Source organism: Paenibacillus sp. FSL K6-2441 (genome assembly GCF_037964765.1).
Lineage (GTDB): Bacteria > Bacillota > Bacilli > Paenibacillales > Paenibacillaceae > Fontibacillus > Fontibacillus phoenicis.
This window is the reverse complement of record NZ_CP150174.1, coordinates 2,176,490-3,099,235: the sequence shown is the minus strand read 5'-3', so window position 1 is coordinate 3,099,235 and position 922,746 is coordinate 2,176,490. Positions and strand designations below refer to the sequence as shown.

Annotated in this window: 865 protein-coding genes, 5 tRNA genes, 1 other RNA gene, 16 pseudogenes, 5 riboswitches and 4 other annotated features (2 of these 896 only partly in view); of the genes and pseudogenes, 645 read left to right on the top strand and 242 right to left on the bottom strand. The window is 52.2% G+C overall.

Translation table 11 applies throughout. The annotated features are described in order from the left end of the window. The 24 genes from NSQ80_RS14275 to rnpB form a co-directional block, all read left to right on the top strand. A protein-coding gene (locus NSQ80_RS14275; protein WP_009224100.1) for an ABC transporter ATP-binding protein crosses the window boundary here: on the top strand, positions 1 to 693 show its 3' portion. 243 nt of this gene lie to the left of the window's left edge; the window shows 693 of its 936 coding nt (coding positions 244-936); the start codon falls outside the window, past its left edge; it ends in the stop codon at positions 691 to 693. Between the two features lie 43 nt (positions 694 to 736). Next, the gene (locus tag NSQ80_RS14270) at positions 737 to 1,861 is read left to right on the top strand and encodes an ABC transporter permease (protein WP_339299543.1); all 1,125 of its coding nucleotides are present in this window, start codon (positions 737 to 739) and stop codon (positions 1,859 to 1,861) included. A gap of 1 nt (position 1,862) precedes the next feature. Beyond that, complete coding sequence (locus NSQ80_RS14265) at positions 1,863 to 3,017, top strand: ABC transporter permease (RefSeq protein WP_009224098.1); 1,155 nt, start codon at positions 1,863 to 1,865, stop codon at positions 3,015 to 3,017. A 247-nt stretch (positions 3,018 to 3,264) separates the two neighbouring features. Beyond that, the gene (locus NSQ80_RS14260) at positions 3,265 to 3,630 is read left to right on the top strand and encodes a histidine triad nucleotide-binding protein (RefSeq protein WP_009225544.1); all 366 of its coding nucleotides are present in this window, start codon (positions 3,265 to 3,267) and stop codon (positions 3,628 to 3,630) included. Between the two features lie 131 nt (positions 3,631 to 3,761). Next, positions 3,762 to 3,935, top strand: a complete 174-nt coding sequence (gene rpsU, locus NSQ80_RS14255; protein WP_005547957.1) for a 30S ribosomal protein S21 — start codon at positions 3,762 to 3,764, stop codon at positions 3,933 to 3,935. A gap of 16 nt (positions 3,936 to 3,951) precedes the next feature. Next, a complete protein-coding gene (locus tag NSQ80_RS14250) occupies positions 3,952 to 4,395 on the top strand; it encodes a GatB/YqeY domain-containing protein (RefSeq protein ID WP_009225545.1) in 444 nt (147 codons plus the stop codon). Between the two features lie 309 nt (positions 4,396 to 4,704). Beyond that, positions 4,705 to 4,992 carry a sporulation protein YqfC gene (gene yqfC / locus NSQ80_RS14245; RefSeq protein WP_009225546.1) on the top strand — a complete coding sequence of 96 codons (288 nt, stop codon included), beginning with the start codon at positions 4,705 to 4,707 and terminating at the stop codon, positions 4,990 to 4,992. A gap of 3 nt (positions 4,993 to 4,995) precedes the next feature. After that, positions 4,996 to 6,177 (top strand): sporulation protein YqfD, encoded by a 1,182-nt coding sequence (gene yqfD / locus NSQ80_RS14240; RefSeq protein WP_009225547.1) that lies wholly within the window; start codon positions 4,996 to 4,998, stop codon positions 6,175 to 6,177. A 6-nt stretch (positions 6,178 to 6,183) separates the two neighbouring features. Next, positions 6,184 to 7,155, top strand: a complete 972-nt coding sequence (locus NSQ80_RS14235; RefSeq protein ID WP_009225548.1) for a PhoH family protein — start codon at positions 6,184 to 6,186, stop codon at positions 7,153 to 7,155. A 49-nt stretch (positions 7,156 to 7,204) separates the two neighbouring features. Then, complete coding sequence (locus NSQ80_RS14230) at positions 7,205 to 9,496, top strand: HDIG domain-containing metalloprotein (RefSeq protein ID WP_009225549.1); 2,292 nt, start codon at positions 7,205 to 7,207, stop codon at positions 9,494 to 9,496. Further along, positions 9,468 to 9,965 (top strand): rRNA maturation RNase YbeY, encoded by a 498-nt coding sequence (gene ybeY / locus NSQ80_RS14225; RefSeq protein WP_339299533.1) that lies wholly within the window; start codon positions 9,468 to 9,470, stop codon positions 9,963 to 9,965. Before NSQ80_RS14230 ends, ybeY begins: the two co-directional genes overlap by 29 nt. Then, positions 9,965 to 10,339: a diacylglycerol kinase gene (locus NSQ80_RS14220; protein WP_323077007.1), complete on the top strand. Its 375-nt coding sequence runs from the start codon at positions 9,965 to 9,967 to the stop codon at positions 10,337 to 10,339. Before ybeY ends, NSQ80_RS14220 begins: the two co-directional genes overlap by 1 nt. Positions 10,340 to 10,390: 51 nt before the next feature. After that, complete coding sequence (gene cdd, locus NSQ80_RS14215) at positions 10,391 to 10,801, top strand: cytidine deaminase (RefSeq protein ID WP_323077005.1); 411 nt, start codon at positions 10,391 to 10,393, stop codon at positions 10,799 to 10,801. Positions 10,802 to 11,302: 501 nt separating this feature from the next. Further along, complete coding sequence (era, locus tag NSQ80_RS14210) at positions 11,303 to 12,205, top strand: GTPase Era (RefSeq protein ID WP_009225553.1); 903 nt, start codon at positions 11,303 to 11,305, stop codon at positions 12,203 to 12,205. 119 nt (positions 12,206 to 12,324) lie between these two features. Further along, complete coding sequence (locus tag NSQ80_RS14205; RefSeq protein ID WP_009225554.1) at positions 12,325 to 12,462, top strand: YqzL family protein; 138 nt, start codon at positions 12,325 to 12,327, stop codon at positions 12,460 to 12,462. 39 nt (positions 12,463 to 12,501) lie between these two features. After that, on the top strand, positions 12,502 to 13,251 hold the full coding sequence (gene recO, locus NSQ80_RS14200; RefSeq protein WP_260070462.1) for a DNA repair protein RecO: 750 nt from the start codon (positions 12,502 to 12,504) through the stop codon (positions 13,249 to 13,251). 441 nt (positions 13,252 to 13,692) lie between these two features. Further along, the gene (glyQ, locus tag NSQ80_RS14195; RefSeq protein ID WP_036645656.1) at positions 13,693 to 14,580 is read left to right on the top strand and encodes a glycine--tRNA ligase subunit alpha; all 888 of its coding nucleotides are present in this window, start codon (positions 13,693 to 13,695) and stop codon (positions 14,578 to 14,580) included. Then, a complete protein-coding gene (glyS, locus tag NSQ80_RS14190) occupies positions 14,573 to 16,654 on the top strand; it encodes a glycine--tRNA ligase subunit beta (RefSeq protein ID WP_339299527.1) in 2,082 nt (693 codons plus the stop codon). Before glyQ ends, glyS begins: the two co-directional genes overlap by 8 nt. A gap of 154 nt (positions 16,655 to 16,808) precedes the next feature. Then, positions 16,809 to 17,258 (top strand): YaiI/YqxD family protein, encoded by a 450-nt coding sequence (locus NSQ80_RS14185; RefSeq protein ID WP_036645591.1) that lies wholly within the window; start codon positions 16,809 to 16,811, stop codon positions 17,256 to 17,258. A gap of 101 nt (positions 17,259 to 17,359) precedes the next feature. After that, entirely contained in the window at positions 17,360 to 19,183 is a 1,824-nt protein-coding gene (gene dnaG / locus NSQ80_RS14180) for a DNA primase (protein WP_260070460.1), read from the top strand. A gap of 46 nt (positions 19,184 to 19,229) precedes the next feature. Next, positions 19,230 to 20,354, top strand: coding sequence for an RNA polymerase sigma factor RpoD (gene rpoD / locus NSQ80_RS14175; RefSeq protein ID WP_009225560.1), 1,125 nt, complete (start codon positions 19,230 to 19,232; stop codon positions 20,352 to 20,354). Between the two features lie 317 nt (positions 20,355 to 20,671). Then, positions 20,672 to 21,433 carry a class I SAM-dependent methyltransferase gene (locus NSQ80_RS14170; RefSeq protein ID WP_036645658.1) on the top strand — a complete coding sequence of 254 codons (762 nt, stop codon included), beginning with the start codon at positions 20,672 to 20,674 and terminating at the stop codon, positions 21,431 to 21,433. Next, positions 21,409 to 22,524, top strand: a complete 1,116-nt coding sequence (locus tag NSQ80_RS14165; RefSeq protein WP_009225562.1) for a Nif3-like dinuclear metal center hexameric protein — start codon at positions 21,409 to 21,411, stop codon at positions 22,522 to 22,524. Before NSQ80_RS14170 ends, NSQ80_RS14165 begins: the two co-directional genes overlap by 25 nt. Before the next feature lie 120 nt (positions 22,525 to 22,644). Continuing rightward, an RNA gene (gene rnpB / locus NSQ80_RS14160) (RNase P RNA component class A) lies at positions 22,645 to 23,057 on the top strand. Positions 23,058 to 23,146: 89 nt separating this feature from the next. Here the strand turns inward: rnpB and NSQ80_RS14155 are convergent. Then, positions 23,147 to 25,087, bottom strand: coding sequence for a S8 family peptidase (locus NSQ80_RS14155; RefSeq protein WP_260070459.1), 1,941 nt, complete (start codon positions 25,085 to 25,087; stop codon positions 23,147 to 23,149). 405 nt (positions 25,088 to 25,492) lie between these two features. Between NSQ80_RS14155 and NSQ80_RS14150 the strand changes: the two genes are divergently transcribed. From NSQ80_RS14150 to thiI, 7 genes are all read left to right on the top strand, one after another. Further along, the gene (locus tag NSQ80_RS14150; RefSeq protein ID WP_016312179.1) at positions 25,493 to 26,737 is read left to right on the top strand and encodes an IS110 family transposase; all 1,245 of its coding nucleotides are present in this window, start codon (positions 25,493 to 25,495) and stop codon (positions 26,735 to 26,737) included. A gap of 314 nt (positions 26,738 to 27,051) precedes the next feature. Further along, on the top strand, positions 27,052 to 27,555 hold the full coding sequence (locus NSQ80_RS14145; protein ID WP_009225564.1) for a YpuI family protein: 504 nt from the start codon (positions 27,052 to 27,054) through the stop codon (positions 27,553 to 27,555). Positions 27,556 to 27,752: 197 nt separating this feature from the next. Continuing rightward, positions 27,753 to 27,917 (top strand): DUF1540 domain-containing protein, encoded by a 165-nt coding sequence (locus NSQ80_RS14140; protein ID WP_009225565.1) that lies wholly within the window; start codon positions 27,753 to 27,755, stop codon positions 27,915 to 27,917. A 29-nt stretch (positions 27,918 to 27,946) separates the two neighbouring features. Continuing rightward, positions 27,947 to 28,357, top strand: a complete 411-nt coding sequence (locus NSQ80_RS14135) for a hypothetical protein (RefSeq protein ID WP_009225566.1) — start codon at positions 27,947 to 27,949, stop codon at positions 28,355 to 28,357. A gap of 187 nt (positions 28,358 to 28,544) precedes the next feature. Next, complete coding sequence (locus tag NSQ80_RS14130) at positions 28,545 to 29,312, top strand: lytic transglycosylase domain-containing protein (RefSeq protein WP_009225567.1); 768 nt, start codon at positions 28,545 to 28,547, stop codon at positions 29,310 to 29,312. Between the two features lie 119 nt (positions 29,313 to 29,431). Beyond that, positions 29,432 to 30,571: a cysteine desulfurase family protein gene (locus NSQ80_RS14125; RefSeq protein WP_036645596.1), complete on the top strand. Its 1,140-nt coding sequence runs from the start codon at positions 29,432 to 29,434 to the stop codon at positions 30,569 to 30,571. Positions 30,572 to 30,586: 15 nt separating this feature from the next. Further along, positions 30,587 to 31,822 (top strand): tRNA uracil 4-sulfurtransferase ThiI, encoded by a 1,236-nt coding sequence (gene thiI, locus NSQ80_RS14120; protein ID WP_260070456.1) that lies wholly within the window; start codon positions 30,587 to 30,589, stop codon positions 31,820 to 31,822. Positions 31,823 to 31,883: 61 nt separating this feature from the next. Here the strand turns inward: thiI and NSQ80_RS14115 are convergent, their stop codons facing one another. Beyond that, a complete protein-coding gene (locus tag NSQ80_RS14115; RefSeq protein ID WP_009225570.1) occupies positions 31,884 to 32,588 on the bottom strand; it encodes a TerC family protein in 705 nt (234 codons plus the stop codon). Between the two features lie 131 nt (positions 32,589 to 32,719). On the opposite strand from NSQ80_RS14115, the gene NSQ80_RS14110 reads away from it, so the two are divergent. The 6 genes from NSQ80_RS14110 to NSQ80_RS14085 all read left to right on the top strand — a co-directional run bounded on the left by NSQ80_RS14110 (position 32,720) and on the right by NSQ80_RS14085 (position 38,176). Beyond that, positions 32,720 to 33,379 (top strand): TerC family protein, encoded by a 660-nt coding sequence (locus NSQ80_RS14110; protein ID WP_009225571.1) that lies wholly within the window; start codon positions 32,720 to 32,722, stop codon positions 33,377 to 33,379. 156 nt (positions 33,380 to 33,535) lie between these two features. Continuing rightward, complete coding sequence (locus NSQ80_RS14105; RefSeq protein ID WP_009225572.1) at positions 33,536 to 34,036, top strand: hypothetical protein; 501 nt, start codon at positions 33,536 to 33,538, stop codon at positions 34,034 to 34,036. A 205-nt stretch (positions 34,037 to 34,241) separates the two neighbouring features. Continuing rightward, positions 34,242 to 36,083 carry a translational GTPase TypA gene (gene typA, locus NSQ80_RS14100; RefSeq protein WP_009225573.1) on the top strand — a complete coding sequence of 614 codons (1,842 nt, stop codon included), beginning with the start codon at positions 34,242 to 34,244 and terminating at the stop codon, positions 36,081 to 36,083. A gap of 37 nt (positions 36,084 to 36,120) precedes the next feature. Continuing rightward, the gene (locus tag NSQ80_RS14095) at positions 36,121 to 36,429 is read left to right on the top strand and encodes a YlaH-like family protein (protein WP_009225574.1); all 309 of its coding nucleotides are present in this window, start codon (positions 36,121 to 36,123) and stop codon (positions 36,427 to 36,429) included. 93 nt (positions 36,430 to 36,522) lie between these two features. Further along, complete coding sequence (locus NSQ80_RS14090; RefSeq protein ID WP_036645599.1) at positions 36,523 to 37,617, top strand: LCP family protein; 1,095 nt, start codon at positions 36,523 to 36,525, stop codon at positions 37,615 to 37,617. A gap of 106 nt (positions 37,618 to 37,723) precedes the next feature. Next, positions 37,724 to 38,176 (top strand): pyridoxamine 5'-phosphate oxidase family protein, encoded by a 453-nt coding sequence (locus NSQ80_RS14085; RefSeq protein ID WP_009225576.1) that lies wholly within the window; start codon positions 37,724 to 37,726, stop codon positions 38,174 to 38,176. A 40-nt stretch (positions 38,177 to 38,216) separates the two neighbouring features. Here the strand turns inward: NSQ80_RS14085 and NSQ80_RS14080 are convergent, their stop codons facing one another. After that, positions 38,217 to 38,792: a YhcN/YlaJ family sporulation lipoprotein gene (locus tag NSQ80_RS14080; protein WP_036645601.1), complete on the bottom strand. Its 576-nt coding sequence runs from the start codon at positions 38,790 to 38,792 to the stop codon at positions 38,217 to 38,219. Positions 38,793 to 38,916: 124 nt separating this feature from the next. On the opposite strand from NSQ80_RS14080, the gene NSQ80_RS14075 reads away from it, so the two are divergent. Together NSQ80_RS14075 and NSQ80_RS14070 are read left to right on the top strand one after the other, a co-directional pair. After that, positions 38,917 to 40,248, top strand: a complete 1,332-nt coding sequence (locus NSQ80_RS14075; RefSeq protein ID WP_036645603.1) for a PhoH family protein — start codon at positions 38,917 to 38,919, stop codon at positions 40,246 to 40,248. A 661-nt stretch (positions 40,249 to 40,909) separates the two neighbouring features. Further along, complete coding sequence (locus NSQ80_RS14070; RefSeq protein ID WP_009225579.1) at positions 40,910 to 42,172, top strand: extracellular solute-binding protein; 1,263 nt, start codon at positions 40,910 to 40,912, stop codon at positions 42,170 to 42,172. A gap of 14 nt (positions 42,173 to 42,186) precedes the next feature. Here the strand turns inward: NSQ80_RS14070 and NSQ80_RS14065 are convergent, their stop codons facing one another. Next, on the bottom strand, positions 42,187 to 43,263 hold the full coding sequence (locus NSQ80_RS14065; RefSeq protein WP_260070453.1) for a hypothetical protein: 1,077 nt from the start codon (positions 43,261 to 43,263) through the stop codon (positions 42,187 to 42,189). Positions 43,264 to 43,392: 129 nt separating this feature from the next. Beyond that, entirely contained in the window at positions 43,393 to 43,629 is a 237-nt protein-coding gene (locus NSQ80_RS14060) for a DUF2626 domain-containing protein (protein ID WP_009225581.1), read from the bottom strand. 345 nt (positions 43,630 to 43,974) lie between these two features. On the opposite strand from NSQ80_RS14060, the gene NSQ80_RS14055 reads away from it, so the two are divergent. The 36 genes from NSQ80_RS14055 (at position 43,975) to NSQ80_RS13880 (ending at position 82,916) form a co-directional block, all read left to right on the top strand. Then, positions 43,975 to 44,628 carry an RsfA family transcriptional regulator gene (locus NSQ80_RS14055; RefSeq protein ID WP_260070452.1) on the top strand — a complete coding sequence of 218 codons (654 nt, stop codon included), beginning with the start codon at positions 43,975 to 43,977 and terminating at the stop codon, positions 44,626 to 44,628. A gap of 103 nt (positions 44,629 to 44,731) precedes the next feature. Next, positions 44,732 to 45,667 (top strand): 2-dehydropantoate 2-reductase, encoded by a 936-nt coding sequence (locus tag NSQ80_RS14050; protein WP_339299513.1) that lies wholly within the window; start codon positions 44,732 to 44,734, stop codon positions 45,665 to 45,667. An 82-nt stretch (positions 45,668 to 45,749) separates the two neighbouring features. Beyond that, on the top strand, positions 45,750 to 46,133 hold the full coding sequence (locus tag NSQ80_RS14045) for a DUF3397 domain-containing protein (RefSeq protein ID WP_260070710.1): 384 nt from the start codon (positions 45,750 to 45,752) through the stop codon (positions 46,131 to 46,133). A gap of 225 nt (positions 46,134 to 46,358) precedes the next feature. Next, complete coding sequence (locus tag NSQ80_RS14040; RefSeq protein WP_323076989.1) at positions 46,359 to 48,074, top strand: peptide ABC transporter substrate-binding protein; 1,716 nt, start codon at positions 46,359 to 46,361, stop codon at positions 48,072 to 48,074. A gap of 186 nt (positions 48,075 to 48,260) precedes the next feature. Next, positions 48,261 to 49,193 (top strand): ABC transporter permease, encoded by a 933-nt coding sequence (locus tag NSQ80_RS14035; protein ID WP_339299512.1) that lies wholly within the window; start codon positions 48,261 to 48,263, stop codon positions 49,191 to 49,193. A 5-nt stretch (positions 49,194 to 49,198) separates the two neighbouring features. Beyond that, positions 49,199 to 50,161, top strand: coding sequence for an ABC transporter permease (locus NSQ80_RS14030; protein WP_009225587.1), 963 nt, complete (start codon positions 49,199 to 49,201; stop codon positions 50,159 to 50,161). An 11-nt stretch (positions 50,162 to 50,172) separates the two neighbouring features. Further along, a complete protein-coding gene (locus NSQ80_RS14025) occupies positions 50,173 to 51,168 on the top strand; it encodes an ABC transporter ATP-binding protein (RefSeq protein WP_036645609.1) in 996 nt (331 codons plus the stop codon). Beyond that, complete coding sequence (locus NSQ80_RS14020; protein WP_036645611.1) at positions 51,165 to 52,106, top strand: ATP-binding cassette domain-containing protein; 942 nt, start codon at positions 51,165 to 51,167, stop codon at positions 52,104 to 52,106. Before NSQ80_RS14025 ends, NSQ80_RS14020 begins: the two co-directional genes overlap by 4 nt. A gap of 171 nt (positions 52,107 to 52,277) precedes the next feature. Next, positions 52,278 to 53,915: a bacillithiol biosynthesis cysteine-adding enzyme BshC gene (bshC, locus tag NSQ80_RS14015; RefSeq protein ID WP_339299509.1), complete on the top strand. Its 1,638-nt coding sequence runs from the start codon at positions 52,278 to 52,280 to the stop codon at positions 53,913 to 53,915. Positions 53,916 to 53,927: 12 nt separating this feature from the next. Further along, the gene (locus NSQ80_RS14010; protein WP_323076984.1) at positions 53,928 to 55,196 is read left to right on the top strand and encodes an adenosylhomocysteinase; all 1,269 of its coding nucleotides are present in this window, start codon (positions 53,928 to 53,930) and stop codon (positions 55,194 to 55,196) included. A gap of 534 nt (positions 55,197 to 55,730) precedes the next feature. Continuing rightward, positions 55,731 to 56,168: a division/cell wall cluster transcriptional repressor MraZ gene (gene mraZ / locus NSQ80_RS14005; RefSeq protein ID WP_009225592.1), complete on the top strand. Its 438-nt coding sequence runs from the start codon at positions 55,731 to 55,733 to the stop codon at positions 56,166 to 56,168. A gap of 53 nt (positions 56,169 to 56,221) precedes the next feature. Beyond that, entirely contained in the window at positions 56,222 to 57,196 is a 975-nt protein-coding gene (gene rsmH, locus NSQ80_RS14000) for a 16S rRNA (cytosine(1402)-N(4))-methyltransferase RsmH (protein WP_260070711.1), read from the top strand. Next, positions 57,197 to 57,595 (top strand): hypothetical protein, encoded by a 399-nt coding sequence (locus tag NSQ80_RS13995; RefSeq protein WP_009225594.1) that lies wholly within the window; start codon positions 57,197 to 57,199, stop codon positions 57,593 to 57,595. It abuts the gene before it with no gap. 19 nt (positions 57,596 to 57,614) lie between these two features. Beyond that, positions 57,615 to 59,861, top strand: a complete 2,247-nt coding sequence (locus NSQ80_RS13990; protein WP_009225595.1) for a penicillin-binding transpeptidase domain-containing protein — start codon at positions 57,615 to 57,617, stop codon at positions 59,859 to 59,861. Positions 59,862 to 59,944: 83 nt separating this feature from the next. Next, positions 59,945 to 61,909, top strand: a complete 1,965-nt coding sequence (locus tag NSQ80_RS13985) for a stage V sporulation protein D (RefSeq protein ID WP_009225596.1) — start codon at positions 59,945 to 59,947, stop codon at positions 61,907 to 61,909. An 86-nt stretch (positions 61,910 to 61,995) separates the two neighbouring features. Further along, a complete protein-coding gene (locus NSQ80_RS13980; RefSeq protein ID WP_009225597.1) occupies positions 61,996 to 63,486 on the top strand; it encodes a UDP-N-acetylmuramoyl-L-alanyl-D-glutamate--2,6-diaminopimelate ligase in 1,491 nt (496 codons plus the stop codon). Beyond that, entirely contained in the window at positions 63,486 to 64,883 is a 1,398-nt protein-coding gene (gene murF / locus NSQ80_RS13975; protein ID WP_311202267.1) for a UDP-N-acetylmuramoyl-tripeptide--D-alanyl-D-alanine ligase, read from the top strand. The genes NSQ80_RS13980 and murF overlap by 1 nt, the downstream gene beginning before the upstream one ends. Positions 64,884 to 64,906: 23 nt before the next feature. After that, positions 64,907 to 65,872: a phospho-N-acetylmuramoyl-pentapeptide-transferase gene (gene mraY / locus NSQ80_RS13970; RefSeq protein WP_323076978.1), complete on the top strand. Its 966-nt coding sequence runs from the start codon at positions 64,907 to 64,909 to the stop codon at positions 65,870 to 65,872. Between the two features lie 5 nt (positions 65,873 to 65,877). After that, positions 65,878 to 67,302, top strand: a complete 1,425-nt coding sequence (murD, locus tag NSQ80_RS13965) for a UDP-N-acetylmuramoyl-L-alanine--D-glutamate ligase (RefSeq protein WP_036645666.1) — start codon at positions 65,878 to 65,880, stop codon at positions 67,300 to 67,302. 49 nt (positions 67,303 to 67,351) lie between these two features. Continuing rightward, a complete protein-coding gene (gene spoVE, locus NSQ80_RS13960; RefSeq protein WP_009225601.1) occupies positions 67,352 to 68,449 on the top strand; it encodes a stage V sporulation protein E in 1,098 nt (365 codons plus the stop codon). A 4-nt stretch (positions 68,450 to 68,453) separates the two neighbouring features. Then, positions 68,454 to 69,563, top strand: coding sequence for an undecaprenyldiphospho-muramoylpentapeptide beta-N-acetylglucosaminyltransferase (murG, locus tag NSQ80_RS13955; protein ID WP_339299502.1), 1,110 nt, complete (start codon positions 68,454 to 68,456; stop codon positions 69,561 to 69,563). Positions 69,564 to 69,790: 227 nt separating this feature from the next. Further along, the gene (murB, locus tag NSQ80_RS13950) at positions 69,791 to 70,696 is read left to right on the top strand and encodes a UDP-N-acetylmuramate dehydrogenase (RefSeq protein WP_009225603.1); all 906 of its coding nucleotides are present in this window, start codon (positions 69,791 to 69,793) and stop codon (positions 70,694 to 70,696) included. A gap of 16 nt (positions 70,697 to 70,712) precedes the next feature. Beyond that, the gene (murA, locus tag NSQ80_RS13945; RefSeq protein ID WP_009225604.1) at positions 70,713 to 71,993 is read left to right on the top strand and encodes a UDP-N-acetylglucosamine 1-carboxyvinyltransferase; all 1,281 of its coding nucleotides are present in this window, start codon (positions 70,713 to 70,715) and stop codon (positions 71,991 to 71,993) included. Between the two features lie 116 nt (positions 71,994 to 72,109). Continuing rightward, on the top strand, positions 72,110 to 72,877 hold the full coding sequence (locus NSQ80_RS13940) for an FtsQ-type POTRA domain-containing protein (RefSeq protein ID WP_009225605.1): 768 nt from the start codon (positions 72,110 to 72,112) through the stop codon (positions 72,875 to 72,877). Positions 72,878 to 73,132: 255 nt separating this feature from the next. Then, the gene (gene ftsA / locus NSQ80_RS13935) at positions 73,133 to 74,383 is read left to right on the top strand and encodes a cell division protein FtsA (protein ID WP_009225606.1); all 1,251 of its coding nucleotides are present in this window, start codon (positions 73,133 to 73,135) and stop codon (positions 74,381 to 74,383) included. Positions 74,384 to 74,439: 56 nt separating this feature from the next. Beyond that, complete coding sequence (ftsZ, locus tag NSQ80_RS13930) at positions 74,440 to 75,555, top strand: cell division protein FtsZ (protein ID WP_036645617.1); 1,116 nt, start codon at positions 74,440 to 74,442, stop codon at positions 75,553 to 75,555. Positions 75,556 to 75,749: 194 nt separating this feature from the next. Next, entirely contained in the window at positions 75,750 to 76,715 is a 966-nt protein-coding gene (spoIIGA, locus tag NSQ80_RS13925; RefSeq protein ID WP_339302173.1) for a sigma-E processing peptidase SpoIIGA, read from the top strand. Between the two features lie 19 nt (positions 76,716 to 76,734). Then, entirely contained in the window at positions 76,735 to 77,457 is a 723-nt protein-coding gene (gene sigE, locus NSQ80_RS13920; protein ID WP_009225609.1) for an RNA polymerase sporulation sigma factor SigE, read from the top strand. 152 nt (positions 77,458 to 77,609) lie between these two features. After that, positions 77,610 to 78,392 (top strand): RNA polymerase sporulation sigma factor SigG, encoded by a 783-nt coding sequence (sigG, locus tag NSQ80_RS13915; RefSeq protein ID WP_009225610.1) that lies wholly within the window; start codon positions 77,610 to 77,612, stop codon positions 78,390 to 78,392. A gap of 171 nt (positions 78,393 to 78,563) precedes the next feature. After that, positions 78,564 to 78,899 (top strand): YlmC/YmxH family sporulation protein, encoded by a 336-nt coding sequence (locus NSQ80_RS13910; protein ID WP_009225611.1) that lies wholly within the window; start codon positions 78,564 to 78,566, stop codon positions 78,897 to 78,899. 274 nt (positions 78,900 to 79,173) lie between these two features. Then, positions 79,174 to 80,010, top strand: a complete 837-nt coding sequence (gene pgeF, locus NSQ80_RS13905; RefSeq protein WP_036645622.1) for a peptidoglycan editing factor PgeF — start codon at positions 79,174 to 79,176, stop codon at positions 80,008 to 80,010. Positions 80,011 to 80,018: 8 nt separating this feature from the next. Further along, positions 80,019 to 80,711 carry a YggS family pyridoxal phosphate-dependent enzyme gene (locus tag NSQ80_RS13900; protein ID WP_036645624.1) on the top strand — a complete coding sequence of 231 codons (693 nt, stop codon included), beginning with the start codon at positions 80,019 to 80,021 and terminating at the stop codon, positions 80,709 to 80,711. Next, positions 80,711 to 81,160 (top strand): cell division protein SepF, encoded by a 450-nt coding sequence (locus NSQ80_RS13895; protein ID WP_009225614.1) that lies wholly within the window; start codon positions 80,711 to 80,713, stop codon positions 81,158 to 81,160. The genes NSQ80_RS13900 and NSQ80_RS13895 overlap by 1 nt, the downstream gene beginning before the upstream one ends. A gap of 35 nt (positions 81,161 to 81,195) precedes the next feature. Continuing rightward, entirely contained in the window at positions 81,196 to 81,444 is a 249-nt protein-coding gene (locus NSQ80_RS13890; RefSeq protein WP_232282316.1) for a YggT family protein, read from the top strand. A 2-nt stretch (positions 81,445 to 81,446) separates the two neighbouring features. Next, on the top strand, positions 81,447 to 82,229 hold the full coding sequence (locus NSQ80_RS13885; RefSeq protein ID WP_339299497.1) for a YlmH/Sll1252 family protein: 783 nt from the start codon (positions 81,447 to 81,449) through the stop codon (positions 82,227 to 82,229). A 180-nt stretch (positions 82,230 to 82,409) separates the two neighbouring features. Then, entirely contained in the window at positions 82,410 to 82,916 is a 507-nt protein-coding gene (locus NSQ80_RS13880; protein ID WP_036645630.1) for a DivIVA domain-containing protein, read from the top strand. 162 nt (positions 82,917 to 83,078) lie between these two features. On the opposite strand, the gene NSQ80_RS13875 is transcribed toward NSQ80_RS13880, so the two are convergent. Both NSQ80_RS13875 and NSQ80_RS13870 read right to left on the bottom strand, forming a co-directional pair. Then, positions 83,079 to 83,993, bottom strand: a complete 915-nt coding sequence (locus NSQ80_RS13875; protein ID WP_339299495.1) for an AraC family transcriptional regulator — start codon at positions 83,991 to 83,993, stop codon at positions 83,079 to 83,081. A 111-nt stretch (positions 83,994 to 84,104) separates the two neighbouring features. Further along, positions 84,105 to 87,215: a family 78 glycoside hydrolase catalytic domain gene (locus NSQ80_RS13870; protein ID WP_339299493.1), complete on the bottom strand. Its 3,111-nt coding sequence runs from the start codon at positions 87,213 to 87,215 to the stop codon at positions 84,105 to 84,107. A 704-nt stretch (positions 87,216 to 87,919) separates the two neighbouring features. Between NSQ80_RS13870 and ileS the strand changes: the two genes are divergently transcribed. Continuing rightward, on the top strand, positions 87,920 to 91,015 hold the full coding sequence (gene ileS, locus NSQ80_RS13865) for an isoleucine--tRNA ligase (RefSeq protein ID WP_260070720.1): 3,096 nt from the start codon (positions 87,920 to 87,922) through the stop codon (positions 91,013 to 91,015). A 154-nt stretch (positions 91,016 to 91,169) separates the two neighbouring features. Further along, complete coding sequence (locus NSQ80_RS13860) at positions 91,170 to 91,541, top strand: DUF5665 domain-containing protein (RefSeq protein ID WP_127575417.1); 372 nt, start codon at positions 91,170 to 91,172, stop codon at positions 91,539 to 91,541. Here the strand turns inward: NSQ80_RS13860 and NSQ80_RS13855 are convergent. Beyond that, positions 91,528 to 92,265 carry a TraR/DksA C4-type zinc finger protein gene (locus NSQ80_RS13855; protein ID WP_028537953.1) on the bottom strand — a complete coding sequence of 246 codons (738 nt, stop codon included), beginning with the start codon at positions 92,263 to 92,265 and terminating at the stop codon, positions 91,528 to 91,530. The genes NSQ80_RS13860 and NSQ80_RS13855 overlap by 14 nt on opposite strands. Positions 92,266 to 92,475: 210 nt before the next feature. On the opposite strand from NSQ80_RS13855, the gene lspA reads away from it, so the two are divergent. The 10 genes from lspA (at position 92,476) to pyrE (ending at position 105,470) form a co-directional block, all read left to right on the top strand. Further along, positions 92,476 to 92,970 (top strand): signal peptidase II, encoded by a 495-nt coding sequence (gene lspA, locus NSQ80_RS13850; RefSeq protein ID WP_036624676.1) that lies wholly within the window; start codon positions 92,476 to 92,478, stop codon positions 92,968 to 92,970. Further along, on the top strand, positions 92,967 to 93,914 hold the full coding sequence (locus tag NSQ80_RS13845; RefSeq protein WP_339299487.1) for an RluA family pseudouridine synthase: 948 nt from the start codon (positions 92,967 to 92,969) through the stop codon (positions 93,912 to 93,914). The genes lspA and NSQ80_RS13845 overlap by 4 nt, the downstream gene beginning before the upstream one ends. A 190-nt stretch (positions 93,915 to 94,104) precedes the next feature. Next, positions 94,105 to 95,358 (top strand): LL-diaminopimelate aminotransferase, encoded by a 1,254-nt coding sequence (locus NSQ80_RS13840; protein WP_316009218.1) that lies wholly within the window; start codon positions 94,105 to 94,107, stop codon positions 95,356 to 95,358. A gap of 1,208 nt (positions 95,359 to 96,566) precedes the next feature. Continuing rightward, a complete protein-coding gene (gene pyrR, locus NSQ80_RS13835) occupies positions 96,567 to 97,112 on the top strand; it encodes a bifunctional pyr operon transcriptional regulator/uracil phosphoribosyltransferase PyrR (protein WP_009225628.1) in 546 nt (181 codons plus the stop codon). Position 97,113: 1 nt separating this feature from the next. Continuing rightward, a complete protein-coding gene (locus NSQ80_RS13830) occupies positions 97,114 to 98,025 on the top strand; it encodes an aspartate carbamoyltransferase catalytic subunit (RefSeq protein ID WP_036645636.1) in 912 nt (303 codons plus the stop codon). 91 nt (positions 98,026 to 98,116) lie between these two features. Then, positions 98,117 to 99,424, top strand: a complete 1,308-nt coding sequence (locus tag NSQ80_RS13825) for a dihydroorotase (RefSeq protein WP_260070727.1) — start codon at positions 98,117 to 98,119, stop codon at positions 99,422 to 99,424. Positions 99,425 to 99,476: 52 nt separating this feature from the next. Then, a complete protein-coding gene (gene carA / locus NSQ80_RS13820; protein ID WP_009225631.1) occupies positions 99,477 to 100,613 on the top strand; it encodes a glutamine-hydrolyzing carbamoyl-phosphate synthase small subunit in 1,137 nt (378 codons plus the stop codon). A gap of 4 nt (positions 100,614 to 100,617) precedes the next feature. Then, positions 100,618 to 103,830 (top strand): carbamoyl-phosphate synthase large subunit, encoded by a 3,213-nt coding sequence (gene carB, locus NSQ80_RS13815; RefSeq protein ID WP_009225632.1) that lies wholly within the window; start codon positions 100,618 to 100,620, stop codon positions 103,828 to 103,830. 226 nt (positions 103,831 to 104,056) lie between these two features. Next, the gene (gene pyrF, locus NSQ80_RS13810) at positions 104,057 to 104,824 is read left to right on the top strand and encodes an orotidine-5'-phosphate decarboxylase (protein ID WP_050769776.1); all 768 of its coding nucleotides are present in this window, start codon (positions 104,057 to 104,059) and stop codon (positions 104,822 to 104,824) included. 1 nt (position 104,825) lies between these two features. Further along, positions 104,826 to 105,470 carry an orotate phosphoribosyltransferase gene (pyrE, locus tag NSQ80_RS13805; protein WP_009225634.1) on the top strand — a complete coding sequence of 215 codons (645 nt, stop codon included), beginning with the start codon at positions 104,826 to 104,828 and terminating at the stop codon, positions 105,468 to 105,470. 124 nt (positions 105,471 to 105,594) lie between these two features. Here the strand turns inward: pyrE and NSQ80_RS13800 are convergent. Both NSQ80_RS13800 and NSQ80_RS13795 read right to left on the bottom strand, forming a co-directional pair. Beyond that, positions 105,595 to 106,295, bottom strand: a pseudogene (locus tag NSQ80_RS13800) (transposase). 304 nt (positions 106,296 to 106,599) lie between these two features. Continuing rightward, positions 106,600 to 108,195, bottom strand: a complete 1,596-nt coding sequence (locus NSQ80_RS13795) for an S-layer homology domain-containing protein (protein ID WP_323076959.1) — start codon at positions 108,193 to 108,195, stop codon at positions 106,600 to 106,602. A 249-nt stretch (positions 108,196 to 108,444) separates the two neighbouring features. Here NSQ80_RS13795 and NSQ80_RS13790 point away from each other — a divergent pair, with 249 nt between their 5' ends. The 9 genes and pseudogenes from NSQ80_RS13790 to NSQ80_RS13750 all read left to right on the top strand — a co-directional run. After that, entirely contained in the window at positions 108,445 to 109,296 is an 852-nt protein-coding gene (locus NSQ80_RS13790) for an ABC transporter ATP-binding protein (protein WP_009225638.1), read from the top strand. Next, positions 109,259 to 110,359, top strand: a complete 1,101-nt coding sequence (locus tag NSQ80_RS13785) for an efflux RND transporter periplasmic adaptor subunit (protein ID WP_339299475.1) — start codon at positions 109,259 to 109,261, stop codon at positions 110,357 to 110,359. The genes NSQ80_RS13790 and NSQ80_RS13785 overlap by 38 nt, the downstream gene beginning before the upstream one ends. Further along, on the top strand, positions 110,359 to 113,259 hold the full coding sequence (locus NSQ80_RS13780) for an FtsX-like permease family protein (RefSeq protein ID WP_009225640.1): 2,901 nt from the start codon (positions 110,359 to 110,361) through the stop codon (positions 113,257 to 113,259). The genes NSQ80_RS13785 and NSQ80_RS13780 overlap by 1 nt, the downstream gene beginning before the upstream one ends. Positions 113,260 to 113,262: 3 nt before the next feature. After that, positions 113,263 to 114,147 (top strand): ABC transporter ATP-binding protein, encoded by an 885-nt coding sequence (locus NSQ80_RS13775; RefSeq protein ID WP_260070732.1) that lies wholly within the window; start codon positions 113,263 to 113,265, stop codon positions 114,145 to 114,147. Next, the gene (locus NSQ80_RS13770) at positions 114,144 to 115,640 is read left to right on the top strand and encodes an extracellular solute-binding protein (protein ID WP_009225642.1); all 1,497 of its coding nucleotides are present in this window, start codon (positions 114,144 to 114,146) and stop codon (positions 115,638 to 115,640) included. The genes NSQ80_RS13775 and NSQ80_RS13770 overlap by 4 nt, the downstream gene beginning before the upstream one ends. A 143-nt stretch (positions 115,641 to 115,783) precedes the next feature. Further along, positions 115,784 to 115,948 carry a hypothetical protein gene (locus NSQ80_RS13765; protein WP_009225643.1) on the top strand — a complete coding sequence of 55 codons (165 nt, stop codon included), beginning with the start codon at positions 115,784 to 115,786 and terminating at the stop codon, positions 115,946 to 115,948. A gap of 61 nt (positions 115,949 to 116,009) precedes the next feature. Beyond that, positions 116,010 to 116,083, top strand: a tRNA-Met gene (locus NSQ80_RS13760). Between the two features lie 14 nt (positions 116,084 to 116,097). Further along, positions 116,098 to 116,171: transfer RNA gene (locus NSQ80_RS13755), tRNA-Ile, on the top strand. Positions 116,172 to 116,945: 774 nt separating this feature from the next. After that, positions 116,946 to 117,059, top strand: a pseudogene (locus NSQ80_RS13750) (transposase); the annotation flags it as partial. Between the two features lie 341 nt (positions 117,060 to 117,400). On the opposite strand, the gene NSQ80_RS13745 reads toward NSQ80_RS13750, so the two are convergent. The 3 genes from NSQ80_RS13745 to NSQ80_RS13735 all read right to left on the bottom strand — a co-directional run bounded on the left by NSQ80_RS13745 (position 117,401) and on the right by NSQ80_RS13735 (position 118,621). Beyond that, positions 117,401 to 117,643, bottom strand: coding sequence for an aspartyl-phosphate phosphatase Spo0E family protein (locus NSQ80_RS13745; RefSeq protein WP_260070735.1), 243 nt, complete (start codon positions 117,641 to 117,643; stop codon positions 117,401 to 117,403). Between the two features lie 184 nt (positions 117,644 to 117,827). Continuing rightward, the gene (locus NSQ80_RS13740; protein WP_339299470.1) at positions 117,828 to 118,274 is read right to left on the bottom strand and encodes an S-layer homology domain-containing protein; all 447 of its coding nucleotides are present in this window, start codon (positions 118,272 to 118,274) and stop codon (positions 117,828 to 117,830) included. 146 nt (positions 118,275 to 118,420) lie between these two features. Next, the gene (locus NSQ80_RS13735; RefSeq protein ID WP_036645641.1) at positions 118,421 to 118,621 is read right to left on the bottom strand and encodes a hypothetical protein; all 201 of its coding nucleotides are present in this window, start codon (positions 118,619 to 118,621) and stop codon (positions 118,421 to 118,423) included. 167 nt (positions 118,622 to 118,788) lie between these two features. On the opposite strand from NSQ80_RS13735, the gene NSQ80_RS13730 reads away from it, so the two are divergent. The 5 genes from NSQ80_RS13730 to NSQ80_RS13710 all read left to right on the top strand — a co-directional run bounded on the left by NSQ80_RS13730 (position 118,789) and on the right by NSQ80_RS13710 (position 123,174). After that, positions 118,789 to 118,874, top strand: a tRNA-Leu gene (locus tag NSQ80_RS13730). 172 nt (positions 118,875 to 119,046) lie between these two features. Further along, positions 119,047 to 121,329, top strand: coding sequence for an Ig-like domain-containing protein (locus NSQ80_RS13725; protein ID WP_339299468.1), 2,283 nt, complete (start codon positions 119,047 to 119,049; stop codon positions 121,327 to 121,329). 157 nt (positions 121,330 to 121,486) lie between these two features. Further along, positions 121,487 to 122,392, top strand: a complete 906-nt coding sequence (locus tag NSQ80_RS13720) for a ComEC/Rec2 family competence protein (protein WP_339299466.1) — start codon at positions 121,487 to 121,489, stop codon at positions 122,390 to 122,392. A 7-nt stretch (positions 122,393 to 122,399) separates the two neighbouring features. After that, positions 122,400 to 122,618: a DUF3006 domain-containing protein gene (locus NSQ80_RS13715; RefSeq protein WP_339299464.1), complete on the top strand. Its 219-nt coding sequence runs from the start codon at positions 122,400 to 122,402 to the stop codon at positions 122,616 to 122,618. A 34-nt stretch (positions 122,619 to 122,652) separates the two neighbouring features. Further along, on the top strand, positions 122,653 to 123,174 hold the full coding sequence (locus NSQ80_RS13710) for a DinB family protein (protein ID WP_339299462.1): 522 nt from the start codon (positions 122,653 to 122,655) through the stop codon (positions 123,172 to 123,174). Positions 123,175 to 123,261: 87 nt separating this feature from the next. On the opposite strand, the pseudogene NSQ80_RS13705 reads toward NSQ80_RS13710, so the two are convergent. Beyond that, positions 123,262 to 123,399 (bottom strand): annotated as a pseudogene (locus NSQ80_RS13705) (IS3 family transposase); the annotation flags it as partial. A 190-nt stretch (positions 123,400 to 123,589) separates the two neighbouring features. Between NSQ80_RS13705 and NSQ80_RS13700 the strand changes: the two are divergent. The 6 genes from NSQ80_RS13700 to NSQ80_RS13675 all read left to right on the top strand — a co-directional run bounded on the left by NSQ80_RS13700 (position 123,590) and on the right by NSQ80_RS13675 (position 130,904). Further along, entirely contained in the window at positions 123,590 to 125,227 is a 1,638-nt protein-coding gene (locus NSQ80_RS13700; RefSeq protein WP_339299460.1) for a glycosyl hydrolase 53 family protein, read from the top strand. A 184-nt stretch (positions 125,228 to 125,411) separates the two neighbouring features. Next, the gene (locus tag NSQ80_RS13695) at positions 125,412 to 126,704 is read left to right on the top strand and encodes an extracellular solute-binding protein (RefSeq protein WP_339299458.1); all 1,293 of its coding nucleotides are present in this window, start codon (positions 125,412 to 125,414) and stop codon (positions 126,702 to 126,704) included. Between the two features lie 27 nt (positions 126,705 to 126,731). Further along, positions 126,732 to 128,054 (top strand): ABC transporter permease subunit, encoded by a 1,323-nt coding sequence (locus NSQ80_RS13690; protein ID WP_339299456.1) that lies wholly within the window; start codon positions 126,732 to 126,734, stop codon positions 128,052 to 128,054. Further along, on the top strand, positions 128,051 to 128,893 hold the full coding sequence (locus NSQ80_RS13685) for a sugar ABC transporter permease (protein WP_085279819.1): 843 nt from the start codon (positions 128,051 to 128,053) through the stop codon (positions 128,891 to 128,893). The genes NSQ80_RS13690 and NSQ80_RS13685 overlap by 4 nt, the downstream gene beginning before the upstream one ends. A gap of 27 nt (positions 128,894 to 128,920) precedes the next feature. Then, a complete protein-coding gene (locus tag NSQ80_RS13680; protein WP_307719283.1) occupies positions 128,921 to 129,970 on the top strand; it encodes an arabinogalactan endo-1,4-beta-galactosidase in 1,050 nt (349 codons plus the stop codon). 7 nt (positions 129,971 to 129,977) lie between these two features. Next, complete coding sequence (locus NSQ80_RS13675) at positions 129,978 to 130,904, top strand: AraC family transcriptional regulator (protein ID WP_255315409.1); 927 nt, start codon at positions 129,978 to 129,980, stop codon at positions 130,902 to 130,904. Between the two features lie 149 nt (positions 130,905 to 131,053). Here NSQ80_RS13675 and NSQ80_RS13670 read toward each other — a convergent pair. The 3 genes and pseudogenes from NSQ80_RS13670 to NSQ80_RS13660 all read right to left on the bottom strand — a co-directional run. Then, positions 131,054 to 131,149, bottom strand: a pseudogene (locus NSQ80_RS13670) (IS3 family transposase); the annotation flags it as partial. A 190-nt stretch (positions 131,150 to 131,339) separates the two neighbouring features. Next, entirely contained in the window at positions 131,340 to 132,284 is a 945-nt protein-coding gene (gene manA, locus NSQ80_RS13665; protein WP_339299447.1) for a mannose-6-phosphate isomerase, class I, read from the bottom strand. 29 nt (positions 132,285 to 132,313) lie between these two features. Beyond that, positions 132,314 to 133,228: an ROK family protein gene (locus tag NSQ80_RS13660; protein WP_009225659.1), complete on the bottom strand. Its 915-nt coding sequence runs from the start codon at positions 133,226 to 133,228 to the stop codon at positions 132,314 to 132,316. 113 nt (positions 133,229 to 133,341) lie between these two features. On the opposite strand from NSQ80_RS13660, the gene NSQ80_RS13655 reads away from it, so the two are divergent. Further along, positions 133,342 to 134,367: a LacI family DNA-binding transcriptional regulator gene (locus tag NSQ80_RS13655; RefSeq protein ID WP_339299445.1), complete on the top strand. Its 1,026-nt coding sequence runs from the start codon at positions 133,342 to 133,344 to the stop codon at positions 134,365 to 134,367. Positions 134,368 to 134,468: 101 nt separating this feature from the next. Here the strand turns inward: NSQ80_RS13655 and NSQ80_RS13650 are convergent, their stop codons facing one another. Next, positions 134,469 to 135,086, bottom strand: a complete 618-nt coding sequence (locus NSQ80_RS13650) for a superoxide dismutase (RefSeq protein WP_036645681.1) — start codon at positions 135,084 to 135,086, stop codon at positions 134,469 to 134,471. A 197-nt stretch (positions 135,087 to 135,283) separates the two neighbouring features. On the opposite strand from NSQ80_RS13650, the gene NSQ80_RS13645 reads away from it, so the two are divergent. Further along, on the top strand, positions 135,284 to 135,535 hold the full coding sequence (locus NSQ80_RS13645) for a DUF1450 domain-containing protein (RefSeq protein ID WP_009225662.1): 252 nt from the start codon (positions 135,284 to 135,286) through the stop codon (positions 135,533 to 135,535). A 47-nt stretch (positions 135,536 to 135,582) separates the two neighbouring features. Here NSQ80_RS13645 and NSQ80_RS13640 read toward each other — a convergent pair whose 3' ends face one another. Both NSQ80_RS13640 and NSQ80_RS13635 read right to left on the bottom strand, forming a co-directional pair. Continuing rightward, positions 135,583 to 136,218: a metalloregulator ArsR/SmtB family transcription factor gene (locus tag NSQ80_RS13640; RefSeq protein ID WP_323076933.1), complete on the bottom strand. Its 636-nt coding sequence runs from the start codon at positions 136,216 to 136,218 to the stop codon at positions 135,583 to 135,585. Positions 136,219 to 136,307: 89 nt separating this feature from the next. Next, a pseudogene (locus NSQ80_RS13635) lies at positions 136,308 to 136,454 on the bottom strand (hypothetical protein); the annotation flags it as partial. Between the two features lie 226 nt (positions 136,455 to 136,680). On the opposite strand from NSQ80_RS13635, the gene NSQ80_RS13630 reads away from it, so the two are divergent. Together NSQ80_RS13630 and ltrA (NSQ80_RS13625) are read left to right on the top strand one after the other, a co-directional pair. Then, positions 136,681 to 137,289 (top strand): phosphatase PAP2 family protein, encoded by a 609-nt coding sequence (locus NSQ80_RS13630; RefSeq protein ID WP_339299440.1) that lies wholly within the window; start codon positions 136,681 to 136,683, stop codon positions 137,287 to 137,289. Between the two features lie 449 nt (positions 137,290 to 137,738). Continuing rightward, the gene (ltrA, locus tag NSQ80_RS13625) at positions 137,739 to 139,157 is read left to right on the top strand and encodes a group II intron reverse transcriptase/maturase (protein WP_036646752.1); all 1,419 of its coding nucleotides are present in this window, start codon (positions 137,739 to 137,741) and stop codon (positions 139,155 to 139,157) included. 90 nt (positions 139,158 to 139,247) lie between these two features. Here ltrA (NSQ80_RS13625) and NSQ80_RS13620 read toward each other — a convergent pair whose 3' ends face one another. From NSQ80_RS13620 to NSQ80_RS13610, 3 genes are all read right to left on the bottom strand, one after another. After that, positions 139,248 to 139,787: a DoxX family protein gene (locus tag NSQ80_RS13620; protein ID WP_339299436.1), complete on the bottom strand. Its 540-nt coding sequence runs from the start codon at positions 139,785 to 139,787 to the stop codon at positions 139,248 to 139,250. Positions 139,788 to 139,981: 194 nt separating this feature from the next. Then, positions 139,982 to 140,170, bottom strand: coding sequence for a hypothetical protein (locus NSQ80_RS13615; RefSeq protein ID WP_323076930.1), 189 nt, complete (start codon positions 140,168 to 140,170; stop codon positions 139,982 to 139,984). Between the two features lie 25 nt (positions 140,171 to 140,195). Beyond that, complete coding sequence (locus tag NSQ80_RS13610; protein ID WP_323076929.1) at positions 140,196 to 140,960, bottom strand: polysaccharide deacetylase family protein; 765 nt, start codon at positions 140,958 to 140,960, stop codon at positions 140,196 to 140,198. 444 nt (positions 140,961 to 141,404) lie between these two features. On the opposite strand from NSQ80_RS13610, the gene NSQ80_RS13605 reads away from it, so the two are divergent. Beyond that, a complete protein-coding gene (locus tag NSQ80_RS13605) occupies positions 141,405 to 142,097 on the top strand; it encodes a metallophosphoesterase (protein WP_323079104.1) in 693 nt (230 codons plus the stop codon). Further along, positions 142,094 to 142,273, top strand: coding sequence for a hypothetical protein (locus tag NSQ80_RS13600; RefSeq protein ID WP_311202309.1), 180 nt, complete (start codon positions 142,094 to 142,096; stop codon positions 142,271 to 142,273). The genes NSQ80_RS13605 and NSQ80_RS13600 overlap by 4 nt, the downstream gene beginning before the upstream one ends. Positions 142,274 to 142,705: 432 nt before the next feature. On the opposite strand, the gene NSQ80_RS13595 is transcribed toward NSQ80_RS13600, so the two are convergent. Then, entirely contained in the window at positions 142,706 to 143,290 is a 585-nt protein-coding gene (locus NSQ80_RS13595) for a hypothetical protein (protein WP_009227128.1), read from the bottom strand. Positions 143,291 to 143,433: 143 nt separating this feature from the next. After that, positions 143,434 to 143,506 (bottom strand) — tRNA-Val (locus NSQ80_RS13590). A gap of 242 nt (positions 143,507 to 143,748) precedes the next feature. On the opposite strand from NSQ80_RS13590, the gene NSQ80_RS13585 reads away from it, so the two are divergent. The 3 genes from NSQ80_RS13585 (at position 143,749) to NSQ80_RS13575 (ending at position 145,031) form a co-directional block, all read left to right on the top strand. Beyond that, the gene (locus tag NSQ80_RS13585; protein WP_323076928.1) at positions 143,749 to 144,030 is read left to right on the top strand and encodes a hypothetical protein; all 282 of its coding nucleotides are present in this window, start codon (positions 143,749 to 143,751) and stop codon (positions 144,028 to 144,030) included. A 240-nt stretch (positions 144,031 to 144,270) separates the two neighbouring features. After that, a complete protein-coding gene (locus NSQ80_RS13580; protein ID WP_009227125.1) occupies positions 144,271 to 144,723 on the top strand; it encodes a GNAT family N-acetyltransferase in 453 nt (150 codons plus the stop codon). Positions 144,724 to 144,791: 68 nt separating this feature from the next. After that, positions 144,792 to 145,031 carry a DUF3892 domain-containing protein gene (locus NSQ80_RS13575; RefSeq protein WP_323076926.1) on the top strand — a complete coding sequence of 80 codons (240 nt, stop codon included), beginning with the start codon at positions 144,792 to 144,794 and terminating at the stop codon, positions 145,029 to 145,031. 66 nt (positions 145,032 to 145,097) lie between these two features. Here NSQ80_RS13575 and NSQ80_RS13570 read toward each other — a convergent pair whose 3' ends face one another. Next, positions 145,098 to 145,835: an MBL fold metallo-hydrolase gene (locus NSQ80_RS13570; protein ID WP_323076924.1), complete on the bottom strand. Its 738-nt coding sequence runs from the start codon at positions 145,833 to 145,835 to the stop codon at positions 145,098 to 145,100. 182 nt (positions 145,836 to 146,017) lie between these two features. Between NSQ80_RS13570 and NSQ80_RS13565 the strand changes: the two genes are divergently transcribed. From NSQ80_RS13565 to NSQ80_RS13550, 4 genes are all read left to right on the top strand, one after another. Beyond that, positions 146,018 to 146,572: a copper amine oxidase gene (locus tag NSQ80_RS13565; protein WP_009227122.1), complete on the top strand. Its 555-nt coding sequence runs from the start codon at positions 146,018 to 146,020 to the stop codon at positions 146,570 to 146,572. A 136-nt stretch (positions 146,573 to 146,708) separates the two neighbouring features. Further along, positions 146,709 to 147,032, top strand: a complete 324-nt coding sequence (locus NSQ80_RS13560) for a DUF1292 domain-containing protein (protein WP_009227121.1) — start codon at positions 146,709 to 146,711, stop codon at positions 147,030 to 147,032. Between the two features lie 849 nt (positions 147,033 to 147,881). Continuing rightward, complete coding sequence (locus tag NSQ80_RS13555; protein WP_323076922.1) at positions 147,882 to 148,583, top strand: hypothetical protein; 702 nt, start codon at positions 147,882 to 147,884, stop codon at positions 148,581 to 148,583. A gap of 4 nt (positions 148,584 to 148,587) precedes the next feature. Next, positions 148,588 to 148,878 carry a hypothetical protein gene (locus NSQ80_RS13550; RefSeq protein WP_036645237.1) on the top strand — a complete coding sequence of 97 codons (291 nt, stop codon included), beginning with the start codon at positions 148,588 to 148,590 and terminating at the stop codon, positions 148,876 to 148,878. Positions 148,879 to 149,125: 247 nt separating this feature from the next. Here NSQ80_RS13550 and NSQ80_RS13545 read toward each other — a convergent pair whose 3' ends face one another. Continuing rightward, positions 149,126 to 150,490: an ISNCY family transposase gene (locus tag NSQ80_RS13545; RefSeq protein WP_019007868.1), complete on the bottom strand. Its 1,365-nt coding sequence runs from the start codon at positions 150,488 to 150,490 to the stop codon at positions 149,126 to 149,128. A gap of 656 nt (positions 150,491 to 151,146) precedes the next feature. Next, positions 151,147 to 152,622 carry an aminotransferase class I/II-fold pyridoxal phosphate-dependent enzyme gene (locus NSQ80_RS13540; RefSeq protein ID WP_323076921.1) on the bottom strand — a complete coding sequence of 492 codons (1,476 nt, stop codon included), beginning with the start codon at positions 152,620 to 152,622 and terminating at the stop codon, positions 151,147 to 151,149. A gap of 187 nt (positions 152,623 to 152,809) precedes the next feature. On the opposite strand from NSQ80_RS13540, the gene NSQ80_RS13535 reads away from it, so the two are divergent. Beyond that, positions 152,810 to 154,075, top strand: a complete 1,266-nt coding sequence (locus NSQ80_RS13535; protein ID WP_009225193.1) for an MFS transporter — start codon at positions 152,810 to 152,812, stop codon at positions 154,073 to 154,075. Between the two features lie 251 nt (positions 154,076 to 154,326). Here the strand turns inward: NSQ80_RS13535 and NSQ80_RS13530 are convergent, their stop codons facing one another. Continuing rightward, the gene (locus NSQ80_RS13530) at positions 154,327 to 154,950 is read right to left on the bottom strand and encodes a DUF1054 domain-containing protein (protein ID WP_260071629.1); all 624 of its coding nucleotides are present in this window, start codon (positions 154,948 to 154,950) and stop codon (positions 154,327 to 154,329) included. 175 nt (positions 154,951 to 155,125) lie between these two features. Between NSQ80_RS13530 and NSQ80_RS13525 the strand changes: the two genes are divergently transcribed. The 6 genes from NSQ80_RS13525 to ptsP all read left to right on the top strand — a co-directional run bounded on the left by NSQ80_RS13525 (position 155,126) and on the right by ptsP (position 161,712). Further along, the gene (locus NSQ80_RS13525) at positions 155,126 to 155,722 is read left to right on the top strand and encodes a hypothetical protein (protein WP_339299427.1); all 597 of its coding nucleotides are present in this window, start codon (positions 155,126 to 155,128) and stop codon (positions 155,720 to 155,722) included. A 173-nt stretch (positions 155,723 to 155,895) separates the two neighbouring features. Further along, entirely contained in the window at positions 155,896 to 157,305 is a 1,410-nt protein-coding gene (gene gndA, locus NSQ80_RS13520; protein ID WP_028539940.1) for an NADP-dependent phosphogluconate dehydrogenase, read from the top strand. Between the two features lie 155 nt (positions 157,306 to 157,460). Then, on the top strand, positions 157,461 to 157,970 hold the full coding sequence (locus NSQ80_RS13515; RefSeq protein WP_009225197.1) for a shikimate kinase: 510 nt from the start codon (positions 157,461 to 157,463) through the stop codon (positions 157,968 to 157,970). 30 nt (positions 157,971 to 158,000) lie between these two features. Beyond that, positions 158,001 to 159,293 carry a 3-phosphoshikimate 1-carboxyvinyltransferase gene (gene aroA, locus NSQ80_RS13510; protein ID WP_009225198.1) on the top strand — a complete coding sequence of 431 codons (1,293 nt, stop codon included), beginning with the start codon at positions 158,001 to 158,003 and terminating at the stop codon, positions 159,291 to 159,293. Between the two features lie 59 nt (positions 159,294 to 159,352). Continuing rightward, positions 159,353 to 159,781, top strand: coding sequence for a CoA-binding protein (locus tag NSQ80_RS13505; RefSeq protein WP_009225199.1), 429 nt, complete (start codon positions 159,353 to 159,355; stop codon positions 159,779 to 159,781). Between the two features lie 188 nt (positions 159,782 to 159,969). Beyond that, entirely contained in the window at positions 159,970 to 161,712 is a 1,743-nt protein-coding gene (gene ptsP / locus NSQ80_RS13500; protein WP_009225200.1) for a phosphoenolpyruvate--protein phosphotransferase, read from the top strand. A 56-nt stretch (positions 161,713 to 161,768) separates the two neighbouring features. Here ptsP and NSQ80_RS13495 read toward each other — a convergent pair whose 3' ends face one another. Together NSQ80_RS13495 and NSQ80_RS13490 are read right to left on the bottom strand one after the other, a co-directional pair. Further along, a complete protein-coding gene (locus tag NSQ80_RS13495) occupies positions 161,769 to 161,909 on the bottom strand; it encodes a hypothetical protein (RefSeq protein WP_157273436.1) in 141 nt (46 codons plus the stop codon). 519 nt (positions 161,910 to 162,428) lie between these two features. Then, complete coding sequence (locus NSQ80_RS13490; protein ID WP_036645242.1) at positions 162,429 to 162,956, bottom strand: type 1 glutamine amidotransferase domain-containing protein; 528 nt, start codon at positions 162,954 to 162,956, stop codon at positions 162,429 to 162,431. Between the two features lie 347 nt (positions 162,957 to 163,303). Between NSQ80_RS13490 and NSQ80_RS13485 the strand changes: the two genes are divergently transcribed. The 4 genes from NSQ80_RS13485 (at position 163,304) to NSQ80_RS13470 (ending at position 166,232) form a co-directional block, all read left to right on the top strand. Next, complete coding sequence (locus NSQ80_RS13485; protein WP_009225202.1) at positions 163,304 to 163,747, top strand: hypothetical protein; 444 nt, start codon at positions 163,304 to 163,306, stop codon at positions 163,745 to 163,747. Positions 163,748 to 163,869: 122 nt separating this feature from the next. Then, complete coding sequence (gene ytxJ, locus NSQ80_RS13480; protein WP_009225203.1) at positions 163,870 to 164,211, top strand: bacillithiol system redox-active protein YtxJ; 342 nt, start codon at positions 163,870 to 163,872, stop codon at positions 164,209 to 164,211. A 113-nt stretch (positions 164,212 to 164,324) separates the two neighbouring features. Then, entirely contained in the window at positions 164,325 to 165,329 is a 1,005-nt protein-coding gene (gene ccpA / locus NSQ80_RS13475) for a catabolite control protein A (protein ID WP_009225204.1), read from the top strand. 183 nt (positions 165,330 to 165,512) lie between these two features. After that, positions 165,513 to 166,232, top strand: coding sequence for a 5'-methylthioadenosine/adenosylhomocysteine nucleosidase (locus tag NSQ80_RS13470; protein WP_009225205.1), 720 nt, complete (start codon positions 165,513 to 165,515; stop codon positions 166,230 to 166,232). A 36-nt stretch (positions 166,233 to 166,268) separates the two neighbouring features. Here NSQ80_RS13470 and NSQ80_RS13465 read toward each other — a convergent pair whose 3' ends face one another. Together NSQ80_RS13465 and NSQ80_RS13460 are read right to left on the bottom strand one after the other, a co-directional pair. Beyond that, entirely contained in the window at positions 166,269 to 167,447 is a 1,179-nt protein-coding gene (locus NSQ80_RS13465) for an acetoin utilization protein AcuC (protein ID WP_311202297.1), read from the bottom strand. Between the two features lie 28 nt (positions 167,448 to 167,475). Continuing rightward, positions 167,476 to 168,108 carry a GNAT family N-acetyltransferase gene (locus NSQ80_RS13460; RefSeq protein WP_009225207.1) on the bottom strand — a complete coding sequence of 211 codons (633 nt, stop codon included), beginning with the start codon at positions 168,106 to 168,108 and terminating at the stop codon, positions 167,476 to 167,478. Positions 168,109 to 168,420: 312 nt separating this feature from the next. On the opposite strand from NSQ80_RS13460, the gene acsA reads away from it, so the two are divergent. Beyond that, complete coding sequence (acsA, locus tag NSQ80_RS13455) at positions 168,421 to 170,145, top strand: acetate--CoA ligase (protein ID WP_036645245.1); 1,725 nt, start codon at positions 168,421 to 168,423, stop codon at positions 170,143 to 170,145. A 752-nt stretch (positions 170,146 to 170,897) separates the two neighbouring features. Then, a pseudogene (locus NSQ80_RS13450) lies at positions 170,898 to 171,014 on the top strand (IS630 family transposase); the annotation flags it as partial. 110 nt (positions 171,015 to 171,124) lie between these two features. Here NSQ80_RS13450 and NSQ80_RS13445 read toward each other — a convergent pair. After that, on the bottom strand, positions 171,125 to 171,268 hold the full coding sequence (locus tag NSQ80_RS13445) for a DUF423 domain-containing protein (RefSeq protein WP_232282289.1): 144 nt from the start codon (positions 171,266 to 171,268) through the stop codon (positions 171,125 to 171,127). Positions 171,269 to 171,422: 154 nt separating this feature from the next. Between NSQ80_RS13445 and NSQ80_RS13440 the strand changes: the two genes are divergently transcribed. The 7 genes from NSQ80_RS13440 to NSQ80_RS13410 all read left to right on the top strand — a co-directional run bounded on the left by NSQ80_RS13440 (position 171,423) and on the right by NSQ80_RS13410 (position 178,155). Next, the gene (locus tag NSQ80_RS13440) at positions 171,423 to 172,550 is read left to right on the top strand and encodes an ABC transporter substrate-binding protein (protein WP_009225210.1); all 1,128 of its coding nucleotides are present in this window, start codon (positions 171,423 to 171,425) and stop codon (positions 172,548 to 172,550) included. 69 nt (positions 172,551 to 172,619) lie between these two features. Next, entirely contained in the window at positions 172,620 to 173,492 is an 873-nt protein-coding gene (locus NSQ80_RS13435) for a branched-chain amino acid ABC transporter permease (RefSeq protein ID WP_036645247.1), read from the top strand. Positions 173,493 to 173,501: 9 nt separating this feature from the next. Then, a complete protein-coding gene (locus tag NSQ80_RS13430; protein ID WP_036645249.1) occupies positions 173,502 to 174,461 on the top strand; it encodes a branched-chain amino acid ABC transporter permease in 960 nt (319 codons plus the stop codon). Next, positions 174,458 to 175,240, top strand: coding sequence for an ABC transporter ATP-binding protein (locus tag NSQ80_RS13425; RefSeq protein WP_009225213.1), 783 nt, complete (start codon positions 174,458 to 174,460; stop codon positions 175,238 to 175,240). Before NSQ80_RS13430 ends, NSQ80_RS13425 begins: the two co-directional genes overlap by 4 nt. A 35-nt stretch (positions 175,241 to 175,275) precedes the next feature. Next, on the top strand, positions 175,276 to 175,989 hold the full coding sequence (locus NSQ80_RS13420) for an ABC transporter ATP-binding protein (protein WP_036645286.1): 714 nt from the start codon (positions 175,276 to 175,278) through the stop codon (positions 175,987 to 175,989). A gap of 368 nt (positions 175,990 to 176,357) precedes the next feature. Then, complete coding sequence (locus NSQ80_RS13415; protein ID WP_009225215.1) at positions 176,358 to 176,933, top strand: L-2-amino-thiazoline-4-carboxylic acid hydrolase; 576 nt, start codon at positions 176,358 to 176,360, stop codon at positions 176,931 to 176,933. Continuing rightward, positions 176,926 to 178,155: a Zn-dependent hydrolase gene (locus NSQ80_RS13410; protein WP_036645292.1), complete on the top strand. Its 1,230-nt coding sequence runs from the start codon at positions 176,926 to 176,928 to the stop codon at positions 178,153 to 178,155. Before NSQ80_RS13415 ends, NSQ80_RS13410 begins: the two co-directional genes overlap by 8 nt. 74 nt (positions 178,156 to 178,229) lie before the next feature. Here NSQ80_RS13410 and NSQ80_RS13405 read toward each other — a convergent pair whose 3' ends face one another. Together NSQ80_RS13405 and NSQ80_RS13400 are read right to left on the bottom strand one after the other, a co-directional pair. Further along, the gene (locus NSQ80_RS13405; RefSeq protein ID WP_009225217.1) at positions 178,230 to 178,424 is read right to left on the bottom strand and encodes a hypothetical protein; all 195 of its coding nucleotides are present in this window, start codon (positions 178,422 to 178,424) and stop codon (positions 178,230 to 178,232) included. A 352-nt stretch (positions 178,425 to 178,776) separates the two neighbouring features. Then, on the bottom strand, positions 178,777 to 179,565 hold the full coding sequence (locus tag NSQ80_RS13400) for an IclR family transcriptional regulator (protein WP_009225218.1): 789 nt from the start codon (positions 179,563 to 179,565) through the stop codon (positions 178,777 to 178,779). An 802-nt stretch (positions 179,566 to 180,367) separates the two neighbouring features. Between NSQ80_RS13400 and NSQ80_RS13395 the strand changes: the two genes are divergently transcribed. The 6 genes from NSQ80_RS13395 to NSQ80_RS13370 all read left to right on the top strand — a co-directional run bounded on the left by NSQ80_RS13395 (position 180,368) and on the right by NSQ80_RS13370 (position 190,532). Continuing rightward, complete coding sequence (locus NSQ80_RS13395; RefSeq protein WP_339299416.1) at positions 180,368 to 182,137, top strand: fibronectin type III domain-containing protein; 1,770 nt, start codon at positions 180,368 to 180,370, stop codon at positions 182,135 to 182,137. A gap of 15 nt (positions 182,138 to 182,152) precedes the next feature. Then, positions 182,153 to 183,034 carry a hypothetical protein gene (locus NSQ80_RS13390; RefSeq protein WP_339299415.1) on the top strand — a complete coding sequence of 294 codons (882 nt, stop codon included), beginning with the start codon at positions 182,153 to 182,155 and terminating at the stop codon, positions 183,032 to 183,034. Positions 183,035 to 183,044: 10 nt separating this feature from the next. Then, positions 183,045 to 187,616, top strand: a complete 4,572-nt coding sequence (locus NSQ80_RS13385; protein WP_339299413.1) for an RHS repeat-associated core domain-containing protein — start codon at positions 183,045 to 183,047, stop codon at positions 187,614 to 187,616. A 221-nt stretch (positions 187,617 to 187,837) separates the two neighbouring features. Then, positions 187,838 to 188,191: a BlaI/MecI/CopY family transcriptional regulator gene (locus NSQ80_RS13380; RefSeq protein WP_339299411.1), complete on the top strand. Its 354-nt coding sequence runs from the start codon at positions 187,838 to 187,840 to the stop codon at positions 188,189 to 188,191. A 9-nt stretch (positions 188,192 to 188,200) separates the two neighbouring features. After that, positions 188,201 to 189,865 (top strand): M56 family metallopeptidase, encoded by a 1,665-nt coding sequence (locus tag NSQ80_RS13375; RefSeq protein WP_339299409.1) that lies wholly within the window; start codon positions 188,201 to 188,203, stop codon positions 189,863 to 189,865. Between the two features lie 220 nt (positions 189,866 to 190,085). After that, complete coding sequence (locus tag NSQ80_RS13370; RefSeq protein WP_339299407.1) at positions 190,086 to 190,532, top strand: hypothetical protein; 447 nt, start codon at positions 190,086 to 190,088, stop codon at positions 190,530 to 190,532. Positions 190,533 to 191,331: 799 nt separating this feature from the next. Here NSQ80_RS13370 and NSQ80_RS13365 read toward each other — a convergent pair. Further along, positions 191,332 to 191,544 carry a helix-turn-helix transcriptional regulator gene (locus tag NSQ80_RS13365; protein WP_339299405.1) on the bottom strand — a complete coding sequence of 71 codons (213 nt, stop codon included), beginning with the start codon at positions 191,542 to 191,544 and terminating at the stop codon, positions 191,332 to 191,334. A gap of 164 nt (positions 191,545 to 191,708) precedes the next feature. Between NSQ80_RS13365 and NSQ80_RS13360 the strand changes: the two genes are divergently transcribed. From NSQ80_RS13360 to NSQ80_RS13325, 8 genes are all read left to right on the top strand, one after another. After that, entirely contained in the window at positions 191,709 to 191,840 is a 132-nt protein-coding gene (locus NSQ80_RS13360; protein ID WP_339299403.1) for a hypothetical protein, read from the top strand. Between the two features lie 179 nt (positions 191,841 to 192,019). After that, positions 192,020 to 192,427 (top strand): DUF6075 family protein, encoded by a 408-nt coding sequence (locus NSQ80_RS13355; RefSeq protein ID WP_339299401.1) that lies wholly within the window; start codon positions 192,020 to 192,022, stop codon positions 192,425 to 192,427. Positions 192,428 to 192,464: 37 nt separating this feature from the next. Beyond that, positions 192,465 to 192,653, top strand: coding sequence for a hypothetical protein (locus NSQ80_RS13350; RefSeq protein WP_131017587.1), 189 nt, complete (start codon positions 192,465 to 192,467; stop codon positions 192,651 to 192,653). A 116-nt stretch (positions 192,654 to 192,769) separates the two neighbouring features. Continuing rightward, positions 192,770 to 194,389 (top strand): recombinase family protein, encoded by a 1,620-nt coding sequence (locus NSQ80_RS13345; protein WP_339299395.1) that lies wholly within the window; start codon positions 192,770 to 192,772, stop codon positions 194,387 to 194,389. Between the two features lie 40 nt (positions 194,390 to 194,429). Next, positions 194,430 to 195,128, top strand: coding sequence for a hypothetical protein (locus NSQ80_RS13340; RefSeq protein WP_339299393.1), 699 nt, complete (start codon positions 194,430 to 194,432; stop codon positions 195,126 to 195,128). Between the two features lie 41 nt (positions 195,129 to 195,169). Continuing rightward, positions 195,170 to 195,559 carry a DUF5071 domain-containing protein gene (locus NSQ80_RS13335; protein ID WP_028539437.1) on the top strand — a complete coding sequence of 130 codons (390 nt, stop codon included), beginning with the start codon at positions 195,170 to 195,172 and terminating at the stop codon, positions 195,557 to 195,559. 1,056 nt (positions 195,560 to 196,615) lie between these two features. After that, positions 196,616 to 197,332 carry a hypothetical protein gene (locus NSQ80_RS13330; RefSeq protein WP_127576415.1) on the top strand — a complete coding sequence of 239 codons (717 nt, stop codon included), beginning with the start codon at positions 196,616 to 196,618 and terminating at the stop codon, positions 197,330 to 197,332. Positions 197,333 to 197,921: 589 nt separating this feature from the next. Beyond that, entirely contained in the window at positions 197,922 to 198,479 is a 558-nt protein-coding gene (locus NSQ80_RS13325) for an NADAR family protein (RefSeq protein WP_339299387.1), read from the top strand. Between the two features lie 412 nt (positions 198,480 to 198,891). On the opposite strand, the gene NSQ80_RS13320 is transcribed toward NSQ80_RS13325, so the two are convergent. Then, positions 198,892 to 202,011: a transglycosylase domain-containing protein gene (locus NSQ80_RS13320; protein WP_339299385.1), complete on the bottom strand. Its 3,120-nt coding sequence runs from the start codon at positions 202,009 to 202,011 to the stop codon at positions 198,892 to 198,894. A 171-nt stretch (positions 202,012 to 202,182) separates the two neighbouring features. Beyond that, positions 202,183 to 202,451 (top strand) — a binding site (T-box leader). A 69-nt stretch (positions 202,452 to 202,520) separates the two neighbouring features. Here NSQ80_RS13320 and tyrS point away from each other — a divergent pair. After that, a complete protein-coding gene (tyrS, locus tag NSQ80_RS13315) occupies positions 202,521 to 203,774 on the top strand; it encodes a tyrosine--tRNA ligase (RefSeq protein ID WP_009225220.1) in 1,254 nt (417 codons plus the stop codon). Positions 203,775 to 204,214: 440 nt separating this feature from the next. On the opposite strand, the gene rpsD is transcribed toward tyrS, so the two are convergent. Continuing rightward, positions 204,215 to 204,814: a 30S ribosomal protein S4 gene (gene rpsD, locus NSQ80_RS13310; protein ID WP_009225221.1), complete on the bottom strand. Its 600-nt coding sequence runs from the start codon at positions 204,812 to 204,814 to the stop codon at positions 204,215 to 204,217. 468 nt (positions 204,815 to 205,282) lie between these two features. Between rpsD and NSQ80_RS13305 the strand changes: the two genes are divergently transcribed. From NSQ80_RS13305 to NSQ80_RS13285, 5 genes are all read left to right on the top strand, one after another. Then, positions 205,283 to 207,277 (top strand): diguanylate cyclase, encoded by a 1,995-nt coding sequence (locus NSQ80_RS13305; protein WP_260071658.1) that lies wholly within the window; start codon positions 205,283 to 205,285, stop codon positions 207,275 to 207,277. A 184-nt stretch (positions 207,278 to 207,461) separates the two neighbouring features. After that, positions 207,462 to 208,334 carry a hypothetical protein gene (locus NSQ80_RS13300; protein WP_260071659.1) on the top strand — a complete coding sequence of 291 codons (873 nt, stop codon included), beginning with the start codon at positions 207,462 to 207,464 and terminating at the stop codon, positions 208,332 to 208,334. Positions 208,335 to 208,491: 157 nt separating this feature from the next. Next, positions 208,492 to 209,607, top strand: coding sequence for an aminopeptidase (locus tag NSQ80_RS13295; protein ID WP_009225224.1), 1,116 nt, complete (start codon positions 208,492 to 208,494; stop codon positions 209,605 to 209,607). Positions 209,608 to 209,689: 82 nt separating this feature from the next. Continuing rightward, entirely contained in the window at positions 209,690 to 209,935 is a 246-nt protein-coding gene (locus NSQ80_RS13290; RefSeq protein ID WP_009225225.1) for an HPr family phosphocarrier protein, read from the top strand. A gap of 182 nt (positions 209,936 to 210,117) precedes the next feature. Then, positions 210,118 to 210,408 carry a YlaN family protein gene (locus NSQ80_RS13285; protein WP_009225226.1) on the top strand — a complete coding sequence of 97 codons (291 nt, stop codon included), beginning with the start codon at positions 210,118 to 210,120 and terminating at the stop codon, positions 210,406 to 210,408. Positions 210,409 to 210,489: 81 nt separating this feature from the next. Here NSQ80_RS13285 and cax read toward each other — a convergent pair whose 3' ends face one another. Next, the gene (cax, locus tag NSQ80_RS13280; protein ID WP_009225227.1) at positions 210,490 to 211,560 is read right to left on the bottom strand and encodes a calcium/proton exchanger; all 1,071 of its coding nucleotides are present in this window, start codon (positions 211,558 to 211,560) and stop codon (positions 210,490 to 210,492) included. Between the two features lie 138 nt (positions 211,561 to 211,698). On the opposite strand from cax, the gene NSQ80_RS13275 reads away from it, so the two are divergent. After that, a complete protein-coding gene (locus NSQ80_RS13275) occupies positions 211,699 to 212,061 on the top strand; it encodes an Asp23/Gls24 family envelope stress response protein (protein WP_036645252.1) in 363 nt (120 codons plus the stop codon). A gap of 137 nt (positions 212,062 to 212,198) precedes the next feature. Here the strand turns inward: NSQ80_RS13275 and ftsW are convergent, their stop codons facing one another. Both ftsW and NSQ80_RS13265 read right to left on the bottom strand, forming a co-directional pair. Then, the gene (ftsW, locus tag NSQ80_RS13270) at positions 212,199 to 213,452 is read right to left on the bottom strand and encodes a putative lipid II flippase FtsW (RefSeq protein ID WP_323076897.1); all 1,254 of its coding nucleotides are present in this window, start codon (positions 213,450 to 213,452) and stop codon (positions 212,199 to 212,201) included. An 11-nt stretch (positions 213,453 to 213,463) separates the two neighbouring features. Next, complete coding sequence (locus NSQ80_RS13265; RefSeq protein ID WP_009225230.1) at positions 213,464 to 213,805, bottom strand: YugN family protein; 342 nt, start codon at positions 213,803 to 213,805, stop codon at positions 213,464 to 213,466. Between the two features lie 230 nt (positions 213,806 to 214,035). On the opposite strand from NSQ80_RS13265, the gene NSQ80_RS13260 reads away from it, so the two are divergent. The 7 genes from NSQ80_RS13260 to NSQ80_RS13230 all read left to right on the top strand — a co-directional run bounded on the left by NSQ80_RS13260 (position 214,036) and on the right by NSQ80_RS13230 (position 220,954). Next, complete coding sequence (locus NSQ80_RS13260) at positions 214,036 to 215,205, top strand: M20 family metallopeptidase (RefSeq protein ID WP_009225231.1); 1,170 nt, start codon at positions 214,036 to 214,038, stop codon at positions 215,203 to 215,205. 45 nt (positions 215,206 to 215,250) lie between these two features. Then, complete coding sequence (locus NSQ80_RS13255) at positions 215,251 to 215,673, top strand: CBS domain-containing protein (RefSeq protein ID WP_036645298.1); 423 nt, start codon at positions 215,251 to 215,253, stop codon at positions 215,671 to 215,673. A 97-nt stretch (positions 215,674 to 215,770) separates the two neighbouring features. Next, positions 215,771 to 217,465 carry a DNA repair helicase XPB gene (locus tag NSQ80_RS13250; protein WP_339299376.1) on the top strand — a complete coding sequence of 565 codons (1,695 nt, stop codon included), beginning with the start codon at positions 215,771 to 215,773 and terminating at the stop codon, positions 217,463 to 217,465. Next, on the top strand, positions 217,462 to 219,378 hold the full coding sequence (locus NSQ80_RS13245; RefSeq protein WP_339299374.1) for a helicase-associated domain-containing protein: 1,917 nt from the start codon (positions 217,462 to 217,464) through the stop codon (positions 219,376 to 219,378). The genes NSQ80_RS13250 and NSQ80_RS13245 overlap by 4 nt, the downstream gene beginning before the upstream one ends. A gap of 104 nt (positions 219,379 to 219,482) precedes the next feature. Continuing rightward, a complete protein-coding gene (locus tag NSQ80_RS13240) occupies positions 219,483 to 219,920 on the top strand; it encodes a YlbF family regulator (protein ID WP_036645300.1) in 438 nt (145 codons plus the stop codon). A 76-nt stretch (positions 219,921 to 219,996) separates the two neighbouring features. Continuing rightward, positions 219,997 to 220,260 carry a YlbG family protein gene (locus NSQ80_RS13235; RefSeq protein WP_009225236.1) on the top strand — a complete coding sequence of 88 codons (264 nt, stop codon included), beginning with the start codon at positions 219,997 to 219,999 and terminating at the stop codon, positions 220,258 to 220,260. Positions 220,261 to 220,516: 256 nt separating this feature from the next. Further along, positions 220,517 to 220,954: a hypothetical protein gene (locus NSQ80_RS13230; protein ID WP_009225237.1), complete on the top strand. Its 438-nt coding sequence runs from the start codon at positions 220,517 to 220,519 to the stop codon at positions 220,952 to 220,954. 435 nt (positions 220,955 to 221,389) lie between these two features. On the opposite strand, the gene NSQ80_RS13225 is transcribed toward NSQ80_RS13230, so the two are convergent. Further along, the gene (locus NSQ80_RS13225; RefSeq protein ID WP_339299371.1) at positions 221,390 to 222,298 is read right to left on the bottom strand and encodes an IS1595 family transposase; all 909 of its coding nucleotides are present in this window, start codon (positions 222,296 to 222,298) and stop codon (positions 221,390 to 221,392) included. 411 nt (positions 222,299 to 222,709) lie between these two features. Between NSQ80_RS13225 and NSQ80_RS13220 the strand changes: the two genes are divergently transcribed. Continuing rightward, positions 222,710 to 223,615, top strand: coding sequence for a selenium metabolism-associated LysR family transcriptional regulator (locus NSQ80_RS13220; RefSeq protein WP_009225239.1), 906 nt, complete (start codon positions 222,710 to 222,712; stop codon positions 223,613 to 223,615). Positions 223,616 to 223,646: 31 nt separating this feature from the next. Further along, on the top strand, positions 223,647 to 224,531 hold the full coding sequence (locus tag NSQ80_RS13215; RefSeq protein WP_339299369.1) for a PHP domain-containing protein: 885 nt from the start codon (positions 223,647 to 223,649) through the stop codon (positions 224,529 to 224,531). 217 nt (positions 224,532 to 224,748) lie between these two features. On the opposite strand, the gene NSQ80_RS13210 is transcribed toward NSQ80_RS13215, so the two are convergent. Continuing rightward, positions 224,749 to 226,518 carry an NFACT family protein gene (locus NSQ80_RS13210; protein WP_260071665.1) on the bottom strand — a complete coding sequence of 590 codons (1,770 nt, stop codon included), beginning with the start codon at positions 226,516 to 226,518 and terminating at the stop codon, positions 224,749 to 224,751. A gap of 199 nt (positions 226,519 to 226,717) precedes the next feature. Here NSQ80_RS13210 and NSQ80_RS13205 point away from each other — a divergent pair, with 199 nt between their 5' ends. The 18 genes from NSQ80_RS13205 to spoVM all read left to right on the top strand — a co-directional run bounded on the left by NSQ80_RS13205 (position 226,718) and on the right by spoVM (position 247,612). Next, positions 226,718 to 229,522: a calcium-translocating P-type ATPase, SERCA-type gene (locus NSQ80_RS13205; protein ID WP_260071666.1), complete on the top strand. Its 2,805-nt coding sequence runs from the start codon at positions 226,718 to 226,720 to the stop codon at positions 229,520 to 229,522. Positions 229,523 to 229,593: 71 nt separating this feature from the next. After that, entirely contained in the window at positions 229,594 to 230,430 is an 837-nt protein-coding gene (dapF, locus tag NSQ80_RS13200; protein ID WP_009225243.1) for a diaminopimelate epimerase, read from the top strand. 198 nt (positions 230,431 to 230,628) lie between these two features. Next, a complete protein-coding gene (locus tag NSQ80_RS13195) occupies positions 230,629 to 232,554 on the top strand; it encodes a bifunctional homocysteine S-methyltransferase/methylenetetrahydrofolate reductase (RefSeq protein WP_009225244.1) in 1,926 nt (641 codons plus the stop codon). A 32-nt stretch (positions 232,555 to 232,586) separates the two neighbouring features. Then, a complete protein-coding gene (locus NSQ80_RS13190; protein WP_009225245.1) occupies positions 232,587 to 233,474 on the top strand; it encodes a YicC/YloC family endoribonuclease in 888 nt (295 codons plus the stop codon). A 53-nt stretch (positions 233,475 to 233,527) separates the two neighbouring features. Continuing rightward, entirely contained in the window at positions 233,528 to 233,788 is a 261-nt protein-coding gene (locus NSQ80_RS13185) for a DUF370 domain-containing protein (RefSeq protein ID WP_009225246.1), read from the top strand. A 13-nt stretch (positions 233,789 to 233,801) separates the two neighbouring features. Then, positions 233,802 to 234,380, top strand: a complete 579-nt coding sequence (gmk, locus tag NSQ80_RS13180) for a guanylate kinase (protein ID WP_016311614.1) — start codon at positions 233,802 to 233,804, stop codon at positions 234,378 to 234,380. A 50-nt stretch (positions 234,381 to 234,430) separates the two neighbouring features. Continuing rightward, positions 234,431 to 234,655, top strand: coding sequence for a DNA-directed RNA polymerase subunit omega (gene rpoZ, locus NSQ80_RS13175; RefSeq protein ID WP_036645258.1), 225 nt, complete (start codon positions 234,431 to 234,433; stop codon positions 234,653 to 234,655). Between the two features lie 108 nt (positions 234,656 to 234,763). Beyond that, on the top strand, positions 234,764 to 235,984 hold the full coding sequence (coaBC, locus tag NSQ80_RS13170; RefSeq protein WP_260070893.1) for a bifunctional phosphopantothenoylcysteine decarboxylase/phosphopantothenate--cysteine ligase CoaBC: 1,221 nt from the start codon (positions 234,764 to 234,766) through the stop codon (positions 235,982 to 235,984). Continuing rightward, the gene (priA, locus tag NSQ80_RS13165) at positions 235,981 to 238,545 is read left to right on the top strand and encodes a primosomal protein N' (protein ID WP_339299363.1); all 2,565 of its coding nucleotides are present in this window, start codon (positions 235,981 to 235,983) and stop codon (positions 238,543 to 238,545) included. Before coaBC ends, priA begins: the two co-directional genes overlap by 4 nt. Before the next feature lie 106 nt (positions 238,546 to 238,651). Then, positions 238,652 to 239,134 carry a peptide deformylase gene (def, locus tag NSQ80_RS13160; protein WP_009225251.1) on the top strand — a complete coding sequence of 161 codons (483 nt, stop codon included), beginning with the start codon at positions 238,652 to 238,654 and terminating at the stop codon, positions 239,132 to 239,134. A gap of 10 nt (positions 239,135 to 239,144) precedes the next feature. Next, positions 239,145 to 240,104, top strand: a complete 960-nt coding sequence (gene fmt, locus NSQ80_RS13155) for a methionyl-tRNA formyltransferase (protein WP_036645260.1) — start codon at positions 239,145 to 239,147, stop codon at positions 240,102 to 240,104. Continuing rightward, positions 240,101 to 241,621 (top strand): 16S rRNA (cytosine(967)-C(5))-methyltransferase RsmB, encoded by a 1,521-nt coding sequence (gene rsmB / locus NSQ80_RS13150; protein WP_323076880.1) that lies wholly within the window; start codon positions 240,101 to 240,103, stop codon positions 241,619 to 241,621. Before fmt ends, rsmB begins: the two co-directional genes overlap by 4 nt. A gap of 153 nt (positions 241,622 to 241,774) precedes the next feature. After that, positions 241,775 to 242,821, top strand: coding sequence for a 23S rRNA (adenine(2503)-C(2))-methyltransferase RlmN (gene rlmN / locus NSQ80_RS13145; protein WP_009225254.1), 1,047 nt, complete (start codon positions 241,775 to 241,777; stop codon positions 242,819 to 242,821). Between the two features lie 6 nt (positions 242,822 to 242,827). Continuing rightward, positions 242,828 to 243,601 carry a Stp1/IreP family PP2C-type Ser/Thr phosphatase gene (locus NSQ80_RS13140; RefSeq protein WP_009225255.1) on the top strand — a complete coding sequence of 258 codons (774 nt, stop codon included), beginning with the start codon at positions 242,828 to 242,830 and terminating at the stop codon, positions 243,599 to 243,601. Beyond that, a complete protein-coding gene (gene pknB, locus NSQ80_RS13135) occupies positions 243,598 to 245,766 on the top strand; it encodes a Stk1 family PASTA domain-containing Ser/Thr kinase (protein ID WP_260070896.1) in 2,169 nt (722 codons plus the stop codon). The genes NSQ80_RS13140 and pknB overlap by 4 nt, the downstream gene beginning before the upstream one ends. A 32-nt stretch (positions 245,767 to 245,798) precedes the next feature. Then, on the top strand, positions 245,799 to 246,713 hold the full coding sequence (gene rsgA, locus NSQ80_RS13130; RefSeq protein ID WP_009225257.1) for a ribosome small subunit-dependent GTPase A: 915 nt from the start codon (positions 245,799 to 245,801) through the stop codon (positions 246,711 to 246,713). A 4-nt stretch (positions 246,714 to 246,717) separates the two neighbouring features. Next, positions 246,718 to 247,392 (top strand): ribulose-phosphate 3-epimerase, encoded by a 675-nt coding sequence (gene rpe / locus NSQ80_RS13125; RefSeq protein WP_009225258.1) that lies wholly within the window; start codon positions 246,718 to 246,720, stop codon positions 247,390 to 247,392. A 139-nt stretch (positions 247,393 to 247,531) separates the two neighbouring features. Beyond that, a complete protein-coding gene (gene spoVM, locus NSQ80_RS13120) occupies positions 247,532 to 247,612 on the top strand; it encodes a stage V sporulation protein SpoVM (protein WP_036621610.1) in 81 nt (26 codons plus the stop codon). 158 nt (positions 247,613 to 247,770) lie between these two features. Here the strand turns inward: spoVM and rpmB are convergent, their stop codons facing one another. Further along, positions 247,771 to 247,959 (bottom strand): 50S ribosomal protein L28, encoded by a 189-nt coding sequence (rpmB, locus tag NSQ80_RS13115; protein ID WP_009225259.1) that lies wholly within the window; start codon positions 247,957 to 247,959, stop codon positions 247,771 to 247,773. Between the two features lie 211 nt (positions 247,960 to 248,170). Between rpmB and NSQ80_RS13110 the strand changes: the two genes are divergently transcribed. From NSQ80_RS13110 to NSQ80_RS13045, 14 genes are all read left to right on the top strand, one after another. Then, a complete protein-coding gene (locus tag NSQ80_RS13110) occupies positions 248,171 to 248,530 on the top strand; it encodes an Asp23/Gls24 family envelope stress response protein (protein WP_009225260.1) in 360 nt (119 codons plus the stop codon). Positions 248,531 to 248,545: 15 nt separating this feature from the next. Continuing rightward, entirely contained in the window at positions 248,546 to 250,321 is a 1,776-nt protein-coding gene (locus tag NSQ80_RS13105; protein ID WP_339299353.1) for a DAK2 domain-containing protein, read from the top strand. 25 nt (positions 250,322 to 250,346) lie between these two features. Further along, on the top strand, positions 250,347 to 251,219 hold the full coding sequence (locus NSQ80_RS13100) for a DegV family protein (RefSeq protein ID WP_339299351.1): 873 nt from the start codon (positions 250,347 to 250,349) through the stop codon (positions 251,217 to 251,219). Between the two features lie 334 nt (positions 251,220 to 251,553). Beyond that, positions 251,554 to 253,605 carry an ATP-dependent DNA helicase RecG gene (gene recG, locus NSQ80_RS13095; RefSeq protein ID WP_260070899.1) on the top strand — a complete coding sequence of 684 codons (2,052 nt, stop codon included), beginning with the start codon at positions 251,554 to 251,556 and terminating at the stop codon, positions 253,603 to 253,605. Between the two features lie 324 nt (positions 253,606 to 253,929). Next, on the top strand, positions 253,930 to 254,835 hold the full coding sequence (gene murQ, locus NSQ80_RS13090; protein WP_260070900.1) for an N-acetylmuramic acid 6-phosphate etherase: 906 nt from the start codon (positions 253,930 to 253,932) through the stop codon (positions 254,833 to 254,835). A 43-nt stretch (positions 254,836 to 254,878) separates the two neighbouring features. Next, complete coding sequence (locus NSQ80_RS13085; RefSeq protein ID WP_260070901.1) at positions 254,879 to 256,330, top strand: PTS transporter subunit EIIC; 1,452 nt, start codon at positions 254,879 to 254,881, stop codon at positions 256,328 to 256,330. A gap of 113 nt (positions 256,331 to 256,443) precedes the next feature. Beyond that, positions 256,444 to 257,298 (top strand): MurR/RpiR family transcriptional regulator, encoded by an 855-nt coding sequence (locus tag NSQ80_RS13080; protein WP_009225266.1) that lies wholly within the window; start codon positions 256,444 to 256,446, stop codon positions 257,296 to 257,298. Between the two features lie 104 nt (positions 257,299 to 257,402). Beyond that, positions 257,403 to 257,693, top strand: a complete 291-nt coding sequence (locus NSQ80_RS13075) for a stage VI sporulation protein F (protein ID WP_009225267.1) — start codon at positions 257,403 to 257,405, stop codon at positions 257,691 to 257,693. A gap of 226 nt (positions 257,694 to 257,919) precedes the next feature. Continuing rightward, on the top strand, positions 257,920 to 258,600 hold the full coding sequence (locus NSQ80_RS13070) for a TetR/AcrR family transcriptional regulator (protein ID WP_009225268.1): 681 nt from the start codon (positions 257,920 to 257,922) through the stop codon (positions 258,598 to 258,600). Continuing rightward, positions 258,597 to 259,343 carry a type I methionyl aminopeptidase gene (gene map, locus NSQ80_RS13065; RefSeq protein WP_085170456.1) on the top strand — a complete coding sequence of 249 codons (747 nt, stop codon included), beginning with the start codon at positions 258,597 to 258,599 and terminating at the stop codon, positions 259,341 to 259,343. The genes NSQ80_RS13070 and map overlap by 4 nt, the downstream gene beginning before the upstream one ends. 201 nt (positions 259,344 to 259,544) lie before the next feature. Further along, a complete protein-coding gene (locus tag NSQ80_RS13060; RefSeq protein ID WP_260070904.1) occupies positions 259,545 to 259,931 on the top strand; it encodes a hypothetical protein in 387 nt (128 codons plus the stop codon). Beyond that, positions 259,928 to 260,314, top strand: coding sequence for a hypothetical protein (locus NSQ80_RS13055; protein ID WP_339299344.1), 387 nt, complete (start codon positions 259,928 to 259,930; stop codon positions 260,312 to 260,314). Before NSQ80_RS13060 ends, NSQ80_RS13055 begins: the two co-directional genes overlap by 4 nt. Further along, positions 260,311 to 261,555 carry a DNA polymerase IV gene (locus NSQ80_RS13050; protein WP_339299342.1) on the top strand — a complete coding sequence of 415 codons (1,245 nt, stop codon included), beginning with the start codon at positions 260,311 to 260,313 and terminating at the stop codon, positions 261,553 to 261,555. Before NSQ80_RS13055 ends, NSQ80_RS13050 begins: the two co-directional genes overlap by 4 nt. Beyond that, the gene (locus NSQ80_RS13045; RefSeq protein WP_323076858.1) at positions 261,552 to 261,887 is read left to right on the top strand and encodes a YolD-like family protein; all 336 of its coding nucleotides are present in this window, start codon (positions 261,552 to 261,554) and stop codon (positions 261,885 to 261,887) included. The genes NSQ80_RS13050 and NSQ80_RS13045 overlap by 4 nt, the downstream gene beginning before the upstream one ends. A gap of 106 nt (positions 261,888 to 261,993) precedes the next feature. On the opposite strand, the gene arsC is transcribed toward NSQ80_RS13045, so the two are convergent. From arsC to NSQ80_RS13030, 3 genes are read right to left on the bottom strand one after another with little or no spacing between them, the layout of a single operon-like run. Then, positions 261,994 to 262,422, bottom strand: a complete 429-nt coding sequence (arsC, locus tag NSQ80_RS13040) for an arsenate reductase (thioredoxin) (protein WP_016311639.1) — start codon at positions 262,420 to 262,422, stop codon at positions 261,994 to 261,996. A gap of 20 nt (positions 262,423 to 262,442) precedes the next feature. Next, positions 262,443 to 263,498, bottom strand: coding sequence for an ACR3 family arsenite efflux transporter (arsB, locus tag NSQ80_RS13035; RefSeq protein WP_016311640.1), 1,056 nt, complete (start codon positions 263,496 to 263,498; stop codon positions 262,443 to 262,445). 16 nt (positions 263,499 to 263,514) lie between these two features. After that, the gene (locus tag NSQ80_RS13030) at positions 263,515 to 263,838 is read right to left on the bottom strand and encodes a metalloregulator ArsR/SmtB family transcription factor (protein ID WP_016311641.1); all 324 of its coding nucleotides are present in this window, start codon (positions 263,836 to 263,838) and stop codon (positions 263,515 to 263,517) included. 185 nt (positions 263,839 to 264,023) lie between these two features. Here NSQ80_RS13030 and NSQ80_RS13025 point away from each other — a divergent pair, with 185 nt between their 5' ends. The 10 genes from NSQ80_RS13025 (at position 264,024) to NSQ80_RS12980 (ending at position 274,540) form a co-directional block, all read left to right on the top strand. Beyond that, entirely contained in the window at positions 264,024 to 264,470 is a 447-nt protein-coding gene (locus NSQ80_RS13025) for a MarR family winged helix-turn-helix transcriptional regulator (RefSeq protein WP_009225281.1), read from the top strand. A 62-nt stretch (positions 264,471 to 264,532) separates the two neighbouring features. Beyond that, on the top strand, positions 264,533 to 265,327 hold the full coding sequence (locus NSQ80_RS13020; protein WP_339299339.1) for an arsenite methyltransferase: 795 nt from the start codon (positions 264,533 to 264,535) through the stop codon (positions 265,325 to 265,327). A gap of 164 nt (positions 265,328 to 265,491) precedes the next feature. Beyond that, positions 265,492 to 265,659 (top strand): hypothetical protein, encoded by a 168-nt coding sequence (locus NSQ80_RS13015; protein WP_157273437.1) that lies wholly within the window; start codon positions 265,492 to 265,494, stop codon positions 265,657 to 265,659. A gap of 513 nt (positions 265,660 to 266,172) precedes the next feature. Beyond that, positions 266,173 to 268,404: a hypothetical protein gene (locus tag NSQ80_RS13010; protein WP_339299336.1), complete on the top strand. Its 2,232-nt coding sequence runs from the start codon at positions 266,173 to 266,175 to the stop codon at positions 268,402 to 268,404. Positions 268,405 to 268,430: 26 nt separating this feature from the next. Continuing rightward, positions 268,431 to 269,186 (top strand): hypothetical protein, encoded by a 756-nt coding sequence (locus NSQ80_RS13005; protein WP_339299334.1) that lies wholly within the window; start codon positions 268,431 to 268,433, stop codon positions 269,184 to 269,186. 43 nt (positions 269,187 to 269,229) lie between these two features. After that, on the top strand, positions 269,230 to 270,627 hold the full coding sequence (locus NSQ80_RS13000) for a glycosyltransferase (RefSeq protein WP_339302171.1): 1,398 nt from the start codon (positions 269,230 to 269,232) through the stop codon (positions 270,625 to 270,627). A 130-nt stretch (positions 270,628 to 270,757) separates the two neighbouring features. Then, positions 270,758 to 271,570: a response regulator transcription factor gene (locus tag NSQ80_RS12995; protein ID WP_323076853.1), complete on the top strand. Its 813-nt coding sequence runs from the start codon at positions 270,758 to 270,760 to the stop codon at positions 271,568 to 271,570. Between the two features lie 42 nt (positions 271,571 to 271,612). After that, entirely contained in the window at positions 271,613 to 272,977 is a 1,365-nt protein-coding gene (locus NSQ80_RS12990) for a nucleotide sugar dehydrogenase (RefSeq protein WP_339299332.1), read from the top strand. Positions 272,978 to 272,991: 14 nt separating this feature from the next. Then, positions 272,992 to 273,918: a hypothetical protein gene (locus tag NSQ80_RS12985; protein ID WP_323076851.1), complete on the top strand. Its 927-nt coding sequence runs from the start codon at positions 272,992 to 272,994 to the stop codon at positions 273,916 to 273,918. 109 nt (positions 273,919 to 274,027) lie between these two features. After that, on the top strand, positions 274,028 to 274,540 hold the full coding sequence (locus NSQ80_RS12980; RefSeq protein WP_009225289.1) for a Crp/Fnr family transcriptional regulator: 513 nt from the start codon (positions 274,028 to 274,030) through the stop codon (positions 274,538 to 274,540). A 70-nt stretch (positions 274,541 to 274,610) separates the two neighbouring features. On the opposite strand, the gene hmpA is transcribed toward NSQ80_RS12980, so the two are convergent. After that, positions 274,611 to 275,816: an NO-inducible flavohemoprotein gene (gene hmpA, locus NSQ80_RS12975; RefSeq protein WP_323076850.1), complete on the bottom strand. Its 1,206-nt coding sequence runs from the start codon at positions 275,814 to 275,816 to the stop codon at positions 274,611 to 274,613. Positions 275,817 to 276,260: 444 nt separating this feature from the next. On the opposite strand from hmpA, the gene NSQ80_RS12970 reads away from it, so the two are divergent. Then, the gene (locus NSQ80_RS12970) at positions 276,261 to 276,926 is read left to right on the top strand and encodes a YitT family protein (protein WP_323076849.1); all 666 of its coding nucleotides are present in this window, start codon (positions 276,261 to 276,263) and stop codon (positions 276,924 to 276,926) included. Between the two features lie 29 nt (positions 276,927 to 276,955). On the opposite strand, the gene NSQ80_RS12965 is transcribed toward NSQ80_RS12970, so the two are convergent. Continuing rightward, entirely contained in the window at positions 276,956 to 277,444 is a 489-nt protein-coding gene (locus tag NSQ80_RS12965; protein ID WP_260070913.1) for a DinB family protein, read from the bottom strand. Positions 277,445 to 277,574: 130 nt separating this feature from the next. Here NSQ80_RS12965 and NSQ80_RS12960 point away from each other — a divergent pair, with 130 nt between their 5' ends. Then, on the top strand, positions 277,575 to 278,141 hold the full coding sequence (locus tag NSQ80_RS12960) for a CGNR zinc finger domain-containing protein (RefSeq protein ID WP_339299325.1): 567 nt from the start codon (positions 277,575 to 277,577) through the stop codon (positions 278,139 to 278,141). 65 nt (positions 278,142 to 278,206) lie between these two features. Here NSQ80_RS12960 and msrB read toward each other — a convergent pair whose 3' ends face one another. Next, positions 278,207 to 279,196, bottom strand: a complete 990-nt coding sequence (gene msrB, locus NSQ80_RS12955; RefSeq protein WP_260070915.1) for a peptide-methionine (R)-S-oxide reductase MsrB — start codon at positions 279,194 to 279,196, stop codon at positions 278,207 to 278,209. A gap of 454 nt (positions 279,197 to 279,650) precedes the next feature. On the opposite strand from msrB, the gene NSQ80_RS12950 reads away from it, so the two are divergent. After that, positions 279,651 to 280,352 carry a TerC family protein gene (locus tag NSQ80_RS12950; protein WP_028538289.1) on the top strand — a complete coding sequence of 234 codons (702 nt, stop codon included), beginning with the start codon at positions 279,651 to 279,653 and terminating at the stop codon, positions 280,350 to 280,352. An 87-nt stretch (positions 280,353 to 280,439) separates the two neighbouring features. On the opposite strand, the gene NSQ80_RS12945 is transcribed toward NSQ80_RS12950, so the two are convergent. After that, the gene (locus NSQ80_RS12945) at positions 280,440 to 281,261 is read right to left on the bottom strand and encodes an AraC family transcriptional regulator (protein WP_009225296.1); all 822 of its coding nucleotides are present in this window, start codon (positions 281,259 to 281,261) and stop codon (positions 280,440 to 280,442) included. Between the two features lie 149 nt (positions 281,262 to 281,410). Here NSQ80_RS12945 and NSQ80_RS12940 point away from each other — a divergent pair, with 149 nt between their 5' ends. The 8 genes and pseudogenes from NSQ80_RS12940 to NSQ80_RS12905 all read left to right on the top strand — a co-directional run. Then, a complete protein-coding gene (locus NSQ80_RS12940) occupies positions 281,411 to 282,469 on the top strand; it encodes a Gfo/Idh/MocA family oxidoreductase (protein ID WP_260070917.1) in 1,059 nt (352 codons plus the stop codon). A gap of 34 nt (positions 282,470 to 282,503) precedes the next feature. Beyond that, positions 282,504 to 283,274: a sugar phosphate isomerase/epimerase gene (locus tag NSQ80_RS12935; protein ID WP_009225298.1), complete on the top strand. Its 771-nt coding sequence runs from the start codon at positions 282,504 to 282,506 to the stop codon at positions 283,272 to 283,274. Then, a complete protein-coding gene (locus tag NSQ80_RS12930; RefSeq protein ID WP_009225299.1) occupies positions 283,267 to 284,349 on the top strand; it encodes a Gfo/Idh/MocA family oxidoreductase in 1,083 nt (360 codons plus the stop codon). Before NSQ80_RS12935 ends, NSQ80_RS12930 begins: the two co-directional genes overlap by 8 nt. Positions 284,350 to 284,368: 19 nt before the next feature. Further along, positions 284,369 to 285,337, top strand: a complete 969-nt coding sequence (locus NSQ80_RS12925) for a sugar phosphate isomerase/epimerase (RefSeq protein ID WP_339299322.1) — start codon at positions 284,369 to 284,371, stop codon at positions 285,335 to 285,337. Between the two features lie 169 nt (positions 285,338 to 285,506). Beyond that, positions 285,507 to 285,824: a helix-turn-helix domain-containing protein gene (locus NSQ80_RS12920; RefSeq protein WP_323076842.1), complete on the top strand. Its 318-nt coding sequence runs from the start codon at positions 285,507 to 285,509 to the stop codon at positions 285,822 to 285,824. A gap of 63 nt (positions 285,825 to 285,887) precedes the next feature. Beyond that, positions 285,888 to 286,454 (top strand): FAD-dependent oxidoreductase, encoded by a 567-nt coding sequence (locus NSQ80_RS12915; RefSeq protein ID WP_339299319.1) that lies wholly within the window; start codon positions 285,888 to 285,890, stop codon positions 286,452 to 286,454. A 173-nt stretch (positions 286,455 to 286,627) separates the two neighbouring features. Further along, the gene (locus NSQ80_RS12910) at positions 286,628 to 287,341 is read left to right on the top strand and encodes a hypothetical protein (RefSeq protein ID WP_339299317.1); all 714 of its coding nucleotides are present in this window, start codon (positions 286,628 to 286,630) and stop codon (positions 287,339 to 287,341) included. Positions 287,342 to 287,607: 266 nt separating this feature from the next. Continuing rightward, a pseudogene (locus NSQ80_RS12905) lies at positions 287,608 to 287,780 on the top strand (nitrite transporter NirC); the annotation flags it as partial. Between the two features lie 149 nt (positions 287,781 to 287,929). Here the strand turns inward: NSQ80_RS12905 and NSQ80_RS12900 are convergent. Next, the gene (locus NSQ80_RS12900; protein ID WP_036645269.1) at positions 287,930 to 288,646 is read right to left on the bottom strand and encodes a Crp/Fnr family transcriptional regulator; all 717 of its coding nucleotides are present in this window, start codon (positions 288,644 to 288,646) and stop codon (positions 287,930 to 287,932) included. 436 nt (positions 288,647 to 289,082) lie between these two features. Here NSQ80_RS12900 and adhE point away from each other — a divergent pair, with 436 nt between their 5' ends. From adhE to NSQ80_RS12770, 26 genes are all read left to right on the top strand, one after another. Further along, a complete protein-coding gene (gene adhE / locus NSQ80_RS12895; protein WP_260070919.1) occupies positions 289,083 to 291,698 on the top strand; it encodes a bifunctional acetaldehyde-CoA/alcohol dehydrogenase in 2,616 nt (871 codons plus the stop codon). Between the two features lie 249 nt (positions 291,699 to 291,947). Next, positions 291,948 to 294,215 carry a formate C-acetyltransferase gene (pflB, locus tag NSQ80_RS12890; protein WP_260070920.1) on the top strand — a complete coding sequence of 756 codons (2,268 nt, stop codon included), beginning with the start codon at positions 291,948 to 291,950 and terminating at the stop codon, positions 294,213 to 294,215. Between the two features lie 115 nt (positions 294,216 to 294,330). Continuing rightward, positions 294,331 to 295,071 (top strand): pyruvate formate-lyase-activating protein, encoded by a 741-nt coding sequence (gene pflA, locus NSQ80_RS12885; protein WP_260070921.1) that lies wholly within the window; start codon positions 294,331 to 294,333, stop codon positions 295,069 to 295,071. Between the two features lie 209 nt (positions 295,072 to 295,280). Beyond that, entirely contained in the window at positions 295,281 to 296,666 is a 1,386-nt protein-coding gene (locus NSQ80_RS12880; protein ID WP_260070922.1) for an extracellular solute-binding protein, read from the top strand. Positions 296,667 to 296,759: 93 nt separating this feature from the next. Next, positions 296,760 to 297,644, top strand: coding sequence for a sugar ABC transporter permease (locus NSQ80_RS12875; RefSeq protein ID WP_260070923.1), 885 nt, complete (start codon positions 296,760 to 296,762; stop codon positions 297,642 to 297,644). Continuing rightward, complete coding sequence (locus NSQ80_RS12870) at positions 297,644 to 298,471, top strand: carbohydrate ABC transporter permease (protein ID WP_260070924.1); 828 nt, start codon at positions 297,644 to 297,646, stop codon at positions 298,469 to 298,471. The genes NSQ80_RS12875 and NSQ80_RS12870 overlap by 1 nt, the downstream gene beginning before the upstream one ends. A gap of 51 nt (positions 298,472 to 298,522) precedes the next feature. Then, positions 298,523 to 300,373, top strand: coding sequence for a sensor histidine kinase (locus tag NSQ80_RS12865; protein ID WP_260070925.1), 1,851 nt, complete (start codon positions 298,523 to 298,525; stop codon positions 300,371 to 300,373). Next, positions 300,348 to 301,955, top strand: a complete 1,608-nt coding sequence (locus tag NSQ80_RS12860; protein ID WP_339299312.1) for a response regulator — start codon at positions 300,348 to 300,350, stop codon at positions 301,953 to 301,955. The genes NSQ80_RS12865 and NSQ80_RS12860 overlap by 26 nt, the downstream gene beginning before the upstream one ends. A gap of 5 nt (positions 301,956 to 301,960) precedes the next feature. Then, complete coding sequence (gene nagZ / locus NSQ80_RS12855; RefSeq protein WP_260070926.1) at positions 301,961 to 303,595, top strand: beta-N-acetylhexosaminidase; 1,635 nt, start codon at positions 301,961 to 301,963, stop codon at positions 303,593 to 303,595. Between the two features lie 314 nt (positions 303,596 to 303,909). Beyond that, positions 303,910 to 306,102: a stalk domain-containing protein gene (locus NSQ80_RS12850; RefSeq protein WP_260070606.1), complete on the top strand. Its 2,193-nt coding sequence runs from the start codon at positions 303,910 to 303,912 to the stop codon at positions 306,100 to 306,102. 153 nt (positions 306,103 to 306,255) lie between these two features. Beyond that, complete coding sequence (locus tag NSQ80_RS12845; protein WP_323076833.1) at positions 306,256 to 307,848, top strand: helix-turn-helix domain-containing protein; 1,593 nt, start codon at positions 306,256 to 306,258, stop codon at positions 307,846 to 307,848. Beyond that, the gene (locus tag NSQ80_RS12840) at positions 307,841 to 309,604 is read left to right on the top strand and encodes a sensor histidine kinase (RefSeq protein ID WP_339299308.1); all 1,764 of its coding nucleotides are present in this window, start codon (positions 307,841 to 307,843) and stop codon (positions 309,602 to 309,604) included. Before NSQ80_RS12845 ends, NSQ80_RS12840 begins: the two co-directional genes overlap by 8 nt. Positions 309,605 to 309,679: 75 nt before the next feature. Beyond that, the gene (locus NSQ80_RS12835) at positions 309,680 to 311,074 is read left to right on the top strand and encodes an extracellular solute-binding protein (RefSeq protein WP_339299306.1); all 1,395 of its coding nucleotides are present in this window, start codon (positions 309,680 to 309,682) and stop codon (positions 311,072 to 311,074) included. Between the two features lie 69 nt (positions 311,075 to 311,143). Then, complete coding sequence (locus tag NSQ80_RS12830) at positions 311,144 to 312,082, top strand: sugar ABC transporter permease (RefSeq protein WP_260070609.1); 939 nt, start codon at positions 311,144 to 311,146, stop codon at positions 312,080 to 312,082. Further along, positions 312,079 to 312,882 carry a carbohydrate ABC transporter permease gene (locus NSQ80_RS12825; RefSeq protein WP_009225322.1) on the top strand — a complete coding sequence of 268 codons (804 nt, stop codon included), beginning with the start codon at positions 312,079 to 312,081 and terminating at the stop codon, positions 312,880 to 312,882. Before NSQ80_RS12830 ends, NSQ80_RS12825 begins: the two co-directional genes overlap by 4 nt. Positions 312,883 to 312,934: 52 nt before the next feature. Then, positions 312,935 to 314,218, top strand: a complete 1,284-nt coding sequence (locus tag NSQ80_RS12820; RefSeq protein ID WP_036645275.1) for a cellulase-like family protein — start codon at positions 312,935 to 312,937, stop codon at positions 314,216 to 314,218. A gap of 151 nt (positions 314,219 to 314,369) precedes the next feature. Further along, positions 314,370 to 314,831 carry a Fur family transcriptional regulator gene (locus tag NSQ80_RS12815; protein WP_016311681.1) on the top strand — a complete coding sequence of 154 codons (462 nt, stop codon included), beginning with the start codon at positions 314,370 to 314,372 and terminating at the stop codon, positions 314,829 to 314,831. Between the two features lies 1 nt (position 314,832). Further along, positions 314,833 to 315,114, top strand: coding sequence for a membrane protein insertion efficiency factor YidD (yidD, locus tag NSQ80_RS12810; RefSeq protein ID WP_028538267.1), 282 nt, complete (start codon positions 314,833 to 314,835; stop codon positions 315,112 to 315,114). A gap of 414 nt (positions 315,115 to 315,528) precedes the next feature. Next, positions 315,529 to 317,550, top strand: coding sequence for a methionine--tRNA ligase (gene metG / locus NSQ80_RS12805; protein WP_339299299.1), 2,022 nt, complete (start codon positions 315,529 to 315,531; stop codon positions 317,548 to 317,550). 183 nt (positions 317,551 to 317,733) lie between these two features. Next, positions 317,734 to 318,732, top strand: coding sequence for a metal ABC transporter substrate-binding protein (locus tag NSQ80_RS12800; RefSeq protein ID WP_323076814.1), 999 nt, complete (start codon positions 317,734 to 317,736; stop codon positions 318,730 to 318,732). Between the two features lie 35 nt (positions 318,733 to 318,767). Then, positions 318,768 to 319,529 (top strand): ABC transporter ATP-binding protein, encoded by a 762-nt coding sequence (locus NSQ80_RS12795; RefSeq protein ID WP_009225758.1) that lies wholly within the window; start codon positions 318,768 to 318,770, stop codon positions 319,527 to 319,529. Between the two features lie 12 nt (positions 319,530 to 319,541). Next, positions 319,542 to 320,345 (top strand): metal ABC transporter permease, encoded by an 804-nt coding sequence (locus tag NSQ80_RS12790; protein WP_009225759.1) that lies wholly within the window; start codon positions 319,542 to 319,544, stop codon positions 320,343 to 320,345. 26 nt (positions 320,346 to 320,371) lie between these two features. Beyond that, positions 320,372 to 321,085: a cytochrome c biogenesis protein CcdA gene (locus NSQ80_RS12785; protein ID WP_009225760.1), complete on the top strand. Its 714-nt coding sequence runs from the start codon at positions 320,372 to 320,374 to the stop codon at positions 321,083 to 321,085. A 131-nt stretch (positions 321,086 to 321,216) separates the two neighbouring features. After that, entirely contained in the window at positions 321,217 to 321,642 is a 426-nt protein-coding gene (gene mntR / locus NSQ80_RS12780) for a transcriptional regulator MntR (protein WP_009225761.1), read from the top strand. Positions 321,643 to 321,775: 133 nt separating this feature from the next. After that, complete coding sequence (locus tag NSQ80_RS12775) at positions 321,776 to 323,413, top strand: family 10 glycosylhydrolase (protein ID WP_339299295.1); 1,638 nt, start codon at positions 321,776 to 321,778, stop codon at positions 323,411 to 323,413. A gap of 123 nt (positions 323,414 to 323,536) precedes the next feature. Then, on the top strand, positions 323,537 to 324,511 hold the full coding sequence (locus NSQ80_RS12770) for a patatin-like phospholipase family protein (RefSeq protein WP_339299293.1): 975 nt from the start codon (positions 323,537 to 323,539) through the stop codon (positions 324,509 to 324,511). Positions 324,512 to 324,552: 41 nt separating this feature from the next. Here NSQ80_RS12770 and NSQ80_RS12765 read toward each other — a convergent pair whose 3' ends face one another. Both NSQ80_RS12765 and NSQ80_RS12760 read right to left on the bottom strand, forming a co-directional pair. Continuing rightward, complete coding sequence (locus NSQ80_RS12765; RefSeq protein ID WP_339299291.1) at positions 324,553 to 324,879, bottom strand: hypothetical protein; 327 nt, start codon at positions 324,877 to 324,879, stop codon at positions 324,553 to 324,555. 5 nt (positions 324,880 to 324,884) lie between these two features. Beyond that, complete coding sequence (locus tag NSQ80_RS12760; RefSeq protein WP_009225766.1) at positions 324,885 to 325,883, bottom strand: DUF1385 domain-containing protein; 999 nt, start codon at positions 325,881 to 325,883, stop codon at positions 324,885 to 324,887. Between the two features lie 184 nt (positions 325,884 to 326,067). Here NSQ80_RS12760 and NSQ80_RS12755 point away from each other — a divergent pair, with 184 nt between their 5' ends. The 30 genes from NSQ80_RS12755 to spoIVB all read left to right on the top strand — a co-directional run bounded on the left by NSQ80_RS12755 (position 326,068) and on the right by spoIVB (position 352,050). Continuing rightward, complete coding sequence (locus tag NSQ80_RS12755; protein WP_009225767.1) at positions 326,068 to 326,628, top strand: YqhR family membrane protein; 561 nt, start codon at positions 326,068 to 326,070, stop codon at positions 326,626 to 326,628. 68 nt (positions 326,629 to 326,696) lie between these two features. Continuing rightward, the gene (gene aroQ / locus NSQ80_RS12750; RefSeq protein ID WP_036645771.1) at positions 326,697 to 327,140 is read left to right on the top strand and encodes a type II 3-dehydroquinate dehydratase; all 444 of its coding nucleotides are present in this window, start codon (positions 326,697 to 326,699) and stop codon (positions 327,138 to 327,140) included. A gap of 52 nt (positions 327,141 to 327,192) precedes the next feature. Continuing rightward, entirely contained in the window at positions 327,193 to 328,266 is a 1,074-nt protein-coding gene (locus NSQ80_RS12745) for a Xaa-Pro peptidase family protein (RefSeq protein WP_036645773.1), read from the top strand. 164 nt (positions 328,267 to 328,430) lie between these two features. Next, positions 328,431 to 328,988 (top strand): elongation factor P, encoded by a 558-nt coding sequence (gene efp, locus NSQ80_RS12740; RefSeq protein ID WP_260070616.1) that lies wholly within the window; start codon positions 328,431 to 328,433, stop codon positions 328,986 to 328,988. Between the two features lie 200 nt (positions 328,989 to 329,188). Further along, positions 329,189 to 330,442, top strand: coding sequence for an aspartate kinase (locus NSQ80_RS12735; RefSeq protein WP_260070617.1), 1,254 nt, complete (start codon positions 329,189 to 329,191; stop codon positions 330,440 to 330,442). Between the two features lie 134 nt (positions 330,443 to 330,576). Continuing rightward, positions 330,577 to 330,843: a YqhV family protein gene (locus NSQ80_RS12730; RefSeq protein WP_260070618.1), complete on the top strand. Its 267-nt coding sequence runs from the start codon at positions 330,577 to 330,579 to the stop codon at positions 330,841 to 330,843. Between the two features lie 128 nt (positions 330,844 to 330,971). Beyond that, on the top strand, positions 330,972 to 331,970 hold the full coding sequence (gene spoIIIAA, locus NSQ80_RS12725) for a stage III sporulation protein AA (RefSeq protein ID WP_036645775.1): 999 nt from the start codon (positions 330,972 to 330,974) through the stop codon (positions 331,968 to 331,970). Continuing rightward, the gene (gene spoIIIAB / locus NSQ80_RS12720) at positions 331,963 to 332,481 is read left to right on the top strand and encodes a stage III sporulation protein SpoIIIAB (protein ID WP_009225774.1); all 519 of its coding nucleotides are present in this window, start codon (positions 331,963 to 331,965) and stop codon (positions 332,479 to 332,481) included. The genes spoIIIAA and spoIIIAB overlap by 8 nt, the downstream gene beginning before the upstream one ends. Positions 332,482 to 332,541: 60 nt before the next feature. Beyond that, positions 332,542 to 332,745, top strand: coding sequence for a stage III sporulation protein AC (spoIIIAC, locus tag NSQ80_RS12715; RefSeq protein WP_009225775.1), 204 nt, complete (start codon positions 332,542 to 332,544; stop codon positions 332,743 to 332,745). An 11-nt stretch (positions 332,746 to 332,756) separates the two neighbouring features. Continuing rightward, positions 332,757 to 333,146 (top strand): stage III sporulation protein AD, encoded by a 390-nt coding sequence (gene spoIIIAD, locus NSQ80_RS12710; protein WP_009225776.1) that lies wholly within the window; start codon positions 332,757 to 332,759, stop codon positions 333,144 to 333,146. 34 nt (positions 333,147 to 333,180) lie between these two features. Further along, positions 333,181 to 334,377 (top strand): stage III sporulation protein AE, encoded by a 1,197-nt coding sequence (gene spoIIIAE, locus NSQ80_RS12705; protein ID WP_009225777.1) that lies wholly within the window; start codon positions 333,181 to 333,183, stop codon positions 334,375 to 334,377. A gap of 47 nt (positions 334,378 to 334,424) precedes the next feature. Next, on the top strand, positions 334,425 to 335,264 hold the full coding sequence (gene spoIIIAF / locus NSQ80_RS12700; protein WP_339299285.1) for a stage III sporulation protein AF: 840 nt from the start codon (positions 334,425 to 334,427) through the stop codon (positions 335,262 to 335,264). 20 nt (positions 335,265 to 335,284) lie between these two features. Then, positions 335,285 to 335,932 (top strand): stage III sporulation protein AG, encoded by a 648-nt coding sequence (spoIIIAG, locus tag NSQ80_RS12695; RefSeq protein WP_009225779.1) that lies wholly within the window; start codon positions 335,285 to 335,287, stop codon positions 335,930 to 335,932. A 64-nt stretch (positions 335,933 to 335,996) separates the two neighbouring features. Beyond that, positions 335,997 to 336,788 carry a SpoIIIAH-like family protein gene (locus NSQ80_RS12690; protein WP_009225780.1) on the top strand — a complete coding sequence of 264 codons (792 nt, stop codon included), beginning with the start codon at positions 335,997 to 335,999 and terminating at the stop codon, positions 336,786 to 336,788. A gap of 164 nt (positions 336,789 to 336,952) precedes the next feature. After that, positions 336,953 to 337,450, top strand: a complete 498-nt coding sequence (gene accB, locus NSQ80_RS12685) for an acetyl-CoA carboxylase biotin carboxyl carrier protein (protein WP_016311706.1) — start codon at positions 336,953 to 336,955, stop codon at positions 337,448 to 337,450. 87 nt (positions 337,451 to 337,537) lie between these two features. Next, positions 337,538 to 338,881: an acetyl-CoA carboxylase biotin carboxylase subunit gene (gene accC / locus NSQ80_RS12680; protein WP_009225782.1), complete on the top strand. Its 1,344-nt coding sequence runs from the start codon at positions 337,538 to 337,540 to the stop codon at positions 338,879 to 338,881. A 112-nt stretch (positions 338,882 to 338,993) separates the two neighbouring features. After that, positions 338,994 to 339,401 (top strand): Asp23/Gls24 family envelope stress response protein, encoded by a 408-nt coding sequence (locus NSQ80_RS12675; RefSeq protein WP_009225783.1) that lies wholly within the window; start codon positions 338,994 to 338,996, stop codon positions 339,399 to 339,401. Positions 339,402 to 339,506: 105 nt separating this feature from the next. Beyond that, the gene (gene amaP / locus NSQ80_RS12670; RefSeq protein WP_009225784.1) at positions 339,507 to 340,046 is read left to right on the top strand and encodes an alkaline shock response membrane anchor protein AmaP; all 540 of its coding nucleotides are present in this window, start codon (positions 339,507 to 339,509) and stop codon (positions 340,044 to 340,046) included. Positions 340,047 to 340,060: 14 nt separating this feature from the next. Beyond that, positions 340,061 to 340,294 carry a DUF2273 domain-containing protein gene (locus NSQ80_RS12665; RefSeq protein WP_009225785.1) on the top strand — a complete coding sequence of 78 codons (234 nt, stop codon included), beginning with the start codon at positions 340,061 to 340,063 and terminating at the stop codon, positions 340,292 to 340,294. Positions 340,295 to 340,582: 288 nt separating this feature from the next. Next, a complete protein-coding gene (gene nusB / locus NSQ80_RS12660) occupies positions 340,583 to 341,032 on the top strand; it encodes a transcription antitermination factor NusB (protein WP_009225786.1) in 450 nt (149 codons plus the stop codon). A 42-nt stretch (positions 341,033 to 341,074) separates the two neighbouring features. Further along, a complete protein-coding gene (gene folD, locus NSQ80_RS12655; protein WP_339299281.1) occupies positions 341,075 to 341,932 on the top strand; it encodes a bifunctional methylenetetrahydrofolate dehydrogenase/methenyltetrahydrofolate cyclohydrolase FolD in 858 nt (285 codons plus the stop codon). 247 nt (positions 341,933 to 342,179) lie between these two features. Continuing rightward, positions 342,180 to 343,562, top strand: coding sequence for an exodeoxyribonuclease VII large subunit (xseA, locus tag NSQ80_RS12650; RefSeq protein ID WP_028538375.1), 1,383 nt, complete (start codon positions 342,180 to 342,182; stop codon positions 343,560 to 343,562). Next, positions 343,537 to 343,818 (top strand): exodeoxyribonuclease VII small subunit, encoded by a 282-nt coding sequence (gene xseB / locus NSQ80_RS12645; RefSeq protein ID WP_339299279.1) that lies wholly within the window; start codon positions 343,537 to 343,539, stop codon positions 343,816 to 343,818. The genes xseA and xseB overlap by 26 nt, the downstream gene beginning before the upstream one ends. Before the next feature lie 47 nt (positions 343,819 to 343,865). Beyond that, positions 343,866 to 344,741 carry a polyprenyl synthetase family protein gene (locus tag NSQ80_RS12640; RefSeq protein WP_036645822.1) on the top strand — a complete coding sequence of 292 codons (876 nt, stop codon included), beginning with the start codon at positions 343,866 to 343,868 and terminating at the stop codon, positions 344,739 to 344,741. Positions 344,742 to 344,923: 182 nt separating this feature from the next. Further along, on the top strand, positions 344,924 to 346,828 hold the full coding sequence (dxs, locus tag NSQ80_RS12635; protein ID WP_028538374.1) for a 1-deoxy-D-xylulose-5-phosphate synthase: 1,905 nt from the start codon (positions 344,924 to 344,926) through the stop codon (positions 346,826 to 346,828). 12 nt (positions 346,829 to 346,840) lie between these two features. Then, a complete protein-coding gene (locus NSQ80_RS12630; protein ID WP_028538373.1) occupies positions 346,841 to 347,704 on the top strand; it encodes a TlyA family RNA methyltransferase in 864 nt (287 codons plus the stop codon). A 156-nt stretch (positions 347,705 to 347,860) separates the two neighbouring features. Then, a complete protein-coding gene (locus NSQ80_RS12625) occupies positions 347,861 to 348,340 on the top strand; it encodes a hypothetical protein (RefSeq protein ID WP_028538372.1) in 480 nt (159 codons plus the stop codon). 59 nt (positions 348,341 to 348,399) lie between these two features. Next, the gene (argR, locus tag NSQ80_RS12620) at positions 348,400 to 348,849 is read left to right on the top strand and encodes a transcriptional regulator ArgR (protein ID WP_009225795.1); all 450 of its coding nucleotides are present in this window, start codon (positions 348,400 to 348,402) and stop codon (positions 348,847 to 348,849) included. A gap of 30 nt (positions 348,850 to 348,879) precedes the next feature. Next, entirely contained in the window at positions 348,880 to 350,619 is a 1,740-nt protein-coding gene (gene recN / locus NSQ80_RS12615; RefSeq protein ID WP_009225796.1) for a DNA repair protein RecN, read from the top strand. Between the two features lie 99 nt (positions 350,620 to 350,718). After that, positions 350,719 to 352,050 carry a SpoIVB peptidase gene (spoIVB, locus tag NSQ80_RS12610; RefSeq protein ID WP_009225797.1) on the top strand — a complete coding sequence of 444 codons (1,332 nt, stop codon included), beginning with the start codon at positions 350,719 to 350,721 and terminating at the stop codon, positions 352,048 to 352,050. Positions 352,051 to 352,389: 339 nt separating this feature from the next. Here the strand turns inward: spoIVB and NSQ80_RS12605 are convergent, their stop codons facing one another. Next, positions 352,390 to 353,766, bottom strand: coding sequence for an IS110 family transposase (locus tag NSQ80_RS12605; protein ID WP_260072012.1), 1,377 nt, complete (start codon positions 353,764 to 353,766; stop codon positions 352,390 to 352,392). 465 nt (positions 353,767 to 354,231) lie between these two features. Between NSQ80_RS12605 and spo0A the strand changes: the two genes are divergently transcribed. The 5 genes from spo0A (at position 354,232) to NSQ80_RS12580 (ending at position 356,782) form a co-directional block, all read left to right on the top strand. Then, positions 354,232 to 355,035 (top strand): sporulation transcription factor Spo0A, encoded by an 804-nt coding sequence (spo0A, locus tag NSQ80_RS12600; RefSeq protein WP_009225798.1) that lies wholly within the window; start codon positions 354,232 to 354,234, stop codon positions 355,033 to 355,035. Positions 355,036 to 355,051: 16 nt separating this feature from the next. Further along, complete coding sequence (locus NSQ80_RS12595) at positions 355,052 to 355,201, top strand: hypothetical protein (protein WP_157273473.1); 150 nt, start codon at positions 355,052 to 355,054, stop codon at positions 355,199 to 355,201. 75 nt (positions 355,202 to 355,276) lie between these two features. Beyond that, the gene (locus tag NSQ80_RS12590) at positions 355,277 to 355,585 is read left to right on the top strand and encodes a metalloregulator ArsR/SmtB family transcription factor (protein ID WP_009225799.1); all 309 of its coding nucleotides are present in this window, start codon (positions 355,277 to 355,279) and stop codon (positions 355,583 to 355,585) included. A gap of 11 nt (positions 355,586 to 355,596) precedes the next feature. Further along, positions 355,597 to 356,544 carry a cation diffusion facilitator family transporter gene (locus tag NSQ80_RS12585; RefSeq protein ID WP_260070646.1) on the top strand — a complete coding sequence of 316 codons (948 nt, stop codon included), beginning with the start codon at positions 355,597 to 355,599 and terminating at the stop codon, positions 356,542 to 356,544. 28 nt (positions 356,545 to 356,572) lie between these two features. Beyond that, positions 356,573 to 356,782, top strand: coding sequence for a hypothetical protein (locus NSQ80_RS12580; protein WP_009225801.1), 210 nt, complete (start codon positions 356,573 to 356,575; stop codon positions 356,780 to 356,782). A gap of 61 nt (positions 356,783 to 356,843) precedes the next feature. On the opposite strand, the gene NSQ80_RS12575 is transcribed toward NSQ80_RS12580, so the two are convergent. Continuing rightward, positions 356,844 to 357,170 carry a DUF2627 domain-containing protein gene (locus NSQ80_RS12575; protein ID WP_009225802.1) on the bottom strand — a complete coding sequence of 109 codons (327 nt, stop codon included), beginning with the start codon at positions 357,168 to 357,170 and terminating at the stop codon, positions 356,844 to 356,846. A 162-nt stretch (positions 357,171 to 357,332) separates the two neighbouring features. Here NSQ80_RS12575 and lpdA (NSQ80_RS12570) point away from each other — a divergent pair, with 162 nt between their 5' ends. The 5 genes from lpdA (NSQ80_RS12570) (at position 357,333) to lipB (ending at position 363,029) form a co-directional block, all read left to right on the top strand. Then, on the top strand, positions 357,333 to 358,754 hold the full coding sequence (lpdA, locus tag NSQ80_RS12570; RefSeq protein WP_260070647.1) for a dihydrolipoyl dehydrogenase: 1,422 nt from the start codon (positions 357,333 to 357,335) through the stop codon (positions 358,752 to 358,754). A 127-nt stretch (positions 358,755 to 358,881) separates the two neighbouring features. Next, the gene (locus tag NSQ80_RS12565; RefSeq protein ID WP_036645781.1) at positions 358,882 to 359,907 is read left to right on the top strand and encodes a thiamine pyrophosphate-dependent dehydrogenase E1 component subunit alpha; all 1,026 of its coding nucleotides are present in this window, start codon (positions 358,882 to 358,884) and stop codon (positions 359,905 to 359,907) included. A gap of 2 nt (positions 359,908 to 359,909) precedes the next feature. Beyond that, a complete protein-coding gene (locus NSQ80_RS12560; RefSeq protein WP_260070648.1) occupies positions 359,910 to 360,896 on the top strand; it encodes an alpha-ketoacid dehydrogenase subunit beta in 987 nt (328 codons plus the stop codon). 18 nt (positions 360,897 to 360,914) lie between these two features. After that, complete coding sequence (locus NSQ80_RS12555) at positions 360,915 to 362,312, top strand: dihydrolipoamide acetyltransferase family protein (RefSeq protein ID WP_009225806.1); 1,398 nt, start codon at positions 360,915 to 360,917, stop codon at positions 362,310 to 362,312. Between the two features lie 30 nt (positions 362,313 to 362,342). Further along, positions 362,343 to 363,029 carry a lipoyl(octanoyl) transferase LipB gene (lipB, locus tag NSQ80_RS12550; protein ID WP_339299264.1) on the top strand — a complete coding sequence of 229 codons (687 nt, stop codon included), beginning with the start codon at positions 362,343 to 362,345 and terminating at the stop codon, positions 363,027 to 363,029. Positions 363,030 to 363,050: 21 nt separating this feature from the next. Here the strand turns inward: lipB and prli42 are convergent, their stop codons facing one another. Further along, positions 363,051 to 363,149 carry a stressosome-associated protein Prli42 gene (prli42, locus tag NSQ80_RS12545; RefSeq protein WP_085982549.1) on the bottom strand — a complete coding sequence of 33 codons (99 nt, stop codon included), beginning with the start codon at positions 363,147 to 363,149 and terminating at the stop codon, positions 363,051 to 363,053. Positions 363,150 to 363,224: 75 nt separating this feature from the next. Between prli42 and NSQ80_RS12540 the strand changes: the two genes are divergently transcribed. Further along, positions 363,225 to 364,355 carry a M20/M25/M40 family metallo-hydrolase gene (locus NSQ80_RS12540; protein ID WP_260070650.1) on the top strand — a complete coding sequence of 377 codons (1,131 nt, stop codon included), beginning with the start codon at positions 363,225 to 363,227 and terminating at the stop codon, positions 364,353 to 364,355. Positions 364,356 to 364,442: 87 nt separating this feature from the next. Here the strand turns inward: NSQ80_RS12540 and NSQ80_RS12535 are convergent, their stop codons facing one another. Further along, complete coding sequence (locus NSQ80_RS12535) at positions 364,443 to 365,006, bottom strand: tetratricopeptide repeat protein (protein WP_260070652.1); 564 nt, start codon at positions 365,004 to 365,006, stop codon at positions 364,443 to 364,445. Between the two features lie 3 nt (positions 365,007 to 365,009). After that, on the bottom strand, positions 365,010 to 365,189 hold the full coding sequence (gene mciZ / locus NSQ80_RS12530) for a Z-ring formation inhibitor MciZ (protein ID WP_009225810.1): 180 nt from the start codon (positions 365,187 to 365,189) through the stop codon (positions 365,010 to 365,012). 108 nt (positions 365,190 to 365,297) lie between these two features. Here mciZ and NSQ80_RS12525 point away from each other — a divergent pair, with 108 nt between their 5' ends. The 13 genes from NSQ80_RS12525 (at position 365,298) to sigF (ending at position 376,711) form a co-directional block, all read left to right on the top strand. Next, positions 365,298 to 365,864, top strand: coding sequence for an NUDIX hydrolase (locus NSQ80_RS12525; protein WP_260070653.1), 567 nt, complete (start codon positions 365,298 to 365,300; stop codon positions 365,862 to 365,864). After that, the gene (locus tag NSQ80_RS12520) at positions 365,861 to 367,069 is read left to right on the top strand and encodes an endonuclease Q family protein (protein ID WP_339299259.1); all 1,209 of its coding nucleotides are present in this window, start codon (positions 365,861 to 365,863) and stop codon (positions 367,067 to 367,069) included. Before NSQ80_RS12525 ends, NSQ80_RS12520 begins: the two co-directional genes overlap by 4 nt. 99 nt (positions 367,070 to 367,168) lie before the next feature. Further along, the gene (spoIIM, locus tag NSQ80_RS12515) at positions 367,169 to 367,795 is read left to right on the top strand and encodes a stage II sporulation protein M (protein WP_009225813.1); all 627 of its coding nucleotides are present in this window, start codon (positions 367,169 to 367,171) and stop codon (positions 367,793 to 367,795) included. A 227-nt stretch (positions 367,796 to 368,022) separates the two neighbouring features. After that, positions 368,023 to 368,496 (top strand): Fur family transcriptional regulator, encoded by a 474-nt coding sequence (locus NSQ80_RS12510; RefSeq protein WP_009225814.1) that lies wholly within the window; start codon positions 368,023 to 368,025, stop codon positions 368,494 to 368,496. A 198-nt stretch (positions 368,497 to 368,694) separates the two neighbouring features. Continuing rightward, the gene (locus NSQ80_RS12505; RefSeq protein WP_036645787.1) at positions 368,695 to 368,931 is read left to right on the top strand and encodes a DUF4227 family protein; all 237 of its coding nucleotides are present in this window, start codon (positions 368,695 to 368,697) and stop codon (positions 368,929 to 368,931) included. 106 nt (positions 368,932 to 369,037) lie between these two features. After that, on the top strand, positions 369,038 to 370,009 hold the full coding sequence (gene xerD, locus NSQ80_RS12500) for a site-specific tyrosine recombinase XerD (protein ID WP_339299256.1): 972 nt from the start codon (positions 369,038 to 369,040) through the stop codon (positions 370,007 to 370,009). Positions 370,010 to 370,042: 33 nt separating this feature from the next. After that, positions 370,043 to 371,230, top strand: a complete 1,188-nt coding sequence (deoB, locus tag NSQ80_RS12495) for a phosphopentomutase (protein WP_260070656.1) — start codon at positions 370,043 to 370,045, stop codon at positions 371,228 to 371,230. A 51-nt stretch (positions 371,231 to 371,281) separates the two neighbouring features. Further along, positions 371,282 to 372,118: a purine-nucleoside phosphorylase gene (locus NSQ80_RS12490; protein ID WP_339299251.1), complete on the top strand. Its 837-nt coding sequence runs from the start codon at positions 371,282 to 371,284 to the stop codon at positions 372,116 to 372,118. Between the two features lie 21 nt (positions 372,119 to 372,139). Then, positions 372,140 to 373,471, top strand: coding sequence for a pyrimidine-nucleoside phosphorylase (locus NSQ80_RS12485; protein WP_009225819.1), 1,332 nt, complete (start codon positions 372,140 to 372,142; stop codon positions 373,469 to 373,471). 380 nt (positions 373,472 to 373,851) lie between these two features. After that, the gene (locus NSQ80_RS12480; protein WP_260071272.1) at positions 373,852 to 375,042 is read left to right on the top strand and encodes a D-alanyl-D-alanine carboxypeptidase family protein; all 1,191 of its coding nucleotides are present in this window, start codon (positions 373,852 to 373,854) and stop codon (positions 375,040 to 375,042) included. Between the two features lie 90 nt (positions 375,043 to 375,132). Next, positions 375,133 to 375,486: an anti-sigma F factor antagonist gene (gene spoIIAA, locus NSQ80_RS12475; RefSeq protein ID WP_260071271.1), complete on the top strand. Its 354-nt coding sequence runs from the start codon at positions 375,133 to 375,135 to the stop codon at positions 375,484 to 375,486. Between the two features lie 29 nt (positions 375,487 to 375,515). Continuing rightward, on the top strand, positions 375,516 to 375,944 hold the full coding sequence (gene spoIIAB, locus NSQ80_RS12470; protein WP_260071275.1) for an anti-sigma F factor: 429 nt from the start codon (positions 375,516 to 375,518) through the stop codon (positions 375,942 to 375,944). An 11-nt stretch (positions 375,945 to 375,955) separates the two neighbouring features. Continuing rightward, entirely contained in the window at positions 375,956 to 376,711 is a 756-nt protein-coding gene (gene sigF / locus NSQ80_RS12465; protein WP_339299249.1) for an RNA polymerase sporulation sigma factor SigF, read from the top strand. A gap of 78 nt (positions 376,712 to 376,789) precedes the next feature. On the opposite strand, the gene NSQ80_RS12460 is transcribed toward sigF, so the two are convergent. Both NSQ80_RS12460 and NSQ80_RS12455 read right to left on the bottom strand, forming a co-directional pair. Then, positions 376,790 to 377,332: a chromate transporter gene (locus NSQ80_RS12460; RefSeq protein ID WP_323076772.1), complete on the bottom strand. Its 543-nt coding sequence runs from the start codon at positions 377,330 to 377,332 to the stop codon at positions 376,790 to 376,792. Continuing rightward, positions 377,329 to 377,931 (bottom strand): chromate transporter, encoded by a 603-nt coding sequence (locus tag NSQ80_RS12455; RefSeq protein WP_009225825.1) that lies wholly within the window; start codon positions 377,929 to 377,931, stop codon positions 377,329 to 377,331. Before NSQ80_RS12455 ends, NSQ80_RS12460 begins: the two co-directional genes overlap by 4 nt. Before the next feature lie 239 nt (positions 377,932 to 378,170). Between NSQ80_RS12455 and deoD the strand changes: the two genes are divergently transcribed. The 6 genes from deoD to NSQ80_RS12425 all read left to right on the top strand — a co-directional run bounded on the left by deoD (position 378,171) and on the right by NSQ80_RS12425 (position 383,777). Beyond that, a complete protein-coding gene (deoD, locus tag NSQ80_RS12450) occupies positions 378,171 to 378,878 on the top strand; it encodes a purine-nucleoside phosphorylase (RefSeq protein ID WP_260071269.1) in 708 nt (235 codons plus the stop codon). Positions 378,879 to 379,020: 142 nt separating this feature from the next. Next, positions 379,021 to 379,662, top strand: coding sequence for a stage V sporulation protein AA (locus NSQ80_RS12445; RefSeq protein WP_339299246.1), 642 nt, complete (start codon positions 379,021 to 379,023; stop codon positions 379,660 to 379,662). Then, complete coding sequence (locus tag NSQ80_RS12440) at positions 379,662 to 380,084, top strand: stage V sporulation protein AB (protein ID WP_260071267.1); 423 nt, start codon at positions 379,662 to 379,664, stop codon at positions 380,082 to 380,084. Before NSQ80_RS12445 ends, NSQ80_RS12440 begins: the two co-directional genes overlap by 1 nt. Before the next feature lie 25 nt (positions 380,085 to 380,109). Further along, positions 380,110 to 381,756 carry a spore germination protein gene (locus tag NSQ80_RS12435; RefSeq protein ID WP_339299244.1) on the top strand — a complete coding sequence of 549 codons (1,647 nt, stop codon included), beginning with the start codon at positions 380,110 to 380,112 and terminating at the stop codon, positions 381,754 to 381,756. 112 nt (positions 381,757 to 381,868) lie between these two features. After that, positions 381,869 to 383,197: a diaminopimelate decarboxylase gene (lysA, locus tag NSQ80_RS12430; protein WP_260071265.1), complete on the top strand. Its 1,329-nt coding sequence runs from the start codon at positions 381,869 to 381,871 to the stop codon at positions 383,195 to 383,197. Between the two features lie 142 nt (positions 383,198 to 383,339). Next, positions 383,340 to 383,777, top strand: coding sequence for a peptidylprolyl isomerase (locus NSQ80_RS12425; protein WP_009225831.1), 438 nt, complete (start codon positions 383,340 to 383,342; stop codon positions 383,775 to 383,777). A gap of 67 nt (positions 383,778 to 383,844) precedes the next feature. On the opposite strand, the gene tlp is transcribed toward NSQ80_RS12425, so the two are convergent. Then, positions 383,845 to 384,072 carry a small acid-soluble spore protein Tlp gene (gene tlp / locus NSQ80_RS12420; protein ID WP_009225832.1) on the bottom strand — a complete coding sequence of 76 codons (228 nt, stop codon included), beginning with the start codon at positions 384,070 to 384,072 and terminating at the stop codon, positions 383,845 to 383,847. Positions 384,073 to 384,260: 188 nt separating this feature from the next. Then, positions 384,261 to 384,423: riboswitch (FMN riboswitch) on the top strand. A 291-nt stretch (positions 384,424 to 384,714) separates the two neighbouring features. Between tlp and ribD the strand changes: the two genes are divergently transcribed. The 17 genes from ribD to NSQ80_RS12335 all read left to right on the top strand — a co-directional run bounded on the left by ribD (position 384,715) and on the right by NSQ80_RS12335 (position 400,942). Then, positions 384,715 to 385,836, top strand: a complete 1,122-nt coding sequence (gene ribD / locus NSQ80_RS12415) for a bifunctional diaminohydroxyphosphoribosylaminopyrimidine deaminase/5-amino-6-(5-phosphoribosylamino)uracil reductase RibD (RefSeq protein ID WP_009225833.1) — start codon at positions 384,715 to 384,717, stop codon at positions 385,834 to 385,836. Continuing rightward, positions 385,836 to 386,510 (top strand): riboflavin synthase, encoded by a 675-nt coding sequence (gene ribE / locus NSQ80_RS12410; RefSeq protein ID WP_260071264.1) that lies wholly within the window; start codon positions 385,836 to 385,838, stop codon positions 386,508 to 386,510. Before ribD ends, ribE (NSQ80_RS12410) begins: the two co-directional genes overlap by 1 nt. Before the next feature lie 147 nt (positions 386,511 to 386,657). Then, positions 386,658 to 387,899, top strand: coding sequence for a bifunctional 3,4-dihydroxy-2-butanone-4-phosphate synthase/GTP cyclohydrolase II (locus NSQ80_RS12405; protein WP_323076764.1), 1,242 nt, complete (start codon positions 386,658 to 386,660; stop codon positions 387,897 to 387,899). A 66-nt stretch (positions 387,900 to 387,965) separates the two neighbouring features. Further along, positions 387,966 to 388,433, top strand: coding sequence for a 6,7-dimethyl-8-ribityllumazine synthase (gene ribE, locus NSQ80_RS12400; RefSeq protein WP_339299239.1), 468 nt, complete (start codon positions 387,966 to 387,968; stop codon positions 388,431 to 388,433). A gap of 118 nt (positions 388,434 to 388,551) precedes the next feature. Then, complete coding sequence (locus NSQ80_RS12395; protein ID WP_339299237.1) at positions 388,552 to 389,349, top strand: segregation/condensation protein A; 798 nt, start codon at positions 388,552 to 388,554, stop codon at positions 389,347 to 389,349. Continuing rightward, the gene (gene scpB, locus NSQ80_RS12390) at positions 389,318 to 389,983 is read left to right on the top strand and encodes an SMC-Scp complex subunit ScpB (RefSeq protein ID WP_323076758.1); all 666 of its coding nucleotides are present in this window, start codon (positions 389,318 to 389,320) and stop codon (positions 389,981 to 389,983) included. Before NSQ80_RS12395 ends, scpB begins: the two co-directional genes overlap by 32 nt. Positions 389,984 to 390,186: 203 nt before the next feature. Continuing rightward, the gene (locus NSQ80_RS12385) at positions 390,187 to 390,870 is read left to right on the top strand and encodes a DUF2953 domain-containing protein (RefSeq protein WP_339299234.1); all 684 of its coding nucleotides are present in this window, start codon (positions 390,187 to 390,189) and stop codon (positions 390,868 to 390,870) included. Next, positions 390,843 to 391,334: a GerW family sporulation protein gene (gene ytfJ / locus NSQ80_RS12380; protein ID WP_339299232.1), complete on the top strand. Its 492-nt coding sequence runs from the start codon at positions 390,843 to 390,845 to the stop codon at positions 391,332 to 391,334. Before NSQ80_RS12385 ends, ytfJ begins: the two co-directional genes overlap by 28 nt. Before the next feature lie 139 nt (positions 391,335 to 391,473). Next, entirely contained in the window at positions 391,474 to 392,673 is a 1,200-nt protein-coding gene (locus NSQ80_RS12375; protein ID WP_323076753.1) for a D-alanyl-D-alanine carboxypeptidase family protein, read from the top strand. Between the two features lie 49 nt (positions 392,674 to 392,722). Then, entirely contained in the window at positions 392,723 to 393,352 is a 630-nt protein-coding gene (locus tag NSQ80_RS12370) for a nucleoside recognition domain-containing protein (RefSeq protein WP_260071260.1), read from the top strand. A gap of 6 nt (positions 393,353 to 393,358) precedes the next feature. Beyond that, on the top strand, positions 393,359 to 393,892 hold the full coding sequence (locus NSQ80_RS12365; protein WP_009225843.1) for a spore maturation protein: 534 nt from the start codon (positions 393,359 to 393,361) through the stop codon (positions 393,890 to 393,892). A 134-nt stretch (positions 393,893 to 394,026) separates the two neighbouring features. Further along, positions 394,027 to 394,773, top strand: coding sequence for a pseudouridine synthase (locus tag NSQ80_RS12360; protein ID WP_260071259.1), 747 nt, complete (start codon positions 394,027 to 394,029; stop codon positions 394,771 to 394,773). Positions 394,774 to 395,236: 463 nt separating this feature from the next. Beyond that, positions 395,237 to 395,764 carry a redoxin domain-containing protein gene (locus NSQ80_RS12355; RefSeq protein WP_260071258.1) on the top strand — a complete coding sequence of 176 codons (528 nt, stop codon included), beginning with the start codon at positions 395,237 to 395,239 and terminating at the stop codon, positions 395,762 to 395,764. 22 nt (positions 395,765 to 395,786) lie between these two features. Further along, positions 395,787 to 397,457: a cytochrome c biogenesis protein ResB gene (locus tag NSQ80_RS12350; protein WP_009225846.1), complete on the top strand. Its 1,671-nt coding sequence runs from the start codon at positions 395,787 to 395,789 to the stop codon at positions 397,455 to 397,457. Beyond that, positions 397,454 to 398,719: a cytochrome c biogenesis protein CcsA gene (gene ccsA / locus NSQ80_RS12345; protein WP_009225847.1), complete on the top strand. Its 1,266-nt coding sequence runs from the start codon at positions 397,454 to 397,456 to the stop codon at positions 398,717 to 398,719. Before NSQ80_RS12350 ends, ccsA begins: the two co-directional genes overlap by 4 nt. A 66-nt stretch (positions 398,720 to 398,785) precedes the next feature. Continuing rightward, entirely contained in the window at positions 398,786 to 399,502 is a 717-nt protein-coding gene (locus NSQ80_RS12340) for a response regulator transcription factor (protein ID WP_323076748.1), read from the top strand. Next, complete coding sequence (locus NSQ80_RS12335; protein ID WP_323076747.1) at positions 399,503 to 400,942, top strand: ATP-binding protein; 1,440 nt, start codon at positions 399,503 to 399,505, stop codon at positions 400,940 to 400,942. It begins immediately after the preceding gene. A gap of 126 nt (positions 400,943 to 401,068) precedes the next feature. On the opposite strand, the gene serA is transcribed toward NSQ80_RS12335, so the two are convergent. After that, positions 401,069 to 402,658, bottom strand: coding sequence for a phosphoglycerate dehydrogenase (serA, locus tag NSQ80_RS12330; RefSeq protein ID WP_009225850.1), 1,590 nt, complete (start codon positions 402,656 to 402,658; stop codon positions 401,069 to 401,071). Between the two features lie 227 nt (positions 402,659 to 402,885). Beyond that, positions 402,886 to 403,113, bottom strand: a binding site (T-box leader). Between the two features lie 181 nt (positions 403,114 to 403,294). Further along, a complete protein-coding gene (locus NSQ80_RS12325) occupies positions 403,295 to 404,212 on the bottom strand; it encodes a hypothetical protein (RefSeq protein WP_009225851.1) in 918 nt (305 codons plus the stop codon). Between the two features lie 69 nt (positions 404,213 to 404,281). On the opposite strand from NSQ80_RS12325, the gene NSQ80_RS12320 reads away from it, so the two are divergent. Both NSQ80_RS12320 and NSQ80_RS12315 read left to right on the top strand, forming a co-directional pair. Continuing rightward, positions 404,282 to 404,875: a type II CAAX endopeptidase family protein gene (locus NSQ80_RS12320; protein ID WP_036645804.1), complete on the top strand. Its 594-nt coding sequence runs from the start codon at positions 404,282 to 404,284 to the stop codon at positions 404,873 to 404,875. Then, on the top strand, positions 404,872 to 405,564 hold the full coding sequence (locus NSQ80_RS12315) for a hypothetical protein (RefSeq protein WP_339299223.1): 693 nt from the start codon (positions 404,872 to 404,874) through the stop codon (positions 405,562 to 405,564). Before NSQ80_RS12320 ends, NSQ80_RS12315 begins: the two co-directional genes overlap by 4 nt. Positions 405,565 to 405,619: 55 nt before the next feature. Here NSQ80_RS12315 and NSQ80_RS12310 read toward each other — a convergent pair whose 3' ends face one another. After that, the gene (locus tag NSQ80_RS12310) at positions 405,620 to 406,519 is read right to left on the bottom strand and encodes a polysaccharide deacetylase family protein (RefSeq protein WP_323079091.1); all 900 of its coding nucleotides are present in this window, start codon (positions 406,517 to 406,519) and stop codon (positions 405,620 to 405,622) included. A 96-nt stretch (positions 406,520 to 406,615) separates the two neighbouring features. Between NSQ80_RS12310 and NSQ80_RS12305 the strand changes: the two genes are divergently transcribed. From NSQ80_RS12305 to NSQ80_RS12095, 43 genes are all read left to right on the top strand, one after another. Next, positions 406,616 to 407,011, top strand: a complete 396-nt coding sequence (locus NSQ80_RS12305) for a hypothetical protein (protein WP_036645806.1) — start codon at positions 406,616 to 406,618, stop codon at positions 407,009 to 407,011. Between the two features lie 201 nt (positions 407,012 to 407,212). After that, positions 407,213 to 407,833 carry a genetic competence negative regulator gene (locus NSQ80_RS12300; protein ID WP_009225856.1) on the top strand — a complete coding sequence of 207 codons (621 nt, stop codon included), beginning with the start codon at positions 407,213 to 407,215 and terminating at the stop codon, positions 407,831 to 407,833. Between the two features lie 85 nt (positions 407,834 to 407,918). After that, positions 407,919 to 408,611 (top strand): glutamic-type intramembrane protease PrsW, encoded by a 693-nt coding sequence (gene prsW / locus NSQ80_RS12295; RefSeq protein ID WP_260071252.1) that lies wholly within the window; start codon positions 407,919 to 407,921, stop codon positions 408,609 to 408,611. Positions 408,612 to 408,702: 91 nt separating this feature from the next. Next, positions 408,703 to 408,855: a hypothetical protein gene (locus NSQ80_RS12290; protein ID WP_260071251.1), complete on the top strand. Its 153-nt coding sequence runs from the start codon at positions 408,703 to 408,705 to the stop codon at positions 408,853 to 408,855. 80 nt (positions 408,856 to 408,935) lie between these two features. Further along, on the top strand, positions 408,936 to 410,303 hold the full coding sequence (gene ypeB / locus NSQ80_RS12285; protein WP_323076743.1) for a germination protein YpeB: 1,368 nt from the start codon (positions 408,936 to 408,938) through the stop codon (positions 410,301 to 410,303). A gap of 147 nt (positions 410,304 to 410,450) precedes the next feature. After that, on the top strand, positions 410,451 to 411,104 hold the full coding sequence (locus NSQ80_RS12280; protein WP_323076741.1) for a flagellar brake domain-containing protein: 654 nt from the start codon (positions 410,451 to 410,453) through the stop codon (positions 411,102 to 411,104). A gap of 108 nt (positions 411,105 to 411,212) precedes the next feature. Continuing rightward, on the top strand, positions 411,213 to 411,422 hold the full coding sequence (locus NSQ80_RS12275) for a hypothetical protein (RefSeq protein ID WP_323076740.1): 210 nt from the start codon (positions 411,213 to 411,215) through the stop codon (positions 411,420 to 411,422). 115 nt (positions 411,423 to 411,537) lie between these two features. Beyond that, on the top strand, positions 411,538 to 412,236 hold the full coding sequence (cmk, locus tag NSQ80_RS12270; protein WP_009225862.1) for a (d)CMP kinase: 699 nt from the start codon (positions 411,538 to 411,540) through the stop codon (positions 412,234 to 412,236). Positions 412,237 to 412,242: 6 nt separating this feature from the next. Further along, complete coding sequence (locus NSQ80_RS12265) at positions 412,243 to 412,824, top strand: lysophospholipid acyltransferase family protein (protein ID WP_339299217.1); 582 nt, start codon at positions 412,243 to 412,245, stop codon at positions 412,822 to 412,824. 200 nt (positions 412,825 to 413,024) lie between these two features. Next, complete coding sequence (gene rpsA / locus NSQ80_RS12260) at positions 413,025 to 414,260, top strand: 30S ribosomal protein S1 (protein ID WP_016311778.1); 1,236 nt, start codon at positions 413,025 to 413,027, stop codon at positions 414,258 to 414,260. 191 nt (positions 414,261 to 414,451) lie between these two features. Then, on the top strand, positions 414,452 to 415,774 hold the full coding sequence (der, locus tag NSQ80_RS12255; RefSeq protein WP_036645810.1) for a ribosome biogenesis GTPase Der: 1,323 nt from the start codon (positions 414,452 to 414,454) through the stop codon (positions 415,772 to 415,774). 11 nt (positions 415,775 to 415,785) lie between these two features. Continuing rightward, positions 415,786 to 416,397: a glycerol-3-phosphate 1-O-acyltransferase PlsY gene (gene plsY, locus NSQ80_RS12250; RefSeq protein ID WP_009225866.1), complete on the top strand. Its 612-nt coding sequence runs from the start codon at positions 415,786 to 415,788 to the stop codon at positions 416,395 to 416,397. After that, positions 416,390 to 417,430 (top strand): NAD(P)H-dependent glycerol-3-phosphate dehydrogenase, encoded by a 1,041-nt coding sequence (locus tag NSQ80_RS12245; RefSeq protein WP_339299212.1) that lies wholly within the window; start codon positions 416,390 to 416,392, stop codon positions 417,428 to 417,430. Before plsY ends, NSQ80_RS12245 begins: the two co-directional genes overlap by 8 nt. Before the next feature lie 304 nt (positions 417,431 to 417,734). Then, positions 417,735 to 418,007, top strand: coding sequence for a stage VI sporulation protein F (locus NSQ80_RS12240; protein ID WP_009225868.1), 273 nt, complete (start codon positions 417,735 to 417,737; stop codon positions 418,005 to 418,007). Positions 418,008 to 418,152: 145 nt separating this feature from the next. After that, complete coding sequence (locus NSQ80_RS12235; protein WP_009225869.1) at positions 418,153 to 418,332, top strand: DUF2768 family protein; 180 nt, start codon at positions 418,153 to 418,155, stop codon at positions 418,330 to 418,332. Between the two features lie 42 nt (positions 418,333 to 418,374). Next, a complete protein-coding gene (locus NSQ80_RS12230; RefSeq protein WP_009225870.1) occupies positions 418,375 to 419,010 on the top strand; it encodes a hypothetical protein in 636 nt (211 codons plus the stop codon). A gap of 10 nt (positions 419,011 to 419,020) precedes the next feature. Then, positions 419,021 to 419,371 carry a 2Fe-2S iron-sulfur cluster-binding protein gene (locus NSQ80_RS12225; protein WP_009225871.1) on the top strand — a complete coding sequence of 117 codons (351 nt, stop codon included), beginning with the start codon at positions 419,021 to 419,023 and terminating at the stop codon, positions 419,369 to 419,371. A 37-nt stretch (positions 419,372 to 419,408) separates the two neighbouring features. Beyond that, entirely contained in the window at positions 419,409 to 420,164 is a 756-nt protein-coding gene (locus tag NSQ80_RS12220) for a DUF3939 domain-containing protein (protein WP_009225872.1), read from the top strand. A gap of 401 nt (positions 420,165 to 420,565) precedes the next feature. Beyond that, positions 420,566 to 422,044, top strand: a complete 1,479-nt coding sequence (spoIVA, locus tag NSQ80_RS12215; protein WP_260071273.1) for a stage IV sporulation protein A — start codon at positions 420,566 to 420,568, stop codon at positions 422,042 to 422,044. Positions 422,045 to 422,533: 489 nt separating this feature from the next. Next, positions 422,534 to 422,806, top strand: a complete 273-nt coding sequence (locus NSQ80_RS12210) for an HU family DNA-binding protein (RefSeq protein ID WP_009225874.1) — start codon at positions 422,534 to 422,536, stop codon at positions 422,804 to 422,806. Between the two features lie 119 nt (positions 422,807 to 422,925). Continuing rightward, the gene (gene mtrB, locus NSQ80_RS12205) at positions 422,926 to 423,174 is read left to right on the top strand and encodes a trp RNA-binding attenuation protein MtrB (protein ID WP_009225875.1); all 249 of its coding nucleotides are present in this window, start codon (positions 422,926 to 422,928) and stop codon (positions 423,172 to 423,174) included. Positions 423,175 to 423,287: 113 nt separating this feature from the next. Next, the gene (locus tag NSQ80_RS12200) at positions 423,288 to 423,827 is read left to right on the top strand and encodes a hypothetical protein (RefSeq protein WP_339299206.1); all 540 of its coding nucleotides are present in this window, start codon (positions 423,288 to 423,290) and stop codon (positions 423,825 to 423,827) included. Between the two features lie 124 nt (positions 423,828 to 423,951). After that, positions 423,952 to 424,824 carry a heptaprenyl diphosphate synthase component 1 gene (locus NSQ80_RS12195; RefSeq protein ID WP_009225877.1) on the top strand — a complete coding sequence of 291 codons (873 nt, stop codon included), beginning with the start codon at positions 423,952 to 423,954 and terminating at the stop codon, positions 424,822 to 424,824. Positions 424,825 to 424,836: 12 nt separating this feature from the next. Then, positions 424,837 to 425,565: a demethylmenaquinone methyltransferase gene (locus NSQ80_RS12190; protein ID WP_009225878.1), complete on the top strand. Its 729-nt coding sequence runs from the start codon at positions 424,837 to 424,839 to the stop codon at positions 425,563 to 425,565. Then, positions 425,558 to 426,430, top strand: a complete 873-nt coding sequence (locus NSQ80_RS12185; RefSeq protein ID WP_009225879.1) for a UbiA-like polyprenyltransferase — start codon at positions 425,558 to 425,560, stop codon at positions 426,428 to 426,430. Before NSQ80_RS12190 ends, NSQ80_RS12185 begins: the two co-directional genes overlap by 8 nt. Beyond that, positions 426,430 to 427,047: a flavin prenyltransferase UbiX gene (locus NSQ80_RS12180; protein WP_009225880.1), complete on the top strand. Its 618-nt coding sequence runs from the start codon at positions 426,430 to 426,432 to the stop codon at positions 427,045 to 427,047. The genes NSQ80_RS12185 and NSQ80_RS12180 overlap by 1 nt, the downstream gene beginning before the upstream one ends. Next, entirely contained in the window at positions 427,028 to 427,897 is an 870-nt protein-coding gene (locus tag NSQ80_RS12175) for a menaquinone biosynthesis protein (RefSeq protein ID WP_009225881.1), read from the top strand. Before NSQ80_RS12180 ends, NSQ80_RS12175 begins: the two co-directional genes overlap by 20 nt. Continuing rightward, the gene (locus NSQ80_RS12170) at positions 427,894 to 428,868 is read left to right on the top strand and encodes a polyprenyl synthetase family protein (protein WP_009225882.1); all 975 of its coding nucleotides are present in this window, start codon (positions 427,894 to 427,896) and stop codon (positions 428,866 to 428,868) included. Before NSQ80_RS12175 ends, NSQ80_RS12170 begins: the two co-directional genes overlap by 4 nt. Positions 428,869 to 428,988: 120 nt before the next feature. Next, positions 428,989 to 429,432: a nucleoside-diphosphate kinase gene (gene ndk / locus NSQ80_RS12165; RefSeq protein ID WP_009225883.1), complete on the top strand. Its 444-nt coding sequence runs from the start codon at positions 428,989 to 428,991 to the stop codon at positions 429,430 to 429,432. Next, positions 429,423 to 430,280 carry a protein-glutamate O-methyltransferase CheR gene (locus tag NSQ80_RS12160; RefSeq protein ID WP_323076727.1) on the top strand — a complete coding sequence of 286 codons (858 nt, stop codon included), beginning with the start codon at positions 429,423 to 429,425 and terminating at the stop codon, positions 430,278 to 430,280. Before ndk ends, NSQ80_RS12160 begins: the two co-directional genes overlap by 10 nt. A gap of 268 nt (positions 430,281 to 430,548) precedes the next feature. Next, a complete protein-coding gene (locus NSQ80_RS12155; RefSeq protein WP_260071693.1) occupies positions 430,549 to 430,722 on the top strand; it encodes a hypothetical protein in 174 nt (57 codons plus the stop codon). Positions 430,723 to 431,060: 338 nt separating this feature from the next. Next, entirely contained in the window at positions 431,061 to 432,401 is a 1,341-nt protein-coding gene (locus tag NSQ80_RS12150) for a hemolysin family protein (RefSeq protein ID WP_323076725.1), read from the top strand. Between the two features lie 226 nt (positions 432,402 to 432,627). Next, the gene (aroC, locus tag NSQ80_RS12145) at positions 432,628 to 433,797 is read left to right on the top strand and encodes a chorismate synthase (RefSeq protein ID WP_009225887.1); all 1,170 of its coding nucleotides are present in this window, start codon (positions 432,628 to 432,630) and stop codon (positions 433,795 to 433,797) included. Continuing rightward, entirely contained in the window at positions 433,797 to 434,900 is a 1,104-nt protein-coding gene (gene aroB, locus NSQ80_RS12140) for a 3-dehydroquinate synthase (protein WP_009225888.1), read from the top strand. The genes aroC and aroB overlap by 1 nt, the downstream gene beginning before the upstream one ends. Next, positions 434,893 to 435,267 carry a chorismate mutase gene (gene aroH / locus NSQ80_RS12135; protein ID WP_009225889.1) on the top strand — a complete coding sequence of 125 codons (375 nt, stop codon included), beginning with the start codon at positions 434,893 to 434,895 and terminating at the stop codon, positions 435,265 to 435,267. The genes aroB and aroH overlap by 8 nt, the downstream gene beginning before the upstream one ends. Positions 435,268 to 435,662: 395 nt before the next feature. Next, on the top strand, positions 435,663 to 437,225 hold the full coding sequence (gene trpE, locus NSQ80_RS12130) for an anthranilate synthase component I (protein WP_009225890.1): 1,563 nt from the start codon (positions 435,663 to 435,665) through the stop codon (positions 437,223 to 437,225). Between the two features lie 18 nt (positions 437,226 to 437,243). Beyond that, positions 437,244 to 438,284, top strand: a complete 1,041-nt coding sequence (gene trpD / locus NSQ80_RS12125; protein ID WP_260071688.1) for an anthranilate phosphoribosyltransferase — start codon at positions 437,244 to 437,246, stop codon at positions 438,282 to 438,284. Further along, entirely contained in the window at positions 438,274 to 439,113 is an 840-nt protein-coding gene (trpC, locus tag NSQ80_RS12120; protein ID WP_009225892.1) for an indole-3-glycerol phosphate synthase TrpC, read from the top strand. The genes trpD and trpC overlap by 11 nt, the downstream gene beginning before the upstream one ends. After that, entirely contained in the window at positions 439,106 to 439,771 is a 666-nt protein-coding gene (locus NSQ80_RS12115; protein ID WP_036645815.1) for a phosphoribosylanthranilate isomerase, read from the top strand. The genes trpC and NSQ80_RS12115 overlap by 8 nt, the downstream gene beginning before the upstream one ends. Continuing rightward, complete coding sequence (gene trpB, locus NSQ80_RS12110) at positions 439,771 to 440,970, top strand: tryptophan synthase subunit beta (RefSeq protein ID WP_036645846.1); 1,200 nt, start codon at positions 439,771 to 439,773, stop codon at positions 440,968 to 440,970. The genes NSQ80_RS12115 and trpB overlap by 1 nt, the downstream gene beginning before the upstream one ends. Continuing rightward, positions 440,967 to 441,788: a tryptophan synthase subunit alpha gene (trpA, locus tag NSQ80_RS12105; RefSeq protein ID WP_009225895.1), complete on the top strand. Its 822-nt coding sequence runs from the start codon at positions 440,967 to 440,969 to the stop codon at positions 441,786 to 441,788. Before trpB ends, trpA begins: the two co-directional genes overlap by 4 nt. 47 nt (positions 441,789 to 441,835) lie before the next feature. After that, on the top strand, positions 441,836 to 442,933 hold the full coding sequence (gene hisC, locus NSQ80_RS12100) for a histidinol-phosphate transaminase (RefSeq protein WP_009225896.1): 1,098 nt from the start codon (positions 441,836 to 441,838) through the stop codon (positions 442,931 to 442,933). 35 nt (positions 442,934 to 442,968) lie between these two features. Beyond that, entirely contained in the window at positions 442,969 to 444,063 is a 1,095-nt protein-coding gene (locus NSQ80_RS12095) for a prephenate dehydrogenase (RefSeq protein WP_339299197.1), read from the top strand. 917 nt (positions 444,064 to 444,980) lie between these two features. On the opposite strand, the gene NSQ80_RS12090 is transcribed toward NSQ80_RS12095, so the two are convergent. After that, complete coding sequence (locus tag NSQ80_RS12090; protein WP_009227006.1) at positions 444,981 to 445,940, bottom strand: AraC family transcriptional regulator; 960 nt, start codon at positions 445,938 to 445,940, stop codon at positions 444,981 to 444,983. A 143-nt stretch (positions 445,941 to 446,083) separates the two neighbouring features. On the opposite strand from NSQ80_RS12090, the gene NSQ80_RS12085 reads away from it, so the two are divergent. Continuing rightward, positions 446,084 to 449,218 (top strand): alpha-mannosidase, encoded by a 3,135-nt coding sequence (locus NSQ80_RS12085; protein ID WP_339299195.1) that lies wholly within the window; start codon positions 446,084 to 446,086, stop codon positions 449,216 to 449,218. A gap of 23 nt (positions 449,219 to 449,241) precedes the next feature. Here NSQ80_RS12085 and NSQ80_RS12080 read toward each other — a convergent pair whose 3' ends face one another. Both NSQ80_RS12080 and NSQ80_RS12075 read right to left on the bottom strand, forming a co-directional pair. Then, positions 449,242 to 449,364, bottom strand: coding sequence for a hypothetical protein (locus NSQ80_RS12080; protein WP_339299193.1), 123 nt, complete (start codon positions 449,362 to 449,364; stop codon positions 449,242 to 449,244). Between the two features lie 113 nt (positions 449,365 to 449,477). Next, positions 449,478 to 449,780 (bottom strand): hypothetical protein, encoded by a 303-nt coding sequence (locus tag NSQ80_RS12075; RefSeq protein WP_260071695.1) that lies wholly within the window; start codon positions 449,778 to 449,780, stop codon positions 449,478 to 449,480. Positions 449,781 to 450,010: 230 nt separating this feature from the next. Beyond that, positions 450,011 to 450,114: riboswitch (TPP riboswitch) on the top strand. A 155-nt stretch (positions 450,115 to 450,269) separates the two neighbouring features. On the opposite strand from NSQ80_RS12075, the gene tenA reads away from it, so the two are divergent. The 15 genes from tenA to NSQ80_RS12000 all read left to right on the top strand — a co-directional run bounded on the left by tenA (position 450,270) and on the right by NSQ80_RS12000 (position 461,759). Next, a complete protein-coding gene (gene tenA / locus NSQ80_RS12070) occupies positions 450,270 to 450,956 on the top strand; it encodes a thiaminase II (RefSeq protein WP_323079088.1) in 687 nt (228 codons plus the stop codon). Positions 450,957 to 451,021: 65 nt separating this feature from the next. Next, positions 451,022 to 451,870 (top strand): hydroxyethylthiazole kinase, encoded by an 849-nt coding sequence (gene thiM / locus NSQ80_RS12065; protein WP_260071996.1) that lies wholly within the window; start codon positions 451,022 to 451,024, stop codon positions 451,868 to 451,870. Continuing rightward, complete coding sequence (gene thiD, locus NSQ80_RS12060) at positions 451,867 to 452,685, top strand: bifunctional hydroxymethylpyrimidine kinase/phosphomethylpyrimidine kinase (protein ID WP_009227000.1); 819 nt, start codon at positions 451,867 to 451,869, stop codon at positions 452,683 to 452,685. The genes thiM and thiD overlap by 4 nt, the downstream gene beginning before the upstream one ends. Further along, the gene (gene thiE, locus NSQ80_RS12055) at positions 452,682 to 453,368 is read left to right on the top strand and encodes a thiamine phosphate synthase (protein ID WP_339299188.1); all 687 of its coding nucleotides are present in this window, start codon (positions 452,682 to 452,684) and stop codon (positions 453,366 to 453,368) included. The genes thiD and thiE overlap by 4 nt, the downstream gene beginning before the upstream one ends. A gap of 326 nt (positions 453,369 to 453,694) precedes the next feature. Continuing rightward, a complete protein-coding gene (locus tag NSQ80_RS12050; RefSeq protein WP_009226998.1) occupies positions 453,695 to 454,288 on the top strand; it encodes a sigma-70 family RNA polymerase sigma factor in 594 nt (197 codons plus the stop codon). Further along, positions 454,285 to 454,887, top strand: a complete 603-nt coding sequence (locus NSQ80_RS12045) for a zf-HC2 domain-containing protein (protein WP_009226997.1) — start codon at positions 454,285 to 454,287, stop codon at positions 454,885 to 454,887. The genes NSQ80_RS12050 and NSQ80_RS12045 overlap by 4 nt, the downstream gene beginning before the upstream one ends. 69 nt (positions 454,888 to 454,956) lie before the next feature. Further along, positions 454,957 to 455,556 (top strand): histidine phosphatase family protein, encoded by a 600-nt coding sequence (locus NSQ80_RS12040; protein ID WP_009226996.1) that lies wholly within the window; start codon positions 454,957 to 454,959, stop codon positions 455,554 to 455,556. Positions 455,557 to 455,671: 115 nt separating this feature from the next. Further along, on the top strand, positions 455,672 to 456,760 hold the full coding sequence (locus NSQ80_RS12035) for a hypothetical protein (RefSeq protein WP_339299185.1): 1,089 nt from the start codon (positions 455,672 to 455,674) through the stop codon (positions 456,758 to 456,760). A 186-nt stretch (positions 456,761 to 456,946) separates the two neighbouring features. After that, positions 456,947 to 457,132, top strand: coding sequence for an IDEAL domain-containing protein (locus NSQ80_RS12030; RefSeq protein WP_009226994.1), 186 nt, complete (start codon positions 456,947 to 456,949; stop codon positions 457,130 to 457,132). 131 nt (positions 457,133 to 457,263) lie between these two features. Beyond that, entirely contained in the window at positions 457,264 to 457,686 is a 423-nt protein-coding gene (locus tag NSQ80_RS12025) for a YpiF family protein (protein WP_260070797.1), read from the top strand. Between the two features lie 186 nt (positions 457,687 to 457,872). After that, positions 457,873 to 458,415, top strand: coding sequence for a ubiquinol-cytochrome c reductase iron-sulfur subunit (locus NSQ80_RS12020; protein WP_009226992.1), 543 nt, complete (start codon positions 457,873 to 457,875; stop codon positions 458,413 to 458,415). 16 nt (positions 458,416 to 458,431) lie between these two features. Continuing rightward, the gene (locus NSQ80_RS12015) at positions 458,432 to 459,103 is read left to right on the top strand and encodes a cytochrome b6 (RefSeq protein ID WP_009226991.1); all 672 of its coding nucleotides are present in this window, start codon (positions 458,432 to 458,434) and stop codon (positions 459,101 to 459,103) included. 81 nt (positions 459,104 to 459,184) lie between these two features. Further along, positions 459,185 to 460,060 carry a menaquinol-cytochrome c reductase cytochrome b/c subunit gene (locus tag NSQ80_RS12010; RefSeq protein ID WP_009226990.1) on the top strand — a complete coding sequence of 292 codons (876 nt, stop codon included), beginning with the start codon at positions 459,185 to 459,187 and terminating at the stop codon, positions 460,058 to 460,060. A 90-nt stretch (positions 460,061 to 460,150) separates the two neighbouring features. Next, positions 460,151 to 460,777 (top strand): DUF1405 domain-containing protein, encoded by a 627-nt coding sequence (locus NSQ80_RS12005; RefSeq protein WP_260070798.1) that lies wholly within the window; start codon positions 460,151 to 460,153, stop codon positions 460,775 to 460,777. 58 nt (positions 460,778 to 460,835) lie between these two features. Beyond that, on the top strand, positions 460,836 to 461,759 hold the full coding sequence (locus NSQ80_RS12000; protein WP_260070799.1) for a sporulation protein YpjB: 924 nt from the start codon (positions 460,836 to 460,838) through the stop codon (positions 461,757 to 461,759). 73 nt (positions 461,760 to 461,832) lie between these two features. Here the strand turns inward: NSQ80_RS12000 and NSQ80_RS11995 are convergent, their stop codons facing one another. Continuing rightward, positions 461,833 to 462,702, bottom strand: a complete 870-nt coding sequence (locus NSQ80_RS11995; RefSeq protein WP_009226987.1) for a YitT family protein — start codon at positions 462,700 to 462,702, stop codon at positions 461,833 to 461,835. A 209-nt stretch (positions 462,703 to 462,911) separates the two neighbouring features. Between NSQ80_RS11995 and NSQ80_RS11990 the strand changes: the two genes are divergently transcribed. The 22 genes from NSQ80_RS11990 (at position 462,912) to NSQ80_RS11885 (ending at position 485,161) form a co-directional block, all read left to right on the top strand. Continuing rightward, the gene (locus tag NSQ80_RS11990) at positions 462,912 to 463,220 is read left to right on the top strand and encodes a nucleotide pyrophosphohydrolase (protein ID WP_036646645.1); all 309 of its coding nucleotides are present in this window, start codon (positions 462,912 to 462,914) and stop codon (positions 463,218 to 463,220) included. Between the two features lie 56 nt (positions 463,221 to 463,276). Beyond that, positions 463,277 to 463,807, top strand: a complete 531-nt coding sequence (locus NSQ80_RS11985; RefSeq protein ID WP_009226985.1) for a tetratricopeptide repeat protein — start codon at positions 463,277 to 463,279, stop codon at positions 463,805 to 463,807. Between the two features lie 22 nt (positions 463,808 to 463,829). Then, entirely contained in the window at positions 463,830 to 464,636 is an 807-nt protein-coding gene (gene dapB / locus NSQ80_RS11980; protein ID WP_009226984.1) for a 4-hydroxy-tetrahydrodipicolinate reductase, read from the top strand. Positions 464,637 to 464,650: 14 nt separating this feature from the next. Further along, on the top strand, positions 464,651 to 465,073 hold the full coding sequence (gene mgsA, locus NSQ80_RS11975; protein ID WP_009226983.1) for a methylglyoxal synthase: 423 nt from the start codon (positions 464,651 to 464,653) through the stop codon (positions 465,071 to 465,073). After that, entirely contained in the window at positions 465,070 to 465,783 is a 714-nt protein-coding gene (bshB1, locus tag NSQ80_RS11970; RefSeq protein WP_009226982.1) for a bacillithiol biosynthesis deacetylase BshB1, read from the top strand. Before mgsA ends, bshB1 begins: the two co-directional genes overlap by 4 nt. Before the next feature lie 40 nt (positions 465,784 to 465,823). Continuing rightward, positions 465,824 to 466,984 carry an N-acetyl-alpha-D-glucosaminyl L-malate synthase BshA gene (bshA, locus tag NSQ80_RS11965; RefSeq protein ID WP_009226981.1) on the top strand — a complete coding sequence of 387 codons (1,161 nt, stop codon included), beginning with the start codon at positions 465,824 to 465,826 and terminating at the stop codon, positions 466,982 to 466,984. A gap of 157 nt (positions 466,985 to 467,141) precedes the next feature. Then, positions 467,142 to 468,533, top strand: coding sequence for a CCA tRNA nucleotidyltransferase (locus tag NSQ80_RS11960; RefSeq protein WP_260070800.1), 1,392 nt, complete (start codon positions 467,142 to 467,144; stop codon positions 468,531 to 468,533). After that, positions 468,508 to 469,491 carry a biotin--[acetyl-CoA-carboxylase] ligase gene (locus NSQ80_RS11955; RefSeq protein WP_339299178.1) on the top strand — a complete coding sequence of 328 codons (984 nt, stop codon included), beginning with the start codon at positions 468,508 to 468,510 and terminating at the stop codon, positions 469,489 to 469,491. The genes NSQ80_RS11960 and NSQ80_RS11955 overlap by 26 nt, the downstream gene beginning before the upstream one ends. 308 nt (positions 469,492 to 469,799) lie before the next feature. Continuing rightward, entirely contained in the window at positions 469,800 to 470,678 is an 879-nt protein-coding gene (gene panB, locus NSQ80_RS11950; protein WP_339299176.1) for a 3-methyl-2-oxobutanoate hydroxymethyltransferase, read from the top strand. After that, positions 470,675 to 471,577 carry a pantoate--beta-alanine ligase gene (panC, locus tag NSQ80_RS11945; protein WP_009226976.1) on the top strand — a complete coding sequence of 301 codons (903 nt, stop codon included), beginning with the start codon at positions 470,675 to 470,677 and terminating at the stop codon, positions 471,575 to 471,577. Before panB ends, panC begins: the two co-directional genes overlap by 4 nt. After that, entirely contained in the window at positions 471,577 to 471,960 is a 384-nt protein-coding gene (panD, locus tag NSQ80_RS11940; protein ID WP_009226975.1) for an aspartate 1-decarboxylase, read from the top strand. Before panC ends, panD begins: the two co-directional genes overlap by 1 nt. Positions 471,961 to 472,380: 420 nt before the next feature. Beyond that, on the top strand, positions 472,381 to 473,010 hold the full coding sequence (locus NSQ80_RS11935; RefSeq protein WP_260070836.1) for a hypothetical protein: 630 nt from the start codon (positions 472,381 to 472,383) through the stop codon (positions 473,008 to 473,010). 196 nt (positions 473,011 to 473,206) lie between these two features. Continuing rightward, positions 473,207 to 476,062 (top strand): ATP-dependent DNA helicase DinG, encoded by a 2,856-nt coding sequence (gene dinG, locus NSQ80_RS11930; protein ID WP_009226973.1) that lies wholly within the window; start codon positions 473,207 to 473,209, stop codon positions 476,060 to 476,062. Positions 476,063 to 476,102: 40 nt separating this feature from the next. Continuing rightward, complete coding sequence (locus NSQ80_RS11925) at positions 476,103 to 476,747, top strand: redox-sensing transcriptional repressor Rex (protein ID WP_009226972.1); 645 nt, start codon at positions 476,103 to 476,105, stop codon at positions 476,745 to 476,747. Further along, positions 476,744 to 478,042, top strand: a complete 1,299-nt coding sequence (locus tag NSQ80_RS11920; RefSeq protein ID WP_009226971.1) for an amidohydrolase — start codon at positions 476,744 to 476,746, stop codon at positions 478,040 to 478,042. Before NSQ80_RS11925 ends, NSQ80_RS11920 begins: the two co-directional genes overlap by 4 nt. Positions 478,043 to 478,102: 60 nt before the next feature. Further along, entirely contained in the window at positions 478,103 to 478,588 is a 486-nt protein-coding gene (locus NSQ80_RS11915; RefSeq protein WP_009226970.1) for a DUF5590 domain-containing protein, read from the top strand. Between the two features lie 255 nt (positions 478,589 to 478,843). Beyond that, the gene (locus tag NSQ80_RS11910) at positions 478,844 to 479,377 is read left to right on the top strand and encodes a hypothetical protein (protein WP_009226969.1); all 534 of its coding nucleotides are present in this window, start codon (positions 478,844 to 478,846) and stop codon (positions 479,375 to 479,377) included. Beyond that, positions 479,370 to 480,872 carry an AAA family ATPase gene (locus NSQ80_RS11905; RefSeq protein WP_339299172.1) on the top strand — a complete coding sequence of 501 codons (1,503 nt, stop codon included), beginning with the start codon at positions 479,370 to 479,372 and terminating at the stop codon, positions 480,870 to 480,872. The genes NSQ80_RS11910 and NSQ80_RS11905 overlap by 8 nt, the downstream gene beginning before the upstream one ends. 137 nt (positions 480,873 to 481,009) lie before the next feature. Continuing rightward, the gene (locus tag NSQ80_RS11900) at positions 481,010 to 481,882 is read left to right on the top strand and encodes a 3-hydroxyacyl-CoA dehydrogenase NAD-binding domain-containing protein (RefSeq protein WP_260070805.1); all 873 of its coding nucleotides are present in this window, start codon (positions 481,010 to 481,012) and stop codon (positions 481,880 to 481,882) included. Next, positions 481,879 to 483,084 (top strand): acetate kinase, encoded by a 1,206-nt coding sequence (locus tag NSQ80_RS11895; protein ID WP_009226966.1) that lies wholly within the window; start codon positions 481,879 to 481,881, stop codon positions 483,082 to 483,084. Before NSQ80_RS11900 ends, NSQ80_RS11895 begins: the two co-directional genes overlap by 4 nt. 62 nt (positions 483,085 to 483,146) lie before the next feature. Beyond that, the gene (gene asnS / locus NSQ80_RS11890; RefSeq protein WP_009226965.1) at positions 483,147 to 484,442 is read left to right on the top strand and encodes an asparagine--tRNA ligase; all 1,296 of its coding nucleotides are present in this window, start codon (positions 483,147 to 483,149) and stop codon (positions 484,440 to 484,442) included. Positions 484,443 to 484,468: 26 nt separating this feature from the next. Next, on the top strand, positions 484,469 to 485,161 hold the full coding sequence (locus NSQ80_RS11885; RefSeq protein WP_339299170.1) for a DnaD domain-containing protein: 693 nt from the start codon (positions 484,469 to 484,471) through the stop codon (positions 485,159 to 485,161). A 59-nt stretch (positions 485,162 to 485,220) separates the two neighbouring features. On the opposite strand, the gene NSQ80_RS11880 is transcribed toward NSQ80_RS11885, so the two are convergent. Next, positions 485,221 to 485,589 (bottom strand): DUF423 domain-containing protein, encoded by a 369-nt coding sequence (locus tag NSQ80_RS11880; RefSeq protein WP_009226963.1) that lies wholly within the window; start codon positions 485,587 to 485,589, stop codon positions 485,221 to 485,223. A 118-nt stretch (positions 485,590 to 485,707) separates the two neighbouring features. Then, entirely contained in the window at positions 485,708 to 486,868 is a 1,161-nt protein-coding gene (locus NSQ80_RS11875; protein ID WP_009225898.1) for an asparaginase, read from the bottom strand. Between the two features lie 430 nt (positions 486,869 to 487,298). Here NSQ80_RS11875 and NSQ80_RS11870 point away from each other — a divergent pair, with 430 nt between their 5' ends. From NSQ80_RS11870 to NSQ80_RS11840, 7 genes and pseudogenes are all read left to right on the top strand, one after another. After that, positions 487,299 to 487,763, top strand: coding sequence for an RNA polymerase sigma factor (locus tag NSQ80_RS11870; RefSeq protein ID WP_036645861.1), 465 nt, complete (start codon positions 487,299 to 487,301; stop codon positions 487,761 to 487,763). Next, complete coding sequence (locus tag NSQ80_RS11865; protein ID WP_009225900.1) at positions 487,760 to 488,200, top strand: hypothetical protein; 441 nt, start codon at positions 487,760 to 487,762, stop codon at positions 488,198 to 488,200. The genes NSQ80_RS11870 and NSQ80_RS11865 overlap by 4 nt, the downstream gene beginning before the upstream one ends. Before the next feature lie 45 nt (positions 488,201 to 488,245). Further along, a complete protein-coding gene (locus NSQ80_RS11860) occupies positions 488,246 to 489,337 on the top strand; it encodes a hypothetical protein (RefSeq protein ID WP_339299163.1) in 1,092 nt (363 codons plus the stop codon). A gap of 117 nt (positions 489,338 to 489,454) precedes the next feature. After that, positions 489,455 to 489,628, top strand: a pseudogene (locus tag NSQ80_RS11855) (DNA-binding response regulator); the annotation flags it as partial. 258 nt (positions 489,629 to 489,886) lie between these two features. After that, a complete protein-coding gene (locus tag NSQ80_RS11850) occupies positions 489,887 to 490,069 on the top strand; it encodes an ABC transporter permease (protein ID WP_339302170.1) in 183 nt (60 codons plus the stop codon). Positions 490,070 to 490,086: 17 nt separating this feature from the next. Further along, positions 490,087 to 490,722, top strand: a complete 636-nt coding sequence (locus tag NSQ80_RS11845; RefSeq protein ID WP_009225904.1) for a DedA family protein — start codon at positions 490,087 to 490,089, stop codon at positions 490,720 to 490,722. A 15-nt stretch (positions 490,723 to 490,737) separates the two neighbouring features. Continuing rightward, positions 490,738 to 491,592 carry an undecaprenyl-diphosphate phosphatase gene (locus NSQ80_RS11840; RefSeq protein WP_009225905.1) on the top strand — a complete coding sequence of 285 codons (855 nt, stop codon included), beginning with the start codon at positions 490,738 to 490,740 and terminating at the stop codon, positions 491,590 to 491,592. Positions 491,593 to 491,654: 62 nt separating this feature from the next. On the opposite strand, the gene gcvPB is transcribed toward NSQ80_RS11840, so the two are convergent. Genes gcvPB through gcvT form a run of 3 tightly spaced genes read right to left on the bottom strand, consistent with a single transcriptional unit; the run spans position 491,655 to position 495,674 of the window. Beyond that, positions 491,655 to 493,172, bottom strand: coding sequence for an aminomethyl-transferring glycine dehydrogenase subunit GcvPB (gene gcvPB / locus NSQ80_RS11835; RefSeq protein ID WP_339299160.1), 1,518 nt, complete (start codon positions 493,170 to 493,172; stop codon positions 491,655 to 491,657). Then, positions 493,160 to 494,524: an aminomethyl-transferring glycine dehydrogenase subunit GcvPA gene (gene gcvPA / locus NSQ80_RS11830; RefSeq protein ID WP_260070810.1), complete on the bottom strand. Its 1,365-nt coding sequence runs from the start codon at positions 494,522 to 494,524 to the stop codon at positions 493,160 to 493,162. Before gcvPA ends, gcvPB begins: the two co-directional genes overlap by 13 nt. 19 nt (positions 494,525 to 494,543) lie before the next feature. Beyond that, positions 494,544 to 495,674: a glycine cleavage system aminomethyltransferase GcvT gene (gene gcvT / locus NSQ80_RS11825; protein WP_260070811.1), complete on the bottom strand. Its 1,131-nt coding sequence runs from the start codon at positions 495,672 to 495,674 to the stop codon at positions 494,544 to 494,546. Between the two features lie 210 nt (positions 495,675 to 495,884). After that, a riboswitch (glycine riboswitch) is annotated at positions 495,885 to 495,983 on the bottom strand. Positions 495,984 to 496,228: 245 nt separating this feature from the next. Between gcvT and gcvH the strand changes: the two genes are divergently transcribed. Beyond that, positions 496,229 to 496,624: a glycine cleavage system protein GcvH gene (gene gcvH, locus NSQ80_RS11820; protein WP_009225909.1), complete on the top strand. Its 396-nt coding sequence runs from the start codon at positions 496,229 to 496,231 to the stop codon at positions 496,622 to 496,624. 104 nt (positions 496,625 to 496,728) lie between these two features. Here gcvH and mtnB read toward each other — a convergent pair whose 3' ends face one another. From mtnB to proB, 4 genes are all read right to left on the bottom strand, one after another. Next, the gene (gene mtnB, locus NSQ80_RS11815) at positions 496,729 to 497,403 is read right to left on the bottom strand and encodes a methylthioribulose 1-phosphate dehydratase (RefSeq protein WP_323076691.1); all 675 of its coding nucleotides are present in this window, start codon (positions 497,401 to 497,403) and stop codon (positions 496,729 to 496,731) included. 69 nt (positions 497,404 to 497,472) lie between these two features. Beyond that, complete coding sequence (gene proC, locus NSQ80_RS11810) at positions 497,473 to 498,333, bottom strand: pyrroline-5-carboxylate reductase (protein WP_260070813.1); 861 nt, start codon at positions 498,331 to 498,333, stop codon at positions 497,473 to 497,475. Between the two features lie 48 nt (positions 498,334 to 498,381). Further along, positions 498,382 to 499,629, bottom strand: coding sequence for a glutamate-5-semialdehyde dehydrogenase (locus tag NSQ80_RS11805; RefSeq protein ID WP_339299157.1), 1,248 nt, complete (start codon positions 499,627 to 499,629; stop codon positions 498,382 to 498,384). 43 nt (positions 499,630 to 499,672) lie between these two features. Next, positions 499,673 to 500,779, bottom strand: a complete 1,107-nt coding sequence (gene proB / locus NSQ80_RS11800; protein ID WP_036645869.1) for a glutamate 5-kinase — start codon at positions 500,777 to 500,779, stop codon at positions 499,673 to 499,675. 460 nt (positions 500,780 to 501,239) lie between these two features. On the opposite strand from proB, the gene NSQ80_RS11795 reads away from it, so the two are divergent. After that, on the top strand, positions 501,240 to 502,097 hold the full coding sequence (locus NSQ80_RS11795; RefSeq protein ID WP_009225914.1) for a carbon-nitrogen family hydrolase: 858 nt from the start codon (positions 501,240 to 501,242) through the stop codon (positions 502,095 to 502,097). On the opposite strand, the gene NSQ80_RS11790 is transcribed toward NSQ80_RS11795, so the two are convergent. Next, positions 502,088 to 503,011 (bottom strand): LysR family transcriptional regulator, encoded by a 924-nt coding sequence (locus NSQ80_RS11790; protein ID WP_339299153.1) that lies wholly within the window; start codon positions 503,009 to 503,011, stop codon positions 502,088 to 502,090. The two genes, NSQ80_RS11795 and NSQ80_RS11790, sit on opposite strands and share 10 nt — an antisense overlap. Positions 503,012 to 503,161: 150 nt before the next feature. Between NSQ80_RS11790 and lepB the strand changes: the two genes are divergently transcribed. The 14 genes and pseudogenes from lepB (at position 503,162) to NSQ80_RS11720 (ending at position 517,431) form a co-directional block, all read left to right on the top strand. Continuing rightward, positions 503,162 to 503,722 carry a signal peptidase I gene (gene lepB / locus NSQ80_RS11785; RefSeq protein ID WP_260070815.1) on the top strand — a complete coding sequence of 187 codons (561 nt, stop codon included), beginning with the start codon at positions 503,162 to 503,164 and terminating at the stop codon, positions 503,720 to 503,722. A gap of 172 nt (positions 503,723 to 503,894) precedes the next feature. Further along, entirely contained in the window at positions 503,895 to 504,818 is a 924-nt protein-coding gene (locus NSQ80_RS11780) for an AEC family transporter (protein WP_009225917.1), read from the top strand. A gap of 45 nt (positions 504,819 to 504,863) precedes the next feature. Continuing rightward, positions 504,864 to 505,151, top strand: coding sequence for a hypothetical protein (locus NSQ80_RS11775; RefSeq protein WP_323076686.1), 288 nt, complete (start codon positions 504,864 to 504,866; stop codon positions 505,149 to 505,151). A gap of 87 nt (positions 505,152 to 505,238) precedes the next feature. Next, complete coding sequence (locus NSQ80_RS11770; RefSeq protein ID WP_323079086.1) at positions 505,239 to 505,520, top strand: histidine kinase; 282 nt, start codon at positions 505,239 to 505,241, stop codon at positions 505,518 to 505,520. Positions 505,521 to 505,563: 43 nt separating this feature from the next. Continuing rightward, a pseudogene (locus NSQ80_RS11765) lies at positions 505,564 to 506,183 on the top strand (response regulator transcription factor). Positions 506,184 to 506,361: 178 nt separating this feature from the next. Further along, positions 506,362 to 507,786: a 3-isopropylmalate dehydratase large subunit gene (gene leuC, locus NSQ80_RS11760; protein WP_036645872.1), complete on the top strand. Its 1,425-nt coding sequence runs from the start codon at positions 506,362 to 506,364 to the stop codon at positions 507,784 to 507,786. A 25-nt stretch (positions 507,787 to 507,811) separates the two neighbouring features. Then, entirely contained in the window at positions 507,812 to 508,411 is a 600-nt protein-coding gene (gene leuD / locus NSQ80_RS11755; RefSeq protein WP_009225922.1) for a 3-isopropylmalate dehydratase small subunit, read from the top strand. Between the two features lie 233 nt (positions 508,412 to 508,644). Continuing rightward, the gene (locus NSQ80_RS11750; RefSeq protein WP_339299149.1) at positions 508,645 to 510,159 is read left to right on the top strand and encodes an N-acetylmuramoyl-L-alanine amidase family protein; all 1,515 of its coding nucleotides are present in this window, start codon (positions 508,645 to 508,647) and stop codon (positions 510,157 to 510,159) included. A gap of 38 nt (positions 510,160 to 510,197) precedes the next feature. Continuing rightward, positions 510,198 to 510,815: a GerMN domain-containing protein gene (locus NSQ80_RS11745; protein WP_323076683.1), complete on the top strand. Its 618-nt coding sequence runs from the start codon at positions 510,198 to 510,200 to the stop codon at positions 510,813 to 510,815. Positions 510,816 to 511,440: 625 nt separating this feature from the next. Beyond that, positions 511,441 to 512,913 (top strand): N-acetylmuramoyl-L-alanine amidase family protein, encoded by a 1,473-nt coding sequence (locus NSQ80_RS11740; RefSeq protein ID WP_339299147.1) that lies wholly within the window; start codon positions 511,441 to 511,443, stop codon positions 512,911 to 512,913. Positions 512,914 to 512,938: 25 nt separating this feature from the next. After that, on the top strand, positions 512,939 to 513,535 hold the full coding sequence (locus NSQ80_RS11735) for a GerMN domain-containing protein (RefSeq protein ID WP_009225926.1): 597 nt from the start codon (positions 512,939 to 512,941) through the stop codon (positions 513,533 to 513,535). Between the two features lie 74 nt (positions 513,536 to 513,609). Continuing rightward, complete coding sequence (locus NSQ80_RS11730) at positions 513,610 to 516,333, top strand: S-layer homology domain-containing protein (protein WP_339299144.1); 2,724 nt, start codon at positions 513,610 to 513,612, stop codon at positions 516,331 to 516,333. A 111-nt stretch (positions 516,334 to 516,444) separates the two neighbouring features. Then, the gene (nth, locus tag NSQ80_RS11725) at positions 516,445 to 517,122 is read left to right on the top strand and encodes an endonuclease III (RefSeq protein ID WP_009225928.1); all 678 of its coding nucleotides are present in this window, start codon (positions 516,445 to 516,447) and stop codon (positions 517,120 to 517,122) included. Positions 517,123 to 517,152: 30 nt separating this feature from the next. Then, positions 517,153 to 517,431, top strand: coding sequence for a hypothetical protein (locus NSQ80_RS11720; protein WP_009225929.1), 279 nt, complete (start codon positions 517,153 to 517,155; stop codon positions 517,429 to 517,431). Between the two features lie 101 nt (positions 517,432 to 517,532). On the opposite strand, the gene modB is transcribed toward NSQ80_RS11720, so the two are convergent. After that, entirely contained in the window at positions 517,533 to 518,207 is a 675-nt protein-coding gene (modB, locus tag NSQ80_RS11715) for a molybdate ABC transporter permease subunit (protein ID WP_009225930.1), read from the bottom strand. A 6-nt stretch (positions 518,208 to 518,213) separates the two neighbouring features. Further along, complete coding sequence (gene modA, locus NSQ80_RS11710) at positions 518,214 to 519,083, bottom strand: molybdate ABC transporter substrate-binding protein (RefSeq protein ID WP_085169184.1); 870 nt, start codon at positions 519,081 to 519,083, stop codon at positions 518,214 to 518,216. A gap of 149 nt (positions 519,084 to 519,232) precedes the next feature. Between modA and NSQ80_RS11705 the strand changes: the two genes are divergently transcribed. From NSQ80_RS11705 to NSQ80_RS11660, 10 genes are all read left to right on the top strand, one after another. Then, complete coding sequence (locus NSQ80_RS11705; RefSeq protein WP_323076674.1) at positions 519,233 to 520,219, top strand: helix-turn-helix transcriptional regulator; 987 nt, start codon at positions 519,233 to 519,235, stop codon at positions 520,217 to 520,219. 158 nt (positions 520,220 to 520,377) lie between these two features. After that, positions 520,378 to 524,088: a dynamin family protein gene (locus tag NSQ80_RS11700; protein ID WP_339299140.1), complete on the top strand. Its 3,711-nt coding sequence runs from the start codon at positions 520,378 to 520,380 to the stop codon at positions 524,086 to 524,088. 253 nt (positions 524,089 to 524,341) lie between these two features. After that, a complete protein-coding gene (locus NSQ80_RS11695) occupies positions 524,342 to 526,111 on the top strand; it encodes an ABC transporter ATP-binding protein (protein ID WP_036645878.1) in 1,770 nt (589 codons plus the stop codon). A 59-nt stretch (positions 526,112 to 526,170) separates the two neighbouring features. Continuing rightward, positions 526,171 to 527,964 (top strand): ABC transporter ATP-binding protein, encoded by a 1,794-nt coding sequence (locus tag NSQ80_RS11690; RefSeq protein WP_260070794.1) that lies wholly within the window; start codon positions 526,171 to 526,173, stop codon positions 527,962 to 527,964. Between the two features lie 116 nt (positions 527,965 to 528,080). Beyond that, the gene (locus tag NSQ80_RS11685; protein WP_036645881.1) at positions 528,081 to 528,536 is read left to right on the top strand and encodes a GNAT family N-acetyltransferase; all 456 of its coding nucleotides are present in this window, start codon (positions 528,081 to 528,083) and stop codon (positions 528,534 to 528,536) included. A gap of 300 nt (positions 528,537 to 528,836) precedes the next feature. After that, complete coding sequence (locus NSQ80_RS11680; RefSeq protein ID WP_339299138.1) at positions 528,837 to 530,051, top strand: branched-chain amino acid ABC transporter substrate-binding protein; 1,215 nt, start codon at positions 528,837 to 528,839, stop codon at positions 530,049 to 530,051. 37 nt (positions 530,052 to 530,088) lie between these two features. Further along, the gene (locus NSQ80_RS11675) at positions 530,089 to 531,072 is read left to right on the top strand and encodes a branched-chain amino acid ABC transporter permease (protein WP_339299136.1); all 984 of its coding nucleotides are present in this window, start codon (positions 530,089 to 530,091) and stop codon (positions 531,070 to 531,072) included. A gap of 10 nt (positions 531,073 to 531,082) precedes the next feature. Beyond that, on the top strand, positions 531,083 to 532,378 hold the full coding sequence (locus tag NSQ80_RS11670; protein ID WP_339299134.1) for a branched-chain amino acid ABC transporter permease: 1,296 nt from the start codon (positions 531,083 to 531,085) through the stop codon (positions 532,376 to 532,378). Then, positions 532,375 to 533,184: an ABC transporter ATP-binding protein gene (locus NSQ80_RS11665; RefSeq protein WP_009225939.1), complete on the top strand. Its 810-nt coding sequence runs from the start codon at positions 532,375 to 532,377 to the stop codon at positions 533,182 to 533,184. Before NSQ80_RS11670 ends, NSQ80_RS11665 begins: the two co-directional genes overlap by 4 nt. Continuing rightward, positions 533,181 to 533,885 carry an ABC transporter ATP-binding protein gene (locus NSQ80_RS11660; RefSeq protein ID WP_260070749.1) on the top strand — a complete coding sequence of 235 codons (705 nt, stop codon included), beginning with the start codon at positions 533,181 to 533,183 and terminating at the stop codon, positions 533,883 to 533,885. The genes NSQ80_RS11665 and NSQ80_RS11660 overlap by 4 nt, the downstream gene beginning before the upstream one ends. Positions 533,886 to 534,136: 251 nt before the next feature. Here NSQ80_RS11660 and NSQ80_RS11655 read toward each other — a convergent pair whose 3' ends face one another. After that, the gene (locus NSQ80_RS11655; RefSeq protein ID WP_339299132.1) at positions 534,137 to 534,730 is read right to left on the bottom strand and encodes a hypothetical protein; all 594 of its coding nucleotides are present in this window, start codon (positions 534,728 to 534,730) and stop codon (positions 534,137 to 534,139) included. Between the two features lie 210 nt (positions 534,731 to 534,940). Here NSQ80_RS11655 and NSQ80_RS11650 point away from each other — a divergent pair, with 210 nt between their 5' ends. From NSQ80_RS11650 to NSQ80_RS11610, 9 genes are all read left to right on the top strand, one after another. Then, complete coding sequence (locus NSQ80_RS11650; protein WP_339299130.1) at positions 534,941 to 536,602, top strand: response regulator; 1,662 nt, start codon at positions 534,941 to 534,943, stop codon at positions 536,600 to 536,602. Continuing rightward, the gene (locus tag NSQ80_RS11645; RefSeq protein ID WP_339299128.1) at positions 536,599 to 538,389 is read left to right on the top strand and encodes a sensor histidine kinase; all 1,791 of its coding nucleotides are present in this window, start codon (positions 536,599 to 536,601) and stop codon (positions 538,387 to 538,389) included. The genes NSQ80_RS11650 and NSQ80_RS11645 overlap by 4 nt, the downstream gene beginning before the upstream one ends. Beyond that, a complete protein-coding gene (locus tag NSQ80_RS11640) occupies positions 538,386 to 539,375 on the top strand; it encodes a substrate-binding domain-containing protein (RefSeq protein WP_009225944.1) in 990 nt (329 codons plus the stop codon). The genes NSQ80_RS11645 and NSQ80_RS11640 overlap by 4 nt, the downstream gene beginning before the upstream one ends. Positions 539,376 to 539,645: 270 nt before the next feature. Beyond that, complete coding sequence (locus NSQ80_RS11635; protein WP_009225945.1) at positions 539,646 to 540,683, top strand: galactose ABC transporter substrate-binding protein; 1,038 nt, start codon at positions 539,646 to 539,648, stop codon at positions 540,681 to 540,683. A gap of 168 nt (positions 540,684 to 540,851) precedes the next feature. Next, positions 540,852 to 542,357: a sugar ABC transporter ATP-binding protein gene (locus NSQ80_RS11630; RefSeq protein WP_009225946.1), complete on the top strand. Its 1,506-nt coding sequence runs from the start codon at positions 540,852 to 540,854 to the stop codon at positions 542,355 to 542,357. Positions 542,358 to 542,379: 22 nt separating this feature from the next. Beyond that, positions 542,380 to 543,390, top strand: a complete 1,011-nt coding sequence (gene mglC, locus NSQ80_RS11625; RefSeq protein WP_036645890.1) for a galactose/methyl galactoside ABC transporter permease MglC — start codon at positions 542,380 to 542,382, stop codon at positions 543,388 to 543,390. Positions 543,391 to 543,540: 150 nt separating this feature from the next. Continuing rightward, positions 543,541 to 544,077 carry a CAP domain-containing protein gene (locus tag NSQ80_RS11620; RefSeq protein ID WP_009225948.1) on the top strand — a complete coding sequence of 179 codons (537 nt, stop codon included), beginning with the start codon at positions 543,541 to 543,543 and terminating at the stop codon, positions 544,075 to 544,077. A 740-nt stretch (positions 544,078 to 544,817) separates the two neighbouring features. After that, positions 544,818 to 545,489, top strand: coding sequence for a PspA/IM30 family protein (locus NSQ80_RS11615; protein ID WP_260070754.1), 672 nt, complete (start codon positions 544,818 to 544,820; stop codon positions 545,487 to 545,489). A 33-nt stretch (positions 545,490 to 545,522) separates the two neighbouring features. Continuing rightward, positions 545,523 to 546,029, top strand: a complete 507-nt coding sequence (locus tag NSQ80_RS11610; RefSeq protein ID WP_009225950.1) for a DUF4178 domain-containing protein — start codon at positions 545,523 to 545,525, stop codon at positions 546,027 to 546,029. Between the two features lie 157 nt (positions 546,030 to 546,186). On the opposite strand, the gene NSQ80_RS11605 is transcribed toward NSQ80_RS11610, so the two are convergent. Continuing rightward, positions 546,187 to 546,259: transfer RNA gene (locus NSQ80_RS11605), tRNA-Lys, on the bottom strand. A 193-nt stretch (positions 546,260 to 546,452) separates the two neighbouring features. Here NSQ80_RS11605 and NSQ80_RS11600 point away from each other — a divergent pair. From NSQ80_RS11600 to NSQ80_RS11575, 6 genes are all read left to right on the top strand, one after another. Further along, positions 546,453 to 547,256 (top strand): GDSL-type esterase/lipase family protein, encoded by an 804-nt coding sequence (locus tag NSQ80_RS11600; RefSeq protein WP_260070755.1) that lies wholly within the window; start codon positions 546,453 to 546,455, stop codon positions 547,254 to 547,256. 41 nt (positions 547,257 to 547,297) lie between these two features. Beyond that, positions 547,298 to 548,284, top strand: coding sequence for an ABC transporter ATP-binding protein (locus tag NSQ80_RS11595; RefSeq protein WP_009225952.1), 987 nt, complete (start codon positions 547,298 to 547,300; stop codon positions 548,282 to 548,284). Beyond that, a complete protein-coding gene (locus NSQ80_RS11590) occupies positions 548,277 to 549,266 on the top strand; it encodes an ABC transporter permease (RefSeq protein ID WP_036645926.1) in 990 nt (329 codons plus the stop codon). The genes NSQ80_RS11595 and NSQ80_RS11590 overlap by 8 nt, the downstream gene beginning before the upstream one ends. A 75-nt stretch (positions 549,267 to 549,341) precedes the next feature. Further along, a complete protein-coding gene (parE, locus tag NSQ80_RS11585) occupies positions 549,342 to 551,327 on the top strand; it encodes a DNA topoisomerase IV subunit B (RefSeq protein ID WP_009225954.1) in 1,986 nt (661 codons plus the stop codon). A 13-nt stretch (positions 551,328 to 551,340) separates the two neighbouring features. After that, on the top strand, positions 551,341 to 553,779 hold the full coding sequence (gene parC / locus NSQ80_RS11580) for a DNA topoisomerase IV subunit A (protein ID WP_036645893.1): 2,439 nt from the start codon (positions 551,341 to 551,343) through the stop codon (positions 553,777 to 553,779). Positions 553,780 to 553,865: 86 nt separating this feature from the next. Continuing rightward, positions 553,866 to 554,159 (top strand): RNA polymerase alpha subunit C-terminal domain-containing protein, encoded by a 294-nt coding sequence (locus tag NSQ80_RS11575; RefSeq protein WP_260070757.1) that lies wholly within the window; start codon positions 553,866 to 553,868, stop codon positions 554,157 to 554,159. On the opposite strand, the gene NSQ80_RS11570 is transcribed toward NSQ80_RS11575, so the two are convergent. After that, positions 554,142 to 555,062: a LysR substrate-binding domain-containing protein gene (locus NSQ80_RS11570; protein WP_339299119.1), complete on the bottom strand. Its 921-nt coding sequence runs from the start codon at positions 555,060 to 555,062 to the stop codon at positions 554,142 to 554,144. The two genes, NSQ80_RS11575 and NSQ80_RS11570, sit on opposite strands and share 18 nt — an antisense overlap. A 153-nt stretch (positions 555,063 to 555,215) precedes the next feature. Between NSQ80_RS11570 and NSQ80_RS11565 the strand changes: the two genes are divergently transcribed. Both NSQ80_RS11565 and NSQ80_RS11560 read left to right on the top strand, forming a co-directional pair. Next, positions 555,216 to 556,283: a branched-chain amino acid aminotransferase gene (locus tag NSQ80_RS11565; RefSeq protein WP_036645895.1), complete on the top strand. Its 1,068-nt coding sequence runs from the start codon at positions 555,216 to 555,218 to the stop codon at positions 556,281 to 556,283. A gap of 120 nt (positions 556,284 to 556,403) precedes the next feature. Then, the gene (locus tag NSQ80_RS11560; protein ID WP_260070759.1) at positions 556,404 to 556,814 is read left to right on the top strand and encodes a MarR family transcriptional regulator; all 411 of its coding nucleotides are present in this window, start codon (positions 556,404 to 556,406) and stop codon (positions 556,812 to 556,814) included. A gap of 79 nt (positions 556,815 to 556,893) precedes the next feature. On the opposite strand, the gene NSQ80_RS11555 is transcribed toward NSQ80_RS11560, so the two are convergent. Together NSQ80_RS11555 and NSQ80_RS11550 are read right to left on the bottom strand one after the other, a co-directional pair. Beyond that, on the bottom strand, positions 556,894 to 557,664 hold the full coding sequence (locus tag NSQ80_RS11555; protein WP_339299117.1) for an RluA family pseudouridine synthase: 771 nt from the start codon (positions 557,662 to 557,664) through the stop codon (positions 556,894 to 556,896). 3 nt (positions 557,665 to 557,667) lie between these two features. Continuing rightward, complete coding sequence (locus NSQ80_RS11550; RefSeq protein WP_339299115.1) at positions 557,668 to 558,531, bottom strand: class I SAM-dependent methyltransferase; 864 nt, start codon at positions 558,529 to 558,531, stop codon at positions 557,668 to 557,670. A 274-nt stretch (positions 558,532 to 558,805) separates the two neighbouring features. Between NSQ80_RS11550 and NSQ80_RS11545 the strand changes: the two genes are divergently transcribed. After that, entirely contained in the window at positions 558,806 to 559,057 is a 252-nt protein-coding gene (locus tag NSQ80_RS11545; RefSeq protein WP_339299113.1) for an ABC transporter transmembrane domain-containing protein, read from the top strand. Between the two features lie 66 nt (positions 559,058 to 559,123). On the opposite strand, the gene NSQ80_RS11540 is transcribed toward NSQ80_RS11545, so the two are convergent. Further along, positions 559,124 to 559,963 (bottom strand): GNAT family N-acetyltransferase, encoded by an 840-nt coding sequence (locus NSQ80_RS11540; protein ID WP_339299111.1) that lies wholly within the window; start codon positions 559,961 to 559,963, stop codon positions 559,124 to 559,126. 147 nt (positions 559,964 to 560,110) lie between these two features. Here NSQ80_RS11540 and NSQ80_RS11535 point away from each other — a divergent pair, with 147 nt between their 5' ends. Next, positions 560,111 to 560,887, top strand: a complete 777-nt coding sequence (locus NSQ80_RS11535) for an ABC transporter ATP-binding protein (RefSeq protein ID WP_260070762.1) — start codon at positions 560,111 to 560,113, stop codon at positions 560,885 to 560,887. 3 nt (positions 560,888 to 560,890) lie between these two features. Here the strand turns inward: NSQ80_RS11535 and NSQ80_RS11530 are convergent, their stop codons facing one another. The 4 genes from NSQ80_RS11530 to NSQ80_RS11515 are packed head-to-tail and all read right to left on the bottom strand — an operon-like array spanning position 560,891 to position 565,057. Continuing rightward, the gene (locus NSQ80_RS11530) at positions 560,891 to 562,018 is read right to left on the bottom strand and encodes a spore germination protein (RefSeq protein ID WP_260070763.1); all 1,128 of its coding nucleotides are present in this window, start codon (positions 562,016 to 562,018) and stop codon (positions 560,891 to 560,893) included. A gap of 25 nt (positions 562,019 to 562,043) precedes the next feature. Then, entirely contained in the window at positions 562,044 to 562,259 is a 216-nt protein-coding gene (locus tag NSQ80_RS11525; protein ID WP_260070764.1) for a hypothetical protein, read from the bottom strand. 12 nt (positions 562,260 to 562,271) lie between these two features. Beyond that, a complete protein-coding gene (locus NSQ80_RS11520) occupies positions 562,272 to 563,465 on the bottom strand; it encodes a Ger(x)C family spore germination protein (protein ID WP_339299106.1) in 1,194 nt (397 codons plus the stop codon). Beyond that, positions 563,462 to 565,057 carry a spore germination protein gene (locus NSQ80_RS11515; protein WP_339299104.1) on the bottom strand — a complete coding sequence of 532 codons (1,596 nt, stop codon included), beginning with the start codon at positions 565,055 to 565,057 and terminating at the stop codon, positions 563,462 to 563,464. Before NSQ80_RS11515 ends, NSQ80_RS11520 begins: the two co-directional genes overlap by 4 nt. A gap of 186 nt (positions 565,058 to 565,243) precedes the next feature. Here NSQ80_RS11515 and NSQ80_RS11510 point away from each other — a divergent pair, with 186 nt between their 5' ends. Next, on the top strand, positions 565,244 to 565,561 hold the full coding sequence (locus NSQ80_RS11510) for a spore germination protein (protein WP_260070767.1): 318 nt from the start codon (positions 565,244 to 565,246) through the stop codon (positions 565,559 to 565,561). A gap of 220 nt (positions 565,562 to 565,781) precedes the next feature. Continuing rightward, positions 565,782 to 566,828, top strand: a complete 1,047-nt coding sequence (locus tag NSQ80_RS11505) for an HD domain-containing phosphohydrolase (protein WP_260070768.1) — start codon at positions 565,782 to 565,784, stop codon at positions 566,826 to 566,828. Positions 566,829 to 566,921: 93 nt separating this feature from the next. Here the strand turns inward: NSQ80_RS11505 and NSQ80_RS11500 are convergent, their stop codons facing one another. Continuing rightward, positions 566,922 to 567,353, bottom strand: coding sequence for a VOC family protein (locus NSQ80_RS11500; RefSeq protein WP_009225973.1), 432 nt, complete (start codon positions 567,351 to 567,353; stop codon positions 566,922 to 566,924). Positions 567,354 to 567,731: 378 nt separating this feature from the next. On the opposite strand from NSQ80_RS11500, the gene NSQ80_RS11495 reads away from it, so the two are divergent. The 8 genes from NSQ80_RS11495 to NSQ80_RS11460 all read left to right on the top strand — a co-directional run bounded on the left by NSQ80_RS11495 (position 567,732) and on the right by NSQ80_RS11460 (position 576,448). After that, a complete protein-coding gene (locus tag NSQ80_RS11495) occupies positions 567,732 to 568,595 on the top strand; it encodes a MurR/RpiR family transcriptional regulator (RefSeq protein WP_339299102.1) in 864 nt (287 codons plus the stop codon). 201 nt (positions 568,596 to 568,796) lie between these two features. After that, positions 568,797 to 569,711 carry an N-acetylmuramic acid 6-phosphate etherase gene (gene murQ / locus NSQ80_RS11490; protein WP_323076647.1) on the top strand — a complete coding sequence of 305 codons (915 nt, stop codon included), beginning with the start codon at positions 568,797 to 568,799 and terminating at the stop codon, positions 569,709 to 569,711. 30 nt (positions 569,712 to 569,741) lie between these two features. Beyond that, positions 569,742 to 571,196, top strand: a complete 1,455-nt coding sequence (locus NSQ80_RS11485) for an extracellular solute-binding protein (protein WP_339299099.1) — start codon at positions 569,742 to 569,744, stop codon at positions 571,194 to 571,196. An 85-nt stretch (positions 571,197 to 571,281) separates the two neighbouring features. Next, positions 571,282 to 572,205, top strand: coding sequence for a sugar ABC transporter permease (locus NSQ80_RS11480; protein WP_339299097.1), 924 nt, complete (start codon positions 571,282 to 571,284; stop codon positions 572,203 to 572,205). Between the two features lie 20 nt (positions 572,206 to 572,225). Beyond that, on the top strand, positions 572,226 to 573,086 hold the full coding sequence (locus NSQ80_RS11475) for a carbohydrate ABC transporter permease (RefSeq protein WP_339299095.1): 861 nt from the start codon (positions 572,226 to 572,228) through the stop codon (positions 573,084 to 573,086). Between the two features lie 16 nt (positions 573,087 to 573,102). After that, positions 573,103 to 574,323 (top strand): anhydro-N-acetylmuramic acid kinase, encoded by a 1,221-nt coding sequence (locus tag NSQ80_RS11470; RefSeq protein WP_339299093.1) that lies wholly within the window; start codon positions 573,103 to 573,105, stop codon positions 574,321 to 574,323. 41 nt (positions 574,324 to 574,364) lie between these two features. Then, positions 574,365 to 575,507 carry a DUF1343 domain-containing protein gene (locus tag NSQ80_RS11465; RefSeq protein ID WP_339299091.1) on the top strand — a complete coding sequence of 381 codons (1,143 nt, stop codon included), beginning with the start codon at positions 574,365 to 574,367 and terminating at the stop codon, positions 575,505 to 575,507. A gap of 17 nt (positions 575,508 to 575,524) precedes the next feature. Continuing rightward, the gene (locus NSQ80_RS11460) at positions 575,525 to 576,448 is read left to right on the top strand and encodes a BadF/BadG/BcrA/BcrD ATPase family protein (RefSeq protein ID WP_339299089.1); all 924 of its coding nucleotides are present in this window, start codon (positions 575,525 to 575,527) and stop codon (positions 576,446 to 576,448) included. An 80-nt stretch (positions 576,449 to 576,528) separates the two neighbouring features. Here the strand turns inward: NSQ80_RS11460 and NSQ80_RS11455 are convergent, their stop codons facing one another. Together NSQ80_RS11455 and NSQ80_RS11450 are read right to left on the bottom strand one after the other, a co-directional pair. Further along, the gene (locus tag NSQ80_RS11455) at positions 576,529 to 577,893 is read right to left on the bottom strand and encodes a (Fe-S)-binding protein (protein WP_339299087.1); all 1,365 of its coding nucleotides are present in this window, start codon (positions 577,891 to 577,893) and stop codon (positions 576,529 to 576,531) included. Beyond that, a complete protein-coding gene (locus NSQ80_RS11450) occupies positions 577,890 to 579,302 on the bottom strand; it encodes an FAD-linked oxidase C-terminal domain-containing protein (RefSeq protein WP_009225984.1) in 1,413 nt (470 codons plus the stop codon). The genes NSQ80_RS11455 and NSQ80_RS11450 overlap by 4 nt, the downstream gene beginning before the upstream one ends. 163 nt (positions 579,303 to 579,465) lie before the next feature. Between NSQ80_RS11450 and NSQ80_RS11445 the strand changes: the two genes are divergently transcribed. Then, positions 579,466 to 580,179, top strand: a complete 714-nt coding sequence (locus tag NSQ80_RS11445) for a FadR/GntR family transcriptional regulator (protein ID WP_339299085.1) — start codon at positions 579,466 to 579,468, stop codon at positions 580,177 to 580,179. A 92-nt stretch (positions 580,180 to 580,271) separates the two neighbouring features. Here the strand turns inward: NSQ80_RS11445 and NSQ80_RS11440 are convergent, their stop codons facing one another. Further along, entirely contained in the window at positions 580,272 to 581,387 is a 1,116-nt protein-coding gene (locus tag NSQ80_RS11440) for a DNA alkylation repair protein (RefSeq protein WP_260070778.1), read from the bottom strand. A 152-nt stretch (positions 581,388 to 581,539) separates the two neighbouring features. Here NSQ80_RS11440 and NSQ80_RS11435 point away from each other — a divergent pair, with 152 nt between their 5' ends. From NSQ80_RS11435 to NSQ80_RS11425, 3 genes are all read left to right on the top strand, one after another. Next, entirely contained in the window at positions 581,540 to 582,850 is a 1,311-nt protein-coding gene (locus NSQ80_RS11435) for an MFS transporter (protein ID WP_009225987.1), read from the top strand. Between the two features lie 112 nt (positions 582,851 to 582,962). Then, positions 582,963 to 583,448: a Cys-tRNA(Pro) deacylase gene (ybaK, locus tag NSQ80_RS11430; RefSeq protein WP_339299082.1), complete on the top strand. Its 486-nt coding sequence runs from the start codon at positions 582,963 to 582,965 to the stop codon at positions 583,446 to 583,448. Between the two features lie 113 nt (positions 583,449 to 583,561). Beyond that, a complete protein-coding gene (locus NSQ80_RS11425) occupies positions 583,562 to 584,215 on the top strand; it encodes a YfbR-like 5'-deoxynucleotidase (protein WP_009225989.1) in 654 nt (217 codons plus the stop codon). Positions 584,216 to 584,292: 77 nt separating this feature from the next. Here NSQ80_RS11425 and NSQ80_RS11420 read toward each other — a convergent pair whose 3' ends face one another. Both NSQ80_RS11420 and NSQ80_RS11415 read right to left on the bottom strand, forming a co-directional pair. Next, on the bottom strand, positions 584,293 to 585,216 hold the full coding sequence (locus NSQ80_RS11420; RefSeq protein ID WP_339299078.1) for a serine hydrolase: 924 nt from the start codon (positions 585,214 to 585,216) through the stop codon (positions 584,293 to 584,295). A 16-nt stretch (positions 585,217 to 585,232) separates the two neighbouring features. Beyond that, complete coding sequence (locus NSQ80_RS11415; RefSeq protein ID WP_036645906.1) at positions 585,233 to 585,559, bottom strand: YnfA family protein; 327 nt, start codon at positions 585,557 to 585,559, stop codon at positions 585,233 to 585,235. Between the two features lie 169 nt (positions 585,560 to 585,728). Between NSQ80_RS11415 and NSQ80_RS11410 the strand changes: the two genes are divergently transcribed. Further along, entirely contained in the window at positions 585,729 to 586,046 is a 318-nt protein-coding gene (locus NSQ80_RS11410) for a thioredoxin family protein (protein ID WP_036645941.1), read from the top strand. Positions 586,047 to 586,514: 468 nt separating this feature from the next. Then, on the top strand, positions 586,515 to 587,057 hold the full coding sequence (locus NSQ80_RS11405) for a polymer-forming cytoskeletal protein (RefSeq protein WP_009225993.1): 543 nt from the start codon (positions 586,515 to 586,517) through the stop codon (positions 587,055 to 587,057). A 42-nt stretch (positions 587,058 to 587,099) separates the two neighbouring features. Here NSQ80_RS11405 and NSQ80_RS11400 read toward each other — a convergent pair whose 3' ends face one another. Next, complete coding sequence (locus NSQ80_RS11400; protein WP_339299074.1) at positions 587,100 to 587,825, bottom strand: hypothetical protein; 726 nt, start codon at positions 587,823 to 587,825, stop codon at positions 587,100 to 587,102. A gap of 133 nt (positions 587,826 to 587,958) precedes the next feature. On the opposite strand from NSQ80_RS11400, the gene NSQ80_RS11395 reads away from it, so the two are divergent. From NSQ80_RS11395 to NSQ80_RS11385, 3 genes are all read left to right on the top strand, one after another. Further along, a complete protein-coding gene (locus NSQ80_RS11395; RefSeq protein ID WP_260070781.1) occupies positions 587,959 to 588,789 on the top strand; it encodes an AraC family transcriptional regulator in 831 nt (276 codons plus the stop codon). A gap of 117 nt (positions 588,790 to 588,906) precedes the next feature. After that, the gene (locus tag NSQ80_RS11390; protein WP_260070783.1) at positions 588,907 to 590,115 is read left to right on the top strand and encodes a multidrug efflux MFS transporter; all 1,209 of its coding nucleotides are present in this window, start codon (positions 588,907 to 588,909) and stop codon (positions 590,113 to 590,115) included. 33 nt (positions 590,116 to 590,148) lie between these two features. Continuing rightward, on the top strand, positions 590,149 to 590,745 hold the full coding sequence (locus tag NSQ80_RS11385; protein WP_260070795.1) for a hydrolase: 597 nt from the start codon (positions 590,149 to 590,151) through the stop codon (positions 590,743 to 590,745). Between the two features lie 68 nt (positions 590,746 to 590,813). Here NSQ80_RS11385 and NSQ80_RS11380 read toward each other — a convergent pair whose 3' ends face one another. Continuing rightward, positions 590,814 to 591,026 (bottom strand): hypothetical protein, encoded by a 213-nt coding sequence (locus tag NSQ80_RS11380; RefSeq protein WP_260070784.1) that lies wholly within the window; start codon positions 591,024 to 591,026, stop codon positions 590,814 to 590,816. Positions 591,027 to 591,097: 71 nt separating this feature from the next. Next, positions 591,098 to 591,362: a binding site (T-box leader), on the top strand. Positions 591,363 to 591,441: 79 nt separating this feature from the next. On the opposite strand from NSQ80_RS11380, the gene asd reads away from it, so the two are divergent. Together asd and NSQ80_RS11370 are read left to right on the top strand one after the other, a co-directional pair. Next, complete coding sequence (gene asd, locus NSQ80_RS11375) at positions 591,442 to 592,527, top strand: aspartate-semialdehyde dehydrogenase (protein WP_009225998.1); 1,086 nt, start codon at positions 591,442 to 591,444, stop codon at positions 592,525 to 592,527. A gap of 31 nt (positions 592,528 to 592,558) precedes the next feature. Next, positions 592,559 to 593,017 (top strand): GNAT family N-acetyltransferase, encoded by a 459-nt coding sequence (locus NSQ80_RS11370; protein ID WP_260070785.1) that lies wholly within the window; start codon positions 592,559 to 592,561, stop codon positions 593,015 to 593,017. A gap of 85 nt (positions 593,018 to 593,102) precedes the next feature. On the opposite strand, the gene NSQ80_RS11365 is transcribed toward NSQ80_RS11370, so the two are convergent. Beyond that, positions 593,103 to 593,414 carry a YbjQ family protein gene (locus tag NSQ80_RS11365; protein ID WP_323076624.1) on the bottom strand — a complete coding sequence of 104 codons (312 nt, stop codon included), beginning with the start codon at positions 593,412 to 593,414 and terminating at the stop codon, positions 593,103 to 593,105. 99 nt (positions 593,415 to 593,513) lie between these two features. On the opposite strand from NSQ80_RS11365, the gene NSQ80_RS11360 reads away from it, so the two are divergent. Further along, positions 593,514 to 594,653 (top strand): FAD-binding oxidoreductase, encoded by a 1,140-nt coding sequence (locus NSQ80_RS11360; protein ID WP_009226001.1) that lies wholly within the window; start codon positions 593,514 to 593,516, stop codon positions 594,651 to 594,653. Positions 594,654 to 594,756: 103 nt separating this feature from the next. After that, on the top strand, positions 594,757 to 595,998 hold the full coding sequence (sstT, locus tag NSQ80_RS11355; RefSeq protein WP_009226002.1) for a serine/threonine transporter SstT: 1,242 nt from the start codon (positions 594,757 to 594,759) through the stop codon (positions 595,996 to 595,998). A gap of 52 nt (positions 595,999 to 596,050) precedes the next feature. Here sstT and NSQ80_RS11350 read toward each other — a convergent pair whose 3' ends face one another. From NSQ80_RS11350 to NSQ80_RS11340, 3 genes are all read right to left on the bottom strand, one after another. Continuing rightward, positions 596,051 to 596,776, bottom strand: coding sequence for a type II toxin-antitoxin system prevent-host-death family antitoxin (locus NSQ80_RS11350; protein WP_339299069.1), 726 nt, complete (start codon positions 596,774 to 596,776; stop codon positions 596,051 to 596,053). A gap of 79 nt (positions 596,777 to 596,855) precedes the next feature. Continuing rightward, on the bottom strand, positions 596,856 to 597,413 hold the full coding sequence (locus tag NSQ80_RS11345) for an NADPH-dependent FMN reductase (protein ID WP_009226004.1): 558 nt from the start codon (positions 597,411 to 597,413) through the stop codon (positions 596,856 to 596,858). 1 nt (position 597,414) lies between these two features. Beyond that, positions 597,415 to 598,485 (bottom strand): LLM class flavin-dependent oxidoreductase, encoded by a 1,071-nt coding sequence (locus NSQ80_RS11340; protein WP_260070788.1) that lies wholly within the window; start codon positions 598,483 to 598,485, stop codon positions 597,415 to 597,417. Between the two features lie 131 nt (positions 598,486 to 598,616). Between NSQ80_RS11340 and NSQ80_RS11335 the strand changes: the two genes are divergently transcribed. Next, positions 598,617 to 598,970 (top strand): helix-turn-helix domain-containing protein, encoded by a 354-nt coding sequence (locus tag NSQ80_RS11335; protein ID WP_009226006.1) that lies wholly within the window; start codon positions 598,617 to 598,619, stop codon positions 598,968 to 598,970. Positions 598,971 to 599,031: 61 nt separating this feature from the next. On the opposite strand, the gene NSQ80_RS11330 is transcribed toward NSQ80_RS11335, so the two are convergent. Then, the gene (locus NSQ80_RS11330) at positions 599,032 to 601,191 is read right to left on the bottom strand and encodes an alpha-amylase family glycosyl hydrolase (RefSeq protein WP_260070789.1); all 2,160 of its coding nucleotides are present in this window, start codon (positions 601,189 to 601,191) and stop codon (positions 599,032 to 599,034) included. Between the two features lie 473 nt (positions 601,192 to 601,664). Between NSQ80_RS11330 and NSQ80_RS11325 the strand changes: the two genes are divergently transcribed. Continuing rightward, on the top strand, positions 601,665 to 603,236 hold the full coding sequence (locus NSQ80_RS11325) for a glycosyl hydrolase family 18 protein (RefSeq protein WP_339299064.1): 1,572 nt from the start codon (positions 601,665 to 601,667) through the stop codon (positions 603,234 to 603,236). A gap of 27 nt (positions 603,237 to 603,263) precedes the next feature. Here the strand turns inward: NSQ80_RS11325 and NSQ80_RS11320 are convergent, their stop codons facing one another. Next, entirely contained in the window at positions 603,264 to 603,767 is a 504-nt protein-coding gene (locus NSQ80_RS11320) for a GNAT family N-acetyltransferase (RefSeq protein ID WP_339299063.1), read from the bottom strand. Positions 603,768 to 603,865: 98 nt separating this feature from the next. Further along, positions 603,866 to 604,084 carry a helix-turn-helix transcriptional regulator gene (locus NSQ80_RS11315; protein ID WP_009226010.1) on the bottom strand — a complete coding sequence of 73 codons (219 nt, stop codon included), beginning with the start codon at positions 604,082 to 604,084 and terminating at the stop codon, positions 603,866 to 603,868. A 142-nt stretch (positions 604,085 to 604,226) separates the two neighbouring features. Between NSQ80_RS11315 and NSQ80_RS11310 the strand changes: the two genes are divergently transcribed. Beyond that, positions 604,227 to 604,508, top strand: coding sequence for a DUF6809 family protein (locus NSQ80_RS11310; protein ID WP_339299059.1), 282 nt, complete (start codon positions 604,227 to 604,229; stop codon positions 604,506 to 604,508). A 241-nt stretch (positions 604,509 to 604,749) separates the two neighbouring features. Next, entirely contained in the window at positions 604,750 to 605,592 is an 843-nt protein-coding gene (locus tag NSQ80_RS11305; RefSeq protein ID WP_339299057.1) for a hypothetical protein, read from the top strand. Positions 605,593 to 605,883: 291 nt separating this feature from the next. On the opposite strand, the gene NSQ80_RS11300 is transcribed toward NSQ80_RS11305, so the two are convergent. Continuing rightward, positions 605,884 to 606,117 (bottom strand): hypothetical protein, encoded by a 234-nt coding sequence (locus NSQ80_RS11300; protein ID WP_339299055.1) that lies wholly within the window; start codon positions 606,115 to 606,117, stop codon positions 605,884 to 605,886. A gap of 464 nt (positions 606,118 to 606,581) precedes the next feature. Here NSQ80_RS11300 and NSQ80_RS11295 point away from each other — a divergent pair, with 464 nt between their 5' ends. The 21 genes and pseudogenes from NSQ80_RS11295 to NSQ80_RS11195 all read left to right on the top strand — a co-directional run bounded on the left by NSQ80_RS11295 (position 606,582) and on the right by NSQ80_RS11195 (position 629,344). Further along, the gene (locus tag NSQ80_RS11295; RefSeq protein WP_339299053.1) at positions 606,582 to 606,827 is read left to right on the top strand and encodes a hypothetical protein; all 246 of its coding nucleotides are present in this window, start codon (positions 606,582 to 606,584) and stop codon (positions 606,825 to 606,827) included. Beyond that, complete coding sequence (locus NSQ80_RS11290) at positions 606,824 to 607,201, top strand: retropepsin-like aspartic protease (protein ID WP_127576059.1); 378 nt, start codon at positions 606,824 to 606,826, stop codon at positions 607,199 to 607,201. The genes NSQ80_RS11295 and NSQ80_RS11290 overlap by 4 nt, the downstream gene beginning before the upstream one ends. A 114-nt stretch (positions 607,202 to 607,315) precedes the next feature. Continuing rightward, positions 607,316 to 607,414: pseudogene (locus tag NSQ80_RS11285) on the top strand (TetR/AcrR family transcriptional regulator); the annotation flags it as partial. Positions 607,415 to 607,758: 344 nt separating this feature from the next. Then, positions 607,759 to 608,511: a sugar phosphate isomerase/epimerase gene (locus NSQ80_RS11280; protein WP_009226547.1), complete on the top strand. Its 753-nt coding sequence runs from the start codon at positions 607,759 to 607,761 to the stop codon at positions 608,509 to 608,511. Between the two features lie 181 nt (positions 608,512 to 608,692). Beyond that, a complete protein-coding gene (locus tag NSQ80_RS11275; RefSeq protein WP_009226548.1) occupies positions 608,693 to 609,559 on the top strand; it encodes an AraC family transcriptional regulator in 867 nt (288 codons plus the stop codon). Positions 609,560 to 609,721: 162 nt separating this feature from the next. Next, entirely contained in the window at positions 609,722 to 610,795 is a 1,074-nt protein-coding gene (locus tag NSQ80_RS11270; RefSeq protein ID WP_009226549.1) for a Gfo/Idh/MocA family oxidoreductase, read from the top strand. Between the two features lie 18 nt (positions 610,796 to 610,813). After that, the gene (locus NSQ80_RS11265) at positions 610,814 to 611,524 is read left to right on the top strand and encodes a trehalose utilization protein ThuA (protein ID WP_009226550.1); all 711 of its coding nucleotides are present in this window, start codon (positions 610,814 to 610,816) and stop codon (positions 611,522 to 611,524) included. A gap of 25 nt (positions 611,525 to 611,549) precedes the next feature. Further along, positions 611,550 to 612,518, top strand: a complete 969-nt coding sequence (locus tag NSQ80_RS11260; protein WP_085170310.1) for a sugar phosphate isomerase/epimerase — start codon at positions 611,550 to 611,552, stop codon at positions 612,516 to 612,518. Positions 612,519 to 612,531: 13 nt separating this feature from the next. After that, positions 612,532 to 613,569: a Gfo/Idh/MocA family oxidoreductase gene (locus NSQ80_RS11255; protein WP_009226552.1), complete on the top strand. Its 1,038-nt coding sequence runs from the start codon at positions 612,532 to 612,534 to the stop codon at positions 613,567 to 613,569. A gap of 115 nt (positions 613,570 to 613,684) precedes the next feature. Further along, entirely contained in the window at positions 613,685 to 614,101 is a 417-nt protein-coding gene (locus NSQ80_RS11250; RefSeq protein ID WP_339299042.1) for a hypothetical protein, read from the top strand. Positions 614,102 to 614,349: 248 nt separating this feature from the next. After that, positions 614,350 to 616,005 carry an extracellular solute-binding protein gene (locus tag NSQ80_RS11245; protein ID WP_260071572.1) on the top strand — a complete coding sequence of 552 codons (1,656 nt, stop codon included), beginning with the start codon at positions 614,350 to 614,352 and terminating at the stop codon, positions 616,003 to 616,005. Positions 616,006 to 616,066: 61 nt separating this feature from the next. Then, positions 616,067 to 616,990, top strand: a complete 924-nt coding sequence (locus NSQ80_RS11240) for an ABC transporter permease subunit (protein ID WP_009226554.1) — start codon at positions 616,067 to 616,069, stop codon at positions 616,988 to 616,990. A 10-nt stretch (positions 616,991 to 617,000) separates the two neighbouring features. Continuing rightward, entirely contained in the window at positions 617,001 to 617,882 is an 882-nt protein-coding gene (locus NSQ80_RS11235; RefSeq protein WP_036646363.1) for a carbohydrate ABC transporter permease, read from the top strand. A 45-nt stretch (positions 617,883 to 617,927) separates the two neighbouring features. Further along, positions 617,928 to 619,058, top strand: a complete 1,131-nt coding sequence (locus NSQ80_RS11230; protein WP_009226556.1) for a glycoside hydrolase family 88 protein — start codon at positions 617,928 to 617,930, stop codon at positions 619,056 to 619,058. Positions 619,059 to 619,310: 252 nt separating this feature from the next. Further along, the gene (locus tag NSQ80_RS11225; RefSeq protein ID WP_339299039.1) at positions 619,311 to 621,683 is read left to right on the top strand and encodes a helix-turn-helix domain-containing protein; all 2,373 of its coding nucleotides are present in this window, start codon (positions 619,311 to 619,313) and stop codon (positions 621,681 to 621,683) included. Then, positions 621,680 to 623,350 (top strand): extracellular solute-binding protein, encoded by a 1,671-nt coding sequence (locus NSQ80_RS11220; protein ID WP_339299037.1) that lies wholly within the window; start codon positions 621,680 to 621,682, stop codon positions 623,348 to 623,350. Before NSQ80_RS11225 ends, NSQ80_RS11220 begins: the two co-directional genes overlap by 4 nt. Before the next feature lie 115 nt (positions 623,351 to 623,465). Beyond that, on the top strand, positions 623,466 to 626,123 hold the full coding sequence (locus NSQ80_RS11215; protein WP_339299035.1) for a glycosyl hydrolase family 28-related protein: 2,658 nt from the start codon (positions 623,466 to 623,468) through the stop codon (positions 626,121 to 626,123). 168 nt (positions 626,124 to 626,291) lie between these two features. Beyond that, a complete protein-coding gene (locus NSQ80_RS11210) occupies positions 626,292 to 627,212 on the top strand; it encodes a hypothetical protein (protein ID WP_260071576.1) in 921 nt (306 codons plus the stop codon). Positions 627,213 to 627,282: 70 nt separating this feature from the next. After that, complete coding sequence (locus NSQ80_RS11205) at positions 627,283 to 627,609, top strand: substrate-binding domain-containing protein (RefSeq protein WP_339299033.1); 327 nt, start codon at positions 627,283 to 627,285, stop codon at positions 627,607 to 627,609. A gap of 50 nt (positions 627,610 to 627,659) precedes the next feature. Further along, positions 627,660 to 627,962, top strand: a pseudogene (locus NSQ80_RS11200) (carbohydrate ABC transporter permease); the annotation flags it as partial. Between the two features lie 119 nt (positions 627,963 to 628,081). Next, positions 628,082 to 629,344, top strand: coding sequence for an MFS transporter (locus tag NSQ80_RS11195; protein ID WP_339299031.1), 1,263 nt, complete (start codon positions 628,082 to 628,084; stop codon positions 629,342 to 629,344). A 126-nt stretch (positions 629,345 to 629,470) separates the two neighbouring features. Here NSQ80_RS11195 and NSQ80_RS11190 read toward each other — a convergent pair whose 3' ends face one another. Then, positions 629,471 to 630,181 carry a GT-D fold domain-containing glycosyltransferase gene (locus NSQ80_RS11190; protein WP_260071580.1) on the bottom strand — a complete coding sequence of 237 codons (711 nt, stop codon included), beginning with the start codon at positions 630,179 to 630,181 and terminating at the stop codon, positions 629,471 to 629,473. A 235-nt stretch (positions 630,182 to 630,416) separates the two neighbouring features. On the opposite strand from NSQ80_RS11190, the gene NSQ80_RS11185 reads away from it, so the two are divergent. From NSQ80_RS11185 to NSQ80_RS11170, 4 genes are all read left to right on the top strand, one after another. Continuing rightward, positions 630,417 to 631,106 carry a putative rhamnosyl transferase gene (locus NSQ80_RS11185; RefSeq protein ID WP_260071581.1) on the top strand — a complete coding sequence of 230 codons (690 nt, stop codon included), beginning with the start codon at positions 630,417 to 630,419 and terminating at the stop codon, positions 631,104 to 631,106. 36 nt (positions 631,107 to 631,142) lie between these two features. Continuing rightward, positions 631,143 to 631,883 carry a methyltransferase domain-containing protein gene (locus NSQ80_RS11180; RefSeq protein ID WP_009226573.1) on the top strand — a complete coding sequence of 247 codons (741 nt, stop codon included), beginning with the start codon at positions 631,143 to 631,145 and terminating at the stop codon, positions 631,881 to 631,883. Positions 631,884 to 632,007: 124 nt separating this feature from the next. Next, positions 632,008 to 633,036: an ATP-binding cassette domain-containing protein gene (locus NSQ80_RS11175; protein ID WP_339299027.1), complete on the top strand. Its 1,029-nt coding sequence runs from the start codon at positions 632,008 to 632,010 to the stop codon at positions 633,034 to 633,036. Next, a complete protein-coding gene (locus tag NSQ80_RS11170) occupies positions 633,033 to 633,848 on the top strand; it encodes an ABC transporter permease (RefSeq protein WP_009226575.1) in 816 nt (271 codons plus the stop codon). The genes NSQ80_RS11175 and NSQ80_RS11170 overlap by 4 nt, the downstream gene beginning before the upstream one ends. A 68-nt stretch (positions 633,849 to 633,916) precedes the next feature. On the opposite strand, the gene NSQ80_RS11165 is transcribed toward NSQ80_RS11170, so the two are convergent. The 3 genes from NSQ80_RS11165 to NSQ80_RS11155 are packed head-to-tail and all read right to left on the bottom strand — an operon-like array spanning position 633,917 to position 636,087. Then, entirely contained in the window at positions 633,917 to 635,095 is a 1,179-nt protein-coding gene (locus NSQ80_RS11165) for a MalY/PatB family protein (RefSeq protein ID WP_036646379.1), read from the bottom strand. Positions 635,096 to 635,149: 54 nt separating this feature from the next. Continuing rightward, complete coding sequence (locus tag NSQ80_RS11160) at positions 635,150 to 635,722, bottom strand: carbonic anhydrase (protein ID WP_009226577.1); 573 nt, start codon at positions 635,720 to 635,722, stop codon at positions 635,150 to 635,152. A gap of 41 nt (positions 635,723 to 635,763) precedes the next feature. After that, complete coding sequence (locus tag NSQ80_RS11155; RefSeq protein WP_009226578.1) at positions 635,764 to 636,087, bottom strand: iron-sulfur cluster biosynthesis family protein; 324 nt, start codon at positions 636,085 to 636,087, stop codon at positions 635,764 to 635,766. A gap of 142 nt (positions 636,088 to 636,229) precedes the next feature. Here NSQ80_RS11155 and NSQ80_RS11150 point away from each other — a divergent pair, with 142 nt between their 5' ends. From NSQ80_RS11150 to NSQ80_RS11035, 24 genes and pseudogenes are all read left to right on the top strand, one after another. Further along, on the top strand, positions 636,230 to 637,747 hold the full coding sequence (locus tag NSQ80_RS11150) for a carboxypeptidase M32 (protein ID WP_339299025.1): 1,518 nt from the start codon (positions 636,230 to 636,232) through the stop codon (positions 637,745 to 637,747). 196 nt (positions 637,748 to 637,943) lie between these two features. After that, positions 637,944 to 638,945 carry an ABC transporter substrate-binding protein gene (locus tag NSQ80_RS11145; protein WP_339299023.1) on the top strand — a complete coding sequence of 334 codons (1,002 nt, stop codon included), beginning with the start codon at positions 637,944 to 637,946 and terminating at the stop codon, positions 638,943 to 638,945. 34 nt (positions 638,946 to 638,979) lie between these two features. Continuing rightward, the gene (locus NSQ80_RS11140) at positions 638,980 to 639,759 is read left to right on the top strand and encodes an ABC transporter ATP-binding protein (protein ID WP_009226581.1); all 780 of its coding nucleotides are present in this window, start codon (positions 638,980 to 638,982) and stop codon (positions 639,757 to 639,759) included. Positions 639,760 to 639,849: 90 nt separating this feature from the next. After that, a complete protein-coding gene (locus tag NSQ80_RS11135) occupies positions 639,850 to 640,596 on the top strand; it encodes an ABC transporter permease (protein ID WP_085982556.1) in 747 nt (248 codons plus the stop codon). A gap of 273 nt (positions 640,597 to 640,869) precedes the next feature. After that, the gene (locus NSQ80_RS11130) at positions 640,870 to 641,361 is read left to right on the top strand and encodes a hypothetical protein (RefSeq protein ID WP_339299020.1); all 492 of its coding nucleotides are present in this window, start codon (positions 640,870 to 640,872) and stop codon (positions 641,359 to 641,361) included. A 179-nt stretch (positions 641,362 to 641,540) separates the two neighbouring features. Next, the gene (locus tag NSQ80_RS11125; RefSeq protein ID WP_019007868.1) at positions 641,541 to 642,905 is read left to right on the top strand and encodes an ISNCY family transposase; all 1,365 of its coding nucleotides are present in this window, start codon (positions 641,541 to 641,543) and stop codon (positions 642,903 to 642,905) included. A gap of 547 nt (positions 642,906 to 643,452) precedes the next feature. Then, the gene (locus tag NSQ80_RS11120) at positions 643,453 to 644,448 is read left to right on the top strand and encodes an aromatic acid exporter family protein (protein ID WP_028540110.1); all 996 of its coding nucleotides are present in this window, start codon (positions 643,453 to 643,455) and stop codon (positions 644,446 to 644,448) included. Between the two features lie 64 nt (positions 644,449 to 644,512). Beyond that, positions 644,513 to 645,058 (top strand): outer spore coat protein CotE, encoded by a 546-nt coding sequence (gene cotE / locus NSQ80_RS11115; RefSeq protein ID WP_016312022.1) that lies wholly within the window; start codon positions 644,513 to 644,515, stop codon positions 645,056 to 645,058. Positions 645,059 to 645,203: 145 nt separating this feature from the next. Beyond that, a complete protein-coding gene (locus NSQ80_RS11110; RefSeq protein WP_339299010.1) occupies positions 645,204 to 646,724 on the top strand; it encodes a hypothetical protein in 1,521 nt (506 codons plus the stop codon). A gap of 74 nt (positions 646,725 to 646,798) precedes the next feature. Next, entirely contained in the window at positions 646,799 to 649,654 is a 2,856-nt protein-coding gene (gene mutS, locus NSQ80_RS11105; RefSeq protein ID WP_339299008.1) for a DNA mismatch repair protein MutS, read from the top strand. Positions 649,655 to 650,096: 442 nt separating this feature from the next. Further along, positions 650,097 to 651,296 (top strand): IS4 family transposase, encoded by a 1,200-nt coding sequence (locus NSQ80_RS11100; protein WP_339299006.1) that lies wholly within the window; start codon positions 650,097 to 650,099, stop codon positions 651,294 to 651,296. 268 nt (positions 651,297 to 651,564) lie between these two features. Further along, positions 651,565 to 653,658, top strand: a pseudogene (mutL, locus tag NSQ80_RS11095) (DNA mismatch repair endonuclease MutL). 24 nt (positions 653,659 to 653,682) lie between these two features. Continuing rightward, positions 653,683 to 654,468: a class I SAM-dependent methyltransferase gene (locus NSQ80_RS11090; RefSeq protein WP_009226590.1), complete on the top strand. Its 786-nt coding sequence runs from the start codon at positions 653,683 to 653,685 to the stop codon at positions 654,466 to 654,468. After that, positions 654,452 to 655,426, top strand: coding sequence for a tRNA (adenosine(37)-N6)-dimethylallyltransferase MiaA (gene miaA, locus NSQ80_RS11085; protein ID WP_009226591.1), 975 nt, complete (start codon positions 654,452 to 654,454; stop codon positions 655,424 to 655,426). The genes NSQ80_RS11090 and miaA overlap by 17 nt, the downstream gene beginning before the upstream one ends. A 24-nt stretch (positions 655,427 to 655,450) precedes the next feature. After that, entirely contained in the window at positions 655,451 to 655,690 is a 240-nt protein-coding gene (gene hfq, locus NSQ80_RS11080) for an RNA chaperone Hfq (RefSeq protein WP_260071896.1), read from the top strand. Between the two features lie 359 nt (positions 655,691 to 656,049). Next, positions 656,050 to 658,665 (top strand): PBP1A family penicillin-binding protein, encoded by a 2,616-nt coding sequence (locus NSQ80_RS11075; protein WP_339299000.1) that lies wholly within the window; start codon positions 656,050 to 656,052, stop codon positions 658,663 to 658,665. 226 nt (positions 658,666 to 658,891) lie between these two features. Next, a complete protein-coding gene (locus tag NSQ80_RS11070; RefSeq protein WP_036646385.1) occupies positions 658,892 to 659,452 on the top strand; it encodes a DUF402 domain-containing protein in 561 nt (186 codons plus the stop codon). Between the two features lie 3 nt (positions 659,453 to 659,455). Then, positions 659,456 to 660,142 (top strand): YdcF family protein, encoded by a 687-nt coding sequence (locus tag NSQ80_RS11065; RefSeq protein WP_009226595.1) that lies wholly within the window; start codon positions 659,456 to 659,458, stop codon positions 660,140 to 660,142. Between the two features lie 108 nt (positions 660,143 to 660,250). Next, positions 660,251 to 661,234 (top strand): AAA family ATPase, encoded by a 984-nt coding sequence (locus NSQ80_RS11060; RefSeq protein WP_009226596.1) that lies wholly within the window; start codon positions 660,251 to 660,253, stop codon positions 661,232 to 661,234. A 40-nt stretch (positions 661,235 to 661,274) separates the two neighbouring features. Next, positions 661,275 to 661,668, top strand: a pseudogene (locus NSQ80_RS11055) (GTPase HflX); the annotation flags it as partial. Positions 661,669 to 661,732: 64 nt separating this feature from the next. Further along, positions 661,733 to 662,986 (top strand): methionine gamma-lyase family protein, encoded by a 1,254-nt coding sequence (locus NSQ80_RS11050; RefSeq protein ID WP_009226598.1) that lies wholly within the window; start codon positions 661,733 to 661,735, stop codon positions 662,984 to 662,986. Positions 662,987 to 663,068: 82 nt separating this feature from the next. Continuing rightward, positions 663,069 to 663,479 carry a MerR family transcriptional regulator gene (locus tag NSQ80_RS11045; RefSeq protein ID WP_009226599.1) on the top strand — a complete coding sequence of 137 codons (411 nt, stop codon included), beginning with the start codon at positions 663,069 to 663,071 and terminating at the stop codon, positions 663,477 to 663,479. A gap of 23 nt (positions 663,480 to 663,502) precedes the next feature. After that, on the top strand, positions 663,503 to 664,840 hold the full coding sequence (gene glnA / locus NSQ80_RS11040) for a type I glutamate--ammonia ligase (RefSeq protein ID WP_009226600.1): 1,338 nt from the start codon (positions 663,503 to 663,505) through the stop codon (positions 664,838 to 664,840). A 165-nt stretch (positions 664,841 to 665,005) separates the two neighbouring features. Next, positions 665,006 to 665,161, top strand: coding sequence for a hypothetical protein (locus NSQ80_RS11035; protein WP_009226601.1), 156 nt, complete (start codon positions 665,006 to 665,008; stop codon positions 665,159 to 665,161). A gap of 119 nt (positions 665,162 to 665,280) precedes the next feature. Here the strand turns inward: NSQ80_RS11035 and lexA are convergent, their stop codons facing one another. Further along, a complete protein-coding gene (lexA, locus tag NSQ80_RS11030; protein WP_009226602.1) occupies positions 665,281 to 665,907 on the bottom strand; it encodes a transcriptional repressor LexA in 627 nt (208 codons plus the stop codon). 316 nt (positions 665,908 to 666,223) lie between these two features. Here lexA and NSQ80_RS11025 point away from each other — a divergent pair, with 316 nt between their 5' ends. From NSQ80_RS11025 to NSQ80_RS10915, 23 genes are all read left to right on the top strand, one after another. Continuing rightward, on the top strand, positions 666,224 to 666,484 hold the full coding sequence (locus NSQ80_RS11025; protein ID WP_232282361.1) for a LysM peptidoglycan-binding domain-containing protein: 261 nt from the start codon (positions 666,224 to 666,226) through the stop codon (positions 666,482 to 666,484). Between the two features lie 178 nt (positions 666,485 to 666,662). Further along, the gene (locus tag NSQ80_RS11020) at positions 666,663 to 666,836 is read left to right on the top strand and encodes a DUF896 domain-containing protein (protein WP_083791524.1); all 174 of its coding nucleotides are present in this window, start codon (positions 666,663 to 666,665) and stop codon (positions 666,834 to 666,836) included. Between the two features lie 12 nt (positions 666,837 to 666,848). Beyond that, the gene (locus NSQ80_RS11015) at positions 666,849 to 667,379 is read left to right on the top strand and encodes a hypothetical protein (RefSeq protein WP_009226211.1); all 531 of its coding nucleotides are present in this window, start codon (positions 666,849 to 666,851) and stop codon (positions 667,377 to 667,379) included. Between the two features lie 46 nt (positions 667,380 to 667,425). Beyond that, on the top strand, positions 667,426 to 668,223 hold the full coding sequence (locus NSQ80_RS11010; protein ID WP_339298987.1) for an HAD family hydrolase: 798 nt from the start codon (positions 667,426 to 667,428) through the stop codon (positions 668,221 to 668,223). 65 nt (positions 668,224 to 668,288) lie between these two features. Further along, the gene (locus NSQ80_RS11005) at positions 668,289 to 668,705 is read left to right on the top strand and encodes a FixH family protein (protein WP_009226209.1); all 417 of its coding nucleotides are present in this window, start codon (positions 668,289 to 668,291) and stop codon (positions 668,703 to 668,705) included. Between the two features lie 275 nt (positions 668,706 to 668,980). Then, positions 668,981 to 672,424, top strand: coding sequence for a methionine synthase (metH, locus tag NSQ80_RS11000; RefSeq protein ID WP_036646043.1), 3,444 nt, complete (start codon positions 668,981 to 668,983; stop codon positions 672,422 to 672,424). Between the two features lie 99 nt (positions 672,425 to 672,523). Next, positions 672,524 to 673,462 carry a ribonuclease Z gene (rnz, locus tag NSQ80_RS10995; protein ID WP_339298985.1) on the top strand — a complete coding sequence of 313 codons (939 nt, stop codon included), beginning with the start codon at positions 672,524 to 672,526 and terminating at the stop codon, positions 673,460 to 673,462. A 218-nt stretch (positions 673,463 to 673,680) separates the two neighbouring features. Beyond that, positions 673,681 to 674,481: a TIGR01457 family HAD-type hydrolase gene (locus NSQ80_RS10990; protein WP_339298983.1), complete on the top strand. Its 801-nt coding sequence runs from the start codon at positions 673,681 to 673,683 to the stop codon at positions 674,479 to 674,481. Positions 674,482 to 674,545: 64 nt separating this feature from the next. Beyond that, entirely contained in the window at positions 674,546 to 675,364 is an 819-nt protein-coding gene (locus NSQ80_RS10985) for a DNA-formamidopyrimidine glycosylase family protein (RefSeq protein WP_260070322.1), read from the top strand. Then, on the top strand, positions 675,354 to 676,208 hold the full coding sequence (locus tag NSQ80_RS10980) for a deoxyribonuclease IV (protein ID WP_339298982.1): 855 nt from the start codon (positions 675,354 to 675,356) through the stop codon (positions 676,206 to 676,208). Before NSQ80_RS10985 ends, NSQ80_RS10980 begins: the two co-directional genes overlap by 11 nt. Before the next feature lie 52 nt (positions 676,209 to 676,260). After that, positions 676,261 to 677,640, top strand: coding sequence for a cyclic-phosphate processing receiver domain-containing protein (locus NSQ80_RS10975; RefSeq protein ID WP_323076592.1), 1,380 nt, complete (start codon positions 676,261 to 676,263; stop codon positions 677,638 to 677,640). A gap of 182 nt (positions 677,641 to 677,822) precedes the next feature. Next, positions 677,823 to 679,346 carry a protein kinase gene (locus NSQ80_RS10970; RefSeq protein WP_339298979.1) on the top strand — a complete coding sequence of 508 codons (1,524 nt, stop codon included), beginning with the start codon at positions 677,823 to 677,825 and terminating at the stop codon, positions 679,344 to 679,346. Positions 679,347 to 679,366: 20 nt separating this feature from the next. After that, entirely contained in the window at positions 679,367 to 680,323 is a 957-nt protein-coding gene (locus NSQ80_RS10965; protein WP_339298977.1) for an SAF domain-containing protein, read from the top strand. Between the two features lie 19 nt (positions 680,324 to 680,342). Further along, on the top strand, positions 680,343 to 681,056 hold the full coding sequence (locus NSQ80_RS10960) for a hypothetical protein (protein ID WP_339298975.1): 714 nt from the start codon (positions 680,343 to 680,345) through the stop codon (positions 681,054 to 681,056). Beyond that, on the top strand, positions 681,053 to 681,898 hold the full coding sequence (locus tag NSQ80_RS10955) for a hypothetical protein (RefSeq protein WP_009226199.1): 846 nt from the start codon (positions 681,053 to 681,055) through the stop codon (positions 681,896 to 681,898). The genes NSQ80_RS10960 and NSQ80_RS10955 overlap by 4 nt, the downstream gene beginning before the upstream one ends. A gap of 13 nt (positions 681,899 to 681,911) precedes the next feature. Further along, entirely contained in the window at positions 681,912 to 683,789 is a 1,878-nt protein-coding gene (locus NSQ80_RS10950) for an ATPase, T2SS/T4P/T4SS family (protein WP_339302169.1), read from the top strand. Continuing rightward, positions 683,779 to 685,869 carry a hypothetical protein gene (locus tag NSQ80_RS10945; RefSeq protein WP_339298973.1) on the top strand — a complete coding sequence of 697 codons (2,091 nt, stop codon included), beginning with the start codon at positions 683,779 to 683,781 and terminating at the stop codon, positions 685,867 to 685,869. Before NSQ80_RS10950 ends, NSQ80_RS10945 begins: the two co-directional genes overlap by 11 nt. Positions 685,870 to 685,893: 24 nt before the next feature. Beyond that, positions 685,894 to 686,385, top strand: a complete 492-nt coding sequence (locus NSQ80_RS10940) for a hypothetical protein (RefSeq protein ID WP_009226196.1) — start codon at positions 685,894 to 685,896, stop codon at positions 686,383 to 686,385. Between the two features lie 27 nt (positions 686,386 to 686,412). Beyond that, positions 686,413 to 686,877 carry a hypothetical protein gene (locus tag NSQ80_RS10935; RefSeq protein WP_260070319.1) on the top strand — a complete coding sequence of 155 codons (465 nt, stop codon included), beginning with the start codon at positions 686,413 to 686,415 and terminating at the stop codon, positions 686,875 to 686,877. 10 nt (positions 686,878 to 686,887) lie between these two features. Continuing rightward, positions 686,888 to 687,430, top strand: coding sequence for a hypothetical protein (locus NSQ80_RS10930; protein ID WP_009226194.1), 543 nt, complete (start codon positions 686,888 to 686,890; stop codon positions 687,428 to 687,430). Further along, positions 687,417 to 688,415 (top strand): hypothetical protein, encoded by a 999-nt coding sequence (locus NSQ80_RS10925; RefSeq protein WP_339298970.1) that lies wholly within the window; start codon positions 687,417 to 687,419, stop codon positions 688,413 to 688,415. Before NSQ80_RS10930 ends, NSQ80_RS10925 begins: the two co-directional genes overlap by 14 nt. A gap of 114 nt (positions 688,416 to 688,529) precedes the next feature. Further along, positions 688,530 to 689,597 carry a thiazole biosynthesis adenylyltransferase ThiF gene (locus tag NSQ80_RS10920; RefSeq protein ID WP_009226192.1) on the top strand — a complete coding sequence of 356 codons (1,068 nt, stop codon included), beginning with the start codon at positions 688,530 to 688,532 and terminating at the stop codon, positions 689,595 to 689,597. Between the two features lie 95 nt (positions 689,598 to 689,692). After that, positions 689,693 to 690,370: a response regulator transcription factor gene (locus NSQ80_RS10915; protein WP_339298968.1), complete on the top strand. Its 678-nt coding sequence runs from the start codon at positions 689,693 to 689,695 to the stop codon at positions 690,368 to 690,370. A gap of 97 nt (positions 690,371 to 690,467) precedes the next feature. Here NSQ80_RS10915 and NSQ80_RS10910 read toward each other — a convergent pair whose 3' ends face one another. Together NSQ80_RS10910 and NSQ80_RS10905 are read right to left on the bottom strand one after the other, a co-directional pair. Continuing rightward, a complete protein-coding gene (locus NSQ80_RS10910; protein WP_260070315.1) occupies positions 690,468 to 690,977 on the bottom strand; it encodes a C40 family peptidase in 510 nt (169 codons plus the stop codon). A 302-nt stretch (positions 690,978 to 691,279) separates the two neighbouring features. Next, a complete protein-coding gene (locus tag NSQ80_RS10905; protein ID WP_260070314.1) occupies positions 691,280 to 691,921 on the bottom strand; it encodes a thiamine diphosphokinase in 642 nt (213 codons plus the stop codon). A gap of 146 nt (positions 691,922 to 692,067) precedes the next feature. On the opposite strand from NSQ80_RS10905, the gene NSQ80_RS10900 reads away from it, so the two are divergent. After that, entirely contained in the window at positions 692,068 to 692,760 is a 693-nt protein-coding gene (locus NSQ80_RS10900; protein ID WP_260070313.1) for a trimeric intracellular cation channel family protein, read from the top strand. Between the two features lie 100 nt (positions 692,761 to 692,860). Here the strand turns inward: NSQ80_RS10900 and NSQ80_RS10895 are convergent, their stop codons facing one another. Then, complete coding sequence (locus tag NSQ80_RS10895; protein ID WP_260070312.1) at positions 692,861 to 693,589, bottom strand: alpha/beta hydrolase-fold protein; 729 nt, start codon at positions 693,587 to 693,589, stop codon at positions 692,861 to 692,863. A 253-nt stretch (positions 693,590 to 693,842) separates the two neighbouring features. Between NSQ80_RS10895 and pdhA the strand changes: the two genes are divergently transcribed. Genes pdhA through lpdA (NSQ80_RS10875) form a run of 4 tightly spaced genes read left to right on the top strand, consistent with a single transcriptional unit; the run spans position 693,843 to position 699,009 of the window. Continuing rightward, positions 693,843 to 694,910, top strand: a complete 1,068-nt coding sequence (gene pdhA, locus NSQ80_RS10890) for a pyruvate dehydrogenase (acetyl-transferring) E1 component subunit alpha (protein ID WP_260070311.1) — start codon at positions 693,843 to 693,845, stop codon at positions 694,908 to 694,910. Between the two features lie 48 nt (positions 694,911 to 694,958). Continuing rightward, positions 694,959 to 695,939 carry an alpha-ketoacid dehydrogenase subunit beta gene (locus NSQ80_RS10885; protein WP_009226185.1) on the top strand — a complete coding sequence of 327 codons (981 nt, stop codon included), beginning with the start codon at positions 694,959 to 694,961 and terminating at the stop codon, positions 695,937 to 695,939. Positions 695,940 to 695,967: 28 nt separating this feature from the next. Further along, positions 695,968 to 697,587 carry a 2-oxo acid dehydrogenase subunit E2 gene (locus NSQ80_RS10880; protein WP_009226184.1) on the top strand — a complete coding sequence of 540 codons (1,620 nt, stop codon included), beginning with the start codon at positions 695,968 to 695,970 and terminating at the stop codon, positions 697,585 to 697,587. Between the two features lie 6 nt (positions 697,588 to 697,593). Next, positions 697,594 to 699,009 carry a dihydrolipoyl dehydrogenase gene (lpdA, locus tag NSQ80_RS10875; RefSeq protein ID WP_009226183.1) on the top strand — a complete coding sequence of 472 codons (1,416 nt, stop codon included), beginning with the start codon at positions 697,594 to 697,596 and terminating at the stop codon, positions 699,007 to 699,009. A gap of 106 nt (positions 699,010 to 699,115) precedes the next feature. Here lpdA (NSQ80_RS10875) and NSQ80_RS10870 read toward each other — a convergent pair whose 3' ends face one another. From NSQ80_RS10870 to NSQ80_RS10860, 3 genes are all read right to left on the bottom strand, one after another. Continuing rightward, the gene (locus tag NSQ80_RS10870) at positions 699,116 to 699,934 is read right to left on the bottom strand and encodes a class I SAM-dependent methyltransferase (RefSeq protein ID WP_260070307.1); all 819 of its coding nucleotides are present in this window, start codon (positions 699,932 to 699,934) and stop codon (positions 699,116 to 699,118) included. 110 nt (positions 699,935 to 700,044) lie between these two features. Beyond that, positions 700,045 to 702,564: an FAD-dependent oxidoreductase gene (locus NSQ80_RS10865; protein ID WP_339298962.1), complete on the bottom strand. Its 2,520-nt coding sequence runs from the start codon at positions 702,562 to 702,564 to the stop codon at positions 700,045 to 700,047. A 4-nt stretch (positions 702,565 to 702,568) separates the two neighbouring features. Next, positions 702,569 to 702,856, bottom strand: a complete 288-nt coding sequence (locus NSQ80_RS10860) for a metalloregulator ArsR/SmtB family transcription factor (protein ID WP_009226180.1) — start codon at positions 702,854 to 702,856, stop codon at positions 702,569 to 702,571. Between the two features lie 252 nt (positions 702,857 to 703,108). Between NSQ80_RS10860 and NSQ80_RS10855 the strand changes: the two genes are divergently transcribed. Continuing rightward, positions 703,109 to 703,924 carry a hypothetical protein gene (locus NSQ80_RS10855; RefSeq protein WP_232282342.1) on the top strand — a complete coding sequence of 272 codons (816 nt, stop codon included), beginning with the start codon at positions 703,109 to 703,111 and terminating at the stop codon, positions 703,922 to 703,924. 120 nt (positions 703,925 to 704,044) lie between these two features. Further along, positions 704,045 to 704,509, top strand: a complete 465-nt coding sequence (locus NSQ80_RS10850; RefSeq protein ID WP_036646035.1) for a hypothetical protein — start codon at positions 704,045 to 704,047, stop codon at positions 704,507 to 704,509. Between the two features lie 7 nt (positions 704,510 to 704,516). Here the strand turns inward: NSQ80_RS10850 and NSQ80_RS10845 are convergent, their stop codons facing one another. Continuing rightward, positions 704,517 to 705,290 (bottom strand): hypothetical protein, encoded by a 774-nt coding sequence (locus NSQ80_RS10845; RefSeq protein WP_260070304.1) that lies wholly within the window; start codon positions 705,288 to 705,290, stop codon positions 704,517 to 704,519. 445 nt (positions 705,291 to 705,735) lie between these two features. Here NSQ80_RS10845 and NSQ80_RS10840 point away from each other — a divergent pair, with 445 nt between their 5' ends. From NSQ80_RS10840 to NSQ80_RS10820, 5 genes are all read left to right on the top strand, one after another. Continuing rightward, a complete protein-coding gene (locus NSQ80_RS10840; protein WP_339298958.1) occupies positions 705,736 to 707,190 on the top strand; it encodes an alkaline phosphatase family protein in 1,455 nt (484 codons plus the stop codon). A 103-nt stretch (positions 707,191 to 707,293) separates the two neighbouring features. Beyond that, entirely contained in the window at positions 707,294 to 708,088 is a 795-nt protein-coding gene (gene thyA, locus NSQ80_RS10835; protein WP_009226175.1) for a thymidylate synthase, read from the top strand. Positions 708,089 to 708,118: 30 nt separating this feature from the next. Then, positions 708,119 to 708,604, top strand: a complete 486-nt coding sequence (locus NSQ80_RS10830; RefSeq protein WP_009226174.1) for a dihydrofolate reductase — start codon at positions 708,119 to 708,121, stop codon at positions 708,602 to 708,604. Positions 708,605 to 708,775: 171 nt separating this feature from the next. Further along, positions 708,776 to 710,263, top strand: a complete 1,488-nt coding sequence (locus NSQ80_RS10825) for a glutamate synthase subunit beta (protein ID WP_260070302.1) — start codon at positions 708,776 to 708,778, stop codon at positions 710,261 to 710,263. Positions 710,264 to 710,398: 135 nt separating this feature from the next. Beyond that, positions 710,399 to 712,675, top strand: a complete 2,277-nt coding sequence (locus tag NSQ80_RS10820) for a DNA topoisomerase 3 (protein WP_323076575.1) — start codon at positions 710,399 to 710,401, stop codon at positions 712,673 to 712,675. Between the two features lie 22 nt (positions 712,676 to 712,697). Here NSQ80_RS10820 and NSQ80_RS10815 read toward each other — a convergent pair whose 3' ends face one another. Next, positions 712,698 to 713,465 carry an HAD family hydrolase gene (locus NSQ80_RS10815; protein WP_009226171.1) on the bottom strand — a complete coding sequence of 256 codons (768 nt, stop codon included), beginning with the start codon at positions 713,463 to 713,465 and terminating at the stop codon, positions 712,698 to 712,700. Positions 713,466 to 713,574: 109 nt separating this feature from the next. Next, positions 713,575 to 714,492 carry a helix-turn-helix domain-containing protein gene (locus NSQ80_RS10810; RefSeq protein WP_009226170.1) on the bottom strand — a complete coding sequence of 306 codons (918 nt, stop codon included), beginning with the start codon at positions 714,490 to 714,492 and terminating at the stop codon, positions 713,575 to 713,577. 164 nt (positions 714,493 to 714,656) lie between these two features. On the opposite strand from NSQ80_RS10810, the gene NSQ80_RS10805 reads away from it, so the two are divergent. From NSQ80_RS10805 to NSQ80_RS10780, 6 genes are all read left to right on the top strand, one after another. Beyond that, positions 714,657 to 715,856: an MFS transporter gene (locus NSQ80_RS10805; protein ID WP_232282340.1), complete on the top strand. Its 1,200-nt coding sequence runs from the start codon at positions 714,657 to 714,659 to the stop codon at positions 715,854 to 715,856. A gap of 124 nt (positions 715,857 to 715,980) precedes the next feature. Beyond that, entirely contained in the window at positions 715,981 to 716,715 is a 735-nt protein-coding gene (locus NSQ80_RS10800) for an ATP-binding cassette domain-containing protein (protein WP_009226168.1), read from the top strand. Between the two features lie 14 nt (positions 716,716 to 716,729). Next, positions 716,730 to 717,986, top strand: a complete 1,257-nt coding sequence (locus NSQ80_RS10795) for a hypothetical protein (protein WP_260070299.1) — start codon at positions 716,730 to 716,732, stop codon at positions 717,984 to 717,986. A 29-nt stretch (positions 717,987 to 718,015) separates the two neighbouring features. Beyond that, positions 718,016 to 718,714, top strand: a complete 699-nt coding sequence (locus tag NSQ80_RS10790; RefSeq protein ID WP_009226166.1) for a response regulator transcription factor — start codon at positions 718,016 to 718,018, stop codon at positions 718,712 to 718,714. Further along, positions 718,711 to 720,159 (top strand): HAMP domain-containing sensor histidine kinase, encoded by a 1,449-nt coding sequence (locus tag NSQ80_RS10785; protein ID WP_323076574.1) that lies wholly within the window; start codon positions 718,711 to 718,713, stop codon positions 720,157 to 720,159. Before NSQ80_RS10790 ends, NSQ80_RS10785 begins: the two co-directional genes overlap by 4 nt. 28 nt (positions 720,160 to 720,187) lie before the next feature. Beyond that, the gene (locus tag NSQ80_RS10780; RefSeq protein ID WP_339298953.1) at positions 720,188 to 720,751 is read left to right on the top strand and encodes a GNAT family N-acetyltransferase; all 564 of its coding nucleotides are present in this window, start codon (positions 720,188 to 720,190) and stop codon (positions 720,749 to 720,751) included. Positions 720,752 to 720,834: 83 nt separating this feature from the next. On the opposite strand, the gene NSQ80_RS10775 is transcribed toward NSQ80_RS10780, so the two are convergent. Further along, entirely contained in the window at positions 720,835 to 722,055 is a 1,221-nt protein-coding gene (locus NSQ80_RS10775) for a glucose-1-phosphate adenylyltransferase (RefSeq protein WP_339298951.1), read from the bottom strand. A gap of 179 nt (positions 722,056 to 722,234) precedes the next feature. On the opposite strand from NSQ80_RS10775, the gene glgB reads away from it, so the two are divergent. Together glgB and glgA are read left to right on the top strand one after the other, a co-directional pair. After that, positions 722,235 to 724,166, top strand: a complete 1,932-nt coding sequence (gene glgB, locus NSQ80_RS10770; protein ID WP_323076572.1) for a 1,4-alpha-glucan branching protein GlgB — start codon at positions 722,235 to 722,237, stop codon at positions 724,164 to 724,166. Then, positions 724,163 to 725,593 (top strand): glycogen synthase GlgA, encoded by a 1,431-nt coding sequence (gene glgA, locus NSQ80_RS10765; RefSeq protein ID WP_339298949.1) that lies wholly within the window; start codon positions 724,163 to 724,165, stop codon positions 725,591 to 725,593. Before glgB ends, glgA begins: the two co-directional genes overlap by 4 nt. Positions 725,594 to 725,623: 30 nt before the next feature. Here glgA and NSQ80_RS10760 read toward each other — a convergent pair whose 3' ends face one another. Then, positions 725,624 to 727,372 carry an alpha-glycosidase gene (locus tag NSQ80_RS10760; protein WP_260070292.1) on the bottom strand — a complete coding sequence of 583 codons (1,749 nt, stop codon included), beginning with the start codon at positions 727,370 to 727,372 and terminating at the stop codon, positions 725,624 to 725,626. A gap of 273 nt (positions 727,373 to 727,645) precedes the next feature. Between NSQ80_RS10760 and NSQ80_RS10755 the strand changes: the two genes are divergently transcribed. From NSQ80_RS10755 to NSQ80_RS10740, 4 genes are all read left to right on the top strand, one after another. Next, a complete protein-coding gene (locus NSQ80_RS10755; RefSeq protein WP_009226159.1) occupies positions 727,646 to 728,497 on the top strand; it encodes a transporter substrate-binding domain-containing protein in 852 nt (283 codons plus the stop codon). Between the two features lie 94 nt (positions 728,498 to 728,591). Further along, positions 728,592 to 729,254 (top strand): amino acid ABC transporter permease, encoded by a 663-nt coding sequence (locus NSQ80_RS10750; protein WP_009226158.1) that lies wholly within the window; start codon positions 728,592 to 728,594, stop codon positions 729,252 to 729,254. Beyond that, positions 729,241 to 729,963 carry an amino acid ABC transporter ATP-binding protein gene (locus NSQ80_RS10745; protein WP_009226157.1) on the top strand — a complete coding sequence of 241 codons (723 nt, stop codon included), beginning with the start codon at positions 729,241 to 729,243 and terminating at the stop codon, positions 729,961 to 729,963. The genes NSQ80_RS10750 and NSQ80_RS10745 overlap by 14 nt, the downstream gene beginning before the upstream one ends. 174 nt (positions 729,964 to 730,137) lie before the next feature. Beyond that, a riboswitch (cyclic di-AMP (ydaO/yuaA leader) is annotated at positions 730,138 to 730,306 on the top strand. 74 nt (positions 730,307 to 730,380) lie between these two features. Next, positions 730,381 to 731,007, top strand: a complete 627-nt coding sequence (locus tag NSQ80_RS10740; RefSeq protein ID WP_157273495.1) for a 3D domain-containing protein — start codon at positions 730,381 to 730,383, stop codon at positions 731,005 to 731,007. Between the two features lie 93 nt (positions 731,008 to 731,100). On the opposite strand, the gene NSQ80_RS10735 is transcribed toward NSQ80_RS10740, so the two are convergent. Continuing rightward, complete coding sequence (locus NSQ80_RS10735; protein ID WP_232282338.1) at positions 731,101 to 731,934, bottom strand: polysaccharide deacetylase family protein; 834 nt, start codon at positions 731,932 to 731,934, stop codon at positions 731,101 to 731,103. Between the two features lie 188 nt (positions 731,935 to 732,122). Between NSQ80_RS10735 and NSQ80_RS10730 the strand changes: the two genes are divergently transcribed. Genes NSQ80_RS10730 through mobB form a run of 5 tightly spaced genes read left to right on the top strand, consistent with a single transcriptional unit; the run spans position 732,123 to position 735,922 of the window. Beyond that, a complete protein-coding gene (locus NSQ80_RS10730) occupies positions 732,123 to 732,818 on the top strand; it encodes a dihydroorotate dehydrogenase electron transfer subunit (protein WP_260070291.1) in 696 nt (231 codons plus the stop codon). Next, the gene (locus tag NSQ80_RS10725) at positions 732,815 to 733,747 is read left to right on the top strand and encodes a dihydroorotate dehydrogenase (RefSeq protein ID WP_009226153.1); all 933 of its coding nucleotides are present in this window, start codon (positions 732,815 to 732,817) and stop codon (positions 733,745 to 733,747) included. The genes NSQ80_RS10730 and NSQ80_RS10725 overlap by 4 nt, the downstream gene beginning before the upstream one ends. Positions 733,748 to 733,784: 37 nt before the next feature. Continuing rightward, positions 733,785 to 734,129, top strand: a complete 345-nt coding sequence (locus NSQ80_RS10720; protein WP_009226152.1) for a hypothetical protein — start codon at positions 733,785 to 733,787, stop codon at positions 734,127 to 734,129. Beyond that, a complete protein-coding gene (gene glp, locus NSQ80_RS10715; RefSeq protein ID WP_260070290.1) occupies positions 734,126 to 735,394 on the top strand; it encodes a gephyrin-like molybdotransferase Glp in 1,269 nt (422 codons plus the stop codon). Before NSQ80_RS10720 ends, glp begins: the two co-directional genes overlap by 4 nt. Before the next feature lie 39 nt (positions 735,395 to 735,433). Further along, on the top strand, positions 735,434 to 735,922 hold the full coding sequence (mobB, locus tag NSQ80_RS10710) for a molybdopterin-guanine dinucleotide biosynthesis protein B (RefSeq protein ID WP_260070289.1): 489 nt from the start codon (positions 735,434 to 735,436) through the stop codon (positions 735,920 to 735,922). 61 nt (positions 735,923 to 735,983) lie between these two features. Here mobB and xerS (NSQ80_RS10705) read toward each other — a convergent pair whose 3' ends face one another. The 3 genes from xerS (NSQ80_RS10705) to NSQ80_RS10695 all read right to left on the bottom strand — a co-directional run bounded on the left by xerS (NSQ80_RS10705) (position 735,984) and on the right by NSQ80_RS10695 (position 738,054). Then, positions 735,984 to 737,066 carry a tyrosine recombinase XerS gene (gene xerS, locus NSQ80_RS10705; RefSeq protein ID WP_009226149.1) on the bottom strand — a complete coding sequence of 361 codons (1,083 nt, stop codon included), beginning with the start codon at positions 737,064 to 737,066 and terminating at the stop codon, positions 735,984 to 735,986. A gap of 23 nt (positions 737,067 to 737,089) precedes the next feature. Then, positions 737,090 to 737,758, bottom strand: coding sequence for a spermine/spermidine synthase (locus NSQ80_RS10700; protein ID WP_036646029.1), 669 nt, complete (start codon positions 737,756 to 737,758; stop codon positions 737,090 to 737,092). 86 nt (positions 737,759 to 737,844) lie between these two features. Next, a complete protein-coding gene (locus tag NSQ80_RS10695; RefSeq protein WP_009226147.1) occupies positions 737,845 to 738,054 on the bottom strand; it encodes a hypothetical protein in 210 nt (69 codons plus the stop codon). A 153-nt stretch (positions 738,055 to 738,207) separates the two neighbouring features. Between NSQ80_RS10695 and NSQ80_RS10690 the strand changes: the two genes are divergently transcribed. Beyond that, positions 738,208 to 738,663, top strand: a complete 456-nt coding sequence (locus NSQ80_RS10690; RefSeq protein ID WP_009226146.1) for a CBS domain-containing protein — start codon at positions 738,208 to 738,210, stop codon at positions 738,661 to 738,663. A gap of 279 nt (positions 738,664 to 738,942) precedes the next feature. Here NSQ80_RS10690 and NSQ80_RS10685 read toward each other — a convergent pair whose 3' ends face one another. Next, a complete protein-coding gene (locus NSQ80_RS10685) occupies positions 738,943 to 739,869 on the bottom strand; it encodes an L-lactate dehydrogenase (RefSeq protein ID WP_260070287.1) in 927 nt (308 codons plus the stop codon). Positions 739,870 to 740,299: 430 nt separating this feature from the next. Between NSQ80_RS10685 and NSQ80_RS10680 the strand changes: the two genes are divergently transcribed. The 4 genes from NSQ80_RS10680 (at position 740,300) to NSQ80_RS10665 (ending at position 743,753) form a co-directional block, all read left to right on the top strand. Continuing rightward, a complete protein-coding gene (locus NSQ80_RS10680) occupies positions 740,300 to 741,385 on the top strand; it encodes a polysaccharide deacetylase family protein (protein WP_339302168.1) in 1,086 nt (361 codons plus the stop codon). Positions 741,386 to 741,449: 64 nt separating this feature from the next. Further along, a complete protein-coding gene (locus NSQ80_RS10675) occupies positions 741,450 to 742,736 on the top strand; it encodes a hypothetical protein (RefSeq protein WP_232282337.1) in 1,287 nt (428 codons plus the stop codon). Between the two features lie 199 nt (positions 742,737 to 742,935). Further along, positions 742,936 to 743,130: a hypothetical protein gene (locus NSQ80_RS10670; RefSeq protein WP_009226142.1), complete on the top strand. Its 195-nt coding sequence runs from the start codon at positions 742,936 to 742,938 to the stop codon at positions 743,128 to 743,130. Positions 743,131 to 743,333: 203 nt separating this feature from the next. Beyond that, complete coding sequence (locus tag NSQ80_RS10665) at positions 743,334 to 743,753, top strand: DUF2500 domain-containing protein (protein WP_009226141.1); 420 nt, start codon at positions 743,334 to 743,336, stop codon at positions 743,751 to 743,753. 142 nt (positions 743,754 to 743,895) lie between these two features. On the opposite strand, the gene NSQ80_RS10660 is transcribed toward NSQ80_RS10665, so the two are convergent. Further along, positions 743,896 to 745,218, bottom strand: a complete 1,323-nt coding sequence (locus NSQ80_RS10660; RefSeq protein ID WP_009226140.1) for an FAD-dependent oxidoreductase — start codon at positions 745,216 to 745,218, stop codon at positions 743,896 to 743,898. A 266-nt stretch (positions 745,219 to 745,484) separates the two neighbouring features. Here NSQ80_RS10660 and NSQ80_RS10655 point away from each other — a divergent pair, with 266 nt between their 5' ends. The 3 genes from NSQ80_RS10655 (at position 745,485) to NSQ80_RS10645 (ending at position 747,997) form a co-directional block, all read left to right on the top strand. Further along, entirely contained in the window at positions 745,485 to 745,907 is a 423-nt protein-coding gene (locus NSQ80_RS10655) for a cell wall hydrolase (RefSeq protein ID WP_009226139.1), read from the top strand. Positions 745,908 to 745,949: 42 nt separating this feature from the next. Then, the gene (gerQ, locus tag NSQ80_RS10650) at positions 745,950 to 746,393 is read left to right on the top strand and encodes a spore coat protein GerQ (RefSeq protein ID WP_009226138.1); all 444 of its coding nucleotides are present in this window, start codon (positions 745,950 to 745,952) and stop codon (positions 746,391 to 746,393) included. A gap of 323 nt (positions 746,394 to 746,716) precedes the next feature. Then, positions 746,717 to 747,997, top strand: coding sequence for a hemolysin family protein (locus NSQ80_RS10645; protein WP_260070286.1), 1,281 nt, complete (start codon positions 746,717 to 746,719; stop codon positions 747,995 to 747,997). 56 nt (positions 747,998 to 748,053) lie between these two features. Here the strand turns inward: NSQ80_RS10645 and NSQ80_RS10640 are convergent, their stop codons facing one another. Further along, positions 748,054 to 749,286 (bottom strand): aminopeptidase, encoded by a 1,233-nt coding sequence (locus NSQ80_RS10640; protein ID WP_009226136.1) that lies wholly within the window; start codon positions 749,284 to 749,286, stop codon positions 748,054 to 748,056. Positions 749,287 to 749,458: 172 nt separating this feature from the next. Here NSQ80_RS10640 and NSQ80_RS10635 point away from each other — a divergent pair, with 172 nt between their 5' ends. From NSQ80_RS10635 to NSQ80_RS10600, 8 genes and pseudogenes are all read left to right on the top strand, one after another. After that, positions 749,459 to 749,731 (top strand): hypothetical protein, encoded by a 273-nt coding sequence (locus tag NSQ80_RS10635; protein ID WP_036646049.1) that lies wholly within the window; start codon positions 749,459 to 749,461, stop codon positions 749,729 to 749,731. A gap of 49 nt (positions 749,732 to 749,780) precedes the next feature. After that, the gene (locus NSQ80_RS10630) at positions 749,781 to 750,875 is read left to right on the top strand and encodes an AI-2E family transporter (protein ID WP_009226134.1); all 1,095 of its coding nucleotides are present in this window, start codon (positions 749,781 to 749,783) and stop codon (positions 750,873 to 750,875) included. Between the two features lie 95 nt (positions 750,876 to 750,970). Further along, on the top strand, positions 750,971 to 751,438 hold the full coding sequence (locus NSQ80_RS10625) for a hypothetical protein (protein WP_036646024.1): 468 nt from the start codon (positions 750,971 to 750,973) through the stop codon (positions 751,436 to 751,438). 177 nt (positions 751,439 to 751,615) lie between these two features. Further along, entirely contained in the window at positions 751,616 to 752,104 is a 489-nt protein-coding gene (locus tag NSQ80_RS10620) for an isochorismatase family protein (RefSeq protein WP_260070283.1), read from the top strand. Positions 752,105 to 752,130: 26 nt separating this feature from the next. Then, a pseudogene (locus tag NSQ80_RS10615) lies at positions 752,131 to 752,435 on the top strand (AIM24 family protein); the annotation flags it as partial. A 135-nt stretch (positions 752,436 to 752,570) separates the two neighbouring features. Beyond that, positions 752,571 to 753,005, top strand: coding sequence for an Rrf2 family transcriptional regulator (locus tag NSQ80_RS10610; RefSeq protein WP_323076570.1), 435 nt, complete (start codon positions 752,571 to 752,573; stop codon positions 753,003 to 753,005). A gap of 187 nt (positions 753,006 to 753,192) precedes the next feature. Then, positions 753,193 to 754,059 (top strand): VOC family protein, encoded by an 867-nt coding sequence (locus tag NSQ80_RS10605; RefSeq protein WP_260070281.1) that lies wholly within the window; start codon positions 753,193 to 753,195, stop codon positions 754,057 to 754,059. Positions 754,060 to 754,164: 105 nt separating this feature from the next. Continuing rightward, positions 754,165 to 754,734 (top strand): GNAT family protein, encoded by a 570-nt coding sequence (locus NSQ80_RS10600; RefSeq protein ID WP_016312123.1) that lies wholly within the window; start codon positions 754,165 to 754,167, stop codon positions 754,732 to 754,734. 130 nt (positions 754,735 to 754,864) lie between these two features. On the opposite strand, the gene NSQ80_RS10595 is transcribed toward NSQ80_RS10600, so the two are convergent. Next, complete coding sequence (locus NSQ80_RS10595; protein ID WP_323076568.1) at positions 754,865 to 755,062, bottom strand: hypothetical protein; 198 nt, start codon at positions 755,060 to 755,062, stop codon at positions 754,865 to 754,867. Between the two features lie 366 nt (positions 755,063 to 755,428). On the opposite strand from NSQ80_RS10595, the gene NSQ80_RS10590 reads away from it, so the two are divergent. The 5 genes from NSQ80_RS10590 (at position 755,429) to NSQ80_RS10570 (ending at position 761,584) form a co-directional block, all read left to right on the top strand. Further along, positions 755,429 to 755,698, top strand: coding sequence for an ACT domain-containing protein (locus NSQ80_RS10590; RefSeq protein WP_260070279.1), 270 nt, complete (start codon positions 755,429 to 755,431; stop codon positions 755,696 to 755,698). A gap of 20 nt (positions 755,699 to 755,718) precedes the next feature. Then, complete coding sequence (locus tag NSQ80_RS10585) at positions 755,719 to 757,074, top strand: PFL family protein (RefSeq protein ID WP_260070326.1); 1,356 nt, start codon at positions 755,719 to 755,721, stop codon at positions 757,072 to 757,074. A gap of 18 nt (positions 757,075 to 757,092) precedes the next feature. Further along, the gene (locus NSQ80_RS10580; protein ID WP_323076566.1) at positions 757,093 to 759,051 is read left to right on the top strand and encodes a translation factor GTPase family protein; all 1,959 of its coding nucleotides are present in this window, start codon (positions 757,093 to 757,095) and stop codon (positions 759,049 to 759,051) included. A 108-nt stretch (positions 759,052 to 759,159) separates the two neighbouring features. Beyond that, a complete protein-coding gene (locus NSQ80_RS10575) occupies positions 759,160 to 759,627 on the top strand; it encodes a hypothetical protein (protein ID WP_260070277.1) in 468 nt (155 codons plus the stop codon). 67 nt (positions 759,628 to 759,694) lie between these two features. Then, positions 759,695 to 759,926: a binding site (T-box leader), on the top strand. A 98-nt stretch (positions 759,927 to 760,024) separates the two neighbouring features. Next, positions 760,025 to 761,584, top strand: coding sequence for a 2-isopropylmalate synthase (locus NSQ80_RS10570; protein WP_339298934.1), 1,560 nt, complete (start codon positions 760,025 to 760,027; stop codon positions 761,582 to 761,584). A 67-nt stretch (positions 761,585 to 761,651) separates the two neighbouring features. On the opposite strand, the gene NSQ80_RS10565 is transcribed toward NSQ80_RS10570, so the two are convergent. After that, positions 761,652 to 761,831 (bottom strand): small acid-soluble spore protein H, encoded by a 180-nt coding sequence (locus NSQ80_RS10565; RefSeq protein ID WP_036646017.1) that lies wholly within the window; start codon positions 761,829 to 761,831, stop codon positions 761,652 to 761,654. 208 nt (positions 761,832 to 762,039) lie between these two features. Between NSQ80_RS10565 and NSQ80_RS10560 the strand changes: the two genes are divergently transcribed. After that, positions 762,040 to 764,202, top strand: a complete 2,163-nt coding sequence (locus NSQ80_RS10560) for a 5'-nucleotidase C-terminal domain-containing protein (protein ID WP_339298929.1) — start codon at positions 762,040 to 762,042, stop codon at positions 764,200 to 764,202. A gap of 74 nt (positions 764,203 to 764,276) precedes the next feature. Here the strand turns inward: NSQ80_RS10560 and NSQ80_RS10555 are convergent, their stop codons facing one another. Further along, positions 764,277 to 764,408, bottom strand: coding sequence for a DUF6254 family protein (locus NSQ80_RS10555; protein WP_232282204.1), 132 nt, complete (start codon positions 764,406 to 764,408; stop codon positions 764,277 to 764,279). Positions 764,409 to 764,592: 184 nt separating this feature from the next. Between NSQ80_RS10555 and NSQ80_RS10550 the strand changes: the two genes are divergently transcribed. From NSQ80_RS10550 to xerS (NSQ80_RS10535), 4 genes are all read left to right on the top strand, one after another. Beyond that, on the top strand, positions 764,593 to 765,048 hold the full coding sequence (locus tag NSQ80_RS10550; protein ID WP_050769667.1) for a class I SAM-dependent methyltransferase: 456 nt from the start codon (positions 764,593 to 764,595) through the stop codon (positions 765,046 to 765,048). 110 nt (positions 765,049 to 765,158) lie between these two features. Continuing rightward, entirely contained in the window at positions 765,159 to 765,677 is a 519-nt protein-coding gene (locus NSQ80_RS10545; protein WP_323076562.1) for a hypothetical protein, read from the top strand. A gap of 15 nt (positions 765,678 to 765,692) precedes the next feature. Then, positions 765,693 to 766,301 carry a hypothetical protein gene (locus NSQ80_RS10540; RefSeq protein WP_036643841.1) on the top strand — a complete coding sequence of 203 codons (609 nt, stop codon included), beginning with the start codon at positions 765,693 to 765,695 and terminating at the stop codon, positions 766,299 to 766,301. Between the two features lie 262 nt (positions 766,302 to 766,563). Then, on the top strand, positions 766,564 to 767,634 hold the full coding sequence (gene xerS, locus NSQ80_RS10535) for a tyrosine recombinase XerS (protein WP_009223324.1): 1,071 nt from the start codon (positions 766,564 to 766,566) through the stop codon (positions 767,632 to 767,634). 210 nt (positions 767,635 to 767,844) lie between these two features. On the opposite strand, the gene NSQ80_RS10530 is transcribed toward xerS (NSQ80_RS10535), so the two are convergent. The 5 genes from NSQ80_RS10530 to NSQ80_RS10510 form a co-directional block, all read right to left on the bottom strand. Further along, the gene (locus NSQ80_RS10530) at positions 767,845 to 768,372 is read right to left on the bottom strand and encodes a GrpB family protein (RefSeq protein ID WP_260070271.1); all 528 of its coding nucleotides are present in this window, start codon (positions 768,370 to 768,372) and stop codon (positions 767,845 to 767,847) included. A 74-nt stretch (positions 768,373 to 768,446) separates the two neighbouring features. After that, positions 768,447 to 768,911, bottom strand: a complete 465-nt coding sequence (locus NSQ80_RS10525; protein WP_009223322.1) for an NUDIX domain-containing protein — start codon at positions 768,909 to 768,911, stop codon at positions 768,447 to 768,449. A gap of 310 nt (positions 768,912 to 769,221) precedes the next feature. Next, a complete protein-coding gene (locus NSQ80_RS10520; RefSeq protein WP_260070325.1) occupies positions 769,222 to 769,416 on the bottom strand; it encodes an NAD(P)-binding domain-containing protein in 195 nt (64 codons plus the stop codon). Positions 769,417 to 769,478: 62 nt separating this feature from the next. Continuing rightward, positions 769,479 to 772,478, bottom strand: a complete 3,000-nt coding sequence (locus tag NSQ80_RS10515; RefSeq protein ID WP_260070270.1) for a histidine kinase — start codon at positions 772,476 to 772,478, stop codon at positions 769,479 to 769,481. 162 nt (positions 772,479 to 772,640) lie between these two features. Continuing rightward, a complete protein-coding gene (locus NSQ80_RS10510) occupies positions 772,641 to 772,952 on the bottom strand; it encodes a hypothetical protein (protein WP_009223317.1) in 312 nt (103 codons plus the stop codon). Positions 772,953 to 773,156: 204 nt separating this feature from the next. On the opposite strand from NSQ80_RS10510, the pseudogene NSQ80_RS10505 reads away from it, so the two are divergent. Next, a pseudogene (locus NSQ80_RS10505) lies at positions 773,157 to 773,342 on the top strand (EcsC family protein); the annotation flags it as partial. 37 nt (positions 773,343 to 773,379) lie between these two features. Here the strand turns inward: NSQ80_RS10505 and NSQ80_RS10500 are convergent. The 8 genes from NSQ80_RS10500 to NSQ80_RS10465 all read right to left on the bottom strand — a co-directional run bounded on the left by NSQ80_RS10500 (position 773,380) and on the right by NSQ80_RS10465 (position 784,532). Further along, complete coding sequence (locus NSQ80_RS10500) at positions 773,380 to 774,360, bottom strand: aldo/keto reductase (RefSeq protein ID WP_009223316.1); 981 nt, start codon at positions 774,358 to 774,360, stop codon at positions 773,380 to 773,382. Positions 774,361 to 774,463: 103 nt separating this feature from the next. After that, complete coding sequence (locus NSQ80_RS10495; RefSeq protein WP_339302143.1) at positions 774,464 to 776,158, bottom strand: M3 family oligoendopeptidase; 1,695 nt, start codon at positions 776,156 to 776,158, stop codon at positions 774,464 to 774,466. Between the two features lie 126 nt (positions 776,159 to 776,284). Continuing rightward, complete coding sequence (locus NSQ80_RS10490; protein ID WP_339302142.1) at positions 776,285 to 776,785, bottom strand: hypothetical protein; 501 nt, start codon at positions 776,783 to 776,785, stop codon at positions 776,285 to 776,287. A gap of 467 nt (positions 776,786 to 777,252) precedes the next feature. Then, entirely contained in the window at positions 777,253 to 778,338 is a 1,086-nt protein-coding gene (locus tag NSQ80_RS10485; protein ID WP_339302141.1) for an ABC transporter substrate-binding protein, read from the bottom strand. Positions 778,339 to 778,354: 16 nt separating this feature from the next. Then, positions 778,355 to 779,116, bottom strand: a complete 762-nt coding sequence (locus NSQ80_RS10480; protein WP_339302140.1) for an ABC transporter ATP-binding protein — start codon at positions 779,114 to 779,116, stop codon at positions 778,355 to 778,357. Positions 779,117 to 779,119: 3 nt separating this feature from the next. Next, positions 779,120 to 780,211 (bottom strand): iron ABC transporter permease, encoded by a 1,092-nt coding sequence (locus NSQ80_RS10475; protein WP_339302139.1) that lies wholly within the window; start codon positions 780,209 to 780,211, stop codon positions 779,120 to 779,122. A 129-nt stretch (positions 780,212 to 780,340) separates the two neighbouring features. Continuing rightward, positions 780,341 to 781,819 (bottom strand): Lsa family ABC-F type ribosomal protection protein, encoded by a 1,479-nt coding sequence (locus NSQ80_RS10470; protein ID WP_339302138.1) that lies wholly within the window; start codon positions 781,817 to 781,819, stop codon positions 780,341 to 780,343. Positions 781,820 to 782,132: 313 nt separating this feature from the next. Then, positions 782,133 to 784,532, bottom strand: a complete 2,400-nt coding sequence (locus NSQ80_RS10465) for a polyprenyl synthetase family protein (protein ID WP_009223309.1) — start codon at positions 784,530 to 784,532, stop codon at positions 782,133 to 782,135. Positions 784,533 to 784,681: 149 nt separating this feature from the next. Between NSQ80_RS10465 and NSQ80_RS10460 the strand changes: the two genes are divergently transcribed. The 5 genes from NSQ80_RS10460 to NSQ80_RS10440 all read left to right on the top strand — a co-directional run bounded on the left by NSQ80_RS10460 (position 784,682) and on the right by NSQ80_RS10440 (position 788,687). Next, positions 784,682 to 785,575: a protein kinase gene (locus NSQ80_RS10460; RefSeq protein WP_260070261.1), complete on the top strand. Its 894-nt coding sequence runs from the start codon at positions 784,682 to 784,684 to the stop codon at positions 785,573 to 785,575. Positions 785,576 to 785,606: 31 nt separating this feature from the next. Then, the gene (locus tag NSQ80_RS10455) at positions 785,607 to 785,819 is read left to right on the top strand and encodes a hypothetical protein (RefSeq protein WP_260070260.1); all 213 of its coding nucleotides are present in this window, start codon (positions 785,607 to 785,609) and stop codon (positions 785,817 to 785,819) included. Positions 785,820 to 785,961: 142 nt separating this feature from the next. After that, on the top strand, positions 785,962 to 786,612 hold the full coding sequence (sleB, locus tag NSQ80_RS10450; protein WP_036643830.1) for a spore cortex-lytic enzyme: 651 nt from the start codon (positions 785,962 to 785,964) through the stop codon (positions 786,610 to 786,612). Between the two features lie 130 nt (positions 786,613 to 786,742). Continuing rightward, positions 786,743 to 788,209 carry a 4-hydroxyphenylacetate 3-hydroxylase N-terminal domain-containing protein gene (locus NSQ80_RS10445; protein WP_323076549.1) on the top strand — a complete coding sequence of 489 codons (1,467 nt, stop codon included), beginning with the start codon at positions 786,743 to 786,745 and terminating at the stop codon, positions 788,207 to 788,209. Between the two features lie 85 nt (positions 788,210 to 788,294). Continuing rightward, the gene (locus NSQ80_RS10440; protein ID WP_036643827.1) at positions 788,295 to 788,687 is read left to right on the top strand and encodes a hypothetical protein; all 393 of its coding nucleotides are present in this window, start codon (positions 788,295 to 788,297) and stop codon (positions 788,685 to 788,687) included. A gap of 129 nt (positions 788,688 to 788,816) precedes the next feature. On the opposite strand, the gene NSQ80_RS10435 is transcribed toward NSQ80_RS10440, so the two are convergent. The 6 genes from NSQ80_RS10435 to NSQ80_RS10410 all read right to left on the bottom strand — a co-directional run bounded on the left by NSQ80_RS10435 (position 788,817) and on the right by NSQ80_RS10410 (position 798,565). Continuing rightward, positions 788,817 to 790,118 carry an Nramp family divalent metal transporter gene (locus NSQ80_RS10435; RefSeq protein ID WP_339302137.1) on the bottom strand — a complete coding sequence of 434 codons (1,302 nt, stop codon included), beginning with the start codon at positions 790,116 to 790,118 and terminating at the stop codon, positions 788,817 to 788,819. A 218-nt stretch (positions 790,119 to 790,336) separates the two neighbouring features. Continuing rightward, positions 790,337 to 791,755, bottom strand: a complete 1,419-nt coding sequence (gene ltrA, locus NSQ80_RS10430) for a group II intron reverse transcriptase/maturase (RefSeq protein WP_339301504.1) — start codon at positions 791,753 to 791,755, stop codon at positions 790,337 to 790,339. Between the two features lie 455 nt (positions 791,756 to 792,210). Then, complete coding sequence (locus tag NSQ80_RS10425) at positions 792,211 to 793,815, bottom strand: DUF3502 domain-containing protein (RefSeq protein WP_009223303.1); 1,605 nt, start codon at positions 793,813 to 793,815, stop codon at positions 792,211 to 792,213. Positions 793,816 to 793,854: 39 nt separating this feature from the next. Next, positions 793,855 to 794,766: a carbohydrate ABC transporter permease gene (locus tag NSQ80_RS10420; RefSeq protein ID WP_009223302.1), complete on the bottom strand. Its 912-nt coding sequence runs from the start codon at positions 794,764 to 794,766 to the stop codon at positions 793,855 to 793,857. 12 nt (positions 794,767 to 794,778) lie between these two features. Further along, positions 794,779 to 795,702, bottom strand: a complete 924-nt coding sequence (locus NSQ80_RS10415) for an ABC transporter permease subunit (RefSeq protein WP_036644015.1) — start codon at positions 795,700 to 795,702, stop codon at positions 794,779 to 794,781. A 64-nt stretch (positions 795,703 to 795,766) separates the two neighbouring features. Further along, on the bottom strand, positions 795,767 to 798,565 hold the full coding sequence (locus NSQ80_RS10410; RefSeq protein ID WP_009223300.1) for a beta-galactosidase: 2,799 nt from the start codon (positions 798,563 to 798,565) through the stop codon (positions 795,767 to 795,769). A gap of 503 nt (positions 798,566 to 799,068) precedes the next feature. Here NSQ80_RS10410 and NSQ80_RS10405 point away from each other — a divergent pair. Next, positions 799,069 to 800,433, top strand: a complete 1,365-nt coding sequence (locus NSQ80_RS10405) for an ISNCY family transposase (RefSeq protein WP_019007868.1) — start codon at positions 799,069 to 799,071, stop codon at positions 800,431 to 800,433. 89 nt (positions 800,434 to 800,522) lie between these two features. On the opposite strand, the gene NSQ80_RS10400 is transcribed toward NSQ80_RS10405, so the two are convergent. Both NSQ80_RS10400 and NSQ80_RS10395 read right to left on the bottom strand, forming a co-directional pair. Continuing rightward, the gene (locus tag NSQ80_RS10400; RefSeq protein WP_339302136.1) at positions 800,523 to 801,569 is read right to left on the bottom strand and encodes a LacI family DNA-binding transcriptional regulator; all 1,047 of its coding nucleotides are present in this window, start codon (positions 801,567 to 801,569) and stop codon (positions 800,523 to 800,525) included. Positions 801,570 to 801,726: 157 nt separating this feature from the next. Beyond that, positions 801,727 to 801,891, bottom strand: a complete 165-nt coding sequence (locus NSQ80_RS10395) for a hypothetical protein (RefSeq protein ID WP_198136140.1) — start codon at positions 801,889 to 801,891, stop codon at positions 801,727 to 801,729. A 381-nt stretch (positions 801,892 to 802,272) separates the two neighbouring features. Between NSQ80_RS10395 and NSQ80_RS10390 the strand changes: the two genes are divergently transcribed. Next, entirely contained in the window at positions 802,273 to 804,327 is a 2,055-nt protein-coding gene (locus tag NSQ80_RS10390) for a GxGYxYP domain-containing protein (protein ID WP_339302135.1), read from the top strand. A 70-nt stretch (positions 804,328 to 804,397) separates the two neighbouring features. On the opposite strand, the gene NSQ80_RS10385 is transcribed toward NSQ80_RS10390, so the two are convergent. From NSQ80_RS10385 to bioB, 5 genes are all read right to left on the bottom strand, one after another. Further along, positions 804,398 to 806,335, bottom strand: a complete 1,938-nt coding sequence (locus NSQ80_RS10385; RefSeq protein WP_260071761.1) for an ABC transporter permease — start codon at positions 806,333 to 806,335, stop codon at positions 804,398 to 804,400. Further along, on the bottom strand, positions 806,332 to 807,087 hold the full coding sequence (locus tag NSQ80_RS10380) for an ABC transporter ATP-binding protein (RefSeq protein WP_028537661.1): 756 nt from the start codon (positions 807,085 to 807,087) through the stop codon (positions 806,332 to 806,334). Before NSQ80_RS10380 ends, NSQ80_RS10385 begins: the two co-directional genes overlap by 4 nt. Positions 807,088 to 807,185: 98 nt before the next feature. Continuing rightward, positions 807,186 to 808,193 (bottom strand): sensor histidine kinase, encoded by a 1,008-nt coding sequence (locus NSQ80_RS10375; RefSeq protein WP_009223294.1) that lies wholly within the window; start codon positions 808,191 to 808,193, stop codon positions 807,186 to 807,188. Continuing rightward, positions 808,190 to 808,882 (bottom strand): response regulator transcription factor, encoded by a 693-nt coding sequence (locus NSQ80_RS10370; RefSeq protein WP_036644006.1) that lies wholly within the window; start codon positions 808,880 to 808,882, stop codon positions 808,190 to 808,192. The genes NSQ80_RS10375 and NSQ80_RS10370 overlap by 4 nt, the downstream gene beginning before the upstream one ends. Before the next feature lie 73 nt (positions 808,883 to 808,955). Then, a complete protein-coding gene (gene bioB, locus NSQ80_RS10365; protein WP_339302134.1) occupies positions 808,956 to 809,957 on the bottom strand; it encodes a biotin synthase BioB in 1,002 nt (333 codons plus the stop codon). A gap of 196 nt (positions 809,958 to 810,153) precedes the next feature. On the opposite strand from bioB, the gene NSQ80_RS10360 reads away from it, so the two are divergent. Continuing rightward, positions 810,154 to 811,344 (top strand): M14 family metallopeptidase, encoded by a 1,191-nt coding sequence (locus tag NSQ80_RS10360; RefSeq protein WP_028537665.1) that lies wholly within the window; start codon positions 810,154 to 810,156, stop codon positions 811,342 to 811,344. A gap of 129 nt (positions 811,345 to 811,473) precedes the next feature. After that, a complete protein-coding gene (locus NSQ80_RS10355; RefSeq protein ID WP_009223290.1) occupies positions 811,474 to 812,649 on the top strand; it encodes a hypothetical protein in 1,176 nt (391 codons plus the stop codon). A 231-nt stretch (positions 812,650 to 812,880) separates the two neighbouring features. Here NSQ80_RS10355 and NSQ80_RS10350 read toward each other — a convergent pair whose 3' ends face one another. Further along, the gene (locus NSQ80_RS10350; RefSeq protein ID WP_016310842.1) at positions 812,881 to 814,125 is read right to left on the bottom strand and encodes an IS110 family transposase; all 1,245 of its coding nucleotides are present in this window, start codon (positions 814,123 to 814,125) and stop codon (positions 812,881 to 812,883) included. Positions 814,126 to 814,530: 405 nt separating this feature from the next. Between NSQ80_RS10350 and NSQ80_RS10345 the strand changes: the two genes are divergently transcribed. Then, the gene (locus tag NSQ80_RS10345; RefSeq protein WP_009223289.1) at positions 814,531 to 815,433 is read left to right on the top strand and encodes an aldo/keto reductase; all 903 of its coding nucleotides are present in this window, start codon (positions 814,531 to 814,533) and stop codon (positions 815,431 to 815,433) included. A 215-nt stretch (positions 815,434 to 815,648) separates the two neighbouring features. After that, positions 815,649 to 816,155, top strand: a complete 507-nt coding sequence (locus tag NSQ80_RS10340; protein WP_009223288.1) for a DUF3231 family protein — start codon at positions 815,649 to 815,651, stop codon at positions 816,153 to 816,155. A gap of 68 nt (positions 816,156 to 816,223) precedes the next feature. On the opposite strand, the gene NSQ80_RS10335 is transcribed toward NSQ80_RS10340, so the two are convergent. The 15 genes from NSQ80_RS10335 to NSQ80_RS10265 form a co-directional block, all read right to left on the bottom strand. Then, a complete protein-coding gene (locus NSQ80_RS10335) occupies positions 816,224 to 816,637 on the bottom strand; it encodes a hemerythrin domain-containing protein (protein WP_028539483.1) in 414 nt (137 codons plus the stop codon). Between the two features lie 38 nt (positions 816,638 to 816,675). Next, positions 816,676 to 818,178 carry an MFS transporter gene (locus NSQ80_RS10330; protein ID WP_036700671.1) on the bottom strand — a complete coding sequence of 501 codons (1,503 nt, stop codon included), beginning with the start codon at positions 818,176 to 818,178 and terminating at the stop codon, positions 816,676 to 816,678. Between the two features lie 193 nt (positions 818,179 to 818,371). After that, complete coding sequence (locus tag NSQ80_RS10325) at positions 818,372 to 818,890, bottom strand: hemerythrin domain-containing protein (RefSeq protein ID WP_028539481.1); 519 nt, start codon at positions 818,888 to 818,890, stop codon at positions 818,372 to 818,374. A gap of 14 nt (positions 818,891 to 818,904) precedes the next feature. Continuing rightward, entirely contained in the window at positions 818,905 to 819,552 is a 648-nt protein-coding gene (locus NSQ80_RS10320) for a response regulator transcription factor (RefSeq protein ID WP_036700661.1), read from the bottom strand. Between the two features lie 47 nt (positions 819,553 to 819,599). Then, entirely contained in the window at positions 819,600 to 820,661 is a 1,062-nt protein-coding gene (locus tag NSQ80_RS10315) for an ATP-binding protein (protein ID WP_009223283.1), read from the bottom strand. After that, a complete protein-coding gene (locus NSQ80_RS10310) occupies positions 820,658 to 821,116 on the bottom strand; it encodes a GAF domain-containing protein (RefSeq protein WP_009223282.1) in 459 nt (152 codons plus the stop codon). The genes NSQ80_RS10315 and NSQ80_RS10310 overlap by 4 nt, the downstream gene beginning before the upstream one ends. A gap of 26 nt (positions 821,117 to 821,142) precedes the next feature. After that, a complete protein-coding gene (narI, locus tag NSQ80_RS10305; protein ID WP_009223281.1) occupies positions 821,143 to 821,841 on the bottom strand; it encodes a respiratory nitrate reductase subunit gamma in 699 nt (232 codons plus the stop codon). Beyond that, positions 821,828 to 822,403 carry a nitrate reductase molybdenum cofactor assembly chaperone gene (gene narJ / locus NSQ80_RS10300; protein ID WP_009223280.1) on the bottom strand — a complete coding sequence of 192 codons (576 nt, stop codon included), beginning with the start codon at positions 822,401 to 822,403 and terminating at the stop codon, positions 821,828 to 821,830. The genes narI and narJ overlap by 14 nt, the downstream gene beginning before the upstream one ends. Next, positions 822,396 to 823,943: a nitrate reductase subunit beta gene (gene narH / locus NSQ80_RS10295; RefSeq protein ID WP_085170708.1), complete on the bottom strand. Its 1,548-nt coding sequence runs from the start codon at positions 823,941 to 823,943 to the stop codon at positions 822,396 to 822,398. The genes narJ and narH overlap by 8 nt, the downstream gene beginning before the upstream one ends. Then, positions 823,933 to 827,610: a nitrate reductase subunit alpha gene (locus NSQ80_RS10290; RefSeq protein ID WP_260069988.1), complete on the bottom strand. Its 3,678-nt coding sequence runs from the start codon at positions 827,608 to 827,610 to the stop codon at positions 823,933 to 823,935. The genes narH and NSQ80_RS10290 overlap by 11 nt, the downstream gene beginning before the upstream one ends. 195 nt (positions 827,611 to 827,805) lie before the next feature. After that, positions 827,806 to 828,282 (bottom strand): GNAT family N-acetyltransferase, encoded by a 477-nt coding sequence (locus NSQ80_RS10285; RefSeq protein ID WP_260069987.1) that lies wholly within the window; start codon positions 828,280 to 828,282, stop codon positions 827,806 to 827,808. Between the two features lie 18 nt (positions 828,283 to 828,300). After that, a complete protein-coding gene (locus NSQ80_RS10280; protein WP_260069986.1) occupies positions 828,301 to 828,699 on the bottom strand; it encodes an NUDIX domain-containing protein in 399 nt (132 codons plus the stop codon). Positions 828,700 to 828,724: 25 nt separating this feature from the next. Further along, positions 828,725 to 829,213, bottom strand: coding sequence for a DMT family transporter (locus NSQ80_RS10275; protein WP_085278990.1), 489 nt, complete (start codon positions 829,211 to 829,213; stop codon positions 828,725 to 828,727). Between the two features lie 14 nt (positions 829,214 to 829,227). Beyond that, the gene (locus tag NSQ80_RS10270; RefSeq protein WP_260069985.1) at positions 829,228 to 829,926 is read right to left on the bottom strand and encodes a cyclic nucleotide-binding domain-containing protein; all 699 of its coding nucleotides are present in this window, start codon (positions 829,924 to 829,926) and stop codon (positions 829,228 to 829,230) included. Between the two features lie 41 nt (positions 829,927 to 829,967). Beyond that, complete coding sequence (locus NSQ80_RS10265) at positions 829,968 to 830,393, bottom strand: DMT family transporter (RefSeq protein WP_260069984.1); 426 nt, start codon at positions 830,391 to 830,393, stop codon at positions 829,968 to 829,970. Positions 830,394 to 830,543: 150 nt separating this feature from the next. Here NSQ80_RS10265 and NSQ80_RS10260 point away from each other — a divergent pair, with 150 nt between their 5' ends. Further along, positions 830,544 to 831,104 (top strand): GNAT family N-acetyltransferase, encoded by a 561-nt coding sequence (locus NSQ80_RS10260; RefSeq protein ID WP_260069983.1) that lies wholly within the window; start codon positions 830,544 to 830,546, stop codon positions 831,102 to 831,104. A 239-nt stretch (positions 831,105 to 831,343) separates the two neighbouring features. Here the strand turns inward: NSQ80_RS10260 and NSQ80_RS10255 are convergent, their stop codons facing one another. After that, on the bottom strand, positions 831,344 to 831,781 hold the full coding sequence (locus tag NSQ80_RS10255) for a MarR family winged helix-turn-helix transcriptional regulator (RefSeq protein ID WP_260069982.1): 438 nt from the start codon (positions 831,779 to 831,781) through the stop codon (positions 831,344 to 831,346). Between the two features lie 148 nt (positions 831,782 to 831,929). Here NSQ80_RS10255 and NSQ80_RS10250 point away from each other — a divergent pair, with 148 nt between their 5' ends. Beyond that, a complete protein-coding gene (locus NSQ80_RS10250; RefSeq protein ID WP_009223270.1) occupies positions 831,930 to 833,420 on the top strand; it encodes an MFS transporter in 1,491 nt (496 codons plus the stop codon). A 542-nt stretch (positions 833,421 to 833,962) separates the two neighbouring features. Here NSQ80_RS10250 and NSQ80_RS10245 read toward each other — a convergent pair. The 18 genes from NSQ80_RS10245 to pxpB form a co-directional block, all read right to left on the bottom strand. Then, on the bottom strand, positions 833,963 to 834,211 hold the full coding sequence (locus NSQ80_RS10245; protein WP_036643821.1) for a hypothetical protein: 249 nt from the start codon (positions 834,209 to 834,211) through the stop codon (positions 833,963 to 833,965). Between the two features lie 14 nt (positions 834,212 to 834,225). Next, complete coding sequence (locus NSQ80_RS10240) at positions 834,226 to 834,699, bottom strand: hypothetical protein (protein ID WP_009223269.1); 474 nt, start codon at positions 834,697 to 834,699, stop codon at positions 834,226 to 834,228. 1,117 nt (positions 834,700 to 835,816) lie between these two features. Beyond that, the gene (locus tag NSQ80_RS10235; protein ID WP_260069981.1) at positions 835,817 to 836,107 is read right to left on the bottom strand and encodes a hypothetical protein; all 291 of its coding nucleotides are present in this window, start codon (positions 836,105 to 836,107) and stop codon (positions 835,817 to 835,819) included. Positions 836,108 to 836,167: 60 nt separating this feature from the next. Next, entirely contained in the window at positions 836,168 to 836,794 is a 627-nt protein-coding gene (locus NSQ80_RS10230; RefSeq protein WP_260069980.1) for a nucleotidyltransferase family protein, read from the bottom strand. Next, positions 836,787 to 837,950, bottom strand: a complete 1,164-nt coding sequence (locus NSQ80_RS10225; RefSeq protein WP_260069979.1) for an XdhC family protein — start codon at positions 837,948 to 837,950, stop codon at positions 836,787 to 836,789. Before NSQ80_RS10225 ends, NSQ80_RS10230 begins: the two co-directional genes overlap by 8 nt. Positions 837,951 to 838,021: 71 nt before the next feature. Next, positions 838,022 to 840,337 carry a xanthine dehydrogenase family protein molybdopterin-binding subunit gene (locus NSQ80_RS10220; protein ID WP_339302133.1) on the bottom strand — a complete coding sequence of 772 codons (2,316 nt, stop codon included), beginning with the start codon at positions 840,335 to 840,337 and terminating at the stop codon, positions 838,022 to 838,024. After that, complete coding sequence (locus NSQ80_RS10215; RefSeq protein WP_009223263.1) at positions 840,334 to 840,831, bottom strand: (2Fe-2S)-binding protein; 498 nt, start codon at positions 840,829 to 840,831, stop codon at positions 840,334 to 840,336. Before NSQ80_RS10215 ends, NSQ80_RS10220 begins: the two co-directional genes overlap by 4 nt. Before the next feature lie 30 nt (positions 840,832 to 840,861). Then, positions 840,862 to 841,821: a 4,5-dihydroxyphthalate decarboxylase gene (locus tag NSQ80_RS10210; protein WP_009223262.1), complete on the bottom strand. Its 960-nt coding sequence runs from the start codon at positions 841,819 to 841,821 to the stop codon at positions 840,862 to 840,864. Between the two features lie 21 nt (positions 841,822 to 841,842). After that, a complete protein-coding gene (locus NSQ80_RS10205) occupies positions 841,843 to 842,691 on the bottom strand; it encodes an FAD binding domain-containing protein (RefSeq protein ID WP_009223261.1) in 849 nt (282 codons plus the stop codon). Between the two features lie 34 nt (positions 842,692 to 842,725). After that, complete coding sequence (locus NSQ80_RS10200; RefSeq protein ID WP_036643815.1) at positions 842,726 to 843,037, bottom strand: 2Fe-2S iron-sulfur cluster-binding protein; 312 nt, start codon at positions 843,035 to 843,037, stop codon at positions 842,726 to 842,728. 63 nt (positions 843,038 to 843,100) lie between these two features. Then, positions 843,101 to 844,801 carry an FAD-binding protein gene (locus NSQ80_RS10195; protein WP_009223259.1) on the bottom strand — a complete coding sequence of 567 codons (1,701 nt, stop codon included), beginning with the start codon at positions 844,799 to 844,801 and terminating at the stop codon, positions 843,101 to 843,103. A gap of 23 nt (positions 844,802 to 844,824) precedes the next feature. Next, positions 844,825 to 845,607, bottom strand: a complete 783-nt coding sequence (locus tag NSQ80_RS10190) for a 5-oxoprolinase subunit PxpA (RefSeq protein ID WP_260069977.1) — start codon at positions 845,605 to 845,607, stop codon at positions 844,825 to 844,827. A 131-nt stretch (positions 845,608 to 845,738) separates the two neighbouring features. Then, positions 845,739 to 847,166, bottom strand: coding sequence for a UbiD family decarboxylase (locus NSQ80_RS10185; protein WP_009223257.1), 1,428 nt, complete (start codon positions 847,164 to 847,166; stop codon positions 845,739 to 845,741). Between the two features lie 98 nt (positions 847,167 to 847,264). Then, positions 847,265 to 848,305, bottom strand: coding sequence for an ABC transporter substrate-binding protein (locus NSQ80_RS10180; RefSeq protein WP_009223256.1), 1,041 nt, complete (start codon positions 848,303 to 848,305; stop codon positions 847,265 to 847,267). A 91-nt stretch (positions 848,306 to 848,396) separates the two neighbouring features. Further along, positions 848,397 to 849,203: an ABC transporter permease gene (locus tag NSQ80_RS10175; protein ID WP_157273279.1), complete on the bottom strand. Its 807-nt coding sequence runs from the start codon at positions 849,201 to 849,203 to the stop codon at positions 848,397 to 848,399. Positions 849,204 to 849,222: 19 nt separating this feature from the next. Then, positions 849,223 to 850,002, bottom strand: coding sequence for an ABC transporter ATP-binding protein (locus NSQ80_RS10170; protein ID WP_009223254.1), 780 nt, complete (start codon positions 850,000 to 850,002; stop codon positions 849,223 to 849,225). 66 nt (positions 850,003 to 850,068) lie between these two features. Beyond that, a complete protein-coding gene (locus NSQ80_RS10165) occupies positions 850,069 to 851,088 on the bottom strand; it encodes a biotin-dependent carboxyltransferase family protein (RefSeq protein ID WP_260069976.1) in 1,020 nt (339 codons plus the stop codon). Beyond that, positions 851,085 to 851,840 (bottom strand): 5-oxoprolinase subunit PxpB, encoded by a 756-nt coding sequence (pxpB, locus tag NSQ80_RS10160; protein WP_157273297.1) that lies wholly within the window; start codon positions 851,838 to 851,840, stop codon positions 851,085 to 851,087. The genes NSQ80_RS10165 and pxpB overlap by 4 nt, the downstream gene beginning before the upstream one ends. 313 nt (positions 851,841 to 852,153) lie before the next feature. Here pxpB and NSQ80_RS10155 point away from each other — a divergent pair, with 313 nt between their 5' ends. After that, positions 852,154 to 852,945, top strand: coding sequence for an IclR family transcriptional regulator (locus NSQ80_RS10155; protein ID WP_260069975.1), 792 nt, complete (start codon positions 852,154 to 852,156; stop codon positions 852,943 to 852,945). A 67-nt stretch (positions 852,946 to 853,012) separates the two neighbouring features. On the opposite strand, the gene NSQ80_RS10150 is transcribed toward NSQ80_RS10155, so the two are convergent. The 8 genes from NSQ80_RS10150 to NSQ80_RS10115 all read right to left on the bottom strand — a co-directional run bounded on the left by NSQ80_RS10150 (position 853,013) and on the right by NSQ80_RS10115 (position 861,569). Beyond that, positions 853,013 to 854,065 carry an FAD-binding protein gene (locus tag NSQ80_RS10150; RefSeq protein ID WP_009223250.1) on the bottom strand — a complete coding sequence of 351 codons (1,053 nt, stop codon included), beginning with the start codon at positions 854,063 to 854,065 and terminating at the stop codon, positions 853,013 to 853,015. Positions 854,066 to 854,227: 162 nt separating this feature from the next. Next, positions 854,228 to 854,950: a YebC/PmpR family DNA-binding transcriptional regulator gene (locus NSQ80_RS10145; RefSeq protein WP_009223249.1), complete on the bottom strand. Its 723-nt coding sequence runs from the start codon at positions 854,948 to 854,950 to the stop codon at positions 854,228 to 854,230. 153 nt (positions 854,951 to 855,103) lie between these two features. After that, positions 855,104 to 855,520, bottom strand: coding sequence for a VOC family protein (locus NSQ80_RS10140; protein ID WP_260069974.1), 417 nt, complete (start codon positions 855,518 to 855,520; stop codon positions 855,104 to 855,106). Between the two features lie 71 nt (positions 855,521 to 855,591). Then, entirely contained in the window at positions 855,592 to 857,148 is a 1,557-nt protein-coding gene (locus NSQ80_RS10135; protein WP_009223247.1) for an ABC-F family ATP-binding cassette domain-containing protein, read from the bottom strand. 174 nt (positions 857,149 to 857,322) lie between these two features. After that, positions 857,323 to 858,312 (bottom strand): L-glyceraldehyde 3-phosphate reductase, encoded by a 990-nt coding sequence (mgrA, locus tag NSQ80_RS10130; RefSeq protein ID WP_260069973.1) that lies wholly within the window; start codon positions 858,310 to 858,312, stop codon positions 857,323 to 857,325. Between the two features lie 81 nt (positions 858,313 to 858,393). Next, positions 858,394 to 859,248 (bottom strand): AraC family transcriptional regulator, encoded by an 855-nt coding sequence (locus tag NSQ80_RS10125; RefSeq protein ID WP_323076525.1) that lies wholly within the window; start codon positions 859,246 to 859,248, stop codon positions 858,394 to 858,396. Positions 859,249 to 859,594: 346 nt separating this feature from the next. Further along, positions 859,595 to 861,040, bottom strand: coding sequence for a transposase (locus NSQ80_RS10120; protein WP_339302132.1), 1,446 nt, complete (start codon positions 861,038 to 861,040; stop codon positions 859,595 to 859,597). A gap of 259 nt (positions 861,041 to 861,299) precedes the next feature. Then, on the bottom strand, positions 861,300 to 861,569 hold the full coding sequence (locus tag NSQ80_RS10115; RefSeq protein WP_260069971.1) for a hypothetical protein: 270 nt from the start codon (positions 861,567 to 861,569) through the stop codon (positions 861,300 to 861,302). 188 nt (positions 861,570 to 861,757) lie between these two features. Here NSQ80_RS10115 and NSQ80_RS10110 point away from each other — a divergent pair, with 188 nt between their 5' ends. Then, positions 861,758 to 862,987, top strand: coding sequence for an aminopeptidase (locus NSQ80_RS10110; protein WP_339302131.1), 1,230 nt, complete (start codon positions 861,758 to 861,760; stop codon positions 862,985 to 862,987). A 119-nt stretch (positions 862,988 to 863,106) separates the two neighbouring features. Here the strand turns inward: NSQ80_RS10110 and NSQ80_RS10105 are convergent, their stop codons facing one another. From NSQ80_RS10105 to NSQ80_RS10050, 12 genes are all read right to left on the bottom strand, one after another. After that, a complete protein-coding gene (locus tag NSQ80_RS10105; protein ID WP_009223242.1) occupies positions 863,107 to 863,871 on the bottom strand; it encodes a MerR family transcriptional regulator in 765 nt (254 codons plus the stop codon). A gap of 73 nt (positions 863,872 to 863,944) precedes the next feature. Continuing rightward, complete coding sequence (locus NSQ80_RS10100) at positions 863,945 to 865,018, bottom strand: Gfo/Idh/MocA family oxidoreductase (RefSeq protein ID WP_323076522.1); 1,074 nt, start codon at positions 865,016 to 865,018, stop codon at positions 863,945 to 863,947. A 29-nt stretch (positions 865,019 to 865,047) separates the two neighbouring features. After that, positions 865,048 to 866,151, bottom strand: coding sequence for a Gfo/Idh/MocA family oxidoreductase (locus NSQ80_RS10095; RefSeq protein ID WP_323076521.1), 1,104 nt, complete (start codon positions 866,149 to 866,151; stop codon positions 865,048 to 865,050). A 21-nt stretch (positions 866,152 to 866,172) separates the two neighbouring features. Continuing rightward, positions 866,173 to 867,792: a response regulator transcription factor gene (locus NSQ80_RS10090; protein WP_323076520.1), complete on the bottom strand. Its 1,620-nt coding sequence runs from the start codon at positions 867,790 to 867,792 to the stop codon at positions 866,173 to 866,175. Positions 867,793 to 867,847: 55 nt separating this feature from the next. Next, positions 867,848 to 869,650, bottom strand: a complete 1,803-nt coding sequence (locus tag NSQ80_RS10085; protein ID WP_036643810.1) for a sensor histidine kinase — start codon at positions 869,648 to 869,650, stop codon at positions 867,848 to 867,850. 96 nt (positions 869,651 to 869,746) lie between these two features. After that, positions 869,747 to 870,589 carry a carbohydrate ABC transporter permease gene (locus NSQ80_RS10080; protein WP_009223237.1) on the bottom strand — a complete coding sequence of 281 codons (843 nt, stop codon included), beginning with the start codon at positions 870,587 to 870,589 and terminating at the stop codon, positions 869,747 to 869,749. Continuing rightward, positions 870,586 to 871,548 carry a sugar ABC transporter permease gene (locus tag NSQ80_RS10075; RefSeq protein ID WP_009223236.1) on the bottom strand — a complete coding sequence of 321 codons (963 nt, stop codon included), beginning with the start codon at positions 871,546 to 871,548 and terminating at the stop codon, positions 870,586 to 870,588. Before NSQ80_RS10075 ends, NSQ80_RS10080 begins: the two co-directional genes overlap by 4 nt. 113 nt (positions 871,549 to 871,661) lie before the next feature. Further along, the gene (locus NSQ80_RS10070) at positions 871,662 to 873,737 is read right to left on the bottom strand and encodes an alpha-glucuronidase family glycosyl hydrolase (protein ID WP_339302130.1); all 2,076 of its coding nucleotides are present in this window, start codon (positions 873,735 to 873,737) and stop codon (positions 871,662 to 871,664) included. Positions 873,738 to 873,751: 14 nt separating this feature from the next. Further along, complete coding sequence (locus tag NSQ80_RS10065; protein ID WP_339302129.1) at positions 873,752 to 874,528, bottom strand: Nif3-like dinuclear metal center hexameric protein; 777 nt, start codon at positions 874,526 to 874,528, stop codon at positions 873,752 to 873,754. A gap of 75 nt (positions 874,529 to 874,603) precedes the next feature. Beyond that, positions 874,604 to 875,920, bottom strand: coding sequence for an extracellular solute-binding protein (locus NSQ80_RS10060; protein WP_260069965.1), 1,317 nt, complete (start codon positions 875,918 to 875,920; stop codon positions 874,604 to 874,606). A 144-nt stretch (positions 875,921 to 876,064) separates the two neighbouring features. Beyond that, positions 876,065 to 877,006 carry a glutaminase A gene (gene glsA / locus NSQ80_RS10055; protein WP_009223232.1) on the bottom strand — a complete coding sequence of 314 codons (942 nt, stop codon included), beginning with the start codon at positions 877,004 to 877,006 and terminating at the stop codon, positions 876,065 to 876,067. A 36-nt stretch (positions 877,007 to 877,042) separates the two neighbouring features. Next, positions 877,043 to 877,333 (bottom strand): alpha/beta-type small acid-soluble spore protein, encoded by a 291-nt coding sequence (locus NSQ80_RS10050; protein WP_009223231.1) that lies wholly within the window; start codon positions 877,331 to 877,333, stop codon positions 877,043 to 877,045. A gap of 146 nt (positions 877,334 to 877,479) precedes the next feature. Here NSQ80_RS10050 and NSQ80_RS10045 point away from each other — a divergent pair, with 146 nt between their 5' ends. Further along, positions 877,480 to 878,352 carry a YitT family protein gene (locus NSQ80_RS10045; protein ID WP_009223230.1) on the top strand — a complete coding sequence of 291 codons (873 nt, stop codon included), beginning with the start codon at positions 877,480 to 877,482 and terminating at the stop codon, positions 878,350 to 878,352. Between the two features lie 3 nt (positions 878,353 to 878,355). On the opposite strand, the gene NSQ80_RS10040 is transcribed toward NSQ80_RS10045, so the two are convergent. Beyond that, entirely contained in the window at positions 878,356 to 879,402 is a 1,047-nt protein-coding gene (locus tag NSQ80_RS10040) for an iron-siderophore ABC transporter substrate-binding protein (RefSeq protein ID WP_260069964.1), read from the bottom strand. Positions 879,403 to 879,600: 198 nt separating this feature from the next. Here NSQ80_RS10040 and NSQ80_RS10035 point away from each other — a divergent pair, with 198 nt between their 5' ends. Next, positions 879,601 to 880,581, top strand: coding sequence for an iron ABC transporter permease (locus tag NSQ80_RS10035; protein ID WP_009223228.1), 981 nt, complete (start codon positions 879,601 to 879,603; stop codon positions 880,579 to 880,581). Continuing rightward, entirely contained in the window at positions 880,581 to 881,630 is a 1,050-nt protein-coding gene (locus NSQ80_RS10030; protein WP_323076518.1) for an iron ABC transporter permease, read from the top strand. The genes NSQ80_RS10035 and NSQ80_RS10030 overlap by 1 nt, the downstream gene beginning before the upstream one ends. A 402-nt stretch (positions 881,631 to 882,032) precedes the next feature. Here the strand turns inward: NSQ80_RS10030 and NSQ80_RS10025 are convergent, their stop codons facing one another. The 10 genes from NSQ80_RS10025 to NSQ80_RS09980 all read right to left on the bottom strand — a co-directional run bounded on the left by NSQ80_RS10025 (position 882,033) and on the right by NSQ80_RS09980 (position 892,549). Next, entirely contained in the window at positions 882,033 to 882,818 is a 786-nt protein-coding gene (locus NSQ80_RS10025; RefSeq protein WP_339302128.1) for an ABC-2 family transporter protein, read from the bottom strand. Between the two features lie 7 nt (positions 882,819 to 882,825). Next, on the bottom strand, positions 882,826 to 883,629 hold the full coding sequence (locus NSQ80_RS10020) for an ABC-2 family transporter protein (protein WP_323076517.1): 804 nt from the start codon (positions 883,627 to 883,629) through the stop codon (positions 882,826 to 882,828). After that, positions 883,622 to 884,680, bottom strand: coding sequence for an ABC transporter ATP-binding protein (locus NSQ80_RS10015; RefSeq protein ID WP_260069961.1), 1,059 nt, complete (start codon positions 884,678 to 884,680; stop codon positions 883,622 to 883,624). Before NSQ80_RS10015 ends, NSQ80_RS10020 begins: the two co-directional genes overlap by 8 nt. Before the next feature lie 447 nt (positions 884,681 to 885,127). Further along, on the bottom strand, positions 885,128 to 885,949 hold the full coding sequence (locus NSQ80_RS10010; RefSeq protein WP_323076516.1) for an alpha/beta hydrolase-fold protein: 822 nt from the start codon (positions 885,947 to 885,949) through the stop codon (positions 885,128 to 885,130). A 19-nt stretch (positions 885,950 to 885,968) separates the two neighbouring features. Then, complete coding sequence (locus tag NSQ80_RS10005) at positions 885,969 to 887,003, bottom strand: iron ABC transporter permease (RefSeq protein ID WP_009223222.1); 1,035 nt, start codon at positions 887,001 to 887,003, stop codon at positions 885,969 to 885,971. Further along, the gene (locus NSQ80_RS10000) at positions 886,996 to 887,949 is read right to left on the bottom strand and encodes an iron ABC transporter permease (protein ID WP_232282201.1); all 954 of its coding nucleotides are present in this window, start codon (positions 887,947 to 887,949) and stop codon (positions 886,996 to 886,998) included. Before NSQ80_RS10000 ends, NSQ80_RS10005 begins: the two co-directional genes overlap by 8 nt. Positions 887,950 to 888,006: 57 nt before the next feature. Continuing rightward, complete coding sequence (locus tag NSQ80_RS09995) at positions 888,007 to 889,029, bottom strand: ABC transporter substrate-binding protein (RefSeq protein WP_339302127.1); 1,023 nt, start codon at positions 889,027 to 889,029, stop codon at positions 888,007 to 888,009. Positions 889,030 to 889,136: 107 nt separating this feature from the next. Next, positions 889,137 to 890,780, bottom strand: coding sequence for a helix-turn-helix domain-containing protein (locus NSQ80_RS09990; RefSeq protein ID WP_009223219.1), 1,644 nt, complete (start codon positions 890,778 to 890,780; stop codon positions 889,137 to 889,139). Between the two features lie 54 nt (positions 890,781 to 890,834). Continuing rightward, entirely contained in the window at positions 890,835 to 891,830 is a 996-nt protein-coding gene (locus NSQ80_RS09985) for a glycerophosphodiester phosphodiesterase family protein (RefSeq protein WP_009223218.1), read from the bottom strand. A gap of 32 nt (positions 891,831 to 891,862) precedes the next feature. After that, positions 891,863 to 892,549 carry an FHA domain-containing protein gene (locus tag NSQ80_RS09980; RefSeq protein WP_009223217.1) on the bottom strand — a complete coding sequence of 229 codons (687 nt, stop codon included), beginning with the start codon at positions 892,547 to 892,549 and terminating at the stop codon, positions 891,863 to 891,865. A gap of 201 nt (positions 892,550 to 892,750) precedes the next feature. On the opposite strand from NSQ80_RS09980, the gene NSQ80_RS09975 reads away from it, so the two are divergent. Then, the gene (locus NSQ80_RS09975) at positions 892,751 to 896,086 is read left to right on the top strand and encodes a DEAD/DEAH box helicase (protein WP_260069955.1); all 3,336 of its coding nucleotides are present in this window, start codon (positions 892,751 to 892,753) and stop codon (positions 896,084 to 896,086) included. A 65-nt stretch (positions 896,087 to 896,151) separates the two neighbouring features. Here the strand turns inward: NSQ80_RS09975 and NSQ80_RS09970 are convergent, their stop codons facing one another. Further along, positions 896,152 to 896,511 (bottom strand): discoidin domain-containing protein, encoded by a 360-nt coding sequence (locus tag NSQ80_RS09970; protein ID WP_260069993.1) that lies wholly within the window; start codon positions 896,509 to 896,511, stop codon positions 896,152 to 896,154. Positions 896,512 to 896,574: 63 nt separating this feature from the next. After that, positions 896,575 to 897,822 (bottom strand): annotated as a pseudogene (locus NSQ80_RS09965) (glycosyl hydrolase family 8); the annotation flags it as partial. A 214-nt stretch (positions 897,823 to 898,036) separates the two neighbouring features. Here NSQ80_RS09965 and NSQ80_RS09960 point away from each other — a divergent pair. Next, positions 898,037 to 898,213 (top strand): hypothetical protein, encoded by a 177-nt coding sequence (locus tag NSQ80_RS09960; protein ID WP_260069954.1) that lies wholly within the window; start codon positions 898,037 to 898,039, stop codon positions 898,211 to 898,213. A 152-nt stretch (positions 898,214 to 898,365) separates the two neighbouring features. After that, positions 898,366 to 899,223, top strand: coding sequence for an SDR family oxidoreductase (locus NSQ80_RS09955; protein ID WP_009223213.1), 858 nt, complete (start codon positions 898,366 to 898,368; stop codon positions 899,221 to 899,223). A gap of 8 nt (positions 899,224 to 899,231) precedes the next feature. On the opposite strand, the gene NSQ80_RS09950 is transcribed toward NSQ80_RS09955, so the two are convergent. Together NSQ80_RS09950 and NSQ80_RS09945 are read right to left on the bottom strand one after the other, a co-directional pair. After that, positions 899,232 to 900,506, bottom strand: a complete 1,275-nt coding sequence (locus NSQ80_RS09950) for an MFS transporter (RefSeq protein ID WP_009223212.1) — start codon at positions 900,504 to 900,506, stop codon at positions 899,232 to 899,234. A 15-nt stretch (positions 900,507 to 900,521) separates the two neighbouring features. Next, on the bottom strand, positions 900,522 to 900,983 hold the full coding sequence (locus NSQ80_RS09945; protein WP_009223211.1) for a MarR family transcriptional regulator: 462 nt from the start codon (positions 900,981 to 900,983) through the stop codon (positions 900,522 to 900,524). Positions 900,984 to 901,147: 164 nt separating this feature from the next. Between NSQ80_RS09945 and NSQ80_RS09940 the strand changes: the two genes are divergently transcribed. After that, positions 901,148 to 901,924: a YheC/YheD family protein gene (locus NSQ80_RS09940; protein ID WP_260069953.1), complete on the top strand. Its 777-nt coding sequence runs from the start codon at positions 901,148 to 901,150 to the stop codon at positions 901,922 to 901,924. 65 nt (positions 901,925 to 901,989) lie between these two features. Here NSQ80_RS09940 and NSQ80_RS09935 read toward each other — a convergent pair whose 3' ends face one another. The 7 genes from NSQ80_RS09935 to NSQ80_RS09905 all read right to left on the bottom strand — a co-directional run bounded on the left by NSQ80_RS09935 (position 901,990) and on the right by NSQ80_RS09905 (position 912,983). Beyond that, positions 901,990 to 903,066, bottom strand: a complete 1,077-nt coding sequence (locus NSQ80_RS09935) for a glycosyltransferase family 4 protein (RefSeq protein ID WP_339302126.1) — start codon at positions 903,064 to 903,066, stop codon at positions 901,990 to 901,992. A gap of 82 nt (positions 903,067 to 903,148) precedes the next feature. Next, entirely contained in the window at positions 903,149 to 903,565 is a 417-nt protein-coding gene (locus tag NSQ80_RS09930; RefSeq protein WP_050769664.1) for a PaaI family thioesterase, read from the bottom strand. A gap of 69 nt (positions 903,566 to 903,634) precedes the next feature. Further along, positions 903,635 to 905,329 (bottom strand): long-chain fatty acid--CoA ligase, encoded by a 1,695-nt coding sequence (locus NSQ80_RS09925; protein WP_009223207.1) that lies wholly within the window; start codon positions 905,327 to 905,329, stop codon positions 903,635 to 903,637. Positions 905,330 to 905,355: 26 nt separating this feature from the next. Continuing rightward, entirely contained in the window at positions 905,356 to 907,140 is a 1,785-nt protein-coding gene (locus tag NSQ80_RS09920) for an acyl-CoA dehydrogenase family protein (protein WP_260069951.1), read from the bottom strand. A 27-nt stretch (positions 907,141 to 907,167) separates the two neighbouring features. Beyond that, on the bottom strand, positions 907,168 to 908,349 hold the full coding sequence (locus NSQ80_RS09915) for an acetyl-CoA C-acyltransferase (RefSeq protein ID WP_009223205.1): 1,182 nt from the start codon (positions 908,347 to 908,349) through the stop codon (positions 907,168 to 907,170). Positions 908,350 to 908,371: 22 nt separating this feature from the next. After that, the gene (locus tag NSQ80_RS09910; protein ID WP_339302125.1) at positions 908,372 to 910,768 is read right to left on the bottom strand and encodes a 3-hydroxyacyl-CoA dehydrogenase/enoyl-CoA hydratase family protein; all 2,397 of its coding nucleotides are present in this window, start codon (positions 910,766 to 910,768) and stop codon (positions 908,372 to 908,374) included. A 28-nt stretch (positions 910,769 to 910,796) separates the two neighbouring features. Then, complete coding sequence (locus NSQ80_RS09905; protein WP_339302124.1) at positions 910,797 to 912,983, bottom strand: (Fe-S)-binding protein; 2,187 nt, start codon at positions 912,981 to 912,983, stop codon at positions 910,797 to 910,799. A gap of 362 nt (positions 912,984 to 913,345) precedes the next feature. Between NSQ80_RS09905 and NSQ80_RS09900 the strand changes: the two genes are divergently transcribed. The 3 genes from NSQ80_RS09900 to NSQ80_RS09890 all read left to right on the top strand — a co-directional run bounded on the left by NSQ80_RS09900 (position 913,346) and on the right by NSQ80_RS09890 (position 915,977). Further along, on the top strand, positions 913,346 to 913,930 hold the full coding sequence (locus tag NSQ80_RS09900; protein WP_260069948.1) for a TetR/AcrR family transcriptional regulator: 585 nt from the start codon (positions 913,346 to 913,348) through the stop codon (positions 913,928 to 913,930). Positions 913,931 to 914,197: 267 nt separating this feature from the next. Continuing rightward, the gene (locus NSQ80_RS09895) at positions 914,198 to 914,965 is read left to right on the top strand and encodes an electron transfer flavoprotein subunit beta/FixA family protein (RefSeq protein ID WP_339302123.1); all 768 of its coding nucleotides are present in this window, start codon (positions 914,198 to 914,200) and stop codon (positions 914,963 to 914,965) included. A 19-nt stretch (positions 914,966 to 914,984) separates the two neighbouring features. After that, on the top strand, positions 914,985 to 915,977 hold the full coding sequence (locus tag NSQ80_RS09890; protein ID WP_339302122.1) for an electron transfer flavoprotein subunit alpha/FixB family protein: 993 nt from the start codon (positions 914,985 to 914,987) through the stop codon (positions 915,975 to 915,977). A gap of 52 nt (positions 915,978 to 916,029) precedes the next feature. Here the strand turns inward: NSQ80_RS09890 and NSQ80_RS09885 are convergent, their stop codons facing one another. Continuing rightward, on the bottom strand, positions 916,030 to 916,212 hold the full coding sequence (locus NSQ80_RS09885) for a hypothetical protein (protein ID WP_009223199.1): 183 nt from the start codon (positions 916,210 to 916,212) through the stop codon (positions 916,030 to 916,032). Positions 916,213 to 916,366: 154 nt separating this feature from the next. Here NSQ80_RS09885 and NSQ80_RS09880 point away from each other — a divergent pair, with 154 nt between their 5' ends. Beyond that, positions 916,367 to 918,169 carry an ABC transporter substrate-binding protein gene (locus tag NSQ80_RS09880; protein ID WP_339302121.1) on the top strand — a complete coding sequence of 601 codons (1,803 nt, stop codon included), beginning with the start codon at positions 916,367 to 916,369 and terminating at the stop codon, positions 918,167 to 918,169. A 46-nt stretch (positions 918,170 to 918,215) separates the two neighbouring features. Here the strand turns inward: NSQ80_RS09880 and NSQ80_RS09875 are convergent, their stop codons facing one another. Genes NSQ80_RS09875 through NSQ80_RS09865 form a run of 3 tightly spaced genes read right to left on the bottom strand, consistent with a single transcriptional unit; the run spans position 918,216 to position 919,238 of the window. Further along, positions 918,216 to 918,539, bottom strand: a complete 324-nt coding sequence (locus NSQ80_RS09875; protein WP_323079064.1) for a nitroreductase family protein — start codon at positions 918,537 to 918,539, stop codon at positions 918,216 to 918,218. Positions 918,540 to 918,575: 36 nt separating this feature from the next. Continuing rightward, positions 918,576 to 918,893: a multidrug efflux SMR transporter gene (locus NSQ80_RS09870; protein WP_009223196.1), complete on the bottom strand. Its 318-nt coding sequence runs from the start codon at positions 918,891 to 918,893 to the stop codon at positions 918,576 to 918,578. Between the two features lie 3 nt (positions 918,894 to 918,896). Further along, positions 918,897 to 919,238: a multidrug efflux SMR transporter gene (locus tag NSQ80_RS09865; protein WP_009223195.1), complete on the bottom strand. Its 342-nt coding sequence runs from the start codon at positions 919,236 to 919,238 to the stop codon at positions 918,897 to 918,899. Positions 919,239 to 919,296: 58 nt separating this feature from the next. After that, positions 919,297 to 919,406: riboswitch (guanidine-I (ykkC/yxkD leader) on the bottom strand. 180 nt (positions 919,407 to 919,586) lie between these two features. Here NSQ80_RS09865 and namA point away from each other — a divergent pair. The 3 genes from namA to NSQ80_RS09850 all read left to right on the top strand — a co-directional run bounded on the left by namA (position 919,587) and on the right by NSQ80_RS09850 (position 922,277). Then, a complete protein-coding gene (namA, locus tag NSQ80_RS09860; protein ID WP_009223194.1) occupies positions 919,587 to 920,597 on the top strand; it encodes an NADPH dehydrogenase NamA in 1,011 nt (336 codons plus the stop codon). 166 nt (positions 920,598 to 920,763) lie between these two features. Beyond that, positions 920,764 to 921,444 carry a futalosine hydrolase gene (locus NSQ80_RS09855; protein WP_339302120.1) on the top strand — a complete coding sequence of 227 codons (681 nt, stop codon included), beginning with the start codon at positions 920,764 to 920,766 and terminating at the stop codon, positions 921,442 to 921,444. Further along, entirely contained in the window at positions 921,441 to 922,277 is an 837-nt protein-coding gene (locus NSQ80_RS09850; protein WP_009223192.1) for a 1,4-dihydroxy-6-naphthoate synthase, read from the top strand. The genes NSQ80_RS09855 and NSQ80_RS09850 overlap by 4 nt, the downstream gene beginning before the upstream one ends. Before the next feature lie 72 nt (positions 922,278 to 922,349). Here NSQ80_RS09850 and NSQ80_RS09845 read toward each other — a convergent pair whose 3' ends face one another. Next, positions 922,350 to 922,746, bottom strand: the 3' end of a protein-coding gene (locus tag NSQ80_RS09845; RefSeq protein WP_009223191.1) for a radical SAM/SPASM domain-containing protein. It continues 488 nt past the right edge of the window; the window shows 397 of its 885 coding nt (coding positions 489-885); its start codon lies off the right edge, out of view — the gene reads right to left on this strand; it ends in the stop codon at positions 922,350 to 922,352.

The following is a 922,746-nucleotide window of genomic DNA, read 5'->3' as shown; positions in this document are numbered from 1 at the left end:
CCGCAGGATTTGGCGATTTACCAGGATATGACCGCTTATGAAAACGTGAAGTTTTTCGCCGGATTGTACGGCTTGCGGGGAGCAGAACTGAAGGAGCGGGTTGAGGAAGCGCTTCATTTTGTTGGGTTGGAGGATAAGGCGAAGAGCTTTCCGAAGAACTTCTCCGGCGGGATGAAGCGGCGGCTGAATATCGCTTGCGCCATTGCCCATCGGCCGAAGCTGATCATCATGGACGAACCTACGGTTGGCATTGATCCGCAGTCGCGCAACTACATTCTCACCTCCGTCCGGAAGCTGAACGAAATGGGCTGCACGATCATTTATACCAGCCATTACATGGAGGAAGTTGAAGAAATCTGCTCCCGGATCGCCATTATCGATCATGGCAAAATTATCGCGGACGGTACCAAAGAGCAGCTGATCGCCACGATCACCGATGTGAAGGAAGTGCGCATTGAACTGAAACAGGATGGCGAAGCGTTCCTGGGGCTGATCCGGCGGTTGCCCGGGGTAAGGACAGTAACGGCACAGGAATCCGAAATTCGTATTCATAGCGACTTGTCGGTGGATAACCTTAGCGGCATCCTGAAGCAGTTAATCGACGGCGGGGCTGTCATTCGTTCCGTTGAGGAGCAGGAGCCAAATCTGGAAACGGTGTTCTTGACGCTGACCGGACGCAACTTGCGGGACTAGAGCAGCGGTCGCAAACCGATCGCTTTGGGAGGAGATCTGAGGAATGAATACATTATCGATTGCACTTAAGGAGCTTAAGCAGGAGGCGCGCAACCGTTGGACGCTGGTGTTTATGCTCGCTTTTCCGATTGTGCTGATGTTAATTCTGGGTACAGCCCTGTCGAACGCTTTTGACAGCACCGCCCAGGTAGGGGATATTCGCGTGTTGGTGAAGGATAACGGTGACAATCCGGCTTTAACACAAGCCTTCAAGGCTTTTGCCCAAGAAACGGCCGGTATGGGACTAACGTTCGAGACGCTGGCTCCGGGGGCAGATGCCCGGAAAGAGGTCGAAGCCGACCATTACGATGAGTACGTAGAACTGAGCGGCCAAGGCGTGTTGCTCTACTTAAGCGGTCGGGATGCCATTCAGGGCAATGTCGTGCAAGGGATGCTGACGGCCTTTGCCCAGCAATATAACGCGATAATGGCTATTGAGAAGAACGCTCCTGGCCAATCGGAAGGAGCGATGGCGGCGGGAGCGGTGAATAACCAGGATTACATCAAAGAAACCTCGATTGCAGCCGACCGTCAGCCCGGATCGCTTGATTATTACGCGCTGGCGATGACCACCATGATCGCTTTGTGGGGCTCGCTGTCCGCCAGCCGGCTGATCACCGGGGAGATTCGGCAGGGGACCAGCATCCGGCTTGCGGCGTCTCCGATTGCCAAAGGCGAGATTTTTGCCGGCAAGGTACTCGGCAACGTGGTCATTAACCTGCTGTGCGTGATCCTCCTGATTCTCTTTAGTAAATATGTCTTTAAGGCTTATTGGGGAGAGCATCCGGGTGCGGTGCTGGCCGTGTTAGGCTCGGAAGTGATCATGGCCGTCAGTCTGGGGCTCGCAGTAAGCTATGTGCTGAAAGAGGCGGCAACGCAAGGAGTGATCTTGATTTTTACTCAAGTCGCAGCGTTCTTAGGCGGAGCGTACTTTCCTATGGGAGAACTCGGCCCGATGGGGGCGGCTGCCAAATTGTCACCGGTTCGATGGGCGAACGTAGCGATTACGCAAATCATTTATAACAATCAAGTTTCGGCGATGTGGCCGGTTGTAGCTCTAAATTTAAGTTTAGGCGTCGTTCTGTTGGCAGCGGCAGCCTGGATGATGCGGCGCAAGGAGGGGCTGTAACATGCTCAAGGACATTTGGTGGTTGACTTCCCAAACTTTGCGGAAGACGTTTCGTAAACGCAGTAATCTCATTCTATATGTAGCCCTGCCGCTGGCTGGAGTCTTATTATCGCTCATGATTTATGGCAACAGCGAAAGTGCCGGACTGCGGGTCGGCGTTGTGAATCATGACGGGAATGAACCGATCGCGGTGGATACGATCCGGTTTCTGGAAGGGCTGGATCAGATTCAGTTGACGGAAGTAACGGAGCAAGGGCTTCGCGAACAACTGGCAGCCGGGAAGCTGGACAGCGGTCTGGTGCTGGGGGCCGGCTATTCGCAAAGCATCCTTGCCGGGGAGCCCGACCATATCGGAATTCAATCGGTCAAAGGCGCTCAGGTCACCGCCTACATGAAAGCGATGCTCTACAATTACACCGGTAATCTGGCTGCCCTTACCCGGGTTGCTCAGGGAGACGAAGCGAAGTTTGCCAAGCTTTACGAAGATTATCAGCACTCCGGGATTACGTTCACCGTCCAGTCGGCTGACAGCTCTGTAGAGCAAAAGCATGCGATGACGTATCAAACGATTGGCTTCCTGGTTATGCTGATGATGATGTCAGCCGTGAATTTGTCGGAGTTGATTCTGAAAAGCCGGGAGGACCGCACCTTCTTCCGTGTGATTTCCTCTCCGATCAACGCCAAGCATTTTGTGATTTCTAACTTGATCGTCAATTTCGTGGTGATGGCGGTACAGATTGTGGTCACCCTGTTTTTCCTGGAGGTCGTGTTCCACATCGATACTGGGATTCCGTTTGGGCGGATGGCGCTGCTTCTGATGCTGTTTGCGCTCGTATCGATCGGCCTGTCGCTCGTGATCGTCGTGTTCTCTAAGAACAGCGGCATCTCCAGCGCTCTGCAAAATATTATCGTGACGCCGTCCTGCTTGCTCGCGGGCTGCTTCTTCCCAAGCGAGATCATGCCGGAAGCGGTGCGGCGGATCTCCGAGTTCATGCCGCAGCACTGGGTGTTGCAGTCGATTGAAACGCTGCAGCAAGGCGTAGGCTTTGCTCAGATCTGGTTTAACCTGTCTGTACTTGCCGCGTTTGCCCTGGTTTTCTTCCTGCTGGCAGCCTATAAGATCGCACGGAACAACGATACGCGTAATTTCATTTAAAATATTCATTCGCCGGTGATGTACATCACAGTAACAGTATCAACCTGCTGTTATACTACAGTTAGCCGACATCCTATTTGCAAGCACCCCGCCGGACGTATTGGTGACAGAAAGAGTCGTTGCTTTTTCCGTCCAATACGTCCGTGCGTAAAGCCAACTCATTCTGTGAGGCGGCAGGGTGCTTCTTTTTTTTGCCTATTTTCGGTAAAATGAAACCTATCACAGAATCTGTTTAGGAGGCTTTCCGATGGACAACTGTTTGTTTTGTAAAATCGTCGAGGGGACGATCCCGTCGAACAAGGTGTATGAGGATGATCGCGTTCTTGTTTTCCACGATATTCAACCCGCTGCACCGGTACATGTGCTGATCATTCCTAAGAAGCATATCGCTTCCATGAATGACGTGGCTCCCGAAGATTTTGCTCTGATCGGCGAGATGCACCGTGTTGCGCAAGAAACCGCGAAGAAGCTAGGCGTTGCAGAGAGCGGGTACCGGCTGATCAACAACTGCGGACCCGACAGCGGACAAGCGGTCGCGCATCTGCATTACCATCTGATTGGAGGCGCCAAGCTGGGCGCGTTGGTGCAATCCTCTAGCTCTCACGCGCTCTAAAACTCCTTTTAGAATTTGGAAGAGAAAAAAGCCGGTGCTCAGGTTGACACCCTATTTCTCTTTCCCCTATAATGAAGTTTGATGAACCGTGTTATGCTCTTGGACGGTCTGGTCGGAGGGAGGGAAAACTGGTGTCTGAAACTAAAGTTCGCAAAAACGAGACAATTGATGCTGCACTTCGTCGCTTTAAACGTTCCATCGCGAAAGATGGAGTATTGGCTGAGGTGAAGAAACGTAAGCATTATGAAAAGCCAAGCGTAAAGCGCAAGAAAAAGTCCGAGGCTGCTCGTAAGAGAAAGTTTTAGGAGGATTTAATCAGCGATGAATCTTAGCGAGCGATTGAACGAAGATATGAAGCAAGCGATGAAGAGTCAAGACAAGTTCAAGCTCTCCACCATTCGAATGGTTCGTGCTACGATCAAGAATCTTGAGATAGATTTGAAAAGAACTTTGAACGATAATGAAGTGCTTGATATCCTAAGTCGTGAAATCAAACAGCGCAAAGATGCCCTCCAAGAATTTGAGAAAGCGGGTCGTGACGATCTTGCCGAGCAAGTGAAAGCGGAAGCGGAGATCCTTGCTGAGTACCTTCCCGAACAGCTAAGCGAAGAAGAAATTAAAGTCATTGTACAGCAGACCATCCAGGAAACCGGTGCTTCTTCGAAAGCCGATCTCGGGAAAGTGATGAGTGCACTGATGCCCAAGGTAAAAGGCCGGGCAGACGGTAAGCTCGTAAACCAGACGGTTCAACAGCTTTTGCCATAACTTCGAGAGACAAACACCTTTTACGATGTATTCGTAGAAGGTGTTTTTTCATGTGCGCCCGGCATGGGCGATAAGCAAACCCAGGACAAACGTGTCAAGCGGTTGAACCGCCGTATGCCGAACGGTACGTACGGTGTGGAAGGTCGGCTACTCAATTCATGGGTAGCCTCCTATCCGATTATATATCCCCCCCATGAAAGCCAAGGTTGCCGGCCTAAGCAACCTTGGCTTTTACTTCTCCTTTTCCATTCTCATAAATCCAAGCAGGGCCGCATAATTTGTACAGTAGGGGAAGGAGGATTGTCTCATATGAGCCGGTTTGTCCGCAAAATTCGCAAATGGACGGTCGATGCGCTCGACCTGCCCAGTGACCTTGTATTCGATTTGCCGAGGCTCACCTTAATTGGAGGTCAGCAGCTGTATATAGAAAATCATCGGGGCGTGGTCCACTTCTCTCCCGAAGCGCTGCATTTGGCGCTGAGTGAAGGAACGCTGGAAGTCGAGGGAAGCGGCTTGGTTATTAAAGCCATCATGCCCGAAGAAGTGGTCGTGGAAGGGCGGATCTTCGGCATTAAATATCGTGGAACGGGGGAATGAAGCGTGAAATCACCGGCCTTAAACCAGCTGAGAGGCATCGTTACCATCACGGTCCGCGGAGGATCGATCGAACAGCTTGTGAATGAGATATCTCACCAGGGCATCGACATTTGGGATGTCCAACCCTTGCCCGGAGGGCAAATGAACATGAAGATCGCGCTGCCCGACTTCTTTCGGCTGCGGCCGCTCTTGAAACGGACAGGCTGCCGAATGTCGGTTCAGGGACGCTCCGGGCTCCCGTTTGTGTTAGGCCGCGTATGGAAGAGGAAGGGGTTTATCGCCGGATTCGCTTTATTTGTTGCGGCGATTTTTTGCTTATCTTCGCTGGTCTGGGATGTCGAGGTAGTAGGGAACAAGGAGATTGCCTCCCAAGATATTCTTCAAGCGGCTAGACAAGAGGGCATTTATCCGTTTCAATGGATTTTTCGTTTGCCTGAGCAGGACAAGCTGTCTGCCGAACTCACCCGCAAGCTGCCGGGCACGTCCTGGGTTGGGGTTACCCGTACGGGGACAAAAATCACGATCCAAGTGGTGGAGGCGACCAAACCAAAGGACCAGAAACTGGTCAGCCCAAGCCATTTGATCAGCAAGCATGACGCGGTGATCACACATATTTATGTGGAAAAAGGTCAGCCGGAGGTCAGGAAAAACGATCGGGTGAAGAAAGGACAAGTGCTGGTGTCGGGATTCCAAGGCGGCAAGCTGGTCGTGCCCGTGGCGAAGATCCGTGGTATTGTCTGGCACGAGTATAACATCCAGGTACCGCTGGTATATAAGCAGAAGGTTTACACGGGAGAGCGCAAGCAACGGGGGTATTTATATTTTGGCAATACTGCGATTCAGTTAACCGGTTATGGCAAAGTGACTTATGCACAATCAGAGACGATGACCGATCAGGATCCGTTGACATGGCGCGGTTGGAAGCTCCCGATTGGCTGGATGACCGAGAAGGTGATGGAAACGACGGAGCTTGAACTGAAACGGACGGAGGAACAAGCAAAACAGGAGGGAATTGAGCGAGCGAAGCGCGATATTCTGGCGAAATACGGCACGGATAGCGTCATTCTGGATCAAAAAATTTTGCATGAGAAGGCGGACAATGGTAAAGTTTATATAAAAGTGCATTTCGAAGTAGAACAGAACATTTCGGAAGAAGTGCCGATAGTACAAGATCAAGGAGAATGAGGCTATTTGTCGGAACAACTGGTGAACATCAAATTACCGCTTCACAGTGCGGCTGAAGGACTCTCTTTGTTTGGCCCTCAGGATTCGTTCCTGAAATTAATTGAACAGCATTTACCAGCAAGCATTGTTTTGCGAGAATCGGAAATTACCATCCGCGGGGAACAACGTGAGGCGGAGAAGGTAGAGCAGTTGTTTGAAGTTTTGCTAGAACTGATTCGGAACGGATATATCTTGACCGAACGGGACGTGTTATATGCCGTCGATTTGGCTAAGGATTTCCGCGCGGATCAGCTGCTTGATTTATATAAAGGTGAAATTGCCATTACTTATCGCGGCAAGCCGATTCGGGTGAAGACGATCGGGCAGAAGCACTACGTTACGACGATTAAGAAACGGGACGTCGTCTTTGGCGTCGGCCCTGCCGGGACAGGCAAAACGTATTTGGCCGTTGTCCTCGCGATTAGCGCGCTCAAGGAAGGCTCGGTCAAACGGATTATTTTGACTCGTCCGGCGGTCGAAGCAGGGGAAAGCCTGGGATTCTTGCCTGGGGATCTCCAGGAGAAGGTGGATCCTTATCTGCGTCCCCTGTATGATGCATTGTACGATGTTATGGGACCGGAGCAGACCGCTAAGGCGCTGGAGCGCGGGTTAATCGAGATCGCGCCGCTTGCCTATATGCGGGGCCGGACGCTGGATGATTCCTTTATTATTTTGGACGAAGCCCAAAATACGACGCCGGAGCAAATGAAGATGTTCCTGACTCGGCTAGGCTTTGGTTCTAAAATGGTAATTACCGGGGACGTGACGCAAATCGACCTTCCCAAAGGGAAGAAATCCGGTTTGGTCGAAGCGAAGGCGATTTTGAGCGGAATCGAAGAGATCGGATTCGTCCAATTTGCCGAGTCCGACGTCGTTCGTCATTCGCTGGTCCAGAAGATTATTATGGCGTACGACCGCGCTGCCGAAAACCAAGGGTAAGCTTCCCAGACGTTGTTAGGGTTTACCATGTTCAGGAGGGCTGTCTAATATGACAAATGACGATCAGCAAAAGAAAAGCGCGTTACAATTCAGATTTGCAGGATGGAAGCATAGCACCAGCGTGCGTTATGTTCTGTTCGCGCTGCTTGTCGTTATGTTCTACGTCAGCTTGGCGCCCAAATTGTTGCCCGAAACGTATGACATTGCGGTAGGTTTGCCGAGCGAGAAGGAAATCTTGGCGCCGATGGACATTCCCGATACCAAGGCGACGCTGAAAGCGCAGGAGGAGGCTGCCGAGAAGGTGGGACAGGTCTACACTATCCTGCCGCTCCGCAACGAAACATTAGTCGCGCAAATGCTTGACCGGATCTTCCGCTTGAACCAGGACGACCAGGTTTCGGAAGAAGATAAGATTAAGATCTATCGCGAGGAGCTGCCGCAGCGCGTTAAGGATTATGTGCAGAACTTCATCATGAACAATCGGAATTCCAGCGTTTATTCGGCGACCTTGTTTGAGGAAGTGACCCAGCGCATTGATGAACAGCAATATCACATTTCGGAAGAGACGTTTATCAAGATCCCTCGCTTAACGGCAGAGGATATCAACGCGATGAAGCCGGTTGCTGCGGATATTGTGGCCCGGCTGACGGCGGATCCGATCGTTGAAGCGCAAACCGCACGGGCAAAAGTCGCGGAAATGGTCAGCACAAGCTCGCTAAGCAAAAGGACTGCACGCGAGGTTGTGCAGGAGCTTGCCCGTCTGTCCATCACCGCTAATAAGTTTTATGATGAAGAAGCAACGAAGGCGGCGAAGGTGGAAGCGCGCGAGAATACGCCTACGGTATATATTAAGCAAGGGGATGTGCTCGTCCATAAGGGCGAAAGAATTACCCAGGAAATGTACACCCTGCTGGAGAAGAACGGCCTTCTCAAGGATGAGGTCGATTATTCACCGCAACTGGGGCTCGTTTTGCTGTCTTTGCTGATGGCGACCGGGCTGATTATGTTTATTCGTCAATCGGAAGGCGCCAGCCGGTTCAAATACAACAACGCGCAGTTCGTTATGCTGCTGCTAATTATTTTTATCACGATTGCTTCGATGCATGTCATCAACATTCTGCAGAGTGAACAGCAGGCTTTTATCGGGTATTTAGCCCCGATTGCCACCGGTGCGATGCTGATTACGCTGTTACTGGATTTGCCGCTCGCTTATCTCTGCTCCTTTTTGTTTAGCGTTCTGGCTAGCATCATTTTAAATCAGCGGCAAAGCGAAATGTTTGATTTTCAGTTTGGGTTCTTCGCTTTGGTGACTTCGTTTGCTGCGATTTTCGCGATTCACCGGGCCAGCCAGCGCTCTACACTGCTCAAGGCGGGGATTATGATCTGCTTGTTTGGCGCGCTGTCGATCTTTGCCCTGCAGCTGATTGATAATCAGGACTGGACGCAAACCAGCACGTTATATGCGCTTGGATTTTCCGTTGCTGGGGGATTGTTGACAACGATTTTGGTCATCGGCTTGATGCCGTTCTTCGAGGTCACCTTCGGCATCCTCTCGGCGCTTAAGCTGGTGGAGCTGTCGAACCCCAACCACCCGCTGCTGCGCAAGCTGTTGACGGAAACGCCGGGGACTTACCATCACAGTGTAATGGTGGGCAATCTGTCGGAGGCGGCAGCCGAAGCGATTGGTGCCAACGGACTGCTGTGCCGCGTCGGTTCGTATTATCACGATATCGGGAAGACGAAGCGGCCGAGCTATTTTATCGAAAATCAGAACAACATGGAAAATCCACACGACTTTATCGATCCGAAGTTAAGCAAATCGATTATTATCGCCCATGCCCGGGATGGGGTGGAGATGCAAAAGGAATATAAGCTGCCGAAGCCGATCCGGGATATTGCCGAGCAGCATCATGGAACGACGTTTTTGCATTATTTCTACCACAAGGCGCTGCGATTGGCGGAGGAACAAGGCGTTGAACCGGATTTCACGGAGGATGATTTCCGCTATCCGGGGCCTAAGGCTCAATCGAAGGAGGCCGCTGTGGTCGGGATTGCCGACAGTGTTGAGGCGGCCGTACGCTCCCTGCGCAAACCAACGGTGGAGCAGGTTGAGTCCATGATCGAGAAAATTATTAAGAGCCGCTTGGATGATCACCAGTTTAACGAATGTGATCTGACGATGCGGGAGCTCGATATCATCGCCCAAACGCTGAAGGAAACGGTAATGGGCATCTTCCATTCGCGGATTGAATATCCGGAGGAAGTCAAGAAGAGTAAAGAGAACGAGGAGAAGGACAGGGGGCAAAACGTAAATGGGCCTACAGCTGGCTTGGAGCAATGAGCAGGATAAAATGGAGATCAGTCAGGAGCTGATCGATCTCTTGGAGCGGGTGCTGCAGATCGCTGGACAAGCGGAAGGTATCACGGAAGGCGAAGTGGCGCTCACGTTCGTGGACGATGAGGCGATCCACGAATTAAACCGCGATTATCGCGGCATCGACCGGCCGACCGATGTGTTGTCGTTTGCGATGAACGAATCGCTGGAGGAAGAGCCGGAAATCGTCTATGAGCTGGAAGAAGACGAAGAGCTGGACGATATGACCGAAATGCTTGGAGATATCATCATCTCCGTGGAACGGGCCAAAGCGCAAAGTGAGGAGTACGGTCATTCGCTGGAGCGGGAAATCGGATTTCTGTTTGTGCACGGGTTCCTGCACCTGCTAGGTTACGATCATCAAGACGCGGTTAGCGAAGCGGAAATGATGGGCAAACAAGAAGCGGCGCTCGCCGAGGTGGGGCTTGTTCGCTAATGAAGCCGTCGCGCCGCTGGAGTTCATCTTTTCGATACGCGTTGGAGGGAATCGCTACTTCGCTAAGGACTCAGCGTCATGTGCGGTTCCATTGCGTCGCGGCGGTCATTGTGATTGCCGCGGCGATTGCGTTATCCCTTCCCGCGAGAGACGTGGCCTTATTGCTGCTCGTCATCGCCTTGGTTATTTCTCTTGAGCTCGTGAATACGGCGATTGAAGCCGTTGTAGATCTCGCAGCCCCTGAGTGGCATCGTCTTGGCAAGATCGCCAAGGATGCTGCAGCCGGGGCTGTACTGGTCGCTGCGGTTTTTGCCTTAGTGATCGGGATATTGATTTTTTACGAGCCATTGATGCGTTGTCTGGGGCTGCTGTAAGATTGGAGCCCGTAACTTATTTTTGCTTTGGTTGAAGGAGATGATATGGTTATGGATTACGGTCAATTGATGAAAGAAGCGATCGAAGCCCGCAAAGCGGCTTATATTCCGTATTCGGGATTCGGCGTTGGGGCAGCTCTGCTCGATAGCAAAGGACAGGTTCACCACGGTTGCAATGTCGAGAATGCGGCTTACTCCCCTGGGAACTGCGCGGAGCGTACCGCGATGTTTCGGGCGATTGCCGATGGGCATCGACCCGGGACGTTCCAAGCTATCGCCGTGGTTGCCGACACAGAGGAACCGGTTGCGCCTTGCGGGGTCTGCCGCCAGGTGCTGCTGGAACTGTGCGGGCCGGACATGCCTGTCATCCTGGGCAATCTGAAGGGCGACATCCGTCAGACGACGGTACGGGAGTTGCTCCCCTACGCCTTCGGCCCCTCCCATCTGGAGGAGCAGAAGTAGTTCAAAAAGGCGGCTTCGGATCACGAAGCGGCGCGCTGATGCGGATTCGACGTCGAATCTTGGATTCAGCTGGGCTTTCCGATCCTGACGTTACTCCAACCGCGATCGAACGCTCCTTGCAGTATCTCTAATGGAACTGAGAGACGTTATTTTGCTGTATAGAGGCGATTTGGAATTCTAACGGAACCAGGAGACGTTATTTCGGACTTTTCACGGAAAATGGACGTCGTGAGTGCCGATAAGGGCTCTGAGTTCCGTTAAAGCGGGAAATCGCCGGGAAATGGGCAAATAAGGTCATTACGTTCCGTTACGAACGGTTGGAGACACGGACCGGGAACGCGGACCAAACGGTCGATGAACCGAACCAAACGCTAGGGGACACAGCACACCGCGAAACCAAAGCGAACCACCACAGATTCTCACACAACACGAACTCACAGAACCAACACAGACCGATCCCGTCAGAAAAACGGATCAGGTCACACGAAAGGAACTCAATATATGGCAAAAGCAAAATTCAAATCCGGTTTTGTGGCGATTGTGGGACGCCCAAACGTGGGTAAATCCACGCTGATGAACCATATCATCGGGCAAAAGATCGCCATTATGTCCGATAAACCGCAAACGACGCGGAATAAAATCCACGGCGTCTATACCTCGGAAGAGATGCAGATCGTATTTCTGGATACGCCGGGGATTCATAAACGCCAATCCAAGCTTGGCGACTATATGAATACGACGGCGCTCAACACGCTTGGCGAAGTCGAGGCCGTGTTGTTCCTCGTTGATGCCGCGGAAGGATTGGGCGGCGGCGACCGCTTTATCATCGAACGGCTAAAGGATGTACGGACGCCGGTCATTCTGGTGCTGAACAAAATCGACCGCGTTGAGCCGGAGCAGCTGCTGCCGTTGATTGAAGAGTACAGCAAGCTTTATCCATTCAGCGAAATCGTGCCGATTTCCGCAATGCTGGGGAACAACGTAAACCGGCTGCTGGAGCAGATCGGCAAATACCTGCCGGAAGGACCGCAGTATTATCCGGAGGATCAGGTCACGGACCATCCGGAGCAATTTGTCTGCGCCGAGCTGATCCGTGAGAAAATCTTGCATCTCACCCGCGAGGAAGTGCCGCACTCGATCGCTGTCACGATTGAAGATATGCGCGTGCAGGAGAACGGCGTGGTGTACATTTCCGCGGTCATTTTCGTCGAGCGTGATTCCCAGAAGGGGATCATTATCGGCAAGCAGGGGGCGCTGCTGAAGGAAGTAGGTAAGCTGGCCCGGCAAGATATCGAGAACCTGCTTGGATCGAAGATCTTTCTTGAGTTATGGGTGAAGGTGAAGAAAGACTGGCGTAACCAAGAACGGATCTTGAAGGACCTCGGGTTCCATAAGGACGCTTAAGGCGTAACGTTTAGTTCTAGCTTTATACTGGGAGTTATTGCAACGCATAGATCCCGTTCATGCGCACATCCTATTCTTTGTAGATGCAGGCGTCATTTCCGAAGAAAGGGTGAATACGAATGCGAGATTTTTCGTGGAAGTATTTTGCGATGACTGGAGATGTCGATGCTTACTTGCTTTATAAAGAAGCCAGCAGCGCGTATGAGGAGGAGGCTGCGGCTGCCGAAGAGCTGATTCTAGAGGCAGAAGCCGAGTAGTACGGATCTGGCGGGAGAGGCGAGTTTGGGGGAAACGAAATGCTCTACAGGGTGGAAGGAATCGTCATCCGCAGCATGGATTATGGGGAAGGCAATAAAATTATTACATTATGTACCGAAACGAGCGGCAAAATCGGGGTACTGGTGCGCGGCGCCAAGAAGGTGAAGAGCCGCCACGGGGCCCTGACTCAGCCTTTTACACATGGAGAATATGTGTTCTTCCGCCAAAACGGCGGTTTGGGCACCTTAAACCAGGGTGAGATGATTGAGTCTCACTTTTCTTTGCGTGAGGACCTATTTCTCGCGGCTTACGCTTCGTATGCCTGCGAGCTGTTGGACAAGACGCTGCAGGATGAAGAGGTGGGCAGCTTCTGGTTCACTCAACTGAAAGCTTGCCTGGATGGTTTATCGTCGGGCAAGGACCCGCAGATCGTCACCCACCTGTTCGAAATGAAAATCTTGCAGGCTGCAGGCTACGGTCCTTCGTTTGAAAGCTGCGTTTCCTGCGGGCGAGTTGACGATTCACCGTATGTCAGCCCGCGGCTAGGCGGGAGGCTCTGCCGATCCTGCCGTCACCAAGATCCGGCCGCGATGCAGGTCACACCGGGAGTGCTTAAATTGCTCATGTTATTTGAAAAAATGGACCTGCGCCGGCTCGGAAACGTAGAGGTCAAGGACGAGACGAAACGGGAGCTAAAGACCGTGATGCGCGCCTTCATGGATATGCAGCTTGGGATGAAGCTGAAATCACGCCATTTTCTCGATCAACTGGACAAGTATGAAATTTGACGAACGCGATAAAATTAGTTAATATATAAAAGAATTTCTCCCTCGAAGTGTCATTTTCAAGAGGGAGACTTGTGCGTTGAACGGGAAGAGTAACAAGAAGAAGTCTATGAACTCCTTTTTCTGAGTCGATGTTGGTGGATCAGGAGAGGAACAAGCGACCGGGGAGGGTGGGAGCCCGGATAGACGGTCTTGTGAAGCGGCAGCCCGGGAGCACAAACCGATCGTGAAAAGCGGATTTGCCGGCAATGGTCACCGATAGGAGGCCGCGGCAAATCAAGTAGGGTGGAACCGCGGGAACTTATAAGTATGAGGAAATGGCCTCTTACAGCTCTCGTCCCTACGTCTGACAGCAGGCGTAGAGGCGGGGGCTTTTTATTTCTCCCTTCTAGCCCATGCTTGCTGAACAAACCTGAAGGTTAGGAGATGAGGTTCGCCATGAGTATCAACTTTCAACAAATGATTTTGACGCTGCAGCAGTTCTGGGCAGAACAGAATTGCATCGTCGTGCAGCCGTATGACGTGGAAAAAGGGGCCGGTACGCTGAACCCGATGACTTTCCTGCGTTCGATTGGCCCTGAGCCGTGGAATGTGGCTTACGTGGAGCCTTCCCGGCGTCCAGCGGACGGGCGTTACGGGGAGAACCCGAACCGGCTGTACCAGCACCATCAGTTCCAGGTGATCATGAAGCCATCGCCGGATAATATCCAGGAGATTTACTTGGAAAGTTTGAAACGGCTGGGCATCAATCCGCTGGAGCATGACATCCGGTTTGTCGAAGACAACTGGGAGCATCCGGGCTTGGGCGCATGGGGCCTCGGCTGGGAAGTTTGGCTAGACGGCATGGAAGTCACGCAGTTTACTTACTTCCAGCAAGTCGGCGGGATCGAAACGAATCCGGTAGCCGTAGAAATCACTTATGGGATGGAGCGTCTGGCCTCCTACATTCAAGACAAGGAGAACGTGTTTGAGCTCGAATGGGTGGATGGCACGACTTACGGTGATGTTTTCCATCAGGCCGAATATGAGCATTCCAAATACACGTTTGAAATCTCTGACGTGAAAATGCTGTTTACGCTGTTTAATATGTACGAGCAAGAAGCTAACAAAGCGATGGAGCAGCATTTGGTGTACCCGGCTTACGATTATGTGTTGAAATGCTCGCATACGTTTAACCTGCTGGATGCCCGCGGCGCGATCAGCGTCACCGAACGGACAGGGTATATTACGCGGGTGCGGAATTTGGCCCGTCAGGTTGCCGCAACTTACTTGGAGGAACGCGAGAAGCTTGGATTCCCGATGCTTCAGAAAGGGGGTGCTGCACGTGGCTAAGGACCTGCTGTTTGAAATTGGACTTGAAGAAATGCCGGCCCGGTTTATCCGCGCTGCGATGGAGCAATTAAAGGAGCGGACGGTGAAATGGCTGGAGGAATCGGTCATACAGCACGGAGCAGTCGAAGCTTATGCGACCCCTCGCCGATTGGCCGTTCTCGTCAAAGACGTGGCAGAGAAGCAAGAGGACGTGCATGAGGAGGTTAAAGGGCCTTCGCGTAAAATCGCCCTGGATGAAAACGGACAGTGGAGTAAAGCGGCGCTTGGCTTTGCCCGCAGCCAGGGTGCCAGCCCGGAACAGTTTACGTTCCGTGAGGTTGGCGGCACGGAGTATGTTTATGTCAGCAAAAGCCGGATGGGCGTAGAGACGTCCAGTCTTCTTGCCGAGGGATTGCTGGGCATTTTGCAGGCGATGAATTTTCCGAAGAACATGCGTTGGGGGAATTACGACTTTAAGTTCGTTCGCCCGATTCGCTGGCTGGTTGCGTTGTTCGGCAAAGACGTTATCGAGCTGGAAATCGCCGGGGTGAAGTCCGGCAATGTTACGCGGGGACACCGGTTCCTTGGAACGGAAACGGTGATCGAAGAGCCTGCAGCCTATGTGGAAACGCTGCGCAGCCAGCACGTGATCGCGGACGTCAATGAACGTCAAGCCTTGATTCAGAACCAAATCGAAGCCTTGGCCAAAGAAAAAGGCTGGCATATCGCCGTGAAGGAAGATTTGCTGGAGGAAGTATTGTTCTTGGTCGAGACGCCAACGGTGCTGTATGGTACGTTTGAGGAGTCGTTCCTGAACATTCCGCAGGAAGTGCTTATTACCTCGATGCGTGAGCATCAGCGCTACTTCCCGGTGCTGAATGCGCAAGGCAACCTGCTTCCTTACTTCGTCACAGTGCGTAACGGGAACAACACGTCGCTGGACGTGATTGCCCGCGGTAACGAGAAGGTGCTTCGTGCCCGCTTGTCCGACGCGAAATTTTTCTATGAGGAAGACCAGAAGCTGGCGATCAAGGACGCGTTGTCTAAACTGGAGAGCATCGTGTTCCATGAGGAGCTTGGCACGATCGGGGACAAAGTGCGCCGCATCCGTCGCAATACGGAGAAGCTGTCGGCGATGCTGAGGACGGATACCGGAACGGCCGAAGCTGCTGCGCGTACGGCTGAAATTTGTAAGTTTGACCTGGTTACCCAGATGGTTTACGAGTTCCCTGAATTGCAAGGGGTTATGGGTGAAGATTATGCCCGTAAAGCCGGCGAACCGGAAGTGGTGGCGAAAGGGATCTTTGAGCATTACCAGCCGCGATTTGCCGATGATGCCGTACCCGCTTCGACCGTTGGCTCGATCGTCAGCATCGCTGACAAAATCGACACGATTGTTGGATGCTTCTCGATTGGGATCATTCCAACCGGCTCTCAGGATCCGTACGGGCTGCGCCGTCAGGCTGCCGGCATCGTGCAGATCATTGTGGAGCATAAGCTGTCTGTTTCGCTCACTGACATTTTCAAGCTGGCGCTGGAAACGCATCAGCAATTCCGCGGGCTGAAACGCAGCGAAGATGAAATCATGAAGGATCTGATGGATTTCTTTGGCTTGCGTGTCAGAAAGACGCTTTCGGACGAAAACCTACGCTACGACGTCGTGGATGCCGTTCTGTCGGCAGGTTATGATGATGTCGTCTCCACGGTAGCTCGCGGCAAGGCGTTAATGGAAGCGGTGGATACGAAGGAAGAGTTCAAAGCAACTGTTGAATCGTTTGGACGGGTCAGCAACCTGGCGGCCAAAGCCACCGGAGAGAAGGTTCGCTCCGATCTGCTAAGCGAACCGGCGGAGCAAGCGCTGTATGAGGCATGGCGTTCGATCTCGGATAAATACCGGGAAACGCTGGCTTCCCGCGACGCGTTTGGTGCGCTGGAGCTGATCGGCGGGTTAAAAGATGCGATTACGGTTTTCTTTGATGCCGTCATGGTTATGGCCGAGGACGATGCGATCCGGACGAACCGGTTGGCATTGCTGGCGGCTATTGATGAAGATCTCAAAGCCTTTGCCGATTTCGGCAAACTGGTTTGGGCATAATAGAAGGCAATGAAGCAAAAGTGTGGCTGACGGCAAGCGAAGGGCTTGCCGTCAGCCATCCATCGCTATTCGGCACATATCGATGAGTTTCGGCACGGTCTTGTTTAGATTCAGGCATTTCGAGGTTATATTGTAATACATGGAGGCGTGGTGGATGCGGATCGTCGTCGATGGGGATTCCTGTCCGGTCAAGGCTGAAATTGTCGAAACGGCCGGCAGATTTGGTGTACCTGTGATCATGGTGGCCTCATATGATCATGTTCTGCAGCCGGAGCCGGGAGTGACGGTTGTCCAGGTTGATCGCAGCGGACAAAGCGCGGATATGTATATCGCCGCTCATGTAGAGAAGGGCGATATCGTTGTGACCCAGGACTACGGGCTGGCGGCATTGATCATTGCGAGAGATTGTCACGGGATATCTCCACGCGGCGATATCTACCATCCGGGAAATATCGACTATTTGCTCGAACGCCGTCATCACCATGCGAAAGCAAGGCGGGCAGGGCACCGCGCCAAGGGCCCCAAGCCTTTTACCATCGAGGACCGTGAGCGGTTTACGGACGCTTTGTCAAAACTTTTGATTCGTTTGCAGGAGAATGTATAGTTTTAGCGAATTACTATTTACGTGTCACCCGAGAGCAGCAAAATGTCGGTGCTTTTGACATTTTGAGCGATACTCACGCGTGAAAGATGAAGGTGATTTGGATGAGTACCGGGCGTGGCATTCCGGAGGAAGTCATCGAGGCGGTTCTGCGTCAGCACGATATCGTCGATACGGTCAGCAAGCACGTTCATCTAACGAAGCAGGGGAAGTATTTGAAGGGGTTATGCCCGTTCCATTCGGAGAAGACCCCGTCGTTTACAGTCACACCCGAACGCCAAATTTTCCATTGCTATGGTTGCGGCAAAGGCGGAAATGCCATCAAATTCAGGATGGAAATCGAAGGATTAACCTTTCCCGAAGCTGTCAGAATCATGGCGGACGAGGCGCATATCCCTTACGAGGATAAGGGCAGAGGTTACGCCGATACCCCGCGTAACCGGGAGTTGGAAGAGCTGCTGCAGGCCCATGAGTGGTCCTCCAAGCTTTATCATTATTTGCTCAAGAACACCGAATACGGAAAGCCGGCGATGGAATATTTGAAATCCCGCGGCTTTACCGACAAGGCCATCGATACGTTCCAGATTGGTTACGCACCCGCCAGATGGGATACGCTCGTCCAGTTTTTGGACAAGAGATCATTTAATCTGGAAACGATGGAGAAGGGTGGATTGCTGTCATCGAAGCAGGACGGTTCCGGTTACGTGGATCGCTTCCGCGACCGGGTCATCTTCCCATTGCACAACCGAAACGGCAAAGTGATTGCGTTTGCGGGCAGAGTGCTCGGCGACGGGCAACCGAAATACTTAAATTCGCCGGAAAGTAAGCTGTTTACGAAGAGCCGTGTTCTTTACAATTTGCATCAAGCCAAGAACGAGATCCGCAAGACGGGCCAAATCGTCCTGTTTGAGGGTTACGGCGATGTCATCAGCGCATGGGAAGCCGGAGTTCACAACGGTGTCGCCACCATGGGGACCGCTTTGACGGAACACCATGCGGCGATCATGCGGAGCCTTGCCGATGAGGTATTGGTCTGCTATGACGGAGACTCCGCCGGTCAGGCTGCAGCCTTAAAGAGCATCCCGATCCTCGAAGGCGCAGGATTCTCCCAGGTAAAAATCGCAATGCTCAGCGAAGGGCTGGACCCTGATGAATTTATCCAAAAGTACGGAGCCGAACGGTTCCGCCATCAAGTTTTGGATGGTGCGGTATCTTCCGTTAAATTTAGGCTTATATATCTGAGAAAAAACCATATACTGCTAGAAGAAGACGGAAAGATCGCTTATATCAAAGAGGCGATGCCGATTATTGCGGCGCTCTCCTCCCCAAGCGAACGCGAAATTTATTTGAAGGAGCTCTCCGCCGAATTGCAGGTGTCCTTCGACAGCTTGAAGCAAGAGTGTAACGAGCTGAGAACGGCTATGCAAAAAAAGGCAAATGCCGGGGATAATAAGCCCGAAAGGTGGAATAATGGTAGGCATAAAAAAGGGCAGGCATCCATGCCGACGTTGCTGCCCGCTTTTCATGTGGCGGAACGGAGACTGCTTTCATTCATGCTGCAGGACGAAGAGGTGTCCCGCTATGTAGGCGAACGCCTTGGGACGAACTTTAACATCGAAGATCATGTGGCGATTGCCGCTTATCTATACGCCTATTACGCGCAAGGGAAACCCCCGGATGCCAGCCGTTTCATTTCCTCACTTCAAGATGAGCGGCTAGAGCAGACGGTCATCTCGATCGCGATGATGGATACACCGGCCGAATGGACAACACAGGAGCTGGACGATTGTATCCGTGAAATTCAGAAGGTGCCGCTGCTGGAGCAGATCAAACGTAAGAAAGAGGAAATGGTTTCGGCCGAACGGGCCGGTGACTATTTGCGTGCGGCGCAAATTGCAAGTGAGATTATTGCCCTAGAGAGACAGTAAGACGAACGGACTTTCGATGATGTTTCTAGGGAGGAGGGAGCCAGAAATGACGAATGAACAACATACTGAACTAGAAACGGAACTCACCTTGGATCAGGTAAGGGATCAATTGATCGAACAAGGGAAGAAAAGATCATCCTTAACTTATAAAGAAATTATGGAGAAGCTTTCGCCATTCGATCAGGATCCCGAGCAAATGGACGAGTTTTTTGAACAATTGGCCGATCTCGGCATCGACATTACCGGTGACGGCGACGATGATCATCGGAGCCGCGGCGATGGAGACGACTCGCATGACGATGATTTTAATTATGACGACGACCTCTCGCTTCCTCCGGGAATCAAGATTAACGATCCAGTTCGGATGTATCTGAAGGAAATCGGACGTGTACCGCTGCTGTCGGCGGACGACGAAATGGAGCTGGCCAAACGGATCGAAAACGGGGACGAAGAGGCAAAGCGGCGCTTGGCTGAAGCCAACCTGCGGTTGGTTGTCAGCATCGCCAAACGTTATGTTGGTCGCGGCATGCTGTTCTTGGACTTGATCCAAGAAGGAAATATGGGCTTGATTAAAGCCGTGGAGAAATTCGACCACAAGAAAGGCTTCAAATTCAGTACCTATGCCACCTGGTGGATCCGTCAGGCCATTACCCGTGCGATTGCCGACCAGGCCCGAACGATTCGGATTCCGGTTCATATGGTCGAAACGATCAACAAGCTGATTCGGGTATCCCGGCAGCTGCTGCAAGAGCTGGGACGCGAACCTGCTCCGGAAGAAATCGCTGCGGAGATGGATCTTAGCGTGGAGAAGGTCCGGGAGATCATGAAGATCGCCCAAGAGCCGGTTTCGCTGGAAACGCCGATCGGGGAAGAGGACGACTCCCATCTTGGCGACTTTATCGAAGACCAGGAAGCCTTGGCGCCAGCCGACGCAGCGGCTTACGAGCTGCTGAAAGAACAGCTGGAGGATGTACTGGACACGCTCACTGAACGCGAAGAGAACGTGCTCCGTTTACGGTTTGGACTGGACGACGGACGTACAAGAACCCTTGAGGAAGTGGGGAAAGTCTTCGGCGTAACGCGGGAGCGTATCCGGCAAATCGAAGCGAAAGCGCTCCGTAAGCTGCGCCATCCTAGCCGCAGCAAGCGGTTGAAGGACTTCCTCGAATAGGCGTCATCGCCTGCAATCTTGACCTTCTGCAGCCAAGCAGCAAGGTCATTTTTGTTACAGCGGCGCTTTATGGACGTAGACCCGGAAGCAGGTCGATAACGGCTCTGATGTCCGTTAAGCGTCGTCCCTTTCTTTTGGAATAATTTCCTTCTTTTTCTTTATTGTTTTTTATTTTACCGTTTTTCCCTGGGCATTGCAAATCGCTGTGGAGCTGCTTTCCGCGGTATGTGATGCCCTGGCACTTTATTATCGATCGCTATGTGGCATATCTGCTATTGTTGTGAATTAAGGAAAAAATGGGTGGTGTGGATAACGACATGAAATTGTCAGCTAGATTGCAGCTTATTGCCGACTGGCTTCCGGCCGGATGCCGGTTTGCCGATATCGGTTCAGACCACGCGCTGCTGCCCGTGGCTGCCGTGCGCAGCGGACAAGCGGTCTTCGCCGTCGCCGGCGAAGTGAACGACGGCCCGCTGGAAGCGGCACGCCGTCAGGTGGCTGAAGCCGGGGAGACGGCGCGGATCTCTGTCCGCAAAGGGGACGGACTCGCCGTGATTGCACCCGGCGAAGTTGACGTGATCACCATCGCCGGGATGGGCGGGGCGCTGATCTCCTCCATTCTCGATGCCGGCCAAGCGAAGCTGGCCGGTGTCAAGCGGCTCGTGCTGCAGCCGAACGTTGGCGGAGAATTTGTCCGCCGCTGGTTGCTCGAGCACGATTGGTATTTGGCCGAAGAGGCGATCTTGGAGGAGGACGGCAAAATTTACGAAGTGCTGATGGCCGAAGCCCAGCCGGATGCCGAGGTCCGGAACGCTGAGCTGTACCGTGAACGCCAGCTGGCGGGAGGCCGGGTCAGCTTGACTCGCGAGCTCCTGCTCATGATGGGGCCTCGATTAACCGCGGCCCCCAATGAAGTCTTTTTCAGGAAATGGGAATCAGAGCTTCGTAAGCTGGAGGGGATCCGCCGGTCGGTGGCTTCCTCAACGCTGGAGGCATCCCGTCAGAAGGAAGCGGAGCTTACCCGGTTATCGGAGCAGTTAAAGGAGGTGCTGGCATGTTTGCCAAAGGACAAACAGTAGTGCAATACATGGAGCAGTTGGCTCCTAAGCATGTGGCGATGGAGGGGGACAAAATTGGCCTCCAACTAGGCAGCCTGCAGAAGGAAATTCGGGGCGTGCTCGTAGCATTGGACGTGAATGAGGAGGTTGTAGACGAGGCAATTGCCTTAGAGGCGGATCTGATTGTCGCCCATCATGCCATCATTTATCGTCCGCTGGCTCATTTGCAGAGCGACACGCCGATGGGCAAGGTGTACGAGAAGCTGATCAAAAACGATATCGCGGTATATATCGCGCATACGAACCTCGACGTCACGGACGGCGGGATGAACGACTGGATGGCGGAAGCACTGGGCATCGAAAGCGCCGGTTCGCTTGAAGATGTGCATACGGACAACCTGTATAAACTGGTCGTATTTGTGCCCAAGGATCACCACGAGCCGGTGCTTCAGGCGATGTTGAACGCAGGGGCAGGCCACATCGGTAACTACAGCCACTGCAGCTTCAACCTCGAAGGCTTCGGCACGTTTAAGCCGGGAGAAGGGACCGCCCCGTATATCGGCAGCCAAGGCAAGCTGGAGCGGGTCGAGGAGGTACGCATCGAAACCGTTGTGCCGCAGAGCCTGCGCAACAAGGTCATTCAAGCGATGCTGAAGCAGCATCCGTATGAAGAGGTAGCCTATGATCTGTATCCTATGGATTTGAAGGGGCGCACTTTTGGACTTGGACGGGTTGGGAAGCTAACGGAGCCTGTTACGCTCCGGGACTTCGTGCAGCGCGTCAAAGAGCGACTGGACGTGCCGATGGTTCGAGTTGTCGGGGATTTGGACCGGCCGATTCGCAAAGCTGCAGTCTTGGGCGGTTCAGGCGGACGGTATTGGAAAAATGCCCAATTCCGCGGGGCGGACGTGCTCGTCACCGGGGACGTAGATTACCATACCGCACAGGATGCCTGGATGGCTGGGGTTGCGATCGTCGACCCGGGGCATAATGCGGAGAAGATCATGAAGCCTCGCGTTGCTGCTTGGCTGACTGAAAAATTAAGCGAAGACAAATATGCAACCCGGGTACATGCTTCCCAGGTCAACACCGAGCCGTTTCGATTTATGTAAAATGGCGTCTGGGACCTACGAATATCCGTCTCCAAAGCTGGCAGGAAACGTCAGCCTTACCGGAAAAGCGCTCTTGTCAGCGGACGGCAATGTCTGTATACTAACTAGTGTTGCCTTACGAAAGTTTGACAGACAATCGCCGGCGGCTGCAAAGCCGCGGGAGGAAAGTCCGGGCTCCACAGGGCAGGGTGCTGGATAACGTCCAGTCAGCGCGAGCTGAAGGATAGTGCCACAGAAATGGACCGCCGATGGACTTCTCCACTTCGTGGAGGGGTCACAGGCAAGGATGGAACCGAGGTGTAAGAGACCCCGAGGAACGCTGGCGACTTCGTTCCTGGTAAACCCCACCTGGAGCAAGACCTAATGGGACGCAGCTTCTTTGTGAAGCGGCCTTTGCCCGAGGCGCGTCCGGGTTGGTTGCTGGAGCCGCTCAGTAATGTGCGGCCTAGATAGATGATTGTCACTCAAGGCGGGAGGGTGGTTCCCGTTATACCGCAACGAGTACAGAACCCGGCTTATGGCAAACTTTCATCACTAAAGGGAACATGACTTATATCAATGTCAAAGCCTCCGCATCGCTTGGATGAACTTCCAGCGATGCGGAGGCTTTTGGTTTAGGAAGTTATTTGACGCGATCCACCGCACGCTCCATTTTACGTTGGACTGACTGCGGCCAGAACTGCAGCGGAGCTGCACTGCCACCAGCAGCCTGCAACGCGGCATAGACGTCGATCTGCCCGTACCCGTAATATTTGTCCCGACCTTTTTCACCAAGATCGATGACGTTCTTCCGGATAATGTCCATGACCTCGGTGTTCTTCAGGTCTGGATTCACCGATCGGATCAGAGCAGCGAGAGCTGCGACGTGCGGGCTCGCCATCGATGTCCCGGATAACGCGGCATACTGATTATCCGGATAGGTGCTGGCGATGCTTTCACCTGGGGCCATCACGTCGATGTAATCGCCGTAATTGGAGAAGGAAGCTTTCTGCATGTTATAGTCGGTTGCCGACACGGACAACACTTCAGGATAAGCGGCAGGGTACCCTGGACGTTCGGTATTATCGTTCCCTGTAGCCGCAATCAGCACCACATCCCGCTCATATGCGTACTTGATCGCTTCATGCAAAAACTGGGCATCGGCGTAGTTGCCAAGGCTCATATTAATCACTTTAGCGCCGTGGTCCGTCGCCCAAATGATGCCCTGGGCCACCGAATACGTTGTGCCTGAACCGGATTTGTCTAGCGCCTTCACCGGCAATATTTTGCCGCCCCACATCATGCCGGCGATCCCTTCGCCATTGTTCACATTGGCGGAAATGATGCCCGCCACATGCGTGCCATGCCCAACATCATCGGTAGGCTCCTTGTCCGGTTCGATCACGTTGTAGCCCTTCAGCAATCGGCCCTGCAGATCAGGGTGCGTCAGATCCACGCCGGTATCCACGACCCCTACGATCACGTCGTTGCTGCCCTTCGACAATTTCCAGCCGCGGTTCGTCTCGATAATCGGCAGATTCCATTGGTATTCGGAGAACAGCAAATCGTTTGGAATCTCGGGATTATCTTCGGTGCCAGCTACCTTATCGTCTTTGTAATAGTAGCTCTCCGGATCGTCCCAAATGCTGTCGCCGTTTTCATTGGTCAGATAGAGATAATGCGGCTCGATATACTTTGGCTGCCATTTATTTTGAAAATATTGCTTCAGCTGATTCATGCTCATCGTGTCCGAACGGAAGATGTAGGTGCTGTTCAGCTTCCGCGGCGGTTTGCCGGAGATGTCGGCCAAAATCTGCTTTATTTGCTCGTCTGTTGGCTTGCTGTGGAACATTACAACGATTTCGTTCTCGTAGTAATGGCTTGCTTTTTCGTTGTCATGCCCCGTCTTCACCGTAATGTCTTTCAGCGTGTCCGCATGCACCGATTCTACCTTGAATTTGCCTTCCTTCGGATAAGGAATCAAACGCAGGTTTTTATGCTGGTGATCCTGCACCCGCCCTAAGATTCCGATATCCATTACTGCGATAATCCCTTGCTTTTTGCCCTTCACCGGCTCTGCAGCAATGAAATATTTCGGCTGCTTCTCTGGGAAGGAAGGCGATTCATAACTGCTTGATTTGCTTAACGCTTTTTTCGCGTAACCCAAATAGGTGTTGAGCTGCTTACTTACAGCCGGATCCGGTTTAAAATCCTCCCGCCGAAACTGCCGGGTTTGCCCTTTTGTGGCATCGTACCAGAGGATCGCCTGAAAATGCTTATGATCCTTCTGCAATTTCTGCGCGGCATCTTGCAGCTTGTCACCTATGCTGCCGGGAGAGCTTGCCGCAAGCGAACGAAGATGCCCCCGAGCGTCCATCCGAGATAACCGTTCGGTTGCGGTCATATCCCGTTTCAGCATGCTTTGCTTTAATTTCTGCTCCTCCGCCGGCTTTGGCACGGTTAGCTGAGTTACGGATTTCCGTGGAGTTGTCTTGTCATTGTCCGCGGATGGGAGAAGAAGCGAAACCGCAGCTACCGCCGCAGCACCCGTTAACCCCAAAGCGGTCCATCTGCGCCAGTTCATCAGTTAACCTCCTCGTATAGTATCTTTAAAAAGCTCTTTTAGGTTCATTTCCATCCCCCCGGGGGATGGAAAACAGCCTCCAAATTTCCAGCTTGTTCTTTGAAAATTCCATCAGGGACTGGACTTTCCGGTATGCCTCTGGACAATGGAACGTAGGGTCCATTCGGGGAAATCCTTCTGCCTCCAGTAGCATCGTCTACTCCTTAAGTCTGTTTCTCCGGTACGCGTCTGAGCTTCTTACCCGCTGGCTGTTCCCTTCGGCATCCCATGCCCGGTTTTAGCAGATCCGGGGCAGCTCATGGCCCGAAGTGTGTCCTCATACGCGAGGGTGATAGATCTGCGCGTGCGCCGGAGGCATCCCGGAGCGTCCATTCCCTGAATCCCTAGCGAAAGGAGGAATTTCACTTGAAGCTTTTTGTCGGTATTGACGTGAGCTCGCAAGAGCTCGAAGCGTGTTTCATGAACGCTGACGGTGACAAGCTTGAGACACTCACCGTCAAAAACAATTTGAATGGCGCCTCGCACTTGCGTGACCAAATCGTCGCTGCAGCGAACAAGTTGGCCGTCACCGAGATTCACATCGGCTTGGAAGCCACTTCCGTCTACAGCTGGCACCCTGCCATGTACCTGCATCAGGATCCAGCGCTTCGAGAGCGCAAGGCCAAGGTGTTCACCTTGAACCCCAAGCTCATCAGCAAGTTCAGAGAAGCCTATGCGGATATGGACAAGACCGACCGGCTCGACGCCTGGGTCATTGCGGATCGCCTGCGCTTCGGCCGCCTGACGACCACCATCGTCATGCAGGAGCAGTATGTCGCCCTTCAACGCCTCACGCGCATGCGTTTCCACTTGGTCCATAACTTGGCTCGCGAGAAGCAGTACTTCTTGCAGAACCTGTTCTACAAGTGCAATGCGTTTACAACCGAGGTCGACAGCTCCGTGTTTGGCCATGCGCTCATGGAGATGCTCTCCGAGAAGTTCAGCCTCGATGACATCGCCGAGATGGACGTGGCCGATCTGGCCGACTATCTGCGGGACAAGGGACGCAATCGTTTCCCCGATCCCGAGCGGGTCGCCCGCTGCATTCAGCAAGCTGCCCGCGCCTCCTATCGGCTGTCCAAGGTCGTGGAGGATTCGATTGACCTGGTGCTCGGCACCTCCATCGAATCCATCCGCAGCATCCAGAAGCAGCTCAAGGATCTCGACAAAGCGATCGAGCGGGTCCTCGACGGCATTCAAGGCGCTCAGTGCTTGCTGTCAGTGCCCGGCATCGGCAAAGTCTATGCAGCCGGTCTGCTCGGCGAACTCGGCGATATTGAACGGTTCAAGGATCAAGCCGCCGTCGCCAAGTACGCGGGTCTGACGTGGCGCAGGCACCAGTCCGGCGTCTTCGAGGCGGAGGACACCGCCCGCATCAAATCCGGCAACCGATTCCTGCGCTACTACCTCGTTGAAGCTGCCAACTCGGTTAGGATGCGCGATGAAGAATTCGGTGAATATTACCGGAAGAAGTATCACGAAGTGCCCAAGAATCAACACAAACGCGCCCTCGTCTTAACGGCAAGAAAACTCGTGCGTCTGGTCGATGTGCTGCTACGCAGCGGCCAACTCTACACGCCTCGAAGGAAGGTGAATAGCGCCAAGGATTAACGCCTCCTTTGCCTTAGTCCTTCACGAATTCCCAGTAAAAATCTGGTATCTGACATGGTTTTTGGCTGGGTTTGGTTTGATGCGCCCTTTTTTCGTGACTCCGCGCTCAACAGGCACGGGAAATTTCCAATTCGATTAAATCAACAGCTTGACATCATACCGCTGGACTTTAACATGTGTCCAATGTCCATAGCCATAGCGTGAGGTGATGTCTCTGATTTTATTCTTGAGGGATACCGTATTCTGTAAAATTGTGTTACGATAATTTCGATAATGACTATACCGATCATTACAGGTGAAGGAGAATTGTTCGCATGCCACAAGCCAATAACATCAGGCAGCTGTGTGAAACCACTCGAGAGAAATTAAAACAAGCGGTGGAGAAGCTTGAAACGTTCTTGAACCAACATTCTCTGCCGCAGCTTATGGAAGGCCAAGACGAAGACAGAGTATTGTTTTACCAAGGATTTTTGTCAGATCTGCGTCACCTGCTTGTGTTCAGTGAGGTTTGCTACGAGAAGCTGGGCGTTGCCCTCCGTCGCGGAACCTTTGACGACGAAGCTGCTGAGAAAGTGCTATACCATGTGTACCATGACTGCGTTAATAACTTCTTCTATCCTAAAAATGAAAGCTATTCCGAAGATGGCAGATACGCTTATACCGGGCAGGATGCCATTCGATTCCGTAAGAAGCCGGTTCGCGCGGCGCGCGACATCGTGCTGGATATCACGGGGATTTTTGAGGAATTGCGGGACGATCTAAATTATTATGAAAGCGATTATTTAACCCAATTACGATTAAACCGTTCCGCCAAATAAATGATGGATGAAATGAAACGACAAGATGCCGCGATCACGGCATCTTTTTATTTTTGGGAACGATTTGCTAATTGTGCGGCGCATAAGGGAATCAGGCCGGGGAGAAAATGATACGCGAGGTGATCAATATGCCAAATGGGGAAAAACCCATAGTTAAATGTAGCGTATCCAACTGCACCTATTGGGGAGAGAAAAACGTGTGCAATGCCGACGTCATTATGATCGATGTCGATCAGCATGCGAAGAGCCGTTATTCGGCAGAGTTCGCTGGCGAAACGTTTGATACGGAACACCGAGATACCGCTTCATCGTCCGCTTCCACTTGCTGCCATACGTTTAAACCTAAGTCCAAATCGTCGTAAGGAAAACACATTTCAAGGAGGTGCTTCAGATGACGGATACCAAAGCAGACAAACCCCACAAAAAATCGGCCGAAAAGAGCCGCACCGACTATCCGCGTAAAGTAAATCGTGAGCACCGTGAGGAGTATGCGGCCGAGGTCACGCCGGCCGGGACGTTCAGCGGTAACGTGGTCCGCAGTGAAAGATCCGAAGAACCTCACGATGCCTCCCGGAACGAACTTGCGGATAACGCCAATACGGCGGGACGTACCGTAGGTTACGTCGGCGTTGGTTTAGGGATCGCCTCGTTGTTCTTATGGTCGATTATTCTAGGTCCGCTGGCTGCGGTTATGGGCTTCTATGCCTACAGCCAAGGCAACAAAACATCCGGAGCTTGGGCGATCGGCCTAGGGCTCGTATCCACGTTAAGCTACTTTGTACTGATGCCGTTTACCCGCTAACAGTCGTCCGATGGGGCTGCTGGTGGCGATGGAATCATGACCGTCATATCAATCGGCTAACGTCATCTTTAGGGCGTTGGCCTTTTCTTTTCTGCAGCTTTTATCGAAAAAGGGTGGTATGAGTCGCGGATTGCGTGTAAAATATAGGCATTGAACTAGTTATTCCTCGATAAGGAGCTTATAACGCATGCAAATCGATCCGCGAACGGTGGAACAGCTGATTCAGCTTCAGTCTTTAAACCCATTAAACTTGCAACAATCGTCATCTGAGCGGGTAACCGGTGATACGGACGGCTCGTTGTTTGATATATTGCTTCAGGAGTTGATGTTGGCGGAACAGGGCGAGAAATCGTCACCTGAGACCGAATCCAATGCCGATACTCAATCTTTGTTAGCGTCGCTTCAAGGGTATCTGTATTCTGCTGGTATTGACTCTGGGGAATCGTTGGACGGAGTCTTCGCAGAGATGCTTCCCAATTACTTGACGGCCGCTGCGGCAGAGACGGTAGGGGATGTCCCGGGGCAGGAGTCGGAGGGTATAGCCGATTTGCAGTCTTTGATTGCCCAGGCTAGTGCGCGATATGGAGTGCCGGAAAGCCTGATCAAAGCGGTGATTGCCACGGAGTCGTCCTTTAATCCGCAGGCGGTATCGTCCGCCGGTGCCAAAGGTCTGATGCAGTTGATGGACGCTACGGCGAAAGGGCTGGGGGTCAGCGATCCGTTTGATCCGGCGCAGAATATCGACGGAGGCACCAAATATTTGTCTTATCAAATCCACCGTTACGGCGGGGATATCAAAACGGCTCTTGCGGCCTACAATGCCGGACCGGGCAGACTGCAGCGGCTGGGAATCAGCAACGATGAGCAACTGATGGAGAAGTTCCATTTGCTGCCGCAGGAGACGCAGGGCTATATTGCCAAGATTATGCGAGCGCAAGCGAAATACGAGGCTTAATTGGTTATAAAAATTGAGTAGTACATGATTCGAAAGATCAAAGGGAAAACGCTCCGATCGCGGTGATTTCGGGTATACGCGTTTTTCATTTGATCTTTTTTGAGATGAAGGTGAAAATAATGATCTATTTCGACCATGCGGCGACGACCCCGCCCTACGAGGACGTCACCAAGACTGTTGCAGAAGTTATGGCACGGCACTATGGGAACCCGTCTTCGTTACACCGGCTGGGCGAAGAGAGTGCGAAGCTGCTGGACAAAGCGAGAGAGGTAAGCGCCGCTGCTCTGGGAGTTCAGTCGCGGGAAATCGTGTTTACCGGCGGGGCGACAGAAAGCAACAATATGGCCATTAAAGGGGTCGCCCTTCAGTTTACTGAGCGGGGCAAGCATTTGATCACGACGGCAACGGAGCATCCCTCCGTGTTCGAGAGTGTCAAGCAGTTGGCCACTTGGGGCTGGGAGACGACCATTCTTCCGGTTGACGAGGATGGAGGCGTGACTGTCGAACAGGTGCGGGAAGCGTTGCGTCCAGACACCGTACTGGTGTCGGTCATGCATGTCAACAATGAAACCGGGACCGTACAGCCGGTGGGGGAAATCGGCCGGATGCTTAAAGCGGTTGCGCCTCGGGTGCTGTTCCATGTGGACGGCGTTCAGGGCTTTGGAAAGCTGCCCTTGTCCTTGGCTGACAGCGGAATTGATTTATACAGCCTGTCTGCGCACAAACTAAGAGGACCCAAAGGAGTTGGTCTGCTGTACGTCCGTGAGGGGCTCCGGCTTGCGCCGCTGCTGGCAGGCGGCGGACAGGAGGGGGGCTACCGTTCAGGTACGGAGAACATCCCTTATATCGTGGCTTTCGCCAAGGCGTTGCGTCTGGCGAAGGAAGGCCGCGAGACTCGGGCAGCCAAGCTGTATGGCTTACGTGAGCGTCTAATGCATGGGCTTGCAGAGCTGCCAGAGCTGACGATCAATTCCCCGGCGCAAGGAGCGCCGCACATCGTGCATTTTTCTTATCCGGGGATGAAAGCCGAAGCGTTGCTGCACATGCTGGAGGAAGAAGGATTTTTCGTATCCACCCGCTCGGCTTGTTCTTCCAAGCGAAGTGAACCGAGCCGCATCCTGCTGGCCATGGGCAAATCCAAGGAAGTGGCCTCGTCCGGCATTCGGATCAGTCTGGGCGAAGAACATGAAGAACGAGACATTGACGCCCTGCTCGCCGCGTTAAAGCAATGTGTTAAGCGGCTGCAGGTTTTACGATAGGAGAGAAATGTTAAAATGGAATATGATATGTTGCTGCTCCGTTTTGGAGAAATTACCCTCAAGGGGCGAAACCGCTCGCGCTTCGAGAAAGTGATCCACAACCATGTCAAAGCGCTGATGCATGACTTCCCCCGGGCGGAAGTCATCAAAGAATACGGAAGAATCTTTATTGCCATAAACGGAGAGCCGCTTGAACCGATGATCGCGGCGCTGAAGAACGTGTTTGGCGTCACTTCGATGTCTCCCATCAAGGTTGTACCGTCCCGTCTGGAGGATATCCTTCAGACCGCGGTCGATTTCATTAAGGAGCTGGGGCCAGCCCCGGGAACGAAGTTTAAAGTTACCGCCCGCCGGATATGGAAGCCGTTCCCCCACTCGTCGCAGGAAATGAACAAGCTGGTCAGCAACCCGATCCTGAACGCCTGCCCCGAGCTTCGGGTGGATGTCCATCATCCTGAACTGGAGCTGCGCGTAGAGATTCGGGAGCAGGGCACGTATCTGTTCTGCGAAGTGATACCGGGAGCGGGAGGGTTCCCGCTCGGTTCAAACGGCAAAGCCATGCTGCTGTTGTCCGGAGGGATCGACAGCCCTGTTGCCGGTTGGTCGGCGCTGCGACGCGGATTGGAAATCGAATGCGTTCATTTCCACAGCTATCCATTTACCAGTAAAAAAGCGGAGCAAAAGGTCATTGATTTAGCCAACGTGTTAGCTCAATATTCCGGCTTCATCAAGCTGCACCTTGTGCCGTTTACCGAAATTCAAACCAAGCTGGCACAGACTGGTCAGGATAACTTGATCATCACGATGATGCGAAGAGCGATGCTGCGCATTGCCACGAAGCTGGCGGAACGGAATGGCGCCTTGGCTCTAGTCACCGGAGACAGCTTGGGCCAGGTAGCCAGCCAAACGTTGTCCAGCATGAATGCGATCGGACGCGTAACCAATCTCCCGATCCTGCGGCCTTTGGTGATGACCGACAAGGTGGATATCATTGCGATGGCGCAGCAGATTGGCACGTACGACTTGTCGATTTTGCCTTATGAAGATTGTTGCACGTTATTTGTTCCGAAATCTCCAGCAACCAACCCGAATCTGAGGGTCCTGGAGAACGTTGAGCGTTCGTTGGAGAATTTGGATGAGATGATTGACAAAGCCGTAGAGGATACGGAAACGATCTTTATCCGCCCCGGGCGCAGCATCAAGCGACGGGATAACGCGGAGGACAACGTCGTTCAGGAAAGTTGGTTCTAACCCTAAAGAGAAAACCCGCCCGGGCCAAATTCAAATGGCCGCATGCGGGTTTTGCTTTTTTCTACCGGGTTGCCGGATGGGTCTGAGCTCCTTCGGTTTCTTTGCGCTGCTGGCGCTTCTTCATGTAACCCGCCAACAGCACGCCGGCGATCACAATGGCGATCAGCAGATAACGAAGAGACGGGTTCTCCTCGAAGAAATGCGCGAAATGGCGTTCCTCCGTAATCATATTGGCGGCTGTGTAGGCAAGTACTGCAGCGCCAAGATATGCGATCCAAGGGAACTTGTCCAACAGTTTAATAAACAAGGTACTACCCCAAACAACGATCGGGACGCTGATCAGCAGGCCGATCACCACCAGCACCATGTGCTGCTTGGACGCCCCCGCTACGGCGATGACATTGTCGAGTCCCATGGCGGCGTCGGCAATGATAATCGTACGGATCGCCGGCCATAGCTTATCCTTCGCTTCGATGTTGTCATGGCCGCCTTCATCCGCCAGCACCTTGTAGGCGATAAAGACCAGCATCAATCCGCCTACCGCCAGCAGCCAGGGGATTTGCAACAGCCATACGACGATCAGCGTTGCGGCGATCCTTAGTACCACGGCACCGATGGTACCGTATAAAATGGCTTTCTTCTGGACCGAGTGGGGCAGTTTTCTTGCCGCCATCCCGATGACGATTGCATTATCACCCGCCAAAATGAGATCGATAAAAATGATATTGATCAGGGCGAGAAAAAAAGCAGCGCTAAATAAGTCCACGTTATGTCACTTCCTCTATAGACGTATATACGTATTAAATCTCTAAAAGGATTCATTTGTCCAGAGTTGTTTTTTAAAGTGGCATAGCTTGGCTACATCCCTCATACAAGTTGTAGGGGGGAGGGATAAGCTTGGAACATTTGCTGCTGTTATCGGAAATATTAATCATCAATCTCGTACTCAGCGGCGATAACGCCGTTGTTATAGCTATGGCGAGCAAGAATTTGCCGCTTAAACAACGTAAGCGGGCGGTATGGTGGGGAGCGCTGGGAGCCGTACTGCTGCGCTGCGTCTTGACCTGGGTAGCCGTGTTACTGTTGAAAATCCCGTTTATTCATGCGGCAGGCGGCGTACTGCTGGCTGCTATTGCCGTAAAGCTGCTGCTGCCGCAGGAGGAACACTCCCGCGTGGCGGGCGCAAGCTCATTGTGGAAGGCGGTGCAGACGATTCTTGCCGCCGATTTTATTATGAGCTTGGATAATGTACTGGCGATCGCCGCGCTGGCAGAGGGCGATGTGTCGATTCTTGTGATCGGGATCGCCATCAGCATTCCGATCGTGGTCTGGGGCAGCAACCTGATCGCCGATTGGCTGCAGCGTCTGCCGCTCCTCGTTTATGCCGGTGCAGGCATCCTCGGATACACTGCCGGAGAAATGCTGCTGCAGGATCCGCAGCTTGGACCGGCGCTTGCGGCGGCCGCTCCCGCATTGGCACGAGTCGTACCGGCGGGAACCGCCGCGGTCGTTATTATGTTCGGCTGGCTGCGAAAATGTAACGCCGGGCGCGGTTAACCGCACTCAGCAGTTCCATCCACACCATCCGAAAAAAACATCAGGCCCCCGCCTTAGGCCGAGTGGTTTTTTGGGCAGAATTCATATAAACTGGAAGTGAAGGGGATGTCGTAATTTGCAACGTCTTGTCCCTCATTGTCTTCTGGAAGGTGTGTGATGGATATGTCCGACAACAACAAACTCATGACAGGCGTCTTGATCCTCGCTGCCGGAGTGATTATCCTGCTCGGTAAATTAGGGTTTTTCAGCTTTCTTGGAAGAGCGCTTTGGCCGCTGCTGCTGCTGATCCCTGGGATCTTGCTTCACGTATGGCATTTCTGGCGGAAAGGCCCTGCGGAACTGCTGCTTCCCGGAGCCATTCTGGTCGTATACAGCCTCGTATTTTTTACCGGGGTCATCGGCGGATGGCAAACATTGAAATACACCTGGCCGATCTTCTTCCTAGGCGTTGCCGTCGGTTTGTTTGAATATGGTTATTTCGCGCCTCAGCGCCAGAACGGAATATTCATCGCCGCCATGATATTGGGAGCGATATCACTCCTCTTGCTTGGCTGGACGTTGTTTGCTTCGACGATCGTTTATTTCTTAGCTATTGTTCTGATCGTTGCCGGGATTTGGTTGATCGCTGGCCGGGGCAACCGCCGGAGATCTTGGTGAGTCACAGGGATAGTTCTTGAAAATTTCAAGATTTCACGTATAATATAAGGGATATGTCAAGCGTCGGCATTTAAGTCGACGCTTTGTTTTGTGGTGGATGAGGCTGCACTTGGTCTTGTAAACTAATTCCTGTTCGAAGTGCAAATTGTATTTTATAAAACCATCTCAATAATCTATAGAGACGAAAGGATCTGGAGACAAACCTATGCATGATAGAAAACAAATTCGCAATATTGCGATTATTGCCCACGTTGACCACGGGAAAACGACGCTCGTCGACAAGCTGCTGCAGCAATCCGGGATTTTCCGGGAGAACGAAGCGGTGCAAGAGCGGGCCATGGACTCCAACGATTTGGAGCGGGAACGCGGGATTACCATTTTGGCGAAAAATACTGCCATTACGTACAAGGACTATTTGATTAATATCGTAGATACTCCGGGACACGCCGACTTCGGCGGGGAAGTGGAACGGATTATGAAAATGGTCGACGGCGTGCTGCTCGTAGTTGATGCTTACGAAGGTTGCATGCCGCAGACGAAATTCGTGCTTCGTAAAGCGCTGGAGCATCACCTGACGCCAATCGTCGTGGTGAACAAAATCGACCGCCCGGCTGCACGTCCGGCCGAAGTGATCGATGAGGTGCTGGATCTGTTTATCGAGTTGGAAGCCAGTGAGGATCAGCTGGACTTCCCGGTCGTTTACGCCTCCGCGTTAAACGGTACATCCAGCTTGGATCCAGAGAAGCAGGATGACAATATGCTGGCGCTTTACGAAACGATCATCGACCATATTCCGGCGCCTACGGAGAACGTTGACGAGCCGCTGCAATTCCTCGTGACGTTGATGGACTATAACGAATACTTGGGCCGGATCGCCATCGGCCGTGTGAACCGCGGCGTGATTCGCCAAGGTCAATCTGTGGCGGTGATGACGCGCGACGGCGGCAAGAAGACCGCTCGTATCGAGAAGCTGTTTGGCTTCCAGGGCCTGCGCCGCGTGGAAATCGAAGAAGCCGGAGCCGGGGACATCGTCGCTGTTGCCGGGATCAAGGACATCAATATCGGGGAAACGATCGCCGATCCAAATCACCCGGAAGCCTTGCCGGTCTTGAAGATCGATGAACCAACGCTGCAAATGACGTTCCTCGTTAATAACAGCCCGTTTGCAGGACGCGAAGGCAAATGGGTGACTTCCCGTAAACTGCGCGAGCGCCTGTTTAAAGAGCTGGAAACTGACGTTTCCTTGCGCGTGGATGAGACGGACAGCCCGGACGCATTTATCGTATCTGGCCGTGGTGAGCTTCACCTGGGCATTCTGATCGAGAACATGCGCCGTGAAGGGTACGAGCTGCAGGTATCTAAGCCTGAGGTCATCGTACGGGAAATCGACGGCGTGAAAATGGAACCGATCGAACGCCTGCTGATCGACGTGCCGGAAGAAAGCATGGGCGCAGTCATGGAAAGCTTGGGTTCCCGCAAAGCGGAAATGGTGAATATGGTTAACAACGGTAACGGCCAGGTTCGCTTGGAGTTCTTGATTCCAGCCCGCGGCCTGATCGGGTATCGGACGCATTTCCTTACGTTGACTCGCGGTTACGGCGTTATGAATCACGCGTTCGACAGCTATGGTCCATTCGTTGGCGGACAGGTTGGCGGACGTCATGAAGGCGTGCTTGTTTCCAGTGAAAACGGCGTTTCCACCCTCTACGGGATCTTGTCCATTGAGGATCGCGGGATTCTGTTCGTGGAACCGGGAACGGAAGTTTATGAAGGCATGATCGTCGGGGAGCATACCCGCGATAACGATATTGTGGTGAATATTTGTAAGGAAAAACAACTGACAAACGTGCGCTCCGCCACGAAGGACGAAACGGTGAAGATGAAGACGCCGCGGCTCTTCTCGTTGGAACAAGCGCTGGAATATTTGAATGACGACGAATATTGTGAAATTACGCCAAAATCGGTTCGCCTGCGTAAGAAGATTTTGAACAAGAGCGAACGGGAACGGGCAGAAAAACATCGCAAAATGGCGGAAGCCAACCTATAATTAGGAATAAGGTTGCCATTTGAAGGAGGGGTTCGTTATGCAGGCTTGGTTTGCCAGCCATCCGATCATTTCCTACGTGCTGATCTTCGTGCTGATCATTTATGTTTACAATAAAGTGTTCCGTGCACAGCAGAAGCTGCCGCTGTTTAAAGAGATTATTCTGTACCTCCTTATGGCGCTGGGCTCCTTCCTGCTGCTCATCTTCCAAATTGACAAGCTGCCGATCATTCAATGTTTGCTGGTGGCTGTCGTTTTGATGCTGATGGTGCGGATTCGTTATTTTGTCGAGGGTCGACGGAACAAGGAGAACAAGACGGGTTCGCCGTCAAGCGATAAATCGGCATAATTTGCCTCCGCTTTCTAACCGGTAACTTTTCCGAAGCTCGGTACGTCTTAATGAATGCGACAACATTTTTACAGAAATAAGGTGTTTAAGTTCATGAGTTCTAACCGCAGCGGCTTACCTCCACGGGGGCAAAGCCAAAGAGGATCGACAAAAGGTGCAAAAGCGGGCTCCACTCGAAAAAGAAAATCCGGCGGCCTGAAACGGTTCTTCAAAACCGTCCTGACGCTCCTCATCCTCGGGGTAATCGGGGTTGGCCTTTATGCAGGGTATTTATTCTATACCGCGGATCAGGTGATCGATGCAACGGGGACTCCAGACAAAGTAGCACCTGAGAAATCCGCCAAGGTGAAGCCGATTACGATGCTGTTGCTTGGGACGGATTACCGTCCGCAGACCGGCACCCATCTGAGTGACGTGATGATGGTCATCGCGATGAATCCCGATACCAAATCGGCAACGGTCGTCTCTCTTCCGCGCGATACCAAGCTGGAATTGGACGGATATAAGACGAACAAGCTCAACGCGTACTATCCGAACTTCCTGGCGGCTGAGAAGAAAACAGGGATTCCCGCCACACAGGAAATGAAAACGATGATGGGCAAGTTTTTTGGTATCAATATCGATTATGTGACGGTGCTGAATTTCCAAGGGTTCCGCGATGTGGTGGATGCGCTGGGCGGCGTTGACGTCAATGTGGATGCCGACATGTGTTACCGCGATACGGCGGACGGTACGAACATCAACCTGAAGAAAGGCGAGCAGCACCTGAACGGGGAAGATGCGTTAGGCTACGTGCGCTACCGCAAATCGAACTGCAAGCCGCAGACGAAGGGTTCGGATGATTTCGACCGTAACCGCCGGCAGAATGAAGTGCTGCACGCCCTGATCGACCAAGCGAAGTCGCTGAACGGTGTCATGGGGGCCGGCAAAGTGATCGAATCCGTCGGAAAGAATATGGAGACCGACCTGGAATCGCAGCAAATGAAAAATATCATTCAAGCGTATTGGAACATTTCTAAGGAGAATGTGGCATTCGTGCCAGTGACCGGGGATTGGAAGAGCCCGTACGTCTACTTGCACCAGGATGAACTGGAAGCGGCCAAGCAGGCGCTGAAGGATCAGCTCGCCGGGAAGGCAAGTTCCGCGCAGGCAAATAGCGGGGAGACGGACGACGGACAGGTGAACTGACGATTGAATGCAAGTTTTGCCGCATGCTATAATACAATTGACTTAAGGATAGCTGAAGCGTATTGAGCAGAAATCCGATGTAACACTGTACAGGAGGGCTGGTCTAATGTCCGAAGTCGTAACTCAATTATCTGATTCACTTTATTCCCTTCTCCAGTCCGAAACGTATGTACTGTTGAACACGGTGGATCAGGAATCCGGCGGCCCTACGTCCAGCGCCATTTCTTGGGTGTATGCCGTGGATCCTTCGAAGCTGCGGCTGGCGCTGGATCATCGCTCCAGACTGGTCGGCAATTTGAAGGCCAATCCGCGGGCGACGGTCACAGTGTTTGGCCAGGATACGATTTACGCCATCAATGGCCGAGCTACCGTTGTACAGGATCCATTGGACGGGGTGCCGTTTAATATGTGCTGCTTCGACATCGAGATCGATGCGGTGCGAAACGCGCTGTTTTATGGCGCGCAGCTGGTGTCACCGCCGGAATATGCCAAAGTTTATGACCAGCGTGCTGCGGACATGCTGGATCGTCAAGTGTTTGAAGCCATGAAGAAAGCCTAGCGAGTTGATCGCTAGGCTTTTTTCCCTTCTTGGGACAAACTTAACGCAGATTTTGCCGCGTTGCTCCGCCGTCAGGGGCGATTTGCATTTGCTTCGGATTGCCTTCCGGCGGCCGGGTATCGTTCGGAATCTGAGGGACGATCCGTCCGATAATGTCAGCCAGCTCGGTGGCGAAGCCGGAAACCGGCCGACCTTCGCGGATTTTCTTGCCGATCTCGGCAAGTCGTTGATTTAAGTCGATATCCGCGGTGACGATGGCGCCGGCTCCGTGCGGATCTTTTCGAAGCGCTTCAGCTACCGTATATTTAATGCTCCCTACCCTTGCACGTTCGAGGCGGCTATCCACATCGATACCAACGATGGCGGTTTTGCCCATAATGACACAATGCGCGCCTTTCACGCCAGGGACTTTTTTCACCAGTTCTTCCAAATAAACTTGTCTGTCACGGTCTGACATGACCTCTTTGTCGTTGGCGTTGGTGGCATAAGGATTCACGCTTTGTGCCTGGGGCGCATTCCCTGTTTGATGATTTGGAGAGGGTGATGCCTTTTCAGAACGAGTTCCGCAACTTGTAAGCAGGGTAGCCGTCAGTAACAAACACAGCCATAATCGCATGTTCAATCCGTCCTTTCGGAATTGATCTCTCGATACCGGTTCTAATATCGGTTATAGAGTTCCCGGGACGCCAAAAAATATGTATGCTCATAAGGCTGCAATGACCGCGGTGGAGGGGATAATGATGAAGAAGATCTTTGTATTGGATACGAATGTATTATTGCATGATCCGGGTGCCGTATTTGCCTTTGACGAACATGATGTGGTCATTCCGGCTGTCGTGCTGGAGGAAATCGACAGCAAAAAGCGCAATGCCGACGAGATCGGCCGGAATGCGCGGGGCGTCTCTCGCTTGCTGGATGGCTTGCGGTCAACGGGCCATTTGCATGATGGCGTACCGCTGGAGGGCGGCGGGCGAATTAAGGTCGAGTTAAATCACCGCAGCTTCGTCAAGGTTCAGGAAAAGTTCGGGGAAGTCACCAACGACAACCGGATTCTCGCGGTAGCCCTGAACTATCACCTGGAGCAGGCGGAGATGGAAACGCCGCGGCCGGTCATTCTGGTCAGCAAGGATGTGCTGGTCCGAATCAAAGCCGACGTTCTGGGACTCCATGCCGAAGATTATTTGTCGGACCGGACCGTAGGCCCCAGCGACCTATACGGAGGTTATTCAACCATCAAGGTTCATCCGTCGGTGATTGATGAATTTTATACGTATCGCTTTTTGCCAATTAAACCGCTTGGGGCTAATTATTCCCTTTACCCGCATGAGTTTGTGATATTAAAAGATGAGATGGGGACTGGCAAATCCGCTTTGCTGAAAGTGAACGAAGATGCCACCCGCTTGGAGCCGCTGTATCTTAGTAATGAGCCGGTCTGGGGGATTAGCGCTCGAAACGCCCAGCAGCGCATGGCATTGGAGCTCTTGCTTAACGATGATATTCCGCTCGTTACGATCACCGGTAAAGCCGGCACCGGTAAGACGTTGCTTGCGTTAGCCGCCGGTCTGCTGAAGGTCGAGGATGAGCACAAATACAAAAAGCTGCTGATTGCCCGGCCCGTTGTCCCGATGGGGAAGGATATCGGATACCTGCCCGGGGAAAAAGAAGAAAAGCTGCGGCCTTGGATGCAGCCGATCTATGATAACCTGGAGTACCTGTTTGATACGAAGAAATCCGGCGACATCGAGAAAATCTTGATGGGGCTTGGCAGCATTCAGGTGGAGGCCCTTACGTACATTCGCGGCCGCTCGATCCCCGGGCAGTTCATCATCGTGGACGAGGCGCAAAACCTGTCGCGCCATGAGGTGAAGACGATCGTGTCGCGCGTCGGGGAAGGCAGCAAGATCGTGCTGGTTGGCGATCCGGAGCAGATCGACCATCCGTATCTGGACGCTTCCAGCAACGGATTAACCATTTTGGTCGAACGCTTCCGCGACCAGGGCATCAGCGGGCATATCACCCTGGAGAAGGGCGAACGCTCCAAGCTGGCTCAGCTGGCGGCGGATTTGTTGTAGAAGGGCGAGCTCAGACTGGACTTGGCCTTGGCCAACTGTGGCGGATACAGTGATAGCCAGGTCAACGGAAGCAAGTAACGCCCTCGGCCCGCTCTTGTCCGCCGGTTGTCCCTGATGAGGTAGAAGGAGGAGAACCGGCTCCCAAATGCGGACGTAAACTTCCTCAGGCTCGTTACTTGCCTTCCTGGAACAGGAAGTTGCTGACCGAGAGCATACCGCTCGTCCGTCGCGAGGAAAATAATAGTAAAAGCCCGGCGAATCGGTTTATCTTAATTCGCCGGGCTTTTTTGCTCGTTTGCACGCTTTTGCTCGAAGGGGGGAAACCTGCAAAAGTGCAGTTTTTTTCGGCTAAATCCCGATTTCTCGGCCAAAGCCTGCAAAAGTACAGTTATTTTTCACGATTTCGGACAAATGGGGCAATTCGGCGCAAAAAGCCTGCACTTTTGCAGGCATTTTGCACAAAGCGGCGATTTCACCTCAAAAAACTGCATTTTTGCAGGAATCGCATACATTACAGGAGAGTTAAAGTCCAAGCACCCCACCGCCATACACATATACATTTTTTTACGGGACAATTCATCCGGCGATTTGCTACAATACGGAGTATCAGAAGGTTATTGACGTGACGTGCGCTCCTAAATTGTGGAGAGGAAGGACAGGCGTGAAGCGAAAAAATCATTGGGTGCTTTTTGCAATCCTCCTGCTCGCTTTAATTAATCTGTCGCCTAGCGAAGAAATGACGCTAGTTCGCCAAGAAGACGGCGGGGAGGCTCAGCCGGTTACGCCGCCTGAAGCGCAAACCAAGGAGGAGACCGGCCACATTCAGGTGGCCGTGCAGATGAATGAGACTGACTTCCGTCGCCTGGAGGAGATGAACCGGCAGTTTACGGTGAGCCATCCGGTGGAGGTTGATTTGGTGAATGTGCCGTTAGAGGAGAGTTATGCTGCGTACCAGCGCCAGCTGATGAAGCTCGGGGAATCGCCGGACGTCCTGCTCTTGGACAATGTCTGGATTCGCCGTTTTGCAGCGGACGGTTATCTGCTGCCCACGGAGGGCTATTTCTCTGGTTCCTTGTCAGGCGAAGTGTTAAGCGCTTCCTTAATTCCAAACGAGTGGAACGGTTACGTCTGGGGAGTTCCGCTGGATGTGGATCCCTATGTGCTGGTTTATCATGAGGACAAACTGAAGCAGCTTGGACTGGAACGCCCGCCGGCTACAGCGGACGATTGGAACGTCTTAGTCTCCACCTTCAAAAAACAACATTCCCAGCCCTACCTGTTAGGATTGGATTACCGTGATCCCTATGCGGCAGCGACTTTGCTGTGGCAAGTCGGCGGAGGCTGGAAGCCGGCCGGTTCCGGGCAATTCTATACAGTGGAGGGCAATATGACGTACGCCCTGCAACAGCTGGAATCGCTGCGCCCCGCGCTCTTGGATTCGGGCTTGGCCCGATCGGATTCGTGGAGCAAGCTGAGTGACGGCGAACTGGCGATGATGATCACCACGGCGACGGAAGCCGAGAAGCATCGTCATCCCCGCTCGAAAATCTGGATGCCGGAGTTCCAGCCGAATCTAGCGTCAACCTGGATCCTAGGCCGAAGTTATGCCGTTTCTTCGCAAACGGATCATCCCGATGCGGCCGGATTGTGGATTTCAGAAATGACCTCCCTTTATAATCAAGCGCGTTGGTATGAAACAACCGGGCATCTTCCTGTTCTCAAAACCGTTTATTACGAAGCCGCCCGAAATCAGCTCCCCACTTGGATCCCCGCCACGCTGGCTGCCGGATCCGGAATTGTGCTGCCGGCGAGTCCGTCGCTGCCGGAACAGCTCGAGCGCTTCGCGCCGCTCACCTCCGATTATTTAAGCGGAGCGATCACGGGCAAGCAATATCGCGGACGGTTGGCTGAGCTTAGTCGGTAAAGCATCACCAGCGCTTACAACGCCAACTTCAATTTCACCGTTAACGTCCCCTCGGAGATCACCGCCTCAGTGGCTTCCACGAAGGGGACAATTTTTTTCGGATAAAAGCCAAGGTCGAAATCCCGCTCCAGCTCGGCCCGCGTCGTATCCGGGAGGGCCAACCCATTAAACAGCAGGCGGTCCACATGGAAAACAATCGCGTTCTCCGGCTCCTGCTCCACCGTATAATGACCCTCGACTTCGAGCTCCAGGCCTTCCCGGCTGCCGCGCGCGATGATCTTGTCCGTTTTGAATTGAAAGCTCATATCCTTGAGCAACTCGCTCTTGCCATAGAGGAACGCATTCAGATCATCCTCGTGGATTTCCAAACGGTATCCCCCTTTTTCAGCGATCAAACTGCTCTCGTTCTGCTTCAAAAAGTCGGAGAATTGCGACATGGCGGAGCTGAGTGCCTGAAAATATCTGCGGAGCTCATACAGCCCAACGCTCTCCCAATAGGCGGTCAACTCTTGAATTAACGCCTTGAGCTTCTCGGGATCGGCACTGAGGCCAAGGGATTCGTCGACGCTTTGCCGAAGCGCGGCAACCCGGGTGCGCTGGAGCTGCAGCTCCTCTTTCATGCGGTCGAGTTCGGTGGACGTGGCTTCCAGCTTCTGCTTGGTCTTCGTCAGTTCAGCATATTCCGACTTGTATTGGTTTAATATGGTACGATCCCGATCCATAATGAGTTGATAATAATCCAATACGGTAAAAAAATCTTTGAGGCTGTTCACGCTTAGCAATGCGTACAGCAGATTTTCCCGTTCCCCCATATAATACGCGCGTAGTCTTAAGCCAGCTTGTTCGCGGCTGATACGGATTTGTTCGTTTTTTTCGGTTAATTGCTCTTGCAGCTCGCGAAGGTCCATTTCCGTCTCTTGCTGGCGGGATTCGATCCGCTCGATTTCCCGGTCGATTTCCTGAATGGACAAGCTTTGTTCCAGGATCTGTTGTTCTTCGGCAGTCAGCGGAGCAGCGGCGGCCGACAAACGGGCAAACTGAAGAGCCGCCAGCAACAGCAATAGACAGAGCGATATGATGCGTATCTTCAACAACGATCCTCTCCCATCTGTAGTTGTCCTATATATATGATAACAGGCCCGGAAATAGCAGAACTCACGAAAAAAGGCGTTCCAGCACATAGCCGAAACGCCTTTTTGGAACATTTATGAGATTCGGGATTAGAGGGGTAAACCCATTTTGAAGACCGTCCAGTAGCTGAAACCGGTAAATGCGACGATCATATATCCCCAGAACAGCAGGATATAGGTTCTCTCGGTAAGCTTCAGATAGCCGAAAAGGACGAAAAAGGCGGTTTGCAAGAAGAACAGCAAAGCCATTTCCGTCAGATCGCCCGCAAAGGCCATAAGCCCAATAGCCAATGTGAAGAAGCCAAGGACGCGGAACATGCGTGCCACGAGGTAATCCCCCTTTCTTATGTATCAACGAGCTTCCATTCCTTTCCCCATTATACCCGTTAGGCTGAAAAGTGTAAACGAAAAGTCATGATTTAGCCAAATTACGCAGGTGTTGTTGTGACAAACCTAACAGTAGTGTTGGCGGCGCCTGCTCTTGTTATTCATTTCGTGAAACGTCATGTATGGAGGAGCTGGATTTTGGAAATACATTTTAGTATCAAATAGATTCTATGAACTCTATGAGAGGCATAGAAATGGAGTAAGAAGCATTTTACCCTTACGCCTGCCGGAGACCGCCGGTTGGATGACGGTTAGATTAGGATGTCGTTAGGAGGTTTTTATAGCATGACAGCTGTGAGACAAGATGCATGGAGCCCAGAAGATGATTTGATTCTGGCCGAGGTTACCCTTCGGCATATACGGGAGGGCAGCACCCAATTAAACGCTTTCGAAGAGGTCGGAGAACGGATAGGCAGAACGGCGGCGGCCTGCGGTTTCCGATGGAACAGCTGCGTTCGCAAGAAGTACGAAGCGGCCATCAGCATCGCGAAAGCACAAAGACAGAAGCGTAATTATATGAAAAAGCAAAACTCGCTAACGGCCGGTTCCGGCATGGCCTCGCTTACTTCCGTCGATGTGGACGACAACGGTTATCGCGGAGATGGGGTGTCGGAGGAGACGATTTCCATCGATGCGGTGATCCGCTTTTTGCGCGGGTGGAAAAACACGATTCAGGAAACCAATCGTCAAATGAAAGCGTTGGAGAAGGAGCTTAGAGAGAAAGAAGAGGAGATTGCTAAGCTTCGCGAGGAAAACGAGAAGTTGTCGGCACAGGTCAATGAGGTACAGACCGATTACCGGGTCGTGAACGACGATTATAAGGCGTTGATTCAGATCATGGACCGGGCTAGACGGTTAGCTTTTTTAAACGAAGAAGACGAGGAAAACAAATCCAGATTCAAGATGGACGCGAACGGAAATTTAGAACGGATCGAATAACTGAAACCTATCGCAAAATCTCGCCAAAATGGCGGGATTTTTGTGTTGTTAGGGGGGAGTTTGGTATAAAGGGATTAGAAGAAAGGAAAGGTCGTGAAGCTTCATGAAGGTTGACATCATCGGCGCCGGTGCATTGGGGCTGTTGTTTGGCGGTAAGCTGGCGGCGTCCGGCGTGCCGGTGCGTTTTTGGACAAGAACCCCTGAGCAGGCCGCAAAGCTAAAGAAAGAAGGGATTCGGCTTGCCGAAGCCGACGGGACCGCAACCGTTGTGGATGGCCAGCGGCTCGAAGCTTATCCCGTGGGAGAAGGCAGTAGGGACAGAGCGAGCGATACGGCCGAATGGCTGTTGTTAACCACGAAACAACGCCATATCGATGCTAATCTGCTGACTTTTCTCAGTCGAATTGTGGGTCCGAAGACGAAGGTCGTATGCTTTCAAAATGGCATAGGGCACCTAGAGCTGATCGGCAATGCGCTGCCAGGGGTTCCGCTTTATGCGGCAATTACGACGGAAGGCGCAAAACGGCTGAACGAATCCAGCGTGAACCGTGCAGGTCAGGGGATAACGCAAATTGGCGCGAACGGCGGTATGGCCGATCTGGAGTCTCCAGCAGAAAGTTTCGTGAAAATGCTGGAGAAGGCAGGATTTACAGCCCTTTTGTCGAAAGACATCGGGAGAGAAATCTACAGGAAGCTGCTAATCAATGCGGCGATCAACCCCTTAACGGCTTTGTGGCGGCTGAATAACGGCCAACTGCTGGAGAACGACGAACGAATTCGCCTGCTCCGGCAACTTTGCGATGAAGGATTACGCGTTTATGAGGCTTACGGAATCCCTTACGATGCCGACATGTTTGATCAAATCGCTGCGGTTTGCCGGTCGACCTCAACGAATATCTCTTCCATGCTAAAGGACGTGCAGCAGGGCATGCCAACGGAGATTGATCATATTAATGGGAAATTGGTCGAGATGGCGCGCAGCAAAGGAATCGCGGTTCCCGGACACGAGATGGTTTGGCGATTGGTCCGAGCATTATAATCTGACATGGATATAAAAATATAGTTACTTACTTTTATGAATTGATTTTTTCTGTAACCAAAATTGATGCGGAGGTGAGGCTTTGGAAGCGTTGGTCTCTTCCTTGATCGTGTTGGCTATGATACCGGTCATTCCATTTGGGCTCGTTTATTTCATTCATTATTATGTCAAGCGGGATAAGAAAAGAGCGCTGAAGCTGGCCATGGACGTAACGACGCTGTTTCTGATCTTGTCGGTCTCTGCGTTGTTTAATAATGTGTTCCATTCGACCTTTGGCTTCTATCTGATCGTATTAATTCTATTGGTTGTTAGCGGATTGATTGGCGGGGCGCAGACTCGCCTGAAGGGAAGGGTCGACGCCCGCAAGCTGCTGCGTGTGGTGTGGCGTTTGGCGTTTGCGGCAACCGGATTAGCATACGTTTTATTGTTTTTAATCAGCTTTATTACATATATCACCGCCGCTTAGGTCAAACTAGGGTTGCCTTCCCAATACCGAATAAAGGGATGACATTCTTGGTTAATTGTTAAGAAAATCAAATGTCAATATTGTATATTGGACTATTTTGTTAAAGTCTAGCGCGAATTTTAGCAATTAACGCGAAAAATCTTGAATTTTATGTTGGATTTTTTTGACCGCTGGTTGTATAATCTAAAAACATATACCAAACCATTTTAAGGGGGATATTGCTAGATGAAGAAGAGTAAGAGTCTTTTGCTTCTTCTGACGCTCGTTCTTGCAGTCGGCACATTGCTAGCCGCATGCGGTTCGAACAACGGAAACAATGGCGCTGCTAATAATGGCGCAGCGAATGGAGGCAATACAGCTTCCGACAGTGGCAACAGCGGCGGAGAGAAGTTGGCCGCAGATCAAACGCTGAGAATTAACCTGAGCGCCGAGCCACCAACTTTCGACCCGGCTCAAGCTCAAGACAGCCAAGCTAACACCGTTCTGAAGTTGATGTACGAAGGTCTTACACGCCAGGACGAATCTGGTCAAGTTATCCCCGCTGCAGCTGAAAGCTGGGACATCGACGGGACGAAATATACGTTCCACCTGCGTAAAGACGCTAAATGGAGCAATGGCGACCCTGTTACGGCGAACGATTTCGTATTCGCTTGGGAACGTGTCCTGAGCCCGAACACAGATCCGGCTGCACCTTATGCTTATCAATTGTACTACCTGAAAAATGCTCAAGAATATAACGAAGGAACCATCACGGATTTCAGCCAAGTCGGCGTAAAAGCAGTTGACGACTATACGCTGGAAGTGGAACTGGTTGCTCCAACTCCTTACTTCCTTGGTCTGACTTCCTTCTATACGTTCTATCCGGTTCACCAATCCGTTAAGGATGATCCGAAATGGGCGGTTGACCAAAGCAAAATGATCGTTAACGGCGCGTTCACGCTGACCAACTGGGTGAAAGGCCAATCGATCGAAGTAACGAAGAACGAAAACTATTGGGATAAAGCTAACATCAAGCTGAACAAAATCACCATGTCTCTGGTTAACAGCGGCGCAACTGAGTTGGCTTCTTACCAAAACAACGAATTGGATCGCGCAGGTGCGCCTAACGGCGAAATCCCAACCGACCAAATTCCGATCCTGAAAGATCAATTGAAAGACGAATTGGAGATCAAAGGGATTGCAAGTACGTACTACTATGAATTTAACGTAACGGCTAAACCGTTTGATAACGTGAATATCCGCAAAGCGTTTGCGATGGCTATCGATCGTCAAGCGATCGTTGACAACGTAACGCTGGGTGGTCAAGTTCCGGCATTCGGCTTCGTACCTCCGGGTATCAAAGGTCTGAATGACGAATATCGTAATGAACACAAAGACGACTACTTCACAGAAAACGTGGAAGAAGCGAAGAAGCTTCTGGAACAAGGTATGAAAGAAGAAGGCTATACGAAATTGCCTGAGATCACATTGACTTACAACTCCAGTGAAGGGCACAAGAAAATCGCTTTGGCAGTTGCGGATATGTGGAAGAAAAACCTGGGCGTTGACGTGAAAACGGAAAACCAAGAATGGGCCGTATTCATCGAAAACCGTCAAAACCTGAACTACCAAGTAGCTCGTGCTGGTTGGAGTGCAGACTACAACGATCCGATGACATTCATGGATATGTGGGTAACAGGTGGCGGTAACAACGACACCGGCTTCTCGAACGAAGAATACGACAAGCTGATCAAAGAAGCGAAAAATAGCGAAGATATGGCACTTCGTGACGCGAACTTCGCAAAAGCCGAAGAAATCCTGATCAAGGACAACCAAGTCTTGATGCCGATCTACTACTACACGAACGTTTCGGCTACGAAACCGTGGTTGAAAGGTGTAGTTCTCGACTACAGCGGTGCGATCGATTACAGCCGCGCTTATATTACGGATGATCGTAAATAAGTCATTGTTAATCGCATAGAAATCTCGGGATATATATGTGGGTATTCCATATATATCCCGTTTTTTTTGTGTGCCCTCTTCTTCCAAGCATTGCGTCCTTATACAAATATATGGAATAGACAAAGTGTTTCTTTTCACCTAAAATCGATATGTGTCGAAATTTAAAAGAAGGAGGTGTGAACGGGCATGGTGCGCTATATTGCCAGTAAGTTTTTTTACATGTTAATTTCGCTGTTTATTTTGATCTCAGCTACCTTTTTCCTGATGCAGGCGATTCCGGGGAATCCGCTTACTTCCGAGAAACAGGTGCCTCCGGCAATTAAGGAGCGTCTTATAGAACAGTTAGGACTCGATAAGCCCGTTTACCAGCAATATCTGAAATATTTGGGTGAAATTGCTCAGGGCGATTTGGGAATTTCCATGAAGCAGATCAACCAGGATGTATCTCACATCATTAGTCAAACGTTTTCGGCGTCTTTGAAGCTGGGGATTGTTGCGATTATCGTCGCGTTAGTCCTTGGGGTACTGCTTGGTATGTTGGCAGCGCTGTATCATCGCAAATTGATCGACAATGTGGCGATGGTGTTAGCGGTGCTGGGCATCGCGGTACCTAGCTTCGTCGTGGCTTCTTTGCTGCAGTACGTATTTGCTTCGAAGCTGCACTGGCTGCCGACGATGGGCTTTAAAGGTCCGATGTATTATGTGTTGCCGGTAGCGGCCCTCACGGCGCAGCCGATCGCGTTTATCGCCCGTTTGACCCGTTCAAGCATGCTGGAAGTATTGCATGCAGATTACATCAAAACGGCTAAGGCGAAAGGCCTGGGCTGGATGGCAATTCTGTTCCGTCACGTGATCCGTAACGGGATTATGCCGGTAATCACCTATATGGGACCGATGACGGCAAACATCGTAACCGGTTCTGTGGTTATCGAGCAGCTCTTCGGGATTGGCGGTATCGGAAAACAGTTCGTGCAAGCGATCAGCGTCCGCGATTATCCGCTGATTATGGGGATTACGATTTTTTACGGCGTATTGCTGATGTTGGCCCGGTTTATCACGGACATCCTCTACGTGCTAGTGGATCCGAGAATTAAGCTTTCGAAAGGGAAGGAGGGATAATGCGCATGGATACGAATCCAATCAAAGTGATGCCGACTCCGGTCGACCTGACGGCGGACGATTTCCGCAAAATCGGCGCGGACGAGAAAGAAGCCGAAGTCATTCAACGCGAAAGTATCTCAGCTTGGCGAGATGCATGGCAAAGATTGCGCAGCAATAAGCTGGCGATGACGGCTTTGATCTTCTTGGCGCTGGTAACGTTGGCTGCGATTATCGCTCCGGTTATCGTCGGTAAAATCTACGGCTACAACTATTATTCAAACGACCTTTTAAATACGAACAAAGCGCCATCGGCCACGCACTGGTTTGGTACGGACGACCTTGGCCGCGATATGTTTATCCGAACTTGGATGGGGGCGCGCATTTCCCTGATCGTTGGTCTGGCGGCAGCGTGTATCGACCTTTTGATTGGCGTCATTTACGGCGGAATCATGGGTTACTTTGGCGGCCGCGTCGATGAAATTATGAGTAAGTTTTCAGAGATTTTGTACTCCATCCCTTATCTGCTCGTTACGATTCTGTTGCTGGTCGTGATGGAGCCGAGCTTGGGAACGATTATCCTTGCTTTAACAATTACCGGCTGGATTAACATGTCGTGGATTGTCCGCGGTGAAATTATGCAGTTGAAGAACCGCGAATACGTGTTGGCTTCCCGTTCGATGGGCGCAGGCCACGGACGCTTGTTGTTCCGCCACCTGTTGCCAAATGCGGTTGGACCTATCATCGTTACGGTGACATTGTCTGTACCTAACGCGATTTTCGCCGAAGCGTTCCTTAGCTTCCTTGGCTTGGGCGTTCAAGCTCCGGTTGCTTCGCTCGGTTCGATGATCAATGATGCCTTGACCGGCTGGTTGTATTACCCGTGGCGGATGCTGTTCCCAGCCATTTTGATCAGTATCATCATGCTGGCGTTTAATATTTTTGGTGACGGTCTTCGCGATGCGCTTGACCCTAAACTGAAGAAGTAGGAGGTGGAATGATGGAGCCGATTTTACAAGTTAAAGATTTGCATGTTTCCTTCCAAGTCAAAGGTGGAGAAGTGAAGGCCGTCCGCGGCATGAACTTTGAAGTGGGGAAAGGTGAAACGGTTGCGATCGTCGGCGAATCCGGCAGCGGCAAGAGCGTCACGGCCCAAACGATTATGCGCCTGATTCCGTCTCCTCCTTCCATCATTAAGCAAGGTGAAATTATTTTCCAAGGGCAAGACCTTTTGAAGAAAAGCGACAAGCAAATGGAATCGATCCGCGGGAAAGATATTGGCATGATATTTCAGGACCCGATGACCTCCTTGAATCCTACGATCAAAGTAGGCCGACAAATCACTGAAGTATTAATCAAACATCAGAAAATGTCAGCGGGCGAAGCGAAGAAACAGGCTATCGAGATGCTTAAGCTTGTAGGCATCAAAAATGCAGAAGCCCGCTTTAACCAATATCCACACGAATTCTCCGGGGGGATGCGGCAACGCGCCATGATCGCCATCGCACTTGCCTGCCGGCCTGCGCTGTTGATCGCTGACGAACCAACAACGGCGCTCGACGTGACGATTCAGGCTCAAATCATGGACGTCATGAAAGAGATGCAATCCCGGCTGGGCACCTCCATCATTTTGATCACCCATGACCTTGGCGTCGTAGCCGGCATGTGTGATCGCGTCATCGTCATGTATGCCGGTGAAGTGGTGGAGACCGGAACGAAGTGGGAGATCTTCAAAAACCCGCAGCATCCATACACCAAAGGTTTGCTGCGTTCGATGCCGCGTTTGGATCAGAAGAAGGGCGAACCGCTGATTCCGATTATCGGTACACCGCCGGATTTGATCAAGCCGCCGATTGGTTGCCCATTCGCCGCTCGTTGCGACCAAGCGATGAAGATTTGCGAACGCATCGACCCAGGCGCGACTGTATTTAGCGAAACGCATACAGCCCGCTGCTGGGATCTTCATCCGATGGCCAAGGAGGTACAGTCGTCATGAGCAAAGGCAAAACTCTAATTGAAGTTGAAGGCTTGAAAAAATACTTTAACGTTGGCGGCGGTAACGTACTGAAGGCGGTCAACGACATCAGCTTCTCGATTGCCGAAGGCGAAACGCTTGGCCTCGTTGGCGAATCGGGCTGCGGTAAATCGACCGCGGGCCGTACGATTCTTCGTTTGTACGAGCCGACGGCTGGCAGCGTTCGCTTCAACGGCGTGGACATCAGCAAATTGCCGCCGAAGAAAATGAAAGCGATGCGCCGCGACATGCAGATGATCTTCCAGGATCCGTATGCATCGCTGAATCCGCGGTTTACCGTTACGGATATCATCGGGGAAGCGCTGGATATTCACGGTTTGGCCGGATCTAAAGCAGAACGCAAGAAACGGGTTGAAGAATTGCTGGATATGGTTGGTTTGAACCCGGACCATGCAACCCGTTATCCGCACGAATTCTCCGGCGGTCAGCGCCAACGGATCGGGATTGCCCGTGCGCTGGCGGTGAATCCGAAGTTCATCATCTGTGACGAACCGATTTCGGCGCTGGACGTATCCATTCAGGCACAGGTTGTCAACCTGCTTGAGGATCTTCAGGACCGTCTCGGATTAACGTATCTGTTTATCGCGCACGACTTGTCCATGGTGAAGCATATCAGTGACCGTGTGGCCGTGATGTATCTGGGCCGGATCGTGGAGCTGGCAGACAGCGAAGAGTTGTATGCCAACCCGATGCACCCTTATACAAAAACGCTCCTGTCCGCGATTCCGATCCCGGATCCGGAAATTGAAGCTAACAAGAAACGGATTGTTCTGGAGGATACCACCAGCGGTCCAATCGGCAAAGAAGGGGTTGCCAGCGGAGGTTTGTACGACTTGGAGAACTCCGAGCTGGTTGAAGTGTCTAAAGGACATTTCGTCTCCATGCCGAAAAAAGGTTGATCGATTCTGCGAACTCCCGCAGCCGTTCATGACGGTTGCGGGAGTTTTTTTTTGCGCCTGATCATTACGGAAAGTTAGAGGTTTAGCAAAAGTAAGGATTTCTTTGACGGAGCGGTAGGACATCCGTTACAATCAAGGAAGGTTTTGATGCAGACAGGAGGACGCAAACTGATGAATGTCGTTCAAGAGCAACTTTCATTTGTGGGGCCGCTGGCTGAAGTATACGTCAATCAGTTTGCTACGGTTCAGCAATTGTATGAGAGCGACCCGGCGGAGGCCAACAGCTGGGCTGAACGAGTCGCATGGCTTGATCAATCAGAGCATACGCGCATAAGTCGGAAGGCAGTCGCTGCCCGACTTCGTGAATATAACAGACAATATAACCCGTCCCCGGCCGTTGAACAGGCGATCGATCAACTCGAGCAGCCGGGGACGGCGGTGATTGTCGGCGGGCAGCAAAGCGGGTTATTCACCGGGCCGCTGCTCGTGATCTATAAAGCCGTGACCATCCTCAAAGCGGCGAAGGCCGCTTCGGCCCGGTTAAATCGTCCGGTGGTGCCGGTGTTCTGGATTGCCGGCGAGGATCACGACTGGGATGAGGTCAATCACACCTATGTGTTGGCGCCGGATTTACAGGTGCGTCGGATTCGCATGCACCGCGGCAGCATGGACCGGCTGCCGGTCAGCTTCACGAAGGTGACGTCCGAGGCGTGGGACAAGGCCATTTCAGAGCTGGAGCAGCTGTTGCCCGACAGCGAGCATAAGGCGGCGCTCCTGGACTTGGCACGAAGCTCGTCAGCGGATGCGGATAACTTGACGGCCGCTTTTGCCAAGCTGATGGGAGCTTTGTTTGGAAAATACGGACTGGTGCTGCTGGACTCGTCAGATCCTGAGTTGCGCCGGCTGGAAGTACCGGTGTTTGAGCAAATGATTCGCCACAATGATGAGCTGGAATCGGCTTACCACGAAACGGTACGGGATTTGGCGGGCTTGGGATTTGAACCTTCGGCTGAAGTGGCCGAAAATGGAGCGAATTTGTTCTATATTAATGAACATGAACGGCTGCTGTTGTTTAAACAGGAAGGGCGCTTCGAAGACCGCAAGGGCAAAGTCTCCTTTACGGCTGACGAGCTGCTCGCCGAGCTGCGGGAGCATCCGGAGCGGTTCAGCAATAATGTGTTAACTCGCCCCTTGATGCAGGACAGTTTGCTTCCCGTCCTTGGCTCGGTTCTCGGCCCCGGCGAAATTGCTTACTGGGGGCTGACGCGCAAGGCGTTTCATAAGCTTGGGCTGAAAATGCCACTGCTGCTGGCACGGGAAGCTTTTACGGTGGTAGATCGAACCGTGCAAAAGTATATGCAGAAATATCAGCTCAGCTGGGATGATGTGAAGGATGCCGAAGGCTTCCGCCGCAGACGTGAAGCTTGGCTTGCGGCGCAGGAGCGGATGCCGGTCGACAAGCGGTTTGATGAGGTCATCGCTGCGTTTGGAGAGCTATACAATCCGCTCATTGAGGAGCTGGCAGGAGTTCAAAGCGATTTGTCCAGACTCGGGGCGGTGAACCGAGACAAGATCATCGGCCAAATCGAGTATTTGCGCGGCAAGGCGAAGGATGCGTTGGAGAAAATTCATGAGACCGGCTTACGCCATTTCGACCGGATTCAACTCTCGCTATTCCCTCTAAGCAAGCCGCAGGAGAGAGTTTACAATCTCTTTGATGCATTAAATCGATATGGGACGGATTGGATCGAAGGCCTGATGAATATCCCTTATGAGTTAACTGGCAAACATCGAATCATCTATTTATAGGAGGAGACATTTATGAGTTCGTTAGCGATTCAGAACAGCATCATTACCGACTTGAAGCTTGCGCCGGAGGGGCATTTGAAGATCGATTGGGTGGAAGCCCACATGCCGGTGCTGAACCGGATTCGGAAGCAATTTGAGGCGGAGCAGCCTTTTAAAGGACTGAAAGTGACCATCTCGCTTCATTTGGAAGCCAAAACGGCCTACTTGGCTAAAGTTATCCAAGCCGGTGGGGCGGAAGTGACGATTACCGGCAGCAATCCGCTGTCGACGCAGGACGATGTTTGTGCTGCACTCGTTGAAGATGGCATCACCGTTTATGCCAAATATAATCCTGAACCGGAAGAATATAAGGCGTTGTTAATTAAAGCGCTGGAGACGAAGCCGGATCTTATCATCGACGATGGCGGTGATTTGGTTACGATCTTGCACTCGGAACGTCAGGATTTGCTGGAGAATGTGCGGGGCGGCGCTGAAGAGACGACCACCGGGATTTTGCGCCTGAAAGCGATGGACAAGGAAGGCCAGCTGAAATTCCCAATGGTTGCAGTAAATGATGCTTATTGCAAATACTTGTTCGACAACCGCTACGGCACCGGCCAATCGGTGTGGGACGGAATTAACCGGACGACGAATCTGGTCGTTGCTGGGAAAACCGTCGTGGTTGTCGGCTACGGCTGGTGCGGCAAAGGCGTGGCGATGCGGGCCAAAGGCCTTGGCGCTAACGTCGTTGTTACCGAAGTTGACGCGATCAAAGCGGTGGAAGCCGTGATGGACGGCTTCCAAGTGATGCCGATGCTGGAAGCGGCGAAGATCGGCGATTTCTTCGTCACTGTGACCGGCAACCGCGACGTGATTCGCGGCGAGCATTATGATGTGATGAAGGACGGCGCGATTCTGTCCAATGCCGGCCACTTCGACGTGGAAGTCAACAAGCCTGAGCTTGCGGAGCGTTCGGTTTCGGTTCGCACCGTGCGCAAGAACATTGAGGAATATCAGTTGAAGGACGGACGCAAAATGTACCTGCTCGCCGAAGGCCGTCTGGTGAACTTGGCCGCCGGCGACGGACATCCGGCCGAAATTATGGACATGACGTTTGCGCTGCAGGCGTTGTCCTTGAAATACGTGAATGACCGTTATAAGGAAATCGGGAAAACGGTTGTTAACGTCCCTTATGAGCTGGACGAGCAAGTGGCCCGCTTCAAACTGGAAAGCCTCGGCGTGAACATCGATACGCTGTCCGCTGAGCAACGCGCTTACCTGGATAGCTGGCAGGAGCATTAATTCGTCGCAGCGGTGATTACAGCTCGATCGCCGGTGGACAGGCGTTACGGTGAAACGCTACGCCGCTGTAAATTGATGCGTGTTCGCCGGGAGACGATAATTAACGGTAAATCGTACCGCTAATTGTTACTTATCCGCCGCTAGACGATGATTAACGGTAAATCCTACCGCTAATTTTGCCGGATTGGGCGAAGTCGGGTGATTTCACCGAAAATAACGGTACAAAATCCTGTTAATTCGCTGAAACTGCGGATTGTTCAATAAAATAAAGGTACTTTTTACTGTTAACACACCAATAAAGGACTATCTGAGGCAGATCAAATCTGCCGGGATAGTCCTTTTTGCTGCTTATTTAGCGCCGAACGAAGCGTCAACCGCGGTTGCAGCCCTAAAGTAATACCTCCTTCCCACCAACCGCCTGTCAAAAAAATTTTGAACCAGAGAAGGATTTTCTCGTTCAGTGTGGAATAGTTACATATCACAGTGGTGTAAAGTGGTGCAAAGTGGGGGAAAGAGGTAAGGAGTGAGTCACCAATGTTTATGGGGGAGTTCCAACATAGCATTGACGATAAAGGCCGGATTATTATTCCGGCTAAGTTTCGTGAACTCCTCGGCAGCTCTTTCGTGGTTACCCGCGGCTTGGACCAGTGTCTTTTCGTTTATCCGATGCAGGAATGGGAAGTGCTGGAACAGAAGCTGAAGGCTTTGCCACTGATGAAATCCGACGCCCGTGCGTTTACCCGCTTCTTTTTCTCGGGTGCAACCGAATGTGAATGGGATAAACAGGGAAGGGTAAACTTGCCAAGTAATTTACGGCAGTATGCCAAGCTGGAGAAGGATTGCGTTGTTTTAGGCGTGTCGAATCGCGTGGAAATTTGGAGCAAAGACACGTGGGAGCAATACTTCCAGCAGTCGGAAGATACGTTTAACGAAATTGCTGAGAAGCTGGTGGATTTCAACTTCGATCTTTAGAAGGAGTTATTCTTTAAGCTAGTCAAATGAATTCAGGTTTGGGGGCGTAAGTCTTGTTTCATCACATCACGGTACTCAAAGAAGAAGCGACAGAAGGGCTGCGCATCAAGCCGGACGGCATTTATGTGGATTGTACGCTGGGAGGCGGCGGCCACAGCTCCGTCATCTTATCCAAGCTAGGTCCAGGGGGAAGGCTGATCGCTTTCGACCAGGACGACTGGGCGCTGGACAATGCCAAGGAGCGGCTCGCAGCCTATGCGGACAAGTTAACTTTGGTAAAAAGCAATTTCCGCTACATCGAGCAAAAACTGCGGGAGATCGAAGGGGTGCCGCAGCTAAACGGGGTTCCCCAGGTGGACGGCGTATTGTTCGACCTCGGTGTTTCCTCCCCTCAGTTTGACGAAGGGGAGCGGGGGTTTAGCTATAACGCGGACGCGCCGCTCGATATGCGGATGGATCAATCGGCCGCATTGACGGCTCGGGAGATCGTAAATACGTGGCCGGAACGCGAAATTGCTCGTATTTTGTTCCAATACGGCGAGGAGAAATTTTCCAGGCGGATCGCCAAGGTCATTGCAGACCGGCGAGCACAGGAGCCGATCGAAACGACGGGGCAGCTCGTCGAGCTGATCAAGGAGGGCATCCCGGCGGCTGCAAGGCGTACGGGGGGCCACCCAGCCAAGCGCAGCTTTCAGGCATTGCGCATCGCGGTTAACGATGAGCTGGGCGCATTCGAAGAAGGGCTGCATGCGGCCATCCGTTGTTTGGCGCCGGAAGGACGGGTTTCGGTCATCACCTTCCACTCGTTGGAGGACCGAATCTGTAAGCAAATCTTTGCCAGCTATGTGGAGAAATGTACTTGCCCGCCCGATTTTCCGATGTGCGTGTGCGGCGGCAAAGGATCACTTAAATTAATCAACCGGAAACCAATCGTTCCGTCGGAGCAGGAGTTGGCTGACAATCCGAGGGCCCGTTCCGCGAAATTACGCGTGGCGGAGAAATTGCAAACCGGTGTGGAGGTATCGTAAATGGCATATACGCGTGGGAATCTGGCAGTCAAGGAGAAGCAAGCGGAACGCAGCTATCAACCGCAGCGTTATCGGGAAACAACGAAGGTGGTGACCCGCCGTTCGCCGTTGCCGGTTCGTGAGAAGTTGCTGTATATGATGACGGTTATTTTTTGCGTAGCCGTGATGGGCGGGTTGTTATGGCAAAATGTGTCACTTTACAACATTAAGCGCCAAATGTTTAATTTGAATACGGACATTCAAGCGATCAACGCGGAAGTGAAGGAACTAAGCATTCAAAAGGAAAAGCTGGAGGAGCAAATTCCGGAGAAGGCGAAGGAGCTCGGTTATGTTCAGCCGGAGGTAGAAGGCTTTCATGTGAATGTACCGGCAGATGGCGTTGAAACGGCCAAGAAATAATGTCTAAAGAGGTTTTGCCATGATCAAGCGAATAAAGCTTCGAACACTGCTGATAGGGGGATGTATTACCCTCTTTTTTGCTGTATTGATCGGTAGAGCGTTTTGGCTGCAGGTCGTGCAAGCGGACTTTTGGCAGGCGCATGCGGAGGAGCTGTGGTCAACCAAAAAGTTGCTGCCCGCAACGAGAGGAACGATCACGGATCGGAATGGCGATGTCCTGGCGGTGGATGCTCCGGCTTACACGGTGGCCGTCAATCCCGAACTGATTAACAAGTACGGCCTTCAGGACGAGGTAGTTGAAGGGCTTGGCAAGGTCCTCGGTAAAGATGAAAGTGAACTCCGGAAAATCGTCAGTGCCAAAAAAGAGTCCGGCGAGTACTATACGCAACGCGAGGTTCGGAACGAGGGCTGGAAGATTGATCAAGACCTGAAGAATCAGGTGCAGGCATTGATCGACGAGCTGAAGGAAAAGCATAGCAAACTGCAGGACGTCGGCATTTACTTGATCAAGGATCAGAAGCGGTATTATCCGAATCAAAGCTTGGCTTCCCACGTCTTGGGATACATCGACCGCGAAGGCAAAGCCGTATCCGGTATTGAAGCCTACTTCGATGAGCAGCTCAAGGGCGTTGACGGTTCGCTCGAGTACAAGCGGGACGGCCGGGGAATTGAGATTCCGAAAGCCAGCGAAATTTATAACCCGCCGAAGAACGGAGACAACCTGAAGCTGACGATTGACTACACGATCCAGTACTACATCGAGCAGGCGATGAAGGAAGCGTACGATCAGCTGCAGCCGATCAGTATGACGGTGATTGCGGCCGATCCGAAGACGATGGAAATCCTTGGCATGGCGAATATGCCGACCTATAACCCCAATGAATATTGGGCGGATGTCGATCAGAAAAATTTCTATAACCACGCGATCAAATCCGTTTACGAGCCAGGTTCCACATTTAAAATCGTGACCTTGGCCGGGGCGGTACAGGAAGGCTTATTTAATCCAAATGCTACATACAAATCCGGCAGCATCCGGGTGCCGGGGCAAACGATTCACGACTTGAAGCGTTCCGGCTGGGGCGAGATCACGTATCTGGAAGGCGTGAAACGCTCCAGTAACGTCGCTTTCGTCAAGCTGGGTTACGAGATGCTGGGTCCGGAACGTCTGAAGACGTACGTCGATCAATTCGGATTCGGGAAAAAAACGGGCATCGAGCTGCCGGGGGAATCCAAAGGGATCGTGGATCCGGTGCAGCAGGCTGACTTTGCGGCGATGTCATACGGCCACGGGAAGCTGCTTGTGACGCCGTTGCAGCAAATTGTGGCGGTATCGGCCATCGCGAATGGCGGCAAGCTGATGGAGCCGCATATCGTCAAGTCCATCACCGATCCGCAAACCGGGGAGACGGTGGAAACCAAACCTAAAGTGCTTCAGCAGGTGATCTCTCCCGACAAAGCGAAAGAAGTTGGAACTTATTTGGAGCAGGTGGTCTCGGACCAAAAGATCGGGACGGGACGTCACGCCTACATCGAAGGGTATCGGGTTGCCGGTAAGACGGGGACTGCAGTAAAGGTAGTTAACGGCCAATATGATTACACGAAACAGGTCGTTTCATTTATCGGCTATGCGCCGGTGGATGATCCGAAGATCGCGGTTATCGTCTTGATCGACGAACCCAAGGACTCGGAACTGGGCGGGGGGGCCGCCGCCGCTCCGGTGTTTAAGCAGATCGTAAATCAAACGCTGCAGTATATGGGAGTTCCGAAAAAAATCGAAGGCAGCGCGTCCGGTAACTCCTCGAAGACAGCGGCTTCGGGACCAAAAGTTCCGGATGTCGGCGGGTTGCCAGTTCAACAAGCCAAGGACAAACTGTCGGCAAGTCGCATTTCCTATGCAACATATGGGAAAGGGGATACGATTATCTCCCAATTCCCGAAGGCGGGAACGACGCTCAAATCCGGGCAATTCGTTTACTTGCTTACGGAGAAGGGATCGGACATCAATGTGCCAAACCTGCAAGGCGAATCGCTGCGCGATGCCTTGGAGTTACTATCGGTCCTTCAAATCCCGGTTACGGCGAATGGGGAAGGCTACGTCGTCTCACAGGAGGTTGTCAACGAGAACGGCGGCAGACGTGTAATCCTTACCCTGGAACCGCCGGATAAGGAGGAAACTTCGTCCAACGATGAGCAGGTGGAGGATGCCTCAACCAGCGGCGATCAAGGGAACGATGCCGGAGAGAAGGAGACCTCGGACTCGCCATAGCTTGTTCTAACCCCTGGTTGTCCTGAATAGTCATGTGATGAGTGCAATCATGATGATGTCAGGATGGGTAAGGGGGGCGACCTGTGAAAGTATCCAGATTTACTGTACGACGAAGATTATTCTGGCTGTTAATGGTGTTGTGTTTGCTGTTTGCGGCGCTGGCCGTGCGTCTTGCCTACGTTCAAATCGGGAAAGGCGCTGAATTGTCCGCCAAAGCGGAGGATTCCTGGCGCCGGAACATCCCGTATTCGGCGAAGCGCGGCGAAATCAGCGACCGCAACGGCACGGTGCTTGCTTATAATATTACGACGCCAACGGTGATGGCCATTCCGGTGCAGATCAAAAATCCGGAGCAGACGGCCAAGAGCCTGGCGCCGCTGCTTGGGATGACCGAGGAATCGGTACTGAAGACGATCACCAAGAGACAATCCATAGTCAGGCTGCAACCCGGCGGACGCAAAATTACGATGGAAAAAGCGCAGCAAATTCGTGATTTGGCTCTTCCGGGTATTGTTGTTGCCGAAGACAATAAGCGCTACTACCCCTTCGGGGGATTGGCAGCACATATCCTGGGCTTCACCGGCGGCTACAACCAAGGCCTTACCGGCGTGGAAAGCAAATACGACAACCTGCTCAGCGGCATGAACGGAAGCGTGTCTTATTTGTCCGATGCCGGCGGGCGCTTGATGCCAGGTTCGTCGGAGAAATACGTGGAGCCGAAGGACGGCCTGAATCTGACGCTGACGATCGATAAGACGATCCAGAGCATCATCGAGCGGGAGTTGGATCAGGCGATGGACCGGCTGCAGGCTGATTCAGCGCTGACAATTGCGATGAACCCGAAGACGGGAGAAATCCTTGGCATGGCTGCCCGGCCGGGGTATGAGCCGGAAGCCTACCAAGAATATGATGCAGAAGTGTATAACCGGAATTTACCAATCTGGATGACGTACGAACCAGGTTCCACCTTCAAAATCATTACATTGGCTGCGGCATTGGAAGAGAAAAAGGTGGATTTGCTGAATGAGCGTTTTTTTGATCCGGGTTACGTCAAGGTGGGCGGGGCAACCCTGCGCTGCTGGAAGAAAGGCGGCCACGGCAGCCAAACGTTCCTTCAGGTCGTAGAAAACTCCTGCAACCCCGGGTTTGTCGCCTTAGGTCAACGGCTGGGGAAAGAAACGCTGTTCCAATACATCAAAAATTTCGGCTTCGGCAGCAAAACCGGCATCGACCTGAACGGGGAAGAGAACGGGATTCTGTTTAAGCTCTCGCAAGTAGGGCCGGTGGAACTGGCGACGACCTCGTTTGGTCAAGGCGTTTCGGTGACTCCGATCCAGCAGATTACGGCGGTATCCGCGGCGATCAACGGCGGCAAGCTGTATAAACCTTATGTAGCCAAAGCGTGGACGAATCCGGAGACGGGCGAGGTGGTTTCGGAGAACAAGCCGCAGCTGGTGCGGCAGGTCATTTCGGAAGAGACCTCCAAGCAGATCCGCATGGCGCTGGAAAGCGTCGTCGCTAACGGAACCGGCGGGAACGCGTTTATCGACGGGTATCGGGTTGGCGGCAAAACCGGGACAGCGCAAAAGGTTGTGAACGGGCGTTACTCGCAAAATGAACATATCGTTTCGTTTATCGGCTTCGCTCCGGCAGACGACCCGCAAATCGTCGTATACACGGCGGTGGATAACCCGCAAGGCATTCAATTCGGCGGCGTGGTGGCCGCTCCGATCGTACGCAACATCATGGAGGATGCACTGGAATATATGAAGGTTCCGCCTCGCGAGCAGCAGGTCAACAAGAAGTATAAATACGGAGAGACGCCAATCGTAACGGTACCTGATCTGATCGGCCACACGACCCAGGAAATCTACGAGGATTTGAACATGAACTTCAACCTGGCGAGATCCGGCACCGGCAATGTGGTGATCAACCAAGCTCCGAAAGCGGGGGCCCGGGTAGAGAAAGGATCGACGATCCGCATCTACATGGGGACAGAAGCGGAGGCAGAGCAACAGCATGATCATAACTCGATCACAAGTGAATAATAATCCTGAACTTAGTTAAATTTGGTGATAATATAGTATGAGTGTGTAGCGGTACAACACGCAGTTGAAAGACGGAGGGGTAACCTATGCTGCTTAAGAAACTAGCAACGTATTTTATGACATCGCAGATACGAGGGGATGGGGAAACGTCCTGTACGGGGATTGCGATCGATTCGCGCAAGGTACAGCCGGGGGATCTATTTATTTGCCTTCCCGGCCATACGGTGGATGGTCACGATTATGCCCGGCAGGCGGAAGAACAAGGTGCCGCGGCACTTGTAGTAGAACGGTGGCTGGACGATGTTGCCTTGCCGCAGCTTAAAGTCAAGGACAGCCGGCAGGCGATGGCTGTGCTCGGAGGCGTATTCTTCGGCGCGCCAAGCTCGCGGCTGAAAGTCATCGGCGTGACCGGCACGAACGGCAAGACGACCACCACTTATCTGATCGAGCGGATTTTGCAAGATCAAGGCAGGGAAACGGGATTGATCGGCACGATCCAACGCCGGTTCGCCGGGCAGACGTATCCGATGTCCGGGACAACGCCGGAGTCGCTGGAGCTGCAGCAATATTTGCATGACATGGCTGAAGGCGGCGGTGAGTATTGTGTAATGGAAGTGTCCTCTCATGCGCTGGCGCAAGGGCGCGTGAAAGGAACCCGCTTCCGGACGGCCGTTTTTACGAACTTGACCCAGGATCATCTGGATTATCATAAGACAATGGACGAATACCGCTGGGCCAAAGGATTGTTTTTCTCCCGACTGGGCAATACGTATGCGGAAAATCCAGAGGAGCGCAGCTATGCCGTGCTGAATGTTGACGACCCGGCGAGCGCTTATTTTGCCAAGCAGACGGCGGCTGAGGTGATTACGTATGGCGTGGAGCAAGATGCCGACGTTAGAGCCTCAAACATCTCGATTACCGCACGGGGGACGTCCTTCCACGTGGATACGTTCCGCGGGAGCGCAGATATCTCCTTGCGGATGGTAGGGAAGTTTAATGTGTACAACGCGCTGGCAGCCATCTCGGCGACGCTCTTGGAAGGCATACCGCTAGAGCAGATCAAGGCCAGCCTGGAATCGGTGAAAGGCGTTGAGGGCCGGGTGGAAGCGGTGGATGAAGGTCAGGATTTCGCCGTGATTGTGGATTACGCCCATACCCCGGACGGATTGGAGAATGTGCTGCGGACGGTGAATGAATTCGCGAAAGGCCGAGTGATTTGCGTCTTCGGCTGCGGCGGGGATCGGGACCGGAAGAAACGTCCGATTATGGGCCAAATCGCCGCGAAGTATGCAGATTACGTACTGGTGACCTCTGATAATCCTCGCACGGAAGACCCGCAAGCCATCTTACGGGACATCGAACAGGGACTCGTTGAGGACGGCGTGGATCAGGCGCGTTATGAGCTGATCGTCGACCGCCGCGAGGCCATCGGGAAGGCTATTGAAATGGCAAGCCGTGAGGATGTAGTATTGATTGCGGGGAAAGGCCATGAGACCTATCAATTGATAGGCTCCAAGGTGCTCGATTTTGACGATCGAATCGTTGCAAAAGAAGCGATAAGGGGTTTGGCAAAGTGATCAAAAGAAACTTAGCGGAAATTGCCGCGATGTGCGGCGGACAGATTCGGGAAGCGGGCGATGCCGGCATCGTGGTGCAAGGCGTTGTGACGGACTCCCGGCAAATAACGAAAGGCTGCCTGTTTGTGCCGCTGGCGGGAGAACGGTTCGACGGCCATGATTTCGCCTCGGACTGCCTGCAGGCGGGAGCAGGCGCTTGCCTGTGGGCACTCTCGAAGGGAACGCCGCCAGGCCCGGCCGTACTCGTGGACGATACGCTAATTGCGCTGCAGGCGCTGGCCAAATCATACTTGACCGAAACCGGAGCTAAAGTCGTCGGGATCACCGGAAGCAACGGGAAAACGACGACCAAAGACTTGGTTTACGCTCTTTTGTCTACGACTTATAAAGTGCATAAAACCAAAGGGAATTTCAACAACCATATCGGCCTTCCGTTAACGATCTTGGCCATGCCGGAAGATACGGAAATCGCCGTACTGGAGATGGGGATGAGCGGCCGTGGGGAAATCGAACTGCTTTCGAAGATCGGTGAACCGGAAACGGCGGTTGTCACCAACATTGGCGAATCCCACTTGCTGCAGCTGGGTTCGCGGGAAGAGATCGCAAGAGCCAAGCTGGAAATTCTAGCGGGCATGAAGCCGGGAGGACTGTTCATCTACAATGGGGACGAACCTCTCATCCCTAAAGTGTTGGCCGAGCCGTCTACGGTGAAGCCGGAAGGACTGCAAACGGCAACGTTTGGGCTGCGTCCGGAGAATGACCAGTATCCCACGGGGATCCTGTTTACGGACCATCAAACGTTGTTTACGCCGCATGGCAGTGAAGGCGATCCGCTGGAACTGCCGCTTCTCGGCGAGCATAACGTATCCAATGCGCTTGCGGCGATCACGGTTGCCCGTCATTACGGGGTGGGCGAAGCAGCGATCCGCGAGGGCTTCAGCAAAGTGGAGCTGACCGGAATGCGGATTGAGGTTATTACCGGACGGAGCGGCATTACGATCCTGAACGACGCGTACAACGCCAGCCCCACTTCGATGAAAGCGGCCCTTGGCGTTTTGGAGCATATGAAAGGGTATCGGAAGAAAATCGCCGTGCTCGGCGATATGCTGGAGCTGGGCGATTCCGAGGCAGATTACCATCGCGAAATCGGGGAGATGTTGACACCAGGTACGGTGGATCAGCTGTTCACCTGCGGTCCGCTTTCCCGCCACATCGCCGAAGGGGCGAAGAAACAGTTGGACCCGAATTTCATTCATGCATATACTGATAAGTCTGAACTGATCCGCAAGCTGGTTTCGTTGCTGCATCCGCAGGACGTCGTCTTGGTTAAGGCTTCCCGAGGCATGAAACTCGAAGAAGTCGTCGAAGCGATCAAAACTAGCGAGCTGACACACTAATACCGGCGAAAGGGGGGGATCCCATGGATTTTGGACTTATCTTGCTAACGATCGGCGTATCTTTTATTCTGGAGGTCATCTCGGCTCCGCTGATCATTCCGCTGCTGAGAAGACTCAAATTCGGCCAGCAAATCCGCGGCGAAGGGCCGCAAAGCCATTTGAAAAAGGCGGGAACGCCAACGATGGGCGGCATCATTATCCTATTGGCGTTTACGTTAGCTTTCTTGAAATTTTCCGTTGTGAATACCGACTTCTACGTGCTTCTGGTCGCCACGCTTGGCTTTGGACTGGTCGGATTTCTCGACGACTATATCAAAATTGTATTTAATCGGTCTTTGGGTCTCACACCCAGACAGAAATTGATTGGACAGCTGCTGTTCGCCGGAATCATGTGTGCCTTGCTCATCTCGGAGGGCCATAGCACAGCGATCGTTATCCCGGGGACGGACATTGCGTTTGACTGGGGCCCGTGGTTCTATTATCCGTTTATCGTCATTATGATGATGGCGGTGACCAACGCCGTGAATTTTACCGATGGCGTGGACGGCTTGCTGTCTGGCGTCAGCGCGATTGCACTGGGGGCGTTTGCGGTGATCGCCATGCAGGTGACTTCGCTTCCTGCCGCGGTTTGTGCGGCAGCCATGATCGGTGCCGTGCTGGGCTTTCTGGTATTTAACGCTCATCCGGCCAAGGTGTTCATGGGCGATACCGGTTCGCTGGGCATCGGCGGGGCGATTGGAGCGATTGCGATCGTCACCAAAACCGAGCTGTTGTTCCTGGTCATCGGCGGAATTTTCGTCATCGAAATGTTGTCCGTCGTCATCCAGGTCATTTCGTTTAAGACACGCGGCAAACGGGTATTTAAAATGAGCCCGATTCACCATCATTTCGAGTTGTCCGGATGGTCGGAATGGCGCGTTGACGTCACCTTCTGGGCGGTTGGACTGGTGCTGGCGGTCATAGGACTTTACTTGAACAAGGGGTTGTAATGAAGATGAATCATCCAGAAGAATACCGGGGACGTCAGGTTGTCGTTCTCGGTTTGGCGAGAAGCGGCGTTCAGGTCGCCAAAACCCTGCATCATTATGGCGCCGTCATCACGGTCAACGATAAAAAAGAACGAGAACAGTGTCCCGAAGCATCCGAATTGGAGGCTTTGGGAATTTCTGTTGTATGCGGAGGTCACCCGGACGATCTCATTCATGAGGGCGTTTCGCTGGTCGTTAAAAACCCCGGAATCCCGTATACCGCGCCTCCCGTGGCCAGGGCGATTGAGCTTGGCATCGAGGTTGTGACGGAGGTGGAGGTCGCTTATTTGATCAGCCCGGCTCCCATTCTCGGGATCACCGGATCCAACGGTAAAACGACCACGACAACGTGGATCGGCAACATGCTGGAGGCTGCCGGCATGAGACCGATTGTCGCTGGCAATATCGGCATCCCGCTGTGCGAGGCCGCTGAGGAGGCGGATGAAGGCAATTGGCTGGTCGCCGAGCTCAGCAGCTTTCAGCTGAAGGGGACCCGGGCGTTCCGCCCGGAGGTAGCCTGCTTGCTGAACGTGGCGGAGACGCACCTGGATTATCATGGGACAATGGATGATTACATCTCGTCGAAAGCCAAGCTGTTTGCGAATCAACGGGAAACGGACCGCGCCGTCCTCAATTGGGACGACCCCGTGTGCCGGGAGCTTGTGCCTTACATAAAAGCGAAGCTGATCCCTTTCTCCATGACCGAGGAGTTGCAGTCGGAGGGTGTTTACGTCGAGCCGGCATACATTCCGGACGTTGAAGACGGGCTGGCCCGCCGCATCATGTATCGGGGGGCTGATGGCGAGGTGCGTGTCATCATCGACATTGCCGACATCGCCTTGCCGGGCCGCTTTAACATCGAGAACGCGCTGGCGGCGGTTGCGGCGGCGATTGCGGCGGGTGCCGCACCAGAAGCGCTTGCGGAGCCACTGCGAACGTTCCACGGTGTGGAGCATCGTTTGGAGTATGTGGACGAGAAGCAAGGCGTCGTTTACTATAACAACTCCAAAGCGACCAATTCCAAAGCGACGGTCATGGCCCTCGGCGCGCTGCAGGCACCCATCGTGCTGATCGCCGGCGGTTTGGACCGCGGCTCGGATTATATGGAGCTGCTGCCGGTTTTCAAAGAGAAGGTGAAAGCCGTTGTGGCGATGGGGCAAACGAAAGAAAAAATTGCTAGAGTCGCTGAGCTGGCGGGTCTATCGCACATCGTGCTGGTCGATACTGTGGACAGCGCCGCAGATACGCTGCGTGCTGCGCTGAAGGAGGCTGCAAGCCTGGCGGAGCCGGGAGATATCGTTCTGCTCTCGCCAGCCTGTGCCAGCTGGGATATGTTCCCTTCCTATGAGGAGCGTGGACGCATTTTTAAAGAGGCGGTGCATACCCTTTAAGTAGGGGGGTGGAAAAGCCCCTACTTTCGGTTAAGAGGTGGCATCCACGATGGGCAAGAGCCGTACGGCGCCGGATTTTTGGCTGGCGGCCAGCATTCTCGGATTGCTGGCGATCGGAATCGTAATGGTATACAGCGCGGGTTCCGTACTCGCTTTCCATGATTACGGCGATTCTTTCTATTTCGTCAAGAGGCAGCTGCTCTTTGCTGTACTTGGGTTAATCGCGATGTTCCTGATGATGAATGTAGATTACCGTCTGCTGCGGAAATACGCCAAAATCGGGCTGGTTCTATGCTTCATCCTGCTCGTGATCGTGCTGATTCCCGGTATCGGGGTCGTGCGCGGCGGGGCGCGCAGCTGGCTGGGCATCAGCTCGTTTGGGATTCAACCCTCCGAGTTTATGAAGCTTGGCATGATCTTGTTTCTATCCTATTGGCTGAGTAAGGAAGATTACAAGATCACGAATTTTACGAAAGGCCTGCTGCCGCCGCTTGGGATTATCGGACTTGCCTTCGGCTTAATCATGCTTCAGCCCGATTTGGGGACGGGGACGGTCATGCTGGGCGCTTCCCTGTTGATCGTGTTTACCGCAGGTGCACGCATTCGGCATTTAGCCGGCCTGGCGGCCGTGGGAGCGCTGGGCTTCGTCGGCTTGATCCTGGCAGCGCCTTACCGGCTGAAGCGGATCACCGCCTTCCTTGATCCCTGGTCGGACCCGCTGGGCGCAGGATATCAGATCATCCAGTCGCTGTATGCGATTGGACCCGGCGGATTGGCGGGCTTGGGACTGGGGATGAGCCGGCAAAAATACAGCTACGTGCCGGAGCCGCAAACCGACTTTATCTTCTCGATCCTAGCAGAGGAATTAGGTTTTATCGGCGGACTTTTGGTTCTGTTATTGTTTTTAATTTTAGTATGGCGCGGTATGCGCGTTGCCATGACCATCGACGATCTGTTTGGCAGCTTGCTTGCCGTTGGGATCGTTGGCATGGTTGGCGTGCAGGTCGTGATCAACATCGGCGTTGTCATCGGCCTGATGCCGGTCACCGGCATTACGCTGCCGCTGATCAGTTACGGAGGATCTTCGCTGACGCTGATGCTGACCGCGCTGGGCATTCTACTGAATTTATCCCGTTATGCGAGGTGAGAATATGCGCGTCGTACTAAGCGGCGGCGGAACCGGGGGGCATATTTACCCGGCTCTGGCCGTCGCCAGCCAATGCGCCAAGGAATTTCCCGGCTCCGAATTTCTGTACATTGGAGGCAAGCGCGGGCTTGAAAGCTCGATTGTTCCGCAGCAAGGAATTCCGTTTGAAGCGATTGAGATTACCGGCTTCCGTCGGAAGCTGTCATTCGATAATGTGAAAACGGTCATGCGTTTTCTCAAGGGAGTGCAAACTTCCAAGAAACTGTTAAAACAATTTAAGCCCGATGTCGTCATCGGAACCGGCGGATATGTCTGCGGTCCGGTGGTGTACGCTGCGGCCAAGCTGGGCATTCCCAGCATCATTCATGAACAGAACGCCATTCCGGGCTTAACGAACCGCTTCCTGAGCAAATACGCATCGACGGTTGCCGTCAGCTTCGAGGGATCGGAAAAGGCGTTCCCCGCAGCTCGAAACGTCATTTACACGGGAAATCCGCGGGCGACAACCGTATTTGCAGCCGATAAACAAAAGGGCTTTGAATCCCTTGGTTTGCCGCCTAGCAGCTCGGTTGTCCTTGTGGTCGGCGGCAGTCAGGGAGCTCGAGCCATCAATCAAGCGATGGTTGAAATGGCTCCGCTGCTTAAACAGTCCGAACACTTAAAATTTGTGTACGTCACCGGAGACCGCTATTATGCCTCGACGGTGGAGGCGATTTCGGCGAAATTGGGCGAGTTGCCCGCCAATCTGCAGGTGCTTCCTTATGTGCATAACATGCCGGAGGTTCTGGCCTGCACCTCGCTGATCGTGAACCGTGCTGGGGCTTCTTTTTTGGCGGAAATTACGGCGCTGGGGATCCCCGCGATTCTGATTCCATCCCCTAACGTGACGAACAATCATCAAGAGAAAAATGCCCGCGCGCTGGAGAGCGCCGGTGCCGCCGAAGTGATTTTGGAGTCGGAGCTGACGGGACGCAGCCTGTATGCGTCCATCGAGCGCGTGATGAGCGATTTGCGTCGGCACAGCGCGATGTCGACCGCTTCCCGTGCCTTGGGCAAACCGGATTCCGCTCATCTTATCGTGGAAGAGATGCGGAGGCTCGTCAAACACCAATAAGGCGCTGTTCATGGGCGGCGTAAGGCCTTGTGCCGAGGGCTGGGCGATTGTCACACTCTCCGTGAGGGAGGCATAAGATACTCTATAAATCGTGACAACCAAGCGGGGCAAGATGATCACCCTGCAGGACCCGGGCTCCGGCAGTCATCGGCTGCCGATATGGAACAGTGGCACCCGGCGAAATACCGCCGAAGGTATCCGCCATTCAAGTCAAGGAGGGTTATACGATGCAGCAGTGGATATCACAATTGACCAGGCTGGAGGCCTTGGAGGTGTTGCCGAATGAGCCAATGTCGAAGTACACGACTTGGAAAATCGGCGGTCCGGCGGATGCGATGGCCGTTCCACAAACGACCCGGCAGCTTGCGGAGCTGATGCGCTTGCTCCACGCAGAAGGAATCCCGTGGATGATGATCGGAAAAGGCTCCAATCTGCTGGTTTCCGACAAAGGCATCCGAGGCTGCGTCATCCGGCTGGGTGGTGAGTTCGAGCAGATTGTTTTCGACGGTACGGAAGTCAGCGCCGGAGGAGGCGCATCCACCGTCCGGCTCAGCATCATGGCGGGCAAAGAGGGGTTAACCGGGCTGGAATTCGCCGGGGGGATCCCGGGTACGGTCGGCGGCGCCGTCTACATGAATGCCGGTGCCCACGGGTCCGATGTGTCACGTATATTTAAATCCGCTGACATTGTTCTGGAGACGGGTGAATTGGTCACATACACAGCGGAGGATATGAAGTTTGCCTACCGGCATTCCGTCCTGCATGAACAGCGAGGGATCGTGGCTCAGGCACGTTTTTCGCTTGCCGCGGGTGACCGGCTGGAGGTCGCGGCGGCCATGGCGGCGTACAAGGACCGCCGCCGTAAAACGCAGCCGCTCTCGCAGCCTTGTGCAGGCAGCGTATTTCGCAATCCGCCCGGCGATCATGCCGCCAGGTTGATCGAAGCGGCGGGTCTCAAAGGGATGAAGGTCGGCGGGGCTGAAGTGTCCACGCTGCATGCCAATTTCATCGTCAATACCGGGCAAGCGACAGCAGAGGACGTTCTTGCGCTCATGGAGCAAGTCAAGGCAGCCGTCCAAGATCAATTTGGGGTGGCGCTGGTGCCGGAGGTCTTCTTCGTGGGTGAACGGTAAACTCGGAGGTGATACATTGGACAAATTGGTGATCGAAGGCGGGAAACCCCTATCAGGAACCATTCGTATCCATGGAGCGAAAAATGCCGCACTGCCGATTCTGGCCGCATCGCTGCTGGCGGAAGGTAAGGTGCAACTTCGAAATGTCCCCCGCCTGCTCGATATTGATGTCATGTTAGGCATTCTCGGTCGACTGGGCTGTAAAGCCGTCCATTTGGGAGATACGGTGACTGTCGATACCTCGGGAGCAGATTCCAGCCATGTTCCTGAGGATTTGATGAAACAGATGCGCTCCTCCATCTTTTTGATGGGGCCGCTGCTTGCCCGGTTTGGGGAAGTATGCATCTATCAGCCGGGAGGCTGTGCGATCGGGGAACGGAAAATCGATCTGCACTTGAAGGGACTTGAAGCTTTAGGAGCGAAGATTGAAGAGCACGATCAGCAAATATGGTGCAGAGCCAGCAAGCTGGTTGGTACCGACATCCATCTGGATTTCCCCAGCGTGGGTGCAACGGAGAACATCATGATGGCGGCAGCGTTGGCTGAAGGCACAACCATGATTACGAACGCAGCACGGGAGCCGGAGATTCAGGATTTGCAAAACTTCTTGAATGCCATGGGCGCCAGCATCATCGGCGCTGGTACCGACACGATTACGATCAGAGGAGTGAAACGCCTCTTCCCTTGCGATTACGAGATTATCCCGGACCGTATCGTTGCGGGTACTGCTTTAATTGCCGTTGCCGCCACCCGCGGCAGCGTAACGCTAACCCACAGCAACCCTTCGCATCTGGTTTCGCTGCTGCACGTGCTCAAGCGGGCCGGTGTTCAAATCGGAGTGAGCGATGATATAATAACGTTGAGCAGTGCAGGCCGTCCGAAAGCGGTGGAACGGATTGTGACCTCACCTTATCCTTCGTTTCCTACCGATTTGCAGTCCCAAGTGATGGTACTGTTATCCTTGGCGGACGGAATGAGCGTGATGAAAGAAACCGTGTTCGAAGGCCGGTTCAAGCATGTGGGCGAGCTGGTTCGCATGGGAGCCGACATTACGGTGGACCTGAATTCCGCGTTTATTCGCGGGGTGCCCCGGCTTTACGGCGCGACCGTGGAAGCAACCGACCTGCGTGCAGGGGCGGCGCTGGTGATCGCCGGCTTGGCGGCCCAGGGTCAAACCGTGGTGGAGCAGGTTCATCATATCGACCGTGGTTATGATCGGATCGAAACGATGTTCCAACGGCTTGGAGGCTCGGTACGCCGTGAATCTCCAGCCTTGCGTCAGCTGGATCTGGCCTAGGTCAATGTGATGCTGATTCGCGAAACCTTCGTAGTATAGCCCTAAACTTTTGTCCCCTCCCCTGGAGGGGATAATAAGCTTTGTAATACTTATTCAGAAAGTTGCGGAGAAATGACATGCCAAAAGCGAATGTACCCGTTCTAAAAGAACCTGCGCCCAAGAAGAAAAGCGGACGAAAAATCAAAACCATACTTATCTTGCTGTTCCTCGCGTTATTATGCGTTCTATTTTTCCGTTCAACTCTGAGCAAAATTTCTGTCATTACGTTTGAAGGCAATACGTATACGACGGAGATGGAGCTGTTGGGCGCCACAGGGCTTCAGGTGGGTTCGCCGTTTTTTGCGGTCAGTGCCGATCATATCGCCCGCAAGCTGGAAGAGATTCCTTCGGTGAAGCAAGCTGAGGTAGACAAAACGTTTCCCGGCAGCGTAACGATCCATATCGAGGAATATCCGATTGCAGCGTATGTGCTGTCAGAGGACGGGAAGCTGCGAGGCTTGCTCGCCAACGGAACGCGCATCGACCTGAAGGACGGGGCGATGCCGGTGGACAAGCCGATATTAACCGGTTGGAAGGACGATGACGAGGGCTTGGTCAAACTTTGCCAAACGCTGTCGCAAATTCCGGACGAGCTGACCGCAGACATTTCGGAGATCGTACCTTCACCAACGTTGTCTTATCCGGACCGAATTAAGCTGTATACCCGGTCCAAATTCGAAATCATTTCAGCCACTTCCCTCCTAGCCAAAAAGGCGGAATACATGAACGAAATTCTGCAAACACAGGATCCTGGAAAGCTGACGATGCTGGACGCGGATTCTTATGTTCCTTACTCCACGACGGAGGACGGAGACGATGGACAAAATGATACTACTCATGATTGAAAAACAATGATAAAATACATTTTATGGGCTAGTTGGCGTTCTCCCTCTTTTTTCTTCTAATTTTTCAGATAGGGGCAGGGTCTCTGCCACAGTCAGGTTACTTCCTGTCTATGAGATGTAAAAAGTTGGAAGCCAAAAAATTTGTAGAAAAAAGAGGGAAAGGTTAAGTGGCGTTGAATTAGTAGATAGTGCATCTAACACGGCAAGTATATTTTGCAAGTATATTTTGATGGGGAAATAGGAGGTGCCAGGGGCTTGAGCAACAATGACATCATTGTTAGTTTGGACATCGGTACATCCAAAGTTCGTGCTATTATTGGGGAAATTAATAATGGAACCTTTAATATTATTGGGGTTGGATCTGCCGACTCGGAAGGAATTCGAAAAGGCGCGATTGTAGATATTGACCAAACGGTGCAATCGATCCGCAGCGCTGTGGATCATGCAGAACGGATGGTAGATATTCAAATATCTGAAGTGTATGTCGGCATTTCGGGAAATCACATCGGACTCCAAACGAGCCACGGGGTTGTAGCCGTACAAAATGAAGACCGGGAAATCGGTGAAGAAGACATCGAGCGGGTCCTGAAGGCGGCCGAGGTGATCGCCCTGCCGCCGGAACGAGAAATTATCGATGTGGTGGCCAAGCAATATATCGTGGACGGACTGGAAGGGATTTCGGACCCGCGCGGGATGATTGGCGTTCGGCTGGAAGTGGAAGCGACGATCGTCACCGGCTCCAAGACGGCGATTCACAATCTGCTTCGCTGTGTGGAGAAGGCCGGCCTTAAGGTTCGGGATCTGATATTGCTGTCGCTTGCTGCCGGTCAATTGGCGTTGTCTAAAGACGAAAAAACGATGGGATCCGTCCTGGTAGACATCGGTGCGGGTTCCACGACGATCGCTGTATTTGAAAGCGGCACGATCGTTGCGACATCCACGCTTCCGATTGGGGGAGAATTTATAACGAACGACATTGCCTACGGTCTTCGGACGTTAACGGATCATGCGGAGAAGGCGAAGTTGAAATACGGCTGCGCTTCAATCGAGGACGCGGCGTCGGATGTAACCTTTAAGGTGACACGGATCGGAAGCAATGTGGACAAGGAGTTTACGCAGGAGGATTTAGCCGCGATTGCGGAGCCGCGCGTACAGGAGATTTTTCAGTTGATCCGCCAGGAAGTCAAGCGTCTTGGCTACAGCGAGCAGCCGGGGGGATATATCCTGATCGGCGGTACGGTGTCCATGCCGGGATTGCTCAAGATTGCCCAGCAGGAGCTGGAAGCTTCGGTTCGAATTGCTGTGCCTGATTTCATCGGCGTTCGTGATCCTTCTTACACCGGCGGGGTGGGAATTCTGCATAAGGTGGTCAGAAACATGCGGATCCGCAGCGCTTCCAGCCCGAAGAAGAACGCGAACCGGAGCAAGGCTCCGGCACCGCAGGAAACCGTTCGGAAGAGCGGATTGATGGAACGACTCAAGAACTTGTTTAGCGAATTTATATAGTGGTTCAGGAATGATGCATGGGCGATCCATGCATATTGAGGGGGAGATGGAAGAGTATGTTGGAATTTGATTTCGAAATGGAGAGCTTGGCACAAATCAAGGTGATCGGGGTTGGCGGCGGCGGAAGCAACGCGGTTAACCGAATGATCGAGAACGGCGTGCAGGGCGTGGAATTTATTACGGTCAACACGGACGCTCAAGCGCTGCATTTGGCCAAGTCCGAACATAAATTGCAAATCGGGGACAAGCTGACCCGCGGTCTCGGCGCCGGAGCCAATCCGGAGGTGGGTAAGAAAGCGGCAGAGGAATCCCGCGATTTGATTGCCAATACGTTGAAAGGCGCCGACATGGTGTTTGTTACTGCCGGTATGGGCGGCGGTACGGGAACTGGTGCAGCGCCGGTTATCGCCGAGATCGCCAGAGAATGCGGCGCGTTGACGGTTGGCGTCGTGACCCGTCCGTTTACGTTTGAAGGCCGCAAGCGCTCCACGCAAGCGGAGATGGGCATTGAAGCATTGAAGGAAAAGGTAGACACGCTGATCGTCATTCCGAACGATCGCTTGCTTGAGATTGTGGATAAGAAGACGCCGATGCTGGAAGCGTTCCGCGAAGCGGACAACGTCCTGCGTCAAGCCGTGCAAGGCATTTCTGACTTGATTGCCGTGCCGGGTCTGATCAACCTCGACTTTGCCGACGTGAAGACGATCATGACTGAGCGCGGATCCGCTCTGATGGGTATTGGTCTTGCAACCGGTGAGAACCGTGCTGCCGAAGCTGCACGCAAAGCAATCATGAGTCCGCTCTTGGAGACTTCAATCGAAGGGGCACGCGGCGTCATTATGAACATTACCGGCGGGGCCAACCTGTCGTTGTATGAAGTTAATGAAGCAGCAGAGATCGTGATTGCCGCTTCTGACCCAGAAGTGAACATGATTTTCGGTGCAATCATCGATGAGAATATGAAAGAAGAGATCAAAGTTACCGTGATCGCCACGGGGTTCGAGAACAAGCCGATGCCTAGCCGCAAGCCGGCAGTGTCTGCCCCTGGTGCTCCGGAGCCGCAGGAAACCCGATCGACCTCCACGCTGAGACCGTTCGGCAACCAGCCTAGCGGCGACCAACTGGATATTCCGACGTTTCTTCGTAACCGTTCGCGGAACAACAACGAATAGGTTAGGAGCTATTAAACGTCTTCCCCGAGACCTTGACCCGAGTATGGGCCAAGGTCTTTTTTTCTCTCCTCCAGTCCTGCGAATCTCTTCAGCGATGTCGACAAAAATAGTGGCATTCTACTTTCAATTTTAGACAGACTTTATCGCTCGTTCTCTTTATACTGATAACCATCTACCCAGGCAGGTGAATGCCGTTGGTTGTCTATATCGATCTCATATTTTTGATGAACCTATTGATCGATGCAAGCTTGCTCCTGGTCACGGCTTGGATGCGGAAGCAAAAAGTCGTTCTCTGGCGGCTGGCCTTGTCGGCGGTGGTTGGGGCGATGTACGTCGTCATGATGTTTTTGCCGGAGCTCTCATTTCTGTACACGTTTCTGGTGAAATTTCTATTCTCTGTCGTGATGCTGTGGGTTGCGTTCGGATTTGGAAGTTTACAAAACTACTTACGGAATATGGGAGCTTTTTATATCGTCAATTTTGCAGCGGCCGGCGGGATTCTAGGTGTACATTATTTGCTGCAAGACTCCGGAGAAATCTGGAGCGGGATATGGTATTCGGCTTCCGGCGGGCTTTCGTTTTCCTTGAAAATCGGAGCGTTGTTTATTCTGGTATGCTTCTTTGCCGTCTTGTATTGGTTTAAGCGGGTGATCGATGCACGTCAGCGTCAGGAGCGGATTCGCTCGTTCTTGGCCGAGTTGGAGGTGCGTGTTGGCGATACGGTGATTACGTGCACGGGGTTGATCGATACGGGCAACCAGTTATCCGATCCCCTGAGCCGGCTGCCGGTGACGGTGATGGAAGCTGCGCTTTGGGAGCGGGTTCTCCCCCCGTCGTATCGGGGAAAGCTGGCTGACGAGCGTGCGGACAACCTCATCTTGGAGCTGACGGAAGCGGGGGATTTTCCATGGCCGGAGCGGCTGCGTTTGGTTCCGTATCGCGGGATCAACAAAGGAACCCAGTTCATGCTGGCGCTGAAGCCTGACGAGGTAACGGTCCGTCTGGAAGGCCAGGAACACCGGACGTCCCGGGTGCTGATCGGCTTGGATGGAGGGCGGTTATCGACGGAAGGCACTTACCAAGCGATTATTCATCCCGCACTGGTAGAGACAGCAGAGGCGAATGAAAGCATGGACACCATCAGTAAAACGGGAACGTAACTTAGGAGGATACAAAGCGATGCATGTAAAGTGGAAAATGATGCTGCAGCTGCAGTATTACCGGCTGCTGTTTCTTTTTGGATTAAAGAGTGAAGAAATCTATTATATCGGCGGCAGCGAAGCGCTCCCTCCGCCATTAACGCGCGAAGAGGAGGAATACTTGCTGCAGCGGCTGCCCAGCGGCGACTCCGCCATCCGGGCGATGCTGATCGAGCGCAACCTGAGGCTGGTCGTATATATCGCTAGAAAGTTCGAGAACACGGGAATTAATATCGAGGATCTGGTGTCCATCGGCGCGATTGGCTTGATTAAAGCGGTCAACACGTTTGACCCGGAGAAAAAGATCAAGCTGGCGACCTACGCATCCCGTTGTATTGAAAACGAAATTCTGATGTACCTGCGTCGGAACAGCAAAATCCGCACCGAGGTCAGCTTTGATGAGCCGCTGAACATCGATTGGGACGGCAACGAGCTGCTTCTCTCCGACGTGCTCGGCACGGAGAACGATACAATCTATCGTAACATCGAGGAGCAGGTCGACCGCAAGCTGCTGCACAAAGCGCTGGATAAATTAACCGAGCGCGAACGGATGATTATGGAGCTTCGGTTCGGGCTCGTTGACGGCGATGAGAAGACACAGAAGGATGTAGCTGACCTGCTGGGGATTTCGCAATCGTACATCTCGCGTCTGGAGAAACGGATCATTAAACGGCTGCGCAAGGAATTTAACAAGATGGTGTAATGGCCTGATGGAAGCGCAATTTTCCCAATTTCCAATTATTTCGACAGAAGTCGACTTAAGTGTTTTCGCTTCGACCTGGAAGATGACGGCGGAATAAAAATGCAGTCCCGGGAGATACTGTTCATTAGTTTCTCCTTGGGAGGTAAGACACGATGACCCGAAACAAAGTCGAAATTTGCGGTGTCGATACCGCAAAATTGCCCGTTCTAACCAATGCGGAAATGCGTGAATTGTTCCACTCGTTGCAGCAGGACCACGTAAGATCAGCCAGAGAAAAGTTAGTAAATGGCAATCTGAGACTCGTGCTGAGCGTCATCCAGCGGTTCAACAATCGGGGGGAGTATGTGGACGACCTATTCCAGGTTGGCTGCATCGGACTCATGAAAGCCATCGATAATTTCGATTTATCGCAGAACGTCAAATTCTCCACTTACGCTGTGCCGATGATCATTGGGGAAATTCGGCGTTACCTGCGGGACAACAACCCGATCCGCGTCTCCCGAAGCTTGCGAGATATCGCCTACAAGGCGCTTCAAATGCGGGACAACCTGACCAATCAGAACTCCCGTGAACCTACGATTTTTGAAATCTCTGAGGCTTTGGGCTTACCGAAGGAGGACGTCGTCTTTGCCCTCGACGCCATCCAGGACCCGGTTTCCTTGTTCGAGCCGATCTACCATGACGGCGGGGATCCCATCTACGTGATGGACCAAATCAGCGATGACAAGAACAAGGACGTATCCTGGATCGAGGAAATCGCCTTACGCGAAGCGATGCAGCGGTTGGGCAACCGTGAGAAGATGATCTTGTCCATGCGTTTCTTTGAAGGCAAAACGCAAATGGAGGTCGCCGATGAGATCGGGATCTCCCAAGCCCAAGTGTCCAGGCTCGAGAAATCCGCTATTTTACAAATGCAGAAGCATGTGAAGTCGTAAATCCGGTCCCTGCGGGGACCTTTTTTATTTGGGCTCCTGCCGATTTCGCTACGGAGTTTTTTTGTGTGTTGTTTGGACGTCTCTTTTCCTGTGGCCAAGGCGCATGCTCCGAATCCCGCGCTCATATAGTAAAGGGACGGAGTAATTAGACGGGACGGGGGCGGTAGAACCATGGACAATGTGGTAAGGGCGAGTATGAAAATATCCGATTTTCAGACGAAGGACGTCATCAACGTCGTGGACGGGAAACGGCTCGGGCATATCAGCGACCTGGAACTGGACTTGAGGCAGGGGGTTATTGAGGCGATTGTTGTGCCTGTCGGGGCTAAATTTATGGGGTTGTTTGGCGGAGGGAGCGATCTGATCATCCCATGGAAAAATATCGTGAAAATCGGATCTGATGTCGTGTTAGTTAAAATGGAGGAACTCCGAGAACCAAGAACACAGACGACCTACGATACGACGGTGTATATCGACCGAGACGGACGGGCGGAACGGCGGAGCTAGAATCCACAAGCGGTGTAGTGCCGATTTGTGGTAGACTTGAAGGAAATACAGTGTCTTGAATTATAACGGACCTCAGAGACGTTATTCTGGCGATTTCTGCCGGAAACAAAATGTAGCGGACCCTAAAGACCTTATTCGGCTGAACTGGGCATGATTTCCTGCGATTTCAAGCTAATAACGACTCTCCGGTCCGTTACAAAAAAATTAGGCGGCTTTTTTGATAAATAAGGTCGTTTAGGTCCGTTAAATTTTAATTCCTATAAGGAGATGGATGATGGAACCGTTTGTAAGGAATGCTAAAGACCAACAACCGGAACGGCTCGAGCTGGCTCCGTGGGCGAATATTTTTCCGGGAATCAGCGCCGGATTTACCGGACGGTCAGGCGGAGTCAGCGAACCGCCGTATGATGCCTTAAATTTGGCTCTCCACGTTGGCGATGATCCTCAGCACGTGCTTGAGAACCGGCGCCGGTTAGCTGAAGCGTTGGGGTTTGCCCCTGAGGCATGGACCTGCGGGGAGCAGGTTCACGCCAACGCCGTCGCCGTGGTTCGTGCCGAAGATCGCGGCAAAGGATACCTGGACCGCAGCAGCGCTTTCCAGGAAACGGACGGGCTGGTGACGAACGTGCCGGGCGTGCTGCTCACCTCGTTTTATGCCGATTGTGTTCCCCTTTATTTCGCTGATCCCGTGAGAGGCGTCGTTGGCTTGGCCCACGCCGGCTGGAAAGGCACCGTCCGTCTGATCGCTGCGGAAATGATCCAAACGATGGAGCGCGAGTTCGGCAGCCAGCGCAGCGAGATCCGGGCGGCGATTGGCCCCAGCATTGGGGAATGCTGCTATGAGGTGGACGAAGTGGTGATGGAGAAGGTTCGTGAGGCCCTACCAGGCGAGGAGCAGCATTATGCTTCCGCATCTCCCCGTGCAGGAAAAACAATGCTGAACTTGAAAGAAATGAATCGAATCATTATGATTAAAGCAGGAATATTGCCGACTCATATCGAATGTACAACGTGGTGTACAAGCTGTCATCCGGAGTATTTTTACTCTTACCGGGCGCAAAATGGCGTTACAGGGAGAATGGCAAGCTGGATTGGCATAAAAGAGAGGTGATCCTTCCCGTGTCGCTGAAGGAACGGATACAGCACGTGGAAGAGCAGATTAAGGCAGCCTGCGAGCGAAGCGGCAGGAAGCGCGAGGAGGTCCATGTCGTCGCCGTAACCAAATATGTATCGGTTGAAGCTACGCGCGAAGTGCTGGAGGCAGGAATCGTGCATATCGGCGAGAATCGCCCGCAAATCGCCGTTCCGAAATGGGAAGCGCTCGGAGGGCAAGGGACCTGGCATTTTATCGGCCACCTGCAGAGCAATAAGGTCAAGGACGTCATTGGAAGATTTCAATATATTCATTCGTTGGACCGGCTGTCGCTGGCCCGTGAATTGGAGAAACGAGCCTCTGCGATGGGAACGAGCGTTACCGCATTTTTGCAGGTGAACGTCTCCGGCGAGGCGTCCAAGCAAGGGATTGCACCCGAGGCCGCTGCTGATTTTTTGAAGGAAATCGCTGATTTGAAGCATGTCCGCGTGGTGGGTCTCATGACCATGGCTCCCATCGAGGAGGATGCAGAGCGGACAAGACCAGTCTTCCGCAAGCTGCGCGAGCTGCGTGATCAACTGAACGCTCAATCGGTGACGGCGGAGCCGTTGACGGAATTGTCGATGGGCATGTCGGGAGATTTTGAAGTGGCGATTGAGGAAGGGGCGACATGGGTTCGCCTCGGAACGCTGTTAGTGGGGAAAGGGGAATTGTCGTAATGGGAGTAATGAACCGGTTCATGAACTTTCTGGGCTTGCAGGAAGAAGAAGAGATTGTGGAGCGCGAACGGTTTTCTGGTCAAGAAGACACGGAAATTGAAACCCCAAGCTTTGAATCCCGTAAAAATCAGAGAGGAAGCAACGTGGTCAGCATTCACTCCCAGAAGAATGTCAAGGTGATCCTCTATGAACCTCGCTCCTATGAAGAAGCGCAGGAAATCGCAGACCATCTTCGTTCCCATCGATCGGTCGTCATCAATTTGCAGCGGGTTCGCAATGATCAAGCTATGCGCATTATCGATTTCTTAAGCGGAACGATTTATGCGCTTAGCGGAAGCATATCCAAAATTGGATCGAATATTTTTCTCTGCACGCCGGATACCGTCGAGATTCAGGGATCCATTACAGAGATTTTAACGGAGGATTCCGATTATAACAGAATGAGGTGATGACAGCTTTGGCAGGCTATATTGATTCCATCGTGATGTTGCTATACAACATTTATTTTTATATGATCCTGGTTTACATTTTGATGTCATGGGTGCCTAACGCCCGCGATAGCTTTATCGGCGAGCTGCTCGGCAAGCTGGTTGAACCTTATTTGGCTCCTTTCCGGCGGTTTATTCCACCGATCATGGGGATGATCGACATCTCCCCGATTATTGCCTTGTTTGTCCTCCGATTGGCTTTCTTCGGATTAAGTAGTGTTCTCCACTATATCTTTGGGTACTAATGATGAAAGCCGATATTTATGAGCATTTTAAACCGGAGGAACGGCCGTTTGTCGACCGAGCCTGGGAATGGGTCGTGAATGCCGGGGATTATCATGAGGTCAAGCTCAGCGACTTCTTGGATCCGCGGCAGTGTTATATTCTGGAGACCCTGGCGAATCGTCATCCAGACACGCAAATTCGGCTGGACGGCGGTTATGAAGGCGCGGAACGGCGGCGGGCATTAATTGCTCCGGATTACTGGGATCTAGGCCAAGAGCCGATGGGACTGAAAGTGCTCGATATCACCTCAGGAGACCAGAAATTTCTCACCCTGCAGCATGGCGATTATTTAGGGGCGATTTTGGGATTAGGACTCAAACGCGATAAAATCGGCGACATCCATGTTCGCGAGGACGGATGTCACGTCATCGTTGCGGAAGAGATTGCGCCGTTTCTGCAAATGAACCTCCATCAAGTGCATCGCGTCAACGTCATGACCGATGTGCTGAACCTCAGCGAACTGCGGACGATGGAGAAAGAGCTGGAACCGATGGAGCTAACGGTGGCTTCATTGCGGCTGGATGGGATCGCCAGCGATGTATTTCGCTTAAGCCGCAACAAAGTGCTGCTTCCGATCAAAGCCGGCCGCTGCCGAGTGAACTGGAGAACGGAGGAGGACCCCTCCACACCGTTGAAGGTTGGCGATGTCGTCGCACTGCAGGGCTTCGGGCGGTTTAAGGTGCTGGAAGCAGGCGGTCTGACCAAGAAAGGCAGACATCGTGTCAAAATCGGTAAATTTGTATAAGGCGTTTTGCAGGAGATGGTGGATTCTTGTCGAATATGATAGTTCGAACTGGTTCTTGAATGTATCTCGTGATTGAATTGGACACGTCTTCCCGCTGAGGTGCGAGTTCAACAACGGGACCATTACCTGATGGAACTATCGCTTCACGGGGAGTTTCGAAATTTCTAGGAGGTGAGGATCATGCCATTAACGCCGCTGGATATACATAACAAAGAGTTTTCCAGACGTTTGCGCGGTTATGACGAAGATGAAGTTAACGAGTTTCTCGACCAAGTCATTAAAGACTATGAGATCGTGATCCGGGAGAACAAGGAGCTTCATAACCAACTGTTGACTTTGCAAGAGAAATTGGATCATTTCGCGAATATCGAGGAAACTCTTAGCAAGACCATTATCGTTGCACAGGAAGCGGCCGATGAAGTGAAGAACAACGCGAAGAAGGAAGCCCAGTTGATCGTGAAGGAAGCGGAGAAGAATGCCGACCGGATCGTCAACGAATCGCTGGCCAAATCGCGCAAAATCGCGATGGAAGTGGAAGAGCTCAAGAAGCAGGCTTCCATTTACCGCGCTCGTTTCCGTACGCTGGTGGAAGCCCAGTTGGATTTGCTTAGCAGCGAAACCTGGGATACGCTGGAGAGCCGCGAACGTGTCCCTGAGAAAGGTCAAGAAGTACAGGAATTGTACTAATCACAACAAACGCCATTTGGCTTCCATGAGGGAGCGCCAAATGGCGTTTTTTTAAGATATCAGAAAGTATAAACTTCGGGGCATTGGCATCCTGATATCGCAAGAAAAACTTCCGCTAAACGCGGTCTGTCTACTTTGAATGTACGTCGATAGGCGTTTTTCTTATTTGCCTTCAAGAGGATGATTCAGGCTGGCTTGCCGTCGGTATTCGGTGGGTGAGACGCCGGTCGATTGCTTAAAGAGGGACAGAAAATGCTTCTTATCTGCGTAACCCACACTCCTCATAATCTCCATCACAGGGAGCCGGGTGGAGGCCAGCAGCTCGCGGCTTCTCTCCATTCTTTTGTTCCGGACATAATCGTGAAAGGTACAACCGGCGTATTGCCGGAACAATCGATGAAAATGGCGTTCGCTGAGATGGGTTGCTGCAGCAAAACTCCGGGCAGACAATCGTGAAGCGTAGTCCGTATCGATCCGGCGCAGGACTTCCTCCATCATCCGATTTTCCGGTTCCGCGGCAGAGCTGGACCCAAGGCGCTCCAGATGACGTTCCAGCATGACGGCCAGCTCGATAAACCGGCCGTACAGTTGAAGGAGATAGCCCGGCTTTCGTTCTGTAAACTCACGGTAGGCGCCCCGAAACCAGATATTCCACGGACTTCCTCCATCTCTCAAGTGCAGCCATCCCGGAGAGGGGGGCGCAGCTCCCTCGAACAAATACGGCCTGGAGCGGATTAACTCGTGAAAGCCGGGCAGGTGTTCCAGGCAAGATAGCAGCTTGCCCGGCTCATATAAGCAGTTGTATACGATCAGCGGACGGCGAGATCCCGCATGTCCGGGGCGAAACACATGCCTCGTTCCGGCGGGGAGCAGAAACACATCGTTTTTGGTGACGCGCACAACGTCCTCATCGATAAAATGAAACCCTTCTCCTTCATCCACAAGCACAATCTCCACGAAACGATGGCTATGCATCTGCAGATCAAATGTTTCCTCGACCCGGTTAAAGTAAAAAGGTAAGGAATCCGTAAAAAATTCAGCCCCATCCAGTACCTTCTCCCCTCGGTATAAAGACAACCGTGATCCCTCCTTCGCTGCAGTTGCCCCTATTATAGGGTCAGCCTCGGCAAGGGTCAATTTCGAATGCGCTAAGCCGGGGAAGAGGCAAGATGCAAGATACTACGTTGCCTATACTGAAGGACTGGAACCGGAAGCCACACGAATATGCTCAATCACGACTTCAACCTCGCTTGGGGATTGAACCTCGATATCGATGTCCTCTGGGGAAACGATCCGCAAATGCATCCGGGGCAGGCCGGGTTGCGCTTGACCTTCCTCCGCTGCAACGGCTGCCGGGGATTCCAGACGCCAGGAGACATCGATTCTGCCGCTACCCGGAACGGGAACGGTGCCGCGCGCCCAGGTCAATCCGCCGCAAGGCTGTGGTGCCACGAGCACCCGGCTCCACCCGGGCTCCAGGCTGCGTACGCCGAGGACGTAAGCGCCTAGGAAATAAGCGGGACCTGCAGACCAGGCATGGCAATGACTCCGGGTCAGAAGGTCGGCTTTTGCTCGGTTTTCCGTGAAGTTTGGATACATCTCCCAGCAGGTTGTTGCTCCCCAATCGATCATTTGCCCATAACCGCCACGCATATCCTCGAGCATCACATCCCATTTGCCAAGCTTAGCGAGTGCCTCGTAATAGAAGAAGGACATAAACGGGCTGCCGATTTGCACGAAGGAGCTGGGCGGATGCAGAATATGTCTTTCAACGGAAGCAAGCCGGCGCTCCGCGAGCGATGCTTCAACTGTATGAGCGGCTGCAGAGTTGGAGCCTTGGTCTTCTTTTAACGGAACGCTCTCGTCCTTAGCCTGTTCAGGAATGCCGCACAGCAGGGCCACGACTTGCGTTTGAATGCTGAAGATGTCAGAGCGCCGCCCGTCCGTATGGATGCAATCGAGATAAGCTTGATGTTCTTCCGACCATAAATGCTTGTTGATGGTGGCCGCCAAGCGGTTCGCCTGATCCGTATAGAACACTTTGGCTTCGTCATTGCCCAGGGCCGAGGCCAAAGCGGCGGTGGACATCAGCGCTTTCACTAGGAACATGTTCTGGTGCGAAACGATGCCGTCGTTCGGCTGGTCCAGCGGAGCCCAATCGAGCAGGTTCCAGCTGCGGATCCATAGCAATCCCCGCTCATCCAGCCGCTCTAAATAATGCTTGAGGGTGTATTCGATGTGGGGGAAAATATCCGCAGCAAAGGATTTGTCCCCATTATAGCGATACAGTTCCAAGCAGGCGATAATCCAGAAGAACGTCCAGTTCGGGATGACGCTGTTCCATCCGCTGGGAACCTGGTCGGCGTAAAACGGAGTCTGAAACTTGGAGCCGGGAACCAACCGAAGACAACGTTCGACGATCCGGTCTGCCCCAAATAAATAATAGTTGATCAGCGCTTCATTCCGGGCATCACCAACCCAGAAGGTCTGCTCGTACATCGGACAATCAACGAAGGTATCCTCCATGCACAGCCGGGTCGTATGTTGACTGATTTGCCAAATGTCATTTAGGCGTGGATCCGATGACTGGAACTGCCCGATCTCGGCAATCGGATAATTGCTTTGCAGCATTCGAATGTACCGGAGGCGCACAGGAACCGCTGCGTTTCGTACGGTAACCTGACAGTAACGCAGACCTCGTCGCACCGGAGACGTATACCGATGTCGTCCCCCGGCACAGATGTAACGAAGCGTATGGTCCAATCCATAGGTATCCTGGCGTCGACCTTCATGCATAAACTCGAATCCGTAAAAATCGAGGATCGCTCCCTCCGGTGCTTCGACTTCGAACTCTAAATAACCCGACAGCTCTTTGCCAAAGTCGATCACGAATTCGGTATCCGCGTCGGGATACCAGGGGACCTCTGCCAGCTCGAGGCTAGGAATCACCGCTTGTTGCAGCGTATTTGGAATGGACAGGGGAGCTTCATGCCTTTTCCACACGGAGAGGATAAAGACATCCTCCTCGCTGACCAGCGCTTTGGGCACAGGACGGAGCCAATTCGCAAACGGCACAAGACCTGCTGCATCAGCAATCCCTCGGGCCCGCAAATAATCGGGATGCGCTTGATTCATCGGAGGACTCGGTTTATGGTCGTAACGGATTCCGCCGTCGAAGGGGCCGAGGGTTACAAATGCGGACGAATCGCCTTCTTGAGCGTTTGGGTTTGCCTGAATGAACGAGAGAGGCGATAAGAACTCCAGCGGCACCTCCGCATCCACCGCAAAATGATGCCCGCCTCCGTGCGTCCCTCCGCTGACATCGATCAGCAAAAAATGCTCTCCCGGCTCAAGCTCAAGGCGGAGGAAGCGTTCGGGGGCTTCACCCGTCAGTGACTTCTCATCGTACCAAACCCCGTCCAGGCTGCAGCCCCGAAAAGTCCCGCCAACATCGATGAGCCCCAGCGTAACCGTGCATTTCTGATGACAGCGAACAACGGTAGCGAGGAATCCAAGGAATTCGGCCGGGTTCGCCGTATCGGTGCTCTCTTGAAAAAATTGATTGCGCAGGTCGATGGCCGCCGTATATTGAACGGGCTTAACCTTGCTCAGGCGTTCAATGCGCCGGGGATATACGGGTTCCTCCGTCAAATAAGGAATGTCCCTCGGCACCGGCATTCCCCAAGGCTCGCAGCCCGCCGGACCGATCACCGTGGCCGGTTGCCACTCGGGACCGGGCTGGTAATCCGGTTGGATCCAGTTGTCGTCCCACAGCCGGGCGTCGATTTTCTCGGCAAAAGCATGCTGACAGGACATTCGCGGGGAACGCCGGCCATGGCCTGAATGGACAGCGGTTAACCACGTATCGTCTGTTGCTGCTAGGATTTGCGGCCTAGAGGAGTTAGCGGCTGGAGTGGGTATGTCTGTTAATTGGGCTGGAGAGCTGTCACCAAGCTCCAACTGGGCCAGCAATCCGCCGCGTCCCCGTAAATAATAGAAGTTGCTGATCCCAAAATGCATCACCATGATGGCGATGACGTTCGTTTGTCCCGGTCTCAGCAAATGGCCGATGTCGTATTCGTCATAAGCCAGCCGAAACGGCCAGGAGCGCGGAGGGCCTTGCCCAATCCGCTGCCCGTTTACGTACAGTACGTATCTGGAGTCCGCCGTAAGTTTGATCGCGGCTCGCCCGCTATGGGCTGCAGTCCACGCAAATGTTTTGCGGAAACAACGCCACTCGTTGCGCGGGCTGGATTCACCGGAATGCCAGATCCATTTTCCTTGCCAGAGGGTCTCCATCGGTATGCTCGCTCCTTCTCACATGAATTGTAATCCCTTTCATTATAAAAGAGGCATCGAAGGAACAGAGGAGGGGGAAAATGTACAATGGAGGGGGAGAACGGACATTTCCAGGGCAATCATGACTTGTCTTCAGGGCGGAAACCCAGGTTGAGGGCAGGATGTTGACATGAGGAAGGCAAATACGATATAACTATTTACATATTGTACTTGCATAACGAATCATTCGATGATGGGACCAGTACGCCGTGATGTTTGTTCCCCAGAGAGTTGGCATCCTGCTGAAAGCCAACGTTCAATGCACGGACGGAAGATCCTCCCGGAGAAGCAAGGCTGAACTCTTCTAAATCGGATTTTCAGCACCGAGAAGGTTGGATGAAGCTAGAGGCTGAGTAGCGGAGCGTAGGAAGACCTACGTGAGCAACGGAAGACTCGGCTGAATTCAAGATTCGATGTCGAATTAGCTACTTGATCTGCTTCGTGATCAAAATCCGATGTAGTAAGCTTTGCCGGCTGTCGGCCGTTATACCGACCCCATATGAAGCGTATGGGATCAAGGTGTCATGCCTATTTGTGGTCTCGTCCTTACGGGCGGCTGCGAGCCAAGCGCATGAAACAAGGGTGGTAACGCGAGCTAATGCCTCGTCCCTTCTAGGGACGGGGCTTTGTTATTTTTCAGGCTGATTAAAGAAAGGAAGAGAAACATGAAGAAGGTTGACGTCAAAGAAAATGCGCGGGCGCGCGACCTGCGGATTCTGGACAAATGGAGCCGAGAAAATACGTTTAAAAAGAGTATCGAAAATCGGGCGGGCCGGCCGAACTACGTCTTTTTTGAAGGACCGCCTACGGCTAACGGATTGCCGCATATCGGGCACGTGCTGGGCCGCGTTATCAAGGACTTCATTGGCCGCTATCAAACGATGAAAGGCTATCGCGTAGTCCGCAAAGCGGGCTGGGATACGCACGGATTGCCGGTAGAGCTGGGCGTGGAGAAGGAGCTTGGCATCTCCGGCAAGCAGGAAATCGAGAAATACGGCATTGAGGAATTCGTGAAAAAATGTAAAGACAGCGTGTTTGGCTACGAAAAGCAATGGCGCGAATTTACCGAAGCGATTGCGTACTGGGTGGATCTCGACGATCCGTACATCACCCTGAATAACAGCTACATCGAAAGCGTGTGGAACATCCTGGCAACGATCCACGACAAAGGCTTGCTGTACCGCGGTCATCGCGTCAGCCCGTATTGCCCTTGCTGCCAAACATCGCTCAGCTCCCACGAAGTGGCGCAAGGATATGAGGACGTGAAGGATCTCAGCGCCACAGCGAAATTTAAGCTGAACGACACCGGCGAATATGTGCTGGCATGGACGACCACGCCTTGGACGCTGCCGTCCCACGTGGCATTGGCTGTGAATCCGGACATGGAATACGCTAGAGTGCAGCAGGAAGACGGCGTATATATCGTTGCGAAGAACCTCGTTGAAAAAGTCATGAAAGGCGATTACACGGTATTGTCGACGCATAAAGGTTCGGAATTCGTAGGCAAAACCTATACGCCGCCGTTCACCTATATCAAGGCGGAGAACATCAACGTGATCGTTGGCGCTTCGTTTGTTACCGATGCCAGCGGTACAGGGATCGTTCACATGGCACCGGCTCACGGGGAAGACGACTATCGTACTTGCCGCGAGAACGGCATCACCTTCGTCAGCGTCGTGAACGGCCAAGGTCGTTATACGGATGTGGTGACTGATTTTGCCGGCCGCTTCGTCAAGGACTGCGACCTCGACATCGTGAAGATGCTGTCCGAGCAAGGAACGCTGTACAGCAAAGAGAAATACGAGCACAGCTATCCGTTCTGCTGGCGTTGTAAATCGCCGCTGCTCTACTATGCGATGGAGAGCTGGTTTATCGAAACAACGGCAGTGAAGGATCAGCTGATCGCCAACAACAATTCTGTGGATTGGTATCCAGGGCATGTCCGTGAAGGCCGCTTCGGGAAGTTCCTCGAAGAGCTGGTCGACTGGAACATCAGCCGGAACCGCTATTGGGGTACTCCGCTGAACGTATGGGTTTGTCCGGATTGCGGCGGGCAGTTCGCACCGCACAGCATCGCCGAGCTGCGTGAGCATGCAGTAGGCCATGTCAGTGAGGATCTGGAGCTGCATAAGCCATATGTCGACGAAGTGAAGGTGCATTGCCCGCATTGCGAAGGCGGCGTGATGGAACGGACGAGCGAAGTCATCGACGTTTGGTTCGACAGCGGTTCGATGCCGTTTGCCCAGCATCATTATCCGTTTGAGAACCAAGAGACGTTCGCGGAGCAATTCCCGGCGGACATGATCTGCGAAGGGATCGACCAAACGCGCGGCTGGTTCTACAGCTTGCTGGCCGTGTCTACCTTGTTCACCGGCAAAGCGCCGTACAAAGCCGTCATCGCCACCGGCCACGTGCTGGACGAAAACGGGCAGAAGATGTCCAAATCCAAAGGCAATGTCATCGATCCTTGGGAAATCATCAACGAGTTTGGCACGGACGCATTCCGTTGGGCACTCTTGTCCGACAGTGCGCCTTGGAACAGCAAACGGTTCTCCAAAGGCATCGTAGCTGAAGCCAAATCCAAAGTCGTGGATACGCTGGTGAACACCCATGCGTTCCTGACGCTCTACGCCGGCATCGACGGCTACAAACCGGAGGAGCACGCTTACCGTCCTTCCGAGAATAAGCTGGACCGCTGGATTCTGTCCCGTCTGAACAGCTTGATTCAGGTGGTAGACAAAGGCCTGGCGGTTAACGACTTCGTGAACTCCTCGCAAGCGATCGAAGGGTTTATCGATGAGCTCAGTAACTGGTATATCCGCCGCTCCCGCGACCGGTTCTGGGGCAGCGGCCTGAACGAAGACAAATTGTCCGCTTACCAAACGCTGACTCACGTGTTGCTCACGATCTCCAAGGTGATCGCTCCGTTTGCGCCGTTGATCGCCGAGGATATTTTCACCAACCTGGGCGGCGGGGAAAGCGTCCACCTGGCCGATTATCCGCAAGCGGATGAATCGCTGATCGATCTGGCGCTGGAACAAGACATGGAGAGCGCACGGCAAATCGTTGAGCTGGCCCGCAACGTCCGCAACGAGAGCGGCATCAAAACGCGTCAGCCGTTGTCCAGCCTGATCGTCTCCATGGACCGGGAGTTTGCGGTGAGTGAATACGAAGACATCATCAAGGAAGAGATCAACGTCAAAGCGATCGAGATCGAAACGAGCGACAGCGGGTTCGTTGATTTCACGCTGAAGATGAACCTGAAGGTGGCCGGCAAGAAATACGGCAAAAACATCGGCTTCCTGCAAGGCTACCTGAAGAATCTCGCACCGGAGCAAACCCGCGCCATCGTGGAGCAAGGTCAATTTACCGTGACCTCGCCGGAAGGCGAAGAGCTGACGGTTACTGCGGACGAATTGCTCGTTGAGAAACAAGCAAAGCCGGGCTACGCTTCCGCTTCCGGTTACGGCATAACCGTTGCGCTTAACACGGACATCACGCCGGAGCTGGAACAAGAAGGCTGGGTGCGTGAAGTCGTCCGCGCGGTGCAGGATACCCGTAAGAAGCTCGATCTGCCGATCGAGAAACGGGTACACCTCACCTTGGATGTTGACGATGAATTAAAAGCGGCCATCACCGCGTTTGAACATGTGCTGCGTGAGAACGTCTTGATCACGGACGTCGCCTTCGGCAAGCCGCAAGGCCCGGCAGAAACGGTGGATCTCGGCAGTAAAACGATCGCCATTTCGATTGATGCTTAACCGTTAAGGGGAAATGGCAGATTCGCCTGAATGGAGCTTTTCCAGGAAGGTCATAATATTAGTAATTGAAGCAAACGAGCCTGCGCTCTCCCGAATAGGGGGACGGGCTCGTTTGTGTTTTGGGATACACTGGGGAGCAAAGGATGGGTTGTTCATGATTCGTCGAAAACCGAGGCCTGAACCAGAGACACCTGCGGCACCTGAGGCTGCAGAACCTTTGCCGAATACGCCGGAGGAGCAGATGAACGCCGTATACCGTCTGACCTTGAAGTGGACCCGGCAGTTAGAGAAATCGCGGATCACCGAGTACATCCAACTGCTGAACCGCCCGTGGCGCATGGTTTGGCTAAGCCTGTTGTCCGGAATTGCCCGCGGGGTGGGAATCGCGATTGGGTTTACTTTTTTTGCGGCAACGATCATCTACGTCCTGCAGCTCTTGGGGGCACTGAACTTACCGATCATCGGCGATTATATCGCGGACATCGTGCGGATTGTGCAAAGACAGATGGAGCTTAATACGTATTAGGTCCGGTTCCGAGCGAATCCTCGCTGTCCAAATGCTCCGTGGCACTCATATGTTTCCGGTAAACGCCGTTGCGGTAAAAGCAAACATTCTTGCCATAGATATCTGTGGCAACAAAGGATTCGTAAGGCTCCACAAATCCATCGAGCTCATCGGAGGCTTCGATTTCCATATCGTTATAATCATCGATTTCCCGATCCTCGGCCATCGCCGGTGAATTCGAGGTTCCATAGCTCTCAACGATTTGCCAAGCATCCTCCCCGTCAAAGCCATTCTGATCCTCGCGTTCATCCAAGCTCGTGCGGCCAAACGGCGGAGATAAGAAGATTTCCTCGATCGGCCGTTTGGCGGATACGAACGATTGCGGACTGTGATCTTTACAATACGCTGTTTCCGGGATGGCGCGGAGCCGTTCGTAGCTGATCGGCTTGCCGCACGTTGCGCAGTAGCCGTAGCTGCCATCCTCGATTCGTTCAAGTGCATCCTCAACCCGGGCCAGATGCATTTCATGATGCTCGGTCAGGGCCAAATCTTTGCCCCGTTCGAAGACTTCGGATCCGAGGTCTCCGGGGTGATTATCGATCTGGCTCAGCTCATTGGTATTATCGCGCATCGATTCATTCATTCCATAATGATCATTGTCCGATAATTGCTCGGTTAAAGCAGACTTGGTTTCCTGCAGTTTCGCGGTAAGCTCCGCGAGCTGGGCTTTCGTTAAATGCGGCATGTGGTTGCTCCTTCCTTCCTGCATCTAGAGCGGTGATTTGTAACGTCTCTCCTAGCGGTATTTTGTGCAGAACCATGACGAAATACCTAAGGAAAATCCTTTCGCGCATGGACGGGCCATTTCCGGCTGTGCTACAATATACAAGGCTTAGAAGAGGAATATCCTGCCGCTTGTTGCGAGCGGGAAATGAAAAACGAGGTGACGGACCGCGTGGTATACTTTTTGATTGCATTAATCGTTTTTCTGGTGGATCAAGGCACGAAATATTGGATTGCAACCGGAATGACGATCGGGGAACAAATCCCGGTGATCGGCAACTTTTTCTTGATTACCTCCCATCGGAACCGCGGCGCGGCGTTTGGCATTTTGCAGGATCAACGCTGGTTTTTTATTGTGGTGACTACGGTTGTGGTGCTTGGGATCATCTGGTATTTGCTTAAAATAAAAAATCAACCCAACAAAATGCTGCCGGTAGCGTTGTCTCTGGTACTTGGCGGAGCCATCGGCAATTTTCTCGATCGTGCCGTCAGTGGGGAAGTCGTTGATTTTCTGATGTTTAATTTCGGTTCGTACACGTTCCCGATTTTTAACGTTGCGGATTCTTGCATCGTTATTGGCGTGGCACTGATCATTTTGGATTCGCTGCTGGAGCTTCGCCGGGAGAAGCAAGCCGCAACACCACAGGAGCATGAGGAAAACGTATGAGTTTGGATCAAACGCTAGAGGATTTTGAAGAAGAGAAGCTTGAGTGGGTGGCCGGACCGGCTGACGCGAAAGAGCGAATCGATAAATTTGCAAAAACGCAGCTGGGCGAAGAGTTCTCTCGCAGCCAGATTCAGCTGTGGATTGAAGCGGGGAACTTGGTTGTAAATGGGGCGTCGGTGAAAGCCAATTACAAGCTGGCCGAAGGCGACCGCATCGTACTGGTGATTCCGGAGGCAGAGCCTACGGAAATTGTACCGGAAGACATACCGCTGGATATTTATTATGAAGACAGCGATGTGATCGTCGTTAACAAGCCGCGCGGCATGGTCGTGCACCCGGCACCGGGACATACTTCCGGCACGCTGGTGAACGCCTTGATGTTTTACTGCAAGGATCTGTCGGGAATCAATGGCGAGCTTCGGCCTGGGATCGTGCATCGGATCGATAAGGACACCTCAGGCCTCATTATGGCAGCGAAGAATGATAAAGCACACGCCTCGCTGGCCGCTCAACTGAAGGCGCATACGGTGACGCGGAAATATTATGCTTTGGTTCACGGCAACGTTAGCCATGACCAAGGCACAGTAGATGCGCCGATTGGCCGCGATCCCCATGATCGCAAGATGTATACAGTAATTGAACGGAACAGCAAGCATGCGGTTACGCATTTTCATGTGGTGGAGCGATTTGGTGATTATACGCTGCTTGAGCTCAAGCTGGAAACGGGACGTACGCATCAAATCCGTGTGCATATGAAGTTTATCGGCCATCCGTTGGTGGGAGATCCGCTGTATGGACGCAGTAAAGGGATCAAAATGGATGGACAAGCGCTGCACGCTGCTGTGCTCGGTTTTGAGCATCCGGAAGATGGGCGGTATTTGGAATTTAGTGCACCGATTCCGGCGGATATGGAAGATGTGCTGCAATCGCTGAGAAATCGCTAAGCCATTGCTTAGATTTGGTGATTTAACCTATAGAATGTTCACCTCCAGGAGACAGCTTGATCAAAAAGTACAAACGATCAGGTGATTAATCCATTCTCTAAATGGGCCGAATTCCTGCATATTTAAAGTGCGAGTTCGAATCATTTGAGGATGGATTTTTTTATGAATACGAAGGAGATGGACGTTTACGATGAGTACGCTGAATGGACAGGAAACTTATATTCAACAACAATTTGCAGAGCGCATTGGCGGGGCGAACTACGGCAAAGATACCGCTATTTATAAATTCGAGAAAATCAAACGGGCGAAAGCGGCAGCGAAGAAGGATTTTCCCGATGTTGAACTGATCGACATGGGCGTCGGCGAACCTGATGATATGGCGGATGCCGGCATTGTGGCCAAACTGGCGGAGGAAGCGGCAAAACGCGAGAACCGCGGGTACGCCGACAACGGCATCGCCGAGTTCAAGGAAGCGGCGGCGAAGTATCTTCATGATGTTTTTGGCGTTGAAGATATCGATCCGGTTACGGAAGTAGTGCACTCGATCGGCTCCAAGCCAGCGATCGCTATGCTCCCTTCTTGCTTCATCAATCCTGGAGATATCACGATTATGACCGTGCCGGGCTACCCGATTATCGGGACCCATACGAAGTATTTGGGCGGCGAGGTGTATACCGTGCCGTTGACGGAGGAGAATGATTTCCTGCCGGATTTGGACGCGATTCCAGAAGAGGTCGCACGTAAGGCCAAGCTGATGTACTTGAACTACCCGAACAACCCGACGGGCGCGAGCGCGACGAAGGAGTTTTTTGCCAAAGTCGTGGACTGGGCGAAGAAATATCATGTCGTGATCGTACACGATGCACCGTATGCTGCATTGACGTATGACGGTTTGAAGCCGCTGAGCTTCTTGTCGGTACCGGGAGCAAAGGACGTAGGGGTCGAGTTGCACTCCTTGTCCAAGTCGTACAACATGACCGGATGGAGAATTGGGTTTGTTGCTGGCAACCCGCTGATCATTAAAGCGTTCAGCGACGTGAAGGACAACAACGATTCTGGCCAATTTATCGCCATTCAGAAGGCGGCCGCTTACGGGCTGGCTCATCCAGAAATCACGGAGCGCATCGCCGAGAAATATTCGCGCCGCCACGAGCTGCTGGTGAATGCTCTGAATGACTTGGGCTTTAAGGCGAAGAAGCCGAAGGGTTCGTTCTTCCTCTATGTTGAAGCGCCGAAGGGCGTGGAAGGCGGACCAACGTTTGAAACGGCGGAAGACTTCTCACAGTTCTTGATCCGCGAGAAGCTGATTTCGACGGTGCCGTGGGACGATGCCGGCCATTACGTGCGCTTCTCCGTGACGTTTATCGCCGACGGGGAAGAAGAAGAACGCCGCGTCATTTCTGAAATCAAACGTCGCCTTGGCGATTTGAAGTTTATTTTCTAAGAAGAATTAATTGACATTGACCATCACGACTTTTTTGATGCCTCTTGGGTTGATCCCAAGGGGCGTTTTTTGATTATGCAACGGTTGCTGCCATGCAGCTACCGATGTGCCATTTGTGCTCTAACGCTTGTCAGAATGAAGGGGCAGATTCCACTTGTGCTCTAACGCTTGCTAGAGTGCTTATTTGTGCGAAAAGCGCAAAGTTTTACTTTTAACGCTTACCAGCAGCCTTATTGAGGCAAAAACAGCCTCTTTTACGATGAAATATCGCAAATAAGCTCTCCTGTAAGCGTTACGCCGCAGAATGCCCGAATTTTTCCCCAAATAGCGCTTCTGGTAAGCGTTACAGCATATTTCTCTGAACAAACTGTGCCTGAGCTGGTGCTGACGATGGGTTTGGGTGCCTTGCTACAAGAGATGCTGCAGATACTGGCTATTACCAATCGATTACATACTGGTAAGGGTGTAGGTTCGGAGTCCGCTTTTATTCTAACGCCTGCCAGAATGCTTATTTCGGAGAAAAGTGCCAAATTTTCATTTTAACGCTTACCAGCAGTCTTATTTAGGCTAAACCCACCTCATTTGTACTCAAAAATCGTAAATAAGCTCTCTCCTAAGCGTTACGTTTCCATGGGGCCCCTTTTTCGCCAAATAGCGCTTCTGATCAGCGTTACACAGCAAGTACCATGCACTATTAGTGATCTTGCTGCCCACCATTCCCCAAACATCCCGGTTAAATATTCAACATGTTAGGAAATTTATGCAGGGATCTGGCGGGGAGAGCACACGGGTTAAACGGCTTCAGATCAAGGATAAGCCGGGAAAACTAACTGTTGAATAAATATTACATTGAATGTATAATTATTAACAACCGCATCACAGCAGGCTTCACACGGGGGAAGAATCAACCTCAGTATCGGGAGGTTACAAACTAGGCAGGGTGTCTTGACAGGCTATTTTCATTCTGTCATAATTCATGTAAACCATAAGCACCTTTAATTCAGTCCCGTGAGGCTGGCAAGGTAACGTGAGTGGGGAAATGGGCGAACTGCGCTTATTTAAGTCGGTTCTCTATACCCAAATCCTACATGATAGTCATAGGTTAACTATGGCTGAAGACTCCTTGCCTGGATATCGGGCAAGGAGTTTTTTTATGCGCCTATCACGGACCGATGCAAGGTGACCCTATCCCTAAGGAGGTCGCAGCTGTGAGCAACGAAAGTCATATCATTATGGACGAAACCGCGATTCGGAGGGCACTGACAAGAATTGCACATGAAATATTGGAACGTAACAAAGGCATCGAGGGTTGTGTATTGGCCGGCATCAAAACAAGAGGGGTCTACCTCGCGAAACGGCTGGCTGAACGCTTGGAGAGCATCGAAGGAACCGCCATTCCATGGGGCGAGCTTGACGTAACGAACTATCGCGACGACAAAGTGGATGCTGCCCAAGGGGCTGCCAAGGCCACGTTCCCGGTATCGATTCAAGGCAAGAAAGTGATCCTGTTCGACGATGTCCTCTACACGGGACGGACGATTCGGGCTGCCATGGACGCGATCATGGATTGCGGCCGTCCGGAGTCGATCCAGTTGGCGGTGCTCGCCGACCGGGGACACCGGGAGTTGCCGATCCGGGCTGATTACGTTGGCAAGAACGTTCCAACCTCGCGATCGGAAGAAATCGAAGTGCTCTTGACCGAGCATGACGGCACCGATCTGGTTCGCATCCTGCATGCACGGGAGGGGAACTAAGATGGCGCTGACCGCAACCGCACTGAAAGAACGCAGCCTCCTCGGGCTGAAGGATTTAAGCACAGCGGAAATTTCCTCGATTCTCGACCGGGCCGCCTATTGGGATGCCAAGGAAGAGAAGATGATTCCGGTGCTGAAGGAGCACTTTGTTGCGAATATGTTTTTCGAAAACAGTACGCGCACCCGCTTCTCGTTTGAGATGGCAGAGAAACGGCTGGGTGCCCAGGTGCTGAACTTCGCGGCAGCCGCCTCCAGCGTAGAGAAAGGCGAGTCGATTTACGACACGGTTCGCACGTTGGAATCGATGGGGATTGACGCCGGGGTGATCCGGTTGAAGCCGATCGGTGTGCTGGAGGAGTTGGCGAAGCGGGTATCGGTACCGCTGGTGAATGCCGGAGACGGCAACAATGAGCATCCGACGCAAGCGCTGCTGGATCTATATACGATGAGGCAGCACTTCGGGGAACTCGGCGGGCTGAAGGTATCGATCATCGGGGATATCAAGCATAGCCGGGTTGCACGTTCGAATCTGTGGGCGCTGCAAAAATTCGGCGCCGAAGTGAAGCTGTGCGCGCCGGACAATATGCAAGCACCGGAGCTCAGCGCGTATGCGCCTTACGTTCCGATGGACGAAGCGCTTTGCGCCGATGTGGTGATGATGCTGCGAGTGCAGCTGGAACGCCATGTTGGCGGGCTGATTAAGTCGGCCGAAGAATATCGACTGCATTACGGCTTGACGGAGGAGCGGGCCGCGAGCCTTGCGCCGCACGCGCTGATCATGCACCCGGCACCAGTGAACCGGGGCGTTGAGATCGACGATGCGGTGGTGGAGCACCCGCAATCCCGCATCTTCAAGCAGATGCAAAACGGGGTTCCAATCCGCATGGCGGTTCTGGAACGCGCTTTGCTGTAGCAAATAGGTAGAGTGCCTGGAAGCTTAGGCGACGGGCGATGGACGTTATTTTTCGGATCGTACTTCAAAATCAGCGGGGGGAGAAAACAGAATGCGGCTTGTCGTAATGAATGCCAAGATCTTAAACGAACAAGGAGAACAAGAATTCGCTCAAATCGTCATCGAAAACGGAGTGATCTCGAACATCGAGAAAACCGGACCCATTGAGCAGCCGGTCGCCGAGGAAGGGACGCAGGTGATCGATGCAGGAGGCAGACTGGTCACTCCGGGATTTATCGATATGCACGTCCATTTGCGGGAACCGGGGTATGAACATAAAGAAACGATCGAAAGCGGTTCGCGTTCGGCAGCGAAAGGGGGATTCACCACCATCGCTTGCATGCCGAACACTCGGCCGGTGACCGACAATCCGGACACAGTCCGCTATGTGAAGCAGAAGGCTGAGGAAGCCGGGCTGGTGAACGTGCTGCCTTATGCGGCGATCACCAAAAGCGAGCTGGGCCGCGAGCTGACGGACTTTGCCGCTTTGAAAGAGGCCGGTGCTATCGGCTTCACCGATGACGGCGTGGGCGTGCAAAGCGCGCAAATGATGAAGGATGCGATGCGGCAGGCCGCTGCGCTTGGGATGCCGGTGATTGCCCACTGCGAAGACAATTCACTGGTGGAAGGTGCGCCGGTGGCTGAAGGGGAATTCGCCCGCAAGCACGGACTGAAAGGGATCCCGAACGAATCGGAGGCGATTCATGTCGGGCGGGATATTTTGCTGGCGGAAGCGACCGGGGTTCACTACCATGTGTGCCACGTCAGCACGGAGCAGTCGATTCGGCTGATTCGTCAGGCGAAGCAGCTTGGCATCAACGTCACCGCGGAGGTGTGTCCGCACCATCTGGTTTTGTCGGAGGAGGATATCCCCGGATTGGATGCCAACTGGAAAATGAACCCGCCGCTGCGTTCCCGCCGAGATGTGGAAGCCTGCATCGCCGCGCTGGAGGACGGCACGATCGACATCATCGTAACGGACCATGCTCCGCACAGCGAAGAGGAAAAAGCGAAAGGCATGCAGCTGGCACCGTTTGGCATCGTTGGTTTTGAGACGGCCTTCCCGCTGCTGTATACGAAGTTTGTGGCAACTGGCCGCTGGAGTCTGGAGATGCTGGTGCAGCGGATGACTGCGGATCCGGCGCGGGTGTTTGGCCTGGAAGCCGGACGTTTGGTTCCAGGAGCTCCAGCGGATCTGACGATCGTTGATCTGGAGGCGGAACGGACGGTTGATCCTGAGGACTTCGCCTCAAAGGGACGCAACACCCCGTTTGCCGGTTGGAAGCTGAAGGGCTGGCCGGTCGCAACGATCGTCCGAGGAAGACTGGTATGGAACGATGAACGAGAACTGACCCGTTAACGGGCGGATAAGAAAATAGTAGTTAAGCTTATGGATAAAGGAGTGCTTCAGGATGCAGGCAAGACTATTGTTGGAGGACGGCACGTTGTTTACCGGAACCTCATTCGGAGCGGAAGGAGACAAAACCGGCGAGGTCGTTTTTAATACGGGAATTACGGGGTACCAAGAGGTGCTGTCGGATCCTTCCTATTGCGGACAAATCGTTACGATGACGTATCCGCTGATCGGGAACTACGGCATTTCGCGCGATGACTTTGAATCGATTACGCCGTCGATCCACGGCTTTGTCGTTCGCCGCTATGAACCGACCCCAAGCAACTGGCGGGCACAGTACAATTTGGGTGACCTGCTGAAGGAATACGGAATTCCCGGCATTGCCGACATCGATACGCGCATGCTGACGCGACTTATCCGCCATCAGGGGACGATGAGAGGGATTTTGACGACCTCAAATAAATCGGTGGAGGAATTAAAAGAAATGATGCTGGCGACCAGCATCGCCGAGCTGCGCAATCAAGTGGCGCAAACCTCGACGAAGCACGTGTACAGCAGTCCCGGCTCGAAGGAACGCATCGTGCTGGTCGACTTCGGCGCGAAAAGCGGCATTCTGCGCGAGCTGAACAAACGCGACTGCGACGTGGTGATCGTCCCGCATGATACGACCGCGGATGAAATCCGCCGCCTGCATCCAGACGGGATCCAGCTGTCGAACGGACCGGGGGACCCGAAAGACGTGCCGCATGCGGTGAAGATGATTTCCGAGCTGCTTGGCGAATACCCGATCTTCGGCATTTGCCTGGGTCACCAGCTGTTTGCCCTCGCCTGCGGCGCCGATACGGAAAAGCTGAAATTTGGCCATCGCGGCGGGAACCACCCGGTGAAAGAGCTGGCCACCGGCCGCTGCTACATCACGTCGCAAAACCATGGATACACCGTCAACGAAGCGTCCATCGCGGGGACGGAGCTGGAAGTGACGCATATCAACAACAATGACAAAACCATCGAAGGCTTGAAGCATAAGAAATACCCGGCCTTCTCTGTGCAATACCACCCAGAGGCGGCACCGGGACCGTACGATAACAGCTACCTGTTCGACCGATTCATCGAGATGATCCGCGAGCACAAGCGGCAAAATCCGCAAAAGCCTCGCCAAGCCGAACTGATGGCCGCTGCGAAAGGAGAACTGTAAATCAATGCCGATCAACAAAGACCTTAAGAAAATTCTCGTCATCGGTTCCGGACCGATCGTTATCGGTCAGGCGGCTGAGTTCGATTACGCCGGAACGCAAGCTTGCCAAGCGCTGAAGGAAGAGGGCGTCGAGGTGGTGCTGATCAACAGCAACCCGGCGACGATCATGACCGACACCAACATGGCCGACAAGGTTTATATTGAACCGATCACGCTGGAATTCGTCACCCAAATCATTCGCCAGGAGCGGCCGGACGGCTTGCTGCCCACGCTCGGCGGGCAAACCGGTCTGAACATGGCGGTGGAGCTGGCCCGCGCAGGCGTGCTGGAGCGCGAGAATGTGAAGCTCCTTGGCACACAGCTGACCTCGATTGAGAAAGCGGAAGACCGCGACCTGTTCCGCGAGCTGATGCGCGAGCTGGAGCAGCCGGTGCCGGAAAGCGCGATCATCACCTCGGTGGAAGAAGCGCTGGAATTCGCAAACGAAATTGGCTATCCGGTAATCGTTCGTCCGGCGTATACGCTGGGCGGTACCGGCGGCGGGATCTGCGCTACGGAAGAGGAGCTGCGCGAGACGGTAGCGTCGGGGATTCGTTACAGCCCGATCGGCCAATGCTTGATCGAGAAATCGATCGCCGGCATGAAGGAAATCGAATACGAAGTGATGCGCGATGCGAACGACAACTGTATCGTTGTCTGCAACATGGAGAACTTCGACCCGGTGGGCGTACATACCGGGGACAGTATCGTCGTTGCGCCAAGCCAAACGCTGTCTGACCGCGAGTATCAAATGCTCCGTTCGGCTTCGCTGAAGATTATCCGCGCGCTGAACATCGAAGGCGGCTGTAACGTGCAGTTCGCACTGGATCCGCAAAGCTTCCAATACTACGTCATCGAAGTAAATCCGCGGGTCAGCCGTTCGTCGGCGCTCGCGTCTAAAGCGACGGGTTATCCGATCGCGAAAATGGCAGCCAAAATCGCGCTGGGCTACACGCTGGACGAAATCATCAACCCGGTTACGGGGCAGACATACGCCTGCTTCGAGCCGACGCTGGACTACATCGTCAGCAAAATCCCGCGCTGGCCGTTTGATAAATTCGTTCACGCCAACCGCAAGCTGGGCACGCAGATGAAAGCGACCGGCGAAGTCATGGCGATTGGCCGGACCTTCGAAGAGTCGATTCATAAAGCGGTCCGTTCGCTTGAGATCGGCACGCATCGCCTCTATCTGAAAGGCGTGGAGAAGATCGACGATGAAACGCTGAGAAATCGCTTGATCAAAGCGGACGACGAGCGACTGTTCCTGATTGCCGAAGCGTTCCGCCGCGGCTACAAGCTGCAGCTCATTCATGATCTGACCGGAATCGACTGGTGGTTCCTTGATAAAATCGAGCGTTTGGTGGAATTCGAGAAACGGATTGCGGGAGAAGAGTTCTTTTCCTATGAAACGCTGTATGAAGCGAAGCGCTTAGGGTTTACTGACCGGGCGATTGCCGAACTGCGTGCCGCCGGACAGCCGACAGGCACGCACCTGACGGAGGCTGAAGTGAGGAGCTTCCGCAAGGAGCATGGACTGAAGCCGGTTTACAAAATGGTAGATACGTGCGCGGCTGAATTTGAAGCCTCTACGCCTTACTACTACTCGACCTATGAAACGGAGAACGAAGTCGTTCAAACGGACAAAGAGAAGATCGTGGTGCTTGGCTCCGGACCGATTCGTATCGGGCAAGGCATCGAGTTTGACTACTCGACGGTACACGCGGTTTGGGCGATTCAAAAAGCCGGCTACGAAGCGGTAATCATCAACAACAACCCGGAGACGGTATCCACGGACTTTAACACGTCGGATCGCCTCTACTTTGAACCGCTGTTCTTCGAGGATGTCATGAACGTCATCGAAGAGGAGAAGCCGGTGGGCGTTATCGTTCAGTTCGGCGGCCAAACGGCGATCAACTTGGCGGCGCCGCTGCAAGCGGCAGGCGTTCGCATCCTCGGAACCTCGCTGGAAAGCATCGACGAAGCGGAGGATCGCAAGAAGTTCGAAGCGCTCCTGTCGAAGCTAGGCATCGCTCAGCCGAAGGGCAGCACGGTAACCTCTGTAGAAGAAGCGGTTGGAACCGCTCAAGCGCTCGGTTATCCGGTACTGGTTAGACCTTCGTATGTACTGGGCGGCCGGGCGATGGAAATCGTCTACTCCGACCAGGAATTGCTGCGCTACATGGAAGAAGCGGTGAACATCAATCCGCAGCATCCGGTCCTGATCGACCGCTATATGCTAGGTAAAGAGGTAGAGGTCGACGCTATCAGCGATGGGGAGACGGTGCTGATCCCGGGGATCATGGAGCATATCGAACGTGCCGGGGTTCACTCCGGGGACTCGATTGCCGTGTATCCACCGCAGCATCTGTCGGCAGAGCTGAAGGAGAAGATCGTTGAGATCACGGTCAAAATCGCCCGCGAGCTGAAGACGGTGGGTCTGGTGAACATCCAGTTCGTGATCTACAACAACGAAGTGTTTGTCATCGAGGTGAACCCGCGCTCTTCGCGTACGGTACCGTTCCTGAGCAAAGTGACAAACATTCCAATGGCAAACGTGGCAACTCAATGTATTCTCGGTACGAAGCTAAGCGACTTGGGCTACTCCAATGGCCTGTGGCCGGAAAGCCATCAGGTTGCGGTGAAGGTGCCGGTATTCTCCTTCGCGAAGCTGCGCCGCGTTGAGCCGACGCTGGGGCCGGAAATGAAATCGACCGGCGAGGTCATGGGCCGCGATCCGCAATACGCCAAGGCGCTGTATAAAGGCTTGATCGGCGCGGGAATGAAGATTCCTTCGACCGGGGCGATTATCGCTACGGTAGCCGACAAGGATAAGCAAGAAGCGGTTGAGCTGTTGCGCGGCTTCTACCGCCTGGGGTACAAGATCATTGCTACCGACGGTACAGCTTCTGCGCTGATCGAGGCGGGGATTCATGTGACGACGGTTTACAAGCTGTCCGAAGGGGTGCCGAACATCCTCGATCTGATCCGGAACGGAGAAGCTCACTTCGTAATCAACACCTTGACGAAGGGCAAAGAGCCGGAGCGCGATGGCTTCCGGATTCGCCGGGAAGCGGTGGAGAACGGCGTTGTCTGCATGACCTCGCTGGATACGGTTCGGGCGCTGCTGGAGATGTTGGAGACGATCAACTTCTCTTCCCAAGCGATGCCCGCGCTTTAATCGCAGGCGCTAACGGACACCAGAGGTGTTATTGACCTGATTTTAAGCGTATGGTGATTTCTAACGGACCGAGGAGACCTTATTTCGCTTAAATCGCAGCTGAGTGGCTCCATGAGGGCTGAATAAAGTCCATGGAGTCCGTTACAGCGGGAAATAGCCGGGAAATGGATAAATAAGGTCTCTCAGGTCTGTTAGAGGACAAAGAAAAAGGCGGCTCGGAAGCAGGATGCTTCGGAGCCGCAAGCATGAATGGAGGAGAGCGGATTTGCGTTCGTTTGAAGAAGCGGCCGGGAAGCTGATCGTGGGCCTCGATGTCCCTGATGCGGAGCAGGCGCGGAAGCTGCTGAAGGAGCTGGAAGGCATCCCTTGCTTCATGAAGGTGGGGCTGCAGCTATTCTACGCGGCGGGTCCGGAGCTGATCCGGGAATTAAAGCAGCGGGGATACTCCGTTTTTCTCGATGTTAAAATGCATGATATTCCCAACACCGTAAGAGGTGGTGCCAACAGCGTCACCAAGCTCGGCGTAGATCTGTTTAACGTGCATGCTGCCGGAGGGCTCGATATGATGAAGGCGGCGAAAGAAGGAGCGTTGGCGGCGTTGGAAGCCGACCCGTCGCTGGCGATGCCGAAGATCATCGCGGTTACGCAGCTGACGAGCACCAGCAAGCAAGTGATGAATGAGCAGATCGGCATCCCGGGCGAAGTCGAAGCCTCTGTCGTGCATTACGCGGACCTGGCCCGTTCAGCCGGTTTGGACGGTGTGGTCGCCTCCCCGCTGGAGGTTACAGCAATTAAGGAGAAGTGCGGACAAGCCTTCCTGACGGTGACACCGGGGATTCGTCCGGCGAACAGCCCCAAAGGCGATCAAACGCGCACGTTAACCCCTGGCGAAGCGATGGCGCAAGGCACGGACTATATCGTCGTTGCCCGCCCGATCATCGCCGCCCCCAACCCGCGTGAAGCCGCGGAGACGATCATTAAGGAGATGATGTAGCATGACAAATACCCCATCCGTCGAAGCGCAAATTGCCAGCAGCCTGCTGGAGATCGGAGCCGTTGCGCTTCGTCCGCATCAGCCGTTTACTTGGACCTCCGGGATCAAATCGCCAATTTATTGCGACAACCGTCTCACGATGTCCTATCCTCATATCCGCGATCTGATCGCTGAATCGTTTGCCGCGCTGATCCGTAAAGACTATCCGGAGGCCGAGGTGATCGCTGGAACGGCTACGGCCGGCATTCCGCATGCCGCGTTTACGGCGCAGAAGCTGGGGCTGCCGATGGCCTATATTCGCGATAAGGCGAAAGGACATGGCAAGGAGAATCAAATCGAAGGCCTGATTAAGCCAGGGCAGAAGGTCGTCGTCATCGAGGATTTGATCTCTACCGGCGGCAGCTCGATCAAAGCGGCGCAGGCGGTGCGTGATGCGGGTGCAGAACCGTTGGCCGTGCTGGCGATCTTCAGCTATCAGCTCGACAAAGCGGTGCAGGCGTTTGCTGAAGCCGACATCCCGCTGCAAACCTTATCCAACTATACGGCATTGATGGATGTGGCCGTACAGCGCGGGGATATTCAGCCGGAAGACCTGGAGCTATTAAAGTCCTGGCGGCAAGACCCGGCTTCCTTCGGAAATGCATAGTGTATGTTAGCAACCTCCAGCAGAAGAGCCCTGCAAAACACCCTCATTTTGGGTTGAGGGCATAAGACGCTGGGGCTTCCGACTAAGATGTGGCATAAAACAAATAAATGCAGTCCGTTCTCCCTTAAGAGGCGGGCTGCATTTGTTCTTTCAGCTTTACCATTCGCTTCACGTTTACCACGAAAGCGGTAAGTACGGCTTGTATTCGCATGCGAAATAGACCACGGTATTTGACCTTGGTCATCCCATGAAATCTTTTCAGTTCGGCATTCTTATGTTCAATGATCGGTCGGCGGCGAATGCGTTCTTTAAACGTATCACTGTTCTCAAATTCGATTTGTTCCTTGAAGTGCTCTGCCACCATCCGAATGGAATAGGTCTTGCTTTTCGCTCCCGGTTTCAAGCAACCTTCTCTAAGCGGGCAAGTCTTGCACCTCTCCGTATCGAAGTAAAAGACAAGTGAACGGCTTTCGCCACTTTTCTTGCTTCCTTGTACAGCTTTACGAATACTGTGCTCACCTGCCGGGCAAATCACGAAATCCGCATCCTCCTGATCTTTCTTCAGCTCCGGTAGCCGCGGGAGTTTCTTTTCGAGCTTCGGATGCTTTTTGACTACGACACGGAATAGGCGTTTTGCCGCATAAGCAAGGTTTACCTGCGCTTCTTGGATCATCCGTTCGTCGGACAGATTGTAAGAACCTGCAAAAACAGCAAACGAAACAGGAGCTCTGGCTCGTTAGCCGGTCTCCCATAATATTCAGAGTAAGAAGAACGAACTAGTTCATGAATGAAAGAGAAGTCGATGACTTCATGAATTTTACGCAATTGATGGTCTTCGGGAATGAGTTTGTATAGTTCGGCATGGAAAGATGCCGTCATTTGTTTGGCAGACTGTAGCAATGGTCCCATCTCTCTCGGTTTCTTTTTATTATATAACAAATCCAGTACCTACGTGGCACGGGGTTTGTTTTTTTACAGATTTTAGGTTGACTTTTGCAGGGCTCTCCAGCAGGGGCTGTTTTTTTGTCTAAACAATAGCCCTTCACCAAAAGACCACCCAAGAGAAGCAGCATCGCTCTGTCTCAAAGGTGGTCATTTCTTTAACGTATGATTTACATATGATTGCTTGTTACTTAAACGAATATCCTGCGTATTTCTCCGCGTTTTTCAGACTCGTCCAGATGTCCGGCGATTCGCCGCCGATGTGCCAGTAAGCATAACCGGCCACTCCCAACTTCGCGCCTAACCTCAGCTTCTCCGAAAGGGAACGGGCATCCTCCAGCCAAATTTTGTGGATCGTGCCGTTCTTGCGATACTCCATGGTGTACTGGCCCAACGTGTCGTTCCATTTCGGCTTCAGGCCGTATTGGTTGATCCGGTTATTTTGATCCGCGAGGGTGATGTCCTCGGAAGACAACGTAGCTCCAGTGCTGCTTAGGCTCCAATCCCGCGTATACAGCGGCATCCCCATAATGAGTTGGTCGGAGGGGATTTGGGCGAGCAGCTTTTGAAGGTGGTTCTCCACCCAGCCAAGCGATGCGATGGAACCGGCGGCAGATCCGCCCCAGTGCTCGTCGTAGGCCATAATCACAAGGTAATCGGCGCTCTTCGCCAGTTCCGTGTAATTGTAAGCGTCCGACCAGTCGGTGTCGAGATCCGGCGGTAAATCTACGGACAAGACGGCAGAGACGGAATGAAGCTCCTGTGCCAGTTTGGCGATAAAGGCCGTATACAAGCTTCGATCGGAAGCTGCGACATTTTCGAAATCGACGTTGATGCCATGCAGCCCGTATTTTTGAACGTAGGACTTCAAGGTTTGGATCGCTTCGGAAGAAAGCGAGCTGGAAGCCAGAAGCTTATGTGTCGTTTCCTGATCAAATCGGTTTCCGACCATGGCCCAAACCTGTTTGCCGTTATTTTTTGCCCAGGTTACGAGGGACGGGACGCTGGAGTCGGATAATTTGCCGGTACTTTCGAGAAAAAACCACCGAGGAACCAGCACATTCACGTTCGATTTCAGCACCGCTTTCTTGTAGGCCTCGGTCGATTGACCGAATTGCCAACCAAGCTTGATTGCCTCGTTCGCGTTAGCCGCGAGCGCATCGGTCCATCGGGTGTCCTGCAGCAGGCGATCCAGGATAACGGCGGTCTCCTGTCGGGTAATCGGCTGTGTTGGATGAAATAATCCGTCGCTGCCCTGCATCAAACCAAGCTCGGTAATCGAGCTGACCGAAGGCTTGGCCCAAGTCGCGATCATCGCTTCATCCTTGTAACCGGAGGACGAATTCCCGGCAGCGTTTTGTTTTAATGCGCGGACGATCCATGAAGCGGCTTCCTGCCGGGTTAACGGCTGGTTTGGCTTAAAGATCCCGTCTCCCAAGCCGTTGGTAAGCCCAAGCTCCGTGGCTGCTTGGATCGTGCCGTAGTACCAGGCGCTTCTTGGTACATCGCGATAGGCGGGAACAGCGGATTTGGCCGCTTCCACCTTAAAGATTCGCGTCAACGTGGTCATAAACTCGGCCCGGGTGATGGAGCGGGTTGGAGAAAATTCTGAACCTGAGGTTCCTTTCATCACATTGTTCGCGTTTAAGCGGAGGATTGCGTCTTTCGCATAGCTGTTTGAAATATCGTTAAAGGGGAGATCGGCAGCGGCCGGCTCTTGCCGAAGAACGGCATTGGTGAATAAGAGCGTTACCGCGAGCAGGATGGGAATCTTTTTTTTCATGAAGTAGTTCTCCTTGCCGAAATTAGTAGAAATCTCCTTAATTCTAACAGAATTGTAACCATTCATCAGTGCGAAAAATATGGTAAAAATTTAACGATTTCGTTAATGACCTTGTAACTTTTTGCCATCCTAATTCGTTTATAATGCAAGACGTGAATGTATTGCTAGACAAGGCCAACTAGACCAAGAAATCCAAGAAAAGGAAGAAGAGGAGAAGCACAAATTAGGGAAATGGGAGACCGATACACAATGATGCGATGGCTTCGCAAAAAAGAAAAAGTCGAAGTTCAGCCCGGAGCTGATTCTCCGGTACCGGAAAGTGCGGAGGGGGAGACCGCCGCTGCCGTGGAGAAGACGGCCTTAGCAGAAGCAGATGCCGAGGTTATTGCAGCCCAAGATGTGCACGAGGAGGAGGCAGAGAGGGAGACCGGACCGATTCTGTCGGTCAAAGACGTTCACCGATCATTCCCGGTGGGCGGAGGAGAAATCCAGGTATTGAAGGGAATTGACATGGAAGTGCTTTCAGGCCAGCTGGTGATGCTCAAAGGCCGCTCCGGCTCGGGCAAAACGACGTTGCTCAACATGCTTGGCGGATTGGATCAGCCGACTTCCGGTGAAATCTGGTTCCGCGGCCAGCCGCTTCATGAGCTGAACGACGATAAGCGTACATTGCTGCGCCGGAATCAGATCGGCTTTATTTTCCAAGCCTATGCTTTGCTTCCGCTGCTGTCTGCCTGGGAGAATGTCGAACTGTCGCTGCGTATGGCAGGAGTTCCGCCTCAGGAATGGAAGCCGCGCGTTAAGCATTGCCTGGAGCTCGTCGGGCTCGGGAAACGGATGTTTCACCGCCCGTTCGAATTATCCGGGGGCGAACAGCAGCGGGTGGCCATCGCCAAAGCGATCGCCCATCGCCCAAAGCTGTTGTTGGCGGATGAACCAACGGCCAACCTCGATTCGCAAATGGGAGCACAAGTCATGGCAGTATTCAAGAACATCATACAGACCGAACGCGTGACGATCTGTATGACCACTCACGATCCTACAATCCTGGAGGTAGCGGACCATGTTTACGAAATGGTGGATGGCAGATTTATCGAATAAAAAAGGGGGGATGAGGCTGGTTCGAACGCTTGGGGTATTCGCCCTGTCCCTGACGTTAATTGCGTCCACAGGCTGCGCCTTGCTGCCGGACGAAGAGGCGGAGGAGGACCTGCCGGTGATCACGCCGCCGACAATCTCGAAGAAGCCGGAGTACGAGGTGCGCACGGAGACGATCGAGCTTAGCGTCAGCGCGGTCGGGAAGATCATGAGCCAGCGCGAGGAGCCGTTATTTTTCACAGAGGATAATCTTCACGTGAAGGAAGTGCTGGTAAAGGCGGGCGACAAAGTCAAGAAAGGCGATGCCCTCATTCAGCTGGATGTCGAAGATTTGCAGAAGGAATTGCGGAAGAAGAAGCTGGAGTTCCGCAAGCAGGAAATCTCCATGAAGGAGCTGCTGCGCACGAAGGACGAGAAGGACCCGATCGAATTTGAGGAGGCCGCCATCGTCTTTGAGGAACAGCGCCAAGAGCTGGAGGATTTGGAGAAAACGATCGCCGACGGCACACTCCGTGCGCCGTTCTCCGGATCGATCATTTCCGTCTCCGCCCAGAAAGGCGCCGCTATCAAAGCATATGATACGGTAGCCGTGCTGTCCGACACGTCCTCGTTGGTAGTGGCAGCTCAGTTTGCCAAGGAGGATTTAGCGAAGATTGCCGTTGGCATGAAAGCCAAGGTTGATATTAATGCGATGGGTGTGTTCGACGGTAAAGTGAAGGTGATGCCGGTGGATACCGGATCGTCCGACAACGATAACGGCGGCGGAAGCGGCACCCCTCCAGAGAGAGATACGATCGATAAGTACCTGATCGTGGAACTGGACAAATGGCCGGAGGGGCTTGAACGTGGACGGCCGCTTAGCGTGTCCATTGTAACGGAACGCAAGGAACACGCAGTGTTAATTCCGATTTCCGCCCTGCGGACGATCGGCTCGCGTACTTACGTCCAGGTTGTAGAGGAAGACGGTTCGAAACGTGAAGCCGATGTTGAGGTAGGTTTGCAAACCTCGACCGACGTGGAAATTGTTAAAGGACTCACGCCGGGGCAGAAAGTAGTGGGTCGTTAATGGGACTTCCTTTATTACGCTTGTTGTTCCGCAAAATGTGGAACACGAAATGGCTGACGTTAAGTACACTCTTGGGCCTCATCGTCGCTGTCTCGTTTACGGTCAGCATTCCGATGTATTCCGACGGTTCGCTGAAGCGGGTCGTTGCGACCACCCTGAAAGCGGAGAGCGAAGGGCTGCCCGCAGGTTCGTTGATCATGAGCTACCAGGCGCCGGGCGGTACCAAGACGGATTTGGGTGCACTATCCGCCGTCAATCAATACATTGTCGACGAGGTGCCGGAGCAAATCGGCTTCCCGTTTGACGCTTACGTGAACACCAGATCCATCCGCAGTACGGAGGTGTTTCCGGAGGATCCAACCAAGGTTGACGCGAGCCGTACGCGGACGATGTCCATCGTGTCCATGAGCGGTTTACAGGATCATGTGACAATATCCGGCGGCCGGTTGTTTTCGGATCAGGGGGATGGCGATACGCTTGAGGCTCTGATGCTGGAGGAAGCGATGTACCGTCAGGATCTGCACGTTGGCGATGTGATGGAGTATCCGGTGTACAGCGGCGTGGATGTGACGCTTAAGGTGAAGATTGTTGGCACCTTCCAGCCGGAGAATGAGAATGATCCGTATTGGTACCAAGGCTTTGAAGGGATGATGAACAGTTTCTACATCTCGGATCAAGCCTTTAATGAAGGACTGCTGAATCGATTGTCGATTCCGCTGCATAGCTCCAGCTGGTATTACGCTTTTGATCTTGGTGAGATCAAGACGAGTCAGCTGTCACCGCTGTCGGATACGCTGGAGCGGCTGAACGTGGAGTTATACCAGAAGCTGAAAGATACGAAGGTGGATGTCTCCTTCGGCAGTCTGCTGAACGACTTCCGCAAGCAGAGCCTGCAAATGCAGACGCTGCTGTTTACCCTGGCGGCACCGATGATTGCCATGGTGTTCTATTTCATCGTGATGAACGCTCGTCAGGCGCTCGACAAGCAGCAAAGTGACATCGCTGTTCTGCGCAGCCGCGGTGCTTCTACGAAGCAGATTATTTTCATCTATTTATTTGAGAGCCTGATCCTTGGTGTGGTTGCACTGATTGCAGGCCCTTTGCTCGGCTGGTTTATGTCAAAGAGCATCGGCTCGGCGGACGGCTTCCTGACGTTCGTGAACCGCAAGTCCATTCCGGTAGGATTTAATGCCGACGCCTTGGTGTTGGGGGCGGTGGCGGTTGTGATCGCGATCTTGTCGACGCTGCTGCCGGCGATTTCCTTCGCCCGTTCCTCGATTGTCAAGGCGAAGCAGAAGCAAGCGCGCTCCGATCGGGCGCCCTTTTGGCAACGCTGGTTTATCGATATCGTCTTGATGGTGATTTCGGGTTATGGGTACTACCTGTTTAATGAGCGGCAGATGCTGACGTTCCAGACGGGGATGACGACGGATGAGCTGCAGGTTCAACCGTTCCTCTTCTTCGTACCGGCGCTGGCGATTTTCTCCATCGGACTGTTTTTCCTGCGGGTGTTCCCGTGGTTATTGAAGCTGATCGGCTGGATCGGCAAAAAGTGGTTGCCGGTTCCTTACTATTTAAGTTTGACGCAACTGTCCAGGTCGTCTTCTTCCTATTATCCGCTGATGATTCTGCTCGTTCTGACGCTGGGGCTTGGTGTATATAACGCTTCAGCTGCTCGGACGATCGATCTGAATTCGACGGAGCGGACGCTCTATAAATATGGAGCGGATGTGATTATGCGAACAGTATGGGAAGGCACGCCGGAAATCACCCGTCCTTCACAAGGAGGCTCCGGCCAAGGTCAAGGCGGCGGCTCGGGAGCTCCGGGCGGCGGCGGGAACCCGGGTGGAGTACCTGGCGGCGGTCCGGGCGGCGGCGGGCAAAATCCACCCCCGTCCAAACTGATCTATTCCGAGCCCCCGTTTGAGATCTTTCGGAGGCTGGATGGCGTCGAGCATGCGGCACGTGTGCTCCAAACGAAGGGGAACATCATCATCTCCGGCCGTTCGGCAGGCCAAGGGAATGTAATGGGGATCGACAATGTCGATTTCGCCAAAGTGGCCTGGTTCCGGAACGACCTGTTCCCCACGCATCCCTACAATTATTTGAACTTTCTCGGGATGAACGAAAGTGCAGCTTTAGTCCCGTCGAACTTGGCGGAGAAATACAAGCTGAAGCCGGGAGACGTGTTCACGGTCGCCTTGGGTGAGCAAGCGGTGGAATTTGCCGTATACGGGATTATCCCGTATTGGCCAAGTCAATATCCGGATCAAACGCCGTTTATCATTGCGAATTTGGACTATATCTACGATCAAGTTCCGCTTATTCCTTATGAAGTCTGGCTGAAGATGAAGCCGGGGGCCAAAGTCGCCCCGCTGATTCCGAAGCTGGCGGAGGAAGGAATTGAGCTTTATTCGGTTGATGATGTCCGCAGTGAATTGGCGGCCCAAAGCAAGCACCCAACCCGGGGAGGCGTATTTGGAATCTTAAGCCTCGGCTTCCTCGTCTCGGTTATCGTTTCGTTGATCGGATACGTGTTGTACTGGTTTTTCAACTTATCGGGCCGGGTCGTCCAGTTCGGGATCTTGCGGGCGATGGGCTTATCCCGCAAGCAGCTGACGTTTATGCTGCTGGCCGAACAGATCTTGACAGCAGGCTTATCCATCGTGCTCGGGATCGTGATCGGGAAGATTGCCGGCAAGCTATACTTGCCGTTCCTGCAAACTGCGGATAATGTCACAACGCAAGTTCCGCCGTTCCGAATCGTATTCGATAACCAAGACACGCTTCAGCTTTATGTCGTTGTGTTCGTGATGCTCCTGATGGGAGCCGGCCTGCTACTCTGGCAAATCCGGCGCCTGCGCGTGCATCAGGCGGTAAAAATGGGAGAGGAGCGCTAAGAGATGATTCATTGCGAAGGACTCGTCAAGATTTTCAAATCCGAAGATATCGAAGTTGTGGCGCTCCAAGGCTTAAACTTAACCGTTGAACAAGGCGAGATGATGGCGATCATCGGCAACAGCGGCAGCGGCAAATCAACGCTGCTGAATATTCTGGGCGGGCTGGATCGCCCGTCAGCTGGTCAGGTTACCGTTGGGGGCTGGGATCTGCTGAAGATCCGCGATGACCAACTGGTGGAATATAAACGCAACACCGTTGGCTTTGTTTGGCAGAACAACGCCCGCAACCTGCTGCCCTATTTAACCGCGCTGGAGAACGTGGAGATGCCGATGCTGCTCACTGGTAAGCTGGACCGGGCTTATGCAAAAGAGCTGCTGGAGCGGGTTGGCTTAAAGGATCGGATGCATAACAAGCTGCATCAACTCTCCGGCGGGGAGCAGCAGCGGGTTGCGATCGCAATCTCTTTGTCAAATCGCCCGAAGCTCCTGCTGGCTGACGAACCAACGGGGTCGGTAGACACGGCCACCTCTGATCAGATCATGCAGATCTTTCGGCAAGTGAACCGGGAACTCGGCATCACGGTCGTGATCGTCACGCACGATTTGAACCTGGCCGGGAAGGTGGACCGCGTGGTCGCCATCCGCGACGGCTTAACGAGCACCGAATTCCTGAAGCGTAATCCGAATCTGGATTTGGCGGCAGCAGAGCTAGGCGGGGGATTGCAGGAGGTTCACGAAGCCTTTGTTGTGGTTGACCGCGTCGGACGCTTACAGGTTCCGAAGGAATATCTGGAATCCGTCGGGATCAACGGACGGGCGAGCATGGAGTTTGACGGAGAGAAAATCATTATTACAGCACCTAAATCATTGGAGGGGGATCCATCATGAGGTTCAAGAAATTATTGTCCGTATCGCTGGCTGCCACGCTGGCGCTTGGCCTGTTGGCTGGCTGTAACGGCAGCAAAGCGGCAGACCCTGAGCAGGAGAAAGTGCTGCGCATCGGCGTGCTTTACGGGGGATATGACGATTCTTATTTCCGCCAGCAGTATACCGATGTGTATGAGTTCACGCACAATGTTCGCATCGAGGTTGTACCGGCCATCGACCAAAGTCAATACCGTTACCAGGACTACTCACAGCCATATGTTCAGCCGGACTACCTGGAAAGCATGAAGAAAATTATGACCGGCAGCAATCCGGTGGATGTCGTGGTAACCGATACTTCCGTATTGAATCAGCTGATCAAGGAAAATATGGTCAAACAACTTGATCCGATGATTCAGGAGGATAAGTTCGATACGTCAGACTTCGTACCGGCAGTCATTGACGGGATCAAGGATCTTGGAGAAGGCAGCCTGTACGCGTTAACGCCTTCGTTCTCCTCCTCCGCCTTGTTCTATAACAAGAAGCTCTTTACGGATGCTGGGGTAGAACCGCCTACCGATAATATGACCTGGGACGATATCTTCAATTTGGCTCGCCGTGTGGCGAAAGGGGAAGGGAAAGACCGGGTTTACGGTTTCGCGTTTAGCCGGTACCTCGGAAGCGATCCGTTCTGGGATATGCAGAGCAACTATGTCAACTCGCTGCAGCTCAAAACCTTTGATGATAAAGCGGAAACGATGACGGTCAATACCCCGCAATGGACGAAGGTATGGGAAACCATCAGCAAGCTGGCGAAGGATAAAATCATTCCGGACAGTAACAGCGGGATGATGGACGGCGAGTGGAACCCTGTAACCAGCGACCTGTTCCTCTCCGGTAAAGTAGCTATGGCGATCGGTGAGAACTACTATGTAAATGAAATTACGGACGCCAACAACAACGCTTCGAAAATTAAAAACTTTACCCCTGTAGATTGGGACGTCGTAACCGTTCCGGTCCATCCTGAAAAGCCGGGTGTCGGGGGAAGTATTTGGTTGAGCAATACGTTTGCGATCAACAGTGCCGCTCCAAATGCCGAAACCGCTTGGGACTTCATTAAATTCATTAACGGTGAGGATTGGGCAAAACTGAAATCCCGGAGCAACTCCTATGAAATGCTGGCCCGCAAATCGTACATCCAACCGAAAATGGGCTTGGACTACAATATTCAAGCGTTCTATTTGCTGAAGCCGACGCCGCCAACGGATCCGAAGCAAGATAAGCTGATGAGCGAAAAACCAGGGCTTTACAGCGTGACCGACAGCGGACGTAAGTTCTTCCAAGAGGTACTGGAGAACAAGAAAACGCCGGCGGAAGCGCTCAAGGAATGGGAAGAGAAGGGCAACAAGATGCTGCAGGAGATTAAAAACAATCCAAAAACCCAATTCCAGGAGGATGGTACGCCATTTGTTCCTGAGGAAGGGGCTGCAGCAGGAGGAGCCGTATATAAAGGATAAATCGCGGTTTGCATTGAGCACAAAAAATTACCAAATATATATAAGCCCGCCGGACGAAATCCGGCGGCTTTTTTTGTTAAGGTTGGGCATTCTATAGACATGAACAATTTGCTCTAATTTACGAAAGGATGGACGAAACAGTCATGCGTTGGGTATACTTCAATAAATTGTATCGAACGAAATTCCAAGCGGGATGTCTCGCCCGACGGTTGGAGCAAGACGGTTGGATTTACGGTTTTGATGATATGCGGCAAATCGAAATTTTCCGCTCGCGCAAAGGCAAATATGGCGTGCGATTTATTCCATAATCTTAGGCTTGACGTGCCCTGCGAGAATCGTGTATATTATTGATTGTCGCCAATTTATTGACGCGGGGTGGAGCAGCCCGGTAGCTCGTCGGGCTCATAACCCGAAGGCCGCAGGTTCAAATCCTGCCCCCGCAATCCCAAGTTCTCCCGGGCCCTTAGCTCAGTTGGTTAGAGCGGTCGGCTCATAACCGATTGGTCACAGGTTCGAGTCCTGTAGGGCCCATAAGTGCGAAACCCCTTGCCGCGCAAGGGGTTTTTGCTTTGTTTGGTATTGATAGAGTTGTCCGATAATCGATCTGTTGATTTGGGGGTTAGTCGGCCTCGATCATGTAATTTGAAAAGTGGTGGGAGCGAATACTTAGAGAAATGAATCTTGATGATTTTAAATTCCTGTATTCCATTTTTGACAATAATCAAAGTAATTTTTCGGTGATGGCTAAAGAAGCCTTGGATGCTCGTAGAATTGAGTTAGAAGGACGGTGAAACGAAATGTTAAAAAGCACTTGTGCTGCTCCATTTTCGTATCACATGTAATTGAGGTATATGATACGATATGTTAAGATAAAAATAGAAATAGGAGCCGGTGCCAGCCGACTCCCTGTACAACACTTGGGTGGGAAACCTCCAGAACAAGCTGAAAATAACCCGTTCCCTCGGCGCTAACCTGGGCGGGTTATTTTCGTTTATTCAGATAGGTGAGTAGTGCGAGAAGAAACATCCCGAGCATAATCACTTCTGATAACGAAAAATTCATTGGCATCACCTCCGATCCGGAGGCGATACTTCCCACCCAAGTTCAGTTGTACAAGCCATATTATACCATGAGTCTGCGAACCCCGCAGGCTCTTTTATTACGGCTTTAGCCAGTTGAGTACGCGAAGCGTGCGAAACAAAAAACCACCCGCTATGCGGGTGGAGGGAACGAAGGTTTGACCAACAAGACCATTCCCAAAAAATTGAGATGTTCAGGCTCAATTCAAGAAAGGAATGGTCTTAGATGGCAAACAAGAGCTATAGTTTAGCTCACACGAAGTGGATGTGCAAATACCATATCGTGTTCACCCCGAAGTATAGACGGAAAGAGATCTATAATCAAGTGAGGAAAGACTTGATCGAAATATAGCAAACCACCCGTCCAACGGGTGGTTATGATTCAATTAAAATCAAGGTTTCGAAGATTCCTATTGAGCGTTTTATAGTAGGCAATTTTTTTTGCGAATAAACGAGACTTTTCCAAGGGTAATAAGATTCAAGCCTCTCCAAATCATGAGGTGAAAAAAAGCTTGCCCAAGCTCTTTGCCGTCATGGACAATCTTTGGTCGCTGAATGATAGAACTTCCTCCTCCTGTGCGCGAACATTATTATTTATTATAGTAGAAAATACGAGTGATCTTTATCGAAAGTTCCAGTTTCTGGGCAGAAGAAAGGAGCCGTTGCCACGGCCCCCTCAGATCATTTGACTTGCTTCTGGATCATCAATCGATGGTACTCATTCAGCAATTTGTCTAGTTGCTGACTGACCATGATCATTTCTCGATCGGCAAGACGTTTACTTCGGGCGAGATGGTTTAATTCCATCCGGAGCTCTTCAATTTTGAGGATGAGTTCCATGTCGAACAACTCCCAGGTCGAGGTATCGATGCCATCCGTCCGCTTTCGACTGGTGACCGTCCAACATCTTCCGTGTACTGCCACTGTTCTGCACCAAATTAAAGCGGTAACTATATTTTCTATGTCCGTTTTTGTAAATCCTCCCTAAATTCTGAAATAAATTGCAAAAATCTGTCGATTCAGTGAATTTTATTAAAATTTTAAGTTTTGGTGGAGGATCAAAAAGGACCGCGCATGGCGGCCCTTCTAGGTTTCATCGCAAAGGAGATTATTTGCTGTCCGGTGTCGGAGCAGGGTGAGCGACTAAGTACTCCACCGCATTATAGGTCAAGAGCGCCGCTTCCGCGCGGGTAATCAAATCTCCCGGATGGAATTGATTACTCTCATCCAGCGTGGCGATCCCGAGCACGAGCGCAAGTTGAACCGTACCTTGATAAGAAACGGTGAGCTGGTCTCCGTCAATATTGATCATCGGCAAATCGCCATGTTTCTCCATCGCCAAAATCAGCTGATGGGTAAACTCCTCGCGCGTTATAGGCTTGTCCGGATTCACGTTGGCGTCAAGATCAAACCCGTTATTTTGAGCAATCGAGAACGCAGGGGCATACCAGGCATCATTCTTGACATGAACAAAATAATCGCTCGCGTTCACAGGAGCTTCGGACTTTAACCCCAGCAGGTTGACGATCAGCTGAACGCCTTGGCTAGTGGTCAATTGGTCGTCCGGCAGGAAGCTGTCTTTGGTTTGCAGGACAGAAATGCTGTCTTTGGCGACAAAATGATTTACATCTTTAAAGGACCCTGCGGCAGCAAAGCTTTCTCCGGCCTAGACAAGGGTTTTGGAAAAGGTTGCAGATTTAATTAAAAAGATTTTCCAAATGGAATAATTCGCGTCACGTGTTGGATTTCGTCGAGCTTCACCCAGACGGCCCCTTCTGTTGTGCGCAGATGTACTTTGTCGGGCGCTGAACCCCACTTCGGCAGTCCGGTCATCATTTGTCCGTCATGCAGTTGGATGACCACTTGATGGCCCAGCGTAACCGCCATCTTCAATTCGTGCATGAATGCTAACCTCACCTTTCCTGAAATTCGAGCCGATCTTCCGCACTACTAACCTTAACTTACCATATTTCCTAACTGAATAGTTTATCGGATAAAGGCGGCTTGAATTTTGGGTTGATATTGATTGAAATTCTGTATATAATCATAAATACGGAATTTTTGAACAAGCCGGGGTGGCGGAATTGGCAGACGCACAGGACTTAAAATCCTGCGGTAGGTGACTACCGTACCGGTTCGAGCCCGGTCCTCGGCATCTAATTAAGATAGAGCGCATTCGATTGACGAATGCGCTCTATTTTTTATAGGACAAATGGATTATTTTGACGAAAAACGTTACGAAATATCTACTAAATGTCGATATAAAATGGGAGAGGACTGGAAAAAGGTTCCGGTACATTAGCAATGAGAATAAAGGAGAGGAATCAATGATTGCTAACAGGAAGATGACGTATTGGATGCTCGTCTTGACGCTCCTCCTTTCGGTGCTTGCTCCAACGGGCGCATTTGCAGCAACCGGGGACATCAAGGAGATTAATATTGATGGAGCAGGTACGACCGTTGAACTCGGCGTTGGTAAAACCAAGCAGCTTAAAGTAACTGCTGGCTTGGAAGGAGGCGGCACCAAGGATGTGACCTCTACCGTAACTTGGACGTCCGGAGATGATACCGTAGCCAAGGTTAGTGCCGGCGGTTTAGTCACTGCGCTGAAGAGCGGTACTGCGATCATCACGGCGGAATATAAAAACCCAACTACCGAAGTCGGGTCGGTTTCGTCCATTACGATTAAAGTTACAGACACCTACACCGCATTAACATTGGACTACAAATTAGACGGAAAATATAGTCTGGACACTCCTGAATCCGATCTGACTGTTACCGCCAAGGCGAAGGTGGACAACGAGTCCATTGAACCTAAGGATGTCACGGAAGAGGCGGATTGGACTTCCTCCAATGCGAGTGTACTGACCATTGAGAAGGGGAAAATTACGTTAACCGGTACAGGGGAAGCGACGATTACGGCTAAATATGCCGGCCTGACGGCTTCTTTCAAAGCGAAGGTGACGTCGCCGTACTCCGGCTTGAAATTATACAAGACGGTTGGAACGACCGACACGGAGATTAAGGAAAAAGAAGACCTTGAGCTGATCATGGCCGATAAGGAAGTGGAGCTTAAGGTTAAAACGGTGCTGAAGAGCAACCCGGATACGACAAACGACGTTACGGATAAAGCCGCCTGGACCTCTTCGGATACCAGCGTAGCCACGGTGGAAGACGGAACAGTTAAGATCGTATCGACGGGGAAAGCGACGATTACGGCAACCTATTACGGCGAGCAAGCCAAAGTCGACATTTATGTACGAGCTCCGTATGAAGCGATCCTGCTGACGCCGTCCGGCGATCAGACGATGTTTATCGGGGAAACGCTGGCGGTGGAGGCCGGGGTGAGAGTGAAAGCGAACGAAACTCAAGACGTCAGCAATAATGCGGAATGGACTTCTTCCAATAAATTAGTTGCTACTGTAAGTGACACCGGTGTTGTTACGGCCAAAGCGGCGGGATCAACTACGATTAAAGCCAGCTATCAAGGCGTGAGCAAGAGCTTCAAAGTCACGGTACTTCCTACGGTGACCGAGCTCAAAGTCGAGAAAGAGCAACTGGATGTCTATGTAGGAGGCTCGGCGAGCTTGCCGAAGGTGACCGGTGCGAAGCTGGACGGAGAATCCATCGATCTCAGCGATGCCATCACTTGGACTTCGAGCCAAGAGGATATCGCTGTAGTAGAGGATGGAAAGATCGTAACGAAGGATCTGGATGACTCGGTAGTTTCTGCTGAAGTTACGTTGACCGGGAAACTCACGGAAGCCGGAACAGGACTGACTCCGAACGCGGACTTCCCAATTCGCGGAACCGAAGTGAAGGTTAAAGTTAATGTAAAGGAAAAGGTTCTGACTCTGCTTGCCACGCAAACTTCAATGGACCTCGTCATCGGCGAGGAAAACGCGCTGCCGGAAATCACGGTGGTCTATGAGAACGGCGTGGAGCAAACGAACCCGGCCGGCGTGGAATGGACCGTTACCGGCTCCAATGCAGTGCTGAAGTCGACAGCGGATGGGAAGAAGCTGAAAGGTCTCAGCAAAGGCTCGGCCACGCTGAAAGGAACTTTCGAGAATAAGACCATCAATGTATCGGTCTCCATTGAACCGAAAATCACCAAGATTGTTGTAGAGCCGCAAACGATCGATCTTAACATCAAGAAATCGAAATCGATCAAGGTGACGGGGTATTATGCAGACGGCAAGAAAGTCACCCTGTCCTCCAAAATGGGCTGGGTCTCCTCCGATGTGAACGTCGCTACGGTGTCGTCCTCTTCGGTGAAGGCTGTCGCTGAGGGGACCGCGACGATCACTGGTTCTTACCAAGGCAATGTCGTTACCGTGAAAGTGAACGTGGTTCCGAAGCTGGTGAAGCTGGAGGTTAGCGAGAAGAAGCTGCAGCTGGCTCCTGGTGCGGCCAAAACCCTCGTTCTTACGGCAACCTACGATAACGGCAAAGTCGCCACGGTAACGGGCAGCGCGAAATGGACCACCTCCAAGGCGAACGTTGCTAAAGTGTCGGCTGGTCAGATTCAGGCGATCGCCAAGGGCTCCGCTTCCATCAAAGCCGAGTATGGCGGCAAGAAGGTATCTATCAGCGTTTCGGTGAAATAAGATAGAACATGATTGACTAGAGTCTGCCTTTGAGAAGGCAGGCTCCTTTTTTATAGGTGAGCTAATTTTTATTTGCACAATTTACTTAATTTTGATTGATTTTAGGCTGGATCATCCTCTATAATTAGAACAAATGTTCTGGGAAGGATTAACATCAATGATTAGGCAGAAGACATGTTGGGCAGTTGTTGGCGTATTTTTGGTGTGGTTAAGCATACTTCTTACAGGCTGCAGCCCGGCGAACTGGGAAGAAGTCGCGGGAAGACTGGCGGAGAACACCTCCGTTGCCCCCGCAGTGGAAGGGGAGGGGCAGCTTCGCGTGATTTTTCTGGATGTGGGGCAAGGCGCGTCGCAGCTGTTGATCAGCCCCTCCGGGCATACGATGCTGATCGATGCGGGGAACAATGACCAGGAGCAGGCGATGCTGGACTACTTGCGGTCTTATGGCGTGACCCGCTTGGATGTCGTGATTGGAACGCATCCGGATGCCGATCATATCGGCGGGTTGGACCGGGTGATCGATCGTTTGGACATTGGCGAGATCTATATGCCGAGGATCCAGTCCAATACGAAGACGTATGAGTCTTTGCTGAACTCAATTCGAAGCAAAGGGCTGAAGGTGAAGACCGCCAAAGCAGGACTGGAGCTGTACTGGGACGAGCAGGTGAAGGTGAGCATGATCGCCCCGGTGACCGTTACCGACGACAATAACAACATGAGCGCCGTTGTGAAGGTGACTTACGGCCGCACTTCCTTTCTATTAACCGGAGATGCTGAATCCGAAAGTGAACGGGAGATGCTGGAATCCGGCGTGAATCTGCGCGCTGACGTTCTGCTGGTTGGGCATCATGGCTCGAAATCGTCAACGACGGCCAAGTTTCTGAACGCAGTGAAGCCGAAATACGCGGTGATTCAGGTGGGAGAGAATTCTTACGGGCATCCGACGAAGACGATTCTGGATCGACTGTCCAAGCAGCAGGCAGAAGTCTATCGCAACGATCTTCAAGGTACGGTGGAGTTCGCCAGCGACGGTGAGGGCTACCGGATCACGACGGAAAGGTAGGATGGAGATGAGCCACATCGTGGAAGGCTTTGAAGGCGATTTATGCATTTTGGAATCAGACGGCAAGCTCCGCAATGTGCCGCGTTCCCAGGTGGATCCCAAGGTCAAAGCAGGAGATGTCGTGGAATGGAACGGCACGATATGGGTTCCCAACCTGCGGGAAACGGAAGAGCGAAGCCGGCATATTCGCGCATTGATGGATGAAGTATGGGAAGATGAGGAGTAGGGTTGATTATGAACATTAAGGAGGAATGTTGAAGATGCTGATTCGTCCGCAGACAGGAGAATACGCACCGCATTTTGAACCTTACATTCAGATGGCACCTGAGGGGGAGTTGGTTGCTTTTCTTGAGGAGCAGCCGAAGCGGCTGAGAGAGAAGTGGGCTGGTATTAGCGAAGAGCAAGCGAATTACCGATATGCCGAAGGGAAATGGAGCGTCAAAGAAGTGATCGGCCATATCGCGGATACGGAACGGGTGATGCAATACCGTTTGCTGCGGATTGCCCGCGGCGATACGACGCCGCTTCCAGGCTTCGACGAGGAATTGTTCGCCCGTCATGCCGGGTTTGACCGTCAGTCGATGGAGGAGATCGTAAAGGGCTTCGAGATCGTACGGGAATCCACGTTGGCGCTGGTTCGTCAGCTGGATGACGAAGCATGGGCCCGCATGGGGAACGTAGCTGACTTTCCAGCCTCTGCCCGTGCCTTCGCCTATATCATCGCCGGGCATGCGGAGCATCATGTTCGGATTTTAAGCGAGCGGTATGCAGCACAAGTTTAAACCGCATCGCCGCAAACATAAAAGGACAGAGATGCCATTTTATGAGAATGAACTGGCCCCTTTGTCAAGGACACTTTGAAAAAAGAGTCAAGCTGCAGACAGAAGATGATTCCTGTATTGGGCAGGGGTCATCTTTTTTCGTTCCCATTGATATCTGTAAATGTTGTAGTAATGGATGTAACGATTAATTTCAATTGATAGTTCTTCTAGAGTTAAGCAATTGCGACTAATGCATGATTACTACGGTGCGTTATCCCAACAGTTCCCTCGTCTAGGTGTCTTTTTACATATAAAGTATCATTTTAAAGTGAACATTTTTATATAGCTGTGAAAGTTTTATTATATATAAGCCGATATGTAAGCGCTTTATAATTTAGATATAGAAATTATTATATAAAAAGGAGTTGCAAGGTAAATGAGGGCGTGGTTGAAGATTATCGCTTTGGCTTCTGTATTTGTGCTGATTGTGCCTGCAATTATTCCGGCACCGAAGGCGAAAGCTTCAAGCAGTTTTATTATGGGCGGGGATGTATCCATGCTCCATGAGGTGGAGCAACGGGGTGGAAAGTTCTACGATAATGGGGTAGAGAAGGATGCATTGGAGATTTTGAGCGATCATGGGATGAATGCAGTCCGATTGCGTCTCTGGGTTGATCCTTACGATAGTGATGGCAATCCGTACGGCGGCGGAACAAATGATCTGGCGACGACGATATCGCTTGCTCAGCGAGCTAAGGCTCTGGGTATGGATGTCTTGCTCAATTTCCATTTAAGCGATTTCTGGGCCGATCCGGGAAAGCAAAATAAACCGAAAGCGTGGCAAAATTTAACCTACAGCCAATTGCTCACGGCTGTCTACGATTATACCAACAGCGTCATCACGCAGATGAAAGCTGCGGACGCGCTGCCGGATATGGTGCAGGTCGGTAATGAAGCCAGCAGCGGTATTCTGTGGGATGACGGTAAAGTCGGTGGGGGGATCGATGATTTTACCCAACTTGGCGAATTGTTAACCTCGGCCATTAATGGGATTCATGCGGCTCTGGCAGCGGGCGAGGATATCGAGATCGTACTGCATCTGGACCATGGAGGCGACAACAACTTGTATACCTGGTGGTTTGATAAAATCGAAGAGCAAAATGTCGATTACGACATTATCGGTTTAACCTATTATCCGTTCTGGCATGGAACGATGGGGGAACTGGCTTACAATTTGAATGCCATTAGCAACCGCTACAATAAGGATGTGATGATCGTCGAAACGGCGTATGGATTTACGTTGGATGATGGCGATGGTCTGGGCAACTCTTTTTATACGACAGAAGAAGAAGTTGGCGGCTATCCGGCATCGGTTGCGGGCCAGACGGCATATTTGCGGGATCTGAAAGAAATTGTACAAGACGTGCCGAACAATCATGGCCGCGGTATTTTCTGGTGGGAGCCGACATGGTTGCCGGTAGAAGGGGCTCATTGGGGAAGTGAGGCAGGCAAGCTGTACAATAATGATACCGGGTTATTGTCCAATCCGTGGGACAACCAGACGTTGTTCGATTTTTCCGGCAATCTGTTATCAACGGTTTCTGTATTTACTGAAAGCACCCCGGTGAACCTTGTATCCAACCCGAGTTTTGAAGCGGATGGCTGGACAACGACGCCAACAGCTTGGAACCGCTGGGCGGCCAATACCGCATCATATCAAGCCATCAAGGTCGAGAACAATGGCGTTACCGGTAGCTACAAACTTACGCACTGGCTCGACACCGCGTATGAAGCGTCCACCTATCAGAATATCACTGGATTGTCCAACGGCACCTATACTTTGTCAGCCTGGGTGCTTAACAGCGGAGGGCAAGATACGGTTCAGCTGTATGCCAAGAACTATGGCGGATCAGAGCGTAATGTGGATCTTCCCGTGAGTCCGGAAAAATGGGTAAAGGTGAAAATCGAGAATATTCAAGTCACTAATGGCCGAATTGAAATCGGCGTCTATTCTAAGGCCAACGCGAACAACTGGATGAATCTTGACCACGTCAAGCTGTATAAAACGAACTGACGCCAGCGGTTCGAAGCAGCCTCAGCGAGCCTTTGTCTTGCTGGATCTGCTTTTTTTTTGCTATGGAGAGGGAGAATTTTTATACGGGTAGCAAAGATTTATTATATATAAACCAATCTGAAAGCGTTTTATATTTAAATTGATGGTTGATTCGTTAGCAGGTGAAGAGAAGGGGGAAATGAACATGAGAATGAGAAAAACAATGGTATTCTCGTTAATTTGTATGATCATGCTGGCGTTTTCGGCTTGTGCACCCGACAGGACGGGGCAGCTAAACGGCAATGAGGACAATAACGGAGGGGGCAATGGAGGGATTGCCGTACAAGAGCAGGGAAGCGGGGAGGACGAAAAACCGGATAAATTGATCATATGGTCGAATGACGATGCCAAGCATGTGACAGCGGTGGAGCAGCTTGCAGGCGAGTTTACGGCGAAGACGGGACTTCCGGTGGAAGTCGTGCCTGTCAGCGGCTCCGAGCAGGTGCAAAAGCTGGCCTTGGCCGCTCCTGCGGGGAATGGACCTGACCTGTTCTATCAGCCGCAGGATCGTTTAGGTGATATTGTCGTGCAAGGTTTGGCTGATCCAGTGGAGCTTTCGGAACAGGAGCGTGCGCAGTACAGCGAGGCGGCCCTGAATGCGGTACAGTACGAGGGACAAATCTATGGCCTCCCGATCTCGATTGAAACCTATGCGGTGTACTACAATAAGGCGCTGATCGATCAGGTGCCAGCTGCCCTGGAGGATGTTGCCGAGCTATCCGCTGCGTTGACAGATCCCACCAAGGATCAGTATTCGTTTCTGATGGTACCGGATTTTTATTACGTGATTCCGTTTATTACGAATTATGGCGGATATATTTTTGGCGAGAAGGATGGCAAGTATGATCCGGCTGATCTTGGTTTGAACAATGAAGGCTCGGTACAGGGCATGACCGCCTTTGCCGACTTTATCAAGCGCACGGGTATTCCGGTAACGATGACCAGTGATGTGATGGATACGCTGTTTCTGGAGGGTAAGGCCGGTATGGTTATCAACGGGTTATGGGCAATGAAGACCTACTCCGATAAGCTGGGAGATCAGCTCGGGACAGCATCCATTCCGACAGTGAACGGAAAGTCTGCGCCTTCCTTCGTTGGGGTGAAGTCTTGGTTTATTTCCGCCTATTCCGAGCATCCGTCCTGGGCGAAGCAGCTTGCGCTTTTCCTGACCAATTCGGACAGTTCGGAAGTGTATTACGAGAACACGGGGGAAATACCGGCCCGGCCAGATGCACAACAAAATATTGGCGATCCGTTGTATAGCGGATTCGTGCAGCAGATTGAAAGCGGGATAGCGATGCCGAACATTCCGGAGATGAGTGCTGTCTGGAACATGGACAGTGCCGTTGATTTTATCGTGCAAGGGGAGGATCCGCCGTCTGTATTAGATGAAGTTACAGAGCAGATCGCGGCCCAAATCAAGGCGACGGGTCAGTGACGATATCGTACTTTGGAGGAATCATCCATGAGAGAGCAAAATGCTGTACCATTAGGGCATCCAACACCAGGGATACATCAGAAGCACCGGCCCTGGCTGGCGATGGTGTTGTCCATTCTGTTTGCTGGCCTGGGGCAGCTGTACAATCGCAGCTATATCAAAGGAATTATACTTATCCTGATTGAACTCGCATTTATTATTACCTTCTCTGATTTTATTGGATTGGGTCTCTGGGGGATCGTCACGTTGGGGACGATCCCGAAGGTGGACCATTCGATCTTTCTGCTGGTGTATGGACTGCTGTCGCTCCTCATGCTCGGGATTGCTGCGGTAATTTATGTTCTTAACGTCAGGGACGCCAAAAGGCAGGCAGAGCAAATCGCCAGAGGCTGGCAGCGCCCGAAGCAGCGTGAAACGATAAAGCAAGCGTACATGAACAGCATTCCTTATATTTTGTCCGTACCCGGATTTATTCTATTAATTTTTGTCGTTGTTTTTCCGCTGTTGTTTGCAATTTCGCTGGCGTTCACCAACTATGATCTGTACCATTCTCCGCCGCGAAATTTGGTCGATTGGGTAGGGTTTGACAATTTTATCAACCTCGTAACGGTGCCGATATGGAACCAGTCATTTCTTAAGGTGCTGTCCTGGACATTGGTCTGGACGATTGTTTCAACAACGCTGCAGATTGGCCTGGGATTATTTTTGGCGGTGCTGGTAAACGACAAGCGCATTCGCTTCAAGCGTTTGATCCGCACGATTCTCATTTTGCCGTGGGCCATTCCCAACTTTGTGACGATCATGATTTTTTCCGCGTTGTTTAACGATCAATTCGGTGCGATCAATCGTACGATCCTAGCCCGGTTCAATATCGCTCCAGTCCCGTGGCTGACCGATCCGTTGTTTACGAAGATTGCCCTGATCAGTATTCAGGTGTGGCTAGGTTTTCCGTTTTTGTTTGCGTTATTTACGGGTGTGCTGCAGAGCATCTCCCATGATACCTACGAGGCTGCCGATGTGGACGGCGGTACGCGCTGGCAGAAATTCCGTTATATTACCTTGCCGCATGTGCTGTTTGCCACAACACCATTATTAATCATTCAGTACACGTCCAACTTTAACAATTTCAATATCATTTATTTGTTTAATGGCGGGGGACCTGCGGTTCGCGGGCAGACGGCCGGCGGTACGGATATCTTGATTTCCTGGGTGTATAAGCTCACTTTTACGACGAACAACTACAACATGGCGGCAGCCATCTCCCTGATTATCGGGATAATTGTGATCGCCTTCGCTTTCTTCCAATTCAGAAGAACCAAGTCGTTTAAAGAGGAGCGTGATCATTCATGAGCAGGCGCATGAAATCCCGGTTGGAAGTAACAGCGATCTATCTGGTCATCGGGTTGATGACGATCGTGATCTGCTATCCGCTTGCGTGGGCCATCGGCCTGTCCTTTAACGCCGGCACCAGCTTGTATTCGTCTAGCATTATCCCCAAGGAGCCGACGCTGGAGCATTACCGCTGGTTGTTCACCAGCCCGGAGAGCAATTATCTCATCTGGTACAAAAATACACTCTATGTTTCAACAATTAGCAGCCTATTGTCCATCCTGTTTACATCAATGACAGCGTATGCCTTGTCGAGATTTGAGTTTGTCGGCAGAAAAAGCGGCATGTACGTGTTCCTGCTGCTGCAGATGTTTCCGGTTATGATGGCGATGGTTGCGCTCTATATCTTTTTAAATTTGATCGGGTTGTTAGACACCTTGATTGGGCTGATTATGATCTATGTTGGCGGTCAGATTCCTTTTAATGCGTGGTTGGTGAAGGGATATTTAGACACGATTTCTCGGGAGTTGGACGATGCGGCGAAGATCGACGGGGCTGGGCCGATCCGTGTGTTCATCAAGATTTTGCTGCCCTTAATTACACCGATTTTAGCGATTGTGGCGTTGACTAACTTTATGCTGCCGATTTTCGATTTTATTTTGCCATCGATCATTCTGCATGATAAGAGCAAATATACGTTGGCGGTCGGCTTGTACCATTTTGTCACCGAAAAATACTCTAGTAATTTCACGGTCTTTACAGCTGGAGCGATATTAATCGCCGTTCCGATTGCCGGGATTTACTTGTTTTTGCAAAAGTATTTTATATCAGGACTCGCTGCCGGCGGTACCAAAGGTTAACGGCAAAGAGATAAGGAGTGGATGAAAATGAGCATAGAATTTATTAAAGGTGCGGACATTTCTTTTGTCGATGAAATTGAAAGTGAGGGCGGCGCGTTTTATGAACATGGCCGAAAGCGCGATGTGTTGGATATTTTAAAGGACAGCGGAGTGAACTCCGCCCGCTTGCGCCTGTGGAACAATCCGGAGTTCGATTACTGCAATCCGCGAAAAACGATCAAGATGGCGAAGCGAATCAAGGAGAAAGGGCTGCATTTTTTGCTGGACTTCCATTATTCCGATTATTGGGCAGATCCCTCCAAGCAACATATGCCGAAGTCTTGGGTCGGCTTGAGCTTTCCGGAGCTTGTAAAGCAGGTGGAGGAGTTTACGGCTTCCTTCTTAAAAGAGTTAGAGGCTGAAGGGGCATTGCCGGATATGGTGCAGGTGGGAAATGAAATTACCAACGGCATGATCTGGGATGAGGGGCGCGTCGATGGCGAGTACAATACGCCGCAGCAATGGGAGAAGCTGGCCGCGCTGATCGCTGCTGGTGTTCGCGGCGTGCGGGCTGTTCCCAAGGAGGGGCAGCCGATTCCTGTTATGATCCATATCGACCGCGGCGGCGATAATGCGGGCAGCCGTTTCTTTTTTGACAAGCTAGCGGAGTTCAACACGGATTATGATATTATCGGTCTCTCTTATTATTCATGGTGGCATGGCACTCTGGAGGAATTCACGGACAATCTGTATGATTTGGCTGGGCGTTACCGGAAGCCGATTGTCGTGGTAGAAGTGGCTTATCCATGGACGATGATGTCGCCGGACGAGCAGCCGCTGATCTTTAATAAGGAAGAATGGGTGTATCCCGGTTTTCCGCCGACGGTAGAAGGGCAAAAAAAGTGGCTGGAGGAATTGATCCGACGCATTAAACAGGTGCCTGATGGGCTTGGTTTGGGGCTTTATTATTGGGAACCTTGCTGGATTCCGTCCAAGCCAACCTGGTCAGTCGGGCATGAAAACAACTGGTCCAATTTGACGCTGTTTGACTATAGCGGCAACAAGCTGAATTCTCTAGATGCATTTTTGGAAGAATGACCCGAAAATGATGTTGAAAGGAAAGCAAGCCATCCTACATAATAAAGGTAACAATGCAGGGGTGGTGAAGCTTTTGGACTGGGGAGATGAGAACATTCGCTATGTGTTTTCGTCGATCGAGCGTTCGCTTCCTTTATTTTTGGAGTCGATCGGTTATAGCGCATGGGAGCGTGTTTTTCAACGCCCTGAAGGTTATCCTTATTATCACTGGCTTCACACATTGGAGGGCGAGGGTCGCTTTGAATTGCTCGGTGAGGCGGTTTCGCTCACCAAAGGAAAGGGTGTATTATTGAAACCGTTTACCCCGCATAGCTATTATCCGGTGTCGGATCGTTGGTCGACCATCTATATTACATTTGGCGGAGCGTCCGCGGCGTCGATTATGGAGTCCTTGAACATGAATGCCTCGACCTTCTACGAGGAGGGGGAGGAGCAGTCCTTTGGCGCGTTGTTCAACGACTTGTTCCGGCGTATCGATCAGGCGGAATCCCATAGCGAGATTGAGGTATCTACAGATCTTTATTATTTCTTGATGCAGTTGCGCGAATTCGGTATGCTGAATAACCGCCCGTCGTTGTCACAATACTACAACAAGCTGCAACCCATCGTCCATTGGATGGAACAGCATTTAGCTGATAACATCGGCTTGCAGGAGATTGCAGAACATGCCCATATTGGCATGAACGCGCTGCATGAACTGTTTCAGCAGGCTTTTGATATGAGCCCCTACTCATATCTTATTCAGTTGCGTCTGCGTGAAGCGAAGAAGATCATGCTGCAGCATCCTAATCGTGCCCTTCGCGAGGTGGCCGAGCAAACGGGCTTTAATGATGTCAGCCACTTCGTGGCAACCTTCCGTAAGAAGGAAGGGATCACACCGGGAAAATACCGCGAGTTACATCTGAATGCAGATTGGGCTAGCACAGGAGAGTAGGTTGGAAGCCTGTTTTCCTTAAAATTTTGAACAGTATGGGCAGTGAAGATATTAGCAGTAAGGATAGTGAAGTATACGGAACGAGATTATAATTTAAATATAAAGATGCATAGAGTATCGAGCATTTTTAGATCAAGATGATTACTGTATTACACAGGGGTCATCTTTTTTCGTTCCCATTGATATCTATAAATGTTGTAGTAATGGATGTAACGGTTAATTTTAATTGACAGTACTTCTAGAGATAAGCAAATTGCTCAATTGTATCCGTGGCTAAATCTAATGTTCTTTTTCCGATTCGGTGAAAAGTTTTTTAATCATGATGTCCTCCGTCCTGGATGTTAGTACAAGTATAAATCCCCACAGCCTAAACCCCTTTTTTCAAAGTGTCTAGTCTATGGGGACCAGTTTAGATGGCATCTCGGTCCTTTTTAATTACTCATGGGACATGATGAATTCCAGTTCACCGCTGAAACGGTAAGGTCCGAAATTTGCTGGCAGGATGAAATGGTCGCCTTTCACCAAATCGTAGCGGTGTTCACCAGCTGTCAGCGTTCCACTGCCAGCGAGTACACTAAAGATCGTATATTTCTCGTTTGGCGCAACCTCAGCATTGCCAGATACGTTCCATTTTTCCACCGTAAAGAAGGAGTTGGAGACGAATGAGGTGATTGCCAGACCGTCTTTTTGTTTAGTTTCATAGGTTACCGGTACATACGCTTGCGGAACGGTGGTAACGTCAATCGCTTTCTCCAGATGCAGCTCACGGGTGTTACCGTCTTTGTCGCGGCGATCATAGTCGTATACCCGGTAGGTGGTATCCGAGCTCTGTTGCGTTTCGAGCACGACGATCCCTTTACCCAGCGCGTGCAGCGTTCCGCTTGGAACATAGAAGAAGTCACCCGGTTTAACCGGCACTTTCGTCAGGAAGCGATCCCACTCGCCGTTTTCGATCATCGAGACGAGCTCTTCTTTTGTTTTGGCTTCATGTCCGTAAATGATTACAGCACCGGGTTCGGCATCTACGATGTACCAGCATTCGGTTTTGCCCAGCTCCCCGTTCTCGTGTTTGCCGGCGTACTCGTCATCTGGATGGACCTGTACCGACAGGTCGTCGGAGGCGTCGAGAATTTTCGTCAGCAGCGGGAACACCTTGGACGAGGAACGGAACAGCTCCGGATGGGAGGTCCACAATTCCCCCAGCTTCATGCCTTGGTACGGTCCGTTCTTCACTACGCTCTGTCCGTTCGGGTGAGCGGATACGGCCCAGCATTCGCCGGTATGGTCATTCGGGATGTCATAGCCAAACAAATCTCTTAGCTTGGTGCCGCCCCAAATGCGTTCTTGGAAAATCGGCTGCAAAAAAATCGGTTCATTCATCGTTATCGGACTCCTTTTGTCTCTATAGATCAGTATGGAATATGGATTAAGGCAGCGGCGCCGATCAAGCCGGCGTCCTGATGAAGCGCGGCGGGAACGATAGGGGTTTGCCGTCCCGAAGGGTTCAGCGCATACTTGGACACGTAGTCGCGCACCGCGTTAAACAACGGATCGCCAACCTGGGAGACGCCGCCACCGATGACCAGCTTCTCCGGATCAAACGTATTAATTAAGGTGACACAGCCAACGCCGATATTTTCGAAGACTTTGGCTACAAGCTCCTGAATCACAGGTTGCCCAGCCGCCGCCAAATCAAAAGCTTCTTTAGAAGAAACCTCACGGCCAAGCAGCTCAGAGGCTTGTCTTGCGACCGCGGTGCCGGAGGCGACAAATTCCCAGCAGCCCTTCTGCCCGCACACGCAGGTACCAACGGATGGATCCACGACGATATGGCCGACATCGCCGGCATTCCCGCTTGCTCCAGTGATGAGCTTGCCGTGGGAGTAGATCCCGGCGCCGATGCCCGTGCTGATCGTGATGAATACGAAGTGCTCGGCATCCTTGGCAGCGCCAAGCCATTTTTCCGCAAGGGCCGCAGCGGTAGCGTCGTTCTCCAGCCGAATCGGCAGACTGAAGTAGCGCTTCAGTGAGTCGACGATCGGGAAGTTCCACCAGCCCCGCAAATTCGGCGGTTCGGCGATTTTCCCTTCCTTCGTGTTTAATGGGCCGGGAGCTCCAACGCCGATGCCTAAAAGCTCGGACTCTGCGATGCCTTGGGCGGTGAGGATATCTTGGATTGCAGCGGCCATCCGGTCGACCATCACCTCTGGCCCCACCGTCTGATCGGTTGGCAGCGATACCTTCGTCCGCACTTCACCGTCCGTGCCAATCAACCCGATGGCCGTCTTCGTGCCCCCGATGTCGATACCAATTGCATAACTCAAAGTTCATTCCTCCTGTGGAACTGAAGATTCACAACTTGACAAACTTGACAAAATAAATATTTGTAAAGTACCATGTAGGTTAAGTGTAGCACGATTCGAAAGGAATGAAAAGAATGGGCCGTAAAAAGAAAGTCTCGATGCAGGATATCGCTGACCGTCTGCAAATTTCTAAAAATGCGGTGTCATTGGCGCTAATGAACAAAAAGGGCGTCAGCGAGGAGATGCGCCGCCGCGTGCAGGAAACCGCGCGTGAGCTGGGGTACGGACCTTACGCGCACCAAGAGAGCGGACAAGCGAATATTTTGGTGCTCGTTCCTGAACGGATCATGAGCTATCAGGATAATGATCATTTTCAGTTTTTTCACGATATGATTTGGGGATTGGAACGAAGCGCGCGCAAAAAAGGACTCAACGCTGTCATCACCCCGCTTGATCGGGAGATGGAAGCCGCGCGTTTGCTGCCGGGACCGTTCACCGTTATTCCGTACCGGGGAGTGATTCTGTTTGGGATTGTGGACCGGGCGTATGCGAAGCGCATTTGGGAGCTGGACACGCCGCTGGTGCTGATGGATTCCTACTACCACGATCTGCCTTGTCCGGCCGTCACCTCGGACAATCAGGAGGGGGCCTATACAGCGGTCTCACACTTAATTGAAGCCGGCCACCGGGACATCGGGTTTATCGGGCCGACGAACCTGTCGACCAGTCATGAGGAGCGCTGGTTTGGGTTTGAGAAAGCGATGAAGGAGCAGGGGTTGATCATTCGGGAGGCGGCCTGCTTGACGACGTCCAAGGGCTATGATTACACCGCGGCAGAAATCGCGAATTTTCTGGATGGGTTAGGGGAGTGGCCGACGGCGTTTTTTTGCGGGAATGATCGTATTGCTTATTTGCTGGCCGGTCTCTTGAAGACGCGAAACAAGCGATTGCCGGAGGATGTCTCCATCGCCGGATTTGACGATTTGCCCTATGTCAACAGCGAGGGTTTAAATGTGACGACGATGCGGGTGGAGAAGGAGCGCATGTGTGATGCCGCAATTAGCTTGCTCCTGTCAGACCTTGGGCGTTCCCGCGAGAAGATTCACTGGCAAATCCCGCCCACGTTGGTTGTCCGGGAGTCTGTTGCTCGGAGAGGATAGGGGCCTAGGCTAGATGAAAAAAAAGGGTGTCCACAGAGCCGGTTCACCGGTCCAGTGGACACCCTTTCGCGTTCGTGCAGGCGTTACGCCAACACGCTGACTTATTTGTTCAGTGCTGCTTCGTAACGTTTCTCAACTGCAGGCCAGTTGATGACGTTAAAGAAAGCGGCGATGTAGTCAGGACGTTTGTTTTGATATTTCAGGTAGTAAGCATGCTCCCATACGTCCAGGCCAAGGATTGGCGTTTTGCCTTCCATCAGCGGGGAGTCTTGGTTCGGCAAGCTGTAAACGGACAATTTGCCGTTAGCATCTACAGCCAGGAACGCCCAACCGCTGCCGAAGCGAGTGGTAGCTGCTTTCGTGAATTCTTCTTTGAATTTGTCAAAGCCGCCCAGCTCGTTGTTGATCGCTTCAGCCAGCTTGCCGGAAGGTTGGCCGCCGCCGTTCGGGCCGATCGTTTCCCAGAACAGGGAGTGGTTCGCATGGCCGCCGCCGTTGTTGCGAACAGCAGTGCGGATGCTTTCAGGAACGCTGTCCAGATCGCTGATCAATTCTTCAACGGATTTGGATTGCAATTCTGGAGCGGATTCCAGAGCTGCGTTCAGGTTCGTTACATACGTATTATGGTGACGATCATGGTGAATCATCATCGTTGTTTCATCGATATGAGGTTCAAGCGCGTTGTTCGGGTAAGGCAATGCAGGTAATTGATGTGCCATTTCTAAATCCATCCTTTCTTCTCCAATATGTAGTAGTAATTCCGACAAAACTAATTATAAATCCGCACTCCGACTTAGTCAACATAGATGTATATTAAGTATGTTAAATCGTTCGCAGCCATTGACAAATCAGTTCGTGAATTTCATAATGAGGGTTCAAGCATCATTAGCCTACAAGTTTGGGGTGAAAAGACGTCATGGGGTTGGGCATCGTTATCGTTGAGGTGTGCGACAGCAACCTGATGAGCGCGCTTGAGCTGGAGAAGCTGGAAGAAGAATACCCCGAAATTGCCGTGATGCGGCAGGACTGTCTTAGTTTATGCGGGTTATGTAAGCTTAGACCGTATGCACTGGTGAACGGCAAACGCGTCTCCGCCAAGACGACGGAGGAGTGTATCCAGCTCGTGAAGCAAGCCATTGAGGACGAGTTAGCCGTCTATGATATATAACCAAAAAAAGCAGCCATGAGGCTGCTTTTTTCTATAGGCGGATCTCCTCAGCGTTCGCGCTGGCGGATCACATACACACATTTTCTCCCTTGTTGGGCCAAGCATTCCGTGCGTTCGACATCGGCATCCAGCAGCGACTCAAACAATTTCAGCTCGCAGTCGCAGGCATGATTGTAGCGGTTCGCGATTTGCGAGATCGGGCAGTTATGCTCCATCAGGACATACTCGCCGTGATCGGTTTCTTGAAGCTCGGTCATATATCCATTGTCGTTTTGAATCTCCGAGAGCGTGCGTACTTTTTCAGTCAGCGATTTCCCTTGCATCTCGGACATATATTTACGGCTCAGCTTCTCCTTACGGCGATCGAACAGGCGGTCTACCATGTCTTCGCCGCTCTCCTCAGCCAGTTCGTCCAGCAGATCCAGCGTAAGCGAATGATATCTCTTGGGAAAAAGCCCCTCAGCCAGCTCGGTTAACCCATACACAGCAGTGGGCCGTCCTGCCGTCTGCCGAATCATTTTCGATTCGATCAGCCCGTCGCGTTCCATCGTGCCGAGATGGCGGCGCACCGCCATTTCCGTGATCTGCAGTTCTGTCGTAAGCTCTTTGGCACTCAGAGGTCCGGCGGTTTTCATTAAATGAAGAATCCGCTCGCGGGTGGAAAGGTCTCTTTTGGCATTCATGCGTGACACTCCCTCTCGGGTGATAAGTTCCGGCGGTCTTAGCTTTGCGGGACGACGAGAGCGGCTTCCCGGCACGCCTCCGAACAGAAGCCGTGATGTTCTTCGGCGGCGATCAGGATGCGTCCCTTGATCCCCAGCTCTTTGCAGTATTGCAGATGCTCGGCAGTGAAGGCGGCAGGATCCTCGATCCGGACAAATTTATAAAATAATAATACGCGATAAGCGTATTGTTCCATTATTTGAATCACCTATCTATTCTATGATGAATTCTACTGCATTGTAGTCCAAGGCTCTCGACTTAGTCAATATATAAGTATAGTAAGTATATTAATGCGGGTCTAGCGGATATTCTTTCCTTGCGAAGCCGTGGAAGCATGAAATTGGAAATAAGGGTTGCCGGGACCTCCGGTTCCCAGTACAATGATCTGGTTCAGGTGAATGCAGGTGAGAGGGGAACTTTTGATGAAAAAATGGCTTTTGCCAGTCCTGCTTGCTGCCTTGTTTGTGGTGCTGGGCGGGCTGCTACATACGGAGGGATTACGTTCGATTGACCGCAGTATCGGGGACTTTTTCTATGGGCTGCGCAATGACAGCATCACTCCGGCGGTCAAAGCGATCTCCGAGTTGGGAACAACCACCGGTTTTGTTGTGGTGCTGGGGATTGCCCTCATTTGGACATTGCTGGTTCTGCGGAACGGACGTTATGCCTTTTGGCTGACGATCAGCCTGGCAGGCGGGTGGCTGCTGAACAAAGTGTTGAAAGCTCTATACACCCGGGAACGACCTGACATGTGGGACAGCCTCGTTGTACCGGACGGGTACAGCTTTCCCAGCGGAAATGCGATGATCTCCGCCGCTTTCTTCGGGGTGATCGCGTTGCTGCTGCTTCGTTCCGGTAGGGTGGGGAATCGCATTTGGGCGGTGGTGGTGCTGCTGATCATTTTGCTGATTGGGGTCAGCCGCTTGTACTTGGGCGTGCATTATGCCAGTGACATTGTAGGCGGCTTTCTCGCGGGTGCGGTGATCGCCGAGCTGTGTGCTTGGGGGGCCGTGGGCCGAAACAGAATATAATGAATAGAGAAGAAAGCCCGCCGGATGGCGGGCTTTCTTCTTTATAGTGTGCCACGCATGGCGATTAACTAGGTGGTGAAAGTCCACTGTGGGGGTTTGTAGTTACCAACCACTAGCCAAGAGCAAGGGTGTCCACCGCGAGGTGGAATCCAAAGGAAGCTGGAGGCAAACTTCCGGCCCAAGGAACACGAACATCATCAGGCATAGGATACGGGATGAGTCTGCTAAACAAGACGAAGTCCAATTAACTACACGGACGTACCAATGTAAATGATGTGGGTATATGGAAGGAAAGTGAATCGTCTTACCGTGGGAGGTCTCATGGACGTGAGGAGATGCACTTCGAATCACGGTTGAAACAAGATTTATCATGAGAAGTCAGCAGACGCCATAGTACTGCGAACAGTCGACGGTTCGAGGGAAGGGCTGAACCTTAGGAGGTGAAGTCAATGAAAGTTACCGAAACAGGAGCCAAGGGCAGCCAACTTCCAACGGAAGACTCTCTGCAAAAGAATAGTGCGGAACACGAAGGATATGCGGGAGTGCACAGTCCTGCGAGGATAACCGAAACCGACGACACCAACGCAACCGAGTCGAAGGACCGGTTGCTTGAGAAAATCGTTAGCAGGGACAACTTGAACGAAGCATTCAAGAGAGTCAAAGCGAACAAGGGATCGCACGGAATCGACGGGATGGGAGTAGATGAACTTCTACAATATCTCAGAGACAATGGCGAGACCATCAAGCAACTGATCTTGGGCGGCAAGTACCGCCCGAATCCCGTTCGAAGGGTAGAGATTCCCAAAGAGAACGGAAAGAAGAGAAACCTTGGCATTCCAACAGTGGTTGACCGAGTCATCCAGCAGGCAATCGCCCAAGTGCTTACGCCAATTTATGAGAGGCAGTTTTCAGACAACAGCTACGGATTCCGACCCAAACGGAGCGCACACCACGCGATGAAACGAAGCCAACAATACGTGCAAGAGGGATATCGTTACGTGGTGGATATGGACTTGGAGAAATACTTTGACACCGTCAACCAAAGCAAGCTCATCGAAGTGCTTTCAAGAACGATCAAAGACGGACGAGTGATCTCGCTCATCCATAAGTATCTCCGGGCGGGAGTCGTCGTGAAGCATAAGTTTGAGGACACGGAAATCGGCGTACCGCAGGGAGGGAACCTAAGTCCGATTCTCAGCAATATCATGCTGAATGAATTGGACAAGGAACTGGAAGCAAGAGGACATCGATTCGTGCGATACGCAGACGATATGCTCATATTCTGCCGGAGCAGGAGGAGTGCGGAGCGTACCCTGACGAAAATTCTCCCTTACATCGAGAAGAAGTTGTTTCTCAAGGTAAACCGGGAGAAAACGATCGTGGACGATGCGACAAAAGTTAAATTTCTTGGCTTCTCATTCTACCAGAGCAAAGGGGAAACGCGGGTCAGAATCCATCCCAAATCCGTATCCAAGATGAAAGCTAAAGTGAAAGAGCTAACGTCGAGAAGCAACGGAATGGGCAACACCGACCGGGCGCTGAAGCTTAGGCGTTACATCATGGGATGGGTAAATTATTTCAAGCTTGCTGACATGAAACAACTACTCCAAACCACTGATAAATGGATGAGAAGGCGTATCCGAATGGTCTTCTGGAAGCAATGGAAACGAGTGAGGACGAAACTCGAAAGGCTTATATCGCTCGGAATTCATGAACAGAAGGCGTGGGAATACGCAAACACAAGAAAGGGCTATTGGAGAATCTCCAATAGCCCAATCCTCTCGAAGTCCCTCGGTAACAATAGGCTGAAGAACCTCGGATTCCTTTTCTTTTCTGATTATTATCGACAAGTTACTGCGCATTCCTAATGGAACCGCCGTATACCGAACGGTACGTACGGTGGTGTGGGAGGTCGGCTGCCCAATTAATGGGTAGCCTCCTACCCGATTGTGCGGCGCTTACGCCGTGTGTTTAATGTTCAGCGGTTGCTTAGGCGTCGGGGCTTGCGTTCCGGCATCGCCTTTTTTGTGGAACAACTTGCGGAGGTAAGGCATCACGTAGTAGTCGAGGCCGATTTTACCAGCGTTAGCTGCAGCGACGAGAATCAGTACTTCAAGGATCAACATTTGCGCGTTGGTGCTTACCGTACCCGAGAAGAGGAACGCGGCGTTCATCACGAAGCCCATCAGTGCAGCGAAGGTGGTGAAGGTACCGAGGATCAGCCCCAGGCCAACCAGGAATTCACCGTAAGGCACCAGGAAGTTAAAGAGTCCGACATTCGGCAAGGCAAAGTGTTCCAGGAAGGCTGCCCACCAGCCTTGTACGGCCGGATGGTCGCCAGTGCTGTTCGCGATCGCTCCGGTCAGGAAGCCTGCGGCATCGAAGCCTCCGGTGATTTTATGATAGCCGGCTTCGATCCATTGGTAGCCCAGGTAGACGCGGATAACGGTCAGGAGCCACATCGCCACTTTGTTTGTTCTCAGGAAATTGTTAAACATAAGAACCACTCCTTTTATTTATCGTTGGTTTTTTGTTTTTCGGATGATCATCTTTGATGTCTTTATTATATGTGATTTATTTCACTATATATGTGATTTAAATCACAAATATCAAAAATTGAGAAAATAAATTTTAATATAAAACAGCAAGGCGGGCTGAAGCCCCGTCTTGCTGCATGTTTGGTGGATTTCACTTATTTGGCTTGATCCTTGCTCTGATTCTTTTCTTCCGCCTCACCCGTAAAGGTTTCCGTCCATTCCTCCATCATCTCGCCAACCAAATCTTCGAGCTTCTCGGTGGCCGAGGTAGGGTGTTTCGGAACGGGAATCGGATCCACGCCGGAGCCTTCCCCAGAAGGCAGGGTATTCTGCTCCTTATCCATCTGTGTTGCTCCTTTCCAATGAAGTCTAGTGGTCAACCTTAATATGATGATCCGGCGTAACTTTATGCGTCAGCAGTTCGGATACGGTAACGAAGCGATAACCCCGGCTTTGCAGTTCCGGCAAAATGACCTTTAACGCTTCGATCGTCTGCGTGCTGTTATACACGTAATCATGCATCAGGATAATATCACCGTTGCGGGCGTTGTCCAGCACCTTGCGCACGATTCTGCGTACGCCGGGTGACGTCCAGTCCTTCGTATCCTGATGCCAGGACCAGAGGATCATCTGCAGGTTGTTATGTTTGGTTAGCTCGACAATGGCATCATTATAATATCCGCCCGGGGGGCGGAAGAGGACCGGTTTACGTCCGGTGGTCTCGAATACGGCTTCCTGGGTCATGGCCATTTCTTCCTTCAAGGCCGGTAGCGCCAGCCGATGAAAGGAAGGATGGTGATAGGAATGGTTGCCGATTTCATGGCCCGCGGCTTGTTCCATTTTGACGATTTCGGGGAATCGATTCACCCGGTCGCCCACAACAAAGAAGGTCGCCTTCGCATGATACTTCTCTAGAAGCTCGAGAATTTTCGGAGTTTGCTGCTCATCCGGTCCGTCATCAAAGGTTAAGGCGATGTATTTTTCTTGCGTCGGCACTTCCCACACAATGTCCCCGCGTTCCTCATAATAGCTTCTTTGCTTGCCATGAACCGGGGAGGATGCCTCTGTTGCAGGGGCGAGCAGCGCAGCGGCAAGGGCGATGGTGAGCGCTGCTCCCAGTTTGATTTTGACCATCGGTTCTACGTGCCTCCATCAACTATACTTGAGCGCTTGTCCGTCCGGGGAAACTCGCAGCTTCCTGTCGGCGCTGTCCGTTTAGTTTGGCTGGTTGGCGGTGCTTTTATCCATGGAAGGGTGAACCTTGAGCTTGTGCAAATCCTCCAGGCACCGTTTGCGTTCCTCTTCGGGAGTTTCCAGCTCGTTTCGAACGCACGGCATAGCTCATGTTGCTTTTGCTCTTACGGCCGATCCTCGAAAACAGGATGTCGTAGTATATTAAGGTAAGTACCGTTTATGCGGTATGGTTAGGGGTGGACATCGTGCTGATTTCTTTGGCGGGAGTCATCCTGTCCCAGAGAAATTGTCGCTATCTTCGATCCTGTGGATTGGCGTGATTGTCCTCGGTGTTGTCGGATTGAATATGAGTGGTAAGGGAGGCTAAGGGAATGGTTGATCGCAATGAGCAGCAGGCAGGGGAAGGACGGCGGGACGAGGAGCTTTTGCTTTCGTTTCAGGGTTATTACCGACACGCATGTTCGAGCAGATGAGCAGCATACGCATAACGTCAACTTGGAGCGGGCGCTGCAAGATATCGCGGCAAATGGCACGGGAAGCGTTGGCATCATGCATGCGGGAGACGTGACGGATCACGGATTTCCGGATGAATACGAAGCGTGGAACCGAAATTGGCATCGGTTTGGCGGAGCAGTGCCTCCGCTATATGTGACGATGGGCAACCATGATGTCGCATTGGAGAACTGGGAGGCGCGTTTGGGACAATTTTTGCGCGGTACCGGGGCGGAGGGCATTTATCATGATCATTGGATTGATGGGTATCATTTTATTTTTCTTGGAACGGAAGAAGGGCTGGAGTTGTTTAGCTCGTTGTCGGAGAAGCAGCTGGCTTGGCTCGATGACAAGTTAGGGGAAAACGCTGCGGCAGACCGCCCGGTTTTCGTCTTCCTGCATCAGCCGCTGCTTAACACGGTCGCCGGCTCCTACGAAGCGCAGCGCTGGTACGGCGTTGTGCAGGATGCGGATCTCCGTGCCGTGCTGGCCCGTCACCCGCAGGCGATTCTCTTTACGGGGCATACCCATTGGGAGTTGGATGCCTCTCACACTTCTTATGGTGTGGAGGGCGAGGGCCGGTGATGTTCAATGCCGCTTCGGTCGCCGACCTGTGGACCGACGAAGACGAACACAAGGACGGCAGCCAAGGCTTCTACGTCGAAGTTTATCGCGACCATGTCCTCGTACGCGGTCGGGACTTTACCCGCGGCGAATGGATGGAGTCCGCACAGTTTCGGGTGGAGTATCCGCGGGGGTAGCAGGTGATTGGAAATCGGGTGGACGTATGGTGAACAGTAACATACTTTAACGAGAACGCGCACCTTTAGGGGCGGGTGTTTTTTGTGCGGTGCTATGGCGCGACGGAACAAAGGCAAGAAGCAAGAGGCCGTTTGCTGCTTGCGGATATTTGATAGCTGGTAGATGCTAGCTGTTTGATGTTGGCTGGTAGATGGTAGAAGGTAGCGTGTTTGCGGTTTGCTGATAGCTGCTAGCTGGCATCTCGGCTGCGCTAACGGACACCAGAGCCGTTATTTGGGTTCGGACGCAAGCCTACCCGTTTTAACGGACCTCAGAGACCTTATTCGGGTCTGTTGCGTTGAATCGATGAGTATTTTTGCCCAATAAGGTCACTTGAGTCCGTTAGCTCGGGAAATCTCCGGGAAATGAACAAATAAGGTCGGTACGGTCCGTTAGAGGTGGGGAGGTTGGACAATAGAGTTAGCAATCTGAACGAGTTCAGAAATACTGTACAAAGGAACAAAGTTACCATCTTCCACCTTGTTCGATCCTAAGGCATAGGTTAATCCTTGCTTTCTCCAATAGAGCCCGCTTAAGCTTGGTGTGCTTTGGATCCAGGTTTGTGTGCCATCACTTAATTTTGGCCCCTTTTTACCATCCGGTTTGGACTTTACCTGCGAATTTGAAACAGCCAGTATCAGTTGCTCTCCTCGCTCTTCATTAGCAAAGGTCAATTGGATCAAGTCAAAGTTAGCTGGGACGATATCGGCAGACTGATGGGTAATCGGAAAAGGAACTTTTGGAATAGAAACCTCAAATGGCACTTCATTCAAGGTATCTTCAAAAGATTTGCAACACTCTGAGCCTGGGTCCCATACGGCTACACCATCTCTTATGGATAAGCCTGGCGAAGTCCCGGGAGTTTGCTCGACATCCTCAGCAATGGGTGAGATATCATTGTTCTTTGCCCCAGTTCCGCAACCGCCAGCTAGCATCAGAAGAACAACGATCAAACAAACGTACATGATTTTTTTCAAAAGGACCACCCCTTTGGCTATTCCCTATTATACAGTAAATACCAGTTATATACTATATTATCTTCGAATCGGAGGCCATCTTAATCTGACAAAAGAGAAAATAAAAAATCCCTTAAAGCTTATGCTTTAAGGGATTTTCTCTATGATCTGCAGTGGGCTCGAACCACTGACCCCCACCCTGTCAAGATGGTGCTCTCCCAGCTGAGCTAGCAGATCAAACTTATAGTGAAGACAAAAATTATCTTATCAGGCGGTGGGGTTCTTGTCAACACTTTCCTAGAGTATAAGGTGTCTGTCCTCTGTCAACAATGGTGGAGGAATGCGTGTCCGAGTGGTAAGGCGCATGACGTCACGACGCTGCATTTCATTCAAGACGCGCATACAGTCAGCACTGCATACATCCATGACACGCATATATCAGACAGACAGGCACCACGTAACGAAAGGAAGAAGTGAACATGCGTTGGAACCACCATCACCGCCATATTGGCCTTAACCATCATAACAACAGCAATGATCAAATCTCGTCGCCGAAGAGCGAGACGAAACGGCCGCGGTCCCTTTGGGTTGCCGTCGCGGGGGCCGTCTTGCTGCTGGCCCTGACCAGCGCCTGCCGCATGGCGCCAAACGCGGAGACCCTAAGCCGGCAGGCCGGCGCATTCCCTTGGCCGTTTGGGCCATCCGTGTCGGACGGCGTGTATTCGCCTACGATTGTAGAGGATGTGTATTCCACGGAATAAATGCTTTAGTCTTCCTCGTCCCATTTGCGGGAGTAGCCTTTCTTCGTCGTGTAAAACATGGAGGCAATCAGCAAAACCGCGATGACGACCGCAGCGGCGATTGTTACGCCCATGACCATACCCCTAAGCCAGCTCCTTTCCATCGATGTCCATGAGACAACTATACATGAAAATGATTTTTTTGTATAATGATGCAGTTTAGATGATCCAACAGACAAGCAATGGTGGGAGGGGAACGAAGTGTCGGCTGCAACAATCATTCATGTCGATCATGAGGAGCAATTACAGAAATGCCTGGACATCCGCAAAGAGGTGTTCGTCGAGGAACAGAAGGTCCCCGTTGAATTGGAAATTGATGAGTATGACCAGATTGGCCCGGATGTACATCATGTGCTGATCGAATTGGAAGGGGACTATGTTGCGACAGGCAGATTGATTTACTATAAAGACAATGCCGCCAAAATGCAGCGGATCGCCGTACGTGAGCCGTACCGCTCGAAAGGCGTAGGCAAAATCCTGCTGCTCGCCTTAGAGGAGCTGGCACGGGAGCTCGGTCTCACGAAGTCGGTGCTGGATGCTCAATGCCATGCCGAAGGGTTCTATGCTAAACTCGGCTATGAGACAATCTCGACTGAACCGTTTGATGACGCCGGTATTCCGCACGTCCGGATGGTCAAGTCGTTAAAATCGTAAAGGTCATAGGTTTGGAGGTTTTGGGGCAAGCTAGATCTAATCTTAATGAAGAGGAGATGAGCTAGCCGATGGCCCTGAATACCAGAGAAACGTTTATTGCCGTGCGGAAGAACGGTGACGGGAATTTGGTCGCGTTCAAGACGTCCAGCGGCCGCGTGCTGGATTACCAGCAAGCCCTGCAGGAAGTGAAGGCAGGTGCGATCGCCGGCGTCAATGTGTTTAAGGGACGGGACGGAGAGATGTATATCCGCGGCGATGCTGATGGAGATCCGTCCAACAACTTGGATAACTTGCCTAGCTTCGAATAACGTTGATCCATATCCTATATTTAGAAAAAGAACCCTGCAGGTAAGCATACCCGCAGGGTTGTTTTGTTACAGCGTATAGACTTCGTGCTGACGCAGAAAGTCCATGTTCCCCGTAGCGCCTCGGAAGGATTCCATATCATCGCTATAATGCATCAGCAGGATTTGGCTTTGGATCTCGGTTGGCAGGGACAATAACTCCTGCAGCGTCGTATGAACTTCACCTTTCCCGGTAAGTTGGACCTCGTGAAAAATTCGGCGGCACCCCCGCTCACGAACAAGCCTCATTAAGAGCTCCGGCTCGAACGTCATATCCGCACTGTAAAAAATCTCCTCATTGATATAAAGCGAATAGCTGGGTTTACCCGGGATATGCGGCGTTCGGATGAGCTCCACTTTTAACTCAGGGGCAAGCTGTGCAGGCTCGCTTTCCTTTAATAGACGCACGTCAAACACGTCGTTTAGCGAGTGGATTACACCGTCTTGGCTTAACCCGCCTTTCAGCGTATTTTCCCATAGCGGCTCCACCAAATTTTCAGCAATATACAGGATGGGTTTCCGTCCAGAACCAAATTTCCGGCGAAAAGCCAGCTCTTCCAAGCCTCCAACATGATCGCCATGGATATGGGTAATCAGCACGGCATCGATCTCCTCCACCGACTTGCCGATCGTGTGCAGCGCCAGGGGGGCGGTGATTCCGCAATCGATGAGCAGGGTGAAGTCACCGGCATAGAGGAGCGCGTTGTTATTAAAATATTTTTTGGCAAACGCTCCGCCCGTCCCCAGCATTTGTAGTCGTAAAGCCATCAGGCATTCCCCCTTAGGTCAAGTATGGATCACCTCTTTAACTGTACACAATTTCCAGCCGAAACAAAAGGTTAGGCTCGCTCTATAAAAAAATGCCGTCATTTCCCATCAACACCGCAACTTGACCGGAACCAGCGAGTATAACTATACATCAACAGGAATCAAATGGAGGGTCAACATTCATGAAATGGAGAAGAGTTGCATTACTGGTGGTGGCATTCTCTCTTATGGGAGGTTCCCTGCTCTTTGCCGACGCCGCGAGCACCAAGGTGAAGCTGATGCTGAACGGCCGCGAGCTGGAAGACGGCGGATATATTATAGACGGCAAAACCTATGTACCCGTACGCAATCTCGAAGGTTTAGTTGAATTTAATGACAGCACCAAAACGGTGAATTATTATAAACCCAATGTCCATATGTTTCTATTCGCGGATGACAATGTGTTTGGCGATGTGAAGAAGACGGGGAAGCTGAAGTTTAACGTTTTCTCTCAAATTGATAATTTACGCACGAACATCTCGGCAGTGCGGGTGTCCATCACGGCCCCGGACGGGACGTCCAAGGAGATCCAGACGGATGAAATCAAAGAGCAGCGCGATAACTTCTGGTTCCGGACCAAGGACTACACGTATGATTTCAAGACATCGGGCCGCTACATCGTAGGGTTCTACATGAAACCGTCTAACGGATCAGATTTCGTGCTCGTTGCGGAGAAAAGCATTAACGTTCTGAAATAACCGCACAACCGAGCACAACACGGGCATCCGCTCACGAAAATTGACCTGTCCCCACCAAAAGTGTTACGATACGGGAGGAACGAAGCGGGAGACCCTTCTTCAGTCCATTAAAACATACTTAAAGTGAGGTAATTTCATGAGCGACCACAATCACGAACACGGCGAAGCATGCGGCTGCGGCCACGATCATGACCATGATCATGAGCATGAAGAGTTTGTGTTGACGCTGACCGACGAAGAAGGGAACGACGTAGAGATGGTTCTTGTCGAGACGTTCGACGTTGGCGAGAAAGTGTACGCATTGCTGCTCGAGCGCAACAATCCGGAAGCGGACGGCATCATTCTCCGCATGGAAGAAGAGAACGAAGAAATGGTGCTTTACAATATCGAAGACGAACAGGAATGGAAACAGGTAGAAGAAGCTTACAACGAGCTTGTCGCCCAAATGGATGAAGCCTAATTTGCGGCGGATCACCTGGTATAGAAGCTAAGAGCTCCCCGGAAGCGGGGGGCTTTTTGTATAGTTCTAGGTTGATGAGTTTTTACGACACCTTTGAAGCAAAAAACTACCCACTTATGCGGGAGAGAGATCTGGGGATTGTGAAAAACAAGATCATTGAGATGTTCGGGCTGCGTTCAAAACCCGAAGTATAGACGAAAAGAGATCATGATCAAGTGAAGGGAGACGATCGAAATTTTGAAGGGGTTATGAAAATCAAAGGAGTGGAGATTATATAGAGTCACTTGATGCAAGGGTAGAGTTTAGATGCAGTTTGGTAACAGAAGGTTTTACCCCAAGAGCACATACCACTTTGATCAAAAAAGAACAAAAAATTAAAATAATTATTCCAATATTTCCAAATTTAAGGTATAGTAAAATTACCATATATTAGGTCATCCCATTATATATGGATATAAATTAGGGAGGTATTATTATGAGGAAAAGTAGGCACGTTATTATCCCGCTTGTATTTGTTCTTTTTTCGTTTCTTCATTTTCCGGCGTTCATGCCGAATCAACAGAAGAGAAGAAACACATTACTACTGAAGCATTTGTTATTGATACCTACTCAGAGGATCCAAATGAATTTCATATTTATGAAAAGACTGGATATAAGAGGGTCGAATCCATAACAGAAATAACGAATTCAGTAAATTTTATTAGTACAAAAATTTCAGCGGTTGAAGATTATTATGATGTAAATGATAACTACCAATATAGTTTAATATTAAAACAAGAATTTTCTAATGACTATCGGACAGGGCTTGCAGAACAGAAGACAGGAGAACTGAGATTTAACAAAAATGAATTGACAACTATTTCAGTAAATCGAACTAGGGATAAATCACAGAACGGCCCCATTGAAATTAACTCAACTGAAGCTCTAGCAATAGAAAAGAATATTGAAGAAAAAAGTAAATTGTTAGTAGATGTGAAATATGAGCAAGTTCAGGGTTTTACAAGGCAACAATTTTTAGATTTGAAAATGAAAATTGATAAGTTAAAAAATGAAATGAAGATTCAAGCATTAGACAGAGCAGGCGCATATGACAATTACTACAACTACGAGTTCACTAATGGTAATTTTGTAGCACAAGCTTTGTCTGCACAAAGTCAAAAGTACATTAAATATGTAGGTACGACTATAGGAGATAGCAAAAACGCCTCTGCTTTCAATACTTTTCGATCATACATTGATGATTACGAAACAAATGTAGTTGATTATATGGAATCAAATACTTTTTATGAGGTATTAGGCTGGGCCTCGGCATTATCCTCTTTCGTGTTGCTAGTAGTTGGTTGGGGAACAGGTCCGGCAGGGTGGATTACAATCGTCCTCAATTATGGTGGAGCATTATCTCTATTTGCAGGGTTAACTTCAACAGCATATGGTACTTATTCGAGATTACAGTATAGCAAAAATGCAGCAACCAGTTTAGAAAATGCTCGCAATCAAATGTACTATAACAATTGGGGAAATATCAGTATGTCAGTTGTTAATGGAGTTTAATTTTATGCAGCGACTTCTATTTTGCTTATTGGCATTTCCGATTTTACTTGCAGGTTGTTCAAATACCATCACACTAGAAACAGCTAATGATATAGCCCTCAATGAATTTCAAGAGAAATATACTGTTTTAGAAACAGAATATTTTGTAGAAACAAATGAAGTTTATACTGTTACTGAGGAAGGTAAACATATACGATGCTACAAAGTAATCTTTTTTGATCAAGCATCTGTGCCGATAGCTACTTTTTTAATATCAAAAAAGGACGGTAAAATAGTTAAACAATATAGTAGATAGTAAAAAATAATTTATTGAGAATGAGCGCTTTGTATGCTCTCTTAGGCCAGCCAGGAATCTGAAGTGCTCCCTGTCAAGTAGACAGACTAAAAAACAAAATCATCAGTATTCAATATCCCCTCGGTTATCAAGACTGAGGGGATTATTTTCTTAGTTAGTTGCTCCTGAAAAAGTCGATTTTCAAAAATAGTTTCGGGTTGCTGGCTGGGTTGTGAGGGGGAACTTTCCCTAATGATCGGTTTCCATGTTAGTTTTGGAGCATTTTTGCCGCTCTTTGCAGGTTGTGGGTCAGAATCCCGAAGCCGACCCAGCATTTTGAGCCGACAAAGCCCCGATACCTGCTGCGGTTCAAACCGTACTTCCGCTTGAGAAGACTAATCTTCGCTTCTCCAGCTGCACGGTAACGCTGCAAGTCTTTGAACCATAATTCGTTTTCGTACTCGGATCGGGCAATGCCTTTTTTGCCCTTTCGCGGCAAGCTAGCTCGCTTCACACCAAGTTCGGTAATGGCCGTTTCGTTCTTCTTGCTTGAGAAACCGCGGTCGGTCGCTACAGCTTGCGGCGCTTTGCCGAATTGCTTGATATGCGCCTGTACAGCGGGAACGAGCAGTTCATCATCCGAGGGGTTCCCCTCGTAGACAGCGTAGCCGGTCACAAAGCCGCTTTCCGTCTCGTCGATTCGCACCTTGTAGCCGAACTCAGTTCCTTTGGCCAGCTTACCTTTCTTAATCGGTCTTGCTTCCGGGTCAAAGAAACTGACGATCCGATCTGCGATGATTCGATTGCCGGAAACGACCTGTTTGGCTTGTTCCAACAACTTGCCGGTTAGCGTGACCGCCTCGGTCAGTTTGGTTTTACTTTGTCGAAGAGCAGCTTTGCCCTTGTCTTGCAGTTTCTCGATAACGGCTTGCGCCTTGTTCACAACGTTCTCGGCTACTTCGATTACGCTCCCAGTGATCCGGTCAACTTCTTCCCAAGATTCACGGGTGCGGCGACGTAGAACTTTCGCGATGGACAGAATCTTTTCCTTGATTTCTGCCGTACGATCTTCAAAGCCTTGAACAGTGTGGGAGGCGACTTTCCGGATTTTCTGAATCGTTCGAGTGATGACTTTTACGCCATCTTGCAACAGCGTAGCGTCTGTCGGGTGATGGATGTCGGATTCCACAACCGTCGTATCCGTGCGCAATTTGCGGGTTTTCAGAACGGCTTTTTCCTCACACTGCTTTACGAGTGCGGCATTGATGTCTTCGACGATCTTGTCGCCGTAGCGTTTGCGGGCATAGATGAGCGTAGACGGGTCGGGCATCGGTTCGTCGATGGCAAACCGGCAGAACATTCGCCATGTGATGCTGTCACCGACTTCCTTCACGAGTGACTCGTAGCCCAAATTGTATTTATGCTTCAGGACCATAAGACGGATGTACTTTTCAATTGCAAGCGTAGGACGGCCGCTTTTCTTGCCTTTCGGGTGCAACTCAGTAAACGGTTGAAGAAAACGGTCGTCGTCCAGTAATTGATCTATGATTGCAAGCTCGACCGGCAACTTTCTAACAGATTCCGGGAGAATGGCATCCCAGATGGTCAATTGCTCGTCTCGAAGTTTCAACATTTTCTTCACCTCTTGGAAGGATTCCCGAGGGCTTCTGTTGAACTCCTATAGCAAAGGAATTCTTCCCTCGGGGTGTGGAACTTTGTTATCTCGTCAATAACAATTTCCATTTTGAGGTGCTGAATTCCTTTTAATTATGCTCAAAACACCCTGACTTTTTCAGGGGAAACTAGTTAAGCTGCTCGTCGATATTCGTTAGGGGATAAGCCGTATAGTCGTTCGGTGCATCGAAAATTATTGTAATAATGGATATAAGTTCTTACACTACGAAGGAGACTGTTATACGTATCGTACTTTTCCAGATAAAAGCTTTCTGCTTTAAAAGTACCCCAGAATCGTTCAATGGGTTGGTTGTCCAAACATCGACTTACACGGGACATACTTGTTGTAAACTTGTATCTCTTTTGAAGTTGTTTGTATTCCAGCGAAGTATATTGAAAGCCGCGATCACTGTGCAAGAGCGGCATAGCATTCGGGTTTCTTTTAAAAGCTTTCTTTACCGTATTCATAACAAGCTTATTGTTATTGGAATGGCTGAGCACCCATGAAACAACAGAGTTGTCATATCCGTCAACAATGGCACTCAAATAGGCCTTGCGGCCATTTCCGTACATTGGGTAAGGATGGGGATAGTCCCCATCCTACTCGATTTTGGACTAAAAAATCGGATCCGCTTCAACAATCACCTTAACCTTGTCGATATACCGATCCTCCGGCCCTTTCACCGGCAAGCCGACCTCGACATGATCGAGGATGTAGTCGATGTTGTCCTGGGAAATGACCTCACCCGGAAGCAAAATCGGAATCCCCGGCGGGTACACATAAATAAATTCGGCAATGATCCGGCCAGCCGATTCCTTAAACGGAATGACCTCGGTATCCGCATAGAACGCATCCCGCGGGATCAACGACAAATGCGGGATTTCCGGGACCTTGACGATCAGCTCATTTGCGTTATTTTCCTTATAATAGGTTTTAGACAGCTCCCGCAGCGCGGTCAGCAAAATATCGGCCGTCTCCTGTGTATCCCCTGGGGTAATCAGGCACAGGATGTTGTACATGTCGCTAAGCTCCACTTCGATGTTGTAGTGCTTGCGCAGCCAGTTTTCCGTCTCATAGCCGGTAATCCCCAAGTGGCGAACGTGGATCGTCAGTTTGGTCGGATCATGATCATAAGTTGCTTCTCCGCCTAAAATCTCCCGCCCGAAGCAGTACAAGCCTTCGATTTGGTTAATTTCCGACCGGACATATTCGGCCAGCTCCATCGCCCGTTCAGCCATTTCCCGTCCGTGCAGCGCCAAATTGCGGCGCGCTGTATCCAGGGAAGCCAACAGCAGATAGGAAGTGGACGTCGTTGTCAACATACTGATGATCGTTTGCACGCGCTGCGGATTCACGTACCCGTTCTTCGTGTTCAGGTTCAGAATCGAGCTTTGCGTCATCGAGCCGCCCAGCTTGTGTACGCTGGTCGCTGCCATATCGGCGCCCGCTTGCATTGCGGACATCGGCAGCTTCTCATGGAAATGAATATGCACCCCATGCGCTTCATCCACCAGCACCGGTACATGGAAGCTATGGGCTAAATCGACGATTTCCTTCAGGTTGGCGCAAACGCCAAAATACGTCGGGTTGATTACCACCACCGCCTTGGCGTCGGGATGACGCTGCAGCGCGCGGCGGACCGAGGACGTTGTGATCCCGTGGTCGATGCCCAAATTCGGGTCTTGCGCCGGCGAGACAAACACCGGCTTCGCTCCGGCGAAGATAATGGCCGACATCACGGATTTATGGATATTTCTCGGGACGATAATTTTATCTCCCGGAGAGCAAACAGATAGAATCATGGTCATGATGGCTCCGCTGGTCCCTTGTACCGAGAAGAAGGTGTAGTCCGCGCCAAAGGCGTCGGCGGCCAGCTTCTGCGCCTCTTGAATGACGCCTGTTGGCTGGTGCAAGTCATCTAGCGGGGCGATGTTGATCAAGTCGATAGACAAGGCGTTATCGCCGATGAACTCTCGGAATTCTTTATCGGTGCCGAGCCCTTTCTTGTGCCCAGGAATGTGAAACTGAACGGGATTGCCGGCCGCGTGCTTTTTGAGAGCAGTGAAGAGCGGCGTGCTTTGATGATCCATACGGGCCATCCCTGCCTTTCATCTACATAATTTTCAAACAAGCTTGAGTATAGCAAAATGCGTCTGGAATGCAAGCAAAACCCGCTGGTTTTTACGCAATATTGACGGAACATGGGTTAATTTGCCGACAAAAAAGGACAAAATGTAAGAGAACCGGTGATCGGAAACCAGGAGAGGGGGCTTTTTCGTGGAACTGACGAGCGGCATCGCAAGGAAAAAACTGCTGAATCCCACGTTCGCCAGCCTGTGGCTTATCATGTTTTTGGTGGAGTTCGTCAAGGGGGCGCTCATCGTATCCATCCTGCCGGTCTATATGGGGGATGTGCTGAAGCTAAGCGCGTTTGCGATCGGGTTGTCTTTTTCGATGCAGTATATCGGGGATAATCTGTTTCGCAGCCCGGCAGGCTGGCTGATCGAACGGATCGGCTTTCGCCGGACGATGAGCTTGGGTTTGTTCATCACCCTAGGCGCTGTAGCGATGATCGCGTTCCTTCCCTCCATGGGGTTTCTCGTGCTTGGCTGCGCGCTCCTCGGCATCGGGACTGCGCCGCTCTGGCCCTGCGTCTTGATGGGCATCACTGCGGTCACGGAGGAGAATAACAACTTCGCGACGGCGATGGGCGTCATCCAAATTTCCAGCCTTGGTGGAACCGGGTTGGGGCCTGTTCTGATCAACTTTTTCTTAAATGATTCGTATCAGCCGATCTTTTGGTTCCTGCTCGGATGCCTGGCGCTGGTCTTGCTGGTGTCGTTGATGTTGCCGGGAAAATCGGGCGGCTCCACCGCCGCGGGCACGGCCAAAGCTGCCGTCCCCGGCCATTCCCCCTCCGCCAAGATCGGAGGGATGTGGCGTCAACTGCGTGCTTCGATTCACCATATCCGCACGCATTTACACGTCAGTCCGCTGTTATACCCGGCGCTGTTCCTGCAATCATTCGCCGTCGGTCTGCTGACGCCGGTCATCACGCTGTACGTCCGGACGGAGCTGGGCTTGTCGCCGGAGACGTTCAGCGCCATGCTGGTCATCGGCGGCGGGATTACCGTCCTGGGGTTGATCCCCGTGGGCAAGCTGGTCGACAAGATGGGGACGCGTTGGTTTCTGCATATCGGCTTCGCCCTGGCGGCGCTCTCGATCGGCCTGTTTGCGATGACGCGGGAGGTCGCCCTGGTCTGGTCGTTCGTGATCCTAATTGGATGCAGCTATGCGTTAATCCTCCCGACATGGAATACGATGATCGCGCAAATGATCCCAAGCGGGGAAAAAGGGACGATCTGGGGCCTGTTTCTGACGATCCAGGGCTCCGGCATGGTTGTCGGGCCGATCATCTCCGGTAAAATGTGGGACCTGCTTGGCCCGGCCGCACCGTTCCTAGCCAGCGCGGTCACGATGGCGCTGCTCTTCTTCCTGCACCTCGGCCTCGTCCGCACGCAAAAAGCCTCCCCCAACCCATAAGGTCAGGGAGGCTTGAAGTGCAAGCCAGAAGGCAGGCCATCCATGTGTGTAACGGACCGTAGTGACCTTATTGGCCGATTTCCCGGTCATTTCCCGCTGTAACGGACACCAGAGGCCTTATCCAGGGACATGGGCAGCCGGATTGCTGCTTATTCCTTGAATAAGGCCTCCTCAGTCCGTTAGCCAACGGGAAGTCGCTTAGGACAGTCATTAGCGTCTCTGGTGTCCGTTAGGTTACTTCTGCTCCAAGCTCAAAACGCGCCTTTATACAAAGGCAACAGCGTTTGGAACGTCTCTTCAACCGTGCGGATCAGCTTGGTTCCGTCGGATACGATCGGGTCGTTCCGCTCCAGCCGCAATCCGCACAGGGCTTCGGACTTCTTGATCGTCTTCAGCTTCTCGGCCCAGGCCTTCAGCTGCTTGGTATCCGCTTCCCGGTGCGGTGTGCCGTCCGGGCTCATATGATCCAGGGACCAGTAGAACCCGTCCGGGATCGTCTTCTTAATTTGCGCCGCATGCTTGTCCAAATAATTGGCAAACACGGCCTTATTGGGACTCTCATAAATGACGGCGAAAATGATAAACAGGTGCGTGGAGAACATCCCGACCTGAAAATGCGGCAACGCTTTATACCCGCGCTTGCTGGCCGCCCAGGCGACCCACGTGTCATTCGGCGGGTTCACCGTCCGGCGGGCATGCTTGGCCACATGCGGGAACATCTCTTCTCCGCATAAAGCGGACAGGTAGGGGGCCATCTCCGCACCCAGCGTCTCCAATTTAGGTCTAATGTGACTAATAATCGCTTCCATTCGGGACTCCAGACCCGGGACGGTAAGGGCGTCGAAATCTTGTGTCGTAAATCCTTCAAAGGCCATCGTGCAGTACCTCCAACTTTCGGCATGGATCTGATTAGGTTCGATGTGCAACGGTACTAGTATATCATATTTTCCGCGGCAACTCCGGCCTGAACGAGGCAAAAATAATCAATAAACCAAGTTCCATTACATAAGATGAAGTATAAGATATGGTAAACCGTTAGGAGGGAGTGCCGTGAACAAAAGTTACGAAGTGGAATACTGCAACCTGGAACTCCGATTCGACCGCCGGCACATACAACAATTGATCCGCGACTTGATCCAAGACGGGTATTCTTTATATTGGAGCGAAAACGAATCGCTCTTCATCATCTCCGTTCGCACCGGACGCAAGCTGACCAAGCTGCGGTTTCAGCGTCTCGCCAAAGGATACAAGCTGGTAGGCGATTATGTCATCCGGGATGTCAAGCTGGCGGAATGGCTGGAGAAGCTGATCGGCGACCTGCGCGGTCATGCGGTGGTCAAACGGATTAAGGATCGTCAGATCTTAGTCGAGAACATTTTATTTGGAGAAGTGATTCGTCTGGTGGAAATCTCGGGGATGGAGCATCGGGTTATTTTTCAAAAAGGGCCCATCGTCGACATGGCGCAAATGGCTGAAGTGTTCGCATCCGAAGCGGCAGAGGAACGGCTGGCACAGCTGCAGAAGGAGCTGGACGCCGAGCTGGAGCGGTTGTTCGAGGCCATCCAACAGGGGGACACCGAAGCCTCGGACGCCTGCAAAGAGCGGCTGCGCAAGCTGAGAATGGAACTAATGCAGCTTGAATGGTAATGATGGAAACGGCTCATCCTAAAGGAGTACCCACAACCTAAAATCGAATGGCAAGCCCTTGGCTCCCACGGCGTTGGGGGTTGTTTTTTGGGCTAACGGCCAGGGTTCACTTCTGTACACAAAAGAGTTAAAATGATAATATTGAAAAAAATAGTGTGCAAAGGATGGAGACCATGTCAAAACAACAAATCGGCGTCATCGGCTTGGCCGTCATGGGCAAGAACTTGGCCCTGAATATTGAAAGCCGGGGCTTTACTGTGTCCGTATATAACCGTTCCCCTGAGAAGACACATGACCTGCTTAACAACGAGGGCAAGGGGAAAAACCTCGTCGGCACGTTTTCCGTTGAAGAGTTCGTGAACTCGTTGGAATCGCCGCGTAAAATTTTAATTATGGTACAAGCTGGTCCGGCGACCGATGCTACGATTGAACAGCTGCTGCCTTACCTGGATCAAGGCGACATCATCATCGACGGGGGCAATGCGCACTTCCCAGATACGCAACGCCGCAGCAAAGAGCTGGAAGCCAAAGGATTCCGCTTCATCGGCACCGGGGTATCCGGCGGTGAAGAAGGCGCTTTGAAAGGGCCTGCGATCATGCCGGGTGGACAAGAATCCGCTTATAAGCTGGTTGAACCGATTTTGACGGCGATTTCCGCAAAAGTAAACGGCGATCCTTGCTGTACATATATTGGTCCGGACGGAGCCGGCCATTACGTAAAAATGGTGCATAACGGCATTGAATACGGCGATATGCAGCTGATCTGCGAAGCTTATCATCTGTTGAAAGACGTGCTGGGCGTGGATGCCAAGGAACTGCACGAAATTTTCAGCGAATGGAACAAAGGCGAGCTGGACAGCTATCTGATCGAAATTACCGCCGACATCTTCTCTCAATACGATGAAGAAACCGGCAAACCGATGGTCGACGTGATTCTGGATGCTGCCGGTCAAAAAGGTACTGGAAAATGGACAAGCCAAAGCGCCCTCGACCTTGGCGTACCGCTCTCGATGATCACCGAATCGGTATTCTCCCGTTTCCTCTCGGCGATGAAAGAAGAGCGCGTAGCCGCCAGCAAAATCCTGAGCGGACCAGCGAAACCGGCGTTCAGCGGCGACAAGAAGGAATTTATCGAGAACGTGCGCAAAGCGCTGTTCGCTTCGAAGATCGTTTCGTATGCCCAAGGGTTTGCGCAAATGCGCGCCGCTTCCGAAGAATACGGCTGGGATTTGAAATATGGCAACATCGCAATGATCTTCCGCGGCGGCTGCATCATTCGCTCCCAGTTCCTGCATAACATCAAGGAAGCGTATGACCGTGACCCGGCGCTGAAGAACCTGCTGCTCGACCCTTACTTCAAAAATATCGTGGAAAGCTATCAGGACGCATGGCGCAACGTGGTTTCCACCGCCGTGGCGTACGGAATTCCGGTTCCTGGCTTTGCCAGCGCGCTGTCCTACTATGACAGCTACCGTACGGAACGCCTGCCGGCGAACCTGCTGCAAGCGCAACGCGATTACTTCGGCGCGCACACGTTCAAACGCGTGGACAAGGAAGGCGTCTTCCACCATCAATGGTTCTAAACTACAGGTTAGGTTCAACCCGAGGCCGGAGGGACGAAAGCGTTCCTTCCGGCTTCTTTTTTCATGGTGAAAATAGGACAGCCTGTGTTATGATATGAAAAAGTTTACTCTGAGCGAGTGCCTTGAGGATCTATGCAGAGCAAGCAGGTGATAAAATGTTGCATCATAACATCGTGCTCATCGGCATGATGGGAACGGGGAAGACAACCGTCGGCTCCCTGCTGGCCGCCGAAACCGGCTTAAAGCTCGTTGATCTCGATCAGCGGATTGCCATGGAGGCCGGGCGGTCGATTCCGGATATTTTTGCGGCCGAAGGAGAAGCTTATTTCCGTGATCTTGAGACCGCGGCGCTGCGGAGAACGCTGCAGGAGCAAGGGATTGTGCTGGCCACCGGCGGCGGTGCGGTACTGCGCGAGGAGAATCGCCTGGCGATGCGGGACGGCGGTCTGGTGGTGGCGCTTCAAGCGACGGCCGACGAGATTCTCGTGCGGGTCGGGGAGGATCCGGGCCGGCCACTCTTGGCCGGAGGCGCGAAGGAGCGGATCACCGCGCTGCTGGAGGAACGGAAGGATGCTTATGCTTTTGCCCATCTGACCGTAGACACTTCGGGGAAAAGCGCGGAGCAAGTGGCGGCTGAAATTTTAACGCATTACCGCGGTTCTTGATTAATCACAACAAAGGGGAATGTGAACACTATGGACGTTATCGTTAGGCCTACGCCGGAGTTAAAGGGCGAAATCGGAGCATTATCCTCCAAAAACTATACAACCCGTTACCTGCTGGTTGCGGCTTTGGCGGAAGGGACAAGCACGGTTTATTACCCGGCGCACAGCGAGGACAGCGACGCCATGCGACGCTGCATCGCCGATTTGGGCGCGGTGCTGGAAGAGGACGAGGAGAAGATCGTCATCACCGGCTTTGGACGGCGGCCGAAGGACGTCAAGGAGCTGAACGTTGGGAATGCCGGGGCGGTACTCCGTTTCCTGATGGCAATCGCGTCGCTCTGCCCGGAGGTGACGTTCGTGAACACGTATCCGGATTCGCTGGGCAAACGGCCGCATGATGACCTGATCGACGCCTTGGGGCAGCTTGGAGTGGAAGTTAGCCATAACGAAGGGAAATTGCCGATTACCATTCGCGGCGGCGCGCCGAAGGGAGGGAAGATCCGCGTATCCGGATCGGTCAGCTCGCAGTACCTGAGCGCTTTGCTGTTCCTGACGCCGCTGCTTGATGAAGACAGCGAAATCGAGGTGCTCAACGATCTGAAATCGAAGGTCGTTGTAGGGCAAACGCTGGAAGTGCTGGAGCAAGCCGGGATCGTGATCCATGCCAGCGACGATTATATGCATTTCCGCGTGCCAGGACGGCAAAGCTATCAGGCGAAGACGTATACCGTGCAGGGCGACTATCCCGGCTCGGCGGCGATTTTGGCTGCGGCAGCCGTGACGAAGTCGGACGTGAAGGTTCACCGGCTGGCGGAGCACAGCAAGCAGGGCGAGCGTGCCGTGGTGGACGTGCTGCAGATGATGGACGTGCCGCTGACGCATCAGGACGGTACGGTGCACGTTCAAGGGAATGGCCGTCTGCGGCCGGTGGAATTTGACGGCGACGCGGCAACCGACGCTGTGCTGGCGATGGTAGCGGCTGCGGTGTTCGCCGATGGGACGTCCCGTTTCTATAACGTGGAAAATTTACGCTACAAGGAATGCGACCGGATCACCGACTTTTTGACCGAGTTGAAAAAAGCCGGCGCGAACGTCGAAGAACGCCAGTCGGAAATTATCGTACACGGGCGTCCGTCAGGCCTCGAAGGCGGCGTGACAATCAATGCGCATTATGACCATCGCGTCATTATGGCGTTGACCGTCGTAGGCCTTCGCTGCCGGGAGCCGCTGGTGATTAAGGATGCGCATCATGTGGCGAAATCGTATCCGCAATTTTTTGATCACATCACTTCGCTTGGTGCATCTATCGAACGGGTAGAATAAACTTGAACTAAGAGGCAAGGCGCTGGCTGGGCCGGCGCCGACAAAGGAGGATGGCCAAAATGGCATTTGCGAATCCAAGCCGTGAGGAAATCAAGGAGATTCTGTTAAACGCCGGTAACATTGCCGTCGTGGGTCTGTCAGACAAACCTGACCGGACTTCGTATATGGTTGCTCAAGCATTACAGCAGAATGGTTACCGCATTATCCCGGTGAATCCGATGGTCAGCGGTGAAATTCTGGGGGAGAAGGTATACCCGAGCTTGTCGGATATCCCGGAGCCGGTTGATATTGTCAACGTATTCCGCCGCAGTGAGCAGACGCCGCCGGTCGCGGAGGAAGCAGTGAAGATCGGGGCCCGCGTACTTTGGCTGCAGCTGGGGATCTTCAGCGAAGAAGCTTATGAGATCGCCTCGAAAGGCGGACTGACCGTCATTATGGACCGCTGCATCAAGGTCGAAGATAGCATTCTGATCGGAAAACGCAGTTAAGCTAAGCCTATCCAAGAGGACCCGTCCGAGTTCGGAGGGCCCTTTTTGGGCTGCGCGTTTTTTCTTTGACAAATTTAAGGGGCTAGGATTACCATAATGAAATAGATAGAGGGCATCCTATAGAGAAAGTTCAAGAATGAACAGTGCCTTGGGTTAGGAACTTACAAGCAGGACTAGGGGGTCACTACATGATACAGGGGATCGGAGCAGCAGGGGGAGTCGCCATCGGCAAAGCTTTTGTGCTGCCCGCCTGGGAATGGGACGTACCGGATCGCCGAATGGAGAAGGTGGATCTCGCCAAGGAATTCGAGCGGTTGTACGAAGGTATTCGCACGTCCAAAACCGAAATCGAAGTGATGAAGAACGAGATTAAGGAGACGGTGGGTGCGGAGGAATCCGGTATCTTTGATGCCCATCTGGCGATCCTGGAGGATCCCGTATTTATGAGCGAGATCCAGGGGATTATCGAACGCCAATACAAGGCGGCGGAGGTCGCCGTCAAGGAAGCGATCGATCATTTTGTCACGATGTTTGACCTGCTGGATGACGAATATATGAAAGAACGGGCGCTCGACATCAAGGATGTCGGCAATCGCCTGCTGAAGCATCTGCTGGGGACGCCGGACATCACCTTGCCGGCGGATACGCAGCCGTATATTTTGGTGGCGAAGGAGCTTTCCCCCTCCCAATTGGTCCATTTGAACCCGGACAACGTCTTGGGTATGGTCACGATGGCCGGCGGGAAAACGTCGCACTCGGCGATCATGGCGCGGGCCCTTGGCATTCCGCTTGTGTCGGGGCTGGAGAACAAGCTGACCGAGCCGTTACAAACGGGCGATCTGCTGGTGATCGACGGCGACGAAGGATGCGTATATCTGAATCCAGAGCCGGAGATCATCGCCCGGTATACGGAGCTGGCGGAGAAGCAGCGCCGCCGCAAAGAACAGCTGCAGCTGCTGGCTGCAGTGGAAGCGGTGACCAAGGACGGCGTACGCATGCGGCTCGCCGGCAATATCAGCTCCGTGAAGGACTTGGAGCTGGCTTTAAAGCACGGCGCGGAAGGCGTTGGCTTGTTCCGCACGGAATTTTTATATATGGACCGGTCCACTTTCCCTGGGGAAGATGAGCAATTTGAAGTGTACCGGCAGGTCGCGGAGAAGGCAGGTCCGCATCCGGTCGTCATCCGGACGCTCGACATCGGCGGCGACAAGCAGCTGGAATATTTCGAGCTGCAGGAAGAGGAGAACCCGGTGCTGGGTTATCGCGGAATCCGCATCAGTTTGGATAGCCGCGAGCTGTTTCAAACTCAACTTGCCGCTATTTTGCGCGCCAGCGCTTACGGCAAAATGAAAATCCTGTATCCGATGATCTCCTCGCTGGAGGAAATCCGCAAGGCGAATGCGATCCTGGAGGAAGCCAAGCAGGATTTAACCCGGCGAGGAATCGCTTACGACCCCGATATTCAGGTCGGCATTATGATTGAAATTCCGGCCGCGGCGGCGATTGCCGATCTGCTGGCCCAAGAGGTGGACTTCTTCAGTATCGGCACCAACGATCTGGTACAGTACGTGCTCGCCGTTGACCGGATGAACGAGCAGATCGCCCACATGTATCATCCGTTCCATCCGGCCGTCTTGCGACTGCTGCGTCAAACGGTACAAGCGGCCAAGGATGCCGGGATCACCGTGAGCGTCTGCGGCGAAATGGCCGGGGACGAGAAAGCGGTGCCGTTATGGTTGTACCTTGGCGTCACCGATCTAAGCATGTCGCCGCAGGCGCTGCTGCGGGTGAAGCACCGCATCTTGAACTCCGATTCGCGGGAGAGCAAAGAAGTGGGCGCAGCCTGCTACCGCTTACCGACCAGCGATCAGGTCGAAGCCGAGCTGGTCCGCTACGCGCACGAGCTGGAGCAAGAGCGTTTGGGCAAATAAACAATACAGGCCGTCCCTTCGGGTCAGGATCGACACCAGGGACGGCCTTGTTTTGTTTATGCTGCGCCTTGGCGTGCGGTTGCGCTGCAATGCTTCGCGCTCGCTTCGGCGATGGCTTCGCTCGCTTTGCGCTGGCTCTGCTCGCATCGTGCTCGTTTCGCGCTCGATTCGCTTGTTTGCACTAGCTTCGCACTCACTCCGCACTAACTTCCCTCGCTGAGATGTAAAAGTGCAGGCGGTTTTTGTCGAACATGCCCCGAACGGCTAGTTGAAATGCAAAAGTGCAGTAGATATTGAGGAAATCGGGCCTAATATGAGCTTTTAAGCCGATCTGAACTGCACTTTTGCATTTGAATCTCGAAATTCGGGAAGTTCGAAGGGATTAGACTGCACTTTTACACTTGGCGGAAGCAGGCGAAGGTTAGTTGCAGGCGAAGGTTAGTTGCAGTATCCTTCCGCCACTAGCTGCTGCTCCGTGCTTGGTGCCACAGCTCCCAACTGCTTAACCATAGTAGGGTGCCGGCGGGGAGCGGCACATCACTGCCGCACGCCACTACCGCTCACCGCACCGCACGCCGTTCCACACACGGCATCTACACGCCACTTCGGCGCACCGTTAGCGCACGTGGCTCCCGTACGCCGTCACCGCACACCGCACCGCACCACACGCTTCTACCTCACACCGCACCCGCTCACTCACTGCCTCACACACACCGTTACCGCTGCCTCACCACCGCATCCACGAACGCTTTGCCGTAAGCCGGCAAGTCCGGCGGGCGGCGCGCTGAGATGATGTGTCCGTCCACGACGACGGGCTCGTCGACCCAAATCGCGCCAGCGTTTCGCATATCGTCGCGGATGCCTGGCGTGGACGTTACGGTCACGCCTTTCAAGATCCCGGCGGAGATGAGCACCCAGCCGGCGTGGCAGATTTGCCCGATCGGCTTCTTCGCTTGGTGCAGCTCGCGGACGAGCTGGAGCACCTTGTCGTAGCGGCGAAGCTTGTCCGGCGCCCAGCCGCCGGGGACAAGAATCCCGTCATATGCGCTGGCATCGATTTCCTCGAAGGCAAATTCCGCTTCGGCGGGGACGCCATATTTGCCGATGTATTTTTTGCCTTTCACCGGGCCGGCCAAATGCACCTCCGCTCCCTCTTCGCGAACGCGGTAAATAGGGTACCATAGCTCCAAATCCTCGAACTCTTCATCTACTAAGGCAACGATCTTTTTGCCAATTAATCTCAAATCCAACTCCTCCTGTCTTTTATGGTACTTGACGAAAATTCGATTCAATATTTTAATTGTATCAAAAATGATGACTATTCCTATGCCCGGCGGCTTCTGAAAGCCTTCCAAATATGGCAATTTAAAGTACTTTTTGCTAACAGAAGGAGATTCTCGCAGACGGGTCGAATAAGAACCATATCCTATCAAAAACGTCTATCGGTGCACGTCAAAAGTCACGAGCTGCAAAGAGCGGTGTGGAATATTCTAGCAATCTAAGGCAGCGGAGGCTCCGATACGAAGGGCTTACTTATATCTAACAAAATCATCGGAACTAAAAATGCAGAGGACTAAGATGAGGTGGTACTGTGCGTAAGCACTGTCAGTGCGGGAAAATGATGAACCTGGGCTTCAGGCTGGTCATTTTTGAAGGAATCTATGAAATCGAGCGCGTTCCAATTTACGAGTGTGAAGACTGCGACTTCTACGAGGTGCTTCCCGAGGTGAAGTCGAATTTGACGGACCTGCTGACCGAGCTCAAGAAGGAGCCGCCGAGCGGCCGCATTTATTTTACCGAGCGGAACGAGCTGGCTGACTTGATCTTCAGCATCTATCGTCAGTGGGACGGGACGGATAACGAATCCTTTGAAGGTCTGCTGGAGCAGCAATGCGAAGAACGAATCAACATGCTGCTGGATCTGTACGGCGGAGCCAAGAACCTGGGCGATCTGGACTGGATGAACGAAATCTCCAAACGTCTATCCCAATTGTCTAAATATGTCAAGAATCGACAACTTTCCAAGGCTAATTGACGATTTTACTCGATTTTTGCAAATCATTTTGTAAATAAAAGTTGTATTTTCATTTCTCTTTTTGTTAAGATATCAACAGAACATCTGGAGATTCTTATTCGAACAAAAAGGGATGAGTTGTCATGTCCAAATGGATGAGAATACAATCGATCCAGGAGCTGAACGATGCTTTGGAACGCTCCTCAAACCAGCCGTTGTTGCTATTCAAGCACAGTACCCGCTGCCCGATCAGTGCCGGGGCGCATAAGGAAGCGGAGGCTTATTTAAACGGGACTCCGCGCGAAGACGTTACATACGGGCTGATTTACGTCATCGAGAACCGAGACGTATCTAACGAGGCAGCCGAGCGGCTTGGCGTCAAGCATGAATCCCCACAAGCGATCCTGATTAAAGATGGACAAGCCGTTTGGCACACGTCCCATTCCAAGATCACGAAGTCGGCGTTGGAAGAGATTTTGCGCTGAGTGAAGCGTTATCATTGCATTAAGTAGTATTTTGTCGTATCATAAATTTAATTGAAGCTCTGGATCTTTACCGGATGAATGAGTGAAAATCTATTGGCAATGGAGAGAAGAATGTGACGGTTACCATTTATGATGTGGCACGTGAAGCAGGCGTCTCGATGGCCACGGTTTCCCGGGTTGTCAATAACAATCCGAATGTGAAACCGCAGACCCGGAAAAAGGTTTACGAAGCGATAGAACGGTTAGGCTACCGGCCCAATGCCGTAGCCAGGGGGCTTGCCAGCAAGAAGACCACCACTGTAGGCGTGGTTATCCCCGATATTTCGAATTCGATTTTTGCAGAAATCGCTCGGGGCATCGAAGATATTGCGAACATGTATCACTATAACATTATTTTGTGTAATGCCGACAAACGGAAAGAGAAGGAGATTCGCGTCATCAACACCTTGCTCGAGAAGCAAGTGGACGGGCTCCTGTTCATGGGCGGAACCGTAACGGAGGAGCATATTCAAGCGTTCCAGACGTCTGCGGTACCCATTGTGCTGTGCGCAACGAGTGACGAGAACGGCCAATATCCATCCGTGGATATTGATCATGAAGCCGCAGCGTTTGACGCAGTTAGCACGCTGATCCGCCATGGGCACCGCGAAATCGCGATGATTAGCGGAACGTTGCAGGATCCGGCGAACGGCTATGCCAGATTCCAGGGGTACAAGCGTGCGTTGGAAACAGCGGGCATTCGGTACCAAGAGGATCTGGTGCGGATCGGCAACTATCGTTATGAATCCGGCGTGGAAGCGATGAAGTATTTCCTGGGGCTGAAGAAACGGCCGACAGCGATCTTCGCCGCAACGGATGAAATGGCGATTGGCGCCATCCACAGCATTCAGGACGAAGGCTTGAAGGTGCCGGATGATTTCTCGATCATCAGCGTGGATAACATCCGTATGGCTTCGATGGTGCGTCCTCAGCTGACGACGGTCGCTCAGCCGATGTACGACCTTGGTGCGGTAGCGATGCGTTTACTGACGAAGCTGATGAAGAAGGAAACGGTTGAGAACCCTCGGGTGATTTTGCCGCACGAGACGATCTTACGCTTGTCTGTTAGCCACCTGTAAGGCTTCGGTTGCTATAGGTGTTTCGGCTTAGAGAGATATGTAACACATAGATATATATGAAAAAGGTTAACAACGGACAAAAAGCTCCTTGCATAAGGAGCTTTTTTGAGCATTTTGAGGAAATACAGGGCGATACAACTTGTCCGCACGGATGAACGGGAGTATCGGAGGGAGTAATGAACCATGTACAATACGATTGGCCTGATGGGGGCCATGGATGAAGAAATTGCGTTGCTGCTCGAAAAGGTGGAGCACCAGGAGGCGGTTGACGCGGCTGGGGCACGTTTCGTCAAGGGCGTACTCCATGGGCAGGACGTGGTGGTGTGTAAATCCGGCGTCGGCAAAGTGAATGCCGCAGCCACAACGCAAGTCCTGATCGACCGTTTTGGAGCGGATACGATCTGGTTTACCGGGGTGGCTGGAGCAGTGCATCCCGAGCTGAACGTAGGTGACATCGTCATCTCTTCAACTTGCCAGCAGCACGATATGGACGTGCGGCCGCTGGGCTTTGCGCGCGGCATTACGCCGTACCAGGACGTCTCCGACTTTCCGGCTGACCCCGGGCTCATCCGCTTGGCAGATCAGGCCTGCGCCCGACAGTGCACGGACCATCAATATCGGGTCGGACGGGTGCTGTCCGGCGACCAGTTTATCGCGGATCCGGAATTTGTTAGCTCGGTTCTATACGGGGAGCTGGACGGCGCTTGCGTCGAAATGGAAGGGGCGGCGCTCGCCCAGGTATGCCAACGGAACGGGGTGCCGTTTATTGTACTCCGCTCCATTTCGGACAAGGCGGACGGCTCTGCGGATGTGAATTTTGCTGAGTTTACCGCGCTGGCGGCCCAGCGTTCGTTTGCTATTCTCAATGACATGGTCCAGCATGTGGGTGAGCTGAAAAAATAAAAACTCAGGCGGGGTTCAGCCAGCCCCACCTGAGTATTAGGGATAATCCTGTAAAGCGACCGCGAGACTCTCGCGGTTTTTTGCTGTAATTTCCGCCCGGCGGGGGATGCCCTCCCAATGGGACAGGTCGTCAAGCCAAGCGGCAGGAAGCTGGAACGGGGTCTGCGGCTGCCAGCGGTCGATCCAGGCTTGCGGCAGCGGAAGCAGCGGGTTGCGGCGCAGGGAAGCGATCAACGGATGATCGCTCATCTCCAGCCACAGCAAGCTCCACGCCCGCGGGACGACCCGCCATAAATCATAACCGCCGCCGCCCATCGCAACCCAGCGTCCCTCGCAATACGTATGGGCCAGCTCGTGCAGGATCGCCGGCATATCGCGGTAGATCGCCATGCTACAGTGCATATGCGACAGCGGGTCCAGCGCGTGGGCGTCGCAGCCGTGCAGGCTGACGATCACATCCGGCCGGAAATGCGCGGCTAATCGCCGGATCGACTCCTCGAAGCATTCCATCCAGGAGGCATCTTCCGTATAAGGCTGGAGCGGCAGATTCATGCAGGCGCCATAGCCTTGATGCTCGCCGCGCTCCGGCAGGAAGCCGGTGCCTGGGAATAAATATTTTCCCGTCTCATGGATGGAATAAGTGCAAACATCGGGGTCTGAATAGAAGCTCCACTGCACCCCGTCTCCGTGGTGGACGTCCGTATCGACGTACAGGACGCGTGCGCCGTACTTGCGGCGGGCATAGTCAATAGCCACTGCAGCATCGTTGTAGACGCAGAAGCCGGCGGCTTTAGCCGACAGGGCGTGATGCAGGCCGCCGCCGAGGTGCAGGGCGTGGGTTGTGGAGCCGGAGAGCACGGTCTCTACGGCTGTAATCGTTCCTCCGACGACCCAGGTTGCCGCTTCATGCATGCCGGGAAAATACGGCGTATCCTCGTCCAACAGCCCGAACTGCTCGCCGCGCGTGATCCAGTCCGCCTCAGGATTCGGGCGGCTCAGCTGCTTAACCGCTTCAACGTACGCCGGCTGATGGATCCATAGCAATTCCTCGTCGGTTGCCGGGCGCGACAGGTGCATTTGCTGCGGCGTTAGCGCGCCCAGCTCCTGCAGCAAGTCCATCGTCAATTCCAGCCGGATCGGATGGAACGGATGGCCGTCGTGAAACCGGTAGTTCATCGCCTGTTCATGGTGGACAAATAAAGCGCTTCCAGGCATGGATTCATCACGCCTTCCTTTTTAACTGTCAGTACATGAAACGCTGCTGAAAACGAATCCGGTCAAACTGCTCCTCGGAGGACAAAGGAACCTCCTTACCGATCCGCACCATCAGGCAGTTAGCCGGATGGGAGCAAATTTCCGGGTCGTCGGTAGCATACCAGACCATGTCGACCGTCTTCATCAGCCGTTCCATCATGCTGCGGTATTCCCATACGGATAGCCCGCTGTTTTTCAAATCCCAATGCCAATAATATTCGGTCGTAAAGACGATGTATTTCTCCATCTGTTCGTCTTCAAATGCCGTGCGGATCATTTTCGATCCGATTCCGAGCGACCGATAGTCGTCGGCCACTTCGATGGCTCCCAGCTCGATCAGGTCGGGCATATTGCCCTGGGACCACCTCTCCATCTCGTCGGGATAGTGAAAGGTGACGTATCCTACAATGGTCGAATCCTCCCGGGCCAGGATGATACGTCCCTCTGGAAGTCCGGCAATTTCCACCAGCGCGGCATGTTGATCTGCAGGCTTGCGGAATGCGTCCAGATCGGGATGCATTTTTAAGGTTTGGAGATGGGAAGGGGATACGGGTCCTTCCACAACAATCTCACGTTGCTGATGGGGCAGGGTGTGGCGGATATACGTTTTTTTATGTTCCATGGAACCGCCTCCTTTGCTCGTTCCCCTCACTTATAACAGAAAAAAGAAAAAATGAAAAGTGTAGCCTGTGCGCGAAAACGTGTGCTATAATGTTCTCCGACATAAAATTTTCACATTTTCAGTCCGCTGATGTGATCGTTGTCCTCGAAAACCACCTCAATCGTTTAAGTTCTGTCGTTGCTTTTTCGATCAAAACGGATGCCCTCACCCATGACGCTGAACAAAGCTTTCAACTTACGTTGCTATGTATCCGTTTTCATAAACTTTGATCTATTGCTTGGAGATTTCCAAAGATTAAGGGAGGATGAAACGATGAGTCAACTGCAAGGGGAAGTCATTTCATCGGGCGTTCCGTCGTCCAATATGGGCAACTACGAAGAGGCGTATAAGAACTTTAAGTGGGAGGATGTCGAGAAGAAGTTCTCCTGGTACGTCACTGGCAAAGTCAACATGGCTTACGAGGCGATCGACCGCCATGTCGATGCGGGCAAGGGCTCGCGCGTAGCGCTGTTGTTCAGCGATCCGACACGCGAGGAGTCGTATACGTACGAGGACATGCAGGGGCTGACGAACCGATTTGCTAACGTGCTGCGCAAATACGGAATCACGAAGGGGGATCGGGTCTTCGTCTTTATGCCGCGGACGCCGGAGCTCTATGTGAGTGTATTGGGCACGCTTAAAGTTGGTGCGGTTGTTGGTCCGTTGTTTGAGGCGTTTATGGAAACGGCGGTCAAGGATCGCTTGGAGGACAGCGGCGCGGTTGTGCTCGTCACGACGTCGGCGTTGCTGCCGCGGGTGAAGCGTGAAGAGCTGCCGACGCTGCGGACGATCATCGTTGTAGGCGACGATGTGAAGGCTGGGGACGGTATTGTAGATTATAAGGCGGAGATGGAAGCCGCATCCCCTGAGGCTGAAATCGAGTGGGTGAACCGCGAAGATGGCTTAATTTTGCATTATACGTCGGGTTCAACCGGCAAACCTAAAGGCGTTTACCATGTGCATAACGCAATGATTCAGCATTATCATACCGGCAATGTCGTGTTGGACCTGAAAGAAGACGACATTTACTGGTGTACGGCGGACCCTGGATGGGTAACCGGCACATCTTACGGTATTTTTGCCCCGTGGCTGCATGGGGTGACCAACGTCGTGCGCGGCGGTCGCTTCAGCCCGGCGGATTGGTACGAAACGATTCAGAAGTACAAAGTCACCGTTTGGTACAGCGCGCCTACTGCGTTCCGGATGCTGATGGGTGCAGGACAGGATATCATTAAGCAATATGATCTGTCGTCGCTGCGTCACGTATTGTCGGTCGGTGAGCCGTTAAATCCAGAAGTTGTTCGCTGGGGGATGAAGGTGTACAACCGGCGCATCCACGACACCTGGTGGATGACGGAAACGGGCGGCCAGCTCATCTGCAACTATCCGTCGATGCCAATCAAACCGGGGTCTATGGGCAGACCGGTGCCGGGCATTCAGGCGGCGATTATCGACGATAATGGGAAGGAGTTGCCGCCGTATCGGATGGGGAACCTGGCGATTCGCACCCCATGGCCGTCGGTGATGCGGCTCATCTGGAACAACGCGCCGAAGTATGAGGAGTATTTCCGCATCCCGGGCTGGTATATTTCCGGCGATACGGCCTACATGGACGAGGACGGGTACTTCTGGTTCCAGGGCCGGATCGACGACGTGATCAACTCCTCCGGCGAACGGATTGGTCCGTTTGAGGTCGAGAGCAAGCTCGTTGAGCACCCAGCTGTAGCGGAAGCAGGGGTTATCGGCAAGCCGGATCCGGTGCGCGGAGAGATCATCAAGGCGTTTATCTCGCTGCGCGAGGGCTTCACACCGTCCGAGGAACTGAAGGCGGAAATCGTCAAATTCGTCAAGGAAGGGCTGTCCGCCCACGCCGCTCCGCGCGAAATCGAATTCAAAGACAAACTGCCCAAGACCCGCTCCGGCAAGATCATGCGCCGCGTGCTCAAAGCCTGGGAGCTCAACCTCCCAGCCGGCGATTTGTCGACGATTGAGGATTAAGGATAGAAATAGAAAGTCCCTTCAAGCTGAGGCTTGAGGGGACTTTTGTGTTTGAGAAGGAGAGGGGATTCGCTCTTGGGTTGGGTTCGGTTGGGGGCGCGACCTCTCTCGACGAAACAGAAATATATATGAAAAATCGAATATATTCGCTCAAATATGGCTGATTTGGCCCAATCTATATGAAATTTCATATAGAATCGCCCTCTTGAAGCCCAAAACTTGAGATTTTATATGAAAAATCGAATATATTTCCGCCAATCGAGTGGTTTGCAGTGAATTATGTTCGAAAAATCATATATATTTTGACGAGTTTTGTTTCCTACAAATGCTGGTGTTTAATAATTGAATTGCAAAATATTTATTCAATAGTAAATTTCTCCTACATAGATTCATTTGGATGGCAGATCATCTCAACCCCCGAAACGATTAAATTCTACGAGATTTATTGCAACGACCAGTTGGTCGGGATCGTTTCCGGTGACCAAAGCAAATTTACGGCAACGGGGTTGGCACCGGCAACTACATACGCATTTATGATCAGGGCGCAGGGGCAGGACAATTCCTTTTCAGATTATAGCGAGGCCTTATCATCTTCATCACTTCAGCAAGCAGTTACACCACTGACTCCACCCACTCAGCTTAGATCAGAAGTCCAATCGGATACGACGATCAATTGAAATTTGGTTATATCTATTCGCTTCGTGGTGTCTCGAAAATGATGCATCGTCAAGAGCTGAGCTATACGAAATCGACATACACCTTTACTCAACCTTGTTGAAGGTCTATGAAAATGGCTGAAATCCGATGTGATTAACAATGTGTTCTACCATACCGTTGCCGGGATCCGAAGTAATGTTCAGCAGTTTATGGACGAAATCATGTCCCTGGAATGCCTGTATGACCACCAGCAGCCAACCCGTGAGAAAGCAGAGGCCGCCAAGCGGCGTAATGGCCCCCAGTTTCCGGATGCCGGTCAAGCTTATGAATACAAGCTCCCAGAGAAGAGCACGATTCCTGCGAACAGAAGCCAACCGGCTGTTACGATCAGCGAAGCATTGTCGAGCTGGCTGGAAAGAAGGCTGAGCAGCAGCAGCCCGAGACTACAATCATCCAGATCATTCAATATGGCACTAAGGGCATTTGCAGCCCGCTGTATTATTTGACATTATCGAAACTTATATGACTATACAAAAATTTGTGTTGCAATTTCAAAACGATTCATTATAATAAAGCCATACTTAACTCATAGGATTAATTCATCTTTAAGGGGGATTACAATGAAACGATTTTTATCCGCACTTGCGATCACCGGCTTGGCAGCAGGGCTGCTGAGCGGATGTGGAGCAAGCGACGATTCCCAAGCTAACAGGGATACGATCCGGATCGGTCTAGCAGCACCGATCTCAGGCACGCAGGCCCAATATGGAACAGCATTCAAGAACGGCGCCGAGCTGGCAGCTGCACAGATCAATGAGGCTGGCGGCATTGACGGCAAGCAAGTCGAAATTGTGGTTCAGGATGACAAGGGAGATTCGAACGAAGCGGTGAACGTCGCCAATAAATTTGTAACCGACAAGAGCATTCTGGGCGTGGTCGGCCATTTCAACAGCTCGGCGACGCTGGCAACAGCTCCGGTATACAACAAGAATAAAATCGTTCAAGTATCGCCATCTTCCAGCGCGCCGGCTGTGACGAATGCCGGGGAATACACCTTCCGCGTCATTACGACCGATGCATTCCAGGCTGATTACCTGGCCGGCTGGTCGAAGGAACTGGGCTACAGCAAGGTAGCTCTCATCTACGAGCAATCCGACTTCGGACTCGGGCTGCTGGACGTTTACCAGCAATCCGCGCCAGAGAACGGCGTTGAGGTTGTAGCTGCCGAAGCTTACAATCCGGGCGACAAGGATTTCAGCACCGTCCTGACCAAGATCCGGGAGAAGCAGCCGGACGCGATCTTTATCGGCGGCTTCTATAATGAAGCGGCGCTGATCGCCCAGCAGGCACAGAAGCTGAACCTGAACGCTGATTTCATCGGCGTCGACAGCTTGTATTCCGAAGCGCTGCTAGATCTGGGCAAGGAATCGGTGGAGGGCTTCAAGCTGATCGGATTCTTCTATCCGGGCGGCGACAATGCTGAAGCGACCCGCTTTGACGAGGAATACCAGGCCAAGTACAACAGCAAGCCGGATACGTATGCTGCATACTCGTACGTAGCAACCTCGGTCATTATCAAGGCGATTCAGGAACAGGGCACCGATCGCGAAGCGATCAAGTCTTATCTGGAAACACTGAAAGATTACAGCAGCGCTACAGGCGTTATCAGTTTTGATGAGAACGGTGATGTGATTACAGAGCCATCCCGTCTGACGATTCAGGACGGCAAATTTGAACTTTATAAATAATAGTCATTACGTGAACCTGGAACAGGAAAGCTCGTTTTCCTGTTCCTCGGCTTTGAAGGGGTGTTACGCATGTTCCTCCAGCAATTGACCAATGGGCTGACCATCGGCGTCATCTATGCCTTGATCGCTCTCGGATATACGATGGTGTACGGCATACTGAAAATTGTTAACTTTGCGCATGGCGACATCTTTATGATCGGCAGTTTTCTGGGCCTCTTTTTTATGCAGGAATTCCAGCTTCCTTTATATCTCGCATTTTTGCTATCCGCTGCCGTTACGGCGGGGATTGGCATGCTTATCGAGCGGCTCGCCTATCGGCCGCTGCGTCTGGCGGACCGGATCGTGCCGCTGATCAGTGCTCTTGGCGTGTCCACGCTCCTGGTCAGCCTGGCGCAGAAATTGTGGGGGACGGAAATGCATCCTTTCCCGACCACTTTTGGTAGCCAGACTTACACGTTCGGGAGCATCACATTTTCTGAAATTCAAATCTTGATATTGCTGCTCTCCTTCTTGCTGATGCTGGGTCTGCAGCTGTTCGTAACCCGGACGAAAACAGGGACCGCGATGCGGGCGACCTCGATGAGCCTGACCAACGCCGCGCTCATGGGCATCAACACGAACCGGATGATCAGCCTTGCCTTTGCCATCGGCTCCTCGCTGGCAGCGTGTGCCGGCATTATGGTCGGCATTTATTACAATGCGGTCTATCCGACGATGGGATATATGGCGGGGATTAACGCATTTACGGCGGCGGTGCTCGGCGGGATCGGGAACATCCCGGGCGCGATGCTGGGCGGCGTGCTGCTTGGTCTCGTCGAAACGCTCGGCGGCGCTTATATTTCGACCCAATACAAGAGCGTTATCTCATTTTCAATTTTGATCATTGTACTGCTGATCAGACCTTCGGGCATCCTTGGCAGCAAAGAGATCAACAAGGTATAGGTGATAGGTATGAACAAGAAAGCGGCCATGGCCGCCGCGGCTGTGCTGGCCATTGTCCTTCCGATTGTGCTTCAGCTGGTCAATGATTATTTGCTGCATGTTGTCATTATGATCGGTATTTTTTCCATGCTGTCCTTGAGCCTTAACGTCATTATCGGGTATGCGGGGCAGTTTGCGCTTGGGCATGCGGCCTTCTACGGGATCGGCGCGTATGCCGCTGCGCTGCTGATGCTGCATTTCCATCTGTCCTTCTGGATCGCGCTTCCCGCCTCGGCTGCCATTGCCGGGCTGTTCGGCTTCTTGCTTGGCAGTCCTGTCATCCGGCTGCGGGGGGACTATTTAGGGATCGTGACCCTCGGCTTCGGAGAAATTGTCCGGCTTATTTTTGTCGGCTGGGTCGATCTGACCCGTGGCCCGATGGGCCTGCCGGGCATTCCGGCGCCTTCGCTCTTCGGCTTTGTGTTCAGGGACAAGCTGGAGTTTTACTACTTGATTCTGCTGCTGGTGCTGATCACTTATGTTGTCATCCATAGACTGGTGCATTCGGGCGTCGGCCTCAGCCTGCTGACGGTACGCGAAGATGAAACGCTGGCTCAATCGGTCGGCATCCGTCCGAATTATTACAAGCTGATGGCCTTTACCGTCGGGGGATTTTTCGCCGGTGCCGCCGGTGCATTTTGGGCGACCTATATTTCGTATGTCAGTCCAGATGCATTCCGGTATTTGGATTCTGTGAATATCCTTGCGATGGTCATATTAGGGGGAGCTGCAAGTCTGCCGGGCTCTGTGCTTGGTGCGGTCATTCTGGTGGCGGCACCCGAAATCTTGAGATATGTGAGCGATTATCGAATGATTCTGCTTGGCCTGGCCATCGTGCTAATGATGATATTCAAGCCTTCGGGATTCTGGGGCGAGCAATACCGGAAACGTAACTTTTACGGAAACGTGAAGAAGGTTGGGAACAAATGATGGAGAAGGTACTCGAACTGAACAACGTGTCGGTGAATTTCGGAGGCCTGACGGCTTTGAGCGACATTAACCTGGAGGTACGCCGCGGCGAGATTTTATCGATTATCGGCCCGAACGGGGCGGGAAAAACGACCCTGTTCAATCTGCTTACGGGCATCTATCGCCCGACCTCCGGCACGATTCGCTACAAGGATACCGTCATTAACAAGCTCAAGCCTTACCGCAGAGTAGAGCTTGGCCTAGCGAGAACTTTTCAGAATACGAGACTCATTAAGAACATGACCGTGCTGGAGAATGTGCTGGTCGCCCATGCCGAGTGCAATAAAGAGGGGATGTTCTCGGCCATTTTCAAATCCCAGGCGTCGCTCCAGCGCAGGCGTGCGGCAATCGTGCAGGACTGTGTGGAGAAGCTGGGCATGGTTGGCCTGGAGCACAAGCTGGATGTACTGGCAGGCGGTCTGCCGTACGGCGAGCAGCGTCTGCTTGAAATCGCCCGCGCGCTCGCGACTGGCTGCGAGGTGCTGTTGCTGGATGAGCCGGCGGCCGGAATGAACGCTGTCGAGAAGACCGAGCTGATTCAGAAAATCAAGCGGCTGTCCAGCCAGTACAGCATCGAGATTATACTGATTGAGCATGACATGGGCCTGGTGATGGACATTTCCGACCGCATCGTTGTTCTGAACTATGGGGTGAAGATTGCGGAGGGCAATCCGGCGCAGATTCAGAACGACCCGAATGTCATCGAAGCATATCTGGGCGGGGAGGTCGAGGAGGCGTGACGAAGAGTCTACAGGCAGGCCAGGAGGGTCCCAAGCTGCTGGAAATCCAGGGGCTGACGGTGAATTATGGCGTTATACAGGCGGTGAAGGGGCTCAATCTGGATATGTACAGCGGGGAAATTGTAGCGCTGATCGGAACGAACGGTTCCGGCAAAACAACGACGCTGCGCAGCATTTCCGGCCTGATCAAAAGCGCGGAGGGAAGCATCCGGTTTGAAGACCGGGATATCACCAAGCTGGAGCCCCACCGCATTGTGGAGCTGGGCATTTCCCAGGTTCCCGAGGGACGCGGCGTTTTTCCTGATCTGACCGTGCTGGAGAATTTGCGGCTTGGCGCTTATGTTCGTCGTGACAAGGCCGAGATTGCCGCCGATATTCATAAAATGTACGGGCTGTTTCCGCGGCTGGAGGAACGGCAGAAGCAGCTGGCCGGGACGATGAGCGGCGGCGAGCAGCAGATGCTAGCCATTGCCCGCGCATTGATGGCCAGACCGAAGCTGCTGCTGCTGGATGAGCCGTCCATGGGGCTGGCTCCGCTGGTCGTGAAGGAGATTTTTGCCGCCATCCGGCAAATTAACGAAGAGGGCGTGTCCATCCTGCTGGTCGAGCAGAATGCCCGCATGGCGCTGGCAACGGCTCATCGGGGGTACGTGATGGAAACGGGGCGTATCGTCGTGCACGGCGCCGCCGAGAACTTGAGAGACAACGATGTTGTCAAATCCGTGTACTTGGGGTCGACGAAGCATTAAGCTTGCAACTATATAACTTAACTTTTATCAGCACCTAAGTCAGCTTGAGCCTTTGTAGGACATAAATAATCGCTATTGCTGTATGCTTTGCACAATATCCCGTTTGATCAGGCAACAAGGAGACCGACAAACTCGGAAGAAGGACATTTCTTTGCATATGGAAGCAGCTCTCCAAGATGCGAGATCAATGGCGCGCCGGGAATGAGACACGAGAATCAAAGATGAGACACGAGTATCAAAGACAGGGGCGCCAGGAGAAGTGAAAAGACAGAGCTTGGCCTGCAACCTGATCATAAGGGATAATGGTGCTAAGGCTAAGGTAGAAGGTAGAGACACCGACACACTTTTGAACCTGGGAGGTATTCATAATGGGACAACAATCGACAGACAAGCAATCCAATACGACAATTGATCATGATGAAAGTCTGGAGCCGGTAGATCCGTATACTATTATGGCGAAACTGTTTGCTCATCTCTCGAAGGCGGTTGTTGACCGCTTCGGCGAAGAGGGCAAAGACGCCATTCGCGAAGGGGTTCGCACATTCGGTGAGGAGCGGGGCAGAGATATCGCCCGGCGTGCGGCTGCGGCCGGACAGCCTAATGACATTCACAGCTACCTGCCGAATTACGATATGGGACGCAGCGACCTGTTTGAATATGTGACGGAGTACCATCCCCTAGAGATCGAGCAGAACTTTACCCGCTGCGCGTTTGGCGACCAGTGGAAGAAGGACGGCATGGAGGAGTACGGCATTCTGTACTGCCAAATGATCGATCCGGCCATTGCGAGAGGATATAATCCGAATTTTGAAGTGGAGCATGATAAATATTTGCTCAAGGACGGGCACTGCCATTTCCGATTTAAAATGAATGAAGCAGACAACGAGAACAATACAGACGCCGATAAGAAGGAAAAGGCCGGAGGCGAGGGCGATGATCATTAATGCCGGACGCCTGTGGAAGCGGCTGATGGAGCTTGGCGAGATCGGCGCGCAGGAGAGCGGGGGAGTCACCCGCTTTTCGTTTACCGCCGAGGAGCGTGCGGCCAAGGAACAGGTTGCACGCTATATGAAGGAAGCGGGCCTTGCCGTGCGCGAGGATGCGGCAGGCAATCTGATCGGACGGCGGGAAGGAAGCGACCCGGCAGCGCCTGTTGTGCTGACAGGATCACATATCGATACGGTGCCGTCCGGGGGCAAGTTTGACGGTCCTTTGGGCGTGCTGGCCGCCATAGAGGCGCTTCAGACGATGCAGGAGCAGGGCATCGCTACCGCACATCCGATTGAGGTGATCGCCTTCACCGATGAGGAAGGCTCCCGATTCGGGTTCGGCATGATCGGCAGCCGCGCTGTCGCCGGCACCCTGCGTCCCGAAAATTTGAGACATGCGGATGCGGACGGCATTACGATTGCCGAGGCGATGAGGTCGGCCGGCCTGGCGCCTGAGCGGGTGCAAGAGGCGGCTAGAGAGCCGGATCAGGTCAAGGCATACGTCGAGCTTCATATTGAACAGGGGGTCGTGCTGGAGAGTATCGGTCAGCCTGTCGGCCTCGTAACCGGAATTGCCGGACCGTTGTGGCAGCAGTTCACGATCAAAGGCCAGGCCGGTCACGCGGGCGCGAGGCCGATGAACCTGCGCAGAGATCCGCTGCAGTCGGCAACAGAGCTCATGAGCTACATCTATACAGAGACCCGGAAATTTCCGAATGCCGTGGCCACGATTGGCAAAATTCAGACCCTGCCCGGAGGCGTCAATGTTATACCGGGGCAAGTACAGTTCTCGCTGGATTTGCGGGACGTGGAAGAGGCCGAGCGGGATATGCTGGAAGGCCGCATCCGGGATTACGCGGGCGAAGTGTGCCGAAAGCATGGCACGGAGCTCACCCTTGAGTTGCTGCAAAGAGTCGCGCCGGCTCCGAGCTCTCCGGAGGTAAAGGAAGCGATCGCTGCTGCCGGGAAGCTTGCCGGGCTGCCGGACCCTCTGCCGGAGCTGGTCAGCGGCGCCGGCCATGACGGGATGCAGTTTAGCGGCCTATGGCCGCTTGGGATGATCTTTGTGCGTTCCCGGAATGGAATCAGTCATCATCCGCAGGAGTGGAGCTCCAAGGAGGATTGCGGGCTGGGAGCCGAGGTGCTGTATCATGCTTTGCTGCTTCTCGCGAAGTAGATTCTCTATTCTGCCGTACCATCAAGACCTTTTGACCAGTCTGGCCGGAAGGTCTTTTTCAATGTTAACCGCCTTTAGCCGGCCGCAAACTCATGTACCGTCAGCAGCGAGGTGAGATCGTTGATCGGTGCGGTGATATGTTTGTTCTTGGATAATACAATCTGTGAATAAAATGGCTGCAGCTCTCCCCGAGCAACGGAGAAGCTGGATAGTGCATGCTGAATAAGCTGATCCTTGACGGCGATTTTAGGAATCAGCGCAATGCCCATGCCATAGATGACGCACTGCTTGCGCGACTGAAAGAACGAAGTTCGAGGTAATCGAGGGATCCAGCCCGCTGATTGCCAAGTATGAAGCGCTCCTGGAGCAGAACGGGATCAGCTTCGCCGGAATTGAATGTATTACCGACGCGGTAGGCAAAACCGATAACGTATGACATAAACACAAACACCAATTATAATCCGGACGCCGAGTCTCTGGCTGATGTATCCGGAATGCGAGAAATCGCAAGGGTATTGGTGGAATATCTTGAGAGGATTAGCAGAGAGCCGACAGGCGTATGAAGCGGCCGCCACCGATTCTGATCGGCGCACCGTGGCTGCTTCTGCGCGTGTATGCTATTTATTCTGTAAAAGAATGAACACGGTACCCGAATTGGCCGGAGATCGCAGCTGCGGCTTCTAGCAGGTCGGCTCGAATCTCGCTCTCCTGCCCCTTGATTCGTGTGATCGAGCCCACTACACTGATCGTGCCGACGATGCGGTGTGAGGCATCCCGGATCGGAGCGGCGATACTGTAAGCGCCTGTTTCAATCTCTTCATTCTCAATTCCGAAGCCTTGCTCCCGAATTTGTTGCAGGTTGCTGAGGAGCTTTTTTTTGTCCGTAATGGTATGGTCGGTGAGCGCTGTCAGTTTGTTATTGCTCAGGAAATTTTGAAGTTCAGCCTCGGACATGTAGGCCAGGAACACTTTCCCTGAGGCAGAAGCATGGAGGGGCAGCTTATGGCCGGCTCTGGAACTGATGATGAAGTAATTGTTGGGCGATTCGACTTTATCCACGCAAAAAATCTGCTCATGCTGGTATATATATAAATGAGAGGTTTCGTGATATTTTTTTGTCAGGTCGGTTAAATAAGGATGTCCAATCTCCTTCAAATCCAGACTCTGTGATACCAGATTCGCCTTGAGCAAAAACTCCAGCCCCAGTCTGTATTTGCCATTGTCCGGATTTTTATCGATATATGAGTATGCGATTAACGTATTAATCAGGCCGTGTACCGTGCTGATGTTCAGATTCAGCTTCTGACTGATCTCCGTTAGCGACAGTTGGACGTGCAGGGAATCAAAGCAGTTGATGATATCCAGGGCGCGCTGGACGGATTGAATCATTCGAGGATTTTTTTGGCTCACAATAGGTGCCTCCTGTAAAAACAATAAATGGCTACAATACTATATTTCATTTATATTATGATCATGTCAATAGGACTTTGTTAATGTTGAATCGTTAAGCGGGATCAGTCAGATCCTGCTGACGCCAAGCGTATGGAGACATCGTTTTCGCGGTGCAATGACTTGGTTCAACCTGAGCCTAGAAGGCTTGCGCTTCACCAAATTCGTCGATGCGGATCGATTTGAATGTGGACTTAGTGGCCTATGAAATGAAATAGGACGTCGAAGAGCGCAGGAATACAAAAAAGAGCAGGCTAGCGCCGCCTTTAGGCGCAGTTTGGCAACAAGGGGTTATACCCCAAGAGCAAATTACCCGTTGGACGGGTGGTTATGATTTGAGGAGAGGGGTATACGCCTTTGGGTTGGGCTGGGCTGGGGGCGCGGCTCTGCCGCCGAAACGGAATTATATATGAAAAATCGAATATATTCGCTCAAATATGGCGGATTTGGCCCATTCTATATGAAATTTCATATATAATTGCTCCCTTGCAGCCCGAACTTTGAGATTTTATGTGAAAAATCGAATATATTTCCGCCAAATGGGTAGTTTGCAGCGAATTATGTTCGAAAAATCATATATATTTTGACGAGTTTTGTTTCCTACAAATGCAAATATTTTAACAATTGAAATACAAAATATTTATTAAATAGTGAAATTATCCCAAATTATTTAATATACACTATAACCCAATGGAAGAATAGTATTCTAAATAAAATATAATATGATATTATAGGAAATATATTACAGAAAGGGTGATGTTATTTGTCAGTATTTGCTAGGAGAATAGCTGTTGTTTTAGTTTTCGTTCTATTGACGCTATCGTCCACCAGCGTATTTGCGGACAAGTCAAAAGTACGACAAATTACTACTATAGCAGCAAAAAGCCAGAAAGCAATTTCAGTGAAAGAGACGGGTACGCAGGAGCTGCCATTAGGTGAGGAGCGACTCGAATCCAATCCTCAGACCGAAAACGCGCCCGAGTTTCCTCAACAAAACCCGACTCAAAACCCTCAAGAAGCACAACCAGACATAAATCCACAAGATCCGCTCCCAGAAACTACAACAATCCCAACACCTACCCTACTTCACGCACGAACGATTTCGGATACAGAGATTCATTTGGAATGGCAGATCGTCTCAATCTCCGAAACAATTAAACTCTATGAGATTTTTTGTAACGACCAGTTAGTAGGGACAGCTACCGGTGATCAATACAACTTTACAGTCACCGGGTTGGCTCCAGCAACAACTTACATCTTTAAGATTAGGGCGCAGGGGCAGGACAATTCCTTATCAGATTATAGCGAGGCCTTATCAGCTTCAACCCTTCAGCCTGTAGCTATACCACTAAGTCCACCCACTCAGCTTAGATCAGATGTCCAATCGGATACAACGATCAATTTGTCTTGGAAAGTTTCGACAGATGTGCCTACCACCACAAGTGTAACCTATGAAATTTACATGAATGACGTATTAGCTGCTTCTGTTCCTGGAAACGAGACTTTTTATACCTTGACTAGGTTAACACCTGGTACTAGCTATTCGCTCAAAATGAGGACGGTTGCTGAGGACTCAGCTGTATCTGATTTTAGTGAAAGTATCATTGTAAGCACACTCTCAGGAAAAGTGGTGTACGAATTTGAAAATATGCCAGCTGTAACCAATACTGGCGAAGCCCTAAATTTGTTGGAAAACAGCCAATTTAGTGCGGGTTTGCTTGCTAACTATCCTGCCGATCAATTAGGTGACTTTGTGGAGTTTCCATTCACTGCAACACAAGGAATTTACGATCTAGAGCTAAGAATGGAGAAGTCTTCGGAAGGTGGAATCATCAAGATCCTGATTGATGGCGAGCCTGTAACGCAGACTTTGGATTTATATGAAATTGAGGAACGTACGGATTCGGTAGTAACTTTACCGATCAGATTAGATGATAAAGCGGAACATACGATACGTTTTGAAGTGACAGATAAAAATGCAAATAGTGCTGGTTATTCTTTGGGTCTTGACGCGATGTACCTTTCTGTATCGGCACTTGATACCTATGAACCAAACGATGCACCGGAAACAGCAACCGTCATGAATGTTTCCCAGCTCTATGAATCGTATATCTCAAGCTCTACTGATCGAGATTTTTATAAATTATCGGTTGGACAAAGCAATACTTATTTCTTGACATTGTTAGCGCCTAACGGAACTAAGTACAGACTGGACCTGTTCGATGCAAATTTGCAACCACTAGCCGTTAAGCAGATTGTTAATGGCCAAGACACCGATCTTTCGGTTTATTTGGTTCAGAATTCTGTGATATATCTCAAGGTTTCAGTGGCGGATGGAATGCCGATTAGCTCTGACCCTTACCGATTGCGTTGGAGTATTTCCCCCCTTAAACAATACACCTATGACGATGCGAACCGGCTAGTCCGGACGGAATATGAGCAAGGGCTCTATCGCTATCAAACTCAATATGATTACGACCGAAACGGGAATTTGCTCAAACGTACGACGGTAAAAACGCAGTTAAATCCATAAAGGGGTGAAAGAAGGATGAAGATGAACAAAGCAAATCGTAAATGGCTAGCACTGCCGCTTTGCGCGGGGTTAATGGCCTCCTTAATTGGCCCGGGAACGATCGGCTTTGCCGAGGAGGTCGTAGAACAATGGAATCAAGCTCTTCACGGGGGACCGTCTACTGAACACATCGTTCAGGTACCGAATCAAGAACCGTCAATCACAGTGGAGCTTAATAACGATCTATCCCCATTTGAGAATTTCCAAAGTGAAGAACAAGTTGTGTATGAAAGTGTGGAAATTCAGCCCAAGGTTAACCCAAGTATAACGAAGTCGTTGGCGGTGGATGTTGATGCCAAAGATCTTTATCAAGTAACTCAAGATCAGATGGAACAACTCCTTTCGGAGGGATACGCAATTGAAGATTTGTATCGATTAGATGAGTTAGCGAATAAGCAGCTCATAGATCCGATGGCACTGGCGAAACGCAAAGCAGACAGCGGACTAGATTGGGATGAGTTAGAGGTGATTTTGGTACAGGAGATGGAGCAGAAGCAACTTAACGAGTTAGCAAAAGCTCATCCTCAACCGTATGCGCAATTCAAAAAGGAAAAATTAAAAGATAAGGATATCCTGAATTTGCTCATTGCATACGACACCGGAAAAGGAACAGTGGCTGAGTTGCTTGGTGCCTACAAAACCGGAGGGGAAAAAGCTGTCGCCAGTTATCAATCGAAATCGGAAAAACAACTGATGCAAACCAATAATGCTAAGACAATAACATCTTCTGTAGATACGGATACCCTTGAGCGAATTCGTTCATTATCCAAGGAAACAGGCATTTCTGAAACGGAGCTTCTCCGTCAGTTACAAGCTGCGAAAGAGGCTAGTAAACAAGCTTTGGCAGGGAAGGAGTAGGGGTATTTTGATGAGACAAGCCATATCATGCTTCAAGAATATTGTAGTGGCTATTTTGATTTTTATTATTGGCTCGCAAGCAAGTGCCCCCAGCGTTCATGCCCAAATCGATAATAAGCAACTGGAAAAGGTGCTTAACGGGCTTGTAACCCCAAAACTAGTCAATGAATCGAATAAACCAAATCTAGCTGACCGCAGCGGCGTCAGCGAAACCATTGATCCAGCGACTGGAACTCTTACGCTCTCTGAGATTGACTTAACTCTTCCTGGGAAGGATGGCCTGGATTTAACTTTGGGACGATTGTACAACTCCAGTCAGGCCGAAGTGGGTACAAAGCGAGTAACCGTTACTTCCGGTTCGTCCCAAACCGTCGGTTCCGGAGCAGGTTATTATGTAACGCTGCTCTATTGGGATATCGCGACAAATAAATACGCAACGTATTTTCCGGGTTATTATGCCGATCAAACCTCAGCGTATAACGTTGCAGATCATTATTTGAAAAATCAACCGGACAGCGGTAGAAGATACATTGACTATAACATCGAGTATAAAACGGTTCAGTATGTGCAGAACTCGTATACGACCACAACGAAAATTTATCCTGATGAAAACTCCTATAGCCGACAACGTTACGACTTAGGCGGAGGTTGGTCGATGGCATTCCCTTCTTTGCAAATCGAGGGGTCATATATTCATTACCATGATGGTACTGGTGCAGCCTATGTTGTGAAGTTTGACGCCAGTAATAAAGGCAAACTGGAGGACTACGGTCGTACTGATGTTGAGCTTTTAAGAGACTCAACTTATACGAACGGTCAAATGACTTCAACTTATGTGCTTGTGGATCAGAACAAAAAGAAAACCTACTTTGGCTCTGATGGAAGACTATTAGGAATTAAGGATCGTTTTGGAAACGAGATTAAATTCACACATGTCAATCGCTTGATGAACGGAAAAAATTACCCAGTAATATCGAAAATCGTGGATTCGATTGGACGCAATATTGATTTTGCTTATCAGAGTAACTTGAGTGATCCTAATTTCGACAAGCAGAATATGACCGAGAACATCACGATAACCGTTAGCCATCCCTCCACGACGGAGAAGAAAACAATCACTTATGCCAAGAAGAGGGAAGAAGTCAGCATTTTTGAAAACGGGACATTGATAGGTAAACGTTATGAACCTTACTTGTATCGAGTTACGGACTTAAATGGTTATAACACTTACTACAACTACTATTTGGCTTCTGAAAAATTCAGTGCGATAAGTAAATCATTAGGCGGTTCAGAGGCGGGGACTGCAGTTTATTTGCTGCAGTATGCGATGTACCCTCATTCTACATCCTTCTATGAATATCAGGTTATTACCCGGAACTGGGGTGGGGAAGGGGCATATCAAGCATTTCAAGTTACATCTAGATTTGATGGCTTGAACCGTTATAACTATGATGACCCAAGTAAAGGGATCTATGCTCAAGGGTTGTATAATAAATTGGATTACACGTATTTCGGTGATGTCACCGGTTACCCAACTTATAAAGTCGAAGAGGTTATCCCGGAGAGCTATCGTTTCGGTTCAGAGTCGTTGAATCAGGATGGCTTGAAAATTAGAACTACGTTTAACGGGAAGAAGCAGCTCTTGATGACCGAGCATACAGCATCAAACGGAGAGAAAATCACCGAAACTGTTCAATCCTATGATACAGCATTCAAGTATAAGCCAACGAAAGTTGAAACAAAAACAACCAGTGGAACCCGGGAGAACAAGCTGTACCAAACCTATAAATATTATAGTTGGGGCGACCTACAGAGCGAAACGCGTCCGTTAACGGCGACTCAGCTTAATGATGCTGCAATGGTCACACAACACACGACGACCTATGAGTATGATGCCAATTTCAAACTACCAACCAAGATCCAATACTATAAAGATGCCGGTACGGTATTAACCGAACTTTATACGTATGATGCTCAGGGCCGCCTAAAAACGGAGCAAAATGCAAATGGCGAAGTCACAACCTATAATTTCACGCAGGCTGCTGACGGTAGAACCTTGGAAACTTTAATCCCATTGGAAAATGGTAAAACAGCAAGAACTGTCGCTTATTACAGTCAGAGCGGTTCATATCAATTATTTCCGACTTCAATAAAATCCTATTATACCAATGATTCTGGGCAAATTACCGAAACAGCAGTTCAACGAACATATAACGTTTTACTTGGACTCATGACTTCAGAAACAAACGCAGATAACAAAACGACGCAATATCAATATGATGTGTATGGGCGTTTGACCAAAACGATTTATCCGGTGAATAACAATCAAAACGGTGAGCGTTATCAGATTGAAGACGTCATCGAATACCATGATCAAACTGTAGATAACAGCCCGGAATATTTTGACGATGAAAATAAATACCTGATCACGACTCGGATCGATTCTTATACGAGGTCGACACGCTTAAATGATAACGCGGTTAATTATGAAAACATTAAACACGAATTTTACGATGGGTTCGGAAATGCCGTATTAATCGGTCAACTTGACAACTATACGATGCGCGAGTTAGTTCTGGCCCAATACCACTATGATATTATGGCCCGGCCAGAATACGTGATCGACACCGTCGGCAATGTATCGACGGCAGACTATGATCCATGGGGACGTGCCTTTGAAGCGATTGACCCGTTCGGTAACTTGTATCGAAGCGATTACGACCTGATTGACCGGAAAACGACGTCCTATTTGGTTGCTGCCAGCGATCTCGCTGCCTTCCGCAGTAACCCTCAGGATACTTTGAAGCGGAATGTACTTGAGTCTTACACCGACCAATGGGGGCGTGAGATAACATTAAAGGCATTTCCTAACTGGCCAAATCGTACGACAAGCGTAGTCCAAGAGGATTTAGCTTATGATCACTTGGGCAATGTAACGACGTATACAGATCCGAATCGCAATACGACCCGTTATCAATATGACAAGCTTAGCCGGTTGACTGCGGTGCAAGATGCATTAAATCAAACCACCAGCTATGCATACAACAAACTGGGGCAATTGCAATCAACCACACAGACCGACGGCACGAGAAATTGGACAACGACCAAAGCTTATGACGAGACGGGATTCCTGAAAACGAGTACTGATCCGGCTGCCAATCAGGATGCCTTTTCCCGTAATAAACTGGGGCAGATTACGCTCCGCAAGGACGCGAACAACAACTTGATCAACTATCTTTATGACGATATCGGCCGAAACATTGCGAAAGTCGCGGGTTCGACCACACTCAAGAATATATATCAATTTACGCTGTTTGGACCTTCACGGCAGGAAGAACAACGCAGCGGATCGAATTTCATGACCATATACAACAGTTACAACTTCTATGGTTCTCAGACCTACAAAGCCAACGTGTATGACGGTGTGGTTACCATCGTTCGCCACGAATACGACGATGCGAATCGTCTAAAAAACGTCGCTGACGCGTTTGATTACTTTACGCATTACAGCTACGATAAGACCAGGATCAATCGTGTTCAAACTAACGGTTCTTATCAAGTCACAGCCGCGGAAAATGCCAATGCGCAGTATACCTATGAACCGGACGGTAAACTGAAGCGAGTCACTTATCCTAGACTCTCGGATGGTAGCTATTTAATCACTGATTACACCTATGATGGAATTGGTAGACTGCTCAAAGTAACGAACAAAAAAGGCGCCACTTTGTTGTCTGAATTCCAGTATGCTTACGATGCAAATGGAAATATCATATCTGTGACGGATTCGACCGGGACAACCACTTACCAGTACGACAAGTTGGATCGGTTAACCCAAGTCAAACGCCCGTCTGGCCAAATGATCGTATATGCGTACGATGCACGCGGAAACCGCAAAACCTTGCAAGGTGACAGTCTTATTGAAGACACTAATGAGCAGACCTACACCTTTAATGTCTGGGATCAGCTGAAAAGTGTAACCAAAGAAAATGTTACAACCGAATTTGAGTATGAGATGCAAGGGCTTCGGTTATCTAAGACCACGACGTCAAGAGAACCTGCAGATGCTTCTGGTCAAACTCCTCCACCTGTGACAGAAAAAGTTCGGTATGCTTACAATAACAGTGGTAAGGTGATAACAGAAGCAAATGGTAACAATCAGGCTTTGGCGAACTATGTTTGGGGTCCGGACCGTCTGTTGGCCAAACGAGATGCTGTAACAAACAAAAAGTATTATTATGTTTACAACGGCCACGGTGACGTGGTGCAAATCGTTGACGAAGCAGGCAACACGGTTAACAGTTACCAATATGATGAGTGGGGAAATATCCTCCATCAGGAAGAACAAATCCAGAACGCCTTCAAGTACGCTGGAGAAATGCAGGATGAGGAAACTGGACTGTACTACCTGCGGGCAAGGTACTATGACCCTGCGACAGGACGGTTTATAAGTAAGGATACGTATGAAGGCAGCGTAACAAATCCGCTGAGCTTGAATTTGTATACGTATGTTGAGAATAAACCGGTATTCTGTTTTTTACGAGGTGAACTTAAAAACATGGGAATTAGCAATAAATCGGCTTGAAAAGCCACCTTCAAATTCTGAAGGTGGCTTTTCTCAAACAGGTGTCTTTTTCGTTTGAACAATAAAATTCAAAAGCAATCAAGAGGGGCTACATGGAGAAGAAAGCATTGATGGAAGAAAATTGTAAAACTATATCGACAAACTGATTCTATTGCAGTAGAATTTAGATATGGAATTCTACAGCAGTAGAATAAATATAAACGGGGTGTTTTCAGTTGGTTATGAAACTATTCGATAGCGAGCTTAATATTATGGAAATCTTGTGGAAAGAAGGCGATACCCCCGCAAAGAGAATTGCTGAAATTGCAAAAGAAAAAGTAGGTTGGAGTAAAACAACAACGTATACCATCATCAAGAGATGCCTTGACAAAGGGGCGATCGAGCGGCATGAGCCTAATTTCGTTTGCCATGCGGTTGTTACACGAGAGCAGGCGCAAGAACACGAAACAACGGAACTGATAAATAAAATGTACGATGGCGCCCCCGACAGACTGATTGCTTCATTGTTGGGACAGAAACGGCTGTCGACAGAAGAAATCAACCGTTTGAAACGTCTTATTGATAGCATGGAATGAGGTGAGGGAATGTCGTTACTTCAAATAAGTATCTCGGCTTCCGTCTTTATCCTTGCAGTTATTTTCTTGCGTTTTTTGCTTATTCACAAGCTGCCCAAAATGACCTTTATGATTCTTTGGGGGGTGGCATCAGTTCAATTGCTTGTACCTGTTTCAGTTCAATCGCAATTTAGTATTTTTACGGCAGTGGAACATGTGAGCGGAATGTTTACATCGCCCAAATTAATTACCACGCCAGAAAGTTCAACATTTAATAATGGAACTACGGTAATCATGCCGCCAATTACAGAGTCTCTGACCGCGTCGATTATGCCATTGAAGACGGCTTCACAAATGTCGCCTTTGGTATGGATGTGGTTAGTTGGGTTTACGTTATGTGCTTTATTCTTTATCATTCCGCATTTAAGGTATCGCAAAATCTACAAAATGGCTGTACCTATTAGAAACGATTTTATAAGAAAATGGCAGCATTCAAATTTGTTATGGCGAGATGTTCAAATCAGGCAACTAGATCATATTTCAACTCCGCTAACATACGGTATTTTTCGGCCGGTTGTACTCTTGCCGAAAAATTTAGATTATGACGATGAGAAACAACTTGCGCTTATCCTGACCCACGAATTTACGCACATCAAGCGATTCGACACACTAAAAAAATGGATTCTTGCCACTAGCGTATGTGTCCATTGGTTCAACCCTTTGGTATGGGCCATGTATGTACTTGCCAACCGCGATATCGAGCTGTTCTGTGATGAAACAGTCATAAGAAAATTGGGAGAAATCACGAAATCTACTTATGCTAGAGCACTTGTACGTTTGGAAGAAAAGAAAATCGGTTTGTCGCTGATGATTAGCAGCTTTTCCAAAAACTCAACTGAAGAAAGGATAATATCGATCATGAAAACTAAAAAAATCACGATCACCACGATGCTGCTCGCTTTTGGACTTGCAGCAGGTATCGTTATCATCTTTGCGACTTCAGCATCGGACAAAACGGAAGCTGCTACGGGGGGCGACAATCCTGCAGCCGAAGCAGTACCTGCATTATCACAAGGTGCCATCACTACCGAAATAGTGCCGGCATTATCTCAAAATGCCACCACTACAAATTTGATGCCGCACGACTTAACGTTTAATAAAAAGCATGATGTACCGAAGCTGATAGACAACCTGATGGCTTCAGAGTATCGCGCAGTTTACATGGACAACGAAATATATGTACGGGTTAAGATGGATAACACAATACAGATAAGCAGAGATAAAGGCGAGGTTTGGGATAAATACGATACAGAAGAAGTCGATGCAAAAGAATTTGCAAAATGGCTGCTGATAAACGATCCGATTCCGGGCTATTCAATGGAAGAAGTTCAGATTCGCTTGGCAAACGGGGCAGAAGTAAAACATTTGGTGTATGAAGATGTGAAGGAGATGTATTTCATAATTGACAGGAACGGGGTACAGATTGAACTTGTGCAGCCTGAAAAAGTATCTTCTGTTCTGATTGATGGTCAAAGAATGATGATTACTTCTGCTATATCGGCCCAAATGCTGAAATCATTTTATGACTTGTTAGTGTCGAACAAGATACTTTCGAAAACTCATGCGGAACAAGATTATTCGGAAAGAATGAAGTATCTTGAAAAAAATCTACCAAACTTTATCGTGGCGAAATAAGGATGAGTACCATCTTATATGAACACCAATCTATGCTAAATTTTCCTGGGTGTAAGGATTGTTTTTTTTGCTTCCAAACTTTACTATGGCTAGGCCGATGTAAACAGTTTTTAGTCCATGCATTATCCAAATATTTACTTGGAGTGCGTATGGTATAGTAATCATACTCCATATATAACTTTAAAAGGTTTATATGGTAATAAATTAAAAAATGGAGGAAATGAAAAGCTTCAGAAAGAGTTTTTTGATTCTTGCCGTAGTAGTTGCACTAATGTCGTTGTCGTCCGTTTCAGTTTTTGCTGATTCTCCACCGCCATCTGCAACTGTCGTTGACGAATCTCTTCCTGAAATCATACCATTTACCGACTTCTTAGCTTTAGATAATGCTAATCTCAATAATGGTGGAAATTCTTGGTCTCAGGCATCTGGATACGACTACGCTAGAGTGTATATTTCCAATTCTCAATCTCAAACGCTAAATGTTTATTTATCATACGATGACTCTGGTACGAAACATAATATCTATACTGGAACAGTTAGTGGAAGTAGTTCTTTGACTATTAATGTTACTCATGCAAGTGGACATGTTTTTTATGTGGATTATAATACTGCCGATGGTACAGTCAGTGGGAAAATTAGCGTGCGGGTATCTGACGTACCTCTTTAATGCAATTTCGGGTTTTCATAAACCAACTCACCTACTTTTATGTATATAAAGATTTTGAAGTTCCTATTCTCACGTGAATACGGATACCGCAAAGACGCTTTCATCCCCACGTTTATAGTGGTCTTGAAAGCGTCTCTGTGCGTACTTGGGGACTGACTCACTCGATAATCTTCGTTTCGGCTGGTCCCTTCGCGATGCTACTAAAGAACTTACAGTTTTTGGTGTGGTAGGCGAAAAAATGCGACACTTAATCCGGATCTACCGGGAAGAGTCGCATTTTTCTTAGGATTTTGCTACTGTGTACATTGGCCAGGTTCAATATTCGGTTTCTAGTGTTATTTTCTGCGCCTTTCATTGAGGGAAGCGTAAAAAGCAGAGGAAGCTTTCAGGTCAACCAGTCGCAATGACGGATGACAATCGAAAGAATCGTCGCTTGACGCTTCCCTCATTCTTTTTCCCGGCAGGTGCCCGGATGGCAATTTCGGACGCTGTCCGAAATTGTAGCAAGCACTGAATTTGGCTGGCCGCCAAATTCACTTGTTAGGGGCCAAGCCCCTAATACCCCTCTCGCTAGCCGCGACTCATCGCTCCATTCATTCATTGCTGTTTGACTCCGTTCAAAACTATCCAATACGTTAAGATTCGATAGTGAGGATCGTCGCCCATCGCTGGGGGCTTGGGGGCGCAGCCCTCAACAAGCGAATTTGGGAGACCAAATTCAGTGCTTGCTGCAACTTAGGACGCTGTCCTAAGTTGCCATAGGAATACACGCCGGGAACAATAGGAAGGGCTGCCGGAGTCAAGAGCGTTTCTTCGCACGGGGCGGGTAAGGCGTTTTTTGATCGGTGCGGCCAAGCAAATAATCGACACTGGTTTGATGGAAGTCGGCTAATGCGATTAAGAGCGCTGTCGGAATATCGAGCTTTCCCCGTTCGTAATCGCTGTACGTCCGCTGTTTGCAATTCAGATGCGCGCATAGCTGATCCTGTGATAAATCCTTATCTTCACGCATGTTTCGTATTCGTTCATAGATCACAAGCACTCACCTCAGGATGAGTATAGTTCAGTGGATAATCCGCTATTTACTTTCAGTGTGCTATACACTAGAATTTTCTATACACGCCTTTACTCATGCCGGGGTGAGCCAGAACGATGTGGTCGGCGAAGGGGGACATCATGGTGAAAGGAGTCGAAGAACTTCTGGCGCGTATCGAAAGCGTTCGCCGGGAATTGAATGAGCAAGCCGTGCATGACAGTCTTCCAAGCCCGACGATGCTTGAAAAATCCAGGGAACTAATCGTCTGTTGAATGTGTATCAAGCCGTCAAAACGGGAGCTCGGCTCACGCAAGGCTGAGATCTCTGCTTTTTTTAAGGTAATCGGCACAGAGGTGTCCGATTTAGGCGCGAAAATGAAACGGTTAGTAGAGGGCTTTGTTTGAGGAAGCCCTCCGACTAACCGTTTTATTTTGGAGAGGAGAGCGAGAACATGAAGTCTCCCGTCTTTCGTGACGACCGGCATGAAGCTTTTTACTACCGGATGTTAGCCGAACGTCGTTGTACCGACAGCTACCATCGCGCTTTGTTTTACACGCTGGGACTGTCGAAGGACACCCGCGCCCATATTCAGGAATTGTTCGACTTTTCCGATGGCGGCATCAAACCGGAAGGCCTGTCTGCTTCCTGGCAAACCGGAGGTTCTCTCCGTATCTGTCGTTTGGCGTTCAATCTTTGGAACGGCTGGAGCCAAGCGGGCGAGGAACGATATTCAACTCCGTATGAGCTGTTTGATTGCGAAGCTGCTCCCTACTTTTTTGAAGCGATACGGCTGCGTTATCCGGAATATGCTCACCAACTGACACCCGCCATCAAGCCTCACATTGAACGCACGAGGTGAGCTGTGTTTGGGGGATTTACGGAAGGGAGAGATGCGGATGAACGAAGAGAAGCTTCCTTTGCCATCGGCTCAGGCAGACCGCGACCGCGATCCGATACACGAGATGCAGTTGGGGAAAAGCTTGTATATCGTGCAATGTCACTTTATCGGCAATGAAACGCTCGGTGATAAAATTGAACGGCTTGTTTTGCGAACGTGGGAGGAAGAAGCGTTCAGAAGCCGATGAATCCGGAAGGGAATCCTCGCGATTCCCTTTTCTCATAGACGCGGGACACCCTACCTCAACCTTCCAAAATCCGGTATACTGAAATCAGCCGATTTGTTGCTGGGAAAGGACGGAGAATGAAGAAACAACAGCAAACCCGAACCGCGATTTACTGCCGTTTGAGCCGGGACGATGAACAGAGTGGCGAAAGCATGAGCATTGAAAATCAACGAATTTTGCTCCGGCGTTACGCGAAGGAGCAAGGCTTTGAAGTAGTTGAGGTGTACACGGACGATGGCTGGAGCGGCACCAATTTTGATCGCCCCGACTTCCAGCGAATGAAGCGGGATATTGAAAACGGCGGCATTGATATTGTGCTGGTGAAGGATTTGAGCCGTTTGGGCCGCAACCAGATAGAAACGAGCTTGTGCATTCAGGTGTTTTTCCCGGAGCATCAGGTACGCTTTATTGCCGTCAGCGAGAACATTGACACCGCCAAGGGCGAAGACGATTTCATGGAGCTGCGGAATCTGTTCAATGAATGGTTCGTCCGCGACACAAGCCGGAAGGTCAAGAGCGGCTATCGCCAGCGGGCTTTAAACGGCGATTACACAGGAGCCTTTGCCCCCTACGGCTACCGCAAGGACGAGCAGAACAAGCATAAGCTGATTCCCGACGAACATACAGCCGCGATTGTGCAACGCATTTTCCGATTGGCGGTGGAAGGTCACAGTCCCTTTAAAATCGGCAGACTGCTGCGGGCAGATCGTGTTCTCACTCCTCGCGCCTATTTGGCGGAGCAGCATCAACGTTATCTGAAGGTCGCCAATACACAGCATCCGTATGATTGGGGCGCTACGACCGTCAAGGCTATTCTCCAGAACAAGGCGCATCTGGGGCATATGGTGAGCCATAAGGCAACCAAGCCCTCCTTCAAGAAAAAGCGAGTGGTCGCCGTACCCGAGGAGGAATGGATTGAGGTTCGGAATACGCATGAACCACTGATTGACGAGGAAACCTTTGCATTAGCACAAAAGGTCATTCGGGTGAGGAAGCGTCCGACTAAAGAGGGCGAGCATCAAATCTTCGCGGGCTTGCTTAAATGCTCGACCTGCGGCCAAGGCTTGTCCTTTGCTCGCGGCGGCAGCAGCAAAACCAGCGGCGGTAAGGGTGGACGTGGCAGCTTCGCCTGTAATCAGTCGCGGACGCGCGGCAAAGCGTATTGCAGCTTCCATTACATCAGCTATGTGGACATCTACGAGATTATATTGGCCGACATCCAGCGACATGCGCAGACCGCCAAAGAGAAGGAAAGAGCCTTTGCGGAGAAGCTTGCCGCGGTGAGCCAAAACCAGCAAAAAAAGCAATGGCGAGCCGCCATGAAGGAGCGCGTCAGGCTGAACAGCCGGGAAAGCGAGCTGCAAACGATTCAGCGAAAGCTGTATGAGGATAATGCTTTAGGAAAAATCACGGACGAGCAGTATGTGGAGTTGTCGCGAGATTTTACAGCAGAGCAAGTTCAATTGAAGGAGCGGCTCAAGCTGCTGGATGATCAGCTTAACCAGGCAGAGAGCAAGCAGGAAAATACGACTCGATTTTTGGAACTGGTACGAGAGTACACGGATATGAAGGAATTAACGAAACCGATTTTAAATGCACTGATTGACAAGGTTGTTGTGTATGATGCCGAGAAGATAAACGGCAAGCGTGTTCAGCGCATTGATATTTACTACCGATTCGTCGGTCTAATTTCGTAAACAACTGAGGTTATTACCTCGTTAAAAATAGATTACTCCGTTGAATAATATTGATCCAACCGGCTATTGGTGTGAATCAGTAGTGAATGGAAAAACATATTCGCATGCAGGGCAATGTAGTAATCCAGCAAATAATAACAAATACGTACCGGATTCATTATATTATGCAAATAAAGGAAAGTCGTATTCGGAAATTATTAATATCTATAACAATCAAAAGCAGGCTGCAGTTAACTATGCTAACTCGATTTCTAAAGAAACCAATAATTTTATTACCATAATTAAAAATGAAGTCGCATTGCCGATAAGCGGTAATACATCATCTTTACTAAGTAAGGTTATCCAAGCAGCAGGATTAGCGACTATATTAGGGTTGGAAGCCACCTCTTCTTCTACTAAAACTAATAATGATAAACATTCTCTAATTTTTAGGAGTGGAAATGGCGGTGATGTAAACTTGACACCAAGGCCAGTAATAGATGCAAACGGGCTATCTTATTTTAAACAAGCAAGTAAAGATTGGAAAAGTTTCACTGTTACTTCTATAGAGTTGGTTAAAAAGACAGGAGTATTTACTGTAAAGAGTGATCCCAAAAACCCTAATCATATACTGATTCTTGCTAAAGATCCAATTGAACATCAAATTTGGATGTCTTCAAGAGACGCAGTAAAAAACAATGGTAGTGAACCCTACTACTTAACTAAAATACTACAGAGCATTTCAGTAAGATTAAAGTAGTGAAAAAAACAATATTTATAAGAAAGAGGATGTACTAATAAATGGATGTTGCAAATTATTTACCTAAAGACAAAAGTGATTACGATTCGATTAAATTACTAAAAACTTTATCTAAGGCTGAACTAAAGTTGATTTTACCGGAAATATTAGAATGGACTAAGGATATAAACTGGCCTGTAGCCCCCTTAATTATTGATGAATTGTTAATTCCACTAGGCCAAGACTTAATTCCATCATTAAAAGACATATTAGAATCTAATGATTACGACTGGATACAAAATATTTTGTGGCACTTAATTAGGAAACTTGACACCGGGATTATCTCTAGTTTAAAAGAGGAACTTTACAGGCTCGCTCAACTAAAAAATAAAGATCTCATTGAATACGACATACCCGAAATTGCCAAGGAATTACTCGCACAATCAAAATGACCACAGTTGGCCTTAACAATCCAGAATTGGCTGATGAGAACTTAATCCGTTGGATCTGTGGTAACAAATGAAACGGAACGTGATCACAATGATTGAACCAAACGATTGGCGCTTAAGAAACCAAACAAAGTACTTATTGGGTAAGAAGATGTTATTTCAAAATTACCTTTTTATGAATCAATCATGGGATCATAACCATTGTGAGTTCTGTTGGAAAAATTCCCCGAGGAATGTGATAGAGGTTACGCAACGGAAGACAAATACTATTGGGTTTGTCCAAGCTGCTTCGAAGATTTTAAAGATATGTTCAATTGGAAAGTTAAATCAGAATAGGGGCACGACAACGGACAACCATCGATATTCTCAAAGCACCCTGGGAAAGAGCAGCAGGGACATAACCTGCTGCTCTTGTACTAATTACCTACTGTAGCTGTCATCACGCACTTCCTAAGTACTTTGCTAATCAGAGTGATGAGGTAAAGACATGGACGACATCCAAAGAATTGCACAGGAAATGTTAAAAAAGGCGGAGTCCATCCGAAATGAGTTGTTGATTTAATCCGATATTGGATCAAAGAAATCAGGTATATCTGTATACTGAAGTCAAGAAAAGAAAGCCAGAATCGTACATCTGGTGTTTGGATCAACACGGACAGCCTTTATGGAAACATCGTTTTCGTGGTGTAATGACTTGGTTCAACCTAAGCCTATAAGGCTTGCTATTAACTAAATTTGTTGATGCGGATCGATATGATGTGGACTTAGTGGCTTATGAAATGCTCAGGATCACACAAAAAAGTAGCGGGAGTACACCTGCTGCTTTTTCATTACTTACTAACTTCATGGCGCCAACATCGCGAACTTATCCAGTACGATGACGATATGACAGTTATACAAGAGGTGATGAAGTAAACATGGAAGAAGTATACTATTGTCCGTAATTAGACAAAAGAGAAGAAACAGACCAGTGTTATGCAAAGTGTATTCATTTTTCTTTTCATAAATAATATCATCTACAAAATGCAAGTGTATCAATTCCAAGGGGGAAGTCATAATTTGAGTCAAAGTGTGAAAGGAAGCTGTAATTCCATTCATAGTGAAGAAGTGTGTTCCAAAATCACTCCGCTATTTTTGTTAAGACAAGAAGCTATGGTGCATTATTTAACGGAAGAACCTATCTTTATGTACTGTAAAGAGAATGAATTATCTGAAGAGAAAACCTTGGAACAGGTGTTAAGATGCAGAGTATGGACCGCAGACAGTATCATTTCATGGTCGTTTTTTTCCGAATACCGTAACTTTCTTGATGAGAGCGGGAAGGAGTCACCTCTTGTTATTAGAAAGGTGTATTGGAATAAAAATCAGGAATATTATTTAAACCTTCCTCCAAATGTGAGAGCAGATCTGATGACGAAATGGCCCGATGCCTTAATACAAAATGTATATGTGTACGCCGAGGATGCACTAGAGCTTATTAGAATGCTCATGAAATTGGATAGCATAATTCTAAAACTAAAAGTTCCAGGTGGAAGAGGAACGGAAGTTGTGTCGACTAAGCTTGAGACAGAAGTAAGACGTTTGTTTGATTGGGGCTTGTATCACCTTAGTTGGAATGAAACCCGTATCAATCCAAGTGTGGAGGGCTATTTTGAGGAATTATTCCGTTATGTTGAAGGCTTTATATCCCGTTATCAAAAGAGCATTCATACCATTAATCTGGATTATACGATTCCGCCGAAAATTTTTAAGAGCATAGTAGAGGGTAATCATTAAAGATTTCATAAAATAGCTAAGACACTTTTTCATGGTAAGCCTTGATACGGAGAATTATCCAAAGTGGGTGATGCAAATATTCACCTATACATGAGGAAAGTGATGATCATAGTGAGCCATCAGAACGATTGGCGCTTAAGAAACCAAGCAAAGTACTTATTGGGTAAGAAGATGGTATTTCAAAATTACCTACTTATGAATCAATCATGGGATCATGACCATTGTGAGTTTTGTTGGAAAAAATTCCCTGAGGAATGTGATAAAGGTTACGCAACGGAAGACAAATACTATTGGGTTTGTCCAAGCTGCTTCGAAGATTTTAAAGATATGTTCAATTGGAAAATTGAATCAGAATAGGGGCACGAAGGCTGACAACCATCGATATTCACCCCAGTACATTCTTTGCCGGAGAGATGAGGTGAAGACAGGGATGACATCCAAAGGATTGCACAGGAAATGTTAAAAAAGGCGGAGTCCATCCGAAATGAGTTGTTGAAAGTCCGTGCGGATCAGAAAGTGATCCGATTTTACGAAACAAATCGTCCCTATGGACAATTTACCAACTTTGCTCTTTATCCAATTGAGATAAATGATAAGGTCTGGCCAACGTCGGAGCATTATTTTTCAGGCACAGAAGTTTGCGGGGAGTGAACATGAGGAAGCGATTAGACAAGCGGAAACCCCTTTTCAAGCTGCACAGATGGGGAGAGATCGATCCCGGCCGCTTCTAAGTGATTGGGAGCAAGTGAAGTTGGAAATCATGCGACAAGCAGTGGAGGCGAAATTCCAACAGCATCCTGAACTGAGGGGATTGCTAGTATCTACGGGAGATTGCTTGCTAATTGAACATACGAGGAATGACCGCTTTTGGGGTGACAACGGCGATGAGTCTGGGGCAAATTGGCTCGGCAAAAACCTGATGGAAACTCGCGAAAAATTATCCGGCTCAGAAGAAGCATTGTTTATATTACCTCCTTGGGTGGCTTTTCCGGAAGAGGATCCAACCAGCTTATTTTGGCGAATGGGGAAGGGGGAAAGTTATCTGGATGAGTACTGGCAGTGGAAGGAGAAGTTAACGGACTTGGCGAAAGAGCAGTACGATGCTTACTTTATTCCTCCATTAGGTTGGGAAGAGCGAGAAGTCTAGGAGGTGTTCCCTTGTTTCCCACAAATAATAAAGGATTGTTATTATCCCAATTTGTCGTGTGGAATGGGGGTGTGAGTATTTCGCCGAAACGGAATTATATATGAAAAATCGAATATATTCGCTCAAATATGGCGGATTTGGCCCATTCTATATGAAATTTCATATATAATCGCTCCCTTGAAGCCCGAACTTTGAGATTTTATGTGAAAAATCGAATATATTTCCGCCAAATGGGTAGTTTGCAGCGAATTATGTTCGAAAAATCATATATATTTATACGGACAGCCTTAAGGAAACATCGTTTCACGGTTCGATGAAATAGGAGCACCCACGAGCACAAGATCACACAAGAAAGAGCAGAATAAAAAAGCAGCACCAAAAAAGCAGCAGGCCCACACCTGCTGCTTTTGCATTACTTACTATACTGCACCGGCGCCGACGGCGGGGATTCGCCCAGCACGTTGACGGCGGTGACCTGGATCCAGACGGAGCTGGAGTCGGTCTTGAACGAGAAGTGCGGGTCCGAGGTGGAAGCGACCTTCGTGTAGGTGCCGCCTTGGGCATCGGACACGTAGACGTTGTAGCTCGTCACCAGGTCGAGAGCACCGTTCGCGTCCCAGCTCACCGTGAATCCGCGGTCGTCCTTCTTCACGCTCACGTTAGCTGGTGATGCAGGAAGCGGACCGTTGTTGCCATTGTCGCCGATGATGCCGCCGTCGTTACCGCCCGGCGTCTCGTTTTGCGTATCCGGCGTCGAGCCGCCGCCCGGGAATACGCCGCCGCCAAAGACGTTGACGATCGCACTTGGCGCCGATTCCTTGCCGGCCACGTCAACGGCCGTGACGTAGTACGCGGTGGTGAAGCCAACGGATCGATCGTCTGTAATGACCGCCGGATCTCCAACCAGCGCTGCTTTCCCGGTATACTGGAACGTCACGCCGTCGTCTGCACGGTACAACCGGTAGCCGACCACGTCTTTTTCCGTATTTTCGCTAAACGTAATCGTAGCTGCTCCGCTGCCTGCAGACAAGGCGACATTCGCCGGAGGCGCAGGCGCCTGACCGTCATCGACGCGAGGATCTGGTTTGTAAGGCGCATCTTCCCCGGCATCCTTCGGCAGATAGAAGCTCAGCGGTTTGTGGCTGCCGGACATTCCGGCGAACGCCTGCTCCAGCTGTTCCTTGAGCACTTCGATCGGCGTTTCGCGCTTCACCACAACCTTCTCACGCAGCATATCCGAAGGCGTCGTTTCGAGCGGCACGTAGTTGATGCCTTCGTACGTCACGTACTTAGCTCGAATCAGCACGTCGTCCGGTTCGGTTGGTACGTATTTAGCATTAAAAATATCCGTAACCAGCTTCCCGGCCTGTTGTGTTAACTGCGTTGGCAACTTCCCGCTATAGCCGGATACTGTTTTCGTTACGATACCGTCCGGTTTCGTGAACGCTTTGGCCGCAAACAATTCCGGTCTGCTCTCGGTGACTTCGTTCATAACGAGCGCCCAAATTTTGCGCGCCCGGGATTTACCGGCTTCCGACAACGTGTTCACCGGTTCGCGATACCCGATCCATACTCCCAGTGTGACGTCCGGCGAGTAACCCATAAACCAGACGTCGGCGTAGTTTTGCGTTGTTCCGGTCTTGCCGACAACCGGGATTTTGCCATATTTCTTGAAGTCGCTTTTGATCGATTTACCGGTGCCGTCCGTAATGACGGTGCGAAGCATATCGGTCATCAGGTAAGCCGTTTGCTCGGAGAAGACCCGCTGCGGCTTAACCTCATGCTTGTAGACGATGTTACCTTTCGCATCGGTAATCTTCTCGATCATATAAGCGTCGGTAAACTGCCCTCCGTTAGCGATGGCACTGTACGCATTGGTCAGTTCTTCAACGGTGACACCGTATTTCAAGCCGCCAAGCACGCCGGTTTGCGCGTTGTAGTCTTCATCTTCCAACGTAGTGATGCCCAGCTTCTTGGTAAAGTCCCAAGCTTTGTCGATGCCAACGATATTGTTAAACACCTTAAGCGCGGGGATATTCCGCGACTCATTCAAAGCTGTCCGCGCGGTCACAAGCCCTTTATAGCCGCCGCTGGAGTTTACAGGAATGTGGAAGCCTTTTTGGTAGTCCTTCAAAATAATCGGCGAATCATCAATGATCGAGGCAGGCTGAACTAACCCGGCTTCGAGGGCCGGCAAATAAGCGGCGATAGGCTTCATCGTAGAACCCGGCTGCCGTTTCATTTGCGTCGCATAGTTCATTTGCTCCGTGTAGAAGTCGCGCCCTTCGATCATGCCGAGGATCGCGCCGGTCTTGTTGTCGATCATCATCGAGGCGACCTGCTCCAGGCCCTTCTTCTCACTGTACGGAGAGAAATTGTCCGCGTTCTCCGATACCTTGTGCATGGCGTTGTAGACCTTCTTGTCGATGGTCGTGTACACCCGGTATCCCCCGGTCAGCAGCTCCTGCCGAGCTTCCTCGAGGATGGCCGAGTTGGCGGCAACCTCCTCTTTGGTCATCTCCGGATTGTTGAGCATCGCAAGGACGATCGCGCCTTGCCGTTCCGTCTCCAGCATCAGATACGGGTAGGTGTCATAAGCCTTCTTCGTTGGCTTGGCCAGCGATCCTTTAATATCGAAAGCCATCGCTTCTTCATATTGCGCTTGCGTAATTTTGTTCTCCTCAAGCATGCGCTGCAGCACCAGCTGCTGGCGTTTGACCGCCCGCCCGAATGCCTCCTCGTTAAATTCCCCTTTCCCGTTAAAAGCGGAATAGGTGGAGGGAAGCTGAGGCAGACCAGCCAAATAGGCCGCTTGCGCGATATTCAAATCCGACAGATTGCTGACGTTAAAGAGACCTTTGGCTGCGGCTTTGATGCCGTAAACCTGGTACCCATTCGAACCGTTGCCGAAGGGAACCTTATTCAAATAAGCCGTAATGATTTCTTCCTTGGATAAAAAACGCTCCAGCCGAAGTGCCAGCAGCATTTCCTTAACCTTCCGGTCTTCGGTCTTATCCAGGTTCAGGAACACGCGTCGCGCCAGCTGCTGGGTCAGCGTACTGCCGCCGGTCTGCACGTCCTCTTTAAGCACCCGCTGCTTAACCGCTCGCAACGTCCCTTTAAAGTCGATCCCGATGTGTTCCTCAAAGTGGTTGTCTTCGATGGCGATCACAGCATCGAGCACGATTTGCGGGATTTCCTTATAGGTGACAGGACGGCGATCCTCTTCCGAGCGAAGCTGGCCAATCGGCTGGCCGTCACGGAAATAGGCGAAACCTGTCATTTCATTATGATTGATTTTTGCTTGAATGTCGGCACGCGACCGTACCGGATCGTCCTTAACGATGGAGGATACGTATCCGAATACGGCTCCACCGGCAAACAGAACGCCGGCAAATCCAAACAGAACGAGCCAACCCACAATCGCCCAGGCTAATCTGCCTTTTTTGCGCTTCCGGGCGGGTTTTGAGTTTTTTTCGCTCCGGTTATTGCGCCGCAGCTTGCCGGAGTTCTTGTCGTTCTCATGATCCATGCATGATCCTCCTTTATAAACAGCAACATTATAGCATAAAAAAGGGGATTTGGATGTTTTTTCAGCGTATTTTGGCGTGTGATGGAGCCTAGTTCCTGCTCATGACCTAGCTTTCGTAGATTTGACTTTGGGAATGCATCTGTGTTATATAATATTTTAAATTGCAAATCGTCAAAGGCTTAGAAAGACTCAGTAGAAGGCGGAATCCCGTCGCTCAGAGAATCGGTGGTTGCTGCGAACCGAATGGGCGGATCCCTTTTGAATTACCGTCTGGAGCCGTCCGGGGGAACGCGCGTAGAATGCGCCAGTAGTCCGGTACCGGGAAATCCCGTTATGTGAATGAAGTGAAAACCGTCATCGGTTCGTCTGGCAATCCGCCGCAGGATCCGCAAACGGTTTTAATTAGGGTGGTAACGCGAGTGCTCCTTCTCGTCCCTTGGGATGAGAAGGAGCTTTTTTGCGTTCCGTTTTCTAAGCAGGACTAACGAATATGGAGGGAAAGAAGAGCAATGAAATGGGAAGAATTAAGCGCGGCCCAGCAAGCCGAGGTGGAACGCCAACTTCAGGTGATTTCCCGCGGTGTTGTGGAGATCGTGCCGGAGGATGAGCTGAAGCAAAAAGTGATCCAGTCGGTTGTGACCGGCAAGCCGCTGAAAGTTAAACTGGGGCTGGACCCTTCCGCGCCGGACATTCATATCGGCCATACGGTGGTTATGCAGAAGCTGCGGCAGTTTCAGGAGCTCGGCCATCAGGTGCAGCTGATCATCGGCGACTTTACGGGGCGGATCGGCGATCCGACCGGCAAATCGGAAACCCGCAAACAATTAACCGAAGAAGACGTACAACGGAATGCGGAAACGTACCGCCAGCAAATCTTTAAAATTCTGGACCCGGAAAAAACGCAAGTTAACTTTAACTCGGAATGGCTGGCACCGATGACGTTTGCCGACGTCGTGAAGCTGTCCGCGAAGGTGACCGTGGCACGTATGCTGGAACGCGACGATTTTACGAAGAGGTATACAAGCGGTCAGCCGATTAGCATCCACGAGTTTTTCTACCCGCTGATGCAAGGCATGGATTCGGTGGCGCTGGAAAGCGATATCGAGCTGGGGGGAACGGACCAGAAGTTTAACTTGCTCATGGGCCGGACCTTGCAGAAAGAATATGGCAAAGACACGCAAGTCGCGATCATGACCCCAATCATCGAAGGCTTGGACGGCGTGCAGAAGATGAGTAAAAGCCTTGGCAACTACATCGGCATCGATGAAGCGCCAAACGAAATCTACGGTAAAGCGATGTCTGTGCCGGACGAGCTGATGACGAAGTATTTTGAGCTGGTGACTGACCTGTCCCTCGAAGAATTGGCTGAACTCACCGAAGGCCTCAAATCGGGAGCCGTGCATCCGCGCGACGCCAAGATGAAACTGGCCCATACGCTCGTCCGGATGTACCATGGTCAAGAAGCTGCCGATGCAGCGCAGGAGCATTTCGTAACGGTGTTCCAGCAACGTGCGCTGCCGGAGGATATCGAGGAGAAAGAAATTCCTGCCGCTGAGCTGGACAATGGGAAAATCCGTCTGATCAAGTTGCTGACGTTGCTAGGGTTCGCCGCATCAAATGGGGAGGCAAGACGCAGCATCCAGCAGGGTGCGGTTAAGCTGAACGAAGAGAAGATCAGCGACCCGAATGCGGAAGTAGAGCTGGCGGGCGGAGAGATCATCCAGGTCGGTAAACGCAAATTTGCCAAGTTGTCGGTAAAATAAGAGGAATGGACTATATAAAGATCCCTCGCCAATTTTTGCATATAATCATGCATAATCAGCTAAAAGAGGAACAGAACTTACTGTTCCTCTTTTAGTCAGAGAAAGGGTCTAATGATGGTTGATTGTATACTTTGCAATGTATTAGAAACCCGAGAAGCTGTGGTTCTACACGAGTCAATACATGTTCTGTGTATTTTCGATCTATATCCGGCTACCAAGGGGCATTTATTGATTTTTCCGAAGCAGCATATTGAACGCTTGCACCTGATCGAAGATGATCGCTTACAAAATGAGCTGTTCCAAACGTTAGTGACCGTATGTAAGTGACTGGTGGAAAGTCAATTGTGTACGGATTACAGCATTATGACCAAATAGCCAAAGGTAGGCACAAAAAAACCGACCCAAGTTGAGAACAACTTGGGTCGGTTTGCTTCCGAATCTTAACGGTTGTAGAACTCGACGATTTGCTTCTCGTCGATGTCTTGCGACAGCTCGGAACGTTCTGGCAAACGGATGTATTTGCCTTCCAGAGTCGTGTCGTTGAATTCCAGGTAAGCCGGAACATGCGTACGGTTCTCCAGAGCTTCCTTCACGGAAGAGAGACCACGGCTTCTTTCACGAAGGCCGATTACGTCGCCAACGTTTACGCGGTAAGAAGCGATGTCTACTTTCTTGCCGTTAACCGTTACGTGACCGTGGGATACGAGCTGACGTGCACCAGCACGGGAGTTCGCGAAGCCCAGACGGTAAACAAGGTTGTCCAAACGGCTTTCAAGCAAGATCATAAACGTTTCGCCCGCGATACCAGGCATGTGCTGCGCTTTCTCGAACAGGGTGCGGAATTGCTTCTCACCCAAACCGTACATGTGGCGCAGTTTTTGTTTCTCGAGCAATTGTGCTCCGTAGTTACTTACTTTTCTGCGTTGGTTAGGACCGTGTTGCCCCGGAGGGAACGGACGTTTCAAATCTTTGCCAGTGCCGCTCAAGGAAATGCCAAGACGGCGGCTGAGTTTAAATTTAGGACCTGTGTAACGTGCCATTGTATAGGTAGACTCCTTTGTTAGTTAAATTTCGTCTAGGGTTCTACTTGCGCGGGTTTTGTTTGGTTGAGCGAAGGATAGATAATGATACGCTCCCTGACAGGAAAGTTCAGCCGCTGTCCCGTCAGCAACAAAAACCGAGAGGGTGCTCGCATGCGTTACGCCCTAAGTAAGACTCTATCCAGTCTTCATCAACAATATATATTATATGAATTGAGGTTATAAAGTCAATAAGTGATTTTGTAGAGATGGGTGGATTTTTGTCGATAGGGCTTTAGTCCCAAAAAAATACCTTAAACCTTAGGATTTATAATGCAAAACCCTAAGGAAGATAGTAAAATAGAGATATCAGACAAGATCGGATATGGCGGAGATGGACAAGCTTGAACTTCAGGACAAGAGCTTGTCCGTTTAATATTTATCGCAGAAGGGTTACAATTCCAACGCAGCATATAAAGGAGCTTTTTTATGGCCGATCAATCCTTGGGTCAGCCGATGCTGAACCTGAATAACGCTTCCGGCCTGCCGCGGCTTGATGATGTCAACGATTATACCGATTGGCTGCGGCAGCTAGATATTAACGCCCACGATTTTCCCTACATCGATTCCATATTACAACAGGGATTTGCGGAATGGCGCAAACAGATCAGCGATATGCCGGAACTCGGCGAGGCTGATTTCTTCCTTGCCGGCAGCCGCGGCGAGAAGCTGCTTGCCGATTCGTTGAACCCGCGGCAACCGCTGGAACGTTCCTGGCCTAGCGGAATGGAAGAGGTCATCAAGCAGAGCTTGTATGAGCGCAAAGCCATCGCAGCCCAGAAGGCCGACGGAGTTTATGCGGCTGTACCGGTGTATACACGCATTCATGGCGAGTTGTTTGCGGTGTTTGGCTGTCTCATGCGTGAGAGCTGCACTTCAGAGGCGATCTTGTTAGCCAAGATGGCGGCCCGGCTGTTTCAAACCTGTTTTTATCGTTGCTTTGAGGGAATGTTCATTACGGATTTGGTCCGCATCCAGCAGCAAGCCAAGCGGGAGGAGCAGCGCCGCTCTAAGCTTTTTCAAATGGTGCAGAAGCTTCATGATAAGATCGACGTGGATTCGGTCCTGACCGAGGTGTTCGAGCGGGTGTCCGGCATGTATCCGAATGCCCGTCTGGAGTTGCTTATGTCTCAGGATCATGTAAGTCTCGATCCGCGGGTTAAATCGTTTCAATTGCTTGGACAAGGCGATGAGCTGCTCGTGAGGGCTTTCATGGAGGGCAGAATGCAGGTCAGGGAAACCGTGGATCCGAAGGGAGAAGGCGAAAGAAATTTGGAAATCGCCGTACCTCTCAGTGGCAAACAAGGGGTGTACGGGGTTTTCCACTTGCGCATCCAGCGTGAGGAGATCGATGATGTGGATTTGCAGCTGATCGGCATGCTGGCCGATACGGCCGGCACGGCATTTGAGAACGCGAAGCTGTATGAACAATCGAATTTGCTGATCAACGAGCTGAGGCTGATCAATGAATTAACGAAACGGCTGAATCAAAGTCTGCGGCTCAAGGAAGTTTTCCAATTTGCAACCGAAGAGTTGCTATCGATTTTTCAGGCGGAGTATTGCTGTATTTCCCAATTAAACAAAGAGACAGAAACGTTCGAGATTGTGTCCAGCAATGTTCCGGGGCTGTCGAAGGAGCATTTTCCGAAAAACTATGGATTCAGCGGGCTGGTATATTCCACGCAGGAGCCGATCATTCTGTCGGACTTTCAAGCCTATGGGAAGGTATCCTCGAGATTTATGGAGGAGACGAACTCCCGCTCGCTGATCACCGCACCTTTGTTCGTCCGGGGAGAAGTGAACGGGGTAATCATGCTGGCGCACCGCAAGACCCGCTTTTTTTCTTATGATAATTACAAGCTGCTTCAGGTCTTATCCTCACACATCGGTCTTGCAATCGCCAACGCGTCGCTGCATGCGGAGGTACGCCGGATGGCCAATCGCGATATGCTGACTGGACTTTACGCCCGCCATTACGTCGATGATGCGATCCAGGAATTCCAGAAGAAAGACACGAACGGTTCCTTAATCATCGTGGATATTGATCAGTTTAAGCAAGTCAACGACACGTACGGGCACCAAACCGGGGATAAAATCCTGAAGCAGGTGTGCGCAATCGTCAAGAGCTCAATCCGCAAGACAGATATCGCCGCCCGCTGGGGAGGCGAAGAACTGGCGGTGTACCTGCCCGGTGCAAGCGCTGAGAACAGCTACCAAATCGCAGAAACGATTCGGCTGCGCGTCGCGATGGATACCGATCCGCCGGTGACCGTCTCATGCGGTATTGCTGAGTGGGTAAAGGGCGATGAGAAGCTTAGCGTGGAGTCGCTTTTCTATGAGGCGGATATGGCGCTGTATAAAGCCAAGAACAACGGGCGGAACCAGACGCAAGTCGGATCCAGAGAGGACGCCCCCTCCTCGTAAATGGTTGCTTTATTGGTATAGAACGCTCTCGACCGGACATATGGACGGCGGGAGCGTTCTTTTTTGGGTTGCCGGTCGAACCTGCGAATAGAGTGACCGTCCCTGTGGCAGGATACTGCTAGAACTAGCAAAAGGAATGATCCGGTGGGGAACCGGGTTTATTTTTTCAGGCGGGGGCTTGCATATGAAGGGGATATCACGGAGAAGGCCAACGTATAAATATCGGTTAGGGAAGATCATCTATGGCCTGCTAGTCACGCTAATCTTGGCGTCGTGCGGGATCAACGAAGCGAGGACGCCGGAGCAGTGGTTTGACTTCACCTGGTCCGGGCTGGCGGGATGTGACGCGTTAACCTTTCGCGGCTTAGCCGCCTTGCAGCGCGGAAACGGGCAAGGGCTGGAAGAGAGTTTCAGTTATACGGGACGTCTTCAAGAGCATAGGGAATTAAGTATCCGAGGCGAGCCGATGGGTCAGCGGGCGGGATACCCTGCAGGCCATCTGCAAACGGCGGGATTAGCAGAGCCGAATGGCTGGGAAGCAAAGCTCCGGTTAGAGCACGGGAACTGGCTGGTGCAATCCGATGACCACAATGCGCTGCTGCAAGGGGTGGTCCGTCTGAACCCGCTGGAACAACTAGAGGAGATTCGAATGGCCGCTAAGAAAACGATCACTTCCGAGAGCGGTGCTGCACGGGGGACGAAGGTGCTTCGGATCGAGATGGATCCAGCCGAAGCTACCATGCGGTTAAAGGATCGCTTGCTGTCGGAAATGGAGCTCACGCGTGAGGCCGGGCTGGCGCAATTAGAACAGGTGCCGGCTTCACAGAAGGAGCAGCTGCGAAACGAGTTGTCGCAGATCTGGACGACGGGCAGCAAGCAGTTAGCGGTCATGCTGAAGCAAATGAAAGCGACCGTCGTCTACCATTTGACGATTGACCGCAAATCGGGATTACCTTCCAGGCTGACCTCGGAGACGACGTTGAATTATTTGTCACCCAAAGGCGTGCCGCAGCGGGAGGTGCTGCGAACCGATAACCGGTTTGAGGGTTATCAGTAGGCGTGAGTGACATCCTAGGTTAGGCTGACTTTCCGACCCTATCGTGCTACAATAGCAGAAGAATTAACCAATGGTTAAACCAATGGGGTGTTTGGACGGCCGGCACGGGTTGTAATACCAAATCCCACAACGAATATTGAGGAGAGTGTGAAGCCAGATGCGAGATCCTAGAATTCAGAAGCTGGCGGAAAACCTGGTTGGTTATTCCGTAAATGTACAACCGGGAGAGAACGTCCTGGTCGAAATGATTGGCGATGAACGTGATTTGCTGAAAGCGGTCGTGGAAGAGGTTGGGAAGAAGGGCGGGAACGCCTTCGTTGAGATTACTGACCGGGCTGTACAACGTGCGCAATTGAAATACGCCACGGAAGACGGCATCAAAACCTGGGCGGAATACGATTTAAAACGGATGCAAATGATGGACTGTTACATCGGCATTCGTGCGGGTTCTAACGTCAACGATCTGTCCGACGTACCCGAAGATAAGATGAAACTGTACAATTCGCTTTATTCCCACCCTGTACATAGCGAACAACGGGTGAAACGTACGAAATGGGTGGTGCTCCGTTATCCGAACGCCAGCATGGCCCAATTGGCCAATACGAGCACGGAAGCGTTCGAGGATTTCTATTTTGACGTATGTAACCTGGATTATGCCAAAATGGATCGGGCGCAAGATGCCTTGGCCGATCTGATGAACAGAACGGACAAAGTCCGGATTGTTGCTCCGGGCACCGACCTGACCTTCTCGATTAAAGACATTCCGGCGGTCAAGTGCTCCGGTCAAAGGAATATCCCGGATGGTGAAGTCTATACGGCTCCGGTCCGCGATTCCGTAAACGGCACGATCAGCTACAATACGGCTACGCTGTACAACGGAGTTACGTTCGAGAATATCAAATTCCGCTTCGAGAACGGTAAGATCGTTGAAGCTACGAGCAACGACACGAAACGGATGAACGAAATCCTGGATTCGGACGAAGGGGCTAGATATATCGGGGAGTTTGCGATCGGATTCAACCCGTATATTTTGCATCCGATGAAGGACATCTTGTTCGACGAGAAAATTGCGGGCAGCCTTCACTTTACCCCAGGTCAAGCTTATGAGGAAGCCGATAACGGCAACCGTTCCTCGATTCACTGGGATCTTGTGCTGATCCAGCGTCCGGATTACGGCGGCGGAGAAATTTATTTTGACGATGTACTGATCCGTAAGGATGGCATTTTTGTGCTGCCTGAGCTTGAGGGATTGAACCCGGAAAACCTGAAGTAATCAGAAATCCTCCTTGCTAGGAAAGCGGATTCAATGTATGATTGAAGTATGTTATTTCCAATGTTAAAGACGGAGGGATCCTATGGCCACGAACAATGAAGCGGTAGTCGAAATTGCCCAAACAGCAGGCAAGTTCACTTCTTCCATTGTGCTTCAAGCGGACAATAAGTACATCGATGTAAAAAGTATCCTCGGCCTCTTCACCACGCTCGTAAATACGAAGAGCTATGAGCTTCACGTTCACGGACCGGATGCGGAAGAAGCGAAGAAAGCCGTAACCGAAGTGTTTGCGAAACACGGGTTGGACGTCAAAGTTGTTGCCGATTAATGTCAATGAGAAACACTCCCGACTTAGGTCGGGGGTGTTTTTTAATGCCTGCGAACAGCGGTACTCAGCGGTTTTTCATAGATAGGTTAATTTAAGCAGGTTCTTGTATTGGCTTTCGATTTCGTCTAATATTAAGATTAGAGATGAATGGTAGGCGATTTTGGACATAGGGGGGAAGAAGCATGACTTCATCTGAGTTGCAGGAGCAACTAAACCTGAAGGCACTTAATCTTCTGAAAGAAGATGCAGATAAAATTGAGAAGCTGATCGAAGTACAGATGGAGAACTTGGCCACACGTTATTGCCCTCTCTATGAGGAAGTGCTGGATACCCAGATGTATGGATTCTCCAGACAAGTAGATTACGCAATTCGCGTCGGACTTATTCAAGAAACGGTAGGTAAACAAATCCTCAGCAGATTGGAACGTAATTTGGCCTCGCTGTATGAAGCCATGAACAATAGACAACAGTAAGGCATTTGCTGTTGCTGCTAAATAATACAAGCGTATGCTTCGGAAGTTGCCGAAGACATACGCTTGTTTTGTTGTTGAGGGTTATACGAGATAAAACGAAACGCCGAGAATCATATAGACCGCCAGCAGCAGTACCCCTTCAAACCAGTTGGTTTGGCCGTCCTGCGTGATGGATTTGGCGATAAATACCGAGACGCCAATCGCGGCCAACTCGATGACGGTAAATACGATATCCATCGGCTTGCCAAACAGATGGCTGACGAAGATGAGCACAGGAGCCACGAACAAAGCGATCTGCAAGCTAGAGCCGACGGCGATTTCTACGGCTGCCCCGATTTTGTTCTTCATCGCCAGCATGATGGCAGCGCTGTGTTCGGCGGCATTACCAACGATCGCAACGACAAAGGCACCGACGAACAACTCGCTCAGACCGAAATCGGCGGTCAGCGTGTCAAGCGTATGTACCAACCATTCGCTGACGAACGCAACCATAACGGTAGCGATCACCAGATATAAAATCGACTTCCCCTTGGACCAGGCCGGGGCATGTTCATGCGGAAGCTCTTCCGCGTCCTTCTCGCTAATATCTGCCAGATGGTTCTTGTGCGTGATCATGGAGAAGATCAGCCAGAGGATATAGGCGACAATCAGAACGCCGGCAACAACCAAACTGAGCGCGAAACGATCGTCCTCGTGCAGCACGTGGGTTTGCAGGAAGATCGCCGGGACGAACAATGCGATGATCGCTACGATCATCAGCGAGCCGTTCATGCCGGCTAACGTGACGTTATATTTTTGCACCTTGTGCTTTAAGCCTCCCGCAAACAAGCTGAGCCCCAGCACGAGCAGCAGGTTGCCGATGATGGACCCGGTAATGCTGGCCTTCACCATGTCGAACAGCCCTTCGCGGACCAGCATGATGGCGATAATCAATTCGGCCGCATTACCGAAGGTGGCATTTAGGAAGCCGCCCAGGCGTTGACCCGCGTAATGCGCCACGCTCTCCGTTGCCCGGCCGAGAAAGCCCGCGACAAGAATGACGGCGATCGCGGAGATGACAAATTCTAACGTTGCTGACCAGTGCGCGTAATGCCCCATGGCGCTAAGTGCAAAGAAAATCAGCAACAATGCGGGTGAAATAAACTTTTTCATGGAACACCTCGAGTTAGTCATTTTTTGGCAATAAACTGAATGTAACAATTTTACTCAAAATTAATCGAAAGGTCTACATTTGCTTTAATGCGACTTCCGATTTACAATGAAATTAATGAGGTTGAAGGAGGAATGACCATGACCGAACAACTGCAGTTGGATAGCGGGCAAATTCGGATTTCAGACGATGTTGTCGCCAAAATCGCCGGAATGGCTGCTCTAGAGACACCGGGGATTGCCGCGATGTCCGGGGGGCTTTCCGAAGGTTGGGCTAAACGGTTAAGCGGCAAAAATGTGCAAAAGGGCGTCACGGTCGAAGTTGGTCAATTGGAGGCGGCAATCGACCTGCGAATTATCGTGTTATATGAGACGCCGATCCACGAAGTTTGCCGGATGCTTCAGCAAAATGTTCGAGAAGCGGTAGAGAGCATGACGGGACTTAAAATTGTAGAAGTGAACGTGAAAGTCGAGGGCGTGGCGTTTAAGGACGATGAAATCTGATCGCCCCTTCCTTGACCTTCTGCAGCATACCTGAGTTTCGCTTTCGGCCTCGAATGACCGGATTGCTGGCATATGCAGTAAGCATAAAGAAGACTACGGAGATCATCACTCCGTAGTCTTCTTTTGTTAGCTTCAAATTATAAACCGCGCCGGGCTTCTCTGCGCAGTTCGAACGGCGTTGGTTCGCGGATGATCACCGATTTGGTGCGTTCCTGCTTCAATGGCGGAGATGATTCGCGCGAAATGCTAAGCACAATGCCCATCGAGACCATCATAACGAGCAGCGAAGAGCCGCCGTAGCTAATGAAGGGCAAGGTGACGCCGGTCACCGGAATCGTGTTGGTGACGCCGCCGATGTTAACGAACGCCTGGATAGCGATCAAGCCCATAATCCCAACCCCAACTAACGTGCCAAACGTGCTTTGGCAGCGCAGCGACACGAGCAGCCCGCGCCAAATGAAATAAATATAAAACAGCAGGAAGATCAACGTACCGATAAACCCGAATTCTTCGCCGATGACGGAGAAAATAAAATCGTTATACGCATTCGGCAAATAATGCAGCTTCTGAATGCCTTGTCCGAATCCAGTACCGGTTAGTCCGCCATGGCCAATCGCGGTGAGCGATTGAATCAGGTTGTAGCCGGTTCCTTGCGTATCATGCCATGGGTCGAGGAAGGCTTCGATCCGGCCCATCCGATAATCGCTGCTCGCAGCGACGGTGGGATCGGGCGGATTGATCTTGTCCCACAACGCTTCGACGCCTAGCACGATGCTGGCACCTAATATGAGCAACCCAATGGAACCGAGAATGTGCTTCAAATTCGCGCCGCCGGCGAAAATAATCAGCCCGGCGGTAGCCACAAGAATCAGACAAGAGCCAAGGTCAGGCTGGAGCATGATCAAGCCGGCGACAAAACCAACGATGACCATGACCGGGATATACCCGGTTCTTAGATCCCGGAACCGCTCGCCTTTCTTGGAGATGAGGGCCGACAGGTACAAGATCGTCGTGATTTTAGCAAGCTCCGTCGGTTGAATCCCGAGCGTACCAATCGTGAACCAGCTGGTCGCGCCATTGATGCGTCCGCCGATAAATGGTACAAGCAGCAGCATAATGATGGCCAGGATGAACACAGGGATAAACAGCTTCTTATATTTCTCGTAAGGGATATTCATCGTCACGAACATGCCGACTAACCCGATTAAGGCGAATATAATCTGCCGTTTCGTAAAATACATCGGGTCATAACCAAATTTGGCATCAACCAGCGTGATGCTGGAGCTGGAGCTGAACACCATAACGATTCCGAAACCGGCCATCAGCAAGGTTAAGATGAGCAACTGAAAATCGGGGGCTCCGCGTCTTGGTTTCTCTGTGCCTTCTTTCATCGCGTTACCGATTAGGCCTCAAGAAGTTCCTTTAATTCCGTCAACTTATGATTGGCGGTCTTCATGACCATCGCAGGAATCTCCGATTCATACTCCAAGCCGTGCGGAAAAGTGGCCCGCCCCATATAGACCGCTTCGATTGCCAGTACCGTGTCTGGACGTTCCAGTTTGCCTTCTACCACCCGTGTATTGATGCGGAGGTAATAGTCGCTGTTATTATATTCAATTTTATAATCGTATGTAGCGCGGTAATATTCCCATTGCCAACGGATGAAGCCTACCTTCTCCGCAGCTTCGTCTAAGTAAGCCAAATCGCTTTGCAGTCCGTCCAATCCGGTATTTTCTACGATCATTGTAAAGAGTGCCCCCTTCAAAATATTGGTCCAAAGTTCACGGATCGATTCAAATGTGAACTTTTTTCATCAAAGTTATCACACTTATCCCCATGATATTATGTTTCCATCGGTTGTGCAAGCATGGGAAAACCTCGCAAATCGGCGGCTTTCCTTAAGGTAAATCTGAACGAGTCACCCGTTTTCTGCTACAATAAGCTAAACGAGATCGTGGAAAGAGGAGTGGGACGATGGAGGAGAAGCTGTTAAGCGATTTGTTTCCATCCATGGTGGAGCGGCGGCGTCATTTTCACCGCTATCCGGAGCTTTCCTTCATGGAAAAGGAGACTTCAACGCTGGTCGCCGATAAGTTGCGGGAGCTGGGGATCGAAACGACAACTAATGTCGGCGGGTTTGGCCTTGTAGCCCGCATCCGGGGAGAGCTTCCCGGCAAAACGGTGGCGCTTCGGGCTGATATGGACGCGTTGCCAATCCAGGACGAAAAAACGTGCGAGTACGCCTCTCAGCACCCCGGCGTGATGCACGCCTGCGGTCACGACGGCCACACGGCAACGCTGCTGGCACTGGCGGAGTACTACAGCCGCACCAAAGCGAAGCTTCGCGGGGAGATCCGTCTGATCTTCCAGCCGGCGGAAGAGGTTTGCCCGGGAGGGGCGAAATCGATGATCGAGGAAGGTGCGCTGGACGGCGTGGACGTTATTTACGGAGTGCACCTGTGGACGCCGATTCCGGTCGGCACGGTGGCGAGCGCACCGGGACCGTTGATGGCTTCGACCGACGAGTTCTTCATCGATGTGCAGGGACGCGGGGGGCATGGTGGCATGCCGCATAAAACGGTGGACAGCGTGGTGGCCGCTTCGGCGCTTGTGCTGCAGCTGCAAAGCGTGGTGAGCCGCTCGGTGGATCCGCTGGACCCGGCCGTTGTGACGATCGGCTCGATCCAGGGCGGCACGGCGCAGAACATCATCGCCGACCGCTGCAGATTGTCCGGCACGGTCCGCTGCTTCCGCGAGGAGACGCGGGAGCTCATCCGCGAGCGGATTCATGTGTTGGCCCAAAGCACGGCGGAAGCATACGGTGCGAAGGCGCAAATCAACTATATGATGGGCTACCCGAGCTTGGTGAACGATGAAGGTGAATACCATCGTTTTACGAAGGTGGCTCCGGGGGTGTTCGGACTGCGGGCCGAGCTGTCGCCGAAGATCATGCCGGCGGAGGATTTTGCCTACTATTTGCAATGGGTTCCGGGCTGTTTCATGTTTGTTGGCGCGGGAAATCCCGGCAAGGGCGCAATGTATCCGCACCATCATCCCAAATTCGATATCGACGAAGACGCCATGCTGCATGCGGCGGGGCTGCTGGCGGCGATGGCGGAATCCTATCAGGACGAACACGCATAATCGGATTCCTACTTTGGCACGCTATGTTCAAAGGAGGGATTTATGTTGAGAAAAGTTAGCGAGATTATGACCCAAAACGTCGTTACTGTGACGCCGCAGGATAATGTTTACGAAGTAGCGGTTAAAATGAAAGAACACGACACGGGTTTCATTCCGGTAGTTGAAGGCGGAGATAAGCTGATTGGCGTCATCACAGACCGGGATTTGGTGATCCGCGGTATCGCCGAGAAGCGTCCCGGCTCGACGGCAGTCTCCGAAGTGATGACCAAAGGGATCAAAACCGCTTCCCGCGACATGTCGGTGGACGAGGCCGCAGAACTGATGGCCGAGCAGCAAATCCGCCGGCTCCCGGTATGCGAAGGGGATCGCTTGATCGGGATCGTATCGCTTGGCGATTTGGCGGTACGTAATATTTTTGCCGACAATGCCGGGGAGGCTCTGTCCGAAATCTCGGAGCAGGTACATTAATGACGAAGAGAAAGTAAGCGGGAGAGGTTCGCAGCCTTGGCGGCGGACTTCTCTTTTTGCTGGTTGCAAGAGGCTGATCTAAAGGAGGGCATAACCGATGATAGAAACGGGAGCATGTATCGTTCAGCGAGATTTAACGGTGCTGCTGGAGAAGGAGCATCCCGGCTTCGAAACGGCGCGGGAACAGTTGTCCCATTATGCCGAGTTGGTGAAGAGCCCGGCTTATTATCATACATATCGAATTACTCCGCTCACATTATGGCATGCCGCTTCCTGCGGGATCGATGCGGATCGAGTGCTGGAAGAACTTCAGTCTATGGCCCGATATGGACTGCCGAGCGGCGCGGCTGAAGACATCCGCAACTGGATGGGAAGGTTCGGGCAGCTGAAGCTGCGTCCGGTTCCAGGTGAATCGGACCGATTGGAACTGGAGTACGTTGGAACCGAAGAAGAGGGTTTTCTGGAGCAGTTATCCCGACAACTGGATTTACCGGCGGGGACTTGGAGCCTGGTGGACAAGCGCCATCTCCATCTGCCGGCCGCATGGCGCGGCAGCTTAAAACGAGAACTTGCCCGGCTGGGTTATCCTGTCCTGGACGAAGCAGGCTACCACCAAGGCCGCAACCTGAAGTTTGCTCTCCGGGAGGAACTGGAAGGAGGAAGGCCGTTTCGGCTCAGACCGTACCAACAGGAAGCGGTCGCTGCATTTGCCGGCATGGCTGGTGAAGGCGGAAGCGGTGTTGTCGTACTTCCCTGCGGAGCGGGAAAGACCGTAGTTGGACTGGCCGCCATGGAACGGTTCCAGTGCGAGACGCTGATTTTAACCTCCAATGTGACTTCGGTACGTCAATGGATTTCCGAAATGATTTCGAAAACGACTTTGCCGCCGGAAGCGGTTGGAGAATATTCAGGAGAGAAAAAACAAGTCAAACCGGTGACGGTTTCGACCTATCAAATATTGACCCATCGAGCCCGCAAAGAGGAGGGCTTCAAGCATATGTCCCTGTTCCAAGAACGGGATTGGGGATTAATCATTTACGATGAAGTTCATCTTCTTCCGGCGCCGATTTTCCGGGCAACCGCCGATATTCAGGCGACCCGTCGGCTTGGGCTGACCGCCACCCTGATTCGCGAGGACGGTTGCGAGCGGGACGTCTTCTCCTTGATCGGACCCAAACGGTATGATGTCCCATGGAGAACGCTTGAAGAGAGCGGTTTTATCGCGCAGGTTGATTGCCAGGAGATCCGGGTGGCGATGCCCGAGCCACAACAGAATCAATACGCCCGGGCGGAAGGGCGGGAGAAGTTTCGAATCGCCGCGGAGAACCCGTATAAGAACGAGATCGTACGGCGATTGCTGGACCGGCATCGGGACCGTCAGGTACTGATTATCGGGCAATATTTGGATCAGCTGCAAGGCATCGCCGCGGAACTCCACGTTCCGCTCATTACCGGGAGTACGCCGCAGGCGGAACGGAGCAGATTGTTTCAGGCGTTCCGCGAAGGGGAAATTCCGGTTCTGGCCGTGTCCAAAGTAGCCAATTTTGCGGTAGATTTGCCGGATGCGTCGGTGGCGATTCAAATCTCCGGCAGCTTTGGTTCGCGTCAAGAGGAGGCGCAGCGTCTCGGACGGATTCTGCGGCCGAAGCGAGACGGCGGCAGGGCTTATTTTTATACCCTCGTGTCGGAGAACACCCGCGAACAGGAATTTGCCCTCCGGCGGCAATTGTTTTTGCTGGAGCAGGGTTATGAGTATGCCGTGCGGCGCGAGCAGGAGGGGATCGAAGCATGAGCAGGCGGTCGGAAATGCCAGCTTACGAAGATTCTTTGATAGATGGGCCAGTTAGGGAGCCATTAAACGAAGCGGAGATGGAGGCGCTCCGGCTCCTGTTTCGGCGTTATGCAGGACAGCCGTTTCGGCTGGAACAAGCTAACGCCGCCGCGGCTGGCAGCTTGAGCGGAGCCGACATTCGCGCTGCATTGCCGGTGCTCCTGCGCTCTGGAGAAATCGCTGCGGTACGCAAGGCTTGGGGAGAGAAGCTGTTTTACATCCCGCTAGACCGCCAGCTAGAGATGTGGAAGATATGGGGGTACGCGGAGCTGCGGGAGCAGAACCCGGTGCGCGTGGAACTTGAACGGGAGGCCAAACCTGGATTGGCGTTGGATTTGTTCCGCGCTTTGACCTGGATTGCCGGCAATGGACTGCGGATGACGGCGAAAGGGACGATTCACCAGAAGGAACACAGCAAGTTGGAAGACCGAATTGCGCTGAAAGCGGAAGACATCGCAGGTCTGCAGCTCAACTATCCGCATCCGGACGTATATTCTCCCGCACTTGCGGTTGTGATGGATCTGCTGCTGGCGCTAGGGCTGATCGCCAAGGAGAGGGCGGTTTGGCGGGCGGATGTCCCGGGAATGGCGGCATGGTTGTCCTTGGATGTGCCGGCGATGAACTTCGTTCTAATGCGCGAGCTGCAGCGCTATGTTCCGGCTGACGTTGGACTGCAGCATGTCGCCTTGCGACTAACGGCACCGGATTTAAAACCCGGCGCGTGGTATTCGGTGGAGGAACTGCTGGGTTCGCTCCAAGACCAGGGGCTGCTGGGGGGGGAGAGCGGCGATCTGTCACCGGAGCGCGCCGCTTGGATCGAAGGATGGCTTGAAGCTTTGTGCGGCTGTGGCTGGATGGAGCTTGGCCGCCATCCGGAGGATGGCCGGATGTTCCGTTGGCTGATTGAACGGGACGCTTCTTCGCCGACGGCTTCCCCATCGGCGAAAGGGAAGCTGATCGTGCAGCCTGATTTCGAGCTGCTGGTTCCGCCAGACGTACCGTTTACGGTCCGGTTTGAGCTGGAGGCTTGCGCTGAACTGGCCTCGTCAGGCGTAATGAGCGTCTACCGTTTGACGCGTGCGGGCCTGGAGCAGGCATGCAAGTTGGGTCGTACGCCGCAGGAGATCCTGCAGCTGCTGGAGGAGCATTCTGCCGGTGTACCAGCGTCTGTTCGCGACGGCTTGCTCCAATGGGGGCGGGAAATCGGCCGTACCACGCTCACCGAAGTGAAGCTGCTCAGCTGTGCGGATACGGAAGCCGCGGATCGCATTGCAGATTTGCCATCGCTGGCCGGCAAGCTGGAGCGGATTGGTCCGCTTCATTTTCTCGTAACGACGGACAGCGAGGCGGAAGTGATCAAGATTCTAGAAAGTGAGCGATTGGCTCCGGTTCACCGGGGCACTCCAGCCCCCAATGAACCGATTCTTCCGAAGCTTACGGAAATGGAAATCACCTGGTCAAATGATGAGGGGCCGAGCGGGCAGAAGGGCCAAGGCTGGATTTATAAAGGAGCGGATCTGCACTTTTATGAGCCGGAAACCCGTCCGCCAGAAGTAGACGAGCTGTTCCCGGGTTTGTCGGAGATCCCTGTCATGTGGTGGAAGGAATTGCGGCGTTATCACGCCTCGACCGCCCGTGAACTGATCGAACGGGCTTTGGCCTGGTCTGCCAAGCTGATGCTGCAGATCGGAGGAGAGAGCGTTGTTTGCGTGCCGCTGGCAGTCGTGGAAAGTGAAACGGATTGGCAAGTCAGAGTGCGTAAGCTACCCTCATCTGAGGCACAGGGAAAAGAGACTCCAGGAGAGGAAGTGCTGCTGTCACCCCGAGATTGGCAGGCGATCCGCCTAATTCTCCCAACAGGCTTACGCAAATGAGAGCTTAGGAAGGATGAACCTCTTCTGCTCGCTAAAGGATTGTGGTATGATAGTGACGTCTACCTGTTGGGTGGAACAATAACCACAAAAGCGAGATGAAATTCATGAGCGTAATCGCGAAGAATACGGTCGACATGGCCGAAGTGCTGATCAACGCCTATGAATTGGGCGATATGATAAATCAATCCGCCGCCGTTTCCGAATATTTGTATTGGAAAAAGCGCGTGGAAGAAGATAGTGAGATTCAGGCATGGGTCAAGAAGCTGGAAGCTCAGAAGGAACTGTTCCGGGAAACCGAGCGCTTTGGACATTTCCATCCGAATTATCACGAGGCCAAGGATAAAGTGGCCGAGGTGGAGCGGGAATTAGAGCGCTTCGAGGCGGTTCGGAAGTTTAAAGCCGCTGAGAACGAACTCGACGATATCCTCCACCAGATGTCGGAAATGATCGCTTATGCCGTTTCCGATACGATCAAGGTGCCAAGCAATGATCCGAATCCGAAAGGCGGATGCGGCGCCGGTGGAAGTTGCAGCTGCGGCTAAGAGCATAAGCAGCCGATCATTCCGGAAGATTGGTTTCCGGAAGTTCCAGGTAGTTAAGCCACGGGAGGGGAAAGTCATGTTTCCGGAGCGTACAGGATATATCATATGGGTAAGCGACTTGAAAGCGGCAAGGAACTTAGAAAAATACGGAAGCGTGCATTATCTATCCCGCCGCATGCATTATGTGGTTATGTATGTGAATGCCGATCGGGCGGAAGAGACGATGCGGAATATCCGTAAGTTATCCTATGTTCGCAAAATTGAGCGGTCTTACCGTGGGGAAATTAAAACCGAATACAGTAAGGACGTCCCGGACAAAACCCGCTTCTACGGACTCTAACCGAAGGTTAGACCAAGCGATTCGAATGCCAAAGCCGCGCAGCGAGCTACTCGTTGCGCGGCTTTTTTGTGTTTATACTGTCTCCTATGGATTTATAGTTCTAGAGACCTTATTTTTGACAAAAAACACTTGAATCTTGTAGAAAATTAGGGAATGATGTAATATAATAGGTAAAAGAGCTTAGTTAAAAAGACCTAATTATTGGCAAATCACTTACTTATCTATTTACAAAGACCTATACAATGAGAGGTGCGGCATGAGAGACAAGGCAACGGAACGCTGGAGAACCTATGAATCCTTCTATATTCAACTAGGGGACAAGAGAGTTGCCGATATCGTAGTAACGAACCATGCCAAGCTCCGATACCAGGACAGAATTGATCGGGATAATGTCGGGGTTGAACAGATTGCCGGATGGGCTTGGGAATGTTTAAAGCAGGGACGCATAACGCCATATTATCGCAAGGAAGAGGACGTCTATTTAATTGATGACGATCTCGTGATGGTGGCTGAATTTGCGGAAATTCCCGGAGAGTTCGACCTTGCCGGACGCCCGATGCACCGCATGATCATCGTTACCTTTCTTGGACGGATGTCGGAAACCATTGAATTGCGCGATTTGAAATCTTATTATTCCTGGCTTCGCCATTCCCGGCGAATGACGCTGATGAAGAACAGCCGCAAGCACCGCTAGGAGCTGCGGGAGTAGGCCAAGACAGAAACTAGGCCGAAGCCGAAGATGAGAAAGAAGACGTAGAACGATTTGGAAAGAAGCATGCCGTTAACCGGTCTGCTTCTTTTGACATTTTAGCCTGTTGTGTCAAATACGATTTCACCGATTTTTCTGCAACTCAAATACACCGCTCCTCCGTTCCTCGCATCCTTCCCGTCTCCTGCACCCCTGGCGTCCCTCATGGCCCTCACGTCCTTCCCAGTGCGGGGGTGGCAGTGGCAGGATAACGTAGTTTCTCCGCCCCTTTTTAACGATTATCCCGTTGCGTCAGGTCATGGAGGAAGAGAAACTGGGAACAGGAAATGCTCTGAAGTTGATAAAGTTAAAAATACGTTGCAAAAAAGCGGATCGGGTGGTTTATTGCGAAAAATATAGATATGTTGATAAGCATCTCGATTAAGCCGCATCTGCAATGGTTGAGATCCGGCGGATTACGATTAGCTGGCGGTACGAGATTGCTGGAATGGACAGGCACATCTGCAGCATGTTCTGGCGCATTTCTTCCTCGGAAAAGGACATGCGCAGGTAACGGCGTACGGTGTACTCATTCAAATACGCCTGCAAATGTGTTATTCCCAAGGCGACATACGTGCGTCTGATAGAGTCCCGTGCTTCTCTCACGACTTTCCGTAAGGGCAGATACATCCGATAAACGAAAGGGAACCACCGCTTGGTTGAGGTATGGACGTCTACATGCTTGTTGATGAACGTAGCGAGATCGTGCCGGGTAGCCCATTGCTCGCCTCCTCTTTTATGCGGTATCAGTTGAATCTTCACACGCTCGGGCTCACCAGACTCCGTGACCGTGCAGCCGGCGACGACTGCGGTGGCATAAGGTTGAGAAGCTGGATGAAAGCGGTTGGGATCCGTCCCATACTGATCGCGGTTCACCTTCACCTCTCCAGAGAGCAGCTCCCGGGCATCACATTCACCGAGGGTATGGCGGATTTTGTGCAGCATGAGCCACGCGGTCTTGTAGGTAACTTGGATCACCTGACTCAACCGCAGCGCTGAGATACCGTCGGGAAGCAGGAACAGCTCCATAGCTTGAAACCATTTCACCAAAGGCAGATGGGTTCTTTCAAAAATCGTACCCACCAAAGGCGAGGCTTGATAGCTGCATCTTCTGCACTCAAACAAAGGAAGTCGTCGGGAGGACAGACGGGTGCATTTGGTATAAGCGCAGCGCGGGCAGACGAAGCCGTCTGGCCACTTCATAGCGATGATCGCCTCGATACAGTCGGCCTCACTTTGAAAACGGCTGCTGATAGGTTGAAGCAGCTCTTTATTCATACCTAACTCCATGTCGGATCCCTCCAATGTGAATCTTCCCAACTCCAAAATTACGAACTAATGTTCTCTTTTTAAATTATACCAAACATATGTTCTGTACACAAGAAAAAACTCCCAAAAAATCAACTTACTCAATTGACCCCAATTAATCCTGAAGGGTCAGCTTTCTGGGACTGTCTCATTTAGAAAACCTCCTTCCACAATTCCTAATTTCTGAGCGAAAGGGATAATGGTGCAAAAGAGGCGCGAACAAGACCATATGCGGGCACATAAAGGGCACAGAAGTGATAAGAGCCATCGGATGTAGGGCAGGCGTTTTTTGATAGGGCAACAATTCATGGGACTAGCACTTTATGTAGTTGGCCCGGGCATGCTATTGTTAATGGAGAGCTTTGCAATGGAAAGAAAGGGGAGTGCCGGACGATGGCGTTAAACTATCACCAGCTTCATATTTTCTATACGGTGGCGCAGCGTGGCAGCTTCTCGGCTGCAGCCCAGGCACTGCACATGACTCAGCCTGCGGTTACGATGCAAATCCAATCGCTGGAAGATTACTTCGGCACGAAGCTACTGATCCGTTCTACGAAAAAGATCGAATTAACGGAAGCCGGCCAAACTTTGCTGCCGTTTGCTCGCCAGAGCGTGGAGTTAATTCGTGAAACAGAGCAGGCCATGTCGCGGCATACATCGATGCTGGAGGGGCGGCTGCAGCTCGGCTCCAGCTTGACGATCGGGGAATACGTCCTCCCTCGGCTCCTTGGGCCGTTTGGACAGCGATACCCTCATATCTCAATCGTGATGAAGGTGATCAACACGACGCAAATCATCGAGGAGATCCTGAATCACCAGCTGAGTTTCGGGTTAGTTGAAGCGCCGGTTCAACATCCGGACTTGGTATCCGAGCCTGTCATGGAGGATGAGCTCAAGCTAATTGTTCCCGCAGGCCACCCGTTGTCGGGGAGAAGGTCTGTAACGGTGGAGGAAGCGATTCATTACCCTTTTGTACTGCGGGAAAAAGGCTCTGGCACTCGTCAGGTGATGGAGGATGAACTGCGGAGATGCGGTGTTGACATCAATCAAATTCGTACTGTTATGGAACTCGGCAGCACGGGGGCGGTAAAATCGGCGGTCGAGGCCGGGATTGGCATCACGATTATTTCACCTTCTTCCGTTAAGCATGAGCAGGCGCTGGGACTGCTGGAGGTGCTGGATATTGAAGGGTTGTCTTTTAAACGGATGTTTTATTCGATCCACTTGAAATCGACGCTGTTGCCGGTCACAGCGGTGACGTTTTTGACTTTCCTGCGGGAATATCCGCAAACTACGTAAAAGACATTGCGAAAATGAAGGATGGGATAACATGGAACCACATATGGCAAACGAACGTTACGACCTTCATTCACATACCCAAGCTTCGGACGGGATGAATAAGCCGGCGGAAAACGTAAGGCTGGCCAAGGAGAAAGGGCTGACGGGCTTGGCCATCACAGATCACGATACCGTTGCCGGGATTGAGGAGGCTTTGCTGGCCGGGAAGGAGCTTGGCGTGGACGTTGTCCCCGGCATCGAAATCAGCACCCGCGCCGGGGGCAAAGACATCCATGTGTTGGGGTACTTCCTGAATTTCGAGGATGAACACCTTCTGGAGCGCTTGGCCCGGCTTCGGTCGGTTCGGGAGGAGCGAAATACCCTAATTATCGCGAAGCTGCAGCAATTAGGCCTTGAGATTACGATGGAGGAAGTGAAGGCTGGGGTGGCCCGGCCGCTGCGTCCGGGTGAAAGCTTGGGCCGGCCTCATATCGCCGATGTTCTCGTCCGCAAGGGGTACGTGTCGGATATGCGCGTGGCCTTTGATCGGTATTTGTCCGAAGGCAAACCAGGATATGCTTCTCTGCCGCGTATATCGCCGGAGGAGGCGATCACGTGGATTCATGAGGGAGGCGGCGCGGCGGTGTTAGCGCATCCGGGCTTGTACGGGGACGACGAGCTGGTGCGGTCGATCCTGGAGCGTGGGAAGCCGGACGGGATAGAAGTGTACCACTCTGACCACGGGGCGGAGGAGGAGATCCGTTATGCCGCCATGGCCGAGCAGTACGGGCTTATCGTGACCGGGGGATCCGATTATCACGGCGTGCGGCAGGGTGTTGTTTTTCACGGTGATTTGGGTGGACGCACGGCACCGCCGGGTACGGTGGAACGGTTGAAACAGGCGGCGGAGGCGGCCAGACGGGCTGAGAAAAACTGAAAAAACGGTGGTCCAAAGGGTCAATGAATCTATGATCCCTTTTGGAGCACCGTTTTTTATTGGGCAAATGTAAAAGTGCAGTCCGTTAGGCGTGAATCCGTGCAAATCCCCAGGTGAAGCTGAGAATCTACTGTACTTTTGCATCTGATTGATTCAATTCGGCGGTTTTGGATGGGGTTCAACTGCACTTTTACATTTGAGACTTTGCCAACAATCATCAGCCGTTCTTCACTGTGTTCGGCAACGATTTAATGAGCTGCTCATCTGGCGTGACGTACAACGTCCGCTGGTGATCGTAAATGACGAAGCCAGGCTTGGCGCCGTTTGGTTTGCGGACGTAGCGGATGAGGGTGCAGTCCACCGGGACGCTGCTTGATTGCTTCGCCTGGCTGAAATAGGCGGCAAGCTGCGCAGCTTCGTTTAACGTCGCATCGCCATATGAGTCGCTTCGGATTAGCACGTGTGAGCCCGGGATATCTTTCGTATGGAGCCAGGTATCGTTGGGTTTGCCGAGCCGGTTGGTGACGTATTCGTTTTGCAGATTGTTTTTGCCCACGTAAATTTCGATGCCCTCCGACGAAGTATAGACGTGCAACGTCGGACGGTCGTTCTTTTTCTTCTTCTTGCCCCGTTTGGCCCGGTCCCGCAAATATCCCTGCTGGGTCAACTCCTCGCGGATCTCGTCGATATCGCTTAACGTCGCATCGTTCAACTGCTGCAGCAAGCCATCGAGGTAAGCAATTTCCTCTTTAGCCAGCTTCATCTGTTCCTCGATGACGGCGAGGCTGTTTTTGAATTTGTTGTACTTCTTAAAGTACCGCTGGGCGTTCTCCGAAGGGGTCAGCAGCGGATCCAGCGGGATGGTCTCCATTCCCTGCGCTTCATCGTAGTAGTTGACCAACTCAACGCTGGTGTCGCCTTTGCGGATCGTATGCAGCGAAGGCAGCAGCAGCTCGCCCCAGATGCGGTAACGTTCGGCATCTTCGGCTTCGCTCAGATCTTTCTTCAGGTTAGTTAGCTTCTTTATGTTCTTGTTCCGCTCGTTTTGCAGGAAGCGCAGCAGGTCGTTCGTTTTCTGCTTGACCGTATCCCGCAGCGCTTTATCCCCGTAATAGTCCTCCATGCATTCGCTGATCGAAGGATAGGTTCGAATCTCCCCGTGGGCGCTTGTGAGCCGAATGGCGGAGAAGATGCTTTTCCCTTTGGCGTTTTCGCCGGTCATGGGGGCATACTTCTGGCTGCGAACCTCCTCCATCAATCCGTCAAAAGCTAACCATAACCGCTCCGCTTCCTCCGGATTCAGCCCGATCTCCGCTGCAACGCCGCTGACCCCGGTGCGGGCATAGATTTCGCCGGCGATCAGCGGGCTCAGCCCGGCGAAGGCATCGACCAGCCAGCCGCTGCCGGTGCCTTTGCCTTCGGCTGTTGCCGCTTGCCAGGCGGCCATAAAAGCCGCACGATCCGCTTCGAGCGGATGAAGCTTGTGCTGCTCCGGCGGCGCTGTATAGGCGAAGCCGGGCATGACGATCCGATAGCCGGAAATGGCCGGCGTCACGTGATGAATTCCGTCCAACTGGGTACCGGTGGCCGGGTCCACCAGGATGATGTTGCTGTGCCGTCCCATCAATTCGATGATGATCCGCTTGATAGACAAATCGCCGAGCTCATCGCGCGTGCGGACGTCGATATGGATGATCCGCTCCATGCTGACCTGCGTCACCGCTTCGATAGTCCCACCCTCGCAGTGCTTGCGCAGCAGCATGCAGAACATCGGCGCCTCCAGCGGATTCGGAAACGAGGCTTCCGTAAAATGAACCCGCGGGTACGTCGGATTCGCCGACAGTAGGAGCCGCTTATTGCCGGCCTGCGTGCGCAGGTGAAAGACGAGGTCGCTTTCCGCGGGCTGATGTATTTTATTGATGCGACCGCCGATGCAGGTTTGCAATTCGTGTACGATCGCTCGGGTTACGATGCCGTCGAGTGCCATTTTATGATAATCTCCTGTTCTGAAACTTTTGTATGAAAGCGGCGGCTTCACGAGAAAGCCCTCCTCTATGATGCCATACTTCGGGCAAAAACTTAAGGGCTCCCCTGTGATAATTTGGGACTGGCTAGAATACATTTACCCTAGGTGGAAAAGCCTTCACGCCGATACTGCATAATAAACGGAAGGGGAATTAAGGAGGATGGAACAAAAAAACTGGCACCAGTGGAGCAGTGATGCGCTTCTGCAACACTTCGGCGTCACGCGTGAACAGGGCCTGACCGATGAAGAAGCGCAGAAGAGACGCGAGGAATTTGGCTGGAACGAACTGCAGGAAGGAGAGCGCATCTCCCCGATTCTGCTGTTCCTGAACCAGTTCAAGGATTTTATGATGCTGGTGCTGATGGGTGCCACGCTGATTTCCGGTTTTCTCGGCGAGTATCTGGATGCCGTCACAATCATCGCCATCATCATTCTGAACGGGGTGCTTGGATTCATCCAAGAATTCCGTGCGGAGCGTTCCCTGCGGGCATTAAAAGAGCTGTCCGCGCCCCATGCCAATGTGCTGCGCCAAGGCGTCGTCAAGAACATTCCAGCCAGAGAGCTTGTTCCAGGGGATATCGTCCTGCTGGAAAGCGGGGACCGGATTCCAGCTGACATCCGGTGGTTATCTACGAACAGCCTGGACGTGGAAGAATCCGCTTTGACCGGCGAATCGCATCCGGTGGGCAAACATGCGGGGGTGCTGAGTGAAAGTGACGTTCCGCTGGGAGACCAGAAGAACATCGGCTTCATGGGCACGATGATCACCCGCGGTACGGGCCGGGGGATCGTGATCCGCACGGGCATGGACACCGAGATGGGGAAAATCGCCGATTTGATTCAAAATACCGAGGTCCAGGAAACCCCGCTGCAACGGCGTCTGGAGCAGCTCGGCAAAATTTTGATTTATATGGCGCTTGGCTTGACCGTCGTTGTGGTGCTCCTGGGGATTCTGCAAGGGCAGCCGGCCGCCAGCATGTTCTTTGCCGGAGTGAGTCTTGCCGTTGCTGCTATACCGGAAGGTCTGCCGGCCATCGTGACGATTGCGTTGGCGCTGGGTGTGCAGCGCATGATCAAACGCAAAGCAATCGTTCGCAAGCTACCGTCGGTGGAGACGCTGGGCTGCGCTACGGTCATCTGTTCGGACAAGACCGGTACGCTAACCCAAAACAAAATGACCGTAACCCGGTTGTGGCTGGAAGGCAGATCGCTGGAAGTGACGGGCGAAGGCTACGAGCCGGTTGGCAATATTCTGGACCAAGGCGTGCCCGTCGATTTGCGCAATGACCAAAGCTTGCGCCGGATGCTGCAGATCAGCGCGTTGTGCAGCAATGCGGTCATCTATGACGACGATCCGGAGAAGCGCGGCCGCCGCAAGACGAAGGAGGACGCCGCTGCAGGCGGATCGGTCTGGAAGCTGAAGGGCGATCCAACCGAGGGGGCGCTGGTGACGCTGGCGTCCAAAATGGGCATGACGCCGGCAGCCTTAAGCGGAACGTATGTCCGCGATCTGGAGTTTCCTTTTGATTCCAAGCGGAAGCGGATGTCCGTCATCGTCTCCCATCAAGGCGGCAAAATGGCGCTCGTCAAAGGAGCACCGGATATGCTGCTCGAGCGCTGCTCCTATATCCTGTGGGATGGCAAAGTGGTGCCTTTCACGGGCACATTCCGGCAGAAAGTGCAAGCGGCCAACGAACAAATGGCCCGCAGTGCACTCCGCGTGCTTGGGTTGGCCTACCGCGACTTGAAGCCAACCGAAGGGGCGGAGCATGAAGATCAAGTGGAATCGCAGCTGATCTTCGTGGGTCTGACCGGTATGATCGACCCGCCGCGCCGCGAAGCGCGGGACGCGATTACCGTCTGCCGCCGCGCAGGCATCAAAACGGTGATGATCACCGGCGACCATGGGCTGACCGCCGAAGCGATCGCTGCCGATCTGGGGATTTTGCCGCGGGGCGGTACCTCGATGTCGGGCCAGCAGCTGGAGGCGCTGAGCGATGAGGAGCTGGAGAAGCAGGTAGACAACATCTACGTCTATTCCCGGGTGTCGCCGGAGCATAAGCTGCGGATCGTGAAGGCACTGCAGCGGAACGGGCATGTGGTGGCGATGACCGGCGATGGGGTAAACGACGCGCCGGCGATCAAAGCCGCTGATATCGGCATCGCCATGGGCATGACGGGCACGGACGTCTCCAAAGAAGCGTCCTCGCTGATCCTCAACGACGATAACTTTACGTCAATCGTTGCCGCAATCGAGGAAGGACGCAGCATTTACGAGAACATCCGTAAATTCATCCGTTATTTGCTGGCCTCCAATGTCGGCGAAATCCTGACGATGTTCTTCGCCATGCTGGCGGGCTTGCCGCTGCCGCTGCTGCCGATCCAAATTTTGTGGGTCAACCTGGTGACCGATGGTTTGCCGGCGATGGCACTGGGCGTCGATCAACCGGAAAAAGACTTGATGGAGCACAAGCCGCGCGGCGCAAACGAAAACATTTTTGCCCGCCGGTTAGGTTGGAAAATCATCAGCCGCGGAGTGCTGATCGGCGTATGCACGCTGGGCGCGTTTTGGTTGACGCTGCGCTATGCGCCATCGGATCCGGCCCAACTGGTCAAAGCGCAATCGGTCGCCTTTGCCACCCTGGTCATGGCGCAGCTGATCCATGTGTTCGATTGCCGCAGCTCGCGGTCGATTTTTCACCGTAATATTTTGCAAAATAAATATCTGGTTGCCGCTGTCCTGTCGTCGATTGTGTTGCTGCTTGGCGTAATGTACATTGAACCGCTGCAGCCGATCTTCAAAACGGTACCGCTTGGCACGCGGGAGTGGGCGATCACCCTGGTGGCCGCTGGCATTCCGACCTTCCTGATGGGCGCGGGCAGCGTCTGGTCAGGCAATCGGAAACGGCGCAGCAGCGGGCCGCGTCCCTTTGTCACCGCGAAAAGTACAAATATTCGTGCATAAAATCAATAGCTTTTGAACCTGGCAAAAGCTAGACTAACCCTATCATCCAACGATGCAGGAGTGGGGTTAGCATGGAATTTACAAAAATGCATGGACTAGGTAACGACTTTCTCGTATTTTATGGTGAACAACAGCTGCCGGATAACGTATCTGAACTGGCGATTCGGTGGTGTGACCGATATTTTGGCGTCGGCGGAGACGGATTGGTGTTTATTCTCCCGTCGGACAAAGCGGATTTCAAAATGCGGATCATTAATTCAGACGGCACGGAAGCTGAACAATGCGGCAACGCGATTCGCTGCGTAGCCAAATACGTCTACGACAACCGTCTGGTGGATAAAGACAGCGTAACGATTGAAACGTTGGGAGCAGGCGTTCAGCAAGTGACCTTGCAGGTCGAGGACGGTGTGGTCAAAACGGTGCGGGTCGACATGGGCGAACCGATCCTGGACGGCCTGACGATCCCAACGACGCTGAATCAGAATCCGGTGGTGAGCCAGCCGATTGAGACGAACGGCCAGGAATTTAAGTTTACGGCCGTCTCTATGGGCAATCCGCATTGCGTCATCTATGTGGATGATGCGCCGAATTTCGATGTGACGACATGGGGACCAAAGCTGGAGGTACATCCGTACTTCCCGCGCAAGATCAACGTAGAGTTCGCCACCGTGACGAACCGCCAGCGGGTGGAGATGCGCGTATGGGAACGCGGGGCGGGCCCAACGCTGGCTTGCGGTACTGGTGCTTGCGCCACACTGGTATCCTCCGTACTGAACGGATTGACGGATCGTGCCGCCTGGATTGGACTCAAGGGCGGAGACCTGTTTATCGAATGGGATGAACGCGACAATCATGTATACATGACGGGGCCGGCCGAAGCGGTGTACAAAGGCAGCGTCGAAATATAAGAGGTTCATTAAATTAGGATGGAACGATTGCCGGGATCCCTGATCGGGGACCCGGCTTTTTTTACGATAACTGCCAGCGATATTCGGGAACGATACCTTATCAATCGGAGCGATTTATGATAAATTAATATGATAATAGTTTGCGCCGGGATTGATTCATACAGCGATATAACATCACGGCAGTCAGGGGGCAGAAGCATGAAACCGGATTTGCGTACGACTTTGGAGCGCGAAATTATCGTCGGCGACGGGGCCATGGGGACGTATTTGTACCAGTTGGGTTTTCCGGTCGGCATTTCTTATGAAGAATTTAATTTGCTGCGCCCCGACGTGATCGGCGACATCCATCGCCGTTATCTCGATGCCGGGGCACGGCTGCTGGAAACCAATACGTTTTCGGCGAATTACTATAAATTGTCCAAATTCGGACTGGAGGCCAAGGTGGAGGACATCAACCGGGCTGCGGTACGGATCGCCAAGCAAGCGGCGGGCGAACGTGCGTATGTCGCGGGAGCGGTTGGTTCCATCCGCGGCGGCAAGCGGGCGAACGTCACCGTCCAAGAGCTCGGGAAATACTTCGAGCAGCAAATTGCTGCCTTGCTGAGCGAAGGGGTGGATGCGCTGCTGTTCGAGACGTTTTACGACCTTGGGGAAATGCGGATCGCTTTGGGACAAGCCCGCAAGCTGACGGATGTTCCGGTCATTTGCCAGTTCGCCGTCGATCAAATCGGACGCACGCTGGACGGATTTACGATTCCGCAGGCGTTTGGAGCGCTGGTTGAAGAAGGGGCAGACGTGGTTGGCTTCAACTGCCATTCCGGTCCAAAAGGAATCATGGGTGTCATGGACGACGTGGAGGGGCCGCTCAACGTGCCGATGTCCGTTTTCCCAAATGCAGGTTTGGCGGACTATATCGATGGAGAATATGTATATGGAGCGACTCCCGATTATTTTGGGGAGTGCGCCCGTGCTTTTGCCGATTTGGGGGCGAGATTGATCGGAGGCTGCTGCGGTACGACGCCGGAGCATATCGCCGCCATGGCGAAGGCCTTGGAAGGGTATGCCGCTCAGCCGCTGGCGAAGGAACGGAAGCTGCCTGAACCGCATCTATCCGCTAGCGTATCGCTCAACGAGCAGCCGAATGCGGTGCCTGCGGGCTCCAGCGAAACGGGTGCTGTTTCCGGCGGCGGGGAGAATCGCAAGCTTCCGAGCTTGACCGAGCTCGTGAAAGAGCGGCATACCGTCATCGTTGAGCTGGACCCGCCACGCGACCTGGATATCGGGAAATTCATGGAGGGCGCAGCCGCTTTGAAAGAGGCGGGCATCGATGCGCTCACGCTGGCAGATAACTCGCTGGCCGTAACGCGGATGAGCAACATGGCGCTTGGACATCTCGTCCAATCTCAGCTCGGCTTGAGACCGCTGGTGCATATCGCCTGCCGGGACCGCAATCTCATCGGCACACAATCGCATATGATGGGCTTCGATGCGCTGGGCATCGACCACGTGCTCGCTGTGACGGGCGACCCTGCCCGCTTTGGCGATCTGCCGGGAGCGAGTTCTGTGTACGACTTGACGTCGTTTGAGATCATTCGCATGATCAAGCAGCTGAACGAAGGGATTTCTTTTTCCGGGAAGCCTTTGAAGCAAAAAGCCAAATTCGTCGTAGGCGCTGCGTTTAATCCGAATGTGAAGCATTTGCACAAAGCGGTGGAGCGATTGGAGAAGAAGATCGCTTCCGGCGCCGATTACATCATGACCCAGCCAGTATACGATCCGGAGCTGATCGTGGCGATCAAGCAGGCGACGGCGCATTTGGACGTGCCGATCTTCATCGGCATTATGCCGCTGGCCAGCGGCAAAAACGCCGAATATTTGCATAATGAGGTGCCCGGAATCCAGCTGTCGGATGAAGTCCGCAAGCGGATGGAAGGACTGCAAGGCGAAGAGGGGCGGGCGATGGGCGTCGAGATCGCCAAAGAGCTGCTCGACACGGCGATGGAGCATTTTAACGGAATTTATCTCATGACGCCGTTTATGTTCTATGAAATGAATGTCGCTTTAACGAATTATATTCGCGAGAAGTCCAAACGGGACTCGGCCCACTTGTCTCGGTTGTCATAATCAATTACAATAGGGTAACGGATGTGATGCCTATGTCGCACAGTATGACTGGGTACGGTGGGGCCGTCAGATCGTATGGCGGTTACGTCGTCCAATTTGAAATCAAGTCCGTCAACCATCGGTATGCTGAGGTTGTTCTGCGGATGCCGCGGGAATGGACGTGCTACGAAGACGGACTAAGGCGCCTGGTTCAGCGCCATATCAAACGGGGACGCATTGATGTATACATCAGTAAAGAACGCGATGAATCCGGCACCCTTCCTTACGTATTAAACCGTCCGGTCGTCGAAGCGTACCTAAAGGCAGCGGGTGAGCTCGCCAAGCACTATGGTGTCGACGCGAAGCTAAGCGCCAGAGATTTGCTATCCCTGCCGGATGCCTTGACGACGCCCGAGGAAGCAGCCCCGGCCGGCAGTGCTGATCCCGGATGGGAACAGGTGCTGACCGAAGGCTTGGAGGAAGCGCTGATTGGGCTTTTAGGTATGCGGGAACGGGAAGGGAAGCATTTGGCCGCCGATTTGGGTGAGCGACTGCAGCGGCTGGAAGCGATCCACGGCGAAATGGTTCGGTTGGCTCCGGAAGTCGTGAAAGAGTACCGGAGCCGTCTGAAAAATCGGCTAGCCGAACTGTTGGAGGGGAACTACGACGAGCAGCGATTTGCGATGGAAGTGGCCGTGTTTGCAGACCGGTCTAACATCGATGAGGAGCTGATTCGGCTGAAGAGCCACTTCGAACAGTGCCGCAGTCTGCTTCAAGCTTATGAACCGGTAGGGCGCAAGCTGGATTTTCTCATACAGGAAATGAACCGGGAAACCAATACGATTGGATCTAAAGCCAATCATTTGGCTCTAGTCAACCTGGTTGTCGAGTTGAAGGCCGAGTTAGAGAAGATCCGCGAGCAGGCGGCGAATCTCGAGTAAGCCATCTACCCGGCGCCGGGTGAGTCAAGCAAATTAGGGGGAACTACCTGAATATGGCAATTAAACTTATTAACATCGGCTTCGGTAATATCGTATCGGCCAACCGGATCATATCGATCGTCAGCCCCGAGTCTGCGCCGATCAAGCGGATCATTCAGGAGGCGAGAGATCGCCACATGCTGATCGATGCTACATACGGGCGGCGTACGCGCGCGGTGATCATCACGGACAGCGATCATGTGATATTATCGGCGGTACAGCCAGAGACCGTCGCTCATCGTTTGTCCACCAAGGAAGAAGACAACGACGAATAAAATGGAGAGAGCTATGTCTAAAGGGTTACTTATCGTATTATCCGGACCGTCTGGCGTTGGCAAAGGAACAGTATGCACTGAGCTGCGCAAGCGGATGCCGGAGCTGGTTTATTCCGTCTCGGCCACCACACGGCAACCCCGGGCGGGGGAAGAGAACGGCGTCAATTATTTTTTCAAAACCCGTGAGCAATTCCAGGAAATGATCGAGAACGATCAGCTTCTGGAGTATGCGGAGTACGTAGGCAATTTTTACGGGACTCCCCGCGATTTCGTGGAGGAGACGCTGGCTGGCGGGAAAGATATCATTTTGGAAATCGAAGTTCAGGGGGCGCTCAAGGTTAAGGAGAAATTCCCTGAGGGCGTGTTCGTGTTCCTGCTTCCCCCGTCGCTTGATGAGCTGAAAGGCCGGATTCAAGGTCGGGGAACGGAGAACCAGGCGACGATCGATCACCGCATGAGCGTGGCGGCCCATGAGATCGGACTGATGGAGAATTATGATTACGCCGTCGTCAATGACGAGATCGATTTAGCTTGCCAGAGAATACAATCCATTATCATCGCTGAGCATTGCAGAATCCGAAAGTCGTGCTAGCTAACGCTTCATATGGCGATGAGTCCAAATAAGAAGAGGTGTTTTTGAACATGCTGTATCCATCGATTGACAAGATGCTTGGAAAAGTCGGCAGCAAATACTCTTTGGTTGTTGCGGCTTCCCGGCGCGCGAGACAGCTGCGCGAAGGCGAGAAGAGCGAACTGAAGCAACCGAAGTCGCACAAGCCAGTGGGCATTGCCCTCGAAGAGATCTACGGGGACTACATTAAGCTGAAACAAGATGACGTAGTGTCGGAAGAGATCAACAAAGACTAATTCCAGACTAACTCAGAGAACAAAGCATATACGAAAGGCCTCCGGGCTTCTTTTTACGACAACCGCGAGGTTGTTATTTTTTTCGTTTGGGGAAAGCGAGGGGTAGCGATGTTAACCGGCAAGAAGGTTTTATTAGGCGTGACCGGCGGCATTGCCGCGTTTAAAGCGGCATCCTTGTGCAGCAAGCTGGTGAAGGAAGGCGCGGAGGTCCGCGTCATTATGACCCAATCTGCAACCAAATTTATCACAGAGCTGACGATGCAGGCGTTATCGAAAAATTTCGTATACACCGATACCTTTGACGAAAAACACGCCGAATCCATCGCACATATTAATTTAGCGGATTGGGCTGATCTGGTGCTGGTCGCTCCGGCCACCGCAAACATCATCGGCAAAATGGCGGCGGGGATCGCAGATGAGATGCTCTCGACGACGCTGCTGGCGACCCAGGCGCCGATTATGCTGGCACCGGCGATGAATGTGCACATGTACGAGCACCCGGCGGTTGTCCGCAATATGGCGGAGCTGACGGCGCGCGGCGTCATGATGATCGAGCCCGGCGAAGGCCTCCTGGCGTGCGGATATGTCGGGAAAGGACGGATGGAGGAGCCGGAGACGATCGTCCGGGTGGTGAAGGATTATTTTGCACGGGAAGCTCGCATCGCGCAGAAGCCTTTGGCCGGCAAAAAAGTCGTCGTCACCGCGGGAGGGACCGTGGAACGAATTGACCCGGTTCGCTATATCACCAACGATTCCTCGGGAAAAATGGGCTTCGCCATCGCCAAAGCGGCGCAGCGCCTTGGTGCCGAGGTCGTGCTGATCGCTGGGCATACGCAGGTGGAGCCTCCGGTCGGCATTCCGGTTACCCGCGTACAGTCGGCTCAAGACATGTTTGAGGCGGTGCAGGCGGCATGGGCGAATACCGACATCCTCGTTAAGGCCGCCGCCGTAGCGGATTACCGGCCAAAGGAAGCGGCCGTACAGAAGATCAAAAAAACCGGGGATTCGCTTGTGCTGGAGCTCGTAAAAAACATCGATATCCTGGAGACCCTAGGCAAGCAAAAAACAACGCAGTTCCTGATCGGCTTTGCCGCCGAAACGGAAAATGTGGAGCAGCACGCCATGGATAAGCTGAAGCGCAAAAACTGCGATCTTCTGGTTGCTAACGATGTGACCGTGCAGGGAGCGGGATTTGGTTCCGAAACCAACATCGTGAACATCTACGACGCATCCGGCTTAGTTCGATCTGTGCCGCAGATGACCAAGGATGAGGTGGCGTTGCAGATTATGGAGCTGGCTGCCGAACGGTTGGCGGGAAATGACCGATGACCTACCGTATGGCCAAAGTGATTGTTGATGTGCCGAGCCGGGAAACCGACCGGCCTTTTGACTATTTAATCCCTGAATCGATGGCCGGCTGGATCGAGGTGGGCAGCCGGGTAGGTGTTCCGTTCGGGCGCCGTACGGTTCAGGGCTTTGTCGTGTCCTTACATGAGCAGCCGGAGATGGACCCGGCGCGGATGAAGCCGATTCAGGAATTGCTTGACATGATGCCGCCGCTGCCGCCGGACCTGGTGGAATTGGCGGAGTGGATGAGCCGCAAATATGCCTGCAGTCTGATTGCAGCGCTGCAAGCGATGATTCCAGCGGCACTGAAGGGCAAGGCCGAGCGGTATATTCGTGTGGCGGATGACGCAGCTGAAGAAGGGGCATTGACCGGGGCGGATGGACGGGCAGAAGGCGAAAACCATGCCTTTACGTTCCCACATTTGCTCACGCCTAAGGAAGAGGAAATTTTACGTTTCGTCCGGGCCTCCGATACCGTCACGATGAATCAGCTTGGGACCAAATATCCGGAGGCTGCTGGCCTCATCAAAGATATGCTGGCCCGGGGCGTGCTGACGGAAAGCCAGGCGATCAAGGACAAGGTGCGCAAGAAGACGGTCAAAACCGTTGCTGCCGCTGTCAGCGGTCAGGCGGCGCAGGGGGCGCTCGCGTCGTTTGGCCCGCAGGCGCGCCGGCAAAAGGAAGTGCTGCAATACTTGCTGGAGGTTGGGTTGCCGCAGTCGCTTCAAGATGTCCTGTCGACGCTGCAGGTGACCGCCGGTACCGTGAAGAAGCTGGCGGAGAAGGGCTTTGCCGTCATCGAGGATGTCGAGGTGTTCCGCGATCCATACCAAGGCCGGCGCTTCCAACGCAGCGAGCCGCTGCCGCGCACGCCGGAGCAGGAGCTGGTGTACCGCCGTCTCGCGGAAACGCTGGACGCCCAGCGGCATGAAGTGTTCTTGCTGCACGGCGTGACGGGCAGCGGCAAAACCGAGGTGTACTTGCAGACGATCGAACGCTGCATCGCTTCGGGTCGTCAGGCGATCGTGCTCGTGCCGGAAATTTCGCTGACCCCGCAAATGGTTGAACGGTTTAAGGGGCGCTTTGGCGCGAAGGTGGCGGTACTGCACAGCCGCCTGTCCACCGGCGAACGGTACGACGAATGGCGCAAAATCCGCGAAGGCCGCGTGGAAGTGGCGATTGGCGCGCGCTCGGCCATCTTCGCCCCGTTCAGCCGGCTTGGTCTGATTGTGATGGACGAAGAGCATGAAACCTCCTACAAGCAGGAGGAAACGCCAAAATACCATGCCCGCGATGTGGCGGTGAGACGGGCCCGCCAGCATGGGGCCGCCGTGATTCTAGGTTCGGCCACGCCGTCGCTGGAAAGCTACCACGCGGCGCGTTCCGGAGGCGGCGAGTTCGGGGAGTTTGCCCCGATCCTGCTGGAGATGAAGCAGCGTCCGGCTGGCAGCCGGCTGCCCGGCGTTCAGATCGTCGATATGCGCGAGGAGCTGAAGGAAGGCAACCGCTCGATGTTCAGCCGCGCGCTGCATCAAGGCATTGCCGCCCGCCTGGAGCGCGGCGAGCAAACCGTGTTGTTGCTGAACCGGCGTGGGTATTCGACGTTTGTGATGTGCCGGACCTGCGGATATGTGGCGAGTTGTCCGAATTGCGACATCTCGTTGACCTATCATCAGAAGTCAAACAACCTGCGTTGTCATTATTGCGGTTATGCGGAAGCCGCACCGTCTGTTTGCCCGGAATGCGGCAGCGAGCATATCCGTTATTTCGGTACTGGAACCCAGCGGGTGGAAGGGGAGCTGGCCAAGCTGTTTCCTGGCATCCGCGTTATTCGCATGGACGTTGACACGACTAGCGAAAAAGGCGCCCATGAGAAGCTGTTGCAGGCGTTCCGCGAGAAAAAAGGCGATGTACTGCTAGGCACGCAGATGGTAGCAAAGGGGCTGGATTTTCCTGACGTGACGCTGGTTGGCGTAATCGCGGCGGATACGGCGCTGAATTTCCCGGATTTCCGTTCGGCGGAGAAAACGTTCCAGCTGCTCACGCAGGTTGCCGGCCGCGCAGGGCGGCACCAGCTGCCCGGAGAGGTATTTATCCAGTCTTACATGCCGGAGCATTATTCGATCGTACACGCCAGCGGCCACGATTATTTATCGTTTGTCCGCGAGGAGCTGAAGACGCGTAAGACGATGCATTATCCGCCGTACAGCCGGCTGATCCTGGTTACGCTGTCGCATGAGAAGCTGCCGCTGCTGCTGCGGATGGCTGAGAATTTTGCCGGCGACCTGCGGGCGAAAGCCCAGCGCCAGGGATGGTTCGGCAGCCTGGACCGGTTCGTGCCGGCGGCGCTGGACATTCTTGGCCCGGTAGCTTCGCCGATCCCGCGTATCAAGAACCGCTATCGGATCCAGTGCATGGTGAAATACCGCGGCGACCTTGATGCGGTGAGCCTGGTCCAGGAGACAGCAGCGGCGACGCTGGACCAATGGCGCGATGCATTGCTTCAGATCAGTATCGATGTCGATCCGCAAATGCTGATGTAAGCACGGAAGAAATGATCCATTTTTCATCCGCTAGCATATATTTGGGATAAAATAGGGAAAGAGCAAAAGAAACTATGAAAGTGAAGACGGGAAAGGGAGTGCCATCATGGCGATTCGGATTATTGTTAAGGAACCGGATGAAGTGCTACATCAGGTAGCTAAAGAAGTGAAGAAGATTACGCCTAATATTCAAAAACTGTTGACGGATATGGCGGATACGATGTACGACGCGGAGGGCGTAGGTCTGGCTGCACCGCAAATCGGCATCCTCAAGCGGGTGATCGTGGTTGATGTCGGCGATGAGCACGGGCTGATTGAGCTGATCAATCCCGAGATCGTGTCCAAGGAAGGCGAGCAATTCGGACCGGAAGGCTGCCTCAGCATTCCGGGGTATCGCGGAGATGTTCGCCGTGCCATGACCGTCACCGTCAAAGGGCTGGACCGCAATGGCAACGAAGTGACTTATACGGGCTCCGAGCTGCTGGCGCGCGCGTTCCAGCATGAAATCGACCATCTGAACGGCGTATTGTATACGGACATTGCGGAAAGAGTGTACGAGATTACCCCTGAGGGTGAAGAGAAGGAGTGAACAGCGCCCGATGAATATCGTATTTATGGGGACGCCAGCGTTTGCGGTGCCTTCGCTGGAAGGACTGCTGCGCGAAGGGTACAACGTCGTAGGCGTGGTCACGCAGCCGGATCGGCCGCAGGGGCGCAAAAAAGTGCTGACGCCAACGCCGGTCAAGGAAGCCGCTTTGCGTCATGGGCTTCCCGTGCTGCAGCCGGCGCGGATGCGTGCGCCGGAGGCGGTGGCCGAGGTCGCCGCTTTGCAGCCCGATTTGATCGTCACTGCGGCGTACGGGCAAATTCTGCCGAAGGGCGTGCTGGACCTGCCGAAGTACGGCTGCCTGAACGTGCACGGCTCGCTGCTGCCGAAATACCGCGGCGGGGCACCGATCCAACGGGCGATTATGGGCGGCGAGAAAGAAACGGGCATCACCTTGATGTACATGGCCGAGGGGCTTGACACCGGCGATATGATCGCCAAGACGGTGGTGCCGATCGACGATGAGGATACGTCGGGGACGTTGTTCGAGAAGCTGAGCGAAGCCGGGGCGCGGCTGCTGCTGGAGCAGCTTCCGCTGATCCTTGAGGGTAAGGCGGAGCGGATTCCGCAGAACGATGCGGAAGCGACTTATGCACCAAATCTGACACGGGAGGATGAGCGCATCGATTGGAGCGCGACCTCGCGGCAAATTTATGATCGCGTGCGGGGGCTGGTGCCTTTTGCCGGCGGGTTTACGACTTGGAACGGTGAGGTATTTAAGGTTTGGGCGGTGGCCAAGCCTGCGGAGGCAGGAACTTCTGCGGGCGGGGCCGCGTCGACGTCTGAACCAGCGCCGGGGACGGTGCTTGAGCTTTCGTCACAGGGCATCAAAGTGAAAACCGGGGACGGCGCGGTATGGCTGACTCGGGTTCAGCCCGCAGGCAAGAAGGCGATGGAGGCCAGCGATTTCATTCGCGGCGGCGTGATGCAAGTCGGGACGGTCTTGTCATGAGCGGCGCAGGAAAGCGGCCGGGTTTAGGCTCGGGCGGAGGCAAGGGACCTGGAACCGGTGCGAAAGCAGCTGGACAAGCCAGCCGCGGCCAGGGTTCGGTTCAGCCGTCTGGCACGCCTTCATCCTGCGGGCGGGGCCGAAATCAGGCGGCTGCGTCGGCCCGCAGCGTAGCGCTGCAGGTGCTGACCGCCGTTGAGCAGGAGGGCGCCTACAGCAATCTGCTGCTCAACGGGGCGCTGCAAAGGTCCGGATTAACCGGACCGGATGCAGGTCTTGCAACCGAGCTGGTCTACGGCACCATTCAGCGGCTTAACACGATCGATTATTTTCTCGAGCAGTTTGTGACGAAGGGGCTGGCGAAATTAGCGCCTTGGGTGCGAAATCTGCTCCGGCTCAGCTTCTATCAGCTGCAATATCTGGACCGGATCCCTCCGCATGCGGCCGTGAACGAAGCGGTGAACCTGGCGAAACGCAAGGGACATCAGGGGATTTCCGGCATGGTGAACGGTGTGCTTCGCAACGTGCTGCGCCGCAAAGAGGAGCTGCGTTTGCCGGAGGGGCTGGACCCTGTGCAGCGCATCGCCCTGGAGCATTCCCATCCGGAATGGATGGTCGCGCTCTGGATCCAGCAATACGGCGAATCTGCCGCAGAAGCGATTTGCCGTGCCAACAATGAGCCGCCTTCGGTCAGCGTTCGGGTTAATCGCACGAAAGCGAGCCGGGACGAGGTGCTGCGCCTCATGGAAGAGCAAGGGCTGCGAGCCTCGGCCTCGCCGATCTCGCCGGACGGCATTGTGGTCCACAGCGGCGGCAATATGGCGCTGACCTCCTGGTACCGGGAAGGCTTGATTTCCGTACAGGACGAAAGCTCTATGCTCGTTGCCGAAGCGTTGGATCCGCAGCCGGGGATGAATGTACTGGACTGCTGCGCTGCGCCCGGCGGCAAGACATGCCATATCGCTGAGATCATGGAGGGCCGCGGCCGGGTGCTGGCGAACGACATCCATCCGCACAAGGCGAAGCTGATCGAGGACCATGCCAAGCGGCTAGGGCTGGACAACGTGGATACGTTATCGGGCGACGCCCTGCAACTCGCGGAGCGGCTGAAGGCAGCTTCCTTCGACCGGATTTTGCTGGACGTTCCTTGTTCCGGACTTGGCGTGATCCGCCGCAAGCCGGATTTGAAGTGGGCGAAGAAGCCGGAGGACGTGACGGAGATCGCCGGCGTCCAGCGGACTTTGCTCGACTCGGTGAGCGGGCTGCTGAAGCCGGGCGGCTTGCTCGTCTACAGCACTTGCACGATTGAACCGCGCGAAAATGCCGAGATGGTCGCCTCCTTCCTGAGCCGCCATCCGGAATTCGAGCTGGCGGATGAGCCGATCAGCTGGAAGGAGCGCGGTGCTTTGGCAGCTGCCGCTGGGCGGGTCGAGGCTGGGCTGCAGATTTTGCCTCAGGACGCCCATTCGGACGGATTTTATATTGCTCGACTCCGTAGGAAGTTGATAGAGAAGGATTGACATGACAAGGTCAAGCAGCCGCTCGAAACGGCGGGCTTGGCCTTTTTGCGCCGCTGCGGCGGGAAGGTCGACTTTAGTCGGAAGTCAATTTATGATAAAATGGGAAGAATGAGTGGGCAACTTTTCAAAATAGATATGGACAGGTGTGTGAAAATGAAACCTTTTATATATGATTATACGTTGGAAGAATTACAGGAATGGGCCGTATCGCAGGGAGAACCTGCGTTTCGCGGCGGACAGATCTTCGATTGGCTGTACGTGAAACGCGTCAGCTCCTTCGATGAGATGACCAACCTGTCCAAGGCGCTTCGGCAGAAGCTGGCTGACGAATTTGCGTTCGTTACGCTGCAGGAGATTACGAAGCTGGAATCCAAGGACGGAACGGTGAAGTTCCTGTTCGGGCTGCATGATGATCATGCTATTGAAACGGTCATTATGAAGCATAACTACGGCAACAGCATCTGCGTGACCACCCAGGTCGGCTGCAAGGTCGGCTGTACGTTTTGTGCCTCGACATTAGGGGGGCTGAAGCGGAATCTGACGCCGGGAGAAATCGTCGCCCAGGTCGTGCAGGCGCAAAAGATTCTGGACGCCAAAGGCGAACGCGTCAGCAGCATCGTGATCATGGGGACCGGCGAGCCATTTGAAAACTATGATGCCACGATGAAATTTTTACGGATTATGATCCATGAAAAGGGCTTGAACATCGGACAACGGCATATTACTGTATCAACGAGCGGGATTGTCCCGAACATTTACCGGTTTGCGGACGAGAACACGCAAATTAACTTGGCGATCTCGATCCATGCGCCAAATGATGCGCTCCGCTCGAAGTTGATGCCGGTCAACCGGCGCTTTCCGTTTGACGACGTGATGGAGGCGCTCCGCTACTACATCGCCAAAACCGGCCGCCGCATTACGTTCGAGTACGCGCTGATCGGCGGGGTGAATGACCAGCCGGAGCATGCGGAGGAACTGGCCGACGTGATCAAGGATATGCTTTGCCACGTCAATTTGATTCCGGTCAACTATGTGCCGGAGCGCAAATACGTGAGAACGTCGCGTAACGATATTTTTAAGTTTCAGCGCATACTGGCGGATAAAGGCATCAATGTGACGATCCGCCGGGAGCAAGGCCATGATATTGCCGCTGCCTGCGGACAACTGCGGGCGAAGCACATGGAGTCTGGTGCGAGGTGAGCGAATATGATGAATTGTGTTTTTGTAAGTGATGTGGGACGAGTCCGTTCCGTCAATGAGGACTGCACATGGGTGGACCAGCTGGAATCGGGATACACGCTGGCGATTGTCGCGGACGGAATGGGCGGCCATCAGGCTGGAGACATTGCCAGCCGCATGGCGGTTGAGACCATTACCGAGGATTTGGGGGCGCTGCCGACAGGATTGTCGGTGGAGGCTTGCGGGGAAGAATTGAAGAAGGCGATTCTTCACGCCAACGAAGCCGTATTCCGCAAAGCGTCAGAGCATGTGGAATACCATAGTATGGGCACCACGGTTGTCGCTGGGATCTTTGCAGGCCGCGACGGCGTAATCGCTCATATCGGCGACAGCCGGGCCTACCATTTCCGGCAGGGCCAGCTCATCCAATTGACGGATGACCACTCGCTGGTCAACGAGCTGCTCAAGAACAATCAGATCAGCGCTGAGGAGGCAACGGTGCATCCGCATCGGAATGTCGTGACCCGCGCGCTGGGAACCGATGAGCAAGTCGAGGTCGACATGAACCGGGTATCGCTGGAGCCGGGGGATATTTTGCTGCTCTGCAGCGACGGGCTCAGCAACTACGTGACACCGGAACAAATGGCTCTGACGCTTGGCTCAGAAGATCTTGGGTTACAGGGCCGGGCCGACCGATTGCTCCAGCTGGCGCTAAGCGCAGGAGGCGACGATAACATTAGCGTTGCCCTGCTGGAACAACATGAGGATGCCGGGTCGGGCAAAAAGGAGTGGAATTCATGATCGGACACGAATTGGGCGGTCGTTATCAAATTATCGAGAGGATCGGCGGAGGGGGCATGGCGCTTGTCTACAAAGCGCAGGACCTGCTGCTGAACCGCTACGTGGCCATCAAAGTGCTGCGTCAACAATTTGTGAACGACGAGGAATTTATCCGGCGTTTCCGCCGGGAGGCGCAGTCTGCTGCATCCTTGTCGCACCCGAATATCGTCAGCGTGTATGACGTTGGACAAGATGATGAGATCCATTACATCGTGATGGAATACGTTGAAGGGCAGAATCTCAACGAAATTATTAAGGAGCGGGCCCCGCTGCAGGTTGAAGAAGCCGTTCGCATTGCGTCGCAAATCGCCGATGCGCTGGACCACGCCCATCATAACCAAATTATTCACCGGGATATCAAACCTCATAACATATTGATTGGACGAAACGGACGCGTCAAAGTGACCGATTTCGGGATTGCCCGTGCCGTCACGTCGGCGACCATTACGCAAACCGGCTCAGTGGTGGGCTCGGTGCATTATTTCTCGCCGGAGCATGCGAAAGGCGTAGCCACTGGGGAGAAATCCGACCTGTACTCGCTGGGGATCGTGTTGTACCAGATGCTGACCGGTCGGTTGCCGTTCCTTGGTGAAAGCCCAATCAGCGTAGCATTAAAGCATTTGCAGGAGCAATTCGATGAGCCGCGTATGGTGAATCCGATGATTCCGCAAAGTGTGGAGAACATCATCTTGAAATCGATGCGGAAAAATCCGAACGAACGCTACCAGTCTGCCAAAGAGATGCTGCGCGACCTGGAAACCTGCTTGTTGCCGGAACGAAGAATGGAATCGAAATTGGCCTTTATAGATGATCATGACGAAGACAGCACGCGAATCATTCCGGCGATCCGTCCGCAGCATCAACCTCAAGGTGTGGCGGCAGGGCCGTCCAAACTGTCCCGCGACAGCGGAGCGGCGATGGTGGAGGAACGGGAGAGCGCTCCTAAGAAAAAGGCTTGGAGCAAGCCGGCGCTTTGGGTCAGCCTGACGCTGGTCGTCCTGCTTGCCTTGGCCGGCGTTGCCTGGTACGTGACGAAATTGGTGACCGTCCCAGAAGTCGCGGTGCCAAACGTGCTTAATCTGCACGAGGAACAGGCGATTCAGACCCTGACCGATAAAGGGATTGCCGTTGGGGAGATCACCCGGGAATACAAAGAAGGCGTGGACGAGGGGATCGTCTATGAGCAGAGCAAGCCGGAGGGGACGATGGTCAAGGAAGGCTCAGTCATCGACTTGAAGGTGAGCACGGAGAAGCCGCTGGCAAAAATGCCGGCATTAACGGGAAACTATGATGATGCGCTGCAGCAGCTGAAAGAGCTTGGCGTAGACGAGGCCCGCGTGCGGAAAGTGGAGGAAAACAACAGCGAGATTGAGCCAGGCATGATCATCAGCCAATCGCCGGAAGCCGGAGAGGAATTTGATCCCGAGACGGATACGATCGTGCTGAAGGTCAGCAAGGGACCGTCTGAGGTGAAAATGCCGGACCTCGTGAACAAGACGCAAGCGGAAGCGGAAAAATTGATCCGAGACGCAGGGCTGGTGCTGGCTGAAGACGGAATCAAAGAGGAATCGAGCTTTGAGGTCGAGGCGGGCAGAGTAACGAAACAGTGGCCTTATGCCCCGGACGACCTGGTGGTGCCAGGCTCGAAAGTGACGTTGTTTATCAGCACCGGTTATCCGCAGGAAGCGATCAACTATACGTTCCAAGTACCGGCTGCACCTGCACAGGAAGGCCAAATCAGCAAATATACGATCGTGTATGGGGATGCTCGTGGAGAAGGGCGCGAATGGGGCACGCAAAAGGTAGGCAAACCGCAATACCTGTCGGTTGACCTGGTTCTGGCGCCGAACAAGAACGGTTACGTGACAGTAACGCGCGACGGCGTCTTGCTGGATACTTACCCGATCTCGTACATCGATGCGAAGCAAGGAACTGTACCTGTGCCGCAATTCCCGGATCAAGGCGGTACGGAAGATGAGGACACAATGGACATGAACTCGGGTGATAATCCACCCGATACCGGCATGATCTTATCCGGTAAGCTGGCTTCGCTCCAGAATGAGCAAGGCGCAGCCCAAGGTAAAGGAAAGGCGGGTAAACGAAACAAACATGGCAATGGCAATTAAGTCAGACCGATATGAAAGCGAGGCCGGCGGATATGCCTGAAGGCTTGATTGTGAAGGCATTAAGCGGATATTACTACGTGAAGCCGGCGACGGCACAGGACGGGGCAGCGGATGCTTATATCCAGTGCCGCGGACGAGGGATTTTTAAGAAGAAAGGCATTACTCCCTTGGTAGGCGACAGGGTGGTCTATTCCCCCACCGAAAACGGGGAAGGCACCGTGGACGAAATCCTGCCAAGGGAAACCGAGCTGATCCGTCCGCCGATCGCCAACGCCAAGCTGGCGGTGCTGCTGTTCTCCCTGCGGGAGCCGGATCTCAATTTGCAGCTGCTGGACAAGTTTCTGGTGCATATCGAGCACGCTGGTCTGCAAGCATTGATCTGCCTCACCAAGGAGGATTTGCTGGAGGAGGACGGGGCGGAAGAAACTCCCGAAATCATTCGCCAGGTCAAAGCAATGTATGAATCAATCGGCTATGAGGTCATTGTCACCAGCTCCGTGACCGGGATGGGAACCGAGGAGGTAAAATCCCGTTTGGCTGGGGAGATCAGCGTCTTCTCGGGGCAGTCGGGGGTCGGAAAATCCTCGTTGCTTAACGCGATGCTCGGGTTATCGCTGGAGACAAGTGAAATCAGCCTCAAGCTGGGCCGGGGACGTCATACGACGCGGCATGTCGAGCTGATTGAGCTGGAGAACGGCGGTTACGTGGCTGACACCCCGGGCTTTAGCCAGCTGGATTTTCTCGAGTTAGGGATCGAGGAGTTATCCAGCTGCTTCCGGGAATTTGCCGATTACGCGGAGGGCTGTAAATTCCGCGGCTGCAGCCATTTGCATGAGCCGGGCTGCAAGGTCAGAGAGGCTGCGGACAATGGAGAAATCGCCGCCAGCCGTTATGAGCATTATGTACAGTTCTATGAAGAGATGAAGGACAAGAAGCGGAGGTATTGACGTCATGAGCAACAACATCTATATCGCGCCGTCGATTTTGTCGGCGAATTTCGCCAAGCTGGGCGAGGAGGTCGCTGACGTAGAGCGGGGAGGCGCTGACTGGCTGCATGTGGACGTGATGGACGGCCATTTCGTCCCGAACCTGACGTTTGGTCCGCTGGTGCTGCAAGCGATTGCTCCGCAGACCAAGCTGCCGCTGGACGTCCATCTGATGATCGAGAAGCCCGAGGAATATATCCCGGCCTTTGCCAAAGCGGGCGCGCATCTTATCACCGTACATGCGGAAGCTTGCGTGCATCTGCACCGGGTGCTGCACCTGATTAAGGAGCAAGGGGTTAAGGCGGGCGTGGCGATTAATCCAGCCACACCGGCTTCGGCCGTTCGCGAGGTGCTGGAGGACGTCGATCTCGTACTTGTGATGACGGTAAATCCCGGCTTTGGCGGACAGGCGTTTATTCCGGGAACGCTGCGCAAAATTCGGCAGCTGAAGGCCTGGAAGGATGAGCTGGGCTTAAACGATTTGCGGATTGAAGTGGACGGCGGGATCGCCGCTGCGACGGCGCCGCTGGTTGTAGAAGCGGGAGCGGATGTGCTGGTTGCCGGCAATGCGGTGTTTGGCCAAGCTGACCGGCGTGCTGCGATGGCAGAAATCCGCGAGAGCCTGGCCGGATTGGCATAGGCGCTTCAAGATGCGCATACATTGGTTACATGAGCGAAGGTTCTCATGTAGCCTTTTTTTTTGTGGCGGGAATACACGAGTAAATGACATCAAACATAGAATATGGGTGAAGGCATGAGCACGATGGGGAGGGTGAACGATGAAATTTTACACATTCAAGCTGCCTAAGTTTTTGGGAGGATTCGTTAAGGCGGTACTGAACACGTTTCACAAGAACTAGCGGGCGGGGCCTGAGAACCCGCCCCAAGCAGCGGAAGAGCGCGCCTGGCGGTTCCCGCCATCAAGGATTGCTTGGGCCGCTGACTTCAAGGGAAAAAGCGCAGTAAAAAAGCACCTCCATAGGAAAAGGTGCTTTTTGTCTATAATTCGTCCCGTCTGTTACACGCGGGTCACTTTACCGGATTTCAAAGCCCGAGTGCTAACGTATACGCGTTTCGGTTTGCCGTCTACCAAGATCCGGACCTTCTGCACGTTTACGCCCCAAGAGCGCCGATTGCGATTGTTTGCGTGAGATACATGGTTACCGCTGCCTGGCTTCTTGCCAGTCACATAACATTTGCGAGCCATTCATTACACCTCCTGTTCCAGATACACCTGTCTTGAAAATAACACTAACAATACAATATCACGGTTATTGACAATACTTAAATATTATATCACAGTAAAAAAAGCTCCGTCAACAGCTATTGACGTTCGACTCTTTTATTTATTTCTCTCTGGTCTTATAGTACAATATAGTTTAGTCCATAATAATTTCTATGGAAGGAGTGAGATAGGCGTGGCTGTAAATCTTACGACCAAATATGGACGAATCGATATTTCGGAGGAAGCCATTAAGGTGATCGCCGGATCGGCCGCCATGGAGTGTTATGGACTGGTTGGAATGGCAAGCCGAAAGCAGTTGAAGGACGGCATTGCCGAATTGCTGGGGCGCGAGAATTTGGCCCGGGGTGTGGAAGTGAACCTGGATAATCATCGATTAGCTATTTATCTTTATATTATAGTCAGTTATGGCACGAAAATTTCCGAGGTCGCACACAACATACAGCTCAAAGTGAAATACGTACTAAGTGAAATCGTTGGACTCGAAGTGGATCAGGTGAATATCGTAGTCCAAGGTGTACGCGTATCAAGCTAGGAAGGGGAATTTTCATTGAGTAAGCGTTCTTTAACTGGAACAGATTTCACCGCTATGGTATTGGCAGGCGCAAAGCGGCTGACAGAGCATGCTGAGCACGTCAATTCCCTGAACGTATTCCCGGTACCCGATGGGGACACCGGAACGAATATGAATTTGACGATGACCGCCGGCGTAACGGAATTGAAAGATCACGGAACCGGAGGTTTGGGCAGCAGAGCAGCCACTTTATCCAAGGGCCTGTTGATGGGCGCGCGCGGGAATTCCGGCGTGATTTTGTCCCAACTGTTCCGTGGCTTTAGCCGTTCTGCTGCATCATTGGAAGAGATGAATGCAGCCCAATTTGCCGCTGCGCTGCAAAGCGGGGTAGATACCGCTTATAAAGCGGTCGTCAAACCGGTGGAGGGCACGATTCTGACGGTAGCCAAGGAAGCAGCTAAGCATGCCGTCTATTATTCGCGCAGAACAACGGATATCACGGAATTGATGAGCGAGGTGCTGGCCAAAGCGAAGGAAGCGCTCGCGAATACGCCGGAGCTGTTGCCGGTATTGAAACAGGTTGGCGTCGTGGATTCGGGCGGTCAAGGACTTGTTTATATTTATGAAGGATTTTTACAATGGCTGCAAGGCGGCGCCAGCAGTGAAGCCGCTGCGACATTGGGACAAGCCCCCGCACCAGTTGCCAAACCAGAGCAGCGTGCTCAAACGGCCGTACCGGTGCATGCTCCAGCTTCGGCACAGGCCAAGCTCGAAACAGAGGATATCGAATACCTCTATGACATGGAATTTTTCATTAATCGAAAAATCGGTGAAATCAAGGATGCTGTTTTTGACGAGGATCAGTTCCGGAAAGCGCTTTCGGTCAATGGGGATTCGATTATCGTGATCGCTGACGACGAGATTATCAAAGTCCATGTCCATTCGAAAACGCCGGGCGACGTGCTGAATCTGGCGCTGCGTTACGGTGAAATTACACAAATTCATATCTTGAACATGCGTGAGCAGCACCGGGATCTGTTGATTGCAGGGATGGATGCCGCGCCGCCGATGCCGGAGCTGTTCGCCGAAATTCCGGCAGAACCGGCCCAACCGGTGGATCCGGCAGGGATTCCTGCGGATGAGCTGGCGCCTTATGGCTTTATCGCCGTTGCTTCCGGTCAGGGAATTTCGGAAATTTTCAAGAGCTTAGGTGTGGATGTCGTCCTGTCCGGCGGGCAGACGATGAACCCAAGCACTGAAGATTTCGTGAAGGCGATCCAATCGATTTCGGCTCAGCACGTGTTTGTCCTGCCGAATAACTCGAATATTATTCTGGCTGCGCAGCAGGCACGTGATTTGCTTGAAGGGGAGCGCAGCGTGACGGTTATCCCAAGCAAAAGCATTCCTCAGGGGATTGCCGCAGCGTTTGCTTTCCAAGAAGAAGAAAGCGTGGAAGCCAACGCGGATAATATGCAGAACGCGGTGCAACACGTGAAGACGGGCCAAGTGACGTATGCGGTCCGCGACACGATGTTTGATGATTTGGAGATTACGGCAGGTCATTATATCGGTATTGCAGATTCTAAAATCGTGGCCACCGAAGAGGGCTTGCTGGAAACGAGTCAGGGCTTATTAGCCAAGATGCTCACTGGCGGCGATGAAATCGTGACGGTGCTGGCCGGTGAAGAAGCTGACGAAGAGATGACGAATGCGCTGGTGGCCTGGATTCATGAGGAGTATCCCGACGTCGAGGTAGAGGTCCATAACGGCGGGCAACCGATTTATTATTATCTGTTTTCGGTAGAATCCTAATCCCCATGAGAGGATGAAGATGCTTATGAATCAGGCTATCATTATTGCCGACAGTACGGCGGATATCCCGCAGGCGACCGTTTCGGAATACGGCATTCATATCGTACCGATGCGGCTGGCCTTCGGGGACCAATCTTATCTCGAAGGCATCGACATCACCGCGGAAGAGTTCTACGATAAATTGAGCAAATCGAAGGAACTGCCTACCACTTCGCAGACCTCGCCGTCTCAGTATGTGGAGGTTTACCGCAACTTGCTTGCTGCCTATCCCGGATCACCGATCATTTCGATCCATATCTCCTCCGGGATGAGCGGAACTTATCAATCCGCAGTGCTGGCGAAGGAGATGCTGGAAGAAGAGCTGGGGCATCCGGTCGATGTCACGGTCATTGACTCGCTGTGTGCGACGTACGGTTTTGGCCTTCAGGTTGTGCATGCCGCGCGGATGGCGAAGCAAGGGGCTTCGGTCGAGGAAATTCGAGCTGAGGTTGAGCGGCTCGGGAAGGCGCGTCGGTTATATTTTCTCGTCGATACGCTGGAATACTTGCAAAAAGGCGGACGGATCGGTAAAGCCGCAGCCATTCTGGGCAACCTGCTGAACATTAAGCCGATCTTGTCGGTGGACCAGGAGGGCGTGATTTACGCTGTCGATAAAGTCCGAGGCCGCAAGAAGGCTATGGCCCGCGTCATCGAGTTGTTTGTGAATGATTTTGCCGGGGTGAAGGACATTAACGTGGCCGTTTGCGATTGCGTGAATCCGGAAGGCTCCGAGGAGATCCTGGCTCTGCTGCGGCAGCACTTTACGCTGCATGAGGTTGTCCGCAACAGCATCGGTGCCGTGGTTGGCACGCACGTAGGTCCGGGGACCGTGGCGACGTTTATTTGGCCGGCGAAGTGATGTTTGGAAGTTGCGGTGTGGGTGCGGCTGTGGCTGTGGTTGTGGCTGTGGTCCGTGGCCGTGGCTCTGGACGATTTTAACGGAACTGAGGGCCCTTATTTGACCATTTCCCGGCGATTTCCCGGTGTAACGGAACTCAGAGACCTTATTTGGCTCGAAAGGCTGATCATAAGCTGCTAAAGCTCCAAATAAGGTCTTTCCGTTCCGTTAGCCACAGTAATCGCTGCAAAAAGGATAAATAACGTCTCTCAGTTCCGTTAGGCTGCTGTCCGGGTTGCGTCTGAACTACGTGATCCGAAGATGCGTTTTTGAACTACCTCTATAAAGTGAGGGGATGAAGTTGGATTTACATCACATCCCCGTAAAGCAAGTCAGCGGCGTGAGCGCTCTTAAACAAGAAGAGCTTCACGCCTTTGGCATCTTTACGGTGAATGATTTGATTGAATATTATCCGTTCCGGTACGAGGATTACCGGCTGCGCTCCTTGACGGAAGTGAAGGATGGGGATAAGGTGACGGTGCAGGCCCAAATCATGGGTCTTCCGGTACTGCAACGGTACGGGCGGAAATCCCGCCTGACCTGCAAAATGATCGCCGATGACTGGATGTTTACGGCGACATGGTTCAACCGTCATTTCCTCAAGGATCAGCTGACGACGGGACGGGAGATTATCCTGACCGGCAAATGGGACATGCGCCGCAGTCAGCTGACGGTGTCGGAGTCGGAGTTCCCCGACCGCGGGACGCTCCGCAGCGGCAGTTTGCAGCCGGTCTATTCCGTAGGCGGCAAAATTACGCAGCAATGGATGCGTAAGACGATTGGACAAGCGTTGCAGCAATACGGGGAGATGATCCCGGAGATCCTGCCGCCCGAACTGCTTCGCAAATATGGGCTGATGCCCCGCAAGACGGCGATTTTGCGGCTGCACCAGCCGCAGGACAGCGAGGAGGGACAGCAGGCGCGGCGCCGCATGGTGTACGAGGAGCTGTTCTTGTTCCAACTCAAGCTGCAGGCGTATCGAGCGATGAACCACGAGCGGATGGACGGGGTAGCGCATGTGGTTGATAACGCCACGATTCGGGAATTTGTGCGTAGCCTGCCGTTTGAGCTGACCGATGCCCAGAAGAAGGTGGAGCTGGAAATTCTAAAGGATATGCGCTCACCCTATTGCATGAACCGGCTGCTGCAAGGCGACGTCGGTTCCGGCAAGACGGTAATCGCCGCCATCGCCTTGTACGCGGCGGTGAAGTCCGGGCACCAGGGCGCCTTTATGGTGCCGACGGAAATTTTGGCCGAGCAGCATATGCGCTCACTGTCCCGGCTGTTTGAGCCGTTTGGCATCACGGTCGGTCTGTTGACCGGCAGTGTGACGGGGCGCAAACGCAAGGATTTGCTTGGCTCGCTGCAAATGGGGCTCACCGACATCGTGGTTGGTACGCATGCGTTGATCCAGGAGGACGTGTTTTTTCGGTCGCTGAGCCTGGTGATTACCGATGAGCAGCACCGGTTTGGCGTGAATCAGCGCAGCATTTTGCGGCGCAAAGGCTTTAACCCGGATGTGCTGACGATGACGGCGACGCCGATTCCGCGCACGCTGGCGATTACCGCCTTTGGCGATATGGACGTATCCACCTTGTCGGAGCGTCCGAAGGGGCGCAAGCCGATCACGACCTATTGGGTGAAGCACAGCATGATGGACCGCGTGCTTGGCTTTATTGAGCGGGAGGTGTCGCAAGGCCGGCAAGCCTACGTCATCTGCCCGCTGATCGAGGAGTCGGACAAGCTGGACGTGCAGAACGCGATCGACTTGTACGTGTCGATGCAGCAGGCGTTCCCGAACATGAAGGTCGGGCTGCTGCACGGGCGGATGACGGCGGCGGAGAAGGACGAAGTGATGCGCGCGTTCTACGAGAACGAGGTGCAGCTGCTCGTCTCGACGACCGTCGTTGAGGTCGGCGTCGACGTGCCCAACGCCACGCTGATGATCGTAATGGACGCCGACCGGTTCGGCTTGTCCCAGCTCCACCAGCTGCGCGGGCGTGTAGGCCGGGGGGAGCACGCGTCGTATTGCGTGCTCATCGCCGATCCGAAGTCGGAGGTAGGTCAGGAGCGGATGAAGGTCATGACCGATACGGACGACGGCTTCGAGGTGGCCCGGCGGGACCTGGAGCTTAGGGGTCCCGGGGATTTCTTCGGCACGAAGCAAAGCGGCGTGCCGGATTTTCGCGTCGCGGACATGGTCAGCGACTACGCGGTGCTGGAGGCGGCGCGGGACGATGCCGCCCGGCTGGTTGCGGGCGAAGCGTTCTGGACTTCGCCCGAGTACGGACCGCTGCGGGAATATCTGCGGCGGGAGCAGGTTTTTCAAGGTGAGCTGATCGATTAAATTGATACGGCAAGCAAGCATCAAACCGTTCGCGGGATCCGCGGACGGTTATTTTTTTGCACAAAATACATCATAAGAAAAACGTCTATCGATGTACATTCAAAGTTGACAGACCGCGTTTAAGCGGAAGTTTTTCTTGCGATATCAGGATGCCAATGCCCCGAAGTTTATACTTTCTGATAACTTAAAAAAACAGGAAGTAACACGATTTGATATTTTATTTCAATAAAAAAGTAATATATTGAAATAAAATATCAAATAGATTATAATCATGTCGAAAGCACTTACAACTAGGATTGACGCAAACAAAGGAGTGTATCTTATATGCTGGAAAATCTGACAACCGAGGCGAGAAACGAGCGAACGATGCGCTTGGATGAAATGGAAGTGACCGAGCTGCTTACGGTGATGAACGAAGAGGACGCGAAAGTAGCCGGAGCGGTTAAAAAGGAAATTCCCAAAATCGCCCAGGCCGTGACTGCCATTACGGAGTCGCTCAAAAAAGGGGGCCGGCTGATTTATATGGGGGCTGGCACAAGCGGACGGATCGGTTTGCTGGATGCGGTGGAGTGTCCGCCGACATTTGGTACTTCCCCGGACCAGGTGGTTGGGCTGATCGCAGGCGGCAGCAACGCTTTTATCAAGGCCGTTGAGGGAGCGGAGGATCGGGCCGAGCTCGGTCGGACGGATCTGCAAAACCTCGGGCTTACCGCCAAGGATGCGGTCGTCGGAATCGCCGCGAGCGGTCGTACGCCTTATGTCATCGGCGGATTGGAATACGCCAAGCAAGTTGGTGCAAAGACGATTAGTATCAGCTGCAACAAGAATGCGGTGATCAGCACCATTTCTGACATCGCGATTGAGATCGAGAACGGTCCCGAGGTGCTGACTGGGTCGACGCGGCTTAAAGCGGGAACCTCGCAAAAGCTGGTCTGCAATATGCTGTCTACCGCGTCGATGATCGGCTTAGGTAAGGTTTACGGCAATTTGATGGTTGATGTTCAGCCCACCAATGAGAAGCTGGCCGATCGGGCGAAGCGGATTGTGATGGAGGCAACTGGCTGCGATGCATCAACCGCTGAGAACACCTTGCGCCTTGCCGAAGGGAAAGCGAAACCAGCGATCCTGATGATTTTGACAGGATGTTCGTATGAGGTAGCCTTGGAGAAATTGGAGGAGAACCAAGGGTTTATCGGTAAGGCTGCGAAGTCTGCGTCTGCAATACGTTGAAGAAACAAGTAAGACCATCCTATAGAGAGCAGGAGGCTTCCCAATGAGCAAATATGAAACTATGGCGAAACGGATCTTGGAATCCATCGGCGGTTCTGACAATGTGGAGCAATTTACGAACTGCATGACCCGGTTGCGGGTGTCGGTCCGGGACCGTAGCCAAATTGACGAAATCGGGCTCAAACAGATCGAGGGCGTACTTGGTGCGGTTGATGATGAGACGTATCAAGTAATCCTCGGACCGGGTGTTGTGAATAGTGTGGCGGAAGAATTTGGCAAACTTCTGAAAGAAGAGGGGCATGGCGGCCAAGGAGCAGCAGCTGGCGGCCAAACGGCGACGCTCCGCGAGGGCTCGGAGATCAAGGCAGAGCTCAAAAAGAAGAACAACACGCCTTTCAAAAATTTCTTGCGAAAAATCGGCAACATCTTTATTCCACTGATTCCCGCGTTGGTAGGGGCCGGGATTATCAACGGTATCGCCGGCTTGATCAATAACCTGATTACTTCCGGCAACGGGGCGGACTGGCTGCTTACGCTCCAACCGATTATTAGTGTCATTGGCTCGGCCTTCTTCGGGTATTTGACGATCTTTGCCGGGGGGAATGCCGCGAAAGAGTTCGGGGGAACGCCCGCGCTTGGCGGTGCCGTGGCCGCGATCATCGTTGCACCGGCGGTGGCGAATATCTCTTATACCTATCCCCTGTTTGGTGAAATTAAGCTGAATGCGGGGCAGGGCGGAATCATCGGGGCGATTTTGGCCGCAGGGCTGATCTCTGTGTTGGAAAAATGGATTCGTAAACGGATGCCGGCAGCGATTGATATCATCGTAACTCCTACCATTGCGCTGTTGCTTGCAGGCTTGGTTACCGTGTTCTTCCTGATGCCGGTCAGCGGTATTATCTCTCAAGGCATCGGACAGGTAACAACTTGGCTGTTGGCCCATGGCGGACCGCTGTCCGGCTTCGTTCTCGCTGCGCTGTTCCTGCCGCTGGTCATGTTCGGCTTGCACCAGGCGCTCATTCCGATTCATGCCGAATTGATTTCGCAGGTCGGATACACGGCGTTGCTGCCGATCCTGGCCATGGCGGGGGCGGGGCAAGTCGGCTCGGCGATCGCCATTTATATCAAGCTGAAGCATAACGCGAGAATGCGCAACATGATCAAAGGGGCGTTGCCCGTCGGATTTCTTGGCATCGGCGAACCGCTCATTTACGGGGTCAGCTTGCCTCTGGGCCGGCCGTTTGTAACCGCTTGTCTTGGCGGTGGGTTTGGCGGGGCTGTGCTTGGTTTGTTCGCGATGACGGGGAACTTCATCGGCTCGGTGGCGATTGGACCTTCCGGCCTCGTCCTGATCCCGCTGATTCAAGGCCCAATGGGAATCGGCATGACGATTCTCGGTTACTTGGCCGGGTTGATCGTCTCCTATGTCGCCGGATTCTTGCTCACGTATTTCTTTGGTTTTACAAAGCAGATGCTTATAGAGCATAATAGATAATACAAGCCAGCAGAGAAACGTTTGGCTGCCTTTAACCAGGCCGCCGCGTTTCTTTTGCGTTTTATGGGAATGGAAATAGCATCAGACGGATTGGGAATACGGAGGGGATGACCGTGACGACGGGAAGCGTACTTACGCAAATGGAGGCCATGCTGGAACAACTGCCTGAATCGGAAAGAAAGGCGGCCCAATATATTTTGACGGCTTCGGCGGAAGTCTCCGGCTTAAGTATCCATGCGGTCGCCGATAAAGCGGGGACCAGTGCGGCGGCGATTACCCGGCTATGCCGTTCGCTGGGGCTGAGCGGATTTCCTGATTTGAAAATGCGTTTGTCGGTCGATAATGCCAAACCGCAAAGACCAGGCTATTATGACATCGAACGCGGGGAGACGATTCAAAACGTCATTCAAAAGACGGTCTCCAACAGTCTCCAAGCCATTCAAGATATGATGCTTCACCTGCAGCCCGAACTGATCGAGCAGGTGGTGGACAGCTTCCGAGAGGCTTCCGTCATCCATATGTACGGGGTAGGCGCTTCGGCGATCGTCGCAGCGGATGCCGCACAAAAGTGGCTGCGCCTGGGGAAGCAAGCGTTCGCTCTGCAGGACGAGCATCTAATTGCGGCCGCGCTGGCCAGCGCTCCGCCGGGGGCCTTGTTTATGGGCATCTCTTACAGCGGGAACACCAAGGAAGTGCTGCAATTGTTCCGGGTTGCCCAAAAGTACGGCGTGCGCACCATCGGCTTGTCCCGTTTCGGCAATCATAAAGTAGCCGAGCTGGCCGATTTGATGCTGTACACGCCGCAGGCGCCGGAAGCGACCCTGCGTAGCGGGGCGTCCAGCTCGCGGTTGGCACAATTGGTCATGATCGATATTTTGTTCTTCGCGTACGCCTCGACGCAATACGAAGAGACGATCCTCAGGTTGAGTCAAACCCATGAGGCAACGGCGTTCCTCAAACAGAACTAGCGGCTTTCCCGCGTGCTTTTGGATTTTCAGGCACTATGGACAGCCTTACCGTCATATATTAGGGTTGAAGTCCGGAAATGACGGGACAGGAGGTGCTAGTCACGATGCCCAGCTATTATCAGTATGGAATCAGTCCGCAGCTGGTCGAACGGGTGAAGTTGAAAATGAAAAATCCGGCGATCAAAGAGCGGATGAAACAGGTCGTCGACGGCCTCACCCGCGCGGATTTGCAGGATCGCGTTAAGGTGCGCAGGCTCGTTAGAACGGCCGCTTCTGTGCTTGGCGAAAGATTGAGCGGCGTTCAGGAAGAGCAAATCGTCCAATTCGTCATCGATCAGCGAATCGACCCGCGGAATACGCTTCACTTGCTGCGCTTATGGGGAATGTTCCGCTAGAGCAAGCGCGCAGAGATGCGGCGGGACGGGTGATAAGGCCCTGGGGACCGGTACCCCGGCGGCCTTTTGCTATTTTCTCGGAGGGATGATCCGGGGCCAGGCGAGATAAGCTAAACGATACATGAGCGGGGCACAAAGCGCCGGGAGTCATTTCTGCTTGCCAATCTCCATGTTTTGTTTTATATTGACATGAGAGTAGGTCAAAAATAAAAGGAGGTTGTGGCGGATGACCCCGCGTACGAAGGAACAAAATGAAGAGATCAGGCTGCGCCGGCTTGCTCAAATTCGTGTCGCGGCCGCCGATGTGTTTCTTGAGAAAGGCCTGACGTTAGAGATTCGGGACGTGGCGACCAAGGCCGGGCTTGGTTACGGCACGGTCTACCACTATTACAGTAATAAAGGGGATCTGCTGCATGACGTGCTGTGGACGGCGATGGACCGGGCCGGGGAATGGATCGACCTGAGGACGGAGGAGCAGGAAGCGGCCGCCGATTCCCTTGTTGCGGCAGGTACCCGGCTGCTGAAGCTGTGGGCCAAGGATCACGGCGTTTATCTGTTGTATAAGCTGGCGGCGGATGGCTTCCAGCTGCTGCCGGAAGCCCGGGCACTGCCGCTTGCGGAGACGTTCCGCCGCGAGGTGTTGCTGCCGTTCGCCGCGGTGCTGGAGCGCGGTTTGCCGCCGGGTTCCGGAGAGACCGCTGCGACTGCGAGCTTAGCGGCGGGACAAGGCGCTGGGGGAGAGGGCGTCCGTCAGGCGGAATTGTTGCTGGCTGCGCTGGCCGGCTGCGCCGGCTCTCCGCTGCGCCAAGGCACGCTGGACCACGAAGCGGCAGACATTGCGCGTCTGCTATTGTATCGGCTGTCGGAGCGAACCCGATGGACCCTCGAAGGAGTGAGAGCTGAATGATTATATTGAAATCGCCGCGGGAAATTGAAGAGATGAAACGGGCGAATCAGATTGTTGCGGATTGTCACCGGGAGGTCGCCAAAATGATTCAACCCGGGGTCACGACAAAGGAAATTAATGATTTTGTAGTCCGGCATATTACGAAGCTGGGCGGCAAGCAGTTTACGAAAGGGTACAACGGGTTCCCGGCCGAAACCTGCGCATCGGTGAACGATGTGGTGGCCCACGGGTTCCCTTCGGACCGGCCGCTGCAGAACGGCGATCTGCTCAAGCTGGACATCGTTGCGGAGGCGGACGGCTGGTTTGGCGATTCGTGCTGGTGTTATGCGGTAGGTCAGGTGAGTCCTGAGGCGGAAAAGCTGATGCGGGTGACGAAGGAATGTCTGGAGCTGGGGATCGCCCAAGCGATTCCAGGCAACCGGCTGGGCGATGTGACTTCGGCGATCCAGAAGCATGCGGAGGCGAACGGTTATTCCGTCGTACGCGATCTGCTCGGTCACGGGATCGGACGCAGCCTGCATGAGGAGCCCAACTACGAGCATGTCGGCGTAGCGGGTAAGGGCATTCGGCTCAAGGAAGGCATGGTGTTTACGATCGAGCCGATGATCAATGAAGGCACTTTCCGCATCGTGATCGACGATGACGGCTGGACGGCGCGTACAGCGGACGGCAAATTGTCGGCCCAATTCGAGCATACGATCGCGCTGACGGCGGACGGGCCGCTGATTTTAACAGCTCAATAAGCAGCCAACAGGAAAGGAAGGCGGATTCCCAAAGTCCGAAGGGACAAGGGATCCGCCTTTTTTGCATGCTTTCGCTCTGCCGAATTATCCAACATAAACCTGTTGCGAAAGGGAATGTTTGTTCGTATTATGAATATAATAGGAACAAACGTTCTGATTAGAGGGTGAGCATATGACAGACAGCATGAAGAAGGGAGCCGCATGAGCCCTATTCCTTGGCAAACGCAGGAGGAGGCGGAGATGATCAAGCAATACGTGCTGCTTCCTCTGCTGCTTGATGTACTGGAACGAGACCAGCGCGCGCTGGCATCCGCTTCGTTGAAGCTGCCGCAGGTATATAAGGGGCTGATCCGCTTGCTGCAGAACGCTGCGGTCGCCGACCTGGCCCGGGTGCGCCAAGGCATGCGTGAGCATGGACTGAAGGTGTTCGAAGAGCGGCGGACGAAGCTTGGGATTGAAGCCCGCTATTTATGCCGGGGGTATACGTACGAGTTCTCCATGCTGTGGGGATTGGTCAAGGCGGAACTGATCCGCCGGCTTTGCGCCTATCTGGGGATCGATGTGAGGAAAGAGGGGATGTTCTCATGAAAGGTATGCCCCCAGCGCCCTTGGAGACAGAAGAAGATCTCCAGTTGGTCAAAGAATACATTTTACTCCCTGTTCTTTTGAATGTGTTGGAAAGGGACATGAAAGCATTGGGGACAGTAAAGCTAAAGATGGACGTTGTATACGTAAGAGCTTTACGAACTGCCCAAGATTTGATCACTGCAGACTTGACGTTGCTTCGGAAAAAAATGCGCGACAGAGGAATAAAAGTGTTCGAGCAACAACGTACTGAATTGGGCATTGAAGCCCGTTATTTGTGCAGGGGCTATCAACATAGGTTCTCCGTGCTTTGGAGCTTGGTGAAAGCGGAGCTAAATAAATATTTGAGTAAGTATCTGAACGTCGACTTAAGGAGCGGCCTATGAAAAGCGATAACAAAAGCCGAGTCGTAATGCTGGCAGATTGTCAATCCTTTTACGCAAGTGTTGAGAAAGCGGCCCACCCCGAGTATGAAGACAAACCTGTTGTGGTTGCAGGAGACCCCGCCCGTCGCTCCGGGATCATTCTCGCCGCGTGTCCCCTTGCCAAGCAGCATGGGATTACTACAGCAGAAAGGCTGGGAGAGGCACTTGCAAAATGCCCGGATCTCGTGGTCATTCGTCCCCGTATGGAGGAATACATCAGGGTATCCTTGCAAATTACAGAAATTTATCAATCCTACACGGACTTGGTAGAGCCGTACAGCATAGATGAACAGTATTTGGATGTCACGGGAAGCTTACAGCTTTTTGGCGGTCCTGATGAGATTGCGAGGAGCATTCAGGATAAAGTCATGAAGGAGACGGGCGTTCGTGTACGCATTGGAATTAGTGAAAATAAGGTGCTCTCCAAAATGGCCTGCGATAATTTCGCCAAACGTAATGCTTCGGGGATTTTTCACTTGCCTGTGAAAGATCTGCAAGAAGTGCTTTGGCCGTTGCCGATTCATCAGATGTTTATGGTGGGCTCCCGGATGCGCCGGCATTTAATGAAAATGGGGATATATACCATTGGCCAGCTGGCCCAGACTCCCCTGACCAAATTAAGAGCCAAATGGGGAGTGAACGGGGAAGTTCTGTGGCTCATTGCCAACGGCAAGGATCATTCCCCGGTAACGCCAAGTACACACGATTTGCAAAAAGCCATCGGCCATCAAATGACCCTTCCCTACGATTATTGGGAGTTTGACGATATCATGGTTCCCCTATTAGAGCTCTCAGAGTTAGTATGTCAACGAGCTCGAATGAAAGGCTATATGGGCTGGGTGGTTTCGGTAGGGTGTCAAGGAGCGGATTTTGATCACCCTTCCGGCTTCTACAGACAAATGAAATTACCCGACCCGACGAACCTCACGGATGAGGTGTTCCATGCAGCGAAAAAACTATTTAAACGACATTGGGACGGTTTACCCATTCGAAAAATTGGGGTCACTTTAAGTCAGTTGGTAAGCGACCAGGAATATCAGCTTACTTTATTCAGTAACCGCGAAGTAAAGTTAGCGTTGGAAAGAACCACGGACCGAATTAAAGAGAAATACGGAAGCACCGCGATTATGAGGGCCTCTTCTTTAAAAGCGTCGGGCCAAGCGCGGGATCGTGCGCAAAAAATTGGAGGACATTATAAATGAGCAAAAAATTGAAAGGAAACGGCTTGTTCGAATCGTCCAGAATGATGCTCCCAGAGCACAAGGAGGCTTATCTCATGCACCAGCAGAATTTGCGAAAGAATACACGGCCGCAATTAGATGATCAAGAGATGGAACGGATCTCCATGCTCATTGCTGAATCCATGCAGCTCAGGAAAGAGATCACTTTAGTATTATTTGGCGAATTGAATCGAGCGGAAATAACCGGAGTCGTGACGAAGATCGATCTGCAACAAAAAAACATCAGAATCACTGATGGAAATGATTTTCGTTGGATCAAGCTATCGGACATTATTGATGGTATGTGGAAATGATATGAAATAAAGAATGCCTGAAGAGCTATCCTTAAAAGTCGTCGTAGACGGCTTCCGGGATAGCTCTTTTTATTGAAATATGCAAAGTTAGGATAATGTTGACAGATTAGCAGTCTTCAGCAAGAAACTTTTCGACACGCGACTTAATCGCGTCCCGAACTGCTCGAAATTGGCTTATGATTTCTTCCTCGGTGCCGGTTGCCTTGGCTGGATCATCGAAGCCCCAATGCCACTTCACGACGTTTTTATTCGAAATCACCGGACAATGTTCGTCTGCATGGCCGCATAACGTAATCACATAGTCAGCCCGATTCAAAATCTCCGGATCGATAACATCCGATGTATGACCGCTAATATCGACGCCAGCTTCCTTCATCACCTGGACGGCACGAGGATTCAGCCCATGTGCCTCCAACCCGGCGCTTTTTACTTCGTACCGATCATTACCGAGCGCCTTCAACCAACCATCCGCCATTTGGCTGCGGCAAGAGTTTCCTGTGCAAAGAAAATAAACGAGTTTTTTGTTATCTGACATGATGATACCTCCTGTTTATGTTAAGCAGCTTCCTTTGAAAAGTACTTTCGCTGAAATCGGAGCGCGACGTTGACCAACGCAATCATCACAGGGACTTCTACAAGAGGTCCGATCACGGCCGCAAATGCAGCGCCGGAATGAATTCCAAAGACCCCAACGGCAACAGCGATTGCCAACTCAAAATTATTTCCCGAGGCGGTAAATGCCAGTGTAGAAGTCACTGGATAGTCAGCTCCGGCTTTTTTGCCCATGAAGAACGAAATCAGGAACATAACGACAAAATAAATTAATAGCGGAATCGCGATCCTCACGACATCCGAAGGCAATTGGATGATCATCTCGCCTTTCAGTGAGAACATGACGATAATCGTAAACAGCAATGCGATAAGTGTGATGGGACTGATTTTTGGAATAAAGACCGTTTCGTACCAGGATCGCCCTTTTGCTTTTACAAGCGAATAGCGAGTAATCATTCCGGCTACAAACGGTATCCCTAAATAAATAAACACGCTCTTGGCGACTTCGACCATCGTAATATCAACAACGACGCCCTCCAACCCGAACCATCCCGGCAAAATCGTAACAAAGATATAGGTGTAGACGGAGTAAAACAAAACTTGAAAGATCGAGTTGAAAGCAACGAGTCCCGCCGCGTACTCGGCATCCCCTCTGCACAAATCATTCCAGACGATAACCATTGCAATACAGCGGGCTAAACCGATCATGATCAGGCCGACCATATATTCTGGATAACCTTGGAGAAAAATTATAGCCAAGAAAAACATTAAGATCGGGCCGATAAGCCAATTTTGAATCAATGAAATGGATAACACTTTGCCATTTCGAAAGACACGGCCGATTTCTTCGTATCGTACTTTCGCCAGCGGCGGATACATCATTAAAATAAGGCCAAGTGCAATCGGTATCGACGTGGTTCCAACTTGAAATTCATTCAAACCGGCGACAAAGTTAGGAAATACGTAACCCAAGCCAATTCCTATCGCCATCGCAATAAAAATCCATAACGTCAAATAGCGATCCAGAAATGAGAGTCGCTTTTTCTTTTGTTTACTCAATTACTGTACACTCCCTTTACTCGCATGTAACTGTCATTCCTCGTTGCTCCAATTTCCGCAGCTCCTCGGACAGATCAGGCAAATGGGACAGAGCATAACCAATTTCCTCTAACCGCTTCTCGTTGATCGAATAGAACACCCATTGCCCCTTTCGCGTTTCGCGGACCAATTCAGCCGTTTTTAGACGGCTTACATGTTTAGAAATGGCTGGCTGGGAAATGTTAAAGATGGGAACCAGTTCACACACGCAGCAATCGCGAATACGGAGCAAAGAGAGGATTTTCAACCTTGTCGGATCGGCTAGAGCTTTCAGAATATCCGCTATCTTTTCAAATTCCATTGTCATGATTATCACCCCATATTAAAACCATATAACCATATTGTTATTTGTATTAAAAAAAGTCAATACCGAAATTTACGCCCTCCTCATAACCCATTTCCTGAGATAAAGGTAAAGTTAATACTTGCAAATTGCAAATAAATGCGGTATAACTGTTTCATGAGAGGTGAGGCACCGTGGAAAATGTGGAAAATGTACGTGAATTATTTCAAATCATGACTCGTCGCTTTGGCTTTCTGAATAAAAACTGCTGTTCTGCCGGCGGCTGTGACATCTCCGTCATTCAAAGCCATATCCTTTACGAAATTGATCGTCAGCATAAGCCTTCTATTCAGCAAGTAGCAGAGACATTAGGGACAGATATCACGACATTTAGCAGACAGGTCCAATCGTTAATCAAGATGAATTTAGTCAAGAAAACGCCCGATCCAAACGACCGGAGGGTGCATCTTCTTTCCTTAACGACGGAAGGCAAATATGTTGCGGGGGCGATTGACCGGCAAATGAATGACTATTTCAACGAAATCTTTTCACACATGAACGATTTTGAAAAAGATACGGTCATACGCTCGATCAAACTATTAAACGAAGCGATGGCGAAATCCAGCCAATGCTGTTCAGCCCCTTTTTGAGGGTGTCTTTTTTCTATAATACTTGCAATTTGCAAATATTTAAAATGAAGGAGAGAGGATTCATGAATCAATTAAAGAATGATCAAATTCGCCAAAATGTACGCAGCCGGTATAAGGAAATCGCCTTGCAAGAAGTGGAGTCGGGCTCGTGCTGTTCACCAGCTTCAAGCTGCTGCGGATCGGCTAATGGCGTATCTTCGCAGCTGGGCTATTCTACTGAAGAATTAACGGCGGTTCCGGCCGGCGCGAACCTTGGCTTAGGTTGCGGCAATCCGCAAGCCATCGCGGAGCTGAAACCGGGAGAAGTCGTATTGGATCTTGGCAGCGGCGGCGGTTTCGATTGTTTTCTGGCGTCTCGACAGGTTGGGGACACCGGCTATGTGATCGGGGTCGATATGACGCCGGAAATGGTGAGTCGCGCTCGCAGCAACGCCGTCAAAGGAGGATTCACGAACACGGATTTTCGGCTAGGGGAGATCGAGCATTTACCGGTCCCGGATCAAACGGTGGATGTGATCATTTCCAACTGCGTCATCAATCTTTCGCCGGATAAACAGCAAGTCTTTGACGAAGCATTCCGTGTCCTGCGATCCGGCGGGCGTCTGGCCATTTCCGATGTTGTCACAACGGCAGAGCTTCCGGCGGAAATCAAAAACGACCTGGATGTTTTATATTCAGGGTGCATATCCGGAGCTTCGTCGGTTGACGAACTAAAAACGATGCTTGCACAAAGTGGATTTAAGGGTATCGCAGTCGAGCCAAAAGAGGAATCCCGGACGTTTATTAAAGATTGGGTTCCTGGGTCGAAGGTAGAAGACTATATCGTCTCGGCAGTCATTAAAGCTGTCAAACCATAAGATTCATAGGGAATGGCAAGGGCGAGAGGTCCTAGGAACCGTGACGCGAGTCAATCCCGGCGCACGGCGGGCGCGCCTTCAGACCGAGTCCGGACCGGAATGGATCGCGTTCGCGGGCATGATGGGGCCGCGGCCGATTCGCCGGATTAACGGCGGGTAAATTTGTGCAAAACCAAGGTAAAACCAAAGAAGCTGCTGATCTGCCGCTGGCAGGTCGGGAGCTTTTTTTGTTAACGCCAGGTGAAATCAATTTGCTTGCTTCTGAAATGGAAGTGGGCGGGAAAACGTCATTTTTTAGGAAAGAAGTCGCCGACCAAGGCAGGATGGCATGACGTAAAAGCGTCACCCGGGATGCTGGAAAAACGCTAGTCCCAAGCTGGGACCTGGGAAGCTTTTTTTGCGATGGGCTGTAACGGAAGCAAATCGCGAAAAACCGCAGAATGACGCGATTTTCGGACAAGACTTTGGTATCAATTTTGTAACCATTATGGAAAAGGGTGTAAAAATTGAGCGAAACCTAGATGAATTTTGCACGTCTATTATCACGAAATGACCCAACCGGGCAAGTATGCCGAAAATCCGTATCCCCCCGGAAAACAGACCCAACTGTAAAACACTCCCATCAGCCTAGTTACACGACAGGTCCGCTTGGTTCATGATTAAAAGTGATTTTGAGAAGCGGAGGTGCGAATCGGCCATACTGGATCATCACCTGCATAGCTGCATAGAAAGCGGCAGTACGTAAGATCGCTGCCTCATAGGAGAGGCCGGGCACGGCAGGGGCTTCGATCTTTTCGGAACTTGCACGAGAAGAAGAACAGCGAGGTGAACTAAGGGTAAATCCGATGACGACATTAGCGAAAAAACGATTAGCGATCGGGCTCGTTCTGGCAGGCCTCTTGATCGCAGGCTGCGTGGTGCTGGTCGTATTAAACTGGCCGCCGCCCCATTACAGCTATGCGGCAGAGGACGGAACCGAGCTGAAGTTCCGCACCGAAGGCGACAAATTTCTAGCCTATGACGGCGAGAGCCGCTGGGAGGAAATGTTCGTCAAAGGCGTCAACCTGGGGGCGACGGTACCGGGACATTTTCCTGGGGAATTTCCGATCACGGAAGACGACTACTTGCGCTGGTTCCAACAAATTGACGATATGGGCGCAAACGTCATTCGCATTTATACGGTGCACAACCCGGTGTTCTACAAGGCGCTAGTCAAATACAACCGGGACAAAGGGAAGGATCCCCTTTATTTCATTCAAGGGATCTGGTCGCCGGAAGAGCAGCTCATCGAGCAGCAGGACGCTTATATTCCGGGGATCAAGGAAGCCTTTCATCGGGAGATCGAAAAAGCGGTCAAAGCCGTATACGGTGATTTGAAGGCGCCCAAGCAACCGGGAACGTCGGGCGGCAAATATACTGCCAATGCCGGTCCTTATTTGATGGCCTGGCATATCGGCACCGAATGGGACCCGGAAATGGTGGACAATACGAACCGCAAGCACGCTGATATTACGCCGTATCAAGGGCAGTATTTTGCGGCGACCGAGGAGGCCACACCGTTTGAGAGCTGGCTCGCGGAACTGGTGGACGACACGGCCCGGAAGGAGCGAACTTACGGGTGGGAGCATCCGATCACGTTTACGAATTGGGTGACCACGGACGTGCTGGAGCATCCTGGCGAACCGCTGTTCGAGGAGGATCTGGTCAGCGTGGATGCAACCCATATTCAGCCGGTGAAATGGGAAGCGGGATATTTCGCTGCCTATCATGCGTATCCGTATTATCCCGACTTTTTCCATCTGGATAAGACGCTCGAGACGATTCCGGACGGGAATGGGGATTTCAACACCTATAAAGCTTACTTACAGGAGCTCAAAGCTTACTATAAGGACATCCCGGTAATGATTACCGAATATGGCGTCCCGTCTTCGCTGGGCGTTTCCCACCTCGGCCGAGGGGGGCGGAACCAGGGGGGCCACAACGAACAAGAGCAAGGCGAAATCAACGTCTCCCTGACGAAGGATATTTACGATACCGGGTATGCCGGCGCGATCTTGTTCATGTGGCAGGACGAATGGTTTAAGAAGACGTGGAATACGATGCGCTTTGAGATCCCAGAGGATCGGCGCGCCTTTTGGCTGAATGTGCTCACCAACGAAAAACAATTTGGCCTGTTGGCCATGGGCCCCGGGAAAGAAGACGACCTCATCATCGATGGCAAGCTGGACAATTGGGACGCGCTGCCGGAGGGAGAGGTCCAAGCCTGGGATCAACCAGCGGCTGGAATCGACCGGCTGCAGGTAACGCACGATGAAGCTTACGTTTATGTCGGGCTGCGGCTCAGCGAGCCGTTCGCCCCTGCTAAGCGGTTGATCCGGCTGGGTGCGAATACGCAACCTGGCGGCAACCAGCCGGTGTCGGAGATGCCGGGGCTGCGGTTAAACGATGGCCTCGAGGCGATCGTAAATATCGGGAGCGATGAGGAGACCGAAGTGCGGGTGGCGCCAAGCTACGATTTCCACCGCCGGCTTTATGGGCGGTACGGGTATTGGATGCTGGACGATCCCACCGAGGAACAAACCGTGCAGTTTCAACCCTGGAAGCTGGCGGTCAGCTTGACCATGACGCCTCCTGATACCCGATCGGCCCATCCGTTTCAGGACATGACCGTCGGTCAGCTGATTCGCGGCACAACCGACCCGGGGAGCGGTGATTTCAACTCACTTGCTTCTTGGCAGTACAGCGGCAATGAGGTAGAACTGCGCATCCCTTGGATGCTGCTGGGCTTCGCGGATCCCAGCTCGCGACAAGTCATCGACTACCGGCCTTTGAAGGAGGACCGCGCTTTCTCGACGACCGAGACGGACGGCATCACCTTCGTGCCTTGGATCGGGGAGCGGAGTGAATCGGGGACGGATAGCGGTGACAGTGGGGAGAATGTCTCTTTGGACACGTTCCCGAAATATGTATGGCAGCCATGGGAAACCGTGCAGTACACCGAGCGGCTCAAGTCTGGTTATTACGCCCTGCAGGCGTTCTACCGCAGCTTGCCAGACCGCCGGACCACGGGAGAATAACCAGGTGCCGAGAGGAGGAAATGAAGATGGCGGGTCAGCATCTTGGCCTGGCAATTGCCTTTATTTATGTATGCCTGGGGCTGATCGGCATAGGCATACTGCTCTTGTTTTACTTGAAGATCCGGCATTTGCGCATTCAGCGCAAAACGAAGGAATACTTGCAGAAGCATCAGGACTATTTCCTGTTCCTTCAGGCTCATTTGGGCGATGCCGAGGAGCTTCCGCTGCCGCCGGGCAAGCTGACTGAGCTGGAACGACGGGTGATCCAACAGCGGGTAACCGAATGGATCGAACAATTTAAGGGCGATCTGCAGCAGAAGCTGATCGCATTATGTTACAACGCCGGCTTTGTCCAGCAGGACCTGAAGCTGCTCGACAGCTTGTTTTACGGTCGGCGTATTGCCGCCGCCTACCGGCTTGGCGGGATGCGGGCGGCAGAGGCGGTGCCGCGGCTGCTGGAGATGCTGAAGCATCAGAAATACAGCCCGCTGAGCATCGTGATCGCCCGCTCGATTGCCAAGAGCGCGGAGTATGAGCAGCAGCTCAGAGACATGCTGATCTATCTGATGCGCCACGGCAAGCCGATTCACCACCTCGCCGCTGATATTCTGATGGAAACGCGGCTTGACACCAGCCGGCTTCTGCTTCAGTTGATGAAGGAGGATAACCCGGATCTGGTGAAGGTGGCGATGGCTGCGATGCGTGGACAAGAAATGCCGGGGCAAGTCCCGGCGCTGGGGCGTTATGCGTTTGCGCTTGAGAGGAGGGAGACCACTGCTTAGAGATATTTTGCTGATTTATGGTCTGTTTGCGACGTATTACGTCATGTCGGTTAACTTGATTTATTTTTCGATTATGACGTTCTCGTTCCGCCAAATTCTGACGATCTTCCGCCGGGCGGCCTATTCGAAATACAACACGCTGTCCGGCTCCGAGCTGGTACCGCCGGTCTCGCTGCTGGTGCCAGCCTTTAACGAGGAGCTCACGGTCATCGAGAATGTGCAATGCCTGCTGACCCTCAATTATCCGACCTATGAGGTCATCGTCATTAACGACGGGTCGAAGGATAACACGCTGGGCGTGCTGCGGGAAGAATTTGAGCTGATGCCGCTCCCGAATCCAGACGTTCGTCACACGATCGACTGCCAACCGATTACGGCGGTGTACCACAATCCGAAGTACCCGCATCTGTACGTCATCGACAAACCGAACGGCGGTAAAGCCGATTCGCTGAATGCCGGCATCAACCTGGCGCATTATCCGCTCATTTCTTCGATTGATGCCGACTCGTTGCTGGAGAAGGACGCGTTGATCCGGATGGCCCGGATGTATATGGAAAATCCGGAGGAAACGGTGGCCATCGGCGGCGACGTGCGGATTGCCAACGGCTGCGTGATTGAGAACGGGGCAGTGAAAGAGGTTTCGCTGCCTCGCAAAATCTGGCCGATGTTCCAGGCCACGGAATACTTGAAGGCGTTCCTCGGCGGCCGGATCGGCTGGAGCTCCATCAATGGGCTGATCATCGTCTCGGGAGCGTTTGGCCTGTTCCGCAAGGATTACGTTATTGCCGTCGGCGGTTATCGCGGCGGGTATCCCGGCGAGGATATGAACATCATCATCAAGCTTCATCGCTACATGCTGGAGAACAAGCTGAAGTACCGCATCGCGTTCTGTCCGGAGGCGGTGTGCTGGACGCAGGCGCCGGACACGTACCGGATTCTGTCGAACCAGCGCAAGCGTTGGGGCCGCGGGAACCTGAAGAACATGATCGAGAACTACGACATGGCCTTTAATCCGAGATACAAGGTGATGGGGCTTCTGACGATGCCGTACAACATTATTTTTGAAGCGCTGAACCCTTATTTTAAAATCACGGGGCTGCTCGCCCTGATTGGGTACACGCTGATGGACATGACGCACTGGCGGATTCTTGCGATCTTCTGGCTGATCAACTTCCTCAGCGGTTACGTGCTCAGTATCGGGGCGCTCTTACTGGAGGAACTGGCGTTCAAACGATTCGACAAGCTGTCGGATTTGTGCAAGCTGTTGTTGTTCTCGGCGCTAAAGTTTTTCGGTTACGCGCAGCTCGGGGGATTGTGGCGCATCCAGGGACATATCCAGTTTATGCGCAATAACAACTCCTGGGGGACGATGACCCGTCAAAGCTGGCAGGACAAGGGAGATTCGGCTGCCAAAGCGGCCAAGCCGGCCAAGTCAGCCTAGTGATCAGGGAGCTCCCCTCCCCCGCTTTGCGGCGGTTGCCGGAAAGGAGATGATAGGGCAAAGGAAGGCTTGGATCCAAGAAGTAACCAAACTTAAGGATAAACTTACGGAAGAAGAAAGGCGGGAATGAATGATGTCAAACCTGACAGCACTGCATAACCAAACGGAACAATCCGGCTTATACGCCGGCATGGGGCAACGCGTGAGGGAAACAGCCAGCGAGGTGAACGGGGTGTTATTCATTTATTCCGCAGGCGGCCCCTTTTACGTGGCATCCCAGGTGCGGGGAATTTTGGAGTCTGAACCTGGACTTCAGTTTGATGTATGGAGCGGGGATGAGCCAGGAAGCGTGGCGGTGCTGCTGCCAGGCCTGACGCTGGATGCCGTTCACTATCAAGGCTTGCGCCTGAAGCAGCAGCTGCAGGAGCGCATTGCCGACTATCGTCCGCGGATGGCGCTGGCCAGCTTCACTTCGCGGGCAGCGATTACCCCGCAGGTGCTGAGTCAAATCGAGGAAAAAGCCAAGCAGAACTACTCCGATGATATTTATATTTTTACCAAGGCCGATATGCTGCTCGTCAAAAGCCGAATTCTCATCGTCGAAGGAGATCCGGCGGTACGCGAATTCCTTCAAATCCGGCTGAATATGCAGGGCTATGAAACGATGACAGCCGATAACGGCTTAACCGCCCTGGACTTGATCGCCGATTGGAAACCGGATCTGGTGCTGACGGAGCTGAATCTGTACGGTATCGATGGACTGCCGTATATCCATCAAATTCAGAAAGTCGGCAACGAGCAAATGCCTAAAATCGTTGTGCTTACGGAGCAGCGGGTCGAGAAAACGATCAGCTTATGCTTCCAAAACGGGGTAGACGATTATATCACCAAGCCGTTCTCCCCGGTTGAACTCGACGCGCGAATTCGCCGTTGCATCCAATAATATCTGATTCCAATACAGAGAACATAATGGAGGTAGAAACCTGTGAACAATCATTACCAGAAGCTGATGAATGCGATTGAATCGAAGACCGCCGTACTGGGCGTAGTGGGTTTAGGTTATGTCGGCTTGCCGCTGGCAGTGGAAATGGTGAAGCAAGGATTCCGAGTGGTGGGCATCGATCTGGATACATCAAAAATCGAGAAAATCCACCGCGGAGAATCGTATATTCACGATATCCCGTCCGAAACGCTGGCCGAAGTGATGGCTACAGGGCGATTCCAGGCAACCACGGATTACGCGGTACTGTCCGAAATTAACGCGGTCAGCATCTGCGTGCCGACGCCGCTGAGCGAAAATCAGGATCCCGATACCTCCTATATCGTCACCGTGGTGGATCAGTTGAAGCGGTATATGAAAAAAGGCATGCTGATTACGCTGGAAAGCACAACTTATCCGGGGACGACGGAAGAGCTGATTCAGCGCGAGCTGGAGAAGCTGGACTATACGGTTGGCGAGGACTTCTTCCTCTGCTTCTCGCCGGAGCGGGTCGATCCGTCCAATCCGAAATTTAATACCTACAACACGCCGAAAGTCATCGGAGGAACCACCAAGGCTTGCTTGGATTTGGGGACGGCACTGTATTCCCAATATGTCCAAACGGTTGTTCCTGTGTCCTCGCCTAAAGTGGCGGAAATGTCCAAGCTGCTGGAGAACACGTTCCGCAGCGTGAATATCGCTTTTGTGAATGAAATGGCCATGATGTGCGATCGCATGGGCATCGACATTTGGGAAGTCATCGACGCGGCGAAGACCAAGCCGTTCGGCTTTATGCCGTTCTATCCGGGACCAGGCATCGGCGGCCACTGCATCCCGCTGGATCCGATGTACCTGAGCTGGAAAGCGAAGGGCTTCCGGTTCTACAGCCAATTCATCGAGCTGGCGCAGTCGACCAACGACAACATGCCTTATTATGTCGTGAATAAAACGTCCAAAATCATGAACGAATACGCCAAATCGATTAAGAAATCCCGCATCTTGATCCTTGGCATGGCGTACAAGCCCGATATCGCCGACCTGCGCGAATCGCCGGGATTGTCCGTGTACGAGCTGTTTAAGGACAGCGGCGCCAAGGTGGACTATTACGACCCGTATGCGACAAGCTTCCGTGAAAAATCCGGCGGCGTGGTGCACAGCGTCGAATACGATCTCGATAAATTCAAAGCCTACGACTGCATCGTCTTGGTGACGAATCACAGCAACTTCGATTATGAAGGAATCGCTCACCTCGGCGTGCCGATCGTGGATACGCGCAATGCGTTCCGCGATTATCCGCTGCCGCATGTGTATAAGATCGGCCACTCCGTTGCGCATATCAAGGAAGAGTCCCCAGCGCTGATCGTAGGTTAAGGATACGAGGATTGATGCTCAAAAAACCGATCTTCGTCCGCCTTCGGGCGTTGTCGGGAAGCAAGCGGCCGGCCCTGCTTGCGCTTGGCGGGATGCTGTTGATGGCTTTGCTTATGTTATTGGCCTTTATCCGGCCATCGGGTTCACATGCGAAGGCGACCTGGATTTGGGAGACGAAGGTTATCGAACAGCAACCGGGTGAGCTGCTGAACTTTGTCCGCGGGCAGGGTGTGGACACGATCTTCTTGCAAATTGGCAGCGGGGTGGAGCAGGACAGTTACCGCAGCTTCATCCGTGCTGCCGCCCAAGCAGGCATCCAGGTGCATGCCTTAAGCGGTCATCCGGAGTGGGCGCTGCGGGAGCACCGGGATGAAGCCGAGGCGTTTCTGAAATGGGTGATCGACTTCAACCGGGAAGGGAAGCCGGAGGAGCGGTTTGCCGGCGTCCAACTGGACGTTGAGCCCTACCTGCTGGACCGATGGCAGAAGGATCAAGAAGCCGTGGTAGAGCAGTGGATGGAGGGCGTCCGCGTCTGGACCGAAGAGGCGAGATATAACGATCTTGCGATCGGTGCGGCCGTTCCGTTCTGGCTGGATCGGATCGACCACCCGAGCGGGGCCTTGCAGCTGCCGCTGGGCGATTGGATGGTAGATCAGTTCGATTATTTGGCAATTATGGCCTACCGGGATGCCGCAGGTCGCATCTATGAAATCTCGCAGCGTACGCTGAATGAAGCGGATCGGCAAAAGAAACGGGTCTGGGTGGGCGTCGAGCTGGGCGAGAGCCGGGAAGGGCCCGGCGTTTCCTTCCATGATCAGCCGCTTGCTTCGCTAGACCGGGAGATGAAAAGGTTGGAGGAGCTGGGAAAAAGGCACGGCTCGTTTGCCGGGATTGCCGTTCACAGCTACGAGGCTTGGCATCGTAAACTCCGCGGGCCGTAATACGGAAGATATAGACGGGGCAGCCTTTGTTTTGATCTTGGTTAGGACAGTCTTCTCTGTTTTTGCTATAATAAAGTTAATTGGCAGTTGTGGAAATGGAGAGATTGGCATGATCCTGCATAAAGGCGAAATCTTGTTCCGTCAAGGGGACGATGGTTCTTTTCTATACCATATTAAGAGCGGGCTGTTTAAGGTAACGCGTCTGCACCCGAACGGGAACATGGTTTTGTTTAATATTTTGTACCCGGGGGAAACGGTACCGCATCATTCCTTGATTACCCCGAAAGAGGTGCACGGGACGGCGATCGCTCTCATGCGCAGCGAGGTTGAAGCGATCCCTGCGCAGGTATGGTATCGCGAGCTTCAGGAGGATCCGAAGAAGCCGCTGGAGGTCGCGCAGCTGCTGCAGGAGAAGGTTCGGTTCATGCAGGAGAGGCTTGACCATTTGACGATTGGGACGCCGGCCGAACGGCTGGAGCTGCTGACGAAATGGCTGGGACAGCATGCTCATGGCGTACCTTTGACCGATTATTTGACTCAAGAAGAGATCGGACAGCTGATCGGCGTACGGCGAGAGACGGTGAACCGGTTGCTGCGCAGCCATGGTCACGAACGGTCATAAGAAACGGCTTTACGAACAAAAGCGCGGATAACCGGGATTGCTCCGGTTATCCGCGCTTTTGGTAAGCCGCTTATTCGTCCAGGGTGCCAGCCGGTCCAAAAAATTCAAAGTGAATCCGCTCTTCCGGCACGCCCCATTCCTTCAAGGCGCGGCGAACCGCCTTCATGAAGGGAACCGGGCCGCAGAAGTAAAAGTCGCTGTCAGCTGTCGTAATCGTCTTCAGCCAAGGCAGATCGATATAGCCGGTTTTGTCGCAGCCTTCGCCGGCTTCTGACGTTTCATATACGGTGTAGGCACGCAGATTGTCGTTGATCCGTGCGAGCTCGGCAATATGCTCCTTCATCGCATGGTGCTTCGCGTTGCGAGCGGCGTGGACATAGACGATATCGCGTTTGTTTTCGCCTTGCAGCGCTGCTTCCAACATGCTGACCATCGGCGTAAGACCAACGCCGCCGCTGAGCAACACGAGCGGCAGGTTCGACGATGGATTCAATGTGAAATCGCCGGCCGGCGCGCTAAGTTCGAGCACATCGCCTTCTTCGATCTGGGTATGCAGATAGGTCGAGACAATGCCCGCTGGGCGGTCCTCCGCAGCATCTTCCCGCTTCACTGAAATCCGATAATACGGCTTGCCCGGTGCCGTGGACAGGCTGTAATGGCGCAGATGGGTAAACTCCTGGCCTTCCGGTTTTACACGGACGGTAATGTATTGCCCCGGCTCATAGGCGGCAATCGCTTGGCCGTCCTCCGGCTTCAGATAAAAGGAGGTGATCACGTCGCTCTCCTTAATCTTCCGGTCAACGATGAAGCGGCGGAATCCGCGCCAACCGCCTTCTTTCTGCTCGACTTCGCGGTACATCTCCGCTTCTACGCTGATAAATACGTCCGCAATGACGCCATACGCCTTGGCCCAAGCATCGAGGATTTCTTCGGTGGCGGCGTCACCCAGCACCGTCTTGATGGCGGCGAGCAGGTTCTCGCCGACAATCGGGTATTGATCCGGCTGGATTCCTAGCGCGCGGTGCTTCTGGGCAATGCCGCGAACGACAGGAAGAATCTCTTCCAGGCGGTCGATGTGCGCCGCGGCGGCATACACCGCATTGGCCAGCGCGGTAGGCTGTTTGCCTTGACGTTGGTTGGCATGGTTAAACACGTTCAGCAGCTCGGGATGATTTTTGAACATGGTCTGATAGAAGGTTTTCGTAATCGTTTGTCCATGAACTTCGAGAACCGGCACAGTGGATTTAATGACTTCGATCGTTTTTGAATCAAGCATCGGTGAACCCTCTTTCCTTGATTTTTCGTTCCACCTCAGTATAGGAAGCCTTGAATCGTAAAAAGGTGACTTTCGTCACATCGAAAATTGCCAAAGTGTGAACTGCTACTAAAATGCAATGACATCTATCACATTGTTCGCAGAAAATAAAATAGCTTGTCGTCTGTCCCGTGGAGTCATGATTCGTTTTGTGATATAATATGAATAGAAGAAATTCTAACAGAAAGGATCAGGATACCATGTGTCCCCGAAGGACGAAATCCCAAAGGACGATTTGGAAACGTTGTGATCTCTCTTATACTTAGCTCCTTTCGTAGCTAGTCGGTATTTCGGCGACAAACCTACGAAAGAAGCGTGAAATCATGCGAAGGATGAACTCCTCATGGACTCACTCCGTAGGGTGTTGCCGGATGGTCAACCAAACTACGATAAGAGGGATTCCAAATGAGGACAAAAGCAAGATGGCAAACGTACGGTACTCGGTTATTAATGATGTTAGCAGGGTCTAGTTTATTGGCGTTTACGTATTACCACATCAATTTTCAGAACGGACTGTCGGAAGGCGGATTTGTTGGCCTGGCGTTGCTTGGCAAATACTTGTTTAACCTGCCTCCGGCCTTAACCATGATCGCACTCGATTTGCCGATCGTGGTGCTTGCTTGGTGGCTGAAGGGCCATCGGTTCGTGATGAATACGGTGGTGGCATCACTGACGTTTTCGCTGGTTTATGAGCTGTGCGAGCAATTCTCGCCGCTGACGATGAACCTGCACGGCAATCTGCCGTTGGCCGCATTATTGTCGGGTCTTCTCACCGGTTTCGGGGCGGGACTTGTACTGCGGGCCGGCGGAGCGAGCGGCGGGGACGATATCTTGTCCATGCTGCTAAGCCAGTGGTCCGGCATTAAGATCGGTACGATGTTTATTATCATGGATGCGGTCGTGCTGACGGTCTCATTGTTATATTTACCATTCAAAGAAACGATGTTTACCATATTGGCAGTGCTGATCGCCGGCAAAGTGATCACCTGGACCGTCCATTACGGTCAGGGACAACTGTCGCCGATGCGGCTGCCTTACCACCCAATCAAAGAGAAAACGGCTCGAGCTTAAGGCTCGGGCCGTTTTTTTTTCAAGATTTATTAGGATCTCCAGGATCCCTGCTGCCGGCGGATCAGCACGATTTGTCCGGCGTGGTAGGCATCATGCAGCAACCAGCGGGAGAGCTCGCGTCCGAACGATTCGCCCGTATTGGCGTATGGTGCCCCTAGGGCTTCATCGGTTAAAGAAGCGATCGCCTCGCGCAATTCCTGTTGGATTCGTTTCGTTTCGGCCAGAACGTCGGCCCATGCCGCTTCATCCGAGGTCCCGCCGGTTCCGGCGAAGGTGTCTTCGTTTTTTTCTAAGGCCGGGCCCGGATTGATTCCTCTTAAGCGGCTGAGGATCCGCCCGTTATAATAATTGATGTGATTGACGGTTTGCCAGATCGTATTTCCGCCTCCCGGAGGAGCCCAAGCAGCTTGCTCGGCGGTCAATCCCTCCAATGCTGTCGACAACGGCACGATCCATTCCTCGACATCCCAAGTATTGTCCTTTTGCACAACGAGTAAATCGACGGGGGTAATGCTCATTCCATTTCCTCCTTATCATTGTAACTGGCTAATTACGATTTCAAGGGTTACAATGATATTGTAGCAGAAGAAATGAGAAATGTAACCATTTATTTATTGATTAGGTCGTTACGGATTTGGGGGCTTCGAAGTGGAAACATTATGGAGTGATTTTTTGAACAGCGAGTGGCATGACTGGCGGGGAAGCGGACGCAGCGAAGATCGGCTGGAGAAGCTGAACTGGCAGCAGTGGTTCCTTAATCAATGGCAATTGACTGCTCCTGTGCCGATGCCGGCGGAAGAGGTCTTGGCCATGCGTCATTTTCGGGAACGCCTGCATGCCTTAACGGTCAAACTGGCGGGAGGCGGTAAGATGGAGGAGGCGGATTGGCAGGTGCTCAATAAACATTTGGCGCAGGATCTGGTTACCCGCAGGTTGTCCGGAGAACCGGGAGACATCCGGCTGCAATATGTTCCAGTGACGGAGGACTGGCGCCATGTGCGGGCAGAGATTGCCGCCAGCTTCGGTGAAACGCTGCTTAACGGGGAAACGTCAAGGATTCGCATGTGCGATAACCCCGATTGCCGCTGGTTTTTTTACGATGACACGCGCAACCGGACGAAGAAATACTGCGAAGACAAGACGTGCGGCAACCTGATGAAGGTACGGCGGTTTCGCGCCCGGAAGAAGACTGGAATCGATCAAAGCGAGCAATAGCGATTCTTCTATAAATAACAAGAAACAGGCGGCCGAGAGGGGCTGCCTGTTTCTTGTTGGGGTATTTACTTTTGCGATTTTGGCGCGTCTTCAAACAGATACAGATATTCGCCGTACCCTTCCTTCTCCAGATCGGCCTTCGGCACGAAGCGGAGCGCTGCGGAATTGATGCAATAGCGGAGTCCCGTTGGTTCTGGGCCGTCCTCGAAGACGTGGCCCAGATGGGAATCACCCAGCCGGCTGCGCACTTCAGTGCGAATCATAAAATGGCTGGTATCGGTTCTCTCCTTGATGTGGTAGCTCCGGATCGGGCGGGTAAAGCTCGGCCAACCGCAGCCGGCATCGTATTTGTCACGGGAGCTGAACAACGGCTCGCCGGAAACGACATCGACGTAAATGCCTTCTTCCTCATGGTCCCAATACTCTCCGGTAAAAGGACGCTCGGTCGCATTATTTTGCGTGACCTCATATTGGATCGGCGTCAGCTTGCGCTTCAGCTCTTCCCGATCGGCAGGGCCGGACCAGTGGCGCTCCAGGAAATCCTCGCGGCCGGAGCCTTTGCGATACAGCCGGTAGTGTCCCGGATTCTTCTTATGGTATTGCTGATGATACTCCTCGGCAGGATAGAATGGGGCTGCCGGCAGAATCGGGGTGACAATCGGTTTATCGAAGCGGCCGCTTTGCGCAAGCTCTTGCTTGGAAGCTTCCGCTTCCAGACGCTGCTGCTCATCATGATAAAATATCGCGGTCCGGTACGAATCGCCGCGGTCATGGAATTGGCCGCCTTCGTCCGTTGGATCAATTTGCTGCCAATACAACTCCAGCAGCTTGCGGTAAGGAAAGATGTCCGGGTCGTACGTAATTTGCACGGCTTCGTAATGCCCGGTATTCCCGGCGCAAACCTCCTCGTATGTAGGGTTCACCGTATGACCGCCGGTATATCCAGAAATAATGCCGTGAACGCCGGGCAGTTCCTCGAATGGTGATACCATGCACCAGAAGCAGCCTCCGGCAAACGTGGCTAATTTGAGATTGGAATTTGATGATGGACTCATTTGGGATCCCTCCATTTCATCACTATTATAACTTGTTTTGGCACAAAGCCAAAATGATAGCATAAAAGGCTGGTTCTCTCGTAAAGTGCGTGCTATAATATAACTCAATAAAACATGCATGGTTCCCAAAGGGGAGTAGCTGTTACAATAAAGTCGTCATTACGGGAGTTATACATACCCCGGCTTTATTGGCAACGAAGAGTTGTTAGCGAGACCTTTGCCCGTAGCGAGTATTGGGTAAAGGTCTTTTTTGATGCGTAAATGCGTCGTGCCCAATACGGACACGGCGTATTTTTTTGGAACGGTGGGATCTTCCCGTAGTCCCAGCCATATCGAACGTCCGATTGTACCGTCTCGCAGCCTTTGCAGGCCAGCGGCAATTGACGTGAATGGCGAGGCCGTTATCCAGAAAAAATAGATCCGTTGCATGGAACATTTAGAAAGGGGAGAGAACATGGACTTACTGTCACCGGAATTTTGGATGGCCTTATTATCCATCGTCCTGATCGACCTCGTCTTAGCCGGGGATAACGCGATCGTCATTGGGCTTGCCGCCCGCAATGTGCCGCAACAGGATCAGAAGAAAGTTATCGTATGGGGGACCCTGGGGGCGATTCTGATCCGGGTGATCATGACACTGCTCGTCGTGCAGCTGCTCAACATCCCGGGTTTACGACTTGCCGGGGGGCTTGCATTAGTCTGGATTGCTTATAAACTGCTGATTGAGGAGAAAAGTCATGAGATCAAGGCCGGAAACCAGATGTGGGCGGCCATCCGCACGATCATCATCGCCGATGCCATGATGGGCCTCGACAACGTGCTTGCGGTAGCTGGCGCGGCGCACGGGGACACCATGCTGGTCATTATCGGTCTGGCCGTATCCGTACCGATTATGGTTTGGGGCAGCACGATGATTTTGAAGCTGACTGAACGCTTTCCGATCGTCATTACGATTGGGGCAGCCGTGCTGGCTTGGACAGCATCCAAGATGATCGTCGAAGAACCGCTGATTCATGACTGGTTCGCCAGCCCTTGGATTAAATACGGCTTCGAGCTGCTCATCATCGCCGCTGTCGTGCTGCTGGGCAAATTCATGAAGAAGCGCAAAGCGCGGCTTCACCAAGCGAAAGCGATGCCGCAGACAAACGGAAGTTAAAGGAAAAACGCATGCAAACAACGCCGCAGGTGGCTGATCATTTGGCCCGTCGCGGCGTTGTTTTTTTGCGATTTTTTGGCTCCGGAGTTAAGTGTTGTTCTCCCGGGCAGATAAACGAAACTGCTTAGGCGACATGCCAAACCGCTTGCGGAACACTTTATGAAAGTAGTTGTAGCTGGGGAAACCGGAGCTTTCCGCAACGTGCTCCAGCGACAGAGGGCTGAAAATAATCCGCTCGCGCGCCATGTTCAGCCGCACCTCCAGCGTGTATTGAATCATGCTGGTGCCAAAGGCCTGCTTGAACAGATGCACCGCCCGCGACACGCTGATGCCGACGTGGGCTGCAGCGTCCTCCAGCTTAAATGGGGAGGAGGCGTTTTCTTCGATATAATTTTTCAGACGGTGGGCAAGATAGGTAGGATAGGTGGGCTGCGGCTGCTCGAGCAAATTCCGTTCGATCTCCAGGCACAGAATCTTCAAGTAGTACTCGGAGATTTCCGGCATCGGGTTGGAGATGCGGCGCTGCTCCAGCATAATCTGCCGGAAGGCCCCAACCATCCCTTCGGACAGGGGAACCTTCAAGCGGTGCGGAAGCGGCCGGCGGTTCCACCAGGACTCGATCCATTCCCCGGACAAAAAAATATGGTAATCTCCGCTGGAAACCACCGGTTCGCCTGTTCCGTTCGTTTCGGCTTCGATTTTCAGCTCGTAAGGGTCCCCGGGGGCAAACAGCAGCAAATCCCCAGGCTCAAGCAACTCCAGCCGCCCGTTTAACCGCGTACGGCATTTGCCTAACGTCTGCAGGCGGATCAGATAATTTTCGTGCCCGTTCGGCTGGGTCGTGTGGAACGGCTTGCGGTGCAACGAATAGCCGGCATGTAAAATTTGCAGGTTTACCTCTTTGTTCATCGGTGTCCTCCACAGGGTTCTCGAAAAAAATGACCAGATTGTTCATGTTTCAATCATATTATTCATTTTACATTGGAGCAATTTGAAATACCATGGTACATGGGTAGCGCATCAAATTGACAAACATCTGCTTGGCAGGAGTGACCAAAATGACAGACATCCAGATTGGCATTATCGGCTGCGGCAACATCAGTCCGGCTTACCTCCGTCATTTGGCGAAGAGCGACAGGCTGAAGGTTGTGGCGCTGGCCGACCAGTTTCCGGAGAAGGCGCGCGAGCGGGCCGAGGAATTCGGAATTGAAAACGTATTCACAGTTGAAGAAATGTTGCGGCATCCTAAGATCGACCTGATTCTGAATCTCACGGTGCCTTCGTCCCATGCGGCGATTAACATTGCGGCTCTGGAGCACGGCAAGCATGTCTACGTGGAGAAGCCGCTGGCCATCCACTTGGAGGATGCCAGTCGAATGCTGGAGCTGGCCGCTGCACGCCATCTTCGCGTCGGCTGTGCCCCCGATACCTTCCTTGGCGCCGGACTGGAAACGGCCCGCAAGGCGATTCAAGACGGGCTGATCGGCCGTCCGGTGGCAGCCAGCGCGTTTATGGTAAGCGGCGGGCCGGAGAGCTGGCATCCGAATCCGGAGTTCTTCTATGCAGAAGGCGGCGGGCCGATGTTCGACATGGGGCCGTACTATCTGACGGCGCTGGTCCAATTACTTGGACCGATTCGCCGGATCAGCGGTTCGGCGGGAAGCCAGATTCCGGAGCGGACGATCGGGTCCGGTCCCAAAGCGGGCACCCCGATTCCCGTTCATACGCCAACCCATTACAGCGCAACGCTGGATTTTGTGGGAGGGGCGATCGGTACGCTGGTGACCAGCTTTGACGTGCGGGGCGGCAGCATGCTGCCGCGGATTGAGATTTACGGCACCGAAGGTACGCTGGAAGTCCCTGATCCGAACTGGTTTACCGGTGAGGTGAAGCTGCGTCGGGCCGGGGAAGAGACTTGGGAGACGCTGCCGCCGGTGTTTGCCAGCGGAGATAACGAGCGGGGACGCGGTATTGAGGAAATGGTGCAAGCGATACAGGAAGGCCGGGAGCATCGAGCCAGCGGCAAACTGGCTTATCATGTCCTGGAGGCGATGCATGCGGTTGCCCGGTCCTCGAAGGAAGGTCGGCATATCCTGTTGAGCCCTGTAGAGCTCTAATCGGACTTACTATGATGAAGAGGAGAATGAAATCATGACGAAGCTTGGTTTGCAGTTGTATACGGTAAGAGATCATTTGGAACGGGATTTTGAAGGAACTTTGCGCAAAGTGGCAGAGCTTGGCTATCAAGGGGTCGAGTTTGCCGGATTTTACGGGCGCACGGCAGAGCAAGTACAGGAGATTTTGCGGGAGACGGGATTAACGGCGATTGGTGCGCATACCCCATATACCCGGTTGAAGGAAGCGATCGACGAGGAATTGGCGTTTAATAAAGCGATTGGCAGCCGCTATATCATCGTTCCTTATTTGGCAGAGGAAGACCGCAACCGTTGGTCGGAAATCATCGAAGATTTGAAAAAATTCGGTGAAAAGTGCAAAGAGGAAGATTTGGTGCTTTGCTATCATAATCATGATTTTGAGCTGACGTTACAGCACGACGGCAAGCCGGTGCTTGACGCCATCTACGAGCAAGTGCCTGAACACCTGTTGCAGGTTGAGCTTGATTCCTGCTGGGTCGCCTTTGCTGGAGCGAATCCGCTGGATTATATCGCTACATATACGGGGCGGCTTCCGCTGGTGCACTGGAAGGACGTGGTCAAGAAGGCGGACGGTTCGCCGGATACGGTTGAGCTTGGCCGCGGGGAGATTGCCATCACGGAAATCGGCGATGCTGCGATTGCTGCGGGGGTGGAATGGTTAATCGTCGAGCAGGATCATTGCGCCGGAGATTCGCTCACGAGCATTCAGACAAGCATGGAATGGGTACGTGACTATGCGCAAAAAGGAGGTAAACTTCATGTCTAAAACGTTGAAAGTAGCCATTATCGGCTGCGGCGGGATTGCGAATGGAAAACATTTGCCAAGCCTGGCCCAGCAGCCTGAGGTGGAGATGGTCGCATTTTGCGATATTATCGAGGAGCGCGCAGCCAAAGCCGCAGCGCAATACGGCGGGGAGAACGCCAAGGTGTATACCGATTATCGCCAGCTGTTAGAGGAAAGCGATGCTGAAGTTGTGCATGTGTGCACGCCAAACGATTCCCACGCCGAAATTACGATTGATTCGTTGGAATCCGGTCGCCATGTCATGTGTGAGAAGCCGATGGCTAAGACGGCAGAGCAGGCTCGTCAAATGCTGGATGCAGCGAAGCGTACGGGCAAGAAGCTGACAATCGCCTACCAAAACCGGTTCCGCAGCGACAGCTTGTATTTGAAGGAGATTTGCGAAAAAGGTGAGCTCGGCGACATTTATCTTGGCAAGGCGCTGGCGCTTCGTCGCCGGGCAGTGCCGACATGGGGCGTCTTCCTCGACGAGGAGAAGCAAGGCGGCGGTCCGTTGATCGATATCGGGACCCATGCCCTAGACCTGACCTTGTGGCTGATGAACAACTACGAGCCGAAGAGCGTCACCGGTTCCGTCTTCCATAAACTCGGCAGCCGCGAGAATGCAGCAAATGCGTTTGGGCCTTGGAATCCGGAGGAATTTAAAGTGGAGGACTCTGCATTTGGCTTCATTACGATGAAGAACGGCGCGACGATCATTCTTGAATCGAGCTGGGCGCTGAACATCGTGGATATCGGCGAAGCGAAGACGCTGCTGTGCGGGACGGAAGGCGGCGCGGACATGACCAACGGCCTGCGCATCAACGGCGAGAAAATGAGTCGCCTGTATGAAACGAAGATTGATTTGGGTTCGGGCGGCGTTGCCTTCTTTGAGGGCAAACAGGAAACCGAGGCAACGCGTGAAGCAAGAGCTTGGGTGCAGGCGATTCTCGAGGATAAGGAACCGCTGGTGAAGCCGGAGCAAGCGCTGGTCGTCACGGAAATTTTGGAAGCGATTTACGAGTCGGCGAGAACAGGTAAGACCGTTTATTTTGATTAATCACGGGAGGGGACCGGGAATGAAATTAGGCGTATTTCTCGTATTGTTCGGAGGGCTCCCGTTGGAGCAGGCGTTGGATAAGGCAGCCGCCCAGGGGTTAAAAGCCGTAGAGATCGGGACTGGCGGTTATCCTGGCAACGCGCATTGTAATCCCGATGTACTGCTGGAGAATAAACAAGCGCGGGAGGAGTTCAAGCGGGCGGTGGAATCGCGCGGATTAACGATCAGTGCGCTGAGCTGCCACGGAAATCCTCTGCATCCGCAAAAGGCGGTGGCGCAAGAGTTCCATGACGCCTTCGTCAAGACCGTCCAATTGGCTGAACTGCTGGAGGTGCCGGTTGTTAATACGTTTTCCGGCTGTCCCGGTGATCATGAGGATGCGAGATACCCGAATTGGCCGGTCGCACCGTGGCCGAACGATTACCAGGAAATCCTCGATTGGCAGTGGAACAATAAGGTGATTCCGTACTGGTCGGAAATGGGCCGTTATGCCGCAGAGCATCATGTGAAAATCGGTTTGGAGCTGCACGGCGGTTTCTCCGTGCATACGCCGGCCACGCTGCTTCGCCTGCGCGAAGCGGCCGGGGAAGCTATCGGCGCCAATTTGGACCCGAGCCATATGTGGTGGCAGGGGATTGATCCGGTGCAGGCGATTTCGATCCTTGGCCGGGCTGGTGCGATTCACCATTTCCACGCCAAGGACACGACGATTGATCCGGTGAACGTGAACCGTTACGGACTTACGGATATGCAGCCTTATACCATGATGCAGGACCGGGCTTGGCAGTTCCGTACGGTTGGTTATGGCCATGATTTGAAAACCTGGGCGGACATCATCAGCGCCCTTCGCTTGTACGGCTACGACTATGTCGTCAGCATCGAGCATGAAGACGGCCTGATGTCGATCGACGAAGGGTTTACGAAGGCGGTACGCAACCTTCAGCAGGTGCTGGTGGAGGATTCTGCCGCCGAAATGTGGTGGGTATAAGTTACAACCAACGTAATATACTATATTAGCGGCCGCCGCCTGGGCGGTCGTTTTTTTAAATGATCGGTCATCCCCCTTACTTTCCTTCGATAAATATGCTATTATGATATATACTAACAAATTGTAAGCTTTCAGCCTTTAGGTCGGCGATGATAACGAGGTGAATTTTATGGATGAGCATTCCCAGGCGATGTGTCCGCGGTTTGAATCGGCATTTTCGTTTTTAGGCAAACGTTGGAACGGTCTGATCATCAAAACGCTGATGAGCGGTCCCAAGCGATTTAAGGATATTTCCAATCAGATTCCTTCCATGAGCGATAAAATGTTATCCGAGCGGATGAAGGATCTGGAATGTGAAGGAATCCTGGTTCGCCATGTCTATCCCGAGACGCCGGTTCGGATTGAATATGAATTAACGGAGAAAGGCCGGGCGCTTCGTCCCGTTATGGAACAAGTGCAGTCCTGGGCGGAAGAGTGGATTAAGTAAACAACAAACATGCCGTTACCGGCGAGCGGGCGGCATGGAATATAATAGAAAGTAGGTGTACGTGTGGCTGATGTAATTGTTATTGGAGCAGGACCTGCAGGAGCCAGTGCAGCACTTTTCTTGGCGAAGGCCGGTAAAGAAACGCTCGTTCTGGACAGCAACACCAGCATGACCAAGCGGGCATGGATCGAGAATCATTACGGTGCGAAGGACATTTCCGGACCCGATTTGCTGAAGATCGGCCGGGAGCAAGCGGAGAAATTCGGCGCGAAGTTCATTGAAGAGAAAGTAACTGACATCGATACGAACGGTGGTTCAACGGTTACGGTGAAGACCGAATCCGGCCGCAGTTATGAAGCGTCTCATATCATATTGGCCACCGGCGCGTTAACCGACCTTGCAAGCGCTATCGGCTTGGAGTTGAAGGAAGGCCGCGAACCTCGAATTAAGACGGTGATTGCTACGGATGGCCAAGGCCGTACGAGCATTCCGCGCGTATGGGCAGCGGGAACAGTTACCGGGGTAAGCGTGCATACGATCATTACCGCCGGCGACGGCGCGAAGGTAGCGATTGAGCTGATCAGCGAAATGAACGGCGAACGCTACGTTGATCACGACGTACTTAAGTAAGACATCTGAACATACGACAGGCCTCCTATTTACGGGAGGTCTTTTATTTTTGCAAAATCAGGGGATGCCCGAAATTTGAGAACCTGCGCCTTGTCCGGTATGCTTAGGATGAAGGAATAGGATCATGCCGAAGTTGGGACAATGATGTGGAGAAAGGCAGGGCGGCTATGTACATGAGATGGCGATGGTTCGTTGGATGTATGGCAGGACTGGCTATAATCATAATCGCGTCGGCGTGCGCCCGCGGCCAAATTACCGAACAACCGGCACCGGTGGAAACACAGGAAACCGAAGTAGAACATCCCCACGACATTACATTAACGATCGACGGAGGCACCTTTATCCCTGATGTGACGCGCAACCTGCATTTTGATTATATCGACGGGCTAACGGTACGTCATGCCTTGGCGAGCAGCGGGATCGTCAAATTTACAGAGGATCGGTCGGCCATTCAATCGGTTGGGGAAGTGTCGCTGGATTCGGCATTGGAATGGGGAACCCGGCTGAATGATAAGGAACTCGCCCCTACGAACTGGGATCAGGAGCTGCAAATGGGCGACAAGCTGTTGGTATACGTCAAGACGGTGGACAGCTATGAAGCGATCCCTCCGCTGGCGTCTTTGCTGTTGATTATCGACGGGGGCAGCCAGAAGCAATATTTTGTTCATAAATACAGCGATAATACCACCGTTCGAGACCTCTTGAAGCGCAGCGGAATGGTTCAGTTTAACCCCAACCATAAATCGATCATCTCCGTCGGCGGCTATACGTCCCAGCAGGACGAGCAGTGGGTCCTGAAGGTGAATGGGAAGAAGCTGCTGGATAATGGGCTGGACATGAAATTAAAGCCGCAGGACTACGTGGAGATTACCTTGATGACGCGTTAGAAGTACGATTAGCTTAGGGAATCCGCAATTCTGGTGATGATCCGGGAGAGCGGATTTTTTTTCAATAGAAAATTGAAAAAAGTTATGACAGAAGTATGTTAAAATTTTTAATGTGAATGTAATCACAAAGTCCTCGGTTGCCGAAACGGTCTGCGTGTCCCGTACGATAAAGTGCTGATTGCTACCGGCTCCAACTCGCTGATCTTGCCGATTTGGCGGCGGCCAAATCGCCGTATCAGACTATGCTGATGGGGATGTCCTTCGGACTCGCCCTGACGCTGCTCAGCTTGTCGTTGCTGCTGCCAAAACATCCGGATACGGTGACGTTCGCCGGCTGGCTGCACAACATGGTGCCGGTCACGCTGGGCAATATGGTGGGCGGCGCGGTTTTCGTCGGCATGGCTTTTGGTTCATTTCGCCCGTGCGCAAGAAAGTATAGATGCAAATTATCCCCCAACCTCAATGGGTAGCGAAGAGGATTGGGGGATTTTTTTTTCACGTTAATAGAAAGCAAAAAAACCGCCCTGCACTCAAGGGACGGTTCAAATCGCTAGAACTAACGCCGAATATGGGGGGAGTACTAGGCGGTTAAATGCGGCAGATTTCGTTCGGGCACAGCTCGCAGTGGCAAATATCTTGCAGCATGACCAGATCTTTGATCACGATCATCCCGTTCTCATAGTCCAGCGCATCCTTCTTGCGCAGGTCGCTCAGCATCCGGTTGACGCTTTCGCGCGTTGCCCCGATCATGTTGGACAAGTCAGTATGGGTGATCTTCTTATTGATCAGAATGGCGTCTCCGTGCGGCTCACCGTACGTATTGCTCAAGCGAATCAAGGTCGAGCACAAAGCGCCCGGTTTGCCGTACATCATCAGATCGCGGAATTTGGTTTGCGTCAAACGGTGATGGATGCCCATCCATTTCATGAAATCGATGGCGAAATCGCAATGCTGACAGATCATGATTTCCAGGTCCTTCTGCTCGATAATGCCGATTTCACAGTCTTCGATGACTTCGGCGGTAAAGCTATGCTTCGAGCTGAAGAACGGATCGGCTTGCCCAACCATATCGCCGACACCATACATGTAGAGGATCAATTCTTTGCCCTCATCCGTCGATTTCGTCAACTTCACACGGCCGCGCTTGATGTAGAACAGTTTATCGGAATAGTCACCTTCCCAGAACAAATGTGTCCCCTCGGGATAAGATTTGTCTTTCATCGTAACGAGAAGGCGATTGAAGTTTTGCTCTGAAAAACAGCTCGTATTGCCGCGGGGCAGGGTGGCATTCACAATTTCACTCATCATCGATTTCCCCTTTGTGCTCCAAATTTTTCTGAAAATTTTAAATTAATTATAACCCGTTTTTTTTAGTTTTTGGGGGCTGTAAAGCCCGAAAAAGTGAACATTGTGAGAAATTTCACTATGTCGAACAGTACGTTCTCACTAAAAACGGTGCAAAATAATAAACTGGCGATCGGTAAGTATTTAAAGGTGATACTATGTACACAATGTAAAGTATATATGAAAAACTTATCGTGACAAGTGAAAACTTTCAACTTTTTTAAAGTATGTGAAAAATTTCACTATACAAAATCAAAAGCCTGTGCTATGATCAAGACATAAAGAGAAGCGCACAAGCTTCATAAGGATTCGCTTGCAAGTGAATTTTTTCACAAATAAGATTTAGGACCACCATCTGCAAGCAATCCCTAAATCAAAATTTAGGAGGATGAGAGAGATGGCTGTTAAAAACGAAGTAGCTGCTAAAGCTCAGCCAACCGCGCAAGAGTATATTCAAACGTTGATCGACAAAGCCAAGAAAGCTTCCGAAGCATTCATGAGCATGGATCAGGAGCAGATCGATAAGATCGTGCAAGCGATGGCTTTGGCTGGGCTCGACAAGCATATGCATCTGGCGAAAATGGCGATCGAGGAAACGGGACGCGGCGTATACGAAGATAAAATCATCAAGAACATGTTTGCAACCGAGTATATCTGGAACAGCATTAAGTACCAAAAAACAGTAGGCGTCATCGAAGACAATCCTTACGAGAGCTTCCAAAAAATCGCCGAGCCGGTTGGGATCATCATGGGGATTACCCCGGTCACGAACCCAACGTCGACCACCATCTTTAAATCTCTGATCGCCATCAAAACTCGCAACCCGATCATCTTCGGCTTCCATCCATCCGCGCAAGCCTGCAGCACGGAAGCCGCTAAAATATTGCTTGAAGCCGCTGTTAAACACGGGGCACCTGCGGACTGTATCCAATGGATCGAAAATCCATCCATGGACCGCACGAACGCGCTGATGAATCACCCGGATGTCGCTTGCATTCTGGCTACCGGCGGTTCCGCGATGGTTAAAGCAGCTTATAGCTGCGGTAAGCCGGCCCTCGGCGTAGGCCCTGGTAACGTTCCTTGCTTCATTGAGAAGAGCGCCGATCTGGATCAAGCGGTCAACGACCTGATCCTGTCCAAAACGTTTGACAACGGTATGATTTGCGCATCCGAACAAGCGGTGATTATCGAAGAACCGATCTTCGACCAAGTGAAGAAGAAAATGATCGCCAACGGCTGCTATTTTGTAAATAAAGAAGAAGCTGCCAAGCTGACCGCAGGAGCCATCAACGCGGAGAAATGTGCGGTGAACCCTGCGATCGTTGGTCAATCGGCCGTAAAAATCGCGGAAATGTGCGGCATCGACGTCCCGGCCGGAACGAAAATTCTCGTTGCCGAGATCGAAGGCGTTGGTCCGAAATTCCCATTGTCCGCAGAGAAGTTGAGTCCTGTACTTGCTTGCTACAAAGTGAAGAATGCAGAGGAAGGCATTAAACGTGCGCTGGAAGTTGTGCAATTCGGCGGCATGGGTCACTCCTCGGTAATCCACTCGAACAATGAGGAAGTGATTCAACAATTCTCCGATCGGATGCCAACTTGCCGGATCCTGGTGAACCAACCTTCTTCGCAAGGCGGTATCGGCGACATCTACAACACAAACCTGCCGTCGCTGACGCTGGGCTGCGGATCGTACGGACGCAACTCGACTTCGTCGAACGTCACGGCCGTGAATCTGATCAACGTGAAAAGGGTGAATCATCGTACCGTGAACATGCAATGGTTTAAAGTGCCTAGCAAAATTTACTTCGAGAAAAACTCGACGCAATACTTGGCGAAGATGCCGGACATCTCCCGCGTCATGATCGTTACTGACCCGATGATGGTGAAGCTCGGCTACGTGGAAAGAGTCGAACATTTCCTGCGTCAACGCCAAACGCCGGTAGCCATCGAAGTGTTCTCGGACGTTGAACCGGATCCATCGACCACGACCGTACAACGCGGTACTGAGCTGATGGCGAAGTTCCAACCGGACTGCATTATCGCCCTGGGCGGCGGTTCGCCGATGGACGCGGCGAAAGGCATGTGGCTGTTCTATGAATATCCGGATACCGACTTCCACAATCTGAAGCAAAAATTCATGGATATCCGCAAACGGATCTACAAATATCCGCGTCTTGGCCAAAAAGCGAAATTCGTGGCCATTCCAACGACATCGGGTACCGGTTCCGAAGTTACCTCGTTCTCGGTTATTACCGATAAAATCAACGGCAACACGAAATACCCGTTGGCGGATTACGAGCTGACGCCGGACGTTGCGATCATTGACCCTGAGTTCGTCTACAGCTTGCCGAAAGTGGCTGTTGCAGATACCGGTATGGACGTACTGACGCATGCGATCGAAGCTTACGTCTCGGTCATGGCTAACGACTACACGGACGGTCTGGCGATCAAAGCGATCCAGCTGGTATTCCAATACCTGGAGAAATCGGCGCTGACCGGCGACAAGCTGGCCCGCGAGAAAATGCACAATGCTTCGACGCTCGCAGGGATGGCGTTCGCCAACGCATTCCTTGGCATCAACCACAGCTTGGCGCATAAATGGGGCGGTCAATACGGTACGGCCCATGGACGTACCAATGCGATTCTGATGCCGCACGTCATCCGCTACAATGCGAAGAAACCAACGAAATTCGCGGCATGGCCGAAATACAGAAACTTCGTTGCCGATGAACGTTATGCGGAAATCGCCCGCATTCTGGGTCTGCCGGCTCGCACGACGGAAGAAGGCGTGAAGAGCTTGATCAAAGCGGTGCGCGATCTGAACAAGAAGCTGGGCATTCCGGAATCGTTCCAAGCGCTTGGCTTCGATGCGAAGGATTTCGAATCGCGCGTCGATTACCTGGCGGACCGTGCCTTCGAAGACCAATGTACGACTGCGAATCCGAAGCTGCCGCTGGTCAGCGAGCTGGCTGAGATTTATCGCGACGCCTTCTATGGAAGATTTGAAGAATAAGTGAACAGGCGTGTAAAAATGGTGACAAATATCACTTATTGTGATATTTGTCACAATCTTTTTGGATAGGAAGAGCTATGATTACAATATAAATGATCCCTCAGAAGTTTGTTAACGGAGTGGAACCCGGTCCTTCGGGGCCGGGCACCATAATTGTCTAAGTTGTGAAAAGTATCACAAATTTTAGGGATCATGAGGCGCGGGATAGACCTTCAACCGCGACCACATATAAAAATGGAGGGAATCAAGATGTCGGTGATCGAAAGAGAAGTAACAGAAACCAAGGCGCAAAACGCATGGAGAGGCTTCAAACCTGGGAAATGGATGAAGGAAGTGGATACGCGCGATTTTATCCAATCAAACGTGAATCCTTATGAAGGTAATGAGTCCTTCTTGAAAGGCGCTTCGGCGAACACGAAAGCGTTGTGGGATATCGTATCGCAGCTGTCCGTGAAAGAACGGGAAGCCGGCGGGGTCCTGGATGTAGACGTGAACACGCCATCCACGATCACTTCCCATGCTCCTGGATATTTGGATAAAGAGAAGGAACAAATCGTAGGCGTTCAGGGCTCAGCCCCTTTCCAACGCACGATCCATCCATTCGGCGGGATCAACATGGTCATCAATGCGTGCAAAGCTTATGGCTTTGATCTGCCAGCTGAGATCGTAAATCTGTTTACAACGATTCGCAAAACCCATAACCAAGGGGTATTTGATGCTTATACATCGGAAATGAGAGCCGCCCGTAAGGCTGGGATCATCACAGGTCTTCCTGACGCATACGGCCGCGGTCGGATCATCGGGGACTACCGCCGCGTTGCCCTGTACGGCGTAGACTTCTTGATCAAGCAAAAACAACAAGAATTGAAATCTCTTGAAGTAGATGTCATCGATGAAGATGTGATCCGGCTTCGGGAAGAAATTTCTGAACAAATTCGCGCTTTAGGCGAATTGAAACAGCTCGGCGAAATGTACGGATTCGACATTTCCAGACCGGCGAACAATGCGAAGGAAGCTTTCCAATGGTTGTACTTCGGTTATCTGGCAGCGGTCAAAGAACAAGACGGTGCGGCAATGTCCCTCGGACGCGTATCTTCGTTCCTCGATATTTACATCGAACGCGATCTGGCCGAAGGAACATTAACCGAAGAAGCAGCTCAAGAATTGGTTGACCATTTCGTCATGAAGCTGCGGATCGTGAAATTCCTGAGAACGCCAGAGTACAACGAACTGTTCAGCGGCGACCCAACTTGGGTAACGGAATCGATCGGCGGGATGTCCGTAAACGGCAAGACGCTCGTAACCAAGAACAGCTTCCGCTTCCTGCATACGCTGTACAACCTGGGGCCGGCTCCAGAACCAAACCTGACCGTGCTCTGGTCGGAGCAACTGCCTGACGCCTTCAAGAAATACTGCGCGAAGGTATCGATCGAGACGAGCTCGATTCAATATGAAAACGACGATCTGATGCGTCCGATTTACGGTGACGATTACGGTATCGCATGCTGCGTCTCCGCGATGAGAATCGGGAAACAAATGCAGTTCTTCGGCGCTCGCGCAAACTTGGCGAAAGCTCTGCTGTATGCGATCAACGGCGGTAAGGATGAAAAATCCGGCGTCCAAGTTGGTCCGGAATATCCGGCCATCACTTCGGAATACCTCGACTATGACGAAGTGAAGAAACGCTTTATCCCGATGATGGAATGGCTGGCTAAGCTGTACGTGAACACCTTGAACGTGATCCACTACATGCACGATAAATACTGCTACGAACGGATCGAGATGGCGCTGCACGACCGCGACATTCTCCGCACGATGGCTTGCGGTATCGCCGGCTTGTCCGTAGCGGCTGACTCGCTCAGTGCGATCAAATATGCCAAAGTGAAACCGATCCGCAACGAAAACGGCATTGCCGTAGACTTCGAAATCGAAGGCGAGTTCCCTTGCTACGGGAACAACGACGACCGCGTTGACCAAATTGCGGTAGAGCTGGTTGAAACGTTTATGGGCATGATCCGCAAGCATAAAACGTACCGCAACTCGCTGCCAACCCAATCGGTATTGACAATTACGTCGAACGTTGTATATGGTAAGAAAACAGGCAGCACGCCGGACGGACGTAAAGCCGGCGAACCGTTCGCACCAGGGGCGAACCCGATGCACGGCCGCGACAAGAAAGGGGCGTTAGCTTCCCTGAGCTCGGTAGCGAAGCTGCCATATGAGCACAGCTTGGACGGCATCTCGAATACGTTCTCGATCGTGCCGAAGGCCTTGGGTAAAGACACGGAAACCCGGAAATCGAACCTCGTATCGATGATGGACGGGTACTTCGGCAGCAAAGCGCATCACTTGAACGTAAACGTCTTTGACCGCGAACAACTGCTGGACGCAATGGAACATCCGGAAAACTATCCGCAATTAACAATCCGTGTATCGGGTTATGCGGTGAACTTCATCAAGTTGACCCGTGAACAACAACTAGATGTCATCAACCGGACCTTCCACGGCAAAATGTAATAACCTGCTGACGGGCAGCAACAATTGAAGCTGAACGATAAAATGGGGAGTTGGGCTTGGATCGCCTTTCTCCTCATTCCTTTATCGGAGGCGAATTAGGGAAAGGGTGACGAAGATGCTTAAAGGTCGCATACATTCGTTAGAAACGTTCGGAACCGTAGATGGACCGGGGATTCGTTTCGTCCTCTTTATGCAAGGCTGCTTGCTGCAGTGCCAATATTGCCATAACCCGGACACCTGGAGCTTGACGGAAGGCAAGGAGATGACCGTCGAGGAAGTTCTGGCCGAGATCGAGCCGTATTTGAACTATTACCGTACATCGGGCGGCGGACTGACGGTATCCGGCGGCGAAGCGACGCTGCAGGCGCCGTTTGTCACGGAATTGTTCCGGGAAGTGAAGAAACGCTGGAACCTTCATACGACGCTGGATACGAACGGCTATAATGAAGGGGATAAAATTCGCGATCTGCTGGATGTAACGGATCTGGTCCTGCTGGATCTGAAGCATATCGACAACGAGAAGCATATCAAGCTGACGGGCAAACCCAACGATCGAATGTTGAAGATGGCCCGCTGGCTGTCGGATCATGATCGGAAAATGTGGATTCGTCACGTGTATGTGCCCGGCATCCACGACGATGAGCAGGATTTACTGGAGCTTGGGAGATTTATCGGCAGCCTGAAGGGCGTGGAGAAATTCGAAATTCTTCCTTACCACCAAATGGGCGTGTACAAATGGCAGGAGCTCGGTTGGGCTTATCCGCTGGAAGGCGTACCTTCGCCAACGGATGAAGAGATCGAACGAGCTTATCGGTTGATTCGTGAAGGCGAGCAGCAAGTACCAGCCAAACCGTGAAATCTATGTCATATATTCTCACGCTAAAATCCAATATCTCAATTCCAAACGGTTAAACCTCTCGATATACGTTAGGTTTAACCGTTTTCATTTTGGTTTTTAGAGGATATTATCCCCTTAATAGAAAAATGTCCTCCTTATCAAAGGTGGTGACGCTTTCTATAATGAGGGTGTATCACATAAACGAGTTTGAGGAGGGTCTATCTAACATGAGGAAGAGTTTGGTGCTGCTGCTGTCTCTTGTGTTTGTTGCATCCGCGCTGCTCGCCGGCTGCGGCAAATCCGGCAACAACGGAAACAATGCTGCCCCGTCGAATGAAAGTCAGGGCACGTCAAATGCGGGGACCGAAACGGAAACGAACAACGATCCGTTTGAAATCACGATCCGCCACACCCAGGTTGGGGAATCCAAGAAGTTCCGCCTGGCGATGCTGGAGGACGTCGTCAAGAAGACGGAAGCTGCTGTACCGGGCTTAACCATCAAGCTGGATGCGGTGGACTCCGAAGTGAACCGCAAAGAGAAGCTGCGGGGCGAAATGGCCGCGGGCAAACCGCCGGAAATCTTCGACGTATTTGGCAGTCCGGATGCCCAGCTATATGCCAAGGAAGGCCTGATGCTGGATTTGACACCGATCATCGAAGAATTGGGCATTAAAGATAAATTTACGACACTGGATCCGTTTACCCTTGACGGCAAAGTATACGGCTTGCCAATCGGGGGTTCCATCGAAGGGTATTTCTATAATAAAGAGTACTTTGAATCCAAAGGGCTGAGTGTGCCGAAGACGCTTGGGGAGCTGGAGCAAATCGCTGAGAAAATCAAGGCGGACGGCAAAATCCCGTTTGCTCAGTCCTCCAAGGATGCTTGGATTCCGCTGATGACGACCAATAACCTGTGGTCCTATTTTGCCGGTCCGGAGATCACTTACGGCTTCAAGACAGGCGCAACGAAATGGACGGACGAGAATATGGTTAAGGCGATTGCCAAACATCAGGAATGGGTTCAAAAAGGTTACTTTAAGAAAGGCGAACTGGGCTTTGAATACGCGGATATGAGAAACCAGGTTATTACGGGCGAGGCTATCATGATGATGGACGGCTCCTGGGCGAACTCCGTCTTCCGCGATCCGGCTCAAGCCGGCGATATGGTGGGTAAAATCGGCTTCTTCAATATGCCGCCGTTGAATGAAGGGGATCCGGTCGTCGTCATGCAGGATGCCAACAACGGTTACGGCTTCTCCAGTGCGGTGGCGGAGGATCCGCGGAAGCTGGCGGCCGTTAAGGAGTTCATTAAGAACATGTGGACGGAAGAAATGCAGCTGCGCGGCTTGAAAGAAGACGGCGTACTTCCGGCCATGAAGATGGATTTGGAGCAAATGAAGACGGCGTCCGACGACCCGCTGATGCAGGATATTTTTAGAGCGGTAAGTGAAATCGGCACTTCCTTCCCGGCGTTTGACGCGCTCGTGCAAGCGGAAGTGAATACGGCGCTGAGCATGGGCATTCAACAAATCATCGGCGGCGAAATCGAGCCGGCGAAGATGCTGGAAAATGTGCAGGCAGCGCAAGATGCAGCCAATGCCGCAGCGGAATAATCGTTAATTCTTAAGACTGATCATCGAACAAGGGCGTCACCCGCCGGCAGCGGTTCTGGGGACGCCCTTGCTTCCAACTACGGAGGTATAGGCATGAATAAAGCGCTCAGAAGTCCTCTGATTTACAGCTTATTTGTTCTCCCGGCATTGATCTTGTTTCTTGCCTTTTTCATCTATCCAATCTTTACCGCCATCAACAACAGCTTTACCAGCTGGAACGGTATTTCCAAGCATATGACCTATATCGGTTTGGATAATTACGAGATGGCGTTTAAGGATCAAGCGTTCTGGAAATCGGTGCGGAACAATGTATATTTCATTCTGTTCTCCTGTCTGATCCAAGTTCCGCTGATCGTTTTTTTCTCCCTCTTAATCGCAAACGTCAAGAAGCTCAAGGGACTGTATAAGACCGCGGTCTTTATGCCGTCGATCATGTCCACTGCCGTGATCGGTATTTTGTGGGGGTTCATTTATAACCCGGATTTCGGGTTGATGAACCAAGTGCTTGGGATCTTTGGCATTCCCCCGGTGTACTGGCTGTCCGACAAAAATTGGGCGATGCTCTCCATCCTGATTACGAATGCTTGGCAGTGGACGGGGTTCTACATCGTAATGGTCCTGGCGGCGATCCTGGCGATCCCGCGCGAGTTGGACGAAGCGGCGGCGATTGATGGAGCGGGCGGCATCCAACGGGCGATCCGAATCACCATTCCGCTGATCATGCCGATCATTAGCGTCGTCGTGATGCTGTCGGTGGCTGGCGCCATGAAAGCGGCCGATATTGTGCTGGTCATGACCAAGGGCGGGCCGGCCGGCTCGACGGACGTCATGGCGACGTACATGATCCGTTACGCGATCACCAGCTTCCGCCACGGGTTTGGCAACGCCATCGCCGTACTGATCTTTGCCTTTACGATCATTATTACCGCCTTGTACCAAATTCTTGTCGTTCGACGCACAGAAAGGATTGAATACTGATGAGAGTGCTGAAAAAGACGATCCCGCATCTGTTCCTGATGGCGTATCTACTCATCATTTTGTATCCGTTTCTGTTCGTGTTGTTCTCTTCGGTCAAAACCGATAACCAAGCGATCGCCTCCAATCCGTTTGGGTTGCCGTCGTCGATTATTTTTGACAATTACATGAATGCTTGGGTGAACGCCAAGATCAGCACGTTTTTTTTCAATAGCTTATATATCGGTGTATTATCGGCGTGCTTGTCGATCCTGTTTGCTGCGATGCTGGCCTTTGCCGTAACGCGCATGCGGTACAATCGGATCAGCGCGGTCGTGTTCCAGCTGATCCTGCTGGGGATGCTGATCCCCAACAACTCGTTGCTGCTGCCGATCTACGGCATGATGCGCAACCTGAACGTGCTCGACACGCATATGGCGTTGATTTTGCCTTATGTGGCGAACGCGATTCCGTTTTCGGTCATCATTCTGGCGGCGTTTATGCGCTCGATCCCTGGTGAAATTGAAGAAGCAGCTGTCATGGACGGTTTAGGCTCAGCGGGGATGTTCTTTCGCGTGATGCTGCCCCTGACAGTACCGGCGATCGTGACGGTGTTTATCATCAATTTCCTCGGCAACTGGAACGAGTTTTTGCTGGCGAACTATTTTCTATCCAAAGAAGAACTTCGTACGCTCCCGGTCGGGATGGTTGGATTCCGCGATGCGTACAACACCAACTACGCGCAGATGTCAGCTGGCATCGTGTTCAGCGTGCTGCCGGTCATGATCATCTATGCGGTGCTTCAGGAAAAAATAATTGAAGGCGTTACGGCCGGCAGCGTTAAGGGTTAGATCGTGGCGTGTTAGAATAGGGATAGTCTTACCAATTGGGAGCTGCCGCCGATGAATTTGCGCATTAAGCTGTTTACCGCCTTTTTGGGTTTAGTCATCATTCCATTGTTTGTGTTAGGCATTATCACGTTTTGGATTACGTTTAACTCGATTGAGAAGAAATACAGCCAGCAGGCGGAATATTCACTGAAGGCGATCAGCTACAGCATTAAGAACGTCTTTCAGGAGATGAATAACGTCACGGATAATGGCATCTCCAAAGGGGTGTTTCAGGCCGCTTTATCAGCCAAGGACCCGGATACCCAGGATTTGACGGCCACGACCCAACTGGAGCTGAACGCCAATCAGCGAAATTTCCGTTCCCTGCTGTATAGCCATCCGGCCATTGACTACGCGTTTTTGTACAACATCCATGGGGGCCGGCAATCCAATGTCATCGCGATATTTAATAAGGAAAATTTCGAGACGCTGCCCTACGAAAAATTTAAGGAGCATCCTTTATATAACGAAGTGATGGCCCTTAACGGCCAACCGAAATGGATCGCTCCCCACGAATATCCGGAATTAACCGGATCGGACAACGTGTTTACGCAAATCCGCCTGATTAAGGAGCTTAGCAATCTGGAGCGGGTTGGCGTGCTGGTGGTGCAGATCAAGAACTGGGAGTTCGAGAAGATTTTTCAGAACCTGAAGCTGGGCAGTCAGATGCGCGATACCCGGTTTATGCTGGTGAATGACAAAGGCCTGATTCTATACGATTATCAATTGGAGTTGGATGGACAGCAAATCGAAGCGTACCTGCCAAAAAAATTGAAATGGGAGAGCGGCGAGGGGTATCGGAGCTTTAAAGGTAAATTTAACAACCAAGAGAGCGTTATCTCCATTTATAAATTGCAGGATTATCCGTGGAGTCTAGTTTCGGTTACTTCCTGGAGCTATTTGTCGCAGGAGGTGACGACCTTTGCCAAATGGTTTGTTGCCATTATTTGTGTGTGCGTGCTGACGGCGATGTTATTTAACTTGATCTTTATGAACCGGATCACAGGAACGATTGGTGTGATTGTCAGGTTCATGCGCAAGGTGGAAAGCGGTGACCTGAAAGCTCGGGTAGATGAGAAAGGCGACGATGAGCTGCTTCTGCTGCAGAAGGGCTTCAATAACCAGATGGATAAAATCAATGAGCTGTTTGAGCAAGTGAAACGGGAGCAACGGCTGAAGGCCAACGCCGAGCTGCGCGTCCTGCAGGCTCAGATTAAGCCGCATTTCCTGTTTAATACGTTGGAATCGATTAACGTGCTTGCCGTCCAAAACGAAGGGCGTAAGGTCAGCGAAATGGTGCTGCGGCTGGCGAATATTTTGCGGATCAGTATTCAAGACAAGGAAGAGATCAAGCTGAGCCTCGAAATCGAGCATATGCGCAGCTATTTGGAAATTCAGAAGTTCCGTTTCGAGGAGTTGTTTGAGTATTCGATTGATATTCCGGACGAAATGATGAACTGTCTGCTGTTGAAATTAACGCTGCAGCCGCTCGTGGAGAACAGCATTCAGCACGGGTTTGAGGGCATCGATTATAAAGGCAGGATCACGGTCACGGGGAGAATGGAGCAAGACCGCATTCTGCTAAGGGTTGAAGATAACGGAATTGGGATGACCAATGAGCAGCTGGCGAAGATCCAATACGCGGATTTGGACGATCCGGCGTATCGTTCCATGGCGCCATATCCGAATCATGAACGCCGGGGCTTGGGGCTTCGCAGCGTGTCGGATCGGCTAAGATTTCAGTATGGCAGCAGATACGGATTGTTTATTTGCTCGCAGCCCGGGTACGGGACGACGATTCAATGTGTGATACCAAGATATGAGGCGGGGGATCACGATGAAATTAAAAGCGTTGCTGGTTGACGACGAAATTCATATACTCACGAACTTGTCGAAGGTTTTGCCTTGGGAGGAAATGGGGTTTGAAGTTGTTTTGTTGGCCAAGAACGGTAAGGAAGCGTTAGAGATGGCTTCGCAGCATCGTCCCGACTTGATCTTAAGCGATATCCGCATGCCGGTGATGGACGGCATTCAACTGCTGCAGGAGCTCCGGGAGCGGGAGATTCCTTGCGAAATTTTGCTGTTGACCGGGTATCAGGAATTTGAGTATGCTCGAACTGCAATACGTTACGGCGTGAAGGATTATATTTGCAAGCCGATCAATTATTTTGAGCTGGAGGAGACGGTTCGGGGGATCGCCAAACAGATTCGCGAGAAGCGCAAAAACCTGAACAAGGAGCAGCGGATGAACCAGGTGGTTGATCTGGCCAATGAAAACTTCCTATTACATTCATTGCTCGGACAGGAGACAGATGCGGAAGGGCTGTTGTGGGACGACGAGGACGCCGGTGAAGCGAAGCGGCGTTACGCCATGCTGCTCTTGGATCTGGAAGGTTATTCGCACCGATCCATCGCCTGGACGCTCCATGAACGAAAAGCGTGGAATCTGCACATCAAGCATGCGCTGAAGGATGTATTTGGCGAAGTTTTGCCAAGCTTAACTGTGCTGCAGATCCGGGAGGGGGAATGGTGCCTCGTGTTCCCGTCCCCTTCAGCGGATCGGACGGTTGACGAGGAGACGCTGATGCCGGGCTTTGAGCGGATCCGACAGCTCATCCGCAGCAAGGAGGAACTTCCCGTTCGGATGTGCATGGCGGCAGGGCTACATGGTTTGCAGGAATTATCGCTTGTGTACCATCGCTTGCAGCATCGGTTGATTCTGGGAGCAGCGCAGGAAGGGTTCGTGAAGGCTGACGCGCTGCCAACAGACGATTTCGCCCCGGATAAGGACGCGGTGGAAGTGCAATGGGGCTGGATCGAGCAGCTTGGAACCGGATTGCGCAACGGGAGCACCGAGGTCTTGGATCGCATCGCCGGGGAATTGAAATCGTACATCGGCGGTCTGGATGAACGGCAGGCGTGTGCGGCGGAGAAGCTGATGCATTATTTGCTCATCCATTTGCTGCGCGAGATGCGCGAGCTGCACATGCTCCCAAGGGAGCAGGAAGAAGGGCTATGGAAGCGGCTGCGGGAGCCGATGAGCTTGAAAGAGCTGCTGTCGATCATCGTTTCGCTCATCGAGCATGCGCGCAGCTCCCTGTCCGCGAAGAAATCTACGGAGCTGCTAATGATGTCCGCGCAAAATTATATTCAGAACCATCTCGGCCGCGACTTTGGGATCGAGGACATCGCCGACTATCTCGGCATTAGCAGCAGTTATTTCTGCTTACTCTTTAAGAACCATTTTGGCGAAACGTTTGTAGAGTATTTGACCAAACAGCGAATGGAAATGGCGAAATGCCTGCTGCGTACCAGTGAGCGTTCGATCGCACAAATCGGCAGTTCAATCGGCTATCAGGAACGGCGATATTTCACGAAGGTCTTTCAGAAGTATACCGGCATGACGCCGTCGGATTACCGGCAGAAGGAATCAAACGTATCTTAAAACTAATGGATAAGCGGCAAGGAGGACGGCTCGTGGATTTATCAGCATGGACGTTGGAGGAGAAGATCGGACAGTTATTTATTTGTGGGTTCCATAGCTTGGTGCCGGACGAACAGATTCGGACGCTGGTGCAGCAGTATCATGTGGGGGGTGTAGTTTATTTCCGCCGGAATATCGCTTCGGTGGAGCAGCTTGCCGAGCTGTCACGAAGCTTGCAAGGCTTGCCGCGCAGCAAACCGGAGCTTCCGTTGTTTATCTCGATTGATCAGGAAGGCGGGATGGTAGCCCGGCTGGATCATGAAGGGATGAGCCGGATTCCCGGCAATATGGCGCTGGGGGCGGCCAATGATCCGGCGTTGACGGAGGAAGTGGCGCGACTGGCGGCCAAGGAGATGCTGCAGCTGGGCATCAACTTTAACTTTGCGCCGTGCGTCGACGTCAACAACAATCCGGCCAATCCCGTGATTGGCGTCCGCTCGTTTGGGGAGCAGCCGGACCGGGTGGCCGTGCATGGAGCCGCGGCGGTTCGCGGATATCAGGCCGAAGACGTGATCGCGACGGTGAAGCATTTCCCCGGCCACGGGGATACGGCCGTGGATTCCCACCGCGGCTTAGCCAGTGTCCCGCACGGGAAGGAGCGGCTGCACCAGGTCGAGCTGGTCCCGTTCCGGGAGGCGATTGCGGCGGGCGTTGATGCAATTATGACGGCGCATGTGATCTTTCCGGCGTTTGAGCCGGAGGGGACGCCGGCAACGTTGTCGCACCGGGTGCTGACCGGCCTGCTGCGGGAAGAGCTGGGCTTCGGCGGGCTGATCGTCACCGATTGCCTGGAGATGCAGGCGATCGCGGGGCATTATGGCATCGCCGAAGGGGCGGTCCAGGCGATCGAAGCCGGCGCAGACCTCGTGCTCGTGAGCCATACGCTGGCCGACCAGCGTGCGGCGATCGAGCGGGTAGCCGAAGCGGTGCGGAGCGGCCGGATCAGCGAGGCGCGTATTGACCGCTCGCTCGAGCGCATCTTGGCGCTCAAGGCGAAGCGGATCGGCAGTGCGGCGCAGGCGGTAGCCGCCGCGACCGCGACGGCAGCGCCGCTGACGCCGGAGGCGGAGAGCGCCGCGCTGCTGCGCCATGCGGCAGAGCGCAGCGTGACGCTCGTGAAGGGAGCGGGCCGCTTGCCGCTGCAGAGCGATCAGCCGGTGCTGGTCGTCTGGCCGGAGCTGCGGCACCGCACTGAGGTCGATGAGCCGGCGGTGCATCAATATACGCTGGCGGATGCGCTGCGGCCGCTTCATGGCCAGGTCGTCATGACGGTGATTGGAACGCAGCCCAGCGACGAAGAGATTGCTGCGGTACTGGAACAAAGTCAAGAGGTCAGCCAAATCGTTGTGGCGACCTACACAGCAGAGGGGGGGATCCCTGAAGGTCAGCAGAAGCTCGTCCAGCGCCTCCAGCAGCTGTCGGGCAAACGTCTGATCGTCGTATCTACGCGGAATCCTTACGACTTCAACGCGTTTCCTGAGATCGAGACCTATCTCTGCTTATATGAAAATCGTCCGTTTTCGTTGGATGTCGCGGCCAAGGTTCTGGTCGGTGAGCTGCAGCCGCAGGGAGTATTGCCCGTCAGCTTAAACCAGGATTAATCCAAATTTCATAGGAGCGCCCGGGAGTGATTTCCGGGCGTTTTTTAAGATATCAGAAAGTATAAACTTCGGGGCATTGGCATCCTGATATCGCAATAAAAACTTCCGCTAAACGCGGTCTGTCTACTTTGAATGTACGTCGACAGACGTTTTTCTTACGGAGATTTGTCAAAAAATAATAAAATCGGGCAACGAACGACGGAGTTTGCTAATATATTGTTTTGATTTGTCAGCAACTTTTCTTTTATCCATGCGTTTAATACAGTGTGAGTTAAAGGGAGTAACACAAAATGGGAGAGTAAGGGAGTTAAGGCATGAAATTTAAGAGATTGTTGATCACCACGATGTTGGTCGCATCGCAAGTGGCTATGGTGCTTCCAGCCAGCGCGGAGGAAATCGGGCAAGGAAACGGTCTGGAACCACAGACCGGAACACAACAGTTAGAAGTGAACGGGACAACAACCGATGTGGTGCAGCCTGGCGATCTGCCTGCAGATCAAGGAACAAACGATGGAACGACAGGAGAGACGGTTCCAGAAGAGGGTCAGGAAGGGACGGAAACCGGAGATGAAACGGTACCGCCAACAAGTCCGGTGACGACGCCTGCAGACCCAAGCATGCAGAGCCAAAGCAACTCCGGCCAACTGATTCTGATGGTGAACAGCAAGAAGATGTATCAGAACGGGAAGGAATACCTTGCCGGTTATCCGATGGAAGTGAAAGACGGCGTATCTTACATATCTATCCGGGCCATTGTGGAGCGTGCAGGATTCCAGCTGTCTTTTGACAATACAACGAAAGAAACGATCATTAAACGAGGCAACGACGAGCTGCGGTTTAAGCTGAATACGACTTATTATAAGGTTAACGGTGTGACGCAGACGATGCGGGGGAAATCCTATTCTGCGCAAAACAACTTCATGGTGCCGTTAACGGCGATCACGAAGGCGTTAAACATCTCGTATTCCTATGATGCGGTTGGCAAACGGGTGATCGTGAATTTGAACACGCTGCCGGTCGCTTCGTTTAGCATCGGCAACAAAGAAGTCATCGCCGGGGAAACACAGGTTCAATATATCACCAATGCGACTTCGCCAATCGGGCTACCGATCGTGAACGAGGAATGGATTGGACGCCAGGATGTCTTCATGACGCCGGGGGATTACACCGTAACTTACCGGGTGCAGGATTCCAGCGGCCAGTGGAGTAATCCGTTTACGCTGACGATTCATGTAGACAAGCCGCATACACCGCCGGTAGCGAATTTTACGACAGACAAAGACACCTACAAAATGGGTGAATTGATCACGTATACCGACCTCAGTACGGATGAAGTGGGCATCACCGAGCGCATTTGGGAAAATAAAGAGATGGCGTTCTTCACCCCGGGCCAGATGACGATCCGCCTGAAGGTTGTCAATAAATTTGGCTTGTACTCGACCGTGGAGAAGACGATTACGATTACGAACGAGACGCTCTACACGCGGGACGAATTTAATAAGCTGTTTATTCCGGTCGGGGAAGAATATACGTTTGACGGGACCCAGGTGCCAAGCTGGGAGCGAATCCGATACGCCTTCACTTCCGATGCGGTCACGTTGATCCGCAGCAACAGCCCGGAAACGGTGTATTCCAAAGGGATTCTGTATAAGGAATCGGCGATTGGGAATACGCGCTTCATGATCCACCACGCCAATTCGACCGGGAAACCGGTGAAAATGTACGTCATCGCCACGAACAACAATAGCGAAACGACGCGTTTGACTCAAAGCAACCTTGGATTTGGCGGTCCAAGCAGTTATGCAACAGCTGCGGGGAAGGCTTCGGTCATGCGCTATTACGAATCAATGCAAACCGGCAGCAAATATAAGGATACTTGGTTTGCTCCTGGAGAAAGCAAGATTATCCTGAATGAGCTGAGCGCTACGGCGATGAAGCAAGGGGATGTCATCTCCCTGTTTGCGGATTTGTATAGCGATCATACCTTAAATTATACCGTCATGATGGTTGATCAGGATCAAGATCCATTTAAGACGTTGCCTTATCTCAGTGTCTTAAAGCCTGATATCCATAACCGCGGCACTTATATGGAAGCCACTCGCAATATTGAAGTGACCGAGCTGATCGGCAATACGCCGTCCCGGTTGCTCATCGGCGACAACTCCAGCGATCCATTCCTGATCGGATACGATGGTCCAACCGGAGAGTATCGCATGAATGCCGGAAACTTCGGCGTTCTCTACAAGGTGAAGCTGTATCGGGTTGCGCCTAACACGCTGATCACGTTTAACCCGCGCGGCGGCCATTATATGGGCGGAATTATGGTCAACGGAAATATTGTCAGCTTACCATCCTCCGGCTCACTTAGTGCGCCTAACGAGAATGCGGTATTGTTCCGCACCGGTGAGCGCGAGCAAACTGTAGATCTGGTCTTCACGGCAGCTCCGGGCAGCAACTTGTCCGTCAACCTGCTGTTCCAGCAATTGCCGGAGAAGAAGAGCGAATAAACAGAAATGTACTTTAAAGCACGGCGCGAGAGCGCCGTGCTTTTTTTGCGTCCAAAATCAGTAGATCCTCCATCAAGTTGCGCATGAAATCAATTGTGCGAATTCGCTTTCTCCTGTAAGTTGAAAGAAAGCAAGGAAAAGGAGGGGGTAATTATGAACCACCTGAAGGTGATGATTGTCGACGATGAGATTTTGGCCATCGAGCACTTGAAGCGTTTGGTCCATTGGGAAGGCCTAGGGTTTACCGTAGCCGGAGAAACCGTTCATCCGCGGAAAGGGTTGGAATTGGCGGCCAAGCTGAAACCGGATCTGATTTTTGTGGATATTCGGATGCCTGGCATGGATGGCTTGATCCTGAGCGAGAGGCTGGCGGAAGCCGGGAGTCAAGCCAAGATCGTGATTCTTACCTCCTATAAGGAATTCGAATACGTAAAACAGTCACTGCGGATTGGCGTACATGATTACTGGGTCAAGCACGAATTAACGCCGGAGACCTTAACGCTGGAACTGGAGAAGCTCCGGGATACCATCGATAAGGATAAGGCAATCCAAAGAAAAATGAGCAAGACATTGCTTGAGCAGGCGAAGGCAGGAAAAGAACTTTCAAACGAAGAATTGAAAGCGCTTGCTAACTATATGGCCTCGTTTGGATCCCAGTATGTGTACATCGCTTTAGAGTTCGATACCCCTTATCCGGCAGTGGGTCGACCTATGGTCACACGAGATACGGGGATTCAGATGCCATGGGGGGTCGAGGACGGAACGAAATATCGTTGGATTGAGACGTTTACCATTGCGGCGGAGGGAACCCGGATCGGCGTTTTGCTTGGATTTGACGGCATGGTCAGCCGAAGGCAGCTGCATGAGGAACTTTTTCAGTGGAGCGCGCATTTGAAACAAGCGTATTCCGAGCATGTTTCTTCTATAGGGGGAACGGTATCCGTCGCGTGCTCGTCCGTGTTTCAGGAGGCAACGGGGCTGTTCGCTGCCGCGGCGTGGGCGGATAGAGCGCTGGATCTGCGTATTTTTACTGGGATGGACAGCGTGCTGATGTATTCCGAAGAAAAGGAAGGCACCATCTCAGCAGCGGATAGCCAAGAGACAGATTGGGAAGCGTGGATCCACCGACTACGTCATTATACGGAGGAGCATCGCCTTGCCGAAGTCGAAGAGGAGATCGACGCCATGTTTACCCTCGTCAAGAAAATGGCCCGACTTGAGGAATTGCGGATGCTCTGTAATGAATTGTCCAAGGAGCTGGATCGGCTTCGCATGAGCAAGGGAAGGTCTGCTTTTCGCGATGAACCGTACAGGGAGATTGAGGGTTCTGATGATTGGACTTCGGTGTCCGGCATTGCGCGTTGGTTTAAAAACCAGTTCCGAGCCGCGATGGAGGACGAGCACAGGGACGTCTATTCAGCGAAGGTCAGGAAAGCGATCCAATACATTAACCGGCATTATGCCAAAGATTTAAGCACCGAAAAAATTGCCGCGCATCTCGCAATCAGCGGCGATCATTTGCGGCATTGCTTCAAAAACGAAACCGGCCGTACGATCCTGGACTATTTAACGGAGGTTCGCATGGAGAAAGCCAAGCGTTACTTGGCGACAGGGCAATACAAGTTGTATGAGGTGGCGGAAAAAGTGGGTTACCGCAATAGCCATTATTTCAGTAAAGTGTTTCAACGTGTGACCGGACAGCATCCTCTGGAGTATTCGGAAAGGAAGCAATATCACGATGAGTAACTTATCCGGATTTAAAATGCGTGCTCGGATCCGCACCAAAATTATTGCCGTATGCGCTCTGATCCTATCCTCGTCACTATTGGCCAGCAGTTGGGTCACTTATTCGTATGTCAAGGATATCATGCGGGAACAAGCCGTCCGAGACAATACGACGAAACTGGAACAGACATCTTCTTTCATCAATCGTATGCAGGAGCAATTACGTGAAACCGCGGAATATATCATCAGCGATTCCGAGGTGAATGCGTTGATGGTCAAAGATCCAAACGATACGTACGAGCAGAGCTACTTCAAGAAAAATAAGGTTAGAGAGAAGCTGAAGCTGTTTCCCGTCATGAACTCTAGCTTGTTAAACGTGATGATTATCCGGCCGGACGGCGAGGTGTTTTCCAATTACCAAGGGTATGACAGCTACTACAAAGACTATCTGAATCAGGCTTGGTTTGCCGATTACCGGATGGGACGCAGCGAATCGCGTTTTTCGGATCCGCATGATTTTATTTTTCTCAACCGTCGGCAACAGGTGATCAGTTATGTCGTAAATTACAGGAACTTTAAGGACGATGGCGACGAGCGGTATTACCTCGTGCTGGATTTCAATCAAAAAGATCTGGCGAGCTTATTTGAACAGAGCAATAAGGATTTCGAACGTCTGCTTCTACTAAATCAGGACGGCGTTCCATTGTTCGACAGCAACCCCGGAGAGACTCGTTGGACCGATACCGATTCGGAAGGGGGAAAATATATCGAAATTGTTGATGATTCCGTGGAGGAGGACTGGAGACAAGTTGCGGTGATCTCCAAATCACGCTTGTACGAGCGGGTTAACAAGCTGTTGCTCTTTTACACGCTGATTGTGGCCGTAAGCCTCATCGTGGTGATGATGATCCTGCTTCCTCTGCTCGTGCAACTGACCCGGCCGATCTCGAAGCTGGTCCGAGCGATGAAACGAGTGTCCGCAGGCGATTTGAATATCGAATTGCAGATCCGAAGCGGAGACGAAATGGAGCTGCTGGGGCTTGGATTTAACCGGATGATGAAGGATTTGAAATCGCTGATCGAATCGCTCGTGCAAGAACAGAAGGAAAAACGCAACATGCAGATCCAGCTCTTGTTGTCGCAGATGAACCCTCATTTTATTTATAACACGTTAAATACCGTAATTTATTTAGCACATGCAGGGCGGACGAAGGAGGTGGCCGACATGACCGCCTCGTTGATCCATCTCTTGCAAAACACGATCAAAATCGGCGATGATGCCTGGTTTACGACCCTGGAGGATGAAATAGAACTGGTGAATAAATACGCTGCCATCCAGGACTGCCGTTATCCCGGACGTTTTCGAATCGAATGGGACATTCAGGAGGAGCTTTTGCCCTGCATAGTCCTAAGGATGATGCTGCAGCCGCTTATTGAAAACGCGCTTTATCATGGGATATTCCCCTCCGAACGGCAAGGTTGGATTGGGATCTCTGCACGGAGATCGGATCGGTTTATCGAGGTGTCCGTCCGCGACAACGGCATCGGTATCAGCACATCCCAAACGGTACCGCCAATCCAGAATGCCTCCACGGGAATCGGACTTACAAATATTCGCGAACGCCTGAATTTTCACTATGGTGCGCAGGCAGGCCTCGAGATCAAGAGCTCTCCGGGCGAAGGAACGGAAGTAAGGATTCGCCTCCCTTTCACCATCGAGGACGGGGACTCCACCGCGGAAGACAGCCGATTTATGCGTAAAATAACCGGGTTGTGAGATTTTAACCCCATCGCTAGCGATGATAAGATCACGGTGTAAGCGGATACAAACAGACTGTGGGAGGGGTTAAATATGAAGAACAAGCGTCTGAAAAAGAGTTGGGTGACGCTCTTGGTGTTGGCGATGATGATCGCGGCGGTATTGGCTGGTTGCGCGAAGAATGATTCTGCCGCCAATCGGAACACAAGTGAGCCACCGTCGAATTCGGGTGGGACTTCGTCCAACGCCGAAGGGGAAGCTCCTTCACTCGGCGGGATTCCCACAAACATTGAAGGAGAAATCGTCGTATGGGATTGGGATGAAGCCTTCCTGACCACGATGGTGCCGGAATTCAACAAAGTCTTCCCGAATATCAAAGTGAAATACACCGTCGTCAACAATAACGATTATATGCAAAAGCTGCAAAGCGGGATTGCATCCGGCTCTGAGGTGCCTGATGTCATATTGGGCGAAATGAACTTCCGCGGGCAGTTGTTTGATCTCGATGTGCTCGACAATCTGGAGCAAGCTCCTTATCACTTCTCCAAGGACCAGCTGCTGGATTATTTGCCGCCGCTTCTCTCGAACACCAAAGGCGAGCTGGTTGGTGTCGATCAATCGATTACACCGGCTGGACTCGGGTACCGGCGAGACCTGGCCAAGGAATATCTGGGCACGGACGATCCAAGCGAATTGTCCAAGCTGTTGCCGGATTGGAATGCCTTCATCCAAAAAGGGATCGAAGTCAAACAAAAAAGCGGCGGTGCGGTTACGATGATCGCCAGTTTCGACGACGCCTACCGCGTGTTGAAAGGGCAAACCGAACAGCCATACATTAATGGATCCACGATTGAGCTGACGGAGCGAATGAAGGCGCCGTTCGAGAAGCTGTTCGCCATGCGGGACGCCGGGATTCTTGGCAAATATGAGGGGTATACCCCGGGATGGAACGCGTCGTTTGCGAAAGGCGATAATATTTTCTACCCGATGGCGCCGTGGAGTCCCAAATGGAATGTGCAGGCAAATGATCCGGACGGCATCGGGCGCTGGGGCTTGATGGCCGCGCCTGAAGGCGGCTTCACGTACGGAGGAACCTCTGTCAGCGTCTATAAGAACAGCAAGAACAAGGAAGCGGCCTGGGCTTACATTTACTTCTGTTATTTGTCCACCGAAGGGATGGAAACGAACTACAAGAAGCTGGGGAATATGCCGGGGATCAAAAGCTTCTTCGAAGAGCATCGCGATTGGCTTGAGGCAGGAACCGAGCTGGATCAGTTCTTTAATCAAAACCTGAGCTTGACGTTCTACGACGACATCGTGCCAGAAGTGACGGGATCGACCCAAACGAAATACGATTCGATTGTGCAGACGGCGTTTAATTCGCTATTCCCGCTGTGGATGAAGGATACGAGCATCGGTGTGGACGGCGCTCTGGAGCAATTCAAGGAAGCTGTCAAAAATCAGGCCCCTGAGGCAACGATTAACTAATCGGGAGGATTGCCGGGGTGAGAGCGTCTCGTTTCTCACCCCAACTGATTCCTGAAAGGGGGACCAACCATGATGAATGCCCAAACGGTCGTCAACAGCAAGCCGAGGAAGCGGCTTGGACTTCGGCTGTGGCCATACTTGTTTTCGCTTCCGTTCGTGCTTCTGTATTTGGCGTTTCAGTTTTATCCGGTCGTATATTCGTTTTTCCTCAGTTTTCACGAGTGGAACGGTGTCAGCGAGAAACGGTTTGTCGGATTCAGCAATTATGTGACGCTGTTTACAAAAGATCCGTTGTTTTACAAATCGATTTACAACACGGTCGTCATCATGCTGATGTCGTTACCGGCCCTGATCTTATCCGGCATGCTTCTGGCTTATCTCATTTTTAACATGGTCAACGGGCGTATGTTTTTTCAAACGGCGAATTTTCTGCCTTATATTACTACGCCTGTCGCCATAGGCTTCATTTTCTCCTTTATGTTTGACTGGCAGACAGGGATCATCAACGCCTTATTCGTAAAGATGGGCTTGCTTAAGGACGGGATCTACTGGTTACAGGACCCCTGGCTGTCCCGGATCATCATCGCAATTATGATCGTGTGGCGGAATTTGGGCTACTTTATCGCAATCTATTTAGCGGGGATGACGGCCATTTCCCAAGATGTCTACGAGGCAGCGAAGGTGGATGGAGCAACAGCGCTTCATACCTTCACCCGCATCACGCTGCCGCTGCTTAGAAATATCTCCGTGTTCCTCATTGTTACTTCAATCATCGGAAGCCTGCAGTTGTTTGACGAGCCGAAGCTGTTGTACGGCGGCTGGACGGCTAGCCAGGTTGGCGGACCGGACAATGCGGCGCTGACGATCATCTGGAAGTTCGTCAACGATTCGTTTATGAATGTTCGTTTTGGGTATGGTGCGACGATCGCTTATGCCTTGTTCATGCTGATCGTTGTTTTCTCAATCGCCAGCTATAAGCTCTCCATGGGGAAGGGGGATCAGGAATGAAGATCGTAAAATGGGCGTTTCTCAGCCTAGTTACCCTCGCTTCGCTGTTCCCTTTTTATGTGATGTTGATGATGTCGACGTATTATTCTGAAGACATTTTCAAAGGCCTGCCGTTGATTCCTTCCGATTATTTGCTGGAAAACTTGAAAACCGTGTTTAAGACCAACTTCGTACAGGTTTACTTGAACAGTATGATCGTTTCGGTATCCGCAGTTTTTATCGGCGTTTTCACCGCTACGATGATCGGTTATGCGGTAGCTAAATACCAATTTAAGCTGAGGAGCTTTCTTCGCTATTTCATTATCATTACGATGATGGTCCCCAGCCAGGTTGGCTTGATTGGCTACGTCATCGAGATGAGAACGCTGGGGTTCGGCAATACGCTTCTCTCCGTCATTCTGGTTTGGAGCGCGTGGTCGTTTGGCGCTTTTTTCATGGTGCAGTTTATCAAGGACACGGTGCCAAATGAAGTCATCGAATGCGCGAGGATCGACGGGGCATCGGAGCCGCGAATCTTCTTTAACATCGTTATCCCGTTAATTAAGCCGGGGCTGGCCACGTTGGCGACGCTGGTGTTTCTCTGGTCATGGAACAACTACTTGCTGCCGTTAGTTACGATCAATAACAGCGATAACTATACGATCCCGCTGTTTGTTTCAACGCTGGGGTTTGTCCACCGGACCGATTATGGTGCCCGAATGGCGGCGCTGGGGTTGTCGACACTGCCTGTTCTGATCATCTTCCTGTTTGGCAGCCGCTCATTCATTAAAGGGATTACCTCAGGGGCCGTGAAGGGATAAGGGGCAAAGCGGAACCGTCGGAATCAAGCTTCTAATCTAAGAGGTGAATCGAATGTACAAGATCAGCACGCATCTTCCCCGCAAACTGACCATAACGATGTGGGATTTCTCCTGGTATACGATGACGATGCCGGGTGAGCCGTTTCACGATTTGGAGCAATGCTTCAAGGAGGCGGTGGAAAGGGGCTACAATACGATTCGCATCTGCGCGATGCCCTGCCTGTTGTTTAAGGCGGACGGCCCGCGCCATGGGCGATTGGCCTTCTCCAATCTTGGCTCAGTGGGAGTCAGGACACGCTGGTATAATTGCAAGGGTGGTGCGGAAATCGATGGTCACCAGCATTTATTAAATCTGTTCACGCTGGCAAAGCAATATGACATGTTCATCATCCTATCTTCTTGGGAGTATCAACAGAGCCCAAGCTTCCTGAAAACTCCGGAGCTATTCGAAGCGCTGCAGGCGATTCCGCCGCAGGAACGATTTATGGCTTTGGCCTTGTCGATGGATCAGTTGATCCGCTTCGTCAAAGCGGCTGGGCTTGGGGACCGCATCGCTTACGTGGAATTGCATAATGAGATCGAGTTTGGGCGGTTGAGTCAGATGGCGTTGGAGGCGGGTATCCCGTCCCGGCAGCTTGGCAAGCTGATCCGGTATACGAAGTCTTATGTGGAGGAGGCGCTTGCCTATTTACAAGAGCAGCATGCCGATCTTCGGATCACCGGCTGCTACACGCTGAACGAACCCTATTCCAAAGACAGTGTGCCGGGTAACGAGGAGGTCGCCCATTTTCATATGTATATTAACGGCGTATTGCAGCAGTTGATGGAGGAGACAGGGATCCGTAATCCGAATATTAAATTTCCTAATGCTTTGGTACGATCTCTACTAAGAGATGATGCTCCGCCGTTTGAGGACTACCGGCTGCCCGTCGGCGAGGAATGGCGAATGCATGAAAATCCGGTCGGACTAAAGCTGATGTACGTCCATGACTGGTGCGACCCGGTGAAATGGGATTTATACTTGTATGAGCATTACGGCGCACATAAGCAGGCGATGCTGCAGAAGGTGGACGAACGGTTTCAGGAAACCGCGGATTGGGCAGAGAAGCACGACATTCCGGTTGTTATAGGCGAAGGATATGTCGGCTATACGCCGCTGTTCGCCCAATTTGAGGAAGGTCCGATCGGCAAAGCTATTGCGGAATACGCCATACGAAAAGGGATGGAGCACGGCTTTTGGGGCATGGTGCTCTGCTCCAATTGCGCTCCTCATCATCCCTTTTGGTCCGACGTCGCTTGGCAGCAGAAGTGGAACCGGTTTATTTTGAACAGTTGAGATAGATGCTAACGCTCTTTTGCCTTCTTTAAGGCAAAGGGGCTTTTTTACGTTTCGCGGAGTTGGATCCCGTCGAATTGACGCTGCTGTGAATTTGGGGCATTATTAGAAGAGACGCATGGAACGAAGGTGCAGACGGGAGGAATGTCACATGCTGTCGACCGAGGAGATTATAAAAGTGATGTCCAGCCGGGGACTGCGGATTACCGACCAACGCAAAAGCTTGGCCAAACTGTTCGCTGAGCGGGACGGGTATTTGACCCCTAAGGACGTCTATGAATATATGGGTAAGGAATACAGCGGCCTTAGCTTTGATACCGTGTACCGGAACCTCCGGGTGATGGAGGAGCTGGGGGTGTTGGAGCAGGTCGTATTTGAGGACGGTTTGAAGTTCCGAGCCAGCTGCAGCAGTGAAGGGCATCATCACCATCATATGATCTGCTTGCAATGTGAGAAGACGTATCCGATTCATTTCTGCCCGATGCCGCTGACCGATGCGCCGGAGCAGTTCCAGGTTGTGAAGCATAAGTTTGAGGTATTTGGGTATTGCAAAAATTGCCGGCCGGACGGCAAGCCGCAGGATGCCGCGCCGGAGCAACACGAGGTGCACTGAGATGGGGCTCGTCCGCAAAACGTTTCAGGCGCCGATCCACGTGTACCGCAAGTTTATTTCGCCGCTCAAGCCGCCAACCTGCAGGTTTTATCCGACCTGCTCGGCATATGCTTTGGAGGCGATTGAGGTCCATGGCCCGCTGAAAGGGTCTTGGCTGGCGGCCAAACGGATCGTGAAATGCCAGCCGTTTCATCCGGGCGGTTATGATCCGGTTCCCCCTAAGGTAGAGAAGAAGCGCGGGGGAGAGCAAGGCACGCCTCCGCTGAGCGGCGGACAAGCCTAATCGCATTTGTGCGAGACCAACTCCAGCGCGGCTTGACACGGTTTGGAAATTTTTTTAATATAAAGTTTGAAATGAACAACCTCAACCTCAATACTTTCCAGTGAACGGATGAGTACAAGGATTGGATCCAGCCACAGAGAGCCGGGGGAGCTGCAAACCGGTCTGGAGCGTCTTTGGAATATGGTCCGGGAGGAACCGTCTTTGAGCCGAGCAGCGTGCGCTTTATGCGCAGCGCTTCGGTAAGGAGATGGCGTAGAGTCTGGCGTTAACGGACGGTCGAATTTCGACCAACGGAGCCCGCAGCCTGTGAAGGAGCGGGGAAATTGGGTGGTAACGCGTGAGAACTCTCCCGCCCCATATGGGGCGGGAGTTTTTTTGTTGTATTTGTCATGAAATAAAAGGAGATGAATCGCGATGTCCAACAAACCAACATTTTACATTACGTCGCCGATCTATTATCCAAGCGATAAGCTGCATATCGGCCATGCCTATACGACGGTGGCGGGGGATGCCATGGCGCGGTACAAGCGGCTGCGCGGCTTTGATGTCCGCTATTTGACGGGGACGGATGAGCACGGACAGAAGATCGAGCAGAAAGCGAAGGAAAAAGGCCAAACCCCGCAGCAGTTCGTAGACGGGATCGTGGCGGGGATCAAGCAGCTGTGGGAGAAGCTGGACATTTCCTACGATGACTTTATCCGCACAACGGAGCCGCGGCATAAGCAGGTCGTGGAGGCGATTTTTGACCGTTTGCTGAAGCAAGGGGATATTTACAAAGGGGAATATGAAGGCTGGTACAGCATTCCTGACGAGACGTATTATACGGAATCGCAGCTGGTGGATGTCATCCGCAATGAAAAAGGCGAAGTGATCGGCGGGAAAAGCCCGGAGAGCGGCCATGCGGTAGAGCTGGTGAAGGAAGAGTGTTATTTCTTCCGGATGAGCAAGTATGTGGATCGTTTGCTGAAGTTCTATGAGGAAAACCCGGACTTCATTCAGCCGGAGTCCCGCAAGAATGAGATGATCAACAACTTCATCAAGCCGGGGCTGGAGGATTTGGCCGTCTCGCGCACAACGTTCGACTGGGGCGTGAAGGTCAAAGGCGATCCGAAGCATGTCGTGTACGTGTGGATCGATGCGTTGTCCAACTACATCACGGCCCTTGGTTACGGCACGGACAATCAAGAGCTGTTTGAGCGGTATTGGCCGGCAGACGTTCATCTCGTGGGGAAAGAAATCGTGCGCTTCCATACGATTTACTGGCCGATTATGCTGATGGCGCTGGGGCTGCCGCTGCCGAAGAAGGTGTTTGGCCATGGCTGGCTCTTGATGAAGGGCGGGAAAATGTCCAAATCCAAGGGCAACGTCGTGGATCCAAACGTGCTGATCGACCGTTACGGGCTTGATGCTACCCGGTATTATTTGCTGCGTGAGGTGCCGTTCGGTTCGGACGGTTCGTTTACGCCGGAAAGCTTCGTACAGCGGGTGAACTCCGATCTAGCCAACGACCTTGGCAACCTGCTGAACCGTACGGTGGCGATGATGGAGAAATATTTTGGCGGCGAGGTGCCGGTTTATGAGCCAAACGCCACGGCGTTTGATGCGGAGCTGGAGCAAGCGGCGCTGGATACGGTCCGCAAGGTAGAGGAGGTTATGGAGAACATGGGGTTCTCCGTGGCGCTCACCCATATTGGGGCGTTTATCAGCCGAACGAACAAATACATCGATGAGACGCAGCCGTGGGTGCTGGCCAAAGATGAAGCGAAGAAAGGCGAGCTCGCTTCGGTCATGGCGCATCTGGCCGAGTCGCTGCGCATCGCCTCGATCCTGTTGCAGCCGTTCCTGACACAGGCGCCGGCGAAGATCTGGGCGCAGCTCGGCATCGCTCCCGGGGAGCTGACGACCTGGGAGAGCGCCAAGACGTTTGGCCTGATCCCGGCCGGAACGAAGCTCGTCAAAGGCGAGCCGATCTTCCCGCGGCTCGACGCAGAGCAGGAAATCGAGTTTATTTCGAACTCGATGACCGGGGGTACGCCGGCGGCTGAGGCTGCCGCCCCGGCTGCCGCTTCGGCGTCGACGCCGGCACCGGCAGTGGAGAAGCCGGAGCCGAAGGACGAAATCGGCATCGACGATTTCGCCAAGGTAGAGCTGCGGGTCGCGCAGGTGCTCGCCTGCGAGCCGGTGCCGAAGGCCGACAAGCTGCTGAAGCTGCAGCTGGATCTAGGCTATGAGCAGCGCCAGGTCGTGTCGGGCATCGCCAAGTTCTACAAGCCGGAGGAGCTGGTTGGACGCAAAGTGATTTGCGTGACGAACCTGAAGCCGGTGAAGCTGCGCGGCGAGCTGTCGCAAGGCATGATCCTCGCCGCTTCGCAAGGCGATCAGCTGACGCTGGCGACGGTGCCGGATACGATGCCAAATGGCGCCATCGTGAAATAAGCAAAACGGATAAGCATGAATTGTGCAGCACGCGCAATCGATCTAGGCCGCCAGAGGAACCTTCCTCTGGCGGTTTTGTTTGTTGTGCACGACTTCAAGGAAGAATAATAGAGGTTGACATTCCAAGAGGAGGGTCCTATAATCCTTGTTGGTAATCATTACGATTAAGAGAGGGAGTTATTGATGTTTATACATAGATTTAAGCGAGGGTTCGTCTTAGCAGCCGCGGGGCTTACGTTACTGTTCGTTCTAGCAGGCTGCGGGAAGAACGCAAGCAGCGGAACGATCGTAGAAGGCAAAGTGAACGTGATCACCAGCTTTTATCCGATCTATGAATTTGCCAAGACGATTGGCGGCGAAGAAGCGAACGTCATCAATTTGCTGCCGACCGGCGTTGAGCCGCATGATTGGACACCGCGCAGCCAGGATATTTTAAATGCGTCCAAAGCTCAGCTGTTTTTGTATAACGGCGCTGGGCTGGAGGGATGGGTTCCGAACTTTCTGAAGGGCCTAGGTGCAGATGCCAAAGTCAAAACCGTGGAAGTCAGCCAAGGGATCGATTTGATCGAAGCGGAAGGCGATGACGGTCACGGGCATGGCGAAGAAGCCGGGCATGAAGCGGAAACAGACTTGGACCATGAGGAGGAAACGGCGGCCCATCAAGTGGACCCGCACACCTGGGTTAGCCCGAAATCCGCGATCATCATGGCGGAGAATATCAAGAACAGCTATATCGAGGTAGATCCGGAGCACAGGGAGGCTTATGAAGCCCGGTATCAGGAACTGCTGGGTCAACTGCAGGCATTGGATGCCAAGTTCACCGAGCAATTATCCTCGCTGCCTAAGAAGGAAATTGTGGTTTCCCACCAAGCATTTGGCTACTTGTGCCGGGATTACGGACTAACCCAACATGCGATTATGGGGCTGTCACCGGAGGCTGAGCCGCGGGCTCAGGACTTGGTGGCATTGTCGAAGCTGGTGAAGGAGAAGGGCATTCGTTATGTATTTTTCGAAGAGCTCGTTTCGGATAAACTAGCCAAGACGCTGGCTTCCGAAGCTGGTGTGGATACGCTGGTGCTCAATCCCGTGGAAGGACTGACGAAAGCCCAAGCCCAAGCTGGCGATAATTACTTTACGTTGATGGAGAAAAATTTGCAAAATCTGATCCAAGCTCTACAATAAGAAGAAACTATATGTACCGGAAGGACGCTAAGTAAATGAAATCCGACGCAACTACGGCACAGGATGCCGTTTGTCATGACAGTGTAATCGAGCTTGACCACGTTTCCTTCGCGTATCAGGAACAACAAGTGATCTCCGACTTCAGCTTTGTCGTCCGCGAGCGGGATTTTGTAGGCGTGATCGGTTCCAATGGCGCGGGGAAAACCACGCTGCTGCGGATGATGGTCGGTCTGCTGCAGCCAACCGAAGGGGAAATTCGCTTGTTCGGCGAGCCGATCCGGCGCTTCCGCGATTGGGAGCGGATCGGCTACGTGCCGCAGAAGAACGCCTTTAATCCCCTGTTTCCGGCGACGGTCCGCGAAGTGGTGTTGTCCGGCCTATACAATAACAAGAAGCTGTTCCGCCGGATCGGCCGTGAGGAACAGCGCAAGTGTGATGATGCGCTGGAAGTGATGCGGATCGGTGATATCCAGCATAAGCGCATCGGCCAGCTTTCCGGCGGCCAACAGCAGCGGGTATTTTTGGCGCGGGCGCTCGTGAACAAACCCGATTTGCTCGTTTTGGACGAACCCACCGTCGGCATTGATGCTCAGACGCAAGCCGATTTTTTTGAATTGATTTTTCATATGCACGCCCATCATCACATGACGTTTCTGATGGTCTCCCATGATATCGGCATGATCGAAGGGAAGCTGGGCCAGGAACCCCGCAAGCAGTGTGGGGCGATCAAATTTTACGTGCGCCACTCGCACGAGCAGGACTGCGCGATCCCGGATCTGCAGCATTCGTTGGTTTAGGAGTTGTTTATTTTGGAGATATTATCCGCTGATTTTTTTCAAAGAGCGCTGGCTGGCGGCCTGTTGATCGGATTGACCGCACCCTTGATCGGGATCTTTCTGGTGCTGCGTCGTCTCTCGATGATCGGTGATACGCTGGCCCATGTTACTATCGCCGGGGTGGCTTTAGGTTTCTTGCTTGGGGTCTATCCCGTTGGGGTTGGCCTCGCTTTTGCCGTCGTCGCCTCGTTTGCCATCGAGAAGCTGCGTAAAGCGTATCGAGGTTACGCCGAGCTGTCGATTGCCATTATCATGTCCGGGGGCGTTGCGCTGGCCTCCCTGTTCTTTACGCTGGGGATGGGTTACAATACGGATGTGGTCAGCTATCTGTTTGGCAGCATTTATACGCTGGATACAACAGATTTATATGTAGCTTTTGGCGTCACCCTGGTGGTGGTGATCGTTGTCGTTGCCTTCTTCAAGGAATTTTTCCTGCTAACCTTTGAGGAAGATGCCGCTTCGGTAAGCGGGATTCCGGTGAAGCTGCTGAACCTGCTGCTGACGGTTATGACGGCATTGGTGATCAGCACCGCCATCAAAATCGTTGGCGCCTTGCTCGTTTCGGCGTTGCTGACGATTCCTGCTGCCTGTAGCCTGCTCATCGCCCGAAGCTTTAAAATGTCCGTGGTATTCTCCGTGATCATTGCGGAAATCGCGGTCATAGCCGGATTGATTGTGGCGGGTGTCTGGAATTTGGCTCCGGGCGCGACGATTGTGCTGCTTCTGATCTGCATGCTGATACTTACTTTGCTGGGCAAACGGGGATTCTCTGCCTAGCCCGCAAGGGTACATAGGGGGTACTTATGGCTGACATCCATCTCGGGATTGCCTTCGGCGCGGGGGTCGCTTCCTTTATTTCGCCTTGCTGCCTGCCTTTATATCCGTCTTACCTGTCATATATTACCGGGATGTCCGTGCAGCAATTAAAGACGGAGCAAAGCAAACGGGACGTTCGCTTCCGGACGATGACGCATACGCTGGCGTTTATCCTCGGCTTCTCCGTTGTGTTCTATACGCTGGGTTTCGGCGCCGGTCTGTTTGGTGAATTTTTTAATCAATATCGCGGATTGATCCGGCAATTATCCGCCATTTTGATCATTTGTATGGGTTTGTTTCTCATGGGGATCTTCCAGCCGCAGTTTCTGCTAAAGGAACGGAAAATGAATTTGAAATTCAAGCCGGCCGGATACATCGGTTCGTTTATTTTTGGCATTGGCTTCTCCGCGGGCTGGTCGCCTTGCGTTGGCCCGATTCTGGCGGCGATTATCGCATTAGCCGTAACGGAGCCGGGAACCTGGATTGGACTGATCACCGCCTATACGCTTGGGTTTGCCTTGCCTTTTTTTGTCCTGGCTTTCTTTATCGGATCGACAAAATGGATTCTCCGCTATTCCGCCATCATGATGAAAATCGGCGGCGCGCTGATGCTGCTGATGGGCGTGCTGCTGTTTACGAACCGTATGGCCCAAATCACGATTTGGCTGCAGCAAATTACGCCTGAATGGTTGAAGTTCTAGGGGGAGACGAAGGAAAGTGTGCCGATGTGCACTTGCCAACGGACAATCAGAACATGTATCATTAACAGAGTAATGTTTAACATGCGTACAGGTTTGTCCGCGTCAACTCATGGAAAAGAGGGAATCGATAGATGCCAACGCCCAGTATGGAAGATTATTTGGAGCGTATTTACAAACTGATCGACGAGAAAGGATACGCACGCGTGTCCGATATCGCGGAAGGTTTGGAGGTTCATCCTTCCTCCGTTACGAAAATGATTCAGAAATTGGACAAGGATGAATACTTGATCTACGAGAAATATCGGGGCCTTGTTTTGACCAATAAAGGAAAAAAAATCGGCAAACGGCTCGTAGACCGGCATCAGTTGCTGGAGGAGTTTCTTGGGATGATCGGCGTCGATCACGAGAATATCTATAAAGACGTCGAAGGAATTGAACATCATTTGAGCTGGGATTCCATCACGCGAATTGCGACGCTTGTGGAATATTTCAAACGGGACAGCAACCGGATACGCGACTTGGAAAAGGTCCATCAGGAACTGATCAACGAATCGTAGAAGAAGCATCTGTCTTTCGGTGAAGGCAGATGCTTCTTCTTTTTGTCCTGAAGAGCGCAACTCTTGACCTCCGCGTGACGTTTAAGAAAGTAGCACGGTTCGTCCGTACATAACGATGATGTGGAGGATACTGATGAAATTTCGCAAATGGTTTATTCCTATTCTAGTGTTGCTCTTCCTATGGCCTTATACCGGGAATACGCCGGTGGCCGCAGCCGCAACCGATATTCGGATTATTTTCGACGGTGAGGTGTTGTCCACCGATGCTTCGCCGTACATTAAGCCCGGGGCGAATGTCACCATGGTCCCGCTTCGGGCCATCAGCGAGAACCTGGGAGCCCGGGTAGCCTGGTCCCAAGCCGATAAAACCGCAACGATTCAAAAAGATGGCAGTACCATCTTTCTGACGTTAGGTTCTTCTGCAGTTCAAGTCGGCGGAAGTACGATCAACCTGGAAGCTTCCGTGGAAATTAACTCCGGCCGGACGATGGTGCCGCTGCGCTTTGTCAGCGAGCAACTTGGTATTGCCGTCAATTGGAACGGGCAGACCCGTACGATCACCCTGTTGAGTGGCTCCGGAGCAACTCAGCCGGAACCAGGCGTAGGTGGGGAGGACCCGCAAAGCGATGTGCCTCAGCCGCCGGCAGTTGATACGTCGAACGGGCTGCGCGGTGTTTGGGTATCCACGGTTTCTAATCTCGACTGGCCGAGCAAGAGCTCGTACGGCAAGGTAGAGGCCCAGAAAGCCGAATACGTACAGCTGCTGGACGAAGTGCAGGCGATGGGAATGAACGCAGTGTTCGTTCAGGTGCGCCCGTCAGCGGACGCGATTTATCCGTCGTCCTTGGTGCCGTGGTCCTCTTATTTGACGGGAACCGCCGGCAAGGATCCGGGATACGACCCGCTGCAGTTCCTGATCGAAGAGACGCACCGCCGCGGCATGGAATTCCACGCCTGGTTTAATCCGTTCCGCGCCAGCACAGGCAGCGATGCGAGCAAGCTTCCGGCCAATCATGTCGCAAACCAACATCCGGAATGGATCGTGAAGTTCGACGGCAAGCTGTATATTAATCCGGGGATTCCGGAAGCGCGCGATCACGTCATCAGTGCGATTATGGAAGTCGTGAACGGGTACGATATTGACGGAGTTCATTTGGACGATTATTTCTATCCGACCGGAGAAACGACTTCAAAGAAATTCGCGGATGACGCTACGTTTAAGTCTTATAACTCCAAGAAGATTGCAACGAAAGGCGACTGGCGCCGGGATAATATCAATCAGTTCGTGCAAAAATTAGGCCAACGGATTGAAGCGTCTAAGCCTTATGTTTCTTTTGGCATCAGCCCGTATGGAGTTTGGCGGAACAAGTCAAACGATTTGACCGGCTCCGATACGAAAGCTAGTGTTACGGCGTACGATAGCACTTATGCCGACGTTCGGACGTGGATTAAGAACGAGTGGATTAATTACGTCGCTCCACAACTGTATTGGAGCATGACGCGCAAGGAAGTCCGTTATGACCTGCTGGCCGACTGGTGGGCCCAAGAGGTAAGAGGGACTAACGTGAAGCTGTACATCGGCCATGCGCCGTATAAGCTAGGGACGCCGGAGATCGGCTGGTCCAGCGCACAGGAAATCATCAATCAGCTCGAATACAACCGTCAGATTCCCGAGATCAGCGGCAGCATCTTCTTTAGCGCCAAGGACCTGCGCAAGAACCCGCTGGGACTGATCCCGCTGCTGCAGTCTTATTATGGAGTGCAGCCTTGACAGGATTAGGTGTACACGACACATTCGTCTCTTGACGGATGTGTCTTTTTGTTTAGTCATACGTACACCTCTCCCAACATACATAAGCAGTAAACTGAATGTGGGTTGGGAGGAGGGCGCCGGATGCTGATTAACGGAGTGTTTGAGGGCGGCGGAGTCAAAGGGATATCGTTGGCTGGTGCGGTCCGGGCAGCCGAAAAGCATGGAGCGCAGTTTCATCGAGTGGCCGGAACCTCATCAGGTTCAATTGTCGCTTCAATGATTGCTGCAGGCTATACCGCAGACGAAATGAAAGAACTGATTATGACGACGTCCTTCACCAAATTTCTGAAGAGAGCGCCCCTTTTTAATTTGGCATTAATTGGCCCCGCTCTTCGGGTTTTGCTGAAAAAAGGCTTGTATGCCGGGGAAGCGTTGGAGGAGTGGATCCGCCAACTTTTACTGGTGAAGGGCATTCGGACGTTTGGCGATTTGGAGCGGGGGAAGCTGACGATCATCGCCTCGGATATCACCAGCGGGAAAATCATGATACTGCCGGACGATTTAGAGAAGATTGGCATCGACCCAACGACGTTTGAGGTTGCCCGAGCGGTTCGTATGAGCTGCAGCATTCCGTATTTCTTTGATCCGGTGTTGCTGCGATTGCCGCCGAAGCTGGCCAGAGGGAAGCCGTTCACCGAGCAATTTCTGCATATTGTGGATGGCGGATTGCTCAGTAATTTTCCGCTATGGTTATTTGATCAGGAAGAACCGCGGCAAGGCGGGCGTCTTATTCCGACGGTCGGCTTTCAAATGGTCGGCAAAAATACGAATAAACCGCATCGAATCACCGGCCCCTTTACGATGCTGCAGGCGATCGTGGAGACGATGTTGTCGGCCCATGATGAGCGGTACATTGAGCAATCCAACCGCTATCGTACCGTGAAAATTCCGACGCTAGGCATCGGCACTACGCAATTTGATATTAGCGAGGAGGAAAGCCAGCTGTTGTTCGAATCCGGGTTTCTGGCGGGGGACCGGTTTTTCGCCAACTGGAGCCTGCAGCTATATGAAGAACAGTTTAAGAAGTACCAACAAGCAAATAGCACGTTCAAATAAAAGGAAAGGACGGAACCCCAGCGGTTCCGTCCTTTTGCATTTTAATGATATTTCGGCAAATCGTCGTCGTTTTTGCCTTTGTTGCCTTCGATGACTTGAAACGGATAAGTCTTGCGCTTCTCCGTCCGGGGATTCTTCCGTTCCGCAGCCACTTTGGCCATCGTACGCGCGGAAGGCTTGATTTTGGGCTGCTGTGCCTTCCGGTATTTCCGCGGCGGGTATTTATAAAGCAGGAAGACGATGCCAAAGACAGCCACCGGAACAATGATACTGCTCCACTCGATTTGATGTCTGATAAACAAACCATCAATAATGTAGAACGCGACTAGAAGGACGATGATCCAAAACATGATGCCTTGTTTTCTCATGTTACTCATCCTTTCAAGGGATCCAAAGATGTGCCCACCGGCGTCTCAATAACGCCGACCTGTTCCAATTGTGCATCCAGCTCGCGCATGCGGTTAAAGGAAGCGATCGATACTTCGACCATATCGTCGGTCGGTTCCTTTGTTGTCAACAACTGCAGCCAAAGCCCCGGATATCCAAGGAACCGCAGCACCGGAATGTCGCGAACCGCGTTAGTGAACCGCAGCATTTCGAAGGAAAGTCCGATCACAAGCGGGAGCAACAGGATCCGGATGTAGATCCGTTCCCAAACCGTGTCCCAACTGAATATCGGCAGGGAATAAATGATAACGCCAACGATCACCGTTAAGATGATAAAGCTGCTGCCGCACCGGTAATGCAGGCGAGAGTATTTTTGCACATTGGCCGGGGTTAATTCTTCTCCCGCTTCATACGCGGAGATCACTTTATGTTCCGCTCCGTGGTATTGGAACAACCGTTTGATGACAGGGGTCTGGGACATGAGCCACAGATACCCGAGCAGCAGAACGATCTTAATGACACCTTCAATAAGCGAGTGCAGCGTCTGGCTGGCAAAAGCGTGCTGGAACAAGTACTGCTCCAAGAGCGCAGGCACCAATGTAAAAATGAGCTTTCCTACGATAAAGGACAAAATCCCCACGACTGCAACCCCAAGCAGCATGGTGAGAGAAAAGCCGGATTCTTCTTTTTCCTTCTGTTTGGCGCGTTCTTCGGGGTCCATCTCGTCATCGGCCATCGCCTCTGCCGAGTAGTTCAGGTGTTTGGAGCCTTTGGCGCTTGCGTCAACGATGCTGACGATGCCGCGGATCAGCGGGATTTTGCGCAGCTTCTTGACCCATTCCTTATCTTCCTTGGGGACTTCCAAGAAGCTGATTTCCCCGTTTTTTCGGCGTACGGCGGTGACATTGACATATTTCCCGCCAAACATAACGCCTTCTATAACGGCTTGGCCGCCGTAAATCGTCGGTGTTGATTGTTCAGGCAAAACTTTCACCTTCCTAATATATATAAGTTTGGTTTGGCATTAGCGGCAAGACATCAAGATTTGTAATGATTCCATTGTAACGGACTTTGCGGGCAAATTCTAGTTGGATTAGTCGTTTTGGAAATGTGCATACTAATCTTCAAAAAAACGCATGAAAATATTCCTTTGGAAAGGAAGGATGCGAATGAAAGCGGACAAGGAGAAGATGCAAAGCCGGGTTCAACCGTGGCGTCAGCAACGCCGGGAACGCACCAACATCTGGCTGTACTCGCTGGAGATCGGTTTGTTTGCCGGATTAATTTGGGGCGGCGTGAAGGGGGTATTCTTTTATATGAGCTTTACCTCGGTGCTGCCCGGCTATCTGCTGGAGCCGTTCTTCAAAAACTCGTTCTTGCATAGTCAGGCCGGGTATTACTTGGGCTGGCTGTCGTTTATCGGATTATCCATTCTGGCGACGCTGATTTATGTGCTGGCGTTCCGCAAGCTAAAGGGGCCAAGTCCGGGGATTTTATACGGCATCGTATGGTGGGGCATTTTATTTGGGGTGCTGGGTCCGTTGCTCGACCTGATTCCCCCGCTGCGCGAATTGTCGCGGACGACGATCATTAGCGAGTTTTGTTTGTATTTGCTGTGGGGACTGTTCATCGGTTATACCACGGCCGAGGAATACACGGACGAGCGCGCACGTGAACCCCAAAAAGCCCGCGAGCAGGCACTTTCTATGGAGGGCGGATCAAAAAGTTAAAGCTTCTCAAGCGACTCCTTCCTATGTTAAAATTGTTTTTGGTTATTTTTCGGAAAGGGGGAGCCGCCATGTACCGCATCTTGGTGATGAACGGACCGAATTTAAACATGCTTGGCGTGCGCGAGCCCGGCGTCTATGGTTCCGAGAAACTGGTTGATATCGAAGACAATCTGAAGGAACTGGCTGCGCCAAACGGGCTGGAGTTATCCTTCTTTCAGTCCAACCACGAGGGCGAGCTGATCGACCGGATTCATGCCGCCTACGGAAATACGGATGGAATTCTGTTGAATCCAGGTGCACTCACGCATTATAGTTATGCGCTTCGGGATGCCTTGACTTCTGTGAATATCCCCGTGATTGAAGTCCATTTGTCCAATATCCACGCCCGTGAGGCGTTCCGACACCATTCGGTCATCGCGCCGATCGCTGTCGGTCAAATCTCTGGATTCGGATCCTACGGATATGAAATGGGACTACTGGCCTTAAAACGCCACTTGGAGCGGGCAAAATAAACGGAGAGATCATAAAGAAGGTTACTACCTCTATAATAAGGGAGAGTTGGTTATGGCGAGTACACGTGTAGCCCGGCTCCGCGAGGCGATGACATCGCAGCAAATCGAAGCCGTACTCATCACCGGAGAAGTGAACCGCTGCTATTTGACGGGATTTACGGGAAGTTCCGGCTATGTCCTGATTACCCATCAGAAGGCCTGGTTGCTCACAGACTTCCGCTATTTAACCCAAGCTGCGGAACAGGCGCCCGGGTTCGAAATTGTGGATCACGGGGCTTCGGTTACCGGAACCATTCAAAGCTTGCTAAAGCAAGAGGGTATTGAACGGCTTGGTTTTGAAGAAGATCAGTTGGTGTATGCCACCTACCGGACGTATGAAAGCGAGCTGAAGCCGGTGAAGCTGGTTCCGCTCAGCGGGTTGGTCGAAGAACTGCGGATCTTCAAGGATGCCGAAGAATTGGCTATCCTGAAGGAAGCGGCTGAGTTGGCGGACCGGACCTTCTTGCATATGCTCGACGTTCTGAAGCCGGGAATGAGTGAGTGGGATGCCGCTCTGGAACTGGAAACGTTCATGAAGAAGAACGGCGCCACCGGTCCTTCGTTTGATACGATTATGGCTTCGGGAGAACGCTCCGCATTACCGCACGGGAGAGCCAGCGAACGCATTATGCAGGCGAACGAACTGGTCACGATGGATTTCGGCGCTTTGTATAAGGGGTATTGCTCTGATATTACGCGGACGGTAGCCTTGGGAACGCCAAGCGCCAAGCTGCGTGAAATTTACGATATCGTCCTGGAAGCCCAGCTGCATACGCTGGAATTCCTTCGTCCAGGGATGACCGGACGGGAAGCTGATGCTTTGGCGCGCGACGTGATTACCCGTTACGGCTACGGCGAACAGTTCGGACACAGCACCGGACACGGCCTCGGAATGGAAGTGCATGAGGCACCGCGCGTCTCCAAAGCGAGCGACACGGTGCTAAAACCGGGGATGGTCGTTACCGTTGAACCGGGGATCTATTTGCCGGGAATCGGCGGCGTCCGCATCGAGGACGATGTCGTCATCACGGAAACCGGAATCCGCCGGTTGACGGAATCGACGAAGGATTTTATTTCTCTAGGCTAAAATAGGGTTGCCGCCGGTCTTTCAGAAAGGCCGGATGCCCGGCTGTAGTAAGTGGTTTCGCAAGGACTCCAATCGTGGGGGAACAGCAGCTTACGTGAACAGCTTGAATTTTGGGTATTTTTCAATTTTAATATAGGTGTTAACCCACTTGAGGAGGTACTTTTGTGATTTCAGTAAACGATTTTAAAACAGGCTTGACCGTCGAGGTGGACGGCGACATTTATACGGTGCTGGAGTTCCAACACGTAAAACCGGGTAAAGGCGCAGCGTTCGTCCGCTCCAAGCTGAAAAATCTGCGGAACGGCAACATTGTAGAGAAAACGTTCCGTGCCGGCGAAACGATCAGCCGGGCTATGATTGAAAACCGCGACGTGTCATATCTGTATGCCAGCGGCCAAGAGCATACGTTCATGGATAATGAAACCTACGATCAATTTACGTTGACGTCGGATCAACTGAAATGGGAACTGAATTTCCTGAAAGAAAATATGAACGTAAAAATCGTCAGCTACCAAGGCGAAATTATCGGGATCAACCTGCCGAACAGCGTCGAGCTGAAGGTAATTGAAACGGAACCCGGAATCAAAGGGAACACGGCTACCGGCGCAACCAAAAACGCCAAGGTCGAAACCGGCTTGAACGTTCAAGTACCGCTCTTCATTAATGAAGGCGACGTACTCTTGATCGATACACGCGATGGTAAATATATTTCGCGGGCTTAATCTCTCAGTAGTCAAGGCTCCGCTCCAGGCGGAGTCTTGTACCAACGGGCATCCTCCACCTTCCTGGGTGGAGGAATTTTTGTTAATATCGGCAAAACCATTGACGAACTTCGGGTCTTTCGTATTATACTGGTTTAAAGCGTTACTGGATTCAATGGGCTGAATGCTCCGATTTGGAGCACCATTAGGGAGGGTCTGACTTGGCTTTATACGTGATGAAATTTGGAGGCAGTTCCGTAGGCGATACGGAGCGCATACAACGCGTCGCCCGGCGTGTTGTGAACAAACAGCAGGAAGGGCATCAGGTGATGGTGGTCGTCTCCGCGATGGGCGATACGACGGACGATTTGATCGATCAGGCGAAGCTGATCAATCCAGACCCACCTTTGCGGGAAATGGATATGCTGATGACGACCGGCGAGCAAATCTCGATCGCGTTGATGGCGATGGCTATCGATGCGCTGGGCGCCAAGGCCGTTTCTTATACCGGTTGGCAAGCGGGCTTCCGCACGGAGGCGGAGCATGGCAAAGCACGCATTACCGATATTAAGCCGGAGCGGGTGCTCAAGTCGTTGGAAGAGGGATATATCGTTATCGTTGCCGGCTTCCAGGGCTTGACTGAGGACGGGGAGATTACGACGTTCGGGCGCGGCGGTTCGGATACGACGGCCGTTGCCTTGGCTGCGGCGACAAAGGCGGATTATTGCGAGATTTATACCGATGTGGACGGCGTGTATTCTACCGACCCGCGGATCGTAAAGAATGCCCGCAAGCTGAACGAAATCTCATACGACGAGATGCTTGAGCTCGCGAACTTAGGCGCGGCGGTCCTGCATCCCCGTGCGGTGGAATATGCGAAGCACAATAATGTACGGCTCGTCGTCCGCTCCAGCTTTAACAATCATGAAGGTACGGTCGTGAAGGAGGAAGTCAATATGGAACAAGGTGTGGTAGTCAGCGGGATCGCGTATGATAAGAACGTGGCCCGAATCAGCATATTGGGCGTATCGCACGTGCCCGGCGTACTGGCGAAGGTGTTTGGCTCTCTGGCTGAGGCCAAGATCGACGTGGACATCATCGTCCAAAGCGGCGTAACGGATGGTAAAGCGGATTTCTCCTTTACAGTAGCTCTGTCCGATTGCGACAAGGCGGTAAAGGTGTTGGAAGGGATCCGTAACGAGCTGCCTTACGAGAAGGTCACCTCTCAGGAAGGGCTTGTGAAGGTTTCGATCGTAGGCGCAGGGATGGTCAGCCATCCGGGCGTTGCGGCACAAATGTTTGAAGTGATCTCCAAGCAAGGCGTCAATATCGAGATGGTCAGCACCTCCGAAATTAAGGTGTCCTGCGTGATTGAAGGAAGCAAGCTGAACGATGTCGTGAAGGCCTTGCATACGGCATATGGTCTGGATGCGGAGACCACCGCATTTGTTGGCGGTCCGCAGGAGCGGCGTTAATCCGCATAACAAGCAACTTAAGAACGGGAAAAAAGGAATCCCTCGAAGCGAATCGCTTCGGGGGATTTTTTTTAATAAATAGAGATTTTCAGGCATATCGTTAAGAGAACAGATGGGACAAGAAGGAGGTATATATGCTTGATAAATTCGTGACAAGCATGGCGGCCTTGCGAATTTTTTCGGGTACGATCGAAATTCTAGCAGCGCTGCTTATGCTGAAGCTGGGCAGGGTAGATAAGGCGCTGGCCGTAAATTCGGCGCTGGCGTTCGTCGGCCCGACCATTCTGCTTGTCACCACGTCCATTGGACTTGTCGGGATGGCCGACAAATTGTCGTGGGGAAAGATGGCATGGATCGGGTGCGGGGTGACTTGTCTCTTAATCGGCATTTTGAAGAAATGATAGAGTTCCCTAGCATATTGATCAAGTACAAGCATACACATGTGATATAGCAAAAAACAATCCAAATAAGAGAAAGCAAACCAGGCGGTATGGACATGCATGAAAGTAAGAGTTTTGGGGGTAAGCCTATGAACCCGAGTTGGTTGACCGTATTTCCCGACAATCTCCGGGACTTGCTGCTGAAGCTTCCGCCTTCTATCTTTCCGGCTTTGGAAGAAATCCGCATACGCGAGGAACGACCGCTGGAGATTAATACGGGTGGCCGCTACTATTTTCTAACGCCGGACGGGGAGATGACGCGGAATCCGGACGCCGCTTACAAACCGGGCAAGCAGGACGGCAAACGGCTGCTTGACCTGATCACCAATCATTCGCTGTATACGATGGAGGAAGAGCTCCGCAAAGGGTTTATCACGATCGCCGGCGGCCATCGTATCGGACTAGCCGGGAGAACCTTGCTCAGCGGAGGAAGGGTGGAGCACTTGCGGGACATCAGCGGGTTTAACGTGCGGATTGCCCGAGAAATTAGAGGCATTGCCGATCCGATCCTGCCGAGGCTACTCGATTTCAGGCACAAAACGGTGTATCACACCTTAATCCTGTCTCCTCCCCAGCAAGGAAAAACGACGCTGATTCGCGATTTAGCGCGCCAGATTAGCAGCGGAACCTGGGGACATCCCGAGGCCTCCTGGCCGGGGCTAAAGGTTGCGGTCATCGACGAGCGCTCCGAAATCGCCGGCAGCAAGCGGGGAGTGCCCGGCTTTGACATGGGTCCGCGAACCGATGTGATGGACGGCTGCCCGAAGGCAGAAGGAATCATGATGATGATTCGCTCCATGTCGCCAGATGTCATCATCGTCGATGAAATCGGTCGACCGGAGGATGCCGAGGCTTTGGCTGAAGCGCTGCACGCCGGCGTCCGCGTCATCGCCACGGCGCATGGTTCAAGCGTGGACGATTTGGCTGCGCGCCCGGCATTGTCCCGGCTGGCGGAAAGCTCCTTCTTCCAAATGTATGCGGTGATCGCGCGGACGGATAAGGGACTTGCCTTTAAGCTGTGGGACGGCAAACGCCGCGGCATCCCGGCGGCCGCCCCCGGATGGAGAGGCAGGGAAGAGCATGCTTAAGATGTTTGGAGCTGCACTCGTCCTGCTGACTGCCACCATGGCAGGCTGGCTGCAAGCCAGGCAATTCGCGGCACGGCCAAGCCAAATCCGGAGGCTGATCCTCGCATTAAAGCGGCTCGAGACGGAGATCATGTACGGCTTTACACCGCTTCCGGACGCCCTCCGAAGAATCGGCGAGCAAAGCGGCGAGCCGATCCGAGCGATCTTCGTTCGTGCGGCGGACCATATGAGTTCCGCTCACCCGCTAACCGCCCAGGAGAGTCTGGAACAAGCCGTAACGAAGCTGTGGAGCTATACCGCGATGAAGGCGCCCGAGCAAGAGGTCATAAGGCAGCTTAGCTTAACGCTCGGGACAAGCGACCGGAAGGATCAACTCGGTCATATCGCCACAGCCGTACGGCAGCTGGAGAGCGAGGAATCCGCAGCACGGGAAGAACAGGCCCGCTATGAGAAAATGTATCGAAGCTTGGGGCTTTTGTGCGGAGCGTTCATCGTCATTTTGTTCTACTGAATACCATTTCCCTCCACGGCTGATTGACGCCTGTGAAATCGTTAGTGAGGTGCCAAATCAATGAACATAGAAGTGAACGCCATCTTTCAGATTGCAGGCATCGGTATCATCATTGCCATGATCCATACGGTATTGAAGCAGATGGGCAAAGAGGACATGGCGCATTGGGTGACGCTGATCGGGTTTGTGGTCGTCCTGTTCATGGTCATCCGGTTGCTTGACAGTCTGTTTCAGGAAATCAAATCAATCTTTTTATTCCAGTAGGTGAGCGCTCCGTGGAAATTATCCAAGTTGTAGGGCTCGGGCTCATCGCAACCGTGCTGGTTCTGGTCGTCAAGGAACAAAAGCCGATGTTCGCTTTCCTGATTGCCGCAAGCACGGGCGTTCTGATCTTCCTGTACCTGATCGGAAAAATCGGCGGGATCATCGAGGTGCTGGAGGATCTGGCCAACAAGTCCGGCGTCCAGATGATCTATCTGAAGACGATCCTGAAAATTATCGGGATCGCCTACATCGCCGAGTTTGGAGCACAGATCGTCCGGGATGCCGGTCAGGAGAGCATCGCCAGCAAAATCGAAATGGCGGGCAAAGTGCTCATCATGGTGCTTGCCATTCCGATTATCAGCATTATTATCGAAACGGTCATCAAGCTGCTGCCGGCTTAGCAGGCGCATTGCATCAGATTGGGGAGAAAGACTTATGCCAGCAACGATTGAACGATGGCGCGCTTCTACGCTGCTCTTGATCGTCTTAGGGGTCTTGCTGTTTGGGTACATGCCCGTCATCGCCTCCGCCGAAGGGGAAGGGGACAACTGGATCCAACGCCAAGCCAAGGAGCTTCCCACCGATCAGGTCGAAACGTATTGGCAGCAGCTGATGAAGGAGTACGGCGGGTTTTTCCCGGATCAGAAGCTTCCTTCCTTTATGGATATGCTTCTGCAGCAGGACCAGAGCTTTAGTCTGAAGGCGGGGCTAAGCGGCCTGATGCGATATATGTGGCACGAGGTGCTGTATAACGGACACATCTTAGTGACCATCGTGCTGCTCTCCATATTCAGTATGATTCTGGAAACCTTGCAGACCGCATTCGAGCGCAAGCAGGTCAGTAAAGTTGCCTACTCCATCTGCTATATGGTGATTTTGGTGCTTGCAATCAACAGCTTTCATGTGGCGATCACCTATGCGACGAATGCGATTAGCGGAATGATCGACTTTATGATGGCGATGGTGCCGCTGCTGTTCACGCTGCTGGCTTCCTTAGGCAATGCGGTAACGGTAACGGTGACCCACCCTTTGGTTGTATTTATGGTCCATGCGGTGGGGACGGCGGTGCATACGGTCATATTCCCGCTATTGTTCTTCTCGGCGGTGCTGCACATCGTTAGCTCGTTGTCCGACAAGTATAAGCTCACCCAGCTGGCCAATTTACTGCGTACCGTGAGCATGGCTTTGCTTGGGATCCTGCTCACCGTCTTTCTCGGCGTCATCTCGGTCAAAGGGATCGCCGGATCCGTGGCGGACGGGGTCACCCTGCGAGCGGCCAAATATCTGACCGGTAACTTCGTCCCGGTTGTCGGCAAAGTGTTCGCCGATGCAACGGACACGGTCATCTCCGCTTCCCTGCTCGTCAAGAATTCGATCGGTCTGGTCGGGGTGATCATTCTGCTGTTTCTGTGCGCCTTTCCGGCGATCAAGATCATTACGCTGGCACTAATCTTCAACTTGGCTGCGGCGGTGATGCAGCCGCTTGGCGATTCGCCGGTCATCGCATGCCTGGAGACGATCGGCAAGAGCATGTTGTATGTCTTCGCAGCGCTGGCCGCGGTGGGCATGATGTTCTTCCTGGCGATAACGATCATGCTGACCGCCGGGAACATCACCGTGATGATGAGGTGAGACGTCCTAAAGGGGCCCAAACGAATTACAAGGGGTGGTGATCATGCGTGGACTGGCTGGCGGAGTGGCTGAGAGAAATCATCTTCATCGTGTTAATCGCCGTGTTTATGGATTTGCTGCTGCCCAACCGCGCGATGGAGCGTTACGTCAGATTCGTGGTCAGCCTGCTGATCCTGCTAACGTTGATATCCCCAGTCATGCGTTTCTTCTCAGCCGATGCCAAAGACCAGCTGGAGGCAGCATTCTCGACGAGCTGGGACGGACTAGAGAGTCATTCCCAGGTTCAAAGCACGGAAGCGATCCTACAGCAGGGCGAGAAGCTGAGGGAAAAGCAGGAGTCCGAAGCGTTGGCCTGGGCAGGCGAGGAGGCGGCAAGGCAAATGAAGCAACAAATCGAGCGCTCGACAGGACGGCAAGTTGAACGGGTAACCGTCAAGCTGAAAACCAAACCCGCGGAAAAATCCGAAGCCGGCGGAATCCGTCCGCTGGCCGCAGAGCCGGTTATTTCCTCGGTAGAGGTCGTCATGGCGCAGGTGAAGTCGGAAGAGCAAACAGCAAAAGCCGATGCAGCCGGAAGAGGGCCGGAGGTATCGATCGCACCGGTAGAAAAAATAAAAATCAGCGTAAACACAAGCAATTCCGGCAAGACCGGGGACGCTGAGGAGGAATCCGAAGCGCAGAGCCAAGCGGCGATGGCCAGTTCCCCTGAAGAGTCGTTGGACGGGAACCCTTCAGGGGAAGATGGCAAAATCGGCGGCACGTCCGCAGGCGATGCCGAGCCGGCGGCAGACCGGCTGGTCTCGCAAATCGAAGAGCTGCTCCAGGAGAACTGGGGCGTTGATCGAGAGGCAATCACGGTCCTTAGGGCCGAGCATCTAAATGATTAACACGCCGGGAGGTGAAGAAAGTGCCGGGATGGCTGAAGAAACTGGAGCAATGGCTAGGCAAGGGTACGGATGGCAAAAAAACCGCAAGTACGTTTCGTTGGCTGTTGATCCTCGGGTTGGTTGGGATCGCCATCATGTTGTTTAACTCCTTCGTTAACGTGAAGCAGCTGGATAACAACGGCGAAGGGAGCCGCGAACCGCCGATGATGCAGGACCTTTCCGGATCAACCGGATCTGCGGGCGTCACGGGCGACGATGAATTCAGCAGCATCGAAACGGCGCTCGAAGGCAAAACCAAGGAGATTTTGGAGAAAATCGTGGGCGTCGGTGCGGTGGATGTGCTGGTCACCATTGATTCGACCGAGGAAATCGTGGTCCAACGAAACATCAAAGATTCGCAGGAGCTAACGGAAGAAAGCGATGCGGGTGGGGGAAAACGCCATATCACCCAATATACCCGTGACGGACAGATCGTCACCTACGAGGCTTCCGGCAGCGAGCAGCCGATCGTCACCAAGAAGATCAAGCCTAAGGTTCGTGGCGTGCTGGTCGTCGCCCGGGGAGCTGAGAACAAAACGGTGAAAAGCTTGATCGTCGATGCGGTTGAGAAGGGCTTAAACGTACCGGCTTACCGGATCTCCGTCGTCCCGCGCAAGCAATCTCAATAAGGAAGCAATCAAAATTTAAGGAAACGTTTCGTTCGAATACATTTTTTTGAGGAGGAAATCCAATATGAAATCCAAAAGACAAACGATTTGGCTGGTTTCCATGCTGAGCTTGATGGTGATTTTATCCGCTTACTACTTATTTACGGAAGAAGGACCGCAACCTGCGACAACCGCTGACGGACAACAGGTGACTGCGACAAATAACGGCATGAATGGAAGCACAGACGGCGATGATGTCATCCTTTCGGAAGTGACAACGGACGGCAGTGAAAACAGCAGCACAATCACGGACGATACAGCGATTGACGATCAAACCGAGCAATCCGCCGAAGAGGGCAAGAGCGAAAATACGGATGTGGCCAAAGACGGCGATACCGCAACCTCCACGGATACGCAAACGGCCGATGCTGGCAAGGCGTCGGAAGATACCGCAGCTGCGGACAACGGCCAGAAGGAAGCCACAACGGATGAAGATGTGCTGAGTCAGCTGGAAGCTCAAGGCGTCTCTTCTTCGGACACGCTGAACGCTTACCAATTCGCTCGTGCACAGGATAACGTGAAGAAGCAAGAAGAGCTGATGAAAACGATCAACGAAAACGAATCCCTTGAAGAAGCTGCAATGGCTCAACAAGAATTAAGCGCTTTGGAAGAGAAAGAAGCGAAAATCTATGACATCGAAGAAAGATTGAAACAGCAATATGCCAATGCCGTCGTACAAGAAGCGGACGACAAATATAAAGTCGTGGTGATCAGCGAGAAGATGGAAGCGAAAGAAGCCGTCAGCATCATGGACCTCGTGATCAAGGAACTGGGCGTATCCCAGGATAAAGTCAGCGTGCAATACGTAAAACAATAAGGTTATAGCACAGTCGAATAGCAACCGAGGAGGGAAGGGTCCGAGGCAACTTGGACTCTTTCCATTTTGATCGATTATGATATAATACATAAAGTTATGAGCCGAGAAGGCTTATGGTTGAAGGCCAAGGCTTTTCCTACAAAGCTGAAGGAGAGAGTGAAGATATGTTTAAGCTGAGTGAAATTAAAGAATTGATCGAGCTGCTGGACCAAACGTCCGTGCATGAACTAGAAATCGAAAATGAAGGCGCTCGCTTGTCCATTCGCAAGAACGGCGCGAGTGAAGTTGTTCACGTGCAGCCGCAGGTTGTTGCCGCTGTACCGCAAAATGTCCAAGCTGCCGCATCGGCTCCGGCTCCGCAAGAAACGGTATCGGCTCCTCAAGCGACAGACTCGGCCCCATCGGCTGCACCTGCTGCGAACTTACATACCATTGTTTCGCCGATGGTCGGGACGTTTTATCGTGCCTCGTCGCCGGAAGCTCAGCCTTACGTAAATATCGGCGACAAAGTCGGCGAGAAGACGACGGTCTGCATCATTGAAGCGATGAAGCTGATGAACGAACTGGAGGCGGAAGTGAAAGGCGAAATCATCGACATCCTGGTGGAGAACGGGCAGATGGTCGAATACGGTCAGCCTCTCTTTTTGGTGAAGCCGGAGTAAACCAAGGAATACGCCCTTAACGCATCATGCATGTTGCAGCTTCAAGGGCCGTTACCCTAGCTTTCCAAAGGAGGATACGAGTATCTCATGAAATTTCATAAAATATTGATTGCTAACCGCGGCGAGATTGCTGTGCGGATCATTCGTGCTTGCCGTGAACTCGGGATTTCTACCGTAGCGGTCTATTCCGAAGCGGACAAGGATTCGCTGCACGTCCGTTTGGCCGACGAAGCTTATTGCATCGGACCTACGCCGTCCAAGGACAGCTATTTGAATCTGACCAATTTGATGAGTGTAGCGACGTTGACGGAGTGCGACGCGATTCATCCAGGGTATGGGTTCCTGGCCGAAAATGCCGACTTCGCGGAAATCTGCGGCTCCTGCAATATTACGTTTATCGGCCCTTCCCCGGAAGCGATTACCCGCATGGGGGACAAGGCGATGGCGAAGCAAACGATGAAAGAGGCCAACGTGCCCGTCATTCCGGGCTCGGACGGATTGATTGAGGACCTCGAAGAAGCCGTGATGGTTGCTCGGGACATCGGTTATCCGGTCATCATCAAAGCGACCGCCGGCGGCGGAGGCAAAGGGATTCGGATTGCCGAGGACGAGGAATCGCTGATTAAGCAAATTACAACGGCGCAGCAAGAAGCGCAAAAAGCGTTTGGGAACGCCGGTGTCTATCTCGAAAAATACTTGACCGGCATGAAGCATGTGGAGATCCAAATCATCGCCGACAAACACGGTAACGCTGTATACTTGGGTGAACGCGATTGCTCAGTTCAGCGCCGTCGGCAGAAGCTGCTCGAGGAAGCGCCATGCCCGGTGCTCTCGCCAGAGAAGCGGCAAGAGATGGGAGAAGCGGCGGTTCGGGCCGCGCTGGCGGTGAACTACTCCGGTGCGGGAACGCTGGAGTTCCTACTGGGTCCGGACGGACAGTTTTATTTCATGGAAATGAACACGCGGATTCAGGTTGAGCATCCGGTTACCGAGATGGTTACCGGCGTTGATTTGATTCAAGAGATGATCTCTGTGGCCGAAGGTAATCCGCTATCCTTCACCCAAGAGGACATTAAGCTGAACGGTTGGTCGATCGAATGCCGGATTAATGCGGAGGATCCTACCCGCAACTTTATGCCGTCTCCGGGGAAAATCGGTTTCTATCTGCCTCCGGGCGGACCGGGTGTTCGCGTCGACAGCGGAGCTTATCCAGGGTACATGATCTCGCCCCATTACGATTCGATGATCGCGAAACTGATCGTTTGGGGACCGACACGGGAGGAAGCGATCGCGAAGATGAAACGGGCATTGTCCGAATTCGTCATCGAAGGAATTCATACCACGATTCCTTTCCATCAGAAGCTGCTGGAGCATCCGACCTTTATTAAAGGTGACTTTGATATCAAATTTTTGGAAGAAAACGAGATATAGAAAGCCGCCTCGCGTTTGTCATAATGAACCCAAAATGATATAGTATGTATAATAAGTGCGCGGTATCTATCGTTAGAGCAGCGTCATACTTATTGAGAGGTGGATGAATAGAATGAGCACATTGCCAACGGAATTCGAACGTACGGATATTGGTGAAATTCAAATTGCCCCCGAAGTCATCGAAGTGATTGCTGGACTGGCTACCGTCGAGGTGAAGGGGGTTGCCGGAATGAGCGGTGGATTTGCCGGCGGGATCGCCGAACTATTGGGAAGAAAGAACCTTTCCAAGGGTGTGAAGGTGGAAGTCGGTCAACGTGAAGCTGCGGTGGACGTATCCGTTATCGTCGAATACGGCAACCGTCTCCCGGAAGTCGCCTCGGAAATCCAGCGTAATGTGAAACGCTCCATCGAAAACATGACGGGACTGAATGTCGTTGAAGTGAACGTACATATTCACGACGTCATTTTCAAAGCAGCCGAACGTGTGGAAGAAGTGGAAGCGACCCATCGCGTGAAATAACGATTTGTCATGAACCCCTTGACCGCTTCCTTGGTCAGGGGTTTACTGTAATTTTCAGCTGGGACAAGCTGAAGCAACCCTCTTATTAAGGAGGCAATACCTGTCGTGGCCAAAATTTTAGATCGAATTTTGATGTTTATTTACAGCTTAAGCATTGCCATCCTATCCGTATTCGTTATTCTCGTGCTCACGGACGCCGTTCCTCTGGAATTGAAGGTCCTGGAGCAGCAACCGATCTATATCGGCACTTGGGTAGCGGCAATCCTGCTGCTCTTGATCAGCATTCGTGTGTTTTACATATCCGTCAGCAGAGACCGCAGCTCGGCGACCTCGATTGACCAACGCAATGAATACGGCGATATCCAGATCTCGGTGGACACCATCGAGAACTTGGCTTACAAAGCCGCTTCCCGCGTGCGTGGCATCAAGGAAGTGAAGACGCGGATTCGGATTACGGAATCCGGACTTGAAATCGTTGTGCGTGCGCTTGTGGACGGGGAGACGTCGATCCCTGCGTTGACGGAAGAAGTTCAGAAACAAGTCCATGACCGCGTCGAGGAAATTACCGGGATTCCTGTTTCCTACGTATCGGTGTACATTGCCAATCTGGTCCATTCCCCGGTTCTCAAAGGCCGGGTTGAATAGGGGTGAGCAGCGGGGTGTTCTGGAAACAATTGTGGGAGAGTCACAAAGGACGCCTGCTCGGGATAGCGGCGGCCGTGTTTTTATGCCCGATCTATCTGTTTTTCGGATTCTGGAATATGTTGTTCTGCGCCTTGCTGCTATTTATCGGGTATACGATTGGTAAGCAGAAGGACTTGGAGGGAGGCCCGCTCTTACCTTGGGGCACGATTTGGGAATGGCTGTCCACGCGTTGGCGTCCCTTTAAATGAGATTTTAATTGGGATTTTGAATTTTGAATTCCTCATTACCGCTTCCTGTGATATGCTTACTCCGGAAAAGAGCTAGGAACGTGTTCTTGCCCCTTTTGTGGAGTAAGCCTATTACGGGTCTTTTTTTGTGTTAAAGAGAGTCGTGAATTGTTAAATGTCCGGTGATGTTTGAGCCGGTTTTGGTCTATGCTTAGGGGTAAGAACTGAAAGATAGGATTTGAAGCATAGCAACTTAAAGGTAAGCCATGATGGAAGAGTAAAGCGTAGAAATTGGTTAGGAGGAAGCAGATGAAACGGCGTTTGGCGAGAGAGATTGCGGTGCAGAGCATGTACCAGATGGAAATGAACGAGGTGGACGCGAACGAAGCGGTAACGATGCTGCTGACGGAAGCGATGGAAGAGAACGAAGGTGAGGTCGAGCTGTCGGATGTAGATGCGACACGGGCTTTCGCGCTGGAGCTGGTCAACGGCACCTGGAGCCGGAAGGATGCGATCGATAGCTTGCTGGAGGATTATTTGAAGGGATGGCAAATCAGCCGCTTGTCCAAGGTGGACCGGCAGGTGTTGCGTCTGGCAACTTATGAAATGATCTTCCGCGATGACGTGCCGGGGAAAGTCGCTGTAAATGAAGCGATCGAGCTGGCCAAGCATTTTGGATCCCCGGAATCCGGCAAATTCGTCAACGGCGTACTTGGGAAGATGATTCAAGACATCGATCAATTGAAGAACAAACGATAATTCCATTTTCAATTTTAATTTAAGGAAGAGGAGCGGACGAGCATGACAGCACCAATCATTAACGGTAAACAAATTTCGGAGGATATCCGCAAGGATTTGCGCGCAGAGGTAGAACAGCTGGCGAAGCAAGGCTTTACGCCGGGACTGGCGGTCGTGCTCGTCGGGGAAGATCCGGCTTCGCAGGTATATGTGCGGAACAAGGAGAAAGCCTGCCATGAGCTGGGCTACTATTCGGAGGTTCATCACCTCCCGGCGGAAACGCCGCAAGAGGACCTGCTCGCTTTGGTGGACAAGCTGAACCATCAGGCGAATATCCATGGGATTCTGGTGCAACTGCCGTTGCCCAAGCATATTGATGAGAAAGCGGTCATCGATGCCATTTCGCCGGAGAAAGACGTTGACGGATTCCATCCGATGAATGTCGGGAATCTGATGATCGGCGACGACAGCTTGCTGCCGTGTACGCCGGCGGGGGTGATTGAACTCATCAAACGCACAGGCGTGGAGATCGCCGGGAAGCATGCGGTTGTCATTGGCCGCAGCAACATCGTCGGCAAGCCGGTTTCCTTGCTCCTGCAACGGGAGAACGCCACAGTAACGATGTGTCATTCGCGTACGGCGAACATGAAAGAGTTGACTCGCCTCGCGGATATTCTTGTGGTTGCAATCGGGCGCGCGAACTTTGTGGATGCTTCTTACGTGAAGCCAGGCGCCGTGGTCATTGATGTCGGGATGAACCGACTGGTAAACGGCAAGCTGGCCGGGGACGTGGATTTTGAGAGCGTTAAAGAGATTTCCGGACCGATCACACCCGTACCTGGCGGCGTTGGCCCGATGACGATTACGATGCTGATGCAAAATACGCTGATTGCAGCCAAACGCCTGCAAGGGCTGGCTTAAGCTAAAGTTGTCGAATAACTGGGTTCAAATAAGGGAACAAAACGTTCTTATTTCGCTCTGATGATGGCATTTTGGGAAAATAGAGGACTTTTTTGGCCTTATTGCTGGGCGATAGGTGGAAAACCCCGCATATAGGGGCAACAGCGATAAAATAACGGAAAAAAGTTCCCTTATCTTCATCAGCAGCGACAACGAGAAGCAAATAAGGGTATACATTGCCCTTATTCTCGGAAAGGAGGCGGCACCTTTGGATCAGCAACGGATTTTGACGGTCAAGGAATTAAACCGCTACATCCGGATGAAGCTGGAATCGGATCAGGTGCTCACCGACGTCTGGATTCGCGGTGAAATTTCCAATTTCACGCATCATTCCAGCGGGCATATGTATTTCACGCTGAAGGATGCGGACAGCCGGATCAAAAGCATTATGTTCGCATCGTATAACCAGCGGCTGCCGTTCCGACCTAAAGAAGGCACGCGCGTGATTGCACGCGGTAATGTTTCCGTCTACGAGCGGGATGGCCAGTATCAATTCTACGTGACGCATATGCAGCCGGACGGCGTAGGCAGCCTGTATCTGGCCTTTGAGCAGCTGAAGCAGAAGCTCGAAGCGGAGGGCTTGTTCGCGCCGGGACGCAAACGGCCGTTGCCGCGGTTCCCGAAGACGATCGGCGTGGTGACCTCGCCAACCGGAGCGGCGGTCCGCGACATCTTAACGACGCTGGGGCGGCGTTATCCGCAGGCAGCAGTGATCCTGTACCCCGTGCTTGTCCAGGGCAAGGGGGCAGCGCCGTCGATCGTGAAAGCGATCCGAACGCTGAACGCGATGGGCGAGGCCGACGTGCTCATCGTCGGCCGCGGCGGCGGCTCGCTCGAGGAGCTGTGGGCGTTCAACGAGGAGCAGGTCGCGCGGGCGATCTATGAATCGGCGATTCCCGTCATCTCGGCCGTGGGCCATGAGACGGACTTCACTATCGCCGATTTCGTCGCCGACCTGCGAGCTGCCACGCCCACAGCGGCCGCCGAGCTGGCCGTGCCGCACACGGCCGAGCTGCGCGCGCTCTTGCGCCAGCGAGAACAGGTGCTGCAGCAGAGCTTGCAGCACCGCCTGCAGCAGGCGCGCGAACGGCTGCGCCGGCTGCAACGCTCGCCGGCGCTGACGCAGCCGCGGCGCAGCCTGCTCCAGCACGCGGAGCGGCTGGACCGGCTGTCCTCGCGGCTGACGGGCCACATGCAGACGCGCCTGCAATTGGCCGGCGCGGCGCAAGACCGCCTGCACCAGCGTCTGCTGCGCTTCCATCCACGGGATGCGCTGCAGTTCGCGGGACGCCGGCGGCGGGAGGCGGATCGCCTGCTGCGGCAAGCGATGCAGGGCATCCTGCGGGAGAAGTCCAGCCAGCTGGCCTCGGGCATTCGCCATCTGGATGCGCTAAGCCCGCTTAAAGTCATGGCGCGGGGCTATAGCCTCGTCTACGATGAACGAGGAGAACGGATCATCAAGTCGTTATCGGACGTCGAACTGGGCGACCGGATAACGGTGAAGGTGACGGACGGAGAACTAGATTGTCAAGTTTGGGGCATGAGGCCGGAAGGAGCGGGGGAAGATGAAGGAACAGGAAACCAAGCTTAATGCCGAGGCGCAGCATGCGGAACTAAATTTCGAAGATGCGATGAACCAGCTGGAGGACATCGTGTCTCAGCTGGAACGCGGAGACGTGCCGTTGGAGAAAGCGATTGATCTGTTTCAGCAGGGCATGCGGCTCTCGCAAATCTGCGGTCAAAAGCTGGCACAGGTGGAACGTAAGATCGAAATGATTGTTGAAGAAGACGGGGCGGTAGAGAAGCAGCCGTTTCAGCCGCCGTTAAGCGATAGTTTGGACTTCTGAGGAGAGCGGTGATCTTGTTGCAGCAGCAATTATCGATAGAGGCATACATGAAGGAGATTGCTGAAGCCGTGTCCACACGCTTGTCCTCCAGCCTTCCGGCGGCATGGCAGGTGCCGGAAACGCTAAGCCGGGCGATGGATTATTCGCTGATGGCGGGTGGGAAACGGCTTCGGCCGCTGCTCGTCGTGGCTGCGGCGGAGGCGCTCGGCGGCAGCCGGGATGCGGCAATGCCCGTCGCCTGCGCCGTGGAAATGGTACATACGTACTCGCTGATCCATGACGATCTCCCGGCCTTGGACAACGATGACTTCCGTCGCGGGAAACCAACGAATCATAAAGTGTTTGGAGAAGCGATGGCCATCTTGGCCGGGGATGGGCTGTTGACGCATGCTTTTTACAGCGTGGTTCAAGCGAGCCGCAAGCAAGGGGTGCCGGCCGAGGCTTCTTTAGCGATCGTGGAGGAATTGTCGCGGTTTGCCGGGCCGGGCGGCATGGTGGGCGGCCAGGTGGCCGACATGCAAGGCGAGCAGGGAGTGACCGATCTCGACCAGCTGCGCTACATTCATGAGCACAAAACCGGAGATCTGATCGTATTTTCGGTCAGAGCGGGCGGACATATCGCTTCGGGAAATGCAGAGCAGCTTGAGGCTTTGGAGCGGTACGGACGGGCGCTGGGGCATGCGTTTCAAATTCAGGACGACATCCTGGATCTGATCGGGGATGAAAGCAAGCTCGGCAAAAAAACGCAAAGCGATGTCATCCAACAGAAGGTGACTTATCCTTACTTTATCGGCATCGAGGCTTCCCGGGCGGAAGTCGAACGGCTGACGAGTGAGGCGAAGCAGGCGTTACAAAACGGAGCGATTCCGAACCCGCAGCGGCTGCTGGAAATTGCCGATCTGCTGCTTCGCCGCGATCACTAGTCACTTTCCCATCGAAGGCGTTGGTCGAAATCAGGGAAAAATGACTTACCTATCCGCCGCAAGTGATTTCGACATCATGATGACATATGGTATAATGAAGGCTATTATCAACATGTGCAAGAAAAGGCCGGACTTAGATGCCGGCTTTTTGAACCATACATTTAGGAAAGCGGGGAATGGCTGTGCTGCTTTCGCAAATACATGAGCCTGCCGATCTGAAAAACTTGTCCCTGGAGCAATTGACGCCGCTCGCTGAGGAAATCCGCCAGTTCTTGATCGAGAAGCTGTCGGTTACCGGCGGGCATTTGGCTTCGAATTTGGGCGTGGTGGAATTGACGATCGCCCTGCACTATTGCTACAACAGTCCGCAGGATAAACTCATCTTTGACGTAGGACACCAAGCCTATGTACATAAAATACTAACCGGGCGGAAGGACCAGTTCGACACGCTTCGTAAACATCATGGATTATGCGGGTTCGTCAAGCGGAGCGAGAGCGTGCATGACGTGTGGGAAGCAGGGCACAGCAGCACCTCCCTCTCAGCGGCTATGGGGATGGCGCTGGCCCGGGATATGAAGGGCGAATCGAACCGCGTGATTGCGATCATCGGGGACGGTGCGTTAACCGGCGGGATGGCGTTTGAAGCGCTGAACCATATCGGCCATGAGAAGAAAGATTTGATGGTGGTCTTGAACGACAATGAGATGTCGATCGCGCCAAATGTCGGAGCTTTGCATAACTACTTGACCAAAATCCGCTCAGACCGCAATTACCTGCGGGCCAAAGACGAAGTGGAGCAGCTGCTGAAGAAAATCCCGGCCATTGGCGGCAAAGTCGCCAAAACCGTGGAGCGGGTGAAGGACAGCCTGAAGTATTTGATGGTATCCGGCGTCTTATTTGAAGAGCTCGGATTCAAATACCTGGGACCGGTTGACGGCCATGACTTGCCGGGCCTTATCGATGCCTTCAAGCAGGCCAATAACGTCAGCGGACCAGTTTTGGTGCACGTTCTGACCACCAAGGGCAAAGGCTATACCCCGGCTGAACAGGATTCGCATAAATGGCATGGCATCACGCCGTACAAAATCGAATCCGGCCAAGTGCTGAAGGCTGTTGGGAATCCGATGTACACGGAGGTGTTCGGACAGACCTTGATCGAGCTGGCCGAACAGGACGAACGGATTGTGGCGGTGACTCCGGCGATGCCGGGCGGTTCCGGATTGGTGAAATTCGGCGAACGTTTTCCTGGACGCATGATTGACGTCGGTATCGCCGAGCAGCATGCCGCGACGATGTGCGCCGCCATGGCGATGGAAGGCTTGAAGCCGGTCTATGCGGTGTATTCCACGTTCATGCAGCGGGCTTACGACCAGATCGTGCATGATATTTGCCGCCAGAACGCCAACGTGATGTTCGCTATCGACCGGGCTGGATTCGTAGGAGCGGACGGGGAGACCCACCAAGGGGTTTACGATATCGCTTTTATGCGTCATATTCCAAATATCGTATTAATGATGCCGAAGGATGAAAATGAATTGCGCCACATGATGAAGACGGCGCTGGAATATAACGACGGGCCGATTGCTTACCGCTATCCGCGGATCAACGTACCGGGGGTTCCGCTGGACAAAGAGCTGGTGCCCATTCCGATCGGAACGTGGGAGCTGCTGCGGGAAGGCGACAACCTGACGATCGTTGCGGTTGGCCCGATGGTGCAGGTTGCCGAAGAAGCGGCGGAAAGGCTGAAGCGGGAAGGCGTGTCCGCTGCGGTGGTGAACGCCAGATTCTTAAAACCGCTGGACGGAGAGATGCTGGTTCAACTCGCGCAAAGCAGCGGGACCATGATCGTGCTGGAGGAAGCTTCGCAGGCGGGAAGCTTGGGTAGTGCGATCTTGGAGTTCTATGCAGAGCAAGGAATCACGGGTCTGGACATCCGATTGATGGGCGTGCCCGACCGGTTTATCGAGCACGGCAGCATCAAGGAGCAATTGGAAGAAGTCGGCTTGACCGCCGAGAACGTCGTTCGTGAGGTACACAAACTACGGAGCGAACCACATTTAACGCTAGGCAAGAAAGTAAATTATTGACGGGAGATTGGCATGTCGGTTTCCAAGGAACGCGTAGACGTCCTGCTCGTCGAGCAGGGGTATTTTGACAGCAGAGAAAAGGCGAAAGCCGCGATCATGGCCGGACTGGTGTTTGGCGGACAGGAACGGATCGAGAAGGCGGGGACGAAGATTCCCCGGGATACCGTGTTGTCGGTCAAGGGAGCGATCCATCCTTATGTCAGCCGGGGCGGACTTAAGCTGGAAAAAGCGATCAAGCAGTTTAACCTGGATCTGACCGGTCGTACGATGCTAGATATCGGATCTTCGACCGGCGGATTTACGGATTGCGCCTTACAGCATGGTGCTGAGTATGTATACGCGATTGACGTCGGATACAATCAGCTGGATTGGTCGCTACGCAACGATCCGCGGGTGAACGTCAAGGAACGCACCAACTTCCGTTATATGACGCCGCAGGATTTGGACGGTCCTCCGCCGGATTTTGCCAGTATCGACGTTTCCTTCATTTCGCTAAAAATCATTTTGCCGCCGCTTCTTGCGTTGTTGAAACGGCCGGCGGACATCGCTGCGCTCATTAAGCCGCAGTTTGAGGCTGGTCGTGAAAAGGTTGGTAAATCGGGGGTCGTCCGCGATCCCAAAGTACACCAGGAAGTGTTGGAGACCGTGCTGAGCTTTGCGGTGGAGCAAGGCTATGAGGTGGCCGGGTTGACCTTCTCTCCGATTACCGGCGGGGAAGGGAACATCGAATTTTTAGCTCATCTCAGATTGGAAGAAGAAGCTGCGGCTGGTACGGCAGAGGAGCAGGATGTGGATCAGCTTACACGGATCCGCGAGCTGGCGGCCAGCGTCGTTCATGAAGCATCAAACACCTTTACAGGAGGCCCATCCAAGTGATGGGTCTTTTTTCATTGCAGCATCTTGCAAATCGAACGCTTGTTCCCTATAATGGAATCAAAACCTTGATGTTGTCCTCATTCCCTTCTAAATTTTGTGCTTCTCTAGACAGGAGCTAATCGCGGAAGCGTCGAAATAAGGGATGAGGTGATATCGGTGGGAGCTTATTCGGACGGTCTTCTGATGGTAGTGATCGCGGGAATCGGCGTGTATTTGCTATACCGCGGTTTTCGTTCCTGGGTCCGCAAGCCGTTTTCTTTACGATCCGGCATCGGATTTGAGATGAATGAGGAGATTATAGAGCACCCTGCGGTGGACATGCTGGAAGAAGCAGGGTACGAAGTCGTCAGCGATAAACTGAAAGTTCCGCTCACCTTCCGTGTGGACGGAGAACTTCTGCACAGCCGTCTCTTTATTGACTATATTGCAGTCAAGAATGGGGAATTCTATCTTGTTAGAACTGCGCGGGAACGCCGCCCGGTGGAATGGACGGGTAGCGGTTTGCGCCGGGACCTGTTGCCGTTCCTGCTGTTATATCCGGAATGCGCTGGCGTGTTATACGTAGATCCGGAGCAAGGGGAACTGAAGGTCATATCCCTAACGACGGACGATAATGAAGAAGATGAATCCGCCTAAACCGATAAATACTGATAAATACGACTAAATACGACCATACAAGGCTAATGGAGGGCAGAATGAAGGGGCATAGACATATCAAGATAAGGGAAATCATTTCGGCCAGGGAAATCGAAACCCAGGATGAGCTGGTAGAAGCATTACGCGAGGCGGGGTATCAAGTCACTCAAGCGACGGTCTCCCGCGACATTAAGGAATTAATGCTGATTAAGGTGCCTACGGACGACGGCAGGTACAAGTACTCCATGCCGACGGCTCAGCGTTATAATCCGGTGCAGAAGCTGCAACGGGCGCTGGTCGACAGTTTCGTGCATATCGACTATACCGGCAATTTGGTTGTCATGAAGTGTCTTCCGGGGACCGCGAATTCGGTAGCCGTGCTGCTGGACAATATGGAATGGCCGGATCTGCTTGGCACAATTTGCGGTGACGACACGATCTTACTGATTTGCCGCAACGAGGACTATAGCCGGTATCTGATTGATCAGATCATGGGATACATATCTTAATTGAGTTGGGAGTAGGGGAGGATTGCCCGGATGTTGGTTCATTTATCCATTCGTAATCTGGCAGTGGTTGAAGCGGTCGATGTATCGTTTGGTTCCGGCTTTCATGTCCTGACAGGGGAGACCGGGGCGGGCAAATCAATCATCATTGATGCCCTGAGCTTGATTGCCGGCGGCAGGGGGTCAGCCGATTTAATCCGTTATGGTTGTGATAAAGCCGAGATGGAGGCTTCCTTCGATCTGCCAGCAGGACATCCGGTTTGGACAACCCTGGAAGGATTCGGCATCGCGGGAGATCCCGGAGAGCTTCTGATTATTCGCCGGGAAATCAGTGTCCAAGGCAAGAGCTCAGCCCGCATTAACGGACAGCTCGTGAATTTATCCATGCTGCGTGAGGTTGGGGAGAAGCTGATTAACCTGCATGGCCAACATGAGCACCAAACCCTGCTTCGACCGGAACGCCATTTAGAGTTGCTGGACGCCTACGGGGCAGAGGCGGTTGATCCGGTGAAGGCGGCTTACCAAGCGACCTACGCCGAATTCGTACGGATCGACAAGGAATATCACGAGCTGCGCAATACAAGCCAACAGGCGCTGCAAATGCTTGATTTATACCGTTTTCAGCTGAGTGAAATTTCTGCAGCCGAGTTAAAACCGGGTGAAGATGAATTACTCGCGGAGGAAAAGGTCAAGCTATCCCATAGCGAGAAAATGATGGAGTCCATTTCGAAAGCCTATGATTTGCTGTATGGCCCTCAGGGACTGGATGCGATTGCGAAGGCTGTCTCGAAGCTAAGTGAAGTATCCGCATATGACAGCAAAGGAATATCTCCGCTCCTGGAGCAGCTTCAATCCGCTTATTATCAACTGGAGGATGCGTCCTTTAGCCTGCGGAACTATCGCGAACGGATCGAGTTTAATCCTGAACGGCTGGAAGAAGTCGAGGAACGCCTGGACCTGATCTCGACGCTCCGCCGTAAATACGGTGATGACATTCAAGGGATCCTTGCGTATTATGAGAAGATTCGCCAGGAAGTGGATGCCTTGGAGAATAAGGATGAACGCCTGGAGCAGCTGCAGGTGCAACGGGAGAAATTAACCGAGCGGCTGATGAAGCAGGCTTTTGAGTTAAGTGCTGTACGGCAGCAGAAGGCTGTTGAGCTCGCCGCTCAGATCGAGACGGAGCTAAAGGACCTGCAAATGGGTCGAACCTCCCTCGAAGTCAAGTTAAGCCTCATAGAGGATGCCAACGGATTGGAATGGGAAGGAAAGAAGATCCGTCCCGGCAAACACGGTATCGACAATGCTGAATTCCTCATTTCGCCAAATCCCGGAGAACCGCTCCGACCGCTTAGCAAGATCGCATCCGGCGGTGAGCTGTCCCGCATGATGCTGGCACTAAAGAGCATATTTGCCCGGCATGAACAGGTTCCTGTACTGATTTTCGACGAAGTTGATACTGGCGTCAGCGGACGAGCGGCTCAGTCGATTGCCGATAAGTTGTCGCGATTGTCTGCGATGTGCCAAGTCTTCGCCATCACTCATCTGCCGCAAGTGGCTTGCATGGCGGATCGGCAGTACCTCATCGAGAAAGTCGTTGAAGACGGCCGCACCATGACACGCGTTGCTTCCTTAGATGAAGCGGGACGGGTAAATGAACTGGCCCGCATGCTCGGCGGGGTAGAAATCACGGAAAAGACCCAGCATCATGCCCAAGAAATGCTGAAGCTGGCGCAGGCACAAAAGGATGTTTTACTAAGTCTGGCACAATGATTGACAGTAATAAAACACCTGACCCGGGGTATCTTATAGGTACGCAATTGGCGACCACCGTTTCGTCAAGCGAAAGAAGCTAAGGGAGCGTGACAGCCATTGAACCCGAACCTCAGGAATCGAATGCTCGGTCTTTTTCTTGCCTTCTTCTTTTGTTTTCTCGGCACGTCTGCCGCTGAAGGGCGGCTTCCCGTACTGCCGGACGAGTTACGCCTGTTTCAGGGTCAGGGAACACAAATTTCATTTGCTTTGCCCGTACAGGCTGAAGTCAGTGTGGATCGGCCTGATGTAGTGATGGTCAACGGGCAGGCGAACCCATCCATGAAAGTATCATTAGGACATCCGCTCAAGCTTTCGTCGCTTCGGAGTGGAGAAGCCAACCTCCGCATGAAATTATTCGGTCAAATTCCTCTAAAGACCGTCAAGGTCAATGTCATTCCGGACCTTAAAGTGATTCCCGGCGGACAAACCATCGGTGTCAAGGTGAAATCCGCCGGGATCTTAGTGGTCGGGCATCATCAAGTTGTAACAGATACCAGCAAAGTTTCACCCGGCGAAGCGGCCGGAATTCAAGCCGGTGATTTGATCACCCACATTAACGGAATGAAGCTCCACGATGTCCGCGAAGTAGCGGAAATTGCCGCCGAAGCGGGCAAACATCAACGGCCCCTTAAGATCACCTATATGCGGAACGATAGGGAACTCACAACGTCCTTAAAGCCGGCATATGATCAGCAGGATCGGGCTTGGAGACTCGGTTTGTATATCCGTGATTCTGCTGCAGGGGTAGGGACCTTGACGTTTTATGCCCCGGATCACGGCGTTTATGGAGCCCTCGGCCACATCATTACCGATATGAATACCCAAACGCCGATCGTCGTCGGCAGCGGGCAAATCCTGCAATCCAGCGTCACATCCATCTCCAAGAGCGAGAGCGGTGAACCCGGGGAGAAGCGTGCTCACTTTCTAAAAGAAGGGAAAACCCTAGGCAATATCGAACGCAATACGAATTTTGGGATCTTCGGGAAGATGTCGCAAAACCCGGAGCATAGCCTCTATGAGAAACCGATTCCCGTCGCTTTTGCAGAAGAAGTGAAGGAAGGACCAGCAGAAATTCTGACCGTTGTCGAAGGTCAACGCATAGAGCGGTTTAAAGTCGAGATCGTCCATGTTTCCAAGCAGAGTGTACCGGAAACCAAAGGATTAGTTATCCGCATTACCGACCCGCGTCTCGTGGAGAAGACCGGCGGCATCGTTCAAGGCATGAGCGGTAGTCCGATTCTTCAGAACGGCAAGCTCATCGGCGCTGTGACTCATGTATTCGTCAACGACCCGAAATCAGGATATGGTTGCTTTATCGAATGGATGCTGCAGGATGCCGGTATTTTACAAAGCCCGAAAGACACGATGCAAAATCTTAAGGCGAGCTAAACGCTGCCTTAAGATTTTTTTAGATATCAGCGTACTATGTCAAGTAGAATTTTTAGGTTTCTGGGTAACCCAAACACACCTAACCACCCAGATTTTCAAAAAAGTTAGCAACTGACAGAGAAGCGATGCTTGAAACCGGCCTTTCTCGGACTTGAAAGGAAATAGCCTCGTTTTTTCAATCCTGCGATGCAATCTGGCTGAGTGCAGAGTATACGCTAACGTACAATTCGCATTCACAGGGCGAGGTGGATAAAGCTGACATACGAGATCCAAGGTCTCCAAGAAAGTGATCCGATCTTCCCTCAGTCCCAGAAAGACCGGTTCCAAGATCTTGCTTAGTTAGGCCACCGCTAGTGTCGGCATAACGCAATTGAAGTTCAACTTCTTATTGACCTCATCAAGGATGTGATAATCAGAGCACTGCGATTGAAACGGTAAACGGTCTCGCAGCATGGCGAAAGCGACTTTGAGCATCTTATTACCCATTGCAACAAAGATGGCTCGTTCATGTTTTCCTTTTTCCTTCAGACGATCATAGAAAGGCTTAAGGTCCTTATTATGCATGCAGAGACTCTTACCTGCTAGATATACCGCATAACGAAGGTGATCGTTTCCCTGTTTGGAAATCTTGCGGTAGGAGCCTTTGCCGCCACCTGTTTGCTTAACAATGGGGTTTGTGCCAGCTTTCTTAATTAACTGGTTTGCGTTCGAGTACTGAGATACATCGCCGATTTCAGCATAAAGCTCAGCCGCGGTAGTCACTCCTAAGCCCGGGACGGTAAGAAGCAGTCGTCCGTCTGTCTGAAGGAGAAGGTTCTCGATCTCTTGTTCCAAAACATTAATTTTGGCATCAAATGTTCGTAAGTCACGTAGCTTCATTTTCAGTAACATAAGCTCAGGCCGAAGTTCCTGTAAGTTTCTCGATAACGCTTGTTCAGCGACGTGCAAGAGCTTCTGGATGGTGGTGTTTCGCAATTTGAGATTATGCTGAATCGAGAGCTTCCGTAGCCCGGTCTCCCCTAGTTTCAGGACAGCAGCGGGGTGTGGATAATGCTCCATGAAGAAGAGCGAGGCTTTCCCCCAGAAGTCACTGAATACTTTGATTTTTCGAGCTCTACCGGCTGAATAATCTGCATATCCTTGGTACTCGCGCCAGATGAGGTCCATAAGTGCTCGAATCTCTGTACGCAAGGAAGCACGCTTCCGTGTCTCAGAGCGCCGTGCTCGAGTCAAGACATGGAGCTGACGCTGCACGCCATTCAAAAGCTGGTTTTCAGTGGCTTTGTTGCTTTTGATGGCATGGGCGATGGCCACAAGATCAAGATCATCTGTTTTGCACCAATTCAGTGCGCCGGCGCGTTCCTCGAAGGTGGTATACGGATTCAAGATCTGAACGTGGTACCCTCGTTTCGCCATCTCGCGGACGATGTCTTCATAGTAATGGCCTGTTGCCTCAATACCCAGGAACAAGCGAACAGCCTCTGTGGCTGTAACCGCTTGATTAATCTTCTTGCAAAGCAGCTCCATACCAGAATTATTCGCTGAGAAAAAGAAGGGTTTTTCAATGATGTCGCCGAAATAATTGCATATTAAGGCTTTTTGGTGGAGCTTGGCCGCATCGATTGCAACGATGAGGACTTGCTCCAGGTTAACGCCCCTTAGCTGTTGACTGAACTTAGTTCCCTTACGGCCTTGAATGTGCGAGGATTTCCCCATGCGACTTTAACCTCCTGTGGTTGGTAGGTAAGATTGAAGCTTCCCTGTCAGGTGCTTCTTTCTTCGATAGTCGCTGGGGATTTCCTCTTTATATTTTGATTATATTACACGCCAGAAAGTATAAACTACGGGGATTGGCATCCTGATATCGCAAGAAAAACTTCGGCTAAACGCGGTCTGTCTACATTGAATGTACGTCGATTGACGTTTTTCTTATCTTGAGGAAGTGAAACTCCTCAAGCAAAGGTCGACAAACCCGGCTTGGAATCTGTATGCATTTGTCGAATGAATCCGAACGAGATCGTTTTATGTAAATAAATAATTTATTATATATCAATCATGCAAAAAAATAAATAAAAATAATTTTCGACAGAAGGAATTTACTTTTGCATGTCGAATCCTTATTCTGGTAAGAAGAGAAGCAATGAATAAACCTATCCAATTACCTGAAGGAGGAAGTAGGCAGTGCAGAAAATCGAAGTGTTGTTGGCAGATGATAATCGTGAATTTACGAATTTGCTCGCGGAATACATTTCGGAGCAAGACGATATGGTCGTCTCAGGAATCGCCTATAACGGGGAAGAAGTACTGGAGATGATTGATCAAGCAGCAAGAGTTCCCGATGTGTTGATCCTGGACATTATTATGCCCCATCTGGACGGACTCGGTGTGCTTGAGCGCATTCGCGACCTCAACCTAACCCCTCAGCCTAAAATCATCATGCTGACCGCCTTTGGTCAAGAGAACATCACGCAGCGTGCCGTTCAGCTTGGAGCTTCTTACTACATCTTGAAACCCTTTGACATGGAAGTGTTGGCGAACCGCATCCGTCAGCTCGTGGGTGTCCAAACCTTAAGCAACAGTGCACCTTCTACTTCGTTTGCCAAATCGAATGTGGTGCCTCTGGGCAAAGGGAAGAACCTCGATGCGAACATCACATCGATCATACATGAAATCGGAGTTCCGGCGCATATTAAAGGATATCAATATCTGCGCGAAGCGATCACGATGGTGTACAACAACATCGAAATCTTAGGCGCCATTACGAAAACACTGTATCCGGCGATCGCGGAGAAATTCAAAACGACGCCATCCCGCGTAGAGCGTGCGATTCGTCATGCGATTGAAGTCGCTTGGACCCGAGGCAACATCGATTCCATCAGCCATCTTTTTGGTTATACGATCAATATCTCCAAATCCAAACCGACCAATAGTGAGTTCATCGCAATGGTAGCGGATAAACTGCGGATCGAGCATAAGGTGTCTTGAAAGTCTGAGGACACGAATGGTGATAACGACGGGAGAAATTAAGCCGTTGGTCGTTCACTTATGCAGTGATCCAGAAGGGTTAAATGAAGGGCGGTCCCTCTCGGTGTATGCCGGGATGCGGCCGTTTTTTATTTTGCCTGAGATGGTATCCGCACTTGCCGATTGACAATAAAGTCCCTTTAGGATTATCCTGTATATGAGCATATGTTCATATACTGTTATTCGAGAGGGGAACGACCAGGTGGAAAAAAAGTTACACATCGATCTGAGCCCGGATACACTGGAAAAGGTTTCTACGATATTTAAAGCATTGTCCGATCCGACCCGAATCAAACTTCTTCATTTGCTGTCGGAAGAAGAATGTTCCGTGACGCATATGTCGGAAGTGTTGAATTTATCGCAGTCGGCGGTTTCCCACCAACTGAGTCTGCTGCGAAATTTGCGGCTGGTGAAGTTCCGTCGGGAGGCCAATACGGTGTACTACAGCTGTGACGACGAGCATGTGATTTCGCTCTTGAAACAGGCGATTCAACACGCTTGTTGCGAATAGGAGGGAGATCCATGGGACATCATCACGCTCACCATCACCACGATCATGACCATAGCCATGCCGGCCATTTCCACGATCATCATGCGGCACGTTCGGGGAATAAGAAGGGGCTGTGGATCGCTCTACTCATTACGGCTTCGATCGCCGTTCTTGAATTTTGCGGCGGTTTGATTACAGACAGCCTCGCTTTATTGTCCGATTCCGGTCATATGCTAAGTGACGCCAGCTCGCTGCTGCTCAGCCTGATTGCCTTTTGGTTTGCCGCTCGCCCCGCCTCAAAGCGGAATACGTACGGGTACCACCGTATGGAGATCCTGGCCGCGTTGCTCAATGGGGCAGCCTTGTTCGTGATCGCCGGGTTTATCTTTTGGGAAGCCTACGGGCGTTTGCTTGATCCGCCGACCGTGTCCAGTAATACGATGATCGTGATTGCGGTGATCGGTTTGTTTGCGAATTTAGCAAGCGCGGCGGTATTGCTGAAGAAAGGCGACGTCACAGGCAACTTAAACCTGAAAAGCGCCTACCTGCATGTGCTTGGAGACGCTTTGGGGTCGATTGGCGCTATTTTCGCGGGGATATTGATGTCGTTGTTTGGTTGGTATATTTTCGACCCGATCATCAGTGTTCTCGTCGCTCTGTTGATCCTGCGCGGAGCCTGGGGCGTCATCACCCAATCGGTGCACATTTTGATGGAGGGCTCGCCGGCGTCGATCGATCAAAGTCAGGTGAAGCAGTGTCTCGAAGGGATTTCGGGGGTTGTTGAAGTCCATGATTTGCATATTTGGACCATTACTTCGGGGATGGATGCGTTAAGCTGTCATTTGACGATTGAGGATGGCAGCCAGAGCCAAATCGTGTTGCAGGAAGCGATTACCGCTTTGGAGAAGACGTTCCACATCGGCCACACCACCATTCAGGTGGAAACCTCGCACATCCGGCACCGGGAGCTTATGGTATAATTCCATCAGAAGAAAGGATGAGCGTCATATGACTAACGATCTTGAGCCGGCGGCTTACCGGGAATTGCTGGAGGGCACGGATTTGGAAGAAGATAAACGGCAGGCCCTTCTGGAGCTAATTCAACGTTATGAACAACTTCGTGCAGAAAACGTCAGATTACGCAAGGCATTGCTTCGCGCGAATTCCCAGCAAAGCTCGCGGATGTCGACCAAACTGAAGGAAGCGTTATACGAATAAGCTAAAAAACCTCTTTACGCCGAGACAAGGCAAAAGAGGTTTTTTCATAAGAACCTTGAGGTTAGTCATGCTGTACCACGGCGGGTTCTGGTTCTTTAACGGCGGCTTTGGCGGCATCGTCCTTTTTGCGAAATCTTGGCCCTACGTAATTCCGCTTGCGGTCCCGGAAGAAGATCCACCCGCCCAAAAATCCGGCGCCGGCTGCAAACAAAACAACGCCTAGCCCGAAGTTTAACCAATCAAACGTGACGCGAGTTAACGAATCGTCGCCGTGTGCTGACATATAATCAAATAAGGTGTCTTTGATCTTTATAAATCCGATCATCGCTGCAATGCCGGGGATCACCAGCAAAATAATCGCGATAAACCGGGACAGCTTGAGCTTCATGAGCTAGATCTTCCTTTCCCTCTCGAAATGGCTATGTATTGTTAAAAATATCATACCTTTTTCCTGAGGGGATGTCTATTTACGGCTTTGATTTGTAATAACGGAAAAACAAGGTAAAATAGGGGAAAGTGACTGAATTGATAGAATGGGTGGAGATCGATTATGGCAATTACTTGTGATGTAGCAGTGTTGGGCGGAGGGACTGGCGGATATATCGCAGCCATTCGCGCCGCGCAACTGGGGAAAGACGTTGTAATTATTGAGCGGGACAAGTTGGGAGGGACCTGTCTGCATCGAGGTTGTATCCCAAGCAAAGCGCTGCTGCGCAGTGCGGAGCTCTACGCGCAAATGAAGGATAGCGCAAGCTACGGCATCGAGACTAACGGCGTGACGCTGGTATTCCCGAAAGTGCAGGAAAGAAAGCAAAGCATCGTGGATCAACTGCATAAAGGGGTCCTATATTTGATGCGTAAACATAAAATCCGTGTCATCCAAGGGAATGGGCGGGTGATTGGGCCGTCGATTTTCTCTCCAAAAAGCGGAGCTGTTGCGGTGGAACTTCCGGATGGTGAAATGGAGACGGTCGTGCCAACCAACTTGATCATCGCCACAGGATCTCGACCACGGATGCTGCCGGGGCTTGAGCCGGACGGGAATTATATTCTTAGCAGCGATGAAGCGCTGCAGCTATCCGAGCTTCCCGGCTCGATGCTGATTGTGGGAGGCGGCGTCATCGGGGTTGAATGGGCGTCGCTACTAAACGATTTTGGCGTGCAGGTGACCGTGGTGGAAGCAGCGGATCAGCTGCTGCCGGCGGAAGACGAGGACGTTGCCCGCGAATTGCAGAAACAGCTGCAACGCCGCGGCATTCAAGTGATCACAGGGGTTTCGGTCGATCCCGGTTCCTTAGAAATCGGCAATAACCGGGTACAAATATCTGCGAAGCGAGGGGACGAATCGATCCGCCTCGAAGCAGACAAGCTGCTGGTATCGATCGGACGCCAGGCCAACGTGGAGAATATAGGACTCGAAAATACCGACATCGGGTTAGAACGCGGCTTCATTCGGGTAAATGAATTTATGCAAACCACGGAACCGCATATTTACGCCATTGGCGACTGCATCGGCGGTCTTCAACTGGCGCATGCTGCCAGCCATGAGGGGTTAACTGCCGTCCATCATTTAGCCGGGGAGGCTTCGCACGGTTATCAAGAAAGCCATATTCCGCGCTGTGTGTACACCCGCCCCGAGGTTGCTTCGGTTGGAATCACCGCCAAAGAAGCGAAGGCCAAAGGGCTGGAGGTTAAAATCGGCAAGGTTCCGTTCTCGGCGATCGGGAAGGCGCTGGTGCATGGCGAAACCGAAGGATTTGTGAAGATGGTGGCCGATGCCCGCACCAATGATATTCTCGGCATGCAGATGATCGGGCCGCATGTGACGGAGCTGATCAGCCAAGCGGCACTGGCCCAGGTGCTGGATGCGACGCCTTGGGAAGTTGGACAAGTGACCTTCGCTCATCCGACGCTGGCGGAAATTATCGGGGAAGCGGCACTGGCCGTGGACGGGAACTCCTTAAACGCTTGAGGCAACGGGCGAAAAGATGAATGTTTTCTTTTTCACTGTAAAACGATTATAATAAACTTATTCCAAGTCTTAGTACCTGGTGTTAATATTAAGCTATGTAATGCCCCAATCAAAGGAGGTAACTCCCATGAATGCCAAAAGTGTAGTTCAAACCGAGCCAAAACATAAGCAACTCGGACTAACGGATGCAGAAGTCATTGAGATGTACAGATATATGGTGACCGCACGCAAATTCGACGAGCGCAACCTGTTGCTGCAGCGGGCCGGGAAAATCAATTTCCACGTTTCTGGGATCGGTCAGGAGACCACGCAGGTTGCTGCGGCCTTTGCGCTGGATCGCGAGCGCGACTATTTCCTGCCTTACTACCGGGACTACGGCTTTGTGCTGGCCGTTGGCATGTCGCTGACAGAATTGATGCTTTCGACATTTGCCAAAGCGGGTGACCCGAACAGCGGCGGCCGTCAGATGCCGGGACATTTCGGCAGCAAACGGCTGCGTATCGTGACCGGTTCCAGTCCGGTAACCACTCAAGTTCCCCATGCCGTCGGCGTCGCCTTGGCGGCGAAAATGCAAAAGAAGGACATCGTTTCTTACGTCACGTTTGGCGAAGGCTCCAGCAATCAGGGCGATTTTCACGAAGGTTTAAACTTTGCTGGGGTTCAGAAGCTGCCGGTTATCTTCCTGTGCGAAAATAACCAATATGCCATTTCCGTACCGGTGAAGAAGCAGTTAGGCGGCCGCGTGGTGGATCGGGCTCAAGGCTATGGATTCCCGGGGGTTCGCGTAGATGGCAACGATGCGCTGGAGGTATACCGAGTTGTGAAGGAAGCGCGGGAACGCGCAGTTCGCGGCGAAGGGCCAACGCTGATCGAAGCGATGATGTACCGCCTGTCTCCGCACTCGACGTCGGACAATGATCTGGCGTACCGGACGAAGGAAGAAGTGGAAGAGAATTGGAAAAAAGACGGTATCCCCAAAATGAAGTCGTACCTGATCGAAACCGGCATATGGAGCGAGGAGCAGGACGAAGCGCTGTTGCGGGATATCCAACAACAGCTGAAGGAAGCGGTGGAAGCGGCTGACAACGCGCCGTTCCCGCGGCCGGAAGACACGCTGCTGCATGTATATGCCAGCGAAGGGGAGGAGCAATAATCATGCCGGTGATGGAGTATATCGACGCGATTCGTCTGGCCATGAAGGAAGAAATGGAGCGGGACGAAAGCGTGTTTGTTCTGGGGGAAGACGTCGGCGTCAAGGGCGGCGTGTTCACGACAACGAAAGGGCTGCAGGAGCAGTTCGGTGAAATGCGCGTCATCGATACGCCGCTTGCGGAATCGGCGATCGCCGGCGTTGCGATTGGCGCAGCTATGTACGGGATGAAGCCGATCGCAGAAATGCAGTATTCGGACTTTATGCTGCCTGCAACGAACCAGATTATCAACGAAGCGGCGAAAATCCGCTATCGTTCCAACAACGACTGGAACTGCCCGGTTGTAGTCCGCGCTCCAATCGGCGGCGGGATCTTTGGGGGACTTTACCATTCCCAATGTCCGGAATCGATATTCTTTGGAACACCGGGGCTGAAGATCGTTGCGCCTTATTCGGCTTATGACGCCAAGGGCTTGTTGAAAGCAGCGATTCGCGACCCTGATCCGGTGTTGTTCTTTGAGAACAAGAAATGCTACAAGCTGATCAAGGAAGACGTGCCGGAGGACGATTATATCGTCCCTATCGGCAAAGCGAAGGTGCTGCGGGAAGGCGATGACATTACGATCATCGGTTACAGCTTGCCGCTGCATTTTGCCATGCAGGCTGCGGAAGAGCTGGCGGCAGAGAAAGGGATCAGCTCCCACATTCTTGATTTGCGCACGCTGCAGCCTCTGGACCGCGAAGCCATTATTGAAGCGGCCCGCAAGACGGGCAAGGTTCTGATTATCCATGAGGATAATAAAACCGGCGGTATTGGTGCAGAAGTTTCTGCTATTATTTCTGAAGAGTGCCTGTTCGAGTTGGATGCTCCTATTGCAAGACTGTGCGGACCGGACGTTCCGGCGATGCCGATTAGCCCTCCGATGGAGAAGTTCTTTATGCTTAGCAAAGATAAAGTCAAAGAAGCGATGCTTCAATTGGCGCTTTATTGATTGGGAGTGAGGATACTAATGTCATCCAATAAAACATTGATAGACGTGCAATTACCCCAGCTCGCCGAATCGCTCGTCTCGGCTACGATCGGGAAATGGCTGAAGAAGCCGGGGGATCCAGTCGAGCAATACGAGCCGATTCTTGAGGTCATTACGGACAAAGTAAATGCGGAAATCCCTTCGACGGTCGAAGGTGTGATGGGCGAGCTGCTGGCGGAGGAAGGGCAAGAGGTTCAGGTTGGCGCGGTGATCTGCCGGATCGAGACGGCGAATGCGACTGATACGCCAGCAGGCGACCCAGCGGTAAACGAAGCTGCCCGTCCGGCTGCCGGTGCGGCAAGCGCGGGGGAACAGTCCGATCACTCGCAGCGCCACCGGTATTCGCCGGCCGTGCAGACGCTGGCCGCTCAACACGGAATTGATCTACGGCAAATTACGGGTACAGGGCTTGGCGGACGGATTACGCGGAAGGATGTGCTGGCTTACATCGAGCAAGGCGGTCGCGGGGGTGTTGCCACACCCGCAGCACCGGCAACGACGCCAGCAGCAGCACCGTCCGTGCCATCGCAGACAGCGCAAGCAGCGCCTTCGGCTGCGCCGGCGCCGCAACGCGTCATCCCGGCCGTAATCAACGATGCTCCGGGACCGGTACGCCATTCCGGCTTGCACTTGACGGAGAACCCGCCGATCCCAACCATCGAAGTGGAAGGGGGCGACCGTTCCGAGTATTTTATCGACGTAACCCCGATCCGCAACACGATCGCAACCCGGATGCGCCAAAGCGTATCGGAAATTCCGCATGGCTGGATGATGATCGAGGTCGACGTGACCAACCTGGTGCAGCTGCGCAACAAGATCAAGCAGGAATTTATGCAGAAGGAAGGCGTCAACCTGACCTACCTGGCTTTCCTGCTGAAGGCGGTTGTGGGAGCGATCAAGGATTATCCGATCATGAACTCGGTGTGGGCGGTGGACAAGATCATCGTCAAACGCGATATCAACATCTCCTTGGCGGTTGGAACCGAGGATTCGGTGCTGACGCCGGTCATCAAGAAGGCCGATCAGAAAAATATCGCCGGCCTGGCGCGGGAAATCGAGGAGCTGGCAACGAAGGTCCGCTCCGGCAAGCTGAAGCTGGATGATATGCAGGGCGGGACGTTTACGGTGAATAATACCGGTTCCTTTGGTTCGATTTTGACGCAGCCGATTATCAATTATCCGCAAGCCGCGATCCTGACGTTTGAATCGATCGTGAAGCGGCCGGTTGTGATCAACGATATGATCGCCGTCCGTTCGATGGCCAATCTCTGCTTGTCCTTGGACCACCGGATTTTGGACGGAGTGATTTGCGGCCGCTTTATGCAGCGGGTGAAGGAAAATATGGAAAGCTACAATTTGGACACGCAGGTGTATTGAACGTAACGAGAGAATCGAGGCGACAATGCGATGAACGAAGGCTTGACAGTACGCTATTATCCGATGATGGAATATGGGGAAGCCTGGGATTTGCAGAAACGGCTCATTAAAGAGATGGATGCGCAGCAGCAGGGAGAACACCTGCTGCTGTTGCAGCATCCGCCGACCTATACGATTGGCTCCCAGAACCATCCTGAGCATTTGCTTCTTAGCCTTGAGCAGCTGCAGGAGCGGGGCATTGCCGTGTTTGAAATCGATCGCGGGGGAGATATTACATATCATGGCCCCGGGCAGCTTGTTGGCTATCCGCTGCTTCGGTTAGAGGCCGGGCGTGGGCTGGATTTGCATGGTTACCTGCGCCAGCTGGAGCAGGTGATCATCGATTATTTGGCGGAGTTTGGCATCGAAGGCTCACGTAAACCGGAGTACACCGGGGTGTGGGTTGGCGACGTGAAAATTTGCGCGATTGGCGTAAAGTTCAACAAATGCAGGCATCATCGAGGTTTTATTACCAGTCACGGGTTTGCTTTTAATGTGAAGTCCGGCATTCAAGAGGAAGGCTTTCGCGGAATCATTCCTTGCGGGATTCAAGAATACGGGGTGACCTCGTTGGAAGACGTGACCGGCCGCTCATTTACGGTTGAGCAAGTCGCGAAGGAGATCGTACCGAAGTTTAACGCGGTATTTGGGCGTTTGGGGGCTTGGGTCGAGGCCTAATCCGCCCCCAAAGCGGGCTGATTATCGAATGAAGAAGGGCTCAAGGAAAGCGATCAGCGTTGAAGCCAGCATGGCAAACAACATCAAATATACGACGAATCTCATCCGATTTTTACGCATAGTGGTAACTCCTTTGACTTAAACGTATATTATTCTCACTCTTATTATCGTATCGAAGAAAGCGGGGAAAGTCCAATGATTAACGAGGAACGCCTCATCGGACAATTTCTGGAGCTGGTGCAGATTGACAGCGAAACGAAGCATGAGCGCCAAATTGCCGATGTGTTAAAACGGAAATTCAGCGAATTGGGACTGGACGTTGTGGAGGACGGTTCGCAGGCAGTGACGGGACATGGCGCCGGGAACCTGATCGCCACGTTAAAAGCCAGTGAAGGCGTGTTCGCTGAACCCTTCCTGTTCACCTGCCACATGGATACCGTCACCCCAGGCAAGGGGATTAAACCGGTTGTTGGGGAGGACGGATGGATTCGCAGCGACGGCACGACGATCCTCGGAGCGGACGACAAAGCGGGTGTGGCGGTGCTGCTGGAGCTGATTCAAGTCCTGCAGGAGAAGCAAATTCCGCACGGTCAAATCCAGTTTGTCATCTCGGCTGGCGAGGAATCGAGCCTGCGCGGAGCGCGGGCGCTGGAGGCGCAGTATGTCGATTCGAAGTTCGGGTTCGCGATTGACACCGGCGGTGAAGTGGGCACGATTTGTGTTGGCGCACCCACGCAGGCACGGGTTGAAATCGAGATCTACGGCAAAGCGGCCCATGCCGGGGTCAATCCGGAAGACGGCATCAGTGCCATTCAGGTAGCCGGCAAGGCGCTGGCTCGTATGAAGCTCGGGCGTATTGACTCGGAGACAACCGCCAACATCGGCAAGTTTGAAGGTGGCGGCGCGACGAACATCGTTCCGGATCACGTCATTTTATATGGCGAAGCGCGTAGCATGTCCCAAGAGAAGGTCGATAAGCAGCTGCAGGACATGAAAGAAGCGGTGGAATCCGCATGCCGCGACTTTGGAGCCAAGGGGGAATTCCGCAGTGAGGTGCTGTACCGAGCGTTCCGGATCCCGGAGGAGGCTCCCGTTCTGCGGATCGCTAAGCAAGCGGCGGCTGCGCTCGGACTTGCGGGAACGACGTTTACGACGGGCGGCGGCAGCGACGCGAACATCTTTAACAGCCTGGGGATTCCAACGGTGAATCTGGCGATCGGCTATGAGGACATCCATACAACCAATGAAAGAATCAAGAAGGACGATCTCGTCAAAACTGCGCAGTTTGCGCTGGAGATCGTTCGTCAATCGGTATCCTCTTCTTGATCCCTTAAGGATGTCAGAATGCCCGGTGCGCTATTTCGCACCGGGCTTTTTTTGCAGGATGACGGCTGTTCCCCGGATTGGTTCGCATTAATGCAGTCGAGTAGACGGTTTGGCCGGGAAGTGACGAACCTGCGCAGGACTCCACTCGGTATGCCAGCCTGTAGCTTGAATTAAGTTCAGAGCTTGGTGGAAGTCGTCTAAATATTTGCAAATTTTCTCCTGCTCCGATTTAGGCGGGTGATACAGTTGGATTCGTCGCTCCAGATTGGCGATCGCCTGCTGCAAGTAACAGGAGGCTGCGCCGAAACGAGCCGCTGCGAAATCGGGATTCCGCTCGGCAAGCGCTTCAAAGATGGGAGCGGCTTCTTCGTATTGTCTCTCATCGTAGCAAATTTCCGCCCAAATCAGGCTTAGCTCCAAAAAGGGGGGAGTGGGCTCGCGAAGCAACCGAGGTTCGATCTGCAGTAGCCGTTCTTTGGCTAGTGCGACATAACCTTCTTTATATAAAGATTGGATCAGCTCGCTAAGCAAATAATTGTCCATCTGCCCCGCCAGCTGTTCAGCAACGTCAATCTGACCTGTGGATACGGCGTTCTGGATCATTTCTACGAGTTTTCCCATATTTTTAGGCTGTCCGGTAGGACTGCGCATAATTCACCCCCTCCTTTTATTAACCGGATTTCCCTTAATTGAATAACTATTTTGATAGGAATGAATCAAATCGGTGATTTTTACGTCACGTCCTGATTCTTTTTTCCATTGGGACAGCAGAAGGCGAATCTGCCAAGCTTTGCCCTGAGCGCGTACACGGTCTTCCGTGAAATAGCTTTTCATAAGGGGGCTCCTTTCCGAACGGTTTGGTATAATAACACCATATGTCCGGTGCGGACAAGTTATGTATGGTTGGAACGGTTGATGACTCGATTAAGGGAGGAAAAAGAAATGGCAGCCAACGATAAATTAAAGGAAACCACGGTTTCGACAGAGCCGGTCTTTCAGGGGAGAGTGATCTCCCTGCAAATTGATACCGTCAAGCTGCCGGACGGAACGACGGCAACCCGTGAAATTGTGAAGCATCCGGGTGCGGTCGCCGTGCTGGCGGTGCATGAGGGACGATTGCTGCTGGTGGACCAATATCGCCAGGCGATGGGCCGGTGTGAATTGGAGATTCCTGCGGGCAAATTGGAACCAGGGGAAGATCCTGCGGAAGCGGCGGTCCGTGAGCTGCAGGAGGAGACCGGGTATCGCTGCGATAAATTGACGCATTTGCACTCATTCTATACTTCGCCGGGGTTCGCAGATGAGATTATCCATCTCTATTTGGCCGAGCAGTTGAGTCCAGGAGAAATGTCGCCGGATGTTGACGAATTCCTTGAGGTTCAGGAAGTGACGCTGGAGGAGGCACTTGGCCTGATTGCGGAAGGGCGGATTGCGGATGCCAAAACGATTATGGCGGTGTATATTTGGCAGCTTAAGGATGCTCGCGCACAGGCAGAGGCAAGACCATGAGTTCGAGCTCCACAACAACCTCGGCCGCGCTTACGACCGTTTTCGCCGATTTGCATATTCACATCGGACGAACCGGGCGGGGGGAGCCGGTGAAGATTAGCGGCAGCCGTGATCTGACCTTCGCTGGAATCGCCAGGGAGGCTTCGCAACGCAAGGGCATCGGGCTTGTTGGCATCATTGACTGTCATGCCCCCGGGGTACAGGAGGATATCGACCGGTGCCTGGAGCAGGGGGAGATGCAGGAACTGAAGGATGGCGGCATCACCTATCAGGGGACGACGATTTTGCTGGGCTGCGAGCTGGAAATCCGTGAACCGGGGATGGGGCCGGCGCATTTGCTTGCTTTTTTCCCGCACCTGGAGACGATTCGTGGCTTTACGGATTGGCTGAAGCCAAGGATGAAGAATGTTGGGCTAAGCTCGCAGCGCGTGTACGCTCCGGCGATCACGCTGCAGGAGGAAGTGTATGCCCGCGGTGGTATGATCATTCCCGCCCATATTTTCACGCCTCATCGCAGCATTTACGGAAGCTGTGCCCCCCGGATGTCGGATGTGTTGGATCTTTCTCTAATTAGCGCGGTGGAGCTGGGGCTCAGCGCCGATACGGAGATGGCTGGATTGATCAGCGAGCTCGATCCTTTTCCGATCTTAACCAATTCCGACGCTCACTCGCTGGGCAAAATCGGGCGGGAATACAATGAGCTGCGGCTGAAGGAAGCGAGCTATCTTGAATTCGCTAAGGCGCTGCGGCGCGAGGAGGGGCGCCTAGTGGCCGGGAATTACGGGCTGAACCCCCGCCTTGGCAAATACCACCGGACCTTCTGCAGCAACTGCAACTATATCATCGATGAGGCAGAAGCCAACGTGGAGCGATGTCCTTATTGCGGCAGCCCGAAGCTGGTGCGGGGTGTGCTTGACCGCATCCGCTCAATCGCAGATCGATCTGAGCCCAGCGTACCGCTTCATCGTCCGCCGTATCATTACCAGGTTCCCCTGGAGTTTATCCCCGGCCTTGGGCCGGCGAAATTAGAGCTGCTGCTGGAGCGGTTCGGCACGGAGATGAACATCCTGCATCATGTGCCGGAGGCGGAGCTGGCTGAAGCGGTGGGAGCGGAACTGGCCCAACTTATTGGCATGGCCCGCAGCGGTAGGCTCGAACTTAGCGCCGGAGGCGGCGGAATCTATGGCAAAGTGAAAAAGTCTTAATCTGCAGGTGGTGGTCCGGCAAGCGGCAGGCATAAGCGAGCAGGCTTGTTCATAGGGATAGGATAAGACCCTATAGAACAAGCTAGGAGGCAAAATTCGATGCTGCACCCCATTCGTCATACACTCAAAGACCAAACGCCGCTATATGTTTTTGTTTCCGTGCTGTTTTTAATGGGCGTCGTATTCGGCGCGCTGATGGTCAACGCATTAACGTTGGAACAACAACAGGATATCTCCCGGTATTTGGGTGATTTCTTTCTATCGATCAATGAAGGCGGGTTCGAGTTTCAGCCGATGATGTTCTGGCAAGTCGCTGCCTTGCATTTAAAATGGCTTGGCTTGATCTGGCTATTGGGATTATCCGTGATCGGACTCCCAGGGATCTTAATTCTCGATTTTCTAAAAGGAGTATTGATCGGCTTTACAGTTGGCTATCTGGTTGGCCAATATACCTGGAAGGGGCTGCTATTCGCCCTCGTGTCCGTAGCGCCGCACAATCTGATCGTGATTCCGGCCCTGCTGATCGCCAGCGTCGCAGCGGTGAGCTTCTCGCTCAACATCATTCGCTCGCGTGTGTTAATGAGCCGTCCCGGCCAAGCCACCCGGCCTTTCCTGTCGTATACAGGGCTGACGCTGGCCATGGCTGCGGTGCTACTCGCCATCTCTTCCTTCGAAACGTGGGTGACTCCGGTGATGATGAGCTGGGTTACGCCATTGATTGCGTGAATTCATGCTTGTGTAGGAAAATAAATCCCCCGCACCTGGCTGCTGGCCTGGACGGGGGATATTCGTTTTTCCTAGCACGTTCTACTAAATTGTGACATCCTGGTGATGTGCCATCCTCAAGATTTTGCAATCTACCAAAATGTTTGACTTTGTTGAATATCTCCCCCTATAATGAAAGAAGTGGTCATGAACTTATTGGATGTGCGGCAAGGCTGGGGAGGGATAACATGGAAGCAAAGATCGAAAAAATCAAACAGCAGTTACAATCCCACGGTTACAAATTGACGCCCCAGCGGGAAGCCACGGTACGCGTTTTGCTCGAAAATGAAGACGATCATCTTAGTGCGGAAGATGTTTTCATGCTCGTCAAAGACAAGGCGCCGGAGATCGGCCTGGCCACGGTCTATCGAACATTGGAATTGCTCAGCGAGCTTCACGTTGTGGAGAAGATCAACTTCGGCGACGGTGTAGCCCGGTACGACTTGCGTACCGATACGACCAAACATCATCACCACCATTTGATCTGTGTTCAGTGTGGGGCAATGGATGAAATCCGCGAGGATTGGCTTGGACCGCTCGAGGAACGCTTGGAGAAGGAATTCAATTTTACGGTGCTGGATCACCGGTTGGATTTTCAAGGCATTTGTTACCGATGCAAGGACAAGAACAACGATTCGCCTGGAACAGACAATAAGAAATAACTTCGTTAAGCCGAGCTCTTTACGGCCCTGCCGTAGGGAGCTTTTTACGTTGCCTCGCACGAGGGGAAACGCGGCATAAGCCGCATAACCGATGAAGTCATTTCCGCATACTCCCTAGTCTCTCTCTATATACTTAATACATAGGGCGTCCTAGCAGATAATCGGGCGCCTCCACAAATGATAGAGAGGGTGGGGCTCATGGTCATCTCGCTTCGAAAATGGCTCAGAACAGGGAAATATTTGATCCTGTTTGTCGCACTTGCGTATACTTTTTATAAGGCGCTAGGACTGCTGGACGATTACCTATTTCGTGAGGACAAGTACCGCGTTCCCGAAGGCTCTGCGGTGAAAGTATTTTATGAAGGCGTACCCGGAAATAACATGATGGAGACCATGACGGAGAGGCTGAAATTATTTTTCTGGTATGGAGAGTAGTTCATTGTCAGGGGGAGCAGGGAAATTTCGCAGGGATGTGGAAATAGTAATCAAGGCGGATGGCTGAAGATATTGCATTTGATAACCAAGAAAGGAGGCGCAGCGCATGGAACGGGATGCGGCCTCTTTTATTTCGTTTTTGGCCGGGCAACGGGGATTAAGTGAAGCAACGCGGGAGTCCTATGCGCGGGATCTCAAGCAGTACATAAGCTATTTGCAATCGAAGCAGATCAGCGATTATCGCCAAGTGACCCGTGCGGGCATCTTGCTCTATTTCGCTTACTTGAAAGATCTCGGCAAGGCGCCGGCAACGATTCAACGCGTGTCTGTCACCCTTCGCGCTTTCTTTCGGTATTTACTGCAGGAACGGCGGATTGAGCAGGATCCCTTCATCATGCTGGAAATGCCCAAAGTCGAAAAAAAACCGCCGCAAACCCTCACCGTGGAGGAAACTGAACGGCTGCTGGAAGCCCCAAAGCCCGACACGCCGTTAGGCTTAAGGGACAAGGCCATGCTTGAGCTGCTCTATGCAACCGGCATCCGCGTATCCGAGCTGATCTCGCTGAACAAGGACGACGTGAACCTGGAGCTTCATTTTCTCCGCTGCACCGGGGAGCGGGGGAAGGAACGCATTCTTCCGTTTGGAGGAGTCACGGCGGAATGGCTTGATTTGTATTTAAGGGAAGGACGCAGCCATTTGATTCTGGATGAGAGGGAGAACCCGGCTCTTTTCCCGAACCGTCGGGGCGGGCGGATTAGCCGCCAAGGCTTCTGGAAGCTGATGAAGAAGTATGGCCAGGAAGCAGGGATTACGTCCGATATTACGCCGCATACGCTGCGCCATTCCTTCGCCGTTCATCTGCTGGAGCGGGGGGCGGACGTGAGATCGGTACAGGAGCTGCTGGGGCATTCTGATGCTTCCACGATTCAAATGTATGTAAGCCGTTCAAGGTCCAATCTGAAGACGGTCTACGACGCTTTTCATCCGCGGGCGATGCGGGAGTCTATGGCGCCGGAAGCCGCACAAGAAGGGGACCCGAAGGATCGTCAGAATGGTTTTCCTTCTGAGAAGGGATAACTATAGCTGCATAGATTAAAGGAGTGATAGAAGATGGAAAATGGAAATCGTTTTAGAAAAATGACCGTCATCGTCCTCGACAGCGTGGGGATCGGCGAACTGCCAGACGCCAAAAAATTCGGTGACGAAGGTGCGCATACGCTGGGGCATATTTTGCAAACCGTACCGGGTACTAAGCTGCCTAACCTGCAAAAATTAGGACTGGGGAATATCGCGGAGCTGCCGAATCTGGATCCAGTGGACGAGCCGTTGGCTTACTTCGGTAAAATGGCTGAGATCTCTGCGGGCAAGGATACGATGACCGGCCACTGGGAGCTGATGGGTCTGAAGATCGAGACTCCGTTCCAAACATATCCCAATGGCTTCCCGCGTGATTTGATCGCTCGCTTCGAGCAGGAAACGGGGCGTAAAATCATCGGCAACAAGCCGGCTTCCGGTACGGAAATTTTGGTGGAGCTCGGGGAAGAGCATATGAAAACCGGAAGCTGGATCGTGTACACCTCGGCGGACAGCGTATTTCAAATTGCGGCCCATGAAGAGATTATCCCGCTGCCGGAGCTGTACCGGGCTTGCGAAATCGCTCGTCGGCTGACGCTTGAGCCGGAGCATTCCGTTGGGCGCGTAATCGCCCGTCCGTTTATCGGTCAACCGGGCAACTTCCAGCGCACGCCAAACCGCCACGATTATGCGGTAAAACCGCCGGAACCAACAGTACTAAACGCGTTGAAAAATGCCGGCAAGGAAGTGGTAGCCATCGGGAAGATTGGCGATATTTTCTCCGGGGAAGGGATTACCGCTTCGTATCCAACGAAGAGCAACCAGCATGGGATCGAAGAAACGCTGCAGCGGATCGGCCAGGATTTCACCGGCATGCTGTTCACGAACCTGGTGGATTTCGACTCCTTGTACGGCCATCGTCGCGACCCGCAGGGCTACGCCCGTGCGTTGGAGGAGTTTGATGCGGCGGTACCGGATTTGTTGAAAAATGTGGGTGAGAACGACTTGCTGATCATTACTGCCGACCACGGCAACGATCCGATTCATGCCGGAACGGACCATACCCGCGAATACGTGCCGTTGCTTGTTTACGGGCCAAGCCTGAAAAAGCCGGGCAGCCTGGGCATCCGGGCAACGTATGCCGATTTGGCCGCGACGATCGCCGACAATTTCGGGGTGCATGCAACCGAGCACGGAAAGAGCTTCTTACACGAACTCGTTTAAGAGTAGAAGTTCAACTGTCATCTATAGCTTGTGAACCAGGAGGATTTTGATATGACGACGACATTAAACATTGGCATGATCCGGGAGGCAGCGGATTATATCCGTTCCCGGTCGACGCTTACGCCAAAGGTAGGATTAATTCTGGGCTCTGGATTGGGCGTATTGGCTGATCATATTGAGGAGCCGGTCAGCATCAGCTACCGCGATATCCCGTTCTTTCCGCAGTCGACGGTAGAAGGCCACGCGGGTGAACTGTTGATCGGGACGGTGCAAGGCACGCCGGTCGTGCTGATGAAAGGCCGCTTCCACATGTACGAAGGATACGGGCCGGAAATGACTGCTTTCCCGGTACGGGTCATGAAGGAGCTGGGTGTTACAACGCTGCTGGTCACGAACGCGGCTGGTGGGGTGAACACGTCCTATGAGCCAGGGGATCTCATGCTGATCTCCGACCATCTGAATCTCACAGGCCGTAATCCGTTGGTAGGTCCAAACGACGAGGAGCTGGGACCGCGCTTCCCGGACATGTCCCAAGCGTACAGCCGCCGTCTGCGTGAGATCGTACGGAAGGTCGCTGCAAACAAAGGAGTGCCTCTGCAAGAGGGCGTCTATGCCGGCTTGCTGGGCCCAACCTATGAGACGCCTGCGGAAATCCGCATGCTGCGGACGCTTGGTGCTGACGCGGTAGGGATGTCCACCGTTTCGGAAACGATCGTCGCCCGCCATGCCGGCATCGAGGTGCTGGGGATTTCCTGCATCAGCAATATGGCGGCAGGTATTTTGGACCAGCCGTTGTCCCACCAGGAGGTTATGGAGACGACCGAGCGCGTGCGCGAGAAGTTTCTAAGCCTTGTATTGTCCATTATCCCGGAAATTGGCGAAGCTTAAGAAGAACGGAGGCAGGGAGCGATGAGAGCGGTAGATCTGATCCGTAAAAAAAGGGACGGCCAGGAGCTGACGAGCGAGGAAATTGGCTTTTTGGTCAAAGGGTACAGCGAGGGGCAGATCCCCGACTACCAAATGTCCGCATGGGCGATGGCCGTTTATTATCAAGGGATGAGCGCCCGGGAGACGGCCGACCTGACGATGGCGATGGCCGGTTCCGGGGATACGATTGACCTCGGCTCCATCCGTGGCATTAAGGTCGACAAGCATTCGACTGGCGGGGTTGGCGATAAAACAACCGTCGTATTGGGCCCGCTCGTGGCGGCTGCCGGCGTGCCGGTCGCGAAGATGTCCGGCCGGGGGCTGGGGCATACCGGCGGGACGATCGACAAGCTGGAAGCGATCTCGGGATTCTCTGTAGAGCTTACGAAGGAGCAATTTTTCCGCCAGGTGAACGAAATTGGCCTCGCGGTCGTCGGCCAAAGCGGCAATATGACACCAGCTGACAAGAAGCTGTATGCGCTGCGGGATGTCACCGCGACGGTGGATTCCATCCCGCTGATCGCCAGCAGCGTCATGAGCAAGAAGATCGCCGCCGGCGCAGATGCCATTGTGCTGGACGTCAAGACCGGCAGCGGCGCGTTCATGAAGACGCTGGAGGACTCGATCCGTCTGGCCAAGGCCATGGTTGATATCGGCACGCAGGTTGGCCGCCGCACGGTTGCCGTGATCAGCGACATGGACCAACCGCTCGGTCACGCGATCGGCAATGCGCTGGAGATCAAGGAAGCCGTCGCAACGCTGCGGGGGGAAGGCCCGGCCGATCTCGAGGAGGTCTGCCTGATCCTGGCGTCGCACATGCTGATTCTCGGCGGCAAGGCGTCGAGCGAGGAAGAGGCTAAAGCCATGCTGGTCGAACAGATCAACAGCGGGCAAGCGCTGGAGAAGCTGAAGCAAATGGTTGCGGCGCAAGGCGGAAACACGGAGCAGATCGACCATCCAGAGCTGCTGCCGGAAGCGGAGCTGAAGGTGGACGTGAAGGCGACCGCGGGCGGATTTGTTGAATCGATTCAGGCTGAGGAGATCGGCCTCGCCGCCATGATGCTTGGGGCGGGCCGGGAAACGAAGGAATCCGTCATCGACTTGGCTGCCGGCGTAGAGCTGCGCAAGAAAATCGGCGATCCGGTTGAGGCGGGCGAAACGCTGGCGGTGCTGCATCTGAACCGCAGCCATGAAGCAGGCCTCGCGGAGGCGGAGCGGCGCATTCTAAACGCTTACGGCATTTCCAGCACGAAGGTGCCGCGCCGGCCGCTGGTTTTTGCGCTGGTGACGCCGGACGGGATCAAGCGGTTCTGAGCGGTTCGGAATTTGCACCGGACAGCCGAAAGTTGCATGACGAAATAGCGGTATAAAATGGCCTTATTTTCGCTGAACGAAGGATTTATGGAGAAATAGAGGAATGGAATGGCCTTATTTTGGGCTGCAGACGATCAAACGGGGATATTTCCGCTTCCATCCGAAGAATAAGGGTAAAAAGTTCCTCTATTTGCGAATCAACGCCTCATATCAACAAAATAAGGCCTAAAACTTCCCTTATTCAAAGGGTTGTGGCATGTAACGCCAAGAAATCAAACGCCGAAAGGCGTTTTTTCTTTTGGTGCCAGGAATATTATTCCTCTTTCATGCCGATACTAGGTTAGCAGAATCCAGACTTATGTCTTAAAGGAGGATAAACCTTGAAAAGACGGATGTTGACCTGGTTTGCCGCGTTCGTATTGGCCGTATCGGTGTGGCCGACCACCACCAGCGCAGAACATGGCGGACCGCACGTCGGGGATGATGAAATCGCATTGGCGGAAAATGCGCTGTCCGCCGTCTTGATCGATGCCGATACCGGCACGGTGATTTACGAGAAGAAGAGTCATGAGAAACTGCCTCCCGCCAGCATTACCAAGATTATGACGATGCTGCTGACGATGGAGGCGATCGATAACGGTACACTGAAGCTGACCGATAAGGTGACTGCCAGCGAATATGCGGCATCTATGGGCGGCTCGCAGATCTTCCTGGAGCCGGGAGAAACGATGACCGTGGCTGAGCTGCTGAAGGGCGTGGCCATGGCGTCCGGGAACGATGCGTCCGTGGCGCTTGCCGAGAAAATCGCCGGCTCGGAAAAAGCGTTCGTCAAAATGATGAACGAACGGGCGCAGCAGCTCGGGTTAAAAGATACGCATTTTGCGAACTGTAACGGCTTGCCGGTGGCGGACCATTATAGCTCTGCTTACGATATCGCCATCATGAGCCGAGAGCTGCTGAAGCATGAGGAGATTACGAAGTATACCGGCGCGTACCAGGATTATTTGCGCCAAGGAACAGAGAAGCCGTTCTGGCTCGTGAACACGAACAAACTCGTGCGCTTCTACAGCGGGGCAGACGGCCTGAAGACCGGGTATACCTCGGAAGCGAAGTTCTGCCTTGCCGCTACCGCGAAACGTGACGGGCTGCGCTTAATCGCCGTAGTGCTTGGCGAGCCGAATACAAAAACGCGGAACAGCGAAGTCTCGGCGATGTTCGATTACGCCTTCTCGCAATACGCGCTGCTGCCGATTTATCAAGCGGGGGAAACGATCGGCAAAGTGAAGGTGCAGAAGGGGATGAGCGCTCAGCTGGAGCTGACCGCCGCCAAACCGCTGAACGTGTTGGTCAAAAAAGGCGTGAAGCAAGACAGTATCACACAAAAGCTGATCGCACCGGAAAAGCTTGCGGCACCTATTAAAGCCGGCCAAACGATCGGCAAGCTGGTCGTCTACCAGGATGGCCGCACGTTAACTGAGTTCGAGCTGACCGCCCCTGCGGACATTGATAAAGCGGGCTGGTGGACGTTGTTCAAGCGAACCGCCGCACACTTGTTTTTTGTAGATTCATAGGGCTTTTCTTCTAGTTTTGTCAGGCGGCAGGAATCCGGCCTGAGGTCGTAGAATTGTTGTGTTCATGTCTAGGGAGGAGAGTGAACAGGCGTGAATTTGCATGTGGAAATGGTAAGACACCGCGAGACATTAATTGTACGCTTGAGCGGGGAATTGGATCATCATACGGCGGACAACGTCCGCATGCGGATGGATGAAGAAATTGCCCGCGGAAACTGCCGCAATCTGGTGTTAAGCCTCAAAGAGCTGCAGTTTATGGATAGCTCCGGCATCGGCGTCATCCTCGGAAGATATAAGCTGATCAAGCAAAAGGGCGGGAAGATGGTCGTGTGCGACGTCAACCCGCCGGTATATCGACTGCTGGAAATGTCGGGATTGTTTAAGATTATGTCCATCTTCGAAAACGAGGATATGGCGCTGACGGAACTGGAGGTGGCCCTGTGAATACCAACGCGAATCAAGCCGGGAATTTCATGAAACTTCAGTTTGCCGCGAAGTCCGAAAACGAATCGTTTGCCCGGGTGACCGTCGCCGCCTTCGTATCCCAGCTGGATCCCACGATGGATGAGATCACCGACTTGAAGACGGTGGTTTCGGAAGCGGTCACCAACGCCATCATCCACGGATATGACGGGAACCCGGAAGGGATCGTCACCATTTCCGCCTCTATTGAGGGCGATACGGTGACTTTGATTATCGAGGATCAAGGCCGCGGTATCGAGGATGTGGAATTGGCGAAGCAGCCGCTTTATACGTCGAAGCCGGAACTGGAGCGCTCGGGGATGGGCTTTACGATCATGGAAAATTTCATGGATGAATTCGATGTGACCAGCGAGATTGGCGGGGGCACGCGCATTCGGATGAAGAAGAGGATTGTATCCAAGAAAGCTTTATACAATTAGGGGTTGGAGCTATGGATGCCGAAGTGAAGCAAATCTCGAGAGAGTTTTTGGACGACACGGAAGTGAAACGGTTGATCGCCCTGAGTCAATCCGGGGACAACGCTGCCAGAGACCGGCTGGTGAACTGCAACATTCGACTTGTCTGGTCCGTCGTGCAGCGGTTTATGAATCGGGGATACGAACCCGAGGATTTGTTTCAAATCGGCTGTATCGGCCTGCTGAAGTCGGTGGACAAGTTTGATCTCAGCTATGATGTGAAGTTTTCTACGTATGCGGTGCCGATGATCATCGGGGAAATTCAGCGTTTCCTGCGCGATGACGGGACGCTGAAGGTCAGCCGTTCGTTGAAGGAGATGGCGAACAAGGTTCGCAAGAAGAGGGATGAACTGTCCAAGCTGCTAGGCCGGCTTCCAACCGTGAAGGAAGTTGCCGATGAGCTGGGAGTTACTCCCGAGGATGTCGTGTTTGCCCAGGAGGCGAACAAACCGCCGGCATCCATTCACGAAACCGTATTTGAAAATGACGGCGATCCGATTACGCTGATGGATCAAATCGCTGATGAGACCCAGGAGCGCTGGTTTGATAAGCTGGCGCTGCATGAAGCGATCGACGGCTTAACCGACCGGGAGCGTCTAATCGTGTACCTAAGGTACTATCGCGACCAGACCCAATCGGAGGTGGCGACCCGGCTTGGGATATCCCAGGTTCAGGTGTCCAGGCTCGAGAAAAAAATATTGCAGAGCATTCGCGACCAGATCGCGCAATGAATTGGCAAGCCCTTCGGGCAGCATTTGCCTTAAACGGCACGCTGAACCGAGGGGCTTTTGCATTTATGCAGGTCGCGCTTACACGTAATGCTGGAGCACCAATCCGCCATAAATGAACGCGGCCACGATGACAAGAGCAGGATGAATTTTGCGGCGCTCCATCGCCCAGAACGCGATAGCAGCGATCGCCAGCGTCTGCCAGATGCCGATATCGTCTAAGGGCTCTTTGGCCATCCGCCAGGTAAGGGTGACCATCATGATGGCGATCACCGGCTGCACCAGCAAGGTCATCCCTTTGACGACGCTAGACTGGCGGTATTTGGCAAGCAGGCGGAGCAGCAGGATAAGGCCGGCCGCCGAGGGCAGCACGGTGCCCAGCAGCGCAAGTCCAAGGCCGATCCAACCGCCGACCTCAAAGCCTACGTAGGCGGCGATTTTGGTGGCGATGGGGCCTGGTAAGGCGTTGCCGAGGGCAAGCATATTGGAAAATTCCGCATCCGACAGCCAATGATAGTGGGGCACGATCTCCTGGTACATTAACGGAATGGAGGAGGGGCCTCCGCCATAGCCCAGCAAATTGGCGATCAGGAAGCCAAGCAGCAAGTTCAGCCAATCGATCATGGGCCATCTCCTTCCCCGTCCGGTCGCTTACGCTTGCTGCGGAAGCGCGCCATCGCTCGGTAATGTACGGCACCGTAGCCAAGGAACAACACAATCACGAGCGCTGGATGAACTTGCAAGACCACCAGCAGCAATAGGGCCAGGAGCATGAACAGGATACCGGAGATGACGCCGAGCCCTTTGATTCCTTTTTTCGCAAATTCATAAGCCATGACTCCGAGCATAACGGCGATCACAGGCGAGACAGCCGCGATCATCCCTTTCACGACGCGAGACCCAGCTAGAAGATTCACAGCTGAGAGCAGCAGGAGCATCGCCAGGACACTGGGGAAGATGTGCATGATCACAGCATAGAACGCTCCCAGAACCCCTCTACGCTTATAGCCCAGGTAGGCGGCCATCTTCGTTGCGATGGGGCCGGGCAAGGCGTTGGCGATGGCGAGAATTTCGCCAAACTCTTCATCGCCAAGCCACTGATAACGCTTGACGGCATCGTGCCGGATCAAGGGGATGACGGAAGGTCCGCCACCGTAACCTAACACGCCGGTTCTAACCATGGATACGCCCAGGTCCAAATAATCTTTAAGATGAGGTTTCAAGCGGTTCCCTCCTTTGTTCTTAAGTTACCCGACTTCGCCCAATCCTAGAATAACCAGTCAACCCTATTATAGGGGGAAGGAGAGGGAAGCGGCGAAAAAATGTGCATCGTGAGGCAGGTGCATCAATGCATCAATACGGTTCTGCGGTGATTGCATCCATGTACGATGGTTGTCGCATCCTATATAATAAAGAGCGTTGATATCAATACCAAAATTGGAAGCAAGGGAGATACCAGAACATGAGTGTACATATCGCAGCGAAACCGGGAGAAATTGCCGAAACGATCCTGCTGCCTGGAGATCCGCTCCGGGCTAAATTTATCGCCGAGACGTATTTGAGCGACGTCATCTGTTATAACGAAGTGCGCGGCATGCTTGGCTTTACCGGAACGTATCAAGGGAAACGGATTTCGGTACAGGGTACCGGTATGGGCATCCCGTCGATTTCGATCTATGTGAATGAGCTGTTGAAGGAGTACGGTGTCCAAAATCTGATCCGTGTGGGGACTTGCGGCGGCATGCAGCCGCATGTGCACGTACGAGACGTTATTTTGGCTCAAGCTTCCTGTACCGATTCCAGCATGAACCGCCATGTCTTCAGCGGGTACGATTTTGCGCCGATCGCTAACTTTGAGTTGCTGAAGGCGGCTTATGAGCGCGGCGTGGAAAAAGGGCTGAAGCTGCATGTCGGCAACATTTTCAGCTCGGACATGTTCTATCGCGACGATACGAGTGTGACCCAGCTGCTGATGAAATACGGCGTGCTGGGAGTCGAAATGGAAACCACCGCCCTCTATACCCTGGCCGCCAAATACGGCGTGAAGGCGTTGACGATTCTGACCGTCAGCGACCATCTGCTGACTGGCGAGGAGACGTCGGCGGAGGAACGGCAAACGACGTTTAAGCAAATGATGGAAGTGGCTCTGGATACGGCAGCATCGCTGTAATCCCAGAAGAGCTCAATCGAATCAAGCATGGGAGCGGATGCGTAAGCATCGTCCCATGCTTTTTTTTGCGTGCAAGAGTAAGAGTAAAGCCCCCCCTCGCTTGGCATACTATGGGCAATACGCTAGTGGAAGGGTGGTCAGCATGGAGAATGAGTCCGCGTCCATCGTCTATTTGCGTCTGCGCAAGCAGGTCGGACTTCCCGCCGGGGTGCCGATCCGGCTGCGGGACGTAGCCCGTATGCTGGCAGAGCCGGAGCTGGAGGGCAAGCTGCTGGAGCTGGAGTTGGTCCGGCCGGAGCAACGTGACGGGAATCTGATCGTGATTGATACGCTGCAGGTCATTTCCGCGATCCAAGCGAGGTTTCCCGGGCTGCGGATTGAGCTGCTTGGCGAGCCCCATGTACTCGTGGAAATGATCAGAGCCGAGAAGAAGCCGTCTCTGCTGCTGTTTGCCTTAGTATGGCTGTTGCTCTTCTTTGGAGCGGCCTTGACCATCATGAACTTTCACGCCGACGTCAGCATGCCCGAGGTTCAGGTCCGGATCGTGGAGATGATCACGGGGGAGAAGGACGAGCATCCTTATCTATTTCAAGGGGCCTATTCCGTAGGTATCGGTTTTGGGATGATCGTATTCTTTAATCATTTGTTTAAGAAAAAATGGAACGAGGAACCCACCCCGCTCGAAGTTGAAATGTTCCTCTACCAGGAGAACCTGAACCAATACGTCGTTGCTGAAGAGTACAAAAAAATGCACCGCGCCGATTCAGCGGCGAAGCGAAGCTGATGTCACCTGTTGCTGCGGGGTTGGCGATCTTCCTTGGCCTGGCCGGCGGCATTGCTATTGGCGGAGGCGTGATCGCCTTATTTATCGTGCTCGACATGATTCCGCGCCTGGCCCAGGTGACAAATTCCTACGATAAGGTGCATTGGTATGAAGGGGCGATGATCGCCGGAGCGGTGATTGGCACGGTAGCGGACTTCTGGAACTGGAAGGTGGCCGGGCCATGGCTGATTACCGGCATCGTCGGTTTGTTTAACGGCGTATTCGTGGGGATGCTGGCGGCGGCTTTGACCGAGGTGCTGAACGTACTTCCCATATTAGCCAAGAGGCTGCATATGCAGCGATATCTGTTTGGCTTCTTGCTCGCGATGGTGTTTGGCAAAATGGCGGGCTCCCTGTTTGAGTGGTTTATTTACAGACCGTGATTTGAAGAAACGGAGGTAGATGTGGATGGAGCAGGATACGCAGGAAACGATGCAGGGCGGAATGGATCAGCCGCAGGCGATCCCGGACTTCGTGCCTGAGGAAGAAGAAAATTTTCTGCAGGAGAATTATCCGGAAGAGGAAGCGATCAGACGGAAACGCGAAGCGGAGCGGTCCGATAACGTTGAGGAGTCGGTCATCTATTGGCAGCAAAGCGATGCGATCAGCCGCAGTCTGACGACAACGAAACATACGCTGAAGGAAGTCATCGGAGCGGGAGAGAGCTTTGACGTTGTGTTCCGCGACATGACCTTCGGCGGCAAACGCACCTGCCTGCTCTTCATCAATGGGTTTGCGAGAACCGACGTCATGCAGGAGATCATTAAACGGCTGACGTATTTGACGCCGGAAAATTTAACGACCGGAGCGCTTCGATCCTTCTTCGAGCTCTATATTCCTCATATTCAGGTGGAAAAAACGGAGAAGCTGAGCGACGCCATCAATAAAACGTTAACCGGCATGAGCACGCTGTTTATCGAAGGCGAGCAAACCGCGCTGATCATGGATACCCGGTTGTACCCGACGCGCAGCCCAGAGGAACCTTCGCTCGAGCGCGTCGTCCGCGGTTCGCGGGACGGATTCACGGAGACCTTGGTGACCAACATTACCTTGGTCCGCCGCCGGCTTCGTGACCCAGGACTGAAGCTGGAGATGGTCAGCGTTGGCCGTCGGACCCGCACCGATGTCTGTATCGCCTACATCGATGATATCGTGGATAAGACCCAAGTCGATTCGATCCGTGAGAAAATCAAAGCCGTTAACATCGACGGGATACCTCTGGCGGATAAGCAGTTGGAGGAAGCGATCATTCACCGAGGATGGAATCCGTATCCGTTGGTACGCTACTCGGAACGTCCGGACGTCGTTGCTTCGCATTTGCTCGAAGGACGGGTTGTCGTGTTTGTGGATACATCGCCCAGCGTGATGATATTGCCGACGACCTTTTTTGATCTATGCCAGCATGCGGAGGAGAACCGGCAGACCCCATTCATGGGGACTTACCTGCGTTGGGTCCGCTTCTTTGGGATTTTCGCCTCGCTCTTCCTGCTGCCGATTTGGCTGCTGATCGTCGTTCATCCGGAGTTCAAGCCGGCGGGGCTTGCCTTTATCGGGCCTCAGGAGCAGGGCAAAATCCCTCTCATCGCCCAATTCCTGTTAGTCGAGTTCGGCGTCGATCTGATGCGGATGGCGGCTGTGCACACGCCGACGCCGCTGGCATCAGCGATGGGCTTGATCGCTGCGATCCTGATCGGTGATATCGCCGTCCAGACGGGGCTGTTCGTCAACGAGGTTGTCCTTTATATGGCGGTAGCGGCCGTCGGGATGTTTGCAACGCCGAGCTATGAGTTGGGACTGGCCAATCGCGTCGTGCGGCTCGCTTTGCTTGTGGCCGTGGCGATTTTCGGCGCCGGCGGGCTGATTGTCGGGATCACCACATTTATCGTTTTGCTGACCCTGCGCCGCTCGAATAATTCGTCTTACATGTGGCCGTTCATACCTTTTAATGCAAAGGCGATGGCCGGGGTATTATTCCGCGTTCCGGTCATGACATCCAAGCAGAGACCGTCCTCCAACAAACCGCGCGACAACACGCGAATGCCGGGCAAAAAGTGAGGCTTAGGCTTGTTTAACAAATAACACAAATGATATTCCGAAAAATCCATTTTTCAGTTTCCCGGTTGTTTGCTATACTGGTGTAAAATTGTGAAAGTGGAGGACTGCATAGATGTATTTACACGGTACCAGCAAAATTAATGCAAAAGGCCATCTCGAAATCGGCGGCTGCGATACGGTCGAGCTGAAGCAAACCTACGGAACGCCGCTGTATATCGTAGATGAAGCCCTTGTGCGGCAAAGATGCCGTGAATATATGGGTGCTTTCCGGGCATCGGGGCTGTCTTTCCAGGTCGCCTATGCCAGCAAAGCATTCTGCGTCATGGCGATGTGCCGGCTGGCCGAGGAGGAGGGCTTGTCCCTGGATGTTGTCTCCGAAGGTGAATTGTATACGGCCCTTCAAGCGGGATTTCCTGCGCAGCGAATCCATTTTCATGGCAACAACAAGACGCCAGATGAATTGGAAATGGCGATTTCCGCCGGGATTGGCTGTTTCGTAGCGGACAACTTTACGGAGCTGCACATGCTGCAGGCGCTTGCCGCCGAGAAAGGCGTTACGGTCAATGTCCTGCTGCGCGTAACACCAGGGGTGGAAGCCCATACGCATGAATATATTTCAACTGGTCAGACGGACTCGAAGTTCGGGTTTGATATCGGCAACGGTTCGGCGTTGGAAGCCGTTGATTTGGCCAACCGCAGCCTGAATCTGCATTTGCTTGGCGTGCATTCGCATATCGGCTCGCAAATTTTTGAAGTGGAAGGGTTCCAGTTGGCGGTTGAGCGCGTCGCGGCTTTTGCTATGCAGGTGAAGGATCAGCTTGGTGTGATCTTCAAGGTGGTTAACCTGGGCGGCGGCTTTGGCATTCGTTATACGGAAGGCGACACACCGCTGAAGGTGTCCGATTATGTTGGAGCGATTACGGATGCAGTGAAACGGGAGTTCGCTGATTATCCGCAGCTTCCGGAAATCTGGGTTGAACCGGGCCGGAGCATCGTAGGTGATGCTGGCACGACGCTGTATACGGTAGGTACAAGCAAGGATATCCCTGGCGTACGTAAATACGTGGCCGTTGATGGCGGAATGACGGACAACCCACGTCCGGCGCTGTACGGGTCGAAATATGAGGCGATGCTGGCCAACCGCGCCAACGATGCCAATGAAGAGATCGTGTCGATTGCCGGTAAATGCTGCGAAAGCGGCGATATGTTGATTTGGGACGTAGAGCTGCCGAAGGTGAACAGCGGCGATCTGCTCGCCGTATCCTGCACCGGTGCGTACAACTACGCGATGGCCAGCAACTACAACCGGATCCGTCGTCCGGCGGTCGTGTTCGTGCAAGACGGCCGCAGCGATCTTGTCGTGAAGCGCGAGTCGTTGCAGGATCTGGTCGCATGTGACGTGATTCCAGAACGGATCGCGAAGCAGCCATCGCTGAAATAGGCAGGAGCGATTGAAGCAACAAGGCCTGAGAGGGAGCGTGTATTCGTTCCCTGTTTGGCCTTGTTTTGCTTGTACGCGGATTTTCTAGTAAACTGTAAGAGGTTTGTCCCAGACGTTCATATAGAAGGGTGTGTACATTGATATGAAAAAAGGTAAAATCGTTTTGGAAAAAGGCGGAGAAGTCGAAATTCAGTTCCTGCCCGAGGAAGCTCCTGGAACGGTCGCGAACTTTGAGAAGCTGGCCAACTCCGGATTTTATAACGGACTTACGTTTCATCGCGTGATTCCAGGGTTCGTCGCGCAAGGAGGTTGCCCGATCGGCAACGGTACAGGCGGCCCAGGTTACACCATCAAATGCGAAACAGATACCAACGTGACCAAGCATGAGCGCGGGGTATTGTCGATGGCCCATGCCGGCAAGGATACCGGCGGCAGCCAGTTCTTTATCGTCTATGAGCCGCAGCCGCATTTGAACGGAGTGCATACCGTTTTCGGTAAAGTGATTTCGGGTATGGAATACGTGGACCAAATTCGTCCTGGGGATAAAATGAAGGAAGTTACCGTTTGGGACGAAGCTTAATCAGCCAGTAAGTAAGAGGGCCCCGCAAATCCAAGTTGGTCTTGGCGCGGAGCCCCTTTTCATTGAATTAAGATTTTCTTTGGTGAGCGGCTTCGTCTTTGATCTCTTCGCGTAAGCCTTCGATAGCGTGCAGTCGTTTCTCGTTCTTCTCCTCGATTTGCTTCTTCTCCTGAGGGGAGATTTCGTCAGCATGTTCGCTGAGGTAATCTTGTCCTTCACGGAAATTCTTAATCGTGTTTTGGATGCTCCGTTGCAGCTTTTCCACATTGTCGGAGCGATTATCCGGTTTTGCCACGTTCATTCCTCCTGAGAATTGAATTTGTCATACGATATCGTTCTTAAGGTTAGCTCTTTAGGCCGGTTTTTATGCACATCTGCAAGTATCCGCTAGGTGGAGGTTCGCTGGCGTTGTGACAGGTGTGCTTGATTTTTTGCAAAATTAGTGCTAACATTCGTCTTGCAGTCATGCAAATTTAATATTTGGCAATCCTTCGGGGCAGGGTGAAATTCCCTACCGACGGTGATGGCTCATTGGACGCTCGTTCGATGAAGCACAAGTCCGTGACCCGCAGCGCTTACGTAAGCATGCGGCTGAGCCGGTGAGATTCCGGGACCGACAGTATAGTCTGGATGGGAGAAGGAAAACGCGAGAGCACGTACGTTATTTTATTTGCGAAGGTGTTCATACCTAAAGAGCTTCAAACGATCAAGTTCTATTTTTCACATATATACGATGGTGAAGAGTCTTGACGTTGCCAAGCTTTCGTTTTGGTCCATTGTCGTCTTGTACGATCTCAGATCGTGTCGTGGCGACAGGGAGGAGACGAAGGTGCTCTTTTTGATATGCGTAAAACCACTCTCATTTCAACCCTGCCGGATTGCGGCAGGGTTGTTTTTGTATTCTTCGCTTCACGGATTGGTGTAAGGAGGACCGCGGATGAAGGTGATTGACGACGAATATTACATGGCTCTAGCGCTGGACATGGCGGAGCGCGCGCAGGGACAAACCGGGACCAATCCGGTCGTTGGTGCCGTTGTCGTGAAGGACGGGGCATTGGTTGGGCTGGGTACGCACTTGAAGCGGGGAACACCGCATGCCGAGGTGCATGCCCTGAACATGGCCGGTTCCCAGGCAGAAGGCAGCACCGTTTATGTCACCTTGGAGCCCTGCAGCCATCACGGGTTAACGCCGCCTTGCGCAGAGCGCTTGATTCACGAGAAGGTGCAGCGCGTCGTAGTTGCCTGCGAAGATCCAAATCCGCTGGTCGCCGGCAAAGGCATTGAGCTGCTTCGCGCCGCCGGGATTGAGGTGGAAGTTGGTGTGCTGCGTGAACGGGCTTTGAAGCTGAATCGTCGCTTTATTAAGTTCATCACGACCGGCATGCCGTATGTGACGATCAAATCCGCCAGCACGCTGGATGGGAAGCTGGCGAGTCGGACGGGGGACAGCAAGTGGATCTCCAACGAGGGAGCAAGAGAAATCGTCCATACGATGCGGCATCGCCATCAGGCCATTATGGTAGGCGCCTCGACGATCCTCGCGGATGATCCGCAGCTGACTACCCGGTTATCCGTTCCGGGATTGTCGCCCATTCGCATCATCGCGGATTCGACGCTCCGCATTCCAGAGACGGCACAAGTCCTTCGGGATGGGCAAGCTCCCACATGGATTGTGACGACGGAACAGGCTGATCCAGACAAGGCAGCACGCCTCATCCACCTTGGGGCGGAAGTTCTCCGCTGCGGCAGCGGTCCGCAGGTTGATCTACGGAACGCGCTCGTTCAACTCGGACAGCGAGGGATTTCTTCTGTACTCGTAGAAGGAGGCGGACGTCTAAACGGTTCACTATTGGAGCAGCAGCTGGTGGATGAGATCGTGCTTTTCCTTGCTCCCAAGCTGATCGGAGGAGCTGAAGCTCCCTCGAGCTTTAGCTTTGCCGGGTATGATCTAATGCGGGATGCGGTGACCTTGCGCGACATGGAAGTCGAACAAATCGGGGATAATGTGTGCATCCGGGGAGTACCGGTCTGGGCGCAGGTGAAGGAGGGAGATCACTAATGTTTACAGGACTTGTGGAAGAAATCGGCACGATGAAATCGATCAGCCGCAAAGGGGAAGCGATGATTCTGAACATTTCGGCGAAGGTTGTGACGGAAGGCATCAAGCTAGGTGACAGCATTTCGGTGAACGGAGTCTGCTTGACAGCCACCTCGTTTGACGCTTCCTCCTTTACGGTAGACGTGATGCCGCAGACGTTCCGCAACACGAATCTAAAGGATTTGAAACCAGGCAGCCGTGTGAATCTGGAGCGAGCCATGGCGGCGAATGGACGGTTCGGCGGACATATCGTACAGGGACATGTCGACGGAGTCGGCACCATTGTCGGAACGAGCCAGGATCAGAATGCGGTCGTGTTTGAAATTCGTCCAAGTAAGCCTTCCTTATTCAAATACATTATTCCTAAAGGCTCCATCGCTGTAGACGGGATCAGCTTAACGGTGGTCGAAGCGGAAGGCGGGACGTTTACGGTATCCATCATCCCGCATACGTTAGCCGAGACGGTGCTCGCCTTCAAGCGGGCGGGAGATACGGTGAATCTGGAATGCGATGTGCTTGGAAAATACGTGGATCATCTCCTCAAGTACGGCAGAGGCGGTCAGGATACGGAAGAAGCGAGCGGCGGCGAATCGGGAATCAACCTCCCGTTTCTGGCTGCGAACGGGTTCGTTTAAATTTGATTTTAACGGAACGGAGAGCTCTGCGCTAAATAAGACCTCCTAGTTCCGTTAGCAGTGCAAATCGCCCAATGTGTTGAGGAATAACGTCTCAGAGTTCTGTTACATCAGACGATCAACATTTACTTTAAGGAGGGGAAAGTGATGAGTGACATTGTATTAGACCGGGTCGAAGAAGCGATTTACGAACTGATGCGGGGGAAGGTCATTATCGTCGTCGACGACGAAGACCGGGAGAATGAAGGAGATTTCGTGGCACTGGCTGAAAAGGCAACGCCCGAAGTGATCAACTTCATGATCACCCAAGGCCGCGGTCTGGTCTGCCTGCCGATTACGGCGGAACGGGCAGAGGAGTTGGATTTGCAGCCGATGGTGGCGCAAAATACGGATAATCATGGGACGGCCTTTACCGTCTCCATTGACCATAAAGATACAACGACGGGAATCTCGGCATATGAGCGTTCGTTGACGGTGAAGGCGATCATGGATCCCAACGCCAAGCCATCGGACTTCCGCCGCCCAGGCCATATGTTCCCGCTGATCGCCAAGAAAGGCGGCGTGCTGCGCCGCGCCGGCCATACGGAAGCAGCAGTAGACCTGGCCCGGATGTGCGGTGCCTATCCAGCCGGCGTCATCTGCGAGGTCATCAAGGAAGATGGGACGATGGCCCGGCTGCCGGATTTGGTGGAGATCGCCAAAACCTATGATCTTAAACTGATCAGCGTCAAGGACCTGATCCATTACCGCAATGAGAAGGAGAAGCTGGTTAATCGCGAAGTGGAAGTGCGCATGCCAACCGATTACGGCGAATTCCGCGCCGTCGCTTATACGAACGACGTGGATAATAAAGAACACGTTGCGCTCGTCAAAGGTGAGATCAACGGCGATGAGCCGGTGCTGGTGCGGGTGCACTCCGAGTGCTTGACCGGGGATGTGTTCCACTCTCACCGCTGCGACTGCGGACCGCAGTTCGAAGCCGCACTGCGCCAGATTGAGGAAGCTGGCAAAGGCGTGCTGCTGTATATGCGCCAGGAGGGCCGCGGCATTGGCTTGGTTAACAAGCTGAAGGCCTACAAGCTGCAGGAGCAAGGCTTTGATACGGTGGATGCCAACCTGAAGCTTGGATTTCCGGCAGACCTGCGTGATTACGGAATTGGAGCGCAGATCCTCAAGGATCTGGGTGTCCGCAAAATTCGCTTGATGACCAACAATCCACGGAAAATCAAAGGCCTGGAGGGCTATGGCCTGGAGGTTGTTGAACGGGTGCCGATTCAAATGAAAGAGAACGAGGATAACACAAAGTATTTGCATACCAAGCAAGCGAAATTAGGGCATTTGCTCAAATTTGACGATGTGGAGCAGGATGAATCCTCCTCACGCGTCTAAATACGGCGAAGTGAAGTTTCCCTTTAGCAATGATCTAACTCCACTAATAGAAAGGTTTGATGAATCATGGCAAACGTATTTGAAGGGCATTTAGTATCGGAAGGGTTAAAATATGCGATCGTGGTCAGCCGCTTTAATGAATTTATTACAAGTAAGCTGCTTTCCGGCGCCTTGGATGCATTGAAACGGCATGGAGCCAAAGAGGAAGAAATTTACGTCGCATGGGTGCCCGGTGCATTTGAAATCCCGTTTGCGGCACAGAAGCTGGCGGAGAGCGGCAAATACGATGCAGTCATCACGCTGGGTACGGTCATCCGCGGTTCCACCACCCATTATGATTACGTCTGCAACGAGGTTTCCAAAGGCGTTGCCGCCGTTGGCCTCAAAACCGGCGTACCTACGATCTTTGGCGTCGTAACGACCGAAAATATCGAGCAAGCGGTCGAACGTGCCGGAACGAAAGCTGGAAACAAAGGCTGGGATGCGGCGTTGGCAGCGATCGAAATGGCGAACTTGACGAAACAGCTGCAATAATGCTTATCTTAATGTAGTACCCCTGAGCCGTAGGGGTACTACATTTTTCTTTTGCAACAAACCATTTTTAAGGTAAACTTATGTACATACATGTTTGCTTACGGGTGGAGGATGTTCATTGACGACAGTAACGTATAAGCTGGAAACCTTCGAGGGGCCGCTGGATTTGCTATTGCATCTGATCGATAAAGCCGAGATTGATATCCATCAAATCTCCATTAGTGAGATTACCGATCAGTACCTCGAATATTTGCAAGACATGCAGGAGCTTGAGCTGGAGGTCACCAGCGAGTTTCTGGTCATGGCTGCGACGCTGCTGTCGATCAAGAGTAAGCAGCTGCTGCCGAAACCACCCGTCATCGAAATGGACGATGATTTCGATTACTTGTTTGAGGAGGAAGAGGATCCTCGGGACGAGCTCATCCGCAAGCTGATCGAATACCGTAAATATAAAGGGATCGCTGCGCATTTGCATGAACGCGAATGGGAACGCAGCTTGATTTTCTCTAAAGAACCGGAGGATTTGACGCCGTATATGCCGGTTGTGCAGGAGAACCCGGTAAAGGGGTTGCATGCTGCCGATTTGATTGCCGTCTTCCAGAAGGCGATGCGCCGGGCGGCCAAGCGCAACACGGTGGCGCGGATTCACCGCGACGAAATTTCCGTTAAGGACCGGCTCAAGGAAGTCGTGGCCGCGTTCGAGCATGTGGGTAAAGGCGGAAGGTTGCTCTTTTCCAAGCTGCTGCATGCGGAAATGAGTCGGCACGAGATCGTCGTTACGTTTTTGGCCGTGTTGGAACTGATGAAGATGAAGCAAATCGTCTGTTATCAGAACCGGCTATTCGACGATATTGTTATGGAGTGGAGAGGGGAAGGAAGTATCGATGAATTTTCAGGAATTGAAATCGATTATTGAGGGGTTGCTCTTCTTGGCAGGCGAGGAAGGCTTAAGCCTCAAACAGCTGGCCGAAGTGACGGAGCAGCGGCAAGAGGTGGTGTCCGATGCCCTGCTGGATATGAAATCGTCCTTCGAGCGAGCCGGCAGAGGACTGCAAATCGTGCAGATCGCCGGCAACTACCAGCTGGCGACGCTTCCGGAGCACGCCCCTTATTTCGAACGTCTGGCTTATTCGCCTTCGCGTTCGACCTTATCCCAGGCTGCGCTTGAAACGTTATCGATTATCGCCTATCGACAACCGATTACCCGGGTGGAAATTGAGGAAATCCGCGGGGTCAAATCCGAGCGGGCGATTCATTCCCTGGTGAACAAGGATTTGATCGAGGAGGTTGGCCGCGCTGAAGCGATCGGGCGTCCGATTCTTTATGGGACAACCAAGGCGTTTCTGGACTATTTTGGACTGGCCAGCTTAAAGGATTTGCCGGATTTGGCCGATTTCGAAAGTGCCGAGGAGCTGGAGGAGGAAACGCAACTCCTGTTCCAACGCTTAGAGGAACAACAGCTGACGTTTGATGATGTGAATCAGGATTTCGTTGCGCAGGAGGAGTCACCGGAGGAATATCCCGATGATCCGGAACCAGGGAATTTATGAGGACATCCGCAAAGAAACCGCAGGCAGAACGAACCGACGATCCCGCTCAAATTGAGACGGGATCGTTTGTTATTCGGCCCCAAAACGCATTAAGTTTGTTATCGAACACTTTGCTTAAATCGTGAAACGTATCGAATGATTTTCTTTTGGGATAGCCATACTACGATGGAGTATTTTATCTGATAGGTATGGAGGGCTTTCCCGTGTGGATTTGGCTCGGAGGCATCCTGATCCTGCTGCTGCTAATAGCTGCCTTGATTTTGCTGTCTACCATTACGTTCAATATGACCCTGCGCAAGAAAAATCGGGATGACACGGTGTTGTTGGAAGTCACGATGCTCTATGGCTTTGTTCGCTTACGTTACCAGGTACCTACGATCCGGATCAAAAATTGGCGTGACGGTGTGCAGATCGAGAAAAATCAGCCAGAGAACGTGCTGCAAAAGGAATCCACCAGCGTCAACCATGAGGTGAACAAGGACAAGATCGAGCTTTGGATGGATCAATTCGAACGGTTGCTTCGGGAGACCAGCGGGCTGCGGGTCTGGCTTCAATCCACACTTCGCCGCGTTTCCTTCCGCAAGCTGGAATGGTCAACGAACATCGCATTAGAGGATGCGGCCCATACCGCTACATTAACGGGGGCAATATGGGGAGTTAAAGCGACGCTTGTCGGCTGGCTTACCCGCTATATTACTTTGAAGCAAAGACCTAAATTATTTGTGGTTCCTGTATTCGGCAGCAAGCCGTTATTTTCCACGGAATTCCGCTGCATAGCGCAAATTCGCTGCGGTTATGCTATCTATGCTGGACTGGTACTTATAGTTCGCGTGCTAAAAGTGAAGGGAGGAGTTAAAAAATGGCTGACCATCCTATTCAAGGACTAATGCAAACCGCCATGGAAAACATCAAGGAAATGGTTGATGTCAACACGATCGTGGGTGAGCCGGTCGAAACGCCGGACGGCAGCGTGATTTTGCCGATCAGCCGCGTGGGCTTCGGTTTTGCTGCCGGGGGGAGCGATTTTATTGTCGATGACGAACACAATAAATCGGCCACAGGCTCGTCCGAGAACGGCAAAGCCCGTCCGTTTGGCGGCGGTAGCGGCGGCGGGGTATCGATTAATCCGATCGCGTTCCTCGTCGTTGGGAAGCCGGGGGTACACATTGTACCGCTGGATAACCAAACGCATCTTGTCGAAAAAATCATCGATACGTTGCCTGGCGTCATCGACAGAATCCAGTCCATGTTCCCGAACCAACATGCATCTGCGAATGCCTCGATGGCAACAGCACAAGCCGCTCAGATGCAGGAATCGGCCGTCCAAGCCGGCATCAATCCTTTTGCATAACCGCTTTTTGACCGTTGATCCTTTCCGGGCTGCCGGGAGGGGTCTTTTTCTTGATTTCAGGTGGGACATACTCTCTTGGAAAATTGCATATAAGTAAACAAGTACCCGCTACAGTACCTGTTACCGGAGGAATCAACTTATGAAGAAAGACTCACATGACCGCAGATTTCGCACACTTTGCCGCTTATTGGCCGCGGTTCTGCTGCTCGCTTGGGTGAATCCGCAGGCCGTACAAGCTGCTCCCGCTGCGCCATCGATCCATGCTCAGGCCGCTGCGGTCATTGACGTGACTTCGGGCCGCCTGCTGTACAGCTTGCAAGGAGATGACGAGCTGCCGATCGCCAGCTTGACCAAGATCATGACCGCCATCGTGGCTATCGAGCACGGCAAGCTGTCGGATACGGTCACGGTTGGGAAGAACGCGTACGGGAAGGAAGGCTCATCCCTATATCTCCATTTAGGGGAAGAGATGAGTCTGGAAAATATGCTCTACGGGCTGATGCTCCGTTCGGGCAACGATGCCGCGACAGCGATTGCTGAACATGTGGGCGGCTCGGAAGAAGGCTTCGTTTATTTAATGAATGAAAAGGCCAAGCTGCTCGGACTGACGCATACCCATTTTCAAAATCCGCATGGTTTAGATGCCGAAGGGCACTATTCTTCAGCCAACGATTTGGCCAAGCTGACAAGCTATGCTTTGAAAAATCCGCATTTTAAGGAGATCGTCCGAACGCCCAGCAAAACCGCGCCAAATCCCAATGATCCGTGGGATTATAAATGGCTGAACAAGAACAAGATGCTGCGCTTCTATGATGGGGCGGACGGCGTCAAAACCGGCTATACCAAGACGGCCAGACGCTGTTTGGTGAGCTCCGCGACCCGAAAAGGACAACAAATCGCCGTTGTTACATTAAACGACGGGGATGATTGGAATGATCACCGCAAGCTGTTGGACTACGGTTTTGCTAACTTTCCGTTGACGACGTTGATCGGCAAAGGGCAAGAGATTGAAAACAGCCTGGTTACCGGGGCGGAATTCAAATATGCGTTGGCACCGGAGGAAGTCGGTCAGATTGAGAGAAGGCTGAAGCTAGTAGAGGCGCGCACAGGCTCGTTTGGTTATCGCGGAAGAATCAGCGTTCGATTAAAGGGAGAAGAAATCGGCACGGTGCCGGTTTACGATAAGGTCAGCTACAACCCGTCCCTCATGGAGAGGGGAAGCGAGCCGAATGTCGGCGGAGCCTTTGGTTTTGCCTCGGACCATAAGGTAATTCAATTACCTTCCGATTGGTCCGGGGCGTTAAAGAAGGTGTTGCAAACCTTGCTGTTTGACGTTTGAGTGTAATTAAGGGAGATAGGCAGGACTGGGCCAAGGAGGGGAAGGAAGAATGGTCAACAAAATATGGCTTGCGCTCATTTTGATCGGGTTTCTCTTTGCAGCCATCAAAGGGGATATCGGCACGGTGACGCAAGCGGCGTTTGACGGGGCCGCGACCGGCGTAACCGTATGCTTTGGTTTGATCAGCGTATTGGTGTTTTGGCTTGGGATCATGCGGCTGGCGGAAGATTCGGGCTTGGTGAAGACGATCTCCAAGCTGCTCGGGCCGATTGTTGCTTATTTGTTCCCCGACGTGCCGAAGAACCATCCGGCCATGGGGTATATTTTATCGAATATGAGCGCGAATTTGCTTGGGCTTGGGAATGCAGCTACGCCGATGGGGATCCGCGCCATGCAGGCACTGCAAGAGCTGAATCCGGACAAACAGACGGCGTCTCCGGCCATGTGTACCCTGCTGGCACTGAACACCGCTAGCATTACGCTGATTCCAACCACGCTGATCGCGATCCGCATCAACTTCCATTCTGCGAATCCGGCAGAAATTGTGGGGTCGACGCTGCTTGCGACGGCCATCGCCACAGGGGCGGCCATCGTTGCCGATCGCTGGTATCGCAGACGGAACACTTATCGTACTCCGCCGCAGGTCTCGGCGCCACCCGATATCTCGCTGAAAGGGTGAGGCACTTTGCTCGATTGGGTGAACCTTATTTCTGCTTGGGCCGTACCGGTGATGATTGCCTTTATTCCGCTATATGCTTATTTCAAAAAAGTACCGGTCTACGAATCGTTTGTCGACGGGGCTAAGGACGGGTTCTCGACCGCCATCGGGATTATCCCGCATCTGGTTGGCATGATGGTGGCGATCAGCGTATTCCGCGCTTCCGGGGCGCTCGATTTCTTTGTCGGGTGGATGACCCCCTTTCTATCCTGGCTTCATGTTCCACCGGAAGTGTTGCCGCTTGGGTTTCTCCGGCCTTTGACCGGGACGGGCTCGCTTGCATTTACAACGGACCTGATCAAAACCTATGGTCCGGATTCGATGATCGGCCGGATTGCTTCCACCATCCAAGGAAGTACCGACACGACGCTTTACGTCTTAACGGTGTATTTCGGTGCCGTGGGGATCCGGAACGGACGTTATGCCCTAAAGGTGGGGTTATTTTCGGATGTAGTTGGCTTTATCGCAGCGATTGTCGTTTGCTTGCTCTTATTCGGTTAATATCTACATATCGTTTAGGTTTGTGAACCGCCCGCAGCCCTTCGCTGATGAGGCGGTTTTTGCGGTTTATTGGGGCCGCTATTGTGATTTTTCCATGAGGTGGGTATCATGTGTATGAGGTGACTAATGCAAATATGGAAAGATTACAGAAAATATTGGCCGCTGCCGGTGTGGCATCGCGCCGTAAATGCGAGGAATTGATTCTAAGCGGCAAGGTTCAAGTCAACGGTGAGACCGTCACGACGCTGGGCACGAAAGCTGATCCGTCTGTGGACGTCATTACCGTCGACGGCAAGCCGATCGGCGCGGAGAAGAAGCTGTACCTGATGTTCAACAAACCAAAAGGCGTCATCACAAGCGCTTCCGATCCCCAAGGCCGGAAAATCGTCACCGACTACTTAAAAGGAATCAAGGAGCGGGTGTATCCAGTAGGCCGGCTCGACTATGATACGGAAGGTTTACTGCTGCTGACCAATGACGGCGAATTTGCGCATCTGCTGACGCATCCGAAGCATCATGTACCGAAGACGTATCTCGCAACGGTCAAAGGGGTGCCGCACGGTACGGCGCTGGACAAGCTGAAGCAAGGTGTGATGTTGGAGGATGGTATGACGGCTCCAGCCGAGGTCGAGTACTATGACATCGATCCGGAGGAGAAATACGCAACCATCTCGATCACAATTCATGAGGGCCGAAACCGTCAGGTGCGCCGCATGTTTGATGCGATTTCGCACCCGGTGACACGGCTCAAGCGCATCTCCTTTGGTGATTTGGTTCTGGGTAACCTCAAACGCGGCCTGTACCGCCATTTGACCAAAGAAGAAGTCGACAGCCTCTACAAACTCGCCCGCACCACTACTCCCCCCACTCCAAAGCGCTAGAAATGCGGTGAACTGGAGGCGAAAGGCAACAGGGTGGAACGATTCTGAACAGCGAAGCGTCAAGGTCTTGCCTTGTAGATTGAACAAAAATACGGAGAATGGCAAAAGGGGAAAATGATTCTGGAGAAGCGGAGCGTTCGCCTTTGTGAGCGGAATTCTACCTTGAACTTGTTATGATTAAGAATTCCGCGAGCAACAGCGATCGTAAGAACATTTTGCCCGGTTGCCCCAGTCGTAGCAAACCCGTCGTTCAAACAACATCAAGGCCTATAAGCGATAGCAGGATCATACGAATCTTTTCACCTTACCGCCCTTTCACCGCATTTTCACCTCATTTCTAGCGCGTCACATAATATTCATATTTCCCCGGGCTGAAACTGCGGCGAATTTCGATATAATGTTCATAGAGTGTTCACGATTTGTTCAACACTTCATGATATTTTTCATAGAAAGGAAGTTAACTATGGGGAAGGCGAGACGGCCGATCCAAATCGTCATCTTGCTGTTGATCGTCATCCTAGGCGGATATGCGATCGGGACCGCAGTGTCCGGCGGCGAGGCCGATAAACCAAAACAAGGCGGGAATCCGCCGGCGTTTAAACTGCTCGGTTTGGATGGACAGGTACATACGTTAGACGACTATAAGGGCAAATCGGTGGTCTTGAACTTCTGGGCTACCTGGTGCACTTATTGCGTGAAAGAAATGCCCGCATTACAAGCCCAATGGGAAAAATGGCGCGATCAAGGCGTCGTCGTCCTGGGCATCAACACGGGCGAAGACGAGATGACCGTACAAAATTTCGTCAAGCAGACGGGCGTGGATTTTCCCATTTTATTTGATTCCGACAATACGACAACGCGCGATTACGGCATCGTGCCGATGCCAACGACGTTCTTTATCGGCAAGAACGGCAAAATTACCTCCATTCATCAAGGCGAGCTGAATTTGGATACGTTGGATGACCAAATCAAGCAGCTGGTGGGGCTTTGACGGCGAGAGGAGGACATAATCGGTGATCGAAAACACAAAATGCGAATGCGGCCACCAAAACCGGGTGGGAACCGTATTGTGCGAAGCCTGCGGCAAACCGCTGCTTGAGGAGGATCAGCAAGGCGGGCTGCTGGAGATGCGTTACGACGGGGTCGCCCGGCGGTCGCAGCGGACCAATCCCAATTTCATTGACCGGATTTGGAACTTCTTCTCCTCCGTCAAGGTAGCGATTTATCTGATCATCATCACACTGATTGGTGCGATGTTAGGCACGATATTTGAACAGGAAAGCAACTTTATTAATTTCGATCCTTCTACCTATTACAAGAACAAGTACGGAACGATCGGCGAAATTTATTACCGGCTGGGCTTGTCCCATACGTATGAGTCCTGGTGGTTTATACTGCTGCTGGTGATGATCGGAGCTTCGCTCGTGATCTGCAGTCTGGATCGCGTGCTTCCGCTTTACAAAGCGCTTTCAAAGCAAAAAGTGCGCAAACACCTGGAATTTCTCACCCGGCAGAAAATCGTTTATCAAGGGGAAATCAACGAAGATGGCGCGGAATGGGTTCAGCGAGCCGTCCAACCGTTGCGAAAGAAGCATTACCGGGTTTATACAGACGGCAGCGCCTTGCTGGCAGAGAAACAGCGGTTTAGCCGCTGGGGCCCTTACATTATTCATATCGGACTGATCGTTTTTCTCCTGGCGGTCTTGTTCCGCGGTTTGCCGGGTCTGCATCTGGACAAACATTACTGGTTCCCTGAAGGCGAAATCACGCATATTCCCGAAACGAACCTTTATTTGAAAAATGAGAAGTTTACGGTTGAATATTACAGCGAGGACGAAATGTCCGAGGAATTTAAAGCCAGAGGCAAGGTTGTGCCGAAGCTGTTTGAGACCCAAGCCGTACTGTATGAATGCACGGCGGATTGCGACGATCCTTCGAAGGAGCCGCAGCTTCGCGAAGTCAAGCGTCATGCCATTCGGGTTAACGATCCGCTCAGTTACAAAGGACTTCAAGCGTATCAGTTCGACTTTGATCTCACGCCGAAGCTAAGATCGGTGCAGCCAGCCTTAGTGGATGTTAAAACCGGGAAATCCTACGGTAAATTCAAATTGGACATGAGAAATCCCCAGCGTGAGTATGAAGTTGGCCCTTACCGGTTAACGCTGCAAAATAAATATATGGATTTTTCCCTGAACGACGAGGGAAAGCCGGTATCCATTTCCGGCGAGCCTAACGCGCCTGCCTTTTTATTTTTGATCAAAGGACCGGATCTTCCGGAGGAAGGCGCACAGTACATTTATTTTCCTAAACAGGTTGACAAGGAGCGGTTCCAGCAGGATGCGATTAACGAGCAGCTTGGGGGCGTACAATCGAAGCTGCGGCTGGATGTCCTTGGGATGGAAGACGTCGACTTTATCGAAGCGTCCAGTTATTTGAACATCCGGGTTGACCGGGCGATGCCGTTCGTTTGGCTGGGTCTTGGGATCGTGATGCTTGGACTGGTCTTAGGGTTTTACTGGCAGCATCGCCGCATATGGCTGCGTGTCGATGGCCGACAGCTGACGCTGGGCGGACATACGACCAAGAATTGGTTTGGCATGCGCCGCGAAGTTTCCGCATTCCTCCAATCGATGGGTGTAGAAGCGGATGAGAAGTCATTGGAAAATAGGGGGAAACATCCATGAACTTTTTGGAAATCAGCAGAGTCGCATTTATGACGGCCTTTTTGCTTTATTGTGCGGCTTTTATTTTTTATGTAGTGGCCGTAACAGGCAAGACGTGGCGCAACCGCGACCCGAAGCGGCATGAGAAGAAATGGGGACGCATTTCATTTGCCGTTTCCTCGCTTGGGTTGCTGTCGCATCTTGTCTATTGCGGTACCCGCTGGGCGTATAGCGGACATGTACCCGTCAGCAATATGTACGAATTCATGACGTTCTTGTCCATGATGATTATGGTGGCCTTCACTATTGTCTTTATCATTTATCGCAAAATATTGCTTGGGATGTTTGCACTCCCGCTGGCGATTATCATTATGGCTTACGCTGCTGTATTCCCGCAGGACGTTCAGCCGCTGATTCCATCGCTGCGTTCCATTTGGCTTTATATCCACGTAACGCTGGCGGCTACCGGCGAGGCGTTCTTTGCCGTTGGTTTTGTAGCAGGGTTAATGTACCTGCTAAGGGCCGTGGATTTTAAAGCGACCGATAAGGCAGGCCGCCGTCAAAAATGGTGGGTTGAATTTACGCTTTTTTCTATTATTATAGTATTGGGCTTCATTGTATCCGTCTTTGCCTTCCGGGCAGCCGGATATGAAGCTGTCTTCGTACAAAATCAGACAACGATTGACACCCAAGTGGAGCAGGATAGTACAATAGAAGATAAAGAAATTTATAATCTGCCACCGATCGTTGGTCCGCATCAAAGCGAGCCGGAGCACATTCAGCCGTTCCTCGGCATGAAGAAGCCTTTGTTTGATGCTCCTTCCTGGATGAGAGGGGAAACGGCCGGCCGCAAACTGAATACAATAATTTGGGCAATACTAACTGGTACCGTACTTTATTTGCTGCTCCGGTTAATTTTGCGCAAGCCGCTCGGCACAGCGTTATCGCCCGCACTGCGGGGAATCGACCCAGATGATTTGGATGAGATCAGTTACCGGGCGATTGCGATCGGATTTCCCATCTTTACGCTGGGAGCGCTCGTATTTGCCATGATCTGGGCGCAGCAAGCTTGGGGCAGATTCTGGGGTTGGGATCCGAAGGAAGTATGGGCGCTGATTACCTGGCTATTTTACAGTGCTTACCTCCATTTGCGCTTGTCGCGTGGCTTCCAGGGGCTCAAGTCTTCGTGGCTGGCTGTTCTGGGATTTCTCGTCGTGATGTTTACACTGGTTGGGGTAAATCTGATCATAGCGGGGCTGCACTCCTACGCGGGTACCGATTAACTCAGGCAATAATACCATATGGACTGCTCAACTGATTGGGTAAGATGATGAAGGGGTTGTTGTTAAATGTCAGATCAAACAAACCGCATTCTGGTAGTCGATGACGAGGAGCGGATTCGCCGGCTGCTAAAGATGTACTTGGAAAAAGAAGGCTACGAAATCGATGAAGCCGAAGACGGGGAGACCGCCCTGAAATTGGCGACTTCCAACGACTATGGTTTGATCTTGCTCGACGTGATGCTTCCGGGGATTGACGGCGTCGAGGTCTGCAATCGATTGAGACAAGTAAAAGCAACGCCGGTACTGATGCTGACGGCCAAAGGCGAGGAAATCAACCGCGTGCAGGGCTTTGAAGTTGGGGCGGACGATTACGTCGTGAAGCCGTTTAGCCCTCGTGAAGTCATCTACCGGGTTAAAGCGATCATGCGCCGCGCTTCCGCAACGGCTTATTTGACGAAGGAAAGCGGAACTAGCAACAATATCGTGTTCCCTCATCTCGTGATTGAGCATGATGCCCATCGGGTGACTGCAAACGGGCAGGAAGTCAGCCTGACTCCGAAGGAATATGAGCTGCTGCATTATTTGGCAGTATCGCCGGATAAGGTGTTTTCCCGGGAAGAGCTGCTGAAGGACGTATGGAACTACGAGTTTTTCGGAGATTTGCGTACGGTGGATACCCATGTGAAACGGCTTCGGGAGAAACTGAACAAGGTGTCGCCGGAGTCCGCCGCCATGATCACGACCGTGTGGGGCGTCGGATACAAGCTGGAGGTTCCAAAGTAAGTGAACTTCTGGAGAACGCTCGTTGGTAAGCTGTGGATTACGATCATTTGCTTGGTAGCCTGCGTCCTGATGTTGATGGGCCTGTTCCTGCTGCCCTATATTGATACGAACTTTACGAACTCTGGAGCGGTTAAACGATTATTTGTGATCGTCTCGATGATCGGATTTTCGCTCACAACGTTTTTTGCCTTGTTTCTGTTCACGAAGATTACGCAACCGATGCAGCAGTTGATCCGGGCTGCGGATTCGGTGCGCAAGGGCAAGTACGATACGCGCTTGTCCCTGCGTACGAGCGACGAAATTGGTGAACTGGCAAATACGTTTAACCATATGGCGGAAGAGCTTGAAAATACAATTCGCAGCTTAAAGCATGAGAAAGAACATCTTTCCAGCGTGCTAAGAAGCATGAATGATGCGGTGATCACGTTGGACCGCGAGGGCGCCGTCATTTTGACCAACCCGCCGGGCGATCGGATTTTGCAGCTCTGGGGCGATCTGACGGAGGATGGGGAGGAGGATTTACCTGCCTCTGCCGGGGAAGGGCAGATGGTTCCGCAACCGCTGCTTCCGATGTTCCGCCGTTTGCTGGTTCAAGAGAGCGACCAGAAGATGAATGTACACGTTATGAAAGGCGTATGGTCCGTACATATGGCGCCGCTGTCCTCGGACGGCGAGGTTCGCGGAGCCGTTGCCGTGCTTCGGGATGTAACCGAAGAAGTCAACTTGGAGAAGATGCGCCGCGACTTCGTGGCCAATGTGTCTCACGAAATTCGGACTCCGCTCTCGATGATGCAGGGGTACAGTGAAGCGCTGCTCGACGGTATGGCTTCTTCGCCGGAAGAGAGCGCTGAGCTCGCCCAAGTCATTTATGACGAATCCCTGCGGATGGGACGGCTGGTTCGCGATTTGTTGGACCTGGCCCGGATGGAGGCAGGTCATACGGATATGGTCATGCGCAAGATCGACTTTCGTGAATTGGCGGAGCGGGTGGACCGTAAATTTCAGGTCCGGGCCAAGGATAACGGGGTTGAGCTTGTGTTGGAGCTGGAAGACGGAGAGCTGCAGCTGCAAGCCGATGAAGACCGTTTGGAGCAGGTGCTGACCAATCTGCTGGACAATGCTTTCCGGCATACGCCGGAAGGAGGAAAGGTTACGGTCAAGGCTCATATGGAGACCGGCGAAATGGGCAAGCAGCTTCACGTAGCCGTATCGGATACCGGTGTAGGCATTCCGAGCGAAGATTTGCGATATATCTTTGATCGCTTCTATAAAGCCGATAAAGCACGGGTTCGCGGTGAGAACGGCGGGACGGGATTGGGGCTTTCGATCGTCAAAAATATCATCGCAGCCCATCACGGTTCCATTTGGGCCGATAGTGAAATCGGCAAGGGCACCGTATTTCATTTCTTGCTTCCTGTCGAATCGGGACAAACTACGTGATAACAAAAAACATCCTTCGCGAAGAGGGATGTTTTTTTGTTGAATGCCGCAGATAAATCTTGTTCATCGTGGAACAATGATTGATCTACGGCCTCATGAATATTCGTGTTATCTTGATTCGCGCCGTTACGCGAAAATGATATGCTGTGCTTTATTGATTTCCGGAAGCTTCGTCAACTCGTCCAGGACTTCCTTCGTCACGGCTTTATCCACAGTTAGAACCATGATCGCTTCGCCGCCGACCAGCTTACGTCCGACCTGCATGGAGGCGATGTTCACAACGTTCTTCCCGAGCAAGGTACCGACATGCCCGATGATCCCCGGTTTGTCGTTATGCGAGATGAAGATGAGATGGCCTTCCGGCGCGACATCAACCGGGAACTTGTCGATTTGGACAATGCGTGCACCGTATCCGTTCAACAGCGTACCAGCGACCCGGCGCTCCGCTCCGTCCTGAGCCTTGAGCGTCACGGAGATCAGGTTGGTGAAGCCTTTGGTAGCCGAAGCCTGCGATACCACTACGTTAATGTCGCGGACCTTCGCCAGGTGCATCGAGTTAACGATATTCACGTCGCCACCGAAATGACGGGACAACACACCTTTGATAATGTAACGGGTCAGCGGCTGCGTATCCACTTCCGCCAGATCACCGGCATAATCGACATGAATTTCTTTGACAGCCTGATTGTTCAATTGAGACAGGAAAATACCAATTTTCTCGCCGAGCCCGAAGTAAGGCTGCAGCTTGTTCATGACGCTGGCTGCAACCGGCGGCATATTAACTGCATTCTTAAACGGTTCGTTGCGCAGGATATGGAGCACCTGCTCGGATACGTCAATGGCCACATTCTCTTGTGCTTCCACGGTAGAAGCGCCAAGGTGCGGGGTCACGATGATCTTCGGATGATGAAGGAACGGGTGGTCGGCTTCCGGCGGTTCTTTCTCGAATACGTCGAAGGCAGCCCCGGCTACGATCCCCTGATCGATCGCTTCAACCAGCGCCAATTCGTCAATGATGCCGCCGCGGGCGCAGTTGATGATGCGCATGCCTTTCTTCATCACTTCAAATTGAGGACGGGCGATCATATGCTTCGTCTCCGGTGTGAGCGGCGTATGAACGGTAATAAAGTCCGCATTCCGGATGATTTCGTCCACGGTGGCCAGCTTCACACCCAGCTTCTCCGCCCGATCTTCAGTAAGGAAAGGGTCATAGCCGAGAATATCCATGCCAAACGCTTTGGCACGCTTCGCAACCTCGCTGCCGATCCGGCCCATGCCCAGCACGCCCAACGTTTTGTTGCGCAGCTCGACGCCAAGGAATTTACGGTCCCATTCGCCTTTGATCGTCTTCGCATAGGCTTGCGGAATATGACGGGCCAGCGCCATCATCATCGCAAAGGCATGTTCACAAGTCGTAATCGTATTGCCGTCTGGAGCATTAATGACGATAATTCCGCGTTTCGTCGCCGCTTCCAGATCGATGTTGTCGACCCCAACGCCAGCGCGGCCGATGACTTTCAAGCGGGTTCCGGCTTCCATGATTTTTTCGGTGACTTTCGTTTGGCTGCGGACCAGGAGACCGTCATATTGCGGAATAATCTGCACCAATTCATCTTCGCTGAGACCTGGCTTCTTGTCGACCTCAACGTCGGCTGCATCCATCAGCTGCTGAATTCCTAAGTCGCTGATCGGATCCGATACTAAAACTTTAAACATGATGATTTGACCCTCCTAAAAGTTTTATATAGCAAGGCCTCCTTGAAAGACAGCAAGTATTGCTATCTTCGGAAGCATAAGCTGATGTGGTTGAGTTTCTTCATTGACGCTGTGTCCGATTACCGCACCAAAGAACCAAGGTGCCCAAGGACGCCTGGAAGGCAGTTGGCGTCGCTTAAACGGATTTAAATAAATCAAAAACTCTCAATCCGCACACTACTTCCGTAGTAAGGGACGAGAGTTATTCGTGGTACCACCCTAATTCGCTGCCCCTTCGCAGAAAGCAGCCTCAGTTGTCATTGCTGACAAGAACGATAACGGGTTCACCGGCTGCGCCTACTTTCATTTCAACGCAGCGACTCAGGAGCGCTAAAGCCATTCGTTCCGCTGCCGGTTTGCAGCACCACCGACTCTCTGGAAGCTTTCCGAAGGCTTCTTTCCTTCAAAGTGTTTCATGAGATGTAATTTTTCATAATGTAACACGGGCCTTGGCAAAGTGTCAACACCAACCTGAACATTTTTACAAAGTTAGGTGTTTGTCGTTCGGATTTTGCCCAAACTTGAATCCGTCCGAAATTTTGGTTATGATTTTACTAATGTCGAAAAGCGTCTGATTCCGGCGGACAGCGAAATGGCTTAATTCTCCGCAAAGAACGGCAGCTCCGGCAACGATTCGGAGGCGTAATACGTTGACTTCCATTTTACAAATTCTTTGCTCTTCACGGCATCCGTTTCAATTAAAACCTTAACAATAGAGCCGATGGAGTTCAATTTAAGCGCATCGGCTTTTCCGCTGCTGATCAACTGATCGATTTTGGCCGTGAAGTCCTGCGGCAAATAGGATACATAAAGCTGCTCGTTCACCATCATATCGGTGACGGCTTTATTTTTTACAGCAAGCGAATAACCGGACCATTCCTTAGTTCCGATGTTCTCTTTGTATGTATAGTCAGCAGAAACGCCGCTTTTGGTTTTGGCGGTCCATTTCAGCATCGAGGCATAATATTTCTTTTGCGCCTGCAGCCCATACTTTTTGGCGTTCACGGTGAACTCGTCTTGATTGATGATTTTGGCCAGCTCCATGCCTTTCTTGTTCCCTGCCTTAGATTTGATCTGGTCCATGCTTTCCTCAAACAGCTTCAGACTCTTTAAATAGTCGGTTTGGGCCTCCTTGAGCAAGGGGGAGGAGTCGGCGATGGATTGTACGGCAATTTGTTCATAGCTGGCTTTAGCCTTATCGCGGATGTCCTTCAGCTTGTCCGACGATACCGGCTTGGAGCTGTGGGTGATGTCTTCGATCAGCGTGAGGTAGTCCTCTTTAAATTGCTGATATGGCTGGAATACCACATAGTAGAACGTGACCAAATCCTGTTGCTGATAGGAGGTCTCGTTTTCCTCTCGAAACGTTATTGCTTTGAGATTCGCATATTTGGCTTCCGTCTTGTCGATCCCGAGATTGAGCCCAAGAAAGAACGTCCCAAACGCGGTAATCAACAAGGCGAGAAATCCAAGCGAGAACAGCATTTCAAATTTGGTGTTATTTTTTCGAATCATACTTATGCTCCTTACTATATTGATTTGAATGCGTTAAAATATTATAAAGGACAGGGTTTGACAAAAACTATGAAAAAGTTCAAATTGCGCGATGTAAAAATACAAAAAGTCGACCCCGGTCAGTTAAACGATCGATTGTTGCTCATTAATTTATATCTCACGCAAGGGCTTACATTACTTATCGGTCTTGTGATCTTGTTATTTCAGAAAAGAAATCCGTTTCATCTGTTCAATTTCCCGAATAGTGTCGAATTTGTGTACTGGGGAGCAGGATTTGCGGCTGTGATGTTCGGGGCGGATATGCTCTTGTCCCGGTTCATCTCGGAGGAAAGTATGGATGATGGGGGCATTAATTCCCTGCTCTTCCGTCATCGACCGATTTGGCATATCGTCGTGATCGCGGCGGTTGTTGCCGTATGCGAGGAGCTGTTGTTCCGCGGGGCGATCCAGTATGGGCTGGGTCCGTATTGGACGAGCATCCTGTTTGCAGCGATCCATGTCCGATATCTTCGGCATTGGATTCCGACGGCATGGGTGTTTGCGAGCAGCTACGGCCTCGGATTTATTTATGTACAAACGGGGACGCTTTGGGCGCCGATCTTATGTCACTTCTTGATTGATCTTGTATCAGGCCTGGTGATTAAATTTCGGAGGGAGTCATGAACGAGCATTTGAGCCGAATGGACCGTTACGGTCAGCAAAATCGAATGAAACGCAATGCTTCCATACAATCGCGGAATCTGGCCTCCGGCATGGCGACGGCTGAACTCACGCCGGAGCCTGCGGCGGTGAACGCCGAGTCGACGTATGCCGCTGTTCGACCCCGTAGCAGCCTGAAAAAGGAGCCTTTTCCCTTCTTGATCGCTGATGAGGAAACCACTCCTGTGCAGAAGAAGCCTGTCATTGGCGATGAGACGATGGTTCGGCTGCTTATTCCGCGTAAATCTGAGGCTGCAGTTTGGAAGGATAGGGATGCGCTGCAAGCTGCAACGGAGCCCGGATCTCCCAAGACGAATGCAGCGGATGACGGTAAATTTGAATCTGCAGCTGTTGCTGCATTAGCTAAACTCAAAGAGCCGGTTCAGCGGTCATCCTTCAACTCAACGCAGGGTTCCCATCCGCTACATGGTATCGAGCATTTTGGTAATGCGCAGAGACCTTTATCTACCCTGTTGGAGGTAGAGCCCGATTTGGACAAGCTGCCAACACGCAAGGAGCTGTTTCCGTCACAACGTGTTAAAATGACCCGTTGGTTTTATAATTCACTTCTTTATGCTTTTGTCATTATTCTGATTTATTTGTTATGGTGGGGCTTAAGCGATTCGCCGTGGGGAAAAAGCCATGGTTTATAAAAAACTCAAGATTAAAACCGTCAGGTTATCTCCTGACGGTTTTTTGAATTCATTGTTATTTTGCTGCTTCGGAATCTGCATGATCAGGAGCTGGTCCGATACTCCGGGGGTCAACAAAGCTATATCCTTTCTGTTCCAGTTGGGTGAGCAATTCATCCAGCGCCTCTACGGTCCAAGGCAGCTCATGCATCAAGATGTTGCTTCCAGCGTGAAGCTGTTCCAGCACATTCGCGATGACCGCCTCAGGCTTGTTTCTGTTTTTGCTGTCCCAGTCGAGGGAACCGTTGGACCAAGTCATGTAAATGAGATCATTGTCGTCTGCGATTTGATGCGTTGTTTTGTTCCCTGAACCGAAGGGAGGACGGAAGAAACGTGGCGCTTCGCCGACGGTTTCCTTTACGATATTTTGCACATCTTCAATTTGCTTGCGCATATTCGCCGCGGACTCTTTCTTTAAGTCGATGTGATCCCAGCTGTGGTTTCCGATGATCTGCCCGCGGTCATGGATTAGCTGCAGCAGCTCGGGATGCGCTTTAACCCGGTACCCGTTAACAAAAAAGATCGCCTTAGCCTGGTGTTTATCCAGCGTATCGATCAGTCCGTCAATCATTTCCTTCTCCTTTGGCCCGTCGTCAAACGTCAGGAGAACCACCTTCTTGTCCACGGTCTCATCATTGGGCACTACGTTATACGCCTTATTAATGTGGTACATCAGGGGAGGTGCGGCCGCTTCAGAAGAGGTCTGTTCATCGGCTGATGATGACGAGTCCTCAGGCTGTTCGCCAACCTGTCCGGATTCATTGGCGCCATCATTGGCGCCATCTGGCGCGGTCGCTTCAGAAGAAGGAGCGGTGTTTTGGTTAGATGTGGCTGGTGTTATGGTTGCATCGGTTTGGCCGCATGAGCTAAGAATAAGACAAGCGGCGGCGATGGGCAGGAGCTTCTTGTGGAGCAAAGAAGTCAACTCGCTTTCCTGTATTTATGCCGCATGAGTTTAAGGGAATCCGCGAACACTACAGATGATTTTAACATAACCAAGGAGGTTTTTTACGTGAAATCTTCCTCATTTTTAGGCGGTTTACTGGTTGGCGTTTTCGCCGCGATGTGGGCTTCGCGACGGAAGCAAAGCCTGATGTCCGTGATGAGCGGTGCAGGCTCGGTCCTGAAGTTTGCGGGGATCTCCTCAAAGCGTACCGACAGCCCCACCGAAGATATTTCGGCAGCGCTGAAAACGGAAGATACGGCGTCTGCATCTGTCACAAAGGCTAAAGGGGCAGACAACGCCCAGGTGTATCCCAGTTCCGGCACGGTATCAGCGGCCGGTTCGAATCATTCGAAGGAATACAGTCTGAAGCAGCTGACCGACCTCATTAAAGGCGATCCCGATGTGCGCCGTGAAGTTGAGGCCATCCTCAAAGAGGCGAAAACCCCGGTTCCAGGTTTGTAATCCGTTTCAAAACACCACCACAAGAGTCATTTTCTGCCCCCTTGATGGGGTTACGGAAAATGATTCTTTTTTGTTCTATTTTAAAGCGTGCATTTAGGTGAAATAAGTGATAACATACATACAAAGAACCATTTTCAGCACACTTGACAGCAGGTTTCATAATCTGTTTTATAACAACGTATAGAGAGAGGAGGATCCTGTATGAAGATAGAAAGACTAGGCCAGGATAAGATACGGATTTTCCTCACGTTTGACGATTTAAGCGAACGCGGTATACAGAAAGAGGACATGTGGCAGGAAATTCCCAAAGTCCATGACCTGTTCACTGAAATGATGGATCAGGCTTATAACGAAGTGGGCTTTGACGCCACCGGGCCATTGGCTGTGGAAGTGTTCGCCCTTCCTGCACAAGGAATGGTCGTCATCGTTACGCGCGGCAAATACGATCACCATCAACATGGGATTGGCTCGCCTTATGAGGATGAACTGCCGGAAGAAGTTTATGAGATGGAAGTTACGTTGGAGCAAAGTGATACCATTCTGTATTCCTTTGACGATTTCGAGAATGTAATCGAAGCGGCACACGTGCTGAAGTCGATGCTTCACAATGCCGGCAGACTGTATAAATATAATGGAAAATGGGTTCTTCAGCTGGAGCCGGAGGAACTGGAGGAGGGCAAACATCCTGCTCTGATTGCAGTATTAGCTGAATTCGGCGAAGCGACATCGGTAACTACGGCGATGCTGGAAGAGTACGGGCAATTAATCATGGCTGATCATGCGGTGGATACGATTTGCAACCACTTCAAACGCCAGGATTGATTACGTCTCGTATGAAGGCAGACCCATGTCAATTCAGAAGAGAGAGAGACAAAGAACGGAAGCAGCCAATAAGGGGGGATAACCGTTGCTCTTTTTCTCGATTTTAAGCGCAGCGGTTGCTCCCGGTATTGCACTGCTTACGTATTTTTATCTCAGGGACAAGTATGATGCGGAACCGCTGCATATGGTCATCAAGGTGTTTTTGCTTGGCTTCTTGATCGTATTGCCGGTCCTGATCATCCAGCGAGGGTTAACCATGTGGCTGGGCGAAGGACCGTTGGTTACAGCTTTTGGCATTTCGGCCGGTGTAGAGGAAGTGCTGAAGTGGTTCGTATTATTTCATATGATTTACAACCATACCGAATTTGATGAGCCGTATGACGGGATCTTATATGCGGCGGCAATTTCATTAGGATTCGCAACGGTTGAGAATGTATTGTATGCCTTTGCGAGTCACGCTTCGATTGGCACCATGCTCGTTCGAGCCCTACTCCCCGTATCCGGCCACGCGATGTTCGGGGTGATGATGGGGTACTACCTGGGTCGGGCTAAATTCTCGAGCGGCGGGCAAACTCGAAAGTTCCTGATCTTTTCGTTAGCCTTCCCGCTGTTCTGGCATGGGGTATACGATTGGATCTTAAACAATACGACGCAGTATTGGATTTGGTTTATCGTCCCCCTTATGGCCTTCCTCTGGTACGGAGGGCTCGGGAAGATGTATCGGGCCAACAACCGTTCCCCGTTCCGTTTGACGCCGGGGGCGAAGGGGCAAGATTAATTTGCCTCAGAATAGGGCATCCTGATTCTAACAATTTGCATGTCTACGCTAAGGTAGGCTGCAGGATCGTTAGAAAGGGGTGCCTTTTTTCGTGCGCGTCAAGGTGCGAATTACTTGTAAAGCGTGCGGCGAGCGGTTTGTGTTGCGCGGCAAAAAAGAGCGCGGCCATATCGAAACCGGCTTTAAGCAATGCCTATGCAATAATCAGCATAACTTTGAGATCGAAGAAGAAGCGATTCAGTAGGGTGAAGATTATGCATAAAGTTCTTTCCTTCTTGTCACACTAATCCCAACCTAGTTGAAGAAGGGAGAGAGCTAAGCCCAATGTACAAACGATTGAGTGCGATTCTGTTTCCAGTGACCGCCGTGCTGTTGATCGGCGCCCTGGTGTGGGGGTATCAGGAGAACCAGGAGAAAAACTCGATTCTGATCAAGGCGGAAAACCAATATCAGCGGGCGTTCCATGATTTGTCTTATCACGTGGACAAGCTGCATACGGAATTGGGCAACACCTTGGCGGTAAATTCGGCCTCCACCGGTGCCCAACGTAAAGGGCTGGTAAACGTATGGCGCATCACGAGCGAGGCGCAAAACGAAATCAACCAGCTTCCGTTAACCTTGCTCCCGTTTAATAAAACGGAAGAGTTTCTGTCTCGTATCGCGAAGTTCTCGTACCAGACCGCGATTCGTGATTTGACGAAGCAGCCTTTAACCGAAAACGAGTTAAAAAATCTGAAAGAGCTGTACAAAAGCTCGGCGCAAATCGCCCAAGACCTGCAAGGCGTACAAAACAAGGTTATCGCGAATCGCCTGCGCTGGATGGACGTCGAGACGGCGCTGGCTAGCGAGAAGGAGCCGCGGGACAATACGATTATCGATGGCTTTAAAACCGTAGATAAAAAGGTTGGCGAATACCCAGAGTTGGATTGGGGACCGTCCATCTCCAGCATGTACAATAAACGTTCGGTGAAGAAGCTGGGCGGTAGTCCGATCACCGTTGAGGAAATTAAACGTAAAACGGCGGCTTTTACGGGCGTGCAGAGCGCAGAGAACATCCAAGTCGTAGAGAACGGGAAAGGAACGGAGTGGGCCTCGTATACGGCCAACCTGAAGAACAAAAAAGGCGACGAGTCTTGGTCGCTTGATTTTACCCGGAACGGCGGCCATTTGATCTCCTATGTCTACCATCGCCCCATCGGACCGAAAGCGGTGGATGTGAGCACGGCGAAACAGCGGGCCAAAGATTTCCTGGAAAACAAAGGGTATCCGGGGCTAGCGGCCGTTTCTTATGATGAGTTCGATAATGAAGGGAACTTCACGTTCGTCAGCAAGCAAGGCGACGTGCTCATTTATCCGGAGAAAATCACGATCCGAGTTGCACTGGACAACGGGCAGGTGACCGGGATGCAGGCCAGCGACTACGTGTATGAACGTGAAAACCGGGAAAATGTCGGAAAACCTAAACTGACTTTGCAGCAAGCGCGTAAATTTCTGAATCCGGAGTACAAAGAGAAATATCATCGTCTCGCGCTCATCGAGAACGAGCAAGCAGAGAAGGTGCTCACCTACGAATTCGGCGGTTCGATTAACGGATCGCAGTACAAAATCTTCATCAACGCTGAGAACGGCAATGAAGAGATGATCGAAGAGATTCGCAGCCGCAACAATCAAGGAGAAACGAAGTCTTCCTGATTCTCTGCGCGGCAACTTCAAAGGAATGTTCCGGTTGTCCGGAAGATTCCTTTTTGATTTTTCAACGAATTATTTAAGTCCAGCCGCCTCGCGCCGTGCTATAATCAAAAGATAGAAGTACAACCATGACATAGGACGGTGGCAAGCTTGTTTCCTAAAGTGAACGATCTTGTATACATTCAAGTCGCCTCGGTGGAGAAGCCGAATGATGAGAAGGAATGTAAATCACGGATCGCGGACGTGGAAGAAGAATCGTTATTGATCGAAGTGCCGATCGAGATCGGGAGCGGACGCATCAGAAAGCTGTACATCGGGGACGAATTATCCGTGTATTTCCTGACAGAAAACGGAGTGAAAAACTACTTTAATACATATGTGCTCGGTTTTGCCGACGACGTTGTTCAATTAGTACGTATTTGCAAGCCTGAGCCGGAAACGATTACGAAAATCCAACGGCGCAATTTTTTGCGAGTGGTCGCCAAATTGGAAATCGCCGTGCTCATGAAGGACGGCGTGCGCTTTGTAACATATACGGAGGATGTTGGCGGCGGCGGGGTCTCCTTCAGCTGCAGCAGCGAATTTAAGCTGGCTCAGGGGGATCTGCTCTTTTGCTGGCTGCTCATCCCGTTCAAAAATGGTACGATCGACCATGTGCCTTTTGAAGCGGAAGTTGTTCGGATGAAGAAGCTGGAAACCGGGCGCACGATTGTCATGCTGAAATTCGTAAGCATTTCGGACCTTGAACGGCAAAAGCTGATTCGGTATTGCTTCGAGCGACAGTTTGATTTCAAAAATCGCTGATTTCATCCGCTCAATGGAGGTATTTCCGATTTCCCAATATGGATAAGCTATACATTAACGCATTGAAATCCACCCGTGTTCGTGTGGCTAACCAGGGAGGGAATCGAAATGAAAAAAACGCAAGACGACGAAATTTATACGGAACTGTTTCTGTCTTTCTCGGACAAGGTGGAAAGATGGATAAAACGGAGTTTACTGGTTTTATTGGCAGCATTATGCCTGTTTCAACTCTTGCTACGGATTCCAGAATTGCGATATGTTCTAGCCTCTGCAGACAAATATGAAGGGGTGCCCATTCACAGAGAACAAGGGAATTAATCGGGAAAAGCAAGCGCGTTTCTTTTGCATCCCTTTGTTATCTGTGGTATAATTTTCACGTCGCAGGCAATGCCTGCTTTTTTCTTGAGGATTTGTTTTGAGGAGGAATGCCCCTTTGGCAAGCGAGACGTCTACAACCCATGAGAAAATCAACATCGCCATCGACGGTCCTGCGGGGGCAGGGAAAAGTACGATAGCTCGAATGGTTGCCGGTAGACTGCATTATGTCTACGTCGATACCGGGGCGATGTACCGGGCGGCAACTTGGTATTTTCTGCAGCTAGGGATCGGACCAGACGAAGTGGACAAAGTGCTGCAGCATTTACCTGAATTGGATATCGAATTGCTGCCTGGAGAACAGGGGCAACAGGTCCGGGTGAACGGTCGAGACGTCACGGAAGAGATTCGCTCGTTAGCCGTGAATGCCCAAGTGTCCCGATATGCGCAAATCGAGGGGCTGCGCGATCGGCTTGTCTCATTGCAGCGGCAAATGGCTTTGCGCAAAGGCGTCGTCATGGACGGACGCGATATCGGCACTTGCGTATTACCTGATGCGGAAGTGAAGGTGTTCATGACCGCGAGCGTTGAGGAACGGGCACGTCGGCGTTACAAGGAAATGAAGGAGCAGGACAAGATTTCCTTCGATGACCTCGTGCGATCGATTGAAGAGCGAGACCGGCTGGACCGGGAGCGGGAGGTTTCCCCGCTGCGGCAGGCAGAGGATGCTCAGCTGCTGGATACGACGCAGATGTCCTTGGACGAAGTGGCCGACCACATCGTAGCAATGTGCAGAACCTATGGAAGTGAGAGTTGAGCCTGGATGATCTATCGTTTTTGTCGAAGTGTGCTTCGCATCCTCTATAAGCTGTTGTATCGCTTTGAGGTAAGCGGCTTGGAGCATATCCCCAAAGAAGGCGGAGTGCTCTTGTGCTCCAACCATTTAACTTTGCTTGATCCGCCGACCATCGGCATCATGGTGGAACGCAAGGTGCATTTTATGGCCAAGCAGGAATTGTTCAACATTTTCGGCTTCAGTTGGCTGATTCGGCAGCTAGGCGCTTTCCCTGTAAAGCGGGGGGGCGTAAGCAAAGAATCGATCAAAACCGCGCTGACCTTGCTCCGTAACGGTCACGTCATCGGGATTTTCCCGGAAGGCCGTCGGGTGAAAGACGCCGAGGCGAATATGATCGGCAAGAAAGGTGCGGCGACGTTCGCGCTTCGCAGTGACGCAGCGGTGATTCCGGTTGCGATTATTGGCACTTATAAATTGTTTCAGAAATTGCGCGTCGTTTACGGACCGCCGGTTGATCTGACGGAGTTCAAGGAGAATGGCGGACCTGACGCAGCCGAGCGAGCTACGGAGAAAATCATGGCCAGCATCGCCGAGCTGAAGAAGCGTTAATTTTTTCATGCCTTTGCCAGATGGGATGCATGAAGGCTGATAACATTTGGGAAGCTATACCTTAATGGATTGTTTTGAACTTCGCTACAAGTGGAAGCTCAAAAAGTCAATTTTTTACTTTGTGATCGAAAGCTGGCTTTTTGAACAACCTTTAGAGCGGGTTTAAATAAATGGGTTTTTGAATTGAGGAGGTTATTGACATGTCGGAAGAAACAAAAAATGTTCAAGAGGCTGCGGAAGTCGCTAGCCAGGATGAGATGGAGCAAATCGTCTCTTTGAAAAAAGGGGACACCGTCAAAGGAACGATCGTCAAAATCGAAGATAACCAAGCTTATGTAAGCATTGGATATAAATACGACGGTGTTATTCCTATTCGCGAGCTGTCCTCCGTACATCTCGACAATGCGGCGGATGCTGTGCAAGTAGGCCAAGAGGTAGAAACGAAAGTGGTCAGCATCGACGACGAGAAGGAACGCCTGGTGCTATCCAAACGTGCGATTGACAGCGAAAACGCTTGGGAAGAGCTGGAGAAGAAGTTCCAAAACGGCGAAGTCTTCGAAGTTACGGTTGCCGACGTCGTCAAAGGCGGGATTGTCGCTGACGTAGGCGTTCGCGGCTTCATTCCGGCATCGATGGTAGAACGTCACTTCGTTGAAGATTTCAGCGACTACAAAGGCCGCACGCTGCGCGTCAAAGTGAAAGAACTTGACCGTGAGAACAACAAAGTGATCCTTTCCCAAAAGGATGTGCTTGATGAAGAGTTTGAAGCGAACAAACAAAAAGTGATGGCTGAATTGAAAGAAGGCCAAGTGCTGGAAGGTACGGTTCAACGCTTGACTCAATTTGGTGCATTTGTTGACGTAGGCGGCGTAGACGGATTGGTACACGTATCCGAAATCGCATGGAACCATGTTGACAAACCTGCTGACGTCCTGTCCGAAGGCGACAAAGTGAAGGTGAAAGTGCTCAAAGTTGATCCGGAAAAAGGCAAAATCAGCCTTTCGATCAAAGCAGCACAACCAGGTCCTTGGGATACAGCGGCTGAGAAATTCCACACCGGTGACATTGTAACAGGCGAAGTTAAACGACTGGTGAACTTTGGTGCCTTCGTGGAAATCGCACCGGGGGTAGAAGGACTCGTTCATATCTCTCAAATTTCGCATAAGCATATCGGAACTCCGCATGAAGTGCTGAAAGAAGGACAAACGGTACAGGTGAAAGTGCTGGACGTGAACCCTAGCGAGAAACGGGTAAGCCTCAGCATTAAGGAAACGGAAGAAGCTCCGGCTCCTGCACCGAAGAGCGAAAGACCTTCCAAAGGCAGCAGCGTGAGAAAAGAAGACCTGGGCGACAACCCTAACGTATCGCTGAGCAACCAAGGCTTAAGCATCACGCTGGGCGAACGCTTCGGCGATAAACTCAGCAAACTGAAATAATCAGGTTTTAGTGGCTCGAACATCGGCGGACCCTGAAGAAGCGGGTTCGCCGTTTTTGTTGTTGACCGTTAGCCAAGCCATCTTTTTTTTGCTATGATGATTTACGTGTATCCGTAAATAAACGTGTGAAGCCTATATAGAGAATCAACTCCATTTTGAGGATCCAAAAATAAGTATTAGGAGGGATGTCAATGGCAAGACCCGTTGTGGCTATCGTCGGGCGGCCGAATGTGGGGAAATCCACGATATTTAACCGGATTATCGGTGACCGCCTGGCAATCGTGGAAGATAAGCCCGGGATTACGCGCGACCGGATTTACGGTGCGTCGGAATGGAACGGGAAACCGTTCAGCATCATCGATACAGGAGGGATTGAACTCGACGACGAGGAGCCGATTCTCAAATCGATCCGTATGCAGGCCGAACTCGCGATCGAGGAAGCCGATGTGATTGTTTTTATGTGTGACGCCAAGGCTGGCGTGACTACTTCGGACGAGGAGGTCGCCAATTTGTTGTACCGGTCAGGCAAGCCGGTCATTGTCGCGGTGAATAAGGTGGATAACATCGGCCGGATCGACAATATTTATGAGTTTTATAACCTCGGCTTTGGTGAGCCGATTGGGGTATCGGGCAGCCATGGCACGGGCATCGGCGATTTGCTGGATGCGATTGCGGATAATCTGCCGGAGCTCGCGGATGACGAATACGATGATGACGTGATCCGGGTCGCTTTGATTGGTCGTCCAAACGTGGGGAAATCCTCGCTGGTGAACGCGATCCTCGGTGAAGAGCGAGTCATCGTCAGCGATATCGCCGGAACAACCCGTGATGCGATTGATACGCCGTTCGAGAAAGACGGTCAACGGTACGTCCTGATCGATACCGCAGGGATGCGCAAACGCGGTAAGGTCTATGAAACGACGGAGAAGTACAGCGTTATGCGCGCCATGAAAGCGATCGAGCGGGCGGATGTGGTACTGGTTCTGATCAACGGCGAAGAAGGGATCATCGAACAGGATAAACATATCGCGGGATACGCTTATGAAGCCGGTAAAGCTTCCATTTTCGTCGTGAACAAATGGGATGTGGTTGAGAAGGACGATAAAACCATGCACCAATTTGAGCAAAGAATCCGCGACCACTTCCTGTTTATGACGTATGCCCCGATTGTTTTCCTGTCAGCTAAAACGAAGCAGCGTTTACATAAACTGTTGCCGGTGGTTCAGCACGTCGCAGATCAGCATGCGAAGCGCGTGCAGACCCATCTGCTAAACGATGTTGTGTCGGATGCAATCGCCATCAATCCTCCGCCAACGGACAAAGGGCGGCGCCTGCGAATTAATTACGTCACGCAGGTTGCGGTGAAACCGCCGACCATCGTGGTATTTGTCAACGATCCGGAGCTGATGCATTTCTCTTATGAACGGTACCTGGAGAACAAAATCCGGGCAGCATTTGATTTTGAGGGAACGCCAATCCGGCTGTTTACGCGGCGCAAGTCTGATGAAGGTTAGGGGAGAATAAGGTGATTTTACCCGTAATAGCTGTAATTGTTTGTTATTTGCTTGGCTCGGTTAGCTTCAGCGTCGTGTTGGCGAAAGCCTTGAAAGGCATCGATATTCGCCAGCACGGCAGCGGAAACGCGGGAGCCACCAACACACTGCGCGTACTGGGGAAAGGCCCGGCGATTCTCGTTCTGGCCCTGGATGTGCTTAAGGGGATTGCCGCAGTATGGATCGGCCGCTGGCTAGGCGACGGCGTCGAATGGATCGCCTCGCTGTGCGGCATCGCAGCAATCGTCGGCCATAACTGGCCGCTTTATTTCCGCTTTCGCGGCGGAAAAGGGATTGCCACCACGATTGGCGTGATGGCGACCTTGTTTTTCTTCCCTGCGTTGTACGCGGGGATCATTGCGATATTATCGATCGTTATTACCCGGTACGTCTCGCTTGGTTCGCTTATCTTCGTCTTCTTGACGCCGATTTTTCTGGCGGTCTCCGGCGAATTCGGCCCTTATTTCTGGGCGAGTCTGGTCATCTGCGTGTTCGCCTTCTGGAGACATCGCACGAATATCGTGAAGATCGTGCACGGCAAGGAAAATAAGCTGGGATCCAAAGGAGGAGATCGCGTTGTCTAATAAAGCCGCCGTGCTGGTGGCGGGCAGTTGGGGAACGGCACTCGCCAGTGTGCTCGCCGACAAAGACATGGAAGTTGCCTTGTGGACACGTAGCGAAGCGCAACAGGATGAAATCAATACGAAACATCGCAATGAACGTTTTTTGCCTGGCGTGGACTTGTCGCCTCGCCTTACGGCAACCACTGATTTGGAAGCCGCAGTGACCGGTGCGAAAGCGGTCGTGATGGTTGCGCCGTCCTCGGCGGTTCGTGAGGTTGCTCGATCACTAAAGCCTTTCTGGCATGAGGATATGCTGCTAGTGCATGCCACCAAGGGCTTTGAGATTGAGAGCATGAAGCGGATGTCGACGGTGATCGCGGAGGAACTCGGCTGTGAAGAGGGGCGTATTGTTGTATTGTCCGGTCCTAGCCATGCGGAGGAAGTTGTGAAACGCTGCCCGACCACTGTGGTTGTCGCTGCACAGGACGCGGCCCAGGCTGAATTGGCTCAGGACCTGTTCATGAACCCGTATTTCCGCGTCTACACCAATCGGGATATGGTAGGCGTGGAGCTTGCCGGGGCTTTAAAAAATATCATCGCGCTGGGCGCCGGAATGTCCGATGGACTGGGCTACGGGGACAACGCCAAGGCGGCACTGCTTACCCGCGGTCTTGCGGAGATTACGCGGGTCGGCGTTGAAATGGGAGCCAACCCGCTGACCTTTGCCGGTTTGGCCGGGGTCGGTGACCTGGTCGTGACGGCAACCAGCCGGCACAGCCGGAACTGGCGAGCTGGGTTTATGCTGGGCGAAGGCAAACCGCTGGAGGAAGTATTAACCCAGATGGGCATGGTTGTAGAAGGCATTCGCACAACGAAAGCGGCCCATGCCATCTCTGAGAAGTATCAGGTGCAGATGCCGATTGCGGCTCAGCTTTACCACGTCCTATTCGAGGGGCTGGACCCGCGCACCGCTGTAGAGGCGCTGATGGGACGCGACCGGAAAACGGAGATGGAAGTGATGTCCCTAGAAACCTGGGAACAATGGCACATTTGAGCGGAAGTTCAAAAATTCGTCTTTTGATCACGAAGCATCTTCAAAGTAGTGGATTCGACATCGAATCTTGAATTCAGCAGGGCCTTCCGTTGCTCACGTAGGTCTGCCTACGCTCCGCTACTCAGTCCCAGCTTCATCCAACCTTCTCGGTGCTGAAAAGCCGCCTTTTTGAACCTTTATTGAAATTGGAGTTACCAGACACGGCTTTTGATATCGCCGTTAGAGCCCGTTTTGCTGGGGAATATCACCTTTACCTCCGCCCTCTCATACATTGGTTGAAGAGGACAACGGAGGAGGCGAAAGCGTGAGCAAGATATCCAAAGAGGCCTTGAATGCCATCAACAAGAAGACGGGTAAAGCGATCTCGGAAAGTTCGGTCAAAAAGCTGGCCAGCACCGTAAAGCCATCAACCATTCAAAATGAAGCCGAACTACGTAAGCTGATCAAGCAAGTATCGGCGATGGCGAAAGTTCCCGTGTCGGAAAGCACGATTCACGAGATCGTGAACGCCGTGAAAAAAAGCGGCATGAATCCGTCCAATATGGAAGCCTTAATGAAGTTAATGCTTAAAAAATAAATAAAGGTGATCCTTATTGCCCTTAAGCTCTGCGGCCGTATGCCGCGGGGCTTTGTTTAGTTTTGGCCAGCGCGTAGCCTGAAAGACCGCATAATGCTATAATATGGATCATATTAAAGCAAAAAATAGTAGGTGAAATAAACAGATGGATGCAATGACGAAGATGTGGCTATCGATCGCCGCCGTATTGATCATGGGGGTCTCGGTCTTTTTGATCACATTTGCACGGACGAAAACCAAAGGGTGGATTAAGGGAATCTTATCGCTCCTTGCCTTTTTTATTATGCTGGTGGGCTTTTTGACCGGGCTTGTGTCGATTACTTGACAGAACCTCTACATCACTGAACCCAAGAGAAGAGGAAGAGATATGCAACAACAAGATAGCAAAGCCTATGCCGATTTAACCGAAGAATTATGTAAGCTGGCCGAAAGCTGTGGAATGGAGGGCAAGTGGCTGCTAGGGGGAAGCTGCGGATTGTGGCTCCAGGGGGTTGAGCTTGCGACGGTTCCGCGGGATATCGACGTCTATGCGGATCTGGCGACCGCCGACCGGCTGCACGAGCGGCTCCGGCAGTTTGCGACGGACCAGCCGCGTCATGACCGGAGCGGAATCTATACCTCCCGGTTAAGCCATTACCGTATTGGCGAGTCGACAATTGAGCTGGTAGGCGGATTTGAAGTCCATACCGCCGGGGCGTTCTATCGGACGGAGATAGAAGCGTTGCTAGCGCCGGCCGCGCAGCGTGTGAAATTGCGTGATAGCGCTTTATGGGTCATGCCGTTAGCCCATGAATTGGTGTTTAACCTCCTGCGCGAGCGTCCGGATCGCTATTTGCCGATTGCGGGGATGATCCGTAAAGAGCCGGATCGACATCTGCCCCTGTTGGACGAGCTGTTGAAACGGAACGAATGGTCGGCGGATTGGGTTGGACGGATGGCTGAGTTGTTGGATCGCCCGCTGCTCTCTCGGCCATGGCGCGAATATCGCGGCAGGAAGGCTTAAGGAGCGGATCGTGGAAGGACGTATTACGTTTCTGCCGTCCGGGAAAACCGTTCAAGTCCGGCCGGGCACTTCGGTTCTGAGGGCTGCCCGTGGAGCTAGAATTCATTTAGCGACGCGATGCGGTGGGAATGCCGGCTGTCTGATGTGCAAAGTTCAGGTCGATCCGGAGCACGCTGCCGCGTTAACTCCTCCGAGCGATGCGGAGCGCCGCAAGCTTGGCCCGCTGTTGGACCAGGGGATGCGCCTGGCCTGTCAGGCGAAGATCCGGGGGGATGTGGTGGTTCAGCTGCCGAAGGACCCGCTCAAGGCGGCGATTCGCAAACAGCTGGAACGGCAGCGGGAAGAGGAGGAATTATGGTAACGGCAAGTACGGAAGGGGATAAGGTGAGATTTTCAACATGACGAAGTTACGTTATTTAAAGCATACCTGCTTGAGATCAGCGGCGCTGGTTGTCTTATTGGCGTTAACGACCTCGCTGCTGTCAGGCTGTTTGTACCGCGGGGAGAGGCAGCAGGGCGGCCCGGTTTCCTATATGGAGAGCGTGGACCGGGTTCAACGGGCTTTGGATCGTTTTCAGGAAGATAAGGGGATCCTGCCGATCATTACTGCCGGGGAGGATACTCCGCGATACGAGAAATACAAGATCGATTTGAACCAATTGAAGCGGGAAGGTTATTTGGATGAGCTTCCGGCGGCAGCCTTTGAGCAGGGCGGAAGCGTCTATTTTCTCGTTATCGATGAAGAAACCGACCCTACGGTTAAAGTAATGGATTTAAACACGATTCAGAAGGTGAACGACGTCCAGCACAAAGTGCTGAGCTACCGTACAAGCCACGGAGATGCTCTCCCGGGCGAGGCCAATGGTGAGGTCTATCCGGGTTTGTATACGGTTGATCTCCCGTTGCTTAAGGCCGACAGCTTGGCATTGACCAGTGTCTATTCCGGGGAGACCCTTTCCTACCTGATGGACAAGCAGGGCAATGTGTACGTGGATTACGCTTTTGATATTATGCAGGCGATCGATCAGTCTGGGAAAACGCCGCAAGGCGACGAAGATCTGCGCACCTGGTTGACGGACCGCTCCGCGTTCGTTCCGGTGAAGTCGCCGCCTTACCGTTGGAACGGAAGCGAACCCGTACCATATCTCAATTAAGAAGAAACCTCTCGAATGATTTCGGGAGGTTTTTCTTTTCTCTCTTCTCCTATCCCTGAGGCGTCATACTTTTTCCGATAGAGTCATACAAATGGGAGTATGGCGGTTAAGTGCCCGCCTTGTTCGGGTTGAATGAGCGGCCCCGCAAAAAAAACGGGCTTGGACGGTTTTAACCGTCATATTCTCGCATCTGGTACATAAGATGTTACTAGTCCAAATGCATGTACGAGTTTACGCCGCTTCGTTCAGGTTCTTTCCACAGGTTTGCGGCGGCGGACACGGGCAAGAGGGGCTGCCGCTCCTGCCGCAGCAGCGAGGCCCAAAATCATGACGAATCACGAAGCGGATGCTCTCGGGGCATTTTTCCTTCGGCGAAATTTGAGGAGGGGATATCATTGGTATTGGAGAAAGTGGACATTTTTAAGGACATTGCCGAACGAACTGGAGGCGACATCTATCTAGGGGTCGTCGGTGCCGTCCGTACCGGGAAGTCGACCTTTATTAAGCGATTCATGGAAACTGTCGTACTCCCGAACATCGCAAATGAAGCAGATCGAGTCCGCGCGGTAGATGAACTTCCGCAAAGCGCCGCCGGCAAAACTATTATGACGACCGAACCGAAGTTTGTCCCGAACAATGCGGTGCAAATCAAGGTGGCTGAAGGACTCGAGGTAAACGTAAGACTCGTCGATTGCGTCGGATACGCCGTGGAAGGCGCAAAAGGCTACGAGGACGAAAATGGGCCGCGAATGATCTCCACCCCATGGTTTGAAGAACCGATTCCGTTCCAAGAGGCTGCGGAAATCGGAACGCGCAAAGTCATCCAGGAACATTCCACGTTAGGGGTTGTCGTGACGACGGATGGAACGATCGCCGATATTCCGCGTTATTCTTACGTGGAATCTGAGGAGCGGGTTGTTGCCGAACTGAAGGAGGTCGGCAAGCCATTTGTGCTGGTGATCAACTCGACGCGTCCAAACAGTGAGGAAACACAGCAACTCCGCGGTGAGTTGGCCGCAAAATATGACATTCCGGTCCTTGCGCTCAGCGCAGCGACAATGACGGAAGAAGACGTGACCGGTGTCCTCCGGGAAGTTCTGTATGAGTTCCCGGTACATGAGGTCAACGTCAACCTGCCTAGCTGGGTGATGGTACTGAACGAGAACCACTGGCTGCGCACCAATTTTGAGAACTCCGTCCGTGACACGGTTAAGGATATTCGCCGTCTGCGCGATGTCGACCGGGTTGTCGGAAATTTCATGGAATACGATTTTATCGATCGAGCTGGTCTGAGCGGACTGAATATGGGTCAAGGTGTAGCGGAGATCGATCTGTATGCGCCGGATGATCTGTATGATCGCATCCTGATGGAAGTGGTGGGTGTAGAAATTCGCGGCAAAGACCATTTGCTGCAGCTGATGCAGGAATTCACGCACGCGAAACGGGAATACGACCGGTTCGCCGAGGCGCTGGAAATGGTCAAAACGACCGGTTACGGTATCGCTGCGCCGACGCTTGCGGAAATGGCGTTGGATGAGCCAGAGCTGATCCGTCAAGGCTCCCGCTTCGGGGTAAGGCTGAAGGCGACGGCACCATCGATCCATATGATCCGCGTCGATGTCGAGTCGGAATTTGCGCCGATCATCGGGACCGAGAAGCAAAGCGAAGAGCTTGTCCGCTACCTGATGCAGGATTTCGAGAACGATCCGATCAAGATTTGGGAATCCGACATCTTCGGCAGATCCCTGCACTCGATCGTACGCGAAGGCATTCAAGGCAAAATTGCCATGATGCCGGATAACGCACGTTACAAGCTGCAGGAAACGCTGGGGCGGATTATCAACGAAGGCTCCGGCGGCCTCATCGCCATCATTCTATAGGTAATTAAAAATTCGGCTTTTGATCACGAAGCTAACCTGAGGAAGCGGAGTCGGCGTCGAATCTTGAATTCAGCCGGGCCTTCCGTTGCTCACGTACCTCTATGTACGCTCCGCTACTCAGTCCCTAGCTTCATCCAACCTTCTCGGTGCTGAAAAGCCGAATTTTTATCTTTACTAATTGCAATTCCTCCTCAATGACCGCGCGTATGCTGTATTTTGGCTGCGTGCGGTTGTTTTGTTATTTGGGGGGAGGAAAGGTCCAATTTGTAGGGCGAATTGAGGAAATATCGCCGGGAAGCCTTGAAATAGCTTGAAATTATGCATGGGCTGTATTACTATAAATTTGTTCCGCGTCCCCGAAAGCGCGATTTCATCACGTTTTTCGGGAACTTGTACGTAATGAATTGCATAAATCACGTATATTCTGCGGTAAAACGGAAACACAAATAGCAAGTGGTATTATTTTCCTTGGTGGGAGGTGAAATACACATGAACAAATCCGATTTGATTGCTCAAGTTGCAGAAAGTACTGAGCTGTCCAAGAAAGACGCGACTAAAGCGGTTGACGCCGTTTTTGATGCGATTTCCACAGCGCTGCAGAACGGAGATAAAGTTCAACTGGTTGGCTTCGGTAACTTTGAAGTCCGCGAGCGTTCCGCCCGTAAAGGCCGCAACCCGCAAACCGGAGAGGAAATCGAAATCCCTGCGAGCAAAATTCCTGCTTTCAAACCAGGTAAAGCGCTCAAAGACGGAATTAAATAAAGATTTCTACGTATCTTCCGTGCAAAAGACCGTGGGCTTCTCGTTCACGGCTTTTTCTTTTCATGGAGGCTTAAAAAAGAAGCAGTCTGTCAAAAATGTGAAGGGGGAGGCGCTGCCACATGGATAACCAGCAACACGGTAACGATCCATCTGCCGCGGGCGGAGACTATTTCGTGGTTAAGGCCAAAGAACAAGGCGTTACGGTCATCGGGCTGACCCGGGGGAAGGATACGCGGTTTCACCACACCGAGAAGTTGGACAAGGGTGAGGTGCTCATCGCCCAATTTACCGATCACACCTCCGCCGTCAAGATTCGCGGCAAAGCGCTCGTCTATACGAAGCACGGCTTGATCGATACGGAAGAATGATTTTCAAATCTGCAGGCATAGCCTGCTTTTTTTCTATGTAGAATGGGGTATAAGAACCGTATGGACAAAGGCAGATTTGCGCTGTCCGAGTGTACCAGAAGGGAGAATGCCCCATGAAACGGAACATAGCCGTTCGGGCCATCCTGTTAACGTTCGTCTGCGCGCTGGCGATGGCGGGCGCAGCTTGGCTTGGCGAGCATCCTGCCCGGGAGCGGCAAGTGGCAGCGGTGTTTGCCGGTACGTCCCCGGCGGAGTTAACCGAAGAGAACCTCGTGGACGCCTTGGCCCCGCTGCAGCTTCCGGTGCCCATCGCTAAAGTGGAGCTGAACCGGGATATTTTGTCCGTTGACCTGAAGGTTGAGGGCGACCAGGTTCGTGCAGCAGACGTGTACCGGGGAATGGCGGAAATGATCTCGTTTGCGTTCGAACGCACCAACAATATCGATCAGCTGCTGCTGAGATTGATGGCGGAGGACCGTTGGCTTGGCACCAAATATCTGCTGCTGGCTGCCGATGTTCGGCGTACCGAATTTTCGGCCGAGGAGCTGGACCTTCTTCGGCATGTCGGGAGCGGTGAGATGCCCGAAGAGTTGCGGTTGCGCATGCGGATGACGGAAACAAAGCTGTGGCAGTCTCGTTTTCTACAGGAGTAACCGGTGAATTGACCGATGAGTTGATTTCGCGTATAGCCTCTGTGCGCAGTGAAAAAACATATGCTATAATAGACAAGATTGTGACATCTTTATTACTGAAAGATCAGCGGCTCGGAGGCAAAGGATGAAACCTTATCGCATAACAGAATTGGCAAATAAATATGTCAGTTACGACATGATTACCGCATACACGGCGCTTCCGGAGTTTCCGGTGCCCCGTGTTCGTTTGCTTTATACGTTTTTAACCGAGCGGGAGGGGCTGTCGCTGGAGTCAGCTGAGACCTGTGCGCTGGCCGCGTTCCTCGTGCAGCTTGGCATGGACACCCATGATCGCATCGATCTGGAGTCCGGACTGGGGGAAGCAACCCGGGCCATGCGTTCGCGCCAGCTCAAGGTGCTGGCCGGTGACTATTTCAGCGGCGTGTTTTATCATCTGCTAGCTGGAGCCGGGGAGATCGGCATGGTCCCGTTGATGAGCTCGGCCATCTGTGAGGTGAACCGCTTGAAGGTCCAGCTGTACAGCAAGTTGAAGCAGATGTTATTGCCTGCGGAAGACTATCTGAAGGAATGCGTCCATGTCAAAATGGGGCTTTTTCTTTCTTTTACGGAGATCCTGGACAAGTCGGTCCAAAGCTTATGGCAGAAGCTGCTGGCGGAGTTAAGCCGCTGTGAAGTCATGCTGGAAGAAATCCGGTCTACTTCTGAGCTGCCGCACGAACGTAAAGGTTACGCCTATTTGCGCATCATGGAAACCGGATCCTCCGAGGATAAAACTGCGCTCTCCACCCGCAAAGTCGGCGAGCGGGACTGGTCGCTAATGCTTGTGAAATACAATATCAAGGAACAACTGCTGTCTATGCTGCACCAATCGGTGGATCACGTCCAATCGCTGCTGCATGAATGCAAGAAGGAAACCGCGCGAACGGAGCTCAAATCGATTCTTGAGCCGTTTATCGCTGTGCTTTCACCGTCACGCCGTTCCGTGCAAGAAGGGTAGGGGGATTAGTAAATGAGCCAAACATCTTCATCCGAGACCAAAGAGCAGTTCGTGCATTCTGTATTCGAGAGCATCGCTCCGAAATACGACATGATGAACGACTTGCTTAGCTTCAGGCGTCACAAAGCGTGGCGGAAATTCACGATGGCCAAAATGAACATGTCCCCCGGGGAGACCGCGCTTGACCTGTGCTGCGGTACCTGTGATTGGACGATCAGCATGGCGGAAGCCAGCGGGGGGCAGATCATCGGCCTGGATTTTAGTGAACGGATGCTGGAATACGGACGCCTCAAAGTAAAGGAGCGCGGGCTGGAGTCGCGGATCACCTTGGTTCAAGGGAATGCGATGGAGCTGCCGTTTGAAGACAACCGGTTTGATTACGTGACGATCGGTTTTGGTCTGCGTAATGTACCTGATCTCCGCCAGGTGCTGCGGGAAATGCGGCGCGTCGTAAAACCTGGAGGAAAGGTGGTTTGCCTGGAATTGTCCAAGCCAACCTGGCAGCCGTTCAAAGGACTTTATTATTTTTATTTTCAAAATGTGCTTCCGATGCTTGGCAAACTGGTGGCAAAACGATATGAACAGTACAAATGGCTTCCCGATTCCCTCGTCCAGTTTCCTGGCCGTGCGGAGCTGGCGGAGATTTTCCGGGAGACGGGACTTACCCGGGTTGAAGCGTATCCTTTAACCGGCGGAATTGCCGCCTTGCACATCGGAACGAAGGAGACGCAACATGTTTAAGAAAATGGTAATTTTCCTGCAAATGATCAAGTTTGAACATACGGTATTCGCTTTACCGTTCGCTTTCATGGGCGCGCTGCTCGGGTCTGAAATGATTAACCATGAGCTGCCGTCCTGGGCACAGATCGGGTGGGTGCTGTTGGCGATGTTTGGCGCACGAAGTGCGGCGATGGGGCTGAACCGTCTTATTGACCGGGTCATCGATGCGAAGAACCCTCGTACCGCAAACCGCGCAATCCCGGCGGGACTTTTAAAAATAGGCGAAGTCGTGTTGTTCATCATTCTCTCTTTTGCCTTGTTGTTCTGGGCCGCTGCTGAGCTAGACCCCTTAGCATTAAAGCTGTTGCCTATCGCCGTCATCATGTTGGTTTTGTACTCCTACACGAAACGTTTTACTTGGCTCTGCCACGTCATACTGGGTCTGACGATCGGCTTAGCTCCTCTCGGCGGCTGGGCGGCTGTAACTGGACAAGTTGATTGGACAGCAATGGTATTTTATGTAACGATTACCTTTTGGATTGCCGGCTTCGATATCATTTACGCCTGCCAGGACGTTGATTTCGATACGAAGGAAGGTCTTTATTCCATTCCTGTTCGGTTTGGTGTCGCTAAATCGCTGAAGATTGCTCAAGCGTTTCATATCATCACCGCGCTGGGCTTTATCGCTTTGCTGCTGTTGACGGATTTGGGCTGGTGGTATGTCGTGGGCATGATTATTGCGTATGCTATTTTGTTTTACGAGCACCATATCGTTTCTCCGAGCGATCTCAGCCGGCTGCAAACCGCGTTCTTCACCATGAACGGCGTGCTGAGCATCGTTGTGTTTTCCTTCACATTGATTGATTTGGTGGTGCGACATTTCTAATGGATAAAGGGAAATCGATTGTTGTCGGCATAACTGGGGCCAGTGGTTCGATCTATGGAGTGAAGCTGATTGAAACGCTGTTAGGTATGAACTTCCTCGTGCATCTCGTTGTATCCAATGCAGGGTGGCGAGTGATCAAGGAGGAGCTCGGTTGGAACACGAGCGATCGGGAGGCGACGCTGGAGGAACATTTTGGTCAGCTTCCCGGGAAGCTGGTATACCATCCGATCGCGGATATTGGGGCTTCGATCGCCAGCGGTTCTTTCCTCACGCACGGGATGATCGTTATGCCTTGTTCGATGGGAACCCTGTCTTCGATCGCAAACGGAACGTCCGACAATCTGATGGCTCGGGCAGCCGATGTCATGCTGAAGGAAGGCCGGCCGCTTGTGCTGGTGCCACGCGAAACGCCACTGCATGCGATCCATTTGGAGAACATGCTGAAGCTGGCTCGACTTGGCGTGCGCATCATCCCGGCGATGCCGGCATTTTATTTCGGACCGCAGACCATTGATGATCTGGTCCGGTTTTTAGTTGGTAAAGTGCTCGACAATCTGGGCATCGAGCATGCGTTATTCAAGAGATGGGGGGATCAGAATGAACAATCGGGAGAATGAAGACATCCTCATCGGCCAAATCAAATACAGCAACGTCTGGCCCGTATTTCATTATTTTGATGTGACGCGCCTGTCCCAAGTGAGCCAACTCGTCACCGAGGTCCCTTCGAAGCTGAACCGCCGGATGCTTGGCGGGATGCTGGATATTTCCCCGGTGTCTTCTTTTGCCTACGGGTACGGCTCGGAGCGGTTCCTGCTGCTGCCGGATCTTTCCGTCAGCTCCGATGGGCCGGTGGGTTCGATTCTGCTGTTCTCGCGGAAGCCGCCGGAGGAAATTGCGAACGGCAAGATCGCGCTAACGAATACGTCGGCAACTTCGGTCAATTTGCTGAAGATCATTATGGAAAAAGCGTACGGTGGCAAACCTGAGTATTGGGACAGTGAGCCTGATTTGGATCTGATGATGGCAGAAAGCGACGGCGCGCTGTTGATCGGTGATCACGCGATTCAGGCATCCTGGCGGGATCACGATTATATCGTTACCGATTTGGGGGAAGTTTGGAAATCATGGACCGGCTATGGTATGACCTTTGCGGTCTGGGCCGTTCAGAAGTCGTTTGCCGAAGCCCACGGCGACTATTTGGCTGAAGTGACGGAAGCCTTTGTGGAAAGCAAACGTAAGAGCTTAAGTGATGTATCCCCGCTCGTGGCCAAGGCTTGCGCCGAAATTGGCGGTACGGCGGATTATTGGCGGCATTATTTTACTCAGAACATCCGCTATGATTTTAATGAATCGCACCGCCAAGGACTTTCGTTGTATTTTGACTATGCCTATGAAATGGGGCTGCTGGATCATCGAGTAGAGCTGGAGATATGGAGTGACAATTTGCTGACACGGGTGAAAGAATGAAACTACTGGATATTTTCGGTGCGTTAAAAAAAGATATGGATTTTATCGAACGCCAGCTGTACCGCAGCATCGACGGCGATGACGATCTGCTCAGCGAGACGTCCCTGCACTTGTTGAAGGCAGGCGGGAAGCGGCTGCGGCCGGTCTTCGTATTGCTTGGCGGGAAGTTTGGGAACTACGATCTGCAGAAGCTGCAGTATATCGCTGTGCCGCTGGAGCTCATCCATTCGGCGTCACTCGTTCACGATGACGTGATCGACGATGCCGACACGCGGCGGGGCAAAGCGACGGTAAAGTCGAAGTGGGATAATCGGATCGCCATGTATACCGGCGACTACATCTACGCCAAGGCCCTGATGCAGGTATCCGAGCTCGCAAATCCATACATACACCGCATACTGGCCAAAGCGATGGTGCAGATGTCGATCGGGGAAATGGAGCAGATCCGCGATTTTTTCAACACGGAGCAAAGCGTACGCAACTATTTGCTGCGCATCCGGCGGAAAACCGCTTTGCTCATCGCCATCAGCTGTCAGCTGGGAGCCATGGCGGCAGATGCTCCGGCCAAAGTGAGTGCGCTGCTGTACCGGTACGGGTACAACGTGGGCATGGCCTTCCAGATTCGCGACGATCTGCTTGATTTATTTGGTACTGAGAAGACGATCGGTAAACCGCCGGGCAGCGATATGCGCCAGGGCAACATCACGCTTCCTGTGCTTTACGCTCTGCAGGAGCCTGATTTAAGAGAGCCGCTGCTTCGGGAAATTCGCGGCATCCAGGCCGGAGACGGCAGCGGGGATGTGTCCCGTGCGATCGAAATGATTCGGACAAGCCCGGGCATTGGCAAAGCGGAGGCGTTGGCCGACCGCTATATTGCAAAAGCGCTGGCGGCGTTGCAGCAGCTGCCGGATACAGCGGCGCGCTCCCATTTACAGGACATTGCAGAATTTGTTAACAAACGCTCCTATTAATCTTATCGCTTTACCTGTTTCGCAAGTTTCTGGTAAAATGCAGGTGAAACCGCCTTCCTGGAGGAAGGTGGGAATGAGGTTTGAATCGCAAATGATGCTGTTAAATTCGGGAGGGGAACCATGGAAAGAACGTTTTTAATGGTTAAGCCGGACGGCGTACAGCGCGGGCTGATCGGCAGAATTATCAGCCGGTTCGAGGATAAGGGATTTCAACTCGTCGCAGGCAAGCTGGTTCAAGTGACAGAAGAGCAGGCGAAGAGACATTATGCGGAGCATGAGGGCAAGCCTTTCTTTGACGAACTGGTGGGCTTCATTACTTCTGGGCCGGTATTTGCCATGGTATGGGAAGGGGATGACATCATTAACTTGTCCCGCATGGTCATCGGCAAGACGAAAGTCACCGAGGCGCTTCCCGGCACGATTCGGGGGGATTTTGCCGCCCATACGCCGTTTAATCTGATTCATGGTTCCGACGGAGTAGAGAGTGCGGAGCGAGAAATCGCCAACTTCTTTGAGCCTCATGAGCTACTACAGTATACGAGAAGCGTGAGCCCATGGATTTGAACCGGATTTTTCCCGACATCCCTCGGGTAGACAACACAGAGACGGCACCGGATCCGGATTATCTCGGCTTTATCCAGAACATTAAAAAAAGCACGGGTATCGATTTGGCCCAATACAAGGAAGCGCAAATGAAGCGGCGTTTGACGACGCTGCGCAATAAGAACGGCTATTCGAAGTTTGCGGATTTTTATACGGCGATGCTGAGCAACAAGCAGTTATTTTATGAATTTTTGGACAAGATGACGATTAACGTATCTGAATTTTGGCGCAACCCCAATCGCTGGGAAGTGCTGAGGGACTCGGTGCTGCCGGGGCTGGCCGCCGGGCGGCCCCGGCTGAAGGTGTGGAGCGCGGCCTGTTCGACGGGAGAGGAGCCATACACGTTGGCGATGATTCTCGCAGATCTGGGGCTTCTAGCGAACACCTATTTGCTGGCAACGGACATTGATGAAGGAGCGCTCGGGAAAGCCCAGGAAGGATTATATCTGGAGCGTTCGCTGAAGGATGTGCCGAAGGCGGTCGCCGAGCGTTATTTTACGCCGGAAGGCCCGATGTTCCGCTTTGATCCGAAGCTGAAGAAGGCCGTCACGTTCAAGAAGCAAAACCTGCTGCTCGATCCGTTTGAAGAGGGCTTTGACCTGATCGTTTGCCGCAACGTGATGATTTATTTTACCGAAGAAGCAAAACAAGGGCTTTATCATAAGTTTTCGCGTGCGCTGCGTCCCGGCGGCGTCCTGTTCGTCGGCAGCACGGAGCAAATTTTCTCCCCTGGCCAATACGATTTGGAAGCGGCGGAAACGTTCTTTTATCGTAAGAAGGGGGAAGGGAACAACGGAGCGAGCAACTGAATTCAAGATTCGAAGTCGAATTCGCTTCACACGAGCTACTTCATGATTAAAAATTTTGGGTTCTTAGCGCCGAGAAGGTTGGATGAAGAGGTGAGTGAGTAGCGGAGCGTAGGGAAACCTACGTGAGCAACGGAGCGAGCATCTGAATTCAAGATTCGATGCCGTATTCGCTTCACATGAGTTACTTCGCGATAAGAAGCCAAAACGATAGTATAGAATGGTTTGATCTTTCCTATACTTGGACCATATAGTCAATGGAGGTCAGATCATGGACAAGCGAAAAGTGATCGAAGCTTATCGGCGGGGATTCTTGACGCCGCAGGAATGCGCGCAGGTGCTTGGCATCGAAGGTTCGCACCTCAAGGTGATGCTTGAGGATTTTCCGGTGGATCCCCGGCGTTCCGCCGCTTTGGAAAATCAACCAGCTTCAGGCCTCAGATAAGCTGCAAGCGCCCATACCAGTTAAATAGCGCCGACATCGCCAGGCAGGGCGGGGAACGGCGCTTTTTGCGTTCTTGGTTGAAGCGTTCTTGACAGCCGTCAGGGGAGCTTCCTATAATAGTTATAAATTCAGGTCAGGAGAGATTTCATCCATGAACGATTCGGACGACCCGGAGAGTAGCGACACGGTACAATTTTTCAATAATCTATTCATTGAGGAATTTCAGGCATAGCCTGCGTCAATTTGGTGACGGCGGGTTATGCCTTTTTGCGTTTGTTTACCCGCCGGAATGACAGCTTCAAACGACGCCGGGGGAAACTTTTGGAGGTGGAAATGAGTTGTTGGGACTTTTAGTTGTCTTCATATTAATTTTGATTAATGCCTTTTTTGCTGCATCGGAAATCGCCTTGATCTCCTTGAACGATAATAAAATTAAAGCGATGGCGGGGCAGGGCCACCGGAAAGCGAAGGTTATCGTAGGTTTGCTTGGCGAGCCCAGCAAGTTTCTGGCGACGATTCAAATTGGCATCACGCTTGCGGGCTTTTTTGCCAGTGCCTTCGCCGGGGAAAGCTTTGCCGACGACCTGGCGGCTTATTTAATCCGCATGGGGCTGCCGATTCCCGAAAACGTGCTTAGCACGATATCGCTGATCATCATCACTTTGTTGCTCTCATACTTCCAGTTGGTGCTGGGGGAGCTGGTGCCGAAACGGGTAGCCATGAACAAGGCCGAAGCGATGGCGATGTTTGCGGCTACGACGTTGTCCATCTTGTCGAAGGCGACCTCGCCGTTCGTGAAGCTGCTGACCACGTCCACCAACATGTTGGTGCGGCTGTTTGGCATCGATCCGAACGCTAAGGAGGAGGAAGTCTCCGAGGAGGAGATCCGCATGATGTTGGATACCGGAGAGGAAATGGGGACGATCCAGCCTAGCGAGCGCCTGATGATTAACAACATCTTTGATTTTGACAATTTGACGGTGTCCGATATCATGACGCACCGGATTGACGTCGTAGCTATCCCGGCCGATGCCGATCAGCAGACCGTGGCTGAAATTGCCGATAAGGAGCAATATACCCGCTTCCCGGTGTATGAGGATACAGTTGACAATATGATTGGAATATTGCACAGTAAGGATTTGATTCGCTTTTTACGCAACGGGGAGAAGGAGCATTGGAATTTACAGGAGCTGGTGACGCCGCCTTATTTTATTCCGATCTCCAAAAAAACGAATGAACTGTTCGAGGAAATGCAGCAAAACCGCATTCATATGGCCATCGTTGTAGACGAATACGGAGGAACCGCCGGCATCGTGACGATGGAGGATTTGCTGGAGGAAATCGTCGGCAACATCTATGACGAACACGACGAAGAGGAACGGGAATACGAGCAGGTTGGCGAAGGCAGTTATCTGTTCAGCGGTACGATGTCCCTCGACGATGCCCAGGAGATCTTGGATATTAAGCTTCCGATCGAACACTACGATACGCTAAGCGGATTTATGATCGGGCAGTTGAAGCGGATTCCGACGGTGAATGAAATACCGGAATTCGAATACGGGGGTTATGTCTTCGCTGTCCGAGAAGTTGGTCAGCATCGCATTCGCAAGCTCGCAGCCACCCGACTGACCGACCCGGAACAAGCATTTTCAGTTCATCCGGTTTCCATGGATTCTTAAGATTTAGCAAGTCCCCGGATTTTGGTGAACCTCGAAGCGTGAGGCGCGAAAATCCGGGCCCGGCTTGGCCTCGTGCCGCTTACGGTGCGAGAAATCGGAGATTGCATGAGCAGGATAAGTGAATTCACTACGTGACAGAATGCATCAAACAATATTATAATGAGCAAAGATATCATCGGGTTTTAGTTCTTTACAGTTTAACAGTTTAAAGGGGGAACGCAGCATCATGAGTTTGCGATACTTAACAGCCGGGGAGACGCATGGACCCCAGTTGACTGCGATTATTGAAGGCTTGCCCAGCCATTTGCAGCTGGATTTTGAAGCGTTGAATTTTGAGTTGGCCCGTCGTCAGAAAGGGTATGGCCGCGGCCGTCGGATGCAGATCGAGAAAGATACCGCGAAGATCGTCGGGGGAGTCCGGCACGGGTATACAACAGGAGCGCCGGTGGCACTGGTTGTGGAGAATAACGACTGGAAGCATTGGCAGAAAATCATGAACATCGAGCCGATCGAAGGCACGGACGAGGAGAAACGCAGAGTACATCGTCCCCGTCCAGGGCATGCCGATTTAAACGGAGGCTTGAAATATAACCATAAAGACCTGCGGAACGTGTTGGAGCGTTCGAGCGCACGCGAAACCGCTGTTCGCGTGGCGGTTGGTGCGGTGGCCAAGCAGCTCCTGGGGCGCTTTGGCATCCGGATCGCCGGGCATGTCATTCGCATCGGCGAAATTGAAGCACCGCCGCATAACCTGCCGCTGGACGAGTTGGCTCGAGTCACCGAAGCTTCTTCGGTGCGGGTTGCCGACCTTGAGACGGAGAAGAAGATGGAAGCCTACATCGATAAAATCAAGGAGGAAGGCGACTCCATCGGCGGCATCGTCGAATGTATCGTTGAAGGCGTTCCGGTCGGACTGGGAAGCCATGTGCAGTATGACCGCAAGCTGGACGGCCGTATCGCGCAAGCGGTAATGTCGATTAACGCGTTTAAGGGCGTGGAAATCGGCATCGGTTTTGAAGCCGGGAAGCTGCCAGGCTCCAAGGTTCATGACGAAATTTTGTACAGCGAGGAGCGCGGCTATTACCGGGCGACCAACCGGCTCGGCGGCTTCGAGGGCGGGATGACCAACGGCATGCCAATCGTCGTTCGCGGCGTAATGAAGCCGATCCCGACGTTATACAAACCGCTGCAAAGCGTCGACATCGACACCCGCGAGGCGTTTGCTGCTCAGGTGGAGCGCTCTGATGCTTGTGCAGTGCCAGCCGCGAGCGTTGTGCTCGAGAACGTGGTCGCTTGGGAAGTGGCCAAAGCGTTCCTGGAGAAATTCGGCGGCGATTCGATCGGGGAGATCGAGCGTAATTATAAGGGATATTTGGCTCAACTGGAGGAATATTGATGCGAACGCTGCAGGTCGATTTGGGCGAACGTTCTTATCCGATTTATATCGGCGGCGGCTTGCTGGGAAAGGCCGGGGATTTCTTCGAGCAGCATAAGCTGTCGGCGAAGAGCCCTGTCTTAATCGTTACCGATGACCATGTCGCGCCGAAGTATCTGCCGGTTGTCGAAGCCTCGCTGCAGGCCAAAGGCTATCGTACGGTCAGCAAAGTCGTGAAGGCCGGTGAAAAATCCAAATCGCTGGAGGTTTATGAGGATGTCATGACTACGGCGATTGAAGGCGGTTTGGACCGCCGTTCTGTGGTCGTTGCGCTGGGCGGCGGCGTCGTCGGCGATTTGGCTGGCTTCGTGGCGGCAACGTATATGCGAGGCGTAGCGTTTGTGCAAATGCCTACCACGATCCTGGCTCACGACAGCAGTGTCGGAGGCAAGGTGGCCGTCAACCATCGGCTGGCCAAAAATATGATCGGCGCTTTTCATCAGCCGGAAATGGTGCTGTATGACGTGGACAGCCTGCAAACCCTGCCGCCGCGCGACGTCCGGGCGGGCTTGTCGGAAATGGTCAAGCATGGCCTGATCTGGGATGCGGCATTTGCGGACTGGTGCCGCGAGCACACGGCGGATTTGCTGGTGCTGGATCCGGAAGCGCTGGGATACGGATTAACCCAGGGGTGCTCCGTGAAAGCCCAGGTTGTCTCTGTGGATGAGAAGGAGAATGGGCTTCGTGCGATTCTCAACCTGGGGCATACGCTGGGTCATGCCATCGAGGCGATCGGCGGGTATGGTGAATTTTTGCACGGGGAAGCGATCTCGATTGGGATGGCCGCAGCGGCGAAGCTGGCAGTGAACCGGGGCCGGGATCCGCATATATACGAGTACACGGTGTCCCTGCTGAGCGGCTTCGGTTTGCCAACGGCCATGCCGGCACATTTGAACGAGCAGGATTTGATTGGTGCGATGATGCACGACAAGAAGTTTAAGGAACAGACGATGGTGTTTATTTTGCCTGTAGAGATCGGCAAGGTGGAAATTGTCTCAGACGTGACATTGGACGAAGTCCGCCAGGTGATTGCTGAACTCAAAGAGGAGGGACAACATGTATAACAGAGGTATTCGCGGAGCAACGACGGTATCCCGCAACGATGAACAGGAAATTCTGGACGCGACAGCTGAGTTGTTAAAAGAGATTGTCGCTCGCAACGAAATCGAGCCTGAGGATATTTGCAGCGTTTGGATTACGGTAACGCCGGACTTGACGGCGACTTTCCCGGCTCGTGCCATTCGCGTATTAAACGGGTGGGATATGGTTCCTCTGATGTGCTCCACGGAAATCCCGGTTCAAGGCGCTTTGCCGAAGTGTATCCGGCTGCTGATTCAGGTGAACACCACCAAAGGGCAGCGGGATATGAAGCACGTGTATTTGAACGAAGCCCGCAGCCTCCGTCCGGACCTCAGCTCCACCAATTCCTGAGGGCAGCAAGCGAGCGAAGCTATTTTTAGGATTGGCAAATCAAGCTGCAGGTTTGGGTTGCCAAACGGGCCGCGGTTAGGGTATAGTTAATTTAGATTTTAGATGAGTGCAAGTTAGTTGAGTAAGTTAGTTGAGAGTAAGTTCTAAGTTAGAAGAGTTTAGAGTAAACACATTTTTTAGAGCTGAGTAGAGATCAGTTGAGATGAGCTGAGTTTAGCTGAGTGAATAGCCTGTTCCTTGTGCGTACTTCGTCGTTTTCTTGATTGTGGGAGAATGACGGCAAGACGCGTCTTTAGGAGCTGCGCTTTCCCATAAACCGCAAATCCTACAACCTCTACTTCGGTAGAGGTTTTTTTATTTGGCTCTGAAACCAATTCGAAAAGGAAGTGAGAGACATGGCAACCCCGAATGTAGAACAGGTCATTGCTTTAGCAAACGAATATAATCTGATCCCGATTGCCCGAACGTTGCTCGCCGACATGGAAACCCCAATCCGGATCTTCCGTCGTATTGCTCAGCGGGAGCAGGCATTTTTGCTGGAGAGCGTGGAAGGTGGCAGTCAGTGGGCGCGGTATTCTTTCATCGGCACCGCCCCGTTCTTGACGATTTCCGCGAAGAAGGGCGAGATCACGATTCAACGGGAAGGCGGTACAGAGCATTTGCGCTCGTCCCGTCCCGTCGATGAGTTGAAGGCGATCCTGCGGGGCTATCGCAGTCCGAAGCTTCCGGAAATGCCGCCGTTTACGGGTGGAGCGATTGGTTTCTTTGGATATGATCTGCTGCAGTACTATGAGAAGCTGCCGGCGCATCAGGTCGATGACCTGAACCTGAATGATATGCAGTTTATGTTCTGCGATCAAGTGATCGTGTTCGACCACGTGAAGCAGCGGATCCTGCTGGTGGCCAACGTACACGTGAAGCCAGACGATCGCGACGAAGATATTCGCCGGGCTTATGCGGAAGCGGAGCTGAAGCTGGATTTGGCGGCCGATCTGCTGCAGCAGGAGGGGCCGGGCGAAAGCTTTAACCGCCGGCCGATGCCGGTCGTGACGGATCTTGGGGACGTCAAATCCAACCTGACGAAGGAGCAGTTCATCGCGAACGTTGAAAAAGCGAAGGAATATATCCGCGCAGGCGATATTTTTCAAGTGGTGCTGTCACAGCGGTTCCATATCGAAACAGAAGTTGATCCGCTTCACGTCTACCGCGTCCTGCGGACGTTAAATCCGTCGCCGTACATGTATTACCTCAAGCTGGACGAGGAGATTATCGTTGGGACGTCGCCGGAGGCTTTGGTCAAGGTAGAGAACGGCCGAGTGGAAACGCGTCCGATCGCCGGCACGAGACCGCGGGGGGCGACGGAAGAAGCCGATTTAGCGTTGGAAGCGGAGCTGCTGCAGGATGAAAAAGAACGGGCGGAACATCTGATGCTGGTCGACCTTGGACGCAACGATTTAGGCCGGGTATCCGAGTTCGGCAGCGTAACCTGCGACTCGTATATGGAGATCGAACGGTATTCCCACGTTATGCACATGGTATCCAAGGTGTCTGGCAAGCTGCGGGAGGATAAGGACTTCTTCGATGCATTCCTGTCTTGTTTGCCAGCCGGGACCGTCTCCGGGGCGCCAAAGCTGCGGGCGATGGAGATTATTGCGGAGCTGGAGCGCGAGGCACGCGGCACTTATGCCGGGGCCATTGGGTACCTTGGATTCTCAGGGAACATGGATTCTTGTATTACGATCCGCACGATCGTGTTCAAGCAAGGGAAAGCATACGTGCAGGCCGGCGGAGGCATCGTATGGGATTCCATACCGGAGAACGAATATCAGGAGTCGGTGAACAAGGCGAAGGCTTTGCTGACGGCGATCCGTACAGCGGAGCAGATGTTTCCGCCAGCCACCCGAAATGACGGTGTGATTAATCAGGATTACCTTTACGAATATACCCCGGGGAACTAAAGAGAGGAGCGAATCGAGATGACAGGACAGCAAACCGTTCAGGCGGGCATTAGCCGCTTGATTGAAGGACGGCATTTGTCGCGGGAAGAAGCGCGTGGTGTGATGCAGGCGATCATGAACGGCGAATCAACGCCAGCTCAAATCGGCAGCCTGTTGACCGCGCTGCGAATCAAGGGAGAGACTGTCGAGGAGATCACCGGCTTCGCCGAGGCGATGCGCGGCGCCTCCAGCCGAATTCATACGGAAACGCAAAAGCTGCTGGATACGTGCGGAACAGGCGGATCCGGCATCCACAAAATCAACGTATCCACGACGGCGGCGATCGTGGCAGCCTCGGTGTCGGTGCGGGTAGCTAAACACGGCAACCGGTCGGCATCCGGCCGTTCGGGAAGCGCCGATGTTCTCGAAGCGTTGGGCGTGAATATCCAATTGGACGCCAGCCAAGCGAAACGCTGTCTGGATGATATCGGCATCTGCTTTATGTTTTCACAGCTGTATCATCCATCGATGAAGCACGCGGCAGGCCCTCGCAAAGAGTTGGGGATTCGAACGGTCTTCAACATGCTGGGGCCATTAACGAATCCGGCAGGAGCGGATCGCCAGGTGCTGGGCATTTATGACGGCAGCAAAACGTCGACGATCGCTGAAGTGCTGCGCGAGCTCGGATCCAAACGGGCGCTGGTTGTCAGCAGCCAGGAAGGTCTGGATGAAATCAGCATTTCGTCGCCGACACGGGTATCCGAGTTGAAAAACGGGGAGATCACAACCTACGAACTGCTGCCGGAAGATCTGGGACTTCGCACGTACCCGCTGGAAGCGATGATCGGCGGCGATCCCGAGACGAATGCGGAGATCGTCCGGCGCGTGCTGCAAGGGGAGCGCGGCGCTCACCGTGACGTCGTACTGGCCAACGCAGGCGCTTGCGTATATGTGGCTGGTTTGGCGGACACGATCCGGGACGGAGTTACGATCGCTGCGGATGCGATCGATTCCGGGAAGGCCTATGCCAAGCTGCAACAGCTGATTCAGACAACGGGGGAATTAAGTTATGTATCTTGATCGAATTGTAGAGACGAAAAAAACAGAAGTCGCACGTTTGGCAGAAAGCTTCTCCCTTGCGGATGCGGAGCGCCGCATTGCGGCGATGGAGCCCACGCGGGGGTTCCACGCGGCACTTACAACCGGCCGGAAGCGGGATATGGGGTTAATCGCCGAGGTGAAAAAGGCGTCCCCCTCCAAAGGGCTGATTCGCCCGGATTTCCATCCGGTGCAGCTGGCAGCGGCTTATGAAGCGGCGGGAACCGATTGCATCTCCGTGCTGACGGATGAAACGTATTTTCAGGGCAGCGGCGCCTATTTGAGCGCAATTCGCGAGGCCGTAAATGTGCCGCTGCTGCGCAAGGATTTTGTGATTGACGAGCGGCAGATTTACGAAGCCCGGCTGCTTGGCGCTGACGCTGTACTGCTGATCGCCGCAATCCTGAGCGATGCACAGCTTCGCGACTACCTGTCGATCGCCACGGCGCTGGGACTGGATGCGCTTATCGAAGTGCATGATCGCGAGGAGCTGGAGCGGGTCCTGATGCTTCCAGCGGCGAAGCTGATCGGCATCAACAACCGGAACCTGCGGACGTTTGAAGTGTCCCTGGAGACGACGGCCGCGTTGGCGGAGCTGGTGCCATCCAGTGCGACGCTGATCAGCGAGAGCGGGATTCAAACCCGGCAGGATGTAAAATACCTTCAACAGACCGGCGCACAAGGCGTGCTGATCGGAGAAACGTTTATGCGGCGAGAAAATGTGGGGGACGCCGTGGTTGACTTAATGGGACCGTTACTTCAAACGGATTCCCGCGAATTGGATGCCGAAGGGACGACGTCAAATGGGTGAAGTGGCCGTAAAAATTTGTGGACTTCAAAGCGTTGAAGTGCTAAAATCTATGGTGAACTTACCCGTAGATTATGTTGGATTCGTGTTTGCCCGAAGCAAGCGCCAAATCAGCGGAAGCCGTGCAGCGGAGCTGCTTCCTGTGCTTCAAACGTGGAGCACAGGGGCAGTTCCGCAGAGCGTTGGGGTGTTCGTCAATCCGACCTTGGAGGAGCTGGACGAGGTTTTGCGGCAGGCGCCGCTGGACATCCTGCAGCTCCACGGGACGGAAAGCCCGGATTTTTGCCGGAAGGTGAAGGACGCTTATGGCGTCGAGCTTTTCAAGGCATTTTCGGTCAAAACGGACGGATCGGTCCATGCCGGCGCGACCTTGGCGGAGTATGACGGCGTGCTGGACGGGCTGTTGCTCGACACGTACGATCCGAAGTACGGCGGGGGCTCTGGCGTTGCATTTGATTGGGCTGCTGCAGAGCCTTTTCGTCAATGGGCCAAGGAGCGAGGAATCCCGTTCTTTGCGGCCGGCGGCTTGCATCCCGGCAACGTTAGGACGTTAATTGAGACGCTGCAGCCGGATGGCGTAGACGTCTCAAGCGGCGTGGAAACCGACGACGTGAAGGATATCGCGAAAATAACTGCATTCGTAGAGAGGGTGAAGGGATGATGAAGCAGGTACCGGATGAGCATGGACGGTTTGGTCCTTTTGGCGGCCGCTACGTGCCGGAGACGCTGATGAACGCTTTGATCGAACTGGAAGAGTCCTATTTGAAATTTAAAGATGATCCCGAGTTTCAAGCGGAGATCGCTTATCTGCTGAAGCAGTATTCCGGACGGGAGACGCCGCTTTATTACGCGGAACGCCTGACGGAGCACCTGGGCGGGGCGAAAATTTATCTGAAGCGCGAGGATTTAAACCATACTGGCGCCCATAAAATCAACAACGCGATCGGGCAGGGGATTCTGGCGAAGCGGATGGGCAAGCAGAAAGTGATCGCCGAAACCGGCGCAGGCCAACACGGCGTGGCTACGGCTACGGTAGCGGCCTTGCTAGGTCTTGAATGCAAGGTATTCATGGGTGAAGAGGACACGAAGCGGCAGCAGCTTAACGTGTTTCGGATGAAGCTGCTGGGTGCTGAAGTTGTTCCGGTTATGTCCGGTACACGCACGTTAAAGGATGCTTGCAACGAAGCGCTGCGCTATTGGGTGAGCAATGTGCATGATACTTTCTATATTCTCGGATCGGCCACCGGGCCGCATCCTTATCCGATGATGGTGCGGAACTTCCAGCGGATTATCGGCGATGAAACGCGGAAGCAGATTTTAGTGGCGGAAGGCCGATTGCCGGATATGCTCGTCGCTGCGGTTGGCGGCGGCAGCAATGCGATTGGGATGTTTTATCCGTTTATCGAGGATCAGGGCGTTCGCTTGGTCGGGGTAGAGGCCGCAGGTAAAGGGATTGACACCGAGTTCCATGCCGCCACGATGACCAAAGGCACCAAAGGCGTCTTCCAAGGCTCGATGAGTTATCTGCTTCAGGACGCTTACGGCCAAGTTCTGCCAGCCCACTCGATCTCGGCCGGTCTCGATTATCCGGGCATTGGCCCAGAGCATTCGTATCTGAAGGATATCGAACGTGCGAAGTATTATCCAATCACGGACCGTGAGGCTCTGGATGCCCTTCAGCTGCTAAGCCGGACCGAAGGGATCATTCCGGCGCTGGAGTCGGCGCATGCGGTGGCCCAAGTTGTGAAAATGGCTCCGGCAATGAGCCGGGACGAAATCATCGTCATTTGCTTGTCCGGCCGCGGGGATAAGGACGTGGAGTCGATTATGGCGTATACGGAAGGCGGGGAGACGATATGAGTCAACAGGCAGGTCAATTGCTGGACGACACGTTTGCGAAGCTAAAAGCAGCGGGACAAACCGCGCTGATTCCGTTCGTGACCGTCGGTGACCCGGACCCGGAGACGACGCTCGACATTTTGGCCGTTCTGGAGGAAGCCGGTGCCGATGTGGTGGAGCTGGGTGTACCTTATTCCGATCCCTTGGCGGATGGCCCGGTGATTCAGCGGGCGTCGGAACGTGCCCTTGTCCACGGAATCACGGTGGCTTCCTGTATCGAGACGGCATCCAAAGCCCGGGAACGCGGCATCCGTATGCCATTTGTCTTGTTTACTTATTACAATCCCGTGTTGCAAATGGGGACAGAGCGCTTGTTGGCTGAGCTGCAGAAGGCGGGGATCAGCGGCTTAATCATTCCGGATTTGCCGTATGAAGAAGCGGAGGAGGTCCTGAAGTTGGCGGATGCCGCCGGCGTAAGGCTGATCCCGCTCGTCGCGCCTACCTCCAGCGGCCGGATTGCACGGATCTTGGAGCGTGCCCGCGGATTCGTATATTGCGTCTCTTCGCTGGGCGTAACCGGAGAACGGACTTCGTTCCATGCCAGCGTCGACGAATTTATCGCCTCGGTTAAAGCGCAAACGGATTTGCCCGTTGCCGTCGGCTTCGGAATATCTAGCCGGGAACAGGTCGAGCGGTTTGCTGCGATCTGTGACGGAGCGGTCGTGGGCAGCGCCATCGTGCGTAAAATCGAGGAAAACTTGCCGCTCTTGTCCCAGGCTTCGACTAGGGACCAAGGGTTGTTGCAAATTCGCGACTTTGTGGCAAAATTGAGATTATAGTTTTTTTGGCTAAACCATCACAAAGTCATTTGAGGAGGAACCTATACATGTTGCCGAAACCCCAGATCGTCAATTTGCCGGTATATCAGCCGGGAAAACCGATTGAAGAAGTGAAGAAAGAGCTTGGGCTCGAGGATGTCATTAAGCTGGCTTCCAACGAAAATCCGTTTGGTTGCTCGCCGCGCGTCCGCGCCGCCATTGAACAGGAGCTGGCGAACTTAAGCTTGTATCCTGACGGCAGTGCCGCAGAATTGACCGAGGCGTTGGCCAGCCAGCTTGGCGTTGGGAAGGAGCACATTATTTTCGGCTGCGGTTCGGATGAGATCATCGCTCTGATTGCCCGCGCTTTCTTCCTGCCGGGGGACGAGACGGTGATGGCAGACCAGACGTTTAGTGTGTATAAAAGCAACGCCGACATCGAAGGTGCAGTCAGCATCGAGGTGCCGCTGAAGGAAGGTACCCACGATTTGGAGGGAATGCTTGAACGCATCGGAGACAAAACGAAAGTGGTTTGGATTTGCAATCCGAACAATCCAACCGGAACGATCGTGCCTCATGCGGAGTTGGTTGCTTTTCTGGACCGGGTTCCGGGGCACGTGCTGGTCGTTTTGGATGAAGCTTATGCCGAATATGTGACTGATTCGGATTACACGAACGGGATCGCTTTGCTGAACCAGTACCCAAATCTAGTTGTGCTTCGTACTTTCTCTAAAATTTACGGTCTCGCTGCGCTGCGGATCGGTTATGGCGTGGGGCAACCGGCGGTCATTAAACTGATCAATCAGGTTCGTGAGCCGTTTAATACTTCGCGGATCGGGCAAGCGGCGGCAAAAGCGGCTTTGGCCGATCAGGAATTTGTGGCTGACTGCCGGGCTAAAAACCGCGAGGGAATCGCCTATTTGTATAAGGAATTCGACCGGCTGGGCCTGAAGTATTTCCCGGCGCATGGCAATTTTATCATGGTGGATGTTCAGCGTCCGGCGGGTGAAATGTTTCAGTCGTTATTGCAGCTGGGGATTATCGTGCGCGGAGGATTCCATAAATATCCAACTTCCGTGCGGGTGACCGTCGGATCGGCGGAACAGAACGCTAAATTTATATCTGCCTTGGAGCAGGTGCTTGGCAAATCGGCAACTCGGGTCTAATCCCCAATTTATTCGCAGAAAATGAGTGAGATACGATGACAACGAAAATTGCCATTTTTGGCGTGGGCTTGATCGGCGGATCGCTGGCGTTGTGCTTCAAAGGCAAGCCGGGAATTACGGTCGTTGGCCACGCCCATCGCCCGGAATCCTTGAAACGCATTGAGGATCGCGGTGTCGTTGACGCCGCGACTCTGTCCATGGAAGAGGCGGCGGCGGATGCCGACTTTATTTTTTTGTGCGTACCGGTCGGGTTGCTGGAAGATTACCTGCGGAAGCTGACCGAGCTGCCGCTGAAGCCGGGTTGCATTGTAACCGACGTTGGCAGCACCAAGGCGTCGGTCGCCGCTTGTGCGGCCAAAATCGCCCGTCCGGGCGTGCATTTCATCGGCGGCCATCCGATGGCCGGCTCGGAGCGTTCCGGCGTGGAGGCGGCTTCGACGCTCTTGTTCGAGAACGCCTACTATGTGCTGACGCCGTCTCCTGATGTGCCGGAGGAGGCCTATCAACGCCTGGAGCAGCTGCTGGCGTACACCAAAGCACAAATTGTGCGTGTGGACCCAGTTCTGCATGATGAAATCGTTGGGGCGATCAGCCATCTTCCGCATATTATCGCGGTTGCCTTGGTGAATCAGGTGCGTAATTACAACGATGGCAACGGGTTATACCGGATGCTGGCGGCAGGTGGTTTCCGCGACATCACGCGGATCGCTTCAAGCGACCCGGTGATTTGGCGGGATATCCTGCTTAGTAACCGGGACGTGCTGCTTCATTTGTTGAAGGACTGGAACCGCGAGATCCAAGGCTTTATCACTTTATTGGAGGCACAGAACGGGGAAGGGATCGAGGCCGAATTCCAAAAGGCCAACCAGTTCCGCAGCGAGCTGCCGGAGCGGCGCAAAGGGGCGATCACCTCGTTGTTCGATATTTATATCGACGTACCCGACACACCGGGGATTATCGGGCAAATCGCAACCGAACTTGGTCTGCGCCATATTAACTTGAGCAACATGCAGATTATCGAAAGCCGCGAGGACGTTCCGGGCGTACTGCGCCTCTCTTTCCGCCAGGAAGGGGAGATGGAGCGGGCGAAAGCTCACCTCCAATCGCTGGGGTATGTTGTGTACGTGTAGTTGGCTTTTGTTAGGGGAAAGGCTTGGCTCGGTGTTGAATTTTAAATTCAGCCGGGCCTTTTGTTGCTTTGGCCGCTGACGGGGATTTAACGGAACCTAGGGACGTTATTTGCGTGGATGTAGGCCTTTTCCAATTCTAACGGAACGAGGAGACCTTATTTGGCTTAATCGCTTCGAATTCGCAGGCGTGACTGGCGAATAAGGTCTCTGGGGTCCGTTACAACGGGAAATCGCCGGGAAATGGACAAATAAGGTCCATACGTTCCGTTAGCAGCCCGTCGTGATCGTAATGTAAGCGCTAAAAAAAGATGTTGACAGAATGAAAACGTATACATATAATAAAAGTACAGTATGGTTTCTCTCCACTCCTATCCAATAACTTCTTGCTCCCAAGTGAGCAAGGACCGCTTCTTCGGAAGCGGTCTTTTTTTGCTTTTTTTGCGTCAGCTGGTGAGCAATCTACTCGAAAAATCGAATACAATTCGCTCGTTCTGCTGGTTTCAGCCGAAATATATATGAAATTTCGTGTTTATTGGGGCATCAGGAGGGTGGAAGGCGCGATTCTGTATGAAATTTCGAATACATTTATAAGTCACACTATCCTCATCCAAGAGAAGTTACTTCCCCACCATCCCGGTTACTTCTACCGCGACCTAAGAAAAGTTACTCAACAACAGCACTGGTACCTCGCACGCGCCTCAGGTCCAGATTATCATCAACTATTTCTCACCGCCTCACAAAACTAACGCCAGACAACAAACTTCATACCGCGGTCTATGGAACTCACACTATACATCTTTCGGACCAACACGGCGGACGATAGCACACGCACACGTTTTCAGCATCAGTTACTTCATCATGGTCATGTTATCCGTAGCTTCCTTGGCGCATTTTTTAACACGCTTAACACGCTGGAATTAGCCCGACCGGTTGAAATGCTGCTTGCGATAGGTGAGTGGGCTGACGCCGTATTTCTTCTTAAACGCTTTGCTGAAGTAGTAAATGTCAGGGAAACCGGCTTGTTCGGCGACTTCTTTGATCAGCAGGGAAGGCTGCTGCAACAGTTCGCAGGCTTTGGCCAGCCGGATCCGGTTCATCTCCTCGATCAGGGTTCGGCCGGTTTTTTGCTTATATACGCGGGACAGATGGCCGTAGCTCATATGCAGCGATGCGGCTAGTGCTTCCACATTCAGACGCTCCCCGCGAAAATCCTCCAGGTACACCTCCACCTTACGAAGCAAGGCGTCCCGGGCTTGCGCAGGCTCCGAAGCTGATGCGCCGGTCTCATGTGCGGCGGTCACGCCGGACAAGACCTCCAGCAGTTGTACGAGCAGCAGCCTGAGATAAAAAGGCGACCGCCCATGTTCAGCCTCGGCAAACAGCTGAATGAGCAGCGACCGAATGCCGTAATCGTCCCGGTAGGCCCCCGGAGGCCAATCCTTCAACCGATTCAGCCGCAGGAGAAAGCTGTCGTTCGCCGGCTTTGCTGCGCTATTTTCCGCTAAATCGTCCGCTGCTTCTGTCGCAGTCTCTTCCTCTGCCGCGCCTGGAATTGGCCGAAACCGCCACCGCAAACAAATGCCCTCATGGGGATCTTCCCGAGAGTAGTCGTGCGCATGGGTCATCCCCGGAGGGATCAAAAAAAATTCGTCCGCATACACCATCACGTCCTGGTCGATAAATCGTGTTTGCATACGGCCGGACAAGACATAGTTGAATTCATACCAAGTGTGGGCGTGGGGAGGGCATTTGCCTGAACCCCCGGTTTGTTCTATCACGATATCGACCCAGTCCACCACCGCATCGCCAACCGCGATTTCACCACAGATTTTGTTCAGTGCAGGCACCAGTTCGTTACGCCATTTTTTCAAATCCATGAGCTGCTGCTCCTTTGTTCGATTTGACTCCATCATATCATAATAGGACAAAAATTGATGAGGATAAGTAATTTACTTCGCCGGGGGAGAACCGGAAAATGAGGGGGAAGGCTAACTCATATTCAGGGGAGGTACCCGATACGATGTTCTGGACGGAGGAGAAATTAAACGCACGGATTCGCGAGCTGGAGGGGTATCGATACCGCGATGCCCGGCCGATCGAGGCGTTTCGCGCGCAAGTGGATGAGGAAGGGCGCATCGGCGCCAGACCGCCCAAGGAGGGGCCGTGGTCCACAATGCAGACAGGAGAACGCTGGGAAGGCCGCGATCTTTATTTATGGCTGGAGACGGACGTCGAGCTTCCGGCCGAATGGAAAGGGCGCAAGATCGTTGGCGTGTTTGACTTCGGCAAAACGGGAGGCGGAAACAACTCCGGGTTTGAATCGCTTCTGTATGTCAACGGCGAACCGTTCCAAGGCGTGGATATGAATCACCAGGAGCTATTTTTCCCGGACGAGGCTTCCGGTACGAAGGTGAAGCTGCAGTTCCGCTTATGGTCCGGTCTGGAGGGCGGCGGGAAACCGCAGGTACAGGAGCACCGGATCAAGCGGGCGGAGATCGCGTGGCTGGACGGAACGGTGGACCGTCTGTACTATACGGCCCGTGCGGTCATGCAGACGGTGGAGGTATTGCCGGCGAACGCGCCGGAGCGGACGGATTTGTTGACGGCGCTGGATCGCGCTTTCCTGCGAATCGATTGGTCCTATCCGGGATCGGAGGCGTTTTATGCGTCGCTGACGGAAGCGGAGGAGCAATTAACCCAGGCGGTGGCGGGAATGAAGAAAACGTCGCCGGTGACGGTGCAATGCATCGGGCATACGCATATCGATGTCGCCTGGTTGTGGCGGCTGAAGCATACACGGGAAAAAGCAGCCCGCAGCTTCAGCACCGTACTGCGACTGATGGAGATGTTCCCGGAATACGTGTTCCTGCAAACGCAGCCGCAGCTATACGAATATCTGAAGCAGGATTACCCGGAGCTCTATGAACAGATCAAGGAACGGGTCAAAGAAGGACGCTGGGAAGCGGCCGGCGGCATGTGGCTGGAGGCGGACTGCAATTTGACGAGCGGGGAATCGCTGGTGCGGCAGCTGCTGTATGGGACGCGGTTTTTGCGCGAGGAATTTGGCCAGGAATGCACCTATCTGTGGCTGCCGGACGTCTTTGGCTACAGCTGGGCCTTGCCGCAGATTTTACGCAAGTCGGGTATTCACACGTTCATGACAACAAAAATCAGCTGGAACCAGTACAACCGCATGCCGCATGATACGTTTTGGTGGCGCGGCATCGACGGCAGTGAGGTGCTGACCCACTTCATCACCACGCCGCAGGACGGAAATTTCTGGTGGTACACCTACAACGGGCAGATCGAGGCGTCCAGCGTGCAAGGCATCTGGGAGGCTTACCGCGATAAAGAAGTGAACAAGGAACTCTTGCTCTCTTACGGATACGGCGATGGCGGCGGCGGCGTAAACCGCGAGCACTTGGAGCTGCGTCGGCGCCTCGACGAGATGCCGGGTCTGCCGCGTGTGACGACCGGAAGGGCGGACGATTTTTTTGCGAAGCTGCATGAGACAGTGGAAGCAGCGGATCGTTACGTCCATACGTGGGACGGCGAGTTGTACCTGGAGTACCACCGGGGAACCTATACCAGCCAGGCGTACAATAAAAAAATGAACCGGAAGCTGGAGCTGCTGTCCCGGGACGCCGAATGGCTGCTTAGCTTGCAGGCGTTGCTTGCGGGCTGCGGAAACTGGGAGGCCTATCCGAAGGCCAAGCTGGACGAAAGCTGGAAAACGATCCTGCGCAACCAGTTCCACGACATCATCCCGGGCTCGTCCATTCCAGAGGTATACCGCGACTCCAAGGAGGAGTATGCCCAAGCTGAATCGCTGCTGGAGTCGTGCCGGGAGCAGGCCATTCAAGCCTTGACGAGCGATGCGGGGGATACGTATACCGTGTGGAATCCGTCCTCTTGGCCGTTTACCGGACTGGTTGCCTTGGAAGGTCAAGACACAGACACGGGAACACAGTGGATTCAAGCGGATGGGCAAGAACTGCAATCCGAATTCGACGGGACGACCGTGTGGGTACGCGTGGAGAACGTGCCGCCGCTTGGCTTTGTAACGATCCAACGTAAGAAGGACGGGCAAGCAAATAACGCGGTGACAAGCGAACCGTTTAAAGCGCGGCCAAACGGGATTGAAACTCCGATTTATAACATTGAGTGGAACGACCGCGGGCAGCTGATCTCCATCTTCGACCGCGTCGCTGGCCGTGAAGTGCTGGCTTCCGGCGAACAGGGCAACGTGCTGCAGGTGTTTGAGGATAAGCCCAAAATGTTTGAGGCTTGGGACATCGATGTGTTCTATCAGGAGAAGCAGCGCGAGGTTGAGCAACTCCAAGAATGCAAGGTCGTTACCGGTACGCTGCGGGCTGTCGTCACATTTACCTGGACGTACATGAGCTCGACGATTCGCCAGCAGATGATTCTGTATGCCGATAACCGGCGGATCGATTTCCGGACTTGGGTGGATTGGCAGGAACGTCAGCAGCTGCTGAAGGTTGCTTTTCCAGTGGACATTCGGGCGACGGAAGCGACTTACGACATTCAGTATGGCAATGTGAAGCGCCCAACGCATTGGAACACGTCGTGGGATTTCGCCCGCTTCGAAACGGTCGGGCATCAATGGGTGGATTTGTCGGAGCGCGGCTATGGGGTTAGTCTGCTGAATGATTGCAAGTACGGGCATGACATTAAGGATCATGTGATACGCCTGTCGCTGCTGAAATCGGCAACGTACCCAGACCCGCAGGCGGATCGCGGCGAGCATGAATTTACGTATGCGCTGTATCCGCATGAGGGGGATTGGTCCGAAGGCGGTACCGTGCAGGCGGCAGCGCTCCTGAATCAACCGGTATACGCTACGCCAGGTACGGCTCATACTCCGTCGTTCTCCTTGCTTCAAACGAGCGGCAGTGCGGATGTCGTCATCGATGCGGTGAAAAAAGCGGAAGACGACGATAGCGTGATCGTCCGTTTCCATGAATATAAGGGCGGCCGGGGCCGCGTCCGGTTACACGTCGGAGTGCCCGTGGCGTCCTGGCAGGAAACCGACCTGATGGAACGTCCGGCCGGAGAGCTGTCCTCCGCAGATACGATTGAGCTGACAGTGACGCCTTATGAAATCAAGACGATTCGTCTTCAGTTGAAATAAAGATGGGCGAAACGGGCGCCTCCTCAGTTGTCGGAAGTGGGGGCGCCTGTTAGCGTTTCAATATCGTTGGAACCATAGAAAAATAAAACCACCAGAATAATGATCACAATCAATTCGGAAAAACCTTCGCCGTCAAATTGACCCATGTGGCAAACCCCCGTAATCGTAATTAAGTTCAAAGCGTACAATCTCCATTTGGCGTCCGCTGAAATGAACAGGCATTTGGAGCAACTCCGGCTTACGACAACGAACGCCAGCATTAGGAGGAACTGTCCGCTTTTTTCTTCATGGCATTAATGATGTCGTTGATGGTGAGATCCCCGTTTTCATTGAGGAAATTCAGCAGTTTATCGGCGTTCGCGTCGCTGCTGATCGTTTTGTACTCGCCAACCAAGGAGACGAACATGGTCGCGTTTCGGTATAACTGGACGGAATCCACGCGTAGTTTGCCGGAGAGCAGCAGCGCAGCTACGGTGTATTCCGGGGTTTTAGGCCGGAAGCCGCCTTTTTTGCCGTTTTTCTTGCTGGAAGACGAGGACTTGTTCTTTCCGGCTGAGTTCATGGCTTTACCTTCCTTAACTTGATGGAGTCCAGTTGCTTGTCATGGGGAACAGGTCGAACCGATCCCGAAATCGATCCTAAATCGATTCCTAGGAGTGCCCTGTTATTTATGCTATGCAACCGCGCGGGGTTGGTGTAGACGAAGAGACGCAAACGATCCACCTATTCCACCATCTGGACGGGATTGACAATCCAGGCAGGGACCGGTAGAGTAATAATTGAATTGCATAGGAAATCCACTAGGGGCGCCGTCATCGGCTGAGACAAGAGATCATCTTGGACCCTTTGAACCTGATCTAGTTCATACTAGCGTAGGAAAGTGGAGCCGGCCCCAAGTGACATGCGCTTAGGCTGCCATGAGTATATCGGTATGCCTAGGGTTCATCCAGCCGCTCCCTCTACGGAGCGGCTTTTTTGCGTGCTCTGGCAGCTCGGTTTGCCGTTGTCCTCTCAGAGGATTTCCTTGCCAAAATTTGTGGAGGTGGAGAAGTTGGGATTTTCTCAAGAGTTGCGTAGGAAGGCGGACGGAATTTATCAAGCGATATTTGATCATCCCTTTGTCAGAGGTATTGCGGAAGGCCGGTTACAGAAAGAACAGCTCATTCATTACGTCAAGCAAGATTTTGAGTATCTGAATGCTTACATGCGAATTTACGGGATCGCGATTTCCAAGTGCCAGACCCGCGAGGAGATTGCGTTGTTCAATCAACAGATCGATTTCATTTTAAACAGTGAGATTCATCCGCATCACAATTTTTGCCGGGTGGCCGGGGTGAAATTTGAAGATTTGCAAGGCTTTCCGCTAGCCCCTTCGGCTCATCATTATATCCGTCATATGCTGACGGTGGCCCACGAAGGAAGTTTGGGAGAAATATACGCCGTGCTCCTGCCTTGTCCGTGGACTTATCTGGAGATTGGCAAGAAGCTGTTGGAGGAAGTGCAGCCGACGCCGGAGCATCCGTACTATGAGTGGATCACTTTTTACGGTCAACGGGCAGGAGGCGTCACAGAGAAGTTCATGCGGGCGTTGGACCAATGGGCGGAAACCGCCAATGCGGCGGAGCGTCAACGCATGACCGAGCATTTTTTGCAGAGCTGCCAGCTCGAATATCTCTTCTGGGATATGGCGTATCGGTTGGAAGATTGGCCGGTTGCGGTGCCGGTGCTTCAGCTGTAACTCCGCGCCGATTCGCTATCCATCCATGCCCAAAGCCAAATGATCGAAAGAGAGGTTGAACTTATATGAGTTTGCTGGAAAAAGAGCTATCCGAAGTGCTGCAAAAGGTGCAAAATACGAAACCGCTCGTTCATAACATCACGAACGTGGTTGTCACGAATTTTACGGCGAACGGCTTGTACGCGCTTGGCGCGTCGCCGGTCATGGCGTATGCGCCGGAGGAGGTGGCCGATATGGCCAAGATCGCCGGCGCGCTTGTCCTTAACATCGGCACGTTGTCGACGCCGCAGGTGGAGGCGATGATCCTTGCCGGCCAGTCGGCGAACGCCCACGGCGTGCCGGTGCTGCTTGACCCGGTGGGCGCGGGAGCTACCGCCTTCCGGACCGAGTCGGCGCTGAGCATCCTGCGCGAGGTGAAGGTGTCGCTCGTGCGCGGCAACGCGGCGGAGATCGCCCATCTCGTCGGGGAATCCCGCGAGATCAAGGGCGTCGACGCCGGCGACACCGCGAGCGCCGAGGCGGCCGAGCTCGCGGTGCGGGCCGCGCGGGCGCTGAACACGGTCGTGGCGATCACCGGCCGTGAAGATGTCATCACCGACGGGCTGCAGTGCCGGATCGTGAGCGGCGGCGACGCGCTGCTCACCCAGGTGACCGGCACGGGCTGCCTGCTGACGTCGGTGTTGGGGGCTTTCGCCGCGGTGGAGCGCGATCTGCTGCTGGCCGGCACCGCCGGGCTGGCGTTCTATGGCGCTGCCGCGTCCCGTGCCGCCGAGCGGACGGCTTCGGCCGGCCCGGGCAGCTTCCAGATCGCGTTCCTCGACGAGCTGGCGAAGCTGCACCCGCACTCGCTCAAAGGGCACGCGGCAGTGCGTGAATTTCAGGCGACCGGAGCCGGCGGATGGTGGGTCGGATGAGCCAGATCGCTAGAGCCTTAACGATTGCCGGGTCGGACAGCGGCGGCGGGGCTGGCATCCAGGCCGACCTGAAAACGTTCCAGGAGCTGGGTGTATTCGGGATGTCGGCGATCACCGCCGTGACGGTTCAGAACACGCTGGGCGTGTCCAACGTCTATCCGCTGCCTCCGGAAGCTGCGGCAGAGCAAATCGATGCGGTTGGCTCCGACCTCGGCGTAGATGCGCTAAAGACCGGAATGCTGTTCAGCGCCGAAATCATTGGGGCGGTGGCCGCGCAAATCCGCGCGTTCGGCTGGAACCGGGTCGTTGTCGACCCGGTGATGATCGCCAAAGGCGGAGCTTCCTTGCTCCAGACGGAAGCGGTGCAGGCGTTGCGCTCGCAGCTGCTGCCGCTGGCGTACATCGTAACGCCGAACCTTCCCGAAGCGGAGGTGCTGTCCGGCCTGTCCATCCGCAGCATGGAGGACCGCCGCGAGGCAGCAAAACGGATCTGTGCTTACGGGGCGCAGCAGGTCGTCATCAAAGGAGGGCATGATGCCGCTGCCGGCGAGCAGGTCGTGGATTTGTATTATGACGGCGCGACCTTCAGCGAACTGGTGGAGCGGCGGATCCCTACGTCACAAACGCACGGCACAGGCTGCACGTTCTCGGCCGCTTTGACGGCAGAGCTTGCTAAAGGAACACCGGCCTTCGAGGCGGTGCGAACCGCGCGAGCCTTCATTCAGGCGGCGATTGAGCATGAGCTTGGATTGGGGCAAGGGCACGGCCCGACCAACCATTTTGCCTATCGCCGGCTGCAAGGAGCGTCCCGATGAGCGGCGGGGTCGGAAGCGGGCGGATTGCGGCGGATTGGATGCGCAAGCTGCTGCGCACGTATCTGGTCCTTGGCAGCCCGAACTGCCGCGATCATCCGCTCCGCGTATTGGAGGCGGCGTTGGACGGCGGCGTGACGCTGGTGCAGTTCCGCGAGAAAGGACCGGGAGCGCTCACCGGGGAGCCGCTGCGGGCGCTTGCCGTCCAGCTGCTGGCCGCATGCCGCCGGCGGGGCGTGCCGTTCCTCGTCAATGACGACGTGGAACTGGCCCTTGCGATCGGTGCCGACGGCGTTCACGTCGGCCAGGAGGACGAGGCGGCCGCGCAGGTCCGCGCCCGGATCGGCGACCGCATTCTCGGCGTCTCCGCGCACACGTTCGCCGAGGCGGAGGCCGCCGTGCGGCATGGCGCCGATTACCTCGGCATCGGGCCGATCTACCCCACGGCCTCGAAGGCGGACGCCAAAGCGCCGCAAGGGCCGGCGATTCTCCGCGAGCTTCGCGACCGCGGGATCACCTTGCCGCTGGTTGGCATCGGCGGCATTACGGCCGAAACAGCCGGCGACGTGATTCGCGCCGGTGCCGATGGCGTTGCCGTGATCTCCGCCATAACCTTGGCGGATGACGTCCGCCAAGCCGCTGCGCAGTTATACGCGACAACGGATGCCGGCACAAGCACAACTTGAGAGCTTCATCATATACGCAATACGCAGACCAGACCCTTGCCCCAGGCAAGGGTCTGGGAATTTGTGGATCATATGGTAAAGGGGATTCGTATTAATTTCGCTTTTGTCATGAATAATGCGTGAACGCATATTTTTTTAATTCCTACTCCTATGGTATAATATCCTCAATGTTTGGCAATGCTGTTAATTTGCTGTCTTGTTGGTATGATATTTTTTAGTTTATGTTACATAGATCACCGCAACTTTTTCGCCCCTGTTCGGTAATAATTTAGGAAAGAATCGAACGGGAAGATGGCCCATGGAAGCGCGAGGAGGATCGCACCTAAATGACGGATTCCCAAATGATTCGCGAAATTAAGGAAGGTAACACGGAACTGTACTCGGAGCTGATGCGAAGGTATCAGCGGAAGATTCTAGCTTTCGTGTATCACATGTTAAAGAGCGCTCATTTAGAGCTGCTTGCTGAAGATTTATGCTCGGAAACGTTCTATAAAGCATTTCGCAGCTTGCATTCCTTTAGAGAGCTGGATGCTTCTTTCTCAACCTGGTTGTATACGATTGCCCGTAACACGGTGCTCAGCGAGCTCCGCAAGCAACGAAACGGCAACGTCCCCTTGGAGGAAAGCGGGATTATTCCCGTAGCCCCAAGCGAAGTCGCCCCGGAGCAAGCGGTATTGCGGAACGAGAAAGTGGGCATGGTGAGAGAAGCAATCAACAATTTGCCGGAGAAGCAAAGGTCAGCTTTGATCTTGCGTGAATACGATCAATTGGATTACCAGGAGATCGCAAACATACTGGGACAAAGCGTCAGCGCCGTGAAGTCGCTATTGTTCCGGGCGCGCAGCAGTGTAAAGAGTCAGCTTGAACCCTACTTTTATGAACCCATCTACGAGCATTACGAAGGGATGAAAAGCAGATGAATTGTAAAGAGGCCCAAGAATTGTTCGGATTGTTACGGGACTTGCCCGAACAACACCCACAGCGGCTAATGCTGGAACAGCATCTTTTGGGCTGCGAGTCTTGCGCGGGCGAATACCAACAATGGGAAGAATGCCTGGACATGCTGCAGTACATACCGATCGAAGTGACAGAAGAGCAAGCGGAAGCGGTCAACCGGCGAGTGATGGACCGGATTTATGCCGAATCGCCTTGGCTGGCTCCCGATGTGAAGCGCGGCGTGACCCGTCGTATTCGGCGGCGGGTGGTGATTTGGGCCGCCAGCTTCCTTGCGATCTTCGTCTTTAGTTTTGGATTCCTGCTGATGGATCATTTTACGACGGACCAGAAAAGTGCCGAGCCGACGACCGGGATTCTCCCGGCCGCCGTTGTGGTAGCGGGATCGGAGTCGGATACGTATGAGGATTTCTCAATCGCCTTAACTAGCGTCTCGCGTGGGATTGTAGAGCCTTTTGCGGTACAAATGGGTCCGGCCTATCCGCAATATTGGATGTACCTGTCCATGGGCGGTATGCTGCTGGCACTCTTTTCCTGGAAAGGGCTGCGCCGAACCAAAAGATAAACTTGGGTCCTAACGCTTCTCCCGCTTTCGGAGCGGGCGGGGCGTTTTTACATCTAAAGGGGGATGATTATGCTCGTTGGGTTGATTCGCCATGGACTTACCGATTGGAACGCAATCGGAAGAATTCAAGGACAAAGCGATATTCCGTTAAACGATGAGGGACGGCGTCAAGCCGAGCTGCTGGGCAGAAGATTGAAGGAGGAAAACGAATACCGCTGGGATTTCGTCCTGACGAGCACGTTGTCACGGGCGCGGGAGACCGGTTCGATCATCGCCGATGCGCTCGGGATTCCGCTATACGATCCGGATCCACGGTTGATGGAACGGTCGTTTGGCAAGGTTGAGGGGCTGACGCTAACAGAAAGGGAAGCCTTATGGGGAAAAGATTGGGATCGCCATGAACTCGGGCAGGAGAAGGATGAAGAGATTCGTCAGCGGGCCTTGTCTTTTATGACCGATTTGGCGGAGCGTTACCCGTCGAATAACATCCTGGTCGTTACCCACGGCGGCCTGTTGGCTCAGTTATACATTGCCTTGTATCAGGAGAGATGCCAGGAGCGCATCGGCAACTTATCGCTCACCATTCTGGAGAAAAACGAGCAATCCTGGGACCTGCGGCTTTATAATTGTACGCGTCATCTGCAGGAAAGCGTCCAGGAACCAAAGTAAATCGGCTTAGGCCGGTTTCTTTTTTTTGCCTATTTCATGGAATAATTTTGCTTTCAGGGAATAAACGCCGGAAAACCTTCCCATAATGGGATTAAAACGGCGAGGCGGTAAAACTATGAATCTTGCGGATATGCTCACTTATGCCGATATCGGACAACTTAGCAGAATAGCGGATCATTACCGCTGTGAATGCAACGGGCACTCGAAGCATGAACTGATTCAATCCATCCTGCAGACAGTAGGGCGCCGCGATTTTATCGAGCGCTATATCGGCAGCATGAGTATGGAGGATTTGCGCTTCCTGAACACCCTGCTGTTTGATGGTCGTCGTCAGTTCAGCCTGGAGGAATTGGTTGCCTGTGCACAGGGCTCGCGGTTTACGGAAGATGCGAAGGAACGGGAAAGTCCGCGGGAGATGATCACCCGCTTTCGCCAGCAGGGTTGGCTGTTTAATGGCACCACCCAGCAAACTCGCTATCTGTTTGAGGTTCCGGAGGACTTGAAGCAGCGTTTCCGCGAAGCACTGGAACGCCGGTTTCTTGCCGAGGTGAAGGCGGCCGCCGCCGAACCGCCGATGTACCGGGAGGAGCCGGAGATGTTGTCCGCCGACCTGCTGCTCTTCCTGCAATACGTTTCCCGGCATGACATCCCGCTGAATAGCGAAGGGGTCATGTATCGGAGAAACCAGTCGCAGATCATGGAATCGCTGCACGTCTCCGAGGGGCTGGTTGGCAAAGGGTGGCGTTTCGGGTATGGCCGCCGTTTTAAGGATTATCCCAACCGGTTTGCGCTGCTCTACGACTATGCCTATCATTCCCGTCTCATTCAAGAGAACAACCATCGACTGGAATTGACGGATACGGGAGTGGTCTGCCTGACGGAGGAACGCAAGGAGCCGATGATCCAGTTCGTCCGCTTTTGGTTAAGATTATATAAAGGACCTATACCCAATTTGCTGTCTCTCGTCTACTGGATTGTCTGCTGTTCGAAAGAATGGGTGACGGTCTCCTCGCTGTTCGAACGAGTAGAGCCGCTGATCAAGCCGTTCTTCTACGACTCTCCGGCTTCGATTTTTGAAGAGCGGATCCTGCAGATGATGCTTCATCTCGGGATGGTGCGCTTCGGAGAAGACGAGCAGCGCGAACGATATGTGCAGGCTTCCCCGTTCGGGAAACAAGCGGTTCAGCAAATTCATAAGGGCTAGGCCGGGATCCGCGAATGCCGCTAGGCACAGACATATTCATGAGAATGGGGGCAAACGTCTCCCATATCGGCGAAGATATCGGTGAATATCTTTAAGTATGAGCAGGTTGTGAAGTGACGGAATCTACGAGATGTGTGACGGTATGGAAAAGAATATCTATGTAACGATGGTTTGGAGGTGCATCCTATGGATCAGATGAAGGTTACTTATGAAGCAATGCTTGGATTGGCGGCGGAAATGATATGGGACGAAGCGCTCCGGAAGCATCGCTCGGAACAGATCTACAACGAGATTGACACCGCCTTGGCGAATGGCGACGAGGTTGCCTTCCGGCTCCTGACGGATGAACTGAAAACACTAGAAGAACGCTAAAAGCAAACCGCCCTATCTGTTCACAAGAATACGAACGGATGGGACGGTTTTTTTGTGAGGAGATGAAGGATGGATTTGTCAAGGATCCCTGTTTATAATGGGAAGACATTGATCGAAGAAGGGGATGCAACATGAAATTTAGTGAAATTGAAGCTTCCGCCTGGGAAGAGCTGCGCCCATACCTGGATACCTGCTTGATTCCGGTAACGGGATTATCCGGACAAGAACGCCCGTATGAAGTCACCAAAAAGTTGGAAAGGCTGAGAGATGTCCTCGATTGGGTGGAAATCCCTTTCAAGGGAAGGGTCGTTACGTACCCGTCATACCAATACCAGACGCCGGATATGGCGCAGACCCTAAATGATTTGTGCCGAAATGTCAAGGGCAGTGGATTTGCGTATGCCGTGGTCATCTCTGCAGATTTTGAGTGGGGAGATGAGCAGCTTCCAGAGGCAGATTTAATCGTGACGCCAGGCCGTTTTGCAGCGGATTCCAAGGAGGGAGCTGCGGCACGAGTGAAGGCGGCAGTACAAGAAATGTGGCAAGGCAAATAGCGATGATGATTGTGACAAAATATCGACAATTTCAAGTGGGACAAGCTTTTTGCGGGTCAAAAAAATGTGTCAAATTCTTGACGCTCTTAAAACGCTAATATATTATTAATATGTCTTACGCGATGTTGTGATAATTATCATTGAAACGCACGGAAACAATTGCTTGACAAGGGGGGTTGAAGACATATGAGCAATCAGCATGACCAGCAGGAATCCTCGCACAAACCGCCTATTCGCAAAGAGATGTCCCGTCGGCAATTTCTTACATATACGCTAGGGGGCGCCACAGCATTCATGGTGGGTGGGGTGACGCTTCCTATGGTTCGTTTTGCGGTTGATCCGATTTTGCACAAGAAAGGCGAAGGTACCTTCGTTAAAGTTGTGGAAGTGAGTAAGATTACCAGCGAACCACAGGAATTTTCGTTCGAGCTCAAGCAGCAAGACGGTTGGTACTTAAGTACAGCTTCCCTGACGGCTTGGATTCGCAAAGACGAAAGCGGCAAAATTTATGCGCTTTCACCGATCTGTAAACATTTGGGATGTACGGTCGGTTGGAATAACGACAAGAATTTCCCGAATGAATACCATTGCCCTTGCCACGGTGCGCATTACACCAAGGAAGGCAAGCAGTTGGCGGTGGCGTCGAAGCCGCTGGATGAGTACAAGGTTATGATTAAGGACGACTGGGTTTATCTGGGGGATATCATCCCGAACACCATCGTGAAATAAGGAGGCGTAGATTCGGATGTTTAAAAATGTATACAACTGGATTGACGAACGTCTTGATATCACGCCGATTTGGCGCGATGTGGCCGATCACGAGGTTCCGGAGCACGTGAACCCAGCGCATCACTTCTCCGCGTTTGTGTATTGCTTCGGCGGCTTGACGTTTTTTATTACGGTGATCCAGATCTTATCGGGGATGTTCCTGACCATGTATTACGTTCCCGATATTATTAACGCTTATGCCAGTGTAGAATACCTGCAGACCCAGGTCGCTTTTGGCCAGATTGTCCGCGGGATGCACCACTGGGGAGCAAGCTTGGTTATCGTTATGATGTTTCTACATACGCTTCGCGTTTTCTTTACCGGTTCCTACAAGGCACCACGCGAAATGAACTGGGTAGTCGGCATGCTGATTTTCTTCGTCATGATCGGTCTCGGTTTGACGGGTTACCTGCTGCCATGGGATAACAAAGCTTATTTCGCAACAAAGGTAACGTTGGAAATCGCCAACTCCGTACCGGTGTTGGGTCCGGTTATTAAGGAACTGCTGCAAGGTGGATCGATTGTAGGGGCAGAAACGTTAACTCGCTTCTTTGCCATTCACGTGTTCTTCCTGCCTGCAGTATTGCTGATCCTCTTGGTGGGTCACTTTATCATGATCCGCAGACAAGGGATTTCCGGTCCTCTATAAGAAGCGTGGGGCAAAGCTGATTCTAATGAATTAAATTAAGTTTCGAATGACCTCTATAAGAGAAGGGGGGGCAAAAAGGACATGGCTCATCATGACAATTCGAAGGAAAAGGTCGTATACGTCGGCGATTCCCGCGTCCGTAAGGGCAAGGGCTTTATTACGCCTCCGGATTATACGGCGTATCCCGGCAAGTCGGAAGCGTTCATTCCTAACTTTTTGCTGAAGGAATGGATGGTTGGCGTCGTTGTGCTCGTTGGATTCCTGGTGCTGACGATTTCGGAACCGGCTCCGCTGGGCTTCCCGGCCAATCCGACGGCTTCGGTTATCCCGATGCCGGACTGGTACTTCCTGTTCCTGTATCAATATCTGAAATATCCCTATGCCTCCGGCGATTACGTCGTGCTGGGTACGATGGGGATTCCGGCAGTGATGTTCGGCGGCTTGCTGCTCGCGCCGTTCTTGGATCGGGGCAAGGAGCGCCGCTTCTATAAGCGTCCGATCGCATCGGCGCTGATGTTTCTTTCGATCGCGGCTGTCGTTTATTTGACCAACTTTGCTTGGACGCATTACCAGAAAGAACTTCAAGCGACAGGTCAAGTACCGGAACATATTCAGCGGGAAGAACAAGCTCGCGAGAATCGGGAGAAGGGCTTGCCCACGTCGAATGCGAACCGTCAGGAAGAGGTCGCGATCGTGGATAAGGACGACCCAGCCATGGAAGTATACAAGAAAGCGACCTGCGTATCGTGCCATGGGGCTGACCTGAAAGGAGCGGCTGGACCATCGCTTCGCGGCGTTGGTGACAAGCATGATAAGGAAGCAATCCTTTCGATTATTAAAGAAGGATACAATGGCAAGATGCCTGCAATGTATGATACTGCGATTAGCGCAGGCTTGACGGATCAAGACATCGACCACTTGGCTGAATGGCTTGCGAAACAAAAAGCAGAACAGTAAAATAAGTAGTAATCTAAAAACCTGATCGTATTGCGATCAGGTTTTTTTAAGCTGTGGTGCTATTTTCGTGGAAAAAGAGGGAGATCGCGCTTGAAACTATCGGATCTGTGGAGCAAGTCTTTTTTATCTTCCCGCTTCATTCTTTGGGCATTGTTCGTATGTAATCTATTGGGGACGGTTTACGGCTATATTTGGTATGATGCGCAGCTGCTAGACACCTGGCGGAACCATCCGCATTGGCAAATCGTGTTCGTTCCGGACAGCCCGACGGCCAGCTTATTCTTTACGTTAAGCTTGCTGTTTTTGTTGTTCCCGGCGACATTGGCTAAATATTACCGCCTCCGAACCCTGATCGAGGGGCTGGCGGTCGTGACGAGTGTGAAATACGGGGTGTGGGCCGTGACGATGATTTTTGCCGGGGCGTATCAGGGCGGGGAGCTGGTGTGGCAGGACTGGATGCTGGTCGCCTCCCATTTGGCGATGGCCGTAGAGGCGATGCTGTTTGTCCGATTGTATAAGTTTGGGACGTTGATGCTGCTTGGGGCCGGTGCCTGGACCCTGCTAAACGATACGGTGGATTATACCTATGAGGTCTATCCCTGGTTACCGGAGACGTTGTGGGATGACGTGCCCGAAGTGGCGGTCTTTACCGTCCTCTTGACGGTGGCGAGCATTGCCGCCGGCTGGCTGGCGCTGAAGCAGGCCAAACGCGCCTGAGAGCGGGGTTCTAACGTAGGACAGCCTGCCATACCATGATGGTAGGGAGGGGATGTCCGTGAGAAGAACTTGGTTGAAAGGAGCGGTAGCCGTACTTGCTTTGCTTGCCGCCATGCTGCTATGGAATTCGGTGGTATTCGCTCAGCCGGAGAAGAACGGGACTGAGAGCACGCCAGCAACGTTGAAGGCGGTGGCGCCAGCGATGTCCGAACAGGAACGCAGCGAGCGGCTAAAGCAGCTTGAGTTGGCATCGGAACGGCTATATGAGCATATGCAGCAGGGAAGTACCCAAGAAGCATTGGCTGACATGGAGGCGTTAATTAACGCGCTGGAGGGGGTATCCTTTAAGGGGTTAACCTCGGTGGAGGGCATCCATGCCTTGGCGGAAACGATTATGGACACCAAAGAGACGTTAGTTAAGGTAGATATTCAGCCTGAAGCGTGGGCGCAATCCTCGGCCCGACTGCGGCTGGCGGTCAATAGCCTGCTGCATCCAGATAAGGCCTTATGGCAGCAATATTATAAAGTCATGTCCGATAATTTGCAGCAGATGAAACAGGCGCGCGCAGGCGGAAAACCAGCGGAGCTTCGTAAGGCGTTCCAAGCGTTACAGGATCATTACGATGTCGTCCGCCCGGCCGCAGTGATTCGTCGCCCGGCCTCGGAGATCAACCGCTTTGAGTCGTGGCTGTCGTATACGGGAGGGCTAAGCAGTGCACCATCCTGGGATGAAACGGCTCTGAAAGGGGCCATCGAGCAAGGAGAAGGCGCATTAAAAGCACTGTTTGGCCGCCGGGGAGACGAGCCCGTATTCCTGCCGGTCACCGGCGTAGACAGCCCGTGGTATTGGAGCGCTCTGATCGGGCTTTGGATCGTGCTTGCCTTGACCTATACGGGAATCCGGAAGTATCGCGCTGACCAAGCCGTAACTGCCGTACGAGCGCAGCGCCGGGCGGAAGAGATGAATCGGTACCGGCTTTAAGCCGTGAATCACACAAAAAGCTTAAGAGGCAGGGATGACCTTAACCCTCTTAAGCTTTTATGTTTATGTGCCTTTAATCTTCCTTGAACCCTTCCCCGTGTACATCGTGGACGTCATTGATGATAATAAATGCCCGCGGATCCACGGATTTGGCGATCGATTGCAACCGCCGACTTTCCTGCCTCGACACGACGCAGTAGGCCATATGCTTCGCTTGCTTGGAGTAAGCCCCAATGGCCGGAATCAGTGTGACGCCACGATCCATCTCCTTCGTAATGATATCGGCAATCGCGGGGGCATGGTCGCTGATGATCGTAAACGCCTTGGCGGAGTACGCACCCTCTTGAATAAAATCGATCACTTTCGAGGCGATAAATACGGCCACAAGCGTGTACAAAATATTTTCCTTCCTAATATAGAAGAGCGATAACCCGATAATGATGATGTCCAGCGTCAGGATGACCTGCCCCATACTAAACCCGTACTTGCGGCCAAGAATCCGCGCCACGATATCCGATCCTCCGGTTGTGCCGCCGAAACGGAAGACGATGCCAAGTCCTGCCCCCAGCGTCACCCCTGCATACAACGAGACGAGGATATAGTCCGTCTGCGTTTCGAACGGCAAAATCCAGCCCTCATCAATCATCCGTTCAAACAGCCACAGGAAGAGCGTTAATGAGCCGATGCCGACTCCGGTCCAAAGAATGGACCGTCCGCCGAGGATCTTCCAGCCGATCAGAAACAAAGGGATATTTAGCATGAGGTTGGACAGCGAAGGTGAAATGCCAAACGCATAGTTCAGCAGCAGCGTCACGCCTGTAACCCCGCCTTCCATCAGTTGGTTGGGCAGGATAAAATAAAGAAGGCCAAACGCATAAATCGCCGTACCCAGCATGATGGGCAGCAGCGTTTTTAGAAATCCGGTTAATTTGCTCAAAGCCATGAAAAAACCTCACCTGTCCCCAGCGTAATTTATGTTATGTAGCTTACTACCGCCAATTGGATAGATCTTCCTATCCTAGTATACCTTTTTCCGCGCCGATTAAAAAAGGATTTGTTTTCGTCACCTACTTACGATAACATAGGGGAAAACGGGACATAAAGCGGAGGGATTGGCACTTGGATAGGAACAATGAGAAATCTCTCGCGGAAATGCAGCGCGAAGTAGACCGTTATATTTCGCAGTTTAAAGAAGGCTATTTCAGCCCGCTGACGATGCTCGCTCGAATGGCGGAGGAAGTAGGCGAGCTGGCCCGCGAGGTGAACCATACCTTTGGTGAGAAGCCAAAGAAGAAGGATGAACCGGAAAATTCGATCGAGCTGGAATTGGGCGATATCCTGTTTATTACCATATGCTTTGCCAATTCGCTTGGGATTAATCTCACCGAGGCCCATGATAAGGTGATGCATAAGTTTGCGACCCGGGATGCGGATCGATGGACGAAAAAGGACACCGAATAGGGTCATCCTTCATATGCTGTTAGCATGATCATCCCTACAGTAAAGGGGGATAGCATATGAAGGCGGAGGATTATTTACAACGAGCTTACCGCAGCATCTATGAAAACGACTTTGCGCAGGCGATGCACTGGTTCGAGCGAGCGCTGGACGTCCAGCCGGATCACGCGGACATCCATTATCGCTACTCGATTACCTGCGCCCGGAGCGGGCAGCTGGATAAGGCGCTGCAACACGCGCGTCTGGCTGCGGCCTTGGAGCCTGAGCAGGACGAATATAAGCTGCATTGCGATCGTTTGCAGTCCATGGAACTGACGCAAATGGCCAGACGGCAGCTGGAGGCGACCGGCGCCAAGCGGAAAGCGGCAGCCGAGCCGGCAGCCCGCATGTTAAAGCGTGCGGTCGAGCTTGATCCGTTGTCGTTGGATGCGCAGGTTTGGCTGGCGATCGCCTACGGCGAGCTGGAATGCTACGACCTTGCGCTGCAGGCGGTTCGCAATGCATCGGCCCTTCCTTTGGACGCCGGTGCAGCAGGTCAGCTGAAAGAGCTGGAGCAGCGATTGAAGCAGCAAATGAAGCAATCATCCTAGTAGAGAATGTGAGGAGATCGAGATGTCGGAACCGATTAAAGTCGCCGTGGCGGGCGCCGCAGGCAGAATGGGCAGAGAAGTCGTAAAAATGGTGCTCCAGGACCCGGAGCTTCAGCTGGTTGCCGCTGTGAATTTATCAAATGAAGGCATCGATGCCGGAACGCTGGTTGGCCTTCCGGCTTGCGGCGTGCCGATAACCACGAATTTAGAAGAGGCGCTGCGGGAGACGAGCCCGCGAGTGCTTGTAGACTTTACGACACCGCAGTATGCTTATACGAACACCGAACTCGCGATTCGGTACGGCGTTTCGCCGGTTGTAGGGACGACCGGGTTTACGCCGGAGCAAATCGAAGAACTGGACAAGCTGTGCCACGCCCAGGGGATCGGTGGTTTGATCGCTCCGAACTTCTCCATCGGGGCGATTCTGATGATGCGTTTTGCGGCACAGGCGGCGAAATATTTTCCGCATCTGGAAATCATCGAATACCACGGCGACCAGAAGCTGGATGCCCCTTCAGGGACAGCGGTGAAGACGGCTGAGCTGATCGCGCAGAACCGGAAGGAGCTTCGTCAGGGCAACCCGAATGAGGAAGAGACGATTGAAGGCGCACGCGGCGGTTATTATAACGGTTTTCGGATACATAGCGTCCGGTTACCGGGCGTATTTGCACAGCAGGAAGTTGTGTTTGGCGGTTTTGGCCAGACGCTGAAGATTCGTCATGATTCGTATGAGCGTGCCGGTTACATGCCGGGCGTGAATTTGGCCATTAAGAAAGTGATTGACTGCAAGGGCATGATTTACGGGTTCGACCATTTCATGGATGAATAAAGGGGATAAGGCATATGTTAAACATCGCATTTATAGCTCATGACCGTAAGAAAGAAGATATCGTTAATTTCGTCATCGCCTACGAGCATGTATTCAAAGATAAGCGGCTTTATTCCACGGGGACGACCGGAAGGCAAATCATGGAAAATACTTCGCTAAAAATACACCGGTTCCTGTCGGGACCGCTCGGCGGGGATCAGCAAATCGGTGCGTTAATTGCCCAGAACGAGATGGATCTGGTCATCTTCCTGCGCGACCCGTTGATGGCACAGCCCCATGAACCGGACATCACCGCACTGCTGCGCTTGTGCGACGTACACGGGATTCCAGTAGCAACGAATATGGCCACCGCCGAAATTTTGGTACGTGCCTTGGATCGCGGCGACTTCGGTTGGCGCGAACTGGTGGAACAGAATAAACCGGGGTTGACAAAATGAACGGCTTACTGGATATCTTAATCTTTGGGGCACATGCGGACGATGCCGAAATCGGCATGGCCGGCACGATCGCCAAGCATATTGCCGCGGGGTACCGCGTGGGCATTTGCGATTTGACCGAAGCCGAGCTGTCCTCCAATGGCAATCCGGTGCTGCGTAAGCAGGAAGCCGAGGCGGCAGCCGATGTGCTCGGATTAGCCGCTCGCATCAATTTGGGGCTTCCTGACCGTGGGTTAACCGGGTCGGCGGAGCAGCTGGCTGCGGTAACCGAGGTGATTCGTCAGTATGCACCGCGGGTGGTTTTTGCCCCGTATTGGGAGGATCGCCACCCCGATCATATCGATTGCAGCAAGTTGGTGGAGGCTGCGGTCTTCAACGCCAAGCTGCGTCGGTACATGCCGGACAAGCCGGCGGTCGCTGCGCCTGAGCTTTATTTTTATTTCATTAATGATTGGGTGACGCCTGATCTGATCGTCGATGTGAGCGCAACCTACGAGCAGAAGGAGCGGGCGCTCCGGTGCTACCGTTCTCAATTCGAGGCCGGTTCGCCGGGCGAAGACATTGCCTTAACCCCGCTGAATCAGGGATATGTGGAACGGGTCAAAGCCCGCGACTCGCTGATTGGTCAGCGTGCCTTGATTCCTTTCGCAGAAGGGTTTATGACGAAAACCGCATATCAGGTTAATCTATTTGGCTCCCATCGCACATAAGCTGAAAGAGGGAACAAACAACAAAGGAGGCCCCCACCATATGGAACCATTTTTGAAAATTGGCATCACATGTTATCCATCCTTGGGCGGTTCGGGGGTTGTGGCCACCGAGCTCGGGAAGCTGCTGGCGGAGAAGGGCCACGAAGTCCATTTTATTTCGCATAGCGTTCCTTTTCGCTTAGGGAGTTACCATAAAAACATTTTTTACCACGAAGTTGAAGTCAGCGATTACTACGTGTTCCGGTATCCGCCTTATGATTTGTCCTTAGCCACCAAAATGGCTACGGTAGCCAAAGAGCAAGGACTGGATATTCTGCATGTTCATTATGCGGTGCCACACGCGGTTTGCGCGTTTCTCGCCAAGCAGATGGTGGGAGACTCGCTTAAGGTCGTGACAACGCTGCATGGGACCGATATCACCGTATTGGCGCAGGACGAATCGCTCAAGGACTTGATTCGGTTGGCGATTAATGAAAGTGACGCTGTAACCTCGGTGTCCCGCGATTTGATGCGGGAAACCCGCGAGGTCCTCGACATCACGCGGGATATCGACTTGACGTATAACTTTGTTGACGAGCGGGTGTATTACCCGCGCGACGCCAAGAGCTGCCGGATGAATTTTGCCGCTCCCGGCGAGAAAGTGCTGATGCATATCTCCAACTTCCGGCCGGTGAAGCGGGTGAGTGATGTGGTGGATATTTTCCATCAAGTCAACCGGGAAGTTTCGTCGAAACTGTTGTTTGTCGGTGAAGGACCGGAATTGCCCAAGATCCAATGCAAAATCAAGGAGCTGGGCCTGGCCGACCGGGTGCATTTCCTCGGAAAACAGGACGATATCGCTCATGTGATTTCCATGGCGGACGTCTTGCTGCTGCCTTCGGAGAAGGAAAGCTTTGGCCTGGTCGCCCTGGAGGCGATGGCTTGCGGAGTGCCGACCATCGGCTCAATTGCAGGCGGGATTCCGGAGCTGGTGAAGCACGGGGAGACCGGTTTCCTGGCGCCGATCGGCGATACGAAGCAGATGGCAGAGTACTGCATCTCGCTGCTGAAGAACCCGGAGCTGGCTGAGCGGATGCGTGAAGCCTGTTTAACCCGGGCCAAAACCGAGTTCAGCAGCGATAAAATGATGGCAGCATACGAAGAAATTTATTACCGTGTGCTAAATGTTCCAATGCCAACGTTAAATCCGGCGTGCGGTTGATGGGACCGGACGATGATTAAGCGAATTCGCAGCATGTTAACGGCGCAGGGCTGGAGAGCCCTGCGCTTGCTGTGCCGATTTTTTGTCTATGCTTGTATTGATTGGAAGGGAGGTGTCCGCAATCGAAAAACATCATTGGAGTCAAGTTGACCCCCTTATGCTAGCTCAGGGGGAACGTGTGCTGCGTATTTTGCGAGATGGCGGGCACCAGGCTTTTTTTGTCGGGGGTTGTGTGCGTGATGAACTCATGGGGCGCCCGGTCCACGACATGGATATTGCTACTTCAGCGAAGCCGGATGAGGTGGTTCGGTTGTTTGAACGCACGATCCCAACGGGAATTCAGCACGGGACGGTAACGGTGATGATGGGGGATCATGCGTTTGAGGTGACGACGTTCCGCAAGGAGTCGGATTACGCCGATTTTCGCCGTCCGACTTCGGTGGAGTTCGTCGATGCGGTGACAGAGGATTTGCGGCGGCGGGATTTTACGATGAATGCGATCGCCCGGGGGCTGGAAGGCGAGCTGATTGACCCGTTTGGCGGCCGGATGGATATTGAGCGCGGGCTGATCCGCTGCGTGGGCGATGCCAAAGAACGGTTTGCGGAAGATGCCCTGCGCATGATGCGGGCGGTCCGGTTCGCTTCGACCTTTGGGTTCCGCCCGGTTTTAAGCTTGTGGAAGGCGCTCCTTGCAGGCCGGGACAAGCTAGGCTACATTGCGAAGGAGCGCGTGCGGATGGAGCTGGAAAAAATAGTGCTGGGCCCGGATCCGCTGCGCGGGCTGGCCCTGCTGGAACGCAGCGGGCTGCTGCGGTACGCGAAGGCAGCGCAGGAGCCCGCTGCGGCGGAGGCGCATGGCGCCGAGGCGGGGGCGGGCGCCGCTGAGGCAACGCCAGGCGCTGCAGCCACGCCAGGCGCCATCGCCGCGCTGTCGCGGCGCCTGCTGCACCGCGAGCCGCCGCGCCGCGCGCTGCTGGCGGCGCTGCCGCTGCTGGCGCCTGCGCCGCCGGCGCTGCGCTGGTCGCTGCTGCTGCAGGCGCTTGGCGCCCCGGGCGAGGCGGCTTCCCCGCTGCTCAAAAGCTGGACGTTCTCGAACCAGACCGCCCAAGAGGCGGCTGGGATCGTCCGCTTTGACGAAGCGTGGGAAGCCATCCTGGCCGAGGCGCCAGGTGAGCGCGAGCAGCGGCGCGGCTGGATCGGCCTGCAGGTCGCGTTTGGCCGCGAGACCGCCGGGCGGTGGCTGCACCGCCAGCAGGCGGTGGTGCAAGCGGCCATAGGCGACGACGCCAAGCGGCAGGCCGACCAGGCCATCCTGGCACGCGCGGGCCAGTGGCACCGCGAGGTGCAAGTACATACGCTGAAGGAGCTGGCCATCAGCGGCGGCGAAGTGCTGCAAACGGCCGGCCGCAAAGGCGGCCCTTGGCTTAGCGAACTGCTGAAGCAACTGCTGATCGCAGTTGCCGCAGGTGAGCTGCCCAACGACCGGCTAACTCTCCTGAAACATGTGGAAACGGTGGTGAAGAATGATGGAAGCAAACCGATTGCTTGACATGCTGCTGGAGCATCCGGGGCAATATATATCTGGCGAGGAGCTCAGCCGCCGGCTGTCGATCAGCCGGACGGCGGTATGGAAGCAAATCGCCAAGCTGCGCGAAGAAGGCTACGAATTTGAGTCCGCCCCGCGCAGGGGATACCGGTTGACTCGGCAGCCCGACAAGCTGAGTCATGCCGGTTTGCTGCATACCTTGCAGGGGACGAAGACGTTTGGACAACGGCTGAAGCTGCTGGACAGCACGTCCTCCACGCAGGAAGAAGTCCGCAAGCTGGCGGAGGAAGGCGCGCCTCACGGCACCCTTGTGCTCGCCGAAGAGCAGACGGCGGGGCGCGGGCGCCAAGGTCGCCGCTGGTATTCACCGCCGGGCAAAGGCGTGTGGATGAGCCTATTACTGCGTCCCGACCGCCAACCGCTGTCGATTGCGCCGCAGTTGACCTTGCTGACCGCAGTGGCGGTTTGCCGCGCCATACGGAAAGTCACCGGCGTAGATGCCGGTATCAAATGGCCAAATGATATTTTAGCCCGCGGCCGTAAGCTGTGCGGCATTATCGTGGAGTCTGCGGCGGAGGACGAGCTGATCCGGTACGCCATCGCCGGGATTGGCATTGATGTCAATCTGACGGCTGCTGACATTCCGCCGGAGCTGGAGACCATCGCGACCTCATTATGTATTGAAAGCGGGCGGCGGATTGATCGGACAAGCTTGATCGGCGCGGTGATCAAGGAGCTGGAGCAGCTTTACGAGCTTTATATCCAGGAAGGTTTTGCACCGATCGGCCACTTGTGGGAGGCGCTGTCGGTCACGTTGGGCCGAGAGATCACCGTGCATACGCCAAACGGGGTGCTCCAAGGCACAGCAACCGGATTGGATTCGAGCGGCGCATTATTCCTTTTGGATCAGAATGGCAAACATTTCACGATATTCTCTGGAGAAGTACAACTTGGCGGATGAAAAAAATAACGTAATTTGTTATACTGAGCACAGGAGGCGGTATCGGCATCGTTCTGAACTGCACTCCGGTTGCTTGTCGGAGGTATGAATGTGGTGAAAGTTCAAACCGTCGGCCGACTTTTTGAACGACCACAAATCAAGTTGCGTTGGATTCTGCTCTGAGCCGAAAGAGGACCGAGACAGAAGAACGAGGATATAACTCACTCTTCTTTGGACTTCGGACCTTTTTAGTGCCAAACTAAAAGGTTTTTTTGTTGTGCGCGTTTTTGGAGGACTCGCACAAAGTCAAACCGAAGGAGATGGATCAAATGGCAGGGAAACAAGCTTTAAACATTGTGAAAATGAAAAAAATGAAGCAAGACGGCATTCCGCTCGCGATGATTACCGCCTACGACTATCCGTCGGCCCAACTGGCCGAGGAAGCGGGTGCGGATTTGCTGCTCGTCGGAGACTCGCTGGGCAACGTTGTTCTCGGGTATGATTCGACGATCCCCGTAACATTGGACGATATGGTATACCATGCCCGTTCCGTTGCGCGCGGGGCGCAGCATACCTTCATCGTGGTTGACATGCCGTTTATGACATATCACGGAAGTATTGACGAAACGTTGCGGAACGTCCGCCGTTTGATGCAAGAAGGTCGTGCCCATGCCGTCAAAATGGAAGGCGGTGCGGAGATCGCTCCCGCCGTCCAAGCCATCGTGCAAGCCGGGGTGCCGGTGCTGGGGCACATCGGATTGACGCCTCAATCTGTTAACCAGATCGGCGGTTACCGGGTGCAGGGCAAAGACGCTGCTGATGCGAAGCGGCTCATGGAGGATGCCAAGGCGTTGGAACGCGCCGGTGCCTTTGGTATTGTGCTGGAGCTGGTAACGGAAGAAGTGGCAACGGCGATCTCCCGCGAGTTGAGTATTCCGACCATCGGCATTGGCGCGGGACGCGGCTGCGACGGTCAAGTGCTGGTGTACCATGACGTGTTGAAATATACGGCGGATTACCGGGATAAACGGTTTGTGAAAACCTACGCCGATATTGGCGCGCAGATCCGCCAAGGGATTTTAGAATACGTTACGGATGTCAAAAACCGCTCGTTCCCGGCAGAAGAGCATGTGTTCCGCGCGGATCAAGGCGTGCAGGAATCACTGGGAACTTTGTATGGCAAAGGAAAGGTGGAAGTCCGGTCATGAAGACCTTTAACAAGATTGTCCCGCTCCGTGAACAGTTGAAGGATGCGCGGTTCACAGCAGCGAAAGAAGGAAAATCAATCAAAGTTGCGCTCGTGCCAACGATGGGATATCTGCACGAGGGGCATGCAAGCTTGTTGCGTAAAGCACGGGCGGAGAACGATCTGGTAGTGCTGAGCATTTTCGTAAACCCGATTCAGTTCGGGCCCAACGAGGATTTTGAGCGCTATCCCCGCGATCCGGAGAAAGACCTGGCCTTGGCCGAGCGTGAGGGCGTGGATTTCGTCTTTTTGCCTAGCGTTGAAGAAATGTATCCCCAACCGACCCGCACCCATATTAAGGTCGCTGGTTTGACGGACGTGCTGTGCGGTGCTTCGCGACCGGGCCATTTCGACGGGGTAACCACCGTTGTCGGTAAGCTGTTTCATATCGTGCAGCCGGACCGCGCTTATTTCGGGCAAAAGGATGCCCAACAGGTGGCGGTAATCACGCGCATGGTAGAGGATTTGAACTTCGATGTCGAAGTCATTCCTTGCCCGATTGTTCGTGAGGCCGATGGACTGGCGCTCAGCTCTCGAAATGTGTACTTGAGTGCGGAAGAACGGCAGGCTGCACTTGTCTTGTCCCGCAGTCTCGAGCGCGCAAGAGCTAAAGCAGAGGGAGAACGTCCGGTGACCGCAGGGGAGCTGCGGGCGGAAATCCGCGACACAATCAGCGCTGAACCGCTGGCGAATATCGATTATGTGGAAATTTCGGATTTTCCGGAATTGTCGCCTTTAGCGGACGATGAATGTGTTGATGCCGCTGGCCGCCAAAAAGGTGTGTTGATCGCCGTTGCCGTGAAATTTGGCACGACGCGGCTGATCGATAACGTCATTTTAACGAAGAAGGTGAACCATTAATGTATAGAACGATGATGAAATCGAAAATTCACCGCGCAACCGTGACGGAAGCTAACCTGAACTATGTGGGCAGCATTACGATCGACGAGGATCTGATGGAGGCTTCCGATCTGCTGGAGAACGAGCAGGTGCAAGTCGTCAACAACAATAACGGCGCCCGCCTGGAAACGTATGTGATTCCGGGACCTCGCGGCAGCGGCGTGATTTGTTTGAACGGTGCGGCGGCACGACTTGTGCAGCCGGGCGACAGTGTCATCATTATTTCTTATGCCCAAATGTCGCCGGAAGAAGTCCGCAGCCATAAACCAACCGTCGTGTTCGTTGACGAAAACAACAAGCCGGTGGATAAGGCGCATCAAGAACTCCATGCCATGATCCGTTAATAAGGTTGTTCAAAAAGCATCTTCGGATCACGAGGAGGCCATGGGGGAAGGGGCTCGGCGTCAGCCGGGCCCTTCGTATGTTTAATTATGATGCGGCCGCGCTACACTATTCATGCCGCCGAATTGTATTCGATTTTTCGCATATAATTGGGCCGTAGTTCGCATTACCCCCAATCTATTCGATTTTTCATATAGAATTTGGGAAATTGCCCGCTCAACCCACAATTTTGTATGAAATTTCGAATACAATGAGCTGTAAATCGCAACAAACGCTGAAATGTATTCGATTTTTCACATCCAATCAGAGAAACGGGCCATCAAAAAGTGTAATTCCTCCCTGCCGGAATGAAATCGTCCCCCGAAACAAAAAATGTACGTAAGGCTCGGACTGATTTCATTTTCGTTAGGGGGATGCGAATGATGTTTCAGCATGTGTTTGCGGAAATGAATGAGATGTTGGACGAAATCACGAGGAAATACCCCTTGGCCGGCCATGCCCAGAAGCAGGAGCTCGCGAAGAAATGGAGCCTGCTTCAGCATATGAGCGACGGCATTATCGAGGAATGGCTGAGCTTTGAGGAGAAAATGGGATATTTACGCCATGCGTTCCGGAGCCTGGAGTCCAGAGAGACCCCCGATCTTCCTGAATTGGATGACCCCGCCTTTGTGAAAGGCCAAGGGTATTACAAGCTGCTGATGTTTCCCCAGGCTTCTGCTCAATTTGAGCAGGTGGTGAAGCAATTTACGGACAGCGTGTTGGCTCGGACTTATCTAGGGATGTGCCATCTGCACCTCGAGCAATTTGACAAAGCCGCCAAGCATTTCTGGATCGTGCTGGAAAAGGCTGCGAACAAGCGGCTGCGTTCCATTATATACAACGCGCTGGGGTGTATCGAGGCGCACAAGGGCGTATTTGAGAAGGCAAAAGAGTACTTCAAGTTGGCTCATCACAGCGATCCGTCCTTGCCCGAGCCGTTGGCCAATTTGGAGGCTTGTGCGAACAGTACAGGTAAACTGCATTACGGTCCCGAGTTGACTTCGCTATTGTAGGATTTATGATTCATTAACTGCAGGTCACGCACTTATTTACGGCATGTTTTTCGAAGCGATGCGAACACCGCTCATGGCGGCGCATCGCTTGTTTTGTTTTGTGATTTTTATTACAGATATGGTTTGTATTAATTTTCAAATTGGCTATCTTCTGTTATGCTGTAAAGAGACTGGAATGAAGGGACAACTAATTGCAATGAAATATGCTGTGCTTGATTTTGAAACGACGGGTAACCAGTCCTCCGATGATATTATTCAAGTGGGACTTGCCATTATAGAGCCGGATCGATCGATTTCTCAGGTGTATCGTTCCTTCGTCAAGCCAGGCGTTCCGATCCCACCGTTTATTACGGGGTTAACGGGCATCACCGATGAGGATGTGAAGGATGCGCCGGAGCTGGACGAAGTGATGATGGAGATGGTTCCACTCCTGAACGACGTCGTGTTGGTTGGGCACAACGTAGCATTTGATTTTAATTATCTGCAGAGCGCCTTGGACAAAACGGGCTACTTGCCGTTCACCGGACGGATCCTGGACACAATGGATTTCTTGAAAATCCTGTTCCCTTCGCTGACTTCTTACCAGCTGGGGATGGTGGCGGCGGAGTTCGAGGTGGAGCATGAGCGTCCGCACCAGGCGGACAGTGACGCGCTGGCGACGGCGCTGATTTTCCTCAAATGCTTGGAGGAATGTGACCGACTGCCGCTGCTGACCTTACAGCGTTTGGCCGATCTGTTTGCAGGTGAGGACAGCGATCTCGGGTGGTTTTTTGATGCCATGGTGCAGGAGAAGGAGCGCGAAGCGCTGCCAAGCGAAGACGGCTTTGTATACTACCGCCAATTCGCCTTGCAGGTTGAAGATTGGCTTGACATTGAAGCGCCAAGGGACAGCACGGAGCGCAATCCGCTGGCGGGCGTGACCTTCGAGCAGTTTATGGAGCAGGTCCGGGAACGATTGCGGGAGCGTTTGCCGCAGTATGAGGAGCGGGAAGCCCAGAACATGATGCTGAATGAGGTCATGCGGGCTTTTGAGGAAGACAAGCATTTGCTTGTTGAAGCTGGAACGGGAACGGGCAAATCCTTAGGATATCTGCTGCCGGCCATTTACCACAGCGTCAAGAACGAAGAGAAGGTCATGGTCAGCACGCACACCATCAACCTGCAGGAGCAGCTTAGGGAGCGCGATGTGCCGTTGTTGACGGAGGTCGTGCCTTTTCCGTTTCGTGCAGCCGTTTTTAAAGGTAGGCAGCATTATTTGTGCTTGCGCAAATTTGAACATAAAATAAATAGAAAAGACTTCTCAACACCTAAAGAAGAGGTGATGACGGCCGCGCAAATGGTCGTATGGCTTACCCAAACGGAAAGCGGCGATGACGAAGAGCTGAATCTCGGCAATCGCGGCGGTGATTTATGGGAGACGGTGGCCAGTGAGTCGGAATCCTGCTTAGGCCGATCCTGTCCTTGGTTCCGCAAATGCTTCTATCATCGCGCAAAACACGAAGCCGGTGTCGCGGACGTGGTCATTACGAACCACTCTAAGCTGTTTACGGACATCCAGGCGGGGCATCAGCTGCTGCCGGGTTACGAGCGGCTGGTTATCGATGAAGCGCATCATTTAGAGGATGTGGCCGGCAAGCATTTGGGGATTCATATGAAGTATTTTACGGTCGTGCATACGCTGACCCGGTTATTTAAAGACAGCAAGACGGGGCAGCTGGCCAACCTTCGCAGCTCGCTTGAAGCGTCGGGCGCGGAGAAAGCCTCAGAATGGTGCTCGGTCATCGACGGAATCTATCCAACGCTGGTGGACGTGAAGGAGAGCTGGGACAAGCTCAGCGAGCTGCTGTTCAGCTTGATGCCTGACCGCAGCGACGCCGCCCCTGGCGATCCCGGGCAATTCGTGTACCGGCTGTTGCCGAATCGAAAACCAAAGGATTGGGAGACGCTGACCGCGCTCGAAAATCAAATTTACGTAGGTCTTGGCGACGTGCTTCGGAAAGGGGAGCGCCTCCTGTCCGAAATCCGAGAAGAGCAGGACGATTATGCAGCGGAGAGCCTGATCACCGATATCAGCGGCTTGTTTAAAGATTTAGCCGGGGAACGGGAAGCGCTGCGCTTCTTCATGAAGTTGGAGAGCGAGGACACCGTCTATTGGATGGAGGCGAACGGGAACTTCCGTAGCCGGTCGCTCCAGATGTATGCGGTGCCGATTGACGTCAGCGCTCAATTGAAGCAATTTTTCTTCGACCGGAAGAAGAGTGTCGTTATGACGTCCGCGACTTTATCGGTGGATAAATCGTTCCAATATATGATCGAGCAGCTTGGCTTGACTGAGGCGGCGGAAGAGGATCGGTTGATCACAGCGATGCTGCCCTCGCCGTTTAACTACCGCGATCAGGCGTTGCTGGTGATCCCGCGCGATTTTCCAAGTGTGAAGGGCAGCGTGGGGGATGACCATTTCATTCATACGCTGGTGCAATCGCTGGCGGATGCCGCGGTGGCGACGCAAGGTCGCATGCTGGTGCTGTTTACATCCTATCGGATGCTCAGGCAGGTGTATGACCCGCTGAAGGAACTGCTCGCAGCGGAGGGAATCACGGTGATCGGGCAAGGGATGGACAGCGGCAGCCGCACCAAGCTGACCCGGCGGTTCCAAGGGAACAGCGCATCGGTGCTGCTCGGGACAAGCAGCTTTTGGGAAGGGGTGGATATTCCTGGCGAGGCGCTGACCAGTTTAGCGATCGTACGCTTGCCGTTCCAGCCGCCAAACCACCCGCTGGTGGAAGCGAAGAGCGAACGCCTGCAGCGGGAGAAGAAGAATCCATTCATGAAACTGTCCGTCCCGCAAGCGGTTATCCGTTTTAAGCAAGGATTCGGACGACTTGTCCGCTCGTCGCATGACCGCGGCATCGTGATCGTTTATGATACCCGGATCCTGGAATCTTATTATGGGAAATATTTCTTATACTCTTTGCCCGGACCGAAGATGGAGCATATGCCATTAACTCAGATGGTTCCGCGCATCTCGGAATGGTTAAATCCCGAAGCCTAAGCCGCTTCATAGATCGCATTGAAGAATAGGGGGAACAAGCATGAAGTCAGATAAAATTTCGGACGCTGTTGTCCGCAGACTGCCGGTTTACCTGCGTTTCTTAAATGAACTCAGCCGACGGGAGGTGCCAACGGTGTCCTCCCAGGAGCTCGGACAGAAGCTGGATCTCAATCCGGCGCAAATCCGTAAGGATTTGGCTTATTTCGGCGATTTTGGACGGAAGGGGATCGGCTACGATGTCGCTTATTTGATTGAAAAAATTCAACAAATTCTCAATCTGGACCAACAGATTAACGTCGCGCTGGTGGGTGCCGGGAATCTAGGGCAAGCCCTTTCGAATTATAATGCGTATTTGAAGGATAATATGAAGATTGTTGCGGTGTTCGACGCTTCACCGGCTAAGATCGGCAAGCAGATCAACAACATCACGATTCAGCCGATCGAAGAGCTGGCGGAAACCGTCCGGGCGAAAAATATCCGCATCGGCATCATCACCGTGCCGGATACGGAGGCGCAACGCGTAGCGGATGAGCTGGTTGCCGCCGGAATCGGTGCGATTCTGAACTTCGCGCCAACGATTCTGAAGGTTCCGCCGGAAGTTCGGATCCATGCGGCTGACTTCACTACTGATTTGCTGAGCTTGGCTTACTACTTGGAAGACGGAAAGGAAACAAGCAACGTATGAGTCGTAAATGGTTAATTAAGAACGGGACGTTTGCCGTCTTAAATGCGGACCGTCCTGTAATTCACGGATATATGCTCGTTGAGGGCGATACGATCAGCTATATTGGCGAAGAGCGCCCGGAAGGCGTGGAAGGCGCCGAAACGTTGGACGGCAAAGGGTTGTTGTTCCTGCCGGGCCTGATCAATACCCATGGCCATGCGGCGATGTCGCTGCTGCGCGGCTATGGGGATGATATGGTGCTGCAAACCTGGCTGCAGGAGAAAATGTGGCCGATGGAAGCCAAATTTACTGCGGCGGATGTGTATGCCGGTACGGCGTTATCTGTGTTGGAAATGCTCAAGGGCGGGACGACGACGTTCCTGGATATGTACGATCACATGGACGAAGTGGCCAAAGTCGTGGAGGAATCGGGTATTCGCGCCGTGTTGATGCGCGGGGCCATCGGGTTGTGCTCCCCGGAAGAGCAAGATCAGAAGCTCAAAGAAGCGATCGCGTTTGCTCAGAACTGGCACGGCAAGGCAGAAGGCCGCATCACCACGATGATGTCGCCGCATGCACCATACACCTGCCCGCCAGCCTTTATCGAGAAATTTGTGCAAGCTGCCCATGATCTCGATTTGCCGATGCACACGCATATGTCGGAGACGCGCGCCGAGGTAGAGCAGAACGTTAACGATTACGGCGTCCGCCCGGTAGAACATTTGCTGAAGCTGGGGATGTTCTCCCGCCCGACCCTGCTTGCCCACGCTGTGCATTTGACGGACGAGGAAATCGACATCTTGGCAGCGCACGGCGTTACCATCTCGCATAACCCAGGCAGTAACCTGAAGCTGGCCAGCGGGGTCGCCCGCATACCAGAACTCCTGAAGAAGGGCGTAGTTGTATCGCTGGGTACCGACGGTCCGGCGAGCAATAATAACCTGGATATGCTGGAGGAGATTCGTTTGGCTGCGCTGATTCATAAAGGCGTATCCGGCGATCCAACGGCGGTTCCGGCGCTGGAAGCTCTGAAAATGGGGACGGAATACGGCGCGAAATCGGTCTTCTTGCAAAATACAGGCAAGCTGGCTGCTGGCATGAAGGCGGATATCATCGCCTTAAATACGGAGCAAGCCCATTTCCTGCCGAGAACGGATTATATCTCCCATACCGTTTATTCCGCTGGCGCCAAAGATGTAGAGCATGTCTGGGTCAACGGTAAGCAGGTAGTCAAGCACGGTGCTTGTCTGACACTGGATGAAGAACGCATCCGCTACGAGGCGCAAGCGGCGTTTGAGGGACTGTTGGCACGATAATGAGCGGCGCGCGGTTTCCTGAAGGAGGCTGCTTGCTTAGGAAGGGAAAGGAAGAGTAGCTTGAGAAAGCGAACGAAATGGATCCTGCTGTCCCTCGTGATTCTGTTGATCGTGCTCCTGGGTCTCCACCGGTTTTATCTATACATTCATGAGGATACGTGGAAAGCCGAAAGAGCCGCTATCCAGCAGGCGAAGCAGGAGACGGATCTCGTCCGGGGCGACAAGGTTTGGAAGTCGGTATGGGATGAAGTTACCTGGGTCGTGCAAGGGGAGGATGCATCCGGCCGCCAAATGATGGTCTGGCTAAGGGAAGGACATGATCCAGAGGTACGCTTGCTGTCCGATGGCAAGTCCGAGAGCCAAATGCGTGAGATCATCAAACAATCGTTGCCGGGTATCCGGGTGGTTCGGCTGCTGCCAGGCATATACAATAACCAATTGGTGTGGCAGCTGTTCTATAAAGAGAAGGACCACCATTATTATCGGTTTTTCAGTTTCACGACCGGCGAAGCTTTGCCGGAAGTGTTCACCCTGCCGAACCGCTGACAGGGGGTCTATGGATCAATCATAAATAAACGGTTTCGTTGTTTAGGCGAAGAGCCTGAATCGCGGAACCGTTTTTATTTTTTGGCTTGAGAAAAAGTAGCATTTCGGGGTAGAACTACTAGCGTTCATTTTTAAATATCTTCACACTTTTCTTCGAAATTTGATATACGATGTGATATACTCATATTTGTAGTTTTGATATACGGGAATATATATCACAGAGTTGATAGTTTATATAGATAAGGGGGGCATCACGTGAAACTGCGTATTGGACCAATTGCTGCAAGCATTGCTATTTCCGCCCTTGTATTATTTGGTGGATGGTTCCTATATCGGCAGTGGGCGATTGAGCGTCCGCTGGAGAATATTGTGAAGAGTGTAGATGGAGTAAATCATGTCGATATGAACGTGAAAGCGGACGAGCTGGAGCTTAAGCTGAATTTAAAGCCGGGGACGGATCTTGGTGCTCTGGTGCGTCAAATTGAGAAGAACGGGGAGAAGCAAATCGGTAGCCGAACTTTGAAGCTGGATATCGAGGATCATTCTTCGCCGGAACTTGACCAGCTGTGGGAAAACGCCATGTTTACCGTTGCTCAGGCTATGGAAAATAAGCAATATACACAAATTACAGCTGCATTGAAACAGATGGAGCAAGAAAACAGCAAGCTGAAAGCTACGGCAGAGATGGATGAGAAGAACGTGTATATCACCTTAACGGACGGACAATACAGCAAATTTATCATTTTGCCGCGTTCGCCGGAACGGATGGGGGTATGGCCAAATGCGTAAATGGATGATTGAAGCCGCGCTTGGCTTTATTCTCGTACTGATCGTGTTTCTGGCAGTGATCGGCGTTAACGTGATTCCGCTCGTTACGGCCATCGTGTTGTTCGGCGCAGTATTTGCAATGCTCAAAATACGCGGCGGCATCACGATTGGAGCTGCCCAGGAACGGAAACGCAAAAAGCGCGGGCCGGCGAAGCTGACCTTCGAGCAGATCGGCGGTCAGGAGAGCGCCAAGCAGGAGCTCCGCGAAGCGCTGGACTTCATGGTGCGCCATGAGGAAATCAGCAAGTTTGGTATCCGGCCGATCAAAGGGATTTTGCTGACCGGGCCTCCCGGAACCGGGAAAACATTGCTGGCCAAAGCGGCGGCGCATTATACGAACGCGGTGTTTGTGGCCGCTTCCGGCAGTGAATTCGTTGAAATGTATGTCGGCGTGGGGGCAAGCCGGATTCGTGATCTGTTTAAGGAAGCCAGAACCCGCGCGGCTAAGGAAAACAAAGAAAACGCGATTATTTTCATTGATGAAATCGAAGTGATCGGCGGTAAGCGGGAAGGCGGACAGCAGCGTGAATACGATCAAACGCTCAACCAGCTGCTTACGGAAATGGACGGCATCTATACGTCCGACACGCCGCGGATCTTGCTGATCGCGGCGACCAACCGCAAGGAGATGCTGGACAGCGCGTTGCTGCGGCCGGGCCGTTTTGACCGGCATATCCAGGTTGATTTGCCAGACAAGAAGGGACGCCGTCATATCCTCGAACTGCATGCAGCCAACAAACCGCTGCGGGAGGACGTTGATTTGGACAAAATCGCCGAAGAATCGTTTGGCTTCTCCGGTGCTCAACTGGAAAGCGTGATGAATGAAGCGGCGATCTATGCGATGCGGGATGGCGTGGATCAAATCACTCAGGAACATTTGTCGGTTGCAATCGATAAAGTGCTGATGGGTGAGCAGACCGACCGGCAGGCCGCCGAGGAGGAGAAGCGCCGCGTGGCCATCCACGAATTGGGCCATGCGATTGCCGCGGAGGTTGTTGCCCCAGGCAGCGTCAGTCAGGTTGCATTAAGCCCGCGCGGAAGAGCGCTGGGGTATGTCCGGCACAATCCGCAGGACGAGAAGTACTTGTACACCAAATCGTATTTGGAAGGTCAAATTATGATCGCCTTGGCCGGGGCAGCCGCAGAAGAAATTTACTACGGCGGGCGCAGCACCGGGTCAAGCAACGATTTCGAGCAGGCGTTAAAGATCGTGCATACGATGATGACGTCGGGGCTGACCGAGCTTGGAATCGTGAATATGGACATGGTGACGACCGAGGTGCTGATGAACGAAAATACGCGAATTTTGGAGGATCTTGCCGCCAGAACAAAGCGGTTGCTCGAACAGCATTCAGCAGTTTTCGACAAATCCTTAGAGATATTGTTAAAAGAAGAACGTCTCTCCGGCGAGCAATTTCGTTGTCAATTTCGTGACAGCGCCCATTTACCGGCATAATTCATGATGCCGGTTATTTTTTTTTACTTTTTCTTCGTGCTAAGATATTATTATATGTTGGGTGTTAAAAGATGTATGTTTCGACATCTGGAAAACCATATTATGTACAGATGATGAAAGGATGGAGCGAGAGGACCATGAATTACAAACGAATTGGTGTCATCGGCGGCGGCACAATGGGTCAAGGCATCAGTGAAATGCTGGCTGCTAAAGGGCTGGACGTGTTGCTCGTGGAGGAGACAGCCGATAAATTGGATCATGCATATAACATGATCGAGACGAGTCTGGAGAAACAGCTCGAGAAATGGGCGATCACAAAAGCGGAGAAGAAATTGATCTTATCCCGTATTCATAAAGTTACACACTTTGCCGAACTCGGTACCTGCGATATGGTGATCGAGACCATTTCGGAAGATTTGAATGCCAAAAAAGAGGTATTCAAGCAACTGGACCAAGTTTGTCCAAGCAACATTATTTTAGCAAGTAATACATCCACGCTGAGTTTGACCGAGATTGCCGGCGGAACGAAATATCCGGAGCGCGTCATCGGCATGCACTTTATTTATCCTGTTGCCAAAATCAATCTGGTGGAAATCATCCGCGGTCTGAAAACTTCGGATACGACGTTTGAAGAGACGAAGCGGTTCGTTGAAGAGGTCGTGGAGAAACGCGGCATCATGGTATACGAATCTCCGGGCTTTGTAACATCCCGGATTATTTGCGTTATGATCAATGAAGCGCTGCATGTACTGGGCGAAGGCGTTGCTTCCGCAGAAGAAATCGATGAAGCGATGCGCATGGGTTACCAATTCCAATACGGTCCGCTGGAAATGGCTGACCGCTTTGGTCTGGATTCGGTGCTGGCCGCTTTGGAACGGATGTTCCGCGAATTTGGTGAACTGAAATACCGTCCTTCCTTCGTGCTCAAGAAAATGGTCCGCGCCGGCAATTTGGGTGTTAAAACGGGCGAAGGCTTCTTTAAATACGATAAGGACGGTGATCGGCTGTGAAAGTGTTAGTTATTAATGCAGGAAGCTCCTCTTTGAAATATCAGCTGTACGATATGACGAATGAGTCCGTTTTGGCCAAAGGCCTGGTCGAACGGATTGGCATGGATTCCTCGATCCTGACCCACAAACCAACGGGTAAAGAAGAAGTGACGGAGGTCAGTGAAATTCTGGAGCATACGACGGCGATCCGTAAAGTGCTTGAGAAATTGACCGACAAAGAGCATGGCGTTCTGTCCTCGGTTGATGAGATTCAAGCGGTAGGTCACCGCGTCGTGCATGGCGGCGAAGCGTTTAAAGGTTCTGCTCTCGTTACGCCGGAAGTTAAAGCTGAAATCCGCCGCTTGTTTGATCTGGCGCCGCTTCATAACCCGCCGGCGATCATGGGGATCAATGCGTCTGAGGCGAATATGCCAGGCGTTCCAAACGTAGTGGCCTTTGATACGGCCTTCCATCAAACGATGGAAGAGAAGGTGTACTTGTACCCGATTCCGAAGGTATTGTACAAGAAGCATCGCATCCGCCGTTATGGCGCGCACGGCACTTCGCACCAATATGTCAGCCGTGTGGCAGCGGAATTTTTGAACCGTCCGATCGAAGAGCTGAAGATCATCACCTGCCACATCGGGAATGGAGCCAGCTTGACTGCGGTTAAAGGCGGAGTATCGGTGGATACCTCCATGGGTCTGACGCCTTTGGAAGGCTTGATGATGGGTACGCGCAGCGGTGACTTGGATCCAACGGTCGTTACCTTTGTGATGAATAAGGAAGAGCTGTCCATCAGCGAAGTGAACTCGATGCTGAACAAGCATAGCGGTCTGCTCGCCATCTCCGGCAGCAGCAGCGACATGCGGGACATTACAGACGGCTGGGAAGCCGGCAAACCCAATGAAACGCTGGCCTTTGAAATGTACGAATATCGCCTGCGCAAATACATCGGTGCGTATGCTGCGGCAATGAACGGGGTTGACGTCATCGTCTTTACGGCCGGCGTCGGCGAAAACTCGGCAATCGTCCGCGAGAAAACCTGTGAAAACCTCAGCTATTTGGGCGTTGAGCTGGACAAAGAACTGAACAAGGTTCGTTCCGGGGAACCACGCCGGATCTCGACTCCGAACTCCAAGGTTGAGGTTTTGGTCATCCCGACCAACGAAGAGCTGATGATTGCTCGCGATACGCTGCGGATCGTGCAGGAATCGAAGTAAAATACGGCGAATTTAAACCTTTGGGTTTTAAATATCGTTATCGTTAGAGGAGAGATATAAGCATGGCGGTCAAAACTGTGATTCGTCAAGTGAATGAGCATGTCGGGGAACAGGTCGTCATCGGCAGCTGGCTCAATAACAAACGCTCCAGCGGTAAAATTCAATTTTTGCAGCTTCGGGATGGCACGGGTTACATCCAAGCCGTTGTTGTAAAGAACGAAGTGTCCGAGGAAACTTGGAACAAGGCGAAGAGCTTGACCCAGGAATCCTCGATGTACGTAACGGGTGTGATTCGTGAGGAGCCGCGAAGCAAGTCCGGTTATGAAATGACGGTTTCCGACATTGAAATCATCCAATTGACCGAAAACTATCCGATTACGCCTAAAGAACACGGGGTCGATTTCTTGATGGACCATCGTCATCTGTGGCTTCGTTCCTCGAAGCAGCGGGCGATTATGGTCATTCGGGCTGAAATTATTCGCGCCGTGCAAGAGTTTTTCGATCAAAACGGGTTTACTTTGGTGGATCCGCCAATCCTCACGCCAACTTCAGCGGAAGGAACCACGAACCTGTTCCATACGAAATATTTTGACGAAGACGCCTATCTGACGCAAAGCGGCCAGCTCTACATGGAAGCTGCTGCGATGGCGTTAGGGAAAGTGTACTCCTTCGGACCGACGTTCCGTGCTGAGAAATCCAAGACGCGCCGCCATTTAATCGAGTTCTGGATGATCGAGCCGGAAATGGCCTTCACGGATCATGAGGAAAGCTTGAAGATTCAGGAGAACTTCATCACTCATGTGGTGCAATCGGTATTGAAAAACTGCCGGGCTGAGCTGGAAGCGGTAGGCCGCGACGTGTCCAAGCTGGAAGCAATCCAAGCGCCGTTCCCGCGGATCACGTATGACGAAGCGATCGAATACCTGCATTCGCAAGGCTTTGATATTCCTTGGGGTGAGGATTTCGGGGCGCCGCATGAAACGGCGATTGCCGAACGTTACGACAAGCCGGTATTTATCACCCATTATCCGGCGGGAATCAAGGCGTTCTATATGAAGCCGGATCCGAATCGTCCGGAGGTCGTGCTGTGCGCCGATATGATTGCTCCGGAAGGCTATGGGGAAATTATCGGCGGCTCGCAACGGATCGACGATCCGGTTCTGATGGAGGAACGCTTCAAGGAGCATAACCTGTCGCCGGAAACGTACCAATGGTACCTGGACCTGCGTAAATACGGCTCGGTGCCGCATTCCGGCTTCGGCCTCGGATTGGAGCGGACCGTTGCTTGGATCTGCGGTCTGGATCACGTACGTGAGACGATTCCGTTCCCGCGGATGCTGTACCGGTTGTATCCATAAGGCAACTAGTGAAAGGTGAGCTTGCTATGGCCATGAAAGAAGGCAACAACGCTTGGGCGAAGGGAATGGCTTTTGGGATGGAGGCGGGGATGGTGAACGTCCCTTACCCGCTGCTCGCCCATTACCGGAAGCTCCGTTTAAGCGATACGGAAGCGATGTTGCTGATCCAGCTACTGGCTTTCCAGCAAATCGAGCGTAACGATTTCCCGTCGATTGAACAGCTGGAATCACGGATGGACATGGCACCCGGAACGCTTGCCCCGGTCATTCGCGGTTTATTGAAGGAAGGCTGGATCAGCATCGACGAGACGGTTGATGAAGCAACCGGCATCCATTCGGAGCATTATAATTTGCACGGAATGTACGAGCGGTTGGGCGAGTGGCTGGCTGCGCAGCAACCGGCCGCGTCCGGCCGCAAGCCGGTAAAATCCGATCCTGAAGTTCGTGAGGAGCCGGAACGGAATCTATTTGTCATCTTCGAAAAAGAATTTGCCCGTCCGCTTTCGCCGATGGAATGCGAGACGATTTCCAGCTGGGTGGACCAGGACCGTTATCCGGAAGAACTGATCCGTTTGGCGCTGAAGGAAGCGGTATTCGCCGGAAAGGTCCATTTCCGGTACATTGACCGGATATTGCTGGAATGGAGCCGCAACCGCGTGCGTACAGCGGAGGACGTCAAAGCTTATACGCAACGCTTCCGCGGAGGGTTGCGATCATAGGGCGAAGTAATTGAGTGCCTTCTCCAAGAGGAGAGGGCACTCTTTTTTGTGGGGATCTTTTAGCCCTGAATCACAGCGATGACAAAGATTACCCAGCCCGCGAGGAAACTAACACCGCCTAGGGGCGTGATGGCGCCCAGCTTGCGGATGCCGGTCAAGCTCAAGGCATACAAACTGCCGGAGAACAGAATGATCCCGACAAGCAGGAGCCAACCGGCGAGGACGATTAGGCCTTCGCTCTCGAGCTGTGCTGCGGTAAGACCCAGCAGAATTAACCCGATTCCGTGGGCGATATGGTATTGGATGCCGGTCTGGTATGTTTTCTGCCGATCCTCGGTCAAGCGGTTTTTTAGGGCATGGGCGCCGAAGGCACCGAGTGCGACTGCGAGGAACATCATGATTCCGCCCAAAGTAAGCAGTAAAGTCATTTTGGATCAACACCTCCACCCAAATCTTACCGATTCCCCACAAGCTCGTCAATCGGGCGAAAAAACAAGCAGCGTGTTCATAGTGAACGCGCAGCTTGTTTTATGGAGGTAGCCCTCCTTATTTGGCCGGAAGCTCAATTTGGCCGTACCCAACCGTGGTGAACCAATCCTTGACCGTATCGAAGTCATTGGAGAAGGACAAGCACAAGAGCAGGAGAATTCGGGCATGAGCCGCATTCAGGTTGTCGCCGGCGATAATACCTTCACCGCTGGAATAGTTGCTGCCCGAGCCGGTCCGGGTCGTCGTAACGAACACGACGCCTTTCTCGATGGCGGCTTTACGCTCCTCGGTCATGGCCTTCGAGATGCCGCCTGCCCCGGTGCCAGCCGTAACGATGCCTTTGGCTCCATTGGCGACAAATCCGCTGATCGCACCTGCACCTGCATCTTGATAGGAGTAGGCGATTTCGACCTTCGCCAAGTCCTTTTTGCTGATTTTGCTCAGATCAAACGGAGTTGCCCAATCTGCAGCGGATTTCAGAGCGCGGAATGGTGCGCGGTAAACGCGGATTGTTTTTTCGTCGATATATCCAAGAGCCCCAATTTCCGGAGTCACGAACGTATCGGTACGGTAGGAGTTCGTTTTCGTAACTTCGCGGGCGGCATGGAATTCGTCGTTCAGCATGACGACGGTGCCGAAATATTTCGTCTTGCCGCTCGCCGCCAACTTAATCGCATTATAGAGGTTGGCTGGAGCATCCGTCCCGATCACTGTCCAAGGCCGCATAGAACCTGTGACAACGACCGGTTTTGGACTGCGTACGGTCAGATCTAGGAAGTAGGCGATTTCTTCCATCGTATCCGTACCGGTTGTAACCACTACCCCATCTTGCGTTTTGAGTGCTTCATCTACTTTCAAAGAAAGATCATATAATTGCTCGATCGTATAGGCGCTGGAACCAGAGTTACCGAATTGATAAGTAGAAACTTCAGCGATTTGATCTTTATTTGGGAGGGAGGCTACCAGATCGGCAATCGGCAGCGAGCCGGCTCGATAGGTTTGGAAGCTCGTTTCATCCGTGGATTGCCCGGCAAGCGTGCCGCCGGTGGCGATGACCTGTACTTTCGGCAGCTTCTTTACAACTTCGGTCGCGGTAACGGTACCTGTCACCGTTTCGGCTGCAGAAGCTGGAGAGAGATATAAATTGGGGAGCAGTGCGGTCACGGCGAGGCCGGTAACTAATAAGGTCTTCAAACTTCGAGATGTCCACTTCTTCATTCCATCAACCTCCAAGATGTTTTTTTAGTTAACGATATGTAATTAAACCTGACGCAAAATTCGTTAACTTGAGAGAAATTATAGTTTGATGTCATGTATATTGACAAACGAGTTGAAAGGCGAATAAAACGCTTAAACCTATGAATATCAAGCATTTACACTTTCTATGTTGATCACGACAGTTGTTTTAAAATATTTAAAATATCCAAATTCAATGTAATATTTTATGACATTTATTTCATTTTCGGTAGTTTGTAGCACTTTTGCGGGTTCAAACGTTTTTTCAAATAGTGTGCAGGGGCAGGGCGGACAACCGTCGTCAATATGTTGGGAGGAGGGGAGAGTTATTGATGAAAGATCGTTTGTTCTAAGATTTCAGCAGGGAGATCGCAGCGTCTTTCCGTGGCTGGTCCAGGAATATGGGACCTATGTGTACCGGGTAGCCTATTCGGTGCTACATGATGCGAAGGAAGCGGAGGATGCTGCGCAGGAAACCTTCCTGCAAATCTATAAATCTCTCCCGGAGTATCGCTCTCAAGGTCTCAAGACCTGGATGACCCGGATCGCCGTCAACAAGTCGATCGACATCAAGCGGAAGAGGGACCGGCGCAAGGAAGAGCATTGGGACCCGGCGGATCTGGACCTGCACGCAACGGATTCGGATGAAGGCAACTTGTTTGGGTTAATCGATGCCGAGCGGACGGTGGAGGTCCGTCAAAGAATTGCTGCGCTTCCGGCGGGGCATCGCCAGATCGTCACGAAATTTTACCTGGAAGGCAAAAGTCATGAGCAAATCGCCGCAGAGTTAGGAGTGGCGGTGAAAACGGTGGAATCGAAGCTGTACCGGGCAAGGGCCTATATTCGCGAGCACTGGTCAAGGGAGGATTGGGGATGAGCCAACAAAACCCAGAGAATTTGGCGTTATGGCGCAGTTATATATGCGGCGAACTGGATGCGAACACGGAGTCGCGCTTGGAAGCCTTGCTGCAAGGGGATGAGGCGGCCTTTACCGCTTATGCTGCTGCACTATCCTCCTTGGAAAGCGAGCTTCCGGGACCAAAGGATGAAGAAGCCTATCGGCAATCGATCATAGAGCAGCTTCCGCATGCAAGGGAGAGTAAGGCGCGAACCAGCAGCCGCAGAACCTGGAGTCGCCATCCGCTGCTGCACTATGTGATTGCGGCGACATTGACAGCGTTGCTGCTTGGCAGCGGTGTTTTCGATCATATCGCGGTAACGAGCAATCAACTGATGAATCGTCCGAATTCATCCTCCCTGAGCGAACGGATGATGAAGGCGACAACCGGCTGGCTTGACGGCTGGCAACGATAACAAATCAATATTTCATAGGAATGATAGAGGAAAGGAAGAGAACATATGCCGTATGAGCGAAATCGACTGCTAGCTTTACTGTTAAACTTCATCCCCGGTGTGGGGCATCTCTACTGGGGCAAAAAAGGAAGGGGAATCACGTACCCGATCCTGTTCTTCGGCGGGATATTTTTTGGATTCGCCGTTTCAATCGCCGCGCATAGCGATGACCTCGCCATACTCACGCTGATCGCCGCCGCCATCTTATGGCTGTTCTCGATGTTTGATCTACTGATCATCATGCTTCGAGAAACGCCGGAGGAACGGGCTTACCGGGAGCATGTTCGGCAGATGACCGGCGAAGGAAGAGAGTCGGAGAAATTCTTTACCATTCTGCTGTCGTTTGTGCCAGGCTTGGGCCATTTTCAGCTGGGACTCATGCAGCGGGGGCTTTCATTTTTGATCGCCTTTTTCGGCTTGATCACGATGATGTTCTTTGTGACTGGAATTACGCATGAATCGGTATTTTTACTGTTCCTTGGTTTGTTGCCGATCATTTGGCTGTACAGCATGTTCGACGCAGTGCAGCTGGTGCACCGAAAATTGGCGGGTGAGCCGCTTGTTGACCAAACCCCCTTTGACGATTGGGAGGCCGGCCGAATTGAGGGGCGGCGCAGCAAGGTGCTGGCGACGATGCTGTCTGCATTTCCTGGGGCAGGTCAAATGTACCTCGGGCTGCAGAAACGCGGCCTGCAGATGATGGCCCTGTTTCTGGGCAGCTTTTACGTCATTGACGTGCTGCGGTTATCGGTGTTTTTATTCATCATCCCGATCATCTGGTTCTATTGCTTCTTTGACGGCCTGCAGCAGACGAGCCGGTACGGTATCTTGCCGATGGAGGATCGGCCGCTCATGGAAACCCGCGGCGAATACCAGCATTGGCTTGGTATTGCGCTTATTCTGCTAGGAATCTATTTCGTTGGGATGGAACTGATCGTTCCGATACTGGATACCCATTTCCCTGAGCTTCACATCTATTCTCGAATTGAAAAATACCTCCGGCCCACGATCGTCGCCGTCCTGCTGATCGGCGGGGGAATCAAACTGCTCGCCCGGCCGAAACGGCGGAATATGCTTTGGAGCGACGAGGAAATCTAACACTTAGATGACGATATGAGAGGTGACAGCTTCACGGCTAAGCCTCTCTATTTTATTTCTGGGGGCGATATTTGCTACAATGCTGGGAGTGGGATTGCTAGAATAAGGAGAAACGTTATGTTCAAAATCTATATTGCGGAAGACGACAAGCCGCTTGTAGATCTGCTGGATGTCAACCTGCCGAAATACGACGGCTACTATTGGTGTCACCAGATCCGCAACTTATCGACCTGTCCAATCGTGTTCTTGTCGGCACGTGAAGGGAAGATGGACCAGGTGATGGCAGCTGAAGGTCCGCGAGATCGGCGTTACACAGCATGTCGCCATCCCCGAGAATCTAACGATCACCGCCGGCGATCGGGAGGGTTCGTTCTCCGGGCTGGTGGTCAGTGATGCCTTGTTGGAACGGCGCATGGCGGCTTCGGCGGAGGAGGGCGGAGGGGTGCGTATGGACCGGTTCACCGGGTTTTACGTGGATGCTCCGGAGATCACCCGCGGTCTGGCGAACTTGCGCGGATCATTTCCCGCCAGGCGGGACTGTTGTTCTTCGTGCCGATGGCGCTGGCCATTATTCATAGCCTGTTTGCGTTTAAGGCCATGCAAAACTTGTTTAACTTCTCTGTCGCTTGGCAGACGGTGTTGATCTTGGCTAGCTTTTTGCTGGTGCAAGTGGTCTGCTTCTTCTTTATTCGGTCCCGATACTTACGCAACGTCAAAAAAGCGATTCGCTAAAATACTGGAGGTACAACGTGGAGAACTGGATTACAGACTTTATGGAGAGGTTTGGCTATTTTGGCGTCTTCCTGCTGATTGCCCTGGAAAACGTATTTCCCCCGATTCCGTCAGAGGTGATCTTAACATTTGGCGGATTTATGACCACCTATACGAGCTTAACGCCGGCAGGGGTTGTCGTCTTCTCGACGCTGGGTTCGGTGTTTGGCGCCGTGATCCTGTACGGGATCGGATATCTGGTGAACGTTGACCGATTGGAAGGGTGGATCGATCGTTACGGCAGGTTCTTGCGCCTGAAAAAAGAAGACGTCCGCCGCGCGGATGCCTGGTTTGATCGGTATGGCTATCGGACGGTGCTGTTCTGCCGGATGGTCCCGCTGATTCGCAGCTTGATCTCCATCCCTGCCGGCATGTCGAAAATGAAATTTGGCCTGTTCTTGCTGTTCACCACGATCGGGACGCTCATTTGGAACGTGGCGCTTGTCTTGCTTGGTGCAGCGGTAGGGGGTTCCTGGTCAGAAATCGTCGCCTTTATGGACGTGTATTCCCACATCGCCTATGCGGTTATTGCTTTAGGTGTGCTGTTGGTGGGCTTTCTCTGGCTGCGCCGGAGAAAAAAGGAGCAAAGCGGCAACATCAAAATAGAGAGATAAGGAGAAACCTAGGAAATGAACTTGTTGGAACTCATAAAAGCGATTATTCTTGGCCTGGTGGAGGGACTCACGGAGTTTGCGCCGGTGTCCTCCACAGGGCATATGATCATTGTGGATGATATGTGGCTGAAAACCGGGGAGTTGCTCGGTTCAAAGTATGTGGCGAACACGTTTAAAGTCGTGATTCAACTCGGCTCGATTTTAGCCGTCCTGGTCGTGTTCCGCAACCGATTTATCGATTTGCTGGGGCTGTCGCGCTGGATGCCGGGGAGGGCCAAAGGGGCAGCAACAGCCGGACAGGGCGGACCACGGTTGAAGCTGATGCAGGTGATTGTTGGGTTGATTCCTGCCGGAATTCTTGGCGTGTTGTTTGAGGATTTTATCGATGAGCACCTGTTTTCCACCGCAACGGTGTTGATTGGACTGGTGATTGGGGCGCTGCTGATGATCGCCGCCGACCGGTTCGCGCCAAAGCGCGCAAGCGTGGAGACCGTCGACCAAATTACGTACAGGCAGGCGCTGGGGATCGGGTTGTTCCAATGTCTGTCGATCTGGCCGGGCTTCTCCCGTTCGGGTTCGACGATTTCCGGCGGGGTGCTGCTTGGTTTGAGTCACCGGGCGGCGGCCGATTTCACCTTTATCATGGCTGTTCCCATCATGGCCGGGGCCAGCTTGATTTCACTGGTGAAGAACCTGGAATACTTTACGATCGATGCGCTGCCGTTCTTTGTAGTCGGTTTTATCAGCGCCTTCGTGTTTGCGTTGTTGGCGATCCGGTTTTTCCTGAAGCTGATCGACCGCATCAAGCTGGTGCCGTTTGCGGTGTACCGCATTTTGCTGGCGCTTGTGATCTGGGTTGTTTATTTCTAAGTTGTATGCAAAAAACAAGAGATGCTGCCATCTAGCAGCATCTCTTTTATGTTTGTTTGGGCTTAGCCGCAAGCACAGTTCAGCACCGGCTTCCGGGCGGCGCCGGTTTCGTCCAGGCGCGTCACCGGGGTGGTGTGCGGGGCGCTCCGCAGCATTTCCGGATTCGTTTCGGCTTCCTTCGCGATGGCGATCATGACGTCGATAAAGCCGTCCAGCGTTTCCTTGCTTTCGGTTTCCGTCGGCTCAATCATAATGCATTCCTCTACGTTCAGCGGGAAGTAGATGGTTGGCGGATGATAGCCGAAATCCAGCAGCCGCTTGGCGACGTCCAGCGTGCGGATGCCGTATTTCGCCAGCCCGCTGCCGGACATCACGAATTCGTGCTTGCACAGTTGATCCGGGTACGGCAGCTCGTAATAAGGCGCTAAACGCTTCATCATATAGTTGGCGTTTAACACGGCATTTTCCGAGACTTGGCGGAGTCCATCGGGACCTAAGCTGCGGATGTACGCATACGCGCGGACGAGGATACCAAAGTTGCCGTAAGAAGCTTTCACCCGGCCAATCGAGCTGGCCGATCCGCTCGTGGCGCCACCTGCTGCCTCTTCGGAACGTGCGCCGCGGATGGTATACCGTCCGGATTCGTCTTTGACGATCCTCGGTTCAGGCAGAAACGGAATCAGCCGCTCCTTGACGCCAACTGGACCGGCGCCCGGACCACCGCCGCCATGCGGGGTGCTCATCGTTTTGTGCAGGTTGAGGTGCACCACGTCAAAGCCCATGTCGCCGGGGCGGGCGATCCCCATGATGGCGTTGGAGTTCGCGCCGTCATAATACAGCAATCCGCCGGCTTCGTGCACGATGTCGGCGATCTCCAGGATCTGTTCCTCGAACAAGCCCAGCGTGTTCGGGTTGGTGAGCATCAGCGCAGCCGTGTCCTCGCCAACGGCAGCGCGCAGCGCGTCCAGGTCCACCATGCCGCGCTTGGTGGAAGGGATGGTCACCGTCTCGAAGCCGGCGACCGAGGCGCTGGCCGGGTTCGTGCCGTGCGAAGAGTCCGGCACGATCACCTTGGTGCGTTTCTCGCCGCGGCTTTCGTGGTAGGCGCGGATCATCATCAAGCCGGTCCATTCACCATGGGCTCCAGCCGCCGGCTGCAGCGTCACCGCGTCCATGCCGGTGAGTCCGGCCAAATCCTGCTGCAGGCGGTACATCAGCTCGAGTGCCCCTTGTACGCTTTCCTCCGGCTGGTAAGGATGGATTTTCGCCAAACCGGGGTAACGCGCGACGTCCTCATTGACCTTCGGATTGTACTTCATCGTACAGGAGCCCAGCGGATAAAAGCCGTTGTCCACCCCGAAATTCCGGCGGGACAACGCGGTATAATGCCGAATCACGTCCACCTCGTAAACTTCGGGAAAAGCGAGGCCTTCGCTCCGCAGCATGCCCTGCGGCACGAGATCTTCCTTCGGGACGGTCGGAACGTCGCATTCCGGCAGAGAATAGCCGATCCGCCCAGGGCGGCTGCGCTCAAAAATCAACAGTTCATCGGATTTCGTCGTCTCTTTTATTTCGAGCATATTGATTCCTCCAGTACGCGGGCGAATTGGTCAATTTCTGCTTTGCTGCGCTTCTCCGTCACGGCGATCAGCAGATGGCCGGCGAGTTCGGGATAGCTGCGTCCCAGATCGTACCCGCCGATAAACCCGGCGGCAAGCAGATCCCGCTGCAACTGAGCCGGGTCGGTGCCCTCCGGCAGCCGAAGCACAAACTCGTTGAAGAACGGCGACTCAAAAGCGGCGCTTACGCCAGGGATGGCGGTGAACACCTGTTTGGCATAATGGCTTTTCTGCAAATTCAGCTCCGCAACTTCGGCCATTCCTTGCTTGCCCATCACGGATAAGTAGACAGAGGCAGCCAAGGCAAGCAGGGCCTGGTTGGAGCAGATGTTGGAGGTTGCTTTCTCGCGGCGGATATGCTGCTCACGGGCTTGCAGTGTCAAGACGAACCCGCGCTTGCCGTTGCGATCGGTGGTCTGCCCGACGATCCGGCCGGGGATCCGGCGCATATGCGCTTCCGATACGGCGAAGAAACCGCAGGTTGGTCCGCCGAAGGAAGGAGCCAGCCCCAGTGGCTGGGCGTCGCCAACGACGATGTCGGCTCCAAGCTTGCCCGGCGCTTCCAGCAAGCCAAGTGCGAGCGGATTACTGCTGACGATCAGCAAGCTCCCTTGGGCATGGGCCAGTTCGCCGATGGCACGAAGATCCTCCAGGGAGCCAAAGAAGTTCGGGTTCTGGATCAAGACGGCAGCGGTGTCCTTGGTGACGGCCGCAGCAAGCGCCTCACGATCAATTACGCCTTGCTCCCAGCCAACCTCAACGATCTCCAGATTCAGACCGTGAGCGTAGGTGGCGAGCACCTCGCGTGCTTCCGGATGGACGGTGCGGGAGACGACAAGCTGTTTGCGTCTGGTGGCAGCCGCGGCCAGGTTGCCGGCTTCGGCTAAAGCGGTAGCTCCGTCGTACATGCTGGCATTGGCGACCTTCAGTCCGGTCAGCTCGCAGATGTACGACTGGAATTCGAAAATCGCCTGCAGCTCGCCTTGGCTAATTTCCGGCTGATACGGCGTGTACGCGGTATAAAATTCCGAACGGGACACGACGTGCTGAATGACGGAAGGAATGTGATGGTCATAAATCCCGGCACCAAGAAAGCTGGTGAATCGGTCGGTGTCGGCATTACGACCGGCAAGTTCTGCTAAGTGGCGGGTCAGCGCGTATTCGTCTAAACGAGGGGATACCGGGAGTTCACCTTGAATGCGAATGCTCTCCGGAATGTCCTTGAACAGCTCTTGGACGGAGCTTGCGCCGATCGTTTGCAGCATTTCCGCTTGGTCTTGTTCGGTTAACGGCAAATAACGATGTTTTAGCATCTGATTTCGTGTTCTCCTTTCACCGCTTGGCGGCAGGGTTTCGGCGATAGAACGGCAGCGGGACGACCTTGGCCTTCAGCCGCTTGCCGCGGATGTCGACCTCCACAATCGTGCCGGGTTTGGTATAGCGGTTGGTGAGGATCGCCATCCCGAGGTTTTTTTTCAGGGTAGGCGATTGCGTGCCTGTCGTGACTTCTCCGATCGGTTCCTCAGAGCCTTCGGCAAACACCGGGTAATGCGTACGCGGAATCCCGCGATCGATCATCTCCAGGCCGACGAGGCGGCGAGGGATGCCTTCATCCCGTTGTTTGATCAATGCATCGCGGCCGATGAAGTCGCCTTGCTCCAGCTTCACGAATCGGTTTAAGCCCGCTTCGAGCGGGGTGATCTCAGGTCCCAATTCCTGGCCGTACAGAGGCAGGCAAGCTTCGAAGCGCAGCGTATCTCTAGCGCCCAGCCCGGCCGGGAGAAGGCCATGGCTCTCCCCGGCCTCCATCAGTATGTCCCAAAGCGCTTGCGCTTGCTCGGCTGCTACATACAACTCAAATCCGTCCTCGCCGGTATACCCGGTTCTGGACAGCAAGGCAGGTATGCCGGCAATCCGCGCTTCCCGGATAAATGTGAACGGACGCAAGGCCCCTGGATCCTCCCCTTCGCTAAGAGGGGAGAGGAGGGAGGCGGCCAGCGGCCCTTGAACGGCAAGCAACGCCGTCTCGTCGGAGGCGTTCCGCATGGTTACACCTTCAGCAGGAAGGTGCTGCTGCAGCCAGTCCCAGTCTTTTTCAATATTCGAGGCGTTGACCACCAGCATGTACTTGCCTTCATCCAGTTGATAGATCAACAGATCGTCCACCACGCCGCCATCGGGATAGCAGAGCAAGGTGTATTGGGCTTTCCCCGGCTGAAGCAGAGTCACGTCGTTGGTTGTCATGTGTTGCAAAAAGCGTTCCGACTCAGGGCCCTCCACGAAAAATTCGCCCATATGCGATACGTCAAACAGACCGGCGCGCTCGCGCACGGCTTCGTGCTCTTTCTGGATGCCGCTGAACTGCACCGGCAGCTCCCAACCGCCGAAATCGATACAGCGGACTCCTTCATAACGCGCATATCCGGGATAGAGCGGCGTACGCCGCAATGCGGATTCGGACATTGCCATCACCTCGTAAGGGCCGGATCGGCCAATTTTTGAGAACAGCAAAAAGGACAGGCCAAAGAAAACCCGCTAGCCTACCTAACGGTTCTTCCCGGCTCTGTCCCTTGTACCTGAGAGTTACCCTGTGCTAAGGCTCGAAGCTCGCGCAGGTTTCCCCTTGGGTGATTCACGTAGAGGATACCTCTACGTGAATGCTCTCCAGAGTTGCGTCCGGCAGAGGTCCTTTTGCCTGAGAGATTCACCGCTTCGCGGCTTGCTCCTTCGGCGTTACAATACGGTAATTGTAATCTCTCCCCCTGCCATCAACCGCAGCTTACACATCTCATTAATACTCAAAAACCGCCTAGATGTCAATAAAGTTATCATAATAATTTTAATTAAATTCGTTTACTGGAAAAGGCTACGCTTACATTTTGCTAGACTCTATCAAATGTGTTAATAATATTGACATGAGAGCTAGGTTTGGAATAATCTGAACGAGGGAAATACGAAGATAGATAATCCACAATGTGTAAGGTATGCTAGATCATCCGAAAGAGGAGGAGCAAGCTTTGGCTAGTGAGATCAGGGAAAACGTGTTGTACAGCGATGAGCATGAATGGGTGCTTGATTTGGGGGATGGGACGGTGAAGATCGGCATCTCCGACGTAGCCCAACATCGGCTGGGCGACATCGTGTTCGTGGAGCTGCCCGAACCGGGGCAGGAATTCGAAGCGCAGGAAGGCATCGGAACGATCGAATCCGTTAAGACGGTCGCCGATTTGTTTACGCCGGTCAGCGGGACTGTGCTGGCGGTGAACCGGGAGCTGGATACCGCGCCGGAGCTCGTGAATGAAGAGCCGTACGACGGGGGCTGGATGGTTCACATTCGTTTGAAGGAAGACGCAAACGTCGCGCTGGCGAATTTGATGGACGCGAAGGCGTATGCGGAATTTATCGAGAGATAAAGCAAGATTTCGGGCAAAGTAAGAAACTCGCGGTCAGCGTAATCGCGGAAGCCGCTGATGTTCGGTCAGCATAACTCCGCTATCGCTTGTCGCGAGTTGTTTTTTTAGGCATGATGCCCTTTGGGGGGCAACAGCAGGGAACGGTACAGCGCTTCAAACATAAACTCCAGCGCTTCCAGATGGCGCTTGGCCTTGGTGATGTTAGCCCCCCAGGCATAGATCCCGTGATTTTGCAGCAACAACGCGGGCACACTTGTATCCAGACTGCCCGGGATTTGCTTGAGGATGGCAGGGAGCTCGGCGGCGTTTGGCAGAATCGGCACTCGGATCTCCGCTTGCGTCTCCCATATCTCTAGGCTTTTGAGCAGTTCGTTTCCCTTGAGTGGGACGCCGCCATCCGCTGCGAAATAGTCGCTGAGCACATTATTGAACGTCGTATGTACGTGCGCGATCGCGCCGCAGCCGGTCATCCGGTAGATTCTCGCGTGTATCGGTGCGTCGGCGCAAGGCTTGAGCCGCGTTGGCTCACAGGGCGCGCCGGCGGCATCGACGAACAGCACGCCTGCCGGAGGGGAGGGTGCCGCTGACAGCTCCGACTTATACGTCTCGTCGGCTGTTACGGCAAACACGAACCGGTCCGGCGTATACCGGCCGACCCTCATCGACAAGCTGCCGCTGGAAGCGGGGAACCAACCGCGGGCGGCGAACTCCTCCCGCAGGCGTTGGATGGCGTCCAGCGCCGCTTGTTTTTCTTCCCATGGGATATCGACGTAGTTCATGCTGCCGTCCCCCTTTCATACTGGCCTTAAGTGCATTGCCGGCCATCGCTGCACCACACAGCTTCGCTGCTACAACAGCGCTTGTCTCACGGCTTCGCCCATTTCTTTCGAGCGTTCGGCAGCCCGGTGGACCGCAGCCTTTACGTTCGGCTGAAAGCTGCCGGCTTCCAGCACGCCGATCGCCGCTTGCGTCGAACCGTTTGGCGAGGTGATGTCCGCACGCAGCTTGGTAGGCGCTTCGCCGGTTTCCGACATCATGAGGGCAGCGCCCAGCACCGTTTGCACGGTAAGCTCGCGGGATTGCTCTGGTGTTAGCCCGCCTTCGATGCCCGCTTCAATCATCGCTTCCATCAGATAATAAACATATGCAGGTCCGCTCCCGGATACGCCCGTCAAAATTTCCATTTGTTCTTCCGGGATAACGCTAACCATTCCAACGGCTTCAAACATCGACAAGACTTGGGCGCGCTGCGCCTCGGTGGTCTCCGGAGAGAAGGAGATCCCGGTAGCTCCATGTCCGATGGAGCAGGAGGTGTTTGGCATCGTGCGAGCCACTGCGACCGGACTGCCAAGCAGGACTTGAATCGTCGCGATAGATAAGCCGGCGATCAGGGAGACGATCAACTGACCCTCGCGCAGAAGCGGTCCAAGTTCAGCCAAAGCTTCGCCGGCGTCCTTCGGCTTCATCGCCAGGACGATAATCGATGCATCCCGCAAGTAGACCCGTTTCGCGTCCTCTTCAGCCGCTGTTTGTACCTGGTAGGTTTGCGCTAAATAATCGAGCCGTTCCCGGTTCGAGCGATTCAGCATCACAATTTGATCCGCGCCAGCAACTTGCTTATGGAGCAAGCCGCGTACGATCGCTTCAGCCATCGAACCCGCTCCATAGAAACAGATGGTGGAGGCGGACAAAGTGGGTATGGTATTCATAGCATATGACCTCCGGTTTTAATGGTGGAAAAAAAGGGGGACACCCCGTTACTGCCGGATTTGTCCGTTCCCCTGGATGATATATTTACTTGAGGTGAGCGCAGTTAGGCCCATCGGTCCGCGGGCATGCAGCTTTTGGGTACTGATGCCGATCTCTGCGCCGAACCCGAACTCGAAGCCGTCGGTGAAGCGGGTAGAGGCGTTGTGGTAAACCGCCGCAGCGTCCACTTCTTGCTGGAACCGTTCGGCATTCGCGCTGTCCTGGGTAACGATGCACTCGGAGTGCTTCGTGCCAAAGCGGGCGATATGCGCCATCGCTTCGTCCAGGTTGCGAACGATTTTAACGTTGAGAATATAGTCGTTGTACTCCGTGGCATAATCTTCATCCGTCGCTGGCGCAGCCCAAGAGATTAGCTGTCTTGCAGCCTCATCGCCCCGCAGCTCGACCCCGGCTTCCTTGAAACGGTTCGCCAGCTCGAGCAAATGTTGTTCAGCGAATGCCTCATGCACCAGCAGCGTTTCCATCGAGTTGCAGACCGACGGGCGCTGAACTTTGGCATTCATAGCGATCTCCGTCGCCATCACGGGATCGGCCGAGGCATCCAAGTACGTATGGCAGATGCCGGCGCCCGTCTCAATGACCGGGACCGTGGCGTTTTGTACGACCGTTTGAATCAGAGAGCTGCCGCCGCGCGGAATCACGACGTCCAGCAATCCGTTTAGCTTTAGCATTTCGTCAACGGAGGAGCGGTTCGGATCCTCGATCAGCTGGACGGCATCGACCGGAACTTGAGTTCCCGCAAGTGCGCTGTGGATGATCTCCACGATTTTTCGGTTGGAGGACAGCGCGGAGGAGCCGCCGCGCAGCACAACGGCGTTGCCTGTCTTCAGGCATAAGCCCATCGCATCCACCGTCACGTTTGGCCGCGCTTCATAGACGATCCCGATGACGCCAAGCGGGACGCGGCGTTTGATGATATGCAGCCCGTTCGGACGGTCGATCGTCTCCAGCACGTCGCCAACCGGGTCGGGCAACTCGGCGATTTGCCGCAGTCCTTCAGCGATCCCTTCAATGCGCTCATGGGTTAATGCCAGGCGATCAAGCATGGAGGAAGACGTCCCGTTGTCGCGTCCCCGCTGCAGATCCTCTTCATTCGCCGCGAGTATCGCGTCGCTATTGCGTACCAGCTCATCGGCGACTGCCAGCAGAGCTTCGTTTTTTTGCGCCGTTGTCAAACGATTCAGGACGGACACGGCCGTTCCGGCCAGCTTCGCTTTTTCTCTCACTTCACTCATTTAGGTATACCTCCTTAAAATCCAGTGAAAAAGGATGGGGTGATTATGCTTTTAGCGAAATCCATTCGTCCCGGTGGATGACCTCCAGACGATGGACGCTGTCCAACTTCTTGAAGACCTCGGTGCTGGGGAGCCCGAGGATGTGATGGAGCTGTTCTGCATCATAATTGACGATGCCCCGTCCCAGTACCTCGCCGCCTGAGCTGACGACTTCTACGACGTCGCCGGTATGGAACTGTCCGCTGGCCTCTTTGACGCCGACCGGAAGCAGGCTTCGTCCACCGCGGATCAAAGCCTCCTCGGCACCGGCATCCACCGTCAGCGTCCCGATCGGGGTGGAGAAGAAGCCCAGCCATTGCTTCTTCCGCGGCAGCGAGGCACCATGAGCTTCGAAATAGGTGCCGTGCCCGTCGCCGCGCAAAGCGGCCAGCAGATCGCCAGGAGAGGCGACCTTTCCGACGAAGACCGGAACGCCTCCGAGCGAAGCGATTTTCGCGGCGTCGATTTTCGACCGCATGCCGCCCGTGCCGACGGATGAGCCGGCGCCGCCGGCGATGGCATAGATCTGGCCGGTGATTTCCGTGACCCGGCTGATGCGCTGGGCCTGCGGTTCCAGGCGCGGATCCTTGGTGTACAGTCCGTCCATATCGGTCAAGATCAGCAGGTGATCGGCGTGAATCAGGTTGGCGACGAGGGCGGACAACGTATCGTTGTCGCCGAATTTCAACTCATCGAGCGAGACGGTGTCGTTCTCGTTAATAATCGGCAACACGTTTCGCTTCAGCAGCTCTTCGATCGCCATGCTGGCGTTACCCGTTCGCTTGCGGTTCTGAAAATCGGACCGGGTCAGCAGCACCTGGGCCGCGGTTACTCCGTGACGGGCCAGTTCTTCGCGATAAGCTTGCATCAGCAGCGCTTGACCAACGGCAGCCGAAGCCTGCTTCTCATACAGCAGCTTGGGCCGTTCGGGGTAGCCGATTTCGCGGAACCCGGCGGCCACCGCGCCGGAGGTCACAAGCAATGGCTGGTAACCGGCCTGAATCAGCCCGGCCAATTCGGATGCGTAATACGCAACCGCCTCCCGGTTTAATCCTCCTTCCGACGATGTCAGCGAACTGCTGCCAATTTTGACGACGATGCGTCGCAGCATGGGGATCACTCCTCAAACGATGAATAAAATAAAAAAAACTTTCGCCTTTGCATGCAAAGGACGAAAGTTTTGACTTCCGCGGTACCACCTTTATTGATGAGACGAGCTCATCCAACTTCAATGCCCGGTAACAGGGGCGCTGTCCGGCTTGTTCGGCCGGCCGCTCAGGGATAGGATTCGGAAAGGGCTAGCATGTAAATTCTTTCAGCCGGTGGAATTTACTCTCTGTCTCGCCGCGTGCTTTCGTACTGGTCCCGTCAATGCGTTTTCTCAAAAAAGTCCGTTTATGGTTCTCATTTAATGTAAGCATACCACGCGTCCCCTAGCATTGCAAAGGGAAAAGCGCCGAAATGGCGTAACCATCGCTTCCTCCACTCCCATTCGCGTCCGTCTTGCGAATCCGCAGGGTCGCCATTATGATGAGACTTAGTAAATCGAAGCGTACGAAAGGCGGTGTGGGATGCCGGTGAATTTGGAGTCAAACCATGTGCAAAACCAAGCCCAAAACCAAGATCCTTCTCGTTCTAACCGATGGCGGATCGCCCTGATTCAATGCGATATCGTCTTAGGGCAACCCGAAGTGAACCGGGCCAAGCTCGAGGCGGCGATGGATCGGGCAGCTCGCGCTGCGGAGAAGCCGGACGTCATCCTGCTGCCGGAGCTGTGGAATACGGGATACGCCTTGACGGAAATTGGCCGGTTGGCCGATCCAGAGGGCCAAAACAGCCGGGCATGGCTGGCTGCCTTCGCCCGGCGTCATGGGATCCATGTCATAGGCGGCTCGATTGCCGAAAATCGCAGCGGTCAGGTCTACAATACCATGCTGGTATTTAACCGCAGCGGTGAAGAGGTGGCTGCTTACTCTAAAATTCATCTGTTTCGACTGATGGAAGAGGAGAAGTATTTGCAACCGGGGGAACGGAGCGTAACGTTTGAATTGGATGGCTTGCCGGCTGGGGCAGAGATCTGTTACGACATCCGCTTCCCGGAGCTGACCCGCAGCTTGGCGTTACGCGGAGCGAAGCTGCTGTTCGTGGCGGCGGAATGGCCGCTCCCGCGGCTCAACCACTGGCGCACGCTGCTCATCGCGCGGGCGATCGAAAACCAAATGTATGTCATCGCCTGCAACCGGACAGGGAAGGGCGGCGGCGATGAATTTTTCGGCCACTCGATGATCATCGACCCCTGGGGCGAGATTGTGGCCGAGGGCGGTGAAGCGGAGGAAATTGTCACCGGCAGCATTGACTTGACGTTGGTTGATCAAGTCCGCCGCCGTATTCCCGTCTTCGATGACCGCCGTCCGCTGGCTTACGATTGATGAAGCGTTTGGCGTTCCTCCATCGTCTTTTTAAACGTCTCAATAAAAGCCTCCGCTGCCTTGGACAGATAACGTCCTTTGCGGTAGGCGATGATCAGCGTCCGGCTTGGGGCCGGAGCGGCGAGAGGCAAATACGCCGGGATCAACTCGCTGCGTTTCGCCCGGGCGATAAACCGCGGCACCAGCGTAATGCCCATCCCGGCGGCAACCAGCGACTGCACCGTTTCGATATTGTTGCTTTCAAAGACGACGTTGGGCTCGAACCCGGCCTCCCGGCATAAGTCGGCGGTCATTTTGCGGAATCCCTGGCCTTTTTTGAGCACGATAAACGGTTCATTTTCCAGTTGCTTCATCTCAACGCCCTGCTCCAACACCCCGGGCGTTTTCGTCAGCGGATGGTCCGGGGGAACCGCCAGATCGATGATCTCTTCGCCAATCGGTTCGTAGGAGAGCGTTGGCTCCAGCAACGGCAGCGACAGGAGGCTGAGATCCGTGCCCCCTTCGGCCGTCAGTTTCTCCAGGTTCAAGGATGTATCTTCCAACAGAGTCACTTGAATGTTCGGGTAGCTCGCTTTAAACGCCGGGAGCACGTAAGGGAGCAGGTGAGAGCCGGTAATCGGCATGCTGCCGACCACAACGCGGCCTGCTCTGAGCTGAGAGATGTCGTCCATTTCCTGACGGAGCTGGGCAACGGCGTCCATGATTTTTTGCGCGTGCGCGATAAAGCTGGCGCCGGCGTAGGTTAGCTCAACAGTACTCGTATTGCGTTGGAACAGCTTCACCCCGAGCTCCTGTTCCAGCTTGGACAGCTGCTGGCTTAGTGACGGCTGGGCGATATGAAGCTTGTCGGCGGCCCGGGAGAAGTTTTTTTCCTCGGCGATTTTTAACGTGTATAGAAGTTGACGAAGTTCCATAGAAATAACCCCTTTGGTTCTTTAAGAAATAACCCTTCTTTATCTTATAAGTATAACCTATAAGTCAACTATATCATATAGATGTTTGTATTGGTATGTGACTTGCCTTTATAATAAGAGACAAACATCAAGAGTGTGGAGGTTTTTCGCTTGAAACGGAAAACATGGTGGAAAGAACTCGGCGGATGGGGCTTCTCCATCGTCCTAGGCTTTGTACTTAGCATGATTATCGGCATTTTTATCATTCAACCTTATAAAGTTGACGGTCATTCGATGGAACCAACCTTAACGGACAATCAACGCATTTACGCTTGGAAATTTACGCATGTGCTGGAGAAACTGCCGGCTTATGGCGACATCGTCATTATCGACAGCCGGGTAGACCGGAACCGTACGTTCTGGGACGACGTGAAGGAGCATCCGATCATTACCTGGCTTTCCGGCAGGGAAGAGGACGATGTTTTTTACGTCAAACGCGTGATCGGCTTGCCCGGTGACACGATTGAAGTGAAGGACGGACACGTGTTCCGCAATGGACAACAACTGGAGGAACCCTACATCAAGGAGCAGATGGATCCAAGCGCGGCGCAGGTATGGCATGTGCCGGAGAACCACGTATTTGTGATGGGGGATAACCGGAACAACAGCAACGACAGCCGCAGCATCGGGCCGGTGCCGCTTGATCATGTGATGGGGATCGATTCGTTTTAGAAGCAGAGGTAATGGAGCAATCCGAAGCCGGGAAGTTTCTCGGACGGGTTGCTCTTTTTTTATTGGGGATGAGGTATAGGTTTTGTCTATCAACTATATTGTTTTCTAGTCTTGGACGATGGCTTTATCCGGCCGTTAAAATAGGAGGCAATTCAAAGAAGGGGGTGCTGTTATGCTCCAATCGGTTGGATCGACGCTGCTAGGCGTCCTGGTGCCGCTTGCAGTTCCGGTTGCCGCCGGGGCATTGCTGGCCCGGTTTCGCGCCTGGGACACGAAGCCGCTGCTCACGTTGTATTTGTACGTGCTAAGCCCGGCTATCATCTTCGACACGTTGCGAAATGCTCATATTTCCTCGGATGAGCTGTACAGCACGATCGGCTTCGCGCTCGTTAACCTGCTGCTCATGTGGGGCATTGCCCAAGCGATCGGGAAGATCGCCCGGCTGGATCCGGCGGAGCAAGCCGGCCTGACGCTGATCTCCACCTTAACGAATAGCGCCAATTACGGACTGCCGCTCGTGCTGCTGGCCTTTGGCCAACTGGGTTTGGATAAAGCTTCCGTATACGTCATCACACAAATGATCATTGTAAATACGGCAGGAGTTTATTTCGCGGCACGTTCCCAGTTTTCTGTCCAAAACGCAGTAAAATCGGTGTTTACCCTGCCGGCGGTGTATGCGGCGGCGCTGGCCGTGTTTCTAAAATGCTTTGGGCTTCACCTGACCGCCGGGCTGGAGCAAGGTATTGCCATGGTCGCGGACGCTTATTCACCGGTGGTGCTGACGATCTTAGGCGCACAAATGATGAAGGTTGGGCGGCCGGAGGCGAAGCAGGTAAGGCCAGCCGCATTTTGGACGGGCACGGCGATCCGTTTGTTATTGGCACCGTTTGTGGCTCTTGCGGCATTAAAGCTGCTGGGCATTTCGGGCCTGCTGTTTTCCGTCCTGTTCATTCAAGCCTGTATGCCGGTTGCGGTTAATGCCGTTGTGCTGGCCGAGCGGTTTGATGCCGCTCCTGGTCTAGTGTCCAAATGTATCGTATGGACGACCCTCGCTTCCTTTTTGACGCTGCCGGCGTTGATCGTGCTCGTCCAGTAATGACCGGATCGGGCGGCATTGGGCCTGCTCCTCGTGATCACTGGAGTGAATTTGGTATGGTATCAGGATTGGGAGTTGGTATATTTCCTAATCCTCGTCGTGTTTTATGCGCTGTTCCGTTTGATTTTGCCGAAGCCGCTGTGGCCTGCACTCCTGACGCTGCTTATTACGGCGGTCCTTTTCATACACTACGGCGCTTTGAACCTAACGGGTATCATCAGCTACATCTCCCTTGCGATCCTGCTGTACTCCGTCATTCGCCGGCGCATGCTGCGTCAAGAAATGCATGAGCAAAATCTCCGCCTATATGGCAGAGCTGCGGAAGGCGTATGATGAACTGCAGGAGGCTTCCGTGACGTCCATGCGTTTTGCGGTCTTGGAGGAACGTACGCGCATCGCGAGGGACATCCATGATTCTGTATAGGTCATAGTCTCACGTCCTTGATCGTCCAGCTCCAAGCGCTGCGGTTCATGGTCCGGCAGGATACCGGACGAGCGGAGCAAACGATCGATGAGATGTTGGTCGTAGCGCGCCAGGGGCTTCAAGACATCCGCAACTCCGTCCATGCGCTGGCTGATGACGCCTCGTTCTCCGGCAAAACGGCCTTAAACGCCCTGTTGTCACGGCTGGAAGCCTCATCCGGAATTCGTTGCGTGATGCAAGACGAGCTGCCAGACGGGGATCTGGGAGACAAAGTATAGCAGGAGCCAAACCACCAGTATACGGAAGGAAAGGAGGAGCCCCATGACAGAATCATACCGGATTAAAGTGATGCTCGCCGACGATCAGAACATGATTCGTCAAGGCTTTGGCGATATTCTCAGCTTGCAGCCCGATCTGCAGTTGGTTGGTGAAGCGGGAAATGGGAACGATGCGGTCAAAATGGCTGAGGAACTGCGTCCGGATGTCATTCTGATGGATGTACAGATGCCGTTCATGGACGGTATCGAAGCGACAAAGCGGATCATGAAGCAGCAAGCAGGGGTTAAAATCGTTATTTTGACGACGTTTAAAAGACGCGGAAGCAAGCGACATGATCGAAGCGATCCGTGCCGCCTTATCGCGGGGAAGCCATCTATAAGACGAAACTCGCCTCCGGCGCCCTGCAGGAAGCGATTGCCAACGCATCGCCGTCCGCTCCTCACAACGTGCAGGCAGTAAAGCTGCTGGAACCGTTGCCCGAGCGCGAACGGGAGATTCTCCAGGAGATGGCCTACGGGCTTCGTAACGAGCAAATTGCGGCCAAGTTGTTTATTACCGAAGGAACGGTAAAATCTCATGTCCACCGGATCTTGCAGAAGTTCGGCTGCGAAGATCGGACACAGGTGGTTGTGATGGCGCTGCGGGGCGGATTGGTTCAATGACCGGACGCCTCTTTTTTGTGCCGCTTATAAGTTAAACCTATTGCATTTATAGATATTATATCTTGGAACAATTAACACGATCATGTTATATTGGATTCAACATTCAAGGCCGGAGGGAGCAGCAATCTGCACTTTTGCCTTGATCACGTGTACGAATCCTTCTGTGGGGTGATTGATCATGAGCAGCAAAAAGACAATGTACGAGAAAATTTGGGATAACCACGTCATCTATCAAGAGGAAGGCAAGCCGAGCATTCTCTATATCGATTTGCACCTCGTTCACGAGGTGACTTCACCGCAGGCGTTTGAAGGTCTGCGCCTTAGCGGACGCAAGGTGCGCCGCCCGGAATTGACCTTCGCTACGATGGACCATAACGTTCCTACCAAAGACCGTTATAACATTACCGACCCGATCTCGAAGCAGCAGATCGATACGCTGGCCAAGAATTGCCGCGATTTTGGCATCACCTTGTACGACCTCGACACGATTGACCAAGGCGTCGTGCATGTTATGGGGCCGGAGCTGGGCCTGACGCATCCGGGCAAGACGATCGTTTGCGGCGACAGCCACACCTCCACGCACGGTGCGTTTGGTGCGCTTGCTTTCGGGATTGGTACGAGTGAGGTTGAGCACGTACTGGCAACTCAATGCTTGCAGCAGGCGAAAGCGAAAACGCTGGAAGTCCGTTTTGTCGGCAAACGTAAACCAGGGGTAACTGCAAAGGATATGATCCTCGGCGTTATCGCCAAGTATGGCACGGATTTTGCTACCGGCTATGTTATCGAGTATACGGGTGAAGCGATCCGGGAGCTGTCCATGGAAGAGCGGATGACGATCTGTAACATGTCGATCGAAGCTGGAGCAAGAGCAGGCTTGATTGCCCCGGACGAAACGACGTTTAATTACCTGCGGGGCCGCGAGCATGTGCCGCAGGGTGCAGCGTTCGATCAGGCGGTGGAGGAGTGGAAGAAGCTGGCTACCGATGAAGGTGCAACTTACGACCGTGTCGTCGAATTCGACGTGGATTCGCTGATTCCGCAAGTTACCTGGGGAACGAGCCCTGGGATGGGTACGGGGATCAACGGCGTGGTGCCGAACCCGGCCGACTTCGCAAATGAGAATGAACGGAAAGCCGCTGAGAAAGCGCTGGAATACATGGGCTTAACACCAGGTACACCGATGACGGATATCGCGATCGATTATGTCTTTATCGGTTCCTGTACGAACGGCCGGATCGAAGACCTGCGTGCAGCAGCGGAAATCGCTAAAGGCTACAAGGTTTCCGACAAAGTTACGGCGATCGTCGTTCCAGGCTCGGGCCGCGTGAAGCTGCAAGCGGAGAAAGAAGGTCTCGACAAAATCTTCAAAGAAGCGGGATTCGAATGGCGTGACGCAGGTTGCAGTATGTGTCTGGCCATGAACCCTGATGTCTTGCAGCCGGGTCAACGGTGCGCTTCGACCTCCAACCGTAACTTTGAAGGACGGCAAGGGCGCGGCGGCAGAACACATCTGGTTTCTCCAGCCATGGCGGCAGCAGCGGCGATCAAGGGTCATTTCGTCGACGTGCGTGAATGGGAAATCAAGAGTGAAGTCCTGAGCTAATCGAGGGAAAAGGGGAGAATCGACGATGGAAGCATTTGTGAAACATACTGGAATCGTAGGTCCCGTGGACCGTGTTAACGTAGATACCGATGCAATTATACCTAAGCAATTTCTGAAACGGATTGAGCGTTCTGGATTTGGCCAGTTTCTGTTCTATGAATGGCGGTTTGACACAGAAGGGAACCCCAATCCGGAGTTCGAATTAAATAAACCGCGGTACGCGGGTGCGTCCATTCTGATTTCACGCGTCAACTTCGGTTGCGGCTCCTCGCGGGAGCATGCGCCGTGGGCCATTTTGGATTATGGATTCCGTTGCGTGATTGCACCGTCTTTTGCGGATATTTTCTATAACAACTGCTTTAAGAACGGTATCCTGCCGATTAAGCTGTCGGAAGAACAAGTGGAGGAGCTGTTCCAACGCACGGCAGCCCATGAGGGATATAAACTGACGGTGGATCTGGAGCAAAAAACGATCACCGACGAGTACGGCTTGAACATCAGTTTTGATCTGGATGAGCACCGCCGCCAGTTTTTGCTGCAAGGCTTGGACGATATCGGCTTGACGCTCCAGCACGAAGATTTGATTGCGGCATACGAGAAGAAGAAATTTGCGCATTTGGCTTAAACCGTCTGAACTTGGCGGGAAGCCCCGGCTGCGACATGCAGCTGGGGCTTTTTTTGTCAATCTATGAAAATATAAGTCTATCAGCCCCGTGCTTTTTCTGATATTATGGAAGTAATTAGCAACGTTTTAGGAATGTTGGCGTTTACAATGCTCGCTGGATCCCATTCTGGTGGCGTATCCGTCAATGAAATTCTTGATTCGGCAAAATACGAGGGTGGGGTAGGGATTTACGGATGAAGAAACTCGGCTTATTGATGTTTATGTTGGTTGGTTTGCTCGTGTTTCCGGGATTGGCGAACAACGCCTACGCCGCCTCGGCGGAGTCATCCGGGACACATATCGTGTTGGACGGCCAGGAGCTTGAGCAGCCTGCCGGTGCCCAAGCGGGGATCGTGAGGGGCAACGTGATGGTGCCGCTGCGCGTCGTTGCCGAAGGTTTGGGTTATCAAGTCGCTTGGGAGAAGAAGAGCGGCACGATTACGATCACGCAGGAGGGCACCGAGCTCAAGCTCACGCTGGGTCAGGACACCGCTTATGTTGACGGTCAGTTGGTCAAGCTGAGTAATGCTCCTTTTCTGCAGGGAGACTCAACGCTTGTTCCGCTACGTTTCGTTGGTGAACAGATGGGCATGAAGGTCAGCTGGGATAATGCCACGAAATCCGCTTACTTAACCAGTCCTGCGGGAGGTTCCGCCGCCGGTGTTGTTCCGGGTACAGCCAGCCAAGCCCCAGGGTCGGAGACTCCGAACTCTGTTCCGGGAGGGCAGCCAATAGCGGGGGATGACGATACATACGACCTGGGAGCTTCAACCGGGAACCAAGCTGAGAGCCCTATCGCGTTGATCCAAGGCATCAGCTTTAGCGAAAATCGTTTGATGTTTGCTGTTTCCGGCAGCGTCACCCCGAACGTATTTAAAATGAGCGGTCCCGAACGTCTCGTCATAGATATTCCCAACGCCGACTTTGCTCCGACCTTCGGGGACGTTCATCCTTTGGACTCAGGCCGGAATGGTCAATTTGCCGTCAGCGATTATCCGGACGTCTCCCAGATCCGCTATTCGCTGTTTAGCAAATCGCCGTCAACTGTTCGGATTGTAATCGATTTGAACCGGAGCGTTGAGTTTACGGTCACGAACCTCGACGATGGCCTTGTAACCGTCGACTTGACAGCAGCCGCAGGCGTACCGAATACCAGCACGGGCGGAAGCGGCCGACCGCTGGTTGTGATCGATGCGGGGCATGGCGGGAGCCAGCCTGGGGCAATCAGCGTCACCAAGAAACAGGAGAAGGAGTTTACGCTGGCTGTGGCGCTGAAAGTCGAGGCGCTGCTGCAGCAGGAAGCCGGGTTGGAGGTGATCCTGACCCGTACGACGGACGTCACCATGTCGCTCCAAGACCGGGTTAAGGTGGCCAACGATCGCGGGGCTTCGGTGTTCGTATCGATCCATGGAAACAGCATCGATCCTCCAAGCAACCCCAGCGGTTCAGAAACGTATTACACCCGGGACGAGAGCATTCCGCTCGCCAATGTCATGCACCGGCATTTGGTGAAGGCAACGGGCTTGGCGGATCGCGGCGTCAGAAAGAGCAGCCTGCATGTAACACGGGAAACGAAGATGCCGGCCGTGCTGCTTGAGGTGGGGTATCTCAGCAATAAGACCGATGCCGGATTAATGTACACGGAGGAATTTCAGCAGCGTGTTGCAGAAGGTATTGTCGCGGGTATTAAAGAATATCTGGGCTTATAATCGATAAGAGAGGCCGAAACGACAAGGAGGGGAGCGGCATGAAAAGAAAAGTGGCGGTATTGCTGGCTTTGGTGGCTATGCTGGGGGTTGCCGCAGGGTGCGGAAACAAGCCGGCGGCTTCACCTCCGGAGAATGAGCATCTAAGGGAAACCGCCCTAAGCAGCGGGGCGCAGCAAAGTGAAACACAGATGCAAGAGGTGCAAGGGCCGGTCAACGGTACCGGCGAATCGGGGGATCCCCAAGCTGGTGCGCAACAAACGGGGGCGGAGAAGCTGACCATTCAGGTTTATTTTACAGATGATGAAATGATGGAGCTGAAGCAGACGCCGCGTGAGATTGAATTTACAGCGGACCATAGCAAATACGAAAGCGCCTTTGAGGCGCTGCAAACGGCAGATGACAGTCTGTTCTCCCTATGGGAGAAGGTGGTCCTGAATACGGTGAAGTTCGTACCGGAGAACGGGCTACTAACGATTGATATTCACTTGCCGGACGAAGCGCGCCTTGGTGCGGGTGGGGAGTCGCTGGCTATCGAAGCGCTGAAGAACACGATGTTCCAGTTTGATGAAGTTCAGCAAATCGAGTTGACGGTGGATGGTCAGCAAGTCGAATCGCTGATGGGCCATGTCGATCTGGAACATCCGATGACCCGGTAAGCACGAAATCAAAGAGCGCGGAAAGGCCGCCGTGTGAAATGTAACGGAACTCAAGAGCCGTTAACAGACTATAGCCAGCCTAGTAAATCCATTTGTGGATTTGCTGGGCTGTTTTTTTGCTCTGGCGGCAATAGCGGTACTTTGTGGCCTTATTCCATGATTTATACCCGCTATCACGACAATAGCGGTAATTCATGGCCTTATTTGTCCAGGATCGCCCCATTATCCTGCTTTTTTCCCCTTCCTACGAAAATAGCGCCCAAAAGTTCCTCTATTTTTGCCAAATCCCCTTCCTTGTTGGAAATAGCGCCCTTTTATGGTGTTATATTCCCCGGCCTACGCAAAACTTCGGCCGAGCGCGGGGTTCGAGGCTAGGACGTCGCTTGCCTATCATGATAACGGAACCTAGAGACGCTAGTAGCTGGCCCAGCGTCCAGCGTCTCTCTTTCCCATCCAGGAAACCTAGGATTTTCGTAGGAAACACTGGCAAAAGTTAAGCAGAAAAATGCCAGATTTTCGCAACTTTCCAAGCGGTTTGGCGTCTAATATGTCGTCTGGTGATGTCGAAATGGAAGTGAACACCCACGGCATCATAAGGCAAAAATTCTAAAGGTAGGGGTGACGGATGAAGAAAAAAAGTTTGGTGACGCTCATGTTCGCCTGGTTGCTTCTCTTCGCAATGGCGCAAACAGGACATGCTGCGTCCGGCATTACGAGTATTTATCTGGATGGGAAAGCACTCGCTTTGCCCGAAAATGGACAAGTCCAAAATGTGAATGGAAATGTGATGATTCCAATTCGTGTCGTCGCGGAGGAGCTAGGTTTTGACGTCAACTATGAGAAGAAGACGCGCACGGTAACCATAAAGCAATCCGGTACAACGCTTATTCTCGTCATTAATCAAACAACCGCTTCCGTCAATGGAAGCGAGGTCAAACTGCCCGTCGCGCCGAAGCTTGCCCAAGATACTACGCTCGTACCTATGCGGTTTGTCGGAGAGCAAATGGGGCTGCAAGTGGCTTGGGATAACACAGCTAAGGCTGCCTATTTGACGACGCCAAGCTCTGGCAGTGGAAGCGGAAATACCGGCAATGCCGGGTCTGGCAACAACACCGGGAACGGCAACGGAACCGGAACCGATGGGCAGCAGCCGGGAACGGTTGTACCTCCGGCAGATACCAGCAATTTGGCGAAAGTGACCGGAATCGCGTTTGATAACAACAGCCTGATGATTGCGGTCGATAAGAATGTGACGCCTAATATTTTTACGATGAGCGGCCCGGAACGGCTCGTGATCGATCTGCCGCAAGCTCAATTTGCCGAAGCGTTGGCTGGAGGCGCACCGCTGGATGCCAGCAAGAGCGGGTCCATTGAGGTAACGGAATACCCTGATGTTTCCAAGGTCAGATATGCGTTGTTCAGCAACAATCCCTCGACGGTTCGGATCGTATTGGATTTGAATCACAAGGTGAATTACCAGCTGGTCAATGAGAATGACGGCTTAATTTTTGTGAATTTGAACTCGGAATCAAGTCAGGGCGGAGGAACCTCTGGCGGCAGCGGGAAGAAGACGGTCGTGCTGGATGCCGGTCACGGGGGAAGCGACCCGGGCGCCATCAGTGTGACGAAGAAGAAGGAAAAAGACTTTAACCTGGCGGTCGTTCTGAAGGTGAAGGAGCTGCTGAAAAACGATCCGAACATCAATCTAGTGTTGACGCGCGAAAGCGATACGTATCCGACGTTGTCTGACCGGGTGAAGATTGCCGAGAACGTAAAAGCAGACATCTTTATCTCCGTACATGCGAATTCCGGCTCTGCTTCGGCCAGCGGCGTGGAGACCTATTATACGCGGGCAGCCAGCCTGGATCTGGCGAAGGTCATGCATAAGCATCTGGTTCAAGCTTCCGGCTTGGCCGATCGCAAAGTCCGTACGCAAAGCCTGCACGTGACCCGGGAAACGACGATGCCGGCCGTGCTGCTGGAATGCGGGTACTTAAGTAACAAAAACGATGATGCACTGTTGGCAACCGATGAGTACCGGAGCAGAGTTGCCCAGGGTATCGTTGACGGCATTAAAGAATATCTCGGCCTTCAGTGATCGCCGGGCGAAGGAGGAAGTCACCGTGAACAGAAGAAGAAGCATCATCCTTGGAATCCTGGTACTTCTGCTCGCCTTGAGCAGCGGCTGCGGGCAGAAACCGCAGGCCGCTCCGAATAACGGAGCGGGGAATGCCGAGGCCAACCAAGGAAGTGTGCAAGTACCAGACGAGGCTACGCCGCAAAATTCCGATTCGACGCAAGGAGCGGACGAAACGAATGCACCGCAGCAGATGACGGAGAGCATCGAGGTTTATTTTACCGATGATCAGATGCTGGAGCTAAGCAAAGAGAGCCGCGAGATCTCTTATCCAGCGAAGCAAGATAAATATTTGGCAGCCCTCAAAGCGCTGCAAGCTCCTAGCAATGCGAGCCAGTTCTCCCTATGGGGCAAAGCGGAGTTTCATTCCGCCGATTTCAAGGAAGGAACGGTAACCGTTGATTTGACGCTGCCGGATGAAGCGCGCCTTGGAGCAGGCGGGGAAGCGCTGGCGCTTGATGCGCTGAAGAACACTTTGTTCCAATTCGACGAGGTGCAAGCGATCGATGTGCTGGTTGATGGCTCTCCCGTGGATACTTTGATGGGTCATGTCGAACTGACGCATCCATTAGTAAGAAATTAAGGGATTGGGGAGGAACTCGCCCGTCCGCCGTCGAATGGTTTAAGGAGATCTTTTTTGTAGAAAGGAAGAATTTGATGGCATCCTATAAACGCACGTTTCAACGCAGTACCCGGAAAGCGGTCTCCGCGATGCTGGTCACGGCCATGTGCTTGGGCGGGACGACGGCGGCATTCGCCGAGGAAACGCCGGCTGTAACCACCTCGCAAAGCGTTGCGTCGGTATCCTTGTTTAGCGACGTACCGAACGGTTTTTGGGCGGAGAAACATATATACAAATTAGCAGCTGAAGGCATTCTGCTAGGCGATGCCGGCAAGTTCCGTCCGGGCGACAACGTCACCCAGCAGGAAGCGATTACGATGGCGATCCGGTTCATGAACCTGGATTCGCAACTGGGCAACGGTGCCGGAGCTCCGGCAGATCTGAAAGTTGGCAATTATTTTAAACCTTATTTGGAGCTGGCACTGTCGAAAAATTTGATTGACAAAAACGAAGAGCTCGCATCCACGAAGGAAGGCGAAGCTTGGGGTGAGAAGAAGGCTTCCCGGGAATGGGTGGCCAAGCTACTCGTTCGCGCCTTGGGTAAAGACGCGGAAGCGAAAGCCTCCGCAACGCTGCCAACCGGCTTTGCCGACCAAACCAGCATCTCCGCGAACGCGCGAGGATACGTTAATGTTGCGGTTCAACTGAAGCTGACCAACGGGGTGGAGGGCAACCGGTTCGATCCACTGGGCAAAGTCACGCGAGCCCAAATCGCAACCTTCTTTAGCCGCGGCAGTGAATACGTAAACCCGGGCTATGCCAACGTCTACGAGGGGATTGTTACCGAGCTTACGGACAGCAAGCTGACGTTGTATACGAACGGACAGCTGAAGAGCTTTACGTTGGATAACCGTTCGGTCTATTTCACGAAGGATTCCGAAACGAGAACAACGCAAAGCGCCTTGAAGCTGTATACGAAAGTGCTGGCCGTGGATAAGGTGGGCTCAGCCGCATATGTAGAAGTAACCGATCCGAACCAGCAGTTGGAGCGCTCGGAAGGAACGTTGCTGCGTGTCCTCGGGAATAACCAGTTGCTATTATTGGTCAATAACAATCCGTTGACGTTGACCTATGACAGCAATACCACTTTTGTGGATCAGTACGGGAACTCCATTAAAGTCAGCGACTTAACGCCGGAGAGCACGGTAGTTGTTCAACGTGAGACATTTACGTCTGACAAGAAGCCGGTGATCATTCAACTGCAATCTGTAGGGAATGTATCCGGCAGCGGTACGGTTTCGAAAATTGATCTTACCGGTAAGAACATTACGATCAAACTTGCTAACGGCAATGAAGAAACGTTCAAATTCAACGATAAGACGATTTTGCTCTACCAAAATCAAGTTCTGAATCAGATGGGCGAAGTGAACGAAGGGGCATCGGTTACGTTTGAAGTGAAGAACGGCGTGCTGGCCTCCTTGGTTGTGACTCAAGCGACAGAACGAACGGTGACCGGGACCTTGCTGGATCTCGTTGGCGATACGTTGCTGAGCTATACGAATGCAGGCGGACGTGACGAAATCAAGCGGCTGGCGAAGAACGTGACTGTGGAAATTAACGGCATCGCTGATGCAAGCCTGGACGATCTGATCACCGACGAAAAGGGCGGGGACAAGGTCGAATTGACACTGAATCCTGACGACGAAGTGACGAAGATCGTAGTTACGGGGCGTCAATCCGAGAAATTGGAGAGCGCAACGGTGATCAACTACGATACGAAAACCAAGGCGCTTACTGTCTTGGATGCGTCGGAGAAACCGTATGTGTTCGTGATCGATGAGAAGACGAAATACAGCTACAACACAACCTCGCCAACGTTGTCCGGTCTGGAGGCTCTGCTGTCCAAAGGGCGCAAGGTTGATCTGACGGTTGTAGGTTCTCGCGCAGTTAATGTGGATGTGACCTACAAGTACGAAGGCACTTATGTATCGGCCAATACCTCATCGAAGAAAATTACGATTTTGCAGAACAATGGCAAAACCGTAGAAATTCCTTATCAAGGAACAACGCCGACGATCAGCATTTATGGTAAAGCGAACGCCTCGCTGGCCGATCTCAAAGCCGGGGATGCGGTTACCGCGATGCTGACGGCGAATCAGGACGCGTTGCAAACGTTGGCGGTGAAGAGCTCCATCCAGTTTGAAGTCGTTTCGGTAAATACGGCAAACAGCCGCATTCGGGCGACGGCGAACGGTGTGACCTCCGAGTTCTATGTGGATCAAGCTGTACTGCTTGGCGAAAATGGCGGGGCGATTAAAGTCAGCGATTTGAAGGCGGGCCAAACAATTAACGTTACGTTTAACGGCCAAACGGCGATCTCGCTGCAAGTCGTGAAGCTGACGTTAGGGAAGGTTCAAAGCGTTGATGGTTCGACCTTGCTGGTAAAATCTTTTGCCGGGAACGTGGAAACCTATTCCTTAGCGAGCGGCGTGAAGGTTCAACGTGGAACGGAAGTCAGCACAAGTGTGACATCGCTAACGACCAGTGATCATGTTGAGGTTCGCAAAGATACAAACGGAGCGGTTGTCGTTAAGGTGCTGACGCCGCAAGAACGCAAATTCTCCCGTTACGACGGGGTAAGCAAGGAAATTATCGTCTTGCGGTCCTCCACGTCTGACAACAATTATCGCTTTGCGGTAACAGCGGATACGTATATTCACCAAGGTGACACGACAATATCCGTGCAATCCCTCCAGATTAATGATAAAATTGTTTTGTATTTCAACGGAGACAAGCTGGTTGAAGTCGAAAAGCAATAATCATTTTTCGTGAGATCAACCGTCTTGATGCGGGATGTTTCCCGAGTCAAGACGGTTTTTTCGCGGATAAAACCATGCGGCCAGCAGGGCCTCCAGGAAAGGAGTGGAGACATGAACGCGGCTGATGTCCGCCATATTTTAGACACCATCGGTGCCATGTTTCCGGATGCGCGCTGTGAGTTGAACCACGAGAATGCCTTTGAGCTTACGATTGCCGTCCTCCTGTCCGCGCAGTGCACCGACGCTACGGTAAATAAAGTTACGGCTGATTTATTTAAGAAGTATAAAACGCCGGAGGATTACGTATCGGTTCCGCTGGAGGAACTGGAACAGGATATCCGCAAAATTGGCTTGTACCGCAGCAAAGCCAAGCATATTCAAAGTTTGTGCAGAATCTTGCTGGAACGGTACGGCGGAGAGGTGCCGAGAGAACATGAGAAGCTGGTTGAGCTGCCCGGTGTTGGGCGTAAGACGGCAAACGTTGTCGTATCCAATGCCTTTGGCGTTCCGGCGATCGCCGTTGACACGCATGTGGAGCGCGTCAGCAAACGGTTAGGTTTGGCCGGGTGGAACGATTCCGTTCTCGAGGTGGAAAAGAAGCTGATGAAGCGGGTGCCTAAAGAGGAATGGACATTAACGCATCATCGCTTGATCTTTTTCGGAAGGTATCACTGCAAGGCGCAAGCCCCCAAATGTGATGTCTGCCCGCTGCTTGACGTTTGCCGGGAGGGCAAAAAACGTATGAAAACGCCGCAAAACAGAAAACCTAAGAAAAATGCGGCAAAATAAGATAACCCATAGGTGAGGATGAGAGACCATATGAGATGCATTTCTGTGTATACCGACAACTTTGAACAGTTCTCGGACGTATTTGAGCAAGTCCTTGATTTGAATTTAGGTGAAAACGACGAACGTGAAGTGGAAGGGTTAATGGTCAGCGACTCCGGTGAAGTGCCTGAGCATTACTTGGGGCGGATGTCGGCGAAACCTGAGGTCGTCGTCATGAAGGATAAGACGCGCGGCATCACGATTTTGCAGCATGGCAAGGTGTTTGAAGTCCTGCTTCCAACAGAAACCGCAGAAGTTGCGGTGAAGTAGAGCGCAGATCCTTCTCATCAAAAGAGAAAATGAAATCCCCTCGGATGCGTGGTGTAATAACCCACATTCGAGGGGATTTTTGTTGTTGAGCTTATGCATGATCAATCGTTTCTTAGGCGCGAGGAGATCAGCAGTAGTCCGAAGGAGAGCAGGATCGTGCAGCCTGTTAACGCCCAGGCCAGCTGCAGGTTTCCGGCGTCAACGGCAAAATAAATTGCCGTCGGAATCGTTTGCGTTCGGCCGGGGATGTTGCCGGCGATCATCATCGTTGCCCCGAATTCCCCCAGCGCACGGGCAAATCCGAGAATAAATGCCGCCTGCAGCGAACGAGAGGCGAGCGGCAGCACGATATAGATAAGCACCTGCCATTCTCCGGCTCCCTGGGAACGGGCGGCGTCTTTCAAATGTTTATCCACTTCAAGGAAGCCGGATTTCAGCGTTTGATAAATCAGCGGGAAGCTGACGACGGCCGCAGCGACGATCGCGCCAAGCGGCTGAAACACAAAGCTGATGTTGAACAGGCGGTCCGCTGCCTGTCCGATCCAGCTATTTTTTCCCAACACCACCAGTAGAATAAACCCTACCACGCTTGGCGGCAGAACGAGCGGAAGGAGAAAGACGGTTTCCACCAGCGTTTTCCCGTAGAAGGAGGCCGCGGACATGCGCCATGCCACCAGTAACCCTACCACAAAAGCGATGGCAGTGGCGGCGATGGACACTTGCAGTGATAACGTGATCGGCTCCCAGAACGAAGTCGAGATTTCAAATGTACGCATGTGAGGTTACTCCGCTGGGGTGAACCCGTATTTGACGAACACCTGCTGGGCTTGGTCGCTTTTTAAAAATTCGTAGAAAGCTTTAGCTTCGTTGCGATGAGCGCTGTCCTTGAGCACTCCGATTGGATATTCAATCGGGTCATGGCTTTCGGCTTCTGCGGTCAAGGCCACCTTCACCTTGTCCGAAAGGGCTGCATCGGTTTTGTACACGAATCCGGCGTCGACATTGCCGGTTTCTACATAAGACAACACCTGCTTGACGTCCTTCGTCAGCACTAGATGGGATTGCAGCGGCTCCCAAAGCTTATGGTAGGTAAGAGCTTGCTGCGCGTATTTTCCGGCCGGGACCGATTCAGGGGTGCCAATGGCGATATCGCCGAGCTTGCTTAAATCTTCCATGCTTTGGACCTCTGCGGAACCGTCCTTGGGAACAACCAGTACCAGATCATTGGTCAGCAAATTGGTCTTAAGTTGATCGTCAATGAGACCTTTGTCGACCAAGGCATCCATCTGCTTGGTTCCAGCGGAGAGGAACAAGTCGGCCGGCGCGCCCTGTTCAATTTGCTGCTGAAGCGTACCGGAAGCGGCATAGTTAAAAGTGAGCTTCACTTGGCTGTGCTCGGCTTCATATACGCCCTTGAGTTCATCCAAGCTTTCGGTTAAGCTGGCGGCGGCAGAGATGAGCAGCTCAACTTGCTCAGCCGGTTCAGATGGATTCTCAGCTGTTGTGGACGAAGAGTTTGCCGCGTTGCTGCTATCGGCGCTTACCGAAGATGTGTTGCTGGAAGAAGCAGATGGATCGCTGCATCCCGCGGATAGGAGTAGAATAATGGCTGCGAATGCGGCCAAAAAGGGCAATTTCAAAAACTTTTGCATATGGAATCCTCCTTGGTTATGTCTAATTATAACTAGATTATACGAAACATAACTAGTTGTATAGATCACTTAGGGAGCATTCATTGAAAAAAAGGGAAATCCCCGGTAAGATGAGTCTAGTTGCATGAACTATGATGAAGGAGCACGCTATGACCGAACCGATCTCTTATACAGCCGAGGAAATCGCCAAGCTGTTGAAGGTGTCCAAGCTAACTGTCTACGATCTAATCAAAAAAGGAGAGCTTCCTGCCTATCGGGTAGGTAAACAGATGCGGGTGGATTCCACCGATCTGGAAGCTTATAAGCAGAGAGCCAAAGGCGGGGCAACGCCTCATGCTGCCGCTGGTGTGCCGGTATTCCAGGTGCCCTATACCGTGCCGCCTCGGCCGGATGTCGATGGTGGAGAAGCGCTCGGTGCAAGAACGCTGGTCATTACCGGGCAAGATCCAGGACTCGACCTGCTGGCGAAAGCGCTGGAATCGAGGCTCCGCGGGTGCCGGCCGTTGCGTTCTTTTGCCAGCAGTATGGACAGTTTGGTGGCCATGTATAACGGTGCGGCAGATATCGTGAGTACGCATCTGTATGACGGAGATACCGGGGAGTACAATTTGCCTTATATCCGCAAACTTTTTATTTCCCTTCCTTATATGGTGTTGAATTTTGCGGCACGCCGGGCTGGATTTTACGTCAAGCAGGGCAATCCGCTGGGGATTCGCTCCTGGGAGGATCTGACGCGGCCGGGAATTCGGTTGATTAACCGGGAAAAAGGCTCTGGCGCTCGGGTGCTGCTGGATGAACAGCTCCGCAAGCACGGGATATCGCCGGATTCCATTATCGGATACAACCAAGAGGAAACGTCGCATATGGGCCTTGGCGGGCGAATTGCCCTCGGCCAAGCGGACGTAGGTATCGGCAGTGAGAGACCGGCTAAGATCGCCGGACTTGAGTTTATCCCGCTCACCCTGGAGCGGGTGGATCTCGTCGTCCTGAACAAACCGGAAAACCGCGAGTGGATCGCCAAGCTGCGCGAAGCGCTGGAATCCTCTGAGCTGCGCGGGGTGCTCTCCTCGCTTGGCGACTACGATCTGTCACTCACCGGAAAGGTGTTAGCGGATCGGGAGGCCGGGTTATATTAATAAATCTTGAACCGTCTCCATTTGGGGGCGGTTTTGTTGTACAGGAAGCCCGCAGGGAAGCTGCGGCAGGGAGCATTTCCAAGCGCCCGGGGAAATGTTAAAATATGAATAATTAAAATGAAACTTGATTTCGCAGCGTGGAAAACGGAGGGGCTTGGATGGATCGGACGATGACGAAGACGGACTACGAACTGCAGGAGCGGCTGCATCAGCTGCAGCACTTGCTGGAGCAGGAAGGAGATGCAACCGCGGCGGCGGAGCTTCGGGAAGTGGGCGATAAGCTGGGCCGACGGGAGCTGGTTGCGGCGTTTTGCGGCCATTTTTCGGCAGGGAAGTCGAGTCTGATTAATGCGTTAAGCGGGAAGACGGTGATGCCGGCCAGTCCGCTACCTACCAGCGCCAACGTGGTACTGATCCGGGAAGGGGAGCCGCGCGCGCTGCTGACGCCAGCCGATCCGGCGAAACCGAAGGTCGAGGTGCCGGTGGACGAGGTGGTAGCGTATTGCCGCAACGGGGAGGAATATGCCCGCGTTGAGTTGTGGGACCGGGTGGAGCTGCCTCCGCGCGGCGGCGTTCTGCTGGATACGCCGGGGGTCGACTCCAACGACGCCGGCCATGCGATGGCCACGTATTCTGCGTTGCATTTGGCGGACGTTGTTTTTTACGTGATGGATTATAACCATGTATCGTCGGAGACGAATTTAAGCTTTGCCAAATCGTTAAGCGATTATGGTAAACCTGTCTATATAATCGTGAACCAAATTGATAAGCACCGGGAAGAGGAGCTGGCCTTCACTGCGTACCAGGCATCGGTCAGTCAGGCGTTCCGGAACTGGAATATTAAGGCGCAGGGGATTTTTTATATCTCGCTTAAAAAAGAGGACGCTCCTGGCAATATGCTTCCGCAGTTACGGAAAGTGATCCGCAATTTGTTTGCACGGGGAGAAGGCTTGCTGGAGTATAGCGCTTATGCTTCAGCCGCCCAGTCGGTTGAAGGTTATCTGGCCCGTGCGGCTGCGGCGGAGCAGTCCCAGCGTGAGCAGTTGGTGGCGGAAGCCGGCGGGGAAACGGACGTGACCGCGATGGAGGAAGAGCTGCGGCAGCTGGAAATGGCGGGGCCGTCGGGAGAGCAGGTATGGGATATGCGGAAGCAGGAGTGGCTGCGCCGCATCAGCAGCCTGTTGGAAACGGCCCAAATGATGACGCCGCCGTTGCGGGAGCAGGCGGGGCGTTATTTAGAGAGTCAGGCGCCGGGCTTTAAAGTGAAGGGCTGGTTCGCTGCCGGGAAGACGGAAGCGGAGAAGCAGAAGCGGCAAAGCGAGTTTTTGAAGGCGTTAGCCGAACAAGTCGAAGCGCAGCTGGACTGGCATGTGCGCCAGGAGCTGCGGGCGATCGGCCAAGAGCTGGAGATTTGGGGCGAAGCCTGGGAGCAGCAGCTCGACGAGCGGATGCCAAAGCCGGCGGAGGCGTGGATCACGGAGCCGCTTCCAGGCGGGGCGATGCTGTCCGGCGAGTCGACGCTGCACTACGCGGCAGCGGTGGCCGCAGGCATCGCCGCGCGCTATCGCCGCGCGGCCGTGGACGTGATCGACGCGCTGCTCGCCGCGCCGTCGCCGCGCCGCGCCGCCGAGGCGGAGGCGGCGCTCGCCCGGCGCGCCGAGCTGGCGGCGCGCCTTCCCGCAGCCCGCGCCCTAGCGCAGCTGGACGCGGCCGCCGAGGCGCGCGCAGCGCGCTGTGCCGCGCTGCTGGGCGCCCCCGTGCCCCTCACCCCCGGCCTGCTGCCGGAGGTGAGGGCAGAGGCGGCCGCGCCGCGCGCAGCAGGCGGCGCGGGAGCGCCTGCGGCGGCTGAGGCAGCGAGCACCGCTGCCGCTGCCGCACCGCCGCCGCAGGCGATGGCCGCCGGGGGCAGTGCCCCGGCGGCAACGGCGCCCGCGCCAGCCGCGGCGGCGCAAGAGCCGCCGGCTGCGCCTGCGCGCGGGCGCGCGCTTGCCGCCGCCGCACGCCTGGCGGCTGCGGCGGAGCGGCTGGCTCCCCACCCGGCCTTCGGCACCGGGGTGCGGGAGCTGACCCGGCGCGCCGCCGAGCTGCGCGACGGCGTCTTCACCGTGGCGCTGTTCGGAGCGTTCAGCGCCGGAAAATCGTCCTTCGCCAGCGCTTTGCTCGGCGAAGCGGTGTTGCCCGTCTCGCCGCATCCGACCACCGCGGCGATCATCCGCGTGATGGCGCCGGCAGAAGGTCAGCGCCATAACACGGCCGCCGTCAAATTCAAGAGCGCCGAGGCGATCCGCGAAGACTTGGCCTACTCCTTCCAAGCCCTCGGCTTAGGGGAATGGAAGGAGACGGCCTGGATGGAGGCGGTACGGCGCTTGAAGCCCGAAGACATTCCGGCGGCCGGCCGAGCGCACTACAGCTTCTTGCAAGCTGCAGCTGCTGGATGGGCAGAATCCGCTGATCGGCTTGGGCAGGTGGAGGTCGTGGAAGCGGAGCAGTTCCGCAGCTATGCGGCAGACGAAGCGAAAGCCTGCTTCGTAGCGGAAATCGATTTTTATTACCGCTGTCCGTTAACTGAACAAGGCATCGTGCTGGTGGATACCCCGGGGGCCGATTCGATCCATGCCCGCCATACCGGAGTCACGTTCCAATATATGAAGGATTCCGATGCGATCATCTTCGTGACGTATTACAATCACGCGTTCTCGCGTGCCGATAAACAGTTGCTGAGCCAGCTGGGACGGATGAAGGGCAGCTTCGCCCTCGACAAAATGTTCTTTGTCGTCAACGCCGCCGATCTCGCGTCTTCGGAGGAAGAGCTGACGGCTGTCGTGGAGCATGTACGGGATGGTCTTCGTACCGCCGGCATCCAGCAGCCCAACGTATATGCCGTATCCAGTATGCGGGCAATGGCTGCAAGGCGGGATAATACGGCGGATGACCCAGGCTTCTCCCTTTTCCGGCAACGCTTTTCGACTTTCCTGGAACAGGATCTCGGGAATCTGGCGGTTTCGTCCGCAGTAGAAATGATGAAGCAGATGCAAGAACGTTTGTCCAAATGGACGGAAGCCGCTGGACAAAGCGCGGAAAACGCGGAGCAACAGCTCGCCGCCTTGCGCGGACGCCGGGATCGGTTCGAGCAGGCGGTTGCCGAGTTTCTTCAGGTCGATATCGGCAGGGAATGGAGCCAGGAGAACGCCGAGCTGCTGTTCCACGTTGTGCAGCGGGTACGGCTGCAGGCGCTGGAGCTGTTCACGGAATTTTTCCATCCCTCCTTGCTGCAGGAGCATAACGGTCCGTTGAAACGGAATTTTACCGTCGCGCTGCGCGGATGGCTGGATCAAGTTTCGGGCGAGTTGGAGCGCGAGCTGCTTGCCACCACGCTGCGTTTGGAGCGCAAAGCGGAGGCGCTGCTTCGCCGGGAAGCCGAAGGCTGGTGCCGCCGGCATGAGGCGGCATTGGATATGCCGCTCAGCTATTCGAACGCGGAAACGAGCTGGGATACACCGGCGATTCCTGAAGGCTTGCTGGGCAGCGGATCGTTGGCGCCAGAGACCTATTGGCCGTATTTCAAAAATCCAAAGGCGTTTTTTGAAGGCGGCGGTCGTTTGCAGCTGCGGGCGAAGCTCGAGGAGCCGCTGCTCGCCAAGCTGAAGGCGATCGTTGGCGAAATGGAAGCCTTTTTCCGGGAACATTATGAGCACGAAATCGCGCTGCGGAAGGAGCAAACGGCTGAAACGTTCCGCGGTTTGTGGGCGGAATGGGAGCAGAGCATCCAAGGCTCCAAAGTCTCTCCGGAGGAGCTGGCGCGTTGGAAAAGCATCCTTGCTCAAATCGGGCGGGATGTGGAGGAAATGGAAGCTTTTTATGATAAATAGGCGGGTTTCACCCGTGATAAAAGCCTAATATCCGTATTTACCGGATATTAGGCTTTTCTACGCTTTGCCGCGGGAAAATCATGATGATAAACTGCAAGGGACTAAGACCATGAAAGCGCATGCTTTCAGGCGATGACAGGTTTCGCGGCGTTCAGACGACTCTCCCTGATCTTGCTGCTAAGACGTCCGGAACCGTTTGGTTATGACGGGGTATCTGAAGTATAGTTCCACAAACGGGTGTAGGAGGAGAGACATGGAGGTTCTTAGGCAACTTCGGGTTTATTACCAGGCAAAGTTGAATTACTTGGTGTTGTCGATTTTATGCTTGGCAGCTGCGACTGGGCTTGGCTTAGTCTACCCGATGCTGCTTCGCAAGCTGATCGACGATGTAATTCGGCCGGGGAATTATGGAGAAGTCGTATGGATTGCCGCGACGGCGGTTTCGGTTGTGGCTGTGAAGGCGCTTTTGCAGTTCCTGCACGGTTTTTTTGGCGGAAGGCTGGGGAACTACCTGGCGTACCGGCTGCGTAACGCATGTTACGAGAAACTGCAGTTTTTATCGTTCCGCTATTATGACACGGCGAAAACTGGGGATTTAATGTCGCGGTTGACCGGGGATTTGGAAGCCATCCGCAACTTCGTGGGGTTTGGTTTTGCCCAACTGCTGAATCTGATCCTGATGGTCACGTTTGGGGCAGCGGTCATGCTGTCCATCCATTGGCAGCTTACCTTAATCACGATGATAACCATCCCTTTCCTGGCCGGTGTCGCCCTCAAATTTGAGTCAAAAATTCATCCAGCGTTCCAGGAAATGCGTTTGGCGCTGAGTTCCTTAACGACCGCGGTGCAGGAGAACGTGACGGGCGTGCGTACCGTCAAATCGTTCGCCCGGGAGCCGCACGAAGTCGAGAAGTTCTCGCTTCGGAATGAGCGCTATAAAGATAATCAGATCTTCGCGGCCACGCTGTGGAGCCGGTTCTTTCCGGTTATGGAGCTGCTGGCTTCGATCAGCGTTGCGGTGCTGCTGTCCGTTGGCGGGACTTTGGTGATCAAAGGGTCGATGTCGCTCGGTGATCTGGTCGCGTTCTTCAGTTTAATCTGGTTTATCATTGGTCCGATGTGGGGCTTAGGCTTTCATATCAATAACTATACGCAATCCAAAGCGTCCGGGGAACGGGTGCTGGAAATTCTAAATCAACCGATCGATGTGAAGGACAAAGAACAAGCGATAGAGCTTGATCCGGATCAGGTTCGCGGAGATGTCCGGTTCGATCGAGTGACGTTTGCTTACGGGAACAAAATGCCGGCGGTGGTGGACATCGATTTCCATGCTCCGCCCGGCTCCGTCATTGGCTTTCTTGGCGGCACCGGCTCCGGCAAATCAACGATTATCCAGCTGCTAATGCGTGCTTACGACGTGAATAAAGGCCGCATTCTGCTGGACGGCCAAGACATTCGGGAGCTCAGCGTGCGCAGCTTGCGCAGCCAAATTGCTACGGTGTTTCAGGAGACGTTCCTGTTCTCGTCATCTATTAAGAACAATATTGCTTACGGCATGACCAACGTAACGATGGAGGAAATCATTCGTGCCGCCCAACTAGCCAAAGCGCATGATTTTATCATGGAGCTGCCGGACGGTTACGATACCGTCGTAGGTGAACGGGGACTCGGATTGTCCGGGGGCCAGAAGCAGCGGATCGCCATCGCCCGCGCCTTGCTCAAGAATCCAAAAATCCTGATCTTGGACGATGCCACCAGCGCGGTGGATATGGAGACCGAGCAGGAGATCCAATCCGGGTTCCAGGAAGTGATGCGAGGACGGACAACGTTTATTATTGCCCATCGGATCTCTTCGCTGCGGCATGCCGATGAGATCCTCGTCTTAAACGAAGGCCGGGTAGTACAACGCGGGAAACATGAGGAATTGATTGAAATCCCGGGTCCGTACCAAGATGTGTACCGTATCCAATATGCAGACCATTTGGCTGGAGCCCTTGGGCATGAAGGGGAGGGAGATGCGTGAATACCTATACCGCGACCAGGTCGAAACCCAAGTCCGGCAAGGATGCCGGCCTTGGCAAAATCGAAGAGCGGTTTGTGTACCAGGACGATGAGCTGATTGACAAAGCCTTTGACTGGCAGCAATTCCGCCGGCTCTTTGCTTATATGAAGCCGTATGCCAAGCAGATGCTGCCTTTGATCATCCTGATGACGGTGCTTGGTACTGTGACGAAGCTGGCCGTACCTTACTTGACGAGTCTGGCCATCGACCGCGCGATCGCACCGGCGAACGGTCAGACCAACTTATCGCTGCTGTACGGCATCACCGCCTCCGTCCTTGTCCTGTACCTCATCCAATGGGCTTCCGGCGTTTACCGGATCAAGTTCACGAATATCATCGGGCAGAGGGTCATCTATGATTTGCGCGCCGATTTGTTTAAGCATATTCAGAAGCTCTCGTTTAACTTCTTTGACAAACGTCCGGCCGGCTCGGTGCTGGTACGGGTCACCAATGACGTCAATTCCCTGCAGGATCTGTTCACCAACGGGGTCGTCAACCTGATGATCGATTGCGTGCAGCTGGCCGGGATCGTCGTGATTTTGCTGTTGATCAACTGGAAGCTCGGGCTGGCGGTGATGGTCACCGTCCCGATCATGTTCCTGATCTCCACCAAACTGCGGCAAAAAATCCGGATGGCCTGGCAGGAAGTCCGCATGAAGAACTCGCGGATTAACTCCCATTTGAACGAGTCGATTCAGGGGATTCGCGTAACTCAGGCTTACACACAAGAGCGGGAGAATATGCGGTACTTCGATTCGATGAACCTGAGCAACAAGAAATCGTGGGATAAAGCGTCAGCGATGAACCAGGCGTTTGGCCCCTTAATCGAAATCACCGGGGGGATCGGCACGTTTGTCTTGTTTGTACTAGGCGTCTACCTGATTCAGTCCGGTGAACTGACGATTGGTCTGTTGGTGGCGTTCAGCAACTATGTGGGTAATTTCTGGGACCCGATCAACCGCCTGGGACAAATGTACAACCAACTCCTTGTGGCGATGGCCTCCTCTGAACGGATCTTCGAATTTATCGATGAGGAGCCGAATATCGCCGATAAGCCGGGAGCCAAGCCGCTGCCGGTGATTACGGGCGAGATCCGCTTTAACCACGTCGTCTTTGAATATGAACAAGGACGCCCTGCCTTAAAAGGCATTGACCTGGAGGTACAACCCGGCCAGTCGATCGCCCTCGTTGGCCACACCGGCTCAGGGAAAAGCACGATCATCAACCTGCTCAGCCGGTTTTACGATCCTAGCGGCGGATCGGTTGTCATCGATGGTCATGACATCCGCGACGTGACGGTCCAAAGCCTCCGCAGTCAAATTGGCGTAGTGCTCCAGGATACGTTTATTTTCTCGGGAACGATTCGGGAGAATATTCGTTTTGGCCGATTGGAGGCCACCGACGAGGAAGTGGAAGCAGCGGCTAAGGCAGTGAATGCCCACGATTTTATCGTGAAACTGCCAAACGGTTACGATACCGAGGTGGAGGAACGAGGCAATGTGCTGTCCATGGGTCAACGCCAGCTGCTATCTTTTGCCCGGGCGTTGCTGGCTAATCCGCGGATTCTGATCCTTGACGAGGCAACGGCCAGCATCGATACGGAAACGGAGCTCAAGATCCAGGAAGCGCTGAAGGTGCTGCTCAAAGGGAGAACGTCGTTTATCGTAGCTCACCGGCTCTCCACCATCCGAAGTGCTGACAAAATCGTCGTGCTGGATCATGGTGAGATTAGAGAATCGGGCACTCACCGGGAATTGATGGAACGAAAGGGAATCTATTACGGCTTGGTCCAAGCACAATTTCGGTATTTGTAACTTTTTATCGAAAAATATTTAGATATTTAATTAGAACTATTGCAATCTTGCCCGTAAAGCCGGAAAATAGAATAGGATACTAAAACGGCAAATTTATTAAAGGTGGTTTGGTCCAATTGAGTAGTGAGGCGTTAGCTCCGGCTTTGGTCATTCGCAAGGCTTGTTGCGACGATGTTCAACACATGCTTCCTTTAATGCGTCAACTGCGTTATCCGATGACGGCCAGTGTATTAAAGGAACGTTTAGAGATGTTGGAAGGCCAGCTGTTGCTAGGCAACCTGGTTGCGGAACTAGACGGCGTGATCGTTGGGACAGCTTTTCTTAAGCAGCTTCAGACGCATGACATGAGTAGACCGGTAACCCGGATTACGGCATTGGTCGTTGACGAGAAACACCGCGGCACAGGGATCGGAAGACGGTTGATCGAAGCGGCGGAGATGTGGGCCCGTGAACGGGGCAGCACAGATCTGGTATTATCTACAGCCCGCGAGAACCATCTGTCCGCTAAAGCGTTCTATGAACATTGCGGCTTCAGATGCACCGGCTACCGAATGAATAAGCCGTTGAACTAAGCTGAGAAATTAAATCAAACTGCGTTGTACGCGATATAGCTCCGCCCTTTTGAAGGGCGGGGCTTTTTTGTGTTTTGCAGGGAAGGCGGGAGACATCTGTGTAAATTTATTTTACTTTCTTGGCTGGAGAACAAGTTGGAAACTGTAGTTTTACGTAGTCGAGGGAGTAAGGTGATTTCAGATGTCACTAATACTAACATAATTAACGGAATAATAAGTGATTTATGTTAGACAAAGTGACTTATACATGACATAAACAGGGCGAAGCCCTAGAACAAGATTGATCTGAGGAGGATGTGTATGAAGGGGAAAAAAAGAATTGCCTGGCTGGTTAGCGCTTGTTTAATGATCGGGTTGCTCTCGGCGTGTAATTCGTCCGGCAACGCGGCAAAACCGGCAGCTGGAAATACCAGCGCTGCTGGAGGGGGACTTACGGTCATTAAGATCGCCTCGCAATCCCCGTTATCCGGGGGCTCGGCCATTCAAGGGGAATCGATTAAGCTTGGGGGGCAGATGGCGCTGGAGGAGCGTCAGGCTGAGTTTAAGGACCTGGGATTTGATCTGCAGTTCGTTCCTTACGATGACCAAGGCGATTCGAAGAAAGGCGTCGCCAACGCCGAAATGATCGGCGCGGATCAAGCGGTATTGGCGGTGCTTGGGCATTTGAACTCCGGGGTATCGATTCCGAGCTCGGTCGTCTATGAGAAATATAGTATTCCGATGGTGTCCCCGGCCAGTACGGCAACGGACTTTACCGACCGGAAGCTGAAGATCGCCAACCGCATTGTCGCTCGCGACGACTTCCAGGGACCAGCGGGTGCCGAATATGCCGTGAAGACGGTGGGTGCGAAAAATATTTTTGTGATCCAAGATAAAACGGCTTATGGCCAAGGATTGGCCGATGCCTTCCGCAGCTCGGCTGAAGAGCTGGGGGCGACGATCGCCGGATACGAAGGGATCACGGTGGGTGAGAAGGACTTTAACGGCGTGCTGAACCAGGTGCTCAGCAAGAAGCCGGACTTCATCTTCTTCGGCGGGATGTATGCCGAGGCCGGATTGATTGTTAAACAGGCCCGGGAGAAGGGGATTACGGTGCCGATCATGGGCGGGGATGCGCTCGATTCCTCGGGGATGGTGGACATCGCCGGTGACAAGCTGACGGAAGTCGCGTACAGCTCCGTGTCTACAGACGTTACGAAATCCAACAAGGACTGGGCAGACAAATATCAAGCGAAGTTTGGCAAATCCGTGGAGAACTACTCCGCTTATGCCTATGATTCGATGAATATCATTTTGAATGCTGTGAAAAAAGCGATCGAAGACAACGGCGGCAAACTGCCAACCCGTGAACAGGTCCGTGATGCGGTCCGGGCGACAACCGATTTCGAAGGCATCGCCACGAAAGTCAGCTTTGACGACAAAGGCGATAACGAATATGCCAAGGTCTTCATTTATAAATTCGATTCACCAACTTATCCTGGCACGATGGTATCCGAAATCGAACAGCCGAAGTAATCGACGAACGGCAATAACGCAGAAGGGGTAAGGACAAATGGATATGATCCTGCAAACACTCCCCCAGGTTTTGGTGGACGGATTAACGTTAGGTGCAGTCTACGCGGTGGTGGCCATCGGCTATACGATGGTCTACGGCATACTCGAATTTATTAATTTCGCGCATGGGGAAATCTTTATGACCGGCGCGTTTGTGGGCACCGCAGTCTTGCTGACGATGAACTCGGTCGGTTGGCTCAGCGGGCTGCCCGCCGCACTTGCTTATTTTCTGATCCTGGCGATGGCGATGCTGTCAACCGGGTTGCTGGGGATCGGTATCGAGCGGGTGGCTTATCGCCCGCTCCGCCGGGCTCCCAAGCTCATCTCATTGATTTCAGCGATCGGGGTATCCTTTCTGCTGCAGGACATCGTCCGATTTATCGCGGATCTCCGTACCGGAAATTTTATCGTTACCGGCATTTCACTTTACGGGGAAAATCTGAAGCTAGGCGCATCCTCCTTATGGAGCGGGTTTGACGACGCCTTTCTAAAGTCGAATACGATCATTGTTGTGGCGGTGGCCGTCGTTCTGATGGCGGGGCTTGATTTTTTCGTAAACCGTACCAAGTGGGGAACCGCCATGCGGGCGGTAGCCCAGGACCGGGAGACGGCGTCGCTGATGTCCATTAATGTCAATAAGGTGATTGCGCTGACTTTCTTTATCGGATCGGCGCTTGGCGGCGGGACCGGCGTTCTGTTCGCCCAGCAGTATGGCACCATCGATCCATATATCGGGTTTATCCTGGGGATGAAGGCCTTCACCGCAGCGGTACTTGGCGGCATTGGCAATATCCGGGGTGCCATGTTTGGCGGATTGTTCATTGGCGTACTGGAAATGTTCTCGTCCGCGAACCTGTCCGTCATCACAGGCGGCGCGCTGGGCGGGGAGTATAAAGACGTCGTCGCTTTTCTGATCCTGATCGCGGTGCTCATTTTCAAGCCGGAAGGGTTATTCGGCAAAGCCGTGAAAGAGAAAGTGTAGGTGATCTGCCATGAATCAACTGAAGCTCTGGCTGGGCCAAAGCCAACTTGCCCAAGCTTTGTTATTTACAATGTTTGTCATTGTTACGGCGGCAAGCGTATATTTTTCGAATAAATCGGTAATCGCCTTTCTCCTCTTACTTGGCTCCTTGCTGCTGCTGTATTTGACGACCTTCCGAACCTCGATCAAATGGGCGGTTGGCGCGGCGCTGCTGCTGGTGGTCATTCCGTTTGCTACTTCCGGCGGCCCGGCCCATCAGTCGTATATGGAGGTGGCTACGCAGTGCGGCATTTACATCGCGATGGCGTTAGGGCTGAACATCGTCGTCGGATTCGCCGGACTGCTCGACCTTGGCTTTGTTGCGTTCTTCGCGGTTGGAGCTTATACGTACGCCATTTTTGCCACGCCGCAGGCCAACGAGTTTATCTCCGGCCAGCTGTTTCCGCTGCCTGGAGGCGCGTTCTGGATCTTCATCGTGCTTGGCGGCTTTATGGCTGCGTTGTTTGGGCTGCTGCTTGGTTTGCCGGTACTGCGGGTCAAGGGCGACTATCTGGCGATCGTTACGCTTGGGTTCGGGGAAATTATCCGGATTATTTTTAACAACTTGGATAAACCGGTGAATATTACGAACGGGGCGATGGGGTTGGCCTCGATTCAGCCGCCGAGCTTGTTTGGTCTATCCTTTACGTTTCCGAACCAGTTTTACTTTATCGTCCTTTTTATATTGGCGATCGTCATTTTCGGCGTGAAACGGTTGGAGCATTCCCGGCTGGGACGGGCTTGGAAGGCGATTCGGGAGAACGAGATCGCCGCACAATCGATGGGCATTCCGCTCATCCGCACCAAACTGACTGCTTTTGCGATTGGCGCTTCCTTTTCCGGCATGATGGGAGTGGTGTTTGCGGCGAAGCAAACGTTTATCGATCCGACGAGCTTTACGCTGCTTGAATCGATTACGATTCTGGTGATGGTGCTGCTGGGCGGCATGGGCAGCGTGCCTGGCGTCATACTCGGCGCGGCATTGGTTACAATTTTGAATTTACAGGTGCTGACGGAGCTCACCAACTGGTTAAACCAGTTGACACTGCAGGGAGTCATCCAACTTCCCAGCTCGATTTCGCCTTCCAAGATGCAACGCCTGATCTTTGGTGTAACCCTGTTACTCGTCGCCATCTTCAGGCCAAACGGCTTGATCACCGCCAAGAACAAGAAGGTGGATGCCGAGCGGCTTAAGGCGCAGCGTTCCGGCAATACGTTATCCATTTTGCCGCCGGCCAATCAACAAAGCGGAGGTGTGAGCCAATGACGACGATTCTGAAGGTAAGCAAGCTCGTGAAGCGCTTTGGCGGACTGACGGCGGTTGGAGGCGTCGACTTTGCGTTTCCCCGCGGCAAAATTTCCGCTGTAATTGGCCCAAACGGCGCCGGGAAAACGACCTTTTTTAACATGATCACCGGCATTTATACCCCGGACGAAGGCGCGATTGAGTTGGATGGTGAGTCTATCGTTGGCGTCAAGCCCCATCAGGTCGTCAGTCTGGGAATCGCCCGGACGTTCCAAAATATCCGCCTGTTTGGCAGCATGACCGTGCTGGAAAATGTGATGGTTGGCATGCATACCCATCTGAAGACAGGAATCTTCGGTACGCTGCTCTCGCTGCCCCGAGCCAGACATGAGGAGGAACAGGTGCATCAAGAGGCTTACCGTTTGCTGGAGTTCGTCGGGCTGCAAGAGCTGCTGAACGAACAGGCGGCGAGCCTGCCGTACGGCGCGCAGCGGCGGCTCGAAATCGCCCGGGCGCTGGCGGCGAAGCCGAAAGTGCTGCTCCTGGACGAACCAGCCGCCGGGATGAACCCGCGCGAGACAACCGAGTTGATCAGCTTGATCCGGCGCATTCAGGAGGAAACGGGGATGACGATCATCCTGATCGAGCATGACATGAAGCTGGTGATGGAGTTATCCGAGCATATCCTGGTGCTTGATTACGGAACGAAAATCGCGGAAGGCGGGCCGGATCATATTCGTTCCCACCCTAAAGTGATTGAAGCTTATTTGGGCAAAAGCGCGGTTCAAGGCAGCGGCGAAACCGTCCGATTCGAGGTGATATCATGAGCTTGCTGGAGCTGAAAGAGGTTCACGCCTATTATGGAGCGATCGAAGCTTTAAAAGGCATATCCTTAACCGTAGAGGAAGGGGAGATCGTTTCGTTGATCGGCTCCAACGGAGCCGGTAAGTCCACGACGCTCAAGGCGATTTGCGGCCAGGTGAACACGACCGGCACCATCCGCTTTAACGGTACGGAGATGTCCAACTTACCCCCGCATCAAGCGGCGTTGGCGGGGATCGCACATGTGCCGGAAGGACGGCGGATCTTCCCGCGGTTGACGGTGAAGGAGAATCTGGAGATGGGCGCTTTTTCCGTGAGGGACAAGAAGGTGATCAAGCAGCGGATGGAGCGGGTGTTCGACCATTTCCCGCGCCTTAGGGAACGGATGGCGCAAACGGGCGGGACGATGAGCGGCGGGGAGCAGCAAATGCTGGCCATCGGCCGGGCCATGATGATGCAGCCAAAAATTCTGTTGTTGGACGAACCGTCGATGGGGCTTGCTCCGATTATCGTCGAGCAAATTTTCGAGATGATCCAGCAGTTAAACCGCGAGGGGATGACGGTGCTGCTCGTCGAGCAAAACGCTTTTCAAGCGCTGCAAATCGCGCACCGCGGCTATGTGATGCAAACCGGAGAAATCTTGATGGAGGACGAAGCCGATTTGTTGCTCTCCAATGAGCAGGTGAAGGAAGCTTATTTGGCTTAGCCCTGCTGCAGGTCGATCCCTATCGTTGTCCGGACACTTTTTGCACGATTATCCCATTGGATCAGGAGAATGTAAAACTGATTAGATAGAATAAGAGAGCGAAGAAACAGAGAGTACAGTCCCTCCTTATCAAAAGGGATAATCCTGCAAAGGAGCACGGAGAGTAAGTACCTTATGGCTAACGAAAAAATCCTTCCGAATTCAGATTAAACCACGTAGCCTAAACTACGTGGTTTTTGTTTTGCCGAATATTAATTTGCCGCATAATACCGGCTTTGCTCGTATGCTGCTGCCGTGCGGCGCGAATAGCAGTACCGCTCGCGGTACGTATCGAGGCGCCCGCGGAACTCGAGCTGGAGGTGCGGACAGCCGCAAAGATCGGACGGCGTTGTTAATCCCGCGGATTTCTCCAGAAGGTTGACGCCGGCTTCTTGGAATACCCGGCTGACGAACTGAGAACAGAAGAAAGAATTTTTTCCGCCAAGCTCCATATTTAAGATGATCCCTAAGAGTCCCAAGAAATTATAGGTGTAAAGCTCGTCGTTATCCTCGAAGGTTTTCACAAAATTTCGCATGCGCATGTAATTCTCCGCGCTAACCTTGCAGCTGTATACAGCGCAGGTTGCTTTCTCGAATACTCCGGAATGAATGTCCTCTCTGACGAAGCCGCCAAAGATAGGGATGAAAGGGTGTTTGCGCCCGAAGCTGTAAACCTCACGCAGCTCGGGATCAAATGCGATCGAGGCATGATTGTAAGGCGCTCTTGTATATAGGCCGATCATTTTGGCCACAAGTGTTGTCGGATTGCTTAGCAGGACATAAATTTTCTTCTCATTGTTCATCATTTCGACCACCATTTACTGTTGATGATAGTTCCATTGAATATTAACATGGTACTTGGATTATGGGAATCCCAAAACGGACCGAAGGCGGAAAACAAACTAGACTAAGGTCTTGGTTCCTTCTAGCCGCTCCGTGTGATCCGTAATTTACTTTTGCGGACCGATACGTTAAAATCGGGGGGAAATCAGGGCATGGAAGAGGATGGTCCATCGATGTATAAATTGATCTTAGCCGATGATGAAGAAGATGTGCGGGAAGGCCTATTAGGCCTAATCGATTGGGAAGGTCTCGGTTACGTCGTCCAAGAGACGGCGGAGAACGGCAAGGAAGCGGTTGAGCTCGTGGAGAAGCATGCGCCGGACGTTGTGGTGACGGATATTCAAATGCCGTTTATGAACGGATTGCAGCTCTCCGAGTGGATCCGTGAACGGTATCCGGCAACGAAGATCATCATATTAACCGGATACGAGGAATTTGAATATGCACAGAAGGCCATCCGACTGGGAATCGATGAATATGTTTTGAAACCGTTTTCGGCAGGAGAATTGGCCGAAATTTTACGTAAGGTGAAGCTGCAGCTCGATGAGGAAGTGGCTGCGAAGGAAAATGTGCAGCTGCTGACCGAGCACTACCGTAAAAATCTGCCGATCCTGCAAAGTCTATTTTTGTCTTCACTCGTATCCCGGCGGCTGCAAGAAGCGGAAATTCGTGAGAAATGCGAGCATTATGATCTAGACCTCAGCGGGGATCGATACATGGTTTCTGCGATCCGCATCGATTCCGCGCCAGCTTGGCGGGGATCAGACGGAAGCCACGAACCCGGTAACGGTACAGCGTTGTCTCTGAAAGATACGAATGACACCCAGCTGCAGCTTTTTGCTGTCTTTAACATTGCGGAGGAAATCGTCCGGCTCCATCCGAAAGGCAGGGCATTCATCCATCATGACGAGGTGGTGGTGCTCAGCGTAGGGGAACCCGGTGCGGACAAACCGCTTGCGGATCAAACGCTGCAATTATTGGAAGAAATCCGTTTTAGCGTGGAGCGCTTCCTCAAGCTGACGGTGACGATTGGCGCCGGTTCTGAGGTGGGGCAATTAAGCGAGCTTGCCGGCTCCTATGAAGAGGCGGTGAAGGCACTCGATTACCGCGTCATTCTCGGGGGAAACAAAGTGATTTGGATTGAGGACGTGGAATCGCGGCAAACGGACCCGTTGTCGTTGGATGAGATGAAGGAGAAAGAGCTGGTCCGTTGCTTGAAGGTTGGCAGTGACCAGGAGCTGGTTAATCTTCTGGAGGAACTGTTCAAGGCATTAACGGACAGCAAAGCATCGTATCAAGACTTCCAAGTGTATTTGCTGGAGTTGTTGACCGCAGTGATCAAGGTCGCCAAGGACATCCGTGTTGACCTCGACAAATTGTTTGGAGATGGGGCTGGATTTCTCGGACAGTTCGTCAAATTTTCGCATGCCGATGAAGCAAAAGCCTGGTTCCTGGATATATGCATGAAGCTGAAGCAATCCATCGCCACGGACAGGCAGTCCAGCTACAACAAGCTGGTGGACGAGGCGAAGGAATATATTTTGGCGCATTACGGTGACCATGAAATTTCCATCGCTAAGGTATGTCAGCATCTCCATATCAGTACCGGGTATTTCAGTAACATTTTCAAGAAAGAAACGAAGACGACCTTTGTCAATTACCTGATGGGCGTACGGATGGATGCCGCGCAGGACCTGCTGGCAACGACGGATCTGAAGGCTTTTGAGATCGCCGAGCGCGTGGGGTTTGCCGATCCGAACTATTTCAGCTTCTGCTTCCGCAAAAAATTCGGCATCTCCCCGAAAGAATATCGTATCGGAGCGAGAAGCTCATGAAGTTGTGGCGTTCGTTCACGCGTCTGTTTCAAGGGTTTCATGTTCGTAATATTCAGGTGCTTATTTCTCTATCTTCGATTACCGTTACCGTATTGGCGGTTGTATTAGTCACGACGTTGCTATACAACCGCTTCTCTAAGGTTGCGGAAGAGAACGTTTACTTAAGCCTGGAGCAAATTATTGAACAGGTTCATTCCAACCTGGAGCTGTATGTCAGCGGGATGCAGGATATTTTTGACCTCGTGGAGCAAAAAATCTCCGTTTCCCCCAACTTGCCCACCAACGATCAGCTTGGAGAACAGTTGCAGACCGTACTCAGTACTCGCGAAGATCTGGTCTCCATGGCGCTGTTTACCGAGGATGGGAAGCTGGTGCGCAACGTGCCGACGCTTCCGATGCGGCAAAACACACGGCTGCAGGAGCAATTATGGTTCGAATCTGCGGTTCAGAATCCCGGGAAGCTGCAATTTACTCCGCCGCATATTCAGAACCTGTTCAAATGGCAGTACCGCTGGGTCGTATCCATGAGCAAAACCGTGGACTACCGGGATCAAGGCCAGATGAAGCAAGGCGTATTGGTGATTGATATCAACTTCCGTACCATCGACGAACTTAGCGGGCGGATCAGCTTAGGCAAAAAAGGGTACGTGTACATCATAGACGCCGTGGGAAATATCGTATACCATCCGCAGCAACAGCTCATTTATGCCGGGTTGAAATATGAAAATCTGGAGCCGGTGCTGAATTATTCGTATGGCCGTTATTACGATGAGTTGGAAGGGGAGCCGCGGATCATTACAATTCAGACCGTAAAGCCGGCTGGCTGGAAAATCGTTGGGGTGGCTTATGCGGATGAATTTTTGACGACGAAACGGGAAGTTGGCGACTTTTTGTCCTGGTTTTTACCTCTGGCCATCGCCATCATTCTGTTCATCAGCATTTATGTTTCGGCCCGGATCTCGCAGCCGATTCGCAAGCTTGAACGCTCGGTTCAAATGGTGGAACGCGGAGACTTCGGAACAAATGTCTATGTTAGTGGCGCTTATGAGGTGGAGCAGCTGTCCAAACGGTTTAACTTGATGCTGCGCCGGATCCGCGAGCTGATGGATCAGATCATCCAGGAGCAGGAAGCCAAACGCAAGAGTGAGCTGGATGTGCTGCAGTCGCAAATCAACCCACATTTTCTCTATAACACGTTAAATTCGGTCACCCGGCTGGCCGAGCTGGGACGGAACGAGGAGGTCGTGACGACGATTACGTCCTTGTCGCGGTTTTTCCGGATCAGCTTGAGCCAGGGGAAACATATCATCAGCGTGCAGGACGAGTTGGAGCATGTGCGGCATTATTTGATCATTCAAACGATCCGGTTCAAGAACAAGTTCCGGTATGAGATACGGGCGGATGAAGCTGCGTTGAAATGCTCGACCTTAAAGCTGATCTTGCAGCCGCTTGTCGAAAATGCCATCCATCACGGGATCGAAAAATCGGCCGAGCAAGGATTCATTGACATCGAGGCCCGTTTGGAAGGAGAAAACCTGATCTTCCGGATCCGTGACAACGGCATCGGCATGTCTCCCGATACGGTGGAGAAGCTGTTCAGTGGAAACATCCGCAGCGAAAGCGGCTCAGGGGTGGGGGTACGAAACGTGCAGGAACGCATCACGCTCTATTACGGCCCTGGTTACGGGCTTCATTTCGAAAGTGAACCGGAGGAAGGCACGACGGTCACGATTACGATCCCGGCTGTACAGCCGGAAAGTCTGGAACAAGGCGGGATGCAGTCATGAAGCGGTTGCCGAAGTGCATCTATCGAGCTGGCATTCTGTTGATGGCAGGAGCGCTGATCACTTTGCTGTCCTCCTGCGGAGGTCCCGGGAGCGGGGCGGATCATCAGCAAATTTACGACGTGGACATGATCGTCAAGATGGATCGCGGCGATTATTGGAAAACGACCAAGCTGGGGGCGGAGGTCGCGGCCAAGGAGTTTAATGTCCGGTTGAATTTTGTCGCCCCGGAGAACGAAAACGATGTCGAAGGCCAAATTCGCCTGATGGAAGAGGCGATTGAGCGGCGTCCGGACGCCATCATCCTGGCGGCTTCCGACTATGAAGCGCTGGGGCAGGTGACGGACCGGACATCCTATTACGACATCCCGGTCATTTCAATGGATTCGGAGGTCGCTTCCACCAAGGTAAAGACGTTCGTGGGGACAAACAATTACGAGGCCGGCCAGAAAGCGGCCGAACGCTTGGTCGATCTCACCGGGCCTGTGAGCGAAATCGGGATTATTAATTTTGTGAAAGGCGCCCGTAACGCCAACCAGCGTGAGGAAGGCTTCCTTGATTACGTCGCACGCTTTCCCGATGTCCATGTCGTCGATATTCAGTATTGCGGGTCGGACGAGTATCTCGCCTACAAGCTGACGGCGGATATGCTGAAGCGGTTCCCGAATCTGAACGGCATCGTTTCACTAAGCGCCGAATCTTCGATTGGCGCAGGCCGGGCCGTCGACGAGCTTGGATACGGCGGCAAGGTGAAGATGATCGCCTTCGATAATCCGCCGGAGATGCTTGAACTCCTGCAGGAGGAAAAGGTGCAGGCGATGGTCGTACAGAACCCGTTCAACAACGGGTACATGGCGGTTGCTGCCGCTGTCCAGGCGGCCCGCGGCGAGAAGCTTGAGGATCGAATCCCAACGGATACGAAGCTGATCGACCTGAATAATATGCTGTGGCCTGAAAACCAGAAGCTTCTGTTTCCGTTCGTGAAATGAGTGAAGTGGACGGTTGGCGTAGCCAAGTTGTTCTAGAGTTGAAGCTGGGACGAGCAAACAGCAAGTGGTTACCGGGAATCCGGGGCGCTTGCTGTTTGATGTTTTTTTGCGACTATCGATATAAGGATTTAGATATTTAATTCGACATCATCAGAATTTTGATAGAAAAATCTTAGAATTTTGGATTCGCAAGGTGCCCGAAACCATGCATAATGAAAACGTATCCAAGAGGATATCACTTAGAAATACACTTTCAGGAGGTCAAAAAATATGAAGAAGCTTACAACGGTCATGCTGGCTGCAGCCATGCTGGGAGCGACGATGGTCGGATGCTCCAACAGCAGCGATAAAGAGAGCAGCGGAGGAAATGGGGGTTCTACTCCAAACGTAGGTGTGGCGATTTACAAATTTGACGATACGTTTATGACAGGCGTTCGTAACTCGATCGAGAAAAATGCTGACGGGATCGCGAAAGTGGACATCGTTGACAGCCAAAACTCCCAGCCTACGCAAAACGATAAAATCGACTTGTTCTTGACGAAGAAGACGAATGCGCTGATTGTTAACCCGGTTGACCGGACGGCAGCAGGCGTCATTATCGACAAAGCTAAAGCGAAGGACACACCGGTTGTATTCTTGAACCGCGAACCGTTGCCGGAAGATATGAAGAAATGGGATAAAGTTTACTACGTTGGTGCGAGAGCTGAAGAATCCGGTACACTGTCCGGTCAAATCATCGTGGACTACTGGAAAGCTCATCCGGAAGCAGATAAGAATGGTGACGGCGTGCTGCAATACGTTATGCTGAAGGGCGAACCTGGACACCAAGATGCTGAGCTGCGTACGCAATATTCGGTCCAAGCGATTGAAGATGCCGGCATTAAGGTCGAAAAAGTTGCTGAAGACACAGCCATGTGGGACCGCGTAAAAGGCCAAGAGAAAATGGCAGCCTTCCTGGCCGCAAATGGCGATAAAATTGAAGCCGTACTTGCGAACAACGATGACATGGCACTCGGCGCGATCGAAGCTCTGAAAGCTGCTGGTTACTTCACGGGTGACAAATACATGCCGGTTGTAGGCGTTGACGCAACGGCACCAGCCCTGCAAGCGCTTGAACAAGGTACATTGCTGGGTACGGTTCTGAACGATGCGGAGAACCAAGGGAAAGCAGCGGTTATCCTGGCTTCCTTGCTGGCCAAAGGCGAAGCGATCAGCAAAGACAACGTAGGTTTTGATATCACCGACAATCAATATGTGTGGATTCCATACCAAAAAGTAACGAAGGAAAACGCTGCTGAATTCAAATAAGAGTACGGCGAGCAGGTCAATCAGCAGGACTTCTCATATTCGCTAGAACAACATGGGAGGTTCGATGCCGAAAGGTACGGACCTCCTGTTTTTTCACAGGGGATAGGAACACAGGAGGAAACGATGCTGTGCCTCTAAAGCGGAAGAAATGATCAGGGGGCGAAAACCATGTCTGAATATATGCTCGAAATGAAGGGCATTACCAAGGAATTTCCCGGCGTTAAAGCGCTGGATGGCGTAACACTGCAGGTTCGACCGGGTACCGTTCATGCGCTGATGGGCGAGAATGGGGCCGGCAAATCCACGCTGATGAAATGTCTGTTCGGGATTTATAAGCCGGACAGCGGTGAAATTTATTTGAATGGTCAAAAAGCGGAAATCAACAATTCCAGCGATGCGCTGAAGCTTGGGGTCTCGATGATTCACCAAGAGCTGCATCCGGTACCTTTCCGCAATGTGATGGAAAATATCTGGCTCGGACGTTTCCCGATGAAAGGATGGGGACCCTTCCAATTCGTCGACCATAAGAAGATGTATCAGGATACGGAAGAGCTGTTTAAACAATTAGATATTGATTTGGATCCGGATACGATTGTCGGCAAGCTGTCCGTTTCCAAAATCCAGTCGATCGAGATCGCGAAGGCGGTATCGTTTAACTCGCGGATTATCGTGATGGACGAACCTACCTCTTCCTTGACAAGCGTAGAGGTTGAGCATCTATTCCGGATCATCAACGACTTGAAGAAGCGCGGGGTGTCGATCATCTATATCTCGCACAAGATGGAGGAGATTTTGCGGATCTCCGACGATGTAACGATCATGCGTGACGGCAAGAAGATTGGGACGTGGCCAGCGTCGGAGATGACGACCGACCTCATTATTTCCAAGATGGTTGGGCGCGATCTCACGCAGCGATTCCCGGATCGCCACAACAAGCCAAACGGCGTCATTATGAAGGTAGAGCATCTGACGTCCGTCGATCCAAAATCTTTTAAAGATGTATCGTTCGAATTGCGCAAAGGGGAGATCCTTGGCGTAGGCGGTCTGGTTGGGGCGCAGCGCACCGAGTTAATCGAAGCGTTGTTTGGCCTTCGTGAAATTCAGTCCGGCACCATCTCGATTCACGGCAAAGAGGTGAAGATCCGCAGCGCCAGTGAAGCCAAAAAATACGGATTGGCGCTATTGACGGAGGAACGCCGGACAACCGGTATTTTCCCGGTATTGTCTGTTCATGAAAATGCGGCCATTGCCAACATTGACCGTTATGTGACGCCTTTTGGCCTGCTGAATGAGCGGAAGAAAAAGGCTGAAGCCAATCAAATGGTTGAGAAGCTGCGGACGAAAACACCGTCGCCTAAAACGCTGATCATGAACCTTTCGGGCGGGAATCAGCAAAAGGTGTTGCTGGCCCGTTGGTTGCTCACTAACCCGGAAATTTTACTGCTGGACGAACCGACGCGCGGGATCGACGTCGGGGCAAAATACGAAATTTATTCCATTATTGCGGATTTGGCACAGCAAGGCAAGAGCATCATCATGATTTCATCCGAGATGCCTGAACTGCTTGGGATGTCCGACCGTGTCATGGTAATGTCCGAAGGCCGTCTGACGGGAATATTGGATGGAGATAAGGCTACGGAAGAAGAAATTATGCGTCTGGCAGCCCAGCACTAAGGATTTGAAGGAGGAGAAAATCATGAATACAAAGAAAATTCAGAGCTTTGTGACCGAAAATGCCATTTATATCGTTTTGGCCGTGCTGCTTATCGGCATCGCCGCTTATGATCCAAGCTTTATCGGACTAAATACGTTTCGCGATATTTTGATCCAATCGTCCACCCGGGTTATCATCGCCCTTGGGGTTGCGTTTATCCTCATTACCGGCGGTACCGACTTGTCCGCGGGCCGGATGGTCGGATTGACGGCTGTCGTCTCTGCCTCCATGCTGCAAGAGGTCGATTATGCCCGTCGCTTTTTCCCGAACCTGCCGGAGCTTCCGTTGTTTGTACCGATTTTGATCGCAATTGTTGTAGGTCTGATCTTTGGTCTGATCAACGGGATTATCGTATCCAAGTTTAAGGTTCCGCCGTTTATCGCTACACTGGGCACCATGGTTGCCATCTACGGGATCAACTCCCTATATTTCGATACGGAGCCGAACCAATCCCAGCCGATCGGCGGATTGCGCGACGACTTTACAACGTTAGGTTCAGGTTCATTGTTCAGTAACTGGAGCTTCTCGATTCCATATATCGTCATTATTGCGATTGTCGTTTGTGCGATCGTTTGGGTCATGTTCAATAAAACCCGGCTTGGCAAAAATATGTACGCCATCGGCGGCAACCAGCAAGCTGCGAAAGTATCGGGGATTAACGTCTCCAAAAACTTGATTATGATCTACTCGATCGCCGGGGCGCTTTACGGCTTGGCTGGTGTGCTGGAAGCAGCCAGAACCGGCGGTGCTACGAACAACTACGGGAACATGTACGAGCTTGATGCGATCGCAGCCTGCGTCGTGGGGGGCGTATCCACCACCGGCGGGATTGGTACGGTTCCAGGCATTATGGCTGGCGTGCTGATCTTTACGGTCATCAACTATGGCTTGACGTTCGTAGGCGTAGGTCCTTACTGGCAACAAATCATCAAAGGTGCAATCATCGTTGCTGCGGTAGCGTTCGATATGCGGAAATACGCAAGCAAGAAATAAGGTCTTTTAGGGTTAAGTGAAGGGCGGCTTTTGTGCCGTCCTTTTTTCCATTTTTTACGCAAGCGGAAGCCGTCGAAATATGTTAAAATGTGACAAGAATCATAAGACAAGAATCGGCGATAGGAAATCGGCTGGGGGGAGCAAGCCATCATGAAGAAGTGGAGCAAAATCGGTTTGTCCGGGCTGCTGATTGCAGCCTTGGTTTTGGTTATGACGACGTGGCAAGGAGGAACTGGATTCGGTACGGATACTGCGTATGCCGCAGCTGCCGCCAGCAATTCCTCGAAGTCGCTTGCAGCGGTCTACCTGAAGATCCAGACACAGAACGCGTCCAAGGTAGTTGAACTCGTCAACCAGGAGCGTAAGAAAGCCGGTCTGAAGCCGCTGATCGTACATACCAATTTGACCAAAATGGCCAAAACCAAAGCCATCGACATGTTCAAAACCGCGTATTTCAGCCATACATCACCGAAATACGGCTCTCCCTTCGACATGATGGACGCGTTCAACATTACCTACATCTACGCAGGAGAGAACATCGGCAAAGGGCAACGCACCGCTGAGGAAGTGGTCAAGGATTGGATGGAGAGTCCCGGCCATAAGGCGAATATCCTCAACCCTAAATACAAGCTGATCGGCGTCGGGTATTATAATGGGTATTGGGTGCAGGAGTTTATTGGGAAATAGGAAGTTCCCTTCATCCTATTGCTGATCCACGAAAAAGGATAACGACCACGAGCCGCTCTTGTCCGCCGTTTGTCCATCGATGAGAGGGAAGGAAGACAAGCGGCTCCCAAATGCGGACGTAAACTCCCTTAGGTTCGTTATTCTTTTTCTTCAAGCAATAGGACGCTGGAAATGTGGGCGGATGCAGGAAGAGCCCGGCTAGACAGCCGGGCTCTTTGATGTATTTTAGCGGAGTCTGGGGAGCGAAAAGTGTGTTTGAGCAGTCGGCTGACGGACCAACGTAGAGTGATTCAACGGGATAATGGAGTTTTAGCGGAACTGAGAGACGCTATTTGGCTCTAGGTGCATGATTGGGAATTCTAACGGAACGAGGAGACCTTATTCGGGTGAATTTGGCTCTATTGGGTCCATTTTGAGGTGAATAACGGCTTCTGGTTCCGTTAGAACGGGAAATGACCGGGAAATGTTTAAATAACGTCTCTACGTTCCGTTAGAGATCAGGTGCGGGAGAAACGCATTGGTCGCCTTTGGGAGCGGATTTCTACAGTGTTGGAGTTTACTGAATCCAAGAAATCCGCGAGCAACAGCGATCGTAAGAACATTTCACCCGGCGGCCACCAAAGCTCTTTAAATCAATCTTTCATGCTCATCGTCTAATCCGAGATATTTTATTGAAACCTCCCGAACTTTGCAGCGTAAACATAAGCATAATCTGATATTTTAATCGGGAGGAAAAGCAAATGTCCATTTTCAAAAGATTACGCGATTTGACCATGTCTAATATCAACGCTTTGATCGACAAAGCGGAAGATCCGATCAAATTGACCGACCAATATATCCGGGATATGCAAGAAGATCTCGAAGATGCGGAGAAGGCGGTTGCCGCCCAAATCGCGATTGAGAAGAAGTTTAAAGGCTTGTATGAAGAGCAGCAAGCGTTGGTCGAGCGGCGTACCCAGCAGGCGCATCAGGCGGCTCAAGCGCAAAACGTTGACCTGGCTCGCCGCGCACTTGAAGAGAAGAAAGCCGCTGAGGCAAAAATGGCGGAATACAAGGCAAGCTACGAGCAAAACAAAGCCGCTGCCGACAATCTTCGGGCGAAGCTTGAGGAAATGCGCAAACAGCTGACGGAAATGAAGAATAAACGCGAAACGTTGGTTGCCAGATACAATGCAGCTAAAGCGCAAAATGAAATCAACAAGACGATGTCCGGGTTTAACTCCGATTCCGCGGCAAACGGCCTGAAGCGGATGGAAGAGAAGATGCTGCAAATGGAAGCCCAAGCCGAAGCCAGCAATGAGCTGAACTCTAAGGCTAAATCCTTGGATGAAGAGTTCGAAAGCCTGAACAAGGATGCTGCCGTGGAAGCAGAATTGGCCGAGCTGATGAAGCTATATGAGGATAAAAAATAAGCGACTTGATTCTAAAGTGAGGCTAGACCAAATATGAGCGTATGGAAAAGACTCGGCAATTTGTTTGCCAAACCGGCGCCGCCTGTCGTAGAGAAGAGCATGCTATCGCTGGCCCCGGGCGATATCTGCGAGGTATCGCTCATTTCCTACGAGGTGACCGGCCGGGTCGGCAATCGCGGGCGTAACGCGGTTATGCTGACGCTGCAGGACGGCAGTCAGATCCGTTATCTGCTGGTCGAGGATCGTGAGACGCTGCAGTATCATCTCTATCAGCCGATTGACGGACGGCTGAACGATCCGACCGAGGTGCCGGGCCAGATGGATCTTGACGGAACGCTGTATTATTTGGAGGAAGAGTACGGCGGTTACGTGTCTGTGGTTGGCAAGACGCCGTTCCTTCAAGGCGGGGAACAGCATGTGTGGCAGTACCAGTCAGACGACGGCAAGCTGCTGCGGATCGAATGGCAGAACGGGCGGTTTATGTTGTACGAAGGCGTTAAGGTGATTCCGGCCGACGTCAAAGTCATTCGAGCCAATTAAGGCGATAATCTTTAAGCAACTATTGTTCCAAAGCGCGATGAAGCCCGATGAAGCGCGAGAACGAGGCGATCCCCTCGATTCCCGCGCTTTTTTTCGCCGAAAGCACACAAAAAAATAACATCCCCCAAGCTGCCAATGCAGTGGAGGATGCTATAAATGGGTTATGCAGGGGTCGAACCTGCGACCTGCCGATTAAGAGTCGGCTGCTCTACCAGCTAAGCTAATAACCCTTAATGTAAGGTTCCTTAATGTGAAGGTTTCTTAAGGACAAGAACTATTATAACTCTACAGTTCTAAAAATGCTAGTCCTTTTTTCGAGAAAATTTGCATCTCTTTGCAAGAAGTTTTATGTTATTTACATAAGTTGGAGAGTTACTCATAATTAGCGTAAATGAGGGACTGCGAGGAAACAGGAGGGGTTACATGAGCAGGACGTCCCGGATTTGGCGGTGGGCGGGATTGGCGTCACTGGTATCGACTTTAATTCTGCTCGCTGGATTCGTATATGCGGTGTCGGATATTGCCGATCCGTCGGCAGCCGCTGGCCATTCGACAGTTTCACCGTCCCAAACGGAACCCGCCGTGAAAGCGGGGGCCTGGGATGTGACGGCCATCGGGGATTCCTTGGCCAAAGGGACTGGGGACGATACAGGCAGCGGATTTGCCCGCCGGACGGTGGATCTCTTTAATAAAGAGGGCGCCACGTCTAAACTGGTCAATAACTTGGGAATTAACGGTCTGACAACGAAGGAACTGCTGCCGATGCTGGACGATCCGGGTGTGAAATATGCCCTGCAGCAGTCGGGGATTATCCTGTTGTCGATTGGGGGAAATGATCTGTTTGACGGCACGGAGGCGTTAACCTCGGGACAGCAAGTCCCAACCCAGACGGAAATCGAAGCGGCGATTGAGAAGAGCTCGGCGGATTTTGAAAAAATCGTAGCACAAATCAAGAAAATCAACATGCAAGCGCTCCTCGTCTACGTGGGTTTATATAATCCGTTCAGCGATCTTGATGGGATGCGCGAAATCGGTAACGATGCGGTAGCGCGCTGGAACGCGATGGCGATGAAAACGCTTGGGGAATATGACGGCACCTTGGTCGTGCCAACCTATGACTTGTTTACGAATAACTCGTCCCGTTATTTGTCGAGCGACCATTTTCATCCGAACGGAGATGGCTACCAGGCGATTGCCGAACGGATGGTCCAAAGCATCGCACGCTAATGACGGTTTAATGCTGGAGTCTAAATGAAGGAGTGAACGCCATGGCAGCACGGCAGCCGATCATCGCTGAGCAGCGTCAACCTGTCCTAAGGGTGCAGGGGCTCAAAAAGAAAATCGGACGTAAATGGATCGTGCATGAAGTGAATTTCGAGGTGTACGCCGGAGAGATCTTTGGGTTCCTTGGTCCCAACGGAGCCGGCAAAACAACCACGATCCGCATGCTCGTCGATTTAATTCGGCCAACCGAAGGCCAAGTACATATTTGCGGATACAATGTACAACGGGAACCGGAGCTGGCGCTGCGCTGCGTTGGGTCCATCGTGGAAAATCCCGAGGTTTACAGCTATTTAACCGGGCGGGAGAATCTCGAGCATTTCGCCCGCATGATTTCGGGCATCGATGGGAAGCGGATTGAAGAAGTTGTGCAAATGGTTGGGCTAACGGGCCGGATCGACGACAAAGTGAAAACCTATTCGCTGGGCATGCGGCAGCGGTTGGGTATTGCCCAAGCGTTGTTGGGCCGGCCGAAGCTTCTGATTCTGGATGAACCTACAAACGGTCTGGATCCCAAGGGGATCAAAGAAATGCGCAGCTTCATCCGCCGGCTCGCGGAAGAAGGGATGGCCGTTTTTGTATCGAGCCACCTGCTCAGCGAAATTCAACTGCTGTGCGATCGAGTGGCGATTATCGGGCGCGGGCGTGTACTCGCCGTCGGCAAAGTCGATGAGCTGATCCAGGCGAATCGAAGTTATGTGGTCTGGGAATTGGAGCCCCGGGAGCCTGGCGAGCGGCTGCTGCGGTCGGCAAGCGGGGTCAACGTGGTAACCGAAGCCGGAAACGTCCTGGACGATACGATTATGGCGGGAATCCAGGGCCAGGCGATCGTAACTCAAATGCAGCCGGAATTGATCCCTGGCCTCGTACAGCGTCTGGTGCAGGAAGGGATCCGGGTAGAGGCCGTGCAGAAGGTGAATCCGACGCTCGAGCAGCTGTTCCTGGAGATGACGGAAGGTGAAAGCATTGAATAACATTCTTCCTTTAGTAAAAAATGAAACGATCAAGATGATTAAAAAGAAACGCTTTTACGTCATCTTGCTCGTGTTGATCGTGCTGGTCCCGATGTTTGCATACGCCCAACTGCGACAAGCGGAGGACAAACGGGAGAAGTTCGGGACGGACTGGCGCCGGGAAGTGCAACAAGCGATCACAGACAATCAGAATTCCCTGGGCAGCGACCGGGTGCCGGAGGAATGGAAGAAATACCGTAAAATTTATATTCAACAGTTGAAATATTATTTGGAGCATGACGTGAATCCCAGAGAACCGGGCGGCGTATCTTTTACTCGGGAGTTCTTGGATAACGCAGCTACGCTGTTCATTCCGCTGTTAATTATGGGCGTAGGATCGGATATTGTGTCTTCGGAACGGACGAGTGGAACGGTCAAAATGCTGCTTACTCGGCCGGTAAGGCGATGGAAAATCCTGCTAAGCAAGCTCATCACGCTGATGATGTTTGTGTCCTTGATCATTGTATCAACCTGTTTGATATGCTATTTAATTTCAGGGTTATTTTTTGGTTACCGCGGATGGGCGCTGCCGGTATTTACAGGATTCCAGCTGCGGGGGGCCGAAGTAGACATTTCGGGTGTGCATGCAGTGCCGCAATGGTTGTATATTTTCATGCAGGCCGGCCTGATCTGGTTTGTCAGCGTGGTGGTGGCCGCCTTGGCGTTTATGGTGTCGGTGCTGGTGCGCAGCACGTCGGCGAGCATTGTCATTATGATGGCGACGCTGATTGCCGGCAATATTTTGACGAATATGGCTTCCTCCTGGACCAGCGCCAAATATTTGTTTATGGTGAATCTCGGTTTAACGAATTATTTGGCGGGGACACCGGCTCCGATCGAGGGGATGACGCTGGGATTTTCGCTGGCTGTGCTGGCGATTTGGGGGGCTTGCGCCCTCGTCGTTTCATTCCTTGTCTTTACGAAACAAGATATTTTGAATTAAAATGGACAAAGGCACCAAAACATCTGTTCGACTACTACATACAGAGGTAGACTAAAGAATTAAAGGGGGAGCATGATGGCCGAACAAATCGATTTGTTCGAGGACGTACCCGGCACGAATGCCGATGGCCCGTCTTCGGGATACGACGCGGACGACATTCAAGTGCTCGAAGGGCTTGTCGCGGTACGCAAACGGCCAGGGATGTATATTGGCAGTACGAGCTCGTCGGGACTTCATCATCTGGTATGGGAGATCGTCGACAACGCGGTCGACGAGCATCTGGCGAAGTACTGCACGAAAATTGATATTACGCTGAACAAGGACGGATCTGTCACCGTACTCGATAACGGCCGGGGGATTCCAACCGGCATGCATAAAACCGGCATTCCGACGCCGCAGGTCGTTTATACGATCCTGCATGCAGGCGGCAAGTTTGGCGGAGCGGGTTACAAGAAATCCGGCGGCTTGCACGGCGTTGGTGCATCGGTAACGAACGCCTTGTCCGAGTGGCTCGAAGTGGAAATTTATCGAGACGGAAAAATCCACCGGATGCGCTTCGAATATTGGGTTGACGAGAAAGGCATTGAACACGTCGGTGAGCCGGTCACAGGGCTGGAGATTATCGGCAATACGAACAAGACCGGCACGAAGGTGACGTTTAAACCGGATATTCGCGTCTTCTCCGGCGGGATCGGATTAAACTACGATACGCTCGCGGAACGGTTGCAAGAGATCGCGTTTCTGAATTCGGGCCTGAAGGTGACCTTGAAGGATGAGCGGGCTGGCCGTTCTGACGAGTTTTTTTACGAGGGCGGAGCCAGCCAGTTCGTTGAGTTCCTCAATGACGGAAAGGACGTGCTGCATGATGTCATCCACTTCTATGCGGAGCGGGATGACATCGAAGTCGAAGTGGCGCTGCAATACAATGCAGGGTATACCGAAACGCTGGTGTCGTTCGTTAACTCCATCCCAACTCGGGGCGGGGGAACGCATGAAACCGGATTCAAGACAGCTTACACCCGCGTGATGAACGAATATGCCCGGAAGAACGGAATGCTCAAGGAAAAGGACAAAAACCTCGAGGGTAATGATTTGCGCGAGGGCATGATGGCCGTAATCAGCGTTAAGATGTCCGAGGTGGAGTTTGTAGGTCAAACGAAGGACCAACTCGGAAGCGCATCGGCGCGCAGCGCGGTGGAATCGGTAGTCGGCGAGAAAATGGCGGTGTTCCTGGAAGAGAACCCGCAGGTCGCCCAGACGCTGATCAAGAAGGCGATCCAAGCCTCCAAAGCGCGGGAAGCCGCTCGCAAAGCCCGCGACGAAATGCGTTCGGGCAAGAAGCGGAGCGAAAGCTCCAACCTTGGCGGCAAACTGACGCCGGCGCAATCGAAGGATTATACACGTACGGAGCTGTTTATCGTGGAAGGGGATTCCGCTGGCGGTTCGGCCAAGCAAGGGCGTGATTCGAAGCTTCAGGCGATTTTGCCGCTGAAAGGGAAGCCGATGAATCCGGAGAAGGCCAAGCTTGCGGATATTCTCAAAAACGACGAGTACCGGGCGATCATTTCGGCGATTGGCGCGGGCATCGGGCCGGAATTCGCCTTGGAGGACAGTAACTTTTCCAAGATCATCATCATGACTGACGCCGATACGGACGGTGCACACATTCAAGTGCTGCTCCTGACGTTCTTTTACCGTTATATGAAGCCGCTGATCGATGCAGGACGGGTCTATATCGCGCAGCCGCCGTTGTACAAGATTACCCGCCGTTCCGGCAAGCTGGAGACGGTGAGATATGCGTGGACCGACGAGCAGCTGCAAAACTATCTGAAGGAATTCGGCAAAAATTTCGAGCTGCAACGCTACAAAGGTTTGGGAGAAATGAATCCCGAACAGCTGTGGGAAACGACGATGAATCCGGAAACGCGGACCATGCTGCAGGTGCAGATCGAAGACGCCGCCAAAGCGGAGCGCCGCGTGTCTACGCTGATGGGGGACAAGGTCGATCCGCGCAAGCGATGGATCGTGGAAAACGTGGATTTCACGGAGTTTGAGGAATAGAAGGTGAATTGATGTGAGCATGCTGGAAAACTTTTTGCCGGCGTTCTTGGAAGAGGTTGTAGGCGACCGCTTTGGCCGGTATTCCAAATATATTATTCAGGACCGGGCGATCCCTGATATTCGCGACGGGTTGAAGCCGGTCCAACGCCGGATTTTGTATGCAATGTACGACTCCGGCAATACGCCGGACAAGCCGTACCGTAAATCGGCGAAGACGGTTGGGGACGTCATGGGGAACTACCATCCGCACGGGGACTCTTCGATCTACGAAGGGATGGTGCGGATGGCGCAGCCATGGAAGATGGGCCATGCGCTCATCGACGGTCACGGCAACTGGGGTTCGCAGGACGATGACCCGGCAGCGGCGATGCGGTATACCGAAGCGCGCCTGTCGGCGATCGCGATGGAGCTATTGCGAGATATTGAGAAACGGACCGTGCCGTTCAAGGACAACTTCGACAACACGGCGAAGGAACCTGTCGTATTGCCGGCGCGGTTCCCAAACCTGCTGGTCAACGGGGCTAGCGGGATCTCCGCAGGGTTTGCAACGGAAATTCCGCCGCATAATCTGCGCGAGGTGATCGATGCCTGCATCGCCTTGATGGAGAAGCCGGAAATGACGCTGGAGGAAATTCGGTTGTTCGTCAAGGGACCGGATTTTCCGACGGGCGGAATTATCATGGGCGAGGAAGGCATTCGGGAAGCTTATGAGACCGGCAAAGGCCGGATTTATTTGCGCTCCAAAACGGAAATCGAAACGCTCCGCGGCGGTAAGCAGCAGATTGTCATCACCGAAATTCCTTATCAGGTGGTGAAGTCGCGCTTGGTTACGGCGATGGAAAACATCCGTCTGGAGAAAAAAGTGGAGGGCATCGCCGAAGTGCGGGACGAAAGCGGCCGGAACGGACTGCGCATCGTCGTCGAGTTGAAGAAGGATGCGGATGCACAGGGGATTTTGGCGTATTTGCTGAAAAAAACCGACCTGCAAGTCACTTACAACTTCAACATGGTGGCGATCGTCAACAAGGCGCCGCGTCAGCTGGGGCTCAAAGCGATGCTCGAAGCCTACATTGCCCACCAGCGCGAGGTTGTGACCTACCGGACGCAATATGAGCTGGAGAAGTTGGAGGACCGTGCTCACGTATTGGAAGGCTTGGTCAAGGCGCTTAACATTTTGGATGAGGTTATCGCGGCGATCAAAGCTTCCAAGAACCGTCAAGATGCGCAAAACAACCTGCAATGGATGTTCGGGTTTACCGAACGGCAGGCGGATGCGATTTTGACCCTGCAGCTGTACCGTTTGACCAATCTGGAAATTACGACGCTGCAAAAAGAGCTGGAGGACATCCAGAAGAAAATCACCGTGTTGCGCGGCATCTTGGAAAGCGATAAGAAGCTGATCGCATTGATCAAGAGAGAGCTGATCGAGATCCGCGATAAATATGGGATCGACCGCCGCTCGCACATTCAGGACGAGGTCGAGGAGCTCAAGGTCAACCTCGAAGTGTTGGTTGCCCAAGAGGATGTGCTGGTCACGATTTCCCGTGAGGGATACATCAAGCGCACCAGCATGCTGTCGTTTACTCGATCCGGCGGGGAGCGGGATGGATCCGGGGTCAAGGAAGGCGACTACATTAAGTATCTGCTAGAGGTAGATACGCTGCAGAACCTGTTGATCTTTACGCAGCGGGGCCAATACTTCCTCTTGCCGGTGCACCAGATTCCAGAGTTCAAATGGAAGGATAACGGGACGGCGATCGTCAACGTGATCCCGCTCGCCAAGGAAGATCGCATTGTCAGCGTCATTCCGGTGAAAAGCTTCGATGAGAATCCGGAGCTCAGTTTGGTCTTCGTGACGAAGAACGGTCAGGTGAAGCGGACGGAGCTGAAAGAATACGAGAAGAAGCGCTCCGGCGCGGTAGCTGCCTGTAAGGTTGGCGACGGCGATGAAGTGCTGAGTGTCACCGTCAGCCGGAACAACCAAGAGATCCTGCTGCTAACGAAGCAGGGGATGGCGATTCGGTTCGCCGAAGACGAAGTGAACCCGATGGGACGGGTATCGGCAGGGGTACGCGGAATCAACCTGAAGGACGATGACGAAGTTGTTTCCGCGCTCTGGGTCGAAGGCGAGGAAGGCGAAGTGCTCGTCGTGTCCGACTTGGCTTACGCTAAGCGCAGCCTGCTGCTGGATTATCCGGTTCAAAGCCGGGGCGGCAAAGGCGTTCAGACGTTTGAATTTAAGGAAGGCAAGCGGGTCAAACCGAACGGCAGCCGCTTGGTCGGCGGCGTTCACTGCAAGGAGCCGGTGCTGCTGCAGGCGGTCACGAAGGAAGGGCAGATGCACACCTTCAGCTCGGAGGATGCTCCGATAGCGGACCGGAAGTCGATCGGGAAAGCGATGATGTCCGTGGACAAAAACGACGAGATCGTGGATCTCTTCGTCAAAGAATAAGCGATAATCTCCGGGGAAGGGCTTGAAACTTTCCCGGAGTTTTTTTAGGATCTACATCAATCCGTGGTGAAGGGATGGAATATACGATGGCGGCACAAGCAAAAACGCAAAGGACCTGCCCGAAAGGGCATACCTACTACAAAAGCAGTGATTGTCCGACTTGTCCCATCTGTGAACAGGAGCGTGAACCGGCAGCGGACTTTCTGACGCGGTTATCTGCACCGGCTAGACGGGCCTTGGAAGCGAATGGCGTAACGACTTTGGAGAAGCTGGCTGAGCTGAGTGAACAAGAGGTGCTGCGATTTCATGGCATGGGGCCAGCTTCCATACCTAAGCTTAAAGAGGCTTTGCGATCGAAAGGATTAACGTTTAGGAGCTGAGACGGGGGCTTGAGTGTCTTCCTCGTCTTCCTCGGTTAAATGACGGATAAACGCTTGGAGCGTAGGGTCCATAAACGTGCTCCTGCGGTAGACCAACCCGACGTTTTTGTGCGGTACGGGCTCTGCCAACGGGATGAAGGTGATTCCGCTGCGGCGATTCGTGCTGGTCAACGTCCGGGCATAGGAGCCGGGGAGAACCGTTCCCCCGACGTGGTGGATGACCATCTGTACCTGCGATTCCATCGTCGACAGCTCCATGACCGGCCGGATCTCGATCCCCTGTTCAGCGCAAGCTGTATCAAGCAGCTGGCGAACGTAAAACTTCGGCGGAAATAACACAAGCGGCAGCTGCGCGACCTGCTCCAGCGTCACTTCCGGCAGCTCCGCATACGCGTGCTGGCTGGAGACAACCAGCACCAGCGCCTCGTCGAACAGTGGGCGGCTGACGATGTGCTCGTCCTGGAGCGGCAGAAACACGACGCCGAGATCCAGCTGGTTGGCGAGCAGTCCGGCTCTTGTCTCCTCAGTAGCAAGCTCAAGTACCGTCAGCTCGATCCCGGGGTACTGGCGATGGAAAGAGATCAGCTTATCTTCCAGCAGGTGGTTGCCGGAGCAGCCGATACGGAGCTGTCCGCGCTGGACGCCGGTGATCTGGCCAATTTCCAATTTAGCCTGTTCCACCTCATAGATCACTCGGCGGGCGTGCTCCAACAGGATTGAACCCGCTTGAGTCAGATGGTTTTTTTTGCCAATCCGTTGAATGAGGGCCGTCCCAAGCTCTTGCTCCAGCAAGCGAATTTGGTGGCTGAGCGTCGGCTGCGTAATTCCCAGTCTTTCCGCGGCTTTGGTGAAATGCAAATCCTCGCCGACTGCGATGAAATATTCCAATAGACGATGCTCCATAGCGGATGATTCTCCCCGATACATAGATATTGTCAATGATTATAATTGAAACGATATTATTGATCAATGAAGAAAGAATCGGTATAGTGAAAGACAGAGAATTCATTGCTTCGTCAGTTCGTTAATCCGATATGGGAAAAGAGGAAATTTAACATGGGAAATTGGTCCATCACATTAACTACGGCTAAAAAAACGAAGCCGGCTGCCGATCAGCTGGGCTTTGGCAAATATTTTACCGATCATATGCTACTTATGGATTATTCGGCAGATCAAGGCTGGCACGATCCGCGAATCGTGCCGTACGGACCGATTTCGCTGGATCCATCGGCGATGGTGTTCCATTACGGGCAAGAGGTGTTTGAGGGGATGAAGGCGTACCGGACACCGCAGGGAGAGCTGGTATTGTTCCGGCCCGATATGAATTTGCGCCGCTTGAACCATTCGTGCGCACGCATTGGGATTCCCCAAGTTGATCCGCAGGAAGTGCTGGAGGGCATCTGCCGTCTGCTCGCCCTGGAGGAGGAGTGGATGCCGGAAGGCGAAGGCAATTCCTTGTATATCCGCCCCTTTATTATCGCTACCGAAGCAGGGCTTGGCGTGCGGGCTGCGGAGGAGTATCGGTTGATCGTCATTTTGTCGCCGGTTGGGGCTTATTATCCGGAAGGCATCCATCCGGTGCGCATTTACGTGGAGGATCGGTACGTCCGGGCGGTTCGCGGCGGTACAGGCGAAGCGAAAACCTCCGGGAACTATGCCGCAGGGATCAAAGCGCAGGAGGACGTCAAACCGCTTGGCTACTCCCAGGTGCTATGGCTTGACGGCATCGAAAAACGGTATATCGAAGAAGTGGGCAGCATGAATGTGTTCTTCAAAATTGGCGGGGAAGTTGTGACACCGGAACTGAATGGCAGCATCCTGGCTGGCGTCACGCGGGACTCAGTCATTCAGCTGCTTAGGGCGTGGGGAGTTCCCGTCAAGGAACGCCGGATCTCGATCGAAGAACTGTTTGAGGCTCATAAGGAAGGTCGGCTTGAAGAAGCGTTTGGCACTGGAACTGCGGCGGTCATTTCCCCGATCGGCAGCATGACGTGGGAAGGTCATGACATGGAGATTGCCGGAGGCCAGACCGGAGAATTGTCGGCCAAACTGTACGACACGCTGACAGGAATCCAACGCGGGGAACGGGAGGATACGTTCGGCTGGCGGTATCCTGTCCGATAAAACAACCAGTGCGGTGCCCCCTCTGCCGCAAACCACCGGATAATTGCTTCAAGGCAGCAGGAATTTGCGAAGGAAGCAGCGAATTATCCAAGTGGTGATGTAAGGCAAGGAGGGATAAGATTGCATACCGCTGAATTTGCCAGATTGCTTGATCTCATCGTGAAGGATTATCAGGCCCACATGGAGGAGGAGCTGGCTCCCACGCTAACGACGTCGCAGTTGACCGTTCTGGAGCTGCTGGAGCAGCAGGGCAATCTGAAGCCGTCCGATTTGATTCCGTTTCTCTCCACGACGCCGGCTGCAGTGACGATGCTGCTTGACCGAATGGAGCGGGGCGAACTGATCCGCCGTGACCGGGACGAGAACGATCGCCGCAACGTATGGGTGTCGATTACTGATAAAGGACAATCCGAAGTCCGGCGGGGCATCGAAGTTCGCAACACTTACTTAAGCGGCGTGTTGAATCGCATCTCCACCCATAATCAACAACTGCTGGTATTTCTGCTGGGCAAAATTTCCGGAACGAAATAAGGAACTTGCCTACGAGGGAGTCAATGAATAGGCGGGACGTCAGGGAGCTGAATAATCAGCTCCGGACGTCCCGCCTTTTTTACATTTCTATTCCGTTTCCCCCGGCCTGCAGCAGCGCTGCGAGGCGGGTATACGTTCCTTCCTCCCACCGATCCCAGGGATACGCGCGCGGCGGGAGGGAGACCAGATCGATCGGCTCCTTGGTCACCGGGTGCGGAAAACCGACGTACAGCGACCAAAGTGCGATTTGTTGGCCTGGTTTATTCCGCCCCGCGCCATATTTCTGATCGCCATACAGGGGGCAGCCGATTTGGCTCATTTGCACCCGGATCTGGTGCGGCCGGCCGGTGTGCAGCTCCACCTGCACAAGGCTCAGCCGCTCCGATGCGGAGGTGCCGAGCACCCGGTAATCAAGCCGGGCTTCTTTGCCGCCGGGTGTCCCCGCGGGAACGACAGACACCGTATTGGTGCGTTCGTCTTTAAGCAGCGTATCCGTCAAACGACCTTGCCGCTGCGGCGGCGTTCCGTGTACGACGGCGACATACGTTTTGCTGAACCGGCGGCTCCGCACCATCTCCGCTAACCGCGAAGCGGCTTTTGATGTCTTGGCAAAAATCATGGCGCCCCCGACCGGACGGTCCAGCCGATGGATAAGTCCGAGATAGACGTTGCCGGGCTTGCCATACCGCTCCTTGATGTCCGCCTTCAGCAAATTCAGCAGATCGGGGTCCCCGCTGGCATCCTCCTGGGTGGGGATGTTCACCGGCTTCTCGATACCGAGCAGATGGTTGTCTTCGTAAAGGATTGCCATCGCCGGCTGCCCCGAGGTCCGCTTAGCTTCGGAATCCATTGATTATTCCTCCCAGCGTCCGAGAATGCCGCAAGGGAGGTGAAGCCCCGAGCGGGTGATCGGCAGTCCCAGTTCGCCGGCCGAGATCCGTCCTCCGTAACGCTTCTTGACGGTCATCGTCAGAACGTTGTTCAGTACGGTAGGGGAAATGCCGGTCGTATACGAGTTGATGAGGAAGAAGAGCGGCTTGTCCGACAGAATCGACAAGCAAGATTCCACGAACGGGTAGAGGCTCGTCTCCAGCTTCCACATCTCACCGCCCGGACCACGCCCGTAGGACGGAGGATCCATGATAATCGCGTCATAACGGTTGCCGCGCCGTTGCTCCCGCTGCACGAATTTGAACACGTCATCCGTGATGAAGCGTACATGGCGGTCGGCCAAACCGGACAGCGCCAGGTTCTCCTTAGCCCATTGGACCATCCCTTTCGCTGCATCGACGTGAACGACCGAAGCGCCGGCCGAAGCTACGGCTACGGTGGCGCCGCCGGTATATGCAAACAGGTTCAGCACCTGAATCGGCCGACCCGCGCCGGCGATCTTGTCCATCATCCACCGCCAGTTGGCGGCTTGCTCCGGAAACAATCCGGTATGTTTGAAATTGGTTGGGCGGATATAAAATTTCAGCCGGTCATAGGAAATCGTCCAACGGTCGGGAATCTGCTTCTTCATCTCCCACTGTCCGCCGCCGGAGGAGCTGCGGTGGTAATGCCCGTGCACATCGTGCCAGCGGCGATCCTCATTGGCGATCGGCCAGATGATCTGCGGGTCGGGGCGCCGCAAAATGATATCCCCCCAGCGCTCCAGCTTTTCCCCGTTTCCGGTGTCCATTACTTCATAATCCTGCCAATCGTTTGCTACATACATGTGTTGATCCTTCCTTCCGCCGCCTCATGCGGCCCGCCCGTTTGGGCATGTCCTTAAGTTCTGTAGATTCGGTAGTTATTGTACCTTATTTTTCTATCGGCATGCTACCTTCCTGGTGAAAACGATCTTCAATTCATTCCGCGACTGTGGTAGTCTTTCATTAAAACGCCAAGTTTTGGAGAGGCAAGGAGAGAGTCTTGGAAATGTTACGTCGTTTTTTTCATATTACCGACCTTATAAACATTTGTTTATTCTAGATTTCAGCTGTGCCGTGGTGGCAGCGCTTTATTTCAATGCAAAAATGACCAAGACCTATCGCGGCTTGTTTTCCGCGCTCGCTGATTTCAATTCCCGCGTAGAGGAGAACATTGGCGGGATCCGCGTAGTCCAGGCGTTTGTGAACGAAGGGCATGAACAAAAACTGTTTGAGGAAAACAACAATGCCTATCGCGCCACGAAGCTTTGGGCTTACAAAATCATGGCCGGCAGCTTGTCCATCAATTACATGCCCAGTTCGGACATTTGAATGCCTTAAAGCAACGAAGACCGCAGAAGCTCTTAAGGGGAGCCTGCGGTCTTATTCGTTTCAAGATCAGCGCAAATAAGCATAGTAGTCCTGGGATCGGCATACCCGGAACCCCGCCTGTTCATAAAGCTTTTTGGCTTGGGGGTTGTTCAGTGCTACTTCCAGCCAAACGTCGAAGCCCTTTGCTCTTTCACGTTCAACGACCTGCCGCAAGGCGGTACCGCCGATGCCTTGACCCCTATGGGATGAAGTAACAACAAATCCATAAATCCAAGCCTCCCGTTCGCGGTGGGAAACGCGAATTTTCCCGACGGCCTCGCCCTCATGCACGATCAGCTCGTTCTGGCGGATCTCCTCCTCGGTTAACTTCTCGTAGAACAATCGGGTTTCCTCCGCAGCGAGATTAAACCCCTCCTGGTCGAGGCGAGCGAGCAGCGGTCGGTCCGCTGCCTCAGCCGAGCGAAGCGTGATCTGTGCCGTTCTTGACGGGGCATTCACCGCAGTTGCTTCCGGGGTGTATTTCATCTGATATTCGCTGAATTCAAAACGGCAAGGATAGGCGGCCAGGAATTGCTTGGCCGAGTCTGAGTTCCCAGGACCATTCAATAGGATCTTCGGATACGAACCCAAAGTAGCTGTGTTTAATCCGCGTCTAAGCAGGGAAGTGAAGATACCTTGTCTACGGTAATCCGGGTGAACCATGCCGCAGACTTCCAACGTGCTTCCGAACGGATACAATCCCAAGAAGGCTACCAGTTGCCCTTCGCGGAACTCTACCAGATCTGCGGCACTCTCTTCCTTACGGGAGTGCAAGGTATCCCAATTTAACTTCAAAGCAATCCCGTCATGCTGCTCTACGCGTTGTTGAAGGGCTTCCACGTCAGCCCAAGTCCATGTCGGATTCATGATACCTCACTTCCTTTCATTTGTATTCTAGCGGATCGAAAGGAAATTGGCACGCGAAACCATCAACAGCCGGCGCTTGACAAACCGCAAGGACGGGGGTAGCTTGAGAGTACTGCAAATCTACTTATTTTTTCGGAGGTACTAAGAATGGATATCATCGAAATGAATCAAGTGACTTGGTTCCGGGATGGGAAGGCCGTATTAAACGGCATCGATTGGACGGTCCGCGAGGGAGAGCATTGGGCGATGCTGGGCTTAAACGGTTCAGGCAAGACGACGCTGCTTAATATGATCAGCGGCTACCTCTGGCCGACGTCCGGCCAAATCAGCGTACTGGGAAACCGGTTTGGCGAAGTAGATTTGCGGGAGCTGCGCAAAACGATTGGGTGGGTTAGTTCTTCGATGCAGGCCAGACTGCATGGGGGGCAAAAAGCCGAGGATCTTGTGGTGAGCGGCAAATTTGCATCCATCGGACTTTACGAGAAGCCAACGACAGAGGATTATGAACAGGCTGCAGCCTTAATGAACCAGCTCCACTGCAGCCACCTGCATGGACGGGCTTACCAGACGTGTTCCCAGGGGGAACAGCAAAAGCTGTTGATTGCCCGGGCCTTGATGGCCTCGCCCCAGCTTCTCATCTTGGACGAGGCGACGAACGGGCTGGATTTCATCTCCCGGGAAGGGCTGCTGGAAAGCATCGCACAGCTAGCCGCCGAACCGAATACGCCGCATATGCTGTATGTGACGCACCATACCGAGGAAATCTTGCCGATTTTCACGCATACGCTGCTGCTTCGGCGGGGAGAAGTGTACGCGCAAGGGAAAACATCGGATGTCCTGAACGAAACCGGGTTATCCGATTTCTTTGAAACGCCGGTCGCTTTGCGATGGAATCAGGAACGGGCTTGGCTTTCGACGAAATAAGCCTTAACCCGTCGGAGTGCTCCCGGCGGGTTTTGTTGTTTTGGACCCGGAGGATTTTTTGCGTATTGCGCCGATGAACCAATAAATACTTGGGATGATAAACTCGGCAAAGCAGAACAGAAGCGCCCCCTCCCAGGACAGGAAAGAAATAATTTCCGGCGGGGTTCTAACAATGGACAAGGAGTATATGGACACAAAGGCGACAACCGGCAAAGTGAAGGGCTTGTGATCCTTTACGCCGGCCAACTGGGCGAGACATAAGACCGCTGTGTAAACAATAAACGACATTTTCACAAAGATGCTGGTTAACCACAAACTAATTAAGATCGGGTCCATTGTTTCGATAAACGAGCCAACGCGAATGAAACGAACCAGTTCCATGTCGGGGTAGACCAGATTAGCTCCCAGCTTCGGTCCAAAGGTCAGCAGAATCGGAATGAGATGCATCAGGATCAACAGCAGCGAAGTGAGTGTAGCCCAGAAAAGGGTTCGGAACACCTTTTTTGGCGTTTCTAGATAAGGGAAAAGCAGAAACAAGAAAGCCATCTCGCCAAAAATAGCCATGGTATCTACAATTGAGGCCCACATATCCTTCACCGACAGATGGTTTATCAAGGCGGTGAACATATCCAGTTCCATCTCTTGAAATCCGATGAACGGAAGACAGATTAAGGCGGCGGCAAAAACAAGAAAAAAGCCTTCTGCCATTCGGAAGATGGTCAAGATCCCGCAGCGTACGGCATAGGCAACACATACTCCAAAGATGGCAACCACCGCCCAATCCGGCGTACCAATCAAATATTCCGATAACAAGAAATCAGCAAGCTCCCTTAAATTGAGGGCAGCCAGAAAGAGATGAAGCAGCACGATATAAAGGACGAAAATGAAATGAAGGGGGCGGCCCACCACTTTGCTCCCGAATTGAACAAAAAATTCGTTGGGGCGGGAGGAAGCGAGCTTATAGGCCGGGTAGCAAAATAGCAGCCCCAGCAAAGCGCCTACCAAGACGGCCATCGGAGTGGAATACTTGCTGCCTCCGAGCAGCATCGCTGTATAAAAGGCGATGACTGTGGTGAAGGATTGCAAGCTGAAAAGCGCAAATATTTGATTGGTTGTAATGTTATTAAGCATGCTTTCCGCCTCCTAAAGTCCCGTGTCAATACGATCTGCCCAGCAATGTATGGCATAAATATTGGAACATGATGATCACATTCCATTGTTCCTTCAGTTTAAATGTGACTTCTGAGGTGATGAAGAAACAGATGGAGACGAGCAGTACGGTCATTCGGGTTTTCAGCTGGACGCCCTCTTTTTTCTGCATCATCCAGTCTACCGTCATAATGAGTACATACAGGATACCAATATAGACCACGTCGATCCCTCGCTATCTATTGGTTTCGTGAACCACCGAACGATAAACGCCGCCCGTACGGTTTACACGGATATTAACGTCAACCTCAATCGGGAGTTCGTTGGCGTAATAATTTTTCCATTGATCCTGCATCGTATGCCAAACTTTTGGATATTTCCAATCCAGATATTGTCTCATGAGGAAAGCGTCGGAACGGGCTTGACGGGTCTTGTTCAGAACGCGGATGAACTGCTCTTCCACGTCTTTACTCAGGATTTCTTCCAATTGTTGAATAACTTGCGGATCCTTCAAATCGATGTGAGAGAGCGAGGATTCCACATAAGCTTTGGCACTGCTAACGAGCCGGAACGAGACCTGATCTCCCTGTACTTTCGGTTTAATGTCCGTCTTTATTTCCTCGATGTAAAAGCTCATCTCCTTCCCATCGGTGGGAGAGGAGATCGTGAGCGTCGTATTTTTAAGCTGGGAGCTGATCCACAGCGCGGTTTGATGCTCGAGAGGGGTGAGCACGGTCTTTGCCATTTTACCGTTGCTGAAGATCGCTGCACCTCCGGAACCCATCCAACGGTTCTTCTTCGGATCCTCTTGCGCCACTCCTGGGAGTTCCCCGAAATACATCAGCGGGATTAGAATATCCCCTCCTTCATATAATGCCAGCTTGTAATCCTTGATTGTGGTGTCTAGTACATAGTGATTGTTGACGTATTTTCGCAGGATGTCACTGAGAATACGTTCAAACACCATCGGTGCTTTCGTTATCTCTTTAACATCGCCGGGTGTTATAAACAAGCTAGCACTCAGTCGGAAGGAAGGCTGGCGGAAGACGAATTCGACAACCTGGTCCAAGCCATACTCCGCCTGTCTTCGGCCAATCACGACGATGCGGGTTTGACCAAAGGTAATATTCCGGGGCACGTCGATTTGAATTAAATTTAAGGCCTGGCTTAGATTTTCTGCTCGCCTGGTCACAAAGCTAAACGGATCCCCTTGGGGTTGTCCTGTCCCGCCGGATTCCCCCGGAATCATCCGGTTGGGGAGCGGAATTCCTAAGGTCAGCTCCATCTGCCCGTCCTCTGTTCGATCGATCAGCACCGTGTTCACAAACGCCCGGTTGTTTAGCTCCTGGACAGACCAGCATCCGCCAACGCCGATGAAGAGCAAGAAAACCAAAATTGCAGTTACGATAGCGCGATGGATTCTCGTCACTCCAATTCACCTTTCTCCTTTGCCCAACCCCGTGGATTTGAGTTTTGCCGGATTTCGTTGTTCGAGAGCTGCAACGGGCGCTTACGCATCTTCCACCAGGGAGCCCGAAGGAACGTGTCGCCCAAATCCTTGCCCATCAGCGGGGCAATCGAGGACATATAGGGAATCCCAAAGGACCTCAAATTGACCATATGGATGTAAATCAGAATTAACCCGCAGGTCAAACCGTACAATCCGAACATGGAAGCTAAGATCATGATCGGAAAACGCAGCAATCGAAACGCCAAGCCTAAATCGAAATGGGGGATGATAAACGAAGCAATCCCCGTTAATGATACGATGATCACCATGGCCGCCGAGACAATACCTGCCTGGACGGCGGCGGTACCAATGATTAAGGCGCCGATAATGGATACGGCTTGCCCGATCGATTTTGGAATCCGAATAGAAGCTTCGCGGAGAGCTTCAAACGCCAGTTCCATCGCAAATGCTTCCCATAGCGCCGGAAAGGGAACGATTTCCCGCGAAGCGGCGATCGTAATCAGCAGCTGTGAAGGGATCATTTCCGGATGAAACGTGGTCACTGCGATATAAATCGACGGCAAGGTTAAAGAAGCAAATACGAAAAAATAACGAATCCAGCGAATCCAGTTCGCCGCGATATAACGCTGGTAATAATCCTCTGCCGATTGCAGCAGCATCGGCAATGTCACCGGAGCGAGCAACACGATCGGTGAACCATCTACGATGATGGCAATTCTCCCCTCCAACAGCGCTGCGGAGACGACGTCAGGGCGTTCCGTGTACTGCAGTTGCGGAAAAGGCGAATAAGGGTTATCCTCGATGATTTCTTCCACGTAGGCGGAGCCCAGAATTCCGTCCATGTCGAGGTAAGAAAGTCGACGCTGCACTTCCTTCACGAGTTCCGGTTTACATACGTCCTCCACATAAGCCAGCACGATACCGGTTCGTGTTTCCCGGCCTTTATTGACCGTTGGCGTTTTGAGATGCGGACTCTTGATCCGGCGGCGAATCATGGTCAGGTTCTTCTCCAAATCCTCGATAAAGGCTTCTCTCGACCCGCGGATGACGGATTCATTGGGGGCTTCATCGATGCTGCGCGTCGGGTAAGCCGAAATGGAGAATGTCAACATCCGCATATCCCCGTCGATCATTAGCAAAGCTCCGGCATTCAGGATGGCTTGAACCGCTTGATTCAAGTCATCGATGACCGTAGCTTGAGATACGCTTAGTGCCTTGTCTTCGAACAGGAACTGATAAATATCTTTCTCTTGCAGCTGCGCGGATTCTCGCTGCAAGCTGCGAACGATAAATTGCTGGACCGTCTCCTGCGCAATCATCCCGCGCACATAGATTAAGGCGCACGGTTGCCCTGAGCTGATCGTAAATTCCCGATAGATGATGTCTGAGGTGTCCTTTAGCACCTGCTTCAACCAATCTAACCGAGCTTGTAAGCTTTGATCGGCAGCGGGAGCGGGCGAATCCGCACGGCTTGGGGGAAGTGTCGGAGTTTTGCCAGACTTTCCCCCGATGGAGTGCTTTCGGCGCTGCAGCTTTCTGATGATGGGCATGGAACGTCCTCCTTCCTAGCCGACTATTCCCAGTTAAGATGCGCCGTTTACAGGAGAAATATTCTAATTCTTAGCAGAACCGGAGTAAAAACCAAAGTCAATCGCAACGAGATTATTTTTGAAGCAAGTTGGTAATAAAGGGTAACGACATCATCGAAAGGATCAGTTGATTGGAGAAGGGTTCTCATGCCAAGAATAATGTTATACGGCGGTTTTTATTTCGTTAACATTTCCGTCGCTATATATCGCCCTGGTGTCCTTTCACCAGGGGATGATTCCTTCCAAGCTGGCCTTTTCTACGGGATCATCCTGACCCTCATCATGATCTGCATTCACCTATCGAGACTGAACAGCTCCGGGGTTCCTTATTTAACGCCGTTGTCCCCCAGCTTTTATCGCGACTGGCGGGATATGGTCATTCGAGCCCCCTTACCGATGCTCACGAAGCGGCCCCAATTTAAGGCCCGCACCAAAGTTCGAGGCTCAACGGTGGAAACCAAATGAGAAAGGAGGACAATAGCTGAGGTGGGTATGGAGATCCGCCATGGAAGCGGAAGTGACGAGCTAAGGTCTTTTGGCCTGGATTTCAGTGAACAAGGCAGCAGCAGCCACCCCATCAAAACACGCCTTTAGGACTATTCAGGGCGGAGTGTGTTTGCGCGATATTTATAAGTATAAGGTAGATTTTAGGCGATGTACGCGCAGATTAAGAAGGGGGGGTCATATGAGAACTCACGTCATGGAGCTTCAGGAAGGGGACCGTCTGAGAACCGATGTGTTTAATCGAGCCGGTTTGCACATTCTTCCGAAGGGGACAAGCATTCATGCGGAGGAAATTGCCCTGCTGATTCGGCAAAGTATCGATTACGTCGATATCGAATTGCGCGAAGGGGAAGTTGCCCTGAACTCTGGTAAGAATTCAAGCTTCATCCAGCGTTTGCGCGATAACTTTTATTTTACGGTGAAGGGGTATCAGACGTTATTTTTAGAGGCGCTGACGACAGGGAAGTTTAATCAATCCATGGTTGAGCAGCATTTAGTGCCCATGCTTGAGGTCCTGGATCGAAATAAGGATGTCGTGTCACTCCTGATCGCCTTCACTGAAGAGGATGTTAATATTTATAACCACTCGTTGCAGGTAGGTCTGTTGTCCTATTATATTGCCACCTGGCTTGGACACCCGCCTAATGAATGTTATGAAATCAGCAAAGCGGGTTATCTGCACGATATCGGGAAGAGCCAGGTACGCCAATCGCTTCGCAACCGCGAGCATGAATTAACTGGGGAAGAACGGGAGGAAATGAATCGTCATACTTCCTACGGTTATGAAATCATCCGCCGATCGACAGGGGAAGAAGTGACGGCCCTCGTCGCACTTCAGCATCATGAACGGGAGGACGGCTCCGGTTTTCCGGCCAGCTTACGCAAAGAGAAAATCCATCCTTATGCCGAAATTGTTGCGGTAGCCAATGAATACATAGCGATGACGTCTCCAGACGCATCAGGTTCGCGGCAGGATATCTTGACCGTGCTGCGAAACATTTATAATCTCGGATTCGGCAAGCTGAATGAGAAGGCGGTTCAAGCGTTGACTGCCAATCTCCTGCCGAATTTCATCGGGAAGAAAGTGAAACTAAGCAACGGCGAAACGGCGACGATCGTATGGAACAACCCTACCGATATTTTCAAACCGTTGGTGCAAATCGACGAATGGCAGTTCCGGGATTTGTCGAGAGAACGAAATATTGAATTAGTACATGTGTTTGTCTAAAATTTCATCAATCCAGAGGAAACAACCCGCTTCTCAATCAAAAGAGAAGGGGTTGTTTTTTTGTTCGTACTACTTGGGATAGAAATGGCAGGTTTACTTGCTGTTTCTCCCGTCGTCATAACTGAGCTGCCATTCGATGCCGTATTTGTCCTTTAGGTTGCCGTAACAAGGGCTCCAGAACGTTTCTTGCAGCTCCATTTTAACCGAGCCGCCTTCTTTGAGGCGCTCAAACGCGGTAGTGATTTCCTCCCGATTGGTGCTGATCAGCGCCAAACTGATATTGGTTCCAACGGTATAAGGGGAACCCGGGAACACATCGGAGAACATCAGGTTGCTGCCGCTTATCTTCAAGTTGGCGTGCATGACCCGATCCTTCGCCTCTTCAGGAAGCGTATAATCCGGCTCTGCGGAGTGCGCTTCGCCGTAGGTCATAATTTGCGGCCGCTCCACGCCAAACGCCTGGGCGTAAAACTCAACCGCTTCACGGCAGTTGCCGTCGAAATACAAATATGCGTCAATCGGCATATCAATCTCCTCCCTTAAAAATCACTCGCTTATTCACATTTGACTCCCTTACATCATACCCAGAATCCGCGAACTCGAATCAGACAAAATCCATTACTGGGAGATATTAACTCCAATTTATTTTCACTATTTTAGAAAGAACATTTGATGAGAGATAAGGGATATATTCAGTAAGATAGAGACTTTTTGTTTACATTGCGATAATATAATTCGTAAATTAATATCATAAAGATGTTTATACTTTAAAATAAAATTCCAAAACTTAATGAATGAATTTCCAAAAAAATTCACATGGTTTGCTTGTTTTTTGTCAGCTTTGCGCTTAAGATAGGATTGCAAGTCTAGTAAACATATCCAAATAGTGAAGTAGGTATGAAGATGGTAATTCATGATAATATTTTGATCAAAATTCGCGATATGAAGGAGAATCTGACGCCGGTCGAGCGCATGGTAGCGGAATATATTCTCGCTAATACGGAAGACATTCCCCACCTGTCGATCAAAAGCTTGGCCAAGCTGAGCAAAACAAGCGATGCTTCTGTGCTTCGGTTCTGCAAAACGATGGGATACAGCGGTTACCGTAGCTTTATCGTCAGTATTTCAGCGGCGCTTGGCTCGATGGACGACGAGCGGAAGGACCAGTACACGGATATCCAACCGGGCGACGACCTGGATACGATTATCGCCAACATTTCGCGCAACAATATGAAGTCCATTGAGGATACGTTAAGCGTGCTGGATCGCGGTGAGGTTGCCCGTGCCGTTAAAGCGCTGCGGGCCTCCAACCGCATTGTGTTCTTTGGGATCGGCGCCTCCGGATTGGTGTGTCAGGACGGGGAACAGAAATTTTCACGAATTAATAAAATGTGTCATTCGTACACCGATGGGCACAGTCAGTTGACCGCGGCGACATTGCTTGGCAAAGGTGACGTTGCCATCTTCGTCTCTAACTCCGGAAATACCTTGGAAATCATAGAGACACTGGAGATTGCCAAGAAGAACAACGCTACGACCGTCGCCATTACCAAATACAACAAAAGTGAGCTTGCAGATAAGGCGGATATCCTGCTTGGCATTTCCACACCCGAGATCACCATGCGTAGCGGGGCGATGGGTTCCCGGATTGCGATGCTAACGATCATTGATATGCTGTTTGCTGGGGTGGCCAGTGCGGAATATCAAAATGTGAAGAAGTATTTGACCAAAACGCACAGTATTTTAGCCGCGAAACACAAAAGATAAGAGTATCAAGCTCCACGAGACATGGGATCCTGACGATCCAATGTCTTTTTTTGTTGAAAAAAGGAGTAAAAAATCAAAAATATATTACATAGTAAAATTTTATTTCAAAAACTATTGACGGGGTAAAGTTTACCACCGTAAACTAAGACTCAAGTAAAGGGTGGATCAAACCAGATCATCAGTGAGGAGAATGAAGACGCCATGGAAGAATATTATGCAGGTCTGACGACGGAGGCTATCAACCAGAACACGCTAAGGATTGATGAATGCTCAACCGAAGAAATGCTGCGTCTGCTGAATCGGGAGGATGCCACGGTGCCCGCCTCCGTTGCTGCGGAAATTCCGCAGATCACCAAGGCGGTGGATCTTCTGCACCAACTGCTGATGCAGGGGGGGAGAATGTTTTATATCGGGGCAGGAACTTCTGGTAGATTGGGGGTGCTGGATGCTTCGGAATGTCCACCAACCTTCGGCGTTGATCCTGAGCTGGTGCAAGGGCATATCGCTGGTGGAGACATCGCTTTAAGAGCAGCTGTCGAAGGTTATGAGGATAACGAAGAGGAGGGGATCGCATTAATCGAACGGCTTGGGGTGACGAACAAGGATGCTGTGATCGGTATTTCTGCCAGCGGCAGCGCCAGCTTCGTCATCGCCAGCCTGAAGAAAGCTGCCGAGCTGGGGGCGACGACCATTGGCATCGTCAACAACAAGGCATCCAAGCTGGAGGCCGTCTGCGATATTTGTATCTCACCTGTCGTAGGGCCGGAAGCGATTATGGGTTCAACCCGTCTGAAGGCGGGAACGGCGCAGAAGCTGGTGCTTAACATGCTCACGACCTGCACGATGGTGAAGCTGGGGAAAACGTACAATAACCTGATGGTGGACTTGAAGGCTAGCAACAAGAAGTTGTATGACCGTTCCATCCGCATCCTCAAAATCGCCACCGGCGTCGACAGCGCAACCGCTGCGAAAGTGCTGGAAGAGGCATCGCTGAACTGCAAGCTTGCGATCCTGATGATTAAGACGGGGATGAAGGCCAAGGAGGCCGAGCGCGTATTAAGCGAGTGTGACGGAAATCTCAAGCTGGCTATTCGCACACAAAACAAAGTGGTTTAGCACGATAATCCAGGGGGAGGATTTTTTGCTATGAGAAAAATGCATGTATTGGCATCCGTATTGGCATTAACCATGTCGATCAGCTTATTGACGGCATGCGGGTCGGGGAACAAAGCCGCGAACGGCGGCAATTCCGCCGCTCCCAACAACACGAATGGCGCCGCTGAAGCGCCTGCCGAGGCCAAAGACACGATCACCGCGTTACTCCCGCCGGTTTCTGGCAACTTCCAAAGTCGTTTTGAGGAAATCGAGAAGGACTTCAACGCCCTTTATCCCAATTTAACCTTAAAGATTGAACCGGCCAGCTGGGAGGACATGACGCAGAAGCTGGATACGCAGGTTAACGCCGGCAGTCCCCCAGACATTGCCTTTATCGGATCGGATGGGATCTCCAAATACGTGCAGCAAGGGATGTTGATGGACATCACCGATACAGTGACCCCGGAAATGGTCGCGGATTTTGATCCGACGCCGCTCGAATACATGAAGAAAGCGGATGGATTGTACGGGTTCCCGGCCTACATGGAGGTTCACGCCCTTGGCGGCAATAAGCAGTTCCTTGAAGAAGCGGGAATCGATTGGAAAAGCGTGCAGCAAAACGGTTGGACGTACGAAGAGTTCCGCGAAGCGATCAAAAAAGGCGTCGTGAAGGAAGGCGATACGATCAAACGGTACGGCTTCGTGTTCGCAACAGCCGGGGTGACGGCCAAGGATTATCTGAACATCCTCATTAAAAATGCCGGGATGCCTGCCGCGTTCACCAAAGACTTGAAATTTGCTTACACCAGCAAAAATTACTTGGAAGTGCTAAAGGCGGTACGGCAAATGATCGATGACGGCTCGATGCCGAAGGAGCTGAGTTCCGTCGATGCCGGCAAACGCTGGAACATGTTCCTGACCGGTCAAACGATGATTACCGGGAAAGGGCTGGCCACCTTCGAGAACTCGGCAAATCAAAACAATGAGAAGCTGAAGGCCAATGACGGCAGTGCGGTCGCTGGCAGCATTCCGGTTGAGTACATTGTCCTTCCTGTCCCCACGTTCCTAGGTCAAGAGCCGGTCTCCAGCACAGTCGTGGACGGTTATGTCACCTTCCGCGGCAAGAAGGAACCCAGCGCCGAGCATAAAGCTAACGTCGTGAAGGCGGCCTACTATCTAGCCAGCGGCAAAGTAGCGGCCTTGACGAACAATGACCTGTTTGCGGCTCACATTACCAAGAGCGGCAGAGAAGCGGCGAAGGACCTGACGGTGAACCGGAATCCGGATAACGTTGCCGCAGTCGAAACTTTGTTATCCCACGCCAATCCGGCACGTCCGGATATCCCGGTGGAGCTTGGCGCCCAGGCGATCAAGCTGGAGGATGAAGTGATCATTCCGAAGCTGCAAGCCTTGTTGGCTGATGAGATTACGCCGGAGGAAATGTACGAAGCCGTCAAAAAAGAAGCGATCAAGATGTTTGGGGAAGACGGCGTAGTGATCGACTAACCAATGGAGGATCGGATAGCCGTGGGGAAGGTCTGCGGCTATCCGAACCGCTTTTTTTACACTAGCGAAAAGGAGTTTGGACACGATGGCCCAGTTGGCAAAAATGCGGACGACAGGCCCAACCAAAAGAAAGATGCTGCGGATCAAAGGAGACACGAGCTGGGCATACGCTTTTATCGCCGTGGCGCTGGTCGTCTACGCCGTATTTACCGCCTATCCTGTTGTCAGCGCTTTGATTATCAGTTTTCAGGAATACAAACCGCTGGGTTCCCAGTTTGTCGGATGGGAGAATTATGCAAACACCTTCACCGACAGCTTATTTTGGAAATCGATCAAGAACACGATTGTTTATACCGTTTTAACCGTTCCGGTCTCTTTGTTCCTGTCATTTGTGATCGCCATCATGATCCATCCGCTGCGTAAAGGAATGCAAACGACCTTTAAAGCGATCTATTATTTGCCGGCGGTGGCATCCGGTGTAGCCCTGTCGGTTGTCTGGCTATGGATCTTTGATCCAATGACGAGCGGGATCTTAAACCAGCTGCTAGGCTTGTTTGGCATCACGAACCAGAACTGGCTGGGTTCCAGCTCAACGGCGATGTTCTCGCTGGTGTTGATGGCCTGGCTGTCCAGTCACGGCACGAGCATTATCATCTATTTGGCGGCGCTGCTTGGCATTGATCATAGTTACTATGAAGCGGCGGAGCTGGATGGGGCATCGTTCCTCCAGAAGATCTGGTACATCGTAATTCCCTGCCTCAAGCCAACAACGTTGTTCCTGCTGGTGACCGGCGTAATCGGTTCTTTCCAGGTGTTCCAGAACGCCTATCTGATGACTGGAGGCGGTCCGGATAACGCGACCACGATGGTGGGGCTGCTGATTTTTAACAATGCCTTCAAGTATTTTGAATTCGGGGAGGCGGCGGCACAATCCTTGATTCTGACGGTGATTATTGCCGGCATTTCGCTGCTCCAGTTCAAATTTATGGGCAGCGACATCGAATATTAGCGCGGGAGGGAGGATGAACCATGGCACTATACAGCACCCATACCGGCCATCCATACGTTAGGCGAATCCGCAACGCAGGGCTCATGATCGTTCTTCTGCTTTTTGCGCTGGCGACGCTGTTTCCGATCTACTTCATGATCATTTCCTCCTTCGGTGATCCCGTGGAAGCGGGGGCCTTAAGCTATTCGTTGTGGCCGGGCAAAATATCGCTGGATTCCTACAAGTTTTTCTTCGACTATAGCGAGTATTCCTATCGCTGGCTGTTTAATTCGCTGATTGTGGCGACCAGCGTGATGGTGTCGAATGTCCTCTTTGCGACCTTGGCGGGATACGCCTTCTCCAAAATTCGTTTCCGCGGCAGATCGGTGTTGTTTTCGATTATGCTCTGCGCGATGATGATTCCGTATCAAGTAACTCAGGTGCCGCTTTACATTTTGATCGTGAACGTGTTTCAGATTGAAAATACATACGGTGCGTTGATAATGCCAGGTCTCGTCACCGTATTTAACATCTTTCTAGCCAAGCAGTTCATGACTTCCATTCCGTTCGAAATTTTAGAATGCGCGAAGGTGGAAGGCTGCAACCAGCTTCAGATGTTCACGAAGATCGTTCTCCCCCTCTCCAAAACCGTGATGGCGGTTATGGCCATTCTCACCTTTATGGATAGCTGGAACACGTTCTTCTGGCCGTTTCTGGTCACGAACACGATGGACATGCAAACGATTCAGGTGGGGCTCAAAAACTTCCGATTCGCGAACACCACGTACTTCGCTCCGATGATGGCGGGGGCGACGATCTCGGCCTTGCCGATGTTCATCTTGTTCTTCAGCTTGCAAAAATATTTCCTGGAAGGCGTCACGGTTGGCGCGGTGAAGGGGTGAACCTGGAGGTGAGGGGATGGGGCGTCCTCGCGGAACTTCTGCGGCTTACCGCTATGCGGTAGGTTTGATGTCAGGAACCTCGGTCGATGGCATCGATGCCGCTGTGATCGCCATTCGCGGTAACCTGGATGGTAGTGAAAAACCGGAAGTCCGATTGGTAGCGTACGAAAACACGCCATACTCAGATCAGGTTCGGGCAGAGATCTTTGCGATGTTTGATCCCCGGCAAGCGACGATCGACCGGGTAGGTCGTCTGAACGTGTGGCTGGGGGAGTTGTTCGCTCAAGCAGCGCTGGCGATAATTCGGAAGGCGGGGTTAACTCCCGGCGAGATCGCCTGGATTGGCTCCCATGGCCAAACCATTTATCATGCGCCGAACCCGAGCCTCGTGGATGGCCTCGATTTACGGCATACCGTTCAAATCGGGGAAGGGGCGGTGATTGCAGCCCGGACAGAAATCCCTTGCGTCTCTGATTTTCGCGTCGCGGATATGGCCGTGGGAGGCCAAGGGGCTCCGCTTGTGCCGTATACGGAATATTTGCTGTATCGGGAGGAGAAGCGAACGTTGCTGCTGCAAAATATCGGGGGGATCGGAAATATGACCGTTCTTCCCCAGAACTGTCGGTCAGATGAGGTGTATGCATTTGATACGGGGCCCGGGAACGTATTGATCGATGGTGTGGTGACGCGCCTGACTCGAGGCGCAGCCACGATGGATGTTGGCGGAAGTCTGGCCCGGCGCGGCCAAGTGCATGCCGGGCTGCTTGAAGAATTAATGCAGGAGCCTTATTATGAGCAGCCGATTCCGAAGTCAACCGGACGAGAGTTGTTTAATGCGGCCTACATTGACCGTCTGTTAGAGCACCAGGCACGGTATGTTCTTTCAGCAGAGGATCTGGTGGCTACGGTCACCCGGCTTACGGCTTGGACGATTGGTGAAGGATATCGGAGGTTTGTTCGGGCCCAGCATGCGGCCGATGTGTTGATCGTTGGGGGAGGCGGGAGCTATAATCCCGTGCTGATGAGCAAGCTGCAGGACGAGATGAATGCGATGGGGGTTGCCGTGATGACTCAAGAGGATCTGGGGTTTCACAGCGACGCCAAAGAGGCGGTGGCGTTTGCGTTATTAGCCGGCTGCACGCTGGACGGGGTGCCAAACAATCTCCCGCGGGTAACCGGGGCGGCTCATCCTGTGGTGATGGGGAAGATCAGTTATTCGCCTCCGGAGCGGGAATGACAGTTGGCCAACGTCAATTCATGAGAGAGGATGGCATCATCATGGTTGAAAACGGGATTGATCGGCTTTCGGAATATGCCAAGCTGCTGCAAGGCCATCGGCTTGGGTTGATCACAGCGCCGACCGGCCTCACCTCGGACTTTGTGTCTACGATTCAGGTGCTGCATGACGAGTTTCATTTGACGGCATTGTTCTCGCCCGAGCATGGCGTTCGCGGCGATCAGGCAGCCGGTGCTCTGGTAGACAGCTATATCGATCCGATCACGGGGGTGCCGGTACATAGCCTTTACCGGAAGGATTCCAAGCGGCTGACACCAGAGATGCTAGAGGAAGTTGATGCGGTCGTCTATGATATTCAGGATGTGGGCATACGGTACTATACTTACATTTATACCTTGCTTTACGCGCTGGAGGATTGTGCTGCAGCGGGCAAATCTTTTATTGTGCTGGATCGGGTAAATCCGCTGGATGGCGTCACGGTGGAAGGCAATGTGCTTAAGCCGGGGTTTGAGTCGTTTGTCGGCAACTATCCGCTTTGTGTACGGTACGGTCTAACTGCCGGGGAAGTGGCTCGCATGATCAACGAGCAAATGGACTGGAACGCCGAGCTGCACGTGATCCCGTGCCGAGGCTGGGACCGGAGTATGCTGTTTCCGGAAACCGGGCGGATCTGGGTACATCCATCGCTCAATATGCCTCGGTTTGAGACTGCATTGCTGTATGGAGGTACCTGCTTGTTTGAAGGGACGAATCTATCGGAAGGGCGCGGCACGACGTTCCCGTTTGAAATGATCGGTGCACCTTATATTCAGCCGGAGAAGCTGGCCGCGGAATTGAATGCGAAGCGATTGCCGGGCGTGCTGTTCCGGCCGGTGTATTTTAAGCCAACGACCTCCAAACACGAGGGGGAGCTCTGCGGCGGCGTCCAGTTGTATGTGACCGATCCTCGGGCGTTGCATGCGGTGGAGACCGGATATATCCTGCTGGATACCATTCGTCGAAACTACGAGGAATTTGCTTTCCTGCCGCCGATGCAGGAGAACCGCTTGTCCTTCATCGATATGCTGAGCGGCGACAAGCTGCTTCGCGAAGGGACTTTGCCGCTTCCGGAGATGCTGGAGCAATTTCGGGAAGAAAGCAAGGCGTTTGCCGAGATGAAGCAGCAATATCATCTCTATGCCTGAGGGGAGGCTAGATTCAAATGAGATATGTCGTTGGCATCGACGGCGGCGGTACCAAAACGAAAGCGACGGTGGCGGATGAGACGGGGAATGTTGTTCGCTCGTTCGCCGTCGGTCCGCTTAATCTCAACGGTCAGGATGCCGGATCGGTGGAACAAACGCTAGATCATCTGCTGCGGATCGTAGCGGAGGTTTGCGGAGGGCTAGAACATTGCGTGCAGATGTGCCTCGGTGCGGCGGGGATTAGCAACCCTGTCGCGGCGGAGCGGCTGACGTCGCTGATCCGATCCGGCGGTTACCGCGGCGGGCTCGACCTGGTTGGCGATCACGAAACCGCCTTGTGCGGCGCATTAGACCGCTCGCACGGCCTGATCCTGATCGCCGGCACCGGGTCGATCTGCTTCGGGCGGAACGCTCGCGGGGAAACGCATCGAACTGGGGGCTGCGGCCACCTGATCGATGACGAAGGCAGCGGCTATTCCATTGGCCGCGAGCTGCTGAGCGCGGTCGTCCGGGCGGCGGACGGACGAAGCGGCCCCACGGCGATCACGGAGCTGGTCTATGCGCAGCTGGAGATCGATTCGGTGCGGCAGCTTATCGGATTCGTGTACAGCAAGGACACGAACAAGAAGGACATTGCCGCACTGGCCCCGCTGCTGTCGCCAGCCTGCGAGCTTGGCGACAGCACGGCGCTGGCGATCGCGCGGCGCAGCGCGATCGCTTTGGCGGAGATGGCCGCTCCCGTGGCCAGCCGGCTCGCCCTGGAGGAGGGCGAGCTGGCGCTGGCCGGGAGCGTGCTGCTCCGCAGCGCGCACGTGCAGGCGGGCGTCAGGGAAGCGCTGAACGAGCGCTTCCCTAGGCTCACCTGCACGCTGCCCAAGCATGACGCGGCCTACGGCGCGGTCATGCTGGCGCTGCGCGCGCTTGCACTCGGGCGGGGCTAAGCCGCCCGGGCGCACAAAAGGCGTTTCCCTTAAGGTTACATCAGGGGAACGCCTTTTATATGTGGTCTGATCAGCAGAACCTACAGAGCCCGGTCTAATAGATCCATAATATGCACGGCTTCCATCTGCCCATTCAAGCCGGCTCGGTGAATTCCTTGCTTCATTTGCAGCAGACAGCCCGGGTTGGAGGTGACGATGAGGTGGGCTTTCGTATCCTGGACTTGTTCCATCTTGTCGTCCAAGATCTGCATCGACATCTCAATTTGAGTAAGGTTATACGTACCAGCCGAGCCGCAGCAGCTATCCGGCTGGCGCATTTCAACGAGCTCCAGTCCCGGGATGCGGCGCAGCAGCTCACGGGGCTGGTTGCGCACACCTTGACCGTGGGCGAGATGGCACGAATCTTGATACGTGACTTTGCAATTCAGCGGCTTGCTGAACTGGAGAGGAGGGAGCTCGGCCAGCAGCTCGTTCGCGTCGCGGTTGCGGGCAGCAAACCGCTTGGCCCGTTCCTCCCAAACCGGATCGCCTTTGAACCAGTGCCTGTATTCCTTTAACGCCGCCCCGCAGCCTCCAGCATTGTTGACGATGAAGTCAACGCCGGCCTGCTCAAACGCCTCGATATTCCGTTTGGCTAACTCCTTGGCGCCGGCCATCTCGCCGGAATGGGCGTGCATGGCCCCGCAGCAGTTTTGCGCTTCGACAAACACGACGTCGCAGCCGGCTTTCGTTAACAGCCGCGCTGTTGCCTGATTTGTCTCGAAGAACATCACGTCCATCACGCAGCCGGTGAACAATCCGACTGTCAGCTTGGTTTCCCCTTCAGCTTTCATTCGTTGTTCCCGCTTGCGGCGCTCGCGCGGGGAAGCAACCGTTTCGACCGCCTTTTGCATTTCGCGCAGCGCCTTAGGCAGTACCCGGATCAGGCCGGTCCGATTGGCAAAGGCTTGCAGACCCAGCGCTTGAACGCCCCACAGGATATTCCCCAGACGACGAACGCGTTTCGGATACGGGAAAATTCGTTGGAAAATCAAGCTGCGCAAAGCTGAGGGCTTCACTGTCTCTTGTTTCGTTTCCTGTACGACCTGGCGAGCCGTTTCCAGCAAACTTCCGTAAGGCACGCCGGCCGGACAGGCCGTTTCACAAGCCCGACAGCCCAAGCAGGCGTTCATATGCTGCTCGAATTCCTCATTTACAGGGAGCTGACCAGTAGCCACGCCCTTCATTAAAGCGATCCGTCCGCGGGGACTGTACGTTTCCAGACCCGTTTGCTGATAGGTCGGGCAGGTAGGCAGACAGAACCCGCAGTGCATGCAGTTCATAATTTCATCGAGATCAAACGGTTGTAGGCGGTTACCGTCCGAATGGGGCAAAGGGAGGGGCGCAGTTCCGCCGCAGACAGGGGAGGTGAACTCCTTGCGTACCATATGTTTTTCTCCGCTCATCGCTGCACCACCAATCTTCGCCGATTAGAAACGGTAAATATTTTGCCGGGATTCAGGATTCCATTCGGATCAAAGGCGGCTTTGATGCGCTGCATCAGTTCCAGGCTGGCTTCGCCGGTCTTCAGGTGCAAGAAGTCCTTCTTGGCCAAGCCAACGCCATGCTCGCCGGTAATCGTCCCTCCCAAGCGAATCGCCGCGTGAAAAATCTCCTCAAACGCCTTCTCAACGCGTTCGATTTCCTCCCGGTTCCGTTCGTCCGTCATACAGGTCGGATGAAGGTTTCCGTCGCCGGCATGACCAAACGTACAGATTTGCAATCCATACTTCTCGGCGATCCGTTCGACTTCCTCCACCATTTCCGCCAGACGGGAGCGAGGAACGGTGGCGTCCTCCAAAATCGTGGTTGGCTTGAGCCGAGAGAGGGCGGACAACGCCGCACGCCGCGCGGCCAGCAGCTTCGCGCCTTCCTCCGGGGAGCTTGCCACCTCTACTCCGGCAGCGCCATGTTCTTTGGCGATCCTAGCGATTCGCTCGATATCGCGGTCAACGACCTCGGCCGGGCCGTCTTGTTCAATCAGCAGCATCGACTTCATTTCCAAGGGGAGACCGAGGCCTGCGAAATCGTCCACGACCTTCATCGTTCCTTGATCCATGAACTCCACGGTGGCCGGGATAATTTTAGAGGCGATGATGGCTTCGACGGTTTTGGCCGCATCCACCAGATTCCGGTAATAAGCGACCAGCGTTCGCTTTGTTTCCGGCAAGGGGAGCAGCTTGAGCGTAACCTCCGTGATGACGGCAAGCGTTCCTTCGGAACCAACGAGTAACCGTGTCATATCATAGCCGGCGACGTCCTTGACGTTCTTCCCGCCGCAGCGCAGGATCTCGCCCGAAGGCAGCACGTATTCAAGTCCCATGACATAATCCTTCGTTACACCATACTTGAGTCCGCGCATCCCGCCGGCCCCTTGGGCGATATTTCCGCCAATCGTGGAAATCCGCATGCTCCCGGGGTCTGGCGGATAGAACAGGCCCATTGCTTCTACGGCTTGATGCAGGTTGGCGGTTACAACTCCGGGGCCAACCGTCGCCGTCAAATTTTCCGTATCAATTTCGTGGATTTGGTTCATCCGGTTCATGTTGAGCACGATCCCGCTTTGGGTTGGAATGGTGCTGCCAGCCAGATTGGTGCCGGATCCCCGGGTGATAATCGGAATCTGGTGCGTATCGGCCAACTGCAAAATGCCGGAAACCTCTTGAGCCGAGGCGGGAAACACGACCGCGTCAGGCAAGGCTTGGTACATCGGCGTGGCATCGTAGGAATAGGCATACAGCTCGGCAGGGCGGTCCAACACCCATTTGTCGCCGACGAGGGCTTGAAGCTGCGCTTTCACTTCGGGACTAATCAATTCACATTCCTCCCGCTTTCTGGTATAAACTTATAATTAGTCAGGTCATCAGATGAATTTTAAATTTGAAATAAATCTACCATATCGCTGGTAAATTGTATAGACTGTAATTTAAGAATGATGTTTGTTTTTAGGAAGGCTGCGGTCGGAAGAGGGAGAAGTCATGGATTTAGGCAAAAAAAATTACGAAATCATCACCGAGGAACTGGAGCGGATCATTGAAACCGGGAAGGTGAAGCCGGGCGAGAAGCTGGAGACGATCGAAAATATGGCCAAACGCTATCGCGTTGCCCGTTCCACAGTCCGCGAAGCGATCAGCCATTTGAAAGCCCGGGGCCTGCTGGAGACGAGGCAGGGAGGCGGAACCTACGTCCGGGCGCAGGCGTTGGAATCGATGGCGGCCCAGCAAATCAAGAACCGCGAGGACTTGCAGCAGCTGCTGGAGGTGCGCAGCATTCTGGAGGTCGGGAGCATCGAGCTGGCGGCACTCCATCGGAGTGAAGCTGATTTGGCTGAGCTCTCAGAGATCGTTGGTCTGATGGAGGAAGCGATCGGGAACGAGGAAATTAGCCAGGTGCATGACGTCAATTTTCATTTGGCAATTGCCAAGGCGACGCAAAACCCGTTGCTCCGTCAAATGATGGAAAGTATCTCGGCCATGATGATGCGTACCATCCGCGACAGCCGGAGCTTGTGGCTGTTCAGCGAGCAGGAATCGGCGCACCGCCTGTTCCAGGAGCACCGCCAAATGCTGGAGGCGATCCGAGAACAGAATCCGCGTGCGGCGGCCGACCTTATGCGGACCCATTTGACCAAGGTAGGACATGCGCTAATGGGAGCTTCGGACAAGCCTGGTGCCCCGGAATCCATTGAATAGATACAAGCACAGAAAAGACCTGAATCATTACGATCAGGTCTTTCTTTAGATTTCAAGACGTATAAGTATTACAAGCTCAACCAGATTACTTCTTATGCTTCGTCACCAGCCTGCAGCATTAGATGGGTTGCCGCCGTTTCCACGCCGTTGACCAGCAGCACGATGCGGTGCTCGCCGGGGTAATGGCGGCGGGTGGACAAGTCGGCCCAGCTATGCCGCCGGGAGCCGCTGAGGCGTGAACCGCCGGCAACTGTTCTGTCCGAGAGCAAAAATAGCTTCCTCGACGTGCGACCTCCGGCTTTGACGAAATCGATGCCGTATTCAATGCGCACCTTGGCCGGTTGACCTGAACGGATCGTCAGCTCGTAACGGAGCTCGCTGCTATCGCCGATGCGCAGCGCGTTTGGCTCGATGACGAGCGACGCATCGGTTGCCAGAGGCTTGCTGTCCTCGCCAGTGGCGTAACCAAACAGCTCCAGCACCTCGGGACCGCCGCGGCGGATCAGCGTCCGGCAGCCATGGCGAATGATCCAGTCGGTGTGCGGGTGGGATCCTTTCCAGCGCCGGGCGATCTCCAGGACCAAGTCCGGGTGGTCCTTGGCGATGTCGTTCAGGTTGTTGGCCACACTCTTGCGGACATACAAGCTCGGATCGGCCTTCAGTTGCTCCAGGATCGGCAGGACCGGCGCCGGATCGCGTTTGAACATCGGCAAAGCTTGTCCCCACGGCAGGCGCGGCCTGCAGCCTTCGCTGGCCAAGCGGCGTACATGCTCATTGTCATGCTTCGCCCATGCCAGCATCTGCCGCATCATCCGCTCGGGATCCCGTTCAATAAACGAACGGACGGCAAACTCTGCGGACGATTTCGATGTAAAACGCTCCAGCGCCTGCATTGCAAGCTCCCAGTCCGATTCGGCCTTACCATACACCTCAACGAAATCGGGAAAGAACAGGTAGGGGAACCCCACGCAGGTTTCATCAATGGCATACAAGATGTCAAGCGCTTCCGAAAACCTTGCGGGCAGCAAAGCGCCCAGCTTTAACGAGATCTGCCGCATCCGCGCCTTGAGCTCCAGGTTGTCCCAAGTTTCGTCCATCACGTCAGCCACGAATCGTTCCATATCGAAGGAAGCGTAGGACTCCTTCACTTTGCTGCCGAATTCACGCAGAAATTCCTCACTATAAATCGATTTTAACGTATCAGCCATATCCATTCTCCGTTCTATTCCAAACTGAAGTTGAAAGTTTCAAGGGTCTATTTTACGATAACGATTTAATTCAGCGCAAACCATTACGATACACGCAGTTAACGTTATTTGATTATAATCTAACCATTTGTTAGTGAAAGGGGAAGCCCCAAATGAATAAATCGGCAATCCGTGCTTGGATTCTGTATGATTGGGCCAATTCCGCTTATGCGACGACGGTGTTGGCTGCCGTGCTGCCCATCTTTTACGCCGGGGTGGCTGCGCAAGGGTTAAGTGAAACAACTGCGGCTTCCTATTTGGCCTATACGCATTCTATCGGCATGGCGCTGGTGGCAATTATCTCTCCCTTGCTGGGATCCATCGCGGATTTATCGGGCCGCAAAACGACGTTCCTGACCTGGTTTGCGCTGCTTGGCATCGCAGGGACGCTTGGGTTCGCGCTCGTCGGACCGGGGGATTGGCTGCTTGCTTCAGCTTTACTTGTGGTGACCACCGTCGGCTTCTCCGGGAGCCTCACCTTTTATGATGCGTTGCTGCCTGACTTGGTACCCTCGCCATACCGGGATGACGTTTCGGCAAAAGGATATGCAGCCGGATATATCGGCGGCGGGATATTGCTGGCGGTAAACCTGCTGATGATCCAACAGCCGCAATGGTTTGGGATGAAGGATGAGCTTGCGGGCACCCAGCTTTCTTTCTTGACCGTGGGGTTTTGGTGGCTTGTCTTCTCGCTGCCGTTGATGCGAAACGTACCCAACCTCCCGAAACAAGCATCCGGCCTTACCGCTGGAGGATACCTGCGGGCCGCCTCCAAGCGGCTTGGCGGTACGTTTAAGGATATTCGCCGTTATCCGCAGCTGTTTCGGATGATCGCGGCCTTCTGGTTTTACAATGATGGGATCAATACGATTATCCTGATGGCGACGATCTATGGCACGACCTTGGGGATTGGCACGAGCGATTTGATTTTGGCCCTGTTGATCACGCAATTTGTGGGATTTCCCAGTACCATCCTGCTTGGAAAAGCGGCAACGCGTCTCGGCCCCAAACGCGTGTTGATCGCTACGCTGTGGACCTACGTCGTTATCGTTCTCTTGGGCTTTGGCATGAGCAGCGCGTTGCATTTTTATATTCTCGCCGTGATGGTGGGTCTCGTGCAGGGAGGCAGCCAATCGATTTCCCGCTCGATTCTAAGTGAGCTGATGCCGCCGAACCGGACGGGCGAATTTTTTGGTTTCGTCAATATTACAAGTAAGTTTTCTTCCATCTTTGGACCGTTTGCTTTTGGGCTCATCGGACAAATTACCGGCAATTCGCGCATGGGGATCTTGTCGTTGCTGCTGTTTTTTGGCTTAGGAATCGCCGTCGTGATGAAACTGAATCTAAACCGAGGGAAAGCGGATGCCTTGCGGAATGCAGACGATCCCTTCCCTACCGAAACGAAGCCGCCGGCAACGGCTTAAAGCTTACTGGTCGGAAAAACAAATTAAACCGTCCCCGGCCTGTCCTGTTTCCTGCAAAAATGCTACGATAATTTCTATACAGAACCCTGGAAGATTAGAGGAGTGGAGACCCATGGCCGAAGTCAAAACCAATGCCATGCGCATGCTGGACAAGTCCAAAACGCCATACCAAATCTTTGCTTACGATGCCGAGGACGGGCAAATTCATGGAACAGCGGTGGCGGAGAAGATCGGCAAACCCGCCGAACAAGTCTACAAAACGCTGGTGGCGCATCAAGGTTCATCGTTATTTGTGTTTATTATTCCGGTTGCTGAGGAGCTGGACCTGAAGAAGGCGGCCAAAGCCGCCGGGGTCAAAAAGATTGAGATGCTGCCGCTGAAGGATTTGCAGCAACATACCGGCTATGTCCGCGGCGGCTGCTCTCCGATTGGGATGAAGAAGCTGTTCCCCACCTTTATCGACAGCCGGGCCGAAGGATTGGAAACGATTCTTGTATCGGCGGGACGGATTGGGTTGCAGATGGAACTGACGCCTCATCAGCTAGCGGCCCAAGTCAAAGGGAAATTTGCGCAATTGATTCGTGAAAGCGGGGATTAAAGACGGGGATGAACGAGCCCAAGGATCGCTAAGGGAAACGCAGGATTTGACATGCCGATAACAATCGCCATCTATACTAGAGGTAAAACCTAAACAGAAGGATGGCTGATCCGATGGGAATCCATGCTTATTTTCGCTCCTTAAACGAATTGGAACGCATTTATCGCTGTCCCGGAAGGTTCAAGTTCGAAGAACATAGCGTGGCGGCGCATTCCTGGAAGGTCGTGCAGTACGCTAAGACTTTAGCTGATATTGAAGAACAGCACGGCGTTGCTATAGATTGGAAAAAACTGTACGAAATCACGAGCAGCCATGATTATGGTGAGATTTTTATCGGGGATATCAAAACACCGGTCAAACATGCCTCGGCCGAGCTCAGGAACTTGATTCAGCAAGTTGAAGAAGGCATGGTGCACAATTTCATCGACGAACATATTCCTGTGGAGTTTAAGCCGATCTTTCGCAACCAGCTCCGCGAAGGAAAAGACGGTTCTGTTGAAGGGCTGATCCTGGAAGTTGCCGACAAGCTGGATCAGGTCTATGAAGCATTTGCCGAGCTGCAGCGGGGCAATACGGAGAAAGAGTTCGTCAAGATGTACCGCGATGCGTTGATCAAAATCAAAAATATTCGGCTCCATTGCGTCGATTATTTCCTCCGTGAAATTTTGACGGACATGGTGCTCGAAGGGACAAGCTCGCCCATTGATATTAAGCAGATTACCGAGGAAGCACTGGAGCAAGCGGGTGGAGTTTTAACCCGCGCCTAAAAGTAGCCCATTCCAATTCGCTGGAATGGGCTGTCCCGCTGTCATCTGAGATGACTGCGGGATTACCCCTTTTTTCCTTATAAATAAGGTGCAATCCATAAACGGAACAGTTCTGTTGGAGGACGGTCCCGCTTCCGTTTATCGTTAGTCAGCACAACAACCGTCTCCAAGAGTGGAATGACATAAATGAACTGCCCCCCATATCCGCGAGCATAGAAAAAATCAAATTTCGACTGCCCGTCCTCTCCATAGACGTCCGTCCACCAATGCCAAGCATAACAGCCGCGCCAAGGAGCTTCGACATCAATCGCAGGCTTTACGGATTCCGCCAAACGTTCCGCCTGGATCACCCGCTGGCCTTCCCATTCACCGCCCTGCAAGTAGAGCAAACCAAATTTCAACATGTCCGTTGGACGAAGCCACATGCCAAATCCGCCGGTGTGGATGCCCTGCGGATCCTGCTCCCAGCGGTACGTCTCGATGCCCAGCGGGCCGAACAGATGCTCCTCGGCAAATTGGGCGACTGGCATACCGGAGGCTTGGACCAGGATCGCCGACAGCAGCTGCGACGCGCCGGAGTTGTACTCCATCCGGTCACCGGGGCGGTCAGCCATCGGCTGATCCAGCGCAAACTGAACCCAATTAGGCGAACGGGTCATCCGCGGAAAAGAGTTATGCCCGCCAAACTCCGTCCAATTCCACCCGCCCGTCATGGTTAACAGATGACGCAACGTAATCTCACGTTTTCGCTCATCCGGATCTTCCTCCAGCTGCGGAAAGAAGCAGCGAATCGGAGTGTCGGGAGGCGGCAGGAGACCGCGGTCCCAGGCGATGCAGAACAGGGCGGAGAGAAAGCTCTTCGTACAGGAGTTAATTTTGGCGAGCTCGTCCACAATTTGTTCGTTCCGGTAATGTTCAAGCACCAGCCTGCCTTGGGTGTGGATTAAACAGCTTCTTAAATCAAGCGGCGCGATGGCTGCCGAAATGGAAGATAAGTTCATAACCTGGATGTCCTTTCTAATGTCGTGGTGCCCAGAGAATAATGGAGACGCCGATCAGACAAATGGCGGCGCCAAGCCAATCGTAGAGATCGGGGGTTTTCTTGTCCACCCACCAGCCCCATAACACAGCGAGCGCAATAAATACGCCGCCATACGCTGCATAAACGCGGCCAAAGTTTGGAAACTTCTGCAGTGTTGGGATGATGCCATATACGATCAAAATCAGGCTGCCAGCGATTCCGTACCATAGCGGTTTGGATTCGCGCAACCACAGCCAAACTAAATAGCCACCGCCGATTTCGGCGAGTCCGGCGACAACAAACAAGAGGATTGCGAGGAGCATGATGCAGCCCCGTCCTTTCACGTTATTTTTACCAAAGATTGTACCATGGATCCGCGAAGATGAAACCTTGATGAAGACGCTGGCGTCTTTGCACGGATGCGCTATAATCAATGTAGAGCAAATTTTCAAAATTAAACTATCAAAACTACAATTAAAGGAGTGGATCCGGATGGAACGTGTCCAATCGGAATCGCAATTCGAACAATTAATTCAAAGAGATCAGTATACGGTGATCAAATTTGATACGACCTGGTGCCCGGATTGCAAGAACCTCGACCGGTTTATCGGGGATATCATCCAGGAGCATCCGGACAAAGAGTTCTACGCGATGGATGCAGAGGAATTCCAGCCGCTGGCTGAAGCCAATGAGGTGCGAGGGATTCCCAGCCTGCTCGTCTATAAAAACGGGGAGAAAATCGCCCACCTGCACAGCAAATTCGCCAAGACGCCGGGGCAAGTCCGCGAATACTTGGAGAGCTTAGCTTAAAGCGGCAGAAGGGATGTTCTTCGCCCAACCTTAATAAGGGGATGAGGAACATGAAAATTACGTCGACTTGACTGTAGCCGGCATCGGACGATTGAGTTTCCATACGCAGGATGAGTTCTCGCTAGCCGCTCTCGGACGGATGGAGGCCGAGGTTTAAATTACGCGTTCAGGGCTGATACCCTTGGATTTGTGGTGGTAACCCGCGCATCCGCCCGAGCCAATTCCGTGATGCCATCCCACAGCACACGGCGGCTCCGCGTATCAAGTCCGGTTGTAGGTTCGTCGAGGAACAGTACCGGGCGGCAGCGGTCAAGTCGAACTTACGAGGTTTTGAGGAGGGAGCGTCAAAGATGAACAAGCTGTGACCAACAATGTGAAATTTCGCACATATAAGTGAAAAAAATCACATTAACAAAAGCCGCTTTTTTTTATAATTCAAACTGAAGAGAAAAACAGGAGGGAAACAACATGAAAATGGTCAAAGGATTGGTTGTAGCCGGGCTTGCTGCAGCACTGCTGGCAGGTTGCGGTTCGAATGACGGGAACTCGGCGGCAAACGCCAATAAACCTGCGGAGCAAACGGACGCCACCACATCGGCTTCGATCGTAAATCAAGCGGATGCGTTCGTGAATGCAGTGAGTGAGAAAGGGACTTGGATCATCGCGATTCTAAACGACTTGACGGTGGATCAAGATGTTGTTGTAGCCGGCGAATTCCACGATAAAAACGATGCGTCGAAGGACATCTACCGCAAGATCGCGTTGTATGCGCAGGATGAAGACCATAATGTTACTGCTTCTTACACCTTAACGGTTCCGAAATTGATCGTACAAAGTGAAAACCTGAGAATTCAAGGCGGTACCGTGAAAGGTGACGTATATGTAGAAGCGAACGGCTTCAACCTGTACGAAAACGCTACGATTGACGGCAACCTTTACTTCGCCAATGCCGACGTGCAAGCCAGCGCGAAAATCGACGGCAAAGTAACAGGTGCAACGGAAGTTAAATAACAGCAAAACGAAGGGCCAACCGAATGAGGTTGGCCTTGTTTTTTAGATGAAGAACGATTGGATGAAAACATAGATTCCTAAACCAATAATCGCGATACCGCTGATTTTACAGGAGACATAATAGAAATCGCTTGGTTCCGCCTCGCGCACCCATAACCCGTGTAAGGAGAGATGAAATAAGACGTTTTGCAGCTTCTCAAAGCGGAATAAGCTCCATCCGAAAAACATGAGCACATAGGAGCCGTAGTAGAGCAGCAAGCTCCCCTGTTTGCTGTGGTATTCGGGAAAGGCCGCTCGGACGATCATACTAGGACTATACAAGCCAACGTGTTCGTCGATGGGCTGGGGGACACCATTGATGTTCCATGAGATTTCAGGGACCAACTCGCCCTGATCGTCCAGCCACAACAAGATCTCGTCGTGCGCTTCCACCTGGAACCGCTCCCCTGACGGATAGATCACCTCATAGCGTGGAACCCACTGGGCTTCCAGAACGTGGACCTCATATTCCTGCCGATCGATACTTACCCGCTTTTGGCCCGGATCGTTACCGTTCATGACCACGACCTCTTGACCGTCATAGGATCGATACGTTACCGCCTGCGGCTCCTGATGGATCGGTCTGAATTTGTCCCCATGCAAGTAAAACACCGCTTCCGAAAAATAAGGCGCTGTCCAAACACTTATTCCAATAATAACGAGGAGTGCAATTAACAGCTGGGCCCGAGTCGTCCTTGTCCACCGGGTGAACCAAGGTTTTAACTCCACATTATTATCCTCCCCCCAATCAGATACTATATTTACGTCTTCTTAGGGGTGAGGTTGCGGTTTGCCCGTCCGTATGGTCTAATCGCAGTAGCTGCGTTCTGCAGCGGAAGTCTCGATCAGGAGGCGAGCGGTCATGAACCTGAACCATTTACATTTTCATATCCATTATTGCAATAGTAAGCAGCCGAATGACGGTAAGCAGCTAAGAAATCATATCCGTCGAACGCTTACGCACCACGAATTGCTGCTCGTCACCGGAGGAAAGGGCAGTATTACGTTGAACCGCAAGAAGCATCTCGTTCAAGAAGGCATGTTATTTTATATCCACGCGGGGTTACCCCATCACATTCAGATGGATGAAGCGGATCCAATCTGTTTCTATTCCGTCCACTATAGTTATGCGGGCATCCGCTTTGATGACGGGGCCTGGTCCATCGGGCAGGAAACCGAGCGCTTGCCGCTTCCGCCCATGCAGATTTTGCAGAACGGTTATTTGGTTGAGGATGCCTTTCGCCGGCTGGCGGCAGCCTGGTTCGCTAAACTGCCGGGGTATGAGCTGCTGACGAGAGCCGGGCTGGAGCAACTGCTGTATGAAATCTTGGTCCATGTGAAAAGACAAAATCAGAACCACGCGGTTGCGCTCAAAATCGAGAAAGTGATTCAGTATATGCGCGAGCATCTTGGCGAGCGGCTTACGTTGGCGGAGTTGTCGGATCTGGTGCATTTGTCCACGTATTATCTGTCGCGGGCTTTTAAACAGACGACCGGATTTACCGTCATTGAGTACTTTAACAAACTGAAGATCGATAAAGCCAAAGAGCTGATTCTAGAAAGTGATAAAAAAATCAAAGAAATCGCGTTGGAGCTCGGTTTCGCTGACGAATTCTACTTCAGTCGAATTTTTAAACGGACCGAAGGGATGAGCCCATCGGAATATTACAGCAAAATCGTCCATGGAGTTTAAGATAATGCATGGAGTAAAGCTAACCTTCGCGTTAATATTGTCCTGCAAGAATGTTCATCTTATTGTTCATCTGCGCGCGCAGGGAACAGGGGGGTTACAGAAGGAAGGCTTAAGGTTATGCCGATTTGGAAAAGAAATTTGATCGTTTGCTGGTTCGGCATGTTTGTGACAGGCGTGGGCATGAGCCAGCTTGCACCAATCCTGCCGCTTTACATCAAGGAGCTGGGAGTGGATCAGGCCGATGCGGTGTCCCGGTATTCGGGACTGGCCTTTGGCATCACGTTTATCGTCTCGGCGATTTTCTCGCCGATTTGGGGGCTTGCGGCTGATAAATTTGGCCGGAAACCGATGCTCTTACGGGCCAGCCTGGGGATGGCGATTATCATTGGGTGCATGGGGTTTGTCACCAATGTCCACATGCTGATCGCCCTTCGGTTCCTGCAAGGCATCATTACCGGCTACAGCACCGCTTGCACGACGCTGATTGCGACGCAAACGGACAAGGAGCACGCCGGCTGGGCACTAGGGCTCTTGTCTACGTCCAATATCGCCGGCTCGCTGCTAGGTCCAACGATCGGTGGATTTATCGCTGAACACGCCGGGCTTCAAGAGACCTTTTTCTTAACTGGCGGACTGATGCTGATCGCCTTCATCATGACGCTGTTGTTCGTGAAAGAGACGTTTGTGCGTTCGGAAGTGAAGGTGGCGGGCATGAAGGAAGTATGGGGCGCGCTTCCGGAAAAAAGCTTGACGGTGACGCTGTTCGCCACGTTCTTTATGCTGAGTGTCGCCATGTATTCGGTGGAGCCGGTCCTTACCGTGTACGTGAATGAAATCTCCCGTAACAGCAGCCATGTGGCGATGTTGGCCGGTATGATTTTCTCGGCATCCGGGTTGGCTAATATTTGGGCAGCGCCAAAGCTAGGGAAGCTGTCCGACCGGATTGGCGCTCATAAAGTGATGCTGGCAGCGCTCTTGGTCTCGGGGATCTTGTTTGTCCCGCAGGCGATGGCACGCAATCCCTGGGAGTTGATGGGGCTTCGGTTCCTGCTGGGAGCTGCTGCAGGGGGACTCAATCCCTCGGTGAACACCCTCATTAAGAAAATTACCCCGGAGCATCTAACCGGCCGGGTATTTGGATTAAGTATGGCGGCTGGCTACTTGGGAGTATTCGCCGGTTCGGTGCTGGGCGGTCAAGTTGCGGCTTGGTTTGGCATCCCGTATGTCTTCCTGCTGACCAGCGTGTTGCTCCTGATTAACGCAGCTTGGGTATATGCAAAGGTGTATAAAAAGCTGCGGGAGCCCAGCCATTCGGCAGCTCTGTAAAGTATACAAGAGAAGGGAAGTTCAGCAGAAATGATGGAAATGATCCAACCCGAAACGAACACGATGATCCTTGCGGAAAAAACCGCACTCGTGCTTATCGATTTGCAGCAAGGGATTTGCCATCCGTCCCGACAAAGTGCGCCGTACGACAGTGCGGAAGTCGTAAGAAACGCGAGCCGGTTGGCCCAGGCATTTGCCGAAGAAGGCGGATTTGTGGTGCTTGTCCGCGTATCTACGTTGGATGGCAAGGATATGCTCAAGCCTGATACCGACGGTCATCTCAGTCCAGGCGCTTACCCTGAAGGTTGGGATGAAATCGTGCCAGAACTGGCCAATATTCAAGGGACCCATGTCGTGACGAAACGCCAATGGGGTGCTTTTTACGGCACAGATCTGGATCTGCAGCTGCGGCGGCGGGGCATCGATACGATCGTGCTCTGCGGCATCTCCACCTCCATCGGGGTGGACACGACCGCGCGCGAAGCGTTTCAGCATGGGTACCATCAAATCTTCGTCGAGGATGCCATGACGGCATCAACAAAAGAGGAGCATGACTACGTCTGCCGCTATATCTTCCCACGCATCGGCAAGATTCGGTCTACGGAAGAGGTATTGGCGGCGCTGCGGTAAATAGAGCCAGGCAATAAAGTAAAGCCTTGAACCCAGCGGTTCAAGGCTCTTTTTGCGTTCAGCGTGCGCTAAAACTGCAGCACAACCATTTGATGACAGGACCACGGCGGCAGGGTGTAATGGACGCGGCCATTTTCCTGATGGAAGGGGAGTTTCATTCCCTGCGGCGCGAGGTAAACCTCACGAACTGGTGCGGGTACGGCTACCGTTACTTCGATGTCGCTGAGGACAGGCAAGTCTTCAATCAGATATTGCGTCATACGGATCGATGAAAAGGACAACTAGGTAAACCTGAAAATTTCTTGAAACCAGTTTACGTTCTGGCAGGAATCTGGTAATATTATCGCAACATGTAAATGCGATGACGAGAAGAGTAAGTAAAGAGAACCTTTCCAGAGAGCTCCGGTACGCTGAGAAGGAGCAAAGCGTGACTTTACTGAAGAAAGCCTCTGAGCAGCACATCGGAACGTGTAAGCGGCGGGATGGTGTGACAGGAGCTCCTGTTATAGAGCTAGGGTATACGCTTGGCAGCGCCAGGCTGTACTTGAAGAGGTTAATATGGCGACATATTAACGAAGCTGGGGTGGTACCGCGAGCATACCAATCTCGCCCCCAAGATGGAAGTCTCGTCTTGGAGGCGGGATTTTTTTATGACGATAATTCCAATACTCACAGGGAAAGGACTGGATGTTAGAAATGGGTCAAAAGTTGAAAGTAGGCATCGTTGGTGGAACAGGAATGGTAGGGCAACGCTTCGTACAGCTGCTGGATCAACATCCTTGGTTTGAGGTTACTGCGATTGCAGCCAGCGCCAATTCCGCAGGCAAAACCTATGAAGAGTCCGTCCAAGGACGTTGGAAAATGGCTACGCCGATGCCTGAAGCCGTGAAATCCATCGTCGTACAGGATGCGGCCAAGGTTGAGGAAGTTACGGCGAACGTGGACTTCGTGTTCTGCGCAGTGGATATGAAGAAGGCGGAAATCCAAGCGTTGGAGGAAGCCTATGCGAAAACCGGCACTCCGGTCATCTCCAATAACTCGGCGCACCGCTGGACACCGGACGTGCCGATGGTGATTCCAGAAGTGAACCCGCAGCATATCGAAGTGATCGCAGCCCAACGCAAACGCCTTGGCACGAACACCGGATTCATTGCTGTGAAGCCAAATTGCTCGATCCAGAGCTATGTGCCGGCGTTAAACGCTTTGCTTGATTTTGAACCGACGACCGTTGTGGCATCGACGTATCAGGCGATTTCCGGGGCAGGTAAGAACTTTACCGATTGGCCGGAAATGCTGGATAACGTGATTCCTTATATCGGCGGCGAGGAAGAGAAGAGCGAGCAGGAGCCGCTACGTATTTGGGGGCATGTGGAGGGCGGACAGATCGTCAAAGCAAGTTCTCCAATTATCACAACTCAGTGCATCCGCGTTCCGGTGACGGACGGTCACTTGGCTACCGTATTCGTATCATTTAAGAAGAAGCCGTCGAAGGAAGAAATCCTGCAGCGCTGGGCGCAATTCAAAGGCCGTCCGCAAGAGCTGGGGCTGCCAAGCGCTCCAAAGCAATTCATCACGTATTTTGAAGAAGAAAATCGTCCACAAACCAAGCTCGATCGCGACATTGAGCAAGGGATGGGGGTTTCCGTCGGACGTCTGCGCGAAGATTCGCTGTACGACTATAAGTTCGTTGGCCTGTCGCACAATACACTGCGCGGAGCCGCAGGCGGTGCGGTGTTGATTGCTGAACTGCTGAAAGCAGAAGGATACATTCAAGCGAAGTAAAGAGAGTTTGTACGGGCAGGGAGGGAGCCGGTTGTTAACCATCAAATTGGATGATTTAAGCGGACCTGAAATCAGAGCATTTATTGGCGAGCATCTAGCGAACATGGCGGAAACCTCTCCACCCGAAAGCATCCACGCGTTAAATATAGACGGATTGAAGCAGCCGGACGTCACGTTCTGGAGCGCTTGGATCGATGGCGAGCTCGCGGGATGCGGTGCACTTAAGGAGCTGAATCGCGAGCACGGTGAGGTCAAATCGATGCGAACCGCTCTGCCGCACCGGGGGAAAGGCGTTGCCAAGCAAGTGCTGGCGCATATTCTTGAAGAAGCCGCGCGGCGCGGTTATCGGCGGATCAGCTTAGAGACGGGTTCGATGGAGGCTTTTGCTCCGGCCCGTAAATTGTACGAAAGCTTTGGGTTTACGTTTTGCGGTCCCTTTGCGGACTATATCGAGGATCCGAACAGCGTATTTATGACTAAATCTTTATAACCAAGATGGACCATCTCAAAAGAAACACAAAAACCCGCATTGTTGCGGGTTTTTGGCTTTTTATCCGAGGATAAACGAGAAAGATTTATAAGACGACGGCGGTTCCGCTGACGGATACCATCAGCATGCCTTCGCGAATGACCTCATAATCGATATCGACACCGATAATGGCGTTTGCGCCGAGACGTGCAGCTTGGTCAGACATTTCTGCAAAGGCGGTGTCTCTGGCTTCCTGAAGCTTGTTCTCGTAAGCTCCGGAACGGCCGCCTACGATATCGGTGATCGAAGCTAGAAAATCGCGAACGACGTTAGCGCCCATGATGACTTCTCCGGTAACGATTCCGAGGTAACGTTTTACCGGCGATCCTTCAATGGATGGGGTGGTGGTCATAATCATATGTGAGTCCTCCTTATTTTTAGAGCCATATTGGTTGTTACGCAGGTATGCCATGATGGTTTCAACTTAAACTATAATGGATGCAAGGGAGGCTATAACGTGAAAAAGATGATTGTAATCGGCTCCGGGATTCTCGGTGCCTCAACAGCATATCAGTTAGCGAAGCTGGGAGCCGAGGTGACGGTCGTTGACCGCGGGATACCGGGACAAGCGACCGACGCTGCGGCCGGAATTATTTGTCCGTGGATCTCGCAACGGCGAAATAAAGCTTGGTATAGCTTGGCCAAATCAGGCGCGCATTATTACGAGTCCCTGATCAAGGAACTGGAGGCGGAAGGAGAGCGCGATACGGGTTATGCTCGCGTGGGAGCACTTCGCCTCCATCGGGAACGCGAAAAGCTTGTTGCCTTGGAGAAGCTGGCGGTGGAGCGTAGACGAGAAGCCCCGGAGATGGGCGAGATTCGATTGCTCGAACCGGACGAAGTGAAGCGGCGGTTCCCGCCGCTGGATGAGGGGTTCTACGCTCTGTATGTGAGCGGTGCCGCCCGCGTCGACGGACGTGCGCTCCGCGAATCGCTCCTGAGGGCAGCGGTTCGGCATGGGGCGGTGTTGGTCCGCGGCGAGGCTTCGCTTTTGCATGACGGCTCGGCCGTGGCTGGCGTGCGTGTTGGCACGGAAGAGATTGGCGCCGATGCGGTTGCCGTTTGCGCCGGGGCATGGGCGCGTCAACTACTCACTCCGCTGGGCTTGGACTTCCAGGTGACTTACCAGAAAGCCCAGATCGTTCATTTGGCGCTGCCAGACGCTGCAACCGAGCGTTGGCCTGTCGTGATGCCGCCGGGAGATCAGTACATCCTGGCGTTCGACGACAGCCGGATCGTGATTGGCGCAACACACGAAAACGATCCGCCCGGCTATGACACCCGCGTGACGGCGGGCGGCTTGCAAGAGGTGATCAACAAGGCGCTGACGGTGGCGCCGGGACTAGCGGACGGCGGCTTTTTGGAAGCGAGAGTTGGGTTTCGTCCGTTCACACCGGGATTTCTCCCGGTCTTCGGAGCGTTGCCTGGATGGAAGGGGATCTATGCGGCTAACGGTCTAGGGTCTTCGGGATTAACGATGGGACCGTATATCGGCGCGCAGCTGGCCCAAATCATGTTAGGACGAGAGACGGAAATCCAATTGGAGAACTACCGTCTTGAGCTGGCCATTGCTCCCGCAACTGCTAACAATCTGTGAAAAGTATTGCACAAATGTTTCCACCAGGAGGACAGATGTCCGTAATGCGTGGTATACTATCGCTATGCATTGATGCGACATCCTAAACATACGGGGGAGAAACATGAAGGCAATCATACTGAAATGGAATGAAATGAGTCTTGTGAAGCGAATTCTTGTAGGCTTGGTGGTGGGGATCCTCCTGGCGTTGATCGTACCACAAGCCAGCGGCATCGCGCTTCTGGGAACGCTGTTCGTATCCGCATTAAAGGCTGTGGCGCCAGTTCTGGTGCTGCTGCTGGTGATGGCCGCGATCGCGAACCATCAAAAAGGGCGGCAAACGAACATGAAGTCGATTCTTGTGTTGTACGGAATCAGTACGTTTTTGGCTGGAGCAAGCGCCGTGGCCGCCTGTTTCCTATTTCCAGTCAGCTTGTCCTTGGCAGGGGCAACCGAAGGCTTAACTCCGCCAGGAGGAATCGTCGAAGTTCTTAAAGGGCTGCTGCTAAATGTGGTGGATAATCCAGTTAATGCCTTGATGAATGCCAATTATATCGGCATTTTGGCTTGGGCGATCCTGCTTGGTTTAGCGTTGAAAGGCGCGGGAGATCAGACCAAAAGCCTGCTCACGCAAGCCTCCGACGCCGTTTCGCAAATCGTCAAGTGGGTAATTCAATTGGCACCGTTCGGGATTCTGGGGCTCGTGTTTGAGTCCATTACGGTAAGCGGACTTGACTCGTTGCTGGATTACGGGAAGCTGTTAGTTGTCTTGGTGGGTTGCATGCTGTTTATCGCGTTGATCGTCAATCCGCTGATCGTCTACATCAATATTCGCCGTAATCCGTATCCGCTCGTGTTCACTTGTTTGAAAGAGAGTGGAATCACGGCGTTCTTCACCCGCAGCTCGGCGGCGAATATCCCTGTGAATATGCGTCTCAGCGAAAAATTGGGACTGAATAAGGATACTTATTCGGTATCCATCCCATTGGGAGCGACGATCAATATGGCGGGTGCGGCGGTTACGATTTCGGTCCTGACGCTGGCGGCCGTCAACACATTAGGCATCCAGGTGGATTTCGGTACGGCGGTGATCCTCAGCGTATTGTCGGCGATCTCCGCAGCTGGCGCTTCCGGTGTGGCCGGCGGTTCGTTGTTGCTGATTCCTCTGGCATGCAGCTTGTTCGGAATTTCGAATGACATCGCGATGCAAGTTGTAGGGGTAGGTTTTATTATCGGGGTCGTGCAGGATTCATGCGAAACGGCGCTGAATTCTTCCTCCGACGTGCTGTTTACAGCTACAGCAGAGTATGCCAAGAAACGCAAGGAAGAGGCGCTTCCGCTGGCAAACACGGCAAGCCTGGATTAAATATCAATAAAGGCTGGCGATGACTCGTCAGCCTTTTTCATGCGCTTTAAATTTACGCAAACAAATCCGGGATCAAGACTTGCAAGCCTGAGTAGAGCTGCGAAGTCACCTGCACATCCCCCGTATTCGAAAATACGGTCATATCCGTAATGTCGCCGTCTGCTAGTGAGTAGACCATCACGATTTTTTTCATCGGATCTACAATCCAGTATTCCTTAACTCCACATACGCTATACAAGTCCAGCTTCTTGATCATGTCCTTACTCCGCGTGGAAGGGGACAACACTTCAACGACCAGTTGGGGAGTTCCCATATATTTACCGTTGGCGTCGATTCGATCTTTATCGCAAATGACCACGAGATCGGGTTGTACGACACAAATGTTATTCTCCTCTTTCTCCAACGTGATATCCAATGGGGAGGTTAGAGGCGTACATGGCTTGCCTTTAAACCAAGTATAAAACGTGCCATGGAGTTCAGTTACGGCTAGTTGATGATTGAAAGAGGGAGAGGCAAGATTATACACGACACCATCGATCAATTCGTAACGTTGTTCCGATGTCTCCGTCAGCTCAAGGAAATCTTGGTAAGATACCCATTCTCCTCCGGCGTGATAGCTCGCTGCTCTCTCCCTCAGTACAGACTCACTTGCTTCGGCGATCGCGTTTAATTTAGCTACGTCCTTCCCGTTTCGTGTAACGATAATTTCCTCGCCAACTTCCGCAAACTTTAAATATTTACCGAAATTGTTCTGCATGTCCGTTGAAGATACCCGCATGATCTTCACCTCGAATTAGCTAATGTTTAGTATTATATTAGCTAATTCAGCGTCGGTAATCAATACAAGTTAGCTATATTTACTCGACATAAGTAACCTCTCGGATTTGTGCATAGGTTTCCGCCAACATCAGGGTATCCTCGGCTAAACGCTCAATCCGGAATTTAACGTCGTCGTTCACAATCTCTTTGCGGTAGAAATCTTGTTCCTCGATAAACACATAGTTCTGCACTAATTGTGCCTTCAAATAAGTTAGTATCGGTTTAAGTTGCTGTTCAGGAACGAGGAAGTGGCGGGAAGAGCCTGCGGTAGCCACGATACTGACCACCTTGTCTTTAAGAGCATATTGCGGAAGCAGATCGAAAATGTTCTTTAGCGTTCCCGGAATCGAAGCCTGGAATATCGGAGTTCCGATGACTAGGACGTCGGTGTCCATGATCGCTCTCGTGATCATTCCAGTATCGCCTTCATAATCCAAGAAGTTACGACCGTCGCTAAATTGAACTTGATACTCAGCCAGATCGATCAGCGTCGTTTCCGTACCGGGGTACTTGTCCGCTATCGTTTTAAGTGTGTAATCAACGGCTGTTCTGGTTTTGGAGCCTACGATGGTGCCTGATAATCCTACGACTTTCATCTTATTTACCTCCTTCGGATTTTTTCGTGTATTTGCGGATGGCTGGCAAGATTTCCGTGCCGATCAGTTCGAGGTTCCGTTTGATCTGATCAAACGGCATACCGCCAAAATCGATTTGGGCGACATAACGCTGATGTCCGAACAATTCATGTTGATACAGGATTTTCTCGATGATCTGTTGAGGGCTGCCGGCATTGATGATGTGATGCGGGTCGCCGCCTTGCATGAAGAGTTGCCGATGGAAGCCTTGTCCATTCGTTTTCTTCATGCCCTCGTTGATGTAAGGATACAGCTCCTGTAGTGCCTGTTGCGAGGTTTCGGCTGCGTAGAAAAAGCCTGCAGTGGCGATGGGCAGCTCGTCCGGGTTGTGTCCCGCCTCTCTGGCGGCTTCCCGATACATATCCACCGTCCGTTTAAAGGCGGAAGCAGGACCACCCAAATGCGCCATTACCATCGGAACGCCGGCGTAACCGGCTTTAATCGCGCTGGCCGGACTTCCCCCAACCGCTCGCCAAATCGGCAGGGAGCCGCTTTGCGGACGAGGGATGATCTTGGCATTTCGTAATGGGGCGCGAAACTCTCCGCTCCAGTTGACGATCTGTTGTTCATTGATCAACCGCAGAAGATCGAATTTCTCTTCGAATAATTCCTCGTAATCGTGAACATCGTAACCTAACAAATCAAATAGTCCAACTCTGGAGGCGCGCCCTGCCACGATTTCTACCCGGCCGCCCGAGATGAGGTCGATCGTGGAAAAATCTTCATACACGCGCACCGGATCCGAAGTGCTAATGATGGTGGAGGTGCTGCCGAGCTTGATTTTGCTCGTGGCTTGAGCAATAGCGGCAAGCACCACTGTGTGCGCTTGGGTTGCGAAATATTCCTGGTGGCTTTCTCCGACACTGAAAAAGTCCAGTCCCGCTTGCTCAGCAAGCTTGGCGTACTCGATGATTTGCCGAATTCGTTCTTGGGCTGAAATTCGTTGTCCATTATTCGGATCGGGCAAATGATCGCCCAAGGTGTATATGCCAAACTCCAGGCCTTTGCTGGGATCAATACGGTATTGGTTCACGAAAATTCACCCCTTGTTTTTTGGTGATGTAGATGTTGTCTATGCACTAATTATAATTTGCTTACGAAAATATAGTAAGTACGCACTTTTTAGTGGTATAGTTACTTATAAGAAACCAAGGAGGTTGTGCTATGGAGAAGATACCTGAGCTTTGTCGCGTCGGTGACGCTTTGGAAATTTTGGTGGGAAAGTGGAAGCCGGTGATTTTGTTGGTGTTACTGCAAGAAGGCACGAAAAGATTCAGCGACTTAAAGCGCAAGCTGCCAGACATTTCACAAAAAATGCTGACTCAGAAGCTGCGTGAATTGGAGGAAGAGGGAATCATCGAACGGATCGTCTATCCCGAGGTTCCGCCCCGTGTAGAGTATTCGATTACGGAGTGTGGAAGAAGTCTGGAGCCGCTTCTAGACGCAATGCACAGTTGGGGGGTAAGCCATGTGCAGCGGAAGGAGGAGAACCATCGGCAGGTAATTGAAGAGAAATAAATGAGCAGATAAAGAACGAGCAGCCAAGGAATGATCCAAGGCTGCTCGTTTTCAATGCTTCTTATGGCTGCCAGTTGACCTCAACCGTGCCGACACCGCTCGTTGGCGTTGTGAAGCTGTGGTTCGCGCCGCCTTCCCAGGTCACGGCTGTCCCGTTCTTTTTAATAAACTTGAACTCCAAGGTTGTTCCGGCTGGCACGCTAACATCGTAGTACCAGGTCGGATACGTCCTGATGATCTGATTAAAGAACGGACCCATCGCTTTGTTCGGATCCCAGTTGCCAAGTTCGGCGATGTTGCCTGTAAGGTAGACATTTTCGCCTAATTGTGTGTTGGCATTGTTGATGATGAAACGGACCGAGACTTGATCCCCTGTCAGCAGGTTAAAGCTGCTGTAGCTGTTGCTGTCTACGGAGGAAGCGCTGCGGACTTTGATGTTATATTGCCCTGGGGTGATTGCCGGAACCGTCACTTGGATCTGGGAATCTTCCCACTGCAAAATCTGGCTGCCGGTGACTGCCGTCGTGCCAAAGAAGACCGTCCCTTTCGTACTGCCAAAGCCTCGGCCATCAATCGTCAGCGTCGTGCCTGCTTTGCCCAGGTCCGTTCCGATATTGCCAATCACCGGTGCGGACTCGTTCGCTGCAAATTGCCATACGGCGACGGCCCCTGCAGGCAGGTTAAAGGCGGAGACGGCTCCCGTGGAACTTACCGTAATACTGCCGCCGTTAAGCAGTCCGCTCAACTCGTCTGCGTAAGTACCGGCCGGAAGGGAGGTCTGCAAGCCGGTGATCGAGGTGGCGTTGGTTGTGCTGCGGTTAATTGCGACTAGCGCTACGCTGCTGCCGAACTTACGCTCGAAGATAAATACATCATTATTGATCCAGCGTTCCTGCGTACTTCCATATGCCAGTGCCGGATTCGATTTGCGAAGCGGTGCCAGCTTGCCGATGACCTGATAGGCGGTGGTTGAAGTTGAAAATCCACTCATAAAACCACGGTTGGCCGGATCCCCGTTACCCGTCATATATTGCTCCGTCCCGTAATAGATGGCCGGAACGCCGCGTGACATCAGCGTGAAGGCCAACGCTTGCTCCAAGCGACGGTCATTATTACCCAGCTTAAAACGATCCATATCATGGTTGTCGATAAACGTGACTTGGTCATGAATATGTTTGTAGTTAGCTGCTGTTGTGGTTAGCATGTTATTTAAACCGTACATATTATCTGAATTGTCGCGGAAGACCTGCCGGACCTTTTGCCCAAATTGGAAGTCGAGCAGACTCATCCCGGATTCATTGGCGAATCGGATGTTGTTCGGATCATTTTCGCCAACGCCAAGGAACCATTCCCCAAAGGTAAACACCGGTTTATACCCTGCGATCGAAGCGACCCAGTTTTTCTGCCAACCCTCCGGCATATGCTTCACCGCATCCACCCGGATGCCATCGATCCCCATATTCAGCCAGAGCTTAATCGCGTCCTTGAAGTAAGTATCCGTTACGTTGTTGTGGTGATTGATGTCGGCCAGATCATAAAGATTCCGATAGATGCCATCCTCGAGCGAGGAGAAATTCGTGCCCTGATTATGATGGAAAATTCCGTTGGTGTCCCCCGTGTACCCAGCGATCAGGTTGCCATTATCGTACAGCCGACCGTTCTCGGCGAAGGAAGGTTGTGTCTCCGAAGCAGGGGAGGTGTGGTTAGGTGCGAAATCAATAATGATCTTGATATTGTGGGCATGTGCCGTGTTGATGAGCTCCTGAAAATCGCTCATGCTGCCAAACGCCGGATTCGTCCGTTTGAAGTCGCGAGCCCAATACCCGTGATAGGATGTGCTGTTGACACCGGAGTAGTCGATGACGCTGTAAATATTTTCGACCGGTTGAGAGATCCATAAAGCGCTTACACCCATTCCGGCAAAATAACCCTCGTTAATCTTGTTAATGATTCCCCGCCAGTCTCCCCCGCAATAAAGCTTCAGATTCGTACAGCCGGGAGAATAGGCCGCGCCGGATGGATTGTTGGAAGGATCTCCATCCGCGAAGCGGTCGGTCACGATTTGATAGATTACATCGGTTGAGAAGCCCTGTTTGTTAAGAACCGACGTATCGGGAGCGGCGCTTACCGTAGGTACGGCGATTGAGGGGATGAGCCATGCTGTAAAGAGACAGGTGGAAGCAAGCAGTGTGATAATAGATTTTTTTAAAAACGGTTTCATAGATCAAACCACCTTTCCAGCTTATTCTACTGTTCTGAACATAGACATCATTTGAACTTCAAGCCAACCGCTGTAGGATCGTTCGGTTCCTCCTTTCCCGCCGCTAAAAAACAAAGAACCCCGCAATCTTCATCTGAAGATTACGGGGTTGTTCCTGATAGGGAGGATCAGGAAAGCAGCGCCCTCAAATTGTGGGATCAACTACCATCCTTATGTCATCATAGATGGCAAAATAAGGATGTAATTTCATATTATATCAAGGCGCCAAAACTGTCAAATCCTAGGTTTTCTCTCTTATTTTCCTCGTTTCGCCGCAATCCTCAAAGTCTTAAGTCTATTCATTCTCAAAATCTATAAAAAATATACAAAATCTAGCAGGAAATATGGATGAATATGTTAAATAAGATATCTATTGCAATCTCACATTTTATGGTATTTGGGAGATTGACGATTCAAGCGAAGGAGGAAGATTTATGGTTCAGGCCAGATTTTTATGGAGGACAAAGATTTGGTTGCTTGCCTTAGCTCTCGTAGTTCCGCTGCTTTCAATCTTAGCGTATGTTGACGGCAAGCAGGTTGGAGCAGCAGGAGAGCGAATACTCGTAGGATATTGGCATAATTTCGATAACGGTTCTACGAATATTCGGCTGCGGGATGTTTCACCGGATTTTGATGTCATTCAGGTTGCGTTCGCTGAACCGATTGGAGGACCCACCAGCGGGAATATGGCATTTACGCCGTATAATGCTTCCGTCAACGACTTCAAGGCGGATATCCGTGAGCTGCAAGGGAAGGGCAAAAAGGTCCTCATTTCCGTGGGCGGCGCCAATGGAACCGTGGACCTGTCTACGGAGCAAGCGCGGCAAACTTTTGTTCAGACGATGAAGAGTATTATCGATACTTACGGTTTTAACGGGCTGGACATTGATCTTGAAGGAAGCTCTTTATCCTTAAACGGGGGAGATGTGGATTTTCGAAATCCGACGACGCCGAGAATCGTGAATTTGATTTCCGCTGTACGTGAAATTTTGAACAGCTATGGTCCGGACTTCATGTTAACCATGGCGCCGGAGACGGCTTATGTTCAGGGCGGTTATGTAGCCTATGGCGGTCCTTGGGGCGCTTATCTGCCGGTCATTTACGCCGTCCGGGATCAACTGGATTATCTCCATGTGCAGCATTATAACTCCGGTCCGATGACCGCTCTAGACGGCAGGACTTACGTTCAAGGTACGGCAGACTTCCAAGTGGCTATGGCTGAAATGTTGCTGCAAGGATTTAATGTCGGCGGTAATGCGAACTATAAGTTCCCGGCTCTTCGCCCGGACCAACTGCTCATCGGCCTTCCGGCGACGCAAGCGGCGGCGGGGGGAGGTTATACGACGCCAGCTAATGTACACAAGGCATTGGATTACCTGATTAAAGGCCAATCGTTTGGCGGAAGCTATACCTTACGTCAACCGCAAGGTTATCCCGGCTTTAAAGGGTTGATGACCTGGTCGATCAACTGGGACAAGGCGGCGAACTTTGAATTTTCTCGGTCTCATCGTGCGTATTTAGACAATTTGGGGACGAACCCAGGGCCAGGTCCAGATCCGGACCCCAATCCAACTCCCGACACAACGCCGCCAACCGCCCCAACTCAGCTTCGGGTCACCGCGGTTACGCCAAACAGTATTACTCTGGAGTGGGCGGCTTCCACTGATAATGTGGGCGTTGTTGGTTATACCATCTCCTATGGTTCCAGCAGCGTGAATGCGACGAATACCACGGCAACCATTAGCGGATTGTCCCCGAACACGACGTATATTTTTACCGTCACAGCGAAAGATGCTGCCGGCAACGTCTCCTCAGGAGCTATTGTCCAAGGGACAACCGCGCCGTCCAGCTCTCCGGGCGAAGCCCAACCTTGGCAACCTTGGGTATCCTATAACGTCAACGACCAAGTATCCTACAACGGCAGCATTTATATCTGCATCCAAGCCCATACATCTCTTCCGGGCTGGGAGCCTTCGAATGTGCCTGCTTTGTGGAAGTTGAAATAAGGGAGCAAGAGAAACCCACGTCTTGGATTAAGGCGTGGGTTTCGTTTTTGGATCTATATCAAGTTTCATTGTCCAGGAGGTTCCGGAGATCCCAAAGTAGGTAAAGCCTAATTTCTGATAGAGTTCCACGGCAGGAGTATTGGTTGGGTCAACGCTTAGGGACAGCGAACGGTATCCGTCAAGCGCTGCTTGCTTGATGATTTCATTCATTAAAATCCTCCCGATTCCCATCCCTCGAAAATCCGGATGTATAGCGATCCCGAGTTCCGGCGTCTCGTTATCGACGTAGCCATACCCTGGATTCGTTTCGTCGAACAGTCTATACCATACCGCCCCCGCAAGTTGATCGTCCTTCACGGCGACGAAAGCTCGGTCTCCTTTTCGCCCCCAACCTTCGTGATACTTCTTCAGATGCGGCGCATTCAATAGCTCATCCTTCGGCGGCTTCCCCTGAGGGATATGAATCGACTCGTAGTGCATATCCGTGAAAAAATCGAATTCCTGGGGTTGTAGCGGTCTGATTGTGATCATGGGTTCACCTCGGGGTGTGGGTTTGGTAATACAGGCTCAAAAATCTCTTGCGTAAGTGCAGCATCAGAGTATTAAAAGCGGTATTCACGAGTACATAGTTATTTTTCATTAGAACGCTTTGAGTTGTTTGTTTGACCCAGAATGTAATCAATACTAACGTTGTAGAAATTGGCTAACTTAATCAATACAGAGCTCGGAACATCCAAGTTCCCGTTTTCGTACCGCGAATAGGTTGCTTGTGAAATGTTTAAATGCTCAGCTAATTGCTGCTGTGTCAAATCTCTATCTACTCTTAAATCCCTTATCCTCTTATACATTCATATATCACCCATGCTAAGTTTACTCTATGCGAAAATTGCATATTGAGATTTATGCATTTTTCGCATAAAATCTATTCATATACCAAATATTTCAAAGGAGATTGATTATAGTAACTTCGCACTTGAAGGGGAGAGAGGTATGAAAAGTATTGTAGAAGAGATATTCTACGGCAACTTGAGACCTGAAGAACGAATTGTTCCTAGAGATCCCGACTATCGACCACTAAATAAAAAGATTTCCGACTTAATGCAAGAGGCTAAAGAAAGTTTTTCGGAGAAAGACTTTGCCACGTTAGAGCAAATCTTAGATTTAAATGGTGAATCTAATTCAATGGTAATAAGGGAAGCTTTTGTCCAGGGCTTTAGGATGGGGACGTTGGTGATGATAGAGGTATTTTGTGAGGAGGGAGGGAAGAGGTAAAAGAGACGATTATTTTCAGGTATAGTAATGTATGTTATCAAATTAATTCACTAGACTTCCGTGTAATATCGGGAGTTTCTTTATTTTCGAGCAAAATATAATTGTTTCGTCATAATCTTCCATTTTGTAGTAGTATGTGATATAGGTAAATTGTGCTAGTACTTTTGTGATTGTTCATCTTTGATGAATTACTAAAAGAAGTGGGAATTTTTCTATTAAAAAAACTAGGAGAGTGATAAAATTGGAACTTTTTCTACCTGATCTTTTGTATTGTGATAAAAAGAAAACGGTTGATTTGTTGAGCGTTATAGTGAATGATCTTGTCACTGAATATACAATTAAACAATCTAATGAAAATAAGAATGAAAACGGACTTGAAGTTAATGTTAACACATCAATTGGTAAAATTGTTGCACGATATAAGGGAGACAACAATAGAAGTGTTGAACGAGAGGGAATTGTTAGGCTACCAACAGCGGCACTATTTACTGATTTATATACAATCCTAAACTCGAAAAATAAAGTCCAAAGATTAACAGGTTTCGATGATGCAATTATTGATCAGTTGCAGATAGGAGAATTTATCGAGATTGATGGGACAGTATCATTATCACCTGTTGAATCAGCATTATCTTCTTTAGTCGACCTAGTAAATCAATTCAAGGGGCTATTCTCAGAACAGGCAGGGACTGAACAAGTGACGCTACTTGCAAACTTATTGAAACCTAAAAATGCAACTGTTATTTTGAAACCATACAATGATGTTTCAACATCCTTTATTGCTTCACTAAATTTAACCGAGGATAACTTATTTGCTGAACACTATGAAATAGAGGGAGAATTTACTATTTTCGGAAGAGTGAGAAAAATTACGCCTGAACCAGGAAAGGTTGAGTTGATCAAATTCTTGCCAGGTAAACTTCGAATGAAAGAGGACGATATGTTAAAGTTGTTTTCGGGATTTAATGATATAAGCAATCACGGATTCTCTTTCGGAAACGGCATTGATTTTGATGAAAAATCTTTTTATCTTGATGGCCCTGTCATTGAAATTAGTCCGATTGCAGTCTATCAAAACTCCTGAGGTTTCACTTGTTAAAGAGAATTTGCATATGTATATCAGAAATCAGGAACTTCATGTAGCTTCGTTTATGGAAGATGGTCAGATAACAAACGAACCAGCCTGTGATAAGGGCTGCTTCGTTTCATTAAATGAAAATTGTTAGGTCAAATACATCTAATAATTTCAAAGTCTGTTATATACATCGCCACGCGTTGCTATGCTGATGACTACGAGAGAGTAGTTCAATATGAAGAGATAAACGTCGTTTTAGGATCAAGCTTCTTTAGGTATTTATATGCTTTTTTAGATAATTCAATTTTGTAATTCATGCTTAATATCCTCGAATTTTATGGTTTTACCTTCAAGGAATTCTTGTCGTGCCTCTTTAACTGCTTGAATATCTTCATCTGTTAGAGGTTCGTCATCATATGGGATATGATGATCTGCAGGATGAATAAGGCGTCTAACCAAATCAGCTACAAGTGGAATGTCTTGATCAGAAAGTTTATTAATTAATTCATTAAGTTCATTTTTGCTTATAGACATAAGAATCATCTCCTTAAATAAGGATATGGTCACAAACAATGCGTTTAATACATTATATCATACAGAGAATGTTTGATGGTTAAGTTTCAGGCGAACAGCTTTATCGAAAACAAGAGGAAGTGAGAAAAGTGGGTTTATTTTTCGGATCAATATCCAGTTTCAATGTCTCGGTGGCAGGAGTAATGTGGGGAAGGAAACAACTGATACCCGGCCGTGCTCCATGTTTGATCGCGGACTCGTAAAATTATGCGAATACTTCATAAAATTCCAATTCACCTTCATTCTTTCGATTAAACTTGTGTTGAGGAAGAGGAGGCGGAGGCGTGGATAACTTCCTACAAGTTATTTGAGGGTAACAATAATTTACTAAGAGATGGTTATTCCGTTTATGTGAATTTATATCTAACCGACATGTCCATCTTGTTTATGATACAATTAAGAAAAATTATTGGAGGAATTAACTTATGAAATGGGATGAAGTTAGAGCCATTTATCCAAATCAATTTGTTAAATTCGAAGTTCTCCAATTCAATAAAATTGACGATAAAGAAGTTGTTTCTGAAGTAGCTGTAATTGGACCTGTTCGTGACGAAGATGCTACTGATGAACTACTAAATAGCAAGGACAATACTTTGGTTTATCATACATCCAATGACAAGATTATTGTAAGGATTAGAAAAAGTATTGGGTTAAGGAGCAAGATAAAATGAAATTTGAATATCGAGATGGATTGCTCTTTACGACAATTTTACTTTCTTATGAAGGCCGCTCAAAGACGATTGATAATATCGTGATTGACACGGGAGCGAGTCACACATTAATTTCACAGGATGCTGTTGATGATTTAGGCATTCGAGTGCAGGCTGGGGATGAGATATATACCAGCTATGGAATTGGTGGAAAAGAGCATTCTTATGTTAAGAAAGTAGACTCCATTCAGATAGCTGAACTTAAAATAGAGAATGCATTCATTGACTTTATGTCGTTTCCATACGAGCACATTAATGGATTACTAGGACTTGATATATTAATGGAAGGAAAATTCAAAATTGACCTAAACACCTTAGAACTTCGTCTGCAATAAAGATGGAAGTTTTTTTGTTTTTGACGGTCGTCGGAACAATAGTATTCATTAATCGATCATTCTTTATTAATCATTCTCAAACTTGTATGATGAAGAAGAAAGGAGGAGCTTAGAATGGAGCGACCAAGGGAATTTGATCAGGAGACCGCACTGCAGCAAGCGATGGAATTGTTCTGGGAGAAAGGATTTGAGCGAACCTCCATTCAGGATTTGGTCGATCGGACTGCAAATGTAAAAGCACCAAAAGCAAGTCCTGCGGATATTGCGAAGATTGCCATCGACGGTGTTGAAGCAGACAACTACGAAATTGTCGCCGATGAATTTAGCCGTAACGTGCAACGTGACTTTGCTGGCGGCGTACATGCTTTGTATCCCCAATTGTTCCAACAAAATTAATAGAAGGAAGTCATTATCTACCGGCTGCAACAAGGATTTCTTGTTGTGGCCTTTTATCATGTCGGTTATGAAAGCGCATTATTCAGGAGCTTTTCGGAAGAAAGCGGGAAGAATGTGGGAGGTGATTTCGCTATAATGGACTCGTGAAAGGAGGAGGTTCGATGAAACCCCAAATTGCCTTGCAATTATGGAGTATTCAGGATGCATGTAAAGCGGACTTTTATGGAGCGCTCAAAAAAGTAAAAGAAAGCGGTTATGACGGCGTTGAATTTGCCGGTTATCATGGGAAAAGTGCTGCTGAAGTCAAAGGTTACTTAGAGGAACTGGGATTGCAGGTCGCGGCTTCGCATCTTTCTTTTGAGGCTTTGGAACGGGATTTCGAGGGGACGTTGGCCTTCGAGAAGGAAATTGGAAATTCTCGGATTGTGATCCCCTATGCGAGCTTCCAGACCTTAGAAGCTTGGCACACCTTCATTGCGAAGATGGAGGAGGTCGCGAAAAAGGCTGCAGCTGGAGGCTTCGAATTTTATTACCATAATCATGCGAACGAATTCACGGAGATCCCTGGCGTAGATATTCTTGCTGAAATGGTGCAACGTACCGAACAGATCGACCTGGAAGTGGATCTATACTGGTTGGCGGATGCCGGCTTGGACGCATTTTCTTGGCTAGAGACGCATAAAGATCGGATTGGTCTTTTTCATATGAAAGATATGCAGGATTCTCCTCGGGAAAGCACGGAAATTGGTTCCGGTGTCCTGCCGATGAAGGAGTTCGTCCAATTCGCCAAGGAGAATGAAATCCCTTGGTTAATTGTGGAGCAAGAGGAGTTTCAGAACTATCCGCCGTTAGAAGCTACTGCGATTGATTGCCAGCGTCTTCGGGCGATGGTAGATGAGGTTCATTCAGAATAATAGAGGAAGAACCAGCAACCCACCCGAAGCATATAGCGAAAGGTGGGTTTTTCATGGACTTCTCTAACAAGAAGTGTAAAAAGACAAGATAGATTCCCACCTCGGGTTGTCCGGATCAGGGAAGCCCCTTATAATCATACTGAACACGACAAAATCCAACGTACAGGGAGTCATCAGGGTTATGAGCGAGTACTTGGAAATCCCGGAGTTTCAGGATTCCATTTTGTTTCGAACGTTCCTAAATGACGGAATGACGATTGTCTATCCGCATTGGCATAAAGAAATTGAAATCATCTATTCCCGCAAAGGCAAGGTGAACATCGGCGTTCGGGAAGAGATCGTCCAGTTGGAGGAAGGGGAGATCTTCTTTTTCCCTAGCGGGGAGGCTCATTATTTCTTGGCTTCGCCAGAGAGTGAACGGTATGTCTATCAGTTTAATCTGAAACTGTTTGATGAGAGAACCCTGCGCATTTCAGAGGACTCCTTATTAAATCTCTTTGAAACCGGCGAGCCGCTTAGCCGCAACTGGCCGCAGGGGTTAGCCCAGAAGGCGACGGAGCTGTTAATTCATTTATATGAAGTCGAACAGACGAAACCGATGGGCATGAATTATTTGACCCTCGGATATCTGTACCAATTAATCGGCGAGTTTTATTTGCATTTGCCAAGACGCCAAACTTCGAACTTGCCCAGCAAGCGATCCACGATTCAGCACAAAGAAACCTTGGATTTGCTGAATCAAGTCTTTGAATATGTGGAAAATCGTTATCGGGAAGTGATTACCCTAGAAGACGTGGCGAAATTCGTGGGCTTTAGTCCGTACTATTTCACTCGATTCTTTAAGGCGAATACCGGGCAGACGTTCATGCAGTTCCTGACGGAGTATCGGATCAATCAAGCAAAGTTTATTTTGGCCAACGAAAATATCCCTATGGCGGAAGTCGCCGATAAAGCCGGCTTCGCCAGCGTCAAAACGTTCCATCATGTGTTTAAAGATGAGGTTGGACAATCGCCGCTGCAGTATCGCAAAAATCTAATAGAGTCTTAAAGATCAAGGGCTTTTACGAGTTTATTCTCGGTAGAAGCCCTTGTTTGTTTTTTGAACCGGAGGGCAATATTCGGGAGTATCATGCGAGGAAATTGGGAAGAAAGCAGTTATAAATTTGGCTATAATGAATTCGACAATAGAAACGCTTTCAGGAGGGATAAGATGAAACTAAAAGTTGGTATTATCGGATGCGGTGGGATTGCAAACGGCAAGCATATGCCGGCTCTTTCCGAGGTGAAAGAAGTAGAAATGGTAGCCTTCTGCGATATTGTCGTGGAACGTGCGGAGGAAGCGAAGAAGAAATTTGGTACTGCGGATGCGCAGGTTTTTGATAACTATGAAACGATGTTAGCGAATACCGATTTGGATGTTGTTCATGTATGTACGCCAAACTCCTCGCATGCGGTCATTTCGATTGCAGCGATGGAAGCGGGCTGTCATGTGATGTGCGAGAAACCGATGGCGAAGACGGCTGAAGAAGCTAGAAGCATGGTCGAAGCGTCCAAGCGGACCGGCAAGAAATTAACGATCGGTTATCAGAACCGGTTCCGGACGGATTCGAGATATTTGCACCAAGTTTGTGAAGAGGGCGGTTTGGGTGAAATTTATTTTGCTAAAGCTCATGCGATTCGTCGCCGCGCGGTACCAACTTGGGGCGTATTCCTGGATGAGGAAGCGCAAGGCGGAGGTCCATTGATCGACATCGGTACCCACGCGCTTGACCTGACGCTCTGGATGATGAACAACTACAAGCCGAAGTACGTGGTGGGGAAAACGTATCATAAATTGTCCCAAACGAAAAATGCAGCGAATGCATGGGGACCTTGGGATCCGGAAAAATTCACTGTAGAAGACTCCGCATTTGGTTTTGTCGTGATGGAAAACGGGGCCACCATCTTCCTGGAATCCAGCTGGGCGTTAAACAGCCTGGACGTAAAGGAAGCAAAAACGACGCTGTGCGGAACCAAAGCAGGCGCCGATATGAACAATGGCCTGACCATCAACGGGGAAGACCACAGCCTGCTGTATGAGAAGAAGATCGAGCTGCAAACCGGCGGCGTTGCTTTCTACGACGGTGCAGGCGAAAGACCGGAGGTGCTTGAAGCCCAATCCTGGATTCAGGCGATCCTAAATGATACCGAGCCTGTCGTGAAACCGGAAGAAGCCTTGGTGGTTACGGAAATTCTAGAGGCGATTTACAAATCCTCGAAGACCGGCGAGCCGGTATACCTATAAGATCAAGGAGCGATATCCATGATTCAAGTCACCGTATGGAACGAATATCGGCATGAGAAGACCAATAAAGTCGTTCAAGAAGTATATCCGGAAGGGATTCACGGGCAAATTGCAAAGTTTCTCCGTGAGGACCAATTCAAAGTGAAGACGGCAACGTTGGACGAACCAGAGCATGGCTTGACGGAAGAAGTATTAGAGGATACGGATGTCCTGATCTGGTGGGGGCATATGGCCCATGATGAAGTTCAGGATGAAATCGTGGAACGCGTGCATAAGCGGGTGCTGGAAGGTATGGGGCTGGTTGTGCTGCATTCGGCACATTTCTCCAAAATCTTCAAGAGACTCATGGGAACCTCTTGCGACCTGAAATGGCGGGAAGACGGGAAGCATAGCCGCATTTGGAACGTGAACCCGAGCCACCCGATTGCCGAAGGTATCGGCGATTTTATCGAGTTGGAGAAGGAAGAGATGTACGGGGAGCATTTTGATATTCCGGCACCGGACGAGCTGATCTTTGTCAGCTGGTTCCCTGGAGGCGAAGTGTTCCGCAGCGGTTGTACGTTCCGGCGGGGGAACGGGAAGATCTTCTATTTCCAACCTGGCCATGAAACGTATCCGAGCTATTATAACGAGAAAGTGCAGAAGGTCATTAAGAACGGGATCCGCTGGTGCGCTCCAACCCAAAATCTGTATCCCGTTTACGGCCACTATGAAGCACGTGAAAAATAAGGTAAACCATTAGGAGTGAAGAGCGATGAAACTGGGTGTATTTACACCATTGTTTAATCATTTAAGCTTTGAAGAGATGATTGAGGAAGTGGCCAAGAAAGGATTGCAGACGGTTGAAATCGGGACCGGCGGTTATCCGGGCAACGCTCATTTGGATATTGATCAATTGCTGGCCAGCAGCGATGCGAGAAAAGAATATCTCGCCAAATTAGCGGACAAAGGCCTCGAAATTTCTGCGCTTAGCTGCCACAACAATCCGATCTCCCCGATCCCAGAAGTGGCTGCCGAGGCGGACACCTTGCTGCGCAAAACGATTAAACTGGCCAGCTTGCTGAACGTTCCGGTCGTCAACGGATTCTCCGGCGTATCGGGCGGGAAACCGGGGGATACCCAAGTGAACTGGCCGGTCTTGCCTTGGCCAACGGAATACGATGACAACTACAATTACCAATGGGAGCAGAAGCTGATCCCGTATTGGAAGGAGATCAACAAGGAAGCGGAAGCGGCCGGCGTGAAAATCGGGATCGAACTCCATGGCGGCTTCCTGGCTCATACGCCATACACCATGTTGAAATTGCGTGAAGCAACCGGTAAAGCGATCGGCTGTAACCTGGATCCAAGCCATTTGTGGTGGCAAGGAATTGATCCGGTTGCTGCGGTTAAGATCCTTGGGGAGGCTGGTGCGATCCACCACTTCCATGCGAAGGATACGTATCTGGATCAGGATAACATTAATATGTACGGGTTAACGGATATGCAGCCTTACGGCAATGTGAAGACGCGTGCCTGGACGTTCCGTTCGGTAGGCTGCGGCCATGACCTGAAGGTATGGTCGGATATCATCTCCGCATTGCGCGTATATGGATATGATTATGTGCTCAGCATCGAGCATGAAGATCCGATCATGTCGGTGGATGAAGGCCTCACTCGTGCCATTACTAACTTGAAATCCATCATGATCCATGAGCAGCCTTCTGCCATGTGGTGGGCGTAAAGGAGCAAGCAAGATGTCGAAGATCAACTTTGCCGTCATCGGCTATGGCGGGATGGGCTCTTACCATGCCCACAACCTCATTCCGGCAGAAAGCTCTCGCTTTCATGTCGTGGGAACCTATGATATTTCCGGAGAAAGACAGCAAATCTCCAAGGGCAAAGGCCTGCATATCTATGGCAGCCTGGAGGAAGTATTAGCCGATAACAACATCGAAGCGGTCTTAATCGCGACCCCTAATGATTCCCACAAGGAAATTGCGATTCGCTCGATGCGGGCCGGCAAACATGTCGTTTGCGAAAAGCCGGTGGCGATGAATACCGAAGAGTTGGATGACATTTTGGCGGTGGCTGAAGAGACGGGCAAGGTCTTTATGGTTCACCAAAATCGGCGATGGGACCCGGACTTCCTTATCATTCGCCAGTTGTATCAGAACCGGACGATTGGGGAGATTTTTCAAATCGAATCCCGCGTTCAGGGGGCGAACGGCATTCCAGGCGATTGGCGTCATTTGAAAAAGCATGGCGGCGGTATGCTCCTCGATTGGGGAGTCCATCTGCTGGACCAACTGCTGTGGCTGGTCGATAGCCCTGTGCAAAGTGTATTTTCCGATTTGAGCTATATCTTAGGTGATGAAGTCGATGACGGATTTATGTGCTACATTACCTTTGAAAATGGCGTGAAGGCGCTGGTCGAAGTCGGCACCACCAACTATACCAAGCTTCCGCGCTGGTACGTGAAAGGCCTTGAAGGGACGGCGAAGATTAACGACTGGGATTTGTCCGGCGAAATCATCGCAGCTACCGGCCGTGAGGATGTGGCGGCTCCAACCCCAATCCAAGCGGGCGTGGGACTCACCAAGACGATGGCGCCTCCTTCGGAGGAAGCTACGGAGAAATTGGCTTTCCCTGAACCTAAAGCAGATTTCGTACCGTTCTATCAGAACTTCTATGAAGTCGTACGCGAAGGCGCTGAGCCGATCGTGAAGAATCAGGAAGTTCGCAAGGTGATGAAGCTGATGGATGATATTTTACAGTCCTGTCATAAGGGATGACCATATAACAACACTAAAGGCTAGCCGTTCGCGGTTAGCCTTTTGCTGCTTGAATACATCTCGCAAGTTCTCGAATGCTCAATAGCGGTTCAAGTCTTTAAAGAGGGAGAATCGAATGAGGCAATTATTTATAGTTGGAGTTAGTTTATTAGTCCTCTTGATCTTATCTGCATGCAGCTATTCCGATGAACCTCAAGAACCCAAAGCCCAGGAAAAACGAGCTCAAATTCTTGAGGTCACCACGGATTTGCCGCAAAACGACGGCTGGTGGATAGTTCGTGACGGTACGACGACAATGACCCTTAAAGTGAAAGCCTTAAACGTTGAAACCGTATTGTTTTGGGTCGTTCCAACAGGGACGGAAACGTGGGGAGAACGGGAACTCATCGGTTATGATCTTGACGGAAGCGACGGTTGGTCATTCACGTGGGACTTTGGCAGTCGCAGTATGCATGACCGTATCGTAGTTCAAGCCTTGAGCAGTGATCAAACATCCCAAGCTCAACAGATGATTTTGGTTACCGCCGAGTGAATTTGGATCGCGTGTTAGAGAACTTTGTTAAGAAATATTGTGGGGAACAAAATTAAGGTAGAAGCTCACTGAACCTAAGCGTTCGGTGGGCTTTTTTACATAGATCATCAACCGCATTTCATAAATCATCAATCTGCCCTAAACGAAATCAACATGCCATTGGAGGTTTTGCCCATAGGCCGCCCTGTGGATTGTTCGTATGCTGAGGATGGGTTAACTCCCATCACAATTCATGGAGGGGAAGGTATATGAAGACAAAATCCTTAGCCCGCTGGGTCTCAACCGGCCTAGCCATCGGCTTGCTTAGCACCATGCTGCTGGCATGCTCAAACGGGGGGCAGACAAACAGCGCAAAATCCAATGAAGGGGGAACAGATGCTGGCGGCAACACCTCGGTCACCGAAACGGGGGCGACTTATCCAATCCAAACCGATAAGAAGCTAACGTATTGGGGGGATTTGACCGGGAACCTGATCGGGATTGTGAATTCCCATAACGATGTTCCATTCTTTCAGAAATGGCAGGAGAAAACCGGGGTTCCGCTCGAATTTACGGCACCGCCGGCAGGTCAAGCCCGCGAGGCGCTGAACGTCATGCTGGCATCAGGCGATCTGCCGGATATGATCGAATACAACTTCATGAGTTTTCCCGGCGGCCCGGAGAAAGCGATCAGTGACGGGTATATTTTGCGTCTGAACGATCTGATCGACAAGTACGCGCCCAATCTGAAGAAGTATTTAGAGGAGCATCCAGATATCGATAAGATGGTGAAAACCGACAGCGGCAGTTACTACGTCTTTCCGTTTATCCGGGGCGATGAGTATCTGCAGGTCTTCCAGGGGCCGATGATCCGCAAGGACTGGCTAGATGAACTTGGACTGCCGGTGCCGGAAACAATCGACGAATGGACGACCACGCTCCGTGCGTTTAAGGAGAAAAAGGGAGCTGCCGCTCCGCTCTCGCTGGTCAGCAAGCCGCGCTTCTTTAATGAATCCTACAACGGAGCGTTCCTGGGTGCATATGGGGTGACTCAAGGCTTTTACCAAGAAGACGGGAAGATCAAGTTTGGTCCTGCGGAACCCGGATTCAAGGAGTATTTAAGATTGTTCCAATCTTGGTATAAGGAAGGGCTGCTCGATAAAAATATCGCGACGGTCGATGGTAAAGCGCTCGACAGCAACCTTGCTTCCGGAGCAACGGGTGCCACGATCGGCAACGCTGGCGGCGGGATGGGAAAATGGCAGCCGTTGATCGAGGCGAACGATCCGAAAGCAGTGCTTGTGGCAGCTCCTTATCCGGTGCTGAACAAGGGCGAGAAGCCCAAATTCGGGCAGCGGAACCAACCGTACTCCTCTGAAGGCACGGTCGCGATTACAACGGCCGCCAAGGATCCGGAGTTGGCAGTACGGATGCTGGATTACGGGTACAGTGAGGAAGGCCATATGTTCTTCAACTTTGGGGAAGAAGGCGTCAGCTACGAGTTGGTGGACGGATATCCGAAATACACCGACTTGCTCATGAAAAATCCAGATAAACTCGCGCCGGCGCAAGCGATTTCGTTATATGCCCGCGGCAGCTACAACGGACCGTTCGTACAAGACAAACGGTATGCGGAGCAATTCTTCGCCCTGCAAACCCAGCGGGATGCGATCGAAATTTGGAAGAACACCGATGTCGCGAAATACCAATTGCCGCCGATTACGCCAACGCCGGAGGAAAGCTCGGAATATGCCACGATTATGAACGACATCAACACGCTGGTGGATGAGATGACGATCAAGATCATTTTAGGGGAGGAATCCGTGGACCAATTTGAAAGCTATGTAGAAAAAATGAAGTCGCTTCGCCTGGACCGCGCCATCGAGATTCAAACTGCAGCGCTGGAGCGTTACAACAATCGATAAGGAGCATACGGGAGGGCGTATAGGCCCTCCCGACTTGAAATGAGGTGAACCCCTAAAGCGCATGAATAAACCCGTTTCCTTCAAACGCCGGTTGATCCGGGACTTTCGGTTAAACAAATATTTGTATCTCATGATGATTCCCGTCATCGCCTACTACGTGATTTTTCATTACGGTCCGATGTATGGCGCAATCATCGCTTTTAAGGATTTTTCCCCGGTTAAGGGGATCTTGGGGAGCGACTGGGTGGGTCTCAAGCATTTCGAAGAGTTCTTCGGGAGCTACTATTTCTTGCGAGTTCTCAAAAATACCGTACTCATCAGCTTATATACGCTGATCTTTGAGTTCCCCGCGCCGATCATCCTGGCCTTGCTGATCAATGAAGTGCGCCGCCGCCGCTTCAAACGGGTCGTGCAGACCATTACGTATATGCCGTATTTTATCTCCTTAGTTGTGATCTGCGGCATCATTACGGACTTTACGAATGCGGACGGCCTAATTAACCGGCTGTTTATGCTGCTTGGGTACGATGGTCAAGCGATGCTGCAGAAGCCGGAGCTGTTCCGGCCGATCTACGTGTTGTCGGAAATCTGGCAACGCATCGGCTGGGAATCGATCATCTATATTGCCGCGTTGATGAGCATCGATCTCGAGCAATACGAAGCCGCTCGAATTGACGGGGCCAGCCGGCTGAAGCAAATGTTCTATATCACCCTACCCGGCCTGGTACCTGTCATCACCATCATGTTTATTTTGCGGATTGGGAACTTGCTGAACGTTGGTTTTGAAAAAATCATTTTGCTCTACAATCCGATCACCTACGAAACGGCGGATGTTATTTCCACCTTTGTGTACCGCAAAGGGTTGCTGGAATTCGGCTGGAGCTATAGCTCGGCCGTGGGATTATTTAACTCGGTGATCAATCTCGCGCTGCTCATCTCCGCGAACTACATCAGCCGCAAAGTGAATGAAAACAGCTTATGGTGAGGTGGAAGCGATGAAGACGGAAAGCGGTTGGATGGATCGATTATTTAATGTGGTGAATTATACCCTGCTGATTTTGCTCGTGATCGCGACCTTGTATCCGTTGGTCTATGTTCTGTTAGCCTCCCTTAGTGATCCGGCGCGCCTGTTGGCTTATAAAGGACTGCTTTGGAAGCCGGTGGGTTTCAGCCTGGAAGCCTATCGGGCCGTGCTCGCCAACCCGGGGATCGGAATCGGGTTTCGTAATACGTTGTTTATCGTCGTGTTTGGAGTGACCGTGAATATTTTCATGACTGCCCTGGGCGCTTACGTATTGTCCCGCAAAAACGTGATGTGGAACAAGGTCTTTATGTTCATCATCGTGTTTACGATGTTTTTTGGCGGCGGCTTGATTCCGATGTACCTGATCGTCAAGGGCGTAGGTCTATTGGATTCGTTATGGTCCACGATCATCCCGTTTGCAGTCAGCACGTTTAATCTGATCATCATGCGGACGTCATTTATGGGCATCCCGGACAGCTTGGAGGAGTCGGCGAAGATCGATGGGGCGAATCACTTTACGATCCTGTTCCGAATTATCATCCCGCTCTCCATGCCCGTGATTGCCGTGATGATCTTGTATTATGCGGTGGACAAATGGAACGGGTGGTTCTATGCCTCGGTGTTCATCCGAAGCCGGGAGTTGTTCCCCTTACAGCTCGTGCTCCGCGAAATCCTGATCTCGAACTCGACGGACAGTATGTCGATCGGCGCCTCCGCCGGAGACCGGTTCCAGATCGGGGAGACGATCAAATATGCGACGATCATTGTGGCGACGTTTCCGATCATGTGCATATATCCGTTTTTACAGCGTTATTTCGTGAAAGGTGTTATGGTCGGATCGTTGAAGGGGTAATGGATGAGGGGGAAGTCCCACGAGTAAAGGTAGAGGAGGAGAAGCATGACAACGACCTTAAAAACGATCAGCCAGGAGATCTGGCCGCGGTTGGAGTCCAAGGTGTCGCTGATGCGGGATTCCTTGGGATCTAAGGCTCCGCATGTTGCAGGACAAAACGGAATTTATGACGATACGAAGCTGGACTGGTGGACCTCCGGATTCTGGCCGGGGATCCTCTGGCTGATGTACGACATGACGGGTGAAGAAGGATGGCGGGAGGCAGCCTGGTCTTGGGATGAACGGTTGTTTGCGTTGTTCCAGCAGGAGAATGCTTTTGATCATGATGTAGGTTTTCATTTTTTGCCGACGGCGGTCTTTAAGTATAAGCTGACCGGCGACAAAGACGCCTTGCGGCGAGGCTTGTTTGCGGCAAACTTCCTGGCCGGCCGCTTCAACCCGAAGGGAAGCTACCTCCGGGCTTGGAACGGCAGCAAGCAAACCGGCTGGTCGATCATCGATACGATGATGAATATCTCGCTGCTCTTCTGGGCTTCCGAGGAAAGCGGCGACCCACGGTTTGCGCATATCGCCAAGGCTCATGCGGATATGGTTGTGAAGCAATTCGTGCGGGCGGACGGGTCCACCCATCACATCGTGGTGTTTGACCCCGAAACGGGCGAACGCGTGGGGGCGTTAGGCGGACAAGGCGCGGGTCCCGACTCGGCCTGGAGCCGGGGGAACGCCTGGGCGCTTTACGGCCTGACGAATACGTACCGTCATACCAACGACGCAGTGTACTTAAGTGCAGCCCAGCGGGTGGCAAATTTCTTTATCGCTAGCTTGCCTGAGGACAGCGTCCCGCCGTGGGATTTCCGGGCCATACTGGAAGCTGGGGACGACGAGATTCCCCGTGACACCTCGGCCGGAGCGATCGCTGCCTCCGGGTTGCTTGAGCTTGCCGACCAACTGGATGAACCGATTGGCCGACCGTACCGCTCTGCCGCCGAGCGAATCTTAAGCTCACTCGCTACGAATTATGCCACTTGGGACGATCCGAAGCATGAGGCCATCCTGCTTCAAGGTACGGGCCACAAGCCAGCTAATCAGAACGTGAACGTTTCGCTGATCTACGGGGATTATTACTTCGTTGAGGCGTTGGCGAAGCTCCAAGGATGGAAGCGGCGTATTTTCTAAAAAAACTTTATCTCGAAATTTAGCCCGAAGGACCACCTAGTCCCTCGGGCTATTTGCGTTTTGTTAGGTCGCAGGACTGCTCGCAAGCGGGAATTGTCAATCGAATTGAACTTTTTATCTATAGGCTTGGGCCGGGGAAACACGTTATAATTAGGTCTTGATCTGATGCACCGACAAACCAACAAAACCGACGAACCGATTAACCCACTAACCTGCTTATCTACAAATCAGAAGGATACGGGGGAGGAACGGATGTTGAACATTCAATCTTTGTGGCGGAAACGGGAAAGCGTGATCGTAACCTGGCTCGTTTCGTACAGTGCAGTGTTGTTTGTGCCGATTCTGTTCAGCCTCATCATTTACGCTCAGGCCAATACAGCGTTAAAGAGCGAAATTCACCGGGCGAACGATTCGTTGCTGAAGCAAATGCGCTATACGATCGATACGCAAATCGATTTGATGAAGCGGCTCAATATGGAGATGACTTGGAGTCCGAACCTGCAGACCTTGATGTATTCAAGTCAGTCTGACGCCGAAGCACCTTACACCGCTTACCAGCTCGTCAAGGAGTTTCGTCTGTTCAAGACGTCGTACGCCACGATCGATGAATTTTACGTCGTTTGGAAAAAAGGGGATGCGGTTCTCCGGGCGGGGAATATCCGGGATATCCCCACCACCTTTCATACCATTCACGAGACCGGGGCCATCAGTTTAGAGACTTGGAAACGCCTAGTTTTGGAAGCGGATACAAAACGCTTTGTTGTGCTCCCTCACCTCAATGCGGGGCACGCGGAATCCTCCATCGCTTATGTCACGCAGCTGCCAGCTGATCTGAACGGGCAAGAGACAGGTACGGTCGTGGTGATGACGGATACGAGCCGGTTCCAACAGGCCCTTGAGGGGATCTCCGGCTTCAGTGATGGTCTGCTGCTGATCCTAAATCAGAATGACGAGGTGCTGATGACCAATCGGGACCCTGCCGATGAGCTGCTTCCCTTTATGGATGGCAACCGCGTAAGGCTGGATCGGGCGAAGGTCGGGGAATCGGAGCTGTTCTATATGGATTCCGCGGTATCCGATCTCAAATATGCGTTGATCATCCCGAGCGGGTTGTATTGGGAAAAAGCCGTGAACGTCCGCAATTTTACGTATATCAGCATTCTGGTCAGCCTGCTTGGCGCCGGCGTGCTGACGTGGTTTTTCATGCGTCGCAACTATTCTCCGATCCAACAGCTGGTGGAATCGTTGTCGGACAAATCGACTCAAGCCATGCCTGGAGAGCCTAATGAGCTGCGGTTTATCCAGAACATGATCCAGCGGGCCCGGAGCGAGAAGAATGAGATTGCCCAGCAACTTCAGAAGCATCAGCAGGTGCTTCGCTCGAATTTGATTTATCGGCTGCTGAAAGGGAAAACCGATCCGCTGGTGCCGTATGAAGAATCGTTCCGCTCCTTTCAGATGCCGCTGTATTCACGGGATTTTGCCGTCATTTTATTCGTGATCGAAAATGAAGACCAACTCTATGACAAGCTGCCCGGCGTGGGATTAAGCGAACGGAGTAAGTTGATCCAGCTGATCATCTCCAATGTGGTCGAGGAGTTGGTTGCCGCTCGAGGACATGTAGGGTACGTTGCGGAGGTTGACGAGATGATCGTTTGCCTGGTGAATTTGCAGGCGGATTCCAAGACGTGGAGCGAGGATTTGAGAGAGATTGCGGCGGAAGCCCAGCGGTTCTTGGAGCGTTACGAGATGGAGCTGACCATTTCGTTCAGCGGCCGGCATCCATCATGGATTGGTATTCATGAGGCGTATCAAGAAGCGGTGGATGCGATGGAATACAAGATGGTATTGGGGAAGAAAGGGATTATTGCTTACGGCGAGATCCATCGTGAGACGGCAAATGGCATGTACGGGTATGATTATCCGCTGCAAACCGAGCAGCAGTTGATTAACTTCATCAAAGCCGGCGATGCCGAGCAAGCCGGCCGTTACATGAATGAGATCATGAAGCGGAATTTGGAGAAGCCGGTGATGTCGCTTAACGTGGCCAAATGCCTCATGTTTAATTTGGTAAGTACGATGATCAAGGTTATCCATGAACTAGGCGGACATGAGGATGATTGCCGGCTGGCCGATTATCCGCTGTGGATCGACGAGGTGCTGGCCTGCGATACGGTACAGGAAATGCAAAGCGCTCTGCAAGGCTTGTTGCATGAGGTCTGCGCATTTGCCGCCGACAAACGTGCAAGCCATCTGTTGAGAGAACGAGAGGACTCGCTTCGCAGCCTGATCGAGAAAGTGACGGCGTATATCGCGGCACGTTACAACGACGCCAACTTAAATGTGAATGCGATTGGCGATCATTTTGGGATGAAAGGCAGTTACCTCTCCAAGCTTTATAAGAATCAGACGGGAGAAGGCCTGCTGGACAGCATCCACCGATGCCGAATTGAGAAGGCGAAGGAGCTCATGCGGACGCAATCGGAATCGATCAGCGAGCTGTCTAAAGTGGTGGGATATAACGATGCAGCTACGTTTATTCGGGTATTTAAGAAGTACGAAGGCATCACGCCTGGCAGATATAAAGAGATCAGCGGCATGAATGGGAAGGAGGTTACGGTATGAGTGGAAATCGAAAAAAGGTTCGGACTCTTACAAACCGGGGACTCGCGACGGTGTTGATTCTGGCGTTATTTGTCCTACTGAGCTCTTGTGATTCCAGTGCGGGACCCTTCAGCGGGTCATCCGCCGCTTCGGCGGCGAATCCGCAGGAGGTACAACCGGGCGGAAATCATGCGCAGGATCAACGGTTGACGCTCACTTACTGGGCTGAGCTCAACGGAAATGCAGCCAGCATTAAATCCAAGTTCAGTGAGGTTCCTTTCTTCCAAGAATGGCAACGGAGAACCGGAGTCCAGCTCGATTTCATCCAGCCTCCCGCCAATCAAGGGAAGGAGGCGATTAGCGTCCTGCTCGCTTCCGGCGAGTTGCCGGATCTGATCGAGTATGAATGGATCAATTATCCGGGCGGTCCGGAGAAGGCGATCAACGACGGGTATATTCTAAGGCTGAATGAAATCTTCGACCAATATGCCCCTCACTTGAAAAAATATCTCCAAGCGCATCCCGAGATCGATCTCCAGGTTCGTACCGCAAACGGAAGTTACTACGCCTTCCCATTTATTCAAGGGGATCAGCGGCTTCGTACTTACCAGGGTCCCATCATTCGCAAGGATTGGCTAGATGATCTTGGGCTAGAAATTCCGGAGACAATCGCGGAATGGCATGATGTGCTGAAGGCGTTCAAGGAACGCAAGGGGGCTGAGGCTCCGCTAACCTTTCTTGGCGTACCGAATCCGCTGTTTGGCATCGAAGGCGGAGGATTCGTTGGCGCCTTTGGGATTAAGAAGGATTTCTATCAAGAGCAGGGGAAGGTCAAATTTGGCGCCATCGAGCCGGAGTACAAGGCGTTTCTCGCTTTGTTCCGCGACTGGTATCAGCAAGGGCTTATCGATCCCAACCTTGCTGCAGTGGACTCGGAAACCCAAGATACGAGCATGATTCTCGGACGTAGCGGCGCCAGCATCTGGAACGCCGGAGCGGGAATCGGGACCTGGCTGCCGGTGATGAGAGCCCAGGACCCGAAGGTCGAACTGGCGCCGGCGCCATATCCGGTACTGAAGAAGGGTGATCGTCCGAAATTTGGTCAGCTCGCTCCGGTGGTGGGTGTCAGCGGCAGTGTTGCGATCTCAACAAGCAATCAGCATGTGGAGGAGTCGGCCCGGATGCTGGATTACGGTTACAGCCCGGAAGGTCATCTGCTGTTTAACTTCGGAATGGAAGGGGTCAGCTACGAAATGAAGGACGGGTATCCGGCCTATACCGACCTCATTTTAAACAATCCCAACCAGTGGGCTCCTTCACAAGCGCTGGCGATGTATACCCGTGCTAGTTATTTTGGTCCGTTCGTGCAGGATGTACGGTATATGGAGCAGTATTATTCGCTGCCGGAGCAACAGGAGGCTACCCGCCTATGGTCCGATACGGATGCCGCGCTCCACAACTTGCCGGTTCTGCCGAAAACCGAGGAGGAGAGCACGGAGTTTTCGGTCATTATGCAAGACGTGAACCGCCTCGTGGATGAGATGTCGCTTAAGATCATCTATGGGATGGAGCCGCTGGATGCGTTCGAAGGGTACGTGGAGCAAATTCATGCCATGGGGATCGACCGGGCGATTCAAATCCAACAGCAGTCCCTCGATCGGTATAACACGGCATTGTCTGCGAAGTGAATGGAGGGATTTGGAAAAAAACGCAACGCGAGTGGCGTTTTTGAGCATCGATAAACAGGCTTCCTCCCACTACAATGGTGGGTGAATCCCATAAACAAAGGAGGAAGATGATGTGATGCGCAAAAGATGGTCGGCCATACTGCTCGCCCTGGCCGTTGTCGCCGGACTCACAGTAACCGGGGGAGGGGCTATTTCAGCGTCAGCCGACGAAGCGAATCCGGCAGCCCATCAAGGTCCGTCCCTTGGCCGCGATGGGAGAAGCTTGCTTTATCCCAAGGGGTGGTATCCGGGATACCGGACGAGTGAGGGTCAGTTCCTGCATGATTTCTCCTATGCAGGCTACCGGAGAGGTGAGGTACCGATTCCTTCCGTGAACAAGCACCGGGGCATTAACGTGACGAAATCCCCATACCGCGCGGACCCTACTGGGCGCACGGACTCCACACGCGCCATTCAACAAGCGATTGATGATGCGGCGGCGCGCGGAGGAGGCGTTGTCTACCTTCCCAAAGGAACGTATCGTGTGACTCCGCAGGAAGGGAAGGATTTTGCTCTAAATATCAACTCCAGCGGGGTGGTGCTCAAGGGAGACGGGCAGCTTCAAACGCACATTTACAATGCGCAGGAAAATATGAAGCAAAAGGACATCATCCGAGTCGGCGGCGGGGATTGGAAACGGACCAGCACTTCGAGCAAGCTGCGAAAAACAGTATCCGAACCTACGGTGTTGCTGCCCGTAGAGAGCACGGATGGCTTCCAAGTGGATGATTTCGTTGTCATTACCTTTGAGACGACGGAAGGCTTCCTGAAGGAGCATGGGATGCAGAATAAATGGGCTTCCCGTTTAGGTAAGGTGGAGCCGATATTTTATCGGCAGATCGTAGCTGTTGATCCGAAGGCCAAAACTTTGACCCTGGATATCCCAACCCGGTATCCTCTAAAGCTTCGTGATGATATTACGATTACCAAAACGGAAGCGCCAATCATGGAGGTGGGCCTGGAGGACTTCTCCATCGCGAACGTCGAGAACTCGAAGCCGGGGCTCGGCGAAGATGACTTCAAGGTGGAAGGAACGGCAGGGTACGAAGCCGATAATGCCAAAGCGATCAACGTCATCGCTGCCGCAAACAGCTGGATCCGCAATGTTGGCACGTACAAGCCGCCGGGGAATGCGAACTACCACATTTTATCTAAAGGCATCATTTTGGATCGGACCAAAAATGTCACTGTCGACAAGGTTACCATGCAGTATCCGCAATACCGGGGAGCCAACGGGAACGGGTATCTATACCAATTCATCGGTAACGATAACCTGATTATGAACTGTCGTGCCGTCGGGGCGAGACATAGCTTCACCTATGCTAATTTCTCGGCGAATGGTAACGTGCTGCTGGATTCGTATTCCGAGAACTCATTTTACCTCACTGACTTCCACATGTATTTGAGTATGGCCAATTTGATTGACAATTTCACGGTGAACGGGGACGCGATTTCCGCGATCACGAGGGATTACGGATCGTCTGCGACGAACCGCCACGGTGTGGTAACAACCGAAAGCGTATTTTGGAACACGAAAGGGATTGCCGCCCATTCAAGTAAACCGGGGATCATCATCGAATCGGAGCAGTTTGGCAACGGGTATATTATCGGCACCCACGGGAAAGTGAACGGGGTGAAAGTGGATATCATCGGTTCGATTCCGGATGCGGATACCTCGCCGTTTGATTGGGTCGAAGCCGTCGGGCAAGGGGAGCGGCTGTTCCCGCAAAGCTTGTACAAGGATCAAACCAAGCAACGGTTGGATCACCGGGAACTGGGATTGCAGTCGATCCTTGTCAACGGGGAAGCTGTGCCGGGCGTGCAGTTTTTGCGGACGCAATATGATTATGTACTGCCATATGGTACCACAGAAACCCCAATCCTTTCGGCAAAGGCAAAGTCGAAGGATGCCCGTGTCAAGATCGTCCAACCGAAAGGGACAAGTGGAACCGGCGTTATTACGATTACCCGGCGCGGAAAGACGCAAACGGTGCGGGTGAAGTTTAGTGTGGCGAAGACGCCTGTGCTGCCGGAGAATATTACGATTGCCCCGGACAAAAGCGTACCGGGCTGGCGTTCTGCCGGTTATGCGATCAGCGCAGGCAAGAGCGGACGTCTTCAATCTTTCCTGACGCTCGATAACGGGGAAGTCGTAAACACCTCCGAGTTAAATATCCCGGTGACGTACCGGGTTAGTGACGAACAGGTGGGTTATATCGAAGGAAATACATTTTATGCCGAACGGCCCGGTGTCGCAGACATCATTGCCAGCTGCCAGCTACAAGGCGTGGTCGTCGAAGCGCGCCAGACCTTTGAGGTGCTGGAGCCGATACCCGAGCCTGCGGGACCTTTAGCCGCCATCGCCAAAGTAACGGCCAGCGCAGATGACGGCAATGTGCCCAGCAACACGCTGGACCGTGATCCGGACACCCGTTGGTCTGCAGATGGGAAAGGACAGTTTTTGCAGGTGGAGCTGGAAGAGGTCACGTTCGTGGATGGGGTAAGCCTGTGGTTTTATAACGGACACACCCGCTCGAACTATTTTGATCTGGAGGTTTCCGTGGATGGTGTTCATTTCGAACCTGTTCTAACCGGGATGGCCAGCAAGAAACAGTCGGAACTGGAGACGTTTGAGTTTACTCCGACCCCGGCCAAATACATCCGATATGTGGGTCAAGGCAACGAGATCAATACCTGGAACAGCTTGCTTGAAATTTGGGTTCACGCCGAATAATGTCGAATAATCAGGGCTTGAATCCCTCTACAATAGGCCGAACAGATCATTTGCGCTCATCCTTTTTATGATAATCTCATTCTGAATCGAATCGCCCTGTAAGGAGTACGGCCAATTGTTTATCGCATCGCAGGGAAATCAGAGAAGGAATGGAGTGTAGAGGACCGAGTGAAGAACAAGGCAATCCTGCTGTTGTTGGCAGTCTGTTTGACGGGGGTTTTTGGAGTTTCGTCTCCGGCCCAAGCAGAGGCGCGGCCAACCAAAGCGATTTGGGCATGGGATTTTTATGATGCGGCTTCCAATTCGCAAAAGATCACGTCTTTGTTGGAGTTTCTGAAGGAGCAGGACATCAACCTGCTGTTTATCGGAACAAGCAGAACGCTGCCGGATCAGCCGGCAACCTATACGGAACTGATCTATCGGGCACATGCGGAGGGAATTCGCGTCTTTGCGCTGGTCGGAAGAGCAGAGTGGGCCTTGGAGGGCCGACATCGCGATGCACTCGCAGAGCTTCGGCAGGTGCTGTCGTTTAATGCTTCCCACCCGGCCAGCACCTTTGACGGCATTCAATTTGATATCGAGCCGCACACGTTGCCGGAATACCAAACGAAGCGAGGATCCATCAATTATCAATACCTGCAGGTTTTGAAGAAAATCGCGGCAGAAATTCGCGCCAGCGGCGATCCACTGGAGTTTAACGCGGCGATTCCTTGCTGGTATGCTACGGGAGAAAATCCGGTGATAGTGGAGACGGGCGGACAACGGAAGCCGTTAAGTTATTTCGTATTGGATATCGTGGACACTGTTTCCGTTATGGCCTACCGCGACACAGCTGATCGGCAAATTCGCGCATCCTTGGCGGAAGCCGATTATGCTGCAAGCTTGGGTAAGAAGGTCTATATCGGTGCAGAAACCAGTCCGCCAAACGGATCTACGATTCCAAACGAGATTACGTACTATAACAAAGGCTTGGTTTACATGAACCAGCAAATTCAGGCCATCAACGCTTATTATGCGAAGCATGCAGGATTTGGCGGCATCGCCATCCATCAATACCCTGCATACCGAATCATGCTGCAAGGCCGGTAAGAAGCAATCGGGCAGGTGAAGGTTCATCGGCACACATACAGATTGCTGAAAATGAATAAGGATGAAAAAGATGGAGACGTACTTCCCGGACTTTCGGAATCAAAGATATCCTGCGCTGTTTACGACAAACGACCTGCTGGTGCTGGGCGCGATGAAGCTGTTGCTGGACCGAGGCGTTCAGATCCCTCAGGAGGTTGCCGTCTTGGGGTACGACGATATCGAGCTTGGCCGCATGTATTCGCCGTCGCTGTCCACGGTCAGCGTGGATACCGCCGGCATCGGGAGGGATGCGGTGGAGCTGTTGGACAAGCTGATCCGCGGTGAAGCGGATTTGCCTAAGCTGGTGGAATACGAAAGTCATGTTGTCAAAGGTCAATCAACGGAAGGAAGGGAGTGACCTGAATGGGATGGTATTGGAAAAAAGTAGGGTAAGGCGAATCATCGAGTTTGTGCTGCTCGCTGCTCACCGTGTTTGCGATATTTTTTGCCGGTCCGCTCTTGAACCTGCTGGTGCTGGCGTTTAGCGAGAAGTGGAACTATCCGGATGTCTTGCCGGCGACTTGGGGGTTCAAATGGTGGAACTTCGTATTAGCCAAGGACGATATCGTCTCCTCGATTTCGTTGTCGTTCTTGATCGCGGCGATTGTAACGGCGTTATCGATCCTCATCTGCATCCCGACCGCATATGCGTTCGCCAGAATCCAGTTTCCGCTGAAGCGAATGTTCTTGTTCTCGTTCCTGCTGACGCATGGATGTAACCCCGGGATACGGGGTTCTTTTTTTAAAATTATTCTTTCCATTGATTTGGTTGTTTGGATTCGTTTACAGTATAATTATGCTGTAATTTTCCAAATCGAGAGGGGATGTCCGTGAATAACGTAGACAGGTCAAATCAAGCGACATCAAAGGAGCAGTGGAAAAGGAACATCATCCTGTTCCTGAGCAGTCAAACGATTTCGCTGTTTGGCTCCTCGCTGGTGCAGTACGCGATCATGTGGTACATTACGCTAAATACGAAATCGGGGATCATGATGACGTTATATATCATCTGCGGGTTTATCCCAACGTTCCTGTTATCCCCGGTGGCGGGCGTCTGGGCGGATCGCTACAACCGAAAATGGCTGATTATGCTGTCGGATGGCATGATCGCCTTCGCTACACTGATCCTCGCGCTCCTATTCCTGATGGGCTATGAGGAAGCTTGGCTGCTCTTTGTTATGGCTGCGATCCGGGCGCTTGGCTCGGGCGTGCAGACGCCGGCAGTTGGGGCGATTTTGCCGCAAATCGTACCGTCCGACCAATTAACGAAAGTGAACGGGATTAACGGAAGCATTCAAGCAGTCATTATGTTCGTGTCCCCGATTGTCAGCGCTGCGCTGCTCACTGTGGCGACGATCGAAACGATTTTCTTCATCGATGTGGTCACGGCGGCGATCGCGATTTTGACACTGCTGCTTTATTTTCGGATTCCGACCCATCAACGAGCTTCAGGTCCGCAATCAACTGGTTATTTTCACGACCTGAAAGAAGGTCTGGCCTATATCCGTCGACAAGCCTATCTAAAATCCTTCTTTGCTTTTATGGCGGTCTTTTTTATTCTGATGGCCCCGGCCGCGTTTTTGACCCCGCTTCAGGTGACCCGCACTTACGGCGAAGAGGTCTGGCGGCTTACCGCAATTGAAATCGCCTTTTCCATCGGAATGATGGCGGGAGGAGGATTGATTGCCGCGTGGGGCGGTTTTAAGAATAAAGTGCACACGATGACTTTGGCTACGGTATTGATGGGGTTATGTACATTTTTGCTTGGCGTCGTCCCCGTCTTTTGGATCTATCTGGCGTTTATGACCTTGTTTGGGATCGCAATGCCAACCTTTAATACCCCTACGATGACGATGATTCAGGAAAAGGTCGACGAAAGCTATATGGGAAGAATCTTTGGCGTATTTAGCATGATCTCCACGTCGATGATGCCGATCGGGATGCTGATCTTCGGGCCCATTGCCGATGCGATTGCGATCGAATGGCTGCTCATCGCGACGGGACTGCTGATTTTGCTCCTATCGCTCTTTCTCGGACGGAATCAAGCGTTGCTGGAAGCTGGCAAACCGGCAATCCAGGAAGGCACAACCTAATCTTGAGAAGGCAGGCTCAATGAGCCCTGCCTTTTTATTTTTGTCACCCGGATCAGGAGGCGAAGCAAGCGCTGCGGATTGGAAAGTAATTTGGCTGAGCCAGAGCCAAACAAAGGCGCCCACAACTTAATTGGGGCGCCCATTTAATATGATATTGCTTGCTTTGCCAAAATCGAGAGCGACTTTGCCTGTAATCGAGGCAATCTGTTGAGCCAGAACCACTGCGCTGACCCCACATGAAATCAGTGCCACATCAAAGCTGTCCTTATGAGCGGTAATCCACTTGATCGTATTCCGGTACTCCGGCCATTGGTCAAAAGGCAGGGCGTGCACGATTTTTTGGTTATAGGGTTCTTTTTTAAGCCGTTCCTTGATCTTAGCGGCTTCCCGTGTGATGACCATAATTCGCAGGCCGGAGAGGAGTGACCAAAATTCCTCCATTTTGGCCAATTCCCGGTTCACCCCGGCATGGCAAATCACAGGCGGCTGAATCTTGTAATAGGAGAAAACCTTATCGGTTAAGGGTCTTTTTAAATAATCCGGGGCATTGATCGTGTTGTCTCCGGCGGGCAGGATTCCTACAACCGTCGCCTTTTTTACGGAAGAAATCACGGCGTTGCGCAGCGGTAAATTTGGAAGGGTCAGGCCTTTTTCTCCTCGGTTCGCTTTGATTGCCCACCGTTCCTGAAGCACTTTAGACATGGGCCAGACATGATGCTGAGACATGACCAAGTTCTCGCCATCACCAATCCTTACTAACGAAAACGGCTTCTGTTTCTCGATGGCGTCTCTGATTCTCTTTAGCAAATCTTGGGCTTCCAAGTAGATTTGTTGCATCGGACGTTTCATTCCTTTCGCGTGCTTAATCATTTCAGTCTATGATGGCGAATAGGGTTTGAATTGTGTGCTTGTACCGCAAAGTAAATTTGCGGTTGGGTTGACTTTTTTTGCAGTGCGTTATGGAATACGTCCCTGTCCTTCTCCTATTGTCTAGCATATAGTGAAAGATCGGTAGCTCCGTTACACGCAAGTAAAACAATCAGACGGGCTATTATGACAAGGAGGGAAGTGCATGTCCAAAAAAGTGGTGATTGAAAGCAATTTCAATACGTTTGGGTTTGATCCAGAGCGGCTTACTCGGCCGTGGCTGGAGAAACGAATCGCGATCTTTCGCAACTTTACCTTGAAATCATTAAAAGCCCAAACCAATCAGAATTTTCTGGCGATATTTAAGATCGCCCAAGGAACCGAAGCGATTGTTGCAGACATATTGTCAAAACAACCGCCGTTTCCAAACAACATCTGGTTTGGGACGAACCGCGACAGTATCGAGAAAATTAAAGCCTTTGCCGGCAAAAGCGATGATTTATATATCGCGCGTTTGGATTCTGACGATCTGTATCATAAAACTTACGTACAGCAGCTGTATAATTATCAGCCAAAGTCCGAAACCGTCGCATTGATTAATCAAAACGGCTATTTATGGGACAGTGTTAACAGCGAAATGGCACCAACCTTTCATCGTTCCCCACAATTCTATGTATTTCTGTACAAGACAGCAGAGTATCTGAACGGATACCGCGTTAAACTTCCAGGGCGGGGCACGCACGGCAATGTGATCGATTTACCGCATGAACTGCTTGCCCCCCGGAACTACGTGAATGTCATCCATCAGGATAATACTTCAGTCAAAAGAGTACCGCCACGCGACCGATTGAGCCCCGCGGAAATCCGGAACGTGTTGAAAGAATTCATGGGATAACCGCGGGTTCCCTCGAACTAGAGGAGGTGAAGGAATATGGTAAACCAGGATCGGGTCAACGAGCGCTATTATGGCCAGGTAAACTCGGAAAAGTCCCATGAAGCAACAAGAGCACGTATCCACTGGATTTGCCGTCAAGTCACTGGCAGAAGAGTACTTGACGTAGGGTGCAGCCAAGGAATTACTTCGATCCTCCTGGGCCGAGAAGGACGCAGGGTTCTAGGGTTAGATTTGGAAGAAGGAGCTATCCATTATGCGAAAAGGGAGTTGTCCCGGGAATCTAAGCCTGTCCGGTCCAAAGTTCAGTTTAAAGTAGCCGATGTCACTGAATTCCAAGGTCATAAGCTATTTGATACGGTCATTCTAGGACAAATTCTGGAGCATTTTGCGAATCCCGGAGTTTTGATCAGTCATGCTTATCGATTGCTGGCAGACGGCGGAACCCTCATCGTAACGGTGCCTTACGGATATCATCCCTTCCACGATCATAAGCAGACCTTCTATGCGGGGAACCTAGGCATCTGCCTGGATCCCTGGTTCGAGATCACGAAATTGGAAGTGCAGCATAATTATTTGTGCTGCGTGGCTGTGAAACAAAAAGAGATTCGGAGACAAATCCTTCCTGATGCTTCCATGATGAAGAACTGGATCCTTTTTGACAGCGAGCGGTTTACTGAGATTGAACGCCAGCACCTGCAAGTCATGGAGCAGCGAAAAAAAGCGCTGGGGCAAGCTTACGAGCAACTGAAAGAACTGCGTAAAACGAAGCCCAATTAAGCCCCCAAGAGATGAACACACCCGAACAAGGGTGTGTTTTTTTTTCGTTTAAATTCAGTTTAACTACCTCCGTTAATCTCCTAACTGTAAATCACATTGGTTGAAGGATAGGAGGACTTAACAGATGATTACGAAAACTTCCGCCTTCACGGGGGGCGCAACTAAACTGGCGATTGAAGCTGAGGGACTCGTGAAAATATTTGGAACGAACCGGGCGGTAGACGGAGTGAACCTGCAGGTGGGGAGCGGGATGATTTATGGCGTCCTGGGACCTAACGGGGCAGGGAAAACGACGACGATCCGCATGCTGGCGACATTGCTGCGTCCAGACGCGGGTTCCGCCCGCATTTTTGGGCACGATGTCGTCAAGGAGCAGCATATTGTCCGTCAGCTGATCGGCGTGACCGGACAATACGCCTCGGTGGATGAAACGCTGAGCGCTACTGAAAATCTCGTCATTTTCTCCAGGCTGTTAGGCTTGGGGCGCAGCGAGGCTCGCCGGAAAGCAGCGGAGCTGCTGGAGGAGTTTGGGTTGTCGGAAGCGGCCAAGCGCCCGCTAAAGCACTTCTCCGGCGGGATGCGCCGGCGGCTGGATTTGGCAGCGAGCCTGATTGCCCAGCCGCCGCTCATTTTCCTGGATGAACCGACGACAGGGCTGGATCCGCGAACGCGGTCGCAGATGTGGGATACGATTCGCCGTCTTGTTGCGACCGGATCGACGGTGTTGTTAACCACCCAGTATCTGGATGAAGCCGACCAACTGGCAGACCGGATCGCCGTGATTGATCGCGGGCAGGTCATCGCAGAAGGCACTGTCGACGAGTTAAAGACCTCGGTGGGAGCCTCGTCGCTGCAGTTAAGAATTAAGAATCCACTTCATTTGGCAGAAACTCGCCGCATTGTGGAGCAGGTGCTGAAAGTGCCTTCCACCCTCACAGCAGAGGCAGGAAAAATTACCGCCCCGATGGCGGAGGCCGATCTGGTGACCGACCTCTTGATCGCCTTGCGCGAAGCGGATGTGGATTTGGCGGAATTAAGCGTTCAGAAACCAACGTTGGACGAAGTCTTTTTGACACTGACCGGGCGGGGCGTTGAAGAGAACACCGCAGGTCCTCAGGCTTATGTTCTTGATCAGAAGGGGGTAATCGCATGAGCAACACGGTTGTTAACGCTAAGGCCGCACGGCCATTAAAGAATCAAACCAGCTTCCGTCAATCGCTTCGTCACTCGTTGACCATGGCGTATCGAGGATTGTTAAAAATCAAGCGGACACCGGAGCAACTATTTGACGTGACGCTCCAGCCGATTATTTTCACGCTGATGTTTACGTATATTTTCGGCGGGGCGATCTCGGGGGATGTGATGAGCTACTTGCCGGTCATTATTCCAGGGATTCTGGTGCAAACCGTCATTTCCACCTCTGTCGTTACCGGAGTACAACTGCGCGAGGATATGGAGAAGGGCGTTTTCGACCGCTTTAAGTCGCTGCCGATTGCTCGGATCGCGCCATTGGCCGGAGCCTTGCTGGCCGATACGGTCCGCTATACGATTGCGACCGTCCTGACGTTTGCTATGGGATACATGATGGGCTTTCGTCCGGATGGGGGATTTGGTTATGTCGCTCTTGCGGCGCTGCTGGTGATCGTTTGTTCTTGGGCAGTTAGCTGGATCTTTGCTTTCTTTGGCGTTATCGCGCGAACCGCATCCAGCGTACAAGGGATATCGATGATCGTGTTGTTTCCGTTGACGTTCCTGTCCAATGCGTTTGTTCCGGTTGAAACGATGCCAAAATGGCTGCAATGGTTTGCCAACATCAATCCGATTTCGCATTTGGTGACAGCGGTTCGGGAGCTGGTGAATCATGGAACCATTGGTGGAGATATGCTGAGCTCTCTTATCGGAGCAGCCGTTATTGTAGCGGTTTTTGCACCGATTACGGTCCGCGCTTACATGCGTCGCACTTAAAAAAATAAGCCGGAAGACGAGAGGTCTTCCGGCTTGAGTGTTTTCGCTGGTTATTTCGTTCCCAGCGATTAGGCTTGATGAGCGGCAACTGCTGCGCAGAAACGCTCCAGTGCTTCTTCCAGCAACGAGCGTGGGCAAGCCAGGTTGATCCGCAGGAATCCTTCGCCGTTCTCGCCGTAGATGGAGCCTTCCGTGAAGGCGATTTTGGCTTCCTTATACATCACTTGCTTCATCTCAGCTTTTTTCCATCCCAGTGCACGGCAATCCACCCATAATAAGTAGGTGCCTTCGGATAGAACGGGGGCCACCGCTGGCAGATGCTCGGCGAGATAAGCGACGGCGAAGTCACGGTTGGCACGAATATAGGCTAGGACGGCGTCAAGCCAATCCTCGCTTTGCGTATACGCTGCGATGGTCGCCGTAGGACCGAAAAAGTTCAGCGAACCGATGGCTTGCGCTTTGATCCGTTCGGCAAATTGTTTGCGGATGGCCACGTTTGGAATGATCGTATAAGCCGTCGCGAGGCCAGGGATGTTAAACGTCTTGGAAGGAGCCGCGCAGGTAATTGTGATTCCGGCAAAGGGTTCAGACAACGATGCAAACGGCACATGACGGTATTCGGCGAAGACCAAATCGCAGTGAATTTCGTCCGAGACGACCTTCACTCCATATTTCAGGCACAGCTCGCCAACCCGTTCCAGCTCCTCACGGGTCCAGACCCGTCCACCGGGATTATGGGGGCTGCACAGCAGCATCAGCTTCGCGCCGCCTTGCATCAACGATTCCAGATGATCGTAGTCCATCCGGTAACGTCCATCCTCGAGAACCAACGGATTTTCGGCAACTTCGCGTCCGTTATTGCGAATGACATCATAGAACGGATTATAGACCGGGGATTGCAGGATAACCCGATCTCCCGGTTCGGTTAATACCTGAACGGCTACGCTGAGCGCAGGCACGACGCCTGGAGTGTCGGTCAACCAGGACGGATGAACGTTCCAGCCATGCCGGCGCTCCAGCCAGCCGGTGATAGCCTCCAGGTATTCTTTGGGCCGGGAGGTGTAGCCGTAAATCCCCAGCCTGGCCCGTTCCGTGACGGCTTGGACAATGGCCGGCGCACAACGGAAATCCATGTCCGCTACCCACAAAGGCAATACGTCCGGATTCCCAAACAGCTCCTTTCCAAGATCCCATTTCTCGGAGTAGGTTCCTCTCCGCGGCACACGTTCGTCGAAATTATACGTCATCTCTTTGTTCCTTTCCTTTCCCATAGATGCAGGTTATCTCTAGTCGTGTCGGGCTTATTTCGGAAGAGGCTGGTACCCGTCGATAATCAGTTCCAGCTCGCCTGTCGTGGAATCAATCAGCAACCCGTGAACAGGAACATCTGCAGGAAGGAGCGGGTGCCTCTTAACGATATTGACGGTCCGAATGATCCCTTCCTTCTCGTTATCGAAACCGCGCAGCCATTTGTTTAGCTTGATGCCGGAATTCTCGATCGTGTTCAACGTGTCGTCGCTGATACCCCGTTCCCGCATGGAGCCAATCATCCGGTCCGAATTGAGCGCAGCCATACCGCAGCCGGTATGACCAACGATGAATACTTCCTGGGCATGTAATTCGTAGATCGCAACGAGAAGACTACGCATGACGCTCCCAAAAGGCTGGGAAATGATTGCGCCGGCGTTCTTGATCAGCTTCACATCGCCGTTGCGCAGGTTCATCGCTTTCGGGAGCAATTCGACGAGCCGCGTATCCATACAGGTCACGATCGCCATTTTCTTCTCAGGAAATTTATCCGTTACATATTTCTCGTATTCCTTCTCCTCGACAAATTTACGGTTGAACTCCAGTATCGACTGCAATTGATTCATGTTACTACCTCCTTGTTTGTTGTTGGCACGAATACGGCGAATTACCGGCGGTCTACCAATGGAATATTGGATTTGTAAAACTGGGACGGCCCATCCAAGCGGAACGTCCCGGTTGCTTCTTCCCCTTTCAAGGACAGCTCCTCTTCAAAAAAAACAGCCTGCATTTTGTCAATCCAAAATGGGTAGGCTTCATTGTCCATGGGAATATCATATGGACCCGGTTCGGATACGATGTTCAGTACGGGAACACCGCTCATGCCGCAGCCGCAGTTTTCCGTATCGTAGACGAGGCGGAGCAAGCCAGGCTGGCCAGCTAACTTGTCGTCGATCATTTTTTTGGCCGTTGCGTTAAGCGTGATTTTCATAAGGAAGAGGCAACTCCTTTACATCAAAATAAAATTTCAATAAAAATTAACGAATTCGTCTACTTAAAATTTGATTATACGTTTAGTTAAAAGTATCATCAAGAGTAGCAACTATATTTCACCAGTAAAGGCGGGAGTTGTCATGAAACAGGAAACGGTTGAGAAATGGGAGCTCTTTCGGGAGCTTCTGCAGAAGATTCATGCATACGGGGAAGCGGTCGCGCTGATGAACTGGGATTTACGCACCGGTGCACCGCGCAAAGGGGCGGAGACTCGGGCAGCGACCATTGGTTTGTTGTCCACGGAAGCCTTTAAGCTGCAAACGTCAGCCGAGATGGGCGAGTATTTAGCTTATTTAAACCAGCCTGCCGTCCTGGAGGAATTGGATGACGTGCAGCGCCGGATGGTGCTCGATGTGCAGGAGGAATACGACCGAAGCGTCAAGATTCCGCCGCAGAAATTCCGCGAATATACAGAGCTGACGGCCCATGCTGAAACGGTGTGGGAAGACTTTAAGGAGAACAGCGATTTTGCCGGATTCGAGCCTTATTTAACGAAAATTGTGGCAAAGATTCAGGAGTTTATCGACTACTGGGGTCCGAAGGCTACGCGTTATGATACGTTACTACATATGTATGAACCGGACCTGACTACGGAGAAACTCGATCAAGTTTTTGGCCAGCTGCGCGATCGACTCGTTCCCTTGGTTGAGGCGGTAGCTGGAGCGAAGAATAAGCCGGAAGCTCCATTCCTGAACCAGCTGTATGATAACCAGCAGCAAGCGAAGTTTAGCCGGTTCCTGCTCGAACAAATCGGCTACGATTTTGCAGCTGGACGGATTGACGAAACGGTTCACCCGTTCCAAACCACGATCAACCATGGCGACGTGCGGATCACTACGAACTACAAGCAGGATGATGTCGCCAGTGCCATCTTCAGTTCCTTGCATGAAGGCGGGCATGCGCTTTACGAGCAGAACGTATCGAAAGAGCTGGCTGGAACGCCGCTGGGCCAAGGAACGTCGATGGGGATCCATGAGTCCCAGTCCCGTTTCTGGGAGAACTTCGTTGGGCGCAGCCTGCAATTCTGGCAACGGTATTTCGGCGAGTTGCAGCAGCATTTTCCAGAACAGCTTCAAGGGGTTACGCCGGAGCAGTTCTTCCGCGGCATCAATCGTGTAGAGAACTCCTTAATCCGGATTGAAGCGGATGAGCTGACTTATAACTTGCATATTATTATCCGTTATGAGATTGAGAAGATGCTCTTTAATGAAGGGTTGCCGGTCAGCGAGCTGCCGAAAGTCTGGAATGAGAAATACCGCGACTATCTCGGCTTGACTCCGCCTAACGACGGGCTTGGCGTTCTGCAGGACGTACACTGGTCGGCCGGTCTGTTTGGGTACTTCCCATCCTATGCGCTTGGCAACATGTATGCTGCCCAAATCGCCAATACGCTGCGGAAAGAGCTGCCGCAATTTGAAGAGCTCGTCGCCGAAGGCAACTTCCAGCCCATCAAGGAATGGCTGACTGACAAAATCTACAAATACGGCAAGAGCCGCAAACCGTCCGAGCTGATCCTTGCGGTCACCGGCGAGGAGCTAAACCCGGACTATCTTGCAGATTATTTGGAGCAAAAATTCAAAAGCATTTACGGCATCTAAAGCGATATCGATCAACAGCTGTCCCTAAGGCGGATTTCATCCGCGCTTAGGGGCGGCTTTTTTTGTGCATCAAACTTGGAGTGCCCCGGCACGGCTTAACCTTTTGTTAGGCTATCGCATAGTATTTAGTATCTTCTGGCCAACCGCTAGACAACGATTGGCTATGAAACCCCATTTAGAAGGAGAGGTGAATGGCATGAACAACGTGAGAAAGGGGTTATGGATTACGCTCATCGTCCTCCTAACCGCAGCACTTAGCGCTTGCGGAGGAAGCGGCAAAGCACAAAAGGTCAGAATCGGGGAAGTTACCCGTTCCGTATTTTATGCCCCTCAGTACGTCGCATTGGAAAAAGGCTTCTTTAAAGAAGAAGGATTGGACGTGGAGTTGCAAACAACAGCGGGTGGTGACAAAACGATGACGGCGCTGCTGTCCGGAGCCATCGACGTGGCACTAGTCGGAGCGGAGACGTCGATTTACGTATACCAGCAAGGCTCTACAGATCCAGTGATCAACTTTGCCCAATTGACGCAAACCGACGGTACCTTCCTGGTTGCCCGGGACTCCGCCGAATTTGATTGGGAGATGCTGAAGGGGAGCGTCTTTCTGGGTCAAAGAAAAGGAGGCATGCCGCAAATGGCGGGCGAGTTCACCCTGCGCAAGCATGGAATCGATCCACATCAGGATCTGGAGTTAATCCAGAATGTGGACTTCGCCAACATCACGGCTGCATTCATATCGGGAACGGGACAATTCGTTCAGCTGTTTGAACCCCAAGCCTCCATCGTGGAGAAGGAAGGGAAAGGATACGTCGTCGCTTCCTTTGGTACGGAGAGCGGCAGGCTGCCCTATACGGTATTTATGACCAAGCAGAGCTATATCAAGGATCATTCGGAAATCGTCCAGAAGTTTACGAATGCGATTCATAAAGCCCAACGCTGGGTTCAATCGCATACGCCGGAAGAAATTGCCGAGACGGTTGCGCCTTATTTTAAAGATACGGACATGGAGATCTTGGTCAGCTCGATCAAGCGGTATCAGGAGCAGGGAAGCTATGCAGAAACGCCGGCTTTGGCGGAGGACGCCTGGAACAACCTGCTTGACGTGATGGAAAGCGCCGGAGAACTCAATGAACGGGTGGAAGCGGATAAGCTGGTGGATAACAGCTTTGCCGAGCAAGCCGTCAAATCCGTCAAATAACATGAACGTGAACGGAAAAGGAGCGTGAGCGCTTTTGCCATCTGTCGTGGAACTGAAAAACCTAGATCTGGTCTACGTGACGGACCGGGAGGCCGTCCTCGCCTTGCAAGGGATGAATTTAGCGGTAGAGCCTGGCGAATTCATCAGTTTGGTTGGTCCCAGCGGTTGCGGAAAGACCACGCTTCTTTCCGTCATGGCTGGTCTGCTGGCCCCATCCCGGGGAGAGGTGCTCCTGCACGGCAAACCGGTAACGGGCCCCACCCCGCAGGTGGGGTATATGCTGCAGCAGGATTACTTGTTCCCGTGGCGGACGATTCTGAGCAATACCGTACTGGGGTTGGAACTGACCGGAAGGTTAACGCCGGAAAGTGTGGAGCACGCGCGGGCGTTGCTGGCCGAAATGGGGCTCGGCGATACCGCGAAATTGTATCCCCATCAGCTGTCGGGCGGAATGCGCCAACGGGTGGCCCTTGTGCGAACGCTGGCGACCGATCCGGAGCTGCTGCTGCTGGATGAGCCGTTCTCAGCGCTGGACTACCAGACGAAGCTACAGCTGGAGGATTTGGTGTGGGGGACGCTAAAGCAGCGGAAGAAAACGGGCGTATTGGTGACCCACGATCTATCGGAGGCGATCGCGGTCAGCGATCGGGTGATCGTGCTGGCCCCCAGACCAGGGCGAATTCGCAGCATGTACGAGATCCCGGAGGCGATCCGAAACGCGCAGCCGTTCTACGCCCGGGAAGCCGAGGGATTCAACGAACTGTTCCATGAAATCTGGCGGGACTTGGAAACGTCAGAAAGGGAGGAGGGATAGCTCTTGGCACAGCCCAGAACCAAACCGAATACCCCTCAGGAAGCCTGGCTGCAGGAGAAATGGCAACTGCACCGCAAGCGCAAGCGGCGGATGAGCAACTACGTGGTGGGCGTTCAGGCCTTGATCCTCGTGTTGTTCGTCGGACTTTGGGAACTCGCGGGCCGACTGCGATGGATCGATGTGCTGATCTTCAGTTACCCGTCCAAGGTTGGACAGCAGATTGTCAAAGATGCGGTCAGCGGGGAATTATGGCCGCATCTGGCGATGACGGTTGGGGAAACGGCAGTCGGTTTTCTGCTTGGGACGCTGATCGGCACCTTGTTGGCCGTCCTGATCTGGTGGTCGCCGTTTCTCTCCCGCGTACTGGACCCTTATATGGTCGTATTCAACAGCATGCCGAAGGTGGCGCTCGGCCCGATCTTTATCGTCCTGTTCGGCGCCGGCTTTACCGCCATCGTCGTTACGACGCTGTCGATCACCGTGATTGTAACCACCTTGGTCGTGTTCAACAGCTTCAATGAGGTGGACGCGAACTTGGTCAAGGTGATCCGCACGTTTGGCGGCACGCGGCGCGCCGTGTTTATGAAGGCGATTCTGCCCGCCTCGTTCCCCACCATCGTGTCTACGTTGAAGGTGAACGTAGGGATGGCCTGGGTCGGCGTCATCGTCGGGGAGTTCCTCGTTGCCAAAATCGGGCTCGGTTACCTGATCGTCTACGGGTTTCAAGTGTTTAACTTCACCCTGGTGCTGTCGAGCCTGGTCATCATCGCCATCGTGGCGACGGCGATGTATCAGTTGGTCGTCTATATCGAAAGGAAGCTGGTGAGGGAGCGGTAACGCTCCCTACAAGATTTCCCCATTATCAGGAAATCAAAAGTCAAAATAAGCGCACCGGGGGCTGGCATATGTTGAATTATCGCGTTAGGAACAAGTTCACTGGTCAATAAACAACTCAAAACTAAGAAAAAAGAGGGAAATATAGAAAAATATAAACTTCGGTTTCTTAAAAATGAAAAAAATGTAACCATCATAATTGGCTAATATTGTATGATATCTACACAAACCGTTTATTTACATAAATTTGAATTTTTTTCGGAGGTTTACAAGTCTGTGAAGAAAACAAAGGTATCAGCTGTTTGGATCGCATCGGCTTTGTTATCTCTTGCCCCGGTTGCATCTGCGTCTGAAAATGTTGCTCCGGTATCCGCTCAATCTGTGGTGTCATTGTCAGCTACGGAAGAAGTATCAAACATTAAACCTACAATTATTGATGACAACATGTTCTATCCAATGGATGCGCATCTCATTAATAATGTCACTCATACAGGTTCTTCGGCATATACTGGTAAATTTACTACAGCGCCCGAAAATGGTATCTATTTGAACGTTTGGGTTAAAAATAATGCTTCTTCATCTGTCTTTATTGATATCAGCCGTAATGGTCTGAAAATTACAGATGGTTATGAATTAAAGGGAGGAAGTCAAAAAACAATAAGCTTTGAAGATATGTTAGGTAATGGATTATCCGGAGATTGGGAAGTTTATATCTATAATAAAACTGGGGATAAATACAATCTTAATATCAATGCAAGACAGTTCTGATTCTAATTAGTTTCCCCTGAAAAAGTCAGGGTGTTTTGAGCATAATTAAAAGGAATTCAGCACCTCAAAATGGAAATTGTTATTGACGAGATAACAAAGTTCCACACCCCGAGGGAAGAATTCCTTTGCTATAGGAGTTCAACAGAAGCCCTCGGGAATCCTTCCAAGAGGTGAAGAAAATGTTGAAACTTCGAGACGAGCAATTGACCATCTGGGATGCCATTCTCCCGGAATCTGTTAGAAAGTTGCCGGTCGAGCTTGCAATCATAGATCAATTACTGGACGACGACCGTTTTCTTCAACCGTTTACTGAGTTGCACCCGAAAGGCAAGAAAAGCGGCCGTCCTACGCTTGCAATTGAAAAGTACATCCGTCTTATGGTCCTGAAGCATAAATACAATTTGGGCTACGAGTCACTCGTGAAGGAAGTCGGTGACAGCATCACATGGCGAATGTTCTGCCGGTTTGCCATCGACGAACCGATGCCCGACCCGTCTACGCTCATCTATGCCCGCAAACGCTACGGCGACAAGATCGTCGAAGACATCAATGCCGCACTCGTAAAGCAGTGTGAGGAAAAAGCCGTTCTGAAAACCCGCAAATTGCGCACGGATACGACGGTTGTGGAATCCGACATCCATCACCCGACAGACGCTACGCTGTTGCAAGATGGCGTAAAAGTCATCACTCGAACGATTCAGAAAATCCGGAAAGTCGCCTCCCACACTGTTCAAGGCTTTGAAGATCGTACGGCAGAAATCAAGGAAAAGATTCTGTCCATCGCGAAAGTTCTACGTCGCCGCACCCGTGAATCTTGGGAAGAAGTTGACCGGATCACTGGGAGCGTAATCGAAGTAGCCGAGAACGTTGTGAACAAGGCGCAAGCCGTTATCGAGAAACTGCAAGACAAGGGCAAAGCTGCTCTTCGACAAAGTAAAACCAAACTGACCGAGGCGGTCACGCTAACCGGCAAGTTGTTGGAACAAGCCAAACAGGTCGTTTCCGGCAATCGAATCATCGCAGATCGGATCGTCAGTTTCTTTGACCCGGAAGCAAGACCGATTAAGAAAGGTAAGCTGGCCAAAGGAACTGAGTTCGGCTACAAGGTGCGAATCGACGAGACGGAAAGCGGCTTTGTGACCGGCTACGCTGTCTACGAGGGGAACCCCTCGGATGATGAACTGCTCGTTCCCGCTGTACAGGCGCATATCAAGCAATTCGGCAAAGCGCCGCAAGCTGTAGCGACCGACCGCGGTTTCTCAAGCAAGAAGAACGAAACGGCCATTACCGAACTTGGTGTGAAGCGAGCTAGCTTGCCGCGAAAGGGCAAAAAAGGCATTGCCCGATCCGAGTACGAAAACGAATTATGGTTCAAAGACTTGCAGCGTTACCGTGCAGCTGGAGAAGCGAAGATTAGTCTTCTCAAGCGGAAGTACGGTTTGAACCGCAGCAGGTATCGGGGCTTTGTCGGCTCAAAATGCTGGGTCGGCTTCGGGATTCTGACCCACAACCTGCAAAGAGCGGCAAAAATGCTCCAAAACTAACATGGAAACCGATCATTAGGGAAAGTTCCCCCTCACAACCCAGCCAGCAACCCGAAACTATTTTTGAAAATCGACTTTTTCAGGAGCAACTAATTATTTAAGAAAACAGGAAGATCGCCCTATCCGGCCAGCTTGGTCAGGTAGTTGGCGATCTTCTTCTTTGCTGTCCTGTGCCAGGCATGTAGGGTCAGGCCCTTTTGCTTGTTCAGGTGCACTCCTCAAGCAAGGGACAGTCTTTGCAGCTCTTGGAGTCCGACTTGTGTTGACGTTACCCTGCCGGTCCGTGGTCGGTGATCAAAACGGCCTGCGACCATTCGAATTTCGAATGAGGATTTCACGGATCATTGTTGTGCAAGATCGCTTTGCAGCATGATCCCGTTCGATCAGATCAGGAGAAATGGGGAGAACCCTTACCGAAAGGGATCATCGTACAAAGCTTCCTCTTCCTTAGACAGCAAAGGTTGAGGGTGAAAGTGGGATTGTTTGGATTCCGAAAATCAAGTAGGATATTTTCATAGATCGGTTTCGACAAAAAGGATGGGATTCCATGGGGTTTCGGGTCATCAAAACGGCAATCGCCACGCTAATGGCAATATTTATTGCGGATGCCTTAGGGGTGCCTGGTGCCAATTCGGCGGGACTGCTGGCGATTTTAGGGGTCGACGTCACCCGCAAGCGCAGCCTGGCATCGATAACGGCACGTTTTTTTGCTTCAACTTTGGGGTTGTTGCTTGCTTTTGGCATCTTCTACTTCCTTGGGTTTCATATTTGGGTGCTGGCCATTTACATCCTCGTCGCTTTCCCATTGATCGCTCGCGCGGGCTTCAAGGAAGGGATTGTGACCAGCTCCGTTGTCGTGTTCCGCGTATTTAGCGGCGGGGAGATCTCCTGGCACGTGCTGTTAATCCAGGTGGAGCTGCTGATCATTGGGTTGGGTTCGGCCATGGTTGTCAATTTTCTGTACATGCCCAAAACGGAAGACAAGCTGCTGGAAACTCGGCGTGAGGTGGATGCTTTGTTTTCCGGCATATTTCAGGAGATTGCCGCTTCGTTGCGTGATCCCTACCGCTTATGGGATGGCAAGGAGATCACCGATGCGGCCCGAAAGATCGACGAGGGTTATGCGCTCGCGAAACGGGCAGCCGAGAACCAGATGATCTCGCCCAACGAGGCCTGGACGGCGTATTTTATCATGCGCAAAGAACAGTTAAGCCGGATCGAAGGGATGCTGGAGCTGATTTCGCAGGTGTACCATCGGATCCCGCAAGGCGAATTTGTGGCTGTATTGTTTGATCGGCTTAGCGTAGATGTGAATCAAGAGGAATATACGGGGATTACCGAGCAGATGCTCGCGGAGCTGGAGGAGGAGTTCAAGAAAATGGAAATGCCTTCAACCCGTGAGGAATTTGAAATGCGTTCAGCCATTTTGCAGTTATGCCGAGAACTTTCCTTATATCTAGCTGTCTCCAAAAAAAACAAGGCTCCCATTCCACGAATCGCGGAAAAACGGGGAGCAAAACGAAAACAGGCGTCAATAAAATAGTTGTCACCCTAGACGAATGTCCTGCATACACTTGTATTGAATGATGTATGGAGGAGGTTCTAACATGTCATTGAAATATCAAAGTAGAGAGATCATCACGAAAGCGATCTGCGGCAAAGGTCGTAAGTTCTCTACCGTAACACATACCGTGACTCCCCCTCATAAACCGTCGAGCATCCTGGGGGCCTGGATCATCAACCACCAGTACGAAGCGGTCGCAGCGGGAGACGGAATTGAAGTTATTGGTACTTACGATATTAACATCTGGTATTCGTACGACAAGAACTCGCAGACCGAGGTCGCTAAAGAAACGGTATCGTATGTTGAGAATGTACCGCTGAACTACTTGGATTCCAGACACCGTTCGTCGACGGTGGAAGTGTCCGCAGAAGCCACGCAGGAACCGAGCACCGTCGAAGCCACCGTATCGGGAGACGGCCGCGTATCCATTCGGGTGGAACGCGAATTCGCGGTGGAACTGGTTGCCGAAACGAAGTTGAACGTGCTGGTCGTGCCGAACAGCGGCATTGATGACAAGGACTACGATTTCGGCTCCGAGCTCGGCGATTATGAAGATTTGGATCCGGATCTCCTCGACGACGAACTGTAATTCGATCAGGAAGCAAGTAGGCAAAGGGGTAAGTATCAACAGTTTCAGTGTACACTGTAGCATATGCGGCAGGGGCGTCGTCGAAGAGGGCGGCTGCCCTCTTTTTGTTTTTATTTTTGAATAATACCTCTATCGAAGACGGGGGATGAACTCAGTGGTGAAGGATGAGCACCTCGTACTAAAAATGCGTCTGGGCTCCAGCACATTTAAAGCTCGGCTGCTGCAGGCGTTGGAACGTTTGGGCGGACCCTACCGGGTGTTGAAAGGACCGGAATCATCCAGCAGAGCGTTATTGCGTACATCTTCGAGTTTCGGCAGGAAGTCAGCGGGGGCAGGTGCCGCTTCGGGAAGGCGGCTCGTACGAACCGCTGCAGACGATTCCCAATGGATTTACTACGGACGTGAGGAAGCGTATTGGGGCGGCCGGGTCCAGGAAATCGTGTTGGGACGGCCGACACACTCGCTGGAAGACTGGCGGCGCCGGCTCGAAACCGCTGGGCTGAAGCCAACGCCTGAGGCAAGAACCGCTCAAACAGCTGCAAGCACTACTGCGTCATATCTCCGCCGCTATGCCGTTACGGTATTCCACTTGCGGGCCTGGGAGGTACGTCCGCTTGGTAAAGCGGGGCTAACGCTCCCGCTCTTGGGGGAAGCCTTGTCCCCGGAGTCACCGCTTTATAAACGCCTGAGGAACACGGCGGTTCGGGCGCTATACGCCGTGGGACTTGATTTTGGTGAAGTGGTGATCTCGGCCGGGGAAGAGGGGAAATTTACGGTGGATTCCATCACCCCGATCTCGGACCTCGGCAGCGCGGCAACCAAGGCCATTGCCCAGGCGATGCGAGTTACCCTGGAGGAACAGGAGAAGCTGCTGGACTCACCGACAGAGCGGTTGATTGGGATGGACCCCGAGTTTTTGCTGTTTGATCGTGCCCATGGGAAAGTGATTCCGGCTTCCCGTTACTTGCACTTTCATGGGGAAGCGGGCTGCGATGTGTTGCGATATCGCGGGCAGCGGTTATTTCCGCTGGCAGAGTTAAGGCCGCGCCCCGGCAAGGAACCGCGCGATGTTGTCGTTCATTTGCTGCACGCATTTCATGAAGCCCGAGCTTCCATCCAAGATCAAGGGCTGATCTGGCAGGCGGGGGCGATGCCGCAACGCGGTTTTCCGTTGGGCGGACACCTGCATTTCAGCGGAGTGTCGTTAACTCCGGAGTTGCTGCGGACGCTCGACAATTACCTGGCGCTGCCGCTGGCTCTACTGGAGGATCCCCGAAGTGCGCCACGTAGACCGAAGTACGGGTTTCTCGGCGATTTTCGGATCAAGGAGTACGGCGGCTTCGAATATCGCACCTTACCTAGCTTCCTAATCTCTCCGCTCGTCACCAAAGGGGTCGTGGCATTGGCGCGCTTCATTATCGAGCATGCGGATCGCTTAAAGGCACGACCGTTGGAGAAGGAGGCGGTTTGGACGGCGTTTTACACCGGCAGAAAGCAACCGCTTCGCGAAGCGTTACCCCGCCTGATTGCCGATATCCATGAAGTTCCCGACTATACGCGATATCAGGGATATATCGAACCTTTACTGAATGCCATTCAGTCCGGCTATGTCTGGGACGAATCTGCGGATATTCGCCCCGCCTGGAAATTGCAAAATCCTTCATAACCGGGTTGCCCTTTTCTGGTATAATAGGATTCTATGAAAGACCTGAATGCGCTTAGGTTAATTGGAGGGGAATCATGGCTACCTACACGCCGATGATTGAGCAGTATTTACGGATTAAGGCGGAAGCGCAGGACGCGTTTCTGTTTTTCCGGCTGGGCGATTTTTATGAAATGTTTTTTGAGGATGCAATCCTGGCTGCGAAGGAGCTTGAAATTACACTGACCGGGCGGGACGGGGGCGCCGAAGAGAAAATTCCGATGTGCGGTGTTCCCTACCATTCGGCAGACAATTATATTCATCGATTGATTGAAAAAGGGTACAAAGTCGCGATCTGTGAACAAATGGAGGACCCGTCGCAAACCAAAGGCATGGTGCGGCGCGAAATCGTCCGGGTCATCACTCCGGGGACGATTATGGAAGGGAAAACGGTCGGCGAGCGGACGAACAACTACATCGTATCGGTCACCGAACGGCAGGGGATGATGGCTCTGGCTGCCTGTGACCTGTCCACGGGGGAGCTGTACGCGACGTCGGCGCCGGCGAACAAAGAGTGGCTGCGCGACGAGATTGGCTTGTACGACCCGGCGGAAATCATCGGGGACAAGGAACTGCTGGATTGGATTGCGGGACAAGCTGCACCGCTCAGCAAGCCGGTCGTGTATACGCCTTGGGCGAAAGCGAAGGAAGACACGGCTCGCTCGTTGTTCGGCGAGGCGGAATGGATTCGCCTTGAGCCGGAGCGGCGTGACAATATCGCTGTCCTTGTCGGCTATTTAAGCGAGACGCAGAAGCGCTCGCTGGGACAACTTACAAAAATATCGGCTTATGAGCCGGAGCATTTTATGATCTTGGACCCGTTTACGCGACGGAATCTGGAATTGGTTGAAACAGTTCGCGAGCGTTCGAAAAAAGGATCGCTGCTGTGGCTGCTTGACCGCACGGAAACGTCAATGGGCTCCAGGCTGTTGCGGCGCTGGATCGACAAGCCGCTGCTGCAGAAGACGCGGATCGAGGAACGTCTGGAGGCAGTGGAGCATCTGCACAGCGCGTTTATTTTGCGCGAGGATTTGCGCGGCGCTTTGCAGGACATCTACGATCTAGAGCGGCTGGTGGGACGCGTCGCCTTCGGCAATGCGAACGGTCGGGATTTGGTCGCTCTCAAGACATCCCTGCTTCAGGTGCCGGCCATTAAGACGCTATGCGCGGATTCGTCATCGAACACGCTGCGTCGGATCGCTTCGACGATGGATGAGTGTGCGGATCTGGCCGACATGATTGATGCGGCGATTGCTGACGATCCGCCGGTGTCGGTGCGGGATGGAGGCCTGATCAAGGCCGGGTATCATACGCGATTGGACGAGCTTCGAGAGGCCAGCGTCAACGGAAAACGCTGGATTGCCGAGCTGGAAGCAGCTGAACGGCAAGCCACCGGGATCAAATCGCTGAAGATCGGCTACAACAAAGTGTTCGGATATTATATTGAAGTGACGCGGGCCAATCTGTCTCTACTCCCGGAAGGGCGGTATGAACGGAAGCAGACGCTGGCGAATGCCGAACGTTTTGTGACACCGGAGCTGAAGGAGAAGGAAGCGCTGATTCTCGAAGCCGAGGAGAAAATGGTTGATCTGGAATACACGTTATTTAACGAACTGCGTGAACGGATCGCCGCCGATATCCCTCGTCTGCAGAAGCTGGCCGAGCAAATTGCTGAAATCGATGTGCTGCGCTCGCTGGCGCAGGTGGCATCGGACAACAGCTTTGTGAAGCCGAAGCTGACCGACGGCTACGATTTCATTGTGGAGCAAGGCCGGCATCCGGTGGTGGAAGCGGTGATGAAGGATACAGCATTTATCGCCAACAGTACGGAGCTCCGCAAGGACGAGGCGAGCATCCTGCTGATCACGGGTCCTAATATGGCTGGAAAGAGCACGTATATGCGGCAGGTCGCGCTGATTTCGATCCTGGCGCAAATCGGCAGCTTTGTGCCGGCGTCCAAAGCGGAGATTCCGCTGGTCGACCGCATTTTCACGCGGATTGGGGCAGCAGACGATCTGATTGGCGGGCAAAGCACCTTTATGGTGGAGATGGCCGATATTCAGATCATGACGGAAAAGGCCACCCCGCGCAGCTTGATCATCATCGACGAGCTGGGCCGGGGCACCTCGACCAGCGAAGGGATGGCGATTGCGCAGGCCGTGATCGAATACGTCCACGACCGGATTGGCTGCAAGGCGCTGGTGTCGACGCATTTCCATGAGCTGGCTTACCTGGAGCACAGCCTTCGCGGGCTGAATAACTACAGCATGGCGGTGCAGGAAAGCGGCGACAAGGTGCACTTCCTGCGCAAATTGATCCCCGGCGCGGCCGACACCAGCTACGGCATCTACTGCGCGCGGCTGGCCGGCCTGCCGGATGAGATCATCGGCCGGGCGTACGGGCTGCTGAAAGAGCTGGAGGAGAAAAGTCCGTTGGCGGACGGGGGCAGCGTTGCGGTGGCTGGTTTAACCTCTGGGACAGCAACGGTGGATGTGGCTGCAACAGCCGCAGCTTCTTCGCAGGCGGCTCAGCCGCTTGTGACGAAGGAGCAGAACGATCAAGTTGTGCGAGTAACGGCAGCAGCTGCAGGAGCAGCTGTGGGTACGGCTTCAGCGGATGCTGCTGCAACTTCGGCAGCAACAGAGGCTGTGGCTGAGATGGAAGCTGCGGCTACGGCTGAGCCGCTTGCCGGTGAAGTTGGCCCGGTCGTACAGCTTTCGATGTTTGGCGACGATGAGCCGCTGGTTCAAGCAAAGCCAGCCGCTCAGGCGCCGGAAGATCCGGCAACACGTACGATCATTAACCTGATTAAAAATGCCGATTTGGTGAACATGACACCGCTGCAGGCTATGCAGCTGGTCAATGATCTGAAGATGAAGGCGAAGGATTTGTAAACGTACGGTAGGTACTAGGAAGTCAGTTACAGAACGGAACAGGGGCAACGTTGTACGATGATTTTGAGGAACCAAACGGTTTATGTATGATGATATCTATGCATGGGCACCACCACGGCTTGGGAAATTGTCCGCTCGGTGCCATTGTGTATGAAATTTCGAATAGAATGAAGTTCAGTTCCGCGGTTTTAGCGGAATGTATATGAAAAATCGAATAGATTGGAGCGAAATCCCGGACATGCCCCGGATTATGTATGAAATTTCGAATAGAAACGGCGATTTGGCACTAGCGTTGCATTAACTTTTCAAACGATATTTCAAATCAACAATTTACTAAATTTGCAAATTATAGGCTGGTTTTCATGTACAAAAATAAAGAAATCCCCTAATGTTGAGTTGATCCAAAGGTTATCCATCAACCTCTCAACAAAAGGAGATTTCTATGGATAACAGTACAAATTTAAGTGTCATATGTCAATGTCTACAAATGTTAAATATTAATTCTTCCCGAGATAGCGTTTTGGATTATCGTGCTCGCAAGCTTTTTGTCGGTTCTTCCCTACTGCTGTTCATTGAAGCCCAGTTACAGCAACGAGAGTCTTATGCTGAAATGTCCGAGCATCTTGAAGCCAATGAAGATTTTCAAGCGATACTTGGTGGACTTGAAAGCATAAGCCCATCCCAACTCTCGCGGAAAATGAAGAAGCTTCCCCTAGAGAACCTTCACCTGCTTTTCATGCAAGTAACGAGACAAATCCAACAACTAACGGAGAGTAAGCCAGGAATCACGACTAAGATCGGAAAGCTCGCGATCATGGATTCTACTCAAATCACCTTGCCAGCGATTCTTTCCAAATGGGCTTACTGCTCTGCATCCAATCACGGCGTGAAAATGCACACTTCACTTCTAGTCGTCGACGCGAAGACGATGGTTCCAGATAAAATCATCGCCTCAACCAAAGATGTCGCAGACCACGAAGTTGCCCCAAACTTTACGGTCGATAAAGAAGTGACCTATGTGATGGACCGAGGCTATCAGGTGCACAAGCATTTTCAAGCCTGGGTGGACCAAGGGATGAAGTTTGTGGCTCGGGTTAAGGATAATACCCGATTGACGATCCTCAAGGAACGGGCTCTTCCCAAGCGGGGAGATTTCATTCGGGATGCGGATGTAACTCTGCCAGGGCAGCAAATGAAGTTGCGACTCATTGAGTTTCAGGATCAGCAAGGTCGTTTATATCGCCTTGTGACAAGTCGCATGGATTTGTCCGTGCACCAAATTGCAGATGTATATCGGCATCGTTGGCAAATCGAGCTATTCTTTAAATGGATTAAGCAACACCTCCGTTTAGTGAAGCCTCATGGGTACACCGCAGAAGCCATCTGGAACCAGATGTATATCGCGTTGATATCCTATGCTCTGTGCCTGTTGCTACGCCTGAAGCTAGAGTGCAAGCAAACCGTTTGGCAGTTACTTCGATTGATTCGACTCTATGCCGATCGGTCATGGACTAGGCTGCATGAAGCCTTATTCAAAAAGCCCACACGGAGCTCAAAAGGACGAACGAAGCGAAACGGTCGGCCCCCCAAGCAGGCGAACAAATCGATGAAGCCACGAATCATTGTAGAAGTATTGAACTAAATACTTAAATTTTAAAAAATGGGTAACGTGCGGGTCTAATCCCCTCTAAACTTTTTCAAATTTAAGCAAAGTGCGTCTGTAAAATATATACTAATCCGGTTTGTATATACTATATCGTTGTTCTGTATTTGTCTGAATCAAAGCAGAAAGAAGTCTTAATGCAACGCTAGTGGCGATTTGGTCGTTTTTTTCGGGAATATATATGAAATTTCATATAGATTTGTCCAGATTTCGTAAGATCGGTCAAACAAGGAGGGAGGGAATAGCTATGGCAAAAATCGCAATATTAGACGAGCATATCGCTAACCAGATTGCCGCTGGGGAAGTGGTCGAGCGCCCGGCTTCGGTGGTCAAGGAGCTGGTGGAGAACGCCATTGACGCAGGGGCTACCAAAATCGAGGTCGCCGTTGAAGAGGGTGGAATGCAGCTGATCCGCGTGACCGACAACGGCTCGGGGATTGAACCGGAGGATTGTGAAACAGCGTTTTACCGCCATGCGACAAGTAAAATTACCTCTGGACGCGACCTGTTCCAGATCCGGAGCCTCGGGTTCCGCGGTGAAGCCTTACCCAGTATCGCGGCGGTCGCCAAGGTTCGGCTGGTCTCTTCAAGCAACGATTCCGGGCTCGGGCGGGTGATTGAAATCGAAGGCGGCTCGTTGAACTCAATGAGGACATCGCTGCCCCGCAAGGAACGGATATTGTGGTCAAGGAATTATTTTACAATACACCGGCAAGGCTGAAGTATATGAAGACGATCCAGACCGAGCTGGGGCATATCTCTGATACGATGTATCGTCAGGCGCTGGCTCATCCTGAGATTGCTTTTACGTTGCGGCATAACGGCAATACGTTGCTGCAAAGCCCGGGAGGCGGCGATCTGCTGCAGGTCATTGCGGCCGTCTATGGCGTGAATGCCTCCAAAGGAATGGTGCCGATTGAAGCGGAGGATCTGGATTACCGGGTGACGGGGTATATTGGGCGTCCGGATTTGGCGCGGTCCAGTCGCTCGGGCATGTCGACGATTGTGAACGGCCGGTATATCCGGAATCAAGGGCTTCATCAGGCGATTTTGCGCGCGTATCACACGCTGTTGCCGATTAATCGGTATCCGCTAGTGGTGCTCATGCTGGAGATGCACCCATCCTTGGTTGACGTGAATGCATCCGTCCAAGCTGGAGGTGCGCTTCAGCAAGGAGCCGGAGCTGAACAGTTTTGTGGAGAACAGCGTGCGCGCTGTGCTGTCCGGGCAGGTGCTGATCCCGCAAGTCGTGCGTCAGACGATCGGGAAAGGCCCGAACCGCTCCGTGATCCAGGAGCAGTTCCACTTCCTCGCGCCGCCTCTAGGCACGGAGGAGGGCGCTTCCGCCGCCGGCCAGACGGCTGCGGCGGCGGAAAGCACGCTCCGGCCGCCGGGCAGCGGCGGCGTGGAGCGTGGCGCAGCCCCGCGGTCCGCGGGCGCGCGGTCCGCGGGCGCGGACCGCGGCTGGGCCGGGGCGCCTGCAAGCGGCGCCCCGATGAGCGGCGCACCCAGCGCAGCTGGTGCGCCTGTTGACGGCGGCGCGCTGCCGCGCAGCGCCGCCTATCCCCCCGCAGCGGCCGATGGCCTGACGCTGCGGGAGCGGGGCGCCGGCGCCGGCACGTACGGCGCCGCGCCAAGCTCGGCCAAGCCGCAAGGCAGGCTTGGCCAACCTAACGCCGCCACCTATGGGGGTGGCGAGCGGCTGCAGGAGATGCCGGAAGCGTTGTACGGCTCGCCTGCGGCGGCGCCGGAGCTTCCGGCGTTTCCCGAGCTGTCCTTGATCGGACAGCATCACGGGACCTACCTGATCGCCCAAAACTATCAGGGGCTCTATATCATTGACCAGCATGCCGCCCATGAACGCGTAAATTACGAGTACTATTACGAGAAGTTTGGGCGGCCGGCCGATGCTTCACAAGAGCTGCTTATTCCGATTACGTTGGAATTTACCCCATCGGACAGCGCGAAGCTGCAGGAGCGGCTGCACTGGTTCGAACAGGTGGGGGTTGTACTTGAGCATTTCGGAGGCGGTACCTTCCGCGTGGTGGCGCATCCGTACTGGTTCCCGCAAGGAGAAGAAGCAAGCATTATTGAAGAAATGGCCGAATGGGTGCTGAACGAACGGGCCATTGACCTGGCCAAGCTGCGTGAAGCTTCATCCACGATGGTCTCGTGTAAAGCTTCGATCAAGGCGAACCAGAAGCTGACGCCGGAAGAGGCAAACACGCTGCTTCGCCGACTGGCTGCCTGCAAACAGCCATATACCTGCCCGCACGGGCGGCCGATCATTGTTTCCTTCTCTACGTACGATTTGGAGAAGCTGTTCAAGCGGGTCATGTAACCAACGCAAACGGAGGAATTCATCATGTTAATTACCACGGGAGACCATGAATCACCCGCTGCCGTACGCCGCGCACAAGAACTGGCCCAGCTGGCCCGCGTTCCGTATATCCCGCGCAGCGGGACCTCACTGGCTCGGTTGGCCGAACGCCATGGCGACAGCGATATTCTGGTGGTCCTGGAGCAAGGCGCCCGTCTGCATCGAACTGGCCGAGAGACGATGACGTTTCACCCCAGCATGGCGTTTGTCCGGGCCAAACGGCTGTTTAAAGGAGAAAACGATGCGATGCTGGATGCGGCCGGTGTGGTACCGGGCGATGTCATCATCGATGGTACGGCAGGACTTGGGGCAGATGCGATGATCTTTTCGATTGCCGCAGGGGCTGACGGTAAAGTGCTGGCCTTGGAGGATTCCTTGCCGCTTTGGGCCTTGCTGTACGAGGGGCTGAAGCACTACGTCTCCGGTCTGCCGGCTTTTGACGAAGCGTTGCGGCGGATCGAACCGATACATACGAACCACTTGAACGCGCTTCGGGCGATGCCCGACAAGAGCGCAGATATCGTCTACTTCGACCCGATGTTTCGCGATCCGATCACGGAATCGTCGTCCATTTCACCGCTGCGAGCGTTTGCGAATCCAAATCAACTTGATCCGGAGGCGGTGAAGGAGGCTTGCCGGGTTGCTCGAAAAGCGGTAGTGCTGAAAGAGAAGCGCGGGAGCAGCGAATTTGATCGACTGGGGTTTCAGGCGATCAACCGCTCCCACACCAAAATTGCCTATGGAGTGATTTCGCTTGACCCGAAACGATAAACCGAAACTGCTTGTGCTGCTCGGCCCAACGGCGGTCGGCAAAACGAAGCTTAGCATCGAGCTGGCGCGGGACCTGTCTTGCGAAATTATTTCCGGCGATTCCATGCAGGTCTACCGGGGAATGGACATCGGCACCGCTAAAATCACCAAGGAAGAAATGGGCGGCATTCCGCATCATCTCATCGATGTGCTGGATCCCGACGAACCGTTCTCCGTCGCATTATTTCAGGAGTGGTGCCGCAAGCTGATCCCGGAGATTACCGAACGCGGGCATTTGCCCTTTATCGTTGGCGGGACGGGGCTCTACATTGAATCGGTCTGTTATGAGTTTCAATTTACGGAAGCGGGGGCAGATGAAGAATTTCGTGCTCAGCAGCAAGCGTTCGCTGAAACTCACGGGGTCGAAGCGTTGCACGCCAAATTGGCGGAGGTCGATCCCAAATCTGCAGAACGTCTGCATCCGAATGATGTGCGTCGGGTGATTCGGGCGTTGGAGATTTTTCATATCACGGGGGAGACCTTATCGTCCCAGCTGGAGAAACAGCAGAAGCAATCCCCTTACGAGCTTTGCCTCATCGGTTTGACAATGGACCGCCAAATGCTTTATAACCGTATTGAACGGCGAATTGACGAGATGCTGCGGCTTGGCCTTGTGGATGAAGTTCGCGGACTCCTGCAGAAAGGATACAGCCGCGATTCCGTTTCGATGCAAGGTCTGGGGTATAAAGAAATTGTTGAACATCTGGTGGACGGCGTTCCGTTGGATGCTGCGGTCGAGAAGTTGAAACGGGATACGCGCCGCTTTGCCAAGAGACAGCTTTCCTGGTTCCGCCATATGAAGGATATCCAATGGATTGACGTCGGCGACGGCGAAAATTTTTCCGAGATTTTGGCGTCAGCGCATGCTATAATAGCAGGAAAGTTTCCCGCTGATCTTGAATATAATTCTAAACACTAATTGATTCCTATTGGGGGTACGGCTATGAATAAGACCATTAACATCCAGGATACATTTTTGAACCAATTACGGAAAGAGAGCATCCCGGTCACCGTATTTTTGACGAACGGCTTCCAGATCAGAGGGACGATTAAAGCATTTGACAACTTCACGATCGTCATTGACAGCGATGGCCGCCAGCAAATGGTGTACAAGCACGCGATCTCGACGTTCCAGCCGCTGCGGAATGTATCGCTCATGCAGGAATCGCAAAACGAGGATTAAATCAGGCTGAAACTTTTTGAACTTCAATACGTTAAGAGTATAGGATGAAGATGGAGCAACCTGAACCAAGGTTGTTCTTTTCTTTCCAGGCACTTTTAAGCCAGGAGCTTAGGACCTGCCGAAGTCGTTCGGTCAGGTGATGTTCAAAAATCACTCTGCTGTCATCGATTCCATCATCGAACGAACGCTTGTGCGGTGATATGATAGGTTCAAAGCGGAAGGCCCTGCGCCTTACGCCGCTGAACTCTGGGCGTGGTTGGTAACTTCCATTCACGCACATGATAGAGAGAACAACCGCATGTGGCCGATTTTTGAACATCGACTTAAGCGAAATGGCAGGAAGGGAGTCAGAACAAACCATGTCTAGCCAACGCCCATCCAGGCTGCAAAGAAGCGGCAAGCCGGACAAAAAGAACAAAGCGCCGAAAGCTCATAAAAAGAGAAAGCTGACGGCCAAACGCGTGTTATGGACTTCATTTTTTACGATTGCTTTTGCGGTTTTCTGCGCAATTGCAGGCTATATGTACATTACGGTCAGCGGCGAGAAGATCCTGATGCAAAATGAGGACAAGCTGATGGTTTACGAAACGACGAAGGTCTATGACCGCAACGGGGTACTGATGGGCGAATTGTCCATCGACAAAAGCGAACCCGTGGAATCAGACCAGATTCCGGAGCTGCTGAAGCAAGCGTTCGTGGCAACGGAAGACCGTCGTTTCTTCGATCATAAGGGTGTGGATTTATGGTCGATCGGCCGGGCGGCTGTGAAAGATATCGTGGCCCGCTCCCTGGTTGAAGGCGGCAGTACGATCACCCAGCAGCTGGCCAAGAACATTTTCTTGAGCGCGGACAAAACGTTCTTCCGGAAGGCGACGGAAATGTCGATTGCCTTGGCCTTGGAACGCCACAGAACGAAGGATGAAATCCTGACCTTATATTTGAACCGGATCAATTTCGGTGGTACGGTATATGGAATCAAGGCAGCATCGATTCGTTATTTCGGCAAAAGCGATTTGAATAAACTCGACTTGTGGGAAATGGCTACGTTAGCGGCGATGCCGAAGGGACCGTCCCGATACAATCCGCTCAAAAACCCTGAACTGTCCAAGGAACGTCGCGCAGTGGTACTCGAGCTGATGTATCAGGAAGGATATATTACGGCAGAGCAACGGGACGAAGCTAAGGCGGTGGATTACAACTACGAGCCGCCGGCCACCAATCAAAGCTATCTCGCCTTTAAAGACTATGTCGTGGAAGAAGCCGAGGAGAAATTTGGGTTAACCGAAGACGAATTGAACCGCGGCGGCTACAAGATCTACACGACGATGGATGCGAAAGCGCAGAAAGCGTTGGAGAAAGCCTTCGCCAATGATGATTATTTTGAGAAGAGCAAGGATGACCAACAAGTCCAAGCTTCTATGGTTATCATGAACCACCAAAATGGCAGTCTCGTCGCATTGCTGGGCGGCCGGGATTACCAGCGTAAAGGGTTCAGCCGGCTGGACAGCCGCCGTCAACCGGGCTCGGCGTTTAAGCCGATCGTATCGTATGCGCCGGCTCTGGAATCCGGCAAATTTACGCCAAACTCGCAGATCAGCAATGAGAAGCAGTGCTTTGGCGACTATTGCCCAACGAACCTGCATGGATATTCCAAGACGATCAACATGACTGATGCTTTGACGAAGTCCGAGAATATCCCAGCCGTCTGGTTGCTGAACGAAATTGGCGTAAGCACCGGGGTCAAATATGCCGAGGCGATGGGGATTAAAATGGACAAAAATGACCGCAACTTGGCCATCGCACTGGGCGGTTTAACCTACGGTACGAACACGCTCGAAATGGCCGGTGCCTACAGCGTATTCGCCAATGGCGGTCTGTACAATCAGCCATACTCGATCAAATCGATTGTTGACCACAACGGCGTGGAGAAATATAAATACAATGCGCCTAAGCCAAAACGGGTCATCAGTGAACAAACGGCTTATTACATGACCACGATGTTGCAAAACGTCGTTAACGACGGTACCGGGAAACGAGCTAAATTGGATCGCCCGGTTGCCGGTAAGACAGGGACAACGCAACACGGGATCCCGGGGCTGAAGAGCAGCAAAAACCGTGATGTCTGGTTTGTCGGTTATACACCGGAGTGGACCGGGGCTGTCTGGATGGGGTACGATAAGCCGGACAAAGATCATTTGCTGAACGGAAGCAGCGGCCAGACCGCGGCCTTGTTTGCCGCCGTCATGAAGGAAGCGCTGAAGGGTGAGCCTGTGAAGCCGTTCCCGGTTCCGAAGAACCTGCAGCCGGAAGAGCCGGAGGAGCCAGAAATCGCAGCGCCAACAGGTTTAAATGCCTCCTATAATCCGGATACGGGAGCGGTATCCCTCAGCTGGACCGGCGTTGAAACCGCGGATGCGGTATATCGTATTTACCGCCGGGAAGCATCCGAATCCAGCTTCACTCATATTATGGATTCCGTGACGACCGAGGCTGAAGATATCAGCGTCACGCCGGGTACCGGCTATGTGTATTACGTCACGGCGTATGATCCGGTAAATGCGGTGGAGAGCGAACCTTCGAACAATGCTCAAGTGCTGATCGACAGCGTGGAGCCGCCAACCGACGAAACGCCTGTTGGACCGGATCCAGGTACTCCTCTTGATCCTAATCTGCCCGACGGCGGAGGCGGAGATCAAGGGTTCCCGCCAGGCAACGGTCCAGGGAATGGTCCAGGGAATGGAAATGGCCATCACAATGGCGGAAATGGCAATGGGAACGGAAATGGTGGTCCGAATGGGAACAACGGTAACGGCCAAGGCAACGGGGGAGACAACACCGGAAACCCAATGGATGATTTGCCTATGGATGATGATGACGGAGGTGTGATCGTTCCACCGGCCGATGGCGGGGACGGAACCGGCAACACGGATATTCCAGCAGGAACTACGGATGGAACCGTAGGGGCTGGTGGATAACGGCTAGTCATCCCATGTTTATGTTCAAGCCAAACAACCCTCAGCTCTCGCATAGGCGTGACTGGGGGTTGTTTTTTCTGTTAAATCAAGAAACACTTCTGCAAAACACGATTAGTCTACCTTGGATATACGTTGACAGGCGTTCTTTTCATGGGAAAATGGCTTTTGTGACTCTCTTTCAAATATGGTAAGCTGTTATTACATTGTGTTGAAAGGGATCTTATTTATGAAGCGAAAATTCGGAGACCGTGCGAATTGGCGCCGTGTGACTCATCGTCAATTCAAATCCAAGTATGTGGAGAGCGATGAGTTTACGGGATATGTCACGCTATACAGTATTTTCGCCTTGCGTGATCCGTTATGGAAAACCTACGGGGGACATACTTTTCGGATCGCTGACAAGGGCTATACTTGGCTGCAGTACTATCCCAAAGGTGCCCATTTCGTTGTGACGGCGATGTTTGATGATCAAGGTGAGATCGTGGAGTGGTACATCGATGTTTGTAAGACCCAAGGCGTGACCGATCAGGGAGTGCCCTGGTTTGATGATTTGTACCTGGATATCGTCGTACTCAAAAATCGTGAAGTGTTCCTCTTGGATGAAGACGAACTGGACGAAGCTTTATCGAAAGGCCTTATATCGGTAAAAGACTATGATCTGGCAACGGAAACGGCCCAGCGATTACTTCATGACATTAAGGAACGGCGTTTCCCCTATTTCCGCCTGTCTCTAGATCATTACCAGAGCGGATTTATGACTTCGGAACCGAATCAATCGGGGGGATAAACCATGCGTAATGCCAAACCAAACGAAATCATACGGATGCCGATGCGGCCAAACCAGCGTAAAGGGCGCGTGAGGAAACGGATCTTCCGCTGGGGGCTGGTCGTGATTTCGCTGGGGATCGGATGGATGTTGTACGTACTAGCTCAGATCGGCAGCATCGAGCGGAATCCGGCGGCGAACTCCGATTTATCCGATCCGGCTGAGGTGGGCATCGTTCTGGGAGCAGCCCTCTGGGGGGACGAGCCGAGCCCGGGGCTTCGGGAGCGTTTGGATCAAAGCCTGAAGGATTACAAGGCGGGCAAATTTCAATGGTTTCTTCTGACCGGAGGGTTGGATACGGCAACCTCCCAATATACCGAAGCGGAAGGTATGGCGAACTACTTGGAACAGCATGGAGTTCCGCGGGAGAAGATGCTGCTTGAGAACAAGGCAACTAGTACCTATGAGAATCTTAAATTTAGCCAAGAGATCTTAAAGGAGCGGGGGTTTACCTCTGTATTGATCGTGACCCACACGTTTCACGGAAACCGTGCTTATGAAATCGCTCAAGCGTTAAATTACGAGCAACCCCGCTTGTCGTTAACTTCCTCTAAGGTGCTGAAGCCGCTTCCCAATACGTTCCGGGAGATTTTGGCGTATACGAAATGGAAGCTCGATCAATTAGGATTAGCCATCGGCCTGATCTCATGACAAAACTTCTAATAACGGACAGGGAGAGAGAATACATTTAGATGTGTGTTCCGTAGATTGGGATATATACTTTCTCTCAGCCCTACCCTTATAAAGAGGTGATTACCTATGTCTGGGCGTGTCATGGCCAGAAACGGCTCTTCCGATGAGAGACCGTCGCGTCAGATCAATGTGATTCTCCGCAATACCGAGCCGCCTGTCGTCTCGCAGGCCATTGCCGAGAGCGAACCTCAGGTGTCGGCCAAAGGTTTGCCGCAGCAAGGGATTTTTGCCGAAATCCAAAAGGAACTGGATCACCTGGTCGGCTTGGATCATATTAAAGAGTTAATGTACGAGATATATGCGCTTTTGCAAATCGCCTCGATGCGTTCGGAAGCGGGGTTGCTATCCAGCGCCCAAGTGTACCATATGGTGTTTAAAGGCAATCCGGGTACTGGAAAAACCACGGTGGCACGAATCGTCGCTAAAATGTTTCAACGGATGGGTGTGCTCAGTAAAGGGCATCTCATTGAAGTTGAGCGTGCTGATCTGGTTGGCGAATATATCGGCCATACGGCGCAGAAAACGCGCGACTTGGTCAAAAAAGCGCTTGGCGGCATTTTGTTCATCGATGAGGCGTACAGTTTGGCGCGCGGCGGAGAGAAGGACTTTGGCAAAGAAGCAATCGATACGTTGGTCAAAGCGATGGAGGATCACAAAAACCAATTTATCCTGATTCTTGCCGGATACTCGGATGAAATGGACTTCTTCCTGTCCACCAACCCGGGGCTGCCGTCCCGGTTCCCGATTCAGATGGATTTTCCGGATTATACGATCGACCAGCTGATTCAAATTGCCGAGGGGATGGCGAAAGAGCGGGATTATATCTTGATGCCGCAGGCGATACTCAAACTAAAGCAGCATTTATTGCGTGAAAAATGCGAAAGCGATCAGGTGTTCAGCAATGCCCGATATGTCCGCAACGTGATTGAACGGTCTGTTCGGCAGCAGGCGGTTCGGCTGCTGAATCAATATGGCGGCGGTTCCCCGGGCAAGCTGGAGCTGATGACCATTCGAACCGAAGACCTGAAGCTGGATGTGAAGAAAACGTAATGGAATTATCGCATTGGATCCCCTCGAAGGAGCAGTGATCATGTCGAAGGTGCATTTGCATGAAACGACGACCCACCAAACGGATGTGGCCGTATTAGTCAGCTTGGTTACGTCGGAGACGAAGCAAAGTGGAATAAATTCTGACTACTCCCTGGCCGAACTGGTGCAGCTGGCCGAAACGGGCGGGGTAGAGGTTGCAGTTACGGTAGTCCAATATCGTGAGAAGCCCGATCCCCGCTGGTTGATCGGGAAAGGGAAAGTGCTGGAGCTTCGGGATCGGCACACGGGGGCCGGGGGAAAGCCAGCTGGAAACGGATCGCCGCCATATCCGCCGGCGGATCGGCGAGTTGAAACGTCAGCTGGAGGGGGTCACGAGGCACCGGCAACTGCATCGTGCGCGTCGGAAGGTCAACGGGGGAGTGCAAATCGCCCTGACAAGAAGCCCCTGCGGATATCACGACAAACGATGGAATAGATTAAGGGAGAGATAACGTAACAATGGCAGTATTTTCGGAAGAAATCGTACATTGGCTGGAAGCCGCTGAACGTCAGGTGGAAAGCCGGTTCCGGGAGGTCGACCGGATCGTCGATCACAACCAGTGGAAGGTTATTGAAGCATTTCAACGTCATCAAGTCAGCGATTTTCATTTTGCCGCTTCCACCGGTTATGCTTATAATGATCGGGGCCGTGAAGTGTTGGATTTAGTGTATGCGGACGTATTTGGTGCGGAGGCCGCACTGGTACGGCCGCATTTCGCTTCCGGCACGCATACGATTGCCACAGCGTTGTTCGGGGTCTTGCGTCCCGGGGACGAACTGCTCTATATTACGGGACGTCCATATGATACACTACATAAAGTGATCGGAACGCCGGGTGACGGCAGCGGCTCGCTGCAGGATTTTGGCATCCGGTATCACGAAGCTGCATTGCTGGCTGACGGCACAGTCGACTGGGACACCGTGAAGACCAAGATCACCGATAAGACCAAAGTCATTGGGATTCAGCGCTCGCGCGGCTACGACTGGAGGGATTCTTTTTCCGTTGAACAGATCGGTGAGATGGTTCACCGAGTGAAAGAGATCAAGCCGGATCTGATTGTCTTCGTGGATAACTGCTATGGTGAATTTACCGAGGAACAAGAACCAACGGAGGTTGGAGCCGATTTGATTGCTGGCTCGCTGATTAAAAATCCGGGTGGCGGCTTGGCGGAAACTGGAGGATATATTTGCGGAAAGCAGGACCTGGTCAAACTCGCATCCAACCGATTGACTGCACCGGGCATTGGCGGTGAGGTAGGGGCGATGCTGGGAACGACGCGAGGCATTTATCAAGGCTTATTTTTGGCTCCAACCATCGTAGGACAAGCCATTAAAGGCTCCATCCTGGCTGCGGCATTGTTTGAGCGGGCAGGATTCCGAAGCCGGCCGGCTTGGCAGGATCGGCGTACCGATCTGATCCAGGCGATTGCCTTTGACGCCCCGGAACAATTAATTGCGTTTGTCCAGGGGATTCAGCGGGCAGCCGCAGTGGACGGCCATGTCGTGCCCGAGCCTTGGGATATGCCAGGCTATGATCACCCGGTGATTATGGCAGCCGGGACGTTTATTCAGGGCGGGAGCCTGGAATTGTCTGCCGATGCTCCGATTCGTGCGCCATATATTGCGTATATGCAAGGCGGTTTGACGTATTCTCATGTTAAATTTGGCCTACTCACCGCACTTCAGACGATGAAAGACCGCAACTTGTTGTAAGTTATCCTAACATATCTATTGACATGTTAGGATAACTAACATATGATAAGGTCATGATATTCTAACTGGAAGGTTGATAGCGATGAGCGAGGAAATTCGCAGAAATATGGCCTTGTTTCCTATTGGTATCGTCATGAAACTTACGGATTTAACGGCAAGACAAATAAGATATTACGAGCAGCATGAATTGATTGTACCCGCACGTACCTCGGGAAATCAGCGGATGTTTTCCTTGAATGACGTCGAGCGGTTACTGGAAATCAAGAGTCTCATCGATAAAGGTGTCAATATCGCGGGGATCAAGCAGGTCATGAATCCGATGTCTCGGGAGTCCCAGGATGCGACAGTCATCACGAAGGACACGGAGGAGAAGAGAAAGGAAATGACGGATTCCCAAATCTACCGGATGTTGAAGCAACAGCTGGTGTCAGGGAGCAAACCGGGACAAGTTTCTTTGCTCCAAGGCGAGTTGTCTCGGTTTTTCAAAAAATAATCTAAACGTTGGGAGAGGTTAGGGTGAGTAACACGCAATACACCAAAGAGGATATTTTACGTATCGCTAAGGAAGAAAACGTACGTTTTATCCGTTTGCAGTTCACGGATTTGCTGGGAACGATCAAGAATGTGGAAATCCCGGTCAGCCAATTGGAAAAAGCGCTGGATAACAAAATGATGTTTGACGGTTCTTCCATTGAAGGGTATGTCCGTATCGAGGAATCGGATATGTATCTTTACCCGGATCTGGACACTTGGGTAATCTTCCCTTGGGTGACCGAGGATCGCGTTGCACGTTTGATTTGCGATGTATATATGCCTGACGGAACTCCGTTTGCCGGCGACCCACGCGCGATTCTGAAACGTGCGCTCAAGGAAGCTGAGGAAATGGGTTACACCGCAATGAACGTTGGTCCGGAACCGGAATTCTTCCTGTTCAAAACCGATGATAAAGGCAACCCTACAACCGAGTTGAATGACCAAGGCGGATACTTCGACTTGGCTCCTACGGATTTGGGCGAGAACTGCCGCCGCGAAATCGTATTGACCCTGGAGGAAATGGGCTTTGAAATCGAAGCTTCTCACCACGAAGTGGCACCAGGTCAGCATGAAATCGACTTCAAATATGCTGATGCGATCAAAGCTGCAGACCAAATCCAAACCTTTAAGCTGGTCGTTAAGACGATTGCCCGCCAGCATGGACTGCATGCAACGTTTATGCCGAAGCCGCTGTATGGCGTGAATGGCTCCGGGATGCACTGTCACCAATCGCTGTTCAAAGGCAATGTCAATGCATTTTATGACGAAAACGATGAGTTGGGCTTGAGCAAAGAAGCACGTCATTATATGGCCGGCATTCTGAAGCATGCCCGCGCATTCGCCGCGATCACGAACCCGACCGTGAACTCTTATAAACGTCTCGTGCCTGGGTATGAAGCCCCTTGTTATGTGGCTTGGTCCTCGAGTAACCGCAGTCCGATGATTCGGATTCCGGCTTCCCGCGGTCTCAGCACCCGGATCGAAGTGCGTAACCCGGACCCGGCTGCTAACCCATACTTGGCTCTGGCCGTTATGTTGAAAGCCGGACTGGATGGAATTAAGAAAGAGCTGCCGCTGGTTGATCCGGTTGACCGCAACATCTATGTGATGTCTGAAGAAGAGCGGGTGGAAGAAGGCATCCCAAGTCTGCCAGCCGACTTGAAAGAAGCGCTCGGCGAATTGCTCCGCAGCGAAATTATCAGCGAAGCGCTCGGAGATCATGCGCTGACTCACTTCTATGAACTGAAAGAGATCGAATGGGATATCTTCCGGACCCAAGTTCATCAATGGGAACGCGATCAATATATAACGTTGTATTAATCGGTGTTAACAAGCCAAGCCAGCACCCGGCAATTCAAGCAGGGTGCTGGCTTTTTTTTATTGAAACGGATGATGAATGAATAACAGTTTTTGGATTTCGAAACCATGCCATGATTTATCCTGAATTGGGACAACTTATAGGTATAAATAAGGAGGTTAATGTAGATGACAGTAACCGAATTAAAAAGATACCAACGTCGGCGCTATCGGTTAAAGCAATGGTGGATCACGGAGCGTTCGGGGCTAGGCTGGGGCACACGCGGTCGCCGAGACAAAAACGGCTACCATCCCGTGAGCTTCCTGAATCTCGAATGGGAATAGGAGGGGGAAGTCATCAAGTTCTCTAAAAGTAAACGAGGACGAAGCCGATGTCACCCCATCGCTTCGTCCTGCTCGGATTTCGTATCTTCGTTTCGCCTTCTATTAAGGAAGAGTTCGGATTAGTGCAGGTCGCGGAACAAGCCGATGACCTTGCCCAAGATGGTTACATGTTTCAAACGAAGCGGTTCCATCGTCGAATTCTCCGGCTGCAGGCGAATATGGTCACTTTCTTTATAGAACGTCTTGACCGTTGCCTCGTCATCCTCCGTCATGGCCACAACGATATCACCGTTGTTCGCCGTCTGCTGTTGGCGGACAATCACGTAATCCCCGTTATGTATTCCAGCTTCGATCATGCTGTCGCCAACCACGGAAAGCATAAAGATGTCACCATCAGCTGCATAGTGCTCTGGCAGCGGAAAATAATCTTCAATATTCTCTGTCGCTGTGATCGGCACGCCTGCGGTGACCTTCCCAACAATAGGAACGCGGGTCACGCTGTGCGCAAACAAATTGTAATTCTCCGATTCCTCTTGACCCAGCAATTCAATGGCGCGCGGTTTCGTCGGGTCGCGGCGGATGAAGCCTTTCTTCTCCAGACGGTCCAAATGGCCGTGAACGGTGGAACTGGAAGCCAATCCGACGGCTTCACCGATCTCCCGGACCGAAGGAGGATATCCCTTAGCGCGTACTTCGTTGCGAATAAACTCAAGAATGGCCTGTTGCCGGCTCGATACCTTAGACATTTACGGATCAACCCCATTTAGTAACGTTTGGAAAAATTATAACATAGAACTGCCGTTCGTACAAACATTAGTTCTAAATAGTTTGGGAGACGAGAACTATTTCCGAAAAAAACAGGAACAACTGTTCGAAAAAAACTATTGAATCAAACAAGTGTTCGTGTTATATTGATTACATTAACACAGAACACTTGTTTGGAGTGATGGTGAAATGTTGAAATATAGTTCTTATCAAAGCATCTATGAACAACCTTCTTTTCGTCGCCCTGTGAAGAGAAGTTTACATATGAACGTCTTCCTTAAGAGTAGATTGTCCAAAATGGCCCTGCTTTTAATCATCTTCAGCATCACATGTACTGGAATGGTACAAGCCTTTGCTGCTTCTTCGGATAGCTCTGAGGGAGCAAATCGGCCGGAATATGTCGTGGTTATGCCAGGGGATACGTTATGGGAAATTGCCGTGGCACATAAGCCTCAGGGCCTGGACACAAGGGTCTATGTTCAGAAGCTGATCCGGACGAACGGGCTGAGCAGCAGCGAGATTCAAGCTGGGGATACGTTGATGTTGCCGAGCAGATAATTGATGCTTACAAAGATCATGATCAGAGGTTTACCGATTCATTCGAACAGAGCTTGTTCCAAGGTATTCCGGCAGGGGTTGCCGCGCCTTGACAAGCTCTTTTTCTCATGTCAAAGTAAGAATTAATGCCCTGTGAGACATCATGGGAAGCATAGTATATAAAGAAGCAGGTGGAATTATGGATATTGATGCTTTGGTTAAGCGGATTAACGAGCTGGCTCGCAAAGCGAAACAAGAAGGATTATCGCAAGATGAGATCTTGGAAAGAGCCCAGCTTCGGGAAACGTATCTGCAAAACGTTCGCAGAAATTTTCGGCAACAGCTCGAGTCAATCGAGATTGTAGATAAATAGGGAGGAACAGGTATGGGGTCGTTTGACCGAAAAGTAGAACGCAATCAACGAAGAATGTATAAGAAAGGCAAAGGTCCCAATGTCGGACAAGGGACGCGGAACCCTCGTACTTCGCTTGGAGCAAATGGGGAAGGCGACGTATTTAAAGGGCGGAATTTCATTTTGCCTACCGCCTTGGTTCTGTTAGCTCTGCTGTATGCCATCGTCGGGTTGATCGGTAATACAGAGGAAGTGAACTCGGTATTGTTCTGGGCGACGATCTTTTTGTATTTCGTACTGGCCCTGGTGATCTTCCTGCGTAAGCCATATTTACGCGTGAACAAGAGCTGGCTGTACACTTCGAAGTTTAACCGCGACCGGATGTTGGATGCCGGTAACATCAGTAAGATCAAGGTGAGCCGGAACAAAATCGTCATTGAACCGAAGACGCGGGAACCGAAGTGGGTGTTCTACCGCACCCGCAACCGTTTTGATACGGAAGCGATGGCTGCGCGCCTGCAGTTGTATGCTGACACCCATCATGTGAAGCTGGAGAAGGAATAATCCTTTTACAATACACTTGCGATATGAATGGAGAGGGTTGGGACGAATGACGATCAAGGCGGTATGTTTTGACCTGGATGACACGCTGCTCTGGGATGAACGGAGCGTAAAAGAAGCCTTTGCTGCAACGTGTGAAAGCGTTGCGTCTAAGATTAATGGATTAAACCCCGAGCAATTGGAAGAAGCCGTACGCCGGGAAGCGCGGGGGCTGTATGAATCCTACGAAACGTATCCTTTCACGACGATGATTGGAATCAATCCGTTTGAGGGGTTATGGGCGACGTTCTCTGCCGGAGAACAACCGGAATTCCGTCAGCTGGAGCAGTTAGCTCCAACCTATCGCAAGGAATCCTGGCGGCGCGGTCTGCTTGCGCTTGGCGTTGATGACGAGGAGCTGGCCGGCGAATTGGCGGAACAGTTTGGACGCGAACGGCGTGCCCGGCCTCATGTGTATGAGGAGACCTTTCAAGTGCTGAAGGAATTGCAAGGCAAGGTGAAGCTGCTATTGCTCACGAACGGCTGTCCGGCATTGCAGCAGGAGAAGCTGGACGGAGTGCCTGAGCTGGCGCCTTATTTTGATGAGATTGTGATCTCCGGAAATTTCGGCAAGGGGAAACCGGACCCGTCCATTTTCCGGCATGCTCTGGAACGGTTAGGGATTCAATCGAATGAAGCGATCATGGTCGGCGATAAGCTGACGACGGATATCAAAGGTTCGCTTAGCGTGGGGATGACGGCCGTTTGGATTAATCGGGACGGCAAAGCGCTTACCGGCGATATCGTACCGGATTATGAGATCAAACATTTGTCCGAACTCCATGGCCTTTTAGAGAAATTGGCATAACGCGAGTTTGGATTGAAGCAAACAAGCAGTGAGGCATTCTTAGGCGGTGGAAGGAGGGAATCTGAATGCGAATCAAGGGAAAAACCGGGCTGCTTGTAGCCATCGTGCTTGCGTTCATTGTTGTCGCGGGATGCGGCCGCAGTGAATCGCCGTCTGCTTCAGCGGTGGATACGTCACTGGAGCCGATTCAAGTCGAGCTTGACGTAACGCCATCCGCAGCCAAAGCTGGTGAACCGGTAACGTTTACGGCCAAAGTGACCCACCACGGCGAGAACGTGGACGATGCGAAGGAAGTCATGTTCGAATTTTGGAATACGGCGGACGATAACGCGAAGCACAATCAGGTCAAAGTGAAGAGTGCCGGTAACGGAACCTATGTGCTGGAGCATACATTCAAGGAGCCCGGGACTTATGAAGTGATTTCCCATGTGACGGCTCGCGATCAGCACTCCATGCCTTCGAAGCAATTCACGGTGGAATAAGCTGACAACTGAATCGGTGGTCATCGGTAAGGAAGCTGCTGTTCTCCTTTTGGAGAAGGCGGCTTTTTCATTATTATGTCCTCCTAATGAGGCGAATTTCCGAACTTTTAAAGATAAGGATTTCTAGGTTGTTCGGATTTTAATTCGGGGATGACCGATGGGAGAACAATATCTTAAATTGGGTACAGAGCTTGGGAGTTTTCGCGGAACTCTCTTTTCTTCAACGCTTTATTCTGTTAAACTATATTCTAACGTTTTACGGGAGGGACATGAACATGAGTAAACCAAGCCTGCTCGAAAGAATGAAAGAACGAATATTGATCCTCGATGGCGCCATGGGCACCATGATTCAGCAGGAGAACCTGACTCCAGCCGACTTCGGCGGTGAAGAGCTGGACGGCTGTAACGAAATGCTCGTGCTCACCCGTCCGGATGTGATCCGTGGCATCCACGAGAAGTATCTCGCAGCAGGTGCTGATTTGATCGAAACGAATACGTTCGGCGCGACATCCGTCGTGCTGGCTGAATACGATATTCCGCATAAGGCACGTGAAATCAATATGGCTGCGGCCAAGCTGGCGATTGAAGCCGCGGAAAAATACAGTACCCCGGATCATCCGCGCTACGTGGTGGGCATCTTGGGACCAACGACCAAGACATTGTCCGTTACCGGCGGCGTGACGTTCGACGAGTTGACGGCCAGCTATGCAGAGCAAGCAGCGGCATTAATCGAAGCCGGCGTTGATGCGCTGATGCTGGAAACTTCACAGGATACGCTGAACGTGAAAGCAGGGAGTATCGGAATCAAACAGGCTTTTGCTGAAACCGGAATAACGTTGCCGCTGATGATCTCCGGCACCATTGAGCCGATGGGGACGACGCTGGCGGGGCAAAATATCGAAGCCTTCTACATTTCGTTGGAGCATTTGAATCCCATCTCCATTGGACTCAACTGCGCAACGGGGCCGGAGTTCATGCGCGACCATATCCGCACTTTATCCGGACTAGCCAAAGCGGCGGTCAGCTGTCACCCTAATGCCGGTTTGCCAGACGAAAATGGCATCTACCATGAGTCCCCGGATTCGCTCGCGCAGAAGATGTCCGCTTTTGCCGAGCAGGGCTGGTTGAATATTGCCGGAGGTTGCTGTGGAACGACGCCTGCCCATATCGCAGCGTTAGCGAACACGCTGAAGGATTACCGACCACGCGAGCTGACAGGCAGCCATTTGCCGGCACTTTCCGGCATTGAGCCGGTCTATATCGAATCGGCCAATCGGCCTTATCTGGTTGGAGAACGAACAAACGTTCTGGGTTCGCGCAAATTTAAACGGCTGATCGTGGAGGGCAAATACGAAGAAGCTTCGGAAATCGCCCGGGCGCAAGTGAAGAACGGGGCACAGGTAGTTGATGTGTGCGTACAGGACCCGGATCGGGATGAAGCGGAGGATATCAAGAAGTTCCTGGAATTGGTCGTCAAAAAAGTGAAAGTCCCGCTCATGATCGACACCACTGATCCGAAGGTGCTGGATATTGCTCTCCAATACTGCCAGGGCAAATCAATTATTAACTCGATTAACTTAGAGGATGGCGAAGAGAAGTTCGAGCGCGTCACGCCGTTAATTCATAAATACGGGGCGGCGGTGGTCGTTGGTACGATTGATGAACGCGGGCAAGCGATCACACGGGAGGATAAGCTTGAGGTTGCCAAACGCTCCTATGATCTGCTCGTGCACAAATATGGTCTTCAACCGGAAGATATCATCTTCGATCCGCTCGTGTTCCCCGTGGGTACAGGGGATGAGCAGTACATTGGATCGGCCAAGGAAACGATCGAAGGGATCCGCCTGATCAAAGAAGCGTTGCCGAAGGTTCATACCGTGCTGGGCATCAGTAACGTATCGTTTGGTTTGCCGGAAGCCGGCCGCGAAGTTTTGAACTCCGTTTTCCTGTATGAATGCACCAAAGCAGGACTGGATTACGCGATCGTCAATACGGAGAAGCTGGAGCGCTACGCCAAAATTCCGGAAGAGGAGCGCCGTCTGGCGGAAGAATTGATCTATAATACTAATGATGAAACGCTGGCTGCCTTTGTAGCTGCTTTCCGGAACAAGAAGGTGGAGAAGGCCGAGACAACCACTCAGCTCACGTTGGAGGAACGTTTGGCTTCCTATGTTGTGGAAGGTACCAAGGAAGGATTAATTCCTGACCTTGACGAGGCGCTCAAAAAATATACTGCGCTCGAAATTATTAATGGTCCGCTAATGGCAGGAATGGAAGAAGTAGGCCGGTTATTTAATAACAATGAGCTGATCGTTGCCGAGGTGTTGCAAAGTGCCGAAGTGATGAAGGCATCGGTTGCGTACCTGGAACCGTTTATGGAGAAGAACGAAACCAGCGTGAAGGGTAAAATTTTGCTGGCGACGGTAAAGGGCGACGTCCATGATATCGGCAAAAACCTAGTTGAGATCATTCTGTCTAATAACGGTTACCAAATTGTGAATTTGGGTATAAAAGTACCACCGGAACGCATTATCGAGGCGTATCGGGAAGAGAAAGCAGATGCGATTGGACTCTCCGGCCTGCTGGTGAAATCGGCTCAGCAAATGGTCACGACGGCGCAGGATTTGCGGAATGCAGGCATCGACGTCCCGATCCTTGTGGGCGGCGCGGCACTCACCCGCAAGTTTACCAAGACGCGGATCCGGCCGGAGTACGACGGCTTGGTCCTGTACGCCAAAGATGCGATGGACGGCCTCGATTTGGCCAATAAGCTGATGGATCCGGTCGCACGGGAGCAGATGCGCCTTGAAGTGGATGCGGAGAAAGAAGCGGATCGCGTTGTAGCCGTTGCAGAGCCGCTGCCGGAGCTTACGCGCGTGGAGCGTTCCAAGATTTCTACCGATGCGCCGGTATTTATTCCGCCAGATCTGGAACGTCACGTACTGCGCGATTATCCGATTGGTCACATTACGCCTTATATCAACATGCAGATGCTGTTAGGTCATCACCTTGGACTCCGCGGTTCGGTGGAGCAGCAGCTGGCGGCAGGTGAGGCAAAGGCAGTTCAACTGAAGGAGACGGTGGATCAAATCCTGCTCGAAGCGGTCACGGACGGCATCATTCGCACGCAGGCGATGTATCGCTTCTTCCCGGCGCAATCGTCCGGTAACGATATTCTGATCTACGATCCGGCTGAACCTGGCAAGGTGATCAAGCGGTTTAGCTTCCCTCGACAGAAGGTCGAGCCTTACCTGTGCTTGGCGGATTTCCTGAAGTCCGTGGACAGCGGGCAAATGGATTACGTTGGTTTCCTGGTTGTAACGGCGGGACAAGGCGTTCGTGAATTGTCTGAGAAGTGGAAGAATGAAGGCGAGTATCTGCGCTCCCACGTGCTGCAGGCGGTAGCGTTGGAGCTGGCTGAAGCGCTGGCGGAGCGGGTTCACCATATTATGCGGGATACGTGGGGCTTCCCAGATCCGGCGAATATGACGATGAAACAGCGGCATGGAGCGCGTTATCAAGGGATTCGCGTCTCGTTTGGTTATCCGGCCTGCCCGGACCTCGAAGACCAGCAGCTGCTGTTTGACTTAATGCATCCGGAAGACATTGGCGTCACGTTGACGGAGGGCTTCATGATGGAACCGGAGGCATCCGTCTCGGCGATGGTCTTTGCACACCCTGAAGCGCAATATTTCAATGTGGACAAAGCCGGGATTTAAGCCCGTAAACAACCCTTTGCAAAACCCTCCGAACTTCGGAGGGTTTTGGCAATCTGTATATGAATCGATGAACCATTCTAGCGTAAAGGACGAAATGGCATGGAACTTTACTTTTTAGGGACAAATGCAGGGGTACCGTCCTTGGAGCGGAACGTGACTTCAGTGGCGTTGCGTCTGCTGGAGGAGCGCCGTTCGCTCTGGCTGTTCGATTGCGGTGAAGGCACCCAGCATCAGATCCTGCGTTCGCCGCTGAAATTAAGCAAGTTGGAATATATTTTTATCACCCATCTACATGGTGATCATTTGTTTGGCCTGCCCGGGCTCATTTCGAGCCGTGCTTATCAGGGCGGGGATACCCCCTTGGTCATTTACGGTCCCAAAGGACTGAAAAAATTCGTAGAAACGGCGCTGTCGCTCAGCGAATCGCGGATTAACTATAAGCTCGAGCTTGTGGAGCACCAGGGCGGAGTCCTCTTCGAGGACGATTCGTTTCGGGTTGAAGCGGCGCTGCTGGAGCACCGGATTGACAGTTACGGGTATCGGGTGATCGAAAAAGATCTGCCGGGGAAGCTAGACTCCGCTGTGCTGGAGCGCTGCGGCATTCGTCCAGGCCCGCTGTACGGCAAGCTCAAACGCGGTGAAAGCGTGGTTGCACCAAATGGCGAGACGGTTCATGCGAAGGATGTGCTGGGAATGCCCAAAGCCGGCCGGATTGTCACCATACTCGGCGATACGCGTCCGTGTGAGTCCGTGTTAACCTTGGCTCAAAACGCCGATATGCTGGTGCATGAGGCGACTTTTTTGCATGAACTGGCGAAGACGGCTCATGACTATCACCACAGCACGGCAAAGCAAGCGGCAGCAGCCGCCAAGGAAGCCGGTGTGCAGCAGCTTCTGCTGACCCATTTTAGCTCGCGTTATAAATCAGACGATCAGCTGCAGCGATTAGAAGAAGAGGCACGTTTCGTCTTCCCTGACTCGCACCTAGCCCGGGAGCATGTCCTATATCCGGTGGCACGGCGCTGCGGGCGGAAATAATTATTTTCCGGGAAAGCGCAGGAACTGACAGGGCATTTCAAAGTTTGTCAAGGGGAACAAGTCCGGTTTTTGTCACTGTTCTCGATCGTTCGACGCCAAACGGCGGAGTCAAACTCTGAATTGACATTTCCCCCAGTTCTAGAACGGGAAAATTTGCCTGCCCCGGGGTTCCTAGGTACAATAAATAGAGACACGGTCGTATCGAAAGGATGAGGATTTTGCCAAAGGGTTGGAAGGCCTATCTCATTGATTTAGACGGCACGTTATTTCATGGGCCCCAAATGATTCCCGGTGCGGACGAGCTGATCTCCGCCTTACGCGCGCAGCGAATCCCTTTTCTGTTCGTGACGAACAATTCTTCGCGGACACCGGAGGAGGTCGCCGCGCATTTGGAAGCGATGGGCATATCGGCCCAGGCGGAAGAGGTCTGTACATCGGCCGTGGCTGCAGCCAAGTATATTGCCGAAGAACAGCCTGGCTGTAAAGTCGCAGCCATCGGTGAGGCGGGTCTTACAAAGGCGTTGGAGGAAGCCGGATTGCAGTTAGTTCTGGAACATCCGGACGTGGTGGTGCAAGGCATCGACCGCCAATTTACATACGAAACGTTAACCCGGGCTGCCCGCTGGATTCGGGGCGGGGCACGTTATATCCTAACCAATCCGGACTTGCTGCTGCCCTCTCAAGAGGGCTTAATGCCCGGAGCGGGAACGATTTCTGCAGCGATTCAAGCTGCATCGGGCGTAAAGCCGACGGTGATTGGCAAACCGGCTGCACCGCTCATGGATTTTGCCATCGCGCGGCTAGGCTTGGAGGCTTCGGAAGTAGCGGTGATCGGGGACAACCTCAATACCGACATCGCTGCAGGGAAGCATGCCGGCTGCGGTACCATTCTGACCTTAACCGGCGTCACCACGGCTGATAACCTGCCAGATTACATGAAGTCCTCCGGTGTAGAGGCGGATGTGGTGTGCCGCGATCTTGCGGAAGTCCGTGAACGAATTTGCGGAAATAGCGGATGACCAAGTTTTATTTTATGAGATGAACTAATGAACGAACTTATACGGATGAAGGGAAAGATGTACCATGCCGGAATTGCCGGAGATGGAAAATTATCGAATACAGCTGTCTCAGCATATTTTGGACCTCCCAATTACGGGAGTGAACGTCGGCCGGGAGAAATCCGTGAATTTGCCGGCTGCAGACTTTGCACGAGAACTGATGGGAAGACAGGTCATCTTCATTGAGCGTCGAGGCAAGAACCTGTTGTTCCATCTGGATAATGGACGAAGATTGTTGCTCCACTTAATGCTTGGCGGATTGCTGTACCTTGGCTCCAAGGAGGACCGTCCGGAGCGGAGCACTCAGGTGGAAATCACCTTTGGTGAGAAGCTTGTCCTGTACTTCATCGGGCTGCGTCTTGGTCATTTACACTTGCACAGCGCCAAGGAGGCAGAGGAGCTGCTTTCGCACCTGGGGCCGGAGCTGCTGGACCGGCGGATGAACGAAGAACGGTTTACCGCCCTGCTGCGCAAGCGGCGGGGGAGTCTTAAGACGACCCTTGTCAATCAGGACGTCATTGCCGGCATTGGCAACTGTTACGCGGATGAAATTGCGTTCGCAGCCGAGCTGTTGCCGATGGCCAAGCTGCAAAATTTCAGCGATGAAGATTTTTCACGATTGTATCAAGCGGTTCGGGATGTGCTTATCGAGGCAACGGAGGCTGGCGGTTATATGGAGATGCCGTTAACCCGGGACGATCAGCTGACCGGGGGGGCGAACGAAATCTGCAGGGTGTACGACCGGGAGGGAGAGACCTGTCCACGCTGCGGAGATACCATCGTCAAAGCGGAAATGAACGGGCGCAAAGTGTTTTACAGCCCGGGCTGTCAGCATGACCGATAAGGTGAAGGTTGGGGGACACATTAGCATACGAAGCGGTTACCTTGGGGCTGCCAAAGCCGCGCTGCAGATGGGGGCCGGCGTTTTTCAGTATTTTCCCAAAAATCCGCGGAGCCTTGCGGTCAAAAGCTTTGATCCGCGGGACGCGGAACAATGCCGAACACTATGCCAAAAACACGGCCTGGTGTCCATCGCGCATACCCCTTATCCCAGCAATCTCGCGATCAGCAAGGACGCCGACGGCGAGGCGTACAGTCGAGTCGTACAGTCGTTGCGAAATGATCTGGAAATCGCTGAAGCGTGCGGGTCGATTGGGATTGTGGTACATTTTGGCACATTTAAGGCAGGAAACCCCTTACAAGGATACCAAAATATTATACAATGTATTAATGATGTGCTATCCGGCTGGCAGGGTTCGGCGAAGCTGTTAATTGAGAACCAGGCCGGTGATCACGGCGACATGGGGATGACGATCGAGGAATTGGTCCAAATCCGCAAATTGTGCCGGGATTCGGAGCGCATCGGCTTTTGCCTCGACACCTGCCACGCTTTTGGGGCGGGGATGTGGCGGGGTGAAGGGGATGAGAGCTTTGCGGCCAAAGCCAAGGAGCTAAAGTTCTGGGACGGTCTCTGCGCCGTTCACCTCAACGATTCAAAATACCCGGTATTATCGCGAAAGGACCGTCACGCCCGTGTGGGCCAGGGCCATATCGGCGAAGCCGGCTTTCGCTGGCTGCTGCAGATCGACGCGATTCGGAGAACCCCGCTTATCTTTGAGAGCGAAACCGGGGAAGACGGGACCTACAGAGAGGATATGGAGCGAGTGAGACGGTGGGCGGAGGCCTAGAGATAACCGGACTCCGCTTGGAGTGAAATACCGCGGGAAAGGAAGAACACTATTGATTCATGTATATATGGACGATTTTCGCCGATGTCCGCAGGGATTTACATTAGCGCGCACCGTCGAGGAGTGTCTGGAGCTGCTTCGCTTGACGGAGGTAGACATCTTATCGCTGGATTACGATATGGGGCCGGATGAACCTAACGGTACGGAATTAGCGGCTGCTATGGTGCGGGAAGGGCTTTTTCCCCGTGAAATTTATCTTCATACCTCCAGCATGTCCGGAAAAAAGAGCATGTACGAAATCCTCTATCAAGGCTTGCCGGAGCATGTGAAGCTGCATAATGGGCCAATTCCGTTCGAACGGTTGGAGGAAATCGCCCGAAATTGCAAGGTGCCGCCGCAATCGAAATGGATATGCACGGCGAATCACGGCTTTGCTCCGTATGCCCAGGAGGAGCTGCGCCGCATATTTGGCAGCGTAAAGAGCACGATGCTGGTTCCCGGCGAAGTTTTTGCCGCTTCGCTGCAGTCGATGCCGGAGGACGTGCAGCAGAGGCTACGTCAGGATCCGCCGATTTTTTTGCGGCATGTATTTCTAGTTGATTGGGAATGGTGTCCGGGGGAATCGGAAGAGGTGAATCCAGAGCAATGGCTGGAACCGCTGCGCAAGTATTTGATGGCGGATTTCCGGCTTCCGGGTGCGAAAATTGCCGTGCAAGCACGCAAATCGGACGGCGGGCTATGGCCGGGAACCGCGCCGGAGCTGAAGGACCGTCTGCAGGAATTACTGCAAGACGTGTCTGTTGGGGAATTCGTGGTGCGGGATGCCGATTGGATCATCTCGGTGTTTGCGGGGCAGGATCGGATTTTTGCCGGTGTCGCGCATCCGCAGGATAACCTCTCCGACTGGAACGGCGGTGCGATCCGCTTCCGGAAGGAGGAGGGACAGATCTCGCGGGCGAAGTTCAAGTTGCTGGAAGCTGAAGCTACGTTTGGAATCCCGTTTGAATCGTTCCACGAAGCGCTGGATATCGGCGCGGCACCCGGGGGCTGGACTTCGTTCCTGCTGGAACGCGGTTTGAACGTCACGGCGGTGGATACGGCGAAGCTGCATCCGTCATTGTTATCTTCGCCTAAGCTGACATTTTTGCAGCGCAATGCGAACCGGGTGAAATTTAAGGAAAATCAATTTGATCTGTTGGTTTGCGACATGAGCTGGAGTCCGAAATTGACGGCCAAGCTCGTGACCGAGCTGCTATACGCGTTAGTTCCGGGGGGAACTGCCATCGTGACGGTGAAGCTGCTGACGAAGAAACCGATGGCATTGATTCAGGAGGTTATCACTCAGTTTGAGGAGGCCCGGCTGCAAGTGCAAAGAGCAAAGCAGTTGTTTCATAACCGGGATGAAATCACGCTGTATATGATTAAATATTAATGGAATAAATTAATGGTTTTAAAAAAAGCTTTACATTTGTCGCCAGCCGTTCTATACTAATTCCAAAATTATACATTGAACGCGATTAGGGAAAGCATCCCCAGTCATTTTTTATCGGCCGCATGGCCGGGAAATGATGGAGAGGAGGCTTTCCTTTTTTTGCGTTCAGGAAAGGAGGAGTTATGGCGAGGTTCGTTTCCAAACTCGTTCCTGGCGACTTACTGGCCGGACGTTACCGGATCGAACAACTGATTGGTCAGGGGGGCATGAGCCGGGTGTATCTCGCAGAGGACATCAAGCTACCGGGAAAGACTTGGGCGGTCAAAGAATGCTTGAACGTACCAGGAGCATCGGTGTCCGTCGCTAAGGAGGTCAAGCTGCTGATAACGCTAAATCATCATCGGCTGCCGCGCATTGTTGACTTTATCGACCCCGACCGGGACGGACATTCCTATATCGTGATGGACTATATCCAGGGCGTACCTTTAGATCAATTTATTCGCGCAAGAGAAGGGCGGCTGCCGCTGGAGTTGATTATCCGATTTGGTCTGCAGATCGCGGAAGGGCTGCGTTATCTACATCGGCATGAGCCTCCAGTGATCCACCGCGACGTCAAGCCGGCCAATCTGCTGGTTGACGACAAAGGCGAGCTGCGGTTTGTAGATTTTGGCATCGCTAGAACCTATTCGGCTGGGAAAACGGAAGATACGGTGCAGCTTGGAACGGTTGGCTTCGCGGCGCCGGAGCAATATGGTGATCGCCAAAGCGACGCGCGTACCGATCTGTATTCTTTGGGGGCAGTTCTACTTTATATGGGAACGGGGGGCAGACATACGGTGTGGACATCCGATGCGGCGGCGGCATTACGGGAACATGGCTGCGAACGGCTGCGTCCTATCGTGTCCAAACTGTTGCAGGTTCGCCCGGAGGACCGGTTTGCCTCGGCTGAGGCGGTAAGTGAGGCCTTGGCCTTATTGTTGCGGGGGTTATCAGATGCGACTTCGGCGAATTCAGGTTCGAATGCCCGAATGGCTGAAGTCGTAGCGTACAACGGTCGCCCGGCATTGGTCAGTGTCATCGCTGCCTCAGCCGGGGCCGGTGCAACCCATACCGCCATTGCACTCGCCCACACGCTGGCGCGCAGCATGAAGAGGGTTGCGGTTGTGGAGATGGATCCTAAATCATCAGCCTTTGTTCGGTTAGCTCAACTTCTGGAAGGGGATGAATACGCAGTTGATCTGAACAAGCGAGGGCGGTTTCACATTGGTCAAGTGGTTTATGCCAAGCTGACCTCCCGTGCCGACTATCTCTCCATGCTGTCGGAAGGTTTCGGATGCATCATCTGTGACCTGGGGACGGCCCGCAGCAAGGAGCTACTGGAGGAATTCCGCCGCGCAGACTTGTCCATCGTCGTTGGTGCTGGCGCGGAATGGAGGTACGGGGAGCTCGAACGCTTGGTCGAAGCCTTCAACGTCAAAGGTCAGATCCCTGTATCTTGGAGGATCTGTGTGCCGTTTGCTTCGGCCGCCAGCTTGCGGCGGATTCGCAGGGAACTTCACTTTAAGAGCGTGTATGCCCTTCCTGCGGATCCTAATCCGTTTGATCCCGGGCCGTCGATTTCGGCTGCTCTGCAGGAGGTTTGCGAGCATCTGCTCATGAAGAGCAAACGGCCAGGACTCAGACTGCGAATGAAAGCTAAACCATAGAAAGGGAGTGCTTTAGACTAATGCCCAGATTAAGGCAAAAAACGAAGCAAATGCTGTTATCCGGATTGGTTGGTGTTGTTACGGCAGGCGCGCTGTTTACGGGGTATACCTTCGTGCGGGAAAGACATGTTCATGCTGAGAGGAAAGCCCTTATTCAGGATTATGAAGCCCAGTTGGCCAGCTTACGTGATCAGGCACAGCAGCGGACAGTTCAGGGATGGGTACCTGCACGGGATATTCCTGCCGGCAACCGCATTGCGGCAAGCGACTTAAAACGGGTGGAGCTTCCTGCAAATAGCGTGCCAGCGGACCTCTTTAAATCGCAGGAAGCCATTGCAGGGAAGTACGCCAAGATAGCGTTGCGTTCGATGACACCACTGACGGAGGCACTCGTCTATGAAGAGGCCCCGGTCCCGGACGATTTACGCTGGCGGGAAATGGCGTTTGTTCAGCTTCCGCAAGTTTTGAAGGTGAACGATGTCATTGATATTCGCATTCAATTCCCGACGGGCCACGATTATATTTTGCTGTCCAAGAAGAGAGTAGCGAACCTCAGTTCCGATACGATCACGGTGACGCTGGATGAAGCGGAAATTCTCTCGTTATCCAGCGCGATTGTAGACGCTTATTTACATAAGGCCTCGATATACGCACTCGCTTATGTCGAGCCAAATTTGCAGAGCAAGCCGGTCCCGACATATCCAGTGAACGAAGGCGTTATGGAGCTGATTCGCAAAGATCCGAATATCGTGCAGAAAGCGGAACAGACGCTGAATCTCAGCAATATGGCCCGAAGCGGCTTGGAACGGGATCTATCCGTCATGTCACCACAGCGTGCCAGCGAATTTGCACATAGTCAGACAACCGTTTCGCGTTCGCAAACAGAGGTTCGGGGCGCTGATCAACCCGCTGGCAACATCGTTTCGGATGGAACATCTGGGGACAGTGACCGGTTTGAGCTCGATCCAGCGAAATGAGAGGAGGAAATGAATTGGCATGAAAAGATGGTTGTTCGTAGGGAAGAGCGATAAACGTGACCTGTTACTTTATTTAAGCGGCGTTTTGGCTGCGTCCGGCTCTAAAGTATTGCTAACGGACGGCACGGAGAACAGTAAGTACCGATATTCGATCGGGGATGGAGATTCATATCTTCCGTTAACGGAGTTTTACGGCTTTGATGTCGCTACTGGAACGTCGGGCTTTATGAGCACGATCTCCATGAAGACGAGCAGCGAAGACTCATCTGCAGCATACGATTACGAATTGCTGGACATCGACACGCTAAATGGCCTCACTCCTGAACGGTTGATGTCCGCAAATGAAATTGTATGGGTCACCACTTTCGACCGTTACGAGGTCGAGGTAAGTGCGCAGTGGTTCCGCAGCTTGTTTCAACTTTGGCCGGAGCTGCGGGGGCTGACCGTTCGACCGGTCTTTATCCGCACGGTCGACAGCGGGGTGAACAGCCATTATATTCTGGGCCTGTTAGAAGACCTCCCGCTGGAATGGCGCTCCGAAGCACTCTGTATCCCGTGGGACGAGTCAAATTGGGCTGCTCACTTGGAAAACGAACATTTGCAGCAGTTGCGCCTCCGGAGCTTCTCCCGTTCCTACAAAAGGGCACTTCGCCAACTGCTTCGTGAGCTGGCAGGCTGGGATCACACCGTCGCTAAACGTGCTGTGCGCCAAGCGGAAAGGAGACAAGCATGAGCCGCTTTGTGTTTTGGGATGGCGGTCTTGGCGGCGCCGCCGAAGCTGCTGTGTCTACCGCCGTTACGTTAGGGCTGCGAATTCCGCAGCGACTGCTCCTGCTGAATGAAGGGCCAACTGGACGCGGCTTGGAGGAAGGGATCGGACAAACCGTACGTTTGCACAGCGATACCTTCGGAGAGGGGGCTGTCCCAGAGCATGGTCTTGATGCGCTGCTGCGTTTGCAGTCAAGCGGACGATTAACGGCGAGCAACTTGAGCGATTATACCGTTCCGCTGCTGCGCGGACGCCTTGATCTAGTGTGCGGGACGCGGTTAGCGGACTCGGCTAGGAAGGAACTAGATAACGAGGGCATCGCTGAAATATTGGCGATTGCCGAACAATCGTACGGATGCCTGATCCTTCAGGCACAAAACCGGCGATTAAGCGAGGTGCTGCAGGAGCAGCGCGAAGGAGATGTTCTAGTCGCTGTGTTGCCGCATCGACTGGGAATCATGGATGAATGGTTTGCGGATGTTGCTTCTTATCTTGGCGAACCGAACAGAAAATTGCTTTTCGTCATTTCGCCCTTTGATCCCCGGTCCCGCTGGGGACTAAACAATCTGAAGCGGCGCTATTCCGGCGTGCAAAGGCTGATCGGGATTCCGTATCATACCGGGTTCTCGGATGCCTGGAATGCCCGGAACATCTTAGCGTATTTTCGCCAAACTCCGATCTGGTCGAAACGGAGGGGAGAGCGTGAGCTTCTACTGAAAGGATACTACGAGCTCGGAGACATGCTGATGGAAATGGCGGCAGGAACTACTAGTGCATCCATTTCACCGAAGGAAAGGGGGGCGTAAAGTGAATGGGCTGATGAACGGGTTAATCATCACGCTTCTTGTCCTGGCGGTACTGATCTTTTTGTGGCGCAAGGCCAACATGACGGGACCTGGGAGAGTGGAGCGTCCAAATGGGCAGGATCGCTTCGAATGGTCAGCTATTGTAACCTACATCAAAGAACGGTTGCATGAACTTAGCCGTACGAGCGGATTGGATTGGGGATTAAGCGAGGAAGCATGGAACCGTAAAGCGAAAGCGCGTGCGGAGCTTCGTCAAGCGCTTCGTGGCTGCGCGTATGGGGATCCGAAGGACAAGCAATATATTAAGTCGTTTATCCGCGACATGTTGGCAGGAGATTACGGAATCAACGAACACAATATCGACCGGATCTTGCCTTTTCATCGCCAGGAGCTGTTAACAGCCCAAGACCGCTTCGATATCTTGTTGTACCTTTACAAGCAGCAGTATGGTGCCGACGGTCTAGCGCAAATGATCGAAGACTATGCGCTGGATGAAGCGAAACCGCCAAAAACGTCTGAGGGTTCCCCCGTATACGAAATTACCGGTGAGGACATTGACCGTATCTTTTTCTTAGAGTATCGCCCCCTGACGTTTCAGGAGAAGCTGGATCTCGTCGTCCAGCGGGTTTACCAAATGTATAAGGGCTTCTCGGTGGTGGACGAGCTGCGGGAGATGCGGATCGACGGACTGAGCGGCGGTGTAAGCGGGATTCCAAGCGGATATGGGGCGGTTGAGCCTTCCTCTGGCATTGGCCATAGGTACGAGGGGAACGACAGGTTTTTGTTTGCTGTGGATGAGGATGGGGAGCAACTGACCCGTTCTTGGGAGAGCGTCTGGATTTTCTATCGAGGTAAGAGTATCCGCCTGTCATTTCTCTCCTTTGGCAGCGAAGCGGAGTTAAAACGCGTTTGTCAGAACATCTATAAATTTAATCTGCCAGGCCAACTATCAGAGGTTAACGGATATAAGGTGAACGAGATGCAGGACGGTTCGCGGATTGTGGTCGTCCGGCCGCCATTTGCAGAGACGTGGGCTTTTTTCGTGCGGAAATTCGATATGATTGGCACCTCGTTGGAGCACTTGATCCAGGGGGAGAACGCCGAGCTGCCGATCGGGCTGCTGAAATATTTCATGAAGGGCAGCCGGATTACTTCCATTACGGGTTCGCAGGGATCAGGCAAAACAACGCTGTTGATGGCGATGGTCAAGTATATCTATGCCGCATATACGTTGCGTGTGCAGGAAATGTCCTTTGAGCTGCATTTGCGCCGCTTGTACAGCGGACGCAACATTTTAAGCTTTCGGGAGACCGATTACGTGAGCGGGCAAGCAGCATTGGATCTGCAGAAAAAGACAGACGGTACCGTCCACATCCTAGGGGAGGTCGCCACGGACGAGGTTGCCGCCTGGATGGTGCAGATGGCGCAGGTAGCCAGCTTGTTCACTATTTTTACGCACCATGCCAAGACGTTTCGCGATCTAATCGAGTCGCTGCGCAATTCGCTGCTGAAAACCGGTGTGTTTCGCGACGAACGAGTCGCTGAGCTGCAGGTTGCTACCGTTATTGACTTTGACGTGCACCTGCGCCGCGATATGACGGGACGGCGATATATCGAGCGGATCACTGAATGCTGCCGCCGGGAGCCAGAGAACAGGGCGGGGCAGGAAGGGCAGGGTTTCCAACCAGCGGCGGGAGGTCAATTGACTTCAGTTCATCATGCCAATTATGAGGAACGGGTGATCATGGAATACCGAAATGGCCGTTATGTTGCTGTGCAACCGATATCTCGCCAGACCCGAGAGGCTATGGCCCGGGAGATGCTGCCGGAAGACGCCGCGGAATTTGAACGGTTTGTTGGCTCGTATTGGGGGGAGAAGGTTGGAGCTTAAGTCGATCCTGCTGATCGTGTTGGGAGCATCAGTCCTTGGCGGCATCGGATTGTATGCTGTCGGTCAATGGCTCGGAAGAAAGGAAAATCCGTTATGGGTAGATGCTGGGAGTACGGTTGGTGCCTCTCCTAAGCAAACGCTGGGCGGGATTCGGCAATGGTTTACAGCGTTCCTGCTTAAGTCGTATGCCGCTTGGATGAAGGTGCCTCCGTTAAGGTATTATGCGGGAAAAATCCGTATGCGGCTCGCGCTTAGTTATCCCCAGGACGAGCTGAAGCTAAGGCGACAAACGATGAAGCTCGCTTATGGGATCACAGGGTCATTCGCTGGATCGATCGCCATCTTAACTGCGATGCATCCCGACGTGTTGTTTGTTCTGTCGCTGCTGATCACCGCTGTCGTCCTGCAAGACCTGCTGATCGATGGTTACGTCAATCGATTAGAAGTCAAGCTGCTGGAGCAGCTGCTTGATTTCTTCGCTGCCGTTCGGCATGCGTTTCACCGGCATGGCATGGTACCTGATGCGATTGAGGAAGCCGGCGAAGCGATGGGCCGTGAAATCGGGGTTCATGCCCATTGGATCAGCGAGGCGCTGGTTGATGCTGACCCGGACATCGCTTTGGAAAAATATTATGAGAAGGCTCCCTGCCGGTATTTGAAGGCCTTTGCCGGCATTTCCCGGCTGGTATCGGAGTACGGCGACCGGAATCGCTCGGAAGGTTCCATGTACCTGCGCGGCATCAGCCGCCTGACCGGAGAAGTTCAATTGGAGCTCATCCGCAGAAGACGGTTGGATTATTTGCTGAAAGGACTGCATGTCATCGCTTTAGTGCCGGTCTTTTTTACGAAGCCGGTTGAGATGTGGGCCAGGGGACATTTCCCGTTAATGGATGCGTTCTATTTAAGCAAAGCAGGGATGTTAATCAAAGCGGTCCTATTTCTGACCATTCTGCTCAGTTATGTTCTGCTGCAGAAGCTGAAGAATGAAGAAGAAACAGCTTATCGAGCCAAGCCTACAAACCTATCGTGGGAAGCCAGGGTCTATGCGCACCGAATCCTTGGCCGTTTTTGCCGCCAGTTCGTTCCGTCGCCCGAATCCGTAGCCTATCATCGAATTTCTCAGCTGCTAAAGGAGACGAATCATCGGCTTCGGATCGAAGCGTTTCAGGTCAGACGAATCAGCATTTTGGGATTAAGCTTCGTCCTTGCACTCGGGGGATTCCTTGTGCTTCATCAGCTTACGAAGCAGCGGATTTTGACGGAGCCTCCAGCCGTATCCACCTTTTTTGGCGCTTTGCCGAAGGACACCGTTGATGCCGGACGACAGGAGGCTGCACGAGATGCTGCGGTCATGCGTCAATTGGGCATGTCAGCAAAGGCTAGCTACGATGAAGTCTTCCGCTCCGTCTCCAAAATGCTGGAGGATGCAGAAGAGGGGAAGGCCCATGAAGAGTTATCAGAAGCTACCCACAGAATCCTAGACAAATTGCAGCGCTGGAATCAGGAATATCTCAAATGGTGGGAGTTTGGTTTGGCCTTACTAGCCGGATTGGCCGGATACTACCTGCCGCTATGGATGCTTTACTTCCAGCGTTGGATGCGATTGATAGACATGCGGCATGAGGTGTATCAGTTTTTGGCGATGATTGCGATCCTGCGGGAACTGGAGCGGATCTCCGTGGAAGAAATCCTAGAATGGCTGGCCTCTTACGCGCTGATCTTTCGGGAGCCATTGCATAAATGCCTCTTGAACTACAGCTTTAGCCCTGAGGAAGCGCTGCTGGAGCTAAAGCGGGAGGTCGTTCTGGAGGAATTCCAACGGCTGGCGGACAAGCTGCTGCTGGCGTCGGAGAAGCTGTTGGTTGCCGATGCCTTTGACGATCTTGACAGCGATCTGTCCTATCAATTTGAGCGGAGACGGTTGGATTACGAGAAATCGCTGGATATCAAAGCGAATTGGGGGCGTATGATTGGCTTTACTCCCATGTATGCTCTGGTCTTCGCTTATTTGGTGATTCCTCTAATTTGGATGAGCTTTGAACAAATGAACTTATATTTTGAACAGCTTCAAAAATTATAAAAAAATTTAAGGAGGCATTTATCCATGAACAACGCTTCATCCGCACTAAAGGTTGCAGCCGGGATCTTTTTGACAATAGCTTTGATTACGATTGTAGTTATCTTGTTTGTTTCTGCTCAGGAAGCGACCAAAACGGCGCAAAACAGCTTCTCCGATATCCAGACGGAGCTGTCCCAAGCCTCGTTTACCGTCTATGACGATACGACCGTCAGCGGTTCGCAGGTTACCAATGCATTACGGAAATTCAAGGATCGCGATCAATTTGGCATCTTGGTGAAAACCGGGAAGAACAGAGGCGGGGAATGGTATGGAGATATCCTGAACGTTAATGAATCTGAGTCTTCGGAATATTACGGTGCGGTGATCAATCATAGCAATGCGCCGATTAGTAATGCCTGGGACGAGCGGCTAAATGAATATGTCAATCCGAGCGGCAAGTTCAAGGCGAAGGTGGTCAAGGACAGCTCGAATGTGGTTCGAGGATTGATATTTACACAGACAACGCTACTTCCGTAATGGGAAAGGCTGGAGGCATCATTTAAGGTGATCAATCATGTAAAAAGTCTGGTATGGCTGCTTTTCTCCGTCAGCTCTTTTTTGGCCGTTGCCATCTATATGCTGGACATCGGAGCGAATCAGAACGCATCCTATGACGCGCTCGCGGTGCAGCTACACGGCGTTGGACGCAGCGTCTACGCGCTTGAAGGAAGTGTGCTCACAAGCGAAACAGGGGAGAGATCCCGCGATGATGATCCTCTGGGGGACACAAGCGGCGGATTTAGCGGGAATGATCTCCTTCATCGGATTCCGGATTGGATTGAGCTCGGCGTAGAGATCGAGGTGAATGGGGAAGTTTTGAATACCGTCCCATTTGGTCTATTGGAGGATGTGTTGGAGCAAAGCCGTAAACGCGCTCTGGAAGTATTGGATTTACGGGCGAATTACAGCATTGAACATAGGTTTGATTCATCAGGGAAAGAAGTTCGGGTGATTATTCAAAGAAAGTAGGTTGCAGTGAATGGTAAACGCCTTGTCGAAAATAACGGCTGCGCTGCTTGCCGTGCTGCTCCTGTTTCTGTTTCCAGCGTTGCAGGCTGCGCAGCGCCAGGAGGATCTCCGATATTTGGCGGCGTACCATACGTTGGTACAGTTTGCGGATGCCGTGCGGAACAAAGGGTTCGTCACGCCGGACATGTACGAGGATTTTGTCCATGAACTGGAGTTATCCGGAGGATGGTATGAGGTTGAGCTGGAGCATCGTCATAAGATCTATCACCCGGAATACGGCGATCCGGCTGACCCGGGAACTTTCTTAGGTGATTTCAGCGTCGTATACAATGCTTACTATACCTCAGATATTTTAAAGGTCCTGTTTCCATCCGGAACAGGGCAAGAAGGTGTCCCGTACAAGCTAGAGGAAGGGGACTTCTTCACCGTTACAGCCTACGACCGCTCCCGGAGCCCGCTGGATATTCTATCGGAGTTTCTATATAACAGTGCAGGGAAGAAGGGACCGTCTTTACTCACCTACGGAGGTATGGTGCTCAATGAAGATTACTGACTGGGCCGTGATCTTTGTCATCATTATTGCTCCAGTTGTTTGGCTGGGCGGGCTGCGAGCGGAAAATTTACGGGAGGTTAACCGGCTTGAGACCCGATATACGGCCGCCTTGCGCACGGCGGTTCAGGATGCAGCGGCTTCGTTAAACCGGAACGAGCTGCAGCAATTCGAGAGCGGGTACGGATCCTCGAAATGGATGCGGGCGGATAAAGAGCAAGCCCTTGCCGCACTGCTTCGGAGCTTGTCCTTGAATTTCGGCGTAGCTGACGATCCGGCGGGACAGCAGTCGCTTCTAGCTTATATCCCGGCGATCGTTGTCATGGACTATGACGGCTATTTTCTGTATGCAGCGGACATGGATCTGAGCAGTGATACGTGGACTTACCGGTGGCAGGACAAAAAGCCCTATACATATTTAGACGCAAGCGGGAACAGTATCGCGTTTACGTTGGATAGGAACGTGACGGCTTACGATGCAGCGGCGAACCACTGGGTCAGCGGGCTGCAAACCGAGATTAAGTCCGAGATCTCCATTCCGCTGCTGCAGAATGAGGAAACCTTTGATGCCGTTCGGCGTGCAACGATCGTCCGCCGGATTGAAGAGGATCTGGCCCGGGCGATTCGCGCTCATAATCGGATTGCGGCAAAGCTGGGAGTGGATTATACGTTTACGCTGCCGGTGATCCCGCAGGAGGAGTGGAATAATACGTTAGATGATGTCGGAATCCTGGTGTTTCTGCAAGGCATTCCGGTAGGTGATCGCTACTATAACAACTATGCATTCGGCGGGGGAAGATTAGACCTGGCACCGGCGATCGTTGGAGCAGTTGATCCGACCACGGGGTTAAAATATTACTATCGAATGACCTGTGCTCGTGCCTCGGAGTTAGGTTATCGCGAAGAGGAGATCTTCCCGAATGAACGTGCTGCGGCCGAAAACGGGTATTTTTCGCTGGATTGTAGAGCATTCGAACCTGAAGAGTGAGGGGAACTCCTTTGAATTCTTGCCCTATCTGTACTATGCTTGAAACAAACCATCGAAGCGGTTGTTTCACCGGATTCGATAAGAAGACAAGCATTGGCGAGGGGAGTGCGGAAATTGGAGAGAACGCATACTGAGCAACAACTGCAGCATGAACGCCAGCAACCGGATCGATATTCCCGGCAGCGATTGTTTGCACCGATAGGTCATGCGGGCCAAGACCAGCTTGAACAAGCGAAGGTGTTAGTCGTTGGAGCTGGGGCGCTTGGCACAGGGATCGCTGAAACGCTCGTTCGCGCAGGTGTCGGACATCTGGTGATCGCCGACCGGGATTACGTGGAATGGAGCAATCTGCAGCGACAGCAGCTATTTTCTGAAGCGGATGCGGCCGGACGAGTACCGAAAGCGATCGCGGCCAAGCAACGGTTAAATGCAATCAATAGTCAGGTGCGCATCGATGCCCATGTGATGGATGTTGATCCGGAGGAATTAGAAGACCTCATTCATGGCGTTGACCTCATCATGGATGCTACGGATAATTTCGATACGAGATTGATGATTAACGACATCTCGCAAAAATATCGCATTCCCTGGATCTACGGCGGATGCGTAGGCAGTTACGGAATAACTTACACGATTCTGCCCGGCGAAACGCCTTGCTTGAACTGCTTACTAGGGACTGTACCGCTCGGCGGAGATACTTGCGACACCGTAGGGGTGATCCCGCCGGCCGTACAAATGGTCGTAGCCCATCAAGCAACGGAAGCATTAAAGCTGCTCACCGGAAATACGGAGGCGTTACGGGGCACATTGCTGACCTTTGACCTGTGGCGAAACGAGCAAACCTCAATTAAAGTGGGCACAGCCAAACGGGACGATTGCCTTTCTTGCGGAAGCGAAGCCACCTACCCGTATCTGTCTGCGGCCGGCAACCGAAAGACGGAGGTGCTTTGTGGCAGGGACACGGTGCAGATTCGTCCGGCAACAAAACGGAAGCTTGAACTGCAGGAGATGGCAATGAGGCTGGAACGATTGCAAGAGGGGAAGGTGGAGGTAAATCCGTTCTTGCTCTCTTTTACAATCGATGAAAAGCGGTTGGTCTTGTTTGCGGACGGGAGAGCGTTAATTCACGGTACGCAAGATCCTTCAGAAGCCAAAACCATCTATGATCGCTATATAGGTTAAGGATCAACATGATCCTTTCCGGGTGACCGAATGATTTCCCGGTGGAATGACCATCTTATTAATGGATTGGCAGATGCAGGTAAGGTGGTCGCGCGATGAAAGGTTACATTATGCTTGTTTTAGAGGATCAGGCTCAAGGGGAGCGAATCAAGGCTGGATTAGAGGAAGCCGGCTATCAGGTCGATTGGAAGCAAAGCGGCTCCGGCGTGCTTCGTATAATAGAAGAAGAGCTTCCGGATTTGCTGCTGCTGGGTATGGATTTGCCGGATGATGCTTCCCGGGTCCTTCTGGAGGAAATTGGGCGGTTCGCTCCGTTTCCGCTGATCCTTCTGCTTAAGGAGTGGAACACCGATGACGTTGTCGCCGGCTTTGCCGGGGGAGCCAACGATGTCGTTCCGATCACGATCCCCATGGCTGAGTTGTATGCTCGGGTTGGTCATTTGATTTCACTGTTCAAACGGCTGGGGGATGGCTCCCTAACCGAGTTGACCTTTGAGGATTTACGAGTCGAGCTGCGCAGCCGCAAGGCTTGGAGAAACGGGGAGTCCATTCGATTGACGCCGAAGGAATTCGATCTGCTGCTCTTTTTGATGAAGCGGGCTGGGAAGGTGTGCGGACGGGACTTGATCCTGCAGCAGGTTTGGGGGTATGATTTTTCAACCGGAACCAACGTGGTGGATGTCTATATTCGGCATTTACGCAAAAAAATCGATAAAGGCCATTCGAGAAAGCTGCTCCATACGATTCGCGGCACCGGATATATGTTTGGTTAAACGTAAGCCAGCCGTTTATCCCATGGCAAAGGAAAAAGTCGTTGCGATCAACTGATCTATGCAACGACTTCTTATATCAAGAGGGGGGCTTGTCCGACTAAAGGACGCGACGAGCCTTCAGATAAGTACTTTTCCAGTTGCCTGAGTTCAAATTGGAAATCGTTACCCCTGGCTTCCCGTAAGTATGAATAATTTTTCCGTTGCCCATATAGATCGCTACATGGGTTACGTTCTTACCGTTTGCCCGGCTGCCGCTGGAGAAGAAGACCAAATCGCCCGCTTTCAGATTGGACTTCGACACAGCGTATCCCACTTTAGCTTGTGCAGCGGAAGTGCGCGGCAAATCAACGCCATATTTCTTAAATACATATTTCGTAAAGGAAGAGCAGTCGAATACCTTAGTCGTCGAAGTCGATGCTCCGAATTTGTAAGGAGTGCCCAGGAAATTCTTCGCGTAGTTTACAACCTGCGTGCCTTTGGATACGGCAGTGCTTGTTGCCGATTGGGCTTGTACTGGTTCAGCACCACCAGCAAGCAGCGTACCGAAACCAATGGCGGACACCAGTCCAACCGTCAATACTTTTTGGAATAGTTTGCGTTTAATCATGTTGTAATACCTCCAATTTGTGATTTGACCGGTTCGTTAGTTGGAGTATAACAGATTTGTAATCTCCTATATTTTGGTAGAATGTCCTAAAAACCTTGGGCCACAACGGTTTGGAGGCAATTATTAAAATAACATTAAAGTTTACATTTTATTAAGATATAGAGAATTTCCTTACACCTTTACATATGAAAATCAATGAAAAAACCCTTGAAAAACAAGGGTTCTGCTTTTCTTTCATCTTTTCTTCTAAGGGTCACCTAAAGGTTACAAAAATGATACATATTAAAAAACGAATCAAATGGCTAATCGCGGCTATGAATAATGAGCAACCAGCCCTCGTTCACATGCACCGTTCCGACGGGAGCCGCCAATTGATTGCTCACCGCTAGAGATTGACCTATTCGGAGTGTTGCATTATCTAGCGGGTACATGAATCCTTCTAACGTAATTCCGGTTACGACAGGGGTCAGCGGGAGCAGAGAAACATACGTATATCCGCGATCCTCAACCTGGCAGACCGATCCGCACAACGTAATGTAATTATGTTCATCCCATATGGCGCAGGTAATGCCTTGCTCCGCTGCACGCAGCAACATATGTATATTGGCCAACGTATGATCCAAGCGGGTTCCGATTACGCCGGTTAATACAATTTCTGCCGGGTTTCGCTGGACGGCAAGGTCAAAGGCCAGCTCCGTATCCGTCAGATCTTTATCAATCGGATCGCAGATGACCAGCTCTTTGCTGCAGCTACGAATCCGATCCAGCTCTTCCTCGTTCACGGAATCGAAATCGCCCACTGCCAGATGCGGTTTCATCCCGTGCTCCACCAGAAATAAGGCCCCGCGGTCAGCGCCGATCAAAAAATCATCCGAACGCACCTCACGAAGCATTCCCGGATCTAAACCTCCGCCTGCAAAAATGAGCACCCGGTTCACAGTCATTTCGATTTTCTTCCTTTCCCGAACAATATCTTCTGCTTTCGTTAGTATAATTCAGATTTTAGGGTTGCACAATTTCCACTTGTGGGCCTACAATGGGGATTGATAAATAAAAAGCTGACAATGAAAGGCAGAGAAGGACGGAAGAGATGCACATCTTTGAGATTTTTAGCATCATCGGGACGGTAGCGTTTGCGATGTCCGGCGCGTTCGTGGCGATGGAAGAGGAGTACGACATCCTCGGCGTGCTGGTGCTGGGTTTGGTGACGGCGTTTGGCGGCGGGATCATCCGCAATGTCTTGATCGGCGTCCCGGTAACGACGTTATGGGGGCAAGGGGATTTAATTATGTTGGCCGTGATGTCCGTGTTTGTTGCCTTCGTGCTGCCGATGCCATGGGTTCGTCGTTGGAAACGGACGGAGGTCCTGTTCGATGCGATTGGTTTGTCGGCTTTTGCAATTCAAGGGGCATTGTATGCCACGGACATGAAGCATCCGATGAGCGCGGTGCTGGTGGCGGCGGTGTTGACCGGTATCGGGGGCGGTATTATCCGCGATTTGCTGGCCGGGCGTAAACCGCTGGTGCTGCGCGACGAAATCTATGCGGTATGGGCGATGCTGGCAGGGCTGGCAGTTGGGATGGGGTGGTTCGTTTCAACTGTGGAATTGATTTTGTTGTTTGCGGCTGTCGTCTTCTTCCGGATGTTATCCGTCCATTATAAATGGAAGCTGCCTAGACGGTCACTAACAACAGGGGATATCTATATTGGAACGGAAGCGAAGCCTAAGACTAAAACAAAGTCCAGTTCTGAGCGGGCTATTGTGCAGGATCAGACTCCTTAACGCGCATAAGAGACCATGCAGAAAGACATCAAGAGAGGCTGTCCGAAGTAGATGAAGGTTCTACCTTGGACAGCCTCCCATTTTTCTGGATATGAAAGCGTTATTTTAAGAAGTGTACCAGCGCATCAGGCAGCTCTTGCTGCCAAAATCCCCATAAATGTTTCCCGTCCTTCTCGAAATAGGTGACGCGGGCTCCGCGTTCTTCAAGTAAGGCCTTGGCTTTGCGATTTAACTCAACAAAATTATAGGTGCCTGTATCCGTTGTATAATGATCCTCTTGCAATCCCACGATCATGAAGAGCGACAAATAGGAGAGATCGGTCTCTTGAGCGAGAATCTTCAGAGATGGTTCATAGTAGGCGCCGGACAAGCTGATGATTTTGGAAAACAGTTTCGGATTTTTCATAGCCAGATGAAGGGAGACAGTTGCCCCTAAAGAGTCACCAGCCAGCACCCTTTCCTCGGGTTCACGACGAACCGGATAATTGCGTTCGATGAAGGGAATAATTTCTTCCGTGAAACAGCGGGTATAGGCCTCAAAACGGTTTCCGAACGGGGCATATTCTTCTGTGCGCACTGCAGTATTTACTTCAATGCCAACAATGATGAACGGCTCGATCCCTTCATCTAAGATCAGTCGATTGGCATGTGTCGCAATTCGTCCGAAATTGAAGAACTCCTCGCCGTCCTGACAGTAAACGACAGGATAACTGAGGATTTCGTTATAACCTGGAGGCAGATACACGCGCAGATAACGTTTCTCTCCTAAGAACTGGCTATGGATTTCCTCTTTGACAACGGTTCGTTTCAAATATTTCGAATCTGTCATAGTTCTACACACTCCGTACGATAGATTTTGCTTTTGGATGTTGAATCAAGTAACATTTAGCATGATGCAGGATATCGCTAGCTTACCACAAAATAGATCTGTGTTATACTAATTTCCCAAAACTGTTACATACACAAAGATAAAAATATAACACAACAACCCTTAATTCCTTTGACTTCTAGAATGAAACAGGAGTATAATAATTCTATAACAGAGGAACAAGTTAATCAAATATTCAGTCGAGGTGAAAAAAATGAGCAAGATTCCTTATGAAGTATACACGGAAGAAGTAGAAGCTTTGACCGTGCTCTCGCCAGACGGTGAAATCGTTAACAAAGATAAAGTACCGGCTCTGTCCGACGATGAATTAAAAGAATTGATGTATCGCATGGTATTTACCCGTACTTGGGACGAACGTGCGATCAACTTGGGCCGCCAAGGCCGCCTCGGATTTTATGCTCCAGTTTCCGGGCAAGAAGCGACAATGGTAGGTAGTGAATTTGCGCTGGATAAAGAGGACTTCATCTGCCCGGGTTACCGCGATATGCCGCAGCTCGTATGGCATGGACTTCCACTGTATCAAGCTTTCCTGTATTCCCGCGGCCATCAACATGGCGGACAAATTCCGGAAGGCGTTAACGTACTTATGCCGCAAATCATCATCGGCGCACAAGTATTGCATGCAATGGGGATCGCCATGGGCTACAAGCTCAAAAAGCAAAAACAAGTCGTTATCACTTACACCGGTGACGGCGGTTCTTCCGAAGGCGATTTCTACGAAGCATTGAACTACGCTGGCGTATTTAAACTGCCGGTTATTTTCTTCGTGCAAAACAACGGTTATGCCATCACGACACCGTTCTCCAAACAAACTGCAGCTTTGTCGATCGCGCACAAAGCAGTTGCTGCTGGGATCCGCGGCGTGAAAATCGACGGGATGGACGTATTTGCAGTTATCAGCGCCGTGCGTGAAGCTGCTGAACGTGCCCGCAACGGGGAAGGCGCTACTTTGATTGAAGCCGTAACTTATCGTTTCCGTCCACACTCCCTGTCTGACGACACTTCGAAATACCGGACGAAGGAAGAAGAAGGTCAATGGAGCGAGAAAGACCCGATCGCTCGTCTGGCTAAATATTTGGAGAAGAAGGGTCTTTGGACCGAAGAAGATACCGCTCGTGTGAAAGAAGAAGCGAAAGCGAAAGTAAACGAGCATATTAAGAAAGCAGAACAAACGGAAAAAATGACAATTCCTGGCCTGATCGACAGCATGTTTGAAGTAACGCCTAAACACCTGGAAGAGCAAAAGGCCGATTTTCAATAAACGTACGTGTAAATTAGTCTGATCGTTCTATAGAGGAGGATACAAGCAATGGCACAAATGAATATGAAAGAAGCGATTCGCGACGCCTTGCGCGTCGAACTGCAACGCGATCCAAATGTTCTGATTTTCGGCGAAGACGTAGGTAATGTCGGCGGGGTGTTCCGTGTAACAGAAGGTCTGCAAAAAGAATTCGGGGAAGAGCGCGTAATGGATACGCCTCTCGCAGAATCCGCTATTGGCGGTTTGGCGGTAGGCTTGGGGATTCAAGGCTTCCGTCCAATTGCGGAAATTCAGTTTGTTGGCTTTATTTTTGAAGCATTGGACCAAATTCTTGTACAAGCGGCCCGGATGCGTTACCGTTCCGGCGGACGTTATCATTCCCCGATCGTGTTCCGTACTCCGTTTGGCGGCGGCGTTAAAGCGGCTGAGTTGCATACCGACGCTTTGGAAGGCCTGATCGCCCAAACTCCGGGGATCAAGCTGGTCGTTCCTTCGAACCCTTATGACGCGAAAGGTCTGTTGATCTCTGCGATCCGCGATAACGATCCTGTATTCTTCATGGAACACTTGAACCTGTACCATGCGTTCCGCGAAGAAGTGCCGGAAGGTGAATATACCGTTGAACTGGGCAAAGCCAAAGTCGTTCGCGAAGGTTCCGATGTAACGATTCTTGCATACGGTCTTATGGTTCATACCGCAGTTAAAGCTGCTGAAGAATTGGAAAAAACCAAAGGCATTAAAGCTGAAGTGATCGACCTGCGCACCCTCGTGCCGCTCGACATCGAAACGATTATTGCCTCTGTGAAGAAAACGAATCGCGCTATCATCGTTCAAGAAGCGCAAAAATCGGCCGGTATCGCTGCGGAAGTCATCGCGCAAATTAACGAGAAAGCGATTCTGCACCTGGAAGCTCCTGTACTGCGTATCGCTCCACCGGATACCGTTTATCCGTTCGCGCAAATCGAAGATCAATGGCTGCCGTCTCCGGCTCGCGTGATCGATGGTGTTAACAAAGTGCTGGAATTCTAAATCGAAGAACAAATAGGAGGTCTTTCCTGTGGCGAAGTTTGAATATCGGTTCCCTGAACTAGGCGAAGGCTTGCATGAAGGTGAAATCATCAAAATGCATATCAAGCCAGGGGACAAAGTAACGGATGAAGATATCATCATGGAGGTACAAAACGACAAAGCGATTGTTGAAGTACCATGTCCTGTGAACGGTGTTGTACAAGAAGTGTTTGGTAAAGACGGTGCTGTGTTCCGTGTAGGCGAAGTTGTTGCCGTCATCGAAGCTGAAGGCGATATTCCTGAACAAGAAGGTGCTCCAGCTCCAGCGGCTGAAGCAAGCGCTTCAGCTGCTCCAGCAGCAGCTCCGGCTCCGCAAGCAGCTTCTTCGTCTAAATTCGAGTACCGCTTCCCTGAGCTTGGCGAAGGTTTGCATGAAGGCGAAATTATCAAAATGCATATTAAACCGGGCGACAAGGTAACGGACGAAGACATCATTATGGAAGTCCAAAACGACAAAGCGGTCGTTGAAGTACCATGTCCAGTTAACGGTACGGTTCTTGAAGTGTTCGGCAAAGACGGTGCGATCTTCCGCGTAGGCGAAGTCGTCGCCATCATCGATGCCGAAGGCGATCTGCCTGAACAAGCCGCAGCACCTGCACAAGGTCATGACGCTCCTGCTGCTGCAGCAAGCGCACCGGCCGCAGCCGCAGCTCCTGCAGCTCCAAACCGTGAGATCCTCGCTACGCCTGGCGTACGCAAATATGCTCGCGAGCAAGGCGTTGACTTGTCGCTGGTACCAGGGACAGGGAAAGCCGGTAAAATCACGAAGGAAGACGTTGACAACTTCAAGAAAGGCGGAGCTGCCGCCGCTGCTCCAGCTCAAGCTGCTGCACCTGCACAAGCCGCTGCTCCAGCCCAAACTGCAAAAGCGCCTGCTGCCGCTGCACCAACAGCGATCGCAACAGAGGGCGAAGAAGAACGCGTTCCGTTCAAGGGTATCCGCAAAGCGATTTCCAACGCGATGGTGAAATCGGCTTACACGGCTCCGCATGTTACCATTATGGATGAAGTGGATGTTACGGAACTGGTTGCTTTCCGTACTCGCATGAAACCAATCGCCGAGAAGAAAGGCATTAAAGTCACTTATCTTCCATTCATCGTTAAAGCGCTGGTGGCCGCTTCCCGTCAATTCCCGGCTCTGAACGCTTCGATCGATGAAGCGAACAATGAGATCGTTTATAAGAAATACTACAACATCGGGATCGCAACCGACACCGATAACGGCTTGATCGTTCCGGTCATTAAAGATGCGGATCGGAAGAGCATATGGATGATCGCCGAAGCGATCAAAGACCTGGCATCCCGCGGCCGCGAAGGCAAACTGGCACCTCACGAAATGAAGGGCAGCACGATTTCGATCACGAACATCGGTTCTGCTGGCGGTATGTTCTTTACGCCGATTATCAACTACCCTGAAGTAGCGATCCTTGGTACCGGCCGCATCACCGAAAAACCGGTGGTTAAGAACGGCGAAATCGTTGCTGCACCGGTTATGGCCTTGTCGCTTAGCTTCGACCACCGTCTGATCGATGGTGCAACAGCACAGAACTTTATGAACTATATCAAACAGCTGCTCGCTAACCCAGAGCTGCTCGTTATGGAGGTGTAATCGTCAATGGTAGTAGGAGATGCTTCTATTGATATTGATACATTAGTTGTTGGGGCAGGTCCCGGCGGATATGTGGCGGCCATTCGTGCCGCCCAACTCGGGCAAAAAGTGCTCATCGTCGACAAAGCCGAGCTTGGCGGTGTTTGCTTGAACCGTGGTTGTATCCCGTCCAAAGCGCTGATCGCGGCAGCTCACCAATACGAATCTGCTCAACATGCAGAGGTGTTTGGGGTAAAAGCGGAGAAGGTGACCGTAGACTTCAAGAAAACCCAGGAATTCAAAAGCAGTGTCGTTAAGAAGATGACCCAAGGCGTTACCGGCCTGCTGAAAGGCAACAAGATCGAAGTTTTCAACGGTGAAGTGATGTTTATCAATGAAAACGAAGCTCGCTGCTTCAACGATCATGAATCGCCGCGTTATCGCTTCAAGCATTGCATTTTGGCAACCGGCTCCCGTCCAATCGAGCTGAAAGCCTTCCCGTTTGGCGGACGCATCCTGTCCTCGACGGAAGCGCTGGAGCTGCAAGAAGTTCCAAGCAGCCTCATCGTTATCGGCGGTGGATATATCGGTGCCGAACTCGGCCAAATGTACTCCAAATTCGGCACGAAAGTGACGATCATTGAAGGTATGGATACGGTACTGCCTGGCTTTGATAAAGACATGACTCGTCTGGTTGCCAAGAACATGGCGAAAACCGGCATTGAAATCGTGACGAATGCTAAAGCCGAAAGTGCAGAACAAACCGATAAGAACGTTACGGTGAAATATTCCGTAAACGGCGAAAGCAAAGAAGTTACCGCCGATTACTTGCTGGTAACGGTTGGACGTCGTCCGAACACCGACGGCGATTTGGGTCTGGATCTGGCCGGCGTTGAGTTGACTGACCGCGGTTTGGTTAAAGTTGACCATCAAGGCCGCACCAGCAACCCGAAAATCTTTGCGATCGGCGATATCGTAGCTGGCCCTGCGCTTGCGCATAAAGCTTCCTATGAAGGGAAAGTTGCGGCAGAAGCCATCGCGGGACTTCCTTCCGTGGTGGATTACAAAGCGATCCCAGCGGTCGTATTTACCGATCCAGAATGCGCCAGCGTAGGTCTGACGGAGTCGGAAGCGAAAGAGAAGGGCTACAAAGTCAAAGCCGGCAAGTTCCCGTTTGCGGGCAACGGTCGCGCAACTTCTCTGAATCAGCCTGACGGCTTCATCAAGATCGTTGCTAACGCGGATAACCATGTTGTACTCGGCGCGCAAGTCGTCGGGATCGAAGCATCCAACCTGATCGCTGAGTTGGGTCTTGCGGTTGAAATGGGTGCAACGCTCGAAGATATCTCGCTGACCATCCATGCTCACCCAACCTTGGGCGAAATCGTAATGGAAACTGCAGAGCTGGTCGAAGGTCATCCAATCCACGTCATCTCTCGCTAAGTTTAGCGTACGTCTTTCCCACTTCTTCTAGAAGTGGTTCATCTCCTAAATATGTTGGGCAAGACCGATGTTACGGTCTTGCCCCTTTTTTTTGCTGGTTTTGACTTCATTTCACTCCAAGCCGCATCCGATAGCCAAACAGGATACGTCGACTTTCTCCGCCAAATCCCTGTTTCACTCGTGCGCGAAATTGCTCGGCAGCGGCAGCAATTTCGTCCGCGCCTAATTTCAAGGCGGTTTGCAATCCGCCTTGACTGAGGGCCAAGTTCGCATACCGATCGGCATCACAGTCCTCCCAATGGTGAAAGACGATCTCACGGGAATATCGGAACAGGCCGCTCTTGCGGATTTGCTGTAAATGCTGATCTTTGGGCCATTTATAGGCTTCCTTCCCGGTTTCACTTAGTTCGCTGGCTCGTTTGTCACCCAGTTGAATGAGCTCTTCATAGGCTTGCTCAAGCTGGGGCGAGGCGACCGGCGGCCAATCGCAATCGTATGCGGCAAAAATGCCTCCAGGACGCAATACCCTGGCGAATTCTTGCAGTGTCGGTTGCGGGTCCATCCAGTGAAAGGATTGCGAGCAAGTGACCAGATCAACGGAGGAGTCTTCCAAAGGCAGTTCATAAGACAAGCCTTTAACAAATTGAAGCTGCTTTGGACCGCCGAGTTCCTGCCAGCGGTTCATCGCTACGGCGCGCATATCATCGTTGGGTTCAATCCCGACGATTTGCTTCGCATGATCCAGCCAGATAAAGGAGGAGAGACCGGTACCGCAACCGACATCTGCAATGACCTCCGGGCTGCGGCCTAAATACATCGTGAGGATGCCAATTAAATCAACCGGAGCCTTGGGTCGGCTCTGGTCATACAGATCACTGAACCCGCTGAAACGTTCAATGTTGTTTTGACGGATTTGTTCGCTCATTAGACAACTCTCCTTTTTCATACGCAAGACGAAGGTTATTACCGATTATACCGCAAAAAAGCCTAGCAAAAAAAAGGTTCTCGGCCGCGTAGACCAAGAACCCTTTGCATTTAAATAAACAAATTAATGCCCGATTGATCGGCCTTACCTAAATAATAGCCAACTCCGCCGATTTTGACCCCGTCGATCAACTCTTCTTGGCGTATGCCCATCAAATCCATGGACATTTGGCAGGCCACGATTTCAACCCCTTGCTCCATGGCGCTGGCCATCAATTCCTCCAAGGACGAGACGTTGTTCTGTTTCATCACGCCCCGAATCATCTTCGCCCCGAGTCCGAGCATGTTCATGCGGGAAAGGGACAATTTGCGGCTGCCGCGCGGCATCATCATGCCAAACATGCGGCCGATGAAGGTTTTGGCGACGGGAACCTTTTCCGTCTTGCGAAGAATGTTCAGTCCCCAGAAGGTGAAGAACAACGTGACTTTTTTGCCGCTGGCCGCTGCGCCATTGGCGATAATAAACGAAGCGATCGCCTTGTCCAGATCACCGCTGAATACGATCATCGTCGAGCCTTCCGGCGAGGACGCCGGCTGCGCCGCAGCAGCCTCAGGCTGAACCGGGTTTTCCTTGCGCAAATAGGCTTCGATGATGCCATCCGCACGCTTGGCGACCTGGAGCATCTGATGTTTGGACATGGCGGCCCATGCCTGCACATCCTCATAGAAACCCGGATCCGATGCGGTTACGTGCAGAATTTGTCCGGCTTCCAAACGGTCCATCGCTTGTTTGACCTGAATCAACGGACCCGGACAGCACAACCCGCAGGCGTCGAGCTCCGCATCGGCATGCTGCTTGGCTTGGGCTTCGAATGACGTCGCCGAATGCCGCTCAGTCTGTGGTTCGGCCGGGACTGTCTCCGCAGCGGCGATCTCCATTTTTGCCGTATGATCTGCGGGAAGCTCCTGTGAATTTGCCTGACCAGGCTGGTAATTGGCCATTTGATACAGCTTGTAACCGCCGGTTAGGTTGCGTACTTTATAACCTTTTTGCTGCAGAATCCGAGAAGCGGTATATCCGCGCAGCCCTACTTGGCAGTAGACCCAAATTTCCTTGTTCGGGTCCAGCTCATACAAGCGATCACGTAACTCATCGACCGGGATCAGCAGGGAGCCGGGAATATGTCCGTTGGCATGCTCCAGCTCTGAACGAACATCAACCAACATGGTGGTTTGTTCATCCCGGGTCGCCAAATCCTGAGGCACAAACACGCGAACTCTTTCGCTCAAGATGTTCTCGGCGGTATACGCCGCCATGTTGACCGGATCCTTTGCCGAGGAGTAGGGAGGGGCATAAGCCAGCTCCAGCTCGGCCAAATCCGCTACCGTTCCGCGGAATCGTATCACCGTGGCGATGTCGTCAATCCGTTTATCTACCCCGTCATATCCAACGGCTTGCGCGCCCAGTACCGTTCCGTCAGGCTGAAACAACAGCTTGATCGAGAGCGGGGTAGCGCCGGGATAATAGGAGGCATGGGAGTTAGGATGAACCACGGTGACATGGTATGGGATGCCCATCCGTTGGAGTGTTTTCTCATTGTTCCCGGTAGCCGCTCCGGTAAGTCCAAATACTTTGATAATGGACGTGCCTTGCGAGCCTTTATAGGTGGTTCCTAGACCGCAGACGTTGTCCGCAGCGATCCGTCCTTGCTTGTTGGCAGGTCCGGCGAGCGGGATCGCTGTTTTCGAGCCATTGACGAAATCAACGACTTCAACAGCGTCCCCCACGGCATAAATGTCAGGAATGCTCGTTTCCAGCTTATCGTTTACGAGAATATGTCCTCTTGGTCCAAGTTCGATGCCGGTATCCTTCAGAAAAGCGGTATCCGGCTTTACGCCAATCGCCAATACAACGAAATCAGCAGTACTTTCGCGCCCGTCCGAAGTGTGCACCGTAATCCGGTTGCCTTGCTCCGTAAACGAGGTGATGGTCTGCGACAATCGCAGCTTCACGCCGTGATTCTCCAGCTCTTTGGCTAGGACTCCCGCCATTTCGGGATCAAACGGTGCCAGAATTTGCGGACCGCCTTCAATTAACGTCACTTCAAGCCCGATTTCTCTTAAATTCTCGGCCATTTCGACGCCGATAAAACCGCCGCCGATCACAATGGCCGAACCTGCGTGCTCATCCACAACCCTTTGTTTCAGGCGGTCGGTGTCCGGTATATTCCGCAGTGTATGAATACGGCTGCTATTGATGCCGGGAAGATTCGGACGGATGGGTTTCGCGCCGGGCGACAAAATCAAGGCATCGTAGCTTTCGCGGTATTCGCCGCGTTCTTTGCTGCGGACCAGCACGGTTTTGGTCGCCGGATCGATCCCGATCACTTCGCTTTCCGTGCGGACATCGATGTTAAAACGGCGCTGCATCGCTTCCGGTGTTTGCACCAACAGCTTCGAGCGTTCCTTGATCGAATCGCCGATGTAGTAGGGGAGCCCGCAGTTCGCGAACGAAATATAGGGGTCCCGTTCAAACATGATGATATGCGCTTCTTCATCCAGACGGCGAAGTCTTGCGGCCGCAGAGGCTCCGCCGGCAACGCCTCCGACAATAATTACCTTTTTGCTCATCGGATTATTGTTCCTCCTCGAACAGATGGCGAACCAGTTTAATGACTCGCTCATTCGCCAAATGATAATTGACTTCCAATCCGTTGCGTTCAGCTTCAACGATACCTAAGCTGCGCAGCTTCTGCAGGTGCTGGGATACGGTCGATTGCGGCAGATCCAAGCACTCCTGCATGTACGTCACATTGCATTGCTTCTTATCCAACAAACCGCGGACGATACATAACCGAACCGGATGCGCCAAGGCTTTCAGCATTTCTGCTGTTTCCTGATAGGCTTTGAAATTGTAATCCATGTAGGTTCACCTCATTAATATCCTATCAATCACTATATCGTAATATTACGATATAACAATGCATTTTGCAACTTATAAGCACAACATGCGTTAGATACAGTAGTTAGAGAGCACGTCAAACCCGGAGGTGCCTTTTGCATGCAGAAAGCTGGTAGGTTCTTATTCATGCTATTGACTTTGATTGTGGCTGGTTGTGATCCAGAAGCACAGGACAATGGGGGTTATACAGGCACAGAGATGGAGCAACCGTCCATGACCAAACAAGATCACAATGGGGAAGGTCAATTATCGTCTACTCCGGTGCTTCCTGCTGAAGTAGATCCGGATCAATTGAAGGGGATCTTCGGATTTGCTGACGAAACTGGAAGCCGGATCATCGTGGCCGGGGAGGAAGAGGGGCAGCAGGAGCAGCTGGCTCAAATCACCCATGCAATTGGCGAGAACGGAGTTGTGCTACCCGTCACCTACGATACATGGCAAAGAGGAGACGGCGCAGGTTCAGGAAGAGACACTTCCTACAATTTCGCGCATTTGTCCGGGGATATCTTCACTGTGACCGAAGGTACGGCACAACCGAATGCGACGTATTATCTCTTCCAACCGCAGGACATCCCGCTGGATTCCTTATTGAACGTCGTTACCGATGGACGCTCGGTAATGGATGAACCTCTACGCGAGAAGCTTGAATCCGAGAAGGACAGAACAATTCGGCAACTCTGGAGTCTAGTGGAGGTTGGTTCGGATGCGAAACTGTATTTGGCGTTATTTCAGCCGGACGGGAAGAACCAGTTGTTTAGTTTCGTCCTCGTGCGGGACCATGGAGTTGTCGTCCTAGACTATCCCGCTGTTGCCGAGGATACGAATAGCGTCTGGCGGGTAGATGACCAGGGGGAAGTGACCCCGGAGATGTTTTCCTTTCTGTTTGCGGCCCAAACTACCGGTAAAGGGATATTAATAGGGTTGGAATGGTATGGGGCGGAAGGGATCAATGTGTTATTCCTGCATGGAGAGAAAGATCGGTTAATCGAACTTGAAACCCGATACGGTAGATATACGGCTCCTTTGTAAGCATCTATGAGATAATTCCAAACAAAGTTCCTCCGTCTTCTCCTGTCGGCAACCTATTGGCTTTGTTAATCGTCAATAGAACCGACAGGAGAAATGAAGGAAAAGTTTGGAGGATTGCCCATGCTCGCTCGAAGCTCGTCTATCTTTTATCTGATCTACCTGCTGTTCAGCCTGTTGATGGGGAACCGGACGCTAGCCCCACACGAGGAAACAGCCCCAGTGTATCCCGAACGGTTGGCCGGACAAATCGAGGACGAGATCCTGAAAGTCACGGCCAACGCAACCCGATCGGAGGACGGGTCGGAATATCGTTTGGAAGTCACCTTAACGAACAAAACGGGAACGATGGTAAATATTATTGCCGACTGTGGAAGCTCCATCACCATTGTTCGTAAGGAGCCGCCTCCCGAGGACCGCATATGTGCCGCCGTATATTCCATGGGAATTTACAAACATTCATCTACGACGGAGCAATATGACGTTCCGGTTACCGATATAATCAATGAAACCTTAATGATCAAAATCCGATACGAAGACGAAGGAGTCCGCGGAACTTTGGAGCTTAGCTTAACTGCTGAATCGTGACCCCCCTCTATTTAGGCAGCTTCGCAGAAGCGTTGGTGATGGTCCGGGAGATTTGTTTTTCCCAATCGTACACTTTCGTTAAAGAGGTGTGAATGGTTTTCGTTTGATCATACACAATCTTGAGCTCCAATGCTGCAACAATGGCGTCGCCTCGCTTGACGCTGGCCTTATATCGTTTATCAGCCGCCGAAAGGTGTTTTCGCGCGGCGGCGACGGATTTGTTTTCGGCGGTGATCTGCTTTTTTAACGTTTGTACGGGGGCGAGCGCGTCTTTAACGACTTTGACTTTGGCGGCTTTCGCTTTCTTCGCAGCGGCCAGCGCATCCTTCTTCGCTTTGATTTCCGCTGAAGCAGCCGTTGCTGCGGGCTTCAGCTGATTGCGCTTCAATTCCAGCAGATCCGCCGATTTCTTATCTTTGCGTATCTTGGCTGCCGAAACCTGCTTGCCCAAAGATTTGTACTCTTCCAACAGTGAGGCATGCTTCCGCTGCAATGATTCGGATTCCTGAGTCAGGCGAGTGATTGTGGCTTGATCGATGGCTTTGAGCTTCGCATTGATTGCTGCCAAAGCGTCATTATTCTTCTTGCGCAGTGCTGAAATTTCAAGGCTTTCCTGTTTGACCAGCGTTTGTACAGCGGTTAACCCATCATACATCGCATCAATCCCGCTCAAGGCCGCTTCCCAAGAGCTTGCGGCATACATTGGTCGGGTTCCGCTCATCATCAGCGAAATCGTAATTACCGCCAGCAACAGCAGTCTGATCGAATTTCTCCACTTCATAAACCGTCAACTCCCACCTATACGAATTTGCCATCCTCATAGGAACGCAAAAAAGCACCTGGCAAGAAAGGCGATTTCGCCTGACTTGCGAGGTGCTTCACTCGCTTGAATCTATATGATTTTGGCATATTTAACTATAAACTACCAGGCACCAAAAGTCAATCCTCTATACGAACTCACGTTCTAGATGAACGGGTTCGAGGTATTTACATAGGAAGAAATGACATACTATGTTTAAACTTTAAGGCTGGTGAGCAACATGCTATGCAATTTCTCGCGGTGCGGGCGATGCTATTTCTGGCTTCCGTTCGTTGTTTTAGGTCTGCTGTTGGGCGGATGCCGTCCAACCCCCATTCCTAAAGAACCGGATCTACTACATATCCAATCGATAAACGAACCCTCCACTGGCAAGAAAAAGGTCATTTTTGTTCTGGTCGACTCCCTCATGGACCAATCGATTCAACGCGGAATTGAGCACAATGAGCTTCCCACCTTTCAATATCTCATGCAGCATGGCCAATATTATCCCGATATGATTAGCTCCTTTCCGACTATGTCGATATCGATCGACAGTACGCTGCTTACCGGACGCCATCCGGATGCTCATCATGTGCCGGGCTTAACCTGGTATCCGCATCATGGCAAGAGAGTTATCGGTTATGGCTCTGGTCCCTTTGAAGTTTTGCGCCGCGGAACGAAATCGGTTTTGACTCATGCGTTAAAGGATTTGAATGGAAAGCACTTGAATCCCGATCTGCCGACCCTATATGAGGATTTGAAGCGGAGGGGCTTCACCTCCGGGTCGGTTAACGGATTGGTTTACCGAGGGATGACGGAACACCAAATCGACTTGCCGCAACCGTTACGCGGGCTTGTTCCGCTGGCATTGCCTTTTCAAGTGAAAGGGCCGGATTTTCTGGCTTTCGGGGCATTGTCGAACCCTCTTGACGGGGTGACGGATTTGCCTGACGGGCCTGCGGACCGGATGGGCTTTAATGATCGATATGCAATTGGAGTTGCAAAATACTTGATCCAAACCGGTCAACTGCCGGATTTTTTGCTGATTTATTTGCCTGACCTGGATGGAAAGTTGCACAAACACGGCCTTACAGATCGTGAAGGAATCAAGGAGACGGACCAGCGCCTAAGCGAGTTGCTGGAGGCTTACGAATCTCAAGCGCAAGCGCCCAACGATACGATTCTGATCGTTGCGGGAGATAGTGGAATGAGCCAAGTGTTGCCCAAAGACCAACAGCCGGTGATTTATTTGCCCAAGCTGTTACAGCGGTATCACGTGCTGCCGACTGGCGAAGCCATCGACCAGTCTACGGAAATTACCCTTGCTGTAAACGATACGATGGCCTATGTCTACATTTTGAAACCTGAGATGCCGCTGAAGGAAATCGCCGATGTGCTGAGGAGCGACCCGCGAATCGACATCATTACCTGGCAGGAAGATGGCTGGATTCACTGTGTGAAAGCAGGGGATCCGGCATCGATGAGATTCAAAGCAGGCGGGGATTTGCAGGATCCCTACAATCAATCCTGGACCGTGCAAGGGGTGGAACGGATTCTCGATTTGAAGCGGGAGAACGGCACCGGGCATGCCGGGCCACTCCGGATTACGTATGGAAAATATCCAGATCCACTGCGTCGCTTACAAGGCGCCCTGCAATCCCATGAAGGGAGATTTCTCATCGTCACCGCCAAACCGGGTTATGAGCTCGCGGAAGCCGGAGCGCCCACGCATGCTGGAGGCGGGGCTCATGGGGGCCTGGATGCGTCAGCTTCGCTGGTGCCTCTGATCATCTACGGAACGGAGAAGAGGCCGGATTTTTTGCGTATCGTCGATTTAAAGGCTTACTTGCTAGATTTGCTGCAGACGGAAAGCCGTAAATAAATCGGAGAGGGTGACACAAATTGGGCATCAACTCATTCAAAAGCCGAGGAAGTCTGCTATAATAGGATGGATTAGTAGACCAATGTGACGGGGTGTTAGAATCATGAGAAAATATTTGGATTTGCTGGAGGATGTTCTGAAGAACGGAACGCCCAAAGAGGATCGGACCGGTGTCGGGACACGATCGGTCTTCGGCCGGCAGCTGCGGTTTGACTTAAGCGAAGGCTTTCCGCTGGTAACGACCAAACGGATTCATTTGAAATCGGTGATCCACGAGCTGCTGTGGTTTTTGCGCGGCGATACGAATATCGCTTATCTGAAGGAACATGGCGTTCGGATTTGGGACGAGTGGGCGGATGAGAACGGCGACCTCGGCCCGGTGTATGGGTCGCAATGGCGCTCTTGGGAAGCCCCGGACGGCCGGAAAATCGATCAAATCGCAAACGTGGTTGAAGCGATCAAGAAAAATCCGGATTCTCGCCGCCACCTGGTAAGCGCCTGGAACGTAGCTGAGGTAGACCAAATGAAGCTGCCGCCATGCCATTTCGTTTTTCAATTTTATGTTGCAAACGGCAAGCTGTCTTGTATGCTGACGATGCGTTCGGTGGACACTTTCCTTGGCCTGCCGTTTAATATCGCTAGTTACGCGCTGCTCACCCACATGATCGCCCAGCAATGCGACCTTGAGGTTGGCGAGTTCATCTGGTCCGGCGGAGACGTGCATATTTACAACAACCATATCGAGCAGGTAAAAACCCAATTGGAACGCGAGCCTTATCCATTGCCAAAGCTGGTGATTAAACGGAAACCGGACTCGATCTTCGACTATAAATACGAGGATTTCGAATTTATCGATTACCAGTATCACCCGACGATCAAAGCAACGGTTGCTGTATAAAATTTACGGAGGATGGAGGGATCGATCGGGATGATCACGCTAATTTGGGCGATGTCCAGAAATGGGGTCATTGGCCGGAACAATCAGCTGCCCTGGAGACTGCCGGCGGATCTAAAGTTTTTTAAAGCGAATACGACAGGAAAAACGATCGTGATGGGCCGCAAGACTTGGGAATCCATGGGCAGCAAGCCGCTTCCGAACCGGCACAGTGTCGTGATGACCGCGGATCCGTCCTACAAGGCGGAAGGCGCGGATGTCGTCCATTCCGTGGAGGAAGCGTTAACCTACGCGGAGCGGGGAGAACTGATGATTATCGGCGGTGCGGGCGTGTTCAAGCATTTCCTGCCGCTCGCTGATCGGCTGATCGTGACCCGAATCGAAGAGGATATCGAAGGGGACGTATTTTTCCCTGACTTCTCATGGGAAGATTTTGAATTAGTCCATGAGGAGCAGGGAGTACAGGACGAGAAGAATCCCTATGATTACCGCTTTCTCACTTATGAACGCCGCAAATGATGTGATAATAAGTACAAATTATCATATCATTAATCCATTAATAACATTTCCCCCGAATGCTAACATCAAGATACATTGATGACGGCGTATGAAAAGTTTTCGATCGCCCGTATGGGGTGACTCGCCGACTTTTTATATCATGTGACATGATAACGGATGGGGGAACTTGTGATGTCTACACCAACAGGATTTATGGAGTTCAAGCGCGAACTTCCCGGGGACCGGAGCCCGTCCGAACGGGTGAAGGATTGGGAAGAATTTCATAAACATATGTCTGAGGAGGATCTGCGCATCCAAGGCGCACGCTGCATGGACTGCGGCACGCCTTATTGCCACACGGGCATTGATATGGCCGGCGGGACAGCGGGATGCCCAGTACACAACTTGATTCCGGAGTGGAATAACCTGGTTTACCGTAATCTCTGGAAAGAAGCGCTGGACCGTTTGCACAAAACCAACAACTTCCCGGAATTTACGGGACGGGTTTGCCCTGCGCCTTGTGAAGGCTCCTGTACCGTAGGTCTGATCGGTGAGCCAGTCACGATCAAGACGATTGAACAGGCGATTATTGATAAAGGGTTCGAAGAAGGCTGGGTTGTTCCTGAACCTCCGGAGAAGCGGACAGGCCGTAGAGTAGCCATTGTCGGCTCCGGACCAGCCGGTCTTGCTTGCGCCGCCCAATTAAACAAAGCGGGCCATGAAGTGACGGTCTATGAGCGCGCAGACCGAATCGGCGGTCTCCTGGTGTACGGGATTCCGACGATGAAGCTGGATAAAGCGATTGTCCAGCGCCGCGTGGATTTGCTGGCTGCCGAGGGCGTGAAATTCGTTACGAACACGGAAATCGGCAAAGATATCAAAGCTAAGCAGCTTGTCGATGAATACGACGCGGTGGTGCTCTGCGGAGGGGCAACCAAACCACGTGAATTTAATATCGAAGGCAGCGATTTGAACGGGGTACATTATGCGATGCCCTTCTTGAACGGCACGATTAAGAGCTACCTGGATTCCGGATTAACCGACGGGAACTATTTGTCCGCGGAAGGGAAGGATGTTATCGTCATCGGAGGCGGGGACACCGGCTCTGACTGCGTAGCGACGGCGCTGCGCCACGGTTGCCGCAGTGTCACACAATTCGGTACCCACGCGAAAGCTCCGCTGGAACGGGATCCGATCAACAACCCTTGGCCGCAATTCCCGAACGTGTACACGCTCGATTATGCCCAAGAAGAAGCGAAAGCATTGTTTGGTAAAGATCCTCGGGAATTCTCGATCATGACGACAAAATTTGTCGGCGACGAAAACGGCAACCTGAAGGAACTGCACACCGTGCAAATTCAGCGGATTGTCGACGAGACCGGACGCAAAATCTACAAGCCGATTCCGGGAACCGAGCGCGTCTTCCCAGCGCAACTGGCGCTGATTGCGATCGGGTTCGACGGTCCGGAATCGACGATCGCGGATGAGCTGGGACTCGAGAGAGATCGCCGTACGAACGTGAAGGCGAAATACGGTCAATTCAAAACCAATGTCGAGAAAGTGTTTGCGGCTGGCGATATGCGCCGGGGCCAAAGCTTGGTCGTTTGGGCGATCAACGAAGGCAGAGCGGCGGCACGTGAAGTGGATAAATATCTGATGGGTTCGACGGTGCTGGTATAATCCCGCTTACGAACCACAACATTTTGACAGGACGATCCTGGGTCAATATGCTATAATAGGTACTAGCTTACTAGAGCTGCGCGTAGCGCGGCTCTTTTTTAGATTTAAGAGACAGAGGAAGAGGGGCCCTTAAGCATGAAAACGCTCGTAATAGCCGAAAAACCGGATATGGGACGGACGATCGCCGCCGTGATTGAGCCGAAGGCGAAAAACAACCGATCCTACCTGGAGGGAGAGCGCTACATCATTACTTGGGCGATAGGCCATTTGTTAGGATTGGCCGAACCGGATGCCTATGATGAAAAATACAAACGCTGGAATTTCAACGACCTGCCGATTCTGCCGGATCGGTTCAAGATTGTGCCGAATCCGCGCACGAAGGATCAGTTGAAAACCATCGGCGAGCTCGCGAAACGCTGCAATATGATCGTTAATGCGTGCGATGCCGCCCGCGAAGGACAGTACATATTTGCGTTGATCCAGCAGCAGTTAAAGTTAACCCAGCCCGTCAAGCGGTTATGGATTTCTGACTTGACCAATGAGAGTATCGCCAAAGGGTTTGCCGAGCTGCATGATGCGTCCGAGTTCGAGAACCTAACGCAGGCCGCGCGGGCGCGCAGCGAAGCAGATTGGCTGATCGGGATGAACGCGACGCGTGCGTTTACGACCAAACATCGGGAGCTGCTGTCCGTTGGACGGGTACAAACTCCGGTGCTGGCGCTGATTTACGACCGGCAGAAGGAAATCGAGAACTTTGATTCCCTGACCTACTATGAAATCAAAGCGGAATTTGAGCAGGATACCCGGAAGTATACCGGCAGCTGGCAGGGGGACCGGTTGACGGATAAGGAGAAGGCTGAGGCCATTGCCACGAAGGTTCGCGGGAAGGAAGGGCGGATCACCGAATACGAAGTGAAAGAAACGAAGGAGTATCCGTATAAGCTGTACGATTTGACGTTGCTGCAGCGGGAAGCGAATGCCAAGTTCGGCTATTCCGCCAAGAAGACGCTGGATATCGCCCAGGCGCTTTATGAACGCCATAAGGTGATCTCCTATCCGCGGACAAGCTCCAACTATGTGACCGAGCAAAATATCGACGGGATGCATAAGGTGCTGCACATGCTGAAATCGTCGAGCTACAAGGAACTGGCGGAAGGCGGTCGTCCGAATCTGGTGCATGTCGGCAACAAGGCCGTGTGCAATCCGTCTCGGGTGGAGGACCACCATGCAATCCTGCCGACGCTTCGGCGTCCAGGCACGTTAAGCAAAGAGGAGCAGAACATCTACGATCTCGTGATCCGTCGCTTCCTGTCCCATTTCTATCCGGCGGCGGAGTATAAGCAACATACCGTGCTGACTGAAGTGGAAGGCGAAACGTTTAAAACCAACGTGAAGGAGCTGCTGTCGCTGGGGTGGAAGGTATGTCTTCCTGGCGATGACGGAGCCAAAGCCGGAAAAGGACGCGGCAAGAAGAAGGACGAGGAGGACGAAACCGAAGAGCTGATCAGCGAGCCGTTCGAGATCGACCGTAACCGTCCGGTGCAATGCACAGGCGCTGAAGCGAAGGAGAAGGCAACCCAGCCGCCAAAGCATTATACCGAAGGTACGCTGCTTAAAGCGATGGAAAGCGCCGGGAAGAACCTGGAGAACGAGGAGCTGCGCGAAGCGATGAAGGATGCCGGACTCGGCACTCCAGCCACCCGGGCGGCAACAATTGAGCGGTTAAAGAACGTCGGATACATTACGATGCAAGGGAAAAAGATTACGGTGACGCAAAAAGGCCGGACCGCCGTAGAGCTGATCCGCCGCGCCGGCGTCGAGCTGCTGACCTCGCCGGAGATGACGGGGCAATGGGAGCGCCGATTATATCAGATTTCCAAGGGGGAAGCGGCGCGGGAGCAGTTTATGGAGAACGTGCGCCGATTCACCATATCGATAATCGAGAAGGTGCGAACGCAGCAAAAAGCGGACGCCTCCATGTTCGCGACGGCCGAGACGGAGAAGGGCAACCGGCGCGGAAGCCGAAGCAGCAGCGGCGGTAAAACGGGACGATCCGCCGCCGCTTCGGGGGCGAGTGAGCGCCGCACAGCCCAAGCCGCCGCGAAGCAGTTGCCGGCAGGCAGCCTGCAACCGCTGGCGCCCTGCCCGCGCGAAGGCTGCGGCGGTCAAATCATCGAAGGCCGCAAGGGCTATGGCTGCACGCATTACAAGCAGGGCTGCGGCTTCGTCATCTGGAAGGAGTTCGGCGGCAAGAAAATCTCGCCGGCCATGTTAAACGCGCTCTTGACGAAAGGCCAAACCCAGCTGTTATCCTTCAAACGCGAGGGGGGCGAGGTAAAAGCCCGCATCTCCTTGGTCGATCGCACGACCGGCAAGCTGGAGCTGATGGAGGCGGAGCCTTCCCGAACTTAAGTGAAACGAACAAAACGGACCTCTATAGGGTCCGTTTTTGCCGTTGGGTTTGATGAATATGGTTAAAGATTACACGGGGAACTTCTACCAACGAAGTGACGGTGTGCATTTCCGAATCCCCGTCATGCTGGAGCTCCACGATATTGTACAGCCACTCATTAGGGATTTTGATGTAAATCGCCTTAATCCCGGCGGAAAGGGCCGGCATGACATCCGTCCGCAGGCTGTTGCCGATCATCCAGGTTCGGGAACGATCAAACCGCCGCGACTGGAGAATCTCCTCTAAAGCTTTCGCATTTTTGTGCTGACGAATGTAGATCCGATCCTGAAAATACTCGGCGAGCCGCATCTGCTCGATTTTACGTTGTTGGATCACAGTGTCGCCGCCGGTGTACAAGTGCAGCTCATGGCCTTGGCTGCGAAGCAGATTTAAGGTTTCGACCATACCGGGATACGGTTCGATGGGCTGCTCATAGACGCTGAGCCCCAGCTTCATCAGACGCTCCTCTTCTTCTGGAAGAGCCTTCCGTCCCGTAACTCTAGCGTAATATCGGTAGGTGTCCACCAACGATTCGGGAAAATGCGAGCTGGCAAACCCGATTTGATGAACCCCGGCAACATCGATTTCCGTTTGTTTCTCCCGGATCTCTTTCGTCGAGATGCCATACGTCTTAAACCAATCGGTCATCAGGTCAGCGAATTGATCCAGGATCAGATCAAAATATTTATTGCAATGGATCAAGGTATCATCTAAATCAAAAATAACTTGTTGAGTCGAGGGTGTTTTCATTTCTCACGGGTCACTCCTTATCCAAGACACGCTTGTCTCTACGTATAGCTCTATCCTAACACAAGCGGAAGCGTCCCGCCAAAGCAGACTGCCCTACGATAAAATCAAACTACAGCCGAATATAGGATTCCAGGAACATTTGGAGCTCCGCCGCCCCGTCCGGACGGATACTGAACTTCTCCGTATCCTGGGCGAGCAGATGGATGCGCAGCAAGCCAGCGACCCGCAGACGCATCAAGTCGTGCATCAACTGATCTTTAGGTTCCCCTAGATCCTTCAGCATATCTTGCATCGATTTAGGTTCATCGGCAACGTAGCGGAGGAGGCGCAACCGCTGCGGTTCGGCCAGGGCCCGGGTCAGACGTTTTAATACCATCGGCGGCTCATCCTCATCGAGCTCTGGAATATCGAGCGGGTATTGGATGAACAGCACGTTTTCGTAGAAGACGTATGTATTAATCGGCCGAAAATGGATCGATGGGGTTAACACGACCAAGGAGATTGGCTTCAAAGGCTCCAACACCAACCCGCCGGAGGCGTATTCGATCAGCGCGTCGGTGTCCATCTTTTGCAGCAGCGTATGCTTCTCGGCTGCATCTTCCTCCAGCAACGGGAGGAATTGATTCTTGATGGAAGCCATATAAAGCCGGTGCCAGCATTTCAGCAACGGGATATAGCTGCTTTGAATCCGTTCGATTGTCTCACTACTCACAGTGGGAATGTAGGATTTAGTACGGTCGTAAAGGGACACGACAGAGCTTTCCGCGATGTCGTTCAGAAATTGCGGGATATCCACCGCACCGTTTCGCTCCAAGGCCCAAACGTACAAGACGTCATAGTCTGTGAACGGGTACTTGGCCGCTTCGGCAAATTGTTGCCGCTCCTCCGGCGCGAGGCGGGCGTCAACCTCGGCAATCCATTCCAGGCCGACATCGAGATTATTCACCCATTTTTGTGTCGTATATATCATAAAGCTGCTGATCAGTTCGTAGACCAAAGAATGGTCCACTTTCACGTCATAGGCCATGATTGAACTAACCTCCCAAAGAACTTTGCATTCAGATTCATTATGGCTTGTTCGGTAGTGGATTGTCTACTATAATGTTAAAGGATTATTCGGAAAATATCATTTGGGGAAAAGTCGTCAACATATTGACGATTTTTCTTTGTTTTTTAAGGAGTGTTTTCATTTTGGAAAGCTCGATCAGAAGGACCCATCGTGTATTTACCCCAACCTTTATTCTGATCTCTGTCATTATTATCGCGGGGCTCAGTCAAGGGCTGCTGCTGCCGGTGTTGTCCATATTTATGGAAGAAAGGGGGATCTCCTCCTCCGTAAATGGGCTGCATGCTGCAGCCCTTTATGTCGGATCGTTTGCCATGTCGCTGGTGGCGGAGAAGCTGCTGCGTCGCACCGGGTTTAAGCTCTTGCTGCTGAGCGGCGTCGTCCTCGTTATGCTCGCTTTGCCGGTGTTTCCGCTGGTATCGGATTTACGGCTGTGGTTCATCCTGAGATTGCTTGTCGGGATCGGGGATAGTGCGATTCATTTTACCTCGCAGCTCTGGATCATTCTTGTATCGCCGCAGGACAAAAGAGGCCGGAACATCTCCTTGTACGGGATGTCATACGGGCTTGGCTTCAGCATTGGACCGCTGGGCATCCGGCTGCTGGAATACGGGCAGGCTGTTCCGTTCGTTTTGCTGGCGATCCTGTTCCTCACCATCGTGATCCTAGCCGCCTTGTATTTGCCGGATCGTGCGCCGGAACCAGTTCGTCAGGAGGAAGCCGGTGCTCCGCGCAAGGTTCCGCAAATCTACCGGCTGGCATGGTTCGCACTGCTGCCTGCCTTGCTTTACGGATATATGGAAGCCTCCATGAACAGCAACTTTCCGATTTACGGCTTACGTTCGGGGCTTAGCGCTGCGGATATCGCGGCATTGCTGCCGTTCTTTGGCATCGGCGGCCTGATTCTTCAGCTCCCGCTTGGCATCCTAAGCGACCGGTTCGGCCGCAAAAAAGTGCTGATGACCGCAGGACTCACCGGTGGACTCCTGTTTCTGGCTGTTCCATTGGCTGGGAGTCATTTTATGGCGTTGCTTCTATTGTTCATGGGCGCAGGCGGCTTGGTGGGTTCGTTCTTCTCGCTGGGCCTGGCGTATGCCGCGGATTTGCTTCCGCGTCATTTGCTTCCGGTCGCTAATGTGATTGCTTCCTTTCATTTTAACTTTGGCAGCATCATCGGCCCGAACCTCGGTGGAGCGGCCATGCAGCTAGGCGCGGCTCCGATGTTATTCATCCTTCTGGGCTCGGCTTATCTGTTGTTTTCCGCATCCGGGCTGGTATTCCGGCCGGAGCTTTACAAAAAAAGCGTAAATATGAACAGGCTGTAATGGATTTTCGTTGATTTTTCCAATACACTAAAGGGTAAGAAAGGGTATTGCAAATTTCATGTTAGTTCAAAAAAGGTGAACAACAACTTTGAGTACCTCTTAATCGTAAAAGGAGAAATCGGACATGATCAGAGTCAACCACTTGCAGAAATCGGTGGATGGAAATAAGAAGAAGGTGCTTCGCGATATTACCGTCCAGTTTGGTGCAGGGGAAATGATTGGCGTTGTCGGGGCAAGCGGCAGCGGCAAAAGCATGCTCCTTCGTTGCTTGGCGCTGCGTGAACGCTGGAATCGGGGCGATTATACATGGAACGGGGACAAAGTGATTGAAGGCGGCGGACGCGGCTCACAGAAATATCGCTCCCAATGCGCTTATCTCGAACAGAACCCCTCCTTGTATCCGGAGAAAACCGCGCTAAAAAATGTCCTGATCGGACAAGTGGGACAAACTCCGCTTCTTCGCCGGCTGACCGGGATGGTACGGTCGGACGATTACATGGGCGCGATGGACGAGCTGGAGAAATACGGCCTGCTGGACAAAGCCCACGTCAAAGCCGGTAAGCTGAGCGGCGGTGAGCGCCAACGTGTGGCCATCTGCCGGGCGCTGGTTCACGGAGCTAGCTTCCTGGCTGCGGACGAGCCGGTAATCGGGCTGGACCCTAAGTCGGCGGAACGCGTGCTGGAAACGTTAAAGGAGCTTTGCACGCAACAAAATAAGATCGTCATTACGGCGTTGCCGCTGGAATTGGCGGAGCGTTACTGCACCCGGATCTGGGGACTTTCTGAAGGAAAGATCAAGCTTGACGTGTCCGGACGGCGGCTCTCGATGGAAGAGAAACGCCTGATTGATCTGGTATGAAACGAGTGATGAGCATGTTGACTAAGAGGGGATTATCCGCTTGGGCTGGAGCTTGCCTGCTTCTGATCCTAAGCGGCTGCAGCGTGATCAGCGATCCGAAATCCTTGATGCAAACGCCGCAGCTCTCCACCGACCGTGCATCGCTAATCAGCGTCATTAAGGCCGAGCTGAAAGGCGGAGAGATCGTCTCGCCGCGGGACGTCCGCAATATCAGCTCTATTCGCACGCCTGACCTGAACAACGACGGGATCAAGGAGGCGGTGGTCTTCTATGAGACGCCGGATGAAGCGGTGCGGATCCACGGGATGATTTTAGAGCATCAGGGGAACTCCTGGGTGCTGAAGGTACGTTTTGATGGCGAAGGTCAGGTCCTTGAAACGTTTGATCTGCTGGACTTAAACGGCGACGGCAATCTGGAGATTATCGCTGGCTTCTCCAGCGGCTCCGATGAGCTGCAAAAAGGATTAACCGTATATACTTATAACGGCAGCGAAGTCGAGAAGGCGATCGCGTTGCCGTACAATTATTTTATGGTGGACGATCTGAATCAGGATAACATTCCGGATATCACGGTTGTGAACTTAAAACGCGAGCAGTATACAACGGTTACAACGTATCAATATGACGGATCTTTTAAGGAATTAAGCCATCTGGAACTCGACGATCCGATCAGCGAGTATTATAATGCGGTCAGCGGTAACATTACGCCCAACCTAAAAGGGATTATTCTTGACGCAACGGTGGGAACCCATTCCGCCTTCTCGACGGTGATCGTGATGAAGGATGGGGAGCTCGTCAACCTGCTGCCTTCACAGGATATGACGCTCAAAGGGTATCCGATTCTCAGCGGTGACGTCAATAATGATGGGTTGCTGGAAATCGGTATGCTGGAGAAGCCCAAAGGCTGGGAGTATATTTCATTTGATGAAATTCCATGGCTGTTCTCCTATTACCAGTGGGATGAGAACGAAGGCCTCAAATTCGTCATGCAGCAATATATGGATATGGCTGGACGTTTCTACTTCAACTTCCCGAAAGAATGGCAAGGCAATGTGACGATCGATACGAAATCCGACAAAAATGAGCACCTAATTTTCGTCAAGATCGATACGAATGAGCCTGTGGCGGAAATCCGCTTCTTTACGCTGTCGGAATGGGAGCGCAATAAAGGGGATTGGGAGCTGCTTGCACGGGATGCCGATAAGGTCATCGGGTTCCTCAGCCATACAGATTTAAAAGTCAATAAAGGCGAGACGGAAATTAAACGTTAAGCCGTTTTTTGAAAGAGGGGGCAACCAAATTGAGCAAAGTGCTGATTTTGGAGGACGAAGAGTCCATCCGGAGTTTTATCGTCATTAACTTGAAACGAAACGGCTTCGATGTGCTTGAAGCGGCGGACGGCAACGAAGCGTTAAGCAAGCTGCAAAGCGTTCCGGACATTGACATCGCGCTCCTCGACGTGATGGTGCCGGGGATTGACGGCTTTGAGGTGTGCCGGCGGATCCGCGAAACGAATGAACGGATCGGGATTATTTTCCTCACGGCCAAAGTGCAGGAGCAGGATAAGGTCTATGCGTTGTCCGTTGGGGCGGATGATCATGTCAGCAAGCCGTTTAGCCCAACCGAGCTGATCGCCCGCATTCAGTCTCTGCTGCGCCGGGTCAATGTCTACCGCGAGAGCAGTGCGAAGGTGACGTTTACGTCCGGACCGTTTACGCTGGATTTGATCTCCAAGCAATTTAAGAAGAACGGGCGGCTGATTGAGCTGACCCCAACGGAGTTTTCGTTGATTCAGTTCTTCCTGGAGAAGGAGAATACCCCGCTGAGCCGTGATGTACTTTTGGATCACGTCTGGGGTAAGGAATATATGGGCGATCCAAAGATCGTGGATGTGAATATTCGCCGTTTGCGGCAGAAGATTGAAACGAACCCGTCCGAACCGGCTTTCCTGCAAACCGTGTGGGGGCACGGTTATAAGTGGAAAGGCGAGGGACAATGATCAAGAAAGGGATTGGACGGCAAATCGTCTTACACTATTTCATCGTTGTATTCGTAACCTTGTTTATGGTCGAGGTTATTTTCACGTTGGCCATTCGCATGTATTATTACGATACGATCTATAATCACATGTCCAATCACTCGATGTGGGCTTCGGACTACTTCCAGAAATTCGTCCGGTTGAATACGGAGGGGGATCCGGATTATTTTACGGAAATGCTCCGCACCTTTGAGCTGGATAATACCGAGCTGATGATTCTGGATCGCAACGGCGAGGTCAAGGCAAGCACCAATCCGTTTCAAGCCGACAAAGCGATTCAGACCAGCGATGTTCCGCAAGCGTTAGCCGGGAACGTCGGCAAATGGATCGGGCGGCAGCCGGCGACCGGTGAGCTGGTGATGGCCGTTTCAAGGCCGCTGCAGATCCAAGGACATACGCAATACATCGTCCGCTACGTCACCTCGATGGAGTCAGTAAATTCCAAGCTGCTGAACTTGACCTTTATGTCGATTGCGGTTTCGGTGGCCGTATTGGCCATCGTTACGCTGTTTAGCATCGGATTGGCGAACTCGATCGTTAAGCCCATTAATAATATTCGCGACGTATCGGCGCAAATGGCCAGAGGGAAATTCGATGCGCGAATCAAAGGCAATTACCGTTATGAGCTCGGTGAGCTGGCGGCTACCTTAAACTATATGGCCGAAGAGATCGTCCGCAGCAATCAGATCAAGGATGATTTTATCTCATCGATTTCACACGAGCTGCGCACGCCGCTGACCGGGATTAAGGGCTGGAGCGAGACGTTAACCTCCGGCGGCTTCGATCCTGAGGAGACGAAGATTGGGATAGGGATTATCGCGAAAGAAACCGATCGCTTGATTGGACTTGTCGAGGAAATCCTTGATTTCTCGAAGCTGCAATCCAACGAGATGAAGCTGGTGATCGGAGAGGTGAACCTCAAAGAACTGCTTCAGGAGACGATGCTCAACGTCTGGGCAAAGGCGGAACAGAAGCATATTCAGTTGAAGCTCGAGGATAAAACCGACGGCACCGCCATTGTCAGCGGGGACGGCAACCGTCTGAAGCAAGTGTTCTTGAACGTGGTGGACAATGCGATCAAGTTTTCCCATGAACAAAGCTGGATTCATCTGGTCATCGACCGTCTGGATGCGGAACGTGTGAAAGTGGATGTCATCGATTCGGGGATTGGCATTAGCGAGGAGTATTTAAACAAAGTGAAAGATCGTTTCTTCCAGGTGAATCACCAGGGCGGCGGTACCGGGCTGGGACTCGCAATCAGTCAGCAGTTGGTTGAGCTGCATCATGGGGAAATGGAAATTCAGAGCGAGCTTGGCGTTGGGACGACCGTCTCTGTGATCTTGCCGCTGTTAAGCGACACCCAAAGGGAAGAAGCTGCAGCCGAAACGGAGACAAAGCCTCAATAGAGAGAGAATAAATAGAGATTAGAAATTCATGGAGAGAAGGGAACCTGCTTTGGAGCAGCTCATCGATAAACTTGAAACGGCTCAGGAAACGCTTGACGTCTTACTGGCAGGCGAAGATGATTCGGAGACGGTGCGGCAGGTCCTGGTAGAAGCCGCGACTTGGATGCAAGAAAATGGCGTGAATCAGTGGAATCCGCAGCAATTTACACCGGAGCTGATTCGGTCATATTTTGAAGATCGTGAAATTTACCTGCTGCAGGAGTCAGGCGAACCGGTGGCCTTGTTTACGCTGCAGGATTCAGATCCCGATTATTGGGGCGAGCTGAACGTTCCCGGTTACAGTTACCTGCACCGGCTCACGATCCGTTTGGCTTACCGCGGTCGCGGGCTGAGCAGTGAAATTCTACGTTATGCTGCTAAACGTTCCAAGGCGCTGGGACGTCCCGGCATACGGCTTGACTGCTGGAACCAGAACCAGAAGCTTACTCAGTTATACGAGGGCTTAGGGTATCAGCTCCAAGGAACGGGCAGCAATAACGGACGCGAATTCAATTTATATCAGCTGGACGCTGATTTATATGCACAAGTTTAACACCGATTAAAAGCACATACAGAACCGAAAGGGACCGCCTCGAAAGATCATCCATGGATTCTTTCGAAGCGGCCCCTTTTTGGTTAGGAGAGCAAGCCTTCGGCCCGAAGCCGAGGGGCGTTATCGTACACTTCCTGAAGCAAGCGGGAGGGCTGAGGTCGGCTTACCGGTTTGGCATACACGGTTTCGTAAGGGGCCACAACGCTGATATCTCCAGGCTCCGCTTTGATGACAGTACCGTCTTTGATGATGGCGCCTTCACCGATAATCGCCCGCTCGATCACGACGTTACGGCCGATTTTCGCGCCCGGCATAATGACGCTGTCATTGATTCGGGAGTACCGGCCAATTTCCGTGCCGGCGAAAATAACCGAACGTTCTACATATCCTTCGAGTGAACAGTGATCATGGATGAGGGAGGAAGGGAAGTGGGTGTGACGTTTTTTAACCCATCCTTGCATGAGCGGCCGTTCTCGGGTAAACATCGGCCAATCCTCACGATGAAGCTTCCATTCGGAGGACTCAACCAGCAAATCCATATGTGCTTCCCATAGACTTTGAACCGTTCCTACGTCCCGCCAATACCCTTTAAATTCATACGCGTGCAGCGGCTCGCTGCCTGCCAACATTTTCGGGATTAAGTCCTTGCCAAAATCATGGCTGGAGTTCGGATTGGCTGCATCTTCCTCGAGCTGTCGCTTTAAGAACTCCCAATCAAACAAATAGATACCCATCGAGGCGAGATTACTAGTGGGCTGCGCCGGCTTCTCCTCGAACTCGGTAATGCGGTTGTGCTCATCCTTCGTCATGATGCCAAAGCGATGGGCTTCTTCCCAGGGTACCGGCATGACCGAAATCGTTGCTTTCGCCTGGTGACTGAGATGGAAATCCAACATGTGACGGTAGTCCATATGGTAAATATGGTCTCCAGAAAGGATCAGGACGTATTTGGGCGAATGACCATCGACAAATGCCATGTTCTTGTATATGGCGTCCGCCGTTCCCGTATATTCCTCAACGCCTTCCCGATACGATGGCAGCAAAGTGATCCCGCCATTCTCGGAGTGCTTCAGCTTCCATGGTTCTCCTTCGCCAATATGCTCATGGAGCGAAGCCGCTTCATATTGCGTCAAAACCCCAATCGTATCAATTCCGGAGTTGACGCAGTTGCTGAGAGGAAAATCGATGATCCGGTAATGTCCGCCAAAATGCACGGCCGGTTTCGCCTGCTTGGTGGTCAGCGGAGATAATCGTCGCCCCTCTCCGCCGGCAAGAAGCATTGCAATACAGTCCTTTTTCCTCATTTCATTTCCCTCCCGCATGTTTTGGTCTGTGAGGCACATACATTAGGATATAATGTAGATGGAATAAATTATGGAAAATATCCGAAAGTATTACACATTTTTGATGTAAATACTGAAAATTTTTTGAATTTCTTAAAACAGTTGACGTTCTTTCATCCGTTGTAAAGGTGGTGACAGATTTGTTTGATGCCAGGTTCGAATCAGCATGGGCTTCCGCCGTATCCCCCACGGATATTTACTTGTTCCGCGAGGGGACATTGTATCAAAGCTACCGCACGTTTGGCGCCCATCCCGTAACCGAAGGGGGAAGACGTGGAGTTCGCTTTACCGTTTGGGCCCCGAATGCATGCCAAGTCGCCGTTGTCGCCGACTGGAACGGTTGGAAGGGGACACGTGATGTACTATATAAGATACCCGATTCGGGAATTTGGACTCGTTTTTTTCCGGATGTTCCGGTTGGAAGTTTTTACAAGTATGCTTTGACCGGGCCGGATGGGGAGACCCGCTTGAAGGCAGATCCATATGCTTTTTATGCAGAAGTGCGGCCAAAAACAGCTTCCATCATCACTGAATTGGACAACTACGTTTGGGGAGATGAGAAGTGGATCCAGAACCGCAGCGCACCTTACGCACGGCCAATCAACATTTATGAGCTTCACTTCGGGACCTGGCGGCAACGGCCCGACGGTTCTTTTTACACATACCGAGAGATGGCGGATTTGTTAATCCCCTACGTGAAAGAGATGGGCTACACCCATATCGAAATCATGCCTCTATGTGAGCATCCGTATGATTTATCATGGGGATATCAAGCGACGGGTTATTTTGCCCCTACCAGCCGGTATGGGGAGCCGCAGGACTTAATGTATTTCGTGGATTGCTGTCATCAGGCCGGGATTGGTGTGTTGCTCGACTGGGTGCCGGGCCATTTTACGAAGGATGATCACGGGCTGCGTCTTTTTGACGGAACGCCCCTGTTCGAGTACGCCGATCCGGCCAAAGCGGAGAAACCGGGATGGGGGACGCTCAGCTTTGATTTCAGTAAACCCGAGGTACGTTCTTTTTTGATCTCCAGCGCGATATATTGGCTTGAAAAGTATCATTTCGACGGGCTGAGAGTCGACGCCGTGACCAGCATGATTCGTTACGATTTCGAGAAACCGTCCTGGGCGGCAGCGCGTAACGAAAAGGGCGGCAGCGAAAATCTGGAGGCGATAGAATTCCTGCGGCAGCTCAATACTGCGGTGTTCCGCTACTTCCCGCATGCTTTGATGATGGCGGAAGAGTCCAGCGCATGGCCGTTAGTGACCGCCCCTGCGCATCAGGGTGGACTTGGCTTTAATTACAAGTGGAATATGGGGTGGATGAACGATACGTTGGATTATTTTGAAACTCCGTTCAGCGAAAGACCTCACCGTCATCACTTGCTTACGTTCCCGATTTGGTACGCCTATTCGGAGAATTTTACGCTGCCGCTCTCCCATGACGAGGTCGTGCACGGCAAAAAATCGCTGCTGGACAAAATGCCTGGCAGCTACGAGCAAAAATTCGCCGGACTTCGTCTGTTACTTGGGTATCAGCTGACAACTCCAGGGAAAAAACTGTTATTTATGGGCGGAGAATTTGGCCAATTTATCGAGTGGCGTGATCAAGGGGAGCTGGATTGGTTCCTGCTTGATTACGAGTCACATCGGCAGATTCATGGGTATTGCCAGGCGCTAAATCGCTTTTATCTGCAAGAGCCGGCGCTGTGGGAGCAGGATCATGCGCCTGAGGGGTTTCAGTGGATGATCCCGGACGATGACAAACAAAGTGTGATTGCGTATGTGCGAAAAGGAAAGCAGCCGCAGGAGCTGTTGCTGGTGCTGCTGAATTTTCTGCCTGAGGAGCGAAGGGAGTATCGTGTTGGCGTTCCATTGCCTGGACGGTACGAGCTTGTATTTAACAGTGATGATGTTCATTTCGGCGGGTTCGGGCACCAGCAGCCCAAGCTGCATTTGAGCGAAAAAACGGCTTGGAACGGTAGGCCCCAAAGCCTGACCGTTACGCTTCCTCCGCTGAGCATGACGGTGTGGAAGCGTCAAGCGCCAAGAAGGAGGGCGAAACGATGAAGATTTTGTTTGCTGCGGCCGAAGTCGCGCCGTTTATTAAGACCGGAGGCCTGGCTGACGTGATTGGGGCACTGCCCAAGGCGTTGATCGAAGCCGGCCATGATGTACGGGTGATCATGCCAAGATATCGCGAGCTGCCGCAAATTTACCGTGAACGTCTGCATCATCTCGGCACCGGCATGGTGCCAGTCGGATGGCGGAACAAGTACGGCGGAATATCCCGGCTGGATTGGGAAGGGATCCCCGTGTATATGATCGATAACGAGGACTATTTTGGCAGAGTAGGGATCTATGGCCATTGGGATGACGGCGAGCGGTTTGCGTTTTTGGATCGGGCGGTGCTGGAGCTGCTTCCCCTTACCGGGTTTATGCCAGACATTATCCATTGCCATGATTGGCATACGGCGATGATCCCGCTGCTGCTGCGGGAGCATTACCGCGATCGGCCCGATTACCGGAACATTCGGACCGTTTATACGATACATAACCTGTTATATCAGGGGATTTTTCCGAAAGAGATTCTGGGAGATCTGTTGGGGCTCCCTTGGGACTACTTCACGCCGGAAGGGGTAGAGTATTACGATCAAGTCAGCTTTATGAAAGCCGGCTTGGTCTACGCCGATCATGTAACGACGGTCAGCCCAACTTATGCTGAGGAGATCAAGACCGAGCATTACGGTTATGGGCTGGACGGTCTGCTTCGCTCAATCAGCGGCCGGTTGTCGGGAATCGTGAACGGAATTGACACCCGGGCTTACGATCCGGAGACCGATCTGGAGCTCTTTGCCCGTTATGGACGCAACCTAGAGCAGAAGCGGGCTAATAAACCAGCGCTTCAGCGGGAGCTCGGGCTGCCGGAGACACCAAATACACCGCTGATCTCGATGGTTACCCGTCTAGTTGAACCAAAGGGGCTGGATTTGGTGATTCGGGTAATGGATGAATGGCTTAGTACGGATGACGTGCAGTTTGTGCTTCTAGGCACAGGGGACCGAGCTTATGAAGATTGGTTCCGGGAAGCGGCATGGCGTCACCCCGGGAAGCTGTCGGTCCAAATCAAGTTCAGCGACGCGTTATCCCGGCGCATCTATGCCGGCAGCGATATCTTCCTGATGCCTTCGCGGTTTGAGCCATGCGGCATCAGCCAGCTTCTGGCGCTGCGGTACGGCACGATCCCCGTCGTACGAGAAACCGGCGGCTTAAACGATACAGTGCGCTCCTACAACGAATTTACGGGCGAGGGCAACGGCTTCACCTTCCGCAACTATAACGCGCACGATATGTTGTATACGCTCCGCCGGGCGGTGTCCTTCTACCGCCAGCCCGAGCATTGGCACCGGATTACAGCAAATGCGTTCGCCGGCGATTACGGCTGGGATGCATCGGCAAGACAATACCTCCACATATACGAAAGCCTGAAGAAATAGCGGACGATCGTTCGTCCGCTTTTTTCTTCGTTATTTTTGAATGTGCCGGTACAGAATTCGGAAGCCATAGGGATCCAGGGAAATGCTCATTACCCCGTTCGTCGGCACCACCGCTTCCTCGGTGAGGGCATCTCGCCAATCGCTCGTTTGCATCGGATGGGTGAGGGTGACTGGCTTCGGGGTATTGTTCATCCACACGGTAAAATGCATTTTCTCATCCATTCGTTCGTATACGATGCACGGATCCCCCGGTTCCGCATGCAAAAATCGAAAATGACCGTGACGAAGCGCCGGGTGCTGCTTGCGCAACCTGATCATCAGCTTGTAGAAATCGTAAAGCTCACGGTCCTGTTTGCTGCGATCCCACTCCATGCATTTTCGGCAATCGGGATCCCCGTCGCCGGTAAGTCCGATCTCGTCGCCGTAAAACAAACAAGGCGTCCCGATATACGTAAACAGAAACACCACGCAGAGCTTGAGCTTGCGCTTGTCGCCGCCGACGCGGGTCAGCAGGCGCGGGGTATCATGACTTCCCAGCATGTTGAAGATCACTTCATTCGTTTGATGCGGATATCGCATGATCAGCGCACCCATCTCATCGGAGAAGGCAGCCCCGTCTACACCGCCGTTAAAAAACTCCAGCACTTTATCCGCAAAGGGATAATTCATCACCGAATCAAATTGATCGCCCAGCAGCCAGTTTAGTGAGTCACTCCATACCTCTCCGATCAAATAGGCTTCCGGGTTTGCCTGTTTCACCACCTGCCGGAACTCCCGCCAGAACGAATGATCGATTTCATTAGCGACGTCAAGCCGCCAGCCGTCCAATTTGATTTCCTTAATCCAATATTCGGCGACTTCCAGCAAATACTTCTTAAGTTCCGGGTTCGCTGTATTAAATTTAGGCATGTTGGGGAAGAACCCAAACGTATCATAAGTCGGAATCCCGTTCTCTACTCTGGCAGGGAACTGGTTGACATGAAACCAACCGGCATAAGGGGAGGCTTCTCCATGTTTGAGGACGTCCTGGAACGGAGGGAAATGCTCCCCGCAATGATTAAAGACCGCGTCCAACACCACCCGGATCCCTCGGTTATGACAATGCTCAACCAACTCCCGCAGCAAGTCGTTGTTCCCAAAGTGAGGGTCAACCTGCTTATAATCGACGGTGTCGTATTTATGGTTGGACGGAGCCAAAAATAGAGGCGTGAGATAAATCGCCGTGATACCCAGGTCCGTCAAATCGTCCAGGTGGTCAATGATTCCCTGCAAATCGCCGCCGAAGTAATTTTCACGGGTCGGCTTGCCTCCCCAGGCTTCGACCGGCTTGGGGTCATTGGAAGGGTCTCCATTGGCGAACCGCTCCGGCATAATCTGATAAAAGACCGCTTGCTTCGCCCATTCCGGCACCCGGACTACTTCGTTTTCATGGATATACGGGAATTCAAAGCATTCCCCCGGCGGTTGAGGGGACTCCGATTGAATCCCCGTGTCCAGCAGGTAAACCGTTTCCGTTCCCGCCGTAAGCTTAAAGGCATAGGAAAGGCGCTTGAACTTGGGACGCACAGCGACCTCCCAATAGTCGAACATGCGATCATGGGCCGTTTTTTCCATCGGCAGCTCCTGGTAGGTTCCCGTCCAATCGTATTTGTCCCCGGTCATCGCAACAACCTGTTCCACATCATCCCGTTTGGTCCGGATGCGAAGATGGATCGTGGTTGAATCATAGGCATACGCCCATTTATCCCGGGGCACATGGTAGAGCGCTTCAAGCAGCACGGATTGGCGCCTCCTCTCGTAAATTCGCTAGGGATGGTGATGATGTTCATTATTCCCCAAGGCAGCAAGGAGCATGAACCCAATGTGAAACATAATTCAGGATTGAATTGACCAAAGTATGATAAATAGGGATTTGCGAGGTTCAATAGGGCAGATCTGTGAAAACTTTTGTATATCATGAAAATTGTTTTGCATATATATGCATTCTGATTTATAATTAGCCCAGTAATCATCATCGAGTGTAATAAGTAAAGCAGAATAGGAGAGAAAAGCATGAAAAAATGGGGCATGTTATTCATAGCGGTCTTGATGGTAACCATGGTGCTGGCCGCTTGTGGTCAGGAAAAAAATAACAGCGGCAACGCGGCAAACAACGCCGGCCAAGCCGCGAACCAAAATGAGACTCAAGCGGGCGGAGACCAAACCGAACCGGCTAAGAAACTGATCGTAGGGATGAGTGCGGACTTCCCGCCGTATGAATTCCACATTAAGAACGACAAAGGCGAAGACGAAATCGTTGGTTTCGACGTAGAAATCGCTAAGGAAATCGCTAAGGATCTGGGCGCTGAGCTGGAGATTAAAGACTTGAAATTCGATACGTTGCTGAACGAGCTGTCGAGCGGACGTGTGGATCTCGTCATTTCTGGACTCAGCCCAACTCCAGAACGTGCTGAACAAATCGACATGTCGCAAATTTACTACAAAGCGGAGCAAGCTGTGGTGACTCGTGAAGCGGACAAAGACAAGTTCAGCACAATGGAATCGCTGGAGGGCGCGAAAATCGGCGTTCAACAAGGTTCCATTCAAGAAGAAATGGCGAAGGAAATTCCGAATGCCAAACTAACCTCGCTGGCTAAAATCAATGACATCATTATGCAGTTGAACTCCAACCGTGTAGATGCTGCTATTTTGGAAGGTCCTGTCGCAGAATCGTTCGTTAAGAACGTTAAAGGCCTGGTCATCACCGATGCCAAGCCGGTAACTGAGGATGAAGGCTACGTGATTGGCATTAAGAAAGGCAACCAAGAGCTGTTGGATCAAGTGAATAAGACGCTCGATCGCTTGATTAGCGCAGGCAGCATCGATCAATTCGTTGCCGAAGCTAGCGAACTGGCCGAAAAATAATCACGATATCCATCCACAGAAAATAGCGAAGCTTTCGCTATTTTCTGTTTTTTTGCTTAAGGGTTTAAGGTAAAGGAGGAGGAAGGAAGGCGTTATGGACTTAATTTCAATGTTTATGGAATACCGCAGTTACTTCTTGGCCGGTGTTCAGTATACCCTACTCTTGGCAGCGATCAGCGTGATATGCGGCTTCTTTCTTGGTTTGTTGATCGCACTATTGCGCATGTCGCCATGGGGGATCCTACGGTTTCTGGGGCATGTGTGGGTTGAATTTCTGCGTGGCACCCCAATGATGGTACAGCTGTTGATTATTCACTACGGGTTCGCATTTATGTTTGATATTAATTTCACCCCGATTCAGTCAGGTGCGATTACATTGTCCATTAACAGTTCGGCTTATTTGGCGGAAATTTTCCGTGCCGGCATTCAAGGTGTCGATCGGGGACAAGGGGAAGCGGCCCGTTCCTTGGGGATGACCAAAGGGATGGCTATGCGCCATATCATCATTCCGCAGGCGATCAAATCGGTGCTTCCCGCGATTGGCAACGAGTTTATTACGATCATTAAAGAATCGTCGATCGTATCGATCATCGGTACGGCCGAGCTGATTTATCAAGCACAGTCCGTCGTGACGATTACGTACGATGGGATGACGCCTTATTTGATCATCGCCATTATGTACTTTATTCTGACATTCACGCTGTCTCGGATTTTGGGCGTGTTCGAAAGGAAGTTGAAGACCAGTGATCACCGTTAAAGGTTTGCATAAAAAATTCGGCCAACTCCATATTTTGCGCGGGATCGATCTGGAAATCTCCAAAGGCGAAGTTGTCGTCGTCATCGGTCCTAGCGGGTCGGGGAAAAGTACGTTTCTCCGCTGCCTGAACCTGTTAGAGGTTCCGACCGAAGGGGAGATCACCTTTGAAGGCGCTTCGATCACCGCCAAGGGACATGACATCAATAAAACCCGCGAGAAAATGGGGATGGTGTTCCAGCACTTTAATCTATTCCCGCACAAGACCGTGATCGACAACATTACGCTCGCGCCGATTCGCGTGAAGAAGCTCGATAAAGGCAAAGCGGAAGCGATCGCCATGGACCTGCTTCGCACGGTTGGACTGGAGGATAAGCGGGACGCCTATCCGGCGCAGCTCTCCGGCGGACAGAAGCAGCGGATTGCGATTGCCCGCGCATTGGCTATGGAGCCGCATGTGATGCTGTTTGATGAACCGACGTCGGCCCTGGACCCGGAAATGGTCGGAGAGGTGCTTGACGTTATGAAGAACCTGGCTGAACGGGGAATGACGATGGTTATCGTTACGCATGAGATGGGATTTGCCCGTGAGGTTGGCGACCGCATCCTGTTTATGGATCAAGGTGTCATTCTGGAGCAAGGTACGCCGCAAGAGGTGTTTGGGGCGCCGAAGCATCAGCGTACGCAGGATTTTTTAAGCAAAGTATTATAAATCTTAAGGACCGTCCGAGCTTCCATTCGGGCGGTTTTTTGTCCTCCGATGGATCGAACGTACGATCTAAATTTACACTCTTTTTACCTTTGAACACAAAAATGTAACCAGTCCAATCAAGCAATTCCGCCGTTTGGTGGGATTTACCTGACCTATTGGTTACAAAATTGTGATATATTAAGTAGGCCGAAACCTGAACTTGAGGTGCGGGGGACGAAAGATGAAAACAGGGGCTGCCTAGCTGACTGTTTTCTTGGGGTGAAGCGTATCGAAGCGATGCGCCGGGAATGATCCTTTTTCCCGAATCCGACAACTAACTCCGCAGGCGCAGTAAAAAGGAGGGCAATTCATTTGAATACTCGTATTTGGTCTAAAATTGCAGCAACGGCGCTGATCGCCGCAAGCCTTACGATTCCGATGCAGACGACTTCCGTCCATGCAGACGCGGTACATAAAGCCGTGGAAGGAGATACTTTTTATCTTCTTGCCAAAAAATATGGCGTAGATATGAATAAGCTCATGGCTGCCAACCCATCCATCAATCCGAAAAATATTTACGCTGGTTTAAAAATCACCATTCCGGGAGTTCAAACCCAAACGACGGGAGTTGCTTCCGCTGCTCCGGCGAAGAAGGAGAGCGCAGCTACGACAACTGCTTCCGCTTCCAAGCTCAAGGTCATGTCTACCGGGAACGTGGTTGAAGCATGGGGGAAAACCTTTACTTACTCGAAAACGATCAATGTGAAAGCATCGGCGTATTCGGCATCAGCTAGTGAGAATGGAAAATGGGGCGCGGTTGACTACTTCGGCAACCCGCTGAAGCTTGGTACCATCGCTGTTGATCCGAATGTCATTCCGATGGGCACAAAGGTGCTGGTGACCGGCCACAACCATGACGGTCTGCCGGATCAGGCTTTTGTAGCTACGGCCACCGATCAGGGGGGCGCAATCAAGGGTAACCGGATTGATATCTTTATTCCCGGCAGCGCAGCAAATGCGAAATCGTTTGGTTTCCAAGATGTGACGCTTTACGTATTAAATTAAACACCTTGTTTAAAAAAGTCGGTCAGAATGTATCCTGGCCGACTTTTTGTGCTTGCTGGCGAAGTGCCTGATTTTCAGAAGATTCCCAATACATCAGCGGTATTTGGTCGTATGCAGCAGCTCGGAAAGATCAACGAATTGATACCCCTGTGCCTGCAAGGCGTCGATGATCTTCGGCAAAGCCTGGATGGTGCCGGTTAAGTCGGAGCCAACGCCGCCGCCTGAGTGCTGAAGGATGATCGAGCCGGGCCCCGCCGTGCGCATCACGTTGGAGATCACTTTGTTCTTGTCGATCCCTTTCCAATCCTGTGAATCCACATTCCAATTGACGAGGGTGTAGCCGTTCTTTTTCGCCCATTGAACCTGTTCTTCCTTGATTTCTCCATAAGGCGGCCGAATCAGCTGGGGACGGTATCCAACGACGTTCTGGATAATTTTCTCCGTGCGTAAAATCTCGCTCTGGAACTGCTTAATGGAGCGGTTGCGGAAGTTCGGATGATTAAAGGAGTGATTGCCGATGAGATGGCCTTCGTGATGCATCCGCCGTAACAGGCCGGGAAACTTCTTAGCCCGTGCACCAACAACAAAGAAGGTGGCTTTGACCCCTTTCCGGTGAAGCACGTCCAAAATTTGCGGCGTAAACCGCGGATCCGGACCATCATCGAAGGTCAGTGCAATCTGCTTCACCTCCGGCCCCCGGAAGATGAAGGTTTCTGAATATTTGCGCCGCAGCTCACCAAGATCTGCCGGCTTGGCACCTGCGGGCACGAGTGCCGCCTTCTTGTCCGCCTGGTCCCCCTGAGATTCTGGCCCTCTGTTTTCGAGATCCAGTGCGGCGGCTTTGACGGGATAAAATTCCGTCCCGCCCACCATGATCAGAGAAGCGGTCATGCAGCAGACCAGAGCATTCTTAAGCTGAATAAGCAATTTGAAGTCCCCCTTCAACCCAAAACTGTACATGTTCTCTAGTATCCCCTAACTTTTTCAGATCATGATGGATTGTGAAAAATTGCGCTGATTTCCTCTCATGATTCGCTGTGAGAGATGTCACAGACGATCCCGCTAAAAAATTGCATCCTTTGATGAAGTGTAATCAAATGGGGTGGGGTGAACATATGGCAATCGTAGTGGCTAACGAGGAAATATCACCAGGGGTGTTCAAACTGTCCGTACAAGGGCGATTTACGGGAAAAATGGGGCAATTCTACATGTTGCGTGCAGGAGAACGCTATCCGTTACTGTCCCGACCGATCAGTATCTTTGATCTCGAAGAGGATCGGCTGGATTTCTTGATCCGGGTTGCGGGGGTAGGTACGACCCGGTTATCTGAACTGAAGCAAGGCGACCGATTGACCTTGGACGGGCCGTTTGGTAACGGGTTTCCGCCGCTGGAGGGAAGAACCGCCTTTGTAGGCGGTGGCATCGGCATCGCTCCGTTTTATTATGCGCTTAGGGAAGCACCGCAGGCAGACGTATATCTCGGTTACAGCCGCGAGCCTTATTTGGTAGAGGAGTTCCGTGCGATGTCCCGCGGCAACGTGACGGTGGATGTAGGCGGCTCGATTCTAGAGAAAGTGGATTTTCGGGCGTACGATACGGTAATTGCTTGCGGGCCTCATCCGATGTTGCATGCCGTCCAGCGCAAACAGGCGGAAAGCGGCGGCCAGGCCAAGGTATACGTCTCCTTGGAGAATCGGATGGCATGCGGAATCGGTGCTTGCCTTGTCTGCAGCGTGAAATGCAGAGACGTCCGGAAGAAGGCTTGCGCTGACGGGCCGGTATTTTTGGCGGAAGAGGTGATGTTTGTATGACGGATTTATCGTGTCGCCTCGCTGGAGTCTTTTTTAAAAATCCGATCGTGATGGCCTCTGGAACGTTTGGCTTTGGTCAGGAATATGGTGCGATTTATGATATCAATCAACTAGGCGGGTTGTCCGGAAAAGGGTTGACGCTGCATCCAAAGGCAGGGAACGAAGGCGTTCGCGTAGCTGAGACAGCGTCGGGGATGTTAAACAGCGTTGGATTGGAGAATCCGGGCATCTACGCCTTCCTGCGTGAGGAATGTCCGAGATGGGAGCAGCTGGATCTGGTACGGATCGTGAATTTGGGTGGGAATACGATTGAAGAGTACGTGGAAGGTGCGAGGCTGATCGATGAGGATGCGGCTTGGCGAAGACGGGAAGGCAGAACCGCTGTTGACATGATCGAGCTGAATATTTCCTGCCCGAACGTCAAAGCCGGGGGCATGGCGTACGGGATCAAAACGGAGATCGCCCGGCAGGTCGTTCGCGAGGTTCGGGCTGCGACGACGCTGCCGCTGATCGTCAAGCTGTCGCCCAACGCCGAGGATATCGTGGGCATGGCGGTGATGTGCCAGGAGGAACAAGCGGATGGCGTTTCGCTGATCAATACGTTTTCGGCGATGAAAATCGACATTACCAAGCGTAGGAGCGTGTTCGACAATCTGTATGCCGGTCTGTCCGGTCCGGCAATTAAGCCAATCGCTTTGCGGATGGTGCATCAAGTCTGTCAAGCCGTAACCCTGCCGGTAATGGGGATGGGCGGCATCAGCTGCGCAGAGGACGTCGTTGAGTTTATTATGGCCGGCGCTGCCGTCGTTCAGGTGGGGACGCATAACTTCGTTCATCTTCGAGCGGGAGAGCAACTGGTCGCTGACCTTACGGCCTGGATGGAGGCTGAAGGGGTTCAAACCTTGGACGAAATTCGCGGAATCCTATAAAATAAAGGGCATACTGTTGTGGAAGGAGCTGCGGAAATTGTCATTTGAGGATATTAAGCTGGAAGCGATCCCGGTTGGCCGCGATTTACTGCTGCTGATAACCGGTGGCGTATCACATATCGGAGCGGCGTCCACCGCTTATCAAGCAGGGGGAGACATTGAAGTATTGACCTCCGCCGTACCGGGACATAAAGAACACACCTTAACCGAGGAATATGCCCGTCGCGCATCGGAGGCACTCGGCCGAACCGTCACTGTGGTCATGGGGATTCATTACGACAATTTAAGCAAAGAAGAAATTATGGAGATTGCAAAGAAAACCTCCGAGATGCTGGATCAATATTTACAGGAGCAGCAAGGGAATGGAGTTGACCGGCAATGAAGTCAGCGGACCAGGCGAAGTTTCGTCGCAAAGCGTTGCCGGTACCTGAAGCCCAGGCAATCGTTCTGCCCTACGCTAAGGAGACAGAATCGGAGACCGTTCCGCTGCCGGAAGCGCTAGGTCGAATCTTGGCGGAGCGGGTAACTGCACCGCATGCATACCCGCATTTTCGCCGTTCAGGGATGGATGGGTTCGCCATTCTGAGCCGAGATACGGTGGGCTGTCATTCCGAACATCCGGTCTTCTTGGAAGTCGTAGACGAGATTCCTGCCGGCTCCGTTCCAACCGTGAAATTGAAGCCAGGGCAAGCAGCCCGGATCATGACCGGGGCGAAAGTTCCCGATGAAGCGGACGCTGTGGTGATGTTTGAGATGACCGAGTCCATTATCCGGGAGGGTAAGCCTTATATCCAATTGATTCGTGAAATTGAGTCGGGGAAGAACATCACGCCAGTTGGCCTCGAATTGTCGGAGGGAGACGTGATCCTCGAGCCTGGCCGCAGGCTGTCAGCCGGTGAACTCTCCGTGCTGGCGACGTTTGGCATTCACCGCGTTCCGGTGAAGAAACGGCCGCGAGTTGCCGTCTTCTCCACAGGCTCAGAGCTGCTGCGGATCGATGAACCGCTCCAGGACGGACGTATCCGTAACAGCAATACCTATATGCTGTACAGTCAAATCTTCGAAGCGGGCGGCGAACCGATCCTGTTGGAGGCGATCGAGGACGACTTGACCCAAGCCAAAGCGCAGGTGGAAGCAGCCATCGCCAATTACGATCTGGTTGTAACCACAGGTGGAGTGTCTGTGGGCAACTACGATATCATGGCCGACCTGTTGTCGAGCGACAGCGTTGAGATGTTGTTTAACAAAGTCACGATGCGGCCAGGCAGCGTCACGTCTGCGGCAGTGAAGGACGGCAAGCTGTTGTTCGCGTTGTCCGGCAATCCCGGGGCTTGCTTTGTTGGCTTCGAGCTGTTTGTCCGCCCGGCAATCGGCCGGATGATGGGGGTTCCGAAGCCGTTCTTGCCTGAGTTAACAGCCGAACTGGCCCGTCCTTACAGAAAAATCAACAATTTTACCCGGTTCGTACGCGGCCGGTTGGAGGTTCGGAAAGGCAAGCTTTACGCGATTCCGGCGGAGCTGGATGAATCGGGCGTGATGATCACCATCAAGGATAGCGATGCATTAATCGTGATTCCTCCTTCTAACACGGGGATGCAAGCGGGCGAACAGGTGACGGTACTGAAGCTGCCAGGCAGCGATTTCTGATGCGGTTTGTTGATAGGCAGGACGAGGGAGGAAACGGGCGTGGTACCGGTAGTACAGATCGTCGGTTATAAAAACAGCGGGAAAACAACGCTCATTACCCGGCTGGTGAAGATATTTAATGGCATGAATCTTCGCGTGGCCGTTATCAAACATGACCTGCACGGATTTGAAGCCGATCGAGAGGGGACCGATTCGTTTCGCTTTCGAGAGGCGGGAGCGGCGGCGGCTGCGATTACTTCGCCATGGCGAACGGCCGTTTTTGAGGAGCAGGAAACATCGCTTGCGAAGCTGATTGAGCATTTTACTGAATATGATTTGATCTTGGTTGAAGGCTTCAAACATGAAACGTATCCGAAAATGGTCCTGCTGCGCTCCGCAGAGGACGAGCCGTTGATCCAGGAACTGCAGCAAGTCATCGCCATTGTCCAGAAGGAGGCGGACTTCCCCGCCAACGAGTCGGGGCCACGCCGGTTTCAACGGGATGAGGTCGAGCATATGGCGGAGTACATACGACAAAACTGGATGTAGGCTAATGCAAAGAGGACTTCCTGCCGTTGAGACGGGAAGTCCTCTTGTTGTATGCAACCTGCTAACCGCTGACCCGGCGCTCAATCGCTTCGGACATCGTCTTGTCCGTAAGATGCGCATACACCTCGGTCGTTTCGGTTGAGGCGTGACCGAGCTGCTCTTTGGTCTTGTAAATATCGTTCTGCAAATAATAGTCGGTGGCGAAGGAATGCCGTAGCTTATGAACCGTCAGGTACGGCTTGCCGAAACGTTTGGCGTACTTGATGATCATCGCTTGGATCGCGCGTTTGGTCATCCGTTTTCCTTCTTTTTGTCCGTTGGGTATGGCCACAAACAGGGCCTTCTCCCGCTTGGGCGTACGGTATCGCGCCTGCCGAAGCGTCAGATAGGCGGCCAAATCGTCCCTGCACTGCTCTCGGAAGTACACCGGCGTTTTGAACGACTCGTCGTTGTTGCCTTTCCGATAAACATAAATCAGCTTATTCGCCAGGTCCAAATCATCGATATTCAGGTTGACGACCTCGGAGACGCGTAATCCGGAATTCAGAATCAAGCTGGCGATGCAGGCATCGCGCTCCTTGTTCAGCTCATACGCATAAAGCGCCTGTTTATTGTCTGCAATATCCCGGCCATATCCTTCGGCGATGTAGGCGATAAATTCGGTTAACTCGTCTTCTTCCAAAATTTTGCCCTTGAGTTTAGCCGCTGTATCCTTCGGTTTATGGATCCGTTTGATTTCCACCTTCGCCATAATGTTTCGTTTTAACAGCGGGTAAAAGTTCTCGTCCTCGGCAATTTGGCTGAGATAGTGGAACAACGAGCGCAAGGAGGACATTTTTCGCGAGACCGTAATTTTGGAGTTGGTGCTTTCGGTTCGTGTGGTTAAGTGAAGCCGATACCCCACAATGCTCTCCATATGCAGAGTCTCCAGATCGTGGAGTGTGACTTGGGCGTTCGTCTGCGCTGCAGTTAAGCCTTCCGCCCGCAGCCAGCTGAAGAACTGTTCGTAATCCCGTACATACTCTAAAAGTGTAGAAGGGGAGAGATCCGGCAGCTTATAATCGATAAACTGCTGCACGAACCAGGGCATATGTACAACCTTCTCATCCAGTTTCTTGCGGTCGATCGCTTTTTGAATTTGCATGGGAGTACCTCCTGAATGGCTGATTATCGATGAGAGCCACGAACGTAGAAAATATAATCTGGTTCCCCGTGCGTTTGCGGTACCTCGCGGATCTCCACGTCTCCGAACGCCTCCCTGAGCCGACGCGCGAAATCCGGAGAAGGAGTAGCGCTCCAGAAGGAGAGGCAGCCGCCGGGCCGCAACCGGCGTTGCAGCGCCGCCAGACCGGCTTCATCGTATAACGAAGCATTGTCGTCAAACACTTTCCAGTCCGGTCCGTTATCGATGTCGAGACAGATTAGATCAAAGGTCTCTGCCGTCTCACGAATCCAGGCGACAAGATCCGCATGAATCAACCTCGTTCTCGCATGCGCTAAGGCATGATCGTTCACATGCGCCAAAACGGTCCGGTTCCATTCAATGACCTTGGCTTCAATCTCCACGACGGTCGCTTCCTTTACGCGGGGATCGAGAAGTGCTTCCTGCAGAGAAAAGCCAACCCCTAAGCCTCCGATCAGAACCTTCTCGGGGGAGGGGACCCGTTCCAGTGCGCGGCGGACCAGCAAGCGTTCAGACTCGCCGTTATACGTCGCCATCAGAAAGGTGCCGTTGCTGATGATTTCGAACTCCTCGCCGCGCCGTTGTAGTTGGATTTCCCCACGGGGTGTTTCGGCGCGTTCGATGATTTCAACAGGCAAATCGATATGATTCATCAGAGTAACCTCCTGTAAGTTGACGAAAGAAAAATTATGTAAACTAACCGACATGCTATTTCGATTTCAATTTCAGCAGGGCGTGATTAAATTTCTGCAGTAAGGCGGCAAACGCTTCCGTGTCTTCCTTCGGCCAATGCTTTGACACCTACCGCGCCATGGGCATTGATCCGATGCAGCAGCAGGTATGCGGCACGGTCTAAATTCCCGTTTTTTCGGGAAGCAGTTACAGTGGTCATCCGCCGATAAAGGACGGCCATCTCCAGCTCAATCGTTTCTAGCGATTTGTCATCCATAATTACGAATACCTCACAGCCAAATAGGATAAGTTTATCGTATCATAGAATGGAGAGGAAATTAAATGAATGCGGGCTTTCACAAGGAGAAAGCGTTTTTACGCATTCCAAGCAATTGACAACAATTTATATAGTTGCATGAGGGGGATAACCATGCAAGCGCATGAGATCATGATCAAACACGTGTACAAAGTCAAAGAGACCGATACGGTACGTTCTGTGATTGAAAGATTCATGGAATACCGGATCAGTGGACTTCCGGTGGTGAATGAACGCAATGAGATCGTGTCCTATATCAGTGACGGCGATATTATGCGTTACATCGGTAAACATCGCGACGTTGTGGTGGATTCGATTTATTACGTTGCTGTGTTTAAAGGGGACCAGGAGGACTTTGAACAGCGTATACGGCGCCTGCTTGACCTCAACGTCATGGAAATCGGGAAGAAGAAAGTATACACCGTGTCGTGGGATGAGGAAATTGAGAACATTGCGGCGATCTTAGGGAAGAAGCAGATTAAGAAACTCCCGGTCGAACGCAACGGGGTGCTGGTCGGAATTATCAGCCGGGGAGATGTGATCAGGCATTCCTTTAAATCATTTTTATAACTCGGGAAAGGAGTCTTTATGTCCCAATGGGTGATTATCGCGGCAGTCATCGCCGCCGGGGCGGTGCTGGGGAACAACAATAGCATGTAAAGCATGTCGATGAAGTGAAGGCAGGCCATTGATCCATCGATAGAATGCAGCGAAGAAGTGTGGAGTAGAGGCATAAAAGCAAACATTTAACCAAGTGAATTATAATGATTAATAAGATAAAATAAACATAAAAACGTCCGGTACTGCAGATTCGCATTCCGGACGTTTTTTTGCGCATCTTGGGAGTGATTACAGATCAAGTTTGGCGATTTCCGCTTTTAACTTATTCGCTGAAGCATGGAACCGAGTCAGCTCCTCATTGTCCAGCTTCAAATCCAGCACTTCGCGGACGCCAGAGCGGTCAACGATACTCGGTACGCCAAGATAAACATCAGAGACGCCGTTATAATCCGTCAGCAACGTCGAGACGTTCAGAACGGAGCCTTCGTTTTGCAAGATCGAGACGATGATGCGGTCCAACGCCAGCGCGATCGCGTAGTAAGTAGCTCCTTTGGCGTTGATGATCTCGTATGCAGCGTTTTTCGTATTGTTGAAGATCTCTTCACGGTCCTCATCAGAGAACTCCAAGCCGATGCCGGCGACGTTTGCCAAGCTCCAAAGTGGAACCTCGGAATCCCCGTGTTCGCCTATGATATGAGCATGAATGCTACGCGGGTTAATTTTCTTGTTCTGTCCAATTAGGTAACGGAAACGTGCGCTGTCAAGCAGGGTACCGGAACCGATAACGCGATTGGACGGGAATCCGCTTTTCTTCAATGTAACGTAGGACAGGATATCGACCGGGTTCGTTGCTACGAGAATGATGCCGTGATTATTGTATTTCACGATATTTTGAATGATACTGTCGAAGATGACGGCATTCCGTTTGAGCAAATCGATCCGGGTCTCGCCGGGACGTTGAGAAGCGCCTGCCGCGATCACAATGACGTCAGCATCAGCGCAATCGCTGTAATCTCCAGCCCACAGCTTCACACCTCCCGTGAAGGGAAGACCATGGTTCATGTCAAGGGCTTCGCCCAGCGCCTTCTCCTTATTGACGTCAATCAAGACCAGCTCGGACACCCGTTCTCTTAAGAGCAGCGTATAAGCGGTAGTCGCACCAACCGCCCCTGTGCCGATGATTACAACCCGGCTGGAACTCATCTTGTTTTTCATTTTTTTCATCTCCTTGTCGTGTTCTCCATGCTTTAGCTTGCACCGTTGGTTGGGTTCTTAACCTTAAGTGATACAAGCACTCTTGGGCGCTTCGCTGCGTTTAAGAATGAAGCGCGTATGTATTGGGTTACACCCATTGTACCTGAAGAAAGTTCTAAATTTAAAGTAAAATCTGGAATGTTCGTATTTTAAATAATAATGAATAGGCAAACGGGATCTATCAGCACGATAACCGTCTTCTTAGGGAGGCGGTTTATTTTTATCCTCTTTGAAATAATTAAAACATAATATATGTTATGTTAACAAAATGTCGCTTTTTAAAAGTTGTTATCACTTTGTAACCAGCGATTAACGATTCTGTAAGGACGAAACTCTCGCTTTATATTATTCTATTAAATAGAAAAAGAGAGAGAGGAATCCGGTGAATGAGATGTCGCCTTACGGTAAACGAACTGAAAAGCATGGAGAGCGTAACACACAATCCAAAATAATTCGGCGTACGAGATGGATCATCACAGCTGCGCTCGTGCTGACGGCATCTTCCCTGGCATTGACTGCGGTGGCAGTCGCCCCACTGATCAACAAATCCCTTCCGCACAAGTCGTCAACCCGGGTGGTTATCCCGGCAAAATTGGCATCCGCAGGGGAAACGGAGAAGGGGCAGAGCGTTAATCTTGCAAATTCACAGCAAACGACGGAGCCTACCGTTACACCGGCGGATTCAAACAGTACCCCGGCAGAATCAAGTAACACCCAGGCGGAGCCGAAGGGGACTCCGAGCAAGGAAGATGGTGCTTCCCAGACAGCTGAATCCGACCCGGCACCTGCTACACCTGCCGCACAACCTGCGGTCGAAACGAAATCCCCAGCGCAGCAGGATAAAAAAACGAAATCGACTGTGAAGCCAAAAGTAATTTATCTGACCTTTGATGACGGACCTAGCAAATATACGGAGCAGTTGCTTGATATTTTGGAGCATTATCAGATACATGGCACTTTCTTTATGATTGGGAATCAGCTCAGCAAAAATGAGAAAATCGTGAATCAGGCTTTGCAGGAAGGTCATTACATAGGTCTGCACAGTATGACGCACAACAAGAAGATTTTATATGACGGCAAAGGATCGGCTCACTTCATCGAAGAATTTACGAAGGAACAGAAGCTGATGGAGAAGCTTACCGGCACTTCCCCGACCTTGATTCGTGCGCCGTACGGCAGCAAACCGGAAATCGGTGAGAAGTTCCGCGGTGATATTGCGAAAGCGGGATTTAAGATGTGGGACTGGACGGTGGACTCCATGGACTGGAAATACCCGAACAGCCCGAGCACAATCCTTAAAGAAGTAAAGCGTCAAACGCACCGGGATACTGAGGTGATTCTGTTGCATGAGAAAGCGCAGACGGTAAAGATTTTGCCTCAAATTATCGAATATTTGCAAAGCAAAGGATACGCCTTTGCCGTTTATAAACCCAATCAGCATTTCACGGTGAATTTTGGGAACGATCCCCGTTTATAACGGCGAGAAAAACATCTATGTTATAATGATTCATATCTAACTGCAGAAAGCGAGGTGGTTCAGGTTGAGCCTGTGGCTTAAGATTGCCGGAACCGCCCTGGGTATGGTGCTGCTTCTGACGGCTTGCAATTCCGAGCCGCCTCCGGCTGCCACTCCGGTACTAGACGAGCCTTCTGAGGATGGACAAACGATCACAGTGATTAATCCTGCAGCTTCCGAGAACCAGGGAAATCCTGCCGCCGCTCCGGCGGAGAACACGAATAACCGCTACCAGATTCAAACCCGTCTCACCGATTTTCAATTGCTCAGTGAAACGACGGGACTAGCGTGGGGGATTACGCGTAACGAGCTGCGGCTTTATATTACAGCAGACAACGGCAAAACGTGGACGAATATCTCACCTGCCGCCTCCGTACCGTTTGCTACCACGCCGGAGTATGCCAAGGATATCTTTTTTCTAGATCCGAATCATGGCTTTATCGTACGAAATTCTGCCGGTTCCGGAGATACGATTGTCCTGCGTACAACCGACGGCGGAACCACTTGGAAGGTAACTTCATTCCCTGGAGAAGGGGAAGTGAAGGCCATGGTATTTGCCGATCCGGATCATGGATGGTTGCTCTCCGAGGTTAACATGCGGGAGAATGGAGCACGGTCTTTATATGAGACGGATGACGGAGCCCAAACCTTTGAAGTTCTGCTTGGGGGGACGGATCCGATGCGTCTCCTGTCAGAGGACAGCCCTTCATTGATACCTGGCACGCAAACATCGATGGCCTTTACGAGCCCGCTGCACGGTTTTGTAACCGAAATCAATCAAGGACTTCCAACGTTATATACGACCCAAAACGGCGGGTTAACCTGGACTCAAAATCTTCATTTCTTTAATCCGAACAAGTATAAAACCTGCGACAGCTTTACGGTTGGGCCTGTGTCCTTCTTCTCCGGCAGCGTGAAAGAGGGCTGGATTCCTGTCGGCTGCACCCGGGGGGATTCCACCAAATTCAACGGTTACTTTACGGAAGATGCCGGCAGCACTTGGACGTTAGCGCCGTTTCAGTTGTCCTGGCAAACCGGTCTAAACGAGAAGCTGGCTCCGACTTTCTTAACGCCTAACGAAGGTTGGACGATTTTGGATTCAACGGTCTATCATACGTTAAACCAAGGCGCGAGCTGGGAGCCGTTGCCGGAAAACAAAAAATTGGTCGAAACGCTGGAGGACTACCCTGAAATTGTGAAGCTTCAGTTCTTTAATTCCCGAGTGGGGTGGCTGTTAGTTGCCCAAGAGAATCAGAAGCGTTCGCTCCTGATGCAAACGAAGGATGGGGGACGAACCTGGCAGGTGCTATAAACGGATAATAAAAGCAAGCATGGCGTGGGATCCATGCTTCTTTTGTGTAGAAACGGGCAGAATGATAATGTTCATTATATTGTGAAAATTATCACGTACTATTCTCGGACTTTGTGATATATTTAACTTGTAAGGAAGATCAATCACAGGCAAGCCAAAATCGGAGCGAACGCTCCCATAATGATAGGAGTGGAGCCTTATGAAAACTGTTCAAGAAGAATTTGTAACCCGCAATTACCTGCAGTTCTGCTACACCTGTGAAGATGCACATCTGTGCACGACAGAAGAAGCTTGCAAAGCTTGTTGGGCAGAGAAAGGACTTGACGAGGCGTTCGAAATGGAAGCCGATGGCGCTGAAGAGACCCGTCAACTGTTGTTTGAGTACTATGCTTAATATAGATCGTTCTTGCTTCACACCATAGTAACCTCCATTCGTAACCACGAATCGGAGGTTTTTCTTTTTCTCTAAGATATCTTGGACAAGAGTGGCATATTTTCCGGACACGATGAATAACAAGTTTTTTTCAGGTCCGCATATACTTAGGGGGAAAGGAGAGAACAGCGGTACGGAGCAACCTCTCGAAGGAGGGATAAGCGATGCAGTCGTGGACGGAAATGTTTGGGGTAGTGGAAACGGCGCTGCCAATCTTGTTTGTTGTCATCCTCGGAATCCTGGCTGCGACAGCAGCAGGAGGGCTTCTTCGCGCGATCGGAAACCACCGGCAGCCTGTACTTAGCGTCCATTCCGTAATCGTCGGAAAACGGACCGAAGTCAGCCACCGCCATGACACCGACACCTCGGTGAACCGTTCTGACACGAAGTATTATATGACCTTCGAGGTCGAAAGCGGTGACCGTTTGGAGTTTGCCGTGTCGGGAGTGGAATACGGGCAATGTGCGGAAGGAGACGAAGGCAAGCTGACATTCCAGGGCCGTCGTTATCATGGGTTCGAGCGGTCTGTTCGCACCTATCGGACTGAGCTGCAGGAATACCGAAAATTTCATAGCTCCGGGTAAGCGAGAAAATCGATAGACCCACGATAATCACAGGAAAGGCAGGCAGAGTAAGGTTGATAAAGGCTGGACAGCACAAAAACAGAAGCGTCTCAATTCGTCGGACGATCCCGACTCTTGTGTACGCTTCTGTTTTTTGTTTGGATTAAATGGATAAGGCCTTGGTTTCCGCTTGTTCCAGGATCATCTGAGCAACAGCCCGGCCGCTGGAGAAAGCGCGTTCAGCTAACTCACCTTTCCCTTGACAGCCGTCGCCGCAGAAGAAGAACGGAACACCTGCCAAACGGTTGGGCAGCAGTTGATTGGTGTAAATATTTTTGACGCTGGCGACCATCGCTTTCTTCGACACGCGTTTGACCTCAACAAACTCGCGCCAATTCGGATAGTACGTATCAAACAGGGCTTCCATCTGCTGGGTTTTCTGTTCCAGGTATTGCTTCTTCTGCTCCTCATCAGGGAAGTCGTCGTTCAAGTAGGCGATGCCTTGCAATAACTGACCATGAACGGGAGCCACCGTAAAATCCGTGGCAGAGACATCGCTGATAAAGATCTTATGATCGATGTCGCTGATATAGTGGAACGGACGGGCAACGACTTTGGAAAAGCCCACATCATAAACCAGCACTTCGGTCGAGGTGTTGTTCTTGTACGGTTCCAGTGCATTTGCCCAAGGCGTTTCCTCCAGCAGTTTGGTCACCTGTTGTACTGGCATGGCGAAGATCACTTGATCGTACACAAGCTGCTGTCTTGTTTTCGTGTTCAACACGAATTTCCCGTCTTCCATCGTAATCGATTCGACCGGCTCCTTAACCGTGATCTCCCAGGACTCATTGTCTTGGATTTTATGGATCAATTGGTCGGTAATTGTCGCCCAACTGCCAAGAATGTAGCTGACCGGCCGGCTGGAGAGGAAGAGGTTATGGTAATATTCAGAGATGACCGAACCCGGCACCTTGCGCGCTTCCTCCGGTGTAATGAAGAAGTTGGAACAAACCAGATGCTCCCACAGTTCTTTCACGTCTGCCGATGCGTGTGAATGCTCCAAATATTCGCCAAGCGTGCGATACTGCTTCAAATGATGGATGTTACCGATCACGGCCGCGATTTCGGCGACAAACCGGACTTTCTCCATAGGAGTCAACACATTCGTCTTCATAATGTTCATGAAATCGAGCGGGGCAGGGGTTAACCGTCCGTGCTTTGCGTACATCACTTTACGCTTATCGACCTGCTTGCTCTGGAATTTCAAATGCAGCTCTTCTTCCATAGCATGGAGCGTATGTCTGTCGATGCCGTATACTGCGTGTGCTCCATAGTTCAGAGTAAATCCCGATTTCTCATAGGTGAAAGCACGTCCGCCGAGCTGGGGGCTCCGTTCAAACACGGTACCAGACGTATTGCCGTTGTCCGACAGGTATGCAGCAGCCGTAAGCCCGGCCAGGCCGCCGCCAATAATCGCGATTTTCATGAGGTAACCTCCTAAAAGGTAAAATGAAGCAACCGTTTTATAAACAAACAAGCAAAACCGTATAAAAAAACATTATTTATCTACAGTATATGCTATTCATGTAAGCGCGTCCATAGAAACAGACACGAAATGTTCGATATTGTAATCGCATTCACGTAAAAACCTTGCATTCACGACTTGACACCGAATTTTTACCAGATGCTAGCACCAAAATAGGCAGATGCACATAAAATATACCGTTCAGCAAAGAGGGAGGAGGAGCCAACTTGGCCGTCATTAAAGCAAACTCCGAAGACGTGAGGCTGCTGGCGCGCCTGATGCGCGCGGAAGCGGAAGGAGAAGGCGAACAGGGCATGTTAATGGTCGGCAATGTCGGCGTAAACCGAATCCTGGCGAATTGCCTGGATTTTCGGGATATTCGTGACATGAATCGGATGGTGTTTCAGAGACCCGGCGGGTTCGAAGCCACGGTGAGGGGATATTTCTACCAACGCGCACGCGACCGGGATATCCGCTTGGCGCAGCGCGCGATCAACGGGGAACGCATTTGGCCGGCAACCAATGCGTTATGGTTTTTCCGGCCGACAGAAGATTGTCCTGCCACCTGGTACAACCAACAAAATACCGGCCGCTTTAAGGCGCATTGCTTCTTTGCTCCATCCGCGGAAGATTGCCCAGCCGTCTATTAACTCTGTCATTTGCTTGATTAATCATAAGGAGGAATGGATTAGATGTTTACTCAACAATTCCGGCAAGCCGCATATCCCGCAGGCCATAGTACTTATCCGATGATGCCGATAGGAGGAGGATATCCACAAACAACCGGAACCGGCATGCCGCCGCAAGTAGCCAGCGGGAGCCCGATTACGCCCAGTGGAACGGTGATGCCGTTGCCGCAGCAGGCTTTTGAGCAATCTTACATTGAAAATATTTTTCGTCTGAATTTAGGCAAAGTCGGCACGTTCTACATGACCTACGAGAACAACAGCGAATGGAACGCGAAAGTCTTTAAAGGCGTACTGGAAGCCGCCGGACGCGATCATATCATTATCAGCGATCCGGTTACTGGCGTGCGGACCGTGATGCTGATGGTCAATTTCGACTACGCTACGTTCGACGAGCCGCTGATATATCAATACCCTGGCGTGATTGGTTCCCCGCCGCCAACTCGTTAAATTCATTCAGGTTCCCTTGCACTTCCAAGGGGGCCTTTTTGTTTATTTTTCCAGCCTGCCACGCCTGTTCGCTAGGAATACCGCAGCGTTTGACTGTGTAGTGTATAATAATATAATTAAGATGAATTTATATATGGCATGTAACTGTTTGGAAATAAAGGAGATGAATCCCTTGGGAAATTAAAGCTGTCGTTCTTATATGGAATGCAATGGAATACTGATGATTTTAATCCACGAAGGAGGTGCACCTATTCGCCGCCGGATCGGCGGGAATAGGAAACGTATTGAGTGACCCTTTACCGAGTCTTTATTCCGTAGGATTCATGGTGTTATTGGTGTTGCTTAACGGACTTTTTGTGTCGGCTGAATTTGCCATTGTGAAGGTGAAGAGCTCCCGCATCGAGGCGTTAGCCGAGGAGGGGCGAAGGAACGCGATAATCGCGAAAGAGCTGTTAAGCAAGCTGGACGGTTATTTGTCAGCCTGCCAGGTTGGGATAACCCTCAGTTCGCTTGGGCTCGGCTGGCTCGGCGAACCCGTTGTTGCCCGAATTCTAGGGCCGATGTTCGAAATGATGGGCTTTGGCGAAAGGCCGGGATTTATTATTTCGTTAGCCGTTTCGTTTCTCCTGATCGCCATCTTGCATATCGTGCTGGGAGAGCTGGCCCCCAAGACGATCGCTGTCCGTAAAGCCGAGACCATCACGTTATGGCTCGCTTGGCCGATGCGCATCTTTTACCGGCTAATGTACCCGTTCATCTGGCTGTTAAACGGGCTCTCCGCCGGTCTCTTGCGACTGTTTCGCATTGCGCCAGTAACGGAGCAGGACTCGCTTCACACGGAAGAAGAAATCCGTGTCATGATGAAGGAGAGCAGCGAAAGCGGTTTGATCGACAGCACGGAAATGTCGCTGGTGGACAATATTTTTGAGTTTGCCGATACAACCGCTCGGGAGATTATGATCCCCCGAACTGAAATGATCTGTTTGTATACTCAGCATTCGCTGGAAGAGAACCTGGAAATCGCCTTGGAAGGCACAAGAACGCGTTATCCTGTTTGCAATCATGATAAAGATCATATTATCGGATTTATTCATATTAAGGATTTGATCCGCTCCCAAAACCGGAATTTCCGTGACTTAATTCGTCCGATTATGGCCGTCCCGGAATCGATCCCGATCAGTGATTTGATGAAGCGCATGCAGCGGGGACGAACGCAAATCGCGATCTTGATCGATGAATACGGCGGGACCTCTGGAATGGTTACGTTGGAGGACATCGTCGAGGAGATTGTCGGCGAGATTCAGGATGAGTTCGATGAGGAACGTCCTGGGATCGAGCAGATGGACACGAATGTGTATTCGATCGACGGGCTTATGCTGATCGAGTCCATCAATGACCGATTTGGCCTGGAGCTGGATTCCGACGATTATGACACCATTGGCGGTTGGTTATATTCACGGATCGATATCCTGCCTCCGCAGGTCGGGCAAACCGTAGAATACGGCGGAATCACGTACGTGGTGGAGGAAACCGACAACAAACGCATCTCTCGCGTCAAGCTCATTCGCCAGCAGCTCTTGCCGTTGGAAGAAGCGGGCGCTTAAAAATAAAACCGGATGACTCTCATTGATAGAGAGCATCCGGTTTTATTGTTTTTCGATTAGAATGCCCAGTTGCCTTTAATGAAGATCGGTTCTTCCTTGCCGTCTGCAGTGATGCCGAAAATATCCATCTCAGCGGACCCCACCATAAAGTCTTCATGCGCCAAGCTGGAGTTCAAACCGCGTTGTGCCAGTTCTTCCTGGGACATCGATTTGCCGCCTTCCAGGTTAAAGGCGTAGGCATTGCCGATGGCCAGGTGGTTGGAGGCGTTCTCGTCAAACAGCGTATTGTAGAACAAAATACCGGATTGCGAGATTGGGGAGTTATGCGGAACTAACGCCACCTCTCCCAAGTAATGCGAACCTTCGTCCAGATCCACGAGCTGTTTAAGGACATCGGCGCCTACTTCGGCTTTGTAATCCACGATGCGGCCGTTTTCGAACGTCAACGAGAAACGGTCGATGATCGTGCCGCGGTAGCTCAGCGGTTTCGTTGCGGAGACCGTGCCGTTTACCCCAGTTTTGAGCGGAGCGGTGAAGACTTCCTCGGTTGGCAGGTTGGCCAGGAAGGTGTTGCCTTGGGCGTTGATGCTTTCCGCAGCGACCCACAGATGGCCTTCCGGCAGCTCGATGGTGAGGTCGGTCCCAGGCGCTTTGTAATGCAGCTTCTTGTATCGTTTCGCATTTAAGTAATCGGATTTTTGCGTCAGGTTCTGGATATGTTGCTGCCAAGCGGCGATCGGGTCTGGTTGATCCAGGCGAACCGTACGGAAGATTGCTTCCCACAACGCTTGTACGCGTTCTTCTTCAGGAAGGTTAGGGAACACTTTATCCGCCCAAGCCTTGGAAGGAACGGCCACGATCGACCAGCTGAATTTATCGGACATCTGCATTTCGCGGTATTTGCTCATCGCTTTGCCGTACGCTTTCTGATGATTGGTGAGCCGCTGGGTGGACACGCCTTTCAGCAGATCAGGGTCGGAGGAAATGACATGCAGCACCGCTGCACCGTTCTCTACGTATTCCAGCATTTCGCCGGCATACCATTTTGGTTCATCCAGGAAAGATTCTTCGGCAGCCATATCATAGCGAAGACGGGTGACCACATCGTCGCTCCAGTTGACTTTAACAAAGCGAGCGCCGGCTTCATAGGCTTGTTTCACAATAAGCCGGACGAGCTCCGCGCTATCGATGGTCGTGTTGATAATCAAATTTTGTCCGGGTTGAACGTTAACGCCAATTTTTACAGCGAGTTCAGCATATTTTTCCAGTTTCTTTTGAAAATCGGACATCTACGGTTTCCTCCAAACTTTAGGAATTAATTACATGCTTAATCATACACCATTTGCCAGCGAAATTGGAATGCCGTGCGAAGGCGATCCTTAGTTTCTACATTTGATATTCCCCCAAAACATGGTACGATATTGCAAAGAGACTGTCCCATAAAAAGGAGTTACGTAAATGATGAACGAATTGACCATTGTTCACGCAGAAATGCGCCGGGAGGAGGATGGCTCCTATATCGGCAAAACCATTTTCGAAGTGAGCTCGCATAAGGCAGCTTATGAAATTACCTTCTACAGTGAGAAGGGAACCGATTGGGATTACAGCCTTCATTATGCCAACGAACCTGGCATTGAGGAGCAATTCCTTCAAGTTGACGCACGGATCGAAGAAGACGACGAGTGGTTTGATACCCTGTTGGATGCTGCGTTGGATACGCTGCCGGAGGCTTAAACCGTAAACTTCCGTTGGATACGGAAGAGTGGGGGAGGAGGAACAAACCGTGTGGCAACATCCGTTTTATCGCACATCGCTTGGGATTATTATGGTGCTGACCATTATCTATTTGTTGTCCAAGGTCAGCTTTATCTTTAATCCGCTGGTGACGCTGGTGTCCATTCTAATTGTCCCGCTCACGATCTCCGGATTTCTATATTATCTGCTGCGGCCGATCGTACAGTTCTTGGAACGGAAGAAACTGAACCGGGTGCTGTCGATCCTGCTGATCTACTTGTTATTCGCCGGAGTCATTACGATCTTCTTAATCGTTGTATGGCCGCCGCTCCGGAGGCAGATCATCGAATTTATGAACAATGTGCCGAAGATGATCAACGGACTGCAGACCCAATTCAACGACATCCGCGACAATCGTTATCTCTCCATGGTGACGAATGAAACCAGTCCGGAACTGATGAGCAAAGTCACGGAATATTTGAACTCGGCCATGGAAGCCATCTCCGGTTACTTGTCCCATGTGGTGACTTTCCTGAACGATTTCGTCATTGTCGTCGGTACCGTCCCGATCCTGCTCTATTACATGCTGAAGGAAGACGAGCGGGTCACGCCATTGCTGGTGCGGATGCTGCCCAGTCGTTACCGCCGCGATGGAGCCAGCGTCATCCATGAAATTGATAACATGCTCAAAGGATTTATCGCCGGCCGCATGATTAGTGCGATGCTGCTGGCGTTTATGAGCTTTATCGGTTTTTGGCTGATAGGTTTGCCCTACCCATTGCTTCTTGCGGTGGTGGGCGCGTTGTTTAACTTCATCCCCTATTTCGGGGCGCTGCTGGGGGCAATTCCTTGTGTCATCGTGGCGTTCACCGTGTCTCCGTCGATGGTATTCTGGGTTATCGTTATCGTGGTGGTTGCGCAGCAAATCGAAGGCAACTTGATCTCCCCATACATCTATGGCAAAACGATCAATATTCATCCGTTGACCACGATCGTCTTGTTGCTGGTGGCCGGAGATTTTGGCGGCATCCTGGGGATGATCTTGGCGATTCCGGTTTATATGATGCTGAAGATTATCGTACTCAAAGCACATAAACTTTATTTTGCTGAAAAAATTGAGGAGCTCACCGAATCGAATCCATAAAATTCCATATGACCTGCAAGGTGACAAAAATCATATCTCCCATCCCCGCGATTAGGCGATGATTATTCTATCAATTTGCTCGGGGGATGATGTACATGGCAGTGCAAGCCAAAGGCGGGAAGTACTTTTACGCATGGAGCAAGATTCTTCCCGACGGATCGTTTTACCTTCCGGATCAAGCCCTGCAAGAGTACCAGATTCGACCGGATTCCAACATTATTCTGATGACCGGCCGGAATACGGCCAAAGGCTTTAGCGTCCTGTGCAAAGAACTGATTGCCAACTCGCCGCTGGCCCCGATCTTCGCCAGCATTCCTCAGCTTCAGCAATTCGCCATCCCGGAAGGGGAACCGGTTATCGTTAAAGAACGCACGTTTTGCTGGGTTTACTTGAACAGCAAAGGGTATTTTACGCTGCCGCTGTCAACCTGGCAGCAATTTGGCCTCCAGCCGGGCGACCGGCTGCTCAGCTTGCGTGCCACCCATCTAGCGTTTAACAATTTGGCGGAGGGACCCTATATTGAGCAAGCGAAACAACTCCGCGATATTCTCGTCTATGAATGAAAAGATGCTTACAAAGAAACCAGCCAGTCGTCTGAACTTTCAGCGGCTGGCTGGTTTTATGTTATACTCGTTCAACTGCAAAAATTATTCCACAGCAACTACGGCGGCCGGTTCAGGGATCGTGTATAATGTAAGAAATTGGTCGTCTGCCTTGCAGGCGGCAAAGGAGGAGCAGGCATGAAACCGGCTTTATTAATCATCGATATGCAGCAAGTCTTTTTGAACCATCCTCGCATCCAAAGTGAAATCCCGGGAGTTTGTGAGTACATTAATGCCGTCGCTGACTTGTTCAGGGAAGCGGGCCGGCCGGTTGTGGTAGTTCAGGATCAGGATGGGGGCGTTGGAACTCCGGGATACGAGGTCATCCCAGAAGTCAAAATACTCGAATCGGACCTGCGGATCTCCAAAGCATGGAGCAACTCGTTCTGGAAGACGAACCTGGAGGAGCTTCTGCGTGAACATGACACCGATTTCGTCGTGGTCTGCGGATTTGCCGCCGAATACTGCGTCACTTTTACGTTTAACGGCGCGGTGGAGCGCGGATTTGGTGCGGCTATTTTGCAAAAAGGCATCCTCGGCGAGCACCCCGATTCAGTGGCCGCCGTCTATCGGGATCGCAGTCTGATCAGTTATTCTGTCATCCGAGCGCTTTTGAAGCAAAATTAATTTATGGCATTAATCTCAGCAATGTGATCATGAGGGCGGGTAAGCGGCTGCTGACCGGCGAGGGCCTGTTTACGACGGTCTTCACCAACGCCGGGTATCAACGGCAGGCCGTTACTTTTGCTTCACCTTATCCCGGAAAAATCGTCCCGCTGGACCTGCAAATGCTCGGCGGGAAGGTGATCTGTCAGAAAGACGCTCCCTATGTGCGGCCAAAGGCGTGTTCGTCGGCATAGAATTCCAGCGTAAGCTCGGCACCGGCTTCTTTGGGGGAGAAGGCTTCATCATGCAGAAAATCGAAGGTGACGGGCTGGCTTTCGTGCATTCCGGGGGCTTGGGCAACCTGCTCGATGGAAGATAACAGAAGTGCGCGATGTCCGCGGTCTGCTTCGTGAGAAAGGCGGTTGACATTCCGCTCCTCAAGTAACTAATATGGTTACATGATGATGAAAAGGGGGAGCGGCTTATCATGACGATCAGCTCCAGATTTTCTGTGGCGATTCACATCTTGTCCCTGCTTGAAATCAGCAAGGACGAGATTTGCACTTCGGAATATATTGCTGGCAGCGTCAACACGAATCCGGTTGTCATCCGCCGCATTATGGGCATGCTAAGCAAAGCGGGCTTGGTGGAAGTCCGTACGGGGGTAGCCGGAGCCAAGCTGTCACGGAAGCTGGATCACATTACGCTGCTTGATGTATACCGTGCCGTGCATGTCGTGGAGGAAGACGGATTGTTTGCCGTCCATGATCAGACCAACCCCGATTGCTTGGTCGGTAAGAATATTCAAGCGGCCATTGAACCGATCTTCTCCAAGGCGCAAAAGGCGATGGAAAATACGCTTGCGGCGGTAACGCTGCAGGACGTTGTGAACGAAATTACGGTCAACAACCCATCCGTGTAACGCAAGTGCATCTAACGGTATGCGGAGTGAAGCCCCCCGATAGCAGGGGGCTTTTTTTATACCGAAATTGACAATTGGAGTCCCTGTAACTATACTGATTACAACGACTAAATGTAACATCCTCTGTTACAGCTGCTATTTCATCTGGGGTTGTAATTTGTTCTTATTTTGAAGGAGGAAATCCATCATGGCTCATCCCTTGCCGATTCATCCCGCCACGCAGCTTGGCGTTGTTCAACTTAAAGTTCGCGATCTGGAGCGCTCGCTCACCTTTTATCAAGAGGTGATCGGCCTTCGGCTGCTACGCCAAAACAGCAATGTTGCCGAGTTAACCGTTGACGGCCAACATCCCTTGCTGATTCTGGAGGCAGATCCCCGTTATCGCATTCTGCCTGAGCGTTCCGTGTCCGGTTTATACCACTTTGCCATCTTAGTTCCGGGTCAAGTGACATTGGGCCTTGTACTTCGCAATTTGATCCGGCATCAAATCCCGGTGGGGCAGGGCGATCACCTGGTCAGCGAGGCGCTGTACTTGAGCGATCCGGATCAGAACGGCATTGAGATCTATGCCGATCGCCCCCGCGACACCTGGCAGAAAACCGCGTCCGGCGAAATTCACATGACGACCGATCCGGTGGATATCGAAAACCTGTTACATCTCTCCGAGCGTGCGCAGTGGAACGGTTTGCCGGAAGGTACTCGCATGGGCCACGTGCATTTTCATGTAGGGGATTTACAGCAGGCTGAACAGTTCTATTGCGGAATATTGGGGTTTGAGGTCACTCTCCACTTTGGGGTTTCGGCTTTATTTATCTCCGCTGGCGGTTACCACCACCATATCGGCCTGAACCTGTGGGCTGGCAAAGATGCGCCGCCAGCGCCGGAGGATGCGGTGGGCATTCATTATTTCACGGTGGAACTGCCGGACGTTCCGGCCTTGGAAGCCGTCGTAAGCCGGTTGGACGAAGCCAAGGTGGCCTATGTGCGAGAGGGGAATGAGCTGCGGCTAAGTGATCCTTTTGGCATCGGAATTAGACTAACGGTTGCTGCCTAAAGAGTGAACATTCAGTGGAAGATCCTTCGGATTTTAACTCTTCCTTTTGGCGCGGTCCTTCACCTATAATAGATTTACGTATATTTTAGGAAAGGACCGGTCGTTATGAAAATGTTCCCTCAATTGGAAACGGAACGTTTTGTACTCAGAAGGCTGACGACGAAGGACGCCGCCGATTTGTTCCATTATTTCTCCAACGACGAAGTGACCAAATATTACGATCTGGATCGTTTCGTGGAACTCCGAGAAGCCGAGGAACTCATCCAGAAGTGGAACAGCCGCTATTTGGAGAAGCGGGGCTTTCGCTGGGCGATTACGGTTAAGGCCGAAAGCGACCGGGTGATCGGCACTTGCGGTTTTCATAACTGGTCGAAGGAGCATTACAAAGCAGAGGTTGGATACGAGCTCAACCCGGACTATTGGCGCCAAGGTGTCATGACGGAAGTGCTGCAGGAGATTCTGCGCTTCGGATTTGAGGATCTGGGGCTAAATCGGATCGAGGCCTATATCGACCCCGATAATATTCGATCCAGGTACTTGTTGGAGAAAACGGGCTTTCATGAGGAAGGGTATTTAAAGGAAACGTTCTTCGAGAAAAATCAATTTGTGGATGCCGTTGTCTTCGCGTTGCTGAAGAAGCAATATGAAGCGAAACGGAACCGGCAGTTCCGGTAGAGCAACCTCCAAATTGATTTTCCATCGGAAGTTTCGGCTGGTTTTAGTTAATGACCACGCTGGGACTTCTTGTTTTTTTGTTAGGTGAAATTAACGTATTGCCGTAATTAGGCTGGGGAACACCGCAAATTTAGCGGCGCTCCCGAAGATACTCCGTTTGATGAAGGGTGTGAACCTGGCGAAGCACCGTCTGAGCATGTTCCCTGAATTTCACATCCACGATCTGATCCTTGATCAAAAAGACACCGGTTTGCCCGCGATGCTGCCCCCGTGCAGCGGCATATAGCAACCCGGCTCCATGGGTCGGCGGGGAGAAGAACAATTTCATCACCGGTTTCAGCCAGATCGGAATACCCGAGTGTCTTCAATTACGTAACGTGTTGTTGCTCCCTGGATCAACACTCCGAATCTCGATGCCCTCCGCGGCAAGTTGCGGAGCTTACCGGGATATCCGAGTGAAGCAAGGGAGCTACCGTCCGGAGGATTGTGAGACGGAGGGTATGAACGGCACCCGTGCTGACGGCGCGAAGGATGCAATGCCGGGTAAGCCCATGTCGACGGCAGAGCGGCGTTATTTTTCCGCGTCACCGAGTAAAAGCCGTTATTGAAGAATCGCCGTTCTTTTGCCATAATAAATCGAAGCAGATGACTCGTCCGCGCTGGCGGGAGTCTTACATTAAAGGGGGAGCTTGGGTTGAAGGGGATTATCACCGTACTGGGTAAAGACAAAGTGGGCATTATCGCCAAGGTTTGCACGTATTTGGCCGATCATAATGTGAACATTCTTGATATTTCGCAGACGATTATTCAAGGGTATTTCAATATGATGATGATCGTTGATATTTCTGCACCCACCAAAAACTTCGAGACGCTGGTTGAAGAACTGCAGGAGCTGGGACTCTCCATCGGCGTAGAAATCAAGCTGCAGCACGAAGATATTTTTAATACGATGCACCGGATCTAAGGAAGGGAGGGGACACCATGATCTCACGCGTTGAAGTACAAGAAACCAATTCGATGATCCGCGAGATGAACCTCGACGTGCGCACGATTACGATGGGCATCAGCCTGATGGATTGCGCTCACGAGGATATGAACGTATTTAACCGGAACATCTACGATAAAATCACCCGCACTGCCGAGAACCTGGTCAAAACCGGGGAGGACCTGGAGAAGCAGTTTGGCGTGCCAATCGTCAACAAGCGGATCTCGGTTACTCCGATTTCGATCGCTGCCGGCGGGCTGAAGACCGATACGTTCGTGCCGGTGGCCGAAGCGCTGGACCGGGCGGCCAAAGAGGTTGGCGTCAACTTTATCGGCGGCTTCTCGGCCCTTGTGCAGAAGGGCTTTACGAACGGCGACCGGGTGCTGATCGACAGCATTCCTGAAGCGCTGGCTGTCACCGAACGGGTCTGCTCCTCGGTGAACGTGGGCTCCTCGCGCAGCGGAATTAATATGGACGCGGTGAAAAAGATGGGCGACATCATCCTCCGTACCGCGGAACGGACGGCGGACCGGGCTTCGATCGGCTGCGCCAAGCTGGTTGTGTTCTGCAATGCGGTCGAGGATAACCCGTTTATGGCGGGAGCGTTCCACGGCGTTGGAGAGCAGGAGTGCGTCATCAACGTGGGCGTCAGCGGCCCCGGAGTTGTGAAACGCGCGCTGGAGGAAGTCAAAGGCAAGGATTTTGAGACGTTGTGCGAAACGATTAAACGGACGGCGTTTAAGGTCACTCGGGTCGGTCAGTTGGTTGCGCAGGAAGCGTCGAAGCGCCTTGGCGTCCCGTTTGGCATTATCGACTTGTCACTGGCTCCAACACCGGAAATCGGCGACTCGATCGCAGAGATCTTCCAGGTGATGGGCTTGGAGGAAGCGGGAGCGCCGGGAACGACCGCTGCGCTGGCGATTTTGAACGACAACGTGAAAAAAGGCGGCGTCATGGCCTCCTCCTACGTTGGCGGCTTGAGCGGTGCGTTCATCCCGGTCAGTGAGGACCATGGGATGATCGAAGCGGTGCAGCGCGGCGCGCTGACGCTGGAGAAGCTGGAAGCGATGACGTGCGTGTGCTCCGTTGGCCTCGATATGATCGCGATTCCCGGCAACACGAGCGCCGCGACGATTTCCGGTATCATCGCTGACGAATCGGCAATCGGCATGGTCAACAACAAGACGACCGCGGTTCGGATTATCCCGGTAATCGGCAAGGACGTTGGCGAGATCGTGGAGTTTGGCGGGTTGCTGGGCTACGCGCCAATTATGCCGGTCAACGCCTTTAACTGCGCTCCGTTCATCGAGCGGGGTGGCCGGATTCCGGCTCCGATCCACAGCTTTAAGAACTAAATGGCGGGGGACGCAGCTATGTTCAAAACGATCGGACTCCTGGCGCATGTCGACGCTGGGAAAACCACCTTTGCCGAAGCGTTGCTCTACCATACGCAAACGATTCGCAGCCGCGGTCGGGTTGATCATCGCGACGCCTTCCTGGACAGCCACGAGATCGAGAAGGCGCGGGGCATTACCGTATTCGCCGACCAGGCGGAAATGAAGGTTGGGGATTCCACCTACTTTTTGTTGGATACGCCGGGGCACGTCGATTTTTCCGCAGAAATGGAACGGGCGCTGCAAGTGCTCGACTATGCGGTGATCATCGTCAGCGCGGTGGAAGGGGTGGAAGGCCACACGGAAACGGTCTGGCAGCTGCTGCGGACATATGGGATTCCTACGTTTTTCTTTATCAATAAGACGGATCGCACCGGAGCTGACCCGGATCGAGTTCTGGAAGATATCCGCCGCGAGCTGAGCGCGAATGTACTGGATCTGACTACCTGGGCAGCCGTCGAGCAACTAGACGAAACGGAAAAGGCTTGGCTTGCGGAACAAGATGAGGCGCTGCTTGAGCCATTTTTGGAAGGGACATTATCCGACGCAGCGTGGAACGAACATCTCATTCAGATGGTTCAAAACGGCCAGGTGTTTCCTTGCCTGCGCGGATCCGCGCTCTTGGATATCGGGATCGACGTGTTTATGAAGGCGTTGGATCGTTTAACGGTTACTCGGTATGATCCAGAGCTTCCGTTTGCGGGGCGGGTGTACAAAATTCGGCATGATGAGCAAGCGACACGGGTCACCTTCATCAAAGCCTTGCAAGGCACGTTAAGAGTCAGGGATGAACTAACCTATGGCCCGGAAGGGGGGCAACGGACGGAGAAAATTACCGCTATCCGCAAATACAACGGTCAACGATTTGTGCAGACGGATTTCGTTCAAGCGGGGGAACTGTTCGCGGTAACCGGATTGACCTCGGTATCGTCCGGTGAAGGCCTCGGGGCATTGGTAGACCCGATTCGCCGTGAGCTCGCTCCCACGTTGCAGTCGAAGGTGCAATTTGAACCGCCGCTTCATCTGAAGGAAGTCCTGCGGGTATTTCAGCTGCTGGACGCCGAGGACCCGACTTTAGGAACCCGTTGGGATGAAGCGCTGCAGGAGCTGCATATCCATGTCATGGGCAAAATCCAATTGGAAATTTTGCAACAGGTAGTGCAGGAACGTTTTGGGATGAAGATTACGTTTGGACCACCGGAAATTTTATATAAGGAGACGATATCTACACCGGTGACGGGCTGCGGTCACTTCGAGCCACTAGGGCATTATGCCGAAGTCCATTTGCGGCTGGAGCCTGCGGAACGGGGCAGCGGGGTGACGTTTGTAAATGCTTGCCATGCGGATGATTTGTCCGTAGGATATCAAAACCTGATCGGTCAACATGTGTTGGAACGTGAGCACCACGGCCTGTTGACCGGCTCGCCGCTGACGGATGTTCGCGTTACGTTGCTCACCGGACGCTCACACAATAAACATACCAGCGGAGGCGATTTCCGCGAGGCGACTTACCGCGCGATCCGGCAGGCGTTGGAGCAGGCGGAGAATGTGCTTCTGGAGCCGGTGTACCATTTTAAAATCAAGGTGCCATTAGATCAGCTCGGTAAGGTGTTAACCGACATCCAGCAAGCGCACGGCCGATTTGATCCACCGGAGACGGGAGAAGAGACGGCGGTGATTTCAGGTGTCGTTCCGGTCGCCACGTTTATGGACTATCCGACAGAGCTTGCATCGATGACGCACGGGAAAGGTTCGATCATGCTGAAATTCGGCGGTTATGAGCCTTGCCATCAAGCCGAGACGACCATCGCTCGGAAAAACTATAACAAAAATGCCGATCCGGCATATACCTCGTCTTCAATCTTTTGTGCAAAGGGGCAAGCGTATTCTGTACCGTGGGACGAGGCGCCCAAACATATGCACGCTTCGGTATCATGAGGTGATCCTATGTTTCGCAAATTCATGATCGCCTTCGTTTTATCGATCATTCTCACCTCATGTACAAGTCAGCCTATGAAGGATGACCCTAATTCGGAGGCGTACACCTTGTACAATAATATTTTTTATCACCAATATTCGAATCAACTTCACTTTCTCACAGAAATTTTTAGGAGTTTAACGAACAAGCCAAGTGAAGCTGATTTGGCTTATATTCAAGGGAAAATTGACGGGTACTCCGAAAATAGTTGGTTTGTTTTCTACTCGATGAATCGCACGGATAGTCCGTCCCTGGATCAGGCAGTGCCTGCAGAACTGCGTTCCACCATGTATGAACTCATAGGCGAGACAAATCAGTTATTAAATTCCTTGAACGAAACGTTGGATGCGCATAATAAACTTTCCGTTGCACAAGATAATCAAGAGCTTATTCAAGAAGTGATTGAGCAGTGTGATGAGCTGAACGTCACCTCAAGTTATATCAAAGACGAGAAAAATTGGAGCTCCTACAAAGAACAATTACAGTTGGCTCTTCTTAAGGTCCAAGAGCTTCGAAGTAAATTCGAGATAGAATGATGGATTTCATGACGTCATGTTGACAATCCGTTACTAGGTGCATATAATAACCAATAATTCCATATTGCCAAATGTGTTGATTAGAAATAGTAAACGTGATTTGACCTTTCAGAGAGCCGTTGGGTGGTGCGAAACGGCAGTGTCCGTCATGTTGAACTCGTCTATGAACAGCTGCCTGATAAGTAGGGTAAGCCGGGATTCCGCCGTTACAAGGATAGATGGTGTTAGCCATCGAAAGAGATCATTTCATCATGTGAAATGAATTAGAGTGGTACCGCGGGTTAAACCTCGTCTCTATAGCAGAGACGGGGTTTTTTTGTTGATTAAAGTCCGGGTTTAATCAACCCCGCTTCACATAGATCCAATCCAAATTTCAAAATCAAGGAGGAACTTTCAGATGGACCGTTACCGCAACATTATCGTTCTGGATACCACGTTACGCGATGGGGAGCAAGTCCCCGGAGCCAAGTTAAACGTACGGCAAAAGCTGGAGTTTGCCCATCAACTGAAGCGCCTCCGTGTCGATATGATTGAGGCCGGCTTCCCTGCGTCCTCGCAAGGAGATTTTCAGGCGGTGCAGCAAATTGCCCGAAGTGTAGGGGACAGCGTAGGCATTACCGCGTTGGCCCGGGCGGTTAAATCCGACATCGATGCCGTATACGAAAGCATCCGTGAGGCAGAACAACCGTTGATCCATATTGTGCTTGGCGCTTCGAACGTCCATGTGGAAAAGAAATTTAACCGCTCCAAAGATGCCGTTCTGCAAATGGGTGTCGATGCGGTGAAATATGCTAAAACTCTGTTGCCGCAGGTCCAGTATTCTACCGAGGACGCTTCGAGGGCGGATTTTGAGTATTTGTGGAAGACGATCGAGGCGGTCGTCAAAGCCGGAGCCACGATGATTAACATCCCCGACACCGTGGGCTACGCGGAGCCGGAGGAATTTGGACACCTGATCCGACGCATTCACGAGCGGCTGAAAAATCTCGACGATTCTGTAATCCTCAGCGTCCATTGTCATAACGATCTTGGTTTAGCCACCGCCAATACCTTAAGCGCCATCAAGAACGGGGCCGAGAAAATCGAGTGCACGATTAACGGTCTTGGTGAACGGGCCGGAAACGCCTCGTTGGAGGAAGCGGTGATGGCCTTGAAGGTACGCGAGGCGCTGTACGGATGTCGCACGAACATCGATACGAAGGAGCTGATTCGCACGTCACGGCTGCTGACCCATTTGACGGGACTCGATGTGCAGGTGAACAAAGCGATCACCGGCGACAATGCGTTTGCCCATTCCTCCGGAATTCACCAAGACGGTCTGTTGAAGGATAAGCAGGTGTATGAAATTATGTCCCCTGAAGAGGTGGGGGCTGAAAGTATGGAGCTGATTTTGACGGCCCGTTCCGGTCGGCATGCGGTGAAGCATGCGGTGGAGAAGTTGGGGTTCGATACGTCGGATGCCGTGGGGTTTGAACGGTTATTCCAACGGTTTTTGACATTGGCCGATGCGAAAAAAGAAGTGTACGACCATGACCTATATTACCTGATTAGTGAACATCAAGAACAAAGCGATTCCGGTCATCCGCTGTTCGAGCTGACTTCGTTCCAAGTCGTGACGAATGACATTTGCCCAACGGCCACCGTTACCTTAAAGATCAACGGACAAGAGCGGAAGGGCAGCGCGATTGGAGATGGCCCGATCGACGCGCTTTACAGTGCAATCAAGTCGTTAACCGGCATCGACGCCAAACTGACTTCCTATAAGATCAACAGCATTTCCCATGGGAAAGAAGCGATTGGTCGGGTAAATATTCAGCTGGAAGCAGGAGGAAAAACCTACACAGGACGCGCCATGGACACTGACATCATCAAAGCGAGCGGTCAGGCCTACGTGAACGGCATCAATGCGATGGTATTAGCTGGTGCGCCCATAAGCGACATAACAAATGTTATGTAAACTAAATGAGCGGTGCGTAAAAAATGAGGCAGAAGGAGCTCTCATAAAGAGCCTTCTGCCTTTATTTTCATTGTTCATTCAGTTGGGATAAGGGTACTTCTTTTTCGTTCTCCGGTTGACCTAACGGATAGATCCGTGCGGTTTCTTTCTTTTCGTCCACGTGTTGAATGTAAACCGGTTCGCCATCGTAGGTTACGTTGACCATGGTAGGGGAAGCGACAATCTCTTTAGCGCGTTGACTGTCCATCGGATAACCTCCTATTGTCATGTAGTTCAGTCTTCCTGCCGATCATAAAATACCCGGTTCCCCATGGTTTTATTCTCTTCATGACGTGAAACGCATAAAATTGTAAATTTTAATCGCTAATTTGGTTTAAATGATTTACTTTAAAAACTCTTCTACTTATATTTAATAGAGTAGTATATCAAAAAATGGTAGAGGAGGAATCGGATTAATGGTTTGGAGAAACAAAGCTTTCGGCAAGTTTCTGGCGATCAGTACCCTCGTTGTCGGGCTTGCTTCTGGAGCAGTCGTGCTGCCCGTAAATGCGGCCGAATCCGGAAGCACAGGGGCCAAGGACTTCGAGCTGCGCGTCCTACATACCAATGACACGCACGCGCACCTGGATAACATCGCTCGCAGGGTGACGGCCATTCACACAGCAAGAAATGATCACACGTTGTTGCTGGATGCGGGGGATGTATTTTCGGGAACGTTATATTTCAATCAATTCAACGGATTGGCCGATCTGTTCTTTATGAACGAGCTGAAGTATGATGCCATGACGTTTGGGAATCACGAGTTTGACAAAGGACCAGGTACCTTAGCCGAGTTCATTAAGCAGGCGAAGTTCCCGTTTGTCAGCGCTAATCTGGACTTTAGTGCGGATGCAGACCTGAAGGGGTTAAGCCATTCCGAGCTAGGCAAGGGAGAGCCTGGTCAAATTTACCCGGCTGTGATTAAGGAAATTGCCGGGGAGAAAGTGGGGATCATTGGCTTAACTACGCCGGAAACCTCCGTGTTATCCTCGCCGGGTCCTGACATCAAATTCGCTGACGAAGTCGAAAGCGCGCAGAAGCAAGTCGACGCTTTGGAAGCCGAAGGGATCAACAAGATCATTGTGTTGTCCCATTTAGGATATACCGTTGACCAACAACTGGCTGAAGCCGTCGATGGGATCGATATTATAGTTGGGGGGCACTCCCATACCGTTCTGAATGCCCCGGAAGTCCATCATGCCGATGAAGAACCAACGTTGATCGTGCAGACAGGCGAATATAACCAAAATTTAGGCCAACTGGATGTCACCTTTGATCACGACGGAAAACTAACCACCTGGAAAGGCGAGTTAATTGCCCTGGATGCCAAAGATGATGCCGGCAACTTTTTGATTAAGAGCGATGCCGCAGCGGAAGCCAAGCTGAAGGAATATGCTGCTCCGCTAGAAGATCTGAAGAAAACGGTGATCGGGAAGACCGAAACGGATTTGGATGGCGAACGCGGCAGCGTACGTAAGCAAGAGACGAATCTTGGTGACTTGATCGCTGATGGCATGCGCTCGAAGGTCATGAGCATCGTAAAAGTGCCTGATGTTAAAGGGTATGTAACCATCCAAAACGGGGGCGGGATTCGTGCTTCGATTAAAGCTGGGGATATTACCCTGGGTGATCTGCTCACCACAATGCCGTTCGGGAACAATTTAACGGCACTGAAGATGACAGGCGCTGAAATTGTGGCTGCACTGGAGAACGGTGTGAGCGGTGTCGAAAATGGGGAAGGGCGGTTCCCGCAAGTTTCGGGCTTGCGCTTCTACTACGATTCGACGAAGCCGGGTGAAGTGATCGACGATGTGACCGGTGAGAAGACGCAATCCGGACAACGCATCGTGAAAGTCCAAATCCAAAACGAAGGTGGAACCTACTCCGATATCGATCCGAAAGCATACTACATTGTGGCGACGAACTCGTTTATGGCGAGCGGCGGGGATTTTTACGCTTCGATGAAGCAAGCGAAGGACGACGGTCGGTTCTATGAGCTGAACCTCGTGGATTATGAAGTGTTCCATGAGTATCTCGACAAAGTGGGTACGGTTAAAGCCACCACTCAAGGACGGATTACCGATCTGAAAGGTGCTCCATTGCCAGCTGAAGCTGGAGGTACGCCAGCAGGCCAAAGCACAAACCCTGAAGCGCCTGCATTTACGGATATTTCCGGAGATCCCAATGCTTCGCTTATCAATGAAGCTGCAGCTGCCGGCATTGTTGAAGGATATGGGGATGGAACCTTCCGACCGCAAGCCGAGGTAACTCGTGCTGAATTTGCGGTCATGATCGGCCGTGCCTTCCAGGTATCGGAATCTTCTGAAGACACGGGATATACCGACATCTCGGAAGTGCCAAGCTGGGCTCTGCCTGCGGTAAGTTCCCTCAAGAAAGCAGGGGCGCTCGAAGTGCTTGGTAAAGAAACGTTCCAACCAAAAAGCACGCTTACCGCAAAACAAGCTGCCGAAGCGATTGCTGTTCTCTCCGGCAAAAAAGCCAATCTGGCTGGACTTGCCGCCGAGGCCAAGGTGACGCGCAGCAGCCTGGTATTGCTGATTCAATCCGCGCTGAAATAATCTTGCACAAATGTTTACCACCGTCTAGCCCAGTTACTTGGTTAGGCGGTGGTATTTTTTAACCGTATAACCGTTTATGATTTGCGTGGTGGATTTTGATCGTATTCTTCCGCCAGTTCTTCCAATGATTTGATAGGACCATGTGGATTTTGCGCTTGCTTTCGACTTTTCATGGCATTAATTTTTGATCGTTTGGATTTGGTCATAAATCAACATCCCCCTTTCATTCGTGCGGTGAAGAACATGAACGTTTCTCCGCGATAGTTTGGGACGCGTCCAGACGAAATATTCACCCCTGCGAAGAGGCGATTCTTGCGATATTTGCTGTGGTGTTTGCGGGGAATAGGGATTATAATCTTTTCAATATTCTCAGGTTTGGGGGCATCGGAAATGGAAGAAATCGAGCGATGGTACGATACGGAATATGACGAATGGGAACGGTTAGTTCGACATCGAATCGAGTATGACATAACAAGGCGTTATTTTGACGAATACATTACCGGCAAGCGATTACGCGTATTGGATATCGGGGGAGGGCCTGGCAGATATTCGATTTATTTGGCTGAGCAAGGGCATGAGGTCACGTTGCTGGATTTGTCCAAGCGACATCTCGAGGTGGCTCGGACGAAAGCGGAGGAACGAGGAGTTACTTTGAAGGACTATATTCATGGGAACGCCGGCAAGCTTCGCATTTTCAGCAGGGCTCGCTTTGGGTCCTTTCACATTGGCGGTCATGTCCGTGTCCATAAACGCCACATGCAGGCCGGCCACTCTGATATTTTCTCCGCCAAAACCAACCGCAGCGTATCGGTCATATTCCATTCCGCCGCTTTTGCTGCTGGATAGGCAGTTCCACCGACACTAAACCAGAATGGTTTGTCTATATTATTTGACTAATATAGCAATATATGGTATAAAAAGAGTAAAATATAAAAATTAAAAGTGGAGGAAATAGAATGGTGAAAAAAGTCGCTGGGTTACTTCTTGTTTTTTTGTTTTTAGTTCCAATTCATACTTTTGCGTTTAATCTCAATGAAAATACAGCGCAGGTTGAAGTTCCAGAAGACTTTGCATCACTTCCTGAAAGTATTACTGTCGAAGGTAATTATGTGTGTGCTGATGATACTGTGGATAATGTTGATGGGCAGTTCAAGCCACTTACAACTTGTTCTGGAGATGGAGGATATGCTCGTTTAGATTCAGTCTTTGGTGCGGGTGGGGCAGTCAGATGGGAGATAAATCCTCGTTTTTCCACAGCACATGTTTTTACAGGCTCTTTGACAATATCAAGATATCAAAATGGTGTTCCTGTATTTTACGATTCTATACGGATATCTTGCAGCGGCGTATTTGGTGAAGCGTGCGGCGATTACGTGGAATTGGGTTTACCAAGTGGCACTTATAGTGTTAGCATAAGTGGGACGGCAAGAGATGCTTCGGGGCTCTTTAGTGGATCGTGCCACCATGTACTATAGGGATCAGTTTTTAACATGTCTATTTCTCGAAAATATCAACAATTGCAAATAAGTAACATATCCCCTATGGATATGAATTTTCTATTATACATCGAAAACATTTATGAGTGCTACTTTGGGAGAAAAGAGATTTTTCCAGGCAGATACTTAATTTTAGATCAACAAGAGTTGCTTGAACCAGAAAGTTTTATCGTTGCTTTAAAGGCTTGTTGGAATACGATTGTGAAGGAGTATGAACAGCAACAATTCATGGACAATCCTCTAGACACGCTTCATTTCAGAGATGACTATGCAAGTCTGTTTAGAAATGATTCCGTCTTCCACACAGCTGAAAGGGTATGGAACGCATTTACGTTGTGGTGGTGGCCTGATTACGGTATTAAAGCCTACATGGAGAAATTTACGGACCAATATATGCCAGAAGTTACAGAGCAGATTTATAGAGGGCTTTACGAGAAGAATATTCCAATTGCTAAAGGTAATTCCCTTTATATAATGTTACTATTCAAACAACCAATTCAAATCATCCCCAAGAGTTCAAACAAACTATTTTTCTCAACTATTGATAGGTTCTTATATAAAAAGGATGAAATTGTCAGAGATATAGTTGATTTACTAAAGTAGATTCAGAAAATAGCCCTGTCAATCTTAACTGGTTGGTGGGGCTATTAAAATGCTCAAATATTCACTTTGGAATAACAGCAAAAGCAAACTGTAAAGAATCCGAAGCCTCGTCAGAAGCGAAAGAAGGCTCATTAAATATACTTGAGGGGGCTGTAATGATACGCGCAAAAGTTCGCTGCAGAAAATTTAATATTACGTAAAATAATAATTTGACGAATAAATAGATATGGATTATTCTAAAAACAGGAGGTGCGCGTTCAACATGGATAAAACCACGAAAGCTCATTATATGAGCCGAATTGATGAGAAATTAACGGATTTGCCTTGGTACGTGACCGAGTTCATCGATACGCGCAAACGCAAACTGTCGCATACCACGTTACTGAATTATTGTCATGATTACATCATTTTCTTTGATTGGCTCGTGGCTGAACGATTCGCAGCTCCCAGCCGTAAAGATGTTGAACTGTCCGTGCTTGAAAAATTAACGGTTCGAGAAATCGAAAGCTTTCTGACGTTCCTGGAATATCAATTAGGCAACTCCAAATTAACAATCAACCGGAAGCTGTCAGCACTTAAATCGCTGTTTGATTATTTACAGAATAAAGCCGAAACCGCTGATCTTAAGCCTTATCTTGAGCGAAATGTTATGGCCAAGATTGAATTTAATGCGCTGAAAGAGAGTCAGGAAACGATCGCGAATCGGATTGAAGGCAAAATTTTACGAGCCGATGATTTTGAACTGTTCCGGCAGTTTGTGGCTTATGATTTTGGTGAGCAAAACCGCGAGAATAAACGATTATTTCAATTCCACGAGTTTAACCGCGAACGGGATACGGCCATCGTTTCCTTAATACTAGGATCCGGATTGCGATTATCCGAAGTTGCCGGCATCAACCTGGAAGATCTCGATATGAACAAAGGCTTGGTTCGGGTCATTCGCAAAGGCAACAAAGAGCAATATGTATATTTTAGCGAACAAGCGAAGTTAGATCTGGAAAATTATATCAAAATTCGCGAAGCGCGGTATAAGCCGGAAAAATCAGAAACATATTTATTTATGGGTGCGCCGATCGGACGTAAAGGCAAAAACCGGCGATTAACGCCAAGATCGATTGAGAAACTGATTGAGAAGTACGCAACGGCTTTTGGCAAACCCGCCTTGACCGTCCATGCATTACGCCATTCCTTCGCAACGCGTTATCACCAGGAGAATAACGACGTGCCGCGACTGAAAAATCAATTAGGCCATGCATCGATTCAAACCACGATGATTTACACGCACTTAACGGATGAAGAGATGCGTAAAGCCGTAAATAATATGGACAAGTAGGACCATAAGGAAACAAGACCGTTGGAAACAGTCAAAACAGTTCCTGCGGTCTTTTCTGTATGACTTTTTCACAAAACCCGTATTTTGTACATATGTATATAAGTTAAATAAAAGCCCTTTCCTTGTTAGGTTAAATCCGCTTCAATAACTTGGCGAGGAATCAAAACTCTCTGCAAGATTAGAGATTTAGAAGTCTCTCTCTCCTTTTAGTTACTGCTGCGTATTGTTGAATTCTTCATTCGCTTGAGCAAGTATTTTTTGAATAAACGGTGCCTTGCACAACGTATATGATTGCCGGTCAGGACAGATCTCCGCCATTTCACGTTTTAAGTTCAAGTATTTAACGGCAACGTCGGGATACTTGATTAGATAGTCCCGGAAGAAAATAATGTTCTTCCATTCCTCACTTTCATATTCGTACACATGTAGATGATGTGTGCCGTTCCCCCATTCGCCCCTTCGAAAGAACATACGATTGGGGAAATCCTCTTTTGGTACGTATTCAAAGCCGATTTGGTTAAGTAGTGCGATCGCACAATCATCGATAATGGAAAGATGATCTACCGCCACCGCAATATCTATAATCGGCTTAGCCGCCATGCCAGGAATTGAAGTGCTACCTACATGTTCAATTCGCTTCACCTTATCACCGAGCAAAGCCAGAATGCGATTACGATCTTTCTCAAATTCCTGTGCCCAAAGGTCACTATAGTTACTGAGTGTGACTTTGTTTGTCATGAATATCACCTCTGTAAAAATAGGAATTACACGCGATAAGTGAGAAACTTACGGATGCCTATTTTATGGAATGATTACACATTATTTGACCGGTTTCTTCTCTTTAGCTCATTTACAACTGGCATTACGGGAGGACTAATTTCGGCAGGTATATCTTCAATATCAAAAAATCGGTATTCTCTGCTTTCGTTATCAATGTTTATTTCTCCATAAAATTTATTGCTAGAGTAAACAATATCGACGATATATACTTCATCTCCATTAGGGTAAATATAGTGCAACTCTTTTCCTGAGAAAACACCAAAAATACTCAATTCTTCTACACTTAAACCGGTCTCCTCAAACAGTTCTCTTCGAACCGAATATTCAGTATTTTCACCTAGGTCAACAGCTCCGCCTGGAAAACACCAGCAACCATTATCACTTCTTCTTAGCATTAGAACTTGATTTAACTGATTAAATAAAATAATACTTGCACCGCATAATAGTAACGGTTCATGTCCAATTAATTTTCTCATTTTCTTAACGTACTCGGTCATTTTAAATCCCCTCTCCCCTCCCCTCCGCTCTCATCAAAGAGATCGGTTGTAAAAATGAGATCATATTACAAGCCTAAGCCCAAGAAAATGAAGTCCTAGATCCATTGATTAGTAATGATACTATATAATAGAATTTGGATTACTTCAATGGAAAGGAAAGCGTTTAGATAATGATTAAATGATTATCGGGAATTCGACGAGGCTGATATTAAGCGAATCAAAACCATCCAAATTTATATAGAGCTTGGGTTGTCGACGAAGGAGATTCTTGAAATTTTGAAGTGCCATGATACTTATGTTGCTTACGATATCAATGAGTTCTGTGTTGGTGAGATTTACGATCACTCGACCGGCCAATATATCGCCTTGTACGATTCCATATGGTCGTCGGATGACCTTCCTTCAGGAACGTTTGGGCAAGAGCTGAACCCATCATACCTAAGCCGATGACACTCACTGGCGGTTGGTTCGCTTTCGTTGTATTCCAATCCTTACTGACTTTCATCTCACTTTGCTCCTTTTCTTTCATTCGAATTTCTCGTCGCCTATATCCCCCAATAACCATTTTTACTTCACAAACTGAAACCAACTGAAATCAAAATTGCTGCCCGGCAAAAAGATAAACGTTACATCCTGAACGCCCGTCACGCGATTTAATGGGAATTCCTTGACCTCGTACCCGTCGGTTTGTGTAAATTCGATCAACTGCCGGTTTTCTTTGCCATTTGCTGTGAACTGCACATGGATCGTATTTTTATCGATGAGTGAATGACCGCAGATCAACAGCTTTGATGCGCCCTCTCCCTCGAAATCCAGCTGCTTCATTTCCAGTGATACATTATTTCCGATCCCTTCTACGTTGTTCCCTTCGATTCGGAAGCTGTCCCCATAGATATGATCACAATCCGCAGCCGCATTCCGTAGCAAAGCCCGATTTTGGCGTGTGAATGAGAACCCTTTGAGATGAATCTTCTGCTTCAGCACAAAGCAAATTGAAGTAATGCCGCGAAGGCGCTTATTCAAACGAAATGTTGCTTCCTGATACACGTTCCACCGCGTTTCCTTCTGGTAAATGACTTCTGCAATCTGTTCGCTGCCCTCTTCCCCAGGCATCCCCTCCCAGATTTGAATCAGGTAAGGCTCGCTGGTCAACGCAAAAATCGGCAGCGTGATTTCATCCGACCCCTGAAGCCCAAAATCAAGATTCCGGAAGCCGATCCGAGATTCCCCATCTCTGCTGGTAGCCACGCCTCTTTCATTGCCGTTTCCGATCTCCCCGAAGCTGTAATCGTACAGTCCCGCCGAGATAAAGCTATACGGATCTTTCTGCGCCTCGCCCAGCCCTGTTGCTTGAAATTCCAACTCGGAGATCAGCTTAATTTTGTCCGTACCGTTGCGGCTCGTACAACGCACGCGGAAGCGCCCGTCCCCCAAAGCACGGAGTCTAGCCCGATGCCCATCCGCCTCGATTTGAGCAAGGTTAGATGGTATGCCCGCATCATTAACCACGCTCCATTCCACTTCCGTGTAGGAGGTATTCGCTGGGTAAAGCTTGGCTTCCAGTTGGATTTCAGGATGCTCGGCAGTCAGCTGTTGTCCAGCTAAAGAAATAATCTCAATTTTTCGCACCGGAATTTCGTCCGAGGTTCCCATCACAATCGGCATCTCACGGTTTCCAAATTGGGCAGAAACACCTGTGAGTCCCTGATCTACCGACCGAGATTTAAGAGTAATGCTCTGACTCTCCATCCCTTTCGAGCTGACTTTCACGACAATCGTGCCTGGTGTTGTGTTTGCTGCTACGATGGCCATCGCTTTTCCGCTGAACAATCTCCGACTCGTGCCCTTGTAAGGATCATAGTCCGTGCTGTCTCCGTTATCCAATCCAATTAACCGCCCGGCTCCCGCGACTTCAACGGTTACTCGATTGTTCGCATTTCTCACGGGATTTGCATCTTCATCTTCCATTGAGATTTCAATGAACGTCAGGTCGGTTCCGTTGTCAGATATGTTTAACATCACACCGGCTGCCTGCTCGATCATTTCCAACCGCAGGTTTGCGGGCCCTCTGAGGTTTTTGAACCCGTGGAGAAGGCTGTTTTCAACTAACGGCTGGAGAATGAACCTTGGGCAAGGAAGCTGAAGCGCTTCCTCATCAATCCTAAAATCAATTTGGAGCTTATCCCCCATCCTCACTTTATGGATATCCAGATAATGTCGAACGTTTTCCAGTTCCTCTCCTAAGGTGCTGACGTCCTTCGTTTTGGACAAGCTGTACCTGAGAAGCTTTCCCAGCTTTTGACCGATGTCCGCAACCTCATGATCATCGTTCAGCGTAGCCAGCATACACATCGTTTCCAGCGTGTTGTACAGGAAATGGGGATTGATTTGGGCTTGCAGCATTTTGATCTCCGCTTCCTTCTTGAGCAATTCGGTTTGCGCTACCATCTGTGTCAATTCATCCACCCGGCCGATCATCAAGTTGTAGGAAGAAATTAAGAATCCGATTTCATCCGCCCCCCCTTCCCCGGGGTATAAGGCTTTCTTAGGATCCTCCACTCTTCTCAAGTGGCGGGAGAACCGGACAATTCGCAAAGTAATGGACGATGCAATCGTAAAATAGACCAAGGATAACACGGTAAGCAGGAGGATCCCTATACCAAGCGAAAATCCGGTCGTCTTCCAAAAATCCAAAGCGTCCCGCACATCGTAAACCTTCACCACCGTCAGGTTAAAACGTTCAATTTTCGCTGCACCTATCAAGTACCGATGATTCTTTGTGAATAAGGTAGCCATGCCGGCTTGCGGCAGCTTCTTGAGAATCTCCCTTTTCTCCCGCTCATTCAGCTTGTTATCCGGCTCTTCATACAGCAGATTCCCGCTGTCATCCACAACGATCTTCGATGCGTCTTCCGGGCTCTGCTGGGCATCGAAGAACTGTTTAAAAAGTCCGTCGTTTAACGAGATTTGCAAGATGCCGATGGAACGAGTGTAGCTGTAATTGTACATCTTGTGAAAATAACGGATCGCGGGCAGCACGTTTGGCGAATCCGACTTCTCGTATGCCCAAAGCCCCTTGTTAGGAGCAAGCCGCTGGACGTCTGCAGCCTGCGGTGAATCCGTAAATCTGGCGATATCCTGAACTTCAGGGGATAGAATCGGAAGATCTGGATTCGCTTTATACATGGTGATTTCGTCGATAAGCTGATTGGAAATGTAGGCAAAGGAAAAGGTGGGACTGATCTCCCGCTTGTACCTGTACGCCTCCGCCCAATCGGTTGCGCTGAATCCTCCCAAATACTCCGTCAGGCTGGTGTTGTTTTGAAAAAGAGCATACATCGCTTCGATTTTCGTCAGATCAACCTCCAAATTTCGGTATGCCTGCTCTAACATCTGTGATTTGCCGCTTTTCAAGTGATCCAGCTGATTATTGTACATTTGTCTATAAAAGATCAATCCAAATACGGCAAACGGAATACAGATCAGCAGGATATAGCCGATAAACAATTTGTGGACCAGGCGCAGGTTGCGCAGGCGTGCTGTAATCGGTTGCAAAATAGAGTTCATGAACTTCTCACCTTCGGCTTCCAATTTCATTATAAAAGTGCCTGAATTATACCGATACTTTCGATTTCTTATGTTTGACTCCTCATTTTTAAGGGCTCTTGTTTTTGGGCTATAAAAACAAAATAACCCGTGCACGCACGGGTTATAAATCATCACATTATCTCAAAGCAAAGTCACCTTTTGAAAAGTGTTATCCTTCATCGTTCTTACGACTCGAATATTCTTGATATTCGTGGGATGCCCGAGAACGGTTTTAAACACCCAATAGGGTTGTAAAGTTTCGATTTCGACTTCTTCCCCAAGCTCTGTTTTAATGAGTTGGATAAAGTCTCCCATATTTGGAGCTTGTCCGACTTCTTTAAAGAAGGAGATCTGTCGGAAGGTTCGCTCCCCAGATAATGAGGTGATTTCTAGGGTTGTGGAATATTTATCCTTTGACGTGATTTCATTGTCCTGTCCCTTGTGCTCTGCCATTTTACTTAATTCCCTCTCCACAAAATATTTATTATATGAATTATATCGACAGAGGGAAAAAATAAATTATCTCTTTCTTTCATTTCTTAAGATTTGTTCACACTTTTTTTATCTCTATTTTGATGTCACCGGCAAGATGCCTCCTGCAAAAGGAGAAAGGATAAGCCCGGCAGCCAAAACAGATGAGCAAATCTGACAAACATTCAAGAAGCGAACAAACTGCTTCGCCTTTATCAAAAAATCGCGGTTGCCGAAGGCGCAGGAACCGGAGCTGGCGGTCTTGTGTTGAATGCGGTGGATTTTCCGGCATTCATTGCGATTAAAATGAAGTTTCTGTTCGAATTGGCCCATGTCTACGGGTATGACACGAAGGTGTTTTCCGAACGCGTATCGCTTGCGTAAACTAAATGATCAGACGAGTTAACCCTCACTCCGCCCCTACCACTGGATGCGGTACGTATGGTTCTTCAAGATAGGCCATTTCCTCCGCGCTGAGTTTGACCGATAACGCCCCAACTGCATCTTCCAGATGCGATAGTTTTGTAGCGCCCACGATGGGTGCTGCGACCTGTTCCTTCTGCAACAGCCAAGCCAGCGCGATATGTACGCGAGGAACACCGCGTTTCTCCGCCACTTCTGCCACACGCTCGATAATAAAACGATCCGCCGCTGCGGTGGGATCGTACTTGGATTTTTGAATCGCATCGGTTTCCGAGCGATGGGTGGTGACCGATGCATCGCGAATCAAGCGGCCGGAAGCGAGCGGGCTATAAGGCGTTACGGCGATGTTTTGGTCTTTGCAGAGCGGCAGCATCTCCCTCTCCTCTTCCCGATAAATCAAGTTGTAGTGGTTTTGCATGGAAACAAACCGGGTCCATCCGTTCTTCTCAGCGACATACTGGGCCTTCTGGAATTGCCAGGCGTACATTGCAGAAGCACCTATATACCGGGCTTTCCCCGCTTTCACCACGTCGTGCAGCGCCTCCATCGTTTCCTCGATAGGCGTGTTGTAATCCCAACGATGGATGATATAAAGGTCCACGTAATCGGTCCCCAGCCGCTTCAGGCTCTTGTCAATTTCGCTCAATATCGCTTTCCGCGATAATCCGGCTCCGTTGGGACCGGGATGCATGCGTCCCCACACCTTGGTTGCAAGCACGATTTCGTCCCGGTTCGCGATCTCTTTAAGAATTCGTCCCGTGATCGCTTCGCTGGTCCCGGCTGCATAGACGTTGGCTGTATCAAAGAAGTTGATGCCCAGCTCAAGCGCTCTTTGAATGATTGGGCGGGCCTTATCCTCATTCAGCACCCAGGAATGCCATCCTGGTACCACTTCGCCAAAGCTCATGCAGCCGAGGCAAATTCGCGAGACGTCCAATCCGGTATTCCCTAGCTTCACATAATCCATCGTTCATTCCTCCATGCGATGAAGTCTGATCCTCTTTATTATCTCTCAAAGAAAAAGACGTCCGCAATTCAAATCTCTTGCAAACGTCTAATTCGGATGCGCTTTAGAGTACGGTGTCGTCCACCCCGTCCAGCCACGCTTCGATGCTTCCGATCACCGAAGTGACGCAGCCGTCTTCAAACGGTGAAATCAAGCCGGACGTTTGGACCAGCTCCGTGAAGGATTGGCTGCCGCCTTGCTGGCATAAGCGCAAGTAGTCGGCCCACGCCGCTTCGCGGTCTTCATGCATCTTCTTCCAGAACTGAAACGCGCAAATCTGTGCCAAGGTATAATCGATATAATAAAACGGCGAATTGAAGATATGCCCCTGTTTGTGCCAGTACCCGCCCCGTTCCAAATAGGCGTTATCCGCATAGTTCCGGTAAGGCACATACTTGCGTTCAATCTCCCGCCAAGCTTGCTTGCGTTCCGCCGGCGTCGCCTCCGGATGCTCATAGACGTAATGCTGGAATTCATCCACCGCCACGCCGTAAGGAATGAAGATGACTGCACTAGCTAAGTGATCAAAGCGGTATTTATCGGCCTGTTCTTCAAAGAACAAATCCATCCAAGGCCAGGTGAAAAATTCCATGCTCATCGAATGAATTTCACAGGCTTCCAGCGTCGGGAATTGATACTCCGGCACCTCGTAGCCCCGGCTTTCATACATTTGAAATGCATGCCCTGCTTCATGTGTCAGCACATCGATATCGCCGGACGTCCCGTTGAAATTTGAGAAAATAAACGGCGCCTTGTAATCGCTGATAAAGGTACAGTACCCGCCAGCCTGTTTACCTTGTTTGGACACGAGATCCATCAATCCATTTTCCGTCATGAAGGTGAAGAATTCATTCGTTTCCCGAGACAGCTCGCGATACATCTTCGCCCCGTTCTTCACAACCCAGTCGGAATCGCCTTTCGGTACCGCGTTTCCGGATTTGAAAGCAAAGCTCTCATCATAGTACAGCAGCTGGTCCACGCCGATCCGCTGCTTTTGCCGCTCCTTCAGCTTCGTGGTCACAGGCACAATATGCTTGAGAACCTGGCTTCGGAAGTTCGCTACCTTCTCGGCATCGTAATCCGTCCGCGACAGGCGGGCATAACCGAGCTCCACGAAGTTGCGGAATCCAAGCTTCTTGGCGATCTTGGTCCGCACTTGGACCAACTCGTCATAGATCCGGTCAAGCTCATCTTCATGCTCGGCCAAAAAACCGTACGCCGCTTCGGCCGCACGCTTGCGAACCCCCCGATCCGTCGATTGCTGGAACGGTATGAGCTGGGACAAGTTGCGTTCCTCGCCTTCAAACGGAATTTTTGCGGAGGCGATCAGCTTGGCGTATTCCGTGGTCAGTTTGTTTTCCCGCTGCAGATCCTCGATGACGTCCGGGCTAAACGTCTTTAACGACAGCTCGGCAAGCCGGAACAGCTGATGTCCCCATTTTTTCTCCAGCTGGCCGCGGAATTTCGAATGAACTAAAGCCCGGTAGTAGTCTGTAATCGATTCCTGCACAACCGGGCCCACTTCATCATAGAAGTCCTGTTCCGCTTTATAAAACTCGTCGTTTGTATTGATCGTATGCCGGACGCTGGCGATCTCCTGCATTGTATCGAAGCCGCTTCTAAGTTGATTGATTTCCCGCATGATCCGGTCTTGCTCTTCATAAGAAACCGCACTTGTAAATGCCTGAAGAAGCTCCTTAAATCTCTGTTGGAAAGCTTGGACATCGGGCCGTTCATATCGGTATTCGCTAAATTTCATGGCATACACCTGCCTTTTCAAAGATTAGATAAATTTGGAATTAGAAAGAATACGAACATTATACTAAATCCTCTTTCGGGATCGCAATCACGACACGATTTGTTAGCTGTGCACACCACGGTAGGTTTATCCAGTTTTCTTGGTTCGAAGGTAACCGTCGACCTTGGCTTTCATCGATTGGATGGTCGTTTTCCGGTATTGGATTGCAAGCCGAAGTACCTTCAGCTGCTGTGTACGGGATAATTGCTTGAACCGAGGCTCTTGTCGCAAAAATTTACGGATGATGGACCAGCTGCTCGCGGATGTCCGATCCCGTTGAACACGCGGGACTTCATAGGGCAAATTGGGTTTGCGAAAATAATGGATCAACGATTCTACGCGCTCGGAGGTTTTACCTTGGTCCACCAAGCATGGAGCCACTGTATTTTTCGTATGCTTTCTCAAAAATTCGTAATGGTGATTTCCGCTAACGATGATGTATCCTCCGTGCTTCCGGCTTTTGCGGACAACCATCAGATGCATGCAATCGTGCGCGGCCTTTCGAAGCGACTTGATTCGCTGGGTAAGTTGAACAGAGATGCCGGGTCTAAGCTTGTTAAGAGGGATATATTGCACCGTAAATCTCATGGAGCCACCCCTTTCCGATGAACTTAACTATATGTATATGCCTCATCTGCCCAGCTTGCATCCTTAGCCTGAAAAAAGCGGTTTGAGACTGATGACGCTCCCCTATTCTCCCTTCGAGGGATTCCACCGCCCTCCTCGATTCCTTTCATATAGCCGGGAAGCACCCAATAGCTTTCTTTGTCGTCATCATATAGGGGTCATTGAATCTTGGGTTGTACAGCGTCATATCAGTGTAGATCCAATCCAGGAGTTCTTTTATCATTGGCCTAAAAACTTCTGCATCGCTTTCTGGATCGAAATGTTGCTCGCCCAACCGATCGCTCGATTCGTTATGAAAACAATGCATGTCAAACAAGCTGCCAAAGCTGCGCAGTTAGATAACGTCGAGGCGTAGAAAGCTACAATAATTAACAAAAAACAAGGCAATCCGCTTTTGCGGTTTGCCTTGTTTTTTTATATCCCACCGTTTATTTAAACAAATCCGGATACATTTCTTTCGCCAACTGCTCCATCCCATCAATCGTGTTGTAGCCATAGCCAAACATATAGTTGTAGTCGACCGCGTAGATCTGTTTGTTCTTGATCGCCTTCATGCTGGATAATTTCGGATTGTTATAAAGCGCTTCTTTGAGCGTGTTGGGATCCGATCCGTCATAGGTTCTCCAATCCGGGACGATCAGGACGTCCGGGTCGGCCCCGATCAGCGATTCCACACTTACCTCGTCGCTGGTATTATTTTCGAAGACATTCTTAAGCTTCACCATATGGAACGCATCGTTAAAGAAGGTTTCAGCATGGGCGGCATAGACGCTGACTTCATTTGGATCGCTCATAAATAATAAAGCGAAGGTTTTTTCTTCGGTAATGCCCGCCAGTTTGGAGCTAATGACTTCTTGTCTTGCTTTTAATTCTTGAATAAATTCATTTGCCTTATCCTGCACATTAAAGATTTTCCCTAAATTCTCGATATCCTTGTAGACTGATTCATAGGTTCCTCCGGTAATCGAAGACTCTAAAACATAAGTTTTAATGCCCATATCATTTAATACGTCAACGGTGCCGACACCCCAATCGGCGTTCTCAAATAAACCGCCGCGCCCAAAGACCAGATCCGGATCCGTTCCAAGGGTAACTTCCTTCCCAACGTATCCATCGCTCAAAATATTCAGTTTGTTGTATTCCTCTTCCACCGATGGATCCGGTGCACCGAAGTTTGCTCCGACCCCAACAATTTTATCGCCTAACCCTAAATGCAACAGCAATTCAGCGGCTGGTCTTGTATTTGCCATGATCCGTTCAGGCGCTTTGTCGAAGACTTGCTCTTTCTCTTCCCACACCGTACCGCCTTCCGCTTTCGCGTAGTTAACGATCGTTACGGGATACTGGCTGGTAGCTGCTTCTTGATTTTGAGCTTGGTTTTGAGTTTGATTTTCAGTTTGATTTTGCGCTGACGCCGAGCCGCTGCTTGTGCTTGTGCTCGTGTTTGCCCCTCCGCAAGCCGTTAATGTCAGCAGGAATGTTAAACTTAAGGCAAGCCATATTTTCTTCTTCATCCTTCGTTCTCCCCTTCTAAATTCCATATGCGAAGCTTAATCCGTTCGTAATCGGATTGATATATGTCTGGCATTTGATGTGATAAAGTGACTCGATAACTTCCGGTGTCAGAACTTCTTCCGGTCTTCCGTGTGCATAAACCTCGCCGTCCTTGATCGCATATAGGTAATCGCAATAATGGGCGGCCATTTCCAAGTCGTGAAGCGCTGCCAACACACCGATCTGCAGCGACTTCACACAGGTTAAGATCTCTAGCTGATAACGAATATCCAAGTGATTCGTAGGTTCATCCAAAATCATGAACTTGGGCTGTTGGGCAATGGTTCTCGCTAAAATAACCCTCTGCTTCTCGCCCCCGGACAAAGACAAATAACTGCGGTTTTTGTATTCGAGCAGATTCGTTCTTCTTAAGGCTTCCTCTACGATTTCATAATCCTCTTGCTTATCGGACTCCAGCAATTTTTTGTGGGGTGTCCGGCCCAACATCACCATTTGTTGCACCGTTAGATCAAAATGCATCTCATTAAATTGACCGACCACGCCTAATTGTTGCGACACCTTTTTTTCTGAAGTCTTTAATACATCCATATCATTCAGAAAAACGGTGCCGTTCTGCGGGACCAAGCTCTTGTAGATGCTTTTTAGCAACGTCGATTTTCCGCATCCATTGGGCCCGATCAGTCCAACAAACTGCTTGTTTTTGACGTGGATCGAAACATTTTTGACGATTTCTCTTTTTCCGATCTTGATCTCCAAGTGTTTCGCGGTCAATTCCATGCTTTAACCTCCGAAATTGTAGCCTTTTTTCACGATCATATAGATAAATAAGGGCGACCCAATCACCGAAGTAATGATCCCGATGGGTAATTCGACGTTATGGATGAGCGTTCTGGACAAAATGTCCGACCAGATCAGGAACAGTCCGCCTAGAAGCAGGGTTCCAGGCATCAATCGCTTGTGGTCTGCGCCAAATAGACCTCGGGCGATATGCGGGATGATCAGACCTACGAATCCGATCATCCCAGCGTAAGCCACCATCGTACCGGTAATTAGCGCGGTCAAGACCATGTACAATTTGCGAAAAATGCTTAAGTTAATCCCCAGGGTAATCGCGGATTCATCGCCTAACAGCATCGTGTTCAGCACGCGATGTTGAAATAGAAACAGCCCGCACCCTAGAATCACAATCACCGCCAGGATCGGTGTTTTGTCCCAACTGGAGGAAGCCAAACTGCCCATCGCCCAGAAGGTCACGGATTTAATTCCCTCTGCATCGTTGGCGAAATAGATGATCAAGCTGGAGAAGGAGCTGCACAAAGCGCCGAGGACAACCCCGGATAACACGAGCTTCACCGATGTTGCTTTGCCTCCAATGCTGGATAGAATCAGCACGGCGATCGACGCGATCATCGCGCCAACAAAGGCACCAAAAGCTACGCCGAACTGGGACAATAGCGCACCGCTTCCGAACCCGATCAGTATGGCGAAGGTGGCTCCAAGCGAAGCGCCGGACGAGATGCCAAGTATGTATGGATCCGCGAGCGGGTTTTGCACCACGGCCTGCATGACGGCTCCGCACAATGCGAGTCCCATGCCGATAAGAAGAGCAAAGATGACACGAGGCATCCTAACTTGCAGAATAATGTTCAGGTAGGATTGGTTATCGATATGCTCCAGCGACCCCCATCGACCGTGTGACAAGAAGTTCAGCATAATGGTTATCGCTTGTTTAAATGGAATATGGACTTGACCAATGGATACGGAATAAACCGCGGATACCCCAATCAGTACGATTAATAGGAGGATTAAGAGGTAATAGAGACTCCCCATTTTTTGATTCGCGGCTGTAGTATTCAGAATTTCACCTCCCATAAAACGATGATCATGATAATGAGAATCATTATCATAGATATGATAATAAGACATTGTTCATAAAATTACAATCCGAAATTTGAAAATTTTTTAAATAAAAAAACCGCGATGAACGCGGTTGAAAGTATGTTATAGTTGTACCTGTTTGGTCGCAATCCGCTCGCAAAACTCGCGATCATGCTCAACAAACAATATCGTAGGCTCATAGGTTAGCAGCAAATCTTCGATCTGCATACGCGAGATCACGTCAATGAAATTCAGCGGTTCGTCCCATACCAGCAAATGCGCTTTTTCGCAGAGGCTTTTCGCGATAAGCACCTTTTTCTTCTGGCCCCCGCTGTAATCCGCGATATCCTTCTCAAACTGCAATCTGGAGAAATCCAATTTCCGCAAAATCGCTTTAAACAAACTTTCATCAATGTCATGCTCTCTGGTAAAATCGGTTAAATTCCCATGCAGCCAAGAGGTTTGCTGAGACACATAAGAGATTTTCAATTGGCTCCCTTGACGTACCGTGCCGGTATAGCGGATATCCTCCCCGCAAAGCAGCTTCAGAATGCTTGACTTTCCCGAGCCGTTACGGCCCATCAGCACGATCCGGTCGCCTAGTTCGATCGTAAAGCTGATATCGCGGCACACCTGCTTCTCGCCGTAGTGGATCGAAACGCGGTCAAATTCGGCAAGCTGCGTTTTATGGTAAGGCAGCTGGGCGATTTTTAAGCTTTCTGAGGCTTCAATGTTCTTGAGCAGCTTCGACTTTTCCTCGATCGCGTTCTGTTGTCGTTGCTCGATCGATTTGGAGCGCTGCATCATCTTGGCCGCTTTATGACCGATGTAGCCCTTATCCACTTTGGAGCCGGAATTTCGTGTGCCGTTTTTCGTACTTTCCACCTTATGCGACCAGTTGCTCGTCCGCTTCGCCGCTTCCGACAGGCGTTTAATGTCTTTCTGCAGCCTTTCGTTTTCGGCTAACTCATAGTTGTCCTGGCGCCTTTTATTTTCCCACCAATCGGAGAAATTGCCCTTCTGAATCTCAATGTTTGTCTTGTTGATGGACAGGATGTGATCCACGCAGCGATCCAAAAAGGCGCGATCATGAGAAACCAGGATAAACCCGTTCTTGCGGTTTAAATAATCACCCACGAGCTCTCTGGCTTCCATGTCCAAATGGTTCGTTGGTTCATCGATCAGCAGGAAGTGATTCTCTTTCAGAAATAAGGCGGCAAGCATTACCTTGGTCTGCTCCCCGTTCGACAAAGACTCGAAAGGACGGTACAGCACATCATCGGACACCTGCAGTAAAGAAAGCTCACGCATGAGCTCCCACAACTCATAGACCGGAACAATTTCCTCTACAACATCCAGCGTATTCTTCTCCGGATGCTTGACCTCAAACGGGAAGTAATCGAAGCTGACATCCGCGGAAATTTGTCCGCTGTATTCGTATTTGCCGAGCAGCAAATTCAGGAAGGTCGTCTTCCCCCGTCCGTTCCGGCCGGTAAAGCCCAGCCTCCAATCGGTATCGATGCGAAAGCTCACATCCTCGAAAATGTTATCGTAACTGCCTTCATAGGCAAACGTTAGATGGTTCACATGAATTAATGACATGAACAACATCCCTCCTGCATAAAAAAATGGGCTGCAAGAAAGATAGCTTTCCTGCAGCCCAAAAATATACAACAAATCCAACCCTGCCGGCGGGGATGGATTTAGAATATATACGATTGGAGTGAAAGGATGAAGTATCTTTCTTGCATAAGAAATAAACCATGCGATTCACGCTCGCATTACGGTTCCATCTTCTTAGCAAGAAATATCCATCCGTTTCAGCTCCCTCATTTAAGATAGTCGTATTCTAACATACTGCTGACATGAGTGCAAGGCACACCACAGCAATTCAAATCGATCTTAGGATGACATGTCAAGTTTCCCGGTTAATGATGTAGTGCAGTAAGTGTTTAAGAAAAACCGGAGGTTTCGGGAGCTCCATGAGCGCTTCCATCGCCAGGCAATAATGCTCCCACATCGCTTTGTTTGCCTCAGCCGTCCCCAGTACAGTCACATAGGTGGAACTGCCGTTTTCAATGTCCTTCCCCGTTGGTTTGCCGAGTAAACGCGGATCCCCTTCCCCATCCAGCAGATCGTCTTTGATTTGAAAAGCGATGCCAGTGTGATAAGCAAAATTCTTCAGAACGGCGATTTCCGTCTCGTTAGCCCGAGCCAAAATCGCCGGTGCTACCAAACAGGCTTCAAACGCAATTCCCGTCTTGTAGAAGCAAATCCGGTCGAGCTCCTCTACGGTTAACACCTTGCCTTTGGCGTTTAAGTCCATCGCTTGCCCCATGCAGATCTCCCCGGCCTTCCGGGATAAGTATTGCAGCAGCGCCAGCACGGACTCGTTGTCGAAGCCTTTCAAAGATGCCTGCTCTTCCACCGCCTTCTGGATCAGGAAAATTCCCGTAAGCTCGGCAATGGCGCTGTTATGCACTTCATGCAGCGTTGGCTTGCCACGGCGGGATGGAGAATTGTCTTGAGACGGTAAGTCATCAAAGATCAGAGAGGCGGTATGCATGTATTCGAGCGCCCGGAACAAAGGGGATAACGCAGCCGGATCCAGTCCGTATACCTGCACGCCCATCACCCATGCTAAGATCGGGCGGAGCCGCTTCCCGCTGCCTTCCAGACTGTAATTGGCCGTATCCACCAGGAGGGGATCTTCCGTAATCAAAGACGATGCTGTGCTTGTAATTGGCAATATCGCATCTACATGCTTTCGAGCGGTTTGGACAAGCTCAACAAATGCTTCTTGCTCTTGCCGATTCGCTCGCAACGCCATTAGCAACTGGTCCCGCAGCCATTTGTCGTAGAAATCTACATCCGCCGCACGACGAACCAGAAGCTGAATCAGATCCTCCAGCTCCGGATGACCGATCGAAAAAATCGCCAAGACTTCATGAAACCGCTCTACTCCAACCCGTCTTTGATATCGTTTGAGTCCATTGATGGCACGCGCTAAAATGATTTCACGGGTTTGGGGCTCCGAACGGTAGACATGGTGGATCAAATGCGAAATGACCGCCCAATACAATTCAAACGGATTGATCAAATCCGGTCGTTCATGCCGGTAGGTCAAATAATACGTATAAGGCGTGACCGCTCCTGCATCAAGGTCTGCGGCCATGTCCGCAAAGTCGTCAGCCAGCTGATTGTAGAGGCCGTAATAGAATACACGCTGGTCAAACCCCTCATCCTGGGGAGCAGAAATCACGGAACGAACGATCAGCCGCGACGAGGCGGATTTTAAAATAATGGGCAGGTATAACTCTTCATTGGTATAATGCGCATCATGTAATGTTTTGCAGCGATCGGCGTCCTGGGATTCAAAAAAGATATACGATTGCTCGAAAAATACGTCCTGCGTACCCGGATTCTGATAACCGCGGATAAATTCATACGCTTCCCGAAGCTCAGTATGGATATATCGAACCAGCTCTTGATGGCGGCCGCTCCACTCCCCAAGCTCGGGTACAATACCCGTTCGGATCGTCAAGCGAATCATACGGGAATATTGTTCCTGCTCTTCGGCATTTAAGGCTCCGGAATCCAGCAGGTCATCAATAAACGGGTAGGTCAGCCCGTAATAATATCCCAGTTTGATTGCCTCTCCGAGCCGGCGGGAACGCTCCGCAGAGCCTTTGTGGCCCTCCATTTCGTCCATGACGTGCATCACGACGCCCAAGATGATTTTGATGAGCTTGCGCTCGGCTTCCTCGGCATTCATTTCTGGCGGGAGATGGGACCTAACGCCCTTTAACCGCTCCATCACCCAAATCACCGCTTCCTCCACGCCCTCTCGCTGAGCCCAGCGATAGACGGAAGCTAAGCTGATCATCTCTTCCATGATTCCCGTTCCGACCGTTGCTTCATCCGGTGAGACGAGAGACTTCTTCAACCCGCCTGCCATGCGTTGGATCTTGGCACGGGTTCGGGGATCGGACAAATCCTGACCGAGATCCCGCAGATACATATAGGAAACGCTCCGCTCCAAATAATCGTCCAGCTTCCCTGCACGGGCCAGCCATGCGAGAAACCGGGAACCCTCCGATGAATCGGGCGGTTTGGCGCCGCGTCGCCAGATCGGGAGCAATTTCTGACGTGGAAGGTGCTTTTTTTTCCACCATATGAAATCATCGAGCAGTCTGGACACGTAGCTCTTCGAGCGGAGCTGTTCCTGCAACAAGTCCAAGTAACGTGCGGCTTTGCTTTCGGCCCGTTGATACCACCTATCCGCTTGTTCCGTGTTCGCCTTCATTATCGTCATCGTTGCATCCCTCGGCTTATTTTTGTCTTCTTCCAAGACCATTATCTTTTATAATAGTATAAACGACAGAACGTCAAAAACGTGCAATAGTCTGTATCCAACCTAGACTTAGGTCTAGGAATGATTTTATGGAAGGAGGGGACGCGGGCATGCGATTTCCAGCTTATATTCGGGAGTTTGTCGCAGCATGGCGGGATTACCGAGCAGATCCGAACACGCTGATCGGACAGCGTTATCTGATCCAGGACGTGATCGGCGAAGGCAGCTACGGAATCACCTATCTCGCCCTCGATCAGCTGGAGCATCGGCCGGTTGTCTTGAAGCAAGCCAGGCCCAGCAAAGGCGCATTGTCCGGGCAGCTGTTGGAGCAAGAAGCACGGATCCTGCAATCCTTAAATCACCCGCGGCTCCCCGTTTTTAAAGAATGGATTACGAATAAACGTCATTCCTTTTTGGTGATGTCCTTGGTGGAAGGATCAACGCTGGAGGATTTGATTTTTGAGCAAGGACAACGCTTTGGCGAAGCAGATAGTGCCCAAATCACCCTGCAGCTGCTGGAGCTGATCGGGTACATCCATCAGCAGGGATTCGTTCATCTTGATTTGCGAATGCCTAACATCCTGCTGCAGGAGGGACAACTCAGCCTAATCGATTTTGGGTTGGCCCGCGCGATGGGTGAACCACCGTTGTCACTGCTGGAAGTTAAGTCATTTCGTGGGTCCATCGGGTCAAGTCCATATGTGACTCGTTTACAGAGCCCGGCGGAGCCGCAATCGGATCTGGTGGATGTCGGCCATTTTATGCTGTTCTTGCTCTACTCTGCCTTTGAATCCTCTCGCTCCGCCACAAACGCTAAGGATCTAAGCTGGCAGGAAGAGCTGCCCCTCTCCCACTCCCTGATCGAAATCATTGAGCGGCTGCTCCAACTGCGCCAGCCCTTTGCGGACGCTTTAGAAGCTGCTAAGGCCATGCGCGTCTTTTTGTCCCAGGCGGCGGAACGTCCGTTTTCTTTTATGTCCAACAACGAATACAATAGAATGTAAGGATTTCATATCAGAAAGGTAGGGACATGACATGCTGAGAAGATTTCTGAATAAATTACTTCATTCCGCTACGCATAGCCATCGAAGGCATTACGGCAGCTCGGCTAGACATTACGGTAAGCGCTACAGCAGCAGCCACGGGTACACTCGGCCGATGATGGGACGCTCCTCCTCCGACTACAAGCACCGCCACGGCTACATGGGATCCGGTTATTACAAATCGAGAAGACATAGCTCCAGTTAGCCGGAAACCTGTCTCCCCCTCAACCTTTGAGGGGGATTTTTTTCTCACCCCTTCCCTGACTTCCCGCTGAATGCCAAAAGTTGTAGGTTGTCCCGCTCTACAGTCTTCCCTACAATGTTGTAGGGAAAGGAGGTCACCCAAAATGAACAAATTCCGAGGATTCCTTTTACTCTTTGTGATCGTGCTCTCGGTAGGCCTGTTGGGCGGAGCAGCGCCAACGCAGGCAGCCTCCGGGACGCTGAAGCTGGGCTCCACGAGCGGGGATGTCTGGGATCTTCAATACCGACTGAAGGCGCTGGGCATCTTCAATGAACAACTTACCGGATATTACGGGACAAAAACGCAACAAGCCGTGCGTACGTTCCAGTCGCGTTACGGGCTTCAGGTTGACGGTGTGGCTGGCCCCCAGACTTGGGCGGCGCTGAGAAAATATTCGCTAAATCAAAGCGAAATGGATCTGTTGGCCCGAGTGATTTATAGTGAAGCTCGAGGTGAGCCGTATACCGGACAAGTGGCGGTGGGTGCCGTCGTCATGAATCGGATTCAATCGTCTTTATTCCCTGATACAATCAACGGTGTCGTGTTTCAACCGGGCGCCTTTACTGCGGTCGATGACGGACAAATTTGGCTTACACCGGACCGCACGGCTTATCTAGCTGCACTGGATGCGGTCAGAGGTTGGGATCCGTCCTACGGTTCGCTTTATTATTTCAATCCAAAAACAGCGACAAGCAAATGGATTTGGTCGCGTCCGCAGAAGCTTCAAATCGGCAACCACATCTTCACTAGTTAATGAATCAGAGCTGAAACAGGGTCTTGCGAATTTCGCAAGATCCTGTTCTTTTAAGAAGCACATTCCTAAATGCCCCTGCACTATATATAAAAAACTGCACTTATTACAAGTAAAGGGGACAAAGAAGACGATGCCCATTAAAAACGGAAAACAGTACATCGAACGGATCAACCGCAAGCGCATCCGGTTATGGTACAACGGCGAACGCGTTAACGTTCCGTTATCCGAGCACCCTGCCTTTCGAGGTCTGATCCGGACGCAGGCCGCGATGTACGATAAGCAATGCGAGGATGACCTGCGGGACGTCATGACGTATGTGTCACCGACCACCGAGGAGCGCGTTGGCCTTTCATTTTTGCCGCCGACCACTCCCGAAGAGTTAGTTCGCAGAAGGAGGATGTCCGAGATTTGGGCCGGTTTGCATCATGGATTTCTCGGCCGTTCCCCCGACTATATGAACACCGCGTTGATGTCGTTTTATACCGCTGCCTCCATGATGGAGGCTGTCGCGCCGGAGTATGGACAGAATCTGCGTACGTATTACGAGTATTGTCGGGAAAATGACATCACGTTATCCCATGCCTTTGTTCAGCCGATGATCAGCAAAATGTCCGGACCGGTTGATCATGATGAATCCCTGGCCGCCAAGGTGGTAGAGATCCTTCCTGAGGGTCTTGTCGTAAGCGGTGCTTTTCTGATGGCGACCCAGGGACCCACCTGCGAGGAAATCCTCGTCCTCCCCACGCCTTCCTTTATGTTGGGAGACGGGAAGGTGAATCCCAGCGCATTCGCTTTTGCGGTACCAAATGATTTGGAGGGAATGACCTTTATTTGCCGAGAGAGCCACGCGTTTGATTCAAGTTATGATCACCCCCTCTCCAGCCGGTTTGAGGAAATGGACACGATGGTGATCTTTGATCGGGTTCTCGTTCCGCGGGATCGGGTATTTTTCTTCGGCGAAGAGGATTTGTGCGATCGGTTGTTTCATGAAGGGCACTTCCATGCATACGCCGGTCACCAGATCCTCACGCGGTACATTGCGAAGACTGAATTTTTCCTAGGGCTGCTGCAAGCGTTGGCCATGGAGCAGAATGCGGATGGCGAGCCCTCGTTCCTTCATTCAATCGCCAAAATCATGGCAATGCTGGAGAACCTGAAAGCATTGCGTATGGCGGCCGAGACCGGCGGAACCTTCACCGCATCCGGTTACTATGTTCCAGCGCTGGCACCGCTGACCGCCGCGGGTATCCAGTTTCCCGATCTGCATGAGGAAGCGCTGAAGATGATCCGTACGATTAGCGCCAGCCAACTGATCATGAACCCGTTTGGGGCAGACTTCAATTCGGAAAACCAAGCTTACCTCGATACCTATTTGCAGGGAATATCCAGTCTGGCAAAAGATCGCATCGCCCTCTTCAGGCTGGCCTGGGAGCTGGGCGGCAGCGCGTTTGGCGGCAGACAAAACCAGTTTGAACGCTTCTTCTTTGGGAATGGGAAGACGATCGCAAGCCGCATGTATGGCTGCTACGAAAGCCTGGAGCAATACAAGTCGCGAATTTACCAGTTTCTTGGCCTGAGTGAGAAGCACGAAAAATAAAACAATTTCCATGGCATTCGCCCAACCGCCCTCTCCGCATTTGCATATGATGATTGTGCCTATACATTGAAGGGAGCGATCACATATGGGATTTTTTCCATCGCCGGGACCCGGCGGAGGATTTCCGGGAGGGCCTGGCGTACCTGGTGGTCCAGGATTTCCAGGTGGTTTTCCAGGGGGAGGTCCTGGAGGATTCCCAGGTACTCCGGGAGGAGCACCGGGAGGCGTTCAGCCGCCAACCTCTCCACCACCACAATTTGTACCGCAAATGCAAGTCGGCACGTTTGCCATCGATCCGGGCGGAATTAGACGTTGCTTGTTCCGCAACACCTACGTTTGGCTGAACAATGGGGAGCAATTCTGGTTCTTCCCGGTATTCGTCGGGCGGAATTCGATTGCCGGATTCCGGTGGTTTGGTTTCTTCTGGGGATACTTCGGCATCGATTTGAATCGGATTCGCTCATTCACGTGCTTCTAAAGCAGACAGCGAAGGAGATAACCCACAAACGGCTCTCTTTCGCTTTTGCTTTTCCCTAGCTTGTCCACTTGAAAAAAGGACCTCCATCCCGCACCAACGCGGAAATGGAAGTCCTCATTGTTACGCACCTCACCAGAGCATTTGAACGACCAGGAACAGGTTCAAGCTAACGACCAAAGCGGAGATCATCCACCCCAGCGTTGTGGTCACCCGATGATTCACGAGGCCGCCCATAATTTTGCGGTTCGAGGTGAACAAAATCAAAGGAATCAAGGCAAAGGCAATCCCAAACGACAACACCACTTGGCTCATGACCAGGGCATTCGTCGGGTTCACGCCCGACACGATGATCGCCAGCGGCGGAATGGTGGTAATCGCCCGCCGCACGTACAGGTTAATTCGTTTGTTGATGAACCCCTGCATCACCACATCCCCGGCCATCGTACCCACCGAAGAACTCGAGAGGCCGGCAATCAGCAGTCCCAGTCCGAAAGAAATGGCGGTGAACGGTCCGGCGATCGTTCCGAATTGTTGGAAGGCGACGTCCAGATCTTCAACCACTAGACCATTTTTGAAGAGCAGCCCTGCGGAGACAACGACCATCGCCATATTCACGGCCCCGGCAATCAACATCGCCAACACGATATCGATGAATTCCAGTTTAAAAATTTTCTTCTTCTCGGCCTCATTGCGTCCCACAATCCGGTTTTGTGTTAACGAGGAGTGCAGATAAATCGCGTGAGGCATTACGGTGGCCCCTAAGATACCCGCAGCCAGCAGGACGCTGTCCACTCCGTCAAAGCGAGGAGTCACTAAGCCTGCGCCAACGGCAGCAAAATCCGGATTCGCCGCAATCACTTGAAAGGCAAAGGCCAAAACAACGATCAGCACCATCGCGGCGATTCCCGCCTCCAGTGCGCGATATCCCCGACGCTGCAGCTCCAAGATCGCAAAGGAGCCAATCGCGGTGATCACGGCAGCGGGCAGCATCGGAATGCCAAACAGCAGATAGAGCCCTAACGCCGCCCCGATAAATTCGGCCAGATCCGTAGCGATAATGACCAACTCGCTCTGAATCCACAGGAAGATCGACACGCCCTTCGGAAATCGATCGTGAGCAACCTCGGGCAAATTCTTGCCAGTGGCGATCCCTAGTTTCGCCGATAACGACTGAATCAGCACCGCCATCAAATTCGAAGCGAAAATCACCCATAACAATAGATACCCGTACTTCGATCCTGCGGTGATGTTCGTTGCAAAATTACCGGGATCGATATAAGCAACCGCAGCGATAAACGCAGGTCCAAGAAACGGAAGAAGCCGTTTCAGACCTTTCGTTCTGCCGTCCAATGCGGCATGTGCGGACGTTTTATGATCCAATCCATTGGATGTGACTGGAGTCGTTTGTTGCGCAATACTTTGTTCCATCATGAGAATCCCTCCCTTGCGCTTGCGCCCACTAAAGTTGTCTATATCCATTAAAGTTTCCTCAGTGCAACTTTATAGTTTTAGTATATGCCTCATTTTGAAAAATGTAAATCCATTTTCTTGCGAACTTGCAATCTCTCAATCGGGTAGGAGGCTACCCATTAATTGGGCAGCCGACCTCCCACACCACCGTACGTACCGTTCGGTATACGGCGGTTCCATTAGGAATGCGCAGTAACTTGTCGATAATAATCAGAAAAGAAAAGGAATCCGAGGTTCTTCAGCCTATTGTTACCGAGGGACTTCGAGAGGATTGGGCTATTGGAGATTCTCCAATAGCCCTTTCTTGTGTTTGCGTATTCCCACGCCTTCTGTTCATGAATTCCGAGCGATATAAGCCTTTCGAGTTTCGTCCTCACTCGTTTCCATTGCTTCCAGAAGACCATTCGGATACGCCTTCTCATCCATTTATCAGTGGTTTGGAGTAGTTGTTTCATGTCAGCAAGCTTGAAATAATTTACCCATCCCATGATGTAACGCCTAAGCTTCAGCGCCCGGTCGGTGTTGCCCATTCCGTTGCTTCTCGACGTTAGCTCTTTCACTTTAGCTTTCATCTTGGATACGGATTTGGGATGGATTCTGACCCGCGTTTCCCCTTTGCTCTGGTAGAATGAGAAGCCAAGAAATTTAACTTTTGTCGCATCGTCCACGATCGTTTTCTCCCGGTTTACCTTGAGAAACAACTTCTTCTCGATGTAAGGGAGAATTTTCGTCAGGGTACGCTCCGCACTCCTCCTGCTCCGGCAGAATATGAGCATATCGTCTGCGTATCCCACGAATCGATGTCCTCTTGCTTCCAGTTCCTTGTCCAATTCATTCAGCATGATATTGCTGAGAATCGGACTTAGGTTCCCTCCCTGCGGTACGCCGATTTCCGTGTCCTCAAACTTATGCTTCACGACGACTCCCGCCCGGAGATACTTATGGATGAGCGAGATCACTCGTCCGTCTTTGATCGTTCTTGAAAGCACTTCGATGAGCTTGCTTTGGTTGACGGTGTCAAAGTATTTCTCCAAGTCCATATCCACCACGTAACGATATCCCTCTTGCACGTATTGTTGGCTTCGTTTCATCGCGTGGTGTGCGCTCCGTTTGGGTCGGAATCCGTAGCTGTTGTCTGAAAACTGCCTCTCATAAATTGGCGTAAGCACTTGGGCGATTGCCTGCTGGATGACTCGGTCAACCACTGTTGGAATGCCAAGGTTTCTCTTCTTTCCGTTCTCTTTGGGAATCTCTACCCTTCGAACGGGATTCGGGCGGTACTTGCCGCCCAAGATCAGTTGCTTGATGGTCTCGCCATTGTCTCTGAGATATTGTAGAAGTTCATCTACTCCCATCCCGTCGATTCCGTGCGATCCCTTGTTCGCTTTGACTCTCTTGAATGCTTCGTTCAAGTTGTCCCTGCTAACGATTTTCTCAAGCAACCGGTCCTTCGACTCGGTTGCGTTGGTGTCGTCGGTTTCGGTTATCCTCGCAGGACTGTGCACTCCCGCATATCCTTCGTGTTCCGCACTATTCTTTTGCAGAGAGTCTTCCGTTGGAAGTTGGCTGCCCTTGGCTCCTGTTTCGGTAACTTTCATTGACTTCACCTCCTAAGGTTCAGCCCTTCCCTCGAACCGTCGACTGTTCGCAGTACTATGGCGTCTGCTGACTTCTCATGATAAATCTTGTTTCAACCGTGATTCGAAGTGCATCTCCTCACGTCCATGAGACCTCCCACGGTAAGACGATTCACTTTCCTTCCATATACCCACATCATTTACATTGGTACGTCCGTGTAGTTAATTGGACTTCGTCTTGTTTAGCAGACTCATCCCGTATCCTATGCCTGATGATGTTCGTGTTCCTTGGGCCGGAAGTTTGCCTCCAGCTTCCTTTGGATTCCACCTCGCGGTGGACACCCTTGCTCTTGGCTAGTGGTTGGTAACTACAAACCCCCACAGTGGACTTTCACCACCTAGTTAATCGCCATGCGTGGCACACCAAAAAAACAGACCCGCGATTCGCGGGTCCGTTCTGTTTTTCCGTATAACGATTATTCACCGATCTGAACTTTATAAGCGTCCAACTGCTTTTGCAGCTCGGCCAACACTTTATCGTATCCGGCCTGCTTCAGCTTGTTGCGGAACTCTTCAACCGCCTTCGCCGGGTCTCCGGCTTTCCCCATCACGATGGCCGGACCAAGCTCTCCGGTTACCTGCGAGATCGCGGTCAATTCAGCTTCTACCGGCGTTTTATCAAATACGAAGCGACCGTATACATATGGCTTCTTGATCTTATCGTATTCCGCATACAACGTCTCTTCGATCTGATCCCAGGTCGTTTCGCTGGGAATTTCAAACTTGTCGACACGGCCGCCCCAGAAATCTGAATAAAAGCCGTCTCTTGCGTCATCATAACCTTCAGGACGTGCACGTTTGCCATCTTTGATCACGTATTGTACGCCTTCGATCCCATAGTTGATCAGATGATAAATCTCTTCATTATTGCGAATCAGATCATAGGCCATCAGCGCGCGTTCCGGGTTTTTGCTGTGCGCCCCTACAGATGTACCGCCATGAGTAATCGACAGCTCCATAAGGTTGGTGCCGCGCGTCCGGGAGAATGGGAACATTTGCAGCTCCGAACCAGGTTGTGCTTTATCCATTTCGACGCGAAGTCCAGAGAACGTCTGTGTATGATGCTGATCAAGCCCCGACAAGCCGGCTTTCAGCGCATCGCGGTTGTTGTTCTTGTTATTCAGGGCGTCTTCACGCCAGAAGCCTTGATCCGCCCATCTTTTCATCATCGTGGCATAATCCAAGAACACGTCCTCGAAGATTGGACTTACAGCAGTAAATCGCTCTTCATAGGATTTAGCCGTAAATACGGGCAAGAAACCGGTCGAAATTGGAAGCTCCAGCTCATCCGTATACGATTGAACAAATCCACCCCAGGTTTGCGTGCCTGACGCTGCGTCCCACGGAATCACATCCGGTTTGTTGTCCTTAATGTACTGCAAGTATTTCTCGATGCCCTCCCAATCCTTGATCGGTTCGGTAATCCCGGCCTCCTTCGCCCAATCGCCGCGGTAGAAGAAACCGTGATTGACCCACTGCGTGTAATCGTTCTCCGGAATCAGGACGATTTTGCCGTTGTATTTACTTTCTTCCCAATCCTCTTCCGGGATTGATTTCCACGTTTCCGGCGCGTATTTCGGCAGGAGTTCATCCAGATTCATGAAGGCGCCGCGCTGCGCATTCCCCCAGGTGTCGAGCCAGTCGGTTCCGATCGTAATCAGATCAATCGGTTCCCCAGAGGCTAACGCCAGATTGTATTTGGTCTGCCAATCCGCCCATTCGATCCATTTCCATTCCAGCTCGGCGTTGATTTTTTCCTTCATGATTTTGTTGACTTCTGCAAGCACCTTTTCGAACTGACCGTTCTTTGGCTTATCCCCCAAAACGAGATAACTGATCTTCACGAACTTGGATGTGTCGATTCCCGTGTCCGTCTCTTGACCGGTGTTCACCGAATTCACCCCATTGTTTGCCGCATCGCTGCCCGCCCCTTTGTTGTTTGAGCCGCCGCCGCAGGACGCCAGCAGCAACACCAGCAGGCTCACCATGACCCAAATTGACGCCTTCTTCCATCGAACCATTCACACAAACCTCCTTCATCTATTTGAAATTGTGAAGCCTTAGCCTTTGACAGCGCCAACCGTGATGCCTTTGATAAAATAGCGCTGCACAAACGGATAAAATAAAATCACCGGGCCCGTCGCCACGATAGCCGTCGCCATCTTCATCGATTCGAGCGGCACATCGCGCAGCTCCACGTTCGAAGCCGCGGCCGAATTTCGGATGAAGTCCGCGCTGGTGATGACGTTATACAGGAACAGCTGCAGCGGGCGGTACTTCATGTCCGGCGATAAGAACAACATGGAGTTGTACCATTCATTCCAATACCCCAGGGCGATAAACAAGCCGATCGTGGCCAAGGCTGGTGTAGTCATAGGTAAGATTAGGCGGATAAAGATGGTGAAATCTCCGGCCCCGTCGATTTTGGCAGATTCCGTGATCGCGTGGGGAATGGAGCGAACGAAGCTTTTCATCATGATGATCAGGAATGGACTAAGCAGACCGGGCAGCAAGACGGCCAAGTAGTTATCCTTCAGGCCCAAATACTGTGTCACCAGCAGGTAAAACGGAACCAGCCCGCCACTGAACAAGGTCGTAAAGTAGATAAAGAAAGAGATGCGATTCCGGTAAGCAAAATCGGGCCGTTGCAGCGCATACCCCGTCATCGCCACCAAGAACAAACCCAGTGCGGTACCGCAGATTGTAATGCCGATGGTCACGAGATAGGAGCCAATGATGAGATCCGGATTTTCGAAGACGATTTTGTAAGCGAAGGTGCTGAATTCCCGGGGCCAGAAATTGAAGCCAAACCGTTTAATCGCCGCTTCCGACGTAAAGGATGTGCCAAGGACCAGCAGGAAGGGCAGCAAACAGCATAAGGCGAAGAAGCCGATAAACAGGTAGCCGACGATTTTGACGATAATGCCGCCTAGATCTGTGCGGATGCTTCGCGTTTCATGAGCGTCATCCATGCCTTGTACCTCCTAAAATAATGAGTTGTCGGGCGAAACCTTCTTGACCAGCCAGTTGGCGGTGATAACCACCACAAATCCAAAGACGGATTGATAGAGGCTGACGGCGCTCCCGATCGAGAAGTTGAAGTTGGTCATGAGGGCGCGGAACACATACGTTTCGATGATATCCGTCGTCGCGTACAGCGCGGTGTTGTTAGCTCCCACCAGGTTGAAGAATAAGCCGAAGTTCCCGCGCAATATCCCGCCAAGCGAAAACAGGAGCAAAATGATAAAGGTGGGCTTCAGCCAAGGGAGCACAATATAACGAATGCGCTGGAATGCGCCGGCCCCGTCGATTTCCGCCGCTTCGACAATTTCGTTATCCAGGCCCATAATGGCGGCGAAATATACGATCGATCCATACCCTGTCGATTGCCATAAGTACGTCAACACGATGATAAACGGCCAGATCGTGGCGTTCGAATACGTCTTCACCGGATCGAATCCCAGCGAAGTCAGGATGCTGTTGAGCAGACCGTAGTCGTAGCTCAGCACGTTGTAAGCGATCAGACCAATCAGGACCGCCGAAATAAAGTGCGGCAGGAACATCAAGGTTTGGGTTAGCTTTTTAAACCATTTGAGACGAAGTTCGTTCAGGAACACCGCAACGGTAATTTGCAAGACGTTCCCCAGCAGGATGAAGGCCAGATTATAAACCACCGTGTTAAAAGTCAGCCGCCACAAATCCCCCGTCATCACAAGGAATCGAAAGTTATCGAACCCCACGAACGGACTCTTAAAAATACCATCCGTGTAGTTGTACTTGATAAAAGCCAGATACAAGCCGGGCATCGGCAAATACGCGAAAATGATAAAGAAGATGATAGCCGGCAGACACATCAGCAACAGCGTTTTGTTGTTCCAAAACCGTTTGAACCACCCCTGCTGGCGCATCCGGTGAAGCTGCGGCCGTTGGCGTACCTTTGTTGGCGTCGTGATTTCCATAGGCCTCTCCCTTCTATACGGAAATAAACTCAAGCTTCTCTAAGCTGCCTGCAGCCTGTTCATCCACGGCCTCGAGAAAAATAGACAGCTGCGCTTGCCCCGCCTGAAACCATGGACCCGGCAAATAAAACGAGTCCGCGCTGCCGCCAGTCATCATCGGCCTTCCCGCACCTCCTGGCAGCCACAGCCTGCCGACGATCCGCTCCTCCATAAACACCGTAAGCTTTAATCCCGAGCCAGCGGCACGGACCCTCCAACCTTTGCCTTGTGCAGCGTTCGGAATTGGAGCGAATAACCATCCTGCCTCACCTGAGGTCAACGTCAGCGGCAATTCAAGCGGAATTGCAGCAACTTCATGCTCCGCCGCAGCCTTCAAATGAGCTTCCTCCGCCGCCTTGATCGTATACGCCGATGCTTCAACCCCTTCATAGACCAGCACTTGTCCGGCGCTTTGCCCCATCGTTCGTTCCAGGTAGACCTCAAGCTGCAGCTCCTGTCCTGGGGTGACATACGGCTTCAAATCGATAAAGGGGTCCAGCGGATGGATGGGACCGGCATCGATTCCGTTCACCCAAAGCCGCGCATGCCCTTGAAGGTTCCGAAAATGCAGCGTCCACGAATCCCCGCCAGCCCCAGGGATAAACGTTCTGCGGAAAAGATGCTGGGATAGATGATCCGCAGACAGCCAGCTTCCGAAGCTAACAACCGGCCATAATGCTTCGTCGATCTCTGTAAGAGTGCCTTGCCGCGAACGGTCGACCTTCGGATGCACGCGCCAGTTCGAGGTAATGTTGTGTACGGCGGTGATGGCCGTAATCCCTTTGATCCCTTTCAGGGAAGGCAAGCGAAGCGCTGGGAGCCGGATGTCATCGAAATTGCTGTGGCCCCAAATCTCCACACGCGCCTGAAGCTTCTTCACATCCGATCCGTTCACCGGAACAAACACGCTGGCTCCGCCGGGAGTAAAAGTGCCGAGGTACGCTCCGTCAGCATACAGCGAAACAACATCACTCGCTTGACGCACCAGAAATCCATGCAGCCGATGTTCAGCGGCGACTAGATTTGTCTCCGCCTCATACCAGGCGTATCCCCGGTAAACGCCGAGCCGTTCCAAAAATTCTGCCTCCGCCCCCTTCGTCTGTACCGTCGCAGCCTGGATTGGCGCCTTCCATCCCTCCCTCCCAACAAACCGCCAATCGGGTGCAGGCGTAGGGTCGGGGACATTCGAGACCGGTTGATCTGCGGTTAAGGTCACGGTCCCATCCAGGTGAATCGTTTCGGTCCGAAGCGCGTTGAGAAGGCTTGTGACAATAACCGTAAAGCGTCGCCCCTCCTTTAGTTCAAACCGACAAAACGCCGTCTCTGCTCCAGACAGTTGCAAGATAAACTGGCCTTCGCGATGGATGACCTGCATCCCCTCGGTAATCGGATCATGGGCAACTTCGACGGCTAAGGCAATCTCCCCGTTGTCCCCCTCCTTGTGAAACGCGAGAACCACTCCGTCCATCTGTTGTTCCACCATGTAAAGCTCCGCCGTAGAGGAAACAAGCTGTCCTGAAATTCCCCAGTTCGTTAGCGGCACTTTTGCCGGCAGCGCCAAGGATCTTGAAGCAGCTAAGGTCCATGTCCCGGTAGATGAAGCATGGCTGGCTTCCTCATTATGCAGGTGGATTTGCTTGGAGCGATCCTCACCGTTGGTCACAAAAATCAGCTCTCCACCGCCTTTCAAACGCAGCGCATACGGGCCAAACACTCCCTCCTTCTCGCCCGCAACAGACCATTTGCTCCCGGAATTCGGCTCAGATTCCGCAATCGCGCGGCCATAGGCACGAATGAACCTGGCGAGAAGCTTTGCTTCCTGCACTTCTTCACGGAGATGGCCTTCCGGCGAAATCATGCCTCCGAAATCATAATCCGAGGTCAAGAAAGCCAGCGGCCTTCCCCAGTTATTGATCGCATTGGTGAAGCCGAAATTGGTGCCAGACACCTGCAGATAAGGACCCAGCAGCTTGGCTCCAGCTGACAGCAATCTGCGCAGCAGGTAATGGCTCCGGTTCGTCTCGGTAACGAGCAGCGGAAGTCCCTGCCTGTGAAGCACCTCCCGATAATGCAGCACCTTGCGCTCGAAATCGGGATCCCGGTCATCCGGATAGAAGTTGCAGGTCGGCACGATACCTTCCGTTAACCCGGACGCCTGCACCAGGCCGCCTTGGCCGGCACAAGCGATCAGCGGGACGGATAAGCCATGCGTTGCAGCCATGTCTCGCAGCGCAGCCATATATCCTGCCGGGTTGGAGCAGTCATAGAAATCCAGTTCATTTTCAAGCTGAACGAAGATGACGCTGCCCCCACGCGTGACTTCATGACGATGAAGGATCGGCAGGATCTGCGCATACCACCGGGCCACATGCTGCAAGAACGCAGGGTCATTATCTCTAATCCGCAGAGCCGGCTCTTTGGCGTACAAATAGGCAGGCAAGCCGCCGCCGTCCCATTCAGAGCAAATATATGGTCCCGGGCGGGCGATCACCCATAATCCCGCTTCACTGGCGAGTCGCAGAAACGTATCTGCATCCCGCATCCCGGTGAAATCCCAGGTTCCTTCCTGGAGCTCATGAAAATTCCACGGGAAGTAGACATCGATGCAGTTGTAGCCTGCTTCTCTCACCTGCTGGAGCCGTTCCTGCCATAACTCGGGGGGAATCCGGAAATAAAAGAGCGAAGCACAAAGCAGAATCACGCTCTCCCCATGGATGTTGACAGCCTGGCCAGATAGACTTACAACGGATTCGGACTCTATACGCGTACTCATAGCGACCACTCCTAACGTCTGTATTATTAAACTTTAATGAATCCCATTTCATGAAACCCGTTACATTGTGGTCAATAAAATTATAGTGAAACGGGTTTCACTATGGAGCAAACGAAATGTTCAGTTGTTGTGCCAAGTGTTGTTCAGATGAATGCTTCTCTTCGGAGTTGATGAAAGAAGTAAAATTTCGTTGTGTTTGTGGAGGGTGAAATAAAGAAGAATTTACCTGCGAGTAAAATGTAAGGGCTTTCTTGCAGTTATTCTAGCCCAGCCAGATTTAAGTTGTCAATCCCTTTTTGCCGGAAGCGGGTCCGAAGCTCCTAACGCTAGTTAGTTTCCCCTGAAAAAGTCAGGGTGTTTTGAGCATAATTAAAAGGAATTCAGCACCTCAAAATGGAAATTGTTATTGACGAGATAACAAAGTTCCACACCCCGAGGGAAGAATTCCTTTGCTATAGGAGTTCAACAGAAGCCCTCGGGAATCCTTCCAAGAGGTGAAGAAAATGTTGAAACTTCGAGACGAGCAATTGACCATCTGGGATGCCATTCTCCCGGAATCTGTTAGAAAGTTGCCGGTCGAGCTTGCAATCATAGATCAATTACTGGACGACGACCGTTTTCTTCAACCGTTTACTGAGTTGCACCCGAAAGGCAAGAAAAGCGGCCGTCCTACGCTTGCAATTGAAAAGTACATCCGTCTTATGGTCCTGAAGCATAAATACAATTTGGGCTACGAGTCACTCGTGAAGGAAGTCGGTGACAGCATCACATGGCGAATGTTCTGCCGGTTTGCCATCGACGAACCGATGCCCGACCCGTCTACGCTCATCTATGCCCGCAAACGCTACGGCGACAAGATCGTCGAAGACATCAATGCCGCACTCGTAAAGCAGTGTGAGGAAAAAGCCGTTCTGAAAACCCGCAAATTGCGCACGGATACGACGGTTGTGGAATCCGACATCCATCACCCGACAGACGCTACGCTGTTGCAAGATGGCGTAAAAGTCATCACTCGAACGATTCAGAAAATCCGGAAAGTCGCCTCCCACACTGTTCAAGGCTTTGAAGATCGTACGGCAGAAATCAAGGAAAAGATTCTGTCCATCGCGAAAGTTCTACGTCGCCGCACCCGTGAATCTTGGGAAGAAGTTGACCGGATCACTGGGAGCGTAATCGAAGTAGCCGAGAACGTTGTGAACAAGGCGCAAGCCGTTATCGAGAAACTGCAAGACAAGGGCAAAGCTGCTCTTCGACAAAGTAAAACCAAACTGACCGAGGCGGTCACGCTAACCGGCAAGTTGTTGGAACAAGCCAAACAGGTCGTTTCCGGCAATCGAATCATCGCAGATCGGATCGTCAGTTTCTTTGACCCGGAAGCAAGACCGATTAAGAAAGGTAAGCTGGCCAAAGGAACTGAGTTCGGCTACAAGGTGCGAATCGACGAGACGGAAAGCGGCTTTGTGACCGGCTACGCTGTCTACGAGGGGAACCCCTCGGATGATGAACTGCTCGTTCCCGCTGTACAGGCGCATATCAAGCAATTCGGCAAAGCGCCGCAAGCTGTAGCGACCGACCGCGGTTTCTCAAGCAAGAAGAACGAAACGGCCATTACCGAACTTGGTGTGAAGCGAGCTAGCTTGCCGCGAAAGGGCAAAAAAGGCATTGCCCGATCCGAGTACGAAAACGAATTATGGTTCAAAGACTTGCAGCGTTACCGTGCAGCTGGAGAAGCGAAGATTAGTCTTCTCAAGCGGAAGTACGGTTTGAACCGCAGCAGGTATCGGGGCTTTGTCGGCTCAAAATGCTGGGTCGGCTTCGGGATTCTGACCCACAACCTGCAAAGAGCGGCAAAAATGCTCCAAAACTAACATGGAAACCGATCATTAGGGAAAGTTCCCCCTCACAACCCAGCCAGCAACCCGAAACTATTTTTGAAAATCGACTTTTTCAGGAGCAACTAGTTAAGAGCCGCAGTAGACTCGCGAATAACCAGCTCCGGCTTCAGCAAGGTCGTTTTGTTCACCTTCGACTTTGTGATCATTTGGTGCAGCACTTCCCCCGCAGTTCGGCCGAGCTCATGAGCATGCAGTGAAATGGTCGTCAGCTCCGGAATGCTATAGGAGGCAAACGGAGTATCATCATATCCGATAATCGAGAGGTCTTCGGGGACGCGCAGCCCAGCTTTGACGGCCGCCTTTAACACGCCGATCGCAACTAAATCGTTCAGACAAAAGATCGCCGTCGGGCGCTTAGGCAGCACCAACAATTGATTCATAAACGTCATGCCGCTGGCGACGGAAAAACCTCCATGCAGCACCCACTCCTTGCGCACTTCAAGGCCCGCCTGAACCATCTTCTTCGTAAAAGCGTTCGTCCGCTGCTGCGTGTTGGACATCTGACGGAATCCGCCCACAATCGCGATGTCGCGGTGCCCGAGCTCAATCAAATGCTGGGCCGCCAGCTCCGCTCCATACCGTTCGTCTACGGCCACTCGATTCAGGCCCGATTTAGGGAGTCGACCGTTGACAAGTAGAACGGGCAGCCTTTTGCCGATCTCGGCTACCTCCTCAATCAGTTGCATGTCAGGTTTGGCCAAATCAACCCGCCCCCCCATCATGACGATCCCGTCCACCTGCTTCTCTGCGAGCGCATTCAAATATTGCGATTCCCGGACATATTGCTCCGCGCTGTCCACACTGGCTGAGACCGTGTCGCACAGAAAGTAAGTATACCCCTGCTTGCGCGCTTCCAGATCAAACCCGGACAACACTTCTGGAAAAAACGGATTTGTAATATCCGGGAGAATAATGCCGATCATCCCCGTTTCCTTCTTCGACAAGCTTCGAGCCAGCGCATTGGGTTGAAACTGGTATTTGTTGATCAGCTCGTTGATGCGTTCCCGGGTCTCCTTTTTCACAGGTGCGGTATTGTTAAGGACGCGTGAGACGGTAGCAACGGATACATTAGCTTCTTTGGCGATATCGTAGACTGTAATCGGTTTCATAATTTCACCTGCCCCAAAATTAGTAGCCCAGATTACCCCCAGTATATCAATATTTCCAGCATTTGAGAATAGAACAAGCAGATACCGCCGCTCCCCGCCCAGATCCTCTTTTCCATGACAAAACAGGCCCCCTCCTTTTAAAGAAAGCCTGTTTCCTTTAGGATCGCGTTTGATCTTGCTCCGGATTTCTCTCTTCGGACTCGAAGGAGGTCACATCCGTTTGCTCCGGCATAAAGCCGGTCCGGAGATGCGGGCTCGTATCTTCGTAGATCGTGCGCGGATCCCCATCCGTTTCGATGTTTTCGTGCTTTTGGTTTGGCATACTCATATCCCCTTTTCGCTGAATAGCGTCTCCTGCAGCTACAATTTTCATGCAATTTCGATCAAACAGAGAGACGATCGATCTGAAGTTAGGCTATCTATAGGATATATTTGCTATATTTAACGGTCGACGCTTTTGTTTTGCAAATTTGACTCTAGGTTTACAGTTACCCCTATAGAACGAAGTCGAGACATCGGTTAATAAATATGTTTCAATCGATCCCTGTGAAGTTTTGTCGAAGCTATTGAAATATACAATAGAATATATTAAATATAGCTTGTAAACCTTTCCAATCACATCCATAACCATCAGGAGGTGGTATATCGAACGATCGAATCGGACAAGTCTTTCGCAACTTATTCTAAGAAGAGAGGTGTCGAAATGATGTTGCGCAAATGGATCACGCTCGGTTTAGCACTAGTATGTACGTTAACCATGCCGTTAGGAGCCTCCGCAGACAGCTCGATTTCAGCGGAACTAAACAAGAAGAGCGGCATCGTTTGGCCGAAGAATCAGGAGCTCCCTACCTTCGCCAAAGCCAAGCGCTTGGATGTGGCTCAAGTGTACGACAAGCCAGGGGACATCGAGCTTCTGCTGATAACACTTCAAGGGATCGTCAACCGCAAGGAACCCCGAATTTACGTGCAGCAAAATGAGAAAGATCCTTGGTTAAACGATATTAAGGTGCCTTATCGGATTCACGAAAATCCACTGGACATCGTCAAGGCGTATGCCCGGGAGGTCAAAGGCGTAATCGTCTATGATCCGGCCGTGCCTGATTCGATTAATGTGGCGACGACGCTTGCCGGTTTGAAGGACGCTGTCGTAGCAAGCCCCGAACTGGCCCAAGAACTAACTGCGGCGCCTTATCGCTTGCGTGTCGTTGAGGACCTGCAAGGGAAGTTCAAAGATCGGATGGAGGCTTACACTTGGCAATACGAGCATTTATGGAGTCAAACGACAAAACGGATGCTGGTCGGTCTCAGTCCGAATACGTCCATCCCGCTCCCTCCGGATAATTTCGCATCATTCAAGACAATTCTTACGGAACCGGAGCAAATCCGTGATGCCAGCAACCGGAGAACGTATGAACTGGATTTGACCGAGTTCCTAGGCGGAGAGGCTGTCTACCTGCGGTTCCAGGATGCTTACACCCAGGACGGCTGGGGTCCTGCCGTTCATGAGATCAGCGTATCGGCAGACGGTGAGGAGATCCTTCGCTTTGAAACCGGCACGCCGGAAGAAGAACCGTTTTTGTATGACCGTCACGGCTCCAAGTTTTTGCCGGGTGCGGACCACCGGTTTGCCGATAACGGCAACTATTTCGTCTACGAATTTATTCCACCGGCGGGAACCCAGCATTTAACCGTTAGCGTCGAAATGTGGAATCAATTTAAAGTTTCCGCCAGCAAAGTGAAGCCGCTCTCCTCTGAAACGAAGGAGCCGTTCGGCTACCTCCGCGATTACGCGGTAGCCAACAAAGCGATGGTGTTCTGGCTTTCCAGCGGAGTACCTGAACAAAGGGCGTTGTTCGAACGGATTTTAGCGGATGTAGAACCAGGAACACCGTATTTGGGTTGGTTTGATAATGATGTGGAAGGCGAAATCGCTGGGGTTGACCTGACCTCTAGTTATGGTGTTTACGTCCTGCCTTCCGACTGGTTCCATAATATGACGGTCATGGCGGGGACGAAAGCGAAGCCGGCCAAGCCGAACAAGCCGGTAACTCCGAAGTTGAACAACAAGATCTACGTGACCTTCACGTTTGGTGAGGGCGATAACCTGCAGTACGATCAAAATCATATGCGCAATCTTTGGGATGATCCTGCCCGCGGCCAAGTACCCATGAACTGGTCGGCTAGCCCGCTCCTCGTTGATGCGGCCCCTGCGATCTTAGACTATTACCAGTCCACCGCTACGAAAAATGACCTGCTGGTAGCCGGACCTTCAGGAGCCGGGTATTTCAGTCCGCAGGTTTGGCCGGAGGAGAGCTTTGCCCAATTCATGAAGGATTCCTACCCGTATTTGAAGAAATCCGGCATGTCGTATCCTTTTGTAATCAACCGTCAAGACGCCCGTGACGTTCCTCTCACCGGTTCCAAAGCAGAAGCCTATGTGAAATACTTGAAAGTACCAGGCCTGTTCCTTGGTGGCGGGAGCCAAAATTACGTAGAAATCGTCAACGGCAATTTACCCGTTTCTTATTTCAAAGGCACGACCACGGTCAGAGATGGTATCAACATTTTGAATGATGCGAAGGCTTCTTGGGACGGGAACTCGCCGATGTTTGTTTCCGTAGGGGTCAACGCTTGGAGCATGAGACCATCGGACGTTGTCGCGATCACACAAGCGCTGGGACCGGAATTTGAAGTTGTGTTAGCCGATACCTATTTTGCGCTGATTCGGGAAGCTTACAGCCTTCCAAAGAAACCTTAACCACATAAAACAAGGCGGGAATCCTCCAATGAGGAGTTCCTGCCTTGTTTTTGCTTAAGTGCTCCCTGTATTATAACGATTCCTTGATAACTCGTTTATAGTAAAGAACCGACAACAGCCCAAAAATCGAATACAGCGCGGTATAAATCAGCATGACCAAGATCATCGGGGTCCATAGCTCCGTCCCGAACAAGAACCAGCCGGAGCGAACCGCAAAATAACTATGCGACAAACCTACAACCAACGGGATACCAAAGTTAAACAACTGCTTGTATTGAATGCCCTGGAGCAGGTTGCCCGGCGTGAATCCCAGCTTGCGTAAGATGGTGTAACTTGGCTTCTCTTCTTCCCCTTCGCCCATTTGCTTGAAATACAGGATACAGCCTGAAGTGATCAGGAAGGTTAATCCCAGGAAACCAACGATAAACATGATCAACCCCATGTTGCTTCTTTGTTCCATAATGATTCTGATTTGCGACAACGCGCCTGGTTTCTTGTCGAAGCCCAACTCGTGATAGATCCGGTCCGCTTGTTGCTTCGAGTCGGGATTCGCAATATCGATCCCATAATAGACCCGGTAGGAACTCTGAAGTTCCCGATTCATATCCTGCATCAGTTGCTCGAAGTCGGCATGATCAAGGATGACCGACGGCAAACCCGAGGAAAAATGGATCGATACAATCGCATCCTTCATCGTATCGATCACGGTCACTGGAATGGACTGCGAGTTCCCCTTTATCGTCATATCCCCTTTGGACCGCAAGCCCATGAACTGCTCCAACAAATTGCTTGAACCAGCCAACAGCGCTTCTTTGGGACCCAAATCCATCCCAGCAACCTCTTGTTCATCCACAACAGCCAGTGTCGTCAGTTGGCTATTCTGCCCGCTTAGCGCAGATCCAATGAGGTTGGAGAGGTCAGCTTCGGCGATCACCACTTGGCGCTGAGTCTCTCGCGTCTCGATTCCGGCAGACTTTAATGCCTGCTCGAAAGCGTCCACGTCCTTGGAATCTAACAGAGTGAAATGATGGGGTACGGTTTGCTGAGCGGTTTTTTCCGTTGAGTAATAAGAAATGTAGCTTAGCGACAACAAACCGATGGCCAAAGCGGACACCGTCGTGATGATGGTCAGCAGCAATGCGTTAGATTTCATGCGGAACATGATCGAGGAGAGGGACAGCACCTCATTTAACGAGAGATATCCCCCTTTCGCCTTACGAACCAGATTGAAAATAAAACTAACCGAACCTTTATAGAACAGGTACGTGCCGACGATCACCGAACCTAGGATCCGAATCATGGCGAGGAAGAGCTCCCGCATTTCCGTGTAGTCGCCGCTGAACAGATCCGCCGAAATCCGGTAACCATAAAGGATCAGCCCGATTCCCAGAATGCCGATGACAATTTCGGATAAGGGCATTTTACGATACACATTCTCCGTAGTGGATGTCGCTCGGAACAGCGACAAAATGCTTTGTCGTTTGATGAACGTGTAGTTCATCAGCATAATTAGCAGGTAGATCGCCGCAAAGACCTCGACGGTCTGTATCAGCGCCTGCGAGGAGAAGCGCAGCGTTGCCGCAGCCTCAAGTCCAATGATCTGGAACAAGATCATCAGCAGCAGCCGGGAGCAGGAAAATCCAACGAAGATGCCGATCAGCATAGAGCCGAAATACAGAATCAGGTTTTCGCTGCTGAGAATACGAAAGATCTTCCCTTTCGTTAACCCGATTAATTGAAAGAGACCAATCTCCTTACTTCGCCGCTTAATAAAGATGGTATTAGCATACAGCAAAAAGATGGTCACAATTACGATGAGCAGCACCGATGCGGCTTTTAATCCGGCGGCCCCTTTTACGGACCCCTTTATTTCGTCCAAAGCCGGGTCATATTGCAAGGTGACAAATGCGAAGTAAAGCGCCACGCTGAAAATTAAGGCGAACACGTACAAGTAGTAGTTTTTTAGATTTTTCTTGAGATTGCGGTAAATCAGATGGGTCAGACTCATTCCTGCACCCCGCCCAATACGCCCTGCGCTTTGATGATGTCGTTGAAGAACGACTGTCGCGACTCGTCGCCTTTATTCAGCTGCGAATAAATTTGTCCATCCTTGATAAACACGACGCGACTGGTGTAGCTTGCCGCCACCGGATCATGGGTGACCATAATAATCGTTGCCGCGATTTTCCGGTTGAGCTCGCTCAGCTTATTTAGCAAATCGGAAGCTGATTTCGAATCCAGTGCGCCCGTCGGCTCATCGGCAAAAATAATGCTCGGATCGTGGATAAACGCCCGTGCGGCGGAAGTCCGCTGCTTTTGTCCCCCCGATATTTCATTGGGATACTTGTCTTTAATTTCGTAAATGCCAAGCTCGGTGGCGATCTCCTGAAACTTCAGGTCCGCCTCCTTGCGGGAGACGTTCTTGATCGAGAGCGGCAGCAGCACGTTTTCTTTGACCGTTAACGTATCCAGCAAATTGTATTCCTGAAAAATAAAGCCGAGATGGGATTTGCGGAATTCGGCCAACTCCTTCTCCTTCAGCCCCGTGAACTCTTTGCCTTCAATTTTAATGCTGCCGAGACTGACTTTATCGATCGAAGAAAGCACGTTTAATAAGGTCGTCTTGCCGGAGCCGGACGCCCCCATAATGCTAACGAACTCACCCTTCTCTACATTCAGGTCAATCCCTTTCAACACTTCCTGGCGATTAAATTTGTTGCCATAACTTTTATGAATTTTGCTGGCTTCAAGTATAGCCATGATTAATCACTCCTTTATCCTGCCCTTATCTTACCTTACCCGGGAGGGACAATTCCTGCGATTTCCCGAACAAAACAAACAGGCATGTGACAATGTTGTCACATGCCTAGCGTATGAACGTATGCATTACTTCTTGGGAAAAACAACGTAAAAGCGGTGCCCCCGCCGGGCTTCGAGTCGACCTTGATCCGGATTGACAGGGAATCCGCCGCTTTTTTCACCAAGTATAATCCCATGCCGGTAGCCGCATGATCCTCGTGGTTCCGCGTAGAGGTAAATCCTTTCTCGAAGATACGCGGCAGGTCCTTGGCATCGATCCCCCGCCCTTTGTCGCGGACGCTGAGCCAGGCCTGTCCTTCCGGCGAAATCCCTGATTCCACGCAGATATCGGAGGCTTCGCTATATTTCACCGCATTGGTTAGCAGTTGCCGAACGATAAACGCCAGCCATTTTGCATCCGACAGCACCTCTTGGACAGGCAGATGGACGTCAAAGCCGATGCCTTTTTGCAAACACCATGCTCTTAGCTCCCGGATCTCTTGAACCAGCAGCGGCTCCAGCTTCACCTGTTCGATGTAGAGATCGTTCTCGATAAACGGAATCCGCTTCTGGTGCAGCTGGCGGTCCAGCAGCAGGTGGATGCGCAGCCACTCCAGGTGAAGCTGCTCTTTGAGCGGCTCGTCGCCCATCCGATCGATCATCAGCCGCATGGCGGTGAGCGGTGTTTTCACCTCATGAATCCAGGCCATCAGCTCGTCCTTCTCCTCTTCCAGCTGGGCGACAAGCTGCGACGTTTCCTTGCGGAACTTGTCCGTTTGCTCGCTTAACCGGTCCATAACGATTCCCTCCAGCGGGCTTTCCGGCGCAGCGATCACGCTCAAATCGTACGTGTCATCCCAGGCGGCCAGGCTTTGATAAAACCGGCTTTCCTTCGGATACCGAATCAGTAGAAATGCCCCAAATCCCAAGATCGATAAGAAAACGATATACAGCATCGGCATAAACGGAATCGTCCGGTCGATGGCGGCGACGAAGAGGAGCAAGAGCTGCAGGCCGAAGACGAGCAAGATCCAGCTGAGGCGCTCACGCAAATATTTTCCGATCATAACACCTGAACCTCTTCGGTTGCCATATATCCTTGACCTACCTTTGTCTCGATATAAGCGTCCAGCCCGAGGTTCTCCAGCTTCTTGCGCAGCCGATTTACGTTGACCGTCAAAGTATTGTCGCTGACGAAATGCTCGTTATCCCATAAACTGCGGATCAGCTCCTCGCGGCTGACAATGCGATTCTTCTGCTCCACCAGCAGCTTGAGGATGAGCATCTCGTTTTTCGTTAACTCGATCGTCCCCTGCTCTGCCGTGACGGTGTTGCGCCCATATTCGATAGTCGCTCCGCGCCACGTCCGCAGCTCAACGCGTTCGGTATTATAATTGTAGACCCGGCGAAGCGTCGCCTGGATTTTAGCGATCAGCACTTCGAAATGGAACGGCTTCTGAACAAAATCATCCGCCCCTAGCTGCATAGACATCACCATATCGGCGGGATGGTCGCGGGAAGATAAGAAAATGATCGGCACGTTGGAACGGGCACGGATTTGTCGGCACCAATGAAACCCATCAAATTTGGGCAGCTGGATATCAATCAGAACCAGGTCCGGACGAACCGCCGTAAGCTCCTCCAGCACATTGCCGAAATCCCGAACGCCATGCACTCCATAAGACCATTGCTGCAGTCGTTCGCGGATTTCCTGAAATAAGGATGGATCGTCTTCGATTAACATGATTTGAAACAAGCAAATCACCACGTTATTAGAATTCTTACTTCATCCAGTTTACCGGATAACAAAGCGTGGCGCTATCTTTCTATTAAATCGCGGTTTCTTCAATTTCGAAGCCCAGATCCTCAATCATTTGGTGATCTAGAGTTACGTCTTGCCCCCTCGTCGTCATGTAGTCGCCCACAAAGATCGAATTCGCTGCATATAAGGATAGCGGCTGCAGCGTACGGAGACTGATCTCCCGGCCGCCGGCTACCCGGATTTCCTTCGTCGGACAGATAAACCGGAACAAAGCCAATACCTTAAGCGCCTTTAGCGCCGGTACCCGCTCCGAATGTTCGAGCGGCGTCCCCGGGATCGCGTTCAGAAAATTGATCGGAATCGAATCGGCATCCAATTCACGCAGCGCCAAAGCCATCTCCACGATTTCCTCATCCGATTCGCCCATGCCGATAATCACGCCAGAGCAAGGAGACATGCCGTGCGCTCTTGCCGTTTCCACCGTTGCCACGCGTTGATCGTAGGTATGGGTGGTTGTGATCGACGGATAGTTCGCCCGGCTCGTGTTCAAATTGTGGTTGTAGAGGTGAACTCCGGCTTCACGGAGCTTCTCCGCCTGCTCCTCCCTTAGAATACCGAGGCAAGCGCAAATCTTCAGCGGCATCGTCGCGCGGATTTCAGCGACCGCTTCAACGACTTGCTCGAGCTCTTTATCGGTGGGTCCCCTGCCGGAAGCCACGATACAATACGTTCCTGCCTTGCGCTGTAATGCTTCACGGGCTCCGGCGACCAACGTTTCCCTGTCGAGCAGCGGATATTTCGGAATCGAAGCCGTTGAGACCAAGGATTGGGAGCAGTACCCGCAATCTTCGGGGCATAGTCCGCTTTTGGCATTGATGATCATGTTGAGCTTAACTTTATTGCCATAGTAATGCCGTCTCACTCGATAAGCCGCCTTCATCAACGGCAGCAATTGATCATTGTTGGCTTGTAATACGGACACCCCCTCCTCCAAAGTTAAAACTGCACCGCTCAGGGCTTTTTCGGCGAAGGTGTCCCAGCTCTGTCCTACCGTCTTGCGTTGGTTCATTCCTCATCCCAGCTTTCTATGTTTGATTGATTTTTAATTGTTAACCTTAATTCGTATTTAAGGTTAACAATATAGCCTTTTAAATTCTACCGGAAAGCTCGCAGGTTGTGAAGCAGGAATCCTTCATTTTTTGCATGGAGCGCACTTCCTCCTACATAGGGTGTTATAAGGCAAAATTGTGCAGGAGGGATATGTTATGCGTATACAAGTGCGTTCGGGGGATACGTTATGGTACTACAGTCAAATTTTCCAACTGCCGCTGCAATTGATCGTCGATTCCAATCCAGGCATTCCAGCGGAGAGCCTTAGCGTGGGCCAGACCATCCACATCCCTGGTTTTGTCACCAGCGAGTATCAGGTGAAAGCCGGGGATTCCATCTGGAAGCTGTCCAGGGACCGCGGGGTTTCTCTGGATGTAATCCTGCTGCTGAACCAGTCGGTGAATCCAAATCACCTTACGATCGGACAACGGCTGCAGCTTCCGCTGCGGGTCACCTGGTTCGTGGTCGACATCCGCAAACCCTATGATTACGCCGCCTTGCGGGACGATTTAAACCGGTTGATGGACATTTATCCGTTTATCGCCTATCGGAATATCGGCAATTCGGTCATGAACAAACCGATCCCCGAACTACGCATCGGTAAAGGCAGCAAACAAGTGCATGTTAACGGAGCTTTTCATGCAAATGAATGGATCACGACGCCGGTGTTGATCAAATTCCTGAACCAATATCTGCTTGCGCTAACGAATAACAGCACCATTCGCGGTCTGCACATGTGGCCTTATTACGAAGGAGCCACCCTCTCCATGGTGCCGATGGTGAACCCGGACGGCGTAGACCTGGTGATCCATGGATTGCCTGCCGAGGAACCTTACCGCAGCAATGTGCTGTCCTACAACGGCGGCAACACCGATTTTCAGGGATGGAAGGCCAATATCAATGGCGTAGATTTGAACGATCAGTTCCCGGCGTTATGGGAACGTGAGGTTGCCAGAAACCCAGTGGAGCGCGGTCCACGGGATTATCCAGGCACCGCCCCGCTGACCGAACCTGAAGCGATCGCCATGGCCAACCTGGTTCGGCAGAGCGATTTTGATCATGTCTTGGCCTTCCATACCCAAGGGGAGGAGATCTATTGGGGCTTTGAAAACCGCGAACCTGCGTATGCTGAGACGATCGTAAACGAGTTCGCCCGGGTCAGTGGCTACAAGCCGGTCCGGAACGTGGAAAGCTATGCCGGATTTAAGGATTGGTTCATCTATGAATTCCGGCGTCCCGGATTTACGATCGAACTCGGAACCGGCGTAAATCCGCTGCCGTTATCCCAATTCGACGAAATTTACGAGGAGAGCTTGGGGATCTTGCTGGCGAGCTTGTATATGTAAACGAAGATTATAATGTGTGCGTGCGGGACTTTCCTAATAAAGGAGCGTCCCGCGTTTTTTATCGCTAATGACCTATCTTTTAGATTCCGATATACGTTAAAGAAGATATTTCCAGAAAGGTAGGTTGTTATGAAAAAGATCTGTTCAATTCCTGTTTTTTTAGTTATTTTAGCATTCCTTAGTCAAGGAACCGTACACAGTCAATCTCCCGCAACCTTCGACTTGGAGGTCGACTCTTCTCCATTTCAAACTACTCCTTCCGACTTGCGCAAGCACCCTGCGGAGCTATTATTTCGTTGGGGAGCAAATCAGCATATTATTGATGGCTTTCCAGATGGAACTGTTAAGCCGGATCAGCTTGCAAGTGAAGCTGAATTTTTGAAAATGATGTTTCGGGGGTTTGGCCTTGCGATGCCGAGTGCTTCCTATAACGACGATTGGATGGACGGAGTATATCAGATGGCAAAAGTGTATCGATATCCGGCTGCAGGCGTCATTGATCCGAGTGCAAGAAAATCGCCAATTACACAAGGACAAGCCATTCAAATCATTGTTGCTGCACAAGGGCTTAATTTCCAGGAGTCGGACGCCTTCGCCTATGCTCTTTCTCGCAGTTGGCTTCCAGGACAGCCGACATCATTGTCTCAGTTCGATAAGGATCGCAAGCTGACAAGAACGGAAGCGCTTGAATTGTTACGTCATTTAACCGTCAACGGAATGATGAAGCTCGAAATGAGACCAGTTGAATTTTCTTCAAGAGAGGCACTCTCCGCAGAAGATTCTAGTGAAGTGAAATCGTTCCCTTCTTTTAGCTTGGTTAATCTACCGGCGGATGGGCTTACGGTTAAGATTGGTGATGACGTATTACGGCTAGGAGATACACGAACAAAGCTTGAGAAAACATTAGGGCAAACTAGCGAATCCGGGATCATGAATAAACAGATCTATCCCTTACTAACAGTTCATTTTAATGAAGAGAACAAAATGGATTATTGGTCCGTAGATCAATGGAACGTAGAAAGCACGGATGAATCCATCACCACAAGCTTGGGGATCAAGTTAGGCGTCAGCAATCTCTTCGACGTACTCGAAGCCTACGGTACAACGGGATATGCAGGACAAGGGATAGCCGACTATTTTTATATGCTCCAGGATGATGGTACATTTCAGGCTGTCCAAGCAAATTATATCTATGACCACAGGAATGAATGGAATAAGTTCTATCATCTAGCTTTCTTGATTGATCGCGATACATTAATGGTTACCCAGATGCTTGCAGGATGGCTTCCCTATTCCATGTATTGATAAATCAAATTTGTGAAGAAACGGGCATTTTTCATATAATAGAATAACCACGATAGTTGATAAGTCCAGCGGTATGATGTCAAGCTGTTGATTTAATCGAATTGGAAATTTCCCGTGCCTGTTGAGCGCGGAGTCACGAAAAAAGGGCGCATCAAACCAAACCCAGCCAAAAACCATGTCAGATACCAGATTTTTACTGGGAATTCGTGAAGGACTAAGGCAAAGGAGGCGTTAATCCTTGGCGCTATTCACCTTCCTTCGAGGCGTGTAGAGTTGGCCGCTGCGTAGCAGCACATCGACCAGACGCACGAGTTTTCTTGCCGTTAAGACGAGGGCGCGTTTGTGTTGATTCTTGGGCACTTCGTGATACTTCTTCCGGTAATATTCACCGAATTCTTCATCGCGCATCCTAACCGAGTTGGCAGCTTCAACGAGGTAGTAGCGCAGGAATCGGTTGCCGGATTTGATGCGGGCGGTGTCCTCCGCCTCGAAGACGCCGGACTGGTGCCTGCGCCACGTCAGACCCGCGTACTTGGCGACGGCGGCTTGATCCTTGAACCGTTCAATATCGCCGAGTTCGCCGAGCAGACCGGCTGCATAGACTTTGCCGATGCCGGGCACTGACAGCAAGCACTGAGCGCCTTGAATGCCGTCGAGGACCCGCTCGATCGCTTTGTCGAGATCCTTGAGCTGCTTCTGGATGCTGCGGATGGATTCGATGGAGGTGCCGAGCACCAGGTCAATCGAATCCTCCACGACCTTGGACAGCCGATAGGAGGCGCGGGCAGCTTGCTGAATGCAGCGGGCGACCCGCTCGGGATCGGGGAAACGATTGCGTCCCTTGTCCCGCAGATAGTCGGCCAGATCGGCCACGTCCATCTCGGCGATGTCATCGAGGCTGAACTTCTCGGAGAGCATCTCCATGAGCGCATGGCCAAACACGGAGCTGTCGACCTCGGTTGTAAACGCATTGCACTTGTAGAACAGGTTCTGCAAGAAGTACTGCTTCTCGCGAGCCAAGTTATGGACCAAGTGGAAACGCATGCGCGTGAGGCGTTGAAGGGCGACATACTGCTCCTGCATGACGATGGTGGTCGTCAGGCGGCCGAAGCGCAGGCGATCCGCAATGACCCAGGCGTCGAGCCGGTCGGTCTTGTCCATATCCGCATAGGCTTCTCTGAACTTGCTGATGAGCTTGGGGTTCAAGGTGAACACCTTGGCCTTGCGCTCTCGAAGCGCTGGATCCTGATGCAGGTACATGGCAGGGTGCCAGCTGTAGACGGAAGTGGCTTCCAAGCCGATGTGAATCTCGGTGACGGCCAACTTGTCCGCTGCAGCGACGATTTGGTCACGCAAGTGCGAGGCGCCATTCAAATTGTTTTTGACGGTGAGTGTCTCAAGCTTGTCACCGTCAGCGTTCATGAAACACGCTTCGAGCTCTTGCGAGCTCACGTCAATACCGACAAAAAGCTTCAAGTGAAATTCCTCCTTTCGCTAGGGATTCAGGGAATGGACGCTCCGGGATGCCTCCGGCGCACGCGCAGATCTATCACCCTCGCGTATGAGGACACACTTCGGGCCATGAGCTGCCCCGGATCTGCTAAAACCGGGCATGGGATGCCGAAGGGAACAGCCAGCGGGTAAGAAGCTCAGACGCGTACCGGAGAAACAGACTTAAGGAGTAGACGATGCTACTGGAGGCAGAAGGATTTCCCCGAATGGACCCTACGTTCCATTGTCCAGAGGCATACCGGAAAGTCCAGTCCCTGATAGAATTTTCAAAGAACAAGCTGAAAATTTGGAGGCTGTTTTCCATCCCCCGGGGGGATGGAAATGAACCTAAAAGAGCTTTTTAAAGATACTATACGAGGAGTCTAGAAAATGAAAATGAACCGTTTAGGCAACTCCGAGCTGATTGTCAGTGAAATCGGGCTGGGATGCATGTCGCTAGGGACGGAAGAATCCAAAGCGATTGGCCTGATTCACGAGGCGTTGGACCGGGGCGTCAATTTTCTCGACACAGCTGATTTGTACGATGCCGGAACCAATGAAGAAATCGTCGGCAAGGCGATTAAGGGGCGCCGGGATCGCGTCATTCTGGCAACCAAAGTCGGAAATCGGCGGATTCCTGGACAAGACGGCTGGGTCTGGGATGCATCGAAATCGTATATCCTCTCGGCAGTGAAAGATAGCCTGCGCCGGCTCGGCACGGATTATATCGATTTGTACCAACTGCACGGCGGAACGATCGAGGATCCCATCGATGACACGATCGAAGCGTTTGAACAACTGAAGCGGGAAGGCGTCATCCGCGAGTATGGGATATCTTCCATTCGTCCGAATGTCATCCGGGAATATGTCTCTCGCTCGTCCATCGTCAGCGTCATGAATCAGTACAGTATCGTAGACCGGCGCGGCGAAGAAGAAGTGTTCCCCCTGCTGCAAGAGCATCAGATCAGCGTAATAGCTCGAGGGCCATTAGCCAGCGGTGCGCTGGCAGCGAACCGCGAACCCGCTAAAGGTGTGCTGGATTACGAGCTGGATGAACTCCGTGAACTGCGCCGCAAACTACAGGACCTGGAGACGCCGGAGCGCAACCTTACTCAGTTGGCTATCCGCTATTCCCTCGCCCATCCTGCGGTTGCCGTGGTCATTCCGGGAGCCAGCTCACGCGAGCAGCTGCTGCAAAATCTTGCTGCTGCAGAAGTTCCCGAATTAAGTACGAAAGAAGTTGAACTGATTCGCAGTTTAAGTAAAGCGAATCAATATACGTTGCACCGTTAATCTCAAAATAAGAGCAGGCCCTATAAGTGAACAGCATCCTCGCTAACTCGAGTTTAGTGACGGGAAGCCCTTCACCAAAGGGTCTGTTTTTTATGCGGCTTCTAATCATTTGTCACGGTTCCTTACTAGCCCCATAGTTTCGGCTTCATACAACACGACTTAAGGAGACATACTACTTGCGGTAAGCAAAATGACGAAGCAAAGGAGATTTCTTCATGGGTGTGTTAGACGGGAATCCGAAGCATGAGCCAATGCACTACGGCGAAATTTTCACGATATGGGAAAGTTCGATGGCAGCAAAAATGATGTTATCCTGCTACCAGCTGTTCACGTACCATGCGGGTGACAAAGATCTGAAAGAGATTCTAAAGGACCTGATGGATCAGGCTAAACTGGAGATTAAAGAACTGGACAAGCTGTTGACGGACAATGGGATCACCCCCTCCCCCATGTTGCCGGAACGACCGGAAACGAAGCTTGAGGATATTCCACCAGGAGCCAGATTTGCCGATGCAGAAATCGCCGCGAAAATCGCCATGGATACTGCAGCTTCTTTGGCCGGTTGCAGCGGAGCCATGGGGTTATCGATCCGAGAGGATATCGGCGCGTTGTTTGCAAAATACCACGCCACCAAAACCGCATTGGGGCTTAGAATCTTACGGATGAGCAAGGAAAAGGGCTGGCTGGTTCCTCCGCCTCTGCAACTCAAAAAACCAGAGTAATTCGTGTTTACAAGTCATGAAAAAAGCGATTAAACAGACCCGCTGCTTAATCGCTTTTTCCTATTTCATTAAAACAATAACCTTTCTTCTTCCCTGCTGTGGAGTTCATTAATCTCCAGCAAAGCATAAAGCTTGTGCAAAATAGCCTCGCTCCAACCAGAGGTCTCTCGCTGTTGGTGAATGCTGCGAACGACGATTCGCATCAGTTCATGATCGCGTTTTAATTGCACGACCGCCTCCTGGAGGTCTGGATTCTTCTCAGTTACTTCTTGATAGAAGCCGTCTTCTTCTGCATCCGCATGACTTAGAATCCGCGACTCCCAGTATCCCAACAATTCATTCGTTGCCTGCTCTGCCAACTCCAGATCTCCGCTGGCGTAGAAACCCGCAACTTCCTCCGTTTTCGACTTCGCCCCTGCCAAGCCGCCGTCATGAATGGCCTGATGAGCATGGAGTTGCCGCAGCGATGGACCAACCGGCATTGGACTCTCCCCCTATTCTCTGATGTAATCTGGATTCGTTACTTCTCCGCCTTTCCCTTTGGAAGCTCAGAGAACGTTCCGACATAGCGGATATCCTCACCGGTTTCGTCTTTAACCGTGCTGATATTTAGCCACTGTAAGTAGATCTCACCGTTTTTGCGCTTATTCCAAATCTCCCCCTGCCACATGCCAGTTTCTTTAATGCTCTTCCACATGCGGTCATAGAAATCCGGGGCTTGTCGATTCGCTCGCAGAATATTCGGCTTCTTCCCTAATGCTTCCTCTTCACTAAACCCGGTTACGGCAGTAAACGCCGGATTCACAGCCACAATGGTACCTTTCGGGTCAGTGACCAGAATCCCTTGCGCTGTATTGTTGAAGACTTCCGAAGACAAACTCAGCTTATCGGAATAAATCATCCAGAGTACGAGAATCAAGCTGGCTAAAGCGACCTGCGACAGCAGCATAAAACCGATGGAATACTGACCGGTTACCGAATGGATATAGGACAATAACAGCGGCGGGAAGAATCCGCCCAGGCCGCCCATCATGGACACGATCCCGTTGACGATCCCGGCCTGCTTATTGAAATATTGTGGAACCAACTTAAAGATGACACCATTTCCTGCACCGGCAACAATTGCGATTACCAGACAACCGATGGTGTACAAAGTGAATGTTGGTGAGAACGCCAGCACGATAGCCGCAAGCGTAAACCCGGAAAAGATGACGATCAACAGCATCAAAGCATTAAACCGATCCGCCAGCCAGCCGCCAACCGGACGCATAAAGGTCGCCAAAGCGATAAATCCGGCGGTACGCATCCCTGCATCCACCTTGGTAAGTTCAAAGTTCGTCACCAGGAAATTGGGCAAATAGACGGTAAACGCAACGAACGAACCAAACGTAATAAAGTACAACAGCGAGAACAACCAAAGCTTTTCATTCTTATAAACGCCTTTGATTTGTTCCATCATAGCCGTTTTCACCTTCGGCTCTTTACGGTCACCAAAGAAAAGATTTAGCGCTGCAAAAACAAGCAGAAGGATCAAGTACAGCTTGACCGTCGCCGACCAACCGATTTGCGTCGCGATGACCGGTGCGGAGAACGAAGTCACGGCCGTCCCGAGATTCCCGAGACCGTACACGCCGTTGACCAGACCATGACGCTCCTTCGGATAATATTTCGGCAGCGAAGTGACGCCTACGGAGAAGACGGCGCCGCCGATGCCGAGGAACAGCCCGCCGATGATCAAATCGACGTAAGAGTTCGCCTCACTAATGTAGAACACTGGAAACAACAGCAAAATGAAACTAATTAGAAAAACCAACCTTGCCCCGAAAATATTCGCGTAATACCCCAGCGGAATACGTAAAACGGAACCCAATACGACAGGAATAGCTGTTATGATCGCGACCTTATCGGCTGGGATCTGAATGTCCTCTCCCATAAAGGATACGAGGGACGAGATAATGACCCATACGGCAAAACCGACGATCAAATTGAGTGTTTGTAGCGGTAACTGAACTTTTTTTATCAAATCGATCACCTTTTCCAAAATGACTTCTGAATGACCATCGATTTCCCCACTCGTATTGTAGCTGATCCGCTTTGGGGGCCTGTATAGGGTTTTCCCCCGTTTGCCCAGGGAAACTCCCTATCCGCCCGGTTTGGTCACAAAAATGCCCATAACCATTGGATAATGATTATGGGCTGTACATTTTATTGGAAAACTATTCAACAATTAACGTGTAAAGTTCCTGATTCAACTGCTCTTGTTCCGCCGATCTCATGACCTGCCTGGTCATTGGAAATAAGACGGTTTCTTCCTTCACGAAATGCACCGTCAAAATTTCAAACGCTTCCCCTGCGTCTCGGCACAAAGCCTTCATTTCCTCCAGCGAATGCTCACTGTTGGCATGGTGAAGAAAATGATCGATATAAGCGAAGATCTCTTCATGCTCTTGTTCGATAGACACGAGAGGCCCTTGGTCATACCCAATATGTTGACCTAATCTCGGAAAAAAGTACGTTTCTTCTTTATGAAAATGCTTGCGCAAAGGCGCTTTAAACTCATGTAACAGCTCCTGAAGAAGCGCGAACTGCTGCGTCGCCTGATCCCCGGAGTAGCGGTCGTTTTGAAAGTCCAGTACAATCGCATGCCATTCGTTCATCAAACTAGCCAAATAACGGTGCTCGTTCTCTAGAATACGCATGGCGGGCGTTTCATTTAACAGTGTTCCTCGTTCCATGTCATAGGCCTCCATTAGAAATCCAGCAGCTTCTTCTTAATTGCGTATTCCACCAGCTCAGGTCTTGATTTCAAATTCAGCTTCTCCATAATTTTGGCTTTATGGGCCTCTACCGTTTTGACGGAGATGTGCAGCATTTCAGCGATTTCTTTATTTCCGTAGCCTTTGGCGACCAGCGGCAGAATCTCAACCTCACGGGTAGACAACAGCTGGTAAGGGTTGTTCTCATCGGCTTGCTGATCTTGGCTAACGAATTCTCGGACAAGGGAGGAGGCGAGCTTCGGATGGATATAAACCCCTCCTTGATGCACCATGCGAATGGCTGAGACGAGTTGCTCATCTGGCGAATTTTTTAAGACATACCCTCTGGCGCCTTTCTTAAGCACATGAAATAAATATTCCTCGTCATCGTGCATCGTGAGGATAATAATATTCGTTTCGGGAAAATCCTCATGGATTTTGGCCGTCGCGATCAAGCCGCTTTCGCCTGGAGGCATGCTGAGATCCATCAACAGGATGTCAGGCCGGTGTTTGGCTACCATTTTGTATGCTTCGATCCCGTCTGCGGCCGTCGCCACGACCTCCATATCCTCTTGAAAATTAATAATCATCGCAAAACCGCTTCGGACGACCGCATGATCATCCGCGATTACTACTTTCACGATCCATACCTCCCTATCCAAGCAAAATCCTTACGTTTGCAGCACCATTACGGGGTAACGGCAGCCAACGGAATCCGTAAATGAACGGTCGTTCCTTTCCCCCGCTGCGAAGTCACGGTGATTTCTCCGCCTACCAGCTCTGCCCGTTCTTTCATTCCATAAATGCCAAGTCCGGTTCCCTTCGGATCGTTTGCATTCACGTTAAATCCGCATCCCTGATCGGAAACGACAAGCTCCAGCGTATGCTCGGAAGCAAATAGACGGACGTCAATCTCGTCTACGTTGGCATATTTCAGCGCGTTCAGCACGGATTCCTGACATACCCGGTAGACGACCGTCTCAACCTCACTGTTAAAACGCTGACCGCCTAGCTCTGCCACAAAACGCACGACGACCCCGTAGTTCTTCTCAATCCATTTGAAATGCGAACGAAAAGCCGCATCCAGACCAAGATCGTCCAAGGAGGCTGGACGCAGCTCCACCGATAGATTGCGAATTTGCTCCAACAATCGGGTGAGCGAAGCCTCCGTTTGTTGGATTTTCTGCAAGGCTTCCTCTTGCACATTCAAATATTTCAACACCCGAAGATCCACCAGCGAGCTGATCAACTCTTGAGCGACACTATCGTGCAACTCGCGGGAGATCCGCTTGCGTTCATCCTCCTGAGCTTTAATAATGCTCTTCATCATAGTATTGCGGTTCAGCATTTGCTGCGTCATGATGGGATTCGTCAGATCGCGCAAGATCAGCACCCGAACCCCCGACTCTTGGTCCACCGTCTGAAAACTGGCCGAAAACGGGACGACGCCTTTCGTCTTGGTCTCCAAATAGAGCTGGAAGGAGCTAAAATCCTTCTTGGTGTTGGAAAGATAGCAATTGATACAGGACATCGGTTCATCTTCACTAGTATATCCACGGCACGAGAAGCAAAAAGCGTTGTGCTCGGTGTCTGCTGATTCCTCCAGCACCCGGCGATCCAGCAGCTTCTCGGCCTGAGGATTCATCGCCATAATCCGATGCTGTGCATCAAAGAAAATGATTGCATCGGAGCTTTGCTCATACTGCTTCTGCAGAAGCTCGATGGGTACGTTCAAGGATAACGGATTCATGGGATCAGCTCCTTGATCTCAAAATCCCCAAACTGGCCTTGCAGCCATTCATACAGCTGGAGCAAATCTTCCTGGGACATCCGCTGCTCTCCCCGGTAGCCCGCCAAGAGAACGCCTTCCACCCGATCCGCCAAATATAACGGGAGTGCAGCCAAGCTGGTTAATCGCTCCGAGAGCAAGATCGGAAAATTGTACAGCTCTTGCGGCTGAAGCACTTCGTCTACACGGGGAACCAGCATGGGGCTGCCGGTTTTGAACACGATGCCGGCAACCCCCTTACCCGACTGGAGAACGATCCGTTTGTAGCGGTTATTCAAATTGCCTGAAGCGTATTTCCAGGTAAGTACAAAGTCGTTGATCGCCGACTCCGCAAAGGCCAGCGACACAAAATCATACCCCATTTGCTCTCTTAATTGATCGATCATCACCTGATAGCAACCGGAGGTTGGTTTCATGAACTCGTCTCCCTAATCTCAAATCCTTAACGTCCCGCAGAATGCGAGCGATTCTTCCTATAAAGGATATAGCTTCTCCGGGCATAATTCAAGGGTACGCTCCACACATGAACGAGCCGGGTAAACGGCCACAAGGCAAAGATCAGGAACCCTGCCAAAATGTGGATTTGGAACGTGATCGGCACCTCTGCCATATAGCTGGCTTCCGGACGGAGGATCAGCAGGTTACGGAACCAAATGGATATCGTCTCCCGATAGTCAAAGTCCGGCTGTACGTTATTCGTCACCAGCGTAGAGTACATCCCCATAAAAATGATGAACAGCAGCAATCCATTGACGATCATATCCGACGCGGAGCTAAGCCGGCGCACATTTTTCATCGTCAACCGACGCATCGTCAGAATCAGCATTCCGGCAAATGTCACCACGCCAAAAAATCCACCGCCATACATCGCCCCGATATGATACAAATGTTCGTTGACGCCAATCGCGTTCATCCATTCCTTCGGAATACCTAGCCCGGCCACATGACCCAGAATGACCGGGATAATGCCGATATGAAACAGGAGGCTGCCGAGCATTAGCCGTTTTTTCTCGATGAACTCACTGGATTTGGCTGTCCAGTTAAACTGGTCGTAGCGGTAACGGAAGATATGTCCCACCACGAACGTGACCACACAGAGATAGGGAAAAATCACCCATAGAAATTGCTCAAACAGGCTCATGGACTTTCACCTCCTGCGACAAACACAGCTTAAACGTTTCCCGAAGGGCTTTGATTAATGGATAATAAGGGTTCCCCTTCGACTCCAGTGACTTCATTAATTGGTAAGTGCCGTCCTCCAAAATCGAGATTACCGTCTGCATCGCCATTAAGCCATGCGGATGATGGAGCCAATCGGCCGCATACAAAAACTCCAGCATCAGCGGCAGAAAATCCGGCAGCTCCCGGTCCACCATCTCCATGCCAAACATCTCGTAAACCAATTTAAGCGAGGTCAGCAGTTGTCCGCGGTCTTTAGAATCTTCATATTTGAAATACGTCATATACAGCGTTGACGACTTCTCAAAATCAAATGTATCGACGTAAAGCTCCTCGATCTCTTCCATGCTTCGTGCAAGCATCTGTTCCCGGTATTTCGACACCGGCTCCATGACGGAAGCAGGGAAAGCCTCTTCCCCACCTTCCTGAATGGAAGCGAACGTCTCCTTGTCGGGGTAAACGAGCTGCCCGGCAAAAAAGCCGAACAACTCGCGATGTGCATCCAGTTTCACCAGATCAATCACGCCAGATCCCCCCATAGAAGTTTTGTTCATACAGATCCCGTCCACTCTTGCCGGTGCTCGCCGGAATCGGAGTGGCAGGACCGCAGCCGTCACAATCCATGCCAAATCCGGCGGTGCCTTGGGCCCGGTACGGGTCCATGTACCCCTCCTTATGCGAGGTTGGAATGACGAACCGATCCTCATATTTCGCGATCGCCAGCAAACGGTACATTTCTTCAACCTGTTGTGCGGTCAGCCCCACGCGATCCAATCGTTTCTCGTCAAACGGCTGCTTGGAGAATTGTGCGCGTTGGTATTGGCGCATCATTGCCATCCGTTGCAGAGCGATTTTTACCGTTTCCGTGTCCCCAGCCGTCAGCAGATTCGCCAGGTATTGAATCGGCGTTCTCATTTCCTCAATTGCCGGGAAGATGAGATCCGGGTTCTGAATCGAATCCTTGCCTTCAAAATGGCTCATGATCGGGCTGAGCGGCGGTACGTACCACACCATTGGCAGCGTCCGGTATTCTGGATGCAGCGGGAAGGCCAGTTTATATTCGATGGCCAGCTTGTAGACCGGCGAATTTTGCGCCGCTTCGATCCATTCCTCAGAAAGTCCATCTTTGCGGGCTTGCTCGATGATTTTCGGATCATTTGGATCAAGGAACAGGCTTAGCTGAGCTTCGTACAAATCCTTCTCATCTAGGGTAGATGCCGCTTCTTGCACGCGATCCGCATCATACAACAGCACGCCGAGATAACGGATACGTCCGGTGCAGGTTTCGGAGCACACGGTTGGAAGTCCTGCTTCGATTCTTGGGAAGCAGAATGTGCATTTTTCCGCTTTGTTGGTTTTCCAGTTAAAGTAAACCTTCTTGTATGGGCAACCCGTCATGCAATAACGCCAGCCGCGGCAAGCTTCCTGGTCGACGAGGACGATGCCGTCCTCATCGCGTTTATAAATTGCGCCGGATGGACAGGAAGCCACGCAGCTTGGATTTAAGCAATGCTCGCATAGACGAGGCAAGTACATCATAAACGACTGTTCGAAGTTAAACTTGATGTCCTCTTCGATCTTCTCGATGTTTGGGTCCTTTGGTCCGGTGATATGGCCGCCGGCCAGATCGTCTTCCCAGTTCGGTCCCCAATCCAGGTCCATCGTGTCGCCGGTGACGGCGGATTTCGGACGGGCCACAGGCTGGTGCTTCTTCTCGCCCGAATTCGTCAGCTTCTCGTAATCATATGTCCAAGGCTCGTAGTAGTCTTTCATTTCCGGCATATCCGGGTTATAGAAAATTTTACCGAGCGCGATCTTGGACAGCTTGCTGCCGGATTTCAGCTCCAGCTTCCCGTTACGCAGCGTCCAGCCGCCTTTGTAATGCTCTTGGTCTTCCCACCGCTTCGGATAACCGATCCCCGGCTTCGTTTCAACGTTGTTAAACCACATATATTCGGCGCCTTCCCGGTTCGTCCAGGTGCTCTTACAGGTCACGCTGCAGGTATGACAGCCGATGCATTTGTCCAGGTTCATCACCATGGCGATTTGCGCTTTAATCTTCAAGCCAGTCAACCTCCTTCAGTTTGCGCACGGCAACGTACACATCACGCTGGTTGCCGATAGGTCCGTAATAGTTGAAACCATAGCTAAGCTGGGCATAGCCCCCAACGAGCTGCGTTGGCTTCAAATGGATTCGCGTCGGCGCATTATGGCTGCCGCCTCGCTCACCCGTAATTTCCGAACCAGGAACATTAATGTGTTTGTCTTGGGCGTGGTACATAAACATCGTACCCTTGGGCATCCGGTGGCTGACTACGGCTCTAGCCGTAACAACGCCATTGCGGTTATAGACCTCCAGCCAATCGTTATCGTTAATCTGATGCGCTTCGGCATCCTCATTGTTGATCCACACGGTAGGCCCGCCGCGGAACAGGGTCAGCATGTGCAGGTTATCCTGATAGGTGCTATGGATGTTCCATTTCCCGTGCGGTGTTAAGTAGCGCAGGACAAGTGCATCCTTTCCCCCCTCAACCTGTTTGTCCCGTGGACCAAACACCATCGGCGGAAGCGTTGGTTTGTAAACCGGCAGCGCCTCACCGAATTGCAGGAAGATCTGATGATCCAGATAAAAATGCTGGCGTCCCGTTAACGTCCGGAACGGCACCAACCGTTCAATATTCGTTGTAAACGGCGAATACCGGCGTCCTGATTTGTTCGAACCGCTGAATACCGGAGTTGGGATGACCTCGCGAGGCTGTGCGGTAATGTTCGCAAAGGTGATGCGTTCCGCCGCACGATCTGCAGAGATATCCTTCAACTCCACGCCGGTATCCTGTTCAGCCGATTCCCAAGCTCTCTGCGAAACTTTGCCGTTTGTTGCCGAGGACAGGTGCAGCACTGCATTGGCCGCTTGTCTTGCGGTACGCAGCTTCGGACGACCGTTTTTGATCGTATCATCGGTGTAAGCGCCGTTGATCTTTTTCAGTTCCTCGTATTCTTCCTTCACGGAGAAGCTGACCCCGTGCGCGCCCACCTTGCCAGATTCCAGGTTAGGTCCCAGCGTGATGTACTTGTCGTAGATCTTCGTGTAATCGCGCTCAACCACGCTAAAGCTAGGCATCGTTTTGCCAAGTACCGGTTTGACTTCACCGCGCTTCCAATCCTTCACTTCCCCATAAGGCTGGGAAATTTCAGCCATTGAGTCGTGACCCAGCGGAGAGGAAACTACGTCTTTGTATACGCCCGGCATATGTTCCTTCGCCATCTCAGACAAGACGCTGGCCAGCGACCGGTAAATATCCCAGTCCGTCCGCGATTCCCACAGCGGATCGATCGCCGGGTTAAACGGATGCACGAACGGGTGCATGTCGGTTGAGGACAGGTCGACCTTCTCATACCAAGTTGCGGCAGGCAGGACGATATCGGCATACATCGGGGTCGCTGTCATCCGGAAATCCAGTGCCACTAGCAGATCCAGCTTGCCTTCCACTTCATCACGCCAAACGATTTCCTCCGGCTTCTCCTCTTCGTTCGGACTGGATAACAACCCATTATGCGTGCCGAGCAGATGTTTCATGAAGAACTCTTGCCCTTTCGCCGAACTGGAGATCAGGTTCGACCGCCAGACAAACAGCGTACGCGGGAAGTTCTCCGGCGCATCCGGGTCTTCCACCGCAAACTTCGTTTCGCCTGACACCACTTGCTCATAAGCATGCTTGATGATGTCCGTATTATCGGTTTTGCCTTGAGCCGCCGCTTCTTCGGCGAACGATAGGCTGTTCTTATTAAACTGCGGGTACGATGGCAGCCAGCCCAGTCGGGCAGCCAGCACATTGTAGTCCGCTGGATGACGGTACGGAATCTCCCCGCCGGTTGGCGATTTCAGCGATTCCGCGCTCATCTCCTCGTATTTCCATTGGTCTGTAGCAAAATAGAAGAACGAGGTCGCGTTTTGCAGCCGCGGCGGTGCCTGCCAATCGCGGGCAAACGCGATTGTCGACCACCCTTCAATCGGCCGGCATTTCTCTTGCCCGACATAGTGGGCCCAGCCGCCGCCGTTCACGCCTTGGGATGCCGTCAACACAACCAGGTTCAGAATGGAGCGATAGATCGTATCGCTGTTGAACCAGTGGTTAATCCCGGCGCCCATGATGATCATCGAACGGCCGCCAGTATCCAGCGCGTTCTGCGCGAACTCGCGTGCGATTTGCACTACCAGCGATGCCTTCACACCGGTAATGCGCTCTTGCCATGCAGGCGTATAGTGCGATTCCGCATCATCGTACCCTTTGGCGGTATGGGTGCTGCCAGGGCGGTTCACGCCATATTGACTAAGCATCAAATCAAAGACAGTCGCAGCCAATCGGGTGCTGCCGTCTGCCAAAGTGACCGTTTTGGCCGGAATCGACCGAGTAAACGTGCCGTTGCCTGCCGCATCGAAGTAAGGGAAGACGATTTCTGTCCATTCTCCGCCGTGCGGTTCGACTGACAGCGCCGGTTCGATCCGGGTGCCGTCTTCCCGCTCCAGAATCAGATTCCACTTCACGTCCTTCTCCCAACGTTGGCCCATCGTTCCGTTCGGAACGATCAACTCTCCAGCCGCCTCGTCATAAATGACCGGCTTCCATTCGGCATGCTCCGTCGCCTGCCCCAGATCGCTGGCCCGCAGGAAACGTCCGGCCTTATATCCACCTTCATGCGGATCCAACAAAATGAGGAACGGCATGTCCGTGTATTGTTTGGCATAATTCAAGAACATCGGTTCTTGGCGCTTCACATAGAACTCGTCAAGGATGACATGGGTCATCGCTTGGGCAACCGCAGCGTCTGTACCCGGATGCGGCGCGAGCCAGTTATCGGCAAATTTGACGTTCTCCGCATGGTCCGGCGCTACGGACACCACCTTGGTTCCTTTGTAGCGAACTTCGGTCATAAAGTGGGCATCCGGGGTCCGCGTGAGCGGCACATTGGAGCCCCACATGATCAAATATCCGGCGTTATACCAGTCGGATGATTCCGGTACATCGGTTTGCTCGCCCCAGATTTGCGGCGAAGCCGGCGGCAGGTCAGCGTACCAGTCGTAGAAGCTAAGCATTTCGCCGCCCAGCAATGAAATGAACCGCGCGCCCGATGCATAGCTGATCATCGACATCGCTGGAATCGGTGTAAATCCAGCAATCCGGTCAGGCCCATATTTTTTAATGGTATAAAGGATTTGTGCTGAAATCAGCTGGGACGCTTCTTCCCAGGTCACGCGCACATGTCCGCCTTTCCCGCGAGCTTGCTTATAGGATCTTGCAGCTTCCGGATTCTCCACGATGCTCGCCCAGGCTTGCACGGGATTCCCTTGAGACTTGGTCATCGCCTCGCGCCATAAGCGCAGCAGCTTCCCGCGCATATAAGGGTATTTCACCCGCAACGGGCTGTACTCGTACCACGAGAACGAGGCGCCCCGTGGGCAGCCGCGCGGTTCAAACTCGGGCATATCCGGTCCGCAGGACGGGTAATCAATCTGTTGATTTTCCCAGGTAATGATGCCGTTCTTCACGAACACCTTCCAGCTGCAAGAGCCGGTGCAGTTCACCCCGTGCGTCGTGCGCACAACTTTATCATGCGACCAGCGGCCGCGGTACATATTTTCCCATTCCCGGCTTTTCTCTTCGATCTTGGTCCATTTCCCCGAGATCGTTTCCGGCTTCTTAAAAAAGCTAAGTCCTGATCTTCGTTTCACGGAAGTGTTCACTCCTTCATCGCCCAAATGAATGCCTTTGATGGGGAATCAATGGTATTCGAGCTTCTGACTCCATTATGAAACGAATTTCACTTGCTTTCCCATCAGGGAAATCCCTCGGCTTGTCGGTGAACGCCCTATAACGACAAAAAAACGCCCAAATGGCGTTTTTTGAAGAACAAATTTCGGTATTCGTTAGGAATGAAGATCCATCATGTACCAGGCGTCACAGGCAAAATGCTCGGAGCCGGCTAGCGGAACTTCCAGCTTCCGGAAGCCATGCTTGCGGTAAAAACGGTTCGCCGCCTCCATCGTCTGCAGCGTTTCCAGATAACATTGCTTATAATGACGCTTGGCAAAGTCTAAGCAGGTCGCCAGCAACTGGGCTGCGATCCCGGTCCCGCGGATTTCTTGCCGCAAATACATTTTCTGCAGCTCGCACACCTCGCTGGAATCAGCAAACGGGGCAATCCCGGCCCCTCCGAGCACCCGGCCATCCTGCTCTACAACCCAGTAAGCTCTTCCCTCCGGCTCATAATAGCGGGAGAGCGCGCTAAGGCTCTCGTCTATCCACGCCAGCCCTTCCCGGTTCCCGCCGAACTCGATCAGGCAATCGCGGATCACGGCTTCAATCGCCGCATTGTCCTCCGCTTGCAAAGGTCTAATGATCATCTGGCGTCCTTCCTTCCGCTACAACAGATTCATCTCATGGAGCTTGCCGAAGATCATCCGACTGACCAGCGATGTCCGAACGCGCTCCTCATAGCTAAGCCAAGCCATTTCCTCGATCTCGGAAGCGGGTTGAGGCTCGCCTTCGACCTCCGCAAAGTAACAGGTCATCCGTACAAGTATCCCTTCCGGCTTGCCGTCAGCTTGCGCTTCAAACGTTGCAAAGTAGTTGATCGTCTCCGGCTTTACGGTCACGGATAACTCCTCTTGAATCTCTCGTTGCAAAGTTTCGTGATCGGACTCGCCTGGTTCTCTTTTGCCGCCTGGTATATAAAACAGCTCTTTCCCCTTCGAACGGACATTTAACATGCGACCATTCCGCAGGTGAATCCAGGCGATTTTATCGATGTTTCCCTCCATATTTTGACGCCCCCTAACTCCAAGCTTAATTCAAAGCTTCTCTCTTCCGAACAGAGCTTTCCTCCTCGCTCTCGCTTCCCCCGCCCAGCTTAAATACGAAGATGCCGCCGACAATCACTAACACGCCGATCAGTTGGTTCAGCGTAAACGGCACCTTCTGTAAGCCGAGCCAACCTAGCGAATCAAACAACAAGGCAAACCCTAACTCCGAAGTCATCACGATGGCTACAGCATACGTTGGCCCCAACAGTTTGACACCCTGTACCATGCAAGTAACAACGCCCACCCCAATCAAGCCGCTGAACCAAAACCAAACCGGCATCCCGGGTAATGACGTAAACATTCCTTTTCCTTCAACGATCAGTCCAATGACAAAGGAGGCGGCGAACCCCAGACCTAACACCAGCGTCGTCGTCGTCCAATTGCCGGTCTGCTCATTCACCTTCGTATTAAACACGTTTTGCATCCCCACCAACGCTCCGGCAGTCAATGCGAACATTATTCCTAACAGCACGTCTCTCCGTCCCCCTATTCGTAAATATTCCGGCTCGCCAGTTTGTGAAGCCCTTCCCGATCCTTCACCGTGATGCCCTCGCGGCTTCGCTCGATCAAACCTAGCGCCGCGAATTTCTGCAGCACCCGGTTCAAATGGCGATAGCTGGAACCGATCAAATTAGCCGCATCGGCCAAATCGGCGGTGCCGAGTTTCCCCTGAAACCGCGCATCCGCTTCGTCGAAAGATACAGACAAGAGATAACTCGCCAGGCGGATCTCCACCGGATACAGCAGATTAAAGCTCATCGAGCTGGATTTCATATAAAACTTCTTGGTGATTATGTCCAGTAAAAAATGCAACAGCGGCGAATGATCCGCACCGTATTTCCGCAGCCAACGGTACTCTACCCCGATCATGTGAACCGGGGACACAGCCTCAACGGTATTGATGATATCCCCGTCCCGAATGTATTCGACATCCCCAATGACCTCCAGCGGATTTTTAAAGGAAATGACCAGCGTACGGCCTTCCGGAGAGGTGTTATAAATTTTGATCTTCCCCCGAACCAGCACGTACATGGTATGCGATGGCTCGCCTTGCGTGCAAATCAGCTCTCCTTGGTCAAACCCGTGAAGCGTCAGATAAGGCAGCAACGCTTTGGGAAATACCTTCTGAAGTCCATACGATTCGATATAGTCATTTAGCAGGTCCGGGTCTGCCACTTCTTTCATATCCGTTCTCCTCCTTGAGGCTTGGGCCATTCACTCATCCGTTAAAATTTGAGAATAATCACTCCCGCAATCATCAAGCCGATTCCGATAAACTGCGGCAGCCGCATTTTTTGCTTCGGTACACCAAACCAACCTAGGCTATCAATCAGAAAGGTGATGCACAACTGGGCAATCAAAACCGCTGAGATCGTCAAAGTGACTCCAACCTGCTGGATCGCTGTGACGTTGCTAAAAATAATAATCGCCGCCCAGGCCCCGCCGCTGATATACAACGGCTTCACCTTCCGCAAGTCGGGAAGCCCCCCGTCACGGAGCATCAGCCAAATCAGCAAGGCCGCGACAAAGCCGGTACACTGAGTCAACGCCGCCGCCGGCCATGTGCCGATCTCGCCGCTGATTCTTGTATTCGCCACCCCTTGCAAGGTGATGAACGCCCCGGCCAAAAACGCAAATAACAAACCCCTCATCGTCTCTCTCCTCGTTCTCGAATCTTCGCGATCCTTTATATCAATACCTAATTAAAGGATATCTTCTGCCGTTTGGAAAGGACATATGTCCTGAATGCTGGTGGAAGGATAAAATAGAAGTAACCGTACATTTAAAATGGGGGGCCCAAAATGCAATGGACATTCACAACCTTAAACCAATGGGATGACGTTTGGTGGGACAAGCTCGAACCCATCTATCGCGAAGCATTCCCGCACGGTGCCAAGCCTGTAAAGGTGCTGAAGAGCATGCTGGATCGCGGAATCGCCAGCTTGCACGCAGGGCTGTTAGACGGCGAAGCGGTAGCGATGGGCGTCACCGGCCTGAGCAGCAAGCAGGGACACAAGCGATTGATCCTCGATTATATGGCCGTGCGTCAAGATGTAAGAGGACAAGGCTTTGGCACTCAGTTCTTCGCAGATATCCGTGACTATGCCTTGCGAGAACACCACGTTGAGGCGATTATCATCGAGGCGGAATCGGAGGACACGGCAAAGAACCGGGAGCGCCTCCGTTTTTGGATCCATTGCGGATTTATTGCCACACCTTACGTCCACCAATATATCTGGGTTCCCGAGCCGTATCGGGCGCTGTATCTCCCGCTAAATGATCAATTCACTGTAACAGATGACGGTCGATCGCTGTTTCAGGACATTACTTCGTTCCATCATCGTTCATTTCGCGGGCAGTAATGGGAGTTCTTATCGAGCAATGGAATGGTGCAACTAACAGTAAAAACTACTGTTAATTTTCAACCAACCGCCTTAATTGTTCTAATTAGCTGGAAAAAGTACCGTTATTTTCGATAAAATCCGCTGTTTTCGAGCAGATCAGCCAAATTAAAGGTAGGATTTACTGTTAATTCCCCTCGGTGGCGTAAATCGCGAAAAATAACAGTACGATTTACTGTTAATCTTCATCATCGGCTGATTCACACATTCTCATCGCTATTCAGCTTGCTCTCGTAAATTTTCGTAAGTGAGGTCTCGAGTTGATTGGTTTCCTCCTCGCTTAACACAGCCGTCAATCGGCGGTTAAAATCCGCTAAAATTTGCCGAAGCGTGGGCTCGAAGGCTCTTCCCTTTTCCGTCGGATACCACAAGATCGATCGCCGGTCGTGTTCGTTCACCCGCCGTTCTATGTAACCGGCCTCCTCCAGTTGTTTGACGGAGCGGGTCGTGGTCGCCTTGTCGAATTTGACCAGGTTCGTCAGCTGGTCCTGATTTAACCCGGGCGTCGCTAAGATCGCCAATAAATAGCTGTGGTTCCCGCCTCCGCCAATCCCATACGGCTTCAACAATGCGGTGACTTCCTTTTGGTTGATCCGTTGCAGATAGGAGATCAGTTTGCCAACGGAAGGGTAATTCATATCCCTGCACCTCTTTTGCGATTCTCATTTATGCAAATTTTAACTGAAATCAGTTGCGTTCGCAACTAAATTGGAGTACACTAGGATTGCTTAAAATAGTTGCGTTCGCAACAAAAAAAGGCTGGAGAAGAGAGAGGTGTGAAACGATATGGATATGACGACTCAACGTTCTGACCTTCGCACAACTTCCTATCAGGATGATCCGGACATTCAACGAAAACGTTGGTTGATCCTGATTGTATTAAATTTATTTACATTTATGTCGACGCTGGACGGAAGCATCGTCAATATTGCCCTGCCAGTGATCTCTAAAGAATTGCATCTTACCGTTGCCCAAGCAGAATGGATCGTTTCCGCATATTTGATGATGACCTGCGCAGCTATTCTTTTCTTCGGCAAACTGGGAGACATCGTTGGTAAAATTAAGGTGTTCAAATGGGGCATGGTGATTTTTACTGTGGGCTCTCTGCTGTGCGGCTTCAGCCATAACCTGCCGCTGCTCGTTGGCTCACGGCTGCTGCAAGCGCTTGGCGCCTCGCTTACCATGGCCAACAGTCAGGGAATTGTCACCGACATCTTCCCGGCCGGAGAACGAGGCAAAGCGCTTGGGTTCACCGGGACCTTCGTCTCGCTGGGAAGCATCACGGGCCCGAGCCTTGGAGGTGTGATCGTGTCGGCCTTAGGCTGGGAATATATTTTCTGGGTGAATGTCCCTGTCGGCCTCATCGCGATTGTCATCGGCTGGAAGCTGCTCCCGGCGGACCGAACCAAGCTGAAGGTGAAAATCGATAAAGCGGGCAGCACGCTGTTCCCCATCTTTATTCTGGCATTGTTCAGCGGCTTACTGTTTGGTCAGCAGCTTGGCTATCAGGATATCCGCATTGTGAGTGCGCTCGTCCTGGCGGTCGCCGTGTTCCTCGTGTTTCTGTGGATCGAGACACGCAGCGAAGCGCCGATGCTTCAACTGACGTTATTCCGCAATCCGTTGTTCAGCTTAAGCATTCTGTCGGGATTCCTGGTGTTTGTCGCCAACTTCTGCTTTAATATCATCGCCCCATTTTATACGCAAAGCATCTTAAACCTCTCGCCTTCGCATGCCGGGTTTCTGATGATGCTGTTCCCGATCGTCATGGTCATCGTCGCGCCGCTCAGCGGTGCATTGTCCGATAAGATCGGCTCCGAGTTGCTGACGTTCGTCGGGTTGATCGTGATGGTGATCGCGCAAATCGGGCTGGCCCGTTTGCACGACAGCAGCTCTATCGCCCAGGTGGGGGTATGGATTGCGATGCTTGGCCTCGGCAACGGTTTGTTCCAGTCCCCCAACAACTCGCTCATCATGTCGAAGGTTCCGAAAACCCAGCTGGGCATCGCCGGCAGCATCAACTCACTCGTACGCAATATGGGTATGGTTGTCGGCATCACCGTCGCGACCACGACTTTATTCAGCGTCATGAGCAGTCGGGCGGGCCGCCGGGTCACCGGATTGGTGCCGGATCGTCCCGATCTGTTTCTATCCGGCATGCATGTGGTGTTCATGACGTCCGCTACCATCTGTTTCGTCGTCGCCATTTTGACCGGCTGGCGGTTTTGGTCAGCAAAACGAGCGCAAGGGCGAGAACGGGTGCGTTCTACGTACTAACAGGAAATCTAATCAACCAGTCACTGATTCTCTTCAGACGACTGGTTGTTTAATCTTGAAAAGTATTACGTTTCTCTTTACTTCGCGATCAAATATCGTATTGAGTTATTAGCCCTAGCTCGTCAACATAAGTAATCGTTGATTGCAAGGTAGTTAATTGAACTCGAATCCTACAATACTTATTGTCTTTTTTCCAAGCAAGAATAACTTCCTCATTGGATGAGTCAAGCACCTTCCCGGATCCATCCCACGTGCCAAAACTAGGTTCGATATCCAGATAAGTCAGCGGGGCAAAGCTTCGATCACCGGACGAAGGAAAAGCATTTCAGTGACTTAGAAGTGGAAAATCCCTCAATGAGAAGGTGCCGGTTTACACCGCAGGTGATGAAAGACTCCGTAGGGAATAGAGGAGGGAATGATGCGCGCCGAAGGGATTTAGGTTTTCGCCTACCTCCGAAGGATGGGACGCGTCATGGCCCCGAAGGGAGATACAAATTTTAAGAGAGTAAAACAAAAGCGCCCACATGAGTGAGCGCTTGTGACTATAGTTTAATCTTCTCGAATGACTGATTTCTCTTTTCTCTTTCCTTGAGGATCCATTCCGGCAGATCAAATGCGATCTCACCGCTTTTTGATTTTCGGATAAACTCCGACATTGCAGCTCGTGTTGCAGGCGTGTCAGGAGCGTTGGGGATAGTTTGCGGTCCGCCTAAATCACCAAGATCGCTTCGTTTAATTTTAATTTGACTAGAAGCAAGCAGCTTGTTGTACGGCCGTCTATTCCTCATCATGTTTATCACGTCCTTTAGTAATAGTATAACTCAATAATGGCTTTCATGATACCACCGTTTATGCCCATCATGCCTTGCGGTAAAAGAAAAGCACAAAAATGTTTATGATAATAAGACTGTAATTTTGTTTTTGGCGTCAGCGCTAAGAATCCATCGAAACCAAGTCGGTCGCTCTCCAGGGAAGCGAATGCCAATAAAAGCTTCATCACATTCAAATAAAAGCGCGGCGGGTTCGCATTGTACCGAGTAGGAAAGGCAGAATCCAGGAGCACTACATAAATGTGATCCTCACGAATCTCAAAAGAGATACCACCAATGATACTGCCATTATGGTCATCCACGAGTTTATAGACCTTCCTTTTTGAACTATGCAGTTCTTTTCGCCAATCAAACGTCCATTTCATTCGTCTCGTGTCGCTTAATGTAGCTGGTTCAATTCTCGCTTTACGAAAAGAACCATCACTACATTCTAACCACCAATCTGCCATACATAAACCTCCTTCCATTACAGTATAAAGGAGACGCCACAATGACGTCTCCTATTTGAGTAGCTATACTATAACCAGCATTTCGCTTATCCAAGTTTGGAAAGCAGAGATGCATAAACGGATATACTTGATCCAGATCGGAGAGAAGACTGTAGGTTCATCAGTTGGGTAGCTGATTGAGCAATCTTCTTTTCTTCTCTGGATATCTCAGAGTAAATAATACTCATAATCATCCAATCCTTTCTGGCTATTAACAAAGCTTCGCTCCTTTCCAATCCAAAGTCTGTTCAAATTTTAAGAGGGTCTCTGATAAGGAAGCCCTCTTTTTGATTTATATGGTTTCCTTGATGATCAAATACAACGTTACTTATTGATTCCCCGAATTGATATCAACAACCACTTTGCTTAAGGTCAAGACGGGCACATCAGAATCCGGAGTTAGGAAATCCCGTTGTTCCATCGGAAACCTATAAGCCGATCCGTAACTTCACTGCTCTGACAACTTTGAGTCAGGCCGCTGTAGTTTATAGCGCTTTCATCCTTTTCAGGAACATATGAGGTATATATTTTTCCGTTCGTGTCGATGAAGACAGCCACATCGACTTCACTAAATAATGACAAGTTAGTTGTCAGTCGAGATTCATTAATGACGTCATTGACACTTCGTTCAATCAGGGGATTACTAAAAATTCGACTTGATAGGAATGCCAAAATGCACAGCGGTATGAGGATTTAGCGGGATAAAAACGGTGAGCAGCTTGCTTTTAAACGACAATCCCCCAAACCAAATCCAGATACGCTGTTTCATGCTCAATTCACCTCTCTTTCCGAAACGCCTACCATAAGCGTACTATAATAAATGTATGTGTAATCCCACAGTAGCCCCCCTCCACCTCAGTTTTCAGCGTATGTACTTAACGGCTGTTCTTATATTGCCATAAAAAATACCCCTTAGAATTCATCGGAATAACCAGGGATTTTCCAATGTCTATTCTAAGGGGTGCACTTCATTAGATGATCCTGAAGGTGTTTTTAATTGTCTCACATTGCGGGGTCAGTCCCGTGAGAAAAACACCCTTATGGATCTTTTGCTTTTATAAAGAGGGATGGTACTATATTAGTCCTTCCACTCGAGTCCGTTCAGGATGCGATATTTCAATAAGGCAAGCAGGAAATCATCATAAAAATCTTTACGAACGATGATCCGGTATTGGCGCTCCTGATCCTGATTCAAGTAGAACAAGACATCCGTGTATACGTCATTATCCTCGAACTTTTTCTGCACTTCCCGCATGTTCGAGAACAGCGGTTCGTTCTGCAGGAAAGTCAACTCGAATTCTACGTCCTCTTCATTTACCGTTTCACGAATGCGGACTTGCTCCGGATCAAAGTGATAGATCAGCGGCATGTCCTGTCCCCCTCACGCAATAGATTGATGATCTAAGCGTATCGTGTCGCAGCAGCGAAGTCAAATTTTAGAAAAAGCTGACTCTCGGTATCTCGCATATTCCTCCGGTGTGTCGATATCGCGGGGGGCATTTCCCGAAATCTTCACCTCAACGATTTGCTCTCTGTATTGCTGCAGCAGCTCTTTGGCCCCAACGTCACCGTCCAGCTTAGTCAACTCAGGGAACAACGGCGCTGCAAACAATACGGGATGCGCCGGTCGATCATCATAACGCGCTTGCACAATCTCGGCTCCGGTTTGGATGAACACTTCCGTCACTTGCCGTATCGCATCCGGTGAGATCTCCGGCTGATCGCCCAAGATGATTTGAATCGCTGCAGGTGCATAACGCGCCTCTAGCTGCCGGACTCCAGCCGCCAGCGAGGCGCCAAGCCCCCGATTGGCCTGCGAGGTTGTCAGCCATTCCACCGGCACACTCTCCGTATCTTCTTGGCGAAGCGGTCCGCCTTCCGCGGTAATAACCGCCATCTGAACATTTCCTGCCACCAACACCTGGTGTATCGTTTGTTGCAGCAGATTTCCGCGCGGTGCTGGCAGCAGCAGCTTCGGCTCGCCCATACGCCTGGAAGCGCCGCCCGCGAGGATTAACGCCCATACATCTCCTGACCCAGCTCTGCGCTTAGACACGGCAGGACTCCGGAAAGGCAGGTTCGTCAAGAAATGATGGACTCGAAGTCGAAGCGTTCAATGAAGCGTCAGTTCCTCCCCCGCGGATGGCCCCTTTCCGATCACGCAGAAACCCGCCGGAGCGTCCATTTTTGATTGCGGTAATTTCTGCCAAGATACTCATCGCAATCTCTTCAGGGGTTTCCGCGCCAATGTCCAGCCCTACTGGCGAATAGAGTTTATCCAGCAGCGCAGGTTCGATCGCGCGTTCCGGCTCGCCAGGGTTCCGAATTGGCTCCAGAATCTTCTCCAACCGGTAGCGGGAGCCGACCAGGCCGACATATTGGACCTCCGGCGTGAGCATCTTGTGGACCGCCTCCCGGTCCAGCTCCAGGTTATGCGACATGACGACGACGTATTTGCCGCGGACATCGACCTGCTCAAACGCGAAGCGCGGGATAATCTGCAGCTCGTCCGCTGCAGGAAACCGCTCCCGCGTCGCTTTCCCCGTCGCATGGTACGCGACGGTCACCCGCCACTGCAGCCGGCGCGCCAGGCTGCAGAGCAAGCGCGCATCGTCGCCAACGCCGACGATGACCAGCTCCGGGCGCGGTGCGACCCGCTCCAGCAGCAGCTCCAGCTGCGCGCTGCCCTCGGTGCGTCGCACCAGCCCGGCCCGCCGGCCCGCGCCCAGCAGGCCGGCGGCTTCGGCCGCGCCGGCGAGCGTGCGGCGCGCGCCGGGCGGCACGGCGGCGGGATCGGAGGAACCGATCACCGTCGCCGCCACATACGGCTCGCGCGTCTCCACGCGCTGCCGCAGATCGCCGATGATCCGGTCCGCCGCGTCCGGCGCACAGACCGGATCAAACGGCTCGAGCCACACCGTGATCGCCCCGTTACACCCGAGGCCGGTCCCCCACACCTCATCTTCCCCAATGCGGAAGTCGTATAGCAGCTTGCGCGGCTCCAAGGTGCGAAGCACCTCCTGGGCATGCTCGCGCAAGTCTTCCTCAATGCAGCCGCCGCTCAGAATGCCCGTCACCTCGCCATCCGCATGGATGAGGCAGCGGGCGCCTTCCCGGCGGTAGGCGGAGCCGTCCACATCCACAATCGTGGCAACAACGCAAGCCCGGCGCTCCGCCAGGCAGGCGTCCAATGCAAGAATGAGCTCCTCCATGTTCATGTCATCTCCCGTCTTCAATCTCGGGTCCGTCTATCTCAATCCTGGAACGGAACCCCCACCCTTTATTACGATTGCAGCGATTTCCACACGCGTTCTGCCGACAGCGGCAGCACATAACCGCGCCGTCCCGTTGCATTGGCGATCGCATTGGCAATGGCGCCCGGAACCGGATCCAGCGCCACTTCGCCCAGTGACTTCGCCCCAAACGGGCCGTGCGGATCGGCTTCCTGCACGAAATGAACCTGAACATCAGGCATATCTTTAGCTCCCGGCATGCGGTAGTCCATCATCGAAGGGTTCATGACTTTGCCTTCCTGTACGATCAAATCCTCCATCGTGACCCAGCCGATGCCTTGGGCGACGGCGCCCAGCACCTGACCTTTCGCCATCGTCTCGTGGATGATCGTGCCCGAATCGTGCACAGCCCAATACCCGACAACCTTCGTCCGGCCGGTGTCCGGATCCACCTCAACCTCGGCGACATGCGCCGCAAACGGATAGTTTGGCGAAGGATGTCCGAAATAACTGGCGTCCGGCAGCTCGGTATCCGGCACATAGGTTTCCTTAACAGTGAACTCCTCGCCAGCATGACGCGCCCGGAACCAATCAACGACATCGCTAAGCGAATACGTTTTTCCCTCGTGCTTCACGACGCCCGCCTCATATACCGCTCCTTCGCCAAGAGCCTGAACGGCCAATTGCTGAATTTCGCGGACCAGCGATTCCGCCGCCTTTTGCACCGCATTGCCGCCCATCACCGTACTGCGGGAAGCCAACGTACCGATGCCAAACGGATACCGCCCGGTATCCCCGGATCTGACCAAAATCCCGTCTTCCGGAATCCCGAGCACGTGGCTGGCGATGCGGGCGTAAGTCATTGACATCCCTTGACCTAACTCGATTTCGCCGGTTTCCACTTCAACGAATCCGCCTGGTTTGACGCGAATGACTGCCGTTGAGCCGTCAAACCGAGGATCGATCGCGCGGAAGCCCGAGACGTGGTTAGCCACCGCAAGGCCAAGGCCCCGGTAAGGCGGCAGTTCGTTTCTCCGCTCCCAACCGGACAGCTCCTTCACCTTCTCGATGCACGCTTCCAAATTACACGTATCGAGACGATATCCATGCAGCGTCGTGTCGCCGGCGTGGACGATATTTTTGAGACGCAGCTCGGCCGGATCCATTCCCAGCTCCAGCGCAATTTCGTCAATCACGCTTTCCACCGCGAATAGCATCTCCGCATTGCCGAACCCGCGCATACACGTCGTTGGACTATTGTTGGTGTACACCAGGTATCCCGTCGACTTCACATTGTGGAAATGATAGATGTTGTCCGGCCGGGTGCAGGCGGTGGCGATTACGTTGGGACTCCAATAGACGCGAGCACCCGCATCGGCATATACCGTCAGCTCTTTGTACACGAATTTCCCTTCCGCATCTGCCCCGATCTCAATGTCAAAGGTCAGCGGAACACGCGGATGGGCCGTAATCATATCTTCATACCGATCCAAAATGATCTTCACGTGCCGTCCCGTCGCCATTGCCAAGGCCGCCGCGATCACATGAACCTTCAGGACGTATTTAGCGCCAAAAGAACCCCCAATCGGCGGCACGATCATCCGCACCTTGTCTTCTGGCAAGCCAAAACCGGCAGCATACGCTTCCCGCGCCCGGTACGGAATGTGGGAAGGCGCCCAAATGGTGATGCCCTCCTCCTCCGACCAGTGTGCAATCGCCCCAACCGGCTCCAAATGTCCCTGATATATTCGGTTCGAAACGTAACGCCCGCCTTTCACGACGGCCGCCTTCCGCTTCCCTGCTTCCACATCGCCGCGCGCGACATCCACCTTCATCGGACGGTTCAGCTCCACGTCCTCGTGAATCTGCGGCGCTCCAGGAGCCATCGCCGCTTCGGGGTCAAACACGCCTTCCAAAGGCTCTAGCTCCACCTCGATCAGGGCCAATGCTTGCTCGGCTGCTTCTTTCGTCTCGGCTGCAACCGCAGCGATTTCATCGCCGATGAAGAGCACGCGATCGCGGGCGAGAATGTTCCAGTCTTTGAATTTGGTAGGCCCGTATTTATGGTTAGGCACGTCATCTGCCGTGATAACAGCATGAACGCCTTCCACTTGACGGGCTTTGTCCACGTTAATCCGTTTGATCCGCGCATGCGCCAGCGGGCTGCGGTAAATCGCGCCAACCAACTGCCCGGGAAAATTCATATCGTGCAGGTAACGGGTTTGCCCCTCCAGCTTGGACTTCAGATCCAACGGCTTTTGCTTTAACGTCGGATGGCCTTGCCGAGCTGATGGGTTCGGGTCAGCCGGGTTCATGACCTTGGCGTCTTGTGATTTGCTAGGTTGCTGCAGGCTGTTCTTCGTCATCGCACGGCTCCTTTCGAGGCCAGGACGTGCTCCGCCGCTTCAATGATGCCGCGATAGCCGGTACACCGGCACAGGTTGTTCTTCAGCGCCGCACCGATGTCACCGCCGAACAAGTCTGGATTTTGCAGCCAAGCCCAAGTCGACATCATCATCCCCGGGGTGCAAAAACCGCATTGTACGCCGCCGTACTCCTGCATCGCCTGCTCTAGCTCCCGGAATTCGGGATGCCGGGCTAAGCCTTCGATCGTTTCAACCGTTTGCCCTTGGGCGGAAGCCACCGGCACCAAGCAAGAAACGACCGGCTGGCCGTCCAGCAACACGGTGCAAGCCCCGCATTCGCCGGTGCGGCAGCCGATTTTTGTCCCCGTCAGGCCTTGTCCTTCACGGATCACGTCCGCCAGCGAAGCGGTCGGCTCTCCGTTCCAGGTCACGTCCTCGCCGTTAATGGTTAACGTCAAACTAGAGTTAGGGTTATGGTTATGTCCGCCGTTCATGAGGCAGCACCTTCTTCCTTTTGCAAATGCTTATGTGTCTTGGACGGAGGAATGGAACACTTCCTGCGGCGTGAAGCTGCGATCCAGCAAGCCGTCCTCCTGAAGATAGGAAATAAACGTCTCGATCTGCGGCCAGTTCGCAGCAACGCCATAAGGCCACATATCCCCGTTCATCAGCTTGGCCGATTGTTCAGCCGATTCCCAGACAAACGGATTGGAGGTTGCGTTGCGAATCGTCTCCAGCAGCTCGGTGATCCCTTCATCTTTGATCTCCCGCATCAGCTCGTACAACTGCTTCGGCAGTTCCGGAAATTGCTGAACGGTCTCCGCCTTCAGCGAAACCAAGTGCATAATCGGGAAAATCCCCGTACGCTGGTAATACTTCCGCTCGACGTTCCAGACGTCCGGGATTAACCGGCGCAGCACGCCGCCTTCGCCCGAAGCGGGGAACAACTTGGCCGGCGGGCGCCGAGCCGTCATGATCGCATCCACTTTGCCTTCAGCCAGCGCTTCAAAAATATCGCCTTCCACCAGCTTTGCCGGCGTCTCCACCGGCACCCGCTCTGGACGGAACGTATACCATTCCATCTCATCGGTGGCGATCCCCCATTCATGCCGGAACATGCCCCGGACCCATACGGCCGCCGTCATTTGAAACTCGGGAAATCCGAACCGCTTGCCTTTGAGTTCAGAAGGGTGAGTATACGGACTGTCCGAGCGGACATAAATCGCATTATGCCGGAATGACCGGGACAGAAATACCGGTATTGCCGTTAACCGCGTATCTCCTCCGCCTTTGGCAATCAGGTAGGAGGCCAACGAAAGCTCGGATACGTCATACGACGCCTGCGAAATTTGTTTAACAAAAATCTCCTCGATCGACTCCCGCTGCACGTCGAGCGCAAAGCCCGGCAGCGGTTTGGCGCCGCTGAGCAACTTTAAGGTGCGATCGCTCTCTGACATCGCGATCTTTAAGGTTGTCCCTGCCATGGTGATGCTCCTTTCCCCTCGTTACAGGCCGTTTGCGAGCAAAGCGTTCGCGGCCCGCTTGATATAAGTCCCGACTAAGGCGCGGCGATACTCCGCGCTGGCGCGCACATCCGTGATCGGCGAGCTATGCTGAACGTATAACGCGCTGAGCTCGTCCAGCTTAGCGGCAGTAAGTTCCCCGCTCCAGCGCTGCTCTTCCTCCGCGCTCAGCGTGAAAGGCTTGGGCGCGGCCGCGCCAATCGCGGCAGTCCCCCACTCGATCTCGCTGCCCTTGCCTTGCAACAGCAAGGCGACGGAGACGATCGAGATGTCGGTGGCCGCGCGCTGATCGTGCCGCAGAAACACCTGCGGCACCTCGAGCACCCGGGCCGGGATGAACAGCGACGCGATCAGCTCGCGTTCGCGAAGCTGGGTCGCCTTCGGCCCGGTGATGAAGTCCGCGATCGGCACGCAGCGGGTGCCGTCCGCCCCGGCAAGCCGGACTTCCGCTCGGTAAGCGACGAGCGGAACGACCATATCGGCTGCCGGGGAGGCGTTCGCCACATTGCCGCCAAGCGATGCGCGGTTTTGGATCTGCCAGCCGCCGACGATACGGGCGGCTTGTTGCAGCGCGGGCACGACGCGAAACGTGTCGCTGCCCCAAATTTCGGCGGCCGTCACCGCGGCGCCGATTTCGAGACCCGCCTCGGTTCGGCGGGTCGCTTGCAGCTCCGGCACGCGCCGGATGTCGAGCCAGTCGGTATGCTCCGACTCGTACGATTTGCGCTGCGCGTTCACGAACAAATCGGTTCCCCCGCACACGATGCGGGGGTTCCGCTCCCGAAGCAGCTCAAGCGCTTCGTCTAAACTGCGGGGCTGTAACCAGGCCATAATTGCCCCTCCTTCATGTGAATAATGGTCATGTCTACTCCAGCGCTGTCGCCAAATCCTTGATCCACGGACGGCCGGTCAGCGGTTCGATCTTAACCTCACTGCCTGGAACGGCACGGATGCTGCACAAGTAGCCAGGTTTGCCGTCCACAAACGCCGAGCATTCTTTGCAGGCGTTGGCGGAACGGCAGGAATACCGTACCGAAAAGGACGGGTCTACATGCTCCCGAATCCAAAAGATCGCATCCAGCAGGCTCATCCCGTCCCGGAACGGAACTTCGTATTTCTCCAAGGAAGCGCCGCTTTCCGCATCACCGCGAACTACGTTTAAAGTCACTGTTGCCATTGTTCCTTTTTCTCCCTTCATTCGGAACCGTCTTGCCGGCTCGCTTGATCTCATCCGTCTCCGTTAGCTGCCCGCCGGCAGCGGAACCTCGGATACGACCCATTCCCCTGCCTCATTCAAGACATAGCTGTAGCTGGACGGTTGGCTGAGCGTTTCATCGTAGTCCAACCGCACATGTGCGCCGCGCGTCTCCTTGCGTTCCAGTGCGCCCAGCACAATCGCTTCGCTGACCTTCAGCATGTTGGCGGCTTCCAGCTTCTCGAACAGGGACAGCGCAAACTTGCCCGGCTTCGCCAGCGAGATGCTGTCCAGCTCGCTGCGCAGTGCCTGCAGCTCCGTCAACGCTTCCTTCAAGCCGCTTTCCGTACGAAGCGGTCCGGCTCCCTTCCACATCACCTTCTGCAGCTTGCGTTTAAACGCTTGGAGCGATGCGGTATCCCGTTCAACCGGGACAGGGTGCCAAAATTGCGTGAGCCGCTCCATCTCCCGCTCAAACGCTTGACGTACAGCAGCTTCATCCAGCGCATCGCTTTTCTCCCGTGCCGCGGTTTCGCCGGCGATACGGCCGGTGACCAGCGCTTCAGTGATGGCATTGCCAGATAAGCGGTTAGCGCCATGCATGCCATAAATCAGCTCGCCCGATGCCAGCAGCCCTGGCACCCGCGTGCGCATCGCTTCGTCCACGCGTACGCCGCCAAGCATAAAGTGCGCCATCGGCGCCACTTCCACCATATCTTTGGTCAAATCAACGCCTTGATTCCGCAAAATATCGATGACCGGACCAAACGCTTCCTTCAGCTTGTCCTCCGGCACCATCGTGAAGTCAAGATACGCCCCGCCGTGCGGCGTGCCGCGGCCAGCCTCCACCTCGCGGAAAATCGCCAGCGTCGTTTGGTCACGCGCAGCCGTGTATTTTCCGGCAACTTCCCCGTTGTATTTATCCATAAATTCTTCTTTTAAACCGTTCAGCAGACGGCCGCCCAGCTTATAGCGGAACGGATCCCACATGATCGGATCGATGCCAACGAGCGGCGGAAACAGGTGGGCGATCGGGAAGAACTGCACCATTTCCATATCGCGCACCTCGGCGCCCGCCTCGGCCGCCAGTACGAATCCGTCGCCGGTCATGTTCGCCGACGCACTGTTACGCTCAAAGACCTCCGTTAATCCGCCCGTGGCCAAAATGACCGATGAAGCGGCGATACTAATCGGACGGTACTCCTCCATCTCAAAGCCGATTGCACCAACGGCCCGCCCATTTTCGACGACAACTTTCGTGATCATCACGTTTTTGAGCCGCTGGATCTTCTCGTCCTTCCATATCGCCTTCTTTAAACCGGCTGCCGTAGCACCGCCCGTATTCAAAATGTCCACGTAGACGCAGCGGGCTTTGGAATGCCCCGGAGCAAACGTCTGCGAACGCTTGCCATCCGGCGTTCGGGCCCACTTAACGCCATAACCTTCCGCTTCGAGGATTACTTCAGGTCCCCGTTCAACAACGGCGCGGACGATGTTCGGATCGGCCAAGCCCCGGCTTCCCTTCATCGTGTCCTCAAAATGAATTTCCGTGCTATCCTCTTCCGCTTCGCCCAAAGCCACGGCCACGGTCATCTGCGCCAAAATCGTCGCTCCGCCCCGGCTGATTAAGCTCTTGTCGGTCAAAATCACGCGGGCGCCTTCATCGGCCGCCGCTCGGGCCGCCATCAACCCGGCGGCGCCGGAGCCGACAACCAACACATCCGTCTGCAAATGCAATGGTTCCATCCTGTTGTCCCCTCCTTCTGCGCTTACGCTTGTTGCCCCAGCGTGATCCCTACCGATTGAACCGTAATCCCTGCGGCGGTTAATGAACTGCGGATTTTACCAGCGAATTCGACCGCATGAATGCCGTCACCATGAATACAAATCGTATCCGCTTGGATGTCCACATCGACGTTCTGCTGCGACATCACTTTGCCTTCGGCAACCATCCGAATGACCTGTTTCACCGATTGCTCCTCATCCGTAATCAGAGCGTCCGGCAAACGGCGCGAGGTGAGCGAACCGTCGGATTGGTAAGTCCGGTCGGAGAATACTTCGCTCGCTGTGCGCAACCCGGCTTTTTTCCCGGCTTTGATCAACTCGCTGCCAGCAAGACCAAACAGAATCAACTCCGGATCTACCTTATATACTGCTTCGGCGATCGCCTCCGCCAAACCGGCGTTCCGTGCCGCCATGTTATACAAGGAACCATGGGCTTTGACATGCTGCAGCTTGGCCCCTTGCGCGCGTACAAATCCCCACAGCGCACCAATCTGATACACCACGATGTCATAAGCCTCTTGCGGAGACAGGTCCATATCGCGACGGCCAAATCCAACCAAATCCTGCAGCCCAGGATGTGCTCCTAAAGCCACTCCATGATCCAATGCCAGCTTCACGGTCTGGCGCATCGTCGCCGGGTCGCCGGCATGGAAACCGCAAGCGATGTTCGCGGAGGTGACGAATTTCAACACCTCGTTGTCTCTGCCCAGCTTATAAGCGCCAAAGCTCTCGCCCATATCACAGTTCAAATCCACTACGTTATTCATGCTGATGCTCCTCTCGCAATTCATTAATAGGATTAATTCATGACATTAACTATGAAACACGCCAGCCTCAAACGGCAGAATGAACAACGGAAGCCAATTCCTCCGTTTTCTGCCGGTTGAGGCTACATGCTTTAGATTTGCCAGTTGTTTTTCTCTTCTGCGGACAGTTTGCGCAGCGAAGCCAGATCGGCCAGTTCCACCTGCTCCTTCGGAACCACGGCCCGTTTCGGAAAGACCACAGGCGGCGCAGGTTTGGTGGCGTCTACAATCACGGCGCTGGACATACGCGGCGTATTCTTGCCTTCGGCGTTGTACTCCCAGTTCGTCGGAAGCAAACCGCCGGGACCGTTCCAACGCGGGATGACCAGCAAATCGCGCTCCGCATCAAACCGCGTGCCAATCGCCCAAGCGACCTCTTCCCCGTTAAACACGTCGATGTCCTCGTCCACGACGACGATATGACGCAAATTCTCCGGCTCGGTGTTAAGCGCTGCAAAAGCCGCTTTTTTTACGTCCGCATCCTTTTCCTTCTGAATCGACAAATAACAGTTCATCCGGGCGTAGAAAGGAACGTTTACCGTCTTGAGACCCGGTACGATTTTCTTCACTGTATGATAAATGCTGCCGGAACGCGGCACTCCGCCCACAACCAAATGCTCTCGACCGGAAGCGACGATATCTTGGAAGATCGCATGATTCCGGTATGTAATGCGTTTGATGCGGATCGTAGGTACCGAACCTCCGCCGAGATAATGGCCCGGCCATTCGCCGAACGGCCCCTCGCTGTGATCGTTATCCGGCAAAATCTCGCCTTCCAGAATGATCTCGGCATGCGCCGGGACGAGCAGATCGGACGTGTCCGCTTGCACCAGCTCCAAGGGTTCGCCCATTAACGCGCCAGCCGCTTCATATTCGCCACCGATCCCTTGAACCCGGGAAACCGCTCCCATGATAAAGCCGGGATGGTGACCTAGTGCGATCGCAATCGGAGCCGGCTTGCCTTGTTTTTTGTACTTTTTATAAATCAATCCGCCGTGGTGCGCACCAAGGAACCACACGCCCATGTCGCGTTCGTTGAAGATTTGGTGACGATAGATCCCAGCATTAATCAGCCCGGAATCCGGGTCGCGGATAATCATCACACCTGCCGACAAGTATGGCCCGCCATCCATCTCGTTGTGCACGGGAATCGGCAGCTTGGACAGGTCAACGTCTGCTTCTTCAATCACGTTTTCCTTCACTTTGGCAGCAGTGCGGTCTACGACCACCGGTTCAATCGGTTGCTGCAATTTCTCGCCATATACCCGTGGAATGTCCTGGACCTCACATCCCAAGTAGAGGGCGACGCGCTCGTACGAGGTCAACAGGTTGGAAATGCACGCCATTTGCGCGCCCTTCACCTTGTTGAACAACAAGGCAGGGTATTCGCCTTTCTCCGCCAATGCCGCAGCATAGGCGGTAATGCCAAAACGCGGATCAACCTCCGTGTCGACAAGCTTGACGCTATTCACATCAAATTGCGTTAATTGCCCGAGATAGGTTCTTAAATCTTTGGCCATGAGCGGATCGCCTTCTTTCTGTATTATCGTCGGTCGTGAAATAAATCGGGCGAAAACACACGGTCATCCGCGCGTTTTTCACCCGATCTTTATATGTCTTAAGGAAGTAACGAGAGGTCAACCGTATCTTCAAACGGGATTTCTTTATCGATGACGCCTGCCTCGATTTGTGTCTTCGTGACATTCTTCGCGCCTTCCTCAGTTACCTTAAGTCCTGCCGGCACTTTCGCCAGCTGATTTTTAACTGCCGTCTCCATGACGTCGGCTGGAATTTGGTCGAACTCTTGCAGCATTGCATCTACTGCGGAGGCCGGATCCTTCTGCACGCGCTCATTCACTTCATTGCTGACTTGAAGGAACCGCTTCATCGCATCCTGATTTTTCTCAACCCAATCCGTTTTCGCCATGACGGTAATTCCGGCAAAATCATACGGCGGATCGTACAGCACCCGGTAGTTCCCGGTAGCTAACATTTGCGAAATCGTAGGCTCGGACACCATACCGCCAGCAGCTTTGCCGCTTTCGATTGCGGCCAGCATCGTAGCGCCGCTGCCGCCATTGATGATTTGTACATCTTTGTCCGGGTCGATATTGGCCGCTTTCAAGCCTTCACGCAGCCCTGTGTCGGACAAGCTGCCTACCTTGGTTACAGCCAGCGTCGTTCCCTTCAAATCTTCCAGCTTCTGATACGGAGCATCATTCTTCACGACCAACGAATAACCAACGCCATTGTAAATTTCGCCGTAAGCTTTCACGCCAAGGCCGTTCTTTTGTTGTCTTAATACATGCTCATAAGAACCCAATACGATGTCCAAGCTACCGCCAACCAAGGCTTGTACCATATCCGCGCCGGACGTGAAGCTTTGCTTCTCGATCGTAATTCCGGCTTTCTCGTAAGAGCCATCATTAATCCCAATTTGCGCGATAATCGGCGTCATGCCGCCGCCCACCAGACCTACGCGAATCTTGACGTTTTCCGTTTGAGTTGCATTGCTGTCTCCTTCGTTGGTTCCTGTTGCCGCATTGCCGGCGCCTCCGTTATTACCTGCAGGAGCCGCATTGTTGTTGTTTCCGCAGGCGCTGACCAAAGCCATCGTCAAAACGAGCAGCGTTGCCAGAAGCATTTTTGTTTTTTTCATGTGATTCCCCTCCTTGAATAATTGCTTTCTTTCTAAATTTATGGTTGCTCCACGTTTATTTCATGGGATGAAATAATTTGGAGTTCAGCCCTTAACGGTATTTCAGCAACCGCCGTTCGACCTGAACGATAATTTGTTCCAAAACAACGGCGATAATCATGATGAGGACAAGGCCTGTAAAAATACCTGTCGTATCCAGCATGTTGGACGAATACGTGATGTAATATCCAAGCCCTCGGTTGGAGCCAACCAACTCGGCGATCACGGACCCGATCAAAGCCATGCCGATATTCAGCCGCAAGCTGGTTAGAATCCAAACCGTAATCGATGGAAGCACGACCCAGCGAAGCTTATGCGTCCATTTCGCCTTAAACGTGCTCATCATATCCATCAAGTCTTTGTCGATGTTGCGTACACCTTCATAAGCATTGTAAAAAGCTACGAAAATAACCATCGCTACAACCATCAGAATCTTCGAGGTCATCCCAATTCCAAACCAAACGATAAAGAGCGGTGCCAGTGATACCCGGGGCAAGCTGTACAATGCCATGATGTACGGATACACCCATTTTTGAAAAATCCCACTGAACGCGAGCAGAATCCCCAGCAATGTACCTCCAAGCATCCCAATAATGAGACCTACGATGGATTCCTGCAGCGTAATGCTCATGTGGAACCATAGATCCCCGCTTGCGGTCATGTCGATAATCCGCTTAATAATCAGGGACGGCTTGCTCAGCCAAAAAGAATTAAACGCCGTACCCGATAGCAGCTCCCATAATCCGATAATGACGATAAATACGACCAATCTGCCAATCCATACGGTGGTGCTGCGATTCCCGCGTCCAGCCTTAGGGGAAGGAGAGCTTGCCGATGGTGCCGATGTTTTTGTTGCCATATTGATGATTCCTCCTCTCCTATTCCCCGTCAGACATTTGGGCCCAAATTTCTTTCTGCAGCTCCTTGAACTGGGGATCAAATCGGATGTCGTAAAATGGGCGCGGCCGCTGCAAGTTCACTTTAAACTCTGCTTTGATTCGTCCCGGCCGGGAGGTCATCACGATCACCCGGTCAGAAAGTGCAATCGCCTCTTCGATATCGTGGGTGATAAAGAGCACGCTTTTGCCGACATTTTCCCATAGCTGCAGGAATTCTTCCCCAATCTTCACCCGGGTTTGCGCATCGAGCGGTCCAAACGGCTCGTCCATCAAATAAATTTCGGGGTCGTAAGCGAAGGTCCGCGCCAGGGCTACCCGCTTGCGCATCCCGCCCGATAGCTCCTTCGGATGGTAACTGCTGAAGCCATCAAGTCCAACCATTTTCAACAACCGGTTCGCTTCTTCCAGTTGCTTGTCTTTCACGAGCCCTTTGATTTCTAAAGGTAGACGCACATTGTCGATGACGCTTTTCCACGGGAGCAACGCATCGTTTTGAAACACCATTCCGACCTGGCTTGGCACGCCCTGGATTTCCTGACCATCCAAAAAGGCATGGCCGCCGGCCGGCTTCAGTAACCCGGACACCACCTTCAGCAAGGTCGATTTTCCACAGCCGCTCGGACCTACAACAGATACGAACTCGCCGTCTTCCACTTTGAGCTGAACGTTCTCCAAGGCAACGGTGCGTTGGCCCTTGGATTCGTATTCAACGCGCAAATCCCGAATTTCGAGTTTTGGATGGCTTTTGTTCTCCATCATTCATTCCTCCATACTGAATTTTCCATTCCTGCCTGTCTGATTATGCATGCCGGTCCAAGTCCCTGATCAGAATTTGCGCCCCGAAACCTCCAGCTGATTTAGACCCTCTCGCAGCGTTTGAATTGAGAGTTCCCGCTCGATCATTTGCTGCTGTGCCTCTTCCAAGGTGATCTTCCGGAATCGCACCCGAGCCCCTAAGCTGGCCTGTGCTAGCAGCGGCAAATCTACACTCGCGACTTGCGCAATTTTAGGATATCCTCCGGTTGTTTGGCGATCCGCCATCAAAATGATTGGGTTCCCGTCAGGTGGTACCTGCACAGTTCCCACCGTCACGGCCGAGGAGATCATCTCTTTCGATTGCTCCAGCTTTAACTCCCGGCCTTTGAAACGGTAACCCATCCGGTCGGACTGCGGCAAAACCGCAAATTCCTCTTGCCATAAATCGTGACGGCTGGATTCTTGGAACAATTCGTATTCTTCTCCAGGAATCAGCTGCACGGTTGGATTTGCAGCATATTTCGGAAGCATCTGCGGAAAGACCGCCCATCGGCTGACCGCACCGCTATCCTTGCTCGCCTCTCTGGCGAGTAAACCAAGAAAATGGGAGCCAAGCGGACTGATTTCCCCCAGCGTCAACCGGTCGCCGGCTGCAAGCGCCCGGCCTTCATAACCGCCGATGCCTGCCCGCAAATAGGTCGAACGGCTGTTCATCTGAACCGGAACATCGATGCCGCCCCCCACCGCCAGGTATGCGCGGCAGCCTAGCTTAGCCGGACCGAAGGTCAGCGTACTTCCCTTAGGCGCCAGAACGGTTCTCCATAACGGAACGGGTACACCGTTCAGCTTAGGGGATAAATCACCTCCACAAAGCGAGATCAGCGTCGTTTGCTCGAAGTGGATTACGGGACCCAGCAGCGTAATTTCGAGCCCGGCCTCACCTTCCGCATTCCCAACCAGTAAGTTCGCAATGCGTAGGGCGAATGCATCCATGGCACCGCCAACGATCACACCATACTTCTGGACACCAAACCTTCCCAAATCCTGAACCGTGGTCAACAATCCGGGCTTTTCGATCAAGAGACTCATCGCTCCAACTCCTCCCATGCTTCAAATTGTTCACGGGTGATCGAGTAAAAGCGGACGATATCTCCCGCCTGCAGCAAGGTTGGCGGCATTTGCTGAGGCTTAAATAATTCGATTGGAGTTTTACCGATTAACTGCCAGCCGCCAGGAGTGTCTATCGGATAAACTCCCGTCTGATCTCCGGCAATCCCAACGGTTCCGGCCGGAATGGACAAGCGAGGTGTTTCCCGGCGCGGGGTGGCAATGAGTTTGGACATTCCTCCCAAATACGCGAAGCCAGGAGCAAAACCAAGCATATAAACTAGATAATCCGCGGATGTATGAATGTTGATCACATCTTGAGGTGTTAGTCCATTGCGGAAGGCTACCGTTTCTAGATCCGGGCCCCACTCCCCTCCATAGCAAACGGGAATTTCAATGATTCTGGCTGGTGATGCATTAACGTCTCGCAGTGTGTGAAGCAACTCGGTCACAAGCTCTTCAGCTAACTGGTATGGGGTCAGTGTGCGAGCCTGGTCCTCCTGCTTCTCAGCTTCTTCCAAGAGCTTCATAACGTCATAATATATGGTTACCGACGTAAAAGCCGGAACGGTCTCGATCATCCAAGGAAAAGGGTGATGCTCCAAATGTTCCGCCAACTGCCTTACCTTTACATGTGTACTTTTTTGAATTGAATCACCAAACGTCACAATCAACGCCGAATCTCCGAGTGGAGTGATGACGGGAAACTCAGCAGGTGACGGAGAAAAAGTCATGTCCATCCTCCCATCCGAATTTCGGACTCTCTATACCGATTTACGAATTTCTTGCATATGATCATTTTGTTAGTTAATTCTAGAAAAATCAAGATTTTTTCCGTTAAAGCGTTAATGACATAACAAGTTTTTAATACTGTTCCGAAATTCGGATCACATCATCCGAAAATCGAATGCCAATATATACGATCATTATAGTCGGGATTGGGTAAAAATCAAGCATTATTTTCCGTTAGCGTTTTTGGTTTTCAACAATCTTCCATTCGTTGTATACTAATACAGAATGAACTAGAGGCCATGCAGGAGGCATAACGTGCAAAAGAATACAAAACACAAGAACAAAACCGTGGTCAGGTCCATGGATCTGCTTCAGTTATTCCTGACCCACCCCAAGCTGAATATCAGTGAAATGGCCAAGTTATCAGGAATCCCTAAAACTTCAGTGCTGCGCATGATCGGATCATTGGAAGAAATGGGATTCTTAAAAAAAGATGCAGAAGGTTCTTATTCGCTAGGTCTACTCTTTCTTCAATACGGCAACCTGGTAGCCGAACGCTTAGATATCCGCCATATCGCCCTTCCGGTCATGCAGCGGTTGCGTGACGAAATTCAGGAGGCCATTCATCTCGTGCTGCGCGACGGGAACGAAAGCATTTATATCGAGAAGCTGGATACGGATCACCCCGTACGGCTATTCACCAAAATCGGACGGAAAGCCCCGCTGTATGCCGGCGCTTCATCCCGCATTATTTTAGCTTTTATGCCTGAGGCAGAACGCGAGGAGTATCTAGAGGCCACGAAACTGCAACCGATTGCCTCCGGCACGATCACCGACAAAGCGCAACTGCGTCAGATCCTGGAGCGTTCCCGTCAGGAAGGCTACAGCTTTAGCCGTTCTGAATTGGAGAACTACACGGCAGAGTTAAGCGCTCCGATCTTTGATCATACCGGGCAAATTATCGCAGCACTCAGCGCTGCAGGTTTGGAGGTCCAGTTTGAGGAAGAACGCATTCCTGAACTGGTCAAGGAAGTACAGCAAGCAGCCAACGAAATTTCTCGCAAATTAGGTTGTACCCAGCCCATACCGGTTGCGCTGAGCCAATAATTCATATTTGAAAAAGAACAAGCCCGTCCCGGCGACTGCCGGAGACGGGCTTTGAAGTAATGAACGTTTATTCATGTTGGAGTAAAGTGGCCTGACCTTCAATGATCACGACCTCCGGTTCAGGAACAAAACCATAATGCCGATCAAAGGCGTCCTGTACATGACGAATTAATTCAATGACATCCGCCGCGGTCGCCCCACCCACATTTTGAATCACATTGCCGTGAACGGGCGAAATCCGGGCATTGCCGCGCTGAACCCCTTTTAAGTTGAGACGGTCCGCTAGTGCACCAATCGGCTCGCCAACGGAATAGTTATTTTTGAACACCGATCCGCAGGAAGGATACGAGAAATGCATCTTCCCTACGCGGTCCTGAATGATTTTTCGCATCGGAGTTAGCTTAGGGTCTTTTTCCCCTGTCCCTTCCTTCGCCTCCAGCCATGTGATGAAGTGCGAAGCAAACTCCGGTAATCGATGAGATGGCAGTTTTCCTTCCTGAAGCGCAGCCAGCTCCGGGATCGACGTCAAAGCGGTAGCCTGAGTGGTTGAACTGAGCTTAAACTCAGCGCCAACGATGAACCAGCGGGTTCGATTGCGTTGGAACACCGATTGTTTGTACCCAAATTCGCACGCCTCGCGGCTGATGGTTTGAATGGTGCCGGGCTGCCTACAATCGATATAATGAACATTGACCAACGTATCGCTGATATGACGGTCAAAATATTTGGCATTCATATAAATCCCACCGCCCACCGTTCCCGGCAGCAAAAAGGTAAAATCAAAATCAGCAATCCCCAGGCCATATCCGATCACGGCCAACATCGACATCGGCACCCCAGCCGAGACGTAAAGCCGATCGCCCTCGAGCTTCACCTCAACCATTTCCCGAGTTGTCAGAAACAATGCATCGGGATCCGGCTGATCGGGAAACAGCAAATTGGATCCTCCGCCAAAAAAGATCGGTGATATGCCGCGGCGATACGCCAATTCCAGCAACTCTTGCAACTGCTCTACTGAATGAGGCGTTCCCACAAACCGGGCCTCTCCCCCGATTTCATAAGTCGAATAACGGGACAACGCCTGCTGCGTTCGCAGTCCAGCCAAATTCCAGCTTGTCATACAAAGCCCCTTCCTACCTGCTTCCTAAACAGTAATGTATATTATGTCGTTGGGCGATTTCAGTGTTAATAAATCGTTTCGTGTTTGACGAAAGACAACCAAAAACGGGCTGAAAGAAGAGTCCTTCTTATCAGCCCGTTGTTCATCGCCTCGTCCGAGGGCTTAATCCGAAAATTCCACATTGTGATAAACCTGCTGCACGTCCTCCAGATCCTCCAGCGCGTCGATCAACTTCTCGAACTGCGCTTCCACTTCCTTGCTCGGCAAAGTGACATAGTTTTGAGGCAGCATCGTCAGTTCCGCTACCGTAAACTCCGTAACCCCGGAGTTCTTGAGCGCTTCTTGAACGGCATGGAATTGATCGGGTTCGGCATATACGATCACCGACTCGTCCTCTTCGATGATATCCCTCACCTCAAGATCGGCTTCCATCAAGATTTCAAACACTTCATCAATCGATTTGCCTTCCATCCCGATGACGGCTGTTTCGTCAAACATATAAGAAACCGATCCGCTTACGCCCATGTTTCCGCCGTTCTTGTTAAATGCGGAGCGTACTTCTGGTGCAGTACGGTTTACGTTATTCGTTAATGTATCTACAATGACCATCGCGCCGTTAGGGCCAAAGCCTTCATAACGCAGCTCTTGATATACTTCATCCGTAGCGCCCTTCGCCTTATCGAGAGCCCGGTCAATGATCGCTTTCGGTACATTGTACGTTTTCGCCCGTTCAAGAACGACCTTCAAAGCGCGGTTCGATTCCGGATCCGGCTCGCCTTTCTTGGCGGCAACATAAATCTCAACGCCGAACTTCGCGTAGATTCGACTAGTGTTCGCGTCTTTCGAAGCCTTTTTCTCTTTAATATTATTCCATTTGCGGCCCATACTCTTCCCACTTTCTTAATAATCTACCCAACTATTATAACCAACAACTTAGTTGGCGGCAATGAATGCTGTACGCTTAAATGGCTGTGGATGAACCCGCAAGATTGCAAAAATGCCCTATGTGATTCACATAGGGCATTGGATGATACTTCTTTATTCCGATGGCACAGCGCTTGAATCCATAAATACGATTTCCCAGAGATGGCTGTCAGGATCCTGGAAGCTCCAGGTATACATAAAACCATGGTCAACCGGATCGCTGTAAGGCTTCCCGCCCGAGGCGAGCGCTTTGTTCACGATTTCGTCCACTTGGTCACGGCTCTCGGCCGACAAGGCGACGATGACCTCCGATTGGCCCGTGGTATCCGGAATTTCTTTCTTCGTAAACGATTTGAAGTACTCCTCCGTCAGCAGCATGGCGAAAATATTCGGTCCAATCACCAAACAAGCCGCCTTCTCATCGGAAAATTGCGGGTTAAACTCAAAGCCAATAGATTGAAAGAAATTCATCGATCTCTGCAAATCTTTTACGGGAAGGTTTACAAAAATATTACTCAAGCTTACGGCCATCGGATCACCTCGATTTCAAATTTAAACCAATTATACCTGAGGCAACCCTAAATTGCTAGATTACGACTAGATTAGATCATCTTGGTCGTCCAAGATTCACAGTTCCACGTCTCCGTGACAACGTCGCGGTAAAATTCCGGTTCGTGGGAGATTAACAGAATACTGCCTTTGTAGGCTTTAAGCGCACGCTTCAACTCATCCTTGGCATCGACGTCCAAATGGTTTGTTGGTTCGTCGAGCACGAGCAAGTTCGTTTCTCGGTTAATTAGCTTGCACAGGCGTACCTTCGCTTTCTCGCCCCCGCTCAAGACGGCGATTTTGCTTTCGATATGCTTCGTCGTCAGGCCGCATTTCGCTAGAGCAGCACGAACCTCAAACTGCGTAAACGACGGGAACTCGTTCCAGATTTCCTCGATGCACGTATTGTAATTGGCATCCTTCATCTCCTGCTCAAAGTAGCCGATTTCCAGAAGGTCACCGAGATGCACTGAGCCGGAGATTGCCGGAATTTGTCCCAGGATGCTGCGAAGCAGCGTGGTTTTCCCGATACCGTTTGCGCCGACGAGGGCGATTTTTTGCCCGCGTTCCATTCTTAGATTCAGCGGCTTCGATAAAGGTGAGTCGTAACCGATAACCAGGTCCTTCGTTTCAAAAATCAACTTGCCAGATGTCCGAGCATCTTTGAAATTAAATTGCGGTTTCGGTTTTTCCTTCGCCAACTCGATAATTTCCATCTTGTCCAGCTTCTTCTGGCGAGACATCGCCATGTTCCGCGTTGCCACGCTCGCCTTGTTGCGTGCCACGAAGTCTTTGAGATCGGCGATCTCCTGTTGCTGGCGTTTGTATGCCGACTCTAACTGCTGTTTTTTTGCCTCATACACCTGCAAGAAGTTATCATAATCACCGACGTAACGGTTCAGCTCTTGATTTTCCATGTGGTAAATCAGGTTGATGACGCTATTCAGGAACGGGATATCGTGCGAAATGAGAATAAACGCGTTCTCATATTCTTGCAAATACCGCTTCAGCCATTCGATATGCTGCTCGTCCAAATAGTTGGTAGGTTCGTCTAGCAGCAGAATGTCTGGTTTCTCCAGTAAGAGCTTGGCCAACAATACCTTCGTCCGCTGACCCCCGCTGAGGTCGTTAACGTCTCTTTCGAGCCCGATATCCGTCAAGCCCAAGCCCCGAGCGGTTTCCTCAATCTTGGCATCGATGAGATAGAAATCCTGATTCGTGAGCGTGTCTTGAATCGTACCTACGTCCTCCAGCAGCTGCTCCAACTCTTCCGGCGACACATCCCCCATTTTGGCGTACATCTCGTTCATTTCCTGTTCCAAATCGAACAGATATTGAAACGCCCCGCGCAGTACGTCGCGGATCGTCATTCCTTTCTCCAGCACGGCATGCTGATCGAGATAGCCAACGCGTGTGCGTCTAGCCCACTCGATTTTGCCTTCGTCCGGCTGCAGCTTGCCCGTAATGATGTTCATGAACGTCGATTTACCTTCACCGTTGGCCCCCACTAAGCCAACATGCTCGCCTTTTAACAAGCGAAAGGATACATCGTTAAAAATAGCCCGGTCCCCAAATCCGTGACTCAGCCGCTCTACATTTAAAATACTCATGGAGATTTAACACCTTTTCTATATGAATTATGGTTAAAAACATTCGGATGGTTATCAAAGGGTACACTCGACCTATTATACTGGTTAAGCAGGGTAAAGCTCAATACGGCGGGGAAATTTAGTAGAAAAAAGCGCCGTCCCGAAAGTCCTTCGGGCGACGCCTGCGAAAATGATTTAAAAACCTAAAATTTCGTCGATCTTGCGCAACTCCTCTTGAGTAAACGACCGATTCGCCAATGCGCCAACCGCATCCTCGATTTGGCTCACTTTGCTGGCGCCGATCAGTGCGGATGTCACTCTACCGTCTCGCAGCACCCAGGCCAAGGCCATTTGCGAGAGCTTCTGCCCTCTTGCGGCGGCCAGTTCGTTCAGCTCCTTGACTTTGGCAATTCGCTCTTCGTTTACATCCTCCGGACGAAGGAACACGCTAGGACCGGCAGCGCGGGAATCCGGGGCGATTCCGTTCAGGTAGCGGTCGGTCAGGATGCCTTTCTCCAGCGGGGAGAACACGATCGAGCCGATGCCTTCTTCCTCCAAGACATCCAGTAACCCTTCTTCGATCCAGCGGTTCATCATCGAATAGTTCGGCTGATGAATCACCGCCGGGGTGCCCAGCTGTTTTAAGATTCGGGACGCTTCGCGCGTCTCTTCCGGACGATAGTTGGACAACCCCACATACAGTGCTTTCCCTTGTCGTACGATGAGATCAAGCGCGGCCATCGTTTCTTCCAGCGGCGTGTCCGGATCGGGACGATGATGATAGAAAATATCCACATACTCCAGCCCCATTCGCTTCAGGCTTTGATCGAGGCTTGAGACCAGATATTTTTTGGATCCCCATTCCCCATACGGCCCCGGCCACATATAATATCCCGCTTTCGTCGAGATGATTAGCTCATCGCGATACGGACGCAGATCTTCACGCAGCACCCGTCCGAACGTTTCCTCGGCCGAGCCTGGCGGCGGTCCATAGTTGTTCGCTAAATCGAAATGGGTGATCCCGAGGTCGAAGGCTCTGCGCAACATGGCGCGCCCATTCTCGAGCACATCGATGCCCCCAAAATTATGCCATAGGCCCAGTGAAATGGCTGGAAGTTTCAACCCACTCCGGCCCGAACGGTGGTATGTCATCGTTTCGTATCGATTATCAGCTGCTTGATACATTAATGCTTGTCCCTCCTTCAGTCTATATATGTCCAATATAATGCACGGGGAGCGACTTACCTATATCAGCATGGATGATCTCTATGGCATAATGTCTGATTTTTGCCATTGCTCGCGGTAGTCGGAAGGCGAGGTGCCTACCGTTTTTTTGAACATTTTGGAGAACAATAAAGCATCCTGATAACCCACAGAACGCGCCACTTCCGCGATGGAATAATGACCGTTGCGCAGCAGGGCGCAGGCTTTCTCCATTCGATACTTCAGCAAGTATTGCTGAGGCGGCATTCCGGTAGCCCGCTTAAATAAAGACGATAAGTATTTCCGATCCAGACCGACGATCGCAGCCAGCTGGCCGACGCTCATTTCCTCACTATAATGACTGTGCAGAAAATCAAGGCAACGATGAATGTACGCATCCTTGGCTTGCGTCCTTGTCGAATCCGCATCCCCTGATGCAGGGACAAGCTCCACCAGCAGGGTCATAAACTCATACAGCAACGTTTGCAGGCGCAAATCGCGCGTCGTATTCGATTCCTCTGCTTCGTTAAGCAACTCATACAGTTGCGGCATCAAATGCGTATCCATGGGAAATACAGGCGATGCCGGGGTCAACCGGGTACGGCTTAAAATCTCCGCCACCTGTTCCCCGTTGAAGCCGATCCAGGAATACGTCCAAGGGTCCACCTCATCCGCTTGATAGAAGATGACCCGTTCAGGATAAGCGAGAAAAGCTTGCCCGCCGGTCAGCTCGAAGGTTTCTCCCTCAACTTTCACAATCCCTCGTCCTGAATGGATAAAGTGAATTTTGTAGATATCACGGACACCCGGGCCAAAGGAATGAAGCGGAGCGCACCGTTCTTTTCCCCAATAACACAAATACAAGTCCGGTGACTCGCGAAACGGCCGATCCGGATTATAATGAAAAATCGCTCCCATGATCCATCCCTCTTTACTCGCTTCAATTTCGGTAATCTAATCTATTTGAATTAGATTATATCATCGAGTTAGGTTGTTTCTAGGACATGGGTTGTTTATAAGACATAGGCTGTTTCTAGTCATACGCTGTTTCTAGCACATACTGTGTTCGATTAGGTATAGTACGGCAATCACCATTAGTAAACATAATATTTATTACGTAAATTAGAATATGATCGCACGACCCCACTCGACTCAATTATTCACGCACTTACTCATCATATAACTGCAAAAAAAGTCAATTTCATAATTCAATTTATTAGCTACTGCAGGTAACCAATTTCGAGGTGTACATTTTCAAAAAAAGTTACGCGGCTTGTTTGGTCAAACGGATGTTCATGTTCAAATAATCCAGCGCATATTTAGACACATTGTACGCTAGGTAACTTAGTTCGAGATCGACGAACGCACGTTTTTTGAGCCTTCGTGTAGTGCCCATGCCAAAGTATAACTTCAGATATGCAAAGACGCGTTCAATAGCGGTCCGCTGCTTAAACAATTCGGCAAACTTCTCGCTTCCCCGGCCAGGTGCTGTGTATTTGCGGACGTCGGTTTCTATCCGGATTTTATACACCTTCTGGCAACCTGTAGCTTGCAGCGGACATTCCTTGCATTCTTTCGGACGGGTAAATTTCACGTTGCCCCCCTTGGGGTCGTAGCTGTCATAACGGTACGGATGGCCTTGTTCACACAGCGGACGATAATATTTGTCTTCCTTCAAAGGCAGCTTGGTGCGGTGAATTAACGGGATAATCGGAAAAGCACCTAACTTGCGGATTTGTCGGTATACCGCTTCGCCGTCATAGCCCTTATCAGCCAAAACGTGCTTAACCTGCAGATCCGGAAATCGCTCCTGAAGTCGCTTCAGCAGCATAATGGCCGGTCTCTGGTCACTGACATGAGCGGAGCAGGTCTCGCCGGCAACAATATATTGGCTTGCCGTGTCGACGAGCAGATTCGCCTTGTACCCGTACCAGAATTTCACGCGGTGGGTGCCTCGCGGATCGCCTTTTGCGCCAGTGCTTGGGTATTGCGGCATATCGCGGGCGAGTTCTTCGTAACTGGCTGGCAACATGTCGGCTACTCCCCGTTCGAAGAAACCAAGCGACGCTTCGTAAGCATCCATTTGCTTCCGCCACTCGTCCCATTCCGCTTTCGGGATTCTCCCGCGTTTGGAACGTTTGGGCTTCTCCGGCTTGGCTTCCTGGGACGGCGTGCATGTGTCCGCGGAGAACAAGGCAGGGTCTTCGTCAACGAGAGGGCTGGAAGAAGTCGTCGTCTTCCCTTGATCCAGCTTCGAATTTCGGTCGAAGGCCTCAATGTGGGACGAATCTATTGCCAGAACCTCACCCGAAAGAAACCCTGCGGCAATTGCCTGGTCTACCACTGTATCCAGAACGTGTCTCAGTACGCCGCTTTGAGCCAGCCTGGCTACAAGGCGGGAATAGGCGGCTTCACTCGGTACCCGGTCCGAATCGGTAAAGCGGCATAACCTTCTGAATTCGGAGCTGGTTCGCAGACGCTTGATCAGATCTTTCGTATAGCGGATATGTTCCAGTTTTCCAATAATGAGGGAATACATCATCGCTCTGGTATTTAAACTTTCGGAGCGGCCGCGGGTACTTTTTTTGCTAACGGCATGCAGGATGATCCCCATGGGGACGTGTTCCAGAATGGCACTGTATTTTGCCTCATCCGCCATTCCCATTAATTCCTCGAAGGAAAATAGCTCTGCTTGTTGAATACCATACATGGGAGTACTCCTTTCTCGTGGTTGGTGTGGTAACCTTTACTTCGAGATTTTGGGGAGGTACTCCTTTTTTACATGCTGAAAAACCTTATCCCACAAGGGGTTACAAATTATGAAATTGACTTCTTTTACAGTTTTCCGCTTCGGGGATAAAACATCTATCGCTGGAGGGCGCCCCCCTCCCTTCATAACAACCAAAAAGCCGGTCCGTCCCCATCTTATCAGGGGTACACCACCGGCTTTTTTCCCATACACCAGTTCTTCAAGAATGTAATTGGTTTTCCACTTCCGCCAATGCCGCTTGGTCCTCGGCTAGATCCTCTTTGGCCCGCTCCATCGGCTCGGGATTCATCCGGCCGTCGGCTTGGGCGATGGCGTTTTCCGCTTTTTCGATCGCATTGCGGGCACCCTCCACCGTTTCTTCACGAGGATGCGATTGAGCTTGGGTTACTGCGCGATGCGCTTTTTTAACCGACTGCTGTGCAAGTGAAATCGGATTTTGAGATTGCATGCTGGAAAATGGATTTTCCATGTTCAGTTCCTCCTCAAGCAATGATGAGGTTAGGATGTGAAACTAAAGCTCAAATCATGCACAATCCATTGGATATCCGCGATGGAACCCCTGAGTTTTCCGGCTCTTTCTTTTTCACTCCCCTCCGGTTCGTGCTACAATAAGTTTTGTTTGGTTTGAAAAACTGTGCATACTGGAGGATTACATTGATGGAAGCTTTCGAGGTACTTCTTGAAAAATACGCCGAATTGGTCATCCGGGTCGGCGTGAATATCCATCCCGGCCAAAACCTGATGCTGACAGCACCGCTGGAAACGGTGGACTTCACCCGCCTGCTGGTGGCCAAAGCCTACGACGCCGGAGCCAAATACGTCCACGTCGACTGGGAAGACGAGCAAATTACCCGCATCCGCTACGAGCATGCCACGGACGAATCCTTGTCCTACTATCCGCAGTGGCTCGCGGATATGGCGGAACAGTTCGGAGAGGAAGGCGGCGCGATCCTTCGGATTAAGGTACCGGATCCGGAGCTGTTCCGGGGCATCCCTTCAGCCAAGGTGTCTACCGCAGTCAAAGCGGCAGCGAAAGCGCGGGAGAAGCATTCCGCCCAAACACGCAATAACCGGATCACCTGGTCGCTGATCAAAGCACCAACGAAAGCTTGGGCAAACAAAGTGTTTGCCGATTTGCCCGAAGAACAGCGGATCCCGGCCATGTGGGAAGCCGTCTTTCAAATGAACCGCGTTGACCGCGTGGATCCGATAGCCGCCTGGCACGAGCATATCCAGCAGTTGAAAGAACGGCAAGGGCATATGAATGCCAAACGGTACAAAAAGCTGCATTACCGCGCACCGGGCACCGATCTCCAAGTCGAGTTACCCGAAGGCCATCTATGGCTGGGAGGAGGGGATTACAATGAGGCGGGGAACTATTTTGTCGCCAATATGCCGACGGAGGAAATCTATTCGATGCCGCACCGTACCGGGGTGAACGGGACCGTAGCCAGCACAATGCCGCTGAATTTGAACGGCCAACTTGTCGAAGGCTTAACGCTGACGTTCAAGGATGGTAAAGTCGTAAGTTTCGACGCCAAATCCGGACGGGAGCATATGGAGAACCTGCTCCAAACAGACGAGGGAGCCAATTATCTCGGTGAAATCGCCCTGGTGCCGCATGACTCGCCGATCTCAAGACTAAACCGGATCTTTTATAACACCGGGATTGACGAGAACGCATCTTGCCATTTCGCCTTGGGCAGCGCTTATCCGGTAAATATCGAAAACGGCGCCAAGCTAAGCAAAGAAGAGCTGCTCGCTAGAGGAGCCAACGTCAGTCTAACACATGTAGACTTTATGATCGGCTCCGCCGAGCTCAACATTGACGGCGAGCTGGCCGACGGGACGATCGAGCCGGTATTCCGCAACGGGAACTGGGCGTAAGACGTAAGACGTAAGGCGTAGTGCGTAAACCGTAAACCGTAAACCGAAAACCGTAAACCACACCCTGCTCCAACAAAAAACAGCTCTCCTCCCCGACAAACGGAAAGGAGAGCTATTTCTTATGATTTCATCCCGGTATAGATTTGAATCGCATCCCGCAGGAACTCAGCCGCACCCGGCTGATCCTTGTCGTAATAAGCTTTAAAACGCTCATCATCGACGTACATTTGCGCCAGCCCGGCATGGGCTTCCTTGCTGTAATCACTCCAGTAGAACGTCAACCACTGCTTGTGCAAATCTGCGGCCTTCTGCGCAAGTTCACCGGCGGGATCGCCCGTCTTGATGGCTTCGGCTAACGTGGCTTTTACTTCGTTCTCCAGCTGCGTCACCTTTTCGTATTCCTCTTTGGTCATATTCATCAGCTTCCGATTGGATTTCTCCACCGTGTCTACCCCATATTTTTCCCGGATCTCCCGGCCATATTTACGCTCGTTCTCCTCGATCAACTGCTTCTTGAAGCCTTCAAATTTTTCTTGATCTTGCATCGTGATTCTCCCTTCATGCGACGCGATCGTTTTTTCCACATTGGCGATTAATGCGTCGAGTTGCTTGCGTTTGTCAAGGAGTTGATTCCGATGTTCTTTCAGCGCGCGGGTACCGTCGAATCCGGGATCGGTGACGATGGACCGGATATCTTCCAAACTAAGGCCAAGTTCCCGATAGAATAAAATCTGCTGCAGCAGATCGACTTCCCGACGACCGTAAATGCGATATCCCGACGAGTTCGTTCTGGCCGGCTTCAGTAGTCCGATCTCATCGTAATAACGCAGCGTCCGGGTACTGACCCCTGCAAGATTCCCCAGCTTCTGAATGGTGTATTCCACAAGCTCACCTCCTGACAACACTCATGATAAACGTTAACGTAACGTGAAGGTCAAATCTTTTTTCAAGGAAAATTTAGGCCCAGCTCGGACGTGCAGCAACCACCGTTTCCCCAGTAAGCGCCGCCCGTTCAATCATCATTCCGAGATAATGATCCTGTGCAGCCTCCCACAATCCGTAAAACTCCGGCCCGCCTTGAACATATTCGCCCATCTTCATCAGGCCGGTCGCAATCGCCAGCTCATCATCATATAATCTAGCCGGCGCAAACGGATTGGTATACAGCCACTGCTCCCCGCAGAGAATGCCTTGCAGAAAATATCCCTCCTGGTTCTCCAGCTCGCCCTTATTCACCCGTTTCAGCTCCAGTTGCAGCGGGGTGGTATCTTCCTGCTGAATGAATACCCGCGAATCGAAGATTTCACCGCGTTCGCCGCGGACACAGCAATGATTGGAGCGAATCCAGGAGCGATGCTGATCGCGGGTAAAATCATAGATCCCCAACCGGTCGCCGAAATCAAGCCATGCCAGTTCTCGTAACGAAGGGACGAGCCGATCCTCCGTAGGCGGACCGCTGCGTGTTGGCCCCTGTACCCAACTTGATTCAAACCGCATGGCGCGAATCCGCACTTCCTCAAAAGAAACTCCCAGCAGCCGGCGAATCAGACTGACACCGTGGTATAAATGGGAGATAGAGACGGTTGCTTCGGTAATCCGCCCCAGCCGTCCCGTTTCGATCAACTTGAGTCTGGCCTGCTGGATCGGATGTAAATGATATTGCTCCGCCACCTGGATCTTTGCGCCGCTTTGCCCAAGCTTTGCATACAGCAGTTCGAGTCCCGCAAGGTCGGCTGCCGGCGGGGTTTCCGAGAGGACGGGAATCCCCGTTTCTGCGAGCTGCAGCAGGTAAGGCAGCATCTCCGAGCCGCTCACCGACAGAACCATAAAATCCTGCTGCTCTTGCTGAAGCAGGGCTCTCACCGAGCGGTACGTCCGCACGCCCCATTGCCGCTCCATCGCCAACGCCTTCGCTTCGTCGCGGACGACCAGGCCACCGATTTGGAACCGATCCGGCATCGCCTTGGCAATCCGTAAATAATATTGGGCACGAAAGCCCGCTCCGCCGATGATGCTAAATGTGATGGCCATGCCAGATTCCCTCCTCCATGATCATAGACTCAAGCCTGTTGGTGAAACCGAGGTGCTCGGCCGATAATACTCTCCCGTGAATAATAGATCGAATCTTTGGACAACGGCAACGTAACCGGCTTCCCGGTTGCGGCAGATTCATATATCGCCATGATCAGCTCGATCGTGTTTCGCCCCTCGTTCCCGTCGATCAGCACCTGCCGAGAGCCCGTTTCAATGGCGCGCAGCACATCGTCAATTTGCCCGGCATGCCCGGTGTATGGCAGCGGTGCGACCTCCTCGGCTGCTCGTTGGATTTCCGCCTCCAGATCTGGATTCCGCCTCGGAAATCCGCCGTCCCCTTCCTCCGAGGCATACAACTGCCATGGAATTCCCACCTTAGCCCGCTCCCCCTGAAAAACAAGCCGTTGCTCTTCGCCATGATGAACGACGGAACTGGTCACTTGAGCTAAACCGCCGTCTGCATACTCCAAGACCGCGATGGACAAATCCTCGACCTGGGAATTCCGGTGCGAAGTATTGGCGGTGACCGCGTGGACTCTAGATGGCATCCCTCTAAGCCATAGCAGCAGGTCCAGATGATGCACCGCGTGGTTCATGACGCAGCCTCCGCCTTCATTTTCCCATGTCCCCCGCCATTCCACATCGTAATAGCTGCGGCCGCGCCACCAATAGGAATTTGCTTCAGTGTGGACGATGCGGCCCGCTAAACCGGCATCGATCACCCGCTTCACCCGGCGAATCGGATCATAAAAGCGGTTTTGCCCCACGACGGACAAGAGCGCCTGGCCTTGAGCTGCTGCCTCCAGCATCCGATCACATTCGGACAGCGACGGGGCCATCGGCTTTTCCACCAGGACATGTTTGCCTGCCAGCAGAAAATCCGACGCAATGTCTGCATGGGTAGATGGCGGCGTACAAATCGATACTAAATCCACCGAATCTAAGTTCAACACTTCCTTGTAATCCGAATAGACCGCGCAATCCAGGCCAAAACGCTCTTTGAGCTGGTACGCCTTTCCTCCGCTCCGATCGACCAGCGCCGTGATCCGGCAACGGTCGCTAAAGCGGGCAAACGCCTCAAGATGGGTACTTGCAATCGACCCAGTGCCGATGATGGCGATGTTAATCATGATTTCTCTCTCCCCTGTGTCTTATTTGATCAGATCCGTTGGACTCATGCCGGTGATTTTTTTAAACAGTGTGCTGAAATAAGGCACGTTCTTATAGCCGACCTGTTCGGCCACCTCATAAACGAGCATATTGCGCTGCAGCAGCAGCTCGCGTGCTTTTTCGATCCGAACGCGGGTTAAATAGTTGTTGAACGTTTCGCCGGTTATGTTTTTGAAGATGATGGACAAATGGTTGCGGGAAATGTAAAGCTTCTCCGACAACTCCGCCAGCGTAATGTCCTCAGCATAATGCTCGTGAATATAACCGGTCATGTAATCCACCACCTGCCGGTGCTTGCTGTTCCCCCGCCATTGGCGGCTGCTGCAGATCAGCGTAATTTTATCCGACAACCATTCGGTGAGCTGCTCCAGACCGGTTAAGCCCACCAACTCCTTGGTGATCTGCTCTTCAGGTACAAGATCATTCAGCAGAACTCCCGTTTCATAGAGGCAATACGTAAATACCCCCCACAGCTCGCAGGCAAAAATCTGCACCGTTTCAGGGGTCATCGCCTTCTGCAGCTCCAGCCGGTTCATGTAATCGGCCACTAGCTTCTTAGCTTCGGCTTCCTGGGACGCCTTTAATGCAGAAGCCAATTCCACATAAAATTTCACTGAAAATAAACTCGCCGCTGCCGTTTTTCCGTCTTCTTCGTCCTGATAGGCATATAACGCATACGTAGAATCCCGCCGCCCCAACCTCATGTCGATGGCCCGGAACGCTTCCTCCGTTGAATCCGGGATGTGCTGCCATTGCGGCTTGACACCCCCAATTCCGACGCGGACGACCAGCTTGAGATAGCTTTTGATCGCATCGATCAGCTTTACGCCCAGCTCATGCAGCTTTCTCTCCAGCAATTGCTTTGGCTCATCCGGACGCGGGTGGACGATCAAGACAGCCCTTGTGCTGTGCAGCTCGGTATATTCCACGGTCCCGAACCTTTTGCGGGCCACCTCGCAGACAATATTGCTGATCGCAAAGCGGAACAGGTTCCAGTCCGACAATGAAAATTGGCCGACGCGCGCATCCCGGACGAGATCGATACCAATCGTCACGTGCCGATGATCCGTCCAATATCGATAAGGCTCCGGCAAACGCCCTGCCTCGCGGTACGAGCTGTCCAGCGTTCCGACGACCGCAGAGCGGACCCACTCCTTCTCGATGAACGGCTCATACAGACTCAGCTTCCGCTCCATCTCGCCCTGCTTCCGGCGAATCTCTTCCTCCTTGGCCAACTCATCGATCACCTTACCCAGAATCGACTTCAGCGTTGGCATGCTGATCGGCTTGGAGACATAATCGCTGACATTAAAGCGCAGCGCTTGGCGTGCATGTTCGAAATCCGAATAGCCGCTAAAAATAATGACCTTGCCGTCATACCCTTCCTTCCGCAGCTGCTCAATCATATCAATGCCATTCATCGCCGGCATATAAATGTCCGTGATGACGATATCCGGATTCGTTTGCCGGACTACATCCAGCCCGTCCTTCCCGTTCTGGGCTTCCCCAACCCAGGTCGCCCCGAGCTGTTCCCACGGAATCGCCCGTTTCATCCCTTGCAGCACCTGGCGTTCATCATCAATGATGGCGATTTTCCACACCCTCAACTACCTCCTTGACTGTTCTCCTCCAAGATGTCTGGCACGGACATGCGGCTCACGCGGCCGGTCCGGGTTCAAGCGGTTCAATGAACTGGGGCACCGGGGGCTCCAGCAGCTTCGGCAGCGTAATCACGACACGGGTGCCTCCTTCTTCCCGTTGAGATAACTCCACGCCGTAAGCGCCTTCAAAGTAACCTGCGATCCGCTCCTTCACATTGCGGATGCCGTAGCCCCCCGTTCTCCGCTTGCGCTCGCGGGGCACGGCCTGCTGCAGTCCAGCGCCGTCGTCATCGATCGTAATCACGAGCCGGTCAGACTGCTCCTCCAGCGTGATCCACAACTTCCCTTGTGTACGACCGTTAAAACCGTGGACGATGGCATTCTCCACGAACGGCTGCAACGTCAGCTTCGGAATAAACAACTCCTGAACAGAGAACGGGGCATCGATCGTATATTCCAGTTCACCGCCGCCGCCGGCTTGCCAGCGAAGCTGTTGAATTTCCAGGTAACAGTGGATATGCTCCAGTTCCTCGCCAATGGTAATAAAGCTGTTGCCGTTGGATAAGCCAATCCGAAACATCCGGCCCATCAGCTCGAGAATCCGGCTAAGCTCGTCCTGCCCGGCCTCAATCGCCATCCAGTTCAACTGATCCAGCATATTATACAGAAAATGCGGATTGATATTGGCCTGCAACGCTTCGATTTCCGCTTTGCGCTGCTGCTCGTATCGCCGCCGCAGCGAGCGGTACAGCTCTTCAATCTGCTCCATCTGCTTGCGATAGCCGTCGAACAGATAACCAAACTCGTTCTCGTAATCGTTGGGCAGATCAACGGGATGCCCGCCGCTGCCTGTTTCGTCTCTATCGCCTACGAAATACTGCCGCATTGCGGTCACAAGCTGTTTGATTGGTTTTGTAAATTGGCGGCTTAAGTAAAGGGTCAACAGCAGGACAAACAAAATGGCGATGACCCCAATCACGCCGATAACCAAAGCCAGACGAAAGCCGCCGCTCGTAATTTCACTCCAAGGCGTGACTTCCACGAGCATCCAATGGGAATCCCGCATCTTGGAATACACCAGCAGCGAATCCCCCAGCTCTTTATTTCCCCGGATATGAACGTACCCGGATTGGTCGGTTTTCACATTGATCCATTGTGATAACTCGGCATGCTCAGGCACCAGCCCGGTTTTCAACGTCAGCTGCCCCAACGTGTCGATCATCATCCGGTTGGCCGGCGCAGAATGTCCGGCTAATAGTTGTTCAATCTCTTTCGCTTTGACATGGACGACGAGTACACCAAGGTATTTGTCTTCCTCGACGATTTTGCGCGCGAAGCTGAGCACCCGCACATTCCCTTGGAAGCTGGGTATTTCATGCTCACTAACCCAAGCGAAATCGTTCTTGTCGAGCGCCTCCGCCCAATCTTGCTTGGCCAGATCGCTCAAACCACGAAACTGGATATAGCTGTTGGCATCCCCGCGCAGCGGACGCTCCATATATAAGTCGATTCCTTGGATGATCGGAATCGAATAAGTCAGATTCGCTAAGGCGCGCTCCACGCTCACGGACCGGCGGTGCCGGTCGTATTCATCCTGCCGGTCGCGCAGGAACGTAATCAACTCGTTATCGCGGGACGTCGACAGCGAAATTTGCTCGATCATCACCAGCCGGGTGGTAATTTCATTATTCAGCTCGTCCAGCAGCAGCTGCTGATAATGGGAGCTGGTTTTGGCCAGCTCGTTGGATGAAATGCGATAGCTGGCCCAGGCGATACAGGCCAAGACGGCCACCATAAAGATGGAAAAACTGCGAAAAAACAAGCTGTCGATCCGAAATTTTTTAAACGGATTCGTCATACGCAAGGCTGCACTCCCTTCAGGTGTAAGGAAAAAACGGTAAAGCTGCGAAGATCGTTCACGCTTTACCGTAATATAATTGGCCATTCGCCACCCTTATCCCTTTATTCCGGTTGTGGCAATCCCTTCGACGAAGTATTTTTGCAAGAACATAAAGATCAAGGTAGCCGGAATGATGGAGACGAGTGACATTGCCAGCAGTTGTCCCCATTCCTGGGCCGACTGGGAATCGTTAATCATTCGCAGCGCCAGGCTGACCGTATACTTGTCTACCGAATTAAGATACAGCAGATGTCCGAGGAAATCGTCCCAGTTCCACAAGAAGCAGAAGATGGTGACGGTCACGATCGCCGGAACCATCAGCGGCATGACGATCCGGAAGTAGATGCCGAACCACGAACAGCCGTCGATTTTCGCCGATTCATCCAACTCCTTAGGAATGCCGCGCACGAACTGGATCAGCAGGAAGACGAAGAACGTCCCGCCCGCACCGCCCGCAAGCATATGTGGCACGATAAACGGCAAATACGTGTTCACCCAACCAAGCTGGTGGAACAAAGCGTATTGCGGAATGATCAGCACCTGCCCCGGCATCATTAAGGTAAGCATAAACAAGGAGAACCAGAGGTTTTTCAAAGGAAAATTCAATCTCCCGAACCCAAACGCAACGAGCGTGCTGGATACCAGCGTCGCTGCAATCACCGCCGCCTCCAAGGCGAAGGTGTTCAGGTAGAAGTCGGTGAAGGTGTGACCCGGCACCGAATTCCAGCCCTTAACGAAGTTGCTCCATTGAGGAACCGAAGGGAAAATATTCGGCGAAGCCAGCTCGCCGTTCGTCTTCAGCGACGCGCCGATCCACCACAGCACCGGATAGACCATGACCAAACTAAACAGAATCATAAAGAGGTGCCGGACCAGCGGCTTCCATTTAAAGGTCATCTGCCATTTCTCCCTTCAGGTTCCGTTTCGTAGAACACCCAATATTTCGAAGTTCCTGCAATGATCAACGTGGCAATCACAATCATCACCAGCATGATCCAGGCCAGTGCCGACGAATAACCAAGCTGGTACCGGCTAAACGCCCGCTCGTACAAATAAAGCGCATACACATACGTTGAATTCATCGGGCCGCCGTTCGTGATCACAAACGCTGACGTAAACATTTGGAACGCGTTGATGACGCCCATCACCAGGTTGAAGTACAATACCGGCGACAGCATCGGCAGCGTGATGTTGAAGAACTGGCGAAACTTTCCGGCGCCGTCCACAGCGGAAGCCTCATACAGATCACCCGGGATTTGCTTCAGCCCTGCCAGGAAGATGACCATCGACGAACCGAACTGCCAGACCGTGAGCAGCACGAGCGTACTTAACGCCGTATCGGGACTGGTGATCCAGCCTTTCCCCTCGAAGCCAAACGCTCCGATAATTTTGTTAAAGATCCCGTCCACGCCAAAAATATTACGCCAGAGCAGCGATACAGCGATACTGCCACCGATCAGCGACGGGAAGTAAATCGCCGTGCGGTACAGCCCAATCCCCCGCACCGCCCGGTTCAACACCAAAGCGACAAGCAGCGCCGCGATCAGCTTCAGAGGAACCGAAGCCAAAACGTACAGGAACGTGACCTTGACCGAAGTCACGAATTTGGAGTCCGCCGTAAAGATCAGCTCGTAGTTTTTGGTCCCCACCCAGTTGATCGGTTCCAACAGCGTGTAGTCCGTAAACGAGTAGTACAGCGATAAAATCAGCGGATATGCGGTCAGCCCGAGAAACCCGAGCAGCCACGGTGAAATAAATAAATAGCCGGCCACCGGAGCATTCCATCGTTTGAGGAAGATCCGGCGCTTGTTGATGGCTGGCGCGTCTTTTAAGCCCAAGGCCGCGGAACTTTTCATGCTTGCTTCACCTCTGCAGTTTCTGAGTGCTTATAGCTCAAGTATAGGGCGGGCCCACGGCCGGTTGTAGAAGAGGAATCCTCGAAATCTTTTAAAATATCACGAAAAAAATCTTAATAAATCCGCCGCCCCTGCTGATCGGCAATTCCGCTTTTGCGATAGAAATACGTGTTGATTTGATCCCGCCATTCCTTGGCATGCTCCGCTTGCTCCGCCAATCGCTTGGCGACCTGCTGATGCAGCGGCTCTTCGATCAAGCCGGACAGACCAGCCCATAGCTCCACCAGCTTCTCGGCTCGTTCCACCCCTTCAAAATGGGTATCGTAAATATGCTGAATCACCGTCTTGCCGGATTGGAGCACGTGGGTGTACGGCACATGGTGGAAGAAGAGCAACAGCTCGTCGGGACAAGTCTCCAGCGTTTCGTATAAGCTTTGATTTGGCTCTACGTATTGCGAGGTATACCCCGTCCCCGTGGCTTTCGTCCGGTCAACACCGATCCCGTGGCAATCGGCAAAATGATACGTCCCCCACATCGAGTATTCATAGCCGTCGACGTTCGGGCCATAATGATGGTTCGGATTCACCATAAAGCCGATGCCCAGCGGAGCCGTGTAGCTTTCGTAAATGCTCCAGGAATCCATCAAAATACGAAGAATCACCTGGATGACCCGTTCGTCGCTCCCAAATACGAGCCGAATCCACTCCTCCGCAATCGCTTCGGAACTGAGGTCCGGATTCCAGGCCAGCCGCCCATAGCCATAAAGGTTCGCCTGTGCCAGCAGATGGCCGGTCCAGTTGGCGTCGTCCCCGATATTGGAAACCGCGGCGAACCCGCTGTAACGGGAACCATGCAGCGTACCGTCTACGATCCGTTTGACGGTTGAGCCCTCGCCCTTCAAATGGGTGTCGAAGTCCAGCACTTCTTTCCACTGGGGAACGAGGTAGCAGACATGGCGCTGCTGCCCGGTATATTCTTGCGTGATTTGGAACTCGATCATCTGGTTTGTCGCTGGCATCGCGCCCAGCAGCGGCGATACGGGCTCGCGCACTTGGAAGTCAATCGGACCGTTTTTGACCTGCAAAATCACGTTCTCTTTAAACCGTCCATCGAGCGGGACGAAATGATCGTAGGCGGCCCGTGCTCGATCCGTCTTGCGATCCCGCCAGTCCTGCTTGCAGTTGTAGACGAAGCAACGCCAAATCACAAGCCCGCCGTAAGGTTCCAGTGCCTCGGCCAGCATATTGGCGCCGTCAGCATGATCCCTGCCATACGTAAACGGCCCCGGCCGGTTCTCCGAGTCCGCCTTCACCAGGAACCCGCCAAAGTCCGGGATCGCCTGATAAATCTCGTCCGCGCGCTCCCGCCACCATGCCGCGACCTCCGGGTCAAGCGGATCGGCGGTGGATAAGCCGCCAATTTCCAGCGGAGCCGCGTAATTGATGCTAAGGAACAGCTTGATGCCGTAATTGCGGAAGATCTCGGCCACCTTCGCTACATCCGGCAAAAATGCCTTCGTAATCAGCCCGGTCTCGATCCGGTGCACATTGACGTTGTTGATGGAAATCGCATTGATGCCCGTCGAGGCCAACAGCCGCGCATAATCGGTAATGCGCTCCAGGTTCTTCGTAAACTGGTTATCTTCATAAAAAATCGAAGAACCGGCATAGCCGCGCTCAATACTTCCGTCCATGTTGTCCCAGTGATTCAGCATCCGCAGCCCATTCACCGGACGTTCCGAAATATTCAGCCCTTGCAGCGACTGTCCGCTCCCCAGGCGGCGCAGCAAGTCAAACACGCCGTACAATAAACCGGAGGTACTTTCCGCGCCAATGGCGATCCGACCGGAGCCCGGTTCATGCCGCAGGGCATACCCTTCCCGACCCAGCTTCAAAGCGGCCTTCCCTTCCGAGAACACCGCATCCAGGATTGGACTATGCCCCAACAACCCCAGCACAAAACAAGGGGTATCCCCCGCACTCTCGATGATGGAAATCTCGCGCTCCAGCATTTGGGATAAGCCTCTCGACAGCTCCTGAGCCGCAGTATGCGCTGCCGGTTCATCGGTGCCTTCGACGACGATGCCGCCAAATCGATTTAACTCTGCCTGTCTCTCCCCCGGCTCAATACTCCGGTATCGAAGCCAGGCATCATACCCAACTTCCGTCATTGTGGTTGATTTGTTCATGGAATCTCCCCCTGTCATCTCCATTGAAATAACGTTTCATTTTCGATCACATGCACCGGAAGGGTCGGGAAAGCCACGCGGAGCTTGCCGGCTAACCGCCTCATTCCAGGTGCTTCGCTGGGACCGTGGCCAAGGAAAATCATCGCCTTCTCCCGGCCTTGATAAACGGCGTCCCGTACATACTCGGGCGCTTCCCATTCCGGGCCTTCGCCGGCGATGATCAAGTCGACCTCTCCCAGCAGCGGGATTGCCAGCTCGCCGCCGCCCCGGTAGCCAACCAGCACTCCGACCTTCCGACATCCCATATCCGGATTGCCCGTGAATCGGATAAACGGAAGATTCAGCTTCCGTTTCAACAAGCTGACCAAATCCTTAAGGGTCGCTGCTGGCAGATCTAACACTGCGGAAGCCGGGCGATATTCCCCTACTGCATCCTGCCAACCGAGCTCCTCGATCAACCCGGCCGTAATGCCGTCCGGCGTCTCTCGGTGAATGCCGTCATGATACCGATAAATCGCAAGGTCCAGCTCCTTCAGTCGCTGCAGCTTATGCCGGGCAACGGGATCCTCTTCCAGCAACTTGTTCCCGTCCGGTCGATGGCTGTAAAATACCCCTTCATGCGAAATCAACAGGTTCGCTCCCAGCGAAGCCGCCTGCTCGATGGCTGCTTGCGTTGCCATAAACGTGACGGCGATTCCGCGCACTTGTGTCTCCGGCTTGCCGCAGACTAAACCGTCCACGGTAGGCTGGGCCGCTGTTAGCCGGTCCAGAACATCTTGGATGCGCAGCATCTATACCTCCCCCTTCCCTGGTAAAAATCAACCCGGAACGAGAATCCTGTTCCGGGCTGAAGTCGAATGTAAGTCTTATTCGTAAGCCATAGCTGCTTCTTTCAACTGCTTGTAGGCTTCTTCTGGAGTGATCTTGCCAAAGCTCAGCTGATCATGTACCAGAGGAAAGTCCTTATCGATATAGTTCGTCCAGCCCCCTGCACCGGCCGTCCAAGTTTGGCCGTCTTTCTCAGTAGCGCGGAGCAGCTCCATGCCTACCTTATCCACATCGCTCATGCTGGATTCCAGCGCTGCCGCGTTATCCTTGTTGACCGGCAAGCCCCGCGAGGTTTTCAGGATTTTCGAAGCTTCCGGATCATTGACGAACCAGTTGATAAACTCTACTGCCTCTGCCTTATGCTCGGAGTTGTCGGACACGGCCAGGTACATCGACGGCTTCAGCCAACCGCCGGCTTCCTCGGCTCGCGGCATCGTAACGAGCGCGTAAGCGCCTGGCTTGATGCTGTCCCATGCACCGTAGTTGTTGGAGAAGCTGTAACGGAACAAAATTTTTCCGGCAACCATCAGGTCCATTTGCGGATCGAACTCTTTGTCAGAGGAGTTGACGTCCGCCGGCGGTACTAACCCTTCGTTGCGCAGCTCTTCAAAATGCTTGGTCCATTCCAGGAAGGAAGCTTCATCGATGTTAAACTTCCCATCCTCCGTAATGACCGTTCCTTTGCCTTTACTATACTGATAAGCCGAGTACATGAAGTAGTTGGCTGCATAATCTTTTGTAAAATACTGACCGCTTGGCAGCTTGCCTTTCAGCTCCTTCGCCAGTGCGAAGAAATCATCCCAAGTCCAGCCGTTTTCCGGATTTTTGACGCCCAGCTTGTCCAGCGCGGCTTTATCATAAATCATCCCGAATGCCACCGAACCAAGAGGAACAGCGTATTGCGTTCCATCCAGTTGTCCGCCGGCTAACAGCTTCGGATCGATCTTCGATACGTCAACCCCATCCAGAGGAGCCAATTGCTTGCGGCTCGCCCAGTCCGGTGTCCAGCCTGGATCGAGTTGGATGATGTCCGGCGCATTTTTCGCCGCTGCCTGGGTTGACAGCTTGTCCAAGTAACCGTCCATCCCGGAGTATTCCGGTTCAAAGGTGACGTTCGGATGGTTTTTCGTGTACAAATCAAGGGCTGCCAAGGTGGCTTCATGCCGTTCCTGCGCCCCCCACCACATAATCCGCAGTTTCACCGGCTCACTGCCCGTGCTAGTTGCGGCATTGCCTTCCCCAGCCGCTCCTGCCGGTTTAGCTGCATTACCGTTCGTACCGCCGCCGCAGGCAGCCAGCGCCCCAACCATGGTAACCGCTACCAGCGTCGTCAGTAAACGCTTCCATTTAAACATTGATAACCCTCCCATTTAAATCGTAAATATCTGTTTACATCCTTTATAGTAACGACTCCAAACGGAAGTGGGTATGAGAGCAATGCACAATTTGTTTTAAAATTGCCCGAAAATGTTTATTCACCAAAGTCTGCCCTTTCCATATTAAAATAGGCTCCAATCCAACGTTTGCGACAGCCGTTCAATTAATTGCACGCCCGCAATGCTATTGCCTTTGGAATTGAGTGCGGGCCCGACCACACCAATCCCGTAACGTCCGGGCACAAGCGTCAAGATCCCGCCGGATACGCCGCTCTTCGCCGGAAGCCCAGCTTCGATGGCAAATTCCCCGGACCCGTTGTACATCCCGCAGGTGACCATAAACGTCTTGGCGATTTGCACATACCTTCTAGGTATCAGCGTCTTGCCCGTCAAGGGGTCCTTCCCGTCGAAGGCCAGGACCAGCGCCATCCGCGCTAAATCCGCGCAGCAGACCTTAATCGCGCAATGGCGGAAGTAGATGTCCAGCACCTCATCAACGCCGCAGCCCAACACTCCTTTATCCAGCAAAAAATAAGCGATTGATCGGTTCAAATGCGCCGTCTTCGATTCTGAAATGTATACTTGCATATCGTATTCCAGGTTGGGATTGCCGGCCAACTCGCGAAAGAAAGCCAAGATCCGCGCCGATTTCGCCTCCGCATTCTCCCCTTTAATCATGGAGGATACCACGATAGCGCCGGCATTAATTAACGGGTTAAACGGAATCGCCGGCTGCACCAACTCCAGCTTCATGATGGAGTTAAAGTGATCGCCGGTCGGTTCCATGCCTACCTTGGAAAATACCGCGGATTCCCCATGGTCCATGAGCGCCAGAATCAACGTGAACACCTTCGAAATGCTCTGCATCGTAAAACTGTCCTGGGCTTCGCCTGCGGAGATGGATCGCCCCTTGGCATCCAGGATATGAATCCCGAGCATATCCGGCTTCGCCTTTGACAGCTCAGGGATATACTCCGCAACCTTGCCTGCAGCGCTGGTTTCTCGGCACTCTTCCACCCACTTATCCAGGTGGAGCTTCAGTTGTTCCCATTCATTCACAGCCATGGTGAACCCTCCTGCATTTTTCTCTGGTAACCTATCTTACTGCTGATTGTTTAAGCGTTGTTTAGCCAAGCGGATCATTTCCTTGACCATCGCCCCGCCGATCACACCGCCAACCTTGCCGGCCTTCGCGGTCGTCAAATCACCGTTATCGCCTTCGCGGAGTGGAACTCCTAACGATTGGGCAACTTCATATTTCACGTCATCCGGCCGCTCTTGAGGTATATTGTATCCCTCATTCATCATGACTTCCGCCTTAAACCGGCTCAGGCGAAGCGCCGGGTCCGTCTCTTGACGGCCATTCCCGCCACTTCCCTTTGGTTGTACCATGGATATCCCCCGCTTTCAAGTGAGAATTATCCAATAAGATTCCCAGTAAGCGGTGAGATAAGTCATAGTCGGTTGATGTGATAAAAAAGATAATTTAAGCCGATAATCATATTTTATAAACGATATTTTTAAGGAAGGCATCAGTTATGAATTTGGACCAGTATCGTCCGATGATTGAAAAACCGCTTCGAGCATGCCTAAAGCCTACGCAGGAGATCGGCGTCATTCTGCTGTCCGCCGTACTTGTAGCAGTAGGGCTCAATTTGTTCCTGATTCCGCATAAACTATTGTCCGGGGGCGTCACAGGCCTTGCTTCCATCATCGTGTATTTGACGGGATGGAATATCTCGCTTGTCTACTTTTTGATTAATGTACCCTTGATAATATGGGGCTGGAAAGCGGTGGGACGCCGTTATATCGTGCTTAGCTGTATCTCTGTTGTCAGCACCACCTGGTTTATCTCCATCATCCCCGAGGTGAAAGTCACCCGAGATCCGATTCTAGCCGCGGTATTCGGCGGAATCATCTCTGCAGCGGGCATCGGATTTTCGCTGCGGGCTGGCGGCTCGACCGGCGGGTTTGATATTCTTGGATCCATCGTCACACGAAAAAAGGACGTCCCCATGGGGAACATCCTCTTTCTGCTTAACGGGCTCGTTATTCTAGCGCTTGGCTTTTTTCAAAGCTGGGATCTAGCCCTGTATTCAATGTTATCGACCTTCGTCAAAGGGAAAGTCGTCGATATGATCCATGTTGGTCATATCAAGGTCACCTGCTTCATCATTACGAAGCGTAAAGACGAGATGCTCTGCCAACTGCGCAAGCTGCATCACGGCATTACCTGCCTCAGTTCTGAAGGCGGGTATCACGAAGAGAAAAACTATACCTTAATGACCGTGACAACCCGATACGAACTAGCTGCCGTCCGGAAAGCTGTGGTTAGTACAGACCCTCACGCATTCATGAATGTGGTTCAATCCACGGAGATTGTCGGACGGTTCTCAAGGCCGGTTCAATAATCTTTACTTTTCAAGTTCATAAAATTTGTACAAGTCGTCCAGCATCAAATTGGCCGCTTTGATCCCGCCGGCGGTATTCCAGATCGCGTCGTCAACTTTGTAGGCTTTGCCGTTCTTGACGGCGCTTAGGTTCTTCCATAACGGATCGTTTGTCCAATCTTGCTCGGTTTGGCTCGCATTTCCGTCGCCGGTTTCGTAAGTGAAGTAGAAAATTCGGTCGGCCTCTACCTCAGGCAGCCGTTCTTTGGTGATTTCATCCACAAACGTATCTTTGGCGTTCAGTGTCATGGCGTTTCTGGCAATACCCAGCTGTTCAAAAATAATCCCCGAGAACGTGTTCGTATGGTAAACGCGGGTTTTCCCATCCATAAAGCGAACGACGGATACGGTTTCGTTCAATTTATCTCCGGCTTTAGCCTTAAAGTCTTGAATCCGTGCATCGAATTCAGCCAGCAGCTCATTGCCTTTATCGGTGAGTCCCAACGCTTCCGCATACAATTTGAAATTGCTCATCCAATTGCCGCGCAAATCCTCGGACATCACAGTAGGTGCAATCGCCTGCAGTTGTTCATATACCTTCTCCTGGCGCATCTTGTTCCCGATAATGAGGTCAGGCTTCAAGCCAGCGATCAGCTCAAGGTTCGGCTGGCTTTCCTCACCAACCACCGTTACACCCTCCATCTCGTCCTGAATATGCGGGTACCACGGATCCCCCAGCCAGGAGCGCACAGCGCCAACCGGCTTGATTCCCAGCGCCAACAGCGCTTCCGTACCTTCGTTCGTCAAAACCACAACTTTTTGCGGGGTGCCTGTGATTTCCGTTTCCCCCATCGCATGTTTAACGACCCGTTTGTCATCCGTCGTGTTATTCGTGCTGTTGCCTCCCGCTTGGTTCTCGGCTGCCGCACTGTTCTTGGTATCGGTATTGCCGGACGATCCTTGCGTATTACTATTCCCGCATCCCGCAACGACAAGTGCCAGCGCCATCACTGCGAAAGCCCATAAGGCAATGCGCCTGCGGTTCGTTTTTTTAGTATGAGTATTGTTCATTGTTCGTTCTCCCCTTTAGAAAATATGGCGTTCTAATTAAGTGATAATGATTATCATCTTCATGAATATAAGACATCCCTCTTTGGTTTGTCAATACAATTAAGAATGATTATCAGCCTCATTGACAGACTCTTCCCTATCTTCTAAGATTTAATGGTCATTATTATTTTTGATCTAGAAAGTGGGTAATCTAGTCCGATGAAAGGTTTAGGCTTGTTGATTTGCGCATTGGTATTAGCCGCTGCCGTCATATGCAGTATCAGCTTCGGCGTGACGGACATCCCATTTTCTACCGTCTGGGAATCATTTGTCCATCCGAACGGAAGCAATGAGCACTTGCTCGTTCAGACGGCTCGCGTACCTCGCGCTTTCATCGCTGCTGCCGTTGGTGCCTGCCTCGCCGTTGCGGGCGCATTGATGCAGGTCATTACCCGCAACCCCATCGCTTCGCCCAGCACGCTGGGCGTGAATTCCGGAGCGGCTTTCTTTATTATCCTGGCTTCGGGTTGGCTTGGCTTATCGGGAATACAAGCCTTAACCTGGGTCGCACTAATCGGAGCTGCCCTTAGCGGAGCGGTGGTGTTTCTTCTCGGAAGCCTGGGACGGGACGGAATGACGCCCATCAAGATTACGTTGGCAGGAGCTTCGATGGCAGCGTTTTTTTACTCGTTGACTCAAGGGCTTATGCTCTCCGACGGCAAAATGTTCGATCAGGTGCTCGTCTGGCTGGTAGGATCCGTGACTGGGCGCGGGACGGAGCAGCTTCTAAACGTACTTCCTTATATGGGGATTGGCATGGTTCTTGCCCTCTTGCTCGCTGGACAACTTAACGTGTTAGCTATGGGAGAAACCGTCGCGCAAGGGCTTGGCCAACGCACGGGCTTAATTAAAGCATTAGCTGCAGCAGCCGTCATCTTGCTTGCCGGGGGCTCTGTTGCCGTGGCTGGCCCCATCGCATTTGTTGGCATTATCATCCCGCATATCATCCGCCATTTTGTAGGGGCGGATCATCGTTGGATTTTGCCCTATTGCGCCTTGACGGGTGCCATCCTGCTCGTATCAGCTGACATCGGCTCCAGATACATCGCCATGCCAAAGGAAATTCCGGTTGGCGTCATGACCGCAATCTTGGGCGTTCCGTTCTTCGTATACATCGCTAGAAGAGGGGTGAAGAACTGATGGCCAAATCCAACAAAGCTGCATCGCTCTCTGTTCCTTCGTCTCTCCTGGCCAAAAAAAGGAGAATCCTGTGGATCTGCCTGCTCCTTGCTCTCCTATGTATCGGAATGATGATCATCAGCGTAGGGGTCAGCAGCCAATATCTCCCGCCGATGACCGTCTTGAAGGCCATATTTGGCATGGCTGAACCGGGAGAACAAGTGATTGTCGTGAATCTCCGTCTGCCGAGAATTTTTATTGCCGTGCTGGTTGGCGCTTCCCTGGCCGTAGCCGGTGCAATCCTGCAAGGCGTGATCCGCAATCCGCTTGCTTCCCCCGATGTTGCGGGAATAACTGAGGGAGCTTCGCTTGGCGCGATTTTGTTTATCTATGTGTTTCAGGGCACGATCTCGATCCATTGGATGCCGCTTGCATCAATTCTTGGCGCTTTCTTCATTACTGCGCTCTTATATGTATTGGCTTGGAAAAAAGGGGCCTCCCCGTTGCGAATCATCCTCATCGGGATCGGGGTATCTGCCGCGATCAAGTCGTTGTCGTTTATGCTGATCATCTCCGGACCGATGCAGCTGGCGAATCAGTCGCTCACGTTTATGACCGGCAGCATATATGGCGTCTCCTGGGATAACGATGTGCTGACGCTGCTGCCTTGGACGGCCGTGCTGCTCGTTCTAACTTGGCTGCAAGCCCGCCAGGTCAACATTCAAGCGTTGGGCGACGACATCGCCACCAGCGTAGGCTCCCGCGTCCAGCTGCAGCGCCTGTTGCTGATCGTGCTCAGCGTTTCGCTGGCAGGATCTGCAGTGGCGATTGGCGGGGCCATCTCCTTTATCGGGTTGATGGCGCCGCATATGGCCCGCAGGCTGACCGGGCCGTCCTTCTCCGGCGTGCTCCCGGTCAGCGCGCTGCTCGGCGCATTGATCCTGCTCGTAGCGGATCTGATCGCGCGTACGGCTTTTTTGCCGCGGGACGTGCCAGCCGGCGTGTTGACCGCCGCTATTGGTGCACCGTTCTTTATGGTGTTGCTGTATAAGAACCGGAACCGGTTCTAAATACGAGCAGGTTGCGTGTACTAGCAACCCGCATGTACTGCAACTTACGTAGACTAGCAACTCACGTATACTAGCAAATCGCGTGTAGTCACAGCCAGGGTGTACTAGTAACTCGTATGTACTTGCAGCCCCGGTGAACAAGTAACCCGCGTATACTATCAGCCCTTGTGCGCTTCCGGCCCTCTTTCTTAGCGGCCAACTGCAAAAGTGCATTTAAAAACGCGCTAAACCCACGGTTTGGCGCGAGTGAGATGCAAAAGTGCATTTGAAAAAGGAGATTTACCGCAAATCCGCTTCAAATACCGAAATTGAACTGCACTTTTGCATTTGAATCGGATAAAGAGAATGAACAAAAGCCGGTGCACCCCTCTCAGGGACGCCGGCTTTATTCATATCTAAGGTTTACGATCCAGCCCCACGGTACCGCTTGACACCGCAGTTCCAAGCGGTCAGGCCGATCGCCAGAAAGACGAGGCCTACCAGCGGGGTTAACCAAGCCATCCGCCACATCTCCTCGCGTTCCAGGAACAACGAAGCCGGATAGACGCCAACGAAGGCAAACGGCAATATCCAGGTCAGCAGCACTTGAATTGCGCGGTTGTAAATCGTCACCGGGTAGCGCCCGTACCCCTGCACGTTGTACATCAACGGCAAGATACCAGTCGGCGCATCCGAATAAAACGACAGGGACGTCAACGTCGTGTAGATCCCCGTATAAATTGCAACTGCGCTAATCGTAAACAGCAGCAACACTGGGATCGTCCACCACTCGAAGCTGAGCCCCAACTGCCCGCCGCTGATCAGCATGATGATGCACCCGATGATCGAGCCGACGAGCGCTGGCGGATCAACGTTTTCCAGGAAGATCTGGAACAGATTATACGCCGGACGCGTCATGATCCGGTCCATCTCCCCCTTCACGATATACCGCTCACTGAAGTTCCACAGGTTAACGAAGCAGCTAAACACGCCAAACGGCACCATAAAGAAGCCGTAAACGAACACCACTTCACTCTCGCTCCAGCCGCCCAGGCTGTTGGTGTGCATAAAGATCACAAAGATAAAGATCAGGTTCGTCGCCTGAAACAACAGGTCAGAAATGACCTCCACCCAAAAGTCGGCGCGGTAGGTCGTGCGGGTTTTCATGTAATTTTTCAAGTATTCGCCCATGAGGCCTAAGTAGTACATGCTTCCCTTAACCTCCTTGCACGAACAGGCGTTTCCGCGAAGCACGGTACAGCCCAATCATCGGAATGAGCAAAGTGAAAAACCAGACCACCTGAATGCCAAGCACGTTCCAAATCGAAGCGCCTTGAATCCGACCGGTAAAGACCGAACCCGGTAAATAGGTGATCGCCTGAAATGGCAGAAACGACATGATGCCGCCGAGCCAGGACGGGAACAGACTGATCGGAATGATCAGGCCCGAGAACAAATCAACAACCACCCGTTTCATGCGCATAAACCCTTCGTTATTTTCCACGAAAAAAGACATCAGTCCCGTAATCACGTTCAGCTGCGAATTGATCAGGAAGCTGAAGAACAGCATCACCAGGAACCCTGCCCAAGCGCTCAACTCGGTTGGCAGCTTGACCGGGAACAGCAGCATCGCAATCGCCATGCCGGGGATCATCAACATGATGAAGCGGAACATTCCTTCGCCGAAGCCCTGCATCATTTTGACGATAAGGTAGTTATAAGGGCGGATAAATTGAATCGCAATGCTTCCATCTCGAATATCCGTGGAGATTTCACGATCCAGGTTGTTAAAATAAAACGCCCGGGCCATCCAGGAAACGGCCAGGTAGGTCGTCATCTGCGAGGCGGTAAAGCCGCCAAGCTCGCCCCCGTCGCCGTAAATCGCCTTCCACGTAAAATAATAAACCCCAATATTCAGCGAATAGATCAGAATGCCTGAATAGTAGTTCACCCGATACGCCAGCATCGTCAAAAATCGGATGCGGATAAAATCGAGGTACGCCCCCCACTGGTTAGACATGGATAACCGCACCTTCTTTGCTCTCCGCCTCCGCTTCAGAGTCCGCCGGTTTATCCGCCGAGCCGGATTGATAAATGCTGCGGACGATTTCGTCGGTGTTGGTTTCGATGATTTTGATGTCGGTGATGTCCGCTTGGCCAACCACTTGACCCAATACCTCAGAGACACCGATATCCCGTGGAATCCAAACCTTGGCGTTCAGGTCGTTCTCCGCCGTCCAGATGACAGGAAGCGTCCCCGTCCAGCTCCGCAGCTGGTCCAGCTTGGTGGCCGTTCCAAACTGGAACAGTACCTCCTTGCCCGTACCCCAGCGGTCCTTCAGCTCTTCTAAGCCGCCGTCGTAAATGATCCGGCCGTCGTCGAGCATAATGACGCGGGAGCAGAGCGCCTCGATGTCCTGCAGGTCATGTGTCGTCAGCAGGATCGTTGTCCCGTGGTCGCGGTTCATATCCTTAAGGAAATCGCGAATCTCCGATTTGACGACGATGTCAAGACCAATCGTCGGCTCGTCCAGGAAGACGATGGACGGGTTGTGCAGCAACGCTGCGACCAGCTCACAGCGCATCCGTTGGCCTAGGCTGAGCTTACGTACCGGGCGGTTCAGCAGATCCTGCAGCTGAAGGCGTTCCACCAGCTCGTCTAGCCGTTTCTTGTAATCGGCCTGCGGCACCCGATAAACCTTGCGCAGCAGCTCAAACGACTCGATGACACCGATATCCCACCAAAGCTGGCTGCGCTGCCCAAAGACGACGCCGATATGCTGTACGAACTTCTCGCGCTCGGCGTATGGCACAAAGCCGCCAACCTTCAAATAACCCGATGTCGGCACCAAAATACCCGTGAGCATTTTGATGGTGGTCGATTTTCCGGCCCCGTTTTCCCCGATATATCCGCAGATCTCTCCCTCTGGAATCTGAAACGAAATATCTTTCACGGCGGCCACTTCGTTGTATTCCCGCTTAAATAAATCAAGAAAGGCCCCTTTGAGGCCTTCGCGGTTTTTCTGCACCTTATATGTCTTGCGCAAATCGCGCACTTCAATGGCAGCCATGGTATCCCTCGCTTTGTTGATTCAATTTTGAGTCCGCTAAAGATTATATAGTAACTTCCAACAAAGCACCACCCCTAAGGTGCGTGCGTGTGAAGTCCAGAAAGGCGACCGACCGCACCTATGCCTGAAGCGGCTTCTCACATTATCCCTTTGGGTCAGAGAGCAACAGAAACACCAAACGCAAATTACTGATGTTTTTGCTCCCTTAACGAAAGGGATAATCCTGCAAAAAAGCGGGAAAAGGCCCTAGTTATCTGGGCGCCACACGTTGATCTATAGATCAACGCGGTAACCGACGCACATAGCGATCACCATGGTGAGAATGATCGGAATCAATACCATCGCAATATAGGATAAAATCAAACGCTTCTAAACGAATTCTAAAAAAAATAAAAAAGCCGGCTCAACGTCTATGGAAAGACATCAAGCCGGCCAAGAAGCCAGGATTTATATCGGTTTCAGGATGTTTCGTATGACCCGAGTGATAAAGGGGAAGATCACCGACAGATGCGTTTCTTCCTCGTAAAGGTAGAATTCCGAGTTCATGTCGGATCTGCTGTTCCTCAGGAGTTCGGATAAAGCCTTCGCATCTTGGATCATATGCGGCTTTTCCAAACTACCCACCCCTAAGAATATCGTTAAAGGTGATTTCTCTTCGGGTTTGGTAAGCTCTCGATCGGTTAACCAACGTTTCGCGACCGGGAGTAAATAATGATTTTTCCACCAAATCGATGGACTGCCCGCTGCATAAACCTGAAAAGCGTCAGGCTTCATAAACAGGGTGTATAACGCAAACCACCCTCCCAACGAATGGCCAAACAAGGTTTGGCGTTGCTGATTAATCGGCACCTCTCGTTCGATCGCGGGTTTCAACTCTTCTTCAATAAACTTCAGAAAATGCTCTGCCCCGCCGGTCTCCGGCCAAGGCGCATCAATCTTCCGCTCGGGGAGCTCATCAGCTGCCGCCTGGATCGTATAGTCATAGAAGCGGCGTTCCGTTGCAAACGGTTGTTCCCCCTCATAGCCAATGCCAACCACGACGGTGGTCTCCAGCCGATGCGGCCCCCGCGAATGCATTCGCACCGCTTCCGTCATCGCCCCGAAGCACGCGTTGGCGTCCAGCATGTAAATCACCGGAAAGCCGCCTTCTGGCACCTCCGTATCCGGCTTCCACATCATGATCCGATAGTCGCGGCCGAAGCGGCTTGTCATCGTCCATTGTTCGGCACCGGGAATGCCAAACGGCTGCTTTTTGCCCACCTGATTCATCCGGTTGCTCCTCCTCCAGTTAGGCTTTTGCTCTTTTTGCCCGATACAGCAGCATTACGAAATAAGGAACCCCGATCACCGAAATCACAATCCCTACAGGTAATTCCGCCGGGGCAAATACGATGCGTCCCAGAAAATCACCCAGCAGCACCATCACCATGCCGATCCCGCCGCATACCGGAACAAGATAACGGTAGTGAAGACCAACCAAACGCCGGGCGATATGCGGAGCAATCAGGCCAACAAAGCCGATGCTGCCGGACACGGATACGCAGGCGCTGATAATCCCGACACAGCAGATCAACAGCCATTGCCTTTGCGTATTCACGCGAACGCCAAGTCCAACAACGCTGGTTTCATGAAGCTGCATGATGTCGAGCACGGCCGCCTTGCGCCAGATGACCGGAATGAGCACGAGCAGCCAAGGCAAAATCCCCAATACCTGTTCCCAATTGGCTCCATAAATGCTTCCCGACAACCAAACGGTGGCCATCTCAAAATCCTGCGGGTTCATTTTCAGCGAAATGTACATCGTTAACGCACCAAAGCCCGAGCCAAGCGCAATCCCCACCAGAATCAAACGCCCGGGATCAAGCGAACCGTGATGCCTAGCAAACATATATAACAGCCACACCGCGGCAAATCCGCCCAGCCAACCAAACATCGGCATCGATAAAAAGGACCAGATGCCCGTTCCCTTCACCGTCCCCTGGGTCAGGAACATAAACAGAACCACGGCAGAACCCGCAGCGGCATGAATGCCCAAAATTCCCGGATCGGCAAGTCCGTTACGTGTTATCCCCTGCAGAACCGCTCCGGCTACGCCTAACCCGCAGCCGACCAAGGCAGCGATCACGATGCGCGGCAGCCGGAAATCGAAGACAACCAGGTCATGATCCCACTGCGGATCGATGCGGAGCAGCGTCTTGACGATATCACGGACGGAGAGGTCAAAGGTGCCGTTCGTGAGGCTGATGTAAATGCAGGCTAGCGCCAGGATCAAGCAGCCGAGGAGCACCAGCCAAAACCGCGAAGCTTCGCTTCTTCTATTCACTTCGGCCCCCTCCTCTCGTCTTGATCAAGTACAGGAAGTAGGGCACGCCAAACAACGCGGTGACTACGCCGATCGGTACCTCGAACGGAGGGTTCAGGAATCGGCTGATCAGATCGCACCAGCCCAGAAACAACGCGCCAAGCAGCGCCGATAAAGGAACGATCCGCCGATAATCCGGCCCGACAAGAAACCGCGTAATATGCGGCAAAATTAACCCGACAAACGCAATCTTTCCAGCGATCGCCACGGAAATGCCGGTCATGATGACAACACTGAGCATCGTCAACGACTTGATCAGCTTCACGTTCATTCCCAGCTCGGCTGCGATTTCCTCCCCAAGCGACAGCGCCGTCATCGGCCGGGCCATAAATAACGCCAGGATGAGTCCGGCGGCCGCGAACGGAATCGCGAGCTGGATCATGTCCGGCGAAATGCCGTGCAGCCGGGCGTTGTACCAGAAGCTGATATTTTGTGACACTTGATAGTAGCTTGCCAAAGCTTGGGATAAACCGCCGAGAAATGTCCCCATCACCGTGCCAAGCACTGCCATCATCACGGGGGAGGAGCCGCCCGGCAGCAGCCGGGAGATCCCAAAGACCAGTACCCCGCCCAGAGCAGAGCCCGCCAGCGAATAGCCCACCATCGCCATATTGCTGGCGCCCGGCAAGAACGCCATACATAACGTAATGGCAAACACCGAGCCGTCGGATATCCCCATGATGGACGGCGATGCCAGCGGGTTGCGGGTCATCCCCTGCATCAGTGCACCGGAAGCGGCCAGCAGCCCTCCGATCAGCAACGCCCCAATTGCCCTTGGAATCCGCGAAGTACGGATGATCTGATGGTCGACGTTCCCTTCATCGAAGTGGACAAGCGCCTCCCAGGCGGTCTCATAGCGGATCGGCTTCGTGCCGTGCAGTACGGAGATGATCACAGTCACTACCATCAGCGCAAGCGCCAATCCGCTAAAGGTCCAAGTCTTCCATTTGAAGCTGCGCATGGTCTATTCGGAAAGACGTTCCAGCGCTGCTTTCAGGAACTCGATGCGGCTCCACGCCGGTCCGCCTTCCGACAACGGATCGATGACGTTTACGTATACCTTATCGTTTTTCACCGCGGCAACGTTTTTAACGATCGGGTTGTTCAGGAACTCATCCAATGCGGTTGCCGTTTCCTTGTTCTCGTCTGCAGCAAATTGAATAAACAATTGGTCCGGATTGATCGTCGCCAGCTGTTCGATCGTGATTTCCTCCTGGGCTTTCGCCGCACTCACCTCGGCTGGTACTTTCAGACCTAGATCTCCGTAGAGGATCGGATTGAAAAATACGCTTTCCGGATAAATGAACAGCTTCCCTGTCCGGATACGAATTGCCATCACGGTTTGATCGACAAGTTTTTCTGTTAGCGTGGCTTTTGCCCCTTCGAGATCGCTCTTATATTGCTGGATCGCTTGTTCGGCAGCTTCCTGTTTCCCCGTCACTTCTGCCAGCAGACGCAAATTATCTTCCCAATCCACAGCCTGATGGGAGACTAAGATCGTCGGAGCGATTTTGACCAGCTGCTCCTGAACATCCTCCGGGAATTTCGTCGAACCGAGAATCAGATCCGGCTTCAGCTGCAAAATCGTTTCAAAGTTCGGCTGCGTTTTCTCCCCGATGGACTCCGCCCCGTCTGTAATCGCAGCAAACCGTTCCGGGAACGCGCCGCTGTAGGTGATCGCACCAACCGGATGTACATCCAGCACCAATGCGTCCTCCATCGCTTCCATCGCGCCGGTGATCACGATCCGCTCAACGTTCGCAGGAACCTCATAACTCTTGCCCAAATATTGAATCGTCCGCGTTCCTTGTGCAGCTTGGTCCGTCCCGCCGGCATTGGATCCGGCGGCAGCGTTCGCTTCCGTCGCGGTCGTTGGATTGGCTTCACTCGTACCGTTGGCCGAGCTCCCTTCTTTTTCTCCACCACAAGCCGTTAAGGCCAATGTCAGCAAAAGGACGGCGCCTGTTGCCCAAATCCGTTTTTTCATTTCTCTTTACCCCTTTCGTCTATTCGACAAATCTATGTTGATAATGATTATCATTATCGAGTATAAAAAAGAGGCCTAAAATAGGCCATGGACAAAATTCCGAACAATTATGGATTTTCTTCCGGAAACAGCTCGGTGAACTGATCCAGCATCCGAAGATGCGCGTGGGCGGAATACTCAAGCCAAGGATCAGACGACAACAGCTTGACCCGCCGCCGTTGAACGGCCCGGATCGCTTGCCAGCTCGGATTCACTTGCAGCCTCCCCCACGCCTCAAGCGTTTCACTGTCCTGCCGAATCATCATCAGGAGATAACCGGGATCGATGCGGCCCAGCTCCTCCAGAGTGATCGGACAGTTGTAACAAGGCGTGTCGCACACATAACCGGGGGCCAGTCCCAGGTCATCAAACAGAAGGCCGGCCATGCCGCGATTACAGTGGAGAAATAACCGATCCTCTTTCATACGAACAATGACCAGCGTTTCTTGGCGCAGTGATTGAGGCAGCCGCTCCTTGACCTGCTCCAGCCGAAATTCGTACGCTCTGAGCCATTGATTGGCTTGCCAGGACTCATTTATCTCCTCCGCCACCTGCATCAATAGCTCGCGCCATTCCGTCTGCGAAGCGGCTAGGATCTGAACCGGGGCCATTTGTTCTAACGCCCGCTGCTCCTCCTCCGAGATCGAGTCCACTGCCAGGATCAAATCGATCGGAGCCTGCCGCAGCCGTTCTAGGTTCTCGCGCCAATCTTCGTTGTAGCGGTATGCGCTGATGTGCAGCGGTATGTCGCTGCGGAATTCACGGTAATAATACTCTGTCCATTTAGGATGCATCGCTGCGGCATACGGCATGAATCCCAGCGGAGTAAGAAAACCAAGTACCGAGGGACTGTAAGCCGCCAGCTTGCGGCGTCGGCTCCTCATATAAACGGACGGCGATACGCCGATCTCCTGCTTAAACTTGCGGCTGAAGTAGAACTCGTCCGCATACCCGGTTTGATGGGCAATCTCGCGCAGCTTTGCAGAAGCGGTGGCCATCAGCTGTTTGGCTCGCTGCATTCTTTTCTCGGTGACATATTCGATGGGGCTCTTCCCGTATTTCTTCTTGTACATTTCGGCAAAATACTTCGGGCTCAACTCCGCCACCCGGGCCAGCTGCTCAATCGTAACCGGCTCGTTGTAGTGCTGATCGATGTACCGCTTCGCCGCCTCCAACGCTTCGCCTGCATGATAAGGCTTGGTGCGACTGTTCCGGTACAAATAATAAAGCATCTCCTGCAGGTCAATCTGACTGCGGAAATGCCCCATGGGCTCCCCGTGCTGCCAGGCACGGCAAGCGCTCTCGGCCATAACGGCCAATTTGCCGGGCGTATGGACCCGTAATTTTCCATGATACGGCAGCAAGGCATCCAGCTGGCCATCTTCTTTGCCTCCAGCTTCTTCACCTACAGAATTCGAGTCGGCATAGGCGTCGAAATAGAACGCGATTAACTCGCCATCCTCGCTTAGATCGACGGTGCCAAAGGTTTGGCCGGGCACGCAAACGTACGCGCTGCCGTTCTCCAGCTCGACTGTCTCTTGATCGACCATCAACCGGCCATCCCCGCAGGCCGCCACGATTAACGCGAAGGACAATGCCAGCTGCTGGCGCATGGTCTTGTCTCCTGTTCCCGATACCGCCTCAACGGAACGAAGCCGGATCCATACTTGATCCAGCTTCCGCAGCTTCATTTCTTGGGGATCTAGATTCATTATCCTTCATCTTCCTTTATCAATATCCTGCTATCAGTATATTGATAATCGTTCTCAATCGTCAATCCCAGTTTGTACCGCCTTGGCGGTTCGGTCGATTCGGTTCGTCCAGATCCAGCCGCTGTATCCTGCCGGCAGGCGCTTCACGTCTTCTAATGTATCGAAGCCGCTGGAGAAGTCGCTGCCGTCCCCGCCAACGATAACGACGCGGGTATTCGCTCGTTCCATACGACTCAGGAATTTATCCGGCCAGCCCCACAGCCAAGGCGCGATTTTCTCAGGGATGTGCAGCTCGGTGTTCCGGCAAACATCGGGGATGTATCCTGTCCAGCCGGAAGCTTCATACGAGAGCAGACATTGCTTTAACGTTGCCTTGGACATGACCCGCATATCCGGCAGCAGTTCCTTTAAGACCGCTATGGGCTGATCGCCGCCATAAACGGTTAACAAGTCCCGCTCCTCCTTCTTTAACGTAGAAAGGTAGGCCGCGAGCTGCTTCCCTTCCTCGGGGTCGTCACTTTTGATGTGCAATAGCAGCGCCTTGCCGGGAAAATGCTCCACCACCTCAGGCAACGACGGCATCAGCCCAACCCCTTTGCCGCGAAACGGATACGTTTTGCCTTGATCGGCGGTATATCCGTATCCGATATCCAACATTTTAAGCTCCGCCATCGTATAATCTTTCGTTGTGCCCTCCGCATTGGTACGGCAATCCAACGTCCAATCATGGAACACGGCAAACTGCCCGTCCTTGGTTGGCTTCAGATCCAGTTCCACCATATCCGCGCCCGCTGCAAACGCCGCTTCCATGGATGGCAAGGTGTTCTCCAGAAACTCGTGCTCCGGTTCATAGATCCGTTCGGCCGTGCACGTGTCGTTCTCGATCCCCTCCATCGGGAACGTTTGCGCTAGCCCGCGGTGCGCCAGCAGCTTAGGTTCCCCGCCATGAGCTGCGGTCAAATGCGGCGTATTGTTCAAGTAAATAAAGGCAATAAGGACAAGCAATATCCAAAACGTTCTGCTTCTAAAAATCTTCCTGATCTTGCGCAAGCCGGTCCCCCCGATCCTTCCCCATCCTGTTCCTATTCTTTCTCTAAAATATATCCGCTTCCCCGGATCGCATTGATCTGGAATGTGTCGCGTCCATACTTTTTGCGAATCCGATAAATTAACGTCGTTAATTCATCGATCGTCACATCCGGTAGCCCGTCGGGGCCGGGATTGCGGTCGTACCACACCGTCTGCTTAATCTCACGGATCGTCACCAGACGGTTCGCGTGCTCATGGAGCAGCTGCAGCAGCAAATATTCCTTTTCCGACATCGAAATTTTGACGCCGTTCACAATGCATTCCCGTTTCTCCCAATGAATCGTAACCGGTCCTTCAGTCTCCTCTGGGTGCGTCGAGTCATTTACGGGCTCAAACTCCAGCGTTTGTTCTCCGGGCGAATAAGAGAAATGCAGTACGCTGGTGCCCCGCGCCAGCTTCAGGATATCGTTCGTTTCAAGTACATAAGGGGCATGCGGGATCATCCGCACCCCGTTCAGTTCCGTGCCATGACGGCTCCCCAGATCGTAGGCGACCGCACGGTCCCCTTCTTTCCGAATCATTAAATGCTTGCGGGATATAAAGATGTTCGTAAAGGCCATATCCGGAAAACTCTCGGAAGACGTCCGCCCGATTTCCGTCGTCTCTTGATCCAGGTAGATGCAAGTTCCAGGACGAAACGGGTCCCCGCGAAGAATATAAATACAGGCAAAGGTATCCATACCTAAGCTCCCTCCATTTTCTATACCATCATCATCTTATCTTAAGGGACGTCCCAAGAATATAGCAACCGCAGTGATATTATCCTCACAGCAGGCTGATATCAACGCTCGTTTTTCAATGGTCGATTTTCTGTTATCATAGGGGGAGAACAAAAGGCGAACACCTGACGAACGGAATTTATACGAGAAAGGAATCCATGCATGAGTTTTCAGTTAACGGAGCGCGTCATTAAATTGTTATGCGGCCGAATCGCTTACGAGCGTGGAGAAGCGTATTACCGGACCGGGAAAGTGGCTTTTCTCCGGATGGACCACGGCTCCCGTGTCTATGAAGCCGCAGTGTCCGGGACCGGCCACTATCATGTGTCGCTGCAGATCGATGAACACGGCGACGTGCATGCGGAATGCAACTGTCCTGCCTTCTACTCCTATAACAACTATTGCAAGCATATCGCCGCCGTCTTGCTGGGTGTTCATGATATGCTGCAGGGTGGTAAGGCGCCGGTTCGTCCGTTTCCGTCTCTGTTGCGGCAGCAGGATGACATTCTAAATTCGGTGGACGACGATCGCAATGGATCCTATAGCCTGGTCCAGCGTAGACAATCACAATCTGGAGACATCCCTTCCCGCGATATCTGGATCGCACGCGATATGATGCGCTTGTTTGAAGAGAACACCCCGCCGCCGCTGCGAACCGGACTGAGGTTCGATCAACGGATGCCGCTGGAGGTGGAATTTACGCTCCATCCGGTGCTGTACGGCTATCGCAAGTACCTGTTCGGACTGGAGCTGAAGATTGGCGAGAAGCGCCTGTATATCGTCAAGAACATTCGGGATTTTCTCGATAAAATCTCACGCGGCGAGCCGTACAGCTTCACCAAACATTTCAACTATGACCCGGAACGTTACTCCTTTCGGTCGGAGGATGAAGCGATCTTACAGAAGCTGGCGGAGATCCGGCGCAATGAGCAGATGTTTCACGAGAGCCTGGGAGGATACTCATTGAAATCAAACGGAATTTCCGATCGGCTGTTGCCGGTGCCGCCCGTCTTTTGGGATGGGCTGCTGCCGCTGCTCTCCCAAGCGCCGCTCGTGCAACTGGAGCAGGATAGCCGCATTTGGCCAGGGCTTGAAGTGACGGACGGGCCGCTGCCGTTAAGCTTCAATCTCGGTCAAGCCGGGGACGAGAGCTATCAGTTTTCCGCCCAGGGCCTGGATGACGTTCTTGTGATGGACGCCTATGGCATCATTTTGTCGGAAGGTAAGCTGATCCGTCTCTCCCCCGCGCAAACTCGCCGGCTCGCTGAATTAAAACATATGATGATCACCGCGCGGAAGCAGCATATCCTGATCTCTCCTGAACAGATCGAGCCCTTCGTTGAGCGGGTACTGCCCGGGTTGACGAAGTTCGGAACCATCCATGTCGAGGAGAAGGTCGCTAGCCGCATGGTACGGACCCAACTGAAAGCCCGGCTGTACCTCGATCGGGTCAAGGACCGGCTTCTGGCGGGCTTGGAATTCCAATACGGAGATATCATATTTAACCCCTTGGATGAACATGGACCCAAGCGGGGAACTGATTTGATATTGCTGCGCGATACCGAGAAGGAGCGGCAGATTTTGAATCTGATGGAATCCGGCTACATGATCCGGACAGAAAGCGCTTATTTCCTCGATGACGAAGAGGCAGAATACGAATTCCTGTATCATGTCGTCCCAGAGCTTGAGAAGCTCGTGGACATCTATGCCACCTCAGCGGTCAAAACCCGGCTGATCACCGACCTTAGGCCGCCGAAAATTTCCGTGGAGCTGGACGAGCGTACAGATTGGCTGGAGTTTCGCTTCAGCATGAACGGGATCGGCGAATCGGAAATCCGCGGCTTGCTTCAAGCGTTGGAGGAGAAACGCAAGTACTTCCGGCTGCCAAACGGAGCGTTGATGCCGCTCGAAAGCGAGGAGTTCCAGGAAATCGTCAACTTCCTGAACGAATTTGGCTTGCGCCAAAGCGATATCCGTGGACCGGAATTCCGTTTGCCGGTCATTCGCGGATTGCATATCCAGGAAGACCGTGGACAAGGTCCGGTGAAGCTGGGCAAGGCGTACCGCGAGCTGCTGCATAACCTGCAGCATCCCGGCAATCTGGACTTTCCGGTACCGCCGCAGCTATCCGACGTGCTTCGCGACTACCAGGTTTACGGTTATCAGTGGCTCAAGACGCTGGCCTACTATCGCTTCGGCGGCATTCTTGCCGATGATATGGGGCTTGGAAAGACGCTGCAAAGCATCGCTTTTCTCATATCGGTGCTGCCGGAGATTGCCGAGTCTGGACAGCCTGCGCTGATCGTCTGCCCCGCTTCCCTGGTGTACAACTGGCGTAACGAACTGACGAAATTCGCACCTAATCTCAAAGCCGTCATTGCGGATGGAAGTAAAGCCGAACGGGTACGGACGCTGCGCGAGGCGTCGCAAGCGGACGTGGTCATCACCTCCTATCCACTGCTGCGCCGCGATATTGAGCAGTTCGCTGAACTGTCGTTCCATACACTCATTTTGGACGAGGCTCAAAGCTTCAAAAATCACGCCAGCCAAACGGCCCAAGCCGTGAAAATCCTGCAAGCCAAGTACCGTTTCGCCTTAACTGGCACCCCGGTGGAGAACTCGCTGGAAGAGTTATGGTCGATCTTCAGCGCCGTATTCCCGGAGTTATTCCCTAGCCGCCAGGCGTTTAACGATCTATCCCGGGAGACGGTGGCCAAACGCATCCGCCCTTTCGTCCTGCGCCGGCTGAAAACCGACGTGTTGAAGGAGCTTCCGGAAAAAATCGAGTCCCTGCAACCCTCGGAGCTGCTTCCGGAACAGAAGAAGCTGTACCTTGCCTACCTGGCCAAGCTGCAGCAGGAAACGCTCAAGCATTTGGATGCGGATACCTTCGGGCAGAACCGCATCCGCATACTGGCCGGGTTAACCCGGCTGCGCCAGCTTTGCTGCCATCCGGCCTTGTTCGTTGACGGCTATGACGGCGGTTCGGCCAAATTTGACCAGCTGATGGAAATGATCGAGGAATGCCAAAGTGCCAGCAAACGCGTGCTGATCTTCTCCCAATTTACGGAGATGCTCGGATTGATTGGCCGGGAGCTGGGCTACCGGGGGCTGCCTTTCTTTTATCTCGACGGGAAAACGCCGGCCGCCGAACGGGTAGAGCTGTGCTCCCGCTTTAACGACGGGGAACGCGATTTGTTCCTCATCTCGCTGAAGGCCGGAGGCACTGGCCTGAACCTAACGGGGGCAGATACTGTCATTCTCTATGATTTATGGTGGAATCCCGCGGTCGAGCAGCAGGCGGCGGACCGGGCTTATCGAATCGGGCAGAAGAATATCGTTCATGTCATTCGCATGGTTGCACAAGGCACTGTGGAAGACAAAATGTACGAGCTGCAGCAGAAGAAAAAACATCTCGTCGAAGAGGTGCTTAAGCCCGGACAAGAAGCCATATCTGCGCTTACCGAGCAAGAAATTCGCGAAATCTTGATGATCTAACCTGCAACTAAAAAAGGGATCGGAGGCGCCGAATCACTTCGGCATTTCCGGTCCCCTTCTTCATCTCATTGACCCGTGACTTCAAACTCGTAAAGTGAATACCCGTAAGGCGTCCCCCGCTCGATACCATACATGCGGACATATCTCGCTGGCTGCGGTGAGAGCGGGATTTCGTCGAGTCCACCATCGCCGCTTGAGTTCGAATACACCTCTTGCCAATGCTCTGGCGACCCGTTGTCCGTGGAGATCTCGATCTTGTAGCGCTTGGCGTATGCGGCCTCCCACCGCAGCTTGACGCCGGTGATTTGATGTACGGAACCCAGATCAACGTAAATCCATTCCGGGTCGGTACCTTCGCGGCTGGCCCATCGCGTCATCTGGTTGCCATCCACAGCTTTGTCCGGTTCAAACCCAACGCCTTCAATCGTGCTGGATACCGCTGTTTTATTCAGAGCTAGATTAGGCGCTTCCGGTACGGTTGCACCGCCGGGCTTCCACCAATTCCCCGATAGGAACAGCAAGTTCAGCAAATTGTAGCTGTCGCTGAAGTAGTCCTCTTTCTTATTCTTCATCCAGTCCCAGCCCGCATTCACCCATGCTTGATTACTGGAATTTGCTGTCCCCGCCGAGATGAATGGGGCGACAAATACCGCGGTGGCATAATTTCCGATCGCCGTACCGTCCAGCTTGTAGCCGTTTTTGATATTCGCGGGTGAACCGCCGGTTTTGTTCTTCATCCAGTTCACCATTTGATCGGCCAGCGCTTTCGCTCTTGTATCGCCGTATAACGCATAATCCATCACAATACGCAGCGGCACGCGGCTTGCATTATAGTAATATTGATTTGTCTCTTTGAACTCTTCCAGATACCACTCTGGCGCAGGTCTTGGCGGGTTGCCCACCACGAAGTCGGAGATCAGTCCGGTATTTGGTGAATACATTGTGGTAAACTGTTGATACACATCGTACAGATTATCAATGACATGAATCCAAGTCTCATCCCCCGTGACCTCGCAAAAAGCGCGCAAATGGCTGAGCATCCAGTCCGAAGGGCGTGTATTCAGCGCATCTTTACCGTCCCAATCGCCCAGATTGAGCCGATAGCCAGTCGTAACGTAGCTGGCTTTGATGCCGTCGGTAATCATTTTTTTCGCTTCCTGCAGGTAATTGATTTCCCCGCCCGAACCCCACTGGTTATGAGCTAAAATCAACGAATATGCGATATCCAAATCACCGTCGGTTGCCGAGCCAAAGTGCCCCTGAGCTGCTTTGCTGTCCGCCACAACCCAGCCCATCAAATTCGGGTTGCCGCTGCTCTTATACGCGCGTGCCGTTTTGAACAACCCGTCATAGATCGTCTTGGCGTTCGGATCATATCCGGCCATCAGCACCGTGATGATCATGCCGTAGCCTTGGCCTTCGGAAGAACCCAGCGCGGTAAATCCGTCGGGATCCCCCGTGATATTTCCCTTCACATAATAACCGCCCGGCAACGAGGTCAAATTATTCCTAAGGTAGGTCGCTTTCCAATAATCGTAATATGCCGCTACGGCCTGATTCATCGCCGCTTGGGTGACATGGCTTGGCTTGATTACTCCCGGATAGCTGACCTGCTGCGGGAACGGTTTCAGTTCGCCAGCGGCAGCAACGGGAGCGGCCGGTGCGATGGCCCCAAACGAGGTGGCTATGAATAAACACAGCAAAACTAGACAAACCTTATGAAGCTTCATCATCATTCCTCCTCAAAGCGAAAGTAGAAAACCTGTCTTTCGTTAAGCGATCTCGGAATTGCACCTAATGAAACGCAAGGATGTCCTAATTCCTATTTTATTCCAGCTCTCTCTAAATATAAACTAAATTCTACGGGTCTGAAACATGAAAACACGGGGATCGGGATACCCTATGGAAGGTAATGACTACTACCGAGAGAATGACTTAAGGAGGATCAGTATGGAACATCAGAATCAACCAGCCCGCGATGAGGCCAAACTGCGCAACAAATTAAATGAACAAGGGGATTCGTTGGCCGAGAAAAAGAAGATTGAGAATGGAGTCGACATCGAGCCGGAGGCCGATGAATGGGTGGCCAAACCGGTGCCGTTCACTGATACGGATTCCACGAAATAACCTTCCTCTTTCGTTGATCCATCCGCAGGGCTCCTTATGGGGCCGCTGCGGATATTTTATTGTCCATCAGCGTTCCCAGGCTACAGGATAATGAACCTTAAGCGCGAATATCATGATACAGAGGTTGATTTGAAATCTGGGAGCGTGAATAGATGGAAGCGTTCGCAAAAGATTTATTGAAGGATAAGGTCATCCTGATCACCGGTGGCGGTACGGGGTTAGGACGGGCCATGGCCAGTCGGTTTTTGCAGCTCGGCGCTAAGGTCGCCATCTGCGGTCGACGTGAAGACGTATTGGAAAAAGCTGCTGAAGAACTATCCTCCGCTGACGGCAGTGAGGTATTCCCGCAACGCTGTGATGTTCGCGATCCCGGGCAAGTCCATAACTGCGTAGATGCCGTTTGGCGTCATTTCGGACGGATCGATGTGCTTGTCAACAACGCTGCCGGCAATTTTATCAGCCCGACAGAACGTCTGTCTCCCAATGCCGTCAATGCGGTGCTGGGCATCGTGCTGCACGGTACATTTTACATGACATTAGAGGTAGGAAAACGTTGGATTGAACAGCGGTTGCCCGGAACGATGCTGAACATTGTCACGACCTACGCTTCGACCGGATCGGGATACGTCGTTCCCTCCGCCGCGGCCAAGGCTGGCGTTCTCGCTCTGACCCGCTCACTAGCCGTCGAGTGGGCACCTCACGGGATCCGTCAGGTGGCGATCGCTCCCGGGCCGTTTCCAACGGAAGGTGCCTGGTCCCGCCTCTCCCCTACACCGGAGCTGGAGGCAAAAATGCTGGGACGCGTGCCACTCGGGAGAACCGGCCGCCCCGAAGAGCTGGCGGACTTAGCCGCCTTCCTCGTCTCGGATGCCGCCGGCTATATCAACGGTGAGGTGGTCACGATTGACGGCGGTGAATGGCTGCGCGGGGCCGGACAATTTAACGATCTTGCCGAGGTGACGGAAGAACAGTGGGATCGCTTGTCCGAGTTAACGCGCAAAGGGAAATAGCCGCTGCCTTAGTTCGTACTGCTTGCTTTCGCCTCAGAGGCGGAACCCGCAGCGCGATCTGCCGGATAATTCTTCGTGGAAAACCGCTTATTCACCAAAAAATGCGACGCAACGTAAACGACCAGGAACAACCCCATGACCCCGGCTGAATAACGGTACATCACCGCATAATCCGTGGCAGATGCGATAGCCCCTAGAATGATTGCACCAATGGCGACGCCAAAATCCGTAGTATTAAAAAACATGCTGTTCGCTACTCCATATTGCTCCGGTGTGCTGGTTCGCAGCATCCAAGCCTGCAGCGTGGGCTGGGTCGCCCCGAAGCCAAGTCCGTACAGCAGCGCCGAAACAATCAGCATCGGCAACGACTGGGTGAACGACAAGACAACCATGCTCGCGACAACAAGCAGCGCAGCCGGGATCAAGACGGCCACATGGCCCTTCGCATCAAAGATCCTGCCGGAGATCGGACGTATGATGATTACAGTCACCGCATTAAACAAGAAGAATAACCCCACCTGTTCAAGGTGAAGAAATTCGCCGAATAAAGCGATAAAGCTTAACAATCCGCTGTATGTAATCGACAATAACGTATTAAGAAAAGCCGGAAACAGGAGTTTACGGTTAAACGGCGCACGACGCTTAGGGGTCGAGTCGCCGGCTCCCGGCGTCGTCTTCATTTCAGTTAACTTCAAATTATTACTCCTCGGAAGTGCCCGGGTGAGCAGCAACAGCGGGATCACCACCAAGACGGCCATTGTCCCCGACAAGGTCAATGTACCAAAACCGAACTTCTGCAGCAAATTTAAGCCGATCATTGGGCCGATCGACATGGCCAAGCTGCTGGACAAGCCGAAATATCCGATGCCTTCCCCCATACGGGATGGCGGAATGATCCGTGACACCAGCGTAGGCAATATCGTGCTGCCGATCCCAAAGCCAAACCCATACCCGGCCCGCACCAACAGCAAACCTCCAACCGAACCCACCCAATCATTTAACTCGGTCATGATTGCCGCAATGATCAAGCCGGCGAACAGCAGAACATTAGGTGAAAATTTCCGCAGCATCGCCGCCGCGAGAAAACGGGTCAGGATCGCGGATACGGCGAATATGCTGGTCACGAGACTGACCTCCAAATCGCTGGCCGCAAGTTCGTTTTTGGCATAGGACGAAAGAGAAGATAACAGCATTTGCAAATTCAAAAACAACAAAAAAGCAGAGATCGTTAATGATATAAACGATCTCGTCCATAATCGGTCAGATTCTTTGTATAAATTCATTTCTTCGCCTCTAATCTACTTGGATGTTATACTTTGCATTGGATCGCTGAAATGCCGATTAATTCGCTGGAGCAGCTCCATGAGCTTCTCGTATTCCTCCGCATCCATGATCCGCTTGACCTCTTCGGTCACACTCCGTTCTATGGGCAAGGTTTCGCGGATCAGCTCTTTTCCCCGCTCCGTGCTGAACACGAGGAACGATCTTCGATCGCGCTTCCCCGCTTGCTTGCGAACAAGTCCCTTGCTTTCCAGCAAATCGATAATTCGGGTGGTCGTTGGCTTGTCCTTTCCGCTTCGATCCGCGATTTCTTTCTGAATTAAGCCATCCGACTGATAGATCTGATGAAGCACGGACCATTGCTCCGGCGTAATGTCATAATCCTTCAGCCGATGCTGCAGTAAGGCAGAGATTTTCCGATAGGCCACACCCATGATAAATCCGACGGCCAGCTCGCTCCGTGAGTGGTCACTTGTCACTTTGAGTCACACCTGCTTTAATAGTTGTCACAACAATTATATGCTAACAAACTAATTGAGGTCAATCTTCTGTCTATTTTCAGGGCGGGTAGGTGATCATCTTTCCCTTTTCCATGAAGGCGGAATACATTACCATAAAAACATCTCAAAGGGGAACAGTATTCATGAAAACTGCCCGTCACCCGCGTCATATCACAAGCAAGCTTAAAAAAAATGAAGCGTTGATGCAAAGCAAAACATTACGGAGCTATCTCCCCGAAACGCGTCGCTTTAATAAAGAGAATCTGCATAGTATGCTGATGAGATATCAGATGGTCTACGTCAAACCAGTGAACGGCACTTGGGGAAAAGGCGTCATGCGGGTCGAATATAAACCTCACTCCAGACACGGGATCTACCAATACCAACTTGACAAGAAGATTAGAACTCATAATTCGGTGGATGAACTCTATCGCTCGATTCGAAAACATAAGCTGAAAGGTCGTTATCTCGTTCAGCAAGGCATTGAGCTGCTCAAATACGATCAGCGCCGCTTCGACCTGCGTGTCATGGTGCAGCGTACCCCGCAGAAGGTTTGGAAGACGACCGGCATGATTGGCAGACTGGCCCATCCGAAGAAGATCGTCACCAATTATCATAACGATGGGAAGCTTGTGTCGGTAGAAAAGCTGCTCTCTCCTTATTTGAAGGGATCGCGGCTCAAGTCTTATACCAGCATGCTGGGAAACTTTGGGGAGGACATTGCCAATCACTTAAAGAAGAGCTTCCCCGGTCTTCGCGAAATCGGCGTAGATGTGGCGATTGACCAGAAGCTTCGGCCTTGGATTCTAGAGGTAAATACCGCGCCGGATCCGTTCATCTTCCGTAAGCTGAAGGCCAAGAGCATCTTCCGCACGATCATGAAATATGCCCGCGCTTATGGCAAATACAAGCGTAAATAAAAATGATAAACGGACGGAGGCTTGCCCATAGGGCATCCTCTCGTCCGTTTTTGATTGGGTAGGGTTTATGAACCAAACTGCCGGTAGATCCCGATCAGCTTCTTGGCGGTTTGCTTCCATCCGAACTTCTCCACAGCGTCCTTCCGCGCTTGTCTGGACATTCTAGCGGTCAGCTCCCGATCCCGGGCCAGCTTCAGAATCCACTTCGCATGCTCTTCGGGGTTGCGGTAGGCATCCACCAGGTAGCCATTCGAACCATGTTTGACGATCTCTCCAATCCCGCCGATATTGGATGCGACGACGGGAAGTCCGGATGCCATCGCTTCCAAATTCACCAGACCAAACGCTTCATGCTCCTGGGAAGGGCACGCAAACAGATCGGCCTGCCGGAACTTGCGATGAATGGAACGATGTGGAATTTTTCCGGTAAATTTGACCGGCACACCCTTCGCCCTTGCCAAACGCTTGAGTTCCCGTAAGTACCCCGGTTTGCCGCCGCCAACAACGGTCAAGCTTACCGCCCCATATTCCTTGCGTACACGACTGATGGCCCGGATCAGAACCGGAACACCTTTTCGTGGAATCACCCGACCCGCGAACAAGACGCGAAAAGTGCCGGAACGCCCGCTTTGTCCGCCTGCCGGGCTAAACCGAGCGGTGTCTACACCTAGATGCACCTTGCGGAGTTTCCCCGCATGCCTTGGGAAACGCGCGGCTAAATTCGCTTTAAGCGATTCGCTGTTGGCAATGATCAAGTCGGCTCGGCCCAGACTTTCGTTCACTTTGGAGGTGGGTTTCACAAACGTTAGCGAATGCAGGAACAGCGTGACCGGAGTATGGAGAAACGCCGCCTTGATCTTAGCCATATAATGCGGACGATTATCGACCTGAATCAGGTCATAACGTCTCCCTTTTAAGTAACGCAAAACGGATGCAATATACTTGCTGGAACTTCCGCTGCTTAAGCGGACGATCGTTAAGTTCCCCATCCGGCTTACGTTGGGCAAGTTTCGGGCCTTTCTGCTGATCAGCGTAACTCGATGATTCAAAGCCAATTGCTTGGCGATGGCCAGCATGCTGATCTCTACCGAGCCGTTACCGGGAACCGGAATCTGCTCGGGCGCTACCATCAAAATATTCATAGGCTCCTCCTAACGCATATGCCTTGTGTTTATTCACCATATGCGTTAAGAGGACTCCCTGCGCAGGTATCCACCCAAGCCGTCAGGTCACGCGGAACGTTCCTGTTCCAAATGCACAGATTTCGCCTTGATCCAGACGGGCATAGGCCATCGTGGTGACCGATTTGTGCGATACGTGAACCAGTTCGGCGGTCACGGTGATCGACCCCTTTACGGCTTTGGTGACGTAATTCAGGTTCAAATTGGTTGTCACCACACTGGCTTCCGGTTTGGCGATCATCGCCAGCAGTCCCATCGCCGAATCGATCATCGTCGCGTGGACACCGCCATGGACGATGCCGATCAAGTTCAAATGATGCGGCTGAATCTGAAGGCGTATCACGACCCGCTGCTCATTCGCTTCGACCACTTGGCAGCCGAGATAATCTACAAATGAGCCAATCGCCGCCTGATTCCACAACGCCAAACGTTGCTGCAGCTCTTCTGAATCCGCTTTCATTTTAGATAACCTCCGTTCATCCCGCTGACTCAGCCCCCCTATCCTGTATCGGGTTAGGCGCATCAACGGTTACTTCTCTTTCGCTTGAGGCGGATTCTGACGCTCCGCTTCCTCCTCCACGAGCCTACGGCGCAGCACTTTGCCGGCCAACGTTTTCGGAAGACTATCCCGAAATTCGTAAACTTTCGGCACTTTATAGGCAGCGAGCTTCTCCTTGCACCAGCGTTTGATGCCTTCCTCGTCCGGTGTTGCACCTTCTTTCAGGACGATATACGCTTTGACCGTCTCGCCGCGATATCGATCGAAGATACCAGCCACGATCGCCTCCTCCACGTCCGGATGCTCAAACAACACCTCCTCGACCTCCCGAGGATAAATGTTATATCCTCCGGCAATGATCAAATCTTTGCGCCGATCCAAAATGTAGAAGAACCCGTCTTCATCCATCCGCCCCAAATCACCGGTGAGCAGCCAGCCGTCGCGCAGCGTCTTGTACGTTTCCTCCGGACGGTTCCAGTACCCCCGCATCACCTGGGGCCCCCGCACGGCAAGCTCGCCGATTTCACCAACTGGTACCTCCTCCAGCGTATCCGGCTGCACGATCATCGCATCGGTATCGGGAAACGGAATGCCGATCGATCCGGTTTTCCGCATCCCCCAGATGTTGTTGGCATGCGTGACCGGTGACGCTTCGGTCAATCCGTAGCCCTCGATCAGCTTGCCGCCGGTTAATTCCTCAAACCGGGTTTGGACCTCAAGCGGCAACGAAGCCGCACCGCTGACGCATACATTAATCGAGGATAAATCGTACCCCGCTACGTCCTTGTGATTAATAATCGCAACGTACATCGTTGGCGCGCCGGGAAATACGGTCGGTTTCTTGAGATGGATCGTCTGCAGCACCTGATTAATTTCAAAACGAGGCATGAGCAGCAGAGTCCCACCTAAAGAAACCGATTGATTTAACAGCACCGTCATGCCAAACACATGGAAAAAAGGGAGCGCCGCCAAATACTTCTCCTTCGCCGGCCTAGCACGGTAAAACCAGAGCTGGTTTTGAATCGTATTGGCCACCAGATTCATGTGCGTCAGCATGACCCCTTTGGCAAAGCCCGTGGTCCCGCCGGTGTATTGCAATAACGCTAAATCCTGTTCAGAATCCACTTCCACATGGCAGGGCTCAGAGCTGCCGCTGGCAAGAAAGGCCGGAAAGGCGATTAAGCGATCATTATAGTTTAAATGAGCCAGCATGCCGTCTTTTTTGGCTTTGATCGGATACAGCATGTTTTTGGGGAAAGGCAAATAGTCCTTAATCGATGTTGCGATGATATATTCCATCGGATGCAGCTTTGTCGCTGTCCTTACCCGCTCCACGAGCGGGTCTAACGTCACCATCACGCGTGCGCCCGCATCGGTGAGCTGATGCTCCAGCTCCCTGGGCATATAAAGCGGATTCGTCATGACGGCGATTCCGCCCATGAGCAGTGTCCCGTAATAGGCGATCACCGCCTGCGGGCAATTCGGCAGCATAATAGCCACCCGGTCCCCCTTGCGAATGCCCAGCTTTCGCAGGGCATTCGCAAATTGGTACGACTGTTTCAGCAGAGTACGGTAATTGATCTTTTTTCCCATGAACTCCAGAGCTGTCACTTCGGGGAAACGAGCAGCGGAAACTTCTAAAAAGTGGGCGAGATTTTGCTTCGGATAATCATAGGTCGGTGGTACTTCAGCAGGGTAGAACTTCAGCCAAGGTTTACTCGACATACGCCTTGCCTCCCAACCTCGCAATTTTACAAAACGTATTTCTCCGCCCGGATCACCTCGGCGGCAATTTGCCGTTTTAATGACAGCGTATTCAGGGCTGACCGCTTTGTCAATTTTTTCAGGATGGAGAGTTGCGTGCGCAGCATATCCCCTGTCTCCATATAACTTAGCGTTTCCTTCGCCAAAGCTTCGATCTTGCCAAATTCCTCTTGAATGAACACCTTCGTCATAGCGATATAGAGTGCTGCCTTGTCTTCACCAGCTTGCGCAATGCGCTTCTTCGTGCGGAGCAACGCGCTTTCCATGGCATAGATGGCGATCATCATATCCGCCAAATGACTGAGCACTTCCTGCTCCCGCTCCAGCTTGAGCTGATATTTTTGCACCGCTTGGGCACCCACCATCAGGAAAATCTTCTTGGCCATGGACAGCAGGTAGGCCTCCTCCTCCAACGTGCCTTCGAAAGTGCGGCTTGGGATCGGCTCCATCAGCTCCGCTTGCAGCTTTTGCGCCGCCTGCAGCAGGGGGAGCTCGCCCTTCATCGCCCGTTTAACCAGCGCGCCGGGAATCAGGAGACGATTAATTTCATTGGTGCCTTCAAAAATCCGGTTGATCCGCGAGTCGCGATAAATCCGCTCAATTCGATATTCCTGTGTAAACCCGTAGCCGCCATGGATTTGCACGCCTTCGTCCGCAACGAAATCCAGCACCTCCGAGCCAAACACTTTGTTGATGGAGCATTCCAGTTGGTATTCGGCGATTTGCTTCGCCGATTGGTAGCCCACGTCCGCGCTGCTGTAATCGACATCGGCTAATCCGACGTCAAACAGGCCGGCTGTACGATAGACCATACTTTCCAGCACGAACGTACGCGTATTCATCTCCGCCAGCTTTTTGCCGATGAGCGGGAAGGACGAGATCTTTTGCCCGAATTGGGTACGTTCATTGGCGTATTTTGCCGCATATTCGATTGCATCCTTGGAGGAACCAAGACATCCTGCCGCCAATTTGAAGCGTCCGATATTCAGGATGTTGAAGGCGATCAAGTGGCCTTTGCCCACTTCCCACAGCAGATTTTCGACCGGCACTTTCACGTCTTCAAGGATCAGAGGGCAGGTGGAGGAGCCTTTGATGCCCATCTTCTTCTCCTCCGGTCCGATGCTCACCCCTTCCATGCTCCGTTCAACGATAAACGTGCTGAAATCGGTGCCGTTCACCTTGGCGTACACAATGAAAATATCCGCAAAGCCGGCGTTCGTAATAAATTGTTTCGTCCCGTTTAACACATAATGCGTCCCATCCTCCGACAACACCGCGGTCGTCTTGGCCCCCAGCGCATCGGAGCCCGAGGAAGGTTCGGTCAAGCAATACGCCGCGAGTAGTTCCCCTGTCGCCAGCTTCGGCAAGTATTTGCGCTTCTGGGCATCGGTTCCGAAAAACACGATGGGCAGCGTCCCGATGCCGACATGAGCTCCGGCTGAGAGGGCAAATGAGGAAGCTTTCGTCAGCTTTTCGCTGATTAACGTTGTGCTGACTTTGTCTAGCCCCATGCCGCCGTAAGCCTCCGGCACGTCAGCGCCGAGCAGCCCTACTTCGCCCGCTTTGCGCAGCAAATCGGCGGTCAGCTCATAGTTCAAATGCTCGATCTCTTCGTCCCGCGGTAGGATTTCCGATCGGACGAATTCCTCCGTCGTCTCGCCGATCATGCGATGCTCCTCGCTGAAATCCTCCGGGGTCACAACCTGACGGTAATCTACATCGGTAATGACAAAGCTTCCGCCTACGATTTTTTCCTTCGTTTCGTTGCTCATGCGATCCTCTCCTTCATTCAAATGGATTCAAGGGTGAACTTCAAAAACGCCGGCCGCGCCCATACCGCCGCCAATACACATCGACACGACACCGTACCTGCCGCCCCGTCGGTGCAGTTCGTGAATCAGGGAGATCGACAGCTTCGTCCCGGTGCAGCCCAGCGGATGTCCGAGGGCAATCGCGCCGCCATTGACGTTCACTTTGTTCTCATCCAGACCCAACTCGCGAATCACGTGTATGCATTGAGAGGCGAATGCTTCGTTGATCTCAAACAGATCCACATCGTCCAGCGTGATCCCTGCAGCCGCCAGCGCCTTCGGAATCGCCTTGACCGGACCTACGCCCATCAACTCCGGCTCCACGCCGGCCACCGCAAACGCGCGGAACGTTGCCAGCGGTTGAAGCCCTAACGCATCGGCCTTCTCCCGGCTCATGACGACGACCGCTGCCGCCCCATCGTTCATCGGCGAGGAGTTCCCTGCCGTCACGGTTCCCCCTTGCTTAAAGCTGGGTTTCAGCTTCGCTAAAGCTTCAAGGGTCGTATCGCTGCGGACACTTTCGTCAGTGTCAAACACAAAGCGCTTCACTTTGACCTTCCCGCGCTCATCCAAGCTGCGCAGCTCCGCCTCAAACGGGACGATCTCCTCCTTGAACTTGCCTTCGGCGATGGCTTGAGCGGCTTTCTGATGCGATGCCAAAGCGAACCGGTCCTGATCTTCCCGGGAGATGCCAAAACGTTCGGCAACGCGTTCCGCCGTATGGCCCATCGCGATGTAGACCTCCGGCATTTCAGCGACGATCCGCGGGTTCGGCGACACCTTGAACCCGGTCATTGGCACATGGCTCATGCTTTCCACGCCGCCGGCGATCAACACATCGGCCTGACCCAGCATGATCCGCTCCGCCGCAAAGGCAATCGCCTGCAAACCCGAAGAACAGAAGCGATTGATGGTAATGGCAGGCACCGTCACCGGAAACCCGGCGTAGAGCGCCATGATGCGTGCAAAGTTAAGCCCCTGCTCCCCCTCCGGCATGGCGCAGCCAATGATGATGTCCTCAACATCCCCTTTGCTCAGACCGGGTGCACGCTCAATCGCGGCTTCCAGCACGATTTTGCCTAAATCATCGGCGCGGGTTTGGACCAGACTGCCTTTCTTGGCTCTGCCCACTGCGGTTCGGGCCGCGGATACAATCACAGCTTCCTTCATCTGAACTCATCCTCCCCTTCGTTTAGTTCCGTAGCGGTTTGCCTTTGCTCAGCATGTGCTGCATGCGTTGCTGCGTCTTGGGTTCGCCGCATAAGCTCAGGAATGCCTCGCGCTCCAGGTCGAGCATATATTGCTCGGTCACCAGCGTCCCGGCGGGCACGTCGCCTCCAGCGAGCACATGGGCGAGCTTGTTGGCGATCAGCAGATCGTGATCGCTGATATAACCGCCTTCGTGCATGCCGAGTGCGCCAAGCTGCAGAACCGCTTTGCCTTCGGAGCCAACGACGCGGAATTTCGTCTCGGGAATCGGCTCATATCCGCTTCCCGCCAGCTTCAAGACGGCCTGCTTCGCTTCGTAAATCAACTGATCGGGATTTAACACCACCCGATCGGTGGACTTCAACAGCCCCAGCCGTTTGGCGTCATGACCGCTGCTGGATACGGTAGCCGTCCCAACCGTTTGGAAGTAGTGGTTGATGTATGGCTGCAAATCAGCCTCAGCCAACATTGCCTGCTGGCTGGCTCGCAATGCCAATTCCTTGCAGCCACCGCCCGCCGGGATCAGGCCAACGCCCACCTCGACGAGTCCGTAATACGTTTCAGCGGCGGCGATGACCTGATCTGCCGGCATGCACGCCTCCACACCGCCGCCCAGCGTCATGCGGTGCGGCGCCGCAATGACCGGCTTTTCAAACCGTTTCAGCCGGTACATCGTGTTCTGGAACAGACGAATAATGTCGTCGATTTCATCCCATTCCTCGTCCTGTGCCTCCATGAGCAGCAACATCAGGTTGGCGCCAACGCAAAAATTGCGGCCCTGGTTGGCAATGACCAGCCCTTCGAAGTTGTCCCGCACCTCATCCATGCTCTGCAAGATCATCTGCAAAATATCCGCGCCGATCGCATTGTTCGGTGAATGGAACTCCAAGCAAGCTACGCCGTCGCCAAGGTCGATCAGGCTGGCGCCGCTGTTGCTGCGCACCACTCGATTCTGCGCCTTCAAGTCGCGAAGCGAGATCTGTTCCGGCGGCAGCGCTACTGGCGCGTATCCTCCAACTGCGGCTTGGAATAGAGAGCCACCGTCTTTTTTGTAGAACGAGGTATTTCCCTCAGCAATCCAGTCCTTGACCCAGGCCGGTACCGTCAGCCCTTCCGCCTCCATCTTCTCAACGGTACGCACCAGGCCGATGGCATCCCACGTTTCAAACGGCCCCAGTTCCCAGTTAAAGCCCCATTTCATCGCTTCGTCGATTTCGCGGATGTTATCCGCAATTTCACCCAGCTTGGCGGCGGAATAAATCAGCACCTGCTTCAGTACATCCCATGCCAGCTGGGAGTAGCGGTCTTGCGTGCCAAGCAGCGCCTTCGTTTTGGCGGCCGCCCCTTTCGCCAGCTTGGCGGCTTCCAAGGAAGCGGACGTCACTTTGCGCTGCGGTGCGTACTCCATTGTCTGCAGGTTTAAGGACAGAATTTCGCTGCCCCTCTCCCCTTTGATTTTGCGGTAAAAGCCCTGCCCGCTTTTCTCGCCGAGCCAGCCTCGCGATACCATGTCCTTCAGCGATGACGGAGCGGCAAACACCTGCTTCTCCGCTTCATCCGATACGTTCGCATATACGTTGTCGGCCACATGCAGGAACGTGTCCAGGCCGACCAGATCCAAGGTGCGGAAGGTGGCGCTTTTCGGTCGGCCCATCGCCGGGCCGGTCACCGCATCCACCTCTTCGACGGTGTACCCCTTCTCCGCCATCTCGCGTAGCGTCACGAGCAGGCCATAGGTGCCGATTCGGTTGGCGATGAAATTTGGCGTATCCTTGGCCAGAACGACCGTTTTGCCCAGCTTTTGCTCGCAGAAGCGGCTTAAGCCTTGAACCAGCTCCGGATCGGTCGTTTGCCCCGGGATGATCTCCAGCAGCTTCATATACCGCGGCGGATTAAAGAAATGTGTGCCGAGAAAATGTCTCCCGAATTCCTCGGACCGCCCTTCCGCCATCGCGTTGATCGAGATCCCCGACGTATTGGAACTGACGATCGTCCCCGGCTTCCAGTGGCGCTCTACCTGGGCGAGCAGTTGCTGCTTGATGGCGAGGTTTTCGACGACGACCTCGATCACCCAATCCACGTCAGCAATCAGGTGCAAATGATCCTCCAGATTGCCGGGTGTGATTCGCTCCGCGAAAGCGTTGTCATATAACGGCGCGGGTTTCGTCTTGGACAGACCGGCGATCGCCGACGTCGCTAAGCGATTGCGCACGAACGGATGGTCGAGCGTCAGCCCAGCGGCCATCTCCGCGTCGCTTAACCGTTGCGGGACGATGTCGAGCAGCAGGCAGGAGATGCCCGCATTCGCCAGTTGGGCAGCGATGCCGGAGCCCATGATACCAGAGCCGATAACGGCTGCTTTTCGGATCGGTTTGTTCATTTGATCTACCTCCTATGACCTTAAAAATTCATTGAGATAATGCGGGGACCGGATCCGCCGCCTGCTCGCCGAACACGGACAACGCCAAAATTTCGGCAATGTCCCGCGCCTTTACCTGGTCTTCCACTTCCTTAAGCTTGGTGCCGTCTTCCAGCATCGTCAGGCAATACGGGCAGGCGCTGCTGATCATGCTTGGATGTACCTCCAACGCTTGCTCGGTGCGGGCCAAGTTGATCCGTTTGCCGGCGGTTTCCTCCATCCACATCAGCCCGCCGCCGGCGCCACAGCACATCCCGTTCTCCCGGGAGCGGGCCATCTCAACCAGCTCCACGCCGGGCACGGCCCGCAGGACCTCGCGCGGCGCATCATAGACACCGTTATACCGCCCAAGATAACAAGAATCGTGATAGGTAACCCGTTCGTTGACCTGGTGGGTCGGCTTCAACCGTCCCTCACGGATCAGCTGCTCCAGTAGCTGTGTATGGTGCTGCACTTCCACCCCCTCCAGACCGAATTCGGGATATTCGTTTTTCAACGTATTAAATGTATGCGGGCAAGCGGTAACGATTTTGCGCACCCCATACCGTTGGAACGTTGCAATGTTTTCATGGCATAGCTGTTGGAACAAGAACTCATTGCCCATCCGGCGCGGCGTATCCCCGGAATTGCGCTCCTCGTTGCCAAGGATCGCGAAGTTAACGCCCGCTTCGTGTAACAGCCGGACAAACGCCCGCGTGACTTTGCGGCTGCGCAGATCATAAGAGCCCATCGAGCCAACGAAATACAAATACTCAAAGGACGGATTATCCTTCACCGTCGGCACAGGAATACCCTCCAGCTCGCCGGTCCAGGCTGCGCGGTCGTTGCGGCTGATCCCCCAGGGATTGCCTTGCCGCTCGATGTTCTGCATCGCCCGTTGGCCTTCCGCAGGAACGCTGCCCTGCATCAGGACAAGATGACGGCGCAGGTCCACAATTTTATCGACGTGCTCGTTCCCCACCGGACATTGATCCTCGCAATTCCGGCAAGTCGTGCAGGCCCAAATTTCTTCTTCGGTCATGACGTCGCCGATTAGTTCAAGATCGGTTGCCGCTTTACCTTGGGCAGCCGGTTGCCAAGCCGCCTTTTGCCAATCCAGCGTCGGGCGGATGTCGGTGATGCCCGATGCGCGGCCCCAGTCCGGTGCCGCATGCGCCGCACCTGCTGCCACCGCGTGGACGCCGTCAGAGCCAAACACATTCGCCGGCACCCACGGCGATTTGCCTGTAACGGCGGCGCCTTTCTCGGTGAGATGATCGCGCAGCTTCGTGATCAGATGCATCGGCGACAGCGTTTTGCCGGTGCTTGCCGCCGGGCAGACGCTGGTGCAGCGACCGCATTCCACGCAGGCGTAGAAGTCGAGCATTTGCTTTTGCGTGAAATCCTCAATGCAGCCAACCCCGAAGCTCTCGGCTTCTTCGTCTTCAAGGTTCAGGCTCTGCAGCCGTCCATGCGGTTCCCGCCGGCGCAGCCAGATGTTGATCGGTGCTGTGATGAGATGGAAGTGCTTCGATTGAGGGATGTATACGAGAAAAGAAAGCAGGATCAATAAATGCAGCCACCAAAACACGTAAAAAACAGCTTCCGCGGCGGCCGCAGGCAGCCAGGCGAATCCGGCGGCGATGGCTGACGAGACCGGGGCGTACCATGAAAACTCCAGCCCCATCCATACACGTTCGAAGCCTAACGACAAGAGCACGGAAACCATCAAGGCATAGATGAAAATCACAACGATGCCAGGTTTCCAACCCTTTTTTAATCGCGGCAGCTTCTCGATATAACGGCGGTATGCGGCGTACCCCATCGCGATGAGAATCGCGAGCGCGGTAAACTCTTGGAACCAGCCGAACAGCTCGTATGCAGGCAACGGCAGATGACCGCCGCGCGACAGCCCTTTGACGATCAGATCAATCGCCCCAAACTGCAACACGATAAACCCGTAAAACACAACAACGTGCATCAACCCGCTTTTGCGATCCTTCATCAGCTTCTTCTGCCCGAGCACTTGCGACCAGAATTCGCCTTGGGCTCCCCCGTGCCTAGCACGGAAGTCGAACGGCCGGCCAAGCCGCAGATACAGGTAACGACGGACTACAGCCTGATAGAACACGAATATGGCATATCCCGTAACGGCGGCAAACAGCAAAGCGTTTAGCGTAAGCCAAAACGTAACCATGAATATGCGTCCCTCCTTCGAACAATTCTTTTTGTGGAAAGAGATCGCTGATCGATAAAGTGTGTCAATGTGTGCGGGAATGCTGGTTCTGGCAGGACTAAGGGGTTCATTGATTTCACAACAGTCATAGCCGAAATGGAGATAAAGCTGAATTACTGGGATCAAAGTGTTAATGAGTGATGAGTTCCTAGCACGATTGAGGTTGGCCCTCGTACAAGTCAACAGGGTAAACGTTTACAACATGAAGTTAAATGAAAATCTTAAGGAACGTCCCTTGACAATCGGTGAGTTCTTCCCCTAAGATTAAGAAAATGAATGACGGTTCATTCAGTTGTTTTAAATTTTAGCATTGAGGTGGCTCGATGACAAGTAGGAAACAGGAAAAATTTGAAATGATCTTGGATGCAGCGGAAAAAGTCATTGCGGAGAACGGGTTCCACGGCTCCCAGGTCTCAAAAATCGCCAAAGAGGCTGGAGTCGCAGACGGCACAATTTATTTATATTTCAAAAATAAAGAGGATATCCTGATCTCCCTCTTCCAGGATCGGCTGGGCAAGCTTGTTGATCTGTTCCATCAGAACATCCGTGAAACGAGCACAGCCGAAGAAGCGCTGCGTAAAGTGTGCGAAATTCACTTCACCCATCTGGAGCAGAACGTAAATTTTGCGTACGTGACGCAAATCGAGCTGCGGCAAAGCTCCCTCGAACTGCGCAAGGCAATCGGCCTTGCGGTGAAGCCCTACATCACGCTCATCGAGCATATCTTGAAGAGAGGGATCGAGGAAGGCTCGTTTCGCGCCAACCTGGACACCAAGCTATCCCGTCAGCTGATCTTTGGAGCCTTGGACGAGGTCGTGACCTCCTGGCTGATCTCTGGTATGAAGTACTCTCTATCCGCTCAAGTGGAGAACACGGTAGACTTTTTCCTGCGTGCGATGAAGAAGTGAGCCCTTATTTCTGAGCAACACCCCACCTATCGGCTCTGCGCTAACGCTTGTGATCGACCTTATCAGAGGCAAAATCGGAATCTGCATCATATAACGCTTGTCACAGCGCTTATTTGCTGGTTTTTGAGGAATATCCCCCTCAAATCGTGCCATTAGCGTTACTGATCAGCGTTAGAAGTGAAATTCACTCCTTATCGCCCAAATAAGTGCGCTGGCAAGCGTTAGCATGAACTTGAGGCAGAACATTCTTGAAAGGAGTTGGCCCGCATGCATGTCGTTGTAATCCTGAAACAAACCTTCGATACGGAGGAAAAAATCGTCATCACCAATGGTAAGATTGGTGATGACGGCGTTAAGTTCGTCATTAACCCTTACGACGAATATGCGGTTGAGGAAGCGCTGCGCCTGAAGGAAGCCCATGGCGGCACGGTGACGGTCGTGTCGGCAGGGCCGGAAAGAGCGGCCGAAGCGCTGCGCACCGCCCTGGCGATGGGCGCTGATGAAGCGGTACGGATCGCCACAGAGACGATCGATACGGACGAATACGGCATCTCCCGCCTGCTCGCCGCCTACCTGCAAACGCTGAACTATGACCTTATCCTGGGCGGCAACTTCTCCGTGGACAACGGAGCCGGTCAAGTCGCCGTGCGGCTTGCCAAGCTGCTCTCGCTCCCCCACGTCTCGTCGATTACGAAGCTGACCGTAAACGGAGATCGGGCAACCGCCGTACGGGATGCGGAAGGCGACGCTGAAACATTGGAGGTGGCGTTACCCGCTGTTTTCACGGCCCAGCAAGGCTTAAACGAACCACGCTATCCGTCGCTCCCCGGAATTATGAGAGCAAAGAAGAAACCGTTCCGCGAATTGGCCCTCTCCGATCTTGGACTGAACGAAACCGACATCGCCCCCAAAACACGACGGCTTGGCCTCTCCCTGCCGCCGGCCCGCCAAGCTGGCAAGCTGCTCGCCGGTGCACCTAGCGAACAGGCAGCGGAATTGGTTCGACTGCTGCGCTCTGAAGCGAAAGTCATTTAACCCGAAGGAGGCGTTAATCATGAGCAAAACGTACGTGGTGATCGTCGAAACGAAGGATGGTAAGCTTCGCCAAGTCTCTTTGGAAGCGCTTCACGTTGCGAATGCGCTGCGAGGCGAAAGCGACCGGCTTGCGGCGGTGCTGCTGGGTCATCAGCTGGATGATGCCGCAGCCGAGCTGAGCCGTCATGTGGAGGGCCATGTGCTGGTCTTGGATCATGCCGAACTCCATGCTTATCAGCCGGAGCTGGCCTTTGAAGCGATACTGCAAGCCCTGGCCGTGCTGCCGGACGAATCGAGACTCATCCTGCTTGGACATACAGCCATCGGCCGCGATCTCGCACCTCAGCTGGCTGCCTGGCTTGATTGCGGGCAAATTTCTGACGTTACCGCCCTCACCAAGGACGGCGACAGTGTTGTATTTACGCGTCCAATTTATGCCGGGAAAGCCTTTGAGCAAAAAGAACTGGCAGACGGCAGCGGCATCGTGACCATCCGTCCAAACAACTTCCCCCCTGCAGCCCCAGCCGCTGCCTCAGGGACGCTCGTTCCGTTGGAGTTTACCCCGCCTGCAACGCTGCACACGATCCTCAAGGATGTGGTGCGCAAAGTGTCCGGCAAGGTCGATCTCACCGAAGCGAAGATCGTCGTATCCGGAGGACGCGGCGTGAAAAGCGCCGACGGCTTTAAAGTGCTGGAAGAACTGGCGGACACCCTCGGCGGCGCCGTCGGCGCTTCGCGCGGTGCGTGTGATGCCGGGTACTGCGACTATGCGCTGCAAATCGGCCAAACCGGAAAGGTCGTCACACCGGAAATTTATATCGCCTGCGGGATTAGCGGCGCGATTCAGCATCTGGCCGGCATGAGCCAATCGCGGATCATCATTGCCATTAACAAAGACCCTGAAGCGCCGATCTTCAAGGTAGCCGACTACGGCATCGTTGGCGATCTGTTCGAAATCGTTCCCTTGTTAACCGAGCAATTTAAAGAAGTCCTCGCTGAACAGACCTCCTAATATAAAAAAAAATGCCTGCATCACGTGATGCGGGCATTTTCCTCGTAAGGAATCAATAAAACATATTCAGGATCGACCGCAGTACCTTACCCATGCCGTTCGCTTTTTTCCGTTTTTTCACCGATCGCTTGGGAACGGTCATCCCTTCAAAGCAGTTAGGGTTGCCGGGTCTTTTCAACGACTGATGGAACTCTTTAATCTCCCGTTCACTTACGTAAAAATCTTGATAATTCATGGGATAACCTCCTTGCTTCCGGGGCTGGTAACGACCGCCCCTCTGCTTATTTCCATTATCTGCTTCAAAAGCAGGAAGAAAAAGAGTATACTATTCCAAAGTCATTTCCCCTTTTGCGTTTGCAAGGAGGACGGGGGCATGGAGGTGTGTGATCGTGTTAACCGCAGAGCGTTATTTGGCGCTGCTGAATCATTATGCGGAGGGAAGCGGCGATTCGGCAGAGCCTCGCGAAGTTGAGGTCGCGCTGGAGGATTTAACGAAGCTGTTTCATTGTACGGAGCGGAACGCCAAGCTGGTGATCCGCAAGCTGCAGGAGGAAGGTCTGATCGACTGGTCGCCGGGCCGAGGGCGCGGGCATCGTTCCCGTTTGGTATTTCGGGTGAACCGGGAAAATTTCTTGATCGACCTGGCCCAAAGGCTAGCGGAAAAAGGGGAATACCGCTTGGCCTTCGAATTCCTTCATCAGTACGAAGGCGATATCCATGCGCGGGAACGGTTCATTCAGTGGCTGAATGACCAGTTTGGAGCGGAACGACAGCTCGCCGCAGGTCAAAGCTGCCGGGACATCTTCCGCCTGCCTGTGTATAAAGCTCCGCTTACGTTAGATCCGGCCAAGCTGATTTACGACTTGGATTCCCATCTCGTTCGGCAAATCTTCGATCGGCTGGTGCAATACGATCAGACGAAGGGTCAAGTGACCGGCATGATCGCCCATCATTGGGATCATGATGAGACCGGTACGGCGTGGACGTTCCATTTGCGTAAAGGCGTGCGTTTTCATCATGGAAAAGAGCTCACCGCCGAGGACGTCGTTTTCACCTTTTCTCGGCTGCGGGAAGTCTCAACCAACCGCTGGTTGGTGTCGAGCGTAGACCGGATCGAGGCGCTGGATGCGCGAACCGTTGTGTTCCAGTTGCATCAACCAAATTGGCTGCTCCCCCGCCTGTTCTGCTCCTCATGTGCTTCCATCCTTCCTGCCGATTTACTCAGTAAGGACGAAACGGCATTTTGGCAGTTTCCAAGCGGCACTGGCCCGTTCCGGCTTACCCATTGGAGCTTGAACCGGATGGAGCTTGAGGTACATGCGGGTTATTTTCTCGGTCGACCTTATTTGGACGGCGTTACCCTGGTCTTTCTGCCCGACGATATTCCGAATTCCTCCAAGTTGAGATGGGAGCAACTGATCGTCAACGATTCACGGGTTCCCGCCCAAGCCGGGGACGATTGGAATCGAATCCAGACCTTAAGACGGGGCTGCAGCTTAATTTCCTGGAATCGTAACCGACTTGGACCGCAGCAATCGCTGGCGTTTCGGCAGGCGATTAACCTGGTGATTGACCGCCCTGGGTTGATCCGAACTACGGGGAAATCCGGATATCCGGCACGCAGCTTCCAGCCAACCGAGGAAACCACGCTGGGGGTTCATCGGCACGATCCGGCCGCCGCAAGGCAACTGCTGGAGGAAATAGGTTATATCGGCGAGCCGATCCGCTTGGCAGCCCATTATCTCGATAGAGAGGAAGCCGAATGGATCAAACTCCAATGCGATACGATCGGAATTCCGGTTGAGGTTGTGAATTATGAAAAAGGTGATATGGCAAGAACGGCTGCCCTGGAAGCCGCTGCCGTCCTGTTATACCTCGTCTTCGCCGAGGATGAGGTGTGCGAGTTGGAAAGCTTCTTGCAGGAAGACAGCTACATCCGTTTGCATATGCCGCCGGAATTAAGCCGCTGGGTGTTCGGCATGGTGGATGAAGTTTTTGCGTCCAGAAGTCCGGAGAAACGGCGGGTGTTGCTGCAGCAAATCGAAAATCGCCTGCAGGATGAAGCGCAGGTTACTTTTCTTGTGCACAGCATGTTGAACACGTATGTCCACCCTTCCATCCGCGGTGTTGCGATCAACAACCTCGGCTGGATGGACTTTAAGGACATCTGGCTGACCTCCACAGCGGGGTGAGTCCCCTAAAAAAAGCGTCTGGCTGTTGAGCCAAACGCTTTTTGTATTAATTAACCTTCATTCGGTTGTCAATCGGCCCAAACTCCTTGTCGCCAGCCGGAGCCTCAATGTTGCCAAACGGCATTTGCGCAATTAGCTTCCAGCTTTCCGGTACGCCCCATTCCTTCCGCATTTCCTCGTCGATTAAAGGGTTATAATGCTGGATCGAAGCGCCTACGCCTTCGTCCGACAGGGCTGTCCAAACGACATATTGTAACATGCCGTTTTGCTGCGCCCAAACCGGGAAGTTCTCGGCGTATAAGGCAAACTGCTTCTGCAACCCTTCGATCACCATCTGTGTGAATGGAACCTCCCTTAATATGCCCCCAATAGACGTAAATCCAACCCATCCCGAAGCAGCTTCCGTTTACTCGCTGATGAGCTTTAAACCCACGGCTGCGCCTAAAATAAAGGCAATAAACAGCAGCCTCCGCCACTCGCGGGATTCGCCATAGAGCAGCATCCCGGCGATCGCGCTTCCCGCTGTACCGATTCCCGTCCACACCGCATACGCCGTCCCCATGGAAATGGTTCGCATCGCCAAGGTCAGAAACAGGAAGCTGAGCAAAAAACCGCCGGCCATCCAGGCATACGCACCTAGGCTCTTACGGGTGTTGATTTTGTTAATCCCGATCACGCCCAGCACCTCGCCAAATCCGGCAAAAACAAGCAGTATCCAATCCATCGGTTAAGCTCCCCCTTCCGTCTGCTTCTCTCCATCGGTCACCAGCTTCAAGCCGATAACGCCGACCAGCAACAGCAAAATGAGCAGCAGCTTAGCCCAGCGGAACGGTTCCCCAAACAACGCCATCTCCGCGATCACCGTACCTGCCGTGCCGATGCCCGTGAATACGGCATAGACCGTGCCAATCGGAAGCCGCCGTCCGGATAAGATCAGTAAGTACATGCTCATCACGATACAAACCGCCGTCGCTCCCCAGCCGAGCGCATCCCCGGCGTGCTTCAAGCCGATCACCCATCCAATCTCAAATAAGCCGGCAACGCCGACCCACCCCCAATCACGTTTCATGCTGCATGACTCACTCCTTTATGCAAAAAATAAAACCCGAAAGATATCAACAAACGATATCTCCCGGGCTTTTGTCCCTCCGTGTCCACGACATGATAAAGTGCCGCGCGTTCCCTCTTGGACCAGTCCGGCCGGTGTATCCGCCGCGGAACCCTAGGGAACAATTCGATAGCTATCTTAACCGATTCCTGCTGCAGGGTCAAGAAGTACCGATAATTTTAAGTATACAAAACTATACTATAGAACAATTTTGTGCGTACTTGTAAGTTGTAATCCGATCGACTAACATGGATATTGACTGAGGTTTATTCCATAACATTCTAAAAGCAAGAGAAGGAGTGATAGAGAATGAGCGCCCAACTATTTACCCCGTATACGATCAAACAGGTTACGTTTAAAAACCGGATCGTCATGTCCCCCATGTGCCAATATTCTTCCCACAACCGAGACGGAAAAGTCGAGGATTGGCACCGGGTTCACTACGCGTCCCGCGCCGTTGGCGGCGTTGGCTTGATCCTTGTCGAAGCGACGGCCGTCTTACCAGAAGGACGGATTTCGTATCGAGATCTTGGCATCTGGAGCGATGAACACATCTCCGGATTGAAGGAGCTCGTTGACCTTGTGCATCGTAACGGCGCCAAAATTGGGATTCAACTCGCCCATGCTGGACGGAAAGCGGAGCTCGAGGAAACGATTCTAGCGCCGTCTGCCATTCCGTTTCCGGAGAAAAAAACGCCTAAGGCCGCGGATGCCGAGGATATCCGGCGGATTGTGGAAGGTTTCCGCGACGGGGCACGCCGCGCGAAGGAGGCCGGTTTTGACGTCATTGAGATCCATGGGGCCCATGGGTATTTGCTGAACGAATTCCTTTCTCCGGTGACCAACCATCGGGAAGACGAATACGGCGGAAACGCCGATAACCGTTACCGGTTGTTGAGCGAAGTGATCGAGGCAGTAAATTCGGTTTGGTCCGGTCCGCTGTTCGTCCGGATCTCGGCGAATGAATACGATCCGCAGGGCAATTCGCTGGAGCAATATATCAACTATGCCCGCCGAATGAAAGCGCAAGGCGTGGATCTGATTGACTGCAGCTCTGGCGGGTTGGTTCCGGCACAAATTCAAACGTTCCCGGGATATCAAGTGAACCTGGCGGAACAAATCCGCCGCCAAGCTGAGGTTGCCACCGGTGCCGTTGGTTTAATCACGGACCCTTCCCATGCGGAAGAAATTCTCGGCAACGGGCGGGCAGATCTGGTGCTGTTAGGCCGCGAGCTGCTTCGCAACCCTTATTGGGCGTACGAGGCTGCCAAAGCCCTGAACACGACGTTAGAGCGCCCGGTTCAATACCAAAGAGCTTAAAACGGACCAGTGTTGGAGGCCCGTTTTCGCGATTGGCGAAGGCGGGTCTTTTTGCTTGGCATTGGCCTGGCTGGTTATGATCAAAACCTGACTTGGTTTTCCCGAAGCAGAGTTTTATAATTTGAAGAGTGAATTTGTCCACGGACCAAGGAGTTGTTCTTGATAGATGCTAAATCGTCCTCATCCCCAAATTTTGATCATGACGGCGGTAGAAGCCGAACAGCAGGCCGTCCTGCGCGGACTCGCCGGCTATGAAGGCACTGATGTGCAGCTGGCGGGAGTTGGCCCGGCGTCGGCGGCAGCGGCGACAGCGGCCGCGCTGGCTCGCGCCGGCCAAACCGCCGGCGGCCCGTACAGCCTCGTCCTCAGCGCCGGGATCGGCGGCGGATTCACCGAGGTCGCCGGCGTTGGCTCGCTGGTCGTCGCGAGCGAAATTATCGCCGCCGACCTCGGTGCGGAGACGCCGGACGGCTTCGCCAGCGTGGACGAGCTGGGCTTCGGCTCGCCCCGAATCGCCGTGGCGGACGAGCTGGCGGCTCGCTGGGCTGCGGCGCTGCGGGAGGCCGGGCTGCCGGTCCACCACGGCCCGATCCTGACGTTATCCACCGTCACAGGGACGGCGGAAACGGCACGCCGGCTTGCCCTGCGTTACCCCGGCGCTGGCGCCGAAGCGATGGAAGGCTTTGGCGTGGCCGAAGCCGCCCGCCAGTTCGGCGTTCCCGTGCTGGAACTGCGCGCCATCTCTAACGCCGTAGGTCCAAGGCAACGGGAACTGTGGAAAATCGGCGATGCTCTGCAAGCTTTAGAGCAAGCTTGTGCTAAACTACCGGAGGTGCTGCAATCATGAAAATCGCTTTTTCGCCTTGTCCTAACGATACCTTTGTGTTCCACGCCTGGGTCCACGGGTTAATCCCGGGAGCTCCTGAGCTCGATGTCACCTATGCGGATATTGATATTACGAACGGTTGGGCGGCTTCCGGCACCGGACCTGAGGTGCTGAAAATTTCCTACGCGGCTCTCCCTTGGGTGCTGGACGAGTACGCACTGCTCCCGTGCGGCGGAGCGCTGGGCCGCGGCTGCGGGCCGCTCGTATTAACGGCGAAGGCATGCTCGCCTTCCGACCTGTCGGGCCGCCGCGTTGCGGTTCCAAGCGAACGATCCACCGCGTACCTGCTGTTTCGGCTCTGGGCAGCAAAGCATGTTCCCGGCGGCGTCGGCGAGATCGTCGTCATGCCGTTCGACGAGATCATGCCCGCCGTTCAACGCGGCGAATTGGATGCGGGTCTGGTGATCCATGAAGCACGTTTTACTTATCAAAATTACGGACTGCACCTGCTTCAAGACCTGGGCAACTGGTGGGAATCCGATACGGGCTTGCCGATTCCCCTCGGTGCAATCATCGCCCGCCGGTCGCTGGATCTGGCCGCAATTGCCCGCTGGACACGGGAATCCGTGGAATACGCCTGGGCGCATCCGGAATCTTCGGCGAAGTATGTGATGAGCCATGCGCAGGAAATGTCGCCCGAGGTGCAGAAAGCGCATATCGGACTGTACGTGAACCAATATACAGCGGATTTAGGTGAGGACGGCTACGCGGCCATCCGCGGTTTGCTGGACCGGGCGGCCGCCGAAGGCTTGGTGCCGAAGATCGATCCGGCCAAGCTGAATGCCAGCTGGTGAGTGTAAAGAATCCATCAAAAAACAAAGAAGGAGCCGAATCTCGACTCCTTCTTTCTTTTGTTGGGTGCAACTTTACGCCCCTCCCCCAAACCGTTTGCGATACCCGCACTTCCTGCATAGCTCCTCGACGGCTTCGCGCCGGGAGAAGCCTTCGTACAAGCGGTTCGCTCGCTCTCCTTCCACAATCTCCGAAAATGGCGTTTGGTACACATTCCCAAGATTGATGATCCCTTCCCCATCCAGACAGCAAGGAATAACCGTGCCGTCCACGAGAATTCCGGCCTGGTTGCGCAGCGCATGGCAGAAGCCTTTGCCATCGTCCTCCGGAGCCCGCAAATCCGGCCAATCGAATTCGTAATCTTGGTTCAAGTAAATCCGCTCGGCTAATTTAACCCCGCTTCCGGGTGTGACCTTCTCCTCGATCCGATAATCTAGGTTGAATTCTTGCTCAATGATGGCAAGCGTCTCC

What these genes read in the sequence shown, in the direction of transcription:
- NSQ80_RS14270 (WP_339299543.1), top strand. Translation starts at nt 737, where the DNA reads ATGAATACATTATCGATTGCACTTAAGGAGCTTAAGCAGGAGGCGCGC.
- NSQ80_RS14265 (WP_009224098.1), top strand. Translation starts at nt 1,863, where the DNA reads ATGCTCAAGGACATTTGGTGGTTGACTTCCCAAACTTTGCGGAAGACG.
- NSQ80_RS14260 (WP_009225544.1), top strand. Translation starts at nt 3,265, where the DNA reads ATGGACAACTGTTTGTTTTGTAAAATCGTCGAGGGGACGATCCCGTCG.
- NSQ80_RS14250 (WP_009225545.1), top strand. Translation starts at nt 3,952, where the DNA reads ATGAATCTTAGCGAGCGATTGAACGAAGATATGAAGCAAGCGATGAAG.
- yqfC (WP_009225546.1), top strand. Translation starts at nt 4,705, where the DNA reads ATGAGCCGGTTTGTCCGCAAAATTCGCAAATGGACGGTCGATGCGCTC.
- NSQ80_RS14230 (WP_009225549.1), top strand. Translation starts at nt 7,205, where the DNA reads ATGACAAATGACGATCAGCAAAAGAAAAGCGCGTTACAATTCAGATTT.
- ybeY (WP_339299533.1), top strand. Translation starts at nt 9,468, where the DNA reads ATGGGCCTACAGCTGGCTTGGAGCAATGAGCAGGATAAAATGGAGATC.
- NSQ80_RS14220 (WP_323077007.1), top strand. Translation starts at nt 9,965, where the DNA reads ATGAAGCCGTCGCGCCGCTGGAGTTCATCTTTTCGATACGCGTTGGAG.
- cdd (WP_323077005.1), top strand. Translation starts at nt 10,391, where the DNA reads ATGGATTACGGTCAATTGATGAAAGAAGCGATCGAAGCCCGCAAAGCG.
- era (WP_009225553.1), top strand. Translation starts at nt 11,303, where the DNA reads ATGGCAAAAGCAAAATTCAAATCCGGTTTTGTGGCGATTGTGGGACGC.
- NSQ80_RS14205 (WP_009225554.1), top strand. Translation starts at nt 12,325, where the DNA reads ATGCGAGATTTTTCGTGGAAGTATTTTGCGATGACTGGAGATGTCGAT.
- recO (WP_260070462.1), top strand. Translation starts at nt 12,502, where the DNA reads ATGCTCTACAGGGTGGAAGGAATCGTCATCCGCAGCATGGATTATGGG.
- NSQ80_RS14185 (WP_036645591.1), top strand. Translation starts at nt 16,809, where the DNA reads ATGCGGATCGTCGTCGATGGGGATTCCTGTCCGGTCAAGGCTGAAATT.
- dnaG (WP_260070460.1), top strand. Translation starts at nt 17,360, where the DNA reads ATGAGTACCGGGCGTGGCATTCCGGAGGAAGTCATCGAGGCGGTTCTG.
- rpoD (WP_009225560.1), top strand. Translation starts at nt 19,230, where the DNA reads ATGACGAATGAACAACATACTGAACTAGAAACGGAACTCACCTTGGAT.
- NSQ80_RS14170 (WP_036645658.1), top strand. Translation starts at nt 20,672, where the DNA reads ATGAAATTGTCAGCTAGATTGCAGCTTATTGCCGACTGGCTTCCGGCC.
- NSQ80_RS14165 (WP_009225562.1), top strand. Translation starts at nt 21,409, where the DNA reads ATGTTTGCCAAAGGACAAACAGTAGTGCAATACATGGAGCAGTTGGCT.
- NSQ80_RS14155 (WP_260070459.1), bottom strand. Translation starts at nt 25,087, where the DNA reads ATGAACTGGCGCAGATGGACCGCTTTGGGGTTAACGGGTGCTGCGGCG.
- NSQ80_RS14145 (WP_009225564.1), top strand. Translation starts at nt 27,052, where the DNA reads ATGCCACAAGCCAATAACATCAGGCAGCTGTGTGAAACCACTCGAGAG.
- NSQ80_RS14135 (WP_009225566.1), top strand. Translation starts at nt 27,947, where the DNA reads ATGACGGATACCAAAGCAGACAAACCCCACAAAAAATCGGCCGAAAAG.
- NSQ80_RS14130 (WP_009225567.1), top strand. Translation starts at nt 28,545, where the DNA reads ATGCAAATCGATCCGCGAACGGTGGAACAGCTGATTCAGCTTCAGTCT.
- NSQ80_RS14125 (WP_036645596.1), top strand. Translation starts at nt 29,432, where the DNA reads ATGATCTATTTCGACCATGCGGCGACGACCCCGCCCTACGAGGACGTC.
- thiI (WP_260070456.1), top strand. Translation starts at nt 30,587, where the DNA reads ATGGAATATGATATGTTGCTGCTCCGTTTTGGAGAAATTACCCTCAAG.
- NSQ80_RS14105 (WP_009225572.1), top strand. Translation starts at nt 33,536, where the DNA reads ATGGATATGTCCGACAACAACAAACTCATGACAGGCGTCTTGATCCTC.
- typA (WP_009225573.1), top strand. Translation starts at nt 34,242, where the DNA reads ATGCATGATAGAAAACAAATTCGCAATATTGCGATTATTGCCCACGTT.
- NSQ80_RS14095 (WP_009225574.1), top strand. Translation starts at nt 36,121, where the DNA reads ATGCAGGCTTGGTTTGCCAGCCATCCGATCATTTCCTACGTGCTGATC.
- NSQ80_RS14090 (WP_036645599.1), top strand. Translation starts at nt 36,523, where the DNA reads ATGAGTTCTAACCGCAGCGGCTTACCTCCACGGGGGCAAAGCCAAAGA.
- NSQ80_RS14085 (WP_009225576.1), top strand. Translation starts at nt 37,724, where the DNA reads ATGTCCGAAGTCGTAACTCAATTATCTGATTCACTTTATTCCCTTCTC.
- NSQ80_RS14080 (WP_036645601.1), bottom strand. Translation starts at nt 38,792, where the DNA reads ATGCGATTATGGCTGTGTTTGTTACTGACGGCTACCCTGCTTACAAGT.
- NSQ80_RS14075 (WP_036645603.1), top strand. Translation starts at nt 38,917, where the DNA reads ATGAAGAAGATCTTTGTATTGGATACGAATGTATTATTGCATGATCCG.
- NSQ80_RS14055 (WP_260070452.1), top strand. Translation starts at nt 43,975, where the DNA reads ATGACAGCTGTGAGACAAGATGCATGGAGCCCAGAAGATGATTTGATT.
- NSQ80_RS14050 (WP_339299513.1), top strand. Translation starts at nt 44,732, where the DNA reads ATGAAGGTTGACATCATCGGCGCCGGTGCATTGGGGCTGTTGTTTGGC.
- NSQ80_RS14040 (WP_323076989.1), top strand. Translation starts at nt 46,359, where the DNA reads ATGAAGAAGAGTAAGAGTCTTTTGCTTCTTCTGACGCTCGTTCTTGCA.
- NSQ80_RS14035 (WP_339299512.1), top strand. Translation starts at nt 48,261, where the DNA reads ATGGTGCGCTATATTGCCAGTAAGTTTTTTTACATGTTAATTTCGCTG.
- NSQ80_RS14030 (WP_009225587.1), top strand. Translation starts at nt 49,199, where the DNA reads ATGGATACGAATCCAATCAAAGTGATGCCGACTCCGGTCGACCTGACG.
- NSQ80_RS14025 (WP_036645609.1), top strand. Translation starts at nt 50,173, where the DNA reads ATGGAGCCGATTTTACAAGTTAAAGATTTGCATGTTTCCTTCCAAGTC.
- NSQ80_RS14020 (WP_036645611.1), top strand. Translation starts at nt 51,165, where the DNA reads ATGAGCAAAGGCAAAACTCTAATTGAAGTTGAAGGCTTGAAAAAATAC.
- bshC (WP_339299509.1), top strand. Translation starts at nt 52,278, where the DNA reads ATGAATGTCGTTCAAGAGCAACTTTCATTTGTGGGGCCGCTGGCTGAA.
- NSQ80_RS14010 (WP_323076984.1), top strand. Translation starts at nt 53,928, where the DNA reads ATGAGTTCGTTAGCGATTCAGAACAGCATCATTACCGACTTGAAGCTT.
- mraZ (WP_009225592.1), top strand. Translation starts at nt 55,731, where the DNA reads ATGTTTATGGGGGAGTTCCAACATAGCATTGACGATAAAGGCCGGATT.
- NSQ80_RS13995 (WP_009225594.1), top strand. Translation starts at nt 57,197, where the DNA reads ATGGCATATACGCGTGGGAATCTGGCAGTCAAGGAGAAGCAAGCGGAA.
- NSQ80_RS13990 (WP_009225595.1), top strand. Translation starts at nt 57,615, where the DNA reads ATGATCAAGCGAATAAAGCTTCGAACACTGCTGATAGGGGGATGTATT.
- NSQ80_RS13980 (WP_009225597.1), top strand. Translation starts at nt 61,996, where the DNA reads ATGCTGCTTAAGAAACTAGCAACGTATTTTATGACATCGCAGATACGA.
- mraY (WP_323076978.1), top strand. Translation starts at nt 64,907, where the DNA reads ATGGATTTTGGACTTATCTTGCTAACGATCGGCGTATCTTTTATTCTG.
- murD (WP_036645666.1), top strand. Translation starts at nt 65,878, where the DNA reads ATGAATCATCCAGAAGAATACCGGGGACGTCAGGTTGTCGTTCTCGGT.
- spoVE (WP_009225601.1), top strand. Translation starts at nt 67,352, where the DNA reads ATGGGCAAGAGCCGTACGGCGCCGGATTTTTGGCTGGCGGCCAGCATT.
- murG (WP_339299502.1), top strand. Translation starts at nt 68,454, where the DNA reads ATGCGCGTCGTACTAAGCGGCGGCGGAACCGGGGGGCATATTTACCCG.
- murB (WP_009225603.1), top strand. Translation starts at nt 69,791, where the DNA reads ATGCAGCAGTGGATATCACAATTGACCAGGCTGGAGGCCTTGGAGGTG.
- NSQ80_RS13940 (WP_009225605.1), top strand. Translation starts at nt 72,110, where the DNA reads ATGCCAAAAGCGAATGTACCCGTTCTAAAAGAACCTGCGCCCAAGAAG.
- ftsZ (WP_036645617.1), top strand. Translation starts at nt 74,440, where the DNA reads ATGTTGGAATTTGATTTCGAAATGGAGAGCTTGGCACAAATCAAGGTG.
- sigE (WP_009225609.1), top strand. Translation starts at nt 76,735, where the DNA reads ATGCATGTAAAGTGGAAAATGATGCTGCAGCTGCAGTATTACCGGCTG.
- sigG (WP_009225610.1), top strand. Translation starts at nt 77,610, where the DNA reads ATGACCCGAAACAAAGTCGAAATTTGCGGTGTCGATACCGCAAAATTG.
- NSQ80_RS13910 (WP_009225611.1), top strand. Translation starts at nt 78,564, where the DNA reads ATGGACAATGTGGTAAGGGCGAGTATGAAAATATCCGATTTTCAGACG.
- pgeF (WP_036645622.1), top strand. Translation starts at nt 79,174, where the DNA reads ATGGAACCGTTTGTAAGGAATGCTAAAGACCAACAACCGGAACGGCTC.
- NSQ80_RS13895 (WP_009225614.1), top strand. Translation starts at nt 80,711, where the DNA reads ATGGGAGTAATGAACCGGTTCATGAACTTTCTGGGCTTGCAGGAAGAA.
- NSQ80_RS13890 (WP_232282316.1), top strand. Translation starts at nt 81,196, where the DNA reads ATGTTGCTATACAACATTTATTTTTATATGATCCTGGTTTACATTTTG.
- NSQ80_RS13885 (WP_339299497.1), top strand. Translation starts at nt 81,447, where the DNA reads ATGAAAGCCGATATTTATGAGCATTTTAAACCGGAGGAACGGCCGTTT.
- NSQ80_RS13880 (WP_036645630.1), top strand. Translation starts at nt 82,410, where the DNA reads ATGCCATTAACGCCGCTGGATATACATAACAAAGAGTTTTCCAGACGT.
- NSQ80_RS13870 (WP_339299493.1), bottom strand. Translation starts at nt 87,215, where the DNA reads ATGGAGACCCTCTGGCAAGGAAAATGGATCTGGCATTCCGGTGAATCC.
- ileS (WP_260070720.1), top strand. Translation starts at nt 87,920, where the DNA reads ATGAAGAAGGTTGACGTCAAAGAAAATGCGCGGGCGCGCGACCTGCGG.
- NSQ80_RS13860 (WP_127575417.1), top strand. Translation starts at nt 91,170, where the DNA reads ATGATTCGTCGAAAACCGAGGCCTGAACCAGAGACACCTGCGGCACCT.
- NSQ80_RS13855 (WP_028537953.1), bottom strand. Translation starts at nt 92,265, where the DNA reads ATGCCGCATTTAACGAAAGCCCAGCTCGCGGAGCTTACCGCGAAACTG.
- NSQ80_RS13845 (WP_339299487.1), top strand. Translation starts at nt 92,967, where the DNA reads ATGAGTTTGGATCAAACGCTAGAGGATTTTGAAGAAGAGAAGCTTGAG.
- NSQ80_RS13840 (WP_316009218.1), top strand. Translation starts at nt 94,105, where the DNA reads ATGAGTACGCTGAATGGACAGGAAACTTATATTCAACAACAATTTGCA.
- NSQ80_RS13830 (WP_036645636.1), top strand. Translation starts at nt 97,114, where the DNA reads ATGGCGCTGACCGCAACCGCACTGAAAGAACGCAGCCTCCTCGGGCTG.
- NSQ80_RS13825 (WP_260070727.1), top strand. Translation starts at nt 98,117, where the DNA reads ATGCGGCTTGTCGTAATGAATGCCAAGATCTTAAACGAACAAGGAGAA.
- carA (WP_009225631.1), top strand. Translation starts at nt 99,477, where the DNA reads ATGCAGGCAAGACTATTGTTGGAGGACGGCACGTTGTTTACCGGAACC.
- carB (WP_009225632.1), top strand. Translation starts at nt 100,618, where the DNA reads ATGCCGATCAACAAAGACCTTAAGAAAATTCTCGTCATCGGTTCCGGA.
- pyrF (WP_050769776.1), top strand. Translation starts at nt 104,057, where the DNA reads ATGCTTCGGAGCCGCAAGCATGAATGGAGGAGAGCGGATTTGCGTTCG.
- pyrE (WP_009225634.1), top strand. Translation starts at nt 104,826, where the DNA reads ATGACAAATACCCCATCCGTCGAAGCGCAAATTGCCAGCAGCCTGCTG.
- NSQ80_RS13795 (WP_323076959.1), bottom strand. Translation starts at nt 108,195, where the DNA reads ATGAAAAAAAAGATTCCCATCCTGCTCGCGGTAACGCTCTTATTCACC.
- NSQ80_RS13790 (WP_009225638.1), top strand. Translation starts at nt 108,445, where the DNA reads ATGATGCGATGGCTTCGCAAAAAAGAAAAAGTCGAAGTTCAGCCCGGA.
- NSQ80_RS13785 (WP_339299475.1), top strand. Translation starts at nt 109,259, where the DNA reads ATGTTTACGAAATGGTGGATGGCAGATTTATCGAATAAAAAAGGGGGG.
- NSQ80_RS13780 (WP_009225640.1), top strand. Translation starts at nt 110,359, where the DNA reads ATGGGACTTCCTTTATTACGCTTGTTGTTCCGCAAAATGTGGAACACG.
- NSQ80_RS13775 (WP_260070732.1), top strand. Translation starts at nt 113,263, where the DNA reads ATGATTCATTGCGAAGGACTCGTCAAGATTTTCAAATCCGAAGATATC.
- NSQ80_RS13770 (WP_009225642.1), top strand. Translation starts at nt 114,144, where the DNA reads ATGAGGTTCAAGAAATTATTGTCCGTATCGCTGGCTGCCACGCTGGCG.
- NSQ80_RS13765 (WP_009225643.1), top strand. Translation starts at nt 115,784, where the DNA reads ATGCGTTGGGTATACTTCAATAAATTGTATCGAACGAAATTCCAAGCG.
- NSQ80_RS13735 (WP_036645641.1), bottom strand. Translation starts at nt 118,621, where the DNA reads ATGCACGAATTGAAGATGGCGGTTACGCTGGGCCATCAAGTGGTCATC.
- NSQ80_RS13725 (WP_339299468.1), top strand. Translation starts at nt 119,047, where the DNA reads ATGATTGCTAACAGGAAGATGACGTATTGGATGCTCGTCTTGACGCTC.
- NSQ80_RS13720 (WP_339299466.1), top strand. Translation starts at nt 121,487, where the DNA reads ATGATTAGGCAGAAGACATGTTGGGCAGTTGTTGGCGTATTTTTGGTG.
- NSQ80_RS13715 (WP_339299464.1), top strand. Translation starts at nt 122,400, where the DNA reads ATGAGCCACATCGTGGAAGGCTTTGAAGGCGATTTATGCATTTTGGAA.
- NSQ80_RS13710 (WP_339299462.1), top strand. Translation starts at nt 122,653, where the DNA reads ATGCTGATTCGTCCGCAGACAGGAGAATACGCACCGCATTTTGAACCT.
- NSQ80_RS13700 (WP_339299460.1), top strand. Translation starts at nt 123,590, where the DNA reads ATGAGGGCGTGGTTGAAGATTATCGCTTTGGCTTCTGTATTTGTGCTG.
- NSQ80_RS13695 (WP_339299458.1), top strand. Translation starts at nt 125,412, where the DNA reads ATGAGAATGAGAAAAACAATGGTATTCTCGTTAATTTGTATGATCATG.
- NSQ80_RS13690 (WP_339299456.1), top strand. Translation starts at nt 126,732, where the DNA reads ATGAGAGAGCAAAATGCTGTACCATTAGGGCATCCAACACCAGGGATA.
- NSQ80_RS13685 (WP_085279819.1), top strand. Translation starts at nt 128,051, where the DNA reads ATGAGCAGGCGCATGAAATCCCGGTTGGAAGTAACAGCGATCTATCTG.
- NSQ80_RS13680 (WP_307719283.1), top strand. Translation starts at nt 128,921, where the DNA reads ATGAGCATAGAATTTATTAAAGGTGCGGACATTTCTTTTGTCGATGAA.
- NSQ80_RS13675 (WP_255315409.1), top strand. Translation starts at nt 129,978, where the DNA reads ATGATGTTGAAAGGAAAGCAAGCCATCCTACATAATAAAGGTAACAAT.
- manA (WP_339299447.1), bottom strand. Translation starts at nt 132,284, where the DNA reads ATGAATGAACCGATTTTTTTGCAGCCGATTTTCCAAGAACGCATTTGG.
- NSQ80_RS13655 (WP_339299445.1), top strand. Translation starts at nt 133,342, where the DNA reads ATGGGCCGTAAAAAGAAAGTCTCGATGCAGGATATCGCTGACCGTCTG.
- NSQ80_RS13650 (WP_036645681.1), bottom strand. Translation starts at nt 135,086, where the DNA reads ATGGCACATCAATTACCTGCATTGCCTTACCCGAACAACGCGCTTGAA.
- NSQ80_RS13645 (WP_009225662.1), top strand. Translation starts at nt 135,284, where the DNA reads ATGGGGTTGGGCATCGTTATCGTTGAGGTGTGCGACAGCAACCTGATG.
- NSQ80_RS13640 (WP_323076933.1), bottom strand. Translation starts at nt 136,218, where the DNA reads ATGAATGCCAAAAGAGACCTTTCCACCCGCGAGCGGATTCTTCATTTA.
- NSQ80_RS13630 (WP_339299440.1), top strand. Translation starts at nt 136,681, where the DNA reads ATGAAAAAATGGCTTTTGCCAGTCCTGCTTGCTGCCTTGTTTGTGGTG.
- ltrA (WP_036646752.1), top strand. Translation starts at nt 137,739, where the DNA reads ATGAAAGTTACCGAAACAGGAGCCAAGGGCAGCCAACTTCCAACGGAA.
- NSQ80_RS13620 (WP_339299436.1), bottom strand. Translation starts at nt 139,787, where the DNA reads ATGTTTAACAATTTCCTGAGAACAAACAAAGTGGCGATGTGGCTCCTG.
- NSQ80_RS13615 (WP_323076930.1), bottom strand. Translation starts at nt 140,170, where the DNA reads ATGGATAAGGAGCAGAATACCCTGCCTTCTGGGGAAGGCTCCGGCGTG.
- NSQ80_RS13610 (WP_323076929.1), bottom strand. Translation starts at nt 140,960, where the DNA reads ATGGTCAAAATCAAACTGGGAGCAGCGCTCACCATCGCCCTTGCCGCT.
- NSQ80_RS13605 (WP_323079104.1), top strand. Translation starts at nt 141,405, where the DNA reads ATGAGCAGCAGGCAGGGGAAGGACGGCGGGACGAGGAGCTTTTGCTTT.
- NSQ80_RS13585 (WP_323076928.1), top strand. Translation starts at nt 143,749, where the DNA reads ATGCGTTGGAACCACCATCACCGCCATATTGGCCTTAACCATCATAAC.
- NSQ80_RS13575 (WP_323076926.1), top strand. Translation starts at nt 144,792, where the DNA reads ATGGCCCTGAATACCAGAGAAACGTTTATTGCCGTGCGGAAGAACGGT.
- NSQ80_RS13570 (WP_323076924.1), bottom strand. Translation starts at nt 145,835, where the DNA reads ATGGCTTTACGACTACAAATGCTGGGGACGGGCGGAGCGTTTGCCAAA.
- NSQ80_RS13565 (WP_009227122.1), top strand. Translation starts at nt 146,018, where the DNA reads ATGAAATGGAGAAGAGTTGCATTACTGGTGGTGGCATTCTCTCTTATG.
- NSQ80_RS13560 (WP_009227121.1), top strand. Translation starts at nt 146,709, where the DNA reads ATGAGCGACCACAATCACGAACACGGCGAAGCATGCGGCTGCGGCCAC.
- NSQ80_RS13550 (WP_036645237.1), top strand. Translation starts at nt 148,588, where the DNA reads ATGCAGCGACTTCTATTTTGCTTATTGGCATTTCCGATTTTACTTGCA.
- NSQ80_RS13545 (WP_019007868.1), bottom strand. Translation starts at nt 150,490, where the DNA reads ATGTTGAAACTTCGAGACGAGCAATTGACCATCTGGGATGCCATTCTC.
- NSQ80_RS13540 (WP_323076921.1), bottom strand. Translation starts at nt 152,622, where the DNA reads ATGGATCATCAAAGCACGCCGCTCTTCACTGCTCTCAAAAAGCACGCG.
- NSQ80_RS13530 (WP_260071629.1), bottom strand. Translation starts at nt 154,950, where the DNA reads ATGGCCTTTGAAGGATTTACGACACAAGATTTCGACGCCCTTACCGTC.
- gndA (WP_028539940.1), top strand. Translation starts at nt 155,896, where the DNA reads ATGTCAAAACAACAAATCGGCGTCATCGGCTTGGCCGTCATGGGCAAG.
- NSQ80_RS13515 (WP_009225197.1), top strand. Translation starts at nt 157,461, where the DNA reads ATGTTGCATCATAACATCGTGCTCATCGGCATGATGGGAACGGGGAAG.
- aroA (WP_009225198.1), top strand. Translation starts at nt 158,001, where the DNA reads ATGGACGTTATCGTTAGGCCTACGCCGGAGTTAAAGGGCGAAATCGGA.
- NSQ80_RS13505 (WP_009225199.1), top strand. Translation starts at nt 159,353, where the DNA reads ATGGCATTTGCGAATCCAAGCCGTGAGGAAATCAAGGAGATTCTGTTA.
- ptsP (WP_009225200.1), top strand. Translation starts at nt 159,970, where the DNA reads ATGATACAGGGGATCGGAGCAGCAGGGGGAGTCGCCATCGGCAAAGCT.
- ytxJ (WP_009225203.1), top strand. Translation starts at nt 163,870, where the DNA reads ATGTCCAAATGGATGAGAATACAATCGATCCAGGAGCTGAACGATGCT.
- NSQ80_RS13470 (WP_009225205.1), top strand. Translation starts at nt 165,513, where the DNA reads ATGTACAATACGATTGGCCTGATGGGGGCCATGGATGAAGAAATTGCG.
- NSQ80_RS13465 (WP_311202297.1), bottom strand. Translation starts at nt 167,447, where the DNA reads ATGCCTGGAAGCGCTTTATTTGTCCACCATGAACAGGCGATGAACTAC.
- NSQ80_RS13460 (WP_009225207.1), bottom strand. Translation starts at nt 168,108, where the DNA reads ATGGAACATAAAAAAACGTATATCCGCCACACCCTGCCCCATCAGCAA.
- acsA (WP_036645245.1), top strand. Translation starts at nt 168,421, where the DNA reads ATGAGTCAACTGCAAGGGGAAGTCATTTCATCGGGCGTTCCGTCGTCC.
- NSQ80_RS13440 (WP_009225210.1), top strand. Translation starts at nt 171,423, where the DNA reads ATGAAACGATTTTTATCCGCACTTGCGATCACCGGCTTGGCAGCAGGG.
- NSQ80_RS13435 (WP_036645247.1), top strand. Translation starts at nt 172,620, where the DNA reads ATGTTCCTCCAGCAATTGACCAATGGGCTGACCATCGGCGTCATCTAT.
- NSQ80_RS13430 (WP_036645249.1), top strand. Translation starts at nt 173,502, where the DNA reads ATGAACAAGAAAGCGGCCATGGCCGCCGCGGCTGTGCTGGCCATTGTC.
- NSQ80_RS13425 (WP_009225213.1), top strand. Translation starts at nt 174,458, where the DNA reads ATGATGGAGAAGGTACTCGAACTGAACAACGTGTCGGTGAATTTCGGA.
- NSQ80_RS13415 (WP_009225215.1), top strand. Translation starts at nt 176,358, where the DNA reads ATGGGACAACAATCGACAGACAAGCAATCCAATACGACAATTGATCAT.
- NSQ80_RS13405 (WP_009225217.1), bottom strand. Translation starts at nt 178,424, where the DNA reads ATGGGCATTGCGCTGATTCCTAAAATCGCCGTCAAGGATCAGCTTATT.
- NSQ80_RS13390 (WP_339299415.1), top strand. Translation starts at nt 182,153, where the DNA reads ATGAAGATGAACAAAGCAAATCGTAAATGGCTAGCACTGCCGCTTTGC.
- NSQ80_RS13385 (WP_339299413.1), top strand. Translation starts at nt 183,045, where the DNA reads ATGAGACAAGCCATATCATGCTTCAAGAATATTGTAGTGGCTATTTTG.
- NSQ80_RS13380 (WP_339299411.1), top strand. Translation starts at nt 187,838, where the DNA reads ATGAAACTATTCGATAGCGAGCTTAATATTATGGAAATCTTGTGGAAA.
- NSQ80_RS13375 (WP_339299409.1), top strand. Translation starts at nt 188,201, where the DNA reads ATGTCGTTACTTCAAATAAGTATCTCGGCTTCCGTCTTTATCCTTGCA.
- NSQ80_RS13370 (WP_339299407.1), top strand. Translation starts at nt 190,086, where the DNA reads ATGAAAAGCTTCAGAAAGAGTTTTTTGATTCTTGCCGTAGTAGTTGCA.
- NSQ80_RS13365 (WP_339299405.1), bottom strand. Translation starts at nt 191,544, where the DNA reads ATGCGTGAAGATAAGGATTTATCACAGGATCAGCTATGCGCGCATCTG.
- NSQ80_RS13360 (WP_339299403.1), top strand. Translation starts at nt 191,709, where the DNA reads ATGGTGAAAGGAGTCGAAGAACTTCTGGCGCGTATCGAAAGCGTTCGC.
- NSQ80_RS13355 (WP_339299401.1), top strand. Translation starts at nt 192,020, where the DNA reads ATGAAGTCTCCCGTCTTTCGTGACGACCGGCATGAAGCTTTTTACTAC.
- NSQ80_RS13350 (WP_131017587.1), top strand. Translation starts at nt 192,465, where the DNA reads ATGAACGAAGAGAAGCTTCCTTTGCCATCGGCTCAGGCAGACCGCGAC.
- NSQ80_RS13345 (WP_339299395.1), top strand. Translation starts at nt 192,770, where the DNA reads ATGAAGAAACAACAGCAAACCCGAACCGCGATTTACTGCCGTTTGAGC.
- NSQ80_RS13335 (WP_028539437.1), top strand. Translation starts at nt 195,170, where the DNA reads ATGGATGTTGCAAATTATTTACCTAAAGACAAAAGTGATTACGATTCG.
- NSQ80_RS13325 (WP_339299387.1), top strand. Translation starts at nt 197,922, where the DNA reads ATGATAAGGTCTGGCCAACGTCGGAGCATTATTTTTCAGGCACAGAAG.
- NSQ80_RS13320 (WP_339299385.1), bottom strand. Translation starts at nt 202,011, where the DNA reads ATGGATCATGAGAACGACAAGAACTCCGGCAAGCTGCGGCGCAATAAC.
- tyrS (WP_009225220.1), top strand. Translation starts at nt 202,521, where the DNA reads ATGAAATGGGAAGAATTAAGCGCGGCCCAGCAAGCCGAGGTGGAACGC.
- rpsD (WP_009225221.1), bottom strand. Translation starts at nt 204,814, where the DNA reads ATGGCACGTTACACAGGTCCTAAATTTAAACTCAGCCGCCGTCTTGGC.
- NSQ80_RS13305 (WP_260071658.1), top strand. Translation starts at nt 205,283, where the DNA reads ATGGCCGATCAATCCTTGGGTCAGCCGATGCTGAACCTGAATAACGCT.
- NSQ80_RS13300 (WP_260071659.1), top strand. Translation starts at nt 207,462, where the DNA reads ATGAAGGGGATATCACGGAGAAGGCCAACGTATAAATATCGGTTAGGG.
- NSQ80_RS13295 (WP_009225224.1), top strand. Translation starts at nt 208,492, where the DNA reads ATGCGAGATCCTAGAATTCAGAAGCTGGCGGAAAACCTGGTTGGTTAT.
- NSQ80_RS13290 (WP_009225225.1), top strand. Translation starts at nt 209,690, where the DNA reads ATGGCCACGAACAATGAAGCGGTAGTCGAAATTGCCCAAACAGCAGGC.
- NSQ80_RS13285 (WP_009225226.1), top strand. Translation starts at nt 210,118, where the DNA reads ATGACTTCATCTGAGTTGCAGGAGCAACTAAACCTGAAGGCACTTAAT.
- cax (WP_009225227.1), bottom strand. Translation starts at nt 211,560, where the DNA reads ATGAAAAAGTTTATTTCACCCGCATTGTTGCTGATTTTCTTTGCACTT.
- NSQ80_RS13275 (WP_036645252.1), top strand. Translation starts at nt 211,699, where the DNA reads ATGACCGAACAACTGCAGTTGGATAGCGGGCAAATTCGGATTTCAGAC.
- ftsW (WP_323076897.1), bottom strand. Translation starts at nt 213,452, where the DNA reads ATGAAAGAAGGCACAGAGAAACCAAGACGCGGAGCCCCCGATTTTCAG.
- NSQ80_RS13265 (WP_009225230.1), bottom strand. Translation starts at nt 213,805, where the DNA reads ATGATCGTAGAAAATACCGGATTGGACGGACTGCAAAGCGATTTGGCT.
- NSQ80_RS13260 (WP_009225231.1), top strand. Translation starts at nt 214,036, where the DNA reads ATGGAGGAGAAGCTGTTAAGCGATTTGTTTCCATCCATGGTGGAGCGG.
- NSQ80_RS13250 (WP_339299376.1), top strand. Translation starts at nt 215,771, where the DNA reads ATGATAGAAACGGGAGCATGTATCGTTCAGCGAGATTTAACGGTGCTG.
- NSQ80_RS13245 (WP_339299374.1), top strand. Translation starts at nt 217,462, where the DNA reads ATGAGCAGGCGGTCGGAAATGCCAGCTTACGAAGATTCTTTGATAGAT.
- NSQ80_RS13240 (WP_036645300.1), top strand. Translation starts at nt 219,483, where the DNA reads ATGAGCGTAATCGCGAAGAATACGGTCGACATGGCCGAAGTGCTGATC.
- NSQ80_RS13235 (WP_009225236.1), top strand. Translation starts at nt 219,997, where the DNA reads ATGTTTCCGGAGCGTACAGGATATATCATATGGGTAAGCGACTTGAAA.
- NSQ80_RS13230 (WP_009225237.1), top strand. Translation starts at nt 220,517, where the DNA reads ATGAGAGACAAGGCAACGGAACGCTGGAGAACCTATGAATCCTTCTAT.
- NSQ80_RS13225 (WP_339299371.1), bottom strand. Translation starts at nt 222,298, where the DNA reads ATGGAGTTAGGTATGAATAAAGAGCTGCTTCAACCTATCAGCAGCCGT.
- NSQ80_RS13220 (WP_009225239.1), top strand. Translation starts at nt 222,710, where the DNA reads ATGGCGTTAAACTATCACCAGCTTCATATTTTCTATACGGTGGCGCAG.
- NSQ80_RS13215 (WP_339299369.1), top strand. Translation starts at nt 223,647, where the DNA reads ATGGAACCACATATGGCAAACGAACGTTACGACCTTCATTCACATACC.
- NSQ80_RS13210 (WP_260071665.1), bottom strand. Translation starts at nt 226,518, where the DNA reads ATGGCACTCGACGGCATCGTAACCCGAGCGATCGTACACGAATTGCAA.
- NSQ80_RS13205 (WP_260071666.1), top strand. Translation starts at nt 226,718, where the DNA reads ATGGAACAAAAAAACTGGCACCAGTGGAGCAGTGATGCGCTTCTGCAA.
- dapF (WP_009225243.1), top strand. Translation starts at nt 229,594, where the DNA reads ATGGAATTTACAAAAATGCATGGACTAGGTAACGACTTTCTCGTATTT.
- NSQ80_RS13195 (WP_009225244.1), top strand. Translation starts at nt 230,629, where the DNA reads ATGAAACCGGATTTGCGTACGACTTTGGAGCGCGAAATTATCGTCGGC.
- NSQ80_RS13190 (WP_009225245.1), top strand. Translation starts at nt 232,587, where the DNA reads ATGTCGCACAGTATGACTGGGTACGGTGGGGCCGTCAGATCGTATGGC.
- NSQ80_RS13185 (WP_009225246.1), top strand. Translation starts at nt 233,528, where the DNA reads ATGGCAATTAAACTTATTAACATCGGCTTCGGTAATATCGTATCGGCC.
- gmk (WP_016311614.1), top strand. Translation starts at nt 233,802, where the DNA reads ATGTCTAAAGGGTTACTTATCGTATTATCCGGACCGTCTGGCGTTGGC.
- rpoZ (WP_036645258.1), top strand. Translation starts at nt 234,431, where the DNA reads ATGCTGTATCCATCGATTGACAAGATGCTTGGAAAAGTCGGCAGCAAA.
- coaBC (WP_260070893.1), top strand. Translation starts at nt 234,764, where the DNA reads ATGTTAACCGGCAAGAAGGTTTTATTAGGCGTGACCGGCGGCATTGCC.
- priA (WP_339299363.1), top strand. Translation starts at nt 235,981, where the DNA reads ATGACCTACCGTATGGCCAAAGTGATTGTTGATGTGCCGAGCCGGGAA.
- def (WP_009225251.1), top strand. Translation starts at nt 238,652, where the DNA reads ATGGCGATTCGGATTATTGTTAAGGAACCGGATGAAGTGCTACATCAG.
- fmt (WP_036645260.1), top strand. Translation starts at nt 239,145, where the DNA reads ATGAATATCGTATTTATGGGGACGCCAGCGTTTGCGGTGCCTTCGCTG.
- rsmB (WP_323076880.1), top strand. Translation starts at nt 240,101, where the DNA reads ATGAGCGGCGCAGGAAAGCGGCCGGGTTTAGGCTCGGGCGGAGGCAAG.
- rlmN (WP_009225254.1), top strand. Translation starts at nt 241,775, where the DNA reads ATGAAACCTTTTATATATGATTATACGTTGGAAGAATTACAGGAATGG.
- NSQ80_RS13140 (WP_009225255.1), top strand. Translation starts at nt 242,828, where the DNA reads ATGATGAATTGTGTTTTTGTAAGTGATGTGGGACGAGTCCGTTCCGTC.
- pknB (WP_260070896.1), top strand. Translation starts at nt 243,598, where the DNA reads ATGATCGGACACGAATTGGGCGGTCGTTATCAAATTATCGAGAGGATC.
- rsgA (WP_009225257.1), top strand. Translation starts at nt 245,799, where the DNA reads ATGCCTGAAGGCTTGATTGTGAAGGCATTAAGCGGATATTACTACGTG.
- rpe (WP_009225258.1), top strand. Translation starts at nt 246,718, where the DNA reads ATGAGCAACAACATCTATATCGCGCCGTCGATTTTGTCGGCGAATTTC.
- spoVM (WP_036621610.1), top strand. Translation starts at nt 247,532, where the DNA reads ATGAAATTTTACACATTCAAGCTGCCTAAGTTTTTGGGAGGATTCGTT.
- rpmB (WP_009225259.1), bottom strand. Translation starts at nt 247,959, where the DNA reads ATGGCTCGCAAATGTTATGTGACTGGCAAGAAGCCAGGCAGCGGTAAC.
- NSQ80_RS13100 (WP_339299351.1), top strand. Translation starts at nt 250,347, where the DNA reads ATGAATCAGGCTATCATTATTGCCGACAGTACGGCGGATATCCCGCAG.
- recG (WP_260070899.1), top strand. Translation starts at nt 251,554, where the DNA reads ATGAAGTTGGATTTACATCACATCCCCGTAAAGCAAGTCAGCGGCGTG.
- murQ (WP_260070900.1), top strand. Translation starts at nt 253,930, where the DNA reads ATGCTGGAAAATCTGACAACCGAGGCGAGAAACGAGCGAACGATGCGC.
- NSQ80_RS13085 (WP_260070901.1), top strand. Translation starts at nt 254,879, where the DNA reads ATGAGCAAATATGAAACTATGGCGAAACGGATCTTGGAATCCATCGGC.
- NSQ80_RS13075 (WP_009225267.1), top strand. Translation starts at nt 257,403, where the DNA reads ATGCCCAGCTATTATCAGTATGGAATCAGTCCGCAGCTGGTCGAACGG.
- NSQ80_RS13070 (WP_009225268.1), top strand. Translation starts at nt 257,920, where the DNA reads ATGACCCCGCGTACGAAGGAACAAAATGAAGAGATCAGGCTGCGCCGG.
- map (WP_085170456.1), top strand. Translation starts at nt 258,597, where the DNA reads ATGATTATATTGAAATCGCCGCGGGAAATTGAAGAGATGAAACGGGCG.
- NSQ80_RS13060 (WP_260070904.1), top strand. Translation starts at nt 259,545, where the DNA reads ATGAGCCCTATTCCTTGGCAAACGCAGGAGGAGGCGGAGATGATCAAG.
- NSQ80_RS13055 (WP_339299344.1), top strand. Translation starts at nt 259,928, where the DNA reads ATGAAAGGTATGCCCCCAGCGCCCTTGGAGACAGAAGAAGATCTCCAG.
- NSQ80_RS13050 (WP_339299342.1), top strand. Translation starts at nt 260,311, where the DNA reads ATGAAAAGCGATAACAAAAGCCGAGTCGTAATGCTGGCAGATTGTCAA.
- NSQ80_RS13045 (WP_323076858.1), top strand. Translation starts at nt 261,552, where the DNA reads ATGAGCAAAAAATTGAAAGGAAACGGCTTGTTCGAATCGTCCAGAATG.
- arsC (WP_016311639.1), bottom strand. Translation starts at nt 262,422, where the DNA reads ATGTCAGATAACAAAAAACTCGTTTATTTTCTTTGCACAGGAAACTCT.
- NSQ80_RS13030 (WP_016311641.1), bottom strand. Translation starts at nt 263,838, where the DNA reads ATGGAATTTGAAAAGATAGCGGATATTCTGAAAGCTCTAGCCGATCCG.
- NSQ80_RS13020 (WP_339299339.1), top strand. Translation starts at nt 264,533, where the DNA reads ATGAATCAATTAAAGAATGATCAAATTCGCCAAAATGTACGCAGCCGG.
- NSQ80_RS13010 (WP_339299336.1), top strand. Translation starts at nt 266,173, where the DNA reads ATGACGACATTAGCGAAAAAACGATTAGCGATCGGGCTCGTTCTGGCA.
- NSQ80_RS13005 (WP_339299334.1), top strand. Translation starts at nt 268,431, where the DNA reads ATGGCGGGTCAGCATCTTGGCCTGGCAATTGCCTTTATTTATGTATGC.
- NSQ80_RS13000 (WP_339302171.1), top strand. Translation starts at nt 269,230, where the DNA reads ATGTCGGTTAACTTGATTTATTTTTCGATTATGACGTTCTCGTTCCGC.
- NSQ80_RS12995 (WP_323076853.1), top strand. Translation starts at nt 270,758, where the DNA reads ATGATGTCAAACCTGACAGCACTGCATAACCAAACGGAACAATCCGGC.
- NSQ80_RS12985 (WP_323076851.1), top strand. Translation starts at nt 272,992, where the DNA reads ATGCTCAAAAAACCGATCTTCGTCCGCCTTCGGGCGTTGTCGGGAAGC.
- NSQ80_RS12980 (WP_009225289.1), top strand. Translation starts at nt 274,028, where the DNA reads ATGATCCTGCATAAAGGCGAAATCTTGTTCCGTCAAGGGGACGATGGT.
- hmpA (WP_323076850.1), bottom strand. Translation starts at nt 275,816, where the DNA reads ATGCTTGATTCAAAAACGATCGAAGTCATTAAATCCACTGTGCCGGTT.
- NSQ80_RS12970 (WP_323076849.1), top strand. Translation starts at nt 276,261, where the DNA reads ATGAGGACAAAAGCAAGATGGCAAACGTACGGTACTCGGTTATTAATG.
- NSQ80_RS12965 (WP_260070913.1), bottom strand. Translation starts at nt 277,444, where the DNA reads ATGAGCATTACCCCCGTCGATTTACTCGTTGTGCAAAAGGACAATACT.
- msrB (WP_260070915.1), bottom strand. Translation starts at nt 279,196, where the DNA reads ATGAGTCCATCATCAAATTCCAATCTCAAATTAGCCACGTTTGCCGGA.
- NSQ80_RS12950 (WP_028538289.1), top strand. Translation starts at nt 279,651, where the DNA reads ATGGACTTACTGTCACCGGAATTTTGGATGGCCTTATTATCCATCGTC.
- NSQ80_RS12945 (WP_009225296.1), bottom strand. Translation starts at nt 281,261, where the DNA reads ATGAACAAAGAGGTAAACCTGCAAATTTTACATGCCGGCTATTCGTTG.
- NSQ80_RS12940 (WP_260070917.1), top strand. Translation starts at nt 281,411, where the DNA reads ATGACAGACATCCAGATTGGCATTATCGGCTGCGGCAACATCAGTCCG.
- NSQ80_RS12935 (WP_009225298.1), top strand. Translation starts at nt 282,504, where the DNA reads ATGACGAAGCTTGGTTTGCAGTTGTATACGGTAAGAGATCATTTGGAA.
- NSQ80_RS12930 (WP_009225299.1), top strand. Translation starts at nt 283,267, where the DNA reads ATGTCTAAAACGTTGAAAGTAGCCATTATCGGCTGCGGCGGGATTGCG.
- NSQ80_RS12925 (WP_339299322.1), top strand. Translation starts at nt 284,369, where the DNA reads ATGAAATTAGGCGTATTTCTCGTATTGTTCGGAGGGCTCCCGTTGGAG.
- NSQ80_RS12920 (WP_323076842.1), top strand. Translation starts at nt 285,507, where the DNA reads ATGGATGAGCATTCCCAGGCGATGTGTCCGCGGTTTGAATCGGCATTT.
- NSQ80_RS12910 (WP_339299317.1), top strand. Translation starts at nt 286,628, where the DNA reads ATGAGATGGCGATGGTTCGTTGGATGTATGGCAGGACTGGCTATAATC.
- NSQ80_RS12900 (WP_036645269.1), bottom strand. Translation starts at nt 288,646, where the DNA reads ATGAGTGAAATTGTGAATGCCACCCTGCCCCGCGGCAATACGAGCTGT.
- adhE (WP_260070919.1), top strand. Translation starts at nt 289,083, where the DNA reads ATGGCTGTTAAAAACGAAGTAGCTGCTAAAGCTCAGCCAACCGCGCAA.
- pflB (WP_260070920.1), top strand. Translation starts at nt 291,948, where the DNA reads ATGTCGGTGATCGAAAGAGAAGTAACAGAAACCAAGGCGCAAAACGCA.
- pflA (WP_260070921.1), top strand. Translation starts at nt 294,331, where the DNA reads ATGCTTAAAGGTCGCATACATTCGTTAGAAACGTTCGGAACCGTAGAT.
- NSQ80_RS12880 (WP_260070922.1), top strand. Translation starts at nt 295,281, where the DNA reads ATGAGGAAGAGTTTGGTGCTGCTGCTGTCTCTTGTGTTTGTTGCATCC.
- NSQ80_RS12875 (WP_260070923.1), top strand. Translation starts at nt 296,760, where the DNA reads ATGAATAAAGCGCTCAGAAGTCCTCTGATTTACAGCTTATTTGTTCTC.
- NSQ80_RS12870 (WP_260070924.1), top strand. Translation starts at nt 297,644, where the DNA reads ATGAGAGTGCTGAAAAAGACGATCCCGCATCTGTTCCTGATGGCGTAT.
- NSQ80_RS12865 (WP_260070925.1), top strand. Translation starts at nt 298,523, where the DNA reads ATGAATTTGCGCATTAAGCTGTTTACCGCCTTTTTGGGTTTAGTCATC.
- NSQ80_RS12860 (WP_339299312.1), top strand. Translation starts at nt 300,348, where the DNA reads ATGAAATTAAAAGCGTTGCTGGTTGACGACGAAATTCATATACTCACG.
- nagZ (WP_260070926.1), top strand. Translation starts at nt 301,961, where the DNA reads ATGGATAAGCGGCAAGGAGGACGGCTCGTGGATTTATCAGCATGGACG.
- NSQ80_RS12850 (WP_260070606.1), top strand. Translation starts at nt 303,910, where the DNA reads ATGAAATTTAAGAGATTGTTGATCACCACGATGTTGGTCGCATCGCAA.
- NSQ80_RS12845 (WP_323076833.1), top strand. Translation starts at nt 306,256, where the DNA reads ATGAACCACCTGAAGGTGATGATTGTCGACGATGAGATTTTGGCCATC.
- NSQ80_RS12840 (WP_339299308.1), top strand. Translation starts at nt 307,841, where the DNA reads ATGAGTAACTTATCCGGATTTAAAATGCGTGCTCGGATCCGCACCAAA.
- NSQ80_RS12835 (WP_339299306.1), top strand. Translation starts at nt 309,680, where the DNA reads ATGAAGAACAAGCGTCTGAAAAAGAGTTGGGTGACGCTCTTGGTGTTG.
- NSQ80_RS12830 (WP_260070609.1), top strand. Translation starts at nt 311,144, where the DNA reads ATGATGAATGCCCAAACGGTCGTCAACAGCAAGCCGAGGAAGCGGCTT.
- NSQ80_RS12825 (WP_009225322.1), top strand. Translation starts at nt 312,079, where the DNA reads ATGAAGATCGTAAAATGGGCGTTTCTCAGCCTAGTTACCCTCGCTTCG.
- NSQ80_RS12820 (WP_036645275.1), top strand. Translation starts at nt 312,935, where the DNA reads ATGTACAAGATCAGCACGCATCTTCCCCGCAAACTGACCATAACGATG.
- NSQ80_RS12815 (WP_016311681.1), top strand. Translation starts at nt 314,370, where the DNA reads ATGCTGTCGACCGAGGAGATTATAAAAGTGATGTCCAGCCGGGGACTG.
- yidD (WP_028538267.1), top strand. Translation starts at nt 314,833, where the DNA reads ATGGGGCTCGTCCGCAAAACGTTTCAGGCGCCGATCCACGTGTACCGC.
- metG (WP_339299299.1), top strand. Translation starts at nt 315,529, where the DNA reads ATGTCCAACAAACCAACATTTTACATTACGTCGCCGATCTATTATCCA.
- NSQ80_RS12800 (WP_323076814.1), top strand. Translation starts at nt 317,734, where the DNA reads ATGTTTATACATAGATTTAAGCGAGGGTTCGTCTTAGCAGCCGCGGGG.
- NSQ80_RS12795 (WP_009225758.1), top strand. Translation starts at nt 318,768, where the DNA reads ATGAAATCCGACGCAACTACGGCACAGGATGCCGTTTGTCATGACAGT.
- NSQ80_RS12785 (WP_009225760.1), top strand. Translation starts at nt 320,372, where the DNA reads ATGGCTGACATCCATCTCGGGATTGCCTTCGGCGCGGGGGTCGCTTCC.
- mntR (WP_009225761.1), top strand. Translation starts at nt 321,217, where the DNA reads ATGCCAACGCCCAGTATGGAAGATTATTTGGAGCGTATTTACAAACTG.
- NSQ80_RS12775 (WP_339299295.1), top strand. Translation starts at nt 321,776, where the DNA reads ATGAAATTTCGCAAATGGTTTATTCCTATTCTAGTGTTGCTCTTCCTA.
- NSQ80_RS12770 (WP_339299293.1), top strand. Translation starts at nt 323,537, where the DNA reads ATGCTGATTAACGGAGTGTTTGAGGGCGGCGGAGTCAAAGGGATATCG.
- NSQ80_RS12765 (WP_339299291.1), bottom strand. Translation starts at nt 324,879, where the DNA reads ATGAGAAAACAAGGCATCATGTTTTGGATCATCGTCCTTCTAGTCGCG.
- NSQ80_RS12755 (WP_009225767.1), top strand. Translation starts at nt 326,068, where the DNA reads ATGAAAGCGGACAAGGAGAAGATGCAAAGCCGGGTTCAACCGTGGCGT.
- aroQ (WP_036645771.1), top strand. Translation starts at nt 326,697, where the DNA reads ATGTACCGCATCTTGGTGATGAACGGACCGAATTTAAACATGCTTGGC.
- NSQ80_RS12745 (WP_036645773.1), top strand. Translation starts at nt 327,193, where the DNA reads ATGGCGAGTACACGTGTAGCCCGGCTCCGCGAGGCGATGACATCGCAG.
- NSQ80_RS12730 (WP_260070618.1), top strand. Translation starts at nt 330,577, where the DNA reads ATGCTTGATAAATTCGTGACAAGCATGGCGGCCTTGCGAATTTTTTCG.
- spoIIIAA (WP_036645775.1), top strand. Translation starts at nt 330,972, where the DNA reads ATGAACCCGAGTTGGTTGACCGTATTTCCCGACAATCTCCGGGACTTG.
- spoIIIAB (WP_009225774.1), top strand. Translation starts at nt 331,963, where the DNA reads ATGCTTAAGATGTTTGGAGCTGCACTCGTCCTGCTGACTGCCACCATG.
- spoIIIAC (WP_009225775.1), top strand. Translation starts at nt 332,542, where the DNA reads ATGAACATAGAAGTGAACGCCATCTTTCAGATTGCAGGCATCGGTATC.
- spoIIIAE (WP_009225777.1), top strand. Translation starts at nt 333,181, where the DNA reads ATGCCAGCAACGATTGAACGATGGCGCGCTTCTACGCTGCTCTTGATC.
- NSQ80_RS12690 (WP_009225780.1), top strand. Translation starts at nt 335,997, where the DNA reads ATGAAATCCAAAAGACAAACGATTTGGCTGGTTTCCATGCTGAGCTTG.
- accB (WP_016311706.1), top strand. Translation starts at nt 336,953, where the DNA reads ATGTTTAAGCTGAGTGAAATTAAAGAATTGATCGAGCTGCTGGACCAA.
- accC (WP_009225782.1), top strand. Translation starts at nt 337,538, where the DNA reads ATGAAATTTCATAAAATATTGATTGCTAACCGCGGCGAGATTGCTGTG.
- NSQ80_RS12675 (WP_009225783.1), top strand. Translation starts at nt 338,994, where the DNA reads ATGAGCACATTGCCAACGGAATTCGAACGTACGGATATTGGTGAAATT.
- nusB (WP_009225786.1), top strand. Translation starts at nt 340,583, where the DNA reads ATGAAACGGCGTTTGGCGAGAGAGATTGCGGTGCAGAGCATGTACCAG.
- folD (WP_339299281.1), top strand. Translation starts at nt 341,075, where the DNA reads ATGACAGCACCAATCATTAACGGTAAACAAATTTCGGAGGATATCCGC.
- xseB (WP_339299279.1), top strand. Translation starts at nt 343,537, where the DNA reads ATGAAGGAACAGGAAACCAAGCTTAATGCCGAGGCGCAGCATGCGGAA.
- NSQ80_RS12640 (WP_036645822.1), top strand. Translation starts at nt 343,866, where the DNA reads ATGAAGGAGATTGCTGAAGCCGTGTCCACACGCTTGTCCTCCAGCCTT.
- NSQ80_RS12630 (WP_028538373.1), top strand. Translation starts at nt 346,841, where the DNA reads ATGTCGGTTTCCAAGGAACGCGTAGACGTCCTGCTCGTCGAGCAGGGG.
- argR (WP_009225795.1), top strand. Translation starts at nt 348,400, where the DNA reads ATGAAGGGGCATAGACATATCAAGATAAGGGAAATCATTTCGGCCAGG.
- recN (WP_009225796.1), top strand. Translation starts at nt 348,880, where the DNA reads ATGTTGGTTCATTTATCCATTCGTAATCTGGCAGTGGTTGAAGCGGTC.
- NSQ80_RS12605 (WP_260072012.1), bottom strand. Translation starts at nt 353,766, where the DNA reads ATGGGGAAATCCTCGCACATTCAAGGCCGTAAGGGAACTAAGTTCAGT.
- NSQ80_RS12595 (WP_157273473.1), top strand. Translation starts at nt 355,052, where the DNA reads ATGGTGATAACGACGGGAGAAATTAAGCCGTTGGTCGTTCACTTATGC.
- NSQ80_RS12585 (WP_260070646.1), top strand. Translation starts at nt 355,597, where the DNA reads ATGGGACATCATCACGCTCACCATCACCACGATCATGACCATAGCCAT.
- NSQ80_RS12580 (WP_009225801.1), top strand. Translation starts at nt 356,573, where the DNA reads ATGACTAACGATCTTGAGCCGGCGGCTTACCGGGAATTGCTGGAGGGC.
- NSQ80_RS12575 (WP_009225802.1), bottom strand. Translation starts at nt 357,170, where the DNA reads ATGAAGCTCAAGCTGTCCCGGTTTATCGCGATTATTTTGCTGGTGATC.
- lpdA (WP_260070647.1), top strand. Translation starts at nt 357,333, where the DNA reads ATGGCAATTACTTGTGATGTAGCAGTGTTGGGCGGAGGGACTGGCGGA.
- NSQ80_RS12565 (WP_036645781.1), top strand. Translation starts at nt 358,882, where the DNA reads ATGAATGCCAAAAGTGTAGTTCAAACCGAGCCAAAACATAAGCAACTC.
- NSQ80_RS12560 (WP_260070648.1), top strand. Translation starts at nt 359,910, where the DNA reads ATGCCGGTGATGGAGTATATCGACGCGATTCGTCTGGCCATGAAGGAA.
- NSQ80_RS12555 (WP_009225806.1), top strand. Translation starts at nt 360,915, where the DNA reads ATGTCATCCAATAAAACATTGATAGACGTGCAATTACCCCAGCTCGCC.
- lipB (WP_339299264.1), top strand. Translation starts at nt 362,343, where the DNA reads ATGAACGAAGGCTTGACAGTACGCTATTATCCGATGATGGAATATGGG.
- prli42 (WP_085982549.1), bottom strand. Translation starts at nt 363,149, where the DNA reads ATGCGTAAAAATCGGATGAGATTCGTCGTATATTTGATGTTGTTTGCC.
- NSQ80_RS12540 (WP_260070650.1), top strand. Translation starts at nt 363,225, where the DNA reads ATGATTAACGAGGAACGCCTCATCGGACAATTTCTGGAGCTGGTGCAG.
- NSQ80_RS12535 (WP_260070652.1), bottom strand. Translation starts at nt 365,006, where the DNA reads ATGCGCAGTCCTACCGGACAGCCTAAAAATATGGGAAAACTCGTAGAA.
- mciZ (WP_009225810.1), bottom strand. Translation starts at nt 365,189, where the DNA reads ATGAAAAGCTATTTCACGGAAGACCGTGTACGCGCTCAGGGCAAAGCT.
- NSQ80_RS12525 (WP_260070653.1), top strand. Translation starts at nt 365,298, where the DNA reads ATGGCAGCCAACGATAAATTAAAGGAAACCACGGTTTCGACAGAGCCG.
- NSQ80_RS12520 (WP_339299259.1), top strand. Translation starts at nt 365,861, where the DNA reads ATGAGTTCGAGCTCCACAACAACCTCGGCCGCGCTTACGACCGTTTTC.
- spoIIM (WP_009225813.1), top strand. Translation starts at nt 367,169, where the DNA reads ATGCTGCACCCCATTCGTCATACACTCAAAGACCAAACGCCGCTATAT.
- NSQ80_RS12510 (WP_009225814.1), top strand. Translation starts at nt 368,023, where the DNA reads ATGGAAGCAAAGATCGAAAAAATCAAACAGCAGTTACAATCCCACGGT.
- NSQ80_RS12505 (WP_036645787.1), top strand. Translation starts at nt 368,695, where the DNA reads ATGGTCATCTCGCTTCGAAAATGGCTCAGAACAGGGAAATATTTGATC.
- xerD (WP_339299256.1), top strand. Translation starts at nt 369,038, where the DNA reads ATGGAACGGGATGCGGCCTCTTTTATTTCGTTTTTGGCCGGGCAACGG.
- deoB (WP_260070656.1), top strand. Translation starts at nt 370,043, where the DNA reads ATGGAAAATGGAAATCGTTTTAGAAAAATGACCGTCATCGTCCTCGAC.
- NSQ80_RS12490 (WP_339299251.1), top strand. Translation starts at nt 371,282, where the DNA reads ATGACGACGACATTAAACATTGGCATGATCCGGGAGGCAGCGGATTAT.
- NSQ80_RS12485 (WP_009225819.1), top strand. Translation starts at nt 372,140, where the DNA reads ATGAGAGCGGTAGATCTGATCCGTAAAAAAAGGGACGGCCAGGAGCTG.
- spoIIAB (WP_260071275.1), top strand. Translation starts at nt 375,516, where the DNA reads ATGAAACTTCAGTTTGCCGCGAAGTCCGAAAACGAATCGTTTGCCCGG.
- sigF (WP_339299249.1), top strand. Translation starts at nt 375,956, where the DNA reads ATGGATGCCGAAGTGAAGCAAATCTCGAGAGAGTTTTTGGACGACACG.
- NSQ80_RS12460 (WP_323076772.1), bottom strand. Translation starts at nt 377,332, where the DNA reads ATGATCGATTGGCTGAACTTGCTGCTTGGCTTCCTGATCGCCAATTTG.
- deoD (WP_260071269.1), top strand. Translation starts at nt 378,171, where the DNA reads ATGAGTGTACATATCGCAGCGAAACCGGGAGAAATTGCCGAAACGATC.
- NSQ80_RS12445 (WP_339299246.1), top strand. Translation starts at nt 379,021, where the DNA reads ATGGAGAATGAGTCCGCGTCCATCGTCTATTTGCGTCTGCGCAAGCAG.
- NSQ80_RS12440 (WP_260071267.1), top strand. Translation starts at nt 379,662, where the DNA reads ATGTCACCTGTTGCTGCGGGGTTGGCGATCTTCCTTGGCCTGGCCGGC.
- NSQ80_RS12435 (WP_339299244.1), top strand. Translation starts at nt 380,110, where the DNA reads ATGGAGCAGGATACGCAGGAAACGATGCAGGGCGGAATGGATCAGCCG.
- lysA (WP_260071265.1), top strand. Translation starts at nt 381,869, where the DNA reads ATGTATTTACACGGTACCAGCAAAATTAATGCAAAAGGCCATCTCGAA.
- NSQ80_RS12425 (WP_009225831.1), top strand. Translation starts at nt 383,340, where the DNA reads ATGAAAAAAGGTAAAATCGTTTTGGAAAAAGGCGGAGAAGTCGAAATT.
- ribD (WP_009225833.1), top strand. Translation starts at nt 384,715, where the DNA reads ATGAAGGTGATTGACGACGAATATTACATGGCTCTAGCGCTGGACATG.
- ribE (WP_260071264.1), top strand. Translation starts at nt 385,836, where the DNA reads ATGTTTACAGGACTTGTGGAAGAAATCGGCACGATGAAATCGATCAGC.
- NSQ80_RS12405 (WP_323076764.1), top strand. Translation starts at nt 386,658, where the DNA reads ATGAGTGACATTGTATTAGACCGGGTCGAAGAAGCGATTTACGAACTG.
- ribE (WP_339299239.1), top strand. Translation starts at nt 387,966, where the DNA reads ATGGCAAACGTATTTGAAGGGCATTTAGTATCGGAAGGGTTAAAATAT.
- scpB (WP_323076758.1), top strand. Translation starts at nt 389,318, where the DNA reads ATGAATTTTCAGGAATTGAAATCGATTATTGAGGGGTTGCTCTTCTTG.
- ytfJ (WP_339299232.1), top strand. Translation starts at nt 390,843, where the DNA reads ATGGCTGACCATCCTATTCAAGGACTAATGCAAACCGCCATGGAAAAC.
- NSQ80_RS12375 (WP_323076753.1), top strand. Translation starts at nt 391,474, where the DNA reads ATGAAGAAAGACTCACATGACCGCAGATTTCGCACACTTTGCCGCTTA.
- NSQ80_RS12370 (WP_260071260.1), top strand. Translation starts at nt 392,723, where the DNA reads ATGGTCAACAAAATATGGCTTGCGCTCATTTTGATCGGGTTTCTCTTT.
- NSQ80_RS12360 (WP_260071259.1), top strand. Translation starts at nt 394,027, where the DNA reads ATGGAAAGATTACAGAAAATATTGGCCGCTGCCGGTGTGGCATCGCGC.
- NSQ80_RS12355 (WP_260071258.1), top strand. Translation starts at nt 395,237, where the DNA reads ATGGGGAAGGCGAGACGGCCGATCCAAATCGTCATCTTGCTGTTGATC.
- ccsA (WP_009225847.1), top strand. Translation starts at nt 397,454, where the DNA reads ATGAACTTTTTGGAAATCAGCAGAGTCGCATTTATGACGGCCTTTTTG.
- NSQ80_RS12340 (WP_323076748.1), top strand. Translation starts at nt 398,786, where the DNA reads ATGTCAGATCAAACAAACCGCATTCTGGTAGTCGATGACGAGGAGCGG.
- serA (WP_009225850.1), bottom strand. Translation starts at nt 402,658, where the DNA reads ATGTTTAAAGTTTTAGTATCGGATCCGATCAGCGACTTAGGAATTCAG.
- NSQ80_RS12325 (WP_009225851.1), bottom strand. Translation starts at nt 404,212, where the DNA reads ATGATTCGAAAAAATAACACCAAATTTGAAATGCTGTTCTCGCTTGGA.
- NSQ80_RS12320 (WP_036645804.1), top strand. Translation starts at nt 404,282, where the DNA reads ATGAAAAAGTTCAAATTGCGCGATGTAAAAATACAAAAAGTCGACCCC.
- NSQ80_RS12315 (WP_339299223.1), top strand. Translation starts at nt 404,872, where the DNA reads ATGAACGAGCATTTGAGCCGAATGGACCGTTACGGTCAGCAAAATCGA.
- NSQ80_RS12300 (WP_009225856.1), top strand. Translation starts at nt 407,213, where the DNA reads ATGAAGATAGAAAGACTAGGCCAGGATAAGATACGGATTTTCCTCACG.
- ypeB (WP_323076743.1), top strand. Translation starts at nt 408,936, where the DNA reads ATGTACAAACGATTGAGTGCGATTCTGTTTCCAGTGACCGCCGTGCTG.
- NSQ80_RS12275 (WP_323076740.1), top strand. Translation starts at nt 411,213, where the DNA reads ATGAAAAAAACGCAAGACGACGAAATTTATACGGAACTGTTTCTGTCT.
- NSQ80_RS12265 (WP_339299217.1), top strand. Translation starts at nt 412,243, where the DNA reads ATGATCTATCGTTTTTGTCGAAGTGTGCTTCGCATCCTCTATAAGCTG.
- rpsA (WP_016311778.1), top strand. Translation starts at nt 413,025, where the DNA reads ATGTCGGAAGAAACAAAAAATGTTCAAGAGGCTGCGGAAGTCGCTAGC.
- der (WP_036645810.1), top strand. Translation starts at nt 414,452, where the DNA reads ATGGCAAGACCCGTTGTGGCTATCGTCGGGCGGCCGAATGTGGGGAAA.
- NSQ80_RS12235 (WP_009225869.1), top strand. Translation starts at nt 418,153, where the DNA reads ATGGATGCAATGACGAAGATGTGGCTATCGATCGCCGCCGTATTGATC.
- NSQ80_RS12230 (WP_009225870.1), top strand. Translation starts at nt 418,375, where the DNA reads ATGCAACAACAAGATAGCAAAGCCTATGCCGATTTAACCGAAGAATTA.
- NSQ80_RS12220 (WP_009225872.1), top strand. Translation starts at nt 419,409, where the DNA reads ATGACGAAGTTACGTTATTTAAAGCATACCTGCTTGAGATCAGCGGCG.
- NSQ80_RS12210 (WP_009225874.1), top strand. Translation starts at nt 422,534, where the DNA reads ATGAACAAATCCGATTTGATTGCTCAAGTTGCAGAAAGTACTGAGCTG.
- mtrB (WP_009225875.1), top strand. Translation starts at nt 422,926, where the DNA reads ATGGATAACCAGCAACACGGTAACGATCCATCTGCCGCGGGCGGAGAC.
- NSQ80_RS12200 (WP_339299206.1), top strand. Translation starts at nt 423,288, where the DNA reads ATGAAACGGAACATAGCCGTTCGGGCCATCCTGTTAACGTTCGTCTGC.
- NSQ80_RS12195 (WP_009225877.1), top strand. Translation starts at nt 423,952, where the DNA reads ATGAAACCTTATCGCATAACAGAATTGGCAAATAAATATGTCAGTTAC.
- NSQ80_RS12190 (WP_009225878.1), top strand. Translation starts at nt 424,837, where the DNA reads ATGAGCCAAACATCTTCATCCGAGACCAAAGAGCAGTTCGTGCATTCT.
- NSQ80_RS12185 (WP_009225879.1), top strand. Translation starts at nt 425,558, where the DNA reads ATGTTTAAGAAAATGGTAATTTTCCTGCAAATGATCAAGTTTGAACAT.
- NSQ80_RS12180 (WP_009225880.1), top strand. Translation starts at nt 426,430, where the DNA reads ATGGATAAAGGGAAATCGATTGTTGTCGGCATAACTGGGGCCAGTGGT.
- NSQ80_RS12175 (WP_009225881.1), top strand. Translation starts at nt 427,028, where the DNA reads ATGAACAATCGGGAGAATGAAGACATCCTCATCGGCCAAATCAAATAC.
- NSQ80_RS12170 (WP_009225882.1), top strand. Translation starts at nt 427,894, where the DNA reads ATGAAACTACTGGATATTTTCGGTGCGTTAAAAAAAGATATGGATTTT.
- ndk (WP_009225883.1), top strand. Translation starts at nt 428,989, where the DNA reads ATGGAAAGAACGTTTTTAATGGTTAAGCCGGACGGCGTACAGCGCGGG.
- NSQ80_RS12160 (WP_323076727.1), top strand. Translation starts at nt 429,423, where the DNA reads ATGGATTTGAACCGGATTTTTCCCGACATCCCTCGGGTAGACAACACA.
- NSQ80_RS12155 (WP_260071693.1), top strand. Translation starts at nt 430,549, where the DNA reads ATGGACAAGCGAAAAGTGATCGAAGCTTATCGGCGGGGATTCTTGACG.
- aroC (WP_009225887.1), top strand. Translation starts at nt 432,628, where the DNA reads ATGAGTTTGCGATACTTAACAGCCGGGGAGACGCATGGACCCCAGTTG.
- aroB (WP_009225888.1), top strand. Translation starts at nt 433,797, where the DNA reads ATGCGAACGCTGCAGGTCGATTTGGGCGAACGTTCTTATCCGATTTAT.
- aroH (WP_009225889.1), top strand. Translation starts at nt 434,893, where the DNA reads ATGTATAACAGAGGTATTCGCGGAGCAACGACGGTATCCCGCAACGAT.
- trpE (WP_009225890.1), top strand. Translation starts at nt 435,663, where the DNA reads ATGGCAACCCCGAATGTAGAACAGGTCATTGCTTTAGCAAACGAATAT.
- trpD (WP_260071688.1), top strand. Translation starts at nt 437,244, where the DNA reads ATGACAGGACAGCAAACCGTTCAGGCGGGCATTAGCCGCTTGATTGAA.
- trpC (WP_009225892.1), top strand. Translation starts at nt 438,274, where the DNA reads ATGTATCTTGATCGAATTGTAGAGACGAAAAAAACAGAAGTCGCACGT.
- NSQ80_RS12115 (WP_036645815.1), top strand. Translation starts at nt 439,106, where the DNA reads ATGGGTGAAGTGGCCGTAAAAATTTGTGGACTTCAAAGCGTTGAAGTG.
- trpB (WP_036645846.1), top strand. Translation starts at nt 439,771, where the DNA reads ATGAAGCAGGTACCGGATGAGCATGGACGGTTTGGTCCTTTTGGCGGC.
- trpA (WP_009225895.1), top strand. Translation starts at nt 440,967, where the DNA reads ATGAGTCAACAGGCAGGTCAATTGCTGGACGACACGTTTGCGAAGCTA.
- hisC (WP_009225896.1), top strand. Translation starts at nt 441,836, where the DNA reads ATGTTGCCGAAACCCCAGATCGTCAATTTGCCGGTATATCAGCCGGGA.
- NSQ80_RS12095 (WP_339299197.1), top strand. Translation starts at nt 442,969, where the DNA reads ATGACAACGAAAATTGCCATTTTTGGCGTGGGCTTGATCGGCGGATCG.
- NSQ80_RS12090 (WP_009227006.1), bottom strand. Translation starts at nt 445,940, where the DNA reads ATGGATTTGAAAAAATGGCGTAACGAACTGGTGCCTGCACTGAACAAA.
- NSQ80_RS12085 (WP_339299195.1), top strand. Translation starts at nt 446,084, where the DNA reads ATGTTCTGGACGGAGGAGAAATTAAACGCACGGATTCGCGAGCTGGAG.
- NSQ80_RS12080 (WP_339299193.1), bottom strand. Translation starts at nt 449,364, where the DNA reads ATGGGTCAATTTGACGGCGAAGGTTTTTCCGAATTGATTGTGATCATT.
- NSQ80_RS12075 (WP_260071695.1), bottom strand. Translation starts at nt 449,780, where the DNA reads ATGAACTCAGCCGGAAAGAACAAGTCCTCGTCTTCCAGCAAGAAAAAC.
- thiM (WP_260071996.1), top strand. Translation starts at nt 451,022, where the DNA reads ATGAGTTTGCTGGAAAAAGAGCTATCCGAAGTGCTGCAAAAGGTGCAA.
- thiD (WP_009227000.1), top strand. Translation starts at nt 451,867, where the DNA reads ATGAGCCAGATCGCTAGAGCCTTAACGATTGCCGGGTCGGACAGCGGC.
- thiE (WP_339299188.1), top strand. Translation starts at nt 452,682, where the DNA reads ATGAGCGGCGGGGTCGGAAGCGGGCGGATTGCGGCGGATTGGATGCGC.
- NSQ80_RS12050 (WP_009226998.1), top strand. Translation starts at nt 453,695, where the DNA reads ATGACGGATTCCCAAATGATTCGCGAAATTAAGGAAGGTAACACGGAA.
- NSQ80_RS12045 (WP_009226997.1), top strand. Translation starts at nt 454,285, where the DNA reads ATGAATTGTAAAGAGGCCCAAGAATTGTTCGGATTGTTACGGGACTTG.
- NSQ80_RS12040 (WP_009226996.1), top strand. Translation starts at nt 454,957, where the DNA reads ATGCTCGTTGGGTTGATTCGCCATGGACTTACCGATTGGAACGCAATC.
- NSQ80_RS12035 (WP_339299185.1), top strand. Translation starts at nt 455,672, where the DNA reads ATGAATCTTGCGGATATGCTCACTTATGCCGATATCGGACAACTTAGC.
- NSQ80_RS12030 (WP_009226994.1), top strand. Translation starts at nt 456,947, where the DNA reads ATGGATCAGATGAAGGTTACTTATGAAGCAATGCTTGGATTGGCGGCG.
- NSQ80_RS12025 (WP_260070797.1), top strand. Translation starts at nt 457,264, where the DNA reads ATGAAATTTAGTGAAATTGAAGCTTCCGCCTGGGAAGAGCTGCGCCCA.
- NSQ80_RS12020 (WP_009226992.1), top strand. Translation starts at nt 457,873, where the DNA reads ATGAGCAATCAGCATGACCAGCAGGAATCCTCGCACAAACCGCCTATT.
- NSQ80_RS12015 (WP_009226991.1), top strand. Translation starts at nt 458,432, where the DNA reads ATGTTTAAAAATGTATACAACTGGATTGACGAACGTCTTGATATCACG.
- NSQ80_RS12010 (WP_009226990.1), top strand. Translation starts at nt 459,185, where the DNA reads ATGGCTCATCATGACAATTCGAAGGAAAAGGTCGTATACGTCGGCGAT.
- NSQ80_RS11995 (WP_009226987.1), bottom strand. Translation starts at nt 462,702, where the DNA reads ATGGCTTTGAGCAAATTAACCGGATTTCTAAAAACGCTGCTGCCCATC.
- NSQ80_RS11990 (WP_036646645.1), top strand. Translation starts at nt 462,912, where the DNA reads ATGCAGCGCGAAGTAGACCGTTATATTTCGCAGTTTAAAGAAGGCTAT.
- NSQ80_RS11985 (WP_009226985.1), top strand. Translation starts at nt 463,277, where the DNA reads ATGAAGGCGGAGGATTATTTACAACGAGCTTACCGCAGCATCTATGAA.
- dapB (WP_009226984.1), top strand. Translation starts at nt 463,830, where the DNA reads ATGTCGGAACCGATTAAAGTCGCCGTGGCGGGCGCCGCAGGCAGAATG.
- mgsA (WP_009226983.1), top strand. Translation starts at nt 464,651, where the DNA reads ATGTTAAACATCGCATTTATAGCTCATGACCGTAAGAAAGAAGATATC.
- bshB1 (WP_009226982.1), top strand. Translation starts at nt 465,070, where the DNA reads ATGAACGGCTTACTGGATATCTTAATCTTTGGGGCACATGCGGACGAT.
- bshA (WP_009226981.1), top strand. Translation starts at nt 465,824, where the DNA reads ATGGAACCATTTTTGAAAATTGGCATCACATGTTATCCATCCTTGGGC.
- NSQ80_RS11960 (WP_260070800.1), top strand. Translation starts at nt 467,142, where the DNA reads ATGCTAGCTCAGGGGGAACGTGTGCTGCGTATTTTGCGAGATGGCGGG.
- NSQ80_RS11955 (WP_339299178.1), top strand. Translation starts at nt 468,508, where the DNA reads ATGATGGAAGCAAACCGATTGCTTGACATGCTGCTGGAGCATCCGGGG.
- panB (WP_339299176.1), top strand. Translation starts at nt 469,800, where the DNA reads ATGGCAGGGAAACAAGCTTTAAACATTGTGAAAATGAAAAAAATGAAG.
- panC (WP_009226976.1), top strand. Translation starts at nt 470,675, where the DNA reads ATGAAGACCTTTAACAAGATTGTCCCGCTCCGTGAACAGTTGAAGGAT.
- panD (WP_009226975.1), top strand. Translation starts at nt 471,577, where the DNA reads ATGTATAGAACGATGATGAAATCGAAAATTCACCGCGCAACCGTGACG.
- NSQ80_RS11935 (WP_260070836.1), top strand. Translation starts at nt 472,381, where the DNA reads ATGTTTCAGCATGTGTTTGCGGAAATGAATGAGATGTTGGACGAAATC.
- dinG (WP_009226973.1), top strand. Translation starts at nt 473,207, where the DNA reads ATGAAATATGCTGTGCTTGATTTTGAAACGACGGGTAACCAGTCCTCC.
- NSQ80_RS11925 (WP_009226972.1), top strand. Translation starts at nt 476,103, where the DNA reads ATGAAGTCAGATAAAATTTCGGACGCTGTTGTCCGCAGACTGCCGGTT.
- NSQ80_RS11920 (WP_009226971.1), top strand. Translation starts at nt 476,744, where the DNA reads ATGAGTCGTAAATGGTTAATTAAGAACGGGACGTTTGCCGTCTTAAAT.
- NSQ80_RS11905 (WP_339299172.1), top strand. Translation starts at nt 479,370, where the DNA reads ATGCGTAAATGGATGATTGAAGCCGCGCTTGGCTTTATTCTCGTACTG.
- NSQ80_RS11900 (WP_260070805.1), top strand. Translation starts at nt 481,010, where the DNA reads ATGAATTACAAACGAATTGGTGTCATCGGCGGCGGCACAATGGGTCAA.
- asnS (WP_009226965.1), top strand. Translation starts at nt 483,147, where the DNA reads ATGGCGGTCAAAACTGTGATTCGTCAAGTGAATGAGCATGTCGGGGAA.
- NSQ80_RS11885 (WP_339299170.1), top strand. Translation starts at nt 484,469, where the DNA reads ATGGCCATGAAAGAAGGCAACAACGCTTGGGCGAAGGGAATGGCTTTT.
- NSQ80_RS11880 (WP_009226963.1), bottom strand. Translation starts at nt 485,589, where the DNA reads ATGACTTTACTGCTTACTTTGGGCGGAATCATGATGTTCCTCGCAGTC.
- NSQ80_RS11875 (WP_009225898.1), bottom strand. Translation starts at nt 486,868, where the DNA reads ATGAAGAAGTGGACATCTCGAAGTTTGAAGACCTTATTAGTTACCGGC.
- NSQ80_RS11865 (WP_009225900.1), top strand. Translation starts at nt 487,760, where the DNA reads ATGAGCCAACAAAACCCAGAGAATTTGGCGTTATGGCGCAGTTATATA.
- NSQ80_RS11860 (WP_339299163.1), top strand. Translation starts at nt 488,246, where the DNA reads ATGCCGTATGAGCGAAATCGACTGCTAGCTTTACTGTTAAACTTCATC.
- NSQ80_RS11840 (WP_009225905.1), top strand. Translation starts at nt 490,738, where the DNA reads ATGAACTTGTTGGAACTCATAAAAGCGATTATTCTTGGCCTGGTGGAG.
- gcvPB (WP_339299160.1), bottom strand. Translation starts at nt 493,172, where the DNA reads ATGCTCGAAATAAAAGAGACGACGAAATCCGATGAACTGTTGATTTTT.
- gcvPA (WP_260070810.1), bottom strand. Translation starts at nt 494,524, where the DNA reads ATGCTAAAACATCGTTATTTGCCGTTAACCGAACAAGACCAAGCGGAA.
- gcvT (WP_260070811.1), bottom strand. Translation starts at nt 495,674, where the DNA reads ATGTCCGAATCCGCATTGCGGCGTACGCCGCTCTATCCCGGATATGCG.
- mtnB (WP_323076691.1), bottom strand. Translation starts at nt 497,403, where the DNA reads ATGAACTACGTCGATATCCCATGGGAAGAAAAACAAGCGGCGCTGGAC.
- proC (WP_260070813.1), bottom strand. Translation starts at nt 498,333, where the DNA reads ATGAATACCATACCCACTTTGTCCGCCTCCACCATCTGTTTCTATGGA.
- NSQ80_RS11805 (WP_339299157.1), bottom strand. Translation starts at nt 499,629, where the DNA reads ATGAGTGAAGTGAGAGAAAAAGCGAAGCTGGCCGGAACGGCCGTGTCC.
- proB (WP_036645869.1), bottom strand. Translation starts at nt 500,779, where the DNA reads ATGCTGCGACGCATCGTCGTCAAAATTGGCAGCAGTTCGCTGACATCG.
- NSQ80_RS11795 (WP_009225914.1), top strand. Translation starts at nt 501,240, where the DNA reads ATGCCGGTGAATTTGGAGTCAAACCATGTGCAAAACCAAGCCCAAAAC.
- NSQ80_RS11790 (WP_339299153.1), bottom strand. Translation starts at nt 503,011, where the DNA reads ATGGAACTTCGTCAACTTCTATACACGTTAAAAATCGCCGAGGAAAAA.
- NSQ80_RS11780 (WP_009225917.1), top strand. Translation starts at nt 503,895, where the DNA reads ATGCTCCAATCGGTTGGATCGACGCTGCTAGGCGTCCTGGTGCCGCTT.
- leuC (WP_036645872.1), top strand. Translation starts at nt 506,362, where the DNA reads ATGAGCAGCAAAAAGACAATGTACGAGAAAATTTGGGATAACCACGTC.
- leuD (WP_009225922.1), top strand. Translation starts at nt 507,812, where the DNA reads ATGGAAGCATTTGTGAAACATACTGGAATCGTAGGTCCCGTGGACCGT.
- NSQ80_RS11750 (WP_339299149.1), top strand. Translation starts at nt 508,645, where the DNA reads ATGAAGAAACTCGGCTTATTGATGTTTATGTTGGTTGGTTTGCTCGTG.
- NSQ80_RS11745 (WP_323076683.1), top strand. Translation starts at nt 510,198, where the DNA reads ATGAAAAGAAAAGTGGCGGTATTGCTGGCTTTGGTGGCTATGCTGGGG.
- NSQ80_RS11740 (WP_339299147.1), top strand. Translation starts at nt 511,441, where the DNA reads ATGAAGAAAAAAAGTTTGGTGACGCTCATGTTCGCCTGGTTGCTTCTC.
- NSQ80_RS11730 (WP_339299144.1), top strand. Translation starts at nt 513,610, where the DNA reads ATGGCATCCTATAAACGCACGTTTCAACGCAGTACCCGGAAAGCGGTC.
- nth (WP_009225928.1), top strand. Translation starts at nt 516,445, where the DNA reads ATGAACGCGGCTGATGTCCGCCATATTTTAGACACCATCGGTGCCATG.
- NSQ80_RS11720 (WP_009225929.1), top strand. Translation starts at nt 517,153, where the DNA reads ATGAGATGCATTTCTGTGTATACCGACAACTTTGAACAGTTCTCGGAC.
- modB (WP_009225930.1), bottom strand. Translation starts at nt 518,207, where the DNA reads ATGCGTACATTTGAAATCTCGACTTCGTTCTGGGAGCCGATCACGTTA.
- modA (WP_085169184.1), bottom strand. Translation starts at nt 519,083, where the DNA reads ATGCAAAAGTTTTTGAAATTGCCCTTTTTGGCCGCATTCGCAGCCATT.
- NSQ80_RS11705 (WP_323076674.1), top strand. Translation starts at nt 519,233, where the DNA reads ATGACCGAACCGATCTCTTATACAGCCGAGGAAATCGCCAAGCTGTTG.
- NSQ80_RS11700 (WP_339299140.1), top strand. Translation starts at nt 520,378, where the DNA reads ATGGATCGGACGATGACGAAGACGGACTACGAACTGCAGGAGCGGCTG.
- NSQ80_RS11695 (WP_036645878.1), top strand. Translation starts at nt 524,342, where the DNA reads ATGGAGGTTCTTAGGCAACTTCGGGTTTATTACCAGGCAAAGTTGAAT.
- NSQ80_RS11680 (WP_339299138.1), top strand. Translation starts at nt 528,837, where the DNA reads ATGAAGGGGAAAAAAAGAATTGCCTGGCTGGTTAGCGCTTGTTTAATG.
- NSQ80_RS11675 (WP_339299136.1), top strand. Translation starts at nt 530,089, where the DNA reads ATGGATATGATCCTGCAAACACTCCCCCAGGTTTTGGTGGACGGATTA.
- NSQ80_RS11670 (WP_339299134.1), top strand. Translation starts at nt 531,083, where the DNA reads ATGAATCAACTGAAGCTCTGGCTGGGCCAAAGCCAACTTGCCCAAGCT.
- NSQ80_RS11665 (WP_009225939.1), top strand. Translation starts at nt 532,375, where the DNA reads ATGACGACGATTCTGAAGGTAAGCAAGCTCGTGAAGCGCTTTGGCGGA.
- NSQ80_RS11660 (WP_260070749.1), top strand. Translation starts at nt 533,181, where the DNA reads ATGAGCTTGCTGGAGCTGAAAGAGGTTCACGCCTATTATGGAGCGATC.
- NSQ80_RS11655 (WP_339299132.1), bottom strand. Translation starts at nt 534,730, where the DNA reads ATGATGAACAATGAGAAGAAAATTTATGTCCTGCTAAGCAATCCGACA.
- NSQ80_RS11650 (WP_339299130.1), top strand. Translation starts at nt 534,941, where the DNA reads ATGTATAAATTGATCTTAGCCGATGATGAAGAAGATGTGCGGGAAGGC.
- NSQ80_RS11645 (WP_339299128.1), top strand. Translation starts at nt 536,599, where the DNA reads ATGAAGTTGTGGCGTTCGTTCACGCGTCTGTTTCAAGGGTTTCATGTT.
- NSQ80_RS11640 (WP_009225944.1), top strand. Translation starts at nt 538,386, where the DNA reads ATGAAGCGGTTGCCGAAGTGCATCTATCGAGCTGGCATTCTGTTGATG.
- NSQ80_RS11635 (WP_009225945.1), top strand. Translation starts at nt 539,646, where the DNA reads ATGAAGAAGCTTACAACGGTCATGCTGGCTGCAGCCATGCTGGGAGCG.
- NSQ80_RS11630 (WP_009225946.1), top strand. Translation starts at nt 540,852, where the DNA reads ATGTCTGAATATATGCTCGAAATGAAGGGCATTACCAAGGAATTTCCC.
- mglC (WP_036645890.1), top strand. Translation starts at nt 542,380, where the DNA reads ATGAATACAAAGAAAATTCAGAGCTTTGTGACCGAAAATGCCATTTAT.
- NSQ80_RS11620 (WP_009225948.1), top strand. Translation starts at nt 543,541, where the DNA reads ATGAAGAAGTGGAGCAAAATCGGTTTGTCCGGGCTGCTGATTGCAGCC.
- NSQ80_RS11615 (WP_260070754.1), top strand. Translation starts at nt 544,818, where the DNA reads ATGTCCATTTTCAAAAGATTACGCGATTTGACCATGTCTAATATCAAC.
- NSQ80_RS11610 (WP_009225950.1), top strand. Translation starts at nt 545,523, where the DNA reads ATGAGCGTATGGAAAAGACTCGGCAATTTGTTTGCCAAACCGGCGCCG.
- NSQ80_RS11600 (WP_260070755.1), top strand. Translation starts at nt 546,453, where the DNA reads ATGAGCAGGACGTCCCGGATTTGGCGGTGGGCGGGATTGGCGTCACTG.
- NSQ80_RS11595 (WP_009225952.1), top strand. Translation starts at nt 547,298, where the DNA reads ATGGCAGCACGGCAGCCGATCATCGCTGAGCAGCGTCAACCTGTCCTA.
- parE (WP_009225954.1), top strand. Translation starts at nt 549,342, where the DNA reads ATGGCCGAACAAATCGATTTGTTCGAGGACGTACCCGGCACGAATGCC.
- NSQ80_RS11575 (WP_260070757.1), top strand. Translation starts at nt 553,866, where the DNA reads ATGGCGGCACAAGCAAAAACGCAAAGGACCTGCCCGAAAGGGCATACC.
- NSQ80_RS11570 (WP_339299119.1), bottom strand. Translation starts at nt 555,062, where the DNA reads ATGGAGCATCGTCTATTGGAATATTTCATCGCAGTCGGCGAGGATTTG.
- NSQ80_RS11565 (WP_036645895.1), top strand. Translation starts at nt 555,216, where the DNA reads ATGGGAAATTGGTCCATCACATTAACTACGGCTAAAAAAACGAAGCCG.
- NSQ80_RS11555 (WP_339299117.1), bottom strand. Translation starts at nt 557,664, where the DNA reads ATGGATTCCGAAGCTAAGCGGACCTCGGGGCAGCCGGCGATGGCAATC.
- NSQ80_RS11550 (WP_339299115.1), bottom strand. Translation starts at nt 558,531, where the DNA reads ATGTATGTAGCAAACGATTGGCAGGATTATGAAGTAATGGACACCGGA.
- NSQ80_RS11540 (WP_339299111.1), bottom strand. Translation starts at nt 559,963, where the DNA reads ATGAATCCGACATGGACTTGGGCTGACGTGGAAGCCCTTCAACAACGC.
- NSQ80_RS11535 (WP_260070762.1), top strand. Translation starts at nt 560,111, where the DNA reads ATGGATATCATCGAAATGAATCAAGTGACTTGGTTCCGGGATGGGAAG.
- NSQ80_RS11530 (WP_260070763.1), bottom strand. Translation starts at nt 562,018, where the DNA reads ATGCTTAATAACATTACAACCAATCAAATATTTGCGCTTTTCAGCTTG.
- NSQ80_RS11515 (WP_339299104.1), bottom strand. Translation starts at nt 565,057, where the DNA reads ATGCCCATCATCAGAAAGCTGCAGCGCCGAAAGCACTCCATCGGGGGA.
- NSQ80_RS11510 (WP_260070767.1), top strand. Translation starts at nt 565,244, where the DNA reads ATGCCAAGAATAATGTTATACGGCGGTTTTTATTTCGTTAACATTTCC.
- NSQ80_RS11505 (WP_260070768.1), top strand. Translation starts at nt 565,782, where the DNA reads ATGAGAACTCACGTCATGGAGCTTCAGGAAGGGGACCGTCTGAGAACC.
- NSQ80_RS11500 (WP_009225973.1), bottom strand. Translation starts at nt 567,353, where the DNA reads ATGCCGATTGACGCATATTTGTATTTCGACGGCAACTGCCGTGAAGCG.
- NSQ80_RS11495 (WP_339299102.1), top strand. Translation starts at nt 567,732, where the DNA reads ATGGTAATTCATGATAATATTTTGATCAAAATTCGCGATATGAAGGAG.
- murQ (WP_323076647.1), top strand. Translation starts at nt 568,797, where the DNA reads ATGGAAGAATATTATGCAGGTCTGACGACGGAGGCTATCAACCAGAAC.
- NSQ80_RS11485 (WP_339299099.1), top strand. Translation starts at nt 569,742, where the DNA reads ATGAGAAAAATGCATGTATTGGCATCCGTATTGGCATTAACCATGTCG.
- NSQ80_RS11480 (WP_339299097.1), top strand. Translation starts at nt 571,282, where the DNA reads ATGGCCCAGTTGGCAAAAATGCGGACGACAGGCCCAACCAAAAGAAAG.
- NSQ80_RS11475 (WP_339299095.1), top strand. Translation starts at nt 572,226, where the DNA reads ATGGCACTATACAGCACCCATACCGGCCATCCATACGTTAGGCGAATC.
- NSQ80_RS11470 (WP_339299093.1), top strand. Translation starts at nt 573,103, where the DNA reads ATGGGGCGTCCTCGCGGAACTTCTGCGGCTTACCGCTATGCGGTAGGT.
- NSQ80_RS11465 (WP_339299091.1), top strand. Translation starts at nt 574,365, where the DNA reads ATGGTTGAAAACGGGATTGATCGGCTTTCGGAATATGCCAAGCTGCTG.
- NSQ80_RS11460 (WP_339299089.1), top strand. Translation starts at nt 575,525, where the DNA reads ATGAGATATGTCGTTGGCATCGACGGCGGCGGTACCAAAACGAAAGCG.
- NSQ80_RS11455 (WP_339299087.1), bottom strand. Translation starts at nt 577,893, where the DNA reads ATGAGCGGAGAAAAACATATGGTACGCAAGGAGTTCACCTCCCCTGTC.
- NSQ80_RS11445 (WP_339299085.1), top strand. Translation starts at nt 579,466, where the DNA reads ATGGATTTAGGCAAAAAAAATTACGAAATCATCACCGAGGAACTGGAG.
- NSQ80_RS11440 (WP_260070778.1), bottom strand. Translation starts at nt 581,387, where the DNA reads ATGGCTGATACGTTAAAATCGATTTATAGTGAGGAATTTCTGCGTGAA.
- NSQ80_RS11435 (WP_009225987.1), top strand. Translation starts at nt 581,540, where the DNA reads ATGAATAAATCGGCAATCCGTGCTTGGATTCTGTATGATTGGGCCAAT.
- ybaK (WP_339299082.1), top strand. Translation starts at nt 582,963, where the DNA reads ATGGCCGAAGTCAAAACCAATGCCATGCGCATGCTGGACAAGTCCAAA.
- NSQ80_RS11425 (WP_009225989.1), top strand. Translation starts at nt 583,562, where the DNA reads ATGGGAATCCATGCTTATTTTCGCTCCTTAAACGAATTGGAACGCATT.
- NSQ80_RS11420 (WP_339299078.1), bottom strand. Translation starts at nt 585,216, where the DNA reads ATGAACTTATCTTCCATTTCGGCAGCCATCGCGCCGCTTGATTTAAGA.
- NSQ80_RS11415 (WP_036645906.1), bottom strand. Translation starts at nt 585,559, where the DNA reads ATGCTCCTCGCAATCCTCTTGTTTGTTGTCGCCGGACTCGCCGAAATC.
- NSQ80_RS11410 (WP_036645941.1), top strand. Translation starts at nt 585,729, where the DNA reads ATGGAACGTGTCCAATCGGAATCGCAATTCGAACAATTAATTCAAAGA.
- NSQ80_RS11405 (WP_009225993.1), top strand. Translation starts at nt 586,515, where the DNA reads ATGAAAATGGTCAAAGGATTGGTTGTAGCCGGGCTTGCTGCAGCACTG.
- NSQ80_RS11395 (WP_260070781.1), top strand. Translation starts at nt 587,959, where the DNA reads ATGAACCTGAACCATTTACATTTTCATATCCATTATTGCAATAGTAAG.
- NSQ80_RS11390 (WP_260070783.1), top strand. Translation starts at nt 588,907, where the DNA reads ATGCCGATTTGGAAAAGAAATTTGATCGTTTGCTGGTTCGGCATGTTT.
- NSQ80_RS11385 (WP_260070795.1), top strand. Translation starts at nt 590,149, where the DNA reads ATGGAAATGATCCAACCCGAAACGAACACGATGATCCTTGCGGAAAAA.
- asd (WP_009225998.1), top strand. Translation starts at nt 591,442, where the DNA reads ATGGGTCAAAAGTTGAAAGTAGGCATCGTTGGTGGAACAGGAATGGTA.
- NSQ80_RS11365 (WP_323076624.1), bottom strand. Translation starts at nt 593,414, where the DNA reads ATGATTATGACCACCACCCCATCCATTGAAGGATCGCCGGTAAAACGT.
- sstT (WP_009226002.1), top strand. Translation starts at nt 594,757, where the DNA reads ATGAAGGCAATCATACTGAAATGGAATGAAATGAGTCTTGTGAAGCGA.
- NSQ80_RS11350 (WP_339299069.1), bottom strand. Translation starts at nt 596,776, where the DNA reads ATGCGGGTATCTTCAACGGACATGCAGAACAATTTCGGTAAATATTTA.
- NSQ80_RS11345 (WP_009226004.1), bottom strand. Translation starts at nt 597,413, where the DNA reads ATGAAAGTCGTAGGATTATCAGGCACCATCGTAGGCTCCAAAACCAGA.
- NSQ80_RS11335 (WP_009226006.1), top strand. Translation starts at nt 598,617, where the DNA reads ATGGAGAAGATACCTGAGCTTTGTCGCGTCGGTGACGCTTTGGAAATT.
- NSQ80_RS11330 (WP_260070789.1), bottom strand. Translation starts at nt 601,191, where the DNA reads ATGAAACCGTTTTTAAAAAAATCTATTATCACACTGCTTGCTTCCACC.
- NSQ80_RS11325 (WP_339299064.1), top strand. Translation starts at nt 601,665, where the DNA reads ATGGTTCAGGCCAGATTTTTATGGAGGACAAAGATTTGGTTGCTTGCC.
- NSQ80_RS11320 (WP_339299063.1), bottom strand. Translation starts at nt 603,767, where the DNA reads ATGATCACAATCAGACCGCTACAACCCCAGGAATTCGATTTTTTCACG.
- NSQ80_RS11315 (WP_009226010.1), bottom strand. Translation starts at nt 604,084, where the DNA reads ATGTATAAGAGGATAAGGGATTTAAGAGTAGATAGAGATTTGACACAG.
- NSQ80_RS11310 (WP_339299059.1), top strand. Translation starts at nt 604,227, where the DNA reads ATGAAAAGTATTGTAGAAGAGATATTCTACGGCAACTTGAGACCTGAA.
- NSQ80_RS11300 (WP_339299055.1), bottom strand. Translation starts at nt 606,117, where the DNA reads ATGTCTATAAGCAAAAATGAACTTAATGAATTAATTAATAAACTTTCT.
- NSQ80_RS11295 (WP_339299053.1), top strand. Translation starts at nt 606,582, where the DNA reads ATGAAATGGGATGAAGTTAGAGCCATTTATCCAAATCAATTTGTTAAA.
- NSQ80_RS11290 (WP_127576059.1), top strand. Translation starts at nt 606,824, where the DNA reads ATGAAATTTGAATATCGAGATGGATTGCTCTTTACGACAATTTTACTT.
- NSQ80_RS11280 (WP_009226547.1), top strand. Translation starts at nt 607,759, where the DNA reads ATGAAACCCCAAATTGCCTTGCAATTATGGAGTATTCAGGATGCATGT.
- NSQ80_RS11275 (WP_009226548.1), top strand. Translation starts at nt 608,693, where the DNA reads ATGAGCGAGTACTTGGAAATCCCGGAGTTTCAGGATTCCATTTTGTTT.
- NSQ80_RS11270 (WP_009226549.1), top strand. Translation starts at nt 609,722, where the DNA reads ATGAAACTAAAAGTTGGTATTATCGGATGCGGTGGGATTGCAAACGGC.
- NSQ80_RS11265 (WP_009226550.1), top strand. Translation starts at nt 610,814, where the DNA reads ATGATTCAAGTCACCGTATGGAACGAATATCGGCATGAGAAGACCAAT.
- NSQ80_RS11260 (WP_085170310.1), top strand. Translation starts at nt 611,550, where the DNA reads ATGAAACTGGGTGTATTTACACCATTGTTTAATCATTTAAGCTTTGAA.
- NSQ80_RS11255 (WP_009226552.1), top strand. Translation starts at nt 612,532, where the DNA reads ATGTCGAAGATCAACTTTGCCGTCATCGGCTATGGCGGGATGGGCTCT.
- NSQ80_RS11250 (WP_339299042.1), top strand. Translation starts at nt 613,685, where the DNA reads ATGAGGCAATTATTTATAGTTGGAGTTAGTTTATTAGTCCTCTTGATC.
- NSQ80_RS11245 (WP_260071572.1), top strand. Translation starts at nt 614,350, where the DNA reads ATGAAGACAAAATCCTTAGCCCGCTGGGTCTCAACCGGCCTAGCCATC.
- NSQ80_RS11240 (WP_009226554.1), top strand. Translation starts at nt 616,067, where the DNA reads ATGAATAAACCCGTTTCCTTCAAACGCCGGTTGATCCGGGACTTTCGG.
- NSQ80_RS11235 (WP_036646363.1), top strand. Translation starts at nt 617,001, where the DNA reads ATGAAGACGGAAAGCGGTTGGATGGATCGATTATTTAATGTGGTGAAT.
- NSQ80_RS11230 (WP_009226556.1), top strand. Translation starts at nt 617,928, where the DNA reads ATGACAACGACCTTAAAAACGATCAGCCAGGAGATCTGGCCGCGGTTG.
- NSQ80_RS11225 (WP_339299039.1), top strand. Translation starts at nt 619,311, where the DNA reads ATGTTGAACATTCAATCTTTGTGGCGGAAACGGGAAAGCGTGATCGTA.
- NSQ80_RS11220 (WP_339299037.1), top strand. Translation starts at nt 621,680, where the DNA reads ATGAGTGGAAATCGAAAAAAGGTTCGGACTCTTACAAACCGGGGACTC.
- NSQ80_RS11215 (WP_339299035.1), top strand. Translation starts at nt 623,466, where the DNA reads ATGCGCAAAAGATGGTCGGCCATACTGCTCGCCCTGGCCGTTGTCGCC.
- NSQ80_RS11205 (WP_339299033.1), top strand. Translation starts at nt 627,283, where the DNA reads ATGGAGACGTACTTCCCGGACTTTCGGAATCAAAGATATCCTGCGCTG.
- NSQ80_RS11190 (WP_260071580.1), bottom strand. Translation starts at nt 630,181, where the DNA reads ATGCAACAAATCTACTTGGAAGCCCAAGATTTGCTAAAGAGAATCAGA.
- NSQ80_RS11185 (WP_260071581.1), top strand. Translation starts at nt 630,417, where the DNA reads ATGTCCAAAAAAGTGGTGATTGAAAGCAATTTCAATACGTTTGGGTTT.
- NSQ80_RS11180 (WP_009226573.1), top strand. Translation starts at nt 631,143, where the DNA reads ATGGTAAACCAGGATCGGGTCAACGAGCGCTATTATGGCCAGGTAAAC.
- NSQ80_RS11175 (WP_339299027.1), top strand. Translation starts at nt 632,008, where the DNA reads ATGATTACGAAAACTTCCGCCTTCACGGGGGGCGCAACTAAACTGGCG.
- NSQ80_RS11170 (WP_009226575.1), top strand. Translation starts at nt 633,033, where the DNA reads ATGAGCAACACGGTTGTTAACGCTAAGGCCGCACGGCCATTAAAGAAT.
- NSQ80_RS11165 (WP_036646379.1), bottom strand. Translation starts at nt 635,095, where the DNA reads ATGACGTATAATTTCGACGAACGTGTGCCGCGGAGAGGAACCTACTCC.
- NSQ80_RS11160 (WP_009226577.1), bottom strand. Translation starts at nt 635,722, where the DNA reads ATGAATCAATTGCAGTCGATACTGGAGTTCAACCGTAAATTTGTCGAG.
- NSQ80_RS11155 (WP_009226578.1), bottom strand. Translation starts at nt 636,087, where the DNA reads ATGAAAATCACGCTTAACGCAACGGCCAAAAAAATGATCGACGACAAG.
- NSQ80_RS11150 (WP_339299025.1), top strand. Translation starts at nt 636,230, where the DNA reads ATGAAACAGGAAACGGTTGAGAAATGGGAGCTCTTTCGGGAGCTTCTG.
- NSQ80_RS11145 (WP_339299023.1), top strand. Translation starts at nt 637,944, where the DNA reads ATGAACAACGTGAGAAAGGGGTTATGGATTACGCTCATCGTCCTCCTA.
- NSQ80_RS11135 (WP_085982556.1), top strand. Translation starts at nt 639,850, where the DNA reads ATGAGCAACTACGTGGTGGGCGTTCAGGCCTTGATCCTCGTGTTGTTC.
- NSQ80_RS11125 (WP_019007868.1), top strand. Translation starts at nt 641,541, where the DNA reads ATGTTGAAACTTCGAGACGAGCAATTGACCATCTGGGATGCCATTCTC.
- NSQ80_RS11120 (WP_028540110.1), top strand. Translation starts at nt 643,453, where the DNA reads ATGGGGTTTCGGGTCATCAAAACGGCAATCGCCACGCTAATGGCAATA.
- cotE (WP_016312022.1), top strand. Translation starts at nt 644,513, where the DNA reads ATGTCATTGAAATATCAAAGTAGAGAGATCATCACGAAAGCGATCTGC.
- NSQ80_RS11110 (WP_339299010.1), top strand. Translation starts at nt 645,204, where the DNA reads ATGAACTCAGTGGTGAAGGATGAGCACCTCGTACTAAAAATGCGTCTG.
- mutS (WP_339299008.1), top strand. Translation starts at nt 646,799, where the DNA reads ATGGCTACCTACACGCCGATGATTGAGCAGTATTTACGGATTAAGGCG.
- NSQ80_RS11100 (WP_339299006.1), top strand. Translation starts at nt 650,097, where the DNA reads ATGGATAACAGTACAAATTTAAGTGTCATATGTCAATGTCTACAAATG.
- NSQ80_RS11090 (WP_009226590.1), top strand. Translation starts at nt 653,683, where the DNA reads ATGTTAATTACCACGGGAGACCATGAATCACCCGCTGCCGTACGCCGC.
- hfq (WP_260071896.1), top strand. Translation starts at nt 655,451, where the DNA reads ATGAATAAGACCATTAACATCCAGGATACATTTTTGAACCAATTACGG.
- NSQ80_RS11075 (WP_339299000.1), top strand. Translation starts at nt 656,050, where the DNA reads ATGTCTAGCCAACGCCCATCCAGGCTGCAAAGAAGCGGCAAGCCGGAC.
- NSQ80_RS11070 (WP_036646385.1), top strand. Translation starts at nt 658,892, where the DNA reads ATGAAGCGAAAATTCGGAGACCGTGCGAATTGGCGCCGTGTGACTCAT.
- NSQ80_RS11065 (WP_009226595.1), top strand. Translation starts at nt 659,456, where the DNA reads ATGCGTAATGCCAAACCAAACGAAATCATACGGATGCCGATGCGGCCA.
- NSQ80_RS11060 (WP_009226596.1), top strand. Translation starts at nt 660,251, where the DNA reads ATGTCTGGGCGTGTCATGGCCAGAAACGGCTCTTCCGATGAGAGACCG.
- NSQ80_RS11050 (WP_009226598.1), top strand. Translation starts at nt 661,733, where the DNA reads ATGGCAGTATTTTCGGAAGAAATCGTACATTGGCTGGAAGCCGCTGAA.
- NSQ80_RS11045 (WP_009226599.1), top strand. Translation starts at nt 663,069, where the DNA reads ATGAGCGAGGAAATTCGCAGAAATATGGCCTTGTTTCCTATTGGTATC.
- NSQ80_RS11035 (WP_009226601.1), top strand. Translation starts at nt 665,006, where the DNA reads ATGACAGTAACCGAATTAAAAAGATACCAACGTCGGCGCTATCGGTTA.
- lexA (WP_009226602.1), bottom strand. Translation starts at nt 665,907, where the DNA reads ATGTCTAAGGTATCGAGCCGGCAACAGGCCATTCTTGAGTTTATTCGC.
- NSQ80_RS11025 (WP_232282361.1), top strand. Translation starts at nt 666,224, where the DNA reads ATGGCCCTGCTTTTAATCATCTTCAGCATCACATGTACTGGAATGGTA.
- NSQ80_RS11020 (WP_083791524.1), top strand. Translation starts at nt 666,663, where the DNA reads ATGGATATTGATGCTTTGGTTAAGCGGATTAACGAGCTGGCTCGCAAA.
- NSQ80_RS11015 (WP_009226211.1), top strand. Translation starts at nt 666,849, where the DNA reads ATGGGGTCGTTTGACCGAAAAGTAGAACGCAATCAACGAAGAATGTAT.
- NSQ80_RS11010 (WP_339298987.1), top strand. Translation starts at nt 667,426, where the DNA reads ATGACGATCAAGGCGGTATGTTTTGACCTGGATGACACGCTGCTCTGG.
- NSQ80_RS11005 (WP_009226209.1), top strand. Translation starts at nt 668,289, where the DNA reads ATGCGAATCAAGGGAAAAACCGGGCTGCTTGTAGCCATCGTGCTTGCG.
- metH (WP_036646043.1), top strand. Translation starts at nt 668,981, where the DNA reads ATGAGTAAACCAAGCCTGCTCGAAAGAATGAAAGAACGAATATTGATC.
- rnz (WP_339298985.1), top strand. Translation starts at nt 672,524, where the DNA reads ATGGAACTTTACTTTTTAGGGACAAATGCAGGGGTACCGTCCTTGGAG.
- NSQ80_RS10985 (WP_260070322.1), top strand. Translation starts at nt 674,546, where the DNA reads ATGCCGGAATTGCCGGAGATGGAAAATTATCGAATACAGCTGTCTCAG.
- NSQ80_RS10980 (WP_339298982.1), top strand. Translation starts at nt 675,354, where the DNA reads ATGACCGATAAGGTGAAGGTTGGGGGACACATTAGCATACGAAGCGGT.
- NSQ80_RS10970 (WP_339298979.1), top strand. Translation starts at nt 677,823, where the DNA reads ATGGCGAGGTTCGTTTCCAAACTCGTTCCTGGCGACTTACTGGCCGGA.
- NSQ80_RS10965 (WP_339298977.1), top strand. Translation starts at nt 679,367, where the DNA reads ATGCCCAGATTAAGGCAAAAAACGAAGCAAATGCTGTTATCCGGATTG.
- NSQ80_RS10960 (WP_339298975.1), top strand. Translation starts at nt 680,343, where the DNA reads ATGAAAAGATGGTTGTTCGTAGGGAAGAGCGATAAACGTGACCTGTTA.
- NSQ80_RS10955 (WP_009226199.1), top strand. Translation starts at nt 681,053, where the DNA reads ATGAGCCGCTTTGTGTTTTGGGATGGCGGTCTTGGCGGCGCCGCCGAA.
- NSQ80_RS10950 (WP_339302169.1), top strand. Translation starts at nt 681,912, where the DNA reads ATGAACGGGTTAATCATCACGCTTCTTGTCCTGGCGGTACTGATCTTT.
- NSQ80_RS10940 (WP_009226196.1), top strand. Translation starts at nt 685,894, where the DNA reads ATGAACAACGCTTCATCCGCACTAAAGGTTGCAGCCGGGATCTTTTTG.
- NSQ80_RS10930 (WP_009226194.1), top strand. Translation starts at nt 686,888, where the DNA reads ATGGTAAACGCCTTGTCGAAAATAACGGCTGCGCTGCTTGCCGTGCTG.
- NSQ80_RS10925 (WP_339298970.1), top strand. Translation starts at nt 687,417, where the DNA reads ATGAAGATTACTGACTGGGCCGTGATCTTTGTCATCATTATTGCTCCA.
- NSQ80_RS10915 (WP_339298968.1), top strand. Translation starts at nt 689,693, where the DNA reads ATGAAAGGTTACATTATGCTTGTTTTAGAGGATCAGGCTCAAGGGGAG.
- NSQ80_RS10910 (WP_260070315.1), bottom strand. Translation starts at nt 690,977, where the DNA reads ATGATTAAACGCAAACTATTCCAAAAAGTATTGACGGTTGGACTGGTG.
- NSQ80_RS10905 (WP_260070314.1), bottom strand. Translation starts at nt 691,921, where the DNA reads ATGACTGTGAACCGGGTGCTCATTTTTGCAGGCGGAGGTTTAGATCCG.
- NSQ80_RS10900 (WP_260070313.1), top strand. Translation starts at nt 692,068, where the DNA reads ATGCACATCTTTGAGATTTTTAGCATCATCGGGACGGTAGCGTTTGCG.
- NSQ80_RS10895 (WP_260070312.1), bottom strand. Translation starts at nt 693,589, where the DNA reads ATGACAGATTCGAAATATTTGAAACGAACCGTTGTCAAAGAGGAAATC.
- pdhA (WP_260070311.1), top strand. Translation starts at nt 693,843, where the DNA reads ATGAGCAAGATTCCTTATGAAGTATACACGGAAGAAGTAGAAGCTTTG.
- NSQ80_RS10885 (WP_009226185.1), top strand. Translation starts at nt 694,959, where the DNA reads ATGGCACAAATGAATATGAAAGAAGCGATTCGCGACGCCTTGCGCGTC.
- lpdA (WP_009226183.1), top strand. Translation starts at nt 697,594, where the DNA reads ATGGTAGTAGGAGATGCTTCTATTGATATTGATACATTAGTTGTTGGG.
- NSQ80_RS10870 (WP_260070307.1), bottom strand. Translation starts at nt 699,934, where the DNA reads ATGAGCGAACAAATCCGTCAAAACAACATTGAACGTTTCAGCGGGTTC.
- NSQ80_RS10865 (WP_339298962.1), bottom strand. Translation starts at nt 702,564, where the DNA reads ATGAGCAAAAAGGTAATTATTGTCGGAGGCGTTGCCGGCGGAGCCTCT.
- NSQ80_RS10860 (WP_009226180.1), bottom strand. Translation starts at nt 702,856, where the DNA reads ATGGATTACAATTTCAAAGCCTATCAGGAAACAGCAGAAATGCTGAAA.
- NSQ80_RS10855 (WP_232282342.1), top strand. Translation starts at nt 703,109, where the DNA reads ATGACCAAACAAGATCACAATGGGGAAGGTCAATTATCGTCTACTCCG.
- NSQ80_RS10850 (WP_036646035.1), top strand. Translation starts at nt 704,045, where the DNA reads ATGCTCGCTCGAAGCTCGTCTATCTTTTATCTGATCTACCTGCTGTTC.
- NSQ80_RS10845 (WP_260070304.1), bottom strand. Translation starts at nt 705,290, where the DNA reads ATGAAGTGGAGAAATTCGATCAGACTGCTGTTGCTGGCGGTAATTACG.
- NSQ80_RS10840 (WP_339298958.1), top strand. Translation starts at nt 705,736, where the DNA reads ATGGACCAATCGATTCAACGCGGAATTGAGCACAATGAGCTTCCCACC.
- thyA (WP_009226175.1), top strand. Translation starts at nt 707,294, where the DNA reads ATGAGAAAATATTTGGATTTGCTGGAGGATGTTCTGAAGAACGGAACG.
- NSQ80_RS10830 (WP_009226174.1), top strand. Translation starts at nt 708,119, where the DNA reads ATGATCACGCTAATTTGGGCGATGTCCAGAAATGGGGTCATTGGCCGG.
- NSQ80_RS10825 (WP_260070302.1), top strand. Translation starts at nt 708,776, where the DNA reads ATGTCTACACCAACAGGATTTATGGAGTTCAAGCGCGAACTTCCCGGG.
- NSQ80_RS10820 (WP_323076575.1), top strand. Translation starts at nt 710,399, where the DNA reads ATGAAAACGCTCGTAATAGCCGAAAAACCGGATATGGGACGGACGATC.
- NSQ80_RS10815 (WP_009226171.1), bottom strand. Translation starts at nt 713,465, where the DNA reads ATGAAAACACCCTCGACTCAACAAGTTATTTTTGATTTAGATGATACC.
- NSQ80_RS10810 (WP_009226170.1), bottom strand. Translation starts at nt 714,492, where the DNA reads ATGGCCTATGACGTGAAAGTGGACCATTCTTTGGTCTACGAACTGATC.
- NSQ80_RS10800 (WP_009226168.1), top strand. Translation starts at nt 715,981, where the DNA reads ATGATCAGAGTCAACCACTTGCAGAAATCGGTGGATGGAAATAAGAAG.
- NSQ80_RS10795 (WP_260070299.1), top strand. Translation starts at nt 716,730, where the DNA reads ATGTTGACTAAGAGGGGATTATCCGCTTGGGCTGGAGCTTGCCTGCTT.
- NSQ80_RS10785 (WP_323076574.1), top strand. Translation starts at nt 718,711, where the DNA reads ATGATCAAGAAAGGGATTGGACGGCAAATCGTCTTACACTATTTCATC.
- NSQ80_RS10780 (WP_339298953.1), top strand. Translation starts at nt 720,188, where the DNA reads ATGGAGAGAAGGGAACCTGCTTTGGAGCAGCTCATCGATAAACTTGAA.
- NSQ80_RS10775 (WP_339298951.1), bottom strand. Translation starts at nt 722,055, where the DNA reads ATGAGGAAAAAGGACTGTATTGCAATGCTTCTTGCCGGCGGAGAGGGG.
- glgA (WP_339298949.1), top strand. Translation starts at nt 724,163, where the DNA reads ATGAAGATTTTGTTTGCTGCGGCCGAAGTCGCGCCGTTTATTAAGACC.
- NSQ80_RS10755 (WP_009226159.1), top strand. Translation starts at nt 727,646, where the DNA reads ATGAAAAAATGGGGCATGTTATTCATAGCGGTCTTGATGGTAACCATG.
- NSQ80_RS10750 (WP_009226158.1), top strand. Translation starts at nt 728,592, where the DNA reads ATGGACTTAATTTCAATGTTTATGGAATACCGCAGTTACTTCTTGGCC.
- NSQ80_RS10740 (WP_157273495.1), top strand. Translation starts at nt 730,381, where the DNA reads ATGCAGACGACTTCCGTCCATGCAGACGCGGTACATAAAGCCGTGGAA.
- NSQ80_RS10730 (WP_260070291.1), top strand. Translation starts at nt 732,123, where the DNA reads ATGGCAATCGTAGTGGCTAACGAGGAAATATCACCAGGGGTGTTCAAA.
- NSQ80_RS10725 (WP_009226153.1), top strand. Translation starts at nt 732,815, where the DNA reads ATGACGGATTTATCGTGTCGCCTCGCTGGAGTCTTTTTTAAAAATCCG.
- glp (WP_260070290.1), top strand. Translation starts at nt 734,126, where the DNA reads ATGAAGTCAGCGGACCAGGCGAAGTTTCGTCGCAAAGCGTTGCCGGTA.
- xerS (WP_009226149.1), bottom strand. Translation starts at nt 737,066, where the DNA reads ATGCAAATTCAAAAAGCGATCGACCGCAAGAAACTGGATGAGAAGGTT.
- NSQ80_RS10700 (WP_036646029.1), bottom strand. Translation starts at nt 737,758, where the DNA reads ATGAATCATATCGATTTGCCTGTTGAAATCATCGAACGCGCCGAAACA.
- NSQ80_RS10695 (WP_009226147.1), bottom strand. Translation starts at nt 738,054, where the DNA reads ATGGATGACAAATCGCTAGAAACGATTGAGCTGGAGATGGCCGTCCTT.
- NSQ80_RS10690 (WP_009226146.1), top strand. Translation starts at nt 738,208, where the DNA reads ATGCAAGCGCATGAGATCATGATCAAACACGTGTACAAAGTCAAAGAG.
- NSQ80_RS10685 (WP_260070287.1), bottom strand. Translation starts at nt 739,869, where the DNA reads ATGAAAAACAAGATGAGTTCCAGCCGGGTTGTAATCATCGGCACAGGG.
- NSQ80_RS10680 (WP_339302168.1), top strand. Translation starts at nt 740,300, where the DNA reads ATGTCGCCTTACGGTAAACGAACTGAAAAGCATGGAGAGCGTAACACA.
- NSQ80_RS10670 (WP_009226142.1), top strand. Translation starts at nt 742,936, where the DNA reads ATGAAAACTGTTCAAGAAGAATTTGTAACCCGCAATTACCTGCAGTTC.
- NSQ80_RS10665 (WP_009226141.1), top strand. Translation starts at nt 743,334, where the DNA reads ATGCAGTCGTGGACGGAAATGTTTGGGGTAGTGGAAACGGCGCTGCCA.
- NSQ80_RS10660 (WP_009226140.1), bottom strand. Translation starts at nt 745,218, where the DNA reads ATGAAAATCGCGATTATTGGCGGCGGCCTGGCCGGGCTTACGGCTGCT.
- gerQ (WP_009226138.1), top strand. Translation starts at nt 745,950, where the DNA reads ATGTTTACTCAACAATTCCGGCAAGCCGCATATCCCGCAGGCCATAGT.
- NSQ80_RS10645 (WP_260070286.1), top strand. Translation starts at nt 746,717, where the DNA reads ATGGTGTTATTGGTGTTGCTTAACGGACTTTTTGTGTCGGCTGAATTT.
- NSQ80_RS10640 (WP_009226136.1), bottom strand. Translation starts at nt 749,286, where the DNA reads ATGTCCGATTTTCAAAAGAAACTGGAAAAATATGCTGAACTCGCTGTA.
- NSQ80_RS10635 (WP_036646049.1), top strand. Translation starts at nt 749,459, where the DNA reads ATGAACGAATTGACCATTGTTCACGCAGAAATGCGCCGGGAGGAGGAT.
- NSQ80_RS10625 (WP_036646024.1), top strand. Translation starts at nt 750,971, where the DNA reads ATGGCAGTGCAAGCCAAAGGCGGGAAGTACTTTTACGCATGGAGCAAG.
- NSQ80_RS10620 (WP_260070283.1), top strand. Translation starts at nt 751,616, where the DNA reads ATGAAACCGGCTTTATTAATCATCGATATGCAGCAAGTCTTTTTGAAC.
- NSQ80_RS10610 (WP_323076570.1), top strand. Translation starts at nt 752,571, where the DNA reads ATGACGATCAGCTCCAGATTTTCTGTGGCGATTCACATCTTGTCCCTG.
- NSQ80_RS10605 (WP_260070281.1), top strand. Translation starts at nt 753,193, where the DNA reads ATGGCTCATCCCTTGCCGATTCATCCCGCCACGCAGCTTGGCGTTGTT.
- NSQ80_RS10600 (WP_016312123.1), top strand. Translation starts at nt 754,165, where the DNA reads ATGAAAATGTTCCCTCAATTGGAAACGGAACGTTTTGTACTCAGAAGG.
- NSQ80_RS10595 (WP_323076568.1), bottom strand. Translation starts at nt 755,062, where the DNA reads ATGAAATTGTTCTTCTCCCCGCCGACCCATGGAGCCGGGTTGCTATAT.
- NSQ80_RS10580 (WP_323076566.1), top strand. Translation starts at nt 757,093, where the DNA reads ATGTTCAAAACGATCGGACTCCTGGCGCATGTCGACGCTGGGAAAACC.
- NSQ80_RS10570 (WP_339298934.1), top strand. Translation starts at nt 760,025, where the DNA reads ATGGACCGTTACCGCAACATTATCGTTCTGGATACCACGTTACGCGAT.
- NSQ80_RS10565 (WP_036646017.1), bottom strand. Translation starts at nt 761,831, where the DNA reads ATGGACAGTCAACGCGCTAAAGAGATTGTCGCTTCCCCTACCATGGTC.
- NSQ80_RS10560 (WP_339298929.1), top strand. Translation starts at nt 762,040, where the DNA reads ATGGTTTGGAGAAACAAAGCTTTCGGCAAGTTTCTGGCGATCAGTACC.
- NSQ80_RS10555 (WP_232282204.1), bottom strand. Translation starts at nt 764,408, where the DNA reads ATGACCAAATCCAAACGATCAAAAATTAATGCCATGAAAAGTCGAAAG.
- NSQ80_RS10550 (WP_050769667.1), top strand. Translation starts at nt 764,593, where the DNA reads ATGGAAGAAATCGAGCGATGGTACGATACGGAATATGACGAATGGGAA.
- NSQ80_RS10545 (WP_323076562.1), top strand. Translation starts at nt 765,159, where the DNA reads ATGGTGAAAAAAGTCGCTGGGTTACTTCTTGTTTTTTTGTTTTTAGTT.
- NSQ80_RS10540 (WP_036643841.1), top strand. Translation starts at nt 765,693, where the DNA reads ATGTCTATTTCTCGAAAATATCAACAATTGCAAATAAGTAACATATCC.
- xerS (WP_009223324.1), top strand. Translation starts at nt 766,564, where the DNA reads ATGGATAAAACCACGAAAGCTCATTATATGAGCCGAATTGATGAGAAA.
- NSQ80_RS10530 (WP_260070271.1), bottom strand. Translation starts at nt 768,372, where the DNA reads ATGACAAACAAAGTCACACTCAGTAACTATAGTGACCTTTGGGCACAG.
- NSQ80_RS10525 (WP_009223322.1), bottom strand. Translation starts at nt 768,911, where the DNA reads ATGACCGAGTACGTTAAGAAAATGAGAAAATTAATTGGACATGAACCG.
- NSQ80_RS10520 (WP_260070325.1), bottom strand. Translation starts at nt 769,416, where the DNA reads ATGAAAGTCAGTAAGGATTGGAATACAACGAAAGCGAACCAACCGCCA.
- NSQ80_RS10515 (WP_260070270.1), bottom strand. Translation starts at nt 772,478, where the DNA reads ATGAACTCTATTTTGCAACCGATTACAGCACGCCTGCGCAACCTGCGC.
- NSQ80_RS10510 (WP_009223317.1), bottom strand. Translation starts at nt 772,952, where the DNA reads ATGGCAGAGCACAAGGGACAGGACAATGAAATCACGTCAAAGGATAAA.
- NSQ80_RS10500 (WP_009223316.1), bottom strand. Translation starts at nt 774,360, where the DNA reads ATGGATTATGTGAAGCTAGGGAATACCGGATTGGACGTCTCGCGAATT.
- NSQ80_RS10495 (WP_339302143.1), bottom strand. Translation starts at nt 776,158, where the DNA reads ATGAAATTTAGCGAATACCGATATGAACGGCCCGATGTCCAAGCTTTC.
- NSQ80_RS10490 (WP_339302142.1), bottom strand. Translation starts at nt 776,785, where the DNA reads ATGAGATTTACGGTGCAATATATCCCTCTTAACAAGCTTAGACCCGGC.
- NSQ80_RS10485 (WP_339302141.1), bottom strand. Translation starts at nt 778,338, where the DNA reads ATGAAGAAGAAAATATGGCTTGCCTTAAGTTTAACATTCCTGCTGACA.
- NSQ80_RS10480 (WP_339302140.1), bottom strand. Translation starts at nt 779,116, where the DNA reads ATGGAATTGACCGCGAAACACTTGGAGATCAAGATCGGAAAAAGAGAA.
- NSQ80_RS10475 (WP_339302139.1), bottom strand. Translation starts at nt 780,211, where the DNA reads ATGGGAGGTGAAATTCTGAATACTACAGCCGCGAATCAAAAAATGGGG.
- NSQ80_RS10470 (WP_339302138.1), bottom strand. Translation starts at nt 781,819, where the DNA reads ATGTCATTAATTCATGTGAACCATCTAACGTTTGCCTATGAAGGCAGT.
- NSQ80_RS10465 (WP_009223309.1), bottom strand. Translation starts at nt 784,532, where the DNA reads ATGACGATAATGAAGGCGAACACGGAACAAGCGGATAGGTGGTATCAA.
- NSQ80_RS10460 (WP_260070261.1), top strand. Translation starts at nt 784,682, where the DNA reads ATGCGATTTCCAGCTTATATTCGGGAGTTTGTCGCAGCATGGCGGGAT.
- NSQ80_RS10455 (WP_260070260.1), top strand. Translation starts at nt 785,607, where the DNA reads ATGCTGAGAAGATTTCTGAATAAATTACTTCATTCCGCTACGCATAGC.
- sleB (WP_036643830.1), top strand. Translation starts at nt 785,962, where the DNA reads ATGAACAAATTCCGAGGATTCCTTTTACTCTTTGTGATCGTGCTCTCG.
- NSQ80_RS10445 (WP_323076549.1), top strand. Translation starts at nt 786,743, where the DNA reads ATGCCCATTAAAAACGGAAAACAGTACATCGAACGGATCAACCGCAAG.
- NSQ80_RS10440 (WP_036643827.1), top strand. Translation starts at nt 788,295, where the DNA reads ATGGGATTTTTTCCATCGCCGGGACCCGGCGGAGGATTTCCGGGAGGG.
- NSQ80_RS10435 (WP_339302137.1), bottom strand. Translation starts at nt 790,118, where the DNA reads ATGATGGAACAAAGTATTGCGCAACAAACGACTCCAGTCACATCCAAT.
- ltrA (WP_339301504.1), bottom strand. Translation starts at nt 791,755, where the DNA reads ATGAAAGTTACCGAAACAGGAGCCAAGGGCAGCCAACTTCCAACGGAA.
- NSQ80_RS10425 (WP_009223303.1), bottom strand. Translation starts at nt 793,815, where the DNA reads ATGGTTCGATGGAAGAAGGCGTCAATTTGGGTCATGGTGAGCCTGCTG.
- NSQ80_RS10420 (WP_009223302.1), bottom strand. Translation starts at nt 794,766, where the DNA reads ATGGATGACGCTCATGAAACGCGAAGCATCCGCACAGATCTAGGCGGC.
- NSQ80_RS10415 (WP_036644015.1), bottom strand. Translation starts at nt 795,702, where the DNA reads ATGCGCCAGCAGGGGTGGTTCAAACGGTTTTGGAACAACAAAACGCTG.
- NSQ80_RS10410 (WP_009223300.1), bottom strand. Translation starts at nt 798,565, where the DNA reads ATGAGTACGCGTATAGAGTCCGAATCCGTTGTAAGTCTATCTGGCCAG.
- NSQ80_RS10405 (WP_019007868.1), top strand. Translation starts at nt 799,069, where the DNA reads ATGTTGAAACTTCGAGACGAGCAATTGACCATCTGGGATGCCATTCTC.
- NSQ80_RS10400 (WP_339302136.1), bottom strand. Translation starts at nt 801,569, where the DNA reads ATGAAACCGATTACAGTCTACGATATCGCCAAAGAAGCTAATGTATCC.
- NSQ80_RS10395 (WP_198136140.1), bottom strand. Translation starts at nt 801,891, where the DNA reads ATGCCAAACCAAAAGCACGAAAACATCGAAACGGATGGGGATCCGCGC.
- NSQ80_RS10390 (WP_339302135.1), top strand. Translation starts at nt 802,273, where the DNA reads ATGATGTTGCGCAAATGGATCACGCTCGGTTTAGCACTAGTATGTACG.
- NSQ80_RS10385 (WP_260071761.1), bottom strand. Translation starts at nt 806,335, where the DNA reads ATGAGTCTGACCCATCTGATTTACCGCAATCTCAAGAAAAATCTAAAA.
- NSQ80_RS10380 (WP_028537661.1), bottom strand. Translation starts at nt 807,087, where the DNA reads ATGGCTATACTTGAAGCCAGCAAAATTCATAAAAGTTATGGCAACAAA.
- NSQ80_RS10375 (WP_009223294.1), bottom strand. Translation starts at nt 808,193, where the DNA reads ATGATCGGAAAATATTTGCGTGAGCGCCTCAGCTGGATCTTGCTCGTC.
- bioB (WP_339302134.1), bottom strand. Translation starts at nt 809,957, where the DNA reads ATGAACCAACGCAAGACGGTAGGACAGAGCTGGGACACCTTCGCCGAA.
- NSQ80_RS10360 (WP_028537665.1), top strand. Translation starts at nt 810,154, where the DNA reads ATGCGTATACAAGTGCGTTCGGGGGATACGTTATGGTACTACAGTCAA.
- NSQ80_RS10355 (WP_009223290.1), top strand. Translation starts at nt 811,474, where the DNA reads ATGAAAAAGATCTGTTCAATTCCTGTTTTTTTAGTTATTTTAGCATTC.
- NSQ80_RS10345 (WP_009223289.1), top strand. Translation starts at nt 814,531, where the DNA reads ATGAAAATGAACCGTTTAGGCAACTCCGAGCTGATTGTCAGTGAAATC.
- NSQ80_RS10340 (WP_009223288.1), top strand. Translation starts at nt 815,649, where the DNA reads ATGGGTGTGTTAGACGGGAATCCGAAGCATGAGCCAATGCACTACGGC.
- NSQ80_RS10335 (WP_028539483.1), bottom strand. Translation starts at nt 816,637, where the DNA reads ATGCCGGTTGGTCCATCGCTGCGGCAACTCCATGCTCATCAGGCCATT.
- NSQ80_RS10325 (WP_028539481.1), bottom strand. Translation starts at nt 818,890, where the DNA reads ATGGAACGAGGAACACTGTTAAATGAAACGCCCGCCATGCGTATTCTA.
- NSQ80_RS10315 (WP_009223283.1), bottom strand. Translation starts at nt 820,661, where the DNA reads ATGAATCCGTTATCCTTGAACGTACCCATCGAGCTTCTGCAGAAGCAG.
- NSQ80_RS10310 (WP_009223282.1), bottom strand. Translation starts at nt 821,116, where the DNA reads ATGAAACCAACCTCCGGTTGCTATCAGGTGATGATCGATCAATTAAGA.
- narI (WP_009223281.1), bottom strand. Translation starts at nt 821,841, where the DNA reads ATGAGCCTGTTTGAGCAATTTCTATGGGTGATTTTTCCCTATCTCTGT.
- NSQ80_RS10285 (WP_260069987.1), bottom strand. Translation starts at nt 828,282, where the DNA reads ATGATCATTAGACCTTTGCAAGCGGAGGACAATGCGGCGATTGAAGCC.
- NSQ80_RS10280 (WP_260069986.1), bottom strand. Translation starts at nt 828,699, where the DNA reads ATGGAGGGAAACATCGATAAAATCGCCTGGATTCACCTGCGGAATGGT.
- NSQ80_RS10270 (WP_260069985.1), bottom strand. Translation starts at nt 829,926, where the DNA reads ATGAAAGAAGTGGCAGACCCGGACCTGCTAAATGACTATATCGAATCG.
- NSQ80_RS10265 (WP_260069984.1), bottom strand. Translation starts at nt 830,393, where the DNA reads ATGAGGGGTTTGTTATTTGCGTTTTTGGCCGGGGCGTTCATCACCTTG.
- NSQ80_RS10260 (WP_260069983.1), top strand. Translation starts at nt 830,544, where the DNA reads ATGCAATGGACATTCACAACCTTAAACCAATGGGATGACGTTTGGTGG.
- NSQ80_RS10255 (WP_260069982.1), bottom strand. Translation starts at nt 831,781, where the DNA reads ATGAATTACCCTTCCGTTGGCAAACTGATCTCCTATCTGCAACGGATC.
- NSQ80_RS10250 (WP_009223270.1), top strand. Translation starts at nt 831,930, where the DNA reads ATGGATATGACGACTCAACGTTCTGACCTTCGCACAACTTCCTATCAG.
- NSQ80_RS10245 (WP_036643821.1), bottom strand. Translation starts at nt 834,211, where the DNA reads ATGATGAGGAATAGACGGCCGTACAACAAGCTGCTTGCTTCTAGTCAA.
- NSQ80_RS10240 (WP_009223269.1), bottom strand. Translation starts at nt 834,699, where the DNA reads ATGGCAGATTGGTGGTTAGAATGTAGTGATGGTTCTTTTCGTAAAGCG.
- NSQ80_RS10235 (WP_260069981.1), bottom strand. Translation starts at nt 836,107, where the DNA reads ATGCCGCTGATCTATCACTTTGATCCGGAGCAAGTCCGCATTCGTGAA.
- NSQ80_RS10225 (WP_260069979.1), bottom strand. Translation starts at nt 837,950, where the DNA reads ATGGAGGAGCTCATTCTTGCATTGGACGCCTGCCTGGCGGAGCGCCGG.
- NSQ80_RS10220 (WP_339302133.1), bottom strand. Translation starts at nt 840,337, where the DNA reads ATGACGAAGAACAGCCTGCAGCAACCTAGCAAATCACAAGACGCCAAG.
- NSQ80_RS10215 (WP_009223263.1), bottom strand. Translation starts at nt 840,831, where the DNA reads ATGAACGGCGGACATAACCATAACCCTAACTCTAGTTTGACGTTAACC.
- NSQ80_RS10210 (WP_009223262.1), bottom strand. Translation starts at nt 841,821, where the DNA reads ATGGCAGGGACAACCTTAAAGATCGCGATGTCAGAGAGCGATCGCACC.
- NSQ80_RS10205 (WP_009223261.1), bottom strand. Translation starts at nt 842,691, where the DNA reads ATGGCCTGGTTACAGCCCCGCAGTTTAGACGAAGCGCTTGAGCTGCTT.
- NSQ80_RS10200 (WP_036643815.1), bottom strand. Translation starts at nt 843,037, where the DNA reads ATGGCAACAGTGACTTTAAACGTAGTTCGCGGTGATGCGGAAAGCGGC.
- NSQ80_RS10195 (WP_009223259.1), bottom strand. Translation starts at nt 844,801, where the DNA reads ATGGAACCATTGCATTTGCAGACGGATGTGTTGGTTGTCGGCTCCGGC.
- NSQ80_RS10190 (WP_260069977.1), bottom strand. Translation starts at nt 845,607, where the DNA reads ATGAATAACGTAGTGGATTTGAACTGTGATATGGGCGAGAGCTTTGGC.
- NSQ80_RS10185 (WP_009223257.1), bottom strand. Translation starts at nt 847,166, where the DNA reads ATGGCCAAAGATTTAAGAACCTATCTCGGGCAATTAACGCAATTTGAT.
- NSQ80_RS10180 (WP_009223256.1), bottom strand. Translation starts at nt 848,305, where the DNA reads ATGAAAAAAACAAAAATGCTTCTGGCAACGCTGCTCGTTTTGACGATG.
- NSQ80_RS10175 (WP_157273279.1), bottom strand. Translation starts at nt 849,203, where the DNA reads ATGGCAACAAAAACATCGGCACCATCGGCAAGCTCTCCTTCCCCTAAG.
- NSQ80_RS10170 (WP_009223254.1), bottom strand. Translation starts at nt 850,002, where the DNA reads ATGATGGAGAACAAAAGCCATCCAAAACTCGAAATTCGGGATTTGCGC.
- NSQ80_RS10165 (WP_260069976.1), bottom strand. Translation starts at nt 851,088, where the DNA reads ATGAGTCTCTTGATCGAAAAGCCCGGATTGTTGACCACGGTTCAGGAT.
- pxpB (WP_157273297.1), bottom strand. Translation starts at nt 851,840, where the DNA reads ATGACTTTTTCTCCGTCACCTGCTGAGTTTCCCGTCATCACTCCACTC.
- NSQ80_RS10150 (WP_009223250.1), bottom strand. Translation starts at nt 854,065, where the DNA reads ATGACAAGCTGGAATTTGGCTGGACTGCGAACGCAGCAGGCGTTGTCC.
- NSQ80_RS10145 (WP_009223249.1), bottom strand. Translation starts at nt 854,950, where the DNA reads ATGGGCCGCAAATGGAATAATATTAAAGAGAAAAAGGCTTCGAAAGAC.
- NSQ80_RS10140 (WP_260069974.1), bottom strand. Translation starts at nt 855,520, where the DNA reads ATGGCCGTAAGCTTGAGTAATATTTTTGTAAACCTTCCCGTAAAAGAT.
- NSQ80_RS10135 (WP_009223247.1), bottom strand. Translation starts at nt 857,148, where the DNA reads ATGAGTATTTTAAATGTAGAGCGGCTGAGTCACGGATTTGGGGACCGG.
- mgrA (WP_260069973.1), bottom strand. Translation starts at nt 858,312, where the DNA reads ATGTATCAAGCAGCTGATAATCGATACGAAACGATGACATACCACCGT.
- NSQ80_RS10125 (WP_323076525.1), bottom strand. Translation starts at nt 859,248, where the DNA reads ATGGGAGCGATTTTTCATTATAATCCGGATCGGCCGTTTCGCGAGTCA.
- NSQ80_RS10120 (WP_339302132.1), bottom strand. Translation starts at nt 861,040, where the DNA reads ATGTATGGTATTCAACAAGCAGAGCTATTTTCCTTCGAGGAATTAATG.
- NSQ80_RS10115 (WP_260069971.1), bottom strand. Translation starts at nt 861,569, where the DNA reads ATGGAAAATCCATTTTCCAGCATGCAATCTCAAAATCCGATTTCACTT.
- NSQ80_RS10110 (WP_339302131.1), top strand. Translation starts at nt 861,758, where the DNA reads ATGGAAGCTTTCGAGGTACTTCTTGAAAAATACGCCGAATTGGTCATC.
- NSQ80_RS10100 (WP_323076522.1), bottom strand. Translation starts at nt 865,018, where the DNA reads ATGGCCATCACATTTAGCATCATCGGCGGAGCGGGCTTTCGTGCCCAA.
- NSQ80_RS10095 (WP_323076521.1), bottom strand. Translation starts at nt 866,151, where the DNA reads ATGATTAACATCGCCATCATCGGCACTGGGTCGATTGCAAGTACCCAT.
- NSQ80_RS10085 (WP_036643810.1), bottom strand. Translation starts at nt 869,650, where the DNA reads ATGACGAATCCGTTTAAAAAATTTCGGATCGACAGCTTGTTTTTTCGC.
- NSQ80_RS10080 (WP_009223237.1), bottom strand. Translation starts at nt 870,589, where the DNA reads ATGACCTTTAAATGGAAGCCGCTGGTCCGGCACCTCTTTATGATTCTG.
- NSQ80_RS10075 (WP_009223236.1), bottom strand. Translation starts at nt 871,548, where the DNA reads ATGAAAAGTTCCGCGGCCTTGGGCTTAAAAGACGCGCCAGCCATCAAC.
- NSQ80_RS10070 (WP_339302130.1), bottom strand. Translation starts at nt 873,737, where the DNA reads ATGAACAAATCAACCACAATGACGGAAGTTGGGTATGATGCCTGGCTT.
- NSQ80_RS10065 (WP_339302129.1), bottom strand. Translation starts at nt 874,528, where the DNA reads ATGCTGCGCATCCAAGATGTTCTGGACCGGCTAACAGCGGCCCAGCCT.
- NSQ80_RS10060 (WP_260069965.1), bottom strand. Translation starts at nt 875,920, where the DNA reads ATGTTTAAATGGAAGCGTTTACTGACGACGCTGGTAGCGGTTACCATG.
- glsA (WP_009223232.1), bottom strand. Translation starts at nt 877,006, where the DNA reads ATGGCTGTGAATGAATGGGAACAACTGAAGCTCCACCTGGATAAGTGG.
- NSQ80_RS10050 (WP_009223231.1), bottom strand. Translation starts at nt 877,333, where the DNA reads ATGGTACAACCAAAGGGAAGTGGCGGGAATGGCCGTCAAGAGACGGAC.
- NSQ80_RS10045 (WP_009223230.1), top strand. Translation starts at nt 877,480, where the DNA reads ATGAATTTGGACCAGTATCGTCCGATGATTGAAAAACCGCTTCGAGCA.
- NSQ80_RS10040 (WP_260069964.1), bottom strand. Translation starts at nt 879,402, where the DNA reads ATGAACAATACTCATACTAAAAAAACGAACCGCAGGCGCATTGCCTTA.
- NSQ80_RS10035 (WP_009223228.1), top strand. Translation starts at nt 879,601, where the DNA reads ATGAAAGGTTTAGGCTTGTTGATTTGCGCATTGGTATTAGCCGCTGCC.
- NSQ80_RS10030 (WP_323076518.1), top strand. Translation starts at nt 880,581, where the DNA reads ATGGCCAAATCCAACAAAGCTGCATCGCTCTCTGTTCCTTCGTCTCTC.
- NSQ80_RS10025 (WP_339302128.1), bottom strand. Translation starts at nt 882,818, where the DNA reads ATGTACTACTTAGGCCTCATGGGCGAATACTTGAAAAATTACATGAAA.
- NSQ80_RS10020 (WP_323076517.1), bottom strand. Translation starts at nt 883,629, where the DNA reads ATGTCTAACCAGTGGGGGGCGTACCTCGATTTTATCCGCATCCGATTT.
- NSQ80_RS10015 (WP_260069961.1), bottom strand. Translation starts at nt 884,680, where the DNA reads ATGGCTGCCATTGAAGTGCGCGATTTGCGCAAGACATATAAGGTGCAG.
- NSQ80_RS10010 (WP_323076516.1), bottom strand. Translation starts at nt 885,949, where the DNA reads ATGAATCAGGTGGGCAAAAAGCAGCCGTTTGGCATTCCCGGTGCCGAA.
- NSQ80_RS10000 (WP_232282201.1), bottom strand. Translation starts at nt 887,949, where the DNA reads ATGGTAGTGACTGTGATCATCTCCGTACTGCACGGCACGAAGCCGATC.
- NSQ80_RS09995 (WP_339302127.1), bottom strand. Translation starts at nt 889,029, where the DNA reads ATGAAAAAACGGATTTGGGCAACAGGCGCCGTCCTTTTGCTGACATTG.
- NSQ80_RS09990 (WP_009223219.1), bottom strand. Translation starts at nt 890,780, where the DNA reads ATGAATCTAGATCCCCAAGAAATGAAGCTGCGGAAGCTGGATCAAGTA.
- NSQ80_RS09980 (WP_009223217.1), bottom strand. Translation starts at nt 892,549, where the DNA reads ATGGATACCTTTGCCTGTATTTATATTCTTCGCGGGGACCCGTTTCGT.
- NSQ80_RS09975 (WP_260069955.1), top strand. Translation starts at nt 892,751, where the DNA reads ATGAGTTTTCAGTTAACGGAGCGCGTCATTAAATTGTTATGCGGCCGA.
- NSQ80_RS09960 (WP_260069954.1), top strand. Translation starts at nt 898,037, where the DNA reads ATGGAACATCAGAATCAACCAGCCCGCGATGAGGCCAAACTGCGCAAC.
- NSQ80_RS09955 (WP_009223213.1), top strand. Translation starts at nt 898,366, where the DNA reads ATGGAAGCGTTCGCAAAAGATTTATTGAAGGATAAGGTCATCCTGATC.
- NSQ80_RS09950 (WP_009223212.1), bottom strand. Translation starts at nt 900,506, where the DNA reads ATGAATTTATACAAAGAATCTGACCGATTATGGACGAGATCGTTTATA.
- NSQ80_RS09940 (WP_260069953.1), top strand. Translation starts at nt 901,148, where the DNA reads ATGAAAACTGCCCGTCACCCGCGTCATATCACAAGCAAGCTTAAAAAA.
- NSQ80_RS09935 (WP_339302126.1), bottom strand. Translation starts at nt 903,066, where the DNA reads ATGAATATTTTGATGGTAGCGCCCGAGCAGATTCCGGTTCCCGGTAAC.
- NSQ80_RS09930 (WP_050769664.1), bottom strand. Translation starts at nt 903,565, where the DNA reads ATGAAAGCGGATTCAGAAGAGCTGCAGCAACGTTTGGCGTTGTGGAAT.
- NSQ80_RS09925 (WP_009223207.1), bottom strand. Translation starts at nt 905,329, where the DNA reads ATGTCGAGTAAACCTTGGCTGAAGTTCTACCCTGCTGAAGTACCACCG.
- NSQ80_RS09920 (WP_260069951.1), bottom strand. Translation starts at nt 907,140, where the DNA reads ATGAGCAACGAAACGAAGGAAAAAATCGTAGGCGGAAGCTTTGTCATT.
- NSQ80_RS09915 (WP_009223205.1), bottom strand. Translation starts at nt 908,349, where the DNA reads ATGAAGGAAGCTGTGATTGTATCCGCGGCCCGAACCGCAGTGGGCAGA.
- NSQ80_RS09910 (WP_339302125.1), bottom strand. Translation starts at nt 910,768, where the DNA reads ATGAACAAACCGATCCGAAAAGCAGCCGTTATCGGCTCTGGTATCATG.
- NSQ80_RS09905 (WP_339302124.1), bottom strand. Translation starts at nt 912,983, where the DNA reads ATGGTTACGTTTTGGCTTACGCTAAACGCTTTGCTGTTTGCCGCCGTT.
- NSQ80_RS09900 (WP_260069948.1), top strand. Translation starts at nt 913,346, where the DNA reads ATGACAAGTAGGAAACAGGAAAAATTTGAAATGATCTTGGATGCAGCG.
- NSQ80_RS09895 (WP_339302123.1), top strand. Translation starts at nt 914,198, where the DNA reads ATGCATGTCGTTGTAATCCTGAAACAAACCTTCGATACGGAGGAAAAA.
- NSQ80_RS09890 (WP_339302122.1), top strand. Translation starts at nt 914,985, where the DNA reads ATGAGCAAAACGTACGTGGTGATCGTCGAAACGAAGGATGGTAAGCTT.
- NSQ80_RS09885 (WP_009223199.1), bottom strand. Translation starts at nt 916,212, where the DNA reads ATGAATTATCAAGATTTTTACGTAAGTGAACGGGAGATTAAAGAGTTC.
- NSQ80_RS09870 (WP_009223196.1), bottom strand. Translation starts at nt 918,893, where the DNA reads ATGGATTGGATACTGCTTGTTTTTGCCGGATTTGGCGAGGTGCTGGGC.
- NSQ80_RS09865 (WP_009223195.1), bottom strand. Translation starts at nt 919,238, where the DNA reads ATGAAACGTGATTGGGGGTGGGTCGGCGTTGCCGGCTTATTTGAGATT.
- namA (WP_009223194.1), top strand. Translation starts at nt 919,587, where the DNA reads ATGAGCGCCCAACTATTTACCCCGTATACGATCAAACAGGTTACGTTT.
- NSQ80_RS09855 (WP_339302120.1), top strand. Translation starts at nt 920,764, where the DNA reads ATGCTAAATCGTCCTCATCCCCAAATTTTGATCATGACGGCGGTAGAA.
- NSQ80_RS09850 (WP_009223192.1), top strand. Translation starts at nt 921,441, where the DNA reads ATGAAAATCGCTTTTTCGCCTTGTCCTAACGATACCTTTGTGTTCCAC.